859 protein-coding genes, 29 tRNA genes, 9 rRNA genes, 6 pseudogenes, 1 CRISPR repeat array, 12 riboswitches and 4 other annotated features (2 of these 920 running past the window's edge) are annotated in these 922,746 nt (G+C 45.6%); of the genes and pseudogenes, 652 read left to right on the top strand and 251 right to left on the bottom strand.

Going from position 1 to position 922,746, the window contains the following annotated elements; translation table 11 throughout:
* From V1499_RS01260 to V1499_RS01300, 9 genes are all read left to right on the top strand, one after another.
* Positions 1-576, top strand: partial view of an RsbT co-antagonist protein RsbRA gene (locus V1499_RS01260; RefSeq protein ID WP_409273162.1) — the 3' portion only. Its footprint begins 255 nt before the window's first position; only the last 576 of its 831 coding nucleotides appear in the window; the start codon falls outside the window, past its left edge; it ends in the stop codon at positions 574-576.
* A gap of 5 nt (positions 577-581) precedes the next feature.
* Positions 582-938 carry an STAS domain-containing protein gene (locus V1499_RS01265; protein WP_027324001.1) on the top strand — a complete coding sequence of 119 codons (357 nt, stop codon included), beginning with the start codon at positions 582-584 and terminating at the stop codon, positions 936-938.
* A gap of 4 nt (positions 939-942) precedes the next feature.
* Positions 943-1,344 carry an anti-sigma regulatory factor gene (locus V1499_RS01270; RefSeq protein ID WP_053364854.1) on the top strand — a complete coding sequence of 134 codons (402 nt, stop codon included), beginning with the start codon at positions 943-945 and terminating at the stop codon, positions 1,342-1,344.
* Between the two features lie 11 nt (positions 1,345-1,355).
* On the top strand, positions 1,356-2,366 hold the full coding sequence (locus V1499_RS01275) for a PP2C family protein-serine/threonine phosphatase (RefSeq protein ID WP_409276198.1): 1,011 nt from the start codon (positions 1,356-1,358) through the stop codon (positions 2,364-2,366).
* A 60-nt stretch (positions 2,367-2,426) separates the two neighbouring features.
* Positions 2,427-2,759, top strand: a complete 333-nt coding sequence (locus tag V1499_RS01280) for an anti-sigma factor antagonist (RefSeq protein WP_053364856.1) — start codon at positions 2,427-2,429, stop codon at positions 2,757-2,759.
* Entirely contained in the window at positions 2,756-3,229 is a 474-nt protein-coding gene (gene rsbW, locus V1499_RS01285) for an anti-sigma B factor RsbW (RefSeq protein WP_409273165.1), read from the top strand. The genes V1499_RS01280 and rsbW overlap by 4 nt, the downstream gene beginning before the upstream one ends.
* On the top strand, positions 3,207-4,001 hold the full coding sequence (gene sigB, locus V1499_RS01290; RefSeq protein ID WP_316572728.1) for an RNA polymerase sigma factor SigB: 795 nt from the start codon (positions 3,207-3,209) through the stop codon (positions 3,999-4,001). The genes rsbW and sigB overlap by 23 nt, the downstream gene beginning before the upstream one ends.
* Positions 3,998-4,594 (top strand): PP2C family serine/threonine-protein phosphatase, encoded by a 597-nt coding sequence (locus V1499_RS01295; RefSeq protein ID WP_409273167.1) that lies wholly within the window; start codon positions 3,998-4,000, stop codon positions 4,592-4,594. The genes sigB and V1499_RS01295 overlap by 4 nt, the downstream gene beginning before the upstream one ends.
* A 183-nt stretch (positions 4,595-4,777) precedes the next feature.
* On the top strand, positions 4,778-6,958 hold the full coding sequence (locus tag V1499_RS01300) for a Tex family protein (RefSeq protein ID WP_409276199.1): 2,181 nt from the start codon (positions 4,778-4,780) through the stop codon (positions 6,956-6,958).
* A 116-nt stretch (positions 6,959-7,074) separates the two neighbouring features.
* On the opposite strand, the gene cmpA is transcribed toward V1499_RS01300, so the two are convergent.
* Positions 7,075-7,188, bottom strand: coding sequence for a cortex morphogenetic protein CmpA (cmpA, locus tag V1499_RS01305; protein ID WP_409273169.1), 114 nt, complete (start codon positions 7,186-7,188; stop codon positions 7,075-7,077).
* An 89-nt stretch (positions 7,189-7,277) separates the two neighbouring features.
* On the opposite strand from cmpA, the gene V1499_RS01310 reads away from it, so the two are divergent.
* The 20 genes from V1499_RS01310 (at position 7,278) to tsaD (ending at position 17,792) form a co-directional block, all read left to right on the top strand.
* The gene (locus tag V1499_RS01310; RefSeq protein WP_409273171.1) at positions 7,278-7,751 is read left to right on the top strand and encodes a SprT family protein; all 474 of its coding nucleotides are present in this window, start codon (positions 7,278-7,280) and stop codon (positions 7,749-7,751) included.
* Positions 7,752-8,076: 325 nt separating this feature from the next.
* Positions 8,077-8,151 (top strand) — tRNA-Asn (locus V1499_RS01315).
* 4 nt (positions 8,152-8,155) lie between these two features.
* Positions 8,156-8,243: transfer RNA gene (locus V1499_RS01320), tRNA-Ser, on the top strand.
* A 15-nt stretch (positions 8,244-8,258) separates the two neighbouring features.
* Positions 8,259-8,330 (top strand) — tRNA-Glu (locus V1499_RS01325).
* A 12-nt stretch (positions 8,331-8,342) separates the two neighbouring features.
* Positions 8,343-8,417 (top strand) — tRNA-Gln (locus V1499_RS01330).
* A 9-nt stretch (positions 8,418-8,426) separates the two neighbouring features.
* Positions 8,427-8,502 (top strand) — tRNA-Lys (locus V1499_RS01335).
* Positions 8,503-8,510: 8 nt separating this feature from the next.
* Positions 8,511-8,595, top strand: a tRNA-Leu gene (locus tag V1499_RS01340).
* 65 nt (positions 8,596-8,660) lie between these two features.
* A tRNA-Leu gene (locus V1499_RS01345) sits at positions 8,661-8,746 on the top strand.
* Positions 8,747-8,795: 49 nt separating this feature from the next.
* A tRNA-Arg gene (locus V1499_RS01350) sits at positions 8,796-8,872 on the top strand.
* 5 nt (positions 8,873-8,877) lie between these two features.
* Positions 8,878-8,954: transfer RNA gene (locus tag V1499_RS01355), tRNA-Pro, on the top strand.
* 22 nt (positions 8,955-8,976) lie between these two features.
* A tRNA-Gly gene (locus V1499_RS01360) sits at positions 8,977-9,050 on the top strand.
* A gap of 103 nt (positions 9,051-9,153) precedes the next feature.
* Positions 9,154-10,705: ribosomal RNA gene (locus V1499_RS01365) — 16S ribosomal RNA — on the top strand.
* 230 nt (positions 10,706-10,935) lie between these two features.
* Positions 10,936-13,868, top strand: a 23S ribosomal RNA gene (locus V1499_RS01370).
* Between the two features lie 73 nt (positions 13,869-13,941).
* A 5S ribosomal RNA gene (gene rrf / locus V1499_RS01375) occupies positions 13,942-14,057 on the top strand.
* The 16S, 23S and 5S rRNA genes sit together here with 12 tRNA genes alongside, the layout of an rRNA operon.
* Before the next feature lie 48 nt (positions 14,058-14,105).
* Positions 14,106-14,179, top strand: a tRNA-Met gene (locus V1499_RS01380).
* Between the two features lie 3 nt (positions 14,180-14,182).
* Positions 14,183-14,259 (top strand) — tRNA-Asp (locus V1499_RS01385).
* Positions 14,260-15,151: 892 nt separating this feature from the next.
* On the top strand, positions 15,152-15,628 hold the full coding sequence (tsaE, locus tag V1499_RS01390; RefSeq protein WP_409273173.1) for a tRNA (adenosine(37)-N6)-threonylcarbamoyltransferase complex ATPase subunit type 1 TsaE: 477 nt from the start codon (positions 15,152-15,154) through the stop codon (positions 15,626-15,628).
* The gene (gene tsaB, locus V1499_RS01395; RefSeq protein WP_409273175.1) at positions 15,609-16,310 is read left to right on the top strand and encodes a tRNA (adenosine(37)-N6)-threonylcarbamoyltransferase complex dimerization subunit type 1 TsaB; all 702 of its coding nucleotides are present in this window, start codon (positions 15,609-15,611) and stop codon (positions 16,308-16,310) included. Before tsaE ends, tsaB begins: the two co-directional genes overlap by 20 nt.
* On the top strand, positions 16,303-16,773 hold the full coding sequence (gene rimI / locus V1499_RS01400; RefSeq protein ID WP_409273177.1) for a ribosomal protein S18-alanine N-acetyltransferase: 471 nt from the start codon (positions 16,303-16,305) through the stop codon (positions 16,771-16,773). Before tsaB ends, rimI begins: the two co-directional genes overlap by 8 nt.
* Positions 16,770-17,792, top strand: coding sequence for a tRNA (adenosine(37)-N6)-threonylcarbamoyltransferase complex transferase subunit TsaD (gene tsaD / locus V1499_RS01405; protein WP_409273179.1), 1,023 nt, complete (start codon positions 16,770-16,772; stop codon positions 17,790-17,792). The genes rimI and tsaD overlap by 4 nt, the downstream gene beginning before the upstream one ends.
* 217 nt (positions 17,793-18,009) lie before the next feature.
* Here the strand turns inward: tsaD and V1499_RS01410 are convergent, their stop codons facing one another.
* Positions 18,010-19,926 (bottom strand): ABC-F family ATP-binding cassette domain-containing protein, encoded by a 1,917-nt coding sequence (locus V1499_RS01410; RefSeq protein WP_409273180.1) that lies wholly within the window; start codon positions 19,924-19,926, stop codon positions 18,010-18,012.
* 360 nt (positions 19,927-20,286) lie between these two features.
* On the opposite strand from V1499_RS01410, the gene moaC reads away from it, so the two are divergent.
* Both moaC and V1499_RS01420 read left to right on the top strand, forming a co-directional pair.
* The gene (gene moaC, locus V1499_RS01415) at positions 20,287-20,781 is read left to right on the top strand and encodes a cyclic pyranopterin monophosphate synthase MoaC (RefSeq protein ID WP_409273182.1); all 495 of its coding nucleotides are present in this window, start codon (positions 20,287-20,289) and stop codon (positions 20,779-20,781) included.
* Positions 20,782-20,842: 61 nt separating this feature from the next.
* A complete protein-coding gene (locus tag V1499_RS01420) occupies positions 20,843-21,517 on the top strand; it encodes a redox-sensing transcriptional repressor Rex (RefSeq protein WP_409273184.1) in 675 nt (224 codons plus the stop codon).
* A 13-nt stretch (positions 21,518-21,530) separates the two neighbouring features.
* On the opposite strand, the gene V1499_RS01425 is transcribed toward V1499_RS01420, so the two are convergent.
* Both V1499_RS01425 and V1499_RS01430 read right to left on the bottom strand, forming a co-directional pair.
* Complete coding sequence (locus V1499_RS01425; protein ID WP_409273186.1) at positions 21,531-21,731, bottom strand: YdiK family protein; 201 nt, start codon at positions 21,729-21,731, stop codon at positions 21,531-21,533.
* Positions 21,728-22,462, bottom strand: a complete 735-nt coding sequence (locus V1499_RS01430; RefSeq protein ID WP_409273187.1) for a lysostaphin resistance A-like protein — start codon at positions 22,460-22,462, stop codon at positions 21,728-21,730. The genes V1499_RS01425 and V1499_RS01430 overlap by 4 nt, the downstream gene beginning before the upstream one ends.
* 255 nt (positions 22,463-22,717) lie before the next feature.
* Between V1499_RS01430 and groES the strand changes: the two genes are divergently transcribed.
* Together groES and groL are read left to right on the top strand one after the other, a co-directional pair.
* Positions 22,718-23,005 (top strand): co-chaperone GroES, encoded by a 288-nt coding sequence (groES, locus tag V1499_RS01435; protein ID WP_115454113.1) that lies wholly within the window; start codon positions 22,718-22,720, stop codon positions 23,003-23,005.
* Positions 23,006-23,062: 57 nt separating this feature from the next.
* Positions 23,063-24,691, top strand: a complete 1,629-nt coding sequence (gene groL / locus V1499_RS01440; protein WP_316572835.1) for a chaperonin GroEL — start codon at positions 23,063-23,065, stop codon at positions 24,689-24,691.
* Positions 24,692-25,089: 398 nt separating this feature from the next.
* Here the strand turns inward: groL and V1499_RS01445 are convergent, their stop codons facing one another.
* Positions 25,090-26,598 (bottom strand): right-handed parallel beta-helix repeat-containing protein, encoded by a 1,509-nt coding sequence (locus V1499_RS01445; RefSeq protein ID WP_409273190.1) that lies wholly within the window; start codon positions 26,596-26,598, stop codon positions 25,090-25,092.
* A gap of 124 nt (positions 26,599-26,722) precedes the next feature.
* On the bottom strand, positions 26,723-29,116 hold the full coding sequence (locus tag V1499_RS01450) for a beta-glucosidase (protein ID WP_409273192.1): 2,394 nt from the start codon (positions 29,114-29,116) through the stop codon (positions 26,723-26,725).
* 449 nt (positions 29,117-29,565) lie between these two features.
* On the opposite strand from V1499_RS01450, the gene V1499_RS01455 reads away from it, so the two are divergent.
* From V1499_RS01455 to V1499_RS01490, 8 genes are all read left to right on the top strand, one after another.
* A complete protein-coding gene (locus tag V1499_RS01455) occupies positions 29,566-29,985 on the top strand; it encodes a YhcN/YlaJ family sporulation lipoprotein (RefSeq protein WP_409273193.1) in 420 nt (139 codons plus the stop codon).
* A 319-nt stretch (positions 29,986-30,304) separates the two neighbouring features.
* Positions 30,305-31,573, top strand: a complete 1,269-nt coding sequence (locus tag V1499_RS01460) for a mechanosensitive ion channel family protein (protein ID WP_409273195.1) — start codon at positions 30,305-30,307, stop codon at positions 31,571-31,573.
* Between the two features lie 370 nt (positions 31,574-31,943).
* Entirely contained in the window at positions 31,944-33,479 is a 1,536-nt protein-coding gene (locus V1499_RS01465) for a glycine betaine uptake BCCT transporter (protein ID WP_409273197.1), read from the top strand.
* A 243-nt stretch (positions 33,480-33,722) separates the two neighbouring features.
* A riboswitch (purine riboswitch) is annotated at positions 33,723-33,824 on the top strand.
* A gap of 132 nt (positions 33,825-33,956) precedes the next feature.
* Positions 33,957-35,108, top strand: a complete 1,152-nt coding sequence (locus tag V1499_RS01470; RefSeq protein WP_409273199.1) for a BMP family protein — start codon at positions 33,957-33,959, stop codon at positions 35,106-35,108.
* A gap of 107 nt (positions 35,109-35,215) precedes the next feature.
* Positions 35,216-36,748 (top strand): ABC transporter ATP-binding protein, encoded by a 1,533-nt coding sequence (locus V1499_RS01475; protein ID WP_409273200.1) that lies wholly within the window; start codon positions 35,216-35,218, stop codon positions 36,746-36,748.
* Positions 36,741-37,892, top strand: coding sequence for an ABC transporter permease (locus V1499_RS01480; RefSeq protein ID WP_409273201.1), 1,152 nt, complete (start codon positions 36,741-36,743; stop codon positions 37,890-37,892). Before V1499_RS01475 ends, V1499_RS01480 begins: the two co-directional genes overlap by 8 nt.
* Positions 37,892-38,851, top strand: coding sequence for an ABC transporter permease (locus V1499_RS01485; RefSeq protein WP_409273202.1), 960 nt, complete (start codon positions 37,892-37,894; stop codon positions 38,849-38,851). Before V1499_RS01480 ends, V1499_RS01485 begins: the two co-directional genes overlap by 1 nt.
* A gap of 134 nt (positions 38,852-38,985) precedes the next feature.
* Positions 38,986-39,960 carry a LacI family DNA-binding transcriptional regulator gene (locus tag V1499_RS01490; RefSeq protein WP_409273203.1) on the top strand — a complete coding sequence of 325 codons (975 nt, stop codon included), beginning with the start codon at positions 38,986-38,988 and terminating at the stop codon, positions 39,958-39,960.
* Between the two features lie 117 nt (positions 39,961-40,077).
* On the opposite strand, the gene V1499_RS01495 is transcribed toward V1499_RS01490, so the two are convergent.
* Positions 40,078-40,278 (bottom strand): hypothetical protein, encoded by a 201-nt coding sequence (locus V1499_RS01495; protein ID WP_409273205.1) that lies wholly within the window; start codon positions 40,276-40,278, stop codon positions 40,078-40,080.
* 687 nt (positions 40,279-40,965) lie between these two features.
* On the opposite strand from V1499_RS01495, the gene V1499_RS01500 reads away from it, so the two are divergent.
* The 7 genes from V1499_RS01500 to V1499_RS01530 all read left to right on the top strand — a co-directional run bounded on the left by V1499_RS01500 (position 40,966) and on the right by V1499_RS01530 (position 47,957).
* Positions 40,966-41,778, top strand: coding sequence for an SAF domain-containing protein (locus tag V1499_RS01500; protein ID WP_409273206.1), 813 nt, complete (start codon positions 40,966-40,968; stop codon positions 41,776-41,778).
* Between the two features lie 56 nt (positions 41,779-41,834).
* Complete coding sequence (locus tag V1499_RS01505) at positions 41,835-42,980, top strand: AAA family ATPase (RefSeq protein ID WP_409273208.1); 1,146 nt, start codon at positions 41,835-41,837, stop codon at positions 42,978-42,980.
* Between the two features lie 31 nt (positions 42,981-43,011).
* The gene (locus V1499_RS01510; RefSeq protein ID WP_409273210.1) at positions 43,012-44,388 is read left to right on the top strand and encodes a CpaF family protein; all 1,377 of its coding nucleotides are present in this window, start codon (positions 43,012-43,014) and stop codon (positions 44,386-44,388) included.
* Positions 44,360-45,289, top strand: coding sequence for a type II secretion system F family protein (locus tag V1499_RS01515; protein ID WP_409273212.1), 930 nt, complete (start codon positions 44,360-44,362; stop codon positions 45,287-45,289). The genes V1499_RS01510 and V1499_RS01515 overlap by 29 nt, the downstream gene beginning before the upstream one ends.
* A 3-nt stretch (positions 45,290-45,292) precedes the next feature.
* On the top strand, positions 45,293-46,234 hold the full coding sequence (locus V1499_RS01520) for a type II secretion system F family protein (RefSeq protein WP_409273214.1): 942 nt from the start codon (positions 45,293-45,295) through the stop codon (positions 46,232-46,234).
* Between the two features lie 19 nt (positions 46,235-46,253).
* Positions 46,254-46,475 (top strand): hypothetical protein, encoded by a 222-nt coding sequence (locus tag V1499_RS01525; protein ID WP_409273216.1) that lies wholly within the window; start codon positions 46,254-46,256, stop codon positions 46,473-46,475.
* A gap of 111 nt (positions 46,476-46,586) precedes the next feature.
* Positions 46,587-47,957 carry a vWA domain-containing protein gene (locus V1499_RS01530; RefSeq protein WP_409276200.1) on the top strand — a complete coding sequence of 457 codons (1,371 nt, stop codon included), beginning with the start codon at positions 46,587-46,589 and terminating at the stop codon, positions 47,955-47,957.
* A 79-nt stretch (positions 47,958-48,036) separates the two neighbouring features.
* Here V1499_RS01530 and V1499_RS01535 read toward each other — a convergent pair whose 3' ends face one another.
* Positions 48,037-48,222, bottom strand: coding sequence for a hypothetical protein (locus tag V1499_RS01535; protein ID WP_409273217.1), 186 nt, complete (start codon positions 48,220-48,222; stop codon positions 48,037-48,039).
* A 511-nt stretch (positions 48,223-48,733) separates the two neighbouring features.
* Here V1499_RS01535 and V1499_RS01540 point away from each other — a divergent pair.
* The 12 genes from V1499_RS01540 to V1499_RS01595 all read left to right on the top strand — a co-directional run bounded on the left by V1499_RS01540 (position 48,734) and on the right by V1499_RS01595 (position 56,403).
* Complete coding sequence (locus V1499_RS01540) at positions 48,734-48,973, top strand: hypothetical protein (protein ID WP_409273219.1); 240 nt, start codon at positions 48,734-48,736, stop codon at positions 48,971-48,973.
* A 137-nt stretch (positions 48,974-49,110) separates the two neighbouring features.
* Positions 49,111-49,923 (top strand): hypothetical protein, encoded by an 813-nt coding sequence (locus V1499_RS01545; protein ID WP_409273221.1) that lies wholly within the window; start codon positions 49,111-49,113, stop codon positions 49,921-49,923.
* 202 nt (positions 49,924-50,125) lie between these two features.
* The gene (locus V1499_RS01550; protein WP_409273223.1) at positions 50,126-50,824 is read left to right on the top strand and encodes a hypothetical protein; all 699 of its coding nucleotides are present in this window, start codon (positions 50,126-50,128) and stop codon (positions 50,822-50,824) included.
* Positions 50,805-51,254, top strand: coding sequence for a TadE family protein (locus V1499_RS01555; protein ID WP_409273224.1), 450 nt, complete (start codon positions 50,805-50,807; stop codon positions 51,252-51,254). The genes V1499_RS01550 and V1499_RS01555 overlap by 20 nt, the downstream gene beginning before the upstream one ends.
* Complete coding sequence (locus V1499_RS01560; protein ID WP_409273226.1) at positions 51,251-51,940, top strand: pilus assembly protein TadG-related protein; 690 nt, start codon at positions 51,251-51,253, stop codon at positions 51,938-51,940. The genes V1499_RS01555 and V1499_RS01560 overlap by 4 nt, the downstream gene beginning before the upstream one ends.
* An 18-nt stretch (positions 51,941-51,958) precedes the next feature.
* Positions 51,959-52,162: a hypothetical protein gene (locus tag V1499_RS01565; protein ID WP_409273228.1), complete on the top strand. Its 204-nt coding sequence runs from the start codon at positions 51,959-51,961 to the stop codon at positions 52,160-52,162.
* Between the two features lie 94 nt (positions 52,163-52,256).
* Positions 52,257-53,081 (top strand): hypothetical protein, encoded by an 825-nt coding sequence (locus tag V1499_RS01570; protein ID WP_409273230.1) that lies wholly within the window; start codon positions 52,257-52,259, stop codon positions 53,079-53,081.
* A gap of 202 nt (positions 53,082-53,283) precedes the next feature.
* Positions 53,284-53,457 carry a hypothetical protein gene (locus V1499_RS01575; protein WP_409273231.1) on the top strand — a complete coding sequence of 58 codons (174 nt, stop codon included), beginning with the start codon at positions 53,284-53,286 and terminating at the stop codon, positions 53,455-53,457.
* Between the two features lie 44 nt (positions 53,458-53,501).
* Entirely contained in the window at positions 53,502-53,879 is a 378-nt protein-coding gene (locus V1499_RS01580) for a hypothetical protein (RefSeq protein WP_409273233.1), read from the top strand.
* Entirely contained in the window at positions 53,870-54,334 is a 465-nt protein-coding gene (locus tag V1499_RS01585) for a hypothetical protein (protein WP_409273235.1), read from the top strand. The genes V1499_RS01580 and V1499_RS01585 overlap by 10 nt, the downstream gene beginning before the upstream one ends.
* Before the next feature lie 69 nt (positions 54,335-54,403).
* Positions 54,404-54,988: a hypothetical protein gene (locus V1499_RS01590; RefSeq protein ID WP_409273236.1), complete on the top strand. Its 585-nt coding sequence runs from the start codon at positions 54,404-54,406 to the stop codon at positions 54,986-54,988.
* Between the two features lie 41 nt (positions 54,989-55,029).
* On the top strand, positions 55,030-56,403 hold the full coding sequence (locus tag V1499_RS01595; protein ID WP_409273237.1) for a vWA domain-containing protein: 1,374 nt from the start codon (positions 55,030-55,032) through the stop codon (positions 56,401-56,403).
* A gap of 73 nt (positions 56,404-56,476) precedes the next feature.
* Here V1499_RS01595 and V1499_RS01600 read toward each other — a convergent pair whose 3' ends face one another.
* Together V1499_RS01600 and V1499_RS01605 are read right to left on the bottom strand one after the other, a co-directional pair.
* Positions 56,477-56,788 (bottom strand): hypothetical protein, encoded by a 312-nt coding sequence (locus V1499_RS01600; protein ID WP_409273239.1) that lies wholly within the window; start codon positions 56,786-56,788, stop codon positions 56,477-56,479.
* 136 nt (positions 56,789-56,924) lie between these two features.
* Entirely contained in the window at positions 56,925-57,395 is a 471-nt protein-coding gene (locus V1499_RS01605) for a GNAT family N-acetyltransferase (protein ID WP_409273240.1), read from the bottom strand.
* Between the two features lie 201 nt (positions 57,396-57,596).
* On the opposite strand from V1499_RS01605, the gene V1499_RS01610 reads away from it, so the two are divergent.
* From V1499_RS01610 to V1499_RS01695, 18 genes are all read left to right on the top strand, one after another.
* Complete coding sequence (locus tag V1499_RS01610; RefSeq protein ID WP_409273242.1) at positions 57,597-58,553, top strand: AAA family ATPase; 957 nt, start codon at positions 57,597-57,599, stop codon at positions 58,551-58,553.
* A complete protein-coding gene (locus tag V1499_RS01615; protein WP_409273243.1) occupies positions 58,554-59,774 on the top strand; it encodes a DUF58 domain-containing protein in 1,221 nt (406 codons plus the stop codon).
* Positions 59,771-61,990, top strand: coding sequence for a DUF3488 and DUF4129 domain-containing transglutaminase family protein (locus V1499_RS01620; RefSeq protein WP_409273245.1), 2,220 nt, complete (start codon positions 59,771-59,773; stop codon positions 61,988-61,990). The genes V1499_RS01615 and V1499_RS01620 overlap by 4 nt, the downstream gene beginning before the upstream one ends.
* Positions 61,991-62,031: 41 nt before the next feature.
* Positions 62,032-62,133: riboswitch (purine riboswitch) on the top strand.
* A 120-nt stretch (positions 62,134-62,253) separates the two neighbouring features.
* Positions 62,254-63,807, top strand: coding sequence for a glutamine-hydrolyzing GMP synthase (gene guaA / locus V1499_RS01625; RefSeq protein WP_409273247.1), 1,554 nt, complete (start codon positions 62,254-62,256; stop codon positions 63,805-63,807).
* Between the two features lie 98 nt (positions 63,808-63,905).
* A riboswitch (purine riboswitch) is annotated at positions 63,906-64,007 on the top strand.
* Positions 64,008-64,138: 131 nt separating this feature from the next.
* Complete coding sequence (locus V1499_RS01630) at positions 64,139-65,470, top strand: NCS2 family permease (protein ID WP_409273248.1); 1,332 nt, start codon at positions 64,139-64,141, stop codon at positions 65,468-65,470.
* A 442-nt stretch (positions 65,471-65,912) separates the two neighbouring features.
* Positions 65,913-67,464, top strand: a 16S ribosomal RNA gene (locus tag V1499_RS01635).
* 229 nt (positions 67,465-67,693) lie between these two features.
* A 23S ribosomal RNA gene (locus V1499_RS01640) occupies positions 67,694-70,626 on the top strand.
* Positions 70,627-70,699: 73 nt separating this feature from the next.
* Positions 70,700-70,815: ribosomal RNA gene (gene rrf / locus V1499_RS01645) — 5S ribosomal RNA — on the top strand.
* A gap of 1,108 nt (positions 70,816-71,923) precedes the next feature.
* Positions 71,924-72,604 (top strand): YetF domain-containing protein, encoded by a 681-nt coding sequence (locus V1499_RS01650; RefSeq protein ID WP_409273249.1) that lies wholly within the window; start codon positions 71,924-71,926, stop codon positions 72,602-72,604.
* A gap of 91 nt (positions 72,605-72,695) precedes the next feature.
* Positions 72,696-72,881, top strand: coding sequence for an NETI motif-containing protein (locus tag V1499_RS01655; protein ID WP_409273251.1), 186 nt, complete (start codon positions 72,696-72,698; stop codon positions 72,879-72,881).
* A 162-nt stretch (positions 72,882-73,043) separates the two neighbouring features.
* A complete protein-coding gene (gene purB, locus V1499_RS01660) occupies positions 73,044-74,336 on the top strand; it encodes an adenylosuccinate lyase (RefSeq protein ID WP_409273252.1) in 1,293 nt (430 codons plus the stop codon).
* A 247-nt stretch (positions 74,337-74,583) separates the two neighbouring features.
* A complete protein-coding gene (locus V1499_RS01665) occupies positions 74,584-76,326 on the top strand; it encodes an adenine deaminase C-terminal domain-containing protein (RefSeq protein WP_409273254.1) in 1,743 nt (580 codons plus the stop codon).
* A 133-nt stretch (positions 76,327-76,459) separates the two neighbouring features.
* Complete coding sequence (locus V1499_RS01670) at positions 76,460-77,506, top strand: DUF3048 domain-containing protein (RefSeq protein ID WP_409273256.1); 1,047 nt, start codon at positions 76,460-76,462, stop codon at positions 77,504-77,506.
* A 55-nt stretch (positions 77,507-77,561) separates the two neighbouring features.
* On the top strand, positions 77,562-77,876 hold the full coding sequence (locus tag V1499_RS01675) for a YerC/YecD family TrpR-related protein (RefSeq protein ID WP_409273258.1): 315 nt from the start codon (positions 77,562-77,564) through the stop codon (positions 77,874-77,876).
* A gap of 327 nt (positions 77,877-78,203) precedes the next feature.
* A complete protein-coding gene (locus V1499_RS01680; RefSeq protein WP_409273260.1) occupies positions 78,204-78,896 on the top strand; it encodes a heptaprenylglyceryl phosphate synthase in 693 nt (230 codons plus the stop codon).
* A gap of 67 nt (positions 78,897-78,963) precedes the next feature.
* On the top strand, positions 78,964-81,219 hold the full coding sequence (gene pcrA, locus V1499_RS01685) for a DNA helicase PcrA (RefSeq protein WP_409273261.1): 2,256 nt from the start codon (positions 78,964-78,966) through the stop codon (positions 81,217-81,219).
* A gap of 41 nt (positions 81,220-81,260) precedes the next feature.
* On the top strand, positions 81,261-83,264 hold the full coding sequence (ligA, locus tag V1499_RS01690; protein WP_409273262.1) for an NAD-dependent DNA ligase LigA: 2,004 nt from the start codon (positions 81,261-81,263) through the stop codon (positions 83,262-83,264).
* 17 nt (positions 83,265-83,281) lie between these two features.
* Positions 83,282-84,445, top strand: coding sequence for a CamS family sex pheromone protein (locus tag V1499_RS01695; protein ID WP_409273263.1), 1,164 nt, complete (start codon positions 83,282-83,284; stop codon positions 84,443-84,445).
* A gap of 74 nt (positions 84,446-84,519) precedes the next feature.
* Here V1499_RS01695 and V1499_RS01700 read toward each other — a convergent pair whose 3' ends face one another.
* Together V1499_RS01700 and V1499_RS01705 are read right to left on the bottom strand one after the other, a co-directional pair.
* Positions 84,520-86,319: a TolB family protein gene (locus tag V1499_RS01700; protein ID WP_409273265.1), complete on the bottom strand. Its 1,800-nt coding sequence runs from the start codon at positions 86,317-86,319 to the stop codon at positions 84,520-84,522.
* Positions 86,320-86,817 (bottom strand): RNA polymerase sigma factor, encoded by a 498-nt coding sequence (locus V1499_RS01705; protein WP_409273267.1) that lies wholly within the window; start codon positions 86,815-86,817, stop codon positions 86,320-86,322. It abuts the gene before it with no gap.
* A gap of 408 nt (positions 86,818-87,225) precedes the next feature.
* On the opposite strand from V1499_RS01705, the gene V1499_RS01710 reads away from it, so the two are divergent.
* From V1499_RS01710 to gatB, 8 genes are all read left to right on the top strand, one after another.
* Positions 87,226-87,672 (top strand): YueI family protein, encoded by a 447-nt coding sequence (locus tag V1499_RS01710; protein ID WP_409273269.1) that lies wholly within the window; start codon positions 87,226-87,228, stop codon positions 87,670-87,672.
* 172 nt (positions 87,673-87,844) lie between these two features.
* A complete protein-coding gene (locus V1499_RS01715; RefSeq protein WP_409273270.1) occupies positions 87,845-88,669 on the top strand; it encodes a VanW family protein in 825 nt (274 codons plus the stop codon).
* A 152-nt stretch (positions 88,670-88,821) separates the two neighbouring features.
* Positions 88,822-90,786: a S8 family serine peptidase gene (locus tag V1499_RS01720; protein WP_409273272.1), complete on the top strand. Its 1,965-nt coding sequence runs from the start codon at positions 88,822-88,824 to the stop codon at positions 90,784-90,786.
* A gap of 67 nt (positions 90,787-90,853) precedes the next feature.
* Positions 90,854-91,036 (top strand): hypothetical protein, encoded by a 183-nt coding sequence (locus V1499_RS01725; protein WP_409273274.1) that lies wholly within the window; start codon positions 90,854-90,856, stop codon positions 91,034-91,036.
* 21 nt (positions 91,037-91,057) lie between these two features.
* A complete protein-coding gene (locus V1499_RS01730; protein ID WP_409273275.1) occupies positions 91,058-91,189 on the top strand; it encodes a hypothetical protein in 132 nt (43 codons plus the stop codon).
* A gap of 329 nt (positions 91,190-91,518) precedes the next feature.
* A complete protein-coding gene (gatC, locus tag V1499_RS01735; RefSeq protein ID WP_409273277.1) occupies positions 91,519-91,812 on the top strand; it encodes an Asp-tRNA(Asn)/Glu-tRNA(Gln) amidotransferase subunit GatC in 294 nt (97 codons plus the stop codon).
* A gap of 12 nt (positions 91,813-91,824) precedes the next feature.
* Entirely contained in the window at positions 91,825-93,270 is a 1,446-nt protein-coding gene (gatA, locus tag V1499_RS01740; RefSeq protein WP_409273279.1) for an Asp-tRNA(Asn)/Glu-tRNA(Gln) amidotransferase subunit GatA, read from the top strand.
* A 15-nt stretch (positions 93,271-93,285) separates the two neighbouring features.
* Positions 93,286-94,713 (top strand): Asp-tRNA(Asn)/Glu-tRNA(Gln) amidotransferase subunit GatB, encoded by a 1,428-nt coding sequence (gene gatB / locus V1499_RS01745; RefSeq protein ID WP_409273281.1) that lies wholly within the window; start codon positions 93,286-93,288, stop codon positions 94,711-94,713.
* Positions 94,714-94,931: 218 nt separating this feature from the next.
* Here the strand turns inward: gatB and V1499_RS01750 are convergent.
* The 6 genes and pseudogenes from V1499_RS01750 to V1499_RS01775 form a co-directional block, all read right to left on the bottom strand.
* Positions 94,932-95,243, bottom strand: a pseudogene (locus tag V1499_RS01750) (transposase); the annotation flags it as partial.
* Positions 95,244-95,281: 38 nt separating this feature from the next.
* Complete coding sequence (locus V1499_RS01755; RefSeq protein WP_409273283.1) at positions 95,282-95,710, bottom strand: hypothetical protein; 429 nt, start codon at positions 95,708-95,710, stop codon at positions 95,282-95,284.
* A complete protein-coding gene (locus V1499_RS01760; protein ID WP_409273285.1) occupies positions 95,697-96,419 on the bottom strand; it encodes an ATP-binding cassette domain-containing protein in 723 nt (240 codons plus the stop codon). Before V1499_RS01760 ends, V1499_RS01755 begins: the two co-directional genes overlap by 14 nt.
* 1 nt (position 96,420) lies before the next feature.
* Entirely contained in the window at positions 96,421-96,801 is a 381-nt protein-coding gene (locus V1499_RS01765) for a GntR family transcriptional regulator (RefSeq protein WP_409276201.1), read from the bottom strand.
* Positions 96,801-97,541: a hypothetical protein gene (locus tag V1499_RS01770; protein ID WP_409273286.1), complete on the bottom strand. Its 741-nt coding sequence runs from the start codon at positions 97,539-97,541 to the stop codon at positions 96,801-96,803. Before V1499_RS01770 ends, V1499_RS01765 begins: the two co-directional genes overlap by 1 nt.
* 336 nt (positions 97,542-97,877) lie before the next feature.
* Positions 97,878-98,084, bottom strand: a complete 207-nt coding sequence (locus V1499_RS01775; protein WP_409273288.1) for a hypothetical protein — start codon at positions 98,082-98,084, stop codon at positions 97,878-97,880.
* 631 nt (positions 98,085-98,715) lie between these two features.
* Between V1499_RS01775 and V1499_RS01780 the strand changes: the two genes are divergently transcribed.
* Positions 98,716-98,789, top strand: a tRNA-Pro gene (locus V1499_RS01780).
* Between the two features lie 113 nt (positions 98,790-98,902).
* Here V1499_RS01780 and V1499_RS01785 read toward each other — a convergent pair.
* Positions 98,903-99,586, bottom strand: coding sequence for an NAD(P)H-binding protein (locus tag V1499_RS01785; RefSeq protein WP_409273290.1), 684 nt, complete (start codon positions 99,584-99,586; stop codon positions 98,903-98,905).
* Positions 99,587-99,737: 151 nt separating this feature from the next.
* Positions 99,738-101,231, bottom strand: a complete 1,494-nt coding sequence (gene putP, locus V1499_RS01790; RefSeq protein ID WP_409273292.1) for a sodium/proline symporter PutP — start codon at positions 101,229-101,231, stop codon at positions 99,738-99,740.
* 233 nt (positions 101,232-101,464) lie between these two features.
* On the opposite strand from putP, the gene V1499_RS01795 reads away from it, so the two are divergent.
* On the top strand, positions 101,465-102,016 hold the full coding sequence (locus V1499_RS01795; protein ID WP_409273294.1) for a thioredoxin family protein: 552 nt from the start codon (positions 101,465-101,467) through the stop codon (positions 102,014-102,016).
* A 44-nt stretch (positions 102,017-102,060) separates the two neighbouring features.
* Here the strand turns inward: V1499_RS01795 and plsY are convergent, their stop codons facing one another.
* Positions 102,061-102,681, bottom strand: a complete 621-nt coding sequence (plsY, locus tag V1499_RS01800) for a glycerol-3-phosphate 1-O-acyltransferase PlsY (RefSeq protein WP_409273296.1) — start codon at positions 102,679-102,681, stop codon at positions 102,061-102,063.
* A 424-nt stretch (positions 102,682-103,105) separates the two neighbouring features.
* Between plsY and V1499_RS01805 the strand changes: the two genes are divergently transcribed.
* From V1499_RS01805 to V1499_RS01825, 5 genes are all read left to right on the top strand, one after another.
* Entirely contained in the window at positions 103,106-103,318 is a 213-nt protein-coding gene (locus V1499_RS01805; protein ID WP_409273298.1) for a hypothetical protein, read from the top strand.
* A 215-nt stretch (positions 103,319-103,533) separates the two neighbouring features.
* On the top strand, positions 103,534-104,475 hold the full coding sequence (locus V1499_RS01810; protein ID WP_409273300.1) for a diacylglycerol kinase: 942 nt from the start codon (positions 103,534-103,536) through the stop codon (positions 104,473-104,475).
* A gap of 185 nt (positions 104,476-104,660) precedes the next feature.
* Entirely contained in the window at positions 104,661-105,212 is a 552-nt protein-coding gene (locus tag V1499_RS01815) for a cysteine hydrolase family protein (RefSeq protein ID WP_409273302.1), read from the top strand.
* Positions 105,213-105,239: 27 nt separating this feature from the next.
* Complete coding sequence (locus tag V1499_RS01820; RefSeq protein WP_409273304.1) at positions 105,240-106,715, top strand: nicotinate phosphoribosyltransferase; 1,476 nt, start codon at positions 105,240-105,242, stop codon at positions 106,713-106,715.
* 431 nt (positions 106,716-107,146) lie between these two features.
* Positions 107,147-107,695: a GNAT family N-acetyltransferase gene (locus V1499_RS01825; protein ID WP_409273306.1), complete on the top strand. Its 549-nt coding sequence runs from the start codon at positions 107,147-107,149 to the stop codon at positions 107,693-107,695.
* 45 nt (positions 107,696-107,740) lie between these two features.
* On the opposite strand, the gene V1499_RS01830 is transcribed toward V1499_RS01825, so the two are convergent.
* On the bottom strand, positions 107,741-108,532 hold the full coding sequence (locus V1499_RS01830; protein WP_409273308.1) for a hypothetical protein: 792 nt from the start codon (positions 108,530-108,532) through the stop codon (positions 107,741-107,743).
* A 135-nt stretch (positions 108,533-108,667) separates the two neighbouring features.
* Here V1499_RS01830 and V1499_RS01835 point away from each other — a divergent pair, with 135 nt between their 5' ends.
* The 6 genes from V1499_RS01835 (at position 108,668) to V1499_RS01860 (ending at position 117,684) form a co-directional block, all read left to right on the top strand.
* Positions 108,668-109,282 (top strand): hypothetical protein, encoded by a 615-nt coding sequence (locus V1499_RS01835; protein WP_409273310.1) that lies wholly within the window; start codon positions 108,668-108,670, stop codon positions 109,280-109,282.
* Between the two features lie 72 nt (positions 109,283-109,354).
* Positions 109,355-110,725 carry a 23S rRNA (uracil(1939)-C(5))-methyltransferase RlmD gene (rlmD, locus tag V1499_RS01840; protein WP_409273312.1) on the top strand — a complete coding sequence of 457 codons (1,371 nt, stop codon included), beginning with the start codon at positions 109,355-109,357 and terminating at the stop codon, positions 110,723-110,725.
* Between the two features lie 321 nt (positions 110,726-111,046).
* Positions 111,047-112,576: a type I restriction-modification system subunit M gene (locus V1499_RS01845; RefSeq protein WP_409273314.1), complete on the top strand. Its 1,530-nt coding sequence runs from the start codon at positions 111,047-111,049 to the stop codon at positions 112,574-112,576.
* 10 nt (positions 112,577-112,586) lie between these two features.
* On the top strand, positions 112,587-113,810 hold the full coding sequence (locus V1499_RS01850) for a restriction endonuclease subunit S (protein WP_409273315.1): 1,224 nt from the start codon (positions 112,587-112,589) through the stop codon (positions 113,808-113,810).
* Positions 113,811-113,848: 38 nt separating this feature from the next.
* Entirely contained in the window at positions 113,849-116,941 is a 3,093-nt protein-coding gene (locus tag V1499_RS01855; RefSeq protein ID WP_409273317.1) for a type I restriction endonuclease subunit R, read from the top strand.
* A gap of 17 nt (positions 116,942-116,958) precedes the next feature.
* Positions 116,959-117,684 carry a M48 family metallopeptidase gene (locus V1499_RS01860; RefSeq protein ID WP_409273319.1) on the top strand — a complete coding sequence of 242 codons (726 nt, stop codon included), beginning with the start codon at positions 116,959-116,961 and terminating at the stop codon, positions 117,682-117,684.
* A gap of 740 nt (positions 117,685-118,424) precedes the next feature.
* On the opposite strand, the gene V1499_RS01865 is transcribed toward V1499_RS01860, so the two are convergent.
* On the bottom strand, positions 118,425-118,565 hold the full coding sequence (locus tag V1499_RS01865) for a YolD-like family protein (protein WP_409273321.1): 141 nt from the start codon (positions 118,563-118,565) through the stop codon (positions 118,425-118,427).
* A 255-nt stretch (positions 118,566-118,820) separates the two neighbouring features.
* On the opposite strand from V1499_RS01865, the gene V1499_RS01870 reads away from it, so the two are divergent.
* The gene (locus V1499_RS01870; RefSeq protein WP_409273323.1) at positions 118,821-119,621 is read left to right on the top strand and encodes a hypothetical protein; all 801 of its coding nucleotides are present in this window, start codon (positions 118,821-118,823) and stop codon (positions 119,619-119,621) included.
* 356 nt (positions 119,622-119,977) lie between these two features.
* Here the strand turns inward: V1499_RS01870 and V1499_RS01875 are convergent, their stop codons facing one another.
* A complete protein-coding gene (locus tag V1499_RS01875; protein ID WP_409273325.1) occupies positions 119,978-120,946 on the bottom strand; it encodes an Abi family protein in 969 nt (322 codons plus the stop codon).
* A gap of 484 nt (positions 120,947-121,430) precedes the next feature.
* Between V1499_RS01875 and V1499_RS01880 the strand changes: the two genes are divergently transcribed.
* Positions 121,431-123,758, top strand: coding sequence for an AAA family ATPase (locus V1499_RS01880; RefSeq protein WP_409273327.1), 2,328 nt, complete (start codon positions 121,431-121,433; stop codon positions 123,756-123,758).
* 276 nt (positions 123,759-124,034) lie between these two features.
* Positions 124,035-125,021: a diaminopimelate dehydrogenase gene (locus tag V1499_RS01885; RefSeq protein ID WP_409273329.1), complete on the top strand. Its 987-nt coding sequence runs from the start codon at positions 124,035-124,037 to the stop codon at positions 125,019-125,021.
* Positions 125,022-125,531: 510 nt separating this feature from the next.
* Here the strand turns inward: V1499_RS01885 and fdhD are convergent.
* On the bottom strand, positions 125,532-126,320 hold the full coding sequence (gene fdhD, locus V1499_RS01890) for a formate dehydrogenase accessory sulfurtransferase FdhD (RefSeq protein ID WP_409273331.1): 789 nt from the start codon (positions 126,318-126,320) through the stop codon (positions 125,532-125,534).
* 386 nt (positions 126,321-126,706) lie between these two features.
* Here fdhD and V1499_RS01895 point away from each other — a divergent pair, with 386 nt between their 5' ends.
* The 3 genes from V1499_RS01895 (at position 126,707) to V1499_RS01905 (ending at position 130,897) form a co-directional block, all read left to right on the top strand.
* Positions 126,707-127,963 carry an OFA family MFS transporter gene (locus V1499_RS01895; RefSeq protein WP_409273333.1) on the top strand — a complete coding sequence of 419 codons (1,257 nt, stop codon included), beginning with the start codon at positions 126,707-126,709 and terminating at the stop codon, positions 127,961-127,963.
* A gap of 70 nt (positions 127,964-128,033) precedes the next feature.
* The gene (locus V1499_RS01900) at positions 128,034-128,393 is read left to right on the top strand and encodes a DUF2294 domain-containing protein (protein ID WP_409273335.1); all 360 of its coding nucleotides are present in this window, start codon (positions 128,034-128,036) and stop codon (positions 128,391-128,393) included.
* 140 nt (positions 128,394-128,533) lie between these two features.
* Positions 128,534-130,897 (top strand): FdhF/YdeP family oxidoreductase, encoded by a 2,364-nt coding sequence (locus tag V1499_RS01905; RefSeq protein WP_409273337.1) that lies wholly within the window; start codon positions 128,534-128,536, stop codon positions 130,895-130,897.
* 184 nt (positions 130,898-131,081) lie between these two features.
* Here V1499_RS01905 and V1499_RS01910 read toward each other — a convergent pair whose 3' ends face one another.
* The 5 genes from V1499_RS01910 to V1499_RS01930 form a co-directional block, all read right to left on the bottom strand.
* Positions 131,082-132,776, bottom strand: coding sequence for a M3 family oligoendopeptidase (locus tag V1499_RS01910; protein ID WP_409273339.1), 1,695 nt, complete (start codon positions 132,774-132,776; stop codon positions 131,082-131,084).
* Positions 132,777-133,132: 356 nt separating this feature from the next.
* Entirely contained in the window at positions 133,133-133,801 is a 669-nt protein-coding gene (locus V1499_RS01915) for a Type 1 glutamine amidotransferase-like domain-containing protein (RefSeq protein WP_409273341.1), read from the bottom strand.
* 439 nt (positions 133,802-134,240) lie between these two features.
* Positions 134,241-134,843 carry a hypothetical protein gene (locus V1499_RS01920; protein ID WP_409273343.1) on the bottom strand — a complete coding sequence of 201 codons (603 nt, stop codon included), beginning with the start codon at positions 134,841-134,843 and terminating at the stop codon, positions 134,241-134,243.
* Positions 134,844-134,845: 2 nt separating this feature from the next.
* Entirely contained in the window at positions 134,846-135,715 is an 870-nt protein-coding gene (locus V1499_RS01925) for an ATP-binding cassette domain-containing protein (RefSeq protein ID WP_409273345.1), read from the bottom strand.
* The gene (locus tag V1499_RS01930) at positions 135,708-136,088 is read right to left on the bottom strand and encodes a GntR family transcriptional regulator (protein ID WP_409273347.1); all 381 of its coding nucleotides are present in this window, start codon (positions 136,086-136,088) and stop codon (positions 135,708-135,710) included. The genes V1499_RS01925 and V1499_RS01930 overlap by 8 nt, the downstream gene beginning before the upstream one ends.
* Positions 136,089-136,368: 280 nt before the next feature.
* Between V1499_RS01930 and V1499_RS01935 the strand changes: the two are divergent.
* The 6 genes and pseudogenes from V1499_RS01935 to V1499_RS01960 all read left to right on the top strand — a co-directional run.
* A pseudogene (locus tag V1499_RS01935) lies at positions 136,369-136,524 on the top strand (SUMF1/EgtB/PvdO family nonheme iron enzyme); the annotation flags it as partial.
* A gap of 298 nt (positions 136,525-136,822) precedes the next feature.
* A complete protein-coding gene (locus V1499_RS01940) occupies positions 136,823-137,413 on the top strand; it encodes a sigma-70 family RNA polymerase sigma factor (protein WP_409273349.1) in 591 nt (196 codons plus the stop codon).
* On the top strand, positions 137,385-138,446 hold the full coding sequence (locus V1499_RS01945; RefSeq protein ID WP_409273350.1) for a DUF4030 domain-containing protein: 1,062 nt from the start codon (positions 137,385-137,387) through the stop codon (positions 138,444-138,446). Before V1499_RS01940 ends, V1499_RS01945 begins: the two co-directional genes overlap by 29 nt.
* A 294-nt stretch (positions 138,447-138,740) precedes the next feature.
* Entirely contained in the window at positions 138,741-139,406 is a 666-nt protein-coding gene (locus tag V1499_RS01950) for a hypothetical protein (protein ID WP_409273352.1), read from the top strand.
* Positions 139,407-139,455: 49 nt separating this feature from the next.
* Positions 139,456-141,498, top strand: a complete 2,043-nt coding sequence (locus tag V1499_RS01955; RefSeq protein WP_409273354.1) for a sensor histidine kinase — start codon at positions 139,456-139,458, stop codon at positions 141,496-141,498.
* A complete protein-coding gene (locus tag V1499_RS01960) occupies positions 141,467-142,117 on the top strand; it encodes a response regulator (RefSeq protein ID WP_409273356.1) in 651 nt (216 codons plus the stop codon). The genes V1499_RS01955 and V1499_RS01960 overlap by 32 nt, the downstream gene beginning before the upstream one ends.
* Positions 142,118-142,252: 135 nt before the next feature.
* On the opposite strand, the gene V1499_RS01965 is transcribed toward V1499_RS01960, so the two are convergent.
* A complete protein-coding gene (locus V1499_RS01965) occupies positions 142,253-142,837 on the bottom strand; it encodes a Crp/Fnr family transcriptional regulator (protein ID WP_409276202.1) in 585 nt (194 codons plus the stop codon).
* A 161-nt stretch (positions 142,838-142,998) separates the two neighbouring features.
* On the opposite strand from V1499_RS01965, the gene V1499_RS01970 reads away from it, so the two are divergent.
* The 7 genes from V1499_RS01970 (at position 142,999) to V1499_RS02000 (ending at position 151,683) form a co-directional block, all read left to right on the top strand.
* Entirely contained in the window at positions 142,999-143,961 is a 963-nt protein-coding gene (locus tag V1499_RS01970) for an NAD(P)-dependent alcohol dehydrogenase (protein ID WP_409273358.1), read from the top strand.
* Positions 143,962-144,354: 393 nt separating this feature from the next.
* Complete coding sequence (locus V1499_RS01975) at positions 144,355-144,894, top strand: sigma-70 family RNA polymerase sigma factor (protein ID WP_409273360.1); 540 nt, start codon at positions 144,355-144,357, stop codon at positions 144,892-144,894.
* Complete coding sequence (locus V1499_RS01980) at positions 144,887-146,302, top strand: DUF4179 domain-containing protein (RefSeq protein WP_409273362.1); 1,416 nt, start codon at positions 144,887-144,889, stop codon at positions 146,300-146,302. Before V1499_RS01975 ends, V1499_RS01980 begins: the two co-directional genes overlap by 8 nt.
* A 268-nt stretch (positions 146,303-146,570) precedes the next feature.
* Positions 146,571-147,302, top strand: a complete 732-nt coding sequence (locus V1499_RS01985; RefSeq protein ID WP_409273364.1) for a phosphate ABC transporter ATP-binding protein — start codon at positions 146,571-146,573, stop codon at positions 147,300-147,302.
* Entirely contained in the window at positions 147,299-148,048 is a 750-nt protein-coding gene (locus V1499_RS01990) for an ABC transporter permease (RefSeq protein WP_409273366.1), read from the top strand. Before V1499_RS01985 ends, V1499_RS01990 begins: the two co-directional genes overlap by 4 nt.
* Before the next feature lie 104 nt (positions 148,049-148,152).
* The gene (locus V1499_RS01995) at positions 148,153-150,432 is read left to right on the top strand and encodes an ATP-binding cassette domain-containing protein (protein ID WP_409273368.1); all 2,280 of its coding nucleotides are present in this window, start codon (positions 148,153-148,155) and stop codon (positions 150,430-150,432) included.
* 273 nt (positions 150,433-150,705) lie between these two features.
* Positions 150,706-151,683, top strand: coding sequence for a tRNA dihydrouridine synthase (locus V1499_RS02000; RefSeq protein WP_409273370.1), 978 nt, complete (start codon positions 150,706-150,708; stop codon positions 151,681-151,683).
* 176 nt (positions 151,684-151,859) lie between these two features.
* Here the strand turns inward: V1499_RS02000 and V1499_RS02005 are convergent, their stop codons facing one another.
* On the bottom strand, positions 151,860-152,579 hold the full coding sequence (locus tag V1499_RS02005) for a glycosyltransferase family A protein (RefSeq protein ID WP_409273372.1): 720 nt from the start codon (positions 152,577-152,579) through the stop codon (positions 151,860-151,862).
* A 415-nt stretch (positions 152,580-152,994) separates the two neighbouring features.
* Between V1499_RS02005 and V1499_RS02010 the strand changes: the two genes are divergently transcribed.
* The 3 genes from V1499_RS02010 (at position 152,995) to pruA (ending at position 158,643) form a co-directional block, all read left to right on the top strand.
* On the top strand, positions 152,995-155,058 hold the full coding sequence (locus tag V1499_RS02010) for a DUF4179 domain-containing protein (RefSeq protein ID WP_409273374.1): 2,064 nt from the start codon (positions 152,995-152,997) through the stop codon (positions 155,056-155,058).
* A gap of 584 nt (positions 155,059-155,642) precedes the next feature.
* On the top strand, positions 155,643-156,641 hold the full coding sequence (locus V1499_RS02015; protein ID WP_409273376.1) for a DMT family transporter: 999 nt from the start codon (positions 155,643-155,645) through the stop codon (positions 156,639-156,641).
* 370 nt (positions 156,642-157,011) lie between these two features.
* Entirely contained in the window at positions 157,012-158,643 is a 1,632-nt protein-coding gene (pruA, locus tag V1499_RS02020; RefSeq protein WP_409273378.1) for an L-glutamate gamma-semialdehyde dehydrogenase, read from the top strand.
* A 45-nt stretch (positions 158,644-158,688) separates the two neighbouring features.
* Here the strand turns inward: pruA and V1499_RS02025 are convergent, their stop codons facing one another.
* Positions 158,689-160,506 carry a dihydroorotate dehydrogenase gene (locus V1499_RS02025; RefSeq protein WP_409273380.1) on the bottom strand — a complete coding sequence of 606 codons (1,818 nt, stop codon included), beginning with the start codon at positions 160,504-160,506 and terminating at the stop codon, positions 158,689-158,691.
* A gap of 421 nt (positions 160,507-160,927) precedes the next feature.
* Here V1499_RS02025 and V1499_RS02030 point away from each other — a divergent pair, with 421 nt between their 5' ends.
* Positions 160,928-162,370, top strand: coding sequence for an HD-GYP domain-containing protein (locus tag V1499_RS02030; protein WP_409273382.1), 1,443 nt, complete (start codon positions 160,928-160,930; stop codon positions 162,368-162,370).
* A gap of 118 nt (positions 162,371-162,488) precedes the next feature.
* Entirely contained in the window at positions 162,489-163,733 is a 1,245-nt protein-coding gene (locus V1499_RS02035) for an MFS transporter (protein WP_409273383.1), read from the top strand.
* Between the two features lie 139 nt (positions 163,734-163,872).
* Here V1499_RS02035 and V1499_RS02040 read toward each other — a convergent pair whose 3' ends face one another.
* Positions 163,873-164,451: a uracil-DNA glycosylase gene (locus V1499_RS02040; protein ID WP_409273385.1), complete on the bottom strand. Its 579-nt coding sequence runs from the start codon at positions 164,449-164,451 to the stop codon at positions 163,873-163,875.
* Positions 164,452-164,661: 210 nt separating this feature from the next.
* On the opposite strand from V1499_RS02040, the gene V1499_RS02045 reads away from it, so the two are divergent.
* Complete coding sequence (locus V1499_RS02045) at positions 164,662-165,258, top strand: DedA family protein (RefSeq protein ID WP_409273387.1); 597 nt, start codon at positions 164,662-164,664, stop codon at positions 165,256-165,258.
* 91 nt (positions 165,259-165,349) lie between these two features.
* A complete protein-coding gene (locus tag V1499_RS02050; protein WP_409273389.1) occupies positions 165,350-166,399 on the top strand; it encodes an LLM class flavin-dependent oxidoreductase in 1,050 nt (349 codons plus the stop codon).
* A gap of 137 nt (positions 166,400-166,536) precedes the next feature.
* On the opposite strand, the gene V1499_RS02055 is transcribed toward V1499_RS02050, so the two are convergent.
* Positions 166,537-167,364 (bottom strand): alpha/beta fold hydrolase, encoded by an 828-nt coding sequence (locus tag V1499_RS02055; RefSeq protein WP_409273391.1) that lies wholly within the window; start codon positions 167,362-167,364, stop codon positions 166,537-166,539.
* Between the two features lie 121 nt (positions 167,365-167,485).
* A complete protein-coding gene (fabG, locus tag V1499_RS02060) occupies positions 167,486-168,226 on the bottom strand; it encodes a 3-oxoacyl-ACP reductase FabG (RefSeq protein ID WP_409273392.1) in 741 nt (246 codons plus the stop codon).
* Between the two features lie 210 nt (positions 168,227-168,436).
* Between fabG and V1499_RS02065 the strand changes: the two genes are divergently transcribed.
* The 9 genes from V1499_RS02065 (at position 168,437) to V1499_RS02105 (ending at position 178,368) form a co-directional block, all read left to right on the top strand.
* A complete protein-coding gene (locus tag V1499_RS02065) occupies positions 168,437-169,867 on the top strand; it encodes a sigma-54 interaction domain-containing protein (RefSeq protein ID WP_409273393.1) in 1,431 nt (476 codons plus the stop codon).
* Between the two features lie 242 nt (positions 169,868-170,109).
* The gene (locus V1499_RS02070; RefSeq protein ID WP_409273394.1) at positions 170,110-170,982 is read left to right on the top strand and encodes a branched-chain amino acid ABC transporter permease; all 873 of its coding nucleotides are present in this window, start codon (positions 170,110-170,112) and stop codon (positions 170,980-170,982) included.
* Between the two features lie 3 nt (positions 170,983-170,985).
* Positions 170,986-171,990, top strand: a complete 1,005-nt coding sequence (locus V1499_RS02075) for a branched-chain amino acid ABC transporter permease (protein ID WP_409273396.1) — start codon at positions 170,986-170,988, stop codon at positions 171,988-171,990.
* 2 nt (positions 171,991-171,992) lie between these two features.
* Positions 171,993-172,775, top strand: a complete 783-nt coding sequence (locus tag V1499_RS02080; RefSeq protein WP_409273398.1) for an ABC transporter ATP-binding protein — start codon at positions 171,993-171,995, stop codon at positions 172,773-172,775.
* The gene (locus V1499_RS02085) at positions 172,768-173,475 is read left to right on the top strand and encodes an ABC transporter ATP-binding protein (protein WP_409273400.1); all 708 of its coding nucleotides are present in this window, start codon (positions 172,768-172,770) and stop codon (positions 173,473-173,475) included. Before V1499_RS02080 ends, V1499_RS02085 begins: the two co-directional genes overlap by 8 nt.
* A gap of 69 nt (positions 173,476-173,544) precedes the next feature.
* The gene (locus V1499_RS02090) at positions 173,545-174,795 is read left to right on the top strand and encodes an ABC transporter substrate-binding protein (RefSeq protein ID WP_409273402.1); all 1,251 of its coding nucleotides are present in this window, start codon (positions 173,545-173,547) and stop codon (positions 174,793-174,795) included.
* A gap of 351 nt (positions 174,796-175,146) precedes the next feature.
* Positions 175,147-175,950: an alpha/beta fold hydrolase gene (locus V1499_RS02095; protein ID WP_409273404.1), complete on the top strand. Its 804-nt coding sequence runs from the start codon at positions 175,147-175,149 to the stop codon at positions 175,948-175,950.
* A gap of 50 nt (positions 175,951-176,000) precedes the next feature.
* Complete coding sequence (locus V1499_RS02100) at positions 176,001-177,044, top strand: 3-oxoacyl-ACP synthase (RefSeq protein WP_409273405.1); 1,044 nt, start codon at positions 176,001-176,003, stop codon at positions 177,042-177,044.
* On the top strand, positions 177,028-178,368 hold the full coding sequence (locus V1499_RS02105) for an acetyl-CoA hydrolase/transferase family protein (RefSeq protein WP_409273407.1): 1,341 nt from the start codon (positions 177,028-177,030) through the stop codon (positions 178,366-178,368). Before V1499_RS02100 ends, V1499_RS02105 begins: the two co-directional genes overlap by 17 nt.
* A gap of 192 nt (positions 178,369-178,560) precedes the next feature.
* On the opposite strand, the gene V1499_RS02110 is transcribed toward V1499_RS02105, so the two are convergent.
* Positions 178,561-179,904, bottom strand: coding sequence for a uracil-xanthine permease family protein (locus tag V1499_RS02110; protein ID WP_409273409.1), 1,344 nt, complete (start codon positions 179,902-179,904; stop codon positions 178,561-178,563).
* 299 nt (positions 179,905-180,203) lie between these two features.
* Between V1499_RS02110 and V1499_RS02115 the strand changes: the two genes are divergently transcribed.
* From V1499_RS02115 to V1499_RS02215, 21 genes and pseudogenes are all read left to right on the top strand, one after another.
* Positions 180,204-181,181, top strand: coding sequence for a Rieske 2Fe-2S domain-containing protein (locus V1499_RS02115; RefSeq protein WP_409273410.1), 978 nt, complete (start codon positions 180,204-180,206; stop codon positions 181,179-181,181).
* Between the two features lie 483 nt (positions 181,182-181,664).
* Entirely contained in the window at positions 181,665-183,359 is a 1,695-nt protein-coding gene (locus V1499_RS02120; RefSeq protein WP_409273412.1) for a serine hydrolase, read from the top strand.
* A gap of 59 nt (positions 183,360-183,418) precedes the next feature.
* On the top strand, positions 183,419-184,684 hold the full coding sequence (locus tag V1499_RS02125; RefSeq protein ID WP_409273414.1) for an exo-beta-N-acetylmuramidase NamZ domain-containing protein: 1,266 nt from the start codon (positions 183,419-183,421) through the stop codon (positions 184,682-184,684).
* 130 nt (positions 184,685-184,814) lie between these two features.
* Positions 184,815-184,967, top strand: coding sequence for a hypothetical protein (locus tag V1499_RS02130; RefSeq protein WP_409273416.1), 153 nt, complete (start codon positions 184,815-184,817; stop codon positions 184,965-184,967).
* Positions 184,968-185,084: 117 nt separating this feature from the next.
* Positions 185,085-186,545, top strand: coding sequence for a protein adenylyltransferase SelO (locus V1499_RS02135; RefSeq protein WP_409273418.1), 1,461 nt, complete (start codon positions 185,085-185,087; stop codon positions 186,543-186,545).
* A 196-nt stretch (positions 186,546-186,741) separates the two neighbouring features.
* Entirely contained in the window at positions 186,742-187,359 is a 618-nt protein-coding gene (locus V1499_RS02140; protein WP_409273420.1) for a LysE/ArgO family amino acid transporter, read from the top strand.
* A gap of 241 nt (positions 187,360-187,600) precedes the next feature.
* Complete coding sequence (locus V1499_RS02145) at positions 187,601-188,704, top strand: ABC transporter ATP-binding protein (RefSeq protein WP_409273422.1); 1,104 nt, start codon at positions 187,601-187,603, stop codon at positions 188,702-188,704.
* Positions 188,701-189,513, top strand: a complete 813-nt coding sequence (locus V1499_RS02150) for an ABC transporter permease (protein WP_409273424.1) — start codon at positions 188,701-188,703, stop codon at positions 189,511-189,513. Before V1499_RS02145 ends, V1499_RS02150 begins: the two co-directional genes overlap by 4 nt.
* A complete protein-coding gene (locus tag V1499_RS02155; protein ID WP_409273426.1) occupies positions 189,506-190,309 on the top strand; it encodes an ABC transporter permease in 804 nt (267 codons plus the stop codon). Before V1499_RS02150 ends, V1499_RS02155 begins: the two co-directional genes overlap by 8 nt.
* Positions 190,306-191,379, top strand: coding sequence for a PotD/PotF family extracellular solute-binding protein (locus V1499_RS02160; protein ID WP_409273428.1), 1,074 nt, complete (start codon positions 190,306-190,308; stop codon positions 191,377-191,379). Before V1499_RS02155 ends, V1499_RS02160 begins: the two co-directional genes overlap by 4 nt.
* A gap of 270 nt (positions 191,380-191,649) precedes the next feature.
* A complete protein-coding gene (locus V1499_RS02165; protein WP_409273429.1) occupies positions 191,650-192,432 on the top strand; it encodes an amino acid ABC transporter substrate-binding protein in 783 nt (260 codons plus the stop codon).
* Between the two features lie 80 nt (positions 192,433-192,512).
* Positions 192,513-193,172 (top strand): amino acid ABC transporter permease, encoded by a 660-nt coding sequence (locus V1499_RS02170; protein ID WP_409273431.1) that lies wholly within the window; start codon positions 192,513-192,515, stop codon positions 193,170-193,172.
* Positions 193,173-193,187: 15 nt separating this feature from the next.
* On the top strand, positions 193,188-193,934 hold the full coding sequence (locus V1499_RS02175; protein ID WP_409273432.1) for an amino acid ABC transporter ATP-binding protein: 747 nt from the start codon (positions 193,188-193,190) through the stop codon (positions 193,932-193,934).
* Between the two features lie 24 nt (positions 193,935-193,958).
* Entirely contained in the window at positions 193,959-194,564 is a 606-nt protein-coding gene (locus V1499_RS02180) for an SAM-dependent methyltransferase (RefSeq protein ID WP_409276203.1), read from the top strand.
* 439 nt (positions 194,565-195,003) lie between these two features.
* Positions 195,004-195,171 (top strand): hypothetical protein, encoded by a 168-nt coding sequence (locus V1499_RS02185; RefSeq protein WP_409273434.1) that lies wholly within the window; start codon positions 195,004-195,006, stop codon positions 195,169-195,171.
* 15 nt (positions 195,172-195,186) lie between these two features.
* Positions 195,187-195,504 (top strand): annotated as a pseudogene (locus V1499_RS02190) (redoxin domain-containing protein); the annotation flags it as partial.
* Positions 195,505-195,658: 154 nt separating this feature from the next.
* Positions 195,659-197,872 (top strand): putative bifunctional diguanylate cyclase/phosphodiesterase, encoded by a 2,214-nt coding sequence (locus tag V1499_RS02195; protein WP_409273436.1) that lies wholly within the window; start codon positions 195,659-195,661, stop codon positions 197,870-197,872.
* 432 nt (positions 197,873-198,304) lie between these two features.
* Positions 198,305-199,354 carry an aldose epimerase family protein gene (locus V1499_RS02200; RefSeq protein WP_409273438.1) on the top strand — a complete coding sequence of 350 codons (1,050 nt, stop codon included), beginning with the start codon at positions 198,305-198,307 and terminating at the stop codon, positions 199,352-199,354.
* Between the two features lie 14 nt (positions 199,355-199,368).
* Entirely contained in the window at positions 199,369-200,361 is a 993-nt protein-coding gene (locus V1499_RS02205) for a LacI family DNA-binding transcriptional regulator (protein WP_409273439.1), read from the top strand.
* 48 nt (positions 200,362-200,409) lie between these two features.
* On the top strand, positions 200,410-200,907 hold the full coding sequence (locus V1499_RS02210) for an NUDIX hydrolase (protein WP_409273440.1): 498 nt from the start codon (positions 200,410-200,412) through the stop codon (positions 200,905-200,907).
* Positions 200,908-200,931: 24 nt separating this feature from the next.
* Positions 200,932-201,312: a YbaN family protein gene (locus V1499_RS02215; protein WP_409273442.1), complete on the top strand. Its 381-nt coding sequence runs from the start codon at positions 200,932-200,934 to the stop codon at positions 201,310-201,312.
* Between the two features lie 525 nt (positions 201,313-201,837).
* Here the strand turns inward: V1499_RS02215 and V1499_RS02220 are convergent.
* Complete coding sequence (locus tag V1499_RS02220; RefSeq protein ID WP_409273444.1) at positions 201,838-202,326, bottom strand: QueT transporter family protein; 489 nt, start codon at positions 202,324-202,326, stop codon at positions 201,838-201,840.
* Positions 202,327-202,332: 6 nt separating this feature from the next.
* A riboswitch (PreQ1 riboswitch) is annotated at positions 202,333-202,377 on the bottom strand.
* 188 nt (positions 202,378-202,565) lie between these two features.
* On the opposite strand from V1499_RS02220, the gene V1499_RS02225 reads away from it, so the two are divergent.
* Together V1499_RS02225 and V1499_RS02230 are read left to right on the top strand one after the other, a co-directional pair.
* Positions 202,566-203,246 (top strand): glycosyltransferase family 2 protein, encoded by a 681-nt coding sequence (locus tag V1499_RS02225; protein ID WP_409273446.1) that lies wholly within the window; start codon positions 202,566-202,568, stop codon positions 203,244-203,246.
* A gap of 90 nt (positions 203,247-203,336) precedes the next feature.
* Positions 203,337-204,575 (top strand): glycosyltransferase, encoded by a 1,239-nt coding sequence (locus V1499_RS02230; RefSeq protein WP_409273447.1) that lies wholly within the window; start codon positions 203,337-203,339, stop codon positions 204,573-204,575.
* 54 nt (positions 204,576-204,629) lie between these two features.
* Here the strand turns inward: V1499_RS02230 and wecB are convergent, their stop codons facing one another.
* The 12 genes from wecB to V1499_RS02290 all read right to left on the bottom strand — a co-directional run bounded on the left by wecB (position 204,630) and on the right by V1499_RS02290 (position 218,076).
* Positions 204,630-205,760: a non-hydrolyzing UDP-N-acetylglucosamine 2-epimerase gene (gene wecB / locus V1499_RS02235; RefSeq protein ID WP_409273449.1), complete on the bottom strand. Its 1,131-nt coding sequence runs from the start codon at positions 205,758-205,760 to the stop codon at positions 204,630-204,632.
* Positions 205,761-205,805: 45 nt separating this feature from the next.
* Complete coding sequence (locus tag V1499_RS02240; protein ID WP_409273450.1) at positions 205,806-206,174, bottom strand: hypothetical protein; 369 nt, start codon at positions 206,172-206,174, stop codon at positions 205,806-205,808.
* A 118-nt stretch (positions 206,175-206,292) separates the two neighbouring features.
* Positions 206,293-207,315 carry a glycosyltransferase family 4 protein gene (locus V1499_RS02245; protein ID WP_409273452.1) on the bottom strand — a complete coding sequence of 341 codons (1,023 nt, stop codon included), beginning with the start codon at positions 207,313-207,315 and terminating at the stop codon, positions 206,293-206,295.
* Between the two features lie 74 nt (positions 207,316-207,389).
* Positions 207,390-207,899: a PIG-L family deacetylase gene (locus V1499_RS02250; protein ID WP_409273453.1), complete on the bottom strand. Its 510-nt coding sequence runs from the start codon at positions 207,897-207,899 to the stop codon at positions 207,390-207,392.
* Positions 207,900-207,919: 20 nt separating this feature from the next.
* On the bottom strand, positions 207,920-208,612 hold the full coding sequence (locus V1499_RS02255; protein WP_409273455.1) for a serine/threonine protein kinase: 693 nt from the start codon (positions 208,610-208,612) through the stop codon (positions 207,920-207,922).
* 37 nt (positions 208,613-208,649) lie between these two features.
* A complete protein-coding gene (locus V1499_RS02260; protein ID WP_409273457.1) occupies positions 208,650-209,660 on the bottom strand; it encodes a hypothetical protein in 1,011 nt (336 codons plus the stop codon).
* 27 nt (positions 209,661-209,687) lie between these two features.
* Complete coding sequence (locus tag V1499_RS02265) at positions 209,688-210,629, bottom strand: glycosyltransferase family protein (RefSeq protein WP_409273458.1); 942 nt, start codon at positions 210,627-210,629, stop codon at positions 209,688-209,690.
* A 153-nt stretch (positions 210,630-210,782) separates the two neighbouring features.
* Positions 210,783-212,546 (bottom strand): glycosyltransferase family protein, encoded by a 1,764-nt coding sequence (locus V1499_RS02270; protein WP_409273460.1) that lies wholly within the window; start codon positions 212,544-212,546, stop codon positions 210,783-210,785.
* Between the two features lie 60 nt (positions 212,547-212,606).
* The gene (locus V1499_RS02275) at positions 212,607-214,442 is read right to left on the bottom strand and encodes a heparinase II/III family protein (RefSeq protein WP_409273462.1); all 1,836 of its coding nucleotides are present in this window, start codon (positions 214,440-214,442) and stop codon (positions 212,607-212,609) included.
* Positions 214,443-214,456: 14 nt separating this feature from the next.
* A complete protein-coding gene (locus V1499_RS02280) occupies positions 214,457-215,713 on the bottom strand; it encodes a nucleotide sugar dehydrogenase (RefSeq protein ID WP_409273463.1) in 1,257 nt (418 codons plus the stop codon).
* A gap of 245 nt (positions 215,714-215,958) precedes the next feature.
* A complete protein-coding gene (locus tag V1499_RS02285) occupies positions 215,959-217,308 on the bottom strand; it encodes an IS1182 family transposase (RefSeq protein ID WP_409273465.1) in 1,350 nt (449 codons plus the stop codon).
* A gap of 306 nt (positions 217,309-217,614) precedes the next feature.
* The gene (locus tag V1499_RS02290; protein WP_409273467.1) at positions 217,615-218,076 is read right to left on the bottom strand and encodes a hypothetical protein; all 462 of its coding nucleotides are present in this window, start codon (positions 218,074-218,076) and stop codon (positions 217,615-217,617) included.
* Between the two features lie 179 nt (positions 218,077-218,255).
* Between V1499_RS02290 and V1499_RS02295 the strand changes: the two genes are divergently transcribed.
* The 5 genes from V1499_RS02295 (at position 218,256) to buk (ending at position 225,595) form a co-directional block, all read left to right on the top strand.
* Entirely contained in the window at positions 218,256-219,311 is a 1,056-nt protein-coding gene (locus V1499_RS02295; RefSeq protein ID WP_409273469.1) for a YheC/YheD family protein, read from the top strand.
* A gap of 491 nt (positions 219,312-219,802) precedes the next feature.
* Positions 219,803-221,137 carry a hemolysin family protein gene (locus tag V1499_RS02300; RefSeq protein ID WP_409273471.1) on the top strand — a complete coding sequence of 445 codons (1,335 nt, stop codon included), beginning with the start codon at positions 219,803-219,805 and terminating at the stop codon, positions 221,135-221,137.
* 243 nt (positions 221,138-221,380) lie between these two features.
* The gene (locus tag V1499_RS02305; protein WP_409273473.1) at positions 221,381-222,742 is read left to right on the top strand and encodes an amino acid permease; all 1,362 of its coding nucleotides are present in this window, start codon (positions 221,381-221,383) and stop codon (positions 222,740-222,742) included.
* Positions 222,743-223,576: 834 nt separating this feature from the next.
* Positions 223,577-224,500: a phosphate acyltransferase gene (locus V1499_RS02310; RefSeq protein ID WP_409273474.1), complete on the top strand. Its 924-nt coding sequence runs from the start codon at positions 223,577-223,579 to the stop codon at positions 224,498-224,500.
* A gap of 12 nt (positions 224,501-224,512) precedes the next feature.
* Positions 224,513-225,595, top strand: a complete 1,083-nt coding sequence (gene buk / locus V1499_RS02315; protein ID WP_409273475.1) for a butyrate kinase — start codon at positions 224,513-224,515, stop codon at positions 225,593-225,595.
* A gap of 43 nt (positions 225,596-225,638) precedes the next feature.
* Here buk and V1499_RS02320 read toward each other — a convergent pair whose 3' ends face one another.
* The 3 genes from V1499_RS02320 to V1499_RS02330 all read right to left on the bottom strand — a co-directional run bounded on the left by V1499_RS02320 (position 225,639) and on the right by V1499_RS02330 (position 227,061).
* Entirely contained in the window at positions 225,639-226,250 is a 612-nt protein-coding gene (locus tag V1499_RS02320) for a LysE family translocator (RefSeq protein WP_409273476.1), read from the bottom strand.
* A 110-nt stretch (positions 226,251-226,360) separates the two neighbouring features.
* On the bottom strand, positions 226,361-226,780 hold the full coding sequence (locus V1499_RS02325) for a hypothetical protein (protein WP_409273478.1): 420 nt from the start codon (positions 226,778-226,780) through the stop codon (positions 226,361-226,363).
* A gap of 161 nt (positions 226,781-226,941) precedes the next feature.
* Positions 226,942-227,061 (bottom strand): DUF4023 domain-containing protein, encoded by a 120-nt coding sequence (locus tag V1499_RS02330; protein ID WP_409273480.1) that lies wholly within the window; start codon positions 227,059-227,061, stop codon positions 226,942-226,944.
* A 350-nt stretch (positions 227,062-227,411) separates the two neighbouring features.
* Here V1499_RS02330 and V1499_RS02335 point away from each other — a divergent pair, with 350 nt between their 5' ends.
* Positions 227,412-229,088: an SWIM zinc finger domain-containing protein gene (locus tag V1499_RS02335; protein WP_409273482.1), complete on the top strand. Its 1,677-nt coding sequence runs from the start codon at positions 227,412-227,414 to the stop codon at positions 229,086-229,088.
* 361 nt (positions 229,089-229,449) lie between these two features.
* Here the strand turns inward: V1499_RS02335 and V1499_RS02340 are convergent, their stop codons facing one another.
* Positions 229,450-229,965: a hypothetical protein gene (locus V1499_RS02340; RefSeq protein ID WP_409273484.1), complete on the bottom strand. Its 516-nt coding sequence runs from the start codon at positions 229,963-229,965 to the stop codon at positions 229,450-229,452.
* 148 nt (positions 229,966-230,113) lie between these two features.
* Here V1499_RS02340 and V1499_RS02345 point away from each other — a divergent pair, with 148 nt between their 5' ends.
* The 16 genes from V1499_RS02345 (at position 230,114) to V1499_RS02420 (ending at position 253,386) form a co-directional block, all read left to right on the top strand.
* Positions 230,114-230,575 (top strand): GNAT family N-acetyltransferase, encoded by a 462-nt coding sequence (locus V1499_RS02345; RefSeq protein ID WP_409273486.1) that lies wholly within the window; start codon positions 230,114-230,116, stop codon positions 230,573-230,575.
* 22 nt (positions 230,576-230,597) lie between these two features.
* A complete protein-coding gene (locus tag V1499_RS02350) occupies positions 230,598-231,320 on the top strand; it encodes a hypothetical protein (RefSeq protein WP_409273488.1) in 723 nt (240 codons plus the stop codon).
* Positions 231,321-231,419: 99 nt separating this feature from the next.
* On the top strand, positions 231,420-231,941 hold the full coding sequence (locus V1499_RS02355) for a sigma-70 family RNA polymerase sigma factor (RefSeq protein WP_409273490.1): 522 nt from the start codon (positions 231,420-231,422) through the stop codon (positions 231,939-231,941).
* Positions 231,934-233,244 (top strand): DUF4179 domain-containing protein, encoded by a 1,311-nt coding sequence (locus V1499_RS02360; RefSeq protein WP_409273492.1) that lies wholly within the window; start codon positions 231,934-231,936, stop codon positions 233,242-233,244. The genes V1499_RS02355 and V1499_RS02360 overlap by 8 nt, the downstream gene beginning before the upstream one ends.
* Positions 233,245-233,634: 390 nt before the next feature.
* Positions 233,635-234,606, top strand: a complete 972-nt coding sequence (locus V1499_RS02365) for a LacI family DNA-binding transcriptional regulator (protein WP_409273494.1) — start codon at positions 233,635-233,637, stop codon at positions 234,604-234,606.
* A gap of 12 nt (positions 234,607-234,618) precedes the next feature.
* Positions 234,619-236,997 (top strand): beta-galactosidase, encoded by a 2,379-nt coding sequence (locus tag V1499_RS02370; RefSeq protein ID WP_409273496.1) that lies wholly within the window; start codon positions 234,619-234,621, stop codon positions 236,995-236,997.
* A 75-nt stretch (positions 236,998-237,072) separates the two neighbouring features.
* Positions 237,073-238,458, top strand: a complete 1,386-nt coding sequence (locus V1499_RS02375; RefSeq protein WP_409273497.1) for an ABC transporter substrate-binding protein — start codon at positions 237,073-237,075, stop codon at positions 238,456-238,458.
* Positions 238,459-238,485: 27 nt separating this feature from the next.
* Positions 238,486-241,440 carry an extracellular solute-binding protein gene (locus tag V1499_RS02380; protein WP_409273498.1) on the top strand — a complete coding sequence of 985 codons (2,955 nt, stop codon included), beginning with the start codon at positions 238,486-238,488 and terminating at the stop codon, positions 241,438-241,440.
* The gene (locus V1499_RS02385; protein WP_409273500.1) at positions 241,430-242,320 is read left to right on the top strand and encodes a carbohydrate ABC transporter permease; all 891 of its coding nucleotides are present in this window, start codon (positions 241,430-241,432) and stop codon (positions 242,318-242,320) included. Before V1499_RS02380 ends, V1499_RS02385 begins: the two co-directional genes overlap by 11 nt.
* A gap of 18 nt (positions 242,321-242,338) precedes the next feature.
* Positions 242,339-243,217 carry a carbohydrate ABC transporter permease gene (locus V1499_RS02390; protein WP_409273502.1) on the top strand — a complete coding sequence of 293 codons (879 nt, stop codon included), beginning with the start codon at positions 242,339-242,341 and terminating at the stop codon, positions 243,215-243,217.
* Positions 243,218-243,235: 18 nt separating this feature from the next.
* Complete coding sequence (locus V1499_RS02395) at positions 243,236-245,254, top strand: YIP1 family protein (protein WP_409273504.1); 2,019 nt, start codon at positions 243,236-243,238, stop codon at positions 245,252-245,254.
* On the top strand, positions 245,247-247,511 hold the full coding sequence (locus tag V1499_RS02400) for a DUF5696 domain-containing protein (RefSeq protein WP_409273505.1): 2,265 nt from the start codon (positions 245,247-245,249) through the stop codon (positions 247,509-247,511). Before V1499_RS02395 ends, V1499_RS02400 begins: the two co-directional genes overlap by 8 nt.
* Entirely contained in the window at positions 247,508-248,371 is an 864-nt protein-coding gene (locus tag V1499_RS02405; RefSeq protein WP_409273507.1) for a carbohydrate ABC transporter permease, read from the top strand. Before V1499_RS02400 ends, V1499_RS02405 begins: the two co-directional genes overlap by 4 nt.
* A 15-nt stretch (positions 248,372-248,386) precedes the next feature.
* A complete protein-coding gene (locus V1499_RS02410) occupies positions 248,387-249,337 on the top strand; it encodes a carbohydrate ABC transporter permease (protein ID WP_409273508.1) in 951 nt (316 codons plus the stop codon).
* A gap of 103 nt (positions 249,338-249,440) precedes the next feature.
* Positions 249,441-250,643: a glucoamylase family protein gene (locus tag V1499_RS02415; RefSeq protein WP_409276204.1), complete on the top strand. Its 1,203-nt coding sequence runs from the start codon at positions 249,441-249,443 to the stop codon at positions 250,641-250,643.
* A gap of 331 nt (positions 250,644-250,974) precedes the next feature.
* On the top strand, positions 250,975-253,386 hold the full coding sequence (locus V1499_RS02420; protein ID WP_409273510.1) for a beta-galactosidase: 2,412 nt from the start codon (positions 250,975-250,977) through the stop codon (positions 253,384-253,386).
* Between the two features lie 37 nt (positions 253,387-253,423).
* On the opposite strand, the gene V1499_RS02425 is transcribed toward V1499_RS02420, so the two are convergent.
* From V1499_RS02425 to V1499_RS02450, 6 genes are all read right to left on the bottom strand, one after another.
* The gene (locus tag V1499_RS02425; protein ID WP_409273512.1) at positions 253,424-254,401 is read right to left on the bottom strand and encodes a LacI family DNA-binding transcriptional regulator; all 978 of its coding nucleotides are present in this window, start codon (positions 254,399-254,401) and stop codon (positions 253,424-253,426) included.
* A gap of 188 nt (positions 254,402-254,589) precedes the next feature.
* Positions 254,590-257,928, bottom strand: a complete 3,339-nt coding sequence (locus tag V1499_RS02430; protein WP_409273514.1) for a GH36-type glycosyl hydrolase domain-containing protein — start codon at positions 257,926-257,928, stop codon at positions 254,590-254,592.
* Between the two features lie 17 nt (positions 257,929-257,945).
* Complete coding sequence (locus tag V1499_RS02435) at positions 257,946-260,105, bottom strand: glycoside hydrolase family 3 N-terminal domain-containing protein (protein WP_409273515.1); 2,160 nt, start codon at positions 260,103-260,105, stop codon at positions 257,946-257,948.
* A 254-nt stretch (positions 260,106-260,359) separates the two neighbouring features.
* Entirely contained in the window at positions 260,360-260,935 is a 576-nt protein-coding gene (locus V1499_RS02440; RefSeq protein WP_409273517.1) for a histidine phosphatase family protein, read from the bottom strand.
* Positions 260,936-261,040: 105 nt separating this feature from the next.
* The gene (locus V1499_RS02445) at positions 261,041-261,748 is read right to left on the bottom strand and encodes a DUF3784 domain-containing protein (protein WP_409273519.1); all 708 of its coding nucleotides are present in this window, start codon (positions 261,746-261,748) and stop codon (positions 261,041-261,043) included.
* Between the two features lie 189 nt (positions 261,749-261,937).
* Complete coding sequence (locus V1499_RS02450) at positions 261,938-262,624, bottom strand: CAP domain-containing protein (RefSeq protein WP_409276205.1); 687 nt, start codon at positions 262,622-262,624, stop codon at positions 261,938-261,940.
* 524 nt (positions 262,625-263,148) lie between these two features.
* Here V1499_RS02450 and V1499_RS02455 point away from each other — a divergent pair.
* Both V1499_RS02455 and V1499_RS02460 read left to right on the top strand, forming a co-directional pair.
* Positions 263,149-263,856 (top strand): DNA alkylation repair protein, encoded by a 708-nt coding sequence (locus V1499_RS02455; RefSeq protein WP_409273521.1) that lies wholly within the window; start codon positions 263,149-263,151, stop codon positions 263,854-263,856.
* A gap of 32 nt (positions 263,857-263,888) precedes the next feature.
* Positions 263,889-265,223, top strand: coding sequence for an amino acid permease (locus tag V1499_RS02460; protein ID WP_409273523.1), 1,335 nt, complete (start codon positions 263,889-263,891; stop codon positions 265,221-265,223).
* Between the two features lie 291 nt (positions 265,224-265,514).
* On the opposite strand, the gene brnQ is transcribed toward V1499_RS02460, so the two are convergent.
* Positions 265,515-266,846: a branched-chain amino acid transport system II carrier protein gene (brnQ, locus tag V1499_RS02465; RefSeq protein ID WP_409273525.1), complete on the bottom strand. Its 1,332-nt coding sequence runs from the start codon at positions 266,844-266,846 to the stop codon at positions 265,515-265,517.
* A gap of 53 nt (positions 266,847-266,899) precedes the next feature.
* Positions 266,900-267,145 (bottom strand) — a binding site (T-box leader).
* 281 nt (positions 267,146-267,426) lie between these two features.
* The gene (gene trhA / locus V1499_RS02470; protein ID WP_409273527.1) at positions 267,427-268,074 is read right to left on the bottom strand and encodes a PAQR family membrane homeostasis protein TrhA; all 648 of its coding nucleotides are present in this window, start codon (positions 268,072-268,074) and stop codon (positions 267,427-267,429) included.
* A 134-nt stretch (positions 268,075-268,208) separates the two neighbouring features.
* Between trhA and V1499_RS02475 the strand changes: the two genes are divergently transcribed.
* Positions 268,209-268,799 carry a DUF1836 domain-containing protein gene (locus V1499_RS02475; RefSeq protein WP_409273529.1) on the top strand — a complete coding sequence of 197 codons (591 nt, stop codon included), beginning with the start codon at positions 268,209-268,211 and terminating at the stop codon, positions 268,797-268,799.
* 147 nt (positions 268,800-268,946) lie between these two features.
* On the opposite strand, the gene V1499_RS02480 is transcribed toward V1499_RS02475, so the two are convergent.
* The 4 genes from V1499_RS02480 to V1499_RS02495 form a co-directional block, all read right to left on the bottom strand.
* On the bottom strand, positions 268,947-270,602 hold the full coding sequence (locus V1499_RS02480; protein ID WP_409273531.1) for a PAS domain S-box protein: 1,656 nt from the start codon (positions 270,600-270,602) through the stop codon (positions 268,947-268,949).
* A gap of 82 nt (positions 270,603-270,684) precedes the next feature.
* Entirely contained in the window at positions 270,685-271,629 is a 945-nt protein-coding gene (locus V1499_RS02485) for a DMT family transporter (protein WP_409273533.1), read from the bottom strand.
* Between the two features lie 143 nt (positions 271,630-271,772).
* Complete coding sequence (locus V1499_RS02490) at positions 271,773-273,374, bottom strand: glycosyl hydrolase family 28-related protein (RefSeq protein ID WP_409273535.1); 1,602 nt, start codon at positions 273,372-273,374, stop codon at positions 271,773-271,775.
* Positions 273,375-273,578: 204 nt separating this feature from the next.
* Entirely contained in the window at positions 273,579-274,016 is a 438-nt protein-coding gene (locus tag V1499_RS02495) for a hypothetical protein (RefSeq protein WP_409273536.1), read from the bottom strand.
* Between the two features lie 322 nt (positions 274,017-274,338).
* Between V1499_RS02495 and V1499_RS02500 the strand changes: the two genes are divergently transcribed.
* Positions 274,339-277,059: a tetratricopeptide repeat protein gene (locus V1499_RS02500; protein WP_409273537.1), complete on the top strand. Its 2,721-nt coding sequence runs from the start codon at positions 274,339-274,341 to the stop codon at positions 277,057-277,059.
* A gap of 135 nt (positions 277,060-277,194) precedes the next feature.
* On the top strand, positions 277,195-278,553 hold the full coding sequence (locus V1499_RS02505) for a TrkH family potassium uptake protein (RefSeq protein ID WP_409273539.1): 1,359 nt from the start codon (positions 277,195-277,197) through the stop codon (positions 278,551-278,553).
* 77 nt (positions 278,554-278,630) lie between these two features.
* Here V1499_RS02505 and V1499_RS02510 read toward each other — a convergent pair whose 3' ends face one another.
* Positions 278,631-279,845: an MFS transporter gene (locus V1499_RS02510; RefSeq protein ID WP_409273541.1), complete on the bottom strand. Its 1,215-nt coding sequence runs from the start codon at positions 279,843-279,845 to the stop codon at positions 278,631-278,633.
* 267 nt (positions 279,846-280,112) lie between these two features.
* Here V1499_RS02510 and V1499_RS02515 point away from each other — a divergent pair, with 267 nt between their 5' ends.
* The 27 genes and pseudogenes from V1499_RS02515 (at position 280,113) to V1499_RS02645 (ending at position 308,163) form a co-directional block, all read left to right on the top strand.
* Entirely contained in the window at positions 280,113-280,874 is a 762-nt protein-coding gene (locus V1499_RS02515; RefSeq protein ID WP_409273543.1) for a threonine/serine exporter family protein, read from the top strand.
* 17 nt (positions 280,875-280,891) lie between these two features.
* On the top strand, positions 280,892-281,332 hold the full coding sequence (locus V1499_RS02520; protein ID WP_409273545.1) for a threonine/serine exporter family protein: 441 nt from the start codon (positions 280,892-280,894) through the stop codon (positions 281,330-281,332).
* A gap of 164 nt (positions 281,333-281,496) precedes the next feature.
* Complete coding sequence (locus tag V1499_RS02525) at positions 281,497-282,213, top strand: MBL fold metallo-hydrolase (protein ID WP_409273546.1); 717 nt, start codon at positions 281,497-281,499, stop codon at positions 282,211-282,213.
* Between the two features lie 3 nt (positions 282,214-282,216).
* The gene (locus V1499_RS02530; RefSeq protein WP_409273548.1) at positions 282,217-282,792 is read left to right on the top strand and encodes a TetR/AcrR family transcriptional regulator; all 576 of its coding nucleotides are present in this window, start codon (positions 282,217-282,219) and stop codon (positions 282,790-282,792) included.
* Positions 282,793-282,930: 138 nt separating this feature from the next.
* Complete coding sequence (mtnK, locus tag V1499_RS02535; protein WP_409273550.1) at positions 282,931-284,145, top strand: S-methyl-5-thioribose kinase; 1,215 nt, start codon at positions 282,931-282,933, stop codon at positions 284,143-284,145.
* Between the two features lie 207 nt (positions 284,146-284,352).
* Positions 284,353-284,589, top strand: a complete 237-nt coding sequence (locus V1499_RS02540; RefSeq protein ID WP_409273551.1) for a hypothetical protein — start codon at positions 284,353-284,355, stop codon at positions 284,587-284,589.
* 267 nt (positions 284,590-284,856) lie between these two features.
* Positions 284,857-285,279 (top strand): annotated as a pseudogene (locus V1499_RS02545) (general stress protein); the annotation flags it as partial.
* Positions 285,280-286,501: 1,222 nt separating this feature from the next.
* Positions 286,502-288,244: an ABC transporter ATP-binding protein gene (locus V1499_RS02550; protein ID WP_409273553.1), complete on the top strand. Its 1,743-nt coding sequence runs from the start codon at positions 286,502-286,504 to the stop codon at positions 288,242-288,244.
* Entirely contained in the window at positions 288,225-290,039 is a 1,815-nt protein-coding gene (locus V1499_RS02555; protein WP_409273555.1) for an ABC transporter ATP-binding protein, read from the top strand. Before V1499_RS02550 ends, V1499_RS02555 begins: the two co-directional genes overlap by 20 nt.
* 215 nt (positions 290,040-290,254) lie before the next feature.
* Positions 290,255-291,724 carry an alanine/glycine:cation symporter family protein gene (locus V1499_RS02560; protein WP_409273556.1) on the top strand — a complete coding sequence of 490 codons (1,470 nt, stop codon included), beginning with the start codon at positions 290,255-290,257 and terminating at the stop codon, positions 291,722-291,724.
* A gap of 189 nt (positions 291,725-291,913) precedes the next feature.
* Complete coding sequence (locus V1499_RS02565) at positions 291,914-293,212, top strand: ATP-binding protein (RefSeq protein ID WP_409273558.1); 1,299 nt, start codon at positions 291,914-291,916, stop codon at positions 293,210-293,212.
* A gap of 235 nt (positions 293,213-293,447) precedes the next feature.
* Positions 293,448-294,842 (top strand): amino acid permease, encoded by a 1,395-nt coding sequence (locus V1499_RS02570; RefSeq protein WP_409273559.1) that lies wholly within the window; start codon positions 293,448-293,450, stop codon positions 294,840-294,842.
* A gap of 227 nt (positions 294,843-295,069) precedes the next feature.
* Entirely contained in the window at positions 295,070-296,302 is a 1,233-nt protein-coding gene (locus V1499_RS02575; RefSeq protein ID WP_409273560.1) for an ATP-binding protein, read from the top strand.
* 140 nt (positions 296,303-296,442) lie between these two features.
* The gene (locus tag V1499_RS02580; RefSeq protein ID WP_409273561.1) at positions 296,443-297,660 is read left to right on the top strand and encodes an HD-GYP domain-containing protein; all 1,218 of its coding nucleotides are present in this window, start codon (positions 296,443-296,445) and stop codon (positions 297,658-297,660) included.
* Positions 297,661-297,750: 90 nt separating this feature from the next.
* Entirely contained in the window at positions 297,751-298,998 is a 1,248-nt protein-coding gene (locus V1499_RS02585; RefSeq protein WP_409273563.1) for a hypothetical protein, read from the top strand.
* Between the two features lie 221 nt (positions 298,999-299,219).
* A complete protein-coding gene (locus tag V1499_RS02590; protein WP_409273565.1) occupies positions 299,220-300,302 on the top strand; it encodes a hypothetical protein in 1,083 nt (360 codons plus the stop codon).
* Complete coding sequence (locus V1499_RS02595) at positions 300,289-302,493, top strand: molybdopterin oxidoreductase family protein (RefSeq protein ID WP_409273566.1); 2,205 nt, start codon at positions 300,289-300,291, stop codon at positions 302,491-302,493. The genes V1499_RS02590 and V1499_RS02595 overlap by 14 nt, the downstream gene beginning before the upstream one ends.
* Entirely contained in the window at positions 302,493-303,056 is a 564-nt protein-coding gene (locus tag V1499_RS02600) for a 4Fe-4S dicluster domain-containing protein (RefSeq protein WP_048823358.1), read from the top strand. Before V1499_RS02595 ends, V1499_RS02600 begins: the two co-directional genes overlap by 1 nt.
* Positions 303,057-303,067: 11 nt before the next feature.
* Positions 303,068-303,592, top strand: coding sequence for a Rieske (2Fe-2S) protein (locus V1499_RS02605; RefSeq protein WP_316570069.1), 525 nt, complete (start codon positions 303,068-303,070; stop codon positions 303,590-303,592).
* Entirely contained in the window at positions 303,582-303,782 is a 201-nt protein-coding gene (locus V1499_RS02610; RefSeq protein WP_316570070.1) for a hypothetical protein, read from the top strand. Before V1499_RS02605 ends, V1499_RS02610 begins: the two co-directional genes overlap by 11 nt.
* Positions 303,779-304,093 carry a hypothetical protein gene (locus tag V1499_RS02615; RefSeq protein WP_409273569.1) on the top strand — a complete coding sequence of 105 codons (315 nt, stop codon included), beginning with the start codon at positions 303,779-303,781 and terminating at the stop codon, positions 304,091-304,093. The genes V1499_RS02610 and V1499_RS02615 overlap by 4 nt, the downstream gene beginning before the upstream one ends.
* Complete coding sequence (locus tag V1499_RS02620) at positions 304,080-304,355, top strand: hypothetical protein (RefSeq protein ID WP_409273571.1); 276 nt, start codon at positions 304,080-304,082, stop codon at positions 304,353-304,355. The genes V1499_RS02615 and V1499_RS02620 overlap by 14 nt, the downstream gene beginning before the upstream one ends.
* A 32-nt stretch (positions 304,356-304,387) precedes the next feature.
* On the top strand, positions 304,388-305,041 hold the full coding sequence (locus V1499_RS02625; RefSeq protein ID WP_409273572.1) for a sensor histidine kinase: 654 nt from the start codon (positions 304,388-304,390) through the stop codon (positions 305,039-305,041).
* A gap of 58 nt (positions 305,042-305,099) precedes the next feature.
* Positions 305,100-305,753, top strand: coding sequence for a response regulator (locus V1499_RS02630; protein ID WP_409273574.1), 654 nt, complete (start codon positions 305,100-305,102; stop codon positions 305,751-305,753).
* Between the two features lie 15 nt (positions 305,754-305,768).
* The gene (locus V1499_RS02635; protein WP_409273576.1) at positions 305,769-306,224 is read left to right on the top strand and encodes a GAF domain-containing protein; all 456 of its coding nucleotides are present in this window, start codon (positions 305,769-305,771) and stop codon (positions 306,222-306,224) included.
* Between the two features lie 12 nt (positions 306,225-306,236).
* The gene (locus V1499_RS02640) at positions 306,237-307,580 is read left to right on the top strand and encodes a PAS domain S-box protein (protein ID WP_409273577.1); all 1,344 of its coding nucleotides are present in this window, start codon (positions 306,237-306,239) and stop codon (positions 307,578-307,580) included.
* 22 nt (positions 307,581-307,602) lie between these two features.
* Positions 307,603-308,163 (top strand): maltose acetyltransferase domain-containing protein, encoded by a 561-nt coding sequence (locus tag V1499_RS02645; protein ID WP_409273578.1) that lies wholly within the window; start codon positions 307,603-307,605, stop codon positions 308,161-308,163.
* Between the two features lie 472 nt (positions 308,164-308,635).
* Here the strand turns inward: V1499_RS02645 and V1499_RS02650 are convergent, their stop codons facing one another.
* Together V1499_RS02650 and V1499_RS02655 are read right to left on the bottom strand one after the other, a co-directional pair.
* Positions 308,636-310,162 carry a cation acetate symporter gene (locus tag V1499_RS02650; protein ID WP_409273580.1) on the bottom strand — a complete coding sequence of 509 codons (1,527 nt, stop codon included), beginning with the start codon at positions 310,160-310,162 and terminating at the stop codon, positions 308,636-308,638.
* Complete coding sequence (locus V1499_RS02655) at positions 310,159-310,515, bottom strand: DUF485 domain-containing protein (RefSeq protein ID WP_409273581.1); 357 nt, start codon at positions 310,513-310,515, stop codon at positions 310,159-310,161. Before V1499_RS02655 ends, V1499_RS02650 begins: the two co-directional genes overlap by 4 nt.
* A gap of 306 nt (positions 310,516-310,821) precedes the next feature.
* Here V1499_RS02655 and V1499_RS02660 point away from each other — a divergent pair, with 306 nt between their 5' ends.
* From V1499_RS02660 to V1499_RS02700, 9 genes and pseudogenes are all read left to right on the top strand, one after another.
* Entirely contained in the window at positions 310,822-311,364 is a 543-nt protein-coding gene (locus V1499_RS02660; RefSeq protein WP_409276206.1) for a histidine phosphatase family protein, read from the top strand.
* Positions 311,365-311,370: 6 nt separating this feature from the next.
* Complete coding sequence (locus tag V1499_RS02665) at positions 311,371-312,150, top strand: GNAT family N-acetyltransferase (RefSeq protein WP_409273583.1); 780 nt, start codon at positions 311,371-311,373, stop codon at positions 312,148-312,150.
* A 189-nt stretch (positions 312,151-312,339) separates the two neighbouring features.
* Complete coding sequence (locus V1499_RS02670) at positions 312,340-312,870, top strand: RNA polymerase sigma factor (RefSeq protein WP_409273585.1); 531 nt, start codon at positions 312,340-312,342, stop codon at positions 312,868-312,870.
* Positions 312,845-313,459 (top strand): hypothetical protein, encoded by a 615-nt coding sequence (locus tag V1499_RS02675; protein ID WP_409273587.1) that lies wholly within the window; start codon positions 312,845-312,847, stop codon positions 313,457-313,459. The genes V1499_RS02670 and V1499_RS02675 overlap by 26 nt, the downstream gene beginning before the upstream one ends.
* Before the next feature lie 90 nt (positions 313,460-313,549).
* Complete coding sequence (locus tag V1499_RS02680) at positions 313,550-313,732, top strand: DUF4083 family protein (protein ID WP_409273588.1); 183 nt, start codon at positions 313,550-313,552, stop codon at positions 313,730-313,732.
* A 396-nt stretch (positions 313,733-314,128) separates the two neighbouring features.
* Entirely contained in the window at positions 314,129-314,800 is a 672-nt protein-coding gene (locus tag V1499_RS02685) for a Yip1 family protein (RefSeq protein ID WP_409273590.1), read from the top strand.
* Positions 314,800-315,927, top strand: coding sequence for an efflux RND transporter periplasmic adaptor subunit (locus tag V1499_RS02690; RefSeq protein WP_409276207.1), 1,128 nt, complete (start codon positions 314,800-314,802; stop codon positions 315,925-315,927). Before V1499_RS02685 ends, V1499_RS02690 begins: the two co-directional genes overlap by 1 nt.
* Positions 315,924-316,583 (top strand): annotated as a pseudogene (locus V1499_RS02695) (ABC transporter ATP-binding protein); the annotation flags it as partial. The gene V1499_RS02690 and the pseudogene V1499_RS02695, both read left to right, overlap by 4 nt.
* Positions 316,584-316,732: 149 nt before the next feature.
* The gene (locus tag V1499_RS02700) at positions 316,733-317,926 is read left to right on the top strand and encodes an ABC transporter permease (RefSeq protein WP_409273592.1); all 1,194 of its coding nucleotides are present in this window, start codon (positions 316,733-316,735) and stop codon (positions 317,924-317,926) included.
* Between the two features lie 153 nt (positions 317,927-318,079).
* Here the strand turns inward: V1499_RS02700 and V1499_RS02705 are convergent, their stop codons facing one another.
* A complete protein-coding gene (locus V1499_RS02705) occupies positions 318,080-319,738 on the bottom strand; it encodes a glutamine--tRNA ligase/YqeY domain fusion protein (RefSeq protein WP_409273594.1) in 1,659 nt (552 codons plus the stop codon).
* Positions 319,739-319,997: 259 nt separating this feature from the next.
* On the opposite strand from V1499_RS02705, the gene V1499_RS02710 reads away from it, so the two are divergent.
* Positions 319,998-321,017, top strand: a complete 1,020-nt coding sequence (locus V1499_RS02710; RefSeq protein WP_409273595.1) for a 4Fe-4S binding protein — start codon at positions 319,998-320,000, stop codon at positions 321,015-321,017.
* A gap of 147 nt (positions 321,018-321,164) precedes the next feature.
* Here V1499_RS02710 and V1499_RS02715 read toward each other — a convergent pair whose 3' ends face one another.
* Positions 321,165-322,235, bottom strand: a complete 1,071-nt coding sequence (locus tag V1499_RS02715; RefSeq protein WP_409273597.1) for a diguanylate cyclase — start codon at positions 322,233-322,235, stop codon at positions 321,165-321,167.
* A gap of 211 nt (positions 322,236-322,446) precedes the next feature.
* A complete protein-coding gene (locus V1499_RS02720; protein WP_409273598.1) occupies positions 322,447-322,707 on the bottom strand; it encodes a hypothetical protein in 261 nt (86 codons plus the stop codon).
* Positions 322,708-323,001: 294 nt separating this feature from the next.
* Here V1499_RS02720 and V1499_RS02725 point away from each other — a divergent pair, with 294 nt between their 5' ends.
* From V1499_RS02725 to V1499_RS02740, 4 genes are all read left to right on the top strand, one after another.
* Positions 323,002-324,162, top strand: a complete 1,161-nt coding sequence (locus tag V1499_RS02725) for a DEAD/DEAH box helicase (RefSeq protein WP_409273600.1) — start codon at positions 323,002-323,004, stop codon at positions 324,160-324,162.
* Between the two features lie 118 nt (positions 324,163-324,280).
* On the top strand, positions 324,281-325,747 hold the full coding sequence (locus V1499_RS02730) for an amidase family protein (protein ID WP_409273602.1): 1,467 nt from the start codon (positions 324,281-324,283) through the stop codon (positions 325,745-325,747).
* Positions 325,748-325,863: 116 nt separating this feature from the next.
* Positions 325,864-325,998, top strand: a complete 135-nt coding sequence (locus V1499_RS02735) for a hypothetical protein (protein WP_409273604.1) — start codon at positions 325,864-325,866, stop codon at positions 325,996-325,998.
* A 102-nt stretch (positions 325,999-326,100) separates the two neighbouring features.
* Positions 326,101-326,185: riboswitch (cyclic di-GMP riboswitch) on the top strand.
* 102 nt (positions 326,186-326,287) lie between these two features.
* Entirely contained in the window at positions 326,288-327,085 is a 798-nt protein-coding gene (locus tag V1499_RS02740; protein WP_409273606.1) for an amidase, read from the top strand.
* A 275-nt stretch (positions 327,086-327,360) separates the two neighbouring features.
* Here the strand turns inward: V1499_RS02740 and V1499_RS02745 are convergent, their stop codons facing one another.
* Positions 327,361-328,884: an FAD-dependent oxidoreductase gene (locus V1499_RS02745; protein ID WP_409273608.1), complete on the bottom strand. Its 1,524-nt coding sequence runs from the start codon at positions 328,882-328,884 to the stop codon at positions 327,361-327,363.
* A gap of 305 nt (positions 328,885-329,189) precedes the next feature.
* Between V1499_RS02745 and V1499_RS02750 the strand changes: the two genes are divergently transcribed.
* Both V1499_RS02750 and V1499_RS02755 read left to right on the top strand, forming a co-directional pair.
* Positions 329,190-330,335, top strand: a complete 1,146-nt coding sequence (locus V1499_RS02750; RefSeq protein WP_409273610.1) for a trans-sulfuration enzyme family protein — start codon at positions 329,190-329,192, stop codon at positions 330,333-330,335.
* 193 nt (positions 330,336-330,528) lie between these two features.
* Positions 330,529-331,263 (top strand): CBS domain-containing protein, encoded by a 735-nt coding sequence (locus tag V1499_RS02755; RefSeq protein WP_409273612.1) that lies wholly within the window; start codon positions 330,529-330,531, stop codon positions 331,261-331,263.
* 137 nt (positions 331,264-331,400) lie between these two features.
* On the opposite strand, the gene V1499_RS02760 is transcribed toward V1499_RS02755, so the two are convergent.
* Complete coding sequence (locus V1499_RS02760; RefSeq protein WP_409273613.1) at positions 331,401-331,817, bottom strand: DUF1360 domain-containing protein; 417 nt, start codon at positions 331,815-331,817, stop codon at positions 331,401-331,403.
* Between the two features lie 156 nt (positions 331,818-331,973).
* Between V1499_RS02760 and safA the strand changes: the two genes are divergently transcribed.
* The 6 genes from safA (at position 331,974) to V1499_RS02790 (ending at position 336,366) form a co-directional block, all read left to right on the top strand.
* Positions 331,974-332,585, top strand: a complete 612-nt coding sequence (safA, locus tag V1499_RS02765) for a SafA/ExsA family spore coat assembly protein (protein ID WP_409273615.1) — start codon at positions 331,974-331,976, stop codon at positions 332,583-332,585.
* Between the two features lie 183 nt (positions 332,586-332,768).
* Positions 332,769-333,119 (top strand): flagellar basal body rod protein, encoded by a 351-nt coding sequence (locus tag V1499_RS02770; protein WP_409273617.1) that lies wholly within the window; start codon positions 332,769-332,771, stop codon positions 333,117-333,119.
* Between the two features lie 22 nt (positions 333,120-333,141).
* The gene (locus tag V1499_RS02775) at positions 333,142-333,786 is read left to right on the top strand and encodes a PspA/IM30 family protein (RefSeq protein ID WP_409273619.1); all 645 of its coding nucleotides are present in this window, start codon (positions 333,142-333,144) and stop codon (positions 333,784-333,786) included.
* Positions 333,787-333,965: 179 nt separating this feature from the next.
* A complete protein-coding gene (gene liaF, locus V1499_RS02780; RefSeq protein WP_409273621.1) occupies positions 333,966-334,697 on the top strand; it encodes a cell wall-active antibiotics response protein LiaF in 732 nt (243 codons plus the stop codon).
* Complete coding sequence (locus tag V1499_RS02785) at positions 334,694-335,737, top strand: sensor histidine kinase (RefSeq protein WP_409273623.1); 1,044 nt, start codon at positions 334,694-334,696, stop codon at positions 335,735-335,737. Before liaF ends, V1499_RS02785 begins: the two co-directional genes overlap by 4 nt.
* Positions 335,734-336,366 (top strand): response regulator, encoded by a 633-nt coding sequence (locus V1499_RS02790; protein WP_409273625.1) that lies wholly within the window; start codon positions 335,734-335,736, stop codon positions 336,364-336,366. Before V1499_RS02785 ends, V1499_RS02790 begins: the two co-directional genes overlap by 4 nt.
* A gap of 393 nt (positions 336,367-336,759) precedes the next feature.
* On the opposite strand, the gene V1499_RS02795 is transcribed toward V1499_RS02790, so the two are convergent.
* Positions 336,760-337,470 (bottom strand): TrkA C-terminal domain-containing protein, encoded by a 711-nt coding sequence (locus V1499_RS02795; protein ID WP_409273627.1) that lies wholly within the window; start codon positions 337,468-337,470, stop codon positions 336,760-336,762.
* Between the two features lie 75 nt (positions 337,471-337,545).
* Entirely contained in the window at positions 337,546-337,809 is a 264-nt protein-coding gene (locus tag V1499_RS02800) for a hypothetical protein (RefSeq protein WP_409273629.1), read from the bottom strand.
* 179 nt (positions 337,810-337,988) lie between these two features.
* Here V1499_RS02800 and V1499_RS02805 point away from each other — a divergent pair, with 179 nt between their 5' ends.
* The gene (locus V1499_RS02805) at positions 337,989-338,936 is read left to right on the top strand and encodes a magnesium transporter CorA family protein (protein ID WP_409273631.1); all 948 of its coding nucleotides are present in this window, start codon (positions 337,989-337,991) and stop codon (positions 338,934-338,936) included.
* Positions 338,937-339,001: 65 nt separating this feature from the next.
* Here V1499_RS02805 and V1499_RS02810 read toward each other — a convergent pair whose 3' ends face one another.
* From V1499_RS02810 to V1499_RS02830, 5 genes are all read right to left on the bottom strand, one after another.
* Positions 339,002-339,637, bottom strand: a complete 636-nt coding sequence (locus V1499_RS02810; protein WP_409273632.1) for a Bax inhibitor-1 family protein — start codon at positions 339,635-339,637, stop codon at positions 339,002-339,004.
* 154 nt (positions 339,638-339,791) lie between these two features.
* A complete protein-coding gene (gene mscL, locus V1499_RS02815) occupies positions 339,792-340,193 on the bottom strand; it encodes a large conductance mechanosensitive channel protein MscL (protein WP_409273634.1) in 402 nt (133 codons plus the stop codon).
* Positions 340,194-340,499: 306 nt separating this feature from the next.
* The gene (locus V1499_RS02820) at positions 340,500-341,732 is read right to left on the bottom strand and encodes an aminopeptidase (protein ID WP_409273635.1); all 1,233 of its coding nucleotides are present in this window, start codon (positions 341,730-341,732) and stop codon (positions 340,500-340,502) included.
* 411 nt (positions 341,733-342,143) lie between these two features.
* A complete protein-coding gene (locus V1499_RS02825) occupies positions 342,144-343,733 on the bottom strand; it encodes a M20/M25/M40 family metallo-hydrolase (RefSeq protein WP_409273637.1) in 1,590 nt (529 codons plus the stop codon).
* A 15-nt stretch (positions 343,734-343,748) separates the two neighbouring features.
* The gene (locus V1499_RS02830; protein ID WP_409273638.1) at positions 343,749-345,017 is read right to left on the bottom strand and encodes an MDR family MFS transporter; all 1,269 of its coding nucleotides are present in this window, start codon (positions 345,015-345,017) and stop codon (positions 343,749-343,751) included.
* Positions 345,018-345,187: 170 nt separating this feature from the next.
* On the opposite strand from V1499_RS02830, the gene V1499_RS02835 reads away from it, so the two are divergent.
* A complete protein-coding gene (locus V1499_RS02835) occupies positions 345,188-346,399 on the top strand; it encodes a hypothetical protein (RefSeq protein WP_409273640.1) in 1,212 nt (403 codons plus the stop codon).
* 13 nt (positions 346,400-346,412) lie between these two features.
* The gene (locus tag V1499_RS02840) at positions 346,413-346,772 is read left to right on the top strand and encodes a YkvA family protein (protein WP_409273642.1); all 360 of its coding nucleotides are present in this window, start codon (positions 346,413-346,415) and stop codon (positions 346,770-346,772) included.
* 62 nt (positions 346,773-346,834) lie between these two features.
* Here the strand turns inward: V1499_RS02840 and V1499_RS02845 are convergent, their stop codons facing one another.
* Positions 346,835-348,922, bottom strand: coding sequence for a DNA topoisomerase III (locus V1499_RS02845; RefSeq protein WP_409276208.1), 2,088 nt, complete (start codon positions 348,920-348,922; stop codon positions 346,835-346,837).
* A 632-nt stretch (positions 348,923-349,554) separates the two neighbouring features.
* On the opposite strand from V1499_RS02845, the gene hutH reads away from it, so the two are divergent.
* The gene (hutH, locus tag V1499_RS02850; protein WP_409276209.1) at positions 349,555-351,072 is read left to right on the top strand and encodes a histidine ammonia-lyase; all 1,518 of its coding nucleotides are present in this window, start codon (positions 349,555-349,557) and stop codon (positions 351,070-351,072) included.
* A gap of 84 nt (positions 351,073-351,156) precedes the next feature.
* Here the strand turns inward: hutH and V1499_RS02855 are convergent, their stop codons facing one another.
* Positions 351,157-351,330: a hypothetical protein gene (locus V1499_RS02855; RefSeq protein WP_316570116.1), complete on the bottom strand. Its 174-nt coding sequence runs from the start codon at positions 351,328-351,330 to the stop codon at positions 351,157-351,159.
* Positions 351,331-351,509: 179 nt separating this feature from the next.
* Here V1499_RS02855 and V1499_RS02860 point away from each other — a divergent pair, with 179 nt between their 5' ends.
* Complete coding sequence (locus tag V1499_RS02860) at positions 351,510-351,884, top strand: DUF1992 domain-containing protein (protein WP_409273644.1); 375 nt, start codon at positions 351,510-351,512, stop codon at positions 351,882-351,884.
* Between the two features lie 49 nt (positions 351,885-351,933).
* Here the strand turns inward: V1499_RS02860 and V1499_RS02865 are convergent, their stop codons facing one another.
* Positions 351,934-352,101, bottom strand: coding sequence for a hypothetical protein (locus V1499_RS02865; RefSeq protein ID WP_409273646.1), 168 nt, complete (start codon positions 352,099-352,101; stop codon positions 351,934-351,936).
* 425 nt (positions 352,102-352,526) lie between these two features.
* Positions 352,527-352,615, top strand: a riboswitch (cyclic di-GMP riboswitch).
* Between the two features lie 30 nt (positions 352,616-352,645).
* Between V1499_RS02865 and V1499_RS02870 the strand changes: the two genes are divergently transcribed.
* Positions 352,646-352,783, top strand: a complete 138-nt coding sequence (locus V1499_RS02870) for an anti-repressor SinI family protein (RefSeq protein ID WP_409273647.1) — start codon at positions 352,646-352,648, stop codon at positions 352,781-352,783.
* Between the two features lie 279 nt (positions 352,784-353,062).
* Here the strand turns inward: V1499_RS02870 and V1499_RS02875 are convergent, their stop codons facing one another.
* Positions 353,063-353,395: a helix-turn-helix domain-containing protein gene (locus V1499_RS02875; RefSeq protein WP_316570120.1), complete on the bottom strand. Its 333-nt coding sequence runs from the start codon at positions 353,393-353,395 to the stop codon at positions 353,063-353,065.
* A gap of 272 nt (positions 353,396-353,667) precedes the next feature.
* On the opposite strand from V1499_RS02875, the gene V1499_RS02880 reads away from it, so the two are divergent.
* Positions 353,668-354,174 carry a type 1 glutamine amidotransferase domain-containing protein gene (locus V1499_RS02880; protein WP_409276210.1) on the top strand — a complete coding sequence of 169 codons (507 nt, stop codon included), beginning with the start codon at positions 353,668-353,670 and terminating at the stop codon, positions 354,172-354,174.
* Between the two features lie 268 nt (positions 354,175-354,442).
* Positions 354,443-355,192, top strand: coding sequence for a type I methionyl aminopeptidase (gene map / locus V1499_RS02885; RefSeq protein WP_409273649.1), 750 nt, complete (start codon positions 354,443-354,445; stop codon positions 355,190-355,192).
* Between the two features lie 107 nt (positions 355,193-355,299).
* Here map and V1499_RS02890 read toward each other — a convergent pair whose 3' ends face one another.
* Positions 355,300-355,524 (bottom strand): DUF1128 domain-containing protein, encoded by a 225-nt coding sequence (locus tag V1499_RS02890; protein ID WP_316570123.1) that lies wholly within the window; start codon positions 355,522-355,524, stop codon positions 355,300-355,302.
* 234 nt (positions 355,525-355,758) lie between these two features.
* Here V1499_RS02890 and V1499_RS02895 point away from each other — a divergent pair, with 234 nt between their 5' ends.
* Positions 355,759-356,199 carry a YtxH domain-containing protein gene (locus V1499_RS02895; RefSeq protein WP_409273652.1) on the top strand — a complete coding sequence of 147 codons (441 nt, stop codon included), beginning with the start codon at positions 355,759-355,761 and terminating at the stop codon, positions 356,197-356,199.
* A 34-nt stretch (positions 356,200-356,233) separates the two neighbouring features.
* Positions 356,234-357,052 carry a YihY/virulence factor BrkB family protein gene (locus V1499_RS02900; protein ID WP_316570392.1) on the top strand — a complete coding sequence of 273 codons (819 nt, stop codon included), beginning with the start codon at positions 356,234-356,236 and terminating at the stop codon, positions 357,050-357,052.
* A gap of 252 nt (positions 357,053-357,304) precedes the next feature.
* Here V1499_RS02900 and V1499_RS02905 read toward each other — a convergent pair whose 3' ends face one another.
* Together V1499_RS02905 and V1499_RS02910 are read right to left on the bottom strand one after the other, a co-directional pair.
* Positions 357,305-359,218 carry a heavy metal translocating P-type ATPase gene (locus V1499_RS02905; RefSeq protein ID WP_409273654.1) on the bottom strand — a complete coding sequence of 638 codons (1,914 nt, stop codon included), beginning with the start codon at positions 359,216-359,218 and terminating at the stop codon, positions 357,305-357,307.
* Positions 359,219-359,403: 185 nt separating this feature from the next.
* Complete coding sequence (locus V1499_RS02910) at positions 359,404-360,591, bottom strand: MFS transporter (RefSeq protein WP_409273656.1); 1,188 nt, start codon at positions 360,589-360,591, stop codon at positions 359,404-359,406.
* A 153-nt stretch (positions 360,592-360,744) separates the two neighbouring features.
* Between V1499_RS02910 and V1499_RS02915 the strand changes: the two genes are divergently transcribed.
* The 15 genes from V1499_RS02915 to V1499_RS02985 all read left to right on the top strand — a co-directional run bounded on the left by V1499_RS02915 (position 360,745) and on the right by V1499_RS02985 (position 375,796).
* The gene (locus tag V1499_RS02915) at positions 360,745-361,137 is read left to right on the top strand and encodes an OsmC family protein (RefSeq protein ID WP_409273657.1); all 393 of its coding nucleotides are present in this window, start codon (positions 360,745-360,747) and stop codon (positions 361,135-361,137) included.
* Between the two features lie 79 nt (positions 361,138-361,216).
* The gene (gene cax / locus V1499_RS02920; RefSeq protein WP_409276211.1) at positions 361,217-362,260 is read left to right on the top strand and encodes a calcium/proton exchanger; all 1,044 of its coding nucleotides are present in this window, start codon (positions 361,217-361,219) and stop codon (positions 362,258-362,260) included.
* Positions 362,261-362,614: 354 nt separating this feature from the next.
* Positions 362,615-363,250 (top strand): YczE/YyaS/YitT family protein, encoded by a 636-nt coding sequence (locus V1499_RS02925; RefSeq protein ID WP_409273659.1) that lies wholly within the window; start codon positions 362,615-362,617, stop codon positions 363,248-363,250.
* Between the two features lie 103 nt (positions 363,251-363,353).
* Positions 363,354-364,112, top strand: coding sequence for a YfkD family protein (locus tag V1499_RS02930; protein ID WP_409276212.1), 759 nt, complete (start codon positions 363,354-363,356; stop codon positions 364,110-364,112).
* Positions 364,113-364,336: 224 nt separating this feature from the next.
* Positions 364,337-365,089, top strand: coding sequence for a hypothetical protein (locus tag V1499_RS02935; protein ID WP_409273660.1), 753 nt, complete (start codon positions 364,337-364,339; stop codon positions 365,087-365,089).
* 290 nt (positions 365,090-365,379) lie between these two features.
* Positions 365,380-365,778, top strand: coding sequence for a PH domain-containing protein (locus V1499_RS02940; protein WP_409273662.1), 399 nt, complete (start codon positions 365,380-365,382; stop codon positions 365,776-365,778).
* A 202-nt stretch (positions 365,779-365,980) separates the two neighbouring features.
* Positions 365,981-367,660 (top strand): gamma-glutamyltransferase, encoded by a 1,680-nt coding sequence (gene ggt / locus V1499_RS02945; protein ID WP_409273664.1) that lies wholly within the window; start codon positions 365,981-365,983, stop codon positions 367,658-367,660.
* 63 nt (positions 367,661-367,723) lie between these two features.
* On the top strand, positions 367,724-367,909 hold the full coding sequence (locus V1499_RS02950; protein WP_316570133.1) for an SE1561 family protein: 186 nt from the start codon (positions 367,724-367,726) through the stop codon (positions 367,907-367,909).
* Positions 367,910-368,062: 153 nt separating this feature from the next.
* Positions 368,063-369,610, top strand: a complete 1,548-nt coding sequence (locus V1499_RS02955) for a fumarate hydratase (protein WP_409273666.1) — start codon at positions 368,063-368,065, stop codon at positions 369,608-369,610.
* Positions 369,611-369,801: 191 nt separating this feature from the next.
* Entirely contained in the window at positions 369,802-370,587 is a 786-nt protein-coding gene (pdaA, locus tag V1499_RS02960; RefSeq protein WP_409273668.1) for a delta-lactam-biosynthetic de-N-acetylase, read from the top strand.
* Between the two features lie 122 nt (positions 370,588-370,709).
* Positions 370,710-371,306 (top strand): hypothetical protein, encoded by a 597-nt coding sequence (locus tag V1499_RS02965; RefSeq protein ID WP_409273670.1) that lies wholly within the window; start codon positions 370,710-370,712, stop codon positions 371,304-371,306.
* A gap of 231 nt (positions 371,307-371,537) precedes the next feature.
* Positions 371,538-372,125 carry a uridine kinase gene (locus V1499_RS02970; RefSeq protein WP_409273672.1) on the top strand — a complete coding sequence of 196 codons (588 nt, stop codon included), beginning with the start codon at positions 371,538-371,540 and terminating at the stop codon, positions 372,123-372,125.
* A 140-nt stretch (positions 372,126-372,265) separates the two neighbouring features.
* The gene (locus V1499_RS02975) at positions 372,266-373,129 is read left to right on the top strand and encodes a DNA-3-methyladenine glycosylase family protein (protein ID WP_409273674.1); all 864 of its coding nucleotides are present in this window, start codon (positions 372,266-372,268) and stop codon (positions 373,127-373,129) included.
* Positions 373,130-373,176: 47 nt separating this feature from the next.
* On the top strand, positions 373,177-374,556 hold the full coding sequence (rlmD, locus tag V1499_RS02980; RefSeq protein ID WP_409273676.1) for a 23S rRNA (uracil(1939)-C(5))-methyltransferase RlmD: 1,380 nt from the start codon (positions 373,177-373,179) through the stop codon (positions 374,554-374,556).
* A 385-nt stretch (positions 374,557-374,941) separates the two neighbouring features.
* Positions 374,942-375,796 (top strand): malate synthase, encoded by an 855-nt coding sequence (locus tag V1499_RS02985; protein ID WP_409273678.1) that lies wholly within the window; start codon positions 374,942-374,944, stop codon positions 375,794-375,796.
* An 89-nt stretch (positions 375,797-375,885) separates the two neighbouring features.
* Here the strand turns inward: V1499_RS02985 and helD are convergent, their stop codons facing one another.
* Positions 375,886-378,222 (bottom strand): RNA polymerase recycling motor HelD, encoded by a 2,337-nt coding sequence (gene helD, locus V1499_RS02990; protein WP_409273680.1) that lies wholly within the window; start codon positions 378,220-378,222, stop codon positions 375,886-375,888.
* Between the two features lie 448 nt (positions 378,223-378,670).
* Between helD and V1499_RS02995 the strand changes: the two genes are divergently transcribed.
* The 12 genes from V1499_RS02995 to V1499_RS03050 all read left to right on the top strand — a co-directional run bounded on the left by V1499_RS02995 (position 378,671) and on the right by V1499_RS03050 (position 390,398).
* Positions 378,671-379,237: a DUF4256 domain-containing protein gene (locus V1499_RS02995; protein ID WP_409273682.1), complete on the top strand. Its 567-nt coding sequence runs from the start codon at positions 378,671-378,673 to the stop codon at positions 379,235-379,237.
* Between the two features lie 277 nt (positions 379,238-379,514).
* On the top strand, positions 379,515-380,048 hold the full coding sequence (locus V1499_RS03000; protein ID WP_409273684.1) for a DUF1456 family protein: 534 nt from the start codon (positions 379,515-379,517) through the stop codon (positions 380,046-380,048).
* 198 nt (positions 380,049-380,246) lie between these two features.
* Positions 380,247-380,642, top strand: a complete 396-nt coding sequence (locus tag V1499_RS03005; protein WP_409273686.1) for a VOC family protein — start codon at positions 380,247-380,249, stop codon at positions 380,640-380,642.
* A 17-nt stretch (positions 380,643-380,659) separates the two neighbouring features.
* On the top strand, positions 380,660-381,028 hold the full coding sequence (locus V1499_RS03010) for an MmcQ/YjbR family DNA-binding protein (protein WP_409273688.1): 369 nt from the start codon (positions 380,660-380,662) through the stop codon (positions 381,026-381,028).
* Positions 381,029-381,367: 339 nt separating this feature from the next.
* A complete protein-coding gene (locus V1499_RS03015; RefSeq protein WP_409273690.1) occupies positions 381,368-382,966 on the top strand; it encodes an ABC transporter substrate-binding protein in 1,599 nt (532 codons plus the stop codon).
* 110 nt (positions 382,967-383,076) lie between these two features.
* Complete coding sequence (locus V1499_RS03020; RefSeq protein WP_409273692.1) at positions 383,077-384,027, top strand: ABC transporter permease; 951 nt, start codon at positions 383,077-383,079, stop codon at positions 384,025-384,027.
* 4 nt (positions 384,028-384,031) lie between these two features.
* Positions 384,032-384,886 (top strand): ABC transporter permease, encoded by an 855-nt coding sequence (locus V1499_RS03025; RefSeq protein ID WP_409273694.1) that lies wholly within the window; start codon positions 384,032-384,034, stop codon positions 384,884-384,886.
* Positions 384,887-384,921: 35 nt separating this feature from the next.
* The gene (locus V1499_RS03030) at positions 384,922-385,920 is read left to right on the top strand and encodes an ABC transporter ATP-binding protein (protein ID WP_409273696.1); all 999 of its coding nucleotides are present in this window, start codon (positions 384,922-384,924) and stop codon (positions 385,918-385,920) included.
* Positions 385,913-386,890, top strand: coding sequence for an ABC transporter ATP-binding protein (locus V1499_RS03035; RefSeq protein WP_409273698.1), 978 nt, complete (start codon positions 385,913-385,915; stop codon positions 386,888-386,890). The genes V1499_RS03030 and V1499_RS03035 overlap by 8 nt, the downstream gene beginning before the upstream one ends.
* Before the next feature lie 10 nt (positions 386,891-386,900).
* Positions 386,901-387,353, top strand: coding sequence for a hypothetical protein (locus V1499_RS03040; RefSeq protein WP_409273700.1), 453 nt, complete (start codon positions 386,901-386,903; stop codon positions 387,351-387,353).
* Between the two features lie 318 nt (positions 387,354-387,671).
* On the top strand, positions 387,672-389,060 hold the full coding sequence (locus V1499_RS03045; protein ID WP_409273702.1) for a TldD/PmbA family protein: 1,389 nt from the start codon (positions 387,672-387,674) through the stop codon (positions 389,058-389,060).
* A 3-nt stretch (positions 389,061-389,063) separates the two neighbouring features.
* Positions 389,064-390,398, top strand: coding sequence for a TldD/PmbA family protein (locus V1499_RS03050; protein WP_409273703.1), 1,335 nt, complete (start codon positions 389,064-389,066; stop codon positions 390,396-390,398).
* Between the two features lie 298 nt (positions 390,399-390,696).
* Here the strand turns inward: V1499_RS03050 and V1499_RS03055 are convergent, their stop codons facing one another.
* From V1499_RS03055 to V1499_RS03090, 8 genes are all read right to left on the bottom strand, one after another.
* Complete coding sequence (locus tag V1499_RS03055; protein ID WP_409273704.1) at positions 390,697-390,909, bottom strand: hypothetical protein; 213 nt, start codon at positions 390,907-390,909, stop codon at positions 390,697-390,699.
* A 342-nt stretch (positions 390,910-391,251) separates the two neighbouring features.
* Positions 391,252-391,605, bottom strand: coding sequence for a hypothetical protein (locus tag V1499_RS03060; protein ID WP_316570164.1), 354 nt, complete (start codon positions 391,603-391,605; stop codon positions 391,252-391,254).
* 151 nt (positions 391,606-391,756) lie between these two features.
* The gene (locus V1499_RS03065) at positions 391,757-392,095 is read right to left on the bottom strand and encodes a hypothetical protein (RefSeq protein ID WP_409273707.1); all 339 of its coding nucleotides are present in this window, start codon (positions 392,093-392,095) and stop codon (positions 391,757-391,759) included.
* Between the two features lie 13 nt (positions 392,096-392,108).
* Positions 392,109-392,531 (bottom strand): hypothetical protein, encoded by a 423-nt coding sequence (locus V1499_RS03070; RefSeq protein ID WP_409273708.1) that lies wholly within the window; start codon positions 392,529-392,531, stop codon positions 392,109-392,111.
* Complete coding sequence (locus V1499_RS03075) at positions 392,509-392,730, bottom strand: hypothetical protein (RefSeq protein ID WP_409273709.1); 222 nt, start codon at positions 392,728-392,730, stop codon at positions 392,509-392,511. The genes V1499_RS03070 and V1499_RS03075 overlap by 23 nt, the downstream gene beginning before the upstream one ends.
* On the bottom strand, positions 392,727-393,140 hold the full coding sequence (locus V1499_RS03080; RefSeq protein WP_409273711.1) for an Hsp20/alpha crystallin family protein: 414 nt from the start codon (positions 393,138-393,140) through the stop codon (positions 392,727-392,729). The genes V1499_RS03075 and V1499_RS03080 overlap by 4 nt, the downstream gene beginning before the upstream one ends.
* Positions 393,141-393,281: 141 nt before the next feature.
* Positions 393,282-393,527 (bottom strand): hypothetical protein, encoded by a 246-nt coding sequence (locus V1499_RS03085; protein ID WP_409273713.1) that lies wholly within the window; start codon positions 393,525-393,527, stop codon positions 393,282-393,284.
* A gap of 31 nt (positions 393,528-393,558) precedes the next feature.
* Positions 393,559-394,041: a hypothetical protein gene (locus tag V1499_RS03090; protein ID WP_409273714.1), complete on the bottom strand. Its 483-nt coding sequence runs from the start codon at positions 394,039-394,041 to the stop codon at positions 393,559-393,561.
* 206 nt (positions 394,042-394,247) lie between these two features.
* Here V1499_RS03090 and V1499_RS03095 point away from each other — a divergent pair, with 206 nt between their 5' ends.
* The 5 genes from V1499_RS03095 (at position 394,248) to V1499_RS03115 (ending at position 399,575) form a co-directional block, all read left to right on the top strand.
* Positions 394,248-395,378 (top strand): ROK family protein, encoded by a 1,131-nt coding sequence (locus V1499_RS03095; RefSeq protein WP_409273716.1) that lies wholly within the window; start codon positions 394,248-394,250, stop codon positions 395,376-395,378.
* Positions 395,379-395,389: 11 nt separating this feature from the next.
* Positions 395,390-396,142 (top strand): 6-phosphogluconolactonase, encoded by a 753-nt coding sequence (locus V1499_RS03100; RefSeq protein ID WP_409273718.1) that lies wholly within the window; start codon positions 395,390-395,392, stop codon positions 396,140-396,142.
* Positions 396,139-397,524, top strand: a complete 1,386-nt coding sequence (locus V1499_RS03105) for an alpha-galactosidase (RefSeq protein ID WP_409273720.1) — start codon at positions 396,139-396,141, stop codon at positions 397,522-397,524. The genes V1499_RS03100 and V1499_RS03105 overlap by 4 nt, the downstream gene beginning before the upstream one ends.
* Before the next feature lie 409 nt (positions 397,525-397,933).
* Positions 397,934-398,902, top strand: coding sequence for an NAD(P)-dependent alcohol dehydrogenase (locus tag V1499_RS03110; protein WP_409276213.1), 969 nt, complete (start codon positions 397,934-397,936; stop codon positions 398,900-398,902).
* 58 nt (positions 398,903-398,960) lie between these two features.
* Entirely contained in the window at positions 398,961-399,575 is a 615-nt protein-coding gene (locus V1499_RS03115; RefSeq protein WP_409273722.1) for a class I SAM-dependent methyltransferase, read from the top strand.
* A gap of 68 nt (positions 399,576-399,643) precedes the next feature.
* On the opposite strand, the gene V1499_RS03120 is transcribed toward V1499_RS03115, so the two are convergent.
* From V1499_RS03120 to rbsK, 3 genes are all read right to left on the bottom strand, one after another.
* A complete protein-coding gene (locus V1499_RS03120; protein ID WP_409273724.1) occupies positions 399,644-400,099 on the bottom strand; it encodes a GNAT family N-acetyltransferase in 456 nt (151 codons plus the stop codon).
* 610 nt (positions 400,100-400,709) lie between these two features.
* The gene (locus V1499_RS03125) at positions 400,710-401,336 is read right to left on the bottom strand and encodes a class I SAM-dependent methyltransferase (protein ID WP_409276214.1); all 627 of its coding nucleotides are present in this window, start codon (positions 401,334-401,336) and stop codon (positions 400,710-400,712) included.
* Between the two features lie 207 nt (positions 401,337-401,543).
* A complete protein-coding gene (gene rbsK / locus V1499_RS03130; RefSeq protein WP_409273726.1) occupies positions 401,544-402,437 on the bottom strand; it encodes a ribokinase in 894 nt (297 codons plus the stop codon).
* A 373-nt stretch (positions 402,438-402,810) separates the two neighbouring features.
* Here rbsK and V1499_RS03135 point away from each other — a divergent pair, with 373 nt between their 5' ends.
* Positions 402,811-403,716, top strand: coding sequence for a hypothetical protein (locus V1499_RS03135; RefSeq protein ID WP_409273728.1), 906 nt, complete (start codon positions 402,811-402,813; stop codon positions 403,714-403,716).
* A gap of 80 nt (positions 403,717-403,796) precedes the next feature.
* Here V1499_RS03135 and V1499_RS03140 read toward each other — a convergent pair whose 3' ends face one another.
* Positions 403,797-404,603 carry a CAP domain-containing protein gene (locus V1499_RS03140; protein ID WP_409273729.1) on the bottom strand — a complete coding sequence of 269 codons (807 nt, stop codon included), beginning with the start codon at positions 404,601-404,603 and terminating at the stop codon, positions 403,797-403,799.
* Positions 404,604-404,997: 394 nt separating this feature from the next.
* Between V1499_RS03140 and V1499_RS03145 the strand changes: the two genes are divergently transcribed.
* From V1499_RS03145 to V1499_RS03155, 3 genes are all read left to right on the top strand, one after another.
* Entirely contained in the window at positions 404,998-405,942 is a 945-nt protein-coding gene (locus V1499_RS03145) for a hypothetical protein (protein WP_409273731.1), read from the top strand.
* Between the two features lie 380 nt (positions 405,943-406,322).
* Positions 406,323-406,718: a CidA/LrgA family protein gene (locus V1499_RS03150; RefSeq protein ID WP_409273733.1), complete on the top strand. Its 396-nt coding sequence runs from the start codon at positions 406,323-406,325 to the stop codon at positions 406,716-406,718.
* Positions 406,696-407,379, top strand: a complete 684-nt coding sequence (locus V1499_RS03155) for an LrgB family protein (RefSeq protein ID WP_409273734.1) — start codon at positions 406,696-406,698, stop codon at positions 407,377-407,379. The genes V1499_RS03150 and V1499_RS03155 overlap by 23 nt, the downstream gene beginning before the upstream one ends.
* A 95-nt stretch (positions 407,380-407,474) precedes the next feature.
* Here V1499_RS03155 and V1499_RS03160 read toward each other — a convergent pair whose 3' ends face one another.
* Both V1499_RS03160 and V1499_RS03165 read right to left on the bottom strand, forming a co-directional pair.
* Positions 407,475-408,365: a manganese catalase family protein gene (locus tag V1499_RS03160; RefSeq protein WP_409273736.1), complete on the bottom strand. Its 891-nt coding sequence runs from the start codon at positions 408,363-408,365 to the stop codon at positions 407,475-407,477.
* 78 nt (positions 408,366-408,443) lie between these two features.
* Positions 408,444-408,668, bottom strand: a complete 225-nt coding sequence (locus V1499_RS03165; protein WP_409273737.1) for a YuzF family protein — start codon at positions 408,666-408,668, stop codon at positions 408,444-408,446.
* 223 nt (positions 408,669-408,891) lie between these two features.
* Here V1499_RS03165 and V1499_RS03170 point away from each other — a divergent pair, with 223 nt between their 5' ends.
* Positions 408,892-412,329: a trypsin-like peptidase domain-containing protein gene (locus V1499_RS03170; RefSeq protein WP_409273738.1), complete on the top strand. Its 3,438-nt coding sequence runs from the start codon at positions 408,892-408,894 to the stop codon at positions 412,327-412,329.
* 99 nt (positions 412,330-412,428) lie between these two features.
* On the opposite strand, the gene V1499_RS03175 is transcribed toward V1499_RS03170, so the two are convergent.
* Positions 412,429-412,653 carry a hypothetical protein gene (locus V1499_RS03175; protein WP_409273740.1) on the bottom strand — a complete coding sequence of 75 codons (225 nt, stop codon included), beginning with the start codon at positions 412,651-412,653 and terminating at the stop codon, positions 412,429-412,431.
* A gap of 175 nt (positions 412,654-412,828) precedes the next feature.
* On the opposite strand from V1499_RS03175, the gene V1499_RS03180 reads away from it, so the two are divergent.
* The 8 genes from V1499_RS03180 (at position 412,829) to V1499_RS03215 (ending at position 422,086) form a co-directional block, all read left to right on the top strand.
* Complete coding sequence (locus tag V1499_RS03180) at positions 412,829-413,116, top strand: DUF5658 family protein (protein WP_409273741.1); 288 nt, start codon at positions 412,829-412,831, stop codon at positions 413,114-413,116.
* A gap of 1,221 nt (positions 413,117-414,337) precedes the next feature.
* Positions 414,338-415,555, top strand: coding sequence for an S-layer homology domain-containing protein (locus V1499_RS03185; protein ID WP_409273743.1), 1,218 nt, complete (start codon positions 414,338-414,340; stop codon positions 415,553-415,555).
* A gap of 16 nt (positions 415,556-415,571) precedes the next feature.
* Positions 415,572-417,179, top strand: a complete 1,608-nt coding sequence (locus tag V1499_RS03190) for an ABC transporter substrate-binding protein (protein WP_409273745.1) — start codon at positions 415,572-415,574, stop codon at positions 417,177-417,179.
* Positions 417,180-417,345: 166 nt separating this feature from the next.
* On the top strand, positions 417,346-418,308 hold the full coding sequence (locus V1499_RS03195; protein WP_409273747.1) for an ABC transporter permease: 963 nt from the start codon (positions 417,346-417,348) through the stop codon (positions 418,306-418,308).
* Between the two features lie 15 nt (positions 418,309-418,323).
* On the top strand, positions 418,324-419,235 hold the full coding sequence (opp4C, locus tag V1499_RS03200) for an oligopeptide ABC transporter permease (protein WP_409273748.1): 912 nt from the start codon (positions 418,324-418,326) through the stop codon (positions 419,233-419,235).
* A gap of 14 nt (positions 419,236-419,249) precedes the next feature.
* The gene (locus tag V1499_RS03205) at positions 419,250-420,251 is read left to right on the top strand and encodes an ABC transporter ATP-binding protein (protein ID WP_409273750.1); all 1,002 of its coding nucleotides are present in this window, start codon (positions 419,250-419,252) and stop codon (positions 420,249-420,251) included.
* 5 nt (positions 420,252-420,256) lie between these two features.
* Positions 420,257-421,276 carry an ABC transporter ATP-binding protein gene (locus V1499_RS03210; protein ID WP_409273752.1) on the top strand — a complete coding sequence of 340 codons (1,020 nt, stop codon included), beginning with the start codon at positions 420,257-420,259 and terminating at the stop codon, positions 421,274-421,276.
* A gap of 81 nt (positions 421,277-421,357) precedes the next feature.
* A complete protein-coding gene (locus V1499_RS03215; protein WP_409273754.1) occupies positions 421,358-422,086 on the top strand; it encodes a response regulator transcription factor in 729 nt (242 codons plus the stop codon).
* 157 nt (positions 422,087-422,243) lie between these two features.
* Here the strand turns inward: V1499_RS03215 and V1499_RS03220 are convergent, their stop codons facing one another.
* Entirely contained in the window at positions 422,244-422,732 is a 489-nt protein-coding gene (locus V1499_RS03220; RefSeq protein ID WP_409273755.1) for an STAS domain-containing protein, read from the bottom strand.
* Positions 422,733-422,872: 140 nt separating this feature from the next.
* On the opposite strand from V1499_RS03220, the gene V1499_RS03225 reads away from it, so the two are divergent.
* From V1499_RS03225 to V1499_RS03260, 8 genes are all read left to right on the top strand, one after another.
* Positions 422,873-423,895 (top strand): LacI family DNA-binding transcriptional regulator, encoded by a 1,023-nt coding sequence (locus V1499_RS03225; protein ID WP_409273757.1) that lies wholly within the window; start codon positions 422,873-422,875, stop codon positions 423,893-423,895.
* Between the two features lie 117 nt (positions 423,896-424,012).
* On the top strand, positions 424,013-426,109 hold the full coding sequence (locus V1499_RS03230; protein WP_409273759.1) for a glycogen debranching N-terminal domain-containing protein: 2,097 nt from the start codon (positions 424,013-424,015) through the stop codon (positions 426,107-426,109).
* An 81-nt stretch (positions 426,110-426,190) separates the two neighbouring features.
* Positions 426,191-427,456, top strand: a complete 1,266-nt coding sequence (locus V1499_RS03235; RefSeq protein ID WP_409273761.1) for an ABC transporter substrate-binding protein — start codon at positions 426,191-426,193, stop codon at positions 427,454-427,456.
* Between the two features lie 146 nt (positions 427,457-427,602).
* Complete coding sequence (locus V1499_RS03240; RefSeq protein WP_409273763.1) at positions 427,603-428,502, top strand: carbohydrate ABC transporter permease; 900 nt, start codon at positions 427,603-427,605, stop codon at positions 428,500-428,502.
* A 16-nt stretch (positions 428,503-428,518) separates the two neighbouring features.
* Complete coding sequence (locus V1499_RS03245) at positions 428,519-429,346, top strand: carbohydrate ABC transporter permease (RefSeq protein ID WP_409273765.1); 828 nt, start codon at positions 428,519-428,521, stop codon at positions 429,344-429,346.
* Between the two features lie 199 nt (positions 429,347-429,545).
* The gene (locus tag V1499_RS03250; protein WP_409273766.1) at positions 429,546-429,701 is read left to right on the top strand and encodes a DUF1540 domain-containing protein; all 156 of its coding nucleotides are present in this window, start codon (positions 429,546-429,548) and stop codon (positions 429,699-429,701) included.
* 186 nt (positions 429,702-429,887) lie between these two features.
* Positions 429,888-431,141 (top strand): ATP-binding protein, encoded by a 1,254-nt coding sequence (locus V1499_RS03255; protein ID WP_409273768.1) that lies wholly within the window; start codon positions 429,888-429,890, stop codon positions 431,139-431,141.
* Positions 431,142-431,340: 199 nt separating this feature from the next.
* Positions 431,341-431,718: a RidA family protein gene (locus tag V1499_RS03260; protein ID WP_409273770.1), complete on the top strand. Its 378-nt coding sequence runs from the start codon at positions 431,341-431,343 to the stop codon at positions 431,716-431,718.
* A gap of 101 nt (positions 431,719-431,819) precedes the next feature.
* Here V1499_RS03260 and V1499_RS03265 read toward each other — a convergent pair whose 3' ends face one another.
* Complete coding sequence (locus V1499_RS03265) at positions 431,820-432,332, bottom strand: hypothetical protein (RefSeq protein ID WP_409273772.1); 513 nt, start codon at positions 432,330-432,332, stop codon at positions 431,820-431,822.
* Positions 432,333-432,427: 95 nt separating this feature from the next.
* Between V1499_RS03265 and V1499_RS03270 the strand changes: the two genes are divergently transcribed.
* The 3 genes from V1499_RS03270 to V1499_RS03280 all read left to right on the top strand — a co-directional run bounded on the left by V1499_RS03270 (position 432,428) and on the right by V1499_RS03280 (position 436,546).
* Complete coding sequence (locus V1499_RS03270) at positions 432,428-433,015, top strand: vWA domain-containing protein (protein ID WP_409273774.1); 588 nt, start codon at positions 432,428-432,430, stop codon at positions 433,013-433,015.
* A 211-nt stretch (positions 433,016-433,226) separates the two neighbouring features.
* Positions 433,227-434,954, top strand: a complete 1,728-nt coding sequence (locus tag V1499_RS03275; RefSeq protein ID WP_409273775.1) for an ABC transporter ATP-binding protein — start codon at positions 433,227-433,229, stop codon at positions 434,952-434,954.
* Positions 434,955-435,175: 221 nt separating this feature from the next.
* Entirely contained in the window at positions 435,176-436,546 is a 1,371-nt protein-coding gene (locus V1499_RS03280) for an MATE family efflux transporter (protein ID WP_409273777.1), read from the top strand.
* A gap of 72 nt (positions 436,547-436,618) precedes the next feature.
* Here V1499_RS03280 and V1499_RS03285 read toward each other — a convergent pair whose 3' ends face one another.
* Positions 436,619-436,819, bottom strand: a complete 201-nt coding sequence (locus tag V1499_RS03285) for a YwbE family protein (RefSeq protein ID WP_409273779.1) — start codon at positions 436,817-436,819, stop codon at positions 436,619-436,621.
* A gap of 1 nt (position 436,820) precedes the next feature.
* Positions 436,821-437,015: a hypothetical protein gene (locus V1499_RS03290; RefSeq protein WP_316570231.1), complete on the bottom strand. Its 195-nt coding sequence runs from the start codon at positions 437,013-437,015 to the stop codon at positions 436,821-436,823.
* Between the two features lie 79 nt (positions 437,016-437,094).
* Here V1499_RS03290 and V1499_RS03295 point away from each other — a divergent pair, with 79 nt between their 5' ends.
* A complete protein-coding gene (locus V1499_RS03295) occupies positions 437,095-437,271 on the top strand; it encodes a hypothetical protein (protein WP_409273782.1) in 177 nt (58 codons plus the stop codon).
* Between the two features lie 327 nt (positions 437,272-437,598).
* On the opposite strand, the gene ilvA is transcribed toward V1499_RS03295, so the two are convergent.
* From ilvA to ilvE, 10 genes are all read right to left on the bottom strand, one after another.
* Positions 437,599-438,552, bottom strand: coding sequence for a threonine ammonia-lyase (gene ilvA, locus V1499_RS03300; RefSeq protein WP_409276215.1), 954 nt, complete (start codon positions 438,550-438,552; stop codon positions 437,599-437,601).
* A gap of 73 nt (positions 438,553-438,625) precedes the next feature.
* Complete coding sequence (leuD, locus tag V1499_RS03305) at positions 438,626-439,207, bottom strand: 3-isopropylmalate dehydratase small subunit (protein WP_409273784.1); 582 nt, start codon at positions 439,205-439,207, stop codon at positions 438,626-438,628.
* On the bottom strand, positions 439,208-440,626 hold the full coding sequence (gene leuC, locus V1499_RS03310) for a 3-isopropylmalate dehydratase large subunit (RefSeq protein WP_409273785.1): 1,419 nt from the start codon (positions 440,624-440,626) through the stop codon (positions 439,208-439,210).
* Between the two features lie 51 nt (positions 440,627-440,677).
* Positions 440,678-441,748, bottom strand: a complete 1,071-nt coding sequence (gene leuB / locus V1499_RS03315) for a 3-isopropylmalate dehydrogenase (protein ID WP_409273787.1) — start codon at positions 441,746-441,748, stop codon at positions 440,678-440,680.
* Positions 441,749-441,782: 34 nt separating this feature from the next.
* Complete coding sequence (locus V1499_RS03320) at positions 441,783-443,327, bottom strand: 2-isopropylmalate synthase (RefSeq protein WP_409276216.1); 1,545 nt, start codon at positions 443,325-443,327, stop codon at positions 441,783-441,785.
* A 393-nt stretch (positions 443,328-443,720) separates the two neighbouring features.
* Positions 443,721-444,731 (bottom strand): ketol-acid reductoisomerase, encoded by a 1,011-nt coding sequence (ilvC, locus tag V1499_RS03325; RefSeq protein WP_409273789.1) that lies wholly within the window; start codon positions 444,729-444,731, stop codon positions 443,721-443,723.
* A 44-nt stretch (positions 444,732-444,775) separates the two neighbouring features.
* Positions 444,776-445,297, bottom strand: coding sequence for an acetolactate synthase small subunit (ilvN, locus tag V1499_RS03330; RefSeq protein ID WP_316570242.1), 522 nt, complete (start codon positions 445,295-445,297; stop codon positions 444,776-444,778).
* On the bottom strand, positions 445,294-447,003 hold the full coding sequence (ilvB, locus tag V1499_RS03335) for an acetolactate synthase large subunit (RefSeq protein ID WP_409276217.1): 1,710 nt from the start codon (positions 447,001-447,003) through the stop codon (positions 445,294-445,296). The genes ilvN and ilvB overlap by 4 nt, the downstream gene beginning before the upstream one ends.
* Before the next feature lie 484 nt (positions 447,004-447,487).
* On the bottom strand, positions 447,488-449,155 hold the full coding sequence (gene ilvD / locus V1499_RS03340; protein WP_409273791.1) for a dihydroxy-acid dehydratase: 1,668 nt from the start codon (positions 449,153-449,155) through the stop codon (positions 447,488-447,490).
* 12 nt (positions 449,156-449,167) lie between these two features.
* Complete coding sequence (ilvE, locus tag V1499_RS03345; protein WP_409273793.1) at positions 449,168-450,076, bottom strand: branched-chain-amino-acid transaminase; 909 nt, start codon at positions 450,074-450,076, stop codon at positions 449,168-449,170.
* Positions 450,077-450,551: 475 nt separating this feature from the next.
* Here ilvE and V1499_RS03350 point away from each other — a divergent pair, with 475 nt between their 5' ends.
* The 9 genes from V1499_RS03350 (at position 450,552) to V1499_RS03390 (ending at position 462,422) form a co-directional block, all read left to right on the top strand.
* Positions 450,552-452,483: an FUSC family protein gene (locus tag V1499_RS03350; RefSeq protein ID WP_409273795.1), complete on the top strand. Its 1,932-nt coding sequence runs from the start codon at positions 450,552-450,554 to the stop codon at positions 452,481-452,483.
* A 110-nt stretch (positions 452,484-452,593) separates the two neighbouring features.
* On the top strand, positions 452,594-453,523 hold the full coding sequence (gene glsA / locus V1499_RS03355; protein ID WP_409276218.1) for a glutaminase A: 930 nt from the start codon (positions 452,594-452,596) through the stop codon (positions 453,521-453,523).
* Between the two features lie 286 nt (positions 453,524-453,809).
* Positions 453,810-455,861, top strand: coding sequence for a catalase (locus V1499_RS03360; protein WP_409273797.1), 2,052 nt, complete (start codon positions 453,810-453,812; stop codon positions 455,859-455,861).
* Between the two features lie 326 nt (positions 455,862-456,187).
* Positions 456,188-456,655: a CarD family transcriptional regulator gene (locus V1499_RS03365; RefSeq protein WP_409273798.1), complete on the top strand. Its 468-nt coding sequence runs from the start codon at positions 456,188-456,190 to the stop codon at positions 456,653-456,655.
* Positions 456,656-456,990: 335 nt separating this feature from the next.
* Positions 456,991-457,650 carry an acetate CoA-transferase subunit alpha gene (gene atoD, locus V1499_RS03370; RefSeq protein ID WP_409273800.1) on the top strand — a complete coding sequence of 220 codons (660 nt, stop codon included), beginning with the start codon at positions 456,991-456,993 and terminating at the stop codon, positions 457,648-457,650.
* Positions 457,650-458,297 (top strand): 3-oxoacid CoA-transferase subunit B, encoded by a 648-nt coding sequence (locus V1499_RS03375; RefSeq protein ID WP_409273802.1) that lies wholly within the window; start codon positions 457,650-457,652, stop codon positions 458,295-458,297. Before atoD ends, V1499_RS03375 begins: the two co-directional genes overlap by 1 nt.
* A gap of 314 nt (positions 458,298-458,611) precedes the next feature.
* A complete protein-coding gene (locus V1499_RS03380) occupies positions 458,612-460,048 on the top strand; it encodes a GntP family permease (protein ID WP_409273804.1) in 1,437 nt (478 codons plus the stop codon).
* 37 nt (positions 460,049-460,085) lie between these two features.
* Positions 460,086-460,868 carry a 3-hydroxybutyrate dehydrogenase gene (locus V1499_RS03385; RefSeq protein ID WP_409273806.1) on the top strand — a complete coding sequence of 261 codons (783 nt, stop codon included), beginning with the start codon at positions 460,086-460,088 and terminating at the stop codon, positions 460,866-460,868.
* A gap of 147 nt (positions 460,869-461,015) precedes the next feature.
* Entirely contained in the window at positions 461,016-462,422 is a 1,407-nt protein-coding gene (locus tag V1499_RS03390; protein ID WP_409273808.1) for a sigma-54 interaction domain-containing protein, read from the top strand.
* A gap of 55 nt (positions 462,423-462,477) precedes the next feature.
* Here the strand turns inward: V1499_RS03390 and V1499_RS03395 are convergent, their stop codons facing one another.
* A complete protein-coding gene (locus V1499_RS03395; RefSeq protein WP_409273810.1) occupies positions 462,478-464,391 on the bottom strand; it encodes an alkaline phosphatase family protein in 1,914 nt (637 codons plus the stop codon).
* Between the two features lie 166 nt (positions 464,392-464,557).
* Between V1499_RS03395 and cas3 the strand changes: the two genes are divergently transcribed.
* From cas3 to V1499_RS03460, 13 genes are all read left to right on the top strand, one after another.
* Positions 464,558-466,987: a CRISPR-associated helicase Cas3' gene (gene cas3 / locus V1499_RS03400; protein ID WP_409273811.1), complete on the top strand. Its 2,430-nt coding sequence runs from the start codon at positions 464,558-464,560 to the stop codon at positions 466,985-466,987.
* A gap of 247 nt (positions 466,988-467,234) precedes the next feature.
* Complete coding sequence (gene cas5c, locus V1499_RS03405; protein ID WP_409273813.1) at positions 467,235-467,954, top strand: type I-C CRISPR-associated protein Cas5c; 720 nt, start codon at positions 467,235-467,237, stop codon at positions 467,952-467,954.
* Complete coding sequence (gene cas8c / locus V1499_RS03410; RefSeq protein WP_409273815.1) at positions 467,951-469,858, top strand: type I-C CRISPR-associated protein Cas8c/Csd1; 1,908 nt, start codon at positions 467,951-467,953, stop codon at positions 469,856-469,858. The genes cas5c and cas8c overlap by 4 nt, the downstream gene beginning before the upstream one ends.
* Before the next feature lie 2 nt (positions 469,859-469,860).
* On the top strand, positions 469,861-470,727 hold the full coding sequence (gene cas7c / locus V1499_RS03415) for a type I-C CRISPR-associated protein Cas7/Csd2 (protein WP_409273816.1): 867 nt from the start codon (positions 469,861-469,863) through the stop codon (positions 470,725-470,727).
* A complete protein-coding gene (cas4, locus tag V1499_RS03420) occupies positions 470,717-471,376 on the top strand; it encodes a CRISPR-associated protein Cas4 (protein ID WP_409273818.1) in 660 nt (219 codons plus the stop codon). The genes cas7c and cas4 overlap by 11 nt, the downstream gene beginning before the upstream one ends.
* Positions 471,373-472,404 carry a type I-C CRISPR-associated endonuclease Cas1c gene (cas1c, locus tag V1499_RS03425; RefSeq protein ID WP_409273820.1) on the top strand — a complete coding sequence of 344 codons (1,032 nt, stop codon included), beginning with the start codon at positions 471,373-471,375 and terminating at the stop codon, positions 472,402-472,404. Before cas4 ends, cas1c begins: the two co-directional genes overlap by 4 nt.
* A gap of 46 nt (positions 472,405-472,450) precedes the next feature.
* Positions 472,451-472,741, top strand: a complete 291-nt coding sequence (gene cas2, locus V1499_RS03430; protein ID WP_409273822.1) for a CRISPR-associated endonuclease Cas2 — start codon at positions 472,451-472,453, stop codon at positions 472,739-472,741.
* A 168-nt stretch (positions 472,742-472,909) separates the two neighbouring features.
* A CRISPR array of direct repeats spans positions 472,910-475,451; the repeat unit is 32 nt; unit sequence GTCGCACCCTACATGGGTGCGTGGATTGAAAT.
* A gap of 559 nt (positions 475,452-476,010) precedes the next feature.
* Positions 476,011-476,775, top strand: a complete 765-nt coding sequence (yunB, locus tag V1499_RS03435) for a sporulation protein YunB (protein WP_409273824.1) — start codon at positions 476,011-476,013, stop codon at positions 476,773-476,775.
* 79 nt (positions 476,776-476,854) lie between these two features.
* On the top strand, positions 476,855-477,352 hold the full coding sequence (locus tag V1499_RS03440) for a DUF1259 domain-containing protein (protein ID WP_409273826.1): 498 nt from the start codon (positions 476,855-476,857) through the stop codon (positions 477,350-477,352).
* 124 nt (positions 477,353-477,476) lie between these two features.
* Entirely contained in the window at positions 477,477-478,454 is a 978-nt protein-coding gene (locus tag V1499_RS03445; protein WP_409273828.1) for a ring-cleaving dioxygenase, read from the top strand.
* Positions 478,455-478,601: 147 nt separating this feature from the next.
* On the top strand, positions 478,602-479,156 hold the full coding sequence (locus V1499_RS03450; protein ID WP_409273830.1) for a DJ-1/PfpI family protein: 555 nt from the start codon (positions 478,602-478,604) through the stop codon (positions 479,154-479,156).
* An 81-nt stretch (positions 479,157-479,237) separates the two neighbouring features.
* Positions 479,238-480,146, top strand: a complete 909-nt coding sequence (locus V1499_RS03455) for a D-alanyl-D-alanine carboxypeptidase family protein (protein WP_409273831.1) — start codon at positions 479,238-479,240, stop codon at positions 480,144-480,146.
* A gap of 142 nt (positions 480,147-480,288) precedes the next feature.
* Positions 480,289-481,275, top strand: a complete 987-nt coding sequence (locus tag V1499_RS03460; protein ID WP_409273833.1) for a proline dehydrogenase family protein — start codon at positions 480,289-480,291, stop codon at positions 481,273-481,275.
* A gap of 364 nt (positions 481,276-481,639) precedes the next feature.
* Here V1499_RS03460 and V1499_RS03465 read toward each other — a convergent pair whose 3' ends face one another.
* The 4 genes from V1499_RS03465 to V1499_RS03480 form a co-directional block, all read right to left on the bottom strand.
* Positions 481,640-482,746: a GerAB/ArcD/ProY family transporter gene (locus V1499_RS03465; RefSeq protein ID WP_409273834.1), complete on the bottom strand. Its 1,107-nt coding sequence runs from the start codon at positions 482,744-482,746 to the stop codon at positions 481,640-481,642.
* The gene (locus tag V1499_RS03470) at positions 482,743-483,849 is read right to left on the bottom strand and encodes a Ger(x)C family spore germination protein (protein WP_409273836.1); all 1,107 of its coding nucleotides are present in this window, start codon (positions 483,847-483,849) and stop codon (positions 482,743-482,745) included. Before V1499_RS03470 ends, V1499_RS03465 begins: the two co-directional genes overlap by 4 nt.
* Before the next feature lie 17 nt (positions 483,850-483,866).
* Positions 483,867-485,378, bottom strand: coding sequence for a spore germination protein (locus V1499_RS03475; RefSeq protein ID WP_409273837.1), 1,512 nt, complete (start codon positions 485,376-485,378; stop codon positions 483,867-483,869).
* 150 nt (positions 485,379-485,528) lie between these two features.
* The gene (locus V1499_RS03480) at positions 485,529-486,443 is read right to left on the bottom strand and encodes a TetR/AcrR family transcriptional regulator (protein WP_409273839.1); all 915 of its coding nucleotides are present in this window, start codon (positions 486,441-486,443) and stop codon (positions 485,529-485,531) included.
* Positions 486,444-486,628: 185 nt separating this feature from the next.
* Between V1499_RS03480 and V1499_RS03485 the strand changes: the two genes are divergently transcribed.
* From V1499_RS03485 to V1499_RS03505, 5 genes are all read left to right on the top strand, one after another.
* Entirely contained in the window at positions 486,629-488,128 is a 1,500-nt protein-coding gene (locus V1499_RS03485; protein WP_409273841.1) for a DHA2 family efflux MFS transporter permease subunit, read from the top strand.
* Positions 488,129-488,490: 362 nt separating this feature from the next.
* A complete protein-coding gene (locus V1499_RS03490; protein WP_409273843.1) occupies positions 488,491-489,669 on the top strand; it encodes an ankyrin repeat domain-containing protein in 1,179 nt (392 codons plus the stop codon).
* Between the two features lie 179 nt (positions 489,670-489,848).
* Positions 489,849-491,519, top strand: coding sequence for an alpha-glucosidase (locus V1499_RS03495; protein ID WP_409273844.1), 1,671 nt, complete (start codon positions 489,849-489,851; stop codon positions 491,517-491,519).
* 33 nt (positions 491,520-491,552) lie between these two features.
* The gene (locus V1499_RS03500; RefSeq protein WP_409273846.1) at positions 491,553-492,071 is read left to right on the top strand and encodes a methylated-DNA--[protein]-cysteine S-methyltransferase; all 519 of its coding nucleotides are present in this window, start codon (positions 491,553-491,555) and stop codon (positions 492,069-492,071) included.
* A 250-nt stretch (positions 492,072-492,321) separates the two neighbouring features.
* Positions 492,322-493,038: a toast rack family protein gene (locus tag V1499_RS03505; RefSeq protein WP_409273848.1), complete on the top strand. Its 717-nt coding sequence runs from the start codon at positions 492,322-492,324 to the stop codon at positions 493,036-493,038.
* A gap of 390 nt (positions 493,039-493,428) precedes the next feature.
* On the opposite strand, the gene V1499_RS03510 is transcribed toward V1499_RS03505, so the two are convergent.
* Positions 493,429-494,211, bottom strand: coding sequence for an SDR family oxidoreductase (locus V1499_RS03510; RefSeq protein WP_409273850.1), 783 nt, complete (start codon positions 494,209-494,211; stop codon positions 493,429-493,431).
* A 191-nt stretch (positions 494,212-494,402) separates the two neighbouring features.
* Between V1499_RS03510 and V1499_RS03515 the strand changes: the two genes are divergently transcribed.
* Positions 494,403-496,361, top strand: coding sequence for an LTA synthase family protein (locus V1499_RS03515; RefSeq protein WP_409273852.1), 1,959 nt, complete (start codon positions 494,403-494,405; stop codon positions 496,359-496,361).
* 220 nt (positions 496,362-496,581) lie between these two features.
* Positions 496,582-498,048, top strand: coding sequence for a PAS domain S-box protein (locus tag V1499_RS03520; RefSeq protein WP_409273854.1), 1,467 nt, complete (start codon positions 496,582-496,584; stop codon positions 498,046-498,048).
* An 80-nt stretch (positions 498,049-498,128) separates the two neighbouring features.
* On the opposite strand, the gene pepF (V1499_RS03525) is transcribed toward V1499_RS03520, so the two are convergent.
* Positions 498,129-499,949, bottom strand: a complete 1,821-nt coding sequence (pepF, locus tag V1499_RS03525; protein ID WP_409273856.1) for an oligoendopeptidase F — start codon at positions 499,947-499,949, stop codon at positions 498,129-498,131.
* Positions 499,950-500,120: 171 nt separating this feature from the next.
* Here pepF (V1499_RS03525) and V1499_RS03530 point away from each other — a divergent pair, with 171 nt between their 5' ends.
* Positions 500,121-500,888 carry a MerR family transcriptional regulator gene (locus V1499_RS03530; protein WP_409273858.1) on the top strand — a complete coding sequence of 256 codons (768 nt, stop codon included), beginning with the start codon at positions 500,121-500,123 and terminating at the stop codon, positions 500,886-500,888.
* Between the two features lie 384 nt (positions 500,889-501,272).
* On the top strand, positions 501,273-502,184 hold the full coding sequence (locus V1499_RS03535; RefSeq protein ID WP_409273860.1) for an EamA family transporter: 912 nt from the start codon (positions 501,273-501,275) through the stop codon (positions 502,182-502,184).
* Positions 502,185-502,373: 189 nt separating this feature from the next.
* Here V1499_RS03535 and V1499_RS03540 read toward each other — a convergent pair whose 3' ends face one another.
* Positions 502,374-503,156, bottom strand: coding sequence for a YhcN/YlaJ family sporulation lipoprotein (locus V1499_RS03540; protein ID WP_409273862.1), 783 nt, complete (start codon positions 503,154-503,156; stop codon positions 502,374-502,376).
* Positions 503,157-503,493: 337 nt separating this feature from the next.
* On the opposite strand from V1499_RS03540, the gene V1499_RS03545 reads away from it, so the two are divergent.
* The 6 genes from V1499_RS03545 (at position 503,494) to V1499_RS03570 (ending at position 510,851) form a co-directional block, all read left to right on the top strand.
* A complete protein-coding gene (locus V1499_RS03545) occupies positions 503,494-504,507 on the top strand; it encodes an ABC transporter ATP-binding protein (RefSeq protein ID WP_409273864.1) in 1,014 nt (337 codons plus the stop codon).
* Positions 504,488-505,453 carry an ABC transporter ATP-binding protein gene (locus tag V1499_RS03550; protein WP_409273866.1) on the top strand — a complete coding sequence of 322 codons (966 nt, stop codon included), beginning with the start codon at positions 504,488-504,490 and terminating at the stop codon, positions 505,451-505,453. Before V1499_RS03545 ends, V1499_RS03550 begins: the two co-directional genes overlap by 20 nt.
* Before the next feature lie 55 nt (positions 505,454-505,508).
* Positions 505,509-507,128: an ABC transporter substrate-binding protein gene (locus tag V1499_RS03555; protein WP_409273868.1), complete on the top strand. Its 1,620-nt coding sequence runs from the start codon at positions 505,509-505,511 to the stop codon at positions 507,126-507,128.
* 159 nt (positions 507,129-507,287) lie between these two features.
* The gene (locus tag V1499_RS03560; RefSeq protein ID WP_409273869.1) at positions 507,288-508,292 is read left to right on the top strand and encodes an ABC transporter permease; all 1,005 of its coding nucleotides are present in this window, start codon (positions 507,288-507,290) and stop codon (positions 508,290-508,292) included.
* 17 nt (positions 508,293-508,309) lie between these two features.
* Complete coding sequence (locus V1499_RS03565) at positions 508,310-509,209, top strand: ABC transporter permease (RefSeq protein WP_409273871.1); 900 nt, start codon at positions 508,310-508,312, stop codon at positions 509,207-509,209.
* A 652-nt stretch (positions 509,210-509,861) separates the two neighbouring features.
* Entirely contained in the window at positions 509,862-510,851 is a 990-nt protein-coding gene (locus tag V1499_RS03570) for a nuclease-related domain-containing protein (RefSeq protein WP_409273872.1), read from the top strand.
* 152 nt (positions 510,852-511,003) lie between these two features.
* On the opposite strand, the gene V1499_RS03575 is transcribed toward V1499_RS03570, so the two are convergent.
* Complete coding sequence (locus tag V1499_RS03575) at positions 511,004-512,161, bottom strand: metallophosphoesterase (RefSeq protein ID WP_409273874.1); 1,158 nt, start codon at positions 512,159-512,161, stop codon at positions 511,004-511,006.
* A 178-nt stretch (positions 512,162-512,339) separates the two neighbouring features.
* Between V1499_RS03575 and V1499_RS03580 the strand changes: the two genes are divergently transcribed.
* The 14 genes from V1499_RS03580 (at position 512,340) to V1499_RS03645 (ending at position 525,735) form a co-directional block, all read left to right on the top strand.
* Positions 512,340-512,897 (top strand): GNAT family N-acetyltransferase, encoded by a 558-nt coding sequence (locus V1499_RS03580; protein ID WP_409273876.1) that lies wholly within the window; start codon positions 512,340-512,342, stop codon positions 512,895-512,897.
* A 67-nt stretch (positions 512,898-512,964) separates the two neighbouring features.
* Entirely contained in the window at positions 512,965-513,342 is a 378-nt protein-coding gene (locus V1499_RS03585) for a VOC family protein (protein WP_409273878.1), read from the top strand.
* Between the two features lie 57 nt (positions 513,343-513,399).
* Entirely contained in the window at positions 513,400-514,371 is a 972-nt protein-coding gene (locus tag V1499_RS03590; protein ID WP_409273879.1) for a glycerophosphodiester phosphodiesterase family protein, read from the top strand.
* Between the two features lie 469 nt (positions 514,372-514,840).
* On the top strand, positions 514,841-515,878 hold the full coding sequence (gene argC, locus V1499_RS03595; RefSeq protein ID WP_409273881.1) for an N-acetyl-gamma-glutamyl-phosphate reductase: 1,038 nt from the start codon (positions 514,841-514,843) through the stop codon (positions 515,876-515,878).
* A gap of 71 nt (positions 515,879-515,949) precedes the next feature.
* A complete protein-coding gene (argJ, locus tag V1499_RS03600; RefSeq protein ID WP_409273883.1) occupies positions 515,950-517,176 on the top strand; it encodes a bifunctional ornithine acetyltransferase/N-acetylglutamate synthase in 1,227 nt (408 codons plus the stop codon).
* A 21-nt stretch (positions 517,177-517,197) separates the two neighbouring features.
* Positions 517,198-518,004 (top strand): acetylglutamate kinase, encoded by an 807-nt coding sequence (argB, locus tag V1499_RS03605; RefSeq protein WP_409273884.1) that lies wholly within the window; start codon positions 517,198-517,200, stop codon positions 518,002-518,004.
* On the top strand, positions 517,994-519,181 hold the full coding sequence (locus tag V1499_RS03610) for an acetylornithine transaminase (RefSeq protein WP_409273885.1): 1,188 nt from the start codon (positions 517,994-517,996) through the stop codon (positions 519,179-519,181). The genes argB and V1499_RS03610 overlap by 11 nt, the downstream gene beginning before the upstream one ends.
* Before the next feature lie 116 nt (positions 519,182-519,297).
* Positions 519,298-520,269, top strand: a complete 972-nt coding sequence (gene argF, locus V1499_RS03615; protein ID WP_409273887.1) for an ornithine carbamoyltransferase — start codon at positions 519,298-519,300, stop codon at positions 520,267-520,269.
* Between the two features lie 67 nt (positions 520,270-520,336).
* Positions 520,337-521,548 carry an argininosuccinate synthase gene (locus V1499_RS03620; protein ID WP_409273888.1) on the top strand — a complete coding sequence of 404 codons (1,212 nt, stop codon included), beginning with the start codon at positions 520,337-520,339 and terminating at the stop codon, positions 521,546-521,548.
* Between the two features lie 143 nt (positions 521,549-521,691).
* Positions 521,692-523,065 carry an argininosuccinate lyase gene (argH, locus tag V1499_RS03625; RefSeq protein ID WP_409273890.1) on the top strand — a complete coding sequence of 458 codons (1,374 nt, stop codon included), beginning with the start codon at positions 521,692-521,694 and terminating at the stop codon, positions 523,063-523,065.
* Positions 523,066-523,226: 161 nt separating this feature from the next.
* Positions 523,227-524,102, top strand: coding sequence for a carbon-nitrogen hydrolase family protein (locus V1499_RS03630; protein ID WP_409273892.1), 876 nt, complete (start codon positions 523,227-523,229; stop codon positions 524,100-524,102).
* 5 nt (positions 524,103-524,107) lie between these two features.
* The gene (locus V1499_RS03635) at positions 524,108-524,797 is read left to right on the top strand and encodes a GNAT family N-acetyltransferase (protein ID WP_409273894.1); all 690 of its coding nucleotides are present in this window, start codon (positions 524,108-524,110) and stop codon (positions 524,795-524,797) included.
* Complete coding sequence (locus V1499_RS03640; RefSeq protein ID WP_409273895.1) at positions 524,787-525,461, top strand: GNAT family N-acetyltransferase; 675 nt, start codon at positions 524,787-524,789, stop codon at positions 525,459-525,461. The genes V1499_RS03635 and V1499_RS03640 overlap by 11 nt, the downstream gene beginning before the upstream one ends.
* A gap of 109 nt (positions 525,462-525,570) precedes the next feature.
* Positions 525,571-525,735 carry a hypothetical protein gene (locus V1499_RS03645; RefSeq protein WP_409273896.1) on the top strand — a complete coding sequence of 55 codons (165 nt, stop codon included), beginning with the start codon at positions 525,571-525,573 and terminating at the stop codon, positions 525,733-525,735.
* Positions 525,736-525,778: 43 nt separating this feature from the next.
* On the opposite strand, the gene V1499_RS03650 is transcribed toward V1499_RS03645, so the two are convergent.
* Positions 525,779-526,876: a M20 family metallopeptidase gene (locus V1499_RS03650; RefSeq protein WP_409273897.1), complete on the bottom strand. Its 1,098-nt coding sequence runs from the start codon at positions 526,874-526,876 to the stop codon at positions 525,779-525,781.
* Between the two features lie 517 nt (positions 526,877-527,393).
* On the opposite strand from V1499_RS03650, the gene V1499_RS03655 reads away from it, so the two are divergent.
* The gene (locus tag V1499_RS03655; RefSeq protein ID WP_409273898.1) at positions 527,394-527,885 is read left to right on the top strand and encodes a DoxX family membrane protein; all 492 of its coding nucleotides are present in this window, start codon (positions 527,394-527,396) and stop codon (positions 527,883-527,885) included.
* Positions 527,886-527,985: 100 nt separating this feature from the next.
* On the opposite strand, the gene V1499_RS03660 is transcribed toward V1499_RS03655, so the two are convergent.
* The 3 genes from V1499_RS03660 to V1499_RS03670 all read right to left on the bottom strand — a co-directional run bounded on the left by V1499_RS03660 (position 527,986) and on the right by V1499_RS03670 (position 529,410).
* On the bottom strand, positions 527,986-528,174 hold the full coding sequence (locus V1499_RS03660) for a YfhD family protein (protein WP_409273900.1): 189 nt from the start codon (positions 528,172-528,174) through the stop codon (positions 527,986-527,988).
* A gap of 137 nt (positions 528,175-528,311) precedes the next feature.
* Positions 528,312-528,440: a YfhE family protein gene (locus V1499_RS03665; RefSeq protein WP_409273902.1), complete on the bottom strand. Its 129-nt coding sequence runs from the start codon at positions 528,438-528,440 to the stop codon at positions 528,312-528,314.
* A 67-nt stretch (positions 528,441-528,507) separates the two neighbouring features.
* Positions 528,508-529,410, bottom strand: coding sequence for a TIGR01777 family oxidoreductase (locus V1499_RS03670; RefSeq protein WP_409273904.1), 903 nt, complete (start codon positions 529,408-529,410; stop codon positions 528,508-528,510).
* Between the two features lie 101 nt (positions 529,411-529,511).
* On the opposite strand from V1499_RS03670, the gene recX reads away from it, so the two are divergent.
* Positions 529,512-530,321, top strand: coding sequence for a recombination regulator RecX (gene recX / locus V1499_RS03675; protein ID WP_409273906.1), 810 nt, complete (start codon positions 529,512-529,514; stop codon positions 530,319-530,321).
* Between the two features lie 11 nt (positions 530,322-530,332).
* On the opposite strand, the gene V1499_RS03680 is transcribed toward recX, so the two are convergent.
* The gene (locus tag V1499_RS03680) at positions 530,333-531,007 is read right to left on the bottom strand and encodes an SDR family NAD(P)-dependent oxidoreductase (protein ID WP_409273907.1); all 675 of its coding nucleotides are present in this window, start codon (positions 531,005-531,007) and stop codon (positions 530,333-530,335) included.
* 95 nt (positions 531,008-531,102) lie between these two features.
* Here V1499_RS03680 and V1499_RS03685 point away from each other — a divergent pair, with 95 nt between their 5' ends.
* Entirely contained in the window at positions 531,103-531,426 is a 324-nt protein-coding gene (locus V1499_RS03685; RefSeq protein WP_409273909.1) for a YfhH family protein, read from the top strand.
* A 54-nt stretch (positions 531,427-531,480) separates the two neighbouring features.
* On the opposite strand, the gene V1499_RS03690 is transcribed toward V1499_RS03685, so the two are convergent.
* On the bottom strand, positions 531,481-531,654 hold the full coding sequence (locus V1499_RS03690) for a small, acid-soluble spore protein K (RefSeq protein ID WP_115452862.1): 174 nt from the start codon (positions 531,652-531,654) through the stop codon (positions 531,481-531,483).
* Positions 531,655-531,771: 117 nt separating this feature from the next.
* Between V1499_RS03690 and V1499_RS03695 the strand changes: the two genes are divergently transcribed.
* Positions 531,772-532,041, top strand: a complete 270-nt coding sequence (locus tag V1499_RS03695; RefSeq protein WP_316570310.1) for a YfhJ family protein — start codon at positions 531,772-531,774, stop codon at positions 532,039-532,041.
* A gap of 49 nt (positions 532,042-532,090) precedes the next feature.
* On the opposite strand, the gene V1499_RS03700 is transcribed toward V1499_RS03695, so the two are convergent.
* Entirely contained in the window at positions 532,091-533,071 is a 981-nt protein-coding gene (locus V1499_RS03700; protein ID WP_409273911.1) for a metal-dependent hydrolase, read from the bottom strand.
* Positions 533,072-533,239: 168 nt separating this feature from the next.
* Here V1499_RS03700 and mutY point away from each other — a divergent pair, with 168 nt between their 5' ends.
* Positions 533,240-534,346 carry an A/G-specific adenine glycosylase gene (gene mutY, locus V1499_RS03705; protein ID WP_409273912.1) on the top strand — a complete coding sequence of 369 codons (1,107 nt, stop codon included), beginning with the start codon at positions 533,240-533,242 and terminating at the stop codon, positions 534,344-534,346.
* A gap of 58 nt (positions 534,347-534,404) precedes the next feature.
* Here mutY and V1499_RS03710 read toward each other — a convergent pair whose 3' ends face one another.
* Positions 534,405-534,629 (bottom strand): hypothetical protein, encoded by a 225-nt coding sequence (locus V1499_RS03710; RefSeq protein ID WP_409273914.1) that lies wholly within the window; start codon positions 534,627-534,629, stop codon positions 534,405-534,407.
* Between the two features lie 112 nt (positions 534,630-534,741).
* On the opposite strand from V1499_RS03710, the gene fabL reads away from it, so the two are divergent.
* The 5 genes from fabL (at position 534,742) to V1499_RS03735 (ending at position 538,890) form a co-directional block, all read left to right on the top strand.
* Complete coding sequence (gene fabL, locus V1499_RS03715; protein ID WP_316570316.1) at positions 534,742-535,491, top strand: enoyl-[acyl-carrier-protein] reductase FabL; 750 nt, start codon at positions 534,742-534,744, stop codon at positions 535,489-535,491.
* A gap of 138 nt (positions 535,492-535,629) precedes the next feature.
* Positions 535,630-535,896 (top strand): gamma-type small acid-soluble spore protein, encoded by a 267-nt coding sequence (locus tag V1499_RS03720; protein WP_409273918.1) that lies wholly within the window; start codon positions 535,630-535,632, stop codon positions 535,894-535,896.
* 213 nt (positions 535,897-536,109) lie between these two features.
* Positions 536,110-536,358, top strand: a complete 249-nt coding sequence (locus V1499_RS03725; protein WP_409276219.1) for a YgaB family protein — start codon at positions 536,110-536,112, stop codon at positions 536,356-536,358.
* A 178-nt stretch (positions 536,359-536,536) separates the two neighbouring features.
* Positions 536,537-537,067: a DUF402 domain-containing protein gene (locus tag V1499_RS03730; protein ID WP_409273920.1), complete on the top strand. Its 531-nt coding sequence runs from the start codon at positions 536,537-536,539 to the stop codon at positions 537,065-537,067.
* A 62-nt stretch (positions 537,068-537,129) separates the two neighbouring features.
* Positions 537,130-538,890 (top strand): ABC transporter ATP-binding protein, encoded by a 1,761-nt coding sequence (locus V1499_RS03735; protein WP_409273922.1) that lies wholly within the window; start codon positions 537,130-537,132, stop codon positions 538,888-538,890.
* A 525-nt stretch (positions 538,891-539,415) separates the two neighbouring features.
* Here V1499_RS03735 and V1499_RS03740 read toward each other — a convergent pair.
* Entirely contained in the window at positions 539,416-540,498 is a 1,083-nt protein-coding gene (locus V1499_RS03740) for an FUSC family protein (RefSeq protein WP_409273923.1), read from the bottom strand.
* Between the two features lie 387 nt (positions 540,499-540,885).
* Positions 540,886-542,187, bottom strand: a complete 1,302-nt coding sequence (locus V1499_RS03745; RefSeq protein ID WP_409273925.1) for a glutamate-1-semialdehyde 2,1-aminomutase — start codon at positions 542,185-542,187, stop codon at positions 540,886-540,888.
* Between the two features lie 202 nt (positions 542,188-542,389).
* Between V1499_RS03745 and V1499_RS03750 the strand changes: the two genes are divergently transcribed.
* Genes V1499_RS03750 through V1499_RS03760 form a run of 3 tightly spaced genes read left to right on the top strand, consistent with a single transcriptional unit; the run spans position 542,390 to position 544,994 of the window.
* Positions 542,390-543,403 (top strand): ATP-binding cassette domain-containing protein, encoded by a 1,014-nt coding sequence (locus V1499_RS03750; protein WP_409273926.1) that lies wholly within the window; start codon positions 542,390-542,392, stop codon positions 543,401-543,403.
* Positions 543,404-543,414: 11 nt separating this feature from the next.
* Positions 543,415-544,206: an ABC transporter permease gene (locus V1499_RS03755; protein ID WP_409273928.1), complete on the top strand. Its 792-nt coding sequence runs from the start codon at positions 543,415-543,417 to the stop codon at positions 544,204-544,206.
* A 2-nt stretch (positions 544,207-544,208) separates the two neighbouring features.
* Positions 544,209-544,994, top strand: a complete 786-nt coding sequence (locus V1499_RS03760; RefSeq protein WP_409273930.1) for an ABC transporter permease — start codon at positions 544,209-544,211, stop codon at positions 544,992-544,994.
* An 89-nt stretch (positions 544,995-545,083) separates the two neighbouring features.
* Here the strand turns inward: V1499_RS03760 and V1499_RS03765 are convergent, their stop codons facing one another.
* Both V1499_RS03765 and motA read right to left on the bottom strand, forming a co-directional pair.
* Complete coding sequence (locus V1499_RS03765; protein ID WP_409273931.1) at positions 545,084-545,809, bottom strand: flagellar motor protein MotB; 726 nt, start codon at positions 545,807-545,809, stop codon at positions 545,084-545,086.
* Positions 545,806-546,606 (bottom strand): flagellar motor stator protein MotA, encoded by an 801-nt coding sequence (gene motA, locus V1499_RS03770; protein WP_409273932.1) that lies wholly within the window; start codon positions 546,604-546,606, stop codon positions 545,806-545,808. The genes V1499_RS03765 and motA overlap by 4 nt, the downstream gene beginning before the upstream one ends.
* A 123-nt stretch (positions 546,607-546,729) precedes the next feature.
* On the opposite strand from motA, the gene V1499_RS03775 reads away from it, so the two are divergent.
* From V1499_RS03775 to fliD, 11 genes are all read left to right on the top strand, one after another.
* The gene (locus V1499_RS03775) at positions 546,730-547,167 is read left to right on the top strand and encodes a YaaR family protein (RefSeq protein WP_409273934.1); all 438 of its coding nucleotides are present in this window, start codon (positions 546,730-546,732) and stop codon (positions 547,165-547,167) included.
* Between the two features lie 16 nt (positions 547,168-547,183).
* Complete coding sequence (locus tag V1499_RS03780; RefSeq protein ID WP_409273936.1) at positions 547,184-548,023, top strand: flagellar hook-basal body protein; 840 nt, start codon at positions 547,184-547,186, stop codon at positions 548,021-548,023.
* Between the two features lie 5 nt (positions 548,024-548,028).
* Entirely contained in the window at positions 548,029-548,808 is a 780-nt protein-coding gene (locus tag V1499_RS03785; RefSeq protein WP_409273937.1) for a flagellar hook-basal body protein, read from the top strand.
* Positions 548,809-548,953: 145 nt separating this feature from the next.
* The gene (gene flgM / locus V1499_RS03790; RefSeq protein WP_316570338.1) at positions 548,954-549,220 is read left to right on the top strand and encodes a flagellar biosynthesis anti-sigma factor FlgM; all 267 of its coding nucleotides are present in this window, start codon (positions 548,954-548,956) and stop codon (positions 549,218-549,220) included.
* Positions 549,213-549,680 carry a flagellar protein FlgN gene (locus tag V1499_RS03795; protein ID WP_409273939.1) on the top strand — a complete coding sequence of 156 codons (468 nt, stop codon included), beginning with the start codon at positions 549,213-549,215 and terminating at the stop codon, positions 549,678-549,680. Before flgM ends, V1499_RS03795 begins: the two co-directional genes overlap by 8 nt.
* 11 nt (positions 549,681-549,691) lie before the next feature.
* Complete coding sequence (gene flgK / locus V1499_RS03800) at positions 549,692-551,146, top strand: flagellar hook-associated protein FlgK (RefSeq protein ID WP_409273941.1); 1,455 nt, start codon at positions 549,692-549,694, stop codon at positions 551,144-551,146.
* A gap of 25 nt (positions 551,147-551,171) precedes the next feature.
* A complete protein-coding gene (gene flgL / locus V1499_RS03805; protein WP_409273943.1) occupies positions 551,172-552,050 on the top strand; it encodes a flagellar hook-associated protein FlgL in 879 nt (292 codons plus the stop codon).
* 124 nt (positions 552,051-552,174) lie between these two features.
* Positions 552,175-552,672, top strand: a complete 498-nt coding sequence (locus V1499_RS03810; protein ID WP_409273944.1) for a PilZ domain-containing protein — start codon at positions 552,175-552,177, stop codon at positions 552,670-552,672.
* A gap of 98 nt (positions 552,673-552,770) precedes the next feature.
* Positions 552,771-553,601, top strand: coding sequence for a flagellin (locus V1499_RS03815; protein ID WP_409273946.1), 831 nt, complete (start codon positions 552,771-552,773; stop codon positions 553,599-553,601).
* Between the two features lie 127 nt (positions 553,602-553,728).
* A complete protein-coding gene (locus tag V1499_RS03820) occupies positions 553,729-558,804 on the top strand; it encodes an OmpL47-type beta-barrel domain-containing protein (protein ID WP_409273948.1) in 5,076 nt (1,691 codons plus the stop codon).
* Positions 558,805-558,945: 141 nt separating this feature from the next.
* Entirely contained in the window at positions 558,946-560,469 is a 1,524-nt protein-coding gene (gene fliD, locus V1499_RS03825; protein ID WP_409273950.1) for a flagellar filament capping protein FliD, read from the top strand.
* A gap of 20 nt (positions 560,470-560,489) precedes the next feature.
* Here the strand turns inward: fliD and V1499_RS03830 are convergent, their stop codons facing one another.
* Positions 560,490-561,191, bottom strand: a complete 702-nt coding sequence (locus V1499_RS03830) for a glucosaminidase domain-containing protein (protein ID WP_409273952.1) — start codon at positions 561,189-561,191, stop codon at positions 560,490-560,492.
* 164 nt (positions 561,192-561,355) lie between these two features.
* On the opposite strand from V1499_RS03830, the gene V1499_RS03835 reads away from it, so the two are divergent.
* The 30 genes from V1499_RS03835 to perR all read left to right on the top strand — a co-directional run bounded on the left by V1499_RS03835 (position 561,356) and on the right by perR (position 585,295).
* Positions 561,356-562,735 (top strand): flagellar hook-length control protein FliK, encoded by a 1,380-nt coding sequence (locus V1499_RS03835; RefSeq protein ID WP_409273954.1) that lies wholly within the window; start codon positions 561,356-561,358, stop codon positions 562,733-562,735.
* Between the two features lie 13 nt (positions 562,736-562,748).
* Positions 562,749-563,162, top strand: a complete 414-nt coding sequence (locus V1499_RS03840; RefSeq protein ID WP_409273956.1) for a flagellar hook capping FlgD N-terminal domain-containing protein — start codon at positions 562,749-562,751, stop codon at positions 563,160-563,162.
* A gap of 15 nt (positions 563,163-563,177) precedes the next feature.
* A complete protein-coding gene (gene flgF / locus V1499_RS03845; protein WP_409273958.1) occupies positions 563,178-563,981 on the top strand; it encodes a flagellar basal-body rod protein FlgF in 804 nt (267 codons plus the stop codon).
* Positions 563,982-564,210: 229 nt separating this feature from the next.
* A riboswitch (cyclic di-GMP riboswitch) is annotated at positions 564,211-564,297 on the top strand.
* Between the two features lie 107 nt (positions 564,298-564,404).
* Positions 564,405-565,373 (top strand): flagellar motor switch protein FliM, encoded by a 969-nt coding sequence (fliM, locus tag V1499_RS03850; RefSeq protein WP_409273960.1) that lies wholly within the window; start codon positions 564,405-564,407, stop codon positions 565,371-565,373.
* A complete protein-coding gene (fliN, locus tag V1499_RS03855) occupies positions 565,345-565,722 on the top strand; it encodes a flagellar motor switch protein FliN (RefSeq protein WP_409273962.1) in 378 nt (125 codons plus the stop codon). Before fliM ends, fliN (V1499_RS03855) begins: the two co-directional genes overlap by 29 nt.
* Positions 565,719-566,087, top strand: coding sequence for a hypothetical protein (locus tag V1499_RS03860; RefSeq protein WP_409273963.1), 369 nt, complete (start codon positions 565,719-565,721; stop codon positions 566,085-566,087). The genes fliN (V1499_RS03855) and V1499_RS03860 overlap by 4 nt, the downstream gene beginning before the upstream one ends.
* Positions 566,088-566,100: 13 nt before the next feature.
* A complete protein-coding gene (fliS, locus tag V1499_RS03865; RefSeq protein ID WP_409273965.1) occupies positions 566,101-566,472 on the top strand; it encodes a flagellar export chaperone FliS in 372 nt (123 codons plus the stop codon).
* A gap of 41 nt (positions 566,473-566,513) precedes the next feature.
* The gene (flgB, locus tag V1499_RS03870; protein WP_409273966.1) at positions 566,514-566,897 is read left to right on the top strand and encodes a flagellar basal body rod protein FlgB; all 384 of its coding nucleotides are present in this window, start codon (positions 566,514-566,516) and stop codon (positions 566,895-566,897) included.
* 6 nt (positions 566,898-566,903) lie between these two features.
* The gene (gene flgC, locus V1499_RS03875; protein ID WP_409273968.1) at positions 566,904-567,338 is read left to right on the top strand and encodes a flagellar basal body rod protein FlgC; all 435 of its coding nucleotides are present in this window, start codon (positions 566,904-566,906) and stop codon (positions 567,336-567,338) included.
* Between the two features lie 15 nt (positions 567,339-567,353).
* Positions 567,354-567,647 (top strand): flagellar hook-basal body complex protein FliE, encoded by a 294-nt coding sequence (gene fliE / locus V1499_RS03880; protein WP_409273969.1) that lies wholly within the window; start codon positions 567,354-567,356, stop codon positions 567,645-567,647.
* 31 nt (positions 567,648-567,678) lie between these two features.
* Positions 567,679-569,262 carry a flagellar basal-body MS-ring/collar protein FliF gene (fliF, locus tag V1499_RS03885; RefSeq protein ID WP_409273971.1) on the top strand — a complete coding sequence of 528 codons (1,584 nt, stop codon included), beginning with the start codon at positions 567,679-567,681 and terminating at the stop codon, positions 569,260-569,262.
* Between the two features lie 11 nt (positions 569,263-569,273).
* Positions 569,274-570,275 (top strand): flagellar motor switch protein FliG, encoded by a 1,002-nt coding sequence (gene fliG, locus V1499_RS03890; protein WP_409273972.1) that lies wholly within the window; start codon positions 569,274-569,276, stop codon positions 570,273-570,275.
* Positions 570,265-571,017 (top strand): FliH/SctL family protein, encoded by a 753-nt coding sequence (locus V1499_RS03895; protein WP_409273974.1) that lies wholly within the window; start codon positions 570,265-570,267, stop codon positions 571,015-571,017. The genes fliG and V1499_RS03895 overlap by 11 nt, the downstream gene beginning before the upstream one ends.
* Complete coding sequence (gene fliI, locus V1499_RS03900; RefSeq protein WP_409273976.1) at positions 571,010-572,335, top strand: flagellar protein export ATPase FliI; 1,326 nt, start codon at positions 571,010-571,012, stop codon at positions 572,333-572,335. Before V1499_RS03895 ends, fliI begins: the two co-directional genes overlap by 8 nt.
* On the top strand, positions 572,332-572,778 hold the full coding sequence (gene fliJ / locus V1499_RS03905) for a flagellar export protein FliJ (RefSeq protein WP_409273978.1): 447 nt from the start codon (positions 572,332-572,334) through the stop codon (positions 572,776-572,778). Before fliI ends, fliJ begins: the two co-directional genes overlap by 4 nt.
* Positions 572,779-572,840: 62 nt before the next feature.
* On the top strand, positions 572,841-573,185 hold the full coding sequence (gene fliN / locus V1499_RS03910) for a flagellar motor switch protein FliN (protein WP_316570363.1): 345 nt from the start codon (positions 572,841-572,843) through the stop codon (positions 573,183-573,185).
* Positions 573,186-573,199: 14 nt separating this feature from the next.
* Positions 573,200-573,775: a flagellar biosynthetic protein FliO gene (locus V1499_RS03915; protein ID WP_409273980.1), complete on the top strand. Its 576-nt coding sequence runs from the start codon at positions 573,200-573,202 to the stop codon at positions 573,773-573,775.
* A complete protein-coding gene (gene fliP, locus V1499_RS03920; protein ID WP_409273981.1) occupies positions 573,772-574,533 on the top strand; it encodes a flagellar type III secretion system pore protein FliP in 762 nt (253 codons plus the stop codon). Before V1499_RS03915 ends, fliP begins: the two co-directional genes overlap by 4 nt.
* Positions 574,534-574,544: 11 nt before the next feature.
* On the top strand, positions 574,545-574,814 hold the full coding sequence (gene fliQ, locus V1499_RS03925) for a flagellar biosynthesis protein FliQ (RefSeq protein ID WP_316570366.1): 270 nt from the start codon (positions 574,545-574,547) through the stop codon (positions 574,812-574,814).
* Positions 574,815-574,823: 9 nt separating this feature from the next.
* Positions 574,824-575,591 (top strand): flagellar biosynthetic protein FliR, encoded by a 768-nt coding sequence (gene fliR, locus V1499_RS03930; protein WP_409273984.1) that lies wholly within the window; start codon positions 574,824-574,826, stop codon positions 575,589-575,591.
* A gap of 14 nt (positions 575,592-575,605) precedes the next feature.
* Positions 575,606-576,688 (top strand): flagellar biosynthesis protein FlhB, encoded by a 1,083-nt coding sequence (gene flhB, locus V1499_RS03935; RefSeq protein ID WP_409273986.1) that lies wholly within the window; start codon positions 575,606-575,608, stop codon positions 576,686-576,688.
* An 11-nt stretch (positions 576,689-576,699) separates the two neighbouring features.
* On the top strand, positions 576,700-578,730 hold the full coding sequence (flhA, locus tag V1499_RS03940; RefSeq protein WP_409273987.1) for a flagellar biosynthesis protein FlhA: 2,031 nt from the start codon (positions 576,700-576,702) through the stop codon (positions 578,728-578,730).
* Positions 578,727-579,932 carry a flagellar biosynthesis protein FlhF gene (gene flhF / locus V1499_RS03945; RefSeq protein WP_409273989.1) on the top strand — a complete coding sequence of 402 codons (1,206 nt, stop codon included), beginning with the start codon at positions 578,727-578,729 and terminating at the stop codon, positions 579,930-579,932. The genes flhA and flhF overlap by 4 nt, the downstream gene beginning before the upstream one ends.
* Positions 579,892-580,761: a MinD/ParA family protein gene (locus tag V1499_RS03950; RefSeq protein WP_409273991.1), complete on the top strand. Its 870-nt coding sequence runs from the start codon at positions 579,892-579,894 to the stop codon at positions 580,759-580,761. The genes flhF and V1499_RS03950 overlap by 41 nt, the downstream gene beginning before the upstream one ends.
* A gap of 35 nt (positions 580,762-580,796) precedes the next feature.
* Positions 580,797-581,504 (top strand): sigma-70 family RNA polymerase sigma factor, encoded by a 708-nt coding sequence (locus V1499_RS03955; RefSeq protein WP_409273993.1) that lies wholly within the window; start codon positions 580,797-580,799, stop codon positions 581,502-581,504.
* A 564-nt stretch (positions 581,505-582,068) separates the two neighbouring features.
* On the top strand, positions 582,069-582,479 hold the full coding sequence (locus tag V1499_RS03960; RefSeq protein WP_409273995.1) for an ion channel: 411 nt from the start codon (positions 582,069-582,071) through the stop codon (positions 582,477-582,479).
* 102 nt (positions 582,480-582,581) lie between these two features.
* Positions 582,582-583,049: a thioredoxin-dependent thiol peroxidase gene (gene bcp, locus V1499_RS03965; protein WP_409276220.1), complete on the top strand. Its 468-nt coding sequence runs from the start codon at positions 582,582-582,584 to the stop codon at positions 583,047-583,049.
* Positions 583,050-583,245: 196 nt separating this feature from the next.
* Positions 583,246-584,193: a D-2-hydroxyacid dehydrogenase gene (locus tag V1499_RS03970; RefSeq protein WP_409273997.1), complete on the top strand. Its 948-nt coding sequence runs from the start codon at positions 583,246-583,248 to the stop codon at positions 584,191-584,193.
* A 1-nt stretch (position 584,194) separates the two neighbouring features.
* The gene (locus V1499_RS03975; protein WP_409273999.1) at positions 584,195-584,746 is read left to right on the top strand and encodes a cob(I)yrinic acid a,c-diamide adenosyltransferase; all 552 of its coding nucleotides are present in this window, start codon (positions 584,195-584,197) and stop codon (positions 584,744-584,746) included.
* A gap of 108 nt (positions 584,747-584,854) precedes the next feature.
* Complete coding sequence (perR, locus tag V1499_RS03980) at positions 584,855-585,295, top strand: peroxide-responsive transcriptional repressor PerR (protein WP_409274001.1); 441 nt, start codon at positions 584,855-584,857, stop codon at positions 585,293-585,295.
* A 50-nt stretch (positions 585,296-585,345) separates the two neighbouring features.
* On the opposite strand, the gene V1499_RS03985 is transcribed toward perR, so the two are convergent.
* Positions 585,346-585,693: a YgzB family protein gene (locus V1499_RS03985; RefSeq protein ID WP_316570384.1), complete on the bottom strand. Its 348-nt coding sequence runs from the start codon at positions 585,691-585,693 to the stop codon at positions 585,346-585,348.
* Positions 585,694-585,849: 156 nt separating this feature from the next.
* On the opposite strand from V1499_RS03985, the gene V1499_RS03990 reads away from it, so the two are divergent.
* The 22 genes from V1499_RS03990 (at position 585,850) to V1499_RS04095 (ending at position 599,661) form a co-directional block, all read left to right on the top strand.
* Positions 585,850-586,713, top strand: a complete 864-nt coding sequence (locus V1499_RS03990) for a nucleotidyltransferase-like protein (protein WP_409274003.1) — start codon at positions 585,850-585,852, stop codon at positions 586,711-586,713.
* 322 nt (positions 586,714-587,035) lie between these two features.
* Positions 587,036-588,587: ribosomal RNA gene (locus V1499_RS03995) — 16S ribosomal RNA — on the top strand.
* A 232-nt stretch (positions 588,588-588,819) separates the two neighbouring features.
* Positions 588,820-591,752 (top strand): 23S ribosomal RNA (locus tag V1499_RS04000).
* A 114-nt stretch (positions 591,753-591,866) separates the two neighbouring features.
* Positions 591,867-591,982: ribosomal RNA gene (gene rrf / locus V1499_RS04005) — 5S ribosomal RNA — on the top strand.
* Positions 591,983-591,998: 16 nt separating this feature from the next.
* Positions 591,999-592,073: transfer RNA gene (locus V1499_RS04010), tRNA-Asn, on the top strand.
* Between the two features lie 6 nt (positions 592,074-592,079).
* A tRNA-Ser gene (locus V1499_RS04015) sits at positions 592,080-592,170 on the top strand.
* 16 nt (positions 592,171-592,186) lie between these two features.
* Positions 592,187-592,261, top strand: a tRNA-Glu gene (locus V1499_RS04020).
* A 6-nt stretch (positions 592,262-592,267) separates the two neighbouring features.
* Positions 592,268-592,343, top strand: a tRNA-Val gene (locus tag V1499_RS04025).
* Positions 592,344-592,505: 162 nt separating this feature from the next.
* Positions 592,506-592,579: transfer RNA gene (locus V1499_RS04030), tRNA-Met, on the top strand.
* Between the two features lie 3 nt (positions 592,580-592,582).
* Positions 592,583-592,659, top strand: a tRNA-Asp gene (locus V1499_RS04035).
* A 5-nt stretch (positions 592,660-592,664) separates the two neighbouring features.
* Positions 592,665-592,737 (top strand) — tRNA-Phe (locus tag V1499_RS04040).
* Positions 592,738-592,763: 26 nt separating this feature from the next.
* Positions 592,764-592,839: transfer RNA gene (locus V1499_RS04045), tRNA-Thr, on the top strand.
* A gap of 7 nt (positions 592,840-592,846) precedes the next feature.
* Positions 592,847-592,931 (top strand) — tRNA-Tyr (locus tag V1499_RS04050).
* 7 nt (positions 592,932-592,938) lie between these two features.
* A tRNA-Trp gene (locus V1499_RS04055) sits at positions 592,939-593,012 on the top strand.
* Positions 593,013-593,027: 15 nt separating this feature from the next.
* Positions 593,028-593,103 (top strand) — tRNA-His (locus V1499_RS04060).
* 21 nt (positions 593,104-593,124) lie between these two features.
* A tRNA-Gln gene (locus V1499_RS04065) sits at positions 593,125-593,199 on the top strand.
* A gap of 5 nt (positions 593,200-593,204) precedes the next feature.
* Positions 593,205-593,279, top strand: a tRNA-Gly gene (locus V1499_RS04070).
* A 6-nt stretch (positions 593,280-593,285) separates the two neighbouring features.
* Positions 593,286-593,360: transfer RNA gene (locus V1499_RS04075), tRNA-Cys, on the top strand.
* Between the two features lie 28 nt (positions 593,361-593,388).
* A tRNA-Leu gene (locus V1499_RS04080) sits at positions 593,389-593,470 on the top strand.
* Between the two features lie 398 nt (positions 593,471-593,868).
* The gene (locus tag V1499_RS04085) at positions 593,869-594,054 is read left to right on the top strand and encodes a hypothetical protein (protein WP_409274005.1); all 186 of its coding nucleotides are present in this window, start codon (positions 593,869-593,871) and stop codon (positions 594,052-594,054) included.
* Between the two features lie 412 nt (positions 594,055-594,466).
* Positions 594,467-595,885, top strand: coding sequence for a short-chain fatty acid transporter (locus V1499_RS04090; protein ID WP_409274007.1), 1,419 nt, complete (start codon positions 594,467-594,469; stop codon positions 595,883-595,885).
* Between the two features lie 650 nt (positions 595,886-596,535).
* The gene (locus tag V1499_RS04095; protein ID WP_409274009.1) at positions 596,536-599,661 is read left to right on the top strand and encodes a S8 family serine peptidase; all 3,126 of its coding nucleotides are present in this window, start codon (positions 596,536-596,538) and stop codon (positions 599,659-599,661) included.
* Between the two features lie 69 nt (positions 599,662-599,730).
* Here the strand turns inward: V1499_RS04095 and V1499_RS04100 are convergent, their stop codons facing one another.
* The gene (locus tag V1499_RS04100; protein ID WP_409274011.1) at positions 599,731-600,117 is read right to left on the bottom strand and encodes a nuclear transport factor 2 family protein; all 387 of its coding nucleotides are present in this window, start codon (positions 600,115-600,117) and stop codon (positions 599,731-599,733) included.
* Positions 600,118-600,299: 182 nt separating this feature from the next.
* Between V1499_RS04100 and V1499_RS04105 the strand changes: the two genes are divergently transcribed.
* The 4 genes from V1499_RS04105 (at position 600,300) to V1499_RS04120 (ending at position 602,451) form a co-directional block, all read left to right on the top strand.
* The gene (locus V1499_RS04105) at positions 600,300-600,752 is read left to right on the top strand and encodes an SRPBCC family protein (RefSeq protein ID WP_409274013.1); all 453 of its coding nucleotides are present in this window, start codon (positions 600,300-600,302) and stop codon (positions 600,750-600,752) included.
* 44 nt (positions 600,753-600,796) lie between these two features.
* Complete coding sequence (locus V1499_RS04110) at positions 600,797-601,447, top strand: YdeI/OmpD-associated family protein (RefSeq protein WP_409274015.1); 651 nt, start codon at positions 600,797-600,799, stop codon at positions 601,445-601,447.
* Positions 601,448-601,721: 274 nt separating this feature from the next.
* A complete protein-coding gene (locus V1499_RS04115) occupies positions 601,722-602,063 on the top strand; it encodes a hypothetical protein (RefSeq protein ID WP_409274017.1) in 342 nt (113 codons plus the stop codon).
* 317 nt (positions 602,064-602,380) lie between these two features.
* A tRNA-Gly gene (locus V1499_RS04120) sits at positions 602,381-602,451 on the top strand.
* A gap of 178 nt (positions 602,452-602,629) precedes the next feature.
* Here the strand turns inward: V1499_RS04120 and V1499_RS04125 are convergent.
* Entirely contained in the window at positions 602,630-603,301 is a 672-nt protein-coding gene (locus tag V1499_RS04125; protein WP_409274019.1) for a B3/4 domain-containing protein, read from the bottom strand.
* A 106-nt stretch (positions 603,302-603,407) separates the two neighbouring features.
* On the opposite strand from V1499_RS04125, the gene queG reads away from it, so the two are divergent.
* The 7 genes from queG (at position 603,408) to yhbH (ending at position 610,888) form a co-directional block, all read left to right on the top strand.
* A complete protein-coding gene (queG, locus tag V1499_RS04130; protein ID WP_409274021.1) occupies positions 603,408-604,541 on the top strand; it encodes a tRNA epoxyqueuosine(34) reductase QueG in 1,134 nt (377 codons plus the stop codon).
* Between the two features lie 90 nt (positions 604,542-604,631).
* The gene (locus V1499_RS04135) at positions 604,632-605,519 is read left to right on the top strand and encodes an amidase domain-containing protein (protein ID WP_409274023.1); all 888 of its coding nucleotides are present in this window, start codon (positions 604,632-604,634) and stop codon (positions 605,517-605,519) included.
* 95 nt (positions 605,520-605,614) lie between these two features.
* Positions 605,615-606,091: a tRNA (uridine(34)/cytosine(34)/5-carboxymethylaminomethyluridine(34)-2'-O)-methyltransferase TrmL gene (trmL, locus tag V1499_RS04140; RefSeq protein ID WP_409276221.1), complete on the top strand. Its 477-nt coding sequence runs from the start codon at positions 605,615-605,617 to the stop codon at positions 606,089-606,091.
* A gap of 136 nt (positions 606,092-606,227) precedes the next feature.
* Positions 606,228-606,977 (top strand): oxygen-insensitive NADPH nitroreductase, encoded by a 750-nt coding sequence (gene nfsA, locus V1499_RS04145; protein ID WP_409274024.1) that lies wholly within the window; start codon positions 606,228-606,230, stop codon positions 606,975-606,977.
* 349 nt (positions 606,978-607,326) lie between these two features.
* On the top strand, positions 607,327-609,222 hold the full coding sequence (locus tag V1499_RS04150; protein WP_409274025.1) for a PrkA family serine protein kinase: 1,896 nt from the start codon (positions 607,327-607,329) through the stop codon (positions 609,220-609,222).
* A gap of 88 nt (positions 609,223-609,310) precedes the next feature.
* Entirely contained in the window at positions 609,311-609,508 is a 198-nt protein-coding gene (locus V1499_RS04155) for a hypothetical protein (protein WP_409274026.1), read from the top strand.
* Between the two features lie 210 nt (positions 609,509-609,718).
* Entirely contained in the window at positions 609,719-610,888 is a 1,170-nt protein-coding gene (yhbH, locus tag V1499_RS04160) for a sporulation protein YhbH (protein WP_409274027.1), read from the top strand.
* Between the two features lie 299 nt (positions 610,889-611,187).
* On the opposite strand, the gene V1499_RS04165 is transcribed toward yhbH, so the two are convergent.
* Complete coding sequence (locus tag V1499_RS04165; RefSeq protein ID WP_409274028.1) at positions 611,188-611,757, bottom strand: hypothetical protein; 570 nt, start codon at positions 611,755-611,757, stop codon at positions 611,188-611,190.
* A 13-nt stretch (positions 611,758-611,770) separates the two neighbouring features.
* Entirely contained in the window at positions 611,771-612,337 is a 567-nt protein-coding gene (locus tag V1499_RS04170; protein ID WP_409274030.1) for a membrane-spanning protein, read from the bottom strand.
* Between the two features lie 120 nt (positions 612,338-612,457).
* Here V1499_RS04170 and V1499_RS04175 point away from each other — a divergent pair, with 120 nt between their 5' ends.
* From V1499_RS04175 to fbpA, 7 genes are all read left to right on the top strand, one after another.
* On the top strand, positions 612,458-613,219 hold the full coding sequence (locus V1499_RS04175) for an NRDE family protein (protein ID WP_409274031.1): 762 nt from the start codon (positions 612,458-612,460) through the stop codon (positions 613,217-613,219).
* Positions 613,220-613,236: 17 nt separating this feature from the next.
* Positions 613,237-613,614 carry a PH domain-containing protein gene (locus tag V1499_RS04180; RefSeq protein ID WP_053365348.1) on the top strand — a complete coding sequence of 126 codons (378 nt, stop codon included), beginning with the start codon at positions 613,237-613,239 and terminating at the stop codon, positions 613,612-613,614.
* Positions 613,615-613,639: 25 nt separating this feature from the next.
* Positions 613,640-613,843: a DUF3951 domain-containing protein gene (locus V1499_RS04185; RefSeq protein ID WP_409274033.1), complete on the top strand. Its 204-nt coding sequence runs from the start codon at positions 613,640-613,642 to the stop codon at positions 613,841-613,843.
* Complete coding sequence (locus tag V1499_RS04190; RefSeq protein WP_409274034.1) at positions 613,843-614,469, top strand: class I SAM-dependent methyltransferase; 627 nt, start codon at positions 613,843-613,845, stop codon at positions 614,467-614,469. The genes V1499_RS04185 and V1499_RS04190 overlap by 1 nt, the downstream gene beginning before the upstream one ends.
* Positions 614,470-614,500: 31 nt before the next feature.
* The gene (locus tag V1499_RS04195) at positions 614,501-615,229 is read left to right on the top strand and encodes a hypothetical protein (RefSeq protein ID WP_409274035.1); all 729 of its coding nucleotides are present in this window, start codon (positions 614,501-614,503) and stop codon (positions 615,227-615,229) included.
* Positions 615,230-615,262: 33 nt separating this feature from the next.
* Positions 615,263-615,562, top strand: coding sequence for an iron-sulfur cluster assembly accessory protein (locus tag V1499_RS04200; RefSeq protein ID WP_409274036.1), 300 nt, complete (start codon positions 615,263-615,265; stop codon positions 615,560-615,562).
* A gap of 91 nt (positions 615,563-615,653) precedes the next feature.
* A riboswitch (SAM riboswitch) is annotated at positions 615,654-615,756 on the top strand.
* 212 nt (positions 615,757-615,968) lie between these two features.
* Positions 615,969-616,068: riboswitch (SAM riboswitch) on the top strand.
* Between the two features lie 80 nt (positions 616,069-616,148).
* The gene (gene fbpA, locus V1499_RS04205; RefSeq protein ID WP_409274037.1) at positions 616,149-616,316 is read left to right on the top strand and encodes a Fur-regulated basic protein FbpA; all 168 of its coding nucleotides are present in this window, start codon (positions 616,149-616,151) and stop codon (positions 616,314-616,316) included.
* 23 nt (positions 616,317-616,339) lie between these two features.
* Here the strand turns inward: fbpA and V1499_RS04210 are convergent, their stop codons facing one another.
* Both V1499_RS04210 and V1499_RS04215 read right to left on the bottom strand, forming a co-directional pair.
* Entirely contained in the window at positions 616,340-616,621 is a 282-nt protein-coding gene (locus V1499_RS04210) for a hypothetical protein (RefSeq protein WP_409274039.1), read from the bottom strand.
* Between the two features lie 12 nt (positions 616,622-616,633).
* On the bottom strand, positions 616,634-617,914 hold the full coding sequence (locus V1499_RS04215) for an ArsB/NhaD family transporter (protein ID WP_409274040.1): 1,281 nt from the start codon (positions 617,912-617,914) through the stop codon (positions 616,634-616,636).
* Positions 617,915-618,273: 359 nt separating this feature from the next.
* Between V1499_RS04215 and V1499_RS04220 the strand changes: the two genes are divergently transcribed.
* From V1499_RS04220 to V1499_RS04255, 8 genes are all read left to right on the top strand, one after another.
* Positions 618,274-620,397 (top strand): putative bifunctional diguanylate cyclase/phosphodiesterase, encoded by a 2,124-nt coding sequence (locus tag V1499_RS04220; protein ID WP_409274042.1) that lies wholly within the window; start codon positions 618,274-618,276, stop codon positions 620,395-620,397.
* Between the two features lie 259 nt (positions 620,398-620,656).
* Positions 620,657-620,977, top strand: a complete 321-nt coding sequence (locus tag V1499_RS04225) for a hypothetical protein (protein WP_409274043.1) — start codon at positions 620,657-620,659, stop codon at positions 620,975-620,977.
* Between the two features lie 215 nt (positions 620,978-621,192).
* The gene (locus V1499_RS04230) at positions 621,193-621,867 is read left to right on the top strand and encodes a hypothetical protein (protein ID WP_409274045.1); all 675 of its coding nucleotides are present in this window, start codon (positions 621,193-621,195) and stop codon (positions 621,865-621,867) included.
* A 12-nt stretch (positions 621,868-621,879) separates the two neighbouring features.
* Positions 621,880-622,110 (top strand): 4Fe-4S binding protein, encoded by a 231-nt coding sequence (locus V1499_RS04235; RefSeq protein ID WP_409274046.1) that lies wholly within the window; start codon positions 621,880-621,882, stop codon positions 622,108-622,110.
* 71 nt (positions 622,111-622,181) lie between these two features.
* Positions 622,182-623,246, top strand: a complete 1,065-nt coding sequence (locus tag V1499_RS04240) for a 3-methyl-2-oxobutanoate dehydrogenase subunit VorB (RefSeq protein WP_409274048.1) — start codon at positions 622,182-622,184, stop codon at positions 623,244-623,246.
* A complete protein-coding gene (locus tag V1499_RS04245; protein ID WP_409274050.1) occupies positions 623,243-623,986 on the top strand; it encodes a thiamine pyrophosphate-dependent enzyme in 744 nt (247 codons plus the stop codon). The genes V1499_RS04240 and V1499_RS04245 overlap by 4 nt, the downstream gene beginning before the upstream one ends.
* A 3-nt stretch (positions 623,987-623,989) precedes the next feature.
* Positions 623,990-624,541, top strand: coding sequence for a 2-oxoacid:acceptor oxidoreductase family protein (locus V1499_RS04250; RefSeq protein WP_409274052.1), 552 nt, complete (start codon positions 623,990-623,992; stop codon positions 624,539-624,541).
* 171 nt (positions 624,542-624,712) lie between these two features.
* Positions 624,713-625,054, top strand: a complete 342-nt coding sequence (locus V1499_RS04255) for a cupin domain-containing protein (protein WP_409274054.1) — start codon at positions 624,713-624,715, stop codon at positions 625,052-625,054.
* A gap of 98 nt (positions 625,055-625,152) precedes the next feature.
* Here the strand turns inward: V1499_RS04255 and V1499_RS04260 are convergent, their stop codons facing one another.
* Entirely contained in the window at positions 625,153-627,336 is a 2,184-nt protein-coding gene (locus V1499_RS04260; protein WP_409274055.1) for an MMPL family transporter, read from the bottom strand.
* Positions 627,337-627,550: 214 nt separating this feature from the next.
* Between V1499_RS04260 and V1499_RS04265 the strand changes: the two genes are divergently transcribed.
* The 4 genes from V1499_RS04265 to V1499_RS04280 all read left to right on the top strand — a co-directional run bounded on the left by V1499_RS04265 (position 627,551) and on the right by V1499_RS04280 (position 629,877).
* Positions 627,551-628,507, top strand: coding sequence for a sugar-binding transcriptional regulator (locus V1499_RS04265; protein WP_409274057.1), 957 nt, complete (start codon positions 627,551-627,553; stop codon positions 628,505-628,507).
* An 83-nt stretch (positions 628,508-628,590) separates the two neighbouring features.
* The gene (gene deoC, locus V1499_RS04270; RefSeq protein ID WP_409274059.1) at positions 628,591-629,265 is read left to right on the top strand and encodes a deoxyribose-phosphate aldolase; all 675 of its coding nucleotides are present in this window, start codon (positions 628,591-628,593) and stop codon (positions 629,263-629,265) included.
* 25 nt (positions 629,266-629,290) lie between these two features.
* The gene (locus V1499_RS04275; protein WP_316572472.1) at positions 629,291-629,461 is read left to right on the top strand and encodes a DUF1427 family protein; all 171 of its coding nucleotides are present in this window, start codon (positions 629,291-629,293) and stop codon (positions 629,459-629,461) included.
* A 20-nt stretch (positions 629,462-629,481) separates the two neighbouring features.
* The gene (locus V1499_RS04280) at positions 629,482-629,877 is read left to right on the top strand and encodes a cytidine deaminase (protein WP_316572471.1); all 396 of its coding nucleotides are present in this window, start codon (positions 629,482-629,484) and stop codon (positions 629,875-629,877) included.
* A gap of 88 nt (positions 629,878-629,965) precedes the next feature.
* Here V1499_RS04280 and V1499_RS04285 read toward each other — a convergent pair whose 3' ends face one another.
* Positions 629,966-630,535: a DNA-3-methyladenine glycosylase gene (locus V1499_RS04285; RefSeq protein WP_409274061.1), complete on the bottom strand. Its 570-nt coding sequence runs from the start codon at positions 630,533-630,535 to the stop codon at positions 629,966-629,968.
* 232 nt (positions 630,536-630,767) lie between these two features.
* Here V1499_RS04285 and V1499_RS04290 point away from each other — a divergent pair, with 232 nt between their 5' ends.
* From V1499_RS04290 to aspA, 7 genes are all read left to right on the top strand, one after another.
* Positions 630,768-632,372 carry a diguanylate cyclase gene (locus V1499_RS04290; protein ID WP_409274063.1) on the top strand — a complete coding sequence of 535 codons (1,605 nt, stop codon included), beginning with the start codon at positions 630,768-630,770 and terminating at the stop codon, positions 632,370-632,372.
* A complete protein-coding gene (locus tag V1499_RS04295; RefSeq protein ID WP_409274065.1) occupies positions 632,372-633,406 on the top strand; it encodes a HEAT repeat domain-containing protein in 1,035 nt (344 codons plus the stop codon). The genes V1499_RS04290 and V1499_RS04295 overlap by 1 nt, the downstream gene beginning before the upstream one ends.
* Before the next feature lie 2 nt (positions 633,407-633,408).
* Complete coding sequence (locus tag V1499_RS04300) at positions 633,409-634,821, top strand: glycosyltransferase family 2 protein (protein ID WP_409274067.1); 1,413 nt, start codon at positions 633,409-633,411, stop codon at positions 634,819-634,821.
* Positions 634,818-638,057, top strand: a complete 3,240-nt coding sequence (locus tag V1499_RS04305; RefSeq protein ID WP_409274069.1) for a hypothetical protein — start codon at positions 634,818-634,820, stop codon at positions 638,055-638,057. The genes V1499_RS04300 and V1499_RS04305 overlap by 4 nt, the downstream gene beginning before the upstream one ends.
* Positions 638,054-638,425: a response regulator transcription factor gene (locus tag V1499_RS04310; RefSeq protein ID WP_409274071.1), complete on the top strand. Its 372-nt coding sequence runs from the start codon at positions 638,054-638,056 to the stop codon at positions 638,423-638,425. Before V1499_RS04305 ends, V1499_RS04310 begins: the two co-directional genes overlap by 4 nt.
* A complete protein-coding gene (locus V1499_RS04315) occupies positions 638,412-641,285 on the top strand; it encodes an ATP-binding protein (RefSeq protein ID WP_409274073.1) in 2,874 nt (957 codons plus the stop codon). The genes V1499_RS04310 and V1499_RS04315 overlap by 14 nt, the downstream gene beginning before the upstream one ends.
* Positions 641,286-641,422: 137 nt before the next feature.
* Entirely contained in the window at positions 641,423-642,865 is a 1,443-nt protein-coding gene (gene aspA / locus V1499_RS04320) for an aspartate ammonia-lyase (protein WP_409274075.1), read from the top strand.
* A gap of 46 nt (positions 642,866-642,911) precedes the next feature.
* Here the strand turns inward: aspA and V1499_RS04325 are convergent, their stop codons facing one another.
* The 4 genes from V1499_RS04325 to V1499_RS04340 all read right to left on the bottom strand — a co-directional run bounded on the left by V1499_RS04325 (position 642,912) and on the right by V1499_RS04340 (position 647,685).
* On the bottom strand, positions 642,912-643,583 hold the full coding sequence (locus V1499_RS04325) for an AroM family protein (protein ID WP_409274077.1): 672 nt from the start codon (positions 643,581-643,583) through the stop codon (positions 642,912-642,914).
* Between the two features lie 5 nt (positions 643,584-643,588).
* The gene (locus V1499_RS04330) at positions 643,589-644,746 is read right to left on the bottom strand and encodes an amidohydrolase (RefSeq protein ID WP_409274079.1); all 1,158 of its coding nucleotides are present in this window, start codon (positions 644,744-644,746) and stop codon (positions 643,589-643,591) included.
* Between the two features lie 4 nt (positions 644,747-644,750).
* Positions 644,751-645,839, bottom strand: a complete 1,089-nt coding sequence (locus tag V1499_RS04335; RefSeq protein ID WP_409274081.1) for an amidohydrolase family protein — start codon at positions 645,837-645,839, stop codon at positions 644,751-644,753.
* Positions 645,840-646,068: 229 nt separating this feature from the next.
* Complete coding sequence (locus V1499_RS04340) at positions 646,069-647,685, bottom strand: ABC transporter substrate-binding protein (protein WP_409274083.1); 1,617 nt, start codon at positions 647,683-647,685, stop codon at positions 646,069-646,071.
* Positions 647,686-647,915: 230 nt separating this feature from the next.
* Here V1499_RS04340 and V1499_RS04345 point away from each other — a divergent pair, with 230 nt between their 5' ends.
* The 8 genes from V1499_RS04345 (at position 647,916) to V1499_RS04380 (ending at position 655,893) form a co-directional block, all read left to right on the top strand.
* On the top strand, positions 647,916-648,881 hold the full coding sequence (locus V1499_RS04345) for an ABC transporter permease (RefSeq protein ID WP_409274084.1): 966 nt from the start codon (positions 647,916-647,918) through the stop codon (positions 648,879-648,881).
* Between the two features lie 9 nt (positions 648,882-648,890).
* Positions 648,891-649,775, top strand: a complete 885-nt coding sequence (locus tag V1499_RS04350; RefSeq protein WP_409276222.1) for an ABC transporter permease — start codon at positions 648,891-648,893, stop codon at positions 649,773-649,775.
* Between the two features lie 19 nt (positions 649,776-649,794).
* The gene (locus V1499_RS04355; RefSeq protein WP_409274085.1) at positions 649,795-650,808 is read left to right on the top strand and encodes an ABC transporter ATP-binding protein; all 1,014 of its coding nucleotides are present in this window, start codon (positions 649,795-649,797) and stop codon (positions 650,806-650,808) included.
* Entirely contained in the window at positions 650,801-651,775 is a 975-nt protein-coding gene (locus V1499_RS04360) for an ABC transporter ATP-binding protein (protein WP_409274087.1), read from the top strand. Before V1499_RS04355 ends, V1499_RS04360 begins: the two co-directional genes overlap by 8 nt.
* Before the next feature lie 17 nt (positions 651,776-651,792).
* Entirely contained in the window at positions 651,793-652,743 is a 951-nt protein-coding gene (locus V1499_RS04365; RefSeq protein ID WP_409274088.1) for a DUF1177 domain-containing protein, read from the top strand.
* Positions 652,740-654,008, top strand: a complete 1,269-nt coding sequence (locus V1499_RS04370) for a M20 family metallopeptidase (protein ID WP_409274089.1) — start codon at positions 652,740-652,742, stop codon at positions 654,006-654,008. Before V1499_RS04365 ends, V1499_RS04370 begins: the two co-directional genes overlap by 4 nt.
* A gap of 176 nt (positions 654,009-654,184) precedes the next feature.
* A complete protein-coding gene (locus V1499_RS04375) occupies positions 654,185-654,946 on the top strand; it encodes an IclR family transcriptional regulator (RefSeq protein WP_409274091.1) in 762 nt (253 codons plus the stop codon).
* A gap of 17 nt (positions 654,947-654,963) precedes the next feature.
* The gene (locus tag V1499_RS04380; RefSeq protein WP_409274093.1) at positions 654,964-655,893 is read left to right on the top strand and encodes an aminopeptidase; all 930 of its coding nucleotides are present in this window, start codon (positions 654,964-654,966) and stop codon (positions 655,891-655,893) included.
* A 51-nt stretch (positions 655,894-655,944) separates the two neighbouring features.
* Here the strand turns inward: V1499_RS04380 and V1499_RS04385 are convergent, their stop codons facing one another.
* On the bottom strand, positions 655,945-656,943 hold the full coding sequence (locus tag V1499_RS04385; RefSeq protein ID WP_409274095.1) for an anion permease: 999 nt from the start codon (positions 656,941-656,943) through the stop codon (positions 655,945-655,947).
* An 11-nt stretch (positions 656,944-656,954) separates the two neighbouring features.
* Positions 656,955-657,572, bottom strand: a complete 618-nt coding sequence (locus V1499_RS04390; protein ID WP_409274096.1) for a DUF47 domain-containing protein — start codon at positions 657,570-657,572, stop codon at positions 656,955-656,957.
* A 279-nt stretch (positions 657,573-657,851) separates the two neighbouring features.
* On the opposite strand from V1499_RS04390, the gene V1499_RS04395 reads away from it, so the two are divergent.
* Positions 657,852-658,679 carry an aldo/keto reductase gene (locus V1499_RS04395; protein WP_409274098.1) on the top strand — a complete coding sequence of 276 codons (828 nt, stop codon included), beginning with the start codon at positions 657,852-657,854 and terminating at the stop codon, positions 658,677-658,679.
* A gap of 319 nt (positions 658,680-658,998) precedes the next feature.
* Positions 658,999-659,256, top strand: a complete 258-nt coding sequence (locus V1499_RS04400) for a GlsB/YeaQ/YmgE family stress response membrane protein (RefSeq protein WP_316572447.1) — start codon at positions 658,999-659,001, stop codon at positions 659,254-659,256.
* Positions 659,257-659,293: 37 nt separating this feature from the next.
* Here the strand turns inward: V1499_RS04400 and V1499_RS04405 are convergent, their stop codons facing one another.
* A complete protein-coding gene (locus tag V1499_RS04405; RefSeq protein WP_409274100.1) occupies positions 659,294-660,214 on the bottom strand; it encodes an RluA family pseudouridine synthase in 921 nt (306 codons plus the stop codon).
* A 131-nt stretch (positions 660,215-660,345) separates the two neighbouring features.
* On the opposite strand from V1499_RS04405, the gene V1499_RS04410 reads away from it, so the two are divergent.
* Positions 660,346-660,741 (top strand): YhcU family protein, encoded by a 396-nt coding sequence (locus V1499_RS04410; RefSeq protein ID WP_409274101.1) that lies wholly within the window; start codon positions 660,346-660,348, stop codon positions 660,739-660,741.
* 48 nt (positions 660,742-660,789) lie between these two features.
* Here V1499_RS04410 and V1499_RS04415 read toward each other — a convergent pair whose 3' ends face one another.
* Both V1499_RS04415 and V1499_RS04420 read right to left on the bottom strand, forming a co-directional pair.
* The gene (locus tag V1499_RS04415) at positions 660,790-661,269 is read right to left on the bottom strand and encodes a thioredoxin family protein (RefSeq protein ID WP_409274103.1); all 480 of its coding nucleotides are present in this window, start codon (positions 661,267-661,269) and stop codon (positions 660,790-660,792) included.
* Positions 661,269-661,706 (bottom strand): disulfide oxidoreductase, encoded by a 438-nt coding sequence (locus V1499_RS04420; protein WP_409276223.1) that lies wholly within the window; start codon positions 661,704-661,706, stop codon positions 661,269-661,271. The genes V1499_RS04415 and V1499_RS04420 overlap by 1 nt, the downstream gene beginning before the upstream one ends.
* 182 nt (positions 661,707-661,888) lie before the next feature.
* On the opposite strand from V1499_RS04420, the gene V1499_RS04425 reads away from it, so the two are divergent.
* From V1499_RS04425 to V1499_RS04435, 3 genes are all read left to right on the top strand, one after another.
* Positions 661,889-663,613: a phospho-sugar mutase gene (locus V1499_RS04425; protein ID WP_409274105.1), complete on the top strand. Its 1,725-nt coding sequence runs from the start codon at positions 661,889-661,891 to the stop codon at positions 663,611-663,613.
* Positions 663,614-663,790: 177 nt separating this feature from the next.
* A complete protein-coding gene (locus V1499_RS04430; protein ID WP_409274106.1) occupies positions 663,791-664,909 on the top strand; it encodes a GAF domain-containing sensor histidine kinase in 1,119 nt (372 codons plus the stop codon).
* Positions 664,910-664,925: 16 nt separating this feature from the next.
* Positions 664,926-665,570 carry a response regulator gene (locus V1499_RS04435; protein ID WP_409274108.1) on the top strand — a complete coding sequence of 215 codons (645 nt, stop codon included), beginning with the start codon at positions 664,926-664,928 and terminating at the stop codon, positions 665,568-665,570.
* Between the two features lie 85 nt (positions 665,571-665,655).
* Here the strand turns inward: V1499_RS04435 and V1499_RS04440 are convergent, their stop codons facing one another.
* Complete coding sequence (locus V1499_RS04440) at positions 665,656-665,910, bottom strand: YhdB family protein (RefSeq protein WP_409274109.1); 255 nt, start codon at positions 665,908-665,910, stop codon at positions 665,656-665,658.
* Positions 665,911-666,100: 190 nt separating this feature from the next.
* Here V1499_RS04440 and V1499_RS04445 point away from each other — a divergent pair, with 190 nt between their 5' ends.
* Both V1499_RS04445 and V1499_RS04450 read left to right on the top strand, forming a co-directional pair.
* A complete protein-coding gene (locus tag V1499_RS04445) occupies positions 666,101-666,415 on the top strand; it encodes a DUF3889 domain-containing protein (protein ID WP_409274111.1) in 315 nt (104 codons plus the stop codon).
* Positions 666,416-666,935: 520 nt separating this feature from the next.
* The gene (locus V1499_RS04450; protein ID WP_409274112.1) at positions 666,936-668,348 is read left to right on the top strand and encodes a SpoVR family protein; all 1,413 of its coding nucleotides are present in this window, start codon (positions 666,936-666,938) and stop codon (positions 668,346-668,348) included.
* Positions 668,349-668,456: 108 nt separating this feature from the next.
* Here V1499_RS04450 and V1499_RS04455 read toward each other — a convergent pair whose 3' ends face one another.
* The 6 genes from V1499_RS04455 to V1499_RS04480 form a co-directional block, all read right to left on the bottom strand.
* Positions 668,457-668,570, bottom strand: coding sequence for an IS3 family transposase (locus tag V1499_RS04455; protein WP_409276224.1), 114 nt, complete (start codon positions 668,568-668,570; stop codon positions 668,457-668,459).
* 516 nt (positions 668,571-669,086) lie between these two features.
* Positions 669,087-670,136, bottom strand: coding sequence for a flavin-containing monooxygenase (locus V1499_RS04460; RefSeq protein ID WP_409274114.1), 1,050 nt, complete (start codon positions 670,134-670,136; stop codon positions 669,087-669,089).
* A gap of 323 nt (positions 670,137-670,459) precedes the next feature.
* On the bottom strand, positions 670,460-670,609 hold the full coding sequence (locus tag V1499_RS04465; protein ID WP_409274116.1) for a hypothetical protein: 150 nt from the start codon (positions 670,607-670,609) through the stop codon (positions 670,460-670,462).
* A 252-nt stretch (positions 670,610-670,861) separates the two neighbouring features.
* Complete coding sequence (locus tag V1499_RS04470) at positions 670,862-671,722, bottom strand: permease (protein ID WP_409276225.1); 861 nt, start codon at positions 671,720-671,722, stop codon at positions 670,862-670,864.
* A 55-nt stretch (positions 671,723-671,777) separates the two neighbouring features.
* Positions 671,778-671,915: a hypothetical protein gene (locus V1499_RS04475; protein WP_409274118.1), complete on the bottom strand. Its 138-nt coding sequence runs from the start codon at positions 671,913-671,915 to the stop codon at positions 671,778-671,780.
* A gap of 74 nt (positions 671,916-671,989) precedes the next feature.
* The gene (locus V1499_RS04480; RefSeq protein WP_409274119.1) at positions 671,990-672,316 is read right to left on the bottom strand and encodes an ArsR/SmtB family transcription factor; all 327 of its coding nucleotides are present in this window, start codon (positions 672,314-672,316) and stop codon (positions 671,990-671,992) included.
* A 112-nt stretch (positions 672,317-672,428) separates the two neighbouring features.
* On the opposite strand from V1499_RS04480, the gene V1499_RS04485 reads away from it, so the two are divergent.
* The 12 genes from V1499_RS04485 (at position 672,429) to rpiA (ending at position 681,558) form a co-directional block, all read left to right on the top strand.
* Complete coding sequence (locus tag V1499_RS04485; protein WP_409274121.1) at positions 672,429-672,941, top strand: arsinothricin resistance N-acetyltransferase ArsN1 family A; 513 nt, start codon at positions 672,429-672,431, stop codon at positions 672,939-672,941.
* Positions 672,928-673,137 (top strand): hypothetical protein, encoded by a 210-nt coding sequence (locus V1499_RS04490; protein ID WP_409274123.1) that lies wholly within the window; start codon positions 672,928-672,930, stop codon positions 673,135-673,137. Before V1499_RS04485 ends, V1499_RS04490 begins: the two co-directional genes overlap by 14 nt.
* A 70-nt stretch (positions 673,138-673,207) precedes the next feature.
* Positions 673,208-673,555, top strand: a complete 348-nt coding sequence (locus V1499_RS04495) for an ArsR/SmtB family transcription factor (RefSeq protein WP_409274125.1) — start codon at positions 673,208-673,210, stop codon at positions 673,553-673,555.
* A gap of 15 nt (positions 673,556-673,570) precedes the next feature.
* Positions 673,571-674,869 carry an arsenic transporter gene (locus tag V1499_RS04500; protein ID WP_409274127.1) on the top strand — a complete coding sequence of 433 codons (1,299 nt, stop codon included), beginning with the start codon at positions 673,571-673,573 and terminating at the stop codon, positions 674,867-674,869.
* Positions 674,870-674,898: 29 nt separating this feature from the next.
* Positions 674,899-675,321, top strand: a complete 423-nt coding sequence (arsC, locus tag V1499_RS04505) for an arsenate reductase (thioredoxin) (protein WP_409274128.1) — start codon at positions 674,899-674,901, stop codon at positions 675,319-675,321.
* 194 nt (positions 675,322-675,515) lie between these two features.
* Positions 675,516-676,619 (top strand): AI-2E family transporter, encoded by a 1,104-nt coding sequence (locus tag V1499_RS04510; RefSeq protein WP_409274130.1) that lies wholly within the window; start codon positions 675,516-675,518, stop codon positions 676,617-676,619.
* Positions 676,620-676,736: 117 nt separating this feature from the next.
* Positions 676,737-677,423: a zinc metallopeptidase gene (locus V1499_RS04515; protein WP_409274132.1), complete on the top strand. Its 687-nt coding sequence runs from the start codon at positions 676,737-676,739 to the stop codon at positions 677,421-677,423.
* Positions 677,424-677,776: 353 nt separating this feature from the next.
* Positions 677,777-678,715: a ring-cleaving dioxygenase gene (locus V1499_RS04520; protein ID WP_409274134.1), complete on the top strand. Its 939-nt coding sequence runs from the start codon at positions 677,777-677,779 to the stop codon at positions 678,713-678,715.
* Between the two features lie 23 nt (positions 678,716-678,738).
* Positions 678,739-679,347, top strand: a complete 609-nt coding sequence (locus V1499_RS04525) for a flavin reductase family protein (protein ID WP_409274136.1) — start codon at positions 678,739-678,741, stop codon at positions 679,345-679,347.
* A gap of 113 nt (positions 679,348-679,460) precedes the next feature.
* A complete protein-coding gene (locus V1499_RS04530; protein ID WP_409274138.1) occupies positions 679,461-680,069 on the top strand; it encodes an alpha/beta hydrolase in 609 nt (202 codons plus the stop codon).
* A gap of 95 nt (positions 680,070-680,164) precedes the next feature.
* Complete coding sequence (wrbA, locus tag V1499_RS04535) at positions 680,165-680,782, top strand: NAD(P)H:quinone oxidoreductase (protein WP_409274140.1); 618 nt, start codon at positions 680,165-680,167, stop codon at positions 680,780-680,782.
* A 77-nt stretch (positions 680,783-680,859) separates the two neighbouring features.
* A complete protein-coding gene (rpiA, locus tag V1499_RS04540) occupies positions 680,860-681,558 on the top strand; it encodes a ribose-5-phosphate isomerase RpiA (protein ID WP_409274142.1) in 699 nt (232 codons plus the stop codon).
* A gap of 139 nt (positions 681,559-681,697) precedes the next feature.
* On the opposite strand, the gene V1499_RS04545 is transcribed toward rpiA, so the two are convergent.
* From V1499_RS04545 to V1499_RS04570, 6 genes are all read right to left on the bottom strand, one after another.
* On the bottom strand, positions 681,698-682,567 hold the full coding sequence (locus V1499_RS04545) for a cation diffusion facilitator family transporter (RefSeq protein WP_409274144.1): 870 nt from the start codon (positions 682,565-682,567) through the stop codon (positions 681,698-681,700).
* 264 nt (positions 682,568-682,831) lie between these two features.
* A complete protein-coding gene (locus V1499_RS04550) occupies positions 682,832-683,737 on the bottom strand; it encodes a DUF2935 domain-containing protein (protein WP_409274146.1) in 906 nt (301 codons plus the stop codon).
* Between the two features lie 126 nt (positions 683,738-683,863).
* Positions 683,864-684,328, bottom strand: coding sequence for a flavodoxin domain-containing protein (locus tag V1499_RS04555; RefSeq protein WP_409274148.1), 465 nt, complete (start codon positions 684,326-684,328; stop codon positions 683,864-683,866).
* The gene (locus tag V1499_RS04560) at positions 684,309-685,355 is read right to left on the bottom strand and encodes a ribonucleotide-diphosphate reductase subunit beta (RefSeq protein ID WP_409274150.1); all 1,047 of its coding nucleotides are present in this window, start codon (positions 685,353-685,355) and stop codon (positions 684,309-684,311) included. Before V1499_RS04560 ends, V1499_RS04555 begins: the two co-directional genes overlap by 20 nt.
* Positions 685,356-685,375: 20 nt before the next feature.
* The gene (locus V1499_RS04565; protein ID WP_409274152.1) at positions 685,376-687,664 is read right to left on the bottom strand and encodes a ribonucleoside-diphosphate reductase subunit alpha; all 2,289 of its coding nucleotides are present in this window, start codon (positions 687,662-687,664) and stop codon (positions 685,376-685,378) included.
* A 142-nt stretch (positions 687,665-687,806) separates the two neighbouring features.
* A riboswitch (cobalamin riboswitch) is annotated at positions 687,807-688,002 on the bottom strand.
* Between the two features lie 152 nt (positions 688,003-688,154).
* The gene (locus V1499_RS04570) at positions 688,155-688,865 is read right to left on the bottom strand and encodes a class I SAM-dependent methyltransferase (protein WP_409274154.1); all 711 of its coding nucleotides are present in this window, start codon (positions 688,863-688,865) and stop codon (positions 688,155-688,157) included.
* A 522-nt stretch (positions 688,866-689,387) separates the two neighbouring features.
* Here V1499_RS04570 and V1499_RS04575 point away from each other — a divergent pair.
* Positions 689,388-690,749, top strand: coding sequence for an arsenic transporter (locus tag V1499_RS04575; RefSeq protein ID WP_409274156.1), 1,362 nt, complete (start codon positions 689,388-689,390; stop codon positions 690,747-690,749).
* A gap of 118 nt (positions 690,750-690,867) precedes the next feature.
* Here the strand turns inward: V1499_RS04575 and V1499_RS04580 are convergent, their stop codons facing one another.
* The 6 genes from V1499_RS04580 to V1499_RS04605 all read right to left on the bottom strand — a co-directional run bounded on the left by V1499_RS04580 (position 690,868) and on the right by V1499_RS04605 (position 697,289).
* Complete coding sequence (locus V1499_RS04580) at positions 690,868-691,536, bottom strand: DUF2642 domain-containing protein (RefSeq protein WP_409274158.1); 669 nt, start codon at positions 691,534-691,536, stop codon at positions 690,868-690,870.
* A gap of 144 nt (positions 691,537-691,680) precedes the next feature.
* Positions 691,681-692,736: a spore coat protein CotH gene (locus tag V1499_RS04585; protein WP_409274159.1), complete on the bottom strand. Its 1,056-nt coding sequence runs from the start codon at positions 692,734-692,736 to the stop codon at positions 691,681-691,683.
* A 115-nt stretch (positions 692,737-692,851) separates the two neighbouring features.
* A complete protein-coding gene (locus tag V1499_RS04590; protein ID WP_409274160.1) occupies positions 692,852-693,922 on the bottom strand; it encodes a CotH kinase family protein in 1,071 nt (356 codons plus the stop codon).
* Between the two features lie 507 nt (positions 693,923-694,429).
* Positions 694,430-694,870, bottom strand: a complete 441-nt coding sequence (locus V1499_RS04595) for a hypothetical protein (RefSeq protein ID WP_409274162.1) — start codon at positions 694,868-694,870, stop codon at positions 694,430-694,432.
* A gap of 287 nt (positions 694,871-695,157) precedes the next feature.
* Positions 695,158-695,505 (bottom strand): ArsR/SmtB family transcription factor, encoded by a 348-nt coding sequence (locus V1499_RS04600; protein WP_409274164.1) that lies wholly within the window; start codon positions 695,503-695,505, stop codon positions 695,158-695,160.
* 26 nt (positions 695,506-695,531) lie between these two features.
* Positions 695,532-697,289 (bottom strand): SulP family inorganic anion transporter, encoded by a 1,758-nt coding sequence (locus V1499_RS04605; RefSeq protein WP_409274166.1) that lies wholly within the window; start codon positions 697,287-697,289, stop codon positions 695,532-695,534.
* A 155-nt stretch (positions 697,290-697,444) separates the two neighbouring features.
* Here V1499_RS04605 and V1499_RS04610 point away from each other — a divergent pair, with 155 nt between their 5' ends.
* From V1499_RS04610 to V1499_RS04640, 7 genes are all read left to right on the top strand, one after another.
* The gene (locus tag V1499_RS04610; RefSeq protein WP_409274168.1) at positions 697,445-698,125 is read left to right on the top strand and encodes a copper homeostasis protein CutC; all 681 of its coding nucleotides are present in this window, start codon (positions 697,445-697,447) and stop codon (positions 698,123-698,125) included.
* A gap of 117 nt (positions 698,126-698,242) precedes the next feature.
* Positions 698,243-698,617: an ArsR/SmtB family transcription factor gene (locus tag V1499_RS04615; protein ID WP_409274169.1), complete on the top strand. Its 375-nt coding sequence runs from the start codon at positions 698,243-698,245 to the stop codon at positions 698,615-698,617.
* Positions 698,586-700,718, top strand: a complete 2,133-nt coding sequence (locus tag V1499_RS04620; protein ID WP_409276226.1) for a heavy metal translocating P-type ATPase — start codon at positions 698,586-698,588, stop codon at positions 700,716-700,718. The genes V1499_RS04615 and V1499_RS04620 overlap by 32 nt, the downstream gene beginning before the upstream one ends.
* Positions 700,719-700,758: 40 nt before the next feature.
* Positions 700,759-701,382 carry a class I SAM-dependent methyltransferase gene (locus tag V1499_RS04625; protein WP_409274171.1) on the top strand — a complete coding sequence of 208 codons (624 nt, stop codon included), beginning with the start codon at positions 700,759-700,761 and terminating at the stop codon, positions 701,380-701,382.
* A 70-nt stretch (positions 701,383-701,452) separates the two neighbouring features.
* The gene (locus V1499_RS04630; protein ID WP_409274173.1) at positions 701,453-702,382 is read left to right on the top strand and encodes a cation diffusion facilitator family transporter; all 930 of its coding nucleotides are present in this window, start codon (positions 701,453-701,455) and stop codon (positions 702,380-702,382) included.
* Between the two features lie 385 nt (positions 702,383-702,767).
* The gene (locus V1499_RS04635; protein WP_409274175.1) at positions 702,768-703,379 is read left to right on the top strand and encodes an alpha/beta hydrolase; all 612 of its coding nucleotides are present in this window, start codon (positions 702,768-702,770) and stop codon (positions 703,377-703,379) included.
* A 334-nt stretch (positions 703,380-703,713) separates the two neighbouring features.
* Positions 703,714-704,745: an STAS domain-containing protein gene (locus V1499_RS04640; protein WP_409274176.1), complete on the top strand. Its 1,032-nt coding sequence runs from the start codon at positions 703,714-703,716 to the stop codon at positions 704,743-704,745.
* 97 nt (positions 704,746-704,842) lie between these two features.
* Here V1499_RS04640 and V1499_RS04645 read toward each other — a convergent pair whose 3' ends face one another.
* The 3 genes from V1499_RS04645 to V1499_RS04655 all read right to left on the bottom strand — a co-directional run bounded on the left by V1499_RS04645 (position 704,843) and on the right by V1499_RS04655 (position 706,826).
* The gene (locus tag V1499_RS04645; RefSeq protein ID WP_409274177.1) at positions 704,843-705,037 is read right to left on the bottom strand and encodes a hypothetical protein; all 195 of its coding nucleotides are present in this window, start codon (positions 705,035-705,037) and stop codon (positions 704,843-704,845) included.
* A gap of 289 nt (positions 705,038-705,326) precedes the next feature.
* Positions 705,327-706,274, bottom strand: a complete 948-nt coding sequence (locus V1499_RS04650; RefSeq protein WP_409274178.1) for an AtpZ/AtpI family protein — start codon at positions 706,272-706,274, stop codon at positions 705,327-705,329.
* Positions 706,275-706,517: 243 nt separating this feature from the next.
* Positions 706,518-706,826, bottom strand: coding sequence for a HesB/YadR/YfhF family protein (locus tag V1499_RS04655; RefSeq protein ID WP_409274180.1), 309 nt, complete (start codon positions 706,824-706,826; stop codon positions 706,518-706,520).
* 217 nt (positions 706,827-707,043) lie between these two features.
* Between V1499_RS04655 and V1499_RS04660 the strand changes: the two genes are divergently transcribed.
* Positions 707,044-707,388 (top strand): hypothetical protein, encoded by a 345-nt coding sequence (locus tag V1499_RS04660; RefSeq protein WP_409274182.1) that lies wholly within the window; start codon positions 707,044-707,046, stop codon positions 707,386-707,388.
* Positions 707,389-707,509: 121 nt separating this feature from the next.
* Here the strand turns inward: V1499_RS04660 and V1499_RS04665 are convergent, their stop codons facing one another.
* The 4 genes from V1499_RS04665 to V1499_RS04680 all read right to left on the bottom strand — a co-directional run bounded on the left by V1499_RS04665 (position 707,510) and on the right by V1499_RS04680 (position 711,412).
* Positions 707,510-708,871, bottom strand: a complete 1,362-nt coding sequence (locus tag V1499_RS04665; protein ID WP_409274184.1) for a hemolysin family protein — start codon at positions 708,869-708,871, stop codon at positions 707,510-707,512.
* A 58-nt stretch (positions 708,872-708,929) separates the two neighbouring features.
* Positions 708,930-709,364 carry a MerR family transcriptional regulator gene (locus V1499_RS04670; protein WP_409274186.1) on the bottom strand — a complete coding sequence of 145 codons (435 nt, stop codon included), beginning with the start codon at positions 709,362-709,364 and terminating at the stop codon, positions 708,930-708,932.
* A 159-nt stretch (positions 709,365-709,523) separates the two neighbouring features.
* Positions 709,524-710,084 (bottom strand): GNAT family N-acetyltransferase, encoded by a 561-nt coding sequence (locus tag V1499_RS04675; protein ID WP_409274188.1) that lies wholly within the window; start codon positions 710,082-710,084, stop codon positions 709,524-709,526.
* Between the two features lie 443 nt (positions 710,085-710,527).
* Positions 710,528-711,412: a cation diffusion facilitator family transporter gene (locus V1499_RS04680; RefSeq protein WP_409274190.1), complete on the bottom strand. Its 885-nt coding sequence runs from the start codon at positions 711,410-711,412 to the stop codon at positions 710,528-710,530.
* 207 nt (positions 711,413-711,619) lie between these two features.
* A riboswitch (TPP riboswitch) is annotated at positions 711,620-711,726 on the top strand.
* A gap of 160 nt (positions 711,727-711,886) precedes the next feature.
* On the opposite strand from V1499_RS04680, the gene thiT reads away from it, so the two are divergent.
* A complete protein-coding gene (thiT, locus tag V1499_RS04685; RefSeq protein WP_409274192.1) occupies positions 711,887-712,486 on the top strand; it encodes an energy-coupled thiamine transporter ThiT in 600 nt (199 codons plus the stop codon).
* A gap of 64 nt (positions 712,487-712,550) precedes the next feature.
* On the opposite strand, the gene ald is transcribed toward thiT, so the two are convergent.
* On the bottom strand, positions 712,551-713,684 hold the full coding sequence (gene ald, locus V1499_RS04690; protein WP_409274194.1) for an alanine dehydrogenase: 1,134 nt from the start codon (positions 713,682-713,684) through the stop codon (positions 712,551-712,553).
* Between the two features lie 309 nt (positions 713,685-713,993).
* Here ald and V1499_RS04695 point away from each other — a divergent pair, with 309 nt between their 5' ends.
* The 4 genes from V1499_RS04695 (at position 713,994) to V1499_RS04710 (ending at position 717,066) form a co-directional block, all read left to right on the top strand.
* The gene (locus V1499_RS04695; protein ID WP_409274196.1) at positions 713,994-714,218 is read left to right on the top strand and encodes a ferrous iron transport protein A; all 225 of its coding nucleotides are present in this window, start codon (positions 713,994-713,996) and stop codon (positions 714,216-714,218) included.
* The gene (gene feoB, locus V1499_RS04700) at positions 714,219-716,222 is read left to right on the top strand and encodes a ferrous iron transport protein B (protein WP_409274198.1); all 2,004 of its coding nucleotides are present in this window, start codon (positions 714,219-714,221) and stop codon (positions 716,220-716,222) included. It begins immediately after the preceding gene.
* Between the two features lie 24 nt (positions 716,223-716,246).
* On the top strand, positions 716,247-716,396 hold the full coding sequence (locus V1499_RS04705; RefSeq protein ID WP_409276227.1) for a FeoB-associated Cys-rich membrane protein: 150 nt from the start codon (positions 716,247-716,249) through the stop codon (positions 716,394-716,396).
* A gap of 214 nt (positions 716,397-716,610) precedes the next feature.
* A complete protein-coding gene (locus tag V1499_RS04710; protein WP_409274199.1) occupies positions 716,611-717,066 on the top strand; it encodes a helix-turn-helix transcriptional regulator in 456 nt (151 codons plus the stop codon).
* Between the two features lie 19 nt (positions 717,067-717,085).
* On the opposite strand, the gene V1499_RS04715 is transcribed toward V1499_RS04710, so the two are convergent.
* On the bottom strand, positions 717,086-717,595 hold the full coding sequence (locus V1499_RS04715) for a universal stress protein (RefSeq protein ID WP_409274201.1): 510 nt from the start codon (positions 717,593-717,595) through the stop codon (positions 717,086-717,088).
* A gap of 185 nt (positions 717,596-717,780) precedes the next feature.
* Here V1499_RS04715 and V1499_RS04720 point away from each other — a divergent pair, with 185 nt between their 5' ends.
* Positions 717,781-717,948: a hypothetical protein gene (locus tag V1499_RS04720; RefSeq protein ID WP_409274202.1), complete on the top strand. Its 168-nt coding sequence runs from the start codon at positions 717,781-717,783 to the stop codon at positions 717,946-717,948.
* Positions 717,949-718,263: 315 nt separating this feature from the next.
* Complete coding sequence (locus V1499_RS04725; RefSeq protein ID WP_409274204.1) at positions 718,264-720,387, top strand: transglycosylase domain-containing protein; 2,124 nt, start codon at positions 718,264-718,266, stop codon at positions 720,385-720,387.
* Between the two features lie 1,056 nt (positions 720,388-721,443).
* Here V1499_RS04725 and V1499_RS04730 read toward each other — a convergent pair.
* The gene (locus V1499_RS04730) at positions 721,444-721,767 is read right to left on the bottom strand and encodes an HPr family phosphocarrier protein (protein ID WP_409274206.1); all 324 of its coding nucleotides are present in this window, start codon (positions 721,765-721,767) and stop codon (positions 721,444-721,446) included.
* A 230-nt stretch (positions 721,768-721,997) separates the two neighbouring features.
* Between V1499_RS04730 and iadA the strand changes: the two genes are divergently transcribed.
* On the top strand, positions 721,998-723,170 hold the full coding sequence (iadA, locus tag V1499_RS04735; RefSeq protein WP_409276228.1) for a beta-aspartyl-peptidase: 1,173 nt from the start codon (positions 721,998-722,000) through the stop codon (positions 723,168-723,170).
* A 75-nt stretch (positions 723,171-723,245) separates the two neighbouring features.
* On the opposite strand, the gene V1499_RS04740 is transcribed toward iadA, so the two are convergent.
* Positions 723,246-723,425: a hypothetical protein gene (locus tag V1499_RS04740; RefSeq protein WP_409274207.1), complete on the bottom strand. Its 180-nt coding sequence runs from the start codon at positions 723,423-723,425 to the stop codon at positions 723,246-723,248.
* Positions 723,426-723,553: 128 nt separating this feature from the next.
* On the opposite strand from V1499_RS04740, the gene V1499_RS04745 reads away from it, so the two are divergent.
* A complete protein-coding gene (locus tag V1499_RS04745; RefSeq protein ID WP_409274209.1) occupies positions 723,554-725,311 on the top strand; it encodes an ABC transporter ATP-binding protein in 1,758 nt (585 codons plus the stop codon).
* The gene (locus V1499_RS04750; RefSeq protein WP_409274211.1) at positions 725,308-727,323 is read left to right on the top strand and encodes an ABC transporter ATP-binding protein; all 2,016 of its coding nucleotides are present in this window, start codon (positions 725,308-725,310) and stop codon (positions 727,321-727,323) included. Before V1499_RS04745 ends, V1499_RS04750 begins: the two co-directional genes overlap by 4 nt.
* 74 nt (positions 727,324-727,397) lie before the next feature.
* Here the strand turns inward: V1499_RS04750 and V1499_RS04755 are convergent, their stop codons facing one another.
* Both V1499_RS04755 and V1499_RS04760 read right to left on the bottom strand, forming a co-directional pair.
* Positions 727,398-728,018, bottom strand: a complete 621-nt coding sequence (locus V1499_RS04755; protein WP_409274213.1) for an NAD(P)-dependent oxidoreductase — start codon at positions 728,016-728,018, stop codon at positions 727,398-727,400.
* A gap of 225 nt (positions 728,019-728,243) precedes the next feature.
* On the bottom strand, positions 728,244-730,019 hold the full coding sequence (locus V1499_RS04760) for a M3 family oligoendopeptidase (protein ID WP_409274214.1): 1,776 nt from the start codon (positions 730,017-730,019) through the stop codon (positions 728,244-728,246).
* Between the two features lie 121 nt (positions 730,020-730,140).
* Between V1499_RS04760 and V1499_RS04765 the strand changes: the two genes are divergently transcribed.
* Positions 730,141-730,659 carry a GNAT family N-acetyltransferase gene (locus V1499_RS04765; protein ID WP_409274215.1) on the top strand — a complete coding sequence of 173 codons (519 nt, stop codon included), beginning with the start codon at positions 730,141-730,143 and terminating at the stop codon, positions 730,657-730,659.
* Positions 730,660-730,775: 116 nt separating this feature from the next.
* On the opposite strand, the gene clpP is transcribed toward V1499_RS04765, so the two are convergent.
* Both clpP and V1499_RS04775 read right to left on the bottom strand, forming a co-directional pair.
* Positions 730,776-731,357, bottom strand: a complete 582-nt coding sequence (gene clpP / locus V1499_RS04770; RefSeq protein ID WP_409274217.1) for an ATP-dependent Clp endopeptidase proteolytic subunit ClpP — start codon at positions 731,355-731,357, stop codon at positions 730,776-730,778.
* A gap of 50 nt (positions 731,358-731,407) precedes the next feature.
* Positions 731,408-732,094: a sigma-70 family RNA polymerase sigma factor gene (locus V1499_RS04775; RefSeq protein WP_409274219.1), complete on the bottom strand. Its 687-nt coding sequence runs from the start codon at positions 732,092-732,094 to the stop codon at positions 731,408-731,410.
* A gap of 279 nt (positions 732,095-732,373) precedes the next feature.
* On the opposite strand from V1499_RS04775, the gene fumC reads away from it, so the two are divergent.
* On the top strand, positions 732,374-733,750 hold the full coding sequence (fumC, locus tag V1499_RS04780) for a class II fumarate hydratase (RefSeq protein ID WP_409274221.1): 1,377 nt from the start codon (positions 732,374-732,376) through the stop codon (positions 733,748-733,750).
* 415 nt (positions 733,751-734,165) lie between these two features.
* Positions 734,166-734,408, top strand: a complete 243-nt coding sequence (locus tag V1499_RS04785) for a hypothetical protein (protein ID WP_409274223.1) — start codon at positions 734,166-734,168, stop codon at positions 734,406-734,408.
* Positions 734,409-734,597: 189 nt separating this feature from the next.
* Here V1499_RS04785 and V1499_RS04790 read toward each other — a convergent pair whose 3' ends face one another.
* From V1499_RS04790 to V1499_RS04805, 4 genes are all read right to left on the bottom strand, one after another.
* The gene (locus tag V1499_RS04790; RefSeq protein WP_409274224.1) at positions 734,598-735,710 is read right to left on the bottom strand and encodes an ABC transporter ATP-binding protein; all 1,113 of its coding nucleotides are present in this window, start codon (positions 735,708-735,710) and stop codon (positions 734,598-734,600) included.
* Positions 735,711-735,959: 249 nt separating this feature from the next.
* The gene (locus tag V1499_RS04795; RefSeq protein WP_409274226.1) at positions 735,960-736,868 is read right to left on the bottom strand and encodes a PucR family transcriptional regulator; all 909 of its coding nucleotides are present in this window, start codon (positions 736,866-736,868) and stop codon (positions 735,960-735,962) included.
* Positions 736,869-736,954: 86 nt separating this feature from the next.
* Complete coding sequence (locus tag V1499_RS04800; RefSeq protein ID WP_409274227.1) at positions 736,955-737,167, bottom strand: YheE family protein; 213 nt, start codon at positions 737,165-737,167, stop codon at positions 736,955-736,957.
* 84 nt (positions 737,168-737,251) lie between these two features.
* Positions 737,252-737,545: a hypothetical protein gene (locus V1499_RS04805; protein ID WP_409274229.1), complete on the bottom strand. Its 294-nt coding sequence runs from the start codon at positions 737,543-737,545 to the stop codon at positions 737,252-737,254.
* Between the two features lie 142 nt (positions 737,546-737,687).
* On the opposite strand from V1499_RS04805, the gene recQ reads away from it, so the two are divergent.
* The 3 genes from recQ (at position 737,688) to V1499_RS04820 (ending at position 742,343) form a co-directional block, all read left to right on the top strand.
* Positions 737,688-739,823 (top strand): DNA helicase RecQ, encoded by a 2,136-nt coding sequence (recQ, locus tag V1499_RS04810; protein WP_409274230.1) that lies wholly within the window; start codon positions 737,688-737,690, stop codon positions 739,821-739,823.
* A gap of 81 nt (positions 739,824-739,904) precedes the next feature.
* The gene (locus V1499_RS04815) at positions 739,905-740,702 is read left to right on the top strand and encodes an ABC transporter ATP-binding protein (RefSeq protein ID WP_409274232.1); all 798 of its coding nucleotides are present in this window, start codon (positions 739,905-739,907) and stop codon (positions 740,700-740,702) included.
* A gap of 3 nt (positions 740,703-740,705) precedes the next feature.
* Positions 740,706-742,343, top strand: coding sequence for a hypothetical protein (locus tag V1499_RS04820; protein ID WP_409274234.1), 1,638 nt, complete (start codon positions 740,706-740,708; stop codon positions 742,341-742,343).
* 107 nt (positions 742,344-742,450) lie between these two features.
* On the opposite strand, the gene V1499_RS04825 is transcribed toward V1499_RS04820, so the two are convergent.
* The gene (locus tag V1499_RS04825) at positions 742,451-743,815 is read right to left on the bottom strand and encodes a YheC/YheD family protein (RefSeq protein WP_409274236.1); all 1,365 of its coding nucleotides are present in this window, start codon (positions 743,813-743,815) and stop codon (positions 742,451-742,453) included.
* A gap of 302 nt (positions 743,816-744,117) precedes the next feature.
* On the opposite strand from V1499_RS04825, the gene V1499_RS04830 reads away from it, so the two are divergent.
* From V1499_RS04830 to V1499_RS04855, 6 genes are all read left to right on the top strand, one after another.
* Positions 744,118-745,254, top strand: a complete 1,137-nt coding sequence (locus V1499_RS04830) for a DUF445 domain-containing protein (protein ID WP_409274238.1) — start codon at positions 744,118-744,120, stop codon at positions 745,252-745,254.
* 97 nt (positions 745,255-745,351) lie between these two features.
* Positions 745,352-745,705, top strand: a complete 354-nt coding sequence (locus tag V1499_RS04835) for a YlbF family regulator (protein WP_409274240.1) — start codon at positions 745,352-745,354, stop codon at positions 745,703-745,705.
* 673 nt (positions 745,706-746,378) lie between these two features.
* Positions 746,379-746,891, top strand: a complete 513-nt coding sequence (locus tag V1499_RS04840) for a DUF2179 domain-containing protein (protein ID WP_316571188.1) — start codon at positions 746,379-746,381, stop codon at positions 746,889-746,891.
* A gap of 135 nt (positions 746,892-747,026) precedes the next feature.
* Complete coding sequence (locus V1499_RS04845; protein ID WP_409274242.1) at positions 747,027-747,896, top strand: Cof-type HAD-IIB family hydrolase; 870 nt, start codon at positions 747,027-747,029, stop codon at positions 747,894-747,896.
* Between the two features lie 234 nt (positions 747,897-748,130).
* Positions 748,131-749,651, top strand: coding sequence for a coproporphyrinogen III oxidase (locus V1499_RS04850; protein WP_409274244.1), 1,521 nt, complete (start codon positions 748,131-748,133; stop codon positions 749,649-749,651).
* Between the two features lie 144 nt (positions 749,652-749,795).
* Positions 749,796-750,584 carry an enoyl-CoA hydratase gene (locus V1499_RS04855; protein ID WP_409274246.1) on the top strand — a complete coding sequence of 263 codons (789 nt, stop codon included), beginning with the start codon at positions 749,796-749,798 and terminating at the stop codon, positions 750,582-750,584.
* A 155-nt stretch (positions 750,585-750,739) separates the two neighbouring features.
* Here V1499_RS04855 and V1499_RS04860 read toward each other — a convergent pair whose 3' ends face one another.
* Positions 750,740-750,925 (bottom strand): YhzD family protein, encoded by a 186-nt coding sequence (locus V1499_RS04860; protein WP_316571184.1) that lies wholly within the window; start codon positions 750,923-750,925, stop codon positions 750,740-750,742.
* A 201-nt stretch (positions 750,926-751,126) separates the two neighbouring features.
* Between V1499_RS04860 and V1499_RS04865 the strand changes: the two genes are divergently transcribed.
* From V1499_RS04865 to V1499_RS04880, 4 genes are all read left to right on the top strand, one after another.
* Entirely contained in the window at positions 751,127-752,350 is a 1,224-nt protein-coding gene (locus tag V1499_RS04865; RefSeq protein ID WP_409274247.1) for an exonuclease SbcCD subunit D, read from the top strand.
* A 15-nt stretch (positions 752,351-752,365) separates the two neighbouring features.
* Positions 752,366-755,353: an AAA family ATPase gene (locus tag V1499_RS04870; protein WP_409274249.1), complete on the top strand. Its 2,988-nt coding sequence runs from the start codon at positions 752,366-752,368 to the stop codon at positions 755,351-755,353.
* A gap of 54 nt (positions 755,354-755,407) precedes the next feature.
* Positions 755,408-756,352, top strand: a complete 945-nt coding sequence (gene yhaM / locus V1499_RS04875) for a 3'-5' exoribonuclease YhaM (protein WP_409274251.1) — start codon at positions 755,408-755,410, stop codon at positions 756,350-756,352.
* 97 nt (positions 756,353-756,449) lie between these two features.
* The gene (locus V1499_RS04880) at positions 756,450-756,626 is read left to right on the top strand and encodes a sporulation YhaL family protein (RefSeq protein WP_409274253.1); all 177 of its coding nucleotides are present in this window, start codon (positions 756,450-756,452) and stop codon (positions 756,624-756,626) included.
* Between the two features lie 113 nt (positions 756,627-756,739).
* Here V1499_RS04880 and V1499_RS04885 read toward each other — a convergent pair whose 3' ends face one another.
* On the bottom strand, positions 756,740-757,615 hold the full coding sequence (locus V1499_RS04885; protein WP_409274255.1) for a peptidylprolyl isomerase: 876 nt from the start codon (positions 757,613-757,615) through the stop codon (positions 756,740-756,742).
* Positions 757,616-757,837: 222 nt separating this feature from the next.
* Here V1499_RS04885 and V1499_RS04890 point away from each other — a divergent pair, with 222 nt between their 5' ends.
* Positions 757,838-757,924 carry a YjcZ family sporulation protein gene (locus tag V1499_RS04890; RefSeq protein WP_316571238.1) on the top strand — a complete coding sequence of 29 codons (87 nt, stop codon included), beginning with the start codon at positions 757,838-757,840 and terminating at the stop codon, positions 757,922-757,924.
* Positions 757,925-757,987: 63 nt separating this feature from the next.
* Here V1499_RS04890 and V1499_RS04895 read toward each other — a convergent pair whose 3' ends face one another.
* On the bottom strand, positions 757,988-758,167 hold the full coding sequence (locus V1499_RS04895; RefSeq protein WP_409274257.1) for a hypothetical protein: 180 nt from the start codon (positions 758,165-758,167) through the stop codon (positions 757,988-757,990).
* A 170-nt stretch (positions 758,168-758,337) separates the two neighbouring features.
* Here V1499_RS04895 and V1499_RS04900 point away from each other — a divergent pair, with 170 nt between their 5' ends.
* A complete protein-coding gene (locus V1499_RS04900; RefSeq protein WP_409274259.1) occupies positions 758,338-758,673 on the top strand; it encodes a DUF1878 family protein in 336 nt (111 codons plus the stop codon).
* On the opposite strand, the gene V1499_RS04905 is transcribed toward V1499_RS04900, so the two are convergent.
* Positions 758,674-759,246 carry an HTH-type transcriptional regulator Hpr gene (locus V1499_RS04905; RefSeq protein ID WP_409274261.1) on the bottom strand — a complete coding sequence of 191 codons (573 nt, stop codon included), beginning with the start codon at positions 759,244-759,246 and terminating at the stop codon, positions 758,674-758,676. It lies immediately after the preceding gene.
* A gap of 269 nt (positions 759,247-759,515) precedes the next feature.
* On the bottom strand, positions 759,516-759,893 hold the full coding sequence (locus tag V1499_RS04910) for a YtxH domain-containing protein (RefSeq protein WP_409274263.1): 378 nt from the start codon (positions 759,891-759,893) through the stop codon (positions 759,516-759,518).
* 173 nt (positions 759,894-760,066) lie between these two features.
* Here V1499_RS04910 and V1499_RS04915 point away from each other — a divergent pair, with 173 nt between their 5' ends.
* Positions 760,067-760,258 carry a hypothetical protein gene (locus tag V1499_RS04915; RefSeq protein ID WP_316571174.1) on the top strand — a complete coding sequence of 64 codons (192 nt, stop codon included), beginning with the start codon at positions 760,067-760,069 and terminating at the stop codon, positions 760,256-760,258.
* A 101-nt stretch (positions 760,259-760,359) separates the two neighbouring features.
* Here V1499_RS04915 and V1499_RS04920 read toward each other — a convergent pair whose 3' ends face one another.
* Positions 760,360-760,905 carry a tryptophan transporter gene (locus V1499_RS04920; RefSeq protein WP_409274264.1) on the bottom strand — a complete coding sequence of 182 codons (546 nt, stop codon included), beginning with the start codon at positions 760,903-760,905 and terminating at the stop codon, positions 760,360-760,362.
* Positions 760,906-761,050: 145 nt separating this feature from the next.
* Complete coding sequence (locus tag V1499_RS04925) at positions 761,051-761,473, bottom strand: HIT family protein (protein WP_409274266.1); 423 nt, start codon at positions 761,471-761,473, stop codon at positions 761,051-761,053.
* Between the two features lie 607 nt (positions 761,474-762,080).
* Between V1499_RS04925 and V1499_RS04930 the strand changes: the two genes are divergently transcribed.
* From V1499_RS04930 to V1499_RS04945, 4 genes are all read left to right on the top strand, one after another.
* The gene (locus V1499_RS04930) at positions 762,081-762,821 is read left to right on the top strand and encodes an ABC transporter ATP-binding protein (RefSeq protein ID WP_409274268.1); all 741 of its coding nucleotides are present in this window, start codon (positions 762,081-762,083) and stop codon (positions 762,819-762,821) included.
* Positions 762,814-764,025 (top strand): ABC transporter permease, encoded by a 1,212-nt coding sequence (locus V1499_RS04935; protein ID WP_409274270.1) that lies wholly within the window; start codon positions 762,814-762,816, stop codon positions 764,023-764,025. Before V1499_RS04930 ends, V1499_RS04935 begins: the two co-directional genes overlap by 8 nt.
* Positions 764,026-764,159: 134 nt before the next feature.
* A complete protein-coding gene (locus V1499_RS04940; RefSeq protein WP_409276229.1) occupies positions 764,160-764,894 on the top strand; it encodes an EcsC family protein in 735 nt (244 codons plus the stop codon).
* 15 nt (positions 764,895-764,909) lie between these two features.
* A complete protein-coding gene (locus V1499_RS04945) occupies positions 764,910-765,563 on the top strand; it encodes a phosphatase PAP2 family protein (RefSeq protein ID WP_409274272.1) in 654 nt (217 codons plus the stop codon).
* Positions 765,564-765,814: 251 nt separating this feature from the next.
* Here the strand turns inward: V1499_RS04945 and V1499_RS04950 are convergent, their stop codons facing one another.
* Together V1499_RS04950 and V1499_RS04955 are read right to left on the bottom strand one after the other, a co-directional pair.
* Positions 765,815-767,215, bottom strand: coding sequence for a hypothetical protein (locus V1499_RS04950; protein WP_409274274.1), 1,401 nt, complete (start codon positions 767,213-767,215; stop codon positions 765,815-765,817).
* A 177-nt stretch (positions 767,216-767,392) separates the two neighbouring features.
* Positions 767,393-767,887, bottom strand: a complete 495-nt coding sequence (locus tag V1499_RS04955) for an antibiotic biosynthesis monooxygenase family protein (protein WP_409276230.1) — start codon at positions 767,885-767,887, stop codon at positions 767,393-767,395.
* A 240-nt stretch (positions 767,888-768,127) separates the two neighbouring features.
* Here V1499_RS04955 and hemE point away from each other — a divergent pair, with 240 nt between their 5' ends.
* The 10 genes from hemE to V1499_RS05005 all read left to right on the top strand — a co-directional run bounded on the left by hemE (position 768,128) and on the right by V1499_RS05005 (position 777,428).
* Positions 768,128-769,171, top strand: a complete 1,044-nt coding sequence (hemE, locus tag V1499_RS04960; protein WP_409274276.1) for a uroporphyrinogen decarboxylase — start codon at positions 768,128-768,130, stop codon at positions 769,169-769,171.
* A 252-nt stretch (positions 769,172-769,423) separates the two neighbouring features.
* Positions 769,424-770,362: a ferrochelatase gene (gene hemH / locus V1499_RS04965; RefSeq protein ID WP_409274278.1), complete on the top strand. Its 939-nt coding sequence runs from the start codon at positions 769,424-769,426 to the stop codon at positions 770,360-770,362.
* 21 nt (positions 770,363-770,383) lie between these two features.
* Positions 770,384-771,808, top strand: coding sequence for a protoporphyrinogen oxidase (gene hemY, locus V1499_RS04970; RefSeq protein ID WP_409274280.1), 1,425 nt, complete (start codon positions 770,384-770,386; stop codon positions 771,806-771,808).
* A 227-nt stretch (positions 771,809-772,035) separates the two neighbouring features.
* A complete protein-coding gene (locus V1499_RS04975) occupies positions 772,036-772,251 on the top strand; it encodes a hypothetical protein (protein ID WP_409274282.1) in 216 nt (71 codons plus the stop codon).
* A gap of 64 nt (positions 772,252-772,315) precedes the next feature.
* Positions 772,316-772,465, top strand: coding sequence for a hypothetical protein (locus V1499_RS04980; RefSeq protein WP_409274284.1), 150 nt, complete (start codon positions 772,316-772,318; stop codon positions 772,463-772,465).
* 309 nt (positions 772,466-772,774) lie between these two features.
* Positions 772,775-773,509, top strand: a complete 735-nt coding sequence (locus tag V1499_RS04985; protein ID WP_409274286.1) for an MBL fold metallo-hydrolase — start codon at positions 772,775-772,777, stop codon at positions 773,507-773,509.
* 78 nt (positions 773,510-773,587) lie between these two features.
* Positions 773,588-774,577 (top strand): lipoate--protein ligase, encoded by a 990-nt coding sequence (locus V1499_RS04990; protein ID WP_409274288.1) that lies wholly within the window; start codon positions 773,588-773,590, stop codon positions 774,575-774,577.
* Positions 774,578-774,755: 178 nt separating this feature from the next.
* Complete coding sequence (locus tag V1499_RS04995) at positions 774,756-776,318, top strand: fatty acid--CoA ligase family protein (protein WP_409274289.1); 1,563 nt, start codon at positions 774,756-774,758, stop codon at positions 776,316-776,318.
* Between the two features lie 142 nt (positions 776,319-776,460).
* Positions 776,461-777,237 (top strand): enoyl-CoA hydratase-related protein, encoded by a 777-nt coding sequence (locus V1499_RS05000; RefSeq protein WP_409274291.1) that lies wholly within the window; start codon positions 776,461-776,463, stop codon positions 777,235-777,237.
* Positions 777,238-777,257: 20 nt separating this feature from the next.
* A complete protein-coding gene (locus V1499_RS05005; protein WP_409274293.1) occupies positions 777,258-777,428 on the top strand; it encodes a hypothetical protein in 171 nt (56 codons plus the stop codon).
* On the opposite strand, the gene V1499_RS05010 is transcribed toward V1499_RS05005, so the two are convergent.
* The 4 genes from V1499_RS05010 to V1499_RS05025 all read right to left on the bottom strand — a co-directional run bounded on the left by V1499_RS05010 (position 777,425) and on the right by V1499_RS05025 (position 781,898).
* Positions 777,425-778,489, bottom strand: coding sequence for a DUF871 domain-containing protein (locus tag V1499_RS05010; RefSeq protein ID WP_409274295.1), 1,065 nt, complete (start codon positions 778,487-778,489; stop codon positions 777,425-777,427). The genes V1499_RS05005 and V1499_RS05010 overlap by 4 nt on opposite strands.
* Before the next feature lie 84 nt (positions 778,490-778,573).
* Complete coding sequence (locus V1499_RS05015; RefSeq protein WP_409274297.1) at positions 778,574-779,947, bottom strand: PTS transporter subunit EIIC; 1,374 nt, start codon at positions 779,945-779,947, stop codon at positions 778,574-778,576.
* A gap of 11 nt (positions 779,948-779,958) precedes the next feature.
* Positions 779,959-780,843, bottom strand: a complete 885-nt coding sequence (gene murQ / locus V1499_RS05020; RefSeq protein WP_409274299.1) for an N-acetylmuramic acid 6-phosphate etherase — start codon at positions 780,841-780,843, stop codon at positions 779,959-779,961.
* A gap of 206 nt (positions 780,844-781,049) precedes the next feature.
* Positions 781,050-781,898: a MurR/RpiR family transcriptional regulator gene (locus tag V1499_RS05025; protein ID WP_409274301.1), complete on the bottom strand. Its 849-nt coding sequence runs from the start codon at positions 781,896-781,898 to the stop codon at positions 781,050-781,052.
* Positions 781,899-782,077: 179 nt separating this feature from the next.
* Between V1499_RS05025 and V1499_RS05030 the strand changes: the two genes are divergently transcribed.
* From V1499_RS05030 to V1499_RS05050, 5 genes are all read left to right on the top strand, one after another.
* Complete coding sequence (locus V1499_RS05030) at positions 782,078-782,812, top strand: AzlC family ABC transporter permease (RefSeq protein WP_409274303.1); 735 nt, start codon at positions 782,078-782,080, stop codon at positions 782,810-782,812.
* A complete protein-coding gene (locus tag V1499_RS05035) occupies positions 782,802-783,107 on the top strand; it encodes an AzlD domain-containing protein (RefSeq protein ID WP_409274305.1) in 306 nt (101 codons plus the stop codon). Before V1499_RS05030 ends, V1499_RS05035 begins: the two co-directional genes overlap by 11 nt.
* 127 nt (positions 783,108-783,234) lie before the next feature.
* On the top strand, positions 783,235-784,506 hold the full coding sequence (locus V1499_RS05040) for a M48 family metallopeptidase (RefSeq protein ID WP_409274307.1): 1,272 nt from the start codon (positions 783,235-783,237) through the stop codon (positions 784,504-784,506).
* Positions 784,507-784,677: 171 nt separating this feature from the next.
* On the top strand, positions 784,678-785,868 hold the full coding sequence (locus tag V1499_RS05045; protein WP_409274309.1) for a M14 family metallopeptidase: 1,191 nt from the start codon (positions 784,678-784,680) through the stop codon (positions 785,866-785,868).
* A 117-nt stretch (positions 785,869-785,985) separates the two neighbouring features.
* Complete coding sequence (locus V1499_RS05050; RefSeq protein ID WP_409274311.1) at positions 785,986-786,654, top strand: SOS response-associated peptidase; 669 nt, start codon at positions 785,986-785,988, stop codon at positions 786,652-786,654.
* Between the two features lie 65 nt (positions 786,655-786,719).
* On the opposite strand, the gene V1499_RS05055 is transcribed toward V1499_RS05050, so the two are convergent.
* Complete coding sequence (locus V1499_RS05055; RefSeq protein WP_316571149.1) at positions 786,720-786,956, bottom strand: IDEAL domain-containing protein; 237 nt, start codon at positions 786,954-786,956, stop codon at positions 786,720-786,722.
* 201 nt (positions 786,957-787,157) lie between these two features.
* Here V1499_RS05055 and V1499_RS05060 point away from each other — a divergent pair, with 201 nt between their 5' ends.
* On the top strand, positions 787,158-787,730 hold the full coding sequence (locus tag V1499_RS05060) for a competence protein ComK (RefSeq protein ID WP_409274313.1): 573 nt from the start codon (positions 787,158-787,160) through the stop codon (positions 787,728-787,730).
* On the opposite strand, the gene V1499_RS05065 is transcribed toward V1499_RS05060, so the two are convergent.
* Positions 787,727-788,110 (bottom strand): hypothetical protein, encoded by a 384-nt coding sequence (locus V1499_RS05065; RefSeq protein WP_409274315.1) that lies wholly within the window; start codon positions 788,108-788,110, stop codon positions 787,727-787,729. The two genes, V1499_RS05060 and V1499_RS05065, sit on opposite strands and share 4 nt — an antisense overlap.
* A 291-nt stretch (positions 788,111-788,401) precedes the next feature.
* Here V1499_RS05065 and V1499_RS05070 point away from each other — a divergent pair, with 291 nt between their 5' ends.
* The 6 genes from V1499_RS05070 to addA all read left to right on the top strand — a co-directional run bounded on the left by V1499_RS05070 (position 788,402) and on the right by addA (position 800,776).
* Complete coding sequence (locus V1499_RS05070; protein WP_409274317.1) at positions 788,402-790,393, top strand: S9 family peptidase; 1,992 nt, start codon at positions 788,402-788,404, stop codon at positions 790,391-790,393.
* A gap of 790 nt (positions 790,394-791,183) precedes the next feature.
* Positions 791,184-792,122: an LCP family protein gene (locus tag V1499_RS05075; protein WP_409274319.1), complete on the top strand. Its 939-nt coding sequence runs from the start codon at positions 791,184-791,186 to the stop codon at positions 792,120-792,122.
* 76 nt (positions 792,123-792,198) lie between these two features.
* Complete coding sequence (locus V1499_RS05080) at positions 792,199-792,807, top strand: TVP38/TMEM64 family protein (protein ID WP_409274321.1); 609 nt, start codon at positions 792,199-792,201, stop codon at positions 792,805-792,807.
* A 22-nt stretch (positions 792,808-792,829) separates the two neighbouring features.
* Positions 792,830-793,381, top strand: a complete 552-nt coding sequence (lepB, locus tag V1499_RS05085; RefSeq protein ID WP_409274322.1) for a signal peptidase I — start codon at positions 792,830-792,832, stop codon at positions 793,379-793,381.
* A 125-nt stretch (positions 793,382-793,506) separates the two neighbouring features.
* Complete coding sequence (gene addB / locus V1499_RS05090) at positions 793,507-797,004, top strand: helicase-exonuclease AddAB subunit AddB (protein ID WP_409274324.1); 3,498 nt, start codon at positions 793,507-793,509, stop codon at positions 797,002-797,004.
* Positions 796,997-800,776 carry a helicase-exonuclease AddAB subunit AddA gene (gene addA / locus V1499_RS05095; RefSeq protein WP_409274326.1) on the top strand — a complete coding sequence of 1,260 codons (3,780 nt, stop codon included), beginning with the start codon at positions 796,997-796,999 and terminating at the stop codon, positions 800,774-800,776. Before addB ends, addA begins: the two co-directional genes overlap by 8 nt.
* A 34-nt stretch (positions 800,777-800,810) precedes the next feature.
* Here the strand turns inward: addA and V1499_RS05100 are convergent, their stop codons facing one another.
* The 6 genes from V1499_RS05100 to V1499_RS05125 are packed head-to-tail and all read right to left on the bottom strand — an operon-like array spanning position 800,811 to position 802,743.
* Positions 800,811-801,029: a spore germination protein gene (locus tag V1499_RS05100; protein WP_409274328.1), complete on the bottom strand. Its 219-nt coding sequence runs from the start codon at positions 801,027-801,029 to the stop codon at positions 800,811-800,813.
* Between the two features lie 37 nt (positions 801,030-801,066).
* Complete coding sequence (locus V1499_RS05105; protein WP_409274330.1) at positions 801,067-801,447, bottom strand: spore germination protein GerPE; 381 nt, start codon at positions 801,445-801,447, stop codon at positions 801,067-801,069.
* Positions 801,448-801,451: 4 nt separating this feature from the next.
* Entirely contained in the window at positions 801,452-801,631 is a 180-nt protein-coding gene (locus tag V1499_RS05110; protein WP_316571137.1) for a spore gernimation protein GerPD, read from the bottom strand.
* Complete coding sequence (gene gerPC, locus V1499_RS05115; RefSeq protein ID WP_409274332.1) at positions 801,628-802,227, bottom strand: spore germination protein GerPC; 600 nt, start codon at positions 802,225-802,227, stop codon at positions 801,628-801,630. Before gerPC ends, V1499_RS05110 begins: the two co-directional genes overlap by 4 nt.
* Positions 802,228-802,267: 40 nt before the next feature.
* On the bottom strand, positions 802,268-802,507 hold the full coding sequence (locus tag V1499_RS05120; protein ID WP_409274334.1) for a spore germination protein GerPB: 240 nt from the start codon (positions 802,505-802,507) through the stop codon (positions 802,268-802,270).
* Positions 802,508-802,521: 14 nt separating this feature from the next.
* Positions 802,522-802,743 carry a spore germination protein gene (locus tag V1499_RS05125; protein WP_316571134.1) on the bottom strand — a complete coding sequence of 74 codons (222 nt, stop codon included), beginning with the start codon at positions 802,741-802,743 and terminating at the stop codon, positions 802,522-802,524.
* Between the two features lie 208 nt (positions 802,744-802,951).
* On the opposite strand from V1499_RS05125, the gene V1499_RS05130 reads away from it, so the two are divergent.
* The 14 genes from V1499_RS05130 to V1499_RS05195 all read left to right on the top strand — a co-directional run bounded on the left by V1499_RS05130 (position 802,952) and on the right by V1499_RS05195 (position 813,946).
* On the top strand, positions 802,952-804,139 hold the full coding sequence (locus V1499_RS05130; protein WP_409274337.1) for a DUF418 domain-containing protein: 1,188 nt from the start codon (positions 802,952-802,954) through the stop codon (positions 804,137-804,139).
* A complete protein-coding gene (locus tag V1499_RS05135) occupies positions 804,136-804,660 on the top strand; it encodes a DNA topology modulation protein (protein WP_409274339.1) in 525 nt (174 codons plus the stop codon). Before V1499_RS05130 ends, V1499_RS05135 begins: the two co-directional genes overlap by 4 nt.
* A 99-nt stretch (positions 804,661-804,759) precedes the next feature.
* A riboswitch (cyclic di-GMP riboswitch) is annotated at positions 804,760-804,846 on the top strand.
* Positions 804,847-804,946: 100 nt separating this feature from the next.
* Positions 804,947-805,279 carry a DUF192 domain-containing protein gene (locus V1499_RS05140; RefSeq protein ID WP_409276231.1) on the top strand — a complete coding sequence of 111 codons (333 nt, stop codon included), beginning with the start codon at positions 804,947-804,949 and terminating at the stop codon, positions 805,277-805,279.
* A gap of 24 nt (positions 805,280-805,303) precedes the next feature.
* Entirely contained in the window at positions 805,304-805,480 is a 177-nt protein-coding gene (locus V1499_RS05145) for a Flp family type IVb pilin (protein WP_409274341.1), read from the top strand.
* A gap of 206 nt (positions 805,481-805,686) precedes the next feature.
* Positions 805,687-806,202, top strand: coding sequence for a prepilin peptidase (locus tag V1499_RS05150; protein WP_409274343.1), 516 nt, complete (start codon positions 805,687-805,689; stop codon positions 806,200-806,202).
* Entirely contained in the window at positions 806,199-806,582 is a 384-nt protein-coding gene (locus tag V1499_RS05155) for a TadE/TadG family type IV pilus assembly protein (protein WP_409274345.1), read from the top strand. Before V1499_RS05150 ends, V1499_RS05155 begins: the two co-directional genes overlap by 4 nt.
* A 14-nt stretch (positions 806,583-806,596) precedes the next feature.
* Entirely contained in the window at positions 806,597-807,502 is a 906-nt protein-coding gene (locus V1499_RS05160) for a TadE/TadG family type IV pilus assembly protein (protein WP_409274347.1), read from the top strand.
* Between the two features lie 8 nt (positions 807,503-807,510).
* Entirely contained in the window at positions 807,511-808,218 is a 708-nt protein-coding gene (cpaB, locus tag V1499_RS05165) for a Flp pilus assembly protein CpaB (RefSeq protein WP_409274349.1), read from the top strand.
* Between the two features lie 20 nt (positions 808,219-808,238).
* Positions 808,239-809,096, top strand: a complete 858-nt coding sequence (locus V1499_RS05170; protein ID WP_409274350.1) for a CpaE family protein — start codon at positions 808,239-808,241, stop codon at positions 809,094-809,096.
* On the top strand, positions 809,093-810,520 hold the full coding sequence (locus V1499_RS05175) for an ATPase, T2SS/T4P/T4SS family (protein WP_409274352.1): 1,428 nt from the start codon (positions 809,093-809,095) through the stop codon (positions 810,518-810,520). Before V1499_RS05170 ends, V1499_RS05175 begins: the two co-directional genes overlap by 4 nt.
* The gene (locus tag V1499_RS05180) at positions 810,520-811,485 is read left to right on the top strand and encodes a type II secretion system F family protein (RefSeq protein ID WP_409274354.1); all 966 of its coding nucleotides are present in this window, start codon (positions 810,520-810,522) and stop codon (positions 811,483-811,485) included. Before V1499_RS05175 ends, V1499_RS05180 begins: the two co-directional genes overlap by 1 nt.
* Before the next feature lie 3 nt (positions 811,486-811,488).
* Positions 811,489-812,406, top strand: a complete 918-nt coding sequence (locus tag V1499_RS05185; protein WP_409274356.1) for a type II secretion system F family protein — start codon at positions 811,489-811,491, stop codon at positions 812,404-812,406.
* 180 nt (positions 812,407-812,586) lie between these two features.
* Positions 812,587-813,498 (top strand): fumarylacetoacetate hydrolase family protein, encoded by a 912-nt coding sequence (locus V1499_RS05190; protein ID WP_409274357.1) that lies wholly within the window; start codon positions 812,587-812,589, stop codon positions 813,496-813,498.
* Positions 813,499-813,589: 91 nt separating this feature from the next.
* Positions 813,590-813,946 (top strand): YisL family protein, encoded by a 357-nt coding sequence (locus V1499_RS05195; RefSeq protein ID WP_409274359.1) that lies wholly within the window; start codon positions 813,590-813,592, stop codon positions 813,944-813,946.
* 91 nt (positions 813,947-814,037) lie between these two features.
* On the opposite strand, the gene V1499_RS05200 is transcribed toward V1499_RS05195, so the two are convergent.
* Both V1499_RS05200 and V1499_RS05205 read right to left on the bottom strand, forming a co-directional pair.
* On the bottom strand, positions 814,038-814,604 hold the full coding sequence (locus V1499_RS05200; protein WP_409274361.1) for a DUF2777 domain-containing protein: 567 nt from the start codon (positions 814,602-814,604) through the stop codon (positions 814,038-814,040).
* Between the two features lie 291 nt (positions 814,605-814,895).
* A complete protein-coding gene (locus V1499_RS05205; protein WP_409274362.1) occupies positions 814,896-816,665 on the bottom strand; it encodes a glycoside hydrolase family 13 protein in 1,770 nt (589 codons plus the stop codon).
* Between the two features lie 178 nt (positions 816,666-816,843).
* Between V1499_RS05205 and V1499_RS05210 the strand changes: the two genes are divergently transcribed.
* Positions 816,844-818,394 carry an alpha-amylase family glycosyl hydrolase gene (locus tag V1499_RS05210; RefSeq protein WP_409274364.1) on the top strand — a complete coding sequence of 517 codons (1,551 nt, stop codon included), beginning with the start codon at positions 816,844-816,846 and terminating at the stop codon, positions 818,392-818,394.
* Positions 818,395-818,467: 73 nt separating this feature from the next.
* Here the strand turns inward: V1499_RS05210 and V1499_RS05215 are convergent, their stop codons facing one another.
* Both V1499_RS05215 and V1499_RS05220 read right to left on the bottom strand, forming a co-directional pair.
* Entirely contained in the window at positions 818,468-819,337 is an 870-nt protein-coding gene (locus V1499_RS05215; protein ID WP_409274365.1) for an SDR family oxidoreductase, read from the bottom strand.
* Between the two features lie 317 nt (positions 819,338-819,654).
* Positions 819,655-820,146 (bottom strand): YajQ family cyclic di-GMP-binding protein, encoded by a 492-nt coding sequence (locus tag V1499_RS05220; protein WP_409274367.1) that lies wholly within the window; start codon positions 820,144-820,146, stop codon positions 819,655-819,657.
* Positions 820,147-820,303: 157 nt separating this feature from the next.
* Here V1499_RS05220 and V1499_RS05225 point away from each other — a divergent pair, with 157 nt between their 5' ends.
* Positions 820,304-821,167: a S1 RNA-binding domain-containing protein gene (locus V1499_RS05225; protein WP_409274369.1), complete on the top strand. Its 864-nt coding sequence runs from the start codon at positions 820,304-820,306 to the stop codon at positions 821,165-821,167.
* Between the two features lie 131 nt (positions 821,168-821,298).
* On the opposite strand, the gene V1499_RS05230 is transcribed toward V1499_RS05225, so the two are convergent.
* Together V1499_RS05230 and V1499_RS05235 are read right to left on the bottom strand one after the other, a co-directional pair.
* A complete protein-coding gene (locus tag V1499_RS05230) occupies positions 821,299-821,430 on the bottom strand; it encodes a DUF3941 domain-containing protein (RefSeq protein ID WP_409274371.1) in 132 nt (43 codons plus the stop codon).
* Positions 821,431-821,595: 165 nt separating this feature from the next.
* Complete coding sequence (locus V1499_RS05235) at positions 821,596-822,456, bottom strand: DegV family protein (protein ID WP_409274372.1); 861 nt, start codon at positions 822,454-822,456, stop codon at positions 821,596-821,598.
* A 198-nt stretch (positions 822,457-822,654) separates the two neighbouring features.
* On the opposite strand from V1499_RS05235, the gene V1499_RS05240 reads away from it, so the two are divergent.
* Positions 822,655-823,497 carry a YitT family protein gene (locus V1499_RS05240; RefSeq protein ID WP_409274374.1) on the top strand — a complete coding sequence of 281 codons (843 nt, stop codon included), beginning with the start codon at positions 822,655-822,657 and terminating at the stop codon, positions 823,495-823,497.
* 90 nt (positions 823,498-823,587) lie between these two features.
* Complete coding sequence (locus V1499_RS05245) at positions 823,588-824,394, top strand: BsuPI-related putative proteinase inhibitor (protein ID WP_409274375.1); 807 nt, start codon at positions 823,588-823,590, stop codon at positions 824,392-824,394.
* A 61-nt stretch (positions 824,395-824,455) separates the two neighbouring features.
* On the opposite strand, the gene V1499_RS05250 is transcribed toward V1499_RS05245, so the two are convergent.
* Complete coding sequence (locus tag V1499_RS05250) at positions 824,456-824,968, bottom strand: hypothetical protein (RefSeq protein ID WP_409274377.1); 513 nt, start codon at positions 824,966-824,968, stop codon at positions 824,456-824,458.
* Positions 824,969-824,974: 6 nt separating this feature from the next.
* On the opposite strand from V1499_RS05250, the gene V1499_RS05255 reads away from it, so the two are divergent.
* Positions 824,975-825,325: a hypothetical protein gene (locus V1499_RS05255; protein ID WP_409274379.1), complete on the top strand. Its 351-nt coding sequence runs from the start codon at positions 824,975-824,977 to the stop codon at positions 825,323-825,325.
* 169 nt (positions 825,326-825,494) lie between these two features.
* On the opposite strand, the gene V1499_RS05260 is transcribed toward V1499_RS05255, so the two are convergent.
* The 3 genes from V1499_RS05260 to V1499_RS05270 all read right to left on the bottom strand — a co-directional run bounded on the left by V1499_RS05260 (position 825,495) and on the right by V1499_RS05270 (position 826,812).
* The gene (locus V1499_RS05260) at positions 825,495-825,683 is read right to left on the bottom strand and encodes a DUF3813 domain-containing protein (RefSeq protein ID WP_409274380.1); all 189 of its coding nucleotides are present in this window, start codon (positions 825,681-825,683) and stop codon (positions 825,495-825,497) included.
* 2 nt (positions 825,684-825,685) lie between these two features.
* Complete coding sequence (locus V1499_RS05265; RefSeq protein ID WP_409274382.1) at positions 825,686-825,838, bottom strand: hypothetical protein; 153 nt, start codon at positions 825,836-825,838, stop codon at positions 825,686-825,688.
* 149 nt (positions 825,839-825,987) lie between these two features.
* On the bottom strand, positions 825,988-826,812 hold the full coding sequence (locus tag V1499_RS05270) for a Cof-type HAD-IIB family hydrolase (RefSeq protein ID WP_409274384.1): 825 nt from the start codon (positions 826,810-826,812) through the stop codon (positions 825,988-825,990).
* A gap of 205 nt (positions 826,813-827,017) precedes the next feature.
* Between V1499_RS05270 and V1499_RS05275 the strand changes: the two genes are divergently transcribed.
* From V1499_RS05275 to V1499_RS05295, 5 genes are all read left to right on the top strand, one after another.
* The gene (locus V1499_RS05275; RefSeq protein ID WP_409274385.1) at positions 827,018-827,839 is read left to right on the top strand and encodes an alpha/beta fold hydrolase; all 822 of its coding nucleotides are present in this window, start codon (positions 827,018-827,020) and stop codon (positions 827,837-827,839) included.
* Positions 827,840-827,894: 55 nt separating this feature from the next.
* Positions 827,895-828,203, top strand: coding sequence for a metal-sulfur cluster assembly factor (locus tag V1499_RS05280; RefSeq protein WP_316571105.1), 309 nt, complete (start codon positions 827,895-827,897; stop codon positions 828,201-828,203).
* Positions 828,204-828,258: 55 nt separating this feature from the next.
* Positions 828,259-828,597: a sulfurtransferase-like selenium metabolism protein YedF gene (gene yedF / locus V1499_RS05285; protein WP_409274388.1), complete on the top strand. Its 339-nt coding sequence runs from the start codon at positions 828,259-828,261 to the stop codon at positions 828,595-828,597.
* A 288-nt stretch (positions 828,598-828,885) separates the two neighbouring features.
* Positions 828,886-829,788, top strand: coding sequence for a ribonuclease H family protein (locus V1499_RS05290; protein ID WP_409274390.1), 903 nt, complete (start codon positions 828,886-828,888; stop codon positions 829,786-829,788).
* 359 nt (positions 829,789-830,147) lie between these two features.
* The gene (locus tag V1499_RS05295) at positions 830,148-831,305 is read left to right on the top strand and encodes a TIGR04053 family radical SAM/SPASM domain-containing protein (protein ID WP_409274392.1); all 1,158 of its coding nucleotides are present in this window, start codon (positions 830,148-830,150) and stop codon (positions 831,303-831,305) included.
* Positions 831,306-831,812: 507 nt separating this feature from the next.
* Here the strand turns inward: V1499_RS05295 and V1499_RS05300 are convergent.
* A complete protein-coding gene (locus V1499_RS05300; RefSeq protein WP_409274394.1) occupies positions 831,813-832,517 on the bottom strand; it encodes a Crp/Fnr family transcriptional regulator in 705 nt (234 codons plus the stop codon).
* A 389-nt stretch (positions 832,518-832,906) separates the two neighbouring features.
* Here V1499_RS05300 and moaA point away from each other — a divergent pair, with 389 nt between their 5' ends.
* Positions 832,907-833,923: a GTP 3',8-cyclase MoaA gene (gene moaA, locus V1499_RS05305; protein ID WP_316571101.1), complete on the top strand. Its 1,017-nt coding sequence runs from the start codon at positions 832,907-832,909 to the stop codon at positions 833,921-833,923.
* 486 nt (positions 833,924-834,409) lie between these two features.
* On the opposite strand, the gene ric is transcribed toward moaA, so the two are convergent.
* Entirely contained in the window at positions 834,410-835,105 is a 696-nt protein-coding gene (ric, locus tag V1499_RS05310; RefSeq protein ID WP_409274396.1) for an iron-sulfur cluster repair di-iron protein, read from the bottom strand.
* A 221-nt stretch (positions 835,106-835,326) separates the two neighbouring features.
* Between ric and glp the strand changes: the two genes are divergently transcribed.
* The 4 genes from glp to V1499_RS05330 all read left to right on the top strand — a co-directional run bounded on the left by glp (position 835,327) and on the right by V1499_RS05330 (position 838,742).
* Positions 835,327-836,592: a gephyrin-like molybdotransferase Glp gene (gene glp / locus V1499_RS05315; protein ID WP_409274397.1), complete on the top strand. Its 1,266-nt coding sequence runs from the start codon at positions 835,327-835,329 to the stop codon at positions 836,590-836,592.
* On the top strand, positions 836,580-837,116 hold the full coding sequence (mobB, locus tag V1499_RS05320) for a molybdopterin-guanine dinucleotide biosynthesis protein B (RefSeq protein ID WP_409274398.1): 537 nt from the start codon (positions 836,580-836,582) through the stop codon (positions 837,114-837,116). The genes glp and mobB overlap by 13 nt, the downstream gene beginning before the upstream one ends.
* 341 nt (positions 837,117-837,457) lie before the next feature.
* Positions 837,458-837,907 carry a respiratory nitrate reductase subunit gamma gene (locus tag V1499_RS05325; protein ID WP_409274399.1) on the top strand — a complete coding sequence of 150 codons (450 nt, stop codon included), beginning with the start codon at positions 837,458-837,460 and terminating at the stop codon, positions 837,905-837,907.
* A 112-nt stretch (positions 837,908-838,019) separates the two neighbouring features.
* Positions 838,020-838,742, top strand: coding sequence for a YwiC-like family protein (locus V1499_RS05330; RefSeq protein WP_409274401.1), 723 nt, complete (start codon positions 838,020-838,022; stop codon positions 838,740-838,742).
* A gap of 97 nt (positions 838,743-838,839) precedes the next feature.
* On the opposite strand, the gene V1499_RS05335 is transcribed toward V1499_RS05330, so the two are convergent.
* Entirely contained in the window at positions 838,840-839,532 is a 693-nt protein-coding gene (locus tag V1499_RS05335) for a Crp/Fnr family transcriptional regulator (RefSeq protein WP_409274403.1), read from the bottom strand.
* Positions 839,533-839,780: 248 nt separating this feature from the next.
* Here V1499_RS05335 and V1499_RS05340 point away from each other — a divergent pair, with 248 nt between their 5' ends.
* A complete protein-coding gene (locus V1499_RS05340; RefSeq protein ID WP_409274405.1) occupies positions 839,781-839,960 on the top strand; it encodes a YjzC family protein in 180 nt (59 codons plus the stop codon).
* A gap of 233 nt (positions 839,961-840,193) precedes the next feature.
* Here V1499_RS05340 and V1499_RS05345 read toward each other — a convergent pair whose 3' ends face one another.
* Positions 840,194-840,376: a YjzD family protein gene (locus V1499_RS05345; protein WP_316571093.1), complete on the bottom strand. Its 183-nt coding sequence runs from the start codon at positions 840,374-840,376 to the stop codon at positions 840,194-840,196.
* Positions 840,377-840,549: 173 nt separating this feature from the next.
* Between V1499_RS05345 and V1499_RS05350 the strand changes: the two genes are divergently transcribed.
* On the top strand, positions 840,550-841,281 hold the full coding sequence (locus tag V1499_RS05350; RefSeq protein WP_409274407.1) for a hydrolase: 732 nt from the start codon (positions 840,550-840,552) through the stop codon (positions 841,279-841,281).
* A 139-nt stretch (positions 841,282-841,420) separates the two neighbouring features.
* Entirely contained in the window at positions 841,421-842,074 is a 654-nt protein-coding gene (locus V1499_RS05355) for a hypothetical protein (protein WP_409274408.1), read from the top strand.
* Positions 842,075-842,230: 156 nt separating this feature from the next.
* On the opposite strand, the gene V1499_RS05360 is transcribed toward V1499_RS05355, so the two are convergent.
* Complete coding sequence (locus tag V1499_RS05360; protein ID WP_409274410.1) at positions 842,231-842,479, bottom strand: hypothetical protein; 249 nt, start codon at positions 842,477-842,479, stop codon at positions 842,231-842,233.
* Between the two features lie 193 nt (positions 842,480-842,672).
* On the opposite strand from V1499_RS05360, the gene V1499_RS05365 reads away from it, so the two are divergent.
* From V1499_RS05365 to V1499_RS05410, 10 genes are all read left to right on the top strand, one after another.
* On the top strand, positions 842,673-843,605 hold the full coding sequence (locus tag V1499_RS05365; RefSeq protein ID WP_409274411.1) for a beta-ketoacyl-ACP synthase III: 933 nt from the start codon (positions 842,673-842,675) through the stop codon (positions 843,603-843,605).
* Positions 843,606-843,650: 45 nt separating this feature from the next.
* Complete coding sequence (gene fabF / locus V1499_RS05370; protein WP_409274413.1) at positions 843,651-844,889, top strand: beta-ketoacyl-ACP synthase II; 1,239 nt, start codon at positions 843,651-843,653, stop codon at positions 844,887-844,889.
* Between the two features lie 158 nt (positions 844,890-845,047).
* Positions 845,048-845,818, top strand: a complete 771-nt coding sequence (locus V1499_RS05375) for a DUF2268 domain-containing protein (RefSeq protein WP_409274414.1) — start codon at positions 845,048-845,050, stop codon at positions 845,816-845,818.
* Positions 845,819-845,988: 170 nt separating this feature from the next.
* Complete coding sequence (locus V1499_RS05380) at positions 845,989-847,017, top strand: ABC transporter ATP-binding protein (protein ID WP_409274416.1); 1,029 nt, start codon at positions 845,989-845,991, stop codon at positions 847,015-847,017.
* A gap of 5 nt (positions 847,018-847,022) precedes the next feature.
* Positions 847,023-848,024 carry an ABC transporter ATP-binding protein gene (locus V1499_RS05385; protein WP_409276232.1) on the top strand — a complete coding sequence of 334 codons (1,002 nt, stop codon included), beginning with the start codon at positions 847,023-847,025 and terminating at the stop codon, positions 848,022-848,024.
* A gap of 100 nt (positions 848,025-848,124) precedes the next feature.
* Positions 848,125-849,831, top strand: coding sequence for an oligopeptide ABC transporter substrate-binding protein (gene opp4A, locus V1499_RS05390; RefSeq protein ID WP_409274418.1), 1,707 nt, complete (start codon positions 848,125-848,127; stop codon positions 849,829-849,831).
* 272 nt (positions 849,832-850,103) lie between these two features.
* Positions 850,104-851,069, top strand: a complete 966-nt coding sequence (opp4B, locus tag V1499_RS05395) for an oligopeptide ABC transporter permease (RefSeq protein ID WP_409274419.1) — start codon at positions 850,104-850,106, stop codon at positions 851,067-851,069.
* Between the two features lie 13 nt (positions 851,070-851,082).
* Entirely contained in the window at positions 851,083-851,994 is a 912-nt protein-coding gene (gene opp4C / locus V1499_RS05400; RefSeq protein WP_409274421.1) for an oligopeptide ABC transporter permease, read from the top strand.
* A gap of 146 nt (positions 851,995-852,140) precedes the next feature.
* Complete coding sequence (locus tag V1499_RS05405; protein WP_409274423.1) at positions 852,141-852,356, top strand: hypothetical protein; 216 nt, start codon at positions 852,141-852,143, stop codon at positions 852,354-852,356.
* An 88-nt stretch (positions 852,357-852,444) separates the two neighbouring features.
* Positions 852,445-853,191 (top strand): YjbA family protein, encoded by a 747-nt coding sequence (locus tag V1499_RS05410; protein ID WP_409274425.1) that lies wholly within the window; start codon positions 852,445-852,447, stop codon positions 853,189-853,191.
* Between the two features lie 226 nt (positions 853,192-853,417).
* Here V1499_RS05410 and trpS read toward each other — a convergent pair whose 3' ends face one another.
* Positions 853,418-854,410, bottom strand: coding sequence for a tryptophan--tRNA ligase (gene trpS / locus V1499_RS05415; protein ID WP_409274427.1), 993 nt, complete (start codon positions 854,408-854,410; stop codon positions 853,418-853,420).
* 60 nt (positions 854,411-854,470) lie between these two features.
* Positions 854,471-854,690: a binding site (T-box leader), on the bottom strand.
* Between the two features lie 465 nt (positions 854,691-855,155).
* Here trpS and V1499_RS05420 point away from each other — a divergent pair.
* The 6 genes from V1499_RS05420 to V1499_RS05445 all read left to right on the top strand — a co-directional run bounded on the left by V1499_RS05420 (position 855,156) and on the right by V1499_RS05445 (position 861,385).
* On the top strand, positions 855,156-856,787 hold the full coding sequence (locus tag V1499_RS05420) for a peptide ABC transporter substrate-binding protein (protein ID WP_409274428.1): 1,632 nt from the start codon (positions 855,156-855,158) through the stop codon (positions 856,785-856,787).
* A 279-nt stretch (positions 856,788-857,066) separates the two neighbouring features.
* Complete coding sequence (locus tag V1499_RS05425; RefSeq protein ID WP_409274430.1) at positions 857,067-858,002, top strand: ABC transporter permease; 936 nt, start codon at positions 857,067-857,069, stop codon at positions 858,000-858,002.
* A 2-nt stretch (positions 858,003-858,004) separates the two neighbouring features.
* Positions 858,005-858,919: an ABC transporter permease gene (locus tag V1499_RS05430; RefSeq protein ID WP_409274431.1), complete on the top strand. Its 915-nt coding sequence runs from the start codon at positions 858,005-858,007 to the stop codon at positions 858,917-858,919.
* Positions 858,920-858,932: 13 nt separating this feature from the next.
* Positions 858,933-860,000, top strand: a complete 1,068-nt coding sequence (locus tag V1499_RS05435) for an ABC transporter ATP-binding protein (protein WP_409274432.1) — start codon at positions 858,933-858,935, stop codon at positions 859,998-860,000.
* A complete protein-coding gene (locus V1499_RS05440; RefSeq protein ID WP_409274434.1) occupies positions 860,001-860,933 on the top strand; it encodes an ABC transporter ATP-binding protein in 933 nt (310 codons plus the stop codon).
* A 254-nt stretch (positions 860,934-861,187) separates the two neighbouring features.
* Positions 861,188-861,385 carry a hypothetical protein gene (locus tag V1499_RS05445; protein ID WP_409274435.1) on the top strand — a complete coding sequence of 66 codons (198 nt, stop codon included), beginning with the start codon at positions 861,188-861,190 and terminating at the stop codon, positions 861,383-861,385.
* 164 nt (positions 861,386-861,549) lie between these two features.
* On the opposite strand, the gene V1499_RS05450 is transcribed toward V1499_RS05445, so the two are convergent.
* Entirely contained in the window at positions 861,550-861,732 is a 183-nt protein-coding gene (locus V1499_RS05450; protein WP_316571663.1) for a hypothetical protein, read from the bottom strand.
* 549 nt (positions 861,733-862,281) lie between these two features.
* On the opposite strand from V1499_RS05450, the gene spxA reads away from it, so the two are divergent.
* From spxA to V1499_RS05485, 7 genes are all read left to right on the top strand, one after another.
* Positions 862,282-862,677, top strand: a complete 396-nt coding sequence (spxA, locus tag V1499_RS05455; protein ID WP_316571664.1) for a transcriptional regulator SpxA — start codon at positions 862,282-862,284, stop codon at positions 862,675-862,677.
* Between the two features lie 401 nt (positions 862,678-863,078).
* The gene (gene mecA, locus V1499_RS05460; RefSeq protein WP_409274438.1) at positions 863,079-863,738 is read left to right on the top strand and encodes an adaptor protein MecA; all 660 of its coding nucleotides are present in this window, start codon (positions 863,079-863,081) and stop codon (positions 863,736-863,738) included.
* A gap of 206 nt (positions 863,739-863,944) precedes the next feature.
* A complete protein-coding gene (gene cls, locus V1499_RS05465; protein WP_409274440.1) occupies positions 863,945-865,441 on the top strand; it encodes a cardiolipin synthase in 1,497 nt (498 codons plus the stop codon).
* Positions 865,442-865,632: 191 nt separating this feature from the next.
* A complete protein-coding gene (locus V1499_RS05470) occupies positions 865,633-866,817 on the top strand; it encodes a competence protein CoiA (RefSeq protein WP_409274442.1) in 1,185 nt (394 codons plus the stop codon).
* A 155-nt stretch (positions 866,818-866,972) separates the two neighbouring features.
* Complete coding sequence (gene pepF, locus V1499_RS05475; RefSeq protein WP_409274444.1) at positions 866,973-868,790, top strand: oligoendopeptidase F; 1,818 nt, start codon at positions 866,973-866,975, stop codon at positions 868,788-868,790.
* A 267-nt stretch (positions 868,791-869,057) separates the two neighbouring features.
* Positions 869,058-869,240: a hypothetical protein gene (locus tag V1499_RS05480; RefSeq protein WP_409274446.1), complete on the top strand. Its 183-nt coding sequence runs from the start codon at positions 869,058-869,060 to the stop codon at positions 869,238-869,240.
* 490 nt (positions 869,241-869,730) lie between these two features.
* Positions 869,731-870,027 (top strand): hypothetical protein, encoded by a 297-nt coding sequence (locus V1499_RS05485; protein WP_409274447.1) that lies wholly within the window; start codon positions 869,731-869,733, stop codon positions 870,025-870,027.
* 53 nt (positions 870,028-870,080) lie between these two features.
* Here V1499_RS05485 and V1499_RS05490 read toward each other — a convergent pair whose 3' ends face one another.
* The 3 genes from V1499_RS05490 to V1499_RS05500 form a co-directional block, all read right to left on the bottom strand.
* The gene (locus tag V1499_RS05490) at positions 870,081-870,944 is read right to left on the bottom strand and encodes a ClpXP adapter SpxH family protein (protein ID WP_409276233.1); all 864 of its coding nucleotides are present in this window, start codon (positions 870,942-870,944) and stop codon (positions 870,081-870,083) included.
* Positions 870,944-871,351, bottom strand: a complete 408-nt coding sequence (locus tag V1499_RS05495) for a globin (RefSeq protein WP_409274449.1) — start codon at positions 871,349-871,351, stop codon at positions 870,944-870,946. Before V1499_RS05495 ends, V1499_RS05490 begins: the two co-directional genes overlap by 1 nt.
* A gap of 166 nt (positions 871,352-871,517) precedes the next feature.
* Positions 871,518-872,105: a CYTH domain-containing protein gene (locus V1499_RS05500; RefSeq protein WP_409274450.1), complete on the bottom strand. Its 588-nt coding sequence runs from the start codon at positions 872,103-872,105 to the stop codon at positions 871,518-871,520.
* Positions 872,106-872,228: 123 nt separating this feature from the next.
* On the opposite strand from V1499_RS05500, the gene V1499_RS05505 reads away from it, so the two are divergent.
* The 4 genes from V1499_RS05505 to V1499_RS05520 all read left to right on the top strand — a co-directional run bounded on the left by V1499_RS05505 (position 872,229) and on the right by V1499_RS05520 (position 875,326).
* On the top strand, positions 872,229-872,588 hold the full coding sequence (locus V1499_RS05505) for a hypothetical protein (RefSeq protein ID WP_409274451.1): 360 nt from the start codon (positions 872,229-872,231) through the stop codon (positions 872,586-872,588).
* A gap of 164 nt (positions 872,589-872,752) precedes the next feature.
* Positions 872,753-873,388 (top strand): GTP pyrophosphokinase family protein, encoded by a 636-nt coding sequence (locus tag V1499_RS05510; protein WP_409274453.1) that lies wholly within the window; start codon positions 872,753-872,755, stop codon positions 873,386-873,388.
* 43 nt (positions 873,389-873,431) lie between these two features.
* Positions 873,432-874,232, top strand: a complete 801-nt coding sequence (locus tag V1499_RS05515; RefSeq protein WP_316571674.1) for an NAD kinase — start codon at positions 873,432-873,434, stop codon at positions 874,230-874,232.
* A 185-nt stretch (positions 874,233-874,417) separates the two neighbouring features.
* Positions 874,418-875,326 (top strand): RluA family pseudouridine synthase, encoded by a 909-nt coding sequence (locus tag V1499_RS05520; protein ID WP_409274454.1) that lies wholly within the window; start codon positions 874,418-874,420, stop codon positions 875,324-875,326.
* A 315-nt stretch (positions 875,327-875,641) separates the two neighbouring features.
* On the opposite strand, the gene prpE is transcribed toward V1499_RS05520, so the two are convergent.
* Positions 875,642-876,382, bottom strand: a complete 741-nt coding sequence (prpE, locus tag V1499_RS05525) for a bis(5'-nucleosyl)-tetraphosphatase PrpE (RefSeq protein ID WP_409274455.1) — start codon at positions 876,380-876,382, stop codon at positions 875,642-875,644.
* A gap of 291 nt (positions 876,383-876,673) precedes the next feature.
* On the opposite strand from prpE, the gene fabI reads away from it, so the two are divergent.
* Together fabI and V1499_RS05535 are read left to right on the top strand one after the other, a co-directional pair.
* Positions 876,674-877,444, top strand: a complete 771-nt coding sequence (fabI, locus tag V1499_RS05530; protein ID WP_409274457.1) for an enoyl-ACP reductase FabI — start codon at positions 876,674-876,676, stop codon at positions 877,442-877,444.
* Between the two features lie 164 nt (positions 877,445-877,608).
* Entirely contained in the window at positions 877,609-878,421 is an 813-nt protein-coding gene (locus V1499_RS05535; protein WP_409274458.1) for a hypothetical protein, read from the top strand.
* Between the two features lie 240 nt (positions 878,422-878,661).
* On the opposite strand, the gene V1499_RS05540 is transcribed toward V1499_RS05535, so the two are convergent.
* Complete coding sequence (locus tag V1499_RS05540; protein ID WP_409274460.1) at positions 878,662-879,183, bottom strand: CotY/CotZ family spore coat protein; 522 nt, start codon at positions 879,181-879,183, stop codon at positions 878,662-878,664.
* 142 nt (positions 879,184-879,325) lie between these two features.
* Between V1499_RS05540 and V1499_RS05545 the strand changes: the two genes are divergently transcribed.
* The 8 genes from V1499_RS05545 to V1499_RS05580 all read left to right on the top strand — a co-directional run bounded on the left by V1499_RS05545 (position 879,326) and on the right by V1499_RS05580 (position 883,038).
* Positions 879,326-879,670 (top strand): DUF1360 domain-containing protein, encoded by a 345-nt coding sequence (locus V1499_RS05545; protein ID WP_409274461.1) that lies wholly within the window; start codon positions 879,326-879,328, stop codon positions 879,668-879,670.
* A gap of 67 nt (positions 879,671-879,737) precedes the next feature.
* On the top strand, positions 879,738-879,875 hold the full coding sequence (locus V1499_RS05550) for a hypothetical protein (protein ID WP_409274462.1): 138 nt from the start codon (positions 879,738-879,740) through the stop codon (positions 879,873-879,875).
* A gap of 183 nt (positions 879,876-880,058) precedes the next feature.
* Complete coding sequence (locus V1499_RS05555) at positions 880,059-880,529, top strand: YhcN/YlaJ family sporulation lipoprotein (RefSeq protein ID WP_409274464.1); 471 nt, start codon at positions 880,059-880,061, stop codon at positions 880,527-880,529.
* Positions 880,530-880,542: 13 nt separating this feature from the next.
* Complete coding sequence (gene spoVAC, locus V1499_RS05560) at positions 880,543-881,016, top strand: stage V sporulation protein AC (protein WP_409276234.1); 474 nt, start codon at positions 880,543-880,545, stop codon at positions 881,014-881,016.
* Positions 881,016-882,038 (top strand): stage V sporulation protein AD, encoded by a 1,023-nt coding sequence (gene spoVAD / locus V1499_RS05565; RefSeq protein WP_409274465.1) that lies wholly within the window; start codon positions 881,016-881,018, stop codon positions 882,036-882,038. The genes spoVAC and spoVAD overlap by 1 nt, the downstream gene beginning before the upstream one ends.
* 1 nt (position 882,039) lies before the next feature.
* Positions 882,040-882,396, top strand: a complete 357-nt coding sequence (spoVAE, locus tag V1499_RS05570; protein WP_409274467.1) for a stage V sporulation protein AE — start codon at positions 882,040-882,042, stop codon at positions 882,394-882,396.
* Between the two features lie 104 nt (positions 882,397-882,500).
* The gene (locus V1499_RS05575) at positions 882,501-882,641 is read left to right on the top strand and encodes a YjcZ family sporulation protein (RefSeq protein ID WP_409274468.1); all 141 of its coding nucleotides are present in this window, start codon (positions 882,501-882,503) and stop codon (positions 882,639-882,641) included.
* A 142-nt stretch (positions 882,642-882,783) separates the two neighbouring features.
* A complete protein-coding gene (locus V1499_RS05580; protein ID WP_409274469.1) occupies positions 882,784-883,038 on the top strand; it encodes a stage VI sporulation protein F in 255 nt (84 codons plus the stop codon).
* 80 nt (positions 883,039-883,118) lie between these two features.
* Here V1499_RS05580 and V1499_RS05585 read toward each other — a convergent pair whose 3' ends face one another.
* Complete coding sequence (locus tag V1499_RS05585) at positions 883,119-883,271, bottom strand: hypothetical protein (RefSeq protein ID WP_409274471.1); 153 nt, start codon at positions 883,269-883,271, stop codon at positions 883,119-883,121.
* 65 nt (positions 883,272-883,336) lie between these two features.
* Here V1499_RS05585 and V1499_RS05590 point away from each other — a divergent pair, with 65 nt between their 5' ends.
* Complete coding sequence (locus V1499_RS05590; protein WP_409274473.1) at positions 883,337-883,867, top strand: GNAT family N-acetyltransferase; 531 nt, start codon at positions 883,337-883,339, stop codon at positions 883,865-883,867.
* Between the two features lie 86 nt (positions 883,868-883,953).
* Here V1499_RS05590 and V1499_RS05595 read toward each other — a convergent pair whose 3' ends face one another.
* On the bottom strand, positions 883,954-886,215 hold the full coding sequence (locus tag V1499_RS05595) for a UvrD-helicase domain-containing protein (protein ID WP_409274475.1): 2,262 nt from the start codon (positions 886,213-886,215) through the stop codon (positions 883,954-883,956).
* A 157-nt stretch (positions 886,216-886,372) separates the two neighbouring features.
* Between V1499_RS05595 and V1499_RS05600 the strand changes: the two genes are divergently transcribed.
* The gene (locus tag V1499_RS05600) at positions 886,373-886,588 is read left to right on the top strand and encodes a hypothetical protein (protein WP_409274476.1); all 216 of its coding nucleotides are present in this window, start codon (positions 886,373-886,375) and stop codon (positions 886,586-886,588) included.
* Between the two features lie 334 nt (positions 886,589-886,922).
* Here the strand turns inward: V1499_RS05600 and V1499_RS05605 are convergent, their stop codons facing one another.
* The 3 genes from V1499_RS05605 to V1499_RS05615 form a co-directional block, all read right to left on the bottom strand.
* The gene (locus tag V1499_RS05605; RefSeq protein ID WP_316571692.1) at positions 886,923-887,345 is read right to left on the bottom strand and encodes a GNAT family N-acetyltransferase; all 423 of its coding nucleotides are present in this window, start codon (positions 887,343-887,345) and stop codon (positions 886,923-886,925) included.
* A gap of 4 nt (positions 887,346-887,349) precedes the next feature.
* On the bottom strand, positions 887,350-887,868 hold the full coding sequence (locus V1499_RS05610; protein ID WP_409274478.1) for a 2'-5' RNA ligase family protein: 519 nt from the start codon (positions 887,866-887,868) through the stop codon (positions 887,350-887,352).
* Positions 887,869-888,110: 242 nt separating this feature from the next.
* Positions 888,111-888,839 carry an alpha/beta hydrolase gene (locus V1499_RS05615; protein ID WP_409274480.1) on the bottom strand — a complete coding sequence of 243 codons (729 nt, stop codon included), beginning with the start codon at positions 888,837-888,839 and terminating at the stop codon, positions 888,111-888,113.
* Between the two features lie 306 nt (positions 888,840-889,145).
* Here V1499_RS05615 and V1499_RS05620 point away from each other — a divergent pair, with 306 nt between their 5' ends.
* From V1499_RS05620 to metG, 3 genes are all read left to right on the top strand, one after another.
* Positions 889,146-889,379, top strand: a complete 234-nt coding sequence (locus V1499_RS05620; protein ID WP_409274482.1) for a hypothetical protein — start codon at positions 889,146-889,148, stop codon at positions 889,377-889,379.
* Positions 889,366-889,923 carry a DUF6036 family nucleotidyltransferase gene (locus V1499_RS05625; protein WP_409274483.1) on the top strand — a complete coding sequence of 186 codons (558 nt, stop codon included), beginning with the start codon at positions 889,366-889,368 and terminating at the stop codon, positions 889,921-889,923. The genes V1499_RS05620 and V1499_RS05625 overlap by 14 nt, the downstream gene beginning before the upstream one ends.
* A 77-nt stretch (positions 889,924-890,000) precedes the next feature.
* Positions 890,001-890,271 (top strand) — a binding site (T-box leader).
* A 55-nt stretch (positions 890,272-890,326) separates the two neighbouring features.
* Complete coding sequence (metG, locus tag V1499_RS05630; RefSeq protein WP_409274485.1) at positions 890,327-891,961, top strand: methionine--tRNA ligase; 1,635 nt, start codon at positions 890,327-890,329, stop codon at positions 891,959-891,961.
* A gap of 229 nt (positions 891,962-892,190) precedes the next feature.
* Here the strand turns inward: metG and V1499_RS05635 are convergent, their stop codons facing one another.
* Both V1499_RS05635 and V1499_RS05640 read right to left on the bottom strand, forming a co-directional pair.
* Positions 892,191-892,481 (bottom strand): GNAT family N-acetyltransferase, encoded by a 291-nt coding sequence (locus V1499_RS05635; RefSeq protein WP_409274487.1) that lies wholly within the window; start codon positions 892,479-892,481, stop codon positions 892,191-892,193.
* A gap of 183 nt (positions 892,482-892,664) precedes the next feature.
* A complete protein-coding gene (locus tag V1499_RS05640) occupies positions 892,665-892,880 on the bottom strand; it encodes a hypothetical protein (RefSeq protein ID WP_409274489.1) in 216 nt (71 codons plus the stop codon).
* A gap of 797 nt (positions 892,881-893,677) precedes the next feature.
* On the opposite strand from V1499_RS05640, the gene V1499_RS05645 reads away from it, so the two are divergent.
* From V1499_RS05645 to V1499_RS05710, 14 genes are all read left to right on the top strand, one after another.
* Complete coding sequence (locus tag V1499_RS05645; RefSeq protein WP_409274490.1) at positions 893,678-894,427, top strand: YveK family protein; 750 nt, start codon at positions 893,678-893,680, stop codon at positions 894,425-894,427.
* Positions 894,417-895,115: a CpsD/CapB family tyrosine-protein kinase gene (locus V1499_RS05650; protein ID WP_409274492.1), complete on the top strand. Its 699-nt coding sequence runs from the start codon at positions 894,417-894,419 to the stop codon at positions 895,113-895,115. Before V1499_RS05645 ends, V1499_RS05650 begins: the two co-directional genes overlap by 11 nt.
* A gap of 37 nt (positions 895,116-895,152) precedes the next feature.
* A complete protein-coding gene (locus tag V1499_RS05655; RefSeq protein WP_409274494.1) occupies positions 895,153-895,914 on the top strand; it encodes a tyrosine-protein phosphatase in 762 nt (253 codons plus the stop codon).
* 172 nt (positions 895,915-896,086) lie between these two features.
* Entirely contained in the window at positions 896,087-897,907 is a 1,821-nt protein-coding gene (locus V1499_RS05660) for a polysaccharide biosynthesis protein (RefSeq protein WP_409274496.1), read from the top strand.
* Positions 897,908-897,962: 55 nt separating this feature from the next.
* Positions 897,963-898,988, top strand: a complete 1,026-nt coding sequence (locus tag V1499_RS05665) for a Gfo/Idh/MocA family protein (RefSeq protein WP_409274498.1) — start codon at positions 897,963-897,965, stop codon at positions 898,986-898,988.
* Positions 898,985-900,322: a nucleotide sugar dehydrogenase gene (locus V1499_RS05670; RefSeq protein ID WP_409274500.1), complete on the top strand. Its 1,338-nt coding sequence runs from the start codon at positions 898,985-898,987 to the stop codon at positions 900,320-900,322. The genes V1499_RS05665 and V1499_RS05670 overlap by 4 nt, the downstream gene beginning before the upstream one ends.
* A 27-nt stretch (positions 900,323-900,349) precedes the next feature.
* On the top strand, positions 900,350-901,591 hold the full coding sequence (locus V1499_RS05675; RefSeq protein WP_409274502.1) for a lipopolysaccharide biosynthesis protein: 1,242 nt from the start codon (positions 900,350-900,352) through the stop codon (positions 901,589-901,591).
* A 15-nt stretch (positions 901,592-901,606) separates the two neighbouring features.
* Positions 901,607-902,908: an oligosaccharide repeat unit polymerase gene (locus V1499_RS05680; protein ID WP_409274503.1), complete on the top strand. Its 1,302-nt coding sequence runs from the start codon at positions 901,607-901,609 to the stop codon at positions 902,906-902,908.
* On the top strand, positions 902,905-904,056 hold the full coding sequence (locus tag V1499_RS05685; RefSeq protein ID WP_409274505.1) for a glycosyltransferase family 4 protein: 1,152 nt from the start codon (positions 902,905-902,907) through the stop codon (positions 904,054-904,056). Before V1499_RS05680 ends, V1499_RS05685 begins: the two co-directional genes overlap by 4 nt.
* Positions 904,028-905,197: a DegT/DnrJ/EryC1/StrS family aminotransferase gene (locus V1499_RS05690; RefSeq protein WP_316571709.1), complete on the top strand. Its 1,170-nt coding sequence runs from the start codon at positions 904,028-904,030 to the stop codon at positions 905,195-905,197. The genes V1499_RS05685 and V1499_RS05690 overlap by 29 nt, the downstream gene beginning before the upstream one ends.
* 30 nt (positions 905,198-905,227) lie before the next feature.
* On the top strand, positions 905,228-906,466 hold the full coding sequence (locus tag V1499_RS05695; RefSeq protein WP_409274507.1) for a glycosyltransferase family 4 protein: 1,239 nt from the start codon (positions 905,228-905,230) through the stop codon (positions 906,464-906,466).
* Position 906,467: 1 nt separating this feature from the next.
* A complete protein-coding gene (locus V1499_RS05700) occupies positions 906,468-907,076 on the top strand; it encodes a sugar transferase (RefSeq protein ID WP_409274509.1) in 609 nt (202 codons plus the stop codon).
* The gene (locus V1499_RS05705; RefSeq protein ID WP_409274511.1) at positions 907,073-907,711 is read left to right on the top strand and encodes an acetyltransferase; all 639 of its coding nucleotides are present in this window, start codon (positions 907,073-907,075) and stop codon (positions 907,709-907,711) included. The genes V1499_RS05700 and V1499_RS05705 overlap by 4 nt, the downstream gene beginning before the upstream one ends.
* A 6-nt stretch (positions 907,712-907,717) precedes the next feature.
* The gene (locus tag V1499_RS05710; protein WP_409274512.1) at positions 907,718-908,872 is read left to right on the top strand and encodes a DegT/DnrJ/EryC1/StrS family aminotransferase; all 1,155 of its coding nucleotides are present in this window, start codon (positions 907,718-907,720) and stop codon (positions 908,870-908,872) included.
* Positions 908,873-909,188: 316 nt separating this feature from the next.
* On the opposite strand, the gene V1499_RS05715 is transcribed toward V1499_RS05710, so the two are convergent.
* Positions 909,189-910,157, bottom strand: coding sequence for an LCP family protein (locus tag V1499_RS05715; protein ID WP_409274514.1), 969 nt, complete (start codon positions 910,155-910,157; stop codon positions 909,189-909,191).
* 496 nt (positions 910,158-910,653) lie between these two features.
* On the opposite strand from V1499_RS05715, the gene V1499_RS05720 reads away from it, so the two are divergent.
* The 4 genes from V1499_RS05720 to V1499_RS05735 all read left to right on the top strand — a co-directional run bounded on the left by V1499_RS05720 (position 910,654) and on the right by V1499_RS05735 (position 917,118).
* Entirely contained in the window at positions 910,654-913,965 is a 3,312-nt protein-coding gene (locus V1499_RS05720; RefSeq protein WP_409274515.1) for a glycosyltransferase, read from the top strand.
* A 550-nt stretch (positions 913,966-914,515) separates the two neighbouring features.
* A complete protein-coding gene (locus V1499_RS05725; protein WP_409274516.1) occupies positions 914,516-915,019 on the top strand; it encodes a cupin domain-containing protein in 504 nt (167 codons plus the stop codon).
* Positions 915,020-915,113: 94 nt separating this feature from the next.
* Complete coding sequence (gene lepB / locus V1499_RS05730; RefSeq protein ID WP_409274517.1) at positions 915,114-915,659, top strand: signal peptidase I; 546 nt, start codon at positions 915,114-915,116, stop codon at positions 915,657-915,659.
* 235 nt (positions 915,660-915,894) lie between these two features.
* Complete coding sequence (locus V1499_RS05735; protein ID WP_409274519.1) at positions 915,895-917,118, top strand: MFS transporter; 1,224 nt, start codon at positions 915,895-915,897, stop codon at positions 917,116-917,118.
* A gap of 83 nt (positions 917,119-917,201) precedes the next feature.
* Here the strand turns inward: V1499_RS05735 and V1499_RS05740 are convergent, their stop codons facing one another.
* Both V1499_RS05740 and V1499_RS05745 read right to left on the bottom strand, forming a co-directional pair.
* Complete coding sequence (locus V1499_RS05740; protein WP_409274520.1) at positions 917,202-917,618, bottom strand: cytochrome-c oxidase; 417 nt, start codon at positions 917,616-917,618, stop codon at positions 917,202-917,204.
* Between the two features lie 405 nt (positions 917,619-918,023).
* A complete protein-coding gene (locus tag V1499_RS05745) occupies positions 918,024-919,442 on the bottom strand; it encodes a S8 family peptidase (RefSeq protein ID WP_409274521.1) in 1,419 nt (472 codons plus the stop codon).
* Between the two features lie 159 nt (positions 919,443-919,601).
* Between V1499_RS05745 and V1499_RS05750 the strand changes: the two genes are divergently transcribed.
* The 4 genes from V1499_RS05750 to V1499_RS05765 all read left to right on the top strand — a co-directional run bounded on the left by V1499_RS05750 (position 919,602) and on the right by V1499_RS05765 (position 922,364).
* Positions 919,602-920,135, top strand: coding sequence for a GNAT family N-acetyltransferase (locus V1499_RS05750; RefSeq protein WP_409274523.1), 534 nt, complete (start codon positions 919,602-919,604; stop codon positions 920,133-920,135).
* A gap of 44 nt (positions 920,136-920,179) precedes the next feature.
* Positions 920,180-920,403, top strand: a binding site (T-box leader).
* Between the two features lie 49 nt (positions 920,404-920,452).
* Positions 920,453-920,911, top strand: coding sequence for an HIT family protein (locus V1499_RS05755; RefSeq protein WP_409274525.1), 459 nt, complete (start codon positions 920,453-920,455; stop codon positions 920,909-920,911).
* On the top strand, positions 920,904-921,722 hold the full coding sequence (locus V1499_RS05760; RefSeq protein WP_409274526.1) for a protein phosphatase 2C domain-containing protein: 819 nt from the start codon (positions 920,904-920,906) through the stop codon (positions 921,720-921,722). The genes V1499_RS05755 and V1499_RS05760 overlap by 8 nt, the downstream gene beginning before the upstream one ends.
* A 3-nt stretch (positions 921,723-921,725) precedes the next feature.
* Positions 921,726-922,364, top strand: coding sequence for an HAD family hydrolase (locus tag V1499_RS05765; RefSeq protein WP_409274527.1), 639 nt, complete (start codon positions 921,726-921,728; stop codon positions 922,362-922,364).
* A 113-nt stretch (positions 922,365-922,477) separates the two neighbouring features.
* On the opposite strand, the pseudogene V1499_RS05770 reads toward V1499_RS05765, so the two are convergent.
* Positions 922,478-922,746: pseudogene (locus tag V1499_RS05770) on the bottom strand (DUF2199 domain-containing protein); it runs 244 nt beyond the window's last position.

Here is a 922,746-nt window from a genome sequence, read left to right on the forward strand (position 1 = left end):
GAAGGCGTCAGGACATTCAGCAAAATGCTTTTCGAAGGCATGCAGGAAAGAGGATATGTAACTGCCGATAACCAGATGGACGTTGTCTATGCATTTGACCGCTGGATCAGCCCGCTGCAAAACGAAGTGGTCGATATTTATTCAAGGACGTGGGAACGGACCGTTTCCCTTCAAAAAATCGCCCTCCAGGAGCTGTCGGCGCCGCTTATTCCTGTCTTTGAAAAAATTACGGTTATGCCGCTTGTTGGCACAATCGACACAGAACGGGCCAAGCAGATTATGGAAAACCTTCTCACGGGCGTCGTCAAGCACCGTTCCGAGGTAGTATTGATCGATATTACAGGTGTACCGGTTGTCGATACAATGGTCGCCCATCATATTATCCAGGCTGCCGAAGCGGTTCGCCTTGTAGGGGCAAAATGCATGCTTGTCGGCATAAGGCCCGAAATCGCACAAACCATTGTTAACCTTGGAATTGACCTGAACCAATTCACGACTAAAAATACATTGAAAAAAGGCGTTGAAGCAGCCTTGGAACTGACCAATCGGAAAATTATAAACGTGGAGGGTGCATAATGAGAATGAGAATACCTATTTTAAAGCTGCATGATTGCTTGCTTGTTTCCATTCAATGGGAGTTAGATGATCAGACAGCCCTCCAATTTCAGGAGGATTTGCTCCACAAAATCCACGAAACGAGTGCCAACGGGGTTGTAATTGATATTACCTCGATTGATTTTATCGACTCCTTCATCGCCAAAGTGCTTGGCGATGTGATAAGCATGTCCAAACTGATGGGAGCCAAGGTCGTTATTACAGGGATCCAGCCTGCGGTTGCAATTACGCTGATTGAACTGGGAATTGGATTGGAGGATGTCCTAACGGCATTAGACTTAGAAAAAGGTTTGGAGAAATTACAACAGGAATTGGGGGATTAGCTAAATGGGCATCCAATCCTGTGTAAAGATTCTAAATGAGTGGGACATTGTGGCTGCACGCCAGCTTGGCCGCAATGTTGCCCGAGAGCTTGGGTTCGGAACTGTGGACCAGGCGAGAATTACAACTGCAATAAGTGAGCTGGCGAGAAATATATACCTATATGCGGGCCAGGGCCAAATTTGCATAGAGAAAATTTATGACGGCCCAAAATCAGGGCTTAAGGTAATAGCTGTGGACAGTGGTCCCGGAATTAATGATATCAGGCAGGTTATGGAGGACGGCTTTTCGACTTCCGGCGGCCTTGGAGCTGGCCTTCCTGGAGTGAAACGGCTAATGGATGAATTCGACATCCTCTCTTCGCCTGGTAAAGGAACGGATATAAGAGCAGTGAAATGGCTCCGTTAGGGGGATGAATGATGGATTTGCGGGAAAGAATGGAATCACAGTATCGGAATATTTTGACCGAGTACCTGAAGGACCAATCCGAACAAATCTTGTACCAAGGGCAGAAGTTAAGCAGGGAATTGATTGAGAAGAAAATTTCCCCGGAGGAAATCGTAAGCCTTCATAAAAGCCTCTTGCTTGACCTTTATCCCACCATACCTGAAAGTGTAATCCATTCTTTTGATGTGCTTTTGGAAGTAATGGTTGGTTATGGGCTTGCCTACAGGGAACACCAAAGCCTGAGGAACAAGCAAATGGAATTCCGCACTGAAATGGAAATAGCGGCGAATGTCCAGCAAACACTCCTTGGGACATCCATTCCGAAAGTCGAAGGAATGGATATTGGTGCAATAAGCGTTCCGGCAAGGCACATGAACGGAGATTATTTCCATTTTGTACTGGATGACAACCAGTGTGTAAACGTTGCGATCGCTGATGTCATTGGCAAAGGGATTCCGGCCGCGTTGTGCATGTCGATGATCAAGTATGCGATGGACAGCCTCCCGGAAAACAGGCATGCCCCCAATATGGTCCTTGAAAGCCTGAATAGGGTTGTCGAACAAAACGTTGATCCTAGTATGTTCATCACAATGTTTTACGGAATGTACAATCCAGGCAATCATATTTTTTATTATTCTTCGGCCGGACACGAGCCTGGATTTTACTATAATGCGAAAACAGGCGAATTTACGGAAATGGAAGCGAAAGGGCTTCTTTTGGGCATAGACAAAAAAACCAAGTATCAGCAGTTCGAACGCCTTATCAATCCGGGCGATATGATTATCCTTATGTCGGATGGGGTAACGGAATGCCGGACGGAGGAAGGCTTCCTTGAGCGGGATGCCCTTATTGGCTATATCCGTAAATATATCCATCTGGATGCCCAGGAAATCGTGAACAATATTTACAAAGACCTTGAAAGGCTCCAGGATTTCCAATTAAGGGATGATTTTACTCTGATTATCCTGAAAAGGAGCGTTTAACAGCCGCGCAAACGGGTAAAGTGTTTAAGTGGTTAGTAAATAGACAAGGGGTGGGTCAAAGTGGACATCAAATTAGATGTTAATGAATCCAATGATTTTGTTGAAATATATGTAAACGGCGAAATAGATGCCTATACGGCTCCCAAGCTTCGTGAAACGGTATTTCCGCTATCGGAAAAAGACGGCGTCAAAATGGTGATCGATCTTTCGGAAGTATCCTATATGGACAGTACAGGCCTCGGAGTAATCGTTGGCGTATTCAAATCGGTCCGCAGCCACAACGGCGAGTTCAAGCTGGTTGGGTTATCGGAGCGGTTAATCAGACTTTTTGAAATTACAGGTCTGGCTGACATCATAGATATTAACAGCCAGATAGAGGGTGGAGTGCAATGAGCCAGGCGTTTGACTATATTGAAATGAAAATCCCGGCCAAGCCCGAATATGTAGGAGTCATTCGCCTTACACTTTCCGGCATCGCTAGCCGGATGGGATTTTCATATGATGATTTGGAAGATTTGAAAATTGCGACGAGTGAAGCATGCACGAATGCTGTCCAGCATGCCTACAAGAACAAGGGACAGGGCGAAGTGATTGTCGGTTTTGGCCTCTATCCGGACCGGCTTGAAGTGATGGTGGCGGATAACGGGCAAAGTTTTGATTTCGAGTCGGCAAGGCAGGGCCTTGGCCGGTATGAAGACAATGATTCCGTGGAGTTTTTGCGTGAAGGAGGCTTAGGGCTTTACCTGATTGAAACGCTTATGGATGAAGTAAGGATTCACCATAAAGAAGGTGTCACGGTCTTCATGACGAAGTACCTCGAAGGAGAGCAGGTGGAGACGGATGTCGAAACAATCTCAACCTAACTCCTCCGGGAAACAGGAAATAAACGAACTAATCAAAGCGTATCAGCTCCATCAGGATAACGATGCCCAGGAGCAGCTGGTCCTTCACTACAAAAATCTTGTTGAAACAATCGCACGTAAATATTCCAAAGGGCGCTCATTCCATGAAGATATTTTTCAAGTGGGGATGATCGGCCTTCTTGGGGCGATCAGAAGATATGACGAGTCGTTCGGGAAAAGTTTCGAGGCATTCGCGGTACCGACGATTATCGGGGAAATCAAGCGATTTCTAAGGGATAAGACATGGAGTGTCCATGTTCCGAGAAGGATCAAGGAGCTTGGCCCGAAAATCAAAACAACCGTCGAGGAACTGACCACAAAGCTCCATCGTTCGCCAAAGGTAATTGAGATCGCTGAAGCCCTTGAGGTTTCCGAAGAAGAGGTGCTTGAAGCGATGGAAATGGGTAAAAGCTACCAGGCCCTTTCCGTCGACCATTCTATCGAAGCGGATTCGGACGGAGGTACTGTCACCTTGCTTGATATCGTCGGCAGTGTGGACGAAGGGTATGAAAAGATCAACCAAAGGCTGGTCCTAGAAAAAGTCCTCCATGTCCTCAATGACCGTGAAAAGAAAATCATCCAGTACACCTACCTGGAGAATATGAGCCAAAAGGATGCTGGCGACAAGCTCGGCATATCCCAGATGCATGTATCCCGTTTGCAAAGGCGGGCAATTAAAAAGCTGCAGGAAGCGATCCATGCGGAGGCCAATAACTCGGAGTGTCTTTCATGAACCATCTTGTAAAAGACAACATTGAGGTTTATGCGCATCAAACACCCAAAGAAGGAAAATCCCAATGCGGGGACAGCTACTTCTTCGTTGCAACCGATGACTATTTCGTATGTGTACTCGCCGATGGCCTTGGCAGCGGCCAATACGCCTACGAAGCATCGAACGCGGTTGTCCTGGCGGTGGAAAAAAACCACCATGAAGACGTGGAAACTTTAATGAAATTTTGCAATGATGCCCTTGCCAATAAAAGGGGAGCAGCGGTTTCCGTACTGAAAGTCTATTTCCATGCAAGGGAGTTTGTATACAGCTGCGTAGGGAACATCCGCTTCTTTTTGTATTCCTCAAAAGGAAAGCTGACCTATCCCCTCCCAGTCACAGGCTACCTGTCTGGAAAACCGCAAACCTACCATACACAGCGCTTTTCCTATGATCCCCATTCCAAATTCCTGATTTTCTCGGATGGATATGATTTTCACGGAGTGAAAGCCCTCCTGAAGGGCCTCTTCCCTGTCACCATGATCGCCGACGAAATCAAACGCAAATATCCAACGAAATCAGATGACGCGACCTTTATCATCGGGAGCCTGCATTAATGCAGGCTCTTTTGCTTTTTTAAAAAAAGGACAATGCCAAGCGCTTCCGGTGCATTCGCTATACACCCCCTTTTGGCAGTTTTTGTATCCAACATCCACTACTGTGTTTCTTCCAATCCCGATAGTTTGATACAATAGAAAGGAAGCAAGAAAGAGTGGAGGAATGGTTAGGTGAATGAAACCATCACAAAGAACGATGAATTCGCAAAACTGATTGCCAAGGAACAGGGACTGTCCCTTAAGCAGGTCAACAATGTCATGTCGCTCGTCAGCGAAGGAAACACGGTACCTTTCATTGCCCGTTACAGAAAAGAACAGACGGGCGCGCTTGATGAAGTGCAAATCCGCAACATAATGGAAAGATGGCAATACCTGCAAAACCTTGGACAAAGGAAAGAAGAAATCCTACGCTCGATTACGGAGCAGGGAAAATTAACAGATGAATTGGCCAAACAAATAGAAAAAGCTACAAAACTCCAGGAGTTGGAAGATCTGTACAGGCCGTACAAGCAAAAGCGGCGGACAAAGGCGACGGTTGCCAAAGAAAAGGGCCTTGAGCCATTGGCAGACTGGCTGCTAACCCTTACGGCCGGTTCTGTTGAAGTGAAGGCGAAAGAGTTCCTATCAGAGGAAAAGGACGTCCTTTCAGTCGAAGATGCGATTGCCGGCGCAAAGGATATAATAGCCGAGCGCGTGTCGGATGACGCGGAAAGCAGGAAGTGGATCCGGAAGGAAATGTTTAAAACAGGGTCAATCGTCTCGGCAGTCAAGGACGCCGAAAAGGATGAAAAGAAAGTGTTTGAAATGTATTACGACTATGAAGAGCCTGTTAGCAAAATCGTCCCTCACCGAATCCTTGCCCTCAACCGTGGGGAAAAGGATGAAATTCTCCGTGTCGCGGTAAAAGCTGGGACAGATTCAATCATGAACTATTTAACAAAAAAGTGGATTGGAAAAGCACACTCGCCTTCCGCTCCATTCGTGACGGAAGCAATCGAGGATGGCTACAAAAGGCTTATCCAGCCTTCAATTGAGCGGGAAATCCGCAATGAGTTGACTGAAAAGGCAGAGGAGCAAGCCATACACATTTTTGCCGAAAACCTGCGGAAATTACTGCTTCAGCCGCCGCTAAAGGGGAAGGTAGTGCTTGCCGTCGACCCTGCCTTCCGGACGGGCTGCAAGCTTGCCGTTGTAGATGAAACGGGTAAGGTTATGAAAATAGATGTCATCTACCCTCATCCGCCAGTATCAAAACGGCGTGAAGCAAAAGAAAAATTTACTGCCATTTTATCCGACTATAAAGTGGAGATGGTTGCGATTGGGAACGGAACAGCTTCAAGGGAAACAGAGCAGTTTGTTGCTGATATTCTTAAAGAAGTGAACCAGGACACTTATTATTTAATTGTCAATGAGGCGGGAGCAAGCGTCTATTCCGCTTCAGACCTTGCCCGTGAGGAATTCCCGCATTTGCAGGTAGAAGAACGGAGTGCCGTTTCTATTGGAAGGCGCCTTCAGGATCCGCTTGCGGAGCTTGTTAAAATCGATCCGAAATCGGTCGGTGTCGGCCAGTACCAGCATGACGTTTCGCAAAAGAGGCTGTCGGAATCGCTCCATTTTGTCGTCGAAACGGCAGTTAACCAGGTAGGCGTGAACGTAAACACAGCCTCGCCTTCCCTGCTCCAATATGTAGCCGGCCTGACGAAAACTACCGCCGCGAACATAGTCAAGCAGCGTGAAGAAGAAGGAAAATTTGTCAACCGCTCGCAATTGAAGAAAATTCCGCGCTTGGGCGCCAAGACATATGAACAGGCCATCGGCTTCCTTCGCATCCTGGATGGGACAGAACCCCTGGACCGGACTGGCATCCACCCTGAAAATTATAGCGCGGTGAAAAAACTGCTCGCAAGCCTTGGATTAACGACAACGGACCTTGGCAGTGACAGGCTGAAAGAAGCATTGGGACAACTCGATCACGGAAAAGTGGCCGAAGAGCTTGAAATTGGGGAAATCACGTTGAAGGACATTATCGACGCCCTTATCCGGCCCGAACGGGATCCTCGTGATGAACTAGATGCTCCATTGCTTAAAAAAGATGTGTTAAAACTCGAGGACCTCCAACCAGGAATGGAACTTCAGGGGACAGTAAGGAATGTGGTCGATTTCGGTGCCTTTGTAGATATCGGCGTTAAACAGGATGGGCTCGTCCATATCAGCAAGTTAAGGAAGCAATTTGTCAAGCATCCGCTTGATGTCGTTTCTGTCGGGGACGTCGTCACTGTGTGGGTTGATTCAGTCGATAAACAAAAAGGCCGTGTCTCCCTGACGATGATCCAGCCTGAATCGGCGAAAGGGATCAATAACTAATTAGGCGGCTAGGCCAATTAAGGTTTAGCTATGTATGTGTACTACAACGTAAAAATGGCGTGCCTGGGAAATGCGGGCACGTCTTTTTTTGAGGTGGTTTGGAAGATAAACAGGAGTTAGGATGGATACTTCCTTCTATAGAAGAACCAGCATTGGTTAAGGAGTTTAATCTGATAACGATTCTTTTCATAAAATGCCCGCCTCATCCTGTTTTGGAACCATGTTGGCATTCAAGTGCCCTCCCTGCGTACCATAATGTTTTTCTATTCTATGCTATAATAGGTTGTCATGTTCAACGGAAAGAGGTGGCGAATTGCAGATGGACAACCAGGACCTTCAGGGATTGACGGAAAAAATTTCACAGGAGCAATTTGGCCTGCCCTTCCTGCACAAAGCCGTTTTTAATTCCAGGTTGCGCACAACAGGCGGAAGGTACCTTTTGAAAACCCATAACATTGAAATAAATAAACGCTATTTGGAACAGTTGGGCTATGACGAATTGGTCGGAATCATAAAACATGAACTTTGCCACTACCACCTCCATCTGCTTGGTAAGGGATACAAGCATAGGGACGCGGACTTCAGAGCGTTGTTGAAAAAAGTCGGAGCGCCGAGGTTTTGTGGCCAGCTTCCCGAAAGCGGAGTAAAGAAGAAAAGCAAAAAGATCGTGGTCTATGAATGCGCAGCCTGCGGAACTGTCTTCAAAAGAAGGCGAAACATAAATACAGCCAAGTATGTATGCGGAAAATGTAGAGGAGAACTCCGAAAAGTAAAGGAAATGCACGCGCAGTAGAGGGTGGAAGGAAAGCCAAAATTTATATGCCAATCATTCTTGACATTGAGGTGCACCGTCATTATAATGGTAAGAGTCGACGGAAGGAACAACAAACTTTCTGGATGTAAAACCTAGTCTCAGCTTGCTTTGGTTAACTGAGGCGGGGACACAAAATGCTATATAAGCGTATGGGTAATACTATTTATTCCGCAGTAGCTCAGTGGTAGAGACGAGCATCACTTCCCTGAATTAACTGCGAGTTGTACACGCCGAGCCGCTGCTCGCGGATCTTTCTGAGGCGGGGACACAAAATGCTATATAGGCGTATGGATATACTTATTATTCCGCAGTAGCTCAGTGGTAGAGCAATCGGCTGTTAACCGATCGGTCGTAGGTTCGAGTCCTACCTGCGGAGCCATTATGGGGAAGTACTCAAGAGGCTGAAGAGGCGCCCCTGCTAAGGGTGTAGGTCGGGTGACCGGCGCGAGGGTTCAAATCCCTCCTTCTCCGCTCCGTATTTTCAATGGCCCCTTGGTCAAGCGGTTAAGACACCGCCCTTTCACGGCGGTAACACGGGTTCGAATCCCGTAGGGGTCACTTTTATATTTTTGGGCTATAGCCAAGCGGTAAGGCAACGGACTTTGACTCCGTCATTCGTTGGTTCGAATCCAGCTAGCCCAGCCATTTTCTTTTGAGCCATTAGCTCAGTTGGTAGAGCATCTGACTTTTAATCAGAGGGTCGAAGGTTCGAGTCCTTCATGGCTCACCATTTAATATGCGGGTGTGGCGGAATTGGCAGACGCACCAGACTTAGGATCTGGCGCCGCGAGGCGTGGGGGTTCGACTCCCTTCACCCGCACCACAATATACCAGTTGCATTGCTGAAAAATAAGTGGTATGATTAATCTTGTCGCTAATTTAATTTACGCGGTCGTGGCGGAATGGCAGACGCGCTAGGTTGAGGGCCTAGTGGGGGCAACCCCGTGGAGGTTCAAGTCCTCTCGGCCGCACCAATAAAGGTATTGGTGCTTGTGAATTTGATTAAGTCTTTTTCGAAAATGTGCGCCCGTAGCTCAATTGGATAGAGCGTCTGACTACGGATCAGAAGGTTATGGGTTCGACTCCTTTCGGGCGCGCCATACTACGGGAAGTAGCTCAGCTTGGTAGAGCACTTGGTTTGGGACCAAGGGGTCGCAGGTTCGAATCCTGTCTTCCCGACCATTCGGGTTATAAATAAATATATGCGGGTGTAGTTTAATGGTAAAACTCCAGCCTTCCAAGCTGATGTCGTGGGTTCGATTCCCATCACCCGCTCCAAAAATTGTTCCTTGAAAACTAAACAAACAAGCGTCAACAAACAATAATATAGTGATCTTCGGATCACTAGCCAACGTAACTTTATGAGCTAAACTCATACTCTTTTTTGGAGAGTTTGATCCTGGCTCAGGACGAACGCTGGCGGCGTGCCTAATACATGCAAGTCGAGCGGAAGTTTCAAAAGCTTGCTTTTGAAACTTTAGCGGCGGACGGGTGAGTAACACGTGGGCAACCTGCCTGTAAGACTGGGATAACTTCGGGAAACCGGAGCTAATACCGGATAATCCTTTCTGACACATGTCAGGAAGCTGAAAGACGGTTTCGGCTGTCACTTACAGATGGGCCCGCGGCGCATTAGCTAGTTGGTGGGGTAATGGCCCACCAAGGCGACGATGCGTAGCCGACCTGAGAGGGTGATCGGCCACACTGGGACTGAGACACGGCCCAGACTCCTACGGGAGGCAGCAGTAGGGAATCTTCCGCAATGGACGAAAGTCTGACGGAGCAACGCCGCGTGAGCGAAGAAGGCCTTCGGGTCGTAAAGCTCTGTTGTCAGGGAAGAACAAGTACCGGAGTAACTGCCGGTACCTTGACGGTACCTGACCAGAAAGCCACGGCTAACTACGTGCCAGCAGCCGCGGTAATACGTAGGTGGCAAGCGTTGTCCGGAATTATTGGGCGTAAAGCGCGCGCAGGCGGCCTCTTAAGTCTGATGTGAAAGCCCACGGCTCAACCGTGGAGGGTCATTGGAAACTGGGGGGCTTGAGTGCAGAAGAGGAGAGCGGAATTCCACGTGTAGCGGTGAAATGCGTAGAGATGTGGAGGAACACCAGTGGCGAAGGCGGCTCTCTGGTCTGTAACTGACGCTGAGGCGCGAAAGCGTGGGGAGCGAACAGGATTAGATACCCTGGTAGTCCACGCCGTAAACGATGAGTGCTAAGTGTTAGAGGGTTTCCGCCCTTTAGTGCTGCAGCAAACGCATTAAGCACTCCGCCTGGGGAGTACGGCCGCAAGGCTGAAACTCAAAGGAATTGACGGGGGCCCGCACAAGCGGTGGAGCATGTGGTTTAATTCGAAGCAACGCGAAGAACCTTACCAGGTCTTGACATCCTCTGACACTCCTGGAGACAGGACGTTCCCCTTCGGGGGACAGAGTGACAGGTGGTGCATGGTTGTCGTCAGCTCGTGTCGTGAGATGTTGGGTTAAGTCCCGCAACGAGCGCAACCCTTGATCTTAGTTGCCAGCATTCAGTTGGGCACTCTAAGGTGACTGCCGGTGACAAACCGGAGGAAGGTGGGGATGACGTCAAATCATCATGCCCCTTATGACCTGGGCTACACACGTGCTACAATGGATGGTACAAAGGGCAGCGAAGCCGCGAGGTGGAGCCAATCCCATAAAACCATTCTCAGTTCGGATTGCAGGCTGCAACTCGCCTGCATGAAGCCGGAATCGCTAGTAATCGCGGATCAGCATGCCGCGGTGAATACGTTCCCGGGCCTTGTACACACCGCCCGTCACACCACGGGAGTTTGTAACACCCGAAGTCGGTGGGGTAACCGCAAGGAGCCAGCCGCCTAAGGTGGGACAGATGACTGGGGTGAAGTCGTAACAAGGTAGCCGTATCGGAAGGTGCGGCTGGATCACCTCCTTTCTAAGGATATTGCCTTCGGGCAATCGGAATGCGGACCTTTTGGTCCGTAAGTTGACCGCTTGTTTGTTTAGTTTTGAGGGAGCAATCCTTCAAAGTTTTTTTTGACTCTGCCCTTTCGGGCAAAGTTTGTTCCTTGAAAACTGGATAATGTTAAGAAGAAGTAACCAAGAAGAACCGAGTGATCGCCATTTTAGTTTTCTCTCTGGTAAACAGAGTGGAATGACCTTTTAGGTTAAGTTAGAAAGGGCGCACGGTGGATGCCTTGGCACTAGGAGCCGATGAAGGACGGGACTAACACCGATATGCTCCGGGGAGCTGTAAGTGAGCTTTGATCCGGAGATTTCCGAATGGGGAAACCCGCCATCCGTAATGGGGTGGCATCTTTACCTGAATCCATAGGGTATTGAAGGCAGACCCGGGGAACTGAAACATCTAAGTACCCGGAGGAAGAGAAAGCAAACGCGATTCCCCAAGTAGCGGCGAGCGAAACGGGACATAGCCCAAACCGGAAGGCTTGCCTTCCGGGGTTGTAGGACACTCTACATGGAGTTACAAAGGAACGGGGTAGGCGAAGAGGCCTGGAAAGGCCTGCCGGAGAAGGTAAAAGCCCTGTAGCTGAAACTTCGTTCCCTCCTGAGTGGATCCTGAGTACGGCCGGACACGTGAAATCCGGTCGGAATCCGGGAGGACCATCTCCCAAGGCTAAATACTCCCTAGTGACCGATAGTGAACCAGTACCGTGAGGGAAAGGTGAAAAGCACCCCGGAAGGGGAGTGAAAGAGATCCTGAAACCGTGTGCCTACAAGTAGTCAGAGCCCGTTCATGGGTGATGGCGTGCCTTTTGTAGAATGAACCGGCGAGTTACGGTCCCATGCAAGGTTAAGCCGAAGAGGCGGAGCCGCAGCGAAAGCGAGTCTGAATAGGGCGAATGAGTATGTGGCCGTAGACCCGAAACCAGGTGATCTACCCATGTCCAGGTTGAAGTCCAGGTAACACTGGATGGAGGACCGAACCCACGTACGTTGAAAAGTGCGGGGATGAGGTGTGGGTAGCGGTGAAATTCCAATCGAACCTGGAGATAGCTGGTTCTCTCCGAAATAGCTTTAGGGCTAGCCTCACGTAGTAAGAGTCTTGGAGGTAGAGCACTGTTTGGACTAGGGGCCCCCATCGGGTTACCGAATTCAGACAAACTCCGAATGCCAAAGACTTATCCGTGGGAGTCAGACTGCGAGTGATAAGATCCGTAGTCAAGAGGGAAACAGCCCAGACCACCAGCTAAGGTCCCAAAGTATACGTTAAGTGGAAAAGGATGTGGAGTTGCTTAGACAACCAGGATGTTGGCTTAGAAGCAGCCACCATTTAAAGAGTGCGTAATAGCTCACTGGTCGAGTGACTCTGCGCCGAAAATGTACCGGGGCTAAACGTATCACCGAAGCTGTGGATTGACATCTTCGATGTCAGTGGTAGGAGAGCGTTCCAAGGGCGTTGAAGCAGGACCGGAAGGACCTGTGGAGCGTTTGGAAGTGAGAATGCCGGTATGAGTAGCGAAAGATGGGTGAGAATCCCATCCACCGAATGCCTAAGGTTTCCTGAGGAAGGCTCGTCCGCTCAGGGTTAGTCGGGACCTAAGCCGAGGCCGAAAGGCGTAGGCGATGGACAACAGGTTGATATTCCTGTACCACCTCTTCATCGTTTGAGCAATGGGGGGACGCAGGAGGATAGGGTAAGCGCACTGTCGGATATGTGCGTCTAAGCAGTTAGGCTGGAAAGCAGGCAAATCCGCTTTCCGTGACGGCTGAGCTGTGACAGCGAGGGAAATTTAGTACCGAAGTTCCTGATTCCACACTGCCAAGAAAAGCCTCTAGCGAGATGGAAGGTGCCCGTACCGCAAACCGACACAGGTAGGCGAGGAGAGAATCCTAAGGTGAGCGAGAGAACTCTCGTTAAGGAACTCGGCAAAATGACCCCGTAACTTCGGGAGAAGGGGTGCTCTTTAGGGTTCATAGCCCTGAAGAGCCGCAGTGAATAGGCCCAGGCGACTGTTTAGCAAAAACACAGGTCTCTGCGAAGCCGCAAGGCGAAGTATAGGGGCTGACGCCTGCCCGGTGCTGGAAGGTTAAGAGGAGGGGTTAGCGCAAGCGAAGCTCTGAATCGAAGCCCCAGTAAACGGCGGCCGTAACTATAACGGTCCTAAGGTAGCGAAATTCCTTGTCGGGTAAGTTCCGACCCGCACGAAAGGCGTAACGATCTGGGCACTGTCTCAACGAGAGACTCGGTGAAATTATAGTACCTGTGAAGATGCAGGTTACCCGCGACAGGACGGAAAGACCCCGTGGAGCTTTACTGCAGCCTGATATTGAATTTTGGTACAGCTTGTACAGGATAGGTAGGAGCCTGTGAAGCCGGAGCGCCAGCTTCGGTGGAGGCGTCGGTGGGATACTACCCTGGCTGTATTGAAATTCTAACCCGCACCCATGATCTGGGTGGGAGACAGTGTCAGGCGGGCAGTTTGACTGGGGCGGTCGCCTCCCAAAATGTAACGGAGGCGCCCAAAGGTTCCCTCAGAATGGTTGGAAATCATTCGCAGAGTGTAAAGGCACAAGGGAGCTTGACTGCGAGACCTACAAGTCGAGCAGGGACGAAAGTCGGGCTTAGTGATCCGGTGGTTCCGCATGGAAGGGCCATCGCTCAACGGATAAAAGCTACCCCGGGGATAACAGGCTTATCTCCCCCAAGAGTCCACATCGACGGGGAGGTTTGGCACCTCGATGTCGGCTCATCGCATCCTGGGGCTGTAGTCGGTCCCAAGGGTTGGGCTGTTCGCCCATTAAAGCGGTACGCGAGCTGGGTTCAGAACGTCGTGAGACAGTTCGGTCCCTATCCGTCGTGGGCGCAGGAAATTTGAGAGGAGCTGTCCTTAGTACGAGAGGACCGGGATGGACGCACCGCTGGTGTACCAGTTGTCTTGCCAAAGGCATCGCTGGGTAGCTATGTGCGGACGGGATAAGTGCTGAAAGCATCTAAGCATGAAGCCCCCCTCAAGATGAGATTTCCCATTCGTAAGAAGTAAGATCCCTGAAAGATGATCAGGTTGATAGGTCAGAGGTGGAAGCACGGCGACGTGTGGAGCTGACTGATACTAATCGATCGAGGACTTAACCAAATAGATTGCTCGTTCTTCCGAACTTCTTCTGAAAATTATCCAGTTTTGAGGGAATGAACCTCAAACCAAATAGTCTGGCAGTTATGGCGAGAAGGCCACACCCGTTCCCATACCGAACACGGAAGTTAAGCTTCTCAGCGCCGATGGTAGTTGGGGCCTTGCCCCTGTGAGAGTAGGACGCTGCCGGGCTATACCTTATATTTTTGGGTATATAGAAACAAAATATTTTTTTATCGTCGCGGGGTGGAGCAGTTCGGTAGCTCGTCGGGCTCATAACCCGAAGGTCGCAGGTTCAAATCCTGCCCCCGCAATATGGTCCGGTAGTTCAGTTGGTTAGAATGCCTGCCTGTCACGCAGGAGGTCGCGGGTTCGAGTCCCGTCCGGACCGCCATTTTAGTTTCATAGTTTTTTATGAAAAAAACGAAACCAGGTTTCGTCTTTTTTTATGTTCAAAAGATAAAAATGGAGTTGACCACGGTCATTGGCTGTGGTCATTTTAATTTTTCGGAGAGAATAACCCAAGTAAGCATTTTGGATAATTGTCATTATCTATATCTGATAGTGACAATTAAATGGAAAAACACTGGTTAGGATGTCACTCAACCCCCATTTACGTTACATTGAAATGGCAAAACTCGATTAGGATGTCACTCAACCTTCATTTGCGTGACATTGAAAGGGCAAAACTCGGTTAGGATGTCACTCAACCCCCATTTACGTGACATTGAAATGGCAAAACTCGGTTAGGATGTCACTCAACCCCCATTTACGTGACATTGAAATGGCAAAACTCGGTTAGGATGTCACTCAACCTCCCTTTGCGTGACATTGAAAGAGCAAAACCCGGTTGGGATGTCCTCACTCCCCATTTGCGTGACAACAAAGGGTATAACCCGGTTTAGTTGTCACTAATAGCTCTAAAACACATAATGATAAAATTATTGAAGGTACCCGCTTCAGACATTCTTAGCATAACAACCCCTATAAGCCAGGGTAAAAAAACTCCTCCCTCACTTATAGATAAACCCTCAATCCCAAGGCACTTTTGCCCATTCTCCAAAAATCATGTAAACTACATAATGTAGACAAAATCCTTAGGAGCCATCCTAAGGGTTTTTCTAAGATATTGGACAGATTCCGGGTTTTCACCAGAAACGTCCGATGTAAGCAGCGTATCGGAAACAATTTTAGGATCTCCCGAAAAGAATCCAGTGTTTCCACCAGAATTAAGTACGTAGTTGTATATATAGATTTATAAAACACATTCCTTAAAAGGTGATTGAATGGAACCACTTGTATTTGAATATAAATCTTCCTCGACGGAGGAGACAGTCATTTTGGCCAAAAGGCTGGGGGGCATGCTGGAGCCGGGCGATGTTTTAACATTGGAGGGCGATCTTGGTGCGGGAAAAACGACATTCACCAAGGGTCTTGCCCAAGGGCTTGGAATAAAGAGGATGGTCAACAGCCCGACGTTTACAATCATTAAGGAATATCATGGCAGGCTGCCATTGTATCATATGGATGTTTACAGGGTTACGAACGAGAGCGAGGACCTCGGTTTTGATGAGTATTTCGAAGGCGAGGGTGTCACAGTTGTTGAATGGGCACACTTAATAGGGGATCAGCTGCCTGAAAACCGACTGGAGATTCAGCTGTATCATGAACCGAATGGTGGAAGGAGAATTCTTTTTAAGCCAAAGGGTTACAGATACGAGAGATTATGTGAGGAGTTTTTTTATGAAGATCTTGGCAATTGATACGTCCAATTATCCGCTTGGCGTTGCTGTTGTCGACGGGGATAAAGTCGTCGCAGAATACATCACAAATGTGAAACGGAACCATTCGGTAAGGATCATGCCTGCCATCGATTCCGCCATGAAGGAAGCTGAATTGAGGCCAGCCGATTTAAATAAAATTGTCGTTGCCGAGGGGCCTGGTTCCTATACAGGGGTGAGGATAGGCGTGACGATCGCTAAAACATTGGCGTGGACACTCGGCATCCCGCTTTCCGGAGTGTCCAGCCTTGAGGTGCTTGCAATGGCTGGGCGGTATTTCAATGGCTATATTGCCCCTGTTTTTGATGCCCGCAGAGGCCAGGTATATACAGGGCTATATAAATTTGAAAACGGCCAATTGGGAGTGGTCGAATCTGACCGCCTTGTTTTGATGAGTGACTGGGCAGAAAACCTCGCTGGCTTACAGGAGAAAACCTTGTTTGTCGGTAACGATGTTTCTCTGCATTTAGAAGCAATCACTAGTAAAATGGGAGAAAAGGCAGTTATTTCAGCTCCAACCGAAAGAAATCCGCGACCATCCGAACTAGCGCTTCTTGGTAAAAACAAACCTGATGCCGATGTTCATTCATTTGTCCCTAATTATATTCGCCTGGCGGAAGCGGAAGCAAAATGGCTTGAATCAAGGGGCGAATCACATGAGTAACCACACGGCCGACAGCAATGGATTATTTACGTTCCGGTTTATGCGGGAAGAAGATATCGACCAAATCATGATTGTGGAACAGGAATCATTTACTCTGCCCTGGAGCAGGGAGGCATTTTACAATGAATTGCACCACAATCAATACGCTGTGTATATTGTCCTTGAAGATGAAGGCAAAATCATTGGCTATGGAGGGGCTTGGGTTGTGCTGGATGAGGCGCATATCACCAATATAGCAGTCTTGCCTCAATACCGGGGCAGGAAGCTTGGCGAAGCGCTCTTGAAAAAGGTTCTTGACGTGGCAAGGGAGAATGGCGCGGAGACTGCAACCCTTGAAGTTCGAGTATCCAACACGCCCGCCAGGTCATTATACAAGAAAATGGGTTTTCAGGAAGGCGGTATAAGGAAAAAATACTATACCGACAACCAGGAAGACGGAATCGTTATGTGGGTGAAATTATGAGTAAAGATCAATTGATCTTGGGAATTGAGACAAGCTGTGACGAGACAGCGATAGCAATCGTAAGGAATGGCCGGGAAATCGCCGCGAATGTTGTGGCTTCTCAAATTGAGAGCCATAAGCGTTTCGGCGGGGTCGTGCCTGAAATCGCCTCCCGCCACCATGTAGAAGAAATAACAATCGTCCTTGAAGAGGCTCTTAAACAGGCGGAAGTGAAGATGGAAGACATCGATGCCATTGCTGTTACAGAAGGCCCGGGACTGGTCGGCGCTCTGCTGATTGGTGTAAATGCGGCCAAGGCACTCGCTTTTGCCCATCAAAAGCCGCTTGTTCCTGTCCATCATATTGCGGGCCATATTTACGCGAACAGGCTGCTAACGGAGATGAAATTCCCGCTTTTGTCCCTGGTTGTATCCGGCGGGCATACCGAGCTTGTTTATATGAAAGAACATGGGCATTTTGAAGTAATCGGAGAGACAAGGGATGACGCGGCGGGCGAGGCTTATGACAAAGTGGCCAGAGTCCTGAATATGCCTTACCCTGGTGGGCCGCATATTGACCGGCTGGCCCATGAAGGTATAGCTGTCATTCCGTTGCCGCGTGCATGGCTTGAAGAAGGTTCGTATGATTTTAGCTTCAGCGGCTTAAAATCGGCCGTTATCAATACTGTCCATAATGCAGAACAGCGTGGAGAGTCAATTGCACCTGAAGACCTGGCAGCCAGCTTCCAGGAAAGTGTCATTGAGGTTCTTGTTGAAAAAACAGTCCGGGCGGCGAATGAATATGGTGTGGGACAGGTACTGCTTGCAGGAGGAGTTGCGGCCAACAAGGGGCTGAGGAAGGCTCTTGAGGAGGCGTTTGGCAAAAGTGAAGGAATAGAGCTTGTCATTCCGCCATTGTCGCTTTGCACGGACAATGCGGCCATGATTGCGGCAGCGGGGAGCGTTATGTTTGAAAAAGGCATCCGGGGAAGCCTGGCTTTAAATGCAAACCCGGGCCTTGATATTGAAAAATATAATTGACATTGTAGGGCAGCGAAAATATTTCGCAGCCCTTTTTGCTGTGGATAAAAATTTTTCTCGCATTCACCGCTTTGTGGATAAGCACGGGTGTTCCTGTTGATAATGTGGATAAAAACGATGGGTTCTGTGGATAAAGTGGATAAGTCCGTTGATAACTGATATAACAGCAATTTTATTGTGTATAAAAATGTGGAAAAGCGCAGGGAAGCCCCGCGCTTTAGTCAGCAAGTTCCGCCCATTGTTCCATTAACTGATCTAGTTCCTGGCGGGCTTTATCATTTTCAGTGTTAATAACAAGTACCCTTTCGTGGTCCTGATAAACCTCCGGATCACAAAGAAGCGATTCGTTTTCTTCAATAAGCGCTTCGAGTTCTTCAATTTTGGCTTCAATCTCTTCCAGCTTCCGTTTTCGCTGCCGCTCAAGTTTCTTGGATTCCTTATCCTGCTGGAACGTATTTTTGGCGGCAGGAGTTTCGGTAACCGATGCAGAAGCGGCCTTTTCCATCGCTAAAAGCTCAGCCATTTCCTGTTTCTTTTCGAGAAAATAATCATAATCGCCGAGATATTCCACGCAGCCATCCGTTTTCAGTTCCAGAACCTTTGTTGCGATCCGATTGATAAAATAACGGTCATGTGACACGAACAGGATTGTGCCGGGATAATCGATAAGCGCATTTTCGAGAACCTCCTTACTGTCAAGGTCAAGGTGGTTGGTCGGTTCGTCGAGGATAAGGAAATTCGCCTTTTGCAGCATCAATTTGGCCAGGGCGAGGCGCGCCTTTTCACCCCCGCTTAAAGTGGAAACGGGCTTGAGGACATCATCTCCGGAAAAAAGGAAGTTTCCGAGAACTGTTCGGATCTCTTTTTCAGTTTTCAGAGGGTACTCGTCCCAAAGCTCATTCATGACCCGCTTATTCGACCTAAGATTGGCTTGTTCCTGGTCGTAATAGCCTATCATGACGTTTGTACCGTAGTGGATTGAGCCCGCGTGTGCCGGAAGGTTTTTTATAATCGTTTTGAGCAAGGTTGATTTCCCGATTCCGTTAGGTCCGACAAGCGCGATGCTGTCACCCTTTGTGATGGAAAAAGAAAGGTCCGCTGCAACCGGAGCTTCATATCCGACGGCAAGGGCATCAACAAGCAAAACGTCATTGCCGCTTTGCCGCTCGATTTCAAACGAAAAGGTGGCCGATTTTTCATCTCCTGAAGGCCGGTCCATCAGCTCCATCTTCTCGAGTTTTTTCCTCCTGCTTTGGGCGCGTTTAGTCGTTGAGGCCCTGGCAAGATTCCGCTGGATGAACTCTTGGAGTTTAGCCACCTCATCCTGCTGCTTTTCATACTGCTTTAAATCACGCTCATAGTTTTCCGCCTTTTGAACAAGGTAGGAACTGTAGTTGCCAACAAACCGGTGGATTTGCCGGCGGGACAATTCGTATACCTGATTGACGACCTTGTCGAGGAAGTATCGGTCATGGGAAACAATGAGAATTGCGCCATGATAATTTTGCAAGTACAACTCAAGCCATGAAAGTGTTTCAATATCAAGGTGATTCGTGGGCTCGTCCAATATAAGGATGTCGGGTTTCCCTAGCAGCAGCTTCCCGAGCGCCAGGCGTGTTTTCTGGCCGCCGCTCAGGCTTGAGATACTTGTTGAATAATCAAAGGTATGGAAGTTGAGTCCATGGAGCACGGAACGGATATCCGCCTCATACTGGTACCCCCCCATCTCCTTGTATCGGACCTGCAGTTCGTCATAATCCTTTAAAACTCTTTCGTATTTACTGGAATTGCCGATAATGGACGGATCCGCCATTTGCCCTTCCAGTTCCCTTAACGAAGCCTCAAGCTTACGGACTGGTTCGAAAACCTTCAACATTTCATCCCAAATCGACAAGGAGGATTCGAGACCCGTATTTTGCGCGAGATAGCCGATGGTAACATCTTTCGGTTTAATGATTTCGCCGCCATCATGTCCGATATGGCCGGCGATTATTTTGAGGAGCGTCGATTTCCCCGCGCCATTCCTGCCGACCAGGGCAACGCGGTCCCTGTTTTGGAGCTCAAGCTTTATGTTCGATAAAATTAATTCAGCGCCATAGTATTTTTCAAGGTTATTCACTTGAAGCAAAATCATTCTTTTCACCCCATTACTATCTAGAGTGTAACCCATAAGGGGTTGCTCGGCAATGAGTGAACCATCCTCCAGGTATGGTTTTCCGCTGATGGTTTAAGCTCGTATGACAGGGGAAAAGGAGCTAAATATGACAATTTTTTAAAAATATTGGGACTTAATCTCGTGAAAAGCTAAAAAACAATGGAACATATGTGAAACATGGAACAAAGAGCATACACAATTACCTGAAAATAGTGTATTATTTTTATAACTCATAGAACTGAACTATAGGGAAAAGGTTAGAAAAACGGCCAGGGCCCCATTCGGGAAAACGGGGTCGATCTGCCAGGTTGTTCCGTTTTTGGGAAAGGAGTTTTTAGGATGGCTGAATTTACGCATTTCAATGAAGAGGGCAGAGCAAAAATGGTCGATGTCAGCGATAAGCCGGAAACAGCCAGGACGGCAATCGCCCGCTCAAGCATAACTGTAAATCGAGACATTTATGAAAGAATAACGAATAATGAGATGAAAAAGGGTGATGTGCTGGCGGTGGCCCAGGTAGCCGCTGTTATGGCAGCAAAGAAAACATGGGAAATCATCCCAATGTGTCACCCCATCCCGCTGACAGGGGTAGACATCACTTTCAGGTGGGAAGAGGAAGAAGCAGGACATAAGCTGATGATTTCTGCTTCAGTTAAGACGAAAGGAAATACTGGCGTGGAAATGGAAGCGCTAACTGCTGCTTCCATCTGCGCATTGACTATATACGATATGTGCAAAGCCGTTGACAAAGGAATGGTAATCGGGCCTACCTATCTTGTTGAAAAAACAGGCGGCAAGCATGGCGATTTTAAACGAGAACAAGAGGTCCAGTAAACAAGATTTCCCGCGAATGGCCAGGGGCCTGCGAGAAAAATTAAACCGGGGCAGGGGATCAATGGTGACTGAAACAATGAAAATACCGCAGGCAACCGCCAAAAGGCTGCCGTTATATTACAGATTTTTAAAGAATTTGCATTCCTCTGGGAAGCAGAGAGTTTCATCCGCGGAACTTAGCGAAGCGGTTAAAGTCGATTCGGCTACAATCCGAAGGGATTTTTCCTATTTTGGAGCCCTTGGCAAAAAGGGCTACGGCTATAACGTAAACTACTTGCTTGGGTTCTTTCGGAAGACGCTTGATCAGGATGAGCTTACAAAGGTCGCCCTTATCGGGGTAGGAAACCTTGGGACTGCCTTTTTGAACTACAATTTCCTGAAAAACAATAATACAAAAATCGAAGTAGCCTTTGACGTTGATCCCGATAAAGTGGGGACGAAAATTGGCAACGTCCCAATCCACAGCCTGGATGACCTTGAAGCGTACCTGAACAATGACAATGTTACGGTAGCGATTTTGACCATACCTGCTTCCGTTGCCCAGCCGATTACAGACAGGCTCGTTAAAACAAATGTGAAAGGAATTTTAAACTTCACGCCTGCGAGGCTGAATGTCCCGCGCTCCATCCGGGTCCATCATATCGACCTGGCTGTTGAATTGCAGTCGTTGATTTACTTCCTGAAAAATTATCCCGGAGCGGACTTTTCCGAAGAAGCAGAAGAAGCAAAAAAGTGAGCCTAAAAGGGGCTCACTTTTTTTGAATTCGTTTTAGCTTGTAATGTAAACCGATCATCCTTATGCCCGCCCCGAAATCAAAGGTGGCCAAAATAACGAGGAGATAGGAAAAGAAACCCCAGCCTTCGTCCCTTACGCTCCCAACTGCGAAATATGTAAACAAAATTCCGAGTAGGAGGTACACGATGCCGGAAAACAATGGTGATTGCCTCATAAAAACCCTCCGATAAAGTTTTGCATCTGTTCTGCTTCACGCAGGAATCTCTCAATTTCCTCACGGTAAATACTCTGCATCAAAACAACGAGCGTATTCATTATGACGTGCGCAATGATCGGAACAATGATCCGGTTTGTCCGGACATAAAGGAAAGCAAATGTGAATCCAATTGCCGAGTAAATCAGGATATGTTCAAATTCCATGTGCGCGGCTGCGAAGATAACGGAACTGATCAATGCGGAAACAAAGAAATTAAACCGCTTGTGAAGGCTGCCGAAAATGATTTTTCGGAACACGATTTCCTCAAGGATGGGGCCGATGACCGAACTGATGAGAATCACCGCGGGGAAATTGTCAATCATCCGCATGATTGAACGGGTGTTATCCGAACCCATTTTAATCCCAAGCATTTGCTCCACTATGGCGGCGGCCCATTGCGCGAAAAGGGCGAGGAAAATTCCGCCGACGGCCCATGAGATGGACTGTGGCAAATTTGCAGCGTTCCTGTTTTGAAGCGAGCTGGCCATTTCTTTTCGCAGGAGGAACAACGTAATCAGGAATGCCGACACAAAGCTGATTATCAGCCAGTAATTTAAGGCATACATCTGCGTTTCCTGGGGACTGTTCCCCGCGCTGGCAAGGACGATTGCCAAAAGGGGGACCCCCACCAGGCTCGAAAGCTGCATGACGATATATACAATAAGAATCCAACCGTATTCACGTTTCAAAATGGCAAGCTCCTTTATACTTTTTGCATCACTTTTCATTCTACTCACAAAGGCAAACTTATTTCAATCATGAAACCTTCCTGTATAGCCTTTGCCAAAGCGGACATACTCATAAGGTTGATTTTTTTTAAAAAAATTCATGCTTCGTGCTTGCAAAAAAAACGGGTTTTCATTATTATAATAATTGTGTTAGCACTCACCTGAACAGAGTGCTAATAAGCGACTACATAAAACCATTTGAGGAGGTTGTTTGAATTGTTAAGACCACTTGGCGATCGCATTATCATTGAGCTTGTCGAGTCTGAAGAAAAGACTGCAAGCGGCATTGTTTTGCCTGACACTGCAAAGGAAAAGCCGCAGGAGGGCAAAGTTGTAGCAGTAGGTTCCGGCCGTGTTCTCGATAGCGGCGAGCGTGTAGCTCCGGAAGTATCTGTCGGCGACCGTATCATCTTCTCAAAATATGCCGGCACAGAAGTAAAGTACCAGGGAACTGAATACCTAATCCTTCGTGAAAGCGATATCCACGCCGTTATTGGCGAATAATTGCCTGAACTCAGGGCACATACCTAATTTTATCTGACTTGAGGAGGTTTTTGAACTATGGCAAAAGACATTAAGTTCAGTGAAGACGCGCGCCGCTCAATGCTTCGCGGTGTAGATGCTCTTGCAAATGCTGTTAAAGTCACGCTTGGGCCTAAAGGGCGCAACGTTGTTCTTGAGAAAAAATTCGGTTCACCGCTTATCACAAATGACGGTGTTACAATCGCGAAAGAAATCGAGCTTGAAGACGCATTCGAAAACATGGGTGCCAAGCTTGTTGCCGAAGTGGCAAGCAAAACAAACGATGTTGCCGGTGACGGTACAACGACTGCGACTGTCCTTGCGCAGGCAATGATCCGTGAAGGCCTGAAAAACGTAACCGCAGGCGCCAACCCAATGGTTCTCCGCAGGGGGATTGAAAAAGCGACAAAGGTTGCCGTTGAAGAATTGAAGGCAATTTCCAAGCCAATCGAAGGAAAAGAATCCATCGCCCAAGTTGCGGCGATTTCCGCTGACAACCCAGAAGTCGGCCAATTGATCGCTGAAGCAATGGAGCGCGTTGGCAACGATGGTGTTATTACGATTGAAGAATCAAAAGGTTTCGCTACCGAACTTGATGTAGTAGAAGGTATGCAATTCGACCGCGGATATGCATCTCCATATATGGTTACAGATTCCGATAAGATGGAAGCTGTCCTTGATAATCCGTATATCCTGATTACTGACAAGAAAATTTCCAGCATTCAGGAAATCCTTCCTGTCCTTGAGCAGGTTGTCCAGCAAGGCAAGCCGCTATTGCTGATTGCTGAAGATGTTGAAGGTGAAGCGCTTGCTACATTGGTAGTCAATAAGCTTCGTGGTACATTCAACGCTGTTGCTGTTAAGGCTCCTGGCTTCGGTGACCGCCGCAAAGCTATGCTTGAAGACATCGCTGCCCTTACTGGCGCCGAAGTTATCACAGAAGAGCTTGGCCGTGACCTTAAATCCGCAACAATCCAATCTCTTGGCCGTGCTTCCAAGGTTGTTGTTTCCAAAGAGAACACAACAATTGTTGAAGGCGCTGGAGACTCAGCTGCAATCGCTGGGCGAGTAAACCAAATCCGCGTTCAGCTTGAAGAAACAACTTCCGAGTTCGACCGTGAAAAGCTGCAGGAGCGCCTTGCGAAATTGGCTGGTGGCGTAGCTGTCATCAAGGTCGGCGCTGCAACTGAAACAGAATTGAAAGAGCGCAAGCTTCGTATCGAAGACGCCCTGAACTCAACTCGTGCTGCTGTTGAAGAAGGAATCGTGTCCGGCGGTGGCGTCGCCCTCTTGAACGTTTACAACAAAGTGGCTGAAATCCAGGTTGAAGGCGACGAGCAAACAGGCGTGAACATCGTACTTCGCGCTATGGAAGAGCCTGTCCGCACAATTGCGCAAAACGCAGGCCTCGAAGGCTCTGTCATCGTTGACCGCCTGAAGCGTGAAGAAATCGGCACTGGTTTCAACGCTGCTACTGGCGAATGGGTGAACATGATCGATGCCGGTATCGTTGACCCAACAAAGGTTACACGTTCCGCGCTTCAAAACGCTGCATCCGTTGCGGCTATGTTCCTGACAACTGAAGCAGTTGTTGCCGACAAGCCTGAGGAAAACAAAGGCGGCGGCATGCCTGACATGGGCATGGGCGGAATGGGCGGCATGATGTAATTAGGGTTTTGAAACCTTGTTATATCAACTTCTAATATGATAATATGCTTTTCTTGTCCTCGGATTGGTCCTCGTTTTATAAAAAACATGGAAACCTATGACAAAAAGCTAACTATAGGAGAAGGTCTTTCATCAGTTTGCTAAACTGTTGGGAGGCCTTTTCTTCCATATTATAAGAAGGTTCGTTAATAATATTGTCTCGAAATCTAGAATTCATGAAAAGGGCGCAATCCTTGAATAAGGATCAGCGCTCTTTTTCCATTTAAGGGCCAGATTATAGAGTAACCTTCGTGGGCAGTTTTTAACTCAATTAATACTTAATAATGATCATCTTATTTTTAATTTCATGACCCGATTCATGCCACGGAAATGCCACAACTTTGATACATTTTGTCGACTTAGGGACAAGACTTGCTCACCTCTATCCCGTCGGCCACCCTCAACTCGTCTCCCTCAATGCCGTCGAAAACGTTTTCCCTTATACAAAGATTCTTCCCGGCATCGATCCTTATGCCTTTGGCGGCCTGTCGAATGACGTTGCCCTTGATCCTGATGCCTGACGGGATTCCTTTGCCCCGTCCGTCAGCACCTCGGTCCTTGATGAGGCGGATGGCCCAGAACTTGTCAGTCCCACCAGTGATGTGGTTACCGTGCAACTTTGTGCCTGGCGCATTCCGGAGCTCGATGCCGACCCGCGAATCATCCCCAGCGGTGATCCTGTTGTCCTCAATGAGGGTGTCAGGAGTTCCCAGGATGACGAGGACTCCCTGACGGTTTCCAATCAAGTCGTTGGAGTGCACCCAGTTTCCAGGACCTGAGGCATCATGTTTGTTCTTTGCCCCGCCGGAATTGCCGAGCGCGATACCCGCCTTCTGCCCGCCAACGACCGTATTATCCCGGACCTCGTTCAGGTATTCACCCTCGCCATGCAGGTCGATGGCGTCGAGGATGCTGCCGGTAATGGTGTTCTCCGCCACGAGATTGTTGTGCGTAGGGAACTGCAGCAGAATGGCATGCCGCAAATGCCTGCCATTGAAGGTATTGCCGATGACGACGTTGTGCCTGGAATCGTTAGCGGCATTTGGGTCGTGCTGATCCGCTGAACCCTCGATAGCGATTCCATAGCCCTGTCCCCCGGGGCCAACAGCAGTTGCCTCACTTACAGAGTTTCCAGTGAGGGTCACTTCACGGCTGGCCTTGACGGAGATTCCGTGGCGCTTGAACCTGCGAATGCCCAGGTTCTCCACAAGGATCCGGGAACTGGCCTTCCCTTTGTGAGCTCCGAGGTAGATCCCATACATAGGACCTCCACCCGTGTCGCCGTTGTCGGGATCATCGCCGAGTGGTCCCTTATAACGGGAGGTAATAGTGAAATCAGCGACAATGACGTCGTGGACACCGGAGGCCCGGATCACCCGGCTGTCATCCTCACCGTCGAAGGAGGTAATCATCACGGTTCTCTCCTGACCCTCTCCCCGCAGGTCCACACCGCTGCGCAGCACGATGTTCGCCGACTCATCGGCCGGGTCAGTGGTGCGCAGGTCATACGTGCCGGCCGGCAGGAAGACCTCATCACCCGGTTTGGCCGCGTCCAGGGCCTTCCTGATGGCTGCTGCGTCGTCTTTTGAGTCCGGATCCGGATCTGCCCCGAAGTCCGTGACGTCCAGAGTCCTGCCTGTGGTCCGGCCGGGCGTCGGCACCTTGATTGGCTTGCCGGCCCGGTCCACCAAGCCGGGGACCTGCCAGTCGCCGAGCTTGGACGGGGCTGGTTCCCCAGTTTCATTGCTCTCGACTTGCTTGTCAGATTCCTCCCCGATGCATGCGGTCAAGAGGAACACCAGGCCAAGAACCACCCACCACGAATTCACCAAACCTCTCCGGCTGTTCCGAACTGATTTCTTGATCAAACTTCTCACGTCCTTACTGGAAATTTTGACAAGGAGAAAAGCGGTGAGCCTGCTCGCTCACCGCCTTTGGGATGTTTCGACGACCTCTGCTGGTCGACGGCATCATCCCATGACCAGAGGTCTATTACTTAGAGCCTTTGCCTTTATTTTTGTCGAGTTTGAAGTTCAACGGAATGTCCTTTACCAGGGGAGTATCTGCCGAGGAACCACCGACATGTACGCGGTACTTTCCATCAGCAGTTGCCCATTCGCCGTCAGCCCAGTTCGCCAGGTTATCTGGTTCTTTCGGAATGAAATAGGAGAACGGGTGGTTGGAGTCTGCTTGGTTAATCCTTAGTGTCACACTCTTGCTCTCACCTGGCTTAAGGTCGACCTTCTCAAAGTTGACAAGCCGTTTGGCCGGCTCACCCGTCTTATTCGGAAGGGTTAAGTAGACCTGGGCTGCTTCTTTACCAGCAACCTTACCAGTGTTCGTGATGGTAAAAGTCACGTCAAGACCGGCCAACGAGCCCTTGTTGCCGCGAACCCTCTTCACCTTGAGGGCGTCATACTTGAAGGTCGTGTACGATAGACCGTATCCGAAAGGAAAGACGGGCTTTACATTGTTGGCCTCGTACCAGCGGTAACCCATCTGCAGGCCTTCGGTGTACCGGGCAATCAACTGTTGGGAACCGTTACCGTACGGGCCTGGGCCACCAGGCTTGCCGGTGTCTTGACGAGTTCCTGGGTACTGCTTCTCGGTCGCGAAAGCGGCCTCTCGGGCTTTAGCACCAAACGTCATAGGCAGCTTTCCAGAAGGATTGACCTTCCCGTAGAGCAGATTGGCGACAGCATTGCCATCTTCCATACCCGGGAACCACGCCTCGAGTACGGCAGGAACCTGATCCAACCACGGCATGAGCACCGTGCCAGAGGTCTTCAGGATCACAGCAGTGTTCTTCGCGTTTGCCTTCAGGACTGCATCAATCAGCGGCTCCTGCTTCACCTGATTGATAGCCGGGAAGCCGAGAGTGTCGCGGTCCGCAGTTTCATGCGGGTTGTCACCGACCATGAGCAACACGATGTCAGACTGTGAGGCAAGTTTGGCGGCAGCCTGGGGATCACGGCCATCGTTGTACGTCACCTTGGTGTTGTAGCCCCGCTCCTTAATAACGTTTTCCAAGCCCTGCTGTGGGGTGACCGTGTAAGGGGTCACGACGTTCTCATTGTCGGCCCGAATAGAGCGCGGGGACATCTTGGCTATACCGGCGAACCACTCGGCGCCGATCAGCGCGATCGACTTCGGCTTACCATCCAGTGGCAGGAAGCCGTTATCGTTCTTTAACAGCACGGCCCCTTCCTCGGCCATCTTCCGAGCGCTCGCACCATTGGCCTTCGCATCGACGATTTCAGGCATGAACTTGTTGAAAGGCTTATCCATGTGGCCGAATTCAATCATCTTGATGTAACGTGGACGAAGCAGATTGTCGATGTCGTTCTCGGTCACTTGACCCGAATCAAGGGCCTTCTTGATTTTCTCCTGGGTGTAGTATTGCGGTGCCCAGTCGAGCTCGACATTCATTCCCGCCTTAATAGCGGAGACCGTGTTATGAATCGCGCGACGGTCACTCATGACATACCCGTTGAAGCCCCAGTTTCTGCGCAAAGCATCTTGAAGCAGTTCAGGGCTGTCACAGGCAAAGGTGCCATTAACATCTGGGAACGAGCACATCACAGAGGCTGGATTTGCATCCTTAACGACCATCTCGAAGGGCAGCATATACAGTTCGTTCATGGCACGTGAGGGAACCTGTACCCCCATCGTCCATCGCTCAGTTTCCTGCTCGTTGCCTGCTAGATGCTTAAGCTGGGCCTGCACCCCCTGGGACTCGATTCCCTTGACCTGCTGGGTCGCTAGTGTACCGGTCAGGTATGGGTCCTCACTGAAGTACTCATAGTTCCGGCCATTGTACGGGTGACGCACGAGGTTCATGCCCGGTCCGAGCATTACGTGATGGGCAAAGGCCCGGGTCTCTTTACCTAGAATCCGACCGGCCTCATTGTTTAGCTTACGGTTGAAAGTCGCGGCCATGGCCAAGGTGGACGGTAGTCCCGTCGCCAATGGGTCATTGCCACACGATCCGCCCTTCACACCCGTGCCACCGTTGGTCATGCGGATTGTGGGGATACCTAGTTCCTTGATCCCACGAATTTGCCGGCCGGTGTCCTGCCACTCACATCCAGGCAAAGTGCCCTGGGGCTCGAATACTCCGTTTTGGTACTTGCTGGTACCTCTCCTGTTGATGACGACCGTCTCACCGGTGTTGTTCTCATTGAAGCGCGAGATGACGATTTGCTGCATCTTCTGTTCGATCGTCATCGCATCGAGAAGCAGCTCGGTGCGCTTCTCAGCAGAGAGCTTGGTGTTCATCCAGGGCTTGTTCCCTTGTGTTCCACCTTTCTCCGCAAAAGTAGGCATTACGACCGTAGACATGACGACTATTGCTGTCAAAAAAATTGTAACCGTTCGTTTTATCATCTTAATATCTCCCTTACTATTTATGTAGTGCGTCAGTTTTGAAATTTTTCCCTTGCTATCTATAATGTCTTTTAGTTTTAAAATAATTCATTAAGCATCTCCATTTTTTATACAATTTTTTCAACATATGTATGAGCTCAAATGTTTCAACTGTTTACAGCTTTCTCTGCTTAAAAATTTTTGTGAAATATGTAAAACCAAATCCATTCCTGCGTTTTCTAACGTATTCCCGGAAAACAAAAAACACCCATAAACATTGATATATCAGTGTTTATAGGTGAATAATGCTTGTGTGAATTAACTTAATTATGTAGATAGTACCGGTGGTGGGTGTCGAAGTGATTCCTTAACAACAAACGCAACAATCATTGCAAAGTAAGGAAAATCACATGTATATTGACGAAAAAATGATGGCAATATAAAAACGTGTAAAACAAAGGAGGGTTTTTATGAAACGAATAGCCTTAGTTTCGGTTGCATTAACAGCTTTGGTCCTTTCAGCCTGTGGTGTTAATAATGATGGCTCGAATGATAACAATAGACAAAAGGCTAATATAAATAATGTTAACAATGATACACAGGGGATGAAGGTTGCGGACCAAATTGAGGATAAAATTGTTTCAATGAATGAAGTTGATCAGTCGAATGTTACTATTAAAAATAATAATGCTTATGTAACTGCACAACTCAATAATAACAATAATAATCTTTCCAAGGACGTTGCACAGAAAATAGCGGATTTAGCAAAATCAATTGACCCTGATATTGAAAATGTATATATCTCGGTTAACCCTAAAGCCTCAGCTAATGCCGATGTCTATGATCGAATGAATGATCTTTCGAATGATAGCCAGTGGACATCCAATTGAAGGGTCCTTTGAAGAATTTGGAAACTCCGATAAGTGTACTGCACCCCAAATGGTAGAATTTCATCTTTTGGGGTGTTTTTTAGTGGCTAAATATAGCTTGCGACTTTCTTCTAATACGGTTAAAAATGTAACAGCATAAAAATATATAAGCTGCATGATGTAATCTGCCCTCAAACCCTTGGTATGACTGGTTTTTGAGTGATGTAAGAGTGTTTTGCTAACATTTTTTTAACAAAGAGGATTATAATAGAGGCTTCTCATAAGTTGAGCAAACTTATGGGAAGCTTCTTTTTTTCATTTTTTAAACGGAGGAAGACACATGCAATTCGTTAATAATCTACTTTTGAATATGGAACTGGATCCTAAATTAGTAAAACCTCTTGCGAGTATCATCAAGATTCTGCTAATAGGGATCATCTGTATCGCAGCAAATTTTATTTCAAAGAAAATCGTGATAAGGGTCATTACTAAGATCGTTACAAACTCCAGAGTCAAATGGGGTAAAATCATTTTGGATAGGCACGTTTTCCGGAAGTTATCCCACATTGTTCCCGCGATCATCATTTATTCGTTTGCTTCAACCTTTCCAACCTATGATACAACTATAGAAAAATTGGCGATTACCTATATCATTATTGTAGGGTTAGCGGTCATTCAAAGCTTAATTAATGCACTTAATGATATTTATCAAACCTTTGAAATATCCAAGGTTAAGCCGATTAAGGGATATCTTCAGGTGGTTAACATTATTATTATGACTGTAGGGTCCATCTTAGTAATCTCGAACCTGATAGGGGAAAGTCCCCTCATCCTATTAAGTGGGATTGGTGCTCTCTCGGCAGTGTTGATGTTGGTATTTAAAGATTCGTTATTAGGGCTAGTGGCAGGAATTCAGTTAACGGCCAATGATATGGTTCGGGTCGGTGACTGGATTGAAATGCCAAAGTATGGAGCAGATGGTGACGTCATTGATATTTCTTTAAATACCGTAAAGGTCCAAAATTTTGATAAAACGATTACGATGTTACCAAGTTATGCCCTTATTTCCGATTCTTTTATAAACTGGAGAGGGATGCAAAGCTCAGGCGGCCGGCGAATCAAACGCTCCTTGTATATCGATACGAGTAGTATCACGTTTTGCACCGAGGAAATGATTGAGAAATTTATAAAAGTAGATTACCTTTCTGACTACATCGTTCAAAAGGAAAGGGAAATTACGGAGTACAATGAGAAAAATCAAATTAATCGGGACAATCCTGTGAATGGGAGGGCGCTTACCAATATCGGTGTATTTAGAGCATATATCAGCAATTACCTCAAAAACCACGATGGAATCAATCAGAATATGACATTAATGGTTAGACAACTCGCACCTAGTGAAAATGGGTTGCCTATTGAAATTTATGCATTTACGAATTCCGTACAGTGGGCAGTGTATGAAACGGTGCAATCTGATATTTTTGACCATCTATTTGCGGTTGCACCAGAGTTCGGGCTTCGAGTATTCCAGAATCCATCTGGGGCGGATGTAAGAAATTTGCTGGAAGAATCGAGCAACAAACACTCAAGTAATAAAAGAAGTTATTGAGATATAACCCCGACACAACTCCGACTGTAAATTAAAAGGGGCTTCTAACTAGTTGACCAGACTTTCAAGAAGCCTCTTTTCATGTCTGTTGCTGCGCGTTAAACTAGTTGTCCTCACCCGCTCCCTCTACACTCATCACTTAAGCACAATGCATATAGGAGGTGGGAGCTAGTAACCATTCCAGCTTCCAGGTCAAATTCAAATTGTTTAGAAAAATTCGTTGAGTGTAATAATAGAATAGATTCTTTATGGAATTTACTAGCGTACCCTTATTTATTGGAATTAGGCAAAAAAATCCTTAAAATGTTAGTTTATTTTGCACTTATTAAAAAAAAACATCTGCAATTTTTTAAAAAGAAGGGAAGTTTTGATGAAAAAAATATCAAACGTTTTTTGGATTTCAGTTGCGATTATTTTCATAACAGTCATATTTGGTGTTGCCACTCCAAACAGTTTTGAAGATGCAACCGCAAATATTCAGGGATTTATTACGTCAACTTTTGGATGGTATTATTTAATTTTGGTCACAATCATTGTGGTCTTTTGTATTTTTCTGATTTTTAGCCCTGTTGGGGCAATAAAATTAGGAAAACCTGATGAGAAACCGGAGTTTTCAAAAGCATCTTGGTTTGCAATGCTGTTTAGTGCAGGAATGGGAATTGGCCTTGTGTTCTGGGGAGCAGCAGAACCCCTTTCACACTTCATGAGTCCTCCAATCGCTGAGGCAGGCACAGCCGAAGCAAATAAAGAGGCTATGAGATACACATTTTTCCACTGGGGCATTCATGCATGGGGAATATACGCGATCGTAGCATTATCGCTGGCATACTTCAATTTTCGAAAGGGAGAACCTGGCCTCATATCCGCTACATTAAAGCCTGTCTTGGGAAAAAAAGCAATGGAAGGCAACCTGGGAACAGTTATTGATGTATTAGCAGTTGTTGCTACAGTTGTTGGAGTTGCGTCAACCCTGGGATTTGGTGCAGCACAAATTAATGGAGGATTATCTTATTTATTTGGAATACCAAATAACTTTACCATTCAATTGATCATTGTTGCTGTTGTTACGGTTCTTTTTATTGTTTCAGCTTCAACTGGATTAGCAAAAGGAATTAAAATTTTAAGTAATGCAAATATGTATTTGGCACTTGCATTATTAATCCTAATTTTTATTGTGGGGCCTACAATCCTCATCTTAAACATATTTACTGACTCACTTGGCGGCTATATTCAAAATATCGTTCAAATGAGCTTTCGGATTGCACCATTTAATGAAGAGCACCGCTCATGGATTAATAGCTGGACTATATTTTATTGGGCATGGTGGATATCATGGGCGCCATTTGTAGGAATTTTTATCGCCCGTGTATCAAGAGGCAGAACGATCCGTGAATTTGTCATTGGAGTCTTATTACTTCCAGCTATCGTTAGTTTCTTATGGTTTGCTGTGTTTGGTACAACAGCAATCGAGGTCCAAAAAGCTGTAGGTGCTGATCTATCTCAGCTCGCACCTGAGGAAGTTTTATTTGCAATTTTTAATGAATTACCTTGGACGACTATTCTATCTATTTTAGCCATAGTGCTGGTAGGTATCTTTTTTATTACATCTGCTGACTCCGCAACATTTGTACTTGGCATGCAAACAACATACGGATCACTTACGCCACCTACTAGTGTAAAAGTTACGTGGGGGATTGCACAGTCACTTGTAGCTTTAGTTCTTTTATATAGTGGGGGCTTACAAGCTTTGCAAAATACTTTGATTGGGGTAGCCTTCCCATTTTCGTTTATCATTATTTTAATGATGATTTCACTTTATCGCTCTTTAGCTAAAGAGAAAGAAGAACTTGGTTTGTATCTCAAACCAAAACCACGTAGAAAAAAGGAAGAAACTCCACACCAATAAATGAAAAGTGTCCAATCATAAATAAGACTTGTAAATTCTGCTTACCTACATGTTTTTAAGAGAAGTTTGAAAGTAATTTTGAAGGCTCTCATAAGTTTATAAAACTATATGAGAAGCCTCTTTTTTATTCTTTTTAGTGGTTAGGTATAAGTATCTTTATTATTTTACGAATATTAATTGGTATTTTTTAAAAAATATTCGAGCCTTATTGACGGCGGGAACTTCTAGTGTTACTAGGAGTGAGTAAAAATTAAATATTATTCTCGTATAATATTGGGGATATGGCCCGAAAGTTTCTACCAAGCTGCCGTAAATAGCTTGACTACGAGGTTGTGTATAGAATAACGGAGATAAGTCTGTCTGTTTTTATTTCCTTTATCTGCCTTCCTGATGTCAAGCACCGGTATTTCACTCGGTGCTTTTTTTAATTTTTACACAAACAATCATTCACCAAGAAAAACAGGGAGGGTCATTTTAATGACAAAAGGCACAAAGAAACTAGCAGTGGTATTATTCATTGCTTTACTAACTGTTGTAATGGCAGCGTGCGGAAATAACGCAGCCGACAAAAAGGAAGCTAAGGCTGGAACAGATAAAGACGGGTTGAAAATTGCCATTGTAACAAGCCCTTCAGGCGTTGATGATGGCAGCTTTAATGAAGATAACTATAACGGTATTTTGAGTTTTATTGACAAGCATCCAAATGCAACAGTGAAGGCGATTAAAGAAGAAACAGGTGATCCTGCCGCTGCTGTACAAGCTGTTGCCGATATTGTGGCAGATTATGATGTAATTGTAACGCCTGGGTTCCAATTTGCTGGGGTTTCTAGCCTAGCTGTAGAAAACCCGGATAAAATGTTTATATTAAATGACTCTGAGCCCGCTCCTGTAGATGGACAAACTGATTTTGATAATATCTATGCGATGAATTTTGCTGAACAAGAAAGTGGTTTCTTTGCAGGAATGGCTGCAGCACTTGAAACGAAGACAAACAAAGTAGCGGTTGTAAATGGTATCGCTTATCCTTCAAATGTAAACTATCAATTTGGCTTTGAATCCGGTGTACATTATGCTAATAAGATTTATGGGAAAAATGTTGAACTTGTTGAATTATCCGGTTATGCAGGGACTGATGTAGAAGGTAAGGATGTTGGCGGTAACTATGCAGGATCTTTTGCCGATGAAGCAACTGGAAAAGTGATTGGAAATGCGCTAATCAAACAAGGGGTAGATATCATCTTTGTTGCCGCTGGTGGTACTGGCAATGGTGTTTTCACAGCAGTTAAGGAAGCCAAAGGTGACGTGAAAGTAATTGGTGTCGATGTTGACCAATTTGATGACGGTAAAAATGGCTCTGAAAATATCATTTTAACATCTGCGGTAAAATTCATGGCTATGAATATTGAAAAGACATTAAGTTCTGTTGTTGATGGAAGCTTTAAAGGTGGAAATGTTGTTCTTCATGCAGATACAGATTCAACTGGGTTTATTAGTGAAGAAGGCCGCCACCAATTATCAGAGGATACACTTGCTAAACTGAATGAAGCTTACAAGTTAGTGCAAGACGGTACAATCGTACCTTCATCTAATTTTAATGGCCATACTCCAGAAAAGTTTCCAGGGTTATAACGTTCAATAGAAACACATTCTTAAATAGTAGAAGTTTATCATTTCCTGGTGAAAGAACAGCCAGGGAATGATGAACTTCTTATTTTTCCTAAAAAAGGAGACGAAAGATGTCTGATTATATTGTAGAAATGAAACATATAACCAAACGTTTTCCGGGAATAGTGGCAAATGATAATGTATCGATTGGCATTAAAAAAGGAGAAATATTTGCCCTGCTTGGAGAAAATGGCGCGGGTAAATCAACTCTAATGAGTATTCTAAGTGGCATGTACGAACCGGATGAAGGAGAAATTTTTATTCGCGGTGAGAAGGTCCACATTAGTTCACCCAATCATGCGGCAAAACTTAATTTAGGAATGGTCCATCAGCATTTTAAATTAGTCTCTGATTATACGGTTACAGAAAATATTATCTTAGGAGTCGAGCCAATCAAAAAATTCGTGGGGCTCTGTCCATACGTGGATATTCGCAATACGAATCGAAAAATTGAAGAACTGTCTAAAAACTTTGGCTTAGAAGTGGATCCCACGAAAAAGATAGCTGACCTTACTGTTTCCATGCAGCAACGGGTTGAAATTTTAAAAGTGCTGTATCGTGAAGCGGAAATCCTTATCTTTGATGAACCAACTGCAGTCTTAACGCCGCAAGAAATTGACTTCTTGCTCAATATTATTGAAGGTTTACGAGATGCTGGAAAAACAATCATCTTAATTACACATAAGCTTGAGGAAATTAAGAAAGTTGCCGACCGCTGTGCTGTAATGAACAAAGGTAAATTAGTGGATGTATTGGATGTGAAAGAAACATCTACCAGGCATATGGCCCGACTCATGGTCGGACGGGAAGTAAATTTTGAATCTGATAAAGCTCCTGCCGTATTTAAAGAGGAAGTATTGAAGGTAGAAAATTTAACTGTTAAAAATGAAGATGGATTTGAAGTAGTAAAAGATGTGTCCTTTACCATCCATAGCGGCGAAATATTCGCTATTGCTGGAGTCGCTGATAACGGCCAGGTTGAATTAGCGGATGCCATTGTTGGATTAACTAGGGTTAGTGGCGGAAAAGTATTCCTCCAAGGTAAGGATATTACGAATGAAAGCATTCGAAACAGAACCGAAACCGGAATATCTTATATTCCTGAGGATCGACAAAGCTTTGGGCTCGTATTGGATTTTGATTTATCTACTAACTTGGCATTAAAGCAGTATTATAGAGAGCCCTTTTCTCGTAAGGGGATTTTGGATGAAGATGAATTTGAGCAATTCGGCGGTAAGCTGATTGATAAATATGATATTAGAAGTGGACAAGGTACGAAAACGCAAGTTCGTTCGATGAGTGGCGGAAATCAGCAAAAAGCAATTATAGCACGCGAAATCGAATTACAATCGCCGCTGATGATTTTTGTTCAGCCAACACGCGGAGTAGATATTGGTGCGATTGAAAATATTCATAAAATGATGATTCAGGAACGAGATCGGGGAAAAGCGATCTTACTTGTGTCATTGGAGTTAGATGAAATTATGAATGTAGCGGATACCATTGGAGTTATATATAATGGCCAACTTCAAAAAATTGCTAGCAGTGGATCAGTAACGGCGAATGAAGTTGGTGAATATATGATGGGGGCGAAGCATGAGTAAAGATAGCAAAAGAAAAAACTTACAATATAGTCTTATTCGACCATTAAGTAATGAGAAATGGCAGCCTATCTCGATTCCAGTTGTCTCCATCCTAATAAGTTTTATTGCTGCGGCACTTGTTATCCTTTTAATGGGTAAAAATCCCTTACAGGCTTTTTACAACCTGCTCCAAGGATCAGGCATATTACCGAAACCTTCCTACGCTGGCTATAAGGGCATCGCAACTGATTTTTTAAGCTTGCTAAATGCGATGACACCACTTGTCTTTGCAAGCCTTGCAGTTGCTGTTGCTTTAAAAGCGGGTTTATTTAATATTGGGGTTTCCGGCCAAATGCTCGTCTCTGGTTTTTTGGCGACAATTCTAGTTGGTTACAGTGGTTTGGATGCAATAATTGCAAAGCCGCTTGTTTTGCTAATCGGATTTATCGCCGGAGGGCTAATGGGAGGATTAGTAGGGTGGCTAAAATATAAATTCAACATTCATGAAGTCGTATCGACGATTATGTTAAATTATATTGCCCAGTATGTCATAAGCTTTTTTATTCACATGTATTATATCGATCCTGTTTCAAGGCAATCAAAATATATCGGGGAGGCCGCAAGATTAACGTTAGTAAATGTTGAACTGGCCAACTTGAAAATGGATATTCCATTAGGATTTATTTTAGCAATAATTACAGCTATTTTATTAAAATTTGTCATGGACAAAACAGTAGTTGGATTTGAAATTAAAGCGGTTGGTTCCAACAGTAATGCAGCAAAATATGCAGGCATGAACGTCGGAAGAAATACAGTCCTGGCGATGGTTATATCGGGAGGTTTGGCTGGCCTTGCAGGTGTGACGTATTATTTAGGTTATTTTTCTTCCATACAGCCAAAAGTTTTATCAAGTATCGGTTTTGATTCCATCGCGGTATCACTATTAGGAAACTCCCATCCAATTGGTGTTATTTTTTCATCCTTTTTAGTATCCGTTATTGATCAGGGAAGCACATATATGAGTTCACAGTCTGGAATTAGACAAGAAATTGCTTCTGTTATCATCGGATTAATCCTATTGGTTAGTGCTTGTGGCGAATACTTGAAGCAGAAAGTAAGACGCCTGAAGGAAAAAGAAGTAGAACGAAAGGAGATTGAATCCTAATGAATACAATAATTATTGATGGATTATCCTTTGCTCTGCCTCTTTTTATCATTGCAATAGGCGGAATATATAGTGAAAAGAGCGGTGTTACCAATCTGGCGCTTGAAGGTTTTCAGGGGTTCGGGGCATTCATCGGAGCGCTGTCAGCTGTTTTAATCGCGAATGCATCTGGAACAAATATTGAAGGCCTCGTTTACGTCGCACTTGTGTTTTCGATGATAGGCGGGATGCTATTTTCCGTTATTCATGCTGTACTAAGTATTAAATTTAAGGCCAATCAAGTAATCAGTGGCGTTGTGATTAATATTTTGGCGTTGGCACTAACGACTTTCTTAACGACTCAAATAAATGCTCTTGTATTCGGATCTGCTTCGGATAAGTTTCGATTAGGTGTATCCGAGCGGTTTACGATTGAAGGTTTAGCCGATATACCATTGATTGGCGCTTTCTTTACGAATGTGTATCCGTTCCAAGTGATCATCATCGTAATCGCCTTTTTTGCATGGTACCTTTTATATAAAACAAAATTCGGCATGCGCTTAAGAGCGAGCGGGGAAAACCCTCATGCGGTTGATGCGGCGGGTGTTGATGTATCGAGAATCAGGTTTTCCGCGGTTCTAATATCCGGCCTATTATCAGGGCTGGGCGGCATGTGTTTCGCTTATTCAATTTCGGCCAATTTTTCATCCAATATTTATATGGGTTATGGATTCTTGGCGATTGCTGCTTTAATTTTCGGCAATTGGAGGATTCTCCCTACATTAGCCGCTTGCCTTTTATTTGGTTTTGCAAAATCCGGGGGATCCTTTATTGCCCAGTCAATGGCATTGCCAAGCAGTTATACCGATTTGTTCATGATTTTACCGTATGTATTGACGTTATTGTTATTAATCTTTTTCTCAAAATCAAATCGCGCTCCGAGAGCATTAGGTGAAATTTATGACAAAGGAAAGAGATAGATAAAACGTAAAAGGCCTTCCTCCATTCATTCAGAGTGGCGGAGGCCTTTTTGTCCTGATAGTATTGAATTGACTTCATTTCTAAGTAAATGTAAACTTTGTGTAATCGGTTACACAAAAATGGAAGTGATAAAATGGCGTCTATTAAAGAAGTTGCGAAACATGCGGGAGTGTCGGTTGCGACTGTGTCCCGGGTGCTGAATGATAAAGGATATGTGAGCGAGGATGCCCGGAAAAGGGTGCAAAAGGCGATTGACGATCTGGATTACCGGCCGAATGCGGTAGCGCGGAGCCTTTTTAAAAAAACGTCCAAAACAATTGGCCTCCTTGTCCCGGATATCGTGAACCCCTTCTTCCCGGAACTCGCGCGGGCGGTTGAGGATACACTGTCCAGGCTCGGCTACACGGTGATCTTGTGCAATACGGATGAAAGCAAGGAGAAAGAGCAGAGCTACCTTGAAATGATGATGCAGAAATATATTGACGGGATGATTGTCGTATCCAATACGCTTAGCGCTGCCCAGGTGACAAAGTACAATATCCCGCTGGTTAGCATTGACCGGGAAATCAGCAAAGAACTGCCGAGCATCCTGGTTGAAAATAAGAAAGGCGCCAGCATGGCTGTCAGCTTTTTGAAGAACAAAGGGCGGAAGCGGATTGCCCATTTGCGCGGGCCGATGTATATTCCCAATGCAGTTGAACGTTGCGCCGGGTATCTTGAAGAGGTGGGGCATGAGCCATGGTTTGAGGAGAGCTATATCGCCGAGGGCAATTATGATATGAAAACGTCCATCGAATCGACGCTCCGGCTCCTAATGATGAACCCGGAAATTGATGCAATCTTTGCAGGGAATGACCTGAGCGCCATAGGAGCAATTAAGGCAATCCACAAACTTGGCAAAAAGGTCCCTGAAGATATTGCGGTTGTAGGGTTTGATGGAATTATGCTCTCAGAGTCAACCACACCTGAACTGACTACGGTCGCCCAGCCGATTTATGAGCTCGGAGAGTTGGCGGCCGCCACTCTTGTAAAAATAATCGAACAGCAGCCTGACATGGAGCATTTTTATACATTGCCTGTCCAGCTGATTGAAAGGCAATCAACATAGCGCGAGTTAAAAAGAAGCCGGTATTCTCTTCCTAATTGGAAAAGAAGCCGGCTTTTATGTTTATATACGGTGAAAGTGAGGTGTGGCAGGTGCATTGGCTCAAGCCATGCTCGAGACTTAGCTACAGTGGTGATGATGATGTCGGCGGTGGCCGCGTTCATCGTTGTTTGTACGGCAGCATTTGGAGAATTCCCGATTCTTAATAGGGTTACCGTGTTCACGCTTGTTTTCTGTTTCAGCCTCGGCCAAAATCGGAGCAAACTCGTTGCAGAAGAAACGGTGTTCCCTGCGGAAATCTCTACAAGTAAACCTGGACATGTTTTTCCCCCTTTCTTCAATTTCCTATAGAGTATGCGGAAATTGGCCGGGTGGACAAGGCGTTCCCATTAGGACTAACAACCAAATTTTATAAATGGCTCAACTTTCGCGTCTTTAATGCCAGACTAAGGATGATATTCCGGTGGAGCGCACAATTCCCATCGGCATTTTTGTAAATTTCCATTTTGAAAATGAGTGCCCATTTTGCATTTCTTTTAAGATATAGAAAATCGGAGGTATTCGTCCTTTCAAAAAATCGGTTAATACCCGTAAAACAAAGTTATTAAACAAAATCCGCTAATTTTTCTAGTTAACAATTATTTGAAAAATAATTATAAAGACCTGATTATCTTTACAATTTTTACGTTAAACATGACTAAAGAAGTGAAATTTAAGATTTGTGCTTGTCCTAAATCAGCTGAAAAAACACTCTGTTTTAGGAGTATAGTCCTGATTTTTCGTAAGGTCTGTTTTTTTATATAGTCAAATAATCATAGGCGTTATTTAGTGAAAAGGGGATAAAATTGACAGCTTTGTGAACGGATGTTACTAAAATAGTAGTGGAAATTAAAAAAACAGTTGAATTTATGTTTGTCCGCATTGAAATGGCGGTAAATACAGAGGTAAATATATCCAATTCGATTAAATATGAGAAAAAAGAACCTGGGGTAGGAGAGAAGATGCAGAATGTTAGAGTCTAAGAGAAGAGCCATTATATTTTTTATTTTAGCCTTATTATTGGCCTTGATTGCTGGATTCCTTGTATTGAAGAAGGTCCAGGCGCTCAATTCGGACCTTGGAACGATGGCCGAGGTATTCGTGGCGAGGGAAGACATTAGCTCAAGGACGCTTATTACGCCAAACAACATTAAGAAGGAAGAAATCCCACAGAAGTACCTTCGAAGCTATCATGTTGTCGATGTTAAGGAATTGCAAAATAAGGTTTCTGTAGTGCCCTTGTCCGAAGGGGACATCATTACGAAAAACGTCCTGAAGCAAGCTTCGGCCGTTGTGGAAGAGAATAATAGATTAATAACTCTCATGAGTTCGGATAGGGTCTTTTTTGATGAACCTCTTGAGGCTTTGGATCGGGTGGACATAATTGTTTCTCATACGTTTGGTAGTGAGGAGAAGACGGAAATTTTCATGAGAGATGTCAAAGTGGCTCGTGTAGCGAAGCGGAAGAATGAGTTCCAAGGGGTGCAGGTCGAAGTACCACTTGAAAAAGCACCTGAGCTGATACATATGCAGAATTACTCGGACAGCGTACGAATCGTCAAAGCGAATGTAGGCAAAGAAGAAATGGGCCAAGGAGGAGCTCAAGGGGAAAAACCGGCGGATGGCAAAGATACGATTCAGGTGCCGGCTAAACCGCCGGCGGTACAGCAGAAGCCTCCCGCTCAGCAGGAGAAGCCTGCAGCCAACCCGGCCCCGCCTGCCGGGAATAACCCTCCTTCCCAGGAAAAACCCGCAACTGGCGAGAAGCCTCCCGGAACTTAAGGGGAATTAAGATAGGGTTCTATATTCATAGATAAGCAAGTGACGGAGGAGACAGTATGAGTAAAGAGACAAAGCTGTTCATTATCGGTGAAGAGAATGGCTTATACAGTACGGTGAAAGAAGCGTTGACGGAATTTGAAGTTGTCTTTATCGAAGCGCAGAATTACCTGGCGGAGCTGAAAAGGCATGAACCGCACATCGCGATTGTGTTAAAAAATAGCTTTGAGTCGCCAGTGGACTTAATTCACTCCTTAATAAAGGAATTTCCGGCGGTGTCCATTTTATTCATACATGACTTGCAGGATTTTCAATTGCTGCGTGATGTCACAAGGGCAGGTGCCATGGATTACCTTGTTATTCCAGACGAAATCAATGTCCTGACAGACCGGGTTCGAGGCCTTGCCGCCCAGACAAGGACGAAGACAGAAGCTGCTGCTTCGGCGGGAAGTTTTAAACGGGGGAGGGGACAGGTGCTGGCCTTTTACAGCGGAAAAGGCGGGAGCGGAAAAACCTTCCTTAGCACCGCGTTTGCCCAGACATTGAAATTAGAATCAACCGCCCAAGTCATCTATATTGATTTGAACTTGCAATACGGCGGGGCAGAGACTTTTTTGGGAATTGACAGCAATCGCTCACTCATTGATCTGAAGCCGGTCATTCACGAGATCAACGAACACCATATCCGGAATGTCTCGGAGAAAGAAGGCTTCTCCAAGTTGGAAATTTTGATTAGCCCTAAAGATGCAGAACTGGCAGAGTCCGTGGATGAAGAATATATTACCCGCCTGCTTAGGGCCTGCCGCAGAAGTTACGACTTTATTATTGTCGACATCCCGTCGGCTATGGATGAACGAAGCTATGCCGTGCTGACAGAAGCGGATAAAATCTTTTATGTCATGAATTTGAATACCCCTTCCATCAAGGTGCTTAAGCACGTCGAGGAATTGTTCCAGCGTCTCGGCATCGTCACCGAGGAAAGGTTGGAGATTATCCTTAATGAAACAGGGAAGGAAAACGAGCTATCCAAGAAAGACATCGAAAGGTTTGTGAAATATCCGGTCCGTGCAGAAATCCGCCGCGATCATAAGGGTGTGCAAGCTGCCGTGAATCAAGGGAGACCTGTCCGGAAGGAACCAAAAGAGAAGAAGTTGATTCCAGCAGCAAAGGATGTACAAAAATGGGTCGTTTCCATGTTGAAATAATGGAACATGACTATTTAAAGGAGGTGTGATGATGTCGCTTTTCCAAAGAAAATCTACAGCCAAACCAAGGCTTGAGGCGGTACCGGAAGTCGTGGAATCCTATGTGAATCCTTATATCGACGAATTGGTAGAGCATTACAAGACGAGGCTTTTGACTGAAACCAACCTCGAACATTTAACAAGCCTGACGGAAGGGGAAAAACGCCTTCAGATTGAACGGCTGATTAACCAGTTCATGGCTGAGGAAAAGGTCGTCATCCCCCGCCATGAAAAGGAAACACTGCTGTCGCGCCTGATTGATGAAAGCGTTGGCTTTGGCCCGCTTGAAGCCCTTTTGAATGACGACAGCATTACTGAGATTTTGGTAAATGGCCCAAAAGAAGTTTTTATTGAGAGGAATGGTCGGCTCGAGAGGTCGGATGTATCCTTTCGGGATGAATCTCATGTGCGGCATATTATCGATCGGGTGGTTGCTCCGCTTGGACGCCGAGTCGATGAAAGCTCTCCTATGGTAGACGCAAGGCTGCCAGACGGAAGCCGTGTCAATGCCGTCATCCCACCCATCAGCCTGAACGGTACGCTCATATCAATCCGGAAATTTCGAAAAACGCCTTTTGAAATGAAGGATTTAATGGATTTCGGATCTTTTACTGAAGAGATGTCCATTTTCCTTCAGGCCATTGTGGAAGCGAAAATGAGCATTTTGATTTCAGGAGGAACAGGAAGCGGGAAAACCACCCTGCTCAATGCAGTGGCAAAAGCCATTCCCGTTCATGAGCGTGTTATCACGATTGAAGATTCCGCAGAGCTTCGGCTCAATCGCGCAAGCGTGGTAGGGATGGAGGCCCGCCCTCCGAACGTAGAGGGCACTGGGGAAGTGACGATCCGCCAACTGGTCAAAAATGCCCTGCGGATGAGACCGGATCGTATCATCGTCGGGGAGGTCCGAGGCGCGGAAGCCTTTGACATGCTTCAGGCAATGAACACTGGACATGAAGGTTCCCTGACCACTGTTCATGCCAACTCGCCACAGGATGCCATCAACCGTGTCGAGGGGATGGTTGTCATGGCTGGGATGGATCTGCCAATACATATTATTCGTGAATACATTGTCGGTGCGCTTGATTTCATCATCCAGGCAGAACGATTGAGCGATGGTTCCCGGAGAATTACGAATATCGCGGAAGTCTTTGTAAATGAGGCAGGAAAAGTCGAAGTCCGCCAAATTTTTGAATTTAGGAGAACAGGAATTGGGGAAGGGGGCAAAGTGCTCGGAATGCATACAGCTACCGGGATTCGCCCAAGATGCCTGGATAAGCTTCGTGTATACGGAATCAATCTTGATGACAGCATTTTCGATCCGAAAGGAGGTGCAGGCATTGACCACAAGCATAGCTATACTTTATAGCCTTGCCGTCCTGCTTGGATTATGGGGGGGCTACTTCTTTCTAGGCTACCGCTCCCAGCAAAGGGAGTGGAAACAACGGGTCAATCAGTGGTTTCCTGAAGAGAGAAGGAAAAGTAAAATCAGTGTTCTCGGCGACAAGTTCGACCAATCCCAATCGGCAGAGCCGCTTGCGCAAAAACTGCAGAACGCCAATGTGGCCCTTCTCCCATCAGAGTATGTCGGTGTTCACATCTTAGGTTTCCTTGCCCTGTTTGTTTTGCTTTTCAACATCTTTCATGTCCCGCCGTTTGTCAGTCTGCTTGTTTCGCTGCTGATTTTATACATCTCTCATTACTTGTTGTTTTTCATTCGGAAAAATAAATATGAAGAGCGCTTCAACGAGCAGCTTGCAGAAATATGCCGTTTGCTCGGCAATGCGGCGAGATCAGGCCTGACTATCAACCAGGGGCTCGAAATAGTCGCCAGGGAAGTACCCGCGCCTGCCGGATCGGAATTTAGTAGGATTGTGAACGAGCTTAAACTGGGCGTTCCGATTGAAACCGCATTAAGGAGTGTCCAAAAGCGGAACAAGTCAAGGGAATTTCAGCTTTTTATTGCCACTATCCTGATTCAGAAAAAGACAGGCGGAAACCTGGCAGCTACGCTTGAATCAATGGGACATACGCTTGAAGATCGGAAAGTACTGGCACAGACCATCAAAACAATGACCTCAGAGCAGCGCTACATCTCGCTCATTATCCCGGCGATGCCCATTTTCATCCTGCTCATGATGAACAACATCATCGAAGGTTTCACGGATCCCCTTTGGACCGGACCGGGATTGATCATTTTAGTCCTCTTTCTGGCAGGGCTGCTGATCTCCTTTGTCCTGATCAGAAAAATCACGAACATTAGGGTGTAAATTATGGATGCATACATCATATTAGCTGTCATTCTGTTTTGGCTCATGTTTGGGCTCTCTCTCCGACACTACTCCTTGTACATCCGGGAGAAAAGAGTGCTGATCGAACACATTTCGGACGTCACTTACACAGATGCCTTCGAAAAGAAGGCGAAGAAGAAAAACAGGCGGGCAGTCTGGTTTCAGAAGATGACGAAATACGCCGATGAATTTTCGGACCTGGGCCAGCGAATCAACTTTTTCAGCGAGAATGCCGATGTGGCGGAGTGGATCCGTAAGTCAGGCAATCCGTATCACCTTACAGTCGAACGCTTTCAAGGATTGAAGTTATTCCTGCTGGTTGTTGGTTTTTTTGCCGGCATGATTTCCTTAATTATTGGACTTCCGTTTTCGCAGTATGCGGTTATTTTCAATCCGCTCATTGGGTACTTCTTGCCGATCCTTATCATTCGCCAGCAGGCTAAGAAGAGACAGGAAGCGCTCCGCAGGGATTTGCCAGATTTCCTGGATACCATTAGTACCAGCCTTCAGGCGGGCGTCAGCCTGGATCATGCTTTAAGGGAGGTGATCCGCTTCTTCGACGGACCGTTAAGGGAAGAGTTTTCACGTTTCAACTATGAAATCGATCTTGGGGTGCCAAGGGAAACCGCCTACCGCAATCTGCTTGTAAGAAACGATAACCAAGAATTTCAGGCACTCATTAAGTCACTTTTGCAAGGCTTGAAGCTCGGAGTGCCTATTGCGACGACCTTTAAGGTTCAAGCGGAGGACATGAGGCAGCTTCGCGAAGAGCAAGTGAAGGAGCTTGCTGCTAAAGCATCCCCGAAAGTAACCTTGGTTACCACATTTGTAGTAGCGCCTGTCTCCATCTTAATGATCGCGGGATTGATGCTTTTGAACTTGATTTATGGAGAAAACAGCATTTTTAAATTATTTAATTTTTAATTATATGGAGGTAATGAAAATGAAAAAACTAACACAATGGTACGTAGCGGCAACAACAAAGATTGACAGAATGGTGCGCAACGAGCGCGGTTCCCAGACGCTGGAATGGATCGGTATTGCAGCGGTTGTCGTCATCGTGGTGGGCCTGATTTCGACTGCGTTCGGAAAAGATACTACCTTTGGAAATGAAGTGTTGAACAAGTTTAAAGGTATGATTAAACAAATCGGAGGCGGGGAGTAAATCAATCGCATATCGAAGAATCTTCCTGTGCGAAAGGAAGACGAAGCAGCGGAAGATTATAGATTGTTAGTATGCTGAATGTTTAATAAAAAGGGGTTCTTAAAATTGAAAATGTTACTGACAGTACTCTTTTCCCTGCTATTGATTTTAACGGGTTGTTCTGATAAAGAAGCGGGAGATGTCAAGGGCAAGGAATCACAGAAAACTGCAGAACAGACGAAGGAAGAAAAAAAATCGGAGATAGAAGAAGAGTCGAAGGAAGAGGCATTAAAAGACCTTCCCCCTATACCTGAGGCTTCTAAGGACTTATTCAATCAGCCTGCTGGAAAATATGCAGGCCAGGGAGTCAGTTCCGATGAAAACTTGCCAAAGCTTAAAGAAGATCTTGAGAAGATAGGTAAGATTCCTAAGTCCGCATCAGAAGAAGAGTTGGCAAAGCTATTCCAATATTATTACTCACTTGTAAGTGAAGATTTGCCTGACCCTAATGAAGTCCTTAAAAAATGGGAATTTGTTTCTTTTGGGAACCCGGACATTCCTGACAGTAAATATCAGTTCAAAGAAAATTATAATGTCCAAATCATCCTGGACTCCAGCGGATCAATGGCTCAGGAAATAAATGGCACATCCAAAATGAAGTTAGCTAAGGCTGCCATCAAAAATTTTGTTTCTTCCCTACCTGAGGAGGCGCAAGTTTCATTAACAGTTTACGGCCATAAAGGCACGGGAGATGACAAAGACAAGAAGCTTTCCTGCAGCAGTATTGAACAAGTGTATGGATTCGCAACCTACAACAGCTCTAAGTTTGATGGAGCGCTGAATAAATTTCAGCCATCGGGTTGGACCCCAGTTGCTGGATCTCTCATAGCCGCAAAAGATTCTTTTAAAGGAAAGGATGCCACTAAAAACTCCAATTTGATTTTTCTTGTGAGTGACGGCATTGAAACATGTGATGGAGACCCTGTCCAGGCAGCAAAAGATTTAAAGAATACGAATATTCAGCCAATCATAAATGTCATTGGCTTCGACGTTGACAATAAAGGTCAGGAGCAGCTTAAAGAAGTGGCAAAAGCTTCAGAGGGAATGTACACGTCCGTTAATAATCCTGAACAGCTCAACCAAGAATTTGACCGAGCGAAAGAAGTAATTGAGCGTTGGAAGCAGTGGAAGCAAAACGCACTAAGTGAAGCTGAAGCGAAGAACGTAAACCAATACTTTGAGGCATTAAGTTTTACAAATGATTGGTACTTCGCAGGACTTAATCAAAGCAATAATTTGGACTATATAATTACGAATGCCTTTGTCGAAGGATATATCACGAACGAGCAAAAGCAAAGTCTGTTGTCCAAAAAGAATAAAATAACGAGCCTAATGGAAGAAACTCAGAAGGAGATGGAAAACGATTTTAACTCCTTCCGGGAAAATTCTTTTGAAGATGCCAAAAAGATGATTGAAGAAAAATATCAAACTAACACAAACTGATAAGTAGAATTTATCAGGGGATTTTTGAAGATCGGAAGCTTGTTAGTGAGTAAGCCAATGAATTGTCATAAGTGGGGAATCAGATTGACCAATTGGCGAAATCAATCCCAAGCATGAACTTGAGGGAAACCTCCAAAATTCCAATTTGACCCGATCCGAGGAACTTATGAAACAAATTAATTAGAAATACCGAACCAGCACTCAAATAGAAGGATTTCGATGTGGCCGTGTGGCGGAGCTGTCTGGCCACATCGTTCCTTTCCAATCCTTTTCTGCTTTCCTCCCCCGTGGACGATTCAAGTTACAGTTCTACTAAGAAAATGATCGGGAAGGAAGCCTGTTGGGGTATGTTTTTGAGGTTTGCAGTTAGAAATCAACTGGATTGTTCTTTTTAAGGAAAAACACAAAAGTGAAGACTTCTATGTAATTTACTGCACATGTGGTGAAAGTGGGGAGGACAGTGCAAAAAAAGCTAATAGGTAAACTGGCTGCCATTTTTGCGATAGCTATCGTGATCTTCCAATCGTTTTCCGTTCCAATCCTAGCGGCCACCATCAAACCGTGGAGCGGGAATCCTTGGACAGGGGACCCGTGGAAGGGAAATCCCTGGAGTGGAAGCGAACTGAAATGGGAGGGTAACCCGTGGGAGGGGCAAGGTACAAAAGGGAATTCATGGACTGGGAATCCTACAGATCCTGGGAACCCTTGGGCTGGTACAGATTGGTCCAGCACCCCATGGTATCTTGACCCATGGTCAGCAGAGGGCTGGACAGCTAATGGTTGGAATGGAAATGGATGGAGTAGCGACAGCTGGACAGCTAACGGCTGGAACGCAAATGGATGGACTGCTGACAGCTGGGCGGCTAATGGCTGGAACGCAAACGGATGGACTGCTGACAGCTGGGCAGCTAATGGCTGGAACGCAAATGGATGGACTGCTGCCAGTTGGACAGCCAATGGCTGGAATGCAAACGGATGGACCGCCAACGGTTGGACATCTAATGGTTGGAACGTAAATGGATGGCAAGGCAATATTCCGGGAACTGGCGGCGGATGGTCCGGAAACAGCTGGAATGTGTCTCCTAACAATCCCGGAGGGGCCAACACAGGGTATGCCCCTATTCCTTATGTGGATAGGAATAATGCCGGATTCATGCCATATACACTGCCAAATCCTTCAGGCAAGAATGGTGAAGGCCCTTACAGTGGGTATGACTGGTTCAAATTCGGCATAAAAGACGTCGGCTCTGGCTCTTATTTACTAATGAAGGAACAACAAATCGATTTTTCTAATTTAAAGAAATCAAGTCCCCAATCAAAGGATTTTTATCTGGAACTATTAAAATCCTCTTATAAATTTTCCGCTAAAGATATAGACTTTCTCGAAGCGGGACCTGCTGGACTCGATGTGCCAAAGACTTTCTTGGATTACAAAACTAACTTAAATAATGCAAATACCGCCTATGGAGTTGAGCTTAACAAAGTTGCGCTGGGATTAGCGAACCCCCAGGATGTTATTAATAAATTCAAAGACACCAACCTAGCAGCAATAAGAGGCCAAATCCTAACGGCAGGACAACAAGCTTTTAATCGAGCAGCTCAATTTAAGAATCTAGCGCCTTTAGGAAAGTTAAATGTTGTCTCTTCTGCTGTAAGTGCAGGATTTTCTGGAATCGATACAGGAAAAAACATTTGGGATTTACAAAAAGCGAAAAACTCAGCAGAAAAACTAACGGCGGGTTCCAGTTTGAACCAGAGTTCAGGTGAATTTCTGAAGACTGTAGGGACAGGTATTGCCGTGTTTCCTGGCGGACAGGTCGTTGGGGGTGCATTAATTTCTGCCGGGGCTGCCCTATGGGCAGGAGGGAATGTAGTGAAACACTGGAATACAATCAAAAATGCTCCTGGGAATCTGGCGAATAAAGCAAAAAATGGATGGAGGAAATTGAAATCCTGGTTCTCCTGACTTCTATTGAGCAACAACGCCAGAATTTATGTTACTTGATTTTGCAGAAAAAAATAAAAGGTTCCTAGAAAGGTTATGCCTACATGTGTCTGCGATCGTTCGAACAAGAAGAAATTTATAAAGAAAACCGGAGGCTTCAGAAGAAGCTGAATGGCAAGAAGTTTAAAGACAAGAAAGCGGCAGTTGAGGAGAAGGATTTAAGATGATTCTTTCATTCAAAGATGCGTTCAGGTTATATACAGGAAGGTTCGAGGGAGTGCTGCTGCTCTCCCTTACCATCGTCTTGCCGCTTTTGCTGGGCATTTGGTTTTTGAATAATATTGTTTACTTTTTTGTGTTTGACGAATTTACGTCAGCGATTGCTGACTTTTATTACATCTTCCTCACTTTGTCAGTCCTGACGATTGCGCAGGTTCCGTTCATCGAGATGGTAAAGATCTATGCCGAGGAAGGCGAGTATAAATATAGGCATATTTATTATGTATTCATTACTACTGCCTTTTCCATTTTCCTATTTGCTATTGCTGTTTCTTTAGCGGCAACGGTAGGGACTTTGTTCTTTATCATTCCGGGCCTCATTCTGCTGGTTTTTTTCTTTATGGCTCCCTATGAAGCCATTTTGAGCGGCAAGTCAATTTGGAAATCAATCAAGCCTTCGTTCGCTTTTGCGAAGAAAAAATTCTTTCCGCTGCTTTTCATTATTTTGTTGATTTCCCTTGTGGAAATTATCATCGGTTGGATCGGAATGTATCTGATTTATTCCGTCACAGCCTCACTGCTCGCCCAAATCACTGTGCAAATGCTTTTGAATCTCATCCTTTTCCCATTCCTCAGCATTTGGGTCGCTTACTACTATCTGTCCTGGAAGGAGGGGCATCAACTTGCTCCTGAAGCTCACTAGCGTCATTAGAGAATCGATAAATCCAAGCCGGGCAGCCAGCATCCTGAAAGAAGATAGGGGATCCGCGACCGTTGAGTTCCTCGGGATCTTGCCGATTGTCATTGTCGTCCTATCCGTTATGTGGCAGATGATTGTTGGCGTTCATGGGGTGGTTGTTGCCCAATCGGCTGTCAATGAAGCGGCAAAAGTCTATTCCGTTACAGAAGATGCTGTGGAAGCGAGCAAAGCGGCTGAGAATATCGTCTCGACTGCAAGCGGGTATTTGAGCCTTTCGGGATCGCCAATTGAAGGAACGGGAGATTATGATCCGAAATTTACAGCCAAGGTGAATGTCGATATTAGGCTCGTGTTCCTTCCGAAGAAGTTGTTTGGCGGCACGACTCCTTCTGTTACCTACACAACTGAAGCCACAGGCCGGGTGATCAAATGAACAGGGTAAAAGAACTGCTCAGGCAGGAGGACGGCAATACAGCCCTTTTCCTGATGGGGATGATTGGAATCATGATGATCATGTTCGTCTTTGTCTTCAACCTTGCCCAGGTGTTCGCCGTAAAGGAACAGGCCAACACGACTGCACAGCAGGCAAGCCTTGCCGCAACCTCTGTTCTCTACAACAGGGTTTGGGAAAAAATCAAGGACCATTCGGATGTGCCTGCCCCTGTACCTTTGCCTGTGCCAGTTATTTTAGAAACCATCGAAGAAAAAGTGGATAATAGAATACTGGATTTAAACAGTAACCCACGCTTTTCCAAATTCAGCAACAATGAAATCCGTCTTGAAGCGATTGACCAGGTTGTAACAGAGGAACTGGAAAAGCCACAAGGGAGAATTTTCTTGAAACCGAAAATAGAAGCAGAACTGCCATATGCCTTAAGCGAAATGCAAGATGCTGTTAGGGAAACAATACTGGCCAATGGCGGCAATACCTCCGAGGCTAAGATGTTCATCAAGGATAACCAGATTCATGTTAAAGCGTCCAATACGGTGGAAGGGACAGCATATGGGAAGTTTTTCGGTGATTTAAAGGAAAAGCTTTTCCAGGAATCAGCCGGCCCAGAAGTGAAATTTCTTGAAAAGTTTCCTGGATACGAAGGATATGAAGCCTCAATTCATTAAAAGGAGTGAAGAGGCGAGATGAAATCGGAAAAAAGCTGGAAAAGGTTTTATTTGTTCCTGATGATTTTTTTCTGTGCCATTTATGTACCAGTCTCGCTTTTGGAATGGCTGGGAGGGGACGGCGGTATCCCCATTACGGCTGTAGTGGTCGGGGTAGCCCTGCCATTCATTCGGAAAAACAACTTGACCCAAATTAAGGAAAAGAGAAATAAGGAAGCTTGATTCTCGATGGTTTCAAGCTTTTTCCTGCATAGTTGGACAGCCAGACATTTAAGCCCAATAAAATAAAATACAGAAAAGGATTGGAGGTTATGTTGTGCACAAGCGCCTGAGAAGGATTGCTGCTGTATTGTCCATTTGCTTAATTTGGGCTATTGGAATGATGCCGGTGGCTACTTTTGCTGAAGTGAAGCCTTGGAAAGGGAACCCGTGGGAAGGTACCCCTTGGGAAGGAAACCCGTGGGAAGGCGAAACATGGGAAGGGGAAACATGGGAAGGCGAAACATGGGAAGGTAATTCAGGCAAAAATCCTGAAGGAAACGGACCAGGTGGCCAGAATGCAAACAATCCTGGAGGAAACGGACCAGGTGGCCAGGATCCAAACAATCCTGGAGGAACCGGACCGGGTAGCCAGGACCCAAGCAATCCTAACGGCACTCCGGGTGGAAACACAGGCCCGTGGACGCCGGGGCAAAATGGCGATGGTCCTGAAGGGATTCCCGGCCAGGAACCAGGGGCTCCAGGAATACCTGAATTTGGCCCCAACAGCCCCTATCAACAGAGCAAACTACAGGGCTGGCAATTTTATGCCGGTAAAATTGCAGGAATCGGTTTCACATCGGCAACCAGTTTATTAGCTTATCAAAATGGCCATCGTTTGCTTAGAGTCATAGACGGCGCGACAGGTCAAACGACAAACTACCTAGTAACTGGAACGAACAAATTGACGGTTCCGGCCAATGCTCCCTGGTATAAAAAAGCGTCCGTGCCTGTTCAAAATTTCCTGTTGCAAATAGGCCGAAACGGCAAAAAGGTGAAGGATGCCTCTGTCAAAAAGACATTTAATCTGCTGCCAGGGAAGAAAGAATTAAGGGTGCTTCCGCCAAACAACCATTATGTAAACCCGGGGTCTGCCTTTTAAGCACAGGCTTGCTAAAGGGGGCGGATGGGCAATCAATAGTGGTTTTGCCATCTATGGTGCCTATAAGCAGCATGGCTTTGGGAATACCGATTTTGCAGCGACAGCCATTACGGAAACCGCTTTTAGCGTCGGTGCTGCCGCAGCGGGTTCCGCCATAGGAACCATGATAGCTGGTGCAGCGATTGGTTCTTCGGTGCCCGTTGTGGGAACGATTATTGGTGCTTTAGCAGGAATAGCCATAGGATTTGCGCTTGAAACCAATGTGGGCAGAAAAGTGAAAGATTTTGTCCGTACAAATGTGAAAAAAGGATTAGACAAAGGGGTTTCCTTGGCGAAAAAAGGCTGGTCGATGGTGAAGGGCTGGTTTGGTGGTTAATTGCAGCCCTGCTCCAACACCCTACGCAGTTCAGGAGGTTTTTTATGGTTTTATCTAGGTTGTTTCTCGCGATTTGTACAGGAATATTCCTTTCAGCTGGTTTTGGTTATGTTGCGTTTTATCTTCCGATTTTAAATAATCTTTTCGGGGTAATGGTTTGCCTGGCGGTTACGTATATAGCCGCCGGGCTGCTCAGTGCCTGGGCTGGGGAAGCAACCCCTTATGTGGCAGCCACGATTACGGGAGCTGGTGTTTGTTTATTCAATTATTTTTTCATGGTCCTTCTCGTGGCGGGAGACATGATTTTCACTCCCGACATTTTTGGACTCTCTCTCGTATTGGCCATTATGTTCTGCAACCTGGGTGCCTTGATTTTTAATAGTAAGAAAAAGAAACGAGAGGGGGCTAGTGCATGGCATTAAACTCTTATCCATCGGTGGAAAACGAGGAACTTTATCCAGGGAGTTTTTTAAGGCCGCGTATCCGCACGACTCCCGCCTGGCTGACTGTTCTCTTAAGCATCTTGACCTTTGGTATCTATTTCCCTTATTGGCTGCTGAACAGGCGGGTTGAGGTAAACAGGTTCGCGGGGAAAAAAATCATACATAAATGGGTTCCGTGGCTCGTATTGATTTTGTATTCTGTTTCCGCGCTGGTTTTTACGATTGGACCGTTCTTCCTAAATGAAATTGCCATCATGCTTTATGAGTATATCGATCACTTAATTACTGTCTTTGGGGTTTCGTGCATAATCTGGTATTCTTTTAGAATAAGAGAAGTGCTGATGGAAAAGATGGAGGATGAATCAATTAATGGCATCTTGACCTTTTTTCTCACCATTTGGTACTTGCAATATAAAATAAATAAGATGGAATAATGAATAAAATATTTTCAAAAAACCAGTAACTTGAAAAAGCTGAAAGTGACCATTTCTGGAGGTGACGAAATGAACTTAGGACCGTATTGGGAGGACCCGCTTGCGAACAATGTCATCCCATCTGTAATTCTCCCTCTCATAAGTATTTTTTCCTTTATGTTCTATCCGGAGAAAAGTGATACTGCTGTAATAGTAGGCATCATCGCCAGCTCGGTGTTGGTTGCCGCCTCTGTAATCACCAAAGTGAAGAACCTCCAATATTATTTGAACTGGCGGTTTGGAGTCATGTTGCTATTCATTGATTCCACTATGATTTTCTTGGCGCTGACCATCTCCAGGGCATACGGCAAATTCCTTCCAAGTATACTATTGCTATTACTGATGCTGATAGCGATTGTATTAAGCCATAAATTTGCCGAAAGATTTTTGGATGAACTTCATTCTCCAAAGACTAAATTAGGCAAAATGATCATCTTGATCGGATTCATCGGAAGCGGTGGAGGAGCAATGATTGGCTATATTTCCACCCAGACAATTGGCGCACATATCGCAGCCCCTATCATATTCATCGTTGCGCTCATTGTCGTGGGCTTCATTCACGCCCGCTTCCAGCTTGTTGCCATCGAAAAAAAATACGAAGCCTTCGACAGGTAGATTCGGCCCTCGAAGGTTTATTCGTTTGTTGGGGAGATTTAATGAATAAACACTACTTTAAGTTAGCTGCTTTTATGCTTTGTTTCATAGTATTAACTGGCTGCCAGCAGGAAAAGAAAGAAGCCAAAAAACCGGCCAAGGAAGAACAGACGGTAAAAGCGGAGGAAAAAGAAACCCCCAAACAGCCAGATGTAAAGGATAGTGAGTTTGGTTCAGATGTTCCCGAACTACCTGCCAATCTTGAAGAAGCCCTCAAGTATCCTGCCGGGAAATTTTCAGCCAAAAAAGCCCAGGACTTGGATCAGGAGATTAAAGCTGAATTAAGTACAGTTCCGAATATCCCTGAAAATGCGGATATGGAACAATACGATACTCTCATCAAGTATCTGTATTCTCTTTATAAGCGGGATTATGAGGACCCGAGGGAAGTGTTAAAGGCCCTGCAGGTTGGTACGATGCCGGCTTCCCAGGATGCCCCGGGAGAAAAAAGGGCATATAATGTTGAAATAATTCTCGATTCCAGCGGAAGCATGGCAAATAAAATGGGATCAAAAACCCGGATGGAGCTGGCCAAGGAAGCAATTCGTAAGTTCGCCGCATCCCTGCCGAAGGAAGCCAATATCAGCCTCCGTGTGTATGGGCATAAAGGAACAGGGGCCGAGAAAGATAAACAGCTTTCCTGTGGTTCCAATGAGCTGGTTTACAGCCCGCAATCCTTCAATGCAACCGAACTTGACACTGCGCTTGGAAAATTCAAGCCAGCCGGGTGGACGCCTCTTGCCGAGGCAATCAAAGCTGCCCAAAATGACCTTGCAGCCTACAAAGGCAAGGAGAATAAAAACATCATTTACGTTGTGAGTGACGGAATTGAAACATGTGAAGGCAACCCAGTATCAGCCGCTGAAAACCTGAAGGCTTCCGGAATTGACCCGGTTGTGAATATTATCGGGTTTGACGTGAATGCCAAAGACGCCCAGCAGCTGCAGAGCATTGCAAAAGCAGCTGGCGGCGTATATAAGAATGTTCAAAACCAGGACCAGCTTCAGAATGAGTTCCAAAAATCAATTCAAGAGTCATTGGATTGGATTAATTGGAAGAGTAAAGAATCGCTAAATGCGCTGACCAAATCGAATAATCAAATGCTCGATATTTATGGACTTACGAATGAATGGAGAGCAAAAATCCGCCAAGAACAGTATTTAGTCCAGTTTTCTCTCGTGGAACTGGATATGCAGGCAAAAATTACAAATAAACAAAACTATGAAATCTTTGAGCGGGCAAAGGTATTTTTTAACAAGGAGATTGAGCTTGTAGATGAATTGGAGAAAACACTCATTCAGTCCACCAAACAGGATTTGGATACGACTTTAAAGCAAATCGACAGTATTTATGAAGAAAATGTCTCACAGAAATAAAGGGATGGGGACCCAGAACATAAAAAATAAACGAACCAGGCTGCCAGGGGATTGCCGGGCAGCCTGGTTTATTTTAATAATGCTGATGGTAGGTTCTCGTATTTGCCCTGTAGGCATCAATCAGGATGACAACGGCTGAAATCATGTGCATGATCATGCCGACGATAGGAATCCATCCTATCAACGAAGTGACAAGGCCAAGGATATTCCCGGCTTTAGTCTCATGCTCCTGTACCGCAAAGACAATCGTGACAATATGCAGGATGGCCATAATAAATAAAGGCGTCCAGGCTGTCGAAAGAATGATAAGGCCGCCGAGGACAGGAATTCCCAGTAACGCCTCGAGGCCACCTGTAACCCACTTCAAAATCGTGGAAGTTTTCAAGAGTTTCCCCCCTTTTTTATCTTATTCATTCCCGCATGCGTCCATATTTTCTGTTACCTTTATCTTACAGATTTGCGGAAAACTCCACAAGGGACACCGGGCTTAAAGAAAAAAATTTAGTCCCGCCGAGAGCATCCTAATTTTTTGTCATGACGATAAATTCAACCGGGCCCCTATAAAAACGCATCAATTCCTCGAACCCCGCCTTTCGGTAAAGGCCGACAGCCCTTTCATTAAAAGACGCTACGGTTAGGCGTAAGGGAATACCCGGCACCGAACAGTACACATAGTCAAGGATGCGTGAAAAGAAGGTAAAGCCTAATCCTTTCCCGGTTAACTCTGGTTTCATTCCAAGGCCAATATCGATGAAGCCTTCTAAATAAGCTCCGAATTTTTTTCCAGCCGGCACCTGTGCCGACTCTCCTATACAGAAAAATCCAATCAGTTCGCCATACGGGTCCAATACAGCGTAATAGGGTTGTTCCATTAGCTCCTTTATTCCTTCAGGAGATGCGGAGCTGTTGTAAAAATCATACGGAGGTTCATAATTCCAGCATACAATTTGAGAGGCATAATGCTCACTCATATTATCGACTATCAGATCCATTCTATTTATCTCCTACAAATTCTTTAACTTTTTTTAAATTATTTGAAACTTTTTACCATTCGTTTTCGTCAAATAATGACGGGGTTTCTAACATATTTAGTTAGAATACAGGTATTTGACAGAATATATAGAATTGTTATTATATGTTAAACTTACTATAGAGTCTGAGAAACTTCAATCTAAGAAAGCGGGAGGAAGAAAATGTCGCGTGATATTATGAATCTTAATATTGAAAGAATATTGGCAAATATTGAGAAAGTCATGACTGGGAAAAGGAAGGTCGCCGAATTGAGCCTTGTTGCTTTGCTTGCAGAGGGCCATGTCCTGCTTGAGGATGTGCCCGGGGTAGGGAAAACGATGATGGTCCGGGCATTAGCAAAATCGGTTGGAGCCACATTCAGGAGGATTCAATTCACTCCTGACTTGCTGCCATCGGACGTGACGGGCGTATCAATCTATAATCCGAAAGAAATGGAATTCCAATTCCGGCCGGGGCCGATTATGGGCAATATTATCCTCGCGGATGAAATTAACCGGACATCGCCGAAAACCCAGTCCGCCCTACTAGAAGGAATGGAGGAAAGCAGCGTCACCATCGACGGTGTTACCCATCGGCTTGAGAAACCATTTTTCGTTATGGCGACCCAGAATCCGATTGAATATGAAGGAACCTATCCGCTCCCGGAAGCACAGCTAGACCGCTTCCTGCTTAAAATGAAAATGGGGTATCCGGAAGTTCATGAAGAAATGGAAGTCCTGAACCGTGCGCAAAAAACTCCTCCAATCGAAGAACTGGAGCCAGTTGTCAGCCTTGAAGAACTAAGGGCGCTCCAATATGAAATTAAGAATGTGTTTGTTGAGGATACAATCAAGCGTTATATCGTGGATATTTCCAATCGGACAAGAATCCACGAAAACGTCTATCTTGGGGCAAGCCCGCGCGGCTCCATCGGCCTCATGAAGGCGGCACAGGCATACGCCTTTATATGCGGACGTGACTTTGTCCTTCCGGATGATATCCAATACCTGGCTCCATATGTCCTTTCCCACAGGATCATCCTTAAATCGGAAGCGAAATTCGAAGGCATAACTGCTGAGGAAATCATCAGCCGGATTGTCGCCAGGGTGCCGGTGCCGGTTCAAAGGCTTGTGAAGTAAATGAAAGAAAAATTTCGCGCAATTAAACATATGTGGAAGCTGGTTATCCTAATCCTTCTAATCGCCATTGCGTTCAGCTACGCAATGTTTCAGGGGGGATTTGTCAGCTGGTTTCTATTCTACAGTTTTCTTCCTTTCGCCGCCTATTCGCTTGCTGTAGCTTTTTATCCGGTCCAGGATGGCATTAAAGCGGAAAGGCGATTGCCAAAGCATGAATTTGTTGCGGGCGAGCCGTTGAAAGTACGTACCATTTTAAAAAGGGAAAGGGCATTCCCGCTCTTCTACCTGCTTGCAGAGGAACAGATTGGCGGTTCGTTGAGGCATGCCGTCCCAAAAGAGAAAACCAAAGCTTTGCTTTTTGCGGGATTTTCAAAGGAAATCGTATTTGACTATACAATTGATGAATTGCCCCGCGGCGAGCATACGTTCCAGGCAATAAAGCTCAAAACCGGGGACTTGCTTGGCCTGATTGAAAAGGAACAAAACTCTGATTCGGAAGACAAAATACTTGTGTATCCGGCTTACACGGAGTTAGTATACCGCCCTTTTGAAAATCATTATGACCAGGGAGCCGCCGCCTCTAGAGAAAGGGTCCAGCGGGATACGACGATGGCAATCGGAGTCAGGGATTATCAGCCGGGCGACCGCTTTTCATGGATTAATTGGAAAGCTTCGGCAAAACGGAATGAAATCATGACAAAGGAATTTGAGCAAAAGCAGTCACACGACGTGCTTATTGTGATGGATTGTGTCCCGGACCGCCGTTTTGAAGGAATCGTTTCCTTTACAGCTTCGATTTCCAGGGCCATTTTGAAAAAAGGGGCGCAGGCGGGGTTGCTTTCGGTCAGCAAAGAAAGGATAGCGTTCCCGGTCAGGGGAGGGGAAACCCAGCTTCAGCAAATCTTTTACCATCTGGCAAAAGTGCAGCCGGCCTGTCCAGTGGCGCTTGATACCGTTCTCGAGGCGGAAACATTTTTTTCGGGCCAGAATATGACGATGATGGTTGTAACCTCAAACCTTACAAGGACATTGATTGAGAAAGCGGGCATGCTTGGCCATAAGAAGGGGATGGTCACGGTGTTTTTGATTAAAGATGAAAAGGAATCCCCGACAAATGAGGAACTGGCTTTGAAAGCGATGGGGACCACCCGCGGTGTACGGGTCATACTTGTGCATGAGAACCAATTTGATTCGGCATTCTCGGAGGTGAGCCTGCGATGAATGAAAAGAGGGCTAAACTTGACTTGAGCGCTTTGCTTCTCTACGGATTTGGTTTCCTGCTCATTTGGGAATGGCTCAGGCCGCTTGATGAACTGACAGATACGGATAATATTGAAGTCTTCATTATCTTCCTGGTCATCGCGTTTGCATCATCCATTTTCCAACTTGGGAGAATACTGCAATTTTTTATTAAAGGCTTTTATATCTTATATGCCATTTACAGGTTTTATTTTGATGGCGGTTTTTTCAGTGCCGGTTGGCTGGGGGATTTGTCCGCTGATATAAAGGTGAATGTTGGCCTTCTTTTTAGCCAGGATTACCAGCAGCTGACCAATGTCTTCCGGACCATTTTATTCTTCATCCTTCTGTGGCTCATGGTTTACCTAATTCAATATTGGCTGTTGAATAAGCGCCGGATTTTTGTGTTTTTCCTAATGACAATTATCTATATCACGGTCCTGGATACGTTCACAACATATAAAGGGGATGGGGCGATTGTCAGGACAGTGATTGCCGGATTCGCCGTTATGGGGATGCTGACATTTTTCCGTCTTATAGGCAGTGAACCGTCCAGACAAGGAAATAGGCATACCCGGAAATGGGCGGTTGCGCTGGCGGGGATGATCGCTTTCAGCACAGCAGTGGGCTTTGCCGCTCCAAAAGCCGCCCCGGTATGGCCTGATCCTGTGCCATTTTTAAAATCGTTGAATGAAAATGCCGGAAGCGGGACAGGCGGCGTTTCGAGAATCGGGTACGGGGAGAATGATTCCCGGCTCGGAGGCCCTTTTTTACCGGATAACACGATTGTCTTCCGGGCGGATTCTGAAAGACGCCATTATTGGCGTGTGGAGACGAAGGATGTCTATACCGGGAAAGGGTGGATTCTGTCCGAAATAGTAAATGGGGGCATCGGCTTTACTTACGATGACCCGGTTCCCCTTGAGGGATATCCGGAGAGTGTGAAGAAAACGGAATATATTTCGAGAGTTTTTACGTATTTAAAATATCCTCACCTCGTCTATCCTTTGGGAATCAAAAAAATAATGGCGAGTGGGCAGGTGACCTTCCGCCTCAATACCGCTACAGAAAAAATCCAGGCGATGGAACCGTGGAACGAGCCGGCCATCCTTGAAAAATATAGTTTTATTTACGATGAGCCCGCATTTAAATTGGATGAATTGAGATGGGCGGATGGTTCGGATTATGGCGGAGCCGATGAGGAATTTATTAAGCGTTATACACAGCTGCCGGAATCGCTGCCGTTACGGGTAAAGGAACTTGCTAAAGAGATAGCTGGAGAAAAGACAAACTGGTATGACAAAGCAAGGGCCATCGAGAATTATTTCGACCGCAGCGAATTTACGTATGACCAGAAAAATGTTGCGGTACCGCGTAATAATGAAGACTATGTCGACCAGTTCCTGTTCGATACAAAAACGGGATACTGCGATAATTTTTCGACTTCAATGGTCGTCATGCTCAGGAGCCTAGACATTCCGGCCCGGTGGGTAAAGGGGTATACGCACGGGGAGCTGAAGTCATTCGGTGATGGGGACTCAAAGAAAAAGCTTTATGAAGTAACCAACAACAATGCCCATTCCTGGGTCGAAGTGTTCTTCCCGAATTTGGGATGGATTCCGTTTGAGCCAACAAAAGGCTTTTCAAATAATATTCAAATCGATTATGAAACGACAAACAACCCTTCAAGCAATCCAGTTACACCTGGTTCTTCGCAAAATGACCCGAACCAGCCGGATCGCCCAAATAAACTGGAAGAGATTGACCCAATCCCGAACCAGCAAAAAACGGAAACAAATGTTTTGAAGGAAATTAAACTATTTTTCAAAAATGAATGGAAAAAGCTTGCCGCCGCCGTCTCAACCTTGATTGCCTTGATATGGGCCGCATACAGCAAGCGTGGAAGGTGGCTTCCGTATTATTTAATATACAGATACAAGCTCACCCGCAAAGACGAGCAATTCGGAAAAGCATATCTAACTCTTTTGAAGCAGCTGCAGCGGTACGGCCTGCCGAGGAAGGACGGACAGACGCTTAGGAATTACGCGGGCTATGTAGATTCCTTCTTCTCGACAAAGGAAATGGGGAAGCTTACATCAAAGTACGAACATTTCCTTTACAGAAGGGAAATGCCTGAAGGAACGTGGCAGGAAACAAAACAATTGTGGGAAAATTTAATTAAAAAAACAATCTCTTGACCAGTAAATTGCGTACAGGTAAAATCTAAAGATAATAAAATAACGAATCTGTACAAACCCTTCATATATCCTCGATAATATGGATCGAAAGTTTCTACCGGGCCGCCGTAAATGGCCTGACTATGAAGGCAGCAATTTCGGGAGTTGTTTTGCTTAAAAATCGGAATTCTGCCTTCTTTTTTGTGGAAAAGGGGCAAGTCCGATTTTTTTTATTGCGAAAAAGCTTTATGTGTATACTAATAGATGAGAAAGAGGTGGAGAACTTGTCTGGTAAAACAGAACTTCATGAACAGGAATTGATTGTGGTTCTCGATTTCGGGAGCCAGTACAACCAATTGATTACGAGAAGGATCCGGGAATTTGGCGTGTACAGTGAACTGCATCCGCATACCATTACAGCGGAAGAAATCAAGGCGATGAATCCGAAGGGGATTATTTTCTCCGGAGGCCCGAACAGTGTGTACGATGAAAATTCGTTCCGTTGTGATGAGAGAATATTTGAACTCGGCCTTCCTGTACTCGGAATTTGCTATGGCATGCAGCTGATGGCCGTCCATTTCGGCGGAAAAGTCGAAAAGGCCAAAAACCGAGAGTATGGCAAGGCGGCAATCGCTGTCTTAAATGAAACAGCTTTATTCAAAGGCTTGCCTGAAAGCCAGGTCGTCTGGATGAGCCATGGCGACCTCGTTACCGCAGTTCCGTCTGGTTTCACGGCGGATGCAGACAGTCCTTCATGCCCAATTTCCTCCATGAGCGATGAAAGCAGAAAATTATATGGCGTCCAATTCCATCCGGAAGTACGCCATTCCGTCCATGGGAATGAATTGCTGAAGAACTTTGTCCTCGGAGTCTGCGGCTGCAGCGGCAACTGGTCGATGGAGAACTTTATTGAAATCGAAATGGGAAAAATCCGCCAGACAGTCGGCGACAAAAAAGTCCTTTGCGCACTAAGCGGCGGTGTTGATTCCTCGGTAGTCGCAGTTCTTATCCATAAAGCGATTGGAGACCAGCTTACCTGTATTTTTGTTGACCATGGTCTGCTGAGAAAAGGCGAGGCCGAGCAGGTTGTCAAAACTTTTGCCGACGGTTTCCATATGAATGTGATTAAAGTGGACGCGCGTGATCGCTTTATGGAGAAGCTCCGTGGCGTTTCAGATCCCGAGCAAAAGCGAAAAATTATCGGTAATGAATTCATCTATGTGTTCGATGATGAATCGCATAAACTTGAGGGCATTGAGTTCCTCGCACAAGGAACCCTTTATACGGATATCATCGAAAGTGGAACAGCAACTGCCCAAACAATCAAATCGCACCATAATGTCGGCGGCCTCCCGGAGGATATGCAGTTTAAGCTTATCGAGCCGCTAAGTACCCTCTTTAAGGATGAAGTACGCGCATTGGGCACAGAGCTTGGCATACCGGATGAAATTGTCTGGAGGCAGCCGTTCCCTGGCCCGGGACTCGGCATCCGTGTCCTTGGCGAAATTACAGAGGACAAGCTGGAAATTGTACGTGAATCCGATGCGATTTTACGTGAGGAAATTCGAAATGCGGGACTCGAGCGTGAAATCTGGCAATACTTCACTGTTCTTCCGAATATCCGCAGCGTCGGGGTTATGGGAGATACAAGGACATACGACTACACAATCGGCATTCGGGCCGTTACCTCCATTGACGGGATGACTTCGGATTGGGCCCGTATTCCATGGGATGTACTTGAAACCATTTCAACAAGGATTGTAAATGAAGTTCCGCATGTGAACCGCGTCGTGTATGACATTACTTCCAAGCCGCCTGCTACAATCGAGTGGGAATAAAAAAGAAATTGTCGAACGAAAAACAAGAAAAAATGTCGAACGTTCGTATTTTATGTTGACGTTGGGATTTGCAGCTGTTAAAATGACAACGTAATGATTATGTATATTTTCTTTTGCTTCGTATAATACTGGGGATATGGCCCAGAAGTTTCTACCGAGCTGCCGTAAATAGCTTGACTACGAAGTGTGTAAGAATAAAGGGCTTTTTCCGTCCGTTTATTTATGCATGCTTCATGTCAGCGCTCCGGCAACTTGTGCCGGGGCGCTTTTGTATTTCTGAAACTAGAGAGAGAGCTTGTGAAAAGCCAACCAAATATCTAGGGGGATTTATATGAAGAAGTATTTTATGTTTGAGGAGCTTGGAACGAATTATCGCCGCGAAATTATCGGCGGGCTAACTACCTTCTTGGCAATGGCTTACATTCTTGTAGTCAACCCGCTGATATTAACACTTCAAAATGTGGATGGGCTTCCTGATGAAGTCCGAATGAACCATGGAGCGGTATTTGTTGCAACTGCCCTTGCAGCTGCTGTAGGTTCGATTATCATGGGCTTGATCGGAAAATACCCGATAGCTCTCGCTCCTGGGATGGGCCTTAATGCGTTTTTTGCCTATTCGGTTGTCCTTGGGCACGGAGCTTCGTGGCAGCACGCTTTAGCCGCTGTATTCATTTCAAGTGTTTTCTTCCTATTGTTGACCATTTCGGGGTGGCGTGAAAAACTGATCAATGCCATACCGGTTGAACTCAAATATGCGGTTGGTGCCGGTATCGGATTGTTCATCACCTTCGTTGGTTTAATAAACGCAAAAATCATTGTTAAAAATGATGCAACACTCGTTGGCCTTGGCCACTTGGGGAATCCCGAAACACTTTTGGCGATCTTTGGGCTGTTGATTACCGTTATTATGATGACTAGGGGCATCAAGGGGGCGGTCTTTTATGGAATGATCGTTACCGTAATTGTAGGTATTGCCTTTAATCTCATTGATCCTCCTGCGAAAATTGTCGAGAAGGTTCCGAGCCTTGAGCCGACATTCGGGGCTTTGTTCACTTCCTTTAATGATAGTTCGTTTTATACAGCTGCGATGCTCGGTATAATCCTGACTTTCCTTTTCGTTGATTTCTTTGATAACGCGGGTACGCTTGTGGCAGTCGCCAACCAGGCAGGCTTGATGAAAGATAACAAGCTTCCCCGTGCTGGCCGTGCTCTGTTTGCCGATTCGATTGCTTCAATGGTTGGATCCGTTTTTGGCACATCCACGACAACGTCTTACATCGAATCAAGTGCCGGGGTTGCATCTGGTGCCAGATCCGGATTTGCCGCGCTGATTACCGCACTCTGCTTTATCTTGGCGCTCTTCTTTTATCCGCTGCTATCCATCGTAACAGCGCCGGTAACAGCGCCAGCCTTGATCATTGTCGGCGTCCTGATGGTATCTTCCATTGGGAATATTGATTGGAAACGGTTTGAAATCGCTGTTCCTTCGTTCCTGACAATCATTACAATGCCACTATCTTATAGTATTGCAACAGGAATTGCGGCAGGCTTCATCTTCTATCCGATCACCATGCTAGTAGCTGGCCGCAGGAAAGATATCCATCCAATCATGTATGTGTTTTTCGTCATCTTCCTTCTATATTTTATGTTCCTTACAGAATAGGGACTCTGGAAAAGGATTGGCCCGTGCGGCCAATCCTTTTTGAATGCACGGATATACAATAGAAGGAAGCAGAGAAAGAACGGTAGTGGGAAAGTAATAGGAATAAATTGCCAACATAAACTTTGTTGACGAATGCAAAGCATGGTGATATTATTATAAAACACCGAAGCGGCTATCGCTGTTTACTGTTTTGTGAAAAATAAATGGTTGACAGTCGGTTGGTTGCGAGGTATACTAAGAAAGTTGCTTAATCAGCAAACATTAAAAGCTATTAAGGTTTTGAAAAAAGTTGTTGACAAAGCACTTTGAAAAAGTTATACTAGAATAGTTGTCTTAATTAATATTGTTCCTTGAAAACTAAACAAACAAGCGTCAACAAACAATAATATAGTGATCTTCGGATCACTAGCCAACGTAACTTTATGAGCTAAACTCATACTCTTTTTTGGAGAGTTTGATCCTGGCTCAGGACGAACGCTGGCGGCGTGCCTAATACATGCAAGTCGAGCGGAAGTTTCAAAAGCTTGCTTTTGGAACTTTAGCGGCGGACGGGTGAGTAACACGTGGGCAACCTGCCTGTAAGACTGGGATAACTTCGGGAAACCGGAGCTAATACCGGATAATCCTTTCCAACACATGTTGGAAAGCTGAAAGACGGTTTCGGCTGTCACTTACAGATGGGCCCGCGGCGCATTAGCTAGTTGGTGGGGTAATGGCCCACCAAGGCGACGATGCGTAGCCGACCTGAGAGGGTGATCGGCCACACTGGGACTGAGACACGGCCCAGACTCCTACGGGAGGCAGCAGTAGGGAATCTTCCGCAATGGACGAAAGTCTGACGGAGCAACGCCGCGTGAGCGAAGAAGGCCTTCGGGTCGTAAAGCTCTGTTGTCAGGGAAGAACAAGTACCGGAGTAACTGCCGGTACCTTGACGGTACCTGACCAGAAAGCCACGGCTAACTACGTGCCAGCAGCCGCGGTAATACGTAGGTGGCAAGCGTTGTCCGGAATTATTGGGCGTAAAGCGCGCGCAGGCGGCCTCTTAAGTCTGATGTGAAAGCCCACGGCTCAACCGTGGAGGGTCATTGGAAACTGGGGGGCTTGAGTGCAGAAGAGGAGAGCGGAATTCCACGTGTAGCGGTGAAATGCGTAGAGATGTGGAGGAACACCAGTGGCGAAGGCGGCTCTCTGGTCTGTAACTGACGCTGAGGCGCGAAAGCGTGGGGAGCGAACAGGATTAGATACCCTGGTAGTCCACGCCGTAAACGATGAGTGCTAAGTGTTAGAGGGTTTCCGCCCTTTAGTGCTGCAGCAAACGCATTAAGCACTCCGCCTGGGGAGTACGGCCGCAAGGCTGAAACTCAAAGGAATTGACGGGGGCCCGCACAAGCGGTGGAGCATGTGGTTTAATTCGAAGCAACGCGAAGAACCTTACCAGGTCTTGACATCCTCTGACACTCCTGGAGACAGGACGTTCCCCTTCGGGGGACAGAGTGACAGGTGGTGCATGGTTGTCGTCAGCTCGTGTCGTGAGATGTTGGGTTAAGTCCCGCAACGAGCGCAACCCTTGATCTTAGTTGCCAGCATTCAGTTGGGCACTCTAAGGTGACTGCCGGTGACAAACCGGAGGAAGGTGGGGATGACGTCAAATCATCATGCCCCTTATGACCTGGGCTACACACGTGCTACAATGGATGGTACAAAGGGCAGCGAAGCCGCGAGGTGGAGCCAATCCCATAAAACCATTCTCAGTTCGGATTGCAGGCTGCAACTCGCCTGCATGAAGCCGGAATCGCTAGTAATCGCGGATCAGCATGCCGCGGTGAATACGTTCCCGGGCCTTGTACACACCGCCCGTCACACCACGGGAGTTTGTAACACCCGAAGTCGGTGGGGTAACCGTAAGGAGCCAGCCGCCTAAGGTGGGACAGATGACTGGGGTGAAGTCGTAACAAGGTAGCCGTATCGGAAGGTGCGGCTGGATCACCTCCTTTCTAAGGATATTGCCTTTAGGGCAATCGGAATGCGGACCTTGGTCCGTAAGTTGGCCGCTTGTTTGTTTAGTTTTGAGGGAGCAATCCTTCAAAGCTTTTTTTGACTCTGCCCTTTCGGGCAAAGTTTGTTCCTTGAAAACTGGATAATGTTAAGAAGAAGTAACCAAGAAGAACCGAGTGATCGCCATTTTAGTTTTCTCTCTGGTAAACAGAGTGGAATGACCTTTTAGGTTAAGTTAGAAAGGGCGCACGGTGGATGCCTTGGCACTAGGAGCCGATGAAGGACGGGACTAACACCGATATGCTCCGGGGAGCTGTAAGTGAGCTTTGATCCGGAGATTTCCGAATGGGGAAACCCGCCATCCGTAATGGGGTGGCATCTTTACCTGAATCCATAGGGTATTGAAGGCAGACCCGGGGAACTGAAACATCTAAGTACCCGGAGGAAGAGAAAGCAAACGCGATTCCCCAAGTAGCGGCGAGCGAAACGGGACATAGCCCAAACCGGAAGGCTTGCCTTCCGGGGTTGTAGGACACTCTACATGGAGTTACAAAGGAACGGGGTAGGCGAAGAGGCCTGGAAAGGCCTGCCGGAGAAGGTAAAAGCCCTGTAGCTGAAACTTCGTTCCCTCCTGAGTGGATCCTGAGTACGGCCGGACACGTGAAATCCGGTCGGAATCCGGGAGGACCATCTCCCAAGGCTAAATACTCCCTAGTGACCGATAGTGAACCAGTACCGTGAGGGAAAGGTGAAAAGCACCCCGGAAGGGGAGTGAAAGAGATCCTGAAACCGTGTGCCTACAAGTAGTCAGAGCCCGTTCATGGGTGATGGCGTGCCTTTTGTAGAATGAACCGGCGAGTTACGGTCCCATGCAAGGTTAAGCCGAAGAGGCGGAGCCGCAGCGAAAGCGAGTCTGAATAGGGCGAATGAGTATGTGGCCGTAGACCCGAAACCAGGTGATCTACCCATGTCCAGGTTGAAGTCCAGGTAACACTGGATGGAGGACCGAACCCACGTACGTTGAAAAGTGCGGGGATGAGGTGTGGGTAGCGGTGAAATTCCAATCGAACCTGGAGATAGCTGGTTCTCTCCGAAATAGCTTTAGGGCTAGCCTCACGTTGTAAGAGTCTTGGAGGTAGAGCACTGTTTGGACTAGGGGCCCCCATCGGGTTACCGAATTCAGACAAACTCCGAATGCCAAAGACTTATCCGTGGGAGTCAGACTGCGAGTGATAAGATCCGTAGTCAAGAGGGAAACAGCCCAGACCACCAGCTAAGGTCCCAAAGTATACGTTAAGTGGAAAAGGATGTGGAGTTGCTTAGACAACCAGGATGTTGGCTTAGAAGCAGCCACCATTTAAAGAGTGCGTAATAGCTCACTGGTCGAGTGACTCTGCGCCGAAAATGTACCGGGGCTAAACGTATCACCGAAGCTGTGGATTGACATCTTCGATGTCAGTGGTAGGAGAGCGTTCCAAGGGCGTTGAAGCAGGACCGGAAGGACCTGTGGAGCGTTTGGAAGTGAGAATGCCGGTATGAGTAGCGAAAGATGGGTGAGAATCCCATCCACCGAATGCCTAAGGTTTCCTGAGGAAGGCTCGTCCGCTCAGGGTTAGTCGGGACCTAAGCCGAGGCCGAAAGGCGTAGGCGATGGACAACAGGTTGATATTCCTGTACCACCTCTTCATCGTTTGAGCAATGGGGGGACGCAGGAGGATAGGGTAAGCGCACTGTCGGATATGTGCGTCTAAGCAGTTAGGCTGGAAAGCAGGCAAATCCGCTTTCCGTGACGGCTGAGCTGTGACAGCGAGGGAAATTTAGTACCGAAGTTCCTGATTCCACACTGCCAAGAAAAGCCTCTAGCGAGATGAAAGGTGCCCGTACCGCAAACCGACACAGGTAGGCGAGGAGAGAATCCTAAGGTGAGCGAGAGAACTCTCGTTAAGGAACTCGGCAAAATGACCCCGTAACTTCGGGAGAAGGGGTGCTCTTTAGGGTTCATAGCCCTGAAGAGCCGCAGTGAATAGGCCCAGGCGACTGTTTAGCAAAAACACAGGTCTCTGCGAAGCCGCAAGGCGAAGTATAGGGGCTGACGCCTGCCCGGTGCTGGAAGGTTAAGAGGAGGGGTTAGCGCAAGCGAAGCTCTGAATCGAAGCCCCAGTAAACGGCGGCCGTAACTATAACGGTCCTAAGGTAGCGAAATTCCTTGTCGGGTAAGTTCCGACCCGCACGAAAGGCGTAACGATCTGGGCACTGTCTCAACGAGAGACTCGGTGAAATTATAGTACCTGTGAAGATGCAGGTTACCCGCGACAGGACGGAAAGACCCCGTGGAGCTTTACTGCAGCCTGATATTGAATTTTGGTACAGCTTGTACAGGATAGGTAGGAGCCTGTGAAGCCGGAGCGCCAGCTTCGGTGGAGGCGTCGGTGGGATACTACCCTGGCTGTATTGAAATTCTAACCCGCACCCATGATCTGGGTGGGAGACAGTGTCAGGCGGGCAGTTTGACTGGGGCGGTCGCCTCCCAAAATGTAACGGAGGCGCCCAAAGGTTCCCTCAGAATGGTTGGAAATCATTCGCAGAGTGTAAAGGCACAAGGGAGCTTGACTGCGAGACCTACAAGTCGAGCAGGGACGAAAGTCGGGCTTAGTGATCCGGTGGTTCCGCATGGAAGGGCCATCGCTCAACGGATAAAAGCTACCCCGGGGATAACAGGCTTATCTCCCCCAAGAGTCCACATCGACGGGGAGGTTTGGCACCTCGATGTCGGCTCATCGCATCCTGGGGCTGTAGTCGGTCCCAAGGGTTGGGCTGTTCGCCCATTAAAGCGGTACGCGAGCTGGGTTCAGAACGTCGTGAGACAGTTCGGTCCCTATCCGTCGTGGGCGCAGGAAATTTGAGAGGAGCTGTCCTTAGTACGAGAGGACCGGGATGGACGCACCGCTGGTGTACCAGTTGTCTTGCCAAAGGCATCGCTGGGTAGCTATGTGCGGACGGGATAAGTGCTGAAAGCATCTAAGCATGAAGCCCCCCTCAAGATGAGATTTCCCATTCGAAAGAAGTAAGATCCCTGAAAGATGATCAGGTTGATAGGTCAGAGGTGGAAGCGCGGCGACGTGTGGAGCTGACTGATACTAATCGATCGAGGACTTAACCAATTGATTACCGTGTTCTTCTGAACTTCTTCTGAAAATTATCCAGTTTTGAGGGAATGAACCTCAAACCAAATAGTCTGGCAGTTACGGCGAGAAGGCCACACCCGTTCCCATACCGAACACGGAAGTTAAGCTTCTCAGCGCCGATGGTAGTTGGGGCCTTGCCCCTGTGAGAGTAGGACGCTGCCGGGCAAAACGGAAGGCAACCTTTAAATGGGTTGCCTTTTTTGGTGTATTTAAGGCATGTGAATGAACTGCCAGCCATTGAAAACCTGTCTGCCCATGTTTGAGAGAGCGGCAAAAAGAAAAAACCTGCAAATTCGTCCCATAATCCTTGTTTAAGGGACAGTCAGGAGTCGAAATTCGAGGTGGTTGTCAGATAAAGTGTGCCCAAAGAAGTCTGATCTCTGGACAGCAAAGTGAATATTCAAGGGTTGTTTGTCCAAAGAAGCGTGATCTCTGGACAGCAAAGTGAATTTTCAGGGGATGTGTGTCTAAAGAAGCCTGGTCTCTGGACAGCAAAGTGAATTTTCAAGGGTTGTTTGTCCAAAGAAGCGTGATCTCTGGACAGTAAAGTGAATTTTCATGGGATGTGTGTCCAAAGAAGCGTGATCTCTGGACAGCAAAGTGAATTTTCATGGGATGTATGTCCAAAGAAGCGTGGTGTCTGGACAGCAAAGTGAATATCCAAATGTTCCCGATATAAGTGACAAGCCAGCACCGAAATCCGCTTGGGTTGTCAGATAAACCCCATATAAGTGACAAGCCAGCGGCGAAATCCGGATCGGTTGTCAGATAAACCCCACATAAGTGACAAGCAGACGCCGAAATTCTGTCCGGATGTTAGATAAACCCCATATATGTGACAAGCAAACAACGAAATCCGGTTCGGTTGTCAGATAAACGCCATATAAATGACAAGCAGACACCGAAATCCCGTTCGGTTGTCAGATAAACCCCATATAAGTGACAAGCAGTGGCCGAAATCCCGTCCGGTTGTCAGATAAACCCTATATAAGTGACAAGCCAGCGGCGAAATCCTGTCCGGTTGCCAGATAAACCCTATATAAGTGACAAGCCAGCGGCAAATCCTGTCCGGTTGTCAGATCTAAACTCCCTACCCTTATTTTAAGCCCAAGGTATACCTTATAGCGTCAGAAACATAAGACTAGTTGAGTTTCCACTCCACAACTAAATTTCCTTTATTAAAAAACCTCAAGTTCCCTTCCAAAAGGAGGGAACAACATTAATGCGGAAAAAAGGGGGTATATGGATTGAAAGAGAGAAGGGGGTACTGTTTATGTATGGCATGATAGCGTTAAAGCTGATAGTCGGATATTTTGCCCTCGTCGTGGTAACTAGACTACTTGGGAAAAAAGAGATGTCCCAGTTAACTCCATATGATTTTGTTTTCGCCATTTTGTTAGGAGGAATTATTGAGGAATCCATTTATGATGAAAAGGTCAATATTTTTCATGTGCTTTTTGGAGTTGCGTTATGGGGCGGAATTAGTTTTATTGTTGAAAAACTCGGAGAGAAATATGAAAAAATTCGGAAGCCGCTGACGGGAACTGTGTCAGTTTTGGTAAGAGAGGGTAAAATCAACCACAAACAAATGAAAAAGAATCAAATGGAAATGGAACAGCTTCGTGCGCTGCTTCGCACGAAAGGAGTGTTTTCTTTAAAAGATGTTAGGTATGTTTTTATGGAAACAGGAGGCCAGATAAGTGTTATGAAAAAGGCTTCAAGTGATCCGGTAACGCCTGAAATGCTAAAAGTAAATGCTGAAGATGTTGATCCGTCCTTGTTATTGGTTGATGAGGGAAAAATTGAGGAAGAGGAATTAAAGATTGCCGGGAAGGATGAAAGATGGCTTAGGGAAGAGTTGAAAAAAGAAGGAATTACAAATATAGGAGAGGTATACTATGCCGAATGGTCGCCTCAGCAAGGGTTTTATATAGAAAAGTATGATGAAAAATAAAATCATGAAGTGCCGGGGAGAGTCTACCCGGCATTTCTACGTTTTATAAGCATTGGGGTATACTAAGAAAAAGCCAAAGGAGAGATTGTTTGTGGGGAAGAAGCAGCTTTTTGAGGTAAAGGAAAATGAAACGATTGATGATTGCCTTAAACGAATGGAGCAACTCGGTTTCGTTCCAGTTAAAAGAATTGAAAAACCAATTTTCAAGGAAGAAGGAAATGAGGTAATCCCTGCGGGGAGACAAATCCTTTTTGAAGGTAAACAAAAAGAACAATAAAAATAACGAACAATAAGATATTACCATGTCAAAATGTTCGTAATTCGGTTTGACATTTCCTAAGTAAGGCTGATAAGATAGGGATGGATTCGCCTGAATCCTGCTTTTATGCAGCTCGGGCTATTGTGGATAGATAACTAACTAAAAAACGGGGGATTAATTATGATTGACCGCTATACCAGGCCGGAAATGGCGAAAATTTGGGAAGAGCATAACCGTTTCGCCGCATGGCTGGAAGTAGAAATACTTGCTTGTGAAGCATGGGCGGAACTTGGGGATATCCCGCACGAGGATGTCCGGAAAATCCGTGAAAATGCCCGGTTTGATGTAGACAGGATCAAAGAAATCGAAGAAGAAACAAGGCATGATGTTGTTGCGTTTACGAGAGCGGTTTCGGAAACGCTCGGCGAGGAGAAGAAATGGGTACATTACGGCCTGACTTCGACGGATGTCGTCGATACGGCGCTTTCTTATTTGGTAAAGCAGGCAAATGAAATAATCAGGGCCGACCTTGAGCGTTTCATTTCCATTTTAAAAGAAAAGGCTCAAGAGCATAAATATACTGTGATGATGGGGCGGACCCACGGAGTCCATGCAGAGCCAACTACGTTTGGCCTGAAGCTTGCCCTTTGGCATGAGGAGATGAAACGGAATCTTGACCGTTTTAATGAAGCGGCAAAAGGCATTGAATTCGGGAAAATATCCGGGGCTGTCGGTACATATGCGAATATAGATCCGTTTGTTGAAAAGTATGTATGTGAAAAGCTTGGGCTCCAGGCCGCCCCAATCTCCACCCAAACACTGCAAAGAGACAGGCATGCCCACTATATGTCCGTATTGTCGCTAATTGCAACGTCGATTGAAAAATTCGCTGTTGAAGTCCGCGGCCTCCAAAAAAGTGAAACTCGTGAGGTAGAGGAGTTTTTTGCAAAAGGGCAGAAGGGTTCATCGGCGATGCCGCATAAACGGAATCCGATCGGTTCTGAGAATATGACAGGACTTTCAAGGGTTATCCGCGGCCATATGCTGACAGCGTATGAAAATGTCCCTCTTTGGCATGAACGGGATATTTCGCACTCATCGGCTGAACGGATTATTCTTCCGGACGCGACCAGCCTATTGAATTACATGCTTAACCGATTTGGGAACATTATTAAAAACCTGACGGTGTATCCGGAAAACATGAAACGGAATATGGATAGGACACTCGGCTTGATTTATTCGCAGCGGGTATTGCTCGCACTGATTGAGAAAGGCCTATCACGTGAGGAGGCGTACGATACCGTGCAGCCGCGGGCCATGGAGGCTTGGGAGAAGCAAGTCCCATTCCGGAGCCTGCTTGACCAGGATGAGAAGATTACAAAGTATCTAAGCCCGAAGGAACTGGATGATTGTTTTGACTACAGCTATCATCTGCAGCATGTTGATACGATTTTTCAAAGGCTTGGCCTGTAAATAGGATAGGAAGCATTCATCCATCAAGGGTGGATGCTTTTTTAGTTATATGGTAAGGGACACATGACTTTTAGAATAGGCGTAGTATCACTCCTAAAAACTTGTTCACTTTTTCACAAAAATATAAAACCAAAGTGATATCCACTGCTTCAATAATGGAAAGATTATGGTAGTATAAAATGTAAGTGCTTTCATTGGTAAAAAATATAGTTTAATAGATATCCTTTTATAGAAGGGTGGAGATAGAATGGAGCAGCGCTACAGGTGGAAAAACAAGCATTTGCGTGAGCATATTGATGTTTTGGATGGGAAGCTAGCGCCGACGATCCTTTTGAAAAATTGTACGTATTTGAACCAGGTGTTCCGCAGCTGGATGAAGGCGAATATATGGATATATGATGACAGGATTGTCTATGTTGGTGAAAAACTGCCGGAAAACCTTGTGAACTGCAGTACAATAGATTGTTCGGGCAAATTTATCGTACCGGGCTATATCGAGCCGCATGCCCATCCGTTCCAATTATACAATCCACACTCGTTTGCAGCCTACGCATCGGGGAGAGGGACTACGACCATCATCAATGATAATATGGCCCTCGTCCTTCATTTAAACAAAAAGAAGGCTTTTTTGCTAATGAAGGATTTGCGGACCATTCCAGCAAGCATGTTCTGGTGGTGCAGGTTTGATCCCCAAACTGAAATATTGAACGAGGAAGAAATCTTTTCCCATGCGCATATCAAATCATGGCTTGAGCACGATGCTGTCATTCAGGGTGGGGAGCTGACGGGCTGGCCGAAATTACTTGCAGGCGATGACATGATGCTTCACTGGATCCAGGAAGCAAAGCGGATGAGAAAGCAGATTGAGGGGCACTTTCCCGGAGCATCGGAAAAGACGCTTGCCAAGATGATGCTGCTTGGCGCGGATTGCGACCATGAGGCAATGACAGGGGAAGAAGTTTTGGATCGGTTAATGCAGGGATATACCGTTTCCCTCAGGCATTCCTCGATTCGACCGGACTTGCCAAGTTTGCTTGATGATTTAAAACGGCTTGGGATTACCGCTTATGACCATATGATGTTTACCACGGATGGCTCCTCCTCCGGTTTTTACAGGGACGGGGTCATTGACCAGATGATCCGGATTGCGATCAATAAAGGTGTTCCAATAATTGATGCTTATAACATGGCGACCATCAACCCCGCCAGATATTATAATCTCAGCCATATTCATGGGAAAATTGCCACAGGAAGGGTCGCGAACATCAACATTCTCTCCAGTGTCGAAGAGCCATGCCCAGTTTCCGTCCTTGCAAAGGGGAGATGGGTGAAGCGGGATGGCGAGATTATCCACGAATCATTTCCCGGCCTTGACTGGAATAGCTACGGGCTTGAGCCGCTCCGGCCTGATTTGGAGCTTACAATGGACGACCTCCAGTTCTCGATGCCATTTGGCATCAAAATGGAGAATGCAGTCATTACAAAGCCCTATTCCGTTTCGCTCGAAGTATCAAGAGAACGCCTTTCCGAAAGCCATGATGAGTGCTTTTTCATGCTGCTCGACAGGAATGGGAAGTGGCGGGTCAATACCATACTGAAAGGGTTCGCCAACAGACTTCAAGGGATGGCGAGTTCATTTTCCAACACGGGGGACATTATTCTTATTGGCAAAAGCAAGCCCGATCTTCTCCGTGCTTTTAACAGAATGAAAGAGATTGGCGGCGGAATTGTCGTTTCAGAGGGCGGGGAAATACTATGCGAGCTGCCGCTGCGGCTTGGGGGATTAATGACGGAACTTCCGCTTGAGGAATTGATGGAAAAAGAAAAAAGGTTGTTGGAAATTTTGCGTGAACGGGGGTACAGCTATTCAGACCCTATTTACAGCTTGCTCTTCTTTTCTTCCACGCATTTACCTTATATCCGGATTACTCAGCAAGGAATGTATGATGTAATGAATAAAATGGTACTCTTTCCGTCTATAATGCGTTAAAATAATAAAGGGAACCTTCCATCAAAGGAAGGTAGAACCCTACTTATGGTGAGCGCTTGTTCTCCTTACGAGTGGGATAAACGATAGAGAAAATAAGGCTAAGACAGATAGAAGCACAAACAGGGGTGTGAGAATGAGGAAATGGAACTTGGCGGTGGCGGCGACGTTTCTTTTGCTATCGGCATGCAGTGACAAGGAGACCTCAAAGGAGCCGGCGAAGCCTGTAAAAAAAGCTGCAGCCGCGGAAAAAGTGGAACATGCCGTACCTGAGCTTCCTTTTTCGTATCCGCTTACTGGAATAGGCTCGCAAACAGAGCCGGATAACAGGGCGTTCGCGGTGGTGGTTAATAATTTTCCAAAAGCCCGTCCGCAATCGGGCCTAAATCAGGCGGATATTATCTATGAGTTGCTCGCGGAAGGGGATGTTACGAGGTTCCTCGCCGTGTATCAAAGCGAAAAGCCTGTAAGTATCGGGCCTGTCAGAAGTGCGAGGGATTATTATATTGAAATCGCCAAGGGACTCGACAGCATCTTTATTGCCCACGGCTATAGTGTCGAAGCGAAAAAAATGTTGAATTCCGGTTATATCGACCACCTGAATGGAATGGTATATGACGGAACGCTGTTTAAAAGGGCCAGCTTCCGGAAGGCCCCGCATAACTCATATATTCCTTATGAAAATATCGTAAAGGGTGCCGAAAAAAATGGATTCAAGTTGTCCCCTGCTCCAAAGGCTTTCAAATTCCTGACGGAAAAGGAAGTTGCACATATCGATGGCAGGATTGCGCTTTCGGCGTTTGTCTCCTATGGGACAAAAACGTATTCGCCGACTTATAAATATGATCCTTCGATTGGAAAATATAAGCGGTATATTAACGGTGAATTGATGGTTGATTTGGATACAAAACAGCCGATTTTGCTGGACAATATTTTTATCGCGGAAATGTCCCACACGCCAGCCGGGCCTGGCGGGCTTCGTGACATTGATTTGAAAAGCGGAGGCAAGGGGTATCTTTTCCAAAAAGGAAAGGTAATTGAAGTTGATTGGCTCAATGACAATGGAAGGATTATTCCCGTAAAAGACGGGAATGAAGCTAGCCTTGTCCCCGGAAAAACGTGGGTCAACATCATCCCGGCGAATCCCGGCATCGCCAAGAGTATCACCATTGAAGAGAACTAACCAGAAATTCAGTGAAAATAAGAAAGACAATAAAGAAAAAGGGGGTTAAAACAATATGCAGATCAATAAGCTTAGAGGAAAAGAACTCGACCAGCTTTTCAATGCCATCCTTACACTAAAAGACCTGGAGGAATGTTATCGGTTTTTCGATGACCTTTGTACGGTGAATGAAATCCAGTCACTGTCCCAGCGCCTTGAAGTTGCGAGGATGCTGCGTGAAGGGAAGACGTACCATAAGATTGAAAGTGAAACAGGCGCGAGCACTGCGACGATTTCAAGGGTTAAGCGCTGCCTCAACTATGGCAATGATGCTTACGAGATGGTTCTTGACCGGGTTACTGAGCCCGCGGCTTCAGGAACAGAAGAATAGACAAGATTGAAGGCCGAGGCAATGCTTCGGCTTCTTTTAATCGTCTAACAAGTTATAAAATTCACCTTGTGATAACTCGAAATAAGTTATTGTAATCCAGCTCCAGCGCCTAGCCCCTCGAGGTCATAAGCCGGTTCCCTCCGGAGGGCGGGCCCGTCCTGCGGGCCCCGTCTTATGCTGGTCGGGGCTGACCAAGGCGCTTTCGCCTTTTGTTCTCCCCCTATAATGGTTATCATTTCTACTGTGACTTTTCCCTCGTTTTCTTTTTTTTCCGTTTTGCCAAATGCTATAATGTACTAATGGAATAGTGAATGGAGGATTTTTTTCATGTACGATTTTCGCGAGTGGCGCCATGTGTTCAAGCTTGACCCGGCCCGGGAGATAACCGATTCGGATTTGGAGGCAATTTGTGAATCCGGTACGGATGCGGTGATTGTCGGCGGTACGGACGGGGTGACACTGGAAGGGGTCCTGGATTTAATGGCTAGGATCCGCCGCTTTACAGTTCCATGCGTACTAGAGGTCCCGAATCTCGAGTCCGTAACCCCTGGTTTCGATCTTTATTTCGTCCCATCGATCCTGAACAGCAAGGACCCAAAGTGGATAAATGGCCTGCATTTTGAGGCCGTCAAGGAATTTGGGGATATTATGGACTGGAACGAGTTTGCGATGGAGGGGTATGTAATCCTCAATGAAGAGTGCAAGGCGGCAAAGCTGACCGAAGCGGAAACCAGGTTGTCGAAGGAAGACATCAAAGCTTATGCCATGATGGCCGAGAAAATGTTCGGAATGCCAATATTTTACCTTGAATACAGTGGTGCATACGGGAATCCCGAGATGGCCGCGGCTGCGAAAAAAGGCCTGGAGAAAGCAGTCCTCTTTTATGGAGGCGGAATTAAAACGAAAGAACAAGCCGAGGAGATGGCAAGGCATGCGGATGTTATTGTCGTTGGAAATAGTATATATGAAGACCTTGGGAAGGCGTTGGAAACAGTCAAAGCAGTGAAAACTGGAAAATAGCTGCATTTTTACGATAAACAGCTTACAATAAATACAGAACATATGTTTTGTTATGGTGGTGGAGAGAATGCAATACCTGAAAGATAAATTGCTTGGGGGGCTGAATCCCCAGCAGCAGGCAGCGGTAAAAGCGACGGATGGGCCGCTGCTGATAATGGCCGGTGCAGGGAGCGGGAAGACAAGGGTGCTGACCCACCGGATTGGGTACCTTATGCTTGAGAAGCTAGTGAATCCCTACAACATCCTTGCGATTACATTTACAAACAAGGCTGCCCGCGAAATGAGGGACAGGATTTCAAAATTGATGGGCGGCGCCGCGGAAGAAATCTGGATTTCGACGTTCCACTCGATGTGCGTGCGGATTTTGCGCCGCGATATTGATCGGATTGGCTTTAACCGGAATTTTACGATTCTTGACACGACCGACCAGCAATCGGTCATCAAAGGAATACTGAAGGATTTAAACATGGATCCGAAGCAATTCGACCCAAGGGCCATCCTCGGTTCCATCTCTTCCGCGAAAAATGAACTGATTGGGCCGGAGGAATACGAAAATATGGCCGGAAGCTACATAGAGCAAAAGGTCGCCAACGTGTACAAGGAGTACCAAAAAAGGCTGCGCAAGAACCAGGCTTTGGATTTTGACGACTTGATCATGATGACAATCCAGCTGTTCAAGCAGGTTCCCGAAGTGCTTGAAAAATATCAGAGAAAGTTCCAGTATATCCATGTCGATGAGTACCAGGACACGAACCGGGCCCAGTATATGCTTGTGAAAATGCTTGCGGCGCGTTTCAAAAACCTGTGTGTCGTAGGGGATTCGGACCAGTCGATTTATAAATGGCGCGGGGCGGATATTGCGAACATCCTATCGTTCGAAAAGGACTACCCAAATGCAAAGGTCATTCTGCTTGAGCAAAACTACCGCTCTACGAAAAGGATCCTGTTGGCGGCGAATGAAGTAATCGCCAAAAACATGAACCGAAAGCCGAAAAATTTGTGGACGGAGAACCAGGAAGGGAACAAACTCGTCTATTATAGGGCTGACAGCGAGCAGGGAGAGGCGCAATTCGTTGCCGGAAAAATTAAAGAGCTAATTGACTCCGGCACGTATACCGCTTCCGACATCGCCATCCTTTACCGGACAAACGCCCAGTCGCGTGTCATGGAGGAAGTTTTGCTGAAGTCAGTCATTGATTACCAGATTGTCGGCGGCATCAAGTTCTATGACAGGAAAGAAATCAAAGACATTCTTGCCTACCTCAGGCTCATTTCCAACCCTGATGATGATATAAGCCTGACCCGGGTAATCAATGTTCCAAAGAGGGCAATCGGGGCGACATCGGTGGATAAAATCATTGACTTCGCCAACCTTCATGACCTGACACTTTTCCAGGCACTTGAATCTGTGGAGCTGATTGGCCTCAGCCCGAAAACCGCCAAAGCGGCGGCCGAGTTCCGGGACCTGATTGCAAACTACACGCGGATGCAGGAATTCCTTTCTGTCACGGAAATCGTTGAGGATTTATTGGATAAATCCGGCTATATGGAGATGCTTCGCGCCGAGAAATCAATTGAGGCGCAAAGCAGGATGGAAAACCTTGAGGAATTGCTCTCGGTTACAAAAAGCTTTGAGGAGACAAGCGAGGATAAGACGCTCGTCGCGTTTTTAACAGACCTCGCGCTCGTCGCCGATATCGATTCGATGGATGACGAGCCTGAAAAAAATGAGAAAGTAACGCTGATGACCCTTCATTCGGCCAAGGGGCTGGAATTTCCGGTCGTTTTCCTGATCGGCCTTGAAGAAGGAGTGTTCCCTCATAGCCGTTCCCTTATGGATGAAGGGGAAATGGAGGAAGAGCGCCGGCTCGCCTATGTCGGCATTACCAGGGCGGAACAGTATTTGTTTTTAACAAACGCCCAGTGGAGGACGCTGTTCGGGCGTACGAACATGAATCCTCCATCCAGGTTTATTAAGGAAATTCCCGCCGACCTCATTGAAACAGTTGAACCGGCGGAAAAGAAGTTTACATCTTCGCCATTTGAACCTTCCGGCAACCGGTTTGGGGCTAGCGGGATGAACCGCCAGTTTGGCGCGCCGCAACAGCCAGCCGTTAGAAAGCCGGTCACCCGTCCCGCTGCTTCGGGAGGGGAAACGATTGGCTGGAAAGCCGGTGACAAAGCCGAGCATGGCAAATGGGGCATTGGCACCGTTGTAGGCGTAAGAGGCGAGGGAGACGGGTTGGAGCTTGACATTGCGTTCCCAAGCCCGACCGGGATAAAGCGGCTCCTTGCCAAATTTGCACCAATCAAAAAGGTATAAGTAATATAAACGATGATTTTTACGAAAAGAGGGATTGATGGATGGACCTGCAACAAGCCGAAATGAAAGTCAGGGAGCTGCAGACATTGCTGCATCAATATGGATACGAATATTATGTTCTCGATAAACCGTCAGTCCCGGATGCGGAATATGACCGGCTCCTTCGTGAATTAATTGAACTGGAGGAAAAGTATCCACAATTCAAAACGCCTGATTCGCCAACGGTCAGGGTTGGCGGCGCCATTCTTGATATGTTTGAAAAGGTTCGGCACAAAAGCCCGATGCTAAGCTTGGGGAATGCGTTCAATGAAGTCGATCTCCGGGATTTTGACCGGCGTGTCCGGCAGGCAGCGGGGAATGATGTCAGCTATGTATGTGAGTTAAAAATCGACGGCCTTGCCGTTGCCCTGACTTATGAAGAGGGGCGATTCGTCCTTGGCTCTACACGGGGCGATGGTACGACTGGCGAGGACATTACCGCGAATTTGCGGACCATTAAATCAATTCCTCTCAGGTTAAGGGAGAGCGCCTCCCTTGAGGTACGCGGGGAAGCCTTCATGCCGAGAAAGTCTTTTGAAAAGCTCAACAAGCTGAAGGAAGAACGCGGCGAGGAACCGTTCGCGAATCCAAGGAACGCGGCGGCCGGCTCACTTAGGCAGCTGGATACAAGCATTGCCGCATCCAGGAATCTTGATATTTTCCTCTATGGGATTTCTGATGCGCAGGACCTTGAAATCGGATCGCATAGCGAAGCTCTTGACTATCTCGACAGGCTTGGGTTTAAAACGAACAAGGAACGGCGAAAATGCGCGTCGATTGAAGATGTCATCGACTATATAGACGGGTGGGTCGAAAAGCGCGCGAATCTTGATTATGACATTGACGGCATCGTTATCAAAGTCGACTCACTCGAGACGCAGGAGCAGCTCGGTACAACGGCTAAAAGCCCGCGCTGGGCGGTTGCATACAAATTTCCGGCTGAGGAAGTGGTTACGACCCTTTTGGATATTGAGCTGAGCGTTGGACGGACTGGGGTCGTTACACCTACCGCCATCCTCGAGCCAGTAAGGGTCGCAGGAACGACTGTTCAGCGGGCATCCCTGCACAACGAAGATTTAATCAGGGAGAAGGATTTGAAGATTGGCGATAAAGTAGTTGTTAAAAAGGCCGGGGATATTATTCCGGAAGTTGTAAACGTCCTTTTGGAGCAGCGAACCGGCAATGAAACGGATTTTCACATGCCAACCCATTGCCCGGAATGCGAAAGCGACCTTGTCAGGCTTGAGGGTGAGGTGGCCTTAAGGTGCCTGAATCCGAAATGCCCGGCACAAATAAGGGAAGGCTTGATCCATTTTGTATCAAGGAATGCGATGAATATCGATGGCCTTGGAGAAAAGGTGATTGCCCAGTTGTTTGCCCATAAGCTTGTGGAAGATGTGGCGGACCTATATAAGTTGACCGCGGAGGAACTCCTTGCCCTAGAACGGATGGGGGAAAAGAGCGTGGCCAATTTGCTCCAGGCAATTGACCGTTCGAAGGAGAACTCGCTTGAGCGTTTATTGTTTGGCTTGGGCATCCGCCATGTAGGGGAAAAGGCGGCGAGGACGCTTGCCCAGGAATTCGAAACGATGGACCGGCTTGCGTCGGCAACCGAAAGCGACCTTATGTCCATTAACGAAGTAGGGGAAAAGATGGCCAGCTCAATCGCTGCGTTCTTCGAACAGGAAGAAGCCAGGGAACTGATAAATGAACTAAAGGCTGCAGGCGTGAATATGGAATACCTAGGGCCGAAACGAGCGGCAATTGAGTCGGCGGATTCAATTTTCACCGGAAAAACGGTCGTCCTGACTGGTAAAATGGAAAGAATGTCCCGGAATGAAGCGAAAGAAAAGCTGGAAGCTCTCGGCGCGAATGTAGCCGGTAGCGTCAGCAAAAAAACAGACATCCTCATTGCGGGAGAAGATGCAGGCTCCAAGCTTACTAAAGCGCAAGAGCTTGGAATCGAAATTTGGGATGAAGAGAGGCTGCTCGAGGAAATCGAATAGTAAGAGGTGCAGGAAACGTGAGAAAGTTAACAATCGTGCTTCTTTCCTTATCGCTTCTTTTGGGTGCGTGCGCGCCGAACTTCCAAAACCGGGAGGAAGTCGTGGACCAGCCAAAGAACACGAAGGAAGAGGCGATTATTCCAAAATACAAGATATCGGATAAATATTACCAGGTACTCCTGCCATTTAAGCCGAGCGGGGCACGGGGGCTGACGGTTAATACCCTCAATACCCGCTACGATATCAATGAATTTGAAATGGGATTAATGAGGGTTGCCCAGAATACATTCGATCCGGATAAGTATGTGTTCAGGGAAGGCCAAATCCTGAAAAAGAAGACTGTTGAGGCATGGCTCGCGCGCAAGTATACCAAAAAGCAGCTAGATGAATTAAAGATAAAGGAAGAAGACAACCTTGGCCTGAATCCTATTGACGAAGGCGTAGGCGATATTGAAGCACGGAATAAAAAAAGCCCGATCTACCTGGCCCATCTCCTGGAATACGATTTCCTTGTAAAAGGGGATAACGACAAGTACAAGCTTGGCGGAGTCGCGATAGGCCTCGCCCTGAATTCGGTCCACTATTATCAAAAGGAAAGATATGGCGATACATTCCAGGTTAAGATTGACCAGCAGACGATGGAACGGGAAGGAAAAAAGATTGCCCAGGAAGTACTGAAACGGCTTCGCGGCATGGATGAGTTGAGAAATATCCCGATTACAATTGCTTTGTTTGAGCAGGAAAGCATTGAATCGGTTGTACCGGGGAACTTTTTCGCCTATACGACTGTAAAGCAGGGGGCAGACATTGACAAATGGGAAAAGGTAAGTGAAAAATACTTTCTGTTCCCTTCCAAAGATGCCCGGGAAAAATACCGTGAAGATGCGCTTGCATTTGATAACTTCAAACAGGACGTCGAGAAATACTTCCCTAACTTCAATGGGGTGGTGGGCAAAGGCCATTATTTGGACGGCCAGCTTAAAGAGTTGAGCATTACGATTCCAATCCAATTTTACGGAAAGGCGGAAGGGATCGGATTTACCCAGTATGTAACCGGGAAAGTGATGGAGCATTTTCCAAAATACATCTCGGTTTCGGTCAGCGTTACATCTGTCAATGGGCCAGAATCGCTCATTGTCAGAAAGGCGGACAAGGACGAACCGTTTGTGCATATTTACTAATGGTGGAGTAACGCACCGAACTTATCCTAAAAAGAAAAGAGGCTGTCCAATGAATCTTGGGCAGCCTCTTTTACTTAATAACCGCTTATTTGCCCCGTTTTTGGAGTGTACTCGTACAGCACTTCCCCATTGTCCTGAATCTTACTGAGCACCAGCTTTTCACCCTGCCAGAATTTAGAGTACGCATGATCGAACTCTGCAAGCTGGTTCTTTTCCTGTAAATCATAGATGAACACGCGCGGCCTTTCCAAACCAGGGAAGGTATCAGCGGCCACATATCGGCCAGATGAATCGATGGAAAGCTGTTTGATCGTCATGTCTTTTCCCGGGGATGATAGTCTGGCAAGCGGGTTGAATGATTTTGTTTTTCGATCAAAGACTAAAAGCTGGACGGTGGAATTCCGGTCCTCCAATTCATATTCCTGAAGGCTGAACACAATATTTCCGGTACCAGGAATCTCCGCCAGGGAGCTGATTCGGATATTTTCCGCTGGGATGTATTCCTTCGGTATATCCCCCACGGAAAAGAGCGTTTCCGACTGTTCTCCTTCAATGGACTTTACTTCATTTCCCGCCCCGGTGATTTGCTTGTTTGAAATCTCGTTAACTTGATTTATCCGGTAATGTCCATCCTTTTTCACGAGGCTGAACTCATAGTTGGAAATCTGGTAATATGCATCGGCGGTATAGGTCCACTGAACTTCAGCTTGAATTGTTGCCATGTTGTTGCTTACTTCCGAATTGATGATTCGGTACCCGATCTGATGCGGGTTTGAAATGGTTAGAAATTCAGGAGGACTTTCCAAAAGGGTTTTTGCATAGTCATCATCCCTGTTGATCAAAGCCTGAAGGTACCGTTCTACCGTTTCTTCCGGACCCATTTCCTTTTCGCTTAAAGAAATTTTCATGACTTTCACTGGAAATCCTTCCTGCTGCTTTAAAACAAAAAGCGTATGCCGCCCCGAATCCCATTGGGGCAAATGATAGCTGTACATGCCCTTGGTTGGGTCATCCATTCGAGCAGGATTGGCTGTTATCTTCTTCTTCGTGTCCAAATTGAGGTCGGCAATCCAGACGTCATCAAATCTGGAAGTCTCTTTTATATACGTAATGTACAGGCCATCCATCGACACGGCGGGGTCTTTTCCTTGGTCAACAATACTTTCATTGCCGTTTTTCAAGTCCTTGACCAATATATTTCCGCCCCGGCTAAAGACCAATGTGTTTTCTTCTTTACTGTAGACAGGCGCGGAACCGTCTGTAATGGAGCTTTCTTTATTCGTTTGCATATCAATCTTAACGATTTGATTTTTGGAACCCGTTTGTTTCGCAGCAAATATCTCATCGCCGTTTTTCCATTCCGGATGTGAATAGGTTGTGTTAGAAGCCATGGGAGCAACGGTTACCTTCTTTTTCGTCTTCAAGTCCAGGATGAAAATGCTGCCGCCATTTGAAAAGAGCAGTTTTTCCCCGTTATCGGAAAGACGAAGGCTCTCGGCTGTAACATCGGCTGCCAACTGGAAGCCATCCTCCGTAATTTCAAAAACTCCTTTCTGTTTAATCGATACAAAAAGGTGACCATTGTGGATAGCGTAGGCCTCAATCTCGCCACTGCCAATGTCCAAGAATGAAATGGCATTTGAAATATTCAGTGAATCGGCCTTAACCACCTTAACCTCTTCTCCCCGGAAGTTGCCAAAGAACAACGCGATGAGTACACTTGCGACAAACAACCCGTATATCCACGGGTTATTCCAGCGGCGGATTTTCTGCTTCCTGGCATATTTTTTCCTTAGTTTTTCTTTTAACATATGGTCAACATGGATTTGGTTCCGTAAGGCATATAATGAGCGTTCAATTTTTTCCTCATCCATTTAGAATTCCTCCAAACATTTTTTCACGAGGACGCCGAGTTTTTTTGTGATTCGATTGGATTTTACACGAAGGGATTCTTCAGTCTTTTTTAAAATAAGGGCGATTTCCTTAAATTTCAAACCACCAAAGTATCGTAAGTTTGTAACCTCGAGATCTTCTTTTGGCAGGTGGTTTAGGCTTTTTTTAAGGCACTCCATTTCCCTTGACTCATCGAACGGGTCATCAAAGGGAACTGGTGTAAAATATGAGTCAATTTCCTCCCCGATCAGAAGGCTCTTCTTTTTTCGGTAAAAATCTATAATAGTGTTCCGTGCAATGGCTATAATCCATGCTTTTGGATTGTTGGGATTGCTTGGGTGCCCCCAATTTTCATAAGCTTTACGAAAAACTTCGCTCACAATGTCTTCGGCATCCCATTTGTTGCCTATCTTGACGACCACATATCGATATACATCATCAAAATATTCATCATATAACTCAATAAACGTTTTACTCAATTGAACCCCCCCTTCAATAATAAAAACGGATTGGGCTGCAAAAATGTAACAGTTCCATGAAAACCAATGAAAATCCTTACTGACAGCAATGGTATGCGGATTAACAAAAAACGAAAAAAGAGTCCGGAGACTAGGCGGCAAGATAGGAGGGGCTCTGAGGAATTTCCACATTTTTTCCGGTCGGTATAAAAAATAACTCTCAGTCCAAGTTGAATAAAATCAATAAAATAAATAATGCTATAATCAATTCGATTATACATAAAAAGGTTTACTAATGAGGTTTTTACTATTGGATAAGGGTATACAAACATTCCTTTTATCCCACAGCATTTAAGTGGACAAAAAGATTCATCCCGCACAGAATAGAGGGAATGATCATAAATAGTAATAGCGAATGGGGGGATGGAGATGAACAAGCCAACGGTTGATGATGTTCTTAAGCAGGGGATTCACGGGCCAAAGGAAATAAAGCCTGGAGAAAGGCGCCGGTTTTTAGGAACAATCCGGGAACGGATCTTGGTCGCGCTCACGAGAAGCCAGGTTTATGAACCAGGCACTTACCCTGAAGTGGAACAGCATATGAAGGGTTATCCTGATGCCCACTTGTATTTGAACGGGACGATTGCCTATAAGGAATTTTCCAAATATCTTAAAACGGCGAATGAAAATAACATAGAGTACACGATTGTGGCAAATCAGGAACACGATACGGATATTGGGCTGGTGCTTGCCTGCAGCTACGCAGTTGACAAAGAAGAAATATTTATCAAGAAAAGCAGTGATGAGCCGGAAAATGCCCCTGGGGCCACCAAAAAGGGCTTTTTTGCAAAATTGGGCAGCTTCCTCCGCAAGTGAATTTTTACGATAAAAGATTTAGGAATCCGAATGACCGGGTTCCTATTCTTTTTGGAGAAAATTGCCAGGAAAAATAGGTCTTTCTTTTTTAGTGAAAACGGATTACGATATTTGGTGAAGTTAGAATTGGGTGGAATTTTTCTGGAAATAACACCTGAAAGGGAGCTATTTTATGAACCCGGTTGCGTTGAGGCCAAAAGAACGTTCACCACTAAGGATAAAGATGGGCAAAATGTATTATACATCCAAGCGCTATATGGGGTGGCTTTTCAACAGCACTAAATATGCGAAGACACGGCAAAGAGTCCTCCTGCCCTATTCGGCATTTGGACATCAGACCCCGCTGCTCCGGAAGCTGCAGGGTGTCGATATGTCTTATCAATACAACAAAATCAAAAACCTGAAGCTTGCAATCGAACGGCTGAATGGGATCATTATTCAGCCAGGCGAGACATTCTCGTATTGGAAACTCATCGGAAACCCGACAAAGAGCAAGGGTTATGTCGAAGGGATGGTCCTCCATTATGGACGCTTCACGAAAGGGATTGGCGGCGGGCTTTGCCAGCTGTCCAACCTCATTTACTGGATGGCGCTCCATACGCCGTTGACTGTGACGGAACGGCATCGCCACAGCTTCGATGTATTCCCGGATTCCAATCGGACGCAGCCATTCGGAAGCGGGGCGACATGCGCATACAACTATCTCGATCTGCAGATTAAAAACGAGACAGACGTGCCGTATCAGCTGCATGTCCGCCTGACCGATACGGATCTCGTCGGCGAGTGGAGATGCGCCGAGCCGCAGCTTTATGCGTATCATATATATGAAAAAGATCATAGCATCACGCCTGCTTACTGGGGAGGCTACATCCGCCACAATGAACTGTGGCGCAAGGTTTATAACAGGAAGCACAAGCTTATTGATGAAGAGTTTATAACCGAAAACAATGCAATTATGATGTATGAGCCGCTGCTGGAGCAGAAATCGATAAAGTAGTCAAAGCTGACATCTGCCCGCAGTGGAAAGCAATAGCCATTTAAAGAGAGTTCTATATAAACGATTCTATAACCTTATCAAACAATTTTGCCGATACAATTAATATCTGAAACTGCCAATGGTTATTCTTTATATGAAAGAAGGAAAATTAATTGAGGAAAGATCCCATCCATCAGGCGAATTGGCAGCATGCTCCACGCTTGTTTCGAATGGCATTTATAGTTGGAATTGTTTCTGCTGTTTTGTTTGGCTCTTATGCGCAATTCGCTGCTCCTGTAAGGGCAAGCGATTTTGTAGAGAAGGAAATTGTCATTGTTTACAAGAATGAAGATGGGAAGGAAAAAGTGCTCGATACCAGCCTCGAGGTTGATTACGAATTTAAGAATGTCCCGGCTGTCGCTGTGACAATGGCCTATAAGGATATAAATGAGCTGAAGAAAGATAAGGATATCGCCTATATAGAACCGAATGTTTCATTCAGGATTGCAGGTGAAGAAGACCAGTACGGATTCCAGCAGGTAACAGGAAGGGCGAAAACCCGGACAGATGGCTTGACGGGGGCGGGAGTTAAAGTCGCGGTAATCGATTCCGGGATTTCCGCCCACGGAGAACTTGTTATTGCTGGAGGCGTCTCTACCGTGGATTATACAGCATCGTATGAAGACGACAACGGCCATGGCACGCATGTCGCGGGTATCATTGCTGCGAAAAGTGATGGCAAAGGCATGGTCGGGATTGCCCCTGATGTAAAACTGTATGCCGTTAAAGTGATGGGAGCCGACGGCAACGGAACACTTGTGGATGTAATAGAGGGCCTCGACTGGGCAATCGCGAACGGCATGGATATCGTCAATATGAGCCTTGGAACCCCATCAAATTCACGGGTGCTTCATAGCCTGATCGATACCGCCCGCCAAAAGAACATCATTGTCGTCGCGGCATCGGGAAATGAAAGCACATCGGTTTCTTATCCGGCCAAGTATGATAATGCCGTGGCTGTTTCGGCTGTTGATTCCGCCAAGCAATTCGCTTCGTTTTCCAATTTCGGTCCGGAGATTGATTTTGCAGCGCCTGGAGTGGGAATCGTCAGCACTTATCCAGGCAATCGATTCGCCCGGATGAGCGGTACTTCCCAGGCAGCGCCCCATGTCGCCGGATTGCTTGCGGGCCTTAAGCAAAAGTATCCCAGCCAGACAGCGGGAGAGTTGATTGAAACGCTGAAGCTGTACACAGAGGATCTTGGTTCCCCTGGGGTGGACAGCCTGTATGGAAACGGTTTGATTAATTACGGCGTTTATGTGGCCCCGGCCCCTGCTACGAAAGTGGAAACTCCAGCAATGCCGGAACCAACACCACAGCCCGTACCGGCACCATCGGAAGTCCAGGAACCAGTACCAGCCCCGGTTTCAGATCCGGCTCCGGCCCCAGTCCCGGGTGCAGAGCCAATTCCAGCTCCAGCGCCAGTAGTAGTTCCGGCTCCTGCGCCAGTGGCAGAGCCAATTCTGGCCCCTGCTCCAATACCAGCGCCAGTGTCCGAACCAGGTCCGGTAGCAACGCCAGCACCGGTATCTGAACCTGTACCACCTGGTTCTACCCCGGCTCCAGCACCTTCGCCAACAGTGCCTGTGCCTTCGTTAGAACAGCCTAAGCTTGTGCCTGTACCTGCTCCTTCAAAGGGAGAATGGGAAAAGAGGATTGCCGACCTGAACACCCGCCTTGCCAGCGCGCAAAAGGCGATGGATTTAAAAATCAACAACCCCCAGCAGGCAACAAAGGAATTGGTGGCGGTGAATAAATCCCTTTCCTCTTATAAAAAGGGCACGGTGTCCCAGCAGGCCACTGTTGAGTTCATTGGCAAATACCAGGCAATCGTCAATGAATTTAACAAGGCGAAGAAAAAGCCGTCCGCCTTGTCTGTTGTATCGGTATCCGTAAAATTGTTCACCGATAAGGGCGCGGACCAAAACCTAGTGAAGGCGTACATCAAACGAACTATCAAAACGTCCGCCGACGCCCAGAAGGTAATAGATGAAATGGCTAGAAAGAAATACAACACTTCCTTAATGGTGAAAATTAAGGCAGAACTGTCAGCAGCTGAAAAGGCGAAAAAGAAATAAGTAAATGGCCGCATGGTTTGAATCCATGCGGTTTTTTAGTTGTGTTGTTGTTAGTTGGTTTGTCAGAATGAGTGACATTGATTGGGTTAATTTCGAAAAGGAAGTCACTCAAATCGGTATGAGCGACAAAGATTTGGGCAAAAGCCAAAAAGGTGTCGCACAAATCAAGATGAGCGACAAAGATTGGGCAGAATTCCAAAAAGGTGTCGCACAAAACCGGATGAGCGACAAAGATTGGACAGAATCCTAAAAAGGTGTCACTCAAATCCGGATGAGTGACAAAGATTGGTCGAAATCCCGAAAAGGTGTCACTCAAATCAGGATGAGTGACAAAGATTTGAGCAAAATCCGAAAAGGTGTCACTCAAATCGGGATGAGCGACAAAGATTGGGCAGATTCCTAAAAAGGTGTCACTCAAATTCGGATGAGCGACAAAGATTGGTCGAAATCCCGAAAAGGTGTCGGACAAATCCGGATGAGCGACAAAGATTGGGCAGAATCCTAAAAAGGTGTCGCACAAATCAAGATGAGCGACAAAGATTCGCCCAAATCCCAAAGTGGTGTCGCTCAAACCCCGGTTGATAAGAACCTAGTTTTTAAAATGTGATGTGATCTACCAAAGAAAATACAATTTTCAACGCCAGGCCTGTTGTTAACACCTCCTTCCATTGCGAAGCACAAGAAATTTCTGTTATTATCAATAGTATTATGGTTGAACGGGAGGAATAGGGAATGTCAAGGATATCACTTGATCAGGTGCGGCATGTCGCCCACTTGGCAAGGCTTGAAATAAGCCAGGACGAGGCTGAAAAATTCGCCCAGCAGCTGGATGCCATCATCGGGTTTGCTGAAGAATTAAATGAACTGGACACGGAAGGCGTTGAGCCAACATCGCATGTTTTGCCGATGACCAACGTACTGAGGGAAGATACAGCGGGGCAGGGCTTACCACGCGAAGAAGTATTAAAAAATGCTCCTGACCATAAAGATGGCTTTTTCCGTGTGCCGTCCATTTTAGGCGAATAAGGGGGAACGAACGTGAGCTTATTTGATCAATCACTTTCAGATTTACATAAACTTTTACAAAAAAAAGAACTAACATCCCTCGATTTAGTCGAGGAATCGTATAAACGGATTGGCGAGGTCGAGGGAAAGGTAAAGGCGTTTCTTACCCTTGATGAGGAAAATGCCCGCCAAAAGGCGAAAGAACTGGACGCCCAGGGGCCAGGCACTATCCTTTCCGGGATGCCAATCGGGATTAAGGACAATATTGTCACAAAAGGACTTAAAACAACTTGTGCGAGCAGGATGCTCGAGAACTTTGACCCAATATACAATTCAACTGTCGTGGAGAAGCTTAACCAGGCGGGTGCCATTACCATTGGAAAGCTGAACATGGACGAGTTTGCGATGGGTTCCTCCAACGAGAACTCCCATTTCCAGGTGACGCGCAACCCTTGGGACCTGGAAAGGGTACCAGGCGGTTCATCGGGCGGTTCGGCTGCCGCGGTCGCAGCGGGGGAAGTTTTATTCTCTCTTGGCTCTGATACAGGCGGTTCCATCCGCCAGCCGGCATCATATTGCGGCGTCGTCGGCATGAAACCTACATACGGGCGTGTGTCGCGCTTTGGGCTTGTAGCATTCGCATCATCGTTTGACCAGATTGGGCCGATTACAAGGAATGTGAAGGACAACGCCCACCTTTTAGGCGCGATTTGCGGCCTCGACCCGATGGATTCCACGTCCGCCAACGTTGAAGTACCTGATTTCACTTCCGGTTTAACAGGTGATGTAAAAGGAATGAGGATTGGCGTTCCGAAAGAATACATGGGTGAAGGAATTGGCGAAGGGGTCAAAAACTCGATCAAGTCCGCACTCGAGGTTCTTGAAAAGCAGGGTGCTGTGATCGAAGAAGTTTCCTTGCCGCATTCGAAGTACGCCCTGGCAACATATTATCTGCTGTCTTCATCAGAGGCATCGGCGAACCTTGCCCGATTTGACGGAGTCCGGTACGGATACAGGACGGAAAATGCGGAGGACCTGATTGATTTGTATAAAAAAACACGGGCGGAGGGCTTTGGAGATGAAGTAAAGCGCCGAATCATGCTTGGCACATTCGCGCTTAGTTCCGGCTTCTATGATGCCTATTACAAAAAGGCGCAGAAGGCCAGGACATTGATCAAAAAGGATTTTGACGATGTGTTTGAAAAATACGATCTTATTCTTGGCCCGACCGCCCCGACTCCTGCTTTTAAAATCGGGGAGAATGTTGATGATCCACTCACGATGTATGCGAACGATATCCTGACAATCCCGTTCAACCTGGCAGGCGTACCCGCCCTGTCCGTGCCATGTGGATTTGAAAATGGCTTGCCGCTTGGGCTGCAAATCATTGGCCGTCCTTTCGATGAAAGTACCATCTACAGGGCAGCCTACGCGTTCGAGCAGGCAACAGACTATCATAAACAGCGGCCGGCGCTTTAGGGAGGTAATGGCAAAATGAACTTTGAAACCGTCATTGGGCTTGAAGTCCATGTTGAATTAAAAACAGAGTCAAAGATTTTTTCGGACAGCCCGAACCATTTCGGCGCTGAACCAAACTCGAATACTTCCGTCATCGACCTTGCCTATCCAGGCGTCCTGCCGGTACTGAACAAGAAGGCGGTCGAGTATGCCATCAAGGCTGCAATGGCGCTGAATTGTGAGATTGCGCCCGTAACGAAATTCGACCGGAAGAACTATTTTTACCCGGATAACCCGAAGGCTTTCCAGATATCGCAGTTTGATAAGCCAATTGGCGAAAACGGCTGGATTGATATTGAAGTGAATGGCTACAAGAAGAGAATCGGCATTACAAGGCTGCATCTTGAGGAAGATGCCGGCAAGCTAAATCATGTAAAGGGCGCGTCTCTCGTCGATTACAACCGCCAGGGAACGCCGCTCGTTGAAATCGTGTCTGAGCCGGACATCCGTACCCCTGATGAGGCGTATGCGTATCTTGAAAAACTGAAGTCGATCATCCTTTATACTGGCGTTTCCGATGTGAAAATGGAAGAAGGTTCGCTCCGCTGCGATGCGAACATCTCCATCCGCCCGGTTGGCCAGAAGGAATTCGGGACAAAGACCGAATTAAAAAACCTGAACTCATTCAATTTCGTCCGCAGGGGGCTTGAGTTTGAGGAAAAGCGCCAGCGCAAGGTTGTGAGTGCAGGGGGGACTATCCAGCAGGAAACCCGCCGCTATGATGAAGCGACTGGAGAAACGATTCTGATGCGTGTCAAAGAAGGGTCTGAAGACTACCGCTACTTCCCTGAGCCGGATTTGCTCGATGTTGTAATCGATGAAGAGTGGAAAGCCCTGATTCGCGCGGAAATTCCGGAACTGCCTGACCAGCGTATTGAGAGGTATGTATCGGAGCTAGGCTTGCCGGAGTACGATGCGAAAGTTTTAACAGCAACCAGGGAAATGGCTGATTTCTTCGAAGCATCGGTCAAAGCCGGTGTGGATGCAAAACAGGCATCGAACTGGCTCATGGGCGAGGTTTCAGCATACTTGAAGTCTGAACAGAAGGAGCTCCATGAAACTGGACTTACTCCGGAGAACCTGACGGGCATGATTAAACTGATCGAAAACGGTACGATATCCTCGAAAATCGCCAAAACCGTGTTCAAGGAACTGATTGAGCATGGCGGCGAAGCTGAGCAAATAGTGAAGGAAAAAGGGCTTGTCCAAATCTCAGACGAAGGCGCCCTTTTGAAAATTGTCAATGAAACACTCGATGCCAATCCGCAGTCCATCGAGGACTTTAAAGGCGGCAAAAGCAAGGCCACTGGCTACCTCGTTGGCCAGATTATGAAAGCGACAAAGGGCCAGGCGAACCCGCAGCTTGTAAATAAAATATTGGCCGAAGAAATCCAGAAACGTTAATCAGAAAGGTAATGAATTTACGATATGAAAAACCGTAGGCGGGGATATTCCTAACCGGTTCGGTTTTGAAGTACAAAATTCGAATTAGCGGTGCTTTTCGCAGTGCAATTCGCAGTTGAATTAGCAAACACTTTAGCAGTAAAATTAGCGCGAAAAAAAGCTCGGAGCCATTATGAACTGCCCCCTGTCAAGTAGACAGTGGAAATAATAAAAAGGATCTAAGCGGCTTTAGCCCTGTATTCTAAGGGGCTAAGGCCGCTTAGTCGTTTTTGAAATCGGTAATGATTATAGAAATGGATATATTCATTTATTGCTTTAGATAAATCCTCAAAAGTCCCATATTTATGCAAATGATACTTCTCAGATTTTAATGTTCCCCAAAAGGATTCCATAGGTCCATTATCAATACATCGTCCTACTCGTGACATACTTTGTGTCATCTTTGCCTTATCTAGTCTTCGTTTAAAGCCATGTGAGGTGTACTGGAAGCCACGATCACTGTGGATGAGTGGATATTCTCCCTTTAGGAGCTTAGTTGCCTGACGTATTTAGTAATAAACTGACCGTCTCAGCCCCACCTGTCTCCTCGCTTCTTCGCGTAGTTTATAAACACAAAGCGCCAAGGGATGACGAAGGGAAATATGACGACCAATAAGCAGGCAATGGCCGTTTCCAAGGTTGAATTGTCCATATGACCGGAAATCCACATCGGTAGCGCGACGATGATCAACCAGACCGACTTCCACACCAGTTCCCACAAAAGTACGGGTAGCATCTGCAACGGATACCGCAACCCTAGGACGGACAGTGCCCAGAAGGCAACTAGCATGCATTGGACCACCCCCTCCATCAGCTCCCATGATTCTGATCGGTTAATGAAATCGGGCCACACCGTGAAGCCGAGTCCCACAACCACAAGAAGGTAAAGACCCCTCAACAAATAAAGACGTAACAACGAGACCTCGCCAACCAATCCCATTTTATTATACCTCGTCATATAGGTAATCCCCTCTCCTCTTAATATAAGTCTTCTTCATCCAATCTGCGATACGAATACCCTCTGACTCATGCAATTCATCCACGTCAGCCATTCTAAGCAAGGAACCGTCTTTAAGCGCAATAAAACCGTCTATTAAGGTTTCAATTTCGAAAACTTCATGGCTTGTCATGATTAAGGTTTGAGAATTCAAGTCAAGATAAGAAATCATTCCTTTCACGATAGACTCACGTACCATCGGATCAAGACCGGACAATGGTTCGTCCATTAAAATGTAGGGTACTTCTCTAGCCAAAGTAAGCACGATTTGCAATCGGCCACGATTTCCTTTCGAGAGCGCCTTGATTTTCATATGAGGATCCAATTGCATAAGCTTCATGATTTCCTCAGCTTTAGCAAGGTTAAAGTCAGTAAATTGAGAAGCCTGAAAACGCATAGCTTCTCTTACAGTGAATATAGGATAAAAGGTTCCAAGATCTGAGGAATAAGAAACAACTTTGCCTGTTCTTCGATTGGCCTTCTCTCCATTTACCGTCACACTACCGCTCGAAGGAATCGATAGTCCGGAAATCAATTTCAATAACGTCGACTTCCCGCTGCCGTTCTCACCTACAACACCAATGATCTTACCTAGAGGCACCGTCAATGAGATATCCTTAAGCGCGGTCCGTTTTAAATATTTCTTCGTAACGTTCGTCAACTGAATCATGTCACTCATCCCCTTTCTCAATGTTGTTCAAATACTTTTCCAGCCCTGATAGAATCTCTGAGGGGCTGTATCCCATTTCTCGCATGACGTTAACGAATTGTTGAATTTGTTCATGCTTTAACTTCTCACGTTGTAGAACTAGGAGATCTTGTTGTTCTGAAACGAACGTGCCCTGACCTCGCTTCGTTTCCAAGATCCCTTCGCGCTCCAACTCGCTGTATGAACGCAGAATAGTGTTGGGATTCATGCTGTATTTGATCCCCATATCGCGGATCGAAGGAAGCTTCTCGCCTGCTTTCAATTCTCCGCTTATAATTTGTCGGTGTATTCGATCCGCCAATTGCAAATATATCGGCTTTGAACCATTAAATTCATTCATAATTATCCCTCAACTTTGTTGTCCACGAGCCACGCGGTTAGTATGAATAATCCAACGATAATGATGGAGTCGTATACGTATCCCCCTACGTAGGTTTGAATCGGACCCGATAATATCGTAGGAAACTTATAGGTAATGCCCCCCCATTCCGTAACGAGTTGATACAGTTTAGAGGTTTTAAGCAATGTATCTATCCCTCCAGAAAGGATAATCGTACCAGCAACCACTGCCCAACTCCAACGCCCGATTTTCAATTTGAGGTATTGGTAAAGGGCCCAAAGAATCATAATCCATACACTAAGACCAATAGAAATCCAAATAATTTGAGGAAAGATGAAGAATCCCATTCTCCACGCATCCATCCAATACGGCTCAATTAAGCTAAACTTAGGTACGATCAACAGTCCAGACAACGCATACAGTAAAGCTAATGAAATCACAGTCATCATCAAGCCGTTCGCTATTTTACTCAACAACAATTTATAAACTGGTTGGGGATTGTTCAGCCATAAAGACAAATGGTTACCCTCCGACTTCAAACCGATAAACACAATAAATGGAACGTAAATCACATGAATAGCAGCAGCAATCGCTAAGGGTATAAACGTGAGCAATGAATCGTCCGCTACCCTCCCCAAGTAAAGTGTCAACATAGCAATCAATACATCCATGACGAGTCCTATCAAAAATACATTTCTTGTTAACTTGAAATCTTTAATAAACAAAGCTGACCATTGCCGCATAGTATTCTCACCCTTTTATGAAAATTCAGATAATTATTGCATTAACCAAATAGTACACTAAGTCACTATAACACGTCAATATAAATAAAAAAATGGGCAAAGAAGGAATACCCTCTTTGCCTTCAAATATTAAAAATGAATCTAACCCCGCTAACTCAATGGCCATCTTTTCAGCTTTTCCGAGCCAAATTAGGGATTTTACCAAAAAATTCAAATTTACTTGTAATACGTTTCCCACAATGATCTTTAACAAAACTGCGCCGTTTGTTGAATAAAGACTTCTATAAAAAATGCGTTAATCCTTCCTTGATCAACGCATCCTTTTGCTCAACAAATTTATTTACTTTTATTATGCAATTCAAATGACTCTTCAAAATCATCCCATTTAACATTTATTTGTACCACTTCATCCTCAATTACTTTTGCTCCATTTCCCGAGTTTCCCATAATCTTAAATGTAACTTCTGTGGATGGTTCATCAAATTCCCTTATACCACTTCCACTTCCAGCAGATGTTTCATAAGAGTATTCAAGAGTTTTCATTGAAGAAATCTCTTTCAAAGACCCTTTGTATGTCACATAGCAATTATCATACGAATTCGCACACTGACAATAACTTAGGTCACTCTGTTAAAAGGGGTGCGAATTCGAGTGCTAAAACGCCATAAAACGTACAGAGATCCCTGATATATCAATAAAAAGATACAGTCCAATTCAGTTGCGAATGGGACTGCTAATTAGTGTGCGAATTAAGTTTTTGTACTCGAAAACCGAACCCGTTAGGATATTCCCTGCCTGCTTTTTTTCTGACGAATACTTACAATTTTCTCATTGGAAAAATCACATAAGCCCAAGCCCGAAAGCTATTCCGGAATATTCAATCAAACGTTTGATTGAATTCCGTTTGTCGGAACCGTGCGAATTTTGGGGAAAATCAAGGTGGAAAACCGATGGGTAAAAAGTTATAATAATATTGTGAACTGCCAATTAAATGGCGGTACATAAAACGATTCGGAATGCCATATTGAATTTCGGGATGTAGCTCAGCTTGGTAGAGACGAGCTGCGCATCCATGAATAAGCTGCGAGTTGTACCCGCCGAGCCGTGACTTGCGTAAGCTTCCTGAGGCGGGGACACAGGTACATAAAACGATTCGGAATGCCATATTAGATTTCGGGATGTAGCTCAGCTTGGTAGAGCACTAGCATGGGGTGCTAGGGGTCGCAGGTTCAATTCCTGTCATCCCGATCGAAAAAAAGAAAGCGTTCAACTCATTCTTTGCAATGTGTTGGGCGCTTTTTATGTGCTGTAAACCAGGGTTTAAGCTATTCTGCGAATTTGATTGCATTAAATTCAAAAATTTATTCCAAAGCCAAAGGATTAGATTTTTTGATATTCTCCATCTCTCCAACGGAATAGGTTCGGATTCCTTTTGTTTCTTTCTGGGCAACGAGAAACATAGCGGCTGCAACTGTCTTTGCATCTATCCCCATCCGGCTCCTTAATTGGCTGCCAAAAATTGAACTTAAACCGCGAACAACACCAATTGCTATTTTTTCAAAAAAGCGAAATTCATCACGATCGCCCAATAGTAGGGAAGGTTGGAAAATTGACATAGCTTCATAGGGGATTTTTTTAAGTTTCTCCTCGAGTTCTCCCTTTATCTTTGGATACCAAAAACGTGAATTCTTGTCAGCATTAAAAGAACTGACGATTAGAAAATGTGTGGCGCCTTTCTGTTTTGCCAATTCAGCCATAGCAATAGGGTATTCCACATCAATCCGATACATGGCTTCCTTTGTCTTAGCCTTCTTGATTGTCGTTCCCAATGTGCAAAATACATCGTCAACAGTAAAGTATTGTTCTACTTCTTCTAGCCGCTCAAAATTACAAATTACTTCAACGAGATTTGGATGTTTAACTTCAAGGGGCCTTCTTACTAACGCATAGATTTTTTCGTAATTTTGGTTATTGATAAGGAGCTGAAGCAATTCATTCCCCACCAGGCCAGTAGCTCCTGCTATTAGTGCTGATTTTTTCTCCATTTCATAGTCTCCTATTAAAATGTTTGTCTTAAAAGGATCTTCTTCTCCTTAAAGAATAGGCTTTAAGCTGATGAAAGTAAATATTTGCACGTCCTCTGCTTCACTAGGGTAGAAAAAAGCCGGGCGCCCACAATGGGCCCCGGCCTCCTGCTTATTCGTTTTTCAATAAGTGCATGCTTTGGTCAAATTCGGTTTCAATTTGGTCATTTTTCTTATACGTTATAAGGCTGACGATATAAATCACGACCAGGTTGAGAATGAAGCCTGGAACGATTTCATAAAGCTTTTCGCCAAAAAAGACTTTGCCAAGGTTATAGTTGGACCATACAATGACTGTGACGGCTCCGACGACCATCCCGGCGATGGCGCCCCAGTTGGTCATTTTTCTCCAGAAGAGGCTCATGAGGATAATTGGACCGAAGGAAGCGCCAAATCCAGCCCACGCATAGGCGACAAGGTCCAGGATGGTGTTGTCCTGGTCTAATGCCAATACCGCCGCGACAAGTGAGACAACCAAGACAGACATACGGCCAAGAAAGACAAGATGCTTGTCTGATGCATCTTTTTTGACGAGGATTTTGTAAAGGTCCTCAACAAGTGCGCTTGATGTAACGATTAGCTGTGAAGAAATCGTACTCATGATGGCCGCAAGAACCGCTGCCAGCATAAAGCCCGCCAAAATCGGATGGAACAGGATTTGGCCAAGAACGATAAAGACTGCTTCCGGGTTGTCGAGTTTCACATTTGTGTTTTGTTGGAAGTAGGCGATACCGACAAGCGCGGTGAAAATAGTTCCAATAAGAGAGAAAATCATCCAGCCCATACCAATCCTGCGGGCATTTTTAATTTCCTTCACATCCGTAATCGCCATGAAGCGGACGATAATATGCGGCTGGCCAAAATAACCAAGTCCCCATGCCGCAGCTGAAATGATGCCAATGAGTGTTGTTCCTTTTAGAAGATCCAGGAAGGCTGGATTTACAGCCCTGACTGTTTCAAATGTTTCAGAAGGGCCGCCTGTTGCAAAAATTCCGATAGCCGGAACGAGCAGCAAAGCAATCAGCATCATCAAGCCCTGGATAAAGTCTGTATAACTTACGGCAAGGAATCCGCCAAATAATGTGTAAGCAACGGTAACTCCGCCAACAATATACAGCCCTGTCAGATAGCTTGTCCCGAAAGAACTCTCGAAGAAAACGGCTCCGGCAACAAATCCGGAAGAAACATAGAAAGTGAAGAAAACAAGAATAACAATGCCGGAAACGATTCTTAAAAGCTTTGTTCCATCTTTGAACCTGCTTTCCAAATAACTTGGAATCGTAATCGAATTGTTCGAAACCTCTGTGTATGCGCGGAGGCGCGGCGCAACCAAAAGCCAGTTGATGTAAGCACCAGTTGTAAGGCCAATCGCGATCCATGCATCGGCTAAACCGGATAAATAGATACCCCCAGGCAACCCCATTAACAGCCATCCGCTCATATCGGCAGCACCGGCACTCAATGCCGTTACCGCAGGACCGAGAGAGCGTCCCCCAAGCATGTAATCGGTAAGGTTGCTGGTCTTACGATAGGAATACCAGCCGATAAAAAGCATCGCACCCATGTATATCCCAATCGATATGAGTTGAAGCACCCCATCCGTCATACTATTTCCCCCTTTGCAAAGTTGGTAAATATTTTTTAAAATATTGCATATTTAAAAAATATTCTCTCATCTTACTGTATAATATAATTATTTTTCAAGTCAACCCGAAAAATTTTGGTACAATAATAATTTACAAATTTCGGAAAGTAATCGCTGAATGATTGAACAAGGAATTTGTAAACAGGGGAAAGGATTAGTAAGATAAAAGAAAAAGAGTTGAAAGGGTGCGCGTTATGGATTTGAATAGCTGGTTTGAAAAAGCGATTCCGGTTGATGAGTACATAGACAATATGAAGACTCACAAGGAAGGATTGCTTGAAGTTTATAGGAAATTCGAACTGTCAGAGCCTCAAAGGGCGAGCCTAGAAGAAGTAAAGGGAAGGAAACTCCGCGTTATAGGCCTTACGGAGGATTGGTGTGGGGATGCGATGCTCAACAACCCTATCCTTTTGAAAATTGCCGAAGCTGCGGATATGGAGGTCCGCTTTTTGCTGCGGGATTCCAATCTTGAGTTGATGGACCAATATCTTACAAATGGCACATCAAGGGCAATCCCAATCTATATTTTTATCGATGCGGAAGGGGAGGAATACGCTGTTTGGGGACCACGTGCCCCAAAGGTGCAGGACTTTGTGGATCGGGGGAGGGCGGCGCTGCCAGAAAAGGACGCGCCAGATTTTGAGGAAAAACAAAAAGCCTTTTACAGGGATCTAGTTGCATCGTACCGGACAGACAAGGGCGTTTGGCAAACTGTTTCGGAAAGTATTATCCAGAAAATAGTATAATTACTATACTATAAAAGCAGCTTCGATGTAGAAGCTGCTTTTTATCATCTGAAGGGGAAAGTTCCTCCGGGTGGAATCCGGTCTTTTTTTATGTTTTTATCATTAATCTTTGGTTCGATTCCCAAAATGAGATTGCGGATATTCGAACGGTGCAGATAGACAAGAAGCAATGTAAAACATCCGAACAGAAGGCTGTACCCCGCTTCAGGGAAGATGAATGAATAGACAAACAGGGAAAGGCCCACAGAGATGGAGCCGAAAAAGACATATTTCGTTATGTAGGTTATAAGGATGAACGACACGTATGCGGCCAAAAACATCGGCAAGCTGGTTGCAAGCAGGACTCCCGCCGTTGTGGCTATCGCCTTCCCGCCCCTAAAACCGGCAAAAATGGGGAAGCAATGCCCGAGGACGGCAACCATCCCGAGATAAAGAGGATCTCCTCCAAAAGGGAAAAAGACAGGGATTGACGCGGCGAGCGCCCCTTTTCCGGCATCAACGGCAAGCACAAACATGGCGGCCTTCTTTCCCATAACCCTGAGAGTGTTTGTTGCACCGGGATTATTGCTGCCGTGCTCGCGGATGTCAACTCCATACATAAGCTTGCCCACAATGAGGGCGGTCGGGATTGATCCTATTAAATAGGCGATCAGGATTGCCAGCATACCATCATTCCTTTTATCATAGTACTAGTTTGATATGGAATATATTGTATCATATGGTTCTGAGGGGAAGAAGTAGTTTTAAAAGGAACAGCCCTATGCTGCTAATATATTCACCCAAAATGGGTTTATAACGTTTCATTATAATAGAAGGGAGAATTTTTTGCTGTTTTTGTAGAAAATTGCTTACTTGTTTCGTCTACATATATAGATGGCATCCAGGGCCAAGGATATAGGTACTAGAGCCGCAGTGTGGGACGGCGGAATGGGACCCCACAACAGGGTGAGGGACCTTTTTGCCGGTCTGAAAAGAAGGGGGATTAAAAGATGAAAAGCATAATTAGGACGAAGGTATTGATTGGAGTGGCCATGGCTTCAACACCGTTGCTAAAGTTCCTTTTTAAAAAAAGCAGGAAAGCAGCAAGCAATGTTTAAGTATCTTTCAATTATGGCTGCCTTGCTTTCCATCGTGCTATTTTATACAAAGCCGCTTCCGTATTCTGGCTGGTTTGCTGCTGCGGCAGCAGTTTTTGGTTTTGGCTACGGATTAATCAGCCTGTTGAAGGAAAAAGATAATTGGGGGAAAGCTTCGATTCGGCTGAATTTGCTGGCCATCGTCATATTGCTGTTTGGACAATGAGAGGATTCCTGCCATGGGCGGATATCCTATTTTTGTGGGTCTACCTGTATCAATCGGTGAACCTTTCCGTAACTTTTGCATTAAGCTTGCGCCAAGCTGTATGATAGGTACTGATTCCCCTTAAATTCCATTGCGGAAGAGAATGCGATACGTTATGATGGAAGATGGCGGATGGATTTAAATGGGAATAGCATTTTGAAATAGGGATGATATGTATGAAAAGAGCGCGGATTATTTATAATCCTACTTCTGGAAGGGAAATATTCAAGCGCAACTTACCCGAAGTTCTTGATAAACTTGAAAAAGCCGGATATGAAACTTCCTGCCATGCGACAACTGGCGCTGGGGACGCAACCAGGGCGGCGAGAATTGCGGTTGAACGCCGTTATGATATTGTAATTGCGGCAGGGGGAGACGGGACGATTCACGAAGTCGTCAACGGGCTTGCAAATCAGGATTATCGTCCAAAGCTGGGCGTAATCCCGATGGGGACGACAAATGATTTTGCCCGTGCGCTTCATATCCCAAGAGATATAGATGCGGCTGTCGACATCATTGTCAAAGGCAATCGTATCCCGGTCGATATCGGAAGAATCAATGATAAATATTTTATAAACATTGCTGGCGGCGGACGCATAACAGAACTGACTTATGAGGTGCCGAGCAAGCTGAAGACGATGCTCGGCCAGCTGGCTTACTACCTTAAAGGAGTGGAGATGCTCCCGTCTATCAAGGCGAGCCATGTCTGTATTGAATATGATGGAAAGCTATTTGAAGGGGAGGCAATGTTCTTCCTTGTCGGGCTGACCAATTCAATTGGCGGATTTGAAAAGCTTGCCCCGGATGCCTCCCTCAATGATGGCATGTTCACGCTGATTATTTTGAAAAAGCTGAATCTGGCCGAGTTTATAAGGGTTGCGACACTTGCAGTACGAGGCGAGCATATCCACGATGAACACGTCATTTATACAAAAGCAAACAGAATCAAGGTGCACTCTAACGATAAAGTGCAATTGAATCTTGACGGGGAATTCGGTGGGCTGCTTCCTGCGGAATTCGAAAACATGTACCGGCATTTCGAAGTATTCGCGCCAATTGAGGCCTTGCGCCCGGAGGATATTCCGGCCGATTGGATTCCAGGAAAGAAATACAGCTAGTAAGTAGTTCCGTTCCTTTTGGGGCGGAACGTTTTTGTTTTATGAAGATGAACAATACCATTCTCCCGCCAACTTGTGGTATTCTAATTTGGAATGTTGCCATTCCTGTGAAAAACGGAAATGGCGAAAAGGAAATTTAATGGTACAATGGGATTGGTTCTTATTTTCCAAAAAGGGGTGGCAAAATGGGTAAAAGGGCTTTGCTCAATATCGACTATACATATGACTTTGTTGCCGATGCAGGCGCATTGACGTGCGGGAAGCCGGGACAGGTTATTGAACAGAAAATAGTTGAATTGACCGAAGAGTTCATCAGGAACGGGGACTATACTGTGTTTGCGATTGACGTCCATGACAAGGGCGACGAGTATCATCCGGAGACGAGGCTGTTTCCTCCGCACAACATCCGCGGGACAAACGGGCGTGATTTGTTTGGGGAACTGCAGAAGGTGTATGATGCGAATAAGCATCTCGAAAATGTATACTATATCGATAAAACCAGGTACTCAGCTTTTGCCGGAACCGATTTAGAAATAAAATTGCGCGAGCGCGGGATTACCGAAGTGCATCTTGTCGGAGTGTGCACGGATATTTGCATCCTGCATACAGCCATGGATGCTTACAATAAAGGCTTTAAGATTGTTGTTCATAAGGAAGGCGTCGCATCATTTAACCAGGCCGGCCATGAATGGGCGCTCGGCCATTTTGAAGGGGCGCTTGGGGCCGAGGTTAGGTAGCCGACATAACACAAAGGGGTTAGCAGAATGAAACACATCTATAAGGATGACAGCTATGCATTGCATACCGATCTATACCAAATCAACATGGTCGAAGCATATTGGAGGGACGGCATCCATAACCGGAAAGCCGTATTCGAGCTTTATTTCCGGAAGCTGCCGTTTGGAAACGGCTATGCTGTGTTTGCCGGTCTTGAGCGGATTATCGAATATGTGAATGGCTTACGGTTTACCGAGGAAGATCTGGACTATTTGCGGCATGAAGTTGGTTATGCCGACGATTTCCTTGAATATTTAAAAGGATTGCGTTTTACCGGGACAATCAGGGGGATGAAGGAAGGTGAGCTCGTTTTTGGAAACGAGCCGATTCTTCGTGTCGATACGACCCTCGCCGAGGCGCAGCTTCTTGAAACTGCTCTGCTTAACATTGTGAATTACCAAACACTCATCGCCACAAAGGCTTCTCGAATCATGCATGTCATTGGCAAAAATGAAGGAGCCATGGAATTCGGTACAAGGCGCGCCCATGAATTCGATGCGGCAATCTGGGGGACTCGCGCGGCGTACCTGGCAGGGTTCGATGCGACGAGCAATGTCCGCGCCGGCAAAAAGTTCAATATCCCTGTGGCTGGAACGCATGCGCACGCTATGGTCCAGGCTTACCGCGATGATTACACAGCGTTTGTGAAATACGCGGAGACGCATAAGGACTGCACATTCCTTGTCGACACGTACGATACGCTTCGTTCGGGAGTACCCGCTGCCATAAGGGTGGCAAAGGAAATGGGCGACAAAATCAACTTCGTCGGCATCCGCCTCGACAGCGGCGACCTTGCCTACCTGTCAAAAGAGGCCCGGAAAATGCTCGACGACGCGGGTTACAAGGATGCGAAGATTGTGGCATCCAGCGATTTGGACGAGTATACCATCCTTCATTTAAAGGCCCAGGGTGCGAAAATCGACAGCTGGGGCGTCGGTACAAAGCTGATAACAGCCTTTGAACAGGCGGCGCTTGGGGCTGTGTATAAAATTGTCTCAATTGAAGATGAAAACGGCAAAATGATGGATACCATCAAAATTTCCTCCAATCCGGAAAAGGTGACAACGCCGGGATTGAAGAGGGTTTATCGAATCATTAATAACCGGACAGGCTACTCCGAAGGGGATTACATCACGCTTGAGACGGAAAATCCCCAGGAAGAAAAGCGGATCAAGATGTTCCATCCAACACATACGTACATCAGCAAGTATGTGTCCAACTTCACAGCGAGGGAGCTTCACGAGGATATCTTCGTTGGCGGCGACCTTGTCTACGAAGTACCATGCATGGAGGAATCCCGAGAGTTTCTGGAGAAAAATCTCTCCGAAATCTGGGATGAATACAAGCGTACCGCCAATCCGGAAGAATATCCGGTTGATTTAAGTCAGAAGTGCTGGAATAACAAAATGCGCAACATTGAAGAAGTGAAGGAAAAAGTTGCCGCAATGTTCGAAAAAGAATAAAGGGGTCGTGGGCCAGAATTGGGCAACGATCTTTAAAGGCGTCCGGCTTTGCTGGGCGCTTTTTTGAGTGGATATGACCATGCGTCCGGGATACAGGTTTCGGGGAGTTTGTGCCCCTCGAGTCAGAAGATTCCCTGACTACTGACAGCTTTTCATGATTTGGTACTCATCGAGTCAGAAGTTGTCCATTTGATTTTATAAAAACCTCATAAACCAATCTTCCCCCATCTAAAAATTAAACGGTTCGCAAAAATATGGCTTTTCCATTAAAATGGAGTCAAATTAATCCAGAGTCAGCGAGTAAATTAGCTAGTACCTGGATAACAGGGGATTATAGGATGGCTGTTACTTCGCGTAATAGATGACTCTCTTTTTCTGCTATCCTTAAAGCTCTGAAAGCCTAATAAAATCAATCAGATGGGGGATTTCCAATGGCAAAAATAAGCCCGAAACAGATAAACATAAACGAAGGCGCGCAGCTTCTCATTAGGGAGGCAGCCGCGGTAGATGCAGAAGCGGTCCTGAAATACACACAAGAAATCCTCGCTGATACCCCATATTTAATGACTACAGCCGAAGAATTTACCCAAACCGTAAGCCAGCAGAAGGAGTGGCTCGCCCGGATGGCGGAAGACCCGAATAAGCTCGTAATCGTAGCGGAATTGAATGGAATGATTATCGGATTTCTTGATTTCCATAACGGAAACAGGGTCCGGAATATGCACCAAGGCGCATTCGGGATGAGCGTGAAACGTGATTACCGGAATAAGGGAGTCGGTAAAGCACTGCTCAATGCCTTGCTTGAATGGGCCACGCGTAACCCCTCAATTGAAAAGGTCACCCTTGAGGTTTTTGCGGATAATGCGAATGCCATCGCCTTATATAAAAAAATGGGCTTTGAGATGGAAGGGATCAAGAGAAAATCGGCCAAGACGGACGCAGGTTACCATAATCTATTCCTGATGGCGAAGTTCGTATAGGCCTAAAACAAAAAACTTCAGACAAGTACCGTCTGAAGCCAAAAATCATTCCGGGTTTTTTAGGTCATACTGCAGGTGTTCCGACAAATGTGGGTTCTGTCCCTGGATAAAAACATTAGCAAGGTAATAATCCTCGGGAATTTCAAACCTGGTAGCCGTTGTAAAGTGAAGGCCCACGATATCCCTAAGCAATCCTGGCTTTTCCCATGGAACAGAATAGTATAAGTATGGGGTAGAGTTCATTTGGAAAAAAGGATCCGCATTGTTTTCGACTGACCTGGATGAAGGATGGATCTCTTTAACTTCGCGCTTAATTTTTTCGGGATCAATGGTGGAGGCGGTCCACCATACTTGCTTTGCGTATTTCTCAAACACTGGAATTTCCGGTGCCAACTGAATTTCAATCCCCATTGGTTTGATTGGCCCTGAGACATAATCGAAGTGATGCTCGGTAATTATAGTGAAATTCCTGTCTCCTTCATGCACAAGCTTCAGGCTAACCTTTTCAAGACTTGAGAACTTTGGCAAAAAAGAAGTTGAATATGACTTTAGTAAAGATTCATATTCTTTTTTTGTAAGGACGTCCCCTCCGTATGAATCATCCATCTCTCTATAAATGTCTTTTTCAGAGACAATCTCTCCATCAATCCCCAGGAATGCAGTTCGTTCCGTATTTGTCATATGGCTAATGGCGATTTTGGAAAAACCCAGCCGTTCCAAATGCTGCAAGTCATTTTCTGAAATCGATGAATTCGGGTTTTCAAATTGTTTACTATCGGTGATAACCACAGCTTGGGATATGTAATCGAGATAGGCAACTCCTGTATAAATGAACAAAAGAATTGTCAGGGCACTTGCAATACGAAGAAAAGATAGTTTATTTTTCAGTTCTGCCCCTCCTTTACACCTTTTAATAGTATACTATTACAATATTATACATGTGGAACGGATAGCGCGATAGGGGGAATAAGCGTGGGCTACGGGACAATGGCGGTTGGTTTCTTCTTTATATTCTTTAATTTCAATTTAGGGCCGGTGAATCTTTTCCCGGATATAATTGGTCATATTCTTCTTTGTATAGGCGGGGACCGGCTTGCAGGGCGTATGGATAATAAACGATTTCAAGTACTGGGAAAGACAGCACTGTTGCTTATTGCGATGTCGGTGCTTGAGCTTTTTGTAAAAAACTCATCCATCCTAAATGGGGCTATAAATGCAACAGATACGATTGAAGGAAGACTGTTTATTGGGATAACTTCGTTGCTCACAGTGGGACTGTCTGTATTCTTTTTCTACAATCTTTCAATGGGAATTAGCGAGGAAGCCTTGGAAAAAGGGAACTCTGATTTAGCGGAGAGGGCTGCAAACACGAATAAGCTTTTTATCATTTTCCAGGCAGCAGGAGCTTTCGTTTTATTAGGAGGATTAATCTTTGCGGGCGAGGTTGTCCAGTTACAGTTTGGTGGGATAGGCATCCTCCTTATGGTAGGCTTGATTGCGATTATTCTTTATTTATTCATTCGGGTTAGAAAAATGCTGAAGCTAGCCTCGGATACATTCGAAGGAGATAAACAGGAAAGCTGGTGAAAACCGGCTTTTTTCGCATTCCCTTTCCGATTATGATAAAATCCTTGTATTAAAAAGTGCGAGGTCGAAACAATGACAAAATCAATTCCAATCCGGAAAAATGACTATATAGATGTACGATTTGAAGACTTGACCCATGACGGTGCCGGGGTCGCCAAGGTAGACGGATTTCCAATATTCGTCTCAGACGCCCTGCCGGAAGAATCGGGAAAAATAAAAATTATTAAAACACAAAAAAGCTATGCAATCGGGAAACTGATTGAAATCACCGAAAAAAGCCCTTACCGGGTGGACATCCCGGCTCGGGACAAGCATAAATATGGTGGCTGCCAGCTGCAGCATATGTCTTACGAAGGCCAGTTGAAATATAAGGAAAACCAGGTAAGGCAGGTGCTCACGCGGATCGGCAAACTTGAAGATGTGGTTGTCCATCCGGTGCTAGGCATGGAAGAGCCATGGCATTACAGGAACAAGGCCCAGGTCCCGGTCGGCGAAAAGGACGGTAAGCTGATCGCGGGCTTTTTTAAACCTAGAAGCCACGAAATTGTCGACACGGATGAGAGTCTGATTCAAATCCCCGAGGTCAATGAAGCGATCAATGTGGTAAAGGACATCTGCAGCAGACTGGGTATCGAAGCCTATAACGAGCAGACCCATAAAGGCGTCCTCCGCCATATAATGGCCCGCTATGGCAAACAAACCGGCGAACTGATGGTCGTCCTGATAACAAGAACCTTGGAAATTCCTCATAAAAACAAGATCATTGAAGAGATTACCGCCAGGCTTCCGAAGGTGAAATCGATTGTTCACAACGTCAATTCGATGCGGACGAATGTCATCATGGGACCGCAAACAACGGTTATTTGGGGAAATGAATTTATTTATGACTATATTGGCGACGTTAAATTCGCGATTTCGGCCCTGTCCTTTTACCAGGTCAATCCCGACCAGACAAAAGTACTGTATGAAAAAGCGTTGGAATATGCGGGGCTGAGCGGAGGCGAAACGGTTATTGACGCCTACTGCGGAATTGGGACCATCTCGCTGTTCCTCGCGCAAAAGGCAGGTCGTGTTTTCGGAGTGGAGGTTGTTCCTCAGGCAATCGAAGACGCCAAACGGAATGCCGAGCTGAACGGAATTACGAATGCAGAATTCGAGGCGGGGGAAGCGGAAGTAGTAATCCCGATGTGGTATAAGGAAGGCAACAGGGCGGACGTCCTTGTCGTAGACCCGCCGCGCAAAGGCTGCGATGAAGCGCTCCTTCAAACAATCATTGCAATGAAGCCGGCAAAAGTGGTCTACGTATCCTGCAACCCGGGAACACTCGCCCGTGACCTCCGAATCCTTGAGGACGGGGGATACAAGACGGTTGAAGTCCAGCCTGTAGACATGTTTCCGCAGACAACGCATGTGGAGTGCTGTGTGTTGCTCGAAAAAAAATAGAAGATATGTAGGAGTTCGAGAATCTGTAGTAGATTCTCGGACTTCCGTCTTCTTTGATTTCAATACGTTCAATTATCTTGTGCAGGATTTCTTCATCAAGTATTGGACTTTTCGTGAAGTCTTCCAATTGTCTTTTAAGTTCTTGAAAGTTCAATGCGTCTTAATGGAGAAGATGGGATTAAAGACCCTTCTTCTCTTTTTGTTATGACTTCTTTCATTATAATATTGAATTCCTATATCAACCAAATTTTCATTTGGTAAAATAGGAGAAGAGGTTTTGACTAAATTCAACAAGAAGTACTTATATTTGGAGGATTACATATGACAACTACTGTATCACAACAACAGATTAATGCTGTACTATGGCAGGCGTGCGATTCATTTAGGGGAAAGGTTGATTCGAGTACATACAAGGACTACATTTTGACAATGTTGTTCATCAAGTATTTAAGTGATTCATACAAGGAAAAATTGGAAGAATATGCGGAGCGGTACAACGGTGATCAACAGCGTATCCAGCGGGCTTTATCACGGGAAAGGTTCGTATTGGATGAACAGTCAACGTTTGACTTTCTATACAGCAAGAGAACCAACCCTGAAATTGGGGAAATCATTAACAAAGCTTTGGAACATTTAGAAAATGAAAACACAGGAAAACTTCGAGGAGTATTCCGTAACATAGACTTTAACAGCGAAGCTATTTTAGGAAGAGCAAAAGAGCGAAACGCTATGCTTAGGACCATGTTAGAAGACTTCAACAAATTATCACTTAGACCATCTAAAATTGGAAAAGAAGATATAGTCGGCAATGCTTACCAATATATGATTGGTCAATTTGCGTCTGATGCAGGCAAGAAGGGAGGAGAATTTTACACTCCAGCAGAGGTTTCAGAATTATTGGCACGATTAGTGGAACCGAAAGAAAATGACCGAATATATGATCCAACTTTTGGATCTGGTTCGTTGTCATTAAAAGTTGTAGATCAAGTACCTTCCCGCAAAGTTGCTGTATATGGTCAAGAGCGAAACGGTGCAACACATTCTTTAGCCCTAATGAATATGTATCTTCATGGTATTGATGACGCAAAGATAGGCTGGGGGGATACATTGGCAAATCCACTTCATTTAGAGGACGGTAAATTGATGAAATTCCAGGTCATCGTTGCCAATCCGCCGTTCTCATTGGATAAATGGGCAATGGGCTTTGCGGGGGAAGGTTCCAACGATAGCAAGTTTAAAATGGAGGCAAGTCTTGATCCCTATAAGCGTTTTGAGTGGGGTGTTCCACCAAGTTCGAAAGGAGACTATGCATTTGTCCAACATATGCTTTATTCACTCGCAGAAGATGGTCGCATGGCTACGATATTACCGCACGGAGTCTTGTTTAGAGGAGCAAGTGAGGGGAAAATCCGCCAACAAATAATTGAAATGAACCTTTTGGACGCTGTCATAGGATTACCCGAAAATCTATTCTTTGGAACAAATATTCCTGCCTGTATCATGGTATTTAAGAAAAATCGAAACCGAAAAGAAGTTTTATTTATCGATGCTTCGGGTGATGGTAACTTTGAAAAGGATAAAAACCAAAATAGATTACGTGAGAGTGACATTCAAAAAATTGTAGCTACGTTTAAAAGTTTTAATACAATAGAAAAATACTCTTATGTTGCAACAATCGAAGAAATAAAAGGTAATGGCTATAACTTGAATATCCCCAGATATGTTGAAACTTTTGAAGAAGAAGAACAGGTCAATATGGAGTTGGCAAAAGAAAACATTATTCGTATAAAGCGGGATCTTCAAGAAGTAGAGGCCCAACTGGAACAATATTTAAAAGAGCTTGGATTGTAGGTGTAATTGAATGGTAACTGTAAAGCAAGAAAACAGAGAAGTACCAACAGGCTTTAAAATGAGTAAATATGGTGTTATTCCGAATGACTGGAAGGTTGTAAAGGTACAAGATGTTTTTAAAAAAATTAAAAAGCCCGTCGATGTAATAAGAGAAGATAGATACAAACAAATAGGAATACGATCACATGGAAAAGGGATTTTTTATAAGGAAGAGGTAACTGGGGAGGAATTAGGGAATAAGTCCGTTTTTTGGATTGAACCAAACTGCTTTATTGTTAATATTGTCTTTGCATGGGAGCTCGCAGTAGCTAAGACAACTGATAATGAATTGGGGTATATTGCTTCACATAGATTTCCAATGTACAAACCAATTGAAAATAGGGTCGATTTAGATTTTATAACATATCTATTTAAGTCTCCGAGAGGGAAAAATTTATTAAATTTGGCATCCCCTGGAGGTGCAGGTCGTAATAAGACGTTAGGGCAAAAAGAATTTGGGGAACTTGATATTCTAATACCCGAAAGTGTAAAGGAACAAAAAAAAATTGCAGATATTCTTTTAACTTGGGATGAAGCAATAAAGTTGAAAAAAGACTTGATTGAACAGAAAAGAGAACAGAAAAAGGGTTTAATGCAGAGGTTGATGACAGGTGAAGTAAGGATGCCTGGGTTTGAAGAAACATGGAAGGAAGTTACTTTGGGGGACATAGCAACTATTATTATGGGGCAATCTCCATCCTCTGATAGTTACAATGAATCCCAAGAAGGTCTCCCGCTAATTCAAGGCAATGCTGATTGTAGTAACCGAAAAACGTCTCCAAGGATGTGGACTTCACAACCAACAAAAAAATGTGAAGTTGGAGATATTATTATGTCAGTCAGAGCTCCAGTTGGTCATATATCACGTTCCGTACATAATGCATGTATTGGTAGGGGGGTTTGTGCAATACGAGGGGAAATAAATCAAGACTTTTTATACTATTATTTAATCTTTAAAGAAGATTGGTGGGTTAGAATATCACAAGGTAGTACATTTGATTCGGTGAATAGTAAAGATATAAATGAATTGGAGATGAAAATACCTTCAGATAAGGAACAAAGGGCAATTGCTAACGTATTAAAAGTGTTTGATAAAGAAATTTATCTTCTTGAAAAAGAATTAGCTGAATTGAATCAGCAAAAGAAAGGTCTTATGCAACTGCTTTTAACAGGAAAAGTCCGAGTGAAGGTATAATTCTTAACTCATGTTACTTTTGTTTGGGAGGTGTGAGAATGACAAAAGAGATCAGTTATGACGAGCGGTTTATTAGTCAAATTCCTGCTATTAAAGTTTTGCGAAAGTTAGGTTATCAATACATTTCCTCGGAAGATGCGGAGCGAATGCGGGGGAATCTCAATAAGGTTTTATTGCAAACAGTATTGAAGGAAAAACTAAACGAGTTAAATTCCTACGAGTATAAAGGACAAACGTATAAGTTTAGTGCTTCCAACATCCAACAAGCAATTCTTGATTTGGATGAACCATTGACTAACGGATTAGTGAAAGCAAATGAAGCCATATATGAAACACTTATGAAGGGCAGAACATATACGGAGTTTTTACCTGACGGCTCAAAAAAGTCTTTCACGGTTCAATTCATTGATTGGGATTGCTTTGATAACAATGTATTTAATGTTGTTGAGGAATTTGATGTGGAGCGGATGGGTGGTAGAGGAACAATCCGTCCCGACATAGTTCTTTTTGTGAACGGTATTCCTTTTGGAGTGATTGAGTGCAAAAAGGCATCGATTTCAATGGAACAGGGCATTAGCCAAATGATTCGTAACCAGGGGAAGGATTATGCCCCACAATTGTTTAAATTCGTTCAGACCGTAATGTCTACGAACAAAAATGAAACAAGGTATGCTACTTGCAATACACCCAAGAAGTTCTGGTCGGTATGGAAAGAAGGACAGCAGGAATGGTTAGGGTATTGGTTGGATAAAACGGTTGAAGGCAGGCTACCAACTGTTCAAGATCAGAATATTATTTCCCTTTTTCATCCTAAACGGTTGTTAGAAATTACTCAATACTTTGTTTTATTCGATAAAGACGTGAAAAAGGTTGCACGGTATCAGCAGTATTTTGCCATAAAGCAAATCATCAATACCATTGGAGAACGTGATGAAAATGGCAATCGGCAAAGCGGTGTCATATGGCACACACAGGGGTCGGGAAAATCGCTCACAATGGTTATGTTGGCGAAGTATATACTTTCGGAGTTGTTTGAACATAGCCCGAAGGTAGTTGTAGTCACCGATCGCAAGGAGCTGGATAAACAGATTCACAAAACATTCCGCCATACACGTATAAAAGCGAGCCGTGCGAGGTCTGGGAGCCATTTAGTTGACCTAATCAATGATAATAACGCTGATGTTGTAACTACACTGGTTCATAAGTTTGATATTGCCTCTACCATTCAAAAACCTATTGAATCCAGGGATATTTTTGTATTAGTAGATGAATCACACCGAACTCAGTATGGAGAACTTCACATTAAAATGAAAAGGGTATTTCCAAATGCCTGTTATCTCGGCTTTACAGGAACCCCACTGATGAAAAAAGAAAAGAACACCATGATTAAATTCGGAAAGCTAATCCATACATATACAATTGCCGATGGGGTTCGAGACAAGGCAATCGTCCCGCTTTTATATGAAGGAAAGATGGTTGACCAGACAGTGAACCAGAAAGCCATTGATAATCGGTTAGAGATGATTACACGGAACCTGAATGATAAGCAAAAAGAAGAAGTTATAGGAAAATGGAGCCAGTTTGAGAGAATAGCTTCATCTAATCAAAGAATTAGCATGGTTGCTTTTGATATAAACGAACACTTCCTGAACAACTATAAAACGCAAGGAAGCCAATTTAAAGCGATGCTTGCAACCAATAGTAAGATTGAAGCTATTCGCTATTTAGAGGCGTTTGAGGAGCTTGGAGATTTAAACTGTGACGTTGTCATCTCCCCGCCTGACCACCGTGAAGGTCATGAGGTGGTGGATGTCGAATCAAAAGATAAGGTACATCGTTTTTGGAAACAAATGATTGATCGCTATGGGAATGAGGATGATTACGAGGATTCAATTAAGGAAGAATTCATTCACGGGGATGACATTGACTTGCTGATAGTTGTTGATAAGCTCCTTACAGGTTTTGACGCTCCACGAGCCTCGATTCTTTATATCGACAAACCAATGAGGGAACATACCCTATTGCAGGCAATCGCACGGGTAAACCGTTTGTACGAGGGGAAGGACTATGGTTTTATCATAGATTATCGAGGTCTGCTGGGTAAGCTCGATCAAGCATTGCAGGTGTATTCAGGCGGTGGATTGGAAAACTTTGATCCGAAGGATTTAGAAGGTACGGTTTATGATGTAATTAGTGTGATTGGTTCGCTGAGACAATACCATTCTGACTTGTTGCAGATTTTCGCACCGATAAAAAATAAATTCGATGCAGAAGAATACGAGGTTTGGCTGGAAGAAGAAGACCGTAGGGAGAGTTTCTATGGGGTTTTAAGCAACTTCGGCAGAAACCTTGGGATTGCCCTTGAATCCGAAAAAATATACAATGCCTTGCCCGTAGAGGAACTTCAGAGGTACAAAAAGGATATGAAGTTTTTCCAGGAATTACGAAAAAGTGTGAAGCTCCGTTATTCGGATACGATTGACCATAGAGAGTATGAAGCAAAAATGCAGAAGCTAATGGATAACTACATTTCTGCAGAAGAGGTCATCCGTATAACCAATCCTGTCGACATTTTGAATGAAAAAGCATTCGAGGAAGAATTGGAGAGGTTAGATACAAAAAGGGCGAAGGCAGACGCCATACGGACACGGCTAACCAAAAGCATTAACACAAAATGGGATGAAAATCCCGCCCATTATAAGCGTTTTTCGGAACGTATTAGAGAAGCCATTCAAGCCTACAAAGAAAAGCGTATATCCGAGGCAGAGTATCTTAATAAGATGAAGGATATTATGAATGACTACCGCAAAGGTGAGACATCAAATGACTATCCCGTGGTTATCAGGGACAATCATAATGCCCAAGCCCTTTACGGTGTAAACAAGGACATTCTTCAACCGATGGAAGTTGGAGAGGAAGATATAGCGGGATTAGCTGTGAAAATGGATCAGGTCATTCAGAGACATAGTAAAGTGGATTGGCAGGATAACATTGAGGTTCATAATCGCATAGCCCAAGAATTAGACGATTTGATATACGACTTTATGGAAGAATACCATGTAAAGCTGAATTATGATCAAATAGACCTGATTATCGAACAAATTAAAACTGTTGCCCTCCGTCGATATTGAAAAAGGTAGTGAACAACATGGAAAAACATCAAATCCAGTATGGCAACAATTTAATAGAATTCAATCTGGAAAGAAAGAATGTAAAAAATGTGAACCTCAATATAAAGCCTGACATGTCAGTCGTTGTGTCGGCGAATGAAAAGGTTCCGTTAAGTTTTATTTGTGACTTCGTGAAAGGGAAAGGGGCATGGATCTCAAAACATGTTAAGAATTTTGAAGCCGTGCAACCTTATGGACAAAGTGAACGAGAATATGTGAGTGGTGAGTCTTTTAAATACCTCGGAAAGCAGTATCGTTTACGTGTCTTTGAAACCGAAAATGAGGAGATAGTAAAGTATTATCGAGGGTTTATCCATCTGTACGTAAAGGATAAAAATAACCTTAGCCGTAAAGCAAAACTGATGGATGACTGGTATCGGGAGAAGGCTCGGAAGGCTTTTCAGAAATCCCTGGATAAGTTGTACCCATCAATGCAAAAACACAAGATAGAAAAGCCCTCTATTGATATAAGGGTTATGAAGGCACGTTGGGGGTCTGCATTAGTAGATTCCAATACAATTCTCCTCAATGTTGATTTGATAAAGGCACCGAAATACTGCATTGACTATGTAGTATTGCACGAAATGATTCATTTCAGGCACAATGACCACAGTGGAGAATTTTATGATATGCTGTTCTCGCTCATGCCAGATTGGGAGAAAAGAAAGGTCATTTTGGACGAGGAAGTTGTGAAAGACTTATGACGAATATAAAGGGCAACTCCGCTAAATTTCAGGAGTTGCCCTTTATTAACTTTATTCGTCGGTAAGATGATATTGGTCAACAAAATTGAGTAGGCACTGTGCAACGATATGCTGGATTTGTAGGTGTGGAATTTTCTGCTCGCCTGTTTGGGTGAATTGTTCATAGAGGCTATCGGGGAGGCGGAAGTTCCTTGTTTTTGAATTGGAATGGAAAATACGTTTGTCCGATTTAAAGTCATCGTTATCCTTTCTTTGTTCAATTAACTCAAAAGGCAACTAACCGTTAAGGGAAGTTGCCTCTTCTCATGTATCTAGCAATGCGCTTCAAAGCTGTATTTGATGTGAATGTTTCCCTCTGACTGGCAGGTTACTTTCTCCACCAATGAATTCAGGATTTGAGGTGTCAAATCCTTAAGGTTAAGCAGGTCACTAAGCTTTTCTTTAAGGGCGGCTATATGATTTTATTTTCGCACTCTGTCAGGTCTTCATTTAGTTGGGCTTGTTTAATCAGAATTGATTCAACTTTCGCATCTAGTGCCTGCTTTAATTCCACTAAATCTTCCTACCTTAAGGTGCCTTCAGTTACAGCTTCACATAATCAAGCTTATGTTTCCGGCCTATCTCAATCCTAACAACCTATTTGCCATTTTTATCCCTTACATAAAGCTGCCTTTAATACGGATCAATATTAAATACCACTTTTGGTCCAACTTCTTCAATAAATCCGTCTAGCCATAATGTTAGTCTAATTTCCAATTTATCTTGAATGCTTTGAATAAGCAATTATTAAACTCCTGTAGCTGCCCTTCGTCCAGTATTGGTTTCTCCATTTTCATATCATCCATTTCAACATGTTTTAACATAGCCTTGTGTTCGGGCATGAAAAAAACCCTGTCACTTAATAAAGCCTCTATCCTTCATAAAATTACCTCCGAGCTTAGTTAGTTATTTAGTCATTAAAACGAACGTGTGTTCCATCTATCGTCGGGTTTTCCTAAATGAAAATCACTAAAATCAAAATTGCTTTTTAATTACTTAAAAATTACTTAAAAATTGCTCTCAAATAACTTGTGTAATTTATGTGTATATTTTATAATTAAAGAGTAATTTATACTATGTGGAAGGATGATAAGTATTTGATTAGTTTTGAGCGTTATCGAATATGGCAGGATTGGTTAAAAGAAATTCCGGCTCTAAAAGACACGGGGAACGGGATCATCGCCAGATGCTTCATCTTAACAAAGGGCAATCTTGGGGAAGTGGAATTCGTGACAGGTGCATCAAAGCAGGAGATTTTTCGGGTTTATGAGTGGCTAAGTGAAAAGAACTTGCTTAGTGGTCTAACTTTGACTAAGGAAGAAGAGGAAGTCGAGGATGAGGGGGAATTGGGGCATATGGCAGCTGTAGTACAGGGAAAGAAGAAAGAACGTACATTTACTCGGGAAGAAATGGTGGACTTTGCGAAGAAAAAATTAAGCCTAGACAACAAAAATATTCGTTTTATTAGTCTGAAGCATAATGTATTAACTTGTGAGCATGGCGGCCGGAAATTTAAAGTATACATTAGTTCATCGAGGGATTATGAATCATTCAGGAAAAGCCACGAATATGATCCCTATCGTGTATCTGCATGGAGCAAAGGAACCAAAGATTTGTTTTCGACCTATGACTACTACGCCTTTTTGGTGAAAGCAGATAAGAACACACGGTATGTTACAGAATTTGAAGACGGAATTGAGGGAATGCTTATTAGCCAAGAGGAATTGATTCACTGGATGTCTAAAAAAGTGACCGTTCCTTCTGGTATGATAAATTTCTATATACATTACCAGCAATCTAAAGGTGGAGGGAGAAATTCAATTACGGTTAAAGATGACCGGGAAGATCCCGCTCTGCCCTTAAATTATTTGGTTCAAAATGGCTGGTCAATCAGATAAAAAAGATCCGATATTAATATATCGGACCAAATAAAAAACTTTGCTGCCTTAATTATATAGAATGAAAAACAGAATAACCATCCCCGGGTAGTTATTTTTATATACCACAGGGACGGTTCTTTTGGTACTGTCCTTGTGGTGTTTGACCTGTTAGCTTAGAGGTAATCTTTTGTTTTATACAAGGGCATCTTCTATTCCGGCCAGGCTTGCTTAATGAAAATTTCTTGCCATAACAAGAGTCTAAAAAAAGTAAAAGGGGAATTGGACGCATCCAATTCCCCAAGGTGTAGTCCGAAGACATTCACCGCTATTCACTACTTATAATATACCCTTTATCACGATAAGATTCAAACATTTTATATAAAATTTTTCAACAAATTTAGTTTGGTTACTGTATTAGTATACAATATTCGACTATAAACGGTAAAAGGTATTTCCGCTCTAAAGTCATTGATGATATTTTCAAACTTTCTTACCAGTTGGTGTAGTTCTGTTTTTGTTACACCTAAGTTCTTAAGTAAGTATACCGTAAGAATTAAGTAATCCACAATAGTCTCAAAGGTTATGTTAGGTATAGATGTTTCATTATTAATTAACCTGCACAAGGTACCATTTATTCTACTCCTTTTGAAGCGAGTGTCAAAAATAGCCTCATTATGTGCGAGTGCATTTCTTAAATCTTTCAAAAGAAACGTGATGATTTCGGTCATTCTTCCGTCGGTATCAAAAGCAATATTTATTTTCAAAAGATTTGAAATATCTCTTTTCATATTTATATTCGAACAAGCAATAAAGTTGCCGAATTCACCTAATGATATTACTTCAAAGATGGCCCAAATAGGTACATATTCGTCTTTATGATAAAAATGTTGTACAATGGGCTTCCCGAGTAAATAGTCACGTGATAGGACACTATAAAACTGATTTCGCAATTTTAAGCGATTTTGAAGGGCCTTTTTATAATCATCCGAGCCAATATGGTGAGTTTTGTAATACGTTAGGTGGTTTTCATAAACTTGATCAAAGGAATCTGTTCTGGCATGCTTAACAATAACTTCAAGCATATAGTTTTTTAACGCAGTCTCAATAAACATCATTTGTGGATAAAATAACGTTTTCAATTCCATATCAAATTTGTTTAGTGCCATTATTTCGTTAAAATCTGTAAAAATAATGCGTCTATTAGGTTGTTTTATAAATCTATACCCCTTGAAGCCGTGGTAATAGCCGATATTTCGCAATTTTTGTTTCTGGTGACTCCCGTTTATTTGGATACCATGTGTATCTCTTAAATACTTCATTAATCCGTCAGTTTTCTTAACCATTTCCCCACTCCTGATAATTGTCGATATAAGGGAAATTATATCATATTATGTGAAAAATATGACAGTTATGTAAATAAGAACAAAGTTAAAAAGGGGAAATATATAGGCCGCTTTTTCTTTGTCCTCCTCTTGTTTGAACCTATTTGGTTTTATTTTTTTCTGTTTTAAAAAAATGAATGGCGGCATGATGTAATTTAGGTGGACACGGCTACATAAATCCATTTTGCTTTTTCTACAATCAGCAGTCCAGACATATCGAGTGCGTTTCATGGTTAAGTTTTAAAGGTGAATAAACTGATTTGTGCATGACAACAGTGTATAAAAGGATTACTACACTAGCCGTCATGCACCTTTTGTGTTTGTGGAACATTTATGAAACAAGAAAATCCGGGTAGTTACAGGCATTCTAATTAAGCGCACCCTTTCGTAACCCCGTGTCCGATATGGTACGATAGTAAAAAACAGTAAACAGGTGTGAGGAACTATGCCACAGCAAACAAAATGGAACGATGAACTGGACCAAAAAGGTTATATCGATGACGAGGTAGAAATTCTCGCTTATATAATGGAGCATGATCAAACACTTAGCGCAAAGGAAATTGGCCGGCTGCTCGTGATAGCTGCGAAGTCCCGCTTCCAAAAAGACAAAAGGGACCGGCTTGGAATGGTCTGGATGAAGAGGGCCGCCGAGCTTGACCCAGCTAACCTAGAAGCACAGGAATTTTTGAACAAATCTACCTGGCGGGCGGCAGCGCCATTTTTAGACTCATTGGATTTTCCACTTATCAGGGAGACGGATAATCGGACGACAAAGAAGAAAATCGCTGAGGAATATATAATGATCTGCCGTAAATTCCTTGAACAGGCTGATGATCAGCTGGATCAACTGGACAACTGGCATCATGGCGTAGTGGACCCAATACAGGCAAAGCTTTATAACTTGATGCTGGATGCAATCAAATCAACTAGCCAACTTTTAAAAGCTGCCGAGGAATACGACCAATCAATTACAGGGGTTTTTCACACAGCGGCATATATGGAAGAACTGTCCGCTAGACTTGAACAGGTAGAGGCAATAAAAAAAGAATGGGCCAGCCTATTCGCTGAAACGTCAGAGCAAGAAAATGAAGCTAACGTAAATGCGATTGATGAATTAAATCAGATGATTGGTCTTGAAACAGTCAAGGCTCGTGTTAAGGATTATTATCAGTACCTTAAGTTTCAAAAAAAGCGTAAGGACATGGGCTTCCAGATGAAAGATGAGCTTAGCCTGAATTTTGTCTTTACCGGGAACCCGGGTACGGGAAAAACAACCCTGTCCAGGCTTTTGGCAAGAATTTTTCATGAGCTTGGCATTTTGCCAAGGGAAGAGGTCATAGAAACAAATAGATCTCAGCTGGTGGGATCATATGTTGGCCAAACGGAGGAAAATGTCCGTAACATTGTCAGCAAGGCTGTTGGAGGAGTCTTGTTTATTGATGAAGCCTATAGCCTTAAACGGGAGGGCCAAACAGGCAATGATTATGGACAAGCCGCAATTGATACACTGGTTTCATTGATGACTGGAGAGGAATTTGGCGGAAAGTTCGCAGTTATACTGGCTGGTTATCCTGAAGAAATGAGGATTTTCCTTGATGCGAATCCGGGCCTTCGAAGCCGATTCCCCCAATCCAACCATATTTTCCTTCGTGACTATACAAATAAAGAACTTGTTACAATTGGTGAGAAAATTGCCGAGGACAATGACTATCTTTTAACAAAAACGGCAAAGAACGCATTAGAGGAACGGCTTGAACGTGAAAGGGTAGACGAAACTTTTGGGAACGCAAGAACTGTTCATAACCTCGTTCTTGAGGCAATTTTTCGAAAAGGAGCAGCGAAAGATGACAATGTGTTAGACATTCTTCGTTTCTCTATTCTGGACGGAAACGATTTCAAGCTGCCAGTCCAGGAAAGCCGCAACCGGCCTCTTGAAAAACTGGAACGTCTGATCGGGTTGGATTCCTTAAAGAGTGAAATGAAAACCCTGGCAGCCTTCGTCAAGCTCCAGCAAATGAGGAGGGACAGCGGCCTGCCCACGGTCCCCGTACAGCTTCATTCAGTATTTACCGGAAACCCCGGTACAGGGAAGACAACGGTAGCAAAAATATATGCGGAAATTTTAAAAGAGAACGGATTTCTAAAGCGCGGCCATTTAGTGATTGCTAGCAGAGCGGACCTTGTCGCCAGCTATGTTGGCCAAACAGCCGAAAAAACGAGAAAGAAAGTCCGCGATGCACTCGGCGGGGTCCTGTTCATTGATGAAGCCTATTCATTGCTTAGCACATCTGGAGGGGACTTCGGCAAGGAGGCTATTGAAACTCTGGTAGATGAAATGACGAGGCATAATGAAAATCTCGTTATTGTCCTTGCAGGATACCCGAAACAAATGGAAGCACTGCTGGAATTTAACCCTGGGTTAAGGTCCCGCTTTAAAAAATTCTTCCATTTTCCTGATTACAATCCAGAGGAGCTCCTCGAGATAATGATTAACTATGCAGAAACTTATCAATACAGGCTTTCCGGGGACGCTAAGGACTATATCCTTGAGTCTCTTCAGGATAAGCAGGTTTCGGGAAATGGCAGGTTTGCGGCGAATCTTATTGAAGAGGCGATCCAGGCCCAGTCATTGAGGCTCTCCTTGATGGAAGATATTACTCTGGCCGATGCCGAGGCGCTATCAAAGCTTGAACTGGCTGATATAGAAAAAGCTTTCCTGAAAATACGAAATGGAGAAAAAGAAAGCAAACACAAATCAGAATTTGAAGTCTGATGTGTGGCAAAGCTTGTGAAGCTGTTGGAGAAAATAATTCTTATCCCACAGGGACGGTCCTTTTGGTACATAAAAAGCCACAAGAACCGTCCCTGTGGTCTGTATTTTTGTTATACAAAAATAAATAACTATTTTCCCAATAATTTAGTGAATTACTTAGGACGATACGATTGAAAAGTATATTAAAATAGATTATGGTAAAAAAGATTCTACTTATGAGTATTTAGAAAGTGAATATAATGAAAAATAAAGAAAAGATAGAAATGGAGAAAGAGTATGAGTAATCAAATTAGAGTAGGAATTGTCGGCTATGGTAATCTTGGCAGAGGAACAATTGAAGCAATCAAGCTGTGTTCAGATATGGAGCTTGTTGCTATTTTTACAAGAAGAGCACCTGAAACCCTTTCAGTAAATGAACCGAATGTAGAGGTTTTGCCTATTTCGAGTGCAGAGGAATATAAGGACAAAATTGATGTGATGATCTTATGTGGAGGTTCAGCAACAGATCTTCCAGATCAAGGTCCGTATTTTGCTAGAATGTTTAACACAATCGATAGTTATGATACACATGCAAAGATTCCTGAATATTTTAGTGTAGTTAATGAAGCGGCTAAGGAAAGTGGCAAGACTAGCATTATTTCTGTTGGCTGGGATCCAGGTTTATTTTCACTTAATCGATTAATGGCTGAAGCCATCCTGCCAAATGGTGAAACGTACACGTTCTGGGGGAAAGGACTGAGCCAAGGGCATTCTGACGCTATTCGCAGAGTTGAGGGTGTAGCAGGTGGTGTTCAGTATACAGTACCGATTGATGAAGCGATCATGAAGGTCAAAAGTGGAGTGAATCCTGAATTATCTACAAGTGAAAAACACCGCCGTGTTTGTTATGTCGTAGCACAAGAAGGATATGACAAAGCAAAAATTGAGCACGATATTAAAACAATGCCGAACTACTTTGCTGACTATGATACAGAAGTAAACTTTATTACAGCAGAAGAATTAAAAGAAAACCATTCAAAATTACCACATGGCGGGTTTGTGATTCGAAGCGGAAAAACAGGAAAAGAAAATAACCAAATTATTGAATACTTCCTTAACTTAGAGAGCAACCCAGAATTTACAGCTAGTGTACTAGTGGCATATGCACGGGCAGCTTATCGTTTAAATAAAGAAGGACAAACTGGAGCAAAAACTGTTTTTGATGTTGCACCCGGGTATCTGTCTCCAAAATCCGCTGAGGATTTGAGAAGAGACCTATTGTAAAAGAGGTTCCTGTCCCTCAGTACGGCAATGATCTAATGATTAGGGGAGCAGAAACCTTGAATATAGACTGATTTTGTTTTAATGATAAAAACTCACCAAAAAACCCGTGTGTTGCCGCAAACACACGGGTTTTTTGAAGAAGTTGATTAACTTTAAATGTAACTCCAATAAGTTTTGAATAGATAAAATTGTGGATCTATCGGAAAAATAATTACTATATTAGAATATAAAAAGATGGAAAGAAAATTCATTGACGAGAACTATATAGGTTGAAATAAATTTTTGCAAATTTAGTTTGGAATGTAAGTTGATTGGAGCGGAGGGCACCGACTCCAGCGGGATGTAGCGGCAAGGTGGAGACCCCACAGGCGCTCGCGCCGAGGAGGCTCCACTGACGCCCCGCGGAAAGCGTGTGCATGGAGCGGAAATCAACCGCAAGGTTACATTAGAATTACAATTTCTGACTCAACCTATATAGTTGCTTTAAAAAAGATGCTCCACCAAGATTAATTAATCAACTATTCTTTCTGGACAGGAATAGACATTGAAAGACCCGCCCCGAATGAAGCCAACAGCTGTAATGTTTAAATCCTGTGCAAGCTTGATGGCCAAATCAGTCGGCGCTGACTTGGATAATACGATTCCTACCCCAATTTTCGCAGCCTTCAATAACACTTCAGAAGAGATCCTTCCGCTGAATACAATAATTTTATCCCTTACAGAAATACTATTCAAAATACTAAATCCGAATAATTTATCCAGTGCGTTATGTCTGCCAATATCAGTACGAACAGCAATGATCTCATCCGGTGTACACAGTGCGGCATTATGCACTCCTCCGGTTTCCTGAAACACCTCTGAGCTGTTTTGCATTTCATTCATGAGATAAATGCTTTGGGATGCACTTATTTTTGTTTTTGACATGGACGTTCTAGCTGTCCGGGCGTCGTTGTGGAAATAGAACTGGCGGCTTTTCCCGCAACAAGAGCCAATGAACCGCTTTGAATAATACTGCTGATTCGTAGTGGAATTCACCTTCAATTCAACATAGGCATATCCACGATCTTCATCTATGTTGAGTGATAGTATGTCACTATAAGTGCGTATAACCCCTTCCGATGCAAGAAAACCGACGACCATTTCTTCAAAATGGGTAGGAGTAACGACCATTGTGGCAAACTCGACTTCATTGACGAACACAGTCAAAGGGAATTCGTTCACGATCACATCTTCAACATTAAGAAAACGGCCATCGGCATATTTGGTTATTTGATATTTTTGGCTCATACTTTCCAGCATTATCATCACCCCAATCTATGACAAATTTTTGAATTATTAAAATCTAATCACATTCTATTCATTTTCACAAGAAAAATAATTACCATGCACATAGTGTAAATTTAATAGCATAAGAGTTGCGCTTGACTTTGTGAAATGATACTATTTTTGTAAAGTTCACAAAAATGTCACATTTTGATGCGGAATAGCGATCCTGTTCTCGGTTAAAGTGTGAACATTTGAAAGCGATTACTGTTAGTCTGAAAGTAGCGAACCTGCTGGAACCTAACCGTCAGTCTTTTTCTGCATGCAACCTTTGCATGCATGACAGATTGGCGGTTTTTTTGCTGCAATTTGCCCTACAGACAAACAGTCCATACAGAAAAAAATCAACGAGGAGGTAAGAAATGAAAACGAAAAACCGATGGCTCATTGCTGCATCGGCTGTGGGAATTCATATTTCCATTGGCTCTGTCTATGCTTGGAGCAACTTTACAAATCCCTTAATGGAGCAATTTGGCTGGAATTCAAAGCAAGTCCAATTCACCTTCAGCCTAGCGATCTTGTTCCTTGGCTTGTCTGCCGCTTTCCTTGGCCACTTTGTCGAGAAGCATGGACCGAGAAAGGCTGGGCTTCTTGCAGCCGCGTTCTTTGGCGCAGGCATTATAGGTTCAGGAATCGCAGTAAATCTTGGTTCCCTGCCGTTACTGTACATAACCTATGGAGTACTGGGCGGCATTGGCCTGGGAGTCGGTTATATCGCTCCGGTTTCGACTCTTGTAAAATGGTTTCCTGACAGGCGCGGCCTTGCAACAGGACTTGCGATCATGGGATTTGGTTTCGCGGCTGCAATCAGCAGTCCAATCATGGATTCATTGATTAAATCGGTTGGCACCGCTAATACTTTTTTTATCTTGGGAGCTGCCTATCTCGCAATTATGACATTATCATCTCTTTATTTGGAAAAGCCTCCAGTGAATTGGCTTCCTGAAGGATTCAAGGAAAAGGTAGAGTCCGGAAAAGCCAAAGTTAAGCAGGATCTATCCCAGTTAACGGCTAATGAAGCTGTCAAAACGAAGCGTTTTTATTATCTATGGCTGATGCTTTTCATTAACGTAACGTGCGGAATTGCAATCCTGTCTGCTGCAAAGCCACTGTCGCAAGAAAGTATTGGATTGACAACCGCCGGAGCGGCTGCGCTTGTCGGAGTAATGGGGCTATTCAACGGTTTCGGCCGCCTTGGCTGGGCATCAATATCTGATTATATCGGCCGCCCTAATACGTATACCATTTTCTTTGCTACTCAAATTGTTTTGTTTGCGTTGCTGCCACATACAACAAACGCCTTGTTGTTCCAAATCATGCTTGCGATTGTCTACACTATGTACGGCGGCGGTTTCGCTTCCATTCCTGCCTACATCGGGGATTTGTTTGGAACGAAACAGCTTGGTGCGATTCATGGGTATATTCTTACAGCATGGGCGGCTGCAGGGTTGGCCGGACCGATGTTTGCAGCATGGATGTTTGATAAAACACAAAGCTATGCAGCGAGCCTAACCTATTTCGCAGGGTTGTTTGTCGTTGCACTTGTCGTATCAATCGTCATCCGCTATGACATACGCAGGTTGCGCAAACAAAACGAGCAACAGCAGCTTGCATCTTGATTTCTTTTTTAATCGAGCTCCGTATGGTAAAATACCAATCATTATGAGCCTCTGGGAGTAGGGGGAAATTATGAATAAATACGAAGCTGAGTTTAGTAATTTGGTCCGTTCCTTTCGGAAGAAGCATATGGGAAAAGGACCAAGCAGAATTACCACGACATTTTGTAAAAAATGGGCAATTTGTGAAATGGAAGGAAACCTTTCACCGGTAGAGAAATTCATCGCTTCTGCAAACGAGGGTAAACAGGCATTGCGGGCAGCCAGGACCGAAATGGTAAAGGAAATGTACCGAAAAAACCCTCCTTTGGAAATGGAAGAATTTCTTGGCTGTAAATTTGTTGAGGTTTTCGTCGATATTGATATTGACCGTGACTTTGGAATGTCAGTTTTTGTTTTTGATCAAGACATAGAAAAAAAGTTTTGTAATTAACTTGAAGGTATGGCACTTGGCAGCGTTCCTGCTAAAGACTAACCACCGTTTACCTGGGAATTCTCGTAATTCCAGTGTTTGCGGTGGTTTTTTCTTTACAGAAAGCTTTTGTATTTATGATTTAAATAGGAGTGTTTTAAATGGGAAAAACGAAACATCCAGGACCACAGAAAAAAGCGGCTATGCCAGCACCGGAACATTGGGTCAGCCCAATTCCTTTCGGGCTCGGCAAGGTAAAGCCGAAACATATACGTGATACTGTTAAAACACTATGGGAGAACCGCGACAATTTCGGGTATGCCACCAATATCCTGACAAAGGGTGTGTGTGACGGCTGTGCACTCGGAGTGTCGGGGCTTCAGGATCAGACATTGACAGGCCCTCACATTTGCACGACTAGATTAAACGTTCTCCGCTTGAATACAATCGGATCGATTAAACCGGAAATCCTTCATGCCGATATTGATGAACTAAGGAAATACAGCAGTTCCGAGCTCCGTAAGCTCGGCAGAATTCCTTATCCGATGATCCGCAGGAAAGGTGAGCGTAGGTTCTCACGGATAACCTGGGATGATGCGATGAATATGATTGCTGGGAAGATGAAGAAGCTGGATCCGAAACAATTTGCGTTTTACATGACCGCGCGCGGAATTACGAATGAAACATATTATGTCGCGGGGAAGGTATCTCGTTTCCTCGGCACGAACAATATCGACAATGCCAGCCGGATTTGCCATTCCCCTTCAAAGACGGCAATGAAGCGCTCTATCGGTGTCGGAGCTTCCACCGCCAACTACCTTGACTGGATTGGTACGGATGTACTTCTATTCTGGGGAAGCGTTGCGTCCAACAGTTCACCAGTTTCCTCAAAATACATGCTTGAAGCAAAGAAAAAAGGTACAAAAATTATCGTTGTTAATCCATATCGGGAACCGGCCATGGATAAATACTGGATCCCTTCAAACCTTGAATCTGCTTTGTTCGGGACAAAGCTTGCCGATGATTTTTACCAGGTGAATATCGGAGGCGATATCGCCTTTATGCACGGAATTATGAAACATTGGTTTGAAATGGAGGAAATCCGCCAAGGTTCGGCAATTAACCACGAATTCGTCAAAGAGCACGTAAATGGCTACCACGAGTTAGTGGCACATGTCCAGCAGCAATCATGGGAAGAAATTGAAAAGTCTTCAGGCGTTACAAAGGAGCGGATCGTTGAATTGGCGGTGTTGCTTGCGAATAGCAAAAACGCTGTATATGCATGGGCTATGGGTTTAACGATGCATTCCTTTGCCACGGATAATATCTCCCAGGTGGTCAACCTTGCTTTATTGCGTGGGCATCTAGGTAGAAAACATACAGGTTTAATGCCTTTCCGGGGCCATTCTTCTGTACAAGGTTCGGGAGAAATGGGTGCTGATCCCTTTGTTTTGCCAGGGGGAGATTTCTATGGTGAAAATATAGACCGGATTGAAAAACTGTGGGGATTCAAACTGCCTGAATGGCAGGGGGATATAGTTGGTGTCACGCTGGAAAATATAGTCCTGCCAGAAGATCATGAACGGAAAATCAAACTTTACTATATGTCAGGCGGCAATTTCCTGGAGACGATGCCGGATCCTGAATTTGTAGAAAAAGCACTATCCGAACTTGAAATACGTGTCCACCAAGATATCATTCTGAACACGTCTACCCTGCTAGATGCCAAAGAGGCTGTCATAGTCCTTCCGGCGAAGACACGTTACGAGCAGGAAGGCGGCGGTACATCCACTTCAACTGAACGTATGGTTTATTTCAGCCCGGAAATTCCGGGAAACAAGAATCAGATCGAGGAAGCGCGTGCAGAATGGAAAATTTACGTCGATCTTGCTAAGCGAGTGAAACCTGAAACTGCAGCTGCAGTCGATTTTAAGGATGCCCAAGAAATCCGCAACGAAATTGCGTTAGCCAACCCTAACTATGACGGTATCCAGCACTTAAAAAATGCCGGCGATGTATTTCAGTGGGGCGGCGCATGGTTGTGCGAGGATGGTATTTGCCCTACCTCGGATGGACGAGGAAATCTCATTCCTGTTGATATCCCTGACCTCGGTAGTAAAAGGGAAGGCCAATTTGTTGTCACATCCCGCCGTGGCAAGCAGTTCAACTCCATGGTTTATAACGAAGTGGATCCATTGACTGGGGCTGGCCGCTATGATGTGTTAATGAACGAAGAAGATGCCCGGGAGCTGAGCATTGCTGAAGGTGAAGGAGTCGTTCTTTACAACGGATTCGGTGTTTTTCAGGGAAGGGCAAAGTTTGTTGAAATCTCGCGCGGGAATGTTCAAGTACACTTCCCGGAAGGCAACTTCCTCCTGCCGCGCGGCCGTTATGAAAAATATGCCGGCATCCCGGATTACAATATCATTGTCACCCTTGAAAAGGCAGACCGCTTTAACGCGAGGAAAGACGTTCAATATGTAGAAAAACGAATTGAAGAAGACGAAATTGACGCACCAGCTTAAAGTTAAAAGATGAGGGTTTCCAAAAATTTTCTTTTGGAAGCCAAGTGGAGAGGGGCGAAAACCACACGCCCATCTTTTTACTGAAATACAAAAGGTACAACTAGAAAACCTAACTAGTTGTACCTTTTTGTGTGGAATACTTCGGATTGTCTTCTACTAAGCACGGTCTCCGTGCTCCACTTTTTTAAATATCCTGAATCGTTTTTTCTAGAAATTCACCCATACGCTTAACAGCGGGCTCTGAAAAATCAAAATTGACTCCAGTTTCTTCAAAAATGGATGCAATGGATTGATTGTAGTCCGCACTTGCCCCTTTTTTATAGGATAGGACAGCTTGCTCTGGATTTTTCTGATAGTTTTCAAGTAATTGAAGAGCCCCCAGCATAGCGATGGCGTATTCAATAGTATAGAAAGGATAATGGAAATAATGGATGGTGTCCGCCCAACTCATCCCAATTTCCTCCTCAAACCCAGACGTATCGACAGGGTTTAAGCCATAACGTTTTGAGATTTCAAAGTACTTTTCATCACGCTCTTTGGCAGTGTGCATAGGATTCGTATACATCCAATGCTGGAATATATCCCCGGTTAATGGTTTTAATAACATTGAAAATGCCCATCTTAGCTCTTCACGCTGTACGCTCTTAAATTCTTCTTTTTCTGGGTAAAAATGATCTAACTTATCCAATAAGAGCAATTCCATTCCAAAAGAATATAGTTCAGCAACTTCCGCCCGTAGTTGGTATTCTTCAAAAGGCCCGTGTTCTGAAAACCCTAGGTACCCATTCACCGCATGGCCCATTTCATGAATCAATCCGCTAAGTGAATCAAAGGATGGACTGAAATTCGCGAAGACAAAGGTATCCCCGGAAACAGGTAAGAATGTACAGAAAGCACCTGGCCCTTTTCCTTTCCGATCTCCAAGATCTAGTAACCCATGCTTCCTCATGTACTCGAAACGCTCTCCAAAATAGGGGTCGGTCTTCCCTAACATTTCGGAAACTCCATCCAAAAGAGCCGATACTTCCGAGTATGGTGGGTTTTTCAATAATTTAGCGGTATTATCCCAAGGGCGATACGTATCAACACCAAGTTTGGACTTAAAAACATCTGCTAATCTATTCCAAGCTGGGACAATATGTTTTTCTACATTATCATGAAAGTCATAACAATCTTGAACAGTATACTCGCGATTTTTGACCACAAACATATAATCACGATAATTTTCAAAGCCTGCATTCAAGGCAATTTGATGGCGCAGTTGAACAAGTTCATCCATGATGGCATCTATATCAGGCTTAATTCCTTGATGGGCTGACATCATGGCGTGATAAGCTTTTTCCCGTACCTCTCTGTCAAGGAGGTCGAGCTTGGATTGGATGGACGGATAAGGCTTTTCCTCTCCTTCCCATTCAACTGTTAATCCTCCCATAATTTCACTATACTTCGTACAGAGCTCCTGTTCTTTTACCATTAACGGAATGTTTTCTTCCCTGAACAGTTTAACTTTGGACTCGCGAACGCGTCGCATTAAGCCGTAACGGTTTTCATCTAATTGATAGAAGTAAGGAGACCCGCAGCATTTCTCGTTCAATTTTGCTTCATATTTCATTAAGATTGGATGGATGACTTTCTGATCGTGAAGATAAGTGGACTTGATATCCGCATCTTCTGTGTTTCGGTAGAAATCGACTTGGTGGCCTGTCATCGCCTCCGTGATTTTCATCATTAAATCCTTTTCATCTTTTAACCACTTTTCCAGGTCAGAAATGGATTCAATCGGAACCTCAAGCAAACTTCGAAATTGAGCTTCGACCCCTTCTGCATCTTGTAAATCAATTAATTCCTTATAATATTTATGATCGGTATCTTGTGTCATGGATAACTCTCCCCCCTTAAATTAGTTTAGGTTTTCCTAATATTCATATTTAAAATTTCATAAATTAAAACTAGCTTCCCTCAAAAATATCAACATCGGAGTTTTCGTGGAAGAAGATAGAATCTGTTTTTCAATGAGAAAAAGTTTAAAAAACGAGTGTAGACACACTACACCCTATGAGTTGACCATACTATTAACGCAAGTCACAGCTGTTGTGAAAATAATTTTAAAAAAAGGCAACTAACCCGGTTGTAAGTTGGGCGTTGCCATATTGCGTTTCTTGTAATGGATTTGCAAAGCTGTGATTATAATCAGTTCCTCGAGACTGCTCCTAAAAAGCTAGCAGCATAGTAAAATCATGGCGTAAACAGTTTCCATTTCCCTTCAGATACTACTTCGACCGCTCCATCGATTACTTTGATGGCGGTTTGATCATCAACTGCATACGCCGGCCCCTGCATCCCGGCGGCCCATTTCTCTGCATTAGCCATCGTGTTATACGGCAGCATCTCGTGATCCAGATGCGGGAACATTGCAAAATCAACCAGACCAAGCGTTTCATCACCACCGTTGGGTGGGGTCCAGCCAACGAAGAATTCCCCGATGTTAGGTGCCATCACCATGCTCCCGGCACTCATTCCCACATAGACTGCGTTCAGCGACGGCAAGAGGTCGGCCAGCCCGGATTGCCGCATCCAGTGGCACAGGTAGAGGGCGTCACCGCCCGATACCAGCAGGACGTCAGTCTCCCGGACCAACGGCACCCAGCGGGCTTCGTCGATGCTTGGCAGCGCTGTGAGCTCCAACACGCCGACGGACTTCCAACCCAGATTTACCATGGGACTCTGTTCTTTCCCGCTGATAAACTCCCAGGTTTTGACGCCGGGGCCGACCCAAGGATGTCCGTACATCGCGGTGGGGATGCACAGTGCGCTAGATTCGGCAATCGGTTTGCCCAGCATGTCAACTAGCGCGTCATGTATGCTTTTGTTATTGATGCCTGCAGATGTAAGCAGTAATTTCATAACTCAACTCCTCTACTTTGTTTGATTATTCTGTCCTTTTAAATGAGATTGCGGATGTCTATTGGGACAGCTTATGCTGGTATAGCCAAACTGACCCGATGTTATTCTCGGTCTAATTAGACCCTTTATCTTTATGGGTATGTAGTTACATGCTGTAGTTAAATGTTAAAATTAGGGTGTAGGATAGTCAAGATAAAAATCTAAATATTTTGTAATTTCCATATGTCAAAGGTTTCCCAGGAATTTCTTTATACTTTTAACTCATTAAAGGAAAGAGGTTTTCTGCTGGCCAGCTAGCTAGTATTTTTCGGTACTGTCCCAAATCCTTTAAATATAATTAGTAAAAAAGCCAGCTGTTTCGTCAGCTGGCTTTTAAAAAAATAAGGAAAACTAAAGTAATATTTAACCAGAACACTGGATATGGTGTGCCCAAGACCACTCAGCTTTTCAAAGGAATTTGAGAAATTATCCGTGGCAGAATTAGTAACAATGCAGCTAATAGAAATAATACTGCCCCTAATACGGCCATGTCGGAGAAAGCAAGAATGCTAGGTATTGTAGTTATGGTTTGAGTCATCGCTGTAGCACCAAATATCCCAAGCATTGCCTTTTGCCACTTCCCCATTTGAAAACCCACCACAGAAGCCCAGCCGATGAGAAAAAATAGGGGCATTTGCAGATAATGTGTAATTGCAGTAGGTAGAGAAATGCTATCATAGTAAATGACTGAAGCTAAAAGCGGTATGAGCAGAAACAGCGATATAATGCTTACGGCTCCTGTATAGGCCCAAAAGAACTGTTTTCTGGTCAGGCCTTTTGACACAAATAGTTTTGTTGCAACTAACGGATATACAATCCCCATTACCAAGAGGTATATTTTAGGGGAATAAATGATGGAAATTGGTATCCATGAAGTATCTTCAATTGTTACATAAGAAAATACTACAAGAAGTATTGCCAGTACCAAGGCATAGATACCTACAAACAAACATGTGCTCTTAGCCTGTATGGATAGTAGAAGTTTCAAAGCTTTTTTCGTCATTACTATTGCCCTCCTTTTTCAGTCATATAGATGAATAAATCCTGCAGTGAGGGGTAAGAGAATTCAAGCCCTTGTTTTTCCGCAGCAAGGCGATCATTTTCTGACAACTCCCCGAACAATACAACCTCTTTCTGTCGGCCCAAGACTCGCTGGGACAGGATTTCACGACCGTTTGTGAAGCTGTCTACGACTTCGCTAAATCCCGTTACGGCTGTTCCTTTTGATCGCAGGCTATCACAGTCGTCGTGGGCTATTACCTTGCCCTTGTTAATAATTATCGCTTCGCTGAAAAGCCCCTCCATCTCATTGACAAAATGTGTTGAAAACAAAATAAGCTTTGGCCTCTGCGAATAGTCTGATAAAAGTTCGCTGATAAACAGTTTGCGCATGGCGGCATCCATGCCGAGATATGCCTCGTCATATAGGGTAATTGGCGTCTGTCCTGCTAGCCCGATAATCACACGTACTGCCGAACGCATACCGTGACTTAAGTCTCTCATTGTTTTCTTTACAGGTATTTCAAACAGCTTTATAAGTTTTTCTGCATAGGCGGCATCCCAGTTGGGACGGAGTGTAGCTGATATTTTAAAGAGGTCCTTTACCTTAAAGGCATTTTCTACTTCACTCTGATCGTCGGAGATAAGAGCAATTTGTGGCATTATATTTCTGTTTTCATAAGGATTTTCGCCAAATATAGTTATTGTTCCAGAGGTTGGCCTGTGATAGGCGCAGAGCAGAGACAAAAGGGAGGTCTTTCCTGCTCCGTTCCTGCCAAGCAGCCCACAGATTGCCTGTTCGGGAAGTTTTAAACTAACATTATTGAGCGCAACCGTATTTCCGTATTTAAGTGATACATTTTCAAGATTAATCATTTTTTTCTCCTTTCCATGCACTATCAATCATTTCATGAATCTCCTGGAGGGAAAAACCCAGGGGTTTTGCAAGAGCTGTAAGAGGCTCTATCTGTTCCTTGATAAATGCCTGAGAAAAACGTTTTTTAAGCTTTTCAGGGGCGTCGGGGCTAACATACATTCCAAGCCCGCGCTTCTTATAAATGATGCCCTCATCTACCAGAAGATTAATTCCTTTCAGTACGGTGACGGGATTAATGTTGTAATGGCTGACAAGCTGGCTGTTTGAGGGAATCTGTTCATCAGGTGCCAGCCGCCCGTTGAGAATATCCTCCTCAATCATCTCTTTGATTTGTATATAAATGGGACGGTTACTGTCCAAAGCTGCCTTCATGTCGTCCTCCTTTCACTTTTTAGTGTTATTGTATAATGGTCTTATATATGAGTATAATACCACTTGTAAAATATTACAAGGGATTATTTGAAATTATTCAAATTAATGCAAATTCAACATACAGGGCATTATTCCTGAAAAGACTTCCAAACTAAACTGGATATTTATGTTAATGTTGGTGTGAGGATATAAAGAAATACTTAAACAATAATCCCTAAAAAGATCTTAATATGAAAATTGCGTCTCATAACATTAATTCAAGACAGGGGAGGACAATGTCTTATACGATGAAGAGACATTTGGTAGTTACAGAATTATTCGCGGAGGAAGTTGGGCAGATGAGGAACGTGGATGTGGGGCTACTTGTCGTCGAAAGAGTATTCCTGATTTTTATATAGATGATATTGGATTTAGAATTGCTAGATCTATTGTTTAATAATTTGAGTTCTTGAATTGATAAATAATAAGGAGTATAAGAATGTTCCCCATGTATTGCCGCATACACTCGGTACATGTAGAAGCCGTTGCAAAAATAATTTTAAAGGAAGGCAACTAACCCTTATGGGGAGGTTCCCTTTTCAAAAGAAGGCAGCTTCTTTTTTGGGCGTTGCCTTTTTTGTGTTATTAACAAAGTTGATTTTTCCAAAAATAATTGTTTCAAAAATGATGAAATAAAAATGAAACCATTGAATCGATCCCGATGTCTAAAAGGTGAAGAGAAAGGAGGTTCCATATTGGAAAGCAAAGAACTACATACAATTTATCCAAACGACATTGATTGCCACGATACAGCAAAAGTTATTGAGCAGTTAATGGATCTCTATACCGACAAGGTCTACCTGCTTGCTTATTCTTTTGTTAAAGATAAAGGGCTGGCCGAGGACATTTCGCAGGAAGTTTTTCTGAAAGTTTATAAGTATTTGGATCGGTATAGGGGAGAGTCGGAGCTTGGCACATGGATATACCGAATCACTGTTAATACATCTAAAGACTTTTTAAAGAAAAGGAGCTTGAAGCAGCTGTTATTTGAGAGCAGATTTTTTGAAGGGGTGAAAAGAACAGAGAGCACGGAAACCTCGTTCTTTAAGGCTGACCAAAATGAACAACTCTTACAAACTGTATTAACGTTGCCGGTGAAGTATCGTGAAGTAATTGTCCTCTATTATTTTTATGATGTACCAATTCATGAGCTTGCCGAGACGCTGGATTTGAATACAAATACTGTGAAAACTAGGCTTTCCAGAGGGCGGGATACGCTGAAACGGAAATTAAAAGCTAAGGGAGGGGTTGAATTTTATGGAGAAAGAGTTGAAAAAGGTCTATGAGCATTACCGGAAACATTACATCAATGATCAAATAACAACAAGAATTCAAAATAAAGTTCATCAGGAAATGGAAAATAATAATATAAGTCAGTTGAAGAAACAGCGGCCCATTTTTGTAAAAAAACTATTCTATACTTCTGCTTTTTGTGTAGTGGTAATCGGTCTTTTTATTGGTTCCGCATTCTTTTCACCGGCGATGGCGGAAGTAGCTTCTAAAATTCCGTTTTTAAGCAAGATTTTTGAGCAAAAACCAATTAATGAAATGGTTCGGGAAAGACTTATAGAGAATGGCTATAAAATCAGCGGGGTCGGATATAGTGTCCCGGGGAAAATTTATCATGTAACAGTAGAAGGGCCAGAGGATTATTATAAACAAGTAAATAAAGAAATTAAAAAAATCACAGAAGATGTCATTGCTTCAAGCGGATATGATGATTTTAAGGTGGAAGTGGGCCTGGAGCAGAAAATTGAGCATAAGGATGATCCACGTAATCGGGATGGTGAAATGCTGTTTAAAACGGTGAGTGAGATTGTCCCAAAACTACAGAAACAAGGCTATAAAATCCATACCTATGGCTCTGGCTATGCTGACCCGGATGCAAAAGTAATGAGAATCACTCTTGATATTGAAGACACGGAAAAACGTACAGATGAAATTGAGCAAGCGATCCTTGAAGGCATTCATGAATTGGGTTTAAAAAATGAAGTAACGGTCAACTTCCATAAATTCAATGTTTTAAAAAGAGAAACTGAGAATAAGTGGGCCAGTAAGGTACTGCCGGTTATTGGGGAAGGCATGCTGGGCAAAAAAGAGTACAAAACAAAAGGCATCGGTTACTCCTTCAAGAAGGGCATCATGAACATTTATATTACAACCAAAATAGATAAGTCGGACAGCGAGGCGCCCGAACTAGCCAGCAAAATTGAAGCTGAGATTCACGAATTTCTGCAATCGGATGACCTTAAGGATATCGTTGCCGACACTCCTTATAAAATTGTCGTAAGGGATAAAGAAGGAAAAGATATAAATTAAAAAGTTCTTCACCGCATAGAGTGATATTAACATTTAAAGTCCGAGCGGCAGTGTAAAGGCGGCCACTCGGGCGTTAAAAGAGGATTTAAAGCCCGAACAGCAATACGAAACCTAATAGCTTTTTTAGGCGCAGAATCCTTAAAATGGGTTCTGTTTATTTTTTGAAGGCGGTTTAAATTGGACCTCTCCTAGGACTGAATATAGGACTTTTTATAGGTGTTGCTCCCTTGTGGCAGTACTGTCTTTTTCACTAAACTGATAGTGAAAAAACAATAAAACAAAGGAGTGGTTATTGTGAAGGAGAACATTCAACGGAACTTTGCAAGTACGGTAGGAGGTATCTTTTTCATTCTGTCCGCGGTGGTTCAGATTGTGGCTTTATTCGGTCCCCCTTTAGCTGGAGATATTGAATTCCTGGATTGGGTTCTTGAGAGGCCGGGTTATACACTGTTTTTTACATTCGTTGTGTTGGCATTTACGCTTTTTAATGTACCGGCACTGATAGGTGCGACCCACCGGGTGATCGGGCGCGGAAAGTGGCTAGCATACATCGGATCAACTTTGGCATTGATTGGAAACTTTTTCTTCATTATACTGGTAACAGAAGCTCTCTCTTACCGGGGAATGGCCACTCTTGATCGTGAACCAATGGTTGAGCTTATGCAGTGGACCTTCGATGCACCAATCTACTTTGTACCACATCTCCTCTACCTTTTGATGTTCTATATTGGAATGATCATCCTCACCATCGGGCTCTACAAAGCAAGAATAGCTTCTTTTTGGCTGGTTGCTGCAGCTATATTTCAGATTGTTGCCGGCATTCTAGATTTGGGGGCAGCCCAGCAATACGTACAGGCAATCGTCATTCTGGCTGTCTTTGGGGGAATTGGCCACACATTAATGAAGAATCCTCAGAAAGAGAGTGTTTCAGCAGAAAGTACAATAAATAATGCGCAATAATTCCTTAGGAACTACCTTAATTGAATCCTTTTAGTATGGGGGTGCTGCCGTGGAAGTGAACTTGCTTAAAGCATTTAGAATACTTGCTGTCCCTATAATTGCTGCTGCGGCAGCACTCTATATCCTGAATTTCCCTATTGTGTATTCGGAACTTCAACAAATTTGTGATACATGTTCAATGACGATTAGGATGAAGGAGGAATTGTCCTCACTGGGATGGACCTCAAACGGCTATGGACTGTATTTGCTTCTGCTGTCTATGTTTTTTTCCATAGGCAGTGTTTTTCTGGGGGGATTGATATTCTTTAAACGCCCTAATGATCCGATGGCCCTTCTTGTGGCCGTCACTCTTGCTGTTTTTGGCCTGGTACTGACAATCACCGATAGTTTTTATGAAGCTTACCCTGCACTTTTTATCTTTGGCAGATTAACAAGTTTTTTTGCAACAGCTCTTTTTGGTGCAATGATTTGTTATTTTCCGGATTTCAAAACTACGCCAAAATGGAGTTACTTTCTTGTCATCCCGTTGATTCTTCTTGAGCTGCTACGTAATTTTCTTCCTTTTCCTATAGAAGATTTGTTCTGGCAGGATTGGCTGTATCATGTTGAATGGGTATTGCTACTCGCCATGGGAGGCACACAAATCTATAGGTATCGAAAGCTTTCCACCCCCCTTCAAAGAGAACAAATTAAACTTCCAGTTATGGCTTTCTTGCTTGCCGTCGTATTAATTATCATATCTGTTCAATTTCCCACCAGCCTCTTATGGGGCAATCTCGTTGGGGAGACTTTGTACTTCGCTGCGCTATCGTTAATTCCTCTTTCATTCTTTTTAGCAATTATTCGTTATCGACTTTGGTTCATTAAACCACTTATAAACAGGACAATTCTCTATGTGTCGCTTTCAATGGTTTTGCTCGGGATATATGGAGGTGTGATTTTTGTTCTAAGTTCTGCCCTCCATGTTAAGGGATCTTCTTTTATATCGCTGATTGGGGCTGTCGCCGTTGCGGTTTTTGTCCAGCCATTGCATAACAGGCTGCATGGGGTTATTAACAAGCTTATGTATGGCGATCGCCATGACCCCTATGCTGCACTTGTTAAGCTCGGCAACCGTTTGGAGGAGACTTCATCACCCGAGCTTGTTTTGAATGCCATTGTTCATTCGGTGAGGGATGCACTCAGGCTGCCATACGTATCGTTGGTATGGCCAAATGGGCAAATTGCCGCCGAATCCGGGGTACCCCTTCTTCAATTAAAGGTTGTTGAGGTGATATACAAGGGGGAACGGGTTGCCGACCTGGTCTATGAGCCATCCGAAAGAGAGGATGATTTGCCAAAGGAGGACCGTAATATATTGAAGGAACTGGCTCGCCAGGGAGGATCGGCAATTCATGCAATTCGCTTAACCCAGGAATTGCAGCAATTCAGGCAAACTCTTGTCACAACGCGTGAAGATGAGAGGCGCAGGCTCAGGAGGGATCTCCATGATGGACTGGGGCCTGAGATTGCTGCCTTTACCTTTAAAATTGCGACAGCTAGGCATCTTTTAAGGAAAGACCCCAATGAGGCGGACTTGATTTTAACAACTTTGCAGGGTGACATCCGAAACGCAGTGGATTTAGTTCGGAGTCTGGTCCATAATTTAAGGCCGCCGGTACTTGATGAGTATGGACTCGGTGGTGCAATATCAGAAATTGTAAGGGCATATGAAAGCAGGGATCTCGTTATAAAATGTGATATCCCTTTTGCCCTTCAAGATTTGGATGCCGCAGTTGAAGTGGCGGCATACCGGCTTATTCAGGAAGGGTTTGCAAATATTGCCCGGCATTCTCATGCTTCCGAAGTTTATCTTCTATTATCTTTACAGAATGAACGACTGATTGTGACTATTGAAGATAATGGGATAGGAATGCCGTCAATAAGGCGTCCGGGTGTTGGGCTCACATCTATGAGGGAGCGGGTCGAAGAACTTGGAGGGACGTTTTCAATTGCAGGGGGAGTGAAAGGCGGAACAGTCATTCGGGCAGAATTGCCAAATCGGAACGGGGGAGAGGAAAATGCGGCAATTGCGGGTATTGCTGGCAGATGATCATCCAACATTCAGGGGAGGGCTTTTGTCTCTGCTGAAAACAGATCCTGATATTATCGTAGTTGGCGAGGTAGGTTCTGGAGATGAAGTGATTCAAATGGCGGATGAGTTGAAACCTGACTTGATCATCATGGATATCAAAATGCCAAACTGCAACGGAGTCGAAGCCACCAGGCGAATATTGGAGAAAAACCCTCAGGTTCGGATTCTAATGATGACGATGTTTGAGGATGATCAAACCGTAGCAGCCGCAATGCGGGCAGGTGCAAAAGGCTATATTTTGAAAGGGGCGCTCCCGGACGAAATTATGCGGGCAATCAGGGTGGCAGCGGATGGCGGAGCCATTTTCAGCCCGGATATTGCCCTTCGTTTTATAAACTATTTTGACCAAATACGGCCTGGAGTCCAGGATGGCGCACTTTCGAATCTAACCCCCCGGGAACTGGAAATTCTCAGCTTGATAGCAAATGGCAGTCGGAATGGAGAAATAGCCGAGAGTTTATTCTTAAGCCCAAGTACAGTACGCAATCATATTACCAACATCTTAAGCAAGCTCCAGGTTGCGAACCGGGCAGAAGCAATCAGCAAGGCGAAAGATGCCGGTTTGGGTGGTCATTAATAATACGCAGATTCCCCAATTTCCAGGCGCGTCTCTTGACTTAAGTCAATGCATGTAAACATCCCCCTAGTTATAATGTAATCATTACTTATACTTAGGGGGTTTTTTATGGTTATTTGAAGATAGGTTATCGAATCAGCGAAGGTCTTGGTGGATTCTTTTCTTAATTCTGCTTAGTGACTCCGGAGTAATGCCGAGATAACTGGCCAATTGATGTTGGGGTACCCGATCGATGAGAGATGGGCGTTTCATTTGCAGCGTCTTGAAGCGTTCTTCAGGCGAAGAAGCGATAAAAGCAGCGAATTCCTCTTGAACCTGACTAAAGTTCTCCTCGATCATCCTGCGAGTCATCATCTCCAATTGAGGGTGTTTGTCGTACATGTCTTTTTCCATATCCAGGTCGCCAACGACCATTACGGAGTCTTCAATGCATGTGTAAGTGTAATCGGACGACTTGTCTGGTTTGTGATGATTGAAAATGGCGATGGCTTGCTCTTCGGTGTAGAAATTGGATGTGACCTCTCTACCATCCTCATCGATAGAATACTGCCTTACGCAACCTTTCAAGATGAAATAACATTTTGTAGGGGCTTCTCCTTGTTTAAAAAGAACGGTTCCCTTTTTAAATTCTTCTACACGAATCTCGTCCACTATGGCTTGCTGATCTTCCTTGTTAAGGGAAGTCCATCTTGACATATACTTGTATAAAATATCTTTCATTACCACGTTCCTTCATCTCCTTCCCTTCCGTTCTGCTCATATTCATTATCTAACGTTAGGGAGACTTTTGTATAGGACCGTTGCAGTGGATAAAAAAAATTTAAGTTACTTGTGATGATATTTTCTATATAGAACGCACTAAAGAATAGGAGGGGAAACCCATGAGAGCCATGGTCCAAATGTCGTATGGTCCACCGGAAGTGATTGTCGCGCAAAAAATCGCCAAACCTTCGCCTGGAAACAAGGAAATACTCATACGTATCCACGCTGCCACAGTAGGGCCGTCGGACTGCGCTTTTCGCAAGGGCGATCCGCTTATGATTAAATTGATATACGGACTGTCCAGACCGAAATTTGCAATTGGAGGATGCGAATTAGCCGGGGAGGTCGAAGCGGTCGGCAAAGAAGTAAAACATTTTAAAGCGGGAGATCGTGTTTTGGGGATGAGCGTCAAAAACTTCGGTGCTTATGCCGAATATAAGTGTCTTTCCGAAGAGAGCCCACTTGCAGTTATACCGGACAACATCGCCTTTGAAGAAGCAGTAGGCGTCTGTGACGGGGGTGCCACCGCATTGACGTTTCTAAGAGATAAGGCAAAGTTGCGGAAGGGACAGAAAGTGCTGATAAATGGAGCCTCGGGGGCTGTCGGCATCTACGCTGTGCAATTAGCCAAATACTATGGCGCTGAAGTAACCGGTGTTTGCTCTGCCGGCAACGAAGGTCTGGTAAGAAAAGCAGGGGCAGATTTTATTATTGATTATACCCAGGAGGATTTCACGAAGGCGGACAAAGCCTATGATGTCGTATTTGATGCTGTAGGCAAACGCTCCTTCTCGGCATGCAAGGGTGTACTTACGACCAAGGGAATTTATTTAACTACCGTACCCAAGCTCTCTATCATTACACAGATGATGTGGACTTCCCTGTTTAAAGGCAAACGGGCTATTTTTGCAACAGCCGGCCTAATGCAAAACAAAGCGAATTTGGCGTTTCTTATGGAACTCGCAAAAAATGGAACGCTGAATGCCATGATCGATCGGCGATATCCTCTGGAACTCCTGCCGGATGCCCACAAATATGTTGAGACCGAGCGTAAAAAAGGTAACGTGATTATTAATTTCTAAAGTCAGGCGTGACCGTTTCGCTCAGTAACTGTTACTTATGATACGGTTCCCCGTAATTTATCCTACAACTGTTATCAAATGTTCGGTCGGATCAGTGGACAGTTGTCCGATGCCAAATAGAAGTTAGTTGATCTACTTAAGGGACAAGAAACTAACTCCGCCAGATATCGCATAGCTCACCTCGTCTGAAAAGTTGGATTGTGAATTGTTGCTCATGTTTGTTATACGTATCGTGCAAAATTAGTTTTAAAATAAACAGAGACCGTAATGGTTTCTGTTTATTTTTTTGAATTTGAGAGTTATTTGCATGTTATGCTTTTTTAAAATAACAATAAATTTTTGAAACTTTTCTTGAGCATAGAATCCACTAATTAGTAAAGGGGGTCAAAAAAGTTGGAGAATGAACACCACTGGCTAGTTAAAAAAGCGATAAAAGGCAATAAGAGAGCCTTTGAAAAGTTGCTTCAACAGCATTATGAGCAAATTTACCGGACTGCCTATCTTTATGTACATAACGAAGAAGATGCGCTGGACGTTGTACAGGAGGCAGCCTATCAAGCGTTAACTTCTATCCATTCGTTAAAGAATCCGGAGTATTTCATGACCTGGCTCACCAGGATTGTTATACGCTGCTCGGGGCAGTTGCTAAAAAGAAAAAGCAATGTTGTACCGCTAAGCGACGAAATAGTAACAAATCTACCGGACCAGGGAAATCCAAACATCGACGAATCACTGCAGCTGCTTACTGCAATTCAGCAGCTGAAAGAGAATTACCGTACTGTGATTATCTTATTTTATTATTACGATTACTCAATAAAGATGATTAGCAGTTTCATGGAAATTCCCGAGGGTTCCGTAAAAACTTACTTAAGTAGAGCCAAAGTGGAGTTGAAAAAGTCATATAAAAATGAGGAGGGCAAATGCCATGGATAGCAGGGAATTCAAAACAACAATAGAGCAAATACCTGTACCGAAAGAAAAAGTATTCAGTGCCATTTCCAAAGGGATAAACAAGGAAGACAATAGGGGAAAGGCAAAGAAAAAGAAGGTTCTTGTAGGTGCGGCGACTGCAGCCGCCCTTCTTGGAATCACCGTTTCCTCGGGTTTTGTTAACCCCACAATGAATAAAGTTTTAGCGAATACCCCTTTAATAGGCGGCATTTTTCAAGAATTTAATGATTCGACAGGCGTGGAATTGGCTCACCAGGATGCAGTTACAGAATTAAACCAATCACTCACAAAAAATGGGGTGACTGTAAAACTGACCAGCGCCTACTTTGATGGCAGTGTGGTATCCATTACCGGATTTGTCGATGATGATGTTGAAAAGGGTGTTAACGAAAAAGGGGAAGTAAGCTTTGATCTGAACTTCGAACACTATAAAGGGGATTCAGACCCTTGGCTGCGAGGAAAATCAAATAACATTAAGAAAGTGGAAAATGGATATAACTTTCAATGGAAAATGGACTATCCATATAAAACATTTAAGGAGAATTCTACTCTTCCTATAACTATTCATAATATCAACGGTATTAAAGGCGAATGGAAATTTGATATTCCAATCCAACAAGAAAAAAATCGTAAGCTTGTTATTAATCAGGAACAAGGATACCCGGAAGATGGGGTCAAAATCCATATAAAAGAGATTCTTACCGCAAAAGCGTCATCTTCGCTAATTTATGAGACTGTGGAGAAATACAAGGACGATGATATTTTTATAGAAAAAGCAATTGATAATAGAGGAAAAGTGTACAGGTTTGAAAACCCAACATTTCTTGAGGAATCGAAACAAGAAGATGGATATCATCGTACCATTAGAAGAGAAATGGACAAACTCAATTCAGACATCAAGTCACTTACCTTTTATCCATCGTTATCCGTGGCAAATCCAAAAGTACAACAGCTTTTGAATAGGAAATCGTTCACCTTACAAAGCACCCGGTTCAATTTAGGACTGCAGGTAAATGATGTTACTCAAAAAGACGGGGAATTGGTAATAGATTATCATCTTACAGGGCTTCCGGAGAATTTGAGTAAAGATAAACTTGAAACGATTAACCATAACTTGGCTTACCTTATCTGGTTAGTTGATAAAGATTATTTAACCAGGATTGACCCTGAAAATCCATGGCCACCTAAAAACCGCGGTATTCCATTTAATAAAGTAAAAATGATAGATAAGGCAACAGCACACTTCCAATCCACTTTTGACCTAGACGGAGAAGAAAGGATTGAGAATTTCAAGCTGGAAAATACAATGATGTTAGTTGATTTTTCTAACCTTGTCCCAGCTAAGGAATTAGAACCATTTACTGTTGAAATTCCAGGGGAGAGTAAATAAACCCACCCGCATCTTATGTGTTGCCACATTAGATATAGCCGCTACCCGTTTTTCAGGGGAGCGGTTTTTGCGTTTTCGAGGACCTTTTCCTTCAATCCGTTCCGCCTAGCAAATAACCCTTTGAGAATACTATTTGTTTATGCGAATTTACTAATTTGATTTTGATCGAAAAGTCTTGTACACCTATAGTTAACCATCATTAAAATACATCTTACTTATTAGGTGTCTGCTTCGTAGAGGAAAAACTACATTGAAAGAGGAAATGCAAATGAATGCATCAACAGAAAAGGCTATTGAACTTGGGAATGTCCATTATTCAGTCGAGCCGGTTAAGATTATAAAAGATATTACAGGTTCCATCTCAAAAGGGAAAATTACGACACTTGTCGGCCCTTCAGGTGCGGGTAAAACATCACTATTTCGCTTGATTAATGGACTTATTTCTCCAACAAAAGGTGAAATCAGCATATCGGGGAAAAATATTGAAGAGTACGAGCCGACCGAACTTAGAAGAAACGTCGGCCTTGCACTTCAAAATGCAACGATGCTAAGTGGCAATATTTATAAAAACCTGGCATTGCCACGAATACTGAAAAAGGAAACACTTTCGGAGGATGAAGCCGCTGAACTTCTCACATCCGTAGGTTTGGAAAAAGATTTATTGAAGCGAGACGTAAAAGACCTATCCGGCGGCCAGAGGCAGAAGGTATCCATCGCGAGAACCCTCGTCAACCGGCCAAATATTTTATTGCTCGATGAAATCACCTCCTCCCTTGACCGTGTTTCAAAGCAAGATATCGAGGAGCTCATCGTTCGAATCAATAAAGAATTTCACGTAACCATTATGTGGATTACTCATAATTTGGAGCAGGCCATACAAATCGGGGATGAGACATGGGTGATGATGAACGGGGAGCTTTTGGAATCTGGTGATAGCAGTTTACTTCTCCAGCCGAAAAATGACCTGGTAAAACAGTTTGTCAAGGGGGACATCAAATGAGCTACCTGGCATTATCCTTAAGCCTTGTCTTCGTTCTCATCCCACTTTTATTATCGAAGGCGTTAAAGCTGGAACTTGAAAGAGATATACTTATCGCTACCATCCGTTCAATTATTCAACTTCTCATCGTCGGGTATATCCTGACGTTTGTATTTGAGTCGGACCATACAATCTATACAATACTCATGGTTGCGCTCATGATTGGAGCCGCAACTCAAAATGCCAGAAAAAAGGGGGCATCCATTCAAGGGATTACTTGGAAGCTCATCCTCACTTTTGTTTTTGTCGAACTGCTCACGCAAGGTATTCTGCTAGGATTAAATATTACTCCTCCAGAGCCACAATATATCATCCCGATAAGCGGGATGGTTGTAGGGAACTCGATGGTTCTTGCCATTTTGTTCTTAAACCGTTTTACCGCGGAAATAGAGTCAAGACATGATGAAACAGAGTTGATTTTAACTCTTGGAGGTACACCGAAGCAAGCTATTCATATCCCTCTAATTACGTCCATAAAGGCAAGTTTGATTCCGACGATTGAAAGCCAGAAAACAATCGGGCTCGTCCAGCTTCCAGGAATGATGAGCGGCCAAATTATCGCCGGGGCTGACCCCGTTCAAGCGGTACAATTCCAGTTGTTGGTTCTATTTCTATTACTGGTAACTGCTGCTGTTACCAGCATCATGCTTGGTTTTCTTTCCTATCCGACATTATTCAATAAACGGATGCAAATGCTCCGGTTTTAAAGAGGGATAAAGCATAAGTCTTTTTCCCTGTTTTTTTGTAACCAATTTCATTGTATAGTGGACGATTCAGCAAAATGTATTAACTCTACAGAAAGGAGAATTAGATGTCAGGAATAAGAGATGAAATCATTTTAAGAGGGCTTAAAGAAAATAATCTTAAAAATATAGATTTAAACATTCCGAAAGAAAAAATCATCGTCTTTACTGGTCTTTCAGGTTCAGGGAAGAGCTCAGTGGTTTTCGATACATTAGCAACAGAAAGCAGAAGACAAATGACGTTGAACTATCCTCATTATGTGAGATATCAAATGCCAAGGTACGAGCGGCCACATGCCGACCTTATGCAAAATTTAAGCCCGGTTGTAGTAGTAGAACAAAGGCCTGCAGGCGGCAATTCTCGTTCAACAGTTGGCACCTATATGGATATTGATCCATTAATCAGGCTTTTGTTCTCGAGAATAGGGAATCCGCCCATAGGTTCTGCTACCGAATTCTCGAGCCAAAGTTCCTTTGGCAGATGCCCCGAATGTGGCGGATATGGGGAAGTCATTACGCCGGACATAAATAAGCTTGTCGATTTCGATAAATCCCTTCGAGAGTATGCTGTCAAATTTAAGCCATTGTCTCCGGCAGGCTGGCAAGGCCATTGGATGATGACGTGCGGATTATTTGATCCGGATAAACCCTTGAAGGACTACCCGGAAGAAACACTCCACTTGTTCTTATATGGTCCCCGGGAAGGCGAAAGAGCCTATGCGCCGTTCCACACAAAAAATGGACCCCACAATGCCGAGTGGGATGGGTTATTGCCGAGATTTACGCGTGTCTATATAAATAGGGATATCTCAAAATTAAAACAAATATCCCAGGAAGATGTATTGGCAGTGTCATCCCATTCACTGTGTCCGACATGCCTTGGTTCAGGGCTGAACCCAAAGGTGCTGGAATGCAAAATAAATGGGCTGAATATCGCCGAATACGATCAGCTGGAACTTCCAGAATTACTGGATGAACTAAAGAAAATAAAAGACCCTATGGGAGAGTCGATAGCTAAACAGGCAATCCCATATGTAAAACAATTAGTCGACATGGGACTGGGATATTTGAGTCTTTCAAGAAAAATGGGTACCCTTTCCGGTGGTGAAGCACAAAGAGTAAAAATCGCCCGTCACTTGGGGAGCAGTCTAAACAATATTACTTACATTTTTGACGAACCAAGTGCAGGACTTCATCCGGAAGAAGTAGATATGTTAATCCAGATGCTAAAAAGGATAAAAGACCAGCATAATACCGTAATCGTAATCGAACACAATTTATCCATCATAAATGTAGCGGATGAAATCATTGAAATGGGACCGGGAGCAGGTGTAAATGGAGGAAATGTTGTCTACCAAGGAAAGATAGAAGGACTAAAAAACTCTCCAACCGCAAAAGCGTTAAATCAGAAGCCGAAAATAAACAAACGTCCAAGGGATATAAAAAGTTACTTTGCAATAAGAAGAGCAAAAAACAATAACTTAAAAAATGTGAATATCGATATTCCTAAAAATGTCTTGGTTTCTGTATGCGGAGTATCCGGTTCCGGTAAAAGCTCATTGCTATTGGAAGCATTCACACAAAAATATCCAGAATCGATAACGGTAGGGCAGGGTGGTATCGGAATCTCCAGCCGTTCAACCATGGCTACATATATGGGAATCATGGATGATATTCGCGCAATATTTTCAAAAGCAACAGAACAACCGCCAGGATTGTTCAGTTTTAACTCCTTAGGGGCATGTCCTGTCTGCAAAGGAAAAGGAGTTCTAACGCCGGAAGTAGCATTTGCGGATCCAGTGACAGTTCCTTGTGAAGCTTGTGGAGGTACGAGATACTCAGACGAAGCACTGTCCTATCGATTTCAAGATAAAAATATCGTAGAGATTTTAGATCTAACAATAGATGAATCGATTAACTATTTTAAAGCGCCAAAAATCCTAAAAAGGGTGAATGTGCTAAAAGAGGTAGGGTTGGGGTATCTAACCTTGGGGCAGACGACAAGTTCCTTAAGCGGAGGAGAGATCCAGCGGCTAAAACTTGCAAGCCATTTACAAAAGGAAGGCCAAATCTACCTGTTAGACGAACCATCCTTAGGGTTACACACAGAAGACGTTGAAAAACTCCTGGATGTATTTCAAAACCTTGTAAATAGAGGTAACTCTGTCATCATAATCGAACACAATCTTGACTTTATAGCGGCGAGCGACTGGATCATAGAAATGGGCCCGGGCGGTGGAAAACTAGGCGGACAAATTGTATTTGAAGGCACACCTGAACAGATGCTAAACGCAGAGACATTGACAGCGAAATGGTTGAAGGATGGAGTTAGTAAAGATCTCACATAAAGTGTGGGGCTATGATGGAAAGTTATAATGGATCCAGTGATAAACTTAATACAGGTTGAAGCTGTGGAGAAAAGTAAGCAGGAACCAAACTGGTTTCTGTTTGTTTTTTTTTGCGTGCCCAGCAAGGCATATGTGGGGACTCTACACCTCGACAGTTTGATAAAAAGAGGTTCACCGTGGTATAAGTGTAAAAGAAGCAGGGACATCTTTGTTTTTAATTTTGGGATAATGGGTTCACTTCGTATCCCATACTGAAAGGAAATGAATTTGAATATGAAAGAAAATTTTTGGCGTGATTTACCACGGCCTTTCTTTATACTTGCACCAATGGAAGATGTTACGGATGTTGTTTTTCGCCATGTCGTGAGTGAGGCGGCACGGCCTGATGTGTTTTTTACAGAGTTTACAAACACGGAAAGTTATTGCCATCCAGAGGGGATCAAGAGTGTGCGTGGGCGCTTGACCTTTACAGAGGATGAACAGCCAATTGTAGCCCATATCTGGGGGGATAAGCCTGAATACTTTCGGCAAATGAGTATCGGTATGGCGGAACTAGGGTTTAGGGGGATTGACATCAATATGGGCTGTCCAGTGCCTAACGTGGCGCAGCATGGGAAGGGAAGCGGGCTTATCCGCCGTCCGGATGTTGCTGCAGATATTATCCAGGCAGCAAAAGCAGGAGGATTGCCAGTAAGTGTAAAGACAAGGCTCGGTTACACGGAGATCGAAGAATGGCATGACTGGCTGACACACATATTGAAACAGGACATTGTCAATCTTTCCATTCATCTGCGTACAAGAAAAGAAATGAGTGAAGTAGACGCCCATTGGGAGCTGATTCCGGAAATAAAGAAACTTCGTGATGAGGTAGCCCCCGATACACTTTTGACAATCAACGGGGATATTCTTGACCGTCAAACTGGCTTGAAGCTCGTCCAACAATATGGAGTGGATGGGGTCATGATTGGCCGTGGTATTTTTAAAAATCCATTTGCCTTCGAAAAAGAGCCGAAAGAGCATAGCAGTATGGAATTACTTGATCTCTTAAGGCTGCATCTCGATCTCCATGACCAATATTCACCATTAACGCTGCGTTCGTTCAAGGCTCTGCATCGCTTTTTCAAGATATATGTCAAAGGGTTCCGTGGGGCAAGTGAGCTAAGAAATAATTTAATGAACACAGAGTCGACTGATGAAGTGCGGGCGATGCTCGATGACTTTGTGTCAAAGAACCTTGATGTAATGGGGTAACAGTAGATGTGCAATTCTGGCCTCCAGGTAATTTGCCCATGTGGTGGCAATTTGCCTGAAGGCCGTTCTTAATTAGTTATTTTTCGTAAGCTTATTATGGAAGAAGACTCCTTCTTTGACATGGAAAGAGTCGTCCTCGCAATATCAGAATTATAATCAAAACATAAGACTATTATTCACATAAATTCATTCAGTATTTTATCAACTTTAGAAGGGTCGGTTTCAACATCATCACCATCATAGTTATTAATAGTTTTTCTTACATTAAATTTGGTTAAAACATTTTTGGAGTGAACAACTATAACAAAATTTCTGCCAGGGAGTATTTCGTGTTTTAAATCTATTAAGCCTGTATGCCCATTTTTTGTTACGATGATTTTTCCATTTAAGAAATCTTCTGTTTTATAAACTAAGGCACAAAAAGGAGGCGATTTCCTATATGTGGTTGTTATCTGGTGTTTAGTTGAATCATAAATATAGCCGTTTTGACACAACAGTACTTCTGTCTCCTTTTTCGGATTATATTTATACAACTGGTCAATAAACGTTTTATGATACATATCATCTGAATCGAGACGGACAATATATAGATGTTCAAAACCAGAACAAAGCTGTTTAAGGGTATTGCTATATTCGGAGGATTTAACGAATCGAATGTTATTTGGAAGTTTTTTGTATGCCTTTAGTTCATCTTTAATAGTCTCTTCAGATTGTGGGTCGTATTGAATTAATGCGATAAAATTTTGGTTTGTTTGGTTTTTCAAGCTATTTAGGGTGTACTTCATAAAAACTGACATTCTATAATTAATCCATTCTTTACCTAATCTCTCTTCTGATGTTGAAGAATTTGCCCAACTATTAAACTTTATTGAAATAATGATTTGTTTATTATTCAAGATACTCACACTCCTTTCCTACATTGTATGAAAAATAATAATCGAGAGATTGTTTCTAAGCCTAGAAAACCTAATTATCAACATGGGTGAATATCTCCTGGTTCAAGCCGCCAAGAACAGTCCTTTTTACTGAAGGGAATAATCACTTCAAAAACTTGAATAGAAACTGGGAATAATCCTCTGCCTCTTCAACAACGACATGTTTTATCGAGCTGTTCGTCTAAAAGCCCAGAATAGAGATTTTCGACCGTAAGACGGTGCTCGGATAATCTTCACGATTTGGTCTGGCATTTTTAAAAGATTTTTACTCAGTGTGCCGTATACACTCCGCAAATGCTCTTGTCTAATCGCTATTGCGAATAAACTGCTCTCCTTATATGATTAAGTAAAGAGGATAATCTAGGGGGAACACTTTATGATCCCATCAAAAATAGAGCCCATTTCAATTACTCTAATAAGAGAAAAAAACGTCGAATCCATCTTCAATTGGTTCGAACTGCATAAACAATCGTTTTATATTTTGGGTTGCTCCTATCTTCGGAATCAGAGGCAATTGGAAGAAGTTTTTTACCAAACCATACTAAAAATACACAAGCAGCTGCCCCGATACAAAAAGGAAACATCATTCGAAACGTGGGTTACGTCCATTTTTATACAAGCCTGCCGGGAACTTTCTATCGATGGAAAGCTAAATGCTTCGGATGAAGGTGAACCGCGCCCGGAATTATTTCAAACTCTTGACCAGTTAAATGAGGATGAGAAGGATGCGGTGGTCCTTACATACATAAAAGGTGTCTCCCGGGAGGACGCGGCACTTCTTCTTAACGTTTCAGAGGAAAAGCTGAAAGAGCATTTGTTTTCCGGAATCCAGGCACTTAAAAAAGGGCTGGGCTATGGGCAGAGCGTCAATGGCTGTAAAGAGTATCATAAGAATTACATCGATTATTTGGACAGAACGATGGACCGGCCGGAAAAAGTCGATTTCGAAATACATATTTATCATTGCGAAAACTGTCAGGAAGATTTGGCTGCCTTTCAGGACGTCATGTTTTCCATGCAGGATCTTACTAAAAGGGTTGAGGATTTTCATCTGCCATCCAATTTTATGGAGAACGTCAAAGCCAGGCTGACAGTTAGGGAAAAGCACAGGAAACTGAAGAACAAGAAACGGAAAAGAATGGGGATTATTTTTGCGAGCGTTTTCGCATTATTAATTGGTTTAGAAGTTTTTACAGGGAATTTTACCAACCTCTACTATGCATATACTGAAGAGGATGAGCAATTACGTCCTTTTCTGCAACAGGGCCTTGGGGAAATGCTGAACCTTGAGGCAGAAAGTGATGGGGTGAAAATCAGAATCAAGAGTGCGATTGCGGATGATGTACAGACGCTCATTTTTTATGAAGTAGAAGATACAACGGAAGATAATCAATATGCAATCAATAATTTTGAAGGCGTTTTTGTGAAGAACGAACGTGAAATCATGAATCATACAACACAACCAAGGTTCTATCCCCCTGACCTCAATTCAACTTTTAACACGAAAGAAAAGAACGTGTATCAAGGAAAGATGAGTCTGCGGCCAATCTCAAAGGATGCCGGGATAATCGAACTTAGGATTACAAAGCTGCTGAAAATGATTCAGGATTCCTCTGGAAGGAATTTCAATTCTTTTGACAACACCGGTAATGAAAGAGGGGAGTGGAACTTTGAGATTCCTGTAACAAAACAGCCCTCTGTTGAATTTGTTTTGAATAGAGAAACAGATGTCGAAGGAATCCCGGTTCGATTTGATAAACTAACCGTTGCCCCGACAACGACGATCCTGCAATTTGCGATTAATACAGAACAGCCAAATAAGCGGATAGATCACTTGAATTTTGACAATCTAAAAGTGAACAATAAAAAGTTGAAAGCGGATATGTATGGGAGTCTTTACTTAGACTCACAACCTGAGATGAATTGGAACGCTTTACAAACGTACTTTGACCCACTTTTTGAAAAAAAGCCCAAAGAGGTCAACGTTCAATTCAAATCTGCCAGCTTAACAATTCAAGACCAGATGACCATCGAACTGAATGCTTCACAGGAATTTCCTCAAACCTTTGAATATGCAGGCAGTACGATCTCCATCGACAAGCTTGAAGTTGGACAGGAAACCAAGTTTGTAATAAGCAATCATGAAATCAAGAATAGGGTATATGAATCGCTTCACTTAGAATTTGCTGATGAAAATGGGTATGGAATTGGTTCGATGATGGATTCTGAAGGAGTACTAGTAGATAAAAATGGGGTTGAATACGATATCAATACTCCTGTCGCATATGAGGAAATCGACCAGCCCCGATATTTCTCTACTCTGCAAAGCATAATGGTTAGTCCCGACGCAACAGAGAATAGGATTCCTAAAAGTCTCAGAATCCATAGTTATAATACAACAAAATATTTGGACGACGTTGTAAAGGTTTCAGTAGAATGACAATCTTACTGTCTGCTTTACAATGTAGGAATGATTACACAATATTTTTATAATAACCAAAGCTTTATTCGAACTGAACTGCCCCGTAGTTGTTAAGAAAAACTAACAATTACGGGGTTTTTTCTATTGAATCGGCATTTCCCTACCACGTGCTTGACCATCAAGGGACTTTTAAAAAAGTAGGAGAATGTAAAGTAAAACAGTTGTTTTTAGGGTTCTGAATCAAATTGACTACCTTGCTAATGTACACTTTTTCTTTATTTTCTATAGGAATATAGGTAAGGGCCGGGCTGTTCTCTTTGGGAGAAGTATCGGAGCTATGTTTTGTATTGCTTGAAGAAGTATAAATGTAATTCTTGATAGACAAATTAACTGTATATTGACAGAGGGTTCCAATTAGTGCCCGGCAGTGGCAACGTTCGAAAAGCTTGTTCGCGCTTACCGGCATGGAAAAGTGACATTCTCTTTCCTCACCATCACCATACGATTAATTGATGTTGAGAGAAATGATTCATCGGAACAAAAGCTAATTCTTACTTTAGCTGGCTTCCGGTGAAATATTTTTTAGAGAAAAGGTTGATTTGATGAATATGAAAAGTATGAAGCAAGCCAGAATAGGCATAGGCCTTGGAGCTACATCAGCCATTGCATGGGGTGTAGATACAGTAATCATTGGCCTGATTATAGCAAGTACTCCGTTTAAAGAAGCCTTTGTACTTGCACCAATTATAGCCGCTTTCATGCATGACTTTTTCTCAGCTATTTGGATTTCCTTGCTGATGATTGTAAAAGGTGAATTTATTAACGTTTTAAAGCTAATTGGAACAAAAAGCGGCTTGATATTGATTTTAGGAGGATTGTGCGGCGGGCCATTGGCCATGACTTTTTACTTTCTTGGTATCCAACATGCGGGGGTAACGTATGCAGCAAGTATTGCTTCCATCTTCCCTGGGATAGGTGCTGTACTTGCTTTCTTTTTTTTGAAGGAAAAAATGGTCGGAAGAACTTGGCTTGGCGTAGTTTTAAGCATAATTGGCGTCATAACATTGGCATATGTGCCTTCGAAATTTGATGTCGAGAGTAACTTTTTCATCGGGATATTGTTTTCTTTAGGTGCCGCTTTGTTCTGGGGTCTTGAAGGGGTTATCAGTGCATGGGGAATGAGAGGAAAAAATGTGGTTCCGTTCTATGCAATTAATATAAGACAGTTAACCTCGGCGCTAAGTTTTGGGATAGTCATTATCCCGTTTGTTCAAGGTTATCCTTTAGTTTTTGAAGCAGCGTCATCCAATATAGTGTGGTGGCTTGTTATAGCAGGTTTATTAGGAACCATGAATTATTCTTTATATTACGCATCCATTGATATAATCGGTGCTGCCAGGGGGCAATCACTGAACAATACGTATGTTTTTTGGGCTATAGCAACCGAAATTCTGTTTATTGGTACCCCTATCAGCTGGCAATTTGTCATTGGAACGGCAATTGTACTTTTAGGTTCTGTCCTTGTATCAGGGAACATAAAAAGTTCAAAGACTGATGGTGAGCCCAGACTAAATAAAGGTGAAAGAGTCAATCCGGTTTAAAGACTTGGGGCTATATTGGCTAGGGAGACTTGTTCTTCTTTTATGAACAAAACAAGGATTTTCAAAGGGCGCGGGAATTGTACGGAAGGCTATGGCAATTACAAAAGGTAAAGACGATATTGGGGCAGTAAAAGAATGGTTGAAGATCTGACGGAAGAAATATAATAATTGCCGATTTTAAAAGAAGCTCTTCAAAACATGAAGCGCTTCTTTTTTATTGTTTTGAATGGCAGACATGGATACCAATCCCTGCTCTTTAAAAGGGAAAGAGAGCGCAAGAATCGCGAAAGTATGATATACTACTGAAGGTGTAAATAAATATAGTTATATAATAGTGAAACAGTATTTTAACAGGAAGGAAAGTGAGACTATGAGTAACGGAATTTTTAAAATCCCTGCAGTTAAAAACGAGCCTGGCAATACGTATGCTCCTGGCACAAAAGAAAGGGAAACGTTAAAAGCGGAATTAAAGCGCCAGTCCGAAAAGGTCATTGAAATTCCTGTCATTATTAACGGAGAAGACGTAAAGACAGATACAGTGAAACAAGTTGTTATGCCGCATGCTCACCAGCATGTACTCGCAAACTATTCTCAAGCGGGCGAAAAAGAACTTCGCGATGCTGTCGAAGCGGCGATGGCTGCGAAAGAAGCATGGGCAAATATGCCTTGGGAACACCGCGCATCCATTTTCCTAAAAGCGGCTGATTTGATCTCCGGTCCATACCGTGATGTGATGAACGCGGCTACAATGCTCGGCCAATCCAAAACAGCTTTCCAATCCGAAATTGATGCCGCCCAGGAATTAATCGACTTCCTGCGTTTTGGCGTTGAGTGTGCCAACCAAATCTATCAAATCCAGCCTGATAGCATGAAGAATATTTGGAACCGTACGGATTACCGTCCATTGGATGGTTTTGTATTGGCGATTTCTCCATTTAACTTCACGGCAATCGGCGGAAACCTGCCGGCAGCTCCTGCGATGATGGGGAACGTAGTTGTTTGGAAGCCAGCAACAACTTCCATTCTTGCAAACTACTATTTCATGCGTATCCTTGAAGAAGCTGGTTTGCCAAAAGGCGTCATTAACTTCGTACCATCACGCGGTTCTCAAGTGTCCGAGGTTGTGTTGACTGACCCTCGCATGGCTGGATTCCATTTCACTGGTTCGACAGATACATTCAACACAATTTGGAAAACAGTCGGTGAAAACATTTCCAAGTACCAATCCTATCCTCGCCTGATTGGGGAAACTGGCGGTAAAGACTTTGTATTTGCCCACGAAACAGCGCAAGCGGATAAAGTTGCCGCTGCCCTTGTTCGCGGAGCATTTGAATACCAAGGCCAAAAATGTTCGGCAGCTTCCCGGGCTTACATCCCGGCAAGCATGTGGGAAGCAGTAAAAGGAAAGCTGCTTGAAGACACCGCGAAGCTCAAAGTTGGTGATGTCCGCGACTTTAGGAACTTCATGGGCGCAGTAATTGATAAGCCTGCTTTTGATTCAATCACAGGCTATATCGACTATGCGGCTAATTCCGAAGATGCGGAAATTATCGCGGGAGGTACGTACGATGATTCTGTCGGGTATTTCATTCAGCCGACAATTATTGTAACAACCAATCCAAACTTCAAGACGATGGTTGAAGAAATTTTCGGGCCAGTCTTGACTATCTATGTTTACGAAAATGATAAATTGGAAGAAACTTTGGATGCGGTTAATACAGCGTCGATCTATGCATTAACTGGTGCAATTTTTGCCCAGGATCGCAATGCAATCATTCACCTGGAGCGCCGCTTGTCCGAAGCAGCAGGAAACTTCTACATCAATGACAAGCCAACTGGCGCGATGGTTAACCAACAGCCATTCGGCGGTTCCCGCGGATCCGGCACGAACGACAAGGCTGGTTCCATCTTCAACATGATTCGCTGGACTAGCCCTCGTGTCATCAAAGAAAACTTTGTGCCTACAACGGATATCGCATATCCATTCATGGACGAAGAATAAGATAAGAAGTAAAAAAGCGGTTGAAACGATTGTTTCAGCCGCTTTTTAATTTTGCCTGGTTTTTTTAAAAAATGACCCATTCATTAAAAATGGCGCCGTGCAAATGACCCCGGCAACGTACAGGAGCAAGGCGAAATACGCAGGCAATAAGTGGATGAAATCAGTATACCCGATAATAAAATGGGTCACAATTCCTGCTAAAAATGCCGGTATTGCACCAATTGTAAAGGTCCACCAAACCCAACGCTCTCCCTCCCGGATTCCCCATAAGGCGAGCATTAATACGAGCAAGCCAACACTTAATAACGCGCTTCCGAAACCGGCGCGGTCGTGGGCAATCACAGGTATTAACTTATCATTAAACGCATTAAGCATTTCCGGAGACATGCATAGATAGGTTATATCCGTCGGGACAAATACACTCGAAGCTCCAATGAACGAAATGACGGCTCCGCCAACGGTCAAAGAAGCCCCCAATACAATAAAGGCAAGCTGCCCAATCAGGCTCAGCTTCCAGGCACGGCTGTTGTAAAGGTTCGTGCTTGTGGGACTCTCCCCCGCGGTCCTTGTTTTCAAAAATCCCGCAATGAAAAAAGGCAATAATATAAGCCAAAACAATCCATGCAGCCAGTCGAAATACCCATATCCGATAAATAGAAAAATCCCAAGGAATCCAATAATCCCGGCGGTATTCACGGCTTTTCTCGCCCAATGCAGCCCGAGCCGGATTCCATGCCTCGCCAGCTGCATATAGATGATGCCGCCCGATATCATGGTCCCCGAAAGTGTCATGCGGTCATGCGCCATAAAAAATAAAATCGCGGAATTAAAATCCAAAATATCGTCCCTGAACATACCAAGGAACGCTTCATCGTAGGGAAGGATCACATCTTTCATGCTGAAAAATAACGCGATGAATCCAGCAACTGTAATGGCAAACCCAAACAGCCAATACCAGAACCATCCGCCCCAAATGGCGGGCTGCTTTTGGAATGTGCCACTGTATGCTTCATTTATCCGTTTTGGCAGCCCAGGGCCGGAAAATACGTATTCCTGCCCCAAAAGGATAATGGAAGCGCCGTCCTCCAATAATGCCACAGCATCAGCTGGTTCCTTTACTCCGCCTGAAGTTATTAGCGGCACGTCCCCGCCAAATGATTCCCTTAAAGCTGCCAATCCATAGCGAAGCACTTCAGAAGAAGCCCCTTCCATAAGGATTCCGTTTGGATGAAAGGTTCGAATCCGTTCGATCGTTGTTCCAAGTTCTTCTGTGCAATGGAGGATGACTGGCTTACCTATCCTGTCCCTAAAATGGTGAAATTCAGTATCTGCTTCAAAAACATTGCTATTTACTATGAAGGCATCACTATAAGGAAGGAGTTCATCACAAATTTCGTTTATTTCATTTAATGTTCCTTCAACCCTTATAAGAAAAGGCACTTTTTTCTTTTTCAAAGAATCCAGTTCCTTTTTTACTGCTTCTATCCCTTGAAATCGGCCTGTGAGTCCCGTTATTTGTTCTTTTTCATGGTCAATCCGCAGCATTTCCCTTTGTGGTGAGCCGTTGAATGAAACGGGACCGATTTCGATGAAGCCAAATCCAAGGTTTTGAAAGGCTTTCAATCCTGATAATTCGGGATCCAATCTCCCGCTCAGGCCTACCGGAGTGTCAAAATGAACGTTAAAAAGATGCTTCTCAAGTTCCTTGGAAGGCGCCATGTGGCCAAGGAATTCAATTAAGGCTTCGCCGATTGGCGTGGATGATATCATGCTCATTCCACGGTGAATAAACCCGCGGCTTAAGGCAGGCGGCAGCTTCATGAGAATTGGCTTGAATATGGTATGATACGACCAATCCGGCATGGTTTCTCTCCCCCTTGACTCTCTCTTTTAACATATTACCATATGGGCAAATGTTACCACCTACCATTTTACAGATGATTGCCAGCGCCAGGTTATAAAGTTTAATGCCCGAAGAACGTGCTACCACTGCTGTTCGGTCACTAAATCAACTTTTAAAGCCCGAAGCAATGAAAAGGAAGTCCCAGTTTTGCGGTTCAGTCAGCAGAGTTGATTTTGTTTACTAATGTATCTTACGAGACGTTAATTTTGCTTTGAGTAGGGCTTTTCTTCTAAAAATTTTTCGGACAGCGGTCTCAACCAATTCGTTAATACTACTTTTGCGTTGGATAACCAAAAATTTATTACATTTACATTTTATTCCCATGTTAAAATAGAAAAGGATTCACAAAATTCGTTCTGTTAATCAGCCCGGAGGATTAAGATGAAAAAAATAATGATGTCAATACCTTTTTTAGGAATAATTTTCCCATATGTTTTATTTGAATTGATTCAATTGGGGATTTTCAGGAATCCGGCCTTAGTGCATCCGCATGGCCACTTTTATATTGTTTCGATTGTGTCCATTCTTGCATCAGGGATTGCAATTTTGGTAGGAATAGCTGGCAGCAGGTTGAGGAATATAAAAGTGAGTATCCTTTCGCTCGCTTTTCTCTCTCTCTCTATTATGTTTTCAGTTCATGGCCTTTCAACGCCGTCTTTTATTTTTGGAATAACAAGCCTTCCTGGTGTAGCGGCGCAATTAAGCATGTTGCTGGTAACAGTTTGGCTATGGTTCTCTTCTTTTTCCTCAAATAATAAATTTATAGTTTTGCTTGCCTCCCAGCAAAAAGTCCTCGTTCCTTCCTGGACGATTGCCCTAAGCATTTTTTGCACAATCGGCCTTCTGAATCCAGGGATTGTTGACATTGTTCCACTTAACATGAATCCGTTAAAAAATATCATTACCGTCCTTATTCTTTTAATTAATGCGCTGACAATACACAGGTATTTCCAGTCGTACCGTTTTACGCGGTTTCCATTGCAGCTGGCAATTGTCTATAGCTCTGGTTGGATCATGGTGTCCCAGATTATTATGGTAAGAGGATTATTGTGGAGCCTGAGCTGGTGGATTTATCATTTCCTTCTTCTTGGTTCGATGGTGGTAATGATCATTGGCCTATACAAGCAATATGCAGTAAAAGGGACAATATCCGAGTCACTAAGATCACTTTTTATTACTGATCCTTTTGAGCGGATAACAAATAGCATTCCGTCCAGTATCAGGGCGCTTGTGACGGCTACAGAAGAGAAAGACAGTTATACAGCCGGACATACATTCAGGGTAACCTTATATGCTTTGAAACTAGCAGAAGAAATGGGTCTCAGACCAGAAGAGTTGCGAACTATTCTGCAAGGTTCCCTCCTGCATGATGTTGGAAAGATAGGCATTCCAGATCACATACTAAATAAACCAGGAAGATTGACACATGAAGAAAGAAAGTTGATTGAGGAACATCCTGCAACAGGATTTACTATGTGCAAAGGGCTCGGATTTTTAAAAGAAGAATTAAGCATCATTCGCTCCCATCATGAAAAGTGGGACGGTACAGGATATCCGGACAGGCTTTCTGGAGAAAACATACCATTATATGCAAGAATCGTAGCCGTGGCAGATGTATACGACGCACTCACCTCGGAAAGGTCGTACCGGAAAGCATGGACTCACGGCAAGGCAATCGAATTTTTAAAAGAAAATATAGGAACCCACTTTGATCCTGCGTGTGTTGCTGCATGGGAAGCGGTATGCATAAAGAATCCATTTGTTTATCAATATCCTTCAGAATTCATAAAGGATGGGACAATCGTCAGGAGGGCTTTAGCTTAATGAAAAAATTTCAGTGTTGCCACATACTCACACATGTTGAATCAGTCGTAAGGTGTGTGCGAATAGTATAAATTTGGGTATACTGTTGCTAGTAAAAACAGAAATGAGTTGTTAAGAAATGAATTTAGAAACAAATGATCATAAAGAGAATTGGTTCAGGAATATCATTCTCTTTTTAACAAGCCAGACGATATCGCTTTTTGGATCATCACTGGTTCAATATGCGATAATGTGGTACATCACGTTAACGACAAAATCGGGATTAATGATGATGTTGTATATCATTTGCGGTTTCATCCCTACGTTTATTTTGTCGCCTGTTGCCGGCGTTTGGGCCGACCGCTATAACCGGAAAATGCTGATTGTATTTGCAGACGCGCTTATTGCAGTGGCTACATTAATTCTGGCTATCCTTTTTTTAATGGGGTTCGATTCCATTTGGCTGCTTTTTGTGATGGCTGCGATACGTGCCTTTGGTACGGGGATTCAGACTCCGGCTGTCGGAGCTATTTTGCCGCAAATCGTTCCGAAGGATAAGCTGACAAAGGTAAACGGCATAAATGGAAGTATCCAGGCTATCATCATGTTTGTGTCGCCAATGGTCAGTGCGGCGTTACTGGCATTGGCTTCAATTGAATTTATTTTCTTCATTGATGTCATTACAGCAGCGATAGCCATTGTGACATTACTTGGTTTCTTGAAAATTTCCGCGCATAAGAAGGCAACGGAAAAGCAAACAACGAGCTACTTGAGTGACTTCAAACAAGGCTTGCACTATATAAATAGCCATGCTTATCTAAAGCAATTTTTCCTTTTCTTTGCGGTCTTTTTTGTTTTGATGGCGCCAGCTGCATTTTTGACCCCACTGCAGGTTGCCCGGAGCTTTGGCGATGATGTTTGGAGGTTAACTGCAATTGAGATTGCCTTTTCAATCGGGATGATGGCTGGCGGCGGAATTATTGCCGCTTGGGGAGGCTTTCAAAATAAAGTAAAAACAATGGCATTTGCGAGTGTGGTCATGGGAGTTTGCACATTCGCGCTTGGAATCGTTCCAATCTTTTGGATTTATTTAGTCTTCATGGGCATTTTCGGAGTTACAATGCCAATCTTCAACACTCCGACGACTGTTCTTTTGCAGGAAAAAATTGAAGAGGACTATTTAGGAAGAGTTTTTGGAGTCATGGGGATGATTGCAACTTCAATGATGCCAATCGGAATGCTTATATTTGGCCCAATCGCCGATATAATCAAAATCGAATGGCTGCTGATAGGAACGGGTGTATTCATTATTGTCTTGGCTATCTTGTTAGGGCGGAACAAAGTATTAATCAAGGCTGGAAAACCGGCTTTAGAGGAAACATAGATTATAGAATGAACTTCAAAGAGAAATTTTCAACTTGCCTTTTGGTGTCCAGCCATAAAATAATCCCTAGGAGCAAGCAGAACTGATTTTTCAGGCTGCTAGCTTTTAGGGATGTTTTTAGCTATAAAGATAGTTTAACTTACAGCCCCTTTGTTAAAAAATACGCTCCGGCTAGTTTGAAATCCTCTAAAAATAACGGCCAAAGATTCGGGCGGCGCCTGACAGCCAATGGATGGTAGGCAACGATTGTTTTGTATCCATTGACTTCATGGATTTGTCCTCTTAATGATTTTACGTCAGCTTCCGTATTCTGAAAAAAGGATTGGACCGCGATGTTGCCGAGGCAGACAATAAGCTGAGGGTGCTTTAATTCAATCTGTTGTTTCAAATGATTCATGCAGATTTGCCTCGTTCGTTCTTTATCGTATTTTCTAACCGGTTTCCTTTTTAAAACATAGGTTACATATAAATCCTCGGCTTGAAAACCTGCTTCAAAGGCAGCCTTTTGAAGTGCTTGCCTTGTTCCGCAAACAAAGGGTTTACCTTCCCGATCTTCCCTGGAACCCGGATTATCCAAGAGGATAAGGATGGGGGCATGCGGATTCCCTTCACCCCAAACCATTCTCGATCCATGCTCGTAGAGACCGCATTCACTGCAGTTCTTTACTACTTCTGGGGTTGGTTCTTCTGGCCAAAATGAAGGGCAAAACCCACTCATACGATAAGCTCCTCCGGATATCAATATTTAATATTATGCCCACTTCCCTGGTGAATAAGTGCTAATCAAAATCTCTATGACACTGCCGCTTATGAATAGCCTTTTGCATAAATAGGATGATAGGCCAAAGAATAAAAGTGGGCTTTCTTTTTATTTACTCGAAAAACGGGTGAATAAATAGTTCTAATATCTTCCCTGGTGGGATGCGCAATGGAACAGCATTTGAACTATATTATTGAGCATTACGGCTATATCGGGATCACCATTTTGCTGATAGGGGGAATTGTCGGCCTTCCCCTTCCTGATGAGGTCCTTTTGACATATGTCGGTTTTTCAATTTTCCAGGAAAAACTTTCTTATTTTCCTTCATTGGTGAGTGCGTGTGTAGGGGCGGCAGGCGGAATTAGCCTTAGTTATTTTATTGGCTATAAATTAGGGCTGCCGCTTTTACATAAGTTCGGCCCCAAAGTCCATATTACCAAGCACAAAATCGATTATACGAGGAAGCTATTTGAAAAAATTGGCCCAGCCATCCTTGTAGTTGGGTATTTTATCCCGGGAATCCGCCATCTAGCCGCATATATCGCGGCCATTAACAATTACCCATTTAAAAAATTTATTGTTTTTGCTTACAGTGGGGCTTTTATTTGGACTTTTACCTTTATCACTTTGGGAACAGTACTGGGTAAGGACTGGGATAAAGTTAAGTTGTACGTGTCAAAGTATAGCTTCTATTTGATAGGCTTGCTGCTCCTGGCGGTTGTTTTCTATTTTTTTTGGAAAAAGAAGATCAGGAAACAGAAGTGAGAGCAGATATTTACGCTTATTTTTTTAAAAAAGGTACAATGATGGGTATCTGGCCAGTCGTTTTGGCGGCTGGTGAAAGGGGAATTTGAAAATGGAATTAGGTATTAGTACGTTTGTGGAAACGACGCCGGATCCGGAGACCGGGAAAGTTGTCAGCCATGCACAGCGTTTGCGTGAAGTAGCAGAGGAAATTATTTTAGCGGATCAGGTGGGGCTTGATGTTTTTGGGGTTGGTGAACATCATCGGGAGGATTTCGCAGCTTCCTCACCGTCAGTATTGCTGGCGGCCGCCGCAACGCAGACAAAGAGAATACGGCTAACAAGTGCTGTTACGGTCCTTTCATCGGATGACCCGGTCCGGGTTTTCCAAGATTTCGCGACGCTTGACGGATTATCAAATGGCCGGGCGGAAATCATGGCTGGCAGGGGATCGTTTATCGAGTCGTTTCCGCTCTTTGGCTATGATTTGAAGGATTATGATGAGCTTTTTGAGGAGAAACTGGACTTGCTGTTGGCGCTGCAGAAGTCCGAAAAAGTTACCTGGAGCGGGAAGCACCGTCCTGCCATTCAAAATATCGGGATATACCCGCGGCCGGTTCAGGATCCATTGCCGATTTGGATCGGAAGCGGGGGCAACCAGGAATCAGTCGTCCGTGCTGGCCTTCTCGGATTGCCGCTTGTACTCGCCATTATCGGGGGAAGCCCGCTTCACTTTGCTCCTTTAGTACAGCTGTACTGGAAAGCCGCGGAGCATGCGGGACACGACCTTTCAAAATTGAAGGTGGCGTCCCATTCACATGGCTTTGTTGCCGAAACTACCGAGACAGCCGCAGATAAATTTTACCCGTCAACCCAGCAGGTTATGACTAAACTGGGACGGGAGCGGGGCTGGGGTCCATATAGCCGGCGGGCTTATGACTCCGCGAGGTCTCTTGAGGGAGCGCTTTATGTCGGGGATCCTGGTACAGTCGCGGAAAAGATTATCTTTTTACGCAAGAAGGTAGGTATAACCAGGTTCATGCTCCATTGCCCGGTTGGCTCGATGCCGCATGAGGATGTCATGAAGGCGATTGAACTGTTCGGCACAAAAGTGGCGCCGAGGGTCAGGGAAGAAGTCGCTCGCTGGGAAGCGACACAGTAATATTCAAAGGTTATACCATTTGTCTTGAAAAGTGATAAGTACCGTTTTTGTACTAATCACTTTTCAAGGCTTACCAACTAGACTTTTTAAATATTCATTTTTATACCGAAGTCAAAGACTGCAAACAGGCCGCCACACTAACTCCTCATACGCTCACTATTTTTCAAAACAAACCCCGCCATCGCAGTCAACAAGCTCCCAGGCTGTTCAAAAATGGTCACATGGCCACACTCGGGAATGATGAGATATTCCGTATCCGGTATGTGCCGTACCAAAATGTCAGAAAATCGGCGGGGGGTCAACAGATCATTTTCCCCAACCACTACGAGAGTCGGACACTTCACTTTGCAAAGCTCATCGGTTACATCCGAATCATTGATATACGTATCATAGAGGTGGACCTGCCCGTTGAAATAATCCTCTCCAATATCATTCATTAGCTTTGCCCGCTCGGCGAGAAATTCTTTATTTTTCTCAACAAAGGAATTGCAGTAGAGGGAAGGGACCGCTCCCCAGAAAAAAGCTTCTCCTTGAGGGCCTATAGCCAGCTGTTTCCAGCCCTCCAAAAATAGCCGAGTCGTTTCGCCAAGTTCACTGGCAACATCAATCAAAGTGAGGCTAACCGCAATTTCAGGGTAATCAATCGCAAACCTTAATGCGACTGCCCCGCCGTACGAGGTACCGACCAGGTGCACCTTTTGGATTCCCAACCTATCCAGCAAAACCTTCGCATCTTCTGCATGCTCCCTAAATGTATAAGGTCCATCAGGCTTGGCGGACTTCATTTGTCCTTTAAAGTCATGAAGGACAATCCGATAGCCGAGTTTTTCAAAAAGGGGGTAGTATAAGGCCCACGAAGATGTGGTCGTCATCACCCCATTAAAAAACATCACCGTTTTGGACGCTTCCGAATCCCCAAAAACCTCGTAAAACAATTCATTTCCGTTAATATTCATCATGGCCATGCCAACGCCTCCCATCATATACAAAAAGGCTGAATCCCGTAAGAATCAGCCCGAATCAACCTCGAAAATCGGACAAAACCAAACTAGTTTTAAAGAGCCCTGTCCGATAAACCCACATGAATTAAAGCACAACCCCGCCGTCGACGCTCAATACAGTCCCGGTAATATACCGTGCTTCATCAGATGCAAGGAACGTATACGCATTGGCAATGTCCTCCGGCTGGCCGAGGACCCCGAGCGGAGATTTTCCTTTCATCATTTCAAGAACCTTTTCAGGCATTTTTTCGACCATCGGCGTCATGATGAACCCAGGGGCAACCGCATTCACACGGATGCCAAACCGGCCAAGCTCCTTCGCCCACGTTTTGGTCATGCCGATGACGCCCCATTTGGTTGCTGCATAGTTGGTTTGTCCGAAGTTTCCATATAAGCCAACAACGGAGGAGGCATTCAAAATGACGCCGCGACTCTGCTCCTTCATTTGTTTTGCTGCGGCCTGGGCGACGTTGAAGACTCCTTTTAAGTTAACATCAATGACCCTGTCCCACTGGGCTTCTTCCATTTTAATCAACTGGGCGTCAGCGGTGATTCCGGCGTTATTCACAACTATGTCAACGCTTCCAAAATGCTCCACTGTATCAGAAACCATTTTTTCCACCTGGCCCAAATCAGTTACATCAACGATCATTCCAATCGCTTTGCCGCCGTCTTCATTAATAACGGCAACCGTCCGGTCAACATCCTCGCTGTTTACATCAGCAACGATGACTTTTGCACCTTCTTTTGCGTATTTAATCGCAGTTGCTTCCCCGATTCCTCTTCCAGCTCCTGTAACAATCGCCACTTTGTCTTTTAATCTCATTTCTCGTTACCTCCCAATATATAGTCAATTAAATAGTATGCAAGAATCTTGCCAACCTGAATAATCACTATTTTTAAAGAAAATCGCCACCCGGAATGTAGCAAACAGCAAACACTGTCCGAATTTCCTACATTTTTTTTAAAAAAAGTTCCATTCCACACTGTTAATTATATACAATAAAGGAAAAGGGATGAAAAAGGAGGGGAGTTTGTGGGGTTGGATGTTACCAACGTAATCACCTCTGTAGACTTGGAAGTCCTTGGCTCGGAGGCTTTTCTGAATACAATGGAAAAGCTGTTTGATCCTATTTCGGTTCCAATCATTTTGGTTGATAAAGATACAAAAATTCGGATGATTAACCAAATTTTTGCCGATTATTTAGGTTTCCCGAAGGAAGAAATCCTAGGAAAACCGGTATTGGAAGTAGATGAATTTTCAAGGTTCCCGTATGTACTATCAAGCAAAAAGCCGGAAATAGCCTGGAAACATAAATTCAAGAACGGAAAAACAGCGATTGTCCACAGAATACCTGTACTGGATATAAATCAAGAAGTGGCCTACGGGTTTGGGTTGCTGCTCTTCCAGGATGTAAAAGAGTTCAAGGATATTATTGAAAAAAATAAACTCCTCGAGACAGCGTTAAACTATGCCGAGGAACAGTTGAAGCACATCCATGGTGCGAAATATAGCTGGGAAAACATCCTTGGTACAAGCGAGAAAATGGTGTTGGCGATTTATATGGGGAGAAGGGCATCCCAGACAAAATCGAATGTTTTATTGCTGGGGGAAAGCGGGACAGGCAAGGAATTATTTGCCCATGCAATCCACCACTCCAGCAACAGAAAGCATGAGAGATTTATCAAGGTTAACTGTGCCGCAGTCCCTGCTGAGCTGCTTGAGTCGGAACTATTCGGCTATGAGGAAGGAGCGTTTACCGGCGCTAAAAAGGGAGGCAAGCCTGGAAAGTTTGAACTGGCAAGCGGCGGCAGTATTTTTCTTGATGAAATTGGCGACATGCCGCTCAGCATGCAGGCCAAGCTCCTTCGCGTCCTGCAGGAAAAAGAGATTGAAAGAGTTGGCGGTACGAGGACGATTCCAGTCGATGTTCGCGTGATCGCGGCCACCAATAAAAACCTTGAAAAAATGGTCGAGGAAGGGTCATTCCGTGAAGATCTTTTTTACCGCCTGAATGTCATGTCAATTGAAATCCCGCCATTGCGCGAACGGGAAACCGATATTGCGGACTTGGCGATGAAGCTGCTTGAGAAGCTGTCAAGCCAGTTAGGGGTTTACGTCCGCACTATTTCCAAAAATGCGATGGAGCATCTGCTGAACTACCATTGGCCTGGTAACGTCAGGGAACTGGAGAACGTACTGGAGCGTGCCATCAATCTCACAGATACCGATACGATTCATTCTGTCCATCTTCCATTCACGATTACGAGAAACAAGAAGCTTCATAAGCTATCAAATGGGCAAACGTTAAAAAGTATCCTGGAGGAAACGGAAAAAGAGATTATTAAAAATTACCTGGACGAGTTGAATCATAACAAAGTAAAGGTAGCCGATATCCTTGATATTAGCCGTTCAAGCCTCTATGACAAAATTGAAAAATACGAATTAAAGCCGCCTTTGTCGTAAAACCATACACCTGTCGGATTATCGGACACTAAAAAAGTAAGCGTTTACAAAATAAAATGGCTTTGAGAAAAAATCAAAGTCATTTTTTATTTGTCCAAAAAATTTTAATAAGTCGAAAAAACCTTTAAAATAAAGGTTTTTCGCAACATCACCCAATCAGCATAACCATTTTATTAAAAATTGGCACGGTATTTGCAATGTAAGAAAGTATAGCTGCAATCAAAAGAAAAGGAGGGCTTGTTATGGTTGAATTTTTACAAAATGTCATAGCTGGATTGGAAACAGGCAGTTTGTATGCTTTGGCTGCCCTGGGTTTAGTCCTGATTTACCGGACCTCTGACGTCATTAACTTTGCTCAAGGTGAAATGGCTATGTTCAGCAGCTTTATCGCCTTTACAATATTCCAGCAAACGATGTCTTATCCAGTTGCATTCATCGGGGCGATTTTATTTGCGGTCTTTCTCGGATTTCTCGTTGAGAGAGTCTTCATACGCCCTGCATCTAAGGCTAACCTGGTAAGTAAAATGATCATCACCCTTGGACTTATTATGATTTTTAACGGTGTTGCATCTGCATTGTTCGGAATCGATATGCACCCATTCAGAAAAGCGTTGACCATGGACAATATCAACATTGGGGAAGTCATTATCCAGCCTAACGCCATTTTCATCATCTCAATCACACTCGTAATCATGGCGATTTTATTTTATTTGATAAAAAATACATTGATTGGCATTGCCATCCGTGCCACTGCCCAAAATGAGACAACCGCAAAATTGATGGGAGTGCCGGTTTCGAAGGTGTATTCCTTGTCATGGATCATCGCTACCGTACTCGGAGCGATCGCAGGAATCCTGATTGCCCCGACAACCAACGTTTCGACGACGATGATGGGAGAAGTGCATTTGAAATCATTCATTGCTGCCGTCCTTGGCGGTTTCGGATCTTTTGTCGGGCCAGTTGTTGGCGGTTTTGTTATCGGGGTTTTTGATAACCTTGTTGGCTACTACATCTCGCTGCAATGGAAAACAGTCATCGTCTATGCCTTGTTGATCATCATTTTAATCGTGAAACCTACAGGACTCTTCGGCAAAGTCCACCGGAAGAAGGTGTAAGACATGAAGGGATTGTTAAAAAACAAACCATTCCTCTATATAGTGGCCGGGCTAATCGTCGCGATAATTCCATTACTGGTTGAGATGGAGCGGTCGACAATGACGATGATGAACCTGATCGTCATTTATGCAATCGTTGCGATCGGCTTTAATATCCTTCTCGGCTACGCGGGACAAATCTCGCTTGGCCATGCGGCATTTATGGGGCTTGGAGCCTATTTATCAGCTTATATTACTGCAAACTATGAACTTCCGTTTTTAGTAAGTCTCTTATTATCCGGACTGATTCCGATGGTTATCGGGCTCTTCCTTGGACTAGTGGCGCTTCGCCTTGAGGGCCATTACCTAGCGATTGCGACACTTGGCTTTGGGGTTGCCATTCAGCAAACCTTTAAGGAATGGATTGCCTTTACGAATGGATTCTCCGGGGTACGGGCGGCCACCCCTGAAATTTTTGGCTTCGCCTTGAGAGAACGTGAACACTTTTTCGTTTTGGCGGTCATCATCTGTGTTTTGCTCATTCTGTTTGCCCATAATCTTTTATCCTCAAAAACCGGACGCGCCTTGATTGCGATCCGTGATAGTGAGCACGCGGCCCAGGCGATGGGCGTCAGCTTATTCAAATATAAATTGATTGCCTTTGCACTAAGCGCTTTTTACGCCGGGATCGGCGGTTCTTTATATGTACACTTGATCCGATATACAGAGCCGAATCAATGGGGAATTGACCTGTCACTGAATTTATTGGCGATGGTGGTTATCGGAGGCCTGGCCTCCATACCGGGAAGCGTATTAGGTGCAGCATTTATCGTATTCATTCCTGAATTCGTAAAAGACATTGAGTGGCTGCAGAACATCAAGAACGTTGCAAGCATTTTTACCGGGATCGCGCTTGTCCTTGTCATTATGTTTTTCCCATATGGCCTTGCGCGAATAGGATCCCAGCTTAAATCACTATTCGCTGGCAGGCCAAAGCACACGAAACCGACAAAGGGGGTGGAGGGATAAAGATGGAACCGATTTTACAGGTACAGGACCTGTCCATTTCCTTCGGAGGGTTAAAGGCGATAGACAATTTAAGCTTCACAGTTGAAAAAAATGCAATCTATGGCCTTATCGGACCGAATGGCGCAGGCAAAACAACCGTATTCAATTGCATCAGCCGATTCTATACCCCTGACAAAGGAAAACTCACCTTTCAAGGGCATATAAATCTGCTCGATTATAAGGTCCATCAAATGGTCGACATCGGTTTGGTACGGACCTTCCAGAATGTCGAACTTTTTAAAAACTTGACTGTATTGGAAAACTTGATCATCGGCCAGCACAGTATGACAAAGGGTGGAATCCTCTCACAGGGGTTCCGGCTCCCGTTCGTGAAAAAGGAAGAAAAGCGGATCCGCGACAAGGCCCTCGATATTATGGATTTCCTGGGCATCCGCGGGATTGAACATTATCCAGGGGCAGCCCAGCCTTACGGGGTCATGAAGCTGATAGAACTCGGGCGGGCGCTTATGTCCAATCCAAAAATGATCATCCTCGATGAACCTGCTGCCGGGATGAACCATAGTGAAACACAAACATTAACCAACCTTATTAAAAAAATCCGGGATGAATTTGACGTTACCATCATCCTCGTTGAACACGATATGAACCTCGTTATGGAGGTTTGTGAAAAAATTTGCGCAATAAACTTTGGCTCCAAGATTGCAGAAGGCAGTCCAAAGGAAATCCAAAATCATCCGGCCGTACAGGAAGCGTATCTTGGCAAGGAGGATGAGGTACATGCTTAAGCTCGAAAACATCAATGCCTATTATGGTTACATCCATGCCCTTAAGGATGTATCTCTTGAAATAAAGGAAGGGAATATTGTAACCCTCCTGGGTGCGAATGGGGCAGGAAAAACAACGATATTAAAGGTTATTTCCGGGTTGATAAAGCCTCAAAAGGGCGGCATCACCTTTGACAATAAGAGTTTGACAGGCCAATCTCCTGAAAAGATTGTGAAATCCGGGATTGTTCAGGCACCAGAGGGAAGGCAGGTTTTCCCCGAACTGACCGTCAAAGAAAATCTGCAAATTGGCGCCTATACACAAAAGGATCGAAAGGAAGCCGCCAAGTCCCTCGAGAAAGTATTTACCTATTTTCCGAGATTGAAAGAGAGGGAAAAGCAGGCTGCCGGGACCTTATCCGGAGGGGAGCAGCAAATGCTGGCCATTGGAAGGGCATTGATGGCCAAACCTAAACTGCTTTTACTCGACGAGCCTTCCCTGGGTCTCGCACCGCTGATTGTAAAGGATATTTTTTCGATCATCCGGGAAATCAACCAGCAGGGGACCACCGTATTCCTGGTTGAACAAAATGCAAACCAGGCCCTGTCCATCAGCCATCATGCCTATATTCTCGAAACAGGGAAAGTCATTCATCACGGGCCCGCACAATTGATAAGAAATGATCCGAAAATCAAGCAGGCCTATCTGGGCGGCCATTAACCCACGGCATTTACTAAGCAAATGCTTAGATGCATAGTTGAAAAAATTCAAAAAAGGGAGATCAAAATCATGGGGAAAATTTTCAAAAAAGGTTCATTGTTGGCTTTAGTATTGACTCTTCTGTTTTCTGTAACTGCATGTTCAAACAGTGAAAAAACAAAGGGTAAGGACGAGAAAGACGAAGCAGAAAAAGTCGAACTGGCCCAGGGTGTTACCGATAAGTCGGTAAAAATCGGAACCATCGGCGTCCAATCAGGTGCGTTAGCATTCATTGGCACTCCATACTTTGAAGGAATGCAAGCGTATTTGAAAGCGGTGAATGATGAAGGTGGAGTAAATGGCAGGACCGTTGAGCTAATTAAGAAAGACGATGAATTCAAGCCGGATAAAGCCGTAAAGGCAATGGAAGAACTCGTTTTCGATGATAAAGTTTTCGCTGTTGTCGGCCAGCTTGGCACGCCAGGAGTCATGGCCACTGAAAGCATTGTCCAAGAAGAAGGGATCCCGGCCGTCTACTTCGGCTCGGGCGCAAAGCAGCTCACACAATCCGGGAAAAACTTCTTCCCTGTTCAGCCAAACTATTTCTATGAAGGTAAGCTGATGGCTAAATACGCAGTGGAAAAATTCAGCGCTAAAAACGTTGTTGTCATTTATCAAAATGATGATGTGGGCCGCGATGGTGTTGAAGGTTTCGCGGAAGGCTTAAAAGCGCTTGGCCAGGAAGGCATCCTTAAAGAAGAAGGAAAATTGGCAATCGGAGCCGCAGATACAGACTTCACCGTTCCAGTCCAAAAAGCAAAAAGCCTTAACCCTGATGTCGTAATCGTCTACAGCCTTGCTGGCGCTACGACTGGCATTTTGAAAGAATTCGAGAAAGTAAACTTCAACGTTCCAATGATCACAACGTATTCAAATGCAGATGCATCCTTCCTTGCACTGGCATCACCAGGAGCTCCGAATGTAATCAAGAACCTCTATGTCATGGGCTGGGTCAATGCCGATGCAGCAAAGCTTCAACCGCTGATGGACGCAATGGCAAAATACTTCCCGGAACAAAAGGTAATCAATGCTTACACAATGGCTGGCTGGGTTGCGGCAGAAACATTTATCGCAGGACTGAAAGCAGCAGGGGATAACCTATCATGGGATGGCCTTGTTGAAGCAATGGACGGCATGACGTTCACAGACGGCCTTGCTCCAGAAATCAGCTATGTAGATGGCAAGCGTGAAGGTGTAACCAAAATGGCACTGAGCAAAGTCGCTCAGGATGGAGGCAACTTTATCTTTACCCTGGATTCCGAGTTCACAGAATTCGAATAAATCTGTGCAACAACTGGCCAGGTGAACAGGCCGGAACTTTGGGGCACCTAATTTCCGTGAACTAAAGTTCTAAAAGTAAGGGTTCCTAAATGTTCTTTCCTGGCATTTAGGAAACCCTTATTCAAATAGAGGGTCAAATGTTCGATTTCTGAACAGTGTCCGGAAAACCGACAGAGCCCGATGAAAGGCCTGGAAGGGCTTTTTCAGGAAAAACGTTTATAAAGGCCATGGGAAAATTTCAGCACAAAACTTTCATAAAATTAATCAAAAAAAGCGCCAGCCAGTAAGTCCTTCTAAAACTTTATCCAGCAACGGGTTCCTATAAAAGCTTCAAGGAAGGGGGGATTGATTATGCCAAAAGTTAAAGCCAATGGAATTGAATTTTACTATGAAATACATGGAGAAGGTCCGGTCCTTGTCTTATTGGAGGGGCTCGGGTATGCAAGCTGGATGTGGAGACGGCAAGTAGAGGAGTTATCCAGCCATTTTAAGGTTGTTATCTTTGACAACCGTGGTGTAGGGCATACTGAAAAGCCTGAAATGGAATACTCGATCCAGATGTTTGCTGAAGACACGGCTGAAGTTCTCAAAGCCTTGAATATTGATAAAGCGCATATTTTAGGAGTTTCAATGGGAGGCTTCATCGCCCAGGAGTTCGCCATTTCCTATCCCGAAATGGTTGATAAATTAATCCTTTGCTGCACCTCATTCGGAGGCGCTAATAGTATCCCGATCCCAAAGGAAACACTGGAAATCATGCTCCAGGGTGCGAGCAAGGATCGTACTTCTGAAAAAGCGAGATACGCTGTTTCCACCGCTTTAAACGAAGGGACATTGAACGAAAATCAGGACATTCTTGATTTTATCCTACAAGAGCAGAGAAATAATCCACAGCCAAAACATGCATATCAGCGACAGCTGTTTGCCGGTGCGTCCTTTAATAGCGAAAACAAGGTAGACACGATAGTCGCTGAAACGCTCATACTCGCAGGTCGAGGTGATCGAGTCGTACCGTTTGAGAATGCACAGCTTCTTCTTGAAAAAATTGCTCATTCAAGAGCAATCATCATAGATGATGCAGGACATCTGTTTTTTATGGAGAAGCCGAAACAAACAAACCAATTAATCATTGATTTTTTGAAAGATAACAAATGAAACAAGGCGCTAAACACAGTCTGGATCACTATAGACAGGAGGCGTAAAGAATGACAACCAATGATGTTGGAATTGTCGGAACAGGCATCTATATCCCAGACCATAGAATGACCGCGAAGGATATTGCCGATGCGACAAACGGCGTTTGGACGGAGGAAGCCATCTCCCAAAAGCTGGGGATCAAGGAAAAGCGGGTTCCCGGTGAAAATGACGGGACACAGGAAATGGGTGTCCGGGCCGGCCTCGATGCACTCAAGAACACTGGGATCGACCCGAAGGAAATCGATCTGGTCATCTCAATCGGTGAAGAGTGGAAGGAATACCCGCTAACCACTTCCGCCATTTACATTCAGGAACAAATCGGCGCAACCAATGCATGGGGCATCGATCTCCAGCAGCGCTGCTGTACAGCAGTCTCGGCCATGAAAATAGCAAAGGACATGATGCTTTCAGACGAGGACATTAACACCGTCATGATTGTAGGCGGCTATCGCAATGGCGATTTCGTCGATTACACCGACCGGGCGATGTCAATGATGTATAACCTATCAGCAGGAGCAGGAGCGATTATTTTAAAAAAGAACTACGGACGCAACCTCCTATTAGGCTCGCATATTATGACAGACGGAACAATGTCGCGCGACGCCGGGGTGGAATTCGGCGGAACCGAAAAGCCGATCACCAGAGAAAATCTTAACGAAGCCTACAAATCTTTAAGACTATTCGATGAAAAGCATATGAAGGACCGCTTGAACGAGGTTTCCATGCCTAACTGGCTGCACTGCATCGACCGGGCATTTGAAAAGTCGAAAGTGGCCAAAGAAGAACTCGGATATCTGGCAGTCCTTCATTTCAAATATTCCATGCACAAGTACCTGCTCGACCTTCTAGGCCTGACTGAAGACCAATCAATCTATTTAAGCGAATATGGCCATATGGGCCAGGTGGATCAGATTCTTTCCCTACACTTGGCATTAGAGCAAGGCAAGGTAACTGACGGTACGGTAATTTCAATGATTTCAGCGGGAATTGGCTATGCCTGGGCAGCGAATGTCATTAAATGGGGGCCGGTAGAAAATGAACGCTATGTCTAAAACGAATAAGTATCAAGACCTTTATTTTTCGAAAAAAATAACAGTTGAAAAAGCATTGAGTTTCGTTAAAACCGGTGACCATATCGTCTCGGCACTTGCGGCTGCTGAACCAAGGAATATGCTCTCCAAGCTCCATACGATTTCGGAGGATATTACCGATGTAAGAGTCTCGACGTGTTTGCCAATCCTTGAATATCCGTACTTTTGCGACCCATCCTATAAAAATCAATTTCTGATGGAGGGATGGTTCTATATGCCTGCTGTAAGAAAGATGCATGAGGCAGGCACGGTTTCCTACATCCCAAACCATCTCCATTTTGCGGGTGTAAGGCGAAACGAACACCGCCATACCAACATGTTTATCGGCACCGCTTCACCGATGGATGAGCATGGCTACCTGTCGCTTTCCTTAAGTGCGACCTATGAAAAAGAAATTGCCCAGGTTGCAGACCTTGTGATTCTGGAGGTCAACCCAAAGATGCCACGGACCTTTGGCGACACAATCATTCATATTTCCGAAATCGACTATGTGATTGAAGCCGATTACGATATCCCTCTTTTTCAGTCGCCAGAACCGAACGAAAAAGATAGGATTATCGGCAGGCAGATTGCAGAGTTGATTGAAGACGGCTCCACGATCCAGCTTGGCATCGGCGGCATCCCTAACGCTGTCTCAGCTGAGCTCATGAATAAAAAGGACCTGGGAATCCATACCGAAATGTTTACCGACGGAATGGTTGATTTGTTTGAAGCGGGTGTTGTAACCGGCAGGAAAAAAACATTGCAGCCAGGCAAGATGGTTGCAACCTTTGCGCTCGGTACGAAGAAGCTGTACGATTTTATCAACAACAATCCAGGGGTCGTCATATTGAATGGCAGTTACGTAAATGATCCATATGTCATTGGCCAGAACCACAAAATGGTTTCCATTAACACGACCCTCGAAATAGACCTGACAGGCCAATGCTGCTCTGAATCGATTGGCCACCGCCAATTCAGCGGAACAGGCGGCCAGGCTGACACAGCTATCGGCGCCCAGCTTTCAAAAGGTGGCAAGTCATTCATTGCCCTTTATTCAACTGCTAATATCAGAGTTCCTGGAAGCAACGAGCGGAAAACGATTTCGAAAATAGTACCGCGGCTTACTCCCGGTGCCGTCGTTTCACTGTCCCGAAACGATGTCGACTACGTTGTAACCGAATACGGAGTTGCCCACCTAAAAGGCACCTCCATTAGGGAAAGGGTTGAAAAGCTGATAGCCATCGCCCACCCTGATTTCCGTGAGCAACTAAAGCGTGAAGCAAACGAATTAATGATTTGGTAACTAGCTTCATGAGATAAGAGAAAGGTTTGTACCATTCTCTTATTTTATAAGGGAACTATGTGAAGTATTGAACAAAATTAAAGGAATAACCAACCAATCGAATTCGAAATAAGTTAGCCTTTAATAAAAAATCACTCCGGCTCCAGCCAAATGCGGCGGAGCGGGAGTGATTTTTTGGTGTGCCTTTGCCTCTCAGGAAACCGGTTTTGTCTCTGTTGGAGCGGCTGATTTCCGCTCTTGTGGTACTACGAGATTAAGAATGAGAACCGCGATGGCGCCGACGGCCGTTCCAGATGACAGGATGTAATTCGCAAAGTCCGGTACGCTGTATAGGACTTCTTTTGGAAGGACCATTGTGCCCACCGTTAAAAGGATTGGGACTCCGATGACGATCATATTGCGGTCATCGATTTCGACATTTTGGATGACTTTAAGCCCGTTCATAACGATGGCTACACAGACGACACCGAAAATTCCCTGGATGACAGGCTGGGGAACACACGTGATGATTGCCGATAATTTAGGAACAAGACCGAGTGCGATGAGGATGATTCCGGCGGCGATAATCGCCATCCTGCTCGCGACACCTGTGATGGCGATAATGCCGGCATTGGAAGAATACCCCGTCATTGGCGTTCCGCCGAAAAGGGAACCGACGAAGCAGCCAAGGCCTTCACCAAAAGAAGCCTTGTTCAATCTCTTTTCATTCAATTTACTGCCCGTGACAGTAGAAACAACAAACCAGGTTCCGGTTGTTTCGATAAGAATAATCATGTAAATAAAAATCATCGTCAGGATTGCCTGCAAGTCAAAAACCGGTTTTCCGAATGGGAAAAGGCTTGGAAAAGAAATCCACGCAGCATTTTTAACAGAAGAAAAATCGATCGTGCCAAAAAACGATGCTGTAATGGTTCCGGCTACAATCGCCAGGATAACGGAGACCAGGCGGAAAAAAGTTCCGTACCCCTTCGCTTTCCGTCCTAGAAGAATGCAAGTGACCAATACCGCGGCGGATACAAATGCAATCAAAACGTTGTGCCCGACATTTCCGGGAGAAGTATAAATGCTATTAAAAGCACTTGGCATTAACGAAATGCCTACGATGACAATGACCGTTCCGCCGACAAGAGGCGGGATAATTTTTTTGACAGCCTTCGCGAACCACTTTAACGGATATCCGAGAATCGCGATAATCAAGGCGCCTGGTAAAAGGCTTCCGAAAACAGCTCCCATTCCAAGCTTTCCGCCAATCGCTGCCAAAGCGCCGATCGGGACATAGGATGGCCCCTGGACGACTGGAAGGCGCAAGCCGCCAATTGTTTGAATCAATGTCGCCAGTCCGGCTGCAAGAAAACACATTTGAATAAAGAAGGTTGTGTTCATTGAATCCAGCGAAAGCAATCCAGCAATAATAATTGGCGCGATGTACAGGTCCATTGCAAGTACATGCTGCATGCCAAGCAAGAACGCCTTCCTCCAACTGATTTTTTCGTCAATCCCTACTGCAATGTTCGTGTTTTGGTTGTTTTGGTCCACTGAGTAAAACTCCTTTATTATTATTTTTTGGTTTAATAGAACGATAGGATTGGCAAATTGGTCATTCGATTAGTAGGTTTGGTTTGTAGTATTGTCTGTTATTTGCACTTAAAGAATTTTCTGCTATCTATGAATTTGTAAATTATAGTTGCATTATAAATAAGGATTTTGAAAATGTAAACCCAAAAGACGTACAATTTTATTTGTGAAAGTAATAATGTTCGTATTCTGTGTTGACTTTAAATGTTGCCCTCCTCCATAATGTATAGATAGTGAGACTATTTGAAGGAGTGGTAAAAGTGATAGTGGAGGAAAATGTTTTACGCAGCGACTGGATTGTAGCTTGTAAAATAGAAGATGTAAAAGAGAAGCCGCTACAGGTGACTGTTATGGGGGAGAGAGTCGTTCTTTTCCGAAATGAAGAAGGAATCCATGCTTTTAAGGATTTATGTATCCACCGTGGCGCAGCCTTGTCGCTTGGCTGCGTCAAAGACGGAAATCTTGTCTGCCCATATCATGGTTGGGAATACAACTCGGACGGTGCGTGTACAAAAATTCCCCAGCTCCCGGAAGGAAGATCAATTCCTTTAAAAGCAAGAGCATTCAAATATGCCTGTAAGGAAGCGTATGGGTTTGTTTGGATTAATTTAAACAACAACAATCCGGAGTTCTTTTCCTACCCCCAATATGGCGATGAAAGTTACCGCAATATCCTTTGGGGCCCGCAGCAGGTCAATGCAAAGCCGCCAAGGGTTGTCGAGAATTTCCTCGATGTCGGCCATCTGGCTTTCATCCATGAGGGCTTTCTTGGGGTGCAGGAGCATCCTGTTATCGGGGATTATGAAGTCCATACTGAAGGAAACAGGATATACTGTGATGAAATCGCGATCTTCCAGCCGGACCCGGATGGCACTGGGGTTGCCAAGGATGTTTATTATACGTATGAAATTCTCCGTCCATTGACCGTCCTGTTCACCAAAAGGGACCCGGATACCGATAACAAAATGACTATTTTACTAACCATCCTTCCGGTTGACGAAAGCAAGTCCATTGCATATGGAATCATGTCGTTTAATTATGAAACAGGGACAACCGACCAGGAAGTCATTGAGTTCCAGGACATGATTTTTGCCCAGGATAAGCCGATAGTGGAGAACCAGAAGCCGGAGGACCTTCCGCTTGACTTGCAGGCTGAGCTGTCATTGAAATGTGACCGGATGAGCATTGCCTACAGACAATATTTGAAGAGGGTTGGCGTAACGCTTGGGACCGACTAAGCTGGCGGCCGCCCTTATACTTTGAAAGGCAGGAACATACCCGTTCCTGTCTTTTTTTATAAAAAATGGCAGGCATTCCTGTCGGGAAAAACAGTCACTTAGAATTGGGCTTTTATAGCCGTATTAACAATCAAGCAGATATGGGTAAAATAGTACATTGCAACAAATCGGATAAAGCCGTGAAGGGCAAATCTGATTTTGCCCATCCCTCCAATTGCCTAATTTTCCAAGAGGAACGATAGGACCAAAAGCGAGGAATGGGGTGGAGCAGCTTAGCTGAAAAGGCCCGTTTTCCAGGTAACCTTGCTTAGTTGGATAATTATTTTTAAAATTTCGTCGAATTTACAGTGCTTTATTCCTGTGAGATGCCCTAACCATGAAAGCTTTGTCCCATAGTTGGGTCCAAGGTGGTATAGACATCTAATAAGTACATTCGCTAAGCTGAGAATATTAATGAAAGCCTTTTCATTTCTGGGAGGGAGCATGATGAAAAAAACGATTACAATCGCAGTGTCTGCTGTTCTAATTTGTGGCGCGCTAATTCCGCTTACCGGCGCCCAAGCCAATCAGGTTCCGAGAATGACAGTGGAGAAACAAGCTGCAAAAGCTGCCGGTGATAACATTCATCCTGTTTTTACCTGGGGCAATCCTGGTCCGCTTTCTCCAATCCTCCACAAAGGCTCAATCAAGGGGGCGGGAATGATTCAACAACCGCTTGACGGAATTGATGCCCATTTGAACAAATTCATTTCCGAAAGGGCGATGCCTGGGGCAGTGGCGTTTGTAGCGCGGAGCGGACACATTGTAAAGCATGATGCCTATGGATATGCCTACCGGTATGAGGACGATCAATTCACGGAGTCTGAAAATCCAATTAAGATGCGGGAAGATACCATTTTCGACCTTGCTTCAATCAGCAAAATTTTTACGACAACAGCAGCGATGATCCTTTATGACCGAGGGCAGTTCGGCCTTGATGACAAGGTTGCGGAGTATATCCCTGAATTTGCGGCCAATGGAAAGGAAAATGTAACTATTCGCCAACTGATGACCCATACGTCTGGGCTCGCAGCTTGGGTTCCCCTTTACACACAAGGGAATAGCCGCGAAGACAGGGTCAATCTCGTTTTGAGCCAGCCGTTAAGCAATCCTCCGGGCAGCAAGTATACATACAGTGATTTGAACATGATAACGCTCGGGGTTTTGATCGAACGGCTATCAGGAAAGAGACAGGATGAATTTGTCAAAGAGTATATTACGGAACCTTTGGAAATGAAGGATACAATGTACAACCCGCCGGCCGCGTTAAAAGGCAGGATCGCCGCAACCGAGTTCCAACCGTGGACGAACAGGGGGATTGTTTGGGGTGAAGTCCATGATGAAAATGCGTGGGCTCTTGACGGAGTAGCTGGGCACGCGGGTGTCTTTTCAACCGCTGAGGATTTGGCGAAGCTGGCCCACATGTATTTGAATGACGGCCGATATGGGGGCAAGCAAATCCTGAGGACGGAAACAGTCAGGATGCTGGTTGAAAACCAGATTCCCGAATTTCCGGGGAACGACCATGGATTAGGATGGGAAATCGCCCAGGGATGGTTCATGGATGCCCTCGCGGATGAATCCGCGCTTGGCCATACAGGCTACACGGGTACTTCCATCGTTGTGAACAGGGCTAATGATACAATCGCAATCTTGCTTACGAACAGGGTGCATCCGAGCCGGAATACGGTTACGACCAATACGGCAAGAAGAGCCTTTGCAAGGCAGGTTGCGGAAGCCATTCCGGTTTCCGTTCCCGATGGACAAGCATGGTTTTCTGGTTATGGAGACAAAATCCAGCATGCATTAACAGCGGCTGTGGATGTGGAACAGCCGTCGAAAATTTCTTTTACAACATGGCACCGAATAGAAAAGGATTCGGATTATGGCTATCTAGAATGGTCCATCGACGGCTTGAACTGGACGAAGGCAAAGCAATATACAGGCAACAGCGATGGCTGGGTCGATGTTGAAGCGCCCCTGCCGGCAATCGCCAAATTCGTCCGTTTCAGATATGAAACCGATAGCACGGTGAACGGCCGCGGATGGTATGTCGATAACATCAAGATTGAAGGCGTTGGCGGAAAAAACGTTGAGCCTAGTTTCAAAGGAGAAGGATGGGAACAGCGAAGCCATTAGGGTGGTAAGTGGTAGGTTGAAATAAATCTTAAAAAAATTTTAAAGCAGGGGTGATTGTTTTGAAAAAATGGCTATCCGCAGTTGTAACGTTAATCCTGATCCTGTCAACCTTAACAGTGGCTTTGGCAAACCATGACAAGGGCAATGGGAAAAGCCAGGACCATAAGAAATTCATGGTTGGAGCCGAAGTGTTGCTGAAGGAGCATAAGGATTTAATAAAAGGAAAGCGGGTCGGCTTGATCACCAATCCGACCGGGGTCGACCAAAATCTCGTCAGCGTTTTTGATTTATTGTTCAATGACGCGGATGTGAAGCTGACGGCATTGTACGGCCCGGAGCATGGGGTTAGGGGAAGCGCCCAGGCTGGCCAGTATGTTGAGTATTATATTGATGAAAAAACGAAACTTCCTGTATACAGCCTTTACGGAAAGACGAGAAAGCCAACTCCGGAAATGCTTGAAAATGTAGATGTCCTCCTGTTTGATATCCAGGATGTGGGGACAAGGTTCTATACGTATATTTATACGATGGCGTATGCGATGGAAGCAGCGAAGGAAAACAATATTCCATTCATCGTCCTGGACCGCCCGAACCCGCTTGGCGGGACTAAAGTTGAGGGGCCGGTGCTTGATGCATCGAAATATACGTCCTTTGTCGGGAACTATCCGATTCCTCTTAGGCATGGGATGACCGTTGGCGAGCTTGCGATGCTGTTCAATAAAGAATTCAACATCGGGGCGGATTTAACTGTCGTCGAGATGAATGGCTGGAAACGCAACATGTACTTTGACGAAACTCCGCTTGAATTTGTGATGCCATCTCCTAATATGCCGACATTGGAAACCGCATTGGTGTATCCTGGGGCGGCATTGATTGAAGGGACGAATGTATCAGAAGGACGGGGGACAACGAAGCCGTTCGAGCTGATTGGCGCTCCATTTATTAACGCCGATGACCTGGCCGCGAAACTGAACGCCTTGAAGCTTCCGGGGGTGAAGTTCAGGGCAGCGTCGTTCATTCCGACTTTCTCGAAGCATTCTGGGGTTCTCTCCCACGGAATCCAAATCCATATCACAAACCGTGATTCGTTCAGGCCGGTTGAAACAGGCCTCCATATTGTGAAGGCAATCCATGACATGTATCCAAATGACTTCCAATTCCGCGCCCCGGACAGCAATGGTATTTCGTTCTTCGATTTATTAATCGGAAACGGCTGGGTAAGGGAAGCGATTGAAAACGGGAAGTCAGTCGATGAAATGAAGGCCCAGTGGGAAGGTGGGCTTGAGGAATTCAAACAGGTTAGGAAGAACTATATGATCTATTAATTTTTGTAAAATCGCCGTTCCGGCTGGGGCGGCGGTTTTTTGTGCCTAATTTTAAGAGGAACAGTATGTCCCGCATAGCAAAAGCTGTTTCTTGGGATAGTAAAAAGGAAACTTGAAGGAGGCGGCTGAAATGGATAAGGACATTAATCAGGTTGAAAGAAAGCCGGATAAATCGAAAGCGGGCATGATTCACGTCGGGTATCGTTTTACGAATGAAAAGGACGAAAGTGCCCAGCAGGACGGCTTTCGCTATGATTATGACGACTCGTCCGATTTGAATTAACTTGGTCGGAAAAATCGGTTACTAACATGGAACGCAAAAAGGCGTCTATTCATAAAAGAAAGGGTATAATGAGAATCAACTGATAAATGAAATAAGGCAATGAGGAAAGGAGATTCCATGGGTAACGAAATAGGCTGGAATTTTGACAACAGTTATATAAGGCTCCCGAAGCCATTTTATACGATGCTCGATCCTGATCCTGTCCGTGCTCCGAAGCTCGCGGCCCTTAATGGCCCGCTTGCGGAATCGCTCGGGTTTGATACGAAGGAGTTGTCTGCGGACGATGGCCTTGCAGTTTTGGCTGGGAACCGGGTACCAGAAGGCGCGGTACCACTGGCCCAGGCCTACGCCGGCCATCAGTTCGGCCATTTTACAATGCTCGGGGATGGGCGGGCTATCCTCCTCGGAGAGCATATCAGCCCTGATGGAAAAAGGTTTGATATCCAGTTGAAGGGCCCGGGCAGGACGCCTTATTCGCGCGGGGGTGACGGACGCGCGGCGCTAGGCCCGATGCTTAGGGAATACATCATTAGTGAAGCGATGCATGCGCTTGGCATCCCGACGACCCGGAGCCTGGCGGTTGTGGAAACAGGGGAACCGGTATACCGGGAGACCGAGCTTCCTGGTGCAATCCTCACCCGGGTGGCGGCAAGCCATCTTCGCGTCGGCACGTTCCAATATGCTGCCGGTATGGGCGAAATCGATGAATTGCGGGCCCTTGCCGATTATGCGATTAAGAGGCATTATCCGGATGTGGAAACAGTCGGGAATAAATATTTATCGCTGCTAACGAAAGTTATAAATAGCCAAGCAAGGTTGATTTCCAAATGGCAGCTAGTGGGCTTTATTCACGGAGTTATGAATACTGACAACATGACGATTAGCGGCGAGACGATTGATTATGGGCCGTGCGCCTTCATGGATGTGTACGACCCGGCGACTGTATTCAGTTCAATCGACAGGGAGGGCCGCTACGCCTATGGCAATCAGCCGTATATCGGAGCATGGAACCTCGCCCGTTTTGCCGAAACGCTATTGCCGCTCCTCCATGAAGATGAGGAGGAGGCTCTTAAAATGGCCAATGAGGCCATTTCCGGTTTTGCGAAGCAGTTTCAACAGTACTGGCTGGACGGAATGAGGGCAAAGCTTGGGTTGACAAATGAGGAGGACGAGGATGAAACACTCATCAGCGATCTTCTCAATTTAATGGAAAAATATCGTGCCGATTATACAAATACGTTCCGTGCTCTAACCTTCGACAAGCTGGAGGATACCGTTTTTCATGGAAAAGAAGAGTTTGAAAAATGGCATGCACGCTGGCAGGAACGCCTTGGCAGGCAAAAGGATTCGAAGGAAGTTTCCCTTGAAATGATGAGGAGAACCAATCCAGCAGTCATCCCAAGGAACCATCGGGTGGAAGAGGCGCTTGATGCGGCGGTAAAGAAAGGGGATTACAACGTGATGGAAAAGCTCCTAACAGTATTGTCGAATCCATACGCCCATTCTCCTGAGCAGGAAGAGTACTGCAAACCGCCTGAACCAACGGGCTTGCCTTACAAAACTTTTTGCGGGACATAATATGAAAAAGGCGAACGGCTTAAAAGGCTGTTCGTCCTTTTTTCTTAGCTCCAGTGATTTTCAATACCGAGCACCTTATCTTCGTCTATATTATTACGTTGTAATATGAAACCATTGCTTTTCATCAAATGGTAGTATAGATTTACAAAATATATTCATAACCAAAGTGTTTTTTAATAGAAGGCAGGGGGATTGGATGGAAGCGCTCGTACATGGGATTTTATTGGCCTTTGGCTTAATTTTGCCGCTTGGCGTTCAGAATGTATTTGTCTTTAATCAGGGGGCGACCCATAAAAAATTCTCAGGGGCCGTTCCGGCGGTTGTAACAGCGGGGATATGCGATACACTTTTGATTACAATGGCGGTAGCGGGCGTGTCTGTCATCGTCTTTAATTTCGGGTGGATCAGGAATTTGTTTTTTATAATAGGATTTTTATTCCTTGCATACATGGGCTGGTCCATTTGGAAATCCGCGGGCGATTTGGTGCGAAACGACGGACAGGCATCTTTTTCAGCCAAGAGGCAGGTCATGTTCGCGGCATCGGTCTCGCTTCTAAATCCACATGCCATTATGGATACAATCGGGGTAATTGGGACAGCATCCCTGGTTTATGTTGGGCCTGAGAAGTGGCTGTTCACCTTAGCTTGCATAACTGTATCCTGGATCTGGTTTTTCTCGTTGGCGGTGGTTGGCAGGCGGGTTGGGCAGTTTGGCCAGAAAGGAATATTCCTGAAAAGGCTGAATCAGGTGTCCGCATTCATTGTCTGGGGGATGGCAATTTATTTAGGGTATCAGATTCTCACTTTCATATAATAGTACTCTATCAATAGTCATGGGCCTTTTCCTCTAGGAGAAGGCTTTTTGGTTAAAAAAGAGATTATACTATAATTTACTCGCATTTTTTGTAAAAAATAGAAAGAATATTGAATTTTTGTCCCCCTCATGTATAATTGTTCCGAATGTACCATAGAGATTTGTCGAAAATCACATGATTTGCCGGGAATAAAAGAATTGATTCTGTAATCATAAATAACGCCCGGAAAAGGAGGCTGCCATGAATAGTTCCGTAATTATTCAATTTGAGAATGTAACAAAGCAATACGACCAGGACCGCCCCGTACTCGATAACGTTAGCTTTGAGATCGAGCGAGGGAAGTTTTATACCCTATTAGGTCCCTCAGGTTGCGGCAAGACGACCATTTTGAGGCTAATTGCCGGATTTACGGAGGCAACCTCGGGTGACATTTTTTTTAACGGGAAGAGAATTAACAGCCTTCCAGCGAATAAACGCCAAGTGAATACCGTTTTTCAGGATTATGCGCTGTTCCCTCATTTGAATGTGTTTGAAAATGTCGCGTTTGGCCTCCGGATTAAGAAGATGAAGGAAGCCGATATTAAAGTGAAGGTAAAGGAAGCCCTTCAGTTTGTAAACCTTGTTGGCTATGAAAATAGGGAAATTACGGAAATGTCCGGCGGCCAGCGCCAGCGTGTCGCGATTGCAAGGGCCATTGTCAATGAGCCAGAGGTCATCCTTCTCGATGAGCCGCTATCGGCGCTGGATTTGAAGCTGCGCACAGAGATGCAGTATGAATTGCGCGAGCTTCAGCGCAGGCTTGGCATCACGTTCATCTTCGTCACGCACGACCAGGAAGAGGCGCTCGCGATGTCCGACGAAATATTTGTCATCAATCATGGGAAAATTCAGCAGAGCGGCAGCCCGACTGATATTTATGATGAGCCGATCAACCGCTTTGTCGCCGATTTTATTGGAGAATCGAATATTGTTAAAGGGACAATGGTACGTGATTATCTTGTTGAATTTACAGGAAAGCAGTTTGAGTGCGTCGACCAGGGGCTGAATCCCAATGAACCGGTTGAAATTGTCATCCGTCCGGAGGATTTGGAAATCACCTCGCTTGAAAAGGGCAAGCTTCAGGTGCAGGTTGATTCCCAGCTTTTCCGAGGTGTCCATTATGAACTGAGCTGCTACGACAATGCCGGTAACGAGTGGCTTGTCCACTCGACGAAAAAAGCGGCCGTTGGCAACCAGATTGGCTTGTATTTTGAGCCGGAAGCAATCCATGTTATGCGATTGGGCGAAACGGAAGAGGAATTTGACCGGCGGTTAGAGGCGTATAAGGATGGAGAAGGCGAATGAACCGGAACCTGACTCGCCAGCTATATATGCTGCCCTATACCCTTTGGATGGTTTTCTTTGTCATCGTTCCTATTTTACTCGTAGTCTACTATTCTTTTCTTGATATTGACGGCCATTTTTCCCTGGAGAATTACCAAAGGTTCTTTACGCCGGTCTATTTGAAGATGACCCTCAGTTCCTTTTGGTATGCATTCTTGATTACGCTGTTTTCCTTGCTTGTCGCTTATCCGACTGCGATGCTGCTGACGAAGACGAGGCATAAGCAGCTTTGGCTATTGCTCATCATTGTTCCGTCCTGGATTAATTTGCTTCTAAAAGCTTATGCGTTCCTTGGCATTTTCGGTACGTACGGGGCGGCCAACCAGTTCCTTGAGGCGATCGGAATCGGGACGAAGCAAATCCTGTTTACTGATTTCAGCTTTATTTTTGTTTCTGTTTATATTTTTATCCCATTTATGATTATGCCGATCTTCAACTCACTGAATGAATTGAATCCGGCGCTCATCGATGCAGCCAACGATCTTGGCGCATCGAAGTGGACGACTTTCAGCCGTGTAACCTTCCCGCTCACGATCGAAGGGGTAAAATCAGGCTGCCAGGTTGTCTTCATTCCTGCTCTTTCCCTGTTCATGCTGACAAGGCTCATTGCCGGAAACAGGGTCATCACGCTCGGAACAGCGATAGAGCAGAACTTCCTTGTAACACAGGATTGGGGAATGGGTTCGACAATCGCGGTGTTTTTAATTATTGCGATGTTTGCCATTATGGCGATGACAGGCATCCGAAAGCGGGGTGTTTCACGTGGATAAAAGGCTGTCCCCACTCTCAAAACTGTTTTTGATCCTGATATTCTTTATCCTGTATGCACCTATTTTCTTCCTGATCCTTTACTCTTTTAACAGCGGGGGGAAAATGTTCGGGTTTGAAGGGTTTACCCTTGATTGGTACAAGGAATTGTTCAACGATACACGCCTGTTGATCATTGTCCTGAATACGCTCGTCGTGGCGCTGCTTTCCGCCCTAATTGCTACGATTATCGGTGTTGGCGGCGCGCTTGGAATCCACTACATGAGAAAGCGGTCGACGAAAAACACGATATTGTCGCTTAATAATGTATTGATTGTCAGCCCTGACGTCATTATCGGGGCATCGTTCCTGATTTTATTTACCGTTTCCGGTTATAAACTCGGATTTTACTCGGTGCTGCTTTCCCATATCGCGTTCAGCGTGCCAATCGTCGTCCTGATGGTCCTCCCGAAATTGACCGAAATGAGTCCCACCCTGGTCGATGTAGCTAAGGACCTGGGCGCAAACAGCTGGGACGTGTTGACGAAGGTAGTTTTGCCCTATCTGACGCCGGGAATCATGGCTGGATTCTTCATGGCGCTGACCTATTCGCTTGATGATTTTGCAGTAACATTTTTTGTAACAGGTAACGGATTCAGCACGCTTTCGGTTGAAATTTATTCACTTGCGCGCCGGGGCGTTTCCCTGAATATAAACGCCCTTTCGACGCTTTTGTTCCTATTCACGGTGATTCTCGTGGTGGTTTACTACTTCATTACGCAACGGCAAAAGCCGGCCGGAATGGGGGTCCGTAAATGAAACAGCTAATGCGTTTATTTATTTCAATCGTCCTTGCATCGGCCCTTTTGCTCGGGATTATCTCAAAACTCAATGCGACCAAAGGGTATTCAGGCGGCAACACATTGACGATTTACAACTGGGGAGATTACCTCGACCCCAATTTGATCAAGCGGTTTGAAAAAGAAACCGGCATCAGCGTTGTCTATGAAACTTTTGATTCGAACGAAGCGATGATGACAAAGATCAAGCAGGGCGGGACAGCCTATGATATTGCCGTTCCTTCTGAATATATGATCGACAAGATGCGGGAGGAGAATTTGCTGATTCCCCTCGACCATTCCAAGCTTCCGAATCTAAAAAACATTGATCCGCGTTTCATGGATTTGCCATTCGATCCAGAAAATAAGTATTCAGTTCCTTATTTCTGGGGGACGGTTGGAGTTGTCTATAATCCAAAAATGCTTGGAGGGAAAGAGATTACGAGCTGGAACGACCTTTGGGATCCGGATTTGAAAAATGAAATCCTCCTGATCGACGGCGCGCGCGAAGTGATCGGCATGGGGCTGAACAGCCTTGGCTACTCTCTGAATGACACGAATAAAAAGCATCTCCTCCAGGCAAAAGGAAAGCTTGATACGCTGACGCCGAATATCAAGGCGATTGTCGGTGACGAAATCAAGATGCTGTTGGAGAATGAAGAAGCTGCAATCGGGATTGTTTGGTCCGGGGTGGCTGCCGACATTATGGGAGAAAACGAAGACATTGAATATGTCGTCCCAAGTGAAGGATCGAATCTATGGTTCGATAACATGGTCATTCCGAAGACGGCGAAAAACATAGAAGCAGCCCATAAGTTTCTCAATTTCATGCTTGACGCCAAAATCGCCGCCCAGAATACGGAATGGGTTTATTATTCAACACCGAACAAGGAAGCCCTGAAGTACATGCCGGAGGAAATGACGTCCGACGAGCGCTTCTATCCTTCCGAAGAACTGACGGAAAAGCTTGAGGTGTACGAAAACCTAGGCCCACGGAACCTGGCCTATTACAACCAGCTCTTCCTCGAATTTAAAATGCATAGGAAATAAGTTTTGAAGGCACCCGGTTGGGTGCCTTTCTTTGTAGAGAAATGTAAACAGTACCTGTCACCCTCCCCGAAAAATCTTGTTTCACAGTAGTCTTTTCTCCCGAATCCCCCCTTTTTTTGAGAATGCCCCTCTATTTGGTAATTTTGTGAACTTTTTTTGGGCTATTGTCCAATGCATATTTCAATGTTATAATCTGATAGTGTGATAATATGGTAACGTACTAAAGCGTTTTTAGCTAAAATAAACTTAACAAAAAAGGATGGTCAACCTATGAAACGTCTAGCGATGATTGCATTTCTTGTCTCAGCGTTGTTTATGGTTCTTACAGGATGTTCGGGCAGTTCCACTTCTGGAAAAGGGAACGGTGATACGCTCGTAATCGGAATTGACGATAAGTTCGCGCCGATGGGCTTCCGTGATGAAAACAACAAGCTTGTCGGTTTTGATATTGATTACGCCAAAGCAGCTGCGAAGGAAATGGGCATGAAGGCGAAATTCCAGCCAATCGACTGGAAAACAAAGGAGTCCGAGCTAAGCAGCGGACGGATTGACTTGATTTGGAACGGTTACACTATTACAGATGATCGAAAGAAGAAAGTTCTTTTCACAAAGCCTTATCTTGAAAACGCGCAGGTCGTCGTCACACTTGCCAATTCAAACATCAAAACTCTTGCTGACCTGAAAGGAAAAGTCGTTGGGCTGCAATCCCTGTCTTCCGCGGCTGATGCGCTTGATGCCAACCCGGTTAAGCCAAAAATTAAAAAAGTGACTGAATTTGCGGATAATGTCATGGCACTCAACGACTTGAAGAGCGGACGGCTCGATGCGGTCGTTATCGATGAAGTTGTCATAAATTACTACATGGCGAAACAAGAAAACACATTCAAAATCCTCGACGAAAGCCTGGCTCCGGAACAATACGGAGTTGGCGTGAAAAAAGGGAATGAAGAGCTTCGCGATAAGCTGCAGAAAGCCCTTGATAAACTGAATGAAGACGGCACCGCCGCCGAGGTTTCGAAAAAATGGTTTGGGGAAGACAAAGTATTAAAATAAAAGCCAAATGAAAAAACAAAACAGGATTTCCAGGGGAAACCCTGTTTTGTTTTCGCTTAGTGAACCCGGAGGAATTTCGTATGTCTCTCGATTATATTATTTCAATCAGCGGGCCGATGCTTGAAGGGGCAAAAATGACAATTCTGTTGTTTTTTATCGCCATCATCGCGTCCATCCCGCTCGGATTTTTACTTACTCTTGCAGTGAAAAGCAGCTTCAAGCCGCTATCTTGGCTTGCCCAGGGATATATTTATGTCATGCGCGGCACGCCGCTGTTGCTTCAGCTCCTATTCATCTGTTTCGGCCTGCCGATGATTCCCGTAATCGGCGAGTACCTTGTGCTCGATCGGTTTGTCGCCGCCTCACTTGGATTTGTGCTGAACTATGCGGCTTATTTTGCGGAAATCTTCCGCGGCGGCCTCCTCGCCATCGACAGGGGCCAGTATGAAGCGGCACAGGTGCTCGGCCTGAATAAATGGCAAACAACAGCAAGGGTCATCCTCCCTCAAATGTTCAGGATTGCCCTTCCGGCCGTTGCGAACGAATCTGTAACACTCGTGAAGGATACAGCACTGCTTTACGCGGTCGCCGTACCGGAGCTGCTCCACTTTGCCCAGACCGCGGTCAACAGGGACTTCACCATTGTTCCATTCTTCGTCGCCGGGGTCATTTACCTTGCTATGACATTGGTACTGACGGCAATTTTCAAATGGGTGGAACGGAACTTTAAATTTGAATAGAAAGGGGTGGGGAAAATGGCTATCATTGAAGTAAGCAATCTAAAAAAGTCTTTCGGCCAGGCCGAAGTACTAAAGGATATTTCTTTCAGCGTAAATAAAAATGAAGTAATCGCCATTATCGGGCCATCCGGTTCGGGAAAAAGCACGATGCTCCGCAGCCTCGTCCAGCTCGAAAAAATTGACGGGGGCAGCATAGTTGTAGACGGCGAGTACCTTGCAAAGGACGGCGTCTATCCGGGCCAGCAGGAAATTAAAAGGATTACAGCGAAGATGGGAATGGTATTTCAGCATTTTAACCTGTTTCCTCACCTGACCGTAAAAGAGAACCTCGAACTTGCGCCAAAGGTAGTGAAGAAGGAAGCATCCGAAGGACTTAAGAACCGGACGGAGGAGCTTTTAGGGAAAATTGGCCTCTCGGGCCATGTGAACGCCTACCCGGCAAAGCTTTCAGGCGGCCAGAAGCAAAGGGTTGCGATTGCCCGCGCCCTCATGATGGATCCTGAAATCCTCCTCTTTGATGAGCCTACATCAGCGCTTGATCCTGAATTGACGGGTGAAGTGCTCCAGGTTATGAAGAAGCTTGCCGAAGAGCATATGACCATGTTGATCGTCACTCACGAAATGGGATTTGCCCGCGAGGTGGCGGACCGTGTTATATTCATGGATAATGGGGAAATCATCGAATCGGGTCCTCCTTCCGAGATTTTCACGAACCCCCGCAACGAACGGACGAAGGCGTTTTTAACCCGGACCCTGAAGTAATTGAAGGAAGAGATGCTAGTGGAAATGGAACGCTATAAAGATGCTTTATTGAACATCAAAACTGCCGGTAGCCAAAAAGGGTTTTTAAAGTCGGTTCATTACCATCCTTATGAACCGACCCCGTATGAGGCACTCGATGCCCTATTTGCTGAATACCAGCTTGGAAGCCGGGACAGCCTTGTCGACTTTGGCTGCGGCAAGGGCAGGTTGCCGTTCTATGCCAATTACGTATTCAACGCGCATGTTACCGGCGTTGAGATGAACGAAGTTTTTTACCACGAGGCAATCCAGAACAGGAATAGCTATCTATCGAAAATGAAAAAGCGCGCCGACAAACTCCATTTCCATTGCTGCCTTGCCGAAGACTATCAAATCCAGCCTGGGGAAAATAAGTTCTACTTCTTCAACCCATTTACTCTGTCGATTTTTATAAAAGTCGTCAATCGCATCCTAGAATCGGCAGAGAGAAGCCCCCGGGACATAGACTTGATTCTATATTATCCGTCCGGTGATTATATCCAGTTCCTCGAATACGACACAGGCTTCGAACTGGTAAAAGAGGTCGTTTTGCCGAATTTGTACGAAAAAAATCCAAATGAGCGGTTCCTTGTGTACCGAAATGAAGTTTAAAGGGGCATTCCGTTTCATGACGGGATGCTTTTTGCTGTATTGTAAGAGATTTTTGTTCCGGAATGGAGTTGAATTAAAAATTGAGTAGGAAAAATTCTACTTTTCTTTTACTTTAACACCGTTCTAATTTTATCAAAGAAGGCATGGAAAGTTATTCGCCCCAATATTTTTGACATTCACCCCATTTTTAAAATTATTCGCCCTCTAATTTTCTCTATTCGCCCCTATCTAAATATTCGGAAAAATATAAGGGCAAATTTTTATAAAAGAAAACAACGCCCACATGATTAAAAGGCTTCGATAAATTACTCTTTGGTCTGCTGGAAGAACTCTTCGCCAGAATCCGCACCAGGTTTGTTAAACTATTCACAAACTTGATTCTTGCCCCTCCCAAACGATACGTTATACTTAATACATATAGGTTGAAAGGGGATCACACATGCACAAGCGGAGTTTTTTGCGGATTTTTTTGTTTCTGGCAGCTTTCGCGCTCGTTTTAGCTGGCTGTTCAGGAAAAAAAGTCCTCCTTGATGAGCAGGGCAAGGAAGTATCACTTGAAAATAAGGACAAGCCGACCCTCGTCTTTTTCTTCACCGGCAATACCTGAGACTACTGTAAATCGCAACTGGTCGAGTTGCAGAATAATAAGGATTTATTTGCCGATTTTCCAGGAGATATTTATGCGTTAAGCGCGGCTTCTCCGGAAGATCATAAAGAGATGAAGAAAGAGCTTGGCCTTGACTATACTCTTCTATCCGATAAATATTTGACGCTAATAGACAAGGCAAAAATGAAGGATCCTAGCGGTCCCAAGTCAGTGAGGGGCTTTGCGATTCTTGACAAGGCTGGAAAGGTCCTCGAGTCCCAACAGCTCGATCCGTTTGGGGAGCAGGTTGAGGATATCATTCCGTATGCGGCTCAAAAGGTTAGCGGACAATAGCAATTTCACCCCCGTTTGTTCCCTCTGGAGCAGGCGGGTGTTTTTTTGACAAGGGGACCCATAAAAAACCACATTGAGCTATTTGTGGAAATTTGGTATTTTAAGAGTATCACAAAAAATGCCGGAAAGATTCTACAGGCATTAAGGGGACAATATGAAAACAAGGCCATTCAGCAAGAATAAAGGAAAACTAATTTTGCTTTTCTTCATCGGTTTGGTACTGATTTCTGAAATCGGTTCCATGTTACTTCCTATTAACAGACAGTTTTTTCATTTCACCGCCCTGATTGTGACGGGCCTTTTAATTTTCGCTGTCCTTAAAGGGGTGGATTTGACAGCGGAGGAACTTCAGAAAAACAGGCAGCGGCTGAGAGACATTTTTGATACGCTGGATGTCGCGATCTGGTCGCATGATCTGAAATCCGATTATCTAATGATTACTCCTGGAATAGAAAAGCTTTATGGTTATACCCTCCAGGATTTTTACGAGGATCACGAGCTTTGGAAAAAGGTGATTCACCCTGATGACCAGGCTGTTTTGCCGATGAGGGAGCAGGCTTTTGCAAGAGGGGAAACAATAACGAGCGTCTACCGGATCATTCGTCCTGACGGTGAAATCCGCTGGATACAGGACCGGGGAATTCCGACCGTCGAGAATGGGGAGCTGGTCGATTTCAGCTCGGTGCTTTTTGACATAACGGATCGAAAAGAGAGTGAAAACCGTTATAAAAGCCTCGTCGAGATGTCACCTGACATTATCGCTGTATACAGCAGGGGAAAGATTGATTATATAAACGAAACCGGTGCGATGATTTTTGGGGCGGAATCCCCAAAGGAAATGGTCGGGATGCCGCTCTCTAGCCTTGTTCCGAAGTCGGTTATCAGCGAGATGCGATACCGCGAGCTGACCATTGGGAATGAAGTCGGGGAAAAAATAAGTTTGGAGTTCCAGACAGCAAGGCTTGATGGGACAAGGGTTGACCTTGAAATGGTTTCAATGCCGATCTTTTTTGAAGGCAGGGCGGCACGGCAAATTGTGGGCCGTGATATTACCGAACGGAAAAAGGCCGAACAGACTATCCAGCATATGGCCTATTATGACGGCCTGACCGGATTGCCGAACAGGAACCGGTTCAGGGAAAAACTGAACATGGCGCTTCAAAGCCATGAAAAGCAAAAGCTCGCGGTCCTGTTCCTTGACCTCGACCGTTTTAAAATTATCAATGATACAAAAGGGCACACTGTTGGCGATCTTTTGTTAAAAGCGGTCGCATTAAGGCTCGTCCAGGCTGTTAAAAAGGATGGCATCGTTTCGCGCCAGGGCGGCGATGAATTCATCATTCTGCTGTACGATGCCAACCGCGAAAAGATTGTTAGGGTCTCAAAAAGGATCTTGAATGATTTTTCAAGGCCATTTGGAATCAATGGCGAGGAATTTTATGTGACACCGAGCATCGGCATTAGTGTTACCCCGACCGACGGGCTTGACGGGGAAACATTGATCAAAAATGCAGATACGGCAATGTACCTGGCAAAGGACCGCGGGAAAAATAACTATCAGTTCTTTTCTTCGCACCTCCATGGGCTGTCTTCCAGGAAAATGGAGCTTGAAACCGGGTTGAGAAAGGCGATTGAACAAGGGCAGCTTACGCTTTATTACCAGCCGCAGGTCGAACTTGAAACCGGAAACATCATCGGCGTCGAGTCGCTGATTAGATGGATGCATCCCGAAAAAGGGCTTGTCCCGCCATCGGAATTCATCCCTCTTGCCGAGGAAACCGGCCTCATCGTCCCAATAGGGAAATGGGTGCTGAAAAAGGCATGTGAACAGCATCGGATTTGGCAGGAAAAAGGGTATCCGCCATTGACCGTTTCCGTAAATATTTCCGTCCGGCAGTTCCAGGATGATAACTTTGTCGATACAGTAAAAAGAATACTAATCGAAACCGATATGGACCCTAGTTCACTTGAACTCGAGATAACCGAAAGCATTATGCAGAACATCGAGCGGTCCATCACTATCCTCGGACAATTAAACGGGTTGGGAGTAAAAATCGCCCTCGACGATTTTGGGACAGGTTATTCATCCTTAAGCTATCTAAAACACTTGCCAATCGATACGATTAAAATCGATAAATCATTCCTTGATGATATTGAAGCCGAGGCGCTTGAAGGCGCGATGGTCAAAACAATCCTCGATATGGGCTTGAATATGCGATTCCATGTTATCGCCGAAGGAATTGAAAAACAGGAACAGGTTGGCTACCTGGTTTCAAACGGATGCACCGTCGGCCAGGGCTATCATTTCAGCCGTCCGCTTCCCGCTCCACAGGTTGAAAAACTACTGAATAAACCGATTCCCGTTTGAGTTGCGGGACAAGCAGAGGCAAATCCTCCTGAATAGCGAGGATTTGCCTTTTTTGTAGCTAAGGAATTTATAAAATTCACCTTTTGGATAACTCGAAACAAGTTGTTGTAATCCAGCTCCAGCGCCTAGCCCCTCGAGGTCGCTTCGGTCCTTCAGGTGAAGTCAAAGAGCGACTTCTCCTTCTGGCCCTCCAGCGCTTGTCGGGGCTGACCAAGGCACTTGCGCATTTTGTTACAAAGATGGAAATAGCCAAAACATAAAATTGCTTTTTCAGAGTGCAAGAGGTTGCAAAAGAAGGGGTTTTGTATGAATATGGCTTTGAGAGGCACTGTTAGAGAAACCGCAAAAAGCGTTTCAGAAGAGTCATTAATTCAACAATTAGCTTGTTGCAAGTTACAAAAATATGAAAAAGTTTTGGGAGGGATCGGAACAATGGAAGTAACAATAAAGAGATTTGGGGAGCTGGATGGAAAAACTATCAATAAGATATCCATAACGAACCATAACGGCATGGGGCTCACTTGCCTAGACTATGGATGCATTATTACCGAAATTCGTGTTCCGGATTCAAAAGGCGATATTGAAAACGTAGTGCTCGGCTTCGACAATCTTGAGGATTATCTTAAATACTCGCCTTACTTCGGGGCTGTTGTTGGCCGGGTCGCCGGAAGAATAAAGGATGGCCGCTTCAGCCTTGATGGTAATGATTATGTCCTCGCCAAAAATAATAACGGCAACCATCTTCATGGCGGACTGAAGGGGCTCGACAAGGTCATTTGGGATGCCAAAGTCCACGCGGAGGGCCCTGTCGCCAAGATTGAATTTACATATGAGAGTACTGACGGCGAGGAAGGCTACCCCGGCAACGTTTCTCTCAGGACAGTCTATACCCTTACAGATGCGAACGAACTCTTTGTGGAGTTTTTTGGAACAACCGACAGGAAGACAATCCTTAACCTGACAAACCATACGTATTTCAACTTGACCGGAAACGCAAAATCGACAATTCTTGGCCACACGCTAAAGTTGGATAGCGAAAGATTCCTTGAGTTGGATGAAAATCTCATTCCGACCGGAAATGTGATCGATGTTGAAGGTACTGCCTTCGATTTCCGGAAGGGGAGAAAGCTTTCGGACGGTCCTGCTTCGAGCCATGAGCAAAATCTTTTTGCTGGAAAAGGCTATGACCACCCGTTTGTACTGAGTAAAAAGAAGAGCGCAACCATTGAATTGCGCTGTGATGATAACGGAAGGAAAGTGGAAGTCGAAACAAATCAGCCCGCGGTCGTTGTTTATACTTCGAACCAATTGGAAGGCGACTTCCTGCTCAGCGGGGGTGCAAAGCCGGAACCATATTTAGCCATCTGCCTCGAGACTCAGAATTATCCGGACGCGATAAACCATCCCGATTTTCCCTCCACCGTCGTTGATAAAGGCGAGGAGTATTATTCGTTTACAAAGTTTACATTCAAAACCGTGTAGAAGGGGAAGGGAAAATGGCCACGATTAAGGATATTGCCAAAAAAGCCCGGGTTTCCATAGCCACTGTTTCCCGGGTATTGAATTATGATCCCTCATTGTCCGTAAGTGATGAAACAAAAAAGAGGATTTTCGAAGCTGCGGAAGAGCTGTCCTATAAAAAGCGAGGGACAAAAAAGTTCTCTTCAACAAAGATTGCCATCATCCACTGGTATACGGAAATTGAAGAACTGAATGACTTGTACTATATGTCAATCCGCCTTGGCATCGAGAAACGCTGCAAACAGCACGGCATTTCAATTGAAAAATATTTTTTGGATGATATAGATGAATTGAAGAAGCCGGATATTATGGGGATCATCGCTATTGGGAAATTTAGTGAAAAGCAGGTGAACCTGTTGGATTCAATCACCGGCAATATCGTGTTCGTGGATTCCTCCCCTTCAGATGAAAAATTTGATTCCATTGTCATTGATTTTAAAGCAGCGACCAAACGTGTCCTCGATTACATAATTGCAAAAGGGCACACCGAAATCGGATATATAGGCGGCAGGGAAACCTTTAAAGACCAAACTGCCGAGATTGCCGATGAAAGGGAAATCACCTTCCGTAGTTACATGAAGGAGCTTGGCCTCTTCAAAGAGGACGCCTTTTATATCGGAGCGTTTAAGGTGGAATCTGGCCATGAGTTGATGGCAAAGGCGATAAAGGACCATGGGAGCCGTCTGCCAACGGCATTTTTTACGGGGAATGACTCGATTGCCATTGGCGCTATGAGGGCCCTGCATGAGGCGGGAATCGATGTACCCGGGCGTGTTTCCGTAATAGGAGTAAATGATATTAGCATTTCGAAATACATTCATCCCCCACTATCAACGGTAAAGATTTACACCGAATTGATGGGGGAAACCGCGGTTGATACACTTGTTGAGAGGCTGGATGGCCGGACAGTAGCCAAAAAAGTTTATATCGCCACAAAACTTGTTTTAAGAAAAAGCAGCAATGGATAGTAAAAAATGGTACGATATAGGTTCATTCTGCCAATTGGAGGGAAACCTATGCCCGAGTTTTGGGATGTTTATGACCGCAACAGGAACAAAACAGGAAGAACAGCAATCCGTGGGGAAAAACTCGCACCGGGGGAATTTCATCTTGTCGTCCATATTTGGATATTGAACAGTAATGGAGAGTATTTGATCCAGAAACGCGCCCCACATGTGAAGGGCTTTCCGAATATGTGGGCTACCACGGGAGGCGCCGCGGTCATGGGCGATGACAGTGCCGCCGCATGTGTCCGGGAAACGAAGGAAGAGCTAGGCATCATTCCTGATATGGAAAATGCCGAGGTTGCTTTTACTGTTTTCAGGGAGGCGAGCATTTCGGACGTATGGCTCGTCAGGCAAAATGTCGATATTGCGGAATGCGTGCTTCAGAAAGAGGAAGTAAGCGCCGTGAAATGGGCCACACCTGAAGAAATCCTCTCCATGGCCAACCGCGGCGAATTTGTCCACTATCGGTATTTACACGAATTATTCGCTGCTGCATTGCCGGCTTAGCAGTTATTTTTCCGAAAGGAGGCGGTGGATATCGTCAAGAAGCCGTTCCGCCTGCTTTTTATCCTGGCGGGACTCCTGTCTCTCGGGCTTGGCATAATTGGAATTGTGTTGCCGGTTATTCCGACCACACCGCTGCTATTGTTGGCGTCGTACTGTTTTATGCGGGGCTCGAAGAAGTTTGAGGCATGGTTCATAGAAAGCTGGCTGTATAAAAAACATCTCGAAGGGTTTGTGAAAAAACGGGAAATGACGTTAAAACAAAAGCTCTCTGTTCTCCTCTTTGCCGACTGCATGATCGCCATCCCGTTTATCATGACGGACAGCTGGGCATTAAGGGCGGGGCTGGCAGCCGTTGTTCTGTACAAATACTATTATTTTTTCACTAAAATCAAGACGGTTGGTTAAAGCGCTCCTTCCCTAGGATTACGGGAGGGGCGCTTCTTTTTCGATATCTTACCAAGATGGAAAAAATAGTGCAAAATGACCTTTAACCCCTTGGAAATAGGGCAAGGCACAAAGAACAAAATATCGAAAAAAGGCCAAACCCGAACAGGTCTGGCCCTCATCTTAGCTGAGGAATTTATAAAATTGAACCTTGTGGATCACTCGAAAAGAGTTGTTGTAATCCAGCTCCACAAGGAAAGCTGCGGCAGCATAGCATCGCACGAAGGAAAAGTGCTTTTCTTTTCCGAGGAGCGCCTAGCCCCTCGAGGTCGCTTCGGTCCTTGAGGTGAAGTCAAAGAGCGACTTCTCCTTCAGGCCCTCCAGCGCTTGGCTACGCTTCGCACGCATTAAGGGCGACTAGGTTTTGCTGAAGCAAAACCAAGTCTTCCTATATCGGGGCTGAACACTAAGGAAAGCTCCTGTGAATAATCATCGCAGGGACAGGCGGTCTTTGCCTGTCACGAAGGCGCTTGCGCCTTTTGTTCGTTAGTCAATAAGCTTTTCAAAATTGATGCGTTTATGAATGGCATACATCAATGGGGCGCCGACCGTAAGGACAACGAATTCACCAAATGCGACTGCCAGCCACGTTGCGAAAAATGGGAATCCCGCGGCAATGTTCAGTTCCCAGGCAATCAGGAACATTGTGAATGTAAAGACCACAGTATTGACCGCCATGCGAGCCCAAATTCCTTTAATATACCGCGATGAAAACATGGTAATCAAAAGGGCGAGTACCGATTGGCCGAAGCCGAAAATAAGGTCTAGGCCAGGATTTGGCGAAAGGAAAAGGTTCGCCAGGAAAACGCCAAGAATAATCCCGAAAAAATACTTCTTGTTAAATACGATGAGATGGTTGAACATCTCTGATAAACGGAATTGAATATTGGAAAAGCTTAGCGGCTGGATCAAAAACGTGACCACAATATACAGCGCCGCAATAATCCCGTTCACTGCCAATGATTTAATTTTCATCTTTCTCTCTCCTTAGTTTTTTAGCGTGGGAGGTTCTCGAACCACGTCCGGCTTTACCCGAAAGTAACATTATAATCCGGGCTATATTCTTCGTCAACGGGGTGGATTTATCTTCCAAATACTTTCGCAAAATTATTGAATTCAGGCTTATCAATAGGGATGCTGTGGAAGTTCAAAGCATTATATTTCTTCCCAGGTCATAAAAGTAATACTAAAAGACTAAAAAAGGGAGGATTGTTGTGGTCTCTGTCATTACGTGTACGAAAAGACCGGATTTTCTTCAAGCAATCCTTCGTAATTTTGAAAATCAAACAATTGAAGAGAAGGAACTCGTGCTCATCCTCCATGGATTTAACAAACATCTAGTTGAAGGCTTGTCCGATAACCCGCTTATTAAAGTCATTGAACTTCCATTTGAAGAACCGCTCGGCTCTTGTTTAAACAAGGGAATCCGCCAGGCAAAATACAATATCATTGCACGGTTCGATGACGATGATTATTATGGTGCCCATTATCTTGAAGAAGCATTGGCTGAAATGGTGAGACACGGAGCCGATGTTGTCGGAAAGCAGTCAATATTTATTTATTTTAAAGACGAGGGGCTACTCGGATTGCTCTTTAAAGGCAAGGAAAATACGTTTATTAAAAATATCGGTGATACACTGGCCGGCTCGACTCTTGTTTTTAGAAAAGTTGTTGCCGAAAGAGTACTTTTTCCTCCGATTTCGGTGGGAGAAGACGCAGTATTTTTGGAGGAGTGTAAAAATCTTGGGATCTGTATGTATGCATCTTCGCCAAATAATTATGTGTATATCCGTTATTCTAGCTCCCACCACACCTCGGATTCAGACAATAGGCGGTTAAAAAAACATTGTTCACCGCTTGTATTCACAAATGATTTCACAAAATATTTCCCCTGAAACCAAACCTGGCTTCATGTAATTGAATACAGCGAATCTGAAAAAACCACTATAGCAATAAAAAGCTAATTTGAAAGGGGTGTAGGATGGATGGATAACGATTACTTAAGCGGAGAGCGAATGAAAAAAAATCTGTTAATGAGAAAAGAGCATTTTAAAAAAAGGAGGATAGGCCTGAATTCCCCTCCACAACAGTTGATTCTTAAAAAGCTTGGGTCAATCGTAGAAAATAATCCGGGTAAGCCGATTGTACTTTTTCCCTCTTTGCTTGATTGGAATATCCCTCTTTTTCAGCGCCCCCAGCATATCGCCCTCAATATTGCGAGCGAAGGAGTAGTGTATCTTTATGGGACGACTAATCAATATGATCAAATTGATGTTATTGAGGAAGTCATGCCACGCTGTTTTTTAGTAAATATGAGAGAACCGGAAGTTGAAGCGGCAATCCTCTTATTTTTGGCCAAACAGAAAAATAGGGTCATTGTGCATATGTACTCCGGAGATATTGTAAGGGAATACGGATTTGTGAGAAAGTGCCTTGAAATGGGATTTGACATCTTATATGAATATATCGATGAATTATCCCCGAGTATATCCGGTGTTTCCATTCCGAGGCCAATCCTTGAAAGGCACTTGAAAATACTTGAAAATCAATCGTGCTATGTGGTTGCGACAGCGGATAAACTTTACAATGATATATTGGATAAAAGGCCTCCTGTTAGATGCGCGCTTGTTTCAAATGGTGTGGATTATGAACACTTTCATGGAGTCCCCAAGAATGGTTCCCCGCCGGTATTAGTGGACGGCCTCCATCTGGGGGAAAAGCCTGTTATTGGCTATTTCGGGGCACTGGCGAACTGGGTTGATTATGCCCTTCTTGAGAAGCTCGCCTTCTCAAGGAGGGACTGGCAACTTGTTCTCATAGGTTTGGACTATGACGGCAGTATAAAGAATAGCAGGCTGCTCTCCATGCCGAATGTCCATTATTTAGGGACGGTAAGGTATGAGGAGTTGCCCGGCTATGCCCACCGATTCAACGTTTCTATGATCCCGTTCCTTGTCAATGAAGTGACAATTGCGACATCTCCTATTAAGCTTTTTGAATATATGGCTGTGGGTAAGCCGATTGTGTCAACAAACCTTCCGGAATGCAGGAAATACAGTGTTGTTATGGTTGCTAAGGATCATAAGCAGTTCCTGGAAAGAGTGGAGGCTGCCCTTGAACTGGGAAGAGATGCAGAACTTATTAAACAGCTAAAGGATGAAGCCCGGAAACACACATGGCGGGAAAAAGCCAGATCCATTTTACTCCTGCTTAACACCGAATAATCATTCCTTCCCGGCTGTAAATAGGGTAAGGAATGATTAATTGGTTTTTCTATATTACTTTGATTCCGTGTGAAGGCCAAAATGATGGAGGATGGCGTCCACTATTCTTTTTGATGCAAAGCCATCCCCATAGACGTTGGAAGGGACCGACATTTTTTTATACAAAGAATCATTTGTCAATAATTCTTTTGTTAACCGGTAAATTCCTCCCTCTTCTATTCCTGCAAGCTTTAATGACCCAGCCTCAATACCCTCGGGCCGTTCAGTCGTATCTCTTAATATGAGGACAGGCACTCCAAGGAAAGGAGCTTCCTCCTGAATTCCTCCTGAATCGGTAAGAATCAAATACGATTTTGCGCAAATATTATGGAAATCAATTACATCAAGAGGATTTGTTAAATGAATGTTAGGCTGGCCTTCGAGTATTTCCGCAGCTAATTTTTGAATAGAGGGGTTTAAGTGGACTGGATAAACTACTGCAACATCGTCAAATTCCCTTGCAATCCTTTTTACAGCCTGAAATATATTGATCATTGGCTTCCCGAGGTTTTCCCGTCTATGTGCCGTTAGCAGGATATGCCTTTTTCCTTCGGTTGAATTGAGCAGGTCATGTTTATAGCTTTTGGTTACAGTTGTTTTCAAAGCATCTATTACAGTATTTCCTGTTAAAAATAATGTCCCAGGGTCTTTGTTTTCCTTGTGCAAGTTGCTTATTGCTGTCGCCGTTGGGGCAAAATGAAGGTCTGCAATAAGCCCTGTCAGCTGTCGATTTAATTCTTCAGGAAAAGGAGAATGTTTATTAAAGGTCCGAAGCCCGGCTTCAACATGGCCAACCTTTACATTGTTATAAAAAGCAGCCAGGGCGGCTGCGAAGGTAGTTGTAGTATCCCCGTGAACGAGAACCAGGTCAGGCTTACTCTTTTTAATGACCGTGTCCAGGCCACTCAAGGATCTGGAAGCAAATTCCCCTAGGCTTTGCCCTGACTGCATTAAGTTAAGGTCAAAATCCGGATGGATGGAAAAGGCTGTTAAAACCTGGTCAAGCATCTCCCTATGCTGGGCTGTTACAGTTACGGATGTTTCAATCAAATCTGGGTGCTTGGCAAGTTCATTTACCAATGGAGCCATTTTAATTGCTTCGGGCCTCGTACCAAAGATGACCATGACTTTTAGTTTTCTTTTCACCTCTATTGATCCTTTCCCATTTATTGAGTATCGAGAAAGAGATGGTTACCAGTGATCGACCTCAAAGGATATGCTTTCGATGTCACGGCATGAAATGATGACTGCAACCGGAGGAAGCTTTGGTGATTTCATTCCTGGCTGAATAATGACGACACACCCGGTGCACTTATCAAAACATTTGATGGTGCCAATGATTTCATCACCGCTCTTTGTTCTAAAACGTAATGTTTTCTTGTTGTTTTCCAGTTCACATAAAATCAAGCAAATGCAATGTTTGTTGTCTTTGCAATGACAGTCATCCTTGCATTCGTCGTGGTGCTCATGATGGTCTGTTTGCTTACAGGAAATAGAATTGAATACCTCCTCCAGGAAATCTCCGTGCTCCATCTTGCCTTTCTTATGACCAAAATCCATTTAAATGCTCCTTCCTTTGCGTAGGTGGGTTATTATACCACCATGTTATTCGTGGAGGTGGAAAACAGTGTTGGGCGGTTTAATTAGTTTGTTCGGATTGAAAAATGGACGGTCGATGTTATTGGCAATATTGTTCATAAATACGAATTAATTGGTTTGCAATCTTTTTACTATCATAATTTTTTCTAACCAATTCATAACTCTCATGCGCACTTTGGCTGAGCAAGTCTTTATTCTTTAAAATGGCAGATAAATTGTGTACTAGAGTAGAATCGGAAAGTTGTTTAAAGGTGATTCCCGACATCACTGCATCGTGGTTATGCTTCGTGATTAGTTCTCCGAATCCATCCCACATGGCGTACACAGGTACTTTACAAGCAAGTGCTTCCAATGCAACCCTGCCGCTTCCAAGAACGAGGTCGGACAAACTGTAGAATTCCGAAACATTGTCTTGCCAGCCCAATAATTTGACTCTCCCTCCATTGGGGATTATACGGGGAATGGCTGTTTTTACGTCTTTCATTTTCCCGCCATCACCGATAATAAGGACATTTAGCCCACCTGAGGAATTTGCCAGTTCGGGAAGGCACCTTAAAAATTGGATGATTGGCTTTTCTTTATCATCATCAAACCTGCTTATGATCGAAATTGTGAACAAATCGGGATCAAGCCCCATTGATACTGCTTTTTGCCTGTCTTTTCTCTTTGGATGGAATAGGTCAAAATTGATGCCATTCCTAATAATTGAAATCTTTTCGGGTTCAACGACATTATTCAAAAGATAGAGAGCCACTCTAAAGTCTACAGCGATAATTCTTTTTACATGTCCACTGATTTCATTTCCAAGTGGTGAATCATCAAATCCAAAATCATAAATCCCATGCATTGTTACGATTAGCGGTTTATCAAGTTTTACGGCAATTTCTTTTCCTTTAATGATTGCAGTAAACGGATGAGCGTGTATAATATCAGGATTGAAGTTCTTAATAACTTCAATGGCAGTATCTGACCATTTTAATGACTTAAACCGGTTCCGGTTAATTTGGGAAAGGACTGAAGGGGAGATGGATGCGGTATAAAGAAGAACTTCGTGGCCAAGTTTGGTTAAATCGTTTATTATTGTGGCAATATGTGTTTCCAATCCTCCCTGGACCAAGTGATCGGCCAGCATTAATACTTTGATAAAAATTCCCCCTTAAAAAGTTTAAAAATAGTTCAATACACTTTGTGTAATTTTTCGTATTCCAATTCTCTTAATGTAAGGAAAAAGTCTTTTTGAAAAATGAACAAAGAATACTCATGCAATAGCTCCATTTTTTTTCGGAGAATATCGTCCGGCAATTTTTTGTCATGATAACCAAAAACATAAAGGTCTTTTTTTACGATATCGTGAAGGACCTGTGATAGTGCAATATGCTGTGTATGGCCATATTCTCCGTGCAAATTGTGGGTAACGATTTTCTCGTATTTTCGCTCCCCCAGTAATTTTTTTAAATCATTGCTTAATGCATTCCTGTCAAAATCGCCGTTCCATACATCAGGGAAATCCCACATCTCATGTTCTGCATGTAGGATGTTCATAATCTTTGTAAACTCTGCCGCCCTTTGATGGTTTCCTTTATTCGTAACGCAGACGACTTTCCAACCTTTTTCCTTTAGCAATTCTCCTCCGCCAAAGAGGAGCTCATCGTCAGGATGAGCCACAACCATCAGTTTATCGCTCATTTCGTTGCACCTGCTTATAATTAAAGTAACGATTTTAAATCCTTTATCATATCCGACGCTTTTTTATAACGTTGCCTAGGATCATGATTCATTGCTCTCAAAAGTACTTTACGGAGGTTCTCTTCCTTCACATACTTCGGGTCTACTTTCCCGGTTAGTACATATGTGCACACTGCGGCAGCCCCGTACAAATCATAACTATTATCTATTTCTTTAGCTTCAGGAGGGGAAAAAATCCATCCTTCAACTTTCCCCCTGTAAACGCCTGCTGAATCTTTTAATCTGGCGGATTCAAAATCTATAATTTTTATATCTAAAGTTTTTTCATTGGTCAGCATAATATTCCGGGGAGTAATATCGGTATGAAGGATGCCTTTAGAGTGTAAATGCGCTAACCCTTTAAGAATGTTAATTGTTACCTTGATGGCTTTTTTTGTGTCAAGAGAAGTTAAGAAACTTCCATTTAGCTGTTCCATAACGATGCAAGCTTGATGTTCATGGATAAAAAAATCATAAAATTCAACTAGCTTTTTGTTTTTTCCATAAAGATTCATAATCCAAGATTCTTTTAGACCTGTGGTAATATCCTTTATCTTTTTTACTGCTATTTTTCTTTGAGATAAGGGGTCAAATCCAAAGTAAACAGTGCTTGTTCCGCCATATCCCTCCTCCTTTAAGTCAACTTCATATCTGCCCCACTTTTCTGTTGGCACTATTCACCCCGCCTTTTTTGTGCATTATTGATAGTTTTTAAATGGAAAGATGTTCTTTTATAACCTTCAATGCCTGTTCTCCACGGCGAAGCCATGAATTTTCTTTTGCGGTTTTTTGCCTTTCCATTATTTTTTCTGTTGTATTGGACGTTAGGGCAGTTTCGATTTGGTTTACTACATTTTTTTCATTTGCAAAGTAACATACATTTCCGTATGCCGACAATTCAGGCAAAGGTGAGCTTACAACCGGTTTTCCGGCTGAAAGGTATTCAAAAAATTTAATCGGATTTGTTGCTTTAATCATATCTGTCATTTTAAATGGAATAATTGCGACATCAAACCAACTAAGGTATTGTGGCAATTCCTCATAAAATTTCATGTCAAGCACGGTGATATTTGGATGCTCTATTTCTAGTATTTTTGATCCTATTAAAACGACAGGATAGTGTGATGCTATCTTTTCCACCATTTTTACATCAAGCCAGGAATAGATTGCCCCATAATACCCTATCAAGGGACTTCCTTTTGTATCAGGGAGGTCATTTGGCCGCTTGCCGATTGGCGCTGAAGCTCGTTTAAAATGGTCAAAATCTGCTCCATTCGGTAGAAGAAATACATTTCTTCCGTTTTTTTTATGTTCATTATAAATGGGCATTGACGTAGCGAAAATAATATCACATTTACGCTCCATATCTGGAATATGGGGTTTCCAGACCGCAAATTCATCGGAAGGAAGATCGCAAGAGTCGAATATTGCCAGGTCAGGTTTGAATCGGTCTATTTCGGCACCCTGATTGACTGCGCACCAAAGAACCACTTTTCCTGAGATTAAAGGCTTTAAATTAACGTCTTTTTTGACAACCTTAAAATTAGGCAGTGAGGGATAAGGCTGTTCAATAGGTTTTTCTTGTGGAAAAAAAGTTTCCGGATTAATAAACAATACATTGGCACCCAGGACAGCGAGGACTTTCATCATTTGCTGCGGCCTTTGGTGCATGAATTTATAGTCGATGGCCGGAGGATAAATAACGGTGATTTTTTCTTTCATTAAAACACCCCAGTTCTACATTTTAATTCAACGCTGAAGTTCCTTTATTATTTCTGCCGCCCTTTGCTTGTAGGTGTGGTTTTGATAAACATGTTTTTGCCCGTTTTGAGCAATTTTTTCTCTTGCTGATTCGTTTACGAGATAAAAGTTCATTAAATCGACCGTTTCATCATAGCTGCTTGAATATACCAGATGCTTATGATTTTCAAACATGGATTCGATTGCCTTCGTCCTCTGGGTTAAAAAGAAACCTCTGCAGCCGAGCACTTCAAATGTCCTCATTGATTGCATTGTCGTGGAGTCGGTTATTGAATGGACTCCAAGAGTAATCTTTGCAGAGGAATAGGCAAAAACGGATTCTTCATGTGAAAGATAGCCCTTAGCATATGGATCCGGGACATTGTAGCGATGATTTGGGTTCTGCCAGTCCATCCCATAGATGGCAATCGCTTTTCCTTTATCGATAAATGGCTGTAGGATATATGTGTACGCTTCATAACGCTCGTCAAAAACATCATAATTATTCCCAATGTGGACAGCATCGAGGTCGGAATACGGTTTTTTCGGCTTTTTCCGATTGTAGTAATCCGGGTCCATCGCAAAGGGGACGCAAATCGCCGGATGATTTTTTCTTTTGTAATTTTTCAGCATTTCTACACATGGGGTAAGCGTCAGGACTGACTTTTCCGCCCATTCCATTGCAAGTGAATCATTGGCGACAGGGTCCTCGATCGCCCAATAAATATGGGGGATTTGGAATTTCTCAAGAACAGGAAAGACGAACCTTTTCGTATCGACTCCGCCTTCCGTGAAAATATAATCGGGCTTAAACCGATTGATTTTTTCAATCATGCCTTTTTCCGACTGTTCTGGAACCTCCAACCTGTCCGTTTCCCAGCCCATTTTTTCAAAGCCGGGCTGCATCCCGTATTTAATGATGGGCGGCGGATTGGTAAAAAGAATTTTCAACACGCAGCACTCCTTATCTTTCACTTGTTGGTGAATCAATGTGGCCTTTAACCTTTCTTGGCATAGTATGAAGGTTTCAGAAAAATGTAAGGGTATTGGCATAGTAATTTAAATTAATCGGAAAGAATTCGTCAAAAAGGTTTTGGAAACGCACTATATTGTTACATAATCCTTAAAGTTCTTAACGTTTGAAATAATTATTGACTTTTTGATGAATTCTTCATCTGATATTTTCCAGCTATGCAATTTGTGTTCCCGAGATTTTACTCGGACATGGTTAAACCGGTCATTTGAATAGATGATGATTCCTTTTTCATTGCAATCCTTTAAAAACTTTGTGTCAGTCCCCTCATTGCCCTCTGGATACGATACTAGTTCAAACACCTCTTTATTGATGACCATTGTTGTTCCCGAAACAAAATTAGTAAAGGTATGCTCCTTATCCAATTCCCTCAGAACAAATTTATTTGCAGCTTCAACATGGGCATAATAGGTGCTTTTACCAACAATATCAGCCTTGGACCACGTAAATGCATGCATTGAATCAAGTAAATAATTTGGAGCATAATAATGTTCTTCATCAAAAACAGCAATATATGGATGCTTGCTGATTTTTATGCCTGATGCGAAGCTTTCCCCATAAGTAGTACCGGCAGGCCTCTTTTTGACTTGAATGTCGTCTTCGTCATTAATTAACCTCATCCAGTCATCTTCTTGAATAGAGTCATCATTTATTAAAACAACGAGTTCTTTGTTCTCGTAGTTCAGTTCTCTATAGTTCTTTAGAATATTGGCGATGTGCTCTTGGCTTGTATTAACCGTTATCAAAGATACTCCCGGCAAATCGCCTTTTCTCTCATACTGTAAACCAATAACGTCGAGGATCTTTTCAAACCGATGTTTATATAAATGGTGTTTATGAATTTCACGTATTCCTAACAAGCTTAATTTTTCTCTTTCCTCTTTGTTTTCCAACAAACTTTTCAAGTGATTTTCCACTTCTTTTTCTGAGGAAGCGACTTTCACGATATCTTGAAACATTAAGGAAATGGCATCCGAGATGGAACTGATTACACATGTTCCGGTGGCCAAAAGCTCGAATACCCTTCTTGAGAACATTGTCGGACTGCCCGTAACCGAATTTGTATTTAAAAAAACTTTAAAGATCTTATAGGCTTTGACCATATCTAAATAATCAAGATAACCAACAATGTTATTCTGAAAGTATTCGGGAAATCGATAATTTTTGTTGCTTTTAAAATGAAACATTCGATCAAAAATTTTTAAGTCATAGCGGAGTGCTGGTTTTAGAAGAAGATTAATATACTCCTGCCTTTTTAAATGTTTGAAAGCATACCAAGTTCCTGCAAAGGCTACGTTCTCCTTTGGTGAGTTATTTGAAAAAATAGGATTATGAACTGCAGGCTGTGCCGCAAAGGGAAGTGGATATACCTGCTTATGGTTAACCATCTTTTGATATTTTGGAATACAATTACTATCAGTCGTAAAGATATAATCAAAAAGTTTCGCTGTGGTAATAAAATAGGGGAAGTTAGGTGGGTCTTCCTTATTCCAGAATACTGTAGGAATGCCTTTTTTATTGCAATATTGAATTAAGGCCTTTATTTGGGAATGGTCGTGTTTACCCACGCTCGTCAGCAGGTTCCGCCATGAATCATCAACTCCCCGCCAAGCGGATTCCACAAGCAGGAAATGGGGCTTAAATGCTTCAATTTTTTCAACCCAGTCAGTTAAATAAAGCTGCATTAAATTGCACTCATACTTAAAACACTCGAAGCTAAAGGTGTCCAAAATACACGCGACTCTAATTTCAGGGTGCTCACAGTGGTTTGTCGATATTTCTGGGATTGCCTTGATTTTCCGATGAAGGGATTCATCTATCAAAAAAGAGCCCATTAATTGTTAACTCCTCTCTGCCGTCTTGAGTTATTTGTTCAAATGTGTAAGGAAGGATGCTCAGCCCTTTAATTCCTTCCACCTTTTCTTCACTTCATTTTCCAGTAGAGTATTTGGAAGGCTGAGCCAATTCATTTTCGTTCCATTCAGGTAAAGTTCATGAGTGTATTGGTGAAGAATAATCATTACTTCCTGTTGATTAGTTTTGAATTTCACTAGGTTGCCATACCATGAAAAGTTGTCAATGGCCGGCTTGCTCTTATCAATCAGCATTTGGGTGGCAAAACGTGCTTCTTTGCCTGTTTGTGTGAATTGGGCATTCCATGTCGGTTCAAGAATAGAATGCTTCGGGGAATACCAGCCTTCCAATGGACTTATCCGGCCTTTTTTTAATTGGGTAGCCCCATGATTGTGGATTAGGGGTATTAGAGAAATACACTCTTTTCCTCTAAACTTTCCAATAACCGTTTTTCCATCTGAACTGCAATCAATGGAAGGGTGAAAAAGAAAGTTTTGAACCACAGTCTTTGTATCCTTGGCGATACCCCAGTCGATTAATAGGAAGTTGCTCGGTTTTAGGAAGATTAGCAGCCTGTAATGGAGCACTCCTCTATATAAGCAATGTGTTCCGGAAACCACGGATAGGTTATCACAAAAAAAATATCCATTTAGCCCTGACTTGCCGATATTTGCTTTAGATGTGTCCATTTCCTCTCCAGCAACGACAATTGTATTATGTGCTCTTGCGGACTCCGCGTATATTCTTCCCGGGTCGGAGTAGTTGTAACTGAACTTCCCCGCATCTGTCAGGATAGGTACGCCATTTCCATATAAAATAAGGGCGAGGTCATCCTTATGTTTATGGACTCGTGAGTGGAAACTGCTGTAAAGGATCGCCTGGACAGTTTCTTTCGTATAATTCCATTGATTTCTTAGAAACGCATAGCCTCCCTCACTAAAGACTTTCTCCAAACTAAACTCATTAAGGAGGCTATGAGGCTTTTTTAAAAGTTTTGCTTTATTCATCAAAGGTTCAGGAAGATCAGTCCATAAGATGAAGGGACTCATTTCACTATCGCCGATTGGAGGTATTTGCCCATCCGGCTGAACGATATAGATAAAAAAAGTTAACAGCTTATCAAGGTACTCAATCAGCTTATTGGCGGCAGCTGGATCATATTTATTTATAAATTGATAAAATGTGTAAAAGCGGCCTAAAAAGATATAAACGTATGCGGGGGAGTGCTCTTTGTAACTGCCATCCTCGGCAATTAAATGGTCTACCTGTTTCCAAAAACGTTTTAAGGAGATTTCCCTCCATTCGTTGGCTTTTTTCATATAGCTAAACGTAATAGAAGCTGTGTAGAGGGCGATATCCTGATCAAGACCATGATTATGGTTTGGCATATAAAAGGAATCGTTCATCAGTTTCTGACAATGTTCATCAATTATTTTTTCGAAAAAAAGATGCTTCTCCTTTGAAAAAAGGCTCATTCTGAACGATTCATATAATTTGCAAATAATAATAAGCCGTAATGCAGTTGAATGATCATGCCAAGACATTTCGGATACGGCAGTCGAATCTGGCGGATTTTTTGAATGCCAATCTTCGAGGAATAAAATTGCTTTATTTATATATTGAATATCACCATATAATTCATAACCATAAATAAGAGATTCAATGATCGTTAAGGTGTGAAGCCAAAATCTCCAGCTTCTGTCCTTTAACGGGTCAGCCCTCCATAAATCTCCTTCTACTGAAAGGGTAGGATAGCGCTTGCTGATATAAATTTTATTGTTTAGCAAACCATCGCAAACTTCTTTTATATTTAGTCCGGGCTTCGTAACTGGAATAATATTTATTCGTTCACGTTTTATAATAGATTCATACTCCATTGTTATACCCTCACCTAGGATACGCCGAGCTGATAAACCGCAAATCCATCTTCAGCCAGACCGCAAGAATTAATACTATTTCGTGTGTCAAAAATGTTCTTCGTCCGAAAATTGTTCAGATACTTTTTAAAATCTATTTCTTTGAATAACGTATGATTCGTTAGAATAACACAACAATCTGTATCCTTTAAAACTTCCTCCAGGGAATCGACCTGTTCATCCAATACTTTTTTATCTACATTGGGATCAAACACTTTGACGGAAACCGGAATTTCTTTTAGTAATTGAAGTACTTTAATCGAAGGGCTTTCCCTGATATCATCGACATCGCCTTTGTAAGTCAAGCCCAGGAGTGAAATGACAGGGTCAGGTATTTGATTTACTATTTTCGCTATTTTTTCTGCTATAAAATAGGGCATCCTGTCGTTAATAAATCTCGCTTTTCTTATCAATCTAGCATGATCAGGGGCTTTTTCGATGATGAACCAAGGGTCCACGGCGATACAGTGGCCGCCAACTCCAGGACCGGGACTTAGAATATTCACCCTTGGATGTTGATTGGCTAAAGAAATTGCTTCCCATATATTGAATTTTTCTTTTTCGGCGATGAGGGAGAATTCGTTTGCAAGGGCGATATTGACATCCCGATACGTATTCTCCATAAGTTTGACCATTTCCGAAGTGATTGCATCTGTCAAATGGATTTTTCCTTTCACAAAATGCCGGTACAGGTTTGCTGCTTTTTCAGCCGACTCTTCATTTATTCCCCCTATTATCCGGTCATTCTCAACCATCTCCCTTAGTAAATCCCCGGGAATTACACGTTCTGGGGAGTGGGCAATAAATAGTTCTTCCCCAATAACCAAACCTGTGGCACTTAGCAAAGGCGTGAGAACTTCATCGACAGTTTTAGGAGGAACTGTTGATTCGAGGACAACGAGATTGCCCTTTTGTAAAAAGGGACAAATCATTTTTGCTGCTGTTTTTACAAAGCTTAAATCGGCTCTATTGTCTTTATCCAAAGGGGTAGGGACAGAAATAATAAACGCATCTGCGGTGCAGGGCTCAGGAGAAAATGTCAATGTTTCCGTTTCAATAACATTTGCAAACAATTCTTCAAGGCCTGGCTCGCGGAACGGCAACAATTGGTTGGATAGTTTATGGATCAATTCCATGTCAATGTCGACGCCATGTACTTCAAGGCCTCTAGATGCAAATAAGAGAGCGGAGGGTAACCCGATATAACCAAGTCCTAATATGCAAACTTTCATAGTATCACCTTTACGGAAAAATGGTTGCGTTACAGGATATTCTTCTGTCCACCATACTGCCAATACTTCTGCCTATGTGGGAGGTGTTAAGTTCCAGGATAAAAAAAGGAGGCTAATGCCTCCTTCCAGATTGTCGACAAAAGGCCGCGAGGGGGCACCCTCTCGCGGCCTTTTGTCAGTTTTGTGGAAATTTTTAAGGTTAATCCGAAGATAATTACCCCCAGCACCTTACTCTTCGAGTACTCTTATGCAACTTGCCATGTCCAATTGGCCAGTTTCTTCAAATTCATTGCAGCAAAAGTAAGCATCGCCTGCATGGACAATTTTTTAAGGCCTCGTAAGGTTGTCCATCGCATACCATGCTTTTCTTTCGCGTCTGCAAAGACACGTTCAATTGTTTCTTTTCGTTTGGCGTATATCTGTTTAATCTCATCCGTGTGTCGTAAATGTTCAGCCTCTTCCAGGTAGGGCTCCCAAATATGGCGCTGAATGAGCTTTTGATGGTTTTTACTTTCGGTACACTTTGATAAGACTGGGCAGGAAGCGCAAATAGCTGGGTCTGATTTATACTGGCGGTACCCTTCCTTCGTGGTTGTCGTGTACTTTAATTCCTGCCCTTCGGGGCAGAGATAGCAATTGTAGTACTCATCATAAACATAGTCATGCTTTCGGAAGAACCGATCTTTCGTTTTTGGACGGGTGTAAGGAAGGACAGGCAACATCTGATTTTCCAATAGAAAATTCGCGATCGCGGGAGTTTTATAGGCTGCATCGGCTGCGACAGCAAGTGGCTTCTTTACCTTTTCAATGATCTTCTCGACAAGTGGCTGCAGGATATGGCTGTCATGTATGTTGCCCGGAGTGACGATTGTCCCCAACACAAATCCTTTTTCATCCGTGGCGGCATGAAACGAATAGGCAAACTGTTTCGTTCGCTCATCCTTTACATAATAGCCACTTTCAGGATCCGTCGTACTTTCCTTGATTTCCTTCCACTCCTCTTTTTCAAACTTCTCGGGAGGAAATGGCTTTTTACCGTGTTTCTCACGATCTAAATTAAGCTCCAATTGCAGCTTTTCTTCATAGGCGCGGGTTTCCTTTCGAACGAGTTTCTTGTCGTACTTGCGTTTATTGGCACTTGCTTTTACATGTGTGGAATCCACAAATACATGTTCAGGAGACAACAGCCCTTTATCCATAATCTCCTTCAAGATTCGATAGAAGATCTGTTCAAACACATCGGAATCATAAAAACGGCGCTCGTAATTTTTACCGAAGGTAGAAAAGTGAGGAACTTCAGTGTAGAAACCAAATCCTAAAAACCAGCGATATGCCATGTTGGTCTCAATCTCTTTAATAGTTTGGCGCATAGAGCGTATGCCAAATATGTATTGTATGAAAGTTATTTTAAAGAGAACGACCGGATCAATACTGGGCCTACCAAGCCCGGAATACAAGTGTTCTACCATGGGATAGATGAATGAAAAATCAATGGCCGATTCCAGCTTGCGTACCAAATGATTTTCAGGAACTAATTGATCAATGGTCAGCATTTCAAATTGTTCACGTTCATTAGCTTGATTTTTAGTCATCATCGCAGGTCACCTCATACATAGTGTTCTTTATATAAAGAGAATATTAGTTGATTGGAACGGAGGGTGGCGACTCCTGCGGGAGTAGCGGGATAGTCGAGACCCTGGACTGAGCGTAGCGAGGGAAGCGGCTCGGCCCCGCCCGCGGAAAGCGTCCACCCGGAGTGGAATTCTAGACGCACTGTTGTTTCAACTTATATTTTAAATTAAAAAAGACTGTAGGCAAACCCGGATACCTTCAAGTTTGTCTACAGTCTGAAAGGAGGCTAATGCCTCCTTCTATTACCTTGAAGAAACCACTTTTATCTATTATGGGCAGCCTTTAATTCCCGAACAGACAGGCCCGCAGATTTTGACAGGAGATACAAATGTGTTGTTTCCAGCTTTGAAGCCAACCCGGACTTCGCCCAGTTCCAAGGGAGTGTCGAAATCAACACAGAATGTAGCTGAGTTATTGGGATTCCTTTTAAGAGAATAGTTGAACACAACTCCGATGAGCGGAACCTGATTTGGCGGAACGAAATTCCTCTTTTCGCAGTTCGCCCCTGCTTGGGCGGGGGTGGAAGAGCAACTTTCAATATTGATGAACTGCCTGAAAAAATCCGGGCAATCAGGGCACACTTCCAATACCCAGTTGCTCAAATCGTTTTGATTCATTGGAGTGGCACTTTGGACTCTATAGCAAAATTTCCCTTGTGCCGGATCCGATTGAGCAGCCAGATACGTAAACGTAAACCCGTTAAACGTGGTTGTTGTGTTTGTGCAAACCATTGTTTTTTCCTCCTTTCCAATAGAATGGACTTACATCAATAGCTTATTTGCAATTATAAGAATTGATTGTATGTATACCTAATCCTCTTGCAGTAAAAAGTACAAGCTTAGAGGGATGCCTTTTTAAGGACCCCTGCTGGAGAAAATGCATAAGATAATTTACAGTAGGAGGAGATAATATGAATCGACATCCCTTCGTCGGAATATGCGTTGGAGAAACAGCGGAGACAATCCACGATCCTAATTTTAAGCTTCTTCACATTAGGCTCAACAGTTACAACGGCAAGCCAGTAAACTTTATTAAATTTACTCTCGATAAGCTTGATTTGAGAAATAAGAGTGTGACTGGTGACCTTTGGATGGGGGGAAATAAGGAAATACCGTGGAAAGAGGGGGTTTATCCTTTACCGCAAGTCATTTTTATGCAGTGCAGATTTAGGAAGAAAAGCCTTGAACCCTTCATAAATAAGGGGATAACTATTTTCAACTCTGTTTTTTTTGATAAAATTGATAATATTAATTTTTTTGCAGCCCATCCAGAGCTAAGTCCCTATGCCCCTGAAACAAAACTGATAAAAAATAGTGGTGAAATAGAGGAGTTTCTTTTTAAAAGGGAAAAGGCATTCTTAAAGCCTGTTAATGGCTTTAGCGGAAGAGGCATTGTGTATATAGAAAAAACGGGGGATGGAACAATAAAAGCGAATTACCATTTAAATAAAAGTTCTGAAGAAGCTTCTTTTCCGAATTGCCAAGAATTATGGAAATGGATAAATGAAAGCTATTTCCAGGATAGATATGTTATACAGGAGTGTATTGATTCAATTAGAAAAAGAGGAATGCCGACAGATATCAGGCTAAATATGAACCGAAACGAAAAAGGGGAATGGGAGGTCATCAGGCTATTTGGGAGAATGGCATTGAACGGAACACATATGGGCAGCAAGAAAGGAATACATTTTTTTCCTTCAACCTTAAGTTCTATTCTTTCTGAGAGATTAACCAAAAAAGCAATAGAAAACATTGAACAGAAATTAATCCAACTCGGTTATACAATTTGCAACTGTTTTGAGAAAGACAATGAACATATGGCTGACTTAGGAATCGATTTTATGATTGATCAACATAAACGTATATGGTTGATTGAAATTAACACTTTTCCTTCCCCTGCCGGTAATGACCCTTCCGTTACACTCCCACTTGAATATGCACGGTTCATAGCAACCGGCACTCCTTAAAAAACATCCCTTATTATTGGATTTCACCAGAAGCCTTTTTCAAAGAGACCGCTAATTACGGTCTTTTTTTCCTTCTAGAAAGGTGTCTACTCAAGGTCAAATGGAAACAAGTTAATAAAGAGTAATTTGTTTAAAGAGTAAATGGAGCTAATTAAATATAGTATCAGCGAAAGAATACACTAAGTACGCTTCGGGTATAGCGTAATAGAATACGTTTCAAGTGCCTACTTTTTATTAGGGAATCGGGATTACAGATAGTGTCCCATGTTTTTGAAAATTGTTAAGGAATATTTACCTGGCAGTAAGCGGAAACATAAAAGGAATCCATGTTTTTAATTATAGGAAGACTGGGGTATGAATCCCGGTAAGGGAACAACTTTCATTCTTTATTTTCTAAACATCTTTTTTATCGATAAGGGTAATTTGAACAATATACCTTCCTTTTTGTAAAAGGGACATTGGCAATTACTCATATATGGGAGCTGGTTCTGTTGTTTATCGAAATAGTGGTTCTAATCATACTTATTTTCATCAATGCTTTTTTTGCCGCGTCGGAAATTGCCTTTATCTCGCTGAATGACAACAAAATAAGGATCATGGCGGAGAATGGGAACAAAAAGGCGATTGCGCTGGAAAATTTCCTGTCAGAGCCAAGCCGTTTCCTTGCAACAATCCAGATCGGAATTACGCTCGCAGGGTTCCTTGCGAGTGCTTTCGCGGGAAAAAGCTTTGCGGGAAGGCTTGCGGATTGGCTTGTGGAGCTCGGAGTCCCTTTAAACCAAAATTTGCTTGAGTCAATATCGCTTATCATTATTACCTTAGTCCTTTCCTACTTTACTCTTGTACTCGGAGAACTGGTCCCGAAGCGGCTAGCCCTGCAAAAAGCTGAACCAATTGCGTTTTTCGCCGTCAAGCCGCTGGCGATTTTGTCCAAGATCACTTCGCCATTCGGGAAACTTCTAACTCTTTCAATGAATGCGATTGTCCGGCTTTTCGGGGTTGACCCGAATGCGGAGGAGGAAAACGTTACCGAAGAGGAAATCCGGATGATGGTCGATGTCGGAAAAGAAAAAGGGACGATCCAGGAAGCCGAAAAGGTGATGATCAACAATATTTTTGAGTTTGATAACAAGACGGTTTCGGACATTATGACTCACCGTACAAATATCGTCGCTCTGCCAATCCATTTTTCCCTTTTGGAAACGGTTCGGGTTGTGAATAATGAGAAGTATACGCGATTCCCAGTGTATGAAGAAAATATTGATAATATCGTCGGGATCCTCCATGCGAAGGACTTGATTCAGTTCATTGAAAATTGTTCTGAAAATGCGTTCAGCCTTAAAAAGCTAATCCGCGAGCCACATTATGTGCTCGAGTCCCAGCGCATTGACCATTTATTCAAGGACATGCAGACGAACAATGTCCATATGGCCATTGCCATTGATGAGTATGGCGGGACTGACGGAATCGTTACAATCGAGGATGTCATTGAAGAAATCGTCGGGAATATTTTCGATGAATATGATGACCCAGGCATCGATGAAGAAGAAATCATTGTGGTTGATGAGAAAACGTATCTCATCCCGGGGACCACGAACCTGTATGAAGTGGAGAGGCTGTTGAAAGTGGACTTGCCCATCCATGAATACGATACGCTGAGCGGGTTTGTTATCGGGCAGCTGGGTTATATCCCAGGTGAGCTTGAGCAGCATACGGTCCAGCACGGAAATGTTTTGTTTACCGTGGAGGAGATGAACGACCGGCGAATTACAAAAGTCCGGGCCGACATCCTTGATGGCCAAAAGGTTGAAGGAGTTATTGAATAATGGATGCAGCCGGCAATAAGGAACAAGGATTGCCGGCTGTTTTTTTGGTATAACATTGCCAGGAATTTTACAGATAAGTATGTTGAAACAGGGGTTTTTCATGTTCATTATGATATTAATGGCGCCTTCTGGAGGACGGGATAACTTGACAACCAAAAGTAAAAATTTTTTTAAAATAATTTATGGCTTATATGGTATTATGGATAAATCGTATTGCACAAATTAGCCGTGGGGTGTTACACAATGGGGAATCCAAATCTTGAAAAAGAGGACCTGAAGAGGGGATTAAGCAGCAGGCATATTCAATTGATCGCACTTGGCGGAGCGATTGGGGTCGGCCTTTTTTATGGGTCGAGCGCCACAATTAAATTGGCAGGTCCGGCTGTTGTCCTCTCGTATCTGGTTGGCGGCATTGTCATTTTCGCAATTATGCGGGCACTTGGCGAGATGGCTGTGGCGGAACCTGTTTCAGGTTCATTCAGCTCTTACGCAAACCGGTACCTTGGGCCATTCGCAGGCTATTTGACCGGTTGGACATATTGGTTTATGTGGGTCGTTGTCGGCATGGCGGAAATCACAGTCGTCGGGGTGTATGTGAATTATTGGTTCCCAGATATTCCGCAGTGGGTAAGCGCTCTTGCCGCCTTGGTTGTCATTACTGCGATTAACCTGATAAACGTAAAGGCGTTTGGCGAATTCGAATTTTGGTTCGCGATGATTAAAATTGTCGCTATTATCGGGATGCTGCTTGCCGGACTTGCAATTATCCTGTTTGGTATTGGCAATGGTGGACAGGCGCTAGGCTTTGACAACCTTTGGGCACACGGAGGGTTTATGCCAAATGGCATCAATGGCATTCTGCTTTCCCTTGTCATGGTCATGTTTTCCTTTGGCGGCGTGGAGCTCGTCGGAATTACGGCTGGAGAGGCCGAAAACCCAAAGAGAACAATTCCGAAAGCAATTAACAGCGTGATTTGGCGCATCCTCATTTTCTATATTGGCGCGCTTGGCATTATGATGATCCTTTTCCCATGGAACAAGGTTGGCTCAGAGGGCAGCCCGTTCGTCCAGATTTTTGATAGTATCGGCATCCCCGGAGCAGCCCATATCATAAATTTTGTCGTGCTGACAGCCGCCCTATCATCATTCAATAGCGGTTTGTTCAGCACCGGCCGGATGTTGTACAATCTTTCACTGCAAAAGAACGGTCCGGCCTATTTCAGTAAGCTGAACAGTTCCAGTTCCCCAAGCAGGGGGATCCTGTTTTCGTCACTATTTTTACTAATCGCTGTTTTTCTTAATTATATCGTCCCCGAAAAAGTATTTATGTACATCTCCGCGGTCGCGACAGTTGCGGTCATTACTAGTTGGACAATCATCCTGTTGACCCAGCAGAAATTCAGGAAGGCGCGGTCAGCAGCGGAAGTTGCGGAGCTTGAATTCAAGCTGCCTTTCTATCCATATTCCTCCTGGTTCGCACTCGCGTTCCTTGCTTTGGTCATCGTCCTGATGGCGTTCATTGAGGGAATGAGGGTAGCCCTGTTCGTCGGCCCCATCTGGTACGCGATTTTGTATATCGGGTATCGGATGAAGAAAAGTGCATAGATTTGGATGATCGCCAGTCCCTTGTGGATTGGCGTTTTTTTGGGGGGTCTCGGTTTTGGCGGCAGGTTGATTTTCGAACCAACCGTAAAGAGACGATTTTTTGAACCTGGACAGGGGTTAAGTGACAACTAAACAGGGTTATCGCTTTAGGTTGTCACGTAAGCGTGTTAATCGTGACAACTGCACGGGGTAATGGTTCTAGGTTGTCACATAAGAGTGTTAATCGTGACAACTGGACGGGGTAATGGCTCTAGGTTGTCACGCAAGTGTGTTAATCGTGACAACTGAACGGGATTATCGCTCTAGGAAGTCACGTAAGCGTGTTAATCGTGACAACTGAACGGGGTAATGGTTCTAGGTTGTCACGCAAGCGTGTTATTCGTGACAACTAAACCGGGTACTGGCTCTAGGTTGTCATGCAAGCGTGTTAATCGTGACAACTGAACGGGATTATCGCTCTAGGTTGTCATGAAAGCATGTTAATCGTGACAACTGGACGGGGTAATGGCTCTAGGTTGTCACACAAGAGTGTTAATCGTGACAACTAAGCCGTGTTATCGCAGTTGGTTGTCACGGAAGCGTGTTAATCGTGACAACTAAACCTGGTAATGGCTGTTGGTTGTCACACAAGCGTGTTAATCGTGACAACTGAACGGGATTATGGCTCTAGTTTGTCATGCAAGCGTGTTGTTCGTGACTCTTATTCCGGTAATATCGCATTTTTTAAAAAGTTGTAACAAAGTTGGCATGAAGCGGGCGGCTCCATTGCGTTTGAAGCGTTTACAATAATAGTAAGCCTGAATTTTAAAAAAGTAAGCCTTTAACGGGGTGAATATGATGAGATATAGAAGCTTTTCGGATGTTGTGGAAGAAGCCCGGAAAAGAAAGCCTATTAGGATGAGTGTTGCCGCGGCTCATGACCTCGCAGTTCTCGAGGGGGTAAAAGAGGCTGCCGGCCTTGGAATGATTGAGCCAATTCTCATTGGGGATGCAAGGCAAATTAACCAGATGGCCGGTTTAATGGACTTCAGAACGGAAGATTTTGAAGTCATCAACGCCGATACGGATGAAGAGGCCTCCTTTACCGCGGCAAAAATCGCGAGCGAAGGAAGGGCCCAGTCAATCATGAAAGGGCTGGTGAACACAACCCCTTTCCTTAAAGGAGTCCTGAACAGGGAGCTGTCATTAAGGACAGGGCGTATTTTCAGCCACTTATCGGCATTTGAAATTCCGGGCACAGAACAGCTCCTTTTTATGACGGATGGGGGAATCAATATTGCCCCTGACTATTCGCAAAAAAAGCAGATTGTCGTGAACGCGCTTGAATTCCTGGATCAGATTGGGATTGATTGCCCGCGGACAGCCATCCTCGCCGCCAATGAGCTTGTGATGGAAACAATGCCCGTGACGTGCGAGGCGGGCAGGCTTGTAGCGGAATTAAAGGCGGATTACGGCAAACCTCTTTTATTGGAAGGCCCGCTGCCGCTTGACCTTGCCATTAGCAAGGAATCGCTCCTCCATAAAGGTATCGGAAGCGAGCTGGATGGCAAAGCCGATTTACTAATTGTCCCGACAATAGAAGCAGGAAATATTTTTGGAAAAGCCATTACGTACTACGCGCATGGAACGATGGCGGGAATCGTGCTCGGAGCAAGGGTGCCGCTTGTCCTTAATTCCCGTTCCGATTCCGCGAAGGCAAAGCTTGCATCCATCGCACTCGCCGTTGTTTCGGCGACGAATGCGGCGATTCCGGTCTAGAGTGAGGTATGCATGATGGATCACTATATTCTTGTAATTAATCCCGGTTCAACGTCCACAAAGCTGGCAATCTACGAAGAACGGAAACTTCTCTTCTCGGAAACAGTCCGCCACCAGGACGAAACCCTTTCTGTTTTTTTGAAAATTGCGGACCAATATCAGCTCCGTTTGCAAGCCATTTTTGAATTCCTTGAGAAGTATGGCTTTGAAGCCAATCGGCTCACCGCTGTTGCTGGCCGGGGAGGCTTGCTTAAGCCATTGAAAGGCGGGACGTACGAGGTTTGCGGAGGAATGCTAGCCGACGCAAGGTCCGGTGCATTTGGGGAACATGCTTCAAATTTAGGGCCAATTCTTGCTTATGAAATAGCTTCAAAACTTGCGATTCCGGCCTTTATCGTCGATCCGGTTACTGTGGATGAGTTCATCCCGGAATCGAGGCTGTCAGGATTTGAGGGGATCGAGCGAATTAGCCAGCTCCATGCGTTGAACATTAAGGCTGTTTCACGGAAAATAGCCAACAAGTTTGGCAGGCCGCTTGACGATTTGAATTTTGTGGTTGCCCATTTGGGCGCGGGCATCTCGGTCGCGGCCGAGCGGCATGGGCAACTCATTGATGTTAACAATGCGGACAATGAGGGTCCATTTTCCCCTGAGCGGTCGGGAACGCTTCCGATAAAGCAGTTGATTGGACTGTCCTATTCAGGAAAATACTCGGAGAAAGAAATGGTTGAACTCGTAACACGGAAGGGCGGCCTTTATTCATATTTAGGAACGAAAAGCGCGATTGAGGCAGAGAAGCGGGCACTGAACGGGGATGCCCAGGCCGAGCTTGTCCTAAAAGCAATGGTCCACCAAATCGCAAAGGAAATCGGAGCGATGGCCGCGGTTCTTGATGGGCAGGTAGATGGGATTATTTTAACAGGCGGGCTTGCTTATTCGGAATATTTTGTGGAAAAGCTGCGAAAAAAAATCGGATTTTTAGGCGAAGTATTTGTGCTGCCGGGTGAGGAAGAATTGGAAGCACTGGCGGAAGGCGCGCTGAGGGTGTTAAATGGAGAGGAAACAAAACGGGAATACAATTATCAACTCGTATAAAAAAGCGGCTCCGATGCATAAGCCGCTCTTCTATTTGACAAAATTATTGATGCCTATCAAGCGCCAACTTTAACCCAAACGCGATCAAGACAATGCCGGTAACCCTGTCCATTACTTTTTGGACGTTCGGTGACATCAGCCAATCACGCAGAAAATTTATAAAATAGACATAAAGAAAAAACCAGCTAATAGAAAGGAGTGTATACATAACACCCATCAGGACGAGCTGCATGGTTGAATCACCGCCAGGTTGGACAAATTGCGGCAAAAAGGTAAGGAAAAACATTGCGACCTTCGGATTTAAGACATTCGAGAGAAGTCCTTGCTTGTAGGCCGATCCTGGCTTCTCACTGGTGTTATTGTCTTCATCCGATTTTCGGCGGGTAATAAACGAGGATATCCCGAGATAGATTAAATAGAGTGCGCCAGCATATTTTACGATTTCAAATGCCAATGCGGATTGCATAAGGATAGCGGAGAGCCCGAATGCGGCGGCAAGAGTATGGACCAACGAACCGGTTGTAATCCCGAGGGCGAGCCTGTACCCTTCCTTCTGACCGCCGGCAATTGTCCTTTTGGTGATTAGCGCGGTGTCGATTCCCGGGCTCATGACTACAAAAAGCGAAAGCAGCAGGAACGTAAAAAAGTCATTCATGGCATAAACTCCTCCCGGTTTGCTTGAATTTTTCCCTTAGTTTAACATGCAGGCAGGAGGAGTAAAAAGAAAAGCAGCGCGGGCATAGGCTCGCGCTGTTCTATGTAAGATTAGGCAAAATAGTTCTGGGTTTTTGTTTCCCTATCGCGAGAAGCAACCTGCTTGGATTGCAGCTTAGTTTCCCTATCGCGAGAAGCAACCTGCTTGGATTGCAGCTTTGTTTCCCTATCACGAGAGGCAACCTGCTTGGATTGTAGCTTTGTTTCCCTATCACGAGAGGCAACCTGCTTGGACTGCAGCTTTGTTTCCCGGTCACGAGAAGCAAACAGAGTGGTTTGTTCTTTCGACTCGCGGTCCCTTGAAGCAACCTGCGTGGTTTGCTCTAACTTGGTTTCGCGGTCCCTTGAAGCAACTTGTGTGGATTCTACTTTTGTTTCTCTGTCTCTGGAAGCAAATTGATCGGCTTCGGAGTCACTTAAACCCAGACAAAGGACAATGCCGCCGATAAGCGCCCATTTCAATTTAACCAATTAACAAACCCCCTTATGGTATATTGGAACTACTTACCATAATAATAAAGGACAAAAAATTCAAAAACAAGTAAAAATTTGTATATTTTTTGTGAAAAAGAGATTATGATACCAGGCATAAAAAATTACCCTGCAGGCTAATTGGCTGCAGGGTTTTGAGCTTAATGCTGTTTGTTTGGGAGCTGTTCGCTGGGGTTTCCTTTTCCTTGCCGTTTCTTGTTTTGTTCGTCCTTTTTCTGTTTTTCGTGTAGTTTTTCAACAAACTCGTGGGTGTTTTCCAAGGCAGTTCCTCCTCAAAAATTTAGTGCATGGGCCTATTTTTCCAATAGGGCCTTAAAAAAATACGTTTTATTTCATTAATTAAATTTGACCATTTCTTCAATAGGCAGGTGGGTTGTCGGATAGACCGGGGCCGCCGCTTTGCCGATGGCGATGAGGAATTGAAGTAACGACCTTTGATAAGGAACCGTCCCTTATACAATTTTTTGTCAATGCCTCCGATTTACACGGTGTCATTTGCCGGATACTGCCGGTTGGGAGGATTGTCAACAGATTAGGCTTGTCTGATATACTAAGAAATAACCACAATTGCCGATAGTGTATAAGATGAGGCTTAGCATGGGGGTAAGGTATGGATATTAATAACTTTGAAGAGTACTTTGATCCGGTTATATTAGAGCGTGGAAAGGATTATTATTATAAAAATAAAGTTGATCACATTATTCAGGACTCAAACGGAGAGTATAAAGCAGTAATTTCAGGTTCGGATGTTTATTCCGTTACAGCCCGTTTGAATTCTGAACTGGAAATCGATGAATTAACGTGTGATTGCCCGTATGATTGGACAGATCATTGCAAGCATAAGGCTGCCATTTTATATAAGATTAGGGATTTGTTAGGGAGAAATGAAGCCTTTATACAGAAGGAAAATCCTAACGATGCCCCTCCAAATAACGGTTTGCAGGGAATTCTTTCAACTTTGGATAAAGATGAATTAATAAAGATTATTAGTGATTTGTCGGATCAATACCCTGAGATTGAAAAGGAAATTCAATTTAGATATTCAGTTGACGAGAATGAGATTTCCCAATGCAAGACACTTGTTACGGAGTGTATTAACAAAGAAAAATATAAAGGGTTCATTTCGTGGAGTAAGGTTGGCCCCGCAGTCAAAGGAGCGGAGCTTGCTTTGGAAAGGGCAGTGCAGCGGCTTGAGGGAGGCTTCTATAGCCAGGCTATCGGTATTTCTCTTGTTGTCATGCCCCCGGTCGTGAAGATGATCGACTTTTCCGATGACTCCGGTTATATATCACCTATATTGAATGAGGCAACTGAAATTATAATAGAATCAGCTCATAAGGCATCAGAACTGGAATCAGAACAAAGACAAGAAGAACTTTTTAATGAAATCATCAAAGAGGCAAAAAATAGGCGGTATGATGGTTGGAGTGAATGGAGGCATGAATTATTAAAGGCAGGGGCGGCATTTTGCGGGAACAAAAAAGTGCGAAACCGCCTGGATAAGGTTATTGAACAGCTGTTGGGAAAAGAGACCCCGGTTAACTGGAATTCAAGTTATGAGATTGAAGCACTAAAGGTTCTTCAGTTTATGCTTATTGAGCGGTTCGATCCTGCAGAAATGGCACAAGCATTTCTAGAGTCGAATATCCAGTTTAAAACTTTTAGGGAAAAAGCTATTCTCAGAGCATTGGAGAAGGAGGATTTTACAAAGGCACTCCAGCTATGTGAAGACGGCATTGTACTTAATTCCAGGTTGCCTGGACTGGTTGACATGTGGAAAAGGTACAGATATAAAACATACGAGCAAATGGGCGACATCGATAATCAAAAAGTGCTGGCCCGTGAATTATTGATGAATAACAACTTGGATTTTTATCCGATTCATAAGGGGTTGTTCCCGCCGGCGGAATGGGAACGGGAGAAGGAATCGTTTCTTAATGAATTAGAGAGTAAAGATTTTTCCAGTGTGTATAGACATATAATTGAAAGTGAGTCGGAAACAAGCCGAATCCTGAGGTATTGCCAAAACCATAGGATTGAAATCATGAACTTATATGAGCATATTATAGAACATTACCCACGTGAAGTAAGTGAACTGTTCAGAAGCTATATAGAATACCTTTCCAAGGAAGCAGGAGACCGCAGGAAATATAAGGGAGTGTGCAAAGTTATCCGCACATATAAAAAAGCTTGCGGTTCGGAAAGTGCGAAATTGCTAATTGATCATCTTAAGAGCCAATACCAGAGGCGCCCGGCATTTATAGAGGAACTCAACAAAATCAATTAGCAGTTCAAATGCGAAATCGCCTGGGTAACTTGGCGATTTCTTGTTTTTACAAGGTTTCCGCGAATTCAATCAAACGTTTGATTGAATTTTTCTTTGTGGTAAAAAAGGCCGATTCATCTTTAATTACTAAAGAATAAACCTGGAACAAAAAATCCCCCTCCCAAAAATGGGAGAGGGATTCACGGAAGGAGCAAAAATAGACTAAGTTTAGCTATCAGCCGCGATTGCATTAGTTGGTAATTGGTCAAGGGTGACAAAGTGAATGGAAATCGGTCATGGGTTTGCCGTTTGCCATCACAATTACCAATTAAGTTGGGGAGGCTCCTTCCGCGCCTTGAAGAGGAGTCTCACCTCTTCAAGGTTAGAAATATTTCTCTGCATCGAAATCAAGTTCGATCGAGTAGTTTTTCGCGTTGATCAGGTTGGAGAGCCTGTTCGCCTGTCGGTCAGCTTCAAGCCCTTTTGTGCGGTATTCTTCGGGTTCGAAGAGGGCAACCCTGACAATTGTGATGTTATCGCCATAGGAATAGGGATAAGTTTCTTTCTGCGCCGCGCCGTACTCCTTATATTTCCTGGCTTTTGCCCGGAGCTGGGTGGCAAGTTCGATCGCTTCCACAATCGGAAGTTCTTCGCTATTAAAGGTAACTGTATTCCCAATGTTGGCCGCGTACACCAATTTGTCCAAGGTACGCATATCTTTCCGGACATCTTCCATATCTCTTTCTACTTCTAAAAGAGTACGAGGCAGCTTTGGCGGTTTCGCGCCTTTTTCCATCTCTGCAAATGCAACCCGGTCCATTTCCCCTTCCAGTTCCTGAATTCTCTTATTTAAAATACTTTTAAGTTTAACGGCTTCCGCCAATGACATTTTAGCCATGATCCCATTCCCCTTTGCCTGTTAGGATTCGTACATGTTACCATTATTTAGTGGAATGTTCAAACAATTTGATAAGTAGGGATTTTAAAAGGAGCTGGCAGATTTTAAGAGAAATACATAGAGACCTAGATTGAGGGGGAGATAGAGTATGATCAGGCTTGCCGAAGAAAGAGATATTGATCAATTAATCAAATTGAGATGGGATTTTACGATGGAAGATTATCCGTCCTCTGCGTTGGATAGTGACTATAAAGCATTCGAAATGGAATGCAAGGCCTTTTTGGAAAAAGCGATTGATAGTGGCCAATGGTTTATTTGGATTGCCGAGGAAGAAGGAAGGGTCCTATCCCATAGCTACATCGAGCTAATACAAAAAGTGCCGCGCCCGGGCCGGGTTACCCGCCCTTTTGCTTATATGACCAATGTGTATACGGTGCCGGAATATAGGGGCAAGGGAATCGGAAGCCAATTAATAACAGCCATAAACGAATGGGCAAAAGCGAACCAGTATGAATTTATCATCGTCTGGCCGAGTGAGGAAGGAGTCCATTTTTACGAAAAAAATGGCTACTCGCATTGCAAAGAGCCGATGGAGTATTTTCCGTCATAACGAATATAAATGAGGTGGAAAAATGAGCAAAGTTGCACTTATAACAGTCATTCATGACCCGAGTGGTAAAAAAATCGAGCTTTTCAAGCAGCTACAAAACGAATTGGAAAGCATCTATCCTGAGCTGTTCATTGCGATCAGCGACCAGTCTTCAGCCGAATTGGTTGAAGTGATGGAATGCAGCAGGTTTAATGTGAAGGTCATTCCTAAAAAAGGCGCGGCCGAAGCGCGCAGGGAAGCGGTCAGTTTTGGCCTGACAGGTGATAGCGGCCATTTCCATTATTGCGATTTTGACAGGCTGCTGACTTGGGGAAAGAACCATTTGGTCGAATTGAAACAAATCGTCCAGAGGATTCCCGAGTACGGCTACCTTATTCTAGGCCGGACGGAACGGGCGATGGACACCCACCCGGTTGAATGGAAGGAAACCGAACGGATCACAAATAAAATCGTTTCCCTGGAACTGGGCCAGGAAGTCGATATAACAGCCGGTTCCTGTGCGTTTTCGAGGAAGAACGCCGAATACATAAAGGAATATTCAAAAGGAAAGATGACCGACGCGGAATGGCTGATGATCGCGCACCGGATCGCAAATTCGGATACAGGCTATATTCCTGTTGAGGGCCTTGAATACCACGAGGATACGAACGGTATCAGCAGAAAGATAAGCGAGGCCGAGAAATGGCTGGGCCGCCTTGAACTAAGTTATGTGATTAGTGAAACCGCGGTTCGGACGGGAAAATGATAGCTTGCTAGAGAAGGACCTTGTTGGGTCCTTTTTTTAAAAAAAATTTAAAACTTTTTTGCCGTTCGGCTGTCTAATGGATAGAAAGGGGGCGGGTTGGTGGAAATTGAACAATTGGCGAGGAATGCCATAAAGGGGGAAGACCAGGCCTTTCTCGAATTAATACAGGCTTGCAAAATCGATTTATATAAAACGGCCCTCGCATTTTTGCGGAACGAAGGGGATGCACTTGAAGCTGTACAGGAAGTGACATTTCGCGCCTATAAGGGAATCCGCTCGCTAAAGGAACCTTCTTTTGCCAAAACGTGGCTGATTCGGATAATGATCAACTACTGCAATGACGTTTTGGATAAAAGGAAGCGGGTCGTCCTAGATGAGGCGTTTATCCATACAGAAGGGCGGATTGAGCGCCATGACGGACTGGAAATAAGAGATGCGATGGAAGGGCTTGATGCCCGGTCGCGTGAAATCCTGGCAATGAAATACTTTCAGGACCTGAAAATCAGTGAAATTGCCGCAGCCCTCAATCATCCTGAAGGCACAATCAAAACCTGGCTGAACAGGGCGTTAAGGTTGCTTAGGGAAAATCTGGGCGAGAAAGGGGGAGGGTACCGTGCATAGTTTGGAAGAAGAAAAGCTTGCCGATTACAAGCGGATTGTTGATGGCCTTCCTGTCCCGGAAGATTTACTGGATGCGGCTATATTACAGGGCTTTGAAAATGGCCGACAGGAGAAAAAACGGTCTAAACAGCGGTTGAGAAGCTTATTCTCAATTGCAGCTGTAGCAGTCATTTTAATATGCTTTTTTGCCTCGATCAGGCTTTCACCGGCTTTCGCGGGATATGTATCCGAGCTGCCTGGCTTTTCAAAAATCGTTGACTTAATTCAAGGGGATAAAGGTATCATAGCTGCGCTTGAATCCGAATACGACCAGGAAATAGGTGTCTCGAGCACGAAGGATGGCGTAACCTTTACAATTACAAGGGCGATTGCGGATGAAACTGGGCTCCTCTTGTTTTATACGATTGATACGGTGACAGAGCGTAAGGAACTTTTCATTCAGGATGCCAGGCTAAAAAATACGGATGGGAAAAGGTTCACAATAGGGAGTGCCAGCTTTGGCATGCCGCATAATTCTACAGAAGGTGAAAAAGCCTTTACCGGAACCATGAACTTTACCTTTCAGGAACGGCTTGAAGCAAGATCCTTCAATTTAATTGTAAAGATTGAGGGTAAAGAACATGAGGTTGAATTTGAGCTGGATAAGGAAATTTCCTCGAAAAAAGAATATGTTTTAAATAAAACCGTTTCAATCGAAGGCCAGAAGATTACTTTTGAAAAAGTTGAAATCTATCCGTTAAGGGTAGCAATTCATGTCAAAATGGACCCTGACAATACGAAAAGGATTCTTAGCTTTGATGAAATCAGGTTAGTGGACGAACATGGCGAGACATGGAATGGAATTACGAACGGCATTACCGCATCCGGGGGTGTTGCCGATGACAAAAGGATCCTTTATGTTCAGAGCAATTATTTCAGGGAACCGAGAGAGCTTTATCTCATCCCGGGTAAAATCCAGGCAGTTGACAAGAGTGAAGCTTATTTAATTGTGGATACGGAAAAGGGAACCATCCTGAAGCAGCCTCATCCAGGGAAATTTAGCAGTCCAAAAGTTTCGAACGGAAACGAACTATCTCTGAGAATGGAAACGGAGGAGAAGTTCAATTACATTCCCAATGGGATTATGAGAGACGCGGATGGGAAGGAAGTTTTGACGGGTGGATTTACTAAATATGAATTAGAGGGATATACAGAGTTTGGGATCAGCATCCCTAACCTTAAAAAATATAAAAATCCCTTGTCCCTGGAATTGAACTTTTATCCTGCCTGGATCAAATCAGAGGAGAAAATAAGGATTAAATAAATAAAGTGAAGGGCAAACTCCACAGGAGGGTTTGCCCTTTTCTATATCGTAAATCGAAATCAATAAAAGATTAATTGAAATGAATTGGTAGAAAATAAAATATACACAATGAATTTGAAATGTAAGTACATTGACCCGTGTGAATTGAAAAGGACTCAAGTGAACTTTCATAGGCAATTTTACCTATTCATTAATAGAAAAGACACAAAAAATGTCGAAAAACTATTGAAAACGATTTCAAAAAAACCTATAATAAAGTTATTGAAACGTTTCAATGAATCTGGGAGAAGCGTTTCAAATATTTTTACTGTTTATAGAAACGTTTCGATATAGTTGACGAATTTTTTTTGAAACTGCTTTGAAACGTTTCAATAGAATAGGAGGATAGATTTGGCAACCTTAAAAGATGTCGCTAAAAGGGCGGGAGTAAGCGTTTCTACTGTCTCCTATTCAATCAATGGCAGTCATTTGATTTCACCGGAAACTAGAAATAAAGTTTTGAAGGCCGCAAAGGACCTAGGCTATCGCCCAAATGGGCCTGCAAGGAATTTAAAAGAAAAGAAGACGAACATTATCGGATTATTTCTAAGTGGTTTTACCGGGCCATTTTTCAACGATATGATGGAAGGCATTCAGGATGTGGTAATAAGCAAAGGTTTGGAACTTGTTGTCTGCTCGTCGGTGGACAAGCATAGGCTCCTTATTGAGCGACATGTGGATGGGGCGATTATCCTGAATTATCACATGAATGACAGATTGCTGGCTTCTTTGGCTGAAGAAAAATTTCCGATCGTTGTTCTGGACAGGGAGATGCAGTCTCCATTTATCAAGAATATTCTTCTCCCGAATGAATACGGTTCGGCTTTGGCTGTCAGGCATCTTCTTGAAAAAGGGCATAAAAGGCTTGGCTATATCGCGGGCTCCATAGATTCTTATGACGGGGAAACCCGCCTGAAAGGGTTCAAAAAGGAACTGGGGGCGCATGGACTCGAATTTTTCGAAAGTGACCTCTTACGTGCGGATTTTACTGAGCAAAGCGGGTATAAGGAAATGGAAAAGTATTTGAATCGGACGGAAGGACCGCTGCCAAGTGCAATGGTATGCGCCAATGATGAAATGGCTATGGGTGCCATCCGGGCGATCAAGGAAAAAGGAATGCGGGTTCCCGATGACATGGCTGTTGTTGGGTTTGATGACATTTACCTATCACAGTACTTTCCCCCATCGCTTACAACCATTCAAGTTCCTCGGAAGGAATGGGGGATCATTGCCGCTAAAACATTATTCAGGATGCTGGACAATGAGTTTGATTTCGAAACCGAACAGGTGCAGGTCAAACTTATGGCCAGGAGTTCAGGATGACGGGGTGAAATCATGGTACAAATTAATAATGAGAAAATCATCATCGATGGAAAAGAAACATTTTTGTTTGGTGGCGAACTCCATTATTTCCGTGTCCCTAGGGAAAATTGGAAACAAAGGATTCGCGAAGTAAAGGAGGCAGGGGCGAACTTAATCAGCACCTATGTCCCTTGGATTTTCCACGAAATCGAGGAAGGATTCATTGACCTTTCAGGGAAGACAAGGGCGGAAAGGGATTTACCGGCCTTTCTGAAATTGGTTGCCGAAGAGGGGATGCATTGCCTCGTTCGACCCGGACCATATGTCATGGCGGAAATAGTGGACCATGGGGTGCCAACCTGGTTCATCGACAATTACCCTGAAGCTGTCGCTGTGACAAACGAAGGGTCCATTCACCCGACTAGGGTTGTCAGCTACATGCACCCTGTATTCCTTGAAAAAGTGGACATTTGGTATAAAGCGGTCTGTGAAATCATCGTTCCTTTCCAGGTAACGAATGGGGGACCGGTCATCATGTTCCAGTTGGATAACGAAGTTGGAATGTTCCATTGGGTAACCAACCAGCCGGACTTCAACACGGAAACGCTAAAACACTTCCAGAATTATTTACATAAAAAATACACTAAAGAAAATTTTGAAACCGTATTCAATGTCCCCTTTGAAAGCATTGAGGAACTTTCACTCTTAAAAATAAAGAAGCCTGAACCGTCCTACGCCCATGCGCTGCGAAATGAATTTGGGCTTTTCCTTCGCTTGCATTACCGTTCTTTCCTTGAATACTTAAAGGGATGCGCTGAATCCAATGGAATCAATGTCCCTTTTGTTGTAAACATCCATGGATTCCATACAACCGATCTTTTAAAGCGGGGAACAATGTATCCAATAGGGATTTCACAGCTCCTAGAAGCTGCGAAAATTGAAAACGTTCTTGTGGCGGGAGACTATTACATAGGGAATATTGAATACGACAGTTACATTGACATCGTCCTGGCGAATGCTTTTACCCGGGCGATCCAGTGGAAGGAACAGCCTTTATTTTCGGCGGAATTCCAGGGTGGCAGCATACATGATGTACCAAAGCTGCAGCCCACTACCTTTGATTTAACTACCCGGCTTTGCGTCGCTGATGGTATGAACGCGGTGAACTACTATATGTTTGCCAGCGGCGAAAACTATGAAAATATCGGTTTGTTTGGAAAACGGCATGATTGGCAGGCGCCTCTTGGGCTGAATGGGGAAAAGCGGCCACACTATGGGCTGATCCGTCATCTTGGCGGCATGTTTAGTGTGTTTGACAGCCAACTGTTGGACACCAAGCCAGTTTCCGATTTCCATATCGGATTTTATCCGGATTATTATATGACTGAATTTTACGATGAATATACAAAAGCTATGGTTGAAAAGATCCAGCATGACCGGGAAGCATTCCTTTATAACGGCCTTGTGAAATCATTGAGGCTCAAAAACTATATTTTTGAAGCCAAAAATGTAATGGAAGGCGATAGAATCGATCCTGAGCAGGTTTCAACGCTTTGGATGTTCAGCACGAAATGGATGGATGAAGACATCCAGAGAAAACTTGTCCGTTTCATGGAAGACGGGGGGACCCTTGTTCTTTTCCCAACCATCCCTACAAAAACACTAAAAAATACGCCGTGTACCATCCTGAGGGATTATATTGGGGTTGAAGTAACAGGCGAGCTCCAGGCTGGGTTTGCGACCATTGGCAATATTGAAAATGTTAGTGTGAAGCGGATGGAAACGTATGGCACTCATTCAGGTGTTTTTGGATGGAGCGAGGAAGAGATTCCTAAACCGATTGCTTTCGAAAAAGACCTTGGAAACGGCAGACTGATAATGCTGGGGGCCGCCATAAAGGTTGAATATAATTACCAAAACGGGGTCGCCGCGGAACTTGCTCAAAGAACACATGCAATGAATCGCTTCGGCCTGGATGAAGAGATGGACATTACGGTGAGAAGCGGCCCATCAGGTGAATTCTTCTTCATTACCAATTTCGATGAGTATAAGAAGCGCACTTCGATTACCTATTTCGGCGTACCGCTTTTCGGTGGGAAAAAGCTTGAGATTGCGGCCAGAAGCGGGTTGATGCTTCCTCTGAACGTGGACTTGGCCGACGATATTCATATCCTGTATGGTACAGGCGAGATTTTCGATCTGGGGCAGGAAGGGGACAAGCTTACAGCCACTGTGAAAATCATGCAAAAAGAGGAAGAATTCCTTTTCTCATCATCTGTATGGATTGCCGAAGAAAACGATCAAGTGAAAGTCGAAACAGGAGAATATGATTCGTTTAAAGTGTTCATCCGCTCTCCTGAAGAAAGCGCGGAGATAACCTTTCGCAAAAGGCTTGAAGGGGGGAATGCCTGACAAACCATATCCCCTTAGGGCATCGTTTGAAAAATGGAATGAATAGGAAAAATTAAAAAATGGAGTTGAAAATGGATGAAAAAGATTTTATCAATCTTTGCCATGATGGCACTATTGTTCGCGCTTGCTGCCTGCACCTCTGATAAGACGGATAACAAATCAAAAGAAAAAGATTCTAACAAGGACGCTAAGAAAGAAGAAGTCACCATTTCGTTTGCGAGCTGGGGATTGGGCACCGAGGAAGAGCAGAACCTTGATCGCCTGATGATCAAGGCATTCCAAGATAAATACCCGCACATTAAAATTCAAATTGACGAGTCAATCAACCCTGCCGACTGGAATGGTTCCCTGGCTGCGGCTGCAAGCGGCGGGACAATGCCTGATGTATTCATGCTTGCACAGCTTCCAATGGCAATTTCCAACGACTGGCTGCTGGATGTTAGCGAATTGGCCTCAAAGGATAAGGACTTTGCAAATGTCCCTGAAGCTGTCCAAGAATCAGCTAAATTTGATGGCAAACTGTACGCTATTCCTTTCGCGCAGCATTTCCTCGGTTTCCTTGTGAACAAGGACTTGTTTAACGCCGCCAACCTGGATGCTCCTGAATATGGGATTTCTGTTGAAGACTTTATCAAGAGCATTAAAGATGTAACGAATGTCAAAGCTGGAGTCGCGGGAATCAACCATCCATTTACATTCCCTGACTGGTATCCAGCCGCCGCCAACGAGAATCTTGGCTGGTTCACCTACAATAATGGAGAATTCGCTCTTGATAGCAAAGAATTTATCTCCGCGGTCAACACTGCAAAAGACATTTGGACAAACGGATATGCGTATGAAACATTGCCGGATGACCAAAAGGCCAATTTCAAAGGTGAAAATCCTGAGGAAGTATGGCTGAATGGCGGCGTAGGCCTGAAATGGGATGGAACATGGACGACTGGCCATCTTAACGAGCAAGCCGGATTTGAATGGGATTTCATCGGAATTCCTGGAGGACGTACAGCCGTAACGAATGACTTTGTTGGTATTTCAAAATCAACGAAGCATCCGGAAGAAGCGTTCCTTTTCTCCAAGTGGATGTCATTTGGAAAAGAAGGTTTCCTGAAGAGGGTAGAGATTGCCGACAAGGAAGGCAAGACATTGAATTCCCTGCCTGTAAACAGCGATCAGGAAGTACTGGATGCTTATTTTGAAGTCTTAGATATTCCTGGAGTACGCACAGCCTATGAAAACCTTGACAATGCAATTGTGGAACCTGTAAAAACCGCGCCTGGCTACATCCCTGCAAGATGGGAAGCGCCGACTGGCGTCAAAGTTGGCGATAATGCCAATGCAACAACAGCCGCGCTCATTGACAGCTTCATGAAAGGCGAATTGAAGGCAGAAGACTATGTCAAGCAGTTGGATCAACTTGCTGATCAGCAAGTAAAAGAAGCAACAGAGGCTTTAAATAAGTAATGCCTATTTTTCAAGGAGGTAGAAAGTATGAAAACTCGGATAGTGGCATGGATGGCGGCGATTGCAATTTTATTTTCCCCCAATGGGGCTGCATTTGCAGAAGAGAATGAGCCTGTAAGCCGTCCTGCCGAAAATGTCATTGAGGAACGCTATCATACCATCCTTGAACAATGGGAAACGAAAGGAATTGGCAGCGCCCCGGAATTCGGGGCGGCTGTCTCTCCTTCTGAATTTGTGTTATCTCAAGGGTTGAAGCCCGCCCTTCTTCCCGTTAATGAGAGCAAAGGGTATAAAGATCGTGTTTTCTATTGGGGCAACCAACAATCCGTATCCTTTATGGCAGAAGTAGAGAGTGATGGGTTATATGAAATTGGATTTGATTATTATCCAATAACAAGAGAGGTTGTTCCAATAGAGGGCGCAATCCAGATAAACGGGGGATTTCAATACTATGAAAGCAGGAGGATTGTATTTCCTGTTTTTTGGGAAAATGAAAAAGCCGATTTTGAAAAAGATAGATTTGGAAATGAAATTCTACCGAAACAAATTCCGGTTGCCCAATGGAGCCATATGAAAGCAGAGGATGCAAGCGGGCTCCAGCCGATGGCGCTTAGGTTTTATTTGAAAAAAGGGGTCAATACGGTTACCCTCCAAAACTTGCGGGGGGAAGCCCTGCTTGGTTCTGCCTATATCCAATCTCCTCAAAAACTGCCAACCTATGAGGAATACAGGGAAAAATATAAACATACCAAAATCGCGGACGAGGTTATCCGTGTAGAGGCGGAAAAGCCATTTTTGAAAAACAGCTCTTTCGCAAGGCCGATAGCGGTCAGGGATTCTTCTGCGGTTCCGAACGATACAAAAAGCCTTCTTCTGAATACGTTTGGCGATGCCTCTTGGAGTGAAAGCGGACAGAGAGTGGATTGGAAAATAAAAGTAAAGGAAACGGGCCTTTACAAGTTAACCTTCAAGGTAAAGCAAGACAAGAATACCGGTGGGACGGTATTCAGGAAGGTATTAGTTGACGGGAAGGTCCCTTTTGAAGAAGTCGCGCATTACCCATTTGATTTCAATAAAAAGTGGAGAAATGTAACACTCGGCGATGTGGAAGGGCAAGAATACCTCTTCTATTTGGAAAAGGGAGAACACCTTGTCGGCCTTGTCGCAGACGCATCCCCGGCCGAGAGAGTCGTGAACAGGGCGAATGAAATCATGAGGGAGATTGAGGGTCTATCCCTTTCTATAAAGAAGCTGACCGGGAACCAAATTGATAAATCAAGAGGATGGAAGATAACCGAATTCATCCCTGACATTAAGGAAAGGGTTGCCGATTGGGCAAATAAGCTTGAGGAAGAAAGCAAGTATTTAAAAAGCCTTGGCAAGTCAGATAAGGATTCCCAGGAAATTGTCTCCCTGGATCTTGCGGCCCAAAAGCTCCGTTCGCTTGAACAGAAGCCAAATGAAATCCCATACAGGCTAACCGAATTATCCGAGGGATCGTCCTCGGTTGCACAGCTGTTGGGGAACCTTCTGCTTAATGTCCAGTCCCAGCCCTTGACCATTGACCGCTTTTACGTGCATGGCGATGGTGGGCTTCCGGCTGCGCAGGCGAGTATGTGGAAAAGGGCAACAGATTCGATTAAGCGGTTTTTCCAATCCTTCTCTTCAGGTACCTATGCGGCTTCCAAAACAGACGACGAGACGATCGAGGTTTGGATTAATAGGCCGCGCCAATATGTAGAACTCATTCAAAACCTGGCCGATCAAACGTTTACACCGGAAACGGGAATAAAGGTGAAGTTCTCAATCATGCCGGATGAGCAGAAGCTGATTTTGGCTAATGCCGCGGATAAGCAGCCGGATGTCGCGCTTGGGATAAGCAACTGGCTGCCGTACGAATTGGCGATTAGGGGAGCCGCGGAGGACCTCCACCAATTTGAGGACTTTGAGAGCTTCAGCAAGCAATTCTCGCCTGGGGCATTCCTGCCGATGATGATTGGCGATTCTGTCTACGCACTGCCTGAAACACAGGATTTCTTCGTCCAGTTTTACCGAAAGGATATCCTGGAGTCACTGAATCTGCCAGTCCCGGATACATGGAACGATGTGACTGAAGTGCTCCCTGAGCTGCAACGCTTTGGGATGAACTATTATACGCCTATTTCAGGTGCAGTCGGATTTAAGCCGTTCCAGACGACCGCGCCATACATTTACCAGTTCCATGGGGATTTATATGAAAAAGATGGGATGTCCACAGCAATCGATAGCGAGGAAGCGTTAAAGGGAATTCAGTTTATGACGGATTTGAATACAATCTACAGCCTTCCTTTGCAGGTTCCGAATTTTTACAACCATTTTAGATATTCGACATTGCCAATCGGCATTTCCAGTTTTCAGACCTATGTGCAGCTGACTGCCGCCGCTCCGGAAATAGCCGGCTGGTGGGACATTGCGCCCCATCCGGGTGTAAAGCAGGCGGATGGTACGGTCGAAAGATGGGCTACAGGCTCGGGCCAGTCCGCAATGATTTTTAAAGGGACAAAAAACCCGGAAAAATCGTGGGAGCTCCTAAAATGGTGGATGGGAAAGGAAACCCAAGTGCAGTTTGCGTCAAACCTTCAAACGTTCTACGGCCCGTCTTATTTATGGAATACAGCCAATGTGGATGCATTCAAGGAACTGCCTTGGCCAGAAGATCATAAAGATACAATCCTTGCACAATGGGAGTACTTGAAAGAGGTTCCTAAAACGCCTGGTGCGTATATGGTGGAACGTGAACTAAGCAATGTGTGGAACAGGATTGTTTTCGACGGTGTGAACACAAGGTCGGCGGTTGATGATGCCGTTATTGCGATCGACAGGGAAATAGGCAGGAAAATGGAGGAGTTTGGATACATGAAAAATGGCAAGGTAATCAAGCCATATCCGGTTCCTTCAATAGAACAGGTGAAAGGCTGGGGTGGGAAAGAAAATGAAGAATAAAATCAAAGATAAAACCCATTGGATATTCCTTGCTCCGTACATCCTGTTCTTTTCAACCTTTATAATCATTCCGGTAGCCGCTGCCATCTTGCTGTCTTTCACGTATTTTAACGCAATTGAAACTCCTTCGTTTATTGGGCTGGCCAACTATGTCAGCCTGATTACACAGGATGAAGTATTTATGCAGAAGGTACTGCCGAACACCTTGACATTTGCTTTGATTGTCGGGCCCGGCGGGTATATTTTATCCTTTTTGCTCGCCTGGCTATTGGCCCAAATTCCTAAAGGGCCGAGAACCGTCCTGGCGCTGATCATTTATTCTCCGTCCATGACGGCAGGCGTAGCAATGGCGGTCGTATGGACAATCATTTTCAGCGGCGACCAGACTGGTTACCTAAATAGCATTTTAATTACAATGGGAATACTGCTGGAACCGATCCAATGGCTGCAATCGCCGGAATACCTGATGAAAATCATGATTTTTGTAACGCTTTGGGGAAGTATGGGGGTCGGGTTCCTGGCTATGCTTTCCGGGGTCCTTAACATCAACTCCGAGATTTATGAAGCGGGCTATATCGACGGGATTAAAAACCGTTTCCAGGAGATTATTTACATCACAATCCCTTCCATGAGGCCGCAAATGCTATTTGGCGCTGTAATGGCCGTCGTCGGAACCTTTCAGGCAGGGGCTATTGGGGTCGCGCTATCCGGCGCCAACCCGACACCACAGTATGCCGGCCAATTAATGGTCAACCACCTTGAGGATTATGGGTTTATACGGTATGAAATGGGTTATGCCGCGGCAATTTCCGTCGTCCTCCTGGTTGTCGTTTACGGCTTTTCAAAAGTCGCCTGGAGGCTGTTTGGCGAAAAGGATTAAGAACGGGGAGTGTGGAGCATGTCATCCTTTCAAGGAACAAAAATCAATCCGTCCAAATTTCATATAAGCCAGCTTAAATTCTTTGCGATTTTAATTCCGCTCGCGATATTCATGGCCATGCCAATCGTGTTTATCTTTTTTCACGCGTTTAAGCCTTTGGACGAGCTATTTGCCTATCCGCCAAGGTTCTTTGTGGAAAAGCCCACCATGGCAAATTTTCAGGATCTGTTTGCGACAATGAATGACACCGGGGTGCCGATCTCCAGGTTCCTGTTCAATAGCATCATCGTAACATTGGCGGTTGTCTTCCTGACCGTTTTAATTAGCACGATGGCAGGCTACGCCCTTTCTAAAAAAGATTTCAGGCTAAAAAAGACAATATTCGAAATCAATACCCTGGCCCTCATGTTCGTTCCAGCGGCAGTGATGATTCCAAGATACCTGCTAATTGAAAAACTTGGCCTGATCAATATGTTCATAGTGCATATTCTGCCGCTTCTGGCAATGCCAATTGGCCTGTTTCTTGTAAAACAGTTCATTGACCAAATTCCCGATGAATTGATTGAGGCGGCAAAATTGGATGGAGCCTCGGATTTTCAAATTTTCACAAAAATCATTATCCCGCTTGTCAAACCCGCCATTGCGACAATTGCAATCCTGTCGTTCCAGCTCGTCTGGAATAGTGCGGAAACCTCTGCATTCTATGTGAATGATGAAGGGCTGAAAACATTTGCGTTCTATATGTCGACATTGACATCCCAGGTAACCGGGAACAGCGTGGCGGGTCAGGGAATGGCTGCGGCGGCATCGTTGATTATGTTCATCCCGAACCTTATCATTTTCATCATCCTTCAGAGCCAGGTCATGAATACGATGGCCCATTCAGGAATTAAATAACAGTTGGGAGGGAGGGGAATGAAGCAGCTAATTAGAGTATCCGCCAGTTTTTGCCTGGCCTTTCTGTTTTTCATCCAATCGGCATCGGCCTCGGTTCCATACCATACGGAAACAATGGCAGCGGACGGGAGTATCATAAAGACACAAACGGCTTACAAGCCGCTTGGCCAGTTTCTGCCTGATGCCGATTTTAGCAGCCCGGAAGATATTTACGCGGATTCGGCCGGATTGATTTATATAGCGGATTCAGGAACAAAGCAAATTATCATCGGCGATGAGGATGGAACAGTCAAAGCCCAAATCGGGGAGGGGATTCTTGGTTCCCCAACCGGGGTTTTTGTGGATGAAAACAATGGCATTTATGTCGCCGACTATGAAAAGGAAAAGATATTCAGATTTTCAGAAGATGGGAAGCTCCTGGCAGAGTTTGGCAAGCCCGATTCACCCCTTTTTGGAAAAACCTCGCCGTTCAAACCGCAAAAAGTGAGTGTGGACAGGCGGGGCAATATTTATATTATTAGTGAAGGGTCCACGAACGGGATCATTCAGCTAAACAAAGATGGGGAATTCATGGGCTATTACGGGGTCAATTCCACCGGTGTGAGTTTCTCATCGTTCCTCCAAAACCTCTTTTCATCGGAAAAGCAGAGGGCAAGAATGTTCATGAAAACCCCGCCAGCTCCTGATAATATAGCGATTGACGACCAGGGGCTCATTTATTCGGTGACTGAAGGAACGATAAATGAAGTCATCAAAAAGCTGAATGTCGCGGGGAAGAATATGCTTTCCCCTGACATATCCAACGTCTCGAACTATCAGGATATTACCGTCGATCCGGCAGGGAATATTTTCGTTATAAGCGGAAAAGGCAAGATTCACGAGTTTGATAGCTTTGGGAATCTACTATTCATTTTTGGCGGAAAAGATGATGGCAGCAACAGGCTGGGCCTGTTCAAGCAGCCCACTGGAATAGCGATTGGAAAAAACGGCCGCCTTTATGTATCGGATAAGGAAAGGGGAATGGTCCAGGTTTTTGAATCAACCTCCTTTTCCGATAAAGTACATGAGGGAATTGCCCTTTTTAAAGAAGGTTTATATGTAAAGAGCCAATCGCATTGGGAAAGTGTCCTTGAACTTAATTCTTCGTTTGGGCTTGCCCATGTTGCCATGGGCCGCGCCTATTATAAACAGCAGCAGTATGAGAATGCCCTTGAGGAATTCAAGTTCGCCGAAGCCGTTGACGGCTATTCGGATTCTTTTTGGGAAGTCCGGCATAAGTGGATGCAGGACAATCTTGGCACAGTCTTTTCAATATTGATTGGAGTGGCCATCCTTTATTATTTGATTAAATTCCTTGATAAGAGAATGGGTATCCTGAATGCGCCACGGAAAGGCTGGCAAGCTTTTAGGCGGATAAGGATTGTCGGCGAACTGCTCTTTTTGTTTAGGTTTTTCAGGCACCCAATCGACAGTTTCTATGATTTGAAAAGAAATGGAAAGGCATCTGTGCTGTCCGCCACCATTTTATACATGATCCTGATAATCGAGTTTTTGCTCAGCCGCTTTCAGACGGGATTTATTTTCACGGGAGGCATTTCCGAAGAAGTGAGCCTTGGTGGCGAACTCGCGAAATTGGTTTTTCCATTGCTCCTCTTTATCATTGTCAATTATATGGTCAGTACGATTAATGATGGTGAGGGAAGGTTTAAGGATATTTATATTGGAACCATTTATTCGCTTGCCCCTTATCTAGTTTTTATCGTTCCTGTTGTCCTTGTGTCGAACATACTTACGTTGAATGAAGCTTTTGTCTACATTTTTTCTACCCGGATCATTTATGCGTGGTGCCTGGTCATCCTGGTCATCATGATAAAGGAAATCCATAACTTTTCATTTTCGGAAACTATCCGGAATATCTTCGTTACCTTGTTCGGAATGGGCATCATGGTGCTTGTTATTTTCATCATTTTCGTCCTTGGCGACCAGGTATATGACTTCGTTTATTCTGTTTTAAAGGAGGCGGTTCTGCGTGTATAGAAAGTGGCTGTTGGCCCTCGTTTTACTCGTTGTTCTTTTCCATGCGTCTGCAGAGGGAATTACGGCAAGCAAGGCTGAATCACCTCCCGCCCAACAGGAAAAAGGAATGGAAGATATTAAGTATACGTCAGTCCAATTCACAAGCCCTGAAAAGGACACCCAAGAGGCTGTTCAAGCCGCACCTTCCTCTGATGGGTACAAAAAGGTCGCCGAGAACAATGGATATGTTTTGTATGTGGATGAAAAGTCGCTCGCCTTAAAAATACAGGATAAGAAAAGCGGCTATGTATGGAATTCCGGGCTTGAGGACAATCGGGAGTACAGGTTGAATAAAACATGGAGGGACCTGGCCCAGTCCGCTATCACGGTCACCTATACGGACAGAAAAGGAAAACTCAGGACAGAAGGCATACTGACAAATAAAACGAAACCAAAAATTAAGAAGAAGGGGAACGGCTTTTCCGCTACCGTCAATTTGCCCCAGGCGAAAATAAGCCTTGAACTTGTAGTCGAACTTAAAGAAGATGGCATAGCGGTTTCCATTCCCGATGAGAAAATTAAAGAAAGCAAACGGACGAAACTAATTTCCTTAAAGCTATACCCGTTTTTAGGAGCAGTGAATGAAAATGAGATAGATGGCTATATGTTCATTCCTGACGGCAGCGGTGCCTTGATTCGTTATCAAAAGGGCGGAAAGAAAGCGGATGCCCCCTTTTCCGCGGCTATTTATGGGAGCGATCAAGGTTTTCAGCGAAATCGTGGAAACCAGGAAGATATCATCCCTGTCCAGCAAATAAAAATGCCTGTTTTCGGTGCGGTTCATGGTGTGAAGGAAAACGGTTTTGTTGCTGTCGTTGAGAAGGGATATGAGCATGGTGAAATCCTTGCCTACCCAGCAGGAGTTTCAACCGATATCAACTGGGTTACCTCCCAATTTCATTACCGGCATGAATACTATCAGCCAACAAGCAAAAAAATGAACGGGATCAATGTGTACCAGAAAAACAGGAATCCCTTCGATGTAGAAGTACGTTACATGTTCCTGAGCGGGCCACAGGCCGATTACGTCGGTATGGCCAAAAGGTATCAGCGCTATTTGATTGACAGCGGCAATCTTAAAAGGAAACAGGATAGAGCCGATGTCCGCCTTGAGTTCCTTGGAAGCGAGGGGAAGAAAGGCTTGTTATGGGACAGTACGATTCCAATGACAAAAGTTGAAGACCTCCCAGGCTATGTAGAGGAACTGAAGGAAAATGGCGTTGACGATATGTTTGTTGTGTATAAAGGATGGTCAAAAGGCGGATTGACCGGGACGCTTCCTGCAAAATTTCCGTTCGAAAGGAAGCTGGGCAGCAAAGATGATGTGAAAAACACCATTGTAAAGCTAGAAAAGGCGAAAGTGCCTATTTATTTTTACACGGATTATACAATTGCCTACCAGGGAGCCCGGAAATTCTCGGGTACAAAAGATGTAGCCAAAAAAATAAGTTCCGAGACCATTTCATTTCAGGAGAAGGGGAAAACCGCATTTTATTTATCTCCAGCCAAGTCACTTTCTATGGCGAAAAAGGATAGCAACGAGTACAAGGACTACGGTATGTCCAATCTGGCTGTCGATTCCAGCGGGAACACCTTGTTTTCCGACTTCAGCAAAGGGAATCAATCGCCCCGCGCAAATACCATGAAATCCTACAACGATATTTTTGGGATCCTTTCCAAAAATGTAGGGGGGCTTTCACTCTATGAACCAAATGTATACGCATTTGGAGAGACGGATCGGTACTTGGACATTCCGATGTATTCATCGAATTATGTGTTTGAAACAGATACGGTTCCCTTTTTGCAAATTGTCCTGAAAGGGTATGTGCCTTATTACGCGCCTTTCTCTAATTTCTTCTCGGATTCCGATAATGAGGTTTTAAGATTAATTGATTATGGGGCATATCCATCGTTTTTATTAACGTCCGAACCGCCGCATTTGCTGGCGAAAACGCCTTCCAGGGATGTTTACACATCCGAGTTCCGGATTTGGAAGGACAATATTATTGAACAATATAAAATCGTAAAGGATACCCTTGCCCTCGTTGAGGGAGAAGAGATTACTGGACGGCATATCCCCGAAGCGGGGATTAGCGAAGTCACCTACTCTAATGGTAAAACCATTATCGTAAACTACACTGGAAAAATATACAGGAGCCATGGAATTGAAGTGCCTGCGAAGGGATTTGCCGTGGCAGACAGGGGGGATAAAGAGTGAAGCAGCGGTTGCGTTCAAGAAACAGCAGGATCGGCCTCCTCTTTGTATCCCCATGGATTGTTGGTTTTCTAGTTTTCACGGCCTTTCCTTTATTGTATTCGTTCTATTTAAGCTTCCAAAAAGTGAAAATAACAACGAGCGGTATTAAAACGGAGTTCATCAAGTTTGACAACTATCTATATGCATTTACAGTTGATGCTTCCTTCGTCGAGCGAGTCTCGAAGTATTTGGAGGAACTCGTCATCTCAGTTCCAGTCATCCTTGTGTTTTCCTTGATCATCGCTCTTCTGTTGAACCAGAAGGTAAAGTTCAGGGGCCTGTTCCGGACTATCTTTTTCCTCCCGGTCATTATTGCGAGCGGTCCTGTTATAAAAGAGCTTATGGATCAGGGAGTTACCACAATTCCGTCTATCGAGCAGTATGCGATTTATCAAATGCTGGCTTCGAATCCGGATGGGTTTATAAATGGTATCTTGCTCTACCTTATCAAAAATTTGATTGTCATTTTATGGTTTTCGGGAGTGCAAATCCTTATTTTCCTGGCAGCCCTGCAAAAAATGGATAAACAAGTTTACGAGGCTGCAAAGATTGATGGAGCTTCAAACTGGGAATCTTTCTGGAAGGTTACCCTTCCGAGCCTTTCTCCCATGATTTTAGTAAACACTATTTACACGATAGTGACCTATTCTATTTTTTCATTGAATCCTATCATTGAGCATATCCAAAAAAATATGTTTACAGTGAATACCGGCTTTGGCTATGCGTCGGCCCTGTCCTGGATTTACTTCCTGATCATCGCCATAGCCCTGGGATTGTCTGTGGGTGCCCTGACATTCAGAGGCAAGAGAAAATTCTCTTAAAAAGGAAGGATTCAAATGGAAAATCGAAATAAAAGGCAGTTTGACAGGCATTACCTACGTGCCAGGCGATGGTTCTTTGGGATGCAGGGGACAGATGGTTTTCTTTTTAAGTTGCTCGTGTATGGATTATTAATCGGAATCGGATTCGTCTACTTGTTTCCGCTCATTTATATGGGTTCATACAGCTTCAAAAGCCTCGATGACCTTTTGAATCCGCTTGTTAACTGGATCCCGACGCAGCTTTACCTTGAAAACTATAAAAAGGCGAATGAGGTCCTCGATTTTGTACCAACCTTGCTTGAAACACTGTATGTCACGGTGCTTCCCGCGCTTGCCCAGACAGCCATCGCTGCTGTAATCGGGTATGGCCTGGCCAGGTTTGATTTTAAGGGGAAGAAAATCCTGTTCGTACTTGTGCTCGCAACGTTCATCATTCCTCCGCAGGTTACCTTAATACCAAGGTATATCTTTTTTAAGGAATTGAATCTCCTCGGAAGCTTGAACGCTTTCATTCTTCCGGCGGCATCAGGACAGGGGTTGAATAGCGCGATTTTTATCCTGATATTTTACCAGTTTTTCAGGATGGTTCCTAAGGCGCTTGAGGAAGCCGCGCAAATTGACGGAGCGGGGCATTTCAGAATCTTTTTCACAATTGCGATTCCGATGGCTGTGCCTGCGATCATTATCTCGTTCCTATTCTCGTTTGTGTGGTATTGGAATGAAACGTACCTGGCGTCCATCTATTTCGGTGATGCATTGACAACCTTGCCTCTGCAGCTGCAGAAATTTGTAGCGACGTATCAGAAGATGTTCCCGGCCGGCATGAATACCGGGATAAACCAATTGAACGAAGGAATAAAGATGGCTGGAACCGTCCTATCAATCCTGCCGTTGCTGGTTGTCTATTTCATTACCCAGCGCTGGTTCACGGAAGGTGTGGACAGGTCTGGGATTACCGGTGAATAATCTACGAAACTGTTGAAATAAAAAAAGTGGCCGTTAAACTAGAAGGGCTTCCTTCAGGAGTGTCCTCGGTCCGCCAGTTTATGAGGAGGAAACAGCATTGAATATGCCGTTTATAGTTGAAGAAGAAGCAAAAAGAAGCTTTGATTTTTTCTGGAAGGAAGCCAATACGAATCCAGATTCACCGGGCTACGGCCTCATTCTTGATAATACAGGAAACAAGAAGGTCGCGAGCATTGCCTCCGTGGGCTTTGGCCTGTCCGCCATCATTATAGGAATTGAACGGGGTTGGATTACGAAGGAAGAGGGCTATGAAAGAACAAAAGGAACACTCGAAACCTTCCTTCGCAATGTCGAGCATGTAGGCGGTTTTTTCTATCATTTTTTAAATATGGAAACAGCAAAAAAGTACGAAGAGTTTTATGATTGCGCATCCATTATTGATACCTCGCTATTTTTAAACGGTGCCATTACTTCAGCTGAATATTTCGGTGGCGAAATTGCCGATTTGTTTGAAAAAATATATGCCAGGGTCGACTGGGACATGTATTACGACAAAACGGTCAATCAGTTTTACATGGGCTATAACATTGACACTGGCGGGTTCCACCATTGGGATATGTATGCCGAACAGATGATGCAGTACATTCTTGGCGTCTCCTCGGTAACCCATCCCGTCCCGGTGGAAATATATCAGGGATTTGAACGAAGGCTCGGGGAATATGGCGGTTATGAATTTTACAACTCGCCGGGCGGCTGCCTGTTCACCCACCAGTTTTCCCATGCATGGTTTGACTTTGCGAAGTACCGGGACAGTGATGGCATTGACTGGTTTGAAAACTCGGTAAAGGCCTCTAAAGCAAGCCGGCAATACAGCATCGATCAAAAGGATAAGTTTAAAACATATCACGAAAATTCCTGGGGGCTCACCGCATGCGCTACCCCTAACGGATATGGCGGCCCTGGTACACCGCCATACCATCCAAATGTGAATCCGGAAAATGACGGTACCGTTCCTCCAGCAGGGGCGATTGGTTCAATCGTGTTTACACCGGAAGAGTCGATTGCGGCAATGGAGTACTACTATGAAAATCACCCTCAGCTTTGGGGGGAATATGGTTTTCAGGATGCGTATAATCTCGATGTTACACCTCCATGGTATGCAGACCATGTAATTGGCATTGATAAAGGGATTTCGCTGATAATGATAGAGAACTACCGTTCAGGCTTAATTTGGGACTTGTACATGAAAAATAAGTATGTGCAGCGGGGAATCGAGTTGCTTGGCTGGAAAAAGGTAGAGAAGTAGGCTGCGCGTTCAGGAATTGCATACAACCGGCTATACAAAAGGGCTCCATTTTATGGGGCTCTCTTGTCGCTAAGGAATTTATGGAATAGAACTTTGTGGATAATTCGAAACAAGCTATTGTAATCCAGCTCCAGCGCCTAGCCCCTCGAGGTCATAAGCGGGTTCCCTCCGGAGGGCAGGCCCGTCCTGCGGGCCCCGTCTTATGCTTGTCGGGGCTGACCACTAAGGAAAGCTCCTTCGAATAATCATCGCAGGGACAGGCGATCTTTGCCTGTCGCGAAGGCGCTTGCGCATTTTGTTCCTATCCATAAAAAGGGAGAGGTCTTTTGTTATGATTGAGATTAAGGATAAACAAATCATCATTGACGGAAAGCCGAAGCTTTTGATGTGCGGGGAAATTCATTATTTCAGGCTCCATCCGGGTGAATGGCAGGACCGCCTTGATAAGCTGAAGCTTGCAGGGTGCAATGCGGTTGCTACATATGTTCCGTGGCTGGTTCACGAGCAGGAAGAAGGCGTATTTGATTTTACAGGCAGGACGAGGCCTGAATTGAATCTGAAGGGATTCATTGAACTTTGCCAGGAAAATAGACTGTATTTTTTCCTTAGGCCGGGACCATTTATAATGGCCGAAATGAAAAATGAGGGCCTTCCTTACTGGGTGTACGAAAAATATCCGGAAATCATTCCGGTGGGATGGGATGAAAAGCCGGCCACAACGAAGACGGTTGATTATCTGGCTCCCGGGTTTCTTAAGGCGGCTCGAAATTGGTATAAGGCGGTTGCCGAGGTTGCAAGGCCATACCTTCATTCCAATGGCGGCTGCATCATTGCCTTTCAACTGGACAATGAAATTGGGATGCTTTCATGGGTAAGCAATACGCCAGACCTTACCGACCATCTTCTCGATGATTTTTCGGGCTGGCTGAAAAAGTGCTATAGCAATGAACTCTTATCGCAAAGGTATCCTTTTGATTTGGATGATTCGTTAATCAGGAATGAATCTGTCAGATCGCCAAAAGAATCATATGCCGCCGAACTGATGAAAGATCTTGGCTATTATATGAGGGATCGTTTTGCAAGATACGTTTCTACCCTGAGGGGTTATGCCGAGGAATTTGGCATCCGTGATATTCCCTTTGTGGTAAACATCCATGGAACAGGGGGGCTCCGTGGCTTTACCTTTCCGATTGGCATCAGCCAGCTTTATGAATCCTATACTCAGGGGCCAGGATATCTGTCAGGTTCCGACATTTACTTTGGGGATTTGGAGATGAATAGCTTCCAGGATTTGTACATCATTAATGGATTCATGGATGCGGTCCATCTTCCTGACCAGCCGCTTACCTCGGTGGAATTCAACTGCGGCGATGGGAATTTCGGGAATAACTTCGGCGGAAGATATGATCCGTCCGCGTCTGATCTGAAAGCAAGAATGTGCATTGCCCAGGGGAACCGCCTAATCAATTATTATTTATTCACCGGGGGATTCAATTTCCGGATGGACAAAGCCCTAAACGACGGCAATGACAGGATTGCATTTACAGGGGAACGCCACGGCTTCGCGGCCCCCGTCAGCCCTGAAGGGAAACTGAACTATACTTTTCCAAGGATGGCAAGGGGAATTCAGGCAATTATGGCGGTTGGCGAAAAGGCTGCGGCGATGGACGAAGAGCGGGATGGGGTGGCGTTTGCATTTATTCCTGATTATTATATGACCGAATACAAATACCCTAAAAGTGCGAAAATGGCTGAAATCGTTTCGAATTTGGAAGCGAACCGAGCGGGGGGAGGATGGGAAAGCATGGCGAGGTCGATGCTTCTTGCCGGCTATCGTTTCGGAGCAGTCGATATTCAGAATAAACCACTTTCTCTAAGGGAAACCCCTGTGCTTGCCCTTCCTTCGGCTAAATATATGAGCGGTGAAATCCAGCAAAAGCTTGTTGATTATCTGGATGAGGGAGGAGGAATCCTTCTTTACGGCGAGGTACCGGAATATGATATGGAAGGGAATGAGTGCGCCATTTTGGCAGATGCGCTCGGGGTTTCTCCGATTGGCGTCCACCGTGACTCGGGTGGATATTACCTTTCGCTATATGCGGAAAACTGGCTGGCTCCCCGCCCGGAATTAAGGACACACTTCGCTCAGGTGTTTGAAGCTGGAAAAGCGATTCCTCTTTTAAAGGTATACGGGACTGAGGAAGTATGTGCCTTTGAAGCCGAACGTGGAAAAGGCAGGGCGATTGTCATTGCAGCTGCCTATCCTGCCGAACTGGAACTATATCAAACAGCCCTTGAAAGGCTTGGCTCCAAAGCAAGCTTAGTACATGATTGCGAGGAGCATGGCATTTTCATGACTTCGACAGCCAACAGCGAGGGTGAACGTTTCATTCACCTCCTTAATTTAGATGGATTTGATAAAGAACTCCGGATTTATGAAAATGTGGAAGAATTGTTTGGCGGTTTAAATCTTCTCCTGCAAAGCAAAGACGGGGTCATGCTTCCTGTAGATTTGGAACTTGGAGGCAGGGAAATCGCCTGGTCGACGGCTGAAATCACTGGTTATGGGCCGAATTCGATGGATTTCCGGCTTACCCAAAAAAGCGATGTCATTGCCTTCAAAAAAGGTACCGCAATAGATGGTTCACCAGATTACACCGTTGAAAGGGACGGTGGTCTGGTCAAGGTAGTTTCACTCAAGCATGCAAAGGTTGACGACCGGCTGACAATCTATTTTAAATAATGTAAAAAAAGGTGCGGACATTCCCCGCACCTTTTTGCTATTTCGAAACAGCCCTGACCGACTTACCGTCAAGAAGGCTGACCTGAATTTTCATCGGCCCATCCGGTTCGGATTCACCCTTTATCAAATCCAGGAGGGCTCCCGCCGCCATGGCTCCCCACTTCTTCTTGGAGTAGGCGATCGTTGTCAGGCGCGGGTCTATATAATGAGAAACCTCAATATTATCAAACCCAATGATATGAATATCCTTGCCAATTATGAACTCTGTTCCTGCAAGGAAATTGAACACGCCTATCGCCATTTCATCGTTGAAACAGAAAACCCCAACAGGGCGTGAGTATTCCTTCGTAATTTTTTCCGCGGCGGCCATACCTGATTCTTTATCAAAATGGCCCTGTATCTCCGTATAGGCAACGTCGGGATTGTCCTTTACGGCAGCCCTTGCAGCTTCCAGCCTGCGTTTGGAATCATAGGATTCCTTTGGCCCTGTAACAAAATAAAGCTTGTCGAGCCCCGCGGCGAGCAAGGTATGGACAGCCAACTCCGCGCCTGCCTGATTATCGAGTAATACTTGCCTTATATTATCATGCATCAGTTCCCGGTCAAGAACGACAAGCTTGTGCCCGCGTTCCGCATACGACAGCAACTCAGCATCTTGAAAGGAAGCGTCCAATATTATGGCTCCATCAATCATTCTTTCAGGAAGGAAACGATGGGATTGTGTTCCTGTACATACGATAAGCTCATAGCCGCTTTTTGAAAGTTTTTCACGCATGCCGTGGAGGAGATGGCCGTAAAATGCGCCGCTGTAATCAGTTAGATAGGCACCGATTATTTTGGTTTCCTGTTTTTTTAAATTCCGAGCGGCGGCATTCGGAATATAATCCAGCTCTTCTGCCAGGGCCATTATTCTGGCTCGCGTTTCCTCAGTGACCTTTGTGCTTCCATTCAAGGCGTAAGACACTGTAGAAATGGAAACGCCCGCGCGCTTTGCTATATCTTTAATACTGACCAAGAATTTTCCTCCGTCCTGTTCAAATGCCTCTCTGATTGGATGCCTTAACCATCAGCGGAAAAAACGCCGCTTATGGTAGGTTCGCTTAAACCTTATTATAAGACATACAACTCTGATGTTAAAATCAAAATTTAGTATGCCGGAGGTTGCATTTATCCTCCGGCAGACAATGTAGAAGTTCCTTTTGCTTACATGAATATTTCAATTTCGTTCTTTCCCGATTTAAGCAGCCGCTTTAAGAGATCCCGTTCGATTAGCAGTCCGCCGCTTCGGTACCGGTTGGCAAGCATTTCTCCATCCACAGTTTCCCCATTTATTTTTACCGAAATCCCGCTGTTACCTTCAAGATGATAAATGAATGCTACTGGCAGGCCATCGAACTTGAAATCAAAGCGCAAGCCATCGAGCTCCTGGGGCAGGACCGGGTCGATGATTAAGCCCCGGGCATTCCGGCGGATTCCAAGGCAGTTTGAAATGAGCTGGTTCATATAAATTCCCGGGCCACTTGAATAAATCCTCCAGCCCCCTTTAACTTTAACCTTTCCAGCTTTCAATTCATCAAATCTGTCCCTGGCTTCGTACCTCGTTTTAAAGCTTCCGTCCGAGCTGCTGAAGTACGCATTGCTCTGCCGGAAATCAGCATTCGGGACTGCATCCTTCAACCCTACCGGATTGATTGTTTCAAGTCCTTTCCAAGCTTCATCTGCTTTTCCGAGCTTGGCCATCGCCTCGACAAACCGAATGTGGGCATGGACGTATTGCAGGCCGATTTCCCTTCCGAAGTTGGCCGCCTGTTCGGCGCGCTTAAAATTAGTGCTTACCCCGCCCTCATAGTTGGCTGGGCGGTTCATTAGGCGTACGCCATCAGGGCAATACAAATGTTCCTTAATTAATTCATAGTGTGCCTTGGCGGAATCCGGGCTAAGAAGTTCACTGATCATGCTCCTTGTCATTGGAAGGAGGCGATAATTTATACCGGTTTTATTATCTTCCGGATGGACCATCAATTCAGGTTTGCCTGGCTCCTCCATATAGATGAAACCTGGCAGGATTCCAGTTGAAAGCATGTATGTTTGATAGTCACTTTCAATTCCATGTGCAAGTTCTTCGAGTTCTGACGCTTCTTTTTGAGCAATAGGGCCCAAGGCCTTCGCGAAGCCCTTGACTGTCTGATAGGTCAAAGCAACCGTCCAGCTGCTGATCATATATTTTTTAAGCTGGGCATTGGCAGGCTGGAGGGTGTCATCCCAGTCGCCGTCCCCATATGAAGATAGATAGGTATCATGCAGGAAGTTGTTTTTAATATACTCAATTTCCTTTTTTGCATGGTCCAGAATCGATGCTTTGTGTTCTGTAAACTTAAAAGAACCATTTATTGTATATGGAACTTGTTCCCCGAGTATCCCATAGTCCCCGGTAGCCGTAATATAGTCCCCAAGAACCTTCAGCGGCCAAACGATAATATCGCCATGGCTTTCACCGGCCTGGATATAAGAGTAGTTATCGAACATAAACCATTGCGGCCAGTTTCCAGTATCTTCGTATTGATGTGAGTAAACTGTTTTAATAATTTCACGGGCAGAACCATCATTCTGTGTGGCCAAGAAGTATTCAACCGGTCCCTGGCAAACATCCCTTGTCCCCCATGCGGCGCCGCCGTATTGTTCAAGCCCGTGCGGAACCGAGTAATGGACAAGCATATTGTGGGTATACCACCACGCAACTGCATTGACCTTTTCAATTGGCAAAGATGTTTTTTCATTTCCGAGCATGAAACCATTCATGACATCTTTCAAGAATGCTCTATATTTTTCGATCTCTCGGTCGGCGTTTCCTTCAAATAGTGGGATGTCTTCCCCATGGAGCCTTCCCTGGATGACAATGGACCATTCCGGTGTCTCTGATAAGTCCAGTGCAACGATACCGGCACTGCCAGCGGGTATCCCCAAGGCAAATATCCGTTCATCCGTAATTTCCACCTTTGCCCCCCGGATGTGAAGCTTATAGGAGAGGCCAGGATAGCTTTTGCTGCTTTCCGCATGTTCGCTCGCCTTAAACAAAACGGACTGCCCATCCTGTTCCATTCGGAAAGGCACCTCATATTCATTGCTGTTCATCGAAATTTGGTTCGTAACAAGATACCGGTACTTCTTTCCGCTTTTTGAGCTCGCTGAAAGGACCAGTTCTGGCGTTTCAACCGATGTAAAGTTCATAATGATTATAGTGTCATCGCCGAACTTATAGTGCCAGCGCGCATAATTGAACCCGATTTCAAAAAGGGACGGCATGGTCAACAGCCTGTATTTTCCGTCCAGTTCAACATAGATTCTCTGCCCGGAGGTTTTAAGGACGTTAAGGTGATTCCGGGCGTTGGTCATCATTTTGTTGAATGATGTATTTCCTACAACTACTTGTGAATTAAAGATGCCATACATGTACGAAGTGGATGTAAGGGTGTTTTCCTTCATTTTCGCATTGTTACCTGTCATCACAATATGTCCGTGCGGCCGCTCGACAAGCAGTTCTTTTTCTTTTAAAACAATATGCTCATACGTATCTGTAAAGAAGCTTAGCAGTGTATCGCCGTCCCACTCTTCTTCAATCCTGTTCGGGAACAGCGTGTCTATGTCCTGCTGGGACATTGTGTCCGTCTCAAGCGGTTTTCCAAACACAGAAGACAGGGTTGGTTTATTGTTTAAAGGTGCTGAAGGCTTTTGCCTGCCTTTTGCCCGGTTCCAGGCGTCTTCAATCTCATTTGAGTATTCAAGTGACGTAACTGCTTCGGGATGGGTTTCTTTAAACAAGCCATAAAATACGACTTTCGCGTTGCCATTCAGCTTGATTTTTCTAGATTGAAGGGCCGTAAAGGCGAACTCATACTGATAAATTTCATTTGGCAAAAATGGTTCTTCCAAGGCTTCTGGGCGGTCGGTTTCCTTGTAGGAAAGGCCATAGAACTGGAATCCATCTGTCGAATAGCCGACAGCTCCTGTAAGCGAGCCCTGCTGTAGATATGGAAAGCCTCCCGGCTGCGGCTGGTTTTGGCGTGAACATACAGCATAGCCATATTTGTTTTCATAGATTGAGTGATCAATATAATGGGACAAGTATGCTTCATTGGAACGGACAAATCCCTGGCTGCCGAGCCCGAGGTCCTGTGTGTAAATGACGTCAACCTCGGCATTGCCGCCTTCAAGGTCAACTTCCCAGAACCACAATCCCTGTTCTTCAAGCCTTAAGGTAACCATGTAAGCAATGTCTTTTGCTTTTCCCTGCCATACGACTGCATCGCCTTCATGGCGAACGCTGCTCGTTGATTTAATTCCCAATAGGGGAAACGCGTCTATTTGGCTGCCTTCATGGAAGCGGAGGTAAAGGTTATTCAAGGACCCGTCCAAGGGATTGCCGATTACTTGATTCAGCATAATTTCGCCATGTGTGGCAAAATAAAGGTCGCCACTTTCCAAAAACGTAAAGCGGGTTTTTCCTTTCTCTACAGTAAACATCGTTTCATTTAACATTGGCATGGTGTTCCCTCCGGTCGTTATTTTACGAGCTTAAAGGCCAGTTCAATCCCATCCCGGCTGTTTGGCCCGATATAGGCGTTGAATTGTCCTGCATCGCTTTTATAATCAAGGTTTGAATGGTAGTAGCGAAGCATTTCTTCAGTTATAGTGAATTCGACGTTTTCTGATTGGCCAGGTTCCAGCCGTATTTTTTTGAACCCCTTCAGCTCCCGGACGGGCCGGACAATTTCCCCCGAAATATCGCGGATGTACAGCTGGACCGTTTCTTCACCGGAAACCGGGCCATTGTTCGTAACTTTGGCTGAAACCGTAACACTTCCATCCATCATCAATGTCGCTGATGAAATTTCTCCATCGCTGTAATCGAAGTTTGCATAACTGAGCCCAAATCCGAATGGGAAACGAGGGCTGTTTGGAATATCTAGATATCTTGAAACATATGTGTCCGTTTCGCTTGTTTTCGGCCGGCCTGTATTAAAGCTGTTGTAATAAACAGGGACTTGGCCAACCGAATGAGGGAAGGACATCGAAAGACGCCCGGATGGGTTTGCATCTCCGTAAAGAAGATCGGCTATGGCCGCTCCGCCTTCTGTGCCTGGGTACCACGCTTCCAGGATGGCGCCCGCTTCGTCAATCACTCCGTCAAGATCGAGGGGACGGCCATTGAACAGGACCGCGGCCATTGGTTTGCCTAATTTGGCCAGTTCTTTCACCAACTCGCGCTGGACTTTAGGAAGGCGGATATCCGCACGGCAATTTGCCTCACCGCTCATTTCCGACTTTTCACCAAGTGCGAGGATGATAATCTCCGCTTCTTGTGCTGCTTCGATTGCTTGCTGAAGCTCATCTTCTGTTCCGGTTTCAATGCCGCAGCCTTGGCTCACGGAGAAAAGTGATGAGTCAATTTTCCCGGTGATTCCTTTAGCAAGCGTAGTGGCTAACTCGCGGGAACCATGCCATGACCACGGTCCGAGGATATCCCCGTTTTCCGCAAATGGGCCAATCAGGGCAATCTTCTTGTCACGGCCAAGCGGCAGCAATCCATTATTTTTAAGGAGAACACACGATTTGGCTGCCATCTTACGGGCGAAATCCCTATGGGCTGAAGAGAGGACAATTTCTTTCTCCCTATCTTCATTTGCACCCCTGTATGGATTTTCAAACAAGCCTAGTTTGTCTTTAAGACGAAGGATGCGCAGGACTGCTTCGTCAATCAGGCTTTCTGAAACCTTTCCATCCGCGACCAAATTCTTCAGGTTTTTCACATAACAGGGCGTCATCATCTCAATGTCGACCCCAGCTTCTATTGCTTTTAGGGCGGCTTCCGCTTCATCTTCAGCCGCTCCATGATTGATCATTTCTCTTACGGCACCCCAGTCCGAAATGAGTACGCCATCAAAGCCCCATTCGTCCCGCAGGATTCCGCGCATGAGCGCCTTATTGCCTGTCGCTGGGATGCCATCGACTATATTGAAAGAGGTCATGACCATTTCACAGCCTTCATCAAGCGCTGCTTTGTAGGCTGGCAAATACGTTTCCCGAAGCGTCCGCTCGGACATATCGACCGTGTTGTAATCGCGGCCTCCCTCAGCCGCTCCATACGCGGCAAAATGCTTCACACAGGCGGCAACATGGTCATGGCTGTTTGCCAGGTTATCTCCCTGGAAACCACGGACAAAGGCCCGGGCAAAAAGGCTATTTAGATACGGGTCTTCACCAGTGGATTCCATGACTCGCCCCCAGCGCGGATCGCGGACTAGGTCAACCATCGGGGCAAACGTGACATGAACGCCAGATACGGCAGCTTCCCTCGCAGCGATTGAAGCGCTTTCTTCGGCAGCCTCCAAGTCCCATGAGCATCCTAGCCCAAGGGGGACGGGGAAGATTGTTTTAAATCCGTGAATAATATCAGCCATGAACAGAAGCGGGATACCGTGTGGATTTTCCTCCAAAAAGACTTTTTGTATGTTCACGACTTCCTTGGCGCCAGAAGCCCCAAGGATTGAGCCTGAGTTGATGACGGTATCTTCGTTTATTCCCATATCGGCAATCGGGCCTGTAATATGGCCGCCATCTGAGGACCCTTTATAAAAAGGGGTGGCAAGCTGCATCAATTGAGCGATTTTTTCATCAAGGGACATTTTTTCCAATAATTCGGACAAGTGTTTTTCAGTCATATGTTGACCCCTTCCACACATTTTGGTGAAACGTTTCGATTGAATTATAAACGCTTTCATGGAAGCAGTCAATTGGTTTATAGAAACGTTTCGATTTATGGCCATAAGTGGTAATAGCCTTTCATGCCGTTCCTAGGAAAATCAATCGAAAAATCGTGAAATTAATCGATAAAGATAAAGAACCATGACTAACCCTGTGATTCTCCCGAAATCCAAATGAAGCAGGAGATCTCTCCCCTGCTTCACCAGTAACTTTATCCAAGATGTTTTGTACAATTATAGAGGCTGCACTCCCATACCTCGTCTGTATGGCCTAGTATGGTAACGGAGGTATTGTGAAGCGGCGGTTCATTTTTCAGCTCTCGCACAAGTTCGCCGACAATTTTCCGTATGAAAGCGCCGTGGCTGACAATGAGAATGTTTTTGCCGGGATTGGCTTCTTTTATTTCCTGAATGGCGGGGAGGCCACGTTCTAGGACTGATTCGTGTTTTTCGACGCCCAGGTCCAGCTTCCGCCAATCGCTGCCCCATTTGGCAATGCGTTCTTCCTCGATTGTCCCTTCTATTTGGCCCCCGCTTACTTCGCGGAGCCGTGAATCAAAGTGAATTTCTTCTACTCCTATCCTGGCTGCAATTATTTCAGCGGTTTGCCTTGCCCGCAAAAGAGGGCTGGCGTAGATAGCATCCCATTCTTCTCCGGATAGCCTGTCTGCGAGCATTCGCGCCTCGTTGATTCCATCCTGGTCGAGTGGTATATCAGAGCTTCCCTGGGCGCGCCTTTCTTTGTTCCATGCCGTCGTTCCGTGGCGGATAAAACCGATTTTCGTCATAATGGCCTCCTATGGAATTTTATTAAGATGTTCTTCAATGCATAAAAGGATTCGTTCTAAAGCGATTGGTAGAGTGAAGCGAGGATCCGCCCGTAGTGTAACGCATCACTTAAGGTTCTCCGCCCAGGAACGGGTAGTGGCGGGGTCATGGCTGTTTATGAATATGTGGCGGTCTTTTGTTTCGATGTGAAGGTAGGGCGGTTTGCCTTTTTGAATGAACAGTAGGCTCGTACCCAAGCCTTCGAGCTTGAACTTCCCTTTTGCGATATTACTCGTTCCAAAGCCGTCGACTTTTACGGTCGCCTTTGGCATTTCTTCAATCAACTTGAAGTTCAATATATCCTCGTAAGGGATTTCCTCGCCATACATCCCCGTGATTTCGATCCCCTCTTTTTTGAAAAGCATTTCCGCGTCCTCGTAGCCAAAGTACATTAGGAGTCCTAATGAAACGAATGTAATCAGGGCAATGCAGGAAGTGATGAAATAGCTTCTCTTTCGCTTTGCGGGTGTTTCGTAGCGTGAAAGATAAATAATTCCCCCGAGCAAAAAGATGAGCATGAAGCCGATTATTACCTCGACTACATAAGGAAACGAAGTGAACAGGAGCGGCAGCAATAGTATCATTCCAGCGGCTGTTGCGATTAAAAGTGTCCCAACCCTTTGTGGAAAACCTTCTTTAATTAATTTTTCCTGTTCTTCCTTCGGGCGAAAGGCAAATCCAGAGATAAGCCAGTACGCACCTTTCCTGACCACCCAGCCAAGCAGGAGGAGAAGTAGAGCGGTGCCTAAAAGAATGAAAAATAAAGCCATCATAAAATAGCCCCCTTGATAATGCCTTTTGTTCAAGGATACTATACTTTTCCATTTTTGGGCACGGTGGGGACGGAAAATTAACGTTTAAGGATAGTTAGGTGCGTAGATGGATGGAGGGAGCAAGTTTATTGGAGGTTTTTCTTTTAACCGAAAAAAGCCGGGCTCCGATGGGACCCCGGCTTTGTAACTTTATTTCCGGATGAACATTTGTGTCCAGTGGTAACCGGATTGCTCAAATCCAACGCCGATGTGGGTGAAATCGCGGTTCAGGATGTTTTTGCGGTGTCCTTCCGAGTTCATCCAGGCCTGGACGACTTCCTCTGGTGTGCGCTGGCCCATGGCGATGTTTTCACCGGCGCTTGTGTAGGTGACGCCGAAGTCGCGCATCATGTCAAATGGCGACCCGTAAGTAGGGCTTGTGTGCGAGAAGTAGTTCTTTTGCTGCATGTCCTGTGACTTTTTCAAAGCAACGCCGCTCAGTTTGGTATCCGCCTTTAATGGAGGAAGGCCGTTTTGCTGGCGCTGGACGTTGGTAAGGTCAATGACTTGCTGTGCCATTTGGCTAATTCCGGCTGTGGGCGCTGTTTGCTGTTTTGCAGGAGTCTGTTTGGGCGCCGCTTGCCGCTGCTGAGGAGCTGCCTTTCCTTGCTTTTGTTGTTTAGGTGCTTGGCCCGGCTGCATGACCGGAGGCTGTGCACCTGAGTTTTGCGGAATAGAGATTTGCCAATACTGGTTTCCGCTCGGAAGATTTAGGATTTGCCCTGTACGTGGGTCGATTCGAAGGAACTGGTACTTTGCTGGCTGAACTAAAATCGCACCAGTTTCCGGATAACTTTGGCTATCCATTGTGGTTTCGAGACTGGAAATATTGAACATACCCTTCCGGTCATTTCCATGTCGATCGTTGTTGCCGAACGTTCCAAATCCGTCATTACGGTCATCCCGAAAATTTTTGCCAAACCCATCATCATCCCGGTTATTTCGGCCAAACCGGTCATTGCGGTCGTCGTCGTGCCCAGGATTCCACTCTTCGGTCAAAAGGCCTTCATGGTCCATGCCGAAAAGGTCATTGTTTCTGTCACCGTTGTTGTCGCGGACATTGTACGCCCCTGTTCCATGATCCATGGCGTTGTTTCTATTGTTGTTGTCGTTGGCGTTACAGGCGGCGAGGCCCAACGTCAGGACACTGGCGGCCATTATGCCCACGGTCTTTTTTATCAAGTTGCATGCCTCCTTAGGACAATATAGTGGTACGCTCTTATTCTTCAACCGGATGGGTAAAATATGAATGGAAAAATGGTGAGGTATGGCTATAAAAAGGAAGATGGGGAAATTGGCTGCCCTATACGACATTTTGATGGTGAGTGGTATAATTTAGTGAAAAAAGGGGGATGGAGAATATGACATTAGAAGAAGTAATGGAAAGGCTCGCCGAAATGGGAACGGAACAAACGAAAAAAACCTTTTTGCGGCATGGTGCCAGGGAGCCGCTATTTGGGGTTAAAGTCGGCGATATGAAAAAGCTTGTGAAATACATAAAGAAAGACCAGCAGCTTGTTCTTGCGCTTTACAATACAGGAAATTACGACGCCATGTACCTTGCCGGGCTATCTGTTAATCCGAAGCTTTTGAATAAAACCACGCTTCAAGATTGGGTAGAGAAAGCGTATTGGCATGGACTGGCGGAATATACTGTTGCCTGGGCGGCGGCCGAAAGCAATTTCGCCCTTGAGCTCGCGAGGGAATGGATTGAAGCCGATGAAGAAACAATTGCTGTATGTGGATGGAGTACATATGCCAATTATATTTCCATTAGTAAGGACGATGACCTTGACCTGGACGAAATCAGGGGGCTATTGAATCGGGTGGAGAATACGATTCATTCAGAAAGAAACAGGGTCCGGTATGTAATGAACACGTTTGTAATTTGCGCAGGTTCGTATGTCAAGCCTTTGCATGAAGAGGCATTAAGGGTTGCAAGCGCCATCGGAAAGGTGCAAGTAAATGTAGGAAATACGGCTTGCAAGGTACCGGTAGCAGAAGATTATATACAAAAAGTTGAGCAAAAAGGAAAAATTGGGGTAAAGAAGAAGACATGCATTTGCTAATGCTTGAATGAAGGTAAAGAGGTGCGGGAAGTATGGAAAAGAATCAATTGAAAAGGGGATTGAGCAATAGGCATATCCAGTTAATTGCCCTTGGCGGAACGATCGGGGTGGGGCTGTTTTATGGGTCTGCCGCGACAATCAAGCTTGCCGGCCCCGCCATCCTGCTTTCCTACCTGCTTGGCGGCGCGGTAATTTTTATGATTATGAGGGCATTGGGGGAAATGGCGGTTGCCGACCCTGTTTCAGGCTCCTTTAGTGCATACGCGAATAAATACCTTGGACCGTTTGCAGGCTATTTGACTGGCTGGACATACTGGTTTAACTGGATTGTCGTCGGGATGGCCGAGATTACGGTTGTCGGCGTTTACATCAACCATTGGTTTCCCGAGGTTCCCCAGTGGGTTTCGGCGCTTGCCGCGCTTGTTGTGATTACCCTGATCAATCTGATTAATGTTAAGGCGTATGGCGAGTTTGAGTTTTGGTTCGCGCTCATTAAAGTAGTCGCGATTGTGTGCATGATTATTGCGGGCTTCGGAATTATCCTGTTTGGAATTGGGAATGGCGGAGTGCCCGTCGGCTTCGGGAACCTATGGGAAAATGGGGGCTTTGTTCCGAATGGCGTATGGGGGATATTCCTTTCTCTTGTGATGGTCATGTTCTCCTTTGGCGGGATTGAAATGATCGGTTTGACAGCGGGAGAAGCCCAGAATCCGGAGAAAACGATTCCCTCTGCGATAAACAATGTCATTTGGCGGGTCCTTATTTTCTATATCGGCGCGCTTGGAATCATCATGGTATTGTACCCATGGGATGAAATTGGGACAGCCGGCAGCCCATTTGTCCTGATATTTGATAAAATCGGAATGCCAGCAGCGGCGGATATCATAAATTTTGTTGTCCTTACCGCGGCTCTTTCCGCGTTTAATAGCGGAATGTACGGAACGGGGAGGATGCTCTACAGTTTGGCGGACCAAGGCAATGGACCTTCTTTTTTCAGGCAATTGAGCACTTCGGGAGTGCCGGCCCGTGGCGTACTGTTTTCTGCTTCGATTTTGCTCGTTGCGGTTTTTCTTAATTACATCGTTCCAGAAAAAGTGTTTTATTATATTACTTCGATTGCCACTGTAGCTGCGGTAACAAGCTGGACGATAATCCTTGTCACGCATATGAGATTCAGGAAGGAAAGAAGTAAGGAAGTTGGGCTGTTCCAGATGCCGTTTTTTCCTTATTCTTCTTATTTCGCGCTTGTGGCCCTTGCGGCGGTGGTCGTTGCCATGGCCTTTATCGAAGGAATGGCGGTGGCGTTTATAGTCGCCCCTGTTTGGTTTGTACTATTGTTTATTGGATACCGATTGAATCAAAAGTAAACCACATTTAAAGAAGCCACCCCGATTGTGCCGGAGTGGCTTTGTTTTTTCAAAGGAAACTTTAAAATAGATCCTTGTGGATAACTCAAAACAAGTTATTGTAATCCAGCTCCACAAGAGTAGGCTTCGGAAGCATAATCCTCGTACGAAGCAAAAAGCGATAGCTTTTTCGAGGAGCGTCCTAGCCCCTCGAGGTCATAAGCCGGTTCCCTCCGGAGGGCTGGCCCGTCCTGCGGGCCCCGTCTTATGCTTGTCGGGGCTGACCAAGGCGCTTGCGCATTTTGTTCTGCTTTATGATACTTTCAATTCTGTGTTTTGGCTGGCGGGTTTCGGTGTTTTGCTCCCCATAGCCATACCAATCAATGTGCCGACGACCGCTGGAACCACCCAGTCCATTCCCGCTGAAGCAAATGGAAGTGCGTTCCTTAACGTAAGGATTGGCCCGAGATTCAACCCAAAGGTGCTTAAGCCGCTTATTGCCGCGAAAACTCCTGTAAACAGCATCGCTGTTCCGTATACCCGGCGAGGGTTTTTAAAATAGCGATGGAAGAAGCTCAGCGTGATAAGCACAATTGTTAGCGGATATGCGGTGACCAGGAATGGAACCGAAACTTTAAGGATTTGCGCCAAGCCCGCGTTGGAAAGGACAAAACCGCTTAGTGCCACCATGGAAACAACTGCTTTGTAGCTCAGTTTTGGAAAAAGATTTGAAAAATAGTGGCCGCACGCAACTGTAAGGCCGACAACCGTCGTGAAGCAGGCAAGTGTGAAAATCAGGCCAAGAAGGACTGGGCCGCTTGTTCCAAAAAGGAAAGCTGAAGTTGCGGTAAGCAATTCCGTTCCGGATTCAAAAGAACCTTCCGCACCCATTTTTCCGCCTATATAGCCGATAGACACATAAATGAGCGCCAAGAGGGAGCCGGCAATAACCGCTGCTTTCACTGTATAGCGGGTAAGCTGCTTTTCATTGCTGATGCCGCGTTGTTTGACGGCGGTAAGAATAACAATTCCGAAAGCGAGTGACGCAAGTGCGTCCATTGTATTGTATCCCTCTATAAATCCTTTGAAGAAGGCTGCTTTTTCATATCCGCCGGCTGGAGCGTTGAAATCCCCGCCCAATTTTACGAAGCCTGCAGTGCAAAGGGCGACAATCGAAATAAGGAGGACGGGAGTGATCCATCGCCCCATATATTTTTCCAACTTTTCGTGGTTCATGGTTGTTAAGTAAACAATGAGGAAAAAAACTGCCGAATACACGAATAATGCCAATGATTTATTTAATGATTCAGCCGCGAAAGGAAGGACGCCCATTTCAAACGCGACAGACGCATTCCTTGGAATCGCGAGGAATGGCCCGATTGACAGGTAAACGACGGCCATAAAGATTGTACTGAATGTAGGATGGACTCTGCTGGCGAGTGCTTCCGCTCCTCCCTTTACAAGTGAGACTGCAACCAGGACTGCAAGCGGAAGTCCGACCGCGGTAAGGATAAATCCCGCCATTGCGAGCCAATAGGATGTTCCGGATAAGGCGCCAAGCATTGGAGGGAAAATTAGATTGCCAGCTCCAAAAAACATCGAAAATAACATGAATCCGATAAACAGTGTATCAAACTTTTTCATCTCTAACTCTCCCTTTTTGTTATTTTAAAATAAAAAACCCGCCCCCGTAAAATTACAGGGACGAGTTAATACTCGCGATACCACCCTACTTCCGCAGCGGCCAAAAGGCATGCGGCACTCAGCAAACGTACAATCATACGTGTTCCTTTGTAACGGCGGAAAAACCGTCAAAGCTTACTAGCATTCAGCTTTGCATCTCGGAGATGATTTTCGGCCGGGCACTGGACACCGGCTTCCACCATGTGCCGGCTCTCTGGGGAACAGTCTTCCCAGCTTACTCTTCTCGTCATCGAATTTTTTATTTAAAAATAATTTAACAGAGGCCTTGTTTGGTGTCAATCACTTTTTGACAATTTAAACTATTGCCGCCATAGAAGCAAGAGTCCCATTAAAACAAAAAACCCGTCACTCTAACAATGTAAGCGGTGCCTGGAAGGAAAAAATTAACGTTCACTTTTTGATGTCAGGGTGGGTGTTGAAAGAACCGAAACCCGGCTGTTTAGTTTTACTCAAATCCCAGATTCGTAACAGCCCAAAGGGAAAACGGCCAGCAACGGAGCCTGCCACCATTCCTGCCACCCTATAGTACATAAAGATAGATGCTTAAGAAGTGGGCTAGGCTTCCCAATAAAATAAAGATGTGGAAGATTTCATGGAAGCCCATGTATTTTGTGCGGAGGAAGTTTGGTTTTGCGCCATAGATAATTCCCCCGATTGTGTATATGACTCCCCCAAGGATAAGGAGGGTAAGGCCTTCGCGCGGAATCGATCCAGCGAGCGGCGATGCGACGAAGATAATCATCCAGCCCATGATGATGTACAGCGCGGTAGACAGCCAGCGCGGGCAATTGAACCAAACCATTTTGAAAATGACGCCGATTACGGCTACGGCGGCGATAATGGCAAACATTACCCACCCTGTCGTACCGTTCAAGCTGATAAGGCAAAAGGGGGCGTATGTTCCGGCGATTAATACGAAGATCATGGAATGGTCGAGCCTGCGCAGAAAGGCAATTACCCGATCTTTAGCAATGACCATATGATAGGTAGCCGAGGCTGAGTAGAGAAGAACCATGCTAATTCCAAAAACCATGACAGCCGAAATAGCCAGCGGGGATGCGGCTGCTGCTGAAGCCTTGATGACCATGGCAAGAAGCCCGGCAAACGATAACAAAGCACCCACAAGGTGAGTTAATCCATTGATTGGTTCACGTATATACGCATTCATATGCCAACCTCCTAATAACACTTAATGTAGTTTTGATAACTACATATAACAATATTACGAATCCGTAATGTAGTCAACATTTAAAATAATCCTGTATAATGTAATTAATTCACATTGAGTAATGGAGGCTGCTAATGGAAGACCTGGAAAAGCTAATTGAGAGTCTTGGATTTAAAAAACAGATTCATCTAGAGGAGATGCCTTCAATTGATCTATACATGGATCAGGTGATTCAGCTTTTCGATCAAGCTTTCTCGCAAACGAGGCGGAACGTGGATGAAAAAATCCTCACGAAAACAATGATCAACAATTATGCTAAAGGCAATCTGTTTTTTCCTGTTAAAAAGAAAAAATATACCCGCGAGCATCTGATTTTAATCAGTCTTATCTACCAGTTGAAAGGCTCTTTATCGATTACAGACATAAAAGGGGTTTTAAGCGGCATCAATGATCGGGTGACAAAAAGCGACTTGGACCTCGAAGCCTTTTATTCAGCTTTTCTTGCTCTGTCAGCTGAAAATGAACGCAATTTTCGAGAAGAAGCTAGGAAACGAAAAGACGCAGCCGAGAAGGAAATTAAACTCATGGAAGACGGAGACAAAGAGTTAGAAACGATTCTCCTTGTTGCCTCGTTGGTTAATATGAGCAATATGTACAGACGGCTAGCCGAAAAACTGGCGGACCAACTACAGGAGGACGGACTGGACCTCCGGAGCAAAAACTAACCCAAGGTATCGATTCAATTGTTCTAAGCTTAAACAGAATTTTTTACGTAAAAAAAGAACCTGGATCATCTGTCCAAGGTTCTTTCGCGCGTTGGTGCATTAACAGATTTGAAGTGGTAGATTAGGGCTACAGGTAAGTAAATCACTTTAATTGGCTCCATTTTCCGCTTTAGGGATGCCATTAACAGAAAGGGTAATGGTAACTTTTGTGCCCTTGTTCAGTACACTTTTGAATTCCATCTTCCCATGATGGGCTTCAACAATTTTCGAGCTGACCGTAAGGCCGAGGCCTGTCCCTTTTTCCTTCGATGAATAAAAAGGCTCCCCGATTCTTTCAAGCCGTTCCTTTGATATCCCAATGCCATCGTCCGTAATGGAAACAATAACTTTCCCATCTTTCCCGCAGTCCGTTGAAATGGCCACTTTTCCGCCAGAATGTGAAGCATCAATTGCGTTTTTAATTAGATTGATAAAGAGCTGCTTCAATTGATTTGGTTCGCATTGAATCAAGCAGCGTTTTTCCCCGAAGGATGGAGTGATCTTAATGTCATGCATGGCGGCCTCAGGCGTTAACAGCGAGATGACATTTTCCAACAGAGAATGCAGGTCTGTTTGACTGAACTGGAGCTTCTGTGGTTTGGCGAGCAGCAACAGCTCACTTGTAATATGATGAATCCGGTTCAGCTCGTCCGCCATAATCGAATAGTAATACTGATGTTTTTCATCCTCTGATTTAAGCAGCTGGACAAAGCCGATTAATGAGGTAAGCGGATTGCGGATTTCATGGGCGACACTTGCCGAAAGTTCGCCGACAACCGATAGCTTTTCCGACCGGCGCAATTTTTCCTCCGTTCTTCTTAGCTTTGTGACATCCCTTCCATAGCCGATGATTCCCTTTGTTTCTCCGTGAATAACCATTGGGACCGAGGTGCATTCGAGAATAATTTTATCGCCGTTCTTCTTTTTAATATCAAATTCAATAAGCTGTGGTTTATTGTTTTTGCTGACGATCGAGAAATAGTTCTCGAGCGCTTCCCGGTGCTTCCGGGGTATCAGTTTCTGGAAATGCCTTCCGATTATATCCTCAGGGTCATACCCGGTCACTTCCTTGAATCGTGGGTTTAGGTCGATGAATCTGCCCTCGAGATCAGTCATATAAACGATATCAGGGCTGTATTCAAAAAGGGATTTATATTGCTGGCGGCTTTCTTCGAGGAGATTGATGAGCAGCCTTTTTTCCGTAATATCCCTTCCCATGATGACAAGGCCTTTCCGGGTTCCATCCGGATTGAAAAGCGGAACCTTTATCGTGTCAAAAATCTTTCTCGTTCCGTTTGGGGAAATGAGCACTTCTTCGACACGGGTAATTTTCCGGTTTTTCCACGTTTCTTCATCGGACTTTTCGCAGTAAATAAGGGCGTTAGCGTGATCGGCACTAAAGGCAGCGAGTTCGGAATCCTTTTTTCCTCGGTAATCAACACCATCGAGGCCGAAAAGTTTTAGGCCAAACTCATTTGCTTCGACCCACCTGCCCTCGCCATCCTTGAAATTTACGAAATCTACCATCGAATTAATCAGTGTCGACAGCCGTTGCCTATCCATTCTTGCCGTATTGAGCTCCTCTGCCTTTTTGATGGCAAAATAAAAAACAATCCCTGTTGCAACGACAAAAGCTGTTTCTTTTAAATGGCCGATTGCTCGAATGTATGGAGATGGTTCAAATTGGGCAAGCAGTAGGTTTGTTCCGGCAATCCAAACAATACCGTAGACGATAAAATTGAAAATCAGCTTTTTTTTCTCCATAAAACCACTCCTGGAAAAATTGTTTCCAACATGCCAATAGAAACGGAGAGTCGTATTACCAAAAAGGTGTTGTGCAACTCCCTTATATCTTAGGCTCGATTTTTCGTTTCCTGTAAGGTTTCTTCCTAAAAGCGCTCCAATCTTCAACCGCGCCAGACCCGAGCAGGACCCCAAGAAGGATCAGGATGAATCCGGCAAGGTGGGAGAAAGTAATTGTTTCATTAAGGAACACGGCTGCTCCTACAAGTGAGAAAAATGGGCTTAAATTGATAAAAATCGCCGACTCGGCAACCCCGACTTTGCTAATCGCCGAGTTGTAGGCCATATGCCCAAGCGCGGTCGCAATGATGGCCGATCCGAAAAATATAGGCCACACGGAAGTAGAAGCAGTGCTGATTCCCCTGATGGCTCCCGGCTCCTGTACGATGCTGATAAAAAAGAGGATCAACGAACCAAATAAGAGCATGTACCCGGTCATAAGGCGCGCATCCATTGTTCTTGATACCTTCTTTATTAAAATAAAGCTGCCTGCCTGAGTCAGGATGGATAGGAATATGAACAAATCGCCAATCGAAATAGATCCGATTCCATAGCTGTTTTCTAGGACGATAAACGAAACACCCAAAAGCCCTGCTAGGACCCCGCACAAGCGCGGGATAGTGAGGCGGGTGCCGAGGAAAATGGCGGCAAGAATCGCCGATAGCAATGGGCCGAGCCCAAGGATTAATCCCGCGTTTGAAGCGGTTGTTTTCGTCAAGCCGACCGAAAGGAAATAATGGTGGCAAACAACATTGAAGATACTTGCGATCAATGTATAGATAAGTTCGTTCCGGCTGAGCCACCTGACCTTTTTTAAAAGGGCAAGTACGAGGAATACGGTAATTCCTGCCGTCAATACTCTAAGGGAAGTAATGGTTACTGGAGTAAATTCCGTGACAATGATTTTAGTTGCAATGACATTCAATCCCCATGCGGCCATGACTGCTACAAGAATGGCATATGTCTGGAGATGCTGTTTTCGATCCACTTTCCGTTTCCTTCTTTCCGATCTCCGTACAATGTCCGGAGCAATGATAAAGAGGGGAGGATGCGCATGATCCTTCCCTCTTTCCCTTTGAATCCATGGAATTTAGTATAGCAGGTTTTTGAAAAACAGGCACAGCGAAAATTTTAAATGAATCTTTTTGGAGGGCTATTTTCTTTTCCTTTTACTACAACAGACCCTATGTTGGCCTTTTGGACTCCCTTGCCTATCTGGATAGCTTTCGGGGCGGAGTCTCGTACCGTCAGTTTTTTAATTACAACCGCATCCGTACAATTGTCGCCGCCAAATAATTTGATATCGGCCCCCGCTGTCCGGAACCCACTTACCGAAACATTGTCCAGCGCCACATTCCGTGAGCGGTACTGCAGGGCCATCACGGGTTCGCCCCGATAATCATACTCGGGGTCACCAATTGCAGTAAGGTGGTTGATGGCGACATTCCGGTAACCCGATACAACAAGTGCCCTAGGCTTTGAGTTTTCATAAAGAGCGGTGCGTATCGGGGCGATGGATACGAGGTTCGTCGCCTTGATATTGAACGCAGTTTTCGAAACAGGGTCCGTACTTTTATGATGGCCAATATGCCTCCAATTGAAAGACCGGTTGTCGTTCACTGAAAGGTGGCCGATGATATGGACATTGGAGGCGGCTGAGGAATTTCCGTGCGCTTTGATTTCTACCCCGCCAAAGCACCGTGTCGAAGAATTATTGACGAGCCAAACATTCCGTGACCCGTCATCAGCTTCAAATCCGTTCGAATTGGAAAATCCTGTTTTATGGGCACGTCCGCTCGGGTCGCACATATGGCAATTTGAAATGAGGATGTTGTCACTATGATGGGTCGTAACGCCGTCATCGCCAAATCCATACCCATTTAGCCCATCCAGCCAAATATAGTTACTGCCGCCCCTGGCCCGATAGCCGTCACCCGAATAATTATAAATGGTCGAGGACACATCGAAGCAGTGTAGTCCGGGGTTGATCGCTTCCACATCCTTTACCCAGCCGAACGTTACATTGGCGAAAAGCAGGCAGCTGGAAAAGTTATTGCCGGCGGCCGTTTTGACTTCATCCCCGAGCCGCTCCACATTCCAGTCAAGTGTCATACCCTCGACAAGGATATTCCGGTTTCCTTTCCAGTGGGAAGAATTCGTTACGAGCTGGGAGGACTTCGGAGCCTTGCCATGGAGTTTGAGAATGGTTCTTCCTTTCCCCTCACCAACAAGGCATGTCCATGACGGCACCCGAATTTCTCTCGTCACGAACACCCCTTTAGGAATCCTGACGGTCACCCGCCCATTGCCGAGCGCTTTTTTGAAGGCTTCGGTATTGTCTGTCACACCGTCTCCGACAGCACCGAAGTCCTCGACATTCACTTCCTGCTTCGTAGTTGCTTTCAAATGACTGTATTCCTCGTCAAGGAGGCCTTTCCAGGAAGGGTACACATGTCCAGCGGAATCCACAATCGTATTCGATTCGGACAAGGCCGCCTTTGTTTTTTTTGCAAAAAAGAAAACAGGCATTGTCGTGAAAAATTGTTTGAGGATGCCTGATAGCGGCCTTTTTTGTTCCGGTTCAAAGGAGTAGCTCCCGGGGTCAGCGCTGTGCTCACTGAAAAGTTGTTCCGTCCGGGCAACGGCTTCCGCAATATCAGGGCTATCGTCCAAAAGTTGCGAAATGAGTTCGGCATTTTTACGGGGGTCATGGTTTTTATCTAGGTAGATCATATCCAGCCCTCCTTTGCTCAAAGAAAATGACATATTACTTAATCTTAACGCTCCATTCCTAATCAACAAAGTAGAAAAGGACTTACCATCAATAGAAAAACCCGTTGATGGAAGGTTCACTGTATTATTCCCGTCTGGTTCAGGGGTAATCCTGGTAAGGGGCAGGGCAGCAGCCTAGTACCCTGCCTCCTTAAAAATAAGTGGTTAAAATTCGCCATCAAAGGGCGTGAACGGGATATTGAACCTATTTTCAAGGAACCGGAGCCTCTGGTTCACTCTTGAAAGCCGGCGTGATATTCGTTCCACCTGGTTGTTCAAACGGGTTATTTCCCTGCTTTGGCGTTCATTCTCACGTTCGATCAGGCCAACCCTCCTCTCAAGCTGGCGAATCCTCCGTTCGAGTTCCGGTGGTTGGCGGTTTGGATCCATTTGTTCGTATGAATATCCGCTATCCTGCTGGTAGTAGTAAGGAAGAGTCTCCTGGGGCTGAATGCCAAATGAATAATCTGGCTGTTGCGGGAAATTACCGGAAAAGTCTTGCATGTAAAGCGGTTGCGTTCCCTCGTAAAATGTGGGTCCCTGCTCGTAAGGGTTGTTCATGGAATGGCCGTAATCAAAGGCTCTTTGCTGTTGTGGAAACACTGGGCATTCTCCTTTTATTATATAGGTGAAAGTCCCTATACAGTATGCCCGGGTTAGGATAAAGTCACGGCTTCCGCCCATTCCTTTTTAAAGGGAGTGGCAATTGACCGCGATTCCCACCTCATTTAAGACGCATAAGGTATTTTCCCTTTTGCCGATAATTCCCCTCGATTAGCCGGCAAATTGTCCAATGTGGCAGCGGACTGCTTCCGCTTCGCATCTTTACTCTTACTTTGTTAAAATAAGAAGGATAATCAAAATTATGCGTTAGATAATTTTGCGGACGTAAATTCACGTGAGTATCAGGGGGGCGGCTAAGGCTATGAATCTCGAAAGAATGCTGATCGAAAAAACGTATTATGAAAGTTTTATGGAGGGCAATGAAGAGAAACATCCGGCATTCGTCCTGGCGGAAGCGTACCTGGATGCGAGGCAAAAAGGAGGGAAGGGGCTTCCGGAAATCAGGTTCGCGCAGGGAGAAGTATACTTTGCCTTCCGTGATTACGAGGGGGCTATCCATAAGTGGGAAGGGAGCGATGGCCCGCTTAGGCAATGGGCTGTGAAAAATACAGCGGATGCCTTTTACGAGCTTGGTGAGCTGGCCAAAGCGGAAGACCTTTACAAATCGGTTGAAACGATGAATACTTCCCTAAAAGCAGAGGTCGCGCTTCAGCTATTCTCGCTTTATATTGAAAAAGGAAAGGAAGATGCCGCTTCGGATACGATAAAGGGATTGATTTCTGAAAATCCCGGCTACCCGGACGCAGCAAACCTGGCACGTTCGTTTTTCGAAGGCCGCGCGGATTGGGATAGTGCTACGGAACTGGCGGCAAATGAAATCGTCAGGACCAAGTCGGCAGAATGGGCGGATATCCTTATTTCCTACGTGGATAGGGAGGCAACAGTTTCCTATCCTCCGGTATATTTTAATAAAGTCCTTACCGTTCTTTACGAGACAGATCAAAACAGGTTTGGCGAGCTTGCGGCGGCTCTTTGGAAAACCTACCGTGGAAGGGAAGCATATTTTGCCTGGATTGAGGAATTCAACGCACTCCTAGCTGGTTTTGGAGGGCTACACGAGGGGAATTGGCCGGAATTATCGCTGCTCTACAAGGAAGCTTATCTGGATTTTACCACTTCAGGAAACTACTCGATTCAGTCGTTGGCGCCAATTATGCCATCACTGCTATCGAACTGGCTGGCGATAGAGGACAAGCGGACAATTGGACTCGCAGCATCAGCCCTGCTTGCCTGGAGCGGACGGTACCCTGCCGGAATTTCCGCTGAAGCAATTGAGGCTGCCGAATCCTCCCTTGCCCATTCGAAGCGGACTGAGAATGACTTTGCGGAGGGCCTGGCGCTCATTTCTGAAATTTCTGCATGGGCTGAGGGCCAAGGTATGCAAATAAGCCCCCGTTTGGAGTGGATTGCGGGTGAACTGGCCAACTTCAGGGCAAGGCATGTCGTTACAGCGGGCCTTGAAGGGAGCGGAAAAGCACATGTCCTCAAACAGATTCTTGGGGATTCGTATACGGAAGCGGAAATGATCGCTTCCACTGCGCTTGCTTTTCAATACCGCGATGAAGCCGCTGTCAGCATGGTTACAGATGAGAGTGTTGTCGATGGAGAAGAACTAGGCGAGCTAGAAGGAGCGGAAAGCGAAAATAGCATTTGGACATTCTCGTTGCCTGTACCATTTTTAAAGGACTCGGGCTTGTCCATCATCGACTTGCCGGAATTTGATGACGATCATGTAAGCTCAGATCACTTTGACTATATTGACCTGGCGGATAGCCTCTTCTTTACAGTTGATGCTTCCAATCCACTGACGGCCGAGGAACGACTGGTACTCGGTCAAATCCGCGAACAGGCGCCCGGGTTGCCAATCCATTTTATGCTGACCCAAACCGGAGAGCCTGACCCCCATGCATTTGAGCAGGCGGCAATGTTGATTAAAGGATCATTCCCGAATGCAGACGTAATTAAGGCCGGGCCTGCCCCCGATCGGGAACGCTTATTTGAAAGCATTGTAAAAGCCGCTGTAATCGGCACACCGGAACGGAGCATTCTTGGCAGCAGGACCGATAAACTGCTTCTGCTTATCAGGAAAACACTGGATCACCTCCTTTTCCAAAGGACCGAGCAAGAAAAAGGAATTCAGGCAGAGATTGAAAACAAGGAACAGATGGCGGCAAAGCTGACTGGCGCAATCCACCAGCTCGGGGATATCGAATCGGAAAGTATCGAAAAGATGCGGAAATCCTACCGAAAGTGTTTAGATGAAGCAAAAGCGGATGCGTTGGCGGATATTCCTGAGCTTCTCCGGGGCACGGCAGATTTCCTGAAAGAGGACAGTGACTTCAGGACGGTCCATCTCAGCCTGAATGATGAGATGAACAGACGGTTGAACGTCTATCTTAATGAAACCGCCCTTCCTAAATTGCGGGCAACGCTCGGGGAGTGGATGGAGGAAACCAACTCGGAACTTTCCAGGATTCAGGAGTTCCTCGATGAAATGGCCGAGAGCTTCAATTCCCTTTATGGAAGCGATTGGATTAGGTTGGATTGTGATTTCCGCGTGCTTGACGATTGGCAAAGGGATATCGGACGAATGGCAAACAGCTATCAGTTGGACAAAGTGAATGTCCTCCTTAGAAGGACTCCGTCACAAATCTTTTTGAAAGGGGCCGGTAAGCTCCTTGGCGCGCTGCCACAAAACAATGCAATGCTTTATAACCGTTATAAAAATTTTGTGGAGAATGAAGATTATCTTGATACCGCCAGGCTTGTGAATGAGCGCTTTTTCATGCAATTCGATTTGTTTGAAAAAGCCATTGCGAGGGACCTTTCACTCTTCTTCATCAATCCGCACCAGATTTTGCAAGGAACACTTGCGACAACCCAGGAAGAGCTTGCCCAAAGCAGGCAGAAAGCTGCGGATATGAAGAGAAATCCCGCGAGATTCCACGATCCGATGGCACTGTTCGGAATCAGGCTCAGGCAACTGGAATGGCTGGAGATCACAGGACGGGGCAACAATTAATTTTACAGTTCATCCCTTCGGCAAGATGCCGGGGGGATTTCTTTTATGTCCTTTAAAATAAAGATATCCTTTCTGTTTTCGATGGCAATCCTATATAATGTGGATATTCCATAACACAGTAAATAGAGGTTCGTCATGAAAAAAAATTTAGGGAAACTGACCGCACGCCTTTCATCTGTCCAAATTATCGTGCTTTACTACCTTTCAGCGATCATAGTATCAACGTTCTTACTGATGATGCCGATCACATTAAAGGAAGAAGTAAAGCTGCCCTTTATTGATGCTTTGTTTACCGCAGTTAGCGCGGTAAGCGTCACCGGACTGTCAACGATTTCCCTGCAAGATACACTCAGCTATCCCGGAACGTTTATCATGGCGTTCATCTTGCAAATCGGCGGCGTCGGCGTTATGACGCTCGGTACATTCGTCTGGCTTATTTTAGGGAAAAAAATCGGCCTGAAGGAACGGATGCTCATCATGGCCGACCAAAACCAGTCTGCCCTCTCAGGCATGGTAAGTTTGCTGAGGGGAGTCCTTGTCTTGATTGTTGCGATTGAACTGATTGGGGCAATCATATTGGGGATCCATTTCATGGATTATTTCCCAACGTGGCAGGAGGCCTTCTTACAGGGGTTTTTTGCTTCTGTCAGTGCTACAACGAATGCCGGTTTCGACATTACAGGTGAGTCACTGATTCCGTTTGCGCATGATTATTTTGTCCAAACGGTCAATATACTCCTAATTATCGTCGGGGCAATTGGGTTCCCTGTCCTTCTTGAATTCAGGGAGTACTTTGCTCATCGCAGAAAAAAGAGCCAGTTCCGATTCACCCTTTTTACGAAAATAGCGGTAAGCACCTTTGCGGCCCTGCTTGTATTCGGTACGGTTTTCATTTTTATTTTTGAATCGAACCAGCTGTTTGCCGATAAAACTTGGCACGAGGCATTTTTCTATTCCGCTTTCCATTCGTCCTCAACCAGGAGTGCCGGCTTATCCACAATTGATATCAATGAGTTTTCCACGCCGACACAGCTTTTGTTTTGCCTGCTTATGTTTATCGGCGCCTCGCCAAGCAGTACCGGGGGAGGGATAAGGACTACTACATTCACAATCGCGTTGCTGGCCATTATTTCATATGCGCGGGGCAATAACACAATTAAGGTTTTCAACCGTGAGATTATGCCGGAGGATATCGTCAAATCATTCATTGTTATCACAACGGCTTTCTTGATTTGCGGATTTTCAGTTATTTTTATGACATTTATTGAGCCTTCGTTTTCGATAAAGGAAATAATATTCGAAGTTTCATCCGCATTCGGAACGACCGGTTTATCCCTCGGCATCACTCCGGAACTTGGCACGCTCGGAAAATCGGTTTTGATGGTGCTAATGTTCATAGGAAGGATTGGCATTTTCTCGTTCCTGTTTATGCTGAGAGGGAAACCGAAGAAGGAAAAGTTCCATTATTCCAGGGAGCGTGTCATTATCGGGTAAAAGGGCTTTGATTTTTCAAAAAACAGCAGAAAAGGGAGGAAGCATTGGGCTCCTCCCTTTTCTGTGGATTTTTTAAATCAGTGGGCGCTGCTTTTTGAAAGCTGTGCCCGCCGGGTGACGGCCAATAATGTTAGCCCGCTGATAAGCAAAAGGGCGCTTGTGACGATGAAAACTGAAGCGAATCCTAGGCTACCGGCAAGGAATCCGCCAAGCATTGGGCCCACGATATTTCCTAGGAAGCGCAGGCTTGTATTGTAGCCGAGCACTTCCCCTTGAATGGCAATGGGTGCTTCCTGGCGAATATAGGCCATCCGGACAGGGATAATCCCGCCGACCGTTATGCCGAGCCCGAACCGGATGAGGATGAGCTGCCAGACTTCCGTCACAAAAGCTCCCAATGTATAGATGGCTGCTCCTGATAAGAGCAGGATAATCAGGATGTTCAAATACCCTTTCCTGTCGGCAAGATCGCCCCATTTTCTCGCCATCATTAAATTTCCGACTCCGGCCGCCGAGAAGGCAAGCCCTGAGATGAAGGCAAGATTCTCCGGGCCGTGCAATTCGCTGACAAAGAGCGCCAGGATTGGCTGAATGCTGAAGAGGGCAACCTGGATCAGCATCGAAATGAACAGGACAGTTGCAAGTGCAGGGTTCCCGAGGATGTGCTGGATAACTTCCATTCTTGTATAATACGATTTCTTATTTTCTTTCGATGTGAGCTTATGTTCCCGGGCTAAGAAAATAAGGATGACTGAAATTAGTATAATCGCAGACGTTCCTTTAAACGTAAGCGTATAGCCGAACGAATCAGCTAGAAAACCGCCAATCAGAGGGCCGAGCAGTGTACCGGCAATGCTTCCGGTCTGCAATGTTCCCAAAACCTTTCCTGCCACATGCTTTGGGGTCTGGGTCGAAATGAACGCCTGGGTAATGGAAACCATTCCTGCGAAAAATCCCATGAATAGGCGAAGGGTAAACAGCTGCCAGACAGTCTCGACAACCCCCATTAGGAACAGCGAGACCGACATGCCCATCCCGAGAATAATAAGAATCCTTTTCCTTCCGTACCTGTCCCCGAGTCTGCCGAGGACGGGAGAGAAAAAGAAGGCAGTCACGAATGTTGCAGCAAACGTAATTCCCGCCCAGTGTTGGACGTACGTTTCAGAGAAATTCCCGAGTGTTTTGATATAAAGGGAAATAAACGGGAGGACCATTGTCATGCTGCCGCCAACAAAGAAGTTCGAAAACCACATAATCATTAAATTCCGTTTTAATAATCTTTCCTCATCCACACTGGATTCACTTCTTTCTTGATGCGGTTATAGAGGCGAACCGTGGTATGTATCCTGCTCTTTTGTGGTCTTACCCCTTAAAGGGTAGTGGTGCAGATTATTTCGCCTCCCTAAATATAATAACAGAAAATTTCAATCATTTAAACATCGGACATTGTTATTTCACATTTTTTTCTAAAAATTCGTCCTGTAGAAATATCTTTTCAGTTTCATGATAAAAAAGTATATAATAACTAGAACTATTTACGTCATTTTGGAGTGGTTTAGATGGAAATACAGCGCAGTGAACTATATGGCGTAATGGAAGTGTGCCTAAACGCAGGGAAAATCATGCTTCAAAGCGGGGCTGAAACGTACCGGGTCGAGGATACAATGATAAGGATTGCGTCGGCATTCGGTTTAGAGAAATCACATAGTTATGTCGTCCCCACGGGGATTATTTTTACAGTAGAGGACGGAGGACCGGGAATTACGAAGCTTATCCGTATTTCTCAGCGTTCGACGGATTTACAAAAGGTGACACTCGTAAATGCTGTTTCAAGAAGAATAAGCAATGGGGAAATCGGCCTTGACGAGGCTGCGAATCTTCTCGCCGGGATTGATGAAATGAGCCACACGTTTCCGTTAGCTTTGCAAACCGCGGCTGCCTCGTTCGCCAGCGGCTGTTTTATGATTATGTTCAACGGGGTCTGGATTGATTTTATCCCTGCGCTCATAGTAGGGGCCCTTGGTTTTATAACAGTGAGCTATTTAGAAGAGATTGTCCCGATAAAGTTTTTCGCGGAGTTTTGTGGTTCGTTGGTAATTGGGATTGTTTCATATTTGCTTGTTAAAGCCGGGTTTGGAGTCCAGCTCGATACAATTATTATTGGATCGGTCATGCCGCTTGTTCCGGGATTGTTGTTAACGAATGCTGTGCGGGATTTAATCGCAGGCCACCTCGTCGCCGGGATTTCGAAAGGGGCGGAGGCTGCTTTGACGGCATTTGCCATTGGGTCGGGCGTGGCCATCGTCCTGATGCTATTATAAGGAAGGGAGCATTACGATTGGAACTGATTGAACAGCTCATAACGAGCTTCTTTGCGACAGCGGCTTTTGGCATCCTCTTCAATGCCCCCCGAAATGCACTTGTAAAATGTGGATTTGTCGGTATGACTGGTTGGCTCGTTTATTATTTTTTGGAAAAAAACACCTCGAATGTAGTTTCGGCTACCTTGGCCGCGGCGTTTGTCGTCGGATTTATCAGCCATATGCTAGCAAAACAATACAGGGGCCCTGTTATTATATTTAGTGTTGCCGGAATTATCCCCCTTGTTCCCGGTGGAACGTTCTATAATGCTATGCGCCATTTTGTTGTGATTGATTACAATTCTGCTTTAAGCCTAGCGGGCAGGGCTTTCCTGATTTCCGGAGCCATCGCGATGGGTCTTGTTTTTTCCGAAGCGTTGAACCATATATACAAGCAAATAAATTCATCGAGCAGATAATCCAATTCACTTATTTTTGAAAACCATTTAACCCTACGCTGAAGAATAATAGAAAATAAAATTTATTCCGCCCTTTGGGGTGGATTTTTTTTGCTTGGAGATTGACTTAACTAATGGCATTAGTTATTATTTAACTAATACCATTAGTTTAAAGGGTGATAATCATGAAAATAACAAAGGAAGGTTCGCTCTATCAACTGGCCTTCATGCCCCGGGTTTTTCCGGTAAACTGCTATCTTGTTGAGGAAGAAGAGGGTCTTACACTTGTTGATGCGGCTTTGCCTTATAGCGCGAAGGGAATACTGGAGGCGGCCGAGCGAATTGGTAAGCCAATTATAAAAATTGTCCTGACGCATGCCCATGAGGACCATGTCGGCGCGCTTGATTCTCTAAAACGTGTATTGACGAATGTCCCGGTTTATATTTCAAGAAGGGATGCGCGATTAATGGAAAATGACCGGAGCCTGGATGGGCACGAAAGCCAAACACCGATTAAAGGGGGAATTCCGAAAAAGCTTATGGCAAGGCCGGACTCCCTTTTAGAAGATGGGGAACGTGTCGGTTCGTTGCGGGCAATCCATGTCCCCGGCCATACGCCCGGCTCAATGGCATTTTTAGACGAGAGATCCGGTGCACTCATAGGTGGAGATGCTTTCCAGACAAGGGGAGGGATAGCGGTTGCCGGTGATCTATTGCCACTGTTTCCATTTCCCGCTTTTGGAACATGGTGCAGGAAAACGGCTTTGGAAAGCGGAAGGAAACTAGCTTCATTGAAACCAAGCTTACTCGCTTGCGGCCATGGGCAAATGCTGAAGGAACCCCTACGGGAAATGGAAAAAGCAATTAGCCGGTTTGAACGCCGGATTGAAAAAGGAGTGTAGAAAATGTCGCTGAGGCCAAAAACTGCTCTCGATATAGACGCGATTATCCGTACAGCGGCTGAATTGGCGGATCAAAAGGGCTTTGGGGAAGTAACCTTAGCCAATCTCGCGAAGGAATTAAAAATCAAGTCTCCATCCCTCTATAACCATATTGATGGCCTGTCGGGGCTAAAAAAAGAGCTAGCGATTTACGGATTTAACACTCTCTATGAGGCGCTTGCCCATTCCAGGGAAACATTTTCGGAAAAAGATGCTGTTCTAGCCTTAAGTCGTGGTTATGTGGATTTTGCAAGGAAACATCCCGGAGTGTATGAAGCGACCTTCAATGCGCCTGATTCCACCGACCCGGAAGTACAGCAAGCCGGGAGCAAAATTGTCGGACTCGTCCTTGAAAGCCTTAGGTCGTTTCCGTTAGATGAGGAGGAAGCCCTCCATGCGGTCCGTGGGTTGCGGAGCATGATCCATGGCTTCTGTTCCCTTGAACAAAAAGGGGGGTTCGGCCTGCATTTAAGCCTCGATGCAAGCCTTTCTTTTATGGTCGAAGCTTTTATGGCGGGGATTTCCAATGGAAGGAAGTAAATCAAACAGTAAATAGATCATACCGGTAAGTAGAGGATCGAGGAAAATATTGTAGCGCTTGTCCACCCGTGATAAAATTTAGATAATTTGAAAAGTTCGCTGCGCTTGAATGGCGTGGCTTTTGGAGGGGTGGGCAGCGTGGTGGTTTTCACAGAAAAATATTTTACCATGAACGAAAATCAGGCCATTGAATATGCGAAGGCAAATTTGGGGTTTTTCCCGGCGGATGCTGAATTATCATGCAAGGAAATTGGCGATGGCAATTTGAATTATGTATTTCGAGTCGTTGACCGCAAAAGCGGAAAATCGATCATCATAAAGCAAGCAGGCCCGGTCGCGAGGATATCAGATGATTTTAAGCTATCGCCGGACAGGAACCGGATTGAAAGCGAAATTCTTTCGCTTCAGGATAAGCTTGCCCCTGGATTTGTGCCGAAGATGTACCATTATGACCCAATCATGAACTGCTGTGTAATGGAGGATTTATCCGACCACGAAATTATGCGGGGCGCCCTCATGAAGCATAGGCAATTCCCGTTGTTTGCGGACCACATTTCGACGTTTATGGCACAAACCCTTTTGTTGACATCCGACGTGGCGCTGGGGCATAAGGAGAAAAAGGAACTTGTAAAATCATTCATCAATCCCGAGCTTTGCGAAATATCGGAGGACCTTGTCTATACCGAGCCGTTTTATGATTGCCCAAGAAACGATGTATTTCCGGGTTCCCGGGATTTCGTAAAGGAATTTATATGGGAAGATAAAAAACTTACCCTCGATACGGCAAAACTAAAATTCGAATTTATGGCGAATGCGCAATCGCTCATCCATGGGGATCTACATACGGGGTCGATTTTTATAAAAGAAGATTCCACAAAAGTGATTGACCCGGAATTCGCTTTTTATGGCCCTGCTGGATATGATGTCGGCAATGTCGTGGCCAACCTGATATTCGCCTATGTGAATGCGGTGTTTACGGGCCCTTCGAATCAGGTAGAATACCTGGAGCGTACGATTTCCGAAGTGATCGATCTGTTTAAAGAAAAGTTCTTGGCATTATGGGAAGAGAAGGCAGTCGAGCGCACCGCCCGCTACGAAGGATTCAAAGAGTATTATCTGGATTCAATCCTGCGTGATACGGCGGCGGTCGCGGGCTTGGAGCTGTGCAGGCGAATCATCGGCCTCGCTCACGTAAAAGACATCACATCGATCGAACATCCGGAAACACGGGTAAAGGCCGAAAAAATCTGTCTCACCGCCGGAAAGGAATTTATCCTGAATCGCGAATCATTTAAAGCGGGACAGGATTTTGCGAAAACCATCCGCGAAAGCGCGGCGTTATTTTCGAGGTAAGTAAGGTAAGAGTCAAAGGTAAATTAATTGAAATACGGGCATCCGCCAATTTAGGCGGGTGTTTTTTTATCGTTAAAGGAAAGACAACTTGGTACAAATCCAGGATGCGTGACATTCAATGGCCAAAGCCGGGTTTAAATGTCACGCAAAACCTGGCTGAGTGACATTGTTCGGCTATAAATCGAAAAGGAAGTCGCTCAAACCCGGATGAATGACATTGATTGGCCAAAATCGGAAAAGGAAGTCACTCAAACCTGTATGAGTGACATTGATTGGCCAAAATCCGAAAAGGAAGTCATTCAAAGCCGTATGAGTGACATCGTCCGCCCAAAATCGGAAAAGGAAGTCACTCAAAGCCGGATGAGTGACATTGATTGGGTAAAATCAGCAAAGGAAGTCACTCAAATTCGTATGAGTGACATTGATTGGCCAAAATCGGAATAGGAAGTCATTCAAACACCGATGAGTGACATTGTCCGGCTATAATCCGAAGAGGAAGTCACTCAAACCCCGATAAGTGAAAATCCTCGCCAAAACTCTTCTATGCCCTTCCAAATTTTTCTCCTACTGAAACCCCTAACCCCTTTGCAATATGCTGTCGAAACCCGCGCCAGGCAAGTATTTGAAATGTAATTGTAATTTATTGGAGGGTTAATGGACAACCTGTGGGGGTAACTAATCTTTGTATCAACCTTTAAAGGAGGAAGATCAATGGATAAGCGAGTAGTTGGTGTTTTTGACAACGGAGATGAAGCGGTAAGAGCGATTGATGATTTAAAAGCACAAGGCTATGACAGGGATGCGATTTCTGTAGTTGCAAGGGACAGAGACGACGTTGACGACATACATGATGAAACAGGTACGAAAACAGAGGAAGGTTTAGCTACAGGTGCTGCGACTGGCGGAGTACTCGGAGGCCTGGCCGGATTCCTCGCCGGTGTGGGCGCATTGGCGATTCCTGGCGTTGGTCCGATTCTCGCGGCGGGGCCAATTGCCGCCACATTGACCGGTGCTGCTGTGGGAGCAGGTGCTGGCGGTTTGACTGGCGCATTGATCGGAATGGGTATTCCGGAAGACGAAGCGGACCAATATGAAAGGGATGTGAAGTCAGGGAAAATCCTTGTCCTCGTTGATGAAGACGGGAAAAATCTCGGATACGACCGAACCGGCGCGATAACTGGAAACACGAATGACTGGTCCGGCAGCACGACGATGGATGACCCAACTATGAGAGCGGGCGATGAATTCAGAACCGGGACGGTAGACGCGAATTACGATACCCTCGGCGGGAATCTGAATACCCGTGACGATCGATCGGGAAATCCGACAAACTGGAATGATGACTCTGCGAGCGGGATGATGTCTGGAGGTGCCTCGGTGGGAAGGTCGAGCATGATGGATGACTACCCTGTAGGATCTGATGATATGTCCCGTGGTAACGCCTCACTTCGAAATAGTGATACCGGAACATCGGATCCATCGGCGATTAACCAAAATACCGCGGGAGCTGCTTTCGGAACCGATGAAGACACGGTTATGGGCGGCGCAGGCGGAAATTCACCGTTGGGCACTGGCGGTAATGCGACAATGGGTGCAGGAACAGGCTATAACGCAGGGCTTGGAACCGACCCGAATTTCTCCAATACGCCAAATGCAAATCCTGATTCAACCATGGGTGATTCGATGATCAGCAATGATCCATTCCGGGGAACCGACGATACGCTGAGGGAAACGAATAAGAATCGAGACAGCTTCGATGACAGGTTCCGGGGCGAAGGAAGGGACAACACAAAACGCTAAATGTGAGCTAAATAGCAAAAGGCAGGGAATGGCGACATTCCCTGCCTTTTTTAGTTTGCGGCGCAAACAGGCGCCGTATTCTGCGCAAAAAGCCTAAAAAGCTTTGCGCCGTATCAAGTAACTTGCAGCTTGTTGCAAGGTAAAAATTAAAGTTAGGATTGTTTAATGTGAACAATCAATTTGCCGCGGTCCAAATTCCACCTGGTTGTTTAAACCTAAACGACGTAAGCCCTGCCTCTCTTACATCCTTGCGGCTCCGAAGCCGCTCCAGTGTGAATAAGTCCTTCTATATAAAACAATAGCAGAATGCCAGTCTAAATTACTTTGCAATCCGCACGTTCAAGTTACTCGATCAAACAATTTTTTAATTATAGCATGTAAAACTTTAAACGTCAACTAAATTTTTGTTAAATAAAATTTTTACATAATGATTTAAAAAATTGGTAAAAAGCAGTATGATGGATTTGCAAGAATATTTAGATTTCCGAAGTATTGCATTGGTACTGGCCTCCGGTACCGCAGCTTGGGATATATCCATTCAGGCAGGTGGCAGACGGTGTCAAAAATTTTTTCTTATTTAAAATCATACCGAATCCATATGGCAATTGCGCTTTTCCTCATGTTCGTCGAATTGATCGTCGAACTGTGGCAGCCATTGCTGATGGCAAGAATCATTGATGAAGGCGTCCTGAAAAAAGATCTCGACCTTGTCCTGCAGGGTGGGGCAATCATGCTCGGAGTTTCAGCTCTTGCGTTTGCGGCGGGTATTCTTAATTCTTTTTACGCCGGCCACGCCAGCCAAAGCTTTGGCTATGATGTGCGGAAAGCGCTTTTTGAAAAAGTCCAATCCTTTTCCTTTGCCAATTTTGATCGCTTCTCGACGTCATCCCTTGTAACAAGGATGACGAATGATGTTACGATGATCCAAAATACGGTTTTCATGAGTCTGAGAATCATGCTCCGGGCACCGCTCCTGATTATCGGCGGACTTGTGATGGCAATGGTGGTCGACCTGAAACTCGGTTTAATCCTGGCAGGGGTCACACCATTTCTTATCTTTTTTCTCACATGGGCGATGACGAAAGCTCGGGGCTATTTCCTAATGATGCAAAAAAACCTGGACCGGGTCAACTCGGTTCTAAGGGAAAACCTGACCGCAATGAGGCTTATCAAAGCTTTTTTACGCGGAAGGCACGAGATCGGCCGATTTAAAGAGGCAAATGGGCACCTAAGGGAAAAGACCGTTTCCGCATTCAGGTTGATTGAATACACGACCCCGGTCCTGATGCTTGCAATGAATGCGGGGATTCTTGCCGTGCTATGGTTTGGCAGCATTGAAGTGAGTACTGGCCAAATCAAGGTAGGGGAAGTTGTCGCAATCATCAACTATGGAACAAGAATCACATCCGCCCTTTCGATAGTTTCAATGATCATCATGGTTTTTTCAAGAGCGAGGGCATCAGGCCAGAGGATTGCCGAAGTGTTCGATACTGAGGTTGACCTCGTGGATTCTCCGTTGCCGCACAAGGAAAAGGCTGTTCCTTATGGGAAAATTGAATTCAAATCCGTCTCCTTCCAGTATCCTGGCACGAATACGCCGGTTCTTGAACATGTATCGTTTATGGCCAAGGCTGGTTCAACCATTGCCATCCTTGGCGCAACAGGGTCGGGCAAGACTTCTTTATTCCAGTTGATCCCCCGGCTCTATGATGTCACGGATGGAGAAATTCTGATTGATGGAACCGACATCCGCAAAATGAAACTTGAAACACTGAGAAGGCAAATCGGGTATGTGCCGCAGGATGTCCTTCTTTTTACAGGAACAGTCGCGGAAAACATCTCGTGGGGGAAAGAAAACGCTACTGAACAAGAGATTACTGAAGCAGCGGTGAATGCCCAAATCCATGAGTCCATCGAAAACTTCCCGGAAGGCTACCAATCGAGGATCGGCCAAAAAGGGGTTAACCTGTCAGGCGGTCAGAAGCAGCGGATTTCAATTGCCAGGGCCCTTGTCAGGAAGCCGAAAATCCTTCTTCTTGACGATAGCACAAGCGCGCTTGATTTAAAGACCGAAGCCAGCCTCTTGAAGGCCTTGAAACAGTACAAATGCACAACTCTAATCATTACGCAAAAGATTTCGACCGCGATGAGCGCCGATTCCATCCTCCTGCTCGAGGACGGAAAGATTAAGGCTGCCGGAACCCATGCGATGCTAATGAGGACGGAGCCGCTTTACAGGAGAATTTACGAAACCCAGCTTGAAGAGGAGAACAGATTATATGCTGAAGGTATTAACTAGGCCTTTTTTGTATCCGAAGCCGGTCCTGAAGGCTAAAGGCGCGCCTGAGCCTAGGAAAAAGGCCAAGGCAAAAAACTGGGCGGGCACGATTAGACGATTATGGGATTATCTTTCTGTAAAAAAAGGCGGCATAACAGTCGTCCTGTTCCTCGTCATCCTTAGCACGGGACTTTCCCTTCTTGGACCAATACTGATTGGCAGGACGGTCGACGATTACATTGTTACAAAGGAAACTACGGGGCTTCCGCTTTTGCTTGCGGGAATCCTCGGGGTGTATATCTTGTTTTCACTTTCAAATTTCCTGCAGGGCTATCTGATGATCGGGATTGCCCAGGATACCGTATCCAGGCTGAGGACCGATTTGTTCAGCCACCTTCACCGGCTGCCTATCTCCTTCTTTGATAAAAGGCAATCTGGCGAACTGATGAGCCGTGTGACGAACGATATTGAAAATGTCAGCTCAACTCTGAACAGCTCTGTCATCCAAATCTTTTCAAGTGTGCTCATGCTTGTCGGCACCATTTCCGTCATGGTATGGCTCAGTCCGCTATTGACACTGATTTCTCTCACAATTGTTCCGCTCATGTTCCTGGGAATGAAATGGATTACGAATCGGACAGGGATATTATTTAAAGAACAACAGCGGAACCTTGGAGAAATTAATGGATACATTGAAGAGACGATTTCTGGGCAGCGGATTGTCAAAACCTTTTCGCAGGAGCAGAAAGCGATAGAAGCTTTCCTTGAAAAAAATCGCCGGTTAAGGCAGTCGGGCTTTTGGGCGCAAACTTTTTCCGGGTTCATTCCAAAGCTCATGAACGTCCTCAACAATGTCAGCTTTACGATTATCGCAGCAATCGGCGGAATTTTCGCTTTGAATGGGATGATTACAATTGGGGTTATCATCGTCTTCGCTGAGTATTCCCGCCAGTTTACAAGGCCCTTGAACGATTTGGCGAACCAGTTCAACACACTTCTGTCCGCGGTTGCGGGGGCGGAGAGAGTATTTGAAATTCTGGATGAAGATGCCGAATCGATGAATGAATCCGGCGCCATCGAGCTTGAAGATGTAAAGGGCGAGGTGGAATTCCGTAACGTTTCGTTCTCTTATGAAAAGGAAGGAAATACAATCAGGGATGTTTCATTCCTGGTCCACCCTGGAGAGATGGTTGCGCTTGTCGGCCCGACGGGTGCCGGAAAGTCAACAATCATCAATCTGCTATCACGGTTCTATGACCCTGATAGCGGAGCGATATTGATTGATGGACATGATACATCCGCTGTTAAAAGAAAAACCCTCCGCAGCCATATGGGCTTTGTACTCCAGGATTCCTTTCTGTTCGAGGGTCCGATTTTGGAGAACATCCGCTATGGTAGGCTCGATGCGACCGACGAGGAAGTAGTGGAAGCTGCGAAAATGGCCAATGCCCATTCCTTCATTGAGAAGATGCCGGAGGGTTATCATACCGTCCTGAAACAGGATGGAAGCGGTATTTCACAGGGACAAAAACAGCTCTTATCAATTGCGAGGGCAATCCTGGCTGATCCATCCATTTTGATATTGGATGAAGCGACAAGTTCAATCGATACGATAACCGAACTGAAAATCCAGGATGCGCTTGGAAGGCTGATGGAGGGTAGGACCAGCTTTGTAATTGCCCATCGTTTGAACACGATTCGCAATGCCGACAAAATCCTTGTCCTTCAAAATGGGGAGATTATTGAGGAAGGGAACCACGATTCCCTTCTGAGGAATAAAGGATTTTATTATGAATTGAATAATAATCGAAACTAGGCTGAGGGGCGAATCCCCTAGCCTTTTTATTTGGTTTTTAATCTATTAAAACGTTTATAAAATTCGTTTATTTCAGTGTTTACCCTTAAAAAACAACCTGTTTGTCCGAATAATTGTAAGAGTATTTCAAATAGTGTGATTAAGGTGTGTGTTTACAGGGAAAGTTTATTTTATAATTCTGAATGAATTGGAAATTTAAAATGTGAGGGATGCTTGTGAACGAATTTGTTGATGGGTTGAATGGCTGGCTTTGGAGTACGCCCATGATTGTATTTTGTATTGGGGTAGGGCTATACTTTTCATTCCGTACCCGCTTTCTTCAAGTAAGGCACATTAAGGATATGATCATGCTAATGTTCCAGGGGAAAAGCTCGGACGCGGGTGTTTCATCATTCCAGGCGCTTTCTCTTGCCCTTTCAGGACGAGTGGGAACGGGTAATATCGCGGGTACAGCCACAGCCATCGCTTTCGGAGGCCCGGGTGCTGTGTTCTGGATGTGGGCGATTGCCTTTATCGGCGCCGGGACAGCATTTGTCGAATCGACTCTCGCGCAGATTTACAAAGTGAAGCAGGACGGGGAGTACCGCGGGGGACCGGCCTATTACATTGAAAAGGGCATGGGAATGAAATGGTACGGAATCTTGTTTGCACTATCGGCTTTGGTCGCAATGAGCTTCCTCATGCCAGGCATCCAATCCAATTCGATCGCGATTGGAATTGAAAACGCATTCAAAGTGGACAGGGCCATCACAGGAGCGATCATTGTCATTATTCTTGGTGCGATTATTTTTGGGGGAGTAAAAAGGATTTCCATCGTTGCTTCGTACGTGGTTCCATTTATGGCCCTTGGCTATATTCTTGTTTCCCTCTATATTGTCGCAGTTAATTTTACAGAAGTACCGGCTGTTTTCTCGTTGATATTTAGAAGCGCTTTCGGTGCGGACGCAGCGTTCGGGGCGCTGCTTGGCTTGGCCATCCAGTGGGGCGTTAAGCGAGGAATTTATTCCAACGAAGCCGGCCAGGGAACTGGAGCGCATGCTGCGGGTGCGGCTGAAGTATCCCATCCGGCAAAGCAAGGGCTTGTACAGGCTTTTTCGGTTTACATTGATACATTATTTGTTTGTTCAGCCACAGCCTTCATGATTCTTTTTACGGGTATGTACAACACTGTAGATCCAAGTGATTCAACTGAAAAGACATTTATCATACATAATCTGCCGGGGGTGGAAGCGGGGCCAGGATATACACAGGCGGCTGTTGATACCGCATTGCCAGGGTTTGGCGCAGGGTTTGTTGCTATCGCACTTTTCTTTTTCGCATTTACTACCATTATGGCTTACTACTATATCGCTGAAACGAACATCGCCTACCTGACAAGGGGAATGAACAGCAAATGGCCGATGTTCGTACTTAAGATTGTATTGATGGCTTCAACTTTTTATGGCGCGGTTAAAACAGCAAAACTCGCCTGGGCCCTCGGGGATGTCGGCCTTGGCATCATGGTATGGCTTAACCTTATTGCGATAGTCATTCTGGCTAAACCTGCACTTATGGCTCTGAAGGATTACGAGGAACAGAAAAAGGCCGGCTTGGATCCTGTATTCAACTCCAAGGAGCTTGGCATTAGAAACGCCGAGTATTGGGAAGATGGTTATAAATCGGAAGAAACTGAAAAAGTATCATAGGTTTGTTTTATTGGAACGGGGTGCAAAGCATCCCGCTTTTTCATGCCCAGATGAACTCCATATGTCGTTTTTTAGGGGAAATGCTAAGTAATTGTCGGACGAAAAATAGGTGGGAAATGAAGGAATGGCTAGAGATTTGTCGTAAAATAAATATAACAAAATAGTCAGATAAGAAATTGGGTGTATACGATGATCGAGGAAAAACTTCTTCTTCAGGCCCTACTCATTTTGGCCCCCGTACTCCTCTTCAGCCTTTTGCCTGAAAACAGGCGGTTGGAGAATAATAGCTTGATTTTTGGGATTTTCCAGGGCGGTGCCGCCTTTTTATGTGTCGTTTTTTCCTATCAATTTGAAGGGTTCCATTGGGATCTGCGGTTTGTCCCATTTGTATTGGCGCTCCTGTATGGGGGGCCTGGAGCGGGGCTCATTGTTTTCTCGGTCATACTCATAACCAGGACATTTATTGGTGGAGAGGCCGTTATTTACAGTTACTTCACAAGCATTGCGACTGTTGTTTTCGCGATTTTCTGGTATAAAAAGTTCTGGGCATACACACCTTCAAAACGAATAAAATTAGCTATTCTTGGGAGCGTGTGGTCTATTTCCTTTAGTTTTGGTATGTTTGCGACTTTCCGCACCCTTGCCGGGAAGCCTTTGAATAAGGATTTGATATTATCACCGGATATTATCTTGTTTGGAGTTATCAGTATTGTGGGAATCGGGTTCGCCGCAAGATTGATTGAGGAAATTATTGAGAGGGAAAAAATGAGGGACGATATACTAAGAAGCGAGAAATTGAACACAATGGGAGAACTCGCCGCCTCTTTTGCCCATGAGGTAAGAAACCCCCTAACAGTAGTAAAAGGGTTTATGCAGCTTATGCACCAAAATGAAACCGGCAAAAACCATGAATATCTTACCCTTGCCTTAAGTGAAGTGGGGCGCGCGGAAATGATCCTTAGCGACTATCTAAATTTTGCAAAGCCCCAGTTCCATAAAATCGAAGAATGCAGCTACAATGAAGCGCTCTCTGAAATCATTGCACTTCTTAACCCGCTTGCCGCCAAAGGAGGAGTCGCACTGGAGGGGAGCCTGTCAAAGGAACACCTCCAAATTGAAACGGACCGGAACCAGCTGAAGCAGGCGATCGTCAACCTGGTGAAAAATGCGATTGAAGCCACGCAGGAAGGAGGTCTGGTCTCCGTCAGGCTTTATAGTAAAGAGGGCCAGGCGGTCATTGAAATTACCGATAACGGAAGGGGAATGACAAAAGAACAGCTTTCAAGGATTGGTACGCTTTTTTACACGACAAAGGAAAGAGGGACCGGCCTAGGTACTTGTGTATCTCTTAGAATCATCAATGAAATGGGCGGCCGTGCCTTTTACTCGAGCGAATTGGAAAAAGGAACAAAAGTGACGCTGCTCATGCCGATAACCAAAAAGGGCTGCTCTCACCAAACCCAGACGGTCTTGAAAGTAGCAAAATAAAATTAATTTACGGGTTTTTGCCACATAGGCGAAAACCTTTTATTATTCAAAAAAATAGGGAATTAAAAGAAATGAAGTGATATAAATAATAGGAAAAAGCATGAAACCTTGGAATAATTTATATGAAATTATTTTTTGAAAATTATTGAATAATTAGGGAAGTATTATAGAATAGCTTTATGAATTTTTAGGGAATAATTTCAGAAAATTGTTAATGTTCACCAAGGGGGACATCATGAACCTATTTAGGAAAAAATCAATTGAACAGCTTCTTTTGGAAGCCGGAAAAAAGGATATCAAGCTTAAGAAGGACCTGGGCGCTTTTGATTTATCTATGCTCGGTATTGGAGCAATCATCGGAACGGGCATTTTTGTACTGACAGGGGTCGCAGCAGCGACCCATGCCGGTCCGGCACTGATTCTTTCGTTCATCTTATCAGGGCTTGCCTGTGTATTTGCCGCCCTCTGTTATGCGGAATTTGCATCGACCGTTCCTGTATCCGGAAGTGCATACACATACAGTTACGCGGCCTTCGGTGAACTCATCGCCTGGATTCTCGGCTGGGTGTTGGTATTGGAATACGGGCTTGCCTCATCTGCGGTGGCAAGCGGCTGGTCCGGCTATTTCCAAGGATTGCTGGCAGGATTCGGCATTCACATCCCTACCGCCCTTTCAAGCGCATACGACCCGGTGAAAGGGACGTATATTGATTTGCCGGCTATTTGTATTCTTTTCCTCATTACATTGCTTTTGACACAGGGCGTTAAGAAATCGTCACGTTTCAATACGATAATGGTAATCATAAAAGTTGCTGTTATTTTGCTGTTTATTGGCGTAGGCGTCTGGTATGTCGAGCCTGCGAATTGGACACCGTTCATGCCATTCGGTTTTTCGGGAGTAACAACGGGCGCGGCGACTGTGTTTTTTGCCTACATTGGCTTTGATGCTGTTTCGACAGCGGCGGAGGAAGTAAGAAATCCGCAGCGGAACATGCCAATCGGAATTATTGTGTCCTTGCTTGTATGTACAATCTTATATGTTGTTGTATCGCTAGTTCTTACCGGGATTGTTCCTTATGATCAGTTGAACGTAAAAAATCCTGTCGCATTTGCCCTGAACTATATCCATCAGGATTGGGTGGCCGGATTCATTTCCGTTGGCGCCATTACAGGCATCACGACCGTTCTTTTGGTCATGCTGTACGGCCAGACCCGTCTATTCTATGCCATGTCAAGGGACGGGCTCCTTCCAAAGGCCTTTTCAAAAGTTGACCAAAAGAAACAGACACCAGTCGTAAACTCATGGATTACGTTCCTGATGGTTGCCGTATTCGCGGGTGTTGTCCCGCTGAACAGGCTTGCTGAACTCGTTAACATCGGCACATTGTTTGCCTTTATGACTGTGTCAATCGGCATTTTGTATCTCCGCAAACATTACACACCTACCGGTAAAGGCTTCCGGGTACCTTTCGTACCGGCCATTCCGATTCTGGCGTTCTTATCCTGCGGCTACCTTGCCACCCAACTCCCTTCGGCTACCAGGAAAGGATTCCTAACCTGGCTCGCAATCGGGCTCGTTGTTTATTTTGTTTACGGAAGAAAGCACTCGGTTTTAAATAATTCCAATTAAGAAGCAGATATTGCTGAAACAGTATTCCCAGTTAGCAAAAGGAGGCCTGAAAAAGGGCCTCCTTTTTTGCAATCACGTGAAACTGAAAGGCATCTAATTGTGTAGGAGGTGGAAATAATGCGAAAAATGACGAATTTTGGAGTTTTTTTAAAAAATATGTAATTAACTATCGTGGAAAGATGGTAATATAAAGGAGGAATAAACTTAAACATTAAGGGAGAAAGCTGATGACCGGAAAATTGCAAGACGTTCGAATGGTTTCAGAAGAAGTAAAAGCTCTTAAACTTTTTTTCTTAATATTCTATATTACATTTATCGGTATAGATTTATTATTTTATTTACTTTACAAAGGGCCTGCCACCGTCAGGATGGAAGCTTTTAAACCGTGGGATTTTGCGTGGTATTATGCTCTTGTTATTTTATTGCTGCCAATATCTTTATATTTAACGAAAACAAGATCTCCTTACTTTATAAAATATTTTGCATTTATTAGTTTTTCTTTGTTCGATTTTGCTTTCTTAGTTTATATGTACACTCATTTAGGTAAGGGTGTTTTCGGAGGAAACTTTGCTGAAGTTGTTTTCCTTTTACTCTCTCCAATTTTTGTGAATAAACGTTTTTATTGGACAGTTAGTCTGGGAACAGTGTGTAAGTATGCGGTATTCGGTTTGCTTTTCAAAAATGTCGGGTCATTTATGCCTATAGTCTTATGTATTGTAATTAGTTTAATGTCCTATATATTATTAAATCGCTTTACATCGTTTGTTAATGCGCTGACAAAAGTTTATGAGGACCTCAACAATACTGAAAAGTTGGCCAGCATTGGGCAGATGGCAACCGGCATTGCCCATGAAATTAAAAATCCATTAACTTCATTAAAAGGGTTTGTAAAGCTTCAGCAAGAGTCTCTCGAAGGAAAAACAGACTATTCTCCAATCATGAATCAGGAAATAGATCGGATTAATTCTATAGTTAGCGACTTAATGATACTTGGTAAACCAAAGAATACATTAATGAATAAAATTAATCTTAAGGATACTGTAGAATATGGCTTGGCAATTGCTGAACAATTTGCAATGGGTAAACGTATTGAATTTATAAAGGACTATGACACAAAGCCATATTACATAAACGGTGATGAAGGTCAATTAAAGCAAGTTGTCATAAATCTGGTAAAGAACTCAGTTGAAGCGGTAGATGATTGTGGCTATATTAGAATTGCAATTAATAGAACTGATAATAATAGGATTATAACTGTGGTTGAAGATAATGGACACGGCATACCTCCAAGCAATATTAGGAAGCTTTTCGATCCTTTTTTTACCACGAAATTTGAGGGGACCGGTTTAGGATTAATGGTAACAAACCAAATTATTAAGGACCATGGAGGAGAAATATTAATAGATAGTAAAGTAGAGGAAGGGACAAAAATCAGCATTTTATTACCTGAAGTTTTATAGTTATTTAATAGAAGAGTGTGAAAACTTCAGTTTATATACACAAATTATGAATTAAGTGCTATACAACATATGAAAAAAATGTTTTATAATAGAGAAGGATGTAGTTTTTTCCACAAATACACCGTGTAATGAGGTCACATATGCAGACATACTTAAGAGATCAAAATATATTGCTGGAAGAACGAAGGACCGTTAAATGGTTTTTAGTTTTCTTTTATCTGATTTCCATATTATTTGACATATTTTATGATTTTGTAATCCCAATCTTTATTAAACATACAAATGTGAATACTTCAAATTTGTACGAATACTGGATATATTTAGTTTTATTCGGTCTAATTCCAATTGCTGTTCATTTGGATAAAACCAACAAAACTCACCATATCAAATATTTATACTTTATCGTATATATGTTATTAATGCTAATTAATGAGTTGATTATATATATAGGAAATCCTGATAGATATGCAAACGGCAATGTCGTGGAAATCCTTTGGTTATTAATGTCTCCGATATTCGTGAATAGCCTTTTTTTCAGGGTAGTATCAATAGGAGTATTATTAAAGTATATATTTTTAGGGATAATTATTAAATCTGCGAATGTCTTATTTCCTATTTTATTGGTAATTATTATTTCAGTATTCGCTTATATTCTATTAAATCGATTTCAGGCTTATGTAAATGCGGTTAAGTCTTCCTATGACAAGCAATTAATGGGTATTGTAAAAGGAATAATAGCTACATTGGAATTAAAAGATCCCTATACAAAAGGCCACAGTGAAAGAGTTGCGGCATATGCCCTATTGTTAGCCGAAAAAATCGGAAAGTTTTCAAAGGAAGAATTAAAAGCGTTTAATTATGCATGCCTGCTTCATGATATTGGGAAAATTCATATTCCTGACCAAATTTTAATGAAACCTACGAGTTTAACTAAAGAAGAATATGAGATAATTAAATCCCACCCTGCTGTAGGTGCACAGGCAATTTCTACAGTAGAAGGGTTTAAAGATAATCTTGATGTCATCCTATACCATCACGAACGGTGGGATGGCAAGGGATACCCTTACCAATTAAAAGGCAATGAAATTCCTTATCTTGCTCGTGTTGCAGCTATAGCTGATGCATTTGATGCCATGACCTCCTCAAGGTCATATAGAGGTGCAATGCCGGTTGAAGAAGCTTATGAGCGAATCATTCAGGGGGCGGGTACCCAATTTGATCCGGATTTGGTAAAGGAATTTAAGGAAGTCTATCCTTCCTGGATTAAAATTCATCAAAATAACACATCTACAAATGAATCATTATTATGGAAAAATATTGACTTTGGATTATTAGCAAGAGGAGGTGAAACTCTATGAAAATCAAAAAGTTGAATAAAATTAGAACTACTTCTTGCTGGTGGTGTCCATTTTTCCCGTTCTAACAGTAAATTAAAAGGATACTAAAGGATGCGAATGTACAAAAATACATGGCATCCTTTTCTATTTTTCTTAATAAGGGTGATACTTATAAATAATAAATTTTCAAATATGTCAATTTTACTACTGGTTCCGGTACGAGTTAGAAAAGATCAAAAACATTATATAGTTGAAAATATTGAAACAGGTGACTTTTATGAAATGCCAGAAATCTGTGTTACAGCTTTGGAATGTTTTTCTAATGGACTCACTATTAAACAAACTGAAGAGGAACTTGCAAAAGTATATCAAAATGAAGCTGCAAGTATCTATGAATTTGTTGAACAACTATTAGACTATAACTTGATAAAATCGATAGATGGACATGAACTGGTATTTAACCAGGAGAGGAAAAAAGAAGCTGGTTTTAAATGGATTCCCGAGAGATTGGGAAAATTTTTTTTTCATAAAAGCATGAAATGGTTTTATTGGATAATATTTATTGGATGTTTGTTCTTGATGGGCCTGTATCCTTATCTTCTGCCAAATTTCAAAGATATCTTTGTCTTTAACACAATAACACTGAGTATGCTGTTTTGGATTGGTATAACGTTTACTACGATTCTATTTCATGAATTTGGCCATATATTGGCGCTTAGAGCCAATAACCTTCCCGCAAAACTAGGAATTGGGCATAGGCTTTTTATTGTTGTTTTTGAAACAGACATGTCCGCAGCTTGGGCGTTAAATCCACATTCTCGTAATTTTCTTTTCCTTTCGGGCCTCTGTTTTGATACTGTTGTCCTTTTTAGCGGGTTGTCTCTTCAATTAGTTGTTTCTGAAGGAACATTTTTTTCTGCAGTATTAAGATTGCTGGTATTGGATTGTATTCTGAGGATGGTTTATCAGTGTGGAGTCTATATGAAGACCGACTTATATTATGTAATTGAGAATAAGACAGGCGTATATAATTTAATGGAAAGTACAAATACATTAATTAAAGAGAAACTTGGATTTAAAAGGAAAGAACGCAGCAATTCGGAATCTCCTGAGGGGAGGAGTTTTATCCGGATTTACGCAGTATTTTATATTTTTGGTATAACTGCTACATTAGCTATGTTTGTATTATTTTATATTCCACAATTGCTGTATGCCTTGAAAATAGTCATTCCAGGCTTTAATTCTCCAATAAGCAGCCCTGCATTCTGGGATGCCTTTATTTTTACGATGCAACTGTCAATAGGCCTTTCCCTCCTCCTCTACTCCTGGAACAAAAAGTACCGGCTCAAAAAAGAATAAGCGATATAGCCATTTCGGATACCCACCGAAATGGCTTTTTTGTTCTAAAAAAGAGGGCTTGCCCCATTTATCACCCTTTTGTGTCTAAACTTTGTCGGATTCTCGTGAACTCAGGGGATTTTCCCCCGAGGATGGGGGAATACCCTGATTCTGGCGGGAGGCCGGTTTTTCTTACAATGGGAGTAACAAAAGAAAGTGCGATTTTTTAAGGAGGAACTCCCATGCAGGCAAATCTTGAAACTGTAAAAAAACCTGGCCGGTCTGTAAACGATGCATTTGCATCCCGCTTTGCCAAGTCGATGTTTTTGGCGGTGAGCGGCCTTGTCATCCTATCTTTCATTGGTACGAGAATGTTTACCCACGTTGATTTGAACCTTTACGGGTATATGGTGGGGACGATCGTTTTCCTGGGCGGATTTTTCTACAGGTTCATCGCCTGGGGAGAAAGGCCTCCAACAAAGATTTTTATTAAAAAGGGCATCAAGCTTCTTTTCAGAAAAACGACTCCCAAAACGGCGACGGAGCAGCTGGTTACATACCGGTTCATCTGGAACAGGGGCCTGTACCGCTGGACGCAGCATATCATGATGGGCTGGGGCTGCGTGATAGCCCTTCTTGTAACTTTTCCACTTGTTTTTGGCTGGATGTATTTTACGATGGCGGACAATGGTATGTACACAATCGTCCTGATGGGGATGAACATCATGACGGTCCCGGCTGATGGCTTTATCGCATTCTTATCGTATAACGCCCTGAACATTTCGGCGTTTATGGTCATTACCGGAGTTTCGATGGCGCTGTACCGCCGCCTTAAGAACATGCAGGCACGCGCGGAGCAGACTTTCCTGTACGACTTCCTGCCGCTCTACCTGTTGCTGTTTGTGTCAATTACAGGGCTTGCCCTTACATTTATCAACATCGCGCTGCATGGCTTCGGCCACCAGGTGATGTCACTGATCCACCAGTACTCGGTTATCGTCACACTTATTTACATGCCGTTCGGAAAACTTGCCCACATCCCGTTCCGTCCTTTAAGCGTATTCGCAAGGAACTACCGTGAACAATATGCGGAGCAGGCAACAAAGGAATGCAAGGTTTGCGGAACAGGCTTCGTCTCTGTCGAGCAATCAAATGACGTCATTGATGTACTCGGAATGAACAATATTGAATTTACGTCCAAAGAAGGCTTCCAGCTTGCTGAGCTCTGCCTTCCATGCCGCCGGAAATACCGAATCGCCCAGTTTTCGGGAGTTGCGACCCACCATGTGAAAGTCAAGGAGGCCAACCAGAATGCAAAAGGCTGAGTTCAGGAACGAACGAGATAAATTTTTCAAGGAAGTTGAAAACCTCACACATCCGAACGAAACGCTCGTCAAAACGCATTGCAGCTATTGCGCGATGCAGTGCGGGATGAACTTGAGGGTAAATACAGTTACGAATAAAATCATCGGCGTTGAGCCTCGCTATGACTGGCCGGTGACGCTTGGGAAAATGTGCCCGAAAGGCGTGACCGCCTACCAGCAGGTCAACCACCCGGACCGGATACTAAAGCCGTTAATCCGTGATGATAAATCCTTAAAAGGAACAAAAGAGGGATTCCGCGAAGCATCCTGGGATGAAGCGTATGACCTAATCGTTAAGAACTTCAAAAGACTTCAGGCTGAATATGGAAAAGATAGCTTGTCTGTTTATGGCGGGGTTTCGATGACAAATGAAAAGTGTTATCTGACCGGGAAGTTCGCTCGTGTCGGGTTGCAAACACGATACATTGATTACAACGGCCGCTTCTGTATGTCGAGCGCAGCTGGAGGCTTGAACCGTTCTTTAGGGATTGACCGTGGTTCGACTGTTCCATGGACGGATGTACATGAAACAGACTGCCTGTTCATCGCTGGCAGCAACACGGCTGAGTGCCATCCTACTTCGATGTTCCGCGTCTGGAACGTCCAGGAACGCGGCGGCTATCTAATTATAGCTGATCCGCGTGAAACACCAATCGCGAGGCGCGCAGATGTCCACCTTGATCTGATGCCGGGGACAGATTTGGCACTTGCAAATGGTATTGTAAATCTACTCATCCAAAACGGCTATGCCGATGAAGAATTCGTAAACAACCATACGAATGGGTTTGCTGAACTGAAGGAACTCGTAAAGGAATTCACGCCTGAATACACAAGTGAACTTACCGGCGTCGCCCCGGAAAAAATCATCCGCGCCGCCGAATTGTTCGGCAAGGCCCCGAATGCAATCGTAATGTTTGCCCGCGGGATCGAGCAGCAGCAAAAAGGTGTCGACAACGTTTCAGCCTATGTGAATATGTCGCTTGTCACAGGTAAAATCGGACGCCCCAAGTCAGGCGTCGCAACGATCACAGGCCAGGGGAACGGCCAAGGCGGCCGTGAGCACGGGCAAAAAGCCGACGCGCTTCCAGGCTACCGTAAAATTGCCTATCCCGAGCATGTCAGGGAAATCGCGGAAGTTTGGGGAATTCAGCCGGAGGAAATGCCGGAAGCGGGTGTTTCCGCTTATGAAATGTTCGGACTTATGGAGAATAAGACAATCAGGGCGCTTTACCTGCTTTGTTCCAATCCAGCCGTATCCGCCCCTAACCTGAATTATGTAAGGGAACAAATGAAGAATCTCGATTTCATGGTCTGTGTCGACTTTTACATGTCCGAGTCCGCTGAGTTCGCCGACGTCATTCTCCCGACAACCACCTGGGCGGAGGACGAAGGGACGACAACGAATGTTGAAGGCCGGATTATTAAAATCAACCGCGCCCAAGATCCGCTTGGAGAATCCAAGCCTGACTGGAAAATCCAAGTTGAAATAGCAGAACGGATGGGACGCGGACAATATTTCTCCCACCTGAAAACACCGCTTGATATTTTCAATGAACTGCGCCGCGCTTCAAAAGGCGGGATTGCGGATTACTCGGGAGTAACATGGGAAAAGATTGAGAAACAGGATGGCGTCTTCTGGCCATGCAAGAGCGAGGAAGACCAGGGAACACCACACTTATTCCTTGATAAAAAGTTCTACCATCCGGACGGGAAAGCAAAGCTGTTCGCCCTTCCATACACGCCTCCAGCAGAGGAGCCGGATGGTGAATTCCCGCTCCGACTGACGACTGGCCGTGTGGTCTACCATTATCTATCAGGTAACCAGACTAGAAGAATCCAATTTTTGCATGATATGTGCCCGGATCCGTTTGTCGAGGTACACCCGGAAACAGCCGCGAAATATGGCATTGAACACGAAGAAAGAGTGCTCCTCTTCACCCGGCGCGGTGAAGCGGTCTATCAGGTAAAGATAACAGAAGCAATCCGGAAAGATACCGTCTTCGTTCCTTATTCATGGGGACATGAAAAATCTATCAACCTATTAACAATCCCGGCGCTCGACCCGATTAGCAGGATGCCGGAATTCAAGGCATGCGCTGCGCAGATCAAGAAGGTGCAAGCCGCAAATCACGAATTGAAGAAGGTGCAATAATGGATAAGAGGCTTTATATAGAACTTGAAAACTGTATAGGATGCCGCTCATGCCTTGCTGCCTGCACTCAGTGCGGCGGGCATGAAGAGCGGAACAGGAACTACGTTTACGACGTGAATCCGCTTGTTGACCGGCAGACGATGCCTCTTATGTGCCTTCACTGCGTGAACCCGGCATGTGCAAGAAGCTGTCCGGCCCAGGCCATCCAGATCCATGAAACAGGCGCGGTCCTTTCCGCACTCGTTGAGAAGTGCATCGGCTGCCAAAACTGTACGATTGCCTGCCCATACGGCATCCCGAAATTTGATACAGAGCAGAACCTGATGTACAAATGTGACTTATGTATCGACCGTTCAAAGGACGGCATCCCGCCAATGTGCGCGAGCGTCTGCCCGACGAACACATTGCAGTGGCTGACCGATGAGGAAATCGATGCGAAGAGAAAGCAATTCAATCTTGATAATGGCGGCAAATGGGTAACAAGCCTGCCGTACCTTGAAGGCGAAACAAACGTCAAAGTGAACCTGCCTGGTATTCTGCAGGGTGTCACGAAACTGTTTTAGGAGGGATTGGCATGACCGAGAAAAATAATAAAATCCCGTTCGAAGAAGATAATTATACACATAATATAAACCGCAACAACGAGCGGAAGCTGGACCGGCGCGGCTTCATGAAAACCCTTGTCGGCGCTGCTGGCGTATTCGCCGTCTCCTCCCTGCCATGGGGGGCGATGGCTGCTAAGGAGCTAATGGGCCTTGGCGAAAAGGAATATCCGCGCAAAAAAATCGCCAGCCTTGATTCGGTGGCTGTCGGGGACGCAGTCGAATTTGCTTTCCCTGGTGAGCATGACAGTGCGATCATGATCAGACTATCCGAAACTAAGTTCGTTGCGTATCAGAATGCGTGTACACACCTCCGCTGCCCGGTTTTCTGGGATAAAAAGGAGAACGATCTCCTTTGCCCGTGCCACCACGGAAAATTTGACGTAGAAACAGGAGCGCCGACCGCGGGGCCGCCAAGAAGGCCGCTTCCAGAGATTTTTGTAAAGGTCGATAAGGGCGCAGTTTACGCAACAGGGGTGAAACGCTATGAAGCCTAGTAAGGTAAACTTTTTTATCCTTTGCGCCGTCCTGATGATGAACATCGTATTCACTCATTTCATGGTCCAGCAGTACTTTTTCGAAAACTATGCCAACTCACTCATTTTCGGTGCGATGAATATTGCGCTCTTCCCGTTCGCCTTGTACATCTATAAACGTGACAGGAAACAGGAGCGTGAACGGCAATGATGAATAGCGAGACGTACATCGACTTTTGTTTTGCCAGGAAGGAAGAAGGGAACTTTTCGCCTGAAGTGGATTCCATGCTGAGGGAGCTTTTTTCAGGGAAACGCCTGAACTGGTACCTTGAAGAAAAGCAGAAAGACGGCGCGGATATTGTCGTTGCCGAAATCAAAGGGATGAGCCCTTTCCAGACGGAGGATGAGGCAATCGCCTTTATCGAGAAGAATGCCGGAGAATCGTTCTGGCACTATCTTCAAGGCTATAAAATCTTTATTTATCCAAACAAAAGAGGGTGCGGCAGCTGTGGAACCCATTAAGCTGAAAGAACTGAAACGCTTTGAAGGAGCCGATGTTGAACTGGCCATCACGGACAAGGAAGGCGGCGAGCAGGCTCCTTCCATAAGGAAGACTATCAAGTATGTCCTGATGTGCCCGGATGGAACGCATGTGAGGTTTTATTTTGACAAAAACAAATTCCTTGCCGTTCCCGTGTCCAGTGAGTTTGGAGGTACGGAAGAGGAACTAATGGCATACGATGCGGTAAGCGGCCTGTCCTACTCGGTAAAAATGAAGCGATAAAGGCAGCCCCTGGAAAAGAAGGAGGAAATGGTATGGAGGCTTTAACGGGAAATAAAGACATCAGCTCATATATTATTCATTCCCAGGAAGACGAATTAAAAAGAATCGCGCTCGACCTTCACGAAGGGGTCGGCCAAAATCTGTACAGCGTCTTCAACGGCCTTCAATTTATCCAGGCTTCGATCCAGGATCCGGGAATGAAGGCGTATGTAAACGAGATGTCGCAGCTAATGGAGAGGACAATCCAGGAAATCCGCCTCCTGTCCGTCGAATTGCATCCTCCGACTTTAAGCACTTTAGGCTTTGTACCGGCGATGAAAAGCTACATTAAACTTTATACTTCGACTTTTGGAATTCTTGTCGAAGTTGAGGTGGAGGGCGAGGAGCAGGCCATTTCCGAAAAAGGCAGGATCGCCGTGTTCCGGGTTTGCCAGGAAGCGCTCGCGAATATTGCGAAGTACGCGGACACCTGCCATGTCAGCCTTCGGATTCAATGGTCTGCGGATTCATTGACCGTGTCCATCAAGGACTTTGGCAAGGGCTTCGATTTAGATGAAAGCGCCATTGCATTCCAGTCTTCCGGCCTTGCCGCAATGAAGGAAAGGATGCTTCTGGCTGGCGGTAATTGCCATATTTCCTCTACAATAGGGGAAGGGACATTGATTGAACTAACCCTGCCGCTATAATCAAGCCGGCTGGGTTTTTTTGCAGAAAAGCTGTCTGTTATATAAAGGGGGGGTTGCTTTGATTAAAATCCTGCTTGTAGATGATCATGCGGTAGTCAGGATGGGCCTTTCAATGCTATTGAATGCGCACCCGGACATGAGGGTGGTTGGCGAGGCGTCGGAGGGGAACGAAGGGATTCAAAAAGCACTCGAGCATAAGCCGAACGTTGTCATCATGGACTTGAGCATGCCCCACGGCAAGGATGGTCTTTCGGCTACCTCGGAACTTAAGAAGCTGATGCCTGAAGTCAATATCCTGATTCTAACGATGCACGATGACGAGGAATATTTGTTCAGGGCAATCCAGGCCGGCGCGTCTGGCTGTATCTTGAAAAGCGCCCCACACGATGAGCTTTTGGCCGCCATTGAGACCGTGGCAAAAGGCGATGCGTATCTACACCCGTCTGCGACCAAACGGCTGATGGAAGAATACATGGGCGCGGTAAGGCAAGGAAGCACCGATACCTTCAACCTATTGTCCGACAGGGAAAAGGAAGTTCTGACCCTGATTGCCAAGGGCTTTTCGAATAAGGAGATTGCCGAGCAGCTTGTGATTTCCGTCAAAACGGTTGAAACGCATAAAGGGAATGTCATGGAAAAACTGCAATTGAAAACGAGGCCAGAGCTCGTCCAATACGCCATTAAAAAAGGGCTATTGGGATACGGCCTGTAAGGAGAGTCAGCCGGCATGGAAGAATTAAGGGGATTTCAGCCTGTCAGTGAAACATGCGAACAGCTTCGGGAAGCGATTGGCTGTGATTTTGTCGGGCTCGCCCTCCAGAACAGGGTAGGCCTTAATATCCGCTGGCATTTCGCATCCGGCAATCTGAATGATAAATATGAGAGGATTACGGTCCGATACGGAAAAGGGGTTGCCGGCAAGGTAATTTCAACCGGGAGCCCGCTTCTTGTGGAAAACTTTCCGGAGAACATTCTCGGCAAAACGACCGACCACCCAATCATGCTTGCCGAAAAGTTGGTGTCCGCCTATGCGGTGCCGCTGTTTTTCAGGGGAATGCCAAAAGGTGTACTGCTGGCCGGAAACAGGACAGCAAGCTCATTCAGCGCGCAATCATGCCTGATGGTCAAGGAAACGGCCACGGCACTCGAGAAAATTCTTGAAGGGCAAATCTACTTTAAATAACGGAGGCTCTTTATGAGAAAAGAAGGCGGTTTGGCAGACAGACAGGATTTTGGGGACGGGGTTTTGCTTGCCGATTATGGCGGCAAGGTCCGGTACATAAATGAACAGGGGCGGTTAAAATTCGGTTATAGTAAAGAAGCTCACCAGTATAAGGAGCTTTATTTTGGTGATTTCCTACCGGATATTGATTTGAAAAACACTGCCGAAGGAATCGTGACAGGTGCATATGGACGAAATGCAGAGGGGGAAACATTTCCGCTCTTTTTCAGTATGAACAGCTTTTTGCTGGAAGGGGAAAAGTATACCCTCGTCGTTATCCAGGACATTAAGAACAGGGAAAGGCTCGACAAGGAACTGTCCCAAACGCTTAACGAATTGGTCGACCTGAAGTTCGCGCTTGACCAATCAGCAATCGTCGCGATAACAGACAGGCGCGGGACGATTAAATATGTAAATGAAAAGTTTTGCGAGATTTCGAAATACAGGGCAGAGGAACTAATTGGACAGGATCACCGGATTATTAACTCTGGGTACCATTCGAAGGAATTCTTTTCGAGGTTGTGGAAGACGATTTCCTCAGGGGAAGTATGGTATGGGGAAATCAAAAACAAGGCAAAGGATGGAAGCTTTTACTGGGTTGATACAACAATTATCCCGTTTTTGGATGAAGAAGGAAAGCCGTATCAATACCTTGCCATCCGGTTTGAGATAACCCAACGGAAACGGATGGAGGGTGAGCTGCAAAAAATGATGACCCGGATCATCGATGTCCAGGAGGATGAACGAAAGCGGCTCTCGCGTGAGTTGCATGACGGCCTCGGACAGAATCTTTACAGCCATCTGATTACGATTAACCGGCTGCTGTCGGAAATCGATCATCCGCTCCTCGTCCAAATGCAGGAGGAGGCAATGGAAATGATCGAGGAAATCAGGGATCTTTCGTGGGAGCTTCGTCCATCCGTCCTAGATGACCTTGGCCTTGTGCCGGCCATCCGTTCCTTTTTAAACCGTTACTCCAACCATTATAAAATTGCTGTCCATTTCGAGTGCGTCCTTGGCCGGCGGCTTCCGGCAAGCACGGAAACGACGATTTACCGCGTCATCCAGGAGGCGCTAACTAACACACGGAAATATGCGGATGTGGACGAAGCTTTTGTGGTAATCAGGGAATACGATGATGCAGTCCGCGTGATGATGGAGGACCATGGCAAAGGATTTACCGTTGGGGAAGGCCCACGCGGTGTCGGCCTGTTCAGCATGGACGAACGTGCCAAGGCTTCGGGCGGTGAACTTCAGGTGGTTTCGGAGCCAGGAAAAGGGACAAAGGTCATCCTTGAAGTTCCGGTTGCTCCATAAGCTTGTATAAGGAGTGGAAAATGTGAAAACGGAAAAACAGAAGATGCTTGACGGTGAAATGTACAACCCAGCAAATCCTGAGCTTGCAGAATCACGATTAAATGCGCGAAGGCTGACGAATGCGTACAACCGTACAGCCGAAAACGAGCTTGAGAAGCGGACAGAAATTTTACAGGAACTTTTCGGTTCCCTTGGCAAAAATGCCTTTATTGAACCGAGCTTCCGCTGCGACTATGGCTCGAATATTCATACCGGTGACAACTTTTACGCCAATTTTGACTGTGTAATTCTGGATGTGTGCGAGGTGCGGTTCGGCGACAATTGCATGCTCGCCCCCGGTGTCCACATCTACACGGCGACCCACCCATTGGGTGCCGCGGAAAGGAATTCGGGACGTGAATTCGGTAGGGCGGTCACGATTGGAAACAATGTATGGATTGGCGGCAGGGCAGTCATCAATCCAGGAGTGACAATTGGGGATAATGCCGTTATCGCATCTGGCGCGGTAGTCGTGAAGGATGTACCTGCAAATGCAATTGTCGGCGGAAATCCTGCAAAAATTATTAAATTCATTGAGGAATGAAATAGGAACGCAGCCATGTTATAAAAGCTTTTGCCTAGCTGTCCGGAAAGCTGGATAATCTGAGGACCGTTAGGGGTGCTCTACTGAAGTGAAAAGGTCTTTACGAGTGTCCCAAAAGGAACAGATGGGTTCTTCATATTCAAACGCAAATAAAAAACAACCGGCTGCGGGTATCCACAGCCGGTTGTCTAAATTTGTCTAGCTCCACAAGGAATGCTTCGGCAGCATAATCATCGCACGAAGGAAAAGCGTTCTTCTTTTCAGAGGAGCGCCCAGCGCCTAGTGTACTTCGGTCCCCTCGCTACGATAAGTCAACATCGATTCGCTTTCGCTCATCGTGTTTCCTTTACTGTGGGAGGGTGCTCCTGCGCCACAGTAAATTCGGTGAAGCTGTCTTCAGCTCGTCGCAAAGCTGCAGCAGCTGCTTCCCTCCAGTCCATACGGCGCTAAACGGGCGCTTGCGCTTTTCTTGTTAAAGGCCTGTATTTGCTTTTACGAGAATTTCATCAAAATTCTTCGCATCTTCCCTCTTAGTGGATAAAAGGGTGCCGATGATGGCAGCCAAAAAGCCCATCGGGATGGAAACGATTCCTGGGTTTGTCAGGGTAACGAGCGGTTCTCCGACCAGTATTGCGGCTCCTGCTTCAGGCGACCAAATATTTGGTGATATCGCAACCATGAGCAGGGCGCTGCCCAACCCAACCACCATTCCGGTAATGGCGCCTGCCGTGTTGAATTTTTTCCAAAATATTGTCAGTAAAATAACAGGCAGGTTTGCGCTTGCCGCGACGGCAAACGCAAGGGAAACAAGGAAAGCCACGTTCATCTTCTGGGCAAACAAAGCCAGTAAAATCGACAGGACCGCAACCCCGATTGAAGCGAAGCGGGCTACCTTAACCTGTTGTTTCTCCGTCGCAGTTCCCTTTTTTAAAATATGCGCGTAAAAGTCATGCGCAAATGCGGAGGCCGCGGAAAGAACGAGTCCCGCTACTACGGCAAGAATTGTCGCGAAGGCAACTGCCGAAATGAACGCAAACAGGAATTCTCCTCCTAGCGCCTCTGCGAGCAGCGGTGCTGCCATATTGCCTGCCGCATTGGCGGTGATAATTTTTTCGTAGCCGACGAATTTCGCCGCTCCGAAGCCGAGGAATACAGTCATGACATAGAAAATCCCGATAATCCATGTTGCGTAGATGACCGACTTCCGAGCAGTAATTGCATCCTTTACAGTAAAAAAACGGATTAGGATGTGCGGCAGCCCAGCTGTTCCAAGCACAAGGGCAAGGTTGAGCGAAATCGTATCCAGTGGATTTTTAAACTTATTGCCTGGATTCAAAAATGATTCACCAAGCGGGGTCGCAGCCTTCATTTCGTTAAACATTTTGAATACGCTGAAATCAAATTTCGCGAAAACGATAACTGAAATGATAAATGTACCGGCCATCAGCAATACAGCTTTGGCGATTTGCACCCATGAGGTGGCGGTCATGCCGCCGAAAACGACGTAAACGGTCATGAGCGTCCCTACAATGAGGACGGAATAAACATAATCGATTCCCAGGAGCAATTTAATTAGCGCGCCGGCGCCGACCAGCTGGGCGATCATATAAAAAATCGAAATTGTAATCGTGTTTAGCGCCACAACGCCGCGTACTTTCTTTTCCTTAAAACGGGCCGCTATCATGTCGGCCATCGTATATTTCCCAAGATTCCTTAATGGTTCGGCGACAAGATATAGGACGACAAGATAAGCGACCAAAAACCCGATGCTATAAAAGAAACCGTCGAAGCCAGATAGCGCGACCATCCCCGCGATGCCGAGGAATGAGGCCGCGGACATATAGTCACCTGCAATCGCGAGCCCATTCTGGAAACCGGTCAGGCTGGAATCGGCTGTGTAAAAGTCGCTGGTCGTTTTCGTCCTTTTAGAAGCAAAATATGTGATAACGAGCGTAAGGAGAACGATTGCTAAAAACAGGGAAAAGGCTACAGTGTTCATCGCTTAGCCCTCCGTCCAACATTCTGTTGTTTAATTTCCTCCACAAGTCGGTCAAACCCGGCTGCCCGTTTTGTATAAATGATACACAATGCCCAGGCCATGATGAATTGCGCAAACGCAAACACCCAAGCCCAGCTGATTGGGCCGATTGCGGGGTTGTTCAAGATTGTGGAATAGGATGTCAGAACAGGAAGCGTAAAATAAAAGGCCAAGAAAAATAAACTGGCTGGCAGCAAGAATTGCCGTTTTTCGCGCAGTAATTGTTGAAAAGAGCTAGATTGGACGATTTTTGAATAGTCTAAAGAGGGAGATGAAAGATTTGCTTCCTTTAATTGCCGTTCCTTCAATGCCATGAGCAATTCCTCCTTAATGGTAAAAGACTAGATTGTTATAAAATCAAGGTTATTATATTACTATCAAAATAATTTGTAAATTCTGAATACAATTGAATTTTGTTGGATTTTCGGTAATTTTCCCAATACAATTTTAATAGATGAAACTTGCCTTTTTAGTTTAAAACTGGTTGGAAAAATGACGAATTTACTAGCATGCAAAAATATATTTTACCTATTTAAGGCCCGAATGGAATAAAATGTTGACCATAACCGGCGTAGACGTGAAAATTAATATCAATAGATAGGGGGAAGGTGGGATTGAGTGTGAAAACAATCTATCTTATCCGCCACTGCCAGGCGGAAGGACAGGAACGGGAGGCAAAGCTAACCGAGTCCGGTGAAAGCCAGGCGAGGGAGCTTGAGGCATTTTTGAAAAATAAACAAATCGATCATATCGTTTCGAGCCCTTTTGAAAGGGCGGTTTCCACAATCCGTCCCTTTTCGGAGGAAGCTGGTATAGATGTTCAAACCGACGAAAGGCTTTCGGAGCGGGTATTGTCGTCTGCGCCACATGCGGACTGGCTCGATATGCTGGAAAAATCGTTCAGTGACCCGAGCTTAGCTTTTGAAGGCGGTGAGTCCGGAGCCGAGGCGGGGCAGCGCGGCATTGAGGCCATTAACGAAGTCCTTGAAAAGAACTGTGAAAAAAATGCGGCGGTTGTCACTCATGGCAATCTGATGGCCTTGATTCTTAAACACTATGATGAAAGCTATGGGTTCGACCAATGGAAGGCCCTCTCGAATCCAGACGTATTTGAACTCACATTTAAAGGTACAACCCCGGAGATTAAGAGGGTTTGGGAGTGAATCAAGGTGAAAGATAACAAAGAATTGATGATGGAGCAAATGAACCGGATTCGCAACTTATTCGAGAGTGAGTTTACAATCTTGGAAGGGCTGCCAATATCATTTGTCCTTGAACAAAAGGAGTCAGGGACAGTCCTCGACTGGGCAGAGAAAATCTCAGTGCTCCTTGATAGTTCCAGTAAACTTGGAGTAGAACGCATTGGGGTTACATTGCTTAGAGGAAACCCAGGCGCAGAGATATTAGGTAATCTCCTGCTTGTAAAAGGATTTGAACATTTCTCCTCAAAAGTGGATGTATACAAGGATTTAAAAAGCAACAAGGACCCTGTTGAAAAAGTAATGTGGCGGTCTCTTGATTGCCCGGAACTAACGGAAAGTGAGTTTAAGGAATACTGGGAGCAAGCGATGCGTTTTTCCGCGAATCAGGCATCCACTTTGTCGATGGACCAGCATCTTGCTTCGGTAAGAGCGGAGCTCGGAGCAGAATGGAGGGGTGCCTGCCGTGTCTTTTATATAGAGGGGAAAGCGGTTGGTGTGGGCATTCCCCATATCGAACCTGGAATGCCGGGTGAGGGAAGGCTATTCTATTTCGGAATCCTCCCTGAGGCAAGGGGACGGGGACTTGGTTCATTTTTACACAAACAGGCCCTTTCAATGCTGAAGGATATTGGAGCGGACTATTATGTGGGCAGTACGCATATGGCTAATGTTGCAATGCAACGGGTGTTTGAGCGGAATGGATGCAGTGTCAGGTCTTATGCCGAATCGTATTATTATTATTTTTAAAAGAATGAGAGGGCAGCTACCTTCATTTGTAATTTTTGGATAGGTTGGTCGTACTGCAAATTATTTCTGGTAAACTGATAGTATTGATGTTATGCCTGGCAGGATGGTACGCCAGGCTTTTTTTCTATAGGGTGCCACAACGGGCGAATGGTTCCGTCTACTATTTAAGGGGAAAGCGGAGGAAAGCCGATGTCGAGGAAAGAGATTATTTCAGAGTGGTTCCGGCAGTATAGCCATGATGTATACAATTTTTTGATTTACTATACGGGGAAACGGGATGTCGAAGACCTGGTTCAGGAGACGTTCATCAAGGCGCTGAAGGGGCTGGAGCGATTCAATTATAATTCAAGCCCGAAGACGTGGCTGTTTGCGATTGCCCGAAACCTCGCGATTGACGAAGCGAGGAAAAAGAAAAACAGGATATGGGACAAAATCGCGCGGTTTGATAAATCGAATGAAGGTGTGGACAGTGAAACGCCGGAAACAATTTTCGAGGGGAATGAGCAGGCGCAGGAGCTGCTGGCGGCAATCCACGGGTTGAAACAAAACTACCGTGATGTCGTAATCCTTCGCGGAATTAAGGAGTTAAGTGTTGCGGAAACAGCCGCAGTCCTGGATTGGACCGAGGATATGGTCAGAACGAATTACTATCGTGCCTTGAAAGCGCTCAGGAAGGGAAAAGGGGGTGGCCTCAATGAACAGCCAGGACGAATTTCGTGAGTTGGAATTACAATTGAATAGCCTTCCTTCTAAAAAAATGAATCCTAAATCATTTGATGGAATCCATCAGAACCTGATGCTGGAAGCCGAGGCACTCGACCGAAAGGAAAGATGGGGCTCGGTTTTGAAAAAGGCAGCAATGGGGATGGTAGGTGTGGCAGCGCTTAGCTTAATGCTGTTCATCGGGTTCTCGATGGGCCCGGAGTCAAATTCCAGTGAGTCGTCGAAAATGTCGGGGCAACAGAATGATTGGAAAGTCGCCGAGGACAGGGACGCTGCTGAGAGTGCGTACCATCCAAACGGCAAATTAGTTGTAGAAACTGGGGACGGGGTTACGAAGGAAATAACGGATAAGTCGAAAGTTGACGAGGCGGATGAAATTTTGGAGGATGCTGAATGGGAAGAAGCGAAAATGCAAATGGCGAATCCTCCTGATTTTAAGCTGAACGATCGTTATTTCGTATGGCTCGCACCAGGAAGCGACCGCCTGGAAATTATCATTGATAGTGAAAACAAATATACAAAATTATCAAAGGAAGTCTCCGCTGCTTTGTATGAAATCATGACCGGCGAAAAGCTAGGGAAATAGTTTGTATAGTGCAAATAGGTAATAAGTGAATTTTTACAAAAGGTGAATCCATATAGTTTACCGGCCGTATTGGTATAAAAAGGAAGATGGATGAAAATGGTTGATGTCATTTTTCAATTGCTGCCTCTTGTTCTAATGCTGTTATTTTTTGTGTCCCTGGGGTGGTTTATAAGCAGATTGCTGCGTAATCAAAAGGACCGGACCGCTTCAAACATTGAAATCGCAAAAAAACTCGACCACATTATTGAGTTGCTGGAAAAGCAGAAGTCATAAAAGCTACTTCCATCAGTGGGAGGATAATCCCCAGTTGACGGTTGGATAAGGAAGCCCGGAGGCGATGTATTTGGCCCCGGGCTTTTTTTCTGGAGTTAAAATTAAAGCTGAACGTTATTTGAAGACGTTTTTCCATGGCCAGAGCGATCAACGTATCGCCCGAATAACAGTGGGCAGCCGGTGCTTCGGTCGCTAAAAGAAGATTTAATGCCCAAAGAGCAGTCGGCTGTCGGTGCTTCGGTCACTAATATATCTTTTTGAAAAAAAGAAAGTTGAAACTATTTCGCTGGTCAGACGTTAACATATTATTGAAATTCAGGAAAATGGCCCATATCTATTTATACTAATACCCATATATGGTAAGTTTTCCATAAGAGAAAAAGAGGGGGAACAACAATGGAAACTCAAATCGAAACGAGTACGACGAACAAGCCACCATCACTAATTGGCATTTTTACGAGCCCGGGAGAGCAGTTTGAAAGGATTAGGACAAATCCGAAAATCTGGGTGCCGCTCCTGATTGTAGCGGTTGTCAATGTGATTGGGATGGGAATTATGGCAATGATGATGGATGCAGGGATGCTCATCAAGCAAGGGGTGCCGGAAGAGGATGCCGATATGTTTCTTGGCATTACCCGAATTGCGATGGTTGTAACCGGAGTCTTCACGCCCGCAATCGGCGCGCTGATTTCAAGTGCGATTATGATAGCTGTCGCGAAGATTGCCAATGCCCCGGCTACATTCAGGCAGCTGTTTTCCATGAACACCTACATAAGCTTTGTCACCGCTGTCGGCCACCTGCTTAATATGGCTGTTGGGTATCTGATAGGAGCGGATGCGGAAACCCATGTCACAAGCCTCGGCGGACTGCTTGGAAAAGGCAGTTCCGGAGTCCTTGGCGCAATAGAATTATTCGCAATTTGGGGAATGGTGCTGACCGCAATTGGGCTCTACAGAACCGCGCGCTTCCCGAAAGGACTTGCCTGGGCGGTTGCCATCGTCTTTTTCCTAATTGGACTTGGACTGGCTGCAATTGGAACTTTAATGCAAGGAGCGCCTAAACTTTGATGAACAAGAAAAAGAAACTGTTAATCGGCTCCACAATCGTCGTCTTGCTGCTATCGATGATCAGCGTTAGCGTTTACCGCGAGGTCTATGCTAAAGGGCCTTCTGTGAAACTAGTTGAAGCAAAGGAAGATAGTATTTCCGCTTTCCTGATGGTGCCAGGCACCGTTGCCCTTGAGGAGGAACAGGCTGTGTATCTGTCGCCTGAACGGGGGGCGTTGAAGGAAATTCTCGTCGAGGAAGGGCAATCCATTGCAAAAGGAACCGCCATCGCACGCTTTGAGAATGCCCAGCTGCAGCTGGAGGAGGAACAAAACGCGCTATCCCTTGAATCCAATGAAATGAAGATTGCTCAGCTTGAAGAGCAAATTAGTAACTTGAAAGACCAGGAGCAAACATTGGAGGGTGCACCCGTTCCGGACCCCGCCGCATCTGCGCAAATTGCCGCTCAAATTTCCCAGCTTGAAATGGAACTGAAGGTTGCTGAGCTGGAGCGGAGGCAGGCGGAATTGCAAAAGGAAAGCATTGAAAATAGAACCGCAGAGTTGGAGATTAAAAGTACGATAGATGGCACCGTCCTTTTGGTGAATGAGAATGTCTCGCTGCAGGGAACTTCGGCCGGAAGCCCGATTGTTTTGATAGGAAAAATGGATGGGCTTGTCGCAAAGGGCCTTTTATCCGAATATGATACGTTAAAGGTGAGCACCGGGCAAAAAGTAACCCTCCGTTCCGACGCTGTACCTGACCAGTCATGGCCGGGCGAGGTAATAAAGGTAGGCACCCTGCCGGAATCCCAGGGGGCCATGGCCGGAAGCCAGGCAGTCCAATATCCAATCATCGTGAAGCTTTCTGGGCAGAACCCTATCTTGAAACCAGGGTTCCAGGTAATTATGGAAATCGAAACGGAACAAAAGACAGCTATCGTCCTTCCTGACACTGCTCTTGTTGATGAAGGGGATTCCCAATATGTCTTTGTCGTGGAAAATGGGGTAGCCCACAAACGAAAGGTAAAAACGGGAATCATGTCCGGTTCAAAAGTCGAAATCCTTGAAGGAATCAAGGTGGAAGATAAAGTGGTTGCCACACCGCCTGAAAAACTGGAGGACGGCATGGAAGTGGCCGTAAAATGATAGAACTTAAATCTATTACAAAGACTTACACCGTGGGAACAGAAAAAATCGATGTCCTGAAAAATGTGTCGGTCACGATTGAAGACGGGGAGTTTGTCGCCATCATGGGGCCTTCCGGGTCTGGGAAATCGACGCTGATGAACATTATTGGCTGTCTCGATAAGGCATCCGAAGGCTCTTACTTCCTCGATGGAGAGGATGTGTCCGGATACAAGGAAGCTGAACTGGCCAGCGTCAGGAATGCCTCGATTGGGTTCGTCTTTCAGCAATTCCACCTGCTGCCAAGGCTTACCGCGTTAAGGAATGTCGAGTTGCCGATGATTTACGCCGGAGTCCCCAAGGCCGAGCGAGAGGAGCGGGCCGAGGAAGCGCTTGTTAAAATGGGCCTGGGAGACCGGATGGGCCATCTGCCAAACGCCCTTTCCGGTGGGCAAAAGCAGCGCGTCGCCATTGCAAGGGCGATTGTGAACACGCCATCACTCATCCTTGCCGATGAACCGACTGGCGCGCTTGATACAAAAACAAGCCGGACAATTATGGAACAGTTCCGGAAATTGAATGATGAGGGCGTAACTGTTGTGGTTGTAACGCATGAACCAGAAATTGCCGAATATGCAAACAGGACGATTCTTGTCCGAGACGGAGAAATTGTCTCTGCCGGCTTGCCGGGGAATCAACCAGAGCTTGCAAAGCCGGGAATGGATGCAACGGGAAGCACTGCTGAATTTTACCATGAAGCGCCCAATAATGATCGTTCCATTCCGATTCGAAACTCTTCATTGGAAGACGATCGGGGGGACGGACTATGAGCTTGATGGAAAACTTTAAAATGGCGCTTGGCTCGCTAAAAGCCCATAAAATGAGGTCGATTTTGACCATGCTCGGAATCGTCATAGGCGTTGGCGCGGTCATCATTGTCGTTGCTATTGGCCAGGGGGGCGAAGCGATGCTGAAAACCCAGATAACCGGCCCGGGAAATACGATTGAAGTGTTTTACCAGCCTTCCGATGAAGAAATTCGCGCCAACCCAAACGTGTTCAACAAGGCGCCTTTTACCCAGGAGGATATCCGGGCGCTTGAAAGAATTCCCGAGATAAAAAGGGTGGTCGCATCTAGCTCGCAGTTTTCATCGGCGCGCCTGCAGGATAAGGTTGTTGATGTCTCTGCAACCGGGATTACGAAGGATTATATTAGCCTCCATGAGCTTAAGGTGAAAAAAGGAAGAACATTTTCCGCATCCGACTTCCTTGGTGGCAGAAGGGTGGCATTGGCCAGCCATAAGCTGCAGGAAGAGCTTTTCAAAGGGAAGTCACCAGTCGGAAAAGTCATCCTTGTCGCCAATCATCCAGTGGAAATTGTCGGAGTACTGGAAAAGCCCCAAGGCCTGTTTGCTTTCGGATCGATGGAAGTTTACCTTCCCTTCCAAACGTGGCGGACGATTTACGGGAAATCCGACTATACGCAAATAACGCTCCAGGCGGCCAATCCGGATAAACTCCAGGCAGCGGGCAAAAAGGCCGCGAAGACATTGAATACACTCCATAATACTGAAAAGTCGTATCAGGTAATCAATATGGAGGAAATCGCCGCTGGCGTTGGGCAGGTTACGAAAATCATGACTCTGATCATTGGAAGCATCGCCGGCATATCGCTGTTTGTCGGCGGTATCGGCGTGATGAACATTATGCTTGTATCCGTCACTGAACGGACGCGGGAAATCGGCATCCGGATGGCGCTCGGTGCGACAAGGAATCAGGTCCTTACCCAGTTCCTGATTGAATCGGTCACCCTGACCTTAATAGGCGGGATTCTTGGCATCGGTCTTGGATGGGGAATCGCAACACTGGTAAGCCTTTTTGCCGGATGGCCGTCCCTTGTGTCCTGGCAGGTCGTCGTCATCGGGGTTCTCTTCTCGATGGTCATTGGCGTCATTTTCGGTATATTGCCTGCCAACAAGGCATCCAAGCTCGACCCGATTGAATCGTTGAGGTATGAATAATGGATTTTGCAAACCCCTTCTATGCGGCAGCAACCGTTCGGAGGGGGTTTTGTTTTTCAAGAAGGTGTAGGCCAATCCTTGTTCACTGGGTTTAGCTGATCAATAAAAAAAATCCCCTTCCGCGATAAACCTAAAAGCGGAAAGGGGATTTTCCTATATCTTAAACGAACTCTTCAGCGAAACAATCCGGTTAAATACCGGTTTTTCCGGTGAAGTGTACTTTGGATCAACATTGAAATAGCCGTGGCGGAAGAACTGGAATTTATCCTGCGGCTTTACGTCTTTCATGTTCGGCTCGACAAAGCCCTGCAGAACTTCAAGCGAGTTCGGGTTCACCTTGTCAAGGAAGGTTTTTGTATCGTCTTCGCCGTCTTCCTCACCGTTATCATCCAGGATGAGAGGCTCGTACAGGCGGAACTCTGCAGGAACGGCCTGAGTCGCTTCCACCCAGTGGATTGTCCCCTTTACTTTCCGGCCAGTGAAGCCGGTACCGCTCTTCGTTTCCGGATCGTACGTACAGCGCAGTTCAATCACATTGCCGTTTTCATCCTTGATGACTTCCTCGCATTTAATGAAGTACGCGTGCTTTAAGCGGACCTCATTGCCAGGGAAGAGGCGGAAGTATTTGGGCGGCGGGTTTTCCATGAAATCGTCCTGCTCGATGTAGATTTCGCGTGAAAACGGGATTTGCCGGATTCCCATGTCCGGGTTTTCAGGGTTGATTTCTGCGTCTAGCATTTCCACTTCGCCTTCAGGATAATTCGTAATGACGACCTTAAGCGGGTTCAACACACCCATTGTCCGCGGCGCTTTCAGCTTCAAATCTTCGCGGACAAAATGCTCGAGCATTTGCTCATCCACAACACCTGAGCTCTTGGAAACACCTGTTTCACGGACAAATGCACGGATGGCTTCAGGCGTGTAGCCGCGGCGGCGCATGCCGGAAATCGTCGGCATCCTCGGGTCATCCCAGCCGTCAACAAAGCCTTCGTCCACAAGCTGCTTCAGCTTCCGCTTGCTCATGACTGTATTGGTGATGTTCAGGCGACCAAACTCGATTTGCTGCGGAGTCGCTTCCATCTCACACTGCTCGACTACCCAATTGTAAAACGGACGCTGGTCTTCGAACTCAACCGTACAAATGGAGTGGGTAATCCCCTCAATCGCATCCTCGAGCGGGTGGGCGAACGCGTACATCGGATAGATGCACCACTTGTCGCCGGTATTGTGATGTTCCGCGTGGGCAATCCGGTAGATAACCGGGTCCCGGAGGTTGATGTTCGGCGATGCCATATCGATTTTTGCGCGAAGGACCTTTTCACCGTTCCCGAATTCTCCTGCCCGCATCCGTTCAAACAGGTCAAGGTTTTCTTCAATGGAGCGGTCCCTGTACGGGCTGTTTTTCCCCGGTTCTGTCAGCGTTCCCCTGTATTGGCGGATTTCATCTGCTGAAAGGTCATCAACGTAGGCAAGCCCTTTTTTTATTAAAAGAACCGCCCTGTTATACATTTCCTCGAAGTAATCAGATGCGAAGTGAAGATTTTCCCATTCAAAGCCGAGCCATTTTACATCTTCCTTGATGGAATTGACGTATTCGATGTCTTCCTTCAAAGGGTTTGTATCATCGAAGCGAAGGTTTGTCGTTCCTTCAAATTCATCGGCAAGCCCGAAGTTGAGGACGATCGACTTTGCGTGGCCGATATGTAAGTAGCCGTTTGGCTCAGGAGGGAAGCGGGTGGCGATTTTTTTGTGTTTTCCCGATTCCAAATCCTTGATAATGATGTCGCGGATAAAATTAGACGTATTGTCCACAGTTTTCTACCTCTTTCAAAAGCGCGATAAATGATACTTGTATATATATCATAAATACTACTATTTTTCCATAAAACCAGCTATTTAATAAGGAAAGCTTCGGTTTCACCCAAAAAATTCTTAGGTGCGAGCCACCCAAAAGACCTGCCAAACACTATGTGACAGTTTTCCGACATTGTTTGGTGTGTTATGTAAATCACATACTCTTCATGGCTGATTTTCTATAGTGGATGTATAGGAATGAAATGGAGGGAGTGCAATGGCTGCTTTCACCCGGTTTTACAAAAGAATGAAGCGGCATCCGGTTCAGTATACGAGAATGGCGGTGCAAATTGTATTTGCGCTGTTCCTTTTGTTCGTTGGTTTTCGTTTTTATCAATTTTATGAGCATTTCAATTCCATGGGGGCTGAGCCATTTGTGCCAAGGCCGTCCGCTGTTGAGGGGTTTCTGCCTATCAGCGCGCTGGTGGCATTGAAGGTTTGGGTTACAACGGGGATATTCGACCCAATCCATCCCGCGGGACTCGCGCTGTTCGCCTTTTTCGTGGCCTCTGGTTTCGTTTTCCGGAAGGCATTCTGCGGTTGGATGTGTCCAATCGGAACGTTGAGCGAATGGATTGGCAGGCTCGGCAAAAAGCTTTTCAAGCGGAATTTCGACGTTCCAACATGGCTCGGATGGTTATTGAAGCCGCTCAAATATTTAATCCTTTTTTTCTTTATAAAATTCATTGTTATTGATATGCCGGTATTCTATGCAATTGATTTCATGGCTGGCGCTTACAACAATATTTCCGATGTGAAAATGATGCTGTTTTTCCTGCACATGGGGGGCCTTGGGCTGAAGGTCATCCTAGTTCTATTGGTCCTGTCCCTTTTTGTAAAAAACTTCTGGTGCCGCTTCCTCTGCCCGTATGGCGCGATAATCGGCCTCGGTTCAGTTTTCGGGATAACGAAAATCAAGCGCAATGAAGAGTCATGCATTGACTGCAACGCCTGCACGAGGGTGTGCCCACAGCGGATTGCCGTTTCCAAGGTAAAAGCCGTCAGGACTCCGGACTGCTCGGCTTGCATGTCGTGTGTTGAGGTCTGTCCCGTAAAAGACACCCTGAACATGACTGTCGCCGGTAAAAAGGTGAATAAATGGGTAATCCCCGCTTCATTCTTCGCCGCCTTCTTTCTCGTCGTGGTGGTTGCGAAAGTGACAGGCCACTGGAATACGATCATCTCATACGAGGAATTCAAGATCCTCATCCCGAACGTTTACAATATTGGGCACTGAGTGGCCGAACATTAGATATGCCAGCATCTTCGCGGCAAGTAAAGACCGTTTTCCGCTTTGAGGGTGATTCTAGCGACTAAAAATGCCTGCCCACTATTTCCCCGGGGCAGGCATTTGTTTTTAATTGTAGAATCAAATGTTAAGATGCTAGCACACCCGGTCCCTTCCAAGCCGTTTTGCGAGGTACAACTGCTTATCGGCTTCTTCTATCGCTTCATTCAACTGGGCAGGACTGGAAAGCTCCGCCATCCCAATTGAGAGAGACAGCATTAAAGGCAAATTCCCATAAATCGGATGGCAGGTTTGTTCTTTGGCGCCTTTTCTGATTTCCTCAAGCTTTTGCTTTACGGTTAAAATTCGATCCGTAGCCATGCACAAGATGAACTCATCCCCTCCGTAGCGGGCGACGATTGTATCCGGACCGCAATGGGTCAGTAGGTATTTTCCGATCTTTGCTATGGCGGCATCGCCAATCTGGTGGCCGAACTTATCGTTGATTTCCTTGAATCGGTCGATATCGATCATGGCAATGAACATCGGTTTTCCGGCCCGGCTGTTGTCCCGAAGTTTTTCCTCGAACTTCCGCATATTGTACAGGCCGGTTAACCGATCCCGGTCGGCTAAAAACTGGAGCGTTCTTGTCGAAGCAAGATGGCGCCTCCCCATTTCCACGAAAAAATACATTACCGCGATTGCCAGGAGTAGCGCTCCAAGATGGAGGAACGCGGCAGGTAAGGGCAAAAAGAGCCTGATTTTAGCTGAAAAAAGATCGGATGCGGCCCAGGAAAGAAGGACAACACCGAATAGATACAAATAGAGATGTTTCCGTACGCCAATGGATTTGGCAAGTATTGAAAATGCCGCCGGGAGGAAAATGCCAAACAGAGTTCCCTGTATTGCAGTCGGCCCGCCAAGCCCAAGGCGGTATAGCGATGCGATAGCAACAACCGGCAAAACATATTTCCAGCCATGGAAGAAGCCTAGAAGGATAATCGGGATCATCCTTAAATCGACCCGATGGCCTCCGCTCATAAATGGGAAATGAAACATTGAGATGACTGTTAACGCCACAATAAATATATGTATTGCAGGCAACCAGGCAGCGCGGATTTTCTTTTCTTCACTTAAATGATAAGCGGTATTTATACATAGATGCATCAGCAAAAGGATGCCCAGGTTGGATAAAAAAGACTGCAGGATAAAAATCCCTCCATTCACATGAAACCATTATAATACTGATATGCTAATTCCATCCTTACTAAATAATGAAAGATATTTGAACATTTCGGGTCTTCCCTCGACTCAGTGACATAATCAATTGACGGTCATCAAAATGATTAAAATCAACACCAACTAAGCGAGAGTGATAAATGAGGGGAAATTTTTGCAAAATAAAAACCAGCCGCGATGCAGACTGGTTTTGGAACCATCAGACAATTTTTTTCCTCAACACGAGCCAGTAGGAGGCGAATCCCCCGATAATCAGGATTCCGGCTATTCCGGGGAGGATATATATCTTAATTGGGGATAAGGGTTCCGTGGATTTTTCTTGGACCGGCTTTTGCGCTTCCTCGCCGGATGCCTCCGCCAAGGTGATTGGCTGATTTTTATCTGGAAGTGTTGGTGAAATTGCTTGGTTGGATATATAAAGGAACAAGAGTCCGAAAATAACTAGAATTTTCTTTAACATTGTATTCAACTCCGATATGTTGTTATCGTGATGTTACTATTTTAACATCTATAGAAAACCGCAAGGGGCTTTGTGGCTATTGTTCACAATAGTTTCATATTTAGCGTGTAAAATATGACAAATTTGGCTGTTGGGATTGGGGTTTTGAATGGTCAAAACGATGGTGTGTGCAGCTTGTAGCGGGCGGCTTGATGGCATAGGCCAATTTTTCGAAAAAGAGCTTTGGCCTTAAATGGATTTATGATGGAATCTTCCTTATAATAAGGACAATCAACAGGTGAAAAGGAGCAGTTTATGCTAACGATACGTGAAACATTTAAGCCATTTATACAGGATGTGTGGGAGAAGTCGGGGTTCAGCCGGCCGACGTCGATCCAGGATGCGGCGATTCCGGCGATTCTTGAGAGGCGCGACGTGATTGCGGAGTCGCCGACCGGGACGGGGAAGACGCTGGCGTATTTGTTGCCGGTGCTTGAGAAGGTCGATAGTTCCACCCAGGCTCTTCAGGCGGTCGTGCTTGCGTCGAGCCAGGAGCTGATTATGCAGGTGTACCAGGAATTCCAGAAATGGTCGGAAGGGAGCGGCATCCGCGGGGCGACTTTTATTGGCGGTGCGAACGTGAAACGGCAGCTTGAGAAGCTAAAGAAGAAGCCGCATATCGCTTTTGGGACACCAGGCAGGGTGAACGAGCTGATCAAGCAGAAAAAGCTGAAAATGCATGAGGTGAAAACGATTGTCCTGGATGAGGGCGACCAGCTTTTGGTCCGTGAACATTTCGGCCCGGTGCTTGATATTGTGAATTCGGCGCTGAAGGATCGCCAAGTAGTCCTGTTTTCGGCGACGATGAAGCCGGAGACTGAGCAGCTTGCGAAGAATTTGACGGAAAATCCGGAGATAATCAGGATCACGAAGGATGAAGCGATTGAGCAGGGGATGGTTGAGCATATTTATTTCTCATGCGAGCCGAGGGAAAAGATGCTCTTGCTTGAAAAAATAGCGAGGCTGGACGGGATTAAGGCGCTGGCGTTCATCAACGATATTACCGAAATTCCAGTCATTACGGCGAAGCTTCAGTTTAAGGAGTTGTCCGCGGGCCTTTTGCATAGCGAGCTTGGGAAGATGGACAGGCAAAAGGCGATCAAGGAGTTCCGCGATGGGAAAATCAAGATGCTCGTCGCCACCGATGTTGCCGCGAGAGGGCTTGATATCCCTGGCGTCACCCATGTCATCCATGTTGATTTTCCGAGAGATATCGACCAGTACATCCACCGCTCCGGACGCACAGGGAGGATGGGCGCGAACGGGACGGTCATTTCACTCGTAACGGAACGGGAGGAGCGCGAGTTGAAGGCGTATGGCCGAAAACTGAACGTTCCCGTGGAAAAAAGGATTTTTTACAAAGGGACCATTGCCGTTGAGAACATCAGGCAAATCGAACGGTCGAAAAAGAGATAGGGAACAGGGCGTCCACACTGGGGGGCGCTCTTTTGGTTTACCAGCACCCTTTTGATAAAAAGGATTCGTGGGAACTTTTATCGAATGTATGTACAAAGAGAGGCAGGGGGGGATTCTTGTGCAAAATCCAAGGTTGAAAGAACTGCATGATACATGGCTTGAAGAAGCGACGATTGGCGATATGCAGGAAAAAATGGAGACCGGGAAACTTACGTCTAAGGAACTTGTGCTGATGTATTTATACCGCATTTCACAGTATGACCGAAAAGGCCCGGAGTTGAAGTCGGTCATTGAAATCAATCCTGACGCCGTGCACATCGCGGCTGCTCTCGATGTTGAGCGGGAAGTTTCAGGTGCGCGCGGGCCGCTGCATGGGATTCCAGTGCTCCTTAAAGATAATATTGATACAGGAGACAGAATGCATACAAGCGCGGGTTCGAAGGTGCTGGCCGATTCATATGCGCCGGTGGATTCGGAAGTCGCGCGCAGGCTCCGTGAAGCAGGCGCGGTGATTCTTGGCAAAACGAACATGACGGAGTGGGCCAATTTCATGGCGATCGGCATGAAGAGCGGCTACAGTTCAAGGGGAGGGCAGACGCTTAACCCGTACGGCCCCCGTACTTTTGACGTGGGCGGTTCCAGCGCTGGCTCTGGCGCGGCGATTGCGGCAAATCTCGCCGCTGTTGCTGTCGGAACGGAAACCTCAGGTTCAATCCTTAATCCATCCGCGCAAAATTCGCTTGTTGGTATAAAGCTGACTGTGGGCCTGGTAAGCAGAAGGGGAATCATCCCGATTTCGCATACCCAGGATACGGCGGGCCCTATGGCTAGGACGGTTACCGATGCGGCAATTTTGTTGACAGCGCTAGCTGGCGAGGACATTGAGGACCCGGCTACACTGGCAAGTTGGCTGAAAGAGGTGGATTTCACCATTCATTTGGAGGAAGGGCTTGCCGGCAAAAGGCTCGGCGTTGCCCGGGAACATTATTTTGCCGAAGCCGGAGAAAAAAGGGCCGCTGTCGTCGAAAAGGCAATTGAAAAGCTTAAATCCCTTGGCGCTGAAGTGATTGATATAACAATTCCCTCAGCAAAAAAGCAATGGGATTGGGAAGTCCTCACCTACGAGTTCAAGGCAGGGGTCAACGCCTACCTAAAAGGGCTCGGGCCTAACGCCAAGGTGCGGTCGCTTGCCGATGTCATCCGGTTCAACAAGGAAAATGAAGCGGAAATGCTTAAATATGGCCAGGAAGTCCTGGTCGGCTCTGATGCGACGAGCGGCGGATTGTATGAGGAAGCCTATATCCGTTCGTTGGAGTTCAATGATTACCATGCGAAGGAAAACGGCATCGATTATGTGCTGTATGAGTATCAGCTTGATGCGATTGTCTTCCCTCATGAAGAAGGCGCGGATTTATCCGCGCGCGCCGGCTATCCGTCGGTTGTCGTACCTGCCGGCTTTACTGAGGACGGCGAGCCTGTCGGAATCACCTTTGCCGGGACAGCCTGGAGCGAACCGGAGCTAATCCAGCTCGCGTATGCGTTTGAGCAGGAAACGCATGCCCGGAGAGCCCCTACCCTGCGTTAATTGTTTTTTAAAAAATTTACTCTGGTAACAATGCAGAAACTGCCACTTTGCTAAAAGAATAAACTAGTTTCACTAGTCAAAACTAAACATATCCTGAAAAAGGAGATGTGGTTACGATGGGCAGAAAGAAGCTTGGGAACAGGAATGCGCAGATTAACAACAATAAAAAGGTTGGTAAAACAAGCTCGGAGCTTGTGAAGTTTACAACCGGGCAGGACAGGCTGATCCACAACCGGCCGAATGATGATTGATCTCGATTGACCTTTGGAAGCCACTCCATTTTGGGGTGGCTATTTTTATGTTTCTAGTAATATTGGTCTATTCTCCCATGGGCACAAAGGCGCTATACTATATACAGAAAAAGGCAAACCTGCCGAAAGACAGGGACGCAAAGCGATGGGCCTGCCCGGAAACCCGAATGGCTGCCACGCCGCCGGACTTCTTTTTGGATGTCTGGGACAATTCCAAAAAGGAGAGGAAAAGAAGTCTATGCGCAAAGCTTTTTTGTGTGTAATTTTATTATGTTTGGCGGCGGGGTCAATGGGAAATCAAATTGTAAAGGCTGAGGGGACGCCGCGGGCAACGTGGCTTTGGGATACTTCCATGATTGAAACCCGGCCGGATGAAGTAATCGCTTTTCTTCAGGAAAACAACGCAGACAAGGTTTTCTTACAAATTAATCGGAACATCGGCTTTGATTCATACAAGCGGTTCATCAGAAAAGCTTCTGATTTTGGAGTTAAGGTCCATGCCTTGGACGGCGCTACTGACTGGGTATCCAGTAAAGGCGGCACTTATTTGAACCAGCTCATGAGCTGGGTTTCCGACTATCAGGCCGGGGCCGCTCCGGAAGAGAGGTTCTCTGGAATCCATCTCGATGTGGAGCCGTATTTGTACAGCGGCTGGACGTCGAACTACAAAGCCACAGTGCTCGCCTACCAAAACCTTCTTTTAAACGCGAAGGCGCAGTCTGGGCAGCTTGGCCTGCCTCTGGGTGCGGATATGCCGTTTTGGTTTGACGAACATACTTATAACAATAAAATTGGTAAAGGCAATCTCGCCAATTGGGCCATTCAAACGGTTGATTTCCCGACCATCATGGCATACCGCGACACGGCGCCGGCAATCGCCAATATTATCAGCAATGAAGTGCGCATGGCTCAGACTGCGGGGAAAACGCTTATTGTCGGTGTGGAAACAGGCGCGAGTTCGGAAGGTGATTTCATCACATTCCATGAAGAGGGGAAAGCCTATATGGAAGCCGAACTAGCCGCGGTTGATAGCAGCCATGTTTTTGCCATCCATTATCTTGAAAGCTGGATGAAAATGAAGCCTTAAAGTTTAGGAGAAACAGCTGCACCAAAGGGGGTAGCTGTTTTTTTACGGGTAATTCGGGAAATAAACAATTTTGAAAATTTAGATAAGAGCGAATCCCTGTAATAATGGGGAGAATAAGCCGAAAAATGGTCCTAATCATTTAAAAAACGGGGTGAATAAGAGTAAACGGAGTGATTTAGCATCCATTTTTTTAATAAAGTGCAGGCTTTCTACCGGGAAATTTGCCAAAATGCCATAAAAGAAGAGGCAAAGGGTATGTCCTCTGCCTCATTTTTTCATCCTTCCAGCTTTTTAAGGTCCTCAATTGCAGGTCCTTCAACAACTTCTCCGTTGTAAGCGAATCGTGAGCCATGGCATGGGCAATCCCATGTCTTTTCGGCGCTGTTCCATTCGCACTCGCACCCAAGATGTGTGCACGTCGTATCAACAAGATACAGCTTCCCGGTTTCGTCCTTGTAGCCGCCGGCGCGCTTGCCATCGACCAGGACAACGCCGCCTTCGCCAACCGACAGATCGCCAGGGAACTTAGGAATAAACTCCAACTTTCCTTTTACAAGATGGCCGGCTACAGACGCATTAAAGCTGACCGCTTTTTTTAATGCCGGGTCGAGTTCGAACCGGGATGGGTGATAAAGCTTTTTGTACGGACTTTCAAGATTGAGAACGTAATCCGCCAATATGTGGCCGGCGAGCGTGCTTGTTGTCATGCCCCACTTTTTATAGCCGGTTGCAACAAGGATGGTTTCTTCATCATCCGTTAATGGCCCAATGTAAGGCAGTTTATCAAGCGTATCCAAATCCTGAGCCGACCAGCGGTACATATAGTGCCCGTTTCCAAACACATCCTCGGCGAATTTAGCGAGCGCAAGATAATGCTTCTCTGTATTCTCACTTTTCCCGGTCCGGTGGTTTTCCCCGCCAATAATTAGCAGGTTTTCCCCATCATGAGGCGTATAGCGGATTGAGCGGGTAGGAGAATCGGCACTTATATACATGCCGCCGGGATATTCCTTGTCCGTCTTCACGCCAATCGCATAAGACCGGGACGCGTACATCCTTGCGAAATAGAGGCCTCTTTTATCAAAAAATGGCCAGTGCGAGGCGATAATGGCATGCCCGCAGGATATTTTCAGCCCATCCTTCGTATGAACAACGGTGCCGCCCTCAAGTGTGATATCCTTCGCGGTCGTATTTTCAAACACTTGGCAGCCGGCATCTATGGCTTTATTCAATAGGGCCCTTAAATACTTAAGGGGGTGGAACTGTCCCTGGTCTTTCATTGCGAGCGCATTTTTGACTTCTATATTAAACGGAATGCTCGTACGCAATTCGTGCGGGATGCCGAGTTTTTTATATGCTTCGGCCTCGGTCTCGATTTTCGATTTGTATTGATCGGTTTCGGAGTAAATGACAGCATCCTGGCTGCTGAAGTCGCAGTCGATGTTTTCTTCGTTAATGATCCTTCTGATAAAACCGAGTGCATCGGAATGGGATTCATAGTAAAGCTTAGCCTTTTCCTCGCCAAAATGGCTGATCAGTTCATCGTACAGCAGACCGTGTTGGGCTGTGATTTTTGCGGTCGTATGTCCTGTCGTTCCGTTCAGAACACTGCCGGCCTCGATAATCGCCACCTTTTTGCCTTGTTTAGAAAGCAGGTAGGCCGTTGTGATGCCGGTCATTCCCGCCCCAACGATAGCGACATCGACAGAAAGGTCCCCCTCAAGCCTGCTAAACTTCGGAAGGTCGATTTCTCGCCAATACGTTCTCGGATACTTTGGCGTCCTGCTTTGTCCGCTCATGTTATTCCTCCTTCATCTGATAAGTCCGATTAATGCAATCTGCAATTCACTTTATCAGGGACAGTAAGCTAATAGGGCAACTGTCCCTAAAGGTCCGCTTGGTTCAACCTAATCATCTGCAGAAAACCACCGCTGATGGAAGCTTCACTGTATTGTTCCCTGTTTTGGAAAAATAAACTCAACAACTTGCCAGGGGGTCTGCTATCTGATTTTTCGAAGGATTAGCAATTGCGTTGACGCTCAATGCCCAGGCTGATATACTCACCCTCATATATAAAGATAACCAACAGAAGAAGGTGGCTTGATTGGCAAAGGAATTTGAAACAAAAGTATTGCATGGGGACAAAATAGGCAGGGAAATTGCGAGCAAGGTGACACCGATTTACCAGACGTCTGCCTTTACGTTCAAGGATTTGGATGAGCTTGAAGGGTTCTATGAGGGCAGTGGGCGCTATCTGTATTCTAGGGTAGGAAACCCGAATACGGATGAGCTTGGCGCGGCGGTTGCCAGGCTTGAGGGGGCGCCTGCCGGAGTGGCGGCATCCTCGGGATTGTCGGCTATCCTCGCCGGGGTGCTCGCGGCTGTTAAAAGCGGCGGCCATATTATCGCAGCGGACGACGTTTACGGCGGCAGCTATCATATGCTAAAGGAAGAACTAAAAGACTTTGGCATTGAGACAACGTTTGTTTCATTCACCGACCTATCCAATGTAGAAAAAGCTATGCGGGATAACACCCGCATGATCTATACGGAATCTATTACGAATCCGCTTCTCCGCGTCGAGGATCTCGCGTCGGTTATTTCTTTTGCGAAAAAGAAAGGCCTGATCACACTCGTCGACAATACGTTCGCGACACCTCTGCATGTCCGCCCATATGAGCTTGGTGCCGACCTCGTTGTACATAGCGCAACAAAGTATATTGGCGGCCATAGCGATGTGACATCCGGCGTCGTAGTCGGAAGGGAAGACCTGATTGCCAAGGCGAGCGGGAAGATCGCCAATCTTGGCGCCAACCTGAGCCCGTTTGAAGCGTGGCTAACTACCCGTGGCTTAAAAACGCTGGCGCTCCGCATGAAAGCCCAGTCATCCAATGCCCGGCAGCTTGCTTTGGCGTTAAAGGAAAATGCTGATGTAAAGAGAGTGTATTATCCATTCGAGCATGGGGAAGACGGATACGGCGCGATTGTTACGATTGAGCTTTCCGAAAAGGCGGATATGAATGCATTTTTCCGGGCTCTTTCCTGGATTAAAATTGCGCCAACACTCGCCGGCGTGGAAACAACCGTTTCCCACCCGGAAGTGACATCCCACCGCGCACTATCACCAGAAGCGCGCGCCGAACTTGGCATCAACCGCCAAGTCGTCCGAATTTCGGTGGGCATTGAACATGTGAATGACATCATCAGCCAGTTCGAAACGGCGATCAAAGAATCTATTCAAGGTTATTGAAACGACAGCACCGGCTAAATGCCGGTGTTTTTTTGCGAAAATGGAGTTGCACTTAAATGGCCAATCCCTTTTGGTTGCCGCTTACCCCACTTGGTTGCTATTGAAGTGCCCATCCACGGTTGCTATGTTTCACAATCACCTCAACATTGGTAAATAAGTATCGAGAAACTAGTAACTTTAAGGAGGCCAGCCTATGGCTCATAATCAAAAAGAGATAAAAAGGCAAAGGGAGAGATCCGAACGCTTTGAGGTGGCGTTCAACCAAATCCATACAGAATTAAAAAAGCTCGAGAAAAATGCCGATACCGACCATTTTATCGAGCTGCTCCATAAAGTGAAGAATAGGCATGCGCCAATACGCCGTTACTTCGACGATTTAAAAAGCTATGCGCGCCTTCGTAACGCGCTTGTCCATGAAAAGAGCCGGAAAAACTTCTATATTGCCGAGCCCCATCCGGAGGTTGTTGAGCAAATTGAAGCAATTGCCGAATTCCTGCAAGTCCCACCGTCGATCCTAACTGTTGCTTCGAAGCCGGTGAAGACATTCCAGGCGGATGAAGAAGTCAAGGACGCGCTTCTCGAGATGGAAAAGCACGAATTCACACAGTACCCGGTTTACAAAGGCGAAAGATTTAAATTCCTGATGACCGAGAGTGGACTGAGGAGTTATTTTGCAAGCAGGCTGAAATGCTCCTCGATTGATCTCGCCGGACAAAAGCTAAGCGATGTCCAAAAGCATGAAAAGACGAATACGGTTAAAATTGTATCCAAGGATATGAATATTTTCGAACTTCAGGACTTATATGATTCCCGTCCGGAGCATGAAAACAAACTGGAGGCAGTCATCATCACCGAGAATGGTTCACAAAAGGAAAAGCCAATCGGAATCGTTTCTTCATGGGATTTAATAAAGATGGATACGGATTAAATGGCTGCCCAACTGATTGTATAAACAACGCGGCCTAACCATTTTTAACTGTGAAACAACACTTGTGAAACAAGAATTTTCGGGTGGTCCAGGTACTGTTCGTAACAAAACTCGCCAATTTCGGCGAGTTTTTTGTGTTAACCTTTTGGATGTTCCTTTGGCGGGCCTGCATCTTGAGTGTTGGTTTCGTGCTCTATTGCTGAGTAATAGGCAACCTTTTTAATGTTGACGCCTACAAATGTTTCTATGACAGACTGGCCGCCGGCAATGGCGAGGATTAGCCCGAGGACAAGGAATACTTTTGGGAAAAGCAGGTAGCCTCCCCCGAGAAAAATCGCGCTCCAGATGCCCGCGCACCAATAACAGTTAAGCAGGTAACCGAACATGTTCTTCGGGACGTCCTTTACCTCGCTGCCATGCGAAGTCTTTATCTCCTTCTTCTTCATGAAAGGCTTGCGGATGAATTCGGTAATTTTATCAAAAACAATCAAATGGGTCAGGCGATAGCTCGCCAGGATGAGGATGATGAGTTCCAGCCAGGAAAGGTTTTCCATAATGAACCTCCTACAAAAGCTTTTGGTGTTAGACTGCCCAAAACATGCCTGAGCGTCCATTACCTGTTTTCCCGCCAGCGAAAATAATAACCATCCTCTCTTCGTTCCGGTATATTTTTGAGGAAAAAACACAATCTATCCCGAGGAGGCGATAATATGAAAAAAGCTTTATTGATTCTTTTGGTGTCCGTCATGGCCATTGTTGCAGTGCCGGCGATTTCAAGCGCCCAGACAATCCATACCGTTGTCCGGGGGGATACGCTTTGGAAAATTTCTGTCCGGTATCATGTTGGGCTTCACGAACTGATTAGGGCAAACAAGCAGTTTAAAAACCCTAACCTGATTTATCCCGGGCAAAAGGTGACCATTCCGAGGATTGGCGCGAAATCAGTTGAACAGCAGGTCATAAGCCTGACCAATCAGGAGCGCGCCAAACATGGGCTTAAGGCGCTTGCGCACGATTGGGAACTCTCTAGGGTGGCGAGGTATAAGTCCGTCGATATGAGGGACAAGAACTATTTTTCCCATACGAGCCCAACATATGGTTCACCGTTCACAATGATGAAGAATTTCGGTGTTGCCTATAGATCCGCTGGTGAAAACATTGCGGCAGGGCAGACGACCGCGGCGGAAGTCGTCCGGGCATGGATGAATTCGCCGGGCCACAGGAAGAATATCCTGAGCCGTGACTATACGCACATCGGCGTCGGTTATGCGGCAGGCGGTTCCCAGCGGCATTACTGGACACAGATGTTCATCTCCAAATAAGATCTTTCATGGCATCCGCTTTCCAAAGCGGGTGCTTTACTTTTTTTAAAAAAAGTCAGTCCCACCGCTGGGCCGAGCCTGTCCTCCGCCTCAAGTCCTAGATGAAAATCTGGCTTGAGCACGTTATTGAAAATTCTCCCTGAAGGTAAGATAGAGACATGAAAGGAAAGGAGAGGAAATGGAGTGAAAAAATTTGGTTTGCTCGTAGCGGGAGGCATCGCTGCAATGGTCCTGTTATCGACAATCGGCCCAATCGCGGGAATGGTGATCAGTCTGGCGATTCTGTACTTTGTGATTAAGCAGTTCCTGAAAACGAAATCGACAGCGGCGAGGATTGGTCTTGGTATCCTTGGTTTAATCGTCCTGTCGGCAGCGGCAAGCAACGCGCCTGCCCTATTCGGCCTCGCAGCGGCTTATGTCCTGTACCTAGTGTACAAAAACTGGAATGAGACAAAGTATTCCGAACCGGTTAAAGAGTCTGATCCATTCGTTAATTTCGAAAGGCAATGGAACGAACTGCATAAAAACCACTAATTCATAAGGGAGAGAAAAAATAATGGCAAACTTATTTACTAAACTCAAAAACACGGTAATGGCGGACCTGCATGAAGCGTTGGACCAGAAGGAAAGGAAAAATCCGATTGCGATGCTGAATGAGCACCTTCGCCAGTGCGAGAAGGAAACTGAAAAGGTACGGAAGCTGGTTGAGCGGCAGCACGCGTTGAAGGAAGAATTCTCCCGCGAATATCACCTCGCAAAAGATATGGCCTCAAAGCGGAAGCATCAGGCGGACGTAGCATCCAAGGCCGGAGAACTTGGCCTTCAGGAATTTGCCGAAAGAGAGTACGTGCAATATTCTGAGCGGGCGGCGCGCCTTGAAGAGGCGATAGCCCATGCGACAAGGCAGCACAATGAGCTTGAAGCGAAATATGAGGAAATGAAACATAAGCTGAAAGACATGAACATTCGCCGCCTAGAATTGATGGGCCGCGAAAATATGAGCAGGGCCAACCATCGCATTAGCCAGGTTGTTGAGTCGGGCGAATTAAAATCGGAAAACCGCTTCCGGGAAATTGAAACCTACCTTGACACTATTGAGCATGAGGCAAATAACAACTATATCCGCAGCACAATCGACGCCAGGATTGCCCAACTTGAAAAACAGATGAAGGAACAGGAAGGGCAGCAAAACGCGCAATAAGATAGGCTGGCCGTATGCGAGGCATGCATGGCCCAAGTAACAAAAGTAGAGGGCGAGTCCCGGTAATGCGCCGGGACGCCCTATTTGTACAAGAACTTAAAGACAATGACATGCGGGAAATGATATCCTAAAGATAACAAAGATTATAGTACAGAAGAGGCTTTCGGGGAGGAAGAAAGATGGATAGGAAAATGACAGGGGATTATATGGGCTGGCTCATATTTGGCGGCGGAATCATACTTCTATTGGAAATTGCATTTTTTAACAGCGGCCTTGTCTTTTCCATTTTCCTGGCTGTGGCCTTGATTTACATTGGCAGGAAAAAGTCGCCTTCCAAGTTCGGAAAATTTCTTTTTTGGGTAGGGGTTGCAATATTAATTGCGAGCCTGATGAGTATGATTACATTGAAACTGGTGCTGATCGGGATGCTCGTTTTGGTCTTTATCCAGTTCATGCAGTCAAAAAAAGCGCATAAGCGGATTGCCCCGTCCATTGAAGTTACAAATCCAGGTGGTTCCGGGCATATTGTAAGGACAAAGCCGCTTTTTGAAAATATCTTGTTTGGCCAGCAAAAAACCCCTGACCATGTGTATGACTGGAATGATATCAACATCCAGGCAGGGGTTGGCGATACGACGATTGATTTGAGCTACACCGTTTTTCCAAAAGGGGAGACGGTCATCTTTATCCGGAACTTCATTGGCAATGTCCAAATCCTCGTCCCGTATGAAATGGAGGTCAGCATCAACCACTCTGTGATGGCGGGTTCAACGACCATTTTCGGCCTGGAGGAAGAAAAGGTTTTTAACCAGGTCTATCAGGTGAAAACAGCTGATTATGATGAATCGATCCAGAAGGTGAAAATTTTTACATCATTAGTCGTCGGGAATCTCGAGGTGAGCCGGATATGAGCGCAATCCAAAGACAGGTTGTCTGGTGCCTCGGCTTCGCCATTATTTTGATGGTTATTGGTTCGGCGGCCTTTTTTGTCGTTTTTCCAATTTCCGAATTGTCGCAGCTTTGGGAGAGGGAACTGATGGGCATCCCATTCATCATTTTTTTACCAGCATCAAGCGGGGCATTCGGAATTTTGTTCGGCTTGATTTCCGGTGTTTTTTGGAAATCGCAGCTTTCACAAATTGGCCAGTCGCTCCGCCAGATCGAGGAAGGTCATCAGGCGGAATTCAAGGATGATGGCTCTGTTTTTGAAATGAAAGAAATCCATGAACGTTTTCAAAAACTGAATGCCCAGCTGTCGGAAAAAGCAAAGATATCACAACGGCTCGCCACTGAAAAAGCCGAAGAACAGGAAGTAAGGATCCAGGAAATCATCTCCCAGGAGCGAAACCGGCTTGCTCGCGAACTTCACGACTCGGTGAGCCAGCAGCTTTTCGCCGCTTCGATGCTGATGTCGGCGGTGACGGAATCAAGAGGGGAAGAGGAAGGCCCGGAAGCAAAACAATTAAAGCTTGTAGAGGGGATGATCCACCAGTCCCAGATCGAAATGAGGGCGCTCCTCCTTCACCTTCGCCCGGCAGCCTTGAAAGGCAAGTCACTTCAGGAAGGTATCGCTGAGCTTCTTAATGAGCTATCGCAGAAGGTAATGATGGAAATTACATGGAGAGCGGAGAACTTTTCAATGGATAAAGGCGTGGAGGACCATCTGTTCCGCATCCTCCAGGAATCGGTCTCGAACACGCTTAGGCACGCGAAGGCAAAGTCACTAAATGTGCTGTTAATCAAAAGGGATGGGTTGATTATCATGCGGGTTGTTGATGACGGGGTCGGTTTTGATGAAGGTGACCGGAAAGCGGGAGCGTACGGCCTGCAAAATATGCATGAACGCGCACTGGAAATAGGAGGCACACTGAAGATTGTCTCTGTAAAGAATAAAGGGACGCGGCTTGAAGTGAAAGTTCCGGCTGTGTCGAATGGGGTTGGGGAAAAATGATTAAAGTTGTATTTGTCGATGACCATGAGATGGTCCGTATCGGAGTATCTTCCTATTTGTCCGCGCAGCCCGATATCGAGGTGGTTGGAGAAGCGGATAACGGGAAACGGGGCGTCGAACTGGCGCTGGAACTAAGGCCGGATATCATCCTGATGGACCTTGTGATGAAGGAGATGGATGGAATCGAGGCGACACGCCAAATTATTGAGCAATGGCCCGAGGCGAAAATCATTATCGTCACTAGCTTCCTTGATGACGAAAAGGTGTACCCCGCCCTTGAAGCGGGAGCAACAAGCTATATGCTGAAAACATCGAAGGCAAGCGAAATCGCGAACGCCGTCCGTGCTACATACCAAGGCCAGTCCATTCTCGAGCCTGAGGTTACCGGTAAAATGATGCTCAAGATGCGCCAGAAAAAGGAACTTCTTCCCCACGAGGAACTGACGGACCGGGAAATGGAAATTCTTCTGTTGATGACTGAAGGAAAAACGAACCAGGAAATCGCCGACGAGCTGTTCATAGCCCTGAAAACAGTCAAAACTCATGTGAGCAATATCCTATCAAAGCTCCAGGTGCAGGACCGTACCCAAGCTGTCATCTATGCGTTCAAGCACAACCTTACGAATTAGGGCCGAAAGTATAATAATAGAAGAGCTTCCTTCCAAGAGAAAAGGAGGCTTTTTCGTTTGGGCGGTTTTCAGGAGGTTTAATAGTTTTGAAAATGGTACGTAATCTGGTTCATAAAAGCCATCTGGTTCATAAAATCAATTTTCGGTTCATAAAAGTATAAACCCGGTTCATAAAAGTAAAATCCGGTTCATAAATACATCACCATGGTTCATAAATCCAGCAAACTGGTTCATAAAAGCTAGAACCCGCTAGCAGTCTGCTATCATCATAGGTTGGTGCCTAAGGACCAACAGGAATAAATAGCCTGGCAACATGCGGAAAATTATGCAAGGCTTCCATGCTTGGCATTGGGAATCGTTCCCGGCAACATACTCCCAACACGTATGGTTAAATCATTTGTTTTTTGCTTCCGCATGTTCCTCGATTTTTTCTTCATGCTCTTTTATTTCGGACTCAAATTTTTTCTTCAAGAGTGATTTATCGCCATATAAAACCAACTGGTCACCTGCCTGGATTTTTTCTTTTTGCCGGTCGTGGCGTATGGCCACATCCCCTCTTTTAATGAACAGTATATTGATATCCTCTTCTGGCTTGATCGTTTCCTCTAGTGTTTGTCCGACTAAATCGGACGCCTCATGGACATGAATTTCTGCAAAGTAATCATCATCATTTTGCAATAATACATCTTTGATCGGAAGGTCCTCGGGTTTATAGTTTTCCTCAAGTTCTTCCTGGAGGATGGAAGAGAGTTTTTTATCCAAATACGGAAGTTTCAGAATAACCAAAAGAAGGACAAGCACTCCCGCTGTAACGCCTAGCTCGGTTATATGGAAATTTTTCTGCAGGATGCCGCTGATGGCGGAAATGATGACAGCGAGGGAAAAAGCGCCAAACAGGATTAGGAAAGCGCCGAGCCTTCTCCTGATTGGATGGGCAATAATGAGCTCGGATACCCCAGTAGTAAATCCCGTACTTGTCAGCATGGACACAACCTGGAAACGGGCGATGGGTTTTTCAAGCCCTGTAAGGACAAATAACGCCGTACAAATTTCCACTACGATTAAGATTATCCCGATATAAATACAAATAAATAAATAACCCATCGCCAGTTCCTCCGTATCCGGAATCATGAATCGCCATTTTGGCCAGATCAGCAAAAAACCTAAAGGTGTTACCCTTTAGGCATTATCCTGCTCGTTCTGGTTGTAGTAGTGCACTCCGTATTGTGATCCTTCGCTAACCATTTTGTTGTCATCGAGGTCCATCGGGTCGGATAGGCCGGCTTTTGCGACGGCAGGCTCCGTATTGTTTTTTCCAAATGGAAGCTTGTTGACTGCTGTATTGACCATTTCTTTCATATTCATGTTCGACGGTTTCAGTGCGTACCAAAGCAATGCCCCAATTCCGGCTCCAGCTACCAGGTAACGTGTATTTCGATTCATGCCAGACCATCTCCTTTTCGTCTATTTTCTCTCTTGAGTGTAATGTTTATTTACCCGGTGCCTTGTCCATAAAAACCTTCCCGCCTCGTTAAGGGCGAAAAAAGTTTTGAAAAGGATACTTTTGGGGATTGTTAAATAAGGCTGGGTACGTATTTATTGTTTCGATTGGATGTGGGGAAATGAAGCATGTATTTAATGGGGGTGCCTGGGAATGGCATGAATTCCCGGAATCGGATAAAGCGGGAATCGAAAAGCTTGCCCGGGAAAAGGATCCCTATCATATAGATAAATGGGCAGCTAATCTACCAAGGATGAAAACAAACCATATAATGGTAGACGCGTTTCGGAAAGGAGAAGAATGGATAGCAGGAACCCTCGTTTTCAAACAGGATTTAACGGAAAAAGAAGATTATCATTATTTCCACTTTTTTGTCGCGGAAAATTTCATGATAACGAGTGGGCTGGATTTTAATGTTTTTGGCAAAGACGATTACAACCTCCTGAATGAACAAATGGATACCTGCGACAATGCCCTTGAAGGATTTTCAGTCCTGCTTGGGGAAATTACGACCAGCAGCCTGATGAAAATCGACCCATTTGAGGTAAAGCTCAACGACCTTTTTTGGAAGGTGAAAAAAGAGAATAGTACCGGGTTGCTAGAAGAAATCTACCATGCCCGGCATGAGTTGCTTGTCCTAAAACACCTTATGATGCCGCTTCAGGAAATCAAAATTGCAATGGAAGAGGCATTTGGGGAACAAGCATCCGGCGGGCCTGAATATAAAAGAACATGCTTGAAAATTGAGAGGGGCTTCAAAATCGCAAACGAATACCAGACTGAAATCGATACGCTTATAAGGCTTGAGGAAGTTGTTTCTTCACACCGTGGAAATGAGATTATGAAAACACTGACGGTTCTTACAACTTTGTTCACCCCTATCACCGCTCTTGGAGCCTTGTGGGGAATGAACTTCCGGAATATGCCTGAGCTTGAGTGGAAGTATGGGTATCTTTTCGCAATTGGACTGGTTGTGATTTCTACTCTTATCCTTTATATCGTTTTGAAAAAAAAGGGATGGGCGGGAGATATTTTACGCGGAAAAAAACGGAATTCATTCTTTAAATGAGCGAAAGGCAGGCCTGGGGGAAGGCCTGCCTTTCATTATCTATTCAAAAAAGGGGGGAACACATATTAATCGTCGCTCGACAAAATGCCGAAAATACGCAGCAAATTGATGAACAGGTTGACGAAGTCCAAATACAGGTTCAGAGCCATGAGCGGAACTTCTTCAGCCGTAACACCATAATGCTTCATTCTATTAAAATCAAATAGGATGTAGCCGCTGAAAACTAGGACGCCGACGAATGAGAAAGCCAGCATTCCAGTCGAGCTAAGCGGCCAAATCATATGGAAAATTGAAATGGCGATCAAGGCGAGCAGTGAAGCCATCAGCATGCCGCCCATCCATGAGAAATTGCGCTTCGTCTTTGTCGCGTAAACGCCGATTCCCGCAAAAACGACCGTAGTCGTCGCCAATGCAAGCAGGACAACATCGCCGCCGGAAGTTGACGCATAGTGGTTAATAATCGGATAGGTGGTTATACCAGAAATGAATGTAAATGCATAAAGGAATGTGTATGAGATCGTCTTCTTTTTGCGGATCAAAAATGCGAAAAGCAGCATTCCGATTTCAAGAATGACAAGTGGCATAAATAGTGCCGGTGGAACGTATACACCAGCCATTGCGCCAAGGAGCGCGAACGCGATCGACATCGCGAAAGCCCTCATTACGGATGGCAAATGTTCCGTGCTGGTTTGTACATACATGAGTGCTTCACCTCATAAATTTTTTCGTATAAAGGTTGTACGGGTGGAAGAATCAAAGGTTTCAATTTTTTTCAAAAAAATTCTGTGAAACTATAGCCAGCGGACGTTTACATCTGGCCAGCTATTCGTGAAAAGATTTTTTAGAGAAAAAGAGCTAACCACGGTCTGCGGATCCCTTGGCCTGTTCTTTCAGGAGATCCCTGATTTCCGTTAACAATACCTCGGTTTTGTCGGCTTCTTCTTTTACCTCTTCCTTCTCTTCTTCATTTGCCTGCCTGAAGTGTTGGACCAGTCTTATGAAAATAAAAATTGAAAATGACACGATCAAAAAGTCGATGACAGACTGCAGGAACTCTCCGTAGAGGAGTTCCGCGTCGCCCACCGGAAAACTCAGGCGTTTTAGGTTGATTCCTCCCATAAGGAGGCCGATAACCGGCATCAGGATATCTTCTACAAGCGAAGTGACGATTTTGCCAAAAGCCCCTCCAATGATGACCCCGACAGCCAGGTCAAATACATTTCCTTTCATTGCGAATTTCTTGAAGTCTTGCAGCATTCCAAATCCCCCATTTTTCAAAAGATAAGCCTACTTTACCAGCAATGCGGGGAGTTGTCACTGCCTTGGATGAAAAGAAGGGAGAGGCTCTCTGGCATTAAGTTGTGCCTCTAACCGCGAATGATTAAAAAAAAACAGGCAGGGTTTTCTAAAACCCCTGCCTGCCTTCCTCATTAGATGCAAACCATTTTTTTAAAAAGTATTAATGTTTTCAAACAAACGTTTGATTAAAGTGATGTCGCATTTTTCACAAAAACCGTCGGATTAAAGTGAAATGATATATCAATCAAACGTTTGATTGAATTGCTAAATTGCCCAGTTTCCTCCGCGGAAGACGGGTTCCGATTTGCCGTCCTCGGTGATGCCGTCGATGTCCATGTCAGCGGAGCCAATCATGAAGTCGACGTGGGTGATGCTCTCATTCAAGCCTGCCTGGGCAAGCTGCTCGGCATTCATCGTTTTGCCGCCTTCAATGCAGAATGCGTACGCGCTGCCAATCGCCAGGTGGTTAGACGCGTTTTCATCGAAAAGTGTGTTGAAGAACAATACATTTGATTGTGAAATCGGCGAGTCGTAAGGGACGAGCGCCACTTCCCCAAGGTAATGGGAGCCTTCATCGGTTTCGACAAGCCTCTTCAGAATTTCTTCGCCTTCTTCGGCTTTTACATCGACTATCCGGCCATTTTGGAACGTCAGGCTGAACTTGTCAATGATGTTTCCGCCATAGCTAAGCGGTTTCGTGCTAGAAACAACGCCGTTAACGCCAGTTTTGAGCGGAACGGTGAATACTTCCTCGGTCGGCATATTGGCCATGAATTCAAAGCCTTTTTCATTGATGCTTCCGGCACCTACCCAAAGGTGGCCATTAGGAAGCTCAATCGTCAAATCGGTTCCAGGTGCCTTGTAATGAAGGAATTTAAAACGCTTATCATTCAGGATGCGGACCTTTTTATGAAGGGTCTCGTCATGCTGTTTCCACGCCTGGACCGGGTTTTCCGAGTCGACACGGACAGCTTTGAAAATGGCATCCCATAGCTTATCAACCTGCTCGGATTCCGGAGCATCCGGGAATACTTTCGCAGCCCATTCCCGGGAAGGAACAGCGATGACTGTCCAGCTAACCTTATCGGACTGAATCATCCTTCGGTAATTGGCAAGTGCGGTACCCGCCGCTTTCTGGAAATTGGAAATGCGCTGTGGCTGAACACCTTTCAGAAGGTCCGGGGATGAAGAAACGATCGACATGAAGGCAGCGCCATTTTCAGCAAGCTCTTCCGTTTCCTTCGCTCTCCATTTTGGATACTCATTGAATGTTTCCTCTGGTGCCAGTTCATACTTCAGGCGGGATACCGTATCATCGTTCCAGTTGACGACGACATTGTAAGCCCCGGCTTCATATGCTTTTTTCACGGCAACCCTGACGAACTCTGCTGCATCAAGCGTCGCATTGATGACAAGCGTCTGGCCAGGCTGGACATTGACCCCTACCTTTACTGCAAGCTCAGCGTACTTTTCCAATCTTGTTTGAAAATCATTCATCGTATGTACCTCTCCTCCTGTTTCATCCTCCTCAGTTTATCTCTTTTTTGGAAAAAAAAGAAATGAAATACACGCAGGATTTTTCAAACAAAGGCCACGACAATGCGCAAACAAAAAAGCAGCAGGCCCAGGCCTACTGCTCAATATCATTATATAATTTTATATTCAAGTAGATCCCCCAGGAAAACAGCGATGCGAATGCGATGATTCCTGACAAAGAGGTAGGAGACATCCAATCCATCATTTCCACCATCCCAACGTGGTTTAGTATCTGTTAACTTGAAGTATACGCACATTTTTCAGACAGTTCAATTAAAAGTTCACTGATTTTTCGCAAAATAATATTGACAATGATATTGGGATGAGGAAAGAGTCTTGAAAATGTGAAAACCTTAAATGACACTCCCTGCTTTATTTGGATAGCTGAAAGGCCTGTTGGACAAGTTTTTCGAGCAGTTCCGGGAGTTTCGTGAATGAAAAGTCCAGTTCGAGCCGTTCCGTTTTCTGGTGTGGGTCAGCTCCATATGGACCAAGATTGAATACCGGCATATCCAGTTTCTTGATTGAATTGAACGGAATCGTATAGCCATTGCCGTAGAGCGGCATATTCCCGGAAAGAAGCCTGATATCTTTTTCTGTCATGGACGTTGCGACAAAACTTAGGTCGCACAGACCAGGAAAAAAGTTACGCGCGACAATTTGTTCATTCTCTTTTTTTATAAAAGAAGCAATTGACTGGACTAAACCGGAATCCCGGGATGAAACGGCCGGGTAGAAGGGTGGGCTAAAATAAAATACGATAAACGGCTTTTGATTTACAAACGCTGAAAACTCCTGAACGATTCGAAGTGTTTTGCCGCGCTCGTCCTCTCCGGCTGCTGCTGCCAGAGAGGAAGCTATTAAATCCGCGGCTCCTTCTTCCCCAATTGAATCCACAACATTCGTATATAACTCGTCCCACGTATAAACGCCTATCTCAAAAGGTAATCCCCGAATGCCTGCTTCTTCCGCCTTAAACCGGTAATGTTCTGCAATCCTGCCAGCTGCTTTTCGAGTCTCGGCCAAAAGCCAATCGAACAGTTCCTCCGGCTTTTTTTCCATATACAATAGGTTGAACATCACCACCGCTGAGGTTGGCGTCTGCACATTGTACGCTGTTTTTAAATCCCTCATCATCAGATTTGTCAGGGCGGGGGTTTTCTCTTCGCCAATAGTTTCGGCACACCTACTGTTCAATTCAAACTCCATCGTCAGCGCGGCCGCCATCAAGGAAGCATTCAGGCCGGCAAACGGTTCCCCGACATGCGTTTCCTGCCCGATGCATAAAAAGCTTGGCATCATTTTCCCTATCGTTCCGGTATACATGTATTTGTTCGTATCATGTGGGTGCTCTTTGAATGAGGGCTCCGAATTCAGGCAAAGAATGTACTCAAGCCCCAGTTCCTCTTTTATGCGGAGGATTTCATCAATGGCCTTCAGCATTCCTTTTGAACTGACTTCCTCGTCCGAAACGGTAATGAACAGGAGATTTCCGTCAAGTTTGCCTTCCGCGCCTTTTTCCAGAATGGATAGTTGGGCGACGATGCCGGCCTTCATATCCAACGAACCTCTGGCGAAAACCCAATCCCCTGCCTGCAATTCCTCCCTGAAATCGTCCGGCAATAACTCTGGATTAGTATGATATACCTCTGTCAGTTTTTCTGTATTGAACGCAAATTCCTTAAGTTGCCCATAATCGTCGACCCCGACCACATCGAAGTGGCTGATCATGACAATCGTCTTTCGAGTGCCCTTTTTTTCCACAAAAGCAGCCAGAAAGGAGCCGTCTGGCGAATTCTGCACATTCAAATGATGGGGGTTCTCCTGGAAATAGGGGAGCCTTTTCAGCTCATGCGCCAGCAAATCCGGGAAAATCGCCTCAGTTTCAGTCCCCGTAATGCTGGGAATGCTCACGAGCCGCGCCAATAAATCCGATAATTGAGGTTTTGTTTGCCAATACATGTCCAGTCCCTCCTTTTATACTGTTGCCGCTTTTTGCTTATCATAGCTCTTAAAGGTTACCCAGTACAGCACTGCGCTCAAAAGCGACAGCGCGCAAAGGGTAATGAAGGTCCAATCATAGCCGATCCACTCGGTTAATGGAATGGACAGGGGCGCGATTGTCCTCCCGATGGTATATCGGAGGCTTGCAGCAGCGAAATACTGGCCACGCAGGTGTTCAGGGGCAAGCTTTGATACAAATCCCTGCTGGACGCCGGCTGTTGCGAGTTCTCCGAGGGTGAAGATCGCCATGGCAAAAATAAGCCCCCAAATCCACACGGTCTTTCCAAAGAGGATAATCGAAATCCCAAACAAAATTGATGACACGATAAAAACATTTTGCTCCTTGTATTTTGACATCCATCGTGTCACAACGACTGTAAATAGTGCGACGAGCAACCCGTTTTCAGAGAGGATTAAGCCAAAAGCCTGTTCTCCGTTCACCTTGAAACTCCATTCCCCAAAACTGAATACTGTCTGGGTTCCAACGAATTCCTTCATGTAAACGGGGAACAGCAAGTCCAGCTGCATAAAGGTCTGTGAAACGACAATCCCGGCGATGATGAACAGGAGGAATATTTTGTCGGCCATAATGACCCGATAATCTTTGAACTGATTAACGATAGCCGAATACCAGCTGTTTCCGCCGGTATTAGCGGAAACCATTTTTTGCGGCAGCGTTTCCCGGATCCATTTTAAAAGGATAAATGAAAGCAGCAGGCCGATGAAGCCTGAAACGAGCAGCACTTCGAAAGGGTAACGCACGAAAAAAATCGACCCCAGTATCGGCCCGAAAACAACCGATATATTAATCGAGGTGTAGAACACCGCGAACACTTCACTCCGGTCTTTTTCAGGCACGAGATCGGCGACCATCGCCTGGCTGGCAGGCCAGTAAAGCGAACCGAAAACCCCGGCGAACGCAAAGCAAATAAAGCCGAGCATCGGGGAATTGAGCAATGGTGACTGGGCAAGCCCGAAAACGAGAAACGCTAGTCCCTGGCCCGCCGCAGACAGGACCATCATTTTTTTCCGTCCAAACCGGTCTGCACAGTAGCCCCCAATCAGGTTGGCGGCGACCGAGAAAACCTGCGAGAATACAAGAAGGAGCCCTGCTTTGCTTTTCCCGAATTCCTCTGAAAAATAGATCGCCAAAAACGGAAAGAACATCCAGAACATTGTATTAAAAGATGCTTCCGCCACGAGACGGATGCGTAAATTTGTATCCCAATCTTTAAGTCTCATCAGTAAATCTCCATTTCTTTAACTGTAGGCAGCTTTTTAATCATACTACCCTGAAGGAAGAATTTCCAAGAAAGAAAGCAAGCTGTTTTTAATATCCTTGTAGATAAGAAAGGTTTTCTCATGAAGAATACCGAACTATACAGTCGAACGAAACAAAAGGGGGAGCATCCATGGAAAACATGATTGACAGGATTGCCGAAGATATGATGAAAATCAGCCCGGAAGAAATGTGGCCTGGCTTTCGGTATGTGGCGTTTGCGCTATATGATGAAAAGCTGGTTTATTTATTCAACCATCCTAACTATCCGGCCGGAAGCGAAAAACCGTACTGTGTGTTAGCCCGCACCGATTCTTTTATCGCTGAAACTTTGATTCTTTTTGAAGGGCATCCAACTGCGATAGCGAATCTGTCTCTCCATAACGATTATGAAGGATTGTACTCCACCCTGGTCCACGAATTATTCCATGGATACCAATATATAAAAGGGGAAAAACGGTTCCCGAATGAGCTTCTCGGAATTATGTATCCCATCCTGGAGGAAAATGTCGAGGCGAGGAATCAGGAGAGGAAAGCTTTGCATGATGCGTTCATAGCCAACAGCCGAGAACAAATGAATCATGACCTCGGCCGGTTTATAGCGTTGAGAGAGAAACGGGCGGAATTGATTGGGGAAGCGCTCGAATACGAAAACAGGATAGAAACGGTCGAGGGGCCGGCCATTTATATTGAGGCAAAGGCAAAATCACTCGTAAGCCCGCTTTCTTTTGGAAAAATTCTCGATTCCTATGCGGCCTTCCTTGTGGACCCCTATGATTCTTCCATTCATTTGCGCAGAAGCTGCTATTATACCGGAATTTTTTTATCATTGATCCTTGATGAAGTAGCTCCAGCTTGGAAGGAATCTTTTATGGAAACTGATAAAACCTTGTATGCTATTTTAAAAGAAGCCTTATACGGCCAGGGGCTGGACCTTCCTGAAGTGAAGTTGTCTTTAGGTGGGGAGAGCCGGAATATTGTCAGGGAGATTATTGAAAAAAGGGAACAGAGTTTTGATGAGTTTTATAAAAAGCCCGGAACCCGGGTATGCATATCAGGAGAACTAACAACCAAAGGAATCGACCCTATGAACATCATCCGCCACGGGGACAAACTGCTGCATAAGCATTACCTTAAAGTGTCCATTAGCCAAGTGGAATATCTTATCAAGCAGCCCGTGGTAGCATTTATTAAAAAGGATTACCGGCAGATGAAAGAGCTGCATCTAATCCTAGAAACCATGCCCGTTGAAACGAAGGAATCGCTCATCCTAGACGGCATCGGTGAAATAAAAGGGACATACAAAAAACAGGGAGATATTTTTTACCTGTACCCCGAAGAATAGGTGTGAAAAATGTATGCAAAAATTGAAGCAATGGGCAAGGCAGCTTAAAAAACAGATCATGATCCTTTACTACGCGGTCCGAGATCCCCGGATGCCTTGGCATGCGAAGCTTGTGGCTGCCATGGTTGCCGCTTATGCGCTTAGCCCAATCGATGTCATTCCCGACTTTATCCCAGTGCTCGGATACCTCGACGACGTCATTCTGCTTCCAATTGGAATTTGGCTTGCCCTAAAACTAATACCAGCTGAAGTCCGACGAGAAGCAGCCGTAAAGGCAGAAAACGCAAAAAGGCCGGTCAGCAAGCTTGGGGCGGCCGTTATCATCTTGGTATGGATTGTGGGAATTGCAGCAGTATTCGCTATTCTATGGTAATTGGTGGAATGTAAAGACCGTTTCGAAAGGGAACCCCCGCCAAAACGGTCTTCATAAAGAACTTAGTCTTCTTTCTCTAAAGCTTTTTTAAGCAGGTCCCCGAGGCTTGTTCCGAAATCTTCCTTTTGGGTGTATTTCTGGACAAGCTTTTTCTCCTCGCGCTTGTTGACGGCTTTTTTCTTTTCTTCGGCTTTTTCAACGACGTTGCATGGGCGGCACTGGAAGTAGGTACCGGCTTTGCCATTATGGATTTCCATTTTCTTATGGCATTGCGGGCAGCGACGGTTCGATAGCTTTGGATCCTTCCGCTTCCGGTATGAGCAGTCGAGGCTTGAGCAGACAAGAACCTTGCCTTCCTTCGTGTTCCGCTCCTTCAGGAACGAGTCGCATTCAGGGCATTTCGAACCGGTCAGGTTCGGGGGGCGGTACGATTTGTCGCTCGTTTTGATTTCAGAAACGAGCCGCTTCGTCTGCTCGCGAATTCTCCGGCCAAATGCTTTCGCATCGCCTTTTCCCTTCGCGATTTTCTCAAGTTCTTCTTCCCATTTGGCTGTCAGCTCGGGTGATTTCAAATCATCGTTGACAAGCTCGATCAGCTGCTTTCCTTTTTGGGTAGGGTGGAGGCGGCCATTCTGCCTATCGACGACTTCCGTTTCAACGATCCTCTCGATGATTTCAGCGCGTGTTGCTGGTGTACCCAGGCCGAATTTTTCCATCTGCCCAAGAATATCGGACTCTGCGAAGCGGGCAGGCGGCTCGGTCCATTTCTGATTTATGGTTGCGGAGGATACCGTCAGTGCCTGGCCCTCCTTTAGTGCGGCGACGGCTGGCTTTAGAGGAACAGTTTCTTCCTTGCCGAGAACCTTTTTGAAGCCCGGACTAATCGTAAAAGTCTCCCTGGCTGTGAACGATGCGCCGGCGGCCGCCACTTCAAACGAAATGGTTTCGTACTCATACGCTGGGTAGAAGAGCGCGAGGAAACGGCGGACGATAAGGTCATAAATTTTCCGCTCATCCGAATCGAGCTCGGACAGGTTCGGGCGCTCCTCGGTCGGGATAATCGCATGGTGGTCGGTCACCTTGGCATTGTTGAAAACACGCTTGGCGAGAACCTGGCCTTTTCCTAAAACAGGCTTTGCCTCGTCCTTGTAAGCACCAGCAATGGCGCCTAGACGGTCGGCCATCGTCGCCTCCATATCGGTTGTGAGATAGCGGGAGTCGGTACGGGGATACGTAACCAATTTATATTGCTCGTATAGGCGCTGCATCGTATTCAGCGTCTTTTTGGCGGAAAAGCCAAAACGCTTATTGGCGTCCCGCTGCAGTTCCGTTAAATCATAAGGCATCGGCTGCGGCTCGGATTTTGTTTTCCGTTCAATTTTTACAACAGTCGCTTCTGAGTTTTTCACTTTGCCAACAATCTCTTCGGCTTTCGCTTTATCAAATATGCGTTTTTCGCCTTTCTTTTCCCATTCAAGCGAGAGCGGGCCGGCAGAAAGGGAAATTGTCCAGTATTCCTTCGGCTGAAACTTTTGAATCTGTTCTTCGCGTTCCAATACCATTGCCAGTGTCGGCGTCTGGACGCGGCCAGCGGAAAGGGGATCCTGGTATTTCGTTGTCAGGGCCCGGGTTACATTCAGGCCAATCAGCCAGTCTGCCTCCGCGCGGCAGACGGCTGATTCATACAGACTTTCGAACTGCGATCCGGGCTTAAGCTGTCGGAATCCGTCCTTGATCGCCTTGTCCGTTTGGGAAGAAATCCACAGACGCTTGACTGGCTTTTTCCAATGAATTTTTTCAAGAATCCAGCGTGCGACCAGCTCTCCTTCACGCCCGGCATCCGTCGCGATGATGACTTCGCCGACATCCTTCCTCTTGGCAAGGTTCTCGATCGCCCGGAACTGGTGGCTCGTCTGCTTCATGACCTTGATGCCCATTTTATCCGGTATTATCGGTAAGTCCTCAAGATTCCAGTTCTTGAATTTTGTATCGTAATGCTCAGGCATCTTCAATTCCACCAGGTGGCCGAGCGCCCATGTCACAATGTATTTATCGCCTTCAATATAGCTTTTAGATGATTGCCTGCATCCAAGTACCCGGGCAATTTCGCGCCCCACGCTTGGTTTCTCGGCAAGTACCAATGATTTCACAGCATTCAATCCTTTCATTAAGCCTGTCTTCTCCCGGCAAGCCGGGTTGGCCTTTTACAAGTATACCGGAAAATGAGCCATTTTTAAAAACAGGAGGAATGGAAGCGCCCGCCAGCCATAGTGCTCCATGTATAACAGCACGGAATATCCAGATAATCACTCAGATCAGGATAAAATTATTGATGCACGCCAAAACTTTTTCAAATCCTTCAAAATAGTTCACCAAGGCCGTAGCCTGAAACTTTCCGTTGACACCGCTTCCAGGCACGAATACAATAAAAGTAATTATCGTTATTTTCTGATAAAGTGAACCTTGTATCAGTGGAATGCCATAACCCACTGATGGTTAGTCGCGCAGAGCCCGATTGATTTTTCTAAGGGCTGAAGCCCTAAGAAAAATCTTAGTTCACTTATCGGACCTTTATGGGCAGTTGAGCCCGACTATATTATTAATTAATTCCCTATTTCTTGGTGCGGGGCTTACTGCCCGTTAAGAGTGGGGAAAACAAGGGCTGATTCCGATGAAAATAAAACATGATGCAGGCATATACAAAAGGCTGGACCCCAAATCTTAACCGGTTTGGACGTCCAGCCTTTTTCTTTATCCTGCTAAATTGGTAGAGGTGAGAATGATGGTTACATTAACAGGGAACACATTGACGCTCTCGGAGGTAAAGGAAGTCCTTTATAACGGGGCGTACGTGGCCGCATCAAAGGAAAGCATGGAGAAAGTGGAGAAAAGTAGGCAGGCTGTCGAGCGGATTGTCGCCGAAAAGAAAGTCGTTTATGGAATCAATACCGGATTTGGCAAATTTAGCGATGTGCTGATTGATGCTGCCAATGTCCGGGATTTGCAGCTGAACCTGATTCGTTCGCATGCATGCGGCGTTGGCGAACCATTCCCTGAGGTTGTTTCAAAAGCGATGGTTCTGCTAAGGGCGAATGCATTGCTGAAAGGTTACTCAGGAGTTAGGCCAGTCGTTATTGAAAGGCTTATTGATCTTGTAAATACAGATATCATCCCTGTCATTCCACAGCAAGGGTCACTCGGCGCGAGCGGGGACCTTGCCCCGTTATCCCATTTGGCGCTTGTCTTGATTGGGGAAGGGGAGGCTTTTTACAAAGGAATCAGGATGGACGCTGCCTCTGCGCTTCAGCAGGAAGGGATTATGCCAATCACACTTGAGGCAAAAGAGGGGCTTGCCCTTATTAATGGAACACAGGCGATGACTGCGATGGGAGCAGTCGGCTATCTTGAAGCAGAGCAGCTTGCCTTCCAAAGTGAACTGATTGCAAGCATGACGATTGAAGGTCTGACTGGAATTATTGATGCATTCGCCGATGAAATCCATCAGGCAAGGGGATACTCGCAGCAAATCGAAACAGCCGCAAGAATCCGAAAATACCTGCATGACAGCCAGCTGACAACGAAACAAGGGGAGCTGCGCGTGCAGGATGCCTACAGCCTTCGCTGCATACCGCAGGTTCACGGAGCATCCTGGCAGGCATTGGATTATGTACGTGAAAAACTCGAAATCGAACTGAACGCGGCGACCGACAACCCGCTTATTTTCCATGATGGCGAGATGATCGTTTCGGGCGGAAATTTCCATGGCCAGCCAATAGCGCTTGCGATGGATTTTATGAAGATCGCCGTTGCCGAACTTGCGAATATATCCGAGCGCCGCATCGAGCGCCTCGTCAATCCGCAGCTGAATGACTTGCCGCCGTTCCTAAGCCCGGAACCAGGCCTGCAGTCAGGGGCAATGATCATGCAATACGCAGCGGCCTCACTCGTTTCGGAAAATAAAACGCTGGCCCATCCGGCAAGTGTCGATTCGATTCCGTCATCCGCGAACCAGGAGGACCATGTATCAATGGGAACAATTGCAGCCCGCCACGCTTGGCAAATCGTCCAAAACGCTAGAAGGGTCCTGGCAATCGAACTCATTTGCGCGCTCCAGGCGGCTGAATGCCGCGGACCTGAAAAACTGGCCTCCGCAACGCGAAAAATGTATGACGAAGCAAGGGAAATCGTCCCAAGCATCACCCATGACCGTGTTTTTTCAAAAGATATTGAAGACGCAGCAAGCTGGCTGAAGCAAAAGGAGCTTACGACGGTTTTGTTGCCTAAAGAGGAGCAGGTGTGAGCAACTCCGAAAAATGAAAAAAACGGTTCCGCCAAAATTGCGGCTGAACCGTTTTTTATGTATAACTGCTCCAACCATGGATTACTAATGGAACCTGTTTCCGTCCCCGCGCTCCACGCGGTTTTTAAATGCCTCCCTAACGACCAGGAACTCCTCATCGCCAATTGCTTCCTTTACATGCTTTTCGGTCAGGCTATCCTTCGGGAACTCGCCAGGATGCCCTTTCTTTTTGTGCTCAAATTGTTTGCCGCGGCCCATATTGGCACTCCTTTCACATTCAACTGTCTTAACGAGGTTAGTTTCCCCTGCAATTGTTTGTTTATGAAAAAGAACCTCGATTGGCTAAAGGGTTTACTCGCTCATCATAGTGGAAAAATGGTATACTTATAAGGACAGCACGCGCATCCATACACATTCCCATATGAGGAGGAAACAGGGTGGATTATTTTCAAATCATTTCAGAAGACCGGATTAAAAAAGCATATGATAATGGTGAATTCGAAGATTTACCCGGCTTCGGCAAACCGCTTCCGCAGGATGACCTGGCAGGTATACCCGATGAATTGCGAATGGCTTACCGTGTCCTGAAGAATGCAGGATATACGGAAGAAGCAAAATCTCTGCGCCAGGAAATGGTCTCGCTTGAAAGCATGATCGCCCAATGTACGGATGATGCCGAGCGTGCTTCCATGCAAAAGAAGCTTAATCAAAAGCTTCTCAGGTACAATAGCATGATGGCCAAACGCGGCGCCAAAACAAACTCCTCCGTTTTTAAAAACTACGGGGATAAGGTTATAAGAAAACTCACATAACCATAAATTAAAGGGGACCTGCCATTGCCGGCAGGTCCCAATCCATTTCCTATACCCCGTTGCGAATTTCAATAGGCTGATCACCAGCCTGGTCCTGGCGATGGGTTTCCGTTTCCTCCGATGCCTGGGCTGGCCTGCACATTCGATCAAGTAAAAAGCCAAAGAAAATCATAAACGCTATCGGGATTGTATAATTTAATACGTGGATTAAGGTCAATTCAATCCCTCCTATTTGGAAGCTTCAGTTGTTTTCCTCATCTTCATGTTGTTTATATTATATTTAATGTTGGCTGAAAATTCAAAAAGTTTTTCGAAATTTTTATTCAACATTTTTGTGAAAAAGTATCGGCACAATTCGCTTTATTCCGGAAGAAAATTGCCTCGGATAAATCGTTATCCTCTAGTGTTTCGACATTTTCCCAACTCCTTTTCCAGCGTAATTAGAAAAAACTAAATCAAATTGAATTATCTGAAAATTTACTGTAGATTTTTGTATGAATTTATTGGTATTATATGGTTTTTTCAAGACAAAATGTAACAACCTCCCCTAAAAGAACTATCTATAATGGATGTAGAACTACTACTTAAGTATGTGTCCATGTTTATAACAGTAGAGACGGCATGGAGCGTGCCTAGGTACATAACAGAAAAAGGCAAACCGTTTGAAAAAGCGGGACGCAAAGCTTCGGGTCTTCTGCAGAGTTTTTTGCATTGACGGCTGGGCTGCCTGGAATACGAAATCGTATTTTAGGGGTGAGAAAGTGCTAGTTAAAGAAAGAGGTTTTGAGGGACTCGATCAGGAGTGGATTGCACTTATCATGGAGGCAAAAGAGATAGGCCTCGAATCGGAGTTAGTCAGGGATTTCTTAAACAGGAATGAAAAAGTGTCATTGAAATGACAGTTCCAAGGTAAAAAAACAATCCAATGGGAATTTCCCATTGGATTGTTTTTGTCTAGCTCCAGCGCCCAACGCCTAGTGTACTTCGGTCCCCTCGCTACGATAAGTCAACATCGATTCGCTTTCGCTCTTCGTGTTTCCTTTACAGTGGGAGGGTGCTCCTGCGCCACAGTAAATTCGGGGAGGCTGTCTTCAGCTCGTCGCAAAGCTGCAGGGAAGTGTACTCAGGAAGCTGTTTCCCTCCAGTCCATACGGCACTAAACGGGCGCTTGCGCATTTCTATTTGTCATCATTGTTCTGGTTCAAACGCCATTTATTAAATTCGAGAAAATCCCGGAACTGATCCTTCGAAACCCCCGATTCCATCGCCTCTTTCACCAGATTCAGCCAGTCGCTGTCCAACTCTCCCTTGTCTGCCGCATCATGGATCAAGTGGTCGACAGGAACATTCAGCACAGCCGAGATTTTTTCGAGGAACTGGATCGACGGATTCCGCTGCAAATTTCGTTCAAGGGAGCTAATATATGATTTAGCAACCCCCGCCTGTTCGGCCAACTCTGATAACGACATTTTTCTTTCCAAACGAATCTTCTTGACGCGATCACCAATCATGAACGTTCACACACCTTGAAATTATATATCTTTCATTCATGATAACAAATTGAGAATAAAAGTACCATAGCATGAAACTGAATAATCAAAAAATCCAACGCAATGAAACCACCCATTAATCCAAAAGTCTAATGCATTCCAAACCGATTAACGAAAAAATCCAGATACCCGCCCAGACAGACGGCTAAGGTTTTATTACGGAAGGCGAAGGGAATGAGAATAATGGGCAATTTTGAAAATCAAGAGAAGGAGCTGCATACAATGGCAAAAAAATCGCCTGCCTAATTACATCGATGTTTGAAGACTCCGAATTCACCGAGCCGGCAAAGGCCTATGTCGAAGGCGGACATGAAGTCTTGACGATTGGGACCGAAAAAGGGAAGGAAGTGGAAGGGAAGCAGGGAGAAGCTACGATTACGATTGACTACGGTATTGACGAGGTCAATCCAGACGAGTATGATGCCTTGTTTTTACCAGGCGGTTTCTCGCCCGACATCCTCCGGGCAGATGACCGCTTCGTCCAATTTTCCAAACATTTCATGGATGAAAACAAACCTGTTTTCGCCATTTGCCACGGTCCGCAACTGCTTATCACCGCGAAGACGCTTGACGGACGAAACGTAACCGGCTATAAATCCATCAAGGTCGATCTGGAAAACGCCGGGGCTACCTATAAGGATGAAGAAGTTGTTGTCTGCGGCGATCAGCTCGTTACAAGCCGTACACCTGATGACATTCCGGCCTTTATTAAAGAATCAACTAAACTATTGGAAGCATAATTGGTTTTACCCCCTATTTAATCCTGAGGCTGTAGCCGGCAAAAGTGCGGCACAGCCTTTTTGTTTGCGAAGGAAAGCTCTTGCAATAATAATGCCATCAACCACCGGCTTGTGCTGATAGCCAGAAGGTTTGTAAATTAGTGGCTTCCACCATAAACAAGCCGCTTTGAAAAAGAGGAAAAGAGAGATACTATAAAGGATGAGAGCATTTTATCGTGACAGCATATAGTAAACGAGAAAATGAATTTTGCAAAAAGGCGGGAAATACATGATTGTCCTCAAATCACCAAGGGAAATCGCCATGATGAAAAAGGCAGGAGAGGTTTTAGCCGCTTGCCACAAAGAGTTGGCAGGCATAATCAAACCTGGCATAACAACATGGGAGATTGACCAATTTACGGAACAATTTTTAAAAAAACATGGAGCCACTCCGGAGCAGAAAGGTTACCGGGGATATGAATATGCCACATGCACAAGCATTAATGACGAAGTTTGCCATGGGTTCCCGCGAAAGGAACCGCTCAAGGAAGGCGATATTGTCACCGTGGATATGGTTGTCAACCTGAACGGGGCGCTTGCCGATTCTGCCTGGACGTATCCTGTCGGCAAGGTTAGCGATGAAGTCCAGAAGCTAATGGATGTTACGAAGGAAGCGCTCTATAAAGGAATCGAACAGTCCGTCATAGGATCTAGAATCGGCGACATCGGCCATGCCATCCAGCAATATGTCGAGGAGGAGGGCTTTTCGGTTGTCCGGGATTTCATTGGCCACGGTATTGGATCTGTCATCCACGAAAAACCCGACGTTCCACACTTCGGGCTGCCAGGCAAAGGTGCAAGGTTGAAAGAAGGGATGGTCTTTACCATCGAACCAATGGTTAATATCGGCGCATGGGCAACCAAAATGGACCCTAACGGCTGGACAGCCAGAACCGTAGACGGCACCTACTCCGCCCAATACGAACACACTATAGCCATCACAAAAGACGGCCCGCTCATCCTGACTAACCAGGAGTAAATAAAAGGTGCCAGGCACCAATGTGGAACATTTTCTTCCCCATTTGGGTGTCAGGCACCTTAAATGATAAAATGGCGCCTCTCTTGGGAAGCGCCGCCCATTTCATCTTATTGTTTGCGGAGGTTGCCAAGTTCTTCTGCGAGTGCTTGCATTTCGCTTGTGGAGAAGGAGTTTTTCCGCATGACCATTTCATAGATTTCGGTTAGTTCTTCATACATATTTTCATCGAAGTGGGAAGGCTTGATTGCCCCCAAATTCATAACTTTAAGCTTGTCCTTTATTTTTTCAATCATATACTCAACGTTTTCAGCCGATTTTTTCGATAAATCCATCTTATCCACCCTTCCTGGTTTTCGTAGTTTCATCTTTCCATGGTAAAGGGGAAATGTCAACATCGGAGGGGAAAACAGCAATTCAAAGGATTTCCTTCGCCAAGCGGGAGGACGGCCCCATGTTTGCCTGTTTCCTAAAGCGGGAAGGATAGTACCAAAAGAAACCCGGGTTAGGACGTATTTTTTAAGTATAAAAATGATAAGAAAAACGCGCAGAAGAAGGAGAGATTGTTTATGGCAGGTACGAGCAAATTTTGGAAGGCAATAGCCTTGGGGGCATTGGCAGGCGGGGCAATCAGCCTTTTTAACAAAGAAACGCGCAAAGCTGTATATGAAGGAGCAAAGAAAACCTCCAGCAACTTAACGTATGCGATGAAGAATCCACATGAAATCACGAATTCAATTCGTGAAGCCGCAAAAAAAATCCAAAACACTGTTGAACAAATGAATGATGACATCGCCTATATCGCGGGCAAAGTCGATGAGCTGCGCGGCACGACTCCACAACTCGTCGGAATCCTGAAGGAAACAAAAGAAGCTTTCGTGAAAAAAGAGGACAACGGCAATCCCGAAACTGTTTCAGCCATGGCAGGCGGTATGAAAAACGACAGCGATGGCAACGAGCCGGTATTAAGCGAAGTAGTCCTGAAGGAAGCTGATACTGTTGGTACATGAGGCATTGGAGGAAAGAGTCGAGAATGTCAGCCGTTTGTTCAGCAAGAATATCTTTAAACAGCTTTGGCACCGCATCCAGGAGGATGACCTGCCGGGGCTGGCAGCACAACTGGCCTATTACTTTCTACTCTCGATGTTTCCAATGCTGATTTTCCTCTTGACGCTCCTTCCGTATTTGCCGATTCCCCACCATGATATCCTTGGGGCAATCAGCCAATACGCACCGGAGGAGGCAATGGTCCTGATTGAAAAAAACCTTGATAGTGTAATGGCAAACAGAAGCGGCGGGCTATTGTCAATCGGGATTATCGGGACAATCTGGTCCGCCTCAAACGGAATCAACGCACTTGTTCGCGCATTCAATAAAGCATATAACGTAAAGGAGAGCCGGCCTTTCATAGTAGCCCGCGGAATGGCAATTGTATTGACCTTTGGAATAATCACGGTCTTTATCGTCGCACTCGCTTTGCCTGTATTCGGTAAAGCAATTGGGCTGTTTTTATTTTCGCAACTGGGCCTTAGTGAACAATTCCTAGCCATTTGGGCCGCACTCCGCTGGATTGTCAGCGCGCTGATTCTATTTGGCATATTCACCGTCTTGTACTGGGTGGCGCCAAATGTGAAAATGAGGTGCAGATCCGCAGTGCCCGGCGCCATTTTTGCCACAGTCGGCTGGACGGTCGTTTCCCTTCTATTTTCGTTCTATGTTAATAACTTTGGCAACTACACCGCAACCTACGGAAGCATCGGGGCAATCATCATCCTGATGATCTGGCTTTACCTGACCGGTTTCATCATCTTGCTGGGCGGGGAAATCAACGCGTTCTATGCGGAAAAAGCGAAAGAGTGTTAATTTACTGTAAGTAAAGCCGTGCCTTAAAAAGGTACGGCATTTTTTTGGAATTTAGATGTTTGACTGTTATAGAGGATTCTAGTGAAAAATCAATATCTGTTTTCTGTAAAAATAGTAGGTGCCAGACGCTTACTATTCTCTCGAAAAGCAATAAATTACTAGTCATCCCCACAAAACGCCCCCCAAACGAAATAAAAGCAGCCAGCAACACAGTGCCAACTGCTTTAATCCGCAATCCCAAAAAACAGCAACTCAAGATCTCAAGAGCCGTAAGCTGTTTAAAATAACCAAAATCGTGCTTCCTTCGTGCCCGATAACTCCGTATGGCAAATCGAGAACCTGTAAAAAATTCGATGCAATCAGTACCATAATAACCAAAATCGAAAACACTACATTCTGCTTAATAATCCGGTTCATCCGGCGCGACAGCCGAATCGCTTCTGCTATTTTCGGAAGATCATTTTTCATCAACACGATATCAGCTGTTTCGAGAGCGACATCCGTTCCTTCTCCCATTGCAATCCCGACGTTTGCGGTCGCGAGTGCGGGCGCGTCGTTAATTCCGTCTCCGACCATGGCAACAGTGTTAAACCGGTTCATGAGCCCTTTCAGCTTGTCGACCTTCTCCTCTGGCAGGCACTCTGCAAAATACTCATCGACTCCGCTCTCCGCGGCAATCGCCTTCGCTGTCGTTTCGCTGTCACCCGTCAGCATCACCGTATAAACGCCTTCCTGCGCAAGCTCGCCAATGGCCGCCATCGCCTTCTCGCGGACAACATCCTTCAGAGCAAGCATCCCGGCAGGAACGCCATCAACACTGATATACACAAGCGTGTTTCCTTGAGCCGCAAGCCGTTCAGCCCGTTCGCTGCCTAGCAGCGCGGCCCCCTCGCCAATAAACCCCGCTTTGCCGATTTTCCAAGACTCGCCGCCAATTTCAGCTGAAATGCCCCAACCAGGCATATCTTCCATTTTATCCGGCTGGATCATCTCTTTTTCAAACCGATTTTTTGCAAAACCAACAATCGCCTTCGCAAGCGGATGGTTGGACTGGTTTTCGACGGATGCGGTTTTCCAGAGCAGGTCGCTTTCGGAAAATCCTTCACCAATCACGAATTCGGTCACTTCCGGCTTTCCTTTAGTCAGCGTTCCGGTTTTGTCAAAAGCAATCGCGTTCAGGTTGCTTAAATTTTCAAGATGGACGCCGCCCTTTACAAGGATTCCATGCCGTGCCCCGTTTGAAATCGCGGATAACGTCGCTGGCATGATCGAGGCAACGAGGGCGCATGGCGAGGCTACGACCAACAAGATCATCGCCCGGTAAAATGATTCCTGCCAACTCCAGCCCAGCGCGAAATGCGGAACGATCATCATCAAAGCCACAACCACCAGGACCACTTTTACATACCTTCCTTCAAACCGTTCAATGAACAGTTGGGAAGGGGACTTTTCACTCTGTGCCGACTGCACCAGCTGGATAATCTTGTGGAAAAGCGTTTCGTTGCTAGCCTTTGTTACTTTGACGGTAATCGCACCCGTCAAGTTCACCGTTCCGGCAAAAACCTCGTCACGGAAACCTTTTATAACCGGAATCGATTCCCCGGTAATCGCTGCCTGGTCGATGCTCGATTGACCTTTATCAATTATGCCGTCAGCAGGGACGCGTTCACCGGGCTTTACCAAAATCGCATCGCCAACAGCCAGCTCGGATACCCGTACCTTCCTTTCACCGCTGCTTGTAATCAGGAGGGCCTCTTCAGGTTGAAGCTCCATGAGCGACGAGATTTCCTTATGGCTTTTGTTCATCGTATACGTTTCAAGGGCGCCGCTGACCGCGAAGATGAAAATCAAAATCGCGCCTTCCGCCCAGTATCCGATGATGGCGGAACCAATGGCCGCAAAGACCATCAGCATTTCGACATTCAGTTCTTTATCCTCGATTGTCGCTTCTATGCCTTCCTTCGCCTTTGCAAACCCGCCAATCAGAAATGCCGCCAAATACGATGTTACACTCGCGGCCACAAGGCCATTTTTGCCGAGCAGCCATCCGGCGAGAATGAGGATGCCGCTGACGGCTGCGGCTATCAATTCCGCATAGGGAAGTATTTTTTGTAAAAAAGAATCATCGGTGGATTGCCGTTCATTCACCCTGGCTTCCGCTTCCATTTTCGCTTACCTCCTTCTAATTGAGAAAAAGAATCATAATCAATACCCTTATAAAATGACGAAAGCTGCCACCGATAAGCGATAGCAGCATAAAGCGTTTGTTTTCTAGTTTAGAATAATTCTATCATATAGTAGATGCGAAGGAAAGTAAAATAGGAATATAATCCCGAAATTGTGAAACCGGCTTACCTAGCAGACTCTTTTGTTAACGAACTGCCTGGCTGCTTGACAAAATAAAGGCAGGCAAAAATGATAAGCAGCAGGACGCTAATCATATAGAAAAACGTTGCACCCTCAGTATACTGGATGGCAAGTCCGCCTATGAAAGGCCCAGACATACTGCCAAAGCTAAAAAAGATTCCGCACATCAGGTTCCCGGCGGGAAGAAGCTGCTTTGGCAGCAAATCCGCCATATAGCTGATTCCAAGCGAGAACGTCGTGCCAACCGCCATACCAGCTAAAAAGAAGCAAATAAGAAGTCCAAGGGCTGTTTTATGAAAAATTCCCGCCGCGATAAAGAATATAAAGCCGCTGAGCATAATACCCATTAGAACGTTCCGCCTTCCGAATTTGTCGCTCAGCATACCGAGCGGAAACTGGAAAAGGATCCCGCCAATCGAAAATGCGGGCAAGATAATTGATACGGATGAAATATCAAGCCCATTCCGCAATGCCAAAACGGGGAAGTTCCCATTCAGGGAGGCTTCAAGGAATCCATACCCAAGCGGGGGCAGTAATGAAACCCAGGCAATTTTTAAAACCTTCCCGAAACGGGAAAAGGTGCCTAAATAAGACCCGGCAGAACCCGCCCCTTCCGTATCCGGGGAATCATTCCGCAAAAGCCAGACGAACAGCCACGAAATCATCGACAGAACGGACGAAACAATGAAAGGAAGCGCTTCATTGATTTCCACAAGCCTTGTCAAAAGGGGCCCGACCGCAAAGCCAATTCCGAAGAAAAGGCCGTACAGCGACACATTTCTGCCTCGTCTGTTTTCCGGGGACGCTGCCGTAATCCACGTCTGAGCGCCAAAATGGAGCATGTGGTCACCGATGCCAATCAGGAACCGTAGCATAAACCAGAACCAAAAACTCTTCCAGACAGGGAACAAAGCGAGTGCCACCGCCACGCTCAAGCCTCCTGCAAGGATGATAGGCTTATAGCCAAATCTTCTGAGCGGCGCCTCCATAAAAGGGGAGGCCAACAGTATTCCAATATAAAGGGCGGTTGCGTTGATTCCATTCAGGGAGGAAGAGAGCCCGTCTTGTTCAAAAATGATTGCAATCAGTGGAAGCAGCATGCCCTGTGAGATCCCGGAGATGCCGACCGTACTGACCAGGATCCAAAAATGGGCTGGGGGACTGTTTTTCATGATGAAAACCTCAATTTACTAGAATAGTCAAAATCGATAGTATCTGTTCGTGCCCCTTTTTGCAAGTGCAAGAAATGAAAAACTTTTCTCCGAAAACGTTTTGAGTTAATCTCAAAACAAGATACTTTTGGCAAAATAAATGAAGAGGTGAAGATGTTGATTTTTAAAATGAAAGAAGTCGGTTTTTATACAGAGCTGCCGTACGGGCGCCTCGATGTATCGGGCAATGAGCAAGCGGGCTTCCGTCCCTATCAGCTGATGGCCGCATCCGTAGCCGTATGCAGCGGGGGGATCCTTAGGACAATCCTTGAAAAAAAGAGGCTGCAGGTCGAGGATATTGAAATCCACACGGAAGTCGGCCGGAATCCAGAAAAGGTACATAGAATTGAAACGATTCATCTCCATTTCATTATTAAGGGTAAGGGGCTCAATGAGAAGCAAATTCAAAAGGCGATTGAGCTAGTCGGGAAAAATTGCTCGATGGCCCAATCCGTTCAAGGCAGCATCGACATCAGGGAAACGTTCGAACTCATAAATAAAGAATAAATGAAGGGAACGCGGGTAAAGGTAGAATTATAATCAGCACTAGGATTGAGAGGGGAAAATCGTGGCTAACAAGATTTTTATGATTATGACCTTTGTCGGCGTTCCTGTGTCTGTTATTGGGAGTCTCATGCATTGGCCGAGCACGATTATGTTCGGTATTTATTGTTTGACCATCATCGCATTGGCAAGCTACATGGGCAGGGCGACCGAAAGCCTAGCGATAATTGCCGGGCCCAGGATAGGCGGGCTTTTGAACGCTACCTTCGGGAACGCGGTCGAGCTGATTATTTCGATATTTGCCCTCAAGGCCGGACTGACCGGAGTGGTCCTCGCTTCACTAACTGGTTCTGTCCTTGGGAACTTGCTGCTTGTTGCCGGACTATCCTTCTTCCTGGGAGGGATTAAGTTCAAACGCCAAACGTTTAACGTCTATGATGCGCGCCATAACTCCGGGCTGCTGATGTTTGCAGTCATCGTCGCATTCGTCATCCCTGAAGTGTTCTCGATGGGAATGGATGAAGGCAAGACGATTTCATTAAGTGTTGGGATTTCCGTCATTTTGATTGCGTTGTACCTTGCGGCGCTCTTCTTCAAGCTTGTTACCCACCGAGGGGTTTACCAAAGTGAAAATAGCGGTGGTGGAGGCGGCCATGAGGAAGAACCGGAATGGAGCAAAATGAAGGCGATCGTCATCCTTGCCCTTGCCACAGTTGCAGTCGCGTATGTTTCCGAAAGCCTTGTCCACACATTTGAAACGGTGGCAGAATCGTTCGGCTGGACGGAGCTGTTTATTGGGGTGATCATTGTGGCGATTGTCGGTAATGCGGCCGAGCACGCATCCGCCCTCATTTTTGCCTGGAAAAACAAAATGGACATCGCTGTTGAAATCGCTATCGGCTCTACACTACAAATCGCGATGTTCGTCGCTCCAGTCCTTGTTCTCATTTCGCTTCTATTTAATGAAGCCATGCCGCTCGTCTTCACCCTGCCGGAATTGGTCGCAATGGCTTCATCTGTCCTGCTAATGGTCATTATTTCAAATGACGGCGAATCAAACTGGTTTGAAGGGCTGACGCTTCTAGCGGCTTATGTTATCATGGGAATCGGCTTCTTTCTGCTTTAAAAAATCCTTGGCAACACAAAATGGCTCGGGGCGCGAAGCCCGGAGCCATTCTTTAATCCAACTATTCACCCAACCAATAGCGTAAAACCGCCGCTGATGGAAGGTTCACTTGACTCGCCGATAAGGGTCCTCTGGTCAATTCGCTTTTATTTAGGGGACAACCACCAACCTTCATGTTTAATATGGTAAATTCAATTTCAGTTAACATAAATTAGTGTATCCCTGCCTCCTTTTATGGAAAGTTGCCAGCGAGTTGATCCTGCCCTCCTTTTTATTAAAGTAAGGTCAGTATACACCATTATTTAATTTTTGTAAACATTCTGAACATTTATTTTTACTAAAAAGGAGAATAAAATGTCGTTAGTCTATCGTTTTTTATTTTTTCTCATAGGGTTGATGATTTTAACAATCGGCATTTGCATGACGATTGTCGCTGACTTCGGGGCGGGTGCTTGGGATGCGCTGAACGTTGCGTTAACTGAAACGTTCGGCCTTTCAATTGGGCGCTGGGTCATGATAGTCGGGGCCATCCTGATTGTTGTGAATGCATTCCTTCATAAAAGCAGGCCAGAATTCCTGGCAATAGGTATCATTTTCGCAATAGGCTCACTAATTGATCTATGGATGTCCCTCTTCTTTAAAGGTTGGGAACCTTCAGGGCTTTACGGCCAGCTTTCCATGTTTCTTGCAGGAATCGTTGTTATTGGTATCGGAGCGGCTATTTACTTGCAGCCAAAATTTCCGCTTAACCCAATCGATTCCTTAATGATGGGAATCAAAAAACGGCTGAACGTCAGCATCATGACAGCAAAGACAATTGGGGAGCTGATCGCCCTGATCCTCGCGCTGGTTTTCAAAGGGCCAATCGGGCTTGGGACATTGATTATCACGTTCGCGATTGGCCCGGTCATCCAGCTTTTCTTCCCGCCTCTTGAAAAATTGTACAAAAAGCTGCTTGCTTCTGCCGAAAAACGCCAGGAAATTGGATAATATCGCCGAACTCCGAAAACAATAAGTGCAAACACATGCACCTTTGTGAAAGGAGTTCTTTTTTGTGGGAAAAAAACTTGTCGTTTTTATCATGATTACATTAATGGCCTCACTCACTTCGCCGGCTTCTGCTGAAAAGGCGCCGACACAGAAAAAGCTGATACCTGAAGGGGTTATGAATATTACGAAAGAAAACACCTACCCGAACCCGAACCAGGACGAGCCTCTACTCCAGCCAAGCGACCTTGCGAAAAAGCTAATCAAGTCATCCAGGATCAAAATAGAAAACCCGAATTTAATCCGGATGCTGAACGAGACATCGATCAGTACCACCCCGTTTGCCCTGGGATACAAAGCCATCATCTATCTTGGGCAGTGGCCGCTCAATTATGAATCGGCGGAAACGTCGCCGAATTGGGAATACCAGAGGATCAACACGAATTACTACGACAATCGGGGCGGAGAGAAGCCATACCAAATCCATTACGTACAGGAAGCACAGAAGGTCATCAAAGGCGGCCTGACGGCGAAAATCCCGAACGCCGATGAAGTGAAGAAAATGATGCTAATCAAAGCTGCCGGCAAAACAAACTTGCCACTCGCTTTTGAAACCGTCATTGGCCTCGGGACAAAGAAGGACCAGATTTACAACATCCCAAGGAAGCGGCTCGGCTATTTATATGCATATGCCCCGGCCATTAACGAAAAGGGAAAAATCACCTATGGCGAAGTGTACCTGGTACTAAAGGGCAACAAAAAAACACTCGTCATTAAAAATGTCACCTCCCAGGGAATCGGCGCCTGGATTCCGATACAGGATTATGTATCCTTCAGCTTCGCGGCAAGCGAACGCCCAAGGTAAAAAAGTTTCACTATTAAAGGGGCTATTTCCGGTCAAACCGGGATGGCCTTTTTGCATGGGACTGTTTATTCCAGACGGGGACTAGATTTCATCGTAAATGTCCTTGTAACCAATTATTGAACATCATGGAAATCCTCCTTTTCTTTGTTTAGGCAAGCCCCCGACCGGGAAATACACAAACAGGCTAAACTTTACTTTAAAATGATGTAAGGAGGAATTTGGCAATGAACGAGTACGAAAACCAAAACAACCAGAACTATGGCTACTCTGAAAGTGAAAAGAATAGCAAATTGCTGAAAGGGATCGTAATCGGCGGCGTAATTGGGGGAATATTGACACTTCTTGATTCTTCGACGCGCAACAGCCTGAAGGAAACCGCTGTGGACCTGAAAAATACGTCTAAGAACATGTTCACGGAAGTAAAGCAAAACCCCACTGAAGTAAAGGATCAGATGGTTTCACAGTTCCAACAGGCATCCAACGTGCTGAAAGAAGCGATCGCGGACGCACAGAAGCTGTACGATCGCTTGAACAACGACCTGTTCGGGAAAGTGTCCGAAGTGAAGGATATTTCAAAGGATGCGCTTGGCACGGTTATGGGCTTTAAAGGCGAGGTAAAGGAAATCGGCTCCAAGGTAGCGGAAGCAGGCTCAGAATTGAAGGCCGCCGCGCCAACGGGGTCGGAAACATCCTCATCCCAATCCGACAACTCGATGAATTCGGGAACTTACCTTGGCAAGGCGTCTGGCTCATTGACAGGATCGGCAGGGCTTGGAACCGATATGGAAACCAGTGATGGCACCGGTTTAGACGGATTGGGCAACTCTTCCGTGTCCTCCGGATCGGTGGATATGTCCGCAAGTGACGATTCATTCGAATCGGAAAAATCAGGCGGACTCGGCTATTCAAATGACAAGGGCCGTCACACAACAGGCGGACAAGAGTCACCGAACCACGACAAGGATGAAACATATTAATAAATCCTGACGAATAAATGAACCAGCGGGAAAACCCCGCTGGTTCATTTCGTTTCTTATCCTTTATTAGCTCGCCTAGCAACAAAACATGACGCAAAAAGTGTACATCTCGGTGGATGAGCCAGAAAGATTAATAAAATGCTTAATGGATGTGAAAAAGGAGCAGGAAGAGGGAATGTACATACCCGAAATAATGTTGTCCAAAGTGTAGCTAGAGAATAAATACCTGTTGAACAAAATGGTTGTAAAGGGTAAGTTTGAATAAAAAGGACAAGTAGGGGGATTTATTCGTGTATTTTCCATCAAAAAAAGATGTTTGGCTTACCCTCGTTATTTGGTTATCTATCCTCGTATGCTTAATACCACTGTTTTCAAAAGGAAATGGTTCGCCTATCACGACTGTCCCCATTGCCGGATTTTTGCTTTGGCTTTGGTTTTCGACAGGCTATAAGGTCGAGGGTGACATGCTAATTGTTAGAAGCGGACCCTTCAGAAGGAGTATTCCAATCAAGGAAATCGTGAAGGTTAAGCGGAGCAATAGTCTGCTCGCATCGTATGCTCTTTCCATTAAGCGGCTGGAGATACGATTTGGCAAATATGGTCAGGTTTATGTATCTCCCAGGGATGAGCACGGTTTTATAAAATCCCTTAAAAAAGTTAAATCAACAATTCAAACCGATATAGGATGAATTCTAGGCAGCCGAAGGGCTGTTCTTTTTTTACCGGAAAATTACTGAATGGAATTTTCGGATACCTGAAACAAGCTATTGTAAAGCAGCTCCTTAAGTAGGCCGACTTCTGTCCATTTGCCATTGACGTCCAGTTTTGCAGAAAAGCCATACGGGTACTTACTTGGTATAAGACATTGGACAGAGAGAGGAGAGGCAGCATTTGGCGCGTTCAGATAGATGCTCGATAGAAAGAGAAACAGCAACAGGAAAATACGGGATGGTGGCAACCGCCCATCCACTTGCGACCGAAATCGGTGCGAAGGTGCTAGAAGAGGGAGGAAACGCCATCGATGCCGCGGTGGCCATCCAGTTTGCCCTGAATGTCGGCGAGCCGATGATGACAGGCATTGGCGGTTCTGGTTTCTTCATGGTCTACCATAAGGAAACCGGTGACATCAAAATTTTTGACGGACACTCGGAAGCCCCGGCGGCAGCCCACCCGGAAATGTTCCTGGATGAAAACGGCGAGGTCATCCCTTTCAGGGAGCGGTCGACACACGCAACCGCAGTCGGGATACCGGGAATCCTTAAGGCAATGGATGCCGCGCTAAAAGAATATGGGAGCAAGCCCCTTGCCGAGCTTATCGAGCCTGCCGTGCAGGCGTGTGAAGACGGCATCCCCCTTAATTGGGTATTCATGAATTCGCTTGATCAGTTCGGTTACAGGCTAGGTGATGAAGCGAAGAAGGTTTATTTGTCAGAAGAAGGGAAGTTCGAGGAGGGCCATACCCTGAAAAAGCCGCACCTTGCAAAAACATTCCGTATATTGCAAGAAGAGGGCGTTGACACTTTTTACAAAGGAGAAATTGCCGAAGCCATTGTCGAAACACTTCAAAGCCTTGGCGGATTCATGACGTTGGAAGACTTGAAAGAGTACAAGCACACCATCGATGAACCAACGCGGGGCTCTTACAGGGGGTACGAAATTGCAGCCGCAAGCCCGCCGACCGCAGGAGGGCCAAGCCTCCTTTATATCCTGAAGCTGCTTGAGAAGTTTGATCTCGCTTCATATGGTCCGCGTTCGTGGGAAAAGTATTATTTATTCGCAGAAGCGATGCGGCTTGCTTTTTCTGATAAAATTGCCTACATTGCCGACCCGCGCTTCAATGAAATCCCATTGAAAGGGATGGCGGATGAGCGTTATCTCGCGGATCGGTTAAAATACATCAATTTTGAATTCAGAAATCCGGAAATCGATTTCGGTAACCCATGGAAGTATCAAAAGGGACAAGGCCGTCCGGTTGTGAGACAGCCGAATGACGAAGGAAAAAGTGAAACGACCCACTTTACCGTCGTCGACCAATGGGGAAATATTGTCGCATGTACATCGACGGTAGAACATCCATTTGGGACAGGCATCATGGTTCCGGGCTATGGATTTTTCCTGAACAATGAATTGACTGATTTTGATGCGATTCCCGGAGGGGTAAACGAACCAGGGCCGGGGAAACGGCCGGTCAGCTGCAAATGCCCGACTATTTTGTTCAAGGATGGCAAGCCAGCCCTGACCCTAGGCTCACCGGGCGGGCCGACGATTATCGCATCAGTTTTTCAGACAATCGTGAATTTCATTGATTTTGGCATGGATTTGAAGGCCGCAATTGAAGAACCGCGAATCTTCTCTACCCCGGGCATGTTGCTATCTTGGGAAGAGGGAATCGATATGCTGGCCAAAGGAAAGCTTGAATCGATGAATTTCGAGTTTGGCGATGAGCCGCATGTGATTGGAAACGTCCAGGCGATCCAGTTCGACCAGGAAACGGGAATGATGTTCGGAGCGGCCGATTCAAGCCGGGAGGGAACCGCAATCGGGATTGATTTTTTGTCTGGTGAGGAATAATAGGACTAGAAAAACAGTCCGTTTTCGGATAGGATGGTAAACGAGACGAAAGGAGCGAACCACTTGGGCAAAGACATTACCGACAAAGATACACAAGTAACATTCCTGAAACAGCGCCTGAACATGTTCATGGAACTGCTTGAGGCGATTGAACCTGAAGACGCGGACGTTGACGACATTGACCGCTTGCTCGAAATCATCGACGAAATCGAATCCAAAGTACGCGAATTCAATAATCGCGACATCTAGACCCTGCTATGAGCAGGGTTTTTTAAATGGACACATAAATTTAAGAATCAAACATACTGTAATCCCTTTTGCATTCGAGGTATAATGGACGAGAATGGGAATGTTTGCACTTTTCATACTATAACTGCTGTTTCATACAAGGGGGAGAAGACAGTGAACATAGAAAAGTTTCAGGAAAGTATGTACAAACTGATTGTGGAAACGTCTACAAAGCTGCCGAAAGATGTCCGCCGGGCAATCAAGGCCGCGGCAGAGCGCGAAAATGCCGGCACGCGTTCGGCAATGAGCCTTGCGACAATTACGAACAATATTAAAATGGCCGATGAACAGGTTTCGCCGATTTGCCAGGATACCGGGCTGCCGACGTTCAAAATCAAGACCCCGGTTGGCGCGAACCAAATTCAAATGAAAGCCGCCATCCAACAAGCGATTGCTTTGGCGACAAAGGATGGAAAGCTCCGCCCGAACTCCGTCGACTCGCTGACAGGTGAAAACAGCGGCGACAACCTTGGCGGGGGAACTCCTGTCATCAAGTTTGAGCAATGGGAAAAAGACTATATCGATGTCCGCCTTATTTTAAAAGGCGGGGGTTGTGAAAATAAAAATATCCAATACAGCCTTCCTTGTGAGCTTGAAGGGCTTGGCCGCGCGGGCCGGGACCTTGACGGAATCCGCAAATGCATTATGCATTCCGTCTATCAGGCGCAGGGACAGGGATGCAGCGCAGGATTTATCGGCGTTGGCATCGGCGGCGACCGTTCTTCAGGCTATGACCTTGCCAAAGAACAGCTTTTCCGTTCCAATGATGACGTGAACCCGAATGAAGACCTACGCAAGCTAGAGGAATACATTATGGAAAATGCCAACAAGCTTGGCATCGGTACTATGGGCTTTGGTGGGGAAACAACCCTTCTTGGCTGTAAAATTGGCGTCATGAACCGGATTCCAGCAAGCTTCTTTGTATCGGTTGCCTACAACTGCTGGGCGTTCCGCCGTCTTGGAGTCAATGTCCATCCTGAAACTGGAGAAATCATGGATTGGATGTACCAGGAAGGTGAAATGATCGACTTCAAGCAGGATCAAACGCTCGCAGCACAGGAAACTGCCGCGGCATCTGAAGGAGTTATCACGCTGCAGGCACCCATCACCGAAGAACAAATCCGCAGCCTGAAGGTTGGCGATGTTGTCCAAATTAATGGAATGATGTATACAGGCCGTGACGCAATCCATAAATACTTGTCGACAAACGATTCCCCAGTCGACCTGAACGGACAGGTCATTTACCACTGCGGCCCGGTTATGCTGAAGGATGAAGAAGGAAAATGGCATGTAAAGGCTGCCGGCCCGACAACAAGTATCCGCGAAGAGCCTTATCAGGGTGATATCATGAAGAAGTTCGGCATCCGCGCCGTTATTGGAAAAGGCGGAATGGGGCCGAAAACACTTGCAGCGCTTCAGGAGCATGGCGGGGTTTATTTGAACGCAATCGGAGGAGCGGCACAGTATTACGCGGATTGCATTAAATCTGTCGAAGGAGTCGATCTGATGCAGTTCGGCATTCCGGAAGCAATGTGGCATCTCAAAGTTGAAGGATTTACCGCTGTTGTCACGATGGATTCGCACGGGAATAGCCTTCACGCAGATGTCGATAAATCCTCTCTCGAAAAGCTGGCACAGTTTAAGGAGCCGGTGTTTAAATAAGAATATTCTGATAAAACGACAGCCTTTCGTAAGGAGGCTGTCGTTTTTTTGTCCAGCCAACAGAAATTGCCGGAATTTCCCGGGAAATTCAAGTGGTGCAACACAATTCTCCATAGTGTAAATATTGCCAGCAGTATTATCGACATGGATTCCAAACACTAAAGAAAATTGGGTTTGGAGGAATCCTCAAAATGAGAAAATTGTATATGATTTTGATTGCTGTTTGCATTATCCTCGCTTTTATTCCAAAAAAGACTCACGGCCAAACCTCATCTGCACCGTTTGGTTGGGGGTTTAAACGCGGGCAAAACGAACAGCAGGCTGATGCAGGATGGCAATATGAAGCACTCCTCGAAAAGAACGGAGCATTTTACAAGGGTAGCGATGACGAGAAAATCGTTTACCTGACTTTCGACAATGGCTATGAAAACGGCTATACGGAAAAGGTTCTCGATGTCCTGAAAAAAGAGAAAGTCCCAGCGGCATTTTTCGTAACCGGCCACTACATTGAGAGCGCGCCGGAATATGTGGAACGAATGGTAAGGGAAGGGCATATCGTAGGGAACCATTCTTGGGGCCACCCTGATTTTACAAGGATACCTGACGCACAAATCAAAGAAGAGCTTGAGCGGGTCCGGGCAGCCTATCAAGAGCTGACTGGGAAAAAGAAAATGGCCTATGTCCGGCCGCCTCGCGGAACGTTCAGTGACAGATCCATGGCTGTAAGCAAGGAAGCCGGTTATACACACGTATTCTGGTCACTCGCATTTGTCGACTGGAATGTGAACCAGCAAAGAGGCTGGCAATATTCGTATGACAACATCATGCGGCAAATCCACCCGGGAGCCGTCATCCTGCTCCATTCTGTTTCTAAGGACAATGCCGACGCCCTTGAAAAAGTGATCGTCGACCTAAAGGCAAAAGGCTACAAATTCAAAAGCCTCGACCATTTGGCAAAACAGCAAAAAGCAAAGTAGTCGAAAGAACTGCAGCGATGCAGTTCTTTTTTGATTCCTGTCGGTTTGTTGTTAACCAAATGGTATAATTGGTAATATAAACCTATCTTAAGCTGCTTAGCAAAAACTAATGGAGGTAACGAATGAGAGAGGTAATGCTAAAAACCGAGAAAAGTCCGATGCTGACGGTTGTTTGGGCGATTATTTTATTTGTTTGCAGTTCTTTTATGCCCTTTATTATTGTTTCTATGATTCACAGCTATCTGTTCAAAAGTCCCCAGCAGTGGTTATTTATTGCGCCTGGCCAAGGTTATGTAACTTTCATGGCGGGAATGTTTTGGGTTTCGATTGTCATGTTTCTATATGTCTTCATTCAATACAAATACCATGTAAAATTTATGAAGTGGATTGTGTTAGCGCTTTTCTCTATTAGTATCCCCATGTTTATGTTCGGGTCTGAACACTACTACTTTTTTGACGAAAATGGCCTTCATTACAATGGCCTAAGTACGTTTAATCAAACAACGACTTATGATTGGGCAAGTATGAAAGAAGTAAAACAAGTATATGCCAATAGGCCAACGAACAACGCCAGGTATTTGGATAACTATGTATTTATCATGTCGGACAACAGGCAAATTGTTATTCCTTATGACTCTGAACTTAGAAGAAACGAAAAACGAATTTTGGTGAAACTGGAGAGAAGCCAAGTCAAAGTTATAGATAATTATTATGAATGAGAAGGATGAAAATACCGGCACAGCGAATGAGAAAAAAGTATGGAATTATGGGGAAGTTGGACTACGGCCCAAAAGGGGTTAGAGGTTCTGATAGCTCAAGGCCTTCAAATATGTCATTACCCAAACCTGGAATTTGGCGTTTGGAACCTTTCCGTTGGGAATAAAACCATTGGGTCTATCGGTGTGGATGTGAAGGGAAATAATTTGGTGGAGAAGGGGGCGGCTATCGAAATGCAAATAGAGACGTTTGAACAATTAGTTAGGGCGATTGATACACTTCCGAGAAAACAAAAAACCTTGATTATCGGGGTTGATGGATGCGGGGGCTCAGGGAAAAGCACTTTGGCCAGAAAACTGAAGGAAGCAAGGAAAGATGCCACTATTGTCCATATGGACGATTTTTATTTTCCATCGAGCCAAATCATAAAAGGACTGCCACAGGATAAGCCGGTTGGCGCGGATTTTGACTGGCAAAGGGTATTAAATCAGGTGCTGCTGCCGTTGAGCAAGGATCAAGAAGGTAACTATCAGCGTTACGATTGGAACAGTGATCAGCTTGCTGAATGGCATTGTGTTCCCATTGGCGGAATTGTCATTATCGAAGGAATATCATCGACCCGGCATGAGCTGGCGGATTACTACGATTTCACGATCTTCGTGGAATGCCCGTACGATATCAGGCTGCAAAGAGGACTTGAACGGGATGGAGAAGGGGCCAGGGACATGTGGGTAAACAACTGGATGGTTGCGGAACAGATGTATATAGAAGCGCATAAACCGCACGAGCGGGCCAACTTGGTGATAGATGGGACGAAGTAGCTTTTTCGCCTAAATAAATGATTGGATGCTGGTCAAACATATTACACTTGACCAGCATCTTTTTTAGTTGTTCACAGTGTTTTAGGCCATCCCAGGAAATCATGCTATAATCAGGGAAAATGGACAAAGGGGAAACGAATGTGTGGCAGGAATCAATTCAAATAGAAGGCCCGTATAATTTTGACAGGGTCCTTGACCGGTTATCGATGGACCCGCTCAATGCCCTCAACCTTGAAAAAAGGACAATCACGGTACCAATCAAACTTGGCGGCGAAGCTTACACTGCAATCGTCACCGCAACTGGCACGACCGATCAGCCAAGCTTCATCATTGAGGCGGAAAACGGCGATAAAGAGCTTATTATCAAGCGTATCGCAGAGGTTTTCCAATGGGAAGTGCCGTTAAAGGATATTCACGAGTATTTTGGTAAAACTGACCTCAACGAAATTTTTGAGGAGCATATTGGCACCCCCCTGATTCTCGACTTTGACCCGTTCGGCTGTCTGCTGAAATGCATCATCCATCAACAGCTGAATATGGCATTCGCCATAAAGTTGACTGAACGTTTTGTGAAAAAATTCGGCTACGAAAAAGACGGTGCCTGGTTCTATCCGGATCCCGAAACCGTTTCCGCGCTGACAGTCGAAGAACTTAGGGAACTCCAATTCAGCGGCCGGAAAGCCGAATATTGCATCGACATTGGCAAGGCTGTCGCCGAGGGCGGTCTGGATATAGAGGCATTGAAGCATGAGGAAGAGCAGGTTATTTTTGACAAGCTTATCAAAATACGCGGCATCGGCGCATGGACAATCCAGAATTTCCTGCTATTCGGGCTCGGCCGCCAAAACCTGTTTCCAATGGCAGACATCGGCATCCAAAACGCACTGAAAAAACTATACCAGCTTGAACGCAAACCAACCCTAGAAGAAATGGAACGCTACAAAACCGGCTGGGAACCATATCTAAGCTACGCATCTCTCTACCTTTGGAGAAGCATTGAGTAAAGTACGCGCTTCTTTTTAAAGAGGGATAGTAAACGGAGTTGACCATCATGAAAAAAGATCAGGCAATTAAAATAGAACCAAAGCAAACCTTCCCGTTAACAATTAAAAGGCTCGGCATCAATGGGGAAGGCGTCGGCTATTTCAAAAGGCAGGTGGTCTTTGTCCCCGGCGCGCTTCCTGGTGAGGAAGTCGTTGTTGAAGCAACCAAAATCAATCCGAAGTTCGCTGAAGCCCGGATCAAAAAAATCCGTAAAAAATCGCCTTACCGGGTGGCTCCGCCATGTCCTGTTTTTGAACAGTGCGGAGGCTGCCAGCTCCAGCATCTCAAGTATGAACGGCAGCTTGTCGAAAAGCGCGACATCGTCCTGCAGTCACTCGAACGCCATACAAAGCTGAACTTAAATGAAATCGACGTCCGCCCGATGATTGGCATGGAAGACCCTTGGGCGTACAGGAACAAAAGCAGCTTCCAGGTTGGCGTTGAAAAAGGTAAGGTTCTCGCTGGATTATACGGACTTAACTCACATAAGCTCATTAACATCGAGCAATGCGCCGTCCAGCATTCCGCTACGACTGATGCAACATTAAAGGTACGTCAAATTCTCCAGGATCTACACATTCCAATTTATAATGAGAAATCCCGGAAAGGAATCGTCAGGACGATCGTCACCCGTGTCGGCATCCAGTCCGAGGAACTCCAGGTAGTCCTGATTACAACGCAAAAAGACATTCCTAAAAAGGAACTATTAATAGAAGAAATTAAAAAAAGACTGCCCGGTGTTAAATCAATTGTTCAAAACATTAACGGAGAACGGACTTCCCTCATTTTTGGAAAAGAAACCGCTACCTTGGCCGGAAGTGATTTCATCCAGGAAACACTAGGCGATTTGCAATTTGAGCTTTCCGCCAGGACGTTCTTCCAATTGAATCCCGTCCAGACAGTAAAGTTGTACGATGAGGTAAAAAAGGCGTCCGAGCTCAGCGGTGTGGAAAAAGTCGTCGACGCGTACTGCGGAGTTGGAACGATCGGCCTTTGGGTCGCTCGCCAGGCAGGAGAAATCAGGGGAATGGACATCATCCCAGAATCGATTGAAGACGCAAAGAAAAACGCCGCCCGCCATGGCATTAAGCATGCAAATTATGTAACGGGCAAGGCGGAAGAATGGCTGCCGAAATGGACGAAAGAAGGCTGGTGGCCCGACGTTGTCATCGTCGACCCGCCGCGGACAGGCCTCGACGGCAAGCTGCTTGATACACTGTTAAAGGTAAAACCAAAAAAGATTGTATATGTGTCCTGCAACCCATCAACACTCGCGAGGGATATCCAGACATTAAGCAAGGAATTCAAAGTTGAGTACATTCAACCGGTCGACATGTTCCCGCAGACGGCGCATGTGGAGTGCGTCTCGCAGATGATATTAAGATAGTAAATGAGGCAAGAGCTATACACTCTTGCCTCTTATTTATTTTAGGATTGGTAAACTGAGAATGGATAATTGATGAAGTTATTTCAAAAGTGTAAATAGAATAAAATTTTCATTTTACCTTACAACAAAACATGTTGTCAACAATAAATTTGTGTTATTTTCGAATAAATGTTACAATAGTCTTACAATTGTTTTTTAATCGTATTCTGAATTCAGCTGTACTTTTTGCAGATAGAATTATGGATACGGTTTTTTTAATATCTTTTTTTAAAACGAAGAAAAAAATCAAACAATTGTGTGAGCTTTAAAGGAATTTAGGTGAATAAAATTATCAATTTACTAACTAGTAGTAGTCGAGTTTTTATTTACAAGGAGGACTAGAATATTGAATCTAATCAATAAGAAAGTTACACACAAGCGGTTTGGCATGGGTAGTATAGTGAAACATAATGATTCACGTATTGTCATAAATTTCGCATCGGAAAATAAAAACTTTGTTTTCCCCGATGTATTTGAAAAGCACCTAAAACTGCATGATAAAGTTGCAGCTAATTCACTTGAAAAAGTTATACAAAAAATGGAAGTCGAACGAAAAGAGGAAGAATGGAAGAAGGAAGAGGAAAAAAAGCTACAACAAAAAAAACTGGAGCTTCGCTGGGAACATGAAAAACTTATGAAAAATCATAAACTTCATCCTGAATCACAAATGGTTTTTTGGTGTGACACAGAAGAACAGAATAATTCTTTTTCAGAGTGGAAGGTTTTTTCAGGCGTATTAAAAAGTGGTAAAAACCAGGGGGAGCCAAACAAACCCATTCGCTTGCATCAAAATAGCGCTGTCCTGTTAACAACAAGAGATTCTAGTCTGCCTGAACAAGACAGGCGTATCTTAGGTGTCTATATGGTGAATGAAAACTTTATCGGTAAGCTTTGTGAAGATGGATTTATTCCCGCTCATTCAACATACAGACTCCAACTTACTGAAAAAGAGTCGGAACAGATGCTTTTCTGGAACTATTACGTAAATGAGAAATTGCCCCACAGAATGACATGGAATACCGGTAAATACCGTTATTTTGATAATTTGTGGATGGCTCAAATTTTGCTTGATATCGTTTCACTGAAAAGTGACCCGAAGGAACGAGAACTGGCACAACAATTTTTTGAACATTTTTGCAAAATGAATCAGATAACCGAGCAAGAGTTGCCAAAGCCTAATGGCGCTTTATTGCGTGTTTAGCCGTTAGCCATAATTAATACGTAACGAAATATATTTTAAAAGAAGGCAACTTACCCAAATAAACTGGGAGTTGCCTTCTCTAATTTTATTCATGTTCTGATATAACCTTCCCGTAAAGCGCCTTTCAAAAATGAGCTGGGTTCACCCACACTATATAGCTGCAAAGAATGCATTGCCCTAGTGCAAATGGTGTAGAAAATTCTCCGTAGGCTCTCATCACCATATGTTTGCTGCGATGCATCATAAATGATGACGGCATCAAATTCGATTCCTTTTGATAAATAGGATGGGATGACCACTACTCCTTGTTCGTATTCAATTGAATTGCTTTTCAGGAGTTTAATATCATCGATGCCAGCCAAAGCTTCAAAGGCACTTGCACTTTCCGCGGAAGATTTGCATATGATTGCTATGCTGTTAATCCCGAATCCTCGTAGTTCAGCTACCTTGGTGGCAATGCAGCGGTGCAGCTCGGCGTGGTTCGCCAATTGAGTCAAGGCAGGCCGCTCACCGTCACGTTCAAAAGGGATAATCCGGTCGCCGCCAGGGATGAGTCTGCGTGTAAATTCGATAATGGGTTTTGTGGATCGGTAGCTCCGTGCCAAGTTGATCACTTCTGTTTCTTCGGGTCCGTAAAGATTGGTAAGCATGTGGAAGTCAACCGTTTCACTGGCATGGGCGAATATAGCCTGATTAAAGTCGCCAAGAACAGTCATCTTTGCCGAAGGGAACAATCGCTTCAAAAACTCGAATTGAAATGGTGAATAATCCTGTGCCTCGTCAATGACTATATGTTTGATCGAGCTGTTCGTCTGAAAACCTTGGATTAGCTCTTTTAAAAGTAAATACGGAGTAGCGTCTTCATAGTATAATTTACCGTCTTCCAGCGCTTCCAGTGTCAATCGGCAAATATCCTCCCACTCTGGGGGTGCTTCCCCCTCCAGCCACAGTTTGATCTGAGAGGGGTCGGTAAATAGTTGTTTGTACATCCCCTTGATGTCAATGAAACGAAAAGCCCGAATTCGATTTCGAATCAGCTTTAATTTCCTGCTTACGATCAATCGGGCAAGCCCTTCGTACTCCATTTCATAATTGATAACCGCTTCGCCTTTAAACCCTCGTTTTTTCGCTAAGTAGGTGTAAGCCTTATGGTACTCCTCGTTGCTTAGCAACTCAATTTCCTCTTGGACCCATGGCTTAGACCGTTCGAACTTTTCGGCTTCATCTATTTTCTTCATCAGCCAATCCTTCAACTTTTCAAGCCGGTTATGGAATCGAAGTGAGGTGTCGCTGCTATAAAACCTTTCTGCGATTTGTTGAGATGTAACAATCGGCTTTCCTCTGAAGGTAAATCCTTTGAATAACATTCCGGTTTGCCCTAGCGACTCCCGATATGATTTGATTGCCTCAAAAAAGCGGATGGATGCCTTGAAACGGATGCCAGCAATCCTTTGCCTGTATGAAGGGGAATTTACCGAAGTTAAAACATATTCCAGTTGCTCGTAAGGATTTTCAATTTGAAAATCTTTTCCAAGCCGATGGATTAAATATTCCTGGAATGTTACCTGCTGCATATTCTCTTCCCCAAGTTCCGGCAACACATTGGATACGTAACTATTGAACATCGAATTAGGTGAAAAAAGAATAATTTGATCGGCATTCATTCGATCCCGGTATTTGTAGAGCAAATAGGCAATCCGCTGCATGGCGGCCGATGTCTTTCCGCTGCCGGCTGCACCGTGTACAATGAGCAGCCGCCCGCGATCATGGCGGATGATCCTGTTTTGCTCCTGTTGAATGGTAGCGACGATATTGTGCATATATTTGCCAGTACCTTTGCCAAGCACCTTCTGTAAAATTTCATCTCCGATGGTCAGACTCGTATCAAACATGGATTGAAGCTCGCCGCCCCGGATAAGATATTGCCATTTTTTCTCCAATACACCATTGATAATTCCTCCGGGCGTGGCATACTTAGCGGGACCTGGCTGGTAGTCGTAGTAAACACTAGAGACAGGTGCCCTCCAGTCGTAGACAAGGAAATTTTCACCACTATTATCCGTCAGTGTGGAGATTCCAATGTAGATCTGCTCCTGAGTTGATGTGCCGTCTTCGATGAAATCAATTCTGCCAAAGTAGGGGATTTCCTCCATACGGCGCAGCGCGGATAATCTCCTCGATGCATGTCTGTGGGTGCTTTGGCTAACGGCGAGGGCTTGGGCTTCTTGCCGTAAGCCGATAATCGTTTCAAGGTAATCATCAAAGGTATCCGTATTCACCTTGATTTCGTCCCAAAAGTGTTTGCGGATGTGAATGACTTCATTTCGATGCTGGGTAGTTTCTCCCTCCAACCTGCTGATTTGCAATTTAATCGTATTCATTACACTGTCCACTCGTTTTTGCTCCCGTTGAAATTCCGAATTCACAGCAAACACTCCTTTTAAAAAAAATAGTGGTTAGGGGTTGACTCTTGATGGGGTTAGGGTGTATAATTATAATAGGGGTAAATAGGCACATAAACTAATATCAAGTGGCTATCTATATAAATTTACCACGCTTTTTTGCTTTTATCAATGGATCGGACAACTTTCTTTGGTTGTCTTTTTAAAATTGAACATACATTCTTTTAATCGCCAAGCAAGAAACCCTTCATGTTATCAGTTATGAAGGGTTTCTTTTTTGTAAATTGGTAACCACCAACGATCCATGTGTTAAAATCATCTTACACAGATTAAAGCAGGAAAGATGATTAGTGGTAAAAATAATGAAATTCGGACAATAATGAAATAATGAACCAGATTGGTTCGTGTGTTTTTACCCAGAGGATGAAGCAATAGTAACAAAACGCAAATATAGTAAACGAGGTGCTTTTATATGGAGAATAAAAAAAGAATATTGTCCTCAGAACAAAGTGAACAATTGCTTGGGACATTGAAAGCCCGTTTTGAAAAAAACATGGATCGCCATAAAGGTCTTGATTGGGCCAAAGTACAGGAAAAGTTGGAAATGCATCCTGAAAAGCTGTGGTCGTTAAATGAGATGGAAATTACCGGTGGTGAACCGGATGTTGTTGGTTATAATGAAAAGGCGGGCGAATACATATTTTATGATTGTTCGGCGGAAAGTCCAAAAGGCCGCAGAAGTGTTTGCTACGACCGTGAAGCGCTCGAGTCAAGGAAGCAGCATAAACCACAAACAAGCGCATTGGATATGGCTGCTGAAATTGGAATTGAGATTCTAACAGAAGAACAATACCGAGAGCTGCAGGAACTTGGAAATTTTGATACGAAAACATCGAGCTGGGTGAAAACACCTGCGAATATTAGAAAACTTGGCGGGGCAATCTTTTGTGATCGCCGCTACGACACTGTCTTTGTTTACCATAATGGAGCGGAATCCTATTATGCCGCAAGAGGTTTCCGTGGATTATTAAGGGTTTAAATTTGTGTGACACGCTGCCAGGTGTAGGAGCCGAGGTACCTATATCCAATCTTTTTAATAATAAAGAAAAAATATCTACCCTTTGTTAGAATTTTCTATAGCCATCACGATCCAGAAGAACATCCGCGATACGCAGAGGGTTAGGGAAAGAGATTGATTCTTATTTTAAAAATACAATGGTATTCGAATGCATGCATTCGGATACCATTTGTCTTTTTGAGAATAGTCGCTGAAGTAGAATTCTGAAGGCTAGTTGAGTAATAATAGAAGAAACAGGATGGACACAGGAGGTTTTTCGTTGGAAAACAATGATATTTTAATCAGAGTCCGGTATGCCCTGGATATTAAAGATAATGACATGGTGAAAATCTTTAATCTGGGTGGCCATGAAGTCTCAAGGGATGAAGTGAAAATGATGCTTACGAAAACGAAGGACAGCTACGAGGATGAAGCTGTTCATGAGGAAGACGACAGTATAAAAATCAATAACAGCAAGCTGGAGTCGTTTTTTAACGGGCTGATCATTTTTAAGAGAGGGCCACAAGAACAAAGGCCTGGACAGCCTGACCAAACCCAGGCAGCGTTAAAGAGCAATGAACCTGTAAACAATATGCTTTTAAAGAAACTGAAAATCGCCCTGGCATTAACGAGCGAAGACATAATTGATATTTTGACAATGGCCGGCGTTACAATCACAAAAGGAGAACTTGGTGCGTTATTGCGGAAAAAAGGCCATAAAAATTATAAGGAATGCGGGGACAAATACGCCCGGAATTTTTTAAAAGGATTGGCTATTAAGTATAGGGGCTAGCTTTCAAAGACGAAAAGTGTCTGTAACACCTGACTTTAATACTCAGGGGGACAGGCACTTTTTGTTTTTTGTGTGAAGACATTAATTAATTATTCTAAATATTGTTTTTATTAACTTCGCATCGGGTTATAATTGTTGATAGCAACTTGAAAAGCAGTTTATGGCAGGAAAAATATTTTAAAAAGAGGGTGTTCAGTGATGGGAAGACTTATTCATTTCGAAATTCATGTTGATGAGATGGAGCGAGCAAAAAAGTTTTATGGCGAGGTTTTTGGATGGACATTTGAGGATTGGAGCGAGTATGCGGGTATGCCTTACTTTGGGGCAGTGACCGGCAATGAAGGTGAACTAGGCATCAATGGTGCATTAATGAAGCGACAAGGTGCCCGGCCTGAACCGAACCAGGCTATGAACGGCTATGCATGTACAATGGGGGTGGAAGATTACGATTCAACTGAGGCTAAAATCATCGAGAATGGCGGCCAGGTCGCAATGCCGAAGCACCCCCTTCCAGGAATGGCGTGGCAAGGCTACTATCTTGATACCGAAGGAAATATATTTGGAATTCATCAGCCGGATGCGAATGCAAAATAGGATTCGGTGAATAAGACATGATATCACAAGAAAACGCAGGCATGTTAGAAACTCTGCGCACAATCTGCCTTGCTCTGCCCGAAGCGGTTGAAATTGTTGACGGATTCGGCCACAAGACGTTTAAAGTCAATGGAAAATCATTCGTAATTTCAGGTGAAAGCGAAAAGGGATTTAATGTGTCTTTCAAGTCGGACCGGGAATCCCAGGAATTGTTGCTTCAGAAAGAGCATTTTTTTAAAACTCCATACATAGGGCATCATGGCTGGGTTTCCATCCAAAATCCCGCTGGGGAACAGTGGGATGAATTGACCGGTCTTATCCAGGAAGCCTATCTGCGTGCGGCACCGAAGCGTTTGGTTAAGCAGTGGATGGAGTCACATAATTAAGTGAGTAAAGTAAGGAAAGGTGGGGCTCCCGCCTTTCTTTTTTTCGTTTATTTGATCCCGTCGGCAAAATCATCGAGATTGGATCATAAAGATTGAATAAACAAAATAAGCATTAATGTATCTAATTTATCAATACATATCTTAAGTTATTAACGGAAATACAGATTAGGAAGATATTGTGAAGAGTTTAATATATTGTAAATTTAGTGGTATAGTGAATAAAGTTCCAATATGGGGACAGATTGACTTCTATTTCTTCTGGTGATAGATTATTCTTATTGGAAAACTAGGGATTAAGATTTAGGTAGGAAAATCAATAGATTTATAGGAGGTAAAAAAATGAATAAAAGATTAGTATCTTTATCCGCCTTGATTTTAGCATTGTTGCTAACTTTGGCAGCATGCTCAGGTGATAAAGATTCATCAAAACCATCTGGCGGGAATGAAGGCAAAGGTACCGCTAAAGAAGGCGGAACTTTGACAATCGCGGTTTCCGACAATCCTCAAGTGATGAACCCGCTCTATGCGAATGACCGCGTTACACTCACTGTCCAACAGGCGCTTTATGCACCTCTTTATTTCATGGAGGATGGCGGCAAAAAGAAGTTTGTCCTGGCAGAGAGCTTCGAACCTTCAGAGGACCAACTGACATGGACATTGAAACTAAAAGACAATTTGAAATGGCATGATGGCCAAAAGATAACAGCGGATGACATTGTGTTTACAATCGATTCAATTCTGGATGAAAAACAGAGCAGTTCCATTCGCGGCAGCCTTGTTTTCGATGGCCAGCCTTTAAAAGTGGAAAAAGTGGATGAATTGACAGTAAAGTTCACGCTGCCACAGGTAACTGCTTCCTTTGAAGGAGCATTGAACGATTTCTTCCCGATTCCAAAGCATGTTTTTGAAGGGGAAACCGATTTGATGAAGAGTGAAAAGAACCAGGCCCCAGTTGGCTCCGGTCCTTTCAAATTCAAGGAGTTCAAATCGGACCAATATGTTCAGCTTGATCGCTTCGATGAATATTTTGCAGGAAAGGCGAAATTGGATTCCATCGTTTACAGGGTTGTCAAGGATCCAAACACTGCGAATATTTCACTTCAAAATGGCGAAGTCAACATGAGGCTTATCGACCCTCAAGATTATAAGAAGTTGGATGCAACAGGAAAGTTCAATATGCACCGATACCCTGAAGGCCGACTCTTTTACATGGCGTTCAACCTGAACAGCAAGGCTGTCCAAAGCAAAGAGCTTCGCCAGGCTGTCGCCCATGCACTCGATAAAAAGGAATTGATTGATTCAGCGTTTATTTCGGCCGATTTTGCTGAACCTGCTGCATCGGTCCTGACTCCTGATACAATGCACCACACCCAGGACATTACGACATATGATTATAGCCAGTCGAAAGCAAAAGAGCTTCTGAAAAATGGCGGTATTAAAGAAGGGCATACTCTCCGTGTAATTTACGCAAACAACAATAAAATCATGGAAAGCTTGGCACTTTATACACAGCAGAAGCTTCAGGAAATTGGCTTGAAGGTGGAGCTGACGCCGATGGATCCAAGTGCGTATGGCCAGAAGACACTGGATATGGCAACCACTGATTATGATATCAGCTTTGGCGGATACATCATGGGGCCTGAGCCGGACGTCTATAAGTCATTGTTCCAGAGTGATGCTGCATACAACTTTGCCCGTTATAAAAACGCTGAATTCGATAAGCTTTGGGATAAAGCGGCAGTAGAAACGGATAAAGATAAGCGTGCTGATTTATACAAGCAGATCCAGGAAACTGTTGCCCAGGACGTTCCTTACTTACCGCTAGCTTATCCAAAGGCAAGCCTTGCGGTGGATAAGAAATTTGCCGGCATTGAGGATGCAAAACTGATTCCTGTTACGATGGTTGAAGATCTCTCAAAAATTTATCAAGTTGAATAGTCCTTTTGCAAAAAAGCTGATAAAAGCATCAGCTTTTTTGCAGTTTTAATACGTATGGGCGGTACTCAGCCTGCCAAAGGGCTTTTGGCGTTCCATAAGGAGGTACATGCGTGAAAAGAATAATAGTGAAGAGGCTGCTCAATGCGATTCCGCTTTTAATTATCATTTCAATGATAGCCTTCCTTCTTATAAAACTGGCCCCGGGAGACCCGGTGAGGAGCTTTGTCACCCCAGATATGGCCCCTGAAGATGTAGAGCGAATACGCCAAAGCCTCGGTCTTGATAAGCCGATATATATTCAGTATTTTTTATGGCTTCAGAATATTATAGTTGGAAATTTTGGCTATTCCATGATAACCAAGCGCCCAGTGCTGGACATGATTCTCGAGCGCCTGCCAGCAACAGTCGGGCTGATGGGAGTTTCACTAATCGTAACCTTGATTATTGCCATTCCCCTCGGCCTGTTTACGGCGGTGAAAAAGAATTCGCTCTTTGACCGCATTGCAAATTTAATCTCGTATATAGGGATATCCATCCCGATTTTCTGGTTTGCCTTAATGCTAATTTACCTGTTTTCACTTAAATGGGGACTGCTGCCAAGCATGGGGATGCGTACAGTTGGCAGCGATTCTGCGTGGGATGTCATCAAACACGGAATCCTTCCCTGTACAGTCCTCGCTTTTCAGAATGTATCAGTCTATATGAGGTATATCCGTTCGAGTACCATCCATCAGCTGGAAGAGGACTATGTCCACATCCAGTATGCTTATGGGGCAAGTAAGACAACGATCCTGTTCCGCCATGTACTGAGGAATGTCCTTTTGCCAATCATTACGATTATCGGATTGTCGATACCGGGGCTGGTTGGAGGGGCGTTCATCACAGAGACTGTCTTTTCGTGGCCGGGACTGGGGCTTTTGGGCGTCACTTCGATTTTCTCATTCGATTATCCCGTGATTATGGCCATTACCCTGTTTTCTTCATTAATGCTTGTGGTCGGGAACTTGTTTGCGGACATCCTCTACAGTGTTGTCGATCCGCGGATAAGGCTAAGGGGGTAAGCCAATGAACAAGAGAAGATGGAATAATGTTAAAAAAGAATTGTTAAAAAACAAATTTGCCTTGATGGCCCTGATTATCCTTATACTGTTTTCAATTCTTTCGCTATTTGCGTTTTTGTCACCGTTTGATCCTAATAAAATGTCGATACCCGATCGGCTGCAGCCTCCAAGCGCCAAGCATTTGTTTGGAACGGATGATTACGGCCGGGATTACTTGACCCGGGCGCTCTATGGCGGCCGAGTGTCGCTCGCTGTTGGTTTTCTGTCCATGGTTGTCGCAGTCACAGTTGGGACAGCGGTCGGCACCATTTCGGGGTATTTCGGCGGATGGATTGATAATATCCTGATGAGGCTAGTGGAAGTGCTGATGTCGATTCCATCCTTTTTCCTAATGCTCCTTTTAAATGCCTATATGAAACCAGGAATCAGGACGCTCGTCTTTATCATCGGCTTGATGACCTGGATGGAGATTTCGAGAATTGTAAGGTCCGAGACGCTTTCGGTAAAAGAACGGGAGTATGTCATGTACGCAAAAGCGTCCGGACAGTCGTCCGTGTTTATTATCTTGAAGCATATTATTCCGAACATCGCATCGACCATAATCATTGCCGGGACTCTTAACATTGCGACCGCGATATTGATGGAGTCCTCCTTAAGCTTTCTTGGACTTGGCGTCCAGCAGCCGAACTCATCGTGGGGCAGCATGCTGAACAATGCCCAGGGATATATCGGAGATGCCTGGCACCTGACGTTGTTCCCGGGATTTTTGATTTTATTTACCGTCCTAAGCTTTAATGTCCTTGGGAATGTCCTTCGAGTCGCATTCGAGCCAAAGGGAACGATGCTGCAAAAAAAATAACGCATATGTGTTTTAAATAAAGGGGAGTAACCAAAGTGCCAGAGAAGCTTCTTGAAATCGAAAACTTAAAAACTTCTTTTTACACAGAAGCAGGAGAAGTTCAGGCAGTCCGTGGTGTTGGCTTCACCTTGAAAAAGGGGGAAGTGTACGGGATTGTCGGAGAGTCTGGGAGCGGAAAAAGCGTTATGGCTAAATCAATTATCTCCCTCATTCAGCCTCCAGGAAAAATAAAGGAAGGCTCGATCCGGCTTCGTGGCGAAAATCTTCTGCAAAAGAAGGAAAAGGATTTGCAAAAGATTCGCGGCAACGAAATCGCGATGATTTCCCAGGACCCGATGTCCGCGCTGAATCCTGTTGTAAAAATTGGCAAGCAATTGACGGAAGTAATCATTCGCCACCGCCGTGTCGCGAAAAAGGAAGCCTACCTAATCGCGGCTCAATTGCTCCGCCAGGTCGGAATATCTTCTCCTGAGGAACGGCTTCAACAATACCCTCACGAATTGAGCGGCGGGATGAAACAGCGAATCATGATCGCGATGGCGATTAGCTGCCGTCCGGAGGTATTGATCGCGGATGAACCGACTACCGCACTCGATGTGACGATTCAGGCACAAATCCTGGATTTAATGAGAGATTTGAGAGAAAAGGAAAACATGGCGATATTGCTGATCACCCACGATCTTGGGGTAGTGGCGCAGAATTGTGAACGGATTCTCGTCATGTATGGCGGGCTTATCATGGAGGAAGGACCGGTAAAGGATCTTTTTCAAAATCCGAAGCATCCGTATACAGAAGGATTGCTCAAATCCCTGCCAAAACGTTCCGATACCGGGAAGGAAAGACTCGTCCCGATACAGGGTACGCCCCCAGATCTGCTAAATCCGCCGAAGGGCTGTCCATTTGCCGGGCGATGTCCTTATACGATGGGGATTTGCGAGGAAAAGATGCCGCCTTATTTCGATGCCGGTGAAGGAAGGCGGACAATGTGCTGGCTTCACGACGAAAGCGAAAAAGAAGGTGAAGTTCATGAGTGAGACAATTTTGGAAGTAAAGGACCTTAAAAAATACTATCCGGTTAAAAGTGGCATTCTTGGACGGAACCAACAGTATCTGAAGGCTGTTGACGGTGTTAGCTTTTCTATTCAAAAAGGGGAAACATTCGGTCTTGTTGGCGAGTCGGGTTGCGGGAAATCGACGGTTGGCAGAAGCATCATTAGGCTCCATGATATTACCTCAGGGAACATTTACTTTGATGGGGATGATATTGCCTCTTTAAAAGAGAAGGACCTTATGAAATACCGCCGGCGAATGCAGGCCGTTTTTCAGGACCCTTATGCATCACTTAATCCGACCATGAATGTATTCGAATTGATCAGTGAACCTATGAAAATTCATAGCTCTTCATCTGTTGCGGAACGGAAGGAAATCATTTTAGACCTCCTCGAGCGAGTCGGCCTGAAGGAGGACCATCTATACCGCTATCCGCATGAGTTCAGCGGCGGGCAGCGCCAGCGTGTGAGTATCGCAAGGGCGCTTTCGGTCCGGCCTGATTTCATCCTGTGTGATGAACCGATTTCCGCCCTTGATGTTTCGGTTCAGGCCCAAGTGGTCAATATGCTTGAAGATATCCAGCAGGATACCGGAGTGACATACTTATTCATTGCCCATGACCTGTCAATGGTCCGGCACATCTCAAGCCGAATTGGCGTTATGTATTTAGGCAATATGGTTGAAATAGCGGAAAGCAATGAGCTATACAAAAATCCTTTGCATCCTTATACACAGGCGCTGCTATCGGCGATTCCGGAACCGGATACGACAAAGGCAGCCCGGGAGCGCATCATTCTGAAAGGCGAGGTGCCAAGCCCATTGAACTCGCCATCAGGCTGTAAGTTCCGCACCCGGTGCCCGTATGCCATGGAGATTTGTGCCCAAGTTGAACCGCCAATGTTGGATGCCGGAGAAGGCCATCATGTTGCATGTTATTTATACGGAGAAAAATAGGGGAGGGAAAATGATGCAAAAAGAAAGGCTGGCATTGAACCATGCTCTGATGATTGAAATGCTTCGCTCGAATGGTGTCCAGGACAGTGAAATCCTGCACATGCTTGAAAACGGGACTTCTACAGAGTTTGAGAGATTTGGAGAAGGAATTCCGGATTGGCAGACTCTGATTGATTTTTACAATAGCAATCCTGGGAGAATCAGAAATGCTATCCTAAAGGGCTACAGAATAACCTTTTTGACAAAAGGCGCGCTAAAGTCGCTGCTCGGGATTAAGTTCGGGCTTGAAAGAGATGTCGCATTCCGGGACGGCGGATTTACCCTTGATCAGGTGAGGCTGTCCGGGAATCAGCTGAATGAACTCAAAGAGATCATCTCCGCCAACTGGCAGGTAATCGAAGAACATCAAAACGATGGAATGTATGAACTGAGAATTGCCTTGGTGAATCCTCCAGGTGAATAGAAGGATAGAATTGACCGCGCAGATTAGAATGGCTTCTAGAAATGGGCAGAACGGGGCTCGGCCTCTCCCTTACCCAATGGATTGACTCTTCCTAAACGGCACCATCTCGGTTGAAAGTGAACCGGGAAAGGGGAGTGAATTCATGTTACAATTTCAATTTTTCTCTAGCAACTGCCACTGGTATATGTGGCAGTTTTTTTGTGCCCGAAAACAGGTATGGAAGTTTTAACCTGATCTTAGAGGAATAACTTTTGGGAAGAACGAATATTCAATTAAAGTGGTTTCTAAGCAATGTATTTTTAAAAGCAGGAGGTTTATATGCTAAGTAAACATGTAATTGAAGAGGTGCTTGCGGCAGCTTTAACAACAGGTGGGGATTTTTCCGAAATTTTTATTGAAGACCGATTTACTAATAACCTAGCCTTCCAGAGTGGGAAGATTGAAACAGCCTTGTCCGGACGTGATTTTGGCGTTGGCATCAGGGTGTTTAAAGGTTTGCGGAGCATCTATGCGTACACAACCGATTTTAGCAGGGAAGGCCTTTTAAAGGCAGCAGCCAATGCCGCCCAGGCGATTAAAGGTGAAGCGGCTGCCAGGCTTGCCCCATTTGTCATCCAGGCCGCAGACTCTATTCATCCGATTCAGATTATGCCACGGGATGTCGGGAAATCTCGTAAGGCTGAAATCCTGCATAACGCATATGAGAAAACCAAAAACTATCATTCTTCGATTTCCCAGGTAACCGTCCGGTATATGGATGAGGAGCAAAATGTGCTGATTGCCAACTCGGAAGGTACATTCATTGAGGATAAGCGGGTCCGGTCAAGACTGGCAATTCAAGCTGTGGCGGTTCGGGGCAATCAAATGGAGTCTGGCTTTTATGGTCCTGGCGCACATCAGGGTTTCGAATTCTTTGAAAACCTCAATCTCGATCATTATACAAATGAAGCGGCTCGCATCGCGGTGACGAAACTGGATGCAATTCCATGCCCAAGCGGGAAATTCCCGGTCATCATTGATAATGAGTTCGGCGGGGTTATTTTTCACGAAGCCTGCGGCCATGGGCTTGAAGCCACGTCCGTGGCCAAAAACACGTCAGTGTTCGCCAATCGGATTGGCGAGCGGGTTGCGCCGGAAATCGTTTCTTATATCGATGACGGAACACTTCCGAATGAGTGGGGTTCCATCAATATTGATGATGAAGGGGAAAAGGCGCGCAAAAATGTGCTGATTGAAAATGGCGTTTTAAAAGGATACTTGATTGATAAGTTTAACGGGCGGCGTATGGGGATGGCCTCAACCGGTTCCGGAAGAAGGGAATCCTTCCGGTTCGCGCCGACTTCAAGGATGACGAATACGTATATTGCCCCTGGAACCTCATCTCCGGAAGAAATCCTATCTGCTACCGAACATGGAATTTACGCAAAGTATATGGGCGGCGGGCAGGTTAATCCGGCAACCGGCGATTACAACTTCGCGGTTATGGAAGCATATGAAGTGAAGAACGGGAAACTAGGCCGGCCGCTGAAAGGGGCTACCCTGATTGGGAATGGCCCTAAGACTCTTCAAATGGTTGATATGGTTGGCAACAATTTGAGCCATGGGGCCGGGATGTGCGGTTCCCTGAGTGGAAGCATTCCGGTAAACGTTGGCCAGCCGACAATCCGTGTCAGTGAAATCACAGTCGGCGGGACAAAGGGGGAATAGAAGATGACTTTTCAGGAATTGCTGTTTCGCGAGGCTGAAAACAGAGGGTTCACAGATGTTGAAATCTATTTTGTAAAAAAAGAAGTGTTTGGCTGCCAAATTTACAATGGCGAAATCGACCAATATGAAATTGCTGAAGATGGAGGCCTGTCGTTTCGCGGAAAGATTAATGGAAAGATGGGTTATGCCTACACTGAAAAAATTGATGAAGCATCTATCCCTTATCTAATCGAGAACGCGATGGAAAATGCCTCGGTTCTTATTGATGATGAGGGGGAAGAGATTTTTGCCGGAAGCGAACGCTATGCAAAGGGCGACTTCTTTTCCGAATCATTGCAGGAAGTAGGGATTCCGGAAAAAATCGACTTCATTAGGGAAGTTGAGAAGGAACTCCTTGCAATCGACCCGCGATTCCAGCCAACGGATTTCTGTGGCATTCGGACAGAATCGGTTATAAAGACGCTTGCCAATAATAAAGGTTTGAATGTAAGTGACAAGTTGAATGTTTTATATGTGTATGTCCAGGCGATAGTGAAGGATGGTGAGGAAAAGAAAACCTCGTTTGAATTTAAAGTGACGAAGGACTTTCACAAGTTAAACGCCAAGGAAATCGCCCAGAAAGCCGCAAAGGAAGCATTGGCGCAATTGGGATCGAAGTCCATTGAAAGCAGAAAATATCCTGTTCTGCTCCGCAACGATGCGGCCGCTCAGCTTTTGGCGGTATACTCTGGTAATTTTTCAGCTGAGAATACACAAGCCGGCACATCGCCATTGAAGGATAAACAGGGAAAAGAAATTGCGTCTGCTAAGGTAACGATCGTGGATGACCCGTTTCATGAAGGAGGCCTTGGCTGCAGGACTTTTGATAGTGAGGGAGTGGCCACAAAGAAACTGACAGTTGTTGAGTCAGGGGTGCTGCAATCCCTACTCCACAATTTAAAAACTGCCAGGAAGGAGCAAACATCCACGACCGGTCATGCACATAAAAGTTCCTATAAATCTGCCATCAAGGTCGGGCCGTCCAATTTTTACATTGAGCCATCATTAAGGGAATTTAGCGAATTGGTCAGTGGGATGGAAGAGGGAATTTTGATTACAGAACTTTCGGGGTTGCATTCCGGTGCCAATACCGTTTCCGGGGACTTCTCGGTCGCTGCAAATGGGTTCTATGTAAAGAGTGGAAAAGTCCAATATCCGGTCAACTTGATGACGATTGCCGGGAACTTTTACGAGATGTTGAAGGATGTTGTGGAAATCGGCTCCGACCTGGTGTTCCCGCTCTCACCGATTGGATCACCGTCAATCCTTGTAAAGTCATTATCGGTAACGGTTGAATAGTAAAGGGCCTGCGTTTAGATCCGGCATCATTGAAATATGAATATAAACCTTCAGGCAAGCTGCCGCCATTTTGGTGGCCGCTTTTATCTTTATGTATTTATAAATTTTCAAACAAGTTTTACATGATTTTTCACTAGTTATTTCATAAGATTCACTAGTGAGTGTCAGACACCTACTATATTTCGGAGCGCTACTATAGCAATAATTCACTAGTCCCTCTCTGCCACCCCGTCGATTTTGCAAGGGACGGATCCGCCGCCTCAATGAAGAAGCTACCCGTCCCTTTTCTCTTGATAAATCAGTAATTCCAATGGTGGAATGGATAGCCCCCATGCCAATGATGATGATGGAACCAAGGATAGTGATGGTGATGATGCCAAGGGTAGCCGCCATATCCATAACCCGGATAGCCGCCAAAACCATACCCTGGATACCCGCCGACCCCCATACCATAACCCGGATAGCCTCCAAAGCCCATTCCGTAACCCATGCCTCCGAACTGTCTTTCCATATTCTCTCTCCTCCTCAAATTCATTCAAAATATCATATGCTTCTTTGGGTGGGCAGGAATGGTCAAATGCCTAGGTGCGGGAGATATTTCAATAACTCTTTATTTTTCGCCCTTTCCTGTTCCATAAAACAGGGGGACGTATATTACCCTAATATGTGTTTTCATAATTTTAAGGGTACTTTCCAATGTATGAAAACGAATCTTTTCCCATTATACAAGCGCGAGTGAATTTCAATTGTATCTCTTAACATAAGAAAGATGTAAATTGGGTCCAACAACGAAAAACAGGGAATGTATCCTGTGCTTCAATGAGGCACTCGGTCCGTTCCCTGCTTCTAATTGTTAGGAAATTTTCGCTATGTATTCGGCGGTTGATTGCGGTTCGTCCTTGGCTTGGACTTTGTCGATTTTATCGACAAACATCCCGAAGACCCTTTTCTTTTCTTCAAGGTCCTTGATTTCGGCTTTTAGCCTATTAAATTGTTCCTCGAACGGTTTGTGGTAGATTTCCCGGATGGTGCGGATAATCTCTTCGTTCACCGTTGACTGGGTGACCTGCTTGGTTATGCTGAACTTGTAGTTGTATACCATAAGCTCCTGCTTTACCTTTTCATACTCTTTATCGATCTCCGCGAGCAATTCCAAAATTTCCTCTTTCCATTCATTCAACGATTTTTTTAGATATGAAGAATCCATAACGTGTCTCCTTATGCATGTAATAATGGATGAGAAAGTGTGTCCTTCAATTTTAACATGTCTAAGTTACAAATCGTTTTCGGACAGGTTACAGTTTAAACCGCTATATTAAAAAGACGTGACGGGTCAAGGAGGAGGATTAAAGAAAATCTTATTCGGATTCGGAATCCCCCAACTCTTCCTCCACAACTTCCTGGATATCAACATCCTGTTGCCTGAGGATTCCTTGTGCGTATTGAGTGAGCGTTTCCTGGCCGGAGTCTTCTCCCAATTCAAAGTTGAAGGCATCCTTCGTTTCCCGTTCTTCCAAAGAAGCGAAAAGGTCATGGATATCGGCATTGTCACCCGATACAGTGCCAAATCCCTGGTTATGCTTTTTATAACTCGTAAAGCCGCTCGGGAGGTTATTGCCCAGATTGACGCACGACGCGCCTTCCACAGTTCCGATCGTGATTTTTCCGATAAAAAAAGCGGGAGAAAATTTATTCATCGCGATTGCCCTTTCAGTTGGTTAATGAATACGAAACCGGGTCGCCGTTGATTAGAATCTGTATATCCCGGCCGCTTCTTTCTGTTTCCAAAAATGTCTCCTTACCCTTTTTCGTTTCTGTTGATGTATCCTCAACGTTTTCTTTTTCCAAAAATAAAGCTGAATTTCTTTCCGGAACGAGTTCATTCACTTTCTCTTTTCCATGTACCTTTGGTGAAAATGTGTTGCCCATGTTCAGCATCCCGCTTAATTCCTGGATATCCAGCCTCTCGAGGTGAAAGGCGAGTTCCTCAAGGTTCAGTTCATTTAAATGGAGGTCGTTTATATGAATGTCAAAATGGATTTTGCTATTGTTCGATTCTTTCACGGCATTTTCAAGTCTGTCCAATCTTTCGGCAAAATTCAGCAGGCTTTCAATGATTTTTTCTGTGCTCATCTGAATCAAATCCTTTTTTGTCATTGAAAAATAGCGCATGATTGTCAGTGGCTTTGCTATTTTTTCCCCTGATTGAACCAAATCCCTCATTTACTTCGGTTTTGCTAATCCTGCCAGTTTGAATGTTTGTACCTATAAAAAGCCCGGATGAAGAGTGGATTCTGCCGATTTTCATTCCTTTGTATCGAATGGCTGTCATGTTTCTCCTCCTGGAAAGCTATCGCTTTTTGTCGTTTTTAAAAGGGGAATTGTGATAGTTAAAATGCCGTACTCCAATTCCGCTTTTAATCGGCCTGGCAAACAATGCTCGGGAAGTTTGATTTTTCTTTGAAAAGGGCCGTAGAATCGTTCCTGCTTTATAAAATGAGAAGCCGGGGCCTCAATGAGAGGAGGGTGAATGTCCCCGCTGATCAAAAGGCTGCCGGAACTGATTCCAAGCTTTACATCCTTGGGCCTCGCACCGGCAAGGTCCACTGTTATATAAAGCGAATCTTCCATGTATATACAATCAATCCGGGGACCTATGAAAGGGGCGACTTCTGTTAAAAGCTCCATAAAATCACTGCCCAGTGTTTTTCTAATTTCGGAGCGGCGTCCTTTGTTTTTCACTCGGTCACGACCTTTCGGATGGAAAAGGTTTCATTACTACATATATGTAAAAAACAGGCTGTCATGCTACCGATTTCTTGTTTTAATGAATTGCGCCTATAATAAAAAAACAGCATAGCATCCCGCCGCTATGCTGCTTCATTATATTGTCTGTCCTTGCGCGCTTGGCGAGACATTCACGTTGTTCATTTGGCCATCAATGAAATCGAGGTCGTTAATGACGGATCCGTTGGCTGTATTCACCACATTCCCCACTAAAAATCCCTGTCCGTTATTGACCTTCCGGTGGGCCGCCCAGCCAGGGAGCTGATTCTGTCCAACTGCGACGGTGGAATTCGTATTTTGGGAATTAATATTGATGGCGCCAACTCCGAAGGTAATGGCCACCTGGATCCCTCCTTTAGAGGCCAGCGGAAAGTTATGAATGGGTCAAATGATTGATTTGGGTATCAATAATATCCTGATCTGAAATATAGGTTGCATTGTTTTCATTCTGTATCTTGCCAATCATCCTGCCTTGTCCGGCATTCCGCTTGCTGTGTGTACTCCAGCCGTTCATGTCATTTTCCCCAACCGCCAGGGCAGCGCAGGAATCCAGTAAGTTTACGTTAATCCCCACCACGTCAACATGATTGAGGCTGCTATTCGGCCCCCGTTCCATGATGCTTATCGCATTGCTGTTAATCGGAGTATCGACAACATCATTGTCAATGACATAACTATAGTTCCCGGAAATACGGCAATTGCTCATTGAACCAAAGCCGTAATTCGTTTTACGGTGTGAGGACCAGTTATTTGCATAATTAATACCAACAAATATGCCCGAAGCCGTATCGATTGAATTCACATTCACTTGGTCGACAATGACCCGGTTCCTCATTCGATTCCGTACCATCTTCATACCAATCCCCTGGTTTAATAACAAATATATAGTGTAGAATATGCATCCACCCAAAAAAAGTTCGTTAATCCGGCGTGGTGAGGTTTCTCATTGACACCTCATTTACCATTGATATACTTTTTAGTAAGGCCATTTAAAGAATGGTTTCATTTTTATTTATTTTTTTAACTTTGTTAATTAATGTAGTTAAATAAGAGGGTGGAGCAATGAAATCTTTTTTACCGCACGATATCAAGGACGAAAATAGAAAGATAATTTTTGATATTGTCATGCAGCACCCAGAGCTCGCGAAGGTTGAAATCACCAAGAAGACAGCGATGAGCTTTGTAACGGTTAGCAAGATAGTTCAATATTTTGAGCAAATCGGGATTTTGGTGCCAACGGGTGAAAGCCGCGATGGCTCTGGCGGGCTTGGAAGAAAAAGGACTGTTTACCGATTTAACGAGAATCGGTATTCAAGCATAGGGCTTCAGGTTATTGGCGGCCAGATAACGGCCGTGCTCGTTAATTTGCATTGCAATGTGCTTTATACGTACTCACTTGATACAGATATTCCTGTTTATAATGAAGAATTTATCGGTGTTTTTAAAGATATTGTCTGCCGCATGCGTGAAAAGGCCGAGGAAACTGGCAGCACGATAGTTGGGGTTGGAATTGGCGTGGATGGCGCAATTAATATCAGGAACAAAACAATTAGGATGAGAGTTCAACACGATAAAGAAAGGGATTATTTTTTTGAGCCGATAATTGAAAAGTTAAAAAAGACCGTTGGGTTGCCTATTATTCTTGAAAATGACGTAAACGCTTCAACGGTTGCGGAATATCGGAAAATCGAGGAACAGGAAAATGGGCTCGAAGATTTAATCCATATTTCGTTGGGTGAGGGAGTAGGAGCGGGAATTATCCTGAATAAAAAGCTGCATAGGGGCATTCATGCGAGTGCTGGTGAGCTTGAATACATGTGTTTTGATCCGGATTATATAAAAGCGCCACATTCGGTTGGCTGGCTCGAGGGCAAATTGGGAATGAGGGCTTTGCTTAATCAATTCAATTTGAGTGTTGATTCCGGGAGAGAAGCCTTTATAGAGTATGTATCCAAACATTTGGCTTTAATCATTACAAACATCAATAGCCTTTTGGATGTTGGAACCATCATAATCAGCGGAAAAACAGCAGTATTATTCCCGGAGGAGCTGTTATCAAGGACGCAAGCTTATGTTAAACAGTTTACTGATTGGGAGCCATCCATTATTGTCAGCGAGTGCTCACATTCCACGGCGGTAGGGGCAGCCAATCTTGTTCTTCAGGATAGATTGATGAAAATCATCTCAGTATAGGATGTGAAAATATGATCCGAATTTTTAATAATGAACAGGAAGTCGCGCTCCAAATTGCCAAAGAAATGGAGGAGCATGTAAGAACAGAAGCAAAGCCGGTTTTATGTTTAGCATCAGGCAGCACCCCCAAGATATCCTACCAGCTGTTTGCTGCCGCTATGAAAGGCCAGCCCACCCTTAAAAAAGTGAAATTTGTAAGCCTTGATGAATGGGTAGGAATCAGCAGGGAATCGGAGGGCAGCTGTTTTCAAATGCTCAATCAGGATTTATTTTCCCATCTGGAACTGGAGCCGGGGCAAATTGAATTCTTTGATGGAACCGCTGATGATTTACAGGAGGAGTGCTCGAAGATTGACAGTTTCATAGAGGAGCATCCGATTACATTCAGTTTAATTGGCGTTGGCATGAACGGACATATTGGCTTGAATGAGCCCGGGTGCAAAGTGTTGGGCCATAGCAGTGTTGTCGATTTATCAGAAACGACAAAGACAGTTGCCCAGAAGTATTTTATACAACCCACAGAACTTGAGAAAGGCATTACGTTGGGATTAAGGCAAATAGCCGAAAGCAAGCGGGCCATTGTTGCCATTACAGGTGAAAGGAAGGCTGAAATCGTACAGAAAATCGCCTTACTTAAGGAGAGGAAGCTTCCTGCCCAGGAGCTGCTTGGCTATGAACATATTGATTTCTATTTGGATAGGGCGGCGGCGAAATATCTAAAGTGTAAATATATACGGGAAAAGTCGGGAGGAGAACAAATATGAAAAAAGTGAAAGTGGCATTAGTGGGGGCGGGCAGCATCTCGTTTGCGCTTGGCTCTCTTCAGGATTTGGTCCTGTCCGAAAGGCTAAAAAATGAAGTGGATCTCGAAATCGCCCTTATGGACATTGTTGATGAAAATTTAACAAAAACGTATGCCTATTCGAAGGAAATGTTTACTGAATTCTCGCACCCGGCAAACCTATGGAAAACGACAAATCTGGAAGAAGCATTGACAGGCGCTGACTTTGTCATTTCCGCAATTGAAGTGAACCGGTATTTTTACTGGTCACAGGACTTCCATATCCCGCGCCGTTATGGCAGCAAACAGATTTTTGGCGAAAATGGCGGCCCTGGATCGATGTTCCATACACTTAGGAATCTCGGCCCGATGATCCATATTGCACGTACAATGGAAAAGGTTTGCCCTGATGCCTGGCTGCTCAACTACACGAATCCCGAAGCGAAATTGGTCGAGGCGATATCAAAGTTAACATCTATTAAAATAGTAGGCTTGTGCCATGGACTAGATATGGGCGTCGACCAAATCTCGAAGTTTTTGGAAATGGATAGAAATGATTTGGGCTTCGAAGGAGGTGGCCTGAACCATTTTGGTTTTTTTACGAAAATATGGGACAAGAATACAGGTGAGGACTTATACCCGCTTTTCCATGAAAAAGAAACGGAGGCCAATCGCCTCGCCCAGTTTGACCATATTTCTCTATCCCGCACGATGTACCATATTTATGGGCTTTACCCTTATCCGGGTACAAACCATATCGGGGAGTATGTTTCGTTTGCCGGGGATTTTTACGCGGGGCTTCCACTTCAATTCCATTATGACCCGGTTAGGGAAAGGCTGTGGGAAAAGGATTCGAGGACTCCTGAATTCGTTTACTGCGCCCATGGGGGCATACTTGATAAAGGCTTGTTTGACGAGAACATGACCTATGAAGAGTGGGCCGAAACGATGTTTGTTTTTAAAAAAGAGAATGTCCATAAGAGTGGCGAGTATGCGATACCGATCATTGAAGCGATTTTCTTTGATGATGAAATCGAAATCAATTCGGCCAATTTGCAAAATAATGGCGCAATCAAAGGCCTGCCGGATGATATGGTTGTCGAAACGCAGGCGGTCGTGAATGGCGATGGAATTCAATTGAAACCAATGACTGTTGAGCTGCCAACAGCAATTATCGGAACGATCCACATACAGGGAATGATTCACAGATTGCTGATTGAGGCTTATGTGGAAAATTCGAAGACAAAGCTACTGCAGGCGATTTTGCTTGATCCTCAGGCGCCAAGCTATTATCAGGCTTGCGCCATGATTGATGAAATGTACGAACGGCAAAAGGAAATCCTTCCTTTGCTGGAATGGAAATAACCAAAATATTAAAAAGGAAAGCCGCCCTTCACACGTGAGAAGGGGCGGCTTTTTCATGTTTACGAATACTGGGCTACATCGAAGGAGATTGCCCAAAATGTTCCCTGCCCCCGCGATTGCCACATTTAAATACAAGTCCAGCAGGATGAAGCTTATGAAAGCTTTCGCGTAATCCCATATTGCTTTATTGGTATTTTCTAAAAAACCACCGCCATCCAAAAGCTATTTTTAATCATACCATGGCGGACTGGGTCCGAAAATCTTATCAAGGAAGAAAATAGTAAAAACTTTCTTTTAATCCCATTTTAAACCATAATGAAGATACATCCAGATACATAATTTTCCCAAACATAAATAGGCTGTTAATGAATTAGTTTTTTTGAAACAAATCTAAGTAGGGGGAGTCTTTATAAAGGCGATTGTTTGTGGCAAATATGGCGAGCCGGATGTTCTGGAGGTAAAAGAAGTTGATAAGCCCGTGCCTGCGGACAATGAAGTGTTGGTCAAGGTACATGCGGCATCGATTAATTATGGGAATCTCGTTCTTTTAAAAGGGGAACCGTTCCTGGCCCGGTTTGCATTTGGCCTTTTAAAACCGAAATACCCGATTCCCGGGGGCGACATCTCCGGGCGTGTGGAGGCGGTTGGCAAAGATGTTAAGCTGTTCAAGCTCGGGGATGAAGTGTTTGGAGATCTTTCCGGAAGCGGCTGGGGTGGGTTTGCTGAATATGTAGCTGCTCCCGAGCATGCATTTGCTCCAAAGCCTGCGAATCTATCATTTGAAGAAGCGGCCGCGGTGCCGATGGCGGGGGTTACAGCACTGCAGAGTTTGCGTGATAAAGGGAAAATCCGCCGTGGACAAAAGGTTTTAATTAATGGGGCGTCCGGCGGTGTCGGAACGTTTGCGGTCCAAATCGCCAAATCTTTTGGTGCCGAGGTCACCGGGGTGTGCAGTACAAGGAATATAGAAAGAGTCCGATCCATCGGGGCGGACCATGCCATTGATTACACAAAAGAGAATTTTACAAAAGGGACGGAGCGCTATGACTTAATCATTGGCGCAAATGGGAACCATCCGGTTAGCGCATACAAGCGTAATTTGAATCCAAACGGAATCTTTGTTCATGTTGGCGGTGCCGGGGCGCAAATGGCGCAGACTATGTTACTTGGCCCCTGGATTTCGATGGCCGGCAGCAGAAAAATCAAAAGTTTTTTGCAGCGCCCAAACCAAAAAGACCTGTTTTTTATGAAAGAGCTGCTGGAAACAGGGAAGGTAAGGCCAGTAATTGACAGGCACTATGCCCTGGATGAAATTTCAGATGCCTTTAGCTATTTTGCCGAAGGCCATGCGCAGGGGAAAGTGGTCATAACAATGTAGGCTTGAAGGGATGGCTCTTTTAACCCGATCAGTAAAAAGGGCAATCAAGGAGGCTGATATGTTGGAAATCAACCGGCAAATCCAAGTGTTTGATAAACAGGTTAAGCGGTATGCGAAGCCACTAAAAGAAAACTCGTCTGAGTACCGTTTAAGAAAAAATCTATTGCGCTCTGCGACTGGAGATATCCTTGAACTTTCAGTGGGAGCGGGAACGAACTTCATATTTTATCCAAAGAATGCGAAAATCACTGCTGTTGATTTCAGCCCATCCATGATTGAACATGCGAGGTTAAAGGCATCTCAGGAAAGGCTCAATGTGGAGTTTATAACCGCCAATGTCGAAGAAGCTGAACTAGAGGCTGGCCAGTATGATACGGTCATCTCTACACTATCATTATGCTCATACCCGAATCCCGATAAGGTACTTGAACGGATGGCTCACTGGGTAAGGCCTGATGGCCAAATTCTTTTAATGGAGCACGGGCTCAGCACGAATCCCATATATGCCTGGCTGCAGAACAAAGCCAATCCTTTTCTTTTGAAAAAATTTGGCTGCAATCATAACCGGGATATAGGAAAACTCGTGGAATCATCCCCAGTGAGGATAAAAAAGGTCGAGAGCTTTTGGCTGAATTCGCTTCACCTGATATGGGCAAGTCCCAAAAGTAAATAAGTGGGGAAGGTTCCAGGAATGGTCCTTCCCTTTTTTGTTTTAGAAAAAGCCGTGAGGACAGCCGCCATTCAACCAAAATTCTTCTTGAAAAAATCAAGCTCCATAACGGTTGAAATTTCTCTGAAACCGAGCTTTTTGTACAAGGCTTTTGCCGGATTGCCCGCAAACACGTTGAGCTGGATGGTGCCGATGCCTCGGGACTGAAGTTCTTGAATGGCTGCTTGCATCAGTTTCTTGCCGATACCAAAGTTTCTGTAAAGAGGAAACACGTATAACTGGAGGAGGAGGCCGGTCACATTATTGGTCAACGGATTCCATTCTGAACCAAGCAAAATCCACCCCGTAATTACGCGGTTATGGTCGTCAACAAGGTAATAGGCCCCATTTTTCACCATGGGCTGAAACATGTTATAGCCATTCTCCAAATTGTTGGTAGCGTATCCCATTGTGCTTTCTTCGGTCACATGTCCAGACATTCTCAATATATAGTCGGTCTCCGATTTACTGGCTTTTCGAATTGTCATACAGCACCTCAAAGAAAATTTACATGTAATACTATATCCCCTTACCACTCGCGATGTGCCTATCCCAACTGTGCAAAGGGGAAAGGCTGTCCATTCTTATTCCCATTAAAGAACACTCCTCCCCGCGTCAATCAACACTGGATTCGTCCCCTGCTACACTGCAAATTCCCGGGAACCAAATCAGGCTGCTGGAAATTGGTTGTAATTGTAGTGACTCAGAGGAGGTAGACAAATGCAGCATAACAGCAACCCGAACACTTTTGATTTTCAGCGGGATTATCATGATAAGTGTAAAAAGCATTTGTATCAATTTATCCAGGTGGAATTGAAGGATGGGCAGTCTACCAGGGCATCCTTCATAGCTACGAGAAGGAGAGGAAGTACATCACCATGCCGAATATACACCATCCAGGCATGCAAACGGAATCGAGTGATGAAAGCAGGCTTTTTCATTTCTTCGGGCCATTTGGGCTCTTCGGATTCCTGTTTTTTGGCATTAGTGCATTCGGTCCATTTTTTCCATTCTTCATTTGACAGATACAAAAAGGCTTGCAGCAGAAACTGCTGCAAACCTTTAATATGAGAAACATAAAATATACCGTTTGATACGTCATTTCGTACAGGTGAGAATCCGATAATCGAGAATGTCCTGGTATTTCAGCATAATCATATAATGTTGGTTGAACACCTCGAATAGCTTCGGTTCAATAACATCTGAATAATGGAATTCTGGCATGTGGTGTGGTTGGAAGATGGACTGCCTGTTTCTGCTGATGACAATATTTTTAAAACCCGTTTGCTTAAGTAAAACCGCCCAGTCCGATTCGAATGGAAGGGAATCGAATCCATAAAATGCTTTTATTTCTTCGGCTTCCTTTGGCTTGGGCTGCTTATTGATAGTCAATTCGTTTGCAATAAACCGGCCCCCGTCCCTTAAAACCCGATAAATTTCCCGCAGAGCCTTTTGTTTATTTACAAAGGAAAGCACTGATTCGCAGAGGATAAAGTCGAAGCTTTTGTCCTTCAACGGGATCTCCTCGATTGATCCGTGAATGATTTCAACGGGAAGCTGGTGTGTGGCCATTCTATTTTTGGCTTTCTCGACCATAATGGGATTGATGTCCATCCCGGTTATGTTCGCCCCATATTGCAAAGCAAGAAAGGCGGCAGTCTGCCCTGTGCCACAGCCGACATCCAGAATTTTGGATGATTTGTTCATTTGCTCTCCTATGAGCATTTCCTTTGTGATGTTTAAGCCTCCTGGGTGGGCACCGCCAATCCCAAATTTGGACAAAAAATCTAGATACAATGAAGCCCCAATTGGAAACACCCTCTTCAATTTTCAGCTTATTTGCATCATATGATAGGAAATTTAGAAGGTTCGCCCCAATTTCATCCAATCACGAAGCAATGCTAATTTCAATACAGGCAAGAGTGAAAAAGATTAACTAATCACTGCTTCATTTTTTATGAAAGCTTCAACTTCTTCTTTTTTCGGCATTCCTCTTTGAGCCCCAAGTTTCATGGTTGAAAGGGCTCCGACAGCATTTCCGTATTTGCATGCATCCTTAAGAGAGAGCCCAGTTCCGAGTGCAAAGGCAAGTCCGCCGTTAAAAGAATCCCCAGCGCCAGTCGTGTCGACAGTATTCACTTTGAATGCCGGGATTTCCAGCTGAATCCCTTGCTGGAAGAAGGCAACGCCCTTGCTTCCTCTCGTCATAATGACCTTCTCTTGTAACGTATTTTCGCCCATGCTTTTAATCAGGCTAACGTATTCATGCTCATTCGGTGTCAAATAAGTAACCTGCTCAAGGATCTCATCCGGCAAATCACAGATTGGGGCAGGGTTTAATATTGTTTTCACCCTATTTTCGCTGGCAATCTCCACTGCTTTCTTAACGCCTTCGAGAGGTATTTCCAACTGTAAGATTAAAATATCGCTATCGGCAATGATGTCCCTTTTCGATTCGACAAAATCTGCGGTAACATGCAAATTGGCGCCTGGAACAACGATAATGCTATTATCATTGTCAGAAACGATAATCGTGGCTGTACCGGTTGAATCTGCAACCGGTTCCACATGCGTTATATCAATGCCCTCTTTATGCAGGTGCTGTGTGAGGCTTTCGCCAAAACCGTCATCGCCTACACATCCAATCATCCGAACCTGCGCACCAAGCCTGGCGGCTGCAACCGCCTGATTGGCGCCTTTGCCTCCCGGGTTCATAAAAAATTTCTTGCCCATCAAAGTTTCACCTTTTTGAGGAACTTGGTCGGTTATCGAAACAAGATCCATATTAATACTGCCAACAACCGTTATTTTAGGCTTTTTCTCCATACCCAATCATCTTCCTTCCTGTTAATAATCTAGTTGAAAAGTAAATATATATAATTGGTATAATGTTTCAGAATGTTGGTTCCCTAGCCGGTTGATTAACGGTTAGGTAACCGGTTACACATATCAAAGTTTATATTGATTTTTTCTTCAAGTCAAATGAAAATTAGGAAATGGAAAGAAATAGGCAGGGAAGGTGTGTTTCCTCATTCTCTTCTTAGAGTAGCAATTTCGTCTGCATTTTGAAGAGGAACATCATTTTAGTTCTTCTGAGTTAACCGGAAACTATGTGTTATTAACCTAAACGGGAAATAACGAATCTTATTTAAGTTCTATTCGTATGTTAGAAAACTGGTTTTCGTTAGGGGGGAGCGAAATGGCTTGGCTTTTAAAGTGGATCGCATATGGAATAATTTGTTTTTCATATCTCATGGGTATGATTGCTACGAGTGAATGGCTTGTAGAAAGGACCCCTAATTATATTGTGGGATATTTGGTCATGGGGCTTGGCGCCTTTCTCATCGGCCTCCTCCTTTTGAGAGGAAGAGACTTATTTTCAACGTATATTTTTAAAAGCAAAGCCTTGCGTACGTATTTGTTTTTGACGATTGCGGGCCCTATATCGTATGCATTATTTGAAGCATGGAGCCATGGAAAGTATCGAGAATTCGCCAACCTGAAGGATGTGTGGCTGTCTCCCGGTACAGTGGACTGGCTGGATTATTTTTTATGCATTGCGGGGGTGGCTTTTTTCTTTACCGCGGGATGCCTCTTTATTGCCGGAATAAAGGAAGCCGGAAAAAATTGTGTATCGCTCTGTGTTTTTTCATTTCTGTTAACAGCTACATTGGTCTATGTAACAAATAATGACTATGAAGCAATTAGGACGGACGGTATTGTTATTCAAAAACTTGGCGAAAAAGAGGAAATTGGCTGGTCTGAAGTAAGGCACGTCGATATCCTTGGTTATCTTTCACGGGATGGGTCGTCAGCGAACAGTACCCGAAGCTTTAAATGGGAGTTTGTTTTTTACCTAAAAGACGGAACAAAGAAAGTCATTGGTCCGTTTCTATATAACGACTATTTTATAAATGGTTCCTTGGAGATAAAAAAGCTTGTTATGGAAAAGAAAATCCAAATGGCAACTGACAGAATCACTGAGGAGGAATGGAGATTCATAAAAGTTGATATGGATTATGAAAAAGTGGACCCGGAAGATTTTTACTCTGTCTTTCAATACGACCCAAATACCGGGGAGTATTATAGCATTCCGTATGAATGAAACAAAATGAAGCAGGGAACGTTTCCCCGCTTCATTCGAATACCGAAAGTAGCGCTGGATCCGTTCCCTGTTAAGAGATATTACTTTCCGATAAACTCCTGAGTCCAGTAGTTGCCTTTGGCGATGTGTCCTACACCGATGTGGGTGAACTTAGGATTGAGAATGTTTTTGCGGTGCCCTTCGCTGTTCATCCAGGCAGTGACAACTTCCTGAGGTGTGCGTTGGCCCATGGCGATATTTTCTCCTGCAGATGAGTAGGTGATCCCAAATTTCTTCATCATATCAAACGGAGAGCCATAAGTCGGGCTGTTATGGTCAAAATAGCCGTTAGCGGACATATCCCGAGACTTTTCCCGAGCCATTTTGCTTAAATTCTCATCCACTTTAAGCGCCGATAGGCCAGCTTTTGCGCGCTCCTCATTTGTAAGGGTGACGACCTGCTGCTCAAACTCGCTGAGTGTGCCTGCTTGTTGTTGGGCTGGCGCGGATTGTTTCGCTGGTGTTGATTTTTTTGCCGGCGCCGGTGTTGATGCTTTAGCTGGTGATTTAGCTGGTGCTTTAGCTGGTGCTTTAGCCGCTGATGACGGTTGGGCAGGTTTAGGGTCTTTTGATTTTGCCGGTGCCTTTGGAGCTGGCGCAGCCTTCTTAGCCGGAGCGTTATCCGGTTTTTGATCCTGTTTCAAGTAATTCTCCAGTCCAAGGCGCTGAAGGGTTTCTTCTATAAATCTATTAAACTCGTTCATATTTAAATTCTTGCTTTGAAACACATACACGTGTTTCTGGTCCGCCGGGGTGAGGGACGATGCTTCCGTTTTGTCCGTCATTGGCCCGGCCATCCAAAGTGCTGAAGCCACTGCAAAAGAAAGAATGACTTTTTTCTTCTTCATCTTCCATACCTCCTGTTTATAAAAAAATGTTTGTTTGTCAGCTTGTTGCCGCAAGCACATTTATCGTAACATGCGTTTTTTGTCATATTTATGGTTAACCCTTCCATTGGTTGCCCGGTGACGTCGGATAAAATACTGAAATGTATGTTAAACGTTGATATAAAAGGCATTTAGAGAGTTAGGGAGCGGCCAGGCTGCTTACCAGTTTTCTCAAAGTCTAGCAGGCTTTCCAAATATTTAGGAGTTTGAAGGGTTGACAGCCTTTTAGAATCGGCATTTATGTTACAGTTTCTTTAGAATTATGTAACAACATTAGTAAAACTCGTTGACATATCTCTTAAATGAAAATAGGAAACGTCCACTGCTTAAAATGTTTTGAAGAGAGGGAATGGATTTGGCGTTAATAGCAAGAGGAAAAAAGTATACTGCTTATGTAATTATTTTAATGGCCCATGTGATGGGGTTGATTGCGATAGGGGAAATGATTAAGGAGTGCGATTATTCGATGCTCGCGATGTATACCCTGTTTGGATTGCTTCCATTTCTCGGGGGCTTCATCCTCATGAGAGGCAAACAAATATTATACCGGTATTCAAAGGGGAAATATATTTTTACTATAAAAAAGCTATATAGCCCCAATCTTCGCGTCTATATGTTTATTACCATTGCCATTCCGATTTTTCTGTCCACGCTAGAGTCCTGGAACCTTAAGAAATATCAAAAACTTGCAAACATTAAGGATATATGGCTTTTTCCTGCATCCTATATGTGGCTTGACTACTTCCTGATCTTAACAGCCCTACTTGCCCTTATGTTTGCAGGGCGTATCTTTGTGGCGGGGTTGAAAGAGGTGGAAAGATCGTCTATTGCGGTTTTTGCTTTTTCTTTTTTGTTAACCGCAACAATCGTCCTTTTGACAAACAATGATTTTGAGGCGGTAAGAAAAGATGGAATTGTTACACAGAAACTGGGCAAAATGGAGAGTATCCCATGGACGGACGTTACGCAAGTTGATATAAATGGATACCTTTCGAAAGATGGATTTTCCTCCACCGCTTCGAAAAGCTTTAAATGGGAGTTTATTTTTCATATTAAAAATGGAAAGGAAAAAGTGATTGGCCCGTTCTATTACGGAAACAGCTATTTAGACGCATCACTTGACATAAAAAAACTAATCATCGAAAAAAGGATTCCGATGTCGACGGACAGAATTTCGAAAAAGGAATTGGGTTTTATCGAGGTTGATATGGAGTATGATGAAGGAAATCCAGAAGACTTGTATGAGGTATTCCAATATGATCCAGTAAGCAAAGAATATTATGATATTCCGTATGAATGAGCTGTCCGACGGTTGGGGCAGCCTTTTTATTAAATAAGAAGCAATTTTTCTTTAAAAGGCCTGGCCAGGACAGCTTCTGTGTATGAGCCGAATTCCATGATCGACAAAGATTTGGGCAAAAGGCGAAGAGGTGTCACTCAAATCAGGATGAGTGACTAAGCCCAGCCATAAATCGAAAAAGTTGTCGCTCAATTACGGATAAGTTACAATGAATGGTCATATTCCGGAAAAGGTGTCACCCGAGATGTTTGGCTACAGCCTGTACAATTTTATGAAAACGGGTATTGTTAAAACTAGGAATGTTCCTATTTAAATGAAACACACCTATTGGTTGATGGAAGGTCCACTTGATTTCATTTTTTGATGAGGAGGTGAGGTGGTTGTTTCGAGTAAAACAAACGCTTCTTTTTTTCGCCCAGTTGTTTTTTATTTGTGCTATATATGGCGTGGCGGTTTTTGTAGTGGGAATTTTCCATTTGCCTGTGCCTGCGAGCGTTTTAGGAATGCTAATATTATTTTTGCTGTTGACGTCAGGGATTGTAAAGCTTCGCTATGTAGAGTTGGCAGGGTCTTTTTTGAACAGGCACCTCGGCTTCTTTTTTGTTCCAATAACGGTCGGATTAATGGACTTTGGCGGGCTGATAAAAGCGAGTGGCCTGCAAATTTTCGTAATGATTGCCGGCAGTACTGTGGTGGGGTTGTTGGTAACTGGGGGACTTGCACATTATTTTTCAAAAGGAGAACAAAACGAGCATGAACGGCATAACACTCTTTAGTATCATATTTACAATCGCGGTCTATTGCGTGGCTCTTGTCCTGTCCAGGAGAATACCATCTCCTTTCACATCGCCTATTATAACTTCAACTGCAGTAATCATACTTGTTCTTTCATTCATGGATATCGATTACCAGGAATATACCCCTGCAAAGGATTGGATGACGCTATTACTAGGCCCGGCAACGGTGGCGCTAGCCTTGCCTTTATATCAAACAAGAAAGGTTCTAATGGAAAGATTTAAATCTGCTATGGCGGGTCTGGCTATTGGGACGCTTGCTACGATCCTTTCGGCGGTTTGGCTCGCTAAAGCGCTTGGACTTCCTAATAACCTTCAGGCTGCAGCGGCTGTTAAGGCGGTGACGTCTCCTGTGGCAATCGACATTTCGTTTCTGATTGGAGCAAATCCAGCAATCGCCGTGGCATTCGTGATGATTGCCGGGGTTCTCGGCGCGGTGCTTGGGCCAATTATTTTATCGTGGGCGAAAATTACAGACCCATTTGCCCGCGGCCTTGGAATCGGAACAGTCTCCCACGGAATGGGTACGAGCCAAATCATGAGGGAAGGCTACCTGCAAGGGGCCGCTTCCAGCATTGCCATGGGGGTAGCCGCCATCATAACATCCCTTATTTTGCCGTGGCTTTATCCTCTTATTAAATAAAGCAGGGGAGTGGGTATCTTTTTGGTCCATTCCGCCAACCGAAAAAATACTGGCTACGTATCCTGCCCCACGTCTCAATTTGATTCTCCCGTTTTCTACATATTTGCCATGAGTCTTTTAAGGATGCGTTCGTAGTCGTCGCGGTCGATGCCTGGGGCAAATTGCTCGGGTTTTTCCTCAAAATCCGGCACCGGGGCACCTTTAGGCATGCCATCAATGACGCGGAGTGGTTCACCAGTCTCGGGGTTCGGGCCTTTCCAGATTCGGTCGATATCCCGGTATTCCGGCTCTCCCCACGTGTAGAGCACATTAGAGAGGCCTTGTGCCATGAATTTCTTCGCATAATCAAACTTATTGTTATCAAGGCTCGGCACCGGGAGCATTTTGCCGACTTCCACACCGGTTGCGACTTCAAGGGCCTTTGCATAGGCAATGATATGTGTGCCGCCGCGTACGAGTAGGTAACCGATCATTTCCCTAGCAACGGGGTTGGTTGTCATCTCATAAACTCGCATTTTATGGGTCCTGGCGCCAATTTCAAGTAAGTAGTTATGGAGGAGGTCTGCAATAAGGTTGCCGCTATTGGTGACAAATTCCCCGTTCCATGGCCGTCCCATCCCGTCTCCCGGATAGGCAGTTTGGGCAGTCGTAGTAAAATGAAGGGAATAGCGTGCATCCTTTCCGTTCATGAGCGGAGCCAAATCCGGATCAGCTTCAAATGTATTTCCAAATGAAAGCAGGTTAATCGTATTGGCAACGAGCTCAACATGGCCGAATTCCTCGGCAGTGATGCTTGCGATCAGATCATAAAAAGGTTTAAACTTCTTTTTCCCGCGAAAGTTAAAGGATTGGAACATATAGTTGTTCAAGGTCGACATTTCTCCAAATTTCCCACCCATTAACTCCTGGACCGCGGCCGCCGCATTTGGGTCCCCGTGTTCGGGCCGAGGTAGTTCAATGGCAATCCGGTTGACACGCTTCATCATAAGGGCCACCCCCAAAAAAGAATTTTAAAACTGTCCGTTCAGAATGAAGCAGAAGGTATTGCTCCTTTCTACACTACTTCATTCCATCACCAAGTCTGGGTTTGGAACGACCCAGATTATTTGTGCTGTCCGGATAAAAAAGGCGTTACGGCCCAGTTCCACCACTACATGGTCCGGCTGAACGTTGGCAAGTCGTCCCCTTACCGCTCCTCTTGCCGTTTGAACTGCAACATTCGAACCAACGATTCCTGAAAGTGCCTGGAACACATATGGATCACTGATCTTCCACTCAATATTATCCATTATTTATTTCCCCTCCTGTAGGCATATCTAAAGAAGTATATGTTTGAGGATGCGTATTTATTTTGAAATTGTTGACCCTGCATGAAAAACGAAGCAAGAAGTTAATACGGAGACGATTTGCCCCCTTCACTTACCTCAAATTCCCAGTGTTTCCTATTATTATTGATGTTAAAATAAATTGCCGGTTCAGGTAAATTTAGCATTTTTCGAGGAAGGGACATCGATGAAACACAGAATCACAGTCATTATGATGACAATTTTCTTTTTTACCGGTACTAGCGGAACAATGCCGGGAATGGCGAAAACGTACACGCCGGACCAGCTTGTCGGGATATCCGAATCGTACATTAGGCAGATTTCACCTCTCATTAACTATGAAAAAAGCAAAACGGTGAAAGCTGTCCCATCCAAGTTAATGGCAAGCACAAAAACTAGCCTGGCCAATGCCGCTGCGGCGGTCAAAAAACTGAAAAGTGGAACGACCCGGCGAAAGCTTGAGGCGCGGATTTCGGCGGCAGAAGGTACATATGCCCGGGCGGTCGCTTACAACAACACAATCGGTGTCGGCGAGCGGATGAAACTCATGTCGCAAAATCTTATGTCAGCATATCAAAAAAATCCGTCCAGTGACGGGACTTTTACAGCCTATAATTCTTTGAAGTTTGAACTTGGCAAATTTGCACGGTCACTCGGCCTTGTATACGGAAAATCGACCAGGGACGCCCTATCAAAGAAATATAAACCGGTACCTGAAGGAAGCCTGAGTAAAACCAAGACGGCAGCTGTTTTAAAAGGGGAATTGAACCTCCTAGCGAAGGTTATCGTTTCTGGAAAGAATGAAACCATTTTCAGCCAGGTTGAAAGGATGAACTCTCAGCTCGGAACTATTTGGGGCAATCCGGCACTCTACCATCCGTTTGCGGATGCGTATGAACTTCTTTTAAAACAAAAAGGGCTGTCCGCGAATGGGATGCCAACTATTATCATGAAAAAAATCATCGCCAGTGAGAACAATATTGTGTATCTGGAGGTTTATGACGAGAACGATGAGCCGTTAAGCCAGGGCAGCGGTTTCATCGTTGGAAAAAGCACGATCCTTACGAATTTTCATGTCATTGAAGGGGGTTACCGTGTCTCGGCCTTTACAAATGACGGAAAAGAGATCCAAATACGTGGGGTTGTGAAATACGATGCGCACAACGACCTCGCCTTGCTCGGAACAGCGAGCGACATGGCACTGCCGGGATTACACGTTGGGAATATTAATTATCTGGAAAAAGGCGATCCGGTTGTAGCCATTGGAAGTCCAGAGGGATTGATGAACACGGTCTCGACAGGAATTATTAGCAATCTCCATAAAGCTGTTTATGAAGGAATTGAGACGAATCTTATTCAATTTACTGCGCCAATTACGCACGGAAGTTCGGGAGGCGCGCTGTTCAATAAATATGGGGAAGTCATCGGGGTTACAGCTGCAGGATTCGAAGCAGGAAATTTAAATTTTGCTGTTGCAATCAACCATGCCTCCGCATGGATTCAGGCATATAAAAACCAACCGGCAACAAAGATTGCCATCATCCCGTATGAGGCGTTGCCTCGATACGCCGATGATGATACGAAAGAGGATCCGCCTGTAAATCCTGGCACGCAGCCTCCGCCATCTACAACTCCAGCAGGGCCATTCCCTGACAGCGTGGAGAAAATCGCACCCGGGATAAATCTTCGCGAGGTTACCCTCAATCCGGATAAATCAATCTTGTACGGTCTAACGGATGGCAGGGATGTGATGGAAATCAACTTTGAAACAAAGCGGGCCAGGAAAATCACGCTTAACCTCGTACCAGAGCGTCTCTTCTTCGCAAATAATGAATTGTATGTTACCCTGCCGAAGGGCCAGCACAGTTCCTATTGGTCGGAAGAGGACCAGGAGGGGGCCTTTGCGGTAATCAATGCGGAAACAATGACACTCATTGACCAGGTCGATATTTCATTGGACCCATTTGATATTGTCGCAGATTCAGAGTCTATTTATATCAATAGCGGCTCGGGCCAATGGACGAATATGAAAGTTTTCTCGAGGAAAAATTTCCTCGAAACAGCAAACGTTTGGGGAGTTCGCGAAAGGTCTTTCCTTGAGATGCATCCTGAAGGGAATAAGGTATATTCAATCACGACCGAAACGTCCCCCAGGGATGTTGAATCGTATCAGTTTAATAATGGAAAGAGTTCGGGCAAATACGATTCCCCGTATCATGGCCACTACCCGCTTGATACGAACATGGCTGTTTCGCCTGATGGAAAGTATTTGTTCAATGGGTCTGGAGTGGTTTTCAATGCCTCGCTTTCAAGAAGCACAGACTTGACGTACTTGGCAAAGCTACCTCAAACATATAAACAAATTGCTTTTGATATTGCCAATAGCCGTTTTTACACAAGCACGAAAAATGGAATAGACGTTTATGATTATTCAACTTTCCAAAAGCTTGGACATTATACACTTCAATATGACGTGGACCAAATGTTTGTCCGAGACAGGCAGCTAATCGTTGTTTATAAGGACACCGCCAACACTTTGCCGAAACAGTTGATAAAGATTTATCCATTAACCGCCGAAGGCCTCCTGACCATCCCTTCTGTGGGGACAAAAGAGCCTGCCGAGCAACCTGTAACTATTGTGAAAACAGGGCTGGCGCTGCCTAAGGTCCCGGCGTCGTTTGATAAGGCGGCCATGCCGATTGATATTAATGAAGAAATCCTTCATCCGGCGAAGCCAATCCTTTATGGATTGAACGGCAACGACCTGGTGGAATACAATCTTGAAACGAAGCAAATACGGAAGCTAACATTCACGTATCCGCTTGACCAGCTGTTTTTTGCCAATAACGAGATTTACGTAACACTCAAAAAGCGGCAAAGCTATGAATATGGCCAGGTAATTGAAGGGGCATTCGCCGTTGTAGATGCAAATAGCTTCTCTTTGGTTAAGCAGCTCGATATACCAATGGACCCAGCGGATATTGTCGCCGACGATCGGTATATATACATTTCCAATAACGGAGGCTTCAGCTGGACAGACTTGAGGGCCTATTCTCGCGCTACATTTGAAGAAACCGGGAAATTCACCTCGGTGCTTAGAGGTTCCACCCTGGCAATTGTTCCGGCAGGAGGCAAATTATATGCGACAGATAGCGGAACAAGTCCGCGGGATATCCAGATGTATCAGTTTACTGATGGAAAGGAAGCTTCCACCTATGATTCGCCGTATCATGGGCACTATTCTTTCAATGTAAATATGGAGGTCTCCCCCGATGGGAATTATATTTTCAATGGATCCGGCGTTGTCTTGCAAACCGGCTCTAAGTACGGCGAAGATATGAAGTATGTGGGGAAACTGTACAGCCCTTTTAAAAAAATTGCATTTGACCTGAAAAACAACAGGATATATGCAAGCTCAGGTAAAGGGCTCGACATTTATGATTACTCAACGCTTGAAAGAATTAAGCATTATGAACAGGGCTTTGAAATTAATTACTTGGCGGTAACAGGCGGCAGCCTGCTTGTTACCTATAAAGAGGCGGCAGCGGGAACGATTCTTCCTAAAAAAATTGTCATGAAATATGTCCTGGCTGCTGATGGCACGCTGGCTATGCAGGCCCAATAGTATACTATCCAATCACCCGGTCTTATCAATCGGGTGGTTTTTTTATGAATAAGAAAACCAGGGCAACCCTACACCCTGGTCCTCCTGAAGAATATACTTTTAAGAACGGCAGCGATGTCTGCGGCGACGACGTCTATTGTCTTCTTCGGCTGCGAGAAGATCATTGATCAAGCAGCGTCGAACCGCGCGGCAAAATGCACGGTTCCTAACAGGTCTCCTGAAATTTTCTTCCTCAAAAATACCTGCTACACTGTCAAAATCAAATTCTTCTTCAAAGAAATCCCTGCGGCGTTCGTTTCTGCGACTTGAAAAATTGCGCCCCATATTTTCCCTCCTTCCATCTTTAGTGGAATATACTATGCGCTTTTAGTACAAGCTGTATAGGGCTTGTACCTTTTTTAATAAAAATGGGCGCCATTTTTTCCTAAGAAATAATGATGGAATAATTTGCGTTACCTAAGGCGTAACCTTACCTAACAGGCAAAGAGGGGGGAGGCGGATGATTAAATGGATGTACCTTTTGGCAGCATTGAATTTTATGGACGGAATCGCTACATATGCCGGTATGAAAGCATTCCTGATTGAGGAAGCTAACCCGCTGTTAGCCAGTATGCCTCCCGGGTTTATCATGATCATGAAGCTGGCGTTGAGCCTGGCCCTTCTTTTTCTGGCAAAAAAAGCGGATTTGGCCAAGCCAATTTTTAAAATTTGTGTTGCAGCTGGGAATGTCGTGTATCTGATGATAGGGGTTATCCATATCTATTGGATTTCAATTGTTATAGGATGAAAAGAACTCCCAGGAATAAACAAATTTGGTTCGACCTATATAGCACACTATATAAATTTGCAAGATTATGAAGGTCAATGGAAGGATACCGCGATTAAGGCACTCGCATTGCTTGATAGGATTTGATGAATGTTCGTAAGGATTATCGGAGAAATGAGGTAGGAGCAGTAGAGGTAAAAATACAGTCATTAGGACGAAGAAAACATAATAATGAAGAAATACTTAAAAATCACCGTATTGAATGTCTTTAGGTGGTTTTTTTGTTTAAAGGTTTAGATAAAGTTTCCAAATCCGGTGCGGTTAAGTCTAGATTCCATTTTTCCGATTGCGGCCAATAGTGCTGATTTAATTAAAATAAAACTAACAATTTAACAATTGTTAAAAAAAGCAGATGGTTCCATAGAAATCTGGTTTAGAAAGTCATGGCCGTAGGGATAGGGAAAAAGAACTATATAATGGAGAGGATTTTCTTTTATTTTAGGAGAAAAAACAATTTTTTGGCCCTGTAATGAAAAAACAAAGCCCACTTTTAAAAAGAAATTCACAAAGAGATAGCTTGGTTCCCGATTGCGTACGGTACTTTTTCACTATAAAACTTCTATTTGCAAAAGTAACTTTTTCTTAATTAATCTTTTCACAACATCGGGTACTTAAAAATAAATCTTTTTATTTCAATCCTTTAGATAATAGAAATAGCTCAATATCATGAGAAGAGAAATATATGGCGGATGAGGAAGAAATTCTTTCATAGAAAATCAGAATTCATATTCCTGTAAATGTAACAATTCAGGGTATTTTTTCCTATTTTTCTCGCTTAACTTTAAAAATACAAAGAGATTTTAAGAGGTTAATTTTCCTATAATCAATTAAATATAAGAAAAAAGTAACCTTTTTGTTAGAGTTTTGTTAAACATTGGTTGAATTTCAACTCTGGTCACCCTAATTTTTTGGGAAAAATATAGGTTTTTCTATTAAAAAGACTATTATCAGGCTTATTAACTAATAAAATCAGAATCTTTCGTTTTTCGAACAAGTTTGATAATTGTTAATCTTTTTTTAGCGAAACGAGAGTATTTTCCAAGGAAATATATGTTATAAATACTATAGAAGTATCGCAATTTTCCAATAAGTACAAAAAACAATAAAAAGGAGGGCTTTTCACTTTATTCGACAACCTTACCAAGATAAAGAAAAGAAACTCAAGAGAGGGGAAACAACAAAATGAATTTTAAGAAGTTGCTTTTAGTCGGAGCGTTATCCTGCTCCCTGATCTTACCTAGCTACGCAGCGGTGAACACCGCATACGCAGTGGAATTTGCCGATACGTCGGGTTCCCAAAGTGAAGTGTCCATTAATAAGCTAGTTTCCCTGGGTGTCATCAAAAACCCTGGTGAAGTATTTGATCCTGAAGGTGAGCTCACAAGGATCGAGTTCGCATACATGGTCAACCAGGTGATGTCTTTAGGAACCGGCAAGTCAGTTGCTTTCAAAGATTTATCCTCAAAGAACTCCAATTATACGAATACTCTTAAATTGGTGAACAATGGCTACCTATCTGTTAGCAAGGGGAACGTTCAGCCACAAAAGGGTGTTACATATGCGGAAATGAGTAAAGCATTGGCACAAGGCTTGGGCTTGAAGAAGGGATGGACAAATCGCCCGATCGATTTCTTGTTCTACCTGGTCCGCAAGGATGTTCTCGACATTGATGTTGATTTGGATGAAGTAGTAACAAGGGAAGCAGCCGCGGTTGCTTTCGACAAGTTCATCACCCTTAAAGGGAACTTCACGACTGACACAGGCGTTGTCGTAGCTGTTTCGGACAAAGGCTTCTCCGTGAATAACGGTTCCGACACGAATGACTACACATTTGCCTCAAACGCCTCTTTGTTTGTAGGTGACCAGGCTGTAACTGCAGAGGATGTCCAAGTTGGAAGCCCAGCGACAGTCGTCCTGAACAAAAAAGGCCAGGCTGCATTCTATGCAGGCGAAATCCTTGACGCTGAAGAAGGCGCCCTGAAGCTGACAGCTGCGAAATGGAACATCGGAACATTCACGAAGGATGTAAACCTAAATGCGTTCGTTGCTTCCCTGCCAAACAGCCCTACTCAGGAATTCACAATCAAATTGATCACCGAATACTTAGGGAATGGTGCTGAGTTCGGTGCACAGGCATTCTTTACGAAGGATGATGAAGTAACTGCGATCTATCCATACATTTCAAAGGTAAATAAAAAGGAAATCACTATAAGCGGAAACAAATTGACCGCCGTACTCAATGCTTCCTATAAAGAGACATTTACTATTAACGACGAAGTAAAAGTTACCCTTGACGGGACAGAAGCAAAGCTTGAAGACCTGAAAGGAAAACTAGAAGCAACTATCACTGCTGAAAAGTTCGGTTCAGTGTTGACTATCGACGCCACGACGAAAAAATAATTAAGGGGGAATCAACTTGTTCAAGAAGTTCAAAACACTATTTCTATCAGGAATAGCTTTAATCCTGATTTTGTCGACATTTGCGACGCCTGCCGATGCGGCAGCCCGTAAAGGCTTCGATTCGAAGAAAGTCGGGGGCAAACTTGTATTCAGTACATTCGCTGATGCGACACGCCTGACACCTGGAACGACTAGCGACGCTGTATCCAACCGCCTTCAGGGCATGATGTTTGATGCACTAGTGACTACTGACATCAAAAACAATATCATCCCAAGCCTTGCAACAAGCTGGAAGATCGAAAACAATACAAAGAAATTCACTTTGAACCTCCGCAAGGATGTAAAGTTCCACGATGGCAAGCCTTTGACTGCGGATGACGTAGTATTCACCTATCAAATGCTGGGACATAAAGATTCCATCAACCCATACAAGGGTACTATTGCAATGATTGACAAAGTTTCGGCAAAGGACAAATACACAGTTGTATTTGATTTGAAGGATCCTTCACCGTTGTTCCTAAATGCGATTACCTTTGCTATTATTCCGAAGCACAAATTCCCTAACGGAGTGAAGAGCTTCAATGACTCAAGCTTCCACCGCAACCCTGTAGGGTCCGGACCGTTCAAATTCAAGGAGTGGAAAACAGCCCAGCGCGTTGTACTTGTTGCCAACAAGGACTACTGGAATGGCCGCCCTTACATGGACCAAATCACAATGAAAATCCTTCCTGATGCGAACGTTGAAGTTGTAAACCTTCTGAAGTATCAAGTAGATTTCGTTGAATCAGTTAACCCAAAAAGTGTGGCAACAGTCCAAAAGAACAAGAACCTGAAAATTGTTAAGTATGACCAGGGCCGTTATGACTACATCGGCTTGAACCAGAAAGATCCACTGTTTGCTGATATGAAAGTTCGCCAGGCATTGTCTTTTGGCCTTAACCGCCAGGCAATCGTCAACACAGTTCTATTGAAGAATGCCCAGCTTGCAAGCGGACCAATCCATCCGTTGGAAGCACCATACAACAAAAATGTAAAACCACTTGCGTACGATGTAAAGAAAGCAAATGACCTTCTCGATGATGCTGGCTGGAAGATGGGTTCAAGCGGCTACCGCGAAAAGGGCGGCAAGGTAATGGAAGTTACCTTGACTTACAACAACGGTAACAAAGTCCGTGAAGACATCGCCAAGATGGCCCAGCAGGATTGGAAGAAGATTGGTGTGAAAACGACTATCCGTTCTTACGACTTCTCAATCTGGCTCGAGAAAATCGACTCAGGCGAAGTAACTGCACACGTTAGCGCATGGTCTCTTGGAACGAACCCTGACAAGTATGGCCTATGGCACTCAAGCCAAATCCCGTCTAACAACAACCAAGGTGTTAAAGATGCGCGTGTTGACAAAATCATGGAAGATTTCCGTAAAGAGCCTAATGCCGCAAAGCGTAACGCCCTTTACCAGGAACTTCACAAAATCCTGAATGACAACGCACACAGCCTGTGGCTGCACCATCCAAAGGGATTCGCGGGCATGCACAAAGACTTGGCTGGAGTTAAATTCTCTCTCTATTCCCGTTACTTCAATATAGAAGACTGGTACTGGAATGATCCTAAGAAGAGGAAATAGTAATGTGCTTGGTCAAAAGCCAAGTGGCACCAATTGAAATTTAAGCGTAATAACTAGAAATGACCTGACATAAGCAGCCGTAGGTGACAGTCTAGTCCCTACGGCTCTTATTCTTAACAGGTTAAATAAATCACCATTCGTGCAATGGAAAGTGGGGGAAGTTTAAATGTGGAAGTATATCATACGGCGTAGTCTCCAAGCTATTCCTCTAATGATCATCATCTCTATAATCTCATTCCTTTTAATGACATTGGCTCCAGGAAGCCCTCTCGATGTATATAGAAGCAGTGAAGGCGCGGAAGCGGTCGATACATCAGCGATTGAAAAAAGATTGGGCTTAGACCAGCCGATTTACATACAGTATCTTATGTGGTTGAAGCTCCTCGTACTTGAAGGGGATCTAGGTTATTCATTTGAAGATGGCCGCCCTGTTACTGAAAAAATCATTGAAAGAATACCCGCAACAATGCTCCTAATGGGGGTAGCGATTGTATTATCAGTCCTTCTTGCAGTTCCAATCGGGGTTTACTCCGCTGTTAAAAAATATTCTTTGTTTGACAACTTCTTTACCTCATTCACATATGTGGGAATTGCGGTGCCTTCGTTTTACCTGTCTTTAATGGCAATACTATTATTTTCTCTAAAACTAGATTTATTCCCTCCGAGTGACATGATGTCAATCTATGATCGCTTCGATTTTCTGGACCGCTTGAAGCATCTCGTTTTGCCGGCTTCCGTACTTTGCTTTGGCTTGATTGCCAGCAAGTCCCGTTACATGCGTTCAAGTATGCTGGAAGTCATTAAACAGGACTACGTTAGGACGGCAAGGGCAAAAGGAGTATCGGAAAACAAGGTTATTTACAAGCACGCATTAAGGAATGCCCTCCTTCCGCTCATTACGATCTTGGGACTACAGTTGCCTGCACTATTTGGCGGCGCATTGTTTGTCGAGCAGATATTTGCATGGCCGGGAATGGGCCGCTTGGCAGTAAATGCGATTTTTGTCAGGGACTATCAAGTAATCATGGGGACAACAATGTTTGCCGGGATGATGGTTGTAATCGGGAACTTGCTTGCCGACATCCTTTATGCAGTCGTAGATCCGCGCATCCAATACGGAAAGAACTAGAGGAGGTAGCCTAAGATGAGCGTCCCAAAATTAGCAGATAATCAAGCAATATTGACAGAGTGGCAGGAGCAGGGAAAAATTGAGACCCGCTCGGCTGCCGTCTGGAAAAGATTCAAAAAGAATAAGTTGGCTGTTGTCGGCCTAATAGTTTTTAGCTGCTTAATTTTGATGGCGATATTTGCGCCATTAATTGCTCCACATGATCCGTACACCAATGTTTATGAAGAAGCAAATCTAGCCCCAAGCCTGAAACATCCGTTTGGAACCGATAGCCTTGGCGGGGATGTATTCAGCAGGGCGGTTTATGGCACAAGGGTATCGCTCACAGTTGCACTTGCAGCCATGGTTTTCACATTGCTCATTGGCATTACTTATGGAGCGGTTTCAGGGTATTTTGGCGGTGCGGTTGATAACGTCATGATGAGGATTGTCGATGCGATTCAGTCAATTCCTTCACTATTTTTGCTGCTTATCATTGCGTCCATTATGGTCCCTTCCATTTGGACGACCGTATTTGTTTTAAGTATCGTGGGCTGGACAGGCATGTCACGTATTGTCCGCGGCGAAATCCTGACACTGAAGCAGCGGGATTTTGTTGAAGCCGCCCGGGCCACCGGCGAAGTAAAACCGAGCATTATTTTCTACCATATCCTGCCGAATGCGATTGCGCCGATTACGGTAATTGCTACTTTGGACATTGCGGGGAATATCCTTGCTGAAGCTAGCCTTAGCTTTCTTGGACTGGGGATTCAGGCGCCAACGCCAAGCTGGGGCAACATGCTTACCCAGGCTCAGGACTTGTCGACCTTGATGTTTTATCCATGGGTAGCGATTTTCCCTGGTTTATTAATACTAATATCAGTAATGTCTGTTAACTTTGTCGGAGACGGTTTACGCGACGCTTTAGATCCGCGTAACAAGAACTAGGGGGGAGGACAAGCATGAGTACAACAGTAACAGAGAAAAAAACTCTTTTGGAAATAAAAAATTTGAAGACCCATTATTTCACGGAAGATGGGGTTGTCCCAGCTGTGGATGGCGTTGATTTTAAAATTAAAAAAGGTGAGACACTGGCAATAGTCGGCGAATCCGGTTCTGGAAAAAGCCAGACTTCATTGTCGATTATCCGCCTTATTCCTTCCCCTCCCGGTAAAATTGTTGCCGGTGAAATCAATTACGATGGGGAAAATCTTTTAGAAAAAAACGAGCACGAGATGCGCGAAATCAGGGGAAATAAAATCTCGATGATTTTCCAGGAGCCGATGACTTCACTCAATCCGGTTTTCCGAGTAGGAGACCAGATATGTGAATCACTGATTTTGCATCAGGGAATGACCCCTAAACAAGCTATGGAACAAGCAATTAAACTTTTGAAATTGGTTGGGATTCCAGAGGCTGAACGTCGTGTCCAGGCATTCCCGCATGAACTGAGCGGCGGGATGAGGCAGCGTGTCATGATTGCGATTGCGCTGGCCTGTAACCCTGAGCTATTAATCGCGGACGAGCCGACAACTGCATTGGATGTTACGATCCAAAATCAGATTTTGGAACTAATGAAGGACCTTAAAGCCAAGCTTGATACATCCATTATGCTCATTACCCACGACCTTGGGGTAGTAGCGGAAATGGCAGATCGCGTCGTTGTTATGTATTCCGGGCAAATTGTTGAGCAAGGCGATGTGTTCACGATTTTTGAAAACCCAAAACATCCGTACACCGAAGGACTTTTGAAATCAATGCCGACCCCGGAAAAGAAGCAAGGCCAACTGTATGCGATTGATGGCGTTGTACCGAATCCATTGAACCTGCCGCCTGGCTGCCGTTTTGCACCGCGCTGTGAATATGCAAGGGATTTGTGTCGTGCGGAAATGCCGGAAACGGTCGTCATTTCGGAAGAAGAACAAGTACGCTGCTGGAAATATACTAATCGCTGGGAGGCATAAGAAGCATGCTGAATACGATGTTAGAACGAGAACAAGACACAAATAAAGAGTCTTCAGTCATTCTGAGCGCCCGGGGCGTTACAAAACATTTTCCTATTAAAGGCGGCCTGCTCGGACGGGTCCAGGGATATGTAAAGGCAGTTGATGGTGTAAGCCTGGATATTTATCGCGGGGAAACACTGGGCCTTGTAGGGGAAAGCGGTTGCGGAAAGTCGACCATTGGGCGTGTCCTGCTGAACTTGCTGGAGCCCACCGCCGGAAGCGTTGAATTTGAAGGCAATAACATTTTTGATTTATCAAGTGAGAAAATGCGCCAAACCCGCAGGGATTTACAACTCATTTTCCAGGATCCGTACTCCTCGCTAAATCCAAGGCTGAGTGTCGGTGATACGATTGGCCGTGTTCTCAAAATCCACGGCATGAAAGATCCAGCCGAAAGGGAAAAGCGCGTCCAGGAATTGATGGGGATTGTTGGCTTAAGCCCTTATCATATCAGGAGATATCCCCATGAGTTCAGCGGCGGCCAAAGGCAGAGGATCGGCATTGCGAGAGCATTGGCACTGAACCCGAAGTTCCTTGTCCTTGATGAAGCCGTTTCCGCACTGGACGTTTCAATCCAGGCGCAAATTATTAATCTTTTGGAAGAACTTCAAAAAGAAATGGACCTAACATATCTATTTGTTTCCCATGGATTGAACGTTGTAAGGCATATTAGCAAGCGTGTTGGGGTAATGTATTTAGGTAAACTGGTAGAACTTGCGGACGTGGACGAGCTTTTTGATAATCCAAAGCATCCTTATACTCTAGCATTGATTTCCGCAAACCCTGTTACGAACCCAAGATTCAGAGAACAGAAGAATAGAATTGTCCTTGAAGGGGATGTGCCAAGTCCAATCAACCCTCCTTCAGGCTGCTATTTCCATACCCGATGCCCATTTGCCCAGGCTAAATGCCGGGAAGAAGCACCAGCGTTTGCTAACACGGATAACGAACATTTTGTTGCTTGCCATTATCCGTTATCGTAGGTAATATTTACCGAAATCAAAGCAACTGCTATAATATTAAAAAGGCCAATCTGCTTTTAGTGCTGTTTGGGGGCGTACTAAATGGAAAAGAAGATATTAATAATAGAAGAAGATAGTCAGAGATGCGCAAAGCTTTTGCAATTTTTCGGATCTTACTTCTCAGTCACCTCCTATAACAATGGTTTGCAGGGTTTAATCAGTGCGATCGAGTGGAGACCAAATGTAGTTATTATCAATCATTCATTAATAGATGTGAATAGTATTGAACTATGCCGCCAAATTCGCCAAAAGTTTCAAACGATCATCATCATTATCGGCAAGCCTTTACCTGAAGATCAAATTATCAAATACTTTGAAGCCGGCGCGGACGACGTTGTCATGAATCCAATCAGCTATCCCGTCCTGTTATGTAAAATAAAAGTCTTGCTAGATCTTGTTGCTATGAAGAGAAGCGGCGAGGAAGAAGTAATCCAATTCGGAAAGCTTAAAATGAACCGGAATAACTATAAGGTGTATCATGGGAAAAAGGAATTGAATTTTACGAAAAAAGAATTCGCCATCCTTTGGATCCTTGCCAAGAAACAAGATGTTGTCGTGACAAGAGAAGAATTGCTTAAGGTTGTCTGGAGTTACGAACATCTGGAGGATGACCGGATGATTGATACACATCTTAATAGAATTCGCAAAAAACTTAAGCAAAACGAAGTCAACCTTGCAATTAAGACGGTTTGGGGTATAGGATATAAACTGCAAAACGAGGAAGTGGATGTAGTAGAATCCATTGGAATACCAGCTGAATCACAAAAGTGAAACCCCTGAAACAGGGGTTTCAGACTGTAGGAAACCCCGACATGCTCGGTTTTTCCTACAGTCTTTTTTGTTTTTAACCGAATCTGGTGCCGCTCAATGCCCCATTATTGTGTATTACCCGCACGCTGGGGCTTTCAAACCTTTTTATTTTAAAAAATTATACTTTTTTCATTAAAGACAAGCCTTTTTTCTTCATTAAATATTGAAGTGCTGATTTAAAGGTTGAGAAAGTTTGCAATTCCTTGATGAATTGCAGTTGCGATTTGGCCAATTCCTGGGCAAAACCAGGAGTAATACCAACTACCAAAACTTGAGAACCGACAAGCCTTAGTGAGGAGGTTAAATTGATGAGGTAATGGCCCAGAATTTTTAGATCATCCAAACCCTTTATGCTTATCGCGGTAAAGTCCAGAATGGCCGTGTCAATATCCTCGCCGCCGGCCTGTTCCAACAGTTCTGGAATGATTAGGTCGAACTTGGAGGATGATACTGTGCCTGCAAGGGGAATAAGCAGCACCCCGGGAATAATTGAGGGGATTACCGGAGCCGAAACGGTTCTGACCAGGTCTTCCAATTCCGTAATCCTATTTTCAAGCCTTTTATTTTTTTCCCGAAGACTTTCAAGTTCATTTTTATTCTCAGTCATAGAAACCTCACGCTCAAATTTATTTTTCATTGATTCTAGTATATACTGTTTTGGAAAATTATGAAAATTAAAGATTGCAAACGCCTCCAAACTGGTTTATGCTTCAAGTATAAAGGTACCAAAACGTTTCGGAGGATTCCATGGCTAAAACGATTAAAGATATTGCAAAAACTGCTGGGGTTTCGGTTACAACGGTTTCCAGGGCGCTTAATGGTTATTCCGATGTTAGTGAAAAGACCAGGCAAAGAATCATGGATATCGCAAAGGAGCTGAATTACAGCCCGAATATCCTAGCGAGAGGGCTCGTAATGAACGTCTCAAAGACAATTGGGCTGCTCGTATCTGGCTTGAACAGGGAAAGTGAAAAGGACCAAATCATCTTGTCGATTCTGTCCGGAGTAAATGATTCCGTATCCGAAAAGGAATATGATTTGATTTTATTTAATACAAATACATCAAAGCAACGTGAAAAAACATACTCCCAGTTATGCAGGGAAAGGCGGGTGGACGGTGTAATCATTCAGGGGATTAAAACGGACGATCCGTATTTAAAGGAAGTAGTGGAAAGTGACATTCCCTGTGTCCTTATCGATATCCCAGTCCACTCTGAAAATGTTGGCTACGTGACGACCGATAACGTTACAGGTGCGCGGAAAGCCGTTGAGCATTTAATAGGCCTCGGGCATGAAAAAATTGCCATGATTAATGGCCATGGCCAGGCTTTTGTGAGCCGAAAAAGGCTCGAGGGGTATATGGATGCACTAAAAGAACATGGTTTGCCGGTTAATCCTGATTGGGTTTGCAACGGCCGATTTGAGGAAGAAACAGCCTTTGAGGAAGCAAGGAGGCTCCTTATCAAGCATCCAGAGATAACGGCCATTTTTTGTGCGAGCGATATCATGGCCCTTGGCGCACTGAAAGCGGCTAAATCCATCGGACTAAGAGTACCCGAAGATTTATCGGTGATTGGATATGATGATATCATTCTTGCATCCTACTCAAATCCTCAGCTAACTACGGTATCACAGAACTTTTTCCAATTGGGGTACCAGGCCGCGCATCTGTTGGTGAATATGCTTGAAGGAAAGTCGGAGCCGCAAATTGTAACGATGTCGACAAAACTTGTGATAAGAGAATCGGCTGCAAAAAGCAGAAGGAAATAGATTTTTGTCGATTAAATCCGAAACGTTTAAGTAAAAGAAAACAAAGCTTTACACACTTTAAATATATAGTATCAAAATCCGAAACGTTTCGGAAAAACTGTTTGCAGGAGGCGCATAATGGACTACCGTGTAATTAAAGAAAATGACCTATTTTTATTAACCGATAAGCAAGGAGATATTCCGGTCGGCCATCCATATGGGTTGGGTCTTTATACGAAGGATACGCGTTTTTTGAGCAAGCTGAATCTTTATATTAACGGGGAAGAACCTATCTTGTTATCCTCTGATGCTGCTGAAAACTACATGGCAAAAATCCTTCTTACAAATCCCCATATGGAAAATCACGATGGATTGATTTTGTGGAGGGAATCCGTCGAAATCGAAAGGTCACGATTCATATCAGACAATGTTCTCTATGAAACAATCAAGGTAAAAAACTATTTTCCAAAACAGGTATCATTTGAAATTACCCTGGAAATGGATGCCGATTTCAAAGATATGTTCATTATCAGGGGCTTCCAGAAAGGAAAGGTTGGAAGTAGGACCGGTCAGGAGATTAAGGGAAATTCCCTCGCCTTTGGCTATGTGGGGTCAGACAACATTACGCGGAAAACAGTGGTTGGCTGGGATAAGACCGCAAAAGCGGTAGAAGCTAACGGCCGTGTAACTTTCAGTTTTACGCTTGGGCATGAAGAAGAGGACAGCGTGACATTTTTTATTCAGCCACAAATTGGCGATGCCAGCGATAGAAAACCTGTACCGGTTAATACAGCCATTGGCCAATTACAGGATTTATATGACAGGTGGGCCAGGGAAACCACCACAGTTAAAACAGATTATTCCGCGTTGCAGACACTTGTACAAAGAGGCGTCGACGACCTTAGGGTCCTGCTGACTGACGTTGGCTTTGGTCCGTTCCCTGTCGCCGGGCTTCCGTGGTTCGGAGTTCCGTTTGGCCGGGACAGTATCATTGCGGCATTGCAAATGCTCGCCTTTAATCCGCAAATAGCAAAGGGTACCATTTTGACAATGGCAAACTATCAGGGTAAAAAGCTCGATCCATGGCGTGATGAACAGCCCGGAAAGATTATGCATGAAATCCGCTATGGTGAACTCGCGAGCACTGGACAGATTCCATTTACCCCATATTACGGAACTATCGATGCAACCCCGCTTTTTCTAATCCTGGTGAAAGAATATGTGAACTGGACAGGCGATTATGAGATTCTTGAGGACATTGAAAGTAATATTGAAAGCGCTTTAAAATGGATCGATTCCTTTGGGGACCGAGATGGGGACCTGTTCGTTGAATACCACCAAGAATCAAGCAAGGGCATAGCCAACCAGGGCTGGAAGGATTCAGGAGACTCAATCGTCCACCGAAATGGGGACTATGCCAAGTCACCAATTGCCTTATCGGAAGTGCAGGGCTATGTATACCAGGCAAAAGCAGGCATCGCAGACTTATATGAACATACAGGGAAGACCGAAAAGGCAGAAACGCTCAGGGCGGACGCTCAAAGATTAAAGGATAAATTCAATGATTCTTTCTGGATGGAAGATCGGGAGTTTTACGCCATCGCCCTTGATGCGGAAAAGAAACAGGTAGGGACAATCACATCAAATCCAGGGCACCTCCTGTATTCCGGCATTTTAAACGAGGAGAGAGCCGATGCGGTAAGCAATATGCTTTTATCTCCCAAAATGTTCTCAGGATACGGCATCCGCACAATGGGTGAAGGAGAAGCCGGCTATAATCCGATGAGCTACCATGACGGAAGCATCTGGCCACATGACAATAGCCTGATCTTGCTGGGATTGAGTAAAACAGGACGCCAGGACAAAGCGAATCAAGTGATTGGCGGACTGATAAAGGCCTCAGGATTTTTTGAATATAATCGGCTCCCGGAACTGTTTTGCGGTTACGGCGATTCACTTGGAAAGGCCGTAAAGTATCCTGTCGCGTGTTCCCCACAGGCTTGGGCCGCGGGGACTCCTCTCGTTTTTATCCAGACCATTCTCGGGCTGTTTCCGGATTGCGCCAAAAAGGAAATAACGCTATCGCCGCTGCTCCTGCCCGAAATGAATGAGCTTGCCGTATACAACATGAGGATAGGGGAAGGCATTCTGTCGCTTGAAGCTGTGCGCACCAATGATGGCGTAAAGGTAACTATCATCGAAAATACGACTGGGTACGCAATTATCCAGAACTAGGAGTGCCGAATCAGCAACTATAGTCTCTAGAGATTATCTCTCTTAAGATATCAAAAATAAAAATTGAAAGGGGCTCTGATTATGAGAATGAGAAAGTGGCTTTCGACAGTGGGGGTAGCATCAGTACTAATGGCAGGTATTCTTGCCGGCTGCAGCAAAGATTCATCCGGAAACAAAGACAGTGAGGGGTCTAAAGAGAGTGGAAAACCGGTAGAGGTTACCCTGGCAGGATGGGGAGGCAACCCGACTGAAGAAAAACTTCTGAAGCAGGTAATTGAGGATTTTGAATCGAAACATAAGGATGTCAAGGTAAAATACGAAGTCATTTCCGAACAATACATGGATGTTATTAAAACAAGGCTGATTGGCGGCGAAGGCCCGGATGTATTCTATCTAGATGCATTCGAAGCGCCGGCTTTGATTGAAACAGGTGTCCTTGAGCCGCTGGATGAGTATGTAACAGATGACTTTGATGTTGAGGATTTTGAAAAGCCATTGGCAGAAGCATTTATTCAGGATGGAAAAACATACGGCTTCCCTAAGGATTACTCAACACTTGCATTGTTTTATAACAAAAAAATGCTGAGTGATGCGGGCGTGGAGGTTCCGAAAACATTTGAAGAATTCCGCGAGGCTGCAAAGAAACTGACCAAGGATGGAGTGTATGGATTTGGCGTCGCTCCTGAGCTTGCACGCATGTTCTGGCTTGGCGAGTCTACTGGCGGAGATATCGTAAAAGACGGTAAGGCGAACTTTGCTTCACCAGAAGTAGTGAGCGCTCTCCAGCCTATTATCGATATGCATAATGTTGATAAAACCGCTGCCGAGCCAAAAGAAGTAGGCGCTAACTGGGGCGGTGAGATCTTTGGACAGGGCAAATCTGCTATGGTCATCGAAGGAAACTGGGCTATCCCTTTCCTTGCCGATACCTTCCCAGATATTGAGTACGGAACTGCTGAATTGCCGACTGTTGATGGAAAGCATTCGACTATGGCTTACTCTGTTGCTTATGTAATGAATGGTGCATCGAAAAAGAAAGAGGCTTCCTGGAAGCTAATCTCTTATTTGACAGGTAAGGAAGGCATGGAAACGTGGACTAGCAAAGGGTATGCCCTGCCAACTCGAAAGTCTGTTGCGGAAAAGCTCGGCTATGACAAGGATGAACTGCGTGCATCGCTTGTTGCCGGTGCATCATACGCGACAGTTTGGTCAGAAGGCACGAACCTTCCAATCATTATGAACAACTTTAATAATCAGTTCTTAAGTGCTTTCCTCGGCAAGCGTCCGCTCGAAGAAGCTCTTAAAGAAGCGGAAAAGCAGGCGAATTCAGAAATTGATTCAAAGTAATGGAGTGTACGGGAAGGGGAATAGGCAATTTCCCTTTCCCTCCTTTTATTCTGCAGGACTCTTTGTGCCGAAGTCTCGGGACTTCGACAGAAACAGTTTTGGCAGCCAAATGGAGCACCATATTTTTATAAAAGGAGATGCAGAGAATGAAAATCTCATTTTCCCGGAGGAACCTGCGTGAAGCCGGCCAAGGATATACGTTTATATCACCCGCGTTAGTGGTATTGCTCGTATTTATTGTCGGGCCTATTTTCTACACGCTATTCCTTTCGTTCCATAAAGTACAGCTGCTCGGAACAGCCACATTTGATTTTATCGGCTTCGGCAACTTTGAACGGATTCTGAATGATACAAGGGCGAAGATCGCGTTATGGAATACGTTCAAATATGTTGTGGTTGTAGTCCCGTGCCAGACGATGCTCGCGCTCATTCTCGCGGCTACACTGAACGCAGGGATAAAGGGGCAAAATTTCTTCAGGATTGTCTACTTTCTCCCAACATTGACATCATCTGCTGTTTTAACCCTTATTTTTATGTGGATGTATAACAAGGAAGGACTTATTAATACGATTCTTGAGTCTATCGGCCTGCCAACCTATAATTTTCTTGGCGACCCGAATATTGCCCTAAATGCGATCATGATCATGAATATTTGGTCAACAGCGCCATTTTTTATGGTCATTTACCTGGCCGCCCTTCAGGACATCCCCGATTCATTATATGAAGCGGCTGAACTTGACGGCGCGAATTCCATCCAGAAGTTCTTGAACATAACCGTACCGCATTTAAGGCCTGTTACGTCCTTTGTCGTTATTATGGGCCTTATAGGGACCTTCCAATTGTTTGACCAATCTTACATATTTTCCGGCGGATCCGGCGGGCCGGATAACTCCACCTTGACAATCGTACTTCTTGTTTACCAATATGCCTTTAAAACGTTGGGAACGATTGGATATGCTTCCGCGCTTGCTTTTTTATTGGCCATTGTCATCCTTATAGCAACGCTTATTCAACGGAAATTTTCCAAGGAAGAATCATTGTATTAAAAGGGGGTATACAAAAATGAAGAGGAAAATAAGCATCGGAAAGGTATTCCTGTATATCATCCTTGGAGCTTACGCCGTTACGACAATGGTGCCATTTTTATGGGCAGTTTCGTCATCGTTCAAGACACTCTCGGAAATCGTCAGCGGTTCAATGAGCTTTATTCCAAAGAATTTCACATTAGATAACTATAAACAGATTTTTTTAGAGCAGGAGCATTTTCCGCGCTGGATGTTCAATAGCCTTTTTATTGCAAGTGTTGGAACAGTGCTGAATCTGATTTTTAACTCAATGGCGGGCTATTCCCTCGCGCGACTTAATTTTCCTGGTAGAAAGCCGATTTTTATCCTTATCCTGGCAGTCTTAATGATTCCGCCCCAGGTAACAATGATTCCGAACTACCTGATTTTAAAACAGCTTGGCTGGCTGAATTCCTACCAGGGGATGATCGTCCCGGGAATGATCAATGCAATTTATATTTTTATGATGCGCCAATTCTTCGTCAACTTTCCAAAGGAACTGGAGGAAGCTGCCGAGATGGATGGCTTAAGCCGTTTCGGAACCTTCTTTCGAATCGTACTTCCTTTGGCAAAACCGGCGCTTGCCGCCCAGGCAATCTTTATTTTCATGGGATTCTGGAACGACTTTATGCGCCCGTTAATCGTTATGACAGATATTGAAATGTTTACGCTCCCCCTTGGCTTGAATACGTTCAAAGGACAATTCGTCAGCTATTGGAACTACATTATGGCGGCTTCAATGGTATTCACATTGCCGGTGCTGTTGATCTATGCGTTCTTTAACCGCTACTTTATTAAAGGAATTTCATTTACAGGCGGAAAGTAATGAAAAATTGCCCTGATCCTGGTCCGTTTGCTGATTGTGAATTATGAACCCTTTGGGGATGAAAAGGAAAACACAATACAGTTAAGGCCTTATGAGGCGAGAATCTATTTGTTTGCTGAAAAATAGGAGCGGGATCGTTTGGATTATTGTTCTATTAAAAGGGGTAAAGTTCCATAAATCTTTTCTAGGAGGGCTTCCCTTGAAAATAGAAGTTAAATGCAATGTGGAAAATTGCAAGTACTGGGCAGAAGGCGATGAGTGCGTCGCCGATTCAATTTTTGTTATTGGGCAAAATGGCAGGGAGGCTGCCAATGTAGAAGAAACAGCTTGCAAAACCTTTGAAAAGCGGGAATAGAACATGTAAACCGGACGGAGTTTCGTCCGGTTTTCCAATTATCCTTTTGCGTATTGGCGATGTTACGAAGTTCGGCAAAAAAAATTAACGATTTTAAGAGAAATGAGACAGGGATTTGGAGGTTTTTTAGAGAATTTAGATTAATATGTAAAATGATGCCTAATTAATGTTTAAGGAGAATGGCCAATGCTTGCGAATATTGGACATGTTTTAAACCAGGTACTAGTTGTCCTTTTTCCAATATGGTTTTACCATTTGTTCTTGCATAAAAACGGGAAAAAGGAAAATGGCTTGAAACCAAGACTCCTGTTTGTGCTTTCCCTCTCGCTCGTCCTGACTCTCACTTTCTCTGTTAACTATTCCGATAAGTTGATTTACGATTTAAAATTAATCCCCATCATTATTGCGTTTTTGTATGGCAACCCGTTAACCGGCTCAATCCTTCTGCTAATTGCCATGGGCTACAAGATACTATTCCAAGAAGGCCCGCCTCTCGTAACCGTTCTGAATTTTTCAATTGCTGGCGGTTTGCTAACGGTGATTGCCAGGAAATTCAGGGACCACTCTTTACGGTTCAAGGTTATAGCCATAAGTGCTATACACTGGGCCATTACGATAACGCGTGAAATATGGCTTATTGCGAATCAACATTCCGATCAAATTGGAATCGTTTTCATTTTTTCGATTATTGCCTGGCTCACGCTTATGTCCGTCGTTTTCATTTTTGAAAACCTGAAGAGGCAGGTTGAATTGGAAGAAAAGGTCCAGCGGGCTGAACGCTACAATGTGATTGGACAACTGGCAGCCTCGGTGGCGCATGAGGTCCGCAACCCGATGACCGCTGTTAGGGGTTTCCTGCAACTAATGAAAAAAGATGACAATTTAACAGATTCACAAAGGAGATATATTGATATCTCAATAGAAGAATTAAATCATTCCCAGGCAATACTGACGGAGTACCTATCCCTGGCAAAACCGGCAAGTACGGATATGGGAATACTTGATTTACAGTATGAACTTTATAAAATCATAGAACTGATGAAATCGTATACGAATCTTCAGACGATCTCGATTACATCCTCAATCGAAGCCGGCTTGTTCATCAAAGCCGACAGTTCCGAAATTAAGCAGGTCTTTGTGAACCTGATAAAAAACAGCATTGAAGCGATTGGATCAAAAGGGGAAATTAATATTTATGCCTGGAAAAAAGGATCCAATATTTTTGTAGCCATAGAAGATAATGGCGCGGGTATGTCCAAGGAACAGTTAAGGTACCTGGGAACGCCATTTTACTCAACAAAGGATAAGGGAACTGGGGTTGGCCTCTCTGTATCGTATAAGATTATCCACTCCATTAAAGGGTCAATAAAAGTAGAGAGTGAACAGGGGAAGGGGACCAAATTCATCATTCGAATGCCTGCGTATAGCACCGACAAATAATATGATATTTATAACAAATGTATGTTGTTTTGGCAATCTTATCCTGAAAGGTTTTAAGATGCATCCAGCACCTTTACTTTAAAAGCATGTTGAATACATGAAATCTGCACTCTTCTTGGAGAAAAAGAGCAAGCCTTCTCGAACTATTTACAATGGAATGGTGCCTGACACCAAATATCGATAGGGAGATGGTTGAAAGGTGAGGAAAACGTACGAATCGAAAGATGCAAAGGCGGTTGGGCCGTATTCGCATGCGGTGGATGCGGGAGATTTGGTTTATTTATCCGGGCAAACACCGATTGATCCAACGAAAGGGGAGTTGGTGAGTGGTGGTATTGGCGAACAGACGAAGCAATGCTTTGCAAATCTATTTGCTGTCCTTGAAGCTGCGGGGCTTACACCGGATAATGTAGTGAAGGTAAATGTCTATTTAACGGATATGAAAAACTTTTCGGAAATGAATGAGGTTTATAAAACACAGTTTTCCGAACCATTCCCCGCAAGGACAAGCGTTGCTGTATTGGCCCTGCCCCTTGGGGCTGATGTGGAAATTGAGATGATTGCGAAGAGGTCATAATTTTATGATATAAAGAGAAATCCAGGGTGGCAATATCCCCTGGATTTCTTTTTATCCCACTTTTAACAGGCGGTAAAACCATCCCTAATGAAAGGTGAATTTTATACCGTGATCCCGCCAAGTGGCTTGAGGCTGAAATACTCCAATGCTTCGTTCACTTGATGGATGTCATAAATCCCCTTTTCGATACAAAATTGAATTACGAGATCGGATGTATCGCTGTCCGATAGGGAGTAGCCGGCCGAGCTTAATAGCTTGCCGGTTTCTTTTTTATTCAGTTCCAACGCGAGTGCCAGGGCAATAACCGTATTTTTCCCGGGGCGGTAGTTTGGATTGGAACGGATTTTTGAAAAGTGGCGGCGGTCAACTAAGGCTTTTTTGTAAATATCGGAATCCGTTACTCCCTTCCTGTCAATGTAGTTGAAAAGGACCTCCCTCAGGACTGGCTGCCGTTTCCCTTCAATAAACTCTTTCATCTCGATAGGAGAAATGCTTTTCAAAATAACATCCCTTTTAAAGCTTTTGTGGAAGCTTTGGGATTCTTCTAAAATCAGTACCTCAAGGTGGTCACTTATATACTTTTGCAATTCCATAAAGAACTTTTGATCGAGCATTCTGGCCGACCTCCAAATTTGTCGCCCGGCAGGCGACCAAATAATTGGCTTATCAAGTTACTATTATATCAATTAAACTAAAGGAGTTGACTATTGTGAAGAAAGATTTAACGGAAATTATTTTTCTCATTGACCGCAGCGGTTCCATGGCCGGCCTCGAGCAGGATACAATTGGCGGGTTCAATTCCTTTTTGAGCAGACAATCCAGCCTTGATGGGGAAACGGTTGTCACGGCGGTTCTGTTTGACGACAAGTATGAGACATTATGGAGCGGGGTTAACTCGGAAAACGCGATACTGACGGACAAGGAATATTTTGTGAGAGGGTCAACTGCCCTCCTGGACGCAGTAGGAAGGACCATTGTCGATGTTGGCTTCAGACTAGGCAGAACGGAAGAGCACAAGCGCCCTGGCAAAGTAATTTTTGTCATCACCACGGATGGGATGGAAAATGCCAGCCGGGAATTTACCTATGAAAAAGTAAAAGAGCTTATCCGGCACCAACAGGAAAAATACAGCTGGGAGTTTATCTTCATGGGGGCGAATATTGATGCCGCTCAGGAAGCCGGAAACCTTGGAATCGAACCAAAGCAAGCCTTTCGTTTTGAGGCATCCCACAAAGGGATCGAAAAGATGTATAACATGGTCTCGGAAGTAGTTTCGGAAGTCAGGAAAAGAAGGTAGAGGAAGACCGAAATGAAAGTATCGTTTAAGGGAGCAGCCGCCTGGCTGCTCCTTTTATCACGCGCCTCATCTATTCGACAAACTTCGGGTAGTGCCTGGCACTGTTCGTATTTCGGGTTCCGAAAAAATTATTGAAAATAAGGATTATAGTGTTGTGAATTGTCCCCGATTTGGCATATAATCACAGGAAGAACATGGGGGGATAGATGGAATGATTAGGCGCTTTTTTACATATTACCGGCCTCACAGGAGGTTATTCATTATCGACTTCAGCAGTGCTGTCGTTGTGGCAGCGCTTGAATTGGCTTTTCCGCTTGCAGTCAAGTGGTTCATTGATGAACTCCTGCCGGGCGGTGACTGGAATGCCATCATCGGCGTCAGCATCGGGCTTCTTCTATTATATGTTGTCAGCACCCTTCTCCAGTTTATTGTAAATTACTGGGGGCATAAGCTTGGGATTAACATTGAAACCGATATGAGGCAGGAACTGTTCCAGCATGTCCAAAAACAATCGTTCCGCTTTTTTGATAATACAAAAACCGGCCACATCATGAGCAGAATCACCAATGATCTATTCGATCTCGGAGAGCTTGCCCACCACGGACCGGAGGATTTGTTCATTGCTGTGATGACGTTCGTGGGGGCATTTTGGATCATGCTCACCATCAATGTCAAGCTTGCGCTCACGGCCATGATTATCGCGCCATTCCTGGTTTGGCTGATTTCCTATGCTAACCGGAAAATGAATACCGCCTGGAAAAACATGTACAGCGACATCGCGGACGTCAACGCCCGGGTCGAGGACAGTGTTTCTGGCATCCGCGTCGTACAGTCTTTTAGAAATGAAGAATTCGAAATTGAGCGCTTTACGAAAAATAACCGCAAGTTCCGCAGGGCGAAACTGGCCGCCTACAAGGTAATGTCGTTTAGCTCCTCAGGCATTTATATGTCGACAAGGCTAATGATCCTCGTTGTTCTTGTATATGGAGCTTGGCTAAGTTTTACTGGGGCACTAAGCTACGGAGAGCTGGTTGGCTTCGTTCTTTATGTAAACGTATTGTTCAAGCCGATTGACAAAATCAGTGCTATTCTTGAGTTGTATCCGAAAGGCATGGCCGGCTTCAAACGGTTTACCGAATTGATAGACCAGAGCCCGGATATAGTCGATGCCCCGGATGCTATAGAAGTTCCTCATTTAAAAGGGGATATCACGTTCAGGGATGTAACCTTCAGCTATGATTCCAACAAACCTGTCCTCGAAGGAATTAATCTCGATATCCATCATGGTGAGACGGTCGCTTTCGTTGGTCCGTCAGGCGCGGGGAAAACAACAATTTGTTCATTGATTCCGCGGTTCTATGATGTGAATAGCGGAAGCATCTGTATTGATGGAATCGACATTCGGGAGATGACGAAAAAATCGCTCCGTTCACAAATCGGTATCGTGCAGCAGGATGTCTTCCTGTTCACGGGAACACTCCGCGAGAATATTGAGTACGGATCGCTTGGCGCGTCACAGGCAGAAATTGAAGACGCCGCGAGAAAAGCCCATCTTGAAGAGTTTATTGCTTCGCTCCCTGATGGCTATGAAACACAGATTGGCGAGCGCGGGCTGAAACTTTCAGGAGGGCAAAAGCAGAGGATCGCAATTGCCCGGATGTTCCTGAAAAACCCGCCAATCCTCATTCTTGATGAGGCAACATCCGCACTGGATACCGAAACCGAGCGGATTATCCAAACCGCTCTTACCGACCTGTCCCAAAACCGGACAACGCTTGTTATTGCGCACAGGCTCGCGACAATCCGCAACGCAGACAGGATTGTCGTCGTTACTGAAGAAGGTATTGCTGAGGAAGGAAGCCACGACGAACTGATTGAACAGGGAGGCATTTTTGCCAACCTCCATAAAGTACAGTTTGAAACATCCCTATCCAACTAAACGACAGCCCGCTGGATGCAAGCCAAAACGGTTGCTACAGCGGGCTGTTTTTTAACGGCACGGTGATGCTATTATGTTTCAGCTCTCGTGCGATATTATTACCAGCCAATTCAAAGCAGTTTTTTTAAAAAAAGTATAGACACAAACTGGAAAATGCACTAGAGTAGGGAAGTTTCGTTAAAAACCGAAAGTGAAGATGTATTTAAAAGAAGGTGGAATACATGGCAGAAGCAGCCAAGAAAAAAAGCTTCATAGAACCTGGATTATTTGCTTTAACATGGCCAATTTTCATTGAGTCATTTTTGCATATGCTAATGGGCAGCACGGATACGTTCATGCTTTCCTATGTTTCTGACGAAGCAGTGGCAGCCGTTGGGGTGGCCAATCAGCTTGTATTTTTTACGATTCTCATCTTTGGATTCGTAGCAACAGGAACAACGGTGCTTGTCTCGCAGAATCTTGGAGCTGGCCTCGTAATAGACGCCAGAAGGATATCGGGAATTTCCATATCTCTCAATCTCATTTTTGGGATTGTGATCAGTGCGATTGTCGTCCTGTTCAAAGGGAGTTTTTTAAACCTTTTTGGCCTTACTCCGGAAATCCATCGGCTGGCAGAACAATACCTTACGATTGTAGGGGCAACCTTGTTTTCCCAGGCCCTTCTCGTCACAGCATCATCGATCCTGCGCGCGAATGGCTTTTCAAAGGAAGCTATGATGATTTCAATCTTGATGAATATCATCCACCTTGTCGGAAACAGCCTCTTTATTTATGGTCTCTTCGGCATACCGCAGCTTGGAATTCAGGGAGTGGCGATATCGACAGCGATCAGCCGCTTCATCGCTGTTGTGATGATTTTCTGGCTGCTATATAAGCGCCTTCCGGTAAAAATTAAAAAGGAAGACTATATGAACTTCAGCCCGGTATTTATTAAAAAAATCCTAAGAATCGGGGTTCCGTCCGCCGGGGAAAACCTTGTCTACAATACAAGCCAGATGGCAATGACCGCCATCATCGCCTTGATTGGCGCGACGGCTTTGACTACAAGGGTTTATACATGGAATATTATGGCGTTTATGATGCTCTTCGCAATCGCGCTTGGGCAGGGGACGCAAATCCTGGTTGGCTACAGAGTCGGGGCGGGGGACTATGATGGTGCTTACCACCGCCTTTTGAAAAGCCTTAAGTGGAGTCTCTTAATGACGATTGCAGTCGTCATCCCAATGGTCTTTTTCAGGGAGTCCCTCCTTGATATCTTTACGGATAACGAAAAAATCATTGCCGAAGGGGCGAAATTGCTGCTGCTTGGAATCATCCTTGAGCCAGGAAGGACATTCAATATTGTTATCATCGCGGCTCTAAGGGCGGCCGGCGACGCCAACTTCCCCGTGAAAATGGCGTTTGTGTCGATGTGGGGAATCGGCGTGCCTGTTGCCTATTTACTCGGCATTACGATGGGGATGGGACTCGTCGGAATTTGGATTGCCTTCATTGCCGATGAATGGTTCAGGGCGATCATCATGTATTACAGGTGGAAAAGCCGTGTATGGGAAAGCAAATCCCTTGTCGAGAAAAATATACAGCCGGTTTAAGGCTGAAAAACAATTCTGCAGCATTTCATAAAGTGAAAAAAGCATTCAAGGATTTCGGTCCCTGAATGCTTTTTAGTTTTCTGAATGGATTTTCTTTACCCGGCCGACCTGGCCGTCCGTGAGCCTGACTTTAATGCCATGAGGATGATTTGGGGATTTTGTGAGAATATCCTTTACAATTCCCCTCGTTAGCTTGCCTGTTCTCTGGTCCTCTTTCAGGACAATGTCGACTGTAATTCCTGTTGTAATGTCCTTCCGGTTTTGTCCGTTCATTTTAAGAGCCCATTTTCCTGCGCGTATTGCTTGGTTTTTTTGTCATCTGGCTCTTCATTTTTTTCGTTGATGTATCTGTGGCGCCATTCCCCTTTGCAGCGGCTGCCTGGTTTTTCTTGTTGGCAAGTTGCTGCTTCATGGCCTCCTGCAGGCTGATTTTCTTTTTCTCGGTTCCCTGGTTCGTATTCTCAGTCATTGGAAAATCTCCTTTTTATATGTGTTTCAGTAAAGTATAATCTATTTCGCGTTGTTTGGGGAAGGGGCAACGAGTAAGTATGAAAAATAAAGCGTTGGAAGGGAATGAAAAGTATATTAAATACTATAACTCCCTTGGGTATGGAAAGTTAAAAAGCAAAGGAAGAACTAGTAAAGAAAATGCGGGAAAGCATAGGGCAGAACAAGAACTGAGGAACATTGTTATCAAGCCCGTTTTGAGTGTAATTAATGAGTGAAACGGTCTTGACGGAGTTTCTCAAGACCGTTTTGAGTGGAATTAATGAGTGAAACGGTCTTGACAGAGGTTCTCAAGCCCGTTTTGAGTAAATTTAATGAATGAAACGGTCTTGACGAGATTAATGAAGACGGTTTTAAGCCGGCTTTACCGTCGAAAGTGTCTTCATCAGGTTTATGAAGACAGTTTTGAACCGCTTTGGCAACCAAAATGTCTTCGTGAATTGTAAGGCCGCTGGCACACAATCAATAAGATGCTCAATTTTTTTTAAAAAAAGAAAGCCATTCCGCTTTAGGAATTGGCTTTCTCTTCATTATATGGCCAGGGCTCACGCCAAACGGGACACGGTTCCATCCTGGGCCAGTTGTTGAATAAAGCCCAGCCGGGATACATCCATGTTGCCGCCGCTGACGATGATGCCGCAGTTTTTGGAGCGGATGGTGCTACGGTTGGCGAGGAGTGCGGCAAACGCTGCCGCACCCGCGCCTTCGACTAATGTTTTTTTCCTTTCGAGCATGTAAACAATGGCAGTGGCGATGTCGCTCTCGCTTACGGTAATCATATCGTCTACATAATGCCGGATGATGGGAAGGGTCAGTTTCCCGGCTTCTTTTACAGCAATGCCTTCCGCGATGGTTCCTGCAAACCGGCTGCATGGTGCAGGAAGGTTATGAAAATGATCATGCATAACCTTTGCACCTTCCGCCTGGACGCCGATGATGCGGATGTTCGGCTGCATATGCTTGGCGGCAACCGCAACCCCACTAATCAGGCCGCCGCCACCAACCGGGACAATCAGTGTATCAAGAAAGGGTTGCTGCATAAGCATTTCTACCGCTATCGTTGCCTGTCCGGCCATGACATGGTAGTCATCGAATGGATGGAGAAAGTAGCTCCCCGTTCTTTTCTGATCGATGCAAGCTGCCTCATACGCTTCTTGAAAAGAGGCCCCGGTAATGACTGCCTTCGCACCGTAATTTTCCGTCGCTTTGATTTTGGCATCGGGTGTATTTTCCGGCATGTAGATTTTTGCTGTAATCCCTCTCCTTGAAGCGGCGAATGCAACGCCTTGGGCATGGTTGCCTGCTGATGCGGCAATGACGCCTTTTTGCAATTCCTTCTCCGTCAGGCGCGACATTTTATAGCTTGCTCCGCGGATCTTAAAAGCTCCGGTCTTTTGCTGATTTTCCATTTTAAAAAAGACATTTTTCCCGACCAGATTATTCAGGAATGTAGAGGTCGTAAGCGGAGTGCGGTAAACCGTCTTCGCCAATTGTTCCATTGCGTCGGAAATCATGTTAGTCGTTAAAGAATCCCCAAGGGGTTCACGCTCCTTCAGTTTCAAAAATTAAATGCTAAAGCCTGTTTTCGAACTGTGTAATTTTTTCTTCATATAAAAGGGTAATACCGATATCATCCAGTCCGTTATAGAGCATTTCCTTTGAATACTCCGAAATCTCGAATTGATACGAAAATCCTTCCCCGTCCTGGACAGTTTGGGCAGCGAGGTCAACTGTTAACGAATAGCTTCCCGCTTCCGCTTTTGCCATAAGCTGTTGGATTTGCTTATAAGGCATTTCGATTGCCAAAATCCCGTTTTTCACACAATTGTTCTTAAAAATATCGGCATAGCTTGGAGCGATGATAATCTTGAAGCCATAGTCGAGAAGAGCCCATGGGGCATGTTCCCGGGAAGAACCGCAGCCGAAGTTGTCACCAGCTAGCAGGATGGATGCGCCGTCATATTTTTTATCATGGAGCGGGAAATCCTCAATCGGCTTGCCTGAATGGTCGAACCGCCAGTTGTAAAACAGGAACTGCCCGAATCCTTGGCGTTCGATCCTTTTTAAAAATTGCTTCGGAATAATCTGGTCGGTGTCCACATTGCTTCGATCCAGCGGAAACACCAGCCCGGTATGGATTGTGATTGGTTCCATTTACAGCACCTCCACTGCGGCGAATTGGCGAATGTCGACGAAGCGGCCTTCAATTGCGGCTGCGGCGGCCATTTCCGGGCTGACAAGATGGGTTCTAGCGCCTGTTCCCTGGCGGCCTTCGAAGTTCCGGTTCGAGGTCGAAGCGCAACGCTCGCCTGGCGGAACGACATCATCATTCATCGCGAGGCACATGCTGCAGCCCGCGTCGCGCCATTCAAAGCCTGCGTTTTTGAAAATTGCATCCAGGCCTTCCTGTTCGGCTGCGGCTTTCACGCTTTTCGAACCCGGTACAACGATTGCCTTAACCCCAGGATTGACATGGCGCCCCTCAATGACGGAAGCCGCCCTCCGTAAATCGCTCAGCCTCGAATTTGTACACGACCCAATAAACACATGCTCAATTGTGACAGAAGTTATGGGCTGACCGGCTTCAAGGCCCATATAATCGAGAGCGCGCTCAATCTCCTGTTTTTCACTCTCCGAAGACGCGGATTCCGGAGTAGGAATCATTGCGTCAACAGGGATGCACATTCCGGGATTTGTTCCCCAGGTAACCTGTGGTGCGATCTCAGAGGCATCAATTTCGATTGTTTTATCGTAAACAGCACCTTCATCCGTTGCGAGCGCGCGCCACTTCTCGACGGCTTTGTCAAATTCAGCCCCTTGTGGAGCATAATTTCTGCCGCGAAGATAGTTGAAAGTTGTTTCGTCTGGAGTGATCAACCCTGCACGGGCACCCGCCTCAATCGACATGTTGCAGACGGTCATTCTTTCCTCCATTGAAAGGGAGCGGATCGCCTCGCCTGTATATTCAATTACATATCCCGTCCCGAACCGGACTCCATTCTGGGCAATGATTGCCAAAATCAAATCCTTCGCAGTCACCCCGAACCCGAGCTTGCCGTTTACTTTGATGTTCAATGTTTTCGGGCGCTGCTGCCAAAGGGTTTGCGTCGCAAGGACATGCTCAACTTCGCTTGTGCCGATTCCGAATGCAAGTGCTCCAAACGCACCGTGCGTGGAAGTATGGCTGTCGCCGCAAACAATCGTCTTGCCAGGCTGGGTAAGGCCAAGCTCCGGGCCGATTACATGGACGATCCCATTGTCGGGATGTGTAATGTCAGCAAGCGGAATGTTGAATTCCTCGCAGTTATCGATTAGCGTTTCGATCTGCTTCTTCGAAATTAAATCCTTAATGACAGACTGGTTCTTTGTCGGAACGTTGTGGTCCATTGTTGCAAAAGTAAGGTCAGGCCTGCGGACAGAGCGCCCATTCATCCTCAATCCTTCAAAGGCTTGCGGAGAAGTCACTTCGTGTACAAGATGTAAATCGATATACAAAAGGTCTGGCCTGCCATCCTCTTGATGGACAACGTGCTGTTCCCATATTTTTTCGATGATTGTTTTTGGCGAGTGCATGGTTATCCCCTTTCTTTAGGCGTAGCAGTCCATAATGCAGCTGGCTGCGTTTCATGTTTTAATCTTGTCGATTACTAATTGTGTCATCTCTTTCGTTCCAACCTTTTGTCCGCTGACGGCTTTAATGTCCGCTGTGTGGAATCCGTCATTCAGGATGGATTCGACCGTTTCTTCAATTACGTTCGCTTCTTCATTCAGCCCAAAAGAATGCCTTAGCATCATAGCGGCGGATAGGATCATGGCGACAGGATTGGCGATTCCTTTTCCGGCGATGTCCGGTGCGGAGCCATGGACCGGTTCATAAAGGCCAAATCCATCTTCCCTAAGGCTCGCTGACGGAAGCATTCCTAGAGACCCTGTTAAAACCGAGGCTTCGTCGCTTAAAATATCGCCAAACATGTTCTCGGTTACAATGACATCGAACTGGGATGGGTTCGTAATCAATTTCATCGCCGCCGCGTCAACAAGGACATGTTCCACTGCAACATCCGGATATTGCTGTTTCTTTTCCTCAACAACTTCCCGCCAAAGCTTGCTCGATTCAAGCACATTGGCCTTGTCTACCGAAGTCAGATGTCCACGGCGCTGCTCGGCGCATTGGAAAGCTTTGTCTACGATTCTTTCAATCTCGGCGCGTGAATAGAAAAGAGTATCGACTGCCGACTGGCCATTGTCTCGCCGCTCGCTTGGAGTTCCGAAATAAAGGCCGCCAGTAAGTTCCCTGACGATAAGGAGATCGCTTCCTTTAACAACGTCTTCCTTAAGAGGGGATGCGTGAAGCAGTTTTTCAAAGCCTTTTATCGGCCTTAGGTTAGCAAAGAGCCCGAGTTCTTTTCTAATTCCCAATAAACCTCTTTCAGGCCTTAAATGGGAAGGGTTCGTATCCCATTTTGGCCCGCCAACCGCTCCAAGGAGTACAGCATCAGCCTTTTTACAGGCGGCCGACGTTTCGGATGGAAGCGGGGTGCCGTGTCGGTCAATCGCAGTTCCGCCAATGTCGTGGCTTTCAAAAGTGAAAGAATGGTTGAATTCCTCGGCGATTGTGTTTAAGACAGCCTTGGCCGAGGCCATTACCTCTTGGCCTATGCCATCTCCGGGCAGCATGACGATATGTTTTTTCATGGACGTGGCCTCCTCGGTTTTTTTGTATGGGCTATTAGCTATTCGCTGTTTGCAGGACCTTCGTGGTTTGTCCGTAAAAGACGCGGTTGACAGCGTTTAAGAATGCTTTTGCGGAGGCTTCGAGAACATCATGCGAAGATCCGCGCCCGCTTACAGGCAACTCGTTGACAATCATTTTCACATGGACCTCCGCAAGGGCATCTCGTCCTTGGCCTACGGAGCTTAATTGGTATTTCGTCAAATGGATTTCTTCTTTTATCAGCGCTTCAAGAGTGTTATATAGAGCCTCGACTGGGCCTTTTCCAGTACGGGCTGTTTCGGTGCGCATCCCATCCGGCGTTGTCAATGCAACGGTAGCAGTTGGAAGGTTGATGGAACCGGATTGTACCTGGTAGGCAAGCAATTCATATTTTTTCACATCGGATACGGCCGTCTGGATGTCCGTAAGAATGGTGAACAAATCTTCGTCGGTGACTTCTTTTTTTCGGTCTGTCAGCGACTTGAATTGCCTGAAAGCTTCTTCAGATTTTTCCTCGGTTAGTGAGAATCCGAGCCTTTCAATTTTCTCCTTAAAGGCATGGCGTCCAGAGTGTTTCCCGAGTACAAGCTCATTCGATTCGATACCGACCATCGATGGATTGATAATTTCATAGGTTTGCGGGTGTTTCAGGACTCCATCCTGATGGATGCCAGATTCGTGGGCGAAAGCATTCTGCCCGACGACAGCTTTGTTCGGTGCAATCGGCATCCCGGTAAGCTTCCGGACCAAATCGCTCGTCCGTTTGATTTCTTTTAAGTTCAAACCTGTGGAAAAAGGAAACTGGTCCTTGCGGATGCCAAGGGCTACGGCGAATTCCTCGAGTGCCGCGTTCCCTGCGCGTTCACCAATTCCGTTGATCGTTCCTTCAACCTGGGTTGCCCCATTTTCAATGGCGGCGAGGGAATTGGCCATTGCAAGACCAAGGTCATCATGGCAATGCGCCGATAAAATCGCTTTATCAATATTTCGGACATTTTCCTTTACATAGCGGAACATCCGGCCATATTCCGCCGGGGTGGCATAGCCGACAGTGTCAGGCAAATTGATGACAGTCGCTCCGGCGTCGATGACCTTTTCGATGATTTGGACAAGGAAATCAAGGTCGGAGCGGGAGGCGTCTTCGGCTGACCATTCAATCTGCGGAAACTTGGCCTTTGCGTAACGGACCATATCGACAGCCAGCTGGGTAACCTGCTCGGGCGACTTTTTTAGTTTGTATGTCATATGGATGGGGGAGGTGGCAATGAACAAATGGAGGCGCGGTGCTTCGGCTTCTTTCAGTGCCTCCCAGCTGGTATCAATATCGTTTTTCGTTGCCCTTGAAAGGCCTGCGATCGATACGTTTCTGACTGTCCGGGCTATCGTGCGAACCGCTTCAAAATCTCCTTGTGAAGAAGCGGGAAACCCGGCTTCCATTACATTCACGCCAAACCGTTCAAGCTGCCGGGCAATCTCCAACTTTTCGAGCTGATTTAAATTAACTCCCGGAGATTGCTCCCCATCGCGCAAGGTCGTATCAAATATGTGAATGTTTTGCACCACTAGAATTCCCTTCCTTCATTTTTAGGTAGGGCCCCTTGCCGCAAATAGAAGGGAAGGGGCCTCGGTTTTTAAAAAGTCAGTTCTATCATTATAAAAACATAAGAATATATATACGGGCGCCAGCACTTTTCTTTGTCCAGCTACTGCGCCCAGCACCTAGTGTACTTCGGTCCCCTCGCTACGATAAGTCAACATCGATTCGCTTCTGCTCCTGCGCCAAAGTCTATTCGGGGAAGTCTATGTTCAGCTCGTCGCAAAGCCCACGGGGTTGCTCTATGAGGCTTTTTCATGAAGTAATGCAGGCAGTTGCTTCGCTCATCGTGTTTCCTTTATCTCCATCGGGGCCCTCCAGTCCATACGGTGCTAAACGGGCGCCTGCGCTTTTCTTAATTACCGTGACATTGCCTTTTGCTTTGGTTTTACGAATGGCATTAGCTCGCGGAGTTCGCGTCCGACAGTTTCGATCGGATGGCTGTTTTCCCGCGCATTGATTGCATTGAACTGCGGGCGGTTAGCCTGATTTTCAAGGATCCAGCCTTTCGCGAATTCACCAGTCTGGATGTCGTGAAGGATTTCCTTCATGCGCGCCTTCGTTTCTTCGTTGACGACGCGTGGGCCGGAAACGAAGTCACCCCATTGGGCGGTATCCGAGATGGAGTAGCGCATGTTTTCGAGGCCGCCTTCATACATGAGGTCAACAATCAGCTTCAGTTCATGGAGGCACTCGAAGTAGGCGACTTCTGGCTGATATCCGGCTTCCGTCAACGTTTCAAAGCCTGCTTTGACAAGGCTGGTCAGCCCGCCGCAAAGGACTGCCTGCTCACCGAACAGGTCGGTTTCAGTTTCTTCCTGGAATGTAGTTTCCAATACGCCGGCGCGGGCGGAACCAATTCCTTTCGCATAGGCAAGTGCAATTTCTTTCGCCTGGCCTGTGTAATCCTGGTAGACTGCAAACAGGGCAGGGACCCCAGCGCCTTCCTGGTATGTACGGCGGACAAGATGGCCAGGGCCTTTCGGTGCTACAAGGAATACGTCTACATCGGCAGGTGGCACAATCTGATTGAAGTGGACATTGAACCCATGTGCGAAAACAAGGGCGGCTCCAGGCTTGAGGTTATTTTTTATGCTCTCCTCGTACACCTGTGGCTGTTTTTCATCAGGAAGGAGAACCATAACGACATCGGCCTGTGCGGTTGCTTCGGCAACGGAACAAACAGCTACGCCGTCCTCGACTGCTTTGTCCCATGACTTTCCGCCGCGAAGCCCAACTACGACATCATAGCCGCTTTCCTTCAGGTTCAAAGCGTGGGCGTGGCCCTGGGAACCATAGCCGATTACCGCGATTTTTTTCGATTTCAAAACCTCTTCAAAAATGTCCTGATTATAAAGTACTTTTGCCATTTGTTATCATCCTTTCGAGTATGTTTGCATGTATTTTTTAATTCTTACCTCTGAAGCGAATAAGAAGGTAATTCGGATACTTGCGGCTGGCTTCCGCGCAAGAGGGCGGTAATGCCAGTCCGCGCTATTTCCTTAATTCCATATGGCCTGAGCAATTCAATCAGCGCTTCGACTTTTTCCGGCTTCCCGGTTACCTGGACAGCAAGGCTTTCCTTACTGACGTCAATGACGGACGCGCGGAATGGATCAATAATTTCCTTGATTTCCCTGCGAAGCTGGCCGCTGCTCGCAACCCTGATCAGGGCTAGCTCACGGGAGACAACCGCCTTATCGGTAATATCCGAAACTTTTAAAACATCAATCTGTTTATGAAGCTGCTTCGTCAGCTGTTCAACCTTTTGGCTGTCTTCAACGTCGACAACAAGTGTCATTTTTGAGATGCCGTCAATTTCTGTCGGCCCGACCGAAATGCTCTCAATATTGAATTGGCGCCGCTGCAGGAGGCCGGTTACACGGTTAAGGACGCCGCTTTTATTTTGGACGGTGGCTGTAATGATCCGCTTCATGGTTTCACTCCTATCATTTCGTGCAATCCCTTACCTGGGGCAATCATCGGATAGACATTCCCTTCGAGGACGACCCTGCAATCGAGGACAACCGGGCCGTCGTAGGCAAGTGCTTCGGGCAGGATGCGCATCAATTCTTCCTCGGTTTGGATTTTGGCGCCTTTGATTGAATAGCTCTCGGCCAATTTGACAAAGTCGGGCTGGACAGGCAAAAGCGATTCCGAATAGCGTTCTTCGTAAAATTCCTCTTGCCATTGGCGGACCATTCCAAGAGCCCCGTTATTAACAATGATAACTTTGACTGGAAGGTTCAATTCCTGGAGAACGCCGAGCTCCTGAAGGGTCATCTGGAACCCGCCGTCGCCAACGAATGCGATTACCGTTTTATCGGGTGCTGCAAGCTGGGCGCCAATTGCAGCAGGGAAGCCGAAGCCCATCGTGCCAAGCCCGCCGGATGTTACCCATCGGTCGGGGTTGTCCAATGTGTAATGCTGGGCCGCCCACATTTGGTGCTGGCCTACGTCAGTCGTGACAATCGCCTCACCGCCTGATGCTTCATATACTGCCTGAATAACCTGTTGTGCGCTTAGCCTCTGGTTATAGTCGGTATACCAAAGTGGGTAGTTGCTCTTGTTTTCTTCAAGCTTGTTTAGCCATTCAGCATGGTTTTTCATGTCAAACTCGTGTTTCATCAGTTCCGTTAGTGCTTCCTTTGAGTCGGCAACAATCGGGATGCTTGTCGGTACGTTTTTACCTATTTCCGCCGGGTCGATATCGATATGGGCAACTTTCGCCTTTGGAGCGAAATGCTTTAGGTTGCCTGTAAGGCGGTCATCGAATCTGGCGCCGATATTGAGAAGCAGGTCACATTCATATAGAGCCATGTTGGCTGTATAGGTTCCGTGCATCCCAGCCATTCCAAGCGAAAGCTCATGGGTCCCGGGGAAACTGCCCAGCCCAAGAAGTGTGGTTGTAACCGGAATCCGGTACTTCTCGGCTAGCGCCCTCAATTCCGCCGTGGCTTTCCCGTGGAGGATTCCCGCCCCAGCAAGGATGACAGGCTTCTTTGCTTTTGATAACGCATCGGCAAGCTTGTTGATTTGAAGCGGGTTCGGCCTTGTTGTCGGCTGGTAGCCCGGCAGGTGAAAGTCCGTATCCAACTCCATTTCGAAAACAGCGTTTGCCGAGATATCCTTTGGCATATCAATCACAACTGGTCCCGGCCTGCCAGTCGAAGCAATGTGGAAGGCTTCTTTAATGATTCTCGGAAGATCGGCAATAGACCGGACCTGATAATTATGTTTTGTAATCGGGGTAGTAATGCCAATGATATCCGCTTCCTGGAAAGCATCGGTTCCAATCACGCTGGTAGCGACCTGTCCCGTAAAGACAATGAGCGGCAAAGAGTCCATCATCGCATCCGCGATTCCTGTGATAAGGTTCGTTGCACCCGGGCCGGATGTTGCAAGGACGACGCCGGGCCTTCCAGTCACGCGGGCATATCCCTCGGCGGCATGGATGGAACCCTGCTCATGCCGGAACAATAGGTGCCTAATTTGGCCTTTTGCCCTGTAAATAGCATCATATATTGGCAACACGGCTCCTCCGGGATACCCGAAGATTGTATCGACCCCTTCATTCACCAATGATTCAATCAGGACATCGGCACCCGTTTTTGGTGTAACAGCCTGCTCCATCGCCGGCATTGTCTCCACTTTCACGTCAATCCCTCCATTTTTTAAAAGTAAGGCATAAATAGTTGGCAGTTTGGCATTCATATCTCTCGGTTTGGCATTAATACAAGCGCAATCGGCATAATTAGGTGGAACTTGGAGTGTAATAAATTGGCGCGGAACCATTTTTCCCAATAAAAAAACCTTTTCTCCCGCGAACATCCCGCCGCTGGAAAGCAGCAGGATATTCGGGGAGAAAAGGCATCAGTCTTTCCTCGGTACCACCCGGATTCACGGCAGTCTTGCAACTGCCGCCTCATGAAGCGGAAAATCCGCTCCGTTTTAGTAACGAGTGCAGAAAACACCCGATTAAGCCTAGTAGGGAGGACCGTTCAGCTTAATACTCAGGGACGATGTCAGAATAAGTAGTATTGCCGGCTTCCAGCTACCCCGGCTCTCTGTAAATACTAGGTTCTTATTCCTTTGTTCCCGTCAACGATTTATCGCTATGAATCTTTTAAAATTTCATGATTCCGCCAGTGCTTGCGGAAGTGACAAGTTTGGCGTACTTGGCTAGGTATCCGGTTTTGATTTTGGGCTCAGGTTTTATCCAGTTCTTCTGTCTTTCTTCTAAAACGTCCCTGTCGACGATCAGGTTGATTGAGCGAGACTCAAGGTCAATCATGATCAGGTCTCCGTCTTCAACAAAAGCAATCGGGCCGCCCTCGGCTGCTTCCGGGGAAATGTGCCCAACCGATATGCCGCGGCTTGCGCCGGAAAAGCGGCCATCGGTAATCAATGCGACTTCCTTTTCCAGCCCCCGGCCGGCAATCGCGGCGGTAGGGGCAAGCATTTCAGGCATTCCTGGCCCGCCTTTTGGCCCCTCATAACGGATGACCACGACATGGCCAGGCTTTACTGCTCCGCTGTCGATTCCTGCCTGCGCTTCTTCCTGTGATTCGAAAACAATCGCTTCACCGGTGAACCTCTTTATCGATGGATCAACGGCTCCGACTTTGATGACGCCGCCATCGGGGGCAAGATTGCCGAACAAGATGGACAATCCGCCGACCGGGCTGTAAGGGTTATCCTTTCTCCTGATAACCTGGTCGTTTGTGATTTCCGCATCCTTTACGGTTTCGTAAAGGGTTTCTCCGGTAATGGTAATCGCGTCCTTGTGAATCAGGCCGTCAATCTTGCACAATTCGTGAATAATCGCACTAACTCCGCCGGCATGATGCACATCTTCCATGGAATAGTCGGAAGCCGGGCTGATTTTTGAAAGATAAGGTACTTTCTCAGCAATCTGGTTAATTTCATGAAGATCATAATCGATTCCCGCTTCGTGGGCGATGGCCAATGTATGCAGTACTGTGTTGGTGGAGCCGCCCATTGCCATATCAAGTGCAAAGGCATTGTCAAACGCTTCTTTCGTCATAATATCGCGCGGCTTGATATCTTTTTTGACCAAGTCGATTAAGTGTTTAGCTGCCCGTCGGATCAGCTCATGGCGCGTATCGGAAGTGGCAACAATTGTTCCGTTGCCTGGCACTGTCATGCCGAGTACTTCCATGAGGCAGTTCATTGAATTTGCGGTGAACATTCCGGAGCATGAACCGCAGGTAGGGCAAGCATTCGTTTCAATATCGAGCAATTCCTGCTGGGTGATGGTGCCTTTGTTGTAAGCGCCGACCCCTTCAAAAACAGAAACGAGGGAGAGCGGCTTTCCGGTCGAGGAAACGCCTGCTTCCATCGGCCCTCCGGATACAAACACGGAAGGGACATTCGTCCTTGCCGCTGCCATCAGCATCCCGGGGGTAATCTTGTCACAGTTCGGGATGTAAAAGACTCCGTCGAACCAATGGGCGTTGATAACCGTTTCCGCGCTGTCCGCGATGATTTCCCGGCTCGGAAGTGAATAGCGCATCCCGATATGGCCCATTGCAATTCCGTCGTCAACGCCGATTGTGTTGAACTCAAACGGTACGCCGCCCGCTTCCCGAATCGCTTCTTTCACCACTTCGGCAAAAACATTGAGGTGCTTGTGCCCGGGGATGATGTCGATATAGGAGTTGCAGACGCCAATGAAAGGCTTGTCCAGGTCGCTTGTTTTAACGCCGGTTGCATAAAGCAGGCTCCGGTGTGGGGCCCGGTCAAATCCTTTTTTGATCATATCGCTTCGCATGATTGGCCTCCTTTAACCTACTACCACTTTCTCTTTGGTTTCCGGATAGCACTTGACTCCATCCTCGGTAACGAGCTTCCTGAATTCAGCGAGCAGATGGTTCGTGATTGGCCCAGGCTTGCCATTGCCGATCTTCCGGGTATCTACATCGATGACCGCGATAACCTCGACCGCCGTTCCTGTCAGGAACACTTCGTCAGCGACGTACACATCATGCCGTGTAAATGGCTTTTCCTTGACTTCGTAGCCGTTTTGTTTCGCCAGGTCGATAATCGCATTGCGGGTGATTCCTTCCAACGCGCCAAGGTAGACCGGAGGAGTGTAAATGACGCCGTTTTTCACAATGAAAATGTTGTCGGCGGACCCTTCGGTCACATAGCCTTGGTCATTCAGCATTAGCGCTTCATCGACACCGGCCTGACTTGCTTCAAGTTTCACTAGAATGTTGTTTAAATAGTTGAGTGATTTAATCTGCGGGCTTAGGACATCAGGACGGTTCCGCCTAGTTGCAACCGAACCGACTTTCAGGCCCCGTTCATACAGTTCCTTCGGATAAAGCGCCAGCGGTTCCGCAATGACAATGACCCTTGGCTGGGAGCAGGATGCCGGATCAAGGCCTAGGTTCCCTTTGCCCCTTGAAACAACCACCCGTATATAGGCGCTCGATAATTCATTTTTCCGCACCGTATCAACGATGATTTGGGTCATTTCTTCAAATGTATAAGGAATTTGCAGCATGATTGAGTGGGCTGATTCGTATAGCCTTTTCAAGTGTGCATCTAGCCTGAACACGTTGCCGCTGTAAACACGAATGCCTTCAAATACCCCGTCGCCGTAGAGGAAGCCGTGGTCATATACCGAAACAACCGCATCCTCCTTCTTCACAAATTCACCGCCAAGAAATATATACTGGCTTTCCAAAAAAATCACTCCTCCTAAAAAGTTGCCCTGTTAAAAAAATTCTATCGAAAGAAAAAAATTAAAAAGGTTTGACTCGGAAAAGCCCGATTTTGTATTTTAAAAAAATAGTACGTGAAATAAAATACGAACTTTTCTGAGATTTCCGTTAATGATACTCCCGTTTAATTAAATATTCAAGGGTAAAATAATAAAAATCTGATAAATTTAAATATTCGGTCCATTTGATAGCGTTTACAATGTTGATAATTCAAGGATAATAATTTTAATAAAAATTTTTAAAAGTTGGTTATTAAGTTAGAATGGTTTGGGAGTTAATTTACATTATTTTCTTTTAAATGGAAGGTATGGGTATGGCTGGCTTTTAGGGCAGCAAATCGTTGTTTCATGTAAAGTGGCGTATACTACATTCAAGTGAATTTTATGAAGGCAGGGAGGTACTTGCTCTGGATAGTGGTTTTCCGGCGCAACAAACTAGATGGACAAACATGAACGGACATTGAGTGAAATGGTATTACAAACATTCAAGAACGCGTTTACGGTGAGAAAAAACCCTTTCCCTTGGAGAAAGGCTTTTTGTGCGGGCCTGGCGGCATCATTGCCAATCGTGATTGGCTTGCTCCTAGGGAATTTCCACTACGGCATTGCTGCGGGGATGGGAGGATTTGCGTATTTGTACGTATTCAACCAGCCTTATGTGCAGAGGGCAAAATTGATATTTTTTGTTGCTGCCGGCCTGGCTTTGTCCATGTTCCTCGGCATCCTTCTTTCCCCGTATCCTTTTGGGGTGGCCATTGGGATGGGAATGATAGGAGCTATTGCAACATTTATGTTTGGCGCGCTAAGGATTACCGGCCCATCGGCAATTTTCTTTATACTTTGTTTTTCAATTGCGACTGGGATTCCGGCTGACCCTGAGGATGCCCCGCTACGTGGCGGGCTAGTTTTATTGGGTGGTGCTCTATCATGGCTGATCAGTATGCTTGGCTGGTTTTTTAATCCCCACGGGCCAGAAACAATTGCTGTTAAAAAGGTATACGCTCAATTGGCCGCATTTGCCGATTCCGCCGGGGGAGCAGATTTGAATAATGCCCGGCATAAAACAGTCGCCGTTCTAAAGGAAGCGGAGGAAATCATCCTGGCTGGCTATTCTTTGTGGACGGATACGGAATTGTTTAAAAGGCTTTATTTGCTGAACGAGCATGCCAACCGTCTGTTTATCGATATGCTTGAATTAGTGGAAAAAAAGAAGAACGGGCTTCCCCCTGAGCTTGGCGATTCATTGCGGGCGCTGGCCAACACAATCGGATCATCCAGAAAGAACAAGGCGAAAATCCTTCAACCTGACACAGATGATGTAAAAATTGCCGATTTATTTAGGAAAATATACAACGCCGATGCTATCCTGAATGAGCCGGCCGGAAAAATCCACCGCGATGTGAAAATCGCCAAGCCCTCAATCCGGGTCAAGCTTTTAGGAGCGTTTGATAAAAACTCGATTGTTTTTCTTTCGGCTGTCCGATTTGGGGCCATTCTAATGGCAGCATCCCTGATTGCTTACGCATTCCCGTTTGAAAGGCCATACTGGGTCCCGCTTTCCTGTGCGGCGGTTATGCTTGGATCGACAATTATCTCCACAATTCATCGGGCAATCCAGCGGACAATCGGTACATTGGCCGGCCTTTTGATTGCCGGGGTAATTTTGATGAATGTCCATAACGGCTTTGTTGTGGCTTTACTCATTCTATCCCTTTCATTTCTGACAGAGCTGTTCATCGTCCGCAATTATGCGCTTGCCGTTCTGTTTATCACTCCTTCCGCTTTGATCATCTCGGAATATTCCGCAGAGATACATAACTTTCCCTTCTTTGCAGTGGCGAGGGCGACAGATATCATTACCGGAAGCATCATCGGGCTTTTGGGAGTTTGGCTTTTTGGGCGCAGGACAGCCTCGGGAATGCTCAATCATTACATTGTGAAAACCCTCCGCAGCCAAGGCCAATATGTACTTGGTTTGTTTTCGAAAAACAATGAGAAAATGGAGTTTGATAAGAGCTGGGAACGGAGAAAAATGCACACAAACCTAGTTAACCTTTCAACGGTATACACAACAGCTTTGGGAGAATTGCCGGGTAAAAAGAAAAAGCTTGAATCGTTCTGGCCGGTTATTTTCTCGATTGAGCAGCTGGGTTTTTACCTGGATGCAGCGTTAAAATATGAAAAAAGGCCAGTCCTTAAAGATGAAGAGCTTTCAAGGCTCCTGTATATTTTCGAAACGATGGCGAGGGCCGCAGGGCAAAACGTACCGCCAGCTGAAAAATCTGTGCCTGATATACCTGGTTTTGAAAAAATACGAAATGAAATCATTGACCTTCAAGCTTCGCTTCGTTTTGGGGAGGAGGCCCTCTAAATACAGTGTTGCGTGCACGGTGGGGTTACGAATCCTGTGCGTGGGCCTACCCGGCGGTTAGCCGGGCATTTTTCCAAAAAGAGTGGTTCATACTAATACGGGTGATGAAGATGCCTTGTGAGTCGAACGAGGAGTTGAATGTGCTTGTGGAGGAGGCGCGGCCTTTTACGAAGCAGGGGAAGGTCGCGGATTATATTCCGGCACTCGGGAAAGCGTATGCCGCTGAATTGTCGATTGCGATCCATTATCCAAATGGTGATTGTGTTGCGGCTGGGGAGGTCGAAAGAAAGATTACGCTACAAAGCATATCTAAGGTGATCAGCCTGGCGCTGGTTTTGATGGACCGGGGGTATGATTATGTGTTTGATCGGGTTGGGATGGAGCCTACGGGGGACCCGTTCAATTCGATTGCCAAATTGGAGGCTATGGGTGTGGCAAAGCCGTTGAATCCGATGATAAATGCGGGTGCGCTCGTTGTGACGCACATGATTAAGGGAAGCTCGGTTGGGGAGCGGCTCGGGCGGCTGTTGGCCTTTATCCGGGAACTGGCGGACAATGAGACGGTTGGGTTTAATGGGGAAGTGGCCCAATCCGAGTTTGAAACGGCCCATTTGAACCGGGCTTTGTGCTATTTTTTGAAGCAGCATGGGGTGATTACAGAGGATGTCGACACGCTGATTGAGTTGTATTCGAAGCAGTGCGCGATTGAGATGGATTGCCGGGATTTGGCCGATATTGGGCTGGTGTTCGCGATGGACGGGGTACATCCTTTGACGGGCAAACGAGTCATGCCTAAGGATGTAGCAAGGATTTGCAAAACGTTCATGGTGACATGCGGCATGTACAATGCATCCGGTGAGTTTGCCATCAAAATTGGCATTCCGGCAAAGAGCGGCGTATCCGGCGGAATCATGGGGTCCGTGCCCGGCAAATTCGGCATCGGGATATTCGGCCCCGCATTGGATGACAAGGGAAACAGCATCGGCGGCATCAAACTCCTCGAACTATTAGCCGAAAAGTACTCACTCAGTATGTTTTAAAATGCGGACAGTGCCCAGATTTTTTTTGTTTCACAAGATGTTTCACAGCAGAAATGGCCGGCCGCTTCCTGCTCGGGATTCGAGCAATTTCAAGATCAATCAAAATGAACCGTTTGGTGACAATGACCAGGCGGTTTTTTTATTGTGAAAATTACGTGGCCCCGATTAAAAGGACGTGTTTTAACAAATGGATTGTAAGCTTAAGCATTTAAATTTATACGTTTTTTATACCGAGAGTGGGGTAGAAGGGGAGTGGGCTACAAATTTACTGTGAGGAGGATGATGAATGGAAAAGGAGAATCGCGTTCCGAATGTGAATAAAAAGCAGGAACAGTTGGAGCAATTTACAGTGGATGACAGCGGGAAGAAGTTGACGACCAATCAAGGTTTAAAGGTTTCGGAGGATGAGTTTTCCCTGAAAGCCGGCGTACGCGGGCCGACGTTGATGGAAGACTTTCATTTCAGGGAGAAGATGACGCATTTTGACCATGAGAGGATTCCGGAAAGGGTTGTGCATGCCCGTGGGTTTGCGGCTCATGGTGAGTTTCAGGTTTACGAGTCAATGAAAGAATTCACGATGGCGAAATTCATGCATGACCCTGCGAAGAAAACACCGGTGTTTGTCCGTTTTTCGACGGTCCAGGGTTCGAAAGGCTCGGCTGAAACGGTCCGTGATGTGCGCGGGTTCGCAACGAAGTTTTACACGGAGGAAGGAAACTATGACCTGGTAGGAAACAATATACCAGTGTTCTTCATTCAGGATGCAATCAAATTCCCTGACTTTGTACACGCGGTGAAACCTGAGCCGCATAACGAAATGCCGCAGGGTGCATCCGCCCATGATACGTTTTATGACTTTATCGCCAACAACCAGGAGTCGGCGCATATGGTGTTGTGGCAAATGTCGGACCGGGCTATCCCCCGCAGTTTCCGAATGATGGAGGGCTTTGGAGTACATACGTTTCGGTTCGTGAATGAGCAGGGCCGGGCACATTTTGTAAAATTCCACTGGAAACCGGTGCTGGGCGTCCATTCGCTTGTGTGGGACGAGGCCCAGAAGATAGCCGGCAAGGACCCGGACTTCCATCGCCGAGATTTGTACGAGGCGATTGAAAGCGGGAATTTCCCCGAGTATGAGCTCGGTGTCCAGATGATTCCTGAGGAAGAGGAATTCCGGTTTGATTTTGATATTCTGGATGCGACAAAGTTATGGCCTGAGGAGGAGGTTCCGGTCAAGATTATCGGAAAAATGACCTTGAATCGGAATGTGGACAACGTGTTTGCGGAGACTGAGCAGGTTGCTTTCCATCCTGGCCATGTTGTTCCTGGGATTGATTTCACAAATGATCCGCTGCTGCAGGGCCGGTTATTCTCCTATACGGATACACAGCTGTTGCGTCTTGGCGGGCCAAACTTCCATGAGCTGCCAATCAACCGACCTGTTTGCCCGTTCCACAACAACCAGCGCGATGGCTTTGGCCGGCAGACGATCAACCGGGGCCAAGTGAGCTACCATCGAAATTCCCTCGCCCAAAATACGCCTGCGCCAGCAACTGCGGAGGAGGGCGGTTATGTCCATTATCAGGAGAAGGTGGATGGCCGAAAAATCCGGGCCCGCAGTGACAGTTTCAAGGATCATTTCTCCCAGGCGTCCATGTTTTGGAATAGCATGAGCCCGCCCGAAAAGCAGCATATTATTGATGCATTATCCTTTGAACTCGGCAAAGTGAAATCACCGGATGTACGCCAGCAGGTTGTTGATATGTTTGCCAATGTGAGCATGGAACTGGTCACACCGGTTGCCGAGGCGATTGGAGCGAAGGTGCCGGAGCCGAGGGAGCCTGCATCTTTAAAGTCATCGCCGGCTCTTAGCATGGCTAACACTGTAAAGACAGCGAAAACGCGTAAGATCGGTGTGCTTGTGGCTGATGGTTTTAGCGGAAATGAAGTTAAAACGATACTGGATGCCTTGAAGGCGGAAGGCGCAATCCCTGAATTCATTAGTGAAAAACTCGGTTCCGTACGAGGAACCGATAATTTCGCGCTGCCAGTCCATCATTCGTTCCTGACCGCCGATTCTGTCCTCTTCGATGCGATCTATGTGGTTGGAGGGGGAGAGAACACCCCGAAATTTAAAAAGGCTGCTCTCTATTTCCTCCAGGAAGCATTCGAGCATTACAAACCGATTGGCGCAACTCACGCAGGGGCCGAGATAGCTCAACAGGCTGGTATCATCGGTGCGCCGGGCGTTGTAGTTGCAAGCACACCTGAGGAATTTTCCGGGCAATTTGTTCAAGCAATCTCCTCCCACCGCCATTGGGACAGGCATGTGCAGTAATCTTTAAAGCTGGAAAAATTGAATTTTTTAAAACAAGAAATCCGCTAGGCGCTACAAGCCTGCGGGTTCTTGTTTTTAGAAGTACCTCGCAAGGTTAAAAATAAGAATCCAGAAAAATTCGCCTAAATCAATTCGTGAGGTTCAAGGATTACGGACCAGGTTGCTTTTCTATATTGGGAATCCAGTCTGTTGGGTTGGTTTGTTTGGTTGGATTTTTTGATAAAAATTTATTGACAATAAAAATAAATTTATGGTATTATAGTTTATTTGATTAAAGTGTCCATGTATGTTACGATTAGAAGGTTAGCATATATGGAGGCGATTATATGTTTCAAGTTGGCGATAACATTATTTACCCAATGCATGGTGCAGGTAGAATTATGGCAATTGAAGAAAGAGAATTCTCTGGCAAAAAACAAGATTATTTTGTCATCAAAATGTCAATCAGTAACATGCAAGTGATGATTCCAACACGTAAAATTTCGAATTCAAGAATAAGGCCGGTTACCGATTTACTTGCATTAAAACACATTATACACATTTTTCAGCATGGAGAATCAGATCGTTTACTGCCATGGAAACAAAGGTATAAAGTAAACACAGAAAAAATAAGAACTGGTGAAATGAAAGAAGGTGCAGAAGTTGTACGTGATTTAATGCGTATGAAGAAAGAAAAAGCACTAAATGCTAGCGAAAAGAAAATGTTGGCTGATGCATATGAATTTTTGATTAGTGAACTGCACTTAATAAAAGGGATTACCGAAAATCAAATAAATAGTTTTGGTTTATCCTGAATTTTCGAAAGTAAATCATCTTAAAGTCATCCTATTTCTTCAACAAATAACCCTCTCTTTGTGATTTCCACCATCTATTCCATTTTTTAAAAAACTTACTATAGCCAAATGAGAAAAGCTGCACTCTTTAATGAGGGCGCTGAAAAGTTAATCATACAAAAACAAAAGGTATAATTCCTCATTATGTGAGGGAGTTATACCTTTTTTTGTTGTGAGCGCTAGAAGTAATTTTGAATAGATGGATCTTTAATTCTTTGGCACACTTCTTGCACCATTATAGGGTGTGTGAGTGGATCGGACTCACTTCCACAAATAGATTTGGGGGTGTGTGAAAAATGAATAAGGTAATTTCGAAAGAGGATGCGGCTACATTTTTTCGGGATGGGATGACACTGATGGCAGGTGGTTTTATGGGTGTCGGAACGCCACAGGAGCTTGTTGAGGTAATGCTTGAAAAGAACGTTAAGGATATCACGCTGATTGCGAATGACACTGCGTTTATCGAAACCGGAGTTGGCCCATTGATTGTCAACCATCGGGTTAAAAAGGTAATTGCCTCCCACATCGGAACGAATCCTGAAACAGGCAGGCAAATGATTGCCGGAGAAATGGAAGTTGAACTCGTTCCACAGGGGACTCTGGCTGAACGCGTCCGGGCTGGCGGTTCAGGGCTTGGCGGGGTGCTGACTCCCACTGGAATTGGAACAGTGGTCGAAGATGGGAAACAGAAAATTACTGTTGACGGGCGGGAATTTCTGCTTGAAAAGCCGCTCAGGGCAGAAGTGGCAATTCTAAAGGCATATAAAGCTGACAAAGCCGGCAATCTTGTATATCACCGCTCGGCCCGGAACTTCAACCCATTAATGGCGTTAGCCGCCGACCTTGTAATTGCACAGGTTGAAAAGGTGGTAGAAGTCGGAGAGATTGACCCTGATGACGTAATGACCCCGGGTGTCCTTATAGATAAAATTTTGGTTCAAGGAGGCTGTAAATAATGACAATAACACTTGTTAGCCCCAAACAGCTCATTGCTTCACGTGTCGCAAAGGAATTGAGGGACGGAGATGTCGTGAATCTTGGAATTGGGCTTCCGACAATGGTCCCAAATTATTTGCCTGAAAATGTGAACGTCATTCTTCAATCAGAAAATGGATATGTGGGGCTGAAGCCACTTGAAGGGGAGATTGATCCCGACCTCGTAAATGCCGGTGGGCAGCCAGCTGGAATTATTCCGGGAGGCGCATTTTTTGACAGCCTGTTTTCATTTGAACTGATTCGCGGGGGCCATGTCGATGTTACAGTGCTCGGCGGCCTTGAGGTGGATGAAAAAGGAAACCTTGCGAATTGGATGGTTCCCGGCAAAATGGTCCCTGGGATGGGCGGTGCGATGGATTTGGTAACCGGAGCGAAAAAGGTTATCGTTGCAATGGAGCATTGTGCAAAAAGCGGATCTTCTAAAATCCTTAAGGAATGCCGCCTGCCCCTTACCGGGAAAGGGGTAGTCGATATGGTTGTCACCGAGCTTGCCGTGTTCCGTGTAACGCCATCAGGACTTGTCCTTGAGGAACTACAGGAAGGGGCGACAATGGAATTGGTACGTGAGAAAACCGAAGCCTCATTTAGTGTAAACCTGCTGGCATAACACAAAGGCTGGAAATAAGGACGATAGCCTGTTGTTTTGAAAAAGTCCAGCAAATTCGCACCAGCATTTAAAAAGGCGGAAAATTCCGTTATTCCGGAAAACCTACTTTCAGTTTTCCGGAATTCCGGAAAATAAAATTGATTTTTTTCGTTTAGTTAGTGATGAAAAGGGTAAAAAGGTAAGTGTTTATTCGAAATTGTTTGAAGATTTTGTATTGGCACGAAACTTGCATTCTTAAAGAATGTAAGCTTTATTTTGTAAACGCTTTCCAAAGGGGATGGAATGGGCTTACAAAAAATCAAAGGGGGATTTATATGGAATTATTCAGTATTCTTTTGGCGCTGGGCCTGTTAATGTTTGTGGCCTATCGCGGCTTTTCGGTTATCCTTTTTGCACCCATTTGCGCACTTCTGGCTGTAGTCCTGATTGACCCAAGCCATGTGCTGCCATTCTTTTCAGGGGTCTTCATGGAAAAAATGGTTGGATTCATTAAATCTTATTTTCCTGTCTTTTTACTGGGTGCAATTTTCGGTAAGGTAGTTGAAATGTCCGGAATTGCAGAATCGATTGCCAAGACGATTGTTAGCTGGCTTGGTGCCAAGCGGGCAATTTTAACAATTGTTTTGCTCGGCGCAATTCTAACTTACAGCGGAGTAAGCCTGTTCGTTGCTGTTTTTGCCATCTATCCATTCGCTGCCCAAATGTTCAGGCAGGCGAACATTCCTAAACGACTTATTCCCGGTACGATCGCACTGGGGGCATTTACGTTTACGATGGATGCGTTACCGGGTACACCTCAAATTCAGAACGTTATCCCGGCCCCGTTCTTTAAGACGGACATTTATGCCGCTCCAACCCTGGGGATCATAGGCGCTATTTTCGTCTTTGCATTGGGGATGCTTTACTTGGAGTGGAGGAGGAAGAAGGCAGCTGCAGCGGGTGAAGGCTATTTTGGCTTTGATACAGAAAACGCCGCAGCACTGGAACATGCTGAAGCGGAGAAGAATGCTTCCGTTCCTAATATGTCACTTGAACAGTCAAGAGCAAAGCAATTATTGGCATTCGTTCCACTTATCCTTGTTGGCGTTACGAACAAGCTGTTTATTACCCTTATTCCAAAATGGTATCCGGAAGGCTTTGACTTTGCGAAAATTGGGCTTAATGCCTTTACGGTCGATGTTTCGGCAGTAATGGCCATCTGGGCAGTAGAGATGGCGCTCGTAGTCGGAATCATTGCTTCTCTTGCTTATGACTGGAATCGGGTAACAATTAATTTCAAGGAAGGCCTGAACCTCAGCATTGCAGGCGCGCTTCTTGCCACGATGAATACAGGTGCCGAGTATGGATTCGGCGGAGTTATCGCCGCTCTTCCAGGTTTTGCGAAAATAAGCGATGGAATTTCAAGTACATTTACAAATCCGCTTGTAAACGGAGCTGTAACAACCACCACCCTGGCTGGGATTACCGGCTCGGCTTCCGGCGGTATGGGGATTGCGCTCAGTGCGATGGCTGATAAATACAATGCGGCAATCGCCGCGGCGAATATCCCACCAGAAGTCATGCACCGTGTCGTTTCGATGGCTTCCGGAGGTATGGATACGCTCCCGCACAACGGGGCGGTCATTACCTTGCTTGCTGTAACGGGCTTAACCCATAAACAGTCCTACCGTGACATTTTTGCCGTAACCATTATTAAGACAGTTGCTGTATTCGTTATTATTGGCATCTACTCTTTGTTTGGCTGGGTTTAAAAAAGAGAGACTGTTAATCCAATAGGGAGGCTAATCTATGAAACAGTTAGAAGGAAAAGTAGCGTTTATTACCGGTTCTGCAAGCGGAATAGGACTGGAAATCGCAAAGACATTCGCTAAAGAAGGGGCAAAGGTTGTCATTTCGGATTTAAACCGGGAGAAATCCGACCAAGTGGCCGAAACGCTGCGAGGCGAGGGATATGAAGCATTATCAGCCCCTTGCGATGTAACGAATGAGGAAGCCTATAAAAACGCCATCGGTCTGGCGGCTGAAAAGTACGGGAAAATCGATATCTTGATTAACAATGCCGGGCTTCAGTATGTATCGCCTATTGAGGAATTCCCGACGGAAAAATTCGAGCTGCTCGTAAAAGTTATGCTGACCGCACCGTTTATCGGCATTAAGAATGTTTTTCCGATGATGAAAAAGCAGGGCTTTGGCCGTATTATTAACATGGCCTCGATTAATGGGGTCATCGGGTTTGCCGGCAAGGCCGCCTACAATAGCGCCAAGCATGGCGTAATCGGCCTGACAAAGGTGGCCGCTCTTGAAGGTGCCGCCGAAGGAATTACTGTCAATGCGCTCTGTCCTGGTTATGTCGACACCCCGCTCGTCAGAGGACAGCTTGGCGACCTGGCCAAGACGCGAAATGTACCTTTGGAAAGCGTGTTGGAAGAGGTCATTTATCCGCTTGTTCCGCAAAAAAGGCTTTTATCGGTATCGGAAATTGCCGATTACGCAGTCTTTTTGGCAAGCGACAAAGGAAGAGGGATTACCGGACAGGCCGTCATCCTGGATGGAGGCTATACTGTGCAGTAAAGCTGCTGTTGTTAACAATACAAGACGAGAAGTCCTGCCTTTTACCCGGCAGGGCTTTTTCTTTATTTGCAAATAGTCAGAAATCTCCGTACATTTACAAACAAAATACTGATATAATAATCTTTAGTATTCCGAAAAGGTGGGGAAATGGTGAACGTGCGAATCGATGATATTCCTTTAAACTGGCTCGAGGAAATATTGAACCTTTCTGCCGAGCGGATTGTTGTCACCGACCGTGACGGCATCATCATTTATATTAACGAAGCTTATTGTGAATTCCTTGGCACCACTGTGGATAAAGCAATGAAAAGGCCTGTCCAGGAGGTAATTGAAAATACGAGGATGCATATTGTATCCCGCACCGGACAAGCTGAAATCGCCGCTGTCCACCATATCAACGGGAGTGAAATGATTGCCAACAGATTTCCTCTCATTGTTTCCGGGGAACTGGTCGGGGCAGTGGGAACAGTCATGTTCAAGAATCCTGAGGAGCTTCAATTGTATAAAAGCAAAATCCAAAATCTCGTAGAAGAGTTGAAATATTATAAAACGAGAGAAGAGAGTGAATTTACAAGCAAGTATAGCTTTTCAGACCTGATTGGGACGAGCCGGCCTTTTATGGAGGCAAAAGCGCTTGCCGAAAGGATTTCTGTCAGCCAGTCTGCTGTCCTCCTGCTCGGCGAATCCGGAACGGGAAAGGAATTGTTCGCCCATTCGATTCATGCTAACAGCCTCCGTTCGGCGTATCCGTTCGTACCGATAAATTGCGCATCCATTCCGGAACATTTGTTGGAATCCGAGCTGTTTGGCTATGAGGACGGTGCATTCACAGGGGCCAAAAAAGGAGGAAAGAAGGGTCATTTCCAGCTTGCTAATCGGGGGACCATCTTCCTGGATGAAATAGGTGACATGCCGCTTGCCATGCAAAGCAAACTGCTCCGTGTATTGCAGGACAAGGAAATCCAAGCCGTCGGCGGACAAAAATCGGTACCGGTCGATGTAAGGATTATTACGGCTACCAACCGTGACCTTGAAAAGATGGTAGATGAGGGGAAATTCCGCCAGGACCTTTACTACCGGCTGAATGTCATAAAAATCGAAATCCCCCCGCTCCGGAAAAGAAAAGAAGACATCGAGCAAATTGCCCTGAAACTGGTGGAAAAGCTTGAAAAGAGATTCCACCGGAAATCCGTGCGGCTGTCCCAGGAAGTCATCCGCCTTCTTCAACAGCACTCCTGGCCGGGCAATATACGTGAACTCGAAAATGTCCTTGAACGGTGCATCAATGTTTTGGATGGGAATGTCGTTATGCCCAACCACCTTCCCTTATATTTACGGGACCAGGAAACAGCGCTATTTGATACCGTTCCTCAACATGCAAATCCAGCCGGAACAAAGATAAAGCCGTTAAAGGAAACAATAGCGGAAGCCGAAAAGCAGGCCATCCTCGCAGCCCTTGCCGCTGCCGACGGAAACCGCCAGGAAGCAGCCAAACTCCTCGACATCGGAAAAACAAGCCTTTATGAAAAATGCAGAATTTATTCAATTAAATAAGGTGCCAGGCATGATGGATTTCTATGCCTGGCACCTTTTATGCCAACCGTGGACTTTAGTTTTCTGTCAGCTCTGGAATTGGCTTTCCATCAATAAAGTCCGGTATGTCAATTTGCATGAATTTATACAATGTGGGCGCAATGTCCAAAGTTGTAATTTCTGATTCAATCTCTCCCTGGGTTATTCCTTTACCAGCTGCCATAAAGATAGGGATTAACTCTTTCCGGGCTGGATCGCCCCCATGGTTGCCAAGGTCATTAACCATCATAACTTTATTGCCATCGCCCTGGGCCATGTAATAGCCCTTTTGGGCGACTAATAGAACATCTCCTGTGTTTTCATGGCTGTTGCGGATTTTGATGACCTTTTCATATGGTAAGATTAGTTGTTTTACAGGAGCGAAAAGTACAGTGTTTTTTAGGGCCTTTACCGATTTGGAAAAATCCTCTTTAATCGCGGTATTGTTGTCCGATAATTGAGCCGATACGAAGGATAAATAATTCCCGAGATTGATTTTCTTTTTTTCAACTTTCGCATTCTCAAAAATCTCAGCGATTCTTTTTTGGAGAGAGTCATAATCCTTTTGTTCGACAATCCCCTCTTTTTCCCGTCCTTTTAAGTTTATATAAACCTGTGCGATCGACCCGCTGGCGACAGCAAACGCTTTTGATTTTTTGTAATCAATTTCCCCATCGCCATCCTTCACGAGCAACCCTTCCTTTTCCAATTCCTCATTTGGAGAAAGACGGGAATGGACTGGCTCCATTCCGTGATCAGATACAAGATAAATCCGGTCATTTTTATTTAACTTCGAAAGGACTTGGCCCAGCATTTCATCGGATAAGCCGTAAGACCAGCGGATATATTTCATATACCGTTCCGACTTTTCCTTTGAATAGCCAGGCTGCCTCGGGTCAACAAGGAGGTAGTTGTGCGATTCATGGTCTACCTGTGGATAATAAAAGAACATGATGTCCGGCTTGTAACGATCCTTGATATATAAAGATACATCTGTTGTCCATTGTGCGAAGCGCGTAATAATCTCCTCATATTCCTTCCGGGTAATCCATTTGTTCTCCAATGCTTCGTCATCATCCTGGACTGGGAAGTAGCCGAACTTCCTGTTGATGTCATTTTTAAAATCTCCTGGTCCCTCAATGATTGCTGATGTCACTGCCGTCCGATACATTTTAGCGTCGGAAAGGTCTGGCTTATTCGCTTTTATTTTAAAAGAAAATCCCGCCAACTCGTTCGTTTTAGTCAAAAATGAGAGAGAGCCCCATTTATTCAATTGTACAGTCTGTGCATCTTTCATATCAGGTTCGAATGAAACTTGAAAGGTGTAACCTTTCCGGTCCTGTGTGGATTTGTCGGCAACTATATAGATAGTACGTGTATCGTTTTTGCTCATTTTAAATGAAAAACTGGCTTTTTGATTCGACTTCTTTGATTCGGTTTTTTGAAAATCAAGTTTGGCCAAATCGCTTTCAGCCCAAGTCTCCCCATAATAAATTGCGTAATCGGCTTTATAGTTGAATGTTGGATTTGAACCTGGAAAGAGGATCGTAGCGGTCGTCTTTCCTTTTTTACGAGCCACAGACCAAACGGGTTCGGAATCAAGCGGGGAAAAAAAGGCGCTGTCCCGGTTTGTCAATTTTTTATCCGGTTTATGGATTTCGTTGCTGACCATGCCGGATTCACTTGGCTTCGTTCCCGTTGCAATCGCAGCATGGGAGGCTGACGTTAAGGATGGAAAAATCGTTTGTATATTTTCTGCATACATCCCTTTATCTGCTACCTTTTTAAAGTTGGGCATAGTCCCCTGCTTTATATAAGCTTCTAAAAAGTCCTGGCGCATCCCATCATACGAAATGATTACTTCGGTAGATTTGCTGTTTTCGCTCCCAAAAGCATGGGAAGGAATGCTTGCCATCAGTAAAACCAAAACAAAAAAAACCCATTTTCGCATATCATTCACACCTAGTTTCTTTTCAATCATTTGTGATGATATTCCCTTCAATGGCTTTGGTAAAACAATGGATGGGAAAGCTCTTAAAATATATTAAGTAGAAATGTCATGTATATATGTAAATATATGTTAAAATAAAAGCGGAATAGTTGTAGGAGGGGTTAAGATGGACTACATTGCTCATATTCGAAGCAGTGACGGAAAAGTACAAAAAGTTGAAGAACATTTACTGGAAGTCAAAAGCCTTGCTGAGCAATATGGAGAAAAGCTTGGAATTAAGCATTTAGCCGGTCTTGCTGGTATGCTTCATGACTTGGGGAAATACACAAATGATTTCAGGAATTACATACTGGAGGCTGTAAACAATCCTGACAGCCCTCCAAAAAGAGGAAGTATTGACCACTCAACCGCTGGGGGAAAACTTCTATTTGAACTGTATCACTCCTCAGAAAAAAGAGACCCCTTAAAATGCATTGTTTCCGAAATAATAGGGAATGCAATTATCTCCCACCATTCTTATCTTCACGATTTTTTAAATCCAAATAATGAATCACCTTACCTCTACAGAGTTCAACAAAAAGAGTTAAACCAATATGAAGCAGCCCGTAACCACTTTTTTGAAAATGTAATCAGTGAGATGGATTTTCAAAATTATGTAAACAAAGCAGTTGAAGAATTAAATAACCTCTTTGTAAAAACTTCATCCTCGCTTGTCGAACAGCAATTAATGTTCCTCACTAAATTTATCTTCAGCATCTTAATCGACTCTGACCGTACCAATACCAAAGAGTTTGAAGAGAACGCAGGTGAGTCCACATACATGGAAACACCTCTTCTTTTTGAAAAATATTATGAAAGGCTCATGGATAAAATCAACTCCTTTAAAATGAGCAATCACTCCGATTCACCTATCAATAAATTAAGGGCCAATATGTCAAACCAGTGTGATGAGTTTGCCGGGAGGCCATCAGGAATCTATACTTTGTCGATTCCGACCGGAGGTGGAAAGACATTGGCGAGCCTCCGCTATGCATTGAAGCATGCCCAAATTCATGGAAAAAAGAGAATTGTCTTTGTTGTACCATATACAACTATTATTGAGCAAAATGCAGAGGAAGTACGTAAAATCCTACAAGAAGAGGCCAACATACTTGAGCATCATTCAAATGTAATAATGGATGACCAGGATAATGACGAAAGTCTAGATGGATTAATTAATGTAAACCAAAAGCTTAAGCTCGCAAAGGATAATTGGGATGCCCCTATTATTTTTACAACAATGATCCAATACTTGAACGTCTTTTTTGCAAAAGGAAGCAGGAATATTAGAAGGCTGCATAACCTTGCTGAATCTATAATTATTTTTGATGAAGTACAAAAAGTGCCTATTCATTGTGTGTCACTCTTTAACCAGTCATTGAATTTTTTAAAAACATTCGGCAAGTCGAGTATTGTACTTTGCACAGCCACGCAGCCTGCATTAGATTTTGTGGAGCACAAGCTTGAAATAAACACGGATGGAGAAATGGTTCAAAACTTGGATGAGGTCATCAATGCTTTTAAAAGAACAGAAATTGTGGATATGGCAACTGGAAACCTTTTTGACAGTGAAAGGCTTTCAGACTTCGTGGTTGATAAGATTAAAGAAATAAACAGTGTACTAGTTATTTTAAACACTAAGACTGTTGTGAGAAAACTTTATACTTTACTTAAAGAGAAAGATATAGGAATCGCGATATACCACTTGAGCACTTCCATGTGTGCCTCTCATCGCAAAGAGATATTGAAGGGAGTCAGGGAAAATCTCGAAAACGGCAATAAAATAATTTGCATTTCTACTCAGCTTATTGAAGCCGGGGTGAACGTGAGTTTCGAGTGTGTAATCCGTTCATTAGCTGGCCTTGACTCGATCGCCCAGGCGGCCGGAAGATGCAACCGCCATGGTGAAAAGCCGCTTCAGCAAGTTTATATAATTGACCATTGCGAAGAAAACCTAAAGAATTTGAAAGAAATAAAGGTTGGAAAGCAGGCGGCTAGAAAAATCTTTGCGGATTTAAAGGTTGATAATACTGCCCATGGAGGAAATGCGCTTTCAACAAAAGCCATAGAGAGGTACTTCAAGGAGTTTTACACAGATTTTCAATCAAACTTAAATTATTTTATCCCTCAGCTTGGGAAGGAAATGACTGAATTACTTTCTTCCAATAAAAAAGTATACAGTTACCACAAAGCCTTTAAACATGCAACAGGGCAAAGTCTTCCTCTGTTTCTGGCCAATAGTTATAGAACTGCTGCGGAGCATTTTCAAGTCATAGACCAAATTGCAACAGGTGTTTTAGTACCTTATGGAGATGGAAGAGAAATTATCACAGAGCTAAATGGAAGCGGAAGTATTGATGACCTCTCTAATTTAATGAGGAAAGCCCAGCAATATACAATCAACCTCTTCTCGTATGAATTAGATCAACTCGATAAAGAAGGCGGACTAGTCAGTTATTTAAATGGAAAGGTACTGGCTCTTAAAGAAGGGGCATACAGTGAGGAATTCGGCCTGGATTTGGATAGTCGGAGTCAATACAGTGTAAAAATTTTTTAAAAAGATTGGGGCGGGAAATAAATACCCGCCCCAATCTTTAGCCAGAAATCTCAAATCATATAATATATTTTTCAATCCACGCTATTATTTTACTAGCGACAATTCATTATACCATATCTACCATTTTAAATGTTACGGTGAGGATATACAGATTTAAATTCATATAATATATTATTTATTGACGTTCACAATTAAAAGGATTGTTATGTAATTATTACCAAGTAAAAAATAGGAAGGAGGTGTCTATATGCGAAATTCAATAGAATTCGAGGTTTGGGGGAAATACGCTTTATTTACAGACCCACTTACCAAAATGGGAGGAGAAAAGCTGTCCTACCAAGTACCTACGTACCAGGCTCTTAAGGGAATCGTGGAATCAATTTATTGGAAACCTACTTTGCTGATGGTGATTGATGAAGTCAGGATTATGAACCCTATTCAAATGGAATCCAAAGGAGTCAGGCCGATTGAATACGGAGGGGGCAATACACTTGCAAACTATACATATTTGAAAGATGTCCGTTATCGTGTTCGGGCCCATTTTGTATTTAATCCGTATCGTACAGATTTGGCATTCGACCGAAACGAAAACAAGCATCATAATATTTTGAAGCGTTCTTTAAAAGCAGGTGGCCGCCGTGATATTTTCCTAGGAACTAGGGAATGCCAGGGGTATGTCGAACCATGTGACTTTAATGAGGGTGTTGGGTTTTACGAAAATTATGATGAAATTCATTTTGGTACAATGCTGCATGGGATAAATTACCCTGATGAAACCGGCCGGAATGCCATGGAAGCACGCTTATGGAACCCGGTAATGAAAAACGGGATTATTAAATTTATAAGGCCCGATGAATGTATGATGGTCCGTAAAATTTCCGATATGGCGCCTAAGCATTTCGACAGCCAAAGTATTCTTTCGGCGGAAGATCTCGCATTACAATTGGATGAGGGGGTGAATGGATGAGTTGGCTTTTGAATTTATATAAAACGTATGAATCTAATCTTGACAGGGTAGGCGAACCGGAAAAACGGTATGGGGACAGGGAATTTACATTGCTTCCAATTTCCCATACAACCCAAAATGCCCATATCGAAGTGCGGATCACAGAAGATGGCAATTTTCATTCTGCGGAAGTCATTGATAAAACGGAGGCCAACACCCTCATTCCTTGCAGCGAAAAAGCCGCGAGTCGTGCGGGGAAGGTGAATGCCCCTTATCCGTTGCATGATAAATTGGTTTATGTCGCCGGTGATTTAACTGCTTATCATGAAAAACTAAACAATGAAGAGCAATTTGCTGAATATATTAGGCAGCTTAGCGAGTGGGCTGATTCTTCTAATGGAAACAATAAGGTAAAGGCGATTTTTGGATATTTAGACAAGAGGAGCCTTATTGGTGACCTTATTAAGGAGAAAATTTTATTAACTGATGCCACTGGAAAGCTTATAGAGGCTTGGGATAAAAAATATGAACCTCTATATGGAGGAAAACCTCCATTGTTTTCAGTTATTGCGGGTGAGGTTGAAAGCGCCTTCGTTAGATTTGATGTCTATTCTCCTAAAAAAATGCTAGTAAAGGTATGGAAGGATTCCGAAATGTATAATTCCTTCAGTAATTATTACAGCGAATCTCTTGAAGGGGAAGACCTTTGTTTCATAACAGGAAAAATGCTGCCAGGCACGGAAAGGCATACAAATAAAATAAGGAATGCTGCAGATAAAGCAAAGCTCATCTCAGCCAATGACTCTTCCGGGTTTACTTATCGAGGTCGATTTAATAAAAGTTCCGAGGTAGCAGGCATAAGTTATGATGTTTCCCAAAAGGCACACAATGCATTGAAGTGGCTTATTAACCGGCAGGGAAAAGTAGTTGACCAGAGGGTTTTCCTCGTTTGGGGGAATGAGGATCCTGAATTGCCAGATCCAACTGAAGATACATTTGATATACTTTCGATGTTTTCAGAAGAAAGGCAACCTCAGAAAATCGAGTCTTATACCCATCAGGAATTTGCCCGCGAAATCGCTAAGGCTCTTGATGGATACAGGGGGAAATTAGTCTCCAATTCCAATGTCAATATTATGATTCTAGATTCCGCGACAACGGGTCGGCTTGCAGTCCTCTATTACCGGAACATGGATAAGGAGCATTATTTGGACAAGCTCGCAGATTGGCACATTAAAGGTGCCTGGCTCCATCGTTACCGTAAGGATACAAACGATAAAGCTTCCTGTTTTTTCGGTTCACCATCCTTAAAAGATATAGCATTTGCAGCTTACGGACCACGGGCTGGAGATAAAATTGTTAAAGGCCTAATGGAGCGGGTTCTTCCTTGCATTATAGATGGCAGGAAAGTGCCGGATGATATTGTGAGAAGTGCGTTCAACCGCGCAGGGAACCCGGTTTCCATGGAACGATGGGAATGGGAAAAAACCCTGAGTATTGCTTGTTCACTAATTAATAAGAGGGAGGAAATGGATGTGGCTTTAGATAAAGAGAATACCGACCGGAACTATCTATTTGGCCGGTTGCTTGCCATCGCGGATGTTCTTGAGAGAAATGCATTAGGCTCCAACGAATCTAGGGCAACCAACGCAGTCCGGTATATGAATTCTTTTTCGAAAAATCCCGAAAGAACATGGGCGACAATCCAGGCAAGCTTGCAGCCATATCAGGCCAGGTTGGGAACTAAGGTTAGATATTATAACAGTTTAATTGATGAAGTTGCATCTAAATTTAACAGCGAAGATTTCAATAATAAACCCCTAACGGGCAAATATCTATTGGGATTTTATAGCCAAAGGCACGATTTGTATCAGAAAAAAGAAAAAAATGAGCCAGTGGTGGCTCTGGAAACCAGGGAGGAATAGACATGTCAGTTCTGGATCATAAAATCGACTTCGCTGTTGTTTTATCTGTAAAGAAGGCAAATCCAAATGGAGATCCTCTGAACGGAAATCGTCCGCGCCAAAATTATGACGGTCACGGGGAAATTTCCGATGTGGCTATTAAACGCAAAATCAGGAACAGGCTTCAGGATATGGGGGAGCCCGTCTTTGTGCAATCCAATGATCGCAAAAATGACGAGTTTGCTAGTTTAAGGGAACGTGCCGCAGCAAATCCTGAACTTGCAAAAATGTTAAGTTCAAAAAATAGTTCAAGTGATGAGTTTGCAAAGATTGCTTGTAAAGAATGGATAGATGTAAGAAGTTTTGGGCAGGTATTCGCATTTAAAGCAGGCTCAAGCTCTAGCTCCAGTGTTTCTGTTGGGGTAAGGGGGCCAGTTTCCATTCATACTGCAACCAGTGTTGAACCAATTGATATTTCAAGTATGCAAATTACCAAGAGCGTTAATTCGGAGCCTGGAAAGGACCGGGGTTCGGATACAATGGGCATGAAGCATCGGGTCGATTTCGGAATTTATATTTTTTATGGCAGCATTAACACCCAGCTCGCAGAAAAAACCGGATTCACCAATGAAGATGCAGAGAAAATAAAAAATGCCCTAGTGACACTATTTGAGAACGATATTTCATCGGCTAGGCCAGACGGCAGTATGGAAGTCCATAAGGTTTTCTGGTGGGAGCACAATTCAAAGCTTGGACAATATTCTTCTGCCAAAGTTCATCGGCTTTTGGAAGTAAAACGTGAAGTGGAAGAGCCAAGAACAATCGATGATTACACTATTGGAGTTGGAGAGTTGGACGGATTAAGGGTAGAAGTCCTCAATGGAATTTAATAGAGAAGATGAGTATTTGATGTTGTCTGGTATTCAACATTTTCAATTTTGTAAGAGGCAATGGGCTCTTATCCACATTGAACAGCAATGGGAGGAAAATGTACGGACGATAGAGGGGCAGTTTCTTCACAGAAAAGCAGATAAGCCTTTTATTAGAGAGAAACGTGGAGATACGCTCATTGTCCGGGGAATGCCTATAAAATCAAATGATTTAAAGGTAACGGGGATATGTGATGTTGTTAAGTTTGTAAGGGACAGCTACGGGGTGGAAGTTTCGGGCGAGGAAGGAAAGTACAGTGTCTACCCGGTCGAATACAAGCGAGGAAAGCCAAAACTTGATGATTCAGATGTACTTCAGTTAACAACCCAGGCAATATGCCTAGAGGAAATGCTTCTTTGTGATATAAAGAAAGGTTACATGTATTACAACGAAACTCGCCACCGTCTAGAAGTGCCAATAACAAAAGAGAATAAGGAAAAGGTACAGAAAATTGTTTCAGAGATGTACACACTATATAACAGAAGGCATACCCCAAAAGTAGAAACGGGTCCCTTTTGCAAAAACTGTTCTCTTCATAATGTGTGTTTGCCAGATTTAATGAATAAACGTTCGGTCAAGAGTTTTATCGAAGGGCGGATTAAAGAATGAAGAAATTCCTAAACACACTCTATGTAACTCAACCGGACGTTTATTTATCTTTAGATGGCGATAATATCGTCCTTCTAAAAGAGCAGGAAAAGCTCGGCAGGCTGCCTTTGCATAATCTTGAAGCAGTTGTTTCGTTCGGATATACAGGGGCAAGCCCGGCACTTATGGGATACTGTGCCGAACGGAATATTTCACTTGTTTTTTTGACGATGAATGGGCGTTTCTTAGCTAGGGTTATTGGAAAAAGCAAGGGGAATGTTGTTCTTAGGAAAAAACAGTATCAACTATCAGAGAATGAAAGTTTATCCGCCAAAATTGCACGAAATTTTATTATCGGTAAAGTCTATAACAACAAGTGGATAATTGAAAGAATGACAAGGGACTATTCAATGAGGATAGAGGTTCCAGTATTTAAGGAGATTTCAAAACATCTTACCACCTTGCTTTTCGAGATTAGAGAATGCGAGGATTTGGAAAGGTTACGAGGCCTTGAAGGCCAGGCAGCCATTAGTTACAATAAGCTGTTTAATCAAATGATCCTCCAGCAGAAGGAAGATTTCTATTTCAACAACCGTTCTAGGCGCCCACCATTGGATAATGTCAATGCAATGCTGTCTTTTGCATATACATTGTTGGCCAATGATATGGCTTCAGCTTTAGAGGGAGTCGGGCTTGATGCTTATGTAGGCTTCCTGCATCGGGATAGGCCAGGAAGAGCTTCACTGGCCCTCGATGTAATGGAAGAGCTCAGGGGAATTTACGCGGACCGATTTGTCTTATCATTGATTAACAGGAAAGTAATCAATAAGGATGATTTTCTGAAAAAGGAAAATGATGCGGTAATCATGACAGACGAGGGGCGAAAGAAGTTTTTGACAGCATGGCAAACAAAAAAACAGGAACAAATCACCCACCCTTACCTAGGTGAAAAAATTGCCTGGGGACTTGTACCGCATACCCAAGCATTATTGCTTGCCCGTTTTCTACGGAGCGATCTGGACGAATATCCGCCTTTTCTTTGGAAATAGTACTGCTTTAGCACAGGCTAAAGCATATTAGAAAGCAGGTGTCAGCTTGCTGGTATTAATTACTTATGATGTGAGTACTTCCAGTCAATCAGGGCAAAAAAGGCTTAGACGAGTAGCAAAAGTTTGCCAGAACTATGGTCAGCGCGTCCAAAATTCAGTTTTTGAATGCATTGTAGACTCAGCACAATTCACCACATTAAAATTTGAACTTGAAGACATCATTGATAAGGATAAAGACAGCCTTCGCTTTTACCGGCTAGGGAATAATTATAAGAGCAAGGTGGAACACATAGGGATTAAGGAAACAATTGACATTGAAGGTCCCTTAATCTTGTAGTGCGAAGGTAAAGTGCCCATGGATTTCCAGGGGGGTTCGCACCAATTTTTCAGTAAATTTTCATGAGCAAGTTAATTGTTTTATAAAATATCCTTTACCATGGTAAAGGAGATAGCGGTTTTTGAACTAAATTACTGATTTTTTTATGAAATTTGCATAAAAATCGCTGTCGCACCCTACATGGGTGCGTGGATTGAAATGAGCAATACCTACCTACTGCCGAGACAGTCCTCGTCGCACCCTACATGGGTGCGTGGATTGAAATTTTGCACCGAGCAAACGGATGCAGAGATTGCAGGTCGCACCCTACATGGGTGCGTGGATTGAAATTTCCTGGCGCTGTATTCTTTCAAGCCCCTTTTCAGTCGCACCCTACATGGGTGCGTGGATTGAAATAAATATTTTTATACATCCGTATTCGGTCAAAGCATGTCGCACCCTACATGGGTGCGTGGATTGAAATAAAACAACCATATCGTTTACCGCATACGATTTGAGGTCGCACCCTACATGGGTGCGTGGATTGAAATTTCGGGGACGGGAAGCACGAATGGGGCGACGGGAAGTCGCACCCTACATGGGTGCGTGGATTGAAATGGTTCAGATACGGAGTCGGTGGAGCTCCCGGATCGTCGCACCCTACATGGGTGCGTGGATTGAAATTTCTAGTCCCAACTCAACTCTCATTGCATGATGTCGCACCCTACATGGGTGCGTGGATTGAAATATTGCCACGGTAGTTCTTTTTGCTCCTGCTTCCAGTCGCACCCTACATGGGTGCGTGGATTGAAATAGTTTATTTCCATCGGCTAGATGAGGGAAGAGAGGTCGCACCCTACATGGGTGCGTGGATTGAAATATGATTATTCCTAGTCATTAGTACAATTGATTCAGTCGCACCCTACATGGGTGCGTGGATTGAAATCAAACGGGCGAACCATTATTTGACCGCCAAATAGGTCGCACCCTACATGGGTGCGTGGATTGAAATACAACCGGCGGTATTGCGTTAACAGTCGATGCGGGTCGCACCCTACATGGGTGCGTGGATTGAAATACAACCGGCGGTATTGCGTTAACAGTCGATGCGGGTCGCACCCTACATGGGTGCGTGGATTGAAATACCATAAACCAAACCAACATTACGCCCATGGCCCGTCGCACCCTACATGGGTGCGTGGATTGAAATATTGATAAAGATTCATTTACCTTGCCATTTGGAAGTCGCACCCTACATGGGTGCGTGGATTGAAATCAGTCACACCTAGAAAGCCAGCTTAACCTGTCCGTCGCACCCTACATGGGTGCGTGGATTGAAATATCCAGACAAATTATAGAGGACGGTTGCACCGCGTCGCACCCTACATGGGTGCGTGGATTGAAATCCATTACCCATTGGTTAAGAATAAAATTATACATGTCGCACCCTACATGGGTGCGTGGATTGAAATATATAACTGTTTTATTGATTCATCCGATGTAGATCGTCGCACCCTACATGGGTGCGTGGATTGAAATACTGTCTATAGTTGTAACCCTTTTTATATCGCTTGTCGCACCCTGCATGGGTGCGTGGATTGAAATTCTGTAGCCGGAAGCGGAAAAGGCTGAACCATGTGTCGCACCCTACATGGGTGCGTGGATTGAAATAGCGTGTGTATATCAGCTATGCAGAGCTTGCAGCAGTCGCACCCTACATGGGTGCGTGGATTGAAATAGGAGCTTGCAGACGGGCTTTATATAGCAAAGACGTCGCACCCTACATGGGTGCGTGGATTGAAATAATTCATCATGCACATAATTATAGACAGCATAATGTCGCACCCTACATGGGTGCGTGGATTGAAATTCCTCCTATCTAACAAAATGCTTATCGTGTTAGAGTCGCACCCTACATGGGTGCGTGGATTGAAATGTGGACGGTGTTGCCGAATGGCTAAAGCGCGAGGGTCGCACCCTACATGGGTGCGTGGATTGAAATTTAGCCGAGTACCAGCAGGAAAAGGGAAAGAATTGTCGCACCCTACAGGGGTGCGTGGATTGAAATTCCAAGATTAAATAGGCTGTCATCAGCTTAGTCAGTCGCACCCTACATGGGTGCGTGGATTGAAATTCCGAACTTAGTTGTGATAGAACCAGTGACAGCAGTCGCACCCTACATGGGTGCGTGGATTGAAATAATAACGCTATGGGCGAATTTAAGCACCATACCCGTCGCACCCTACATGGGTGCGTGGATTGAAATACTTTTTTGCAAAGAATGTCAATCACCGAAAAAGTCGCACCCTACATGGGTGCGTGGATTGAAATACTGGAGAGAGCATCGGACGGACAGCAACAGCAAAGTCGCACCCTAAATGGGTGCGTGGATTGAAATATCAGCGCCTATATGCACAAGGGCGAGCCGGAATTGTCGCACCCTACATGGGTGCGTGGATTGAAATTCAAACAACATATGCGATTCTCTCTATGATATAACGTCGCACCCTTCATGGGTGCGAGGATTGAAATATAAGATCCTCATAATCAACGCCTAACGGTTTATGTCGCACCCTAAATGGGTGCGTGGATTGAAATAATCTAATGTGAATCCAGAAGAAGAAAGCTCAAATGTCGCACCCTACATGGGTGCGTGGATTGAAATAAAAATAGCAAGCGTAGCAAAAGGGGGAAGTAAAGTCGCACCCTACATGGGTGCGTGGATTAAAATCTCACCCGGAACCCTCCCCGCATTACCTTTTACGTCGTGTTCCAAGGGGGTAAAATGAAGTTGCTAGTGATTCTGTTACACGGTGTATAGGCATACACTTTGGGGTTGTATGAATTGTTAGGGTTGTTACTCTGCAACTTCTGGTACAGGTTATCTTATACGGGTCCGTGTTTGTTTAGAAATGAGTTGCCAGAGAAAGATTTGAGAGCGACCATTCGGGCTCACATTTGTGTACCGTTCTTATCCTGGTACTATAGCGGCATCTGAATAGGTATTGTATAAATAGCAGGTAACTTGCTTTTCAAAGTCTGTTCGCACGCAGATTTTCTTGACCCAAAAAAAGGAGTGAAATAAATAGTTCTTATTTAATTCCATTACTAGTGAAAACCTGTTAATTGGAAGAGTACAACTTTTTGTATATTTATTCTACTTACTAAATTGTAATTGTAAAGTGAAGAACACTTCCCTAATTCATAAAAAGATTACCTTTTCCTTACCAAGTACTACACCATGCTTTTAAAGCATATAAAATCAGTAGGCTAAGTAAGGAGGGTCCTAAATGAAGAGAATAAAAAGGAGCTATCGTAGGCGGGGACCGCTGCCTTTAAGCCATGTTTTATTAATAACCTTTATTGTATTTGTTCTGGTGACGTACCAAAGCCTAAACATCATTAACAAACAAATTGAACCTAGATTAATAAAAATTTCCGAGACAAAGGCTAGAGAGTTTGCATCTCAGGCAGTAAACAAATCCATAGCGCAGTATGTTGTGGAAAATGTTGATGTAGGAGAACTAATTATCGTCCATAATAATTCCAATGAGGTTGGTTATAGCTTTAACCCCAAGGTATATACACGGGTAATATCTGAAATAACCACAAGAATACAGCGATATTTAAACCTGCTTGAGTCAGGAAATATTGAAGAGCTTGAGGCCTTTAAGGAATTTAACTCCGGAGAATCAAAGAAACAGCAAGGCTTAATATATGAAATCCCAATTGGAATGGCTACGGATAATACATTATTTTCTAATCTGGGCCCTAAAGTCCCCGTTCGGTTTGAGATAATCGGTGATGTTACTGCCAATATTGAGACGAAAATAAGAGAAACAGGGATAAACAACACATACCTTGAGATTTACGTCAAAACCCATGTCCAAATGGGCGTCATTATCCCTTTGATTGGAAAAGAGATTGAGGTTACAAACTCAATTATGATAGGCGACCTATTTTTGCCTGGAAAAGTGCCGCAATATTACAACGGCGGAGGCGGAAACGGAGGGAATGAAGTTAATCCGATTGTCATTCCTGACGGGGGTGGCTAAGCCTGCGGGAATATAGTCCTGCAGGTTTTTTTACATATGGCTAAGGAACAAGGGCATCCTAAAAATGGAGGTGCCCAGTATGAAAAAACTATTGATAATAGCCGGATTATTTTTGAGCATTATTTTTCCGCCAGATGAAACATCTGCAAAGCAAAGCCCCGACTGCAAGGTGCTTGAACAGATTTTTAAAACAAAGGTAGGGAAAACCGAGGGCGTCTGTAAGGTACAAATCGCCAGAAAAAAACTCGATGTGGTTCATATGGGAAAAAAACTTTCACCCGAAACACTTGAGCTCGTATACCATTTTGCGTTTGAAAAAGTGGACGGCCAGACAGTTGTTATGGGGGAAATGGCATTGTTGGAGGAAGAGGTCAATCCTGTAATTGACGTCCTTCGCAAAGGTGGATTGGAAGTAACCGCCCTCCATAACCACCATATGTACGAACGCCCGAGGATTATGTATCTCCATTTACAGGGGAAAGGCGACATGATTAAGCAAGCGAATACCTTGATCAACACAATCGCCGTGACAAAGGAACTGAAACAACTTCAACAATCCACAGGGCCTCATCACTAAGAGGCTCTTTAAATTGACAGATGAAATAAAACGTGTTAAATTTATCTCGAATTGAAGATACTTCTATTAAGAGTAAATTAGCGGGTAAGTTAAAAAAACAAAGCACCTGATGGAGGTTTTTATAATGAATCGTTTAAAAGGTATACACCATGTAACGGCCATTACAAGCAGCGCAGAAAAGAACTATGAGTTTTTTACGTATGTGTTGGGCATGCGGCTCGTTAAAAAAACAGTTAACCAGGATGACATTCAAACGTACCATTTGTTTTTCGCTGACGATGTTGGCAGCGCGGGTACAGATATGACTTTTTTTGACTTTCCTGGTATCCCCAAGGGCAGCCATGGCACCAATGAAATTTATAAAACATCCTTCCGAGTGCCAAGCGATGCAGCTATTGATTACTGGTTAGAGCGTTTTGACAGGATGGGGGTCAGCCATAGCGGAATCAAGGAGCAATTTGGCAGAAAGACGCTGCCGTTTGTGGATTTTGATGACCAGCACTACCAGTTGATTTCGGACGAAAACGTTAAAGGTGTTTCGCCGGGTACTCCATGGCAAAAAGGGCCTATCCCGCTCGAATATGCCATCACCGGCCTTGGGCCAATATATGTACGTACGGCGCATTACGATTACTTTATACAGGTTGTGGAAAAGGTTATGGAATTCAAAAAAGTTGCGCAGGATGGGAGCGCCCACTTATTCGAGGTCGGTGAAGGCGGAAACGGTGCAGGAATTGTAGTTGAGGCAAATACAGTGCTTCCGCAGGCATTCCAGGGGTTCGGGACAGTCCATCATGCCGCTTTCAGGGTGGAGGATGGGTCGGTGCTTGAGCATTGGATGAAACGGATGGAAAGCTTCGGCTTCCAGACATCCGGGCTGATCGATCGCTTTTTCTTCAAGTCGCTCTATGTAAGGGTCGCACCGCAAATTCTCTTTGAATTTGCGACAGACGGGCCTGGCTTCATGGGTGATGAGCCATACGAAACGCTGGGGGAAAAATTATCGCTTCCGCCATTTCTTGAACCGAAACGGGAACAAATTGAGGCGATGGTACGTCCAATAGATACAGTAAGAAGTACCATTGAATTTTCCAAGGAATAATTCGAAAAATGCAGGGGCCAAATTACTGGTCCCTGTTTTCTATTGTCCAAAAATGCAATGCAATATCTGAGGCTTAGCAATAGTGTATTTTTATGGAAGTAGAGTCGTTGGAAAAAGGAAAAAGGGAACTTGATTGGGGGAATGGGCATGAAAAAGGTTGGGTTTATTGTTTTTGAAGATTTTGCGTTATGGCAGGTGGCCCTCTTGCAAAAGTTTTTAAACAACAATGGGTATGAGCTTGAGACTCTATCAATTGGGGGAGGGCTAGTTCGAACTGATGGCGGTTTATTTGTGGCATCTGAAGCATTGGAAGGGCGGGATGCTAACGAGTTTCAGATACTCCTTCTTCCCGGGGCAGGTGGAGCGATGCCCGAGTCGCTTCTTGAAAATAAGGAATTGCATCTTTTTCTTCAAACCTTCAAAGGAATAATCGCGGCAAGTTGTGCTTCTACAATCATTATTGCTTCCGCAGGAGTCCTTGATGGAGAGTATACAACCATGCCGCAAATGAAAGATAGATTCTCAAGCTATCTTCCCGATGATGGTTACTGTGATTGCGATGTAGTGATCGGAGAAAAAATCATTACTGCAAGAGGATACGCCCATTATGATTTCATGATGGCAATATTGGGGCGGCTTGGGATGCTCGAAGCTGATCCAAGACTCGGGCGGATGGCGCTGAAACTATCAAAAAATCAGTAATATAACGAATCTGAACCTAGGAGGGCGACCATTCAGCCCATATTACTTGAAGGGGTTATGACAGGTAAAGGAGGGAACTACATGAAAAAGATGCGCAGGCTGACGGCATTTGCTGTTTTGATTTTTGCCATGTTGGCGGGAGCGGGCTATTCAGCCTTTTACATAAATGGCCCGGATGTGCACGCAAGGGCGGCGATTTTAATCGACTCGGAAACAAAGGATGTCCTGTTCGCTCAAAATGAGGACACACCATTTCCTGCCGCAAGCATGACTAAGCTGATGACAGCTTATCTGGTCTTGGAGAAAATTCAGTTGGGCACATTCGATTGGAATGATGGAGTGATAATCAGTGCCAATGCAGTAAGCAGTGAAGGGGTCGCGATTCCCGTGAAACTAGGAGATACACTTACAGTACGGGATTTATTCATGGCAATGGAAATCGCCTCGGCCAACAATGCAGCTGTCGCCCTGGCCGAAAAGGCCGCGGGAACTGAAGGAGAATTCACAGAATGGATGAACCAAAAAGCAAGGGAAATTGGACTTTCGGAACATACCCGCTTTGTAAATGCGACCGGTCTTGCAAATCGGAACGGACTTGAATCTAAAATGACGGCCAGGGATGTTGCCATATTGGCGGGGAGACTTATAGCGGATTACCCTGATATTCTGGCCATTTCTAGCATGCCGGATTACACGCTTCAGTATGACGGTTCGGTTATTTTTACAACAAACGCGATGCTAAATAATCCGGATTTTTCTTTTAAAGGCGTGGACGGGCTGAAAACCGGTTTTACTAATGCCGCTGGTTATTGTTTTGCGGGAACGGCGGAAATTGGCGGCACAAGGCTAATCAGTGTTGTCATGGGAGCGGACGGAAAAGACGAGCGTTTCATTGAAACCAAAAAGCTTTTTGCCTATGGTTTTAAAAAGCCTTTTTTCCCACCGATAAAACAGGCGCTTGCCAAGGAGATAGGGCGGCTTGGCCTATAGCCTGACAGCTTTGAGAAAGCTGTTATTTATCCATAGTGTATATGATAGAAAACTATTTTGAAAAAATTTCTATTATATTAAATTTGATAATTTTGAAAAGAGGCATGATATAATAAAAGAAAAACAACAAGGAGCAAAAGGGATGCTTAGAGACTTGTTTATTGGACTTTCTAAAAACCAAATGCTAAACACGGCAGCGAAAAATTACGGCCTGAAGCTAGGCGCACAAAACGTTGTCGCAGGGACAACGATCGAGGAAACAATCGAGAGCATTAAAGAGCTTAATAGACACGGGATTTCTGCAACCGTTGACAATCTTGGAGAATTTGTATTCAAAGAGGAAGAAGCGACTGAAGCCAAAGAGCAGATTTTAAAGGTCATTCAGGCTATCCATGACCATCAAGTGGATGCGCACATCTCCATCAAGCCTACACAGGTCGGCCTTGATATCGACTTTGAATTCTGTGTGCAAAATGTACGGGAAATCGTTGCGAAAGCAAACGAGTTTGGCCTCTTTGTCAACATTGACATGGAAGATTCAGGGCATCTCAATGCGACCCTTGAACTTGTGGACATCCTGTCTGCTGAATTTGAAAACGTTGGTACCGTTATCCAGTCATATCTGCACGATGCGCAAGGGCAGGTTGAAAAATACAAGAACATGCGAATCCGCCTCGTAAAAGGTGCATACAAGGAGCCTGCGGAAATTGCCTACCAGGATAAAAAGGATATTGATGCCAACTATGTCCGCATCATTGAGTGGCACCTGTTGAACGGGAAATTTACGTCCATTGCAACCCATGACCATAACATCATCAACTATGTCAAGCGGTTTGTTAAGGAACACAATATCCCGAATGACAAATTCGAATTCCAGATGCTTTACGGTTTCCGCCGCGAGCTTCAGCTTCAGCTTGCGAAGGAAGGATACAACTTCTGCACATACGTGCCATTCGGGAAAGACTGGTACGGCTATTTTATGCGCCGACTAGCTGAAAGGCCGCAAAACCTGAATCTTGTATTCAAGCAAGTGTTCAACAAAAAGACGAATACAATGCTTGGCCTGGCTGCGGGCGCATTCCTGGCAGGCAGGCTCTCAAAAGGAAGCGGCAAGAAGAATAAAAGATAAAGAGTGGAATAACTAAAACCAGGCCAGTATCTCCTAACGGAGGGACCTGGCCTTTTTTTATTGCTTAGGAAATTATAAAATTGAACCTTGTGAATAACTCGAAACAAGTTATAGTAATCCAGCTCCACAAGAGTAGGCTTCGGAAGCATAATCCTCGCACGAAGAAAAAGCGATAGCTTTTTCGAGGAGCGTCCTAGCCCCTCGAGGTCATAAGCCGGTTCCCTCCGGAGGGCAGGCCCGTCCTGCGGGCCCCGTCTTATGCTTGTCGGGGCTGACCACTAAGGAAAGCTTCTGAGAGTAATCATCGCAGGGACAGGCGGTCTTTTGCCTGTCACGAAGGCGCTTGCGCATTTTGTTCTGGAAATTAACACTTCACTTCCTTCCGCCGTTCGAGCCTCCTTTTTATAAGGCTAACCAAAAAGATAAACGGAATGTAGCCATAGAAAAAGGAGAGACATATATAGGGGACCATCTCATTAAGTTTCTGCCCGAACATGATGTCCTCAAGCCCTATGTTTAATGCGAAATAGGCTGTCATGATTCCCAATAGCGACCTGGAAGGCTTAAAGTTAAAAGTGATTTTTAACGTCCGCGTACAGGACCATACGAAGATGCAAACTGTAGAAACAATCACAATGAAAAATACAAAAATAAAAATGAATTCAAAGCTTTCCACAACAGTAAAAGAAATGACCTTAATCATTGTTAGAGTCGCCCACTGGGTTCTGAGAAGCTTTCCCTGTGTGTAATATAAAAAAGTAATGATCGCCAGGGCGAAATACAGCATGGTTGTCGCAAAAAGCCCAAAATAAGCCCATTTCGTTGATTTGATTCCATTTTTAATAAATGGCAAATAAATAAACACACATTCGAAGCCTGTAAACATAAACGCACTTTCCTTTGCTGATTGCATGTAATCACTAAAGCCATGCGCGAAGATAGGCATGATGTTTCGTATCTGAAAGTATTGAAAAAGCATCGCGAAAGGGAGAAAAATGATAATCGGAATAAGTACTCCCCAAAAAGCAAGCCCGGTAACAACCCTAAATCCCCCTAGGACAATATAGTAAATGACAATGCAAATCCCGAATGAAAGCTCCCAAAGAGGAATTCTGTCAAATGCAAAGGTTTGGAGTACGTCAATATAGTTGTAGATGGTCAGGAAACCCATTAGCAGTAAATAAAAAACTAGTCCGGTATTCGCAAGCTGTCCGAAGAGTTTTCCGAATGCTTCAAGCTGAAAAGATGCCAGATCCCCTCCTGAACTTGTTTTGATTGCGCGAAAGCCGAGGGCCAGAATAATATTCAAGCTGGCTCCGACCGCCAGGATTACTACCCAGGCATCCTGCCCGGCCCCATCGGCTATTCTTGATTGAAAGTTTAACACCCCTACACCTATTTGTGAGCAATGAAGGAGGAAAAAAAGAAAAAACGGTGAAACCTTATGTCTTTCCTGGACCGCTATCATCATTCCACTCCTTTTCCTTCTCGTTTGATTCCAGCCTGGATGACAGTGGTTTCAATCTTGATGTTTACTTTCATTTTTTTATATTGGTCTTTATAAAACTTTTCTTTGTCCCAATTCCTGTCATGTGCCCTGAACCTGTCACCTAGCCCCAAAGGATCGACTCCATTTTCCTTGCAAATCGTGATTAGCTTTGCAATCTCGATTTTTAGCTTTTTATTAATGGCTTTCTCCAGCAGATGAATGTCTTTTTGTTCGTGCAAATTAATCCAATCGGGGTATTCCCTTATGATGAAAAAGGCATTTAGGGACAAATCCAACTTGGGCTCAGGCCCAGGATTAATATTTCGCCATTCAGGTTTGTTTTTCATTGTGCGTATGACAAAGGTACCTTTCTTGGAGCCTTTCTTAATGGGAAGTTCAAAATATCCCGAATGTTTGTATTCATCCAGGATTCCAAGGAAAAAGACCTGATTATTGTCCAGTGAGACTTTGTATCGATCGTCCTTGAAAAGAGCCACGCCATCTACGTAGACGTTTGATTCACTGCCGTGTTTCAATAAGGGCATATACGGATCCCTCCCCTGCCCATAATAATTGTTTAAAAAAATATGAAGATTGGAACGGGGCAGCGAGGAAGTATTATAGTTTTGAGTAATTGTATCTGCAATCGTAAGTGAACCGCTTTTTTTGACTGTCTCCAAATATTTGCTTGCTGAAGGAGTGACGACAGCAACCTGGATATCGGTGGCAATCAGTGGATTGTTAAAGACCGTGTCGACTATATGGCCAATCCCTCTTTTCGCAAAGTCCTCCCCGAAAACAATGACCTGTGTTTTGGATAACTCAATTGGATTTTTTGACTGTACATTTGTCCGTTGTATTAGCATAGTTGACGTATTTCCTCGTGTCTTCCTTATTTCGGGATTCTCCTGGCTTTTGCTTTTCGTATAATCCGGAAAAAGGGAAGTTGCCTTTAGCTGGCCGTCTTCCTGGATGTCGAATCCGATTGTATTGACTATGCTCAATTGGTCGATAATCTTCGTTCTCTCGCAAGCCGCTAGGAGCAGCGAGAGAAGGCTTAGAGCAACGAGCGTTTTCCGATTCATAGGTTCCCGCCTTTTCTTTATTCAGTATTGATATCTTTTTCCCTATTATTGTTCTCCGAGGGTGAGAAACGCTTGTCTTTCTGCGTCCGCAAGTAACTTGGGCGTTTGTTTGTTTTGTAATAAGGTAACCTGATAAAGGCATCACCCATGCCCGCGGCCCTGAATGGGAACAATGGGACCATATAAGGGATCCCAAGTGATTTAAGCCGTAAAAGATGGCCGAGAAGCAGGACTACTCCTACGGCAAGGCCATATCCGCCCCAAATTGCGGCGAGGAAAATAAACGGGAACCGTAAAAGCCTGATTGTATTGGACATTTTGTAAATGGGCGTAGTAAATGATGACAAGGCAGCTAGAGCGACAATAATGAGAAGGATATTACTGGTAAGAGCAGCTTCCACTGTTGCCTGGCCAATGACGATACCGCCAACGATTCCTAGTGTCTGGCCGATTTTGCTTGGCAGCCTTGCCCCTGCTTCCCTGAGGAGTTCAATTGTTATTTCTAGAAAGAGCACTTCCAGGAATGGCGGGAAAGGAACGTTTGCCCTGGAAAAAATAATTGGGCCAAGCAAGTCTTCCGGTATGATTTCATAATGGAAGGTCAGGACGGCTACATAAATCGGAGTGGCGAAAACAGAAAAGGACACTCCGAAAAAGCGAATCATTCTGAAAAAAGAACCCTGAAACCATGATAAATAATAATCTTCAGGAGAATTGAAGAATTCAATGATTGAAACAGGAGCGGTAATCGCGTAACAGGAACCTTCCGCCAATATAACAATCTGGCCGAGTATCAGGGAGTGGGCAGCCTTATCCACCCTTTCCGTTGATAAAAATGGGGGAAATGGTGTGGACGTATTGTCTGATATCAATTGCTCAACGATCGTGTTGTCGTGAATGACCTCAAAGTCCACGTTTTTAACCCTTTCCCTCGCTGTCTGGACAAACTCGGGATTGGTTATTCCGTTCAAGTAAACGATGGCAACACGGGTTTTGGACATACTTCCCACCTCGTGTTCTTCTACAACCAGGTCAGTCGTTCCAAGCTGTCTCCGCAGTAGATGCAAATTGGTATCCAGGTTTTCGATAAATCCTAGTTTAGGCCCAATCACACTGAACTCATTATCAGTTTTATTGTTTTGGCGCACGCCTTTCATTGGGTTGTCGATATTAATAAGCGCGAACTTACCGCCCCCCTTTAACTGGAGGATAGCATGCCCCTGATTAAGTTTTTTCTCTGCTTCACTCGTATCTTCGGTAATTTCAATTCCTTCCAATGGAATGATGTTTTTCAAATCGGTCAGATCGCTGAGTGAGTCGGAATTCTTCTGGATGGCAGGAAGAAGCACACGGTGCAGCATCTTCTCATCTATTAATGTCGTATAGCAGCTGATTGTAATCCGGCTGTTATCCAGAGGAGAGAACGATGTAAAGTCAGCTGACCTGTTGGCGGCTTCAAGAATATCAGCCAGCTTCTTTTCGCTTTTGTCCTGTTTTTTTTGTGAACTCGTCCGCTTCCATTTGAACATAGTGGCCCACCAATTTCCTTATTGAGTAATCTCGTTATTCCCTTATTATGTATTTTTGCCTGATAAGTATGTATACGGGCCCGGAGCGACAGCATTTTTGTATTTTCAAACCCGGAAATACAAAAAAAGCTTCCGGATGGAATCCGAAAGCTAGTTGGTTTGTTCAGATGGGGGTGAAAGGATGAGGGTTGCAAGCCCTTCAAGTTTTTCGAGCTCAGCCAGGTACGGAATGGCCTTTTCGTCGGGCGCGGCAGCCTTAAGGGAGTTTAACACACTTTCTATCAGGAATCCCCTTGGCACTTTTGAGTGGAGGAGTTCTTCTTCAATAAAATCCAATAGTTCATAATATTTTTCAAAGTCATTGGTTTCACGCAGCACTTTTTTCATTGAAGCAATTACATAGTGGAGTTTTTGCTCGAATTCCATGTTTTCTTGCATACAGCCCGGAAGCCATTGGTCCAATAGGGACGGATCAAGCAAAATGTCATCTGCTTCTGAAACTTCCTGAACAATGCTGACGATTCGATTAACGCTGTAGCGGACGATTTCATGTATCCCCAGCCTTGTGCCAAATGCCATGGAATTAAACTTCAAATTAAATTGGAGCATGCCAATAAACATGATGGCACAGTCAAGAAGATAGGGTTTTTTTTCATCGCCAAAAATGTCGGTGAACCGCCGGAACACCCAGTGGACATTCCTCAGATGATTCTGCTTGAGGAATTCCTTGAGGTCGGAATCATTTGACATCATGACTTCTTCAAATAAGGAAAGCAGTTTATTCACACGGTTCGTTTTCAAATGCAGTTCGACCTGTTTAATGAAAATGCCGATATCCGACCGGTTTTTCCCAATCATCAACTCATTCCGATCGGTTTCCAGCTGCTTGTAGATGGATTTGATTAACTCGATTAATAGTTCATTCTTTGAGGAAAAGTAGTTGTAAAATGTTCCTTTTGAAATCCCGCTAGAATCAAGGATATCCTGGATGGAAGTCGACTGGAATCCTTTTTCAAAAAATAGATGGTGCGCGGTATCAATAACATGTTGTTTTCTATCGTTCATTTTTATCACCCGGCCTTATTATACTGCCTGTATAAAAAGTATACTATACTTTTGAAAAATAGTGTAAAAGCCCAGTAATAGAGCGGAATTTTATTATTGAATATTTTAGACCGATGGTATATGATAAAGTGCATGTGTAACGATGGTCTACAATTATGAACCGCTAGTATACAGGAGGAACAACTATGGACCAAACAATAAATAAACACGGCAGGCCGCCTTATGGAATTCTAGCCGTTCTAATGATTGGCGCCTTTATTGCCTTTTTGAATAATACATTGCTGAATATCGCACTTCCTTCCATCATGAGTGATTTAAAAGTCGAGCCGCCGACTGTCCAATGGCTGACGACAGGGTTTATGCTTGTCAACGGCATCCTTATTCCCGCCACAGCTTTCCTGATTCAGAAGTATTCTGTCAGACGGCTATTTCTGGCGGCGATGAGCCTGTTCGCAATCGGAACCATTGTCGCTGGTACCGCGCATGTTTTCCCGGTTTTGCTGACAGGCAGGATGCTGCAGGCTTCGGGTTCGGCCATCCTTATGCCGCTGTTGATGAATGTCATGCTAGTCAGCTTTCCGATTGAAAAACGCGGGACCGCAATGGGGGTTTTTGGTTTAATCCTCATGTTTGCCCCTGCAATTGGGCCAACTTTATCAGGCTGGATTATTGAACATTACGACTGGCGAATGCTCTTCCATTTTGTAACGCCAATCGCGATTGCGATCCTCCTGGTAGGTTTTTTCCTCCTTCGTGATAAAAAAGAAAAGGTCGATATACGGCTTGAAACCCCTTCGCTCGTGTTGTCGAGCATTGGATTTGGAGGCCTCCTTTACGGGTTCAGCTCGGCAGGAAGCAAAGGCTGGGACAGCCCTTACGTTTATGGAACAATCATTATAGGAATCCTGTCGTTGATTGTATTTATTTTACGCCAGCTCAAGCTTGAAAAACCGTTCCTTAACTTCCGGGTTTACCGCTATCCGGCGTTTGCCCTTGCGTCTGTCATTTCAATGGTTGTGAATATGGCGCTTTTTTCGGGGATGATCCTTCTTCCTATTTATGTTCAGAATTTAAGAGGCATATCCCCGATGGATGCAGGTTTGCTGCTTATGCCAGGAGCGATTTTGATGGCGGTTATGTCGCCGATTACCGGCCGCCTTTTTGATAAAGTTGGCGGGAGGATGCTTGCGATAATCGGCCTGGCCATTATTGTCATTACAACGTATGATTTCAGCCGGCTTACATTGGAAACCTCTTATACGCATCTCCTCATTTTGTATTCGGTGCGCAGCATTGGGATGTCGATGGTCATGATGCCTGTTTCCACAAATGGACTGAACCAACTGCCACCCCGCCTGTATCCACATGGAACAGCGATGAACAATACAATGAACCAGGTTTCCGGCGCAATCGGAACAGCTCTGTTGGTTACTATTATGACGAACCGGACGGAATCGCAGGGGAAGGAAGCGATGGAGAAGTTGGCCGAACAGGCAAGTCCAGAAGTCCTTGCCCAGATGAAGCAGCAAGTTTTTACAGAGGCAATGCTGCACGGCATTAACTTCTCGTTCCTAATCGCAACATTCATTGCCGCTGTCGCGCTTGTCCTCGCGTTTTTCAATAAACGTGCCACACAGGCGGAAGATCCGCTCCAGGAAGAGGCAGATGGAAGGCAGCCTGCATAATGTCATAAACGATCTGAAGGCAACCAGCTCTGTGGTTGCCTTTTTTGCTCTTTAGGAGTTTATAAATTTAAACATTGTTGATAACTCAAAAATAAGTTTAGATATGGTAAAACCTAAAAGAAAATAATCAAATAATAGGCGTATTAATTAAAAATTAATCGAATCATTTTCTAAACTAAATGGGCCAGCTCCATCGAGGTGCTGAATTTGCAATGCCGTCGGGCATATTTAATGAATTCCCGCCTATTCCTGATAAAATATACTAGAGATCATAATAATCCGAAAAGATTGCGCGTAGTGGGATAACCAATTTGTTAAAATGGAGATTTATAAAAGAGCTGACAGGGTAGGTGCAACAGAGTTTGAAAAACACAATGATTCATGAAATGTTGATTTCTGCGAGTGAAAATGGGGATACGGCTGCAGTCCGGGATCTTTTACTAAAAGGTGCAAGCGTCGACTTTAAGGATAAGGAAGGGCGCACAGCATTGATGGCGGCCACGCAGAAAAACCAGATTGAGACTGTGAGGATACTGTTGGATGCCGGCAGTGATGTGAATACAAGGGACATTACACGGCTTACTCCATTCATTTGCGCTGGTGCAAATGGCTTTCATGAAATTCTCAGCGTAATGCTTAACTATGGTGTGGATTTGGGCAAAGTGAACCGTTTTGGCGGTACGGCATTGCTGCCATCGAGTGAAAAAGGATACCTGAAAACAGTCCAGCGGTGTCTCGAGGCAGGGATTCCGGTCGATCATGCCAATAATCTTGGCTGGACTGCACTCTTAGAGGCAGTCATTTTGGGGAATGGCGGAAGGCTTTACTCTATGATTATCGAACTGCTCGTAAAAGCCGGAGCAAATCCCCATCAAAAAGACAGGGACGGAAAATCCTCACTTCAGCATGCGCAGGAGCTTGGGCAGGAAAAGGTGTATAGCATCCTCTCAGGTACTTTTGAAGAAAAGGATAGCCTGATTGAACAAGCCAAGGCGCTTTATCTTAAAGATTGCTATGATGATGCCATTGCCATACTCGATGGTGGCCACTCCCGAAATCCGGAAAACATGGACTATTATTTTTATAAAGGGTATTGCCTGCAGGAACTAAAACGGTATGAAGAAGCGCTTGCCGAATACAACAAGGCGCTCGCCATCGATTCTTCTGACTTGGATTTTTATTTTTACACGGCAAATTGCCTAAGACTCATGGAAAAGCTGGAAGAGGCCTTGGCCGAGTATGACAAAGCGATTGAAATCGCGCCGGGGGAAACGTTCTACAGGTACCATAAGTCAAATTACCTCCGTGAATTGGGCAGGCATCAAGAAGCGGTGAACGAAATGGACGAGCTCCTGGCATTGCAGCCGAACAGGTATGACTTTTCGTTCCACAAGGCAAACAGCTTAAGGTCCCTTGGGAAGCACAGGGAGGCAATCGACGCGATTGAAAACGCGATTGCAAATGATCCCGAAAATCCGCTTTATCATATCCATAAAAAACAGTCGCTTGAATTGCTTGCAGAACAGGAAATTATGAAATGATAGATTTATGGCCAGCCTTCTAACCAGGGCTGGCGTTTTTGTGGTTCTTTTTCCCATAGCTTGAAACTTTAAGGGGATACGATGTATGATTACTGGAAATATGCTACAATTATTGAGATTTTTAATTTAGATGTTTCTAAACTAGATAGATACTATTTTCTTTATTCCGAGGTGTGGAAATGGGCAAAAAGTGGTGGAAAGAGAGTGTCGCTTACCAGGTGTATCCCAGAAGCTTTATGGACAGCAATGGCGATGGGATTGGCGACCTGCAAGGGGTCATTCTTAAGCTAGATTACCTGAAGGAACTGGGGATTGATGTCATTTGGCTATCCCCGATGTATAAATCGCCGAATGATGATAACGGCTATGATATATCAGATTACCAGGATATTATGGAAGAATTCGGAACACTGGATGATTTTAATGAATTACTGGAGGAAGTCCATAAGCGGGGAATGAAACTGATTCTTGATTTGGTCATTAATCACACAAGCGATGAACATCCCTGGTTTATCGAATCCCGCTCATCAAAGGATAATCCAAAGCGGGATTGGTATATTTGGCGGGATGGAAAAGACGGGAAAGAGCCGAACAACTGGGAATCGATTTTCAGCGGCTCCGCTTGGAAATATGATGGGCAAACCGGACAGTATTTCATGCATCTCTTTTCAGAGAAGCAGCCTGACCTGAATTGGGAAAATCCTGAAGTCAGGGAAGCGTTGTACGACATGGTGAACTGGTGGCTGGATAAAGGGATTGACGGATTCCGGGTCGATGCCATCTCCCATATTAAAAAACAGCCGGGCTTCCCGGATATGCCAAACCCGAACAATCTTGACAATGTGCCGTGCTTTGGCTATATGATGAACGTAAATGGGATCGATGAGCTCCTATCCGAGTTTTCAGCAAGGACTATAAAGAACTATGATGTGATGACGGTAGGAGAGGCAAACGGTGTAAAAGTGGTAGACGCCGATAAATGGGTCGGAGAGGAAAATGGCCATTTCAATATGATTTTCCAATTCGAATTCCTTGACCTTTGGGATAAAAAAGCAAAGGATTCAGTGGATGTGAAAGCGCTCAAACGCGTTTTGACAAAATGGCAAAAAGGACTTGAGGGCCGGGGCTGGAACGCCCTCTTTATTGAAAACCATGACCAACCTCGCCGTGTTTCGACGTGGGGGGATGACGGGAGGTATTGGAAGGAAAGCGCCAAAATGATGGCCGCCATGTACTTCCTCATGAAAGGAACACCTTTTATTTATCAAGGCCAGGAAATCGGGATGACAAACGTCAAGTTTCCTACGATCGACGATTATAATGATGTCGGCATGATCAATTATTACAAACTGGAAACAGCTAAAGGCCGCCCGCACGAAGAAATAATGGACATCATCTGGAAACGAGGACGTGACAATGCGAGAACCCCGATGCAATGGAATGATTCCCATATGGCGGGATTCACGACAGGGCCAAAAACCTGGCTCGGGGTAAACCCGAATTACCGGGAAATCAATGTTGAAAGCCAGCTTTCCGATAAAGATTCGATCCTTTCTTTTTATAAAAAGCTCATCCGGCTCCGAAAAGAGAACTCGCTATTTGTTTACGGAAGATATGAACTGTATCATCCAAACCATCCAAAGCTTTTCGTTTACACGCGGACATTGGGGAGGAAAAATGCTATCATTATCTGCAATTTCCACGGGACGCCGACCCGGTTCAAGATGCCTACATCCATCCAATATGAAACGAGCAGGCTTGCGATAAGCAACTATTCTATTCATGAAAGCAAGTTAAAGAAAGAGTTTACGCTAAAACCGTTTGAGGCGAGAGTTTACTTCTTGGATTAATATGGTCCCTATTGGGAGGAGGAACGACAGGACATGAAGGTAATATACTGGGGAATTTTTGAGAATGAATCTTTGCCTTTGCTGCTTGCGGCCTCAGAAAAGGGGCTGTGTTATGCGGGGTCACCGGGAAATGGCGACAGGGAATGTGAAGCGCTTATCCAAAAAAGGTACCGTGGAGCGACGCTAATCAAGATGGAAGAGCCTCTGAAGCCTTATCAAGCGGAGTTCTCCGAGTATCTTGAAGGACGGAGAATGGGTTTTACCATGCAACTGGATAGCAGGGGGACAGCCTTCCAGGAAAGTGTCTGGGAAGCACTAAGGCAAATTCCTTACGGTGAGACAGTTTGTTACAGTGATATTGCCAACCGGATCGGCAAGCCAACCGCCGTGCGGGCAGTCGGGTCGGCAATCGGCGCAAACCCGGTGTTGATCGTTGTTCCCTGCCACAGAGTGGTCGGTAAAGACGGCAGCATGACCGGGTTCCGTGAAGGCCTGGATATGAAGAGATTTTTGCTTGATTTGGAAAAAAAGAATAATTTGGCGACAGTATAAGTAAGCGTGCGGGAACTTTGCGGAGTTCCTGCTTTTTTAAAGGGCAGCGGTTTTTGGTTTACAGGACACAGACCGATCTAAAAACGTACTCTGAGCCCCGATTCCTATCTTTCCAGACGTTTTATCCTATACTTAAAAGCCGGATTCCTTCTAAGACCTAAGCCTTATAGAAAAATATGGCACGAGGCTGTATTCGAAACCCAACAACTATATTAATATGAAACTATAACGTAGGTTGGGGGAATAAAGGATGAAAAAGTTGTTGGTCGTTTTACTAATCGCAACCGTTCTCGGTTTTACGGCAAAGTACGCAATGGGAGCCATTTTTGGCGGAGGCAAAGAAAAAGATTTCCTTGTTGAAAAGGATAAGGCGAAAAGCCTCGAGGTTGAAATGAATTTAGGCGTTGGCAAGCTTGAAGTAACCGGTGGCGCGGATGAATGGCTTGAAGGAACAGTTGTTGAGAATAAAAAGTTCAAGCCTGAGCTTTCCTACCGTCTTTCCGGGAAAGTTGGAAAGGCAGTCATTGAGCAACAAAAGAATGGATTTTGGAATTTCAGCTTTGGCAAAGCGGAGAACAATTGGAAGATTGCTTTAACAGATGAAGTGCCGGTCGATCTTCGGGTAAATGCCGGCGTATCCGATACAAAGCTTGATTTGCGGGATGTTGAATTGTCCAATCTTGAAGTTGACGGCGGCATTGGGGATATTGAAATAAACCTTGGCGGCAAGCGGGAAAAAGGATTCCATACAGTATTGAATCTCGGAGTTGGCAAAACGACAGTCATATTGCCAAAGGACGTAGGGGTTAAACTCACCACAGATAAAGGGATTGGCAAAGTGGATATGGAGGGCTTTACCAAAAAAAGTAACAATGTTTATGTGAACAAGGCATTTGAGGATTCTGACACTGTGATTGTAATCGATTCGAATTTGGGGATTGGCGAAGTCAATTTTAAAGAAGAGTAAAGGGAAGGCAGGCCACGATAGAGCCTGCCTTTTTATTAGCTAAGGAATTTATAAAATTTAACCTTGTGGATAAATCGAAAAAAGTTATTGTAATCCAGCTCCACAAGGAAAGCTACGGCAGCATAGCATCGCACGAAGGAAAAGTGTTTTTCTTTTCCGAGGAGCGCCTAGCCCCTCGAGGTCTTAAGCCGGTTCCCTCCGGAGGGCAGGCCCGTCCTCGGAAATGCTCGCATTTCCTTCGTGCGTGGGCGAATTCAGGGATGCCATTCAGTGTCCTGCGGGCCCCGTCTTAAGCTTGTCGGGGCTGACCACTAAGGAAAGCTCCCTAGAATAATCACCGCAGTGACAAGCGGTTTGTGCTTGTCGCGAAGGCGCTTCCGCATTTTGTTCCTATAAAAGTGATTCCGCACCGTCGATGTAAATCTCGGTACCGGTAATATGGCTAGAAAGTGAGGAAGCAAGGAAGTAAACAAGATCAGCGACCTGCTCCGGTTTTCCGGGGCCATTTTCGAGCGGCTGGCTCCCTTCCGGGTATTCAACCGGAATCTTGATCTCCTCCAGCTCATCTTCGGCCGGGAAGGTATTTTTATCAATGTTTGTTTCAATGGCTCCCGGACAAATGGTGTTTACGCGGATTTTGTATTTGGCAAGTTCAAGGGCCGCCATCCTTCCGAATCCAGTCTGGCCGATTTTTGAAGTGCTATAGGCGGAAAAACCAAAATTTTTATAAATTCGGTTGCCATTAATCGAACTTGTGATAATGATGCTGCCGCCCTCACCTTTCAAGTAGGGAATCGCATATTTGACGGTCAGGAAGGTACCTTTCAAATTCGTTGTAATCGTCTCGTCCCAATCTTCGGGGGCGAGTGTCTCGATTGGAGCGATCACACCATTGATACCTGCATTCGCAAAGACAATATCAAGCTTTCCGAACTCGTCCAGTGTTTTTTTGTATGCGGCTTCTACATCATCCGGCTTTGAAACATCGCATTCCACGGTAATCGCGCTGCCGCCTTTTTTTTCTATGATGCCTTTAACCTCATCACCGTTTTCCGCTTTTACGTCAACTAAGGCGACTTTTGCTCCTTCTTCGGCAAGCTTTATTGCGGCCGCTCGCCCTATGCCCGAACTTGCCCCCGTAACAAAGGCCACTTTGTCATCCAATGATCCCATATCTGCCCCTCCTTCAATAAATTGCTACTTTATTTCTTATCCCCATCTAAGCGGAAAAGAAACATTGACTGAGAAAGCTGGCCCCATCCTTTTAGCAGTAATTTTATTCTGTTTGCCCGAGTATACTTTTAAAGCAGCCAGTGCAGATAAGGAGGAACTCTGTACGGCATATGAGGCAAAGGGTGGGGAACATGGGGGAGTTTGTAAAGAGGGATGGTCTTCTTTTTTATGTATTTTTTTCACTACTATTCATGGAATTCGTTTTTAGGGAAGGGGTCTTTCAGGCAATTCAGCTCAGGGATTTTCTGCTGGCGGCCATTTTCATGCTCGGTATAGCCTTCTTCATCTATTTCATTACCTGTTTTATGGAAGGCAGGGCGGGATTTGCGGTTTCGTTTCTTTTGATTGGGCTTGTTTCCCTATTGTACGTATCGCAATTTATTTACTTCAAGTTCTTTAAAACCTTTTATACAGTCTACTCGGCCGGGAATGGCGGACAGATTGCCGAGTTTTGGAAGGACATCGGAACACTGGCATGGAAAAATGGGGTATGGCTAGCCTTATTGTTCATGCCCGCAATGCTCTTTTTATTTGTAGGGCGTTATTTATCTTTTCAAAAGCAGGACAAGTTGAACAGGATATCCATTATAACCTGCATAGTATTCGTCCAATTGGCCGGAATTGGCACGTTGAAGGCCAGTGGAAAAGGGATAAATTCAGCATATGACCTTTACTACCAAAGTAGCATGCCTCTCCTTTCGGTTGATCGGCTTGGGCTGCTCACCACGATGCGGCTTGACATGCAGAGGCAGTTGTCCGGCTGGGAGCCAAAGCTTGCCGTTTCGGTAAAAAAACCCGCAGGAGCTTCAGGAAACGGGCCCCCTTCGAAAGGCCCTTCAGGGGAAGATGACGCCCGGAACTATAATGTGATGGATATAGATTTCGCACAACTCGCGGCTAAAGAAAAGAACAATGAGTTGAAGGAAATGTATACGTATTTCAACCTGGTAGAACCGACTGAAAAAAACCGATATACAGGAAAATTCAAAGGATATAATTTAATTTTTATTACGGCTGAGAGTTTTTCGCCCTACGCTGTGAACAAGGAGATTACCCCCACTTTGTATAAGCTTGTCCATGAGGGATATAATTTCACAAACTTTTATAATCCAGTTTGGGGAGTAAGCACATCCGATGGGGAATATGTTGCTTGTACAGGGCTGATTCCGAAAAGCGGCATATGGAGCTTTAAGGCGTCAGGCCGGAATTATTTGCCCTTTACAATGGGAAACCAGCTAAAGAAACTGGGCTACGAAACAAGGGCCTACCATAACCACACGTATTCATACTACGGAAGAGACGTATCGCATCCAAATATGGGCTATGAATACAAAGCCGTCGGCAACGGGCTTGATGTGAAGGTGACTTGGCCGGAATCAGACCTTGAAATGATAGAAAAGACAGTACCGGATTATATCGGTAACGAGCCGTTCCACACCTATTACATGACAGTTAGCGGTCATATGCAATATAACTTTTCCGGGAATTATATTGCCTGGAAAAATAAAAAAAAGGTTGAAGGGGTTACTTTATCGGCTGAGGCTAAGGCTTACTTGGCCACTCAGATTGAACTAGACCGGGCGCTTGAACAATTACTCGAAAGGCTGGAAGAAAAAGGGGTAGCGGATCGTACCCTAATTGCGCTGAGTGCTGACCACTATCCATATGGACTTTCTGCTGAAACAATTGATGAATTGGCCGGACACAAAGTTGATAAAACGTTTGAACTGTACAAAAGCCCCTTCATTCTATATGCAAAAGGAATGGCGCCGGAAAAAATTGATAAGCCTGTCTCCAGCCTTGATATCATCCCAACGTTATCAAACTTACTCGGGCTCGAATACGATTCGCGCCTACTGATGGGAAGAGACATTTTTTCCAACTCGGAACCGCTGGTCATGTTTGTTGATAAAAGCTTCATAACGGACCGGGGAAAGTACAATTCTGTTACGGGGGAATTTACTCCGACAGGCAACACTTCCGTTGATGAGAAGTACATCCAATCCGTTTCGTCCATTATCCAGGCAAAATTTCATTACTCTGCGAAAATCCTTGACACTGATTTTTACAGGAAAGTATTTCAGCCATAGGTGATTTGCCTCATCGATTATAAAAAGGAAAGTGCCAAAAAACCGAGTACGGATTTTTAGGCACTTTTTATTTTTTCTATCCTCAATCGTTTATCGACAATGCGGCACCACTTTGGTTAAAATGGAATTAAATTGAATTGCTGATTATCCATAAAACGTCCCGATACCAGGCAGCCGCCTCTATGTGGATTGTAGTTTCAACTATTAGGAGGAAAGTGCCATGTCCAAAAGCTACCCTATTTTCGGCAAAAAGAACGGAATGATGAATATCGACTCCGAAAAACTGGCCGACCTGTTCTTCACCTGCACCCCGGATGGCTTTATCATTTTGGACATGGACAACCGTTTTCTACGGGTAAATCCGATGTACACGGCCATTTTTGGTTATGAGGAACATGAACTGCTTGGGAAAAATTTTGATGAATTTGGCTATCCTGGAAGGGATGCCGAAATATTGGAGCAGGTAAAGCAGGGGTTGACATTCACCAACCTTAAAACGGAAGGCTACCATAAAAACGGTACGATTCTTTATATCGCCGCCTCCTTTTCCCCTTTTAAGGATTCAAACGGGAATGTTGCGGCGGTAATAGGAATTTTCCGTGATATTACTGAATCAATAAGACTCGAAAAGGAACTGAAAAAAAGCAGGGAGCTATACAGGCTGATCATTGAAAATACGACCGACCTGATTAGTATTTTTAAAAACAACCGAAAGAAAACTTTCCTGTTTGCCTCCCCTTCGCATGAAAAGTGGTTTGGAAGGCCGCCGGAACAAATTGTGGGACGGAGCCTTTATGATTTTATTTCGGCGGAAGAAGCGGCTTCCTTTAGTATCCTTCTCCAGAAATATGAAAGGACCGGAGAGCCTATCTTATTTGAAAAAGAAATGAGGACTGTCCAGGGCGACACAATTTACCTCGAATATAATGTTTCGCCGATCTATAATGACAGCAATGAGATTGAAACGTTCCTTGCAATTGCCAGGAATATTACAGACCGTGTCCGCAATGAAGCTGCGCTAAGGAATCTTGACCGGCTTTCCATCATCGGCCAGCTTGCGGCCGGCGTTGCCCATGAAATCAGGAATCCGCTTACGTCACTGAAGGGCTTTTCGAAACTCCTTCACGGAGGAACTTCCTCGGAGAAACAAGAAGAATATCTGGAGATCATTCAAAATGAGCTTGAACGGATTGATATCATTGTGAATGAGTTCATGTCACTGGCCAAGCCCCAGGCAATTGAGTTTAAAAAGGGGCAACTGTACTCAATCATTGAAAGTACGATTAACATCCTCCAGCCGCAGGCTTTGCTCCACAATGTCCAGGTCAAGACAAATTATCCGGCTAAAAACCTCGAGTTGTTGTGCAGTCAAAACCAGTTGAAACAGGTATTTGTAAATTTCCTTAAAAATGCCATTGAAGCAATGCCGGATGGAGGAAATGTGTATATAAAGGTTAAACTCATTAAAAGCAACCGGGTCCTTATCCAGTTCAAGGACGAAGGCATTGGCATTGACCCTGAGATTATTGGGTATCTCGGGACTCCTTTTTATACGACGAAGGACAAAGGGATTGGACTCGGCCTCACTGTAAGCAATAAAATCATTCAGGAGCATGGGGGAGAGATGAAAATTGACAGCCAGGCGGGAATCGGCACGACAGTCAGCATTGAATTGGAATGCTTGTGATAAACTCTCTCAATATGTTTTAAAAGAAGAAGGCCCATGGAAAAATCCCATGGACCTTCATTTTTTTTGTTTTAACGACCTTAATGTCCATCATAAGACTTTTCAAGGTCATCAATAAGGGAGCCTACATAGGCGACTGCGTCCTTGATTGGCTGCGGAGTGGACATGTCGACGCCCGCATGGTTCATCAATTCAAGCGGCTTCATCGTACCGCCCGCGCGAAGGACCTCAAGCCAGCGGTCAACGGCAGGCTGGCCTTCTTCTTTTATAAGTTTCGCTACAGCTGTTGAGGCGGTCAAGCCGGCTGAATACGTATATGGGTAGAGTCCCATGTAGTAATGTGGCTGGCGCATCCACGTCAGGCTTGCCCCTTCATCCAGGACAACGCTGTCTCCCCAGAATTCAGAGAGGACGTCTCCCTTGATTTCGGTCAGCTTTTTCGCAGTGAGTGCTCCGCCTTTTTCGGCGAACGCATACACGCGGCGTTGGAATTCGCCTTCAAGCAGATGTGTCACGAAGTTATGGTAGTAGGTTCCAAGTAATTGCAGGATGACCCAGCGGCGCATCCGCGCATCTTCGGTTTTGTCCATTAGGTGCTGAGCAAGCAGCATCTCGTTCATCGTTGACGGCGCTTCGACAAAATACATGGAAGGACGGGTATTCATGATGCGCTGCTCTTTGTTCGCAAGGTAGAAATGGCCCGCGTGGCCGAATTCATGGGCGAGCGTGAACGCACCGCGCATATTGTTCTGCCAGGTAATTAGGATGTAAGGGTGGGCGCCGTAAGGGCTTGAGCAAAACGCCCCGGTCGACTTTCCGACGTTGTCGGCGAGATCCACCCATCTTTCTTCAAAGCCGCGGTTAATAATTTCACTGTATTCCGGCCCCATCACTTTAAGCGATTCCATGATAATCTCGCTTGCTTCTTCATAGGTCGTTTCCGGATTGAACTCAGGGTCGAAAGGAGCCTTCAGATCGCAAAATCTCAATTCATCCAGGCCTAGGACTTCCTTCTTTAATTTTGCGTAGCGGCGCATATGCGGAGCCAGCTCTTTGAAAATGATATCCAACTGGTTGTTGTACATTTCAATGGTCACTTTTTGTGGCTCAAGGAGCATATGGGTAACGGATTCATAATTCCGGAGGCGCGCAAGAGTAACTTGCTTCTTTACTTCGGTAGCATATGTTCCGGCAATTGTGTTTTTGTATTGCTTCAGTGTTTTTACAAAAGAATCATATGCTTTCCTGCGGAGATCGGTATCAGCTGAGAACTCATACCTGTTCTCAAATAAGGCAAATGAAACAGGCAATTCATTTCCGTCCTTATCCTGGATAGGCGAAAACTCCATATCGGCTAGCTTGCTCAGGTTATAAATCGTATAAGGAGCTGAATGGACCTCCCCCAGAGCAGCAAGCGTTTCCTCGGTTTCCGGTGAAAGCCGGTGCTTCTTTGTATCAAGGAGTTCTAGAAGGTTTTTCCGGAAGGCTTCAAGTCCTGGTTCCTCGTTTATGTAAGCTTCAATGGCACCTTCAGGGAGGGAAAGGATTTCGGAATCAATAAACGAAAGTGCGGCATTTACCTCTGTCCTGACCTGGGCGGCCCGGGCGGAATTTGCCTGGTTGACCGGATCCGTGCCGTCGGATGATTGGTTAAGGCTTGCATAGGTCAACACTTTGATTAGCTTCATAGCCAGGCGTTCCTGCGCGGTCAGGCATTCCAATAGAACAGATGCGCCGGTTCCAAGCTTTCCTTTATATTTTCCAAAAGCTTTCAGGTCTTCCCTTACGCTTTCAAGTTCAGCTTCCCAGGCATCCATGCCTGAAAAAAGGCTGGACAAATCCCAAGTTAATTCTTCGGGAACCTCGGATCGGGTAAGGCGTTTTTCAATTGTTTTGTTCATTTAACATCCCTCCATTTTATTTCGTGCCTCTAAACATATCTTATAATATGGGAAAGTTCTGTCAACTACTATTTGCCTTTTGAGAGAATAAAAATGGATGTATTTTTTCGAATAAGGGGGTTGACCTTTACGCAACGTTAACGTGTACAGTAATTGTAAGGAGGTGACGGTATGGAATATTCGGTCCAAAAGCTGGCAAAGCTGGCTGGCATCAGTTCAAGGACGTTAAGGTATTATGATGAAATCGGTCTACTCAAGCCGGCGAGAATCAATTCATCCGGATACAGGATTTATGGGGAGGCCGAGGTTAACAAACTGCAGCAAATCCTGTTCTACCGGGAACTTGATGTTTCCCTAGAAGCCATAAAAGAGATTTTACATTCCCCTGAATTTGACGGCATTGCAGCGCTCAAGGACCACCGTGAAAAGCTCCTTGAAAGAAGGCGCCAGCTGGATCTTTTGCTGGCAAATGTGGATAAAACGATTGAAATGGCGGAAGGAGGTACAAGGATGAACGATAAGGAGAAATTCGAAGGCTTCAAACAAAAAATGATTGAAGAAAATGAACAAAAGTATGGAACAGAAATCCGAGAAAAATATGGGGAAGAAGCGGTTGAACAATCGTATGCGAAGGTCAAGGGGATGACAGAGGAACAGCATCGCGAGGCGGAGAGGCTGGCTGAACAAATCATGCTTCTTCTGTCGGATGCCATTGCCACGGGCGGCGATCCCGCGGGTGAACTTGCACAACAAGCGGCTGGCCTGCATAAAAAATGGCTAATGCACTACTGGGGAAACTACAACGCCGAAGCCCATGCCAACCTTGCCCAAATGTATGTCGACGATGAACGGTTCCGTCAATATTATGACAAGAATCAGCCGGGAACAGCAGAATTTCTTCGCGATGCAATCCATATTTACACGGGAATGAAAAAGTAAGAGTTGTGTTGCATTCTGCATCATTCAAAGGGTCGCTGTCGATCTTTCGGGCGTTAAAAGAAGATTTAATGCCCGAACGGCTTTGGCCATCCGTTCCTTCGGGCGTTAAAAGAAGATATAAAGCCCGAATAGCGTGGGTCATCCGTTCCTTCGGGCGTTAAAAGAAGATTTAACGCCCGAACAGCTGTCGCCGGCTGGTTCTTCGGGCGTTAAAAGCAGATTTAAAGCCCGAACGGCTTTGGCCAGCGGTTCCTTCGGGCGTTAAAAGAAGATTGATTCCCTTCCTCACTCAAGACCAGTTGTTTTTAAAAAGAAATCCCTTGAAAATTCTGAATGGTTAAGAGAACATGAACCTATACAGAGGATAAAAGGGGGAAGCAACAGGTGAAGGCGGAACAATTGGCCATGCCACACGTCAGGGGGAAGGGAATTGCCCTTGTGCTTATTGGGGCGACGCTATGGGGAATATCGGGAACGGTTGCCCAATATTTATTTCAAAGGCAGGGCTTCAGTCCGGCTTGGCTTGTTGATATCAGGCTCCTTCTCGCTGGTTCAATTTTGATGGCCATTGGCGGCGTGAAGGACCCAGCCAAAATGACCGGCATTTGGAAAAGCAGGCGCGATGCCGGGGCCCTCCTTTTATTCAGTATTCTCGGAATGCTCGCGGTACAGTATACATACTTTGCGGCAATCGACCATTCAAATGCCGCGGCGGCGACAGTCTTGCAATATCTTGCCCCAACGATGATTGCAGCGTATTTGGCGATTAAGGGAAGGAAACTCCCTACCGGTTTGGAGATTTCGGCGATTATTCTCGCACTCGTGGGAACTCTTCTTCTTGTGACTAAGGGAAATATCGGGACGTTGTCGATTTCCGGCCTTGCCGTCTTTTGGGGAATCGCATCCGCGGTCACGCTTGCCTTCTATACGCTTCAGCCCAGGGAGCTACTTGCAAAATGGGGCTCCATTACCGTAACAGGATGGGGGATGGTCATAGGTGGACTATTTTTCAGTTTCATTAACCCTCCCTGGATGTTTGAAGGAACCATTTCGTTCCGATCCTTGCTTGCTGTCCTGTTCGTTGTTATTTTCGGAACGCTGCTTGCCTTCTATTGTTATTTGGAAAGCCTGAAATACATAAGCGCTTCCGAAACAAGCTTGCTCGCTTCCGTTGAGCCTCTTTCCGCGGCATTTGTATCCGTCATTTGGCTGAATGTCCCGTTTGGCTTTGAAGAATGGCTCGGAACTTTCTGCATTATCAGCACAATTGCGATTTTATCAAAAAAACGGGGTTGATTGCCTAACTTTGTAAACGGCCTAAAGACCGATCAACCGAAAAATGTTCCGACGATTGGTCATAGGAGTGACATAAGGACCGTTCGCACCAGAAAGGAACCTAACATTCGCGGTCCATAACTTATAGCCTTTTTATAATAAAATCTTCATAAAAAAGCGGGCGGCACCAATCATGCCACCCGCCCTATTTTACCTTCCAAAAATTCCGCGCATTGTTCCTGTAAAGTCGTTAAACAAGCCGTCACGATTCCTGCCATCATTTATATCATTGGCATAGCCGGTCATCGTGTCATAAAAATCAGGGTTGAAGGATATATAGACCTTATGGATGTCCCTGTCAGCCTTCCGAACCTGGTCCGCAATTTTCTGTTCAAACTTTGTATTGACACTTGTATAGTTCGGATCGCTGATAACATCCCGGTTGTTGTCGTTCCCAAAGCCGCGATTGTTATTATTTCCGTTGTTATTACCAAATTCCCCCGCCAATCCGTCTCCGTTGCCGATTCCACCAGTTCCACCCGGACCATATCCGACATCACGGTTTCCATCATTTCTATTCCCGAAAATTCCGTCATTGCCGTTCCGGTTTTTGTTTCCGGCATCGCCTTTGCCATTGATGATGCCGTCATCGCCATGCTGATTAATCCGGCCGTTGTCAAGCATATTTCCATCGTTGTTATCATTGACATTTCCGTTGTTAAACGTTCCGGCACCATTCCGCCCATTATTGTCATTCATTCGTACTGCGACATAGGCATTGTTGTTGGAAATGATAACATGGGCCCTGTCAACCTCTTTCATCCGCTCAACAGCCCGGGCCGCCCTGTCGGATACGCGAAGCTGCTGGTTGTCGCCAACATTATTAATTCTAGCCCTGTTTGTCTGCACCCTGTTATCGTTATTATCAGCGCCGCAGCCAGCCAAGCCGAGAAGCAATAAAGTTGAAAGCAATACCTTGGAACTCTTTTTCACAAAACTCACTCCTTTTTATTGTTGTTCGGGAATTAGTTTGTGTGATTGGGGTTTTCGGTATTCATTTCAGTCTTTTGGAAAAAAAAACCTCCCGCCATGGAAGGCCTTTTAAAAACCTCTCCGGTTCCATCAATTAGTTATCATATCAGCCCAATTCACCTTCCATGTAAAACCTATTATTCCATTCCATATTAAAGGGTGAATTATGTTGGGAAAATTTTTAGATGTTTGACAAATTTAGACACACATAGGAAAATCTAAATGTCATAATAGTTTATAAATTTAGTAAAATTAAAATATTCTATTAAAATTACGTAGTTAAGGCGGAGGCGGCAAAATGGAGAAAGATGCGATTTTAAAAATAAATAATTTAAAAGTGTCCTTCGAAACCGGTAAAAGGCTGCTTCCAGCCGTTGACGGCATCAGCTTTGAAGTGAAAAAGGGAGAAATACTTGGCATTGTCGGCGAGTCCGGGAGTGGAAAAAGTGTGACATCCCTAGCGGCTATGGGGTTAATCCCTTCCCCGCCAGGCAAAATAGAGCATGGGGAAATTGTTTTTGAAGGGAGAAACCTTGCTGGACTCCCGGAGAGAGAGTGGCGGAAAATCCGCGGAAATCAAATTTCAATGATTTTCCAGGAACCGATGACCTCATTAAACCCTTTATTCACAATTGGAAACCAGCTGGCCGAAGCGATCCGCCTGCATACGAACCTTTCAAAGGCGGAAGCGAAGGTGCGCTGTATGCAGTTGCTGCAATTAGTAGGAATACCGCGTGCGGAAGGCATCTTGAAGGAATACCCCCACCAGCTTTCGGGAGGAATGCGGCAGCGGGTCATGATTGCGATGGCGATGGCTTGCAACCCGAAGGTTTTGATCGCGGATGAACCTACTACCGCGCTGGATGTAACGATCCAGGCCCAGATTCTTGCCTTGATGAAGGATTTAAATGAAAAAACAGATACAACCGTTATCCTAATTACCCATGACCTCGGCGTTGTCGCGGAGATTTGTGAGCGTGTCATCGTCATGTACTCGGGACAGATTGTGGAAGAAGGCGATGTCAGGACAATTTTAAAAAACCCGAAGCATCCGTATACGCGGGGACTCCTGAAGTCGGTTCCTGACTTGAGGATGAAAAAAGATCGTCTGTACAGCATTCCCGGCAATGTGCCAAGGCCGGGTACGATTACGAATACGTGCAGATTCGCCCCCCGTTGCGCGGAGGTGTTTGGGAGATGCCTGGAAGAGACGCCAGACTTGTATAAAATGGGACAGCCAGGGCATGAAGTCCGCTGCTTTTTATATGAAACGAGTGAGAGGAGCGGGGAAAATGCAAGAGTTACTTCTTGAAGTAAACGGCCTAAAAAAATATTTCCCAATAACCGGTGGTTTGTTCGGACGGAAGGTCGGCGAGGTAAAAGCGGTCGATGATGTGTCCTTTTATGTAAGGAAGGGAGAGACACTCGGGATTGTCGGGGAGAGCGGCTGCGGAAAATCGACGACAGGCCGCCTGCTTATGCGATTGATTGAGGCAAGTGATGGGTCGATTCTTTTTGAAGATAAAGAGATTACGAGAATGACACAGTCAGAATTAAGAAAAGTGCGCAGGGACATTCAGATGGTTTTCCAAGATCCGTACGCATCCTTGAATCCACGCCATTCAGTTGAAGAAATTTTGGAAGAGCCTTTGATTGTCCATGGAATTGGTTCGAGGGAGGAACGGAGGAAACTGGTGAAGGAAATGCTCGAGGTCGTTGGGCTGAGCAGCTTTCACGCCAGGCGCTACCCGCACCAGTTCAGCGGCGGGCAAAGGCAGCGGATCGGCATCGCGAAGGCGCTTATGACAAAACCAAAACTAATTATTGCAGATGAGCCGGTTTCCGCCTTGGATGTTTCAATCCAGGCGCAAGTATTGAATTTAATGAAAGATATCCAAAAAGAATTCGGCCTTACATATATATTTATTGCGCATGACTTGGGAGTCGTCCGCCATATCAGTGACAGGGTCGGGGTGATGTACCTTGGCCGCCTTATTGAACTCGCGGGAAGCGAGGAATTGTACGAAAATCCGATGCACCCGTATACGAAGGCACTTTTGTCCGCCGTACCGGTTCCGGATCCGGATTTGAAGAAAGAAACCATTTTGATTGAAGGGGAGTTGCCAAGCCCCGCCAATCCTCCGTCCGGCTGCGCGTTCCATACAAGATGTTCGGCCTGTATGGAAGTTTGCACAAGAGTCCGGCCGGAAGGTATTAAGAATGATGGTCATTACGTTGCATGCCACCTTTATGGCTAAGGAAATGCGGCGGGAGTGATAAATTTAAAATTAGAAAACGGGGGTAAAAAAGGCTATGAACAAAAATCTTAAGGTGCTCTTGATTGCGCTGCTGGCGGTTGGGTTGTTGCTGGCTGGCTGCAGCAGCGGGGGAGGAACAAAGAAATCCTCAAGCGGGAAAAATCAATCCTCGGGAGATACCGGGCCAAAGCAGGATACGCTGGTTTATGCGCGCGGCGGAGACTCGGTAACGCTTGACCCGATTACAACAACGGAAGGCGAGACCTTCAAAGTAACGGAAAATATTTATGATACCCTGGTCAGCTTCGGCGACAGCGATACATCCACTCAGCCTGGATTGGCAGCGGACTGGAAAATATCCGATGATTCTCTTACCTATACGTTCAACCTGCAAAAAGGTGTGAAATTCCATGATGGCACTGACTTCAATGCCGAGGCGGTAAAATACAATTTTGACCGCTGGGCGGGAGGAAATGAAGACCAATTCCCTTACTATACAATGTTTGGCGGCTATAAGGGAGACGAAGGCCATGTCATCCAAGAAATTAAGGTTGTGGATGAGCATGCAATCGAGTTCATTCTAAAAAGGCCACAGGCAACCTTCCTAGTAAACCTGGCGATGTCATGCTTCGGGATTGCAAGTCCGGCGGCCCTTGAAAAGTACGGTGAAGATTACCGGAAAAACCCGGTTGGAACCGGCCCATTCAAGTTTGTTGAATGGAAAGAGAATGACACCATTACCCTTGCTAAGAATGAAAACTACTGGAGAAAAGGCTTCCCGAAATTGAACAAAGTCATTTATCGGGTTATCCCTGAAAATACTGCCCGCCTTAATGCGCTTGCCAATGGAGAAATCGATATGATGGACGGCTTGAACTATGCGGAAGTTGCCCAGGTTGAAGGCAATGAGAAACTTCAGCTGATTGAACGCCCATCCATGAACGTCGGCTACCTTGGTTTTACGACAACAAGGAAACCGTTTGACAACAAGCTTGTCCGCCAGGCGCTGAACCATGCGATCGATAAGGAGTCTATTATCGAGGCTTTCTATGCCGGTATGGCTGAGCCTGCTAAAAACCCGATGCCTCCGTCAATCAAGGGGTACAACGAAGAGATTGAAGCGTATCCTTATGATCTGGAGAAAGCAAAGGAATTGCTGAAGGAAGCTGGTTATGAGAAAGGTTTTAAAATGGAACTTTGGGCGATGCCGGTAGCGCGCCTTTATATGCCTGAAGGGCAAAAGGTCGCCGAGATTATCCAGGAAAGCTTCAGCAAAATTGGCGTCCAGGCGGAAATTAAGTCTGTTGACTGGCCAACATATCTCGACAAAGCGAAAAAAGGCGAATTTGATGCGTTCATGCTTGGATGGACAGGCGATAACGGCGATGCCGACAACTTCCTGTACACACTCCTGGATAAGGACAGCATTGGAGGAAGTAACTATTCCCGTTATGCGAATGACGAGCTTCACGATATTTTAATCCAGGCCCAATCTGAGACAGATGAGGAAAAGCGGGCGGAGCTTTACAAGCAGGCCCAGGTTATTCTCCACGAGGATGCCCCGTGGGTACCGCTTGTCCACTCAAGGCCACTTTCCGCAGCTGTTAAAGAGGTTTCCGGCTATGTTCCTCACCCAACAGGCTCTGAATCACTCATGAAAGTCGAGTTTAAATAAGTTGGCGGCTAAAAGGGGAGTTTACTCCCCTTTTGGCCTTAAATGGAGGCGTAAAGAGGTTTTACACAATGTCTAAGTTAGTTCCAAGACCGATATGAATCAGCTTGAAAGAAACAGCAAGAACCTTTTTGGAAAAAGGAAAAGAGGAGGTGCGGAAGGATGTTGACATATTCCATAAGGCGAATCGTATCACTCATTCCCGTCCTTATAGGAATGACCCTTATCGTTTTTGCAATCATACATGCTATTCCAGGGGATCCGGCCCAGGTCATTCTTGGACAAAGGGCGACTAAGGAATCGATTGAAGCGCTGACTGCCCAGCTTGGATTGGACCGGCCATGGTACATACAGTATTTTGACTATCTTAAATCCCTCTTCCAGGGGGATTTGGGAACTTCACTAAGGACAAGGGGCCCGATTAACCAGGAGATTTGGCCATATCTTGCCGCAACCGCAGAGCTGGCGTTCGCGGCGATGGTCATCGCGGTCATTATAGGGGTGAATGCAGGCATTGTTTCCGCCTGGTACTCGAATTCATGGTTTGATTACGCGGCGATGGTCATTGCGCTTGTCGGTGTGTCTATGCCCATTTTCTGGCTTGGCTTGATGGGGCAATGGCTTTTTTCAATCGAACTAGGCTGGCTTCCGACAACCGGCAGGGAAAATGTAAGGGATCCAATAACGGCAATAACGAATTTTTATTTGTTGGATACATTGCTCCAAGGGCGGTTCGACCAATTTGTTGTGGCGGTAAGGCATCTTATGTTGCCGAGTATGGCACTTGCAACCATTCCGATGGCTATCATTGCAAGGATGACAAGGTCTTCGATGCTTGAAGTTATGAAATCGGATTACATCCGTACGGCCAGGGCAAAGGGATTGCCAATGTTTTGGGTCGTCTACAAGCATTCGTTGAAAAATGCCGTCATTCCGGTAATGACGATTATCGGGCTTCAGACAGGACTTTTGCTTGGTGGCGCCATCCTGACGGAAACGATATTCGGCTGGCCCGGAATAGGACGCTATTTATACGATGCAATCAGTTATCGCGATTACCCTGTCATCCAATCCGGTATTTTGATTATTGCGGGGATTTTTGTATTGATCAATCTAATCGTTGATCTTTTATACGCGTTTGTTGATCCGCGCATCAAATACAATTGAGATAGGAGGGATAGAACGTGGCGGAACTGGCAAAACATACGGGCAAAGTGCCCCCTCAAATGGTTGAAGAGGATGTGGCATCCCCCTGGAAGGAAGCGTGGCATTCGTTCCGGAAAAACAGGCTCGCGCTCATTGGACTTTTCATTGTATTATTCTTTATTGCCATTGCTGCTTTGGCACCTTATATTGCCCCATACAGTTTCCGGGATCAGGTTCTTGCGGACAGGTTTTTGCCACCATCCGGAAAACACTGGTTCGGGACGGACGACTTTGGCAGGGATATTCTTTCAAGGGTTCTCTACGGCGCGCGGATTTCCTTATGGGTCGGCTTTTTCTCCGTTTTGGCCTCTGCGATAATCGGGACGTTTTTAGGAGTCATTGCTGGATATTATGGGCGTTGGGTGGATGGATTGATATCCCGTGTATTTGATATCCTGCTTGCTTTTCCAAGTATCCTCCTTGCAATCGCGATTGTCGCAATCCTTGGCCCGTCTCTGCGGAATGCGCTTATTGCGATTGCAGTCATCAATATTCCCAATTTCGGGAGGCTTGTCCGGTCAAAGGTACTGAGTGTAAAGCAGGAGGAGTATATCATGTCAGCAAAGGCGGTCGGGATGAAGGACAGCCGCATCCTGTTCAGGCATATCCTGCCGAACAGCATAACGCCTATCATCGTCCAGGCGACGCTTGCGATTGCCACAGCTATCATTGAAGCGGCGGCGCTAGGCTTCCTTGGATTGGGAGCGCGGCCGCCAGAACCAGAATGGGGAAGGATGCTTGCGGATTCGAAAAACTATTTAATGCATGCTCCGTGGACCTTGTTTTTCCCCGGCATGGCAATCATGCTGACGGTCCTTGGCTTTAACCTTATGGGGGACGGGCTTCGTGATGTACTTGATCCGAAAATGAAAAATTGATGCCGGAGGCCATATTAACGGCCTCCTTTTTCATGGTTAAGGAAGCTTTAATGCGATTGGGCGAAGTTTTTTTCAACAGGTTTCGTTCACAAGGGTGTTGCATGTGGGTTGCCGAAGGGCCGGCTGGATTGAAGAGCGTGTGCAGCGATTTGGGCGAGGTTTTTTCCAACAGGGTTTTCGTTCACAAGGGTGTAGCATGCGAGTTGCCGAAGGGCCAGCTATGTTGAAAAGCGTGTGCAGCAGTGATTTGGGCGAGGTTTTTTCCAACAGGGTTTTCATTCACAAATGGTTTTGCATGCGGGTTGCCGAAGAGCCAGCCAGTATAATTGGCAGATGCCCTGTTTGGAAGTGAATGGTCTTAACAAACTGGCAGTTCGTTCACCTGTTGCCACCTTGGCAGTGTGGTTAACCAAGAGGCGGCGTGCTGTAAATGTGGCGGAAAAGTGACAGTTTTCGATATCAAGGCTGAAATTTTCGATAAGTACAAAAAAGTGGGGGATAAATTCAATAAATTTTCGATAAGTGCTCCGAAACTTTCGATAACTTTTCCAAAACGCAAATCCGCAAAAATATTTCATAACTCGACCGTCAAATTCGGCATGTTTTTACAAAAAATGCTAGAATAGGAACAGATAGAAAGGAGGAAACGAGTTTGATTGCATTGGAAAGAGTAATTCCACTTATTATTTTGATGCTAGAGGCACTATTAAGGAGGCTGCCGAGCGGCCATTCAAGGAGAAAGGAGGTTGAGGAGTCGTTACGCACCCAAAAAGCGGGGTACAACGGTGAAAAATCGGTTGATTATTACCTTAATTTCCTCGACAAAGAGAAATTCATGATTTTTAAAGGATTACGCCTCAAAAACAACGGTTTCTTTTTTCAAATTGACACGCTTTTAATTACACCGTTCTTCGCGTTGATCCTGGAAATCAAGAATTGGGGCGGCGAAATCCATTTTGACAAGAATTTTTGCCAGGTTTTTCAGGAGAAGGATGGTAAAACAGCCGTATATACTAACCCGATTTCCCAAGCCAGACTGCAGACACTAAGATTAAGAGAATGGCTCAAAAAAAATAATTTCTCCGACATTCCCATCGAATTTCTGGTCGTTATGAGCAACAATTCCTCAAAGCTAAAGGCAGATACGGGTTACTACGAAGTTTTCAAAAAAGTCATTCATGAAATACGCCTGGTTGAAATAGTTTCTGAAATCGAAAAGCAGCATAAGAAAGAATATTTATCATTAAATGAATTCAAAAAGCTTAAAAAGAACATCCTCTCAAAGCACACACCACACCGTCCTGACATTCTTAAAAACTTCACTATATCCACTACAGAAATCCTTCCTGGAATCCATTGCTCCACATGCCTTTCATTTTCGATGAAGCTTCATTACGGGAGATGCCATTGCAGTCAATGCGGGAATCCCTCGGTAACGGCTCATCTGGAAGCAATTAAGGACTACTTCCTATTAATTTCACCAAATTTAACAAATTCCGAATTGAATCGATTTTTAAAGCTGGATAACGATAAAAAAGCATACTGGATCCTCACCTCCATGAATCTCCCCTATACCGGCACAAAAAGAGGCCGCGTCTACCACGAGCCCCCAAAATGGCAAGCCAACACCAAGTCCCACTAAGTGATTAAAAGTTCCCAAAATGGCAGAGAACAATATAGTAGATTGCCTTGAAAGGAGATGAAACATGCTGAATAACATGCAGGTTAAGAGATGTATTTCATCAATTTAAAGCGAAAGTAAAGTACAGGGAAAAAGAAAGGAGCCCCTCACGGTCAGAGGATGGCTCCTTCATTTTTGTTGTAGTGCGGTTCGGCTTCCTCGGCAAACGTTACATCGATTTCGATAATCTCCGAGCGGCTCCCCAGCCTAAGGGGCGGGCCCCAAAAGCCATATCCCGATGAGACAATCGTATGCATGTCCCCTTTTTGCAAATAGCCCCAGTCAATTTCAAATAATTTTCTCGTTATCAAATGGTTGGGTGCCATCTGGCCCCTGTGCGTATGGCCACATAGTAGCAGATCGACGCCATTTTCGGCTGCGATTGAAACCTCGGCTGGTTGATGGTCCATCATAATAATAGGCATGGACGGGTCCGTTGCGGCCAAAAGGTCACTCAGTTTTTGACGGAATTTATCAGTTTTATCCTTCCTGCCGGCAAGGAAGAATGCTTCATCGATTTCTACCACTTCGTCCTGAAGGATTTGAATGCCGGCCTTGTCCATTTCCCGGACAAACTCCGGGATGGCCCCGCCATAATATTCATGGTTGCCAAGTACTCCGTAAACGCCAAGCGGGGCGGATAACTCCTTCATCACTTCACCCATTTTTTTGCGGATGAAAGGTTCCGGGTCGTCCTCGATAATGTCACCAGGCAAAAGGATAATATCCGGCTTGATCCCGTTCGCTTTTTCAACTAGCCTGCGGAGGTGGCTAATCCCGGATAAATTGCCAAAATGCATATCCGAAGCCATCGCGATTTTCAGCTTTTTGTGCCCGCTGGCCTGTTTTGGAATGGTAATGGAATACTTTCTGACAACCGGGCTGTAGGCGTTAAAAGTGCCGTATACGAAAATAGCTGAAAAGGCAGCAAGCACAAATAGGCCTGTCCAAAAAATTGCCTTACTGGAGGGAAGGCCAGTTTCTATTAGAATATATCCAGCAAGGTTCGCGGGCGGCAACAGGAAAAGCGCATATTGCAAGATGCCAAACCAGTAAGAACCAATTATTGTGAAAATCGGCATCCTGAACTTCGCCCGTCCCAGGAGATAGGAGAAAGCCAGTATGAAAACAATTGCACCATACAGCGGGACGGGAGGCATTGGCGACCCGGCTGAATCAAGCCAAATCCAGCCATTCCAGCCGATATATAAAACAAGCAACGAATAGATGATAAAAAAGATTGCAAAACCAGCAATCATCCTAAACTTCATGAAGCCGCTCCTTTCTTAGGGGAAAACTCTAAAGCTAGTATACTCATTATTGCCTGAAAAAGCTTCCTCAACATGGCCGGAAATACATCTATGCAGAAATGGCGTTAAGGTATATAATTGGTGAAATCAATTTGGAAGAAATTAACCGGAAGGACAAGGTTGAAAGGAAGCGAGAGGCATGGTTCCTATTTTAAAAGAGTTTCCGAGCGAATTTGAGACTAAGAGATTACTGATCAGGCTGCCGAAACCTGGTGACGGAAAAGCGGTATTTGAAGCGATCAAGGCATCTGTTCAGGAATTAAAGCCGTGGATGCCGTTTGCCAAAATCGAACAAACCGAAGAGGATGTGGAAGCGAACATCCGGGAGGCATACGCAAAATTCATCAAAAGGGAAGACCTGCGGCTGCTCGTGTTCGACAAGCAATCAGGAGCGTTAATCGGTTCATCCGGCCTTCACAGGATTGATTGGAGCGTTCCGAAATTTGAAATTGGCTATTGGATTGACAGCCGATACAGCGGAAACGGGTTTATGACAGAAGCTGTCCAAGGAATTGTTGATTTTGCCATTTCCCAACTGTCCGCCAAAAGGATTGAAATTCGCTGTGATTCCCGGAACGTGAAAAGCAGGGCGATTCCTGAACGGTTAGGTTTTAAACTGGAAGGAATCCTGAGAAACGATGTTCTTTCCGTTGACGGGGAATTGCGTGACACATGCGTATTCGCAAAAATATTTTAGCTTGTTTTAAGGCCCCGCCTCAGTGTGCTATACTGCTAGAGAAAGCACAATCCGGGAGGGTACATTTATGAAAAGCGCAAGCCCATATGTTCTAGTAGATAACTGCCAGGAGGCAATCGAGTTTTATCAGGGGATTCTTGGCGGCGAGGTAAAAGTGCTGAATGAGCACGCAGGAAACCTACTCCACGCTGAGCTTCATTTTGGAAACGGGTCCTACATCCATTTTGCATTCAAGTTCAAGCAGGAACCAGTTCCTGGCGATATGGTCAAGATTATCCTTACCTGTGATTCAGAGGATGAAATCAAAAATGTCTATACTGCTTTAAGTGAAGGCGGAAAAGTAACGGTTGAACTGCAGGATACTTTCTTTGGCGCGCTCCATGCGCAGGTAACCGATAAAAACGGTATCAACTGGGCAATGAACTATTTCAAACAGCAGGGATAAGATTGATGAAGGCATTGTCCAGTTGGCGGGCAATGCCTTTTTTCTAAGGGGGATTTTATGAAGAAGCGCAAGGTTGGAAGGCGAATGGCCATTTTTTTGGCGATACTGGCTCTTTTCATTTTCGTAAACAATACATCCATCTTCAGCAGCAACAAAATAGGGAAAACAAAGCTCCTTGCCCACAGGGGGGTAGCCCAGACGTTTGATATGACTGGCATCACGAATGAGACGTGCACGGCAGAACGGATCTACCCGCCAGAGCATGGCTACCTGGAAAACACAATCCCTTCGATGGAAGCTGCCTTTAAAAACGGGGCCAATGTAGTTGAACTGGATATCCACCCAACGAAGGATGGGAAGTTTGCAGTGTTCCATGACTGGGAACTTAGCTGCAGGACGGACGGAGCAGGCGTGACAAGGGATTTTACAATGGAAGAGCTGAAAAAGCTGGACATAGGCTATGGCTACACGGCTGACGGCGGAAAAACCTTTCCATTCAGAGGGAAGGGCATTGGTCTAATGCCTTCGCTAGATGAAGTATTAAAACAGTTTCCAGATAAAGATTTACTGATTCATATCAAAAGCAGTGATCCTGAGGAAGGGAAAATGCTCGCGGAGTATTTTCGGAGTTTTTCAGAGGGAATGCTTGGGCAGCTAACGGTATATGGAGGGGACGAACCGATTGCTTCTCTTAAAGAGGAGCTCCCTGATTTGAGAGTTATGTCTAAGGCTACAATGAAAAGCTGTCTTCTTCCTTATATGGCGGTTGGCTGGGCAGGCTATGTACCGAAAACATGCGAGCGGACACAGGTTCACATCCCTGAAAAAATCGCGCCATGGCTTTGGGGCTGGCCTGGGAAATTTGTCGACCGAATGGAAGATGCCGGAACGAGGGTAGTCCTTGTAGCCGGCGATGGAGGTTTTTCGGAGGGATTTGATACACAGGAAGATACGGAACGGGTACCAGAAAGTTTTCAGGGCTGGATTTGGACTAACAGGGTTGATACGGTTACAAAGTTTTTGAAATAGCAAAATTCTAGAAGGAACGGGCTGTCGATTGGCGGCCTGTTTTTTTTGTTTTTAAGGAAACTTTAAAATTGATCCTTGTGGATACCTCAAAACAAGTTATTGTAATCCAGCTCTAGCGCCTAGCCCCTCGAGGTCATAAGCCGGTTCCCTCCGGAGGGCTGGCCCGTCCTGCGGGCCCCGTCTTATGCTGGTCGGGGCTGACCACTAAGGAAAGCTCCTTCGAATAATCATCGCAGGGACAGGCGATCTTTGCCTGTCGCGAAGGCGCTTACGCATTTTGTTCTCGGCTTTACTCGCTAAAGGTCAAATTTATATATTTTTATACAATGAAATGAATATTGCTTATCCTTCATATCCAATTATTAGGGGTAAATGCCCATTTATCATAAAGAATTTAATTTTTTTTAAAAGACTACTTGCATAATTATGAGTATGTAATTATAATAATTCAATATTGGAGGGATGGAGTGTGAAAGCAGCGATTATTGGTGGAACGGGATACAGTGCACTTGAATTGATTCGGCTCATAAACAAACATCCGCATCTGGAGTTGGGGCCGATCGTTTCCAGTTCGAATGCAGGAACTGTATTCAGCGAAGTTTTTCCGCATGCGGCAGGAACAATTGACAACAGGATGGCAAGTTTTGATGCGGAAAAGATTAGCAAGGAAGCAGAAATTGTGTTTCTTGCAGTCCCATCAGGCATCAGCAAAACACTCGTTCCTGATCTTACGGCATACGGGGTCCGGTGCATTGATTTATCTGGAGACCTCAGGCTTACTTCACCGGATGCCTACGAAAAGTGGTACGGCCACACACCCGCCGGCGAGGAAATAATCGGCCAGGCGGTTTATGGATTAAGTGAAATTTATAGCGATTATATAAAGAATTCTAGAATTATAGCAAACCCAGGCTGTTATCCGACGGCTTCCCTATTGGGGCTGCTGCCTATTATAAAAAGTGGGCTTGCGGACTTGCAGTCTATCATTATCGATGCCAAATCAGGTGTTTCAGGAGCGGGACGGGGCGTATCCCTTGGCACACATTTTTCCGAGGTGAACGAAAACATAAAAGCTTACAAGCTTGGTTCCCACCAGCATATTCCTGAAATTGAGCAAATCCTTTCGAAAGAGGCAGGTAAGCCGGTACTAGTAACATTCACCGCACATCTCGTACCGATGACGAGAGGCATACTTGCGACGTTATACGTTAACTTGACGGAATCGATTTTATTGGAAGAAGTCAGGAACCTTTATAGAGAGTACTACAGCAGCCATCCTTTTGTACGGGTACGGCCTGAAGGGAATGTTCCAGCGACGAAGGAAGTAGCCGGAAGCAATTTTTGTGATATCGGGCTTTATTTAGATGAAAGGACGAACCGGCTGACAATTGTCTCCGCAATCGACAATCTCATGAAAGGGGCCGCGGGCCAGGCCATTCAAAATGCGAACCTGATGAATGGCTGGGATGTCCGGGCTGGCCTTGAAGATATTTCGTTTTATCCGTAAGGAAACCATGAAACAACGAAATAACCACTTTTTTTTAAAAAAATTCCGAATGGAAAGAGGGGAACAAGCACGTGCAGGCAACAGTGAGCGGGAAAATTGGTTCGGAAGAAAAGGGCGTTTTTCTTTTGCCCAAGGGATTCAAGGCAGGAGGGACGCACTGCGGCATCAAGAGGAAGCGCCACGATTTAGGCTACATTGTATCCGAGGTCCCTGCTGTTGCGGCAGGCGTTTATACAACGAACAGTTTCCAGGCGGCGCCTCTTGCGGTTACGCAACGAAGCATCGCTATTGAAAACAAAATCCAGGCGCTAATCGTCAATTCAGGAAATGCCAATGCTTGCACAGGAGATCAGGGAATGCAGGATGCGTACGAAATGCAGCAGCTGTTCGCTGGGAAGCTCGGAATCGGGAGCCATCTAGTCGCTGTCACATCAACGGGTGTCATCGGCGAACTGCTTCCGATGGATTGCATCCGCAAAGGTATAGACACAATCCTTAATCAGGAATTTGAAGGGCCGGCAGAGTTTCAAAAAGCGATTTTAACGACAGATACTTGCGTGAAAAGTGCTGCTGCCGAAATTAATATAAACGGTAAAACCGTTACAATCAGCGGGGCGGCAAAGGGCTCGGGAATGGTCCATCCGAATATGGCCACGATGCTCGCCTTTGTCACTACCGATGCCAATATTGAACAGGCAGCTTTGCTGTCAGCTTTGAAGGATACAACGAATAAAACCTTCAATATGATTACGGTCGATGGGGACTCCAGCACGAATGACATGGTCCTCGTCATGGCAAATGGCCTTGCGGGGAATGAAGCCCTAAATGCGGCACACCCCGACTGGTTGGCATTTGCCGGCGGCCTGAAAGAGGTTTGTGAATCGCTCGCAAAACAAATCGCCCGCGATGGCGAGGGGGCGACAAAGCTTGTCGAGGTAAAAGTGGTTGGCGCAAAGAGCCTTGAAGATGCAAGGACAGTGGGCAAAACAATCATCTCATCGAACCTTGTAAAGACGGCGATTTACGGCCAGGATGCAAACTGGGGGCGGATTGTCGCGGCCATCGGCTATTGCGGCGTTCCAGTAATCCCGGAAAATGTTGCAGTCTCAATCGGTTCCTACCCTGTTTTCGCAAACGGCTTGCCGCTTCCTTTTTCAGAAGAAGAGGTAAAGGTGTATCTCGGCGGAACCGAGGTCGATATTTTGGTCGATCTGAACCAGGGTGATGCGGAAGCGTCGGCGTGGGGATGCGACCTTACGTATGATTATGTGAAAATTAACGCATCGTACCGGACCTGATGTCCAGAATGGGGGTACAAGATGGGCTTCTTGGTAATTAAGTGTGGCGGAAGCATTATGGAAGATATGCCGCAAGCATTTTATGAAGATATTGTCGCGTTAAAGCAATCCGGCGAATGGTCGCCAATCATTGTGCATGGCGGCGGCCCACTGATTACGTCACTTCTCGCGAAATTGGATATCAAAACCGAATTTGCCGGGGGCTTAAGGATTACGAGCAACGAAGTGCTTGATGTAGCCGAAATGGCGCTGAGCGGATTGGCCAATAAACAACTAGTCCGGAACATTGGAATCGCCGGCGGCAGGGCAATCGGAATCAGCGGTACGGACGGAGGGCTCCTGGAAGCACGGCCGGCGGAAAATGCGGGCATGCTTGGCTTTGTCGGAGAGGTATCGAACGTGCAAACATCGATAATCGAGCACCTTGTCGAAGGCGGCTTCATCCCGGTCATTTCCCCGATTGGAATGGATGGAACCGGGCAGAGATACAACATAAATGGTGATACAGCCGCAGCGGCGGTTGCAGCATCACTCGGGGCAAACCTTTGTTTTATAAGTGACATCCCCGGCATCCTTGTTGAAAAAGAAGGGGAAAAAGTGAAACTCGATGCAGCCACACCAGCCGAAATTGATGGATTGATTGCATCAGGCCAAATTTGGGGCGGGATGATTCCCAAAGTAAGGGCCGCGGTCAACGCGCTTAATTTCGGAGTAAGAGAGGCGGCAATCATGAATGGCCTTGAGCCGGGGAGCTTGCTTTCATACGCCCGTGGGGAAATTCAGGGAACGAAAATAATCGTTGAACAGGAGGCCATCCATGGCAACTAATAGTACAGCAGAACAAGTATCGGCACTCATGCAAACGTATAGCCGATTCCCAATCTCCCTTGCCAAAGGGAAGGGGAGCCATGTTTGGGATACGGACGGAAACAAATACCTTGATTTCACATCGGGAATTGCGGTATGCAATCTCGGCCATGTACCCGACCAGGTGAAAAACGAGGTTCAAAAGCAGCTGGATCAATTATGGCATTGCTCGAATCTTTACCATATTCCAGCCCAGGAAGAACTGGCCAAACTTCTTGTTGAAAACAGCTTTGGGGAGCAAGTGTTTTTTTGCAACAGCGGAGCTGAAGCGAATGAAGCGGCAATCAAGCTTGCGAAAAGATACGCGCGGAAAATAAAAGGGAACGATTCACCCGAAATTATTACTTTCAGGCAGTCATTCCATGGCAGGACAATGGCGACACTGACCGCAACCGGACAGGAAAAAATCCAAGATGGATTTAGCCCGCTTCTACCGGGCTTCCGCTACATGCAATTCAATGACATGGCTTCACTTGGTGAAATTAAAGAGAGCAATGCCTGCGCAGTCTTGCTGGAGCTTGTCCAGGGGGAGGGAGGAGTCATTCCCGCGGATCCGGCCTGGGTGAAGGAACTCGAGGCCATTTGCCGGGAAAAAGGCATCCTGCTCATGATTGATGAAGTCCAGACCGGGATTGGCCGGACTGGGACATTGTTCGCCTACGAACAATACGGAATCGTGCCGGACGTCATTTCACTTGCGAAAGGGCTCGGCTCCGGTTTCCCGATTGGAGCGATTATTGCCGGAAGTGAAGCCGCGAAGGGATTTGAACCGGGAAGCCACGGAAGTACATTCGGCGGCAACCCGCTTGCTGCTACAGCAGGACTTGCGACAGTAAAAGCAATGCTTGGTGGGGGAGTCTTGGAGAAGGCAGCCGGTCTGGCAAGCTACCTGGATGAAGGCCTTGCCGAATTGAAAGCAAAGCATTCGGTTGTTAAGGAAATCCGCGGGCTTGGCCTTTTGAAGGGAATAAAAATTGATGGAAATGCACTTGATATTGTAAAAACGGCAATTGAGGAGGGACTGCTCATTCTGACAGCCGGCCCTGATGTAATCAGGATCCTCCCGCCGCTCACTGCTTCAAAGGAAGAAGCGGACCAGTTCCTGGACATTTTAGATAGAGCTTTAAACAAGTTTTAAGCGTTTTGTAAAAGCAATTTTGCCAATGGGGTTTTTATAAATTAATAGTGAATCTCCCGGTTTTAAGGCCGTACATGCCAAGACGGCCGGGAGTTTTTAAAACGGAGGGGAACAACATGCTGAATGCAATCAGAAAGGGAGAATCATTCGTACCAAATTTAAAGGGGAAGGATTTCTTACGGCTGGCGGATTTTTCACAGGAAGAAATCGGCTGGCTGCTTGAAACGGCTGTTCAGCTGAAGAAGGCGCAAAAGCAGGGGAAACCACAGGCATTCCTAAGCGGCAAGGTTCTCGGGATGATTTTTGAAAAATCATCGACCCGGACACGCGTGTCATTCGAAGTGGGCATGATGCAACTCGGCGGCCAGGCGATCTTTTTAAGCACAAAGGACCTTCAGCTCGGGCGCGGCGAAACGATCGCAGACACAGCGAAAGTCCTTTCCCGGTATGTTGATGCGGTAATGATCCGTACTTTTGGGCACGAGCGAATTGAAGAATTTGCCGAGCATGCATCCGTTCCGGTCATCAACGGGCTGACCGACCTCCATCACCCGGCCCAGGTAATGGCCGACCTGCTAACAATTTACGAAAACAAAGGTTATCTTGAAGGCCTGAAGCTCTGCTATATCGGCGACGGCAATAATAATATGGCCCATTCCCTCCTGGAAGGGGCAGTCAAAATGGGTATGCATATCAGCGTTGCTAGCCCTCCAGGCTATGAGCCGAACAGCTCGATTGTGAGCCAGGTGGAAAAAGAGGCAGGCTTGTCGGAAAGCAATGTTTTAATAACGGAGGATCCACGTGAAGCGATTTCCGGAGCCGATGTGGTCGTTACGGACGTATGGACGAGTATGGGACAGGAAGAGGAAGCGAAGGAACGCCTGGCAACATTCGCCCCATTCCAGGTGAATGAAGAACTGTGCAGCCTCGCAAACAAGGATTATCTCTTCCTTCACTGCCTGCCAGCCCACCGCGGCGAGGAAGTCACCGAAGGCATTATTGATGGCCCTCACTCCGTTGTGTTCGACGAAGCCGAAAACAGGCTTCACGCCCAGAAAGCCATCCTCAAAGCGTTGCTTGTGGGATAACAGTGCGTCAGCGATAATTTTTAAAAAAACAACTGAAAAATATAACCTACTAAAGAGGTGCAGACACATGGCGAAAGAAAAAATTGTTTTGGCATATTCGGGCGGATTGGATACATCCGTCTCCGTTAAATGGATTCAGGAAAAATACGGGTACGACGTAATCGCGCTCGGGCTTGATGTCGGTGAAGGCAAGGATTTGGAAGCCATCCGCACGAAAGCGCTGAATGTCGGCGCAATCAAGGCCTACATGATTGATGCAAAGGAACTTTTAGCAAAAGAATACATCGTCCCTGCCCTGAAGGCCAACTGCCTGTATGAAGGGAAATATCCGTTATCTTCGGCATTGTCAAGGCCGCTCATCTCAAAATTGCTTGTTGAGGTTGCCGAAAAAGAAGGCGCGGCCGCCGTGGCCCATGGCTGCACAGGAAAAGGAAACGACCAGGTCCGTTTCGAGGTGTCCATCCAGGCACTGAACCCTAACCTGAAGGTTGTAGCTCCAGTACGTGAATGGGGAATGACCAGGGATGAAGAAATCAAGTATGCACAGGAAAAAGGGATTCCGATTCCTGTAGACTTAGACAATCCGTTCTCAATTGATGCGAATATTTGGGGACGTGCGTGCGAGGCGGGGGTTCTGGAAGATCCTTGGGCAGAGGCGCCTGAAGCGGCTTTTGATTGGACGAATCCAATTGAACTAGCGCCGGACACGCCGGAATATATTGAAATCGATTTTGAAAAAGGCGTGCCAACCGCATTGAATGGCGAGCAGCTGCCGCTTGTCGATCTAATCGAAAAGCTGAATGAGATTGGCGGAAAGCATGGCATTGGCCGTATCGACCATATCGAAAACCGCCTTGTTGGCATCAAGTCAAGGGAAGTGTACGAAAACCCGGCAGCACTAATCCTGATCCAGGCGCACAAGGAGCTGGAATTCCTGACTTTGCCGCGCGAAGTAACCCAATTCAAGACGCAGGTCGACCAACAGATGGCGAAAATCGTTTATGAAGGCCTTTGGTACTCGCCGCTGAAAGCCGCGCTGGATGCGTTTGTAGACCAAACACAGGAAGTTGTGACAGGTACAATCCGTGTCAAACTTCATAAAGGGACACATATGACGGTTGGCCGTAAATCGCCATACAGCCTGTATAACGAAGAGCTTGCAACTTATTCGAAGGGCGACGCGTTCGACCATCTTGCGGCGGAAGGCTTCATAAAAATTTGGGGCTTGCCGACAAAGGTCTATTCCCAGGTGAACAGCAAGCAGTCCGTCCTGAAGTAACTCCCTTTATTAAAAGAAGCCACCCGACGGGAAAGGGGTTCCTTTTTAGACTGGGGATCGAATGGCCGGAAAACAACTATTAAACTTGCGGCTTCCTCTGAAAAAAATAAGGAAGCCCGCATGTACCATCAGGAGGCAGGCTTATGTCAAAATTATGGGGCGGCCGCTTTACAAAAGAGACTAATAAATTGGTTGAAGAGTTTACCGCTTCAATTTCTTTTGATAAAAAGCTGGTCGAGGAGGACATCGAAGGTAGCCTTGCCCATGCAAAAATGCTGGGCGAGTGTGGAATTATCCCAATGGAGGACGTCGAGAAAATTGTTGGTGGGCTCCATGAAATCCGTGAGATGGCCAAAAACAACGAGATTGAGTTTTTAATAGAAGATGAAGATATTCATATGAATATCGAGAAGAAGCTGATTGAACTGATCGGCCCCGTTGGCGGGAAGCTGCATACGGGCAGAAGCCGGAACGACCAGGTCGCAACCGATATGCACCTGTACCTCAGAACCAAGACGAATGAACTGATCGGCCTTGTTGAAAATGTCCAGGAAGCGATAGTCGAGAAAGCGAATGAGCATATTGATACGCTGATTCCCGGCTATACCCATCTCCAGCGCGCCCAGCCAGTTTCGTTCGCGCATCATTTAATGGCGTATTTCTGGATGTTTGAGCGGGACAAGGAAAGGCTCAAGGATAGCCTGAAACGTGTGAACTGGATGCCGCTAGGATCAGGGGCCCTCGCTGGGACAACCTTCCCGATCAACCGGGAAATGACCGCCGGGCTCCTTGGTTTTGAAACGATTTACCCGAACAGCATGGACGCGGTAAGCGACAGGGACTTCATCCTCGAATTCCTATCGATTGGTTCTATTATTATTACCCATATATCCAGGCTTTCCGAAGAACTAATCATCTGGTCGAGCCAGGAATTCCGTTTTGTTGAACTCGACGACTCTTTCTGCACAGGATCAAGCATTATGCCGCAAAAGAAGAACCCGGATGTCCCGGAACTTTTACGCGGAAAAACAGGCAGGGTATACGGGAACCTTATCGGCCTCTTGACCGTCTTGAAAGGTTTGCCGCTTGCGTACAATAAGGACCTGCAAGAAGACAAGGAAGGCATGTTTGATACGGTGGAAACGCTGGAAGGCTCGTTGAAGCTTCTCGCACCAATGATCGAAACAATGAAAGTGAACGGTGAAGTCATGCGCCAGGCGCTGAACGAGGATTTCTCGAATGCGACCGATATCGCGGATTATCTCGCCGCGAAAGGAATGCCGTTCCGCGAAGCACACGAGGTGATTGGGAAAATCGTCCTTTACTGCATCCAGAACAACAAATACCTACTTGAATTAACCATGGACGAATACAGGTCATTCAGCGAACTGTTCCACGGCGACATATACAAAATCCTCACCCCCGAACACGTCGCCGGAGCACGCAACAGCTACGGAGGAACCGCCCCGGACCAAGTTCAAAAACAAATCCAGCTTGCCAAAACCCTTCTGGCCTAGTAAGTAGTATTTGTGGGTGTCATGCACCGTTGCGGGACATTTTTGTCCCACTATGGCGCATGGCACCCTTTTGGCTCTCTTTGATGCAAAACGGTATCAGTTTTAATCGAAATAAGGGATAATATAGGAAATCAATTTTGGGATAGGGGGAAGTGTGTCCTATGAAGTTAAGGGTTTCCGCGGTTCAGTATCATCTTCATACGATTTCATCTTTTGAGGAGTTTGCGGCTCAATGCGAGCATTATATAAAAACGGCGGAGGAGTTTGGGGCAGAGTTTGTCCTTTTTCCTGAGTTTTTCACCACCCAGCTGCTTTCAATTGGAGACGGTACGGGCAAGGCGCTGACAATAAACGACCTGCCAAGTTTCACTGAGCAATACCGGGAACTGTTTGCCTCGTTAGCCAAAAAAACCGGCATGCACATTATCGGCGGTACCCATGTAGTTGAAAGGGGAGGCAAGCTCTATAATACAGCCCATTTATTTTACCCGGATGGGAGAATAGAAGAGCAGGCAAAGCTTCATATCACTCCAACCGAGGTTCATGAATGGAATATGGAGAAAGGCGACAGCTTCCGTATTTTTGACACAGAAAAAGGCAAAATTGCCATTCTTACATGCTATGATATCGAATTCCCGGAAATCGTCCGCATGGCCAAAGCAAAAGGCGCCGATGTAATTTTCTGCCCATCATGTACCGATGACCGCCACGGCTTCCACCGCGTCCGTTACACAAGCCACGCAAGGGCAATAGAAAACCAGGTGTACGTTGTGTTGACGGGGACAGTCGGCGCGCTTCCGACGGTCGACTTCATGCGCCTGAATTTTGGCCAGGCTGTCGTTATTACACCAAACGATATTCCTTTCCCGCCAAAAGGGCTGATGGTTGAAGGCGAAATCAATGATGATATGATTGTAACCGCCGACTTGGACCTGGAACTACTATATGAAGTCCGCGAACGCGGATCTGTGACAACATGGCGCGACCGGAGGACCGATTTATACGTTGATTGGGAAAAAACTGAATCGGAAGGGTGAGGAGAATGTACAAAAGCGAGTTTTTTGTATACGAGCAGGGGAAGCCATATTCCGTTTGCATCAGGAATTATACGAAGGATGACTTTGACGGGTTAATTGAAATCCAGTCCGAATGCTTCCCTCCGCCATTCCCCGAGGACCTTTGGTGGAACAAGGAGCAGTTGGCAAACCATGTGGAGCTGTTCCCAGAGGGGGCGCTTTGCGTGTTGGTTGATGGAAACCTGGCCGGTTCGCTTACCGGGCTCAGAGTCAACTTTGATCCAGCCCATCCGGACCATACGTGGGAAGACGTAACGGATAACGGATATATCCGTAATCACCTGCCAGACGGAAACTCGCTTTATATAGTAGACATCAGTGTCAGGCCAAAGAACCGAAAGCTTGGACTTGGAAAATTGATGATGCAGGCCATGTACCATGTTGTTATTGAACAAGGAATCGACAGGCTCGTCGGTGGGGGCAGGATGCCGGGCTACCATAAGGTTGCTTCATCGATGACTCCAGAACAGTACCTTGAAAAGGTGATGTCGGGAGAACTGAAGGACCCAGTCATAACCTTCCTTCTGCGTTGCGGGCGGGTGCCGGTTGCTGTCGTAAAAGATTACCTTGAAGACGAGGAATCTGGCAATTATGCAGTCATCATGGAATGGAAAAACCCATTTAAAAACGAAGGAGTACCTGGAAATGGAATTTAAGCGCATTACAAGCATCGAAGACCCGAATTTTAGAAAACTGCACAATCTCATGGGGGAAATTTTCCCTCCGGAGGAAGTACTTGAATACGACCTTTGGAAAGAACCGCTTGAAGACCCGGGCATCCGTGTGTTTGTCGCTGTGGACGGAGATGAAGTCATTGGCGCGACTGAATACCGTTATTATGAAAATTGGAACATCGCCATGACTGATTTCACGATTATCGGCCAGCCTGGAAAAGGCATCGGCCGCTTCCTAGCTGTAAATCGTATGAACGACCTGAAGGAGCTTGCCGAAAAAAACGGAAAGGAACAGCTGCACGGCATGTTTGCTGAAATCTATGACCCTTACCGTGTTGAGGAATACGAGTTTGGCGGGGTTAAGGTAATGGACCCGTATGTAAGACGCGAAGTACTTTCCCATCTCGGCTACAAGCGCCTTGACCTTGAGTACGTACACCCATCATGGGAGAACAATGGGGAAGCCGTCTCCGGTCTCGACCTAGGCTTCATGCCGGGCGATGAAAGCCAGGATACTGTCGAAGCCTCGCTTGTAGTAGATTTCCTGACAACCTATTACTCCGTCCTGTCCAACAAGCCAAAGGAATGGTTGGACATGATTGAATCACTCCGGTCAAAAGAAACCATCGCCCTCCTGCCATTGTAAGCATTAACGTAACGCGCCGCCCTCTAAAGTTGATGGGCGGCGCGTTTTTTTGTGTTTTGATACCGTGGCCCTTATATTAACTGGATTCAGTTAACATAAGGGCCATCCAATGGGCTGTAAATCCCTGTTAGGCAGAATTAATCTCTTTTTTGGCATTAATAATGCTTCGTTTGGCATTATTAATGCCAAATTCGGCGTTATTATTGCTGATTTCGGCGTTATTGCGGCTCCATTCGGCATTATTATAAGCCCATTCGGCATTATTACGCCCTGATTCGGCATTAATGCCAAAGGTTCACTAATGATAAGCTACCATTTTAACCGCGTTCTTTCTTAGTCAATCCCTTAAACTCCGCCAATCTGCCGGAAGAAGCCAGTTCAACAAGGATATTCCGAAAAGCCAGCACCGAGTCAATTTCCACGTATTCCTCATCGCCGTGCCAATTGCCGCCGGCGGGGCCAAATTCAATGGCAGGTATTCCGTATTTTGCAAAAAAGACAGTATCCGCGCTTCCATGCTGGCCAAAATAATTGGCTTCCCGCCCGGTGTGCCGCGGAACGATTTCGCCAAGCAGTTGCAGGAAAGGGTGGCTGCGCTCTGTATTGACGGGATTCGAAAACATCCCAGGAATAAGCTGTACGCCTTCAATTCCGCTTATTTGGCGAAGGATTTCATCTTTGTCCTGGCCTGGGAGGTAGCGGATATCAAAGCCCATCATGCATTGGTCTGGCACAACATTGTAGGCCCCGCCGGCATTAATTTTAGCCAAATTGATCGACGGTTTTTCGTAATAATCGCTGCTTTCGCATGCGAATGGAAGCCTAAGAATTTCACGATAAATTCCGTATGCCTTCTCAATCGCGTTAATCCCTTCCCATGGGCGGCTCCCATGCGCCGCTTCTCCTGTTACCCGCAAATCAGTACGCAGAACGCCCTTTGCCTGGTTGGCGATGCCCAGCCCCGTCGGCTCTCCACAAATCGCGAAATCCCCTCTATAGCCTTTTTCGACTAAAAAGCCTGTGCAATTGAATCCGCCAATTTCCTCATCGGAAACAATTTGCAGCTGGACCTTAATTCCGAGTTCCCTGCCATTTAATTCGGAAAGCGCGGACATCATCGCCGCGACCCCGGCCTTCATATCGGCCGAGCCTCTGCCGTAAAGCTTTCCGTCCCGCTCATAAGGGAGGAACTGGCCCGCTTTTGCGGCTACCACATCGACATGGCCATTCAGGACGAGAGTAAAGTCGCCGCTCCCGATTTCAGAAACAAGCATTGTGTAGCCATTATTTTCGAAAAAAGAAACCGGAAGCCCGTTTTCTTGGAGCCAGTCACCGCAAAACCGTACTGCTTCATTTGCCCCTTCAACCGAACTACTGTTAATGGAAATCAAATCGTTAAGTAATTTTAGTACCAAACAAGCCATCTCCATTCAACATTCTATTAAAAATCTATCTCTACAAGTTTAAGGTAACCCGAGAGAATGTAGAGAAGAAAGTATCAATTCCCGTACTCGTCCATATTTAAACGTTATTTTGGGGACACATTCAGTTATTCACTAGGATGTCCACAGAAAGATTGTTATTTTAACAATCATCCACAGACTTATCCACTTTATCCACAGAAAAACCCCCAAATGTTATACACAAACTTCGATTTCCACATACCTTTATTTTGTTATACCCACAAAATTTATCCACAATATCCCCTATATCCACAGTCGTTCACATTTTAGTCAAATACTCACTATAAACATAGTGAAATCTATAAAAATATATTGATAGTTTTTATACAAGGGAGTATAGTAAGGGTGTAGAAAGTAAGTGAAAACATTCACAAACTTAAACATTAAACATCAGAACTTATTCTAAATAAACTTTTTTCGTTAAGTATGTGAATAATTTCACAAAAAACAAAAACAGGAGTTGGTTAAAATGAAAAAATGGTATCAAACACCACAAGTAGCAGTAATTTGGACAATCGCAAGGGTTTGGTTGGGCCTTCAATGGTTACAAGCAGGCTGGGGCAAGATAACAGGAGGTTTTGATGCAGGCGGATTCCTACAAGGCGCTATTGCAAAAGCTGGCGGAGATCATCCAGCCGTCCAAGGCTGGTATGCCAATTTCCTACAAAATGTAGCAGCTCCAAATATTGATCTCTTTAATGTCCTGATTCCTTGGGGTGAAACACTGGTTGGCCTGGGACTGATCTTGGGAGCAGCAACAATTCCGGCTCTGATAGCAGCTGCGTTCATGAACCTGAACTTCTTGCTTGCAGGAACAACAAGCACAAACCCAATCCTTTACACAGTGGCAGTTGTCCTCTTGTTCGCTGGCAGCGGCGCAACCTACTGGGGCGTTGACCGTTTCGCGGTACCTTATCTAAAAGCTGCAATCAATAAAAAGGCTGTCGCAAATAAAGCGTAACTATAAAAAAGGAGCAGGGCCGCCCTGCTTCTTTTTTCATCTGTTTTTGGGAAAACGAGCATTTGCCAACCTAACCAGGCGAATGCTCGTTTTTTATTGATTATTTCCGCCTGCTTTTCACCCTTTGGTCGGCGGCTTTTGACCTGGCCATTGCCTCTAGGTCGTCGTGGTCGGCAAGGTCCCGGTCAAATTCGACGTCTCGCCCATCGGTAATTTTCAGGTTCTTTGGAGTTTGTGGCAGGGAAGCTGTGTTCTTGTCACGATTCCTGTGTCCGCGTGAACGGGCCATCACGAAAAACCCCTTTCGGAAATAAATTGCGGAGTAACCCGCAGTATTATCGTTTCCGCCACAGCCTCAGCCATAAGTGGGAAATTTTTCAGAAAGCCGCCTTGCTAACCTTCCCTGGAAAAACTGCAATCCTCGCCTTACCGCTTCCTCAGTTTCGGCCCTTCAAAGCCCGCCGCCCTGTCCGCCGCTTTAAATTCCCGTTGATAAAGGACTTCCTGTGTGGCCGTCAACGTAAGCCTCGCCTTATCCTTTTTGCGTTTTTCCATATTTGATCCCTTCCTTCAAGAAAAGTATGCTGCTATTCCAATCCTTTCCTTAACGAGGGGGAATGATTCAACTTTTGTATATATTTTTAAGTGCGGGTTCCAACTCCGGAAAACGGAAGTTAAAACCCATATCATGCAACTTTTCCGGCAAAACCCTTTGGCCTTCCAGGACGAGCGTACTCATTTCACCAAGCAAAAGCTTCAAAGCGAAACCGGGAACCGGCAGCCAGTGTGGGCGCCCGAGCACTTTCCCAACCGTCTTTCCAAACTCCTTCATTGGAACAGGTTCAGGTGCGGTAAAATTAACCGGACCGCTAACGCCTTCATTTTCAATGGCAAAAAGAATCCCGGAAACGGCATCATCAAGATGGATCCATGACACCCATTGCCGGCCCGAGCCAACCGTGCCGCCTCCGAACATTTTGTAGGGGAGGGCAATCCTTGGCAACGCGCCCTCTTTGCCATCAAGGATGATTCCAAACCTGCACAGGACGGTCCGGATGCCAAAATGTGCCGCTTGTAGGCTCGCATCTTCCCAGCGTTTGACCACATCCGCGAGAAAGTCGTTCCCCGAAGGGCTTACTTCTGTAAACGTTTTATCATCGGAAGTTCCGTAAAACCCGACCGCGCTAGCGGCAATATGGACTTTCGGCTTTTCTTCCATGGCGGCCATGATTCGGACGGCTTCGTTTGCCGCTGCAAGCCTGCTCATCAAAAGCCGTTCCTTACGTTCAGTGGTCCAGCGTCCGCTGTTCAGCGACTCGCCGGCAAAGTTGATAAAGACATCTATCCCCACAAGTTCATGTTCAGGACGGCTGCCCTCGGAGAGCCATTGTACATATGTTAGCCCGGTCCTGCCGCTTTCCTTTTTCTTTCTTGTTAAAATAAACACCTCATGTCCCTTCTCGAGCAACGTATCCGCAAAGGCGCCGCCCAAAAAGCCGCTGCCCCCGGCAATCGTGATTTTCATCCCAATTCCTCCCCTCTGAAAACCTGGTTAATTCTATTTTAGCTTCTTCCTATATGAAAGGCACTCTTGGTGTGTGGTACAGTGAAGAAGAGGTGAGGAAAATGGCAATCATTACGAAAATCACCACCCAGAAGCGTGATACAGGAAGATACAATATTTATATCGATTTCGGCAAAGGGGAAGAATTCGCCTTCAGTGCCGATGAAGCCGTTATTATTAAATTTAAATTGAGAAAAGGTATGGAGCTTGATGAGTTCGCGCTGGCGGAGGTCGGATACCATGATGAAATCCGCAAAGCGTATAACAATGCAATCAACTACCTGTCCCATAAAATGAGGACTGAAAAAGAAGTTCGCAAGCATCTGAAGGAAAAAAAACTTGAAGAAGCGGCCATTAACGAAGTCATCCACAGGTTGCTTGAACAAGGGTACTTGAATGACGCCGAATACGCCGATGCGTATGTAAGGACGCAAATCAGCACGACCGATAAAGGGGCTTATGTTGTCCGGATGGAGCTGAAGGAAAGAGGGATCGCCGACCCGCTCATTGAGGAAGCGCTAAAGCAATACACCCCTGAAGAACAGTTTGAAAAAGCAAAGTCGCTTGCCGAAAAATATGCCCGCAAGTACTCCGGGGAATCAGAGCGGATTCTCAAGCAAAAGCTAGATGCGATGCTTCGCCGGAAGGGTTACCACACTGACGCAATCCAATTCGCCTTGGACGAGGGCGATTTTGGCAGGGATGAGGAAGACGAACTCGAAGCAATCCGTCTGCAGGGCGAAAAGGCCCATCGAAAGCATGCCAATCTGACAGGCTACGCTTATGAGAGGAAAATGAAAGAAACCCTTTTCCGTAAAGGGTTTCCAATTGAACTGATTGAACGCTATCTAGAAGCGCGCGGTGAAGATTGATATCCCGCGCGCTATTTTTGCCGTTCAATGATGATTTCCTTTTCTCCCAAGCCTTCAACAATCCGCCGGGCTACATCAAGCGGAAGCATGAATTTTGAGGAATCAGCCACATGCTCGCTCCCTTCCCAAAAAGGCGTATCCATGCCGCCCATATAGGCTGCGGTGAACTTGATCCCGCTTCCTTCATACTCTTTTTGAAGGCTCTCGGTAAAGCCCCGCACCGCGAACTTGCTTGCTGCATACACGGATTCATTTGCTTTGCCGCGGAGGCCTGCGGTTGAAATGATATTCACCACGTAGCAGGATTCCGCCTGTTGGAGATAAGGCAGGACTGCTTTTGTCATATAAATGGTGCCGAGTGCGTTCACCTGGAACAGTTCGAAAATTTGTGCGTTGTCCATTTTTCTAAAAGGCCCGAAATGCCCGACTCCCGCGTTGTTGACGAGGCCACGGACGTTTTTGCCCTCGAGTGCCCGTTCAAGCTTTTCCTGCAGGCTTTCCGGATTGGCTACATCAAGTTGCAAGGCAGCGGCGGATCCGCCGGAAGCCTTGATTTCTTCTTTTACGAGGAGAAGCTTGTCCAACGTCCTTCCCGCTAACAAAACATCCCATCCTTCTTTAGCTAAAAGCAGGGCGATTTCCCGGCCGAGCCCCGACCCGGCGCCTGTTACAATAAAAGAATCCATTTTGTCATCCTCCCATTCCAATAAGCACTATCCTTTTAAAACTCCCTATAATTTACTATACTGAAGCTATAATAACAATGAAGGTGGCTTTATGGATGGAACAGGAAAAACGGTACAGCGCCATGACCGAGTATGAATTGAGGCGTGAGATTGCCACTCTCAATGAAAAGGCGAGGAAGGCTGAACAAATGGGGATGGTGAACGAATATGCCGTCCTTGAACGTAAGGCTGTGATGGCGAAAGCATATTTGCTTGACCCGAAAACATTCAAGCCTGGGGAAATTTACGAAATTGATGGCGATCCTGGTTCTTATTTTAAAATTGATTACCTGAATGGTGTTTTTGCGTGGGGATACCGCCTAGGGGGGACGGGACAGGAAGAGGCGCTGCCGATCTCGATGCTGATTCAAAAAGGCTGAAGCCAGGCACCTGGTGATGCCTGGTTTCGGCCGGGATGTGGGCCGGACGAAAATCTAATAAGATCTTATTTGGTCCGGGTCTCTTTGCGAAGAGGCTTTCATTCGTTCCTGGGGATGGGTATTGATCGTGCCGTCCGCCCTTTTTGAAGCATATTCTGCTTTAGCGCGCGGCTCGCCTTCAAACTTGTTATCATTTCCGTACGGGAAGCCCTTTGCCTTGTTTCTCATTGCTCCTGCCTCCATCCGTCACGTTTTTGCCGCAGAGCGGATTGTTCCGCGGTATAAATAGTATTTGTTCATTTTTTATCAATATGTAGCTGTATTTACTGCCAGGGGGTGAAAAGGATGAACGACTACCATGAAAGGCTGACGAAGGTTTTGCTCGATAAAAATGACCATCTGTCCTATGGCCAGGCACGCACTTGGGTTGAGCTTCTTTGGGAGGATTTTGAAACCACATATGCGAAGGCGGGCAGGGAGTACATGGGCAGTGAAATCACTGAAAAAGTGGTCCGCCAGTGGATTGAGAATTACGGTGGAAGCCTCCATGAATTTGCCGCGCAGAATCCGAAATATGCTCATTATTTGAAGCAGGATAAGAATAAATTGCATTAACAAGAAAACGGCAGCCCGCTGATGATGGCTGCCGTTATGTTTTGCTAGTTCAGCTCGGAAGAATGGTCAGTTTCTTCCGTAGTTTTTCCTCGCTGAAGATCCATCCTGTATAGGAATTGATTATATTCAGGTCCGGATCGAGGTGCGCGACGGCGACGAATGGGTAATGGCCGTTGCTCCGGTAGCGCAGGTCGATGAACCTGACCTCGTAGTAATCGTCAAATTCCTTGACCTCCCACCTATAAACCGGGGAAAAGGACAGGAATGCGGAAATATTCGTGTCTTTTTTCGCGGCGATGATGACTGGCGTGTCAGGAACGGGGACACGGTTGAATTTATCGAGTATCCGTACCGTCTTCCCATGAGCCCTGCCGACAAAAAATTCACTTTCGGTCATAACAGCTACCTTCCAGTGGTGGAACTTCATCGTCGGCGCGACGACAATCTGAGTTGCGTCTGGGACAATCTGTTTGACTGCGTTCACAACTTCGCGCTTAGCGGAAAACCTCAGGAAATAATAAAAAATGAGGATTCCGTACACGACGAGGAATGTATAGCCAGGAGGAGCACCCATAATCCACACGACCAATCCGGCGACATGGATGCCGAATATGAATGGGTCGAATGTATTGATTACGCCTAGCGCCACCCATTTGCACGAAAACGGCCTTAGTGCCTGAGTTCCATAGGCATTGAAAATATCGACAAAAACGTGCAGGAAAACGGCAATTTGGGTCCATAGCCACAGATGGAGAAGATTCGCATCCGGGTTAAAGAAAAAGATGATTCCTGTGATTAAAAGCGGCCACAGGAAAACGGCCGGAACGGAATGGGTGATTCCCCGGTGGTTCCGTATATATACCGCGTTGCTCCTTAGCTTTAAAACGGTATCTATATCTGGGATTTGTGATCCGATAATTGTCCCAATCATGACGGCGCTGGCTGTTGCTGTATGTGGTGCAACCGCCGGATCAAGAGTGGCCAAGCCTCCCAGGGCAAGCCCCATAACGACATGTGTGCCAGTATCCAAGGTGCCGGTTCCTCCTTTTTCAGGATCGTTTTTCCTGTTAAAAATCCTTGCCAATGGCCAATCCGTATTTTACGTTAGTATATGGCGGCAAGTTTGCCCCAGTTGAAATAATACTATTATATTCCCACTTTACCTTGTTTTTTAACATAGGGGAGGATAAAACTCAAGATGAATCGTTTGGAAAATATTGAAAACATACATATAAAGCAGTTCCAGGAAGACCTGATTTCCTGGTTTCGGGCTGAGCAAAGAAACCTTCCATGGCGGGAAGACAAAGATCCATACAAAGTGTGGGTTTCGGAAATCATGCTGCAGCAGACTCGGGTCGACACAGTCATCCCTTATTTCCAGAGGTTTTTGGCACAATTCCCGACGATTGAAGCACTGGCCGATGCGGAAGAGGATAAAGTTTTAAAAGCATGGGAAGGGCTTGGCTATTATTCAAGGGCGAGGAATCTCCAGGCGGCTGTCCGGGAAGTGAAGGAAAAATACAATGGCGTCATCCCTGACTCTCCAAAGGAGATCGCCACTCTGAAAGGGGTCGGCCCTTACACCGCGGGAGCGATTTTAAGTATTGCATATGGAATTCCGGAGCCTGCTGTCGATGGAAACGTCATGAGGGTATTGTCGCGTATTTTGCTCATCCGTGAGGATATTGCGAAGCCGTCCGCGCGCCGGATTTTTGAAGAAGCGGTCAGGAAATTGATTTCCCATGAGTCGCCTTCCGACTTTAACCAGGCGCTGATGGAGCTTGGCGCGCTCATTTGTACCCCAACTTCGCCGTCATGCCTGCTTTGCCCAGTCAGGGAGCATTGCCAGGCTTTTCATGAAGGAGAGCAAAATACCCTTCCCATCAAGGCGAAAAAGAAAAAGCCAAAACAGGTCCGCCTTGCAGCCGCGGTTGCCGTGGATGGAAAAGGAAGGATCTTAATCAGGAAACGCCCGGCGGAAGGGCTTCTGGCGAATTTGTGGGAGCTTCCTTCCGTAGAGGTCCATCATCCGATTGGGAACGCCCGCGAGGAACTGAAGCGTTTTTATAAAGAGGCCTTTGAGGTGGAAATAATGGCTGGCGAGGCCCTTGGCCAGGTTCAGCACGTTTTTTCCCATCTTGTTTGGGACGTCACCGTCTATGTGGCGCGTCTGGAAGGCCCTGTCGTGGAGAATGAAAGCCTTCGCCTCGTCTCGCTGGAAGGGCTCGTGGAATTTGCCCTTCCGGTTCCGCATCAAAAAATGCTGGCGCTTTATACAGCGATGAGTGATGAGTTCAAGCTTTAATGTGGCTTAAATAAAAATACAGCCGGAAAACCGGCCGGATAGAGTTAGGATTCCATCATTAATCATAGAATACTTTTGTTCCGTGGGTATAATCGGCTTCCCCCCGATTCAGGCCGCCGCGCCTTTCAATTTCTTCAACGATTTCCCGATGGATGGTCACGCCTTCTTCATTTAGATAAGGAACTACTTGCTGAAGCGAATGATGGAAAAATGCAAGCTCGCTGTCTTCCCATTCGCTTTTCGGCTTCATAGTCAGTTCGGTCATATCCCGTCCGACATACATGGCGAATCTCCTTTCTAGCGGATCATTCATGGTTAGTGTTTGGATTCAATTGTCTTCTATACCCGTAAACGCTAAAATAAAAACAAATCAACCAGGAAAGGGATTACATAACATGACTCAAAAAGTTGCACTTGTTACAGGAAGCAGCAGGGGGATCGGCAAGGCTGCCGCAATCCGGCTTGCGAAAGAAGGCTACGATATTGCAATCAATTACGCGCGCAGCAAAAGCGCCGCGCTTGAAACAGCCGCCGAAATCGAGGCACTTGGCCGAAAAGCGGTCATCATCCGAGCCAACGTCGGGGATGTTGAAAAAATCCGCTCGATGTTCGCCACGGTTGAAGAAGAATTCGGGCGGCTTGATGTTTTCGTCAATAATGCCGCTTCGGGGGTACTCCGTCCAGTTATGGAACTTGAGGAGTCGCACTGGGACTGGACAATGAACATCAATAGCAAGGCGCTCCTATTTTGCGCCCAGGAAGCTGCGAGGCTTATGGAGAAGAACGGCGGCGGAAAAATCGTCAGCATCAGTTCGATCGGATCCATCCGCTATCTTGAAAATTACACAACGGTAGGAGTTTCGAAAGCCGCCCTTGAGGCGCTTACCCGCTATTTAGCTGTCGAGCTCGCACCGAAAAACATTGCCGTAAATGCTGTTTCCGGCGGAGCGGTCGACACTGAGGCGCTTAAGCACTTCCCGAATAGGGAGGAACTTTTAGAGGAAGCAAGGAAAAAAACGCCAGCGGGCAGGATGGTCGAAATCGATGACCTCGTCGATACGATCATGTTCCTCGTCTCCGAACAGTCAAAAATGATTTGCGGGCAGACCATCATCGTTGACGGCGGGATTTCCCTTCTCGTCTAAAATCGCCACCGCAGAAAGCGTGTGCCCGGAGTGGAAATCAACAATTTAAAATAACTGGGCCTCAAATTTTTACCTGCGAAATATTCAGGATAGAGCCAGCCCTTCATGGACAAATTAATAGTCGTGGAGGTGATTACAATGGCAAAATTCAACCAACAGGCTGGCAAAACTTCTTCCGGAACAAACATCCAGGAAGTAAGGCAGCAAAATGCCCAAGCTGGCCAAGGCCAATTCGGCACTGAATTCGGGAGCGAAACAAACGCTCAAGAAGTAAGGCGCCAAAACCAACAGTCTGCTCAAGGTCAACAAGGTCAATTTGGCACTGAGTTCGGAAGCGAAACAAACGCTCAGGAAGTAAGACGCCAAAACCAGCAAGCTGAAGGCGGTAAAAACCAAAACAGCTAATTGAAATGTAACGATAAGGCGCCCTTAACGGGGTGCCTTTTCCTTTTTCCGATGGGCTGAAAATCATTGCGTTTCTTGGGATAAATCCTCTTTTACCTTCGACAAAACTTCCTGTGAAGCTACAGAACTAGTCAAAGGAGATGGCGAGAATTTCAAGAATACATAGGGGAACAACTAAAGCGGGGCGGTGGTACATTGAAAACGTTTAGCCAAATGGTTTCCGAACAAATGAAAACGATGGAGAAACTCCTATATTTGCAGGCAGAACTTGAACGATGCCAGGAGATAGAAGCCGAGCTTCAAGTGCTGCAAAATGAAACTGAGCTTGAATCGATCCAGAATGAAATCAGGGGGATGAAGGCTGAGCTAAAGGATATTCAAAAAATATTCGAGGAACAAACCGAAGAGGTTATCCGGTCGTATCAGTTGGGGAACAATGATGTGAAAGAGGTATCCGGTTAATGGAAAAAATGAAATTTTTTAAGGGCCATTTTCCTTCCGATAATGGCTCTTTTGTTTTAAAATCGCCATTTAACCGTTATAATAGGAGAAAACAGGAATAGCCTTTTGTTGCCTTTTGTCGTTTTTTTGTTTTATCATAGGTTGCAAAGCGTTCGGGAAATGAAAGTAGGGGAGATTCATGGGTTTACCCATTGAAGGAGATCCAATGCAAATTCACAGCTATAAACATAATGGGCATATCCATCGCATATGGGAAGAAACCACCATTCTGAAAGGAACACAAAACCTTGTGATTGGCGGCAACGACAGGACTGTTGTCACGGAATCCGACGGACGGACATGGCTAACGCGGGAGCCGGCCATTTGCTATTTCCATTCGGAATGCTGGTTCAATGTGATTGGGATGCTCCGTGAAGATGGTGTCCATTATTATTGTAATATCAGTTCTCCGTTCATTTTTGACGGGGAATCTTTGAAGTATATCGATTATGACCTTGATATCAAAGTGTTTCCGGATATGACCTTCAATTTGCTTGATGAGGATGAATATGAGCGCCACCGACGTGAAATGAATTATCCAGATGTCATCGACCAGATCCTGAAGAGGAACGTTGAAAAACTAATCAGATGGATTCGCCAGCGCAAAGGACCGTTCGCGCCTGATTTCATTGATACATGGTATGAACGCTACCTCTCATTGAGGAAATAGGCAGTCATGAGCCCTGTTGATTAAATCAACAGGTTTTTGTTTGAAAAGGGGGAGGGAACAGATTGGGCAGCATCAGGAGGTACCTTCATTATGTTAAACCGTACAAATGGCAAATAATCGGGACGATACTAATCGGAATTATCAAATTTGCCATTCCGCTTATTATCCCCATGCTTATAAAATATGTTGTCGATGATATTGTCGGCGGCACTATGCCAAAAGAGGAAAAGCTGAATAAGCTAATTTGGATCATGGGGATCATGCTTGTCATTTTTGTCGTTTTGCGGCCGCCAGTCGAGTATTATCGGCAGTATTACGCCCAATGGACCTCCAGCAAAATCCTCTATGATATCAGGGACAAATTGTATACCCACATGCAAAAACTCAGCTTTAAATATTACTCAAACACGAAAGCGGGGGAAGTCATTTCCCGCGTCATCAACGATGTTGAGCAGACAAAGGCGTTCGTCATTTCAGGGTTAATGAACCTGTGGCTTGATGTCGCCACAATCCTGATCGCGATTGGCGTTATGTTTACGATGAATGTGAAGCTGACACTCGTGTCGCTCATCCTGTTCCCGCTCTACGCGATTTCGGTAAAGTTTTTTTTCGGGAATTTAAGGAGCCTGACCCGGAACCGTTCACAGGCGCTAGCGGAAGTCCAAAGCTACCTGCATGAACGCGTCCAAGGAATGTCCGTGATTAAAAGTTTCGCAATCGAAGAGCATGAACAGAAGCAATTTGACCGGACAAACAAGAATTTTTTACAAAAAGCGCTTGAACATACGAGCTGGAACGCTAAAGCGTTCGCGGTGGTCAATACGATTACGGACATCGCCCCGCTTATCGTTATCGGCTACTCTGGCTATCTTGTTATTGAAAACCAGCTGACGGTAGGGACTATGATCGCCTTTATCGCCTATATTGACAGGCTTTATAATCCGCTCAGGAGGCTCGTGAATTCATCGACCACGATTACGCAGTCATTCGCTTCCATGGACCGGGTGTTTGAATTCGCCGACGAAAAATACGATATTCTCGATGAACCAAGGGCAATTGACTGCACTTCTGTAAATGGGCATATTTCTTTTGAAAACGTTAGTTTTTCATATGGCGAAAGCGAGGAAATAGTCCTGAAGAATATCAACCTTGAAGCGAACAAAGGCGAAACGATTGCCCTTGTCGGGATGAGCGGAGGAGGAAAGTCTTCGCTCGTCAGCCTGATCCCAAGGTTTTATGATGTAACGGAAGGCCGGATTTTGCTCGATGGAACGGATATCCGGACGTTCAAGGTCCAGACGCTTCGTGATAAAATTGGGGTCGTGTTCCAGGACAATATCCTTTTCAGCGACTCGGTCCGGTCCAATATCCTTCTTGGAAAGCCGGGTGCAACTGACGAGGAAGTAGAAGCGGCGGCACAGGCTGCCAACGCGACGGAATTCATCGCGAATTTGCCGGAAGGGTATGAAACGAAGGTCGGCGAACGGGGAGTCAAGCTTTCCGGCGGCCAGAAGCAGCGAATTGCGATTGCGCGTGTTTTCCTGAAAAATCCGCCAATCCTGATTCTCGATGAAGCGACCTCTGCACTCGACCTCGAGAGCGAGCACCAGATCCAGGAGGCGCTCGAAAAGCTTGCGAAGGACAGAACAACCTTCATCGTCGCACACCGCCTGTCAACAATCACCCATGCCGATAAAATCGTCCTCATTGAACATGGCCGGATTGTAGAAATCGGCACCCATGAGGAATTAATGGAAAAGCAAGGCAGCTACTACCGTCTTTTTCAAGTCCAGCAGCTCGAACAAAAAACCGGAACGGAGTAATTGGCTCCGAACCGGTTTTTTTGTGTGGAAGAGGATTCGTGGGATTCAATGAATTTTTCTGAATTAATGATATTATGGGAATTTACGAAGGATGTTGGGACACCGAACCGTTTTTTTAGGAGATACGAGTCCAAAGCTGCCCGATGTTTGGACAGTAAAGTGAATTTCTAAGGAATGCGTGTCCAAAGAATCCTGGTCTCTGGACAGTAAAGTGAATTTTCCAAGGTTGTGTGTCCAAAGAATCCTGGTCTCTGGACAGCAAAGTGAATTTTCCAAGGTTGTGTGTCCAAAGAATCCTGATCTCTGGACAGTGAAGTGAATTTTCCAAGGTTGTGTGTCCAAAGAATCCTGGTCTCTGGACAGTGAAGTGAATTTTCAAGGGTTGTGTGTCCAAAGAATCCTGATCTCTGGACAGCAAAGTGAACTTTTACGGGTAAGCAAGTCCAAAGCTGCTCAATTCAGAAGACTCATTTTTAAAAAACAAACAAGCACCAGTTTAACCTGGTGCTCGCTTTTGACAAAATACTACTCTAAAACCTGTTCCTCAATCTCGACTTCGTTTTCGCCTCGATGGTAGGACAGGAAGCTTGTGACAAGTGTATCCAGATGCTCCACTTGCTCTCCATAGTCAAGGATGGCGGAGACGATTTGCATGGTATGGTAAAGGTGATTATCTTCTTCTTCCTCGTATTCCTTTTGCCTAGCAATGAAAAGCCGGAACACTTCCCGCTTATCGAGGCACTGCACCGGATTTTCCTCCGCTGCTTCCTGGCGCACTTTCCCGATATATTTCAGCATGATTTGCTCATGGACGGTAATCAGGCAGTCAAGCTGTTCCTGGATAGACTCTTTGTAATGTTCCGGAAGCATATGGTACTCGTTCTCGAAACGATGCAGGCGGTTCAACATCTCCAGCGCTTTTTCCGAAGTGGATAGCATATTCCTGTAGACGACAAGCTTGCGCGCTTTTACCGCGTCCTCCCGCTTGAAATACTTTCGTTCCTCTTTATACATCGAGTATATGCCGTCTGCCTTTGAAAGAGTAGAGCGCAATTTTTCAATTTCATTCTTAAGCAGATTGTGATCGGAGGCGTTCCGGGCTGTCAACCTGATCCAGCGGATAATGTCCCCGGTCGCATCGGATATTTTATGATACAGCCTGTTTTCATACCGGGGCGGAAGGAAAACAAGGTTAACAATAAACGCGGAGAATACGCCAAGCATAATCGTCGAAAACCGGATGGCGGCGAATTCAAGGAACTGATCGCCAGGCGATTCCATAATCGAAATGAGCGTAACAAGCGAAAGGCCAATTGTATTTTCAAGCTTTAGCTTTAAGTTAATTGTAATCACGATAACAACCGCAATGCCGATTACTACGATATGGTTACCAAGAAGTAGTACAAAGGCTGTCGCGATTATCGCTCCGATAAAATTCCCCTGCACCTGTTCAAGGATGGATTGGTAGGACCTATAGATGGTTGGCTGCACCGCGAAAATGGCGGCAATCCCGGCCATTACCGGCGACGGCACATTCAGCAGCTCGCTGAGCAAAAGCGCCAGCATAATGGCGATTCCCGTCTTTAAAATACGAGCACCTAACTTCATTGAAAAAATTCCCTTCAAACGATTCTCTAATACAGCAAGTATAGCCCAAAATAAATAACTGTCCAGCCTTGTGCAAAAAAACGAGATTAATTCTTTCCTTTACTTTTTACTCATTTCCGGCCTGGTTAAACAATTCAGTACTATACAATGAGAAACGGAGCGAAGCAAGTGTATTTTTTGTGAAAAATGACCCGGGTATTCGGCAAGATTAGCAGGGTGTTCGGCAAGATTACCCGGGTGTTCGGCAAGATTACCCAGGTGTTCGGCAAGATTACCCAGGTGTTCGGCAAGATTATCTGGGTGTTCGGCAAAATTACCCGGATATTCGGCAAGATTAGCCGGGTGTTCGGCAAAAATCCAGAGCCGCCTTTGGCTCTGGATTTCAACTTAACTTTCTTCATTCATAAGCGAATAAAACGCATTGTCAACCGCATGGAGCGTGGCCTCGATGTCTTCTTCCGTATGGGCAATGGTGACAAACCATGCTTCATATTTGGAAGGGGCTAGATTGATGCCCTGGTGGAGCATCAGCTTGAAGAACCGTGCGAACATTTCGCCGTCCGTGTTTTCCGCCTGCTCGTAGTTTTCAACCTTTTCTTTTGTAAAATAAATTGTCAACGCACCTTTGAGCCGGTTGATGGTGATTGGTACGCCATGCCTTTTGGCCGCTTCCAGGATACCTTTTTCAAGCATTTCGCCAAGGCGGTCAAGGTATTCATAAACGCCATCCTGTTTAAGGACTTCCAGGCAGGCAATCCCGGAGAGCATCGATGCCGGGTTTCCAGCCATCGTCCCGGCTTGGTATGCCGGCCCAAGCGGAGCAACCTTTTCCATGATTTCCTGTTTGCCGCCGTACGCGCCGATTGGCAGCCCTCCGCCAATGATTTTGCCGAGCGCGGTCAAATCAGGCGTGATGCCGAGAAGATCCTGCGCGCCTCCGTACATAAACCGGAATGCGGTAATCACTTCATCAAAGATGAGAAGCGCGCCAGCATCATGGGTAAGCTCTTTTACCTGCTCAAGGAATCCGGGCTTTGGCTCGACTATGCCGAAATTGCCGACAATTGGTTCAATCATGACGGCAGCAACCTGGTTGCCCCATTTTTCAAGCGCGTCCTTTAAAGGCTCGATTTCGTTAAACGGAACGGTAATCACTTCCTGAGCAATGCTTTTTGGCACGCCGGCGGAATCAGGAGTTCCAAGAGTGGATGGCCCTGAACCGGCAGCGACAAGGACAAGGTCGGAGTGCCCGTGATAGCAACCCGCGAACTTGATGATTTTATCCCGGCCCGTATAGGCCCGCGCGACCCGGATCGTCGTCATGACCGCTTCTGTTCCCGAGTTCACAAATCGGACCTTGTCCATTCCGGGCATCGCTTCCTTCAGCATTTTCGCAAGTGTAATTTCATGGGACGTAGGCGTTCCATACAGGACGCCGCTCTCCGCCGCTTTTTTTATCGCCTTCGTAATATGTGGATGGGCGTGTCCGGTGATGATTGGCCCGTATGCCGCTAAATAATCGATGTATTGATTCCCGTCGACATCCCAGAAATACGCCCCCGCCGCGCGTTCCATCACGACCGGCGACCCGCCGCCTACCGCCTTATAGGAACGGGAAGGGCTGTTCACCCCGCCAACAATATGTTCAAGTGCTTCCTTATGTAATTTTTCGGAAATGGAAAAGTTCATTTTGGAATCCTCCTCGTTATTTCTTTCCTATAATATCATTGTTTCTTCCATATGGCTGAATTTTTTGCAAGCACGTAAAACATGCAAATTTATAGAAAGTTTCCTGTATTCTGTATTAGCCGAAATAATGCGGGAAAGTTGTACTGGGGGCTAGGATTGGATAAACTGAATTGTTAGAGCGCAGCTTTTTGGAGGACTGAAAATGAATCAACATAATGCTATTGAAGTAACAGGGTTGCGGAAGGAATTCAAATCGCACTTAAGCCGATCGGGCCTTTCGGGTGCATTCCGTGACCTGTTTACACGAAATTATAAAATCGTTCCGGCGGTTAATGATATAAGTTTTAAGGTGAAGCAGGGGGAGATGGTTGGTTACATCGGCGAAAACGGCGCGGGAAAGTCGACGACAATCAAGATGCTTACAGGCATCCTGACGCCTACCTCAGGGAAAATCCTCGTCAATGGAATGGACCCGCATAAGGAAAGGGAGCGGTTCGTCCAAACAATCGGCGTCGTTTTCGGGCAACGTTCCCAGCTTTGGTGGGATATCGCCGTCCAGGAATCGTTCCGGCTTTTGAAAAAAGTGTATAAAGTCTCCGATGTGGACTACAATTCGCATATGGACCACGTGATCAAAACGCTTGAGATTGGGCCGCTGCTTGACAAGCCGGTCCGGAAGCTTTCCCTCGGACAAAGGATGCGCTGCGAACTCGCGGCGGCACTAATCCACAACCCGCCGCTTTTGTTCCTGGACGAACCGACCATTGGCCTGGATGTCCTCGTCAAACTTCGAATCCGTGACTTTTTAAAAGAAATCAACGAAAAATACAACACGACCATCCTGCTGACGACTCATGACCTTTCGGATATTGAAGCGCTTTGCGAACGGGTCATCATGCTCGACGAAGGAAGCATCATTTATGACGGCCCGCTGAACGACCTGAAAGAAAAGTGGGCGGAAGGCAAGCAGCTTCAATTTGAATTTCTTGAAAAAGTCGACTTGGCGGCATTGGAGCATGCAACCTTGGGGTTGTCGGTCAATTGGGAAATGGACGAAAAAGGCCAGGTGTTCACTGCCCAGACCGATGATATGGATGAAGTGATTTCGCAAGTCATTTCAAGGGTCGTTTCTTCTTTTAAAATAAAGGATATTAAAATCAACGAAATATCAACAGAGGAAATCATCCGCAATATTTACGAAAAAGGTTCAGCATAGGGAGGCAGCAGATGGACAAGTATCTTGAAATGGTTCGGATGCGGTTTTTAATGATGCTGGCCTACCGAACAAATTATTATACTGGAATACTTATTTATAGCATCAACATTGGCGCCTATTATTTCCTTTGGAGCGCAATCTACAGCGGGAAGGAAAGCATCCAGGGGCTATCCGTAAGCCAGATGACAACGTACGTGGCAATCGCCTGGATGGCGAGAGCGTTTTATTTTAACAATCTCGACCGTGAAATGGCGCTTGAAATCATGGAAGGGAAAGTAGCGATTGAACTGATTCGGCCCTACAGCTACCTAGGGATGAAAACAATGCAGGGGTTTGGCGAAGGAATTTTCCGGCTGCTGTTTTTCTCCGTACCGGGGATGGTCATCGTTTCGCTAATCTTTCCAGTAAAACTGATTTGGGATCCCGCTGTCTGGGGTCTATTTGCGGTATCCATTTTCTTTAGTTTCCTGATCAACACGCAAATCAATCTGTTAACGGGGATTACAACATTTTTCCTATATAATAACGCGGGGCTAATTCGGGCGAAACGGGTCGTCATCGATTTGTTTTCCGGACTGCTTTTGCCGATGAGCTTTTTTCCTGGCTGGGCGCAGGAAATTATGAAGTATTTGCCGTTTCAGGGTATCAGCTATATCCCAAGCATGATTGTCACAAAGGGTTTTTCCAACGGGCAGGCACTTGAAGCGATTCTTCAGCAAGCTGTCTGGGTGCTCATCCTGCTCATCCCAATCATCATTCTTTGGCAGCTGGCCAAGAAACAGCTTGTTATTCAGGGGGGCTGACCGTGTTTTATGCATCAATGTTTTTCCAATATGCCGGGCAGTATATGAAAACAAGGCTCCAGTACAGGGCCGACCTCCTTGTCGAAATTTTATCCGACCTGCTGTCCCAGGCTGTCAACTTCATCTTCATCCTTGTCGTTTTCGGGCACACATCGCTTCTGAACGGCTGGAGTAGGGATGAAATTATCTTTATTTATGGATTTTTCCTAGTCCCTTATGCTGTTTTTTCGGCATTCTTCAATATTTGGGATTTCAATGAACGCTATATTGTTAAAGGGGAAATGGACAGGATTTTGACAAGGCCAATCCATAGCCTTTTTCAAATTATCCTTGAGCGGCTGGAACTCGAGGGCCTTTTTGGGGCGGTCACGGGTATCGCAGTCATGTTGTACGCCGGCCATAACCTTGGCCTTCAGTGGTCATGGGCCGACCCGTTCATCTTCCTGCTGTTTGTGGCGGGCGGCTCGCTCATTTATGGTGGCGTATTTGTCATGCTCGCCTGCATCAGCTTTTGGGCGGACGCCAGGACATCAATCATGCCGATGATGTACAACATCGGGAATTACGGACGCTATCCCGTCGACATCTACAACAAGGCGATCCGGTTTGTACTGACGTGGATTTTGCCGTTCGCGTTCGTCGGCGTCTACCCAGCGGCCTTTTTCCTGGGAAGGGAAGAGTGGTACGGCTACGCATTCCTCACACCGGTCATGGGAATTCTCTTCTTCGCGGTTTCCGTATTCCTATGGAACCGGGGGGTAAAGCAGTACCGGGGAGCGGGGAATTAGTATTGGCAAGTTGGACGAATTTATTATAAAAAAACCGCCTTCCGTTTCACTAAATCGGTTGGCGGTTTTCTTATTTTAAAAAAGTATTTCTATTGCCTCAGGATAACGATCGTCACCCTGCGATTCGCCTGGCGGTGTTCATCAGTATCGTTAGAGAACAGCGGATGGAATTCGCCGAACCCGGAAAACTGGAGCCGGCTGGTATCAACATTTTTTGACTCGAAATAGTAAAGGACACTGACCGCCCTGGCAGCGGAAAGCTCCCAGTTCGTCCTGTAAATCGTATTGGTTGCCGGTACATTGTCGGTATGCCCTTCAATGCTTACCGGGTTCGGAACGGTGTTGATCAGGCCGACCATCCCATCCAGCGTTTTAAAGGAGTTTGGCTTCAGCTCGGCCCTGCCTGAGTCGAAAAGGATGACATCCTTCAAAGACACTTCAATTCCTTTTTTAGACTCTTGAAGGGAAACGACCGCTTCCAATTTATTATTCTTAATATAATTTTCAAGCTTGATTTTCAACGCATCAAGCTCGGTATCTTTTTTGTCTTCCTTTGGCGGTTCTACAACCGGAGTTTCCGGCGTTGGCATGTGCGGTGAAAGCCCCGCGTTATTATCGGGAATCTTCGTCCCGGTCAGTTCAGACTTGAACGATTCCATAAGGTACTGGTACTTCGCGACATCAATTGTACTTGCCGCATATAGGACGATAAATAATGCCAGTAAAAGCGTCAACAAGTCCGCATACGGGATAAGCCATGATTCATCGACATGCTCGTCTTCGCCATGTTCGAATTTCCTTCTTTGCTTCCTCATGCTGATTTCTCCTCAAGCAAAGTGCCCCGGTCCAGGTTTTCATACTCTTTTCGTTCCGACAAAGGAAGATGGACGGTCAGCTTTTTCTCCAATGCGCCAGGCACAATTCCTTCGTAAATGGCGAGCAGCCCCTCGATAATGATCAGCTTTGAGTCTTGTTCACGCTTTGAAATGCGCTTTAGTTTGGTTGCGAGAGGATGCCAAAGGACATAACCGGAAAAAATCCCAAGCAGTGTCGCGATGAAGGCCGCTGCAATCGAATGACCGATTTTTTCGATTTCCGACAGAGAGCCAAGCGCCGCTATTAGTCCGACTACCGCACCGAGTACCCCAAGGGTCGGGGCGTACATTCCCGCCTGGGAAAAAATCAGCGCTCCGGCTTGGTGCCGCTTTTGGATTGCCTCCACTTCCTCGAACAAAACCTCTTCGATAAATTCAGCTTCGTATCCGTCGATGATCATTTCCAGCCCTTTTTTGAAAAAAGGATCCGTTGTCGATTCGGCAATTCCCTCCAACGCAAGGAAACCTTCCTTTTTGGCAATCTCTGCGCAAGCAATCAATTTCGCAATCGTTTCCGCATTGGAAGGGAGCTTTGGTTCGACCAGCGCAATTTTCAACAATTTAGGGAACTTTTTCATTTCCTTGAACGGAAATGCGACAAACAGGGCTGCCGCCGTCCCTCCGAAAATAATCAAATATGCGGCGGGATTATTCAGTGATGCAAGTGGCGCGCCCTTTAAAATCATCCCAAAACCAATAGCCAGCAATGCCAAAATTATTCCAAAAATACTAGACATGAATTTCTCCTTTGGTTTATCTTTAATTTAACTTGATACTTGCCATTGTAAAGGACAAGGCAAAATTCGACAATTGTATTTTTTAAAAAATATTCGACACCGGCGTGACGGAGGAGGCCCGAATTGAAGATACAACAAAGCCAAGGAATCGGCCACGAACGCTTTTTGGCGGTAAGGGAAAAGGGGAAGGAAACGCACTCCTTCCAGCAAATTTTCCAGGACAGCCAGGTTGGATTGAGCCAGGAACGGCTTCAGTCGCTGTTGGCCCAATTGGACAGAAATGGAAGCCGCCTTGCCGTTTCGAGGACGATTCAGGATTTATTGGCCTACAAGCAAACAATCAAGGAATTTCTTCAGGAAGTTGTCCAAAATGGATTTTCCCTTGAAGAACACCGCAGCTTCCAGCAAAGCGGCCGTGAGAAGAAATTAATTTTAATAAAACAGGTGGACAACCATTTGCTCGAATTATCCGATCAAGTTTTTGACAAGCAAACGACAACTGTAAGCTTGCTTGACAAACTTGGCGAGATTAAAGGGCTTTTGGTGAACCTGTACATGTAGATAAGGGGGAGACGACATGCTAAGAGGCATTGATTCGGCGGCATCGGGTATGATTGCGTTGCAGCGGAAGCAGGATGCGCTGACGAATAACCTGGCCAACGCTGAAACGCCTGGATTCAAACAGGATGCGAGCCCGCTCCGTTCATTTCCCGAAGTATTGCTTGAGCAGATCCGCGTTAAAGAAAGCGGGGCCCAGGCCAGGATGGGAACGTTATCGATGGGCGTTTACAACCAGGAAACGCTGCCGTTATTTTTACAAGGGACGCTTACGGAAACGAACATGCCGTTTGATTTCGCGATAAGCGACCAAGGATTAGAACCGATTCAGGTGGACGGCCGGATGGTGAAGCCAGCAGCATTCTTTGCGGTCCAAACTGCGGAGGGTGCCATGCGGCTGACCCGAAATGGACGTTTTTCAGTTAACGAAAACGGGGAGCTTGTAACAGCTACAGGGGATTTTGTTTTAGGGAAAAATGGAAACCGGATTACTGGGCTAGACCCGCTTTTAAAAGATGTCACGATCTCTGCGAACGGGGAAATAATCGCATTTCCAAATGACCCCCAGCGGACAAGGACTGTTGGATCGATCGGGATGGTGATTGTTGAAAATCCGAACCGGCTGATTAAAAGGGACAATGGGCAGTTTGAGCTGGACGGACCAGGAATGGCGATGGTCACCGGAAATCTGCCTGCTGGGCTCCAGCTGCACCATAAAACGCTGGAGCAGTCGAATGTTGATTTATCTCAAACGATTACAGACATGATGGCCAACATCCGCCTGTATGAGGCGAACCAGAAAGTACTCCAGGCCTACGACAAATCATTAGAGCAGTTGAATACGATTGGAAGGGTATAAAAACCATGAGCTCATCTTTATTTATTGCAACGTCAGGCATCAAGGCATACCAGGGCAAGCTTGATACGATTGCCAACAACATCGCGAATGTTGAATCGGCTGGGTATAAGCGGAGGGAAGCTGCATTTTCCGAAAACCTTGCCGCATCGATTCGGCAGCAGCCGGAGGCGGAAAAAGAAGTTGGCCGGCTCTCGCCGGATGGACTGAGAGTTTCCTATGGTTCGCGGATTGCTGCAACACCTTTGGATTTGACTCAGGGGGCGCCGAAGCAAACGGACCAGCCATTCGATTTCATGATTGAAGGCGAGGGGTATTTCCAGGTTCGGCGGGCAAATGGGACAGGGGCGGAAGTTTTATACACAAGGAACGGGGCTTTTCAAAAATCTCCTGTAGGGCCAGGGCGGTTCCAGCTTGTCAACTCGCAAGGCGATGTATTGCTCGGCCGTAACGGCAATCCGATTGAACTGAACGAAAACGGGACATTTACAGTCGCGGCAAACGGAACCGTTGAAGGAACCGGACAGCAAATCGGGCTTGTCGGTTTTACAAATGCGCAGCTCCTTAAGGACGAAGGTGGAGTTTATAGGCTGACCGGCGGGAATGTGTTCATGGCTCCGGGAGACTCTTACCAAATCAGGCAAGGTTTCCTGGAAAGCTCGAATGTCAGCTTGAACCAGGAAATGACGGATATGATCAAGGCCCAGCGTGGTTTCCAGGCAAATTCGAGGGCACTAAGCTATGCGGACCAGATGATGGGAATCGCGAATGGGATCATGAGGACATAACATCAACGATACGGCGTTCGCACTAATGATTAGTGCCCGCCGTATTTTATTATTTTTTTTCCTAAAACAGTGAAAACCCCCTAGTCGACCATAGACAACAGGCCGATACATGGAGTAAGAGATAGTTTGAAAGGAGCGGGCCGTTATGAAAATCAATCCATTTAACCGAATCGATGCTGCCTATCAGGCTTATCGGAAAAATCAGCCCAGCCGTACTGAAGGAACGAAAAAGGACAAGGTTGATACAGTAGAATTATCAAGCGAAGCACAACTTCAAATCCAAAAAGATAAAGAATTAAGAATACAACAATTGAAATCGCAAATAGAAAACGGCACATACAAAGTGGACAGTGAAAAAATCGCTGACAAGCTCATTTCACTTTGGAAGTCCGGAGCAAAGCTCGATGAATAAGCTCCTGGAAGTACTGCAGCTATTGGCGGATTTGCACAACAAGCTTCTGGAAACAGCGAAAAAGAAACAGGAAATATTAATTTCAGGGGACATCCAGCAGCTTCTTCCATTGATTTCCGAGGAGTCCAAGCTTCTCAAACGAATCAAACAGGCAGAAGAAGAGCGCACAAGAGCGCTTGGAGAGGATATGAACCTCTCATTTTCAAGGCTGATCGAGCAGCAGCCCGAGGGCGACCTGAAAGAAAAATTGAAATCGATATTAAGCGTACTTCAGCAGCGGTTCGAGGAAATCGGCCGGGTCAACCATTTGAACCAGCAGCTCCTCGAACAGTCGCTCACATACACCCAATTCATGATCAATCAAATCCTGCCAGCATCTGAAGGGCCTGGCCTTTACAGCGCAGGGGCAAACCCGAAGGAAATGAACGAATCCGTTCGGCTGTTTGACGCAAAAGCATAGGGGAGAACGATATGTATTCTACCTTTCACGGTTTGGAAGTAGGGAAAAGGGCGATCCTTTCACAGCAAACGGCCCTTACCGTCACAGGACACAATATCGCAAACGCGAATACAAAAGGCTATACAAGGCAGGAAGCAGTCCTAAGCGCGACAACGCCACTATCCTCGCCTGGCATCCAAAATGGGACGCTACCGATGCAGCTCGGAACAGGAGTTGAAGTTTCCGAGTTTCGGAGAATCAGGGAAGGGTTCCTGGACAAACAATACCAAAGCGTGCAGCAACAGGCGGGCTATTGGGATGCGAAATCGGGTAGCCTTTCCGCCCTTGAAAGTATTTTCGATGACCTGTCAGACGGCGGATTGGACGGCTCCATCCAGCGTTTTTGGCAAAGCCTGCAAGAGCTTGCGAAACGGCCGGATGATTTATCGGTCAGGGTTGTCGCGGCCGCATCCGGGAAGGAAGTCGCCGACCGGCTCAACCAAATCCATTCGGATATCGGGATGATTGAAACAAGCATTGCCGACCAGCTAAGTTCGAAGGCGGGCGAAATCAATTCCACCGCGGAGGAAATCGCAGACCTCAATTTAAAAATTGCCCAAGTCGTAGCAGGTGGAAACCAGCCGAATGATTTACTCGACAGGCGCGACATGCTTTTGGATAAGCTCTCGAGGCTAGTTGATATTAAAACTTCGCAGGGGGAGTATGGTCAAGTGAATGTTACCATAGACACCTCGCAATTGATAAATGGCGGCAGTGTAGATAAGTCTTTTGGCTTTGATAAATTAACCAAGACAGCAACGATGGGAGGAGCTCCTGTCACTTTAAAAGGCGGCGAAGTACAGGGCCTGCTTGAAACATATGGCAACACATCAAATGGAACTACTACCGTCACGATACCGGAATTGAAGGAGAAGTTGGATGCGCTGGCAATGGCAATCGCGAAGGGCATCAATGATATCCACTCAAGTAGCGATGCGAAAAGCCTGGAGTATTTTGACTCTTCCACTCCGCCTGAACCGATCCTATTCTTTGTGGATAAAATCGATTCGACAAAGCCGCCGTCAAGCGCTGGCAGCATCATAATCAATCCGCTCCTTATTGAATCTCCGGCGAAGCTTGCGGCAGCCAAGGACAATATAGGGGATGGCTCAAAAGCCTTGGAGATGAGCGAAGCGCTCCAGGGTCAGGATAAAATAGAATTTGGAGAGACTACCGTTTCATTTAGCGTTTTTTATAAAATAATTATAGGTAAGCTTGGAACCGAGATACAGGCTGCCAAAAATTCGGGCGACAACGCGAATGCGATGGTACAGCAGGTCGAGAACCAAAGGCAGTCTGTTTCCGGGGTTTCCATTGACGAAGAATTGACGAATATGGTCCGGTTCCAGCAAGCCTACAATGCCGCGGCACGTTATGTATCGGCAGTTAATGAGATGCTGAATGTTCTGATCAATGGGATGAAGTAACGGCAGGCCGGAAAGGAGGGCTACAATGCGTGTAACACAAATAATGATAAATAATCAATTCATGAAAAATCTTCATAAAAATAACCGTGCGGTAGAGTCGCTCCAGGGGCAAATCTCTTCCGGAAAAATTTACGATAAAGTTTCTTCCAACCCGGGAGCCACATTAAAAAGCCTATCGCACAAATCAGAAATGGCTAAACTTGAACAATATCAAAAAAACGCTCAAGACGGAATCGATTGGAGCCTGGCAATGGATGATGCGCTCGACGATGTAACCGGAGTTATGCAGCGGGTCCGCGAGCTTGCCCTCCAGGGAAGCAATGATACCTTCAGCCCGGTGGACAGGAAGAGCATCGCGATCGAAATGCACTCGCTCCTTGAGCAAGCCGGGACAATCGCGAACACCCGATTTGGCAGCGGCTATTTGTTTTCAGGTACTGACATTGAAAGCCAACCATATTTGAATGGCGCTTTGTTGCCTGTAAGCGCGGAAGGCATGAAATGGCAGATTGGCAAAGGGCTTAATGCAGAAGTGAAAGTAAGTGCAGGTTCGGTTTTCGGCCATACGGAAAGCGGTAGGGACCTGTTCGAAACGATAACGGCCCTGGCTAAAAAGTTGGAGAATGGAGAAAACCCGGGGAACTTCCTATCAGAAATTGATGGGCATTTAGACAATGTCCTTACTCAGCGGGCGGTCGTAGGCTCGAGCCAAAAACTTCTGGAGCAAGCCTCAAGCCGACTTGCTCAGGCTCACTTTTTAACTGAGAAAATGCTGACGGAATTGGAAGGAACCGATATCGCGAAAGCATTCACTGAGCTTTCTTTACAGGAATCGGCCATCAAAGCCTCGCTTTCAGCCGGTGCGAAAATGATGCAGCTAAGCCTTGCTGATTTCCTGCGCTAGACTAATCACTCGGCAGAGCGGGCAGGAACAGGGAATACGGTTTAATAGTGTGAACATCCCCATCCAGCCAAATAGGAGATGGGGATGTTTATTTTTAGGTTACCTAATGGGGAGAGTGCGGGGCATGCAGGATCAACAGCTAATCATACTGGGAGCGTTAGTAGTTTTATTCCTCATAGCGGCTATTTTTGTTTTTTTAAAAAACAGAAGGTCTAGTGGCCCGATAGACACAAAAAATGAGGAAAAAGTAGAAAATAAGAGAGAGAACTTTAGGGTCCATGTCGAAATCGACGAAACCGTAATGGCAGTAAAGAAAATTGGCTCGGTGGATATGGACCAGCCATATACGTGCAAAATGGTCGATATCAGCGCCGGCGGGGCGGGCGTAATGTGTGACGAGGATTTCACTCTCAAGGATAAAATATTCGTTACAATCCATTTTTATTTGAACAAGGAACAGTTCACTTTCAATGGCAGGATTGTTAGGAAAATTGAAAACCTCGGAAGGAAACATTCATTCTACGGAATCCAGTTTCTCGACATGCCTGTAGCCGATGAAAACAGGCTTATAAAAGAAATCATCGCCATCGAAAACAACAGAAGAAAAATATCAATAAAATAAAAAAAATTTATCGATAACCCTCTACACTTCTAACAACCGTGTCGATACATAGAAGTACAGAGGGAAAATATTTCCTCAATAAAAGGAGGGTACATAAAATGAGAATTAACAACAATATCGGCGCTCTTAACACACACCGCCAAATGTCTATCAACACTGCCAACCAGGCGAAAAACATGGAAAAGCTTTCTTCCGGTCTTAAGATCAACCGCGGTGCTGATGACGCTGCCGGCCTATCAATCTCTGAAAAAATGCGCGCACAAATCCGCGGACTGGATCGCGCAGCACAAAACGCTCAAGATGGTATCTCCATGATCCAAACTGCTGATGGAGCTATGAATGAAGCACATGCTATCCTTCAACGTATGAGGGAATTAACTGTTCAGGCCGCTAATGATACAAATGCTAAAGCTGAAAGAGATGCAATTTCTAGTGAGTTGACCCAACTAAAAGACACACTGGTAAATATCGCTGATACTACACAGTTTAATGGTCAAAAATTGTTGGATGGAACTACAGGAACGGCAGGATCAGTCGTAATTCAAACTGGTGCGAACAACGCTGAAAACTTTACAGTAGACTTTACTCAAGCTAATTTGAAGGGCCTTACAACGACACTTGCTCCTCTTCTTAAGGTTGATACTGCTGCAAATGCAACTGCTACGCTAGCTGATATTGACACAGCAATTGAAGGCGTGTCTACTGGCCGTGCATACCTTGGTGCTGTTCAAAACCGTTTGGAGTACACTATCAACAACCTGAACTCCAGCTCACAAAACACTCAATCCGCTGAGTCCCGTATCCGTGACGTTGATATGGCAAAGGAAGTTGTTGAAAACAGTAAGAACGGTATCCTTGCACAAGCTGCTCAAGCGATGCTTGCTCAAGCGAACCAACAGCCACAAAGCGTTCTTCAATTGCTACGTTAATTTTAATTTAAAATGGCCATTGGGTTTCCGATGGCCGTTTTTTTTACCCTTTTTTACATAAAAATGGAGTTAAATGTATAGAAAACAGAATGAAATACCACTTTTTAAAGAAAGGCGGGCCAAACCAATGGGAGAGAAAAGCTCCAAAATCCCGGTATTTTTACTAACATTGATTCTGCTCTACCAACTGGTTTTGCCGTTTGGGGATGCTACTGCTTTTGCTAACAGCAGCATGCTCCCTCCAAGCAATTTGGCATATCAATCAATCACACCTGATGATGGAAGGCTGACCTGGAATACAGTTTTCGGCGCGACTGGCTACAAAGTCTATGAAATTAAGGATGGCCAAATTATTCCTCTTGGCACAACAACTTCAACTAGCTATAGCCTGAACGACCAGCCGGAAGGGGTTTACCGTTATGTCGTTTCAACGGTAACGACTGAAGGCGAATCGGGCCCATCCGCTCCTGTAAGTGTGGAAATTGTGTACCCTAATATGGCGGCGCCGGCCAAGGTGACTTCCGCAATCCGGAATGGCAACGATATTTCACTAAGCTGGGAAGCTTCCCAATACGCAACTAGCTATAATGTTTATCGAATTGATGAAGCAGGAGAGAAGAAATTACTTACTGCAACTTCTTCCAGGTCCTATACACTGGCAAAAGCGGAAGAGGGAAATTATGTATTTGTTGTTTCAGCATTCCATAACTTGTACGGGGAGTCCCCGACATCTGATCCGGTTAATGTAGATCTTGCCTACCCTATAATGGAGGCTCCCGCGAATTTGTCCTTTTCAGTCAGCAATGGAACCGACGTGACGCTAAAATGGCAAGCTTCTTCATACGCGGTGAATTACCGGGTCTACGAAGTTCTTGATGGACAAAAACAATTGGTCAATACCGTTACCAACACTTCCAATACACTTAAAAATGTCCCTTCAGGGGAACATACTTATCTTGTGCATTCCTATAGCGACAGGTTCGGGGAATCAGCCGAAGGTAGCCAGGTAACGCTTACGGTCAGCACAATCGTGATGCAGGCTCCTGGCAATCCGTCAGTAAAAATCCAGAACATCAATGATGCCACTATCAGCTGGACATCCGCAGCATATGCGACAGCCTACAAAGTGTATCAAAATGTGAATGGCGGAAGGATTCTGAAAAGCACTGTGACCGGAACTGCTGTTACGTATTCGAAGCTTCCGGCTGGCAGTTATCAATACGAAGTGTACTCTTTCAGCGATAAATTTGGCGAGTCTGAAACGGGAACGGCGGTTTCATTTGCAATCGATGCGGTCCAAATCCAGCCTCCCGCGGATCTAACTTATAAGGTACAAAACGGCAATGATTTTGTGCTTAATTGGACCGCTGCAACAAATGCTGAAAATTATAATGTCTATAAAATTGCAGATGGGAAAAGGACTTTATTGCGGACGGTAACTGGTACGACAACTACTTTCACAAACCAGGCCGCTGGGGAGTATACCATAGCTGTAACCGCGAATAGCAGCCGTTTCGGTGAATCTGCCGAAGGAACAACGATTTCTTTTACTTTGGAGCAAATCATCCTTCAGGCGCCGCAAAACCTGACGTATGAAATCAAAAATGTGAATGATGTTTATTTCACATGGTCTCCTGTAGTGTTTGCTGAGAGCTACAAAGTCTATCAAGTTGTCGATGGCCAAAAGATTTTAAAAGCAACCGTATCAAATACTTCCAGCACACTTACAAACTTGCCTGAAGGAGTGCATAATTACAGGATTTATGCATACAGTTCCCGTTTTGGAGAATCGGGTGAAGGGACATCGGCCACCGCTTCAATTAATTATCCTGTAATGGCGGCTCCTCAAAACCCGGCGGTAACAATGACAAGCCCTACTTCATTTACGCTGGGATGGGATTTAGTCGATTATGCGACGAACTATAAAGTATATCAAATCGTAAATGGACAAAAAGTGCTTAAAAATACTGTAACAGGTAAAACTGTTTCATTCAGCAACATGGCTCCGGGAACATACAGCTATGAAGTTTATTCGTATTCCACAAGATTTGGAGAATCAAAGATCGGCACTTCGTTTGAAGCCAAAGTGGAAGAGCAGGCACTTCCGGCGCCGGAAACGATTTCTTTTTTAGTAACAAACGGTAATGATATTACGATTAAATGGTCAACCGTCCCATATGCGACCGGCTATAAGGTCTACCAGGTGGCAGATGGAAAGGAAACCTTGATTCGCACGCTAACCGCGACATCAGTCAACCTGACTAACCTGCCTGAAGGGGAATTCACTTACCGTGTTAGGGCTTATTCGACACTGCTCGGTGATTCTCCGTATAGTGCAGAAGCTAAAGGTACAATTATTTATCCAGTAATGGAAAAACCATCGAACGTAACAGCATCACTTTCAAACGGCAACGATATTACAATTAAATGGAATACTGCCACATACGCAAACTCTTATAAGGTTTACCAAGTTATTGATGGCGGAAAAGTTTTGCTACGGACAGTAACAAGCACGTCGCTGACACTGTCAAACATGCCTGAGGGAGACTATACCTATGTTGTCCACTCTATCAGCGACCGATTCGGTGAATCCCCGGAAGGAAGTACGGTAAATAGTAAAATTATTTTCCCAGTCATGCAAGCACCGGCGAATTTCACCCAATCGATTACAAATGGAAATGATATAACGTTGCGCTGGAATGCCGCAACATATGCGAATGGTTATCGGATTTACCAGATTCAAAATGGCGATAAAAGTTTAGTCAAAACCGTGACAAGCACATCGACCAACTTCACAAATATGCCTGAGGGGGATTATACGTACGTCATCCATTCGTTCAGTGACCGGTTCGGCGAATCGCCGGTTGGAAGTTCCGTCGGGTTTAACCTGGCATGGCCGGTCGTCCAGGCGCCTAAATTGAGTGGTAGTGTGTTTGACGCAAACAACATCACCCTTTCGTGGCCAGCTGTTACATGGGCGAACGAATACAGGGTTTATAAAGTGAAGGGCGATAACAAAGAGCTCATTTACAAGGGGCCAGCGCTGTCCTATAAGGTTTATAACCTCACAGAGGAAACACATTCCTTTGAAGTAACAGCTTACAGCACGCGCTTTGGCGAATCGGTTCCTTCAAACCGCGTTGAGCAGAAAATTGTGTATCCGATCATGGGCGTTCCTGCAGCGTCCCTAAAACTGCTAAGTCAAACGAGCGCGCTGATCACATGGGATTTTGTTACTTATGCGAACGGCTACAATATTTACGAGTTAATTGGCGAAGAACGAGTCCTAGTAGCAGGAAAAATCAACAATCTCAGCTATACGCTGCAAAACCTGACATATGCCAACCATCAATACGTTGTCACGTCTTACAGCAATTCGTTTGGGGAATCGAAGCCGTCTGAAATTTTGCTGGCAAAGCTGATTGTTGACACAACTCCTCCGGAAACTGCTTTTGACGGGCCATCCGGCTGGTCAACTGAAAATGTTACTGTGACACTTCATCCAAATGATGATGAAACAGGCGTGAAAAGTACATTCTATTCCTTGAATGACGGGCCAATCACGGCAGGAACATCGATTTTAGTTACAATGGAAGGCTACAATAAAATTTCGTATCACTCTGTCGACAATGCAGGAAACATGGAGCAGGTAAAGACGGCGTATGTCTGGATTGATAAAACCGCCCCTGTAACTAGCATAAGCAAAATCCCGGATTATGCGCAAAGCGTCACAATCGAGTTGACAGGACTTGATGGCCTGAGCAACATTGGCCAGACCCTCTATTCGATTAACGGTTCTGATTTCATCGAAGGCACTTCTTTTACAGTAGAGAAAGAGGGAGTCAATAGAATTGTATATTTCTCGGTGGATCAGGCGGGGAACAGGGAAGATACAAAAACGGCAGAAGTGAAAATTGATAAGACCGCGCCAATAACGGAAACTTCCGTCCCTGGTTCATGGGTGAATGAGAACGTAACCGTTACGCTGAAACCAGTTGACGAGGCAAGCGGCATTAAAGAGACGTTCTATTCAATTAACGGTTCTGATTACATCGAAGGCACTTCTTTTACAGTAGAAAAAGAGGGAGTCAATAGGATTGCATACTTCTCGGTGGACCAGGCGGGGAATAGGGAAGAACCAAAAACAGCAGAAGTGAAAGTTGATAAAACAGCGTCAATAACGGAAACTTCCGTCCCTGGTTCATGGGTAAATGAGAACGTTACTGTAACGCTAAAACCAGTGGATGAGGCAAGCGGCATTAAAGCGACGTTCTATTCAATTAACGGTTCTGATTTCATCGAAGACACTTCTTTTACAGTAGAGAAAGAGGGAGTCAATGAGATTGCGTACTTCTCGGTCGATAAAGCGGGGAATAGGGAAGAAGCAAATTCAGTACAGATTAAAATCGACAAAACAGCACCTGTTACAACAGCAACTCTTCCTGCCGGCTGGGTTAAAGAGGATGTTTTCGCAACATTATCTTCGGCCGACAACATCAGCAAAGATTTGAAGACGTTTTACTCGATTGATGGTTCCGATTTTGTTGAAGGTACTTCTTTTAAAATCAGCAAAGAAGGGATTACGAAAATAGCTTATTACTCTGTTGATGAAGCCAAAAATGCCGAAGAAATCAAAACAACTGAAGTGAAAATCGATAAATCTGCTCCAGAAGCAGCGATTATTACAAAAACCGAATACCAACTTGGTTCAGTTATAACGCTGGACTATACGGCTTTTGACGGAATTTCAGAAGTAGCTTCAAAAGAATTGATGGTTAATGGCAAAACATATTCCAATGGTGACCGCATTAAGCTTGATCAGCCTGGGGAATATAAAATCCAGCTTTCGGTGACCGATGCGGCTGGATGGACAACCATCCAGGAAAAAACGTTCACAGTGTATATTCCGGTATCAATTGAAGTGCTTCCGAAAGTAATCACCGGAAATAAGGGCATTTTCACAATAAAAGCGGACTTGACGAAAGAATTACAGTCTCTCAACTTTGATGTCAAAACGGTCACCTTGAATGGCGTTTATGCAAAAGCGGATAACAACGGCTTGCAAAAACAAGCGGAAAAAGGCCACTTCAAGTTTGAACGGGAAGATTTCAAATGGGAGAAGGGTGAAGTTACAGTGGAGCTTCGTGGTTACCTGGATAATAAATATTTGGTCGTAGCAAATACAACCATAAAAGTTAAATAAGCAAGGGGTCCCGGAAATATTCCGGGGCTCTTTTTTTGCCAAAAAATACCTTTCTAAATAAATTTCAATTTATGTCTCTACTTTTAAAATGTTTATGCCGATACATGTAGTTAAAAGACACTTTGTGCGAGGTGAAGGTGGATGAATACATCCTCTGTTACGAGAATTACAGGGCTAGCATCCGGATTGGACACTGAATCGATAGTGAAAAAACTGATGGATGTTGAAAGGATTCCGCTTAACCAGCTTAAGCAGAAACAGCAGAAGCAGACATGGCTTCTCGACTCCTACCGACAATTGAATTCCGACTTTCTTGCATTCCGGAATTCAACGCTGTTTAATATGAAACTCTCAAGCTCCTACAATACATTTGCAGTAACCTCCAGCCTCTCGAATGCTATTACCGGTACCGGGACAGGAAGTGCCATCCAGGGCTCTTACTCAATCGGAGTAGAACAATTGGCGAGCCAGGCGGCTTTTACGGGTAATGTTAATCTGGACCCAACAAAAACACTTGAGGAACTAGGTAAGATTACAGAGGCAACTACCTTTTCCATAAGCGTTACCGACCCGACCACTTTAACTGAAGGAAAGGCTTCTATTGAAGTTTTACCTACTGATAAAATAGGTGATGTTGTTTCAAAGATTAATAGCGAAATCGATCCAACATCTAAAAAAAGCCTCGGACTCCAAGCTTTTTACGATGCTAATCTACAGCAGTTCACTATTCGGACAAAAGCGACCGGAGATAAGGCGAAAATTGATCTTAGCAAAAATACACAGGATACCCTTGATTTCCTGAAAACTACCTTTGGATTAGATACTTCAAACCCTGTTGCAGAAGGGAAGAATGCCCGTATCACTTTTGACGGAAAAGTTATAGATAATCTCTCAACGAACAATGCGACAATTATGGGCATAAACTTCAGTTTCAAGAGCACGACTGTCGGTACCAGTACTGTTACAGTTACCCGCAGCGTCGAGGCGGAAGTTAAGAATATAAAAGATTTTGTAGAAAAGTATAATTCCCTGATTGATCGCCTGAACAAGCTTGTATCTGAACCGGTTTATCGAGATTACCAACCGCTTCTTGATGACCAGAAAACTGATATGTCAGAAAAACAAATCGAGAAATGGGAAGAAAAAGCGAAGAGCGGACTTTTGCGGAATGACAGCATTCTGACAGGGGTGCTGAACAAAATGCGCGGGATTATGAACTCAACTGTCAGCACGGGAAGTTCCTATAATTCGCTGAGTTCAATCGGGATTGGTTCCAAAAGCTATCAGGACCGAGGCAAGCTTTATATCGACGAAGCGAAATTAACCGCCGCCATCCAGGCGGACCCGGATGCAGTTCAAAAGCTTTTTTCGCAGGTAGGGGATACAGCGACAGGCGCCAATGGGCTAATCAACCAACTGTCCGATGAGATGCAAACGGCCATTTCCCAACTGACAAAAAAAGCGGGAGTGACGGGAAATTCGCAAATGGACCAGAGTAATGTCGGGAGGCTGCTGGCCAGAATCCAAAACGATATTAACCGCCAAACCGACAGGCTGTTCCGGAAAGAAGACCAATACTACAGGCAGTTTACCGAAATGGAAAAAGCAATGGCCAAATTTAACTCGCAAAGCTCCTGGCTGTACCAGCAATCGGGCGGCATGTAAGAACAAAAAAGAGACCGATTTTATGCTAAATCGGTCTCCGTTGTAAGAGAGGCAAACTGCTTGTTAACGCCATTCACCCAATGGTTATTCAGGTTTGTCGGATCATTGGCCGATCCGATTGGGGCATATTTCGCGCCAATTTGCGAAATCGTCAATTTTCCTTTATCAAGATAATTTTGGCGCAGGTTCCTCGCCATATCGAAAATACTGTCCTTGATGGAAAGGTATGTTTTTAAGCCATCCTTGCCCATCATCCCGGCAACATTATACTTAAATCGGGCCGCATTCGAGGTTCCGTTCCCAGTCTCGTGAATGGAAATGGCCGCAAGCAAAGCAGGGCTTATCTCATATTTCCGGCCGGCCTCTACAAAGAATTCTCCAGTGTTTTCAAGTACTCCTCTGAGCCGTTGATTCAAAGTGGAGGAATCAATGTTCGTACTTGTAATACTGGTTAGTTGACCAGTTGACCTGGTTAAAGCTGATAACGTTTCCTGAGGGGAAGGCGCTATAGAAGCAAGGTTGCTCCCGAAAGAAGTAGGTTCATCCGAAAATTCCAAAGCTTGTTGGCCGCTCTCGGCTCTGAGAAGCGCCTGTTCCAAAAGCAGCTGGAACGAGCTGTTTGATAATCCGAACGGGCCAAGGCGGCTGCTTTGATTAAAAAGGGCTGTGTCCATTAGTGTTTTATATAAAAACCAATTGCTGGATAAAGGTCCAATAGTCAAGATTTACGCTCCCTTCATGTAAGTCTGCTATTATTTTAACTTGTTTTCTTCCAAAATCAACAGACATTAAGAAAAAATTACTCTATTGTCAGATTATGTGAAGTCGTTTACTATACTTAGTATCCTTGTTGCGTCCATTGGAATTTCAATTAGTAGGTGAAGAAATGATACAGCCAACTGCGTTGGGAAATGTAAATAAAGCTGGTCCCGGCAAGGGGCAGGGAACCGAATCATCCACTTCGGCGTCCTTTGATCTCCTTCTCCAGATGGCAAGCGGGGAAGCGGAAGGCGAACAAAAAGCTTCTGGAGAAACGGACGGTATGGGAGTTGAACTAAACCCATTTCTCCTGGTAAGTCAGTTAAGGAATATGGCGGAACAAGAAAATCCCTCGCCCATTGAGTTGGACACACAAGAGCAGGGTGGAGATGACCCTAGGCATCCAACGCTTCGGCAAAAAGAGGATCTCACCCCGCAAATCGGAAAGCAGTGGGACCTATCGATTTTGCAAAAACCCACAAATGCAATCGGGCCAAACAGCAATAGCCCCATAATGGCGGAGCTGCAAAAAATCCTGGATGAAAAAGTGGGACAGGGGGTAGATGGGTTTCGATTAACGGATGACTCGGTTATCTCTTCAAGTATGAAAGTGGCGGAGGAGAAACCGAATATTCCCGGGAGTCAGCCAAAAGAGGCAATCCATCAATCTGGAAATCCGCTTAAACCTGAACTGTTGCCGAGCAGATTTCAAGTTTCAGCCGGAACCGGAAAAGAAGCACAATTAACGCCACAAGATACCGTAGTACCTTCGACACCAACTGATTCTGAAGTGGTAATGAAACCAACGGATACCGAAACAGCTTTCACGCCGACAGATACTGAAACATCTTTCAAGCCAATGGATACTGAAGCAGTTTTCAAACCCAAGGATATTGAATCAGTTTCCAAGTCAACAGATCCTCAAGCCGTTGCCGATGCCGATACCAAAATTCCATCCAATGAATCCCGCTCGTCCCATCTGTTGCAGTCCGTTATCGCTGGCGATGTTCCTGTCCTTAGGGCAAACCATTTTGAACAGGACATTAAACAGATTTTCCAATCGGCCCTTCAGCAGCAAGTTGCTCCGGAAGCCAAGGATGGAATGAAACCGGCTGTCAGCTTCCAAAGGCTTGTCGATGGGACGGAAGCAATTATAAAGCTTTCGCCTGAGCAGCTTGGGGATGTTGAAGTAAAGGTAAAAATACAGGATGGACAAGTCAAAGCGGAGTTTCTAACCAGCACTCTTCAAGGGAAAGACCTCCTTGAAACCCAGATGCATGCTTTGCGTTCCGCCCTTGAAGTACAAGGGCTTCAGGTTGGAAAGATTGATATTACACTTCAATCAAGCAACAACTTTATGGGAGCCTTTTCCCAAAGAGGAGATACAAATTCGAGGCAGGGAAATCAGGAATCGAGAAAGCGGAGCGACGAGAAAATTCCCGCCGAAGAAAAGTACCAGGATTACGGATTTAATACAACTCATTCGCAAATAAATACCACAGCCTAAGGGAGGGAAAAGCTTGTCATCGATTCATTCAATTAACTCCTATTCACCGGCCAAGGCGGGAAACACAAATAAACAGGAGCTTGGAAAAGAGGCGTTCCTGAAAATACTGGTTACCCAGCTCCAGCATCAGGATCCGACCCAGCCACAGAACGACCGCGAATTTATTGGGCAAATGTCCCAGCTTAGCGTTCTAGAACAGCTTTCAAATTTAAACAAGTCGCTTACAGCCTACCTGGAATCAACAAATAACATAAGCCAATATTCATACGTCATGGGAAATAAAGTAACCTGGACAAATCCGGAAACGAACGCGCAGGAAAGCGGAGTTGTCACAGGAGTCCACTATCGAGACAATCTTGTCTATTTCAAAGTCGGCGATCAGGAAATTCTGTCTAGTGCCATCACTTCCATGGAATTGGAAAAATAACAGGAGGAAAACATTATGCTACGCTCATTAAACTCAGGAGTTTCAGGCCTTAAAGCCTTCCAAACAAAGCTGGATGTCATTGGTAACAATATCGCAAACGTCAATACAGTCGGTTTCAAAAAAAGCAGGGTCGTATTTGAGGACATTTTTAGCCAGACAGTAAAAGGGGCATCTGCTCCTTCAGGCGCAACTCCTACAAATACAGGGGGAACCAATCCTATCCAAGTAGGTCTTGGAACAAAGGTAGGTAGCACGGATACAGTCTTTACTCCTGGGAGTCCAACCACAACAAATATAGGTACAGACCTTTACATTGATGGGGATGGATTCTTCCAGGTAAGGGATGCATCGGGAAATAAATTGTTTACCAGAGCAGGTAATTTTGTAGTCGATCAAAATGGGCTTCTTGTAAATCAAAATGGGATGCCAGTTTTAGATAGCGGAGGAAATGAAATAAAAGTTCCTACAGGTTACATCTCAGTTTCTGTTAGCCAGGATGGTTCAATTTCCTGGTTGGACTCAAGTGGAACCCCAACATCTTCAGGTACTCCACCAATTAAAATTGGTGTTGTAATCGTGGATAATCCGGCAGGCTTAAAGAAAGTTGGAGGTTCTTTATATAGAGATACTCCTAATGCTAAGATAAGCATCACAACAAGCAAAGCCCAAATCATCTCCGGTGCCCTCGAAATGTCCAACGTCGACCTTTCAGAAGAAATGACAGACATGATTACCGCTCAGCGTGGATTCCAGGCAAATGCGAAAATAATTACAGTTTCCGATTCCGTTCTTGAAGAATTGGTTAATCTCAAACGTTAATAGATTCTAAGTAAAAGGGTGGATACCTAAAAACTGGTATTCACCCTTTTTGTGAGTATTTACTCAAAAATCGTCAAAAATATGTATATATTTCGATGCATTTCGAGTTTTTATGACCGTTTTTTTGAAAACTCCATTGAAATATTTTTTTCCAGGTGTTATATTTCATTTAAATTACAATAAAAAAAGTTGGAAAAAATCCTAAAAAGTTCTAAAAAGTTCACAAAAAATTCGAAAATAGCAAACCTGGGGAAACCCAGCGACGCAAAGCTACAGGGGCTAAATTGTGATAACAGTATGCTAGCCAGTTGCCGAAATTTAGGTTAGTCCTGAAAAATTAGAAGGGCGAAGCTATTCTTCGGGATAGCCATGCCCTTTTTTGATGCTAAAAATTGTAATTTTTGAAGTTAGGAGGTTGAATGAGTGGCGTTAAAAATTTCCCAGTCGCACGAAGGCGCGAATTCGGATGGAACAGCAGCTATTAAAGTCTATGACTTTAAAAAGGCTTTGCGCTTTTCAATGGAACAGGTAAGGGTCTTAACAAGAATACATGAAAATTTTGCCTATCAGCTTGCATCCTTTGTCTCTGCAGAGCTCCGTTCCATTGTTCAGGTTGAGGTAGGCTTGGTTGAGCAAATGCTATATGAGGAATTCATCAACGAATTACCGCCTACGACAATTTTGAGTGTGTTTGAAGCCAAGGAGCAGGAAATACGAATGGTCCTTGATATGAATCCCGGGATGGCGTACGGCATGATTGACCGGTTGTTAGGCGGAAAGGGAGCACATAAAGAAATTGAAAAGGCTGCCTTGACTCCAATTGAAACGAATGTTTTGAAACATCTTTTGGAAGGGGTTGTCAAAACCCTCCAAAAAGCTTGGAACGACATCATCACTTTACAGCTAAGATTATTGAACCTTGAAACGAACCCGCAATTTTTACAATTGGCGATACCTACGGAGACGGTTATTGTCGTCACTTTTCAAATAACGATTGGAAACAGGATTGAATCAATGCGGCTTTGCATTCCATACATATTGCTGGAGCCGTTTATCCCAAAATTGTCATCCCATAACTGGTATGGACACAACAAATGGGTGAAAAGCAAGGAAGAGAGTGAGTTTTTACAGGAACGGATCGAGCATTTGGCCGTGCCGCTAATAGTTGAACTGGGGCGTGCGACCATTACGATGGAAGAGCTTTTGGGACTCTCGGAAAATGACGTTATTCAGCTGAACCAGCCAGTCGATGAGCCCCTCCATGTAAAGGTCAATGAGGAAACCAAATTTCTTGCCCACCCCGGGATTAGGAAATCACGTGTCGCTGCGAAAATTGAGAAGGTGATAGAAGGAGATACGGAAAATGGAAAACGGGAAACTGACACAAGATGAAATAGATGCCCTTTTGGGGGAGACGAGCGGGGAAGCGTTCCAGTTTAGCGAGCTGGAACCCGATGTCGTTGGACGGGCTTATGACGACAGCATGAATATGGAACTTCTTCTCGATATCCCGCTCGAAGTAGTTGTCGAATTGGGAAGGACCAAGAAAAAAATAAGCGAAGTGCTTGAGCTGACAAGCGGCTCGATTGTTGAACTGGAAAAAATGGCCGGCGAGCCGGTGGACGTTTATGTAAACAATAAATTGATTGCGATCGGCGAGGTTGTCGTCATTGATGAACACTTCGGGGTACGGATCAAGGAAATCATGCGTTCACCCGTAAAAGAAGTTGGCAAAAGATGATTAGCGCACTTGAAGAAAAGCTGGCACAGCTAAAGCGGTTTGGCGCCGTTTCGGACAAGTTGTTTGAAGCACTTATTAACGGCAGGAATGAAGAAGTTGATTCCCTTCTTGAAGAAAGGGATGCCTGCATTTCCGTGATCGGCCGGTTGGATACAGAGGCTGGCGCGTCACTTAGTGATTACCGTATCGAAGCACTCCTTGCTGAATTGACGGCAAAGGAAAAGGAATTGGATAAGAGATTTAAAGAAACGTTGCAGAAGATGACCAAAAGTATCCAAAATGTCAGGCGGGAGCAATATGTTACACAGCAATACGATGATTGGATGCCGGTAACCGAAGGCTATTTTTACGATAAAAAAAGTTGAAGGAGGCACTACATTGTTGAATCCAAGCGAGATTTACCAACGGAATCAGGTTACAACCGCCAGGGCGGAGGAATTGACGCTCATGCTCTACAATGGCGGGATAAAATTTCTTCAGCAGGCAAGGGCCGCGATTGAAAAAAACGACATCGCCAAAGCTCATTCCCATATTACGAGAGTGCAGGATATCGTAACCGAGTTGATGGTGACCCTGAATATGGATTATGAAATCTCAAAAACTCTACTACCTTTATACGAATATATGAAACGCAGGCTGATCGAAGCAAACATTGCAAAAGATTCCGAGATACTCAATGAGGTAGAAGGCATGTTCCAGGAATTACGGACGACCTGGGCGCAGGCAATGAAGCAGGCAAAATCGATGTAAGCCGGAATCGGCAACCTATAAAAGGACGGCAGGTGAAAGAGTTGAATACGATAGGCCTTATAACAAGCGCGCTCGATGCTTCCGCCTTAAGGCAAAAGGCGATATCCAATAACATAGCCAACGTGGATACCCCAAATTATCGGGCTTCAAGGGTCGCCTTTGAAGAAATCCTCCAGAAGGAAATGAATAGCAGTTTCACCGGGAAGCGTACGGACGAAAGGCATTTCGCGATCGGCGCCCAGGGTGGAATCCCATCGGCGAAGCTGAAGCAGGAAAATAATGTTTTCCAGAATAGCGGCAATGGTGTCGATATCGACTATGAAATGTCACAGCTTAGCCAAAACACCATCTGGTATCAATCACTGACATACGGCATCAATGAAGAGTTCAATCTTATCAAAACCGCAATTAGGGGAAGGAGCTAATCTTAAATGTCTATTTTTCAATCTTTGTCCATTAGCGGCTCGGCACTGACAACACAGCGTTTAAGGCTCGATGTCGTTTCCTCCAATATTGCCAATGCGAATACAACAAGAGGGGAGTTCGTCAACGGGGAGTGGGTGCCATACCGCAGAAAAATGGTCGAGGTGTCCCAGGGAAATGCCCCTTCTTTCGCCAACTATTTGCAAAAAGAGCTTACGGGCGTCCGAGCAACAAGGATTGTCGAGGACCAGACTCCGTTCAAAGCCGTTTACGATCCAACCAATCCGGATAGCAATGAGCAAGGTTATGTATTCATGCCGAATGTGGACATCACAAAAGAAATGGTGGACATGATGTCCGCCTCACGCGCCTACGAGGCGAACGTGACAGCCTTCAATGCGGGCAAAGCAATGCTTGTCAAAGCGCTCGAGATAGGCCGATAAGGAGGATTTTAACAAATGAATATTTCCAGCATCCAACCGTACAATTCGAATTTCCTGACGATAAACAAACAGCAAGGCGCCTCCAATGACAGCTCATTCGGGACGATGCTGAACCAATATATCCAGGATGCCAATCTGGCGGTCAAGGATTTTGAAGGAAAAACCGCCGCTCTTGCAAGGGGCGAGGCCGTGAACCTCCATGATGTAACGATTGCGGCCCAAAAGGCGAACATCGCCGTAGCTCTGACAGCCCAGGTACGTGACAGGGCCGTGGAAGCATATCAGGAAATTATGAGGATGCAAATCTAATCATGGGAATACGTAGTATAGTGGAGCGGCCATGAATCAACAATTACTGCAATTTAAAACAAAATCTCAGGGATATTGGAATTCAATCGGCAAAAAACAGAAGTATTTATTTATCGGTTCTTTTATAGGGATTTTTTTAATCCTTTCTTTGACTATTTACTTTCTGACTAGGACTGATTATGTACCTTTATACAGCAATGAAATGAGCCAAAAAGAAATCGGCGATATTAAGGCTGCCCTTGACAAGGAAGGCTTTACCGACTACAAGCTTGACTCCAGTGGCACACGGATTATGGTCCCGCGGGAAAAAGCGCCAGACCTCCAGGTTTCAATGGCAGCAAAAGGACTTCCGAAAACCGGGTCAATCAGCTTTTTCGACATGACGAAAGACCTGCAGTTCGGCGCGACGGACCGCCAGCTTGATGCGATGGAACGTGAGGCGCTCCAAAGCGAAGTCGCTGATTTATTAAGGCATGTTGAAGGCGTGAAAAATGCGGCTGTTGTCATTTCAACACCACAAGACAGCCTGTTCGTGCGGGAAGATAAAAAAGCCGCATCCGCATCCGTTGTCATTGAAATGGAACCGGGCTATCAGCTCGAACAGCAGCAAATCCAGGTGCTTTACCACCTGGTTTCAAAAAGCGTACCCAACCTTCAAAAAGAAAATATCGTCATGACTGACCAGGATGGTCGGGGCTTAAATGTCCAGAATGAATCAACAAAAGTTCTCGACAATTATGAAATGCAAAGAAAAATCCAAAAGGATATTGAAACGGATATCCAATCAAGCCTGCAGCAAATGCTTGGTACGATCATCGGCCATAACAAAGTTTTGATCCAGACATATGTACGTTTGAATTTTGACCAGGTAAAGACAAAGGAAGACCTTGTCCAGCCAGCCAATGCCGCGTCCAGCGAAGGCATTGCCATCAGCGTCGAAGAAATATCGAAAAAATATAACGGAAGAGACGCTGCGCCGGCCACAACCGGAACCGGAGAGACAGACATTCCGGGTTACGCAACACCGGGCGGAGGGCAGGAAAACAGCTCCGAAGAATTGGAAAAGCGTGTCAACTATGAAGTGAACCGGATTTCCAATGAAATCGTCCAAAGCCCTTATAAAATTGAAGATATTACAATCAATGTCGGTGTTGAACCGCCTGATCCGACAAATCCTGATTCACTTACGCTAGTTACGCAGAGGAGCATCCAGCAAATTCTTGGTAACGTTGTCCGGACGGCATTAAGTGATAATCCTACCTTACAGGATGAGGATATTGAATCCAGGATTACTGTCTTCGCAAGGGAATTCAGCGGCAAAGCGGAATTGCCGCAAGCCGAAGAAACAGAAAGCCCATTCCCAACCTGGGCAATTTACGCGCTTATCGGCGCGGTTGTGTTAATGGCCCTCCTAGTTATATACCTCGCCAGGAGAAGGAATAAACCTGTTTTTGAAGAAAATGATCCATTTCCTGAAATTGAAGCGGCTAGATTGGAAGCGGCCGTTTCCGTCGAGGATGAAAAAGTTGTTATTAAGAGACAAATTGAAGGAATGGCCAAGGAGCAGCCCGATGAATTTATTGGCCTGCTCAGGAATTGGCTTTCCGGTGACTAAGGGGCGATAAGATGGAAAAGTACACAAATACACAGAAGGCAGCCATCTTACTGCTTTCTGTAGGGCCGGACGTCTCGGCGGGGATCATGAAAAACCTGGATGAAAAAGAGATTGAGGCCATTACGAAGGAAATAACCAGCCTGCGGAAGGTGACATCCAATGTAAAGGATCAAATTATGAAGGAATTCCACCAGCTTGCCGTTGACGCGAATCTTGTGTCCTATGGCGGGATCGATATTGCGACCGACTTGCTCAAACGGACTTTTGGTCCAGATAAGGCGGCGGGCTTCCTGAAGAGGATGGACGGCAGTGCCGAGGATAAGCCGTTTAAATTTATCCAAAATGTCGAGCAAATGCAGATTTTTAATTTGCTCCAGTACGAAAATGCGCAAACAATCGCGCTCGTACTGTCATATCTCGATCCGGAAAAAGCGGCCGCGACGCTGTCGGCTTTCCCATCTGAACAGCAGATTGAAATCGCCATGCGGATCGCGATGATGGATACGGCCTCCCCGACTATTGTCCAGCAGGTCGAACAGGTTTTGGAGGAGAAGCTGAACATGACAAGCTCGCAAATGCATGACGCGCAAAATGGAATCGACTCCATTGTCAGCATCCTGAGCAGCGTTGACCGTGGTACGGAAAAGAACATCCTTGACACGCTGCAGGAGGAAGAGCCGGAGCTTGCCAATGAAATCAAGCAAAGGATGTTTGTCTTTGACGATATTGCCTATCTTGATAACCGTTCGATTCAGCGTATCCTAATGGATGTCCAAAACCAGGATCTCCCGCTCGCGCTCCGTGCAGCTTCACAGGGCGTCAAGGATGCAATATTCCGGAATATTTCCAAACGCCGCGAGGAAAGCCTCATGGAAGAGCTTTCATCTACTGAACCGGTGCGCCTGAAGGATGTGGAGGATGCGCAGGGCCGGGTTGTGTCAGTCATAAGGAAGCTGGAAGAGGAAGGAACAATCATCATTTCTCGAAATGGGGCAAAAGACCTTGTCTTCTAGACTTCTTAAATCATTCAATGTCAAAACGGAAACCGGCCGGATTGTTGTGGGTGTACCAACACCCGCCCGTGAACGTGAGGCTTTTGAAGCGGAAACGACGGCACAGCCTGAAACCGGGCTTGTGGATATCGGCCTTGAACTTGAAAAGGAGCGGGAAGCCGCCCGGATTGAACTGGAAGAATGGCGGAACAGGGAGCAAGAACAGTTCCTTATCCAGCTTGAGGTAGAAAAAAGGCGAGGCTATCAGGAAGGCTACCAGCTTGGTATAGAAGATGGAAGAAATGACGCGAAGGTGCAATATGCTTCGGAACTTCAGAAGGCGGCCTCGATTTTGGAGCTGGCCTATCAGGAGAAAGAAGAATTAATCCGGGAAGCGGAGCCTTTCGTACTCGAACTAGCCATTGATATTGCCAAAAAGGTGCTGCAGCAGGAACTGAAAACGGACCCTGACACGCTTATTGGCCTGATCAAACAAACTCTTGCGGATGTATACGAGACAGACTCCGTATCCATCGGTGTTGCCCCGGAGGATTTCCCCTTCGTCCAAAAACAACGAAAGCAGCTGTTGGCAGTGGACAATGGGCAAGTTGAGGTTAAAATCTTTCCCGATTACTCAGTCGAGCAGGGGGGCTGCATCATCCGGACGTCATCCGGAAGCATTGACGCCCGCCTTGATATGCAGCTAAGCGAGATAAAAAAAGCACTCCTTTCCTATCAGCAGGAGGTCCGGACAAGTGAGTAGATGGGATATAAAAGCATACCGGGATGTACTTGAAACAGTCAACCCGATTAAAATGAACGGCAAAGTGACGCAGGTCATCGGACTGACTGTCGAGTCGCAGGGCCCCGATGTAAAATTGGGCGACATTTGCCATATTTACTCGCCCCAGCAAAATAAGCCGATCAAAGCAGAAGTTGTCGGTTTCCGGGACCATAAGGTTTTGCTGATGCCGCTTGATGTCCTTCACTCAATCGCGCCCGGATGCGATGTCGTCTCGACGGGGAAGCCTTTGACTGTAAAGGTTGGAATGGACCTTCTCGGAAAAGTACTCGATGGCCTGGGCAACCCGATGGATGGCAGCGGCCTTCCATCCGGACTACTTGAAGCGGGTGCGGACAACCTGCCGCCAAACCCTTTATCCAGGCCAAGAATTACCGAGCCTCTAAGTGTCGGAATCCGTTCCATAGACGGTTTGATGACTGTAGGGAAGGGGCAAAGGGTCGGTGTTTTTGCCGGGAGCGGGGTTGGAAAAAGTACGCTGTTAGGCATGATTGCAAGAAATACGGAAGCAGATGTGAATGTGATTGGGCTCATCGGAGAAAGGGGAAGGGAAGTACTCGATTTCATCGAACGCGACCTTGGCGAAGAAGGGCTTAAAAGATCAGTCGTGATCGTTGCGACCTCCGACCAGCCCGCGCTGATCAGGATTAAAGGAGCGATGATCGCCACAGCTGTCGCCGAATTTTTCCGAGACCAGGGGATGAATGTAAATCTTATGCTTGATTCTGTAACAAGGTTTGCGATGGCCCAGCGTGAAATCGGGCTTGCAATTGGCGAGCCTCCTACGACCAAGGGGTATACTCCTTCCGTGTTCGCCATGCTGCCGCGCCTTCTCGAGCGGGCAGGAACAAATGCAAACGGCAGCATTACCGCGTTTTATACCGTCCTTGTTGATGGGGATGACATGAATGAGCCGATAGCGGATACAGTCAGAGGGATTTTGGATGGACATATCGTCCTTGACAGGAAAATTGCCCAAAAGGGAATTTACCCGGCGATTGATATCCTATCGAGCATCAGCCGGGTCATGAAGGACATCGTCGACCCCGGGCACTTGAATGCCGCGGAAACATTGAAAAAGCACATGAGCGTTTACCGGAAGGCGGAAGATTTGATTCAGATAGGTGCCTATAAACGCGGAACGGACCGCGATATCGATAAAGCCATCGATGTGAAAGGCTGGATTGACGATTTCGTCAAACAGGGTACCAATGAAACTTCCAGCATGGATTTGACAGTCAATCAGCTACTAGATCAATTCGGAGGAATGAACCAATGACGTTTCAATTTCCATACCAGCATATCCTTTCTCTAAAAGAAAGGGAGAAGGACCTTTCCCTGTCTGAAATGGGATTGTTGATGATGAAGAAGGAAGGAATCGAGAAGGAATTGGATTCCCTCGTCCAAAAGCGGCAGGATTGCATTTCCCAATGGGAACAGACGGAGGGTGGAACTTTTATTTCCGATATCCTCCAGCAAAATGAATACCTTGAATTCCTCGATGTGAAAATTTCCCGGATGGAACAAGAACGTAGGGAAATCGAACAGGAAATCGCCGGGAAAAAAGAGGAGCTTCTGTTAAAGCAAAAGGAAGAAAAAACATGGCATCTGCTCAAGGAAAAGTCTTTAGATGCCTATATGGAACAACAGAAAAAAATCGAACAGGATAACCTTGATGAAATAGCCGCAATCCGGCACTATCACCAAAGAGTTTCCTTATAGGAGAGGGCCGCGGGACGCATGGAGCGGCCAGAGCCCAAGGCAGAAAGGGGCAAAGGTTCATAATGGAAAAAAGAAAAAGCCAATATGGTTCTGTTCAATCAGTCCAATTTTCGCCAATCACTGAACAGCCGCAAGCGGCTGCGGGAAATAATGAAATCAATATGCTGACCGATGTATCGCTTCAATTGGGATTCGAATTGGGAAGGGCGAAGAAAACGGTTAGGGAAATACTCGAGCTCAAAAAAGGCTCGGTCGTCGGCCTGAACAAGCTGGCCGGAGAATATGTCGATGTTTTAGTGAACAATCAGCGGATAGCCACTGGCGAAGTCGTCGTCATGGACGACAAATTCGCTGTCAGGATAACCGAAGTCATTTCAGAACGTGAAAAAGAGAAAAAGATCAGGTGAGAGGATCAGGACTTGTGAGTTGGAGAAAAACAATACTATTGCTGGCAGCGGGCCTGTTCTTCCTGCTTGTTCCGTTAAGCGAAGCATCAGCCAAGGAAAAAAGCATTTATGATGTCTTGGAAAAAAATTCTGAAAATGAAAATAATGAAAGTGTTCAAATAAATAAGCCGGGAGATACTTCCGTGCTTCCATACGCCTTAAAATTTATCTTTTCGTTCTTATTAATAATAGCCCTGCTTTATTTGGTATTACGGTACCTTTCCAAAAAGACGAATCCTCTTAATAGGGGGGGCCTTTTCCATGGAATCGGCGGGCATTCCCTTGGGAACAACCGTTCAGTCCAGTTATTGATGGTAGGGGACACACTCTACATTCTTGGGGTAGGCGAATCTATCAATCTGTTAAGGATGGTACCCCCTGGGGAGGAACAAATGCGCCTTCTTGAAATGGTTGCCGAAAAGCAGGGTGACCCGATTGCAGATTGGGGAGCGAAGCTGAAAAAGACGTCCCAAGAAAAGTGGAATGAGCTTCTCCTTAAACAGCTGAAGGATGGCAAGCAAAAATCAGGCAAGGAGAACGGCGAAAAATGAAACAAATAGGTATATACAAAAAAGCAGCCTTTCTCGTCCCATGCCTGTTTTTCCTTATGCACCATACTGCTTTTGCTCAAACCCCGATACCCGGAATCAATTTAGAGATAGGCGGGACGGGAGCGTTGGAAGGCACCGCGACTTCCATTAAACTTTTGCTCATGCTGACTGTCCTCTCAGTGGCTCCGAGCATCCTGTTGCTGATGACATCCTTTACGAGAATAGCGATTGTTCTTTCATTCGTTAGGACGGCGATTGGCACCCAGACAATGCCGCCTGCCCAAGTCATCATGGGGCTAAGCATGATCTTGACCTTTTTCATCATGGGACCGACATTCCAGGAAATCAATAAGGAAGCATTCCAGCCCTTTTTGGCGGGGGATATGCCACAGGAAGTGGCGTTTGAAAAAGCGAGCGGCCCGATAAAAGTTTTTATGGCAAAGCAAACCCGCGAAAGCGACCTAAAGCTTTTCCTTGAATACAGGGATACAGGAACGATTGATAGCATTGAGGATATACCCCTTACAGCCCTTGTCCCTGCATTTGCGATAAGCGAATTGAAAACAGCTTTCCAGATGGGTTTTTTGATTTTTATACCTTTTATCATAATCGATATGATCGTTGCCAGCGTTTTAATGGCGATGGGGATGATGATGGTTCCGCCATCATTGATTTCTCTGCCGTTTAAAATCCTCCTCTTCATCCTTGTGGACGGTTGGCATCTCGTCGTTAAATCATTGTTTGTAAGTTTTAGTTAAGGAGAATTGCTATGACACCTGACAGCATCATGGGGCTTGCGCAAAGCTCGATTTACCTGACGTTGCTGATTTTAGCACCTGTTTTGGGAATGGCGCTGATTATCGGATTGGCAGTCAGCATCTTTCAGGCGGTTACCCAAATCCAGGAGCAGACTCTCGCCTTTACACCGAAAATCGTTGCCGTATTTGTAAGCCTGCTTTTCTTTGGGCCATGGATGCTGACCCATTTGGTGGATTTTACGAGGAATATCCTGTCCAACCTGACAAGTTATATAGGGTAGCGGGCTGATATGATGACTTACTTGCCTTTTTGGCTCCTGGTTTTTGTCCGGCTCGCCGGTTTCTTCCTGGCGGCGCCAGTTTGGGGGGACCGGCAAATTCCGCCTCAGTTTAAAATTGGAATTGCATTTTTTGTTACCGTCATGGTTGCAGGGGTGGTGGAGCCGGTTCTTATTCCGGAAATGGATTCAGTCTATCTTCTGCTTGTTTTAAAAGAAACAGCGGTAGGCATAAGCCTTGGGCTGCTAACTGCTTTCCTGGTTTACGCTATCCAGCTCGCGGGAAGCTTTGTCGACATGCAAAGCGGCCTTGCGATGTCCACTCTGTTTAACCCGCACACAGGGGTTCAGGAGAATATTACTGGCCGCTTCTACTATGCACTGGCTATGTTGTTCTTTTTGGCGGTGGACGCCCACCATATCCTTTTAAAAGGCGCGGTGGCAAGCTTCGAATGGATTCCCGCGGAGCTTTGGCTGCCGGCGGGAGCGGCGGGCAGCATGGCCCAACTAGCCGTTTCCATAACAAAAAACATGTTTTGGATCGCGATATTAATCGCTTCCCCCATAATGGGGACCATTTTCATGGTCGATATCGCACTTGGGCTGCTGTCGAAAATGGTTCCGCAGATGAATCTGTTTGTTGTCGGTATCCCAGTGAAGCTCATTGTCCACTATATTGTTTTATTCATTACGATGCCCGTCTTCTTTTTTGTGATGGGAAAGCTCGTCCGCACTATGACCCATTCAATTGAAAGTATATTGAAGATTCTGGGGACCTAAAGGAAGATCACATCATGCTCCTACGGCTCGATTTACAACATTTTGCCGAAAAAACCGAAAAAGCCACCCCCCGCAAAAAGCAGGAGGCGAGAAAAAAAGGCCAGGTTGCCAAGAGTACCGACTTATCGAATGCCCTGGTTCTCCTGGGCTCATTCTCTTTCCTATCCTTTTACGGGGAACTGGCCGGGCCGAGGATACTTAGGCTTTTTACTAGCGGACTTTCGGATGGGCTATTGTGGGATTTAACGGAAGAATCAACTGTCCTGCTTTTTAAAAACATGCTGATTGACGCGGTTTTAATCGCGGCGCCGATTCTGTTTATCGCGTGGCTTTCCGCTATCGTTTCAACCATATCCCAGGTCGGTTTTTTGATTACCGGTGAGTCCATTAAGATGGACTTGAAAAAAATCGATCCCATTGCCGGGGCGAAGCGGATTTTTTCGATGAGAAGCATTGTCGAGCTGTTGAAATCGATTCTAAAAGTTATTTTGATCGCGACGGTAGCCGGTTTGTACCTCTGGAACCAGCGGGGAGTCGTGCTGAAGCTTCCGCAAATGGATCCTTTTTTGATTGTTTCGACGCTTGCCTCACTGACTTTCAAGATGGGTATGATTGTTTCGTCCGTTTACTTAGTGCTTGCGGTGGCTGACCTTGTTTATCAAAGGTACGACCACGCGAAGAAACTGAGGATGTCAAAGCAGGACATTAAGGATGAACATAAGAAAACTGAAGGCGATCCGTTAATCAAACAGAAAATCAAAGAAAAACAACGCCAGATCGCGAGCGCGAGGATGATGCAGGATGTTCCGAAAGCTGCGGTCGTTGTCACGAATCCAACCCACTATGCGGTTGCGATTGCCTATGAAGCTGGAAAAATGGCCGTTCCGGTCGTCGTTGCCAAAGGTACCGACTTCCTGGCCTTGAAAATAAGGGAAGTAGCAAAAGAGCATCGAGTAATTATTATGGAAAACAAACCGCTTGCAAGGACGCTCTACGCGGGTGTCGAAGTTGGCGAGGAAATACCGGAAGAACTGTTCAAGGCGGTAGCGGAAGTATTGGCCTATGTGTACCGGGTTAAAGGAACTTTAAGCAAGTAGAGGGTGACGAAATGACGTTTAAAAACTTTGGGGTCCTGGTGGCTGTCATATTGATTGTTGTAATGATGGTTATCCCGATACCGACAGTTATGCTGGATATATTGCTTATATTGAATCTTTCGATGTCCATCATGATTCTGTTGATTACGATGAACACGAAGGAACCACTGGACTTTTCAATTTTCCCATCCATTATCTTGCTGACCACTTTGTTCCGTCTCGCCTTGAACGTCTCGAGCACGAGATCGATCTTAACCCATGCCCACGCAGGGAAAGTCATTGAAGCATTTGGAAACTTTGTTATCGGTGGAAACGCGGTTGTCGGTTTTATTGTCTTTCTTATTCTAGTCATCATTCAATTCATTGTTATCACAAAGGGATCGGAGCGTGTCGCAGAGGTTGCTGCCCGCTTTACCCTTGATGCAATGCCTGGTAAGCAAATGAGCATCGATGCCGATTTGAACACAGGAATGATTAACGACCAGGATGCGAGGGCGCGCCGCAAAAAGGTTGAACAGGAAGCGGATTTCTACGGTTCAATGGACGGTGCGAGCAAGTTTGTAAAAGGGGACGCCATTGCAGGCATTATCATTCTGATCATTAATATCACGGCGGGATTCGCAATCGGAATGACAACCCATGGCATGGCTTTATCTGAAGCAGTCAATACATTCACAATCCTCTCGGTTGGGGATGGTCTCGTCAGCCAGATTCCAGCTTTGCTCATTTCAACAGCGATGGGAATCATGGTCACAAGGGCTGCTTCGGAAGGGAACCTTGGCGATGACTTGACGAAGCAAATGTTTTCCTACCCTTATCTTCTTTATATCGTTGCTGGGGTAATCGCCCTGCTCGGAGTGTTTACGCCAATCGGGATTTTCCTTACATGGGGTATGGCCGGGCTGCTTGCATTCGCCGGTTATCAAATCCAGAAACGCCAGACGAATGGGGAGTCAGCACTTGAAGATCATGAAGTTGAAAACGAACTTGAAGAAGTGCGGAGGCCGGAAAATGTCTTTAACCTCCTCCGTGAGGACCCAATTGAATTTGAATTTGGCATTGGGCTGATTATGCTGGCCGATGCGAATCAGGGCGGCGATTTGCTTGACCGGGTGGTTGCCATCCGCAGGCAGATTGCGATGGAACTTGGCCTCGTCGTCCCGGTTATCCGGATCCGTGACAATATCCAGCTGCAGCACAATGAATATGTCATAAAGATAAAAGGAAATCAGGTCGCAAGCGGTGAAATCCTTCTTGACCATTTCCTCATGCTGAACCCGGCTGACGAGGACCATGGAATCGAAGGGGTCGAAACAACCGAGCCAACATTCGGGCTTCCTGCCTTATGGATTACAGAAGATCAGAAAGATGAAGCTGAATTGTTCGGCTATACGGTCATTGACCCATCGTCCGTTATCAGCACCCACCTGTCTGAAACGATTAAAAAATATGCCCATGAAATCCTGGGCAGGGAAGAAACAAGCCAGCTGATCAACCATGTTAGGGAAACGCATCCTTCGCTGGTTGAAGAGCTTATCCCGAACGTCCTGAGCATTGGGGATGTCCAGAAGGTTCTCCAGAAGCTTCTTAAGGAAAATGTATCGGTCAGAAGCCTATCAGTCATTTTCGAGGCGCTTGCCGAGTATGCGTCGTATACGAAAAATACCGATATCCTGACCGAATATGTCAGACAGTCGCTCTCCCGCCAATTGACCTACCAGCACGTACAAAACGGCGTCATCCATGCGATCCAGGTCGGGGCCGCAATCGAGAAAAAGCTGGCGGAGTCGATTCAGCGGACCGAGCAAGGAGACATTCTGGCAATCGATCCGGATTCCGCGAATCAGTTGATTGGGACATTCACGGAATCAATCCAGCAAATGGCGGAAATGGGTATCCGCCCGGTCATTTTATCGTCATCCGGAATCAGGATGTACGTCAGGCAGCTCCTAGAACGGGCATTCAATGATATTCCGATCCTTTCCTATAATGAGCTAGAACCGACCGTTGAAGTGAAAAGTGTTGGAGTGGTGAAGGTATGAAAATAAAAACGTATATCGTCGATAATCTGACTGAGGCCTACCCGCTGATTTTCAAGGACCTTGGAACAAACGCCTTCATCCTGAATTCAAAGGAAATCAAGGTAGGCGGGATATTTGGACTTTTTGGAAGGAAACGGCTCGAGGTGGTCGCAGCCGCCGACATTTCGAAAGAAAGCCCCCCTAAAGAGGAAGTGCGCCAGCCAGAACCCCTTCAGATGGAATCGAGTATGGCGGATGCTGGCACGCAGGAAGTTTTTTCAGAAAAGGAAGTCCTTAGGGGAATTTCAGATAAGGAAGTCCTCAGAGAAATTTCAGAGGTTAAAGGCCTGATTCATTCCATGCTTAAAAGCGGCACGGAAGAGCAGAAGCTTCCGGGGCCACTCGAAAAGTGGGTGAACCACCTTGAGGACCAGGAAGTGGATCAGGAGGTTATCCAGTATATTGTAAAAAAAGCTGAACAAACGGGAAAAAGAGCCGGCGAGGAAGAAATGGGAAGGCTCATTTTGAAAGTTGTCACTGAGCTTTTCCGGGAAGGGGTGGCATCCGAACCGGAAAAAAGCGTACCCGCCGGGCCACCGTCCTTGATTACCCTTGTCGGCCCAACCGGTGTTGGAAAAACAACCACCATAGCCAAACTTGCCGCTGCCCGCGCTTTCCAGAAAAAACAGAAGGTCGGCCTGTTGACATCGGATACGTTCAGGATTGCGGCAGTGGAGCAGCTTTTGACGTATGCGGATATCCTGAACATCCCGCTCGAAGTGGTCATGAAGGAAGATGAGCTTGAAACCGCAATGAAAACAATGAAAGGCCGCCATGTGGTCTTCATGGACACCGCCGGGCGGAACTATCTAGAACGGCAATATATTAATGAAGTAAACCAGTTTTTACGTTACGATACCCGCCAGGAAAATTACTTGGTTTTAAGCATGACATCAAGGTGGAGAGATATGAAGAAAATCGTTGAAGAAATGAAAGCTGTTCCCATCGACAAGCTGATTTTAACCAAATGGGACGAAACGACCTGTTATGGTGCAGCCCTTAATATGGCATACCACTATCCGTACCCCTTAGCCTTTATATGCACGGGGCAGGAAGTTCCTCAGGACATAATGCCCGCCGAAGCTGAGTATATGGCAAAAAAATTGTTGGGGGTCGATGAGAATGCTGCAGGATCAGGCTTATCATTTAAGGCGATTGTCTAATACCCTCACCCCGGGAGAACAGAAACTCTCCCGGGTCGTAACGATAGCGAGTGGAAAAGGCGGAGTCGGAAAGTCGAATTTCACTTTGAATTTCGCATTATGCCTGATGGAACTTGGCCAAAAGGTCGTAGTCATCGACCTTGATATCGGAATGGCGAATCTGGACATTTTAATGGGCGCTGCGCCAAAGGCCAATCTGATGGACATGATCAAAGAGCGAAAAAGCATTTGGGCTGTGCTGGAAAATGGCCCGCTCGGCCTTCAATACTTGGCCGGGGGCTCCGGATTTCATAGCCTGTTCCAGATGACCGGGGAAGAAAGGGACTATTTTTTCGAAGAACTTGAAAAACTTCATGGCTACGCCGATATCATTTTAATCGATACCGGGGCGGGGCTTACGGTAGAAGCACAGCGATGCCATCTGGCAGCGGATGATATCATCTTACTGACGACGCCGGAACCGACATCCATGGCGGATGCCTATTCTGTTGTAAAAATCCTGCACAGCCAAAAAAAATCGCTATCCTTTCACCTTCTTGTGAACCGAGTTTCCCACCAGAGAGAAGGGATGGAAGCCGCGGGGAAGTTCAAGATGGCTGTCCAGTCATTTTTAAATAAAGAGCTGAAAATTTTTGGTGCCATACCGGATGACGCCAATGTCACAAAGTCGGTGTTGAAGCAAGTGCCCTTTTATCTCGAATATCCCCGCACCCCTGCTTCGGCAATGCTAAAAAAGCTCGCCGAAAGGTTTGTCACCGGAATCCCGGCCCAGCAGGAAAGCGGCGGCATAAAAGGCTTTATCCGAAGCCTTTCGAAATTTCTGCAATGATGATGTCTGAAAAAACTTTGAAGGGGGGAAGCATATTGACTTGGAATGCCGAAAAGGAATTAGATCAATATATTCCATTGGTTCATATGGTTGTATCCCAAATGAAGAGGAAATTATCGGACAAAGCAGATGAAAACGAGCTGCTTTCCTTTGGGATGACAGGGCTTTGGGATGCGGGCCTGAAATATAACCCAGGGCAGGGCGTAAAGTTTGAAACGTACGCCGTGCAGCGAATAAGAGGCGAAATCCTTGATGGGTTGCGGCAGACGGACCATGTTTCCCGTACCCTTCGATCAAAAGAAAAGCGGATCCGCAAGGCGGTCGAGGAATTGGAACAGGTACATCTCCGCAGGCCGACACCAATAGAGGTTAGCGAGTATCTCGGCATCAGCGTGCACGAATATGAACAAACGCAAATGCAGCTTTCCTTCATCAACCAGGAGTCGTTGGATGAGCCGGCCGACCGGGACGAGGACGCCTCAGCCAGGCAGGTTGAAGACCAAACAATGGTCAAGCAGGAAGAGTGGGTTGAGACAAGGGAGCGCAAAATGGCCCTTGCTTCCATGATCGATTCGTTACCGGAAAGGGAAAAGCTTACCCTCGCACTTGTTTATTATGAAAACTTGAGCCTGACGGATGTGAGCGTCATTCTTGGCGTACATAAATCCAGGGCATCCCAGCTGCACCAGCAGGCCATCAAACGCCTCCGCAAGCAGATGGAACAGCAGGGATTTGATTGGTAGGTTGTACGTAGCCTGTTTTCGCGTCTGGCGGAAGCAGGCTTTTTGTTTTAAGGGGAGGTTCTATTTTTTAAAAAAGCGGTTCTTTTCGAGGAAAATGGCCGCTTTTTTCTATTGGGCTAAATTAATGATGGCTTAGTGCCGGAACAGCAGTGGTCAGGCGTCCTTTGGGCGTTAAAAGAGGATTTAACGCTTGAACAGCATTGGCCAGGTGGTCCTTCGGTCGTTAAAAGAGGGAGTCGTTGCTTTTCCTATTATTAGGCTCCGCATTTCTTCCACGTTCCAAATTCAACAAGCGCATTAACTCAATAACTGCTCTAATCCTGGACAAGTTGGCATAGTATAAAGTGAACCTTCCATCAGCGGTGTTTGTCCGCTGATGGTTAGCCGCGTTCTACTGCCGCTAATTCTCCGCTAAGGCGGAAATTAAGCGGCAGTACGAACCCGATTGGTTCAACTAAGCCGCTTAAATGCGTAGCGGCTAGTTTCACTGTATCTCACGAATCGGACCTTTAGGGCTTACTGACCCTTAAGAGTGGGGGAGACCGGCTAAACAATTTCTGGGTGGTGGACGGATTGTATTTTGCTTTGCTGATCGGTACGGGAGTATGCCTGTTTATGAGCCTGCGGACTTTGTTCGTCCCCAACAGGATGAGGGGGAGCAGCATCCTGTCGCTGGAAAACTTCCTCTATTTAGGGATGGTCTATTTTACAGTTCTTGTCGGTTTCGGGATGGTGTACCTTCTGTTTGGCCTTTATTCCGTGCCTGTGCTAGCAGAAACAGGCGGATCGGGGGACGGGAGCTTTTTAAGAAAAGCGGGTACTGCTGTGTACTTTAGCGCCATGACGCTCTTTTCCGTTGGGCATGGTGATGTGGTGCCGCTTGGTGTTGGTCGGTTCATCGCAATCCTCGAAGCCCTGATTGGTTATACAATTCCAGCAGCCTTTGTAGCGAGAGCCGTGATGGAAAGGGAATAGGTGGTAGCCAGCTCTCCATGGAAGCCCTAATCTCAAAAGTTGTACAAATTCCCCTATTTGGTTAGTCTAAAGGCAGAATCATTTATGAATGGAGTGAATGTGATGACTGTCCAGACAGGAGCAGCAGCACCGGATTTCAGCCTTCCTTCAGTGGATGGCAGCCAGGTAAAATTATCGGATTTCAGGGGGAAGAATGTCGTCCTTTATTTTTACCCAAAGGATATGACGCCTGGATGCACAACACAGGCGTGCGATTTCCGCGATCAACACAAAAGCTTTGAAGATGTAAATGCAGTAGTCATCGGCATCAGCCCAGACCCGGTTGACAGGCATAAGAAATTCATCGACAAATACGATTTGCCATTCCAGCTATTGGCGGACACGGACCACAGTGTGGCTGAGGCGTATGGCGTGTGGAAGCTGAAGAAAAATTTCGGCAAGGAATACATGGGAATTGAAAGAAGCACGTTTGTCATCGACAAGGAAGGCATGATTTCCAAGGAGTGGCGTGGCGTCAAGGTGAAAGGCCACGTGGAGGAAGCGCTCGAATTTGTCAGGGCGAACGCCTGAGGCCTATTTTTACAGGAAAAGGCTATTGTCCATGCAAATTGCTATGGAGCGAATACGTTATAGTAGGGCATACCTCCTCAGATTATTAGAATTCGGGCCGGATCTTCCGGCCCTCTTTTTTTACCCGGAAAAAGGTTTTGAATATTACAAGATCTTGTTGGAATGGTATGATTGAGGAAAAAATAGGGGTGTTTTTATGAACATATTGTTTACATTCGTACCGCTTGAAAGCGTCCAGGAAGGCATTCGCCAAGAATATCCCGACTTTACGATTCACTTCAGTCGAATTGGTTCGGCGGCCGATTACCTGCCGGAAGCTGAAATCATTGTTACATACGGGGAAGATTTGAACGATGACTATATTCAAAAAGCCGAAAAGCTTAAATGGATTATGATTATGTCAGCCGGAATGGAGAAAATGCCATTCGAAGCCTGCGCCAAGCGGGAAATTCTCGTTACAAACGCAAGGGGAATCCACAAAATCCCAATGGCTGAATTTACAATCGGTACGATGCTTCAGCATGTCAAGCAGTTCCCGGCAATCCGCCGGAATGAAGAGCTGGAGGAATGGGATAGGAAAGTCAAAGTCGGGGAGCTTGCCGGGAAACACATCCTCGTCCTGGGAATTGGCGCTATCGGTGGGGAAACAGCCAGGCTGGCAAAGGCGTTCAGGATGAAGGTAACAGGAATTAACCGAAGCGGCAAGCCTCATCAGGATGCGGACCAAACCGATACATTTGAGAATATCGAAGCCTATTTGCCTGACGCCGACTTCATCGTATCCGTTCTGCCAAGCACGGATGAAACAAAACATTTATTGAAAGAAGAGCATTTCCGGATGATGAAGGATACTGCAGTCTTCATTAATATTGGCAGAGGCGACCTAGTCCAAGAAGAAATTCTTCTTAAAGTAATGCAGGAGCAGGTTATCGCGCATGCCTACCTCGATGTTTTTCAAACCGAGCCGCTGCCTAAAGGGCATCCTTTTTGGAAGATGGAAAATGTCACGGTTACGCCGCACATATCAAGCATTACCGAAAACTACATGCCCCGGTCGCTCGAAATTTTCAGGCATAATCTCCAGGTTTATCGGACTAACGAAGGCAGCTATATAAATGTAATTGATTTGGCAAGGGGGTATTAAGGTGAAAATTTATACGAAATCAGGGGATAAAGGAACAACCTCCCTCATTTACGGAAGCCGGGTCCCGAAGGATGATGCGCGGGTTGAGGCATATGGTACATGTGATGAAACAAATTCTGCAATCGGCCTTGCCCTCTCGCTTTTGAAAAATGAATTTTTTGACGGGAAGGATAAAATCGATGCCGTGTACCATAAAATTCAGACGGAACTCTTTCACGTTGGCGCGGAACTTGCGACTCCTGAAGGCAAAGAAGTAAAATGGGCCATTTCCGGAAAAGATATTGAGGAAATGGAAAAGCGAATTGATGAATGGGATGAGAAATTGCCACAGTTAACGAATTTTATTCTCCCAGGCGGACATCCTGCAGGCGCGGCCTTTCATGTTGCCAGGACTGTCTCCAGACGGGCGGAGCGGGCGGCGGTATCCTTGGGTGAGTCGGTGAATCCGTTGGTGCTTGCCTATTTAAACAGGCTATCCGACCTTCTTTTTGTCACGGCAAGATATGTAAACATGAAACTTGGGGCAGAGGAAAAAACTCTGCACCAATCGTAGCCATTTGGTAATAGGTAGATGAGCAGGCATATTGACAAATGCCCCCATTTTCTTATAAACTAATTATAACAATTATAATTTAAGAATTTATGTATAGAAGAGAGGTGCATGTCGGTGCCGCAACATTTGAAGGAAGCATTGGAAGTTTTAAAAGAATCTGGGGTTAGAATGACTCCGCAGCGCCATGCCATACTGGAGTATTTAATCCAATCCATGTCGCACCCGACTGCAGATGACATTTATAAAGCCCTTGAAGGCAAATTCCCAAACATGAGTGTCGCGACGGTTTACAATAACCTCCGCGTTTTTAAGGAAGTAGGGCTTGTAAAGGAACTGACTTACGGTGACGCCTCGAGCAGGTTTGATTTTAAGACATCCGACCACTACCACATTATTTGTGAAAAGTGCAATAAAATCGTCGACTTTTATTATCCGGGCCTGGACGAGGTTGAGCATCTCGCATCCCATGTGACTGGCTTTAAAGTCGCACACCACCGGATGGAGATTTATGGGGAATGCCCAGATTGCTCCGCGAAGGAAGCGCACTAATCTAATATAATTAGCAAAACGCCCGGATAAGCGCATCCGGGCGTTATTTGTTACTGTTTCTTCTTATTATAGGACTCGTCGAATTCCTTTCCTTCGAGATTAGGATCAAGTGTCAGCGGTTCTCGGCAGTACATGCACATGTCTACCCGGCCAAGCATTTTCGTGTGCCTTTCGCAATTCGGGCATACCACCTGTACCGTCTTTGTTGAAAGCATGCCTATCCAGAAGTAGACTACAGTACTTGCGATAATGAACAAAAACCCGACGAGCATGAATATTGTCATTAAAACGGGTGATGTCCGGAAAAAGATGCCGCCATACATAATAATAAATCCAATGAAAATAAGGCTTAGTGCAAAAGTACGGATTTTATTAATTTTACTCGAATACTTCCCCATGCAATTCCCTCCCGATTCTTAACTATACCATACAAGCGATTTTGGTGGAACTTGGGCAATCGTTTTGGGATAGAAGAAAAAATGGTTTTTAATTAAGGAAGGAAAAAAAGAAATTATTGTCGAAACTATAGCTATCAATGTTTTGGAGGAACGACCATGGAAGATATTCTTCGCCCGATATACCAGGAAAGGGCCAGCCAATCGAATACTATGGGGATTTTATTGGTTGAAAAAAAAGAGAAATACAGCCCGGCCACTGATTTTTTTGATGCAATTCTTTTGGTGATTGTCAATGAAGCCGATGAGCCAATTACGATAAAACATTATTCCTATGGAGAAGAGAAAGCCGCACTTCATACAATTACCGAGGCTAAGTTACGGGAGTGGATGCTCCTTGGTACGAACCGGAAAATTTTCGAATGGCTTTACGGAGCGAAAGTTGTTTTCGACAGAAATGAGTACATAAGAAATTTGCTTACGGAATTCAGGGACTTTCCTTTTTATGGCCGGAAAATAAAGATGGGCATAGAATTTGCCAAACTGATCCGCCGTTATTTGGACGGCAAGGCTTTTTTTGAAAATGGCCAATACCTTGATGCCTATAACCATGTTGTCCATTCACTTCATCATTTGGCGCGCCTTGCGGTCATCGAAAGCGGCTTCCATCCCGAATTAACGGTTTGGAACCAGGTAAAGCAAATTGATCCCGAGCTGTTTAAGCTTTATGAGGAGCTCGTTACAAGCGAAGAGGCGTTGGAGAAACGTCTTGAGCTTTTATTCCTAGCCAGCGAATTTTTGATTCATTCAAGAACCAGGGTAGGGGCGGGCCATCTTTTAAGTGTTCTTAAAAAGAAAGATATTTGGACGATTGGGGAAATAATGAAGGATGAAGAGCTTGTTCATTATTCAGTTGATTTAAGCGTCCTTCTTGAGTACCTTGCTGAAAAGAATTTGATTGAGACGGTCCCTGTGGAAACGAAAAGCCCTAGCCTGTATCATAGGTATTACAAGGTGTGTTAATAAAGGAATAAATATTATTTTAAAAAAGTAAAAAGGTATTGACCTTTAGGTGGAATCTTGTTATATTAATATCCGTCGCTGCGATACGAACCACTAAATAGTTCGTAAGCGGCGGATAAAAAAGTTATTGACACAGTAATTGAGGTTATGATATATTATAAAAGTCGCCTCAATGCGACACGGTGAGTTTCCGCGTAAACGGAACTCGCGGTGATGAGTAATATTGTTCCTTGAAAACTAAACAAACAAGCGTCAACAAACAATAATATAGTGATCTTCGGATCACTAGCCAACGTAACTTTATGAGCTAAACTCATACTCTTTTTTGGAGAGTTTGATCCTGGCTCAGGACGAACGCTGGCGGCGTGCCTAATACATGCAAGTCGAGCGGAAGTTTCAAAAGCTTGCTTTTGAAACTTTAGCGGCGGACGGGTGAGTAACACGTGGGCAACCTGCCTGTAAGACTGGGATAACTTCGGGAAACCGGAGCTAATACCGGATAATCCTTTCCAACACATGTTGGGAAGCTGAAAGACGGTTTCGGCTGTCACTTACAGATGGGCCCGCGGCGCATTAGCTAGTTGGTGGGGTAATGGCCCACCAAGGCGACGATGCGTAGCCGACCTGAGAGGGTGATCGGCCACACTGGGACTGAGACACGGCCCAGACTCCTACGGGAGGCAGCAGTAGGGAATCTTCCGCAATGGACGAAAGTCTGACGGAGCAACGCCGCGTGAGCGAAGAAGGCCTTCGGGTCGTAAAGCTCTGTTGTCAGGGAAGAACAAGTACCGGAGTAACTGCCGGTACCTTGACGGTACCTGACCAGAAAGCCACGGCTAACTACGTGCCAGCAGCCGCGGTAATACGTAGGTGGCAAGCGTTGTCCGGAATTATTGGGCGTAAAGCGCGCGCAGGCGGCCTCTTAAGTCTGATGTGAAAGCCCACGGCTCAACCGTGGAGGGTCATTGGAAACTGGGGGGCTTGAGTGCAGAAGAGGAGAGCGGAATTCCACGTGTAGCGGTGAAATGCGTAGAGATGTGGAGGAACACCAGTGGCGAAGGCGGCTCTCTGGTCTGTAACTGACGCTGAGGCGCGAAAGCGTGGGGAGCGAACAGGATTAGATACCCTGGTAGTCCACGCCGTAAACGATGAGTGCTAAGTGTTAGAGGGTTTCCGCCCTTTAGTGCTGCAGCAAACGCATTAAGCACTCCGCCTGGGGAGTACGGCCGCAAGGCTGAAACTCAAAGGAATTGACGGGGGCCCGCACAAGCGGTGGAGCATGTGGTTTAATTCGAAGCAACGCGAAGAACCTTACCAGGTCTTGACATCCTCTGACACTCCTGGAGACAGGACGTTCCCCTTCGGGGGACAGAGTGACAGGTGGTGCATGGTTGTCGTCAGCTCGTGTCGTGAGATGTTGGGTTAAGTCCCGCAACGAGCGCAACCCTTGATCTTAGTTGCCAGCATTCAGTTGGGCACTCTAAGGTGACTGCCGGTGACAAACCGGAGGAAGGTGGGGATGACGTCAAATCATCATGCCCCTTATGACCTGGGCTACACACGTGCTACAATGGATGGTACAAAGGGCAGCGAAGCCGCGAGGTGGAGCCAATCCCATAAAACCATTCTCAGTTCGGATTGCAGGCTGCAACTCGCCTGCATGAAGCCGGAATCGCTAGTAATCGCGGATCAGCATGCCGCGGTGAATACGTTCCCGGGCCTTGTACACACCGCCCGTCACACCACGGGAGTTTGTAACACCCGAAGTCGGTGGGGTAACCGTAAGGAGCCAGCCGCCTAAGGTGGGACAGATGACTGGGGTGAAGTCGTAACAAGGTAGCCGTATCGGAAGGTGCGGCTGGATCACCTCCTTTCTAAGGATATTGCCTTTAAGGCAATCGGAACTCAGTCCTTCGGGACTGTGATGTTGGCCGCTTGTTTGTTTAGTTTTGAGGGAGCAATCCTTCAAAGCTTTTTTTGACTCTGCCCTTTCGGGCAAAGTTTGTTCCTTGAAAACTGGATAATGTTAAGAAGAAGTAACCAAGAAGAACCGAGTGATCGCCATTTTAGTTTTCTCTCTGGTAAACAGAGTGGAATGACCTTTTAGGTTAAGTTAGAAAGGGCGCACGGTGGATGCCTTGGCACTAGGAGCCGATGAAGGACGGGACTAACACCGATATGCTCCGGGGAGCTGTAAGTGAGCTTTGATCCGGAGATTTCCGAATGGGGAAACCCGCCATCCGTAATGGGGTGGCATCTTTACCTGAATCCATAGGGTATTGAAGGCAGACCCGGGGAACTGAAACATCTAAGTACCCGGAGGAAGAGAAAGCAAACGCGATTCCCCAAGTAGCGGCGAGCGAAACGGGACATAGCCCAAACCGGAAGGCTTGCCTTCCGGGGTTGTAGGACACTCTACATGGAGTTACAAAGGAACGGGGTAGGCGAAGAGGCCTGGAAAGGCCTGCCGGAGAAGGTAAAAGCCCTGTAGCTGAAACTTCGTTCCCTCCTGAGTGGATCCTGAGTACGGCCGGACACGTGAAATCCGGTCGGAATCCGGGAGGACCATCTCCCAAGGCTAAATACTCCCTAGTGACCGATAGTGAACCAGTACCGTGAGGGAAAGGTGAAAAGCACCCCGGAAGGGGAGTGAAAGAGATCCTGAAACCGTGTGCCTACAAGTAGTCAGAGCCCGTTCATGGGTGATGGCGTGCCTTTTGTAGAATGAACCGGCGAGTTACGGTCCCATGCAAGGTTAAGCCGAAGAGGCGGAGCCGCAGCGAAAGCGAGTCTGAATAGGGCGAATGAGTATGTGGCCGTAGACCCGAAACCAGGTGATCTACCCATGTCCAGGTTGAAGTCCAGGTAACACTGGATGGAGGACCGAACCCACGTACGTTGAAAAGTGCGGGGATGAGGTGTGGGTAGCGGTGAAATTCCAATCGAACCTGGAGATAGCTGGTTCTCTCCGAAATAGCTTTAGGGCTAGCCTCACGTAGTGAGAGTCTTGGAGGTAGAGCACTGTTTGGACTAGGGGCCCCCATCGGGTTACCGAATTCAGACAAACTCCGAATGCCAAAGACTTATCCGTGGGAGTCAGACTGCGAGTGATAAGATCCGTAGTCAAGAGGGAAACAGCCCAGACCACCAGCTAAGGTCCCAAAGTATACGTTAAGTGGAAAAGGATGTGGAGTTGCTTAGACAACCAGGATGTTGGCTTAGAAGCAGCCACCATTTAAAGAGTGCGTAATAGCTCACTGGTCGAGTGACTCTGCGCCGAAAATGTACCGGGGCTAAACGTATCACCGAAGCTGTGGATTGACATCTTCGATGTCAGTGGTAGGAGAGCGTTCCAAGGGCGTTGAAGCAGGACCGGAAGGACCTGTGGAGCGCTTGGAAGTGAGAATGCCGGTATGAGTAGCGAAAGATGGGTGAGAATCCCATCCACCGAATGCCTAAGGTTTCCTGAGGAAGGCTCGTCCGCTCAGGGTTAGTCGGGACCTAAGCCGAGGCCGAAAGGCGTAGGCGATGGACAACAGGTTGATATTCCTGTACCACCTCTTCATCGTTTGAGCAATGGGGGGACGCAGGAGGATAGGGTAAGCGCACTGTCGGATATGTGCGTCTAAGCAGTTAGGCTGGAAAGCAGGCAAATCCGCTTTCCGTGACGGCTGAGCTGTGACAGCGAGGGAAATTTAGTACCGAAGTTCCTGATTCCACACTGCCAAGAAAAGCCTCTAGCGAGATGGAAGGTGCCCGTACCGCAAACCGACACAGGTAGGCGAGGAGAGAATCCTAAGGTGAGCGAGAGAACTCTCGTTAAGGAACTCGGCAAAATGACCCCGTAACTTCGGGAGAAGGGGTGCTCTTTAGGGTTCATAGCCCTGAAGAGCCGCAGTGAATAGGCCCAGGCGACTGTTTAGCAAAAACACAGGTCTCTGCGAAGCCGCAAGGCGAAGTATAGGGGCTGACGCCTGCCCGGTGCTGGAAGGTTAAGAGGAGGGGTTAGCGCAAGCGAAGCTCTGAATCGAAGCCCCAGTAAACGGCGGCCGTAACTATAACGGTCCTAAGGTAGCGAAATTCCTTGTCGGGTAAGTTCCGACCCGCACGAAAGGCGTAACGATCTGGGCACTGTCTCAACGAGAGACTCGGTGAAATTATAGTACCTGTGAAGATGCAGGTTACCCGCGACAGGACGGAAAGACCCCGTGGAGCTTTACTGCAGCCTGATATTGAATTTTGGTACAGCTTGTACAGGATAGGTAGGAGCCTGTGAAGCCGGAGCGCCAGCTTCGGTGGAGGCGTCGGTGGGATACTACCCTGGCTGTATTGAAATTCTAACCCGCACCCATGATCTGGGTGGGAGACAGTGTCAGGCGGGCAGTTTGACTGGGGCGGTCGCCTCCCAAAATGTAACGGAGGCGCCCAAAGGTTCCCTCAGAATGGTTGGAAATCATTCGCAGAGTGTAAAGGCACAAGGGAGCTTGACTGCGAGACCTACAAGTCGAGCAGGGACGAAAGTCGGGCTTAGTGATCCGGTGGTTCCGCATGGAAGGGCCATCGCTCAACGGATAAAAGCTACCCCGGGGATAACAGGCTTATCTCCCCCAAGAGTCCACATCGACGGGGAGGTTTGGCACCTCGATGTCGGCTCATCGCATCCTGGGGCTGTAGTCGGTCCCAAGGGTTGGGCTGTTCGCCCATTAAAGCGGTACGCGAGCTGGGTTCAGAACGTCGTGAGACAGTTCGGTCCCTATCCGTCGTGGGCGCAGGAAATTTGAGAGGAGCTGTCCTTAGTACGAGAGGACCGGGATGGACGCACCGCTGGTGTACCAGTTGTCTTGCCAAAGGCATCGCTGGGTAGCTATGTGCGGACGGGATAAGTGCTGAAAGCATCTAAGCATGAAGCCCCCCTCAAGATGAGATTTCCCATTCGTAAGAAGTAAGATCCCTGAAAGATGATCAGGTTGATAGGTCAGAGGTGGAAGCACGGCGACGTGTGGAGCTGACTGATACTAATCGATCGAGGACTTAACCAAATAGATTGCTCGTTCTTCCGAACTTCTTCTGAAAATTATCCAGTTTTGAGGGAATGAAATTTCCACTTGAAAAAACCTGAAAAGGTATTATAATAAAGTATGTCTGATTCAATGTCTGGCAGTTATGGCGAGAAGGCCACACCCGTTCCCATACCGAACACGGAAGTTAAGCTTCTCAGCGCCGATGGTAGTTGGGGCCTTGCCCCTGTGAGAGTAGGACGCTGCCGGGCTTTGATTAAATACTATTCCGCAGTAGCTCAGTGGTAGAGCAATCGGCTGTTAACCGATCGGTCGTAGGTTCGAGTCCTACCTGCGGAGCCAACAAATGGAGAGCTGTCCGAGTGGCCGAAGGAGCACGATTGGAAATCGTGTATACGCTAACCGCGTATCAAGGGTTCAAATCCCTTGCTCTCCGCCATATATATTTTAATACTGGCCCCTTGGTCAAGCGGTTAAGACACCGCCCTTTCACGGCGGTAACACGGGTTCGAATCCCGTAGGGGTCACCATACATTGGAGGATTAGCTCAGCTGGGAGAGCATCTGCCTTACAAGCAGAGGGTCGGCGGTTCGATCCCGTCATCCTCCACCATAGGTTTATATTTTTTATTGTCGCGGGGTGGAGCAACGAGCGTTGCCTCACTGATTAAACTGCGAGTTGTACCCATCGAGCTGCTTCTTGAGTTAGCCTACTGAGATGGGGACAGTCAATGCTCCCAATGAGCATGACAAAAATGTAATATTTTTTTATCGTCGCGGGGTGGAGCAGTCCGGTAGCTCGTCGGGCTCATAACCCGAAGGTCGCAGGTTCAAATCCTGCCCCCGCAATTTGGTCTGGTAGTTCAGTTGGTTAGAATGCCTGCCTGTCACGCAGGAGGTCGCGGGTTCGAGTCCCGTCCAGACCGCCATTTATGGCTCAGTAGCTCAGTCGGTAGAGCAAAGGACTGAAAATCCTTGTGTCGGCGGTTCGATTCCGTCCTGAGCCATATTTAATTTAATTTATATTCACTATGCCGGTTTAGCTCAATTGGTAGAGCAACTGACTTGTAATCAGTAGGTTGGGGGTTCAAGTCCTCTAGCCGGCACCATTTTTTCGGTGGGGTAGCGAAGTGGCTAAACGCGGCGGACTGTAAATCCGCTCCCTCAGGGTTCGGCGGTTCGAATCCGTCCCCCACCACCATTTATACAGGGGTATAGTTTAAAGGTAGAACGAAGGTCTCCAAAACCTTTGGTGTGGGTTCGATTCCTACTACCCCTGCCAATTTTCCCAATAATGGCGGTCGTGGCGAAGTGGTTAACGCACCAGATTGTGGCTCTGGCACTCGGGGGTTCGATTCCCCTCGATCGCCCCATTTATGTTTAAATATTGATATTGGGCTATAGCCAAGCGGTAAGGCAACGGACTTTGACTCCGTCACTCGTAGGTTCGAATCCTGCTAGCCCAGCCATTTATGCGGAAGTAGTTCAGTGGTAGAACACCACCTTGCCAAGGTGGGGGTCGCGGGTTCGAATCCCGTCTTCCGCTCCATTATTCGGCGGCATAGCCAAGTGGTAAGGCAAAGGTCTGCAAAACCTTTATTCACCGGTTCGAATCCGGTTGCCGCCTCCATCATACAAAGTCCAATTCATTTTATTATGCCGGTGTGGCGGAATTGGCAGACGCGCACGACTCAAAATCGTGTTCCGAAAGGAGTGCCGGTTCGACCCCGGCCACCGGTATCTGAAAACGTTGAAATGACGCTGTTCTACACAAGATGTAGAACGGCGTTTTTTCGTTTATGCGGAACGATCCAGCAATTAAAATCGTACGCGGTGGAAACGAATAACACTGTAATGGGGACGTCATTATGGCCTGTACTAGACGCCAGAACGAACTATCTATGACGGAGGACATGTCGAAGCACTGTTGCAGCCTGCGCTCCGATTATCTGGATTTTGAGGGAATCCGTTAGAACTTTGGGTTAAGGAGTGCGAAATTCGAATTTACGCTCGTTAAGGTGGCCGCCTATACATACGAGGTAACTGGCAGTGTGCATTAAGTGGACAAGCTGACGTAGCAAAATGCACATCGAGCAGGATGCGGAAGTTATACGTGGCTAATGTGGCGGGCGTTGTTAATGTCCAGGTTATCGAGGTTTACCGGACATTACTTTTATTATATTGCATCGGTCGATATACTTAGCTATTATAGGGTACTTTCCCGAAACGTAGCCGTTCTCATTCGGATTGCTTCTCGTGATGTAGACACCGTTTCAACGGACTTTTTAATGTATATACATATCGGCACGACTCAAAACCCGTGATCCGTGAGGAGTATCGGTTCGACCCCACCATCATTTTTGAATGCTTTAGTTAAGTAATATCCGTAATATAGCTCAAGAACATTGGTGTATCAGTGTTCTTGAGCGTTTTTATATATTTTTTTATAACGATACCAATCGAAGCAATATTTTTGGACTTTTTATTTGGTGTCATAACCCAAAAATTGCACGAGATATGGATGTCATACCTATTTTTTTCGGGACATACTAAAACTAGATAGAAGGTGACAATTTTTACGACACTTTTTTACAAGACTCGAGTTTTTCTAATTGACTTTAAGTAGTTGTATTGTAAGATGGAAGTAATGATTTTTTAATATTCCAATTATTAAGAACACAATTCCATACTCTAAAATTATTTTAATTGGAAAATAATTAGAAAGGTGTGTGCTTGTTGGAAAAAGAGAAGAAAATCGCAAAACAGGGGGAACAATCAGGCAGACTGGAACGTATGGGTATTTCTTTAGCAAATTGGAGTGAGAAGTGGTTTCCAGATGCGTATATTTTTGCTGCAGTTGCAGTTGTGATCGTTGCAATAATTGCTTTATTAATGGGAAGGACTCCTGTCGAGGTGGGGGTCGATTTTGGAAAACACTATTGGGATTTGATTCCTTTTACAATGCAAATGGCTTTTATTATTATTACAGGCTACGTAGTGGCTTCTTCAAAACCTGTTCATAAGCTCATTGCTAAGATGGCGACAATTCCTAAATCACCGAAAGTAGCTGTAGCTTTTGTAGCATTCTTTGCCTTAGTTACATCATTAATTAGTTGGGGATTTAGCTTAGTGTTTAGTGGTATCCTGATTAAAGAAATCAGTAATCGAGTCAAGGGTGTCGATTATCGAGCCATGGCAGCAGCAGGGTTCTTAGGTCTTGGAAGTATTTGGGCATTAGGGCTTTCTTCATCAGCAGCATTATTAATGGCAACGAAATCTTCCATTCCTCCTGAATTGTATGAAATTAGTGGTACGATTGCAATGTCGGAAACGATTTTCACTTGGCAGAACTTAGTCATGATTGTTGTTCTAATTGTTTTATCCGTTTGGCTTGCATATGTGTCCGCACCAAATAAGGACAAGGCAAAGACTGCGGAAATGGCTGGTCTTGATTATAGCCGGATAGAATCTCTTGAAAAAAAGAAGGGTGATAGACCAGGAGAATGGTTGGAATATAGCCCAATATTAACGATCTTATTAGTTACTCTAGGTTTTCTTTATATTGGATACATAATGGCTGATGTAGGTCCAATCGCAGCACTAAATCTCAATAATTATAACTTCATACTTTTAATGTTTGGGTTGCTTTTGCACTGGACACCGAGGAACTTTTTGAATTCAGTATCTAACTCAGTACCTGCTATTAGTGGAGTACTTATACAGTTTCCATTATATGCAGGGATTTTCGGAATTTTAATGAATTCAGGACTTAACGATGTATTAGTAGACTTCTTTCTTTCCATTTCGACTGAAAATACTTTCCCAGTCATTGCAGGGATCTATTCAGCTGTTCTAGGGCTCTTTCTACCTTCAGGTGGGGGAAAATGGATTGTTGAAGCACCGTACTTGCTCGAGGCTGCGAAAGAGTTAAATGTTAGCATGGCTTGGATCGTGCAAGTATATAATGCGACAGAAGCACTCCCTAACATGGTTAACCCGTTCTTTATGTTACCTTTACTGGGAGTATTGGGGATCAAGGCTAAGGACCTCGCTGGTTACTCTATATTACAATTGATTTTTCATGTTCCAGTTGTACTTTTCTTAGTTTGGATTTTAGCAAAAACACTGCCGTATGTTGCTCCAGTCTTCCAGTAATTTATGTTAATACCTCGACTCAGTTTTATACTGGTCGAGGTGTTTTATTGCAAAATTCAGCCCAGATTCAAATTTATTACATATATCATTTGGACTTTTTAAAAAAAGTATTAAAAAATGAAAAAGATATTTTACACAAATTTTTCACAAGTCCACAATGAACCCTTATATATGAAGGAGTTAGAAGGCATATTATACCCCGGCCACAGGTTTCAACTATTGACTAGAATTTTGCTTTATTAAGGCTTTTCACTTAATCGTGAAGAGTCTTTTTTTTCTTCTCTCAATAAATATTCCATTTAAATTCATTATCAATTCCTCGTGCCAAAATACCTAATTCCACAACTTATTTTCTTTTACGTCTAATAATTTTTCGGGAAATTCCCCTTTTTTTCTCGAAAGTTTTTACTTAAAAACCTGATATTAAGTCTAAAAAAACCCTTGAATTGACAACATTCGCTTTTTTCCTACAAAAACATTCTATATTCGAAAAATCACTTACTTAAGACCTATGACTTTTTACGCTACCACCAAAAATAGGAATTTAGTATAGTATCATTATACTGAAAATTTAATTTTTTCAGTCGAATACTGCGGAAGGAGGATATTCTCTGCTATTTTCTTTTTTAAAAACATTAAGGGGGAAGAACATGGGTAAAAGATTTACTGCAATATTCCTAATTATTTTGTTAGCATTTGGCAGCACAGGGTTTGCTGCATTTGGCAACATCACACCGGAACAATTAGATTTACATAAACCGACGCTTTCAAAAACAAATCTCACAGCGACTGACCACCAAGGCATTGACCCGGAACAAGAGGTTCGTGTCATTGTTGAATTGGATGGGAGCGCGCCTGTTGAAACGGCAACAAAGAAAGGCGTAAAGTACGATAAGCTGGCCAAAGCTGAGCGGAAGCAGCTAGAAAAAGCTGCAAAAGACAAGCAAAAGGCTGCAAAGGATAATATCAACGGAAAAAAACTTGGCATTAAATACGAGCAGGAATTCAATGCGATCGTAAACGGCTTTAGTGCGAAAGTAAAATACGGTGATATTGAAAAAATCAAGGAAGTGTCAGAGGTAAAACAAGTATACCTCGCAAACGAGTATAATCTACCAACTGAAAAGCCGGATATGAAGTACAGCAAAGAACTCGTTGAAGCCCAGAAAGCTTGGCGTGATTTCGGATACAATGGGGAAGGTATGGTTGTCGGAATCATCGACTCCGGAGTTGACCCTTCGCATAAAGACTTCCTATTAAGTGATTCCTCTGCTGCTAAGATATCCAAAGGTGCGGTAGAGAATGAAATTGCCGAGTCAAGCCTTCCAGGAAAGTATTTTAATGACAAGGTCCCTTACGGCTGGAACTACATGGACAAGAACGATGACATCCTTGATGACAATGCCGTTACAGGCATGCACGGGATGCACGTAGCAGGAACTGTAGCAGCCAATGGTGACGAAGAAGACGGTGGCATTAAAGGTGTTGCTCCAGAAGCTCAATTACTTGCTTTGCGTGTATTTGGCGAAGAGCAGGCATCTACATGGGGCGATATTTATATTAAAGCGATTGATGATGCGATTAAGCTTGGCGCTGACGTATTAAATATGAGCCTTGGGTCGACTGCTGGGTTCGTAGATGCGAATTCACCTGAACAACAGGCTGTTACACGTGCTGTTGATAACGGAGTGGTCATGTCTATTTCTGCAGGTAACTCAACTTACTTTGGAAACGGTTATTTCCACCCATACGCTTCAAACCCAGATTATGGCGTTGTAGGTTCTCCTGGTGTATCCACTGACTCCATTTCTGTTGCGTCCTATGAAAACACACACATGGATGTAGATGCGGCTAATGTTTCAATTGAAGGTGGCGGTGCAGAACAAGTAATGTTCCTATCAGCCGGTCAGACTGCCCCTACAGTGGGTACAAGCTTTGAATTGGTTTACGGAGGATTAGGAAAGCCTGATCAGCTTGAAGGAAAAGATTTGGAAGGTAAATTTGCGTTAATTCAACGTGGTGAGATAGGGTTTGTTGATAAAGCCCTTAATGCCCAAAAAGCTGGTGCTGCCGGAGTAATTATTTACAACAATGCCGGTGGAACCGTTAATATGGCAACCGATGCTGCGATTACGATTCCACAATTATTCATGTTAAAAGCGGATGGGGATCGCTTTGCGGCTGCCCTTCAAGCCGGCAAAGCTGTAAGTGTGAGCTTCGACGGCGGTAAGATGACCGTACCAAACAGTAATGCAGGCAAGATGAGCGACTTTACATCCTGGGGCATCACGCCTAGCCTTGATTTCAAACCGGAAATCACTGCTCCAGGCGGACAAATTTACTCCACTGCTGACCATAACGAATACCAGATTATGAGCGGTACATCAATGGCGGCGCCGCACGTATCCGGTGGTTCTGCATTGGTACTTGAAAGAGTAGATAATGAATTCAGCCTTCAAGGCGCTGCTCGTTCAAAGCTTGCGAAGAAATTCTTGTTAAATACTGCTAAACCGATTTTATTCAGTGGTGCGCCTGTGTCACCACGCCGACAGGGAGCGGGCTTAATGCAGCTTCATGCTGCATTATCAACACCTGTAACCGTGACTGACTCCAAAACTGGTGAAGCGAAAGTTGCCTTGAAAGAAGTAAAAAACAATGTTGTAACGTTTACGTTAACCGCGGAAAACTACTCTGACAACGCAGTAGCCTATGATGTTAGTGCAAGTGCTCAAACGGATGCTCCAGTTAATGCAGGCGGTGGGTTATTTGTATCAGTACCGAACCAATTTGGTGCACTGAATCTAGGTGCGGTTGCAACAGTTAACGGAAAGGCAGTCAACACAATCGAAGTTCCTGCCAAAGGCAAAACAACTTTTGAAGTCTCTGTAGATGTCAGTGGATGGGACTCAACGTTGAAATCGTATTTTACAAATGGCTACTGGTTGGAAGGCTTTGTTAAACTAACCGACCCAACTGATACAAATCCTGATTTGGTTGTTCCTTACGTCGGCTTTAAAGGTGACTGGAATGCGGCTCCAATCCTTGACACTCCAGCTTGGGATCCAATGTCCTACTACGGATACACAGGCGTTATGACACATTTAGGCGGCGGCAAGTACAATTATTTAGGTACTGACCAGGCAACTGGCGAGCTTAACCCTAATTTGATTGCCATTTCGCCAAATGGTGACGGTAAAAACGATAGTGCGACTTATATTTTATCCTTGATCCGCAATGCCAAAAAATTCGATTTGAATGTATTGAATGCTGATGGCAAGGTAGTAAAAGAAATTGCATCCGAAGAATTTGTACGTAAAAATTACTATGACGGCGGCAGAGGAGCCATGTACTACCTATTCTCCGACTGGACATGGGATGGTAAAATGCATAACGGCAAGGTGGCTCCAGAAGGCCAATATTACTTGCAGGTGAAGGCAACCCTGGATTATGAAGGTGCCAAACCACAGACAGTTGTTTTACCAGTAAAGCTTGACGTCACGACGCCAAAGCTAAAGACCACACTTGAGAAAGACGGGAAAACTGTTACGGTAGATGTTTCAGATAAAACAAGCGGCGTCGCCTACTGGTATGTAAAAGTTGATGGAAAACTTCTTTCTGAAAATCCTTTTGTAAATGGAGAAACTTCCTTCGTACTCGAGCAGCCAGTGAAAAACGGCCAAACTGTTGAAGTCATTGCCGTGGACAATGCAGGAAACGCAGCGTCTAACACAGTTAAAGTGGGCAGTAACGGAAACAACGGAAATACAAAGAAATAGAAATTGGTTATAAAATAGAAGGCAAGCAACCCTTATTGGGGCTGCTTGCCTTTTGAATTTTTCTATCCTCTAGAACATCCCATTTTCATTCGGAGAATCCTCAGGTATGGGTTGGCCTACATCCCATAATTCAACAATCTTATCATCATTGAAACGGAAGATATGAACAACAGCCGCTCCAAGATCATTTGGTTTTTGCTTTACATGAGAGTAAACCGCAACCTTATCTCCGTCTTGAACGGCTAGTTTGACCTCAAGTCTTTTTTGGGGGCTTTGGACTGCATTTTCTTCCATGGCGTTCATGAGCGAATTGGCATCTCCACGGAAATATGGGTTATGGTGGCGAAATTCTGGAGCTATGTAGCTCTGGTATGCTTCACGGACTTTTCCTGATGCGACTAGCTGTAGAAATGAAACAGCTATCTCCTTTAGGGTGAGGTTGGATTCATTATTCATAACAACTATCCTTTCATGGCAAGCATTAACCTATAATAGAGTTAAGAGAAGTTTAAGGTATATACAAATTTTAGTCAAACGAGGAACAATAGTAGGTAAACAAGCATTGTATGTTGAATGTAGTAGTATGACAAATCCCTGCTATAACAAGGGATAATGATTTGTGTTAAGGAGGAAATAGGGTGGGTATTCGTTTTGAAGTAAATAGAACCGCCAAGGTATCCATGCAAAACATGTACGAGAGTTTGCTCGACCTTGATTCTGCGCAGCATTGGATGCAAGGATTAGTCGGAATAGAGCGATTGAATAATGGGCCAATGCAGGTGGGGAGCCAGTGGAAGGAATCAAGAAGGATGTTTGGGAAAGTGGCGACTGAACATTTTGAAGTTGTGGAACTTCATGAACCGAATAAAATTGTCCTTCGCTGTGATGGAACAAAAGGAACAACAGGGAAAGGAGAATTTTTGTTTACCTACATACTTACACCTTCAAATGATCAAACAGAGATTATATTAAGCGGAGAAATAAATGGGCTTACTGGTTTCGCTAAATTTTTCGGCAGAATGATGGCTGGAGCTTTTAAAAAAGCCTGTGAAAAAGACTTAGATTTGCTTATAGGTTATATGGAGAAATGATTTGATTCAAAAGGCCAATGAATAAGGAGATAAAGGAGTAAAACATGACAATTATAAATAAATTAAATCTTGGTAAGTATAAAAATTTAGCTGTTCTAAATCAACCGAGTGATTATGATTTGTTTGATGGTTATAAAACGGAATTAACTGGAGACCATGATGCTATTTTCGTTTTTGTGGAGACAATTGACGAAATGGTAAACCAAACACAAACAATAATCAAAGAACAGCAATTACTTGAAAAAGGCTACTTGTTTTTTGCCTATCCAAAAAAAGGGAATAAAAAATATGAAACCTTTGTTCACCGGGATGAAATCTTTCCAGCAATGAAAGTAGGCGAGGATGGTTATGTGGACAACAGCGATTTAAAATTTTCGCGTATGGTTAGTATGGATGATGTGTTTACTGTCGTGGGACTGAAGCGTGAAAAAAAGAAAGCTCAAAAGTCATCAGCGGCAAGCCAATGTGTAGGCGATTATGAGGAAAATGTAAAAGATATAGAAGCGTTATTATCTGAGTTCCCCAATGAACTAGCATTTTATAAGGAGTTAACGCCAGGCTATCAAAGGGATTGGGCCCGTTTCATTTTTTCCGCCAAGCAGCAGAAAACGCGAGATAACCGCCAAGAGCAAATGGTTGAAATCTTATCACAAGGGTATAAGTCAGTTGATTTGTATAGGCAGAAAAAGAAGTAAATGAACATATGAATAGCTTACCATAATTTTATACGACTGATTCTTAAATGACCATTTAATAATACAAAATGAAAAATAAGTAAGACAGTTGCCCATTGGAAAGCATGTAATCCAATTGGCTTTTTTCTTTTATGGATGTCTATTAAGAGTGAGCAGTAAATAGAATTAAAAACACGGAAAACATTTTGTTGTTTTCCATAGTGGTAACATTTATAATTCTAAATGAAGAACAAAATCGTTCTTTAAATTAGAGGAATGTGAGGGATTTTTTTTAATGGCTAAAAAACGAAAAAGTTTAGTCCGTATCCTGGTCCTGTCTTCTGTCTTTACTTTCTCAACGGCTGCTGTTGCTTCTGCCCATTTTTGCTATGTTGCAAACAAGCCAAGTGGAGCTGGAGCTGTAACCGAGGCGGATTTAAAAGTTACAGGCAATGGAAAACTGGTTGCGCCTGGAGCTTTCCTTGATTTATCCGCTGAAGGTTATAAAGATGTATTTATCCGTGGGGGAGAGAAGTCTGATGAACCTTTTGTAGTTGGTGAAGGATCGATGCATAATTCTCCTGCCACAGTAAGGGGAAGCAAAGTAAATGGGGTGCAGAAATATCCATTTGATTAAAGGCACCGAAAAAATACTTATTATTTAACAAAATAAAACCCATCAGAAAGCTTTTTTTACATCTGATGGGTTTTTTGCAAGTTTATTTACTTGTTTACAATAGCTTCTCCGAGGAATGTCCATCTTTTCTTCCAATGGTAAATACACAACCTAATTCATGGTTTATCGTACAAAGGTCAACAAAGAGTACGATAATTACTTAATTTTCTTCCCGAAAAAAATTTTTAAGAAATATTATTGACACTTTTGTAAACAAGGAGTAATATGAATATTGTCATTTTGATTTTTTTCGACAAAATCCGCTAAGATTCTACTATGCGGGTGTAGTTTAATGGTAAAACTCCAGCCTTCCAAGCTGATGTCGTGGGTTCGATTCCCATCACCCGCTCTTAACTTTTTTACTAACGCAGTGTTTCGTAAACGACGAGGCATTGCGTTTTTTAATTTCCAGCAGGGATTCGGGCTAAATTTTCATAAGGAATGCCGGCTTCGATATAGCTTCTAACTAGCTTCCAGCTGCCGTCGCTGTATGTCTTGAACGTCTGGAAAAATAAATGCCCGGAATATTATTTTCTCCCTATTACCTCAAAGTAACCTTCCCCGCCGTGAATTTGAATGAACATGTCCATAAGTGATTTCGTCAGTTTCCCCGCTTCTTCACTCGAGAGGGAAGGACGGTGATATACGATTTGCAACGCGTTCCTGGTTTCCGGTGTGACTGGCGCCCTGTCCGAATCGACAAACGGGCTTCCGAATGGCCCTTTAGTGTCAACCGAAACGATCAAGTTTTCAAGGGAGTTCGACCTTCCATTTAGCCCAAGGTACTCTTCGCCAGCCTGGCCAATCCTGATTTCAATGTTGCCTTCAAGCTTATCGGCATCGTATATGCCAATCGGTACTTGGTATTGGAGCGAAAAGAAATTATTCAAATCAATCGCGCTTTGCACGGAAGAAAGATAATTTTGCTTTTGGACCCTGCGGTAGAGCGCTTCGGCGGAATGCCTGTATCGGTTCGGATCCTTGCCGGTTGTTTTGAATATGGACCGCCATTCCTTTATCCCTTCGAGGTCGGTTACATTCTTATCCTCCAAATCGAAAAAAATGGATTCCTGAAAAAGCTGCAGCCTCCCTTTTACCATTTGCGGCGATTCTCCGACCGTTATGTTTCTGTATTGGATGATCCCGAGCTTAAAACCGGGGATGAGTTCAGAAAGCTCTTTTGAAATGCTGATTTCCAAGTAATACACCTCCAAATTTGCCTGAAAATAGTTTATCATATAATGATGTAGCAATTGTATTCAATGACTTTTTATATAAAATGCCAAATCGGAAGGAGGGTTGAACATGGATTACCGCCAGTTGAAGGAAGACCTAATCGCCTACAGCAAGGAGATTGGGATTGATAAAATCGGCTTTACGACAGCCGATCCGTTTGATGAACTGAAGAACAGGCTGATCCGCCAGCAGGAGCTTGGCTACCAGTCGGGCTTTGAAGAGCCGGATATTGAAAAGCGGACAAATCCCGCCAAACTGCTTGAAAAGCCCCGATCAATTATCGCCATCGCTCTGGCCTACCCTTCGAAAATGTCCGTTAGGGTTGAAAGTAAAAGAGGCGCGCGCCGCGGGATTTTTGCCCGTGCATCTTGGGGTCTTGATTACCATCATATCCTCCGGGACAAGCTCGCAAAGCTTGAGGAGTTCCTTTCCGAAAGGGTGCCTGGAGTGCAGCTGAAATCGATGGTTGATACAGGTGAGCTCGCGGATCGCGCTGTTGCGGAACGGGCCGGGATCGGCTGGAGCGGGAAAAACTGTTCGATCATTACCCCTGAATTTGGTTCGTATGTATACCTTGGCGAGATGATCACAAGCATTCCGTTCGAGCCGGATAAGCCAATGGAGGATAAATGCGGTTCATGCACGAAATGCCTGGACGCCTGCCCGACAGGCGCGCTCGTTCAGGGAGGCCAGCTCAACGCGCAGCGGTGCATCGCCTTTTTAACACAGACCAAAGGGTTTATCCCGGAGGAATTCCGCGAGAAAATCGGGAACCGGATTTATGGCTGTGATTCATGCCAGACGGCGTGCCCTGAAAATAAGGGAAGGGACTACCACTTCCATCCGGAAATGGAGCCCGATCCGGAGACGGCCAAGCCGCTGTTGAAGCCCATCCTGGCAATCAGCAACCGTGACTTTAAAGAGCGGTTCGGCAAGGTTGCGGGTTCATGGCGAGGCAAAAAGCCGATTCAGCGGAACGCTATCCTTGCGCTTGCCCACTTCAAGGATGAAACAGCTGTGGACGATTTGAAAGAGGTTGTTGAAAAGGATCCACGCCCCATCATGAGGGGGACCGCGGCCTGGGCGCTTGGAAAAATCGGCGGCATGGAAGCATCATTTATTTTGGAGAAAGCAAAGACTTCCGAAAAGGATCCGGAAGTGCTTGCGGAAATAGAAAAAGGAATCAGTATGATAGAAGAATGAGGATGGCCATGGCGCCGTCCTTTTTTGTTCCTAATGATTAACTAAACTCCAGCCTCGTTTCATATGTATGGTAGGAAAGGAGGCGAGGTTATGCGGGATGCTCTTCAGGCATCGCTCGAAAAAAGGATTAACGGGTTTGTGGTGGAAAAGGCGGAACGGCTTATGGACGAAAAGGACGAACGGAAAATCCAGGCATGTGCCGACCGGAATGCGGTGATTGTCAAAACATACGCGCGGGGAAAAATACTTAGGCAGCAGTTCAGCGGGGAAAGGCAGACCGTTTTGTATGAGGTCCATTTTCAGCACCTAATTAAGCAAAAGGAACACTTGTACCTCGAGGAGGAAGTCGAGATAAGGGAGGCGAACTTCCAAAGGGGAACGCTTGCGGATGATTGCGAAGTTGTTCCGGATCGGCTTGAAGCAGCCTTTTCTGCTGATGCAGAGTCTTTGGAGATGGGTGCCAGAGAGCGCTTATCGTATGTTTATGATAGAAGGAAGGCCGTCCAATATGCAGAGCGCTGGTGGAATTCGTATAATCCAGCTTTTAAAAAATTCGATGTTGATTGCACAAACTATATTTCGCAATGCCTATACGCTGGCGGGGCTCCGATGCGGGGCTATCCGAACCGTGGGCAGGGGTGGTGGATGCGCGGCAACAACTATAGCTATAGCTGGGCGGTCGCGAATTCGCTGCGTTGGTATTTGGCAGGATCGAAAACAGGCCTGAGAGCAAGGGAAGTCGGAAGTCCGGATGCGCTTATACCAGGTGATGTGATTTGCTATGACTTCCAGGGGGATGGCCGCTTCGACCATAATACGATGGTTGTTGCCAAAGACGCGTATGGGATGCCGCTCGTGAACGCCCATACGTACAACAGCAGGATGCGGTATTGGGAGTACACGGATTCTTCTGCATATACGCCAAAAATCAAATATAAATTTTATACGATTGTCGATGAAAGCCGCGAATGGTTGTAAGGAAAAGGCTGAGTGGTATAATAACGGGGTGGAGTTAATTTTTATTAAACCGGGCGCCGATGATGGCGTTCGTTACATAAAGTATGGGGTGAAACATCTTGGCAGTACATGTTGTGCTATACCAGCCGCTTATCCCCGCGAATACCGGCAATATTTCAAGGACGTGCGCCGGAACGGGGGCTTGGCTCCATTTAATCCGGCCGCTTGGTTTTTCGACGGATGACAAGCAGCTGAAACGGGCAGGACTCGATTATTGGGAGCATGTGAAGCTTGTCTATCACGACTCGCTTGACGATTTTTACCGCGCGGCTGATGGTGGGGAATTCTACTATATAACGAAGTTCGGCGAGAAGCCCTTCTCTTTCTTTGATTTCAGCGATCCGGAAAAAGATCATTATTTTATTTTTGGAAAAGAAACGACGGGCCTTCCAGAGGAAGTAATCGAAGCCAATCGGGAGAGATGCCTGCGAATTCCAATGAACAGACATATCCGCTCGCTTAATCTGTCAAATACAGCGGCAATTCTCGTTTACGAAGCATTGAGGCAGCAAAACTATCCCGGATTGATGTAGGTCCTGCCTGGCTGGCCTTCTTTCAGTTTGGTTCACCTGAAACGTTACGCATAAAATGGCGTTTCAGCTTTTTCAGAATGGTACTTTTTTAATCCGCCCATTCTTACCACTATTCGCAGCAGGGGGAGTGTTTGCAATGAATGAAACAATTTCAACTATTCTTGGACATAGGTCGATAAGGAAATTCGAGGACAGGCCTTTATCGGACGAACAAATCAGAACGATTGTCGAATGCGCCCAGTCCGCCTCAACATCAAGCTTCATCCAGGCGTATTCAATAATTGGGGTAAAGGACCCGGAAAAGAAGCGTAGGCTTTCGGAGGTTGCCGGAAACCAGGCATATGTTGAAAAAAACGGACACTTTTTCGTCTTTTGCGCGGATTTATACAGGCACAGCCTGATCGGCGAAAGGGAAGGCCGAGAAGTGCTCGATTCCATAGAAAGCACCGAAAAATTCATGGTCGCTGTCATTGATGCGGCGCTCGCGGCGCAAAACGCAGCCGTTGCGGCGGAATCGATGGGACTTGGAATTTGCTATATCGGAGGCCTTCGCAACAATTTGGACGTGGTGCAGAAACTATTATCGACACCTGAACGTGTCATTCCGCTATTCGGACTGGCTGTAGGCTATCCGGCACAAGATCCGGGGAAAAAGCCGCGTCTGCCGTTTGGGCATCTATACCATGAAGATCGCTATGAACAGGACCTTGAGACTTACATGGGGGAAATTGAAGAATACGACAGGGAGATTGCCGCCTATTATGAGGAACGGACTTCCGGGAAGCGCAGCGATACATGGAGCGGCCAAATCGCAGGAATGCTTGAAAAGAAAAGCAGAATGTATATGAAGGAATTCGTCAACAAAAATAAATTGAATCTAAAGTAACAGTAAAAAGCTGCCGGTGATGGCAGCTTTTTGTGTATCATTATTTGCTGTTCGAACCCGGCTTATCATTGTATCCGGACGTGAAGATGGCTGCGAGGAATGCAGCGCTGACACCCAATATTAAAAGCAGACGCATGTTATGTAAGCCCCCTTTGTCCTGGAAAATCAATTCGAATCAATATACATATTCATTATAGCGTAACTCGGCCATTCTGGAAACGAATTAACCTGTTTTTTCTTGAAAGGCGTCCAGATTTTTCCTAGCAGCCCATTTGCATGTTCAAATCAGTCCCCGCATAGAGTATAGTAATCGTCTCTGATTTAAGCGACAGGGGGAGGGCTTTGCTTTATGGATATTTTAAGAAAAATCGAGATGTACAGAGAAGAGGAAGAAAAACTTCGCTGGGAAGGCACGTTTGCCGAGTACCTGCAGCTATTAAAAGAAAAGCCATGGGTAGCCCAATCCGCCCATTCCCGGGTTTATAATATGATTAAAGATGCCGGGATAGTAAAGGAAAAGGGCAAAAAGACATATGAATTTTTCAACCAGCAGCTCTTTGGCCTTGAAGAGGCGCTTGATAGGCTGGTAGAGGAGTACTTCCATCCCGCCGCTAAACGGCTTGACGTCCGCAAGCGGATTTTGCTGTTGATGGGGCCGGTCAGCGGAGGTAAATCGACGCTTGTCACGATGCTGAAGCGCGGTCTTGAAGCGTACTCCCATACCGAAAACGGCGCTATTTATGCAATAAAAGGCTGCCCGATGCACGAGGATCCGCTTCATCTCATCCCGCATTATTTGCGGAAGGATTTTTACGAGGAATATGGAATCCGGATTGAAGGGAATCTATCTCCGCTTAACATGATGCGGCTAGAGCAGGAATATGGAGACCGGATTGAGGACGTCCAGGTTGAGCGGATTTTCTTTTCCGAGGACAGGAGGATTGGTATTGGAACCTTCAGCCCGTCCGATCCAAAATCGCAGGATATCGCCGACTTGACCGGCAGCCTCGATTTCTCCACGATTGCCGAATACGGCTCGGAATCCGACCCACGGGCATACCGGTTCGATGGCGAACTGAACAAGGCGAACCGTGGAATGATGGAGTTCCAGGAAATGCTCAAATGCGATGAGAAATTCCTCTGGCACCTGCTTTCACTGACCCAGGAAGGGAACTTTAAGGCGGGAAGGTTCGCGCTTATCTCGGCTGACGAGCTAATCGTCGCCCACACGAATGAAACGGAATACCGTTCGTTCATCTCAAACAAGAAAAACGAAGCGCTCCATTCCAGGATCATTGTCATGCCGATTCCTTACAACCTAAAGGTTTCACAGGAGGAACGCATTTATGAAAAAATGATCCGGGAAAGCGATGTATCCGATGTGCATATCGCGCCGCACACATTGAAGGTGGCCGCGATGTTTACGATTCTAACAAGGCTGAAAGAGCCGAAAAAGGGCGACATCGACCTTGTGAAAAAAATGAGGCTTTATGATGGAGAAAGCGTTGAAGGCTACAATCAGGCAGACGTCGATGAATTGAAGAAGGAATATCAAGATGAAGGGATGAGCGGCATCGATCCGAGGTATGTCATCAACCGGATCTCATCAACGATTATTCGAAAGGAAGTTGCCTCCATTAACGCTCTCGATGTGCTCCGGTCATTGAAGGACGGACTCGACCAGCACCCATCCATTACCGCCGAGCTGCGTGAAAAGTACATGAATTACATTTCGCTCGCACGGAAAGAGTACGATACGATAGCCAAAAAAGAAGTCCAAAAGGCATTTGTCTATTCATATGAGGAGTCCGCCAAGACGTTGATGGACAATTATCTTGATAATGTGGAGGCTTATTGCAACAAGGCAAAACTGCGCGATCCGCTGACAGGGGAGGAAATATCGCCTGATGAAAAGCTGATGAGGTCGATTGAAGAGCAGATCGGCATTTCGGAAAATGCGAAAAAGGCGTTCCGCGAAGAAGTGCTGATCCGAATCTCGGCCTATGCAAGGAAAGGGAAACGGTTTGATTACAATTCGCACGACCGCCTCCGTGAAGCAATCCAGAAGAAGCTGTTTGCTGACCTGAAGGACGTCGTCAAAATCACGACCTCATCGAAGACTCCTGACGAGCAGCAGCTGAAGAAAATCAATGATGTTGTGGCACGCCTCATTGATGAGCATGGCTATAATTCTACCTCGGCAAACGAATTGCTCAGGTATGTTGGAAGCCTCCTGAACCGTTAACATCCTCATTTCAAAGAGCCGGATTGTTTTTCCGGCTCTTAGTTTATGAAAAATAAAAACGGGGAAAAGGACGGTAGAGGTGAAACCGATGGATAAAAAGGATAAAAAGGTTGGGCTGGATAAGGACTACCAGCCAGATAACGGTTCAATGGCCCCTAATATGGAAGATATTCAAAATCTCGGCAAACAAATGGAAAACCGCCGCTCCAACAAGGAATTAAAAGAGGATTACGATAAAAATCCCGATCCAATCCAGCATGTGAAGAAAGATGATTTCCTCCGCTAAATGGCGGGGGATATTTATTTTTTGTGGCCTAGAATAATCAAACTGTCAATAGATTACCTAAAATCTTCCGGGGACAATTTTCGAAATAATTTGTAAATTATCCACAAGTATGGCATAGGATAGAGTAACCAATATTACTGAAGTGTTATGGAGCCAAATGTGAACTATTTGTAATTTTACGGTACAAACTGAATAAGGGAGGGGTTTGGAATGATCGATGAGAACAATCACCATTTTGTGATCTCAAAGGAAGATTGGTCCCTCCACCGAAAAGGCCAAGATGACCAGCAACGGCATCAGGAAAAAGTCCAGGAGGCGATTCGCAATAATCTTCCAGACTTGATTACCGAGGAAAGCATTATTATGTCAAATGGCCGCGATGTTGTTAAAATTCCAATTCGTTCATTGGATGAATACAAAATTCGTTATAATTATGATAAAAACAAGCATGTCGGCCAGGGAAATGGCAAGTCCAAGGTAGGCGATGTTGTTGCCCGGGACGGGTCGGGCGACAAGAAAGGGCCCGGCAAAGGCCAGGGTGCAGGGGACCAGGCAGGGGAAGACTATTTTGAGGCGGAAGTATCGATGATGGAACTCGAAGAAGCCCTGTTCAAGCAGCTTGAACTTCCCAACTTGAAGAGGAAGGAACAGGAAGAGCATGTCGTTGAACACATTGAGTTTAATGATATTAGAAAGACGGGGCTGATGGGTAATATTGATAAAAAAAGGACGATGATTTCGGCTTTTAAACGAAATGCGATGCAGGGCAAGCCAGGGTTCCACCCAATTTACAATGAAGACCTGAAATTCAAGACATGGAATGAAATCATCAAGCCTGATTCAAAAGCTGTAGTTCTCGCGATGATGGACACGAGCGGATCGATGGGGTTATGGGAAAAGTATATGGCGAGGAGCTTCTTTTTCTGGATGACCCGTTTTCTCAGGACAAAATACGAGACAGTCGAGATCGAATTCATCGCCCACCATACGGAGGCGAAGGTTGTCTCAGAAGAAGATTTCTTTTCAAAAGGTGAAAGCGGCGGGACAATTTGTTCTTCCGCATACCGAAAGGCATTAGAACTTATCCAGAAAAAATACGATCCCCTAAAATTCAATATTTACCCATTCCATTTTTCGGATGGGGATAACCTTACCTCCGACAACGCCCGCTGTGTCAAGCTTGTCGAGGAATTAATGAAGGTCTCGAATATGTTCGGCTACGGCGAGGTCAACCAGTATAACCGCCACTCGACATTGATGACCGCTTATAAAAATATTAAAAATGAGAAGTTCAGGCATTATATCCTTAAACAAAAAGCGGACGTCTTTAATGCAATGAAAAGCTTCTTTTCCAATGAGGAGGAAAAGAAATACGCGTGATATTGAAAAGCGGAAGCGCCCGTTTAGCGCCGTATGGACTGGAGGGAAGCAGCTGCCTGAGTTACTTCCCCGCAGCTTTGCGACGAGCTGAAGATACGCTTCCGTGAATATGCTATGGCGCAGGAGCACCCTCCCACAGTAAAGGAAACACGATGAGCGAAGGCGAATCGATGTTGACTTATCGTAGCGAGGGGACCGAAGTACACTAGGCGCTGGGCGCTAGAGCTAGACACATTTTATACATTCATATGTGTTTTCAAAAAGCCAGCCAAAACGCTGGCTTTTTCAATTCATTGTATTCAACCTTTCTTGATTTTAGTCCTCAACCCAGCCCAAATGGCGACAGCTAGGCCGCCGAGTGTATCGGAAATCAGGTCAATCATTGTATCCTTGTTGCCGCCTCCCTGCAAGTCCATCCCAAATAGCTGGTCTGAGCTGAATTCGTAGATTTCCCAGACGACGCCTCCGAACACGGCGAAGGTAAAGACGAATAAAAAGACGAACCACGGAGAGATTAGCCTTCCAGCATCCCGATGAATCATTCGTTCATAAAGCGCGACACCGGCAAAACCGAGAATCGCCCCGCTAATCGCATGGAGGAAAGTGTCCCACCAGCCAAGGCCGTACCATCCCTTTATCGATCCAAGGTATTGTGAGCCAAAGAGGAAGATAAGATAGGACAGGACGAGCGGGAGATTGAATTTCCATTTGATAAAAAAGCCCAGAATTAGCGGAACCGCGCCGCAGCCAATTCCTGCGGCGGCCACGGAAAACCTGAATGAATCTTTTTCGGCTTGGAAGCGGAAAGCAAGCCAGGCCATGAACAACATATAAATGAGACTGAAAATAATCACAAGCTTGCGGCCCATTCAACCGCCTCCTCTACAAATGTACCTTCCTCGCGGCGGCATAAATTCCCGCAAGAAAGCCTCCGCCAGTTCCGGCAAGCAAGTCATACATCGTGTCCTTGTTGCCGCCGAGCTGCATTGTATGGGTGAAAAACTGGTCCCCTGTAAATTCATATATTTCCCAAAGTACACTCGACGAAACTGCCAGCGAAAATATAAATAAGAAGAGGATTGGCCGTGATACGGCTTTCCTGGCACTTTCGGGAACCCACAGCTTATAGAGGGCAATACCAATTAAACCGACAAGGATTCCTTTATAGAAATGAATCGTTGAATCCCACCATTTATGCTTTAAGTAGAATGTCGCAATCGAACCGAGATAGGTCGTACAGAAAATGGCTATATAATAGCCGAAAATTAACGGAAGATTGAAAGGGTTTCTTTTGGCAAGGAGTAGAAGCAGCGGCAGGGCGCTTACGGCAATCCCTCCTAAGGCTACCTGCCATCTGGAGTCGTCCCCTTTTTTAAAATAATAAATAAACAAAATGGCCATGAATACGATAAAAAGGGAGCTTAGCCCGATGATCCATTTGCGTTTCATCCGTTTTCACCTCATGCAGGTCAGTATCGATTAGTATTGCCTAATCCGAGCAAAAACATGATACATTCCTTACCAAAATGGGATACTATTGGTGTAAGAGACTAGAAGGAGGCGAATCGGGTGTGCCTCATTGTATTTGCGTATAAAGTCCATCCGCGGTACAGGCTGGTTGTGGCGGCGAACCGGGATGAAAGCTATAAGAGGCCGACAGCCGCGGCGGATTTCTGGGAGGATGAGCCGAGAATCCTTGCTGGGCGGGATTTGGAAAAGATGGGGACCTGGATGGGGGTCAGCAAGGATGGCCGATTTGCCGCGCTGACGAATTACCGGGACCCTAAACAAATGAATGCCGTAGGAAAGCTGTCACGCGGGGAACTTGTGGCCGGGTTTTTAAGGGGCGGGATGGCATCAGCCGACTATATGGCCGGCCTTGTGTCAACAGGGAAGCTGTATCCTGGTTATAATTTGCTCGTGGACGACGGGAAAAGCCTTTACTATTTTTCCAATATGGAGGGGGTGGCGCGGGAAGTGAAGCCGGGGATCCATGGCGTCAGTAACCATCTTCTTAATACGCCGTGGCCAAAGGTTGTACGGGGGAAAAAAGGGCTTGGAGAGCTGCTTAAGCAGGATGCGGCCGACTTGGAGCAGGCGCTGTTCGACCTTTTGCGCCATGCGGAGCCAGCCCCGGATTTGGAGCTGCCGGATACAGGCATCGGGCTTGAATGGGAGCGGGTTCTCTCGCCGCTTTTTATTAAGAGTGAAGGATATGGCACTCGGTGTTCCACTGTTCTGTTAATGGGCGATGAAGAATTATCCTACACCGAAAGGGTTTATGATGGGGAAGAATTTGCCGAGAAAAGGTTTAAACTGCCTTTAAGTTAACAAAGGAGTGATTCGTGATGGGATTTTTGGATGGATTGATGGGCAATGCTTCGGAGGTGAGCCTTCCGGAGGTACAAAAGGAGTATGCGAAGGTTCTCGCGCCGGGTGAGTCAATCGAGAAAGCGTACCGGCTTGTCAGGGATATGTTTATTTTCACAAACAGGCGGCTCATTCTAGTTGATAAACAGGGGATTACCGGGAAAAAGACGGAGTATCATTCCATCCCCTACCGGAGTATCACCCATTTCAGCATTGAAACGGCGGGAAGTTTTGACCTGGATGCCGAGCTGAAGATCTGGGTTTCAGGCAGCCCTATGCCGCTGCAGAAGCAGTTCAACAAAAGCCTGAACATTTATGAACTCCAAAGCGTGCTAGCGGCGTATGTGCTTAAGTAAAAATTCAAATTAAGGGGGATGAATTATGAGCATTTTGCCTTCCTTGTTTTCAATTGGAATTGTTGTTCTTGTTGCGATTGCATTCTATAAGGTTCTTTTCAAAAAGAAAAGCATTACCCCATCATATACCCCGTTTGATGAAATTACCGGGCACTCGCCGACTGCTTTTCGTGAAAATGTGGAAATCATCATGGATGAGGGTTCAGGGGACAACAAGGGGAATGGGTAATGGGAAAATGGTTTCCGGCCTTGTACGATGCAGGGATGAAAGGTTTGGAGAATGGAACATTTAAAGAAATCAGGAAGGCTCTACTGGAGAAAGCGGAAGGAATCGTGATTGAAATCGGCTCAGGCTCGGGAATCAACTTCCCCCTTTACACAAAAGCGGAGAGGGTTGAAGCCATCGAGCCTGACCCCTTTATGATTGAAAGGGCCGCTCACCGGATTAACGAAGCGAAAGTACCTATTTCAGTCCAGCAGCAATCGGCGGAACGGCTTGAATTTCCTGACAATGCTTTCGATGCGGCTGTGGCAACGCTAGTGTTCTGCACAATTCCGGATCCGGAAATGGCGCTAAAGGAAATTAAAAGGGTTTTGAAACCGGGGGCGCCAATCTTGTTTTACGAGCATGTGAAAATGCCCCAGCCCTTGCTCGCAAACATGCAGGACCTCCTTAATCCGGTATGGCGAAGGATATGCGGTGGCTGCAACCTGAACCGGGACACGGTTTCAGAAATAAAGAAGGCTGGCATTCATATTGAAAAAACGAGAACGTATTACAAAGGCCTTTTTCTTGTAATTGAGTGCAGGAATATAGAGGAAATGTGTGAAAACACCGGCATTCGGGAATGGTAGAGGGAGACTTTTTTGCCAGGAGTGTTTTGGGATGTTCTTCTACTATATTCACATTGCCGTTGAGGTCGAGAAGCCCGGGATTACATACCTGGCTGGTTGGGAAGAATCGGATACTGAGCGATTTATGTTTGATAAGGCGGACAGGTTCCGCATTTTACGCCGGAAGGGTGAACCGGTTCTGCAGCTGGCTGAAGATGACCAAGGAAATTGGTACTTTATGACCTTTTTTACCTCGAAGAGTTTATCGGGCCTGAAATGGGCAAGACAAACAGCCAGGCCCGCATATGTGGAAGATGGGACAACCCTCCCGCTTGTCAGCCTGCTGGAGGATGAAGGGCTGCTGCCAGCGGATGAAGGGTTCGATAAGGCGTATGCCCATACAAGTATACTAGTGGATAACCTTCATGGCTTTTCGGCGGAAAAACAGGCCGGACTTGCGAATGCGGATGGCGAGGACGATCCAACGGTGGTCGGGAACATCCATTTTGTGAAGAATATTTTTAAAGGGAAAGAAACGCGGTACATCGCAGGAGTGGAAACGCGTTCGTTTGCGACTGTGACCGAAAATGAGCCGTATTTCAGGGAAATCCATCTTAAAACGAATGCATTCCTTTACCTTTTGTATTTCGTTTACTTTCAGGAATACAATCAACTGCCGTCCAAACAAATGGTTCCAAGGCTTCTAGGCAATTTATGGGCATCCAAACAAGCGTTGAACACGGGCTGGAATCCAACTTTGTTTGAAACTGAACAGCTATAAAAGCAAAATTTCTCGTAAAAGGAGCTGCCGAAAATGAAAGTGAAAATTAACCGCAATGCCGCAAAAGTACTAAAAGAGATGCTTAAAACTGCCGAAGAAGGCCAAATGTTCCGGGTCATCATCACACATATGCACGGAGACCATGCCCACTATGACCTAGTCCTTGATACGCCTAAGGAGCATGATGAAGTCGTTAAAACGGACAAGGATATCGACATCATCCTCGATTCACGCGAGGAATATTTAAATGGAGTCTGGATTCAGTATTTTTACGTCCCACGCGAGGAGTTTGTAATCACGAACCCTTCCAAAGGCGGCCACCATCATCATTAAGTACGGGCGAAAAGCACTTCTTTCGCCCTCAGGTTGAAAAAGGGGTTTGACTTTCCAACTGCAATACGCTAAAGTAAATGAAATTGTATATTTCTTATCGAGAGAGGTGGAGGGAACGGCCCTTTGAAGCCTCGGCAACAGGCCTTTACGTGTACTGTGCCAATTCCTGCGGGCAAGCGCCTGAAAGATAAGAAGAGAACGGATGCCGCCCTCTTTTTATCGAGAAGGGTTTTTTTTGTCTAGCTCCAGCGCCCAGCGCCTAGTGTACTTCGGTCCCCTCGCTACGATAAGTCAACATCGATTCGCCTAGGCTCATCGTGTTTCCTTTATCTCCATCGGGGCCCTCCAGTCCATACGGCGCTAAACGGGCGCTTGCGCTTTTCATAATACCCAAAACTGAATACCGTTCTTATCAAGAGAGGTGGAGGGAATGGCCCTTTGAAGCCTCGGCAGCAGGCCCAACGGCACTGTGCCAATTCCAGCAGGGAATCCCTGAGAGATAAGGAGAGCAACGCAAACAAACTAGCAACCTCTTCCTTATCGGGAGAGGTATTTTTATTAAAATTCAACGGAAAGGAGAAGAAAAGTGGCAAGAACATCAGAAATGATTGAGAAGAGGAAAGAAAAACTGATTGAAGAACTACTTTCAAGGAATGTATACAAAACATCGGATAAACAGCATCTATACGACGCGCCCCTACAAACCCTTGAACATGAATACATGCTTATATTAAAAAAAGAAGCCGGGCGCTAAAGATTGAAGCGCCCGGCTTTTTTTTACTTCCACATCAGTGATAAAAGCAATTTGTTTTTAAAAAGCTGGAGGAGAAATTCAGTATAGTATTCCTGCTTCAGGGAGACATTTACCACTTTATCCAGGCTCGTATGGAAATAAGCATCCGTTAGGTCGTCATTTCCGTAAAAATAGTCGCGGACGGTGTTAAAATTTTTTTCGAGGGCATGGTCCGCAAATTTCAGGGTGAATTCCAGGTCACTTTCACCTTGCATTTCAACGATTTCCAAACGGGTTCGATCGTATGTGTAAACCAAATCCATCACAGGTTTCCCCCTTTATTGTAAATACCGGAAATAAACATAGACCGTGCAAACGGCTATTGTCAGCAACATGAGCGGGAAGGCGACGATAAGGAATTTCACGAAGGAAATTGGATGTTTTTCCTTTGCGGCCATACCGGCGACAATGACGTTGGCACTCGCGCCGATCAAGGTTCCGTTCCCGCCGAGGCATGCGCCAAGAGCGAGGCTCCACCACAGCGGTTCCAGGTCGGTAATTCCCATCGCGCCCATGTCTTTGATCATCGGAATCATCGTGGCGACGAATGGAATATTGTCAATGAATGCGGATGCGATTGCGCTGACCCAAAGAATGAGCAACGATGTCGCGGTCACATCCCCGCCGGTAAACTCCATCGATTTTTCGGCGAGCATTGAAATAATCCCTGTTTCCATTAAGCCTCCGACAAGGACGAATAGACCGATAAAGAAAAAGATTGTCAGCCATTCGACTTTTTTCATTGACTCCTCAAGGTAATGTTCCCCAGTTATTAGTAGGAGGAGAAAGGCGCCCGCCAATGCGATTGTCGCGTTCTCGACTTGGATGAACTGGTGGACAAAAAAGCCCAAAATTGTTACCGCGAGAACAAATAGTGATTTCTTCAGCAATACAGTATCGGTGATTTCCGCTTTTTCATCAAGATTCATAATGCCGGCTTTCAGTTCTTCCGTAGTCTTTAGGGACTTTCGATAAAGGAAAGCGAGGATCGCAATATTCACAATCAATACGATAAACGAGATTGGAGCCAGGTTTACAATGAAAGCGGAAAAAGTCAGCTCCTTGACGGCGCTTCCTAACATTATGTTCGGCGGATCGCCAATGAGCGTTGCCGTGCCCCCGATATTCGAAGCGATAATTTGCGTAATCAAATAGGGCATCGGATTCACTTTCAGCTGCAGCGTAATACTGAAGGTAACTGGAACAATCAGTAAAACGGTCGTCACGTTATCGAGGAATGCAGAAGCCAGTGCGGTAATCAGCCCTAAAACAATGAGGAGCTTTAAAGGGTCACCTTTTACCTTCTTTGCAGACCAGATGGCCAAATAACGGAATAATCCGGTTTCAGCCGTGATTGCGACAATTAGCATCATCCCTGTCAACAGGCCCAGAGTGTTAAAGTCAATGTGTTGAAGTGCTGTTTCCTGATTGAGTATGCCGAGGAGAACCATCGTGATGCCCCCTGCCATCGCGATGATTGTCCTGTGGATTTTCTCGGTTACGATAAATGCATAGGCAACCAGGAAAATTCCAATGGCAAGCAATGCCTGATTTGTCAAAATCCCCATCTCCAGTGTCAAAATATTTATGAAAACTTTTGAATTTTTTAAAAAAGCTTTTCTAAAATTATATTGAAAGAATTTTAAAAACACAACTGCCAGTATTTTAGTGGAATTATAGTAATTCCCCCCTCGTGTAAAAATATGGAGTTATCTTACAAGCAAAACCACTAATCGACAACTTTATGAATTTTTGGGAAACAACGGGATTTGACAGCGACTGCCATTATAAAATATTGATATCGGACTATTGTGGTTATTTCATTTCTAAGGACAATGATAGACCAACTTTGTCTTACAATGGCAGTTCATTGGCCGGGAAGAAGCATCGGGGAACTTGAACTGGGAAGGATAGCGGGATGGAGACATTTGAGAAAATCAAGTCGGAATACCTGGAACTACTAAAGCGTGTGGAAGAACTGGAAGAAAAGGAGCAGGACCTTTCAAAAAAACTCCGGATTAGCGAATCTATGAAACTGAACATTCTCAATTCCCTTCCACTCAATATATTTTTGGAGGACAGGGAAGGACGGACTTTATTTGCGAATGCGGAGGTTCTAAGAGTCCACGGCATGGAACTGGATGAATTGGTTGGAAAGACGGTTTATGATTTTTTTCCGCGGCACATTGCAGAGATCAATAGAGCTAATGACCTTGAGGTTTGGCGACAGCGGAGGCTGATCGCCGAGGAAGTCCCTGCCGGATTCCAAGGAGAGGAAAGGGTCATGTATACCGGGAAAACAATTATCCAGACGGAAAATGAAGATTTTCTACTTGGATTCGGCTTGGATATAACCGATCGGGTAAAAATGGAACAGAAACTCAGGGAAAGCGAGGAAAAATTCAGGAACGTGGTCGACCAGGCGGCAGACTGTTTTTTTCTAATCGGGCTAAGCGGTGAATTAACAAATGTCAATGCGGCGGCCATAGAGCTGCTTGGCTATAGCCGGGATGAATTACTGTCCAAGAACGCCAGGCATGTTTTTGGAATTCTTCCCGATAAAATGAGTGAACTTCAGGACAATCCGGATAAAAAACGTTCCTGCCATTTCGAGGACAGAATGGCTGACAACAATGGGAGGGAAATTCCAGTCGACATCAACTTCCGTCTTATCCATATTGGCGGAAAGCAAATTTTCCTCGCGCTTTGCCGGGATATCCGGGACAGGAAAGAATCAGAGGAGGCCATCAAGCACATGGCCTACAATGATGCTTTGACAGGCCTTCCAAACAGATGGTACCTCGAGTCGTTTTTAAAAGAATACTTCCATTGCGCTGCCCCTAAAAAGCTTGGAGTCCTGCTGTTGGATTTGGACCATTTTAAAGTAATCAATGACAGCATGGGGCACCATGCCGGCGATAAATTGCTTAAGGAAGTCGCCGCAAGGCTTCGTACTGTATGTATCCAGGGAAATATTGTCGCCCGCTTCGGCGGTGACGAGTTTGTTGTGCTCATGCCTGAATTGGAAGAGGACAAAGAAACCATCGTAGCTAGCGAAAAAATCATCCAACTCATGAAACAGCCCTTCCAAATCAATGGGCGCCGGTTTATGGTCACGACAAGTATCGGGATCAGCATCAGCCCAAGAGATGGCTGTGAATTGAATATGTTACTCAGGAATGCCGATTTGGCCATGTATAAGTCGAAGGAAAATGGGCGGAATTGCTATCGTCTATTTGATCCGACTATGGATGCGAGGGCCATGGAAAGATTGGAAACGGAAATAAAGCTTCGCCAAGCACTGGAAACGAAAAGCTTCATTTTGCATTACCAGCCAAAGCTTAATCTCCAATCAAGTGACGTTTATGGCTTTGAAGCACTCGTCCGCTGGAAACGGGAAGAAAAAATCCTTTATCCCGGCGAGTTCATCGATATCGCGGAAGAAACGGGGCTTATCGTTCCGCTTGGGGAATGGGTTCTCCGTGAAGCTTGCAAGCAGTGCAAAGAGTGGCATAATCTTGGCTACGAACATCTTTCTATAAGCGTAAACTTGTCCCCGCTGCAATTCCGGAAGCAGAACCTCGAAAAGCTGATAGGGGGAATCCTTGAGGAAACCGGGCTTCCACCGGAAGCGCTGGAACTGGAGCTTACCGAAGGAATGGTTATGCAAGATCCTGAAAGGGCTGCCGAAGTATTGTACAATCTAAAGTCGCTTGGTGTTACGATCGCGATTGATGATTTCGGGACAGGTTTTTCCTCGCTAAGCTATTTGAAGCATTTTCCGATTGATGTACTTAAAATAGATCGCTCTTTCATTATGAATCTTGAACGGAATACTACGGATGCCTCAATCGCTTCCGCCATTATAAATCTTGCGCATAGCCTCAGGCTGAAGGTAGTTGCGGAAGGGGTTGAAACAGCCGAGCAGCTAGGATTTCTTGAGAGCAGCACCTGTAATTATACCCAAGGATACTTTATAAGCAGGCCATTGGAAGCCGATATGGCACTTTCCTTTTTAAAAAACACCCAATTACTTGTTTGATTGATAAAAAACTTTATTGATCGTTTATGGCATGCTCCTTATTAAGGTTATTGGGGAAACTTCCTCAAAGCAGAATTTATGGAAACTTAATTAAAAAATAGTGAAAAGGAATGGGGCGGAGTTGCCTTTTAATTTTTTCTGCAAAACTGACAGAAATTCGACACAAACATATGAAGATTATGCGAATTTCCTGTTCAAAGGAAAACAACACGGCCGAGTTTTTTTATAATGGACCTATATAAACACGGAGGTGCAGGAAATGAATATCACTACAATAATTGAACTCGAGAATACGGAAGTTGAAAATATGGCCGGTGGCCAGCTTGTCTTTTCCGAGGAGCGAATTGACGAAAATATCGTGGAAACCTGTGTGGATTGCTTCCAGGAAAACGGAACGAAAGAAAAAATTGATACGGATGACGCCATGCAGCGAGTATTCAACCGTTTGAAGGCTGAAGGAATCATTCCTGAAGAAGTCGAAGAATTTTCATATGAAATGCCTGCCTGTGGCCAATTAAGAAAAAAGTCGGAGACGGCAATTGATATCCCGCAAAAAGTAATCCTATCCTTTATGAGCTAAATAATACCCTATCTTTAATGAATGCGAAGCGGCCCTATTTGTAAAAATAATAGGCCGCTTTATCTTTTTGGAGGACAGGATAAAAAAATGTCCCACTCTTTCCCAGGTGTGACAAAGGTCAAAGCCAGGTTGCCAGTATGTGATTTATAATGGCAATGGTTAGATTTTCGAAAGATTATATGTAAGCGTTTACAAAGACTAAGAGAGTTGGGACCATGATGAGAATGGATGCCAGGATTTCCATTTTGGCGGGGCATTTTGGGAGCGGAAAGACAGAGCTTGCCCTTAATTTGGCACTCCGGGAACGGAGGGTGCATCAAAAGGTCGCCATTGCCGATCTGGATGTGATAAATCCGTATTTCAGATCAAGGGATGCTGCGGCGATTTTAAAAGAGAACGGCATCGAACTGATCGGTCCGTCCTCAAGGCTTGCATCCTCGGATTTACCAGTTGTATCGGGGGAAATTTATAGGGTTATCCATGATCCTTCCTACCGGGTCATCATTGATGCTGGAGGAGAAAAAGACGGGGCGACTGTCCTTGGCCAATATTATCATGAATGGAAGGATATTGGGGCAAAGTTGATGTTCGTCCTTAACGCGAACAGGCCATATGTGAGCACGCTGGATGGGATTATCGAGTCAATAAAAGGAATCGAGAAGGCTGCGAGGCTTCCAGTCGCAGGCATTATAAACAACACGAATCTCGGCGGGGCAACCGGGCCTGAAGATATTTTAAAAGGGAAAATCCTTGCCAATGCTGCTGCTGAACGGCTTGGCATTCCGGTTTTGGCGACAGCTGTTTCAAGGAACCTGGAGGGGATCGGCGTTTTTGCCGGTAGGGAAGATTGTTTAGTTATCGACCGGTTTATGAAATTGCCATGGGAATGAGGAGGAAATAAGATGGAGCGAAGAGTTGTTTTTAGCGAAGCGTATTGTAAATCCTGCAGCCTTTGTGTACAGGTTTGCCCGGTATCAATCATCTTCCTTGCAGATTATCTAAATGGAAAAGGCTATCGTCCCGCAACAGTTACGGATCAGGAAAAGTGTATAAGCTGTGCGAAATGCGGCCAGATTTGCCCGGATGGGGTCATAACCGTCTACCGTCCTGAAAAGAAAAAGCAAACCGTGTAGGATGGCCACTCGGACAAGCGGATGAATTGAAGAACGGTTATTTCCATTCTGTCAGGAAAGGGGAAACAATTATGGCAAAAGTACTGATGAAAGGCAATGAAGTTATTGCGGAAGCAGCGGTCCATGCCGGGTGCAAGTATTTCTTCGGATACCCGATTACCCCACAAAGCGAGCTTGTTGCCTATATGGCAAGGCGGCTGCCCGAGGTAGGCGGCCTGTTCCTGCAGGCCGAAAGCGAAGTGGCGGCGATCAATATGGTGTATGGCGCCGCATGTACCGGAGTGAGGGTAATGACTTCGTCGTCAAGCCCGGGATTCAGCCTGAAACAGGAGGGAATCTCCTATCTCGTCGGGGCGGAACTTCCAGCGGTTGTCGTGAACGTTGTCCGGGGAGGCCCGGGATTAGGGAATATCCAGCCTGCTCAATCGGATTATTTCCAGGTAACGAAGGGAGGCGGGCATGGTGATTATTACACTCCGGTCCTTGCACCATCAAGCCTCCAGGAAATAGTCGATTTAACACAGGATGCCTTCGATATGGCAGAACGGTACCGGACCCCGGTGATTGTATTGGGCGACGGGATGCTTGGACAGATGATGGAGCCGGTTGAATTTGACACGCTTAGGGAACGGACTGGGACATCCAAGGAGTGGGCAACGACCGGAACCCGTGGGGATGGGGAACGGAGGGTCATTTCATCGCTCGACCTCGATGCCGATGCCCTTGAGGCACGAAATAGGAAACTCCAGAAAAAGTTTGCTGAAATCAAGGAAAATGAGGTTCGGTACGAGACCTATTTAACAGAAGATGCTGAATTTATCGTGGCCGCGTTTGGAACAGTCGCTCGAATTGCAGTGAATGCGATTAACCAAGCGCGCAGGCAAGGAATCAAGGTTGGGCTGATCCGCCCGATTTCCTTATGGCCATTCCCAGTGCAGCCATTTCATGAAACAAGGGACAACGTAAAAGCTTACGTGTCTATCGAAATGAGCGCGGGGCAAATGGTTGAGGACGTCCGGCTTGCGGTGGAAGGGCGGGCACCCGTTGAGTTTTACGGGCGGAACGGCGGGGTTGTGCCAACCCAGGAAGAAATTTTCGCGAAAATCGCCGAGCTTGCGGGGAGGGTTGCCGTATGAGCATGAAGACTGTTTTTGAGAAAACAACCGGGTTGACTGAAAACCCGACCCATTACTGCCCGGGTTGTACCCACGGAATCATCCACAGGCTTGTCGGGGAAGTGCTTGAGGAAATGGGTATACTTGAAGATACGGTGGGCGTTGCCTCCGTCGGCTGTTCCGTCCTTTCCTATGAATACTTCAATTGCGACATGACGCAGGCGGCTCACGGCCGGGCACCCGCAGTCGCTACCGGAATTAAGAGGGTCCTGCCCGACCGGTTTGTTTTCACCTACCAGGGGGACGGCGACCTTGCGTCGATTGGAATAAGTGAAGTCATCCACGCAGCTGCCCGCGGGGAAAATATCACCGTTATTTTTGTTAACAATGCGATTTATGGAATGACAGGTGGGCAAATGGCGCCGACAACCTTGATTGGCCAGAAAACGGCTACGAGCCCATACGGACGTGACCAGCGCCTTCAAGGTTCGCCTATCCGGGTAAGTGAAATGATTGCGACATTAGACGGAGCTGCTTATATCGAACGCGTTTCCTCACATGATGTCCCGAATATTATCAAAGCTAAAAAGGCAATCAGGCGCGCTTTTGAAACACAGAAGAAAGGGCTCGGCTTCTCGATGGTGGAAGTCCTGTCGACGTGCCCGACCAACTGGGGCCTTGACCCGCATGAATCGCTCGATTGGGTGAGGGATAGCATGGTTCCAGTTTACCCCCTTGGCATTTACAAAGGAGGGAACTAGACTATGCTTGAAGAAATCCTCATTGCCGGTTTTGGCGGGCAGGGAATCATGTCGATGGGCCAATTGCTTGCCCATTCCGGCCTGCATGAAGGGAAAAATGTTTCCTGGATGCCATCCTATGGACCGGAGCAACGTGGAGGAACTGCGAACTGCGCTGTCGTCATCAGTGACGATCCGGTTGGGTCGCCATTAGTCAGTTCACCGTCCGCGGCGATCGTCCTAAACAATCCCTCGTTTGAAAAGTTTGAGCCTATGGTAAGGCCGGGTGGGGTTTTGATTACGAATAGCTCGCTTGTCTCAGCCAAATCAGCCCGTACCGACATTCGATCGATTGAAATTGATGCGACTAGCATAGCCAATGGCCTGGGTAATGGCAGAGTAGCCAATATGGTGCTGCTTGGAGCGTTTATCGAAGCGACGGGAATTCTTTCGTACAACTCGCTCATTGAATCATTGAAAAAGGTGTTGTCTGCCGATAAACACCATCTGATTGAACTGAACAGGCTCGCATTGGCGAAGGGCGCAGCCATGGTCCGGGAATCTTCCATTAAATAATCAGAGAAAGCCGGAACCGTCGACACGGGCTCCGGCTTTTCTGCTGGAGTGCCCGACCGGCTTTATGTTTGCGAATAGTTTTCCATGTAGCGTGATTCACCTCACATAATTGAAAACGATTTTCAATTATACTAAAAGCAGAAGGACAAAACTTTTAGGAGGCGTTTTAAAGTGGAAAAACATTCACTATCGGAATTCATGGAATATAGCAGCGAAAAATTCACGAAAAGGGTTATGCTTAAAAAAGGCGAAAGCACTGCTTTTGTCCTGAACTTTGCTCCTGGGCAGCAGCTTCCATCCCATAAGCATCCTGGGACGGAAGTGTTCCTGCTTGTTGTTTGCGGTTCAGGAACATTCACGGTCGATGGGAATGAACTTCAGGTTGATGCGAATGATGTGGTCCATTGCAGCGGGGAAGAAATGCTTGCTTTTAAAAACAGTGGCAGCGAGCCTGTCAGCCTTTATGTAGTTCTGACCAAAGTTCCGTCACCTGAGTATGCGAAAGATATATAATGTGGAAACCGCCTGAACTTGTAATTGGGTTTGTATCCAAATCTTATAAAAGACAAAGGCGGCCTGGAAAGCGGACCGCCATTTTTTATCGTATTTCATTACGCCCTTCCGCCTACCTGCGCCTTCTTCCTGCCTTTTCCAAAGAACCACCAATTCCAGTCGCCAAGCAGTTTCATAAGCGATGGAACCAATACCATCCGGATGAGAGTGGCGTCGATAAAGATTGCAATCGCAATCCCGACGCCAAGCTGTTTAACGGGCATGACTCCGGTGAAAGCAAAAGCGCCGGTTACGACAATCATGATTGCCGCGGCTGAAGTGATGATTTTGCTTGTAGTCGTAAGCCCGAGGATAGTCGCCTTGCTGTTGTCGCCTGTTTCCATATAGTATTCCTGGATACGGGAAATGAGAAAAACCTCATAGTCCATTGACAGGCCAAAAACGAGTGAGAACACAAACACCGGCAAAATCAGTGCGATATCGGCCGGATCCGCCCCAAAATGGCCCTCCTGGAATATATAGACGACAATTCCGAAGGTTGCCCCTAAGCTCAGCATATTCATAATGATTGCTTTTATAGGAATGAGCACCGACCGGAACGCAGCCATGAGGATAATAAAGGTGGAAACAATGATCAAAATTAACCCGTACGGCGCCTTCTCGTATATTTCATCAAAATTTTCCTGTTCAAATTTAATGCTGCCGCCAAAATAAGCCTTTATCCCATAATCCTTTTCGGCCCAATCACGTACCCATTCCCGGGCCTTTTCCGAGTGCTCGCCGGTTTTTAAATATACTTTTACGAGCATTTTGTCGCCTTTTAGAAAGTGTTCTTCCACCTGTTGGAGCTGGGCAAGCCGGCCCGGATCAGCCCCTAACAGCATTTTCGCTCCTGCATACTCTTTGCCGTTCGATACCCCCGCAGCAGTAAAGAGCGATTCTACTGAATCGACAAGCTTACTGTCCATGATTTTTGCGATGGCATTACTTGCCGCGTCGAGATTCTTTTCTTCCGCCATGCTTCCCTCAGATTCAAGGACAACGGTGACTGTTTGGTATTCCCGCTTTCCTTCAGGCTGGAACTCTTTTCGGAATGTCTCGTACGCGGCGCGCGATTCGTAGTTCTTCGGCAGCGAATTCGTTCCGGGGATAGTCAATTGCATATCCTTAACAGGAATTAGCCCCGCCAACAGTATCAGGAGGGAGGCAAGCATCATCAAGACCGGATGCTTCATAACGGTATTCGCAAACTTATGCCAGGCGCTTTTTCGGTTTCCTCGTGGCTTTATTAAAGTAAATTTATTGATCCTTGGTCCAAGAATCGAAAGAAAGGCTGGAAGGAATGTGATTGCGCATAGTGCCGAAACAAAGACGACAATCATTCCGCCCAGGGCGACGTTTTGGAAAATATCAATCTGGATGAATAGCAATGCCGAAAGGCCGATAAAGACGCATAGCGCCGAAAATACAATCGACCTGCCTGCGGTCGCGACAGTCACCTCAATACTTTCCGAAACCGATTTGGTCTCAAGCTCCTCCTTATATCGGTTAATAATTAACAGGGCAAAGTCAATGCTCAGTGCGAGTCCAATCATCGGAACAATATTTAAGATGAAAATGGGCAAATTTGTTGTATGGCTGAAGAAATAGACGATTCCCATTGTCATCAAAATTGAGACGATGCCAATTATCAATGGGACCGATGCGGCGACCAGGCCGCCAAATGCAAGGACGAGGATAACGAGGGCGATTGGCAGGCCGATCATCTCAGCTCGGGCCAAATCTTTTTGGCTTGCCTCATTTAAATCCTTTACAATAATCGGTTCGCCAGTCATTTTTACACTTAATCCCTTTTGGTCTTCCAGGAATGGCTCAAGCTCACGGATTTCATCCGCAAGGCTCCCGGCATCCATGTCGAAGGTTATAACGCCATAAGCATAATTTCCTGTTAACATGCCTTCCCTTTCAAAAGGGGATATGAGACCTGAAGCCGGTTTATATTTTTCAAGCCTAGTAAAGGTATCTTCAATATAGGAATGCCACTTTTCATTTGGAACTTCATGCTTTTTTTCAAAAAGGAGAATAATGGTCGATTCGGGCTGGCCAAAATCCTTTTCAAGAATGTTCCTTGTTTGTTTATATTCGCCGTCGTATTCAAAACCGTTGCCGCTTAAAACCGATGGCAGCTTGAACGCAAAAATGGCGAAAAACACTATTGCCGCCACCCAGACCGCAAGCACCGAATATTTATATTTGTTCGTTAATCTACCGAGCCGTCCCACAGCCTTACCTCCATTTCACTCTCCCGCTATTTGCATTTTGCCATACTTTCAAATGGAAAGAGATAGGTTCCCGCCATTTTTACGAAAATCGTAAAGAATCCCGCCAAGGCCATACATGTCCGACTGCAAACATAACCATGTAAATTGCGCCCCGCTGTCATTTGATTATTTTTTTGGTAAAATTAAGCCATGATACAGGATGCAGGTGATGTGTGTGGAAAAAGACAAATTGTCCAAAATAATAGAGGCGGCAAAGCTTTATTATTTGCTTGATTACAATCAACATGATATCGCAAAAGTACTTGGGGTTTCCAGGCCGACAGTTTCAAGGCTTCTACAGGCTGCAAAATCGGAAGGAATCGTCCAGATTACGATTAAGGACCCGATGGAAAATGTGGAGAGCCTGGCAAAAGCCCTCGAAGAGATTTTTGGCCTGAAAAAGGCTATTGTCGTCTCTATTCCGCAGTATGAAGGTGCAATCATCAAAACATTTCTGGGAGAAGCGGCGGCGGCCTTTCTCAATGAGATCGTCGTGGATGGCGATATTATTGGGGTTACATGGGGAACGACCATTTACCATGCGGCGGTTGAATTGAAGCAAAAAGCGGTGAACAACGTAAAAGTTGTGCAGTTGAAGGGAGGAGTCAGTCATTCGGAAACGAACACATACGCGTCCGAAATTCTCTACCTGTTTGGCAAAGCATTCAATACCGCTCCACACTATCTGCCACTTCCGGCAATTGTCGACCATCCAGTCGTGAAACAGGCAATGGAGGCTGACAGGCACATCAAAAGAATCCTGGACCTCGGCAAACAGGCGAACATCGCAATGTTTACAGTTGGTCCGGTCAGGGAGGAATCGCTCCTTTTTCAGCTTGGGTATTTTTCGCAGAGCGATTTGGATTCTCTATATGGGAAGGCTGTCGGGGATATATGCTCAAGATTCTTTGACAGTGACGGGATGATTTGCAATGAAAGCCTGAATGGCCGGACCCTTGGCATTGACCTTGATGAGTTGAAAAGAAAAGACCACTCCATCCTTGTGGCTGGCGGACAAAACAAAATTGAAGGAATTTATGGGGCATTGAAGGGTTGCTACGCTAATATCCTCGTAACTGACCACTTTACAGCGCAATTCCTTCTTGAAAAAATTGGGGAAAATACAAGATAATTGTTTTACATTTGTTCATATTTATTTTTACAAATGTTCGTTAGGTTTGGTATAGTAAAAATTGAACAAAAGGAGGAATTGATATGTCTCAAAAAATTGCAGGCATGATTGACCATACATTATTGAAAGCAAATGCAACGAAACCGGAAATTATTAAGCTTGCCGAGGAAGCAAGGGAATATAAATTCGCTTCGGTATGCGTAAACCCGACATGGGTAAAAACAGCTGCCGAGGTACTAGCTGATACGCCGGATGTCAAGGTTTGCACGGTCATCGGCTTTCCGCTTGGTGCCAACACCCCTGAAACAAAAGCTTTCGAAACAAAGAATGCGATTGAGAATGGAGCTTCCGAAGTCGATATGGTCATCAACATCGGTGCTCTGAAAGATGGAGATGTTGATTTGGTCGAGCGCGATATCCGCTCAGTTGTCGAAGCGGCAAAAGGAAAGGCGCTAACAAAAGTCATCATTGAAACAGCATTGCTGACGGATGAAGAAAAGGAAAAGGCTTGTGAGCTCGCGGTAAAAGCAGGCGCTGATTTTGTTAAAACTTCCACCGGATTTTCCACGGGAGGGGCGAACGAGGCGGATATCCGGCTGATGCGTTCCGCGGTCGGGCCTGAAATCGGCGTCAAGGCGTCCGGAGGCGTCAGGGGCAGGGAAAGCGCCCTTAAGCTGATCGAGGCGGGAGCAACGAGAATTGGTGCAAGCTCAGGAATCGCAATCGTAAAAGGCGAAACTTCCGACAGTTCCTACTAAACTTAACCCATAAAGAGGTAATTAAATGAAAGAAATTTTAATGGCGCTGGCAGGAGGCATGCTCGTTGGGCTTCTGTTTAAATTCCTCAAGCTGCCTTTGCCTGCTCCGCCAGTATTTTCAGCAGTAGTTGGAGTCTTCGGTGTTTATTTCGGCGGAGTGGTTTTTGATTGGTTACAAAGGTTTTTCCAAAGCTAAACATACGGGGAGTGGACAGGATGAATGAAAAGGAGTTAATCCAAGAAGCCATTAAAGCAAGGGAGTTTGCGTATATCCCTTATTCCAAATTTGCGGTAGGAGCTGCTCTATTGTCTAAAGATGGCCAGGTGTTCCGGGGCTGCAATATTGAAAATGCCGCCTACTCAATGGCCAATTGCGCTGAACGAACTGCGATTTTCAAAGCGGTTTCCGAAGGGGTTACAGAGTTTAAAGCAATTGCCGTTGTCGCTGATACAGACAGGCCATGTTCGCCATGCGGAGCCTGCCGTCAGGTGATCGCGGAACTGCTTGGGCCGGAAGTCGATATTATCCTCACCAATCTAAAAGGCGAAGTTTTGCGCGTCCGCTCGGAGGATATTTTGCCAGGAGCATTTCTTCCGAAAGACCTCGAATAAAGTTATCCTAAAGCCGGCTGCCTGCCGGCTTTTTGCATCTTATCTATTTCGAAACAAACGGATTTCCCGTTATCCAGAACCGCCAGGGCTAGTCCTTTGCTTCCCCAGAGTTGCCAATCCCGATTCTCGTCCCGGTGGAAATGGATTCGGGGACAATTCCTTTAGCGATGAAAAGAGGAGGTTCCGTTAATTTTCTTCCATAGTCCTCCATTGTGATGCCAAGTGCTTTCGTCAGCTTCCCCGGTCCGCTTGTCAGTTTAATGGTTTGGTCCACGCCCCTTCGTTCATGCATGAGCTCCTCCCCACATACAGGCTCGACTGCCCTGATTAACACTGCCTCCGGATTGCCCTCGCCCCCGCTAACCACATTGACAAGGCAATGAGTATGCATGACATACGTATAAGCCCTTCCAGATTCTCCGAACATCACTTCTGTCCGCTTTGTCCGCCTGTTCAGATAACTATGTGCCGCCCGATCGCCAGGGCCAATATACGCTTCGGTTTCAGCGATATATCCTGCTGCAAGCCCTTCCGTCGTTTCCTTTGCCAAAATGCATCCCAGTAGGGAACGGGCGAGGGCAAGTGTCGGCTGTTCGAAAAATTCCCGGTCAAGGGGAACAAAAACAGAACAGTTTTTCCCATTGTGATTAATGTCCATGAAAACCTCCAATTTGGCTTTTTTTAAAACGCTTCCCCTCCAAAGAGGATTTTAACCCGGGAAAAAGGGAATTTAGTACGAAAGTACACAAAAATGTCTTTTTCTTCCGTTAATTTCCTGCTTTGTTCTGTTGTTTCCAAGCTGTGCAACTACTAAACTAGAAAAGGACTACACTACTAAAACTGACATTGTTCGGGAAAACTCCCTAAACGAAACATTTGGAGTTGATTAAATGGAATTGAAAAAATTCGAAAAAATGCTGCTTGATAAAATAAAGAATCAATTATCGGACTGGTTTGATGTTCAGGGAGCAAGCATGCCAACTGACGCCGACCTTTTCCGGTTCCTCCACTCGATTAAAGGCACAGCGGGAACGGTCGGGCTTTTCGCCTTCACGGATTTGGCAGAAAACCTGATGGCGCAAATAAATGAGGACGGCGCCAGGCAATGGAAACAGGAAAACTTGAAGATATTTTTAAACGGGCTAGTCAGCCTTACATATGAATTTGAGAATGATTCACGCCAGAAAAACGATGATCTTGCCTCGCATTTGCCGGTGATCCAAATCATCAGCGAGGATATTTCCGGGATCGTGCTCGTCAAAGAAGCCCTTGAGGAAAATGGCTGGATTGTCATGCCTTATACCGCTCCTGAAAAAACGCTTAGAAGCAAATATGACTTCAAGCCGGACCTCATCATCCTGGACACCAGGGAAAGGCTTGGGGTCAGCATGCTGGATGGCCTTGAAAAGCACCATGCTAATTCCTTTATTCCTAAACTAGTAATTGGCGGCGCCGGGAGCTGGAAGGAAAGGGTGGAAGCCTACAATCGGGGGGCGGATGATTTTATCGAAATCCCTTTTGAAATTGAAGAGCTAATCGCCAGGGCTGGCCGCCTGTTAAAGAGAAAAGAACTATTTGACCAAACCGCCCTTCTGGATGAATTGACCGGACTTTATAATCGAAGATTCCTTCATGATATTTTTAAACGGAATATCGCGGCCCTTTCAAGGACAAAAAAAGAATTTTGCTTAGCCGTTCTGGATATCGACCACTTCAAGGAAATTAATGATGAGTTTGGGCATCTAACGGGAGACCGTGTGTTGGCCTCAATTGCCTCCCACATCAAGGAAAGAACAAGGGGAACCGATAGTTCATTCCGCCTGGGTGGGGAGGAATTCGCAATTATCCTGCCTGGAACGGGGATTAAGGAAGCGGCGGCCATCCTGAACAGGCTGCTTGATGAAATCGGGAACCTAGTGTTTATGGAAAACGGCAAATCTTTTTCGGTTTCCTTTTCAGCGGGGGTTATTCCGATAAGCAATGAGTCGACCACATTGGAGGAAGCAATTGGCAGGGCGGACCGTTCGCTTTATATTGCAAAAGGAAATGGCAGGTCACAGGTGGTCGCTGCCGAGGGAAGCAGCGGGGAGCCTTATAAAAAACCTCTCCATATCTCTGTAATAGATGATGATGCGATTATAAGGACTATGCTTTCAAAAATTATTAAGAGAATGGAAGTTCCCGGTTTTCAAACTGATATTGAAGCCTTTGGCAACGGCATGGCGTTTTTGGATTCAAACCGCCTTCGGCTTGATGGAGAGCACTTCCTAATTCTTGATGGAGTCATGCCGGTAATGGATGGGCTTGAAGTCCTTCAGAAGGTAAGGAAGGAAGCGATGGGAACGTCGGTGAAAGTGCTTATGCTGACCGGGCGCAAGAACGAATACGACATTGCCAGGGCGCTGAAGCTTGGCGCCGATGATTATGTGACGAAGCCCTTCAGCTTAACAGAGCTCGAAGCGCGGATTAAAGTTTTGATCCAGAGGCCGAATTAATGGCAGCTGAACTGTATGCACTTTCAATCTTGGCGGCACTGTTAATTGGCACCCTTTTCCTGCTTCTTCTCTATCTCGCCATCAGGAAGATAGTGGCGAAAAAGAAACGGGAACAGGTAAATGAATACAAGGAAAAATACAATCCCTATCTTTTTGAATATATAACCGAAGGCACCATCTCGAGAAAACTTGTTCCAAGGAGCAGCGTCGAGAAGAAAGCCGTAGAGGAGCTTCTTGCGAAATACGCGGAAATCCTTGAAGCGGGTGAAGAGCGGAATAACCTGACGGATTTGGCTGTACTCCACCTTACCGATTATTATCGCGGCAGGCTGAAAAGCCGTAAATGGAGTTCAAGGATGAATGCCCTCTATTATATAGAGAACTTCAAGATGGACACTCTCCTGAAGGACCTGTTTTCGATGCTCGGGCAGAAACGGACGTCACGGGATGAACTAATCCACATTTTGCGTATTCTTGCCAACTTCCAGTTCATTAACCTTTATGAATACTTGAACAGGAAGTTTTCTTTCCTATCGGAATTTGAATGCCGCAATATCTTAATCAGGCTCGAGGATGGACATTTCGACCAATTTACGCTTGGCTTCCACCAGGCAAGGGTGGATCTGCAACATGCAGTCCTGGATGTAATAGGCGTTAAAAAAGACATCCGATACTTGGCTTTCCTCGAATCTATTTTCCAATCGTACAGCGGTGAAACAAGATTGCGGGCACTGAAGGCAATCGCTTCGATTGGATATGTGAACAATCTTGATGAATACCTTCCTCTCGCATACTCTACCAGCTGGGAAGAACGGATGCTTACCGCTAGGATCATAGGTTCGATGAGGGACGAAAAAGGGATTTCAACCCTCGTGGAGTTAATCCATGACCGTATTTGGTGGGTCCGTTCCCAGGCCGGGCAGGCACTGGCCAAGTTCCGGGAGGGCTCCGCGATTCTCCAGGAAATTGTTGATACAACAAAGGATCCGTTTGCCAGGGACATGGCCATTGAATGGATCAATAAAGGAGTTTAACGATGGCTAATCTTGAGTGGCTCGACTTTGTAACGTTTTTCGGCTGGTTCATTGCCATTTATATGTGCGGGGTAATCGTTTTTTATGGCATTATTCTGTTTTTCTCCGTGGTGCAGCTTCGAAAAGAATCGCAGCTTGACAGGGATCAGGCATACATGGAGTATACAAACGAAATTTATACTAAGCCGGTATCAATCATTGTCCCGGCATACAACGAAGAGGCGGGGGGCGTCCAAAGCGTCCGTTCACTCCTTTCCTTGAACTACCCTCTTTTTGAAGTCATTGTAGTAAACGACGGTTCAAAGGACCAGACACTTGAAAAAATGATTGATCATTACGAGATGAAGGAAATAACCAAAGTCATCCGGAAGCAGCTCGTTTCAAAGCCAATCAGGAAAATCTATCAATCTACTCTCCTCCCTAACCTTTATATGATCGACAAGGAAAATGGCGGTAAAGCGGATGCACTGAATGCAGGGCTGAATTTTTCAAACTATCCTTATGTTTGCTCCCTTGATGGTGATTCAGTCCTTGAAAACGATGCTTTCCTGAAGGTCATGAAGCCTATCATCGATTCGGATGAGGAAGTCATTGCATCGGGCGGGAGCGTCCGGATAGCGAATGGCTGTGAAATCAGGGATGGGCATATCCTCAAGATCGGCATTTCGGACCATCCTCTTGTCATAATGCAAATCATCGAATATTTGCGGGCGTTTTTGATGGGGAGGATCGGGCTGAGCCGCCATAACTTGCTGCTGATTATTTCCGGCGCGTTCGGAGTTTTCTCCAAGCGATGGGTAATAGAAGCGGGCGGCTACAAGACCGATACAGTCGGGGAGGATATGGAACTGGTCGTAAGGATGCACAGGCTCATTAAAGAAAAGGGATTGAAGAAAAAAGTTGTGTATGTCCCAGATCCTGTCTGCTGGACAGAAGTACCGGAAGACATGACCACTCTCCGTCGGCAGCGCAGCAGATGGCACCGCGGATTATTTGAAAGCCTTTGGGCACATCGAAAACTAACTTTGAATCCGAAATATGGATCGATTGGCTTCGTTGCTTTCCCTTATTTCTGGCTCGTCGAGTTCCTCGGCCCAATCGTGGAGCTATCTGGCTATTTATTCGTCCTGCTCTGCCTGTTCTTAGGCGGAAGCTATTTTGAATTCGCTATCCTCATCTTATTGCTTTCGCTACTTTATGGTTCGGTCATTTCCATGGCCGCTGTCCTGCTTGAAGAATGGTCTTTGACAAAGTACCCTCAAGTGCGGAACATCGTGAAGCTCTTTCTGTATTCCCTCACCGAAACAATCTGGTACAGGCCGCTTACAGTCCTTTGGCGCTGTGAAGGGATATGGCAGTTAATCAAAAGGGATAAGAGCTGGGGAGAAATGAAAAGAAAAGGTGTATCGCAATGAGACTAATTAAAAATAAGCCAAGATTTATTGTTGTCCTGATTACAGCAGTGTTTTTAGCAATGCTGACTGCCCCTTTTTGGCTCTGGCAGCTAAAGCCGTCAAAGGAATTGAATGTTTTCATTATCGATAAAACCGTTCCGGACAAGTCTTACCGGGAACATAATGGGCTCGTCTGGATATTGAACAATGAAAAATACAGGACTGATGAAGGAGAGGCCTATTCAGCCAATACACGCTATAGCGGCTTTAAGCCGGGGGATAATGGGAAATTCAGCACAATTGGCCTGCCCGAGAATTTAAATAGGCAGGATGTACTCTATCTTGCAGACCAGTATGGCGTATATGAGGAAGAGTTCCTCGGGAAAAACCAGCTTGGCAAACGTTCGGAAATGCTATACGGCGGGCTTCAGCCGGAAGAACTCGACCAAATTGAGAAGACGCTTCATACAAGTGAAGGTATGACGTTTATCGCAGAATTCAATACATTTGGGAGCCTGGCAACTGCCGAAGTTCGTTCAAGGATGTCCAACCTTCTCAACGCCGACTGGACTGGCTGGATTGGCCGCTATTTCCCTGACTTGGCAAGCAAGGAAGTGCCAGTCTGGGCAAAGGAAAAGTATGTCGAGCAAACAGGCGGCTGGACTTTTTCCGGTCCTGGCTTCATGTTTGTGAACAAGGAAGACTACGTGGTGGTTGCTCCTGAAAAGGAGTTGACCGGAAAGGGCGCGGATTTCACTTTTACAAAAGCGGGGGAAAAAAGGTTTGGGCGCAAACTCGATGCCACGTATCAATACTGGTTCGATATTATTGAAGCAAGGGATAGCTCAGAAATACTAGCTTCCTTTAGCCTGCCCATAAATCCAAAGGCGAGGGAGCGGCTGGAAGGGTTCGGGATACCTTCTGTGTTCCCCGCGGTCGTTTCCCATGTGAATGCGCGATTCACCTCGTATTATTTTTCTGGTGATTTTGCAGATGAGGGTGAAGTTCCTTCCATTTATCAGACCAGAGGGTTCACTGAATGGAAGGAGCACTTCGGTACAAAAGATTCGTTTTATTGGAAGGCATACGTCCCAATGATGAAAAACCTATTTAAACAGGGGCTTCATTCAGGTGTTAAACAGGAGGAAGTTGAGGTTTCCGAAAGTGGCGGCGTAAAGACAAACAGCAAGACTGGCAGTGATTATATCCAGATAAAACGGGATGGAAAATGGGAAGACATACTCATTAAAGGCGTTAATATGGGTATTGCAAAGCCTGGGCATTTTCCGGGGGAGGCAGCCATCACAAAGGACGAATATGCTCGCTGGATCAAGGCAATCGGCGCAATGAATGCCAATGCCATCAGAATCTATACGCTGCACCCACCTGCATTTTATGAAGCGTTAAAGGAATATAACGAAACGGCCAAAAAGCCTCTCTACCTGTTCCATGGGGCATGGGTAAACGAGGAAGAGCTTGTAAAGGGCCAGGATGCCTTCTTAAGTATAGCGGACATTAAAACTGAGATTACCCATTTGATAGATATCATCCATGGGAACGCTGATCTGCCGGAGAGGCGAGGGCATGCATCAGGCTCGTATACCGCCGATATTTCGAAATACGTTCTAGGAATCATGGCGGGCATTGAGTGGGATCCGCAAATGGTTGTGTCAACAAACGAAAAGCACAAAGGGATGGAGCAATACAAAGGGGCCTTTTTCAGAACGGAAGCGGCAAGCCCATTTGAAATTTGGCTCGCCCAGGTGCTTGATTACGCGGTAAAGTATGAAACAGAAAAGTATGGTTGGCAACATTCAATGAGCTTTACGAACTGGGTTACGACCGATTTGCTCACCCATCCGTCCGAACCGGTTAAAGAGGAGGATCTCGTCGCTATAAACCCAAACCACATTGTCGCCGGTAAAGATTTTAAAGCGGGGATGTTTGCTTCCTATCATATTTATCCATATTATCCTGACTTTCTGAACCTTGAGGAATCCTACTTGAAGTATAAGGATGCTGAAGGAAATCCGAACAATTATGCTGGTTATTTGAATGAACTGATCAAGGAACACATCATGCCCGTGGTGGTTGCGGAATTCGGGGTTCCTTCTTCAAGGGGCCTGACGCATTCCAATCCGTTTGGAATGGGGCAGGGGAAGCATTCCGAACAGGAACAAGGAAAAATTAATGCAACTTTGTTCAAGTCGATCGTCCATGAAGGATATGCGGGCGGCATTGTCTTTTCGTGGCAAGATGAGTGGTTCAAACGGACCTGGAATACGATGGATTTTGATAATCCCAACAGAAGGCCATTTTGGAACAACCAGCAAACGAATGAGCAGCACTTTGGGCTTCTCGGTTTTGATCCGGGATTGAAAGGGGCTTCCTTATATCCGGATGGGAGAGCGGAAGACTGGAAAAAACTTGGGAATAAACCGGCCTATGAAGGCGGAAAGGGATCCATAAAGGAAGCCTATATTGCAGCGGACGCAGGCTATCTCCATTTCATGCTGAAGCTTAACGAGCCTGCCGACCTTGAGAAGAAGCCAATCCGGCTCCTGTTGGATACAGTACCGGGCCAGGGCCAGACAAGGATAAAAAATGAAGGCGGCGAAGCGCTTGAGTCCACGACAGGAGTAGATTTTCTTGTAGACCTCGCTGGTGAAGGAAAATCGAGGATATTGGTCGATAGTTATTATGATCCTTTTTACTACGAATATGGACACCGACTGAAAATGATACCGGAAAAGCCGTATGCGGGTAAAAAAGACAATGGTGTATTCCATCCAATCAGGCTCGCCCTGAATAAAAAAATGATCCATCCCCTTACAAAGGATATATTGCCTTTCGAGGATTACGAAACCGGGCTGTTGGCTTATGGAACCGCTAATCCAAATGACAAGAACTATAATTCCCTTACTGATATTAGCATAAGCGGTAATGGAAAAATCATCGAAGGCAGAATAGCTTGGCAGTTATTGAACATAAAGGACCCAAGCCAGAAGGAGGCAATGGGTGACTTTTGGGCCGGTGGCCTTGAGGAAAATAGTGTATCGATTGAGGGAATAAAGATTGCTCTCACTCAGACAAAGAATGGAAAGATGGAAAAGGCATTTCCGGCAAACAATGGCGATTGGTATGATTTCAACTGGAATAAATGGCAGGAGCCTTCCTTCCATGAAAGGCTGAAAGCATCCTACTACATTATGAAGGATATCTACAAATCGATTGAATTGGAAGGGGAACGGAAATGAAACGAATTTTATTCGCTGAAGACGAAGAAATTTTAAGGATGCTGGTAATGGACACTCTTGAGGACAGCGGCTTTTTGATTGATGAAGCGGCCGATGGCCAGGAAGCGCTCGACCTCATCAATGAAAATTTTTATGATTTAGTTATACTTGATTACATGATGCCTGTTTACACGGGTCTTGAAATTATCGGGATCATCCGCGATAAGGCAAGGAGCGAGGGGACCAAAATCGTGATGCTGTCAGCGAAAAGCCAGCAGTATGAGCAGGAAAAGGTACTCGCCGCAGGGGCGGATTACTTTATTTCAAAGCCCTTCAGCCCGGCGCAGCTTTTGGGAAAGGTCGAGGAAATACTGAATGGCGAAAATTAGGGATTATGTGAACAAAAGCCTTTCGAGAAGATTTGGTGTTATGATGGGCGCGTTCCTTGTCTTTTTCCTCGTTGGAACTGGCATTCTGCTTTCCATCCTTAATGTACTGAGTAGTTCCTACACAGAGGAAAGAACCGCCCTCAAGAAAAAGACAATGGCGGCCCAGTATATTAGTGAATCTTTCAACCAGGCTTTCTTTGATGCAAGGGGATATATGGCTTTCGGCAATAAAAATATGAGAGATAGTACAATTACAAAGGAAGAAGAAATTAGAAGGTTTTCCGATGATTTTGGCCTGAAGGCTTCATCAGAAAGTGATTTAGTATTCCTTCAAAAAGTGAAGGATTTTTCTGACTATTATTTTGGCGAAGTCCTTCCGCCTGTATTTACGGCATATGAAAACGGGGCGCAGGGGCATGAGCTTGCAGAGGCAAATCCTGAAGTTACCAAGAGGGTAAGGGACTTTAAAATCTACCTAAGCGATTATCTGACCGGGCTCGAGGATGAGTTGGACGACCGGTACAGCAAGCTGATACGAACGCAAACGTATGTGATGTTTACATTTTTATTATTTATTGTTGGAATCCTCCTTACAGTTCTGGCCATAACAAGGTTGATGCTAAACCAGGTTGGCAAGCCCCTTTCCGAGCTTTCCGCCGCCGCAAATGACATTGCCGATGGTAAACCGGCCATTCTGCCAAGGGTGGAAAACAGGGAGGATGAGATAGGGGTTCTTTCACTCGCCTTCCGGGTCATGACCGAAAAAGTAATGGAAAAGGAAAAGGATCTGCTTGAACAGAACAATATGCTAATTGATCAAAAGGAAGAGCTCCATGCCCAGCAGGAGGAGCTTGAAAAGACGCTCCTCGTATTAAGAAAAAATGAGGCAAAGCTTAGCAGCAGAAATGAATTGATAAACAGGATGTCCAGGTCGATGAACAAAAAAGAAGTGCTTGGCAGCGTTATTTCAAATATGTGCAAAATCCTGAATGCGGATAAGGGGATTATTGTGCTGATATCCGATTATTCCTTTGCAGCCGAGGGCGTTTCCCTGGAGGGAAGCAAAAAATTTATTAGGCATTTAAAGGAAGGAATGCTTGACAGACTTGACACTGAAAAAGGAGCTGTTTTACTCAACAGGCGAACGCAGCCAGAGGAGGAAGGCCTGCACGAGGAAAGCTTTTATTGCCAGGACCTATATTTGCCAATCTTTTCTGCTGAAAAGGAAATAGACGCGGTCATGTGTTTCACCCGAATGGGCCGGCCATTCAGCGAAGAGAATTATGAGGATTGGCGTGTATTATCTAAAAATATTGGGATAGCGGTTGATAAAATAGCACTTTTTGAACTATCCGAAAGGGAAAGAAGGCTCAATCAAAGTATTCTTGATTCAATAAAGGAAGGAGTCCAGCTCGTTGATAAAGCCGGTATGATCCTCCAGGTAAATGGCCAATTTTGTGAAATGTTTGGTAAGGAGGACAGACAGCTGCAAGGAATGGACCGAGAGCAATGGACAACCATGCTGGATTTCTTTATTGAAGAAAGCGGTGATTTTCTCATCTACTTAAATGAAGCCTTTTCTGGCGAAGAAAATGGGGAGTCAAAAACCTTTACCTATACAAAAAAGGATACAGGCCAGGTTATCAAGGTTTACAGCGAGGCAGTTGGCCACGGTGGCGAAAGGCTTGGAACTGTTTTTGTCCATAGGGATATTACAAAGGAATTCGAAGTTGACCAAATGAAATCAGAATTTGTCAGTACTGTAAGCCATGAATTAAGAACGCCGCTCGCCAGTATTCTTGGCTTTAGTGAGCTTATGCTGAATCGGGAACTGAAGCCCGATCGGCAAAAAAAGTACACAGCTACAATTTTGAGCGAGGCCAAGCGGCTGACAAGCCTTATTAATGATTTCCTTGACGTACAAAAAATGGAAGCCGGGAAAATGAATTATAACAAAAAGCCGACGGACATAATTGAGGTACTTCATCATGTTGTTGAAATTTACAAAGATACGACTGCAAGGCATGAAATCCACTTAGATGCTCCAGATGAGGCACACATTGTCGGGGACAAGGAAAAGCTTGGCCAAGTTTTTAGGAACCTACTTAGCAATGCGATTAAGTATTCACCCGATGGCGGGGTGGTTAACATCTCGGTTTATCGGGACAAAAGCAATATCCATATTGATATTACAGACTCTGGAATCGGGATTCCTGAGGAAGCGATTGGCAAGCTATTCACGAAGTTTTATCGGGTTGACAATTCGGACCTTCGAAAAATAGGAGGAACAGGCCTTGGCCTTGCCATTGTCCATGAAATTGTAAAAGCGCATCGTGGTGATATTAAAATCAGCTCTGTTCCCAATTGGGGTTCTACCTTTACGGTAACGTTCCCTGCCTATATGGCAAAAATAGATGAGAAGTCTGACACAGAGGAAGGCAATAGTTCTGGTTACCGGGTAATGGTGATTGAGGATGACTCCAGCCTTGGTGAGCTTATTGTCCAGGAACTAAAAGAAAATGGCTTTCGAGTCAATTATTTTGCCAATGGAGCAACCGCTCTTGAAGCAATGGGGAAACAGCCGCCAGACGCTCTTGTCCTTGATATTGTCTTAGAGGGAGGGGGGCTGGACGGATGGGAAATAATGAACAGGATGAAGCAGAGCGCCAACCTGAAAAACATTCCAATAATTATTTCCAGTGCCCTGGATGAAAAAATACGAGGGCTGAACCTTGGTGCCCATGAATATCTTGTGAAACCATACAAACCGAGCCAGCTGTCAAAAACCATCATGCAAACCCTTTTAAATTTGGGTAAATCCGGCCAAATTTTCATACCAGGCAAAGGAAATCAAGAATAAAAAAATGAAACACAAACAGCCCCTGTAAAAAGGGGCTAATTGTCATGGAATCTTCCTGATTTTATCTGATTATTTAAGGTATAATAGATGTGTTTAGAGATTTACGATGGGAAGGGACATTAGAAGGGGCGGAAAAAATGGACATGAAGAAAGAATACCGTATCGAAAAAGACTTCCTTGGGGAAAAGGAAGTGCCAATTGAAGCCTATTATGGGGTTCAAACGATGCGGGCGGTTGAAAATTTCCCGATTACTGGCTATACAATTGACTCAAGCCTTATTAAATCGATGGCAGTTGTAAAAAAGTCTGCGGCCATGGCCAGCAGGGATACAGGCCAGCTTGACCACGAAATTGCCAACGCAATCATAGCTGCCGCGGATGAAGTAATAGAAGGAAAATGGCATGACCAATTTATCGTCGACCCAATCCAGGGTGGCGCGGGTACATCAGTTAACATGAATGCGAACGAGGTTATTGCCAACAGGGCCCTTGAACTGCTTGGAAAGCCAAAGGGCAGCTATCAATACATTAGCCCAAATACGCATGTTAATATGGCACAGTCGACAAATGACGCGTTTCCGACTGCAATTCATATTGCAGTGCTCTCTTCTCTTGAAGGGCTCTTGAAAAATATGGAGTCGCTTAACGGGGCGTTTGTTGAAAAAGCGAAGGAATTTGACGATGTTATCAAAATGGGAAGGACGCACTTGCAGGACGCCGTCCCAATCAGGCTTGGCCAGGAATTCCAGGCGTATGCGAGAGTACTTTGGCGGGATATTGAAAGAGTCACGAATTCAAGGACACATCTTTACGAGGTAAATATGGGTGCGACAGCAGTCGGAACCGGTTTGAATGCCGATCCGGCCTATATCGAAAAAGTTGTCGGCTACCTTGCCCAAAACAGCGGTTTTCCGCTTATAAAGGCGGAACATCTCGTCGATGCAACCCAAAATACAGATTCCTATCTCGAAGTTTCGGCCGCGCTTAAAGTGTGCATGATGAATATGTCGAAGGTTGCGAATGACCTGAGATTGATGGCCTCCGGCCCAAGGGCGGGCCTTGCTGAAATCACACTGCCGCCACGCCAGCCGGGATCGTCGATCATGCCGGGCAAAGTTAATCCGGTTATGGCGGAAGTACTGAATCAGGTTGCATTCCAGGTTATCGGCAATGACCATACCATTTGCCTCGCTTCGGAAGCTGGCCAATTCGAGTTGAATGTCATGGAACCCGTTCTTGTATTCAACCTCCTGCAGTCGATTAAGATCATGACAAATGTCTTCGATGTCTTCCGCAAGTATTGCCTTGAGGGAATTGAGGCCAATCGTGAAAGGCTTGAGAATTACGTCAATAACAGTGTCGGCATCATTACGGCAATCAACCCGCATGTGGGCTACGAAGTGGCTGCCGCGATTGCAAAAGAGGCCATTGAGACTGGAAAGTCGGTCCGTGATCTTTGTATCGAGAAACAAGTTTTGACTGAGGCTGAGCTTGACGCCATCCTCCATCCATTTGAAATGACTGACCCTGGCATTGCTGGGAAAGAGCTTTTGAAAAAGAAAATATTGGTTGAGGCTTAATCAAAAAACAAGAGGCATCTTCGAAAACTGAAGATGCCTCTTGTTTTTACATAAGCTCCGCGGCGAGACTGTATATGACGCTTCGTGACAAAATTACCGGTTTAGAGGTATGGGCCTGGGCGATTGTTTTCATTTCTTGGGTATAGCCCATGCAATCAAGGACAATTGCCATGGTAGGAAGCTCGTCCAGTTGCTTTACTGCGTCTATCATAATTTGTTCACTAAATGAATAGGGAGAGCAGGCTGCCGGGCGGGCCTGAAAGCCTGCTTCTCGCCATTTATCGGTAATTTCTCCGCCCTGTTCAGTTAGAGGAACGATTACCCCAAGTAGACCTTCCCTTAACAATCCTTTAACAGCATAATTGAGTAGAAAGTCTGGATAAATAATAGGGATGTTACTTTTAAATAAAGGAAATCTTCCGGTACATGCAAGAATGATGAGGGAAGCTCCTTCGCCGTGCAGTTCATCTATCAATTCTTGGATGATTGGAAGGACCTTTTCCTTTGCCATTATCGCACTATTTCCGCTCCGTAGGCGAGAAATGAGGACTGTGTGTCCTTTTTCCGGCTGAAGTTCCCGAATTTCTTCAACCGTTTTTCCATCCAGGACGCCCTTTTCCACAATCCTCGTTCCAGCAGGAAGGTGCCTCCTGATATCCTCAATCATATCATCCCTTGGTGTTTGGCCAATTGTAATCACTCCGACCGATTTTTGCATGCCAATCACCTCTGCATACCATCATAGGCTTTAGTCCCGTTGATATAGGTTGCCACAACCGTTGAGCGGCTGTCGAAAGGGTGGTGCGACCAGAGGACAAAGTCGGCATCTTTGCCGGCTTCGATGGAACCGACACGGTCCTCTATACCTACGAGCCTTGCTGCTTCACTTGTTATGCTTTTTAAAGCCGCCATTTCATCAAGCCCATATTTTACAGCTTCCGCGGCGCAAAGGATTAAATAGTGAATGGGAATAAATGGATGGTCGGTCATGATGGCAAAGGGAATTCCCGCTTCGTGAAACATTTTTGGAGCGGCTGGCGTTGAATTTCTCGTTTCATACTTCGTAGAAGGAAGCATGAATGGCCCGAGGGTGACGCTTGCGCCGCAATCCTTTATCGCATCCAGCATCAGATGGCCTTCTGTACAGTGCTCCAGAGATAAAGAAATTTGAAACTCCTTAGCAATCCTGATTGCAGTTGCAATATCATCAGCACGATGGCAATGAAGGTGGAGCGGCATTTTTCCCTCCAAGACTTCAATAAATGGACTGAGGTCAGTCCTTCTTTCCATGTGGGAGTCCCGTTCCCCTGAAGAAAGCTCCATCGCTTTTTGAAAACCATTTCGGATGATTTGCGCAACGCCCATTCTCGTATAAGGGGTTTTATTATAGGATTGTCCAAAGACATTCTTTGGATTTTCCCCGAGCGCGCCTTTTAATCCGCTTCTTTCAACAATTAGCATTTCTTCGAGTGAGGAACCTCCTGTTTTAAGAATGCTCCATACACCGCCTATCGGATTGGCGCTCCCAGTACCGGTTTGAACGGTCGTTACGCCGCCTTTCCTTGCGAGTTGAAATGAAAAATGGTTTATATTGATGCCATCGATGGCGTCCATTAACGGAGTAAATGGCTCGGAGTATTCACATGCGTCGTTGACATGCTCATCAATTTCACCCCAGATTCCCACATGGGTATGGATGTCGATCAAGCCCGGGGTGATAACCAACCGGGATGCATCTTCAATCGTCGCATCGGCAGGTATGTCAGTATTTGCTCCAACCTTGATAATTTTCCCATCCTTTACCCATAAATCGGCGTTTGAGAAGACTGTATTTTCCTTATCCATTGTATAAATTTTAGCACCGCGAAATATAGTAAGCATCGAATCACTCCCACCTGTAAACTTCTTTGCCTTTTATAAACGTACGTACAGCCCGAGCTGTTAAATCTAGAGGATGCTTATTCCAAAGGACGATATCAGCTAACAACCCTTCTCCGAGGCTTCCGGTCATATGGTCGATTTTCAAAAGCTTGGCAGCATCAAGTGTGAGCCCGTTTAAGATTGTTTTCTCAGGAACTCCTGCCTTTAGTGCTAAAGCTCCTTCTAGCTGCAGGTGTGTAACCGAACTTACTGGATGGTCGGTAGAAAAAGTAAACGGCACATGCCTGTCAAAAAGTGAACGGAAGAGCGTCCAATCCAAATTCTTTAGTTCGCCCCTTTCCATCGGCTGAAAGCAAGGACCGGCAATAACCGAAGATACGATATTGGCTGGCAGGCTCGCGACGAGCGGTAATTCAGTTCCATGAACCAGGTTGAATTGGAAGCCAAATTCTCCGGCAATCCGAAAGGCAGTTGCGATATCGTCAGCGCGATGGGCGCGAATAAAAATAGGGGTTTCTTGCAAGTTATACTTAATTTGGAGACTCCTTAACGATTCCCGTATCTTTTTTGCAATTCCCATACGTGTGAGCGGTGTTTTTGTCCTAGCCCAAAAGGCACTTTTCGGCACATCGCCCATGGAAAAGGTGAAGCCAAGGTTCTTCTTCAATACCATTTCATCCACGGTCAGCCCATGGGTATGGATAACCGATGTTTTTGCCCCAACGATGGCCTCGGGGGAGGATACTAAATGGGCAGCGGTCACCCCTGAAGAAACTGCATCCTGAAAAGCCTTGTCAAATGGGTATATCCCGTCGATCACTTCCAATTGGAATCCCTTTTCAACATTCGGTTCATATCCATCATGGCCTTCCCAGCGGACTCCAATTTCTTTTAAACCAATCTGGGAACAAGTATCAATTAAGCCAGGAGTTAAAAATTGATTGGTTGCATCAATGATAGTGCAATCTGGCAAAGGTGAATCGGGAGGGAGGATTGAAGCTATGACGTTATCTTTAACCAGGACAGTATTTTTGGAGAATTCTCCAGTCTGGTTGTTATAAACATTTCCGTTTATAATGGCGGTCATTGACATGGATTACGCCCTCTTTCATTTTAGAATAAAGAAAAGTAGAGAGATTTCCCTCTCTACTTTTCTGCATTAAAAGGTGCTTTCAATTTATCTAGCTACAGCGCCCAGCGCCTAGTGAACTTCGGTCCCCTCGCTACGATAAGTCAACATCGATTCGCTAACGCTTATCGTGTTTCCTTTATCTCCATCGAGGCCCTCCAGTCCATACGGCGCTAAACGGGCACTTCCGCTTTTATTTTTCCATCCATACGTTTGTTCCATTTGGAGAAACAATCTTAATGGAGGAGTCAGGAGAGACTTCGAAGCCATGGACTTTTTTGCTTACACCTGCAGTTGCGTCCATCGTTTCAAGCTCAATCCTTGGCACATCCTTCATAATGATCTCAAGGGCCTCCTGGTAAAGCTTCGCGCGTTCGTTCTGATCAACTGTTTCGGAAGAGGCGCGGTTCAGAAGTGAATCAACCTCTGGATTTGAATAGCCTTTACCGTTTCCAAGTGCGCCAATTTGGTCAGTGTGGAATAGTTGGTAAAGGAAGAAGTATGGATCTGGATACCATGTCCAACCGCCAATTGACATCGGTGCGTTTCCTTTTGAAACAGTATCGCTGTAGGTTCCCCATTCAACAACTTTTATTTCAACATCGATGTTCAGGTTTTCCTTCATTTGATTTTGGAAAATCGTACCGTATGGAACACGTGCTTCAGCCAAGTAGAGTTCTGTTTTGAATCCTTTTGGATAACCTGCCTCGGCTAGAAGCTTTTTCGCTTCTTTTGGATCGTATGTCGGAGTAAGTTTTTCAAGGTCTTTGCTGTATCCCCAAGAACCTTTAGGAAGCGGCATATATGATTTTTCCGCTCCGCCCCATTTGTTGACTCCTTTTACAATTTCCTCTATATTTGTAGCCTTGTAAATTGCCTCACGTACTTTAGGATCGGCAGTAGGGCCTTTTTTATTATTTAAATCCAGATAGGTAATCGCCAAGGATGGTGTGGACTGCAATTCAAGGTTTGCATCCGCCTTAACCAACTCCCGGTTTTGGCCTTTAATGTCCATTCCGATATCAAGGTCGCCGGAACGGAGTGAGTTCGTCATTGTGTTTGGTTCAGGAATGATGCTGAAGTTGACGCCATCCAAATGCGGCTTTTCACCCCAATACTTTTCATGGCGGACAAGCTTTACTTGTGAATCTTTTTTCCAATCCTTGATTTGGAAAGGACCTGTTCCTACTAAATGGCTTCCAAAAGAATCGCCCCAGCCTTCAACCTCCTCTTTTGGAACAATGAGGTTTCCGGCATCCGTCAGCATTGCAAGCAGCGCAGCATTTGGCTCGCTCAAATGGATTGCAATCTCGTTGTCCGAAACTACTTCAACGTTTTCGACGCCACGAAGGCGGTTCATAGCCGATTCTTTGGCGGAACGTTCAAGGCTGTACTTTACATCCTCGGCTGTCATTTTTCTTCCGTCCTGGTATTTGCCAGGCTGGAAGTATACATCGTCACGAAGTTTAAAATTATACACTTTCATATCATCGGAAACTGACCACTCAGTTGCTAGGGAAGGAACAAATTCACTAAGTTCCTTATTGTAAACCACAAGGGTGTCACCAACTTGAAGCATGACCTGTGATTCATAAAGACCTGTGTACTTGATCGGATCCAACGTTTTCGGATTGGCTGAAAGGCCCACCCTTAAAGTACCCCCATCCTGCGGTTTTCCCGCGGCGGCGGATTTTTCGTCGCTGGAAGAGGAATTGGAAGCAGAATTGCTTCCTGAAGAACAGGCACTCAAAGCAAGAATAGCTACAGTGAGAACCAAAAAGAAAAGACGACTGCGAAACCTTTTTTTCATTGTTATGCTCCTTCCTGTTGTTTCGAATAGTGAAACGATAATTCAAATAATGAATTTAAAGACAAATCTATCACAATCAAAAAGTGATGTAAACAAGAATTTAAAATATTTTAAAAACATTTTCTTTTAATTCAATTCATTATTTACAATTATTAATTGCGGTGCTAAACTTGTTTTTAATTCATTAAGTGAATCAGTGTTTCAAATAGTGAAATAATAGGAGGCGGCTTATGGGGAAATATATTATTAGAAGATTCATTGATTTTGTACCTACCATATTTGTAGTGGCTGTGATTGTCTTTATCATCACTCGGATGATTCCGGGTGACCCTGCGGCTGTCATGCTCGGACCACAGGCAAGTGTGGAAGATATAAAAGCACTAAGGGAGAGCTTGGGGCTAAATGACCCATTATATGTTCAATTTTTTCATTATTTGGGCGATTTGTTAACTGGTAATTTTGGGGTATCGCTTACTTATAATGAGCCGATTGTACAATTAATTCTGGAACGTTTCCCAAATACCTTGATACTTGCAATCAGCGCATTGATCATCGCATTCCTAATAGGTGTTCCAGCGGGCATCATTTCCGCTTCGAGGCAAAACTCTTTATTGGACTATGCGGTTATGCTCGTTTCCTTAATAGGGGTTTCGATGCCGATTTTTTGGCTGGGGGTTATGTTGGTCCTTTATTTCAGTGTGAACCTCGGCTGGTTTCCGGCAACGGGAATGGGGGATTTAAGCGAAGGGATCATTCCTTATTTAAAGCATCTCGTTTTGCCAAGCATTACGCTTGCGACAATCCCGATGGCCACATTTGCGCGGATTACCCGTTCTAGCATGCTTGAAGTCATTTCCCACGACTATATTAAAACCGCCCGTTCAAAAGGGTTAAGCGAATTCATTGTAATTTGTAAGCATGCGTTCAAGAACGCTTTGACTCCGCTTTTAACTGTACTTGGCATGCAAATTTCGTCCCTGCTTGGCGGGGCGGTGCTAACAGAAACAATCTTCAGCTGGCCGGGGATGGGGCGCTTGATTGTCGATGCGATTGATAAAAGGGACTTTGTGGTCGTACAGGGAACGGTCCTCTTTATCGCTGTAATCTTTGTGCTTGTCAACCTGTTGGTGGATATCATGTACAAAGTTGTAAATCCAAGAGTGAATTACTCTTCCGGCAAAGGAGGAAAAGAATAGATGGCTGGAATGCAAAGTTCAGTTTCACCGGCTCAGCCAAATCCAATTCAGGCTAAAAAGGAAGCGGGAGTATTTAAAAAGCTGATAAGAAATCGGCTGGCTGCGATTGGGCTTACAATTATCGCGGTAATGGTTTTCATTGCCATTTTCGCCCCGCTCCTCGCCCCATACCATCCCAATAAGATGGATATTGCCAATTCCCTTGCTGTGCCTGGTTCGAAAGGGCATCTGCTTGGAACGGATAACTATGGAAGGGATTTGTTGAGCCGCCTTATTTATGGAGCAAGAATTTCTCTGATTGTCGGAGTGTCGGCAGTAGTTTTTGGAGCATTTTTTGGCTCCCTGCTTGGACTTGTATCCGGCTATTTCGGAGGCAAGCTGGATTCAATCATTATGAGGACAATGGATGGCCTATTTGCTTTTCCTTTTATTCTCTTGGCAATTACCTTGATGACAGTTCTTGGGCAAGGGCTTCTTAATGTCATTATTGCAATTGGAATCGCCAATGTTCCCGGCTTTGCAAGGATTGTCCGCGGGCAGGTGCTCAGCGTAAAAGAAGAGGAATTCATTGAGGTGACGAGATCGCTCGGAGCCACCCATTCACGGATTCTGTTCCAGCACGTTTTGCCTAACTGCCTTGCCCCGTTGATTGTATATGGGACGATGAGCGTTGCCGGTGCAATAGTATCTGAAGCGGCCCTTAGTTTCCTTGGGCTTGGAGTCCAGCCTCCAACCGCTTCATGGGGAAGCATCCTGAAAGACGGGAAAGACTTTTTGGTCTTAAGCCCTCATATGGCAACATTTTCGGGACTTTCCATTCTGCTGACTGTTCTCGGCATAAATTTGTTTGGTGATGGATTGCGTGACGCACTCGATCCAAAAATGAAAGTTTAATAGGCCGGAGGTGAAAGGTATGTCGGATTATTTAGTTAAAGTCGAAGATTTGGAGGTACACTTCCGTTCCTCTTCTTCCATTGTAAAAGCCGTGAATGGAGTCAGCTTTGCTTTAAATAGAAAAGAGACGCTAGGCATAGTAGGGGAATCCGGTTCAGGGAAGAGTGTTACTGCCACCGCGCTGCTCCGCTTGATCCCAAGCCCGCCCGGAAAGATTGCCGGAGGGAAGGTTCTTTTTGAAGGAAAGGATTTATTGTCCCTTTCGGAAAAAGAAATGCGTTCTGTAAGAGGCAATGAAATCTCGATGATATTCCAGGACCCAATAACCAGCCTGAATCCTGTCTATACGGTAGGGAATCAAATCATGGAGGTTATTAGGGCCCATCGGAAGGTGTCGAAAAAAGAGGCAAAGCAGGAAGCAATCAAAATGCTGAAGCTGGTAGGGATTCCTGAAGCCGAAAAACGGATCGAAATGTATCCCCATGAATTTTCCGGTGGGATGAGGCAACGGGTCATGATTGCGATTGCCCTTGCATGTAACCCAAAATTGTTAATTGCCGACGAACCGACAACCGCTTTGGATGTAACGGTTCAGGCGCAAATTTTGGACTTGATGAGAAACCTGCAGGAGACGATTGGCACTTCCATCATTATGATTACCCACGATTTGGGAGTCGTTTGGGAAATGTGTGATAAGGTGATCGTCATGTATGCCGGCAATACGGTAGAATCCGGAAGCGTGAAAGATTTATTCGATAACCCGCTTCATCCCTATACTTGGGGGCTGTTAGATTCACAGATAACAAGTGAGGTTGGCGATGGAGAGAAGCTTTCCGCCATTCCGGGTACTCCTCCCGATTTGAGGCAGGAAATCCAGGGCTGCCATTTTGCTGACCGCTGCCCATACGCCCAGGATATATGCCGTGCGGTTAAGCCGAAACTCATCGAGGTAGAAGAAAACCATTTCGCGTCCTGCCACTTCCAAACTAGTGAAAAGCGGCTGGAAAGAAAGGAGAAGGCATACCATGGCTGAAGCGATTTTAAAAGTTGAGAATATTAAAAAGCATTTTCCCATCAGTAATCCGCTTCCTTTCAAAAAATCAACGCAAAGCGTAAAAGCGGTTGACGGTGTCAGTTTTGATGTCTATCCTGGCGAAACGCTTGGCATTGTTGGGGAATCCGGGTGCGGAAAGTCAACGATGGCAAGGCTTATAAACCAGCTTATCCGCCCGACTGATGGGAAGGTACTTTTTAAAGGCCAGGACTTGGCGAACTTGGCTGATAAAGATCTCCGTGTTTCCAGAAAGTCGATTCAAATGGTTTTCCAGAATCCCTATGCTTCATTAGATCCGCGAAAAACAATCCGGCAGCTGCTTGCGGAGCCATTGGAAATTCATCAAGTGGGAGACAGGAAATCCCGAAATGAGAGGGTCATCGAACTCCTCGAAGTAGTTGGCTTAAACAGTTATCACGCCGACCGTTATCCGCATGAATTTTCCGGGGGCCAGCGCCAGCGGATAAATATTGCCCGCGCGCTGGCTTTGAACCCAGACGTAATCATATGTGATGAACCGGTTTCCGCTCTCGACGTATCTGTTCAGGCGCAAGTCATTAACCTTCTTAAGGATTTGCAGGAAAAATTCGGATTGACCTACATTTTTATCTCGCACGATTTGAATGTTGTGAGATATATGTGTGACAGAATCGCCGTTATGTACCTCGGAAAGATTGTTGAGATTGGAACATATAAAGAGATTTATGAAAACCCGCTTCATCCCTATACAAAAGCCTTGCTGTCAGCAGTCCCGACAGAAAGCCCTTACGAGAAAAAAGAGAGAATCATCCTGACGGGCGATGTGCCAAGCCCCGTAAATCCGCCTTCGGGCTGCCATTTTCACAAGCGGTGTCCGTTTGCTATGGATATTTGCAAAACCGCTGTACCAGTATTGGAGCAGAGGGACTTACAGCAGAAGGTTGCCTGCCACCTATACGAATCATAATTTTGGAGGAATCAATCATGTCATTGAAGCACGTTATTGAAGTTTTAGAAGTAATGGACAGTATCCATGTAACGGGAAATGATATAAAAGAATACCTTGAAAGCATTTCCCGCGAAGGAGATGTTACCGTTCAAACCGTCGAAGGAAAAGCTGGTTCAACGGATTTCGTTAAGATTGTGATTGCGGGAGAAGAAGGGAAGTCAACGGGAGGAACAGCCCCAACCTTGGGAATCATCGGAAGGCTGGGCGGAATCGGCGCCCGTCCGGAAGTTAAGGGATTTGTTTCTGACGGTGACGGCGCCCTCTCTTGTGTCGCGGCTGCCGCAAAGCTCCTTGATATGTCCGGAAAAGGCGACAAGCTAAAAGGGGATATTATTCTGACCACCCATATTTGCCCGACGGCGCCAACTTTGCCGCATGACCCAGTTCCGTTTATGGATTCACCCGTAGACATCCTTACGATGAATCAATACGAAGTGACAGAAGAAATGGATGCCATTTTATCGATTGATACAACAAAAGGGAATATGATTACAAATCATAAAGGATTTGCCATTACTCCGACTGTAAAAGAAGGATATATTTTGAAAATCAGCACCGACCTTCTGCATATTTATACCCAGTCAGCAGGGATTCTCCCAGTTACCCTGCCGATCACAACACAGGATATTACTCCTTATGGGAATGGCGTCTATCACGTAAACAGTATCCTTCAGCCTGCGGTTGCGACCAATAGCCCTGTAGTTGGCGTTGCGATTACAACCGAAACGGCTGTCGCAGGTTGTGGAACAGGAGCAACCCACCCAGCGGATGTCGAGCAGGTAGTCCGTTTTGTCATTGAAGTTGCCAAGCTTTTCGGTGAAAATAAATGCTCATTCTATGATGAGGAAGAGTTTGCGCGCTTGGAAGCATTGTACGGAAAAATGAACCATCTTCAAACAAAAGGAAATCAGGTGGCTTTGGGATGAGCGAAATAAAGGAATTAAAGCAAAGATTAATTGAGGAAGTAGAAGCAAGGAAGGATGAACTGATAGAGCTTTGCAGTTCATTAATCCAAATTCCGAGTGAGAATCCACCAGGCGATTCAACCGAGATTTCCCAATTCATTGACGGCTATCTTCGCCAATATGGCCTTGAAACAGAATGGCATGAGTCTGCCGATAAAATGTTCAATTTGATTTCAAGCATCGGCCAGGAAGAAGGGAAGCATTTAATTTACTGCGGCCATACCGATGTTGTTCCAGCAGGCGACTTGTCAAAATGGGACTTCAATCCATTCTCGGGTGAAGTAAAGGATGGCTGGCTCCTTGGAAGGGGAGCGAGTGATATGAAGGCAGGCCTTGGCGGCATCCTATTCGCCTTTGCACTCTTAAAACGATTAAATGTTGAACTTCCTGGGAAATTAACGTTAGCCATTGTTCCTGATGAGGAAACTGGCGGGGAGTTCGGGGTTCCATGGCTTCTTGAAAAAGGATTGGTAAAAGGCGATGGCGCCCTTATTGCCGAACCATCTTCACCACTGAATCCGACCATCGGGCAAAAGGGATCCTACTGGTTTGAGCTGGAAGTCTTCGGTACTCCGGGGCACGGCAGCTTATCACCGGTTGCAGGAGGCAACGCCATTGTCGATGCAATCGCGGCCATTGAAAAAATCAGGTCCTTATGGGATATAAAAATCACCATTCCGGAAGATGTAAAAGAGTTAATCGAAGTTTCCCAACGGTATATGCGTGAAGTGGAAGAGGAGCGGGAAAAATTCCAGCCTGTACTGGAAAGGATCACGGTCAATATTGGCACGATCCAGGGAGGAACAAAATCCAATGTCATACCTGAGAGCTGCAAAGTCCAAGTAGATTGCCGCCTTCCGTTCGGCATTACACAAGATGAGGTTACAGCTTATCTCAAAAAGGAATTGGATGCGCTTGGCATACGCTATAAAATCCACCAGTTTGGGTTTAGAAGCAATGCGAACCACACATCTGCCGAAGACCCTGTCTGCCGTTCCATCGTTGACAACATATCATTAGTAACCGGGGAAAATGCGTACGGAGTCATGCAATGGGCAAGCAGCGATGCGCGCCACTTCAGGGAGTATAATATCCCGGTGCTGCAATACGGCCCCGCTTATTTACCAAGCATTCACGGTTACAATGAAAAGGTGCAAGTGGAAGATATCGTCCGCTGTGCAAAAGTTTACGCAGCGGCAGTCATTGACTTCCTCTATGAAAAATAATGAAGAAAAAGCCGGAGTTTAGAAAATCCGGCTTCTCTTTTACAACAGTTATCTTGCCACTCCCTCCTATGGGAGTTTGGTAGGATAACTGTTTATTATTGAAAAAACCGTTGCTTTTTACCACAATTAGAGGTGTAATGGGAATTGTCGAAAGGTTTTGAAGGGGGAGAAATGATGTGCTAAAGACGTTGGATTTGGCATTGAAAGTCTTGAAGATGTTCACTAAGGAAAGGCCTGTCTGGGGAGGACGGGAACTGGCGAATGAAATGGGCCTGAACCATACGAATATTTACCGCATCCTTGAAACATTAGAGAAAAATAGATTCATTTCAAAGGATAAGGTCACCAAAAAATATTCCCTTGGTTATGCTACATGGGAATTAGGCATGATTATGTATGAGAGCCTGAATGTTTCAAACCTAATACGTCCAATTTTGGAACGGCTTCGGGACAAGACCGGAGAATCGATTTTTTTGACAGTGCTCGATAGGGATGAAGCGGTTACACTCGATGTAGTTGAACCGGAAAATAAAGTGAAGTTTTCTGTTTCTGCCGGAAGCCGTGCCCCTTTGTATGTAGGCGCTACCTATCGTACCATTTTGGCTTATATGCCGGAGGATTTCATTGATTCAGTCATCCATTCGGATCTTGTAAAATATACGAAAACAACAATGACAGACCCGGACGAGCTTAAAGCGGAGCTTCAGCATATCAGGGAGCGGGGTTGGGCTCAAAGCCGGGGTGAATACACATGGGATGTGGTAGCTGTTGCCGTACCATTGTTCGACCGGGGAGAAATCATTGGCTCTGTTACGGTTTCAGGCCCGGTTTACAGAATGACCGAAGAAAAAATCAAAGAATATGTTCCAGTGCTCATGGAGACAAGGGAAGAGATTGCCAGCGTCATTGAACGGTACCAATTGAAGTTAAAAGTTTAGCCGCGGGAGGGATGAAAGTGGCCGATTTACTAGAAGTAGCCAAATCAATATTGAAATCGAATTTAAATATCCAGGAAAGTGAGCAGGTTTTGATCGTTGCGGATCCTGAGTCACGCGAGGCTGCAACTATTTTTTATGAGGCTGGCGTTGCATTGGGCAATGAAACAATGCTGATGGAGATGATGACCAGGACAAAGTCCGGGGAAGAACCGCCTAAGCCCGTCGCCGAAGCGATGAAAGCGGCAGACGTAATCCTTTGCATAACTTATCACTCACTTACTCATACAAAAGCGAGGAAGGATGCGTCAGCCGCAGGGGCACGTGTGGCAACAATGCCGGGGATAACAATGGACATGCTGCAGGAGGGCGCGATTACGGCAGATTATTCGGAAGTTGAGCAGCTTACTAATGAATATTGCGGCTTGCTAGAAGACGGAGAAACTGTAACTATTTCGAAGAGCGGCTCTCAATTGTCTTTTTCCATTAAAGGGCGAAAAGCTATTCCAAGCACAGGCGTCTTCCGAAATAAAGGGGAGTCAGGGAATCTTCCATCCGGTGAAAGTTATATTGCGCCAATCGAGAATTCTGCGAATGGGACGATTTTTGTGGATGGATCCATTGCAGGTATCGGTGTTGTAAGTGAACCGGTGTTGTTAACTGTTGAAGATGGACGGTTGGCGGATGCAACCGGAAAGCAAGGAAGGCGCTTGCTCGAATTGCTTGGAGATGGGAACGGAAGGATTATCGCTGAATTTGGAATTGGGACGAATAAAAATGCAAGATTGACCGGCAATGTCCTCGAAGATGAAAAGGTGTATGGAACGGTTCATATCGCTTTTGGCAGCAACAAGCCTTTCGGCGGTACGAACGAGGCAGGAGTCCACATTGATTGTGTCATCATCGAGCCAACAGTAGAGATAGATGGCAAAGGGCTGGATTTAAAATAGACTTGTTCCAATATGAAAAGGGGCCTTCACTAGTTGGAAGGCCCCTTTTTATTATAGGAAAAGGTTCAGGATAAAATAGAAAGTGGCCGCAATCGCCGCTGAAATTGGCAAGGTGATGACCCATGTCATCAGCATCCTTTGCGCCGTTCCCCATTTAACACCCTTCAGGCGGTGGGAAGCACCGACACCGAGGATACCGGAGGAGATGACATGGGTTGTGCTGACTGGAAGATGGATGTATGTCGCACCAAATATAATCGCCGCTCCAGTTAAATCAGCCGCAACACCATTAATCGGGCGGATTTTCATAATTTTTCCGCCAACGGTCTTAATGATCTTCCAACCTCCAACAGACGTTCCGAGACCCATTGCTACCGCACAGGAAAATTGTACCCAGAACGGGATATCGGTTGATTCTACATATCCATTCGCGATTAGAGCCATTGTAATGATCCCCATTGCCTTTTGGGCATCGTTCGTACCATGGGTATAGGACTGCAATGCCGCAGTTCCGATCTGGATCATCCTGAAGTTCCGGTTTGTTTTTGTAAGGTTCGCATCTTTAAAAATAATTTTAAAGATCGAATACAAAATATAACCTACGACAAAAGCCAAAATCGGCGAGAAAATCAAGGCTTGAAGAATTTTAAAGAAACCTTGATATTCGATTATATTAAACCCTGAAGAAGCAATAGCAGCACCAGCAATCGAACCAATTAGTGTATGCGAAGAACTGCTCGGGATGCCGTAATACCAAGTGAGCAGGTTCCAGGTAATACCCGACAGAAGCGCTGCCAAAATGACTAGTGTCCCATTCTGTAATGTGAAAGGGTCCACTATATCCTTCGTAATCGTCTTTGCAACCCCGGTAAATGTCATCGCACCTACAAAGTTCATAACGGCAGCTAAAATGATAGCATGCCGTGGTTTTAATGCCTTGGTCGATACGGAGGTGGCGATTGCATTCGCCGTATCATGGAAACCGTTAATGAAGTCAAACGCAAGAGCGAAAATAACAATCGCAGCGGTTAATATAAATACATAATCCATGGTTTAGCTCCTTACGCGTTTTTCATGATAATAGTTTCGAGCGTATTGGCTACACCCTGGCAGCTGTCCGCAATGTCTTCGAGTGTTTCATAAATTTCCTTATATTGGATAATCCGGATTGGATCCTTTTCAACGGAGAAAAGATGCTTGATTGACTGTCTCAGGATGCCATCGCATTTTGATTCATAGTCCTTGATAGAAATTGAGTGCTCACGAATTTGAAGCAACTTTTTCGATGCTAGAAGGGTTATGGCCTTCTCGATTTCAAAGACACTGTTTTGGATAGCACCCGTGAATTGAAGCATAAAGTCGTCCGCATCCGTAATGGAATACATTTCGAACAAAGCCGCGCAATGCTCAAGGCCATCAAGAACATCGTCCATGCTGTTGGCAAGATGCAGGATATCCTCCCGCTCAATTGGGGTAATGAAAGCGTCATTCAATTCCTTAATAACCGTATGCATATACGTATCGCCTTTTGTTTCATACTCTTTCATGCTTTCGGAAAATGTTTTAAGGTCGCTGACGTTTTTGAGCTTATAGTCTGTAAAATAATTGGTACTTTCTTTTAAGTTTGCGGCAATTTCACCAAGAAGGGTGGAGAACTTGTCATTTTTTTTAAAAGCCATCGGAATACCCCCATTTTTTTCCTTTGTAAAAACGTGCCAAACGAAATAATTATAAATAAAATTTGTCGAAAAAGAAAATATTTTACTGCCAAATTTACAAAAACTTAACATTAGGGAAGGAGGAACATTTCCAATTTAAAAAGATTGCCACTAAAAGCAAATTCTTTTTCTATATATCCTTCATTCAAGTAATAAAACCGCCTGCGGAAAAGTATCTTCCTTATATTGTGCAACTTCCTGACTTAAAATGTAGAATTTATAGAAGGAGGCTGATGAGAATTGAAATCAACGACTGAAACTGCCAGGCTGTATAACGGAGTGGAAATTCCTTATTTTGGCCTTGGGGTTTATAAGGTGGAAGAAGGAACACAAGTAGAAGCAACTGTTTCGGAAGCACTTAGGTTAGGCTATCGGCTGATTGATACGGCGGCACTGTACCAGAATGAAGAGGGAGTTGGCCGGGCGGTCCGCCAAAGCGGCATTCCCCGCAAAGAAATTTTTATCACAACAAAAGTGTGGAACAACGACCAGGGATACGAATCAACCTTGAAGGCTTTTGAAACAAGCCTTGCAAAACTTGGGCTCGAATATATTGACCTTTATTTAATCCACTGGCCGGTGAAAGGCAAATATATTGAAACGTGGAGAGCACTCGAACGAATTTATGAAGAAGGAAAGGTTCGGTCGATTGGCGTGAGCAATTTCAATATTCATCACCTTGAGGATGTAATGGGCCAAAGCTCGTTAAAACCGGCTGTCAACCAGGTCGAACTCCATCCCGCACTTGCCCAAAAGGAACTAAGGGAGTTTTGTGGAAAAAACGATATTCTTGTCCAGGCATGGTCTCCCCTCGCCAGGGGAAGAATCCTGGCTGATCCAGTCCTTACCGCACTTGCTGAAAAAAATAAAAAAACGCCCGCTCAGGTCATTCTCCGCTGGCATCTTCAAAACGGCATCGCAGTCATTCCAAAGTCGGTTACGCCAGCAAGGCTAAAAGAAAACGCGGATATATTTGATTTTGAGTTATCAACCGAAGATATGGAATTAATAAATAGCCTGGACGTGGGTACACGTTTTGGCGCGGACCCGGACAATTTCGATTTTTAAAATCCCGCAAATCAAAATTGCCATACATCCATGCAGAAGACATTTAATTGGCCAATCGAACTTGTCGATTACTACTAACCCCCGGTTTAAAAAAATCGGGGGTTTTTTTTGTGAAGTTATTCAAGCATGTTCAGAATTGGTGAATAATTGATTGTGTTTATTTTAAAAAAATGGGGGTATTTTAAAGGTACAAACAGTTAGGAAAAACAACAGCGGACGAAGGCGTCCCAGATGTTACACCAAAACTGTTTGTGGCTGCAGCAGCCGAAACAAAAGGCGCACTTTACAAAAACAACTACTTTTCAAGGAGTGAATTTAAATGGGTTTTCTATGGGCATTAATTATTGGAGGTATCATCGGTTGGTTAGCAGGGATGATCGTAGGCAGAGATGTTCCGGGCGGAATTATAGGTAATATAATTGCAGGTTTCGTAGGTGCATGGTTGGGTACAGCAATTTTCGGTGACTGGGGTCCTGTTGTAGCTGACTTTGCGATAATTCCAGCCATTATTGGAGCAGTAATCCTTGTTTTCCTGCTAAGCATGATTATGAGAGCCTTCAGAAGGTCAAATCATTAATAATCAGTAAAACGGCCTCCCTTTTTGGGAGGCCTATTTATATTTTGTCTACGTCTATGCCTTCGAATATCGGAGGATTGTCCTGGAACGCCGCATGGACGACAATTTCTTCAAGTGTAATCGGATGTTTAAATTCGATTTTTGCGGAGTGGAGGGCCTGGCGATTAAAGATTGGTTTCCCCCCATAAAGCAAATCCCCGGCCAATGGATGCCCAATATGGCTAAAGTGGACCCTGATTTGGTGCGTCCTTCCCGTTTCAAGCCAGCAGGAGACCCATGTCATCCCTTTCTCATGGTCGGCTTTTAAAACCCGATAGTGGGTAACCGCTTCCTGGCCTGTTTTTGAAACACGCCTCCGTGTTGCGTGGTGGCGATCTCTTCCGATTGGTTCATTGATTGTCCCCTTTTTCCTAAGTCCAGTTCCCATGACCCCGGCTATGTAGGTCCTTTTGATTGCCCGTTCCTCAAGCATCCTGTCAAGAATGGCGCCAGCAAGTGGATGCTTTGCAAATATAATTGCGCCAGTCGTATCCCGGTCGAGCCGATGGATTTGCTGGACAGATCCGCCATCCCCGGATGTCTGTAGATGGGCGGAAACTGCATTCACGAGCGTTTCGTTATCGTCAGGGGAGTTTGGGTGTGTAGAAATAAAAGGCGGCTTATTGGCAATCAGCAAATGATTGTCTTCATACAAAATACCCAAGTCCATGTAAAAAGGCTGAACTTGTGGCGGCATATCGTCAAAGAGCAGTAGATGGATTTTTGTTCCTGCAAGCAACCGCATTTCCCAATCTGCTCTTTCTCCCTTCAAGAGGACTTTCCCTTCCATTCTGAATTGGTGGGCAAGTTTTTTTGGCACTCCCCATTTTTCCTTGAAAATCTCCGCGATTTTTATCCCGTCCCATGGTTCGGGAATGGCCAATTCAAGATACTTTCCGGTTCTATTTGTATTAAGCATTTTCATCGCACCTTTCCACACCCATTTCTGGTTGTATGTGGTTGAAATTACCATCCAATTTACAGTTCAAAATGTGCTATTCTAAAGATATATTACGGCAGTATTACAAATGTAACGAAGGTGGTTATTCCGTGAAAATCGTTTTTGCCTCGACCCCTGGCCAGGAAGATGAAATCGATGATTTAATCAAGTATTTTTATTCAGGCATTTTGCCAAGGTATTTTTCCGATGGGGAAATTAAAGAATTTCAAAGGCTTGGAGTGCTACATACTAAGAGCAGCCAGGATGCATATGGAACGTTACGGGATGCATTTTATGTCATGGCAAGTTTGCAAACGCTTATATCCATCCTGGAATCTCCTAAAACCAGTGACCAGCACCGGGCGCTTTTTTTGAAAAATGCCGATAATCTTCGTTACTATGGCCTGCTTTTTCCATTCGGGTATGATTCTTTTCTGCCAGTGCAAAAACGCGGCGATTCCTTTTTAAGTGTGTTTGCGCCCGCCGCCAATCAGCTTCTTGTTTGATTCGTTTCACAGCAAAAACGCCTGCCGGCTGCAGGCGTTTTTGTCATTCTACGACTTTGCTAAAGCATATTCCTCAAGCCACTCCTGAAACTCCGCTTTATCCCGTCCCCCGACAATTCGTGAAGTCTCAATGCCATCTTCAAAACGAATCAAAGTTGGGGTTCCCTCAATTTTAAAATCAGCCCAGGCTGACTCATATTCAAGTACGTTGAGTTGCAGAATGTCGATATCCATATCCTTGGCAAGCGGCATCAGAATTGGGGTTGCCTGTTTACAGTACGAACAAGTCGGGCTATAAAAGTAAACGGTCAAATCTTCACGATCGGCGAGTTTTTTTTCAAGATTATCAAGTGTGACGATATTTTGGTAATTAGGGTCGTCCAACTGGGCAATTGTTTCTGGATGAAGATTCTTGTCCCCATACGGATTATTCCCGCTAACTTTATCCTCATTCTGTTTGTTTGTTAAATAGGCCATGCCGATAAAAAGCAAAACAATGACTCCAAGAAATATAAGTATTTTCTTCATTATGCTAGTTCCCCCTTGTTTTTCTTCAAAATAACCATGCTGCAAATAAAGATTAGAGTAAACGCCATTAGGGCGAGAAATGGGATCGTGATGAAGCCAAGCCAGTTAATGTATTGGCCGGTGCATGGAACCCTGCCGCACGCCGGGGCTGCTTCTGCCATAAAAGGCAGCTTCTGCAGGGAGTAATGATAGGCGGAAACCATTATTCCAATTGCAGACATCCAGGCACTGTATACCGCAAATCGGTAATCTTTTTGCACAGTGGCGATGCCAAGCTGAAGTGCCAGCGGATACATGAGGATGCGCTGGTACCAGCAGAGTACGCATGGTTCATACCTACGGATTTCCGAGAAGTAAAGGCTCCCGAACATCGCCAAAATGGATACGGCCCATGCAAAAAATAAAATGTTCTCCCGGCTGTCCTTGTTCACTATTATTCACCTCTTTTTCAATATCTTAAGGGAAAAATTTAATTTTGTACAATCTCTGTTTCGGTCGAAAAATGACGATTGTGGAAAATCCAAGGGCAACCAATTAGAATAGAGATTATATAGGAAAAAAGCGGCCTTTTCGCTACTGGCAAATAGAAATTAGCTTTTTGAGAAGTGGAGGAATTGCAATGGACTGGAAACAAAAAGCAACAAAATGGATGGAATTCACAGAGCTGGATTCAGAATTAAAGGCTGAAATGGAAACGATGAAAGAAAATGCCAAGCTGCTTGAGGATTCTTTTTATAAAAACCTGGAATTTGGTACCGGTGGAATGCGTGGGGAAATCGGCGCCGGAACTAACCGAATGAACGTCTATACCATCCGTAAGGCATCCAATGGCCTTGCTTCTTACATAGAAGGAAAAGGTGAGGACGCGAAAAAGCGGGGTGTGGCCATCGCGTTTGACTCCCGACACAAGTCACCGGAGTTCGCGATGGAGGCGGCAAGGACGCTGGCGACTAGAGGAATCAAAGCCTATGTTTTCGATGAGCTGCGCCCAACGCCAGAGCTTTCCTTTGCAGTACGGTATTTGAACGCTGCCGCAGGCATTGTAATAACAGCAAGCCACAATCCGCCGGAGTACAATGGCTATAAAGTATATGGGGAAGATGGCGGCCAGCTGCCACCTGCTCCCGCGGACGAAGTGATAGCCAAAGTAAATCAAGTTGACAATGAACTCCTAATTGAAGTAAAGAGTGAGGAAGAACTGCGCGGCGCAGGCCTTATTGAGACAATAGGGAGTGAAATAGACAGCGCGTATATTAATAAACTTGCAACGATTTCAGAAAACCCGGGGATTGCCCAGGAATCGCCAATCGAGATTGTCTTTACTCCGCTTCACGGGACGGCGAATAAGCCTGTGAGAGCGGCTTTTGAATCGCTCGGTTATAAAAATGTCCACATCGTCCGGGAGCAGGAACTTCCGGATCCCAATTTTTCTACCGTGAAAAGCCCGAATCCAGAAGAACATGCCGCATTCGAACTTGCCATCCGCGACGCAAAAGCGGTGGATGCGGATATCCTGATCGCTACAGACCCGGATGCGGATAGGCTCGGCATCGCGGTAAAGAACCATGATGGCGAATACGAAGTTCTGACCGGAAACCAGACTGGGGCCGTGCTTCTAGATTATATTCTGGAACAGAAGAAATCAAAAGGGACCCTTCCGGAAAATGGGGTCGTACTGAAAACGATCGTAACGTCTGAAATTGGCAGGAAAATTGCGGAGGCCTACGGATTGGAGACAATCGATGTCCTGACAGGATTCAAATTTATCGCCGAGAAAATCAATGAATTTGAACGGGCAGGGGACAAAGTTTTCCTATTTGGTTATGAGGAAAGCTATGGCTATCTGATTGGAGATTTCGCGCGGGACAAGGATGCTGTCCAGGCCGCCCTCATGTCGGCGGAGGTGTGCGCGCATTACAAGAAAAAAGGATTGAGCCTTTATGACGGCCTTATGAATGTGTTTGAGAAGTATGGTTACTTCCAGGAAGGGCTCCAGTCAATGACGATGAAAGGAAAGGATGGAGCAGAATTAATCGCGAAAATAATGGCAGGGTTCCGTTCTAATCCACCCACAACTCTTACTGGCATGTCTGTCGTATCTTCGGAGGACTACCTTGAAAGTGTCAGGATTTCAGGAGCAGGCATGGAAAAAATCAATTTGCCAAAATCAAATGTCCTTAAATATTTCTTTGAGGACGGCTCCTGGGTTTGCCTAAGGCCATCGGGGACCGAACCGAAAATCAAATTTTACTTCGGGGTTAATGACACGAGCCTTGAAGCGAGCAGGAAAAAACTAAAGCAGATTGAAGATGAGTTTATGGAACTGGTCAATACAAAGCTATAAGAGATTACCCGGCGGCCTGAATGGCTTGCCGGGTTTTTAGCATATCGTCATAAGATTCAATCGCTCCTTATTAAAAAAATACTTGGACTTTAGTCGTAGCCATTCCCATTCAATTGGCTAAGGCAAACGTTTCTGAAAAATGTATAATGAAAGAAAACGATGGTTGGGGGAAATCGAATGGAGGCGGAGTCAAGGTTGCTGGAGCTTGGCATCTTAAAGGAAATTGCCGAGCTGCTTAATAAAGGAACCGAGACGGATGAAATTCTATCGGATGTTTTGGAAAAATTGCTTAGTGTTACAAACCTTAAAACAGGCTGGATTTTTTTAATTGATGAGGATGGATCCTACAGGCTAGCAGCAAGGAAGAATCTCCCCGAGGCGCTGTCCCGCTCGAATTATGCTCCCATGTGCGCCGGGGAATGCTGGTGTATCGAGAAGTACAGAAATGGCAGGCTCGCGAAGGCAACAAACATCATGGAATGCAAAAGGCTTGAAGATGCCATCCTGAACAATCTTGGCGACACCGCGGAGCTGACGCATCATGCAACGGTTCCATTGCGGGCTGGTGATGAAAAATTCGGGATATTGAATGTCGGCTCCCCGCACAAAACCCATTTTGACAAAGAAGAATTGGCGCTCCTGGAATCGGTTGCCCTTCAAATTGGGACATCATTAAAGCGAATCAAGCTTGCCCAAAGGGAACAGGAACTTGCCCTTACGGCTGAACGGAACAGGCTGGCGAGGGATTTGCATGACTCCGTGAACCAATTGCTGTTTTCAGTCAGCTTGACAGCAAAAGGTGGGGCTTCAATGGCCGATTCCGCCGAGGTGAAAGAGACTTTCGCTTATATACAGGAACTCGCCCAGGAAGCTTTAAATGAAATGAGGGCGCTGATTTGGCAATTGCGCCCCCACGGACTTGAAAACGGCATTGTCAGCGCGCTCCGTGGATACGCACAAATGCTTGGCCTCGATTTGGACATCCAGGTAAAAGGGGTGCTGAATCTGCCGGGGAAAATTGAGGAAGGAATTTGGAGAATTGGCCAGGAATCGATGGCCAATTGCAAAAAGCATTCCGGACAAACAAAAATGACAATAAAATTAGCGGTTGAACGTAATTGGTTGTCGCTTGAAATCAGCGACCCTGGATGCGGCTTCCATTATGTCGAAGGAAATGAGCTGCCATCGCTTGGACTGAAAGGCATGAAGGAACGGGCTGAAAGGCTTGGCGGGCATTTCCTTATCGAAAGCGCGGAAGGCCGGGGTACAAAGCTGTCGGCCAAAATTCCGGTATGAAAAGAGGGGAAAAAGGATGGGAATTCGAATTTTAATCGCCGATGATCACAATGTCGTTCGCAGGGGGCTTGCTTTCTTTTTAAAAACGCAGGAGGATTTCGAGATAATAGGGGAGGCAAAAAATGGCCAGGAGGCTGTAGCCATGGCGGCTGAACTGAAACCGGATATCGTCTTGATGGACCTTGATATGCCAGTAATGGATGGAATCAGCGCGACGGCAACAATAAAGAAAGACCAGCCGGAAATGAAAATTATGATCCTGACCAGCTTTTCGGATCAAAACTATGTGATTCCGGCCATTGAAGCGGGTGCCACAGGTTATCAACTGAAGGATATTGAACCGGATGAACTCGCCGCTTCCATCCGCAGGCTTTGCTCTGGCGAGAATCAGCTTCATCCGAAAGCGACCTCCCATTTGCTGTCACAATTTTCAGGAAGCAAAAGGGATGCCCGGAAACAGCTTGAGGAACTGACAAAGAGGGAAGTGGAAGTGTTAAAGGAAATCGCCAGCGGGAAGAGCAATAAGGAAATTTCCACCTCCCTGTATATTACCGAAAAAACAGTGAAAACCCATGTGTCAAGCATTCTTGCCAAGCTTGAACTTGCGGACAGGACCCAGGCCGCCTTGTATGCTGTAAAAAACGGGCTTGTAGACGAGTGAAAGGCTCTTGGGAAATTTCTTTATGAAAAGAGCACAGCCGTGTTGGCTGTGCTTTTTACATAATGGTGGAATTCGCCTGAATTGGTCAGGTTAAGCTGTATGCCGGCAACTGTTGTGGAGCGTTTTCGGGTAATTCTGCCGCATGGTCGAGATAGCGCAGCAGCGAATAGAGCTTTTTCTCAAGAACCGAGTAATCATGCTCGAAATGGTAAGCATGGAGAAAATGCTCGATTTTTTTTGACAGAAAATGGTCCCGTGTCCGAACCATGAGAATCAGGAGATTGTCCCATTGCGAGCGGTGTACATAATAAAGCGCCCTGTCATAATCCAGTTTATTCATTTTTTCTCCTCCTTGTTAGGAGTTGAAATTAGTGTATGGAGTTCAAGGGGAAAGTATCGCTGAAAATGTTGGAGATGCCTGTTTTTAAGGCTTTGTAACAACTGCCAGGTTTACAAACAAGCCATGATGCATAGGAATTTTTAAGCCGAGCCACACTATACGATGAGAAAGCATGAAAGGACTGTGGGACATGAAAAAACTTGTTGCTGCACTTATAGCCGTCCTGGCATTTATGGCGATACAGCCACATCAAATTGAGGCTCAACCCCCTGATTATGAAAAGTATGGAAGAATCGCGATGGCGGTTATCAATGCCGACTTTCCCGGCGACCCAATTAGGGACTATGAGTACCTTGGCCGAACAAAAGTGAAAGAATGGGATGTGGCGGATACCTTCCGATTCAAAGTGGAAGAGAAGGGAAAAACTTTTTATGTCAGGGTAACCATAACGCATAGTTTAACTGCGAAAAAACTCCTCTCGCTGAAGGTTGAGCCTGAAAGATAAAATTAAGTTGTGCGCTTCAGCAAAACCAATGGATTGATTTGCGTTTCATTAAGGAAAGCGCAATGGATTAATCATCTTGGGACAGGCATTCTTTAGCCTGTCCCAAGGCGTTTCGCAGTCGTGGGCGTTTTCGGAGGAGTCTCATTGGTGTCTGGCCAGTCATCGCTGCCAGTTTGATAAACATTCTTCTGAGACAGCACCGCACAAGAAAATGGAACGCATTTTCGAACGAGTCTTCGCGGTCATTTTCTCCATTCAAAGCCCGAACAGCAGTGGCCGGTGGGTCCTTTGGTCGTTAAACGATAACCTAGTGCCCAAATGGAATGATCAGCCGATCCAACTAAGGCAAATGCGCGGGTTAAAGGTCAACAAGGAAAAGGGCCTAGCCAGCTAACGCATGCCCAAAGTGCGAAACTCATCAGCTTTCGAACTTTTTTCTAGGGTTTTTTCAAAAAGAATACAACTATCCCCCCATTATGTTCATACATTGTTGTAAGAGGAAAAGAGGGGGAATAGCTATATGAACAGTGAGGACAGGAAGGAGCTAGAGCGCGCGATTGGCGAGATTACGGAAATCGCGAGCGGCTTCGGCCTCGATTTTTACCCGATGCGGTACGAAATTTGCCCTGCAGACATTATTTATACGTTTGGCGCTTACGGTATGCCGACCCGGTTTTCGCACTGGAGCTTTGGCAAGCAGTTTTATAAGATGAAGCTTCAATATGACCTTGGCCTCAGCAAAATTTATGAACTGGTCATCAATTCAAACCCCTGTTACGCCTTTCTTCTCGACAGCAACAGCCTGATCCAGAATAAATTGATTGTCGCCCATGTCCTGGCCCACTGCGACTTTTTCAAAAACAACATCCGTTTCCAAAACACAAAGCGGGATATGGTCGAAAGTATGGCTGCGACTGCGGAGCGGGTCCGAAATTATGAAATTACGTACGGAAAAAAGGAAGTCGAAACATTCCTGGATGCAGTCCTAGCAATCGATGAGCACATCGATCCATCCCTGATGCGCCCGAAGCTTACCTGGTCCATAGGCGATGAGGAGGAAGAGAGCCCGGACCGCCCGCCAAGCCCGTATGATGATCTTTGGAAGATGGATGAGATGCAGTCCAAAAAACAGAAGGACAAAAGGAAGACCAAGAAGTTTCCTCCAAGGCCGGAAAAAGACCTTTTGTTATTCATTGAAACCTACAGCAGGGAACTGGAACCGTGGCAGCGCGACATCCTGACGATGATGAGGGAGGAAATGCTTTATTTCTGGCCTCAGCTCGAGACGAAAATCATGAACGAAGGCTGGGCTTCCTATTGGCACCAGCGTATAATCCGTGAGATGGATCTGACTAGTTCGGAGGCAATCGAATTCGCCAAGCTGAATGCGGGGGTCGTCCAGCCGTCAAAAACGGGAATTAATCCTTACTACCTAGGCATCAAGATATTTGAGGATATTGAAGAAAGATACAACAACCCGACCGATGAGATGAAGCGGCGAGGAGTCAAGCCGGGTTCAGGTCGGGAGAAAATGTTCGAGGTCAGGGAAATGGATTCGGATATTTCTTTCCTGAGGAATTACCTGACCAAGGATCTCGTCATGCGGGAAGACATGTATTTGTTCCAAAAGCAGGGGAAGGAGTACAAGATTGTCGACAAGGAATGGGAGCATGTCCGCGACAGGCTTGTCAGTATGCGAGTGAACGGCGGGTTCCCGTACATTACGGTGAATGACGGGGATTATATGAAAAATGGCGAGCTTTACTTGAAGCACTGGTACGAAGGAATAGAACTTGATATTAAGTATCTGGAAAAGGTTCTTCCTTACATTCATCAGCTTTGGGGCAGGACGGTCCATATTGAATCGGTGATTGAGGAGAGAAACATGCTGTTCACGTATGACGGCAAGGGCGTACATCGGAAGTATTTATAAAGGGTTTAAAGTGTATGTAAGGGAAATTTTTAAAAAGGCTTAATTAACCCTCAGAAGATGATCTCTGTATTGAACAGGGGTCATCTTCTTTAGATGATTCCATTGGTATCAATGAAAATTATAGTAAGTAATATAATTGTCTATTTCACTTCCAAGTTCCTCGCGTGGCCTGCATGACGCTAAGTTTACCTCGTCCTTGAGGTGACCAAAGAATGACTCTATCGGTGCGTTGTACCGGTTTCGCCTCCGGACATGGGCTGGTGTAACCCCATATTATTAACGAGTTTTGGAAGTCTGGATGGTGTAATGGGTGCCTTGGTCAGAGTGTATCAGTGCGTCTTTGGCTTTCTGATAATGGCGGCACTTTTTCAACTTGCTTAAAGTATCAGTGGCTTACTACATTGTAATACAATTAGATTGATGGTGAGCCAGGATCTGACCTGTTGAGCCGTCCTTGATTACTCAAATTAAGCCCTTTGGCTATTAGTGTAATTTAAATAAGTAATATCAGTAAGATGCACCTTACCGGGTATTCCATGTTTAAATTGACGCTTTAAGTGGTTTGGAGCGGTCCGGTGTTCCTGGGTTGCCTTCATCATTCTCCTGTATTGATTCACTTTTCGGATTGGGCAGACAATACCGTACTTTTTCATGTGAATCCGAACCCTTTACAAATTGTAGACACACTGAGATTGACCCGCCAAGATCACCTTGTTCTGGTGCCCCTTTCTCCCTTCCTTATAGGATTGATTTTTTTAATCGCTTAATAACGTATTTTGCATCGGCTCCAACTCCCCTAATGGTTGCTGAAGAAAAAGATCGTTGTCCTGAAAGACCCACGTAGTATACGCCATCCATTGTGGTACTAATCCCTTTATTTTGTAGTGGATTACCTAATTGATCTATCGCGTCATTTAGGGTGGTTAAATAATTTACATTTGGCTTGTAACCAGTAGCATAAATCACTGAATCTATTTTTTCCTCTTTGCCATCACTCCACATTACACCTTCTCCTGTATAGTTCGTGAACATCGGCTTACGATCTGGCTTTTTATTTAAAATCGCTTCTTTATAGACCCCCATATCCATAACTGACGTATTCAAAGAGAACTTCTTACCGTAAGGTAGAGTATCAACACCAGTTATTTTCAACCAAAAATGAATGTCTTTGCCCAAAAATCGTTGGGGTATAAAAGAAATTGGCTTTCGTGTAGCAATGGACACGTTTGAAATCTGAGCTAATTCATAAGCGATTTGAATCGCAGAGTTTCCTCCTCCGACGACCACAACTCTTTGATTTTTATAGTCATTTATATTTCTGTATTGACTGGAGTGAATCATCTTCCCATTAAATCGTTCACTTCCTTCAATTACAGGCACATTAGGTTTTGAAAAAGCACCCGTAGCAGATATCACAGCTCTTGAATAAAATATGTTTCCTTTAGCGGTGACAATCACAAACTCTTTCCCATTCTTTCTTACTTCCGTCACCTTTTCCCCCGTATGAACGTTGAATTTATGATATTTGGTGTATTCGTTAAAATAGGAAATAACCTCATCTTTTGTAGGATAGTGGTTTGGGTCACCCGGAAATCGCAAACCTGGGAGTGATGAATATCTTGCTGGAGAAAATAAAGTCAAACTATCATAATGTTTTGGCCAAGAGCCTGCAGCTTGTTCAGTTGCCTCAAGAATCAAATACTGTAGTCCCCACTTTTTCAGGTAATAGGCTGATGCTAATCCTGCTTGCCCTCCTCCGATTACAATACAATCGAGTGTATTTTCCATACCTTCTTCTCCTTTCATATCGTTATTTAACGATATGTCTTATTAAAAATAATGAACCTATAGGGTTTCCTACACGTCCATTTAGCAGCAGGCAATCAAAAATTTATTAGATCTTGCAATAATTCCCTGATCTTTTTTTGTTTGTGGAATAAAAATTGATACAGGTCTCCCTTGCTTTTTAAGGCACACATGTCGATGCGATTACATTCACGTGAGTAAAACCATTGGAAATTTACGCACTTTTTGAAACATAAAAAAGCATCGTACTATTCATCATCTAAACGTGCACCTATTCCTTAAGAACAGGTGCACGTTATCTTATATCAGCCGCAGCAGGAATCCTTCTTTTCTTCGCTTGAAGATCCACAGCATGAATCGTTCTTGGCCTCTGTATCCACAACCTCCTTGATTTCAACGCCGCAGCAGTCTGATTCTGATTTCTGTCCGGTGATTTTTTTGATGAAGTCCATCATTGTTCTTCACCTCCTTTCAAGTAAGCCTTATTTTGGGCAAGCTCATTAACTAAGCTCACAGAGAGCCCCAGCCACCCAAACTTCAAGTGCGTCAAAGTTTAACGCCGAAAAAGTGTCACTAGGGTATGAATACTTACATAATGGTTTAGCGACTTTTGGCTGAGAGCCAAAGCTGGTATTCCATTTTTACGGAAAGCCACATCCATAAACCCTCCCCCTTATAAACAATTTTTATCGATTAATATGGCGTGGCTAAATCAGATAGAAAATGAAGCCCGATACCGTACTCATCGAGATAACCGAGAGGATAAAGGCCATCACAAGCTGCTTCCGGAAGATGGACTTCAATAGAACCACTTCAGGAAGGCTCGCTCCGGCTGAAGAAATCATTAACGCCATGACTGGGCCAAGTGCCATCCCTTTTGCAATCAAAATTTGCGATATCGGAATCATGCTGGATAAACGGATATACAAAGGAATGCCGACGATTGCGGCAATCGGGATCAGCCACCAGTTGTCGCGTCCGAACCATTCCGCGATAAAGTGCGTCGGCACAAGTCCGTGGATCGCCGCACCAATCAATGCCCCAATCAAAAGGTATGGGTATACACTTTTCATTAAGGAAAGGGTCTCGTTTACGGCATGCCGCCAGTTGAATTTCTGGCTGGATTGATCATACCCTGTCATCACGACCTTCTTTACGTGACGTTCAAATCCTAGCTTATCGAGTGTAAAGCCGATGATGATTGAGAATATTGATGTGATGATGGTATAGAGAACGGCTACCTTCCAGCCCATGACGACACCCATTATTGTCAGGATGGTAGGATCCAGTACTGGTGAAGAGAAAAGGAATACCATCGTGATGGAGAAGGGAATTTTATTTTTTAACATGTTCACGACAACCGGTATGGTCGAGCAGGAACAGAACGGTGTGATAAAAGCAAAAGCGATGGCAATGAGGGCCGCGATTAATTTGTTGCTGCCTGTCAATTTCTTTTCAATCTTTTCATACGGGATGTACCCCTGCAAAAGGCTTATGGCAAAGCTGATGACGATAAATAAAACGGTCAGTTCGGCTGCGATTCCAAAAAAGCTTTTAATGAATTCCATCATGGTCATTTCCTCCTTTATGCCTCACACATGCAGCTGCATTCGCAAGCTGGTGTCAGTGTTTTCTTATTAATAAAGCTCCAAAAATTTCTGTTTTCCTTTGGTAGTGAGTATTTCCAGGCATCCCTCGCGTTTTGCTCCATTCTCTTTGTTTTTGTTCAGTTATCATTAGAAAATCATACATTGGCATCATGTGCCGTTCCTCCTTTAATCAAATAAGTTTGATGTTTTTATCAAAAAAAATTGATATTGAATCTGCCCGAAGACCTAACAACAAGTAGGTCTGAACAGGCAGCACAGCTCCGGTGAGAGGATGTGGTTGATTTCCTTCTCGTTGATGGTGTAGTACGAATAGGTGCCTTGCTCTTCCTTCAAAATGAACCCTGCGTCCAGAAGTACCTTCAGATGATACGAAAGCTTTGATTGTGGCATCCCGATTTTTTCGGTCAGTTCCATGACACTGATTTTTTCCTGCTGGCACAATAGGTTCATGATGTGGAGCCGCTTTTGATCAGCCAGAGCTTTGAACTTGCTTTCGTAATCCGAAAAGGTGCTCGCAAGAGACAAGTCAGTGAGCGGGATAATTTTTTCCAAGAAGATTGCCTCCTTTAAATCAAATTCTTTTGATATACTGTATTATATTCCTAACCCTGGTAAAAATGCAACTAATAAAATCAATTTTTTTTGATGAAGAGGAGAAATGTGTATGTATCACATTAAAAAAGCTAAGTTTGAGGATGTCAAAGGTATCCTGGATATTTATAACGAGGGAATTCGTGACCGCATTGCGACCCTGGAAACAGATGAGAAAGATTTGGAATATATGAGCAAGTGGTATCTGACAAGAGATAGGCGTTATGCTGTCCTTGTCGCAAAAGATGAATGTGGAATAGTTGGATGGGCTTCATTAAATCCTTACTCCCACCGCAGTGCGTATCGTTCTGTTGCAGACCTTTCCGTCTACATCAGAAGGGATTTACGGGGAAAAGGGATTGGAAAACGCCTATTAGAAGAAATCGATAAAGTGGCGTTAGAGAATGGTTTTCATAAAATCGTCCTGTTCACCTTTCCATTTAATCAAGCCGGCCAAAAACTATATAGGAATATGGGGTACCGGGAAGTCGGGGTTTTCAGGGAACAGGGCGAACTTGACGGTAAGCGTGTTGATGTCATGGCAATGGAAAAACTTTTGGGGGTGAAAGAGAATGGTGATCAATAATGGTGGGAATCTAAGTACCGAGTATTTTAAAGCTTACTTTCATTTAATCATGGTCACCCAGGGTGCATCCCTGGATCATGCCCGGGATATAGCTTTCGCCCGCTTGTTCAATAATGAAGCGACGTCATTGGGCGATTCCTCATACAATCATTTCATCGAGGCTTATCTCGAAATGAAAAATGTTAAAACTGTGTAAATCGACATTTTTTTGTTGAACATATAAGTAAATAGTTATATCCTAATCCATGGGAAGGAGGAGTGCACTTATGCAACATACTAAGATCGAAGTTGAACAAGCATCTCTTGTCCTAAAACTACTTGGAGACAAGACGAGGCTGACAATCATGGCTCTACTCACCATGCGGGAACTATGCGTATGTGAACTGCTTGAGGTTTTCGACATGAGCCAGCCATCCATCAGCCAGCATCTCAGGAAGTTGAAGGATGCGGGCCTTGTAAAAGAGGAGCGAAAGGGACAATGGATTTATTATTCCATTAACAAAAATAGTGATTGGTATCCTCTTGTGGAAAACATACTTCCGTTTGTTCCGGAACAAACGGAAAAAATGGAACAGATACTAAAAAGCAACCCAACAATGCGTTGCGGCTGTTAATTTGGAGGTTTGGTCTTGGTCTTATCAGTACTTGCTATTTTGATCTTTTTGGTTACCCTAATCTTGGTCATCTGGCAGCCCAGAAATCTATCCATTGGATGGTCTGCATGCGGTGGTGCCATTCTTGCTCTACTCGTAGGAGTGGTTGATTTTGCGGATGTTATCGATGTTACCCAAATCGTTTGGAATGCAACTTTCTCGTTCATTGCGATCATCATCATATCCTTAATTCTGGATGAGATTGGTTTCTTTGAATGGGCGGCGTTGCATATGGCTAGAACAGCAAAAGGGAACGGCATCAAAATGTTTGTCTACATTGGGATACTTGGTGCCCTTGTTGCAGCGTTGTTTGCAAATGACGGAGCAGCTCTAATACTCACACCAATCGTTCTCGCGATGGTTAGGAACTTGAAGTTTGAAGAGAAAATGGTTTTCCCGTTCATTATCGCGAGTGGCTTTATAGCTGATACAACGTCATTACCCCTTGTGGTCAGTAACCTGGTGAACATCGTTTCAGCCGATTTTTTTGGTATTGGTTTCAATGAATTTGCTTCAAGGATGATTGTCCCGAATTTCTTTTCATTGTTCGCGAGTATCCTGGTTCTTTACCTTTATTTCAGGAAGAGCATTCCCAAGAAGTACGATTTGGGACATCTGAAGAGACCAGCCGAAGCAATCAAGGACGAAAAAATGTTCCGTCTGTCATGGGTTGTTCTTGTGGTCCTGCTTGCCGGATATTTTATCAGTGAGATGCTGAATATCCCTGTTTCGATTGTTGCAGGAATCGTCGCGTTTTTCTTCTTGTTCATGGGCAGGAAAAGCCCAGCGGTGGACACTAGGAACGTTATAAAAGGTGCACCCTGGAATATAGTCTTTTTCTCAATTGGTATGTATGTTGTTGTTTATGGGTTGAGGAACGCGGGATTGACAAGCGTTTTGGCGGACATGATTCAATGGACAGCGGATCATGGTTTATTCGCCGCAACAGTCAGCATGGGCTTCATTGCAGCCATCCTCTCTTCGATTATGAACAACATGCCTACGGTCATGATTGATGCACTCGCCATTGCTGAAACGAATACGTCAGGTGTGGCAAGAGAGGCTTTGATTTATGCGAATGTAATTGGCTCGGATTTGGGTCCGAAAATCACCCCAATTGGTTCACTCGCAACATTGTTGTGGCTACACGTCTTGTCCCTAAAAGGAGTCAAAATATCATGGGGAACGTACTTTAAAACGGGAATCGTATTAACCATTCCTACCCTATTCATTACACTGGTAGGACTATATATATGGTTGTTAATTATCTCATAAGAATTTACTAATAAAAGGAGCGATTCGACATGGCTAAAAAAACAATCTACTTCTTGTGTACAGGAAACTCCTGCCGCAGCCAGATGGCTGAGGGATGGGCAAAGAAATATTTGAACAGCGATGAATGGGAAGTCAAAAGTGCTGGCCTTGAAGCACATGGGCTTAACCCAAACGCAGTTAAAGCAATGAAGGAAGCAGGAATCGACATCTCAAGCCAGACTTCTGATGTGATTGACCCACAAATCCTGAACAATGCTGATTTAGTCGTCACCTTATGCGGCCATGCGGCGGACCATTGCCCGCTAACCCCTCCGAATGTGAAAAGAGAACACTGGGGATTTGATGACCCCGCAAAAGCAGAGGGAGCAGAAGAAGAGAAATGGACGTTCTTCCAGCGTGTCCGCGATGAAATTGGGAACAGAATCAAGACATTCGCCGATAGTGGCAAGTAAACAGTAGAGGGAACAGATGAAACCCGGACTCGGCAATGTGCTTCCCGACAGGAATGTTCTTAACTTGTTACACTGTCCTGAATTGCTTTAATGCTTGCCCAGGAATTTATTTAGCTTGTAGACGTTAATCTTGAGCACATGCACGGGAGTTTGGTATACTTTTAGGAAAATGATGATTGTAAGAGGTACATACTTTGTCTAAATCTAAATTGCAATATTGGCTGATTCAAATTTTACTTATCATGACCATTATTTTCGTTGCTACAAAGATTTCGTTTATTTTCAAACCTATTGGAATCTTTTTTTCAACTGTGTTCTTTCCTATATTAATTACCGGCTTTCTTTATTTTCTTTTGAATCCAGTAGTTAATTTCCTGGAACGCAAGAAGCTTCCGAGGACAGCATCCATATTGATCATCTATGCGGTGTTTACCGGCCTGCTCGTTTTGGTGATCAGTAATTTGGTTCCGGCTGTTTCTAAGCAGGCTACTGAGCTGGCGAATGATCTTCCCGTCCTTGCCACCAAAACCAGCGATTATATTTATGATGTTATCCAATCGTCCGAGTTTGAAAGCTTTAAGAAAGAGCAGCAGGAAATGATTGAGACAGGCAAGCAGCGTCTGATTGAGTTTGCCAATACGCTGCCGAACAGGCTGACAAGCGGCCTTAAAGGCTTTTTTGGAATTGTCACGAATATCGTGATTATATTGGTAACCGTCCCGTTTCTGTTGTTTTACATGTTTAAGGATGGCCGAAATTTCCCAATAGCTGTATCAAAGTTCATTCCGATTGATTATCGTGACGAAGGATTAAAAATTCTGCGGGAAACCGGTGAAACACTATCCGCCTATATCCAGGGACAGGTCATTGTGGCCTTGTCGGTCGGAACATTGGCATTCATCGGCTATTTGATCATCGATTTGCGCTACGCATTAATTATGGCATTAATCGTGGCCGTTACAAATATGATCCCGTATGTGGGGCCGATTATTGGGGGAGCACCTGCTGTCCTTGTTGCATTTTTTGATTCCCCGACAAAAGCGTTGCTGGTGATTGTTGTAATCCTGATCGCACAGCAAATTGAAGGCAATCTCCTCTCCCCAATGATTTTGGGAAAAACATTGGATACACACCCGGCTACGATCATCATTATATTATTGGCCGCGGGTAATCTGGCTGGAGTGTTGGGAATGGTACTCGCAGTTCCGACTTATGCCGTTACAAAAACGATCATCCTGAACCTGGTAAGATTTTTAAAAGCAAGAAAAAGAGAGGATTTCACAAAGGTAGGAACCTAAGCCATTGGCTCAGGTTCTTTTTTTACTTTTTATTATTTTTAAAGAATATTTTATGAAACCTATTCGGCCTTTCTCCGTATATATACCTGTTTCAAATGATTAAAGGAGAGATGTACTTTGTTTTTTACACCATGGACAATACTCATTCTAATGGCCTTTGGGTTGAGCCTTTGGGCGCAATTCAGGGTGAAAGGGACTTTTAAAAAATATGTGAATGTTCCCGCGTCATCTGGATTGACCGGGGCTGAGGCGGCAAGGCAGATGCTTGACGAAAATGGCCTGCATCATATACGGATAGAATGTGTGCAAGGTACGTTAACTGACCATTATGATCCGATATCGAAGGTGGTTCGATTGTCGGAACCTGTTTATTTTGGGAATTCTGTAGCATCCCAGTCTGTCGCTTGCCATGAAATTGGACATGCGATTCAGGATAAAGTTCACTACCCGATGCTTGTCGCTAGGCACAAATTATTTCCGGTCGTGAATTTTTCATCGGGAATAGCCCCTTTTTTGTTGCTGGGTGGGTTCTTTTTTAAACTATCGGGGCTATTGCTGTTAGGAATTATTGCGTTTAGTGCGGCTGTTGCTTTTCAGGTAATTACTCTCCCCGTTGAATTTAACGCTAGCAAACGGGCAAAGGATTTCATGATTAAGTTGGGCTTTATAAAAAACAATGAAGAAAGATCGGCAGGTAAGGTGTTGAATACCGCAGCTTTAACGTATGTGGCTGCGACGCTCGTTTCTGTCTTGCAACTTGCCGAATATCTATGGTTGTTTACGAACAGCAACGAAGAGAATTAATGCAATCAGTAAAGGGAACCTTAAAAAGCAGAAGGTTCCCTTTACATTTTTAATTAACAGAAAGATTCCTTTTTACTTACGAAAGCCGCCTTAAGAGAGTTCCATTCAGTCCCTTTGGTTGACATGAGAAAAATCTGATGATACTATTATCTCGAATTAAAGATATTTAACTTAAAGGCATCTCTGTAGATTGCATTCTTTAGCAGTTAAAACTGCCATAGGAAATACTCTCTCCTCTCTTTCTTTTAAAAAAATAGTCTTAAGTCCAAGATTGTTTAATTAAAAATTACGAGGGAAGAGTTTTTTATAACAATTCAGAACAAAATAGACATATCGAACAAGGAGTGAAAAAAATGGGCAAAAAAACAATGGGAATCCATCATATAACAGCTATTGTAGGCCATCCTCAGGAAAACGTTGATTTCTATGCAGGAGTGCTCGGACTACGACTGGTGAAGCAAACCGTCAATTTTGATGATCCTGGTACGTATCACCTATATTTCGGTAATAACGGCGGGCAGCCAGGAACGATTATCACCTTCTTCCCGTGGGCAGGATCATATAAAGGAAGAATCGGTGATGGTCAGGTTGGGGTAACTTCATATGTGGTCCCATCAGGAGCTATAGAATTTTGGGAAAAGAGACTTGAAAAGTTTCAAATTCCATTTACGAAGACAGAGCGATTTGGTGAGAAGTATCTGCAATTCGAGGACACCCATGGCTTACGCCTCGAGATTGTCGAGAGGGAACAAGGAGAACTAAACGATTGGACTTTTGGAGAGGTTACTCCGGAAGTGGCCATCAAAGGGTTTGGAGGGGCAACTTTATTTTCCGCCAAGCCTGATAAAACTGCAGACTTGCTGGAAAGAGTTATGGGGCTTGAATTCGTTGGTAGTGAAGGTGACTTCCTTCGGTTCCGTTCTTCGGCGGACATCGGAAATGTCATTGATTTGAAAGCTATTCCGACTGGGCGAGGCCAAATGGGCGTAGGAACAGTCCACCATATTGCTTGGAGGGCTATCGATGATGCCGACCAATTGGACTGGCAAAAATACGTTGCTTCTAACGGGTACGGCGTAACGCCTGTACAGGACAGGAATTATTTTAATGCCATCTATTTCAGGGAACATGGCGAAATCCTGTTTGAAATTGCGACGGACCCTCCCGGATTTGCCCATGATGAATCACAAGAGACATTGGGCGCAAAATTGATGCTTCCTTCGCGTTATGAACAGTTAAGGGAGCGAATTGAGCGGAAGCTGCTGCCGTTTGAAGTCAGGAACCTAGACTGATTAAAGGAAAAAGGATGATACGATTGCTTTCTATAGATCCGTCCAAAAATACCGAAAGAGAAAATTACAAGTTCCTAATTGGGAGTATCATACCCAGGCCGATTGCTTTCGTTACCACATTATCAAAAGACGCCGTTTTGAACGGTGCACCTTTTAGTTACTTTAACATTGTATCTTCTAATCCTCCGATGATCTCCCTTTCGATTCAAAGGAGAGACGGAAGGCAAAAGGATACTGCAAGGAACATCATCGATTCCAAGGAATTTGTTGTCCATATAGTTGATGAGCAAAATGTTGAAAAAATAAATAAAACAGCGGCAAGCCTTCCTCCTGACCAAAGTGAAATCAAGGATGCAAACTTAACCCCGGTTGATAGTGTGAAAGTTTCAGTTCCTGGGGTTAAGGAAGCCAAGATTAGGATGGAATGTAGATTGGAACAGAGCTTGGAGCTGGGTAATGAAGATTCAATCGGATGCGATATGATCATAGGGAGAGTGGTTCAATTCCATATTGAACCTGACATTTATGAAAATGGGCGAATAGATCCCAAGGGCTTGGCTGCTGTCAGCAGGTTGGCTGGTACAAATTACGCAAAAATAGGTGAAATCTTTTCAATTGAGCGGCCTGAATAGGTTTCCTCAACAAGCTCAGGCTTGGAACTAGCCAAGTTCGGCCTTTCTATGAAGGAAAGAAATGAAAGAAAATGATGCATCTTGTGCACGTTCATGTTTTGGAGGGAGAAAAAATGAAACATATATTTAACAAGGGAAAAGATTTAACAAGACCGACTTTGCTTTTGCTTCATGGCACAGGAGGAAATGAATTGGACCTTCTTCCGCTTGCGGGAAGAATTGATGATGAGGCTTCTGTTTTGAGTGTCCGCGGCAATGTACTGGAAAACGGAATGCCGCGCTTCTTCAGGAGATTGGCGGAAGGTGTCTTCGATGAAGAGGATCTTGTTTTCCGAACCCGGGAATTAAATGAATTTCTTGATGAGGCGGCCAAAAACTATGGATTTGACCGTGACAACATTGTTGCCATAGGTTACTCGAATGGAGCCAATATAGCTGCAAGTTTATTATTCCATTACCAAAATGCACTGAAGGGGGCAATCCTGCATCATCCAATGGTACCGCTGCGGGGCTTGGAACTTCCAGATTTGTCAGGGAAATCCGTGTTTATCGCCGCGGGAACAAACGATCCAATCTGTTCACCAACCGAATCGGCTGAACTCCAATCTTTATTAGAAAAGGCGGGTGCAGAGGTTGAGATTCATTGGGAAAATCGTGGGCATCAACTGACTTTATCAGAAGTCGAGGCGGCTGCCGAATGGTTTCGAAAAGTTTTGGAATGAAAAGAAATAATTAGGGTAATATACTAAAGGGTGATATGAGTATGGGATTTTTATCCAGATTATTCGGAAGATCCAAAAGTAAGGAGGAAGAAAAAATGTCAAATGTCAAACTAGCAGTCATTTTTTACAGTATGGGTGGCACGAACTTCCAACTTGCTAAGTGGGCCGAGGAAGGCGCAAGAGAAGCAGGTGCAGAGGTAAAGGTATTTAAAGTACAGGAATTGGCTCCAGAATCCGTCGTACAGGGAAATGAAGTGTGGAAACGGACGACAGAAGCAACAAAGGATGTTCCCGTTGTCACCTCTGAAGATCTTGAATGGGCCGATGCGATCATCTTCAGCGTTCCTACAAGATTTGGGAATATGCCTTCCCAAATGAAGCAGTTCCTTGATACTCAGGGGGGATTATGGGCAACTGGAAAAACAGTTAACAAAGTTGTCAGTGCCATGACTTCTGCCCAGAATCCTCATGGAGGCCAGGAAGCGACAATTCTTTCCCTCTATACGTCAATGATGCACTGGGGAGCAATTATCGCGCCACCAGGTTACACGGATCCTGTATTATTTGGCGCAGGAGGAAATCCGTACGGGACAAGTGTCACAGTCGGTGAAGATGGGAAAATGAAAGATGCTGCCCAGGCAGAACCGGCAGTTAAGCACCAAGCAAAACGTACTGTCCAAGTCGCTGAGTGGGTTAAAAAAGGAAATCAATAATGGAGTATGGGAGCTAATCAAATGATTTGATTAGCTCTTTTCCTTTGGAATTTACTTATACATAGGAGGTGGAGCGTTTGAATGAAAAAAAAGCTGTTGGAGAAAAAGCAGTAGAATTTTTAAAGGAAGATATCGTAGTTGGATTAGGAACGGGCTCCACAGTTTATTACACCCTACAATTGCTTGGAAAACTTGTTCAACAGGGTTATTCCATTAAAGGAATTCCAACATCAAGCCAAACGGCAAAAATAGCAACCGAATTAAATATCCCTCTAACATCATTCAATGAGATAGATGAAATTGATATTGCTATTGATGGGGCTGATGAAGTCAGCAGCAGCTTAGATTTAATTAAAGGCGGCGGTGGTGCATTATTACGTGAAAAAATAGTAGCCAAAGCCGCAAAGAAATTAATCATTGTAGCAGACTCCAGTAAATTGGTTGACTGGCTTGGCTCTTTCCCATTACCAGTCGAAATCGTCCCTTTTGGGGTGGAAGCGACCAAAAGGCATATACAAAAGCTTGGGATCAATCCTAAAATAAGAATGGTTGATGGGACCCCTTTTATTACAGATAACGGGAACTATATCCTCGATTGTGCATGCCCTAAAATATTGGCCCCACATGAAATGGAGCACGACTTGAATATGATTCCAGGCGTAGTGGATAATGGCCTTTTTATAGGGATGGCTGACATGGTCATAACCATGGATAAAAACAAGGAAGTAATAATCATGGAGCGGGAGAAACGAGTAACAAACACTATTCATAAATGAAATAGCCAACATCCAGTGTTGGCTCTTACTATTTATCGGATTGGTGTTGGTTTTTGCATTTCTTTCCCATGCTTAGGATTATATCATTGAAAATGAATGAAACTTAGGGACGAATTTTTGAATATAAAAGGGGCTTGTCCTAAAGTGGTTCCACATGTACATGGACATCGTATACGCCATGCTCTTCCATCATGATTTTCTCAACGAGGGTCGCGATATCATGGGCTTCCTTGATTCCAAGTGATGGATTTACAAGAATAACGCAATCAATGACCTCGTTATTGCCGTAATAACGTCCTTTGATTTCCTTTATACCTTTCACATCTTTAACGTTTAAAATAATTTCTTTGTAGAGCTCAAGCTTTTTTTCATCAAAACCATCCGATAGTTCATGTGAGGCTTGTTTAAAAATATCCCAAGCTGTTTTGCAAATTAAAAACCCTACAACTATGGCTGTTACTGTATCTAGCCAAGGCATGTTCAGCTGCGAGCCGAATATACCGATGGCCGTACCAATACTGACCCAGGCATCCGATAGATTATCCTTCGCAGCTGCCGAAACGGAACTGCTATTAATTTTTATCGCAAGTTTATTATTATACCGATATACAAAATACATAGCGAGTGCGGAAACAAGTGCGACATAAGCGGCGACAATATCTGGGGACTCTTTCCCGTTATGAAACATGGAAGTGAATCCATCTATTAGTACTTGAATTCCCACAGCAGCCATAATGAACGAAGCTACCATTGAAGCAATGGTTTCGCTTTTCCAATGCCCATATTTGTGATTTTCATCTGCCGGTTTTTGTGAAATTTTCAGTCCTATCAGTACAGCGACTGAGGCTATAATATCTGTTGTATTATTTAGCCCGTCCGCTTTTAGGGCGGCAGACCCGCTCATATACCCAATGATCAGCTTCAAACAGGAGAGTATGAGATAGGCCACTATGCTTATGATAGCCCCGCGTTCCCCAAGTTTTAAATCTTTGTACTTTTGCTCTTCCACCGAACCCACCGCCTCTTGAAAAACTCCTCCATTACCATAACATTCAGTAACCGTGTGGGTCTAGGGCAAGACTTTTGTGTGTTTTTAACTAAATAAGGCATGGTAAAGAAAGTTAACTAGAAGAAAAAGTGCAGAATAATTCCTGAAGAGGCGATCAAAGCCTAATATGGCAGCGGATCGGCTCGAAAGGATTATGGAACTAGAATTCATTGGCATTTCCAAATGAAAAAAGCCAACTGCAATTGTTGGCTTTTAAATATTTTTTTACATTTGCTGTTCGGCCATTTTTTTGGCATTCAGCCTTTGCTCCAATATATGAATCATAAAGAGGAAGTGGTCAGCTTCGCGGAGAACGTGGTCTGCCAATAATGGGTTAATGACATTGCGTATTTGACAAGCCTGGATAAAGTCCAATCCCGCTTTCTTGAACGCCCTTAATTCTGTTGTCGCACTTTCGCTGTCTTTATTCAATTTTCCAATGATTGGATAAGTGGGCTGTTTTCTATATAACATTGACTCTACATCCCTAGCTTGGTTAAGTAAAACCTCAAAATCATCCCCGAATTTCCGAGCGGCATTGACGAGGTTCCTTTCGGATTGATCAAGCAATGCAGAGATAAAGCGTGAATGTTCCATCATTATTTTTAGCCAAAAGACATTCTCGCTGATAATAGCGTCCTGGATAGGGTCCAGTATTCCATCATTGAACTTTTTCAGTGTCCTCATAAAATATTCAGCTTCACGTGCGATATGGTCAACGAGCAGAGGAAAGTTAAAACCACTCACTTTGCAATTGATGATCAGGATGAGAAGATTTCTTTTAAAATTCCGGAAACCATTGACCAATTCGATGCTTTCCTCATTCAATTTCCTTACAAGTGATACGTTATGCGGTACTTGATAAGCCTTTCGTTCCTGCTGCTCAAAATACGCATGGAACCGGTCTGCCTGTTGTATGAGCTGGGCATCGTTGCGGTTAAATCCTTCTCCAAGGAACAAAGCGTGTTCTTTCATAATCCTGAGCCAAAACCTGTTTTCCGTTATCGAGCGTTCAACAAACATTTGCTCGGTCAGTGATTCTGGCCTGGCAGCAAATGTTTCTGGCGGCACCAGCATTTGGCTGAACTGGCCGCCGCTCACATGTCCTGGTAATTGCGGTTGGTTTTGCATGTTTTCCCCCCTGCTCCCAATTTACTATTAATCATATTGGAATGAAGGGGGGAATATGTTAATCTCCATTTGGGGCTTTAATTTAGTTATACGAAAAGCGTGGGAGATACCGTGCTTTTCGTATTGTTATTTCTCTTGTCTTACCCGTTTCAGAATGCTCTCCACAAACAGGCGGCAACGGGGGAGGTCTGTGTCCTGGGGGGCCAATTCAACCTTCAATGTCGCGGCTAGTGTTGTTTGAACGAATAGCATATCCCTGAAAGCATCCACCGCCCCGCAAAAATATGGGTAAAAACTATCTCCGGTCCCGGCAATCCCTGTAATAACGTGTTTTGTATCCGATTGTTCAAAGGCTTCATAAATCTGACGCATACTCGGTGGGACTTCTCCATTTCCCCATGTGTAGGTAGCGATTACGATTGCATCAAAGTCCTTCAGTATTTCGTATGGAAAAAGGCTTGCTTGAAATAGAGATGGGGATATGCCGTATTGTTGAAAAACGGATTTAATTTCTTCCACTAAAACTCTCGTATTTCCGGTTACTGAGGTGTAAACAATTGCAATCTCCGCTTCATAATTCGTCAAAGCCATTTGATTGGGTAACCTTCGTATACGTCCGTGATTTTTGTTCGAAAAAATCCGACTTCGTCTCATTGATCATTTCATCACTGAAAACATGGATCCATGGCATCGGGTTATCCCGGTCCTCATAAAGGTTTTTTAACCCGAGCTGCCGTAGCCGTTTATTGGCCAAATACTCGACATAACCTTTGAATTCTGCCAAGTTAATCCCGTCAATCTCTTTCAGGATTTCGGCCGCCCACTCATTTTCCAAATCCACCGCTTTACCGATTGCCTCGTAAATATACCGGATATTCTTTTCTGTATTTAGGCTTGGATTTTCGGTGAGGAGGATCCGGATGAATTGGGAAATAAAATAGGCATGCTGCATTTCATCCCGTTGGATATAGCTGATCATCGTGCTCGTCTTCAACATTTTTTGCTGGCGTGCGAGATTATAGAAAAACGCAAATCCTGCGTAAAAATAGATCCCCTCCAAAATAATTGAATTGACCCCAAGCTCAAATAGATGCTGAGGCGTAGGGGTTTGTCGAAATTGTTCATAGGCATCCAAAATCAGCTTGTTCCTTTTTTGTACAATCGGATCCGCCTTTGCTTCATTGAACCTTTTATTCTGCTCACTTAGAGGGACTAAAGAGCTTAACACATATGAATACGATTCGTTATGGACCGCTTCTTGCTGGGAAATGACTGCAAAAATCGCTTTAAAGCTGGAATCCGTTACGTAATCCATCACTTGGCTCATTGTCGGGGTTTGCAGGCTGTCAAGGGAGGCAAGCTGCGTGTTCACCCGAAGGAAAATATCTTTTTCAACGGCGCTTAAAGAATCCCATTGCTTGATGTCGTCCTGCATGTTGATTTCCTGTGCTTTCCAAAAGTTAGATAGCAGTGTTTGGTATAAGTCATACATTTCCGGATAGGCAATATCATTCCAATTGAGCAGTCCCGATGACTGGCCGTTAATGATTCCAGTAGAGCGGTTCGGCTCATCATGGTTTAATAGATTGCTTTTTTTTAATGGTGCATATGTTTCCATAATCTCTTCTCCTTTCTTTTTTAACTGTGGCATGATTCACATTCCTGGATTTCCACCTGGGACGTGCTTCGTACATAATAGGTGGTCTTTAGGCCTTGTTTCCATGCTTCCAAATGAAGGTTCAACAGATCTTTAGCTTTAATGTCGTGCCTTACATAGAGATTGAAGCTGATCGACTGGTCAATATGGCGCTGCCGTTTTGCATTTTGGCGGATGCTCCACGTTTGGTCGAGTTCATGCCGAGCGCGCCGATAAAAATTATAGGTGATATGGTTGAGGTCGGGAGCTGTTACCTTAAATTTGAAATTCTTTTTTTCCTCCGCGTATTCAACGGAATAGAGAGGGTCGATTCCATCCGTCGATCCACCGATTTTGGCGGTCGATGAGTTTGGAGCAACGGCCATCAGCCAGCCATTCCTGATCCCGTTTTTCCGGACATCTTCTTTAAGCTTAGCCCAGCGGCAAGATGAGTAGCCCCGCCTTTCGAAGTATTTTCCTGTTTCCCATTCAGATCCCGGGAATTTGCTGTAAGGGCCTTTTTCCTTTGCAAGCTTCATGGAAGCGCGAATCGTATGGTAGGCAATACCTTCATAAAGCTTATCTGCGTATCCAACCGCGTCATCGCTCTCCCAGTGGATTCCCCTCAGGGCGAGAAGGTGGTGCCAGCCGAATGTACCCAGGCCGACAGCCCTGAATTTTTTGTTCGTCTGCTGCGCCTGTCCTATGGGGATCGTATTTAGGTCTATCACATTATCAAGCATTCTCACTTGAATTGAAATCAGCCTATCAAGCACATCTGCCGGCACTGCTTTTGATAGATTGATGGATGAGAGGTTGCAGACGACAAAATCACCGGGCCTGCGGACAATCACGATGTCTCCATCTTCGGTCGTGTATTCCTTTACAATCGTGGTAGGGGACATGTTTTGAGCGATTTCCGTGCATAAGTTGCTGCAATAAATAGAAGTCCTGCCTTCCGCGGAAAGGTGCTTATTCGGGTTTTGCCTGTTCACTTCATCCCTGTAAAACATATAGGGGGTGCCAGTCTCAAGTTGCGCGACCATAATCCTTGCCATAATATCCATCGCCCGGTATGTTTTCCGCGGCAAAAGCGGATTATTAACCGCTTCGTAGTATTTCTCCGTGAATAGTCTCCTGTCTTTTTCATCGTAAAAGTCCTCAAGGCCAAGCGGACGCCCTTCCCCGTCGCGCCAGCCCATAATCTGTTTCACTTGGTGAGGGCAGAAGGTATGCCATTCGCCAGTGCTCCTCCCGTTTTCATCAGTCTCCAGCAGTTTTTCCATGAAAAGGTCCGGGATGGCGACGCCGGTAAAGATATCGTGGGCCTTCCGTCTTTCATCGCCGTTGTTTGTTTTTAAATCGAGAAATCCATTCATGATGTCCTTATGGAAAATATCAAGGTAGATCGCAATCGCGCCCTGCCTTTGCCCAAGCTGGTCAACGCTGACCGCCGTATCGTTGATTAGCCTTATCCACGGCACTACACCGGAAGACATTCCTTTGAAGCCTTTAATATCGGAACCAAGGGCACGTACCTTTCCAAAATAAATGCCGATTCCGCCGCCATCCTTGCTTAGGCGGGCGATATCCCAATTGTTCAAATAGATGCCATCAAGCGAGTCCTCAACCGTATCGATAAAACAGGATGAAAGTTGGCCGTAGCTTTTCCCTGCATTGGAGAGGGTAGGGGTAGCAACAGTCATATATAAATTGCTCATCGCCCAATAGGCCTCTTTGACAAGTCCGAGCCTTTTCGCTTTGTCTTCTTGCATCATCAGCGTCATGGCAATGACCATAAACCGTTCTTGCGGGAGCTCAAATAGATTGCGCGCATAGTCTCTGGCCAGATAACGATCCGCAAACAAAAACAATCCTATGTAGGTGAAAAGCTTGTCTCTTGCCGGCTCTATTTCCCGTGATAACTCATCAATCTCTTCTTTTGAATAAGCGTTTAAAAGTGATGTCGAATAAATGTTCATTTCGGTGAGTTTCGTTATCAGGCTGTAAAAGCAGCCGTATTTCAACTGGCTGGCATAGCCACGGGTTTCAGCAGCTTCCAGGTACAATTGCTCCAGGTAAATCCGGGCCGCCACGAATGTCCAGTCGGGCTGGTCGATGGCGATATTGTTCAATGAGTAATACAAAGCCTGCTGTCCAGCTTCTACTTCTGAAGCCTCCAATTCAATCAACTTGTCTTTTATCTGCGAACAGTCCAAACCATACTCTTTAGCCGTTTCTTCAAGAGCCTGCAAGATGCTTGAATACCTAACCTGTAGTTGTTTTCCCATAATCATCCCTCCAAAATAAAATTAAAAAATCCGCTCATGGACTGAGCGGATGAAACGATCACATCAAAAGGAGGGAAGAGATACTAGAGCAATAACCTGCCTTCTGATTGCCATCGTTTCATCTTCCCAATCCCCGAGGAAGTGAAACAGCTTAAGAGAGGACAGGTCTCCTGACTCATGCGTCATTCTACTCCGGACCCTTCCCTTACAGGCACCTTGTTAAAGTACGTTGTAAAGTGGTTTGTCCATTTCGTCTGCATTTACAGTTGCGGGGGCAGCTCCGGATTCTCACCGGATTCCCTATTAAGCCTAACGGCATCCAATCTCAAGGCAATACTATATATAGTTATACTGATTTTGTTTTTGTCAATATATTGAGTATGTTCTCTATGGTATCTGAATCACTTCTTGTTGGCAAGCAAAAACATTTTCATTTTTTATAAAACATTTTAATCCAGTGCCCGAACTGGCTTTTTGCCCCCTTGATGAATTATGTCCTTTTTTTGAAAAGAGCAGTCCAAAGCCCATTTACGCCAAAAACCCCTTCATGCTCATTCGCTTGTTTCATTTTCCTCAATTCAACAGCCTCAAAGTCACGAAAAACATACCTTATTTTTTTTTCTGTAAATCCGAGGCCTCCCTGCAGCGTACGGAGCTTGTATACCTCGAGGTCTGAAAGGGAAGAACCGCCAAGTTCCCCGCCTTCGACAAAGCAGGTAAGGCCAAAGTGACCTCCCGGCTTCAATGCATTTGCAACCAGCTCAAGGTATCCCATCCTCCGATGCGGGGGAATGTGATGAAAACACCCGGAATCATAAACGAAATCAAAGCTCCCATTTATTAAGTTAAATTCAAAAATATTGCCAAGGATGAAATTGACATCGATTTTATGGTGCCTGGCCCTTTCCATTCCCCAATCCAAAGCTTCACGAGACGAATCAATCGCATCTACTTGGCACCCCATTTGGGCCAGGAAAAAAGCGTTACGTCCAGGACCGCAGCCAAGTTCAAGTGCAGTCCCGGGAGTTAAAAGCCCTTTTTTAAAATAGCCTACAAGATTTTCATCAGGAAGGTTCCTGAAAAAGGGGACGTTCCGATCTCGATTAACATAAAACTCGTCCCAATTGAACTTGGATTCCTCTCTTAACAGCTCATCAAGCATGAATAGAAGTTCATCGTTGCTCGTAATCATTGTTACCATCAACATCACCACTTTCTGAATCGTATACTCTTCTATTTTACTGTTTTCACCATTAATAACCATTACAGACATATTAAGGAAGCATTAAAAATTCTAATCTACCTAAGCGGATGGGGAGTATAAATTAAAGCTTTTATTGTATGTGCTGGCTCTAATTTAAAAGTTTAAGATCATTCTTATGTAATTATCCTTTGAATAAAAAGGAGGGCTCAGGAATGCTGGAAGCTAGGTTGTATGAGGTAGTCAATTTAATAATTTTCACGAATTTATTACAAATATTACAAATATGACAAACGGTTCTGGAGCTGTTTGTGGACAGTAGGAGGGGCAACTATCTTTACTAGGTAAATGTACTTGGATGATAGGAGTTGATTTTACGAGAAATAGTTCAATCGTTTAGTACAAGGCTTTCTGCCGCTACGTATACATACAGTACATCCTGGTAAAAGAACTAAACAAGGAGGGGAAAGCTTTAAACGAAAAAAAGGATTAACCTCTAAAAAAGAGAGGATTGCATAGATAATGGGCACTGAAGTGTTCGTAACGGTTAGTTCATTTATTTTGACAATGCTATTTATTTTCTGGAGGCCTAAAGGATTAAATGAAGCAATTCCTTCAACCATCGGGGCACTGGCAGTAGTCATTTGGGGAAACATCACTCTGGCAAACTTAATCGATATTAGCTCAAAGGTGAGTGGTGCCGCCATTACCATCATATCAACAATTGTCATGGTGCTTGTACTAGAGAGTGTCGGTTTCTTTAAATGGTCGATTGCGGTCCTTTCAAATCTTGCGCGGGGAAATGGCCGGAGATTGTTTTGGCTGACGAATCTATTTTGCTTCCTGATGACCGTTTTCTTCAATAATGATGGAAGTATTCTTATCACCACTCCAATTTTAATTCTTCTATTAAAAAAGCTTAAACTGAAAAGGCGCCAGAAAATCCCCTACCTTTTAAGCGGAGCCTTAATTGCAACCGCTTCAAGTGCACCCATAGGAGTAAGCAATATCGTCAACCTTATTGCCTTAAAAATAATAGGGATGGATCTTTATCTCCATACGCTCCTCATGTTTACTCCGGGAATACTTGGGTTACTATTTTTATCCGCGCTGCTTTATCTCGTATTCAGAAATGATATTCCCAGTAAAATAGCGCATATTACGCTGACAAGTGATTTTAAAGAACACAACTATCATCCGCTTCAGGATAATCATTTAGACCCGGAACATAAAAAGCAAAAGAAAATCATGATTGGAATTTTGATGTTTGTCTTTTTGATAAGATTGGGCCTCTTTGTCGCTTCCTATGTTGGTATTCCAATGGAAATAATCGCAGTCCTTGGCTCGGTACTTCTTTTGGGGTGGAGGTGGATTTACCTTAAGGTGCCCCCAACGGATATGGCCGCAAAGACGCCATGGCATATTCTAGTCTTTGCATACACAATGTATATCTTGATTTATGGCCTCCATAATATTGGGCTGACGGATATCCTTATCGTCCATCTCCAAGGATTGGTTAATGAAAGCCTATTCCATGCTAGTTTAGTAATGGGTGGTACCCTTTCAATTATTTCAAACATTTTCAATAATCACCCAGCCTTGATGATTGGTACATTGGCGCTTACAAATATGGGGTTGGATCCAATCACCGTAAAGACTGTTTATCTAGCAAATATCATAGGAAGTGATATAGGATCGTTATTCCTTCCAATCGGAACGCTGGCAACATTAATGTGGATGCATATTCTGAAAAAAGGAAAGGTTGCGATTAGCTGGGCTGAATATATTCGTGTAACGGTCAAAGTGATCCCTGCAACCGTTCTGTTCACCCTGGTGATTTTATATTTGTGGATTGAGCTTATATTTAATGGAAAGTCACTCTAAAGAAAGGCGAATGGGAACATCACCACGGCTAAATGGTCTTTGCATTGTTGGTGTTCCTTGAACGCCTTAAAGCCTGCCCTCCACACGTAGGACAGGTTTAAGGTGCATTTCATAAACATTATGGCCAGTGGATCATTTTTATATGAGGTACTTTCCAGTAAATAGTTTCTCCGCTTGCAACATTTAATTCTGCTATATTATCATGTATCAGTTTAAGCAGTCCGATTTTTTTAGGATGGTCTCCCAGATCGAATACAACCAATTTTCCTTCAAGTTTTTTTAGCTGCTCCTCAAATGAGCGCTGCAATGGGATGCTGACTGGCTTTACGGGCAGTTCCTCGTTTGGCAGTGTATAAGGAGTGGAATTGGTTTGATAAGGTGTAAGCCATTTTAAATGATTTAACGAGATTAGCATCGTTTTGTAAATAGGAGAGTAGAAGACAAAATAATCATTTAGCACGCTAAGGATATATCCATGAATGGATTTGTTCCCCGTTACAAAAATCTCAACGAATTTGCCTTTGGCATTGGTAAGGGTCTTACGATAAGAAACTGATTTTGTTTCTTCAAAGATAGGCATTTCAGGAGGTTCACCCTCAAATTCAAGTTCAATCTGATCATCAGGCCGCAAATTATGAATATGTGAAAAAGGAATGTATAAATAATCCTTTCCATTAAAAAGAACGATAATATCCTGGCCTATATCGATAAGAATCCCTTGAAATAATGTCTTTCCAGAAATCTCAATTTCTATTTTTTGCCCTTTTAAGGCTAAAACATTTTTCACTTTTGATACCCCTTTTCAGCAAAGAGAGGGCAGTTGGCAGGCTCTCTAAATAATGCACTGCAGCATGGGTCCATTAGGCATTTTAAAAAGTTGCCCCAGGCATTCTGCTTGAATAGGAGAATGCCTGGGCTTTATGGACAGGTTTTATCTGGGCTTCCACATATAATCAATTGTTTTAATTACTTTTTCGAAACGATGATCCTTGGAACTGCTTGAAGAACTGCTTGAAGTTCTTCCGGAAGTTTTCCGAGAAGCTTTTCTGCCTGAACTTTTATGGTTCTTTTGTCCGCTTTGGTTTGACATGGTTTCATCGGATGATTCGGATTCTTCATTTTCTTCATTGGACGATTTTTGTTGAGACTGTTTTGTGTTTTTATAGGAGCCTTTTGCTCCGCAACTTATGTTTTTAATATGAAAGGGATTGATTCTTAAAACCTCGTCATTATTGACAATCGTATAATGGCCTCCCATTCCCTGGACAAGTACTCCTTCAATCGCTTGAGGGCCACCCCTGTTTATCGACACCCATTTATGGCTCATCTTTCCGAATAAATCATGGAAATCATCTGCTTCAATAAATTCCGGTATGAGGACTTCTTGCTCGTCATTTTCCTCATTTTGTTTGTTGTTCCATTCACTGATGCTCTTAATGTGGTGGATATTGTAATAGACAACCCCGTCATCTTCAGTCAATAAGGCGATATAGGACCCTGAAACTGCCAGAACCATGCCACTCTTAGATTCCGGGCCTCCAAGGTTAATTTGCGCTTGCTTTCTGATAAAATGTTGCATTAATGCGTTGAAGCTCCCAGCACTATGAAACTCACAGGTATCAGAGTCTTCCTCGTGAAAACGGGGCATGGAATTGGACTTGGTATTTTCGCTGATGCTTTGGAGGTGTTCGGTACGGTAATAAACAATGGAGGACTTGTTCTTATTTTTATTCTTGTCCTTGTCCTTATCCTTGTCCTTGTCCTTGTCCTTGTCCTTATCCTTATCTTTGTCCTTATCTTTATTCTCATCCTCATCCTGAGCGTGGAGGCATATATAGTCTGATTGAACATCCATTAATCTTCCCTTTTTACTTTCAGGACCGCCTTTATATACTTGCACCTCCTGACCAACTAGAGATGTAAGAAAGGAATGGTACGAATCCAGGGGAGATGAAGCCGAAGATTGTTTACTTTTTTTTCTTTCCATTTAATTCATTTCCTCCTTGTCATTTATCCATAGGGGATAGATATACTCCATATATACGTAACCTAGTCTTGTCATGCATGAAGAATTGGCCTATTTAATAAAACTTTGCCTCTGCCTATTCAATGTCATGTAAATGAGCTTTTAGGTAGTTTTGCCTGTCCTTTAGAAACTGGAGGATGAAATCAGGCTCTTTGTCAAAAATGTCAATCCGGTCACGCACATAGGGATCTTGGTGCAAAAAGGGCCGGATGGAGGAGTGAAGGGTTAGGATTTGGGGTTCGATTGATTCTTTCGTAAAATTTTCATCTAATATCTTCCGCATTATAGTAGCATATTCCTTTCTGAATTTATCGATGTCCAACAGCCTTGCCGTCAAAGTATTAAAGCCTTCAATACGAAGATAGTCATATCTCATCTCCTCACCATTAATATCCCGTCCCCATGTGGCATCATAATCCCAAGGGAGTATTTCAAAAAGGCCCGTCCTTTCATTGCGATAAAGCGCATAATTGTGGACAAATCCATCAAAATTTTGTGTGCATACTACACCTGCCAACCATTTAAAGTATTGTTCAATATTCAAGTGTTTAGGAATAATCGTTTCAAACTCCTGTTTTCCAGATGTATTTAAAAGGTAGATAAATTCAGAAAGGACAAGCGTATCGCTTTTCAATCCTGTTTTTCTTTCATACCCCGCATAAAGGTCAGTTTTTGTGTCATTATCGATAGGGCTAATTAATGAAAAATTGGCATCATCATTAATTGCATAGAAAATTGGGCCTTGTGGAAGGTTTCGTTTTTTTAAAAAGTTATGGTCGACTGATTCCAGTTGAAGATACACTCCCTCAGTTTTTCCATTGATGGAAAGAAGGACATGCTTGGACGAAGGGGACAGGCAGCCAATGCTTGAAAAAAAATCGAGGGAAAGTTTATTGCGAATTAATGAAGGATCCTTATATTCAGCGTTTATATGAAGCTCATTGATTCCTTTAAAGTTAAAAAGTGTGATGTGATACGACTTTTTAATAAATTCCCTAATATGGGAGCCTCTATAGGAGAGGTCAATTTCAACTCTTTTTTTATTGATTCTTAATGACGCAGGAACGGGTTCATCGTTCCAGATATCTGACTTTAGTTCCCTCAGATCGATAGGATTAATAAAAATTTCAAATTTAGGTAAATTCATCGCTAGCCCTCCTTTTGCATTCCCTAAATCGTATGTCCTCAATCAAAAAGAAGTTCTTTAGACAAAAGTATATTTTTATAAAAACAGTTATGTTTGTCTATACATGCCAATTTCTAAAACGTACATTGTAATACAGGATGAAGGAGGAAATACACTTCTTCTACTGATAATTGATTGGAGGGTTAGTTATGCAAAAGTTAGCAGGAAGAGATATCCAGCAGGCTGTAAAGGATATTACATCCCACGGCATGGAGGGTTTTTTACATCAGGAACCCGTAGCTAATAAAAGGTCACGGCCAGGCCGTCACCATAAGTCTGGCCGTTCTCACGGGACAGGCCGTCACCATAAGTCGGGCCGCTCTCACGGATCGGGCCGTCATCATAAGTCGTGCCGTTCTCACGGATCAGGCCGTCACCATAAGTCTGGCCGCCGCGGAACAGGCCGTCGTAGAAAGTCTCTCAGTCGCGGAACAGGTCGCCGCGGAACAGGCCGTCGTAGAAAGTCTCTTAGTCGCGGAACAGGTCGCCGCGGAACAGGCCGTCGTAGAAGGTCCCGCAGTCGCGGAACAGGCCGTCGTAGAAGGTCCCGCAGTCGCGGAACAGGCCGTCGTAGAAGGTCCCGCAGTCGCGGAACAGGCCGTCGTAGAAGGTCCCGCAGTCGTGGAACAGGCCGTCGTAGAAGGTCCCGTAGTCGCGGAACCGGCCGCCGTAGAAGGTCCCGTAGTCGCGGAACCGGCCGCCGTGGAACAGGCCAGCATTGCACAACTGGGCGAGTTGGAGGAACAGGCCGCAGCCGGAAGTCGTGCCGCAGCCATGGAAGACGCCGCCATTGCACAACCGGGCGAGTTGGAGGAACAGGTCGTAGCCGGAAGTCGTGCCGCAGCCATGGAAGACGCCGCCATTGCACAACCGGGCGAGTTGGAGGAACAGGTCGTAGCCGGAAGTCATGCCGCAGCCATGGAAGTCGCCGCCATTGCACAACCGGGCGTGTAGGAGGAACGGGCCGCGAAAAATTTACCCGTGAAGAACGCTACTGGCATAATGGCAACATGGTAGAGTTACGATTAAAAAAATAGATTTATAGGAATGTATAGAGAATGACCTGAATAAATAACCACTCCCAATCTCCTAAAACATCTGAATGATAGATTTCTCTCTATTCTCAAATGGAAAAAACCTCCTGAAAAGGGAGGTTTTTTGTATCGGCCCATCTTGGTTCTCGTCTATTGATAATTTTAAAGGTCTTCTGTCTTATCTCCGTCCTCACTGAATCTGTCCAGCATCGTAATCGTATCGACAAGATGATTATTAAAGATTTGGCGCGCGACAGCAAGCAATTCAATGATCAGTGGATCCCGCAGCGAATAAATGACGCGGTTTCCATCCTTTGTCCCCGTAACAATATTTTTCGTCCTTAAGATCATTAACTGCTGGGAAACAGCAGAGCCTTCGCTTCCCGCCAGGCTTTGTATTTCATTTACACTTTTGTCTCCATCCCCGAGCAGTTCAAGAATTCTAATCCTTAGAGGATGAGCCAAAGCTTTAAAAAAGTCAGCTTTAAATTTTTGCATTTCCAAATCCAATACGTTTCCTCCCTTTTTACCCCACGCTATTGTATAAGGGCCTGTTTTTGTTCGTCCGCCTTCTGTTTAATGGCTGATAATGTGGCGCATTCCCTGAAAGCGAAATGTTTGCAACCGAGACATTCGTTTTTATTTACATGATTAAGCGCAAAATTAATTGCCTCTCCTGTATGGCTGAAAAAGTGCTCTCGGCCAATGAAATCATACAGCCCCGTCTTCTTCAGCAGTTCGAGCGGGCCGGGTTGAATCCCGGTGATCAAAACCTGCCCGTGGGCAGAGAAGTCTTTAACGATGCTCGAAAAATGCGATTCTCCGGTCGTATCCATAAATGGGACTTTGCCAAGCCTTAAAATAAGTACCTTCGGCTTATAGTTTATTGTATTTAATATAGTTTGTTCAAATGTTTGCGCCGCCCCGAAGAAAAGAGGGCCTTCAACCGTGTACATGCTGATTTGCGGACAGTCGTGTGAGTCTGCTGTGGCCTGCGGAAGCAAGGCCCGCAGCTTCTGGTTGTCATTGGGCAGAACCTTTGCCATAACAAGGGACTCGCTCATCCGTTTTGTGAAAATAATTACAGCGAGCAGAAGCCCGGCTTCAACAGCGACTGTTAGATTGACAAATACGGTAAGAAGGAAAGTGACAACCAGAATCAGGGAATCAAGTGTTTTTGTTTTAAGGACATTATAAAAAACGGTTTTCTCACTCATGTTCCAGGCGACCACCATCAAAATAGGCGCCATGCTTGCCAATGGTATTTTCGAAGCATGAGGCGCGAACAGGACAAGGATAACAAGGACAACGATGCCATGGATGATTCCCGACATTGGGGATACCGCTCCATTCTTGATATTGGTGGCGGTCCTTGCAATCGCCCCCGTTGCGGGAATCCCGCCGAATAATGGTGCGATCATGTTGGCCGCGCCTTGGCCCATCAATTCCCGGTTACTATTATGCCTGCCGCCGCTCATTCCATCCGCCACAACCGCGGATAATAATGATTCAATCGCGCCAAGTATCGCGATAATGAATGCCGGTTTTATTAGAAGGCGAATTTTTTCCAATGTGATTTCGGGAAATTGGAAATCCGGCAGCCTGGCAGGTATTTCTCCATAGGTGGAACCGATAGTCGCCACGTGGCCTGGATAAAGATAGGTGGCCACCAGCGTTGAAACGACCAGCCCAATTAGGGGGCCAGGCACCTTTGGAAAAAGTTTTGGAGTGAATAGAACGGTCACAAGGCAAAGCGCCGCGGTAGCGATGCTATACACGTTCAAGGTTTGAATATGGACAATGATTTCTCTAGTATTATCGAAAAAGTATTCGTGCCGTTCAATTCCCGAAAGCCCGAGGAAATTCGGAATTTGTCCGAAAAAAATAATGACGGCGATTCCAGCCGTGAACCCTATTGTCACGGGACGGGGAATGAATTTTATCAATGCGCCCATCCGGAAGACACCCATTAAAAAGAGAATGATTCCAGCAAGAAATCCTGCAATCAGGAGATTTTCGAATCCGTAGGCCATGACAATCCCGAAAAGGATTGGTATAAATGCTCCGGTAGGGCCACCAATCTGATACTTTGAGCCGCCCAGCAAAGAAATTAGTATTCCCGCGATGATGGTTGTGTAAATTCCGTATTCAGGCTTCACTCCCGAGGCTATCGCAAACGCCATTCCAAGCGGAATCGCGATAATCCCAACAACAATGCCTGAGATAATGTCTTTTTGCAAGGAGTGAAGGGAGTAATTCTTAAATCTTCCGTCAAATACTAACTTCTGCAGCACACTTACACTTCCTTAATTAATATATTTATATATTTGATTATTTGAATATACAATAAGTAATTTTACGCCATTTAGCAGGCAAGTCAATGGTTTTGTTTATAAAAAATTTATTTTTTTATACTGGAAGTGGTATCCTGCAGCTAGGGGGGATAATAATGCTGATTGAGTATATAGCGACAACTGTGGATGATGCGATTTTGATCGAGGAGTCCGGGGCCGATAGGATTGAGCTTGTATCTGCCTTGACAGAAGGCGGATTGACGCCAAGCTACGGCCTGATTGAAGCGGTGGCCAGGCGTGTTGGAATACCTGTAAATGTCATGGTCAGGCCGCACAGCCAGTCGTTTGTCTATTCCGGGTATGACCTCGAAATCATGAAAAATGATATTAAAGCCATTAGGTCATTGGGAGCAAATGGTGTAGTGCTTGGGGTACTGAACGAGCAAAATGAAATCGACACGGCGGCCCTGGAAAGTCTTCTTCTGGAATGCACTGGCATGGAGGTAACTTTTCACCGCGCGATTGAAGGAACATCAAACCCCATACATTCAGCCAATATCTTGTCTGATTACAAGGAAATAACAAGCATTTTGACTTCAGGTGGGACTGGCGATCTTGACAGCCGTTTGGCTACAATGCTTGAAATGAAAGAGGCAGCTGGGCATATTGCCATCCTGGCAGGCGGCGGTCTGACCAAGGAAAATATTAACCATGTCCATTCTGAGGTAAATACAGGCCATTATCATTTCGGGACTGCGGTAAGGAAAAACAATAGCCCTGTAGAAGGAATCGACCTGAAAAGAGCAATTGAAGTGGTAAAGCTTTTAAAAGGATGACAAAGGAGCCAGGTGAACCGGCTTCTTTTCTTTTTAGAAAAATTATAAAAAGTTTGACAATCAAACGCCCATTTGAATATCATATACTCAAATGAATGTTTGAATGAGGTGTAGAATATGACCCAGCACGATATATGTGAAGTAACAACAGTCGATAAAGAAAAAGTGGATAAAGTGAAACAAAAACTTCAGCGCCAAAGCACCGAAGGAGTGGCGAAAATCTTCAAAGCCCTGGCTGATGATACGCGTGTAAAAATTGCTTACGCCCTAGCAATTGAGGAGGAGCTTTGCGTTTGCGATGTCGCGACTATTGCCGGATCGTCTGTTGCAACGGCCTCCCATCATTTACGGACCCTTCGCAACCTGGGCATTGCAAAATTTAGGAAGGAAGGCAAGCTTGTCTATTATTCGCTGGATGACGATCATGTGAAACAGCTCATCGAGATTGCCTTTGAACATCATGAGGAGGTGGCGGGACGTGGCCGAAGCTAAACAGATTTTTCGAATCGAAGGACTTTCCTGAGTGAGTTGCGCTGCGAAGTTCGAAAAGAACGTCAAACACCTGGATGGTGTTTCTCACGCTGCTATCAATTTTGGCGCTTCAAAAATAACCGTTTACGGGAAGGCTACAATTGAGGAAATTGAAGAAGCAGGCGCATTCGACCGGCTAAAAATTTTACCGGAGAAAGCGGAACCTTCCCAAACGGCGGAAGAGCCTTTTTTCAAAAAATACGCCAGAGTGATCCTATCATTGGCTTTTGTCCTGATTGGATACGTGTCGCACTGGCTGAACGGGGAGGATGCCCCTGCCGCGGTTTTGCCGTTCCTTGCCGCGATTTTGATTGGAGGGTATCCACTATTTAAAACCGGCCTAAAAAATTTGTTCAGGCTTGAATTCGACATGAGGACCCTGATGACAATCGCAATCATCGGTGCGGCAATTATAGGAGAGTGGAGCGAGGGAGCGGTTGTCGTCATTCTATTCGCGATAAGCGAAGAACTCGAAAAATTTTCAATGGATAAAGCGAGGGCCTCAATTCGGTCGCTCATGGATATCGCACCTAAAGAAGCCTTGATTCGCCGGAATGGCGATACAATGGTGATTCCGGCAGATGAGATCGAAATCGGCGACATCATGATTGTGAAGCCAGGGCAGAAATTGGCGATGGATGGCATTGTCACGAAAGGGCACTCGACAGTTAACCAGGCTGCCATCACCGGAGAATCCGTTCCGGTTGAAAAGAAGGAACACGATGAAGTGTACGCGGGTACTTTAAATGAAGAAGGAATCCTTGAAGTAAAGGTGACAAAGCTAGTCGCGGACACGGCAATCGCAAAAATTATCCACCTGGTCGAAGAAGCCCAGGCGGAAAAAGCCCCCGCACAAGCATTCGTTGACCGATTCGCCAAGTATTATACACCTGTCATTATGGCAATCGCAGCGCTTGTCGCGGTTGTACCGCCACTTCTATTCGGAGCAGGCTGGAATGAATGGATTTACCAGGGGCTTTCGGTATTGGTTGTTGGCTGTCCATGCGCATTGGTTATTTCAACCCCAGTTTCCATAGTGACGGCAATTGGAAATGCAGCCCGGAATGGGGTTCTCATTAAAGGCGGCATCCACTTAGAGGAAACAGGAACGCTCAATGCGATTGCCTTTGATAAAACCGGCACGCTGACAAAAGGTGCCCCGGCTGTAACCAACTTCATTCCCTTAAAGGGTAAAAATGAAAGGGAGACACTTTCCGTTTTGGCGGCACTGGAATACGGGTCCCAGCACCCTCTCGGCTCAGCAATTTTAAAAAAGGCTGAAGATCTTTCCGTATCCTTTAAGGATATATTGGTAGAACATTCATCTTCCGTAACAGGGAAGGGGATAAAAGGCAGGATCAATGGAACAGCCTATTTCGCAGGAAGCCCGGCTTTTATGGCGGAAGAGTGCCGGGAAAAAGCGGATCGCCAGCTTCAGGCACTAATCGAATCGCTTCAACATGAAGGAAAGACGGTTATGGCCCTTTTTACCGAAAAAGAGATTCTTGCCATTATAGGCGTTGCGGATGAAGTACGCGAAAGCAGCCGTGAAGTCATTGACATGCTTCATGGCATGGGCGTTAAAAGGACGGTTATGCTGACTGGGGACAATGTGGGAACGGCCCGCGCAATCGGGGCACAAACCGGAGTAACCGATATCCGGCCAGAGCTTCTGCCTGAAGATAAACTGACAATTATTAAGGAACTTAGGAAGGAATACGGGAAAGTGGCCATGGTCGGGGATGGAATAAATGATGCCCCGGCACTTGCCGCCGCATCGGTCGGAATCGCAATGGGTGGGGCGGGAACGGATACAGCCCTTGAAACCGCGGATATTGCCCTGATGGGTGACGATCTCAGGAAGCTGCCATTCGCAATAAAGTTAAGCAGGAAAGCCCTGGCGATAATTAAGCAAAACATCACTTTCTCGCTCGCGCTGAAGCTTGTGGCGCTCCTTTTGGTCATCCCCGGGTGGCTGACATTGTGGATCGCGATTTTTGCCGATATGGGAGCGACCCTGCTCGTCACGCTCAACGGGCTCAGATTATTAAAGGTAAAGTGAATACTGGGGACACTTTGCGGTTTCTTTTGGGGGGATTAGGATGAATAGTAGCTGGAACAGAATCATTTATAAACTTTGGTCGCCGGTTTATGATGTGTTTTTTAATAAAGGGCCGTTTTTAAAAGCCCGGAAGGAACTATTTTCATCCCTCCCTTTTTCGAAAGGCGATCAAGTCTTATTTGTCGGAGTTGGGACAGGGGCGGACCTTATGCAGATTTCCCTGTCCGAACTCAACGTAACTGCAATCGATTTTTCAATTGAAATGCTTGAAAAGGCAAGAGAGAAGACGAACGGGGAAAAGGTGGAGTTTCTTGTCATGGATGCTCAGGAATTATCTTTTCCGGATGAGTCGTTTGAATGGGTCATCGGGAGCCTGATTCTCTCGGTCGTCCCTGACGGAGAAAAAGCGTTTAAAGAGATGGCCAGGGTTGTGAAAAAGGGTGGCGGCATTGTGGTATTTGACAAATTCACTCCTCCAGGGAAGGATTTAAGCCTGTTGAAAAAACTAATGAGGCCTCTCATCCGCCTTCTCGGTACGGATATCGGAGTTTCTTTTGAAAAAGTCATTAGCAGTTCCGAATGCAGGGTAAGGATAAAGGAAGACAGGGGTATTCTGTTAAACGGGATGTACCGGAAGATTGTCCTGGAAAGGGCAGACTACTGAAAAATATAACTACTTCGGGAACGGCTCAATTTCTGTCCGGCCCGGGAACGTAATTTGGGAGGATTTTTACATGGGGCATCATCATCATTCCCATTCACATGATCATGGCCATGGCCATCATCACCATACAGGAAACAAACAGGCGCTGCTTTGGGCATTTGTGCTAATTGCTTCGTTTATGTTCGTAGAAGTGGCGGGGGGCCTGATCACGAACAGCTTGGCGCTGCTGTCGGATGCCGGGCATATGCTTAGCGACGCGGCCGCCTTGGGGCTAAGCTATTTTGCGATTAAGCTGGGGGAGCGGAAATCCACGCCAGGGAAAACATTTGGCTACAAGCGGTTTGAAATTATCGCGGCTGCCTTGAACGGCCTTACACTGATCGCAATTTCAATTTATATTTTTATTGAGGCTTTTCAAAGGTTCAGGAATCCGCCCGAAGTACAGAGCCTTGGGATGCTCACAATTTCGGTCATCGGTCTCCTTGTAAATATCGTGGCCGCCTTTATCCTGATGAGGGGCGATAAGGATGAGAACCTGAATGTAAGGAGCGCGTTCCTGCATGTCCTCGGCGACATGCTTGGCTCGGCTGGGGCCATCGTTGCCGCTCTATTGATTTACTTCTTCGATTGGGGCGTGGCAGACCCGATTGCGAGTGTGGCCGTCGCGGTATTGATTATCATTTCCGGCTGGAGGGTGACGAAGGATTCCTTCCATATCCTGATGGAGGGAGCACCCGGCCATATTGATACTAGTAAACTCCGCGCTGCTTTATTGAATATTCCAGGTGTAAAAGATGTCCATGACCTCCATATTTGGTCAGTGACGAGCGGGATGCCGATGCTGAGCTGCCATATCTCGATTTCCAGCGAGGGGGTTCACGATACTGTGCTTCACGAGGCCCAAACCCTTCTTCATGACCAGTTTGGCATCGACCACAGTACCATTCAGGTGGAAAGGGAAGCCGAGGGTTGTCCAAGCAGCCACGGGGTCTGTAATTAAAAAAACAGTTTTCTGAGCGAAAACGCTGTGTTTTTTTGTAAAACACGGCGTTTTTTTATGAGGGACAATTTTCGGGTCCCTCACGGCCAATGCATTGGGGAAATGTGCGGTCATTTTCCTTTTTGGAGTGCTCGTATTTTTAAGCGGTTATTAATTTGAAAGGGATATCAGAAATTTTTCGGGTTTATCGAAAATTTTTGCCCGGATATCGAAAAAATTTGTGATATATCGAAAGTTTCAGCCCACTTATCGAAAACTGTCACACCTCGGACACATATATAGAAGGAAACTGCCTTCAGTTTCACCTCATTGACATCCAGTCGGCTGCAGACTACCATTGCCTTAAGTGAAAAGAGTTAATCTGTTAAGTGGAGGGAAAACGACGATGAAACATATATTTAAGCCAGGAAAAGATGAGTCGAAGCCGGTTTTGCTTTTGCTTCACGGGACTGGCGGGAATGAACAGGACCTTATCCCGCTGGCGGACATAATTGACCCGGAAGCTCCTGTCTTAAGTGTTCGCGGCAATGTCCTGGAGCATGGAATGCCGCGCTTTTTCAGGAGGCTGGCGGAAGGGGTTTTTGACGAAGAGGATCTCGTTTTCAGGACGAGAGAGCTACATGATTTTCTAGATGAGGCCGCACAGAAGTACGGCTTCGACAGGGGGAATATTGTTGCGGTCGGCTACTCAAACGGCGCGAATATTGCCGGTAGCCTGTTGTTTCATTTCGGCAAAGTATTAAAGGGTGCAATTCTCCATCATCCAATGGTCCCGAGGAGGGGGATTGACCTGCCTGACCTCCATGGCTTAAATATTTTCATAGGGGCTGGTACGAATGATCCAATCTGCCCGCCAACGGAATCGGAGGATTTGGGGGCACTTTTGGGTGGTGCCGGGGCTGAAGTCCATTTTCACTGGGAACAATACGGCCACCAGTTGACCTACAGTGAGGTGGAACGGGCAGCCGAATGGTACAAAGCGACATTCCATGATTAAATTCCGAAACAGTGCAATAAAAAAGACAGCCGCTCAGGTTTTCGGCGGCTGTTTCCACTAACTTTGAAAGCGGGAACAATAAGCGTTTAGTTAGACAAGGGATAAAGAAAGAGGTACAGTATTTACAGATTATAAGGAAAGAACAAGGATAAACACTTAATAATGGGACCTTCCATAGGGGGCTATTCATCCCCCACTTATGTTTGTTTGGTCAACCAATCGAACCATTACGGGCAGTATTGATTCCCTACCTAACTTCTATGATGCAGCTGAATCCCGGGGTGGGGGCTTAATGCCTGTTAAGAGTGGATAAAGAAGGGAGCAATCTAAAGTTATGGAAAAGCTTACTGCCAAACAGGAAATCAATGTTGGCGGCCTTGACTTCGAATGGAATCTTGGGAATGGCCAATTCTTATTTGAAGGAGAAGAAGCTGTCCTTTTTTGGATTACTTCTGCGATGAGAACATTTTTTGATACGATTGAAGAAGTTTCCGGTGAGGAAGCCGGTGCTCTTGTGCTTGAGACGACCGGATATCGGCAGGGGCTCATCGTTAGTGAGTATTTTGTAAAAAATGGAGTTTCACCTGAGGAAGCTTCGAAGAGAATTCCCTATACATATGCTTCCGCAGGCTGGGGTAAAGTAGAAATTAAGCATCTTAATCTGGATGAAAAAACACTTTCAATTGAAATTAAGGATAGCTGGGAATATAAAGTCAACAAGGAACAAGGGAAAAACGTTAGTGGAAAATATTTTCCAGCCCATTATGCTGGGATTTTTACAGGGTTATTGGGGACGAATATTTGGTACAGGGTCGTCAAGGACCAATTGACTGGCGACGACTGTACAGTTGTCGAGTATTTCCCGTCGGAAATCACGGTCTCAATCAATATCCATCAGCTTGCTAGGAAAAAGGAGTCCGAAAAAATCCGGGAGCTTGAACTGCTCGTGCAGGAGAAAACGAAGGACCTTCAGGAACTGGTGAAGCAAATTTCGTCCCCGATCATTCCTGTCCTCGAAGACATCGTTGTCGTCCCGCTTATTGGGAAATACGATGAAAGCCGCTCCGAAGACCTTCTCGTGAAAACTTTATTCAACCTGCCAAAATACAATGCGTCCTATCTGATTCTTGATTTGACGGGCCTTGACCATGACAAGGATATGGGGCAATACGGATTCGAGTTTATCCAGAAGCTTGGTTCCGCCGCCTCTTTGATTGGCATTGAAACAATCCTCGTTGGCATTTCCGCGGAACTTGGGGCATCGGTTACCCAGTCGCAAATCAACCTGTCCAAATTCCAGTGCTATCAAACACTGCAACACGGCATTTATTATGCCCTGTCACAGAGCGGCAAAAAAATCATATAGGCTGACTGAAAGCAATGCCATTTTAATGGCGTTGCTTTTTTTGGTAAGCAAAAAAGGCCGATTCCGGCCCTTAATCGTGGTATGAAATATCTACGTTTTATTTCAACCTCAAAGTGGAGGAGTCTGTTAAGTTCAGCCGATATACCAACTCACTTAATGCGATGGTAACTAGGTCACGCTCTGTATAGTCAAATGTATCCAGAGGAGAGATATGGTTTCGTTCAGCGAGCTTTTCTTTAATCTGCTGGCACATCCAAAGATGATAATCTGAAAGTTCTACCTGCTTAAACAATAATCAATCCCTCCTTTTCTGATACTTCCAGGGCAAATACCAGATTGGACTCCCAGGTTTCTGCGACCAATTAAAATCCCCTATGGATTAACCTATTTTCCAGCAAAGGAAAATGGCTCAATTTCTCCCACCCTCATGGAAGTTTTCATTTTATTTATCCCCGTTATAAAAGTCCAACAAACATCACGGGGCCATATACAACGTATTTTTTACCAGGAAATAAAAGGGAATGTTTTTTCTTTATGGCGATATCCTACAGGGGGTATACCGCATGGTTCATAAGTAAACTTTAACCTTGGGTTTTGGCTGGTTTCTTATGCGAGATCAGCCCATCGCAATCCGTTATATAAAACTCGATTTTAGGCGGTTCCTTTAAATAACGGTCCTTGAGTAGCTGATAATAATTGACCCGCCTGCTTGGGTCGAAAGGAAGCATTGGGTACTCGCGCTTTTCCTTCACATAAAGATCGACCGCTCTTTGAACTTTATCCATTTCGACGGGAATGTCCTTTTCCGCTTCTTCAAATAAGTCATATGTTTCCCTTGACATGTAATACTTTTTTGAAGGTATGCCTCCAAGGATGTGTACAAGCTGGCTAAAATCAATGCTGTTGTCCTCGTTTACGAGGATGGTCCTGTAAACACCTTTCGGAAGCTCATCTGAAAATTTCCTGACAGCCTTCCTTACCTCCATCATATCCACGTCGATAACAGGCCATTCCTTAGTGGCCTCGGCTCCAGTTACCTGTGATTTCCTGCGCTTTTTGCTGTACGGCCAGAAATACTTCAATGCTATTGTATAAGCTGAAAACCCTCCAAGCGCAAGGCCAACTCCCAATCCGAGCAGGGTGAAGACTGGATAAAGGCCAAAATAGCCGTCTAAAAAATCCCCCGAAATATAGCCAATGAATACTGAAATAGCGATTACCAGTGCAAAAACCATATAGAGAGATAGCGCTTTCAAAAGAGAGCTTGCGGAATCGGCCCATTCCTTTCCTTTTTGATTACCGGCTTCTTCAAGATAAACGGCAACTTCCGTCTTTAACTCGTCCGACACATTGTTTTCGGCAAGAAACGATTCCAGCCTATTCTTCAGAGGTTCTGCTTCGGTTTTTAAAAGGCGTGCGGATTTCTCATATTCCCCTTTTTTATAGTGGACAATTATCATGTTTTCTTCCAGGCCCAGCTCAAGATCTTCCGCCACTCTTCCAACATTTTTTGAGAAGGTCCTTTTCATGAAATCATGCCCCCTTGTTATGGTTTTGGCCGATACGGGTTCTAATAGCCTCGTCCTTTGCTGCTAGCATGTATCATTTTTTGCTAAAATATGTATTATTCTATTTAATTATAACACTATTCAAAAAATTAAAACATCCTTGTCAAAACCATCATCCCTTTTTGAAAATGGAAGTGGGCCGGAGCTTTTTCCAAAATAAAAACCCGAATGGCTTTTTGCCTTCCGGGTGCTTTAAAAATTAGGTCAATTGCTTAAATTGGTTTCCTCTTCATATCTTACGGCGAGTTCCTTAAGTGACTCATCGTAGAAAAGGATTGTCTTTGTATCCTCGAAAAACCATTGGTCGCTTGCTTCAATGTAAAAGGTCAGGCCGTTCAATTCCGCTGCGTAACTTGGATGCAACGCTGGTTCGGCAGAGAAAGCCAGGCTATAGCCTTTGTGTTGAATGCCGAATCCGTTATATTGCGGGAAAAGCCGGATGCTGATTGGTGATGTTATTTCAAATTCATCGGTAAACCAGGATAGCGCCTTATCATCGATAGTAAGATGCATTATAACCACCAGCCTTTACAGGAGTAATTTTAATAGAATCATTGTCTTTCTAATTAAATCTTACTCCGGATATGGCTTTTGCAACTATGATATAGTTCACACCGCCTTGGCCAAAACGCCACAGTTCATGAATCGTTCATGATTTTCTCCTTTTTGTAACATCCTTATAGTGGATATGGTGATAAAATAAAAAAAAAGCAAAAGGAGCTTACCAAGAATGGACGAAAACACCAACCCTTTAAATGATATAAAAAAGATGATTGATTCATTCGGCACCACGTTGGCAAGTATCGAAAAACGCCTTGCAAGGCTTGAAAAGATGGACAGCATCGAACACCGTGTCGCCGTCAACCAAATTGACCTGTCGGATATTAAGGAATCGCTGCAGCGGATCGAGGAAAGGCAAACGGATGAAATCCTTAAGGTGGTAAAGGAAATCAAAGAAACTTCGGGGGGCCAAGCCCGTGACGAAATCAGGCATATAAACCGGAGGCTTGATTCACATCTAGTCAAGCTTGCCAAAGCAGAAGAAGAACTCATCATTTTAAAAAATAACAGGTAGTACAGCCTTTCCCTTGGTAAGGGGTTAGTTTCCGTCCCTATCTTCAACGCAACGGCTTCTTTAACAATAGCCAAATAAAAATGAAAGGCACTTCCCTTATATTGGGAGGTGCCTTTGCTCATTAATTAGGAAAGGATGCCTGAATTTGCGAGTCGATTGGTACCTGCGTTAAGGCGGGTTCAGCTTCTTCAGCCAGCTTTGTTACTTCGATATAGCGGATGTGGTGCTCTTCCATTTCAATGATTTTAAATGCATAGGAATCGCGGGTAATAATGTCACCCTCGCGCGCCTCGAAGTTTTCTGTCAGAATCCAGCCGCCAATCGTATCAACGTCCTCTTCCTGGATTTCCAAGCCAAGCAGGTCGTTGACTTCGCTGACGAGTACCTTGGAATCGAAGATGTATTGCCTGTCATTCACTTTCCGAATCATTGGGACTTCATCCATGTCAAATTCGTCACGAATATCGCCGACAATTTCCTCGAGTATGTCTTCAGCCGTCACTAGCCCAGAAGTACCGCCATATTCATCCATCAGGATGGCCATGTGAATCCGGTCCTTTTGCATTTTGACAAGCAGGTCATGGATGGGAATCGTATCAATGACACGAATGATCGGCCTTGTATAGCTTTCGATTGTCCGATTCGGTATGTTCCCCTTGCCAATCAGGTCTGTCAAAATTTCCTTAATATTGATTTGGCCAATAATATGGTCCTTATCCCCATCAATTACGGGATAGCGTGTGAATTTTTCCTCCTTTATTACAGTAAGGATGCTTTCTAGCGTGTCATCCTTGGAAAGGGAAACAATTTCTGTCCTAGGAACCATGATCTCTTTCGCGATCCGGTTGTCGAATTCAAAAATCTTATTCACATACTTAAACTCTGATTGGTTTATTTCACCACTTTTATAGCTCTCGGATAGGATAATTCGAAGTTCCTCTTCCGTATGGGCCAACTCGTTTTCCGCAGCGGGTTTTAAGCCGAAAAACCTAACAATCACCTGTGCGGACCCATTTAAAGCCCAAATGAATGGATACATCAGTTTGTAAAAGAAGATAAGCGGCCTTGCTGTAAAAAGTGCGATTGTCTCCGCCTTTTGGATGGCCAATGTTTTAGGGGCAAGTTCACCGACTACCACGTGCAAGAACGTAATTACCGCAAAGGCAATCGTGAACGTAAGAATACTTGAAACACCTGTCGAAACATTCATTCCATGCAAAATTGGTTCGAGAATCCTTTCCATTGTCGGTTCGGCAATCCATCCAAGGGCTAGCGCCGTTATCGTGATGCCAAGCTGGCAGGCAGAAAGATATTCATCAAGATTATTAATCACTTTTTTAGCTGCGGCTGCGCTGGAACTTCCTTCTTCAATTAACTGGTCAATCCTTGAACTCCTAACCCTGATGATCGCAAATTCAGATGCGACAAAAAAGGCTGTCAAAGCAATAAAAATGGCTATTAAAACCAAGTTTAATATGTCCAATAAATTTCCTTATCCCGCATTTGCGGTTAAAGGAGTCACCTCCTGGTATTGTAGAAACTCAACTTGTCAATTCCTTAAGGGACCGAAGCAGGGCAATGCCCTCATCGTTCAGGTTCTTTGAAACCACATCCCTCTTGTGGGTATCCAGTTTTTGAATGAGCGGCAACAGGGCAGTTAAATCATCCTGAAGCTGCTTCATTTGCTGGGCAACTGAATAAGCCTGGCCCTCAACTTCCGATTCACAGATCTTTCCGGCTTTCCTGATTTCCAGCTTTCTCTTAATCTCTTCAAGCGGGAAATGCATATGTTTGCATTCTTCGATATATTTAAGGTCTCCGAGTGCTTCCTCGTCATAAAGCCGGTAGTTGGAACGGGTCCGGTCTGCGTTCAGGAGTCCGATGGAAGTATAGTAATCAATCGTTCTCTTGGAAACGCCGGCCCGGTTTGCTAGTTCGCCAATACGATAGATAACCCCATCATACCACCTCGACATGTAAAATTAAGAATAATTATAAATGAAAACAAACTGTACAGTCAAACGTTCCGGTTGGACTGTACTCAGGACAATGAATCCGGGATAGTGTGCCATCCCAATTCCCTAACAGTTTATTGCTTGGCAGCGGCCAGTATGAGCAAAAGTATTTGCAATCTTTTAATAAGGTGAAGGACCGCGGCTTTTCCAGTCCCTGGCCAGCATGCCATAGATGATTAAATCATGGAATTCATTATACAGCAATTCACCGTCCCTAATTCTTCCTTCAATTGTAAACCCAAGGCGTTCTGGAATCGCCCTGCTTTTTAAATTGTATTCGCCGCAACGGATTTCAACACGGTTCAAACCTAAATCATAGAAGGCATGATTCAGAAGAGCCCGTACGGAACGGGTCATAATGCCTCTTCCTTCTGCATTTTGTGCAAGGTAATAGCCGATAGTCGTATGCCTGTTCCGCCAGTCAATATAATGGAAACCAATGGAGCCGACCAGTTCGCCCTTGTAACGTATACCAGCATTGAAGCCGTTATTCTCGGCGAATTGCTTAAGCCACATCGGGATAATCGTTTCATACTGATACGGGCTGGTCATATCATCCACCCATCCAAGCCATTTTCTCAAATGGCTGCGGTTCAGATCGATCATCCTGTATAATTCCTTACAATCCTTTAATTGGAATAATTGTAATTCTATCTCCTCATCCACTTTAAGCGTAAACATTTACATTCCCCCTATTTTTTTTGTGGTATTAGTTCTTTTTTATTATCATCCACCTTGAGGAGACATTGTCCAGGGATGTCAGTGTTGTATCTTGTAAATATTGTAATGAATTTATCCCTATTTGGCACGTTTGGTTTGATTGCTTCTGTAAATGGAGCCAGGGTTTCAGCCCATCAAACCGACTGTGGATTTGAGTACGGCTTTTCCGCTGAATGTCATTCAAAACAGTGGTTATAGCCAGATTGGGCCGGCGGGAGTACCGGGACCCACGAATGCTCGGGTTGGTCCTGCATCGGATTAATCTCGCGGTTGAAGATATCGGCCTGAACCTTTGGATGGTGAGGGCTCCTTTACTTTACAGGACGAGAAGGGCTCTCCCAAACAATAAAACCCGTACTTCACAAGGAAGCGCGGGTTTTGGCTTTGTTAGAGCCTCCCGTCTGTCACTCTTTCTTTCTCAGATTCAAATATGGTTCCACATGTATAATCGCATAGCCGACTCCATGTTTGGATTTCAGCCCTTTTTCTATTTCTTCGGTTATCGCATGTCCTTCAATGATTGTAAGGCTTGGTTCAACAAGGATCGTTGACTCTATCAATGTCTGGTTCCCATGGGTGCGTGCCTTGATTTCCGTTACCCCTTTTACGCCAGGCGTTCCGTTAATCGTTTGTCTCAGTCCAGGGACTTTGCTGACATCGAAACCGTCTGTAAGTGCGTGGGATGCTTCTCTGAAAATTTCCCAGGCGGTTTTGCATATGATAAGCCCGACAATAACCGCTGCCAGCATATCAAGCCATACAATGCCGATTCTTGATCCGATGATACCGACCAGTGCGCCGATGCTGACAAAGGCATCTGAACGATTGTCCTGTGCGACTGCATGGATTGCCGCGCTATTGATTTTTTTGGCCAGCCGTTTATTGTAAGAGTAAACCCCAAGCATAACCACCGCCGACCCGAGTGCCGTCCAGGCGGCCAGCCAATCCGGTACTGCCTTATCACCCTCAAAGAATGACTGGATTCCATTCACCAGAACCTCTATGCCGACCCCAAGCATGATGAATGCCGCTACAAGCGAAGCAATCGTTTCCGCGCGGTAGTGGCCATAATGATGGTCCTTGTCCGGCGGTTTTCTTGATATTTTTAAGCCAATTAATACTGCGATGGAGGCAACCACATCAGTCATATTATTCAGGCCGTCCGCCATTAAGCCTTCCGAATTTCCGAATTTCCCTGCTACGAGTTTGCAGGTTGAAAGCAATATATAGGCGAAGATGCTAACCCAGGCGCCTGTTTCTCCCGACTTTAATCGGTTGTTTCTTTCCATTGGCTGTCCTCCTATAACTGGGTACATGTTTTCATAAGCAAAAAAAGAAGTACCGCTGAACGATGCATTCATTGATAAATTTTTGGATTTGAACGGACCTTTTTATAATCCCCATACCCAAACGATAGCTATTAACCTTATACCGACAGTGATTAGTGTTGTCAAAACTGGCCCGGAATAGTATAGTAAAGATGGATATCAATTGAATACTTCCACAAGGGGAGCTGCCCGGGCGGCTGAGAGTGAACGTTTTGAGTTCTGACCCTTTGAACCTGTTAGTTAACGCTAGCGTAGGGATGTGGCATGCCAATAAACGGCAATACAAAACCCTTTTAAAGCGTCTTTGTATTGCTTTTTTATTTGTGCAAAAGGCCTCCAAGGCACACCCATATCGAAAAGGAAGGTTTCAAACGGATACCCGGAAATCAAGGATGAAACATGGTTTTTATCCGGAAAAACAAGGGGGAAACGTTAATGGAACAAAAGAGAAAAACACTATTTTTGGTAGAGGTGGCAGTATTTACTGCACTCGCATTTTTACTGGACATGGCGGCGAATTTTCTTTCGCTGAAAATTTGGCCGCAGGGAGGATCGCTGTCGATTGCCATGGTCCCGATCTTTTTAATGGCATACCGATGGGGATTAAAAGGCGGATTGCTTAGCGGCTTTTTGCTTGGCCTTCTGCAAATTGTCCTTGGCCAAGCGTATATTATCCATCCTGTACAGGGGGCGCTTGATTATTTGGTAGCCTTTACAGTCGTGGGAACGGCGGGGATTTTTGCAGCTTCTGTAAGAAATGCGAAAGCCGAGAACAAAAACACAAAATGGCTCACATACATGGGTATGGGCGTCCTTCTTGGGAGTACGTTAAGATTCATGGCGCATTTCATTGGCGGCATTGTCTTTTTCGCCGATTCCGCTCCAGCCGGGACTCCTGCGGCATTGTTCTCGTTTTTATATAACGGCTCATATATGCTCCCGAACGCAATTTTCTGCGCGATTATCGTTGGGCTTGTCTTTGGGGCTTCACCGAGGCTCATTGCGGGACCTGGAAAATCGATTAATACTATGTAATAGAAGAAGGAAGGGGAGCCCCTTCCTTCTTTATGTTTTATAGGCTTGATAAAAGCGGATGTAATTAAATCAAAGAGAATTCTTTTTCAAGAGCGGTTTCCACCGGAACGTATACGTATCCAAGGTCTTTGGCAACAGCTTCATACGTAACCTCTCCATTGGCAGTGTTGACGCCAAGTTTCAAATGCGGGTTTTCGGTAATGGCTTTTATTAACCCTTTGTTTGCGATTTGAAGCGCGTAAGGGACGGTTACGTTTGTCAGCGCGATGGTTGATGTCCTCGGCACCGCGCCAGGCATATTGGCTACCGAATAATGGACAACTCCGTGTTTTTCATAAACAGGGTTGTCGTGGGTTGTGACATGGTCGATTGTTTCGACAATACCGCCCTGGTCAATGGCGACATCGACTATGACCGAACCTGGCTTCATCCTCTTTACCATTTCCTCTGTTACAAGTTTTGGCGCCTTTGCACCTGGAATAAGAACGGCGCCAATTAAAAGGTCTGCTTCAGCGACCGCTTCGGCGATATTAAATGGATTGGACATAAGTGTTTTAATCTGTGGACCGAATATATCATCGAGCTGACGTAAACGGTCGGCGTTCAAGTCAATGATTGTCACATCGGCGCCAAGGCCGATCGCCATTTTTGCCGCGTTCGTACCTACAATGCCACCGCCGATAATTGTTACCTTGCCGCGGTTTACCCCAGGAACTCCGGATAACAGAATCCCCATCCCGCCATTCGTCTTTTGTAAAAATTGGGCACCGATTTGCGCGGCCATCCTGCCCGCAACTTCACTCATTGGAGTAAGAAGAGGCAGTGTCCGATTCACTTCTACTGTTTCATAGGCAATGGAGATGACCTTTTTCTCAGTCAGCGCTTTTGCAAGCGATGGCTCTGCTGCAAGGTGGAGATAGGTAAACAGGATAAGCCCGGGCCTGAAATACCCATATTCGCTTTCAAGCGGCTCTTTTACCTTCATAATCATTTCGGCACCAGCCCAAACCGAGGAAGCGCTTTTGATTATTTCAGCGCCAGCTTCCACGTAAGCTTCATCAGTAAATCCGCTTCCAAGCCCGGCGCCTTTTTCGATAAGCACCTTATGGCCTGCAACAACAAATGAAACAACACCCGCCGGGGTTAGCGCTACCCGGTTTTCATTGTTTTTAGTTTCCTTTGGAACTCCAATAATCATTGTTGTTACCTCCCCTTTGTTAAACATGAATTATGGTCCTGAATCAGTATTAAAATGTTTCAACTATAATTTTATGGTACAGGGCCGAAAAAGAAAAGACTGCCTTTTGTAGAATTTCACAAAAGAGCATGAATAGAATAAAACCCGCCAAAATAATGTAGGTTTTCTGCTTCCCCAAAACATTTCGCGCAACCTTTACTTTTAACACAAAATTCACAATCAGTATGCCAATTACTACCATAGAGGATGATAAAATAGAAATATAAGAAAGAGAATCATTCTCATTTAAATTTGTTAGGGTGATACTGCATGCTTACACAATTGAAAGCAGGGGAAAAGGCGACGATAAAGGATATTTCCACAGTTGACAAGCTTGTCCGGAGAAGGCTGCTAGACCTTGGGATAACGGAAGGAAGCGAAGTGTGCATAAAGTGTGTTCTGCCTTTTGGCGGGCCGATTATGATTGAATCATGCGGCCAATGTATCGGAATAAGGCGCAGGGAAGCGAAACGGATCGAATTGGAGAGGGTTTAAATGGAAATCGCATTGATTGGCAATCCCAATACCGGTAAAACTTCATTATTTAATAATCTCACCGGTTCTTACGAATACGTAGGAAACTGGAGCGGTGTTACGGTTGAGAAGAAGGTCGGAGTTTTCCGGAACAAAAGGGACCGCCTGATCGATTTGCCCGGAATATATACGCTGAATCCGTTGTCCAGGGATGAAGGGGTTGTCACTAATTTTTTCCTCGCCGGGCCTGTTGATCGCCTCCTGAACATTCTTGATGCCTCGCAAATTGAACGAAATCTGCATTTAACCCTTCAGTTGATTGAATTCGGGAAACCGATTGTCATTGGACTTAATATGATAGACGTTGCCAATAATAGGGGAATCCACGTTGATGCCGACAAGCTTTCCTCACTTCTTGGAATACCGGCGGTTCCTGTCGTAGCCCGAAACGGAAAAGGCTGTGACAGGCTTCAGGCAGTAGCGGCAGGGGGGAATGCACTCCCTCCAACAAAGAATCTTGTCTATTATGGCCAGGAAATAGAGGAAGCGATAGAGGAAGTCACGTCAGAGGTCCTCGGAAAAACGGAGCATTCTCCAAGGTGGCTTGCGCTCCAGCTTTTTGAAGGAAACGGGTATGTTGCCAAGTATTTATCAGATATTGCTGATGGAAACCGTATTGATGCCATTATGGAAAGGCTTCATGAAAAAGTGGCCCAAAATCGCGGCAAGGATTCAATTGCCCAAACTATCTATGAAAAACGGAAATTGGTGATCTCAAAAATCGCAGGGGAGGCAGTCAGGAGAAAGGGCGCGGCAGTTCCATTGACCGAACGGATTGACGCCATCGTTACAAATAAGTTCCTTGGCATGCCGATGTTCCTGTTGTTAATGTATCTGATGTTCATGCTGACATTCGATTGGCTCGGATTGCCCCTGTCTGATTTACTTGATGGCTTTATTACCGGGCCACTTGCATCCTGGGCGGACCAGGCGTTGACAGCTGCGGGGGCATCCGCGTTCCTCCATGCGCTTGTCAGCCAGGGGTTAATTGCCGGTGTTGGCGGTGTGCTCGTTTTTGTCCCGCAGATTTTCATCTTGTTTTTCTTTATATCGCTTCTTGAGGATTCGGGATACATGGCCCGCGTGGCACTTGTCATGGACAGGATTATGGAATCCGTCGGCCTGAATGGCAAAGCGTTCATCCCGATGATGATCGGTTTTGGGTGCAATGTTCCGGGCATTATGGCTGCGAGGACGATTGAAACACCGAGGGAACGGCTTTTAACCATCCTGCTGACACCATTAATGTCCTGCTCGGCGCGGCTGCCTGTGTACGCATTGTTTGTCGGAGCTTTTTTTGCCAAGAATGGGGCAGCGGTTGTGTTAAGCCTTTATATTATTGGCATTTTAATTACCCTCATATTGGCAAAATTGTTTTCCCGTACTGTACTTAAATCAGAAGCATCATTGTTTGTCATTGAACTCCCCCCATATCGGCTGCCGCAATTCATGGCCCTGTGGAGAAGTACTTGGGACAAGGGAAAAGGATTTGTTCGTAAAGCGGGAACATTCATTTTTGCAGGCTCGGTGTTTGTCTGGCTTTTATCGTATGCAGGTCCGGGTGGACTCAATGTCGAAATGGACCACAGCTTCCTTGCTTCGATTGGCGGGCTTCTCGCTCCGCTTTTAGAGCCAATTGGCTTTGGAACTTGGCAGGCTGGAGCATCCCTGTTAACCGGCTTCTTGGCAAAAGAAGCCATCGTTTCAACAATGAACATTATTTATTTCGCGCCGACCGAAGCAAAGCTACAGGGATTGATGGCTGGCTATTTTACCCCGCTTTCGGCATATAGTTTCATGGCCTTTATTTTGCTATATATACCATGCCTGGCGACTACCGCCACAATCTATAAAGAAACCGGCTCAAGGAAATGGACAGCTTTTTCCATCGGTTATGCATTGGCAATTGCCTATATTCTATGCCTGGTTATTTACCAAGGCGGAAAATTAATTGGCCTGGCTTAAATACCAGGAAGGAGATGAGCATTGATGGTCATAAACCTTGTCATCGGAGGCGCTATATTTGGCTATGCGAGCTGGGCGCTTATCCGGTTCATTAACCGTTCAAAAAAAGGGAAATGCGCGGCCTGTTCAATCCAGGACTCTTGTGAAGGCGGTTGCGAGCCTTTACAAAAATAAGTTTTCTGCCATCCGGTAGGAGCGTTTATATTTAAGTATAAAAAAACTGCTGTTTTCCGACAGCAGTTTTTAAATTGGATATACTAAGGGGAACGTTTGCAAGGGCTAAAATCAACATCCAAAGGTACCAAGGCCTGAAATTTAAGAAGTAGCTTTTAATTTGCTGTTTTGTTGTGTAAAATTACACTTAAGAATGATGAAGGAAGGTTTTTTTGTGACAAGGGATGACATTATCGAAATGGTTTCCGAAAAGCTTCGCCTTATTCGGACCGAAGCGGGATATACCCAGGACAAAATGGCTGATATCATCGGAGTTTCCAAAAAGACACTTGTCCAAATCGAGAAAGGGAGAGTTCTTGCAGGCTGGTCGACGGTTGTGGCGGTTTGCGCATTGTTCCGTGAAACAGAGACAGTCCAATTCCTGTTTGGAAATGAACCTCTTGAAGTGCTTGAAACTGTCGCCAGGGAAGGGGTTGACTACCGCCGCGGGAAAACTTTCGGCGGAAAAATCTGGTGGCGGGAAGTAGTCAGGAAAAATGGCTTTATCCTGCAGCAAAATATTTTAAGCAAGCATTTCCGCATTCTAGATGAGCAACATTACCGCATTTACAGTTCATTTGACGAAGAAAACGCCAAGCACCGCTTCAGGGAGCTTGCTGAAGGGAAATAAGCCGGGAGGCCCGGCTTATTTATTTTGCGATTAGCACATTGCACGGAGCGAGCCTGGAAACCTTTTCTGTGATATTCCCGATAAGCAGCCCGGTAATAGCGCCCTTACCCGAGCTTCCGACAATGATTAAATCCGCTCCTATTTCCTCGGCAAACGCGCAGATGCTTTCGGCGGGGTTTCCTTCTAGGACTTGAAACTTTGCGTTTAAATGGCCGATCCTCCTTTTTGCTTCAAACATGATCTGGTCGACACTGTTGCTGATGATTGCCTGGGTAGAAGCCTGCGACTGGCTGTACCCGAGGGACGAAGGTGGAGCCGGGATTCCTTCGATCAGATAGCCATGGAGTGCGAGGCGTGAATCCCCCGCTCTATCAACTCTCCTCGTTTCAATTTTTTCATCATAGACAGTTACAACCGTTAATTCCGTATCCGTATCGCCATTAGCCAAAGCTGAAGCGAGGTCCAAAGCTTTATCACTGCCATCGCTGCCATCGTATGCCAATATTATTTTTCGAAACTGAACTGGCATGGGAATCCTCCTTTTAAAATGGTGCTTATTTTCAGAAGCTTCTGTCTATTCTTTTTACCCTTTTGGAGTTCAACTTATGCCAATTCAAAAATTTTCGTCAAGCACTATCGATTCCCATTTTTTACCCTCACAAAACACTCAAGCCCATCGAACCTTCTGGCAAAAGGGGAATGAGGTGATTTGCAATGGGAACACAGGTCCATCCAACCATTAGGAAATGCCTACAGCATTTAGACATAATCGAAGCGGATGATAAAGTAAAACAAATTGTATATATGTATATGCAATCCCTTTATAAAGAGTTGAACACTCAAAATCAGGAGAACGTGCCAGAAACGGGACTTTTTGGATAAAAAGCAGACGAGAAATCGGATGCTTTATTTTTTTGGCTTTCAGTTAAGAAGTATGGTAGGTTAATTGAAGCGAAAGGCACCGACGCCAACAGAATGGGCGGAGGATGAAGTACCATACAGTCGGTTTTTTCGCCGAGCAGGTTCTTTTTACGCCCAGAGGAAAGCGTGTGCCTGTAGTGGAAACCAAGAACGTTGATAAGTGTAGAGTACTAGCGGCATGGGTAAAAGATACTAAGAAAAATCTTGCTAGCTGCCTAAGTACAACACTATAATTCTTGGATAAACAACCAGAAGGTTTTCATACAGGAGGACATTATGAGAAGGTTTTTATTCAGCGGACTATATGAAAATTGGAAAAAGTGGCACATGAACCAGATTATCGTCCTATCGTTTTTAACGATAGTGCTTGGATTATTGGGCTCCTTTCTCTTTTTCTCAAAAGATGCCGATATATCCGGATTGAAAAATGAATTAGACCAGGCAACCGTTATTTATGATGTACATGAAAAGGTAGCCAGCAAGGTAACCGCTAATAAGAGTGAAGGAATTCCAATTAAGGAAGTTCCGGAGCATATGAAAAACGCGGTTATCGCAATCGAAGACCACCGTTTTTACAAGCATAATGGGGTTGACCTGATTGGGATAACAAGGGCATTTTTCAAAAACTTGATGGCTGGAAGCGTCGTTGAGGGCGGAAGTACAATCACCCAGCAACTGACAAAAAACGCAATCCTCGATTCTGAGAAGACATATAGCCGGAAACTAAAGGAAGCGTTTCTTGCCAGGGAAATTGAAAACGAGTATTCAAAAGATGAAATACTTCAAATGTATCTGAATACTATTTATTTTGGCGACGGTGCATGGGGTATTAACCGCGCTGCCAAGAAATATTTTGGAAAAGAAGCAAAGGATCTGACACTTGGGGAATCGGCTATGCTTGCAGGGCTTATTAAGGCTCCATCTGCGCTCAATCCTTATAAACATTTGGAAAAAGCGATTGACCGGCGCAATGTTGTCCTCGGAATGATGGCAAAGCACGGATATATAACGAATGAAGAGGCAGATAAGGCAAAACAGGAAAAGGTAACACTCGAGGATAAGAGTGTCGATCCTTTTAACGGAAAGTATCCATATTATGTAGACGCGGTTTTTGAAGAAGCAATCAATAAGTATGGTTTTACACAGGATGAACTCCTGACAGGCGGCTACAAAATTTATACGGAAATGGATCCGAAAATCCAGAGTGGGGTTGAAAAAACCTATCAGGATGATTCCCTGTTTCCGGGCGGGAAGGAACAGCTTGTCCAGAGCGGAGCGGTGCTTGTCGACGCGAAAACCGGGGGAATCAGGGCGCTTGTTGGCGGCCGCGGAAAGCATGTATTCAGGGGTTACAACCGCGCGACCCAGCTAAAAAGGCAACCAGGTTCAGCTATCAAGCCGATTGTTCCGTATACCCCGGCTCTTGAGGAAGGCTGGAAAATAACTGATCTCGTCAAAGACGAAAAGATGAAGTTTGGCGATTATGAACCGAACAATTACAACGGTAGGTTTGACGGTGAAATTCCCATGTATGAGGCAGTAAAGGATTCAAAAAATGTCCCAACGGTTTGGCTTCTGAACGAGATTGGCATCGAGAAAGGGTTGGAGACTGTTAAAAAATTCGGCCTCCCGCTTGAAAAGGAGGACCGCAACCTTGCCATAGCACTAGGCGGGCTTCATACCGGGGTGTCACCGAAAAATATGGCAGAGGCATTTTCAGTTTTTGCCAATCGGGGAGAAAAGGCCGAGGCTCATACCATTCTCAAGATTGTTGATGCGACCGGGAAAGTCGTGGCGGAACGCAAGGAAAAGAAAACAAAGGTTACAACCCCAAAAGTAGCTGACCAAATAAATACGATGCTCCTTGGAGTTGTGGATCGTGGAACAGGAAAAGCCGCGCGGATTGAAGGCCGGGAAATTGCCGGTAAAACAGGCTCGACTCAGGTTGACATTCCTGGAATTGATGGCGTAAAGGACCAGTGGTTTGTCGGATACACCCCAGATTTAGTCGGAGCGGTGTGGGTCGGATATGATAAGACTGATAAAGACCATTATTTGACTACAACAAGCAGTGAAGGCGCGGCAGTTATTTTCCGAAAGTTCATGTCCATCGCGCTTGAAGGAACACAGCCTTCAAGTTTCAACGTCCAGCATATTGATGAATTGATTTCCCAAAGAAAACGCGCCGAAGAGGAGAAAAAACGGAATGATTTCTGGAACGAAATCAACAACGGCGCGAAAAAATGGGAAGAACGAGTAAAGAAAGAACGAGAAAAATTGGAAAAGAAGCTGAAGAATAATGGGAAAGGCAAGGACAAGAAAAAGGACAAAGAAAAGGACAAAGAAAAAAACAAAGACAAGGGCAAAGAAAAGGACAAAGGGAAAAAGGATAAGGATTGATGGAAGGCGGGGGGAACCCCGTCTTTTTTTATGTGGTCATGGTAGGAGGTCCGTGGCATTAATGTGGATGGGTTATCAAGAATGATGGTTTAAGGGCTTGAGAATCCCGAGAGGTGGTGAATCGGGACACAGACTTGGTTTTAGGAGGAGTTTGAGTCCCGATAAGTGGTGAATCGGGACACAGACTTGGTTTTAGGAGGAGTTTGAGTCCCGATAAATGGGAAATCGGGACACAGAATTGGTTTTAGGAATAACATGAGTCCCGATAATCGTAGGATGGGGACTCATAATTCGTTTGGACAAAGAACTGAAAATTTCCGAGGTTGCTTGTCCGAAGTTGCCTCGTGTTTGGACACAGAATTGAATTATCAGAGGTTTTGAGTCCAAATGGCGACGGGGATTCTGACAGCAAACAAGGTTTTCGCAACATCAGTGTCCAAATGAGGTGGGGATTCTGACAGTAAACGAGGTTTTTGCAACATCAGTGTCCAAATAAGGCAGGGATTCTGCCAGCAAACTAGGTTTTCAGAGGATCAGTGTCCAAATGAGGTGGGGATTCTGCCAGCAAACAAGGTTTGTGCAACATCAGTGTCCAAATAAGACAGGGATTCTGACAGTAAACGAGGTTTTTGCAACATCAGTGTCCAAATAAGACAGGAATTCTGACAGCAAACAAGGTTTCCGCAGGATCAGTGTCCAAATGAGGCCAAGGCTCTTGCAGCAGCTTGCCTATCCTATGATTCGTGAGAAGTTGAAATAGAACACCACACAAATTAAAAAACAGGGCCCGCGCCCTGTTTTTAAAACTTCGGCAATATATAGTTAATCAAAAACCAGAGGACCCCGAAAAAGATGATTAGGTATGCCGCATACTTGATGAAGGTGCTTCCCACACGGGATCTGTCGGAATGTTCCTCTTTCCTTACTTCCACGTTGCGCCGTTCTTCCACCACGAACACCTCTTTCCGCTGGTCAGCCCAGCCAATTTATGAGTAGGTAAATAACAACAATTGCGCCAATAAGTGTAAGGACAGTCCTGATCATATATCCACCAGCCTAAATCTGGAACGTTTCGCTTGAATTTAGGAAACGTTTTTCGCTTTTTTGTAAAATTGAAATCTCGGACGTGCAGATTTTCTGGATGCCGTCCAGGTGCTCCTGAACGTTTTCGCCTTCCGCAATAATCTTCACCGCTGTACCCGGTTCAATCGTTAATAGGAAAGAAACGAGTTTTGGAAGATTCGCTGCATCAACCGTACGGTTCCTGCAATACAAGTAAGTGGACCCGTTGAATTGCTTCGCAGCCTGGAAAATATCCAGCATCTTCTTCATCATGAATCTATTGAGGGTAATAACATTCGCTGACATGATTTCTTTCATCGTTCTTTTCTCCTTTGCCTTTTGTCCTATAAGTACGTTGTGGTACTTATTTACCCACCCCCGCGTTGACTAAAACCTTTCTCTGTTCCAAAACAGCGCCCATCTTTTAAAAGCCGTTTTACCCGATTGCGTGGCCGGGTATATTTTAGGTATAGTAAGGAAAGCGGAGCCACCTCTTCTGCATTGGCGGGAGAGCTATGGCGATAACGTTCTTGAGAGGAGAGATCAACGTGTTAACCCTCATTAAAAACGGGGAAATTTATGCCCCACATTATCTCGGCAAAAAAGACCTCCTAATCATTGACAGGAGGATTGGCTGCATTGCCGACGAAATCGATGTTCCGGAGAATTTCGCACCAGTTAAAGTAATCAATGCTGAAGGAAAATACATTGTACCCGGATTTATTGACGCGCATGTACATATTACCGGCGGCGGTGGTGAGGGGAGTTACCGCACCCGCACTCCGGAGTTGCAGCTGACCGACGCAACACTAGCGGGAGTTACGACTATCGTCGGGGTACTTGGAACCGATGGAACAACGAGGACGATGACGAACTTAATTGCCAAGGCGCGGGCTCTTGAGGAAGAAGGGATTACATGTTATGTCCATACAGGCTCCTATCAAGTTCCATTAAAGACCCTTACTGGTAAAATCGAAGATGACATCATCTTGATTGACAAAGTAATTGGCGCAGGGGAAGTGGCGATTGCGGATCACCGCTCCTCACAGCCAACAGCAGAGGAAATAGCAAAAATTGCTTCTGCTGCAAGGATTGGCGGACTATTATCGGGAAAATGCGGAATCGTAAATGTCCATGTCGGCGACAGCTATAACCACCTTAAGGTAATAGAAGAAGTGGTCGAGAAGACGGATATTCCAATCAGGCAGTTCTATCCGACCCATATTAACCGGAACCACCACTTGTTCGAAGAGGGCATACGTTTTGCGAAAAAGGGAGGGTATGTCGACTTCACGACCAGCTCGATTCCGAAGTTTTTTGAGGAGGGAGAAGTCAAACCTTCCATCGGCTTGAGAAGGATGCTTGACCAGCACATCGATATTTCCCAGATTACGTTCACGTCCGACGCCCAGGGCAGCCTTCCGGATTTCGATGAATTCGGCGAACTGCTCGGCTTGAAAATCGGCAAGGTTTCAACTCTGTATGATGAAGTCAGGGATGCCATTGTCCAGGAGGGGATTCCTATGGAAATTGCGCTCAGGGTCATCACGCAGAACCCTGCTGCAATATTGAAACTTTCCTGCAAAGGCATGGTCGCGGAAGGAAAAGATGCCGACCTTGTCATGCTTGATAAAGAAACGCTCGCGGTTAAAGATGTCTTTGCGATGGGGAGAATGATGGTCCAGGATGGGACTGCGATCGTTAAAGGAACGTTTTCTTAACAAGTAATTTTCTTTGCGGAAAATAAACCCTTTTTTGGAAATTTCGTTTGACAAACAGCAAGTCCCAGTGTTAACCTAACAAGTATTAAAAAGGAAAAGGAGGGGCGCGACATGCTCAGAATTGTTGATAACCGTTACACAACTGAATATGGATGGAATTGCACCCTGCCCCTGTTTCCGCCCTTTGCCGCCCATTAATAGAAGGAGGCAAAGCTGTTCAGGCAGGCTTGGCTGCGTTCCGATAGAACGCAACATGGTTTGTCTCCCAAAGTAGATGATTGTTCAGGGACATATCGCAATGCTGCGGTATGTCCTTTTTGGTGTCTTCGGAAGAAACATCGAAATGGAATGGGGCACGGTTAACAAAGAGGAGCTGGTTTTACATGTTTTCTGTTTTGAAAAAATTGAGCTGGTTTTTTAAAGAAAATTGGCAAAGGTACGCGGTATCAATTGTTCTGCTTGTCATTGCGGGGCTGATCGATATCCTGCCGCCAAAACTAATCGGGATGGCAATCGACGATATCCAGACTGGGGCGATGGCAAAGGAGATTATCCTTCGCTACGTCGGGATTCTTTTGCTCGTTACGGTCCTGTCCTATTCAATCACGTATATTTGGCACTACAAGCTGTTTGGCGGCGCTTTCCTTGTCGAGAGGAAGCTGAGGAGCAATTTTATGCGCCATCTCCTTAGAATGGCACCGCCATTTTACGAAAAGAACCGGACAGGGGATTTGATGGCAAGGGCAACAAATGATATTAAGGCGATATCCACGACCGCTGGATTTGGAATCCTCACGCTTGTCGATTCGACTGTCTGGATGTTGACAATCCTTTTAACAATGGGATTTACGATCAGTTGGAAATTGACGCTCGTATCCATTATTCCTCTTCCAATCATGGCAGTTCTGATGAATGCGTACGGAAAAAAGATTCACGGAAGCTTTATGAAGGCGCAAAATGCGTTCGGAGAGCTAAATGACAGGGTGCTTGAGTCTATAGCCGGGATACGTGTAATCCGTGCATACGTCCAGGAGAAGGAAGAGCAAAAGACGTTCCACAACCTGACAGAAAGCCTGTTTGAAAAAAACATCGCTGTTGCGAGAATCGACTCGCTCTTTAATCCAACGATTAAAATCCTTGTCGGGGTCAGCTATATGATTGGCCTTGGCTACGGCGCGAAGCTTGTTTTCAGCCAGCAAATCACTTTGGGTGATCTTGTTTCGTTCAACGTTTACCTCGGGATGCTGATTTGGCCGATGTTTGCCGTTGGTGAGCTGATTAACATTATGCAGCGCGGCAACGCGTCACTTGACCGCGTCCAGGAAATCCTCGCTTACAAGGAGGATGTGAAAGACAAGGCGAACCCAGTGCCTGTCGAATCGCCAGACAGTATTTATTATGATGAAGTGACATTCCGTTACCCAAGCTCAAGCCAGGACAATCTGTCCCAAATAAATGTCCAGCTGTACCGGGGCGAGACGCTCGGCATTGTTGGAAAAACGGGCAGCGGGAAAACAACGTTCATCAAGCAGCTTTTGCGTGAGTATCCTGCAGGGGAAGGAAGGCTTGCGATTGCGGAAGTGCCAATAGAGGATCAGCCACTTGAAGATATCCGCGGCTGGATTGGCTATGTTCCGCAGGACCATGTACTTTTTTCAAGGTCGATCAGGGAAAATATTTTATTTGGAAACAGGGAAGCCAGTGAAAGTGAGCTTCAGAAGGCAATCGACTCAGCGGATTTCCAAAAGGACCTGGCCAATTTGCCGGAAGGTCTTGAAACACTCGTCGGAGAAAAGGGCGTTTCCTTGTCCGGAGGGCAGAAACAACGGATTTCGATTGCCCGCGCGATGATTAAGAATCCAGAAATCCTGATCCTTGATGATTCGCTTTCCGCGGTGGACGCGAAAACAGAACAGCAAATCATCGAAAATATCAGGAGTGACCGCGCAGGAAAAACAACTATCATTACGACTCATAGGATGTCCGCAGTCCAGCATGCCGACCGGATTGTCGTGCTCGATAACGGACAGATCATTGAAGAAGGCACACACGAAGAATTGATGGAAAACGGAGGCTGGTACAAGGAGCAGTACGAACGCCAGCTTGCTGAAACGGCCGCGGAGGAGGGAGTATCACTATGACCACAGGAAAAAGATTATACAAATACGCGCTGCAATTCAAAATGATCATTTTCGTAGCATTGGCGATGCTCACCATTTCCGCGGCTGCCGACCTTGCCGGGCCGTTCATCGCCAAGCGGGTCATTGATAACCATATTCTTGGTATTGAATCGACCTGGCACGAAACCTCGAAGGGAAGCGGAGCGGTCGAGTTTGAAGGCCGCTTTTACAAAAGGGATGCTTATTTTAAAAGCGGCGAAGAAAAAGGGCGGCCCGCCCAAATTCTCCAGGCCGGCACCAAATTTGTCCTCGTTAACGAGGAGATAAATGGGGATGGAAAACGGCGCTTTAAGGATGGCATCCTGGAAATTGAAAAGGACGGCCGGACAGAAAGCTATCCGGCAACGCAGCTTACAGCGAAGGACGTAATGAAATTTTCGGCGCCGGAATTGCCGCATATTATCCGCCTGCTCGCAATCTATTTCGGCCTTATGCTCGTATCGGCGTTCTTCCAATACTGGCAAAGGTTCACACTGCAAAAATCGGCCAACCGGGTCATCCAGAAAATGCGCGAGGACGTATTCGGGCATATCCAAAAGCTTCCTGTCCGCTTCTTCGATAATTTGCCGGCCGGAAAAGTTGTTGCGAGAATCACGAACGACACGGAAGCGGTTCGTGAGCTTTATGTGACCGTCCTGTCGACTTTCTTTACAAGCGCGATTTATATCGGGGGCATCTATATCGCCCTGTTCATCCTGAGCCCAAAGCTCGCGGCGGTCTGCTTATTGCTTCTGCCAATCCTGTATGTGTGGATTCTTGTGTACCGGAAGTTCGCTTCGAAATACAACCATATCATCCGGTCGCGAAACAGTGAAATCAACGCGACGGTCAACGAATCAATACAAGGAATGAACATCATCCAGGCATTCGGGAGAGAAAAAGAAACCGAGGCCGATTTTGAAAAATTGAACAATGACCATTTCAGGAACCAGAATAAGCTGCTGAACCTGAATTCACTAACTTCCCATAATCTTGTCAATGTGCTAAGGAACCTAGTTTTCGTCGTGTTCATCTGGTACTTTGGCGGGGAAGCGCTAAACGCGGAGGCCGCTATCTCGCTCGGCATGCTGTATGCGTTTGTTGATTACATCAACCGCCTGTTCGAGCCGATCGTCGGCGTCGTCAACCAGCTGGCGAACCTGGAACAGGCACTAGTCGCCGGTGAGAGGGTATTCACGCTGATGGATGAACCCGAAGAGGAGGAAAATGGAGCCGACTTACCGGATTACAAAGGAAAAGTCCGGTTTGACAATGTGTCTTTTGCCTACAAGGAAAACGAGTGGGTGCTGAAGAACATCGATTTCGAGGCGCGCCCCGGAGAAACGGTCGCGCTTGTCGGCCACACAGGCTCTGGAAAAAGCTCGATTATGAACCTGCTTTTCAGGTTTTATGACTGCCAAAAAGGCGCTATTACGATTGACGGCGTCAATGTTAAAACGATAACCCGTAACGCGCTGCGCCGCAATATGGGCATTGTGCTGCAGGACCCGTATCTTTTCACGGGAACTATCGCTTCAAACGTCAGCCTTGGCGACCCTTCGATTTCAAGGGAGCGTGTTGAAAAAGCGCTTCGCGATGTCGGCGCCGAGGAAATCTTCAAGCACCTTGAAAAAGGCTATGACGAGCAGGTCACCGAAAAAGGCGCTACTTTTTCAAGCGGCCAGCGCCAATTGATTTCTTTCGCAAGGGCACTCGCATTCGACCCGGCCATCCTGATCCTTGACGAAGCGACGTCGAGCATTGACAGTGAGACAGAAGCGGTCATCCAGGAAGCAATGGAAGTCCTGAAAAAAGGGCGGACCACGTTCATCATCGCCCACAGGCTTTCGACCATCCGCAATGCCGACCAGATCCTCGTCCTGGATAAAGGCGAAATCGTCGAAAAAGGAAATCATGATGAATTGATGGAACAAAAAGGCCGCTATTACCAGATGTACCAGCTCCAGTTTGGGAAAGGGAATCTGGCGGGCTAACTATTGGAATTGCATAAAAAAAGGATTCATGGCGTGGGAGGCGCTGTGAATCCTTTTCTAATGGGGATAATTAATTAGTACGTCAGACCCGCCCGACAGTGGAGATAGTCTTCGCTCTCAAGCTGGCTGAAAGCGAAGTCACCTGTGTCATAAATTGAAATAGAAGTCGGGTTTTCGGGCAGCACGTCGCGGCCGACCCGGTATTTGCCTATCCGTTCGCCGACGGGTAAATAAGTAGGGCAGACAGCGGTCCAATCCAGGCCTGATTCCTTCAGGATAAGCCAGGCCCTCAAATGTTCTTCAGCATCCTTCGTGCTTGTCCTCCGTGACTCCGGCGATTGGAACCGGTATAGCTCTGGCATTGTCCGGGCCTGGGTGATGCCGGCTGTGCTAACCATGATGATCCGCCTTATCCCGTTCTCCTTCATGGCGGAAACAATATGCGGCATGGAATCTGAAAGGATGGTAGTGCCGCCTGTGTTCAACGAGCTGATCACCGCGGCGCAACCCCTCATTGCGGTTCGTACATCGTCCAAGTTTGTGGCTTCGCCGTTGAAAATTTTCAGCCGGGGGCCGGTATGCTTCAGTTTTCCTGAATCCCGTACGAGCGCATGGACTCCGTAACCTGCATTCAAGCAGTTTTCGAGGATGACCGAGCCAACTCTTCCGGTTGCGCCAAACAGGCATATGTTCATGAAAAATTCACCTTTCTGTCACTGGATTGTGAAATTACCCCTTTCCATTCATGGTATTTTTAAAATGGAAGAAACTATATAAAACAGGGGTGCTGTAAAATGTTTTCAGTAACGCTTACGATTGGCAGTCTTATGATCCTTGTCTATTATATCGGATATATGATTGCAAAACCCTGATTCTGCAGACGGCTGTCTGCAGTTTTTTTTTGCTCCGGCTTGAGCTTTTTATAGCAGATTGTCAATGGCGAGAAATTCTTCTGCATCCCTGGCACATAAGTGGAGCCCTTTCTCCCAAAATCCGGGAGTGCTGATATCCTCTCCCAAATGCTCCATTACCAATTCCTCTACCGTCATTTTCCCGGAATCCCGTAATAGATTGATATAGCTTTTCTCGAATTCAGGGCCATTCGTTTTAGCTGCTGCATAGATGCTTTGAGAGAATAAATATCCAAACGTGTAAGGGAAATTGTAGAAGGGCGATTTAGTCAGATAGAAATGCGGCGTCCAGATCCATGTACGGCAGGAAGGGCTGCCGAACGAATCCACATATGCTTCATCCATTGCTTCCTGCATTAACCTATTCAACCGTTGCGCCGGTACATAACCGCTTTGACGTTCCTTGTAAAAACGTTCTTCAAATAAGAAACGCGCGTGAATGTTCATGAAGTTCATAACACTCCGCTTTAATTTTTCATCGAGGATGAATCGTTTTTCTTCCTTGCTATCGGCCTGTTCGTAAGCCGCATTTAGTATTGCCAATTCCGAAAACGTTGACGCCGTTTCGGCCAGGCTTAATGGATAATACCGATTCAGCCCGCCGATTGGTTTCATGGCATGGTTATGGAAGGCATGGCCAAGTTCGTGGGCAAGGGTCAAAACATTTGTTATGCTGCGGCCGTAAGTCATGAATACGCGGGACTCGCCCGAAAGTGGAAAGCCTGCGCAAAAGGCGGAGCCTGCTTTTCCGGAACGGTCCTCCGCTTCGACCCAGCCGTTTTCAAAGGCGTGGCGTGCAAAGTCTTTCATTTCTGTACCAAATGCGCCGAACTGTTCAATGATGAAATCCGCTGCCTCATCAAAGGGAAGCTCTTGATTCGCTAAGGTCGCCGGAGCCCAAAAATCATAGGATTGCAGTTTATCATTGCCAAACAGCTTTGCTTTTTGGTTAAGATATCCAGTGAAAACAGCCTTATATTTCGTAACGGCTTTCCACATGGCGTCGAGGGTTTCTTTTGTGATGCGGTTCTCCTGCAATGGAACCTCCAATACGTTCTCAATTCCCCGTCTTTTATACATCTCGAGCCGGAAACCGGCAATATGGTTAAGGACTTTCGCGAAAAGCTCCTCTTTTTCCTTCAAGGCACCTTCCAAAGCATCATGTGCCATTTTTCTCACCATTCGGTCAGGATGGGAGCGCAAATTGATTGCCTGGCCAACAGACAATTCTTTTTCCGTTCCCATTGGAATTGAAATTTTAATGCTGCTCATTAAGGTCTGGTAAAACTGGCCCCATGCATGGTAACCGTCGACACTTAAATCTGCGAGAAGCTTTTCTTCTTTTTTGGAGAGCTGCCATTTAGCCTTTTCCCTCCATTCATTTATCAGGAACCTGTAATCATCCATTTTTTCTGCTCCAAGCAGCTGTTCCCAGGCTTCACTGGTTAAGGTTGCGACCAGGCTTTGGACAAGTTTTACCGAGTTATCGTAACGGGCATTCAAAGAGGCGGTTTTGCTCTGAAGGGATAGGGCATCCGGGTCTCTAGGATTTTGCGCGATAAGGCACGCAGTAAAGGAAGATGCCTGCGAGAGGTGGATGCGGATGTCGCCCAGGGAATCTAACAGCTTTTTAATTTCATAGGGATTATGTATATGTGCCGTTTTTGCTTCAGCTACTAAACTATCAATCATGTTTTCTGTATAGGCGATGTGTTCCGCGAGTTCACCTGATGTTTTAAAAAGGCTGTCCAAATCCCATTTTTGCGAATACTCGTGCTTTTGCATAGACTTTCCTCCGTGTTGGTTTTTACGAACGTATATTCCTGTTTTAATCATCTCCTATTTAGAAGTTTTTTGCAAAAAATAAGAGGTGGTAAGATGGAACTGTAGAAGGGAGAAGGTAAATATGGACATTACAATCAGGCAGGAAAAAGAAGCGGATTATCAAGCTGTGGAAGAAGTAATCAAGAGGGCATTTTCAGATGTGGAAATCAGTGACAAGACAGAGCATCACCTTGTTAAAAGGCTGCGGGGCTCCGAGGCGTTCATCCCGGAACTCTCGCTTGTCGCGGTCCATGAAGCGACTGGCGAACTAGTTGGACAGATCCTTTTTACTAAAGCAAAGGTTGGAGATACCGAGACGCTCGCACTCGCACCTATAACTGTCCTGCCGGAATTCCAGAACCGTGGAATCGGCGGCAATCTAGTGAATAAGGGATTGGAGTTGGCAAAAGAGCTGGGTTATGCATCAGCTTTTGTCCTCGGCCACCCGGGCTATTACCAGAAATTTGGCTTCAAAAAAGCATCGCTGTGGGGAATCAAAGCACCGTGGGTCGTACCGGACGAAGCCTTCATGGCATTGGAGCTTCACGGGAAATCTCTTGATGGGGTATCCGGCACCGTTCAATATGCCGACGCGTTTTAGAAATCTGGTCTCGAACGTGCCCTTATTCTTATGAAAAAACCCTTTCCACAGTCCGGAAAGGGTTCTTTTGTCGTTAGGCGGAATAGGAATCGCCTAAGCCGTCGCAAATCCACAATTCACTTTTTGCTGATGATTTTGTCGATAATCCCGTAATCCAAAGCCTCCTGTGCGCTCATAAAGAAATCGCGGTCTGTGTCCTTGGCGACTTTTTCAACCGGCTGGCCGGTGCGTTCTGAAATGATGCCGTTGACATGTTCGCGCAGCTTCAGGATGCGCCGCGCTGAAATTTCGATTTCCGTAGCCTGGCCCCGGGCACCGCCAAGCGGCTGATGGATCATGATTTCGCTGTTCGGCAGGGCATATCGTTTTCCTTTCGTCCCCGCAAGGAGCAGCATCGCCCCAAATGAAGCTGCCATGCCGATGCAAATCGTGCTGATTTCCGGCTTGATGAGCTCCATCGTGTCAAAAATCGCAAACCCCGCGGTTGTCGAACCGCCCGGGCTATTGATGTAGATGGAGATGTCCTTTTCCGGATTATCCGCCTCAAGGAACAGCAGCTGGGCAATGACGCTGTTCGCCACTTGGTCGTTGATTTCGTCCCCGATAATGACAATCCGGTCCTTCAGAAGGCGTGAATAAATGTCATAGGACCGCTCCCCGCGGCTCGATTGTTCAATCACATATGGAATTGCTGCCAAATGAAATCCTCCCTCATTGCGGCCAGCCGTAACCCCATTTTCTAGAGGGGTTACGCAGCCACACAGTAAAATTCGAGAGATGAACGGGAGTGCTTTTGCGGTGCCGGTTTCTGAACTTCCGCCAGCGAAGCGATTTTAGGAAGATGTTTTATTAGAATGGCTGGATCGCCCTGCTTGAGCGCTTCCGAAAATAATTTCGCCATCAGTTCCTTGTCCTCATCGGTCTGCAGGGGAGCGATTGTATGGAGGTGCCGTTCCTTTTCCAGCCGGTTTTTTGCCCGGTGAAGAAGGGACTTTACCGCCATTTCGGTCGTACCGAGCAAATCCGCGATTTCGCTCGCCTGATAGCGGAAGCCTTCTTTTAGAAAGAACATGACCGCTTGCTTCGGAGTCAGTTTTTCAAGCAAAAGCTTCACAGCGTCCAGCCTGTCATTGTGCTCGCGCTCCTTTTCAGGCGTTTCTGCGGGAACCCCGACAATCTCATTCCGACCCTTCCTGGCAAGGTCAATCCAGTGATGGTACGCGATTTTTTTCAAAAGGGGAGCGGAAAGCCGGCTAGGCGGGTAATGCTCGATTCCTTTCAGGACTGCCGCCTGAAAAAGGTCATCGGCCTCCCAAGGATTCCTGGCAAGAAAGCGGCAATACTTCTGAAGGGAGTCGGTCAGCCCTTGAAGCCGCTCTTCTTCAATCTCCGCAATGATTTTATCCTCGGCTGGCATGTTCTTGCTGGCAACCATTCAACGTCACTCCTTTATTCCTCTCTGCCTCTATAACGGCGGAAGCTTTCATAAAGATACGGGGCAAGGAAAGATATTTTAATCTATTTTACCATTTGCACTTTGGATACCCTAAATTTCACGGAAAGGTTCATATTTTTTAAAAGGAAAGTCCGTTATTTGGCTTTTAAAAAGAAAAAAGGGGAAAATGGAATAAGGGAATGCAAAGGCATTTTGGCAATGGTAAGAGCCTTGCGAAAAAAAGCCCGCATACAGCGCGGCGAGAATTGGGAGGAGAAAATGGACTATCGTATCGAAAAAGACACGCTCGGCGAAGTGAAGGTCCCGGCCGACAAGCATTGGGGCGCACAGACTCAAAGAAGCCTGGAAAATTTCAAAATCAGCACGGAAAAAATGCCGCTCGACCTCGTTTACAGCCTGGCAACCGTCAAGCTGGCAGCGGCAGTCGTAAACAACGCGTCGGGAAAACTATCGGATGAAAAGAAGGACGCCATCGTCCATGTATGTGCGGAAATCCTTGAAGGGAAATATAACAGCCATTTCCCGCTTGCGGTTTGGCAGACAGGCAGCGGGACCCAAACGAATATGAACGTCAACGAGGTCATTGCGAACCGGGCAAACGCGCTGCTTGAAAGTGAAGGCAGTGAAATCAGAATCCACCCAAATGACGATGTGAACATGTCGCAAAGTTCGAATGATACATTCCCGACTGCGATGCACATCGCTGCGTACGGAAAAGTTGTTTCATCGCTGCTTCCGGCCATTGAAAGGCTTGCCGAAACCTTCCGCCAAAAGGAAAAGGATTACGAAGGCCTCATTAAAATCGGGCGTACCCATCTCCAGGATGCAACCCCGCTAACATTGGGACAGGAAATCAGCGGCTGGCGGACGATGCTTGAAAAAAGCGGTGCGATGATAAAGGAAGCGAGCAAGAGCCTGCTAGATTTGGCAATCGGCGGCACAGCGGTCGGGACAGGCATCAATGCGGCACCTGACTTTGGAGACCAGGTTGCCGAGGTCATTTCGGGGGTTACCGGCCATCCGTTCCGTTCATCCGCGAACAAGTTCCATGCGCTGACGAGCCATGATGAGCTCGTTTACGCCCATGGCGCGATAAAGGGGCTGGCCGCGGATTTGATGAAAATAGCCAACGATATAAGGTGGCTTGCGAGCGGTCCTCGAAGCGGTATCGGTGAAATCACCATCCCGGCGAATGAACCGGGCAGTTCCATTATGCCCGGCAAGGTGAATCCTACCCAAAGCGAGGCGCTCACGATGGCGATCTGCCAGGTATTCGGCAACGACGCAACAATCGGTTTTGCCGCAAGCCAGGGGAATTTCGAGTTGAATGTATTCAAACCGGTCATCATCCATAACTTCCTTCAATCCGTCCGTCTCCTCGCTGATGGAATGGATTCATTCAATAAAAATTGCGCGATGGGTATCACAGCGAATGAAACAGCCATCAAGGCGCAAATGGAACGCTCACTCATGCTTGTCACGGCACTTAATCCGCACATCGGCTACGAAAAAGCCGCGCAGATCGCCAAGCTTGCCTTCAATGAAAATCTGAGCTTGAAGGAAGCGGCCATCAAAACAGGCTACTTGACCGAAAAGGAATTTGACGAATGGGTAAGGCCGGAGAACATGGTGTAAAGGAGAGTTAGGGTACCCCGGTTATGGAAGGTGCTTTGTTCGACTGATTCATTTTTGACCTTTTTGAATGCAAAAATGCCCCCTCTAAATAAGGAGGCATTCTGCTATTGGCTGGGCTGGCCGGAATCGCACCGGCTCGCCGGAACAAACGAAGTTGCCCGGAACTGGAACCCACAGATAAAATACGAACAGTGCCTGTCACTCCCCGAAAAATCTTGTTTCACAGGATGTTTCACAGGGTGGAAGGCGAATGCATTCCACCCACTCAACTTGAAATTTCCGTTGAAAGTGGATGGAATCCTGCCGCACTATCTAGTTTGGACAATCGCGGCGCCATTATTCCGAGGCAAGCAGGGAAATTTTGCATAGAAACAACAGCACTGCAAACACTAATCAAAAAGGGAGGGGATTGGAAATGGAAGTATGCCCGGTCTGCAACGGACTGAAAAAAGTGGATGTGAACTGCGAAAACTGCTCCAACTTAATGGAGGAAAAAGGGCGCTACATGGATTACTTCGACGATTACAGCCCCTATATGCCAATCGACCAAATGAAACTCGAGGACGGCATACCTGACGACCTTAAAAACCGCCAATGCCCCCACCTCTACCGCTGCCCGGCGTGCGGGACTGATAGTATTATCCTGATAGGGGAATAGCTTTTTTGGGATGCAAACAAGCCTACGAACAGTGTCACTCCCCAAATTTTCTTGTTTCACAGGAGTATTTCACGATTAGAATTTGCCAAACCGAAAGGAGCCATGTCCTATAATTTTACTTAATAAATAGACTGCTTGAACAAAAAGAGAGCGCCATCCCGCGGGACGGTGCTCTCTTTTGCAATACTCTTATTGTTCCCCCGAAGGACGGATGCGCTGCTCTGTTTCAACATCGAAGAAGTGGACTTTGTTCATGTCGAAAGCGAGGTCAAGCTTATCGTTCGGATGGATATCGGAGCGGGAATCAACCCTTGCCACGAAATCCTGGCCGCCCAAGCTTGAGTAAATCATTGTTTCCGCCCCAGTCAGTTCGGAAACTTCAACGGTAGCGGTGATTTTTGAGCCTTCGGAAGCGTCGATGAACACAGGCTCATCATGGATGTCTTCAGGACGAACGCCAAGTACAATCGGCTTACCGACATAGCCTTGTTCGCGAAGGTACTTCATTTTTCCTTCCGGAACGGCAATCTTTACATCGCCGATAACGAATTTGCCATCTTCAAGTGTCCCGCGGAAGAAGTTCATCGCCGGCGATCCGATAAACCCGCCAACGAACACATTCGCGGGCTTTTCGTAAACTTCTTTTGGAGAACCAACCTGCTGGATGACGCCATCCTTCATAACAACAAGGCGGGTTGCCATTGTCATCGCTTCGGTTTGGTCGTGTGTTACGTATATCGTAGTTGTGTTCAGGCGGCGGTGAAGCTTGGCGATTTCGGCGCGCATCTGGACACGTAGCTTTGCATCAAGGTTGGAGAGCGGCTCGTCCATCAGGAATACTTTCGCATCCCGGACAATTGCGCGCCCAAGGGCGACACGTTGGCGCTGACCGCCGGAAAGAGCCTTCGGTTTACGGGTCAGATAGGTTTCAAGGCCAAGTATCTTCGCAGCCTCTTTAACCTTTTTATCTATTTCAGCCTTCGGAATCTTGCGGAGTTTCAAGCCGAATGCCATGTTGTCATAAACCGTCATGTGCGGGTAAAGGGCGTAGTTCTGGAAAACCATTGCGATATCGCGATCTTTCGGAGCAACATCGTTAACCCTTTTGCCATCAATATAAAAATCGCCCTTTGTAATTTCCTCAAGGCCGGCAATCATCCTCAATGTCGTTGACTTTCCGCAGCCAGAAGGCCCGACGAACACGATGAATTCCTTATCCTTGATGTGAAGGTTAAAATCTTCAACGGCTGTTACTTTGTTATCGTACACTTTATAAATGTGATCAAGAATCAGCTCTGCCATGTTTTAATTCCTCCTATTATAAATAATCTCGTACTTTAAGTGTAAGTGAAACGGTTAAAAAACCATATGGACAGGCTGCACAAAGATAAGCAGCTAGTTTTTGGGCAAAGTGCTTGGGCTGTGGAAAAAGGGCCTTTCATTAAACGAAAATAATAAACAGGTATGTTTTTTCTTTTTCATTGAAAAACAAAGAAGCGAGGGAGCAGGGACTGACCCATAAAATAAAACCGCCAAATGTGTTGGCGGTCCCTAGTTCGTTTCCCGGTCTCTGTCGTATAAAAGGCAGGCGAGATAAACGGTAAAAGCGGAGTTGAAATCCTTTAGGCTTACTCCTGTCTTATCCGTAAATTTATCGACTCGGTATTGGAGCGTGTTCCGATGAATGTACAATTTTTTTGCGGCAAGGCTCGCATTCGACCCGTTTTCGAGAAATCCCTTTACGGTCGTGAACATCTCGTCGTCACTCCTGAACGCCTCCGCGAAAACAGCGTTCAACGCTTCGGAAAGCGGCCTGGGCAGCAGTGACGCGACATAGGCAGGGAAAACTTTTTCAAAAGTGTAATACCCTTCCGAAGAAATATCCTTTTTCGCAAGATCAAAATAGTTCTGCTCCTCCCTGAACTGGCTGGGCAGCGCATCGGAAACCGTTAGCCGCCTCCCGATATAAATCCTCGTTTTAATGTAAAAATCGCTTTCGAACGCGCCGGCCATCGAAGCAAGGTCCCGCTCGTCCAAGGAATATTTCCCCCGTTCCACCGCTAAAGCACTTCCCGATCCTTCCCACAGAACAAGAATATCTTCGGGGAAAAACCCCTTTATTGCCATTTCAAGCTCCTCACGGTCATGGTTTTCACCGCGGAACTCGAACTGGATGAGCCGGATGACTTCCCCTTCGAAGCCCGCAGGCGGCTCAGCGCCTTCAAAAAGATATTCCTTCCATTGCTGAAGCATAGGCGGCAGTTTTTCAGACGGCACCTCTGCCCGCACATAAATCGCCCCAAGAAGGTCCAACTCTTTTTCGCTGATAGATTTCTCAGGAATGGAAATCCACTTCCTTTCGGCTTCATTATGGAAAATATGAAATTTTTCTTGTCCCAGTACAGGCGGATGGTCTGTAATAAAGGCTCCAGGGTATAGGGCGAGCAAATTTTCGAACATAACACTTCTCCTATTTTACAAAAAAATCAGTTAAATCAATTATAACAATGAAGCCAAGAATGCGAAAATGCCGGGCTCACCCGGCATTAACGATCGTACACATGAAACAGCATCAGTTCATGGATCTGTTTCTCCAATCCGGTCCGTTCGTCTCCGTGCGGAGCATTCAAGCCCCACTCGATTTTGCCGTCCTTGAGGTAGCGGCCTGTGCGCTTAAGCTTTTTGTAAAAGAACGAAAACTCCCAGCCAGGAATATCCGTGTTTTTGTACAAAGGCTTGAACTGAAAATGTGTCAGCAATGCAATCCCCCCACTTCAATTGTACCGTACAGCCTCAAAAGGAGCGAGGAGGAAGAGGGCAAGTAAATCGGCATTGAGGCCCTGCTATCCAAACAGCCGGTTGACAAAACCAAGAACCCATACAAGAACCGCCGTCGAGGATACCGTCAAAAGAAGTGTTTTTACTGGGGCTGCCTTCCATCCCGAACGCAACGGAGGAAGGGCATGCAGCGCGAAGGTTGCCAAAAATACTGCCAGAGGAATCCAATCAAGAATTGTCTTTCGGTGAGACCCATCCAGTGCATTGGAAATCGTCTGGGCGAAAAAGTAAAAAAACGAACCCGCATGGGCTGCGCAAGCAAAGAGGAATAGCGGCAGTGACCGCTTATTTTTGAACATGAAAACCGGCTCCTTCGAAAAATTGCATTTTTTCTATAGTATGTAATGAATTATACGCAGTACCTGGGAAAACAGCCCGCTTTTTCGGTATAATGAAAGAAAAATCGTAGTATTTTTGCGACCAGGAAAGAAGGGGTCGACTTTGTTGCAAAAAGCAAATGATCTATTAAAAACGTATTTCGGTTATCCGGCATTCAGGGAAGGGCAGGAGCGGGCCATCGCTTCGGTGCTTGAAAGCAGGAACACTCTTTGTGTTATGCCAACCGGAGGCGGTAAATCGGTTTGTTACCAAATACCAGCGTTGATGCTCGAGGGAACGACTGTTGTCATTTCCCCGCTTATTTCCTTGATGAAGGACCAGGTCGACGCCCTTGTCCAGCTTGGTGTCGATGCTGCCTATATCAACAGCTCGCTGTCAAGCCAGGAAGCGGCGGAACGGATGGAGGACGCTCTCGCGGGAAGGTACAAGCTATTGTACATCGCTCCCGAGCGGCTGGAATCGCCTTATTTTACCGAGCAGCTAGGAAAAATGGACATCCCGCTCATCGCCGTCGATGAAGCGCATTGCATTTCCCAATGGGGCCACGATTTCCGGCCAAGCTACCGCCATATTGCAAAAATGGCGCAGGGCCTTCGCAACCGGCCGGTGATGCTTGCGCTAACCGCTACGGCGACCCCGATTGTCCGGGATGATATTTGTACCTCGCTCGGCATAGAAATCGGGAACGAGATCATTACCGGCTTTGAACGGGAAAATCTTTCGTTCTCCGTCATAAAAGGGCAGGACCGTGGCAAGTTCCTGAAGCGCTTTTTACAACAGAATGAAAAGGAAACAGGGATTATTTATGCCGCCACCCGCAAGACGGTCGACCAGCTGTATGAAAGCCTAAAAAGGGGCGGGATTTCAGTATCTCGCTATCATGCCGGGATGAGCGACGCGGACAGGTTCGGCGAACAGGAGCGGTTCCTCCGCGATGAAGCGTCCGTGATGGTCGCCACCTCCGCATTTGGGATGGGCATCGATAAAAGCAACATCCGCTATGTAATCCATTATCAACTTCCCCGGAACATGGAGAGCTATTACCAGGAAGCCGGGCGCGCTGGCCGGGATGGCCTTCCGAGCTCGTGCATCGTCCTTTATTCGCCACAGGATATCCAGGTCCAGCGTTTCCTCATTGAACAATCGGTCGAGAGGCACCGGGCTGCATCCGAATTGGAAAAGCTTCAGGGAATGGCGGACTATTGCCACACAGAAAGCTGCCTCCAGGAGTACATTCTCCGCTATTTCGGGGAAACGGACACAGAACCGTGCGGGCGCTGCGGCAATTGCACCGATTCGCGGGAAAGCGAAGATGTTACGACTGAAGCGCAAATGGCACTCTCCTGTATCATCCGTATGGGGCAACGGTTCGGCAAGGCGCTCACCGCCCAAGTGCTGACAGGGTCGCAAAACAAAAAAATCGTTGAATTTGGGTTTGACAAGCTCTCAACATACGGAATTATGAAGGAGTGGACCGCGAAGGACGCGGCAAGCTTTATCGAATTCTTAATTTCCGAGGACTATATCGGGGTAGAACACGGAACCTTTCCAACTATTTATGTTTCGCCCAAGGGGAAGGAAGTTTTACAGGGAAGGCTGCGCGTTTCGCGGAAAGTAGCCGTCCAATCCACGGAAATATCGGTGGAAGACCCGCTGTTTGAGGAACTGAGGGCTCTAAGGAAGCAGCTTGCCGACGCCGAGAATGTCCCGCCATTCGTCGTATTCTCTGATGCTTCGCTGAAGGATATGTGCCTGAAGCTGCCTCAATCGGAGGAGGATTTCCTTGAGGTAAACGGAGTCGGCGCGAATAAGCTTGAAAAGTACGGCGAACCGTTCATTTCGGCGATTCAAAAGTTTCTGGCGGAGCATCCCGACCGTGAACCTGTTTTTGAAGATGCAAAGCCAGTGAAAAAACGCCCTGTGGCGAAACCGACGAGCGACTCCCATCTCGAAACGCACCGGCTGCACCTTGAAGGCCAATCGGTTGAGGCTATCGCCGCCAGCCGGGGGCTTGCCGTGAGCACCGTTGAAAATCATCTATTAACCTGCTATCAGCAGGGGCTGCCGGTTTACTTTGAGAAACTGATTCCCGAGGAATTTATACCGCTCTTGGAAAAAGCGGTCGCCGAAGCGGGGCGGGAACGGTTGAAGCCAATCAAGGAGCTTCTGCCGGATGAGATAACCTATTTCATGATAAAAGCGTTTTTAATAATCGAAAAGAGCCGCATGCTGTCCTAGCTGCGGCTTTCGGTTTTTATAGTGTTTTTTCCAAAAATAACTATTCGTTATGTTAAACTATTCCTAGATTAACAGAAATGGGTGGTCCTTATTTTACATAATGAAGAAGTGGTCCTGGCACTTAGGGACCTGCGGAAAAATTATGGTGCTAAGCCGGTGCTGCAGGGAATCGACCTTACCGTTACCCGCGGGCAAATCATCGGATATATCGGGCCGAACGGAGCGGGAAAAAGTACGACGATAAAGCTGCTCCTTGGCCTTGAGGAAAACTATCAGGGAGAAATAGAGATTTTCGGGCAAAAGCTCAAATCCGGAGATTATGTGTATAAACGAAAAATAGGCTATGTACCGGAAATTGCCGAGCTTTATGACAACTTGACGGCAATCGAGTACCTAACCTTTACGGGTGAACTGTACGGGATGGACCCTGAAAAAGCGGAAGTGAAGGCAAAAAAGCTGATGCGCGCATTTGGCCTCGATAACGTGTTCTATAGCCGAATATCCTCTTTTTCAAAAGGGATGAAGCAAAAGGTGATGATTATCTCCAGCCTCCTGCACGATCCTGAACTGCTGTTCCTCGATGAGCCGCTAAGTGGGCTTGATGCGAATTCGGTCATGATTTTCAAGGAAATCCTCTCCCAACTTGCAGCAAGCGGGAAAACGATATTCTATTCCTCGCATATCATGGAAGTTGTCGAAAAAATAAGCAATAGAATCATTTTGCTCAACGGCGGAACAATTGTCGCGGACGGAAGTTTTGAACAATTGAAGGAACAAAGCGCGGAGGGATCCCTGGAACAGATTTTCAACCAGCTGACAGGCTTTGATGAATTCAGGGATTTGGCGGGCGAATTTGTTTCAATCGTCCGGGAGGTGTAATTCTTGGAGGATTTAAGGACGTTGAGGGTGCTCGACAAGTTCAGATGGATGTTTGAGCGGCTCGGTGCCGACTATCCGGTTATGAGGAATATCCTCGCGATGAAGCTAACGATGGACCAAAGAAGGGCGCCGACCATCCTTGGCGGGGCTAGGAATAAGAGCGATCACAGCCATGAAGAAGAGAATCGCTTTATGAAGTCACTTTGGGTCTATTCGATTTTTGGGCTCCTGCTGCTGCCGCTGATTTTGATGGGAGACCATTTTTTCTTCCAAATGACAACCTTTTTCGGCATTTTGATGTTTCTGATCATGACGTCGCTCATTTCGGATTTTTCGGCGGTCCTCCTTGATTTGAGGGACCGAAATATTCTTTTGGCCGGACCTGTTGGCAGAAAGACGATCAGCCTTGCCCGCGCGGTACATATTTCAGTTTATTTGTTTTTCCTGACCGGCTCTTTGGCGGCAGCACCATTGCTTGCGGGGCTATTCAGGCACGGGCCGGCCTTTTTCCTAATTTTCGCGGCCGCGCTTATTTTCGTAGATTTGCTGATCATGGCGGCAACAGCTTTGGTGTATTATTTCATTCTCCGCTTTTTTGATGGGGAGAAGCTCAGGGATATTATTAACTATGTACAAATTTTCCTGTCTGTTTCACTCGCACTAGGGTATCAGCTTGTGGGGAGAACATTCGAACTGATTGAAATGGAAAGGGCGATCGATCCTGCATGGTGGCATGCGCTCCTCCCGCCGGTTTGGTTCGGCTCCCTGTTCGAACTCGGCATGAATGGAGCTACTTCGCCCCAGCTTGCTTTGTTTGCGTTTTTGGCCGTTTTGGGGCCGGCAGGAGCGTGGGTTTTGTATGTAAAAAAGATGCCTGCATTCGAAAGAGGAATCAAAAAACTTTCATCGGGAAGTGGGCCGAGCCGGGTAAAGGTTCCTCCATTGAATACGATCGCATCAAGGCTGCTGTGCCGGGATAGGGAAGAGCGGGCCTTTTACCGGTTCGCGGTGGCGATGATGAAAACCGAACGCGATTTCAGGCTCAAAGTATATCCGTCAATCGGCTTGTCGCTTGTTGTCCCGCTTATTCTCCTTTTAAACCAAATCAGGTGGGAGTCTTTCGAAAGCCTTGTCCATAGCAAGTACTATTTAGCCATTTACATGGCTGCGATTGTCATTCCGACATCGATTATGATGCTAAAATACTCGGGGCGTTACAAAGGCTCATGGCTGTTCGGGGCAGCGCCTTTAAAAACATTTGCCCCATTTTACAGTGGAACATTGAAAGCCTTTCTAAGCAGGCTGTTTTTTCCGGTATACGTTATAGCCGGCTTGATTTTTTGTTCGATTTTCGGGTTTGGGGTGCTGCCGGATATAATAGGGGCTTTTCTTGCCGCAATCATTTATACCGTGTTTTGTACGTATTTGTTAAAAGGCTCTTTGCCGTTTTCGGAATCTTTCGAGGCAAGCCAGGAAAGCGAAGGCTGGAAAATCATTCTCTACCTCATTCCGATGTTCGTCTTTATGGGTGTCCATTATTTATTTACCTTCATCCCATATGGCAGTTTTCTTTACATCCTCATCATGCTTGTCGCAACCTCGGTCTCCTGGAGACATGCCGCCCGCAGGATTTGGGTCTAAAAAGTGGGGCAGGAAACGTTTTATTCTTTATTTCAATTTTACTTCAATAAAAATGGGAACGATTCCTTCGCCTCGCACTAAGGCAATGGATTCGTTCCCTATTCCTATTATCTAAAGATTTCCTCGGGTGCCTTGACTGATTTTTCGGCAAGGTGAATGGCGAAGTCGATAGGCAGTTTTCTTGTTAAATATTCGTATTTGCGCATTCCGCGGTGGTGGAAAATTGACCTGCCTGGTTTGGAATTGACCTCGAACAGCCAGACAATGCCGTCCCGGTCAATCCCAAAGTCAAAGCCGAATTCAGCGGTGATTCCATCTAGCCGCTCCTCGAGTATTTCGCTTAGCTCCAAAGCCGCCCTCGTTAATTTCCGTTCATATTCAGCCGCGCCCTTTTCCCCGAATAGCTCCTTTAGAGTATGGACGTCACCGCCGTTCCTGACATGGGTCGTGATGCTTCCGAACCCCGCCTGTTTTCCGGCGATGGCTGATACCTGCCATTTCCCATTCCCGTCCTTGTTCGTATGGACCCTGAAATCGACAGGCCTGCCGTCCACTTTTAAAAGGAGGATCCTTTGCTGGATCAACAAATTTTTAAGGCCGCGCTTGCCAAACATCTTGGAAGTGAGCGCATGCAGGCTAGAGAACTTCAATAGTTTATTCTTCCCATTTTGATCCCTGAAGCGGCAATAACAGGTTGAGCCGGGAAATTCGGCGATTACTTGGCGGATTCCAAGGCCCAGCGTCCCGTGAATCGGCTTTAAGTAGATGGAGCCATGCTTATCGAGCAGGCGCCTGGTCTCGGCAATCGAAGCGAACAAGTGGGTCTCCGGCAAGTATTTTTGTGCTTCCTGGCTATCCTTAAGCCGTTCGAAAATATCCATTTTGTTGAAGAACCCCGGATTGAACCATGGAATTAAATAGTCCTGTTGAAGCCTTTCTTTTGCTAATTTGCTTTCGGGTCTCGTCTCACTTCTTCTAGTCGGCATCCGGTCATAAACCACATTTGGAAATGGAACAAGCCCCGTCTCCCAATGTCCTTCGTTAAAAAAATAGCCTTTGATTAAATTTTTCTCCCAATCGATTGCCTGCCCGGTAAAAAGGAAACCTGAAGCACCTGAGGAGCTGCATGTCTCCAACAATTTTGAAAACGAATTGGTCCTGTCACCCGCCGGATTTTGGCTTGATTCAATGAGCCCGGATGTAAAAATGCCGATCAAAGGACCTAAAAACAAGGTATCTTCATTTGAAAAGATGCCAAGCTTTCCGGCATTTTCAGGAATACGAAGTTCTTCAATGACCGGCTTGCTGATTCCGAGACTTTCCTCACCATCGGGATGGGGCAGGATAGCGGCATCCATGGATGCTGAGCCGAATGCCGCTTTTCGAACAGACGGCATAGGCCCTAGCCGGGAAGGATAATAAACAATGGGCTTGTCATGCTCGATTGTTTCAACCGGATAAAACTTTACCATTTGACTCACGTCCTTTTCGTTTTAAAAGGATGGAAGATTTTTAAATAAAAATGAATGGAACCTTCTTCCCTCGGTATCGTATGAATGTCAGTAGCGCGTGTACCTCGAGGTGTAAACAATCGGCCTTCCTTGCAATGTTTAGCAAAGGGAGCTTTTCTCGCAATAAAGAAATCAACGCCCAAAGTAGATAAAAAGGGTAAGCCTTTATGATTTTTGGGTAAAGATGGGCAAAAACTGTTATAGTATCGTATGTACAGGACAAACAAAACGTTCGTGTTATTTTTCGGAAAGGTTGATCCATAATGAATGTATTTATAACAATCTTGTTTATGGTGGTTATTGGCGCGTTTATCAACGGATTGACGAACCATCTGGCTATTAAAATGTTATTCAGGCCGTACAACCCCATCTATATTGGAAAATGGCGCGTCCCTTTTACTCCCGGACTGATTCCGAAAAGGCGGGACGAGATGGCGGTTCAAATGGGAAAGATGGTCGTCGAGCATCTGGTTACACCGGAAATTATCCGCGCCAAATTTATGAATAAGGATTTTCAGCATGATATGACCGAGCTCGTCAAAAAGGAGCTCCGGACACTTATGGAATCCGATATGACAATAAATAGCCTGCTAGAAAAGGCGGGAATCGAGGACGGAACAGAGCGGATTGAAAAAAGGATTGGGCGGTTTGTCGAAGGGGTTTATGAAAAAGCGATGGGCAAATACCGCGGCCAGCCGATTGCGGCCGTCCTTCCTCAGCCGCTCCTAGAAGGGGCCGAGCGGAAGATCCCTGAAATCACCGCCTATATCCTTGGAAAAGGCGAGGATTACTTCTCCAGCTTTGAAGGCAAGGTGCGCATCCAGGCGATGTTTGACGAGTTTTTCAAGGATAAGGGAATGATAGGCAGTATGATACAGAGGGTTCTTGGTAATGTAAGCTTTGCTGATCGAATCCAGCCTGAAATCATCAAGTTTTTCAAAAGCGATGGTGCCCATCTCCTAATTACGAACATCCTACAAAAAGAGTTGGAAAAACTTCTTGATCGTGATGCGGCTGAACTGGAAGAGATGGCCGGCAGGGAAAAGATTGTTTCCGCCCTTAAGGATTATGCAGTCAATCTTGCCGGGACGGAGAAGCTTTTGGGAACGCCTGCATCGGAGCTGCTTGCTTCTTATAAAGAAACGATTCTTGAGCGCATGGCCCCGAATATTGTTGTTATGCTAGGAGATTGGCTTACATCGAGAATTGAAATGATGATGGAGAAGCTTCATTTACAGGAACTTGTCCGCGCCCAGGTGGAGACCTTTTCGCTTGATCGGCTTGAGGATATGGTTATCGGGATTACAAGTAGAGAGTTGAAAATGATTACGTACCTTGGTGCGCTGCTCGGAGGCATTATAGGCATTTTTCAAGGTATATTTGCGGTACTGTTTTCATAGGATATACCGTTATGGCGAATTTCGCGGGGCATTTCCTTCACGCGCCCTGTTTTGGTATAGTGGACAGGAATGCCACATTTAATAAGGGAGTGTTACCATGGCAGTAAATTTGTACGATGCCGCCTACGAGCTTGAAAAGGCAATCAGGCAGAGCGATGAATTCAGACGGTTGAAGCAGGTATATGACACGGTCAATGCTGATGAATCGGCGCGGAGAATGTTCGAAAACTTCCGCAATATCCAAATGAACCTTCAGCAGAAACAGATGATGGGCCAGGAAATCAGCCACGAGGAAGTTGAACAGGCGCAAAAATCGGTTGCCCTTGTCCAGCAGCATCCCGCCATTTCCAAGCTGATGGAGGCGGAGCAGAGGATGGGCATGGTCATCGGTGAACTGAACCAGCTTATTATGAAGCCGCTTGAAGAATTGTACGGAAATCCGAACAGGTAAAGAAACGAATCTTGGCTGCTTCGGACTCGCATCGGCAGTTGAACCAAAGCCTTTTCGATACGAAGCTGCTTAAGGGTTCGTTCTATTGTCTCAAACCAATGAAACATCCCGGCAAGTAACGTTTGCCGGGATGTTTTCTGTTTAAGGATATTCAGCCAAGCTATACTTGTTCTATTAAAATCGATGGTACGTTCATCTCCTGATATCGGACATGTGGTTCATTGTAATCGTAGCTGCTCCTTCAGGCTTTTGGTCCATCTGGTTGTTGAGAAAGTAGCTGGTGATGTTCAAATTGGCACAAAGGGAAAGCCATGAATTTCCGATAGCCCTTGTAAAGGGAGAAAAGTATAATGGAAAGAGTTACGATTTTTTTGCGATTTCCCGCCGGTGGACGCCGGCTCGTAATGTGCCGCCAACTTACTGGCCGCACACTTGGCCATCTCCCATTACGGTTTAGAATATGGTAGCAAGAGCCGATTTGGAAACCTGAGTAAGCCGGAATTTTGTTTAACAAGGACGTTTTGTGATATAAAACTAAGAACTGCATGTTTCCATAATCGGCGGTACCGGCCGTCGAAGTATTTCCATGCAATTGAATTCCAGGGACCCGGGATAAGGGATCCTGAAGGACAAGGGGAAACATTGCTTTTAACTAATAATCGGGGTGAACACAATGCCGTCTATCATTCTGACCATTATCGTAATTAACATTTTGTATGTTTCCTTGTTTACATTAAGGATGATGATTGTTATCAAAGGATACAGGACCCTTGCATCCATTTTGTCGATGGGCGAGGTTTTTGTTTACCTAATGGGACTGACGATTGTCCTTGATAACCTTGACAAGCCGCTTAATATTGCCGCCTACTGTTTTGGGTGGGGCCTTGGGGTATTTATCGGCAGTAAAATTGAAGGTTACCTGGCACTTGGCTATGTTGTCATGGAAGTGATCGTGGATTCGTCGGATTTAACCGTCCCCACAAAAATTCGCGAGAAAGGGTATGGCGTCACTTCATGGGTGGCCGACGGGAAGGATGGCAGACGCCTGGTAATGAAGGTGCTCGCAAAGCGGAAGAACGAGCAAAAGCTAAAAAAACTTATTCTCTCGTTATACCCAAAAGCCTTTATGATTTCATACGAGCCTACCCACTTTAATGGTGGATTCATGCTGGGTCGGCTTCGTTAACGGTATTGCAGATTTTCATAGGAGCGCTGGCCAAAGACGGCCGGCGCTTTATTTTTCGCCATGCCTGTTCTATTAAAATCCTTTCATACATACAAGTGAAATAAGGATGATTCCATGAGGACAGGGGGCACCGCCATGATTTACCGAATGCTTGCTCTGAATATCGACGGAACGCTTCTCGAAAGCAGCGGGAAACTTCATAAAACAACAAAGGAAGCAATCCGGTATGCGCAGGAAAAGGGGGTATATATCACCCTCCTCACTTCACGCAACTTTGCTTCCGCGAAAAAGGTTGCGCGTGCATTGAAGCTGAAAGGGCTATTCGCCTCCCATCACGGAGCTTATATATCCGCCGCCAATGACAAACCTGAATTCGTTAAAAGGATCAGTGAGGACGTCACCTATGAGATTGTCCGGTTCCTTGAAAGCTTCCAATGCCAAATCCGGCTTGTGCACGAGAAGTTTTCGCTCGGTAACAAGCTACATTTGAATAATAATCTATTGGCAAAAGCCATTTTCACTTCGGGTGACCCGCTTGCGTATTCGCACCAGTTTGTTACCGATTTGAGTGACTCACTTGTCGATACGCCAGTTGCCCCGCCTAAAATTGAAGCATATTTCGATGTCGAACAGGATTTGGAAGATGCGCGCAAGGCGTTGGGAAAGATGTTTAGCGAGGTGGAGGCGGCATGCAGCGCCCCGGGAAAGCTCGATATTGTTCCTGCGGGCGTTTCTAAACTGTCAGGCCTGATTTACATTTGTGAGCGTCTTGGAATCAGCTTGAAGGAAGTGGTGGCAATTGGCGACGGTACGGACGATATCCCATTCATCGAGGCAGCTGGACTAGGGGTGGCCATGGGCAATGCCCCGTACGAAGTAAAACGCGCCGCTGACTGGATAACCCGTTCGGAAAACGAGCACGGCGTCGCCTATATGGTCAGGGAACATTTCAGGAGGCAGCATCCCATCGCATTTTTACAGAAAATGAACATTATAAAAAAGTAGCATTACGGCGGCAAAGGCGGTGAACCAAGTCTTTGCCGCCTTTTACTATTGGCCATTAAAATAGGGCGGTGCCATGTTTAATGCAATAGGAGCCAGCTTCGCAATATGGTGAAGAAACCGCCATTTAATCAGCCATGCCAATCGGCGCCGCCAATTGGCAGATTTTCCATTATATTGACCTTGCTTACCCGATTCTGTACACTAAAGTAAGCAAAAAAGTAAAGGTGGATGAATGTGCGAATTTCTATTACCGGCCTCCGGGATGTAAGGTTCGAGCGGCCGCTGCAGCTGATTGCCAACCTGTTTTTCGAGGAAACCGAAATTCATTTAAATAGAATTCAAGAAGCAGACTTTTTGATTAAATTTACGCTTGAACAAAATGGGGCAGACCTTCATGTTTCTGGCATTTTGGAGAAAGACGGAGAAAACCTTATCAATAAGGCACATCATGCGAGCGTTGGCAAAGCCCTTTCCGAAAAAGAACAATTCAAGGCTATTAAAAATGCCGTGTCGCATGTTTACTTGAAGCTGCTTCAGGATTTGACAGGCATTACCCAGAAGTGGGGCATCCTGACCGGAGTGCGGCCTACAAAACTCCTTCACAGGAAACTGAGGGACGGCACAAAACCCGAGATTGCCCACAGGGAACTTGCCGAGGAATATTTAATTACGCCGGAAAAAGCGGAACTTATGCAGAAGATTGTCGACCGCCAGCTTACTGCGGTTCCTGACCTGTATGATTTGAAAAAAGAAGTCAGCATCTATATCGGCATTCCGTTTTGCCCGACAAAATGCGCGTACTGCACGTTTCCTGCCTACGCCATTAACGGCCGTCAGGGATCAGTCAATTCCTTCCTTGGCGGACTTCACCATGAAATGCGTGCAATTGGCAGCTGGCTGAAGGAAAAAGGAATCAGGATTACGACCGTCTATTACGGCGGCGGGACTCCGACAAGCATTACCGCAGAAGAGATGGACATGCTCTACGAAGAAATGTACACTTCTTTCCCGGATGCGCGCGAAATCAGGGAAATAACGGTTGAAGCCGGCCGCCCGGATACGATAACCCCCGAGAAGCTTGATGTTTTGAAAAAGTGGAACATCCATCGAATAAGTGTGAATCCGCAATCGTATATCCAGGAAACATTGAAGGCGATTGGCCGCCATCATACTGTAGAGGAAACGGTTGTGAAGTTCAACCTTGCCAGGGAGATGGGCATGGACAATATTAATATGGATTTAATTATCGGCCTTCCGGGTGAGGGTACGAAGGAGTTCACTCATACGTTGAACGAAACTGAAAAGCTGATGCCGGAGTCACTGACTGTCCATACACTATCGTTTAAACGGGCGTCGGAAATGACAAAGAACAGGGATCGATACAAAGTTGCGGACCGTGATGAAGTGGAGCGGATGATGGACCTTGCTGAGGAATGGACAAAGAGCCATGGCTACGAGCCTTATTATTTGTACCGCCAAAAAAACATCCTCGGCAATCTTGAGAACGTAGGTTATTCGATTCCCGGCCAGGAAAGCATTTATAACATTATCATTATGGAAGAAATGCAGACAATCATCGGGTTGGGATGCGGCGCCTCAAGCAAATTCGTACATCCGGAAACAGGCGAGATTACGCATTTTGCCAATCCGAAGGACCCGAAATCGTATAACGACAGTTTCGAGCATTATACAAATGAGAAACTGAATATACTTGAAGAGCTTTTTGCTGAAAAGAATGAGCCTGCATCGCTTTGATGCGGGCTCATTTTGCTCCGTTGACAGCTGGTACTGTTCTTTAAAGCAGGGATTAATCTTTAAATAATTAGCAGGGAAATTATACCTATTTGGGTGAACAATCTCTATAATGGAAGTGAAGGAGAATGAAGGAGGGCGTTGAAGTTGCCATTCAATTTTGTTACGGAGAAAGTTGATGTCCATGTCGCTGGGCGTGTCGCAACTGTCAAAATGAACAGGCCAGAAGCTTTAAACGCACTAGATAAGGAGATGATCAAGGGACTAGTTTCTAGGTTAAAGGAAATCAGTGTTTCCGATGATATTGACATCGTTGTCCTGGCCGGTACCGAAAAGGCATTTTCCGCCGGAGGGGATATTAAAGCAATGCTATCCCTTAAGGACGAATATGAGTTCCTTTCAATTATGGATTGCATCAATGAACTTATCATTACCTTGCACAGCCTTCCAAAGATAACAATCAGCGCCATTTCCGGGCCTGCTGCAGGCCTTGGCTTCAGCATCGCTTTGGCGACCGACCATATTATTGCAGACCGGAACGCCAAGTTTGCAATGAATTTCATCGGCATAGGGCTGATTCCCGATGGCGGCGCCCACTTTTTCCTGGCGAAAAGCATCGGGGAAAGGAAAGCAAAGCAGTTGATATGGGAAGGAAAGACAATGTCTTCCGAAGAAGCGCTCGGAAAAGGGCTTGTCCATGAAGTGGCCGATGATTTGGATTCCGCGCTTAAAGATAGGATAGCCTGCTATCTTCAAAAGCCCATCCAGGCAATGATAAAAACGAAGAAAATATTCGCGGAGGTAAACCGGCCCCATTTGTTGAAAGTACTTGAGCTTGAAAAATATGCCCAACGGAAAATGAGGGAAACGGAGGACCATCAGGAGGGAATCCGGGCTTTTACCGAAAAAAGAAAACCGAGATTTGTCGGGAGATAGCCACATGCTTGAGCCTATTGGACACAGGCGGAAAAACGTTTGTAACGTGGACGTTGTCCGCCAATCTTTTTCTCTTCATAGGGATACTCCGCCTCCAACTAAAAAGAAGCCGTGATTCCGGCTTCCATTTGTACTAACTATCATGTATTGAAAAGTCAGGAATGGAAAAGGAGCAGCTTGCCGGCCGGGGAAGTACAGCGATGGGCCTTTTCTAAGAGCCCTTTTTCCTCCAAAGCTTTCCGGCCAATTTCCTTCGCGGAATCGTCATTTTCCGCCTGGAATGATTCATCGAGCAGTTTTTCCCCATTCCGCTCAAATGCAGTCAATTTATAGGTTTTCAACCGTATCCCCCCATGAGCATTCAGTTAGTTCCATTTTTGCATACCCTAAAAAATTCCGCAAAGATTCAGCCCAAAATGAGCAAACCATTCTCTTATAAAACAGAACGTGCATTCGCATTTTTAAGATGGTAGAATAGAAGAAAGAAAAGCCCGGTTCCAGACCGGAATAAGGCGCGGGGCTAAGAAAGGATTGGTTTTTTTATGAAAAAAGTTAGGTTCATCCATGCAGCCGACCTTCATCTTGACAGCCCGATGGCCGGGTTGAGGGATTTGCCGCTCCCAATCCTGAAAAGGCTGCGTGAAAGCACATTTGCCGCGTTGAAGAGGATCGTCGATGCGGCCATCGCGAATGAAGTCGATTTTGTTATCCTCGCAGGGGACCTGTATGACGGGGACGATAGGAGCCTAAAGGCTCAATCACGATTCAGGGCGGAAATGGAACGGCTGTCGGAAAATAACATTGCTGTCTATGCGATTCATGGAAACCATGACCACCTTGGAGGAACATGGGTGAAAATCGCGATGCCTGATAATGTCCATCTATTTGGGACCGAAACAGAGGCTGTCCTACATAAGGCAAGGTCCGGGGCGGATGTTTGGATGTACGGTTTCAGTTATCCGACAAGGCACGTCACGGAAAGAAAGGTATATACATATGAAAAAAAAGCCGGGGGTGATTTCCATATAGGAATTCTCCACGGGAATGATGGCTCAAGTTCAGAGCATGGGAGCTATTGCCCATTTACGGTTGGGGAACTGATTGACAGGCAATTCGACTACTGGGCGCTTGGGCACATCCATAAACGGGCTGTCCTTTCCGAGAGCCCGCCCGTCGTTTATCCGGGCAATATACAAGGCAGGAACCGAAAGGAAACAGGAGAAAAAGGCTGTTATCTCGTTCGGCTTGGGGAGGATGGGGTGAATCTCGAGTTCATCGAGGCAAATGATGTCATCTGGAAAGAAATCGAAATTAGCGCGAAGGGGGCCCGGGATTTTGATTCAATCCTGCGGCTTAGCCTGGACTGGAAGGAAAAGCTGCGCAAGAACGGAATCGGCACCTTGCTATCAATGACATTGAAGGATGTAAACCTTGATAATGAAAGTGAATTGGACAGCCTGCATAGCACCCTCGCCGAGCTTGTCCAGGATGGTGAGGAAGAGGAGAGTTCTTTCGTTTGGACCAATGAAATTGCCATTGTGGAGGAAGCATCATGGAAAAGGGAAGAGCTAGCGGCGGAGGCCGATTTTTACAATGAACTTTTTCAAATGGCCGAGGAATTTGGCGATATTAATGATGTGGTCGAACCCCTTTACGGAAGGCTTCCGGGGAGGAAGTACCTTTCCAGGCTTGGAAAAGAAGAAGGGGCCCGTATCCTTGAAGATGCGGAGCACTTGCTTGTTCATCTCCTTCGGGAAAAGGGATAGGGGGGGTAGAAGTCGATGAGAATTGAAGAATTGCACATATATGGCTATGGAAAGCTTGAGAACACAATTATTTCACGCCTAGGGGACTTTCAGGTGTTTTATGGCGAAAATGAAGCGGGCAAGTCAACAATCATGGCTTTTATCCATGGCATCCTGTTTGGCTTTCCAACGAAGCAGCAGCAGGAGCTTCGCTATGAGCCTAAGGGAGGAGGAAGGTACGGCGGAAAACTGTCTTTGCGCCATCCGGAATATGGGCTTGTGGCCATTGAAAGGATTAAAGGAAAGGCGGCGGGCGATGTTACCATCTTCCTGGAGGATGGGACCTCCGGCGGGGAAGAGCTGTTAAAGGCCCTGCTTGGGAATTTTGATAAAAGTCTGTTCCAGGCCGTTTTTTCTTTCAACCTCCACGGGCTGCAAAATGTCCATCAAATGAAAGATGAAGATATTGGGCGGTTTTTATTTTCCGCGGGTACGCTTGGGACAGACAGGCTGGCAAAGGCGGAAATCGAATTGCAGAAGGAGCTAGAAGCACGTTTCAAGCCCTCCGGTAAAAAACCGGCACTTAATGCAAGGCTGGCAAACCTGCGCGCGCTTGAAACGGAGCTTGGGAAAGCGGCGGAGAAAAATGCACGGTACGGAGAGCTTATCAAGGAACGCGATGCAATCGTAGACGAAATCCGGTCGCTTGGGGAAGAGATTCCCGTTCTTGTCGCCGAAGCTGATAGGCTAAAAGAATGGGAACGGATCGAGGGGATTGCCCGTGAGGAAGCTGCGCTGGCCGATGAGCTGTGCCGTGCTGGGAATGTGGCATTTCTTGCACGGGGGATTGAAAGGCTTGAATCCCTCAAACAATTGCTGACTCCCTACTCGATTCAAATTGAGACGATTAAAGAGCGAAAAGAACTGCTTAAAAAAGAAATTGATTCCATCGTTCTCCATAAGGCCCTGCTTGAAAACGAGGCTGAAGCAGCGGAACTTAACGAACTGATCCCTGTCTATGACCAATCAAGAAGGGAATCCGCCCAGCTTGAAGAAAGGCTTTCCCAGCTTGTGGAGCGTATTGTCATAGCGAAAGAAAAATTGCATCTTGGAATTGATGAGGAAGAGATTGCTACAATTAATACGGACATTTATCTGAAACAGCAGGCGGAAGAAGCGGATGAACGGCGAAAAAGGGCCGCGGCGCTTAAAGTTCAGCTTGAGGCTGATTTTCAGGAGGAAAAGGCCGGTCTTGAACAAGTTGAAAAGGACTTGAGTAATGCAAGGGCGCAGCTTTTACCCCAGGATAAAAGAAGCCGTTTTGAAAAGCTTGCCGAAGCGGGAAACGAGAGCGCTATCCGCGACCAAATTGAAGCATGCAAGGAAAGGATTTCGCTTCTGGAAGAGGCTGTAAAAAGGGAAGAAGGCCATAGGAACCAATCCCGTATGGCCGGTGCTGCGATGATGATCGGGGCGCTTGCCCTGGCTATTTACGGATACATGGGTGGTGAATGGCTGGTGCTTGGGGCCGGAATTATTTTCGCAGGCATCGCAGCCATCGTTTTTGGGAAAAGCCTTTTTTCATCTAGCTCCGCCAAGCCCTCTGAGGAACTTGTCCGGCAAAAAGCAAGAGCAAAACAGCTTGAAGAAGAACTGCTTTCAATAAGGCCGGGAAATGCGGAAGCCGCGGCATCCCAGCTCGAGCAGGATGATATCCAGAGGATGAAGGTGAATAGCCTGATGGCGCGCCTCGAGCAGCAGACCGCCCAATATGAGAAAGTCCTGGCGCGGTTTGACCATTTGGAAAAAGAGGAAGCCTTGCTCAGGGAACAGGTGGACCTGCTTTGCAAGGAACTAAAAATCAGCAGTACGATTGGGAAGCATATGCCGGCAGAGGCATTTAAGATAGTGGAAGAATGTAAAGCAGCCATCCTAGAAAAGAAGCGGATTGAAGGGAAAATCCTGATATTGAAAGAGCGGCAGGCAGAAATTGAAGCGAGGGCTGAAAGGTTGGCCCGACACTTTCCGGAATTACCAGGAAAGGATATCCATCTAGTTGCCCATACTGCCAAGACAGCCCTTGAAGAAGAGAAAAAGAAAGCCATCCTCCTAAACGAGAAGTCCCGGAAGCTCGAGGAACTGGAATATGATTCGACAAAGCTCGAAAAAGAACATGCAATCCATGTCCAGGCCATTCGGGAACTTTTTGTCCAAGCCGGGGTTGATAATGAGGAAGAGTACCACGCCGCAGCCCAACTTGCCATGGCGCTGGATGAGAAGCGGTCAAGGCTGAATGAATTGCGGACTGAACTTTCTTTTTCAATACTTGGAAAAGAAGAGATAGAAGAACTTCTGCCCATCCGGAACGCCTCCGGGCTGGTCCAAGAGGTTAATGAAAAAATCAAGGTTGCGAAACAGGGAATCGAGAGGCTTCAGCAGCGGCTGGCTGAGGTAAGGTATGAGATACAAGTGCTTGAGGAAGGTGGTACTTTTTCGGAATTGCTCCATTCTTTCAAGATGGCCAAATCTGAGTTTGAAGTGGAAGCGAAGGAGTGGGCCGTTTATAAGGTGGCGGAGGAACTTTTGCGAAGAACTACAGGCAGGTTCAAGGAATACCATCTGCCGCGGCTGTTAAAACAGGCTGGGGACTACCTCGGCTTCCTTACCGGCGGGAAATATCGCAGACTATTTCTTGCGCCCTCAGGCACCGGCTTTTTAATAGAGAGGGCGGACAATACAAGATTCGAAGCGAATGAGCTCAGCCAGGCGACAACCGAGCAGGTGTATGTATCACTAAGGCTTGCTCTCGCCGAAACAATCTATGAGAAGTTTTCATTCCCATTTATAATAGATGACAGTTTTGTCAATTTTGACGGGGAACGGACTGATAGGATGATAGAGCTTCTAAAGGGCCTTGATGGGCGCCAGGTACTTTTTTTCACCTGCCATACCCATCTTCTTTCGCATTTCGGCGAAGGCCAGGTTCATCATCTTGCTAGAAACCATGCAAATATTCACAGGTAATCGGCTTTCAGCTATATGGTATAGTTGTAATAACGGGAAGGAGCGACTGAGACGATGGGGAAAAAAATACTGGAACACGAGACAGGGGAACAGGTCGAACAGTTTTTACTGATAAAAAGCTCGGTTAAAGGAATCGCAAGCAACGGGAAACCGTTCCTGACGCTGATCCTTCAAGACAAAAGCGGCGAGATTGAGGCTAAGCTTTGGGATGCCGGGGAGGATGACGAGAGGAATTACTGCGCGCAAAATATCGTAAAAGTGGCGGGAGAAATCCAGAATTATAGAGGGAAGAACCAGCTGAAGATTCGGCAGATTCGCCCGGCTGGCCCGCATGATGCGGTCAAGCTGGATGATTTTCTGGAAACGGCGCCGCTGAGCCAGGAAGAAATGGCCGGCAAGCTAACCCAATATATTTTTGAAATGAAGAATCCGAATATCCAGCGGATTACACGCCATTTGCTTAAAAGGCACCAGCGCGCATTCATGGAATACCCGGCAGCGACAAAGAATCACCATGAGTTCGTTTCCGGGCTGGCCTATCATGTCGTCAGTATGCTCGATTTGGCCAAAGCAATCACCAACCTGTATCCGAGCCTGGACAGGGATTTGCTATATGCCGGTATTATCCTTCATGATATGGGAAAGGTGCTCGAACTTTCAGGGCCAATTTCCGCTACTTATACAATCGAGGGGAATCTGCTTGGCCATATCACAATCATGGTTAATGAGATTGGGAAAGCCTCCGAAGAGCTTGGAATAGCTGGGGAGGAAGTAATGATCCTTCAGCATATGGTTCTTTCCCACCATGGAAAAGCGGAATGGGGGAGCCCAAAACAGCCGTTAATCAAGGAAGCGGAAATTCTCCATTATATTGATAACCTTGATGCCAAAATGAATATGCTCGATGGGGCGCTTGAACGCGTAAAGCCCGGCGAGTTTTCGGAACGGGTGTATGCGCTTGATAACCGCTCGTTTTATAAGCCTGTTTTCCACAAATAAAAGCCTGGAAACGGGCTTTTTTTGTTGGAATATTCCGCCACGACCTGAAATATGAATACAGTAGCGGACAACCATAATAGGGAAAGGAGCAGTGTACATGACCATACCTCTCTGGATTTATGCAATCATTATCGGTATCGCGGTAAGCGCCGGAATGGCAGTGAAAACCGGCAAAGAAGAACGGAAGCTTGAACTTGAAACCATCGAAAAAGAGGGCGAAATCTATATGAAACGCCTGGAACTTGAAAAAGAACGGCGGGGGCTTACAGGGTAGATAGAACGTTAGAGGCCACGAGAGCATAGCGAAAAATATAAACCAAAAAAACCTGCGCAGAGTTCTGCACAGGTTTAATTTATTGTATTGCTTGCCCTCAATCCGCTTGGGGATTATTGTTGTTCGCTTGTTTTGAAGGTGTCTTTCAGATCTTTGTCCTTAACTTTGACATTGGCATCCTTTAATTCACGCTGCATCGCTTCATTGATCATTTCCGGCGTAACTTTCGAGGATTTCACTTCGTATTCAATCTCTTTTTTCATATCTTCATAAGACTTCTTTTCTTTGATGTCAGTAACCTGGATAATGTGGTAGCCAAATTGGGATTTAACGGGTTCGCTGATTTCATCCTTCTTCAGTTTGGCAGCAGCGTTATCGAATTCCTCTACCATTTTTCCCGTGCCTGGCCTGAACCAGCCTAGGTCACCGCCTTCTGCAGCGGTACCAGGGTCAGTTGAGTATTCCTTAGCCAAATCTCCAAATTTCTCGCCTTTATCAAGCTTTTCTTTCACAGTCTTTGCGGTTGCTTCATCCTTAACCAGGATATGGCGCGCCTTAATTTCAGGCTTGTAGTTGTCGTAGTATTCCTTCATTTCCTTTTCGGTCGCTTTTACATCCCTGAGCGCAGCTTTTTCCTGAAGCAGGCCGATCCTGAATGTTTCCTTCAGGTCTGCCTCGCTTTGATATCCGTATTGGGCAATGGCCGCTTCGAAATTAGGGCCAAGGTCATTCTTTAATTCATCAATCTTTTTATTAATTTCTTCATCGGTTACTTTGTATTTGTCGGAAAGGACCTTTTCATAAACAAGCTGCTGGAGTGCTGCCTGGCCAGCCTTGTCCTTCATAAGGTTATACATATCATCTTTTGTAATATTGCCGGCTTTCGTTTCAGCAACAGTTTCTCCGCCATTTCCGTTATCTGCATTATTGCAAGCGCCAAGGGTCAGAACCCCGCCAGTGAGAGCAACGGCAAGCATCCATTTTTTCATGATGTATCTCTCCTAAAAAGTAAATTTCTAGCAGGTTGTTTAACCCACATCCATAACTATATCACAAATGGCCATGAGTTCCAAAAATCTGCGGAGAAAATAATTGGCAGTATCGGATGGGATTTTTACAAGAAATAAAGATAGGTTTAAGGACAACTGCCTATTTCGAAGTGATGCGGAAAGGAATAGTATAAGGTAGCTTTCAGTAAAGGAGGTGCCGTTATGGGCCACGGAGGTTACGGTGCAGGCTTTGCTTTAATTGTCGTCCTTTTCATCCTATTGATTATTGTAGGGGCTGCCTGGCTATAAACAACAGGGACATGGAGGCGGGTAAGCCCCATGTTCCATTGTGTTTAATTGCGCCAACCTTTTTTATGAAAAAAGTACTTCTACATAAGATGAAATCAACAGGATTGTCACCAGTATATTGATTGTCCTAAAAACCCTTTGCTGATTCTCTTCCGGTATTTCCTTTTGGATACAAAGGGAGGTTGTCAACCTATTCACCGAAAATAAGATAATAAATGCAAAAATGATAAAAAAGAAGTTCATCAGGACTCCCCCCTTGCGTATGTCGTGCTAATTTACAATATCAAATAATTTTTAAAAAGGAAAGTTACAAATTCCAGGTTACGTGAGAGGCATCGGACTAATTCATGGTTTACCTAAAACGGGAAAAGGTGAATAATAGAAGGGGACAGGAAGGGAAATGAGGGTTTGGAATGGATGTAAGAGAAATTGCCGAAAAAATGCGGACGCTTGAATACCATCTACGTTTGATGGCCAAGGCACTAGAGAGAACGGAATACCAATTTACGAAACTTGTTGTCGAAAACAATCTTTCCGAACAGGAAACAAAAGAGTTTTTCATATTGTGTGAGAAAATGAACAAACAGATGGAAGAACAAAAAGCGGAAGGTTTTTTGAACTTTCATCCGCTTTTTCAGGAATTCTCATCTTCATTGTCATCAAAGTTAAATCCAAGGGACGTTGTCCGTGCGTGCAAGGACCAAAAACTGTTTCTTTCGTTAATGAATGAATTTAACAAGTACGTTTAATTAAACAACTTCCCTCGACTTGCCATTTTTGCGAAGCTTGCCATCCTCTTCTGTGAATTCACACTCAAGGTTATGGAACGATTTTTCAAAAATCTCCATAAAATCGTCCCCATAAATATTGCGGACAATGGCCATCATTTCAATGATATCCGGGAATTTTCCGTAAAGCTCCCTTAATGGCATCGCTCCTGAAAAAACCGAATTGCTCCCGGGATCATACGATTCCATCAGTTCAAGCAAGATTGATTCGCCCATCTCGGTTAATTGGATATACGTATTCCGCTTATCATTTTCCTTTTTGGAAAATTGCAGCAGCCCTCTTTCTTCGAGCTTTTTGGAAAAATTGAAAGCGGTTGATACATGCATAACACCGAATTTGGCCACATCGGAAATGGACGCACCGTTCAGGTGGTAGGCAATCCATAAAATGTGGTGTTCATTAATGTTTAGATCGTAAGGCTTAATCCATTGCTGCCAATCCTTCTCAACCGATTTCCATAAGGCCTTGCTTAACTGGGCAATACGTTGGCTAAAGAGCATTGCTTCTTTCATGCTATATTGTTTTTCAGCCATTCTTTTCTCACCTCTTAAAAAATGTTGTTGACGAGGCTCCCGGGTGAAATCATGGGACACTGTCCTTAAAGCCATGAGTAAAACTAAGGTCAGGAGGGGCATCCTTGCTCAATTCATTCTTATTTTCTATATTATCATTATGCCAATAAAATAAAAATTAATAAAGATATAAATTTACTAAATTTTTAGAAATTGATAATTTTTTCCGTAAAAAGCAATTTTTTTAAAAAAATCCTTCCTCTGTAGTCGCCAGAAGAAGGACTTTTTTACTAATTGGCGCCTTTTCCGGTTTCATGCGGGGCCAATTCGGCTTCGAGCTGGCTGATCGCCGCCTCAATTTCGCCTAGTTCCTTTTGGATTTCAATCTGCTGCGGCAGTGTTTCGGCCTTCCATTTTCCAATTGCGGTATTTACTTCCCGGATGAAGTGGGAGACATGGACACGGCCTTCCTTTGTCGCGTGCGTCGATGCCTCCTTAACATCCATGATGCTAGCTTTCAAGTCCTTTAATTGGTTAATAAACTGGTCTTTATTCGTTTTTATGGCTTCCCTTGTTTCCTTGCCCGACTGTGGGGCTGCGAAGAGCGTGGCCAACCCTGCGGCAGCGCTTCCAAGAATGAATCCATATAGAAATCTTTTGGCTCCCATCTTATACACCTCACTAAATAAATTGCCTTTCCTATATTTTACACAATTTGAGAATAGCATGACAAATCCAGCCATAGTCTTTAATAGCACAAAACGAGGATGTTAAACCTCCGCGCCGCCTATTAAACTGGTTGGCGGCCAAAAATGAATAAAAGCCAAAGGAGGCTTTTCAGATGAAGGCTGCGGCAATTTTTTTCTTTTTGGGAGGGGCAATGCTAGCGGTGGCGGGCGTGTATCATGTTGCCCTTTACAATAGGCCCGGAATGTATCCCCCGAAACAGCTTTTGAAAGCGCGGGCGATTGCCCTGGCTGCCGGGGCTGGACTCTTTTTCCTATTTGGGATGCTGATTGCTTTTTTGGGATAATGGACAGGAATGGAAAAGCCGGCAATTGCCGGAAAAATCAATTTTTGTACGGATAAAAAAAGAACCCGGCGTGGTGTCCGGGTTCTCGGCTTGTATCATGGTTATTTATGTTCCTGGATCGCAGGTTTCGCAGGTGCGTAGCCGCTCCTTTTCATAATCGACTGGACAATTGGGTAAACAATCACAATGATAACCGTGTTGAGTGCCATAGTAGGGAGAACAACCCCTACAAACAGGGCTCCGAATGTCATTGACCCCGGAAGGCCAGCGAGGAATAGCGCGGAGCCAAGGAATACCGATCCGGAGATGATCGTCCCAACCGCTGTCAACGCGCCAGCACCGATAAGGGTTTGGCCAAATTTCTTAAGGGCGAGGAACAGCCCGTAAAATACAAACGCGGTTACAAATTTGTCAATGATGTTCGGGAACAAACCGGCAGGGAACGTAGTAGTCAAACCAGACAAAACGCCTGTGACAATCCCGACCAGCAGGACGTTCTTTTTATCCGGGAAGAGCATAATTCCAAGGAACATCATCGTCAGCATCATATCCGGCTTCATACCGTTCCCGATTCCCGGGATGACGGCGTGGAGCACCGCCCCGATTCCAATCAATAGGGACAGGATCACAAGGTTCTTCGTATTCATTTCTCATCTCTCCTCTGCTTTGCTAAGCTAATTTTTTGGTTCCTCCTGCAGTGCGCTCGTCGCCTGCAGCGAAAAACTTGTTGCTATTATAGCACAAAAAACACGGCGGTAAAAGGATTAGTTTTCAAAAATTCAGGCAATACGTTTAGCCAATATGTGAGGCGATTGCCTTTGCCATCGCTTGCAAATCATCACCTGTATAGCCGCTTTCATTCGTTTTCCAAACAGCGCCGAAGCCGTCGCCCTGCCCGTATCGTGGAATAAGATGAAGATGGAAATGGAAAACGGATTGGCCGGCTTTTTCGCCATTATTGTTCAGCGTGTTCAAACCGATTGGCGAGTATTCTTCCTTAAGCGCATTTGCGATTGCCGGGACGGCTTTGTAAAGGTTCGCTGCAATCTCGGGAGTAAGCTCATAAATATTTTCTTTATGTATCTTTGGAATGACAAGCGTATGCCCCTTTGTGACCTGGCTGATGTCGAGGAATGCGAGGACATGTTTATCCTCATAAACCTTTGACGACGGAATCTCTCCCTTAACAATTTTGCAGAAAATGCAATTATCCATGCCATACCACACCCTTCAATGTTTTCCAGTATTCTAGCATAAAACCGCAGCAGGAAAAACCATTATGGCCCGGTTCGGGCAAGTTAATCGAAAAGGGCGGAATCCGCATGGAATCCCGCCCTCTTGGAAGGGGAAAATCTTCTTTTTTCGTCCAATCAGGAAGTTTCTTTGACAAACACCTCATTTGGCAATGAAATGTACAGGCTTATGCGGATTCGTCCAAGATGACCATCTCCAAACTCTTATAAGTTGTCTTCAACGTATAAGGCTGTTTGATGTTCTTTGGCAAACACCTCATTTTTTAAAAATGCCGCCTGCGGGTCAGACGGTCCGGTGCTGTTATTGGTCGAAAGGCCTGTGCAAGACAACCATCCCCTCGGTTTGAACGTTTTGAAGCAGCTTATATTGAATCGAAACTGTCTTTGACAGACACCCCTCTTCAATCTGGTTGTAAGCTTGCTCCCCTTCATCAATAGATTGGCCCAAAATGGTCCTGGCTATAGATGGAATCGGTTGCCATTCCAGTTTTAAAGAAAGGGGCCCAAATTTCGCAAGGAGGGGAATTTTTGCTAAAATAGATGGTATTAAGCAAGGAAGGGCGTATACTATGTCTTTATTAACAATTGACGGACTTACAGGCGGCTATACGAAAAATCCTGTCCTGAAGGATGTTTCCTTCGAGGTCGGGGCCGGGGAGCTCGTCGGCCTGATCGGACTGAACGGAGCCGGGAAAAGTACGACCATTAAGCATATTATCGGCCTGATGGAGCCGCATAAAGGCGAAATCAGGATTAACGGCAAGTCTTTTACGGAAAACAAGGAAGAATACCGGAAGCAATTTACTTTCATTCCCGAAACCCCGATCCTTTATGAGGAACTGACCCTTGAGGAACATCTTGAACTGACCGCTATGGCATACGGCCTAAGCAGGGAACTGTATAAAGAACGGATGCCGCTTCTTTTGCAGGAGTTTAGGATGGGGAAAAGGTTCAAATGGTTTCCGGCCCATTTTTCGAAGGGGATGAAGCAAAAGGCGATGATCCTTTGCGCATTCCTTGTCCAGCCGTCTCTTTATATCGTGGATGAGCCGTTTGTGGGCCTTGACCCATTGGGCATCCAGTCGCTATTGGATTTGATGGATAAAATGAAACAGAACGGTGCCGGCATCCTGATGTCGACACATATCCTGGCGACCGCGGAACGGTATTGCGACAAATTCGTCATTCTCCATGAAGGCAGGATCCGGGCAAAAGGGACTCTTGAAGAACTAAGGCGGGAATTTTCCATGCCCGGAGCAACCCTTGATGATATCTATATCCAGCTGACAAAGGAAGAAAGCCATGTTTGACGCGAATAAGCTGTGGATGGAACGTGCCGGCAAAACGATGAAGGAACTGGGCCGGTACCTGAAATATATTTTTAACGGGCACATTGTCATTGTCCTGTTTTTCCTTTTGGGGACAGCCGCATTCTATTACCAGGGCTGGCTGAAAACCGTCGATCCAGGCTTCCCGACGGAAATCATCATGGCCGTAGTTTTTGGGGCGGCGCTCACGTTAAGCCCTGTCTATAATTTCCTGAAAGAGCCTGATAAAGTATTCCTCCTGCCAGTTGAAGACAGGCTTCGGAGCTATTTTCTCCGTTCGGCGGTTGCCAGCGGCGGATTGCAGGGGTATGTGCTTTTAATGCTGTTAGCACTCTTTATGCCTCTGCTTGCCAGGACGACAGAAGCTGGATTGGGCAGTTTTTTGCCGATTATGCTGCTCCTGCTGGCTTTAAAGGCCTGGAACATCGCCGTGGAGTGGAAGGTTGTGTTTTTGGGCGACTTTTCAAAAATAGCGGTCGACAAAGTCATCCGCCTTATTTTGAATGTAGCTTTCAGTTATTTTCTTTTTAGCTGGAATGGCTTTTTGATCCTTGTCCCATTCATCGGAATACTGTTCGCGTATCTAGGCTATCGCCTTTCCGCGGCGAGAGGCAAAGGATTGAAATGGGAAGCTCTCATCGCCGGTGAGGAACGGCGGATGATGGCATTCTATAGGCTTGCGAACATGTTCACTGATGTCCCTCATTTGAAGGAAAGTGTGAAAAGGCGGCGCTGGCTCGACTTTTTGCTTGCAAAAATCCAGTTTGGCGGAAGGCATGCCTCCCTCTATCTGCTCTCACGGACATTTTTGCGCTCCGGGGATTACCTTGGGCTTTCCATCAGGCTTGCGGTAATTGGCGCGCTTGCCATCGCGCTTATTTCCTATTGGCCGGGACAAGTATTTTTCGCTTTGCTATTCCTTTATTTAACCGGGTTTCAGCTCATGCCGCTTGCTTCCCATCATGAAAACTCCTTGTGGGAATCGATCTACCCTGTACCGGATGGAGCAAAAAAGGCGGCGTTCCAGCACGTGCTCGGCCTTGTGTTGGGCGCCCAGGCGGTAGTTTTTGCAGCCGCGATTGCCTTCAGGGGCGAACTGGCCCCCGCGCTTGGAGCGCTTGCCGCCGGAGCACTGTTTGCGTTTGTCTTTGTTCGGTATTACAGTATACGAAAACTCAAAAATTAATTCCCTTTCCAAATGGAAGGGGTTTTTTTGAAAAGTAGTTGAAACCTAGCTTTGTTTTTTTCGTAAAAAAATGCTGTGATAAATACCGGTAATCAAAACGGTTAAACCCACCAGAAAAGAGGTTGTCCCGCATGATGAACGATTATGAATTGCAGGTATACGATGAAGTTGTTGATTGGAAACGGAAATTATCTGTCCGCTCAGGGCTTTTCAACCGGCTGTCAAAAAAGGCGCAAACGAAAGTCAACGGGCTTATCCCTGAAAAGGTGCATCAGACCTTGACGGAAGCGATTAAGGGAATGGTCAAGGCGACGCTGGCCGGATCGAATTTTACAACAAAAAAACCTGCTGACCTTAGGCCATCCCTTCAAGCAATGGATGAAGAGGCGAGGAAAAAGATTAATGTTTTCCAAAAGACGGCGATGATCGAAGGGGCCGGTACAGGCGCCGGGGGAATATTGCTCGGGCTTGCCGACTTTCCATTGCTGCTGACGATAAAAATGAAATTCCTGTTTGAAATCGCATCTGTATATGGTTTTAATACAGAAGAGTATGAAGAAAGATTGTTTATCCTCCATGTTTTCCAGCTGGCATTTTCAAGCGATGAAACGAGGTTTGAAACCTTGGATACAATTGAGAATTGGGAGGAAAGGAAGAGGACGCTTGTGGATATGGACTGGCGCGAGTTCCAGCAGGAATACCGGGACTATATCGACCTTGCAAAAATGCTCCAGCTCGTTCCTGGTATAGGGGCTGTAGTCGGGGCGATTGCCAACAACAAACTGCTTGGCCATTTGGGCGAAACAGCGATGAATGCTTATCGGCTACGAGTGTTGGAGGGAGGCCATAACCCAGGAGCGGATTATTAGGAAGGGGACAGGCTTTTGGAAAAGAAAAAAATACTGTCTATACTGATGGCGATCGCAGTAGGGGTTATTTTGGTTATTCTTCCTGGGGTAATGCAGGGGCGGGAACTACTGCTCGATCGGGTTTTTAAGGGGCTGTTGGGCGGTGTTCCTAATTGGCTTGATCCGTTCTTTGTTGCTATCACCCATCTTGGTGATAAAAAAGGGGTCGGAATAACAGCGCTGATTATGCTGGTTTGGCTTTTGTTCAAGCGGAGGGATTATTTCGCAATGGGAATTTTCGCCCTGGCGGTTGCGTTTGGCAACGAGCTGAACAAGTTTTTAAAGGTTTTGATTGGAAGGGAACGGCCTTCGCTTGAGCATATAGTGCACGTGAAGAGCCTTAGTTTTCCGAGCGGCCATGCGATGGTCGGTTCAATTCTGTACATAATGATCGCGTTTTTCCTTTTGAAAGAATACAGAAACCCTGTTGCGCGAAGGGTTATTGTCTTCCTTTCGGGTACGGTTGTCCTTTTGATCGGGGCAAGCAGGATTATTTTGAATGTCCATTATCCAACGGACGTTCTCGGAGGATATGCCTTCGGGTTTCTATGGTCAGCGTTGTTTATGCTGGTCTATGAAAAACTGCGGGATGCTTTTCCCTTGTTGAGGACGAATCGAGAGATTAAGTAAAAAACAGCCGCGGGGCTGTTTTTTCATTTGTGGATTTTTTGCGATAAAGACAGTTTTGGCTGGTTGGCCGTTATGAAAGTGTCTTTATAACTTCGGTGAAGACAGTTTCGTGCGTCTTCCTGAGTTGAAAGTGCCTTCATAACCTCGATGAAGACAGTTTTGGATGGCTGCACGGTTTAAAAGTGTCTTCATGGCCTTAATGAAGGCAGATTCGGGCGCTGTACCGGTTAAAAAGTGTCTTCATACCACACTTATATGAAGAACATTGCGGCAATGGTTGTAACTATGAGGCCAATTATTACGGGAACGAGGTTCCTTCTCGCCAGCTCGAACGGGTCGACGTTGCAGATAGCTGCCGCAGGAATCAGCGCCCACGGGACGAGCGTGCCACCGCCAACCCAAATTGCGGCGATTTGCCCAAGTGCCGTCAAGGTGGCTGCGCCTTTTCCAATCGAAACCGCAAACAGCGTGGCAACCGAACCGGCAAGAGATATGCCTGAGAAGCCGGAGCCATCAAGGCCTGTAATTGCACCGACTACCGTTAGGGTAATCGCCGCCACTTCCTTGCTGAGCGGGACAAGTCCGGCTAGGGCGATGCCAAGATCATTGACAATTCCCTGTGATGCTGAAGGGAGGTAATCTCCGATAATTTTTCCAAAGCCCGCGTCCCCAAGATAGAAGAACGCCGCAATTGGAATGACGGGGCCGAACACTTTAAAACCAAATTGGAAGCCTTCAACCAAATAGAAGGTGGTCTTTTCAAGCCCTTTGTTCTTGTAGGCAGTGAGAGTGATGGCGAGGAGAATAAAAACGGACGTACCGCCAATCAGTGCTGTAGCTTCTCCGCCCTGAAGCTTCAAAAGGAACATCGCTGTGACATCAAGGATGAAAAGTAAAGGGACAAGGATGGCGAAGAACCGTTTTTGCCAGAGCGATAATAGCTGTGCAGCAGCCTTTGTTGGCTGGGTGGTACCTCCGGACACAACCCCGGTTGAAGAAGTCAGCTTGCCATTTTTCAAATCCCTTTTTAAAAAATAGAAGGCAACAATGGTTGTGACAGTACCCATTATGAAAACAAGCGGAATGCTCGCACTTAACACTTCATTGACAGAAAGGCCGGCAGCATCGGCTGTCAGCTTCGGCGCGGCTTGGATAACGAAGTCTCCGGAAAGGGCAATTCCGTGGCCAAACAAATTCATGGCCATGGCAACCCCAAGCGCAGGGAGACCGGCTCTAAGGGCAACCGGTAAAAGGACTGCACCGAGAAGCGCGACTGCTGGTGAAGGCCAGAAGAACCAGGAAATTGCCATCATTAGGATGCCGATCGTCCAGTAAGCGAGTGTTGCGTTGCGGATCAGCTTTGTAAATGGGGATATCATGACATCGTTAATTCCTGTCGCTGTCAGCGTTTTGCTCATCGCAACAATAATGGAAATAACGAGGATGGTAGACAGCAGCTCTGTGATGGCGTAAATGAAGCTGTTAAAAACACTGCTGACTGAGCCGCTCAAGGAACCAGTCGCGGTAATGGCAATCAGGAAGATTCCAATGATGCATATAAGCGTTGTATCCCTCCTCATAACCATAAAACCGATGATAAGGCCGATAAAAACAACATAAATCCAATGTAGAGCCGTCAGCTCCGCAACCATTGAAAAATCCTCCCTTCATTCATCGGAAAATGTGCATCCACGCCCATGCCCGATGTAATACAGAATATGAAAAAGGGAAGAATGGGTGCGGGGGAGAGTAAAAAAACCGAACAGTGCCAGGCACCGCCTGAAAATTGACGAAAACAAAAAGGACGAGGCTGCTGCCCCCGTCCTTTCCTATTCTTCGGAAATCCAATATTTGGTGATGTATGGCTGGCCGGAGAAGATGTTTGGCCCAGGCTCAGGCTTACTTTGGCCGTGGGACTTTCCGAAGTCGGCTGAATCTTTCCAGCGCTGGAAGGCGAGTTCGTCGTCCCAAGCGGTTAAAATGACATACGTGTTTGACCTGATCGGCCTCAGGACCCGGATGGCCTGGAAACCGGGGGTATATTCGATTTTCCCAGCGTGGTTTTTGAACCGGTATTCGAAAACAGGCCTGCCTTCATCGGTGACCGGGATGTTGTTCATGACGACCAAGCCCGGACGGCCAAGAACCCCGACCGCTTCGAGTACTTCATACTTCCTCGGAGATGCGAATACGGTTTTCCCCTCTGTTTCATGAAGAAGGATGGCGCCGTCTTCTCCAGACATGAGCACCATTTTCTCTCCAGCATGCTTTGTAGCGAGCTTTTCCAAAAAATCATACGTACCAGCGGTCATATACAAGTTCATTAAATCAACTCCAACAAATATTTTTTCATGCTCCGCGCATTCTGAATCCATTTGGATTTTTCCTTTTATTACAGACCTGCAAACAAAAAAACGACTTTTTTTTGACAGTTGCCGGCTGTGCCTATACACTCCCAACTTTAACAGATATAGTGAAAACAGTATAAGAATGTGAAAGGTTTCTATTTTTACTGTGAATATATTAGAATGATAACTGAGAAGTTGCGAAAGGTGGAAAATGAGATGAGACAAATCAACGAAACGTTCTTGAAGGCAGCGAGGGGTGAGAAAACAGGCCATGTTCCAGTGTGGTATATGCGCCAGGCGGGACGTTCCCAGCCTGAATACCGTGCCATCAAAGAGAAGTACTCCCTGTTTGAAATTACCCACCAGCCTGAATTGTGTGCGTACGTTACCCGCCTTCCGGTTGAACAATACAATGTCGATGCGGCAATTTTATATAAAGATATTATGACTCCTCTACCAGCACTTGGAGTAGACGTGGACATCAAGGCAGGAATTGGGCCGGTCATTTCCAATCCGATCAAATCGGTCGCGGATGTTGAAAAGCTTGGGGAACTCAACCCGGAGGAAGATGTTCCATACGTATTGGAAACAATAAAAATCCTGACAGAAGAGCAGCTTTCGGTTCCGCTCATCGGGTTTTCCGGCGCACCGTTCACCCTTGCAAGCTATATGATTGAGGGTGGCCCATCAAAGAATTATAACAAAACAAAGGCATTCATGTACGCCGAGCCGAAAGCATGGTTCGCCCTGATGGATAAACTGGCCGATACAACCATTACATATGTAAAGGCGCAAGTGAAAGCGGGAGCGAGGGCAATCCAGATTTTCGATTCATGGGTAGGGGCCTTGAATGTTGCGGACTACCGCTATTATATCAAGCCTGTCATGGAACTGATTTTTTCCGAGCTTAGGGGAGAAAATGTACCGCTCATCATGTTCGGAGTCGGCGCGAGCCATCTTGCCGTTGAATGGAATGACCTTCCACTTGATGTCGTCGGTCTGGATTGGAGGCTTCCAATCAGCGAGGCACGGAAACTCGGCGTAAATAAGACGGTTCAGGGCAACCTCGATCCGGCGCTCCTTCTTGCTCCTTGGGAGGTCATTGAGGAGCGGGCAAAAGCGATTCTCGATCAGGGAATGGAGCAGTCTGGCTATATTTTCAACCTTGGCCATGGTGTTTTCCCATCCGTGAATCCGGAAGTCCTGAAGAGGCTGACAGCATTCGTCCATGAATATTCCGCTTCCAAACTTGGCCGCTAACCAATTCTTGCTATCTATAAAGATTAAATGGTGGTAAATACACTATTTATTTGGCAAAATAAAAAGGGCCTTCCATCAGGGGAGGATTTAAACCTACTGATGAAAAAGTCCAATACTCCTGCCTTTCTTTCAAAAAAATTCTTAAATAATAGGCAGAAGCGTACGGCTTAAGCTAAAATCGGCAGGGAGAAATCCCTGCCGTTCATGGTTGAACAACCGAAAAAATAGATGAAGCAATTAGAGGTGTGGAACATGGCAAAAAAGACAATGGGCCTTCTGGTAATGGCTTACGGCACACCGTATACCCTTGATGATCTTGAGCGCTACTATACCCATATCAGGCACGGCAGGAAGCCTTCCGATGAAATGATTGAGGAATTAAGGGGCCGTTACGAAGCGATTGGCGGCATTTCACCGCTTTCCCACATTACCGAGGAGCAGGCGAAAGGCCTCGAAGATAGGCTGAATGAAGTTCAGGATGAAATCGAATTTAAGATGTATCTAGGGTTGAAGCATATCAACCCGTTTATTGAGGATGCCGTCAAACAAATGCATGAGGACGGGATTGAAGAAGCCGTCAGCATCGTGCTTGCGCCGCATTTTTCAACTTTCAGCGTTAAATCCTATAACGGAAGGGCAAAAGAAGAAGCGGAAAAGCTTGGCGGCCCAAATATCGTTTCGGTCGAAAGCTGGTACGATGAGCCGAAATTCATTTCTCACTGGGCCAAAAAGGTCAAGGACGTTTTTGAAAAATTGCCTTCTGGCGAAAAGGAAAAAGCGGTCCTCATCGTTTCGGCGCATAGCCTTCCTGAACGGATTCTCCAATCCGGAGATCCGTATCCAAATCAGCTGAAGGAAACGGCCGATTTAATCGCGGCCGAGGCGGGTATAGACCATTATGCAGTTGGCTGGCAAAGTGCCGGGCAAACCCCGGAGCCTTGGCTTGGACCGGATGTCCAGGACCTGACAAGGGAGCTGCATGAAGAGCACGGGTACAAGGCATTTGTGTATGTGCCTGCGGGGTTTGTGTCGGATCATCTTGAAGTGCTTTACGACAATGATTATGAATGCAAGGTTGTTACAGACGAGATCGGCGCGGCGTATTATCGTCCGCAAATGCCGAACAGCCAGGCCGATTTTATTGACGCCATGGCAACCGTCATCTTGAAAACTCTCGGGAAAGACGAATAGACTAAGGAAAAAGATGAGGCGATGGATGTGGAAGGGAAGAAACGAATCGTAATCATAGGAGGAGGGATGGCTGGGCTTTCTTCAGCCTACTACCTTCAGAAAGCTGCACGCGAAAGGAATCTCCCTATTGAAGTGGTACTCGTGGAAGCTTCCCATCGCCTCGGCGGAAAAATGCAAACCGTCTTCAAGGATGGATTTATCATTGAACGGGGCCCGGATTCCTTTTTGGCCAGGAAAAAGAGTTTATCGCGGCTGGCTGCTGAAGTAGGGGTGGCGGACGAGCTTGTCAGCAATTCCACAGGCAAGTCCTATGTTCTCGTGAATGAAAAGCTCCATCCAATGCCGGGTGGGTCGATAATGGGCATTCCGACCGAAGTCGGGCCTTTCATCACAACCGGACTATTTTCAATACCAGGAAAAATCCGGGCGGCAACCGATTTCATCCTTCCAAAATCTCCAGCTGGAAAAGACCAGTCGCTCGGCCATTTTTTTAGGAGAAGGCTTGGGAATGAGGTAGTAGAGAACCTGATTGAACCTCTGCTATCTGGGATTTACGCGGGTAACATTGACAAGATGAGCCTGATGTCGACATTCCCGCAATTTTACCAGGTGGAGCAGAAATACCGCAGCCTCATTCTTGGCATGAAGAGATCAACCCCAGCCCCTGCAAGGCAAACGGCAACTCCTGTGAAAAGCAAGGGCGGTGGATTCCTTACTTTCAGGTCAGGTCTGCAATCCTTTGTCGATGCCATCGAGAGCAAGCTTGAGCCGAACTCTGTTCTAAAAGGATTTAAGGTGAGGAACATTGTGAAGGAAGAAGGGTATTACGAGATAAACCTGGTGAACGGGGAGCCGCTTATTGCGGACTGCGTCATTTCGGCCGTTCCACATCACGTCGCACAATCGATCTTCTCGGATTACCCGTTTTTTGACCCGCTGAAGGACATGCCTTCCACATCCGTGGCGACCGTGGCAATGGCGTTTCCCGAAACCGCGATTAAAAAGGATATCGAGGGGACCGGGTTCGTCGTATCAAGGAACGCCGATTACACGATTACGGCGTGTACCTGGACGCATAAAAAGTGGGCCCACGCCGCGCCTCCCGGAAAGGCATTGCTCCGCTGTTATGTCGGAAGGGCCGGGGACGACACGGTTGTCGACCTGTCCGACGACAAAATTGTTCGGATTGTCCTTGAAGATTTAAATAAAACAATGGAAATAACCGAGCAGCCTGAATTTGTCGTCATATCCCGCTGGAAGGACTCGATGCCACAATACACAGTCGGGCACAAGCAAATGCTTGAAACGTTGAGAGGGCATCTTTCGAAGGAGCTGCCGGGCGTTTACCTCGCCGGAGCATCCTATGAAGGAGTCGGCCTCCCCGATTGCATCGACCAGGGAGAAGCCGCCGTCCGCAATGTACTGGAATATCTTAAATTATCATAGCCATTTTTGAACGTGCGGGATTCAATTCCGCGCGTTTTTTGGTGTGAAAACTGCGAAAAGTACCTGTCACTCCCCGATTTTTCTTGTTTCACAACATGTTTCACAGCCCCCAGGGCCACCACCCATGCTATACCCGCGGGTTATTACTGGAACGGAATGAGCGTATATGGATAAATGTCCACTATGCCGAATAGGATGAATAAAACGATATTCCAGGTGGTGGCGATATGAATAAGAAAGAAGAACTCGCAATCCGGCAACTGCTCTTTACTCCATACAGGATGGAAACCGGGGTCCCGATGGGGGCACTCCCTGTATATGCGGTATCAACACCTCCCGTCCCTCCATTTTTGCTAAATCGAAAGATAGGTAGATTCGCAGCGGATCCCCCGATAGGACAGCAGGAGATCCTTTTAAAAAGCAATGTAAAGGGAAGGGGTTAAAGGATGGGGTGGGATTCTTGTAGGGGTGATATCAATATTTACTCGCAGGGGAAAATTGACTGCCATGTCTATTCAACATGTAATCTATGCTCGGATGGCTGCGCGCCATAATGGGAAATTGCTGCCCGCCAACTGGGAGGATACCTATTCACTTTTAGCTGGGAAGGTGAAGGAAACCCTCGCCAAAAAGGGACCCGGCGGGCTACCGTTGTAGAATACGGAGAGGTGAGTATATGTACTTAAGGTTAATTCCGCAGAGGGTTTAAAGGAAGGGATAAAGTTTTATCAAGGCAATAATGATATATGGCTGGCAGATAGGATTCCTCCTAAGTTCATAAGTGTGGATTAGATGTTTAACCTTGATCGGCTGAATGCCTTTCAAGGTTTTTATTTTTGATTAAGTACTGTCCTAAGGAATCTTATGTAAGCCTTCAATGTGAATCCCTAAACATGAAACATGAAAAAGTTTGTTTTTTTGAGTATAGTAAATACTAGGAAAATCAGCGATAATGGGGTGGATTGAATGAAATTGACGGTTATTGGCTTCTGGGGCGGCTACCCTAAGGAAAATGGCGCGAGCACCGGGTATTTGCTTGAGCATGACGGCTTTAAGCTTCTGATCGATTGCGGTAGCGGCGTTTTGGCCAAGATGCAGAATGTGGTCCAGCCCGAGGAATTGGACGCGGTCATCCTTTCCCACTATCATCCGGACCATATTGCCGATATCGGCGTTTTATACCATGCGAGGCTGATTCAGGGATTTCTCAAAGGAAAGCTCCCTGCGCTTCCGATTTATGGCCATACACAGGACGAAGCTGAATTCAAAAAGCTAACCCATGATGGCGTGACAAAGGGAATTGCCTACAAACCGAACGCGGGCCTTAAGCTTGGGCCATTCGACATTTCCTTCCTAAAAACAGTCCATCCGGTTCCTTGCTATGCAATGAGGGTCGAAGCAGGCGGAAAATCCGTTGTGTATACGGCAGACACGGCGTTCAAGGAGGAGTTTGTTCCGTTTAGCAAAAATACGGATGTGCTGCTATGTGAATGCAATTTTTACGCGAATCAGTCCGGTCAGGGTGCGGGCCATATGACGAGCACCGAAGCAGGGCGCCTCGCGGAGAATGCCGGGGTTGGCGAGTTGATATTAACCCATCTGCCGCATTACGGGAATGTCGAGCAGCTCGTGGATGAGGCATCAAAGGAATTCGGGGGCAAAGTCCGCCTGGCCGAAGAGTTCATGGAAATCGAATTGTAATGACCATGGTAGGCAATTTTCAGGCTGCTTCCATTTTTAAAAAAGCCGCCAGACAAATAGAGAAAAGGGGAATGGATTATGCTGTTTATTGACAACAAAGGAATTACCGATCCGCGCATCAATCTAGCTATCGAGGAATATGCGCTGAAAAATCTTGATATCGACCAAACTTATTTGCTTTTTTACATAAACGAGCCATCCATCATCATCGGCAAAAACCAGAATACGATTGAGGAAATCAATACGGATTATGTCGAGGAGAAAGGCATCAATGTCGTCCGCAGGCTTTCAGGCGGCGGCGCGGTGTACCACGATTTGGGCAACTTGAATTTCAGCTTTATTACGAAGGATGACGGCGAAAGCTTCCATAACTTCAGGAAATTCACGGAACCGGTGGTGGCGGCGCTAGCAAAACTGGGAGTGAATGCCGAATTAAGCGGCAGGAACGATATTGTGGCTGAGGGGCGGAAAATTTCCGGCAACGCTCAATTTTCAACAAAGGGCAGGATGTTCAGCCACGGCACACTAATGCTCGATTCCGAAATTGATGCTGTCGTTTCGGCATTGAGGGTTAAGCAGGACAAGATTGAATCAAAAGGAATCAAGTCGATCCGGAGCCGTGTTGCCAACATTTCCGAGTTCCTTGACAGGAAAATCAGCATGGAGGAATTCCGTTCCCTGCTCTTGAAGTATATTTTCGACGGAGCAGATGATATTCCTGAATACGTCCTGACAGAAACCGACTGGGAAAAAATCCACGCAATTTCGAAGGAACGCTACCAGAACTGGGACTGGAATTATGGGAAATCTCCGAAGTTCAATCTTCACCGTACACGCCGTTTCCCTATCGGTTCCATTGATGTGAGGCTTGAAGTCGAAAAAGGGATCATTGAGAACTGCAAGATTTACGGCGACTTTTTCGGAGTCGGTGAGGTTGCTGAAATTGAGGAAAAATTAAAAGGGATCCGCTATGACCGCTCGGAAATCAATCGCGCGCTTGAGGGCGTTGAGATCAAGCACTATTTTGGGAATGTCACAAAAGAAGAGTTCCTCGAGCTCGTTTATTAATTAAAAATCCAAGCCTCTGCCAAGATGATGGCGGAGGTTTTTGTCGTTTTAAAGTGGGAAGGAATCTACGGTAAAACTTGAGACGGGACCCCTTATTCTCTATAATAAATTTAGAATATTTTTAATTTTATAGGCGATTGAATGGAAGGCCGGTTCACGCCTAAAGGGGGAGATGGAGTTGAACTTATCGTCCAAGCTTCACGAAACCGCACAAGCATTGCCCGAAAAACCAGCCTATTATTTTATGGGAAAAGAAACATCTTACAGGGAACTGGATGCCGCCATCACGAAGTTTGCATCCGGGCTTGAGCAACTGGGGCTCAAAAAAGGTGACCATATCGCGCTTCTTCTCGGAAACTCGCCGTACTTTGTCATCAGCCTATATGGCGCAATAAGGATGGGTGCCACTGTCATACCCGTCAATCCTATCTATAGTCCGGATGAAATCGGCTATATCCTGAATAACGGGGATGTGAAAGCGGTTGTCTCGCTCGATCTCATGCTCCCGATAGCCGAAAAATCCCATCATCAACTCCCCAAAATCGAACATTATATTATCTGTGATTCCAATCAGCCTGAAGCTGCCGGAATGAACAAAGAAGAGCTTACGATTTACCCAAAAATGAGAGCGTTTACAGATGTACTGGCTGCGGGCCGCCTTGATTATATAGGACCAGAATTGGGAGAAGATGAGACTGCCGTCATTCTCTATACTTCGGGGACTACCGGAAAGCCGAAGGGCGCGATGCTGACACATAAGAACCTGTATTGCAACTCAATTGATATTGGCACGTATTTGAATATGGATGAGAACGACAGGATGATAACAGTCCTGCCAATGTTCCATGTCTTCTGTTTGACGGTTTGCTTGAACGCTCCGCTGATGACGGGCTCGACGATGCTGATCATTCCTAGATTCAGCCCTAAGGATGTTTTTGATATGGCCAGGGAACAGGGGGCGACGATTTTTGCCGGTGTTCCGACAATGTACAATTTCCTTTATCAATATGAAGCCGGGAAACCGGAAGATTTCAAGACGATACGGGTATGTGCATCCGGAGGAGCCTCCATGCCTGTCGCTTTGCTTCTGAATTTCGAGAAAAAGTTTAATGTCCGGATTTCTGAAGGATACGGGCTGTCTGAAGCCTCCCCGGTTACGTGCTTCAATCCGCTTGACCGGGAGCGCAAGCCTGGTTCAATCGGCCTGTCGATTGTAAACGTGGAAAACAAGGTTGTCGACGAGCTTGGCGAGGAAGTCCCGCCTGGACAGGTTGGCGAGTTGATTGTCCGCGGACCTAATGTAATGAAAGGGTATTACAAAATGCCGGAGGAAACTGCCGCAACGATACGTGACGGCTGGCTGTATACAGGGGACCTGGCAAGGATGGATGACGAAGGTTATTTTTACATCGTCGACAGGAAAAAGGATATGGTCATCGTCGGCGGTTATAATGTGTACCCGCGCGAGGTCGAGGAAGTGCTGTATGACCACACGGACATTATTGAGGCCGCGGTCGTTGGCATTCCGGATCCCGATTTCGGGGAAGCCGTCGTTGCCTACGCGGTTTCGAAAAATCCGGAACTAACCGAAATGGAACTGGTTGCTTATTGCGATGAGAGGCTTGCGAAATATAAAGTGCCATCAAGAATCGAATTCCTCGATGAATTACCCAAGAATACGACGGGGAAAATTCTGCGCCGGGCGCTCAGGTCGCAGGTCATTGAAGCGGCAAAGCAGTAGAGGGATAGTGGCAAATTGGAGTTTCGCCGTGCAAGTGATAGGAAAATTATTTAATAGAAAAACAGTTTAAACAATACGGTGTAAAGGGGCAGGCTGCCGTTGTCTGCCCCTTGCCAATGTCAACTTGGAGGGAATGTGGACGATGGATCAGATTTTATTTGAACAAAAAGGGCATATCGGAATCATCACCATCAACAGGCCAGAAGCGATGAATGCATTCAATTATGATACGTTGGTCAGGCTTCAGGAAGTCGTTGAGGACGTGAGTGAAAACAATGATGTGAGGGTCGTAATTTTTACTGGCGCCGGCGAAAAAGCGTTCAGTGTAGGGGCGGATTTGAAGGAGAGAAAGACGCTGACTATTGAACAGGTGCTTCGGAATGTAGGGAAAATCAGCGAGGTATTCAACCTTGTCGACATGATGCCGCAGCCAACCATCGCTGCCATCAACGGTTTCTGTTTCGGAGGCGGGATGGAGCTGGCTCTCGCCTGCGATTTCCGGATTGCCGAGGAGGGAATCCAGCTTGGCCTTACCGAAACAAGCCTGGCAATCATTCCGGGCGCTGGAGGGACGCAGCGGCTGCCTAGGCTGATCGGCCAGGCGAAAGCGCTGGAACTGATTCTTGGCGCCCACAGGCTGACTGCCGGGGAAGCGAACAAGTACGGATTGCTGACGCGGATTGCTGGCGAGGGCAGGGCGATGGAGCTTAGCCTTGAAATTGCCGCTAAGCTGCTGAACAATGGTCCGATTGCCCTCCGCCAGGCAAAGCTTGCGATTAAAAAGGGAATGGATACCGATTTGCAAACCGGATTGAAAATCGAGCGGCAGGCATACGAAGGCCTGATCCATACGGAGGACCGGGTCGAAGCGCTTTTGGCATTCAGCGAAAAAAGGCAACCGAATTTCCAGGGGAAATAAGGGGATAGGCGGTTCAATGTGTGGCTGATGGCATGCTCTTTGGTTATCAAGGCCGTTTTCGTCAGGCTGTGGATGCCAAAACGGTCTTGACCATTGTGAAAAAGGACCAAAGACGCAAGTTTTACAGAAAAAGAGCCAGCGCCCACTCGGCAGCTGGCTCTTTACTATTTTCAAGGGGAGAATTCACTTAAACCCACCTAATCATGAATTTGCGGCCGCCTTTGATAAACGGAAGCAACTGGAGGTCTTCCTTGATAATCCTTCCGACGACATTAACTTTCTCATCCGCGGGCAGGTCTCTCTTCGTGATTTGCACTTCGCCCTGGTAGCGGCCGTACCGTTCATTGTCGATCGTGATAGAGCCGGTAACACGCTCAACAGTATTGAGCGGCGGTACGTTTTTGCTGCCAATGAGCGCATACATGCGAGATTCCATCGAGCGAATGACATCCCGCGCGCTGTCCTGGCGGTTCGACTGGATGGCAGCGAGTGTTTCAAGGAGAGTTTTGTCTTCTATAAATGGGCGGGCGCGAAGATAGAAGACGCCATCCCTGTACGCGGAAAATTGCTGAAGTGACGTGTCGGTTACGCCTGGGTCGCCGATAAGAATTTTATCGACGCCTTCATTTTCCTTTAGATCCAAAAAGGCAGCGAAGGGTGATGAAAACCTGTGGTCCTCCAATGTCGGTAGTCCCAGGAATAAAGGGCCGCGCCTTGTTCCGTCACCCGGAACAAACGCCATCACTGTAATTCCCTCGTTCCGCAGCATGCGGTTTTTCTCCCTAAAGCTCTCCCGTTCTAGTCCGGTTTCTGGCCTTGGGTAAAAATTGTGCCATGCCTCAACGGAACCGGCATTCAGGTCGTGGGCTTTCATGGTGCTGATTTCCTCATGCGTCAGCGTGCTCGCATTCAGGGCAACCTTCATTTTTTGTGAGAGGCGGGCGATTGTTTCAGGTTCGACGCCATAATCGACGCGGAGCCCGCTCAACCCCCACCCAAGCAATGTATCGGCGGTTTCCCATGTGCAGCCAAGGTGGCGGAGCGAATTCGGCGAAATATCCGGAATCAGTTCCATATCCAATTCCCGGGCAAGCTTGCCCAGATACATCAACTCATCGCGGTAGACGGCCGGATTATCCTCGGGAATATGAAGGGATGTGAAAATCGAGTCGAAGCCATGGTCCTTCATTTTCCGGATATAGGCTTCCTGGCTGGCTACGGGCTCTGATAAATAAACGGAAATTCCTAGCATTCTCAAAAACTCCTTTCCTATCAGCCAAAAAAAGACCTGGCACCCCGGTAAAAGAGTGCCAAGCCGCTTTATACTTTTACTCTATTAAATATTATCCGCCATTTCCTCTTTGAAACCAAACAGGTAGGTGAAAATAAATCCGAAAGCGTAGGCAAGTAGGATGCCGATTAGGTAAAACAAGTATTTGTTATCAACAATTAGCGGAGTCAGAGAAAGCCCTGATACGCCGATTCCACCAGCGGCTGTCTTCATGACCGCCTGGAATGCGCCGCCGACCGCCCCGCCCATACAGGCGGTGATGAACGGACGTCCAAGCGGAAGCGTTACCCCGTAAAGGAGCGGTTCGCCAATGCCAAGGAAACCAACTGGCAGACCACCTTTGATGATATTGCGCAATCTCTTATTCTTAGTTTTTGTGAAAATCGCAATTGCTGCACCAACCTGGCCCGCACCAGCCATTGCCAGTATTGGAAGAAGCGGAGTGTTGCCAATTGAGTTAATGAGCTCAAGGTGAATTGGTGTCAAGCCGTGATGCAGACCAACCATGACGAGCGGCAGGAAGAAGCCTGCAAGAATCGCGCCTGCGACAACACCGCCAACTTCAAGGATCGCTTTCAGGCCGGTCGTGATTCCGTCAGCAAGGATACCAGCGACTGGCATGATAACGATTAACGAAAAGAATCCGACAATTAAAACTGAAATGAGGGATGTAAAAATAATATCAACAGAGCTTGGTACAACTTTTCTTACACGTTTTTCAACAACTGTCATTAGCCATGCGGCAAACATGACGCCAAATAACCCACCACGCCCAGGTATGAGCGCTTCACCAAACAATTTAATTTCGGCAAGGCCCGGGCTGAACAGGACAATACCGGCAATCGCACCGAGTACTGGCGTTCCTCCAAATTCCCTTGCAGTATTCCAGCCGACAAGGACAGCAAGTGATCCGAATACCGCGCCGCCAAGGACAAGAAGGATTTGCATCCATGTTTGGGTTGGGTCCACGCCCGCGTTTTTCGCGAAGTTTGCCGCCCCATTGATGATACCGGAAGCAACAAGCCCTGGAATGAGCGGGATGAAAATACTTCCGATTCGGCGAAGCAAGTTTTTAATCGGGGTGTTGTTTTTCTTTTTGATGGCCGACTGATTCAGGGCCGCCCTTTCTTCGAGGGTCAAATCTTCAGGCTCTGCATCTTCGCCAACAACCAATCCGGTTTCCTGGCTCATTTCAGCCGCGACCTTGTTGACTGTGCCGGGGCCGACAACGATTTGCAGGTTGTCGTCCTCGATGACGCCCATAACGCCGTCGACCTTTTTCAAAGCCTGAATGTCTGCCTTGGAATCATCTTTCAGATCAAGGCGAAGGCGGGTCATGCAGTGGGCCAGCCTCCTAACATTGTCTTTGCCGCCGATATGCTGAAGTATATCATTGGCCATGCGTTGTTCTTTTTTCACATTTACTCCTCCTATTTTGTCTTTCTAATAAAACCGTTGGACTGGTCAAGCTTCTCCGTGGCTTCCTCATAGGAGCAGCCTAGAAGAATCATTACGATTGCCGCCTTTACGTTTTCGTTGGCTTTTTCGTAAAATTTGGCAGCGGTTTCATAATCTGTTTCGGTAGCTTGCATAATGATCCGCTTCGAGCGTTCAACCAATTTTTTGTTGGTTGGCTGGACATCAACCATGAGGTTTTTGTACACCTTGCCAATACCGATCATGGATGCGGTAGAAATCATATTCAGGACCAACTTTTGCGCGGTCCCGGCCTTCAGCCTAGTCGAGCCGGTCAGTACTTCGGGCCCTGTTTCAACCTCGATGGCAATGTCGGCATACTTGCTGATTTCACTGTTTTTGTTGCAGCTGAGGCTTACGGTTGTCGCCCCTATTGTATTGGCATGCTTCAACGCGCCGATAACATAAGGCGTCCGGCCGCTAGCGGCAATGCCGATGACCGTGTCATTTTCGTTGACTGAAATGTTGTCCAAATCCTCGACACCCAGCTTCTCATCGTCCTCTGCACCTTCGACAGCCTTTGTGAACGCTTTCATTCCGCCGGCAATAAAACCCTGAACCATCTCCGGCGGCGATCCGAATGTTGGAACGCATTCAACCGCGTCAAGTACTCCAAGCCTCCCGCTTGTACCAGCGCCCAAGTAAATCAGGCGGCCGCCTTTTCGGAAGGTAGAAATGGTCTTCTGGACAGCCTCTTCAATCCGGGGAATCTCGCTTGCCACAGATTGGGGAACGGTGAGGTCTTCCTTGTTCATGGTTTCAAGGATTTCCTTTACCGACATGAGGTCGAGGTCCATTGTCTTGTCGTTCCTTTTTTCCGTTGTTAGTTTGTCAAGCATAGAATCATCCTTCTTTTATTAATGCCTACAACTCTATTCTATGCCAGTGAAATTTAAAGTCAATATTATTTATTGTTTTCATGAATGGCAATTTCAATTAATTAAATTTTTAAAATATAAGAGGCGCTTGCCATTATATATGACAAACGCCTTTTTAATATCCTTTATTTTTAAAAAAGAAGGAGTAATATTGCTCCATGCAAGGGTCAGCGCCTTAGCTTTATAACTTCATTCCGCGCTTCGTGGTAGCGTTCGACGACTTTTTCTCCGACAAGGTTAAATACACTTAAGTAAAGTGCGTCGATAATATTTAGCTGTGTCATCCTTGATGAAATGGTCCCAATCCGGAAATCCTGTTCAACCGCCGGAGTGCATAGCCGGATATCGGCCATTTTATATAATGGGGATTTATCCAGATTTGTAAGTGCGATGACGATGGCGCCTTTCTTTTTGGCGAATTCGGCAAGCTCGAGGACATCCTTTGTTTTTCCGGACATTGAAATGGCCACGAAGATGTCATTGGTGGACAGGTAGGGAATGAGGGACAGCAGATAATGGAAATCATGCGCCATGACCGAATGGTATCCCAGTTTGGTAAATTTATAATGTGCGTCAAGGGCTGCGGTGGCCGACCCTCCTACTCCGAAGAAAACCAGTTTTGACGCGTTGGACACTGCCTCGACAGCCCGCTCCAGCTCCTTCCTGTCCAGGGAGGCGAGGGACGATTCGATAGCCGTTTTATTTGTGTACGTGATTCTATGGAACAAATCATAAGGGGAGTCCTTATGCTGCAGGATCGAAAAATCGGTCAGGCTCGTACCGGACAGTGCATTGTGTTTAGCCAGTTCCAGCTTAAATGCTTTAAAGCTCCCAATTCCGATAGACTTGCAAAACCGGACGACACTCGATTCACTGACTCCCGTCTTTTGTGATAAATCCTTCGTAGTCATGTTCGGGATAAATTCGGGATGATCGATAATATATTTGCCAATTATCCCCTCAGCCTCCGATAACTTGTCCAGTTCTCGTTCTATCCTATCCAACAGAGTATTCACATTTTCCAGCTCCCAAGTTTGATTACCTAATACCATCATAGGGTGAAAAGTGTCTTGGCGCAATATTCCCGGGGCTGACCCTCTCAGTAAAAAATTCAGGCTACCCATTTCCTGAAAATTTGATAAAATGTATTTTTAAATAATGGTTATTCATACATACAAGAAACGGGGGATTGGAAATGGCGGAGACAACGGCAGGGAGAATTTCTCCCGCCACCGACTTTAAAGCCGGCTCACAGGCGGGGGTCAGCATCGCAATCGGCTACTTTCCGATAGCCCTGACATTCGGGCTTTTGGCTAAAACTGCCGGTCTGTCAATTGGGGAAACCTTTTTGATGAGCCTTGTCGTGTTCGCGGGGGCTTCCCAGTATATTTCATTGAGCCTGCTTATGATTGGGACGGGCATTTTTGAAATCGTCCTGACAACCTTCATCGTCAATATTAGGCATTTCCTGATGGCGACTTCACTGAATGAGAAGACTCCGGAAGGGGATATCGCCGCAAAAGCTGTGTATTCATTCGGCTTGACCGATGAAACCTTTTCGGTCGCGGCGACGAAGGAAGGCGAGATCCGAAAAGGGTATATGTTCGGCCTCGTGCTCATTTCCTACGCAAGCTGGGTCGTTTTTTCCGGAGTCGGCCACTTGATTGGCGCGAACCTTCCGAAAACATTGCAAGAGAGCATGGCTGTCGCCCTGTACGCCATGTTCATCGGGCTGCTCGTGCCTTCGATGAAAAAAAGCGTGAAAGCCATTTACCTTGCAGTGATGGCAGCTTGCTTCAATACGATTTTTACGATGGGGAACATTCTTGAACCGGGCTGGGCGATAGTCGCGGCAACTCTTCTGGCCGCAATCATCGCTGAAACAGTTGTTTACCTGAGGGGAAGGAAGGTGCCAGGCCATGAAGAGTGAGATTGTCTGGATGATCATCGGTATGGGGATTGTTACGTATCTTCCGCGAATGCTCCCGTTTGTCCTTTTTAAAGGGAAGGAAATGCCGCCTTTTTTGCAGGGGGTTTTGAAAAATGTTCCATTCGCCACGCTCGGCGCACTCATCTTTCCGGGAATTCTTTTCATTCACGAAGACATAAGGTACGGGCTGATTGGCGCGGTGGCCGCTTTCATTGCCGCCTTCCTCGGTGCGAATGTCATTGTCGTCGTCCTCGGCTCGATTGCCGTTTTAACCGTCTTTTCGGGAATGCTATAACATATGCCGGTTCCAAGCGGGCCGGTTTTTCTTTTGGTTACATCATAAAACAAGGACAAACTGTTCTAATCACATCCTTTTTTACTACACTAATAAGAGACAGGTTTTTCAAAAAGGAGGACAATTTATGGCAAGGAAGATGGGGGTCTTCTCAATCCTGGCTTTTGTGCTTTACGGGTTTTTCTTTTATTGGTACCTATTCCATTTCTCGAGTTCCTCCCTGCCGTTCGAATACCAGGGGACGAGCGCCGACCCCGTCACATTCATGAATGGAAGGGAGCTTGTGCTTACCGAAGAATACTCGAAAATAAGAAATTTGATGTTTTTTCTGTCATCTCCGTGGGAATGGCTGTTTTACATTCTCATTATGCTGACTGGCCTGAACAATTGCTTTAAACGATGGGCCGAAGAGGCGACAAAGCGGAAATTCCTCAGGCTGCCGATTTATTTGTTCTGGCTCTCGTTTGTCGGCTACCTGGCCGTTCTTCCGCTTAGCTATATCAGCTATTCCCTTTCCAAAACGTATAATATATCGACGCAAACATTCCCATCCTGGATGAAGGATGAACTGATTGATTTCTGGATCAATTATGGCATGCTGCTCATAATCGTGCCTGTTTTGTACTTCCTTTTAAAAAAGAGCCCGAAACGCTGGTGGGTGTTCGCCTGGCTGCTTTCGGTCCCGTTTACGCTGTTCATGATGTTCGTCCAGCCAGTTATCATCGATCCGCTTTACAATGATTTTTACCCATTAAAAGATAAAGAGCTTGAAGCGAAAATTTTGGATTTTGCCGCCAAAGCCCATATACCTGCCGAGCATGTTTACGAAGTCAATATGGCCGAGAAGACAAATGCCATGAATGCTTATGTGGCGGGAATTGGATCCAATTCCCGAATCGTCCTTTGGGACACCACACTGAATAAACTCACAGAGGACCAAATCCTGTTCATCATGGCGCATGAAATGGGTCACTATGTGGAAAAGCATTTGTATATCGGGATTGCAGGTTATTTGCTGTTGTCGCTACTTGGTCTTTATTTAGTGCATACACTGATGCAACAGGTACTGTCCAAGTGGGGGAGGGAAGCAAAAATCCCGTCCGCTACGGATTACCGGAGCCTCCCGCTGATTTTGCTGCTCCTGTCGATGCTGATGTTTATCTCAAGCCCATTGTCGAACGTGGTTTCCCGCTACCAGGAAGCCAGGGCTGATACGTATGCGATTAATATGACAAAAGATCCGCGCGCAGGAATCGGCAGCTTTCAGCAATTGACCAAGGCGGGGTTGAGCCAGGTGAATCCGCCTTTCCTTGTAAAAATGTTCCGTTACGGCCATCCTACCATGCTTGAACGGATATCCATGCTGGAAGAGTATGAGTTGAAGCACCGCGAGGATTAAGGATTCCTATGAAAGAGGATTAAGTATTCGGTGAAATAGAATAATGAATAAGAGCCGGGTTTCCGGCTCTTTTTTTGCCGTGAGATAGTGGGTTCCGAACCAATGGGATAAATGTCCTTCATACCTCATATAGTTTCGTGAATAGATTTCTTTTCGGGTGGTGAGGTGGGGATGGAGGTTACTGTAAGGAGAGGGGATTCTTTCTGGTATTACAGCCAGCTATATAAAATTCCCCTCCAGCTTATAACTGATTCAAACCGAAATGTTAATCCAACGGCGCTTTCGATTGGCCAAAGGGTTCAAATCCCAGGATTTGTCGCCACCGGCTATCAAATAAGAGCGGGAGATACATTATGGGCGATTGCAAGAAGCCGGAATCTTCAGCTTGATGCACTCCTTTTGGCGAATCCCGGAATCAACCCCAATCAAATCCGCATTGGGCAAATGATTCGCCTTCCTACTCGGATAACCTGGAGGCTCGTCGAAGGTCGGCGGAATTATGACCACAGGGCAATGGTGAATGATTTAAGCAGGCTGCAGAATGTGTATCCTTTCCTCCAAGTGGAGTCAATCGGAAATAGCGTGGTGGGAAGGAATATTCCTGAAGTCCTTGTCGGCACGGGAGGAAAAAGGGTTCACTACAATGGCTCCTTTCATGCGAATGAATGGATTACCACCCCGGTCCTGATGACGTTCCTGAATGATTATCTTTTAGCCTTAACCAACCAAACAGGCATTAGGGGAAGGGCGGCTTTGCCTTTATACCAGCAGTCCACCCTATCCATTGTTCCCATGGTGAATCCGGACGGAGTGCATTTGGTCATAAACGGGCTGCCTCCAAACGACCCATGGAGGAGCAGGGTGATTGCTTGGAACAGGGGAAGCACTGATTTTTCAGGTTGGAAGGCCAATATCCGGGGGGTCGACCTTAACGACCAGTTTCCCGCAAGATGGGAGCTTGAACGGGCACGAAATCCCAAAGTGCCGGGCCCCCGGGATTATGGCGGGGAAAGTCCTCTGTCCGAGCCCGAAGCCATCGCCATGGCCAATCTCACTAGAAGGAGGGATTTTTCCAGGGTCCTTGCCTTTCATACCCAGGGACAGGTCATTTATTGGGGATTTGAAAATCTTGAACCGCCCGAATCGGCTGTACTAGCAAGGGAATTTGCCAGGGTAAGCGGCTATGAACCTGTCAAGACAATCGAAAGCTACGCGGGATACAAGGACTGGTTTATTCAAGATTGGCGCAGGCCTGGTTTCACAGTTGAATTGGGGAGGGGAACCAACCCGCTTCCGATTGCCCAATTTGACCAAATCTATCAGGAAGCACTGGGTATTTTCTTGGCGGGCCTGTACAGCTGATTTTTAATGAAATTTGTTTAGCTCCACATGGAACGCCTGGCAGCATAACGTCGCAATGGTTCCTTTTGTCGTCTGTTCATGCTAAAATTTTGGCAACATGAACGGAGGCTGATGGCCATGTGCGGAAGATTTTCACTTATTACCGATGTTTATGCTTTGATGCGGCAGTATCAATTCGAATTTGAAGGTGAGTACGAAGCGCGCTACAATATTGCCCCAGGAACGGATATCTTGGCGATTGCCTCCTATGGGGGAAAGCGGGTTGGAGGAGAGCTGCGCTGGGGGCTGATTCCTTTTTGGGCCGACAATGAAAAAATCGGCTACAAAATGATCAATGCCCGTGCCGAGACGGTACATGAAAAAGCCAGCTTCAGGCAGCCGTTAAAATCAAAGCGGTGCATTATTCCCGCAGACGGATACTTCGAATGGAAAAGGGAAGGGAAAGCGAAGCGGCCTTTTCGGTTCGTTAACAAGGACAATAGCCCGTTCGCGTTTGCCGGACTTTATGACCGATGGGATAAAGGGGAAAGGCCGGTTTTTTCCTGTACGATTATAACGACGGCTGCGAACAAAAAAACGGCTGAAATCCATGACCGGATGCCTGCCATTCTCACCCCCGAAGAGCAGGAAATTTGGCTTGACCCGACAGTGAGCGATTCCGCGGCGCTAACTTCTCTTTTAAAACCCTTTCCTTCTGAAAAAATGGACTTCTATGAGGTTTCGACACTTGTCAATTCAGCGAGGAACGAAGACAGGGAACTCATCACGCCAATCAATAGCAAATAATGAAGAAAAGCTCAATCCAGTCAATGAATGAAAAATCCGTCCCGCAACCGGGACGGATTTTTGGGCTAAGCCCCATATCTCTTTTTTAAATTGGCCAAGGAACGGGTTAGTTTCATAAATGCCGGTTTGTCGCCCTGATCAAGTGCTTCGTCGATCGTTCGCAACAATTTTTCTTTTTCAATATTCAACTGGATTTCATTCAGCAGCATCTCAATGTACAATTCCTGAAGCGACGATTGTTTTGCCTTCTCCCTTTTCATGGCGCCAATTTTCATTAGCTCCGTGTAGGATTTCTCATTCATTTCTAATCCCCCCTGCTGCTTTTTTTAATTATATTGCCATCGGGGGTTAAAATCAACTTAGTTTTTATAATTTTCTGATAAATTTTTAACGGCTTATTGCCGGTATTTATGAATAAATTCGCAACATTTTCATAACATTGTGAAATTATGGAAGAATAATGGTATGATATTTTCGTATTTTACTATAATAGGAGTGATGAAATGAGGCAAAGGCAAATTGAAGAATATGAGATTAATCCATGCACAATGTTCATTAAGCCGTTCGTGTATGGAACGAAGGTTTACTCGCAAATAGTTGAAGTCAATGATGAGTACCTTTCACCCTTCAAACCCATCGAGATTATCAAAAAGAGCTGTGAATATTTTGGAAGTTCTTTTGAGGGGCGGAAAGAAGGGACAAAGCAGCTCATCGGCATCACCCATAAAGTTCCCATTGCCATTGACCCAACGAACTTCATCTATTTTTTCCCCACCACCTCGCCAAACCGGCCAGAGTGCATTTGGATTTCCCATGAACATGTTTTACACCACAACCGGACATCCACCGAAGACACGCTCGTCACTTTCCAAAATAAACATTCCTACCCGTTTCCTGTTTCCTACAGTTCCTTTGAAAATCAGTTGCTTCGTACGGCGTTGCTAAGGACCAAGCTGATGCAGCGGATTGAACATATGGAGAGAAAGTCCTTCTATTTCCAAAAGTCAAAAATGATGGAAGCGTCTGAACAGCACCGTGAATATGGACAGTTTTTTGATTACCGGAACAGGGGCTAGTGGATGGATTCGCCAGTACGGGACAGATGCCTGCCAAACAAATAATATTCCATCAGTTCCTGGACTTTGTTCCGGATACGCGGATTAAAGTAGTTATGATATTCCTCATAGCCTTTATAAAGGAACAGGAACATAGTAAAAGCATCGTCCCGTTTCGTTTCCATCACTTTCAATTGATGGGTTTTCATATACGCTTTCACCTCCGCAAGTTCCTTCTGGACCGCCTTCATTGTCTCCTCAACCAATTCCAGGTAGGGTTTCCTCAGCTTGAACGGGCTCGCTTGAATGACGGAAAGATCCCGGTTCAGGACAGTCAGCACCATTGGCAGATAAATGGCCTGCTCCATAATATCCCGGTCTTTTTCAGGTATTCTTGTCATCGTACCCCGGCTCCCTTCATCATAAAACAGAACGTGTGTTCGTAATTATCATACAAAATCTGTTTGTAATTCGCAATAGCCAAGGAAGAGGGCACAGTTTTTTTTAACCGAAAGAGTCTGAAAATCCTTTTCTTTTGGTAAATTCCATGCCTTCCAATGGGTTAGTATTCCTCTTATTCCGGTATTTATTGTCATGGTGACAAAGAATTTTTCCTATTTTAAAAAAATAAGAAGGAAAAAGTATTTCTGTTATCGAAATACTTAATTACTACATAAAAAGGTGGGAATTTGATGGGCGAGACAGGAATCAAAGCGGAGCATTTATATGAATTAAAATCACTTGCAGACCCGAGGGTTTCACCTGATGGCAAGGTTTGCGCCTATACGGAAACAAGCATTTGTGAGGAAAAGGGAGATTACTTTTCAAATATTTTCACTGTGGATACGAGCGGCGATAAGCAGCCGGCCCAATGGACTTACGGAAAAAATAAAAACCATTCCCCGCGGTGGTCACCGGATGGCTCGCAGCTAGCGTTCGTATCCAACCGAAGCGGTAAGAACCAAATTTATGTCATCGGTACGGGCGGAGGGGAAGCGAAGCAGCTGACCGACCTTCCGAGCGGGGCGGGGTCACCCGTATGGTCGCTGGACGGCAAGCGCATCGCTTTCCAGGCATCGGTGGAAAACGGGAAAAAGGTGACCGATAAAGAGGAAGAAAAGAAAGAGAAAGACAAGAACAAGCTTGAGCCTCTTGAAGTAACCAAAATGAAATACAAATCGGATGGGGAAGGATTTTGGAAAGGGAAATACAGGCAAATCGCGGCTGTCGATGTGGAGACAGGCGAAGTCACCCAGCTGACGGACGGGCCGTACGACCATTATCTGTTCTGCTGGTCCCCTGATGGAAAGCGGCTGGCCATAGGCGCTGATTACAGCGAAGATAAGGATAACTCATTCAGGCTCGACCTTTACTTCCTTGAAACGGAATCGGGCGAGCTTAAGAAAATCGATTCGGGTGAACTCTCCTTCTCAAATGCTTCCTGGTCGCCGGATGGAAAGACAATCGCACTGTCCGGGCATGACATGGAGTATAAAAATGCGACATTGTCGAGGGTTTGGCTATACGATGTTGAATCGGAATCCTTTACCTGCGTAACCGGCGATCTTGATGCGACAATCGCACCGGTGCTCGGGGGCGATTTCCTCCAGGGCACGGTTCCGCCGGGAATCCTATGGGCGGATGACAGCAAGAGTTTTTATTTTATCGTCAGCGACCTTGGAAACACGGTAGTGTATTTCGGAAACGTGGAAGGGGAACTTTACCCAGCCCTTCTCGACAACCAGTATATATATGGGATGTCGCTTGACGGCAAAAACCAGCGCGCCGTGGTTGCCATCAGCAGGCCTGATGAACCGGGCGACCTGTATACACTCGAGATTACAAGCGGCGAGCTGACGAGGCTTACCGCAATCAATGAAGAATTTTTGAAAGACAAAACCCTTTCCGTGCCGGAAGCGATCAGCTTCGAAGCGGAGGATGGCGTTGAACTGCATGGCTGGATCATGAAGCCGGCCGGATTCGAGGAAGGAAAGAAATATCCTCTCATCCTCGAAATCCACGGAGGCCCGCACACCATGTACGGAAATACGTACATGAATGAATTCCAAATCCTTTCCTCAAGGGGTTATGCAGTTCTTTACATCAATCCGCGCGGAAGCCACGGTTATGGGCAGGAGTTTGTAGATGCGGTCCGTTCCGATTATGGAGGCGGCGACTACAGGGATTTGATGAGGGCTGTTGATTACGCGCTTGAGACGTATGATTTTATCGATGAAAAACGACTTGGCGTAACAGGCGGCAGCTATGGCGGATTCATGACCAACTGGATTGTCGGCCACACGAACCGTTTCAAGGCAGCCGTTACCCAGCGCTCAATTTCGAACTGGGTTAGCTTCTATGGTGTCAGCGATATCGGCTACTATTTCACAGAATGGCAGATTGGATCGGGCCTTGAGGATATTGAAAGGCTATGGAAGCATTCGCCGCTCGCCTATGTGGAAAATGTTGAAACTCCGCTGTTGATCCTTCACAGCGAAAAGGATTACCGCTGCCCGATCGAGCAGGCGGAACAGTTGTATATCGCCTTGAAGCGCCTGAAAAAGGAGACGAAGTTCATTCGTTTCCCTGAGGAAAACCACGAGCTTTCAAGGAGCGGCAGGCCGAATCTGCGGATTGCCCGCTTGAACTATATTGTCGATTGGTTCGATGAGTATTTGAAATAAGTTAGCAGGCTTGCTAACTATATACAAAAGGAATCGCCCTATTTGTAAAGGATATGATTCTTAAGAAAAGCCGTCCGTTCATTTCCGCGGGCGGCTTTCTTTTGGTTCTAAAAAGTATTCGGACAGTAAACCGCGTTTTTGAAGGGAGTGTGTCAAAATCAGGTAAGGATTCTGACAGCAAAGTGTGTTTTGAACGGTTGCGTGTCCAAATCAGGCAGCGATTCTGACAGCAAAGTGTGTTTTGGACAGTTGCGTGTCCGAATCAGGTAGGGATTCTGACAGTGAACCGTGTTTTGGCCCTTGGTTGTCACGAATCGAGGACTTGCGTGACAACCAAACCAGATTTTGGCCCTTGGTTTACACGAATCGGGGATTTGCGTGACAACCAAACTAGATTTTGGCCCTTGGTTGTCACGAATCAAGGGTTTGCGTGACAACCAAACTGGATTTTGGCTCCTGGTTGTCACGAATCAAGGGTTTGTGTGACAACCAAACTGGATTTTGGCCCTTGGTTGTCACGAATCGGGAGCTTGATTTTCGCTCTTGGTTGTCACGAATCGAGGATTTGCGTGACAACCAAAGTGCGTTTTGAACGGTTGCGTGTCCAAATCAATGGTGAGCAAGTCCGCTTCACAGCACCATCCCTCAATATTCGACTGATTTCATCATCAAATTTTGATTACGGCGAAAAAATTGATAAGATAAATCCATCTAACATACCGTATCCAGCATTTTTTGAAAAGGAACGGCGGCAACATACACCGAATTCATAGGATTGGACGGGATCTGGATGAGATACGAACAAAGGCAACAGCGCAGAAGGAAAAAAAGCGTTTGGAAACGGATTCTCGGCATCATTGCGCTCCTTATTTTAAGCATAGGAGCTTATTCATATTTTCAATATAAGCAGGGCGTAAAGCAATCCGAGAAAGTCATCGGCGACAAGAAAAAACAAGAATACACATTCTCCGGCCAAAAGGATCAGTATGGAGGCACCAATATCCTGCTCCTTGGCATTGACAAGGACGGCGGCAGGAACTCTAGGTCTGATTCAATCATGATTGCCCACTACAATCAAGGAAAGGGTACGTACAAACTGACCTCGATCATGCGCGATTCGTATGTGGACATTCCGGGGCATGGGAAGCACAAAATAAACGCCGCGTTCGCAAAAGGCGGCCCGGAGCTTTTACGGAAAACAATCAAAGAGAACTTTGATCTGGACATACAATATTATGCGATCATTGATTTCCAGGGCTTTGTGCAGGTAATCGACGAGGCCTTCCCCCAAGGGGTTGAAATCGATGTAGAGAAAAAGATGAGCAAATACATTGGAGTGAAACTCGAGCCAGGGCTTCAGCGTCTTGATGGGAAGCATCTCCTTGGTTACGCACGTTTCCGCCAAGACGCGGTCGGGGATTTTGGCAGGGTCGAGCGCCAGCAAAAGGTGGTCAGCAAGGTTGCCAGCGAATTGACCAGCATCGAAATGCTGCCGAAGCTTCCGAAGCTGGTCGGCATCGTCGTGCCGTTTGTCAACACGAACATGGATACGGGCGATATGCTGTTTATGGCGAAAGGCTTTATCGGAAAAGGGAAGGAGGATATCGATACCTTCCGCATTCCTGTTAAAAACGGCTATAAGGATGCCCGAATTGGCGGGGAAGGTGCTGTCCTTTTGATTGATGTCCAAAAAAATCGCGAAGAACTTCACCGGTTTATTACAGAATGATGATAATTTGCCCCCAAAAGATTAAAAAAGAAACAAAAGGGATATAAAAAAAGAAGCTGGATATAAGGAGTATCAAATGGATGTCGAAGTATTGAAATCATGGTTTACGCTGGATAATATTATGGATCTGATCCAGGAGTACAGGTCTTTCGGTCCAATCCCTGGAATCATTTTGCCAATGCTTGAAGCGTTCTTGCCATTCCTGCCTTTGTTCCTGTTCGTTATGGCAAATGCGAGCGCATTCGGCCTTTGGTTTGGATTCCTTTATTCATGGGTGGGTGCATGTACGGGAGCCATGCTCGTTTTTATCCTTTTCCGGCGCTTTGGCCAACGGCGTTTTCTTGCCTTTTTGCAAAAGCACCCCGCAGTCAGGAAGCTAATGAACTGGGTGGAACGACACGGATTCGGGCCGCTGTTCCTTATGCTGTGCTTCCCGTTTACTCCTTCCGCGGTCGTAAACATTGTTGCCGGCCTGTCAAAAATTAGCATCAAGCAGTATATGCTGGCAGTCCTGGCGGGCAAGATGGTAATGATCTTCACTATAAGCTTCATTGGCTACGATATCCGTTCGCTCTTTACCCAGCCAATCAGGACGCTGGCTGTAGCCGCCATCATCTTCATTCTCTGGCTTGCCGGCAAACAGATTGAACGAAGGCTGAATATGGCAACTAGAAAGCGCGAATGAATTTTTGCGGGGGCGGTACGTTTTGGCACGTTGGAAAAAGGAAGCAATTGAGTGGGCAAAGGCCTTCTTCGTTGGCATCATTATATTTGCATTAATCCGGTCTTTCTTCTTCGCCAATTATGTGGTCGAAGGGGAATCGATGATGCCGACCCTGAAGGATGGAAATAAGCTTGTCGTGAATAAAATCGGCTACCAGCTTGGGGCTCTGCATAGGTTCGATGTGATTGTCTTCCATGCAAACAGCCGCGAGGACTATGTGAAACGTGTCATTGGGCTGCCCGGGGACATCATTGAATACAAAGGGGACCGGCTTTACATCAACGGGAAGGAATTCGATGAACCTTTTCTGGAACCGTACAGGAAGGAAGTCTCCGGCGAGATACTGACTGGCGACTTCACCCTTAAGGAACTTACCGGAAAAAGGAAAGTTCCAGAAGGAAAATTGTTCGTCATGGGCGACAACCGGCTTGAAAGCTGGGATAGCCGGCATTTTGGATTCATTCCTGTAAAAAATGTCGTCGGAAAAGTGAACCTCTTATATTGGCCAATCAAGGATGTAGCCGTTTCTTTGTAAAAACCCTGCACAGCGGGGTTTTTTGCATGGAAAGAGCAATCCTTATATGGCAGTTCCTGGGCAAACATTTGTGCCCCTTTTGTGTTAAAATGGAATTATGCTGAAAAAGGACGGAGGGGACTTGGATGTCTCTTAGAATGCTGATTGGAAGAGCCGGAAGCGGCAAGACGCTCACTTGTCTGGAAGAAATAAAAAGCCGGCTTACTGAAAGCCCTGAAGGCCCGGCGATTATCTACCTCGTACCGGAACAAATGACATTCCTGTCTGAATACAGGCTCGCGACCGATGAAACGATCGGAGGGATGATTCGCGCGCAGGTATACAGCTTTACACGGCTTGCATGGCGGGTCCTCCAAGAGACAGGCGGATCAAGCAGGTATCATTTGAGCAATGTCGGTTTGAATATGCTGATTAGAAAAATCATAGAAGAGCAGAAGGACCAGCTTCGCCTCTTTAGGCGGGCTGCCGATAAGAACGGATTCATCCAACAGGTCGAGGAAATGCTCATTGAGTTCAAGCGTTATTGTGTTGAACCGGAAAAGCTTGCCGAGAGCCAGGCGAGGATTGGAAGCGAAGGCAGGGTGGACAAAACCCTCGCTGACAAGATGCACGATTTAGAAGTCATTTATAAGCACTTTGAAGATACAACCTCCGGAAAATATATTGATTCAGAGGACTACTTCCGCCTGCTTGCCGAAAAAACAGGAAGTTCGCGGTATTTGAAGGACGCCGAAGTATACATTGATGGATTTTACAGCTTCACCCCTCAGGAATACAGGATTATCGGGGAGCTTTTAAAGGTGTGCAAAAGGGTTACGGTCACCCTCACACTGGACAGGCCGTACCCTGATAAGGCCCCGGACGAACTGAATTTATTCAGGATGTCCGGTGAAACGTGCAAAAACCTTTTTGACCTCGCGCGAGACGGGCAGATTGACATGGAAGGCCCCGTTATTCTTGGGGAGCAGAAACGCTGGAAAAATGGCACGCTTCAGCATCTGGAGGCCTATTTTGACTCGAGGCCGGCAAATCCGTTCGAAGGTGAAGCCGGAGTAACGATTATCCAGGCTGTCAACCGTCGCGCTGAAGTTGAAGGAATCGCCAGGGAAATCAGGAGGCTTGTCAGGGAAGAAGGATACCGTTATCGCGATATTGCGCTCCTTTTGCGTAATGGGCGTGATTACCATGAAACAATTGAGCCGGTCTTTTATGATTACGAGATTCCTTATTTTATAGACCAAAAGAGGACGATGCTTAACCACCCGCTGGTCGAGTTGATTCGTTCTTCTCTTGAAACTGTCAACGGCCATTGGGGCTATGAAGCGGTATTCCGAGCGGTGAAAACGGAGCTTTTGTTCCCGCCGGCAGGGAATGTTGCTAGGCTAAGAAGGCAGATGGATAAGCTCGAAAATTATGTTCTGTCCCACGGAATACAGGGGAAAAAGTGGACCGGGAAGGAACGTTGGAGGTACAGGAGGATCCGTGGCCTGGACTTTGCTTCAACAGTCCAGACAAATGAAGAAATCCGTATGGAACAGGAGCTTAACGAACTCCGCCTGATCATCTCCACTCCGCTTATGAGGCTTTCGAGAAGGCTGAAAAGGGCTGCGAATGGCCGAAAAATGTGCGAGGCTGTCTATCTTCTCCTGGAAGAACTCGATATCCCTGCAAAGCTAGAAGGTTGGAAGGCTGAAGCGGAAGAGGAGGGCAACCTCATCAAAGGCCGGGAGCACGACCAGGTGTGGAATGCCATAATCGATTTATTGGACCAGTACGTTGAAATGCTTGGCGACGAGCCTGTTACGCCACGCCAATTTGCTTCCATCCTCGATGCAGGCCTTGAGTCGCTGGAATTTTCACTTGTTCCTCCGGCGATTGACCAGGTAATGGTAGCGAATTTGGATAAATCGAGGCTCGCAGAAATTAAAGTCGCATTTGTGCTTGGTTTGAATGAAGGAGTCCTTCCGGCAAAAATCTCCGATGATGGCATTCTCGGGGATACGGACAGGGAAATGCTCGCGATGGCCGGGGTAAAGATTGGCCCAGGCAGCACCGAGCGACTTCTTGATGAAAATTTTATCGCCTACAAGGCATTCGTCACCCCTGCTGACAAACTATACATCAGCTACCCTCTTGCCAATGCCGAGGGGAAGTCACTCATCCCATCTTCCTATATTAAAAGAATGGAAGATTTGTTCCCAGGCAGCGAGAAATGGATGATAGCAGCAGACCCCGCGGACCAGAACGAGGAAGAGCAGCTTGCGTTTATCAGCAGCAAAGAAACGGCGCTCGCCTATTTGACGTCCCAACTGCAGCTTAAGCAAAGGAACTATCCAAACTATACCTTCTGGTGGGATGTGTACAATTATTTTGCAGAAAGCCCGAGCCTCAGGGAGAAAGCGCGACTGGTGCTTTCGAGCCTCTTCTACACGAACAGGACCGTAAAGCTTCCTTCCAGTCTTGCCGTTGAACTGTATGGGGAGGACATCCAGGGGAGCGTATCGAGGATGGAGCTGTTCAATAGCTGTCCATTCTCCCACTACATCCAGCATGGCCTGAGGCTGCGCGACCGCCAGATCTACAAGCTGGATGCCCCGGATATTGGCGAATTGTTCCACGCGGCCTTGAAATATATCGCCGATACAGTAAATGAGCGGAACATCTCCTGGGCGGAGTTGTCACGCGAGCAGTGTGAAAAGCTTGCCAAAAGCGCCGTTGCGGCGATTGCGCCACGGCTCCAAAATGAAATCCTGCTCAGTTCTGAAAGGCATCATTACATCAAGAGGAAGCTCGAACAAATCATTACTAGGGCGTCCGTCGTGTTAAGCGAGCATTCAAAGTTGAGCGAATTCGAGCCAATCGGCCTTGAGGTTGGTTTTGGGCGCGGGGGGAAACTGCCGCCGCTCGCATTCAATCTAAAGGATGGCAGCAAAATGGAGCTCGCCGGGAGAATCGACCGAATCGACAGCGGCGAAGGAAACAATGGCGAACTGTATTTAAGGGTCATCGATTATAAATCGAGCAGCAGGGGCCTTAACCTGTCAGAGGTCTATTACGGAATCGCCCTCCAGGTGCTCACATATCTCGATATCGCCATATCAAATTCTGCGATTTTGGTTGAAAAAGAAGCGGAGCCGGCTGGCGTGTTCTACTTCCATGTGCACAATCCGATGGTCAATACGACACGGCGCCTGTCCGAAGAGGAAATCGAACAGGAAATTTTAAAGAAGTTCAAGATGAGCGGCCTCATCCTTGAAGACGAAGAAGTGATCCGCCTGATGGACAAGAGCCTTGAAAGCGGAGAGTCACAAATCATTTCTGCTGGCTTTAAAAAAGACGGTACCCTGACAAAAGCCTCCAAAACAGCGACTGCAGAGGATATCGAAGACCTCCGCAAATTTGTTCGGAAGGTATACAGGGATACAGGCAACGCGATTATAAGCGGGGAAGTCGGGATTGATCCATATAGGCTGAAGGATAAAAATCCATGTACATTTTGTTCCTTTAAGCCGGTTTGCCAATTTGACGAATCAATCGATGGAAGCAAATACCGCAGGCTCGTTCCGCAAAATGACAAAGAAGCGCTTGAACTGATCAGAAGGGAGGTTAAGGAACATGAGTAAAGTGTCGATACCACCGATGCCAGCGGGCCTGAAATGGACAAACGACCAGTGGAGGGCAATCAAGGCGAAGGATACCGATATCCTTGTCGCCGCGGCAGCGGGTTCCGGCAAAACAGCCGTCCTGGTCGAACGGATCATTCAAAAAATACTGTCTCCGGACGATCCCGTTGATGTCGACCAGCTTCTCGTCGTAACGTTTACAAATGCCTCCGCTGCGGAAATGCGTCACCGGATTGGGGAAGCGCTCGAGAAGGCCATTAACGAAAGCCCGGATTCAAGGCATTTGCGCAGGCAGCTCAGCCTTCTGAACAAAGCTTCAATTTCCACCCTCCACTCCTTTTGCCTTGATGTGGTGAGGAAATATTATTACCTGATCGATGTCGATCCGGGATTCAGGATTGCGGATGAAACGGAAGCACAGCTTCTCCGCGATGAGGTCCTCGACGACCTGTTTGAAGAGGAATATGGAACGAAGGATAACGAGCCGTTTTTCCGTCTCGTCGATACCTTTACTTCCGACAGGAGGGACGATGCCCTGCAGGACATTGTTGGGGCGGTTTTCGATTTTGCACGCTCGAACCCGGATCCGGACCGATATCTGGATGCCATTGTTTCCATGTATGACACAGGGCAGATTTCGAAGGTTGAGCAGCTGCCGTTTATTGATGCGCTTCTATTCGATATTGAACTCCAGTTGAAAAGCGCACGGCAATTTGCTGAAAAGGCGATGGCTGTGGCCATGCTTCCCGACGGTCCGGCGGCTTATGCGGACGCCTTGGCGGATGATATCCGGCTGATTGATTCACTGCTTGCTGTCAGCGATTCGTGGGAAGCGTTGTATGCGGCGATGCAAACGTTGGAATTTTCAAAAGCGAAGCCAATCAAAAAGGGAACCGCGGATGAGGAATTAAAGAAAAAGGCCGCAAAGTTCCGGGATAAAGCAAAGAAAATGGTGACGGGCCTCAGGGATGAATTGTTTTCTAGGAGGCCTGAAAGCTTTCTGCGCGATATGGAGGAAATGAAACCAGTCATCTCCACGTTGACCGGCCTAGTCAGGAAATTTTCCGAAAGGTTCGAAGCGGCGAAAAGAGAAAGGGGCATCGTCGATTTTTCCGATCTTGAGCATTATTGCCTCGATATCCTCACCCAGGGAGGGGAAGAAGGGGTGAGGCTTGCTCCTTCCGCCGCGGCGCTTTCTTATCGGAACCAGTTCCGTGAAGTACTGGTGGATGAATACCAGGATACAAACATGGTCCAGGAAACGATTCTGAAACTTGTTTCAGGAGGGCATGGCGAGAGCGGAAACCTGTTCATGGTCGGGGATGTGAAGCAATCAATTTATCGTTTCCGGCTGGCGGAGCCGAACTTGTTCCTCGGAAAATACAACCGCTTTACGAAGGATGGCACGACAGGCGGATTGAGGATCGACTTGGCGAAAAACTTCCGAAGCAGGCAGGAAGTCCTTGATGCGACAAACTATTTGTTCAGGCAAATCATGGGCGTAAAAGTGGGCGAAATTGAGTACGGCGAGGATGCGGAACTGAAGCTTGGAGCCGATTATCCGGATGAGCCGTTTCCGGTCGAGCTGCTTGTCATTGACCAGGGCGCGAACAACGGCGCCGCGGATGAAGACGATGATGAGCCCGAGGGCGAGGTTCTTGAGGCGGAAGAATTGGAGCAGTCACAGCTTGAAGCCAGGGCAATGGCAGCCAGGATAAAGGAAATGATTGCGTCGGGGCAACCGGTCTATGAAGCAAAAACAAAAACAACGAGGCCAATCCGCTATCGGGACATTGTCATTCTGCTCCGTTCAATGACATGGGCACCGCAAATCATGGAAGAATTTAAGCAGCAAGGACTTCCGATTTATGCCGACCTGTCAACGGGTTACTTCCAGGCTACAGAGGTTGCGATCATGATGTCCCTCCTCCGGGTCATTGACAATCCGTATCAGGATGTTCCACTCGCCGCGGTCCTAAGATCTCCAATTATCGGGTTGAACGAAGCGGAACTTGCATTCATAAAAATCCATGATAAAAGGGGCTCTTTCTGGGACAGTGTCATCGCGTTTTGCGCAACAAACCCTCCAGAGGAGCATGAAGGCCTCCACGAAAAAATCTGCCGTTTCAGCGAACAGTTGGAAGGATGGAGATCAATCGCAAGGCAGGGGTCACTGTCAGAGCTTATCTGGCAGCTATACAGGGATACTGGATTTTATGATTTTGCCGGCGGCCTGCCTGGCGGGAAGCAGCGCCAGGCCAATCTCCGCGCCCTTTATGACAGGGGAAGGCAATATGAAGAAACATCATTCAGGGGATTGTTCAGATTCCTCCGCTTCATTGAACGGATGATGGACCGGGGCGATGACCTTGGCGCTGCAAGGGCGCTCGGTGAACAGGAAGATGTTGTCCGGATCATGACGATCCACTCAAGCAAAGGGCTTGAGTTCCCGGTTGTGTTCATTGCAGGCCTTGCCAGGAACTTCAATATGATGGACATTCGCAGTTCCTATATGCTGGATAAGGAATTCGGGTTTGCATCGAAATATATCAATCCCGAAAAGCGGATTGCCTATCCTTCACTTCCGCAGCTTGCATTCAAACGGAAGAAAAGGATGGAAATGCTCGCCGAGGAGATGCGTGTCCTTTATGTCGCAATGACCCGGGCAAAAGAAAAGCTTTACATGCTGGCCACCCTGAAGGACGCCGAAAAGAAATTAAGCCAGTGGGAAGATATTGCTTCCTATCCGGATTGGCTCCTGGAGGATGCAGACAGGTCCGCGGCGAAAGGGTATTTTGACTGGATCGGGCCGTCGCTTGTGCGCCACAGGGATGGCGGCTTGCTTCGCCTCTCGGAAACGGGTCCGGGAGTTCCGGAATCGATATCGCACGATGGCTCGAGATGGACAGTAACATTGCTTGACGCCGAAGATATTAGAGGGGTCGATGAGCAGGGTGAACCGGACGGGGACCGTTTATTGGCGCGCGTTCGTGAACTTCAGGCGGTACCGGAAACGTCGAGCCATGAAACGGAAGTCAGGGAAAGGCTGACATGGGAATATCGCTTCCAGGATGCCGCTGCCCACAGGGCTAAGCAGACAGTATCCGAAATGAAGCGGAACCGTGAACTGGCGGATGAGCAAAGCGGAACTGATCTTCTAAAAAAGGCGAGGAAGACAATCCTGGAGCGCCCGCGGTTCATGCAGGAAAAATCACTGAGCGCCGCCGAACGCGGAACAGCCCTGCATAGTATCATGCAGCACGTGAGGCTGGATCAGCCAATAACCGAGGATTCAATCGCATTGCTGGCAAGCCAAATGGTTGAGGCGGAGCTGTTGACCGAAGAGCAGCGCGAGATTATCGAACCCGCATTGATAGTCAAATTCTTTGAATCCGAACTTGGCCAAAGGCTTCTTTCGGCAGAAAAAGTCTACCGGGAAGTACCGTTTACCGCTTCGATTGCCGCGAAAGAAGTTTATCCTGATTGGAAGGATGATAATGAACCGATTTATATCCAAGGAATCATAGACTGTCTATTCGAGGATAGGGAAGGGCTTGTCATGATTGATTTCAAGTCTGACAGGATCACCGGCCGCTTCCGCAGTGGGTTTGAAGGTGCCGCACCGATTCTTGCCGACCGCTACCGTCTTCAAATTGACTTGTATACAAGGGCACTAGAAAAGATTTGGAAACGCCGGGTCGATGAGCGCTATCTCTTCTTCTTCGATGGCGCCCATCTTCTCAAGTTTGAAAGAGAAAACGAAAACGTGTAAAAAAAGACATGAACCTCCAACTGGTTCATGTCTTTTACTTATTCCCGGTCATTGGCTGATCAACGAGCTTCGTATCAAGGACATTCGTTCCGCTGACCGCGCTTCCTGTCGCGTTAAAAACGCCTGTATTCGAGCTCCCGGCACCTTGAAAGGTTTTAGCTGTACTTTTAGGAGAAATATTTAGGACATCGCCAAAATTAACAGTTCCTCCAGTAACGTTGTGAATATTTACCGGTCCGACAAGTGCCGGCATAAACTAACACGCCTTTCGTCTACGAATAAAATGCAGTTTATTGGGTTTCCTCTCGTTCGAGCAGCTGCCTGATATGATGGATTCGTGCTTCCATACTGATGTATGGAGTGCTTCCAATCTGGATAATGGATGCTGCAGAAAGCCCCTTCACGTCAATTGTTCCCACCTTGATAACCGGATTCAGCTGGAAGGTGTCGATAAGGATTGGTTCATAAATCGGAGGGAGAGGGATTGGCTCGGAAAATACTTTGAATTGGGCAAAGTCCCCTTCTTCATCAAAAAAGATTTCGGCTTCCCTTTGGACGGCGAGTGCCCGGGAATTGCCGAATATCCTTAACGCATCCCCGATTAGGATAGTTGAAGAAAACAAGGCTGATTTTAGAAAAAAAGAATCCACTTTTGATATTCTTTGAAGCATCGTGTTACGATCCTCGGCTCAAAGGAACAAAAGGCCCGATAATCAGGGATTCCGCCGGGGTGTCAAATGCGGATGCAAGCTGGATGGTTTGCGCATCTCCAACGAGGAGCAGCGAGGAGCTGGATACCCCAATAACCCTGATGCTGCCGACGGACAATTCCCTGTTGTACGTTTGAAAAATCATTGTTGTTCCCCTTCTTTCATATTCGTAGGCAAATGATTAAAAAAAGCTAGAACGCCATTTTCAATTTCTTTCTTCAGCGCTTCCGCCGTTTTAGCGATTGAAGTTTCATCAGGCCCGGCTGCCCCGGCTTTTCTCAAATGGGCTTCAATCCTGCCGGGTAGCTGTTTTTTTATGTCATTTTGAATGAAGGAAAGGTAGGAACCCGCATGCTGCGCGCCAAGCTTTTCTTCCAAGGAAGCGACAAATCCGGGAAGGTCCGATTCGATGTAACGGTTGATTTCCTCTTCGACTTCCATTCCCCGCCGCATCATTTCCATTGGAGGAAGAGGCATCCCGGGCTGGCCATTCGGAATGGAAAAATCCTCAATTCCTTGCAAGTCCTGGGGATTAAGGCCGATGCTAAGTGTACCCTCCAACGTTTCAACCTTCAGCTGATCGAACTTGTATTGTATCGTTCCGACATGGATAGGCGGTTTTTCTTTTAACTGCCTTATTTCATCCTCGGCACATCTGAGCGAGTTTTCAAGGGCTGTAATTCTTTGTTCATAAAGCTGGAGCTGGCCTTGCATCCATTGAATAATTTGATAGAAATCCACGGAGTACACCTCTCTTCCTCGGCCTGACATGGAGTCCCATTTAAAGCGGAACCGAAGGAGTTTGTATCAAAGGAAGATTACCTTCTTCACCAGGGGCCGGCGCGGGAAAGGTGAAAGGTTTTTGCGCGGTAGGGGCTGGGCCGGTAAAACCTCCTGTATTCGCGAGATAGGAAGCGGGTTTGATGATCCCCGCACTACCGATTTGAAAAACAGAGGAATTTGAAATCCCGCCGATTCTTATAAAGTTGATTTGGATAGTTTGCTGGATATAAAAATTCATTGCCGGCCACCTCACTAGATATTGAATGCGATAGGCTGGTCAATCCCATCTGTGTCATACACATTCGTTGAACTCACGCTATTGAGGTTGCTGATCGCTTCCCCGGTATTAAAGGATCCGGCCCCTGAAAAGGTTTTTGCACTGGAGATGGGGGATAGATTGAGAACATCGCCAATGTTCATAACAGCGCTCGAACCCAAGGAAATGACCTGGACAATACCTACGATTGCTGGCATAGGCTACACCCTTTGAAATTATTCTTCTACTATCGTATGTACATAGCCCGGGAATGTGTGCAGTGTGAAAGAAAAACAGAAAATGGACGAGAAAACAAGTGCGGAATGGCAAAATCTACTATATAATTACGGAATGCCCCTAAATCTATGGGTTGGGCGACATTTTATTCACCTACATAACAATGCAAAATGGATGGGGGAATGCGGTATGGATGTTAAACTGGAACCGACAGTTGAAGGAAACCGGATTACATCATTGGATGCAATGAGAGGCTTTGCGATAATAGGGATTTATCTGGTAAATATGCTGAGCTTTCACTCCCCATATGTATTCATCGAGCCGCTGGAATGGTGGGGAAAAGGTATCGACCGGATTGCCTACATGTTTATTGACGTATTTGCCCAGGCGAGCTTTTACCCATTGTTCTCCATGCTTTTCGGGTATGGGCTTATGCTCATGAGGGAACGAGCTATTGGGCGCGGGGCCAATTTCACAGTGTTCGCCGCGAGAAGGCTGGCCTTTCTTCTTGCTGTGGGAATGGTTCACGCATTCCTTATTTGGCCGGGGGATATTTTGATTACATATGCGTGCGTCGGCTTGCTCCTGTTGTTTTTCCTGCGGTTTAGTGGGAAGGCTCTTCTTATATTAGCCCTGGCCATGTATACCATTCCAAACTTGCTTCTCGGCCTTCTTCTGTTACTGGCTGACGTGGCAGGGCCGATTGTAAACCTTTGGGAAACGTACAAAGCTGACGCGCAGCACGCACTTGCTGTATATGGAAATGGTTCGTTTCGGGAAATCACTGAAATGAGGATATCCGAATGGAACTTTCTCAACAGCCCTGAGACTATCCCAATCACATTATTCTCCATATTGCCACTCTTTTTGTTTGGAGCGGCGGTTGCGAAGCTTAGATGGCTTGAAGAGTCTGTGAGGCATTTAAAGAAATTCAAGGTAGCCGCATTTGGGTTGCTTCTGCCTGCGATGGCACTGAAAACGTTGCCGTATTATGGGTGGGAAGGCTACAGCGTGGAATTTTTCCAGGACTTTTTTGGAGGTCCGCTTCTGGCTCTATCCTATGCGGGGATGATTGTCTTGGGAGCCGGAAAATTCGAGGCCGTATCTGGCAGCCTAGCCTATGTTGGAAGAATGTCGATGACCAATTATTTGTTTCAGTCTATTTTGTCGACATTTATTTTTTATGGATATGGCCTTGGCCTTTATGGTAAGGTTTCGGCCGCACAAGGGACCCTTCTCGTTTTCGCCGTTTTCTTTCTTCAAATCGCTGTCAGTAGCATGTGGATGAAAAAATATCGGTACGGCCCGGTGGAATGGATGTGGCGGAGTTTCACGTATTTCAAGCTCCAAAAATTACGGAGGAGGGGGAATGCGTGAAAAAAATCGCTATAATTGGGAGCGGAGGGGCCGGAAAAAGTACGCTTGCCAAGGTGCTTGGCAAAAGGCTTGGTTTGAAGGTATACCATTTGGACGCCCTTTTTTGGAAGCCGGGCTGGGTTCCGATGGACCGGACCGCATTTATTCGCTTGCAAAATGGCATCATGAATGAAGAAACATGGATCATCGATGGAAACTTCGGCTCCACGATGGATGCCAGGCTGGAAAAAGCGGATACGGTCATATTCCTCCATTATTCAACAATCCGCTGTTTAGTTGGGATAGTGAAAAGAAGGATTCAGTACCAAGGAAAAACAAGGCCGGATATGGGGGAAGGCTGCCAGGAAAAACTCGATTGGAAATTTATCTCCTGGGTAGCCGGATATAACCGGAAAAAGGCTCCGTCCATCCTTGATAAGCTTCATAAATTCCGTGATAAACAAATTTATATATTTACCCGTCCTTCGGAGGTGAAAACCTTTTTAAGAGGGTTAAACGAAAAAATAATACAAAAGTACTAGGTTATTTTTGTGAAAATAGTCTATTGGTACTATATCCAACCAAATATAAACATTTTATGATGTGAGTAAGAGAACAGTCGACAAGATATGCGCGCTGTATCTCGATAAAGGCAAAGCTGATGAAAATCAGTGACGCAAAGCTACAGGGGCTAAGGCACGTTTGTGCTATGCCAGCCAGTTACCGAAAGATCAGGGTGCATCATAGGTGTGTTTATTTACCAATGACCCCCCTTTCGGTAAAGGCGGGGTCATTTTATATTTCAGGAGGTGACGAAGGTTGAAGGTCGTGAATCTGTCGAAAGGGACGGAAATTGCAGATACGGTAGACAGCGCCGACAGTTTTTTCAAAAGGTTGAAGGGCCTGATGTTTACAAAGAATCTGCCCGCGGGTCACGGCCTGCTCATACAACCCTGCCAATCCATCCACACATTCTTCATGAACTATCCAATCGATGTTGTGTATTTGGACGGAAACAACATCGTCGTGGGCATTGACGAAAAGATGGCGCCCGCAAAGATTGGAAAGGTCCGCCGGAAAGCCCGCTTAGTACTAGAATTGCCGGCGGGTACCATTCAGAATACGGACTTGAAAGTGGGACATTGTTTATCTATCAAATAATAATATTAAAGGAGCTAATCAAACATGATGAATAAAATGAAAGCATTGCTGACTGAAGAACAAGGACAAGGCATGACAGAGTACGGTTTGGTTTTGGGCGTTATTGCGATTGGGGTAGTAGCTATTCTTATCGGATTTAAAGAGAAAATTATAGCAATATTTACAGGGGTAGCAACTGAGGTTGAAAAAGTAACTCCATAATTTTTCCAAAAACCATATAATATAAAATTCATTTTTATTCAAATGGTTAGAATCAACCGTAAGGTATAAAAGGGCACTAAAACCTTTTGTTCAATTTATATAATTTTAAATGAGTATTTTGTAATGTAGTAGGAAAGCCTTGCGTTCAGGAGTCAACGTGGGGCTTTTTTTCAATAAAAGATTTACCCGGAAATGAGGTTACTGGAATGATAAACGCCATTTTACTGTTTCTGCTGCTTGCCATTTGCACGGTGACGGATGTGAGGGAGCGGAAAATCTATAACAAGGTCCTGCTGCCTTTCCTGATTGTGTCACTAGCCGTAAATGGAGTGGCAGGCGGGCTTGAAGGATTAACGAACTCCATTCTTGGGCTCCTTACCGGTTTCGGCATCCTTTTAATTCCTTACTTGCTGGGAGGAATGGGAGCGGGCGACGTGAAACTCCTCGCCGTGATCGGGGCCTTGATGGGAGCGAAATTCGTCGCGCTCTCGGCTATTTATATGGCGCTCGCGGGCGGGGTTTTCGCTCTTTTCCTTATCATTTTCCGCAAGAGCGCGAAACAATTATTAAAAGGGGTTTTTTATTCGCTAGGTGGATTGATGAATGGGTTGAAGATTCCCCTCATGTACGATAAAGATGCGATGAAACAGACATATCCTTATGGAGTTGCAATCGCGGTTGGCGCCGCCATTCAATTTTTCCGCGCCGGGATGATTTTATGAGGAAGAATGAATCCGGCCAATCATTGGTGGAGACAGCCCTTGTCCTTCCCCTTTTATTGTTGTTGGTCGTCGGGATCATTGACTTTGGCAGAGTAACATACTCTTATGCCCACCTCCACATGGCCGCCCAGGAAACAGTCCGCAAAGGGGGGCTGGGGAGGTCGGATGCAGAAATAGCATCCTTCGCGAAAAATTATGTCCGCCTTGGGGATTCGAGTAACCTAATCGTTGAAATCACTCCACCCGGCTCAATACGAAAATCCGGTGATTATGTGAAGGTGAAATTGAAATATCCAATTAAATTGTATACCCCGTTTTTATCAAGCCTCTTTCCTTCCCCGCTTTATGCGCAGACTGATTCTACAATCCGAGTTGAGTGAAGGAGGGACGGAGCATGAAGAGTTTTTTAAAAGAAGAAAAAGGAGTCGCTCTTATTTACGTCGCGATAACAATGGTTGCGCTGCTTTGCATCACGGGGCTCGCCATTGACGGCGGAATGCTGTATATGACGAAAAGCAAGCTTCAAAAGGCCGCGAACGCTGCAGTGCTCTCCGGTGCCCAGGAGCTAACCAATTCGGAGGAACAAGTCAATAAAGTGGTGAATCGGATTCTCGCCGACCATGGGGAAACTGGTTCGAAGAAAAGCCTGGACATCGACATAGACAAAAAGGTAAGAGTGGGCCTTGTAAAAAAGGTTAAGCCGGCATTCATGGGATTGTTCGGATTTGAAACAGTCAATGTCAGGGCAGCCGCCGCTGCATCGCTGGCACCAATGGGCAGGGCAAAGGGAATCGCGCCTCTTGGGGTTCATGAGGATACTCCGCTTAATTTTGGCACGGTTGTAAAGTTAAAAACGGATTCTTCTGGTTCGGTCAGCGGGGTTTTCGGCGTCCTGGGCCTTAATGGACCGGGTGCAAAGACGTATGAAGAAAATCTCCGCCACGGATATCAGCAGGAAATCAAGATTGGGGAAATCATCCCAACCGAAACCGGTAACATTGCCGGTAAGACGAGGACGGTTGTCCAGGAATTGATAAATGGATGCACCTCTGCTATCGGGGATTTATCTGACCGGGATTGCTCCCGGGTTATCCTGATTCCCGTTTATAAGCCATATCAATTCGATTCAAACCAGTTAAAAAATATCCAAGTAACTGGGTTTGCCTATTTTTATATTACCGAACCTATGAAAAACAACGATACATCAATAACCGGAATGTTCATTAAATGGCCGGGAACGGGCTTTTATGAAGAAGGAAGCCTGGACCGGGGCGCCTATGCCATCCGGTTGACAGAGTAGGTGGGAAAATGCGTTCGAAAATGGTATTAGTGCTGGCCCTCGCCATGGGGATGATTACGACAGTATTGTTTTACCAATACATGGCGAAGTTCGATAAAAAGGAAACGACTTCCGCGCCGATGGCGGAAATCGTCGTTGCGAAAGAAAGAATCGATAAGAACGAAAAGATTACAGCAGAGAAACTTGAGGTCATCCAGGTTTCTGAAGACAGGGCCTTGCCGCAGGCGGTGCCTTCCATTTCGCAGGCGGAGGGAAAGCTTGCTGACGCGATGATTGAAAAGGGAGAACCGATTCTTTCCCACAGGCTCGTTTCCCAAACAGAAGAAACCGTTTATGTCTCACGTAAGGTGAAAGAAGGATACCGGGCTGTTTCGGTTTCCTTGAACCTGCCACAGTCCGTCACCAATTTAATCGAACCTGAAGATGACGTCGACGTGATTTTCGCGAAAGAAGATAAAAAGGCAGAAGACGTACCCGATTTCAGGACGAATATTTTGCTGGAAAAAGCAAGGGTATTGGCTGTTGGCAGGAAAATCACCCTGCCGGAAAACACGAAGGAACCTTATGTGGAATATACGGCGGTTACACTGGAACTAAAGCCGGAAGATGCCGTAAAGCTTGTCAAGGCATCCCAGGAGGGAATCGTCCATTTAATGCTGCATACGAGGCCTGTTATGAAAGCTGATTCAAGTCCTTCGGAAGGAAATGAGAGTTAATTTGATGGAAGGTGATGGAGATGGCGGAGTTTGATGAAATGACAACAAAAGATGGCGGCGCTCCGGAATCCCGCGGAAAAATGATTGCTGTCTGCAGTGCTAAAGGCGGAATTGGCCGGACGATCCTCTCCGTCAATCTGGCTGTCTCATTATCCAAACGAAATCACTCCGTCGCTGTTCTCGATGGCGATTTTCAATTCGGGGACGTTTCACTGGCAATGGATTTGCAGCACACGTTCACAATCAAGGAAGCGATGGACGGTTTTGGATCGCTTGATGAACATCGCCTTGAGGAATATTTAAGCGTCCATGGCAGCGGGGTACGCGTCCTGCCCGCGCCTGAGCGCCCGGAATATGCCGATCTTCTGACAAAGGAGGCGGTTTCAAAAATGGTTGATTTTCTATTAATTAAACATGATTTTGTCGTTTGCGATACTGGAGCTGGTTTGAATGAACAGACGCTTAACCTGATCGAGAAGGCGGATGAAATCCTTGTTGTCGCGACCCTTGAGATGGCAGCGATGAAAAATACGAAGCTGCTGCTGGAGACGCTCGATATCCTCGGGCTCCGTGACAAGGTCCGCGTTGTTTTGAATCGGGCCAATATGGAAAGTGTCATCAAAGCAGAGGATGGGGCAAGGATCCTCGGGGAGGAAGCGCCCATTTATATCCCGAATGACTTCCAGACATGCTCGAGGTCCCTCAATATGGGGAGCCCATTTGTACTAGCGAATTCAAAATCGGAAATTGCCAAAGCTGTTTTTAAAATGGCGGAACTAATTGCATCCAACCAGGCGGGGGAAGGGATTGGGAAGAAGAAGGCAAACGCTTTATCCCTGTTCCCCTGGAAACGTAAGAAAGGGGGAATGTCAAAATGAAGCTGCTTGACCGCATCAATGAGAAAAACAACACAGCATCGCCCAATCCCAATCCTGCCGCGGAGCAATCCAAGCTGGAAACAGAATTGCAAAAGACGGAAACACCTGATATTCCAAAGGTAAAAGAAACTCCACGGGAGCAGCCTATTGAGCCAATCCGCCAAAAACAGGCCGATAAGCAGCAGGAATTGAAAAGCATCCTTCATAAAAAGATTCTCCATGAACTTAAGGATGAAGAAGTTGAGGCAATCATTCCGAAACTTGATTCGATGGCGATGGAAGTCATCAAGGAAGATGAATCGTTCCGCGGGATTGTCGACCGGAAAGTCGTTGTTGCTGAACTGACGAATGATTTGACCGGCTTTGGCCCGATCAATCCGCTGCTCTTAGATGAGGAAGTTTCCGAGGTAATGGTCAACGGGCCGAAGCAGGTTTATTGCGAACGGAAAGGGAAGCTTGTCATGACGGATATCACATTCCGGGACAACGAACATGTGATGAACGTCATCGAGAAAATTGTTGCCCCGATAGGCAGAAGGATTGATGAGAGCTCGCCGATGGTCGACGCTAGGCTGCCTGACGGGTCCAGGGTTAATGCGATCATCCCTCCACTCGCGCTGAACGGCCCAACGATTACCATTCGGAAATTTTCGAAAGATCCGTTTCAAATAGAAGATTTAATCAATTTCGGTACGGTTACGAAAGAAATGGCAGTCTTCCTTGATGCGTGCGTCAAGGCGAGGCTGAACATATTTGTCAGCGGCGGAACGGGTTCCGGGAAAACAACGACGCTGAATGTTCTGTCCAATTTTATCCCGAATGACGAACGGATTGTCACAATCGAGGATGCCGCGGAGCTTCAGCTTGGCCAGGACCATGTTGTCCCACTCGAGTCAAGGCCTCCGAATATTGAAGGGAAAGGCGCCATCACCATCCGCGACCTTGTCAGGAACTCGCTCCGGATGAGGCCGGACCGCGTTGTTATAGGGGAGGTGCGTGGCGCGGAGGCGCTCGATATGCTCCAGGCAATGAATACCGGGCATGACGGGTCACTAGCGACGGGCCACTCCAACTCACCAAGGGATATGATTTCAAGGCTAGAAACGATGGTTTTGCTTGGCGGGGTCGAGCTTCCGATTAAAGCGATCCGCGAGCAGATTTCCGGGGCGCTTGATGTAATCATCCAGCAATCAAGGCTGAAGGATGGCTCGAGGAAAATAACAAATATCACCGAGGTCCAGGGCATGGAGGGCGATGTGATCGTCCTTCAGGATATTTTTGTGTACCAACAGACCGGAGTGGATTCTTCGGGAAAATATATCGGCAAACTTGTTCCAACAGGCGTCCGCCCCAAGTTTTACGAGCGTCTTGAAAATTCGGGCATTCATATTCCTCCAAACGTATTCATTGAAAGGGAGGAATAATGATGAAGGCGGTTCTCCTACTGCTAATACTTTTTTCTTCTTTTCTATTATTCTATGGGTTGTTACAGATCTTTTTTTTTCGCAACCAACGGATTGAAAAAAGGTTAGACAGGTACTTGTCCTCCTCGGTAGAAGTTGAAATCAACGGCAATGACATTGACTTATTTGCAAGGTACACGGCGGCCAGGAAAAACCTGACCAAAAAGCTGCTCACCAAAAAGAAGAACAATAAGCTTGAAACAGTGCTTGCAAGGTCCGGGGTTCCTATGAAACCGGACGAATTCATTACGTTTCAATGGATTGCAGCGGGATTATCCGGAATGCTTCTCATCCTGTTTTTCAGCCACTGGCTATTGTTTTTTCCAGGATTCTTAATCGGGTATATGATTCCTGGCATACTTTTAAAAAAGAAAGAAAAAGAGCGGATTGAAAAATTTAACGAGGGTCTTGCCGACATGATTACAACCATCATTGGTTCCCTGAGGGCGGGCTTCAGTTTTCCGCAGGCTTTAAAATCGGTTGCCGATGAATCGGACTCTCCGATAAAAGAGGAAGTTGAATCGGTTATTAAATCGATGCAGTACGGAAGCAGCATTGAAGACGCGCTGAATGAGCTGAAGGAACGGATGCCTAGCGAAGACCTTGATCTGATGATTCAGGCTATCCTGATTCAGCGGCAGGTCGGAGGAAACCTGGCGACGGTCCTCGAGAAAATCGTCGAAACCATTCGGGACCGGACAAGGATTCACCGGCAAATTAAAACACTTACCGCCCAGGGACGGATGTCCGGGGTCGTGATTGCCCTTTTGCCACTATTTCTGGGAATAGCGCTCTATTTTATCCAGCCCGATTTTATGAAGCCGTTGTTCACTCACCCAATCGGAATCGGTATGCTTGTAGTGGGAGCGGTATCCTGTATGATTGGTTTCCTGTTCATTAAAAAAATCACGAATATTGAGGTGTAGGATTTGGTCTACCTCACTTTTTTCCTGGCGGTTACCCTTCTTGCCTATGGGATTTTAACAATTGGAACAAAGAAAAAGGAACATGTGGACAAGCGGGTTTCCATATACATTACCGGGGTGCATGTTAAACAAGATTCACGGGACGAAAAAGGGGAACAGCTTTCTTTTTACGAGCGGTTCTTTAAACCTGCACTGAATGATTTCAAAAAAAGCTTTAAAAAAAGGATGCCTGGTGAAAAGGAAGCGAAAATCGAAAGGAAGCTTGAACGCGCGGGCTATCCTTTCGGGATGACGCCGGTCGATTTCAGGCTTTTGCAGGCGGCGACAAGCATCGTTTTTCCAATTGTTTTTGCGGGGTACAGCTTGTTGCTTGGCCTTGGTTCATCCTCCGTTTTCTTTGTGGCGTTTGCAGGTTTCGCCGTTGGAAATATGCTTCCACATTTATATTTGAAACAGAAAACGAAATACCGCGAGAAGATGGCGCTAAAGGAACTTCCCGACACCCTCGACCTATTGACGGTAAGCCTTGAAGCGGGGCTCGGGTTCGATGCCGCGGTAAGCAAGCTTGTCTCAAAAAAGGAAGGTATCCTCGCGGAGGAATTCCAGCGTTCCCTTGAGGAAATGCGGCTTGGAAAGCTTCGTCGTGAAGCGCTTGGAGGCGTGAGGGACCGGCTTGAAGGAGTCGATCCTGTTAAAAACTTCATCAGCAGCATCCTTCAGGCTGAAAAACTGGGAATAGGGATGGTTCAAGTCCTGCGGGCCCAGTCGGTAGAAGTACGCGAACAAAGAAGGCAGCGAGCGGAGGAAGCCGCCATGAAGGCTCCCATTAAAATGCTGTTCCCGCTTGTCCTGTTCATCTTCCCAAGCCTGTTCATCGTCCTCCTTGGCCCGGTCGTCATGCAGTTTATTAAAGGGTTTTAAAAAAGTGATCTCCTTGGGGAAAGAGTGTGACGGTAGACGAAATCGGTGCGGGGTACCACTTGGATTTTAGACTTTGCCAAAAATAGTTTTGAAAACTGAAAGATTCCGAAACCTTCCCTTTAAAACGGAAGGTTTTTTTCGATATACTAAAGAAAATGACCTTTTAAGGAGCGCTATTGTATGAAACTAGCAACTGTCCTGCATAATGAAGAAATGATTCCCGTTTTGGTAAACAAGGACGGACAATCCTTCCTGCCGCTTAAAGCAGCGGCTGAAAAACGTTCTGGTGAAGGAGTTAGAATCCCGGAAACGATCGTTGGAATCATCGAAGGCGGGGAGCCGCTTAAAGGATACATACAGAATCTATCGGATTGGGCCAGTGAAGACAAGGGAGGCCAAGCTATGTGGATTCCTTGGGAGGACACGAAACGATTGGCCCCGATTCCGCGGCCGTTAAAGAATGTATTTTGTGTTGGGAAAAACTATGCCGACCATGCGATTGAAATGGGTGGCCCCGAGGATATCCCAGAGCACATCATGGTCTTTACGAAGCCTCCAACCTCGGTAGTTGCTGATAGGGAGGAAGTTCCCGCGCATCGAGGCGTTACCGAGCAGCTGGATTATGAAGGCGAGCTGGCGATTATCATCGGAAAAGCGGGGAAGGCGATTCCGAAAACGGAAGCCCTCGATTATGTGTACGGCTATACAATAGTAAATGATATAACCGCACGGGACCTTCAGAAGCGCCATAAGCAGTTTTTCATAGGGAAAAGCCTCGATGGCACTTGCCCGATGGGGCCATGGATTGTAACAGCGGACGAGGTGGGGGATGCCGGAAACCTGAATATCCGGACAACTGTGAACGGGGAAGTAAGGCAGGTTTCGAACACAAGCCACTTTATTTTCTCGATAGAACAAATTATCGCGGATCTTTCTAAAGGGATGACCCTCGAGCCTGGGGATATTATCGCGACGGGGACGCCTGCCGGGGTCGGCAAAGGCTTCAATCCTCCGAAATTTTTGAGCCCCGGGGACACAATTGAAATCGAAATAGAAAAAATCGGCTTGCTTAGAAATACTATCTCGGAATAGCCTGCACTTTCCACTTTTACCATCATATATTTAGGATTTTCATAGTGCCTATGGTATGATAGTAGCGAAAATCTTAAAGGAGGCAAAGTTGATGCCACACGCCCACATTACTTCCTGGGTCTTAGGCGCGATTTTATTTTTCGTCGCCCTATCCATGTACAAAAGCGGGAACCAAAAAGGCGCGAAAATTACCCATATGATCCTAAGGGTTTTTTACCTGTTAATATTGGCAACCGGCTTTATGATGCTATTTTCACTTAGTAAAATTAGCTTGCTTTACGTTTTAAAAGCGGCGGTCGGCCTTTGGATCATCGCCATCATGGAATTTCTCCTGATGAAGACCGGCAAAAGGGAACCGAGGAAAGTCCTTTGGATTCAATTGATTATTGCTTTCATCCTTGTCCTGCTCCTTGGCTTTAGCCTGCCAATGGGATTTGACTGGTTTTAAAAAGCTGCCATTTGGCAGCTTTTTCAATTAGGAGCAGGCGAATCCAGTACGGCCATTAAGCCCTGGCATTATTATTCAAATGGATTATAGCCTAGGAGGAAGCCAGTTTCTCAATGATTAGCCTTTTTCCGGTATTCAACGTAAATTCAAATCGGTCAGTTTCTTTTTCGTAATAGCAAAAGTGATGCTGTACACTGCAAATTTCTTCCTGGTTGTCGAAAATCATAAAGTTAACGCCGCTTTTTGGGGAATGTTCACTCAGGAAATTAAGGTGGTTGTAGCAATAAAGGCAATCGTAGATAGAAAACCCGAGTGAATTCAGCGTCGTAACAAATTGAAAAAAGGCGTCCTGATGGATTCGCTCCAAGAGCCTTTCAAGGGAATAAACGAGATGCTTCCTCACCCGTACCTTGTCTTGGTCGCGGAGATATAGGCAATCATCCCCGAAAGAAATTTTCCCAGCTTCCACAAGAATTCCTTTTCGCCAGCGATTTAACCTGAATAGTTCAATCTCCTGAAGAAAATGCTCCTCAAGCAATGAAGCCTCATCCGTTTCTTTTTCAAAAAATACCCATTGTTCGTTAATAAATTCGATTGATCCTTCTGTATAGGCCCTGGCCTGGGTTTCATACACTTTGTCGCGCTGCTGTCGATTCATCACTTTACCTCCGTGAACGGTGCTACTTCTTTTTTAGACATAAACCTCTGAATTTATAACCTTTCGTGAACAATCCGGAAATATACCATTTCCTGAGGCGCAAAAACGATATGGCTTTCCTTCACGGAATGGCTTTTAAAGGAAGTGTCAGACTCCATCACGGAAATGCACTTCATACTATACTATTCTTCAACCGGACAATCCGATACCGGGCGAAAAACGCAATTTTAGAAGAGGGCTAGAACATGTCAAAAGCCAGCCTCAGGTAGCGGCTGGCTTTTACCTTATGCATTATTCATGTTCCAATTCTAGTATCGCGATGCCCCTTCCGGGAAGCCTGACACTACTATCAGAGGATTGTTGTACCTTTGCTTTCTCCCCGGCAAGCAAGTCCCTCACACGGGAACCCGTATATTGCCGCGGAAGCTCGTATTCAACGGAGTTGCTTGAGGTGTTTAAAACAATGGCGGCCATCTTTCCGCTGCCAGCTCTCATATACGCCAGACAAGGATCGTCTTCGTTGTGAGGAAGGAGGAACAGTTCCCCGCTATTCGCGAGAATCGGCATTTCTTTTCGAAGGGCGATGAGTTTTTTTATGTGATCCCTCAATTCACGGTTTTGGCGGGCTGGATTCCATTCCATGCATTTTCTGCACCCGGGGTCAAGTTTACCTTCAAGGCCAATTTCATCGCCGTAATATATACATGGGGTGCCATTGAAGGTTAGCATCAAGGTGAATATTTGTTTCACTTTATCGATGTCTCCGCCGCATTCCGTTAAAACCCTCGGCGTATCATGGCTTCCCACAAGATTGAACGCGACAGAATTCACATTTGCTGGGTACATATTCAGAACCCTGGTCATTTCTTCCGCAAATGATTTAGGAGTCATGGTCTCTTTTGCGAAGAGGTTCAGGACATTCGTTGTAAAAGGATAATTCATGACGGCGTCGAACTGGTCACCTCTAAGCCATGGCATGGAGTCGTGCCAAATCTCGCCGAGTATATATAAATCCGGTTTAATGCCCTTAAGTTCAGCGTGGAACCTTCGCCAAAAAGCAGGGCTTACCTCGTTGGCGACATCAAGCCTCCAGCCGTCGATATTGAATTCTTCTAGCCAATAGCGGCCCACATTCATGAGGTAATCGGCAATTTCGGGGTTGTCGGTGTTGAGCTTCGGCATTGAAGGGAAAAATCCGAATGTGTCATAGTTTGGCTTCGGCTCCGTGACGACAGGGAAATCCCAAATGTGGAACCAGTCTTTATACCTTGATTCCGCGCCGTTTTCCAAAACATCCTGGAATGGTGGAAAATAATAGCCGCTATGATTAAATACGGCATCCAGCATGACCCTTATCCCGTTCCGGTGGCAAGCTACCACAAGTTCCTTCAATGTGTCTTTCGTCCCGAAGGAGGGGTCGATTTCAAAATAATCGATCGTATCGTATTTATGGTTCGAATACGCTTTGAAAATAGGGGTCAAATAAATTCCGTTTATGCCGAGATCCTTTAAGTAATCGATTTTTTCAATAATCCCCTGAAGGTCGCCGCCGAAAAAATTATCAACTTCCGGTTCAGCGCTTCCCCATTCCAGTGTTCCCTCTGGATCGTTTCCTTTATCGCCATTGGCGAAGCGCTCGGGGAAAATTTGGAGCCAAACCGTATCCTTCACCCATTCAGGGGGTTCAAACAGAGTAGATTCGTGAAGATACGGTATGGCAAAATAGAATGCTACATCTTCCGGTGCTTTGTCCGCGAATCCTTGCTCCCCATAGATGACCGTTTCCCTTCCATCACTGATTTTGAATCCATAACGGAGCCTTCTATATGGAGGTGATACAGCCGCGAGCCAATAGTCAAACAAAGAATCGTTCCCTGTTTTTTTCATTTCTGTTTCCGCAAACTGCCAAACCCCATCCTCAATTTCATATGGGTCACCGTGCAGGAGAGTGACTGAGGAGGCATCCTGCTTTTTCGTCCTCAGCCTTATATGGAGTTCACCCTTCCCGGACGGATAAGCGAAATGGTCTGTCGGCCTGTGATAAATGGCTTCCTTTATCATTCTGTTCAACCCCTATTAGATTCTCGGTACGTAATGTGTAGTTACCCAGATACCGAAAAGTCAAACTATTCCTTACGCCATCCTGAAAGCGAAGACATATGGTACAATACTATGTGGAAATAGGATTGGAAAAATTTATGGCGGGAGTGTGTGCCTGCCAATAGGGGGATGGATTGGCATGATAGCCAAATTGGCGGCATGCTTCCTGGTTTCGCTCCTTCTTTTCGGCGTATTGCCCGTACATGCGCTTGAAAAGGATGGACAGAATTGGCAGGACGAAACGATATACTTTTTGATGGTTGACCGTTTCAACAACGGCAGCCAAAAAAATGAAAAAAAAGTGAATGCGAACGATCCATTGGCATACAATGGCGGCGACTTCCAGGGAATCATCGACCGGCTCGGCCATATTAAGGACATGGGCTTTTCGGCCATTATGCTGACGCCGATTTTCGATAACGTGGATGGCGGCTATCACGGCTATTTGGTGAACGATTTTTACAAAACGGAAGAGCACTTCGGGACAATCAAGGAGTTCAAGGCGCTTGTAAAAAAAGCCCATGAACAAGGGCTCAAGGTGCTAATTGATTTCCCAGCCAACAGTGTTGGACCCACAAGCAAGCTTTTGGAGGAAAAAGGGCCAGAGTGGTTTCATGAGAAAAATAGGGCTGAGGAAGGTTCTGATAGGGACAAACAGCTGAATGGTTGGGTCGATGGCCTGCCCGATTTCAACCATGAAAATCCGGAAGTGCGCGCCTATCTCATAGATGCGGCAAAGTGGTGGATCAAGGAAACGAATCTCGACGGCTACCGCCTTGACTCCGCGGATCATGTCCCGGCTGAATTTTGGAAGGAATTTTCCGAAGCTGTGAAAGCAGAAAAGGACGGCTTCTATCTTATTGGCGACTTGGGGCCTGAGAGCGGCAGCCTTTACGATGAATACAAGGATGCGGGGTTTGATAGTTTTTACGATTACCCGCTAATGGAAGAACTTCGTTCAGGGCTTGTGAAACCAGACAGGAGCTTGTCAGGGATATTGGACCGCTGGGATACAAACAGGGACAATGTGCCAAATCCTGATGAAATGGCTGTTTTTTTTGACGACCACAAACTGGACAGGTTCACGAGGGATATGGTCAATGTGAAGCAGTTTCCGGGCAGCCAATGGAAACAGGCGCTAACGTATATGTACACAACTCCGGGAATACCCGTTGTCTATTATGGGACCGAGATTGCGGTCGATGGCGGCGCGCCGCCTGATAACAGCAGGCTGATGAATTTCAGGACTGATAAAGAGCTGATTGATCATATTGCCAAGCTGAGCGAGCTTAGGCAAAAGCTTCCTTCCCTGACAAGGGGAACGATGGAGAAGCTGTACGAAAAGGATGGAATGGCCGTATTCAAGCGTGTTTATAAGGGCGAGACAGCAATCATCGCCATCAACAATACGAGCAAGACCCAATATGTCACCTTGTCACCCGAGCAGGTTGACCCGAATGGGAACGAACTCAGGGGTCTCCTTATTAATGAGAAGGTGGTTGGAGAGAAGGACGGATTCACGATTGTCCTGGACCGTGACGAAAGTGAAATTTATGTCCTCGGCAAAAAACTTGGACTGAATTACCCGTTCATCGCGGTAATGGCAGGGATTTGGATATTCTTCATCTGGTTCTTCATATTCCTGGCGAGGCGCGGGAAAAAGCGGAGGCTGGGGGACATCCAAGAATAAGCATGCAAAAGCCGGACCCAATGACGATTGTGGATCCGGCTTTAATTGTTGATAGTGTTCAGTGCGATTGGGCTTACCCGTTTACAACCTTGCCGCCATTTACATGGATCATCTGGCCGCTGACGTAGGACGACTCATTGGAAGCTAGGAAGACGTAAGCTGGCGCAAGTTCGAATGGCTGGCCTGCGCGCCCCATCGGTGTATCCGCACCGAATTTTTCAACCTTTTCGGCTTCAAACGTCGAGGGAATGAGCGGCGTCCAAATCGGACCCGGCGCAACCCCATTTACACGAATGCCGTCCTTTGAAAGCGACATCGAAAGCGAGCGTGTGAAGGAGACGATTGCCCCCTTCGTAGCGGAATAGTCTATAAGTGTTTCATTTCCAGCATACGCCGTAATGGAAGCCGTATTAATGATGGAAGCCCCTTTTTTCAAATGCGGAAGGGCCGCTTTTGTCAGATAGAACATGGAGAATATATTCGTCCGGAATGTCTTCTCAAGCTGTTCGGAACTGATATCAAGCAGGCTAATCTGCGGATGCTGCTCCGCCGCATTGTTGACAAGCACATCGAGTTTTCCGAATTTGTCAATCGTTTTTTCAATTGCGGATTGGCAAAACGCATCATCACCTACATCGCCGGGTATAAGCAGGCCTTTCCTGCCTTCATCCTCGATTTGCCTCCTTGTATCGTCAGCATCCGAATCCTCATCAAGGTAGACAATCGCCACATCGGCCCCTTCCTTGGCAAAATAAATAGCTGCAGCCTTCCCGATTCCGCTGTCTCCTCCAGTAATCAGGGCTACCTTATTGGAGAGCCTGCCGCTGCCTTTGTAATTTGGATCGACATGAATCGGTTCGGGGTCCATTTTGCTTGTCAGGCCCGGTTGTTCATCCTGGTGCTGCGGGGGGAATCCGCCTTTTGGCAACTCTTTTTCATTCATCGTATCTGCCTCCTCTATCATGGTCCTACTCTACATAATTCCTTCTTTTGTGTTGGAACTAACATGGGAAATTATTGAAGGTTGGCGGGATTGGCAGGAGGATTTCTCCTGTGCGGGATTTGGGTAAATGAAGACAGTTTTGAAGGGGCTGGTGGGGTGAAAATGTCTTCATCGGGGTTATGAAGACAGTTTTGAAAGGGTTGGTGGGGTGAAAGTGTCTTCATCAAAGAAATGAAGACAGTTTTGAACCTATTTCAGGCCCGAAACTGTCTTCATTTTGGTGCCGCTGTTTTTTTAAAAAAAAATGCCGTCTCGGCTTAGCGATAATTCATGAATTGGACTTCGACGGTTAGATCTGCTTCCTTTACCGCAGCGATAATGCGTTGCAGATCATCACGGCTTTTTGCGGTAACGCGGATTTGATCATCTTGAATCTGGCTTTTTACTTTCAAACCGCTGTTTTTAATAATGGTGTTGATTTTCTTGGCATTTTCTTTGTCGATTCCCTGGACAAGCTTCGCGCGCTGGCGGACGGTGCCGCCGGATGCGCCTTCCAGCTTTCCGTAGTCAAGGTTTTTGATCGGTACTCCGCGTTTGATCAATTTTCCAAGGAGGACATCCTTCAACTGCCCTAGCTTGTATTCGTCATCTGACACAAGAACGAGCTCCTCCTTGTCAAGGGTAACCTGGCTTTTGGATCCTTTGAAATCGTAGCGGGTCTGGATTTCCTTCATAGTTGCCGTAACGGCATTTGTGACTTCTGAAAAATCAACTTTGGATACAATATCGAATGAGCTATCTTTTGACATATGGGACCTCCCGAACAGTTTTTCATTATTGCTTCCATTATAGTAGAATATAGAAAGTGAAACAACAGATGGCAACAGCGAGCCATTTTGGAAAAATTCCAGCTAATAACGAAGGCGTTTTATGCGCCCAATTCATCATATGGACGGAGGAAGAAAAGTGGCATTACTAGAACTAGCAGGGCAGAAGATTACATTGGAAGTTGCCCGGAAGGCTGCGTATGGCTATTTTTTAACAGACGGGGAGGAAGATGTGCTCCTTCACAGCAATGAAGCTGCAGCAGAGTACGAGGAAGGGGAAAAAGTAGAGGTTTTCCTTTATCCAGATGCGCATGGCCGTGTTGCAGCGACTTCAAAGATGCCGGTGATTACCGCTGGCGAATATGCCTGGTTGAAAGTCGTAGATACAAAGGCCGGGGTCGGAGTTTTCCTCGATATTGGAATTCAGAAGGATATCCTCCTTGGTGAAGAGGATTTACCGGTACATAAGGCAATTTGGCCTGCTGTGGGTGATATGGTGTATGCGACAATCAGGGTGAACAGGCAGTTCCGGCTTTATGCGAAGCTTGCGACAGATCCGGTTATCCAATCGATTTCATCAAAAGCAACCCGGAAGGATTTTAACAAAAATGTGCAGGGGCATATTTACCGAACGGCGAAAGTGGGAAGCTGGATCTACACGCTTGAAGGGTTCCGTGGGTTCGTCCATGAATCCCAGCGGGCGGAAGAGCCTCGCCTTGGGCAAAAGGTCGAGGGACGGATCATCGATGTGAAGGAGGATGGAACGGTAAATGTTTCGCTTCTTGCGAGGAAACAGGATGCAGTGGAGGAGGATGCCGCTTCCATCTACGACTACCTGCTTTCAAGAAACGGCGCGATGCCTTACAGCGACAAAAGCATGCCAGAGGATATTCAGGAGCGGTTCGGCCTGAGCAAGGGAGCATTCAAACGCGCCATAGGCAAGCTGATGAAGGATGGAAAAGTGTATCAGGAAGGCACTTGGACGTATAAGAAGGAAGAATAACCTGGGTGGGAGTGTTTTACGTTTCGCTAAAAAGGGACCACAGGCCGCATTTCTGGAATGTTATATCTGACAAGTATGGTATGCGGTGTTTATGTAGAGTGGGGATGGAAAAAGGACCCGGTTTCGGGCCCTTATAAGTGGTCGGTCTTTTTCGAATAGGAATTCTTGCCGGCTTTCCTGTTCTTTTCTCGTATCATATTTTTTTCGTGGCGGAGGGCATTGTTGTCCTTCGCTTTTTTATCGTTATCCGACGTACGTGGCATATGGAAAACTCCTTTCCCGAAGATACAAGTGTAGTTTCTGTAGACCGGGAAAGGAGTATACGATTAGGTGTGTTGAAATTTTTGCAAGAGTGATTTTAGTTAAAATTAGTCCGTGACTCATCAAATCGCATTACCCGTATATCAAGCATGGAATCATACGCAATATTACTTCGGCAATTCGTTCAAAAAGAAAATCGCGATTGTGCCAGGGCCTGTATGCGCGCCGATAACAGCGCCGATTTCGGTAATATCGACGTCGCGCGGTGAAAATTCGCTGACAATCAGCTGCTTCATTTCCTCAGCGGTTTCCCGGTCATCGGCATGGCTGATGCCAATCACCTGTGAGCCAAGATCGTTACCGCGCTCCTTCATCACCTCGACGACCCGGCGCAAAAGCTTTTTCTTGCCACGGATTTTTTCAAGGGGAACAAGCTTTCCATCTTCCACATTCAGAAGCGGCTTAATATTCAGCAGTCCGCCAAGAAAAGCGGATGCTCTCGAGACCCGACCGCCTTTTGCCAAATAATCGAGGTCTTCAACAGTAAACAAAGACTCCATATGCCTGCTTCTGAACTCAACATCCTTAAGGATTTCTTCCTTCGAAGCCCCGGATGCCGCCAGTTTGGCTGCTTCTTTTACAACAAGGCCATAGCCGAGCGAAGCGCATTTCGTATCAATAATCGTCAGGTTGAAATCCGGATACGATTCCTTTACCTGGTCAAGAATCATCACGGCTGTTTGATAGGTGCCTGAAAGTTCGGATGAAAACGCTATGTAGATTCCGTCTTCTTTCTTTTCAGCCATTTCGGTAAACGTTTTTTCGAAACCGAGCGGAGAAGCTTGGGAGGTTTTCGGTACTTTTCCACTGCGGATGGCGCTGTAAATCGTTTGCGGCGAAATGTCCCGCAAATCCTCATACTCCCGATCACCCACGTGGACTTTCAATGGGAAAAGCCCGACATTGTTCTCCTCATAAAATGCAAGCGGCAAATCGCATGCGCTGTCGGCAAATAGTCTCAATGCCAATACACTCACCCTGCCTTCAAAGTCATCTCTTTTCCCTCAGTTTATCGGTTTCACCCTAAAAATACAATCATGTAAGGACATAATTGAAAAAAAAGGGGAATTATACAAGTAGACAGTAGTAGGTTGAAAAATACGAACAGTGCCAGGCACCACCCGAAGTTTGTCGAATTTAACGGGTGGGGGAAAGGGGAGGATTGGATGGTTTGGCTGCATGTGAAGAAGCTTGTGGTCGTTTTGATTGGGGCGCTCCTGAATGCGGTTGGGCTTAATCTGTTTCTCATTCCCGCCGATGTGTATTCCGGCGGGTTTACCGGGGTCGCCCAACTCCTTTCCAGGGTTCTGACAGAGGCTACGCCCCTTACAGTGTCGACTGGTTTTTTGCTTTTCCTGCTGAACATCCCTGTTACGATTCTTGGCTGGCTAAAGGTGGGAAAGTCATTCACGATTTACAGTTTCGTTAGTGTCGCGACGATGTCCTTTTTCCTTGAGCTTATCCCGGTGATTCACATATCAAACGACATCCTTTTAAATGCTGTTTTTGGCGGGGTTATCTCGGCAATAGGGGTCGGCATAACATTGAAATGGGGTGCGTCAACCGGCGGCCTCGACATCATTGCGATGATGTTGTCCAGGATGAAAGACAAGCCGGTCGGGACATACTTTTTTGCGCTGAATTCCATCATCACACTTACCGCTGGGTATTTATTCGGCTGGGAAAAAGCACTTTACACGATGGTAAACCTGTACGCTTCAACGAGGGTAATCGACGCTATCCATACGCGCGCCCAAAAGCTGACCGCATTAATCGTATCGAAAAATGCGCCTGACCTGAAAAAAGCAATTCAAACGGAGCTTTACCGGGGCATCACGTCGATTCAAGCAAAGGGGGCATTCACAAACGAGGACAAAGAAATTTTAATGATTGTAATTACCCGATACGAGCTGTTCGATTTGGAGCGGATTATCAGGCAGACCGATCCGCAAGCGTTTACGAATATCGTTCCGACAACGGGTGTGATCGGGTTCTTCAGGAAGGATTGACGCAATATAAGAAGGCAAGGAACTGCATGAAATCATCGAGTCCATAAAGTTGGGCCAGAGTTTCAGAAAATTTTTTAGGAGGGAATGGCAGTGTACCTAACAATTGTGTCTTGGCTTCTATTAGCGTTTTGGCTCCCCATCGCGCAAAACGGCCAGGGAGTTCAGGAAGGGCTGAGGCTGAATGTGCAGGCTGAACCGGGCGCTGATGAGGCCGCGATTCGGATACAGCTCGTGAATAACAGTGCGGAAACGGCACGGTTGCAGTTTCCGACATCGCAATTTTACGAAATTACCGTGCTGGATGAAAGTGGGGGCGAAGTCTTTTTGTTTTCAAAAGGAAGGGCTTTCCTGCAGGCGATACAGAACGTAACGATTCCGGCGGGCGGGACGAAGGAATGGAAGGAAAAATGGAACTACTCGGAAGACGGAATCCGAGTACCTGCGGGAACGTACAAAGTGATTGTGCAGCTGCTGCCGACTAGTATTGACGGAAAGGCTCCCGTTCAGTCTGCTATGAATGCCGAAACGACAGTCGCTATTCCGGCTCCCGGGCAGGAAGGAACGCGTGCGGAAGAGCCTGATGAACAAACCATTTTCAGGGATGTCAGGGCACAGGGGGCAAACGGAAGCTACAAAGTAACGGGCAAGGCTCGACCCTATTCGGGAGAGTTTTTTTATACAGTGGAGGATGGACATAGTCAGCATATTCCAGAAACGAGGATTTCAAGTGGCGCATCATTTCCGAAATGGGCTGAATTTGAAATACCGATTACAGTACCAGCTGGGAAACTCCCGAAAAATGGCGCACTGATCCTGAATCTCTATGAAAAGAAAGGTGGCTCCATATCGGGCCAGCCTCTCGCGGTTATTCTTGAACAGTTCCGGGGGGCAGAGTAGGCAGGCGCTTTCCATTGAAAGCCGTCCCGTTATACCTTTTGCGTGAAAACCAAAGGTAAAATCATTCCGGGTGAGTGACATTGTTTGTGCAAAAGTTGAAAAGGAAGTCACTCAAATTCCGTTGAGTGACATTGTTTGAGCTAAATTCGAAAAGGAAGTCACTCAAATCCCTTTGAGTGACATTGATTGGGCAAAATTCGGAAAGGAAGTCACTCAAATCCCGTTGAGTGACATTGTTTGGGCAAAAGACGAAAAGGAAGTCACTCAAATCCCGTTGAGTGACATTGTTTGAGCAAAAGTCGAAAAGGAAGTCACTCAAATCCCGTTGAGTGACATTGTTTGAGCAAAAGTCGAAAAGGAAGTCACTCAAATCCCGTTGAGTGACATTGTTTGAGCAAAAGTCGAAAAGGAAGTCACTCAAATCCCGTTGAGTGATATTGTTTGGGCAAAATTCGGAAAGGAAGTTACTCAAATCCCGTAGAGTGACATTGTTTGAGCTAAATTCGAAAAGGAAGTCACTCAAATCCCGTTGAGTGACATTGTTTGAGCTAAATTCGAAAAGGAAGTCACTCAAATCCCGTTGAGTGACATTGTTTGGTCAAAAGTTGAAAAGGAAGTCACTCAAATCCCGTTGAATGACATTGTTTGGGCAAAAGTCGAAAAGGACGTCACTCAAATCCGGATGAGTGACATTAATCGGGCAAAAACCAAAAAGGAAGTCACTCAAATCCCGTTGAGTGACATTGTTTGGTCAAAAGTTGAAAAGGAAGTCACACAAATCCAGATTAGTGACATTGATTGGGCAAAATTCGAAAAGGAAGTCACTCAAATCCTGATGAAAGCATTGACCGAGCATAATCCTAAAAAAGGTGCCGTACAATTCAAGATTCATGACAACGAGCCCAAGATCTCATACACGGGACGCGCATAAAAAAGGAGCCAGAGTGCTTTTCGGGCGGCATGGCAGTTTTAAAAAATGAAAAGGCCGGAACCCCAGGAGGTGCCGGCCTTTCCATTGCTCATTACGTCCGTTTTGGTTTAGTGGTCGCCCGGTTTGGAACACAGGGTTCACGCTCCAAGGAAAAATTGCGGTGCGGCAGCTAGCCGCCGAGGCTGTCGAGTTGTTCCTGCATTTCCGCCAGCTGCCTTTGCTCGGCAAAGGTTGAATTGGCGTAGGCTGAACTAAGCGTGTTTTTCGCTTTGGCGACAGCGTCCGGCCTTTCTTCAGGAGATGATTCCATTGCAAGAGCGGTGTACTTTCTGGCTTGTTGAAACAGTTGGTTTGCCATTGCTAAATCCCTCCGTAAGAGGTTTCCCTGTTATTCTCGAGCTTCCGGGCTTCCGCTTCCGCATAGGTCGTATGGTACGGGATGCGCTGGCTGTGTCTCGCAACAGCGTCTGCGCCCTGCTTGACAAAGCGTTTCGATTTGGTTCTTCTGCCCATTCGAAATCCCTCCATTTATGAGCTTTTATCCGAAACAGCGTTGCTGCTTCATTTTTTAGTATGCTCGTATCGTATGGAGGATAAAATGGAAAACCCTTCCTGGCGCGGTGGCCCCGAATGGAATTTTTCCGAAAAGCTGCTTGAGAAACTTAGTAGATGCGTTTTTTCAAATTGAGCGTTTCTTCGAGGTAGATGGCGATTCCGTCCTCTTCATTGGTTAGGGTGATGTCGTTGGCGATAGATTTAAGCTGGCTGATGGCGTTGCCCATAGCGACGCCGCGGCCAGCGTATTCGATCATTTCCAGGTCGTTGTCTTCGTCACCGAAAGCGATGACGCGTTCGGCGGGAATCCCGTAGAAATCGGCGACTCGTTTGAGGCCGACTGCTTTGTTCATTCCGCTTTTGACAATTTCGATAACGTGCCACGGGTCGGCCCAGCGCCTATGGTCAATGACTTCGGCGTGGACGTCGCTAAGATGTTTACGGATTGTTTGGACATGCTCCTCATCGGTGTGGATGAGCATGGCTGTTGGCGAGTCCTCGAGGTATTCGGCAAGGTCTCCGGACGTAATCCGGGGGTTGCCGAAGCTGAAGATGTCGAGGAGTTTCTCGTCGTGATAGTGGAAGTATACGTCGTCGATGACTTCCGCGATAATATTGTGGAATGTGAACGAACGGCACGCTTCGACAATTTCCTTCGCGACCTTGATATCGAGTGGTGTGTGATAAGAGCCCCATGAATTGTCCATTGGGTGATGGACGAACGCGCCATTGAAGTTGACGATGGGGGTGTCGAGCTGCAATTCATGGTAGTATGGTTCGCTTGAACGATACGGCCTTCCGGTTGAAATCATGACAATGTGGCCTTGTTCCTTGGCCGCCATGAGTGTTTGTTTTGTTTTTTCGGTAATGGTTTTATCGTCTGTGAGCAGTGTTCCGTCCAAATCGAGTGCAATCAAGTGTCTGTTTGCCATGGTATCTCCTTTTTGTCCGTGAATTCCTTGTCGCCAAGGTATACTTTTATGAATGCCGCCGCAAAAATGGTAAACTAAAGTAGTAATTCTTTTTGCGGTTTCCATAGTCACTATGTTACCAATTATACAGCTTGCCTGTAAAAAAAATCACATTGCCGTTTGTTTAGATTCGGTAAACTTATTATGAAGTATGGAGGTTTCATCTTTGGTCGTTATCCGTAAAGAGTCTGTAAACAGTATTCCCATTCTAGAGGTTGTCCAGGAAAAGAAGCTGGTTGAAAAGCTGCCATTGGCGATTTTTGTCCATGGTTTTACGAGCGCCAAGGAAAATAACCTTCACATCGCGTATCTTTTGGCTGAACGGGGTTTCCGCGTGGTGCTTCCCGATGCTCCCTATCATGGCGAGCGCGATCAGGGGCTTGGGGAGAAAGAGTTGTCAGGAAGGTTTTGGGATATTGTAATAAAAACCATCCATGAAGTAAATACCATTAAGGATTTTTATGTGGCGGGCGGCCTTGCATCCCCGTCGGAAATTGGCCTTGCCGGAACGTCGATGGGCGGGATTGTCACGCTCGGTGCTTTGACCCAGTACGATTGGATCGGGGCGGCCGTCAGTTTGATGGGCTCGCCAAGCTATCGAGATATGGCCGGCTGGCAAGTTGATGAGTTGCGGAAAAGGGGCTATCAGCTTCCGTTTACGGATGAGGAATTGGCTGGGCGGATTGATGCACTTGGACCGTACGATTTAAGCCTCCAGCCTGAGAAGGTGGGCGGGCGGCCGTTGCTGTTCTGGCATGGGGAAGCCGATTCGGTAGTACCTCACCGGTATGCATGGGAATTTTACGAGAAGCTGATGAAAGAATCCGGGGAAACAGCGGAAATCGCGTTTGTTTCCGAAAAGCATGCCGGGCATAAGGTTACCCAGAAAGGGACGTACGCCCTTGTGGACTGGTTTGCCGATCATTTGGGCCGCACCAAGGAATCGGCGGCCAAAGAAGAAGCCGCGGTTGAACTGTTCAATAGTTGAAAACGCAGTTAATGAATTTTTTTATTTAAAAAATACTTTCAAGGAGAGATGAAAGATGAATCAGGAATTAAAAGATAATATTATGGGAGCCCTGGAACTGGTTATTGACCCGGAGCTTGGAGTGGACATTGTCAATCTTGGGCTTGTTTATGATGTTGAAATGGATGACGAAGGAAAGGCAACCGTTACAATGACGCTTACATCGATGGGCTGCCCGCTTGCGGGTACGATTGTCGACCAGGTAAAACGCGCCCTTGCCGATATTCCTGAAGTAAAGGACGTTGAAGTCAACATCGTGTTTAACCCTCCATGGTCAAGGGATATGATGTCCCGCTACGCAAAAATTGCATTGGGCATCAGGTAGAACGTGAAGGGAAAAGCTCTGGTTTTGGCCAGGGATATGTCAAGGAGGAGAGGTTTTGAAGAATAAAGTGATATTGGCAACCTCTACCCAGCTGGGCAGGGGGGACGAGCAGCTTGGCGAGAGCGTGCTTGAAACGTTCTTTACGCTTCTTAAGCAGAGGGAAGACTTGCCCCGGGCAGTATTTTGCATGAACTCGGGCGTTTACCTGATGACGGATGATTCCTTTGTGTCCGTCCACTTGAAGGAGCTTGAGCAGAAAGGCGTGGAGATCCTCGCGTGCAAAACATGCGTCGACCACTATGGCGTTGAAGAAAAGCTCACTGTTGGAAAAATTAGCACGATGGGCGATTTTATTAGCCTTGCCTCGGAACACGAGGTCCTTACGATATCCTAAACCAAAAAACAGCAGCCGTGGCGCTGCTGTTTTTAATTTGCCAGCTTGGTTTTCATTCGTCTTTAGAAATAGTGTTTAAAAAAGCTGGATGGTTTTGGTAAAATTAAAATGTTGATGGTTGAGGGGCAAAGGGTGGGGGTTATTGAAAAATTGCTTCATAAGCCCTTTTCCCTTTTGGACAAGCGAATGTCACTTTCATTTGTCTGGAACTAAAATCAAAGCAAAAACTTGGTGCAACGAGAAGGCTTTCATTTATTTAGTTTAAAAATAAATAGGCGCGGGTGGAAAATGGCCGATAAAACAAAGATGGAAAATCCGGAAGTATTGCTTTTAAAATCGGAACTCCAGCAAAAGCTGAAAGTATCTAAATCCCAATTTAATGCTTTTCTTGAAGATGGAATGCCCCATTATCTATTTGGCAATCAATATCGTTTTTTGGAAAGCGAAGCCGTGGATTGGCTGAAGGTGTACAAGCCTTCACAGGAGCGGCTGGAAAGCCAATTTCGTGACGAAAAGGGCCGAACGCTGAAGGAGTATGTGTCCGAAGACATTGCGATTGCAACATTAAGGTTAAGCAAGGCTTACTTAATCAATCTTTGCAATAAGGGCATGCCATACGCGGATGTGGGAGAAAAACGTTTTTACCATATAGGGGACATTCTTGGCTTTTACAGGAAAGGCGTGGAGGTTGTGGCAGAAACGCCGATAGAAAAATGCCTTAAGCCCTTTTGCATAGAAAATCCTAAAGATGTGCCCATTTTTATTGTTGATGGCTCCTACAATTTTGAAAAGGGAAAAGCAGGGGCCGGAGTAGTCATGGTCGATAATTGGGAAACCGCGACTGGGTGGTCTAAAGTGAAAAATGTTAAAACCGATAAAGCTGTTGTCAGCGAATTTTTGGCGGTCCTTGAGGCGTTGATACTAATTAAAAATAAGGGGATGAATAAAGCAATAATCGTGACGGATCAGAAGCACCTTGTTAAAAGAATGGAAGTTGATGAGAGAAAATATGAGGAATCGATAAGGCTGCAACTTCAGGAATTTAACCGGTTATGGAATGAGTTGAAAGGGAAAGTGGAAATCAGGTTTTTAGGCGATTTGAATGGCGGGAGAAAAAATGCCCTTTATAAAAATGCTCATAAATTAAGCCAGGAGTACAAAGTTGCCAAAATAGACCCGCTTCAGCTTTAATACAAAACGATTATTCTCGGAAGCTTTCCTTGTGTAGTAGAAATCAACCCAAGGGTCCTGTAGTATCTATAATTTTAGTTTCAACCTATATAGTTGATAAAGGAAATTGGGACTAGCATGGAGACAGCCGCAGTGAGTGGCTGTTTTTATTTTATGCATCTTGTAAAACAGATAGTTTTGATGTTATCGCATAAATGAAGCAATGGACGCGTCTCCTTCTTCGTCTGCTTCAGTGGCTTTCACAAAGATGCCATATTAACAGGTTTTTGTGTGATGAATGTCACTTTTTCATCGTGTGGTCGATTTTATAATACTAGTAACAAGGCTAGTGAGAGCCAGCCATTTAGGAGGCGTTATTCATGGCTTTTAACCCGGAAATGATGATGAAAAAGAACCCATATGCGAGGGATTTTAACGAAAACCCGTTTATAGTGATTTGGGAGTTGACGCGCGCGTGCCAGCTGAAGTGCCTGCATTGCCGGGCCGAGGCGCAGTATTTGCGCGATCCGCGCGAGCTGACATTTGAAGAAGGAAAGCACCTGATTGACCAAATATATGAAATGCAAAATCCAATGCTTGTGTTTACCGGCGGTGATCCATTGATGCGCAAGGACGTATTTGATATCGCAAAGTACGCCGTCGAGAAGGGCGTGCGTGTTTCGATGACCCCAAGCGCCACGCCGAATGTTACGAAGGAAGCGATCGAGAAGGCGAAAGAGGTTGGCCTGTCGCGCTGGGCGTTCAGCCTTGATGGGCCTAATGCGGAAATACATGACCATTTCAGAGGAACCGCTGGGTCATTTGACCTGACGCTCGAACGGATCAAGTATTTGCATGAGCTTGAAATACCGATTCAAATTAATACAGTTATTTCCCGGTACAATATTGATTACCTTGACGAAATGGCAAACCTGATGGAAGAGCTTGAATGCGTCCTTTGGAGCGTGTTTTTCCTTGTGCCGACAGGCCGCGGGCAGGAGAGCGACATGATTTCCCCGGTCCAGCATGAGCATGTGTTCAGGTGGCTTTATGAGTTGAGCAAACGGGTCAAATTCGATATTAAAACGACGGCGGGGCAGCATTACCGCCGTGTGGTTATCCAGCAAAAAATGCGCGAGGCAAAGGAGCAGCAGGGCGAAATCGAATATTTGAATGCCTTGACCGCCCACGGGCTGACCGGTTCAATAGATGGGCTCGGCCGGGCGCCGATGGGCGTGAATGACGGCAACGGATTTGTGTTCATTTCCCATATCGGCGATGTGTACCCGAGCGGGCTGCTGCCGATCAAGGCAGGGAATGTCAGGGAAACCCCTCTCGCCGAAATTTACCGTGAATCACCGATTTTTAAATCGCTCCGCAATCCAGATGAGTACAAAGGAAAGTGCGGCGTTTGCGAATTCCGCCATGTGTGCGGCGGTTCCAGATCCCGGGCGTATGCAATGACGGGCGATTATCTTGAGAGCGAACCATTCTGTGTGTACATCCCGAAAGCGCTAAGGGAAAAGCAGGTGCAATAGCAATTGCTTGTGGCCCATACCTTAAAGAGGGGGAGAACCTCCGTTAAAGGCGAACTCTCTTTTAAAAAACTTTAAAAAACAGGTTACACAGCGAAACGGGAAACCTGTTAACATAAAGTGAAACTTCAATCAGTGGGGGTTTCTTTATCCCCCACTGATTGTTAGTCCCGTTCTACTGCCGCTAATTCGCCAAAGTACGGCGATTAAGCGGCACTACGAACCCGATTGGTTCAACTATACCGCCAAAAGGCAGCGGCAAGTTTCACTGTATCTCACCAATCGGGCTTTTACGGGCAGTTGACCCCCACCTATATTCTTCGTTCATCAATGGAATCTTGTTGTTGTGGTCTTACTGCCCGTTAATGCGGGATAAAGGGGATGGCCGGACCGACATTCGCTCCGGCTGTCTTTTTGGGCTGGGTGGGGGGCAGGATGTTGGCGGATTTCGTTCAGCCTGGGCCAATTTTTACAAAAGGCAAAAGAAAAAAGGATGGGGATCCATCCTTGTTATTCGATGCTGCAGTATACGGCGGGGCAGTTTTCGCAGCCGATTTCGAGTTTGAGGTATTCTAAGTCGTGAATGGTGATTTTGCCTTTTTTGATTGAGATGAGGCCGTCGCGCTTTAGCTCACTTAAAATCCGGTTGGTGCTTTCGCGAGATGTGCCGCAGAAGTTGGCGAGGTCCTGGTTGGTCAGCGGCAGGTCGATTAGGATGCCGTCCGGCTTGTGGATGCCGTAGCTGTTGGTCATCCGGATGAGTGTCGAGAACAGGGCGCCACGTTTTCCATTCAATACGAGGTCGCGGAATTTTGTTTGGGTTTTGCGGAAATGGTCGCTCATCCATTTCATAAATTCGAATGCGAGTGTGCTGTTTTGGAAAATTTCCGTTTCAATGACGTCTTTGCGTATGGCAGCGATCTCGCCTTCCTCAAGGACTTTGGCGCTTAGAAGGTATTTCGGGTTGGACGTGAACAGGGTCAGTTCGCCGCAAATATCGTTTTCTCCACATATTCGGAGTGATAGCTCCCGTCCGTCGGAAGTAATCTTGCTGATTTGGATTTTGCCGGAGAGGACGATGTACAGTTCTTCCGCTTCCATCCCTTCCTGGAATAAGTAGGAGCCCCGTTCCGCACGGAATTTTCTGTCTGCGAATCGCAAAAGTTCTTTTATTTCGATGGAGTGGGTTGGTTTCATGGCCTTTACAGCTCCCATAGGTGCCACCTCTTTACATTTTTTAAATTGTCAGTTAGTTGTCTGTGATTTTTGTTACTCTCATTGTATATCAGTTTCTTCCTTAGGGACGTCGATAACAATGACAATATAGTGAAAACTGAAAAGCTCTTGCGGCTTTTGAAAGAAAAGTGAACTTTATTTGAATTCTTCATCCAAAGCGGTCCTCTTTTACCAAAAGAGGGTAAAGATGTGCTAGAATGTATAGATAATAAAGTTAACATTATGTTTATGTGGTTATTGGTATGTGTTTTTGGAAAAGCGTCCGCTCGGTCCAAGGGCTATTCTTTCGGGGCGGCTGGAAATGCTGATGGTTTCCTTAAAGCCAAGGAAGCGGTTTTGGCTATATCCTGAATATTGGAGCTGATAAAATGGAAAAATCCATTATAAAAGATAAGTTGAATAGGCCGCTGAGAGATTTAAGGATTTCGGTTATCGACCGCTGCAATTTCCGCTGCCAGTACTGTATGCCCGCGGATAAATTCGGCCCGGATTTCGTATTTTTGCCAAAAAGCGCGCTGTTGACATATGAAGAGCTTGAGAGGCTGGCGAAAATTTTCGTTGGGCTCGGAGTGGAAAAGATCCGTCTGACCGGCGGAGAGCCGCTTCTCCGAAAAGACTTGCCAATCCTCGTTGAAAAGCTCTCGAAAATTGATGGGTTAAGCGACATTGGCCTGACAACGAACGGAGTACTGCTTCCGAAGTTTGCGGAACAGTTGAAGACGGCTGGGCTAATCAGGGTTAACGTTTCCCTTGATAGCTTGAATGACGAGCTGTTCGGGGAGATTAACGGCCGGAATGTTGGTACGAAGCCGGTCCTTGACGGTATTGCAGCTGCAAGGAAGGCCGGCCTGGGCGTTAAGGTGAATATGGTTGTGAAAAAAGGCTTGAACGACCAGGAAATTCTTCCGATGGCTGAATACTGCAAAGAGAATGGGCTGCAGCTCCGCTACATTGAATATATGGATGTCGGCAGCACAAACGGCTGGAAGATGGATGATGTTGTTACAAAAAAACAGATTTATGATGTTCTGAAAGAGAAGTTTGAGCTTGAGGCGCTGGAACCTGCTTATTTTGGCGAGGTGGCCAAGCTATACCGCTATAAAGGGACCGATATTGACGTAGGGTTCATCACTTCGGTATCGGAATCGTTTTGCAGCAGCTGTACCCGATCGCGTCTGTCGGCGAACGGCCAGCTTTTCACCTGCCTGTTCAACGGCAACGGGCATGATATCCGCAATTTCCTTAGGAACGGTGCGACGGATGAGGAGCTTGCAGAGCGGATCGCTTCGATTTGGCAGGGGCGCGGTGACCGTTATTCCGATGAACGGACCGAGGAAACGGCTGCAAATCGGAAGAAAATCGAGATGTCCTATATTGGAGGATAAGTTGAAGAGGCTGAGCCCGGACGTGTGTCGGGAGCGGCCTCTTTTTTGAATTTTTTAACGGGGTGCCGATTGAACCCGATAATAATGCCGGATAACCGATAATAAAGCCGAGTAACCCGATAATAAAGCCGATTAACCCGATAATAAAGCCGGGTAACCTGATAATAAAGCCGATTAACCCGATAATAAAGCCGATTAACCCGATAATAAAGCCGGGTAACTCGATAATTAAGCCGGGTAACCCGATAATAAAGCCGGGTAACCCGATAATAATGCCGGGTAACCGATAATAATGCCGGATAACCGATAATAAAGCCGATTAACCCGATAATAATGCCGATTAACCTGATATGCCAAACGCTGGACTATTAATGAATGCTTTGGACCTAAACACCAATTCCAGATAGTAACCATTATTGGATTTATATAAAAAACAAAAAGCCTGCCGGGTTCAGTATCCGGCAGGCTATTGGTTTCCTAAAAAGCTTAAAAATACCTGGGGAACAGGATGTTGTTTTCAAGATGAACATGCATGAACGTTTGCTCTTCCAGCATTTCAAGCCGCTTGTAGACGAGGCGGTAAGTGCCGCATGCATCGGCTGGTGGGGTGAAATCGGAAGTGATTTCTCGTAGCTCCTTCAAAAGCGCGCCAGCATGATCATGTTCTTTTTCGAGCTCCTTAATGTAGTTCAAAGCATGCTCGCGGTCTTCAATCGTATTGGCATCCAACTGCCTGATTAAAGGAAAGACGGTTTCTTCTTCTTTAGCGACGTGCTCGAGCATTTCTTTTTTCAGTTCGTAATAAAGCTCATACACTTTCAATAGTTCCGGGCGGTGGCCGCCATGGACACGGGAAACCTTAGTGACATATGGGCTCAGGTTCAAAAATTCTTCGCGGAGTGGGTGGTGGTAATCCGCAATGACATGGTCGATGATTGTATCGGAGTCGGAATCGGTCCAAACCTTCAGGTCGGTCTCAGTGCTGCTGCTTTTTTCAATGACATCGGCCAGGTTTGCCATCAGAGTGCTGAGGTCGACGCCGCCAGCAGCGGCAGCATCCACAATCGGCGTTGCCCCGCCACAGCAGAAATCAATCCTTACACTTTTGAATACATCGGCTGTTTTGGGAAATTCATTCACGAGATCACGAACAAGGGTTTGTTCTGAGTATGTTTGTGACATATGTTTATATCCTCCTTGTAAAAGGTAATAATTATTTTCTTAGCTTAAGAATACGACACTCTTTTTGGAAACATGGTGACGCGCATCACACCTGAGAACTTTTTTCAATCGGAGCTTGATTTTGCCAATAAACGTTCACATTCCTTATTTGCCATCGAATGGGGTTTCGGCTACCCTTATAAGGGAGATGTATATATTGTTAAGGTACTGGAGATGATGGCATGGTTGAAATGAGGAGGCCGATAGCTATCGGCGAGGCTGTGAAGCGGATTATGGATTGCAGGCAATCGGGTAATACCGAATTCATATCAATTAATGAGAGTTATGGCCGTTTTCTTTCAGAAGATTTGGTCGCCACGAGCGATGTCCCCCATTTCACACGGGCCCCGTATGACGGGTTTGCTGTCCGATCAGTCGATACACAGGAAGCAGGGCTTGACAATCCCGTTGAATTTGAAGTGATCGACCATATCGGGGCTGGCCAAACGACTTCAAAAGTGCTCGGCGAAAAACAGGCTGTCAGGATTATGACCGGAGCGATGATGCCGGAAGGGTCCGATGCGGTCATAATGCTCGAACTCGTCAAAACGGCGGAGCGCGATGGCAAAAACTATATGACCATCAAGCGGAAAATCAAAAAGGGCGAAAATGTCTCCTTTCAGGGAGAGGATGCAAAAGAAGGGGAAGTGCTTGTAAAAAAGGGCACGTTTATTAATCCTGGAATCCAGGCAATGCTCGCGACATTCGGCTATGCGAACGTACCGGCTGCAAAAAAGCCCGTAGTCGGCCTTTATGCGACAGGCACTGAGCTATTAGGGGTGGACGAGCCGCTTGTACCAGGAAAAATACGGAACAGCAATTCATATATGATTGCCGCCCAAATTGAACGGGCCGGAGGGAAAGTGGAGTATTTCGGCAGCCTTCCCGATGATTTCGATACGTGTTTTGAGGCTGTCAAAAATGCGCTAAATAAAGTCGACATGCTTGTGACAACCGGTGGTGTTTCGGTCGGGGATTACGACTACCTGCCGGCCATCTATGAAAAACTGGGAGCGGAAGTTTTGTTCAATAAAGTGGCGATGCGACCAGGGAGCGTTACCACGGTTGCTGTACATAACGGCAATCTTCTGTTCGGGCTTTCTGGGAACCCTTCCGCCTGCTATGTAGGATTCGAGCTGTTTACAAGGCCGGTCATCAGGACAATGCTCTGTTCCGAAAGGCCACATTTGCGTAAGGAAATGGCAGTCCTAGATACTGATTTCCCAAAAGCTAACCCGTTTACCCGATTTGTCCGAAGCACCATTTCTTTCAAGGAAGGGCGGCTGTTCGCCACGCCAAGCGGGCTTGATAAATCCAATATTGTCATGAGCCTGGCCGGTGCGAATTCGCTGATGATTTTGCCCGGGGGGACGAGAGGGTTTGAAGCGGGCATGGAAGTTGAAGTGCTTTTGCTTGAAGACCAGGAAGGGAGCGAATGGCCATGGTAAGGCCATTCGTTTTTCAGCTCGCAGGGTACCAGAACAGCGGGAAAACAACCCTTGCGGAATCCATGATCCGGCTGCTTAAAGAGGCGGGGTTGTCTGTTGCATCCATGAAGCACCATGGGCATGGAGGCAAGCCCGACATTCCGGAGGGGAAGGATTCTAGCAGGCATATGGCAGCAGGTGCCGACGCAGTCCTCGTTGAAGGCGGTGGAAGGCTTGTCCTCCAGGCGGAAAAGAAATTATGGGCGCTTGAGGATCAAATAAACCTTCTTTGTGCGTTCAACCCTCATGTGATTTTAATCGAGGGGTATAAATACGCCTCCTATCCGAAAATCATCCTGCTCCGGAACAGTGAGGAGGACAAACGTTTACTTGAACTAGAAAATATCATCGCAGCCGTGTACTGGGATAATGAGCCAAAGGTCAATGCTAAATACCCGCTTTACCCACTATTGGACAAACAAACCCCTGGCTCCCTCGCAAAATTAATACTTGAGAAAATCGAGTGCCAGGATCCGCAGAAATAACTGATGGGGTCTGGCACCTTTTTTCATTACTTTGGAAACAACTCGAAACAAGTTATCGTAATCCAGCTTAAGCGCCTAGCCCCTCGAGGTCTTAAGCCGGTTCCCTCCGGAGGGCTGGCCCGTCCTCGGAAATGCCCGCATTTCCTTCGTGCGTGGGCGGATTCAGGGATGTCATTCAGTGTCCTGCGGGCCCCGTCTTATGCTTGTCGGGGCTGACCAAGGCGCTTACGCATTTTGTTTGTCAAGAGAACTTTTTTCGACAAGAGTTACTTTTGTCACTGAATTGTCACGTTTCCTTCGTTAGAATGGGAGATGGTTGTGGATTTTAGGGGGTTGATGGGATGGAGTTGTTACAATGGTTTGTCTGGCTTGTCTATCCTTATACCGTAGCTGCGGTTTTGGGGATGGGCATTGTATGGCAATATGATACTCAGGATCAATTTGGGAATATGCAGCGGAAGTCGGGGATGATTTTGAACAGGATTGTAAAGATGCTCTGGCTGCTGACGACACTAACCGGGGTCGGCTTAATTGTGTTTAATGGCGCAACAGGTGAATTGGCGGCCATGGCCGGGTGGATGATTGGCTTTTTGCACTTTAGCCCTAATATGGAGATTTTGAAACACGCTTCGTTATTAATGCAGATCCATGTGATCTTATTATTTACTTTTTTGCTGTTTTTCTCCTTCACTAAATATGTTTCAATCGTTTTTAAACCAATTCATTTATTGAAAACGTTTTCTTTCGGCAAGGAAAAACAGGGAAGCCATGCCAGTTGGCGAAGGGTTTAATCGATGTTGCCATTTTTGACACTTTTACGCTTCAATATGTGATGCATTTCACTTTGCTGCATTTTCCGTTCCATTATAGTGAAGGTAAGATGCTAAGCAAGAGGTGTTGAAAATGAAACTATTTATGCCAAAACAACATGGCGCATGGGCGATGGCCATCCTCCCATTCTGGCTAGGGGCTATCTCCGGCGGTTTTCTGTGGGAGCACATTCCATTCTTTTTCGGCTGGCTGTTGCTTTATTTATCAACGTATCCCATGCTTCTCCTTTTCAAAAGGAAGAAACTTCGCTTTCATACAAAATGGACGCTAATCTATCTTGTGCCGGCTATTTTTTTGCTGATGTTTCCGCTTTTGGAGCGGCCGTCCGTTGCATGGTTCGGAGTAATGATGCTTCCGTTTTTCGCAATAAATGCCTTTTTTTCGTCGAAAAATAATGACAGGGCCCTACTGAATGACATTAGCGCGGTATTTGCCTTCTCCCTAGCCGGAATTGCAAGTGCGTACTTGAATACCGGAAAAGTGAGCGGAGAAGCGTTTCTCGTTTTTACCGTTTCATCTCTTTTCTTTATCGGCAGCACATTTTTTGTGAAAACGATGATCAGGGAAAAACGGAGCATCCATTATAAGTGGATATCCTGGTACTACCATACGATTGTTGCGGCGGTTTGGCTCGCTTTTGGGCAATGGCTTGTTGCTCTCGCTTTCCTCCCAAGTTTAATGCGCGCCATCGGTTTTTATGGAAAAAGCCTTACGCCGAAACAAATTGGCATTTATGAAATTATTAACTCGGCGATTTTCTTCACCCTCATCGCCATTTGGCTAATAGTAACATAAAAAGGGAGAACCAAATACGCAAATATAAAGCCTGCCGGGCTATTGCACACGGCAGGCTTTTCTTATGGAATAGTGCCTGAACGGCGCTTACCCATTTTTAATCTATATTGCAGATTTCCTTCGGACAGTTTTCACAGTCGATTTCCTTTTTTAAATAAGCGAGCTGATGGATAGTGATGATTCCTTTATTGATTGAAATGACGCCTTTTTTCCGTAACTCGCTCAGAAGCCGGTTCACGACCTCACGGGACGTTCCGCAAAAATTGGCAACTTCCTGGTTTGTAAGGAGAAGGTCGATCAATATACCGTTGCTTGTCTTGACGCCATAGCTGTTCGCCATTCGAATCAATGTTGAATAGAGAGCGCCCTTTTTCCCGTGAAGCACAAGATCGCGGAATTTCGTATGTGTTTTCCTGTAATGCTGGCTCATCCATTGCATGAATTCTAATGCGAGCGCCTGTTCACTGGCAAGCTTTGCCTCAAGGGTATCTTTCATTATGACAGCAACTTCACCGCTTTCGGCCACTTTGGCACTTAATAAATTTCTTGGAGTCGAGCAAAATATATTCAATTCCCCCATCAAATCGCCCTCGGAACAAATCCTTAGAGTCAACTCTCTTCCGTCAGGAATAATTTTGCTGATTTGAACCAAACCGCTTAAGAGGACGTATATCTTTTTTGACGGTGAGCCTTCTTGAAAAAGAAACTGCCCTTTTTCAATTTTTTGAATATGATGGGTATACTTGAGCAATTCGGTCAGTTTTGCGGGCGCACCTGCATAGGATTGCATGTTAGCCACCTACTTTCTACACAAATTCTGCTGCTATCAAGGGGCAAATGTAATTTATTACTATAATTATATTGCTAACGAAGGAAAAAAACTATAGAACTGGATGAAGGTTCATACAAAAGTCATATTCGACATTATTTCTCGGGAAATAATGACAAAATATCCCCTTAATCAGCGGGTAAAGGAGTGGAATAATAAAGATAGGGGGCAGTTGCGAATGTCCCCTGATGTTGGAAGGAGGAAGGTAAATGGGACAAAATCGTCAGTTTAACCCAGGCCAAAAAGCGCCTAACAATGGTACTTATATTGAAATTGGCGATACTGGGAGCGGGGTAATCAATCCTAGGAAAATCTATCTAAAAAAAGGGCAGCCATTTCCGGAAGCTTCCAATCACGAAAGGAAATGGTCGTACACGAGAAAACCGTAGCCCCATAGGAAATAGAAAAAGCCATCCATCCCGGGTGGCTTTTACAGTCTTGGTGCTTATCTTTCATTAATTTTCTGAGCGGTGGGTTGAACGGGAACTATCCAGGGTATGGAGTTGTAATAGACAAATTTCTTTAAACAGAAATCATATTGCCTTTTTAACAGCTTTAGCCTGGGCGGCCCCGAATAAACAATGAAAAAGGTCATCCTGTTCGGGATGGCCTTCAACGTTTTTTAATGATTGTCCACGGGTTCATTAGGAATGATTGATGGTACAACGAGGATTAAAATGGTCGTCAGTACACCCAGTACCGCGGCTAGTTTAAAGTCAAACGCAACACCAATCATCGACGTTACCACATAAGAAAGCATTTCCACTAAAAGCAAAACCCAAAACAGAGTCCAGAAGTATTTCATACCGTCACCTCATAGCGTATTATCTTTCTCATCTTATCATATAAGGAAAAAAGAAGAAACGCAAAAAGGAAATAACGAAAAGGATAGGAAGGATGGAATTGAGGAAACACCCCAATTCATTCTTTGCTGGTTTACATACACTAATACTGGAAAATGGCAGAAGGAGTTTTCGTATGGATAACAGAAATTTTCAACTTGGGAATCAATGGAGCACTGTCTACTACCCTGTAAAACCGTCCGGCTTTGGTGTATTAATTCTTGGCGATGAAAGGCATTTTGTGGATGATGAGTCCAGCTTCTGGAACCAAAATGCCGGGAAACGGGAAATCCTCTCCAATCTTCGGGAAGCGGGCTATACGCTATTTACATCAAATCTTTACGGAAAGCACTGGGGTTCACCAAAAGCTGTCCTGCTTGCTACCTTGCTTTATGAAATCGTCATGAAAAATGAAATCCTCAATCCAAAAATCCACATACTCGCAGAAGGGATGGGAGCTTTGGCGGCGCTGAAACTAGCCGAAGAATTAAAGGGGAATATCCGATCGATTGTGCTCATCAATCCAATCTTGTCTCTCAAGTACCACATGGAACAGGAAAGGGAACACATATTTTTTTATAAAAAGGTTCTTGGGGAAATAGCCGAGGCCCATGATGTGGACAGAGCAACGCTGGAACGTGAAATAAAGGAGGAAAGCCTTCCTGAATTTGATTTCGGCGCCCCAATAAGGATTTTTCATATCCTGACAGGCGGGAGGGCTTACAAAAATGCGCGGGCCTGCAAAAATCTCCTATCCACCCTTCAACAGAAACCCCCAATCACTGAAACGTATATGCTCCCTGAAAAAGCGGGCCAGCTTGGGATGGAAATAGCAAAGTTCATGTCGAGGCATGAAAAGTTCCTTTAGCCTTTCATTCTTTTTTATCGTGAGTTGGACTGCTTCTTTTACCTAGTAGGACCAAAAGAAGATAAGAATGAACAATGGTGAAATTTCCAGCCCCGCCTGCATAGGATACTATGAGACCGGGCTGGAAGGAGGGAGATTGATGGGAGGAGTTTTGATAATTGGGGTATTTGAGCGGCTCGGCTTTCATCTGTGCAAAAGATTGCTTGATATGGGTTATGAAGTCGGTGGAATATCCTTGAATCCCTCACCCGATGAAACCGAGGAAGACATGGAACTTGAAATCGGGAGGAACAGCAATTTTGAAAAAATGCCCATAGGTGCTGTAGAAACACATTTCAATAGAGATAAAGTGGTTGTTTTTTCCTTATACGACCTATATACGGAGGGGAAAATTCCGCCTTCCCACACAGAAAGCCTTGGCAAGAAATTGGAAGAGCTTATTCGCTTGAATCATCATTGGCCATTGGTCGTGCTGCTGTTGCCCAATGGGCTAGGCCAACGCAGCGGGGAAGAGCAAAACATTAAGGCGATAAGGAAAGCTGCCGATCTTGCCGAGGCTTCGGCTGAAAAGGTATTGCGGGTAATCTTGCCGGTCCCAGGCACTCCCGGGAAGGATTTGGAGCAAACCGGAAAGAAGAACACGGCTAAAAAAGCCCGCACGCTGCCTACTGCCGGGGAAGAAGGGCCGGATTGGGATAAAGCCGCTGAATGCATTGCGCTAATGATCGACAAAGGCGATACGGGAACTCGCATACTCGAAGGAATTTACCCCACTCTTAATGGGCGGGGATGAACAACCAACTGATTTTTCCACTATTAACTGGCGGGTATTCCCCCAATAATGAGAAGTTCCCCTTTTCAACAGCAGAGTATGCCCCCAAACGATTTGAAGTTCACGTTTGACTAATCAACCCAGCTTAATAATAGAAGCAGCTGCCATCAACGGCAGCTACTTCTTTTTCCAGAACTGCTGGATGTAAGGATAAATATCGGCAAAAACTGGCCTAAGCTGGTCCGCCAGACCTACCATCCCATCAATGATCTCCATCAGCTGCATATAATTGATGGAGGTTCCCCCGGGAGGAGGCTCTGTCCCTTTCATACCATTTGGTAATTCGCCATTATCCCAGCCCGAACCGAACATCATCCGGGTAAAAGGATCGCCTTGGCGGACTCCCCGATTTTGATTCCCGTCCATTTTTCCCCTCCTTCCAAAACCATTCTCACTTCCACTATATGAAGGGAAAATGTAAAGGGAAGGTATACTCAATGGGCTATCCGGCAAATAACTATTGCAAAGTGCCTTTTTTATTTGATAAAATTAGTACCAAGTCATAATATTTGATAATAAAGCTACCATGATTATTTTATACAATAAGGAGATGGCCACGATGCGAGCTGGCATAGTTGGTTTAGGAAAATATGTCCCAGAAACCGTTGTAACGAATTTTGACCTCGAAAAGAGGATGGATACGTCCGATGAATGGATCCGGACGAGGACTGGCATTGAAGAGAGAAGGATTGCCGGGGAAAATGAAGATACATCTCATATGGCTTATGAGGCTGCACGGATGGCGATTGAGGATGCGGGAATAGCTCCATCCGAAATCGATATGATTCTCGTTGCTACTGTAACTCCCGACAGGCCGTTCCCTTCCGTTTCCTGTATGCTCCAGGAAAGGCTTGGGGCAGTAAATGCGGCGGCAATGGATGTAAGCGCAGCATGCGCCGGATTCATGTACGGCATCGTAACAGGAAAACAATTCATTGAAACGGGCGTTTATAAACACGTCCTCGTTGTCGGGGTTGAGAAATTATCAAAAATCGTCAATTGGGATGACCGGAACACGGCTGTACTTTTCGGTGATGGTGCGGGCGCGGTTGTGCTTGGGCCTGTATCCGGTGACCGTGGCGTGCTCTCTTTTGAACTTGGCGCAGATGGAACAGGCGGAAAACATCTATATCAGGATGAGTCCATCATTATGAACGGCCGTGAAGTCTTTAAGTTCGCAGTCCGGCAAATGGGGGAAAGCAGTGTCAATGTCCTTCATAAAGCAGGCCTTGAAAAGGATGACGTGGATTTCCTCGTACCCCATCAGGCAAATATCCGGATTATTGAGGCTGCCCGGCAGAGGCTGGAATTGCCTGAAGAAAAAGTATCTTATACAATTAGTAAGTATGGAAACACTTCGGCAGCATCGATTCCAATCTCACTGGTCGATGAAGTGAAGGCAGGAAAAATCAAGGACGGCGATGTTGTCGTCATGGTCGGTTTTGGTGGCGGGCTCACTTGGGGGGCCATCGCCATCCGCTGGGGAAAATAATTGTAGCACTGAACATAAATAGTACGGAAAAGGAGATGGCTTTTCGTGACGAAACGCAGGGTAGTAATTACAGGGATAGGGGCTGTAACCCCGCTCGGACTTGATGCCGAAACAACCTGGAAAAATATCGTTGCAGGCAAATCGGGGATTGGGCCGCTGACTCGGATCAACGCGGATGATTTCCCGGCTAAAGTGGCGGCGCAGATCAATGATTTTAACCCGGAAGAGTTTATTGAGAAAAAAGAAGCCAGGAAGATGGACCGATTCACACAATACGCGGTGGCTGCTTCCTTGATGGCCGTCAAGGATTCCGGACTGGCAATCGTGGATGAGAATGCCCACCGGGTAGGCGTTTGGATTGGTTCAGGAATCGGCGGGATGGAGACGTTTGAACAGCAGTTTGAAGTTTTTCAAAACAGGGGTTATAGAAGAGTAAGCCCATTCTTCGTCCCTATGATGATTCCCGACATGGCTGCGGGCCAGGTTTCCATTATGCTCGGGGCGAAAGGATTCAATTCCTGCACTGTGACCGCATGCGCCACAGGGACGAATTCGATAGGCGATGCGTTCAAGGTTATCCAGCGCGGTGATGCGGATGCGATGGTTACCGGTGGAACTGAGGCGCCGATTACGAAGATGGCTGTCGCTGGTTTCTGCGCGAACACGGCGCTTTCGACCAACCCGGATCCGGCAACGGCGAGCAGGCCATTTGATAAAAACAGGGATGGTTTTGTCATGGGCGAAGGCGCTGGCATTGTTGTCCTTGAAGAATTGGAACATGCGAAAGCCCGCGGAGCGAAGATTTACGCGGAAATAGTAGGATATGCAGCGACCGGTGATGCCTACCATATCACCGCGCCGGCACCTGGGGGAGAAGGCGGCGTCCGCGCCATGAGGATGGCCCTTGAGGATGGTGGACTTAATCTGGAAGACATTGATTATATCAATGCGCACGGTACGAGTACCGACTATAACGACAGATTTGAAACGAATGCCATTAAAGAGGTGTTTGGCGAACACGCATACAAGCTTGCTGTCAGTTCAACCAAGTCGATGACCGGCCACCTGTTGGGCGCTGCTGGCGGAGTCGAGGCGATCTTCACTGCCTTGGCAATCAGGGATTCGGTCATGCCTCCGACGATCAATTATGAAACACCGGATCCTGAATGCGATCTGGATTATGTAGTGAATCAATCAAGGCAAGGCGAAATTAAGGCTGCCATCAGCAACTCGCTCGGATTCGGCGGGCACAATGCAACGCTAGCCTTTAAAAAATATGAATAAGCTTTATCCAACCCGATAGGGCCCACATGAAAAATAACCAATCCAAACCAGTCTGTATATTCACATACAGACTGGTTTTTTTATATCCTGGATTGTGAATTTTCAACTATTGGACCCATAGGATAGAAAGAGGCATTTTCATCGGAGGGGATACCGAGATGGCAATTATCCGAACAGACGAATGGCTTGAAGAAGACTGGCAACGGCCTGAAGCAATATGCGAGCGGCTTAAACCATATTTTCCGGGAGGGAAGCCGAGGGAGATTTACCGGGAATTATTGTCTTTCGGAATGTATAAACCATCGGCAGCGATCGGGAAGGATGTACAGCTTCTTATAGACAGCAACACTTGGGCGAATGTGGAAGAAATCTTTAAAAAGTATCGGGGTAAATGGAACGGACCGGATATTCCAATCTTTATTTTTCCGTCCGCTAAAAGAACGGCCTTCCTACGTAAGGCACCACCGCAAAAATCCGGAGTCTCCTATCCAGATAAACTCTTTCTCTTTCTTCCCCACATTGAGGACAAAAAGGAACTGGATGCGCTGTTAGTCCATGAATACCATCATACGTGCAGAATAAATGTTATTTCAAAAGATGTCCGGGAAAACTCCTTGCTTGAATCAATGATTATGGAAGGGCTAGCGGAATATGCGGTATACCATGAATGTGGCGAAAATTACCAGGCGGAATGGTGTTCTTTATACAATGAAAATGAACTTAACCATTTCTATAAATTATTATTGCGGGATAATCTTGATAAAAAAAAGACAGAAAAAGAGCATGATTGGCTCCTCTTTGGCGGAAATGGAATTCCGAGACTTTTGGGCTATTGTTATGGTTACTTTTTAGTCAAAAGATATTACCAAAGTCACGGATTTTCGATAGAAAGTTCTTTCGAAATTAATGGTAATTCTTTCTTTTTTTAAAAGAATTTCCTTTTTTTAAATAGGAAAAGCCAATAAGGACGGGCTTTTCCTCCTTTTCCAGCATCTAGATAAAAATTAACAAATATTCCTTGCAATTGTAACAAATCTGTAATAGTATTTTATTTAAATATAGCGAATAGCCAGAAAATTTTTAAGTAAGAAGGTGTCGTATGAGCACAAAAAAAATCCAGCAAAGCGGAACACCATTACTGGAAGTGAGAAACCTGGAAACAGCATTCGATATCGATGGAACGTTCTATAATGCGGTCGACAATGTGTCGTTTTCGGTTAAGCCCCGCCAGATAGTCGGAATAGTCGGGGAATCCGGCTGTGGGAAATCGGTCATGAGCCTGTCGATCATGCAGCTTCTTCCTAAAGGAATTGGCAAGATCAAGTCAGGGGAAATCGTCTTCGATAACATTCATATAGAAAAACTGGACGAGAATCAGGTGAATAAAATACGCGGCAAGGATATCTCGATGATATTCCAAGAACCAATGACGTCATTGAATCCTGTATTTACAATCGGATCGCAAATACAGGAAGTCCTTTTAAACCACCAGAAAATCACCAAACAGGAAGCGCGCCAAAAAGCGATAGCGCTTTTGAAGAGCGTTGGGATTTCCAGGCCGGAGAAAATTGTTGATGAGTATCCTCACCAGCTGTCCGGCGGGATGAGGCAGCGGGTCATGATTGCAATCGCGATTGCCTGCCAGCCGAAACTGTTGATTGCGGATGAACCGACAACAGCATTGGATGTAACCGTACAAGCCCAGATACTTGAGCTTCTGAAAGAAATCCAGGAAGTCAATGACATGTCCATCATTCTTATTACACACGACCTCGGTGTCGTGGCGGAAATGTGTGATGAAGTCATTGTCATGTATGCGGGAAGAATCGTCGAACAAACCGACGTCGAAACGCTTTTCTATAATCCGAAGCATCCATATACAACCCTGCTTCTTGGCGCGATTCCAAAAATGGAGGATGAGGCAGACAGGCTTAGCTCCATCCAGGGAATCGTCCCATCGATTACAAACATGCCAAAAACAGGCTGCAGGTTTGCCAACCGCTGCCCAATGGCTATGCCGGAGTGCCAGACGGTAACACCACTTCTCGCGGACAACGGAGACGGGCACAAGGTAGCCTGCCTGCTCTTTGAAACAAGCAGGCCAAAGGAAGGAGCGATTAGCCAGTGAGCGGTATAGCAACAGAAGCAAGCAAACAGAATACCGGTGCCGGCAAGGGGAATTTGCTCGAAATCCGGAATCTCAAAACCTATTATCCTGTCAAAGGCGGTTTTTTCAAAAGGACCATCGGAAACGTTAAAGCCGTCGACGATATTTCATTTGAAATCAAAAAAGGCGAAACACTTGGCCTTGTTGGGGAGTCAGGCTGCGGAAAGTCTACAGCGGGACGGACAATCCTGAGGCTTCTGAAACCTACAGACGGGCAAATCATATTTGACGGGCAGGATATCACCAATATCAGCGGGAAGACACTTCGCGATATCCGCAAAGACATGCAGATGGTCTTCCAGGATCCATATGCGTCGCTTAATCCGATGCAGATGGTTGGCGATATTATTGCAGAGCCAATCTATAACTATACGAAAAAACCAAAGGAAGAGCTAAAAAGGGAAGTAATGGACCTTCTTGAAAGGGTCGGCCTACCTGAGGATGCCTATTACAAATACGCACACGAATTTTCCGGAGGGCAAAGGCAGAGGGTCGGTATCGCCAGGGCGCTTGCCTTAAGGCCTAAGCTAATCATTGCCGATGAGCCGGTATCCGCTCTCGACGTGTCTGTCCAGTCCCAGGTATTGAACCTGCTGAAGGATTTGCAGGAAGAATTTGATTTAACATTTTTGTTTATCGCTCATGATTTGAGCGTCGTAAAGCATATGAGCGACCGGATCGGCGTGATGTACCTTGGCAATATGGTGGAAATTGCTGAAAAGGACAGCCTTTATGCCGAACCGCTCCATCCTTATACCCAGGCATTGATATCCGCCATTCCTTCACCGGATCCAAAGAAAAAGAAGGAGCGGATCATCCTGACAGGGGATGTGCCAAGCCCATTGAACCCGCCATCCGGCTGCCCGTTCCATCCGCGCTGCCCAATGGCCATGGAGCAATGTTCGGTTACAAAGCCGGAATTAAAGGAGGTGAAGCCCTCTCACAGAGTCGCTTGCCACCTTTATTAAAAACACGAGGAATGCAATGGCGTTCTATGTGTTTTGCTAAAGTGTCCAAATTCCATTTTCTGGACGCTTGTAATACCACTAATTATATGGGGGGACCACAATGAAGAAGAATTGGTTATGGCTGTCTGCGCTGGTATTGGTTTTATCCATGTTCCTGGCGGCATGCAGCGGAGGAGAAAAGACAGACTCGAAAAAACAAGGAGACAACAAAGATAACGCTTCCGAAGAGCCGAAAGATGGCGGAACACTTGTTTACTCGCTTGACTCCGCACCAGAAGGAAAATTCAACCCGAACTTCTATGGAAATGCAACTGATGCTGAAGTTATTGATTTCTTTGATGAAAACCTCATCGATTATGATGAGAACCTGAAAGCACAGCCTCATATCGCTTCATGGGAAACAGATGATAACAAGGTTTACAAGTTCAAGATTAAGGAAGGCGTAAAATGGCATAACGGTGAAGAGCTTACCGTTCATGACTGGGAGTTCGCAATCAAAGTCCTCGCTGACAAAGACTATGATGGTCCCCGTTACGTCAACGTCCAAACCGTAGTTGGCGTTCCTGAGTACAAGGAAGGCAAAGCTGATAGCATCTCTGGAATCAAGATTATCAACGACTATGAAATGGAAGTTACATTTGACAAAGCACGCGTGAACAACCTTGAGAATTTCTGGTCATACGCAATGTCACGTAAAGAATTCGAAGGTATTGCTGTTAAGGATATGATGGCTTCCGAAAAGGTTCGTACAAAGCCAGTCGGCCTTGGGCCATTCAAAGTTTCGAAAATCGTCCCTGGAGAATCGGTCGAACTTGAGCGTTTCGATGAGTATTTTGGCGGCAAGCCTCATATTGAAAAAATTGTCTTGAAAGTTATCGACCCGTCCCTGACTGTCGGCGAACTTCAAAACAATACGCTTGACATGACTTCGTTCCACCCAAGCATCATCGAGCAAGTAGAAGCTCTTGACAACATTAATGTTGTAAAATACCCTGGCCTTTCCTATTACTATGTAGGCTTCAAGCTTGGTAACTGGGATGGCAAGAAAAACGTTATGAACGAACCTAAGTACCAGGATAAAGCGCTTCGTGAAGCGATGTACTATGCAATTAACCGTGAAGAGTGGGTTCAAGCGTTCTTCTTTGGGGTAGGTAAGCCGGTTAACCGACCTGTTCCTACAAACCACTGGATCGCGGCTGACAATAATGATCTTGAGCAATATGATTACGACCCTGAAAAAGCGAAGAAAATCCTTGACGACGCAGGCTGGAAGGATGTTGACGGAGACAATTTCCGTGAAGATCCAAATGGCAAGCCATTCGTTGTGAACTTCTCGCACTATGCAACACAAAACCCAACGTTCGAAGCCCGTGCGAAACAATTGACTCAGTACTGGGAAGATATTGGCTTGAAATCCAAGCTGACAATGACAGACGCTGGCCTTTACTACGATATGCTTGAAAAGTCCGACAAGAAGATGGAAGTATTCTTCGGCGGCTGGTCAACTGGTACAGATCCAGATCCATCCGGCCTGTGGAGGTCTGATGCGCTTTGGAACTACCCTCGCTGGGTAAGCGAGAAGAGCGATCAGTTGCTTGACGACGCTCTTGATATGGAAGTAGTTGGAACGGACTCCGAAAAGCGTAAGGAACTTTATGTTGAGTGGCAGAAGCATTTCATGGATGAGCTTCCTGCGCTTCCAATCGCGGAACTTGAAGAAATCGTTGCCCTTAACAAGCGCGTTAAAGGCGTTAAGTACGATGTTTCCGGTTCAAACCGCCCGAACGAATGGTGGCTTGAGCAGTAAGATGGCACTTCCCATCAGCCGGCATTGGCCCGCTGATGGGATAACCCGTATTACTACCGTTCAACCCTCAGTATAAGTTTGACAAAAACATGGTTGGTTGAAGCTAACCGCGGATTACCGCCGCGGTTAGTTTTAATTGCAAATGCCAACCGGAAATTGGGGCAGCCGGCCCTACCCAAAACTCTAGACTGCTGTACCACTGTTTTGAGGTGGGGCATTGCTGTTGAAAATTGAACGGCAGCCAAGACGCAGCAAAGGTAAGGAGAATGCATATGTTGAAATATTCGCTTCGTAGAATATTGGGAATGATCCCAATGTTGCTCCTTATCTCCATTGTGGTTTTTACTTTGGCGAAATTAATGCCAGGGGACTCCTTCAGTGGAGAAATAGATCCGAATAACACAGACCCCCAATACATTGAGGAAATGCGGCAAAAAATGGGGTATTACGACCCTCTTCCAGTTCAGTACTTTAACTGGATTTCCAATTTTGTTCAGGGCGATTTCGGAAAATCAACCCGTTTTAAGATTGATGTTGCAGATGTTATAAGTGAAAAGGTACCTAACACCCTTATGCTTGGAGGTACGGCAATCCTGATTACGTACATCCTGGCATTCTTAATGGGAACATATGCAGGCCGAAAGCCTTATACCATGGCAGACAACTTGATTGGTGGCTTTAACTATCTCGGGCTTTCAATCCCATCGTTTGTTGCAGGGGTATTCGCCATATATATCTTCTCCTTTTCGCTGAACTGGTTTCCGTCAAATGGATCAGTCGATATTACAATACCTAACGGTACGTTTGAATGGTATTTGAGTAAGTTACATCACGTATTGCTTCCTGCCCTTGTGCTTGGAATGCTTAGTACTGCCAGTTATACGCAGTTTCTGCGGAACGATATCATTGAAAACAGCCGCAAGGATTTTGTAAGGACTGCAAGGGCGAAAGGAACACCGGAAAAGCGGATTTACAATGTCCATATTTTGCGGAATTCCATTATCCCGCTTATTACCTTCCTTGGCTTCGATATTGTCGCCATTATTAGCGGCGCGATCATCACAGAATCAATCTTTACCTATCCCGGAATCGGCCAGCTGTTCCTTCAGTCAGTAAATACCAGGGATTATCCGGTCATGATGGCTCTGACCATGTTGTTTTCCTTTTTGACATTGGTCGGCAACCTTGTTGCGGATATTCTATATGGTGTAGTCGATCCGCGTATCAGGCTGGATTAAGGAGGGACAGATAATGGAAATTGCAACTCGAAAAGAATCAGAATTGAATGTAGGGCCGCCGAAAAGAAGTTTATCTCCACTGGCCCTTGCGCGTAAAAAATTCCTGAAAAACAAACTGGCGATGGTAAGCCTTGTTTTCTTATTGATAGTAAGTATCCTTTCATTCTTGGCACCATTTATCACGACCGCGGATGTTTCCCGGATCAATATTGGTGAAATGTCGCTTAAACCATCAGCGGACCATTGGCTCGGTACCGACAAGAGCGGAAGGGATGTCTTCACTAGGCTGCTGTATGGCGGACGTATTTCATTGATGGTTGGCCTTTCCTGTACATTTTTTGTCATATTCCTCGGTACACTTGTAGGGTCTATTGCTGGCTATTTTGGAGGAACTGTTGACAGCCTACTAATGAGGTTTACTGATTTTGTCCTGAACTTCCCGTTCCTCGTTTTTGTTATCGTCCTTAACGCAATCCTGTTTGGGATGGTCTCGGGGGTATGGGTGTTGGTTGGAACCATTAGTATTCTTAACTGGGGCGGGGTTGCGCGGATTGTGCGAAGCAAGATTCTCGCGGAAAAGGAAAATGAGTACATCACAGCGGCAGTTTCGATTGGTTGCTCACCTTTTAAAGTTATCACCAAGCATCTATTGCCAAACGTCATGTCAACGATTATCGTTCAGGCGACAATTTTGTTTGCCGGCATGATTGTAGCCGAATCCGCGTTGAGCTACCTAGGATTTGGTGTGCCACAGGAAGTCCCGAGCTGGGGAAATATGCTTTCTTCTGCAAATGAGCCGGATGTACTTAAAGGCAAACCATGGATCTGGGTTCCGCCGGCATTGATTATCACAACGACAATCCTTTCCATTAACTTCATCGGAGAGGGCCTAAAAGATGCTTTCAACCCTAAATCTCGAAGATAAAATCTACCATCCAAAAATGGTAGATTTTTTTTGTGAAAAAACCTTCCAGGGAAAGGGTGTACATAACCAAGGATAATCAATCATACATATGTGTTAAAGAATGCGGACATGCAGGAGGGTCGGCATGGACAGGAGAATCGGGGATTATGGCTGTTAGGTTGTTTTTCTTGCTGACGGGTTTTGGCATTTCGGTTTCCGGGGGTATCAGTTTAGTTGCATATCTGAACGTTTTCGCCGCAGGTATGGGGTATTGGGACTATCTTCAATTTATATCGGCGAAGCCTGAATGCTATCTACTTCCGATAGGCGTGACAATCGTCGCTTTAAGCATATTTCTACCCAGCCGAAATGATAATGAATGAAAGGATTCATCGTCCGAATAAGGAATAATTTAACTTGAGGCTGCCTATACTGATTGACAAATGGATTCTTGAAGTGAGGGGTCGATCAATGTTATATCTTCATGATGTCTGGGTGAACTGGTTTGAAGGAGAGGAAAATGGCTACAATGTATGCCATTTCCATGAATGGAGAAAAGATGATGGCGTTGAATTGCTTGACCAGGTACCGCTCTTAAAGGTTGAGCCAATCCTGTTCCGTTACATTGAAAACGACCTTGCGCCATTGCCTCAGCAGCTTCTCGATGATATTTATCAAAAGGCTTATTTACGGAAAAATCATGAGCGGATTCAATTAGAATACTGTTTTGTCATAAGTGACGGAATGGACATACTGGCAGTTGACACAATTGGGTACAATATTCCGGTCAGAAAAAGCAGGCTTATTCCCAGGCAGGAACAGCTTGTCTATGAAATGCTTGAAAATCAGGATCCCGCAGTTTACAAATTCAAGCCTGAACTTGATTCTAAAGAGTTCCATATACTTTCTCCTGAACCGGAACTAATGACCGGGTTAACCAGAAAGGAAAGGCAATTGAAACAGCTGTTGTTCATGGCGCTCGACCAGCTGCAGTCATCAGGGAATGAAGCAGAAATTCGCTATTGGTATACGGAATGGTCACCTGAACATTATGAAGCAATCCAAAAAATGAATTTTGACGAAGCGTGGAAGCAGCTTTTTACAAATGTAAAGCCAGGCTGGAGTAGGAAGCATGAACATTTCTGTGAAAATCTTATTAAAGGGCAGCCGTTTTTCGAAAAACTTTGGGAAATGGAGCACGGTCCCAAGGTGAATTAATCCCCAATTTAGAACCAGCTGTTAGAGGAGATTTTTTTCGGTTGTTTTGCAGTTTTTTTTCTAAGGAAATTAAACGTCGAGTTTCTTCTATATAATAGGCGAATGGTGTTTAATGGATAAGCTGTTAGTAAGTAGGGCAGAAATAGTTTCTTAAAAGCATTTTGAAATAACAAAGAGAGGCGCCCAATTTAATTGGGAATGCCTCTCTTTGTTTAATGAATAGACCTTATTTTTTGCGCTTTCTGCCAAGCCCCATCGCACTTTCCATTTTCTTTAGCATTTTCGATGCTGCCCTGTTTGCTTTTTCCGCGCCCCGATCCAGGATGTCGTCCAGTTCAGAGGACTCCATTAATTCATGGTACCTGTCCTGGATTGGTTTAAGCGCATGGATGACGACTTCGGCCAAATCGGCCTTAAACTCCCCATATCCTTTTCCTTCATAGTTTTTTTCAATTTCAGGAATGGGTTTTCCGCCTAGAATGGAATAAATGGTCAAAAGATTCGATACTCCTGGCTTGTTATCCTTGTCGTATTTTACGACGCCGTCAGAATCGGTAACTGCGCTTTTAATTTTCTTTTCAATTAGCTTCGGCTCGTCAAGGATAGAAATGAACGATTTCGTGTTAGGGTCGGACTTACTCATCTTCTTTGTCGGTTCCTGTAGCGACATGATTCTAGCGCCGACCTCGGGAATTCGCACTTCCGGTATGCTGAAAATCTCCCGATACTTTTTATTGAACCTTTCCGCCAGGTCCCTTGTCAGTTCCAAATGCTGCTTTTGGTCCTCGCCTACAGGTACTAGATCTGTACTGTAAAGGAGGATATCGGCGACCATTAGTGGCGGATATGTTAGAAGCCCAGCGGAAACCGCTTCTTTCCCTGCGGATTTGTCTTTGAACTGAGTCATTCTTTCAAGTTCGCCAATATAGGAGATGCATTGCATCATCCATCCGGCCTGGGCGTGTGCGGGCACCTCGGACTGGATGAAAAGCGTAGCACGTTCCGGATCCAGGCCTACCGCCAAATAGAGGGCGGCAAGGCTGCGGATATTTTTTCTTAATTGAATAGGGTCCTGTGGTACGGTAATCGCATGCTGGTCTACTATACAGAAATAGCAGTTATATTCCTCCTGAAGCTCCACGAACTGCTTTAAGGCGCCGATGTAATTTCCAAGAGTAATCGTGCCGCTTGGCTGAATACCCGAAAAAATTGTTTTCATGGAAGTTTCCTCCTTATAATTTTTGAAAAATAATAAAAAAAGACCATTCATCCCCATCATGATAGGGACGAATGGTCCGCGGTGCCACCCTAATTGCTTAAAAGCCTCTTTTGCCCCTTGAAGGGGAAGCCATGTTAACGCCTGGCACGCGCCGGAATATACTAAATTTCCATTCCGGGGCTCAAAAGCCCATTCCTGGCAGCCGGTTGTTTGTTCACACCATCCACAAACTCTCTGAAAACCAATTGCTGGCAGTACTATTCTTTCTCAAAGCCGTTGTATTAATTGTAATATTAAAATACATTAAATTGCATTGAAAATCAAGCGGATTAGATGGCTAGGGAAGGTAAAATTGAGGTAATTTCAGGAAAATTCATACGCCTTTTCCAGTGTAATACTAGAATGTTATTCCGGAATAGAGGGTTGTGTCCCAATTTCCTGCTTGCATTAAAGAATTAAACTATTTATAATAAACGTAACAAACGGGCGACTTTACGATTGTGTTTCAATTATTACATTCGTATGTTCTATAGCCGGACCTAGAAAAAGCCGGTTTATAACTTCTGGAGATGAATGTATCTGCAAAGCTATAAATTCGCTTTTTTTTATTGGTTAATTGGCTGATTTTTTCTTTTTTAGAAATTATCAGACTATTAAATCATTCTTTTCCGTACATACAAATGTAGTTTACTGGAAAGACAATCGGACTTCCGTTTGAGGAAATTAATAATAGGGGGGTAAGACTGTGAAGAAAAGATTTTCTATCTTTTTCAGCATGTTGATTGTAATGAGCATGTTCCTTGCTGCCTGCAGCGGCGGCGATAGCGCCAGCGGCGATAAGGACAAGAAGAAAAAAGACGTTCCACAGGAAATGAAAGTTAACATCAACTCCGAGCCATTCTCCCTACATCCGGGATTGGCTAATGACGCTACCTCAGGCGGCGTATTGCTTCAGACATTTGAAGGCTTGACACGTATTGACAAGGACGGAAAACCGCAGCCTGCCATGGCGGAAGACATCCAGCCTTCAGACGACCTGACACAGTACACGTTCAAGCTCCGTGATGCTAAATGGACAAACGGCGACCCTGTAACCGCCCATGATTTCGTTTATGCCTGGAGATGGGCACTTGACCCAGCAAACGAGTCACAGTATGCATACCAGCTATACTATGTTAAAGGCGGCCAGGCTATCAATGAAGGCAAAGCCAAGCCAGAAACACTAGGCGTAGAAGCAAAGGACGACAAAACTCTTGTAGTCACACTAGAGAACCCGACTCCTTACTTTTTGGAGTTGACTGCGTTTTACACTTATTTCCCTGTTAATGAGAAAGTGGCCACAGAGAATCCGAATTGGTACACTGACGCAGGCGATGCATATGTATCAAATGGTCCTTTCAAGATGACTGAATGGGCTCACCAGGACAAAATCGTTATTGAAAAGAACGAAGACTATTGGGATGCTGATGCTGTCAGCCTGACTAAAGTCGAGATGTACATGATTAATGATCCTAACACTGAACTATCCATGTTCGACAACGGCGAGCTTGACTGGGCCGGTTCTCCGTTCGGTACACTTCCAACAGACGCTCTTAAGCAGCTGAAGGATGCGGGTAACCTGAACATCAAACCAATCGCTGGTACTTATTGGTATAAGTTCCAGACTGAAAAGCCGCCATTGAATAATAAAAATATCCGTAAAGCTCTTGCCTACGCAATCAACCGCCAGGCAATAGTTGAAAACATCACACAGGGCGGACAGGTGCCTGCGATGGCAATCGTACCTCCTTCCATGAACAAGGAAAATGAAAAGGGCTATTTCAAAGATAACGATGTTGAAAAAGCGAAGGAATTCCTTGCAGAAGGTTTGAAGGAACTTGGTTATAGCGATGTTTCCGAGCTTCCTGCAATCACGCTTTCCTATAACACTTCAGAAGCACACCAAAAGATTGCCCAGGCAATCCAGGATATGTGGAAGAAGAACCTTGGCGTTGAAGTGACCTTGGACAATGCCGAGTGGGCTGTATACATCGACAAGATGCATAAGGGAGATTACATGATCGGCCGTATGGGCTGGCTGGGCGACTTTAACGACCCAATCAACTTCCTTGAAATTTACCGCGACAAACTTGGCGGCAACAACGATACTTTCTGGGAAAATGCAGAATATAAACAGCTTCTGATCGATTCCCAAAAAGAAGGCGATGCCAACAAGCGTCTTGAAATGTTGAAACAAGCCGAAGCAATCTTCATGGATGAAATGCCGGCTGCCCCAATCTACTTCTATACAAACGTTTGGGTTAAGAAAGACAACCTGAAGGGTGTAGTTGTATCCGGCCTTGGCGATGTCCAGCTGAAGTGGGCTAAGTTCGAATAAGCAAAACTGAATATGGTATACAACTTAGGTAGGTATATGGGGTTACGGTTCCCATATACCTTCCTTTCTGATATAGGGTATATTAGAGGAATATTCTGAAGTATAGAAAAAATTAGGCATGCTCCTTTAGGACTTGGCGTATAGATGCCAAGTTTTTCTAAGCTTCCAGAGTGTTTTGAAAATAAATCCAATTCCGGCAGACCCTTTTACTATTCTTAAAAATTGTCAATAATTGATTTTTAGGAGAGGATAAAGGGCAAACAATGGAGGTGGGCACTTTTGGTTAGATACATCTTTAGAAGATTGGTTTTTATGCTACTTTCCCTTTACTTGATCATTACGGCCACATTTTTTCTAATGAGGCTGGCACCAGGCAATCCGTTTACATCCGAAAAACAGTTGCCTGCTGAGATTGAAAAAGCTTTGAATGAGCATTATGGTTTGGACCAACCATGGTATGTCCAATACGGAGAATACTTGGGCAGGATTGCCCAATGGGATTTCGGCCCCTCATTTAAGTACAAGGCAAGGACAGTTAACGACCTAATTGAGACAGGGTTCCCTGTTTCACTTGCCCTGGGGCTAGAAGCAATTTTAATTGCCGTATCACTTGGGGTCCTCCTCGGTATTATTGCCGCGTTAAGGCATAATAAATGGCAGGACTATAGCGCAATGATATTTGCGGTAATGGGCATTTCAGTTCCATCCTTTATTATGGCATCTGTCCTTCAATATATTTTTTCCATCAAACTGCAGATTTTGCCAGTGGCGCGCTGGGAATCTTTTGCTCATACGATCCTGCCGGCCGTGGCACTCGCTTCCACGCCAATGGCGTTTATTGCACGCTTGACCCGCTCGAGCATGCTGGAAGTCATGTCAAATGACTATATCCGTACGGCAAAGGCAAAAGGGCTTAGCGAAAGGGCAATCACTGTGAAGCATGCGATCAGGAATGCATTGCTTCCTGTTGTGACGTATTTGGGCCCCCTTTCCGCAGGTGTCATTACAGGGAGCTTCGTTATCGAGAGGATTTTTGGTATACCAGGACTTGGGTCCCACTTTGTAACATCAATCACCAACCGCGATTATACAGTTATCATGGGTGTTACAGTTTTCTACAGTATCATTTTGCTGACGGCCATTCTCCTCGTCGACATCGCGTACGGCTTGATTGATCCACGGATTAAACTGTCCGGCGGAAGGAAAGGAGAATAACAATGCAGATTTCAAAAGATAAGTTCCAGATTGTCGGTTCAAAGGCTTACGATGCGGAAAAGATATCGAAACCGAGCCTTTCTTTCTGGAAAGATGTTTCAATCCGTTTTCGTAAAAACAAGCTTGCCATGTTTGGCGTTGTTCTCCTGATCCTCTTGATTTTCATGGCAATCTTTGGACCTCATATGACTGAACATGATTATAGATCAAATGATTATACGAATACGAATAAAGCGCCAAGCAGTGAGCATTGGTTTGGCACCGACGACCTTGGCCGCGATGTGTTCGCGCGTACTTGGTTCGGTGCAAGGATTTCATTGTTCATCGGCGTTGCGGCTGCCCTGGTCGATTTTTTCATCGGTGTATTTTATGGCGGCCTAGCAGGCTATAAGGGCGGCCGTACAGACGATGCCATGATGCGGTTCGCCGATATCCTTTGGGGTGTTCCGTATTTGCTGTTGGTTATCCTCTTGATGGTTGTTCTTGGACAAGGTGTGGGAACGATGATCCTGGCAATGACAATCACGGGCTGGATCAATATGGCGCGGATTGTCCGGGGGCAGGTACTTTCCCTTAAAAACCAGGAGTTTGTACTTGCATCAAGGACACTAGGCGCGGATTTGCCGAGGATTATGAGCAAGCACCTCATTCCGAATACAATGGGGCCTATCCTCGTAACAATGACGTTATCCGTTCCATCCGCTATCTTTACGGAATCATTCCTGAGTTATTTAGGGCTTGGATTGACGCCGCCGCTTGCGAGTTGGGGAACAATGGCGTCTGATGGACTGCCGGCCCTTAAATACTATCCTTGGCGCTTGTTCTTCCCGGCTACGTTTATCTGTTTAACCATCTTTGCCTTCAACGTAATCGGTGACGGATTGCGCGACGCATTGGATCCAAGACTACGGAAATAAGGGGGAATGAGAAATGACGAAATTGCTTGAAGTAAAGAACCTGGAAGTCTCATTCCAGACTTATGGCGGAGACGTAAAAGCTGTCCGTGGCGTAAGCTTTGACTTGAAAAAAGGTGAAACCCTTGCGATTGTAGGGGAATCTGGCTCTGGAAAAAGTGTTACGGCACAAACGATCATGAAGCTGATTCCAATGCCTCCAGGTAAAATCACAGGCGGACAAATCCTCTTCAATGGGGAAGACATCGTTCCAAAAAAGGAAAAGCAAATGGAAAAAATCCGAGGAAAAGAAATAAGCATGATTTTCCAGGATCCAATGACTTCCCTGAATCCTACGATGAAAATCGGACGCCAAATCATGGAGGGGCTAATTAAGCACCAAAATATGAGCCAGGCCGCGGCCAAGGAACGTGCGGTGGAAATGCTGCGCCTCGTAGGGATTCCTATGCCTGAACGGCGCGTCAACCAGTATCCGCATGAGTTTTCCGGCGGTATGAGACAACGGGCGATGATTGCGATAGCCCTTGCTGCTAATCCGCAGCTCCTAATTGCCGATGAGCCGACTACAGCACTTGACGTTACCATCCAGGCGCAAATCCTGGACCTTATGAATGACTTGCAAAGCAAGATGGATACTTCCATCATCTTCATTACGCACGACCTTGGTGTCGTCGCTAACGTTGCCGATAGGGTTGTCGTTATGTATGCAGGCCAAATCGTTGAAATGGGAACGGTGGATGAAATCTTCTATGATCCGCGCCACCCGTATACATGGGGATTGCTTGCGTCCATGCCAAGCTTGGACAGTGACGATAAATCCGAACTTGCCGCGATTCCGGGAACACCACCAGACCTGACAAACCCGCCAAAAGGCGATGCGTTTGCGGCTAGGAACCCGTATGCAATGGCCATTGATTTTGAGCAAGAGCCGCCGTTGTTCCAAATTTCAGAAACACATTTCGCAAAAACATGGCTCCTTCATCCCGATGCACCAAAGGTCGAGCCGCCTGAAGCAGTAAAGAAACGGATGAGGAAGCTGGCCTCTGCGTTCGATGAGCCAAGGCTTGTCAAGGAGGGGAAATAGATGGCTGAAAAATTGGTTGAAATAAAAAACCTGAAACAGTACTTCAATGTTGGACGGCCAAATATGGTCAAGGCTGTTGATGGTATAACATTCGATATTTACAAAGGTGAAACCCTTGGTTTGGTAGGGGAGTCCGGATGCGGGAAGTCAACAACCGGCAGGACGATTATCCGCCTTTATGACGCAACTGATGGGCAGGTACTCTTTAATGGCGAGGATGTCCATGGCCATAAGTCGACTAAGAAATTAAAAGAATTCAACCGGAAAATGCAAATGATTTTCCAGGATCCATATGCTTCCCTAAACCCAAGGATGACGGTGGCCGATATCATTGCCGAAGGAATCGACATCCACGGCCTTGCCAAGGGCAGGAAAGCAAGGATGGAGAGGGTATATGAATTGCTTGAGACGGTCGGCTTGAACAAGGAACACGCAAACCGTTATCCGCATGAATTTTCCGGTGGCCAAAGGCAGCGTATCGGGATTGCCCGCGCACTTGCCGTGGAGCCGGACTTTATCATCGCGGATGAACCAATTTCAGCACTTGACGTGTCCATCCAGGCACAGGTTGTCAACCTATTGAAAAAATTGCAGAAGGAAAAGGGCTTGACGTATCTGTTCATCGCCCACGACCTGTCCATGGTCAAGTACATCAGCGACAGGATTGGCGTTATGTACTTCGGGAAGCTGGTTGAATTGGCACCTGCGGAAGAATTGTATAAAAACCCGCTGCATCCGTATACTAGATCGCTCCTATCGGCGATTCCACTACCGGATCCGGACAGTGAACGCACAAGGAAAAGGATTCCTTACGACCCAAGTGTCCATAAGTATGAAGAGAATGAAGAACTTGAGATGAGAGAAGTTGCTCCTGGCCACTTCGTTTATTGCTCCAAGAAGGAATTCGAGCAGTACAAGGCTCAGTACAAGTAGCAGGATTTATTGACTGTGCAGGAGAGATCCTCTTGAATAACCATAAGTGTTAACAAAGAAAACGGCCCACTAAGGGTCGTTTTTCTTTTGCCCTGGCGTACTTGATTTTTGGGTGCGTGCCAAATTGAGGGAGCTGAATTTGGTTTACATGTCGTGAAAAGCAAGGTTTCTGCGTATTCCGAATTGAAGTCACTCAAATCAGGATGAGTGACTTTGTTTGGGTACAATCCGGAAAGGAAGTCACTTAAATAAGGATGAGTGACTTTGTTTGGACAAAATCCGGAAAGGAAGTCACTCAAATACGGATGAGTGACTTTGTTTGGGCAATATCCAGAAAGGAAGTCACTCAAATCAGGATGAGTGACTTTGTTTGGGCAATATCCAGAAAGGAAGTCACTCAAATACGGATGAGTGACTTTGTTTGGGCAATATCCAGAAAGGAAGTCACTTAATTCAGGATGAGTGACTTTGTTTGGGCAAAATCTAGATAGGAAGTCACTCAAATCAGAATGAGTGACATTGTTTGGACAAAAGCCGGTTTGGTTGGCACATATAGCCTGAAACGAATACAATAAAAAAACTGCGTTACCAATTGGGTACCGCAGCCACACTTAAATTATTTTTTCCCGCCAACTTCCTTCCAGCCGGTTACAAATTTCGCAGCCTGGTCAGTGAACTCAGTGCGTTTGTTTCTTCCGAAAATATTTTCCCCGATGCCGTTAGTAATGACTCCCATTAAAGCAGTAATTCCAACTACCAAAACAGTGACAATAGCTAAATCAGTTAAGTATCCTGCCATGTATGCTTCTCCTGCCCCTCTCTTCGGAAACATTTATTATCTTGCCTTATACTTCTATTTTAAAAGAAACAAGCAAAGATTAAAAGGAAAAGAATCGACATTCTGGCAAACAATCGGAAAATAATTATGTTTTTTCATTTACAAAAAATTAAATGAGAATCCAAAAAATTATAAAAAATATGTTTAACTCTCTCCGGTGACGGGTATATGATTGTATGTTTTAATTTTTTCCAGATGACGTACATAAAATAATTACGACCTACGAAAATTATAATAGTTTAGGAGGATGAGCAATCATAAAAATCAATTATTTTATAAATTCTGTGAAACTTTTTCGTTTGTGATTCGTCTTATATTACGTATGGCAGAAAAGAGAGCCTTTTTTTACAAAATATTATTTTCAAAAAGTGATACCGCTTTTATCGATACTGCTGTATAATTAATAATAGATATTCCTTAATTGTAGTTATTTTAATTTATAACATTAAAATCGTAATCCCCATTTAAACCATATAGATGGCCTTTATTTTAGAAGGAGTGTGAAAACTTATGGTAACGCTATACACTTCACCAAGCTGCACATCATGCAGAAAAGCTAAAGCATGGTTGGAGGAGCATGAAATTCCATACACAGAACGGAATATCTTTTCCGAACCGCTTTCGATTGATGAAATCAAGGAAATTTTGAGGATGACCGAAGATGGGACGGATGAAATCATTTCGACCCGCTCGAAAACGTTCCAGAAGCTTGAGGTAAATCTGGAAACCATGCCATTGCAAAACCTTTTTGAACTGATCAAGGATAACCCAGGACTTTTGCGCCGCCCAATCATCCTCGATGAGAAGAGGCTGCAGGTTGGCTACAATGAGGATGAAATCCGCCGCTTCCTTCCAAGGAAAGTACGTACATTCCAACTTCGCGAAGCACAGCGCATGGTCAACTAAACAACACATCCGGACCTCCAGAGCTTGGGGGTCCTTTATAATCCCTTGATTCCTTGCAGCATTTCCCCCGCCACCTGCCCTTATTTTTCCCAGTAGAAAATGGTTGTGAACAGGACGAGCCTTTGTTAAACTATAATGTAACCCTTCATTCGCGATTGCATATCCGATTTTGGAAACTGAATCTTTAGTGCCTCGCCACGCTTGCGAACTTAGCCTGAGGCATTTGCTCATTTTTTTGAAAATGGTATGTTTTGTTTCCCTAAATGCCTGCTTTATCATAAAATAAAGGTACAAGGCGCCAGCCGGAATAAACAGCCCGGATAAGGGTAATAGATAAGTAATATCATCTGCACGGGGGTAAACAGTCCCTTCACTCTTGCTACCGGAAGGGAGAGTTAAAGATGGAGATAGAACGGATTAATGAGAATACTGTTAAGTTTTACATCTCGTATATTGATATAGAAGAAAGAGGCTTTGATCGGGAGGAAATCTGGTATAACCGTGAACGGAGCGAGGAGCTTTTCTGGGAGATGATGGACGAAATCCATCAGGAAGAGGAATTCACGGTGGAAGGGCCGCTCTGGATTCAGGTGCAGGCGCTCGACAAAGGCCTTGAGGTTCTCGTAACTAAGGCGCAGCTCTCCAAGGACGGACAGAAGTTCGAACTTCCAATCCCGAATGACAAGCTGAAGGACATTCCTGTGGATGAGCAAATTGAAGATATGCTCGACCAGCATTTTGGGCATGGAATCGAGGAAAATACCGAGGATGAGGAAATACTTGATTTCCTTCTCTCCTTCAACGACTTCGAGGACTTAATACAGCTTTCAAAGCGTGGCGGGCTTGACGAGATCGCAACCAGGCTGTTCCACCTGGAAAATAAATATTATCTCTATACCGAGTTTCCTGAAGATGTCTTCAATGAGGATCAAGTCGATGACTTGCTTAGCATCCTTCTTGAATACGGTAATGAAAGCCAGGTTACCATCCATCGCCTGGAGGAATACGGAAAGGAAATTCTTTCACACGATGTCTTTTCCGAACTTAGGAAGCACTTTTAATAAAAAAGCCGATTTCAAAATCAAATGCGATTTTGAAATTGGCTTTTTTTGCTGAAAAATGTAGGTGAAAAGCCTCATTTACTGGGAAAAATCTGATTTTTATGGCATGATGGAGGGGAAGCTCTAACATAGCCCACCGGAAGTCTTGAACGGAAAAAGTTCTCCGGTTATATTGTTGTATTGCAGGACATTGGCAGGTGAAATGGTTGAAAAACACAGTGCGGGTTTTATTATTTTTATTGATTTTGGCTGGGGCTATTTTCCTTTTCAGGGAAAACCTAGAGTCAGATATATTTCGGATTTTCAGCCTGTTGATTACGTTTTCTGTATTTTTTATCAGCCTCGTCATCTTCCTTGAAAACCGGCATCCAACCCAGACGATTACCTGGCTTGTCGTACTAGGAAGCTTTCCGCTTCTCGGGTTTATTTTTTACATATTATTCGGGAGGAATTATAAAAAAGAGCGGATTTACCGCAAAAAATACTTCCTTGATAAGCAGACATTTTTAACGATCGAGGGTGAAGGAAACGCACTTCCCCGAAAATATGAAGGCATGCAAAAGCTTGTCACGCTTGCACAGCGTCTTGGGAACACCCCGATTTCATTTGCTACGGAAACAAAAACGCTGACGAATGGTTTGGAAACGTTCGAACATATCCTGCACGAACTGAAAAAGGCTAAACATCATATTCATCTTGAATATTATATCGTCCGGGATGATGGAATTGGAAGAGAAATCAAAACGATTCTCGCCAATAAGGCCCGGGAAGGGGTGCAGGTCCGATTTTTGTTTGATGATGTTGGATCGTGGCAGCTTTCAAAAAAGTATGTTGCCGACTTGAGGAAGGCAGGGGTGGAGGTAGTGCCGTTCGGGCCGGTCAAGCTGCCTTTCCTCAATAATAAATTCAACTTCCGGAACCATCGGAAAATTATTGTCATTGATGGAACGATTGGCTTTGTGGGAGGCTTGAATATCGGGGACGAATATTTGGGCAGGAGCAAGAAAATCGGCTTCTGGCGAGACACTCACCTGATGCTAAAGGGCGAGGCTGTCCGTTCGCTACAGCTGATTTTCCTGCAGGATTGGTATTATATGACCAACAATAGCCTTTTAACAGAGGAGTACTTGCCGAATCCGCAGCAAGGAAGGAACCATGGAGGAGTCCAGCTTATCGCCGGCGGCCCTGATAATGAGTGGACTGCAATCAAAAACATTTTTTTTGCGATGATTACCTCGGCTGAAAAGTCGGTTTGGATTGCGTCTCCTTACTTCATTCCGGATGAAGACATTTTCTCGGCAATTAAAGTAGCGGCGCTAAGCGGCATCGATGTAAGACTTCTCGTACCGAACAAGCCGGACAAACGGATTGTTTTTCATGCATCCCGCTCGTACTTTCCCGACCTTCTCGAGGCGGGGGTAAAAATATATGAGTACCAGAGGGGATTCATGCATAGTAAAATCGTTATCGTGGATGGGCAGCTCGCATCGATAGGGACATCAAATATGGATATGAGAAGCTTCCATCTCAATTTCGAGGTAAACGCGTTCCTTTATAGGACCGAAAGCACCCGGAAACTCGTGAACGAGTATGCAAACGATCTAAAGCATGCGAAAAAGCTGGAGCTCGAGAGCTTCCAGAAGCGCCACATAGGCTACAGACTGCTCGAATCCACTTCACGGCTCATGTCGCCGCTTCTTTAACCGGCCCGGATTTCCAGGCCGGTTCTTTTTCGGAAAAATAAAGGCATCGGCCGAACTTTCTATAAAGCAATTTTCCCTGTTTAAAAATGTTTCTCCCCTAGAAGGAGTTCTTCTACCGGTAAGCGAATGTATTCTCTGAACAAGATAGGTTTTTTAAAAAAACTTAAAAATATTGGAGGAGATTGCACGTGTTGACTGCCACAACAAAAAATGGTGCCATGGTTTCCCTTGCGGATGGCTATAGCCGGCAGACGTTGGAAAATTGGCGGAGCAGCGAAGAATTCTTTTGTCCGATTTGCAGGGGGAAGTTGATCCTGAAACTCGGCGAAAGGAAAATTTTCCACTTTGCCCATATGAAGGATGCCTGCCAAGAAAGTAATTTTGAAAGGGAGTCCAATTATCACCTATCTGGAAAGCTGGCCCTTTTTTATTGGCTGAAACGCCAGGGGATCGAGCCCAGATTGGAATATTACGACCCCGCTATCCGACAACGCCCCGATATAGCCTTCCATTTTCAAGGCCGCTGTTACGCTCTTGAATTCCAGTGCAGCACCATTCCCGACCACTTATTTACTAAAAGAACAAAAAACTACATTTCCGCCGGGTATACCCCATTTTGGATTCTCGGAGCAAGCCACTTCTCCGGTAAACCTGGTAACTCGATTGCGTTATCCGGCTTTGAATACCTCTTTCTTCGTACTTCACCAGGACATCCAGGTCTAATCCCTTATTTTTGCCCCGGACAAGGCATTTTCCGCATCGTCCATTCCATTTTTCCTTACTCACCTACAAGGGCATTTGCCCAAATTGAAACAAAAAAGCAGGAAGCTCTCACTATACATGATCTTGTTTCCCCAGCGCCACCGTCCACGCCCTGCCTTCCATTTTGGCAGGATAAGCTGGTCCGGAGCAAGCTTTCAATTGGAGCAAATCCGAAAACCCCATATATGCCATTTTTAAAACAACTATACGAGGCTGGATTGAATCTATTTCTTTTTCCGCCGGAAATCGGCCTTCCGGGGTTTAAAGCGGCTGCAATCTCAACGTATCCGGTTATTTGGCAAGCGTATATCGTTCTCGATGTCCTTTTGGGCAAGGAGGAGGGTAGCATTGTGACAGCAAGGGAGGCAGCGGCGAGCCTTTCTTGGCGGGCCGGGAAGGGGGAAATACGGGTAAGGCCCCTGCCCTTGGCTGCCGGAGTTACGCTTGAAAGTGCGGTGTCCGAATATCTGTCCCTGCTTTCACTGAGCGGCGTGCTTATCCCAAAGGGCGACGGTGTATTTGTGATTGGAAGGCGGCTCGTAATTCCCAGGACAATTGCTGAGCAGATGAAGTCCGAGTCGGCTTTCTATAAAGCATTTTCAGCTTCTCCTTAAATGAAATTATTTTATTGGTGAACAGGCATTTTCACGGGGAAAAGGGAAGGATAAATTGAAAGGTTTTTAACGGAATGGGAAGGATTTTTTACACAAAAGGAGAATAGTATTAAAGGTATTGCTTCGTAAATCGAAATGTCGAATGGAGGATGAACATGGCGAACGAAACAGCGGTGAAAAAATTGCCATCAAGAGGTGAGGTGCCTGTTGAAGAGACATGGCGCCTGGAAGATATTTTTGCGACAGATGATGACTGGGAGAAGGAATTCCAGGAACTAAAAGCACTTATTCCCGGTATGGAAGGCCATCGTGGAAAGCTGGGTGAAAGCGCCGACAGCCTATACAACGCGCTACAGGAGCAGGACCAGCTCCTTGAACGGATTGGCAGGCTGTATACATATTCCCATATGAGGTATGACCAGGATACGGGAAATTCCTTTTACCAGGGGCTGGACAGCAGGATGAAGGCACTTTATTCCCAGGCAGCGAGCCAGCTCGCCTTTATCGTACCGGAAATTCTTTCAATCGATGAGGAGAAGATCAAAGGATTTTTGGAGGAAAAGCCGGAGCTAAAGCTGTATGAGCACGCCTTAGATGAAATCAACCTGCAAAGGCCGCACGTATTATCAGCGGAGCAGGAAGCACTTCTTGCCGAAGCAGGCGAAGTGATGGCTGCTTCTTCAACAACATTCGGGATGCTGAACAATGCGGACCTTGAGTTCCCTTCCATCAAGGATGAAAATGGCGAAGAAGTCGAAGTTACTCACGGCCGCTATTCCAGATTCCTGGAGAGCGAGGATCCGCGGGTCCGCCACGATGCATTCAAGGCTGTTTATGATACGTATGGCAAATTCAAAAATACTTTTGCCAGCACCCTGGGCGGGCAGGTAAAAAAGGACAACTTTAATGCACGCGTCCGGAACTACAAGTCGGCTCGCGCGGCCGCGCTTGCAGCAAACAATATCCCGGAAAGCGTGTATGACAACCTTGTCAATACGATTAACAACAACCTGGACCTGCTGCACCGTTACGTTAAGCTGCGCAAGAAAGTGCTTGGCGTCAATGAACTCCATATGTACGACCTGTACGCGCCGCTTGTAAAGGATGTCAAAATGGAAGTATCGTATGACGAAGCCCGCGAGCTAGTCCTGAAGGGCCTTGCGCCGCTGGGAGAAGAATACCAGAGCATCCTGAAGGAAGGCTTTGACAACCGCTGGGTGGACGTGCATGAAAACAAAGGGAAGCGGAGCGGGGCATATTCATCCGGCGCATACGGCACGAATCCGTATATCCTGATGAACTGGCAGAACAACGTAAACAACTTGTTCACGCTTGCCCATGAATTCGGCCATTCCGTCCATAGTTATTACACACGGAAAACACAGCCATTTCCATACGGCAGCTACAGCATTTTCGTTGCGGAAGTGGCGTCGACATGCAATGAAGCGTTGCTGAATGACTATTTGCTCAAAACAATTGACGATGAGCAGAAGCGACTATACTTGCTCAATCACTTCCTGGAAGGCTTCAGGGCGACCGTGTTCCGCCAGACGATGTTCGCCGAGTTCGAGCACCTTATCCACGTTAAGGGGCAGAACAACGAGCCGCTTACGGCGGAATCGCTGACAAAGGATTATTATGAGCTGAACAAAAAGTACTTTGGCGGCAAGGATATCATCATTGATGAGGAAATCGGCCTGGAGTGGTCAAGGATCCCGCATTTCTACTACAACTACTATGTCTACCAGTATGCGACAGGCTACAGCGCAGCTACCGCATTGAGCAGGCAAATTCTCGAGGAAGGTCAGCCGGCGGTCAGCCGCTACATTGACTTCCTGAAGTCCGGAAGCTCAGATTTTCCAATCGAAGTGCTCAAAAAAGCAGGCGTCGACATGACCAGCCCGGAACCGGTCGAGAACGCATGCAAAGCCTTCGAACAAGCATTGAATGAAATCGAACAGATTTTAAGCTAAGAACAAAATGCGCAAGCGCCTTGGTCAGCCCCGACCAGCATAAGACGGGGCCCGCAGGACGGGCCTGCCCTCCGGAGGGAACCGGCTTATGACCTCGAGGGGCTAGGCGCTGGAGCTGGATTAATATAACTAAATTCGAGTTATCTAAAATGTTCGTTTTTGAGATTTCTGAAGCTAAGATTAAGGGCCAGGCACCATATCCTTTTGGGATATGCCTGGCCCTTTTCATTTTAGTGTAATCAGAAACCCCTAAAGCGATTTCGCTGATTGAGCGAGGAAAAAATAAGAAAAATGGAAAGGAATAAAAGGGGAGAACTGAAGATGAGGGGAAATATTTTCATTAAACCGAGCAAATTTAAAAAGAACGAAAAGATAAGAAGCAGGGCCAGGATCGGAAACTGTGCACTTTTCATTTTTTACGCCTCCGGATTAAATATTCCTTATAATTAATTTATTGGTTAAAGGAAGTTTTAGAATGGCTAATCCCATCTTTCATAAAAATCCCTTATTATTTTGGTCTTTCCAAGAAAGGAAAAAATAAATATGACAATATTGTGAAATAAAGCACAAAGTAGTTGAAATGCAATTTGAAACCATGGTATATTCTATATGTGAAGTTGTTCACAACAAACATATACCCCTTTGTTTGAAACCGTGAAAAATTTCTCCCATCCCCTTTGTTCGTATTTATAGAAAAATGCCCCGCCGGAACGGGGCATTTTTCATTTTTACGGACCTTATATGACAAACGCTGCCTAGTTAGCAAAAACATGTAGCATGAATTTTAACATGGCCAACAAAACAAAAGTGGTATTCCTGAATAATGTTGAGAAGCAATTGTCGAAATAAATAACTTGAACAAAATGATACATAGAATTAAGATGTATATAGATTATCTTTATATATTTCGTGTCTCGTTTTTGAAGGGGGACTGACCCAATTGAAAATCAAGTTGAAAAAGAACGGAAAAGCCATTGTTGGGACCGTTGCTATCCTGTTTTTACTGTCGCTATTCAGCCCTTATAATCTCCTTCTGAAGCTAACGGAAGAAAACATTGTTCATGATCAGGGTATTGCGGATTTGCTAAACATAAAGGAAATTGAAGATGTAAATTACATAGGAAGCAACGCCTATATCATAACAACTTTTGATAAACAATTTGTGGCTGTTAAAGAGTATTATTCAGTAATGAATTACAAATGGATCCTTTACGAAAAAACGAAACAATGGGGATAAAAGATATATACCAACGAAAAGCCACTCCGTCAGGTTCCGGAGTGGCTTTATACTTAATTGATATACCTCCAAAAAGTACCGTATTTCGCAGGGATCTGCTCGACTTTTTGTTTTAGGAGAAGTTTTTTCATCTCCCGGTTTACCTGGGGGATGGAAAGGTCATAAACAACCGCGATTTCTTTAGAGGCGACAAGCTGAAAAAATTTCAGGAACGCTTCAAGTGATGGAGGGGACGATTGCTTTGGTTCCATCGGAAGCATTTCCTGAAGAACCTGCACATATACCTCGTACGGATAATAGCCGGCAATCTTGATGCCCTCTTCTTCCGCATTCTCGTTGAAAAAAACGAGTGTCGGGATTTCATCCACTTCCATTTCGGCTGTTATTTTCAAATCCTGCTGGAACGCTTTCGCGGCTGATTCCGAGTGGATATCGGTAATGAACTCCTCAACATCGAGGCCGACTGCCCTGGCGCAATCCTTTAGCACCTCGAAATTCGAGATGTTTTGCTTTTCCAAAAAGAGCACTTCCTGCAGGCGCCTCAGAAAGCGTGTCCCGCGTTTTCTTCCCTGGAGTTCCGCAGCCTTAACAGCTATGGAAGCAATGTAGGGGGAGATGACCGGGTTTTCCTCCCAGAGGGATGCATCGCACGACATCCCCGAACGGCTCGCCGTCTTTTCCCACATTTCGGCAATATTCTCAAATCGCTTCTTTTTTCCCATATTCAACATGGTCAGCTTGCCGCTTAAAACCGGCTTCATCGAAAAATAACGCCCGTATTCAATCTGAAGTTTTTTCATGATTGGCTCGAGGGCCCAGCATTCCGGACAAAGCGGATCTATAAAGATGTAAATTTCAATCGGTTTTTTCTCAGTGCCGTGGCAATGATGCGAAAACAGCCTTTTTTCCTGCTCCATCATTCGTCTTCACCTGTAAATTCGCCATCTTCCGGCGTATTGATCATATGCTGTGCGGTCAAATGGAGCCTTGCGTAAAATTCGTCCCGCAGCGGCCCTTCGAGACCGATGGCATCCATTGCCTGGCTCATGCAGGAAAGCCAAGCTTTTGCCCGGGAAGGCGTAATCGGAAAGGGAAGATGCCTTGCGCGCATCATTGGGTGGCCATGCTCCTCTGTGTAAAGGGGAGGACCGCCAAGATATTGGGTAAGAAATTGCTTCTGCTTTCTGGCAATTTCGGATAAATCATTTGGAAAAAGGGGAGAAAGTTCAGGATGCTGTCCAACCAGTCCATAAAACGCATCGACAAGCCGATGCAATGTTTCTTTCCCGAGGGCCTCATAAGGCGTAGGCATTTTCCCGGTCATGTTGACAACTCCTTTAAGTGTATTGTTTTTATTTTAGCAATGCACTATTTATATCTCAAATAAATCGCCTTGTGAACGGAAATGCCTCCAGCGCCCGAAAGACCCATCGTCCCGGATATTTTGCGCGAAAAAAGCCGAGGCCATACTTTTCATGGTTCCTGTTTGTTCAACTGCGTGCAATCTGAAGCTTTCGCTTGTAAAAACGGTGCACTTTGCTGGGCGTTTCCCGCACAGGAATTCCAAGCCTTCCAAGGAGGGTGCGGAAAGCATCCCGCCCTTCATCAAAGTCGGTGGCTTCGAATTCCAGTTCGAAATCCTCAGTATCGAGGTAGCTGCTGTGGTCGAGGACAAGCACGCCGTTATGAAAATTGGCCTCCGCCCTCAAGGTGGCCAGGGTTCCAAAATAGGTAAGCTCATGGAATTGAATCCCCATTTTTTCTACTTCGCCGGCAACCCCGCCAAGTGGGAGCGGACCAGTGCCAATCGCTGTTACTGTATCTTCCGCTGAAATCAGTTGGTCCGTTTCAAGCAGGCCGATTTCCTGTGGCTGCTTAAGCGTCAGGACATAGTTTCCTCCCTTTTCGCGGATACGGAGGGCGGCTCCTTTTTCCTTAAGGGAAAACGATGGGGTATCGAAATAATGGTTCACTTGGATCCGGAATGATTCCGCTCCGAGGCCGAACTCCTTTGCAATCCGTTCAAACTCTTCTTTGTTCAAAAGATTCTTAAATTCAATTTCAAGGTTTTGTTCCAATCGGGCACCAACTTCCGGGTTTCTAATGAATCCATTATCCTTTGTTTTGTTTTGCGTTGCAATTTTTGGGGGAAAAGGCCCTCTTATGCTAAAATAGGTAAGTGAATGCGGGAGGTTGATTCAATGAAAAAGAAACTAATTGTATCCGGCTCGGACATACAGGAGGGCCAGCTTATTTTAAAAACAGAGGAACCGGTTGGCGGTTTGGTGCCTAAAGCCCAAATGCTAGTCGACTCTGATAATCTTTCTTTTGTGTACTTGATGGAAAGGGAAGAGGAATATACATATGTACTATTGCCCGAACTTGTTTGGGCGGATTTGAAAAAAGGGCTGGACCAAAGCTTGCCTGTGTATTTGAAGGCTGATGGAGGAAAAGTGGAGCTAACTGGTTTCCATGGCGAACTCGAATACCTGGCCGAAAATATCAAAGGCAACGGAAACTATGGGGAAGCCATGGTATCCAGTGTGGAAAGCATTTTTTAAAAAACCGCAATGAATAACGAATTGTTTAGCTGCTATTGTCAGTTCCGGAAGGATAATTCCTCCTGATAGGCGGAAATCCGCATCGGTTCCCAATCAAAAAGGGCGATGCCGGGGCTGGAACGAGCACTTACGCTTTTTCAATTGGCCGGGGGTGTACAAATACAATGAAGAATTGGGATCAATTTCTCGCACCGTACAGACAGGCGGTCGAAGAATTGAAAGTGAAATTAAAAGGAATGAGGGGCCAGTTTGAACTGGATTCAAGCCCTTCCCCGATTGAATTTGTAACAGGAAGGGTTAAGCCGATTCCAAGTATTTTGGACAAAGCCCAGCATAAAGGAATTCCGCTCGACAGGCTTGAGGAAGAAATGCAGGATATCGCAGGACTTCGGCTCATGTGCCAGTTTGTCGATGATATCAGGAAAGTCGTCAAGCTGTTGAGAAATCGGAATGATTTTGAAATAGTGGAAGAGCGCGATTACATATCACATAAAAAGACAAGCGGCTACCGGTCGTACCATGTTGTGATTCGCTATCCTGTCCAAACAATTCATGGAGAGAAGAAAATCCTAGCCGAAATCCAAATCAGGACGCTGGCAATGAATTTCTGGGCGACGATCGAGCACTCGCTTAACTACAAATACAAGGGGCAGTTCCCGGAGACAATTAACACACGCTTGCAGCGCGCCGCCGAAGCAGCTTTCCGCCTGGATGAGGAGATGTCGACAATCCGGCACGAAATCCAGGAGGCGCAGGTCTTTTTTACGAGAAAGAAGGAAACGAAGCAGGATCGGGAATAATGCAAAATAAATGGCATTGAAGCACATGGGAGGAGCGCGGCCTATGAAATTTTCGATTACAACAAAGGGTGACCAAAAATCGAATACACTGATGCATAAGATGAGAACATATCTTCTTGATTTTGATCTCGTTTATGATGAAGACCGACCCGATATCGTCATTTCGATTGGCGGGGACGGAACGCTGCTTTATGCGTTTCACCGTTACAGCAGCCGCCTTGACAAGACCGCGTTTGTCGGTGTCCACACTGGCCATCTTGGGTTTTACGCGGACTGGGTGCCGGAAGAAATCGAGAAGCTGGTGATCGCGATCGCGAAAACACCTTATCAGGTTATTGAATACCCGCTTCTTGAAGTCATTATCCGGTACCAGCACGCAGGGAAAGAATCGCGTTACCTTGCGCTTAACGAGTCAACAGTAAAGGGGCTCGAGGGAACGCTTGTCATGGATGTCGATATCCGTGGCCAACACTTCGAGCGCTTCCGTGGCGATGGGCTCTGCGTCTCGACTCCTTCCGGGAGCACCGCGTACAACAAGGCGCTTGGCGGGGCGATTATCCATCCATCAATCGAAGCGATCCAGCTTGCGGAAATGGCTTCGATCAACAACCGGGTATTCAGGACGGTCGGCTCTCCGCTAATCCTGCCAGCGCACCACACCTGTATGCTAAGGCCGGTCAACCGTTCGGATTTCCAGGTGACCATCGACCATTTGACGATGCTTCATAAGGAAGTGAAGTCCATCCAGTTCCGAGTGCCGGAGGAGAAAGTCAGGTTTGCGCGATTCAGGCCATTCCCATTCTGGAAACGGGTCCATGATTCCTTTATCTCGGATTCAGATTGATTGTTGGTCGAACGGAGATGATTGTGTAAAGCAAAGACCCGAGGGAACTTTCGATGTCGCTATCATTAAGAAGAGTAGTAACCCAACCTGTCAATTCGGTTAATTATTCCCGCCGAACCTGATTCCGGAATCGAAGGTACATAAGCAAAAGGGTAAGGGAATTACAGAAAAACGAGGTTTTGCACATGGCTTCTAGCCGTTTTACATTGCAGTGGAAAGCCGGCGCTTCCGATTCCGGCAAATTGATGCGCGAGTTCCTGAAGGAAAAGGAAATCAGCTCGACCGCGTTGACCGATATAAAATTCAAAGGCGGGAGCATCGAGGCGAATGGCCTGGAAGTAACCGTACGCTATGTTTTATCGGAAGGGGACCTCATTTCGGTTGCTTTTCCCCTGGAGGAGCCATCGGAAGGGTTAAATGGGGAGGATATCCCGCTCGTTATTCTTTACGAGGATGACTATTTGATTGTCCTCAACAAGCCGGCAGCGATGAACACCATTCCGTCACGCGAACATCCGTACGGAAGCCTTGCGAATGGCCTTGTCGGTTATTATGAAAAGACCGGCCTCAAGGCAACTTCCCATATCGTCACTCGCCTTGACCGTGATACGTCGGGACTTGTGCTGGTTGCAAAGCATCGCCATGTCCACCATCTTTTAAGCAAACAGCAAAAAAGCGGCGGGGTAAAGCGCGAATACGAGGCATTTGTTGAAGGAGAGTTTACGGAGGAATCGGGGACAATCGAACAGCCGATTGGAAGGAAAGCGGACAGCATCATTGAACGGGAAGTACGCCCTGATGGCCAGTATGCCTGTACGCAATATCAAGTGACAGGAGTATGCCGAGGTTTGTTTTCCCGTGTCAGGCTGCGACTTGAAACAGGAAGGACCCACCAAATCCGGGTCCACCTTGCTTATATCGGCCATCCTTTGCTCGGTGACGACTTGTATGGCGGGGATGTGTCGCTTATTCAGCGCCAAGCCCTTCACTGCCGATGGGTAAGCTTTTACCATCCATTCCTTCAGAAGCAAGTCTCCTTCGAGGCTCCGCTCCCCAGGGATATGGCGGCTCTTTTGAAGGAGTATTGCCATTGAGGTTGGGGCGGCTGGGGATAATGCCGCATTAACGGAATCGGGACAGAAGAAGGCCAAAAACGCGAGTCCGAGTCTCGATTATCAAGTTATCGGGACACAAGTGGGCTAAAAACACAAGTCCGAGTCTCGATTATCAAGTTATCGGGACAGAGGAAGGCCACAAACACAAGTCCCAGTCCAGATTATAGGAAAATTATGCAGTGTCCATTTTCGAAGACCTAGTAAGTGAAGTCATAGTACAAACAGGCATAAAACATAATAAATCGGCGGCCCACCATGGACAGCCGTTTTTTTGCCTAATAGCTAGTAGCACCTCTACGGAAACTGACGGAACTTTTCCTCAATAAACGGCATCGAAGACGGGACCGATACGAGCTCCATTTCAGGGTAACGGAGAGCGGTCAGTTTTCCGCCAAAGACGGCGCCTGTGTCGATATTGTAGGTGTTGTTCACAATTCTCGGCTCCCTTACCGGAGTGTGCCCATAGACAATGATTGGTTTTCCAGGGTGCTTTAGCGCCCAATCCCTTCTGACCGGAGTGCCGTCAGGGTTCGTCTTGCCTGTTATGTCCCCATAGAGAACGAAGGTTTTTACTTTTGATGAATACTTGCCGATATAATCCTTCCTGATTCCCGCATGGGCAATGACGAGTGAGCAGCCATCATGGACTTGGTAGAGGGGGGCCCGCTCATATAGCTGGATAAATCGTTCTTTTACAAGCAGCCGTCCCGCCTGATCCAGCTCCTCGTATTCCGCGGCTGTCGTTTCAAGGCCGTGCGAAATTTGCACTTTATTGCCGAGGAAATACCTGTAGAGCTTATTGCAGTGGTTCCCCGGTGAATAAAATGCCAGTTCCCTTTTGACCACTAGCTCCCACACAACGTGGACTGTCCTTAATGATTCGGGCCCGCGGTCTGTCAAATCTCCAAGAAAAGCTAGATTCCTGCCGTCCGGGTGAAGGGGTATGCCATCTCCCCAATCGTAGCCAAGTTCTTTTGTGAGGTTTTCAAATTCGCTAAAGCAACCGTGAATATCGCCAATAATATCAAGTTTCATCCCGGTCCTCCAAAAAACGAAAGATTTCAAAAGCAATAATGACGAGAGGGAGGCAGAACATTCCCAATCGAGCCAAACCACTCAACATCTCTATCTTTTCCCTTCTCTCATTTATTTTAGCTGACTTTGGTTCATTAAATCCGTAAATGGACAAAATAAGAACACTTCAATTTACACTACCGGGGTAGTATATATGACATTTGTCATGTACAATGCTTTTCTTTTAAAATGAAATAGTGTACAATTAGTACCAACTACTAATAACTTGTATTAAACAGGGGGATCTCACGAATGAGTTTTTCTTTAAAAGGTAAAACATATGTTGTAATGGGAGTTGCGAATAAACGGAGCATTGCCTGGGGCATTGCAAGGTCGCTCCATACTGCTGGCGCGCGCCTTATTTTTACATACGCTGGTGAACGCTTGGGAGATTCGGTCCGTGAACTGGCGGCATCCCTTGAAGCGGAAGACACCATCGTTCTTCCGTGCGATATTTCATCCGATGAAGAGATTAAAGAGTGCTTCTCAAAAATCAAGGAAGAAGCTGGCACAATCCACGGTGTCGCCCACTGCATCGCGTTTGCCAACAAGGAAGAGCTGAGCGGCGAATACATGAACACTACCCGCGAAGGCTTCCTGCTTGCACACAACATCTCCTCTTATTCACTGACCGCGGTCGCAAAAGAAGCACGCGGCTTGATGACTGAAGGAGGAAGCATCGTAACCATGACTTATCTTGGCGGCGAGCGCGCAATCCCTAACTACAACGTAATGGGCGTTGCAAAAGCTTCCCTTGACGCGAGCGTCCGTTACCTCGCAGCTGACCTTGGAAAGGATAATATCCGAGTCAATTCAATCTCTGCCGGACCAATCCGCACGCTTTCCGCAAAAGGCGTCAGCGATTTCAACTCGATTCTTAAGGTTATCGAGGAAAAGGCTCCGCTTCGCCGTGCGACAACGCCTGAGGAAGTCGGCGATACCGCCGTATTCCTGTTCAGCGACATGTCCCGCGGTATCACTGGAGAAAACATCCACGTTGACTCCGGATACCACATTCTTTAATAAAACGTTTATCCCGCTTTCCGAGGAAGGCGGGATTTTGTTTTGCCAAATTTCCCGGCAGCCAGACTGGGCCTGAGTATACATGGTCTTGCTTAACCACTTCTCCCAAACATGCATATTAATAATAAGTAGAGATTGCTTAAAAAATGAAATGAGGGATGAGGATGGATAAACAAAGAAATGCCCCAAAACCAACGCTCTATATCACTCAACCGGAAGTGAGCAAAGGTCCGATCATGCAGGAGTATTTTATTTGGAGAAAGAAAAAGGAGGTACCCAAAGCCCAGACCTTCAGTGAATTAATGGATGAAAACGAAGTGGAAACGATAGAAAATCCCGTGGAAAACCGTTTGGATCCTTCCGGGGATGCCACTATTGGAACCGAGCCAATTGGCGATAGCCATTTTAAAGAAACGGGAGCACCTGAAGCGGTTGGGGAAATCCTTGCCGAAGATACGGGAACACTTAAGGCAGTCGGCATCATAAATGAAACACTAACCGATTCAGATTCGGCTTCACCAGCAGCATTGGAAGCGAATGCCGTTCCAACTACAAATGAGGATGATCCTGGAGAAATGCGGCCTGTATCGGATGCCGAAACACATGAGCAAGCTGCCAATCAACGGAAATCCGAAAAGCAGTCGGCGCTTGTCCAATACTTTCTACAGCAAATGAAGGATAGGGAGATCCAACGGGCCGAACCAGTATCAACGGCTTTCGGCAAACCCGAAGATTCACCTGAAGGACCCGCTGAACGGCAAGAACCAAATGAATATACCAAGAAAATACGGCGCATGGTGACAACGCTTGCCCGTTACCCGAAATTCCTCGAACCTCCTTTAGTCAACGCGGTCGTGAACGGTGAACCACTCACTTTCCAAATTGAGAGCAAACGGGGGGACAAAATCCGGGTCAAAATCGGCAACGAACTAAAATTCATCAAAATCGACGATATTTCGGAAATGAAAATTCAATAAAGATGCTGTAAAGGGGCTTTCTGGCGACAGAAATCTCCTTTTGCTTTCATGCGAGCGCCCGCTTCCCAGGGCAGAAAACAATTCTTTAGGAAAAAATACCGCCTAAATGCATATGTATGGAACGAGGCACTGAAGCGAAACACAAAAGGTGATCGCGAAATCATGAAGTAGTTTATTCGCCACTATAAAAAATCATTAAAAAAGACTGTTTCAGGTTTAATGAAACAGTCTGACAGTTCATCAGAGCAAGGTTTGTGGGAAGATGCAGGAAACGCCGCAGAAGCAGTTGAGGTCAACGGTTATGCAGACGCCGGAGCGAACGAGGGCTCTTGCATTATTAAGATTTTCTACACAGCCAAAGCCGCTATTTTGGTTTGGTCCTTCACAAAGAGTGAAATCTGCATTTGGCCCTTCACCTCTTCGGATGCCCAAAATTTCAAGGGTTGCGCAGCAAGTTTCTGGATCTACATCAATAACCTTGAAAACGCAGCCGCAGACGACTTCAAAAGGTGTTTGCGGAGATTGGGTATCTCTCCTAACTCCGGTTGCCTGGAAAGGTGCACATGTGCTCTTGCAGATTAGGATGACAGGGATAGTGTCAGGGCCTATTGGGTTTATGCCGCCGACAAGCTCTTGAATAGCCCTGCTGCAGCCGAATTCGCACTCTTCAGTAGTCGGGTTTATTTTATCCTGGGCTTCCACGATTGCGAGCAACGTATCACAGACGCAATTGCTCGTGAAGAAATCTGAACCACAACTCATGGATTCTCCTCCTTTTAGGTAAATAGTATTTGCACTATCAGACTATGTTTGGAAAGAGAAGGTGGGATGGGTAAACGCCCATTTTTAGTTATTTTCATCAGGGATACGAGCCTTCTTTTATCAAAAGACAGGAGTGGCGCAAATGGAAAACTTCCCAATCGGGCTTTTGGCTCTTATCGGCCTCGCTTCTTTCAGGCTGACCCGTGTAATCGTTTATGATAAAATTGCCGAATTTTTTCGCTCACCTTTCCTTGATGAAATAATCGAAGACGGGGAAATTTATATCACTCCAAAAGGAAAAGGGCTCCGGAAATGGATCGGCGAACTGATCAGCTGCTACTGGTGCACAGGCGTCTGGGTAAGCGCGGGACTCATTGGCGCATACTTTTATTTTCCGAAAATCGGAATCCCGGTTATCCTCATCTTCGCTGTAGCCGCCATCGCTAGCATCCTCGAAACAATAATCGGGCGGCTCCTAGGCGACTGAAGTGAACATGCTCCTCCTTGGCGCCATATATTATAGGGCAGGGAACTTCTAAGAAAGGAGCATGGAAATGGAGAAGAAACAGAAACGCCCCGTATACACAGCCAGGCCCGAACAAATCACCAAAGCCCAGCCGGACGATAAGCCCGAAGCCCCCAAGAAGAAAAAAGGTTGCGGCTGCGGCGGGAACAAAAAACGCGCGAATTAAGAATGAAAGCTGCCTTCCGGGGACAGCTTTTTTGTTTTTTTGGAAAAATGGGCCCATGCGATAAACCGGCGCCACAAGCCAATACACACCGCATAGCGGATAGAATTTCAACACGGTAGGCATAAAATCACCAACCCTGCGAAAAATAAAAATCAAATGGATTCAGGCAGGAAGGGTTGGATTATGAAAAAAATGTTAGTAGTCACAACAGCAGTTTTCGCTATGCTCACTGGTACAGCCTGTCAGGGCAGGGATGACACAACCAGCACGAGGCTTGCCCTTATGAAAACAACCAATCCCGAGCCTATACGTACCTTGGACAGCAACACCAAGACATCGGAGAAGGACGTCAAAAAGGAAGTCGCCTCCATGCCCGAACTTTATGATGTTGCCGTCATAAAAGGGAAAAAGGATATCCTGGTCGCCTACAAGGTTAAGCACATGTACCGTTTCAGGATGAAGGCGATTGAGAAAAAGCTGACAAAAAAGCTGGAGAAAAAATACCCGGATGCCAATTTCACCGTTTCAAGCGATTATAAAATATTCCTCGAAGCCTCAAGGCTAAAGGATGAGGTAAAGCGAGGAAAAATGTCCGGCAAAGAAGCGGAGGACCGCCTTCAGCAAATAATTAAATTACAGCAGGAGAAAACTTAAGGAGGCATGGATGATGGGCGGCTCAAATCAAAAAACTGCCGAACAGGAAAAGTATGGACAACTTCAAAAAAAGCATGAATTGAAGCGGCCTGTGGCAAAAAACTGCCTGAGGGCCTTTTGGGTAGGCGGCGCAATCTGCCTAGTGGGGCAGGCGGTCAGCTACTTTTACATTTATTTTTTTAATTTTACCGAGCAGACAGCGGGGAATCCGACCGTCGCGACGATGGTGTTTTTCTCAATGCTGCTGACCGGCTTTGGGATTTACGATCATCTTGGGCAATACGCGGGCGCCGGAAGCGGGGTTCCTGTTACTGGTTTCGGTAACGCCGTTATATCGGCCGCAATCGAGCACAGGACGGAGGGGTTCGTTCTTGGAGTTGGCGGGAATATGTTCAAGGTAGCCGGTTCGGTTATTCTTTTTGGGGTGTTTTCCGCCTTTGTCGTTGCCCTTATTAAAACATTGCTCATTATGTGGGGGGTCATTTAATGCTTAAGGGCGGCCAGACGTGGATATTCGACAGCCGGCCGGAAATACTGTCGACCGGCGTAACCGGCGGCCCATTCGAGGCGGCCGGCAATCTTGCGGAAGATTTTGATGTCCTCCACGATGATCTGTGGATGGGAGAGGACACATACGAAAAGGCGCACAGCCTCCTCATCGATAAAGCGGTCGAAACGGCCATGAAGAAGGGGGGCGTAACCAGTAAGGAAATTCAATTTTTTCTGGCGGGCGACTTGATCAACCAGATTACCCCAACAAGCTTCGCGGCCAGAAAGGCGGAAATTCCCTATTTTGGTTTGTTCGGCGCCTGTTCAACGTCAATGGAAGGGTTGGCTCTGTCGGCCTTTATCCTGAATTACGGGGGCGCTCGCTACATCCTTACCGGTGCGTCTAGCCACAATGCCGCTGTTGAAAAGCAATTCAGGTATCCGACGGAGTACGGCGGGCAGAAGCCGCCGACGGCACAATGGACCGCGACAGGCGCAGGCGTGGCCCTACTGCAAAAAAACAATGGTTCCGGCACGCTGCCGTATATAACGTCAGCGACAATTGGAAAGGTAATCGACATGGGGCTTACTGATCCGTTCAATATGGGTGGGGCCATGGCGCCTGCAGCGGCGGACACGATTGCGGCCCATTTCAGCGATACCGGCAGGGACCCATCATATTACGATTTAATTGTAACAGGTGACCTTGCGAAAGTTGGCAGCAGCGCCGCCTATGAACTTCTTGCCAATAAGGGGCTGAAAATCCGGCAAGACCAGTTCCGTGATTGCGGAATGATGCTTTTCAAAGAAAACCAGCCCGTCCAGGCGGGCGCAAGCGGGGCAGGCTGTTCCGCCATCGTCCTTTATGGGCATTTGCTGAAAGAAATGAAAAAAGGGACCTACAAGCGCATCCTTGCAGTAGCAACTGGGGCGCTCCTTTCCCCGCTTACGTACCAGCAGGGGGAAAGCATACCTTGTATCGCCCACGCGGTTTCAATTGAAATGGACGGGAGGCAATAAGATGCTGGCAATGTTTTTTTGGGCGTTTGTCACTGGCGGGCTAATATGCGTGATAGGCCAGCTCCTCCTTGATATCGGCAAACTGACCCCGGGCCATATGCTGAGCCTGATGGTCGTCATAGGGGCGGTTCTCGATGGCTTTGGCCTCTATGAACCATTCATGGATTTCGCCGGGGCTGGGGCTACCGTCCCAATCACCAGCTTCGGGAACTCACTCGTCCACGGAGCGCTCCAGGAAGCCGACCAGCACGGGCTTGTCGGCGTTTTGACCGGGATGTTCGAAGTAACTAGCTCAGGTATTTCAGCGGCAATCATTTTCGGTTTTATCGGGGCGCTCGTTTTCAGGCCGAAAGGATAAAATTTTTCGAATAGGAATCTTAAAGCGGATGGGATGAGGCCTATACACTTTGTCTACGCTTCACATACTGTAGTAGTGAAAGTAGAAAAGTGAGGTGACTATCTATGGGCTGGGGATTCGGTGGCTGCGGATACGGCTATGGCGGCGGTTATGGCTACGGCGGCGGCTATGGTTATGGTTCCACATTTGTCTTGATTGTGGTGTTGTTCATCCTGTTGATTATCGTAGGCGCAAGCTTCTACTAATACAGGAATAAAGCCCTGCTGGACATCCAGCCGGGCTTTTATTAACCATCAAGATTCTTTTTTAATAGGGAACACTTTCCTTTCACATAATCGCGCTGCCTTCATACTATAAAGTAGCCTATGAAGGAGCGTGACGACAGAAATGGATAACGGCTTTTTCAAAAACATTGAAAAAAAGACCGGGGTCAATATGAAGGATATCTTTGACCTTGCCGCATCTTTGCAAAACGCGAATTTTAAAGATGAAAAGACCGTACGGGGCGTCATCCAGCGGGTGTCCCATATAGCGCGCAAGCCAGTGACGAAGGACGTCGAGGACAAAATTGTCCAATCCATCATCAACGATGGCAAATCGCTTGATTTTAACACAATCGCGAATATGCTGAACAAAAAATAACAAAGGTCCGGCCGTTTCAATATGTGGCCGGACTTTTGTTTTGATAAGGGATGGAACTAAAGTACTGCCTTTTTAAGATGCTAGTATGTCCCGCCTTTAGTGTGCTCTTCCTCTTCATAGGCAATGACGACAAGATTCTTGTTCGCCTGTCCGCTCAGGGATTTTTCGAAGGATTTAATTTCATGGACCAATTGCTCGGACAAATCTGCGGCGTTATATGTTTTTTCTTCCATCACTCTCACCTCTTCTATATCATTGACAGTAAAGGAAACGAATATTCAATGAAGGGAGAGTAGGGATGGATATTGAAATTAGGCGGCCAACTGGTGGCGATACCATTGAACTGCACCGCTTTTTTCGGACTGTCATAGTAGATACATACAGAAAAGAAGGCATTGGCGATCAGGTGGACGACTTGGAGGAAGAGATAAAAACGAAAGAGTATTACCTGGCAACGGACCTTGCCACCAATGGCCGCGACAGGTACTTTTTAGTGGCGGTCACTGGTGAAAGGATCGTGGGCTCAATTGAATTTGGCCCCGCAAGCAGCCTCATCCGGGAATGTACGGATGGCGAGTTAAGCGGCCTTCTGGAGGTTGGGACCGTATTCGTCCATCCCGAATTCCAGCAAAAAGGGATTGGCAATTTGCTGTTTGCATCGATAGTTGGGGTGCTTAGGGATAAGGGGATTGAGGAATGCTGCCTAGACAGCGGGTATCGAAATGCCCAGAAAATCTGGAAAAAGAAATTCGGCGTACCCCATTATGTGTTAAAGGATTATTGGGGTGAAGGGTTTGACCATATGATATGGAGGGTCGATGTCCGTTAAGGAAGGCAAACAGAAAACAGGGCACTCTGCCATTTTCGGCAGCAGTGCCCTGTTTGTTTTTGGCGAAAAAAGAATCCAAGCATCCTTTATCGCTTTAAATCCTTCCTTACAGGAGTGAGGAACCTCGTCGGGTTGGCCGCTCGGTTGCGGCGCATCGACGGGACGGAAATGTACAGCCGTTCCATCGCCCTAGTGATGGCGACATAAAAGAGCCTGCGTTCCTCCTCAAGCGGGGCTGAATCCCCGTTCCGGAGGCTTTCAAGCGCATAATCATGCGGCAGGCTGCCATCTACGGCCCCGAGGATATAAACGGTTTTGTATTCAAGCCCTTTTGCGCGGTGGATCGTACTAAGGGTAATGGCGCTCGTGAAATGTTTGCCGAGATTCTTGATTTCCCTGTTCATCGCGGCCATATGCGACGCATGTTCCAGCAAAGCGGGAATGGCATCGAACGGTTTCGAGGCGACCTTCAAATCTTTTACATCATCGGAGCCTTTTTCGAGCTTGTTCCCTTCGCTTCCGCGTTTTTTTAAATAATCAAGGAATCCAAGTTCTTTTTCAATTTTCTCAATCGCGGCATTTGGTGCAAGGCCCCGCATCGTTTTTAACGCAGATACAGCCGATTTTAGTTTTTTCTGCTGGAAGGCATGGGCCGTTTTGACTTTTCCGAGCGCCTCGAGGGCGGTGCAGTCGTCAAGGATGGTCGCCGCTTTTATATCCGAAAGGACTTCCTGTTTTAAAAACAATGCCGGAAGGATGGAGGCGACTGCCAGGATGTCATCCTCATCAACAGCAAGCTTCAGGAATCCGAGGACCGTTTTCACCGTCCGGCGTTCATAAAATGATTCGGCATCCTGTTCGATTCGGAAGGGGAGATTCGACGTGGCGAGCCGTTCGAAAATCGCCCGTGAGCCGGCATGAGTCCGGTAAAGGATTGCGAAATCGCCGGGATCGGCGCCAGCCGCAATCTTTTCCTGGATGTCGGTCACCACCATCGTCGCCTCTTCCTCTTCGTCATACGGGAAAAATACTACTGGGGGAATGCCCGCTGTTGATTGCGCGGCCATTTCCTTCCTGCGCCTTTTTTTGTTATAAGAAATAATTCGGTTCGCCGCGGCGACGATTTCGTTTGTTGATCGGTAATTCTGGCTTAATAAAACAAGCCTCGCACCTGGAAAATCATGCTCAAAATTAAGAAGGAACTCGGGCGAGCTGCCTCGGAATGAATAAATCGTCTGGTCGTCATCGCCGACGGCGCAAACATTTTTTGTTTTTGCCGAAAGCATTTTAATCAATTCATATTGGACCTTGTTAATATCCTGGAACTCATCAATAAGGAAATAACGGAACCGGTCCTGGTACATTTCAAGAATGTCCGGTGAAGTTTGGAACAATTCGTGGCAGCCGGTCAGCATATCGTCGAAATCAAACAGGCCCTGTCGCTGTTTATAGACTTCATAGCGCTCATAGAGAAGGAGCGCGGTTTCCTCCCATTCGGAGTCCGCCTTGACTTCCGCGGGTGACAGGAGTGAATTTTTCCAATAACCGATTTGCTGCAGGGCAAGGTCAAACGGGAACTCCTTTTCGGACAATCCTAGCTCCCTGGCCGCATCCTTGATGATCCGCTCCCGCTGCCATTCCTTTTTCAGCAGCCTGTCCCCATTCCACCTGTCGCGGTCCGCATGCATCAGGATTCGATAGAAGATGCTGTGGAATGTCCCGGACACAAGCTTTGAGAGAAGCTCGCTTTTCATGTTTGGATAACGGAGGAGGCGTGACTTCATTTCCTGTGCGGCTTTCGTTGTAAACGTGACAAGCATGATTTCAGAAGGGGCGATGCCGCGTACATCCAGCATGTAGGCGGTCCTTGCCGTTAGCACCCGGGTTTTCCCGCTCCCGGCACCGGCAAGGACAAGGATCGGCCCTTCCGTTTCAGTCACGGCCGCAGCTTGGTTGCCATCGAGCGTAAAGCCTTCCGACTCAAGCAATTTTAAATAATCGTGCGGGTCTTCAGGTACCGGAAGGACCGCGGTGGCTGCTCCTCCGCGGATGGCAAGCTCCTGCGCAGCCTGGAAGGATTCGCCCACCGGTTTTGAGGTCGGTACCCGGAATCCTCCGATTTCACGTGTTTCCCGGATGGCATTGGTCGCATCAGGGCATTTTTTTTCAGAATCATAAAGATGGAAAAAATGCGGCTCTTGTTCAATCCCCAAGTAAAGCCGGACGGGCTCAAGGCACGCAGGACATGAAAGTTCCCCATTCCGGCCAGACAAATAGATCTTTTGATAACGCTCGCGGCTTAATGTATGTAAATGAATCGTTCCGTTTTTAAAAATTGCTGATTTCATTCTACTATCCCCATATCTAACAGTCATAACACGAACTCTATGATAACAGACATTTAGCGTTCCCGGAAGTTTCGATTGTCCCGTTTTTTGCACAGGCGGCTGAGGCTTGATGGTTTGAGCCGTTCGAGTATCGGGTAAAGGAGTGTCGATCCAGATCATGATGAAACGAGGCGTGGCAATGAAGAAGACCGTCGTATACAGCCTGGTGCTGCTAATGGGGACGGCAATCACATGTATTTTGCTTGAGTATTACCGATTGGGATCCCTTTTAGGATTTATGTTCATAGCTTCATCCGTCTCTGCCGGGCTATTGTATTCGGCGGTGAACCAGGATTTCGGTGCCGAGGATAGAACAGGTGACTTTTACCTATAAAAAAGCTCTTGCCACGTAGTCAGGCAAGAGCTTTTCAGCTTATCTAGGAAATTATACAATAGAACCTTGTGAATAACTCGAAATAAGTTATTGTAATCCAGCTCCACAAGGAAAGCTACGGCAGCATAGCATCGCACGAAGGAAAAGTGTTTTTCTTTTCCGAGGAGCGCCTAGCCCCTCTCTGGTCTAAGCCGGTTCCCTCCGGAGGGCAGGCCCGTCCTGCGGGCCCCGTCTTATGCTGGTCGGGGCTGACCACTAAGGAAAGCTCCTTAGAATAATCATCGCAGGGACAAGCGATTTTTGCTTGTCGCGAAGGCTCTTGCGCATTTTGTTTCTATATGGATTTCACCATCGTTTTATGCGGAATTCCCGCGTCAAGGAATTCATCGGAAACAACTTCGTAACCCAGTCCTTCGTAGAAGGGAATCGCATGGACCTGGGCATTCAGTTTAAGCTTCTGTGCTCCCTGCTCCTTCGCGTATTCCTCGATTTTGTTCATGATGGCTTTGCCGGCGCCCGTACCGCGGGCTTCCTTCAGGACGCAGATCCGTTCCACTTTCCCGTACCCATCGACAAAGCGGAAGCGGCCCGCGCCCTGCGGCTCAGTCCCGTTGTAAAGGACAAAGTGGGCGCAATCATCTTCGTATTGATCTATCTCTTCTTCTTCGGGCACTTGCTGCTCAATAACAAATACCGTCATTCTTACTGAAAAGGCATCCTGTTTTTCTCTCTCGGTTGTGGCTAAAACAACATCCATAAAATTACTCTGCTTCCTTCCCAAGACGGAATGTTTCATAAACCGTCCACTGCCCGCTCTCAAGCTGATAGAGGAGGTGGAAGCGGTCGATTTCTTCTTCGTGGTCAATCCCTTGCATTTTGAGTGTCCCGTAAACATCGAAATGTTCATCATCGGACAGTTTTTGGCCAATCGTAATATGCGGGACAAATTTGTATGCTTGATCAGGGCTGTTTACAATGTCATTCAACTCTTTATGAAGGGCAATGATTTCCTCGCTTGGCTCGACCTTCAAATAGATGACATTGTTTACAGGATGAAAGGAGCTAATCTTGGATGTTCTTAAACTGAAAGGTTCATGTTTTTCTGATGCATCACGAAGCTTCTTTGCTAGTGTTTCAGCTTCTTCTTCGGATGATTCAAATGCATTAACCAGCGTAAGGTGCGGCGCTATCAGGGCATAATGGGGATCATACCGTTTTCGGTAAGAATTCACCCAGTCCTGAAGCTGTTTTGTTGGGAAAAGCGCAACTCCGAATCTCATACGACCTACCTCCAAGAGTCCAAATTTGCTGTATGTTATTATACAGCAGATGGTTTTTGTCCTTCAAAATATTATAGCAAATTTGTTTCCGAAAATATATTGTTGGCAAGGCAGATTGAAAAATATAGATAAAAAGTCTGTCGAATAAAGTGATATAAGCACTGTAAATAATTTTGTAATGAGAAAAAAGCTTTATTGAAAAAAGAATTTAAAGTCGGATGCCTTGCCGAGCCTCCAGACAGTTATCTAAAAAATAACTCCTTAATGGCTGCCCGGAGGTCCGGCTGCCAATAGGTCCAAGCATGGCCGCCTTCGAATTCCCGGTACTGGCAGCTGATCGGTTTTTTTGAGAAAAGAGAGTTCAGTTCCCTGTTTGGCGAGAGGAAATCCGCTATTTTCCCATTAACCAGTTCAGCCTCATCTTCCTTGTTCCCGACCGAATGGTAAATATGGAGGGGCGGATTCCCGCTGTATTTTTTTACGGCATCCAAAATGGCATCATTCACATAAGGCGATTGGGCCAGCACTTTTCCGAATGTGTTCGGATAAAGGAGCGCCGCATGCAGCGCAACTGTTCCGGCTAGAGAATCTCCGGCAAGCGCGCGGGTCGAACCCATTTGGTATGTCGGGTATTCCCTGTCAAGCCACGGAACGAGTTCGTGGGCAAGGAAGCGGAGGTACGCATCATGCTTATCACCATCAGGATGATACTTACTGCGCCGGTCGTCCGTGTCCTTATATGGGATACCGACAATGATCAGATTCTCAATCTCCTTTTTTGTTAAAAGTTCATCGGCAAGCGTCCCGATTCGGCCAAGCCTGAAATAATCCTGTCCATCCTGTGCGATCAGGATCGAATATTTATAAAGAGGCGAAAAAGTTGCGGGCAGATGGATCAATAATTCGACCGTCTCGCCCAAGGCAACGCTTTCAAATTGAACTTCCTGGACAGTTCCACGCTGGTATTCCATTGCATTTCCTCCGGCTCGTTTAGATTGTCAAAAAAATTTTACCATAATAGGTACGGAAAAGCTTTTCGGAAAGGAAAGGGAGTAGCTGTTCATCGAAAGATAATGTCAAAATTGTGGACAGTTGGGGGGATTGGCAGGGCAAGGGGAGATTTCCGGAAGTACAGGAAGAATTCCAGAGGGCAAAACTTCAGGGGGTCGATAGTTCAGTGCTTGCAAAGAGATAGCAGGCTTTCCACTAAAACAGCTGCAAAGTCTCTTTTTCTGGTAAAATGGATATACTATTAATAGGACATGGAGGGGGTTTCGATGAGAGAGATTGATTTTATCAAACTGACGGAAAAAATAGCAGAACGGAAGCCGGCTGTGGAAAGGGAACTTTTACTAGGGAAGAATGAAGACCGGCTTTTCCGGAAGCGGCCCCGGGATCCGCATGAAGCTGAAGTACTTGATCGATTGAGCGTCGAGAAATGGAAACGATATGTCAAAGAGGGGAAAATAAAGTACCTGGGGAAGAGGGAATGGTACTATGACCCAAGTTGAAAAGGGAAAACTTGACCTGAAACAGTTAGCGAATAAAACGCAGTTTGAAAAGATGGTCGGTGTGGTTGCGATATTGACTAAGATTTTTCAGGAGCAAAACCTTAAACCGATAATTGTTGGGGGACTTGCAGTTGAAATCTATACTCATAGCGACTATACAACAGTCGATATTGATATCGTCTTCAGCCAGTGGACACTTGCGAAAGACGTCCTCTCCAAATTAGGTTTCAAGCAATATGGCAGGCATTTTTTTCACGAAGAGCTTCATGTCAGCATTGAAGTCCCGGGAGATATGCTTGAGGATTCCGATGAGGATAAAGTCATTAAAATGAATCTTCCCAATGGGGACTTCGTGTATGTAATAGGGATAGAGGATATTATCCTAGACCGCCTAAGAGCTTGCAAGCACTGGAAATCAACATCGGATTGTGAATGGGCAAAGAGGCTTTACCTCATCCATAGCGAAACAGTCGACAAAGATTATTTGATTCAATGCGCGAAACGCGACCAGACTAATGATCTTTTATTGGAATGGAAACTTTAATAAACATTTTTCAAACCACGGATTTTGGCTGTTGCATTAAATTGCCATCCTGATTATAATAAATCCAACCTAATTGAATACAGGCGTTGAAGAGGAAAAGTAGAATGAAGTTATTTTTCACAGAGAGCTTCGGGTGCTGAAAAGAAGCAAAAATACTCATTTGAAAAATGGCCTCTGAGCCCCGTACTGAAAGCGCGGAATCGTGCGAGTAGGCTGCGGCGAGTGCGGGCCCTCGTTACCAAAGCCACAGTATAAGAGCAGTCTGGCTGCTCCGTACTTGCAGAGACTGGCTGTGCGAGCGGCTGGTGAATGAAGGTGGAACCACGAGACAATAGCCTCGTCCTTATCTAGTTTTTAGATGAGGGCGGGGCTTTTTTGTTTTTTTAAAAAGGAGGAGATTGGAATGGCAGTTTTTATTGGAGGGGCATGGCCGTATGCGAATGGATCACTACATCTTGGCCACATCGCAAGCCTGCTTCCAGGTGACATATTGGCTAGGTATTACCGGCAAAAAGGGGAAAGGGTGCTCTATGTTTCCGGCAGCGACTGCAACGGGACGCCGATTGCGATAAGGGCGAAACAGGAGGGGATCTCACCCGATGAAGTAGCGGACCGCTATCACAAAGAGTTTGAGGATACGTTTAGGAAACTTGGCTTTTCCTACGATTGCTACACCCGGACGGACTCCCGGCACCACCACGAAACCGTCCAGCAGCTTTTCCTGACGCTTTTGGGGAACGGACATATTTATAAAAAAGAAATCGAGCAAACGTACTGCGAAACATGCGTGCAGTTTCTGCCAGATCGCTATGTTGAAGGGAACTGCCCTCATTGTGGGCAGCACTCGCGCGGAGATCAGTGCGACCATTGCTCAGCGATTCTCGACCCGCTCGATTTGTTGGAAAGGAAATGCAAGCTTTGCGGCACCCCGCCAACTGTCAGGAGCACCGAACATTTTTATTTTTCCCTTGGTAATTTCCAAGAGCGAATCGGCGAATATGTGGGTGAGGCGAAAAATTCGTCAGCCTGGCGGGAAAATGCCATTCAGTTAAGCGAGCGTTATTTGCGAGAGGGACTGCAGGACAGGGCGGTATCAAGGGATATGGACAGGGGCATCAGCATTCCTGTAAAGGGGTATGAAGAGAAGAAAATATATGTCTGGATTGAAGCTGTGTTTGGCTATTACTCAGCGGGGAAATCGTGGGCGGAGCAGACTGGCGCCGATGATTCGGGGTATTGGAGTGACAAGGTGAAGGCGTATTATGTACATGGAAAAGACAATATTCCGTTCCATAGCCTAATCTGGCCTGCCCTCCTGATGGGTGCGGGAATTCCCGCTTTGCCATCCCATATTGTTTCGAATGAATATCTTACTCTTGAAAAGAAAAAGATTTCCACGAGCCGCAACTGGGCCGTCTGGCTGCCGGATATTACAAAGGATTATGATCCCGATTCAATCCGTTATTTTCTCACCATCAACGCTCCAGAAAGCCGGGATACCGATTTCTCTTGGCGGGAGTTCATTTACAGCCACAATTCCGAACTGCTGGGAGGATACGGGAATTTGGTGAACAGGACATTAAAGTTTATTGAAAAATATTATGGCGGTGAAGTTCCGGAGGCGGAACTGGATCCTGAAGTCGCCCAGGAGGTTACTCGAGTTTACAAGTCGGCGGGGCGGCTAATTGAAGAAGGCCATTTTAAAAAGCCTTTGGAGGAAGTTTTCGAGCTTATAAGGTTCGCAAATAAATATTTCGATGATCAAAAGCCGTGGAAGCAGGTTGTGGAAGACAAGGATGAATGCGAACGGACGCTGTTTAACTGTGTTGTTGTCCTTACGAATCTGGCGAGGCTCCTTGCGCCGTTCCTTCCGTATTCAAGCGGGAAGCTGAACGCTATGCTTGGCGTTGATGAGGGTTCCTGGGAGCCAGTTTTGGCTTTTTCCGGGGGGATAAGGGAGGTCGAGCCTCTTTTTGAACGAATTGACTTGGGGAAGATTGAGGAAGAAGTTGAGAAGTTAAGAAGAAGCGGGATGTAGGTAGATTTGAGTTGCGAAATTTATTCGGTGGGGTGGCGAATTTGCGGATAGAGCAGGCATATTTCCAAGAGAAACCGGGAACTTCAGGATAAACCGGGAAAACATGAGGATAAACAAGAAGAATCTCAGGATAAAACCGTAAGAATCTCATGGAATCGATAGCAAAGTGCTTGCAGTATAATACTGAAACAATCAAAAATGAGGTGGCTGAACAATGCAGCCACCTTTCCTATTCTGCGAGAACGTCCCGATACTCTTCCTTCCGTTCGAGCACTTTTTTTGCAAAAGAACAGGCCGGGATGATTAGTTTCTGCTCTTCCTTGGCAAAATCCCCAATGCGGTAGACAAGTTTTTTTCCTAGTCCGCGCCCATTCTGATCTTCATCGACCAGCGTGTGGGTGACGGTAATGATTTCTTTGCCATCCTTCCCGGCGCCGCCTGGAACATACTGAATCCGCCCGATTACTTTACCGTTCTCCTCAATGTAAAACTCATTGTTTCCATGTTTGATTTCTGCCATCTAACCAGCTCCTATCGAAATCTTTCATCCTCCATCATTTTCCCCAAAAAGAAAAGAATAATCGATGAGGTGAAAAAATTGATTATTCATGTGTATTATAGGTAGTAAAAAATGTTTCCTTGGGAGGGCCTGGAAAAAGAAAAAAAGAACCATTCATGGGAAATGGCTCTTCTTGAATATATATTAACTTACACGCCTTGGCTTGTATGGCCTTGCCGAGAGGATGTTTTCCAGCTTGAATGTGCGCATTTTATTCCTGAGCAGGCAAAACGCATAGACATCGTTTCCCTTTACGCCGCGAATAATCATTTTGCGTTGGGAAAGCTCGTTTTTCTTTGACAAATAAATGATTTCAAGAGGCATGTTTTCTTCCATTGAACGGAGAAGCATTCCATTCATCTCAACACCTTCTTTCTATTCCTATTATATACGAACATCCGTTCTTTATTCATCGTTTTTGCCTGGAAATTAAGGATTTTTTATAAAAAACTTTGTCTTGGATTCGGAAGGTGATGGTAAATTCTGCTGCTCGAAGCCGGTTTCCGGGGCCATACCGATTACCCGCTCAGGTTCGTGTCGAACGCCATTTTTTACGAAAAAAGAATCGCCTAGGTATATATAACAAAGAAACGCATTGAATTCGCTGCCGGATTCGATGCGTTTATTCATATGGAAAATATTCACTGGGATATTTGGGAAAATATCCCCTGTTTTTATTTTTGTCAAGCATGCTGAGTACCCAAATGGAATATTAAAAAAATCAGAAACGGGACTTTAGGTGGAGCCTATTTTGAATGTATTTCTTCCTACATTTATTAATATCTTTTTTACATTTGATTATTTATTCAAAACACCCCTCTATAAAAGACCTATTTTTCCCTTTGACCCCCATTATAAAACTCTCGGACATTTTCCTTTTCTTTTCCTTTAACTAGATATTTATTCATGCAGTTCCTTGTTTATTTTAACAAATCGGGTACTTATGACTATCCGTGTAAAAAAAGTAACAAATTTTTAATGTTTATCCCCTACTTTCTCCCCGAACCTGAAATGGGATGAATACTACCAGGGGAGTAAATAATCCCTTATTCACTTTTAACGAATAAAAATCTGGGGTTCAATTAAGAGGTGGACAAAAATCGCCACAATTCAGCAAATTTTTCATTTACCAAAATGTCGGAATAAGTGGAGGAATTATGGAAGAAACAATCAGCTTGAGAGAATTGATACAGACGTTAAAGAAACATCTGGTCCTTATTTTATCACTTGCCATTTTGGCAGTTGGGATAACCGGGGTTGTAAGCTACTCCTTTTTAACACCAGTGTATCAATCCTCTACACAAATCCTTGTAAACCAGGCAAAAGATGAGAAGGCGGTTTATAGTACCGCGGATGTTCAAACCAATCTTCAGCTCATTAATACATATAATGTCATTATTAAAAGTCCGGCGATTCTGGATTTGGTCATAAGGGAGCTAGATTTGGATCTATCCTTTCAGGAGTTGAATGAAAAAATCCGTGTGGCGAGCGAAAAAGATTCGCAAGTTGTAACAATTTCTGTGCAGGATGAGAATCCTGACATGGCGGCAAAGATTGCAAATACGACAGCAGCGGTTTTCCAGCAGGAAATCGCAGCGATTATGAATGTCGACAATGTCAGCATTTTGGCCACTGCACAAGTGTCGGAAGGGCAGGCACCGGTTAAACCAAGGCCTCTCTTGAACATGATGGTAGCACTTGTTGCCAGCTTGATTGCAGGGGTAGGCTTGGCATTTATAATCGAGTATTTTGACAACACAATTAAGACTGAAAAAGATGTTGAGAGGGTTCTTGGCCTTCCTGTCCTTGGCATCATACCTGTGATTGAGGATGCAAAATTGCAGACGAAGAATGCGCCACAGTCAGTAAAGCCATTGGAAACAAGGGGTGAAACAGTTGGTTCTTAAAAGCAGAAAGAATAAAGGTTTTTCCAATCGAAGGAAACTTATCGCATCACTTGATCCGAAATCCATCGTTTCCGAGCAATATCGGACAATCCGAACAAACATTCAGTTTTCCTCTGTAGATGAAGATATTCAAGCAATTATGGTGACGTCTGCCGGGCCAGGGGAAGGAAAATCGACAACGGCAGCGAATTTGGCGGTCGTTATGGCCCAACAGGAAAAGAAGGTGCTTCTTGTCGATGCGGATCTCCGCAAACCGACGGTACACTACACGTTTGATTTAGTGAATCAGTATGGGCTTACAAGTGTACTTTCAAAAAGCAAATCGTTGGAACAGGCAATACGGCCAACAGAAACCCCTTTTCTATCGGTTTTAACAAGCGGGCCAATTCCTCCGAATCCTGCTGAGCTTTTAGGTTCAAAATCAATGAAGGAAATGCTGGAGGAAGCTAAAAACCGGTTTGACGTGATTATTTTTGATACGCCGCCAACACTGGCGGTCACTGATGCCCAAATACTGGCAAACCTTTGTGACGGTGTTCTCCTGGTCCTATACAGTGGGAAATCCGAGAATGAACAGGCAACCAAAGCAAAAGACCTGTTGGTAGCCGCAAATGGGAGGATTCTTGGCGTCGTTCTTAACCAGAAAAAAATAAAGAATGACAGCTATTCTTACTATTACGGCACGTAAACCGTAGTTTGTTTTAGTTAAAGGAAGGGATGGTACGATGATTGATATTCACTGTCACATTCTTCCCGGCATCGATGATGGGGCAACGGCGATGGAAGAAAGTGTGGAAATGGCGCGGGAAGCTGTAAAGGAAGGCATCCGGGCAATCATCGCGACGCCCCATCATAATCGTTTTTACGAAAATCCAAAAGAGGCCGTCATTCAGAAGGTAGCTGAATTGAACAACAGGCTTATGGAGGAGAATGTTCCTCTTTCCATCTTGCCAGGGCAGGAGCCGGCTATCAGCGGGGACTTTCTCGAAGAGTATCAAAAAGGGAATATCCTGACGTTGAATAATACTCAATATGCTTTTATGGAACTTCCGTCGGGCGATGTGCCGAGATACACTTCACAGATTTTGTACGAGCTGCAAAATTTCGGGGTCATCCCCATCATTGTCCATCCTGAGCGGAACCAGGGAATCATTGAGCGGCCGGATATCCTTTATGAGCTAATTAGAAATGGGGCTTTGGCGCAGCTTACAGCCTCGAGCATTTGCGGGGTGTTCGGGAAGAATATAAAGAATTTTTCCCTGCGGTTAATCGAGGCCAACCTTGTCCATTTTATCGCTTCGGATGCGCATAATATCCAAAGCCGGACTTTTCATATGCAAAGGGCTTTTGAAGAAATTGGAACGAGATACGGTAACGACTTTGCCTCCTTTTTTAGGGAGAATGCCGAACGGTTGATTGAAGGTAAAAACGTCTACAAAGACGAGCCGCAAAAGGTGAAAAGGAAAAAGCTTCTCGGTATTTTCTGATAAGACTTTGGAATTGGCAATAGTTCATTTATAAATCTCAGTTAATCAATAGGTTTAATCAATTAATGAAACCCAAAAATTCTCCTTGCCGCTTTTTTGGCCATAGTATTGGAGGAATCAATTTAGTTGGCAACGCTTAGCTTTTAGGACTTTTTAATAAAGGAGGATTTCGATGAGTTTCCACAAACGTTTTCTGTTGTTGGCAGTTCTCGACTCGGTACTAGTGTTGGCCGCCGCGGTTATTAGCTATATCCAATTTCAGCCGCTACTCGGATCGGTCCCTGATCAAGAGCTCTTGCTTAATTCTCTTATCTTGCTGATTAGCTATTATATTTTCGCAAATAGTTTCCTTTTGTATAACAAATCATGGGAATATGCAAGTGTCATGGAGCTGAAAAGTATTTTCAAGGCTGTCACACTTACAATCATTACCACTGCGGCTTTCCAACTGTTTACTTCATCGAATTTTTATCCAAGGATGCTGCTTTCTGTATGGATGATGACGATGTTTTTAGTAGGAGGCTCGCGGTTTTCCTGGCGCTTGTATTTGGACTATTGCCTTAAGCCCAAAAAGGATATGAAAAAAGTTCTTATCATAGGCGCAGGGCAGGCAGGAACTCTAGTGGCCCGACAGCTCTTAAACAATCCCGAATTGAGGCTTGTCCCCGCCGCTTTCATTGATGATGATCCAGGGAAATTGAAATTACACATACTAGGCATCCCTGTGGCAGGAACAACGGAAGAAATTGTCGAGGCCGTAGAAAAATACGGAATTAATAAAATAGTCATCGCCATTCCTTCATTAAAGAAATTTGAGATGAACAAGATTTATCTCGAATGTTCAAAGACGAAAGTGAAGACGCAAGTAATGCCGAAGATTGAAGATGTCATGCTCGGAAAAGTCGCAGTTAGCCAGTTTCGCGATGTGGGCGTTGAGGATTTGTTGGGGCGCGAACCGGTAGAGCTGGATATTGATGGAATATCTGAATACATATCCGGCAAAACAGTCCTTGTAACAGGGGCTGGAGGTTCGATTGGTTCGGAAATTTGTCGGCAAATTTGCAAGTTCTCACCCGAAAAAGTTGTTTTGCTAGGCCATGGAGAGAACAGTATTTATCAGATTGACATGGAACTTCGCAACAAGTACGGGGATACGATTGAAATTGTACCGGCAATTGGGGATATCCAGGACCGTGAACGGATGATGGAAGTAATGGCAGATCATCAACCGGATGTAGTCTACCATGCTGCCGCCCATAAGCATGTTCCGCTTATGGAATACAATCCGAGGGAAGCTGTGAAAAACAATGTAATGGGAACAAAAAATGTCGCTGAAGCAGCCCATCAATATCATGTTGGCACGTTCGTTCTCATTTCCTCGGATAAAGCGGTAAATCCGACGAATGTGATGGGAGCGACGAAAAGGATTGCGGAAATGGTCATTCAGCATCTAGACAAACAAAGCAAGACCAAGTTTGTTGCCGTCCGCTTTGGGAATGTGCTTGGCAGTAGGGGCAGTGTCATTCCGCTTTTTAAAAAGCAGATAAAGGCAGGCGGGCCAGTGACAGTGACCCATCCTGAAATGACACGATATTTTATGACCATTCCTGAGGCATCCCGACTGGTTATCCAGGCCGGTTCCCTCGCCAGGGGTGGAGAAGTGTTCGTCCTTGACATGGGTGAGCCGGTAAAGATTGTCGATCTGGCCAAAAATCTTATTGAATTGTCCGGGTTTTCGCTTGATGAAATTACGATTAAATACTCCGGCATTCGGCCGGGGGAGAAAATGTTCGAAGAGCTTCTTAATGAAAACGAAGTGAATGATGTCCCGATCTATCCGAAGATTCTTGTTGGAAAAGCTTCGCCAAGCAATTATGAGATGATAACGAATCTTATCCAAAATTTCTATTCCTTTAATGAACGTGACCTTAAAGACTATGTTTTGAAACTAGTGAACAAAAAAGAAAAGCATTTATCCGCGATTAGCAAGTGAAAATTGAACAAATCTAACCACGATGGCATTCGCGGCCTGAGGAGGCATTTCTTTTATGAATTTCGCAATTATTGGCTGCGGATTCAAAGCAAGGAGTCATGCGGCGGCAATCAACCGGATCCCGGAAGCAAAATTGGCCGCCGTCTGCGATTTAGATGAATCAGCCATGGAGCAGTACAAAGAGTACGGGGCGAAGGCTTATACAAATTACAATGCGCTACTTGCGGAAGATGGAGTGGATGCAATTTGCATCTGTACCCCTGCCAGTTATCACGCAGTACTTGTGGAGCAGGCAGCCGCGGCAAAAAAACATATTGTCCTTGACCAGCCGATGGCGTTGTCGCTTGATGAAACGGAACGGATCGTGGAGGTTTGCCGGGAGAATGATGTGAAGCTTACAATTGTCCATCCACACCGTTTCCGGCCTGTAGTCATGGAGCTGAGAAAAATCATCGAAGCAGGAATGCTCGGAAAAATCAGCCATGCAAGTGCCAGGATCAACTTGAACAGGAACAGGGATTTCTGCGCCGAGTCCTTGTGGCGGGGAGCGAAACTGCATGAATGCGGAGGGTTAATGGGCCAGGCAATTGACTATTCTGATTTGCTTCTTTGGTTCTTGGGACAGCCGAAGCAGGTATTCAGCATGGCGGCGACGGGAATCAGCAATTTGGAAGGTGAAGGGGTTGCAGCCGGGCTAATCCAGTTTGAATCGGGTGCGCTTGGTACGATCGAAATGTCGACCGCCGTTTATTACCGTAATTTTGAGGAGTCAATAACCATCTTTGGAGAAAAGGGAACCGTTAAAATTGGCGGCCCCAACGCCCTTTCGTTCGAACATTTTGATGTTCGAAATTTGTCTGAAACAGAAACTGAACGGATTTTGGAAAAAGTTAAATCAGACCCATGGGGAGTTCCAGGCCATGAGCAAACGATTTCCGATTTAATTCAATCCGTCAAAGAAAACCGGGAGCCCCTTGTAACAGGTGAGGATGGCAAGAGAGCTCTCGAGCTAGTCCTGGCATTTTACAAATCAGCAAGAAATAACTCACCAATCGGAATGAGAAGAGGAGTTTTAGTATGAGTACTCAAGTAAAAGAAAGCAAATTGGCCGATGAACTGATTGAAAAGCTTCAAACGAAAACAGCGACAATCGGCGTTGTGGGGCTTGGCTATGTCGGATTGCCGCTCGCGGTTGAAAAAGCGAAAGCTGGTTTTAATGTCATTGGGTTTGATGTCCAGGAGGAAAAAGTCCGGGCTGTCAACAACGGAAAAAATTACATCGGTGATGTTATACCTGCTGATTTGGAAGCACTCGTGGCAGAAGGGAAGCTAATGGCGACATCGGATTACAATTTTATTGGCGAAGTAGACGCGGTTGCGATTTGTGTACCAACTCCATTGGACATTTATAAGCAGCCAAATATGAAATATGTAGAAAGCTCTGCCAAGGCGATTGCCCAGCACGTAAAAAAGGGGACGCTCGTAGTCCTCGAAAGTACAACGTATCCGGGTACGACTGAGGAATTGATCAAGCCAATCCTGGAGCAATCGGGCCTTGTTTGCGGCGAAGACTTCTTCCTGGCCTATTCACCTGAGAGAGTGGATCCGGGAAACAAAAGCTTTAATACGAAAAATACCCCGAAAGTAGTCGGCGGCATGACACCTGCCTGTACAAAGGTAGCCGCTGCCATGTACCGCACTGTATTGGAAGGGGAAGTCCATGAGGTTTCCAGCCCGGCGGTAGCTGAAATGGAAAAAATCCTTGAGAACACATTCCGTAATATCAATATCGCCCTTGCAAACGAAATGGCAATTCTTTGCAATAAAATGGGCATCGATGTGTGGGAAGTGATTGATGCGGCGGCTACGAAACCGTACGGATTCATGCCTTTCTATCCGGGGCCGGGCCTTGGCGGGCACTGCATTCCTATCGATCCATGGTACCTGACATGGAAAGCGCGCGAGTATAACTACCATACGCGGCTGATCGAAACGGCTGGCGAAATCAATGACAGCATGCCTGATTTTGTTGTACAGCGCTGCGCTGAAATGCTGAATGATCAAGGCAAAGCAATCAACGGTTCCAAAATCGTTGTCCTTGGCGTTGCCTACAAAAAAGACATTGATGACTACCGTGAATCACCAGCGCTGCCAATATTGGAAAGGCTGATCAATGCGGGTGCAGATTGGGTGTCGGTCGATCCCCACGTGAAGGAATTCAACCTGAATGGAAACCAGATTGTATGTAAGGAGTTACACAAGGACCTGCTGATAGAGGCGGATCTTGTATTAATTACGACCAATCATAGCTGCTTTGACCATGAAATGCTGCGTAACAATGCAAAGCTTATTCTTGATACACGGAATACATTTGAACCGCAGGTAGAATTCTCCGGAATCTACCAAAAAATCTAATATAGAAACAGTGATGGAGTGCCAAGCTTGTCAACTAAAAAACAATCTTTTAACCGGTCGGTGTTCATTATACTGGGCGGGAACGTACTGTCACAGGGGCTGATTTTCGCATCATCCCCTCTTCTTACAAGGCTGTATTCTCCAGAGGCCTTTGGCCAGTTGGCTGTATTCATCTCCGTCGTGGCGATGGTCAATGTTTTTACAAGCCTGAAATACGAACTTGCCTTGCCCATTGAACGGGACCAAAAGAAGTTTTTAAACCTGGTTGTGCTGTGCCTGGGTATCCTGGCCATCACAACAATCATTTGCACGGCGGCGGTTTTGATACTGGGTTCCTTTTTCTTTGAAAAACAGTTTGCCGAGTTTCTTTTTTGGCTGCTGCCGCTCGCTTTTTTAGGAGAAGGCATTACAGCGATAACGAATTATTACGGGATTCATAAAAGCAAGTACAAAGACCTGGCTATCCTGAAAGTCAACAAGGCACTTTTTACGGTCGGTGGGCAAGCTGGATTGTATTCCCTTCAGTCAGTGGGTATGGTTGCCGGTGATGTGATGGGCAGGATTCTCGGTGGCTTTAAGCTGATGTTGAAAATGTTCATGGAAATCCGGAAATCGGCCAGTCTGATCAGCGTCAATGAAATAAAGGAAGTTGCCCGGAAATACCGGAAATTCCCGCTTATTTCAAGCTATTCGTCATTTATAAACAGCGCTGGCCTTCAGATGGCCCCGATCCTGCTGAGTGCGATGTACAGCCAGGCGGAGGTGGGACTGTTCGCGCTTGCCCAACGGGTAATTGTTTCGCCTCTGTCCATCATTGGGCGGGCGGTAGCTGATGTGTTCTACGGAACCGCGGCGAAAATCGAAACTCCCGGCGAACTGCTCCGGATGTTTATAAAGACGTCATTAAAATTGCTATTGGTCGGTATCATTCCAATTGGCATTCTTTATTTTGCCGGGGGGAGCCTATTTGGGCTTATTTTCGGAAAAGCCTGGAAGGAAACCGGAACAATCATTCAGATCCTGTCCCTGATGTATCTTGCCCAGTTTATCGTCAGCCCTCTGTCCCAGACATTGAATATTTTAAACAGGCAGGACTTGCAGCTCGTCTGGGATATTGTAAGACTCATCCTTACAGGTTTGCCTTTTCTTGCCGGCTTTTTATTCCAATATGACTTTTATCAACTGATCAGGATTTTTGGAATATCATCTGCCGCAAGCTATGTCCTATTGTATGCGATGATCTTCAGGGTGCTGAAAAAACAAATGTAGGAGCATTAAAACAGCATGGGCACTAAAAAAAACTATACCCTTATTCTCTTATTAGCTTTTCTATACAAATTCATTCTTGATTATGCGTACAAGACTTTTCTTGTGGGGAATTTTGCCTATTCGGGATTTGTAATCAAGGAGAATTATTTTAAATATGCTGAGTCGTGGCTTTTATTATTCCTGTTGATTTCCGGGGTTGTTCTTTACACAAAAGGAATGGAGAAGCCGAGCAAAGTGATTCTGTACATTATTTTACTCAACCTTTTGGTCCCGCTATTAACCTTTTATTCGATGCAGGACGGAGCCAGAATTTATTTGTACAGTATTCTTTTTGGATTCATGCTCACCGTTTGGATAGTCAAAAAATTGAAGGACTTCCGCGTCATCATGATTGAAGACAGTGTCAAGCCGGTCTTTTTCTTCCTGGCCGTGATCACCCTGTATGTATATGGCTATTTAATCGCGACAGGGGGGCTTTCGAGGCTGAGCTTCAACCTTCTTGCGGTTTATGACGTCAGGAGTGTTTACCAGCAGAATAATTCCGGCCTGATGAATTATCTTGTCACCTGGCAGGCTTACGCCATCAATATGTCGATGCTCATCTATACGCTGGAGGGCAGGAAAAAGCAATTGTTTTTCCTATTCCTGTTCCTGCAGCTGCTGCTTTTTGGCATGACAGGGTTAAAAAGCTTCCTTTTCTCGCCAGTCGTCGTGATTGGTTTGTACTATATCTTGAAAAATGTCAAATTAAAAAATCTTGTTCTCGAAATGATGACTGTCGGAGTGCTTTTCATCGTTTCCTTGTCGGTGCTGCTTTACAGCGTCTTTGACAATATTAACGCCGCATCAATTTTTGTCAGGCGTTTGCTGCTAGTTCCTGCCCAGCTGCATTTTGTCTATTTTGACTTCTTTTCCACCCATGAAACGATGAAACTGTCACATTCCTTTTTATCCTTTTTATTTGAAAATCCCTACAATAGCCCAACTCCGGTTGATGTTATAGCCAGTGTGGTTTTTAACAACGAAAACTTCAGCCCCAATGTCGGCTATTTGGGTGATGCTTTTTCTAACTTCGGGTTTATGGGGATTATTGTCTACTCGATAACCCTCGGAGTGGTTTTGAAGATGCTGGACAGTGTCGCAAGGCATGTGCCGATTTATTTTTCGGCGCCGTTAATCGTCATACCGTCTATGGCCTTAATCAATTCCGCGCTGCCCACAAGCTTGGTGACCCACGGCATCTTGTTTGAGATAACGGCTATTTGGCTGTTTTCACAAATTTTCAAGAAAACTAAAGCAGAAGGAGTACCATCGTGAAAATCTGTCATTTGACATCTGTTCACCCTTACACCGATATAAGAATTAACCTGAAGCAATGTGTATCCCTTGCCCGGGCTGGACATGAGGTTTATTTACTCGCACCGAATGCCCCTGATAAAACAATAAACGGGGTCCATCTCCAGCCACTAAGAGTTCATAATAAAAACCGTTTTCAACGTATTTTTAAAAATAAAAGGTTTATTTTGGGTCAGGCAATCGCAATCGATGCGGACGTGTACCACTTCCATGACCCTGAACTGATTTTTGTTGGCAGGGAGCTTAAAAAGCTGGGCAAGAAAGTGGTCTACGATGTCCATGAAGATTTGCCGATGCAGATTTTCCGTAAACCTTACATTCCGAAATTCCTAAAAAAACCATTGTCCATAGCTATTCAAATCGTCGAGAAGAATGCTTCCAGGAATTTTGATTTAATATGCGCGGCGACTCCCCATATTAGTGAAAAGTTTGAAAAGTACAACCCACGGAGGATTGATGTGAAGAACTATCCGAAACTGGGGAAACAGGTAAGCGTCTTGAAAATTCAGCCCCAGGAAGAAAAATATGTTTGCTATATTGGGGGGCTAGCAGGGGACAGGGGCTTATATGTAATGGAAGAAGCGATTCGCATGTCCAACTGCAGCCTGTACCTGGCAGGGAATTTCCACAATCCAGCAGACAAAGCCAGGATTGAAAAGATGAAAAATGACAAAGTGAACTATCTTGGCTTTTTGGATAAGGAGGGCGTTGCCAGTTTACTAGGAAATTCATTGGCAGGCCTTGTGGTCCTTGAGGAGAATGAACCATTTAAATATTCACTTCCTGTCAAAATGTTTGAATATATGTCCGCGGGTATTCCTGTTATCTGCTCCGATTTTCCCTTATGGCGCGAAATCGTGGAAAAACATAATTGTGGCATTTGCGTCAACCCGGCTGATCCGAACGAAATAAGTGCGGCGATTGATTTCCTTCAAGAAAACCCCGATTTGGCTAAGAAAATGGGTGAGAGCGGGCGCCGGGCAGTGGAGACCGAGTATAACTGGGAAACAGAAAGCAATAAGCTAATTGAAGCATACGAACAATTGGCGAACCAAAATTATTCAAAAGAGGTATATGTCCATGAAAATTCAAATGCTCGATCTATCTGAACAATATCTATCAATGAGAGAAGAAGTTCTTCAAAAGATTGATGAAGTCATGTCTTCTTCACGATTTATTTTAGGGGAGAATGTAAAAAAACTGGAGGCGGATGTAGCCAGGTACAGTGGTGCAGGCTATGGAATCGGGGTCGGAAACGGCAGTGATGCAATCCATATTGCTCTCCAGGCTGCGGGTGTCAAAGAAGGGGATGAGGTCATTACTACCGCGTTTACGTTCTTTGCGACAGGCGGGGCAATTGTGCGGGCGGGCGCAACTCCGGTTTATGTCGATATTGACCCGGTTACCTTTAACATCGACCCTTCCAAAATTGAAGCGGCGATTACCGACAAAACAAAAGCAATTATCCCGGTTCATTTATATGGACAAATGGCCGATATGGACAAAATCAAAGAAATAGCCGACAGGCATCAACTGGCAGTGATTGAAGATGCAGCCCAGGCAATCGGAGCCAAATACAAGGGCCATAATGTTGGCGAACTTGGGACAGCGGCTACCTACAGCTTTTTCCCGACAAAGAATCTTGGAGCTTATGGGGACGGCGGCATGATTATTACGAGCAATGAGGATCTCGCTGAAAAAATGCGTGTCATCCGTGTCCATGGAAGCAAGCCGAAATATTACCACCATGTGCTGGGCTACAATAGCCGGCTTGATGAAATGCAGGCCGCAATCCTGAATGTGAAATTCCCTCATCTCGATAAGTGGTCGGATGCCCGCCGTGCAAGGGCTGCCTATTATACCGAAAAACTGAATGAGCAATTGGCCGACGTTATCCAGACACCAATTGAAAAGGAAGGAAATTACCACGTTTTCCACCAGTACACGCTAAGGGTTTCGCGTAGGGATGAGCTCCAGAACTACTTGAAAGAAGCGGGTATTGCAACAATGATTTATTATCCACTGCCATTGCATGTCCAGCCTGTATTTAAAGACCTTGGCTACAAGGAAGGCGACCTGCCGGAAACGGAAAAAGCCGCTAAAGAAGCCTTGTCGCTCCCAATGTATCCTGAATTGGAGCAGGAAGCGCAAGATTATGTGATTGAAAAAATCGTAGAATTCTATACGAATCACCAGAATGGTAACCAACAAGAAACCACTGTACATGGGGAACTTAAAGCGATTGGTTAGTAGACTCAAAAGTAGAAATGAGGTGCCTGAGTGAATATCTGGATATTTAACCATTATGCGACTGCACCTACTCATGTAGGCGGAACAAGGCACTACGATTTAGCCAAGCATCTCACTGATAAAGGATACAATGTTACAATCTTTGCTTCCTCTTTTAATCATTTTTCAAAAAAAGAGATGGTTTTCAAAGGGGAGAAGAGCGAATACAAATCAGAAATGATTGATGGAGTAAAGTATGTATGGATCCATACTCCTCCCTATGAAACGATCTCGGGAAGAGTCAAAAACATCATAAGCTACACGTGGAGAAGCCATAAAATCGGGAGAGCGGCTTGCAGCGAAAGCAAACCTGACATTGTTGTCGGCTCGAGTGTCCACCCACTGGCAGCGATAGTGGGCTATCTGATTTCCAAGAAAGCCGGGTGCAAGTTCTATTTTGAAGAGCGGGACTTATGGCCTCAAACATTTGTCGACTTTGGAAAGCTGTCGCCAGGAAATCCTGTAGCAGTCGCGCTGTACAGGCTGGAAAGCTTTTTATATAAAAAGGCTGACCGCATCATCGTCCTATTTGATAAAGCAAAGTACTACATACAAGCGAGAGGGATAAACCCGAACAAGGTCATCTACTTGCCGAATGGCGTGGACCTCTCAAAATACGATCAATTGGAAAAGTCAGTGGAGATAGACATCCTGTTCAGTAAGTTAAAAAACAAATTTGTGATTGTCTATGCCGGCTCACATGGTGTCGCCAATCACCTAGAACCGATTATCGAACTGTTCGCCAAGCTAAAGAACAATCCGGACTTGCATTTGCTCCTTGTCGGCAATGGGCCGGAAAAAAGCAGGCTTATGGAAAAAGCTGAACAGGAAGGGATTCGGAATATTACATTTCACGATGCCATTCCGAAAACAGAAATTCCTTACTTGTTGAGCAAGGCTCAGATGGGAATCCTCTCCATCATGGACTCGCCCCTTTATTATTGGGGTTTCAGCATGAACAAGATATATGACTATATGGCTGCTGGCCTTCCAATTATCATGATCACTGACCCGGATTTAATCGGATCATTAAGCAACCAGACCGGTATTTATGCGAATAACGATCTAGATGAAACCGCACGCTGGCTCGAGGGGCATTACCGGAACCCCAAGCTATTGGAGCGGGAAGGAAGCCAGCTTAAAAAATACGCGGAACAGAATTATTGTTGGGGAAAGCTCGCTGACAGCCTTGAAACATTTATCGTAAATGATGTAAGTGGTGTGAAATAGCATGAAACGATTCTTTGATTTTACTTGCGCACTCATTGGATTAGCCATTCTTTCGCCGGTGATCCTGCTGACAGCTTTCCTGGTGAGGGTAAGGCTTGGATCTCCGGTGCTCTTCAAACAGCAGCGTCCGGGCCTGCATGGCAAGCCCTTCTATGTCTATAAATTCCGGACGATGACAGATGAGCGGGATGAAGATGGGGCTCTGCTCCCGGATGATGTGCGGTTAACGCAATTTGGAAAACTACTGAGAAAATCGAGCCTTGATGAATTGCCGCAGCTGCTGAATGTATTGAAGGGCGATTTAAGCCTTGTAGGGCCTCGTCCGTTATTGATGGAATACCTCGAACTCTATACAGACGACCAGGCGCGCCGCCATGAAGTCCGCCCCGGAATCACTGGCTGGGCCCAGGTAAACGGGCGAAATGATATTTCCTGGGAGGAAAAGTTCGCTCTTGATGTCTGGTATGTGGACAACCAGTCCTTTTGGCTGGATATGAAAATTTTATTCATGACCTTTCACAAGGTCGTTAAATCGGAAGGGATTAGCCAGAAGGGCATTGCTACCGTTGAAAAATTCACGGGATCATCGGGAACGGGGGTAAAACATTGATAAAACTATGCATAATTGGCCAGGGCGGCCATAGCAAAGTGGTTGAAGATATTGCTCTCTCGTTGGATGAATATACAATCGCGGCACGTCTTGATGACAAATTCAAGTATGTGGAAGAAAAAGATGGGGTGATGTATGGCCCGATTATCCTGGCGAAGGAACTCTCACAAAGGGACAAGAGAATGAAGTTTGTGCTTGCTGTTGGGGATAATGAAGCCCGGAAAAAGATTTCCGGGGAACTTTCATTACCCATGGAACGGTATGCCGTCCTGGCACATCCGGCCGCTGTGGTCAGCATGTCGGCAAGGATAGGGAACGGGACGGTCATTATGCCCAATTGCATCGTAAATGCAGCGGCTACAGTTGGCAATCATGCCATCTTAAATACCGGTTCCGTGATTGAACACGACACGATTCTAGGAGATTACACCCATGTAAGCCCGAATGCCGCACTAACAGGAGGGGTAAGAGTTGGGGAAGGAACGCAGATTGGGGTCGGCGCAACTGTCATTCCAGGCATCCAGATTGGTGACTGGTGCATGGTAGGTGCCGGGGCAACTGTCATCAATCCAGTAAACAACTTTGAAACCGTAGCAGGAACACCGGCTAAACCAATCATGAAAGTAAGGGTGTGAATCTGAATGATCGTTAAACAAAAACAAAAAAGAATCTATCTATCTTCCCCACACATGAGCGGACGGGAGCAATCCTATATCCGGGAAGCTTTTGAAACGAACTGGATTGCCCCTCTGGGCCCGAATGTCAATGCATTTGAAGAGGAAATTGCCGCATACGCCGGCGTCAATGGCGCGGCAGCGGTCAGCTCGGGAACAGCGGCAATCCACCTGGCACTCGAACTTTTGGAGATTGGCAGAGGTGACCGGGTATTTTGTTCCTCATTGACCTTTATGGCCAGCGCCAACCCGATCCTGTATCAGGGAGGAGAGCCTGTTTTCATTGACTCGGAGCCCGATACATGGAATATGTCACCACAGGCATTGAAGCGGGCCTTAAAAAAAGCTGCTAAAACAAATCAGCTTCCAAAAGCGGTAATCGTAGTCAATCTTTATGGGCAAAGCGCCAAGATGGATGAAATTTCGGCAATCTGCAATGAATACGGAGTGCCTTTCATTGAAGATGCCGCCGAATCCCTTGGATCCGAATATAAGGGAAGAAAAAGCGGCAGCTTTGGGAAATTTGGCATCTATTCGTTTAACGGAAATAAAATCATCACCACTTCAGGAGGGGGCATGCTTATTTCCGATGATGTAGCGGCTTTGGAAAGAGCCCGGTTTTTGGCTACGCAGGCGCGTGACCCAGCACCTCATTACCAACACAGCACGGTAGGGTTCAACTATCGGATGAGCAATATCCTCGCCGGGGTCGGACGTGCCCAGCTCGAGGTCCTGGATGACCGGGTTGAGGCAAGAAGGGTAATTTTCAATAGGTATGCTGAAGCACTTGGAGGCATCCAGGGGATCAACTTTATGCCTGAACTGGAAATGACCCGGTCAAATCGATGGCTAACGACATTTACACTTGACCAAAACGTCACACGAGTTTCACCGATGGATCTAATCAACCGTCTTGCCGAAGAAAATATTGAAGCCCGTCCAGTCTGGAAACCGCTCCATATGCAGCCGGTTTTCGATGGAGTCGACTATTACCCGCATGAGCCAGGGTATTGCGTGTCATCAGCTTTATTTGCCAATGGTGTTTGCTTGCCATCCGGCTCGAATATGACATTTGATGAACAGGAACGGGTCATAGAGGCGGTAAAGGATGCGTTTAACTGATCAATTAAAATAAGGAGGCCTGGGAATGGCCTCCTATTGTTATTCTGGACGAACTTCAATTTATCTTTCTATTTAGGTTGAATCAAGAATTTAATTTCTAATTTAACGTTGTGTTTGATTTCCGCTACTCAAGGAAGTATTTCCTAGTAGGGGGGAATATGAAAACAGTTTTTAGGATCAAGAACCTTCAATCTTTTTCTATCCTGAATTGTTAAATGGACCTGCTGTTTGGCGGATTCGAAGAAAAAGCCATGCACCTTAGAGTCCAGGGGCATGGCTTTTCTTAGATTTAGTTCTTGCGGTGTGCCTTAGAGGTTCAATTGGATTCAGCTTTTGCGGTTTTCGTGGACTGTTCAATTTTCAAGTGTTTATTGAGCATCTGTGAAAGCTTTTCCCGCTCTTCATCGGGTACTTCAAAATAGTAGACTCCATCTTTTTTCAGATCGTTTCCGCTTATTTGGATGCGTTCAAGGTTATTTCTCGTCTTTGCATAGTTTTCTTGGAGTTTCTTCATCTCGTTGAATGTTAAATTCGTTTTCATGTTATTTCCGATAACATCTAAAATACTTCGGTAGTTTGCCAGTGTTTTTACATTTGCAGCTTCCTTAATAAATGCCTGGATGACTTTTTGTTGCCGTTCCTGGCGGCCGAAATCGCCCTTTGGGTCTAAATGGCGCATTTGCGTGAATTTAAGGGCTTCCGCTCCATTCAAATGCAACTGGCCTACAGGAAAGTGAAATTTACCATATGAAAAATCCAGTGTGTTTTGCACTGTAACACCGCCAACAGAATCCACCAGTTCCTGAAACCCATTGGTGTTAACCGCGATGTAGTAATCGATAGGGACATTGAGGAAATGTTCAATTGTTTTAATGCTCAAATCCACTCCGCCGTATGTATAGGCATGATTGATTTTATCCTCAATTCCTTTCCCGATGATTGTGGCATATGTATCACGGGGAATGCTCACCATTTTAATCGATTCATCATCAGGGTTAACCGTTAGCAGCATGAGGGAATCGGGGCGTCCGCGGTCTCCGTCACGCTGGTCTACCCCTAATAATAAGACCGAGAATGGATCGCGTTTTGCTAAATCAATCTGCCGGTGATCGTTTTTTGGCCTATTCAAGGGTTCATGTGTGTTTTTTAGTGTGGTGGCAATCGATTGATAGACAGAATAACCGTAGCTGGCTGCCCCAGCGAACAACAGCAGGATGATGATAAGCGTAATTCGAAAACCCTTTTTTCTTTTGTTCATTTTTGGTGGCTTGTTTTCTTTTTCCATTCTTACACTTCCTTTGATGCACTCTAGTTTCATTGTATCATTGGAGCAAACTTAACGTTATTCGACTAAATGACTAGTTCAACTCCAATATACCGAGAAAATCAACATTTCTAGGGAAATATCCCTGGGATAGAGGTCCTTTAGATCATTAAAAATTTTTCCACTATATTAATTGCTTGTTAACTAATTGTTACGAAAGGATAATTCTTTTTGAAAAAGAGGCCTTTGGATCGGGTGAATGGAGTTTTTAGGGAATGAAAAGCTGATTAAACAAGGGAAATCAAGGGGGTTGTTACATAAGTATCAGTTATGATTTTTCAACAGAAATAAGTTGATTGTTTTTAGGTCCTTTAGCCGAGCGACTCTATCGTCATTATTAAAAATGAATAAATCAGCATATATCAAAGGATTGAACCCCAGTGGTACGGTTGATATGGCTAAAACGGAAACCGAAGAATTGAGCAGAATGGAAAAATGACTTGAGGCAGGTAAATAAATGAAGAAAAGATTTCAGTTTAAAAAGGATACAAATAGGAACATGGATGTAACTGGTGAACAAGGCGAGAAAGATTTCATTTTTAAGAGTGAATCAAGTAAACGCTGGAATGTCATGGTCTTTTTCTGTGCTTCCTTTGCCGCCCTTTTCGCGCTTGCGGTCTTTTTTTCCGGCCTTGGCCTTTATTTTAATCCAGTGATGCCAAAGCTGGAAACGAAGGTAGCCGATGAATTTAATATTATTGCACCATCGGAAACAATGACGGCCACACAGCCTGTTTCAGCCAGACAAAAGGTCAGTTTTTATCAAAACAAAGTCTCGTTTAACAAAGATGTGTATGCCTTTTATGTGAATTGGGACAGCAACAGTGAACAATCGCTAAGGGATCATAGTGATGAAATTGACGTATTAGTCCCGCAATGGCTAAGCCTGAATGAAGACCTTGAAGTGGAGAGCGATATCGATCCGGACATCGTAAAGCTTGCGAGGGAAAAGGGTATGAAAATTACCCCATTGATTCATAACATACAGAATGGAAAATGGAACCGGGAAACCGTAACGACCCTTTTGAATTCGCCAGAGGAACGGACGAAATTCATAAAAAACCTGCATGGTCTTATTAAAGAAAATGGATTTGACGGCATCAATATAGACTTTGAAAATCTGGATAGAAAAACCCGTGATCAATTGACCCAGTTTATGAAGGAACTGTACGAGGTATTCCATGCGGACGGGCTAACCGTCTCGATGGATGTCCCAGCTGCGAATCCAGCGTATGATTATCAGCGGCTGGAGAACCATGTGGACCAGTTGATTGTGATGGCCTACGATGAGAATGTCAACTCACCAGGCCCGATTGCTTCTACATCCTGGTTTCAAAGCGTTCTTGAAAAATTGCCTAAGGACAAGCTTATTGTAGCCCTGGGCAATTACGGCTATGACTGGGAGTGGGAAAGCCAGGAGCCGGGGGAACCAGTTTCATTTGATGATATTACGAGGCTTGCCGGAAAAGCAGGCTTGAACATCCAGTGGGATGATATTAGCCAAAACCCGTACGTGAAATATACAAAGAACGGTAAACTGCACGAAATATGGTTTCTTGACAGCGCAACCTTCTACAATCAGCTGAAACTATCCGAAGAGGCAGGTGCAAAAGGAATCGCACTCTGGAGGCTGGGGGCAGAGGACCCCTCGGTGTGGGATATCCTTAAAGGAAACAAACTCGAAGAAATGCAAACGCTCAAAAGTGGCGGGAATATTTTTAGCAAAGGACAAGGGAATATTTTCAGGGCCTCGGAGAGCAGGGAGGAAGGCAGGCGCAGCTTTTTGTTTAATGAGGCAGGTTCCATTGTACATGAATCCTATATTTCCAATCCGAAGGCATATGAGTTTGAGCGTTTAAGCCAAGCGAAAGGAAAGGAAATCGTTTTGACGTTTGACGATGGGCCTACCCCTGAATATACGGGAAAAATTCTGGAAATCTTGAAAGAACAAGGAATCCCGGCTACGTTCTTTTTGATTGGCAAAAATGCCGCACTTCATCAGGACATCGTGAAACAAATGGTAAAGGATGGCCATGAGGTTGGCAGCCATACGTTTACACATCCAAACACGAAGGATTTATCCGAGGAAAAGTTGAAATTCGAGTTGAACAGCACCCAGCGTGTGATCCAGGGGATTACCGGCTATACAAGTGTGCTCTACCGTTCTCCTTTGGGGGATGAAGAGGCAAAGTATTTTCCGGAGCATTTCGAACAAATGAAGAAAGTGACCGAAATGGGCTACATAACTGTAAACTATGATGTTGATTCAAGGGACTGGGAGCTTCGTGACAGGGACGCGATTGTGGACAAAGTCCTGAAAGAGGCGTCCGGCGGCGACATCATTTTGCTTCATGACGGCGGCGGGGATAGGCAGGCAACGGTTGAAGCCTTGCCAATCATCATTGAGCAATTGAAGGGCAAGGGATATACGTTTACAACTGTCAGTGAATTGATGAGCCAAAATCAAAACAAGGTCATGCCCGTTGTGGCGGATGTGGAAAAGCCGATTGTCCATAGCTCCAAACTCGTGCTTTTGGGTGTAGCCCACTTTAAAACTGTAACAGTGGCGTTGCTGATCGGTATCATGCTTGTTCTGGCTCTTCGGCTTTTGATCTTAGGCTTTTTGGCTATAAAACATAAAAAGCAAGTACGGCGGGTTCACGTTCGCCAGGGACAATCTTTCTCTCCTATAGTGAGCGTAGTCATTCCCGCATTTAATGAAGAAAGAGTGATAAAGAAGACGATTGAGTCGATCATGAAAAGCGACTATCCCAATCTCGAAATTATCGTAGTCGATGACGGCTCAAAGGATAAAACATCCCTTACAGTTAGCGAGAATTTCTCCGAACATGAAAATGTCCATTTGGTACATAAAAAGAATGGCGGAAAAGCATCGGCCCTCAATGAAGGAGCGAAGACGGCGAAGGGGGAGATCCTGATTGTCGTGGATGCTGATACAAATGTCTCCCCTGAAGCAATTTCGTTCCTAGTGCGCCACTTTGAGGAAGGACAGATAGCGGCGGTATCAGGAAATGTTCGTGTCGGAAACCGGCGGAATTTGTTAACCATCTGGCAGCACATTGAATATGTCACCGGTTTTAATATCGAAAAACGCGCTTTTGCCACGCAAAATTGTCTCACAGTTGTGCCAGGTGCCATCGGTGCCTGGAGAAAACAGGTGGTTGAAGAGCTCGGGTATTTTTCCGATGATACACTGGCTGAAGATACGGACATGACCTTGAAAATTCTTCGGGAAGGCTATAAAGTAACGGTTGAAGAAAAAGCGTTAGCCTACACCGAGGCGCCTAAAACGTTGCGTGATTTCCTTAAACAGCGTTTCAGGTGGACCTTCGGGACATTGCAATGCTTCTGGAAGCATAAAAAAGCTTTTGCGGGAACAAAACATAAATCGCTCGGATTCCTGGCAATGCCGAATATGCTGCTATTCCAGTTTATTGTCCCATTCTTTGCTCCAGTTATTGACGTGTTGTTTATCTGGAAACTCGCAACTGGCGAAGTAGCGGCATCCCTGCTTATTTTTGGGACGTATTTCATAATCGACTTGATTGTCAGTTTAGTTGCCTTTAAGCTCGAGAAATTAAGTGCGAAACCATTACTTAGCATGATTCTTCAAAGAATTGTGTATCGCTATTTATTGCTCTGGGTCACATGGAAAGCCCTGTTGGTTGCGCTTAAGGGAACCCGGGTTGGCTGGGGGAAAGTAAAGCGAAGCGGGGATTTGGCACCGGAACGCGGGTTGTTTGGGTGAGCAGGGCAATCCACTGACGAAACGTCTAAAGACAAGAAAACATACTTAAAGATAAAGTCCGTTTTATAGTTTCCAAACTAAGACCGTTTCGCTTTGAAAAATAAGTGAAGCGGTCTTGTTGCCTTACAGCAAGAATCTCCTGATAAACAGCTAAAATCTCCGGATAAAAGTATAAAACTTCAGGGAATCGCTAGCAAAGTGCTAGCAGGACGGGGGAAATGGGGCTTCCGTGTTAGCAGGGAATGGCCGAAAGTGGAATGTATTCGATCTAGTTAGAGACGATTTGTAAAGTAGAATGCCAATTGCCACATTTCGAGCGGTGTTTGGGATGCTGTCTATTTTGTTTATTGTACCGAACCATGTGCACGTCAAACACGTCGATGTGTATGCCGGCAAATGATGTGGGCCAGGGTCCGCGGAACGCGGGCCCTTTTTTAAAAAAAGCAGGTTTAAAACAGGCTTGGTTTCGTAAAAATGTTACAAGTTCTATTTGTCTTTTGGGGATTGGGTGTGCAAGAATAAGAAAAAGACATTGATTTTTGGGAGCTGAATGATTTTGGGTAAACAGACTGCGGATTATTGGATTTCCCGGTTGGGGCTTGAGCCGCACGCTGAGGGTGGCTATTTTAAGCAAACGTACCGGTCGGAGGAGGATGTGCCCGGGACGGAACGAGCGCTCTATACAAGCATTTACTTTTTGCTGCGTAACGGGGAGGTGTCGCATTTTCACCGGCTGAAGTCGGATGAGCTGTGGTATTTTCATACGGGGGATTCGCTTTCGGTCCATATGATTCATGAGAATGGCGAGTATGAGGAAGTGCTGCTCGGCCTGGATTTGGAGAAAGGGGAGGTACCCCAGGTGCTTGTTCCGAAGAATACGATTTTCGGGTCGTCGGTTTCCGGAGATGGGACGTATGCGCTTGTTGGCTGCATGGTGTCTCCTGGTTTTGAGTATGTGGATTTCGAGCTTTTCACCCAGGAGGAATTGGTGAAGGATTATCCGCAGCATCGTGAGATTATTGGGAAAATGGCGTATGAAACACTTCCTGAATAGGAGATGCGGTGTTTTTTGGACTTGATTTATCGGGCGAAATATGCCATTGATTTTTAAAAAAAGCTGCCATAGAAAACGTGAGAGGATGAAGAGAATGGTGAATAGCAGGGAAGAAATTATTGGTTGGGGAAAAGCCATTTTGATTGCGATACTTTTAGCATTTTTGACTCGTACTTTTCTTCTGACGCCGATTGAGGTCGAGGGTGCTTCGATGGAACCGACCTTGCAGACCCATGAACGGATGATTGTCACGAAGATTGGCGAGCTGAAGCGGTTTGATATCGTGGTTTTCCATGCGAATGAGCGGGAGGATTACATAAAGCGGATCATTGGGCTGCCTGGAGACAGGATCGAGTATAAGGATGATAAGCTGTATGTAAATGGCAAGGCGTATGATGAGCCGTACCTTGACGAGTTCAAAAAGGAGATTGCGGGTGGCACGCTGACTGATTCGTTCAAGCTGGAGGAAACGGCTGTTGGCGAATCAATCGTTCCAAAGGGCCATTTGTTCGTTTTGGGCGATAACAGGAGATACAGTAAGGATAGCCGCCATATCGGGGCAATTCCGGTTGAAGATGTGGTCGGGACGACGAAGGTTGTGTACTGGCCGTTAAATGAAATCAGGATTATCAAGGAATAATTGCATGGTTAAAGCTGCCGGTTTGGCGGCTTTTTTATTTGAACTTGGTGTGGGGAAAAAAGGGAGATTGTACACCTGCGGCACGCTTTTATGTTTGGAGAGTCCCTTGTTTGCTTGGAGGTTGGGAAAATTTTGTGCGGGTAGGCACGTTGCTCTGTTTGCTCTTTGAAAAATCTTTTTAAAATTTTCGGAAAAATGATATTATGGGGGAAATTGGAAGGAAAAAGGTGAGCAAATGGGTTCTTGGAAAAACCCGATTCTGTTGTTGACAGGGATAGGCATTTCGTATTTGGGCAGCTGGTTGTATCTTGTCGCACTGAATATTTCTATCCTTGATTTAACAGGGTCGGCCGCGGCGGTCGCTGGCTTGTATATTATCAGGCCAATTGCGGTATTAATTACGAATACCTGGTCGGGAAGTGTCATCGATCGGGCTAATAAACGAAAGCTGATGATAGCGACCGATGTCATTCGGGGGTTGCTTGTATTCATCATCCCTTTTACAGATTCGCTCTGGCTGATATATTTTATCATGCTTCTGATCAATATCGCCGGGGCATTCTTCGGGCCAAGTTCAACTGTGTATATCACAAAATTGGTTCCTGAAGAAAACCGTAAGCGGTTCAATTCGATTATGAGCATGACCGCTTCAGGCGCGTTTTTGCTCGGGCCGGCCATCGCGGGAGCGCTTATTATGGTGGCGGGTACGGAGATTTGCATCATCATCAACGCGATTTCGTTCATTATTTGCGCATTCTTTATTTACCTGCTTCCGAATGTCGATAAGGCAAGTGAGGAGGGAAGGGAGCCAATCCGACTGAAAACATTGGTGGAGGATTGGAAAGCGGTCCGGAATTTTGTTGTCGGTGCCAAGTTCTTTATTGTCGTATATTTGCTTTACCAGGGTGCGACATTGATTGGGTTCGCCCTCGACCCGCAGGAAGTGACGTTTATTAAAAAAATCCTTGGGTTGTCGACCAGGGATTACGGGTTAATTGTGAGCATTACAGGAATTGGGGCGCTTGCAGGATCGTCTGTCGCCGCGATGGTATCGAAGAAAATCCCTCTGAAATTTTATCTCGGCGGGGGAATGCTTCTTTCGTCGGTAGGCTATTTGGCTTTCTACTCGTCATTTAATTTCCTGACCGCTACGGCAGCCTTTGTTTTTCTCGGATTTTTCATGGCGTTCGCGACAACCGGCTATGCAACTTTTTTCCAGAACAAGGTGCCGGTCGAGCTGATGGGGAGATTTGCGAGCGTGGCGGAAATGGCGCAGGGGGTCATTCAAATTGGGTTGACGCTGTTGGTCGGCTTCTTCGCGGAATGGTTCAGCCTCCAGTTTGTGTGCATCGTGTTCTCGATTGCCGGACTATTTTTATCGGCAAGCCTGTTTTCGACCATCATTCTGCCTTCTAGGGCGGGCTATTTTAAAGAGAAGGCCCAGGGTGTTCCAAGTTAGGGGCAGCTTTTTGTGAAAGAGAATGAAGTTGAAATAAAAAAAGTAGTGCAAGCCGGCGTGGCAGAGCACTACTTTTTTCAATTTTACAAGGAAGCACCTTTATCCTTGTGCAAATAGTGCGCGACATCCGCGGCTTTGACGTTTTTGAAAACATTGATGACGAAGAGCAGGACGGCGAGGACTAGGATGTTCGGGAAGATTTGCAGCAGGATGATGAGTGATTCGTTTCCAAGAAGCAGGAAGGACAGGCCAAGCATGAATAAAGGCAATGAGATGTTATAAAGCCAGAAATGAAGTTTCGCCAGCTGTGTCTCGCCAGCTTTTGGGAAAAGGACATAGATGACGCCGAACAAAGCCATGGATGCCCAGCCAACCAGGTTAATATGGGCATGCGCCCCCGCTAGCCTATGATCGCCGATAATCTCCATCGTAATCCCCATTCCAACGCCAATCAAAAAGTAAAGAGCCGCAACTTTCAGGAAGAGAGTGCCGAATTTCACAGAAACCACCTCCTTATTAAGAATTGTTTACAGTTATTAGTATACAAGATGAAGATAGTAAATATGAATAGCGTGTTTTGAAGATTCAGTCAATTTGAATCGACACTTTACGCAAAATTGTAAAATTGGCATCAGTTTGGGAGGAACCAGACGAGCGAATTGAATAATTGGGACATTCGGACACGCTGATGGTTTATTTATTAAAAGCTGTCAGAAGTGGAATGAACTTCTGACTCGATGGATCAAAAACTCAAAAAGCTGTCAGAAGAAAGGTGGCCTTCTGACTCGATAGGGGCAAAATCCCAGAAAGCTGTCAGAAGAGACTAGATAGGAGCAAAATCTGAGAAAGCTGTCAAAAGTTCAGTTCCCCCAAAAAAACGGCCCGCTGCTGTAGCGGGCGCGTTTCTATCTATTGAACAAATTGATTAGCCAGCTTTGCGTTTTTGGCTTGCTGGGGCTCTGTTTGCTTTCGCGCGCAAGCTGTAGAGCCCTGTTAACATCAATCATCCCGCTTCCATATTGCGCGTCCCTTCCACGGATGCCAAGGTCGGCCGCGGATTTTCTGATAATGCGGATGACTTCCTTGTTCGTCAGCTTCGGGTTTTCCGAGCGGACCAGGCCAGCCAGACCGGCGACGTGCGGCGAGGCCATAGAGGTTCCGGATAGCGCAGCATACTGTTTTTTGAAATACGTGCTTGGGATGTAAACCCCCGGTGCGGCGACGTCCACGTAAGTTCCATGATTGGAAAATTCGGCGAGCCTGCTATCCTGGTCGACGGCAGAAACAGCAATCACTTCCGGATAGGAGGCTGGGTAGGTCGGCTGCCGTGTATTGTCATTCCCGGCGGCAGCGACGATCACAACATCTTTTTTATTGGCATAATCAATCGCTTCCTTTAAAACCTGGGAATGCTGATAGTTGCCGAGGCTTAGATTAATCACCTTCGCTCCGTTGTCAACTGCCCAATAGACCCCCTTGGCGATGTCGGACGTCGTACCGTACCCTTTCTTACCCATTGCCTTTACCGGCATGATTTTGTTGTACCACGTTATCCCTGCAACCCCCCGCCCGTTGTTCGTCTCCGATGCGATGATACCGGCGACGTGGGTGCCGTGGCCATTGTCATCATCGGGATTGGTATTATCGGCGAGGACATTGTAGCCCGTAACAACCCTATTCTTTAAATCCGGATGGTCCAAATCAACCCCTGTATCGACAATCGCGATTGTGACCTTTTTTGAGCCACGCGAAATCGCCCAGCCGTTCTCCGTCCCGATTACAGGAAGATTCCATTGGTATTGTTCGCGATAAAAAACATCGTTCGGAGTGGGGACGGCATTTTGCATGAGGATGTAATGATGCTCCGCGAACTCCACATCTTTTCTTTTTCCAAAATAAACAATCAGCTTTTCGGCGTTCATGGTCCTTGACTTGAAAATATAGGTTGAATTGAATTTTTTCACAAGTTCGCCGTTAATTTCAGCCGTGATTCGCGTAATATCCTCGGGCGCCGGGTGGCCGGTAAAATCGACGACTACTTCATTGTCAACGTAATGGCTTGTGTCTCGGTCATTGTGATAAATCTTTTGGATGGAAGGCTGCGTATCGAGGTACCGTCTCGTCTCTCCGCCATTCCAGACATTGTCATACTCGGTAATCCGCAGCCTGTGGCCGTCGCGCTGCTGAATCTGCTGCAGTCCCTGGCTTAATTGGAGCCGGGATGCCCCCTGGCGGTTCGTGTCGCTGTTATCTAGAAAAAGCACGCTGCCCGCCAGCACAGCGACCGCGACAACGCCGCCTGCAAGGAGATATTTATTGATCATGGCACAATCACCCCAATTTTTCTTGTATATGTATAGGGTGCAATCAACCGGCAAATTTAACGAAGGGAATTAATGGGTTTTGAAGAGTTTTTTTAAAAAAAAGGGATGTAAGGTTTGCGGCCTTCGGGTATGATAAAGAAAAGATTTGGGGGAAGTAATATGTTTCCGTTACTTGAAACAGACAGGCTTATTTTGCGTGAGATAGGAAAAGAAGATGCCGCGGCCATTTTCGCATGCTTTTCAAATGAGGACGTTGTCCGGTTCTATGGGCAGGAGCGCCTTGAAACAGTTGAACAGGCAGAAGGATTCGTGGAGTTTTTTGCGAAAAATTATCATGAAAAAAGGGGAATCCGCTGGGGAATCGAGCTAAAAGGCGCTAATGGGTTGATTGGGACTATCGGTTTCAATGCCTGGAGCCCGAAGCATAAACGCGCAGAAATCGGCTATGAACTCCATCCAAGCCACTGGCGGAAAGGCTATGTGACGGAAGCGTTAGAGAAGGTGATTTCCTATGGCTTTGAAGAATTGGGATTAAACCGAATCGGAGCGGTTGTTTTCCTCGAAAATGAAGCATCGAGCAAATTGCTTCAGAAGGCTGGCTTTCAAAAGGAAGGGATTTTGCGCGATTATATGGTCCAAAATGGAACTACCTATGATACATATTTGTATTCACTTTTAAAAAGAAATAGTTGACAGACTTTTCGGTTAACAGTAAGATAAGTAAAAGTTTTCCATAGAGAAACGCACTGACGAGGAGCAGTAGGGGATTTTTTATTGTCAGAGAGCTGCTGGCTGGTGAAAAGCAGTCAATACGATTCCCGAACTCGCCTTTGAGCGGCCAGGCTGAATGAATTAGGCCTGGACGGTTAACTCCCGTAATCGAGTCTTGAGAAGGTTTGCCTTTTGAGTTGGCAAACTAAAAAGAGTGGTACCACGGAAGCAAAAGCTTGTCGTCTCTTTAAGGGGCGGCAGGCTTTTTTTATTTTTCAAAAGGAAAAGGGGGAAGTGTGATGCAGGAGGATTGCTTCATTTGCAAAAAGCATAAGGGCCTGATTCAAACGGCCGGGGAACTGATTTATGAAGATGAATATGTGTACGTTGGCCATATCGATAGCGGCGGGAAGCCGAATTACCTTGGCCACATCATGATCGATTTAAAAAGGCATGCGCCAACGCTTGCGGACATGGAGCCGGAAGAAGCACAGGCTTTCGGCTTGATCATGTCGAGGGTGAGCAAGGGCTTGAAGGAATGCGAGGGAGCCGAGCATATTTATGCGGTTGTTTCGGGAAATGCCGTGCCGCATCTCCATATGCACCTTGTGCCCAGGTACCCCGGCACGCCGGAAGAGTATTGGGGGCCATTTGCCGTGTATGACTCGCCAAATGCGAGGATGGGGGACGACGGTGAAGCCATACATGTTTGCCGGCGCATCAGGTCGTTTTTAGAGGATGGCGGCATAAATGACTAGCGAAATTAGCTGGGTTGGAAGCGAGAAAGAATTTGTTGACGAAATCAGCGTTGAAACGGTTGGCCCGATTGTCCTCGGCCGGTTTGGCGGCAATTCTTCTGCGGGCCAACATAAAAATGAAGATGGCTGCATTGCCTGGACGGGCGGGGAAAATGGCTATGAATTCGTTGTCCTTCTTGATGCACACAGCTCAGCCGACAGCGCGGAACTGGTTGTAAGTGAATTTGGAAAACGAAAGGAAGAGATAAAGGAGACTTTGCGGCTGTCGGTGAATAAGTCCTTCAGGGAATTGGGAAAGCGGATCGTTTCATTTTTTCAGGATGAGGATTTTAAAAAAAGATGCAAGGAGCTTCAGGGCGAGACAGCGTGCCTAATAGCGGTCCGAAAAGAAAACTTTCTTTGGTGGTTTTCAATTGGCGATTGCATCCTCTATTTGCACCATCCTGAACTGGCCGCGTTATACGAATACCAGCAAAACCACCGGAGCTTCTATGAGTGGGTTGGGAAAGTGAACACGTTCGAGCTGCCTGTTCCTTGCTACAGCACAGGCTGCAAGGAACTTAGGAGAGGAAGAAACCATATCCTTTTGACCACGGATGGGTTGGTTGAATGTCCGGGCTCGGTATTTGAACAACCTGAAAAGGTCTTTACAGCTTTCCGGGATGCTGGAAATGAAGAAGGTGTTAATAAGCTGTTGACAATCATTAAGAAAAAAAATGTCCGCGACAGCACGACAATCCTTTCCTGGCAGGTTGAAAATGAATTGGACGCGAGCGAGCCAAGTGATTCAGTTGGCAGAAAGGATGGTTAATAAATGAAAGCAGTTATTTTTGATTTTGACGGAACCCTCGCCGATACACTGCCGATTTGCTTTTTTGCATTTCAGTCGGTTTTCAAGGAATACGATGGCCGGGATTTAACTTCCGAGCAGATAAAGGCAATGTTCGGCCCTTCCGAAACGGGCATCATCCGCGAAAACCTCCTGCATAAAAGCCATGACGAGGCAATCGAATTATTTTACGAAAAATACAGCGAAAAACATGATGAGTTTGTTGAGAAAAATGAGGAGATAAGCAGCCTCTTAAAGCAGTTGAAGAGCGAAGACTACAAATTGGGGATCGTGACCGGAAAGGCGAAGAGGAGCCTCGATATATCGCTTCAGTGCCTGGGAATGGAAGGAATGTTCGATGTGGAGATAACCGGGGATGATGTTGATATTCCCAAGCCCCATCCGGAAGGGATTCACAAGGCATTGGCCGAACTCGGTGTTTCCCCGGCAGAAGCGATTTTCCTTGGGGACAGCGATGCCGACATCCTTGCTGGGAAGAAGGCGAACGTTCATACAATCGGTGTTCAATGGCTTCCAAATTACCAGTCGCTTGAGTTTACTGTACAACCGGATGAGGTGTTTACGAGTTTTCGGGAATTGGTGAATTTATTAAAAAAGGGCTAAGTTTAGGGGGGATTGAATTGCGGATATCCATCTTGGGCGCTTTTAGAAAAGTGGGTATCTTAACACCACCTTAATTGGCGGAAGAGAGCATTGAAATCATTTCAATGCCTCTTTTATTTATCTTGATTAACACAATAGTATTCAGCTATCTCCTTAACCCGTTCCAAGGTAATTCCGTTTCGGAATTCGACCGCCAAAGGATGATCGGTTGGTTCTAGTTCAATGAATGGTCGAATGCCATCTGGCCTAAAATGGATCATTGCTTATAAGTTTACAGTATCAGGGTAAATGGATAATTCGGTAGAAAGCCAACCAAACATTGGTTCCAATAGTTCTTGCATATCCCAGTATTCTTTTACTTTATTGAAATTCGCTTCACTTA

It is taken from the genome of Neobacillus oceani, assembly GCF_046237595.1.
In the GTDB taxonomy this organism is placed as follows: domain Bacteria; phylum Bacillota; class Bacilli; order Bacillales; family Cytobacillaceae; genus Bacillus_D; species Bacillus_D oceani.

Excerpts from the sequence above, each read along its gene's own strand:
- V1499_RS02525 (WP_409273546.1), top strand. The coding sequence starts at position 281,497 with ATGAAAATAACAAAGGAAGGTTCGCTCTATCAACTGGCCTTCATGCCC.
- putP (WP_409273292.1), bottom strand. The coding sequence starts at position 101,231 with ATGACGGATGGGGTGCTTCAACTCATATCGATTGGGATATACATGGGT.
- V1499_RS05170 (WP_409274350.1), top strand. The coding sequence starts at position 808,239 with ATGGCGGAGTTTGATGAAATGACAACAAAAGATGGCGGCGCTCCGGAA.
- V1499_RS02930 (WP_409276212.1), top strand. The coding sequence starts at position 363,354 with ATGGCCTCACTCACTTCGCCGGCTTCTGCTGAAAAGGCGCCGACACAG.
- V1499_RS01815 (WP_409273302.1), top strand. The coding sequence starts at position 104,661 with ATGGGTAAAAGGGCTTTGCTCAATATCGACTATACATATGACTTTGTT.
- V1499_RS05610 (WP_409274478.1), bottom strand. The coding sequence starts at position 887,868 with ATGAGATTCGGAGTTGCGCTTTTCCCAACAAAACAGCTTCAGGACTGG.
- V1499_RS02640 (WP_409273577.1), top strand. The coding sequence starts at position 306,237 with ATGAGAAAAGAAGGCGGTTTGGCAGACAGACAGGATTTTGGGGACGGG.
- V1499_RS02540 (WP_409273551.1), top strand. The coding sequence starts at position 284,353 with ATGAATGACATTGATTGGCCAAAATCGGAAAAGGAAGTCACTCAAACC.
- V1499_RS02635 (WP_409273576.1), top strand. The coding sequence starts at position 305,769 with ATGGAAGAATTAAGGGGATTTCAGCCTGTCAGTGAAACATGCGAACAG.
- ilvA (WP_409276215.1), bottom strand. The coding sequence starts at position 438,552 with ATGGAACAATTGGCGAAGACGGTTTACCGCACTCCGCTTACGACCTCT.
- V1499_RS05545 (WP_409274461.1), top strand. The coding sequence starts at position 879,326 with ATGGAAAACTTCCCAATCGGGCTTTTGGCTCTTATCGGCCTCGCTTCT.
- nfsA (WP_409274024.1), top strand. The coding sequence starts at position 606,228 with ATGAATGAAACAATTTCAACTATTCTTGGACATAGGTCGATAAGGAAA.
- V1499_RS04750 (WP_409274211.1), top strand. The coding sequence starts at position 725,308 with ATGACCACAGGAAAAAGATTATACAAATACGCGCTGCAATTCAAAATG.
- V1499_RS04115 (WP_409274017.1), top strand. The coding sequence starts at position 601,722 with ATGGCTAAAAAACGAAAAAGTTTAGTCCGTATCCTGGTCCTGTCTTCT.
- V1499_RS05495 (WP_409274449.1), bottom strand. The coding sequence starts at position 871,351 with ATGACCGGGAAAATGCCTACGCCTTATGAGGCCCTCGGGAAAGAAACA.
- arsC (WP_409274128.1), top strand. The coding sequence starts at position 674,899 with ATGGCTAAAAAAACAATCTACTTCTTGTGTACAGGAAACTCCTGCCGC.
- V1499_RS03475 (WP_409273837.1), bottom strand. The coding sequence starts at position 485,378 with ATGTTCAAATGGAAGCGGACGAGTTCACAAAAAAAACAGGACAAAAGC.
- V1499_RS04305 (WP_409274069.1), top strand. The coding sequence starts at position 634,818 with ATGAGACTAATTAAAAATAAGCCAAGATTTATTGTTGTCCTGATTACA.
- V1499_RS01270 (WP_053364854.1), top strand. The coding sequence starts at position 943 with ATGGGCATCCAATCCTGTGTAAAGATTCTAAATGAGTGGGACATTGTG.
- V1499_RS04170 (WP_409274030.1), bottom strand. The coding sequence starts at position 612,337 with ATGAAACGCAAATGGATCATCGGGCTAAGCTCCCTTTTTATCGTATTC.
- V1499_RS02910 (WP_409273656.1), bottom strand. The coding sequence starts at position 360,591 with ATGAAAAACAGTCCCCCAGCCCATTTTTGGATCCTGGTCAGTACGGTC.
- V1499_RS02410 (WP_409273508.1), top strand. The coding sequence starts at position 248,387 with ATGGAAAATCGAAATAAAAGGCAGTTTGACAGGCATTACCTACGTGCC.
- V1499_RS04680 (WP_409274190.1), bottom strand. The coding sequence starts at position 711,412 with ATGGAAAGAAACAACCGATTAAAGTCGGGAGAAACAGGCGCCTGGGTT.
- leuD (WP_409273784.1), bottom strand. The coding sequence starts at position 439,207 with ATGGAACCAATCACAATCCATACCGGGCTGGTGTTTCCGCTGGATCGA.
- V1499_RS01475 (WP_409273200.1), top strand. The coding sequence starts at position 35,216 with ATGTCTGATTATATTGTAGAAATGAAACATATAACCAAACGTTTTCCG.
- V1499_RS02285 (WP_409273465.1), bottom strand. The coding sequence starts at position 217,308 with ATGATGACTAAAAATCAAGCTAATGAACGTGAACAATTTGAAATGCTG.
- V1499_RS04465 (WP_409274116.1), bottom strand. The coding sequence starts at position 670,609 with ATGATGGACTTCATCAAAAAAATCACCGGACAGAAATCAGAATCAGAC.
- V1499_RS05030 (WP_409274303.1), top strand. The coding sequence starts at position 782,078 with ATGGCGGAGACAACGGCAGGGAGAATTTCTCCCGCCACCGACTTTAAA.
- V1499_RS03710 (WP_409273914.1), bottom strand. The coding sequence starts at position 534,629 with ATGTATGTCGGACGGGATATGACCGAACTGACTATGAAGCCGAAAAGC.
- V1499_RS04565 (WP_409274152.1), bottom strand. The coding sequence starts at position 687,664 with ATGGGAAAACAACTACAGGTTAGGTATTCAAGCATCTTGCAGGCTCTT.
- V1499_RS03630 (WP_409273892.1), top strand. The coding sequence starts at position 523,227 with ATGAAGTTAAGGGTTTCCGCGGTTCAGTATCATCTTCATACGATTTCA.
- V1499_RS01730 (WP_409273275.1), top strand. The coding sequence starts at position 91,058 with ATGAGTGACAAAGATTGGTCGAAATCCCGAAAAGGTGTCACTCAAATC.
- V1499_RS02755 (WP_409273612.1), top strand. The coding sequence starts at position 330,529 with ATGGCTCATAATCAAAAAGAGATAAAAAGGCAAAGGGAGAGATCCGAA.
- feoB (WP_409274198.1), top strand. The coding sequence starts at position 714,219 with ATGGAAATCGCATTGATTGGCAATCCCAATACCGGTAAAACTTCATTA.
- V1499_RS04385 (WP_409274095.1), bottom strand. The coding sequence starts at position 656,943 with ATGGATTATGTATTTATATTAACCGCTGCGATTGTTATTTTCGCTCTT.
- V1499_RS01485 (WP_409273202.1), top strand. The coding sequence starts at position 37,892 with ATGAATACAATAATTATTGATGGATTATCCTTTGCTCTGCCTCTTTTT.
- V1499_RS05110 (WP_316571137.1), bottom strand. The coding sequence starts at position 801,631 with ATGATTTTTCAAACGTACAACAGGGAATTGTCCGTCGGCAGCATCAGG.
- yunB (WP_409273824.1), top strand. The coding sequence starts at position 476,011 with ATGAAGAGAATAAAAAGGAGCTATCGTAGGCGGGGACCGCTGCCTTTA.
- V1499_RS03685 (WP_409273909.1), top strand. The coding sequence starts at position 531,103 with ATGGAACAGGAAAAACGGTACAGCGCCATGACCGAGTATGAATTGAGG.
- V1499_RS02335 (WP_409273482.1), top strand. The coding sequence starts at position 227,412 with ATGGATATTAATAACTTTGAAGAGTACTTTGATCCGGTTATATTAGAG.
- V1499_RS04370 (WP_409274089.1), top strand. The coding sequence starts at position 652,740 with ATGAGCGAAATAAAGGAATTAAAGCAAAGATTAATTGAGGAAGTAGAA.
- V1499_RS03445 (WP_409273828.1), top strand. The coding sequence starts at position 477,477 with ATGAATCGTTTAAAAGGTATACACCATGTAACGGCCATTACAAGCAGC.
- V1499_RS02195 (WP_409273436.1), top strand. The coding sequence starts at position 195,659 with ATGAAAACAAGGCCATTCAGCAAGAATAAAGGAAAACTAATTTTGCTT.
- V1499_RS03060 (WP_316570164.1), bottom strand. The coding sequence starts at position 391,605 with ATGGATTCTTCATATCTAAAAAAATCGTTGAATGAATGGAAAGAGGAA.
- V1499_RS04980 (WP_409274284.1), top strand. The coding sequence starts at position 772,316 with ATGTCTATTCAACATGTAATCTATGCTCGGATGGCTGCGCGCCATAAT.
- V1499_RS03485 (WP_409273841.1), top strand. The coding sequence starts at position 486,629 with ATGGACCAAACAATAAATAAACACGGCAGGCCGCCTTATGGAATTCTA.
- V1499_RS03395 (WP_409273810.1), bottom strand. The coding sequence starts at position 464,391 with ATGCGAAAATGGGTTTTTTTTGTTTTGGTTTTACTGATGGCAAGCATT.
- V1499_RS01930 (WP_409273347.1), bottom strand. The coding sequence starts at position 136,088 with ATGAAGGCAGCTTTGGACAGTAACCGTCCCATTTATATACAAATCAAA.
- V1499_RS05585 (WP_409274471.1), bottom strand. The coding sequence starts at position 883,271 with ATGGAAGAAAAAACATATAACGCCGCAGATTTGTCCGAGCAATTGGTC.
- V1499_RS03560 (WP_409273869.1), top strand. The coding sequence starts at position 507,288 with ATGTTGACATATTCCATAAGGCGAATCGTATCACTCATTCCCGTCCTT.
- V1499_RS03455 (WP_409273831.1), top strand. The coding sequence starts at position 479,238 with ATGAAAAAGATGCGCAGGCTGACGGCATTTGCTGTTTTGATTTTTGCC.
- cas4 (WP_409273818.1), top strand. The coding sequence starts at position 470,717 with ATGGAATTTAATAGAGAAGATGAGTATTTGATGTTGTCTGGTATTCAA.
- V1499_RS03575 (WP_409273874.1), bottom strand. The coding sequence starts at position 512,161 with ATGAAGTTTAGGATGATTGCTGGTTTTGCAATCTTTTTTATCATCTAT.
- V1499_RS02725 (WP_409273600.1), top strand. The coding sequence starts at position 323,002 with ATGCTAACGATACGTGAAACATTTAAGCCATTTATACAGGATGTGTGG.
- pruA (WP_409273378.1), top strand. The coding sequence starts at position 157,012 with ATGAGTAACGGAATTTTTAAAATCCCTGCAGTTAAAAACGAGCCTGGC.
- V1499_RS02720 (WP_409273598.1), bottom strand. The coding sequence starts at position 322,707 with ATGTTAAAGAAAATTCTAGTTATTTTCGGACTCTTGTTCCTTTATATA.
- V1499_RS03000 (WP_409273684.1), top strand. The coding sequence starts at position 379,515 with ATGGACACAGGAGGTTTTTCGTTGGAAAACAATGATATTTTAATCAGA.
- V1499_RS02805 (WP_409273631.1), top strand. The coding sequence starts at position 337,989 with ATGAAGCATGTATTTAATGGGGGTGCCTGGGAATGGCATGAATTCCCG.
- V1499_RS02415 (WP_409276204.1), top strand. The coding sequence starts at position 249,441 with ATGCCGTTTATAGTTGAAGAAGAAGCAAAAAGAAGCTTTGATTTTTTC.
- V1499_RS02995 (WP_409273682.1), top strand. The coding sequence starts at position 378,671 with ATGGAGAATAAAAAAAGAATATTGTCCTCAGAACAAAGTGAACAATTG.
- V1499_RS05270 (WP_409274384.1), bottom strand. The coding sequence starts at position 826,812 with ATGGCAAACAGACACTTGATTGCACTCGATTTGGACGGAACACTGCTC.
- V1499_RS04440 (WP_409274109.1), bottom strand. The coding sequence starts at position 665,910 with ATGAATAAACTGGATTATGACAGGGCGCTTTATTATGTACACCGCTCG.
- V1499_RS04490 (WP_409274123.1), top strand. The coding sequence starts at position 672,928 with ATGGTGATCAATAATGGTGGGAATCTAAGTACCGAGTATTTTAAAGCT.
- yhaM (WP_409274251.1), top strand. The coding sequence starts at position 755,408 with ATGGGGAAAAAAATACTGGAACACGAGACAGGGGAACAGGTCGAACAG.
- V1499_RS01480 (WP_409273201.1), top strand. The coding sequence starts at position 36,741 with ATGAGTAAAGATAGCAAAAGAAAAAACTTACAATATAGTCTTATTCGA.
- glsA (WP_409276218.1), top strand. The coding sequence starts at position 452,594 with ATGCCTTGTGAGTCGAACGAGGAGTTGAATGTGCTTGTGGAGGAGGCG.
- V1499_RS03470 (WP_409273836.1), bottom strand. The coding sequence starts at position 483,849 with ATGAATCGGAAAACGCTCGTTGCTCTAAGCCTTCTCTCGCTGCTCCTA.
- V1499_RS05535 (WP_409274458.1), top strand. The coding sequence starts at position 877,609 with ATGGATAAACAAAGAAATGCCCCAAAACCAACGCTCTATATCACTCAA.
- V1499_RS02000 (WP_409273370.1), top strand. The coding sequence starts at position 150,706 with ATGAAAGAAAATTTTTGGCGTGATTTACCACGGCCTTTCTTTATACTT.
- plsY (WP_409273296.1), bottom strand. The coding sequence starts at position 102,681 with ATGCTGGCAATCCTGATCGCCTATTTAATAGGATCAATCCCGACCGCC.
- V1499_RS02185 (WP_409273434.1), top strand. The coding sequence starts at position 195,004 with ATGCACAAGCGGAGTTTTTTGCGGATTTTTTTGTTTCTGGCAGCTTTC.
- V1499_RS04200 (WP_409274036.1), top strand. The coding sequence starts at position 615,263 with ATGAAAGTGAAAATTAACCGCAATGCCGCAAAAGTACTAAAAGAGATG.
- fliG (WP_409273972.1), top strand. The coding sequence starts at position 569,274 with ATGGAAAAGTACACAAATACACAGAAGGCAGCCATCTTACTGCTTTCT.
- V1499_RS04350 (WP_409276222.1), top strand. The coding sequence starts at position 648,891 with ATGCAAAGTTCAGTTTCACCGGCTCAGCCAAATCCAATTCAGGCTAAA.
- V1499_RS02735 (WP_409273604.1), top strand. The coding sequence starts at position 325,864 with ATGGGCAGAAAGAAGCTTGGGAACAGGAATGCGCAGATTAACAACAAT.
- V1499_RS04745 (WP_409274209.1), top strand. The coding sequence starts at position 723,554 with ATGTTTTCTGTTTTGAAAAAATTGAGCTGGTTTTTTAAAGAAAATTGG.
- motA (WP_409273932.1), bottom strand. The coding sequence starts at position 546,606 with ATGTCTAGTATTTTTGGAATAATTTTGGCATTGCTGGCTATTGGTTTT.
- addB (WP_409274324.1), top strand. The coding sequence starts at position 793,507 with ATGTCTCTTAGAATGCTGATTGGAAGAGCCGGAAGCGGCAAGACGCTC.
- V1499_RS01760 (WP_409273285.1), bottom strand. The coding sequence starts at position 96,419 with ATGATTCAGTTGACGAACGTTACGAAGAAATATTTAAAACGGACCGCG.
- V1499_RS03170 (WP_409273738.1), top strand. The coding sequence starts at position 408,892 with ATGAAACACAGAATCACAGTCATTATGATGACAATTTTCTTTTTTACC.
- V1499_RS02380 (WP_409273498.1), top strand. The coding sequence starts at position 238,486 with ATGAAAACTCGGATAGTGGCATGGATGGCGGCGATTGCAATTTTATTT.
- cmpA (WP_409273169.1), bottom strand. The coding sequence starts at position 7,188 with ATGCCAACATGGTTCCAAAACAGGATGAGGCGGGCATTTTATGAAAAG.
- V1499_RS01590 (WP_409273236.1), top strand. The coding sequence starts at position 54,404 with ATGAACTTAGGACCGTATTGGGAGGACCCGCTTGCGAACAATGTCATC.
- V1499_RS03245 (WP_409273765.1), top strand. The coding sequence starts at position 428,519 with ATGAAGAGGAAAATAAGCATCGGAAAGGTATTCCTGTATATCATCCTT.
- spoVAD (WP_409274465.1), top strand. The coding sequence starts at position 881,016 with ATGCTTAAGGGCGGCCAGACGTGGATATTCGACAGCCGGCCGGAAATA.
- ilvN (WP_316570242.1), bottom strand. The coding sequence starts at position 445,297 with ATGAAGCGGATCATTACAGCCACCGTCCAAAATAAAAGCGGCGTCCTT.
- V1499_RS03505 (WP_409273848.1), top strand. The coding sequence starts at position 492,322 with ATGAAAAAGTTGTTGGTCGTTTTACTAATCGCAACCGTTCTCGGTTTT.
- V1499_RS04470 (WP_409276225.1), bottom strand. The coding sequence starts at position 671,722 with ATGGAATTCATTAAAAGCTTTTTTGGAATCGCAGCCGAACTGACCGTT.
- V1499_RS04235 (WP_409274046.1), top strand. The coding sequence starts at position 621,880 with ATGGAGCGAAGAGTTGTTTTTAGCGAAGCGTATTGTAAATCCTGCAGC.
- V1499_RS04755 (WP_409274213.1), bottom strand. The coding sequence starts at position 728,018 with ATGAACATATGCCTGTTTGGCGCAACCGGAAGAGTTGGCTCGGTCATC.
- fliD (WP_409273950.1), top strand. The coding sequence starts at position 558,946 with ATGAATACATCCTCTGTTACGAGAATTACAGGGCTAGCATCCGGATTG.
- V1499_RS04595 (WP_409274162.1), bottom strand. The coding sequence starts at position 694,870 with ATGACTTCCGGCTACGACCTGTTCCTCCAACTCGCCCGGTTGTGCAAT.
- V1499_RS05725 (WP_409274516.1), top strand. The coding sequence starts at position 914,516 with ATGATTTTGGGTAAACAGACTGCGGATTATTGGATTTCCCGGTTGGGG.
- V1499_RS02565 (WP_409273558.1), top strand. The coding sequence starts at position 291,914 with ATGATCGAGGAAAAACTTCTTCTTCAGGCCCTACTCATTTTGGCCCCC.
- V1499_RS04585 (WP_409274159.1), bottom strand. The coding sequence starts at position 692,736 with ATGGAAAGAAAAAAAAGTAAACAATCTTCGGCTTCATCTCCCCTGGAT.
- V1499_RS05405 (WP_409274423.1), top strand. The coding sequence starts at position 852,141 with ATGGCTGTTAGGTTGTTTTTCTTGCTGACGGGTTTTGGCATTTCGGTT.
- safA (WP_409273615.1), top strand. The coding sequence starts at position 331,974 with ATGAAAAAAGCTTTATTGATTCTTTTGGTGTCCGTCATGGCCATTGTT.
- cas1c (WP_409273820.1), top strand. The coding sequence starts at position 471,373 with ATGAAGAAATTCCTAAACACACTCTATGTAACTCAACCGGACGTTTAT.
- V1499_RS02840 (WP_409273642.1), top strand. The coding sequence starts at position 346,413 with ATGCAAAAATTGAAGCAATGGGCAAGGCAGCTTAAAAAACAGATCATG.
- V1499_RS02175 (WP_409273432.1), top strand. The coding sequence starts at position 193,188 with ATGGCTATCATTGAAGTAAGCAATCTAAAAAAGTCTTTCGGCCAGGCC.
- V1499_RS03025 (WP_409273694.1), top strand. The coding sequence starts at position 384,032 with ATGAACAAGAGAAGATGGAATAATGTTAAAAAAGAATTGTTAAAAAAC.
- V1499_RS05645 (WP_409274490.1), top strand. The coding sequence starts at position 893,678 with ATGGAAGAAACAATCAGCTTGAGAGAATTGATACAGACGTTAAAGAAA.
- V1499_RS04900 (WP_409274259.1), top strand. The coding sequence starts at position 758,338 with ATGGATGTAAGAGAAATTGCCGAAAAAATGCGGACGCTTGAATACCAT.
- V1499_RS04330 (WP_409274079.1), bottom strand. The coding sequence starts at position 644,746 with ATGCTTACTATATTTCGCGGTGCTAAAATTTATACAATGGATAAGGAA.
- fliE (WP_409273969.1), top strand. The coding sequence starts at position 567,354 with ATGAATATTTCCAGCATCCAACCGTACAATTCGAATTTCCTGACGATA.
- V1499_RS05155 (WP_409274345.1), top strand. The coding sequence starts at position 806,199 with ATGAGGAAGAATGAATCCGGCCAATCATTGGTGGAGACAGCCCTTGTC.
- V1499_RS03185 (WP_409273743.1), top strand. The coding sequence starts at position 414,338 with ATGAATTTTAAGAAGTTGCTTTTAGTCGGAGCGTTATCCTGCTCCCTG.
- V1499_RS03640 (WP_409273895.1), top strand. The coding sequence starts at position 524,787 with ATGGAATTTAAGCGCATTACAAGCATCGAAGACCCGAATTTTAGAAAA.
- V1499_RS05060 (WP_409274313.1), top strand. The coding sequence starts at position 787,158 with ATGAGGCAAAGGCAAATTGAAGAATATGAGATTAATCCATGCACAATG.
- V1499_RS03375 (WP_409273802.1), top strand. The coding sequence starts at position 457,650 with ATGACAATAACACTTGTTAGCCCCAAACAGCTCATTGCTTCACGTGTC.
- V1499_RS05355 (WP_409274408.1), top strand. The coding sequence starts at position 841,421 with ATGGGAGGAGTTTTGATAATTGGGGTATTTGAGCGGCTCGGCTTTCAT.
- V1499_RS02130 (WP_409273416.1), top strand. The coding sequence starts at position 184,815 with ATGGATAAGGACATTAATCAGGTTGAAAGAAAGCCGGATAAATCGAAA.
- trpS (WP_409274427.1), bottom strand. The coding sequence starts at position 854,410 with ATGAAAACAATTTTTTCGGGTATTCAGCCAAGCGGCACGATTACTCTT.
- V1499_RS03295 (WP_409273782.1), top strand. The coding sequence starts at position 437,095 with ATGAAAAATAAAGCGTTGGAAGGGAATGAAAAGTATATTAAATACTAT.
- fdhD (WP_409273331.1), bottom strand. The coding sequence starts at position 126,320 with ATGCTGGAAAGTATGAGCCAAAAATATCAAATAACCAAATATGCCGAT.
- queG (WP_409274021.1), top strand. The coding sequence starts at position 603,408 with ATGGATTACCGCCAGTTGAAGGAAGACCTAATCGCCTACAGCAAGGAG.
- V1499_RS02690 (WP_409276207.1), top strand. The coding sequence starts at position 314,800 with ATGAACAAGAAAAAGAAACTGTTAATCGGCTCCACAATCGTCGTCTTG.
- V1499_RS03265 (WP_409273772.1), bottom strand. The coding sequence starts at position 432,332 with ATGCTCGATCAAAAGTTCTTTATGGAATTGCAAAAGTATATAAGTGAC.
- V1499_RS01460 (WP_409273195.1), top strand. The coding sequence starts at position 30,305 with ATGCAATTCGTTAATAATCTACTTTTGAATATGGAACTGGATCCTAAA.
- V1499_RS05065 (WP_409274315.1), bottom strand. The coding sequence starts at position 788,110 with ATGACAAGAATACCTGAAAAAGACCGGGATATTATGGAGCAGGCCATT.
- V1499_RS02150 (WP_409273424.1), top strand. The coding sequence starts at position 188,701 with ATGAACCGGAACCTGACTCGCCAGCTATATATGCTGCCCTATACCCTT.
- V1499_RS05550 (WP_409274462.1), top strand. The coding sequence starts at position 879,738 with ATGGAGAAGAAACAGAAACGCCCCGTATACACAGCCAGGCCCGAACAA.
- V1499_RS03725 (WP_409276219.1), top strand. The coding sequence starts at position 536,110 with ATGGTTTCCGAACAAATGAAAACGATGGAGAAACTCCTATATTTGCAG.
- V1499_RS03160 (WP_409273736.1), bottom strand. The coding sequence starts at position 408,365 with ATGATGAAGCGTGTCAACCGGATTGCCATTGAACTACCTCGGCCCGAA.
- flgL (WP_409273943.1), top strand. The coding sequence starts at position 551,172 with ATGCGTGTAACACAAATAATGATAAATAATCAATTCATGAAAAATCTT.
- V1499_RS03090 (WP_409273714.1), bottom strand. The coding sequence starts at position 394,041 with ATGAAGATGGTACGGAATCGAATGAGGAACCGGGTCATTGTCGACCAA.
- mecA (WP_409274438.1), top strand. The coding sequence starts at position 863,079 with ATGGAGATAGAACGGATTAATGAGAATACTGTTAAGTTTTACATCTCG.
- V1499_RS04640 (WP_409274176.1), top strand. The coding sequence starts at position 703,714 with ATGGAAAAGCTTACTGCCAAACAGGAAATCAATGTTGGCGGCCTTGAC.
- V1499_RS02810 (WP_409273632.1), bottom strand. The coding sequence starts at position 339,637 with ATGTATGTACAAACCAGCACGGAACATTTGCCATCCGTAATGAGGGCT.
- pepF (WP_409273856.1), bottom strand. The coding sequence starts at position 499,949 with ATGAACAAAACAATTGAAAAACGCCTTACCCGATCCGAGGTTCCCGAA.
- V1499_RS04155 (WP_409274026.1), top strand. The coding sequence starts at position 609,311 with ATGGATAAAAAGGATAAAAAGGTTGGGCTGGATAAGGACTACCAGCCA.
- V1499_RS04660 (WP_409274182.1), top strand. The coding sequence starts at position 707,044 with ATGGACGAAAACACCAACCCTTTAAATGATATAAAAAAGATGATTGAT.
- V1499_RS05200 (WP_409274361.1), bottom strand. The coding sequence starts at position 814,604 with ATGAATCGACAGCAGCGCGACAAAGTGTATGAAACCCAGGCCAGGGCC.
- V1499_RS04425 (WP_409274105.1), top strand. The coding sequence starts at position 661,889 with ATGGACTGGAAACAAAAAGCAACAAAATGGATGGAATTCACAGAGCTG.
- V1499_RS02935 (WP_409273660.1), top strand. The coding sequence starts at position 364,337 with ATGAACGAGTACGAAAACCAAAACAACCAGAACTATGGCTACTCTGAA.
- perR (WP_409274001.1), top strand. The coding sequence starts at position 584,855 with ATGTCGGTGCCGCAACATTTGAAGGAAGCATTGGAAGTTTTAAAAGAA.
- V1499_RS04445 (WP_409274111.1), top strand. The coding sequence starts at position 666,101 with ATGAAAAAACTTGTTGCTGCACTTATAGCCGTCCTGGCATTTATGGCG.
- purB (WP_409273252.1), top strand. The coding sequence starts at position 73,044 with ATGATTGACCGCTATACCAGGCCGGAAATGGCGAAAATTTGGGAAGAG.
- V1499_RS03175 (WP_409273740.1), bottom strand. The coding sequence starts at position 412,653 with ATGGGGCGCAATTTTTCAAGTCGCAGAAACGAACGCCGCAGGGATTTC.
- V1499_RS02430 (WP_409273514.1), bottom strand. The coding sequence starts at position 257,928 with ATGCCAATGTTAAATGAAACGATGTTTACTGTAGAGAAAGGAAAAACC.
- ric (WP_409274396.1), bottom strand. The coding sequence starts at position 835,105 with ATGTCACAAACATACTCAGAACAAACCCTTGTTCGTGATCTCGTGAAT.
- gatC (WP_409273277.1), top strand. The coding sequence starts at position 91,519 with ATGTCAAGGATATCACTTGATCAGGTGCGGCATGTCGCCCACTTGGCA.
- V1499_RS04590 (WP_409274160.1), bottom strand. The coding sequence starts at position 693,922 with ATGAATTTACCTAAATTTGAAATTTTTATTAATCCTATCGATCTGAGG.
- V1499_RS04955 (WP_409276230.1), bottom strand. The coding sequence starts at position 767,887 with ATGAACTTGTATATGACCGCTGGTACGTATGATTTTTTGGAAAAGCTC.
- V1499_RS04150 (WP_409274025.1), top strand. The coding sequence starts at position 607,327 with ATGGATATTTTAAGAAAAATCGAGATGTACAGAGAAGAGGAAGAAAAA.
- V1499_RS04185 (WP_409274033.1), top strand. The coding sequence starts at position 613,640 with ATGAGCATTTTGCCTTCCTTGTTTTCAATTGGAATTGTTGTTCTTGTT.
- V1499_RS01565 (WP_409273228.1), top strand. The coding sequence starts at position 51,959 with ATGAAATCGGAAAAAAGCTGGAAAAGGTTTTATTTGTTCCTGATGATT.
- V1499_RS01680 (WP_409273260.1), top strand. The coding sequence starts at position 78,204 with ATGTACGATTTTCGCGAGTGGCGCCATGTGTTCAAGCTTGACCCGGCC.
- V1499_RS02345 (WP_409273486.1), top strand. The coding sequence starts at position 230,114 with ATGATCAGGCTTGCCGAAGAAAGAGATATTGATCAATTAATCAAATTG.
- rlmD (WP_409273676.1), top strand. The coding sequence starts at position 373,177 with ATGAAAAAAGATCAGGCAATTAAAATAGAACCAAAGCAAACCTTCCCG.
- hemE (WP_409274276.1), top strand. The coding sequence starts at position 768,128 with ATGAGACAAATCAACGAAACGTTCTTGAAGGCAGCGAGGGGTGAGAAA.
- V1499_RS04530 (WP_409274138.1), top strand. The coding sequence starts at position 679,461 with ATGAAACATATATTTAACAAGGGAAAAGATTTAACAAGACCGACTTTG.
- addA (WP_409274326.1), top strand. The coding sequence starts at position 796,997 with ATGAGTAAAGTGTCGATACCACCGATGCCAGCGGGCCTGAAATGGACA.
- V1499_RS05045 (WP_409274309.1), top strand. The coding sequence starts at position 784,678 with ATGGAGGTTACTGTAAGGAGAGGGGATTCTTTCTGGTATTACAGCCAG.
- V1499_RS02800 (WP_409273629.1), bottom strand. The coding sequence starts at position 337,809 with ATGAATCGAAATACACGTTACCTGGTAGCTGGAGCCGGAATTGGGGCA.
- V1499_RS03500 (WP_409273846.1), top strand. The coding sequence starts at position 491,553 with ATGAAGGTAATATACTGGGGAATTTTTGAGAATGAATCTTTGCCTTTG.
- V1499_RS03860 (WP_409273963.1), top strand. The coding sequence starts at position 565,719 with ATGATTAGCGCACTTGAAGAAAAGCTGGCACAGCTAAAGCGGTTTGGC.
- V1499_RS01875 (WP_409273325.1), bottom strand. The coding sequence starts at position 120,946 with ATGGTTAAGAAAACTGACGGATTAATGAAGTATTTAAGAGATACACAT.
- V1499_RS04520 (WP_409274134.1), top strand. The coding sequence starts at position 677,777 with ATGGGCAAAAAAACAATGGGAATCCATCATATAACAGCTATTGTAGGC.
- V1499_RS04765 (WP_409274215.1), top strand. The coding sequence starts at position 730,141 with ATGGACATTACAATCAGGCAGGAAAAAGAAGCGGATTATCAAGCTGTG.
- V1499_RS01455 (WP_409273193.1), top strand. The coding sequence starts at position 29,566 with ATGAAACGAATAGCCTTAGTTTCGGTTGCATTAACAGCTTTGGTCCTT.
- V1499_RS03125 (WP_409276214.1), bottom strand. The coding sequence starts at position 401,336 with ATGCTCATAGGAGAGCAAATGAACAAATCATCCAAAATTCTGGATGTC.
- V1499_RS02460 (WP_409273523.1), top strand. The coding sequence starts at position 263,889 with ATGGAAAAGAATCAATTGAAAAGGGGATTGAGCAATAGGCATATCCAG.
- V1499_RS02650 (WP_409273580.1), bottom strand. The coding sequence starts at position 310,162 with ATGAACACTGTAGCCTTTTCCCTGTTTTTAGCAATCGTTCTCCTTACG.
- V1499_RS05265 (WP_409274382.1), bottom strand. The coding sequence starts at position 825,838 with ATGGGCAGAAGAACCAAATCGAAACGCTTTGTCAAGCAGGGCGCAGAC.
- V1499_RS04835 (WP_409274240.1), top strand. The coding sequence starts at position 745,352 with ATGGCAGTAAATTTGTACGATGCCGCCTACGAGCTTGAAAAGGCAATC.
- glp (WP_409274397.1), top strand. The coding sequence starts at position 835,327 with ATGGTTGAAATGAGGAGGCCGATAGCTATCGGCGAGGCTGTGAAGCGG.
- V1499_RS05655 (WP_409274494.1), top strand. The coding sequence starts at position 895,153 with ATGATTGATATTCACTGTCACATTCTTCCCGGCATCGATGATGGGGCA.
- rbsK (WP_409273726.1), bottom strand. The coding sequence starts at position 402,437 with ATGGAGAAAAAGCCTAAAATAACGGTTGTTGGCAGTATTAATATGGAT.
- V1499_RS02290 (WP_409273467.1), bottom strand. The coding sequence starts at position 218,076 with ATGGTTTGCACAAACACAACAACCACGTTTAACGGGTTTACGTTTACG.
- V1499_RS05605 (WP_316571692.1), bottom strand. The coding sequence starts at position 887,345 with ATGGATGTTGTTTTAGCCACAACCGAGAGAGAAAAACAGGATGCCTTT.
- opp4C (WP_409274421.1), top strand. The coding sequence starts at position 851,083 with ATGGAAATTGCAACTCGAAAAGAATCAGAATTGAATGTAGGGCCGCCG.
- wrbA (WP_409274140.1), top strand. The coding sequence starts at position 680,165 with ATGTCAAATGTCAAACTAGCAGTCATTTTTTACAGTATGGGTGGCACG.
- V1499_RS03105 (WP_409273720.1), top strand. The coding sequence starts at position 396,139 with ATGAAAAAAGTGAAAGTGGCATTAGTGGGGGCGGGCAGCATCTCGTTT.
- V1499_RS01550 (WP_409273223.1), top strand. The coding sequence starts at position 50,126 with ATGATTCTTTCATTCAAAGATGCGTTCAGGTTATATACAGGAAGGTTC.
- V1499_RS02015 (WP_409273376.1), top strand. The coding sequence starts at position 155,643 with ATGAATATGAAAAGTATGAAGCAAGCCAGAATAGGCATAGGCCTTGGA.
- V1499_RS01630 (WP_409273248.1), top strand. The coding sequence starts at position 64,139 with ATGAAGAAGTATTTTATGTTTGAGGAGCTTGGAACGAATTATCGCCGC.
- V1499_RS05490 (WP_409276233.1), bottom strand. The coding sequence starts at position 870,944 with ATGGAGCAGGAAAAAAGGCTGTTTTCGCATCATTGCCACGGCACTGAG.
- V1499_RS02095 (WP_409273404.1), top strand. The coding sequence starts at position 175,147 with ATGCCAAAAGTTAAAGCCAATGGAATTGAATTTTACTATGAAATACAT.
- V1499_RS01945 (WP_409273350.1), top strand. The coding sequence starts at position 137,385 with ATGGAGAAAGAGTTGAAAAAGGTCTATGAGCATTACCGGAAACATTAC.
- V1499_RS05175 (WP_409274352.1), top strand. The coding sequence starts at position 809,093 with ATGAAGCTGCTTGACCGCATCAATGAGAAAAACAACACAGCATCGCCC.
- V1499_RS05430 (WP_409274431.1), top strand. The coding sequence starts at position 858,005 with ATGCAGATTTCAAAAGATAAGTTCCAGATTGTCGGTTCAAAGGCTTAC.
- V1499_RS04695 (WP_409274196.1), top strand. The coding sequence starts at position 713,994 with ATGCTTACACAATTGAAAGCAGGGGAAAAGGCGACGATAAAGGATATT.
- V1499_RS02435 (WP_409273515.1), bottom strand. The coding sequence starts at position 260,105 with ATGACTGAAAAACACTTGTCCGAATTATTGGAAAAAATGTCCCTTGAT.
- V1499_RS05230 (WP_409274371.1), bottom strand. The coding sequence starts at position 821,430 with ATGCCACGTACGTCGGATAACGATAAAAAAGCGAAGGACAACAATGCC.
- V1499_RS05750 (WP_409274523.1), top strand. The coding sequence starts at position 919,602 with ATGTTTCCGTTACTTGAAACAGACAGGCTTATTTTGCGTGAGATAGGA.
- V1499_RS02070 (WP_409273394.1), top strand. The coding sequence starts at position 170,110 with ATGGTTGAATTTTTACAAAATGTCATAGCTGGATTGGAAACAGGCAGT.
- V1499_RS04760 (WP_409274214.1), bottom strand. The coding sequence starts at position 730,019 with ATGCAAAAGCACGAGTATTCGCAAAAATGGGATTTGGACAGCCTTTTT.
- V1499_RS04880 (WP_409274253.1), top strand. The coding sequence starts at position 756,450 with ATGACCATACCTCTCTGGATTTATGCAATCATTATCGGTATCGCGGTA.
- V1499_RS04610 (WP_409274168.1), top strand. The coding sequence starts at position 697,445 with ATGCTGATTGAGTATATAGCGACAACTGTGGATGATGCGATTTTGATC.
- V1499_RS01545 (WP_409273221.1), top strand. The coding sequence starts at position 49,111 with ATGCCATATACACTGCCAAATCCTTCAGGCAAGAATGGTGAAGGCCCT.
- buk (WP_409273475.1), top strand. The coding sequence starts at position 224,513 with ATGATGGATCACTATATTCTTGTAATTAATCCCGGTTCAACGTCCACA.
- V1499_RS05755 (WP_409274525.1), top strand. The coding sequence starts at position 920,453 with ATGCAGGAGGATTGCTTCATTTGCAAAAAGCATAAGGGCCTGATTCAA.
- V1499_RS05765 (WP_409274527.1), top strand. The coding sequence starts at position 921,726 with ATGAAAGCAGTTATTTTTGATTTTGACGGAACCCTCGCCGATACACTG.
- V1499_RS02615 (WP_409273569.1), top strand. The coding sequence starts at position 303,779 with ATGATGAATAGCGAGACGTACATCGACTTTTGTTTTGCCAGGAAGGAA.
- V1499_RS01670 (WP_409273256.1), top strand. The coding sequence starts at position 76,460 with ATGAGGAAATGGAACTTGGCGGTGGCGGCGACGTTTCTTTTGCTATCG.
- flhB (WP_409273986.1), top strand. The coding sequence starts at position 575,606 with ATGCTCCTACGGCTCGATTTACAACATTTTGCCGAAAAAACCGAAAAA.
- ald (WP_409274194.1), bottom strand. The coding sequence starts at position 713,684 with ATGATTATTGGAGTTCCAAAGGAAACTAAAAACAATGAAAACCGGGTA.
- V1499_RS04930 (WP_409274268.1), top strand. The coding sequence starts at position 762,081 with ATGTCTTTATTAACAATTGACGGACTTACAGGCGGCTATACGAAAAAT.
- V1499_RS03005 (WP_409273686.1), top strand. The coding sequence starts at position 380,247 with ATGGGAAGACTTATTCATTTCGAAATTCATGTTGATGAGATGGAGCGA.
- V1499_RS04775 (WP_409274219.1), bottom strand. The coding sequence starts at position 732,094 with ATGGTTGCCAGCAAGAACATGCCAGCCGAGGATAAAATCATTGCGGAG.
- V1499_RS02760 (WP_409273613.1), bottom strand. The coding sequence starts at position 331,817 with ATGGAAAACCTTTCCTGGCTGGAACTCATCATCCTCATCCTGGCGAGC.
- V1499_RS05210 (WP_409274364.1), top strand. The coding sequence starts at position 816,844 with ATGATAGCCAAATTGGCGGCATGCTTCCTGGTTTCGCTCCTTCTTTTC.
- V1499_RS03665 (WP_409273902.1), bottom strand. The coding sequence starts at position 528,440 with ATGGAAAAACGCAAAAAGGATAAGGCGAGGCTTACGTTGACGGCCACA.
- V1499_RS04935 (WP_409274270.1), top strand. The coding sequence starts at position 762,814 with ATGTTTGACGCGAATAAGCTGTGGATGGAACGTGCCGGCAAAACGATG.
- V1499_RS02395 (WP_409273504.1), top strand. The coding sequence starts at position 243,236 with ATGAAGCAGCTAATTAGAGTATCCGCCAGTTTTTGCCTGGCCTTTCTG.
- V1499_RS04355 (WP_409274085.1), top strand. The coding sequence starts at position 649,795 with ATGTCGGATTATTTAGTTAAAGTCGAAGATTTGGAGGTACACTTCCGT.
- V1499_RS01865 (WP_409273321.1), bottom strand. The coding sequence starts at position 118,565 with ATGCCCGAACACAAGGCTATGTTAAAACATGTTGAAATGGATGATATG.
- V1499_RS05620 (WP_409274482.1), top strand. The coding sequence starts at position 889,146 with ATGAGAGAGATTGATTTTATCAAACTGACGGAAAAAATAGCAGAACGG.
- V1499_RS01725 (WP_409273274.1), top strand. The coding sequence starts at position 90,854 with ATGAGTGACATTGATTGGGTTAATTTCGAAAAGGAAGTCACTCAAATC.
- V1499_RS03225 (WP_409273757.1), top strand. The coding sequence starts at position 422,873 with ATGGCTAAAACGATTAAAGATATTGCAAAAACTGCTGGGGTTTCGGTT.
- V1499_RS01970 (WP_409273358.1), top strand. The coding sequence starts at position 142,999 with ATGAGAGCCATGGTCCAAATGTCGTATGGTCCACCGGAAGTGATTGTC.
- V1499_RS02080 (WP_409273398.1), top strand. The coding sequence starts at position 171,993 with ATGGAACCGATTTTACAGGTACAGGACCTGTCCATTTCCTTCGGAGGG.
- V1499_RS02270 (WP_409273460.1), bottom strand. The coding sequence starts at position 212,546 with ATGGGCTCTTTTTTGATAGATGAATCCCTTCATCGGAAAATCAAGGCA.
- V1499_RS05360 (WP_409274410.1), bottom strand. The coding sequence starts at position 842,479 with ATGGACGGGAATCAAAATCGGGGAGTCCGCCAAGGCGATCCTTTTACC.
- V1499_RS02530 (WP_409273548.1), top strand. The coding sequence starts at position 282,217 with ATGTCGCTGAGGCCAAAAACTGCTCTCGATATAGACGCGATTATCCGT.
- V1499_RS01490 (WP_409273203.1), top strand. The coding sequence starts at position 38,986 with ATGGCGTCTATTAAAGAAGTTGCGAAACATGCGGGAGTGTCGGTTGCG.
- V1499_RS01580 (WP_409273233.1), top strand. The coding sequence starts at position 53,502 with ATGGTTTTATCTAGGTTGTTTCTCGCGATTTGTACAGGAATATTCCTT.
- V1499_RS02790 (WP_409273625.1), top strand. The coding sequence starts at position 335,734 with ATGATTAAAGTTGTATTTGTCGATGACCATGAGATGGTCCGTATCGGA.
- V1499_RS04730 (WP_409274206.1), bottom strand. The coding sequence starts at position 721,767 with ATGAAAGAAATCATGTCAGCGAATGTTATTACCCTCAATAGATTCATG.
- hutH (WP_409276209.1), top strand. The coding sequence starts at position 349,555 with ATGGTTACATTAACAGGGAACACATTGACGCTCTCGGAGGTAAAGGAA.
- V1499_RS05615 (WP_409274480.1), bottom strand. The coding sequence starts at position 888,839 with ATGGAATACCAGCGTGGAACTGTCCAGGAAGTTCAATTTGAAAGCGTT.
- V1499_RS03520 (WP_409273854.1), top strand. The coding sequence starts at position 496,582 with ATGTCCAAAAGCTACCCTATTTTCGGCAAAAAGAACGGAATGATGAAT.
- V1499_RS03230 (WP_409273759.1), top strand. The coding sequence starts at position 424,013 with ATGGACTACCGTGTAATTAAAGAAAATGACCTATTTTTATTAACCGAT.
- V1499_RS02490 (WP_409273535.1), bottom strand. The coding sequence starts at position 273,374 with ATGATCTACCTAGATAAAAACCATGACCCCCGTAAAAATGCCGAACTC.
- V1499_RS04095 (WP_409274009.1), top strand. The coding sequence starts at position 596,536 with ATGGGTAAAAGATTTACTGCAATATTCCTAATTATTTTGTTAGCATTT.
- V1499_RS01845 (WP_409273314.1), top strand. The coding sequence starts at position 111,047 with ATGACAACTACTGTATCACAACAACAGATTAATGCTGTACTATGGCAG.
- V1499_RS03350 (WP_409273795.1), top strand. The coding sequence starts at position 450,552 with ATGGACAAACATGAACGGACATTGAGTGAAATGGTATTACAAACATTC.
- V1499_RS02825 (WP_409273637.1), bottom strand. The coding sequence starts at position 343,733 with ATGTATTGGCAAACAAAACCTCAATTATCGGATTTATTGGCGCGGCTC.
- V1499_RS04485 (WP_409274121.1), top strand. The coding sequence starts at position 672,429 with ATGTATCACATTAAAAAAGCTAAGTTTGAGGATGTCAAAGGTATCCTG.
- moaC (WP_409273182.1), top strand. The coding sequence starts at position 20,287 with ATGGCTGAATTTACGCATTTCAATGAAGAGGGCAGAGCAAAAATGGTC.
- V1499_RS04460 (WP_409274114.1), bottom strand. The coding sequence starts at position 670,136 with ATGGAAAATACACTCGATTGTATTGTAATCGGAGGAGGGCAAGCAGGA.
- V1499_RS03835 (WP_409273954.1), top strand. The coding sequence starts at position 561,356 with ATGATACAGCCAACTGCGTTGGGAAATGTAAATAAAGCTGGTCCCGGC.
- V1499_RS05435 (WP_409274432.1), top strand. The coding sequence starts at position 858,933 with ATGACGAAATTGCTTGAAGTAAAGAACCTGGAAGTCTCATTCCAGACT.
- V1499_RS01505 (WP_409273208.1), top strand. The coding sequence starts at position 41,835 with ATGAGTAAAGAGACAAAGCTGTTCATTATCGGTGAAGAGAATGGCTTA.
- V1499_RS04220 (WP_409274042.1), top strand. The coding sequence starts at position 618,274 with ATGGAGACATTTGAGAAAATCAAGTCGGAATACCTGGAACTACTAAAG.
- V1499_RS02475 (WP_409273529.1), top strand. The coding sequence starts at position 268,209 with ATGGAAGACCTGGAAAAGCTAATTGAGAGTCTTGGATTTAAAAAACAG.
- V1499_RS02610 (WP_316570070.1), top strand. The coding sequence starts at position 303,582 with ATGAAGCCTAGTAAGGTAAACTTTTTTATCCTTTGCGCCGTCCTGATG.
- V1499_RS05745 (WP_409274521.1), bottom strand. The coding sequence starts at position 919,442 with ATGATCAATAAATATCTCCTTGCAGGCGGCGTTGTCGCGGTCGCTGTG.
- V1499_RS04890 (WP_316571238.1), top strand. The coding sequence starts at position 757,838 with ATGGGCCACGGAGGTTACGGTGCAGGCTTTGCTTTAATTGTCGTCCTT.
- V1499_RS05105 (WP_409274330.1), bottom strand. The coding sequence starts at position 801,447 with ATGCTTCAAAGAATATCAAAAGTGGATTCTTTTTTTCTAAAATCAGCC.
- bcp (WP_409276220.1), top strand. The coding sequence starts at position 582,582 with ATGACTGTCCAGACAGGAGCAGCAGCACCGGATTTCAGCCTTCCTTCA.
- V1499_RS03730 (WP_409273920.1), top strand. The coding sequence starts at position 536,537 with ATGGGTTTACCCATTGAAGGAGATCCAATGCAAATTCACAGCTATAAA.
- V1499_RS02595 (WP_409273566.1), top strand. The coding sequence starts at position 300,289 with ATGCAAAAGGCTGAGTTCAGGAACGAACGAGATAAATTTTTCAAGGAA.
- V1499_RS02700 (WP_409273592.1), top strand. The coding sequence starts at position 316,733 with ATGAGCTTGATGGAAAACTTTAAAATGGCGCTTGGCTCGCTAAAAGCC.
- V1499_RS03440 (WP_409273826.1), top strand. The coding sequence starts at position 476,855 with ATGAAAAAACTATTGATAATAGCCGGATTATTTTTGAGCATTATTTTT.
- V1499_RS01920 (WP_409273343.1), bottom strand. The coding sequence starts at position 134,843 with ATGACGAAAAAAGCTTTGAAACTTCTACTATCCATACAGGCTAAGAGC.
- V1499_RS04240 (WP_409274048.1), top strand. The coding sequence starts at position 622,182 with ATGGCAAAAGTACTGATGAAAGGCAATGAAGTTATTGCGGAAGCAGCG.
- V1499_RS02250 (WP_409273453.1), bottom strand. The coding sequence starts at position 207,899 with ATGAGCGATAAACTGATGGTTGTGGCTCATCCTGACGATGAGCTCCTC.
- V1499_RS03545 (WP_409273864.1), top strand. The coding sequence starts at position 503,494 with ATGGAGAAAGATGCGATTTTAAAAATAAATAATTTAAAAGTGTCCTTC.
- V1499_RS02875 (WP_316570120.1), bottom strand. The coding sequence starts at position 353,395 with ATGATTGGTGATCGCGTCAAGAAGATTCGTTTGGAAAGAAAAATGTCG.
- V1499_RS05590 (WP_409274473.1), top strand. The coding sequence starts at position 883,337 with ATGGATATTGAAATTAGGCGGCCAACTGGTGGCGATACCATTGAACTG.
- V1499_RS02420 (WP_409273510.1), top strand. The coding sequence starts at position 250,975 with ATGATTGAGATTAAGGATAAACAAATCATCATTGACGGAAAGCCGAAG.
- V1499_RS01775 (WP_409273288.1), bottom strand. The coding sequence starts at position 98,084 with ATGAAAACTCTTGAATACTCTTATGAAACATCTGCTGGAAGTGGAAGT.
- V1499_RS02090 (WP_409273402.1), top strand. The coding sequence starts at position 173,545 with ATGGGGAAAATTTTCAAAAAAGGTTCATTGTTGGCTTTAGTATTGACT.
- V1499_RS01850 (WP_409273315.1), top strand. The coding sequence starts at position 112,587 with ATGGTAACTGTAAAGCAAGAAAACAGAGAAGTACCAACAGGCTTTAAA.
- V1499_RS03290 (WP_316570231.1), bottom strand. The coding sequence starts at position 437,015 with ATGACTGAGAATACGAACCAGGGAACCGAGAAAAAGAAAATCAGCCTG.
- V1499_RS05075 (WP_409274319.1), top strand. The coding sequence starts at position 791,184 with ATGAGATACGAACAAAGGCAACAGCGCAGAAGGAAAAAAAGCGTTTGG.
- V1499_RS05055 (WP_316571149.1), bottom strand. The coding sequence starts at position 786,956 with ATGAATGAGAAATCCTACACGGAGCTAATGAAAATTGGCGCCATGAAA.
- V1499_RS01420 (WP_409273184.1), top strand. The coding sequence starts at position 20,843 with ATGGTGACTGAAACAATGAAAATACCGCAGGCAACCGCCAAAAGGCTG.
- V1499_RS04790 (WP_409274224.1), bottom strand. The coding sequence starts at position 735,710 with ATGGCAGAGCTGATTCTTGATCACATTTATAAAGTGTACGATAACAAA.
- V1499_RS04830 (WP_409274238.1), top strand. The coding sequence starts at position 744,118 with ATGAATGTATTTATAACAATCTTGTTTATGGTGGTTATTGGCGCGTTT.
- V1499_RS02500 (WP_409273537.1), top strand. The coding sequence starts at position 274,339 with ATGAATCTCGAAAGAATGCTGATCGAAAAAACGTATTATGAAAGTTTT.
- V1499_RS03095 (WP_409273716.1), top strand. The coding sequence starts at position 394,248 with ATGAAATCTTTTTTACCGCACGATATCAAGGACGAAAATAGAAAGATA.
- V1499_RS01915 (WP_409273341.1), bottom strand. The coding sequence starts at position 133,801 with ATGAAATTACTGCTTACATCTGCAGGCATCAATAACAAAAGCATACAT.
- V1499_RS05710 (WP_409274512.1), top strand. The coding sequence starts at position 907,718 with ATGATCGTTAAACAAAAACAAAAAAGAATCTATCTATCTTCCCCACAC.
- V1499_RS03780 (WP_409273936.1), top strand. The coding sequence starts at position 547,184 with ATGCTAAGAGGCATTGATTCGGCGGCATCGGGTATGATTGCGTTGCAG.
- V1499_RS02350 (WP_409273488.1), top strand. The coding sequence starts at position 230,598 with ATGAGCAAAGTTGCACTTATAACAGTCATTCATGACCCGAGTGGTAAA.
- V1499_RS03155 (WP_409273734.1), top strand. The coding sequence starts at position 406,696 with ATGAACGGCATAACACTCTTTAGTATCATATTTACAATCGCGGTCTAT.
- V1499_RS03695 (WP_316570310.1), top strand. The coding sequence starts at position 531,772 with ATGAACGACTACCATGAAAGGCTGACGAAGGTTTTGCTCGATAAAAAT.
- ilvD (WP_409273791.1), bottom strand. The coding sequence starts at position 449,155 with ATGCGAAGCGATATGATCAAAAAAGGATTTGACCGGGCCCCACACCGG.
- V1499_RS05130 (WP_409274337.1), top strand. The coding sequence starts at position 802,952 with ATGGATGTTAAACTGGAACCGACAGTTGAAGGAAACCGGATTACATCA.
- V1499_RS02580 (WP_409273561.1), top strand. The coding sequence starts at position 296,443 with ATGCAGACATACTTAAGAGATCAAAATATATTGCTGGAAGAACGAAGG.
- rsbW (WP_409273165.1), top strand. The coding sequence starts at position 2,756 with ATGAGCCAGGCGTTTGACTATATTGAAATGAAAATCCCGGCCAAGCCC.
- V1499_RS05340 (WP_409274405.1), top strand. The coding sequence starts at position 839,781 with ATGGGACAAAATCGTCAGTTTAACCCAGGCCAAAAAGCGCCTAACAAT.
- mobB (WP_409274398.1), top strand. The coding sequence starts at position 836,580 with ATGGCCATGGTAAGGCCATTCGTTTTTCAGCTCGCAGGGTACCAGAAC.
- V1499_RS01510 (WP_409273210.1), top strand. The coding sequence starts at position 43,012 with ATGTCGCTTTTCCAAAGAAAATCTACAGCCAAACCAAGGCTTGAGGCG.
- V1499_RS01820 (WP_409273304.1), top strand. The coding sequence starts at position 105,240 with ATGAAACACATCTATAAGGATGACAGCTATGCATTGCATACCGATCTA.
- V1499_RS03120 (WP_409273724.1), bottom strand. The coding sequence starts at position 400,099 with ATGACAATTCGAAAAGCCAGTAAATCGGAGACCGACTATATATTGAGA.
- V1499_RS02555 (WP_409273555.1), top strand. The coding sequence starts at position 288,225 with ATGCTGAAGGTATTAACTAGGCCTTTTTTGTATCCGAAGCCGGTCCTG.
- V1499_RS03610 (WP_409273885.1), top strand. The coding sequence starts at position 517,994 with ATGGCAACTAATAGTACAGCAGAACAAGTATCGGCACTCATGCAAACG.
- yhbH (WP_409274027.1), top strand. The coding sequence starts at position 609,719 with ATGATCGATGAGAACAATCACCATTTTGTGATCTCAAAGGAAGATTGG.
- recX (WP_409273906.1), top strand. The coding sequence starts at position 529,512 with ATGGCAATCATTACGAAAATCACCACCCAGAAGCGTGATACAGGAAGA.
- V1499_RS02390 (WP_409273502.1), top strand. The coding sequence starts at position 242,339 with ATGTCATCCTTTCAAGGAACAAAAATCAATCCGTCCAAATTTCATATA.
- V1499_RS02890 (WP_316570123.1), bottom strand. The coding sequence starts at position 355,524 with ATGGATTTATCGAAAAAATCGGCTGAAAACGTTGAGTATATGATTGAA.
- V1499_RS03215 (WP_409273754.1), top strand. The coding sequence starts at position 421,358 with ATGGAAAAGAAGATATTAATAATAGAAGAAGATAGTCAGAGATGCGCA.
- V1499_RS05350 (WP_409274407.1), top strand. The coding sequence starts at position 840,550 with ATGGATAACAGAAATTTTCAACTTGGGAATCAATGGAGCACTGTCTAC.
- V1499_RS03660 (WP_409273900.1), bottom strand. The coding sequence starts at position 528,174 with ATGGCCCGTTCACGCGGACACAGGAATCGTGACAAGAACACAGCTTCC.
- cas8c (WP_409273815.1), top strand. The coding sequence starts at position 467,951 with ATGAGTTGGCTTTTGAATTTATATAAAACGTATGAATCTAATCTTGAC.
- V1499_RS02035 (WP_409273383.1), top strand. The coding sequence starts at position 162,489 with ATGAATTTAGAAACAAATGATCATAAAGAGAATTGGTTCAGGAATATC.
- V1499_RS04475 (WP_409274118.1), bottom strand. The coding sequence starts at position 671,915 with ATGATGCCAATGTATGATTTTCTAATGATAACTGAACAAAAACAAAGA.
- V1499_RS05280 (WP_316571105.1), top strand. The coding sequence starts at position 827,895 with ATGAATCAGGAATTAAAAGATAATATTATGGGAGCCCTGGAACTGGTT.
- V1499_RS02055 (WP_409273391.1), bottom strand. The coding sequence starts at position 167,364 with ATGGCCATGATGAATATTAACGGAAATGAATTGTTTTACGAGGTTTTT.
- V1499_RS04990 (WP_409274288.1), top strand. The coding sequence starts at position 773,588 with ATGCTGTTTATTGACAACAAAGGAATTACCGATCCGCGCATCAATCTA.
- V1499_RS05635 (WP_409274487.1), bottom strand. The coding sequence starts at position 892,481 with ATGGCAGAAATCAAACATGGAAACAATGAGTTTTACATTGAGGAGAAC.
- V1499_RS02625 (WP_409273572.1), top strand. The coding sequence starts at position 304,388 with ATGGAGGCTTTAACGGGAAATAAAGACATCAGCTCATATATTATTCAT.
- V1499_RS03055 (WP_409273704.1), bottom strand. The coding sequence starts at position 390,909 with ATGGAAAGACAGTTCGGAGGCATGGGTTACGGAATGGGCTTTGGAGGC.
- V1499_RS04325 (WP_409274077.1), bottom strand. The coding sequence starts at position 643,583 with ATGCAAAAATCGGTCGGAGTGATTACAATTGGCCAAACACCAAGGGAT.
- V1499_RS02210 (WP_409273440.1), top strand. The coding sequence starts at position 200,410 with ATGCCCGAGTTTTGGGATGTTTATGACCGCAACAGGAACAAAACAGGA.
- groL (WP_316572835.1), top strand. The coding sequence starts at position 23,063 with ATGGCAAAAGACATTAAGTTCAGTGAAGACGCGCGCCGCTCAATGCTT.
- tsaB (WP_409273175.1), top strand. The coding sequence starts at position 15,609 with ATGAAGATCTTGGCAATTGATACGTCCAATTATCCGCTTGGCGTTGCT.
- V1499_RS03135 (WP_409273728.1), top strand. The coding sequence starts at position 402,811 with ATGGCTTGGCTTTTAAAGTGGATCGCATATGGAATAATTTGTTTTTCA.
- V1499_RS01785 (WP_409273290.1), bottom strand. The coding sequence starts at position 99,586 with ATGGAGAAAAAATCAGCACTAATAGCAGGAGCTACTGGCCTGGTGGGG.
- V1499_RS03050 (WP_409273703.1), top strand. The coding sequence starts at position 389,064 with ATGACTTTTCAGGAATTGCTGTTTCGCGAGGCTGAAAACAGAGGGTTC.
- V1499_RS04915 (WP_316571174.1), top strand. The coding sequence starts at position 760,067 with ATGAAGGCTGCGGCAATTTTTTTCTTTTTGGGAGGGGCAATGCTAGCG.
- V1499_RS02965 (WP_409273670.1), top strand. The coding sequence starts at position 370,710 with ATGAGAGAGGTAATGCTAAAAACCGAGAAAAGTCCGATGCTGACGGTT.
- V1499_RS05505 (WP_409274451.1), top strand. The coding sequence starts at position 872,229 with ATGAAAAAGAAACTAATTGTATCCGGCTCGGACATACAGGAGGGCCAG.
- V1499_RS04630 (WP_409274173.1), top strand. The coding sequence starts at position 701,453 with ATGGGGCATCATCATCATTCCCATTCACATGATCATGGCCATGGCCAT.
- fliJ (WP_409273978.1), top strand. The coding sequence starts at position 572,332 with ATGACGTTTCAATTTCCATACCAGCATATCCTTTCTCTAAAAGAAAGG.
- V1499_RS04250 (WP_409274052.1), top strand. The coding sequence starts at position 623,990 with ATGCTTGAAGAAATCCTCATTGCCGGTTTTGGCGGGCAGGGAATCATG.
- V1499_RS04310 (WP_409274071.1), top strand. The coding sequence starts at position 638,054 with ATGAAACGAATTTTATTCGCTGAAGACGAAGAAATTTTAAGGATGCTG.
- V1499_RS01995 (WP_409273368.1), top strand. The coding sequence starts at position 148,153 with ATGTCAGGAATAAGAGATGAAATCATTTTAAGAGGGCTTAAAGAAAAT.
- argH (WP_409273890.1), top strand. The coding sequence starts at position 521,692 with ATGTCAAAATTATGGGGCGGCCGCTTTACAAAAGAGACTAATAAATTG.
- V1499_RS03380 (WP_409273804.1), top strand. The coding sequence starts at position 458,612 with ATGGAATTATTCAGTATTCTTTTGGCGCTGGGCCTGTTAATGTTTGTG.
- V1499_RS03495 (WP_409273844.1), top strand. The coding sequence starts at position 489,849 with ATGGGCAAAAAGTGGTGGAAAGAGAGTGTCGCTTACCAGGTGTATCCC.
- V1499_RS05150 (WP_409274343.1), top strand. The coding sequence starts at position 805,687 with ATGATAAACGCCATTTTACTGTTTCTGCTGCTTGCCATTTGCACGGTG.
- liaF (WP_409273621.1), top strand. The coding sequence starts at position 333,966 with ATGGATAGGAAAATGACAGGGGATTATATGGGCTGGCTCATATTTGGC.
- V1499_RS04430 (WP_409274106.1), top strand. The coding sequence starts at position 663,791 with ATGGAGGCGGAGTCAAGGTTGCTGGAGCTTGGCATCTTAAAGGAAATT.
- V1499_RS02120 (WP_409273412.1), top strand. The coding sequence starts at position 181,665 with ATGATGAAAAAAACGATTACAATCGCAGTGTCTGCTGTTCTAATTTGT.
- V1499_RS05595 (WP_409274475.1), bottom strand. The coding sequence starts at position 886,215 with ATGAAATCAGCAATTTTTAAAAACGGAACGATTCATTTACATACATTA.
- V1499_RS04715 (WP_409274201.1), bottom strand. The coding sequence starts at position 717,595 with ATGCCAGTTCAGTTTCGAAAAATAATATTGGCATACGATGGCAGCGAT.
- V1499_RS05010 (WP_409274295.1), bottom strand. The coding sequence starts at position 778,489 with ATGCTAGGAATTTCCGTTTATTTATCAGAGCCCGTAGCCAGCCAGGAA.
- flgM (WP_316570338.1), top strand. The coding sequence starts at position 548,954 with ATGAAAATCAATCCATTTAACCGAATCGATGCTGCCTATCAGGCTTAT.
- spoVAC (WP_409276234.1), top strand. The coding sequence starts at position 880,543 with ATGGGCGGCTCAAATCAAAAAACTGCCGAACAGGAAAAGTATGGACAA.
- V1499_RS02045 (WP_409273387.1), top strand. The coding sequence starts at position 164,662 with ATGGAACAGCATTTGAACTATATTATTGAGCATTACGGCTATATCGGG.
- cas3 (WP_409273811.1), top strand. The coding sequence starts at position 464,558 with ATGGACTACATTGCTCATATTCGAAGCAGTGACGGAAAAGTACAAAAA.
- V1499_RS03820 (WP_409273948.1), top strand. The coding sequence starts at position 553,729 with ATGGGAGAGAAAAGCTCCAAAATCCCGGTATTTTTACTAACATTGATT.
- V1499_RS01495 (WP_409273205.1), bottom strand. The coding sequence starts at position 40,278 with ATGTCCAGGTTTACTTGTAGAGATTTCCGCAGGGAACACCGTTTCTTC.
- V1499_RS03220 (WP_409273755.1), bottom strand. The coding sequence starts at position 422,732 with ATGACTGAGAATAAAAATGAACTTGAAAGTCTTCGGGAAAAAAATAAA.
- V1499_RS03180 (WP_409273741.1), top strand. The coding sequence starts at position 412,829 with ATGATTAAATGGATGTACCTTTTGGCAGCATTGAATTTTATGGACGGA.
- cas7c (WP_409273816.1), top strand. The coding sequence starts at position 469,861 with ATGTCAGTTCTGGATCATAAAATCGACTTCGCTGTTGTTTTATCTGTA.
- V1499_RS05450 (WP_316571663.1), bottom strand. The coding sequence starts at position 861,732 with ATGGCAGGATACTTAACTGATTTAGCTATTGTCACTGTTTTGGTAGTT.
- V1499_RS05670 (WP_409274500.1), top strand. The coding sequence starts at position 898,985 with ATGAGTACTCAAGTAAAAGAAAGCAAATTGGCCGATGAACTGATTGAA.
- V1499_RS03240 (WP_409273763.1), top strand. The coding sequence starts at position 427,603 with ATGAAAATCTCATTTTCCCGGAGGAACCTGCGTGAAGCCGGCCAAGGA.
- V1499_RS02605 (WP_316570069.1), top strand. The coding sequence starts at position 303,068 with ATGACCGAGAAAAATAATAAAATCCCGTTCGAAGAAGATAATTATACA.
- V1499_RS02105 (WP_409273407.1), top strand. The coding sequence starts at position 177,028 with ATGAACGCTATGTCTAAAACGAATAAGTATCAAGACCTTTATTTTTCG.
- V1499_RS01410 (WP_409273180.1), bottom strand. The coding sequence starts at position 19,926 with ATGATTTTGCTTCAAGTGAATAACCTTGAAAAATACTATGGCGCTGAA.
- V1499_RS03950 (WP_409273991.1), top strand. The coding sequence starts at position 579,892 with ATGCTGCAGGATCAGGCTTATCATTTAAGGCGATTGTCTAATACCCTC.
- V1499_RS04825 (WP_409274236.1), bottom strand. The coding sequence starts at position 743,815 with ATGGTAAAGTTTTATCCGGTTGAAACAATCGAGCATGACAAGCCCATT.
- V1499_RS01925 (WP_409273345.1), bottom strand. The coding sequence starts at position 135,715 with ATGATTAATCTTGAAAATGTATCACTTAAATACGGAAATACGGTTGCG.
- V1499_RS04295 (WP_409274065.1), top strand. The coding sequence starts at position 632,372 with ATGGCAGCTGAACTGTATGCACTTTCAATCTTGGCGGCACTGTTAATT.
- V1499_RS02200 (WP_409273438.1), top strand. The coding sequence starts at position 198,305 with ATGGAAGTAACAATAAAGAGATTTGGGGAGCTGGATGGAAAAACTATC.
- V1499_RS02025 (WP_409273380.1), bottom strand. The coding sequence starts at position 160,506 with ATGCCGGATTGGTCGTATCATACCATATTCAAGCCAATTCTCATGAAG.
- V1499_RS04725 (WP_409274204.1), top strand. The coding sequence starts at position 718,264 with ATGAGAAGGTTTTTATTCAGCGGACTATATGAAAATTGGAAAAAGTGG.
- V1499_RS03465 (WP_409273834.1), bottom strand. The coding sequence starts at position 482,746 with ATGATGATAGCGGTCCAGGAAAGACATAAGGTTTCACCGTTTTTTCTT.
- V1499_RS03720 (WP_409273918.1), top strand. The coding sequence starts at position 535,630 with ATGGCAAAATTCAACCAACAGGCTGGCAAAACTTCTTCCGGAACAAAC.
- V1499_RS01560 (WP_409273226.1), top strand. The coding sequence starts at position 51,251 with ATGAACAGGGTAAAAGAACTGCTCAGGCAGGAGGACGGCAATACAGCC.
- pcrA (WP_409273261.1), top strand. The coding sequence starts at position 78,964 with ATGCAATACCTGAAAGATAAATTGCTTGGGGGGCTGAATCCCCAGCAG.
- V1499_RS04495 (WP_409274125.1), top strand. The coding sequence starts at position 673,208 with ATGCAACATACTAAGATCGAAGTTGAACAAGCATCTCTTGTCCTAAAA.
- V1499_RS05240 (WP_409274374.1), top strand. The coding sequence starts at position 822,655 with ATGGTTTGGCTGCATGTGAAGAAGCTTGTGGTCGTTTTGATTGGGGCG.
- hemH (WP_409274278.1), top strand. The coding sequence starts at position 769,424 with ATGGCAAAAAAGACAATGGGCCTTCTGGTAATGGCTTACGGCACACCG.
- V1499_RS01715 (WP_409273270.1), top strand. The coding sequence starts at position 87,845 with ATGAACCCGGTTGCGTTGAGGCCAAAAGAACGTTCACCACTAAGGATA.
- V1499_RS04950 (WP_409274274.1), bottom strand. The coding sequence starts at position 767,215 with ATGGTTGCGGAGCTGACGGCTCTACATTGGATTTATGTTGTTTTTATC.
- mscL (WP_409273634.1), bottom strand. The coding sequence starts at position 340,193 with ATGCTGCAAGACTTCAAGAAATTCGCAATGAAAGGAAATGTATTTGAC.
- V1499_RS02205 (WP_409273439.1), top strand. The coding sequence starts at position 199,369 with ATGGCCACGATTAAGGATATTGCCAAAAAAGCCCGGGTTTCCATAGCC.
- V1499_RS05120 (WP_409274334.1), bottom strand. The coding sequence starts at position 802,507 with ATGAATTTTTATATCCAGCAAACTATCCAAATCAACTTTATAAGAATC.
- aspA (WP_409274075.1), top strand. The coding sequence starts at position 641,423 with ATGGACATGAAGAAAGAATACCGTATCGAAAAAGACTTCCTTGGGGAA.
- fliN (WP_409273962.1), top strand. The coding sequence starts at position 565,345 with ATGGAAAACGGGAAACTGACACAAGATGAAATAGATGCCCTTTTGGGG.
- V1499_RS03480 (WP_409273839.1), bottom strand. The coding sequence starts at position 486,443 with ATGAACGATAGAAAACAACATGTTATTGATACCGCGCACCATCTATTT.
- V1499_RS01895 (WP_409273333.1), top strand. The coding sequence starts at position 126,707 with ATGAAAACGAAAAACCGATGGCTCATTGCTGCATCGGCTGTGGGAATT.
- V1499_RS04940 (WP_409276229.1), top strand. The coding sequence starts at position 764,160 with ATGAACGATTATGAATTGCAGGTATACGATGAAGTTGTTGATTGGAAA.
- V1499_RS02140 (WP_409273420.1), top strand. The coding sequence starts at position 186,742 with ATGGAAGCGCTCGTACATGGGATTTTATTGGCCTTTGGCTTAATTTTG.
- V1499_RS05205 (WP_409274362.1), bottom strand. The coding sequence starts at position 816,665 with ATGATAAAGGAAGCCATTTATCACAGGCCGACAGACCATTTCGCTTAT.
- V1499_RS04225 (WP_409274043.1), top strand. The coding sequence starts at position 620,657 with ATGAATATCACTACAATAATTGAACTCGAGAATACGGAAGTTGAAAAT.
- V1499_RS01520 (WP_409273214.1), top strand. The coding sequence starts at position 45,293 with ATGGATGCATACATCATATTAGCTGTCATTCTGTTTTGGCTCATGTTT.
- V1499_RS03045 (WP_409273702.1), top strand. The coding sequence starts at position 387,672 with ATGCTAAGTAAACATGTAATTGAAGAGGTGCTTGCGGCAGCTTTAACA.
- V1499_RS03255 (WP_409273768.1), top strand. The coding sequence starts at position 429,888 with ATGCTTGCGAATATTGGACATGTTTTAAACCAGGTACTAGTTGTCCTT.
- fliR (WP_409273984.1), top strand. The coding sequence starts at position 574,824 with ATGATGACTTACTTGCCTTTTTGGCTCCTGGTTTTTGTCCGGCTCGCC.
- V1499_RS04390 (WP_409274096.1), bottom strand. The coding sequence starts at position 657,572 with ATGGCTTTTAAAAAAAATGACAAGTTCTCCACCCTTCTTGGTGAAATT.
- V1499_RS04100 (WP_409274011.1), bottom strand. The coding sequence starts at position 600,117 with ATGAATAATGAATCCAACCTCACCCTAAAGGAGATAGCTGTTTCATTT.
- spoVAE (WP_409274467.1), top strand. The coding sequence starts at position 882,040 with ATGCTGGCAATGTTTTTTTGGGCGTTTGTCACTGGCGGGCTAATATGC.
- V1499_RS05690 (WP_316571709.1), top strand. The coding sequence starts at position 904,028 with ATGAAAATTCAAATGCTCGATCTATCTGAACAATATCTATCAATGAGA.
- V1499_RS03205 (WP_409273750.1), top strand. The coding sequence starts at position 419,250 with ATGAGTACAACAGTAACAGAGAAAAAAACTCTTTTGGAAATAAAAAAT.
- V1499_RS03195 (WP_409273747.1), top strand. The coding sequence starts at position 417,346 with ATGTGGAAGTATATCATACGGCGTAGTCTCCAAGCTATTCCTCTAATG.
- V1499_RS05180 (WP_409274354.1), top strand. The coding sequence starts at position 810,520 with ATGATGAAGGCGGTTCTCCTACTGCTAATACTTTTTTCTTCTTTTCTA.
- V1499_RS04405 (WP_409274100.1), bottom strand. The coding sequence starts at position 660,214 with ATGCTTAATACAAATAGAACCGGAAAGTATCTTGAATTGGCCATTCCC.
- V1499_RS02260 (WP_409273457.1), bottom strand. The coding sequence starts at position 209,660 with ATGAAAGAAAAAATCACCGTTATTTATCCTCCGGCCATCGACTATAAA.
- V1499_RS03815 (WP_409273946.1), top strand. The coding sequence starts at position 552,771 with ATGAGAATTAACAACAATATCGGCGCTCTTAACACACACCGCCAAATG.
- V1499_RS02895 (WP_409273652.1), top strand. The coding sequence starts at position 355,759 with ATGGCAGGTACGAGCAAATTTTGGAAGGCAATAGCCTTGGGGGCATTG.
- V1499_RS02915 (WP_409273657.1), top strand. The coding sequence starts at position 360,745 with ATGTTGATTTTTAAAATGAAAGAAGTCGGTTTTTATACAGAGCTGCCG.
- V1499_RS04360 (WP_409274087.1), top strand. The coding sequence starts at position 650,801 with ATGGCTGAAGCGATTTTAAAAGTTGAGAATATTAAAAAGCATTTTCCC.
- V1499_RS01425 (WP_409273186.1), bottom strand. The coding sequence starts at position 21,731 with ATGAGGCAATCACCATTGTTTTCCGGCATCGTGTACCTCCTACTCGGA.
- V1499_RS05145 (WP_409274341.1), top strand. The coding sequence starts at position 805,304 with ATGATGAATAAAATGAAAGCATTGCTGACTGAAGAACAAGGACAAGGC.
- V1499_RS04905 (WP_409274261.1), bottom strand. The coding sequence starts at position 759,246 with ATGGCTGAAAAACAATATAGCATGAAAGAAGCAATGCTCTTTAGCCAA.
- map (WP_409273649.1), top strand. The coding sequence starts at position 354,443 with ATGATTGTCCTCAAATCACCAAGGGAAATCGCCATGATGAAAAAGGCA.
- opp4C (WP_409273748.1), top strand. The coding sequence starts at position 418,324 with ATGAGCGTCCCAAAATTAGCAGATAATCAAGCAATATTGACAGAGTGG.
- V1499_RS01540 (WP_409273219.1), top strand. The coding sequence starts at position 48,734 with ATGGTTGGAATGGAAATGGATGGAGTAGCGACAGCTGGACAGCTAACG.
- V1499_RS05735 (WP_409274519.1), top strand. The coding sequence starts at position 915,895 with ATGGGTTCTTGGAAAAACCCGATTCTGTTGTTGACAGGGATAGGCATT.
- V1499_RS02835 (WP_409273640.1), top strand. The coding sequence starts at position 345,188 with ATGGAAAACATGATTGACAGGATTGCCGAAGATATGATGAAAATCAGC.
- V1499_RS05160 (WP_409274347.1), top strand. The coding sequence starts at position 806,597 with ATGAAGAGTTTTTTAAAAGAAGAAAAAGGAGTCGCTCTTATTTACGTC.
- V1499_RS02905 (WP_409273654.1), bottom strand. The coding sequence starts at position 359,218 with ATGGAAGCGGAAGCCAGGGTGAATGAACGGCAATCCACCGATGATTCT.
- V1499_RS05100 (WP_409274328.1), bottom strand. The coding sequence starts at position 801,029 with ATGCCGGCACTTGTCGGACCGGTAAATATTCACAACGTTACTGGAGGA.
- V1499_RS02240 (WP_409273450.1), bottom strand. The coding sequence starts at position 206,174 with ATGGATTTTGGTCATAAGAAAGGCAAGATGGAGCACGGAGATTTCCTG.
- V1499_RS03530 (WP_409273858.1), top strand. The coding sequence starts at position 500,121 with ATGGAATATTCGGTCCAAAAGCTGGCAAAGCTGGCTGGCATCAGTTCA.
- V1499_RS03990 (WP_409274003.1), top strand. The coding sequence starts at position 585,850 with ATGGAAGATATTCTTCGCCCGATATACCAGGAAAGGGCCAGCCAATCG.
- sigB (WP_316572728.1), top strand. The coding sequence starts at position 3,207 with ATGTCGAAACAATCTCAACCTAACTCCTCCGGGAAACAGGAAATAAAC.
- V1499_RS01500 (WP_409273206.1), top strand. The coding sequence starts at position 40,966 with ATGTTAGAGTCTAAGAGAAGAGCCATTATATTTTTTATTTTAGCCTTA.
- V1499_RS05445 (WP_409274435.1), top strand. The coding sequence starts at position 861,188 with ATGAGTGACTTTGTTTGGACAAAATCCGGAAAGGAAGTCACTCAAATA.
- V1499_RS04180 (WP_053365348.1), top strand. The coding sequence starts at position 613,237 with ATGGGATTTTTGGATGGATTGATGGGCAATGCTTCGGAGGTGAGCCTT.
- V1499_RS04910 (WP_409274263.1), bottom strand. The coding sequence starts at position 759,893 with ATGGGAGCCAAAAGATTTCTATATGGATTCATTCTTGGAAGCGCTGCC.
- V1499_RS05510 (WP_409274453.1), top strand. The coding sequence starts at position 872,753 with ATGAAGAATTGGGATCAATTTCTCGCACCGTACAGACAGGCGGTCGAA.
- fliQ (WP_316570366.1), top strand. The coding sequence starts at position 574,545 with ATGACACCTGACAGCATCATGGGGCTTGCGCAAAGCTCGATTTACCTG.
- V1499_RS01710 (WP_409273269.1), top strand. The coding sequence starts at position 87,226 with ATGAACAAGCCAACGGTTGATGATGTTCTTAAGCAGGGGATTCACGGG.
- V1499_RS03450 (WP_409273830.1), top strand. The coding sequence starts at position 478,602 with ATGAAAAAGGTTGGGTTTATTGTTTTTGAAGATTTTGCGTTATGGCAG.
- V1499_RS03645 (WP_409273896.1), top strand. The coding sequence starts at position 525,571 with ATGGGCTGTAAATCCCTGTTAGGCAGAATTAATCTCTTTTTTGGCATT.
- V1499_RS01610 (WP_409273242.1), top strand. The coding sequence starts at position 57,597 with ATGTCGCGTGATATTATGAATCTTAATATTGAAAGAATATTGGCAAAT.
- V1499_RS02450 (WP_409276205.1), bottom strand. The coding sequence starts at position 262,624 with ATGTTCAATATTTCCAGTCTCGAAACCACAATGGATAGCCAAAGTTAT.
- V1499_RS03555 (WP_409273868.1), top strand. The coding sequence starts at position 505,509 with ATGAACAAAAATCTTAAGGTGCTCTTGATTGCGCTGCTGGCGGTTGGG.
- V1499_RS04975 (WP_409274282.1), top strand. The coding sequence starts at position 772,036 with ATGAATAAGAAAGAAGAACTCGCAATCCGGCAACTGCTCTTTACTCCA.
- V1499_RS04720 (WP_409274202.1), top strand. The coding sequence starts at position 717,781 with ATGGGAACACAGGTCCATCCAACCATTAGGAAATGCCTACAGCATTTA.
- V1499_RS02970 (WP_409273672.1), top strand. The coding sequence starts at position 371,538 with ATGCAAATAGAGACGTTTGAACAATTAGTTAGGGCGATTGATACACTT.
- V1499_RS05760 (WP_409274526.1), top strand. The coding sequence starts at position 920,904 with ATGACTAGCGAAATTAGCTGGGTTGGAAGCGAGAAAGAATTTGTTGAC.
- rlmD (WP_409273312.1), top strand. The coding sequence starts at position 109,355 with ATGACAAAATCAATTCCAATCCGGAAAAATGACTATATAGATGTACGA.
- trhA (WP_409273527.1), bottom strand. The coding sequence starts at position 268,074 with ATGAATGCGTATATACGTGAACCAATCAATGGATTAACTCACCTTGTG.
- V1499_RS04570 (WP_409274154.1), bottom strand. The coding sequence starts at position 688,865 with ATGGTAACAATGATTACGAGCAACGATGAACTTCTATTCATGCTTGAT.
- V1499_RS02340 (WP_409273484.1), bottom strand. The coding sequence starts at position 229,965 with ATGGCTAAAATGTCATTGGCGGAAGCCGTTAAACTTAAAAGTATTTTA.
- V1499_RS01525 (WP_409273216.1), top strand. The coding sequence starts at position 46,254 with ATGAAAAAACTAACACAATGGTACGTAGCGGCAACAACAAAGATTGAC.
- V1499_RS05215 (WP_409274365.1), bottom strand. The coding sequence starts at position 819,337 with ATGAATGAAAAAGAGTTGCCAAAAGGCGGATTCCCCCCGCAGCACCAG.
- leuC (WP_409273785.1), bottom strand. The coding sequence starts at position 440,626 with ATGCACTCGCCAAAAACAATCATCGAAAAAATATGGGAACAGCACGTT.
- V1499_RS04190 (WP_409274034.1), top strand. The coding sequence starts at position 613,843 with ATGGGAAAATGGTTTCCGGCCTTGTACGATGCAGGGATGAAAGGTTTG.
- V1499_RS03795 (WP_409273939.1), top strand. The coding sequence starts at position 549,213 with ATGAATAAGCTCCTGGAAGTACTGCAGCTATTGGCGGATTTGCACAAC.
- V1499_RS04845 (WP_409274242.1), top strand. The coding sequence starts at position 747,027 with ATGATTTACCGAATGCTTGCTCTGAATATCGACGGAACGCTTCTCGAA.
- V1499_RS04085 (WP_409274005.1), top strand. The coding sequence starts at position 593,869 with ATGTCCAGGTTATCGAGGTTTACCGGACATTACTTTTATTATATTGCA.
- V1499_RS02685 (WP_409273590.1), top strand. The coding sequence starts at position 314,129 with ATGGAAACTCAAATCGAAACGAGTACGACGAACAAGCCACCATCACTA.
- tsaE (WP_409273173.1), top strand. The coding sequence starts at position 15,152 with ATGGAACCACTTGTATTTGAATATAAATCTTCCTCGACGGAGGAGACA.
- deoC (WP_409274059.1), top strand. The coding sequence starts at position 628,591 with ATGTCTCAAAAAATTGCAGGCATGATTGACCATACATTATTGAAAGCA.
- V1499_RS04135 (WP_409274023.1), top strand. The coding sequence starts at position 604,632 with ATGCGGGATGCTCTTCAGGCATCGCTCGAAAAAAGGATTAACGGGTTT.
- leuB (WP_409273787.1), bottom strand. The coding sequence starts at position 441,748 with ATGAAAAAACATATCGTCATGCTGCCCGGAGATGGCATAGGCCAAGAG.
- V1499_RS04795 (WP_409274226.1), bottom strand. The coding sequence starts at position 736,868 with ATGTTCGAAAATTTGCTCGCCCTATACCCTGGAGCCTTTATTACAGAC.
- V1499_RS04840 (WP_316571188.1), top strand. The coding sequence starts at position 746,379 with ATGCCGTCTATCATTCTGACCATTATCGTAATTAACATTTTGTATGTT.
- V1499_RS04400 (WP_316572447.1), top strand. The coding sequence starts at position 658,999 with ATGGGTTTTCTATGGGCATTAATTATTGGAGGTATCATCGGTTGGTTA.
- V1499_RS04675 (WP_409274188.1), bottom strand. The coding sequence starts at position 710,084 with ATGTTTACGCTTAAAGTGGATGAGGAGATAGAATTACAATTATTCCAA.
- V1499_RS05380 (WP_409274416.1), top strand. The coding sequence starts at position 845,989 with ATGAGCACAAAAAAAATCCAGCAAAGCGGAACACCATTACTGGAAGTG.
- V1499_RS03550 (WP_409273866.1), top strand. The coding sequence starts at position 504,488 with ATGCAAGAGTTACTTCTTGAAGTAAACGGCCTAAAAAAATATTTCCCA.
- V1499_RS05600 (WP_409274476.1), top strand. The coding sequence starts at position 886,373 with ATGATGAAACGAGGCGTGGCAATGAAGAAGACCGTCGTATACAGCCTG.
- V1499_RS04615 (WP_409274169.1), top strand. The coding sequence starts at position 698,243 with ATGACCCAGCACGATATATGTGAAGTAACAACAGTCGATAAAGAAAAA.
- V1499_RS04195 (WP_409274035.1), top strand. The coding sequence starts at position 614,501 with ATGTTCTTCTACTATATTCACATTGCCGTTGAGGTCGAGAAGCCCGGG.
- V1499_RS04245 (WP_409274050.1), top strand. The coding sequence starts at position 623,243 with ATGAGCATGAAGACTGTTTTTGAGAAAACAACCGGGTTGACTGAAAAC.
- V1499_RS02785 (WP_409273623.1), top strand. The coding sequence starts at position 334,694 with ATGAGCGCAATCCAAAGACAGGTTGTCTGGTGCCTCGGCTTCGCCATT.
- fliN (WP_316570363.1), top strand. The coding sequence starts at position 572,841 with ATGGAAAAAAGAAAAAGCCAATATGGTTCTGTTCAATCAGTCCAATTT.
- fabG (WP_409273392.1), bottom strand. The coding sequence starts at position 168,226 with ATGAGATTAAAAGACAAAGTGGCGATTGTTACAGGAGCTGGAAGAGGA.
- V1499_RS02165 (WP_409273429.1), top strand. The coding sequence starts at position 191,650 with ATGAAACGTCTAGCGATGATTGCATTTCTTGTCTCAGCGTTGTTTATG.
- V1499_RS03970 (WP_409273997.1), top strand. The coding sequence starts at position 583,246 with ATGAACATATTGTTTACATTCGTACCGCTTGAAAGCGTCCAGGAAGGC.
- V1499_RS05000 (WP_409274291.1), top strand. The coding sequence starts at position 776,461 with ATGGATCAGATTTTATTTGAACAAAAAGGGCATATCGGAATCATCACC.
- V1499_RS05625 (WP_409274483.1), top strand. The coding sequence starts at position 889,366 with ATGACCCAAGTTGAAAAGGGAAAACTTGACCTGAAACAGTTAGCGAAT.
- V1499_RS02220 (WP_409273444.1), bottom strand. The coding sequence starts at position 202,326 with ATGAAAATTAAATCATTGGCAGTGAACGGGATTATTGCGGCGCTGTAT.
- flgK (WP_409273941.1), top strand. The coding sequence starts at position 549,692 with ATGTATTCTACCTTTCACGGTTTGGAAGTAGGGAAAAGGGCGATCCTT.
- V1499_RS02570 (WP_409273559.1), top strand. The coding sequence starts at position 293,448 with ATGAACCTATTTAGGAAAAAATCAATTGAACAGCTTCTTTTGGAAGCC.
- V1499_RS03390 (WP_409273808.1), top strand. The coding sequence starts at position 461,016 with ATGGTGAACGTGCGAATCGATGATATTCCTTTAAACTGGCTCGAGGAA.
- V1499_RS01620 (WP_409273245.1), top strand. The coding sequence starts at position 59,771 with ATGAATGAAAAGAGGGCTAAACTTGACTTGAGCGCTTTGCTTCTCTAC.
- V1499_RS02855 (WP_316570116.1), bottom strand. The coding sequence starts at position 351,330 with ATGGGCCGCGGCAAACAATTTGAGCACAAAAAGAAAGGGCATCCTGGC.
- V1499_RS01910 (WP_409273339.1), bottom strand. The coding sequence starts at position 132,776 with ATGACACAAGATACCGATCATAAATATTATAAGGAATTAATTGATTTA.
- V1499_RS04165 (WP_409274028.1), bottom strand. The coding sequence starts at position 611,757 with ATGGGCCGCAAGCTTGTGATTATTTTCAGTCTCATTTATATGTTGTTC.
- V1499_RS03070 (WP_409273708.1), bottom strand. The coding sequence starts at position 392,531 with ATGAGCACAGAAAAAATCATTGAAAGCCTGCTGAATTTTGCCGAAAGA.
- V1499_RS03235 (WP_409273761.1), top strand. The coding sequence starts at position 426,191 with ATGAGAATGAGAAAGTGGCTTTCGACAGTGGGGGTAGCATCAGTACTA.
- V1499_RS03010 (WP_409273688.1), top strand. The coding sequence starts at position 380,660 with ATGATATCACAAGAAAACGCAGGCATGTTAGAAACTCTGCGCACAATC.
- V1499_RS01310 (WP_409273171.1), top strand. The coding sequence starts at position 7,278 with ATGGACAACCAGGACCTTCAGGGATTGACGGAAAAAATTTCACAGGAG.
- V1499_RS03680 (WP_409273907.1), bottom strand. The coding sequence starts at position 531,007 with ATGGATTCTTTTATTGTAACAGGCGCCGGGTCGGGGCTCGGCCGGGAA.
- V1499_RS04625 (WP_409274171.1), top strand. The coding sequence starts at position 700,759 with ATGAATAGTAGCTGGAACAGAATCATTTATAAACTTTGGTCGCCGGTT.
- V1499_RS04670 (WP_409274186.1), bottom strand. The coding sequence starts at position 709,364 with ATGTCGAGGTGGTATGATGGGGTTATCTATCGTATTGGCGAACTAGCA.
- V1499_RS02480 (WP_409273531.1), bottom strand. The coding sequence starts at position 270,602 with ATGGAGAAAAAAAAGCTGATTTTCAATTTTATCGTCTACGGTATTGTT.
- fabL (WP_316570316.1), top strand. The coding sequence starts at position 534,742 with ATGACTCAAAAAGTTGCACTTGTTACAGGAAGCAGCAGGGGGATCGGC.
- V1499_RS05330 (WP_409274401.1), top strand. The coding sequence starts at position 838,020 with ATGAAACTATTTATGCCAAAACAACATGGCGCATGGGCGATGGCCATC.
- V1499_RS02320 (WP_409273476.1), bottom strand. The coding sequence starts at position 226,250 with ATGAATGACTTTTTTACGTTCCTGCTGCTTTCGCTTTTTGTAGTCATG.
- V1499_RS03165 (WP_409273737.1), bottom strand. The coding sequence starts at position 408,668 with ATGGATAATATTGAGTGGAAGATCAGTGATCCATATGTGTTCCAGGCA.
- V1499_RS01465 (WP_409273197.1), top strand. The coding sequence starts at position 31,944 with ATGAAAAAAATATCAAACGTTTTTTGGATTTCAGTTGCGATTATTTTC.
- V1499_RS05040 (WP_409274307.1), top strand. The coding sequence starts at position 783,235 with ATGGCAAGGAAGATGGGGGTCTTCTCAATCCTGGCTTTTGTGCTTTAC.
- flgF (WP_409273958.1), top strand. The coding sequence starts at position 563,178 with ATGCTACGCTCATTAAACTCAGGAGTTTCAGGCCTTAAAGCCTTCCAA.
- V1499_RS04365 (WP_409274088.1), top strand. The coding sequence starts at position 651,793 with ATGTCATTGAAGCACGTTATTGAAGTTTTAGAAGTAATGGACAGTATC.
- opp4A (WP_409274418.1), top strand. The coding sequence starts at position 848,125 with ATGAAGAAGAATTGGTTATGGCTGTCTGCGCTGGTATTGGTTTTATCC.
- V1499_RS03140 (WP_409273729.1), bottom strand. The coding sequence starts at position 404,603 with ATGAAGAAGAAAAAAGTCATTCTTTCTTTTGCAGTGGCTTCAGCACTT.
- V1499_RS05665 (WP_409274498.1), top strand. The coding sequence starts at position 897,963 with ATGAATTTCGCAATTATTGGCTGCGGATTCAAAGCAAGGAGTCATGCG.
- cas5c (WP_409273813.1), top strand. The coding sequence starts at position 467,235 with ATGCGAAATTCAATAGAATTCGAGGTTTGGGGGAAATACGCTTTATTT.
- V1499_RS02655 (WP_409273581.1), bottom strand. The coding sequence starts at position 310,515 with ATGGCATTGAAGGAACGGCAATTAAAGGAAGCAAATCTTTCATCTCCC.
- V1499_RS01825 (WP_409273306.1), top strand. The coding sequence starts at position 107,147 with ATGGCAAAAATAAGCCCGAAACAGATAAACATAAACGAAGGCGCGCAG.
- V1499_RS04560 (WP_409274150.1), bottom strand. The coding sequence starts at position 685,355 with ATGGAAACATATGCACCATTAAAAAAAAGCAATCTATTAAACCATGAT.
- V1499_RS04280 (WP_316572471.1), top strand. The coding sequence starts at position 629,482 with ATGAATGAAAAGGAGTTAATCCAAGAAGCCATTAAAGCAAGGGAGTTT.
- V1499_RS04805 (WP_409274229.1), bottom strand. The coding sequence starts at position 737,545 with ATGTTCAAAAATAAGCGGTCACTGCCGCTATTCCTCTTTGCTTGCGCA.
- V1499_RS02830 (WP_409273638.1), bottom strand. The coding sequence starts at position 345,017 with ATGAGACTTAAAGATTGGGATACAAATTTACGCATCCGTCTCGTGGCG.
- V1499_RS05295 (WP_409274392.1), top strand. The coding sequence starts at position 830,148 with ATGGCTTTTAACCCGGAAATGATGATGAAAAAGAACCCATATGCGAGG.
- V1499_RS04450 (WP_409274112.1), top strand. The coding sequence starts at position 666,936 with ATGAACAGTGAGGACAGGAAGGAGCTAGAGCGCGCGATTGGCGAGATT.
- moaA (WP_316571101.1), top strand. The coding sequence starts at position 832,907 with ATGGAAAAATCCATTATAAAAGATAAGTTGAATAGGCCGCTGAGAGAT.
- V1499_RS03035 (WP_409273698.1), top strand. The coding sequence starts at position 385,913 with ATGAGTGAGACAATTTTGGAAGTAAAGGACCTTAAAAAATACTATCCG.
- V1499_RS05190 (WP_409274357.1), top strand. The coding sequence starts at position 812,587 with ATGAAACTAGCAACTGTCCTGCATAATGAAGAAATGATTCCCGTTTTG.
- V1499_RS03280 (WP_409273777.1), top strand. The coding sequence starts at position 435,176 with ATGGCAGAAGCAGCCAAGAAAAAAAGCTTCATAGAACCTGGATTATTT.
- V1499_RS04230 (WP_409274045.1), top strand. The coding sequence starts at position 621,193 with ATGATGAGAATGGATGCCAGGATTTCCATTTTGGCGGGGCATTTTGGG.
- V1499_RS03115 (WP_409273722.1), top strand. The coding sequence starts at position 398,961 with ATGTTGGAAATCAACCGGCAAATCCAAGTGTTTGATAAACAGGTTAAG.
- atoD (WP_409273800.1), top strand. The coding sequence starts at position 456,991 with ATGAATAAGGTAATTTCGAAAGAGGATGCGGCTACATTTTTTCGGGAT.
- V1499_RS01470 (WP_409273199.1), top strand. The coding sequence starts at position 33,957 with ATGACAAAAGGCACAAAGAAACTAGCAGTGGTATTATTCATTGCTTTA.
- V1499_RS04575 (WP_409274156.1), top strand. The coding sequence starts at position 689,388 with ATGGGCACTGAAGTGTTCGTAACGGTTAGTTCATTTATTTTGACAATG.
- V1499_RS03460 (WP_409273833.1), top strand. The coding sequence starts at position 480,289 with ATGCTTAGAGACTTGTTTATTGGACTTTCTAAAAACCAAATGCTAAAC.
- V1499_RS04300 (WP_409274067.1), top strand. The coding sequence starts at position 633,409 with ATGGCTAATCTTGAGTGGCTCGACTTTGTAACGTTTTTCGGCTGGTTC.
- V1499_RS05375 (WP_409274414.1), top strand. The coding sequence starts at position 845,048 with ATGGCAATTATCCGAACAGACGAATGGCTTGAAGAAGACTGGCAACGG.
- thiT (WP_409274192.1), top strand. The coding sequence starts at position 711,887 with ATGGAACAAAAGAGAAAAACACTATTTTTGGTAGAGGTGGCAGTATTT.
- V1499_RS05715 (WP_409274514.1), bottom strand. The coding sequence starts at position 910,157 with ATGGAAAAAGAAAACAAGCCACCAAAAATGAACAAAAGAAAAAAGGGT.
- V1499_RS02075 (WP_409273396.1), top strand. The coding sequence starts at position 170,986 with ATGAAGGGATTGTTAAAAAACAAACCATTCCTCTATATAGTGGCCGGG.
- V1499_RS02230 (WP_409273447.1), top strand. The coding sequence starts at position 203,337 with ATGGATAACGATTACTTAAGCGGAGAGCGAATGAAAAAAAATCTGTTA.
- V1499_RS03065 (WP_409273707.1), bottom strand. The coding sequence starts at position 392,095 with ATGAATAAATTTTCTCCCGCTTTTTTTATCGGAAAAATCACGATCGGA.
- V1499_RS01905 (WP_409273337.1), top strand. The coding sequence starts at position 128,534 with ATGGGAAAAACGAAACATCCAGGACCACAGAAAAAAGCGGCTATGCCA.
- V1499_RS02445 (WP_409273519.1), bottom strand. The coding sequence starts at position 261,748 with ATGATGGCTTTATTTTTCATTCTTTTAGGCACCGCTCTACTTCTCCTC.
- V1499_RS03745 (WP_409273925.1), bottom strand. The coding sequence starts at position 542,187 with ATGAACTTTTCCATTTCCGAAAAATTACATAAGGAAGCACTTGAACAT.
- V1499_RS03015 (WP_409273690.1), top strand. The coding sequence starts at position 381,368 with ATGAATAAAAGATTAGTATCTTTATCCGCCTTGATTTTAGCATTGTTG.
- flgC (WP_409273968.1), top strand. The coding sequence starts at position 566,904 with ATGTCTATTTTTCAATCTTTGTCCATTAGCGGCTCGGCACTGACAACA.
- V1499_RS05520 (WP_409274454.1), top strand. The coding sequence starts at position 874,418 with ATGGCTTCTAGCCGTTTTACATTGCAGTGGAAAGCCGGCGCTTCCGAT.
- V1499_RS02515 (WP_409273543.1), top strand. The coding sequence starts at position 280,113 with ATGGAAATACAGCGCAGTGAACTATATGGCGTAATGGAAGTGTGCCTA.
- V1499_RS03075 (WP_409273709.1), bottom strand. The coding sequence starts at position 392,730 with ATGACAGCCATTCGATACAAAGGAATGAAAATCGGCAGAATCCACTCT.
- V1499_RS01965 (WP_409276202.1), bottom strand. The coding sequence starts at position 142,837 with ATGAAAGATATTTTATACAAGTATATGTCAAGATGGACTTCCCTTAAC.
- V1499_RS03635 (WP_409273894.1), top strand. The coding sequence starts at position 524,108 with ATGTACAAAAGCGAGTTTTTTGTATACGAGCAGGGGAAGCCATATTCC.
- V1499_RS01795 (WP_409273294.1), top strand. The coding sequence starts at position 101,465 with ATGGATTTGAATAGCTGGTTTGAAAAAGCGATTCCGGTTGATGAGTAC.
- V1499_RS05555 (WP_409274464.1), top strand. The coding sequence starts at position 880,059 with ATGAAAAAAATGTTAGTAGTCACAACAGCAGTTTTCGCTATGCTCACT.
- V1499_RS04555 (WP_409274148.1), bottom strand. The coding sequence starts at position 684,328 with ATGGCTTTGACGAATTATGAAGCGGAGATTGCAATTGTTTACACCTCA.
- V1499_RS01265 (WP_027324001.1), top strand. The coding sequence starts at position 582 with ATGAGAATACCTATTTTAAAGCTGCATGATTGCTTGCTTGTTTCCATT.
- V1499_RS02590 (WP_409273565.1), top strand. The coding sequence starts at position 299,220 with ATGCAGGCAAATCTTGAAACTGTAAAAAAACCTGGCCGGTCTGTAAAC.
- V1499_RS03285 (WP_409273779.1), bottom strand. The coding sequence starts at position 436,819 with ATGAACGGACAAAACCGGAAGGACATTACAACAGGAATTACAGTCGAC.
- V1499_RS02710 (WP_409273595.1), top strand. The coding sequence starts at position 319,998 with ATGGCTGCTTTCACCCGGTTTTACAAAAGAATGAAGCGGCATCCGGTT.
- V1499_RS01980 (WP_409273362.1), top strand. The coding sequence starts at position 144,887 with ATGGATAGCAGGGAATTCAAAACAACAATAGAGCAAATACCTGTACCG.
- V1499_RS03210 (WP_409273752.1), top strand. The coding sequence starts at position 420,257 with ATGCTGAATACGATGTTAGAACGAGAACAAGACACAAATAAAGAGTCT.
- flhF (WP_409273989.1), top strand. The coding sequence starts at position 578,727 with ATGAAAATAAAAACGTATATCGTCGATAATCTGACTGAGGCCTACCCG.
- V1499_RS02280 (WP_409273463.1), bottom strand. The coding sequence starts at position 215,713 with ATGAAAGTTTGCATATTAGGACTTGGTTATATCGGGTTACCCTCCGCT.
- V1499_RS05580 (WP_409274469.1), top strand. The coding sequence starts at position 882,784 with ATGGATAACGGCTTTTTCAAAAACATTGAAAAAAAGACCGGGGTCAAT.
- V1499_RS04865 (WP_409274247.1), top strand. The coding sequence starts at position 751,127 with ATGAAAAAAGTTAGGTTCATCCATGCAGCCGACCTTCATCTTGACAGC.
- V1499_RS03690 (WP_115452862.1), bottom strand. The coding sequence starts at position 531,654 with ATGAGAAACAAGGCAAAGGGCTTCCCGTACGGAAATGATAACAAGTTT.
- V1499_RS02310 (WP_409273474.1), top strand. The coding sequence starts at position 223,577 with ATGATGAGATATAGAAGCTTTTCGGATGTTGTGGAAGAAGCCCGGAAA.
- V1499_RS03365 (WP_409273798.1), top strand. The coding sequence starts at position 456,188 with ATGTTTCAAGTTGGCGATAACATTATTTACCCAATGCATGGTGCAGGT.
- V1499_RS02675 (WP_409273587.1), top strand. The coding sequence starts at position 312,845 with ATGAACAGCCAGGACGAATTTCGTGAGTTGGAATTACAATTGAATAGC.
- V1499_RS04345 (WP_409274084.1), top strand. The coding sequence starts at position 647,916 with ATGGGGAAATATATTATTAGAAGATTCATTGATTTTGTACCTACCATA.
- V1499_RS02575 (WP_409273560.1), top strand. The coding sequence starts at position 295,070 with ATGACCGGAAAATTGCAAGACGTTCGAATGGTTTCAGAAGAAGTAAAA.
- V1499_RS01615 (WP_409273243.1), top strand. The coding sequence starts at position 58,554 with ATGAAAGAAAAATTTCGCGCAATTAAACATATGTGGAAGCTGGTTATC.
- V1499_RS03585 (WP_409273878.1), top strand. The coding sequence starts at position 512,965 with ATGAAAAGCGCAAGCCCATATGTTCTAGTAGATAACTGCCAGGAGGCA.
- V1499_RS04655 (WP_409274180.1), bottom strand. The coding sequence starts at position 706,826 with ATGCATCTTACTATCGATGATAAGGCGCTATCCTGGTTTACCGATGAA.
- V1499_RS03275 (WP_409273775.1), top strand. The coding sequence starts at position 433,227 with ATGATTAGGCGCTTTTTTACATATTACCGGCCTCACAGGAGGTTATTC.
- V1499_RS04925 (WP_409274266.1), bottom strand. The coding sequence starts at position 761,473 with ATGGATAATTGCATTTTCTGCAAAATTGTTAAGGGAGAGATTCCGTCG.
- V1499_RS03590 (WP_409273879.1), top strand. The coding sequence starts at position 513,400 with ATGAAGAAGCGCAAGGTTGGAAGGCGAATGGCCATTTTTTTGGCGATA.
- V1499_RS01900 (WP_409273335.1), top strand. The coding sequence starts at position 128,034 with ATGAATAAATACGAAGCTGAGTTTAGTAATTTGGTCCGTTCCTTTCGG.
- V1499_RS05220 (WP_409274367.1), bottom strand. The coding sequence starts at position 820,146 with ATGTCAAAAGATAGCTCATTCGATATTGTATCCAAAGTTGATTTTTCA.
- V1499_RS04435 (WP_409274108.1), top strand. The coding sequence starts at position 664,926 with ATGGGAATTCGAATTTTAATCGCCGATGATCACAATGTCGTTCGCAGG.
- V1499_RS02370 (WP_409273496.1), top strand. The coding sequence starts at position 234,619 with ATGGTACAAATTAATAATGAGAAAATCATCATCGATGGAAAAGAAACA.
- V1499_RS05125 (WP_316571134.1), bottom strand. The coding sequence starts at position 802,743 with ATGCCAGCAATCGTAGGTATTGTCCAGGTCATTTCCTTGGGTTCGAGC.
- V1499_RS04340 (WP_409274083.1), bottom strand. The coding sequence starts at position 647,685 with ATGAAAAAAAGGTTTCGCAGTCGTCTTTTCTTTTTGGTTCTCACTGTA.
- V1499_RS01450 (WP_409273192.1), bottom strand. The coding sequence starts at position 29,116 with ATGATAAAACGAACGGTTACAATTTTTTTGACAGCAATAGTCGTCATG.
- V1499_RS01990 (WP_409273366.1), top strand. The coding sequence starts at position 147,299 with ATGAGCTACCTGGCATTATCCTTAAGCCTTGTCTTCGTTCTCATCCCA.
- V1499_RS01605 (WP_409273240.1), bottom strand. The coding sequence starts at position 57,395 with ATGGATCTGATAGTCGATAATATGAGTGAGCATTATGCCTCTCAAATT.
- V1499_RS04335 (WP_409274081.1), bottom strand. The coding sequence starts at position 645,839 with ATGTCAATGACCGCCATTATAAACGGAAATGTTTATAACAACCAGACT.
- V1499_RS05325 (WP_409274399.1), top strand. The coding sequence starts at position 837,458 with ATGGAGTTGTTACAATGGTTTGTCTGGCTTGTCTATCCTTATACCGTA.
- V1499_RS03655 (WP_409273898.1), top strand. The coding sequence starts at position 527,394 with ATGAAAAAATGGTATCAAACACCACAAGTAGCAGTAATTTGGACAATC.
- V1499_RS02745 (WP_409273608.1), bottom strand. The coding sequence starts at position 328,884 with ATGAGCGGACAAAGCAGGACGCCAAAGTATCCGAGAACGTATTGGCGA.
- fabI (WP_409274457.1), top strand. The coding sequence starts at position 876,674 with ATGAGTTTTTCTTTAAAAGGTAAAACATATGTTGTAATGGGAGTTGCG.
- V1499_RS04895 (WP_409274257.1), bottom strand. The coding sequence starts at position 758,167 with ATGAACTTCTTTTTTATCATTTTTGCATTTATTATCTTATTTTCGGTG.
- V1499_RS02795 (WP_409273627.1), bottom strand. The coding sequence starts at position 337,470 with ATGGGTTATTTATTTATTTGTATTTATATCGGGATAATCTTAATCGTA.
- V1499_RS05290 (WP_409274390.1), top strand. The coding sequence starts at position 828,886 with ATGGCCGATAAAACAAAGATGGAAAATCCGGAAGTATTGCTTTTAAAA.
- V1499_RS05680 (WP_409274503.1), top strand. The coding sequence starts at position 901,607 with ATGGGCACTAAAAAAAACTATACCCTTATTCTCTTATTAGCTTTTCTA.
- V1499_RS05515 (WP_316571674.1), top strand. The coding sequence starts at position 873,432 with ATGAAATTTTCGATTACAACAAAGGGTGACCAAAAATCGAATACACTG.
- V1499_RS02305 (WP_409273473.1), top strand. The coding sequence starts at position 221,381 with ATGGGGAATCCAAATCTTGAAAAAGAGGACCTGAAGAGGGGATTAAGC.
- V1499_RS04635 (WP_409274175.1), top strand. The coding sequence starts at position 702,768 with ATGAAACATATATTTAAGCCAGGAAAAGATGAGTCGAAGCCGGTTTTG.
- ilvC (WP_409273789.1), bottom strand. The coding sequence starts at position 444,731 with ATGGCAAAAGTACTTTATAATCAGGACATTTTTGAAGAGGTTTTGAAA.
- V1499_RS02145 (WP_409273422.1), top strand. The coding sequence starts at position 187,601 with ATGAATAGTTCCGTAATTATTCAATTTGAGAATGTAACAAAGCAATAC.
- V1499_RS01650 (WP_409273249.1), top strand. The coding sequence starts at position 71,924 with ATGTATGGCATGATAGCGTTAAAGCTGATAGTCGGATATTTTGCCCTC.
- V1499_RS02680 (WP_409273588.1), top strand. The coding sequence starts at position 313,550 with ATGAAAATGGTTGATGTCATTTTTCAATTGCTGCCTCTTGTTCTAATG.
- V1499_RS01860 (WP_409273319.1), top strand. The coding sequence starts at position 116,959 with ATGGAAAAACATCAAATCCAGTATGGCAACAATTTAATAGAATTCAAT.
- V1499_RS01885 (WP_409273329.1), top strand. The coding sequence starts at position 124,035 with ATGAGTAATCAAATTAGAGTAGGAATTGTCGGCTATGGTAATCTTGGC.
- V1499_RS05195 (WP_409274359.1), top strand. The coding sequence starts at position 813,590 with ATGCCACACGCCCACATTACTTCCTGGGTCTTAGGCGCGATTTTATTT.
- V1499_RS04285 (WP_409274061.1), bottom strand. The coding sequence starts at position 630,535 with ATGGACATTAATCACAATGGGAAAAACTGTTCTGTTTTTGTTCCCCTT.
- V1499_RS02085 (WP_409273400.1), top strand. The coding sequence starts at position 172,768 with ATGCTTAAGCTCGAAAACATCAATGCCTATTATGGTTACATCCATGCC.
- V1499_RS04740 (WP_409274207.1), bottom strand. The coding sequence starts at position 723,425 with ATGTTGCGTTCTATCGGAACGCAGCCAAGCCTGCCTGAACAGCTTTGC.
- V1499_RS02440 (WP_409273517.1), bottom strand. The coding sequence starts at position 260,935 with ATGACGAAAATCGGTTTTATCCGCCACGGAACGACGGCATGGAACAAA.
- V1499_RS02135 (WP_409273418.1), top strand. The coding sequence starts at position 185,085 with ATGGGTAACGAAATAGGCTGGAATTTTGACAACAGTTATATAAGGCTC.
- V1499_RS05050 (WP_409274311.1), top strand. The coding sequence starts at position 785,986 with ATGTGCGGAAGATTTTCACTTATTACCGATGTTTATGCTTTGATGCGG.
- V1499_RS02775 (WP_409273619.1), top strand. The coding sequence starts at position 333,142 with ATGGCAAACTTATTTACTAAACTCAAAAACACGGTAATGGCGGACCTG.
- argF (WP_409273887.1), top strand. The coding sequence starts at position 519,298 with ATGCTGAATGCAATCAGAAAGGGAGAATCATTCGTACCAAATTTAAAG.
- V1499_RS03785 (WP_409273937.1), top strand. The coding sequence starts at position 548,029 with ATGAGCTCATCTTTATTTATTGCAACGTCAGGCATCAAGGCATACCAG.
- fliP (WP_409273981.1), top strand. The coding sequence starts at position 573,772 with ATGAAACAAATAGGTATATACAAAAAAGCAGCCTTTCTCGTCCCATGC.
- cpaB (WP_409274349.1), top strand. The coding sequence starts at position 807,511 with ATGCGTTCGAAAATGGTATTAGTGCTGGCCCTCGCCATGGGGATGATT.
- V1499_RS01855 (WP_409273317.1), top strand. The coding sequence starts at position 113,849 with ATGACAAAAGAGATCAGTTATGACGAGCGGTTTATTAGTCAAATTCCT.
- V1499_RS03670 (WP_409273904.1), bottom strand. The coding sequence starts at position 529,410 with ATGAAAATCACGATTGCCGGGGGCAGCGGCTTTTTGGGCGGCGCCTTT.
- V1499_RS02600 (WP_048823358.1), top strand. The coding sequence starts at position 302,493 with ATGGATAAGAGGCTTTATATAGAACTTGAAAACTGTATAGGATGCCGC.
- cax (WP_409276211.1), top strand. The coding sequence starts at position 361,217 with ATGATTATGACCTTTGTCGGCGTTCCTGTGTCTGTTATTGGGAGTCTC.
- V1499_RS02505 (WP_409273539.1), top strand. The coding sequence starts at position 277,195 with ATGAAAAAAAATTTAGGGAAACTGACCGCACGCCTTTCATCTGTCCAA.
- V1499_RS02455 (WP_409273521.1), top strand. The coding sequence starts at position 263,149 with ATGACATTAGAAGAAGTAATGGAAAGGCTCGCCGAAATGGGAACGGAA.
- V1499_RS05345 (WP_316571093.1), bottom strand. The coding sequence starts at position 840,376 with ATGAAATACTTCTGGACTCTGTTTTGGGTTTTGCTTTTAGTGGAAATG.
- V1499_RS04705 (WP_409276227.1), top strand. The coding sequence starts at position 716,247 with ATGGTCATAAACCTTGTCATCGGAGGCGCTATATTTGGCTATGCGAGC.
- V1499_RS04650 (WP_409274178.1), bottom strand. The coding sequence starts at position 706,274 with ATGAAAAGGACCTTCTCAAAAAATGTTGGAAGAGTGGCGGAAGATCTT.
- tsaD (WP_409273179.1), top strand. The coding sequence starts at position 16,770 with ATGAGTAAAGATCAATTGATCTTGGGAATTGAGACAAGCTGTGACGAG.
- V1499_RS04785 (WP_409274223.1), top strand. The coding sequence starts at position 734,166 with ATGGAAGTATGCCCGGTCTGCAACGGACTGAAAAAAGTGGATGTGAAC.
- V1499_RS01595 (WP_409273237.1), top strand. The coding sequence starts at position 55,030 with ATGAATAAACACTACTTTAAGTTAGCTGCTTTTATGCTTTGTTTCATA.
- V1499_RS03040 (WP_409273700.1), top strand. The coding sequence starts at position 386,901 with ATGATGCAAAAAGAAAGGCTGGCATTGAACCATGCTCTGATGATTGAA.
- V1499_RS05080 (WP_409274321.1), top strand. The coding sequence starts at position 792,199 with ATGGATGTCGAAGTATTGAAATCATGGTTTACGCTGGATAATATTATG.
- lepB (WP_409274517.1), top strand. The coding sequence starts at position 915,114 with ATGGTGAATAGCAGGGAAGAAATTATTGGTTGGGGAAAAGCCATTTTG.
- V1499_RS05700 (WP_409274509.1), top strand. The coding sequence starts at position 906,468 with ATGAAACGATTCTTTGATTTTACTTGCGCACTCATTGGATTAGCCATT.
- V1499_RS05660 (WP_409274496.1), top strand. The coding sequence starts at position 896,087 with ATGAGTTTCCACAAACGTTTTCTGTTGTTGGCAGTTCTCGACTCGGTA.
- V1499_RS05540 (WP_409274460.1), bottom strand. The coding sequence starts at position 879,183 with ATGAGTTGTGGTTCAGATTTCTTCACGAGCAATTGCGTCTGTGATACG.
- V1499_RS03100 (WP_409273718.1), top strand. The coding sequence starts at position 395,390 with ATGATCCGAATTTTTAATAATGAACAGGAAGTCGCGCTCCAAATTGCC.
- V1499_RS04920 (WP_409274264.1), bottom strand. The coding sequence starts at position 760,905 with ATGAATACGAAGAACCTTGTGATCCTGTCCCTATTGATTGGAATCGGG.
- fliF (WP_409273971.1), top strand. The coding sequence starts at position 567,679 with ATGAATCAACAATTACTGCAATTTAAAACAAAATCTCAGGGATATTGG.
- V1499_RS02100 (WP_409273405.1), top strand. The coding sequence starts at position 176,001 with ATGACAACCAATGATGTTGGAATTGTCGGAACAGGCATCTATATCCCA.
- V1499_RS05575 (WP_409274468.1), top strand. The coding sequence starts at position 882,501 with ATGGGCTGGGGATTCGGTGGCTGCGGATACGGCTATGGCGGCGGTTAT.
- V1499_RS01700 (WP_409273265.1), bottom strand. The coding sequence starts at position 86,319 with ATGGATGAGGAAAAAATTGAACGCTCATTATATGCCTTACGGAACCAA.
- rimI (WP_409273177.1), top strand. The coding sequence starts at position 16,303 with ATGAGTAACCACACGGCCGACAGCAATGGATTATTTACGTTCCGGTTT.
- V1499_RS02585 (WP_409273563.1), top strand. The coding sequence starts at position 297,751 with ATGCGAATGTACAAAAATACATGGCATCCTTTTCTATTTTTCTTAATA.
- V1499_RS05640 (WP_409274489.1), bottom strand. The coding sequence starts at position 892,880 with ATGAATGGAATGCTTCTCCGTTCAATGGAAGAAAACATGCCTCTTGAA.
- gatB (WP_409273281.1), top strand. The coding sequence starts at position 93,286 with ATGAACTTTGAAACCGTCATTGGGCTTGAAGTCCATGTTGAATTAAAA.
- V1499_RS05260 (WP_409274380.1), bottom strand. The coding sequence starts at position 825,683 with ATGGCAAACCAACTGTTTCAACAAGCCAGAAAGTACACCGCTCTTGCA.
- V1499_RS04290 (WP_409274063.1), top strand. The coding sequence starts at position 630,768 with ATGGAATTGAAAAAATTCGAAAAAATGCTGCTTGATAAAATAAAGAAT.
- V1499_RS03750 (WP_409273926.1), top strand. The coding sequence starts at position 542,390 with ATGAATCAACATAATGCTATTGAAGTAACAGGGTTGCGGAAGGAATTC.
- V1499_RS02050 (WP_409273389.1), top strand. The coding sequence starts at position 165,350 with ATGGAATTAGGTATTAGTACGTTTGTGGAAACGACGCCGGATCCGGAG.
- V1499_RS03510 (WP_409273850.1), bottom strand. The coding sequence starts at position 494,211 with ATGGGATCATTGGATGACAAAGTGGCCTTTGTTACGGGGGCAAGTTCG.
- V1499_RS03385 (WP_409273806.1), top strand. The coding sequence starts at position 460,086 with ATGAAACAGTTAGAAGGAAAAGTAGCGTTTATTACCGGTTCTGCAAGC.
- V1499_RS02740 (WP_409273606.1), top strand. The coding sequence starts at position 326,288 with ATGGGAAATCAAATTGTAAAGGCTGAGGGGACGCCGCGGGCAACGTGG.
- V1499_RS02375 (WP_409273497.1), top strand. The coding sequence starts at position 237,073 with ATGAAAAAGATTTTATCAATCTTTGCCATGATGGCACTATTGTTCGCG.
- V1499_RS01985 (WP_409273364.1), top strand. The coding sequence starts at position 146,571 with ATGAATGCATCAACAGAAAAGGCTATTGAACTTGGGAATGTCCATTAT.
- V1499_RS01810 (WP_409273300.1), top strand. The coding sequence starts at position 103,534 with ATGAAAAGAGCGCGGATTATTTATAATCCTACTTCTGGAAGGGAAATA.
- pdaA (WP_409273668.1), top strand. The coding sequence starts at position 369,802 with ATGAGAAAATTGTATATGATTTTGATTGCTGTTTGCATTATCCTCGCT.
- V1499_RS02820 (WP_409273635.1), bottom strand. The coding sequence starts at position 341,732 with ATGAATGATTTTCAAACAAGATTGGAAAAGTACGCTGAGCTTGCAGTA.
- V1499_RS04415 (WP_409274103.1), bottom strand. The coding sequence starts at position 661,269 with ATGAAGAAAATACTTATATTTCTTGGAGTCATTGTTTTGCTTTTTATC.
- opp4B (WP_409274419.1), top strand. The coding sequence starts at position 850,104 with ATGTTGAAATATTCGCTTCGTAGAATATTGGGAATGATCCCAATGTTG.
- spxA (WP_316571664.1), top strand. The coding sequence starts at position 862,282 with ATGGTAACGCTATACACTTCACCAAGCTGCACATCATGCAGAAAAGCT.
- V1499_RS02030 (WP_409273382.1), top strand. The coding sequence starts at position 160,928 with ATGAAAAAAATAATGATGTCAATACCTTTTTTAGGAATAATTTTCCCA.
- V1499_RS02160 (WP_409273428.1), top strand. The coding sequence starts at position 190,306 with ATGAAACAGCTAATGCGTTTATTTATTTCAATCGTCCTTGCATCGGCC.
- V1499_RS01805 (WP_409273298.1), top strand. The coding sequence starts at position 103,106 with ATGTTTAAGTATCTTTCAATTATGGCTGCCTTGCTTTCCATCGTGCTA.
- mutY (WP_409273912.1), top strand. The coding sequence starts at position 533,240 with ATGAATCGTTTGGAAAATATTGAAAACATACATATAAAGCAGTTCCAG.
- V1499_RS02180 (WP_409276203.1), top strand. The coding sequence starts at position 193,959 with ATGGAACGCTATAAAGATGCTTTATTGAACATCAAAACTGCCGGTAGC.
- hemY (WP_409274280.1), top strand. The coding sequence starts at position 770,384 with ATGGATGTGGAAGGGAAGAAACGAATCGTAATCATAGGAGGAGGGATG.
- fumC (WP_409274221.1), top strand. The coding sequence starts at position 732,374 with ATGGACTATCGTATCGAAAAAGACACGCTCGGCGAAGTGAAGGTCCCG.
- argB (WP_409273884.1), top strand. The coding sequence starts at position 517,198 with ATGGGCTTCTTGGTAATTAAGTGTGGCGGAAGCATTATGGAAGATATG.
- V1499_RS03985 (WP_316570384.1), bottom strand. The coding sequence starts at position 585,693 with ATGGGGAAGTATTCGAGTAAAATTAATAAAATCCGTACTTTTGCACTA.
- V1499_RS02925 (WP_409273659.1), top strand. The coding sequence starts at position 362,615 with ATGTCGTTAGTCTATCGTTTTTTATTTTTTCTCATAGGGTTGATGATT.
- V1499_RS02040 (WP_409273385.1), bottom strand. The coding sequence starts at position 164,451 with ATGAGTGGGTTTTGCCCTTCATTTTGGCCAGAAGAACCAACCCCAGAA.
- V1499_RS01665 (WP_409273254.1), top strand. The coding sequence starts at position 74,584 with ATGGAGCAGCGCTACAGGTGGAAAAACAAGCATTTGCGTGAGCATATT.
- V1499_RS05440 (WP_409274434.1), top strand. The coding sequence starts at position 860,001 with ATGGCTGAAAAATTGGTTGAAATAAAAAACCTGAAACAGTACTTCAAT.
- V1499_RS04110 (WP_409274015.1), top strand. The coding sequence starts at position 600,797 with ATGACAATTATAAATAAATTAAATCTTGGTAAGTATAAAAATTTAGCT.
- V1499_RS02670 (WP_409273585.1), top strand. The coding sequence starts at position 312,340 with ATGTCGAGGAAAGAGATTATTTCAGAGTGGTTCCGGCAGTATAGCCAT.
- ligA (WP_409273262.1), top strand. The coding sequence starts at position 81,261 with ATGGACCTGCAACAAGCCGAAATGAAAGTCAGGGAGCTGCAGACATTG.
- V1499_RS02010 (WP_409273374.1), top strand. The coding sequence starts at position 152,995 with ATGATCCCATCAAAAATAGAGCCCATTTCAATTACTCTAATAAGAGAA.
- V1499_RS01755 (WP_409273283.1), bottom strand. The coding sequence starts at position 95,710 with ATGACGAGGTATAATAAAATGGGATTGGTTGGCGAGGTCTCGTTGTTA.
- V1499_RS01530 (WP_409276200.1), top strand. The coding sequence starts at position 46,587 with ATGTTACTGACAGTACTCTTTTCCCTGCTATTGATTTTAACGGGTTGT.
- V1499_RS05335 (WP_409274403.1), bottom strand. The coding sequence starts at position 839,532 with ATGCAATCCTATGCAGGTGCGCCCGCAAAACTGACCGAATTGCTCAAG.
- V1499_RS02275 (WP_409273462.1), bottom strand. The coding sequence starts at position 214,442 with ATGGAGTATGAATCTATTATAAAACGTGAACGAATAAATATTATTCCA.
- brnQ (WP_409273525.1), bottom strand. The coding sequence starts at position 266,846 with ATGAAAAAGTTTGATACACTGTTTATCGGATTCATGTTATTTTCGATG.
- V1499_RS03620 (WP_409273888.1), top strand. The coding sequence starts at position 520,337 with ATGGCGAAAGAAAAAATTGTTTTGGCATATTCGGGCGGATTGGATACA.
- V1499_RS04985 (WP_409274286.1), top strand. The coding sequence starts at position 772,775 with ATGAAATTGACGGTTATTGGCTTCTGGGGCGGCTACCCTAAGGAAAAT.
- V1499_RS05300 (WP_409274394.1), bottom strand. The coding sequence starts at position 832,517 with ATGGGAGCTGTAAAGGCCATGAAACCAACCCACTCCATCGAAATAAAA.
- V1499_RS03740 (WP_409273923.1), bottom strand. The coding sequence starts at position 540,498 with ATGAAGTTAGGTGCTCGTATTTTAAAGACGGGAATCGCCATTATGCTG.
- V1499_RS05410 (WP_409274425.1), top strand. The coding sequence starts at position 852,445 with ATGTTATATCTTCATGATGTCTGGGTGAACTGGTTTGAAGGAGAGGAA.
- V1499_RS01880 (WP_409273327.1), top strand. The coding sequence starts at position 121,431 with ATGCCACAGCAAACAAAATGGAACGATGAACTGGACCAAAAAGGTTAT.
- V1499_RS03765 (WP_409273931.1), bottom strand. The coding sequence starts at position 545,809 with ATGAGGAAGCAAAGAAGGAAATTCGAACATGGCGAAGACGAGCATGTC.
- metG (WP_409274485.1), top strand. The coding sequence starts at position 890,327 with ATGGCAGTTTTTATTGGAGGGGCATGGCCGTATGCGAATGGATCACTA.
- V1499_RS01675 (WP_409273258.1), top strand. The coding sequence starts at position 77,562 with ATGCAGATCAATAAGCTTAGAGGAAAAGAACTCGACCAGCTTTTCAAT.
- V1499_RS03580 (WP_409273876.1), top strand. The coding sequence starts at position 512,340 with ATGGTTCCTATTTTAAAAGAGTTTCCGAGCGAATTTGAGACTAAGAGA.
- V1499_RS01275 (WP_409276198.1), top strand. The coding sequence starts at position 1,356 with ATGGATTTGCGGGAAAGAATGGAATCACAGTATCGGAATATTTTGACC.
- V1499_RS04870 (WP_409274249.1), top strand. The coding sequence starts at position 752,366 with ATGAGAATTGAAGAATTGCACATATATGGCTATGGAAAGCTTGAGAAC.
- V1499_RS03810 (WP_409273944.1), top strand. The coding sequence starts at position 552,175 with ATGCAGGATCAACAGCTAATCATACTGGGAGCGTTAGTAGTTTTATTC.
- V1499_RS01295 (WP_409273167.1), top strand. The coding sequence starts at position 3,998 with ATGAACCATCTTGTAAAAGACAACATTGAGGTTTATGCGCATCAAACA.
- V1499_RS04315 (WP_409274073.1), top strand. The coding sequence starts at position 638,412 with ATGGCGAAAATTAGGGATTATGTGAACAAAAGCCTTTCGAGAAGATTT.
- V1499_RS04885 (WP_409274255.1), bottom strand. The coding sequence starts at position 757,615 with ATGAAAAAATGGATGCTTGCCGTTGCTCTCACTGGCGGGGTTCTGACC.
- V1499_RS03360 (WP_409273797.1), top strand. The coding sequence starts at position 453,810 with ATGGAAAAGGAGAATCGCGTTCCGAATGTGAATAAAAAGCAGGAACAG.
- V1499_RS03755 (WP_409273928.1), top strand. The coding sequence starts at position 543,415 with ATGGACAAGTATCTTGAAATGGTTCGGATGCGGTTTTTAATGATGCTG.
- V1499_RS02385 (WP_409273500.1), top strand. The coding sequence starts at position 241,430 with ATGAAGAATAAAATCAAAGATAAAACCCATTGGATATTCCTTGCTCCG.
- pepF (WP_409274444.1), top strand. The coding sequence starts at position 866,973 with ATGGCGAACGAAACAGCGGTGAAAAAATTGCCATCAAGAGGTGAGGTG.
- ilvB (WP_409276217.1), bottom strand. The coding sequence starts at position 447,003 with ATGCCGGCGATGGAGCAGGCTGTTACACCAAAAACGGGTGCCGATGTC.
- V1499_RS02170 (WP_409273431.1), top strand. The coding sequence starts at position 192,513 with ATGTCTCTCGATTATATTATTTCAATCAGCGGGCCGATGCTTGAAGGG.
- V1499_RS02295 (WP_409273469.1), top strand. The coding sequence starts at position 218,256 with ATGAATCGACATCCCTTCGTCGGAATATGCGTTGGAGAAACAGCGGAG.
- V1499_RS05070 (WP_409274317.1), top strand. The coding sequence starts at position 788,402 with ATGGGCGAGACAGGAATCAAAGCGGAGCATTTATATGAATTAAAATCA.
- V1499_RS01960 (WP_409273356.1), top strand. The coding sequence starts at position 141,467 with ATGCGGCAATTGCGGGTATTGCTGGCAGATGATCATCCAACATTCAGG.
- V1499_RS01585 (WP_409273235.1), top strand. The coding sequence starts at position 53,870 with ATGGCATTAAACTCTTATCCATCGGTGGAAAACGAGGAACTTTATCCA.
- V1499_RS04550 (WP_409274146.1), bottom strand. The coding sequence starts at position 683,737 with ATGCAAAACCAACCGCAATTACCAGGACATGTGAGCGGCGGCCAGTTC.
- flhA (WP_409273987.1), top strand. The coding sequence starts at position 576,700 with ATGACGTTTAAAAACTTTGGGGTCCTGGTGGCTGTCATATTGATTGTT.
- V1499_RS01770 (WP_409273286.1), bottom strand. The coding sequence starts at position 97,541 with ATGCGGCAATGGTCAGCTTTGTTTATTAAAGATTTCAAGTTAACAAGA.
- V1499_RS03515 (WP_409273852.1), top strand. The coding sequence starts at position 494,403 with ATGGGGGAGTTTGTAAAGAGGGATGGTCTTCTTTTTTATGTATTTTTT.
- V1499_RS05720 (WP_409274515.1), top strand. The coding sequence starts at position 910,654 with ATGAAGAAAAGATTTCAGTTTAAAAAGGATACAAATAGGAACATGGAT.
- V1499_RS04275 (WP_316572472.1), top strand. The coding sequence starts at position 629,291 with ATGAAAGAAATTTTAATGGCGCTGGCAGGAGGCATGCTCGTTGGGCTT.
- prpE (WP_409274455.1), bottom strand. The coding sequence starts at position 876,382 with ATGAAACTTGATATTATTGGCGATATTCACGGTTGCTTTAGCGAATTT.
- V1499_RS05365 (WP_409274411.1), top strand. The coding sequence starts at position 842,673 with ATGCGAGCTGGCATAGTTGGTTTAGGAAAATATGTCCCAGAAACCGTT.
- V1499_RS05035 (WP_409274305.1), top strand. The coding sequence starts at position 782,802 with ATGAAGAGTGAGATTGTCTGGATGATCATCGGTATGGGGATTGTTACG.
- murQ (WP_409274299.1), bottom strand. The coding sequence starts at position 780,843 with ATGCTTGACAAACTAACAACGGAAAAAAGGAACGACAAGACAATGGAC.